Raw genomic sequence first — 897,271 nt, 5'->3', positions numbered from 1 at the left:
CGTTCGCGCCCTTGAGCCCGCCCTCGCGGCGCCCGCGCAGCTTGCGCTCGACCTCGGCGATCATCGCGGCGGCGGTGGTGAAGGAGCCGGCCGGGTCGACGAAGATCGAAATCTCGAAGGGCGGGAACAGCGCGCTGCGCGCTTCCTTCGCCATGTCGAGCGCGAGGCTCGCATCCTTGCCGCCGATGAACAGGCCCGTGCGCGCGGCATGGTCCGGCGGGCGCGAGAACATCATGTCCTGGGTGAGGTCGGTCATCTCCTCCAGCCGGACATTGGCATAGGGCAGGATGGTCGCGTAGCCGGCATCGACGGCCATGTTCACGTCGAACGGGCTGACCTGCTTGAGCGGCGAGATGATGTGGAGGATCGGGGCGATGTCCGCCATGTCGTTCTTCTCTCCCTGGGCCGGGGCGCGTCGTCGGCGCCTCCTTGCGGAAATCATGATCGGCGCGGAGGAATCAGCCGTCCGGCGCGCCGTCGTGGTCGGCGCGGGTGAGCCACTCGATCCGGGCGCCGCGGTTGCTGCCGCGCACGCTGTCGAAATCGAGACCCGGGCGGTCGCCGAAGCGGTCGCGGATCCCGTGGAGCAGCTTGTCGGCCTCGTCCCCGCTTCCCACGATGGCGAAGCCCGTGGGACCCCAGGAACTCTGGCCGACTCCCTTGATGCCCTCGCCCTCGATCCATGACATGACCTCGGCGACGGCACTGCTCGTATAACGGCCTCCCTGCGCGCCCGCATAGTGGTCGCCGAGCAGTCTTTGCATTTCCCCGATGGCTTCGCCGAAATGTCGCACGTCGTGCTCGGCGAGCGCGGGCAGCGCCACCATCAGGACGAGCCGGGCGAGATGGGCGGCGAGCGTGTCGGCGAAGGGCGGCAGGTTCGCCATCGCCTCGTTCTCCTCGGCTCCGCTCAGGCCCTGATGGGCGTGGTCGTAGACGAGCAGGATCCGCCATTCCTCCGGGAAGGGCAGGCGGGACAGGATGGGCGGGGGCGCGTCGCCGGCGCCGGTGCCGAGCCGCTTGCCGCCGTCGAGGATGACGCCGCCCTCGGTGAAGGCGCCGATGCCGATGGAGGAGCGCGCGCCGCGCCCGAGCACCTCGCCGAGCAGCCGCGCATCGGGCGTGCGCCCCTGCAGCAGGCACAGGCCGGAGGCGGCGGCGAGGGCCATCTGCGTGCCGGAGCCGAGCCCGGCATGGGCCGGCAGCGCCGCTTCCACCGTGATGTCGAGATGGTCCGACAGGCCGAGCCGACGTGCGACCTTTTCGACCGTGGCGCGGGCGCGGTCGCTGTCCGGCCCGCGGGCCGCGAGCGCGGCGGCGGGGGAGAGGCGCACGATGGTCGAGGGCCGCTCCAGCGCCACGCCGAGACTGCCGAAGCGGCGCCCGAGCGTGCCCGCGAGGTCGACGAATCCAAGATGCAGCCGGCCCGGCGCGGTGATGCGCAGGGCAGCGTCGCGCCCGTGGGGACGGGCGGAGTCCGGCGTGGCGATCGTCTTGTTCACGGGCGTTTCCTCGTCCGGCATCGTAAGACCGAGCGGCTTCGCGCCACAAGCCTGCCGCCGGGATGTTTGCGAAGGCGCCTTCCAGCGTGCTACCGAATCGGAAAATCGCCGGCCACGAGAACCGGCCGGCAGGTACGAGGAAGCGCCGCATGGCGGTCGATCCCAAGAAGACGTTTTCGGAAAGCGAGATCGAGGCCCGGCTTGCCGCCGAGCTGCCGAAATGGCGGCTGGAGGACGGCTGGATCCGCCGCACCTACAAGACATCGAGCTGGAAGGGCACGCTGATGGTGATCAACGCCGTCGGCCATCTCGCCGAGGCCGCCTGGCATCATCCCGACATCACCGCCTCCTATGCCTGGGTGGAGGTGCGGCTGATGAGCCACGACGCCAAGGGCGTCACCGAGCGCGACTTCCAGCTGGCGAAGAAGATCGAGGAGTTCGTCGGCTGGCAGCCGGGGAACGAGGAGGGCAGCGCCCTCGAAGGCACGCCGCGCAGCGACCTGCGCTTCGCCTACATCAAGCACGATTGAGACCATGGCCGAGAGCACTGCCGCCCGCACCGTCCGCGATGTCGTCTGCGCCTTCTGCGGGCTCGGCTGCGACGATCTCGTCGTCGAGGTCGAGGGCCGCGCGGTGCGCCCGGCCGCCAATGTCTGCGCCGAGGCGGCGCGCCTGCTCAGCCGGAGCGGCACCGACGCCGTCCCGGCGGCGCCCGAGGCCTATGAGCGCGCCCGCGCCATCCTCGCCGGCGCCCGTGCGCCGCTCTTCGCCGGGCTCGGCACCGATGTGAACGGCGTCCGCGCCATTCTCGACCTCGCCCGGACCACCGGCGGCGTGCTGGACCATGCCGCCTCCGACGCTCTGTTCCGCAACTACGCCAGCACCCAGCGCACCGGCTGGCTGGCCACCACCCTCGCCGAGGTCCGCAACCGCTGCGACGTGCTGCTGGTGATCGGCAACGACCCGACACCCGCCTTCGGACGGCTGTTCGAGCGCCTGTTTCCGGCCTCGCCGCTGTTCACCGGGGCGCGGCGGGTGATCTTCCTCGGGGGTGAGCCGGGCGCGCGGGCGCAGGCCCAGCTCGCGGGTGCCACCGTCACCACCATCCCCGCCGACGACCTCGTCGCCGCCACCGCGACGCTGGCCGGTGTCGTTGCCGGGCGGGCGGGGGAGGGGCCGCTGGCCGAGGTCGCGAGCGCGCTGAAGGGCGCCGCCTATGCGGTCGTCACCTGGAACGCGGCGGAACTCGACGCCGGCGATCTGATCGCCGAGCGCGCCACCGCCATCGTCGATACGCTGAACAAGACCACCCGCGCGGGCGTGTTCCCGCTCGGCGGGCGCGACAACATCATCGGCGTCAACCAGGTGCTGCTGTGGCGGCTCGGCTACCCGCTGCGCACCGCCATCCGCGGTGAGATCTCCGCGCATGACGGCGACCTGTTCGCGGCGGACGTCGCGATGCGCGACGCCGACGTGCTGGTCTGGGTGTCCGCGTTCCGGCCCGATCCGCCGCCCGCGCGCCTGCTCGACGGCTTCAAGGGCCGGGTGATCGTGATCGGCCATCCCGAGACCGTCTTCGATTCTGAGCCGGACGTGTTCATCCCGGTCGGCACTCCGGGTATAGATCACGCCGGAACCGTGTTCCGCATGGATTCCATTGTGAGCCTGCCGCTCGGCGCCTTGCGCGTCGCGACGCTTCCCGGCGTCGCCGAGGCTGTGCGCCGGATAGCAGGGGGATGAGATGAGGCTGAGGCTCAAGGGCGGGCGCGTGCTCGACCCGGCCCATGGCGAGAACCTCGTCGCACGCGACGTCGAAATACTGGATGGGCGCATCGTCGCCCCGACGCATGAGAAGGCCGACGCCGAATACGACGTCGCCGGCGACGTCGTCATGGCGGGCGGCATCGACCTGCACAGCCATATCGCCGGCGGCAAGATGAACCTCGCCCGCTTGCTGATGCAGGAGGATCGTCGCGCCTTTCCCGAGATGCCCGGCAATTTCTGCGGCTGCGGGGGCGGGCGCGCGGTGCCGACCGCGCACGCCACCGGCTGCCGCTATGCGGAGCTCGGCTACACCACCGTGTTCGAGCCGGCGATGGTTGGGGCCAATGCGCGCGGCGCGCATCTGGAGATGGCCGACATCCCCAATCTCGACACTGGCGCCTATCTGGTGCTGGGCAATGACGACTACATCCAGCGTCTCATCGCGGCGGGCGCGAAGCAGGAGCAGATCAACGCCTATGTCGGCTGGATGATCGAGGCGACGCAGGCCTTCGCCATCAAGATCGTCAATCCCGGCGGCATCAACGCCTTCAAGTTCAACGCCCGCTGGATGCAGCTCGACGAGGCGAACCCTCATTACGGGGTGACGCCCCGCACCGTGCTGACCACGCTGATCCGGGCGGTGACCGAGCTCGGCATCCCCCACCCGATCCACCTGCACGGCTGCAATCTCGGCGTGCCCGGCAATGACGAGACCACGCTCGCCACCATCCGCGCGGCGGAGGGCCGGCGCCTGCACCTGACGCATCTGCAGTTCCACAGCTACGGCACCGAGGGCGACCGCAAGTTTTCCTCCGCGGCCGCGCGCATCGCCGAACTCGTCAATGCCAACCCGAACATCTCCGTGGATGTCGGGCAGGTGATGTTTGGCCAGACGGTGACCGCCTCGGCCGACTACATGTCGCAATACCGCAATCGCGGCCTCGCCTCGCCGAAGAAGTCCATCGGCATGGACATCGAGCTCGACGCCGCCTGCGGCGTGGTGCCGTTCGAGTATCGCGACCGGAATTTCGTCAACGCGCTGCAATGGGCGATCGGGCTGGAGCTGTTCCTGCTGGTGGAGGACCCGTGGCGGATCTTCCTGACCACGGACCACCCGAACGGCGGGCCGTTCACCACCTATCCGCACCTCATCCGCCTGCTGATGGACCGCGATTTCCGCAACGCCCAGCTCGCGACGCTGAACAAGGCGGCGCAGAAGCACACGCTGCTGCCGCAGATCACCCGCGAATATTCGCTGGAAGAGATCGCCATCCTCACCCGCGCCGCCCCCGCCCGCATCCTCGGGCTCACCGACAAGGGCCATCTCGCGCCCGGCGGGGTCGGCGATGTCGTCGTCTATGCCGAGGATGCCGACCGCGAGGCGATGTTCTCCAGGGCCAAGCTCGTCTTCAAGAACGGCCGGCTGATCGTGAAGGACGGCGCCATCGTCGAGACGGTCGCCGGCACCACCCATGTCGCCCGCCCCGCCTTCGACCGCTCGATCGAACGCGACATCGACCGCTGGTTCGACGAGGCGGTGGGGCTGAAGGCGAAGCATTTCCGCGTCGCCGACCACGAACTGCGCAACGGCGCCGGGCCGACCATCCTGAAATGCGAGGGGGTGGCGCCATGATCATCAACGGCGTCGAGATCCGCGACAGCTTCGCGGAAGCGTTCCCGATGGTGGGCACCCGCCTCATCGTCACCGCCGACACGCCCGAATGGGCGCTCACCGCTGGGCGCGTCACCACCGGCTTCGCCACCTCGGTCATCGGCTGCGGCTGCGAGGCGGGCATCGAGCGGGAGGTTCCCGCCGACGAGACCCCGGACGGGCGGCCCGGCGTGTCGCTGCTGATCTTCGCGATGGACTTCGGCTCGCTGAAGAAGGTGGTGCCGCTGCGCCTCGGCCAGTGCATCCTCACCTGCCCGACGACGGCCTGCTATGCCGGCATGGAGACCGGCAAGCGCGTGCCGCTGGCCAAGACCATCCGCTATTTCGCCGACGGCTTCCAGATTTCGAAGAAGATCGAGGACAAGCGCTTCTGGCGGCTGCCGGTGATGGAGGGCGAGTTCGTCTGCGACGAGGACACCGGCTCGGTGGAGGGCGTCGGCGGCGGCAACTTCCTCATCCTCGCCCGCGAGCGCGGGCAGGCGCTCAAGGCGGCGGAAGCCGCGGTGGCGGTGATGACCAAGGTGCCGGGCGTGATCCTGCCCTTCCCCGGCGGGGTGGTGCGCTCGGGCTCCAAGGTCGGCTCGAAATACAAGGGCCTGTTCGCCTCGACCAACCATTTCTACTGCCCGACCCTGCGCGGCGCGGTCGACAGCGCGCTGCCCCCGGAAGTCGGTTCCGTGATGGAGATCGTCATCGACGGGGTGAGCTTCGAGGCGGTGTCGGAGGCCACGAAGGTCGGCATCAACGCGGTCTGCGCGATCGGCGCGGCGGGCGGCATCGTCGCCGTCGACGCCGGCAATTACGGCGGCAATCTCGGGCCGTTCCATTTCAAGCTGCGCGAGATCATGGCGGCGGATGCGGAGGCGGCGCGATGAGCGGCATCACCCTGCGCCCCCGCGCGCCCCTCGCCGCGCGCGTCGATCTCGCCGGCGTCATTCCGTCAGTGCTGGCCGGACAGTCGCTCACCGCCGCCGAGCGCATCGAGGTGCCCCATGGCGGCCGGCGCGTGAAGCTGGCCGAACTCTTCTTCGTCGAGCGCGGCCTCGAAGGCGTGCTGCTGATCGAGGGTGGCGACGCGAGGCTCGACCATGTCGGCGCCGGGCTCGACGGCGGCGAGGTCATCGTCGACGGCCCCGTCGGCGCTTCGGCCGGGGCCGGCATGAGCGCGGGCATCGTGCGCATCGCCGGCGGCGCGGGCGACTTCCTCGGCGCCGAGATGGCGGGCGGGCGGATCGAGGTGGCCGGCAATGCCGGCGACCATGCCGGCGCGGCCGGCTCGGGTTCCCGCCGCGGCCTCTCGGGCGGTGTGCTCGCCATACGCGGCAATGCCGGCGCCCGGCTCGGCGAACGCCAGCGCGGCGGGCTGATCACGCTCGGCGGCGATGCCGGCGAGGGCCTCGCCACCGACATGATCGCCGGCACGCTGGCGCTGTCGGGCACGGCGGCGGACGGCGTCGGTCGCGGCATGAAGCGCGGCACCATTCTCGTCCATGCCGCCCTGCCTCTGGTCGAGGGCTTCGCCGACACCGGCACGCATGACCTGATCGCACTGCGGCTGATCGCCCGGCGCGTACCGGACCTCGCCGGCTTCATCGGCACGGCGACCCGCGCCCGCCGCCTCGTCGGCGACACGCTCACCGGCGGTCAGGGCGAGGTGCTGGTGCTGCAGGGCTAGAGCGTATTCGAGCGGAGTGGATTCCGGTTCGCGTGAAGAAAACGCGTGGAAACAAAATGCTCTAGACGCCCAGCGCCTCCGCCAGCGCCGCCCGCATCACGCCACGGTCCGGGTCGACGCCGGTCCAGCGCTCGATGGCGATCGCGCCTTGCCCGACCAGCATGGCGAGCCCGTCGACGGTGCGGCAGCCGCGCGCCTGCGCCTCGCGGATGAAGCGGGTGCGCGGCGGGTTGGGGATGCCGTCCGCGACCACCATGTGCGGGGCGAGGCTCGTCATGTCGACATCGGGCCGGGCGTCGACGTCCGGATAAAGCCCGATCGAGGTGGCGTTGATGACGATGTCGGTCGCCTCCGGCACCCGATAGGTGCCCGACCATTCGACGAAGTCGGCCGTAGCCGGCGTGCGCGCATTGATCAGGTCGACCACCGGCATGCCGCGCTCGCGGCTGCGGTTCACCAGCGTGATATGGGCCGCCCCCGCCAGCGCCAGTTCCACCGCCACCGCGCGCGCCGCCCCGCCCGCGCCGAACAGCACGATCCGCGCGCCGGCGGGATCGCGCACCGGCGTCAGCCCGGCGACGAAGCCGCGCCCGTCGGTGTTCTCGCCGATCAGGCGGTCGCCCTCGCGCACCACCGTGTTCACCGCGCCGATCAGCTCCGCCGAGGTGGCGAGCCGGTCGAGATGGCCGATCACCGCCACCTTGTGCGGGATCGAGCAGTTGAAGCCCTTCCAGCCCATGGCCAGCGCCCCGCGCACGGCATCGCCCAGCCGCTCCGGCGCCACCTCGCAATTGATGTAGCGGGCATGGATGGCGTGATGGCGATAGGCGGCCTCGACCATGGCGACGGTCGGGTTCTCGCCCGCCGGCCGGGCGAAGGAGCCGGTGAGCATCGGCAGGAAGTCCATCGCGCATCTCCAAGGTTGGCCGGCAAGGCGTAGCACGTCGGCGCCGGGATCGGCGAGGGCGCGCAACATGCCGTAGCGGCAGGGTTATCCGCCCGCGCCGGTCCGCTTTCGTGATTTCGGCGCCGCCGGCTGCGGGCGTAGTCTCGCGCCCCGGCGCCCGGCGCGCCTGCCGGGTGCGGGTCCACAGGAGGCATTCATGGGACGCATGTTCGTCGATTGCCGCGACGTGCCCAGCGAGAAGAACTGCACCGTCGCCATCGCCGCCGACAGCGAGCGCGAACTGCTCGACGCCGTGGTGCAGCACGCGGTCGCCGTCCACGGCGCCAAGGACAGCCCCGCGTTCCGCGCCGAGCTGAAGAAGGCCATCCATCCCGGCACGCCGCCGATGATGGCCGCCCACCGCGCCGCATAGGAATGGCAGTGTCCCGGCCGGCTCCTGTCCGGCCGGGACGCCCGGCCTACAGCAGCGTGCCGTGCAGGATCGCCAGCGCGACGGTGAAGTAGATCACCAGGCCGGTCACGTCGATGAAGGTGGCGACGAAGGGCGCCGAGGCGCTCGCCGGGTCGAAGCCGCAGCGGCGCAGCACGAAGGGCAGCATCGAGCCGATCAGCGAGCCGAAGGTGACGATGGCGACCAGCGCCGAGCCGACGGTCAACGCCACCAGCGCCCAGTGCTCGCCATAGTCGTGGAAGCCGGCGAGTTGCCAGATGGTGATGCGGATCATCCCGAGCGAGCCGAGGATGGAGCCCAGCGTCAGGCCGGCCGGCAGTTCGCGCAGCGCCACCCGCCACCAGTCGCCGAGCTTGATCTCGTGCAGCGCCAGCGCGCGGATGATCAGCGAGGTCGCCTGCGAGCCGGAATTGCCGCCCGAGCTCATGATCAGCGGGATGAACAGGGTCAGCACGATGGCGCGCTCCAGCTCGTCCTCGAAATGCTGCATCGCGCTGGCGGTGAGCATCTCGCCGAGGAACAGGATCGACAGCCAGCCGGCGCGCTTCTTCAGCATCTCGAAGAAGCCGATCTCCATATAGGGCTCGTCCAGCGCCTCCATGCCGCCGAACTTCTGCGCGTCCTCGGTGCCCTCCTCGATGATGGCGTCCATCATGTCGTCGACGGTGACGATGCCGAGAACGTGGCGGCGCTCGTCCACCACGGGCATGGCGAGCAGGTCGTATTTCAGGATCTGCCGCGCCACGTCCTCGCGATCCGCGAACGGGGTGGTGGTGATCGGCTCCTGCGCCGGCGCCACCGAGAGGATCGGCGCGTCCGGCTCGCCGGTGATCAGCCGGCGCAGCGTCACCGCCTTGACCAGCCGGCCATGCGGATCGAGTACATAAATGGCGTAGATGGTCTCGCGGGTGCGCTCGACCACACGCAGGTGTTGCAGCGTCTCGCCCACCGTCCAGTGCACGGGCACGGTGACGAATTCGGTCGTCATCAGGCTGCCGGCGCTGTGCTCGGGATAGGAGAGCACCTGCTTGAGCGCGTATTGCGTCTCGGGATCGAGCCGGGCGAACAGGTCCGAGCGCGCGGGCTCCTCGAGATCGCGGAACAGCTCGGCCGCGCGGTCGGCGGACATGGCGCTGATCAGCTCGACCGCGTGCTCCTCCGGCAGCGCCTCGATCAGCTCGCTGCCGTGATCGAAGTCGGCATCGTCCATCACCTCCGCCGCCCGGTCGACGGGCAGCGAGGCGATGAAGGAGGCGGCTTCCTCCGGTTCGCGCTCGTTCAGCGCCTCGACGATGTCGGCCGCGTGGGCGGAGGCGAGATCGTCGGGCAGCGCGGCGACGTCGGCCGGCACATCCGCGATGCGATTGTCTTCCATGGGAGGCTCTCTTTCCGTCGACCGGCCGTCACGGCGGTCGCGGGGAGCCGATCGGAGGATCAGGCCGCGGCAGCCATTGACGGCGCGAACAATCGACTACTGTCGTCGCTGGGCATGGGGGTTGATATCCGCAGGTTGGCGACGGCATCGCGACGCCGTCGATGGGCCGTGCATGAACCCGCCCGGCGGGGCTGTCAAGCGCGGTTGCCGGGCTCACGGCACACCGTTTCGGGAGGGGCAGGCCGTTGATGACAGGTCCTAAGCACCCGCGGCGGGCGCCGCCTTGGTCAGGCGCGTGCGCACCGCCCGCAGCCGGCGCGGATCGAGCCGGCCGCTGCGCCCGCCGGTGCAGAGCGCGCCGCGGAAGCCGAGATAATCCGCACCGACCGGCTTCAGCGTGGCGATGTCGGCCAGCGACAGCGAGCCGGCGAGCCCGGTCATCAGCCCGTGCCGGCGCGCCTCCACCACGAACTGGCTGAGCGTCAGCGCGTCGAGATGGTCGGTCAGCCGGCCGGCGGCCTTGTCGGCGGTGTCGATCATCACGCCGAGGAAGCCGGCGCGGGCGATGGCCGGCAACAGGCCGAGATCCGGCTCCTGGTCGGCAAACAGCACGGCGATGAGCTGCGTGCGCGTGGCGAGCGGCGCCAGCGCCCCGATGCAGTCGGCCGCGTGGTCGGACTGGAAGATACCCACCTTGACGATCGGCACGCCGGCCGCCGCCACCCGCTCGGCCGCGGCGCGCAGGATCGCCGGCACCATGGGCTGGTCGCCGGCGGTGGCGGAGAGCAGCGGGCGCGGCTGCGGCCACGCGTTCCACAGCTGCACCGCGCTCACCAGCGCCTCGCTGCTCCAGGCGCCGAGCGCGCCGAAGGACGGCTGCTTGAGGTCGACGACATCCGCCCCGCCGGCGCGGGCGAGCCGCATCTCGCCGAGATCGGCGACGCTGGCGAGCAGGCGCGTGACGGGGCGTTCGCTCACGAGGCGCGCTTCCGGCGATGCTCGGCGATGGCCTCCATCAGCCAGCCCCAGGCTTCGAGCTCGGCGGGGCCCGCGGTCTTCTCCACCGCGATGGTGAGATAGGCGACCTCGGCGTCGATCTTCTCGTCGGTGAGCATGGAGAGCCGCGAGACCAGCACCGCTGCCTCGATCACCGCCGCCTTGGCGCGGTTCATGCCGTCGAAGCGGGTGTGGCCCTCGCCGTGGTAGATCTTGCAGAAGAAGCGCGGGCGCTGCGGGTCGTCCTCGATGCGCTCCACCGTGATCTCGTCGTGGGAAAGCGCGTCGGCGAGGCGCGGGCAGTCGATATAGGTCGCCTTGCGCACGTCGACGGAGAGCTTGCGCCCGACCACGCAGCCGGCGAAGACGCGCACGTCGTCGGTGAGGTTCACGACGCCGATCCGGGTCTCCGCGAGATTGGTCAGCGTCGTCGACGGGCGGAACGGCTGCAGAAGATAGCCGCCCTCGATCAGCGTCGCCCCCATGGGCGCGATGTGGGGCGTGCCGTCCAGCGCGCGGGTGGTGACGATGGTCTCGATGATCACGGCGTGCCTTCGTCCTCTTTCCCGCCCCGGTTCCCGTCGTCCCGGCCCTTCGCGCCGCCGCCGGCGGCCTGCAGCGTGGTGCCGGCCGGCTTGAAGCTGTGCACGTCGGCGTCCGTGCCTCCACTTGCCCCCGCCGCGCCCCAGCGCAGCCCCTCGTCCTGCGCGTAGCGCTTGCCGAGGGCGAAGGCGATCTCGGCGCGGGCCGTCTCCACGCCGAGATAGAAGGCGTGGGCGCCGTCGCTCTCGACGCCGAGATGAGGGAACAGCGCGAAGGGATCGGCCGCGACGTGATGTCCCTCGCGGTTATAGATGTGGACGCCGTCCTGCGCCACCTCGATGCGGAAATTGCGGTCGCGCACCGCCGCCGCCAGCCGGCCGATCTCCTCCGGCGAGGTGGCGAAGGGGCGGCGGTCGCGCAACGCCATCAGCCCGCCGCCGAAGCCCTGCGGCAGCGCGCCGGCCTCCCGGGCGGCGAAGAACTCGCGCCGCGCCCGGTCGAACTCGCGCACCGCGGTGCGGCAATGCGGGCTCACCTGCACCGCGAGCACGGCGTTGAGCCGGAGCTCGGAGATGATGCCCATCAGGATGGCGTTGATGCCGGTAGTGTCGGCGTCGGTCAGCTCGGTGACGTTGCCGATGCCCATCAGGATCGGGATGTCCGGAAAGTGTCGGCGCAACTCGGCATAGCGCTCGATCGAGGCGGTGAAGCCGTAATGGATCGGATCGAGGATCGGGTCGGCGAGGAAGGGGCGGCCCTGCGCCAGGCATGTCTCGACCGCGCGGATCAGCGAGGGCAGGTCGCCCTGCGTCGCCGGCACCAGCACCGGGACGGCGGTGCCCGCCTCGGCGATGGCGAGGTTGGTCTCGTTCAGGCTGAGCAGGTAGTCGGCTCCCGCACGGGTGGCGCGGGCAAGTTCGCCGGCATCGAACGAATCGACGCTCACCTTCAGCCCCGCGCCCTTCAGCGCCGCGATCGCGTCTTCCATGTGCGGGAAGGGCGTGTCCGGCAGGCAGCCGAGGTCGATCACCTCCGCGCCGTCGGCGGCGAGCGCGCGGGCCTTGGCGAGGATGGCGTCGACGTCGAGGGCGCTGGCGTCGACGATTTCGGCGAAGATGGTGACGTCGTGCCGGGAGAGGTCGGCCGCGCGCCGGCCCTTGCCGAAATAGTCCGGTAGGTCGGCGAGCTCGTCCGGCCCGCGCGCGAACGGCACGCCGAAGAAGCGCTCCAGCCGGGCGAGGTCGCCCTTGAAGCGGCCGGGCATCAGCACGCGGTCGGTGCCCTCGGGCAGCTTCAGGCGCCGCTCGACGATCTCGGCGGTCATCAGCGCGGCGACCTTGACGCCGACATTGACGACGACGGGATCGAGCGCGGGGCCGGCGATCTCGGCCGCGACCTTCCTGAGGCGCGGTTCGGCCAGCGAGCCGGTGACCAGCGCGATGCGCCCCGCGCCCGGATCGGCGGGATCGCCCATCGCCGGCTCAGCCCGCCGCCGGTGCGGCAGGGGCGGCGAGATGCGCCCGCCGCGCGGCGATGGCGGCCTCGAGCTCGGCGAGCGATTCGACCACGGTGGTGTCGTCGAACTCCTTGAGCTTCGCCGTGTTCTCGAGGTCGATCCGGCGCGGATAGACCGGCACCGGGCCCTTCGGTGCCATGGTGATCATCTCCGGCGCGGTATCGCAGGCGAAGACGATGGCGTGCACCCGGCACTTGCCGGCCTGCGCGAAGCAGTTGGTCACCAGCGTGTCGGAAATGCCGAACACGCATTTCGCGACGGTGTTCGACGAGGCCGGCGAGACGACGAGCGTGTGGTAGAGCCCCTCGTAGAACCGCCCCACCGGGGCCGAGCTCGCGGTCGTCTCGTGGAAGATGCGGGTGTCGGGCGGCAGCTGCTGCTTGTACATGCGCAGCACCTCGTCCGCCGCCTTCGAGACGAACAGGTCGACCGCGTCGAGCGAGCGGATCAACGCAATCGATTCGGTGAAGAAATGGCCCGAGCCGGTGAGCGCCCAGCCCCAGCGGGGATAACCGTCCTTGCCTGTCATGCCGCCGTCCCGAGGGGAAATTCCGTGGTGAGCGCGTCGTCGAGCGACATCGCCCTTACCATGCCGGGCAAACGCGCCGCCAGATGCGGGAAATGGGCATCGACCAGTCCCTGCGCCACCCATGTCTCCGGAGGACCGTCCGGCGTCGTCACGGCAGCCGCCTTGACGAGGGTGAGCCGGGCGCCGAGGCGCAGCGCCAGCCAGGCGGCGAGGCTGTCGGAGGTGACGTCCCAGCTCTCCGGCAGCTCGGCGGCGTCGGCATCGAGCGCCATCGCCGCCGGCAGCCACAGCGCGGCGCAGCCGGCATAGTGCGCCCCGTCGATGGCGTCGGCATCGGTGCAGGGGATGAGCCCGCTTTCCAGGTCCGCCAGCGCTTCCGCCGTCTGCTCCATGGCGAGGATCGCCATGCGGTGCGCCGCCCGCTCGCTCAGGGCGAGGCGGGGCTGCAGCGCGCGGACCGCATCGGCCAGCGGCCCGCCGCCGCCCACCACCACGATCGGCGCCCCGATCTGGGCGAGCCGCGCCAGCAACTCGCGCAGCCGCGGCGCGCCGAGCAGGCTGCCGCCGAGCTTGAGCACGTGCGGGCGGATCCGGGCGGGCGCGGGTGACATGGTGGGCGGCTTCTCCATTTGCTGCACCGATGCTGCGCACAAAACGCGCAGCCGAATGGCGTGCCGCAAGGCTACGCCGCCCTCCGCGCGGCTTCAAATCGCCGGCCGGCCGGGTACCCGGCCGTGTCCCGGCTTCCCGTTGCCTGTCCGCGGCCTCGTGACGTCGTGACGCACCTCGGCCGCGCTGCACGCGGGCGCCAAAGCCTGCGACGATACGCCGAGGCGGTTCGGAGGGGCGGCGCCTTTTTGCCGTCTAGGATCGTTCCAGAGTTCCGGCTAGAGTGCCGCCCAATCCGCTGCCACAAGGCAGTGACGACTGTCCCCGGGAAGGAAAACAATGAATCGAATCCTGCTTTCCGCCGCCGCCCTCCTTGCCCTCGGCACCGTCGCCGCCCACGCCCAGGACGCCGCCGCGCCGGCCGCCGCCGCCCCGGCTGCGGCCGCGAGCGCCGGCGATCCGGAGAAGGGCGCCAACGTCTTCAAGAAGTGCATGGCCTGCCACGCCGTCGGCGAGGGTGCCAAGAACAAGGTCGGTCCGGAGCTGAACGGCATCATCGGCCGCAAGATGGGCGCCGTCGCCGGCTTCAACTATTCGGACACGCTGAAGGAGCACAACGCCAAGGGCGACGTGTGGACAGCGGAAGTCCTGTCGAAGTACCTCGAAAACCCCAAGGGTTACATGCCCGGCGTGAAGATGGTCTTCGCCGGCCTGCCCAAGGAGACCGACCGCGCCGACCTCGAGGCCTATCTCGGCCAGTTCGACGAGAGCGGCAAGAAGAAGTAGCCCTCAGGTCAATGGCCGACGCGCGGCTCGATGCGGCGCGCCGGCTTTCCCCTTCCGGCGCCCGCCGCTGCGACGGGCGCTTCTCGCCGGAGGGCAGCCATGCCCGGTCGCGCGGACGAACCCGATCGACGCTCAGTGCTCGCACTCGGCCTTGCCGCCGCCCTGGCTCCGGGCATCGGGGTGGAGCGCGCCGCCGCGACGCCGGCCGAAGCGCCGTTGCCGCTCGACGAGGTGGCGCCGGGCATCCACGTCTTCCGCGCGCCCTATGAACTGCTGGCGCCCTCCAATGCCGGCGCCATCGCCAACATGTCGCTGGTGGTGGGCGACGAGGCCGCCCTCGTCATCGACACCGGCAACAGCGTGATCGCCGGCCGGCGCCTGCTCGCGGCGGTGAAGGCGGTCACCGACAAGCCGCTGCGCTATATCGTCAACACGCACATGCATCCCGACCATGTGCTGGGAAACGCGGCGTTTTCCGGTGTCGATGCGCGCTTCGTCGGCCACCGGAAGCTGCCCCGCGCGCTCTCCATGCGCGCCGAGACCTATATCGAGCAGCTGCGCCGGACGATGGGCGACGCGGTGGCGGCGCAGAGCGGGGTGATCATCCCCGACCTGCTGGTCGAAGACCGGCTGGAGCTCGATCTCGGCAACCGCCGGCTGGTGCTGGAGGCGCAGCCGACCGCGCACACCGACAACGACCTCACCATCCGCGACACGGCGACCGACACCTGGTTCCTCGGCGATCTGCTGTTCATGGGCCATGTGCCGACGCTGGACGGCAGCCTCAACGGCTGGCTGGCGCTGATCGACCGGCTGGTCGCGCTGAAGGCGGCGCGCGTGGTGCCGGGTCACGGCCCGGCGAGCGCGCCCTGGCCGGGCGCCATCGCGTCCGAGACGGCCTATCTGGCGGAGCTTCGCGCCGAGGTGCGGGCCTTTGTCGCGCGTGGCGGCAGCATGGCCGAGGCGGGTGAGACGCTGACCGGCGGGCGCGGGAACTGGGCGCTGTTCGACGACTTCAACGCGCGCAACGTCATCGCCGCCTATCACGAGCTCGAATGGGAGTGACGTGCCCCTCCGGCGGCACGCGCGTCTGAGCAGGTGCAGCACGCCATTCCCCAGGGAATGCTGCAATCTGCAACAAGATTCCGCAGTATTGGCGGTGCAGCATGAGGCAGTCCTTCGCACATGCAGCAAAATCATAATAAGACTTTTTTCTCTTAGAGGTTCTTATTGCGTACCGGCAGAATTGCGGCTAGCCTCGTTTCTGTCTTCGGCTTCAACGGGTGTCGGGCCATCAGGTTCGCCCCCCGGTTCGTAGGCCAGCTTGGGGCGGGGGCCCCCGTGAAGTCCGGCTGTCTTCTCCCCAGCCGGTCGTGACACGCTGCCGAAGATGACGGTCACAAGTTCAAAAAAAGATAAGCGGTCGCGTATCGGCGCTCAGCGTCGGTCTCGCCCGGAGGATCGTATTCAGGAGGAGATGCGCATGCGCAAGTATGCATATGCGGCCTTGATTCTGGGGTCGGCGGCCTATTGTGGTCCGGCGATGGCCAATGACGGGCTGACGAATATTATCAAAGACCCCAAGCAGTGGGGCATCCAGACCGGCGATTACGCCAACACCCGTTTCTCCAAGCTCAACCAGATCAACGCCGGCAACGTGAACAAGCTCCAGGTCGCCTGGACGTTCTCGACCGGTGTTCTGCGCGGCCACGAAGGCGGCCCGCTGGTGATCGGCGACGTCATGTACGTCCACACGCCGTTCCCCAACATCGTCTATGCGCTCGACCTCAACAATGACGGCCGCATCCTGTGGCGCTACGAGCCCAAGCAGGATCCGAACGTCATCCCGGTGATGTGCTGCGATACCGTCAACCGCGGTCTCGCCTACTCCAACGGCATGATCTACCTGCATCAGGCCGACACCACGCTGGTGGCGCTCGACGCCAAGACCGGCCAGGTGAAGTGGAAGGCCGTCAACGGCGACCCGACCAAGGGCGAGACCAACACCGCGACCGTGCTGCCGGTCAAGGACAAGGTCATCGTCGGCATCTCGGGCGGCGAATTCGGCGTGCGCTGCCACGTGACCGCCTACGACACCGCCACCGGCAAGCAGGTGTGGCGCGGCTATTCGATGGGCCCCGACAACGAGATGCTCGTCGATCCGGCCAAGACCACGGCGCTCGGCAAGCCGGTCGGCCCCGATTCCTCGCTGAAGAGCTGGGAAGGCGATCAGTGGAAGATCGGCGGCGGCTGCACCTGGGGCTGGTATTCGTACGATCCCGAAACCAACCTCGTCTATTACGGCTCCGGTAACCCCTCGACCTGGAACCCGGCTCAGCGTCCCGGCGACAACAAGTGGTCGATGACGATCTGGGCCCGTGACGCGGATACTGGCGTCGCCAAGTGGGTCTACCAGATGACGCCCCACGACGAGTGGGATTTCGACGGCGTCAACGAGATGATCCTCACGGATCAGGACTTCAACGGCCAGCCGCGCAAGCTGCTGACGCATTTCGACCGCAACGGCTTCGGCTACACGCTGGACCGCGTCTCGGGCGAATTGCTGGTGGCCGAGAAGTATGACCCGGCCGTCAACTGGGCGACCAAGGTCGACATGGACCGGAACAGCCCGACCTTCGGTCGTCCGCTGGTCGTGGCCAAGTATTCGACCGCGCAGGGTGGTGAGGACGTCAACACCAAGGGCATCTGCCCGGCGGCGCTCGGCACCAAGGATCAGCAGCCGGCGGCCTACTCGCCCAAGACCAAGCTGTTCTACGTGCCCACCAACCACGTCTGCATGGACTACGAGCCGTTCCGCGTGAGCTACACGGCGGGCCAGCCCTATGTCGGTGCGACGCTCTCGATGTTCCCCGCGCCGAACAGCCATGGCGGCATGGGCAACTTCATCGCCTGGGACAACACCAAGGGCAAGATCGTGTGGTCGCTGCCCGAGCCCTTCTCGGTGTGGTCCGGCGCGCTCGCGACCGATGGCGACATCGTGTTCTACGGCACGCTCGAGGGCTATCTGAAGGCGGTGGACTCCAAGACGGGCAAGGAACTCTACAAGTTCAAGACCCCGTCGGGCATCATCGGCAACGTCACCACCTATGAGCACAAGGGCAAGCAGTACATCGCCATCCTGTCGGGTGTCGGTGGCTGGGCGGGCATCGGCCTGGCGGCCGGCCTGACCGACCCGAATGCCGGTCTCGGTGCGGTGGGTGGCTATGCGGCCCTCTCCAACTACACCAACCTCGGCGGACAGCTGACGGTCTTCGGTCTGCCGAACTGATCGGCACGGACGACCGTTCGAGCCTAACCGCTTGAACTGCACGGCAAAGGGGCCTGGCCATCGGAACATACCGGTGAGCCAGGCCCCGGCGTCTCGAAAACCTGTTCCTTATGAACATCTTAGAAGAATTCCAGGCCAGCGCTCTTCCTGACCTGGCCCCTTCGGGAGCGTCCACATGAAGTATTTCCTGCCCGGACGGCTGGTGGCATCGCCGATGGCGCTGCTGGTGGCGGTCTGCCTCGCCTCCGCCCTCGCGCCGCGCATCGCAGCCGCCCAGGGCGCACCGGCGCCCGCCGTCGCCAACCCGCCGGCTGAGAAGGACGAACTCGGCAAGTACGTCACCCCGGAAGGGCAGCCGACCTATCATGTCGGCGAGGACGGCACGATCGACTGGTATGCCTATTCCGGCTACCGCCGCTACCATGCCGAATGCCATGTCTGCCACGGTCCCGACGGCATGGGCTCGACCTATGCCCCGGCCCTTGCCAACTCGCTCAAGACGATGACCTACGACCAGTTCTTCGAGATCGTCGTCAACGGCAAGCGCAATGTCGGCCACGGCACGGCGGACCAGGTGATGCCGGCTTTCGGCGAGAACCTGAACGTGATGTGCTATCTCGACGACATCTACGTCTACCTGAAGGCCCGCGCCGACGGGGCGCTCGACCGCACCCGCCCGAGCAAGCGCGAGGACAAGACGAAGGCGTACACAGCCAATGAGAATCAGTGCTTCGGACGTCCGAACTGATCGCAGCCGGCGCGGCGGGGGGCGGATAGCGCCGTCCCGCGCCGCGGTGGGCGCGGCGGCCCTCGGCCTCGCCGCGTTGCTGCTGGGGTTCCCGGCCGCGCAGGCGCAGGTCTCCGATCTCGTCGACCGCGCCACGCTGCGCGTCTGCGCGGACCCGGCCAACATGCCCTTCACCGACGAGAAGGGCGAGGGGTTCGAGAACAAGATCGCCGAGCTGCTGGCGAGCGATCTCGGCGTGCCGGTCGACTACACCTGGTTTCCCCAGGCCACCGGCTTCTACCGCATGACGCTCGGCGCCAAGCGCTGCGACATCGTCATGGGCTATGTGGCGGGCGGCGACCCGGTGTTGAACACCAATCCCTACTACACCTCCGCCTGGGTGCTGGTCTCCCGCAAGGGCGGCCCGATCGAGGGTGTCGACAGCTTCGCCGATCCGCGCCTCAAGGGCCTTCGGCTCGGCGTGGTGGCGGGGACGCCGCCGGCCGATCTCATGGGGCGCAACGGCCTGCTCGCCTTCGCCAAGCCCTATTCGCTGATGGTCGACCGACGCTTCGAAAGCCCGGCCGAGCAGATGATCGCGGATATCGATTCGGGCGAGATCGACGGCGGCATCCTCTGGGGACCGATCGGGGGCTACTTCGCGTCCCGTTCCAAGACCCCGCTCGATGTCGTGCCGCTGGTGAAGGAGCGGGGCGACCCCGCCATGGTCTACCGCATCACCTTCGGCATCCGTCCCGGCGAGTTGAAGTGGAAGCACCAGCTGAACGACTTCATCGCCCGCCGGCAGCCGGACATCGACCGCATCCTGAAGTCCTACGGCGTGCCGCTGGTCGAGGAACGCGGCCGACCGGCGACGGCCTCGCCCTGAGCGGCGGATGATGCGGGAGCCAGCACCATGAGCGAGGCGGCAAAATGAGCGCTCCGGCCGATACGCGTCGTGTCTTCGCCGAGCCGAACGATCGGCCCGCGACGCGTTTCGGCCTCGAGAAACGCCATGGGATCCGCCTTGCCGCGGGCCGGCGCGAGGGATCGCTCGCGCCCTATGCCTGGATCGCCATCGCCGGACTGGCACTGGTGCTGCTGACGCTCGCGCCGGCACATGCGCAGGCTCCCGCCGCGGGTGTTCAGGGGGCGTCGCCCGCGGCACCCGTCGACGAGCCGGCCGACTACCGCATGGAGGCCTACCGTGCGCCGACGCCGGCGACGCTCAAGGGCGCACGGGTGCTCGATACCCCGCAGGCGCAGGCGCTGTGGCGCGACAAGGCGGCGATCTTCGTCGACGTCATGCCCCGCGACGTGAAGCCGGCCAACCTGCCCGCCGGCACCGTCTGGCGCGACAAGCGGCGCGATCACCTGCCGGGCAGCGTCTGGCTGCCCAATGTCGGCTATGGCGCGCTCAGCCCGGAGATGGACGGCTGGTTTCGCCGCTCGCTCAGCGAGGTTGCCGGCGGCCGGATGGATGCCCCGCTGGTGTTCTACTGCCTCACCGATTGCTGGATGTCGTGGAACGCCGCCAAGCGCGCCATGGCCTATGGCTACACCGCCGTCGCCTGGTATCCGCCCGGCAGCGACGGCTGGGCGAAGGCCGGCCTGCCGCTGGAAGAGGCGACGCCGCGGCCGATGGAGTAACTCCGGGCATAGACTTCCGCGCCGGCCGCCGCGCTCCGCCGCGGTGCCCCGCGTGAGCGGAGGTGTCCCTACTGCGGCGCCAGCTCATATTCGTGATGGATCGAGGACGTGTGCATCGCGTGGTCGAAGCCGTAGATGTGCACCGACACGCAGTCGCGGCTGCCCGCATTGACCATCTGGTGGATATTCGGACCGGTCGGCAGCATGGCCGCGACGAACCCACGCTCGCGGTGGCTGACGCTCTCGACGACGACCTGGCGCGGTGCGACCGTCCGGAACCGGACCTCGTCGAGCGCGCCGCTGATCACGCCGAAGCAGCACGAGCAATGATGGTCGTGGATCGAGGTTTTCGATCCCGGCGGCCACAGGATCGCCCACGCGCTCATCTGGCTGTCGCCGAACAGCAGCGTCCGCGCATAGCGCTCGCCGTTGCGCTCCAGCCGGACGTGGTCGAGAAGCGCCGGCCGGGCGATGATCGCTTCGAGCGTCGTGCGGGCATGGTCGAGATAAGCGTCGGCGAGGGTGCGCGTCACGCGGCTCAGTTCCACGAAGGGAAGCACCTCGCCGGCAATCCGGGCAGACATGGTCATCTCAATCCTCCAGCGCGGGGCGGGGTCACCGCTGAATGAGATGAATATAGCGGGAATGGCAGAAATTTTGTTGCAAGTTTTCTTCCGAATGCCAGAGTTGCAGCAATAACTTTCCACTCTGAGTCAGCATTATGGAAAAGAATTCCACTTTGGCGGTGATCGACGATTATGATCGCCGCATCCTCGCACTGCTCCAGCAGGACGCCTCGTTGTCGACGGCCGAAATCGCCGATCAGGTCGGCCTGTCGTCGACGCCCTGCTGGCGGCGCGTCCAGAGGCTCGAGGACCAGGGCGTCATCAGCCGGCGGGTCGCGCTGCTCGATCGGAAGAAGCTGAATGTAGGTGTCACCGTGTTCATCGCCGTCCGCACCAGCCGGCACGGGCTGGAATGGTTCGAACAGTTCCACAAGGCGCTGAACACGATCCCGGAAGTGCTGGAATTCTATCGCCTGGCGGGCGGGATCGATTACCTCATCAAGGCCGTCGTGCCGGACATCGCCGCCTATGATGCGCTGTACAAGCAGCTGATCAGCAAGGTCGAATTGACCGAGGTCACCTCCATGTTCGCGATGGAGGAGCTGAAAAACACCACCGAAATCCCGCTGGCCTACGCGCCGGGGCGATAGGCCGCTCGATGCCCCCTCACTCCATCGCGTTCTGGATGGCGCGGGCGAGGGCGAAGGCGCGCTGTTCGAGGATCACCGGGCTTTCGCACACCGCCGTCACCGCCTGGGTGCGAGTGTCGTAGATGCGGGTGTCCCACAAAAGCTGCTTCTCGAGTTCGACGGCCTTCGCCTTGCCGGCGTCGCTGGTGTCCTTCTTGGCGGTGGCGAGGTCGAGGCTGTCCTGGCGGATGCGCTTGGAGAGCCGGCGAGGATGGGCGAGCGCCGGCGATTCCGATCAGCTCACGCCGCGCTCAACAAATCACGCAGCATATGCAAAGCCTGATCCCCCTCATTCGATGACGAGATCAGGCAAGGGTCGTCCCATTCATTCTGAAAGATGAGAGAGAAGCCGACGAACTGATACTCGGAGAACGTTGGGTGCTGCACAATCGATGGCTTGCCATGGAGCTTGCGAAGCAACTTTCCGATGGACGCCATGTCGGATGCCCGAAATTCCAGCGACACATGGCCGTTCGGCAAATTCAGCAATGCTGCCATCGCGGAATCCCATCTTTCGGTACTGGACCTCAAGCGCGGTGCTAGCAAAGCCGTGGCGGCGTGAGTACATGCCGACGTTCCGCGACGCTCCCCTCACTCCATCGCGTTCTGGATGGCGCGGGCGAGGGCGAAGGCGCGCTGTTCGAGGATCACCGGGCTTTCGCACACCGCCGTCACCGCCTGGGTGCGAGTGTCGTAGATGCGGGTGTCCCACAAAAGCTGCTTCTCGAGTTCGACGGCCTTCGCCTTGCCGGCGTCGCTGGTGTCCTTCTTGGCGGTGGCGAGGTCGAGGCTGTCCTGGCGGATGCGCTTGGACAGGTCGACCTGATGCTGCGCGTAGCGCTCGATTCCCGAGAGGATGCGCGAGCGCTGGGTGTTGATCTGGTCGAACACGCCGGCGAACAGCAGCGTGAGGCGCTTGTTGCGCCCGGCGCCGGCCTGTTTGGCGAAATCGTCGATCATCGTGGTGGCGCTGTCGATCGGCGTGCGGCGGGCCGCCAGCACCGGCACGAGATCCGCCACTTGCGGGTCGTCGCGCCAGGTCAGGCCCTCCACCGGATCGCCCGCCCACATCTGCGCGGCGGCGAGGCTCGCCACCTTCGGCTGGATGCAGGGCCACAGCCCCGTCGCATCCGCCGCCTGCGCCGGCCCGGGCGCGGCGTACAGCAGGAGCGCGAGCGCGGCGGCACCGAGCGTCGCGGCGCCGGGCATTGAGATGCCGCGCGCGGCGCGGGCAGGGCGGTTGGCCGGCGTGATCATGGGCGTCTCCCGTCTGTTTCTTGTCATTTGCCCGTCTCCGGGCCGCCGCGGCGCGCCATGACGCCGGCGGAAGGATCGTAAGCCACGATGGCGCCCAGAAGGAAGACGAGCGCCGTGCCCGTCACCACCGCCGCCGAGAGCGGCTCGAACTGCCCGTAGAGCGCGAAGCGGATCAGTTCGACCGCATAGGTGAACGGATTGAGGTTGCAGATGTAATACAGCACCAGACTGCTTTCGCGCACCCGCCACAATGGATAGAGCGCCGACGAGGCGAAGAACATCGGGAAGATGACGAAGTTCATCACGCTGGCGAAATTCTCGAGCTGGCGGAACAGCGACGACATCAGCAGCCCCATCGCGCCCAGCATCAGCCCGCTGAGCAGCAAAGCGGGCAGCACGGTGAGATAGCCGATCGGCGGCGCCTCCACCTCCCAGAACCAGGCGACGAACAGGAAGGCATAGACCTGCAGCAAGGAGACGCAGATGCCCGCGACGAGTTTCGAGACCAGCAGGAACCAGCGCGGATAGGGGCTGACCAGCAGGATGCGCATCGCCCCGACCTCGCGGTCATAGACCATGGAAAGCGAGGACTGCAGCCCGTTGAACAGCTGGATCATCGCCACCAGCCCCGGCGCGACATAGACCTCGTAGAGGACATAGGTCTCGTAGGGCGGGGTGATCGAGACGCCGAGCACGGCGCGGAAGCCGGCGGCGAAGATGAACAGCCACACCAGCGGCCGCACCAGCGCGGAGAGGAATCGCCCGCGCTGGTTGAGGAAGCGCAGGCCCTCGCGCCAGCAGATGCCGAGCATGCAGACGGCATAGCCGGCCGGCGTCAGGCGGGCGCCTCGCGAATGGGGGGAGGGGGTCACGCGGCGGTCTCCCGGGCGGTGTCCGCCGCCGCGGTGATGCGCAGGAACGCATCGGAAAGGTCCGCCGCCTCCGCCTGCGCCACCACCTCGCCGCGCGTGCCCTGCGCGCGCACGCGGCCCTTGTGCAGCACGACGACGCGGTCGCCCGCCTCGATCTCCTCGATGATGTGGGTGGCCCACAGCACGCCGATGCCCGAGCCCGCCACAAGGCGCCGCACCTCGGCGACGATGGACGCGCGCGAGGCGATGTCGAGGCCGACCGTGGGCTCGTCGAGCAGCAGCAGATCCGGTTCGTGCATCAGCGCGCGGGCGATCTCGATCCGACGCATCTGACCGCCGGAAAGCTGGCGGACCTTGTCCTTCGCCCGGTCCGCGAGGCCGACCTGATCGAGGACGGCCAGCGCCCGCGCCCGCCCGCGGGCGAAGCCGATGCCGTGCAGCGTGGCGTGATAGACGAGGTTCTGCGTCACGCTGAGTTCGAGATCGAGCGTGCGCGACTGGAACACCACGCCGAGGCGGGAAAGCGCGGCCGCCGGCTCGGTGCGTACATCGTGGCCGAGCACGCGGATCGCGCCCGAGCGGTTGTCGTAGAGCCGGGTGACCAGCGAGAACAGCGTGGTCTTGCCCGCGCCGTTGGGGCCCAGCAGCGCGGTGAAGCTGCCCCGCGGCACCTCGAGGCTCACATCGGCCAGCGCCGTGCGCTCGCCAAAGCGGTGCGTGACGTGCGCGACGGAGAGGGCAGGCGGCGCGCCTGTGTCGGGGGCGGCTGGCGGCATCGAGGCAGGCCCTTCAGGGACGCAAGGCGCCGCCGCCGATTCCGGCGACGACGCCATGCTGGATGACCGGCGGAAGGCCGGGCAGGATCACGTCACGACGAACGATCACTTCACGATGAATTCGCCTTCCATGCCGCGCTCTTCCATGCCCTTGCAATACCATTTGAAGGTGCCGGTGCGCACGGGAACGAAGAAGATTTCGGCTTCGCCCTCATCCTCGAATTCGAGCTCGGTGAGATGCACCGCCTTGATCTCGATGCCGCCGGCCTCGACCTTGCGCAGCCAGATGTTCTGCGCGAGGCCCGGCGATTGCCACGCGCATTCCTTGTTGCCGGTCGACTTGATCATCAGCTGGTAGGCCTTGCCGGTTTCAAGCTCATAGGTCTTCTGTGAGACGCCGAAGCCGGACTCGCCCTGGCCGACGACGAGTTCGTTGAGCTTGGTCGGCCGGATCGCGAGGTCGCCGGCCGCGAAGGCGCCGGTCGAGGTGACGAGCACGGCGAAGGCGCCGGCGGCGAGGGCGGGTTTCATGATGTCCTCCGGGTTTGGTTGGAAGCGGGGGGCACTTACGGAACCACCACGACGCCCCAGGGCGCGCGGCCGACGGCAAGCGACTTGATGACCTTCTCGGCGTTGACGTCGATGATCGAGACGTCGTTGGAATTACCATTGGTGGCGAGGATGAACTTCTCGTCGGGCGTGAAGGCGAGCTGCCAGACGCGCTGGCCGACCAGAAGGTACTTTTCCACCTCGAGCGTCTCGGGATTGACCACGGCGACGCGGTTGGCCGGACCGAGCGCGACGAAGGCTTTCTTGCCGTCCTTGGTGATGCGCACGCCCACCGGCTGGATGGCGTCCTTGTTGACGCCGGGGATCTCGAAATTGATCTTCTTGACGATCTTCCAGGTGGCCGGGTCGATCACCGAGACCGTGCCGCCGACCTCGGCGGAGACCCAGAGCTGCTTGCCGTCCTTGCGGAACTCGGCGATGCGCGGGCGCGAGTCGACCAGCACGTTCTCGATCACCTCGTTCGTCTTGGTATCGACCACATGCGCCATGTTGGTCGTCTCGGAGGTGTTGACCATGTACCGCCCGTCCGGGCTGATACCCATGCCCTCGGGCTCGACGCCGACCTCGATCTCCGCCAGCAGCTCATTGCTGTTCACGTCGACGACGGTGACCATGTTGTCGTCTTCGTTGGCGATGTAGAGCGGGTTTCCGCTGGGGTGCAGCACGAACAGCTCGGGGTCGGGCCCCGAGCGCAGCGTCTTCACCAGTTTCAGCGTCTTGGAATCGTAGACCTCGACGCGACTGTCGTCCGAGGCGGCGACATAGATCAGCTTGCCGTCGGGGCTCGCGGTCACGCCGCGCGGGCGGCGCCCGCTCTTGATGGTCTCGACGACCTTCATGTCCTTGAGGTCGATCACGCTGACCGTATGGTCGCGTTCGTTGGAGACGAAGGCGCGGTAATTGCCGGTCTCCTGCGCGCCGGCCGGCACGGTGCCGAAGGCCAGCAAGACGAGGCCCGCGGCGAGGCTGGTGCGGCGGTTCATGGCATTTTCCTCCGGGGTGTTGTTGTCAGTTGAACTTGCACTGGCTCTCGGGCTGGTCGACCCCGAGCGTATCGAGCGGCGTGCGCTGGTGCAGGAAGCCCTGCTGCGGCGAGAGCGTGACGACGTTGGTCGTGTGGGCAAGCACGATCGGCTGGCGCAGCTGATGGTCCCAGGGGCGCCAGGTCGCGGCGACGCCCTTGAACACCGGTAGATCGTAGCCGGGGCCCAGCATGAAGTCGCGCACGGTCTTCACGTCGCTGGTGCGGGTCTTGTTGCCGGCGGCGCCGATCGCCGCGACACCCTCCCAGGCCTGATAGTCGAGCGTGCGCATCAGCCGCTTGGCGCCCTTGAAGAAGCGGCTCTGCAACTGCGAGGCGCCCCAGTTCTCGACCGTCTCGTGCCAGGACAGCGGCATGAGCCCCTGCGTGCCCGTGACCGGGCGCGGATACCAGGTGTTGTAGGGAATGAGCTCGCCGAACTCGCCCAGCTCGTCGGCAATCACCACCACGTCGTGGTCAGCCACCTGGGTGACGATCGGAATCTCGCTCTGGCCGGTCTGCCGCGCGTCGGGTCCGAAATCCCAGGTCTTCTCGGCCACGATTTTGGCGCCGAATTTCTTCGCCGAGGCACGCACCGCATCGGCATAGAGCCGGTCCTCGGGCGTGCGCCCGGTCATCAGGAACCAGTTGCGCCAGCGCTTGCTGGCGAGGAACTGCGCCAGCGCGTCGGTCAGCATGGCGCGCGAGGGGGCGACGTGGAACACATTGGCGCGGCAGTCCTTCTGCCGCAGCCGGTCGTCGGTCGCCCCGACATTGAGGAGGAGCACGTCCCGGCCCTTGAGCGCGTCGGCGATCTTCAGCAGCGCATCGGCCGGCACGTCGAGCAGGAGATAATCGTTGCCGGCATCGACCAGCTTCTGCGCGGCGGCGAGCGGATCGCCGTCGGTCGGTACCAGCTCGGTCGAGAGCTTGTAGTCGAGCTTGAGGAAGCGGCCGGCGCCGAGATTGTCCCGGATGCCCAGCGCCGCGCCGGCGAGCCCGAGGTCTTCAGGGGGCATCTGCAGCGGGGCCACCCAGGGCGGATCCGGCGGCAGCTGCCGCACGAAGCCGATGCGGAAGGTCTTGTCGGCGGGAGCCGTCGCCGGCTGCGAGGTCGCCGCCGCCGTCCCCGGCGTCGGGGCCTCCGGCGCGGTCTGGGCGACGACGGGGAGCGGGCCGAGCGTCAGCGCGGCGAGCAGCGTCGCGGCGGCGGCCCCGAACCGGGGAGCACGTCTCTCTGGCGTTTCCATCCTGCTCTTCTGTCCGGCTTGCTGTGGATTTTTATCAGAGCCGGCGAAACACTACCAAAGACGAAACTGTATTCAACACAATAGATTGCATAAGAACTTAATAAGCCCGTCTATTTGCCTGCGCTGCCGGGAGATTCGACTAGGAACTAACCGAAAATTGAACAGGAGGCGTTGCGACCCGCCCGGGCCCCGATATGATCGCGGGCAAGCACACCGACCGCCGGGGAGGGCGGCCATCATGGGTCTTTTCAAGGCGGCGGCCATCGGGCTGCTGGCCTTTGCCGCGCTGTCCTCCGGCGCGCAAGCGGCCACCCGCGTTGCGGTTTTCGAGTTCGAACTGTTCGACACCTCCGGCCAGCAGGTGACGCCGACGATGCGCGCCGCGGAGGATACGCGCCTCGCGCTCATCACCCAGGAGGTGCGCCGGCTGCTCGCGCAGGCGGGCTATACCGTCGTCGACCTCGCGCCGGAAGAAAAGCGTATAATGGAAAACGCGCCCTTCCGTAACTGCAACAGCTGCGAATTGCCTATTGCCCAGGCGCTGGGCGCCGATATCGAAGTGATCGGCCTCGTGCAGAAAGTGTCCGACCTCATCCTCAACATCAACTTCCAGCTCCGCGATGTCGCCACCGGCGCGGTGCTGCGGGCCGGCAGCGCCGACATCCGCAGCAACTCCGACGAGTCGTGGATGCGCGGAACCTCCTATCTCGTGCGCAACCGCCTGCTCGATCCCCCGCTCACCGGGAAGGCGGCGCCGTGAGGGAGGCGGTGATGATCTCGCGACGTACGCTGCTCGCCGGCGCGGCGCTGGCCGCGACACTGCGCCCGGCCGCCGCCGCCTCGACCACGCTGCGGGTCGGCGCGCTGAAGACCGGAACGCTCGGCTGGATGCTCGACACCATCACCGCCGAGGGCCTCGACCGGCGGGAGGGCTTCGCCATCGAGCGCGTCGACTACGCCGCCGGGCAGGCGACCACCGTGGCGCTGCAGGGCGGAGCGGTCGATCTCATCGTCAGCGACTGGCTGTGGGCGCTGCGCCGGCGCACGGATGGCGAGGACCTCTTCTTCTCGCCCTTCTCCAACGCGCTGGGCGCGGTGATGGTGGCGAAGGACGGGCCGATCCGCTCGCTCGCCGACCTCAAGGGGCGCAAGCTGGGTGTCGCCGGCGGCGCACTCGACAAGAGCTGGGTGCTGCTGCGGGCCTATGCGCGCCGCGAACTCGGCGTCGACATGAAGGATTTCGCCGAACCGGTCTATGGCGCCCCGCCGCTGGTGAGCGAGCAGCTGGCGCTTGGGCGCGTGGATGCGGCGCTCGCCTTCTGGCCCTTCGCGGCGCGTCTCGATGCCCGCGGCTTTCGCCGTCTCATCGATGTCGGCAATGTCGTGGAGGGCCTCGGCATCACGCCGCCGCCGCCCATGACCGGCTTCGTCTGGTACGGCCGCATCATGCAGGAGAAGGGGGCGGCGCTGGCCGGCTTCTTCCGCGCCGTGGAGGCGGCGAACCGGGTGCTGGCGACCTCGGATGCGGCATGGCTGCGGCTGAAGCCGGTGATGCAGGCCGAGGGCGAGGCCGAGTTCGTCAGCCTGCGCGACTATTTCCGCGCCGGCATCCCCACCGGCTTCGGCGCGGCCGAGCGGGCCTCCTGCGCGCGCCTGTTCGAGGTGCTGGCCAGCGTCGGCGGGGCCGAGCTCGTCGGCCCCGATGCCCGCTTCGATCCCACGCTGTTCTGGCCGCCGGCTGCATGAAGGCCGCCGGCCGGCTCGGCATGACGGTGCTGTCTCTCGCGCTGCTCCTGCTCGCCTGGCAGGTGGCGGCGGTGCTGATTGCCTCGCGCCTGCTGCCGGGGCCGGGCGCGGTGCTGGACGCCATGGGGCGGGCGGCGGCCCAGGGCGAGCTCCAGCTCAACATCGCCATCACGCTCGCGCGGGTGGCGGCGAGCTTCTTCATCGCCATGGTGCTGGGCGCCGCGATCGGCATCGCGCTGGGGCGCTCGCGCCGGCTCGATGCGGTGTTCGGCCCCTGGCTCATCGTGCTGCTGAACCTGCCGGCGCTGGTCGTGATCATCCTCTGCTATGTGTGGTTCGGGCTGACCGAGGCGGCGGCGATCACCGCCGTGTCGATCAACAAGATCCCTAACGTCGCCATCACGCTGCGGGAGGGCGCGGCGGCGCTGTCCCGCGATCTCGACGAGATGGCGAAGGCGTTCCGCTTCGGCCCGGTGAAGACGCTGCGCCACGTGGTGCTGCCCCAGCTCGCGCCCTTCTTCGCCGCGGCCGCCCGATCCGGCCTCGCGCTGACCTGGAAGATCGTGCTCGTGGTCGAACTGCTCGGCCGCTCCAACGGAGTCGGCTTCGAGCTGCAGAACGCTTTCCAGCTGTTCGACGTGGCCATGGTGCTGGCCTATGCGCTGGCCTTCACAGCAGTGGTGCAACTCATCGAGATCGGCGTGGTGCAGCCCTGGGAACGGCACGCGAACCGGTGGCGGCGATGATCGGCATCGACATCGAGATCGCGGAAAAGACCTTCCCGGCCGTCGCCGGCGCCCCATCGCGCACGATCTACCGCGATTTCGGTCTCGAGGTCGCGGCCGGTGAGTTCGTGGCGCTGCTGGCGCCATCGGGCGCGGGCAAGACGACGTTGCTCAACCTGGTTGCAGGCCTCGACGGCGATTATCGGGGACGTATCCGCTTCGAGGGCGCGGCGGGTCCCGTCGCCGAGCCGCGCCTCGGCTATGTGTTCCAGAATCCGCGCCTGCTGCCGTGGCGCACCGTGCTCGAGAACATCGCCCTGCCGCTGGCAGGGCCCGATGCGGCCGGGCGCGCGCGCGATCGGCTCGCCGATGTCGGCCTCGCCGAATTCGCCGACACCTATCCCGAGCGCCTCTCGGTCGGCCAGCAGCGCCGCGTCGCGCTGGCCCGGGCCTTCGCGCTGGAGCCGGATCTCCTGCTGATGGACGAACCGTTCGCCTCGCTGGACGAGGCGACCGCCACGCGCCTGCGCGATCTCCTGCGCGCCTTGCTGGCCCGTCATGCGGCGACCGTGCTGTTCGTCACCCATGACAGCCGCGAGGCTCTGGCGCTCGGGAGCCGGGTCGTTGTGCTGGAGGGGCGGCCGCTGGCGGTGGTGCGGGATATCGGCGTGACCCTGAGCCCGGCGGAACGCGCGGGGGGCGCGGCGCTGGAGGCCCTGCGGGCGCAGCTTCAGGCCTGATCGTCCGAATTCCACTGTCGAACGCAGGCTGAAATGAAAACGGCCCGGGACGTGATCCCGGGCCGGAAAGTCGGCGGTCATTAACTGGCTGCCGGGCGGCGCCCGGCGGCCGTATCCTGTAGAGGCTTCCGGAGGCGCGGGGCGCCGCCGTCACTTGCCGAGGAACATAGCCGCCAACCGCTGGAGCAGGCCCTTCGGCGGGGCCGCGGGCGGAGGGGTTGTTTTCTGCCCAGGGTTGCTTCCGATCTAAGCGGCGAACGGATGCTTGGCGGAGGCGGCCTGCGCGAGAACGTCCTTGACCTTCGGCTCGCCGTTGACGGCGCGCTTGAGGGCTTCCTTGGTCGCCTCGTAGTTGAACTTCTGGATCTTCGCGTCGTCCGCGGCTTCCCAGTGGATGAACACGCCGACCGAGATGAACAGGTCGTCGGCTTCGTCCTCGGGGATGGTGCCGTCGGCGACGCAATCCACCACCGCCTTGGCGACGGCATACTGCGCGGGTCCGAACATCTGGACGGCCTGGCGGGCGTCCTTGATGGTCACCTTGTTGAACAGGATGGTGTTCGGCTTGGCGAGCAGGTTCGGGGTCACCACCGCGAGCAGCGAGGTGAAACCGTCCTTGTTGTTGGTCAGGGCGTTCAGGAACGAGCTTTCCGCCGCCGAGCCGCGCGGTCCGATGATCAGGTCGATGTGAGCGACTTCGTTACCGTCGCCGACCAGCGATTCGCCGATCAGCACCTTGTTGATCTTGGCCATCTAATCCTCCCAAAACGGGGTTGCTCAAATGAGTGACAGGGACCTGTCCCTCGATGATGTCCCGGCTATCTTTGTTGCAGCGTTTGAAACACCAAACCGGTTGGCCTGATAGCGCGACCACGGACACTCCACGGAGCGCACACTAGTGCTGCTTCGCGTTTTATCGCAAGGCTTTCCTCGCGAGATTCGGCGCTTTCTGCGTGGCGCCGGGGCGGCCGCCCGCAATCCCCTGCGGCGCCGCGAGGGCAACGCGACCTTCGGCCGCGCTTCGGGAACGCCGGTGCCCGATGAACGTATTGCGTGCAAACCGGAAAGCGCCGCGCCGACAATTTCAGCATGCTTCTGCGGCGATTATGTTGCATTGCAGCAATCGCGATGGCACGCTGGCGGTGTTGCGTTTTGCGTCTTGCCAGCGGCTGCGAGTGGGCGCTCGATCCATCGAGCGTATCAAGCCGTAAAGAAGTCGGGGAGAAACACTCGGGTAGCCAGATCCACGCCGACAAGGATCGAGCCATGGAGCTGATACTGTCCATCTGCCTCATCGCCTCCCCGGGCGTGTGCAAGGAAGAATATCTCTCGATGAGTGCCGAGCAGGTGTCCATGCCGACCCAGTGCATGATGGGCGCCCAGCCGATGATCGCCGAGTGGTCGGAGAGCCATCCGAAATGGCGCATCACTAAATGGCGGTGCGGGCGTCCGGCAGGGCGCGGCCAGGACATCTGAACGACGTCCGTCGAATTATAAAATAATCATAAGAATCAACTTGCTAGACAAGGCTCGCGTGATCGTTACGCTGGGTTTCGAGCATTTTCGCTTGAGGCTCGGATCGCATGCGCATGAGCGTTTCCCGGCACCTTCTCATTCTGTTCACACTGCTCGCCGGGATCGACGGCGCTGCGGCGGTTCATGCCTTTGCGGACGACGACGATACGCCGGGAGCCGCCTCGGGTGTCACGTTCGAGATCGATTCGGAGAACATCTTCGGTTTCACCGAGGGAAGCGACACCAATGACAAGGGCGAGCGGGAGTTGGAGCTCGACCTTGTCGGCGCGCTCGGTCGGCAGGCCGGGGATCCGGGTTCCGCGCATTATCGGGCGTGGGAAGCCGAGATCGAGTACCAATACGGCGTCACGCGGAACCTGACCGTGAGCCTGGGGGCGTCCTTCACCCGCTTCGACGTCTCGAACATCGCCGATCTCGACGACGTCGACCGGACGGCGTTCAACGGCGTCGGCGGCGAGATCAAGTACCGCTTCCTCAGCTGGGAGCACGCGCCGGTCGGGTTCGCGGTCTCGGTAGCGCCGGAATGGAGCCGTTTCGAGGACGACAGCGGCGAGCGCGCCGACGGCTTCGAGCTGCCCGTGAAGCTGATGCTGGACAGCGAACTCGTCTCCGAGACGCTCTTCGCCGCGGTCAATCTGACCTATGCTCCCGAATGGACGGACGGCGAGGAGGGCACGGAACGGGAATCCGCACTGGAGCTCTCCGGCGCCCTGAGCTGGCAATGCCGCCCCGGCATCTTCCTCGGCGGGGAGCTGCGCTATCTTGCCGGTTATGACGGGCTCGCCCTCGAGCATTTCCAGGGCGGCGCCTTCTACATCGGACCCAGCCTCTACGCCCAGATTTCGAAATCCGCCTACGTGAAGGCTGCCTATTCGTATCAGGTCGCGGGCTCCGCGCCGGAGGCCCTCGATTCCCTCGACCTGATCGGCCACGACCGCCAGCAACTGAAACTGAATTTGGGCATCGAGTTCTGACCGGCGCCCCAAGATGACAGGGAGGATCGCATGGAAATCCGCATTCGGCGCCTGTTCGCCGCCGTTGCCGTCGCTGGCGCGCTGCTGGCGGGGCCGGCGCTCGCCGGCGATCTCGCCAAGGGCCGCCAGGACCTGCCCGAGATCATCCTCGGCGACAAGGACGGCAATGACTTCGCCGTGCCGGTGAAGGACATCACCATGGAGGGCGGCAAGTCCTACCGCCTCAAGGTGACTTCCAATGGCGGCAAGGAATACAAGTTCATGGCACCGGAATTCTTCCGGAACGTGTGGATGAACCAGATCGTCATCAACCATCTGGAGATACACCCCTATGGCGCCCCCCACCACATCGAGTTCGATGAGGAGGGCACCATCGCGCTGGAGTTCGTGCCGATCCGTACGGGCACGTTCGACTGGTGGATCGAGGGGCTTCAGGACAAGGGCATGAAGGGCACGCTCACCGTCAAGTAGCGGCCGCTAAAAGGAAAAGGGAAGGACCATACGCCATGAAACTGACGGGAATCCTGATCGCCGGGGCGCTGCTGGTCGCCGGCACCGCGGCCGTCCGCGCGGACGATGCCAAGACCTGCACCGACGGCATTGCCGTGCTCAAGGCCGAGATCGCCAAGAAGCCGGCCAAGGCCAAGCTCGACAAGCTGAACAAGGCGCTCAAGGGCGCCGAGCGCGAACTCGGCGAGAAGGAATATGACGAGTGCATCGATTTCGTGAATGACGGCAAGAAGGCGGCCGCCGGCTAGCGCCGGGCGTCTCCATTCCGGCTCCCTCAGCCATCTGCGGGCAACGGCCCACGCGCGCCCCGGAGCGTTCTCCGGGCGCGCGTGGTGCGGTGCAGCGTGCGTGGGCGGGCCGGACGTGAAATCATGGCGATCCCTGCCCGGTCCCCTCATGGCGGCCGGGGCAACGGCATTGTTCGACAATAAACCCGGGATCGGACGGCATGCGGCGCGTATCATTCCGCTCGTTGCGCGCTCGAATGGCGTTGCTCCTCGCCGTGGCCGTCCTGGTCACGGGCGCCGCGGCGGTCGCCCTCGTGGCCGCGCTCAATCTCGCCGATGCCAATGTCGAGCGTCTGGTTTCCGCCCAGCATCGCCTCGATCTGCTGTCGTCGATCTCCGGGCGCGTCGGGGATTACGCGCTGGTCGCCCTGCAGGCGGCGCGTGCTGAGGATGCCGCGCGCAATCCGACGGGAGACGCGGGTCTCGCCGGGGCGCGCCAGCGTGTCGCCGAGGCCTTCGGCCGCTTCGAACGGGCGCTGGGCGAAGATGTCGCCCGGCTCTCCGACGAGGAGGCGCGAACGCTGATCGCCGCCCGCAGCCGTATCGCCGCGCGCCTCAAGGCCCAGTTCGACGTGCTCGACCGGCAGATCGCGACCTCGCTCGCGGTTCCCGGCAACGACACCGGCGTGCGGGTCGCGCTGGACGTGTTCGCCGCCGGCTTCGGCGCGCCGCTCGGCCAGGCGATCGAGGACGAGCGCGCCACGGCCCGCTCGGCCCAGCAGGCGATCCACGACCTGCGAGCGCGCACCCTGCGCTGGGCGGTTGCCGGCGCGGCCCTCGCGGTTCTCGTCGCGGTCGCTCTCTACCAGATGCTGGCGCGGCCGGTGGTCGACCGCATCGCCGACGTCGCCGCCGCCGCCGCGGCGATCGCGCGTGGACGCACCGATACGCGCCTCACCGTCGCCGGCCATGACGAACTCAGCCTGGCCATGGCCCGATTCAACCGCATGGCGGCGCATCTCGCGCGCCGGGAGGGGCGGCTGGTCGCGGATCAGACCCGGCTGCGGGAAATCGTCGACGCCCGAACCGCCGAGCTTCGGCAGGCCAACAGCCGGCTGGAAGCGGTCGATCAGGCGCGCCGGCGCTTCTTCACCGATGTGAGCCACGAGTTGCGCACGCCGCTCACCGTCATCCTCGGCGAAGCGGAGGTCACGTTGCGGCAGGCGGAGCCGGCCCCGCAGGATCTGCGCGCGGCGCTCGTCGTCATCCAGTCGCGCGCACGCCGCCTCCACCGCCGGGTCGAGGACCTGCTGCGCGTGGCGCGTTCCGAGACCGGGCAGATCGAGCTCGATCGTATACTGGTGCCGGTGGCCGACCTGCTGGAGGAGGTGCGCGAGAGTGCCGCGCCGCTTGCGCGCGCCACGGGAAATCCGCTCGATGTCGTTTGCCCGCACCGCAGCCTTGCCGTGGAAGCCGACCGCGAATGGCTGCGGCAGGTGATCGAGGGCCTCGTCGACAATGCCGTTCGCCATTCCCCGCCCGGCCAGCCGATCCGCATCGAGGCGGATGCCGAGGGCGACAGCGCCGTCATCCGGGTCGTGGACCGGGGGCGTGGCATCCCCCGCGACGAGCTGCCGCACGTCTTCGAGCGCTTCTGGCGTGGCGGGGACGGCTCGCGCGAAGGAGCCGGATTCGGCATTGGTCTCGCACTCGCGAAATGGATCGTGGAGCGTCAGGATGGAGGCATCGAGGTGGAGAGCGTGCGGCAGGGCGAGGAGGGCGGGCCCTCGGGAACGGTCGTCACCCTGCGCTTCCCCGCGGTGCTGCCGCATCTGACGCTGGAGGCTGCACAATGACCATCCTGATCGTCGAGGACGATGCCGATATCGGCTCGCTGCTTCGGCGCGGCTTCGCCTCGGAAAAATATCAGGTCGAACTTGTCGGCGACGGCGAGGACGCGCTGCGCGCCGCCAGCGGCCGGGCGCTGGAGGCCATCATCCTCGATGTCATGCTGCCAGGCCGCTCCGGCATCGATGTGTGCAAGGCGCTTCGTGCCGCCGGCCAGACCGCCCCGATCATCATGCTTTCGGCCCGATCCAGCGTGAACGAGCGGACCGAGGGCCTTCTTGCCGGCGCCGATGACTACATCGTGAAGCCCTTCGCGTTCGAGGAACTCCTCGCACGCGTGAAGGTGCAGGCGCTTCGCCGCAGCACGAGCGAGGACGACCCGCGTTCGCTGACGGCCGGTGCGCTGACGCTCGACCTCGAAACGCGGCAGGCCCGGCTCGGCGACACGCGTGTCCGGCTTACCGAGCGCGAGGTGGATCTGCTGGCGCTGCTGATGCGACACGCCGGCGAGCCGCTCGCACGGGCGGATATCTTCACCGCGCTCTGGGCTGGACACGGCGGGGCGTCGCTCAATGTGGTGGACGTCTATGTCGGCTATTTGCGGCACAAGCTGTCCGAGGCGCTGCCCGACGGCGGTCAACTCATCGTGACCGTGCGCGGGCGCGGTTTCATGCTTCAGACGTGAAGTTGCTCTTCCCGCGTGTTGCGGCGCACAAGGAAATGTTCCGGGATATACTTCCCGTGCGACCAATGACGGATGTTTTTTGAACGGATGATGCTTGACGGCAGGGCATCGGGCGCACAGGTTAGTTCCGTCGCGGTCATTACGTGACGATAAATCCGCCTCTTATTAAGTTCTTATCTTTCTGGAGGCGGAATCAACCATGGAGGAAGTTGCTATGGCCTGGTCCACTCCCCGCATCGTCGAAGTCTGCGTCGGCATGGAAGTCAACGCGTACTTCCCGGCGGACATCTGACGCCTCGGGGCGGGCTGATCCGGAGACATCCTGATGACCCGCCCGGACGTCCGGCTGCGAGCCGTCGTGCTTGGCTCGGCCGCCGGCGGCGGCTTCCCGCAGTGGAATTGCCGCTGTCCGGTGTGCGGGTTGGCGTGGGCTGGCGATCCGCGTGTCCGCCGCCGGACGCAATCGTCACTGGCGGTTAGCGCTGACGGGGAGCGTTGGGCGCTCGTCAACTGTGCGCCGGAGATTCTGTCGCAGATCGCTCAGGTCAAGCTGCTTCACCCGCGTGAGGGGCGTCGCCATTCGCCGGTGGGCGATGTGCTGCTGACCAATGCGGACATCGATCATATCGCCGGCCTGTTGAGCCTGCGGGAGGCGCAACCGTTCCATCTCCACGCGACGGCGGCTGTTCACGCCGTGATCGGCGGGAACAGCGTCTTCGACGTTCTGGCGCCGGGCGTTGTGGACCGAAGAACGGTACAGTTCAACCAGGCGTTCGCGCTGGCCGACGGCGTCAGCGCCGAGATTTTCCCGGTGCCGGGCAAGGTCGCGCTCTACCTTGAGGCGGGCGAAGTCGCCCGTGCCGGGGAGCTCGCCACCGCGGTCGAGGGCGAGCAGACGGTTGGCGTCGAGCTGCGCGCCAACGGCGCGCGGCTTCTGTATATACCCGGTTGCGCTGCCATGACCGACGCGCTGCGGGCGCGGCTCGACGGCGCCGATGTCGTTCTTTTCGACGGCACGCTCTGGCGCGACGACGAGATGCAACTGGCCGGTGTCGGGACCAAGACCGGACGACGCATGGGGCACATGTCGATGTCGGGCGCCGAGGGCTCGATGGCTGCGCTGAGCGGGCTCAGGCTCGGCCGCCGCATCTATGTGCACATCAACAATACAAACCCGGTTCTGATCGAGGATTCGCCGGAACGGGCCGAGGCCCGCGCCGCCGGGTGGGAGATCGCCGAGGACGGGATGGAGATCGACCTGTGACTGCCCTGCTGTCTCCCGAGGAACTCGAGCGGCGCCTGCGCGATGTCGGCGCGCGCCGCTATCACAATCTGCACCCGTTCCATAAGCTGCTGCACGGCGGCAAGCTGAGCTTCGGCCAGGTGCAGGCCTGGGCGCTGAACCGCTATTACTATCAGGCGATGATCCCGGTGAAGGATTCCTCCGTGCTCGCCCGCATGGAGGAGGCCGAGCTGCGCCGCATCTGGCGCCAGCGCATCATTGACCATGACGGCGACAGCGAGGCCGATGGCGGCATCGCCCGCTGGCTCAAGCTCACCGACAGCCTCGGGCTCGAGCGTGATTACGTGACCTCGCTGCGCGGCCTGCTGCCGGCGACCCGCTTTGCGGTCGACGCCTATGTGCACTTCGTGCGCGACAAGACCCTGCTCGAGGCGATCGCCTCCTCGCTCACCGAAATGTTCTCGCCCGGCATCATCGGCGAGCGGGTGGCCGGGATGCTGGCCAATTACGATTTCGTGTCCAAGGACACGCTCGCCTATTTCGACAAGCGCCTGACGCAGGCGCCGCGCGACGCCGATTTCGCGCTCGACTACGTCAAGCAGCACGCCAGGACGCCCGAGCAGCAGGAGCAGGCGATCCGCGCGCTGGAATTCAAATGCGACGTGCTCTGGGTGCAGCTCGACGCGCTCTATTTCGCCTATGTCGAGCCGAAGATGGCCTATCCCGGCGCCTTTGCGCCAGCGGAGCGCTGAGGTGGAGGCGAGCCTCGCCACCACCGGCGTGCCGCGCTTCGCGCGTGGTGTGCGCCTGCGTCACGACGAGGCGCGCGGCCAATGGGTGCTGCTGGCGCCCGAGCGTGTGCTGCAGCCCGACGGGGTGGCGGTGGAGATCCTGAAGCGCGTCGATGGCGCGCGCACGCTGGACGGCATCGTCGACGATCTCGCGGCGACCTTCGCTGCCGATCGCAACCAGATCGCCGCCGATGTCTCGGCGTTTCTCGGCGACCTGATGGAAAAGGGTATGCTGGAGATGCGCCCATGAGGGAGGCATGGCCATGAATGCGCTCACCGATCTCGCGCCCACCGCGCGTCCGGTCGAGGCCGGCCGACCGCCGGTGCCGCCGCCCTACGGGATGCTGGCCGAACTGACGCATCGCTGCCCGCTGCAATGTCCCTACTGCTCCAACCCGGTCGAGCTCGACCGCCGTGATGGCGAGCTCGACACCACGACCTGGCTGCGGGTGTTCGAGGAGGCGGCGAAGCTCGGCGTGCTCCAGGTCCACCTGTCGGGGGGCGAACCGACCTCGCGGCGCGATCTCGAGGCGATGATCCGCCGCTGCGTCGAGGTCGGGCTCTACACCAACCTCATCACCGCCGGCGTCGGCGTCACCCCTGAACGCCTCGCGGCGATCTCGGAGGCCGGCGTCGATCATGTCCAGCTCTCCTTCCAGGGGGCGGACGGGCCGGTGACCGAGCATGTCTCCGGCTATCGGGGCGCCTTCGAGCGCAAGCTCGCCTTCGCCGCCGAGGTGCGCCGGCTCGGCATCCCGCTGACCGTCAATGCGGTGGTGCATCGGGCCAACATCCATCAGATCCCCGACTTCATCGACCTTGCGATGAAGCTCGGCGCCAAGCGCGTCGAGATTGCCCACGCGCAATACTACGGCTGGGCGCTGCGCAACCGCGCCGCGCTGATGCCGACCCGCGAGCAGGTGTTTACGGCGCTGGATATCGTCGAGAAGGCCCGCGAGCGGCTGAAGGGCCAGCTGGTCATCGACGCGGTCGTGCCGGATTACTACGCGAAATACCCGAAGCCATGCATGAACGGCTGGGGTCGGCAGTCGCTCAACGTCACGCCCTCGGGCAAAGTGCTGCCGTGTCACGCGGCGGAGACCATTCCGAGCCTCGATTTCTGGAACGTGCGGGAGCACGCGCTGCAGGACGTCTGGCAGAATTCGCCGGCCTTCAACGCCTTCCGCGGCACCGACTGGATGCCGGATCTGTGCCGCTCCTGCGAGCGCAAGGAGATCGACTGGGGCGGCTGCCGCTGCCAAGCCATGGCGATCGCCGGCGATGCGGCGGCGACCGATCCGGCCTGCCACAAATCGCCGCTGCACGCAGATTTGCTCGCGCTGGCGACGACCGAGGCGGCCGCCGGCGTGGCGCAGTATGATTATCGGCGCTATCTCAGGGGGGATCGCTCGTCCTGACGCCAGCCGCGGACGCGACGACAACAAAAAACGATCAGGGAGAAGGCGTTCGATGAAGTATCTTGCGGTCGCCATTGCGGCTCTCACGCTCGGCGTGTCGCTGGGCGTTTCCGGCGCCCGCGCGGAACCGACAGGCACGGAGCTGTTCTTCGAGCAGCCCTATCTCCAGAAAATCGCGCCGGGCACGCGCATCGCCTATGTCTACAAGCACGTCACGGCCGAGGAAAAGCTCGGCGAGAGCTTCAACGAAACGATGGAGCTGAAGATCGACGCCGATCCGCAGGATGGCGCCAAGCGCATTGCCGATGTCGATATCATGCGCGGCACCCAGCACCGCGAGGCCGGCCCCTTTCCGACCATGAACGGCAATCCGATCTCGCTGGTGCTGCTGGAACGCGACGTGCGCGAAATGGCTGCGCTGAGCAAGGGAAGCCCCTTCTATCTCCGCAACCGGGTGAAGGACGGGCTGGTCGCGGGCAAGGTCGAGGAGACGCGCGTCGACTATGACGGGCGCAGCGTTCCGGCCTGGAAGCTCACCATGATGCCGTTCGCCACCGATCCGAACAAGGACAAGCTGCTCGAACTCGCCGGCCGGCGCTACGAGTTCGTGTTCGCCGACGAGGTGCCGGGCGGCATCTACGCGATCCGGGTGATCACGCCGCAGGCGGACGGCAAGTCCAACATGATCGAGACCAGCCTGACATTGACCGGCTCGACGCCGCCCGCCGCCGGTGCCGCTCCCGCCACGACACCCGCAGCGCCGAAATAGGAAAGGACACGAGGATGCGCCGTTCCGGTTTGCTGATATCGAGCCTGATGCTGGCCGCCGCCCTGTCCGCTGCCCCGGCCCGGGCGCAACAGCCCGCCGCCGCGCCGATGGCCGGCCCGGTGACGCAGGGCCTCGTCGGTCCGGCCGGCGTGACCATGGGTGGGGCGAGCGCACCCCAGGTCGCGGCGGGGATCGTCAACGACTATCCGACCGTCGCCAGGGCCGACTACGTGTTCGGCTGTATGGCCGCCAACGGCCAGACCCGACAGGCGCTGGAAAAGTGCTCCTGCTCGATCGACACGATCGCGACCATCCTGCCCTATGACAAGTATGTCGAGGCCGAGACCATCCTGAGCGTCGGCCAGGTGACCGGCCAGCAGGCGGAAATCTTCCGCTCGACCGGCATGTTCCGCGACATGGTCGCCGACCTGCGCCGCGCCCAGGCCGAAGCCGAGGTGACCTGCTTCTACTGAGCGCTTTAGGCCCTGATGCGCATGGCCGCGCTGTCCGGCGGCCGGGCTACGCCCGTCCGTCAGCCCGCCGGCTTCAGTTCGCCCTCGAAGGAGCGGCCGTCGGTATCGGCGGCTTCGACGCGAATCTCCTTGCCGTTCGGCTCGAAGGAGAACTGGATGTTGGGATCCTCGCTGAGCGAGATGCCGCCCTCCATCGTGAAGACGAGGTCGTCGCCCTGCTTGACGGCGATCTGGTTCACGAACTTCGCCGGAATGTAGAGCCGCGTGACCTGGTCCATCTGCAGCCCGGAATAATTCGGGTGACGGATCATCAGTTGGAGGCGGGACAGGCGGTTGGCCTGCGTCGCATCGCCCTGCTGGCCGTCCGCGACATAGCGCAGCTTCATCTGGCCGATATTCTTGAGCGCGGCTTCCTCATCCTTCATCGCCGGCGCCGAGCACCCGCCCGAGGCCTTCACATAGCGCTCGGCCATGTGCAGCGCGCCATCGCTGGTCTCGGCGATGGCCCGCACATAGGAATAGGAGTTCACCCGCAGCCGGGTGGCGAGCGTCACGTCATGCCGCTGCCCCCCGAAGGTGAAGGTGGCGGCAACGGGCGCGGGGTTCTCGTCGACGATCAGGGTGAGTTTCCTGATCGTGCGCGGGTCGCCGGCGGGCAGCATCACCTCCGCCTCCACCGGCACCATGGCGGCGTCCTCGGCGCGGGTCGGCGCCGTGAGGCGCACCAGCGGGCTCCCATCCGTGATCGGGCGTTCGCCGAACACGTCCGGCTTCAGTTCGTTCCAGGTCCGGTCGGCCCCGGCTTCCTGGGCTTCGGCAGCAGTCGTCAGCGCGATCAGCACCGCGACGGCGAGAAGGGGCTTGGCATATCGCATGACGTCTCTCCCGGACGTGCGCGACCGGTCGTTCGCCGCCGGACGCTTGCCGGGTATCATACGCCTTCTGGGCGTGAATTGCAGGTCAATTGATGGAGCGCGATGCCCGACGTAGTGGCAACGTTAAGCGAGTCGAATCCCCCGCTCATCGGGATGCGGACGGTAAGCGCCCGCGCCAGCAGCGCCTCCGGCAGGCCCGGCCCCTCCGCGCCCAGCAGCAGGGCCGCGCGGTTCGGCCGCACGACCTCGGCGAGGGTCTCCGCGCCCGAGGGGCTGAGCGCCAGCGGCACGATGGCGTGATGCTCCAGCAGGTCGAGGATATCCGCGCCCGACCCGCCGCGGGCGAAGGGAACGATGAGGCTGCCGCCGACCGAGACCCGCACCGCCTTCCGGTAGAGCGGATCGCAGGACGAGGCGTCGAGCAGCACCGCGTCGGCCCCGAAGGCGGCAGCATTGCGCAGGATGCCCCCGACATTGTCGTGGTTCGACACGCCGATCAGGACGACGACGAGCGCCCTGTCGGGCAGCGCGGCCAGCAGGGAGGCGGCGTCCGGCTCCGCACCGCGCAGGCCGATGCCGAGCAGGCCGCGATGGATGTGGAAGCCGGTGATGCCGTCGAGTATGGGCTGGCTCGCCGTATAGACTGGTACACCCTCCGGCACGCCCGCCAGCAGGGCGCCCAATGCACCGATCCGGCTTTCCGAGAGCAGCAGGGATTCCACGCCGAAGCGGTTGCGCGGGGAGAGCGCGACGTCGAGCACCGTGCGCCCCTCCAGCACGAAGCGCCCGCCGCGCCCCTGCAGGTCGCGCTCCTTGATGACGCGATAGGCGTCGATGCGCGGATCGTCGGGCGAGGCGAGGGGAATGAGGCGGCTCACGCCCCGAGTTCCTCGCGCAGCATCTCGAGTTCCAGCCACTCCTCCTCGGCGCGCGCGAGTTCGCCCTGCGCCTTCTCCAGCGCGGCGGAGGCCTTGGCAAAACCGGCGGGGTCGCGGGTGTAGAGGTCGGGCGCTTCCATCTTCTTCGCGAGCGTCGCGATTTCGGCCTCGAGCTTGGCGATGGTCTTCGGCAGCGTGTCGAGCGCGTGCTTTTCCTTGAAGGAGAGCTTGCGCTTGAGGGCCGACTTCGCGGCAGCCGGCGCCACGACGCTGGCCTTGGCGCCGCTCTCCCGCAATTCGCCTTCGCGCGCGCGAACGCCGTGCCCCCGCTGGGCCACCATGTCGGAATAGCCGCCGGCGTAGACGCCCCAGCGGCCGCCGCCCTCGAAAGCGATCACCGCGGTCACGGTCCGGTCGAGGAAATCGCGGTCGTGGCTCACCAGCAGCACGGTGCCGGCATAGTCGTCGATCATCTCCTCCAGGAGGTCGAGCGTCTCGAGGTCGAGATCGTTGGTGGGCTCGTCGAGCACCAAGAGGTTCGAGGCCTGCGCCAGCGCCACCGCCAGCAGCAGCCGCCCGCGCTCGCCGCCCGAGAGGGCGCCGACCGGCGTGCGCGCCTGCTCCGGGCTGAACAGGAAGTCTTTCATGTAGCCGATGACGTGGCGCGGATTGCCGCCGACGAACACCTGGTCGCCGCGCCCCTCGGTCAGCGTGTCGCGCACGCTGCGCTCGGGATCGAGCGCGGCGCGGCGCTGGTCGAGCGTCGCCATTTCCAGATTGGTGCCGAGCTTCACCGTGCCGCGATCGGGCACGAGGTCACCGGTGAGCATCTTCAGCAGCGTCGTTTTGCCGGCGCCGTTCGGCCCGACGATACCGATACGGTCGCCGCGCTGGATGCGGATCGACAGATCCGCCACGATCGGCCGGCCGGCGAAGGATTTGGCGATGCCGTCCGCCTCGATCACCAGCTTGCCGGAAACGTCGGCCTCGGTCTTCGTCATCGTGACGGTGCCGAGGGCGCGACGGTGCTCGCGGAACTGCTTGCGCATCTCGGCGAGTTCGCCGACACGGCGCATGTTGCGCTTGCGCCGGGCGGTGACGCCGTAGCGCATCCAGTGTTCCTCCGCCGCGATCTTGCGGTCGAGCTTGTGCTGCTCGCGCTCCTCCTCTTCCAGCACCTGGTCGCGCCATTCCTCGAAGAACTTGAAGCCGCGCTCCATCCGCCGGGTACGGCCCCGGTCGAGCCAGACGGTGGTGCGGGTGAGGTCCTCGAGGAAGCGGCGATCATGGCTGATCAGAACGAGCGCCGAGCGGGAGGAGGCGATCTCGCTTTCCAGCCATTCGATCGCCGGAAGGTCGAGATGGTTGGTGGGCTCGTCCAGCAGCAGGATGTCGGGTTCCGGTGCCAGCACGCGGGCGAGCGCCGCCCGGCGGGCCTCGCCACCGGAGAGGCGCGCGGGATCTTCCTGGCCGGTCAGGCCGAGCTGGTCGAGCAGGTATTGCGCCCGGTATTCCTGATCGCCCGGCCCCATGCCCGCTTCGACATAGGCAAGCGTGGTCGGAAACGACGACAGGTCCGGCTCCTGCGGCAGGTAGCGCACGGTCGCGCCCGGCTGGACGAAGCGCGCGCCGCTATCGGCCTGCACGAGGCCGGCGGCGATCTTGAGCAGGGTCGACTTGCCGGAGCCGTTGCGCCCGACGAGACCGACGCGCTCCCCGGACGAGACGGAGAGTTCCGCGCCTTCGAGCAGCGGCGTGCCGCCAAACGTGAGCCGCGTGTCCTGCAGGAGGAGGAGAGGGGGTGCCATGGCGCCGGGATAGGGGATGCGTCGGCGCGGGGCAAGACCCAGGCGAGCATGACCCGGGAGAGCATGGCGCCGCTTGCGGGGTGAACTCCGTAGGGGCAGGGGCTTGTGCTGCTGCCTGCGGTCGGCCTGTATAGGCGACCACGCGACCCCTCACGCAGTTGTCCCATGCCCGATATCGCCGCGCTCCTCGCCGACGTCACCGGTCGCCTCGGCGCCCGCCATGTCCTCACCGCACCGGAGGACATGGCGCCTTATCTTGTCGAGGAGCGGGGGCTCTATCATGGCCGGACGCCCGCCGTGGTGCGTCCCGGCTCGACGGAGGAGGTGGCCTATGTGGTGGCCGCCTGTGCCGCCGCAGGCGTTTCCATCGTGCCCCAGGGCGGCAATACCGGGCTGGTCGGCGGGCAGGTGCCGTTCGGCGAGGTTCTTCTCTCGCTCGGCCGGCTCGACCGGATTCGCGAGGTCGATCCGATCGACATGACCATGACGGTCGAGGCGGGCTGCACGCTCGATGCCGTCCACCATGCGGCGGAGGCCGAGGGCTGCCTGTTCCCGCTCCACATCGCCTCGCAGGGCTCCTGCCGGATCGGCGGCAATCTCGCGACCAACGCCGGCGGCACGGCGGTGCTTCGCTATGGCAACGCCAAGGAGCTGGTGCTGGGTCTCGAAGTCGTGCTCGCCGACGGGCGGGCGTGGAACGGACTCCGGCGGCTGCGCAAGAACAATGCGGGATATGATCTGAAGCAGCTCTTTCTGGGTACGGAAGGCACGCTCGGCATCATCACCGCCGCCGTGCTGAAGCTGTTCCCCCAGCCGGCCCAGCGCGCCACCGCTTTCGCGGGCGTCGCCTCGCCGGAGGAGGCGCTGAAGCTGCTGCGCCGCTTCCGCGGCGAGGCGGGAGACGCCCTGACCACATTCGAGCTCATGGCGCATTTCGGGCTGGAGACGGTGCTGAAGCACATGCCGGGCACAGTGCGCCCGATGGCGCAGGACTATCCCTGGTACGTGCTGGTCGAACTCTCCGCGCCGACCCGCGCCTTCGACCTCGCCGGCCTGATGGAAACCACGCTCGGCGCCGCTTTCGAGGCGGAAGAGGTTCTGGATGCGGTGATCGCCGCCAGCGGCGCGCAGGCCGATGGGCTCTGGCGTCTGCGCGAGGACATGTCGGAAGCGCAGAAATACGAGGGCGGCTCGATCAAGCACGACGTCTCCGTGCCGGTCTCCCGCGTGCCGGCCTTCCTCCGCCGCGCGCTGGAGGCGGTCGAGACGGCGATGCCGGGGATACGGCCCTGTCCGTTCGGCCATGTCGGCGACGGCAATATCCATTTCAATCTGAGCCAGCCGGTGGGGATGGAGAAGGCGGCATTCATCGCCCAGTGGGAGCATTTCAACCGCATCGTCCACGACATCGTCGTCGACATGGACGGCTCGATCGCCGCCGAGCACGGCATCGGCCGGCTCAAGCAGCAGGAACTGGCGCATTACGGCGACCCTGTCGGCCTCGATCTCATGCGCCGGCTGAAATCCGCGCTCGACCCCGACGGCCGTCTCAATCCGGGGAAGGTGCTGTCATCCACATCAAAGTAATTCCAGTTTAGAATCGTGAGAATATCCGCCGTTGTGGCGGCCTGATTTATATTTCAACAATTCTATATTGAGGGTCTTCACACAATTATCTGTTGTCGCTCGACGGTGCTGAGGGTTAAGCCTGCCCGGACTGGCGGCGCCCGCCGGCGCGGCGCGTTCGGCGACCGGGCGGCAGGGCGCGGCCAAACGCAACACGGGTAAAGCCGATGCCGCGCCGCTTCAGTCGCTCCACGACCCGCCTTGCCCGTCTCGCGGCCCTCCTGCTGGGGCTCGCGATCGCGGTACCGGCCGGCGCGCAGGAAGTGCCGGCTCCGCAGGCCCCTGTCGCCCGGGTCGAACCGGCCGCGGCGCCGCTTCCGGCGAGCGCGGCGGATCAGCCCGGCGCGGTCGGCATGGATGCCCGCGATGGCGCCGGAGCAGGCGACATCGCCGCTCTGCTGCCGCACGACCTGTCGCCCTGGGGCATGTTTCTGGCCGCCGATCGGGTGGTCAAGGCGGTCATGATCGGTCTCGCTCTGGCTTCGGTGCTGACGTGGACGATCTGGATCGCCAAGACGCTGGAACTCTGGTTCGCCGTCGGCCGGCTCAGGCGAGCCCTGCGCGTTCTGCTCGCCAGCGTGGGGCTCGCGCAAGCCCGCACCGCCGCCCAGCGTGCGGGAGGTCCCGCCGCCGCGATGCTGGGCGCGACCGAACTCGAACTCGAACGATCGGCAGGCCTGCCGGCGGAGGGCATCAAGGAGCGCGTCGCCATCGCGCTGGCGCGCATCGAAGCAGGCGCCGGCCGGCGCATGACGCGCGGCACCGGCCAGCTGGCCACCATCGGCGCGACGGCCCCTTTCGTCGGCCTGTTCGGCACGGTGTGGGGCATCATGAATTCGTTCATCGGCATCTCGAAGGCCCAGACGACGAACCTCGCCGTGGTCGCGCCCGGCATTGCCGAAGCGCTGCTTGCGACGGCCATCGGTCTCGTCGCGGCGATACCGGCCGTGGTGATCTACAATCATTTCAGCCGGCAGGTGTCGGGTTATCGCGCGCTGCTCGGCGACGCTTCGGCCGAGACCTTGCGCCTGCTCTCGCGCGATCTCGACCGCGCGGCGAGCGATCACGTTCGGCCGCGCGGCGCGCACCTGCGCGCGGCAGCGGAATAGGCGTCGCGGCCATGGCGTCACGGCTGCCGGTCGGGGATGGCGACGAACTCGCCGAGAACCACGAGATCAACGTCACGCCGTTCATCGACGTGATGCTGGTGCTGCTGATCATCTTCATGGTCGCCGCCCCGCTCTCGACGGTCGACGTCAAGGTCGACCTGCCCGCCTCGACGGCGCAGCCGCAGCCGCGTCCCGACAAGCCGCTCTATCTCACCGTGAAGGCGGACCTGTCGCTCGCGGTAGGCGAGGAGGTGATCGCGCCCGAGGCTCTCGCCGGCGCCCTGATACGCGCAAGCGAGGGCGATCCGGACAAGCGCATCTTCCTGCGCGCCGACAAGGCCGTCGCCTATGGCGACCTCATGGAGGTGATGAACCGGCTCCGTGCGGCGGGTTACCTCAAGATCGCGCTGGTGGGGCTGGAGGCTCCCGCCGGGGGTGGCGTTTCACCTGCCGAGGCTTCGCCTCCATGAGCCTGGTACTGCTGGAACACGGACCGCGCGGCCGGGCGGGGGAGGCGTCTCGGTGGCTCGCCGCCGGGGCCATCGTGCTTGCGGTGCATGTCGCATTCATCGGCTATCTGCGATCGCGGCCTGATGTCGCCGCGCCGGCTGAAGAAGCGGCGGTGATGGTCGAACTGGCTCCCGTGCCGGTGGCCCCCGAGGATGTGCCGATGGAGGCGCCGCCGGCCCCCGACATGATCGAGGCCCCCGAGCCCGTGCCTCAAGAGGTGAAGACGGAACCGGTGGAGCGCGCCGAACTGCCGCCACCGGAGCCGATATCCGAGCCGCTGGCTCCCGAGCCCGTCGCGCAACTGCCGCCCGAACCGGTGCCGGAGGTCGCGCCGGCGCCGGTGGAGGACATCGAGGTGCCGCTCCCCCCGCCGCTCGCGCTTGCGGCGGAGCTTACGCCGCCAGAACTTCCGCCGCCGCCGCCGCCGCCGCGGCCCGCGGTGCAGCGCATCGAGGCGAAGCCGCCGCCCAAGCCCGAGGTGCGCCCGAAGCCCGTGCAGCCGCCGAAGCCCAGACCGAAGCAGGACGCTAGCCAGCGCCCGCCAGCACCTCGCACCCGCGTCAGCTCGTCGGTGGCGGCCAACCCGTCCGACCGCGTCGCAGCGCCCTCCGCCGGTGCGGCCTCCTCGCGCAGCGTCTCGCCGGCTGACTGGCGCAGCCGCCTCATGGCGCATCTGAACCGGCACAAGCGTTATCCGGCCGGCGCCGGCAGTACTCAGGGCCAGCCGCGCGTGGCCTTCACCATCAACCGCACCGGGCAGGTGACCGCGGCGCGGATCGCCGCCTCGTCGGGCAGCGCGCTGCTGGATGCCGAGGCGGTAGCCATGGTGCGGCGCGCCTCGCCGGTCCCGCCGCCGCCCGAGGGTGTCGGCGGCGCCAGCCTCAGCTTCGTCGTACCGGTGCGCTTCAATGTGCGATGAGCGGATGCTCAGCTGCTGCGTACGTTTCCGATCAGCATTTCGGCGGTGGCGCGGTTCAGCGCCAGCGGCACGTCATAGAGAACCGCCAGCCGCATGAGCGCCTTGACGTCCACGTCGTGCGGCTGGGCGGTCAAAGGGTCGATGAGGAAGACCAGCCCGCACATCCGTCCCTCGGCAATCAGCGCGCCGATCTGCTGGTCGCCGCCGAGCGGGCCGCTTTTCAGGCGCGTGACGCGCAGATCAGGGCAGGCATCCAGAATGCGGCCGCCCGTCGTGCCGGTGGCGACGATATCGAAACGAGACAGCGCCTCCCGATGCGCGCGCACCCAGGCGACCATCTCGTCCTTTTTGCTGTCGTGGGCGACGAGGCCGAACAGGGCGGGCATCAGATATGGTACATCAGGTCAGGGTTGGCCGCCCGGCCGTATTCGACCATCTCGGCGAGCGTCATGCGATCGAGGATATCCGACATCGCGTCGCGCACGCGGCTCATGGTGATGCGCACGGCGCAGGTCGCGGCGTCCTGGCAGTCCTCGCACGGCACGAAGGCGCTCTTGCTGGCGCAGCCGATCGGGGCGAGCGGACCGTCCAGCGTGCGGATGATGTGCCCGACACGGATATCACGAGGGGTGCGCGAAAGCGCATAGCCGCCGCCGGGGCCCTTCTTCGAGCGCAGCATGCCCGCATTGCGCAGTTCCAGCAGGATGGCGTCGAGGAATTTCTTGGGAATGTTGTTGACGGCAGCGATCTCCGCACCCATGGCCGTCGAGCCGGGCTCCAGCATGGCGAGGTGGATCATCGCCTTGAGGCCGTATTTACCCTTGTTGGTCAGCATCTATCCGCTCGATCCCGCCCTTCGACCCGCGAGAGTCTGACCCGCGGCCGTCGCCGACATAGATGATCGATCGTGCCGAAAATTTCCAGTGGGCGATGAGCGCCGCCCTCTCTTATCAGCGCGAGGATACCGCTTGGCTGGGCTCCGGCGAAGCCGGAACGGACCCTGGGAGTGGGCGCGCGAACAGCACGGCGGCCGCGATCACCCCATAGGCGACGACGAACATCAGCGTATCGCGATAACGGCGCGGTGTGCGCGAGGCCATGGCCCTCTCCCTCATTGGGACCATAGTCTATCGAAAAGATGGTCGATGTAAACAGGCTGATGTGGATTTAAATAAAACACATAAATATAATGTTATATATCGGCAAGTGCTGCCCGTTCAAACTCCGCCGTGAAGGCGGCGACGCGCCGGTCGATGCGGATATCGTCCGGACGGAGCGGTCGCGCGAGCGAGAGTCCCTCCAGCGAGCGCGCGCGGGACAGCGCCACATAGGCTTGACCGGCTGCGAAGGCGCCGCTGTCGAGATCGATGCGGACATCGTCGAGGGTGAGCCCCTGCGCCTTGTGCACGGTGACGGCCCATGCCGGCACCAGCGGCAGCTGCGAATAACTGCCGATCACCTTTGCCTCGACCTTCCCGGCATCCTCGTCCCAGTCGTAGCGGATACGATCCCAGCTCACCCGCTCGATCTCGACGACGGAACCGGCGTCGAGCCGGACGAAGGCACGGTCCGCGGCGAGGCCGATGACCGTGCCGACCGAGCCGTTGACCCACTGCTTCTCGGGGTCGTTCCGCACTGCCATGACGCGCGCGCCGACCTTCAGGGTCAGTTCCTCCGGTACCGGCAGGCGGTCATTGGCGAGGTCGAATTCGCCCTGGATCACGCCGCCGAAGGTGCGGGGGAAGTCGGTGAGCTGCTCGAGGCCCTGCCGGTTATAGGCGTCGACGCGCGCATTGGTCGGCGCCAGCACCACCGGCACGCGGCCGGTGCGGTGGGGGCCATACGCCGCCTCGTTGATCTGCGCCACGGCTTCCGCTACCCGGCGCCCGGAGCGAAGGTCGGCGAGCGTTGCCGCGAAGGCGACATCGGTCTGGCGGTAGACCCGGGTGAAGGGCAGGCGGGTCACCTCCGCCTCGTCCAGCACCTGCGCGTCGAACGCGAAGGGACCGCGATAGCCCATGCGGCCGAGAATCTCGCGTTCCGCCGTCGGAACGACCGGTGGCAGTTGCAGGAAGTCGCCGACGAGCACGATCTGCACCCCGCCGAAGGGGGCGGCATCGGCCCGCGCAATACGGAGGCAGCGGTCGACCGCGTCGAGCACGTCGGCGCGTACCATCGAGATTTCATCGATGACGAGCCGTTCCAGCTTCTTGAGCACGGTGCGCCGCTGAGCCCGGGGCTTCACGTCCTCAGGGTTCAGCAGGCGCGGCGGCAGGCCGAAGAACGAATGGATGGTCTGGCCGCCAAGCTGCAGCGCCGCGACGCCGGTCGGCGCCAGAAACGCCTGCTTCGTGCCGCCGGCCTTGCGCAGGGCATGCAGGAAGCTGGTCTTGCCGGTTCCGGCCCCACCCAGCACGAGCGTGACCGGCGCGCCCTCGCGCAGGCGCGCGATCGGCGCCTCGAAGGCATCGTCGAGAACGACGGGCGGAGATGGCGCGCGAATCGCGCCGGGCTCTGAGACGGTCATGACGGTGAATGGAGCACAGGCGCGCGCTCAGTGCAGCTTGATCAGCACCAGCCCGGCCATGATGAGGCCCGCGCCCGCAAGGCGGTTGGCGCGCAGCGGTTCGTGCAGCCAGATCACCGCGATGACGGCGCCGAACAGGACGCTCGATTCCCGTACCGCCGCAACGAGGCCGATCGGCGCCCGCGTCATCGCCCAGATCGAGATCCAGTAGGCGGAGAGCGACATGGCGCCGCCCGCAAATCCCGGCCCAATGAAGGAGAGCGCCGGCTTCAGCGCGGCCGGACCCCGCCACAGCAAGGCGAACAGCGTGATGAAGGCGCCGTCGCCGATGAACAGCCACGCCGAATAGATATGGGGGCTCGGCGCCAGCCGGGCGCCCGTGCCGTCGACCAGCGTATAGGCGGTGATGGTCACGCCGCAGCCCAGCGCCAGCAGCAGCGCCGTGCGGTCGAACACCATGCCGCCGGCCCGCCGGGCGATGACGAGGATGCCCATCGCCAGCAGCAGCACGCCGGCGAAGCCCTGCACGCCGATATCCTCGCCCAGCAGCGTGGCCGAGAGAATGCTGGTCATCAGCGGCGCACTCCCCCGCGCGACCGGATAGACCTGCCCCATGTCGGCACGCCGATAGGCGCCAGACAGGGTGAGATAATAAGCGACGTGGATCAGCACGGAGGCGCCGATCCAAGGCCAGATGGCGAGCGGGGGCGGCCCAAGCCAGAGCGCGGCGGGCAGGGCGATGATGCCGCAGGCGGCGTTGACCAGCACGACGGCGACGAACGGGTCGAGCCGGATCTTGAGTATGGCGTTCCAGCCGGCGTGCATGGCTGCCGCCGCGATCACCGCCAGGAAGACGCTGAGATCCATGCTCGGCCCGTGCTCGGCGGCCTGATCGCGGCCGCCGCGTGAAGCTGCGGCCTGATAGCCGATTCCCGTGTGCCCGCCGAGGGCTCAGGCGTAGCGGGAAAGGCCGAGCCCCTCGGTATCGATCTCCGGTGTCCGCCCCGAGACGAGATCGGTGATCAGGCGCCCCGATCCGCAGGACATGGTCCAGCCCAGCGTGCCGTGGCCGGTATTGAGGTAGAGGTTCGGATAGCGCGTGCCGCCGATGATCGGCGTGCCATCCGGCGTCATCGGCCGCAGTCCCGCCCAGAAGGTGGCCTCCGGCAGGCGGCCCCCATCCGGGAACAGGTCGGCGACGGAATGCTCCAGCGCCCGGCGCCGGCCCTCATGCAGCGAGGTATCGTAGCCGGCGAGCTCCGCGGTGCCACCGACCCGGATGCGGTCGCCGAGCCGGGTGATGGCGATCTTGTAAGTCTCGTCCATCACGGTCGACACCGGCGCGGCGGCAGCATCGGCGATCGGCACGGTGATGGAATAGCCCTTTACCGGATAGATCGGCAGGTCGAGACCGAGCGGCCCGGCAAGCTTGGGTGAGAAGCTACCGAGCGAGAGGATATAGGCGTCGCCGATGATGCGACCGATATTGGTGGCGACGGCGGTGATGCGGCCGCCATCGGTCTCGATCCGGTCGATCGTGGTGTCGTAGTGGAAGGTGACGCCGAGATCGGCGGCCATGGCGGCGAGCTTCTGGGTGAAGATGTGGCAGTCGCCGGTCTCGTCGCCCGGCAGGCGCAGGCCGCCGACGAACTTGTCCTTCACCCGCGCCAGCGCCGGCTCGGCGGCAATGCAGCCGGCCACGTCAAGCAGTTCGTAGGGCACGCCCGAGGCCTTCAGCACGGCGATGTCGCCGCCGGTGCCGTCGAGCTGCTTCTGGGTGCGGAACAGCTGCAGCGTGCCCTGCTGGCGCTCGTCATAGGCGATACCGGTCTCCGCCCGCAGTTCCTTGAAGCAGTCGCGGCTGTACTCGGCGATGCGGACCATCCGCGCCTTGTTCACGGCGTAGCGCTCCGCGGTGCAGTTGCGCAGCATCTGCACGCCCCAGCGCCACATGGCGGGGTCCAGCATCGGCCGGATCACCAGCGGGCCGAACTTCATGGTGATCCACTTGATCGCCTTGACCGGCACGCCCGGCCCGGCCCACGGCGCGGAATAGCCCGGCGAAATCTCGCCGGCATTGGCGAAGCTCGTCTCCAGCGCCGCCGCCGGCTGGCGGTCGATCACCACCACCTCGTGGCCGGCCTTGGCGAGATAATAGGCGGAGGTGACGCCCACCACGCCGCTGCCCAGAATGACGACCTTCACAGTGCTCTCCGGCGGAACGGGCAACGGCGCCGCCTTGCGGGACGGCGCCTGCAGATGGATTGGGACTACGACAAGTCTAGGCGCAACAATCGATCATTGTCATTGCAATGAGCGCCGCTTTCCGCTCATTTGATATCCAAGATGCAATAACATGCGGCGCTTTCGCCGAATCTGCCATGAACCTCGATGCCATCGACGCGCATATTGTACGCCTGTTGCGCAGCGACGGGCGCATGAGCAATGCGAAGCTCGCCGAGGAGGTGGGCCTCTCGCCCTCCGCCTGCCTGCGGCGGCTGCGGCATCTGGAGGAGAGCGGGGTCATCCGCGGCTATGCGGCGATCATCGACGAGCCGGTCGACGGCGACGTCGCGGTGGTGATCACGCAGATCACGCTCGACCGCCAGACCGAGGACTATCTCAACCGCTTCGAGGCGGCCGTGCGCAAATGCCCCGAGGTGCGCGAGTGCTACCTGATGACCGGGCTGTCGGACTATGTGCTGCGGGTCGAGACCCACAACGCGGCGGATTATGAGCGCATCCACAAGGAGGTGCTCTCCCGCCTGCCGGGCGTGGCCCGCATCCAGTCGAACTTCGCGATCCGGACAGTGGTGCGGGGGAGGGGGTAGGGTCGATGGCGCAGCTCAATGCGCCGTCGACAAGACCCAGCTGCGGAACACCTCAATGATCGATCCGAGGTGCATCGGGCCACCCACGCCGATGAACTTGTTATCTTCCGTGCGGCAAAGCCACCAATCCGCCTCGTGTTCATAATTGTGCTGACGGCTCGGGAAATGGAGTCCATCCACGCCCGTTCCGGTTAGATCGATCGCGACAGACCAGCCCGGGTTGTCGAGCGTCGTGATCTTTACGCCGAAGCTATGCTCCCAGTCGCCATCGCAGTTGCTTCGGTACCAGGCCATGAGCCAATCCAGAGCATCCGGCTGGCTCATGACCGTTTCCCCGAAACCCTGTGTTCCTGCTTCACACGCCCGTCTGCGTCACGAACTTCGTGTTCACATAGGCCTCGATCGCCTCGATGCCGCCTTCCGAGCCGTAGCCGGAATCCTTGATGCCGCCGAACGGCGTCTCGGGCAGGGCGAGGCCGTGGTGGTTGACGGAGATCATGCCGCTCTCCACCCGGCGGGAGAACTCGGCCGCCGTCTTGTGCGACGTCGTATAGGCATAGGCGGCGAGGCCATAGGGCAGGCGGTTGGCCTCGGCGAGCACCGCCTCATGGTCGCGGAACGACGAGATCGGCACCACCGGCCCGAATGGCTCCTCGTTCATGATGCGCGCCGAGAGCGGCACGTCGGCGAGCACGGTGGGCTGGAAGAAATAGCCCTTGTTGCCGATGCGCTCGCCGCCCGTCTTCAGCTTCGCGCCGTGCGCGATGGCGTCGGCGGTCAGCGCTTCCATCGCCTCGACCCGGCGGGCATTGGCGAGCGGGCCCATGCGCGTCTCGGGGTCTAGCCCGTCGCCGACCTTGATCGCCTTCACCGCCTCGGTGAAGCCGTCGACGAAGCGCTCATAGAGGTTCTCGTGCACGAGGAAGCGGGTGGGGGACACGCAGACCTGCCCGGCATTGCGGAACTTGGCGCCGGAGAGCAGCTTCACGGCCGTATCGACGTCGGCATCCTCGAACACCACCGCCGGGGCATGGCCGCCGAGCTCCATGGTAATGCGCTTCATGTGCGCGCCGGCGAGGCTGGCCAGCTTCTTGCCGACCACGGTCGAGCCGGTGAAGGAGATCTTCCGGATCACCGGGCTCGGGATCAGATACTCGGAGATGTCCGCGGGCACGCCGAAGACGAGATTGACGACGCCCGGCGGCAGGCCGGCATCCTCATAGGCCTTGACGAGCGCGGCGCAGCTCGCCGGCGTCTCCTCCGGGCCCTTCAGGATCACCGAGCAGCCGGCGGCCAGTGCGGCCGAGACCTTGCGCACCGCCTGGTTGATCGGGAAGTTCCACGGCGTGAAGGCGGCGATCGGGCCGACCGGCTCCTTGATCACCACCTGCTCGACGCTGCCCGAGCGGCCGGGGATCAGGCGCCCGTAGAGGCGGCGGGCCTCCTCGGCGAACCAGTCGATGATGTCGGCGGCGGCGAGCGTCTCGATACGCGCCTCCGGGAGCGGCTTGCCCTGTTCCATCGTCATGATGCGGGCGATCGACTCGGAGCGCTCGCGCAGGATCTCGGCCGCCTTGCGCATCAGCTTGTAGCGGTCGTGCGGGGCGACCCGGCTCCATACCCTGAAGCCCTTTTCGGCGGCGGCGAGCGCGGCGTCGAGGTCGGCCTTGCTGGCGTTTGCCAGCATGCCGATGGTCTCCTCGGTCGCCGGGTTGATGATCGGCTGCTCGGCTGCGGCGCCATTGTGCTGTGTTCCGCCCCGCCATGCGCCGTCGATGAACAGCGACACACTCGGGAAAGTGACCTCGGCAGCAGGCTGGGACATGAAAGATCCTCGCAATGGGCGTGCGCGCCGGCAGGGCGCCAGACATCGCCTTCAACTAAACCTCGCTCACGCCAATCGGAAGGGGGCTGCGCAATAATATGACTAATCACGGCGGGTTCAGTTGCCTCCGCCGTCCTGCCCATGCGAAGCCGGTTACGGCGCAATGGCCCGAGGAGCGCACGTGACCGGTGGACCCGACGAGCGGCCGAGGCGAAAGCCGCGCAATCCCTACTATCAAGGACCGGCCTCCGACCATTTCGACGGCGTCCGCTTCTTTTCCCCTGGTCCGCCGCAGGATCGCAGCCTGCACCAGTTACTCCGTTGGCGCTTCGGCGGAGGCATGCAGTCCTGGCCCGCGCCCGGAGGAGCGGCGCGACCCTCAGCCCGTCCGGCCGAGCGCGTCGAGGACCTGCGGGTGACGATGATCGGCCATGCCAGCGTCTTGGTGCAGGTAGGCGGCCTCAATCTGCTCGTCGATCCGGTCTGGGCCGAGCGCGCGGGGCCCTTCGCGCTTGCCGGCCCGCGCAGGGCCGATCCGCCCGGTATCGCCTTCGACGACCTGCCGCCGATCGATGCCGTTCTCATCAGCCACAATCATTACGATCATCTCGACAGCGTGGCAGTGCGACGGCTTCACGCGGCCCATCGACCGCGCTTCGTGACACCGCTCGGCAATGACGCCATTCTCCGGCGGATCGCCTCCGATATCGATGTCGTGGCCGGCGACTGGCACGACCGGATCGAACTCGCACATGAGGTGACGGTCGCGCTGCATCCCGCGCTGCACTGGTCGGCGCGCGGAATCCGCGACCGGCGGATGGCGCTGTGGAGCGGCTTCGTGCTGCAAACGCCGCGCGGTATCGTCTATCTCGCCGGCGATACCGGGTATGGCGATGGCGCGGTGTTCCGCGATGTGCGCGCCCGCTACGGCACACCTCGCCTCGCCATCCTGCCCATCGGCGCCTATGAGCCGCGCTGGTTCCTCAAGGCTCAGCATGTCGACCCTGCCGAAGCCGTGCAGATCTTCCTCGATTGCGGCGCCCAGCAGGCGCTCGGCGTGCATTGGGGCACGTTCCGGCTCACCGACGAGGGGCGCGAGCAACCGGCGATCGATCTGCTCGGCGCACTGGAGAGCCGCGGCATCCCGCCCGAGCGGTTCCGTCCGCTTCGCGCGGGAGAGGTGTGGGACGCCGCCTGACGCCGACGCTCAGGCGAGGCGACGGGCCGCGCTTCCGCTGCGCTTGCGTTCGCTCGGTCGATCGTTCGCCGGCGGCGCGGAACTCCCCGGCGAAAGTACCCAAGCGAGGCTCGCCGCCAGCCAGTACGGCATCCAGCGCGGCATGTGTCGATACGGATTGCCGGGTGGCAGGTAGCCGCCACGGGTCTGCGACTGCGCGAGTTCACGCCTCGTTTTTTCGGCCCGTTGCGCCAAACGATCCAGCATCGCCCGTCCCCTTCGCGGCGAATCGAGTTTCCCGCGCAAATTGTACCCAGGGGCAAGGGTCGGCCGATATGGTTAACGCGCCGTTAACGCGGGCGCGCGGGATCTTCAGCCCGCTTCGTCGAGCGCCATCTGCCAGAAATCAGCCTCCAACCGCGATGCCTTGCCGAAAATGCCGGCCAGCTCGGCGAAGCGGTGCTCGGTCATGGAGCGCGCCGCGAGCCGGTCGAGATGGGCACGGGCGGCCTGCGCGACAGCCTGGTACGGCGCGCCGGCATATTCGCCGATCCAGTCGCGATAGGGGTGTGTGCCCAGGGCTGCGGTATCCGGCGGTGCGATGCGCGCGGCGATCTCGGCATAGCCGATGACGCACGGCGCCAGCGCCACATGCAGGTCGAGCAGGTCGCCGGACAGCCCGCAATCGAGCACGAAGCGGGTATAGGCGATGTTGGCCGGATGCTCCGGTGCGGCCTCGAGTTGCTCGGGCGACAGGCCCCAGGCGCCGCACAGGCGGATGTGGAGATCCATTTCGACATCGAGGATCGCCGAAAGTCCCGCCTGCGCCGCCCGCATGTCGGCGAGCGTCCGGCTCTTGTAGATGGCGAGTGCATTGGCGCGGGCGAACTGGATCAGGAACAGGTAGTCCTGCACGAGGTAGGCCTGGAAGGCGCGCTCCGGCAGCGTGCCCAGGGCCATCTGCTCCACGAACGCGTGGTCGACATAGCTCGACCAGTCGGTGGCGCGCTCGGCGCGAAGCCGGTCGAAGATATCCATGCGTTTCTCTCCGTTCGCGCACGCCGAAACGGCAGGCGTCCCGCGTTACGCGAATTGTCGGGGCGAGGGCAAGCCCCCGAGTGTCAGGGGTCGATCCGGGCCAGCAGGCGCCCCAGCAGCAGGAGGCCAAGCGGCCAGATGCCGAGACCGGACGCACTGCCGATGTGGCCGACCGCGCCGACATCGGCGAAGTCCGCGCCCCAGGCATCGGCGAAAATTTTCGCCTGATCGAAGCTGACGCGGGGATCGTCGCGGCTCGCCGCCACCAGCGCTGGAAACGGCAGGGGAGCGAGCGGCATCGGCGCGAATGTGCGCACGAGATCGAAGGACGGGTCGGGGTCGTCGACATTCGTCGGCGCGGCGAGAAAGGCGCCGCCGACCCGGGAAAGCTGATCCGCATCGGCCTGCGCCGCCCAGCGCACCGCCGTGGCCACACCGGCCGAGTGACCGATCAGCACGATCTTGCGCGGGGCCGTCGCGACGGCCGCATCGACGCGGGCAACCCACGAGGCTGCATCCGGACGTCCCCAGTCCGCCTGCAGGACACGGCTCGAATTGGGCAAGGCGGCGAGCCAATGCGACTGCCAATGCGCCGGCGGGGAGTTCTCCCGCCCGGGCAGGACGAGGAAATCGAGGTTCGAGGGATCGGCGGACATGTTCGTTTCCCGGATGCGAGAGGCGGGTCGCGTAAGCTGGACAAGGCTCTGCGTGCTCGGCCTTAAACCGAGCGCGTCAGGCCTCCGTCGACCCGGATATTCTGACCGGTGATGTAGCCGGCGCCGTCCGAGACGAGGAAGGCGATCGTCGCGGCGATCTCCTCCGCCGTGCCGTAGCGCCTCATGGGAACCGATTCCCGCCGCTCCTCCGTCGAGGGCAGGCTGTCGATCCAGCCCGGCAAGACGTTGTTGATGCGGATGTTCTCGGCCGCATAGGTGTCGGCGACGATCTTGGCATAGGCGGCGAGGCCGGCCCGAAACACCGCCGAGGTGGGAAACATGGCTGAAGGCTCGAAGGCCCAGGCGGTGGACACGTTGACGATGGCGCCGGACTTCTGCGCCTGCATGACCGGGACGACCAGCCGCACCAGGCGCACGACATTGAGCAGGTAGGTGTCCAGCCCCTTGTGCCAGTCCTCGTCGCTGATCGCGATGATCGGCGCGCGCGGGCCATGTCCGGCGCTGTTCACCAGCGCATCGATCCTCCCCCAGGTCGACACCGTCAGGTCGACGAGACGCCGGATATCGTCATTGGACTGGTTCGAGCCGGTCACGCCGATGCCGCCGAGTTCCTGCGCCAGCGCCTCGCCCTTGCCGGAACTGGAGAGGATGGCAACCTTGAAGCCATCGGCGGCGAGACGGCGCGCGGCGGCCGCGCCCATGCCGCTGCCGCCGGCGGTGATGATCGCAACCTTGTGTTCGTTCATGAATCTTCTCCCATGGCGCATTCGCCATCTGCCGTGCCGAGCTGTAGCGCCGAATGGCGTGCCGCGACAGGGCGGTTGGCACGGATGGGCGCCTACCCGCGCGGTGCCGTGTGGATGGGGTCGACCCAATAGACCGACTCGGGTTTTTCCACCGGCTCGACATCGGTGATGTTCACCACGACCGCCTCGTTGTCCGAGCGAACCAGAACGCATTCCAGCGGCTGGTCCGGATCGGCATTGATCTCCTGATGCGGCACATAGGGCGGCACGAAAATGAAGTCGCCCGGCTCGGCTTCCGCGACGAATTCGAGCCGCTCGCCCCAGCGCATGCGCGCCCGGCCGCGCACGACATAGATGACGCTCTCCAGTGCGCCGTGATGGTGCACGCCAGTCTTCGCGTCGGGCTGGATGGTGATCGTTCCGGCCCAGATATTCTGCGCACCGACGCGCGCGTGGTTGATCGCCGCCTGGCGGAACATGCCCGGAGTCTGGGCGGTATTCGAATCCAGCCGGTCGCCCTTGATCACCCGTACGCCGTTGTGCTTCCAGTGATCGGCCGGTGGATGGTCGTGATGCGGCGTGTCGCTCATCGTCGGTCCTCGCAGTGGCGTCATAAGGAACGTCGCGCTTGGCAGCTTGCCTGCGCCGCCGCCGAAAAGCCACGGGGTCCCGCAACTGTGGCCGCGAGCCGGGAAAGGCGCAGCGGAGAACACCATGTGGGATCGCCATCCCGTCAAGCTGTCGCTGATTCACATGCTGCCCGAATTCGCCGAGCGCTACGGCTTTGGCATGGCGCCGCTGCTGGCCAGCGCCGGGCTCGACGAGCATTTCGAAGCTGACCGCTTCGTCGCGCGCGCACAGGTGTCGACCTTGCTCCACGCCGTCGCCCGTCGCGCGCAGGAGCCGACCCTCGGGCTAGATCTCGCCGCCGCCGCCGATCCGCTCCGCCTCGGCCTGACGGGCCGGGCCCTGCTGGGCGGGAGAACGCTGCGCGAAGGCCTTGCGGCCCATGCCCTGCAGATGCCGACGCTGCAGGGCGGCGTGCGGGTGGCGCTCGAGGAAGCCGGGGGCATCGCGCACTGGCGCCACAGCTTCCTCGACAGCGACGCCCATCATGCCGCCGTGCTGAACGAGGGGGTCGCGGCCTTCGTCGTCGCAGCGCTTCGCGCGGTGACGGGTGGCGAGGAGGCGGCGGCGCCTGTGCGGCTGCATGTCGATCTGCCGCACCGCGCACGCGCGTCGACCACGCTCTACGAGGACAAGCTCGACGCAGGTGTTTCCTTCGGCAATGGCGTCGGCGTCATCGTGAGCTTCGATGCAGGGTGGCTCGACCGGCCAAACCGGCTGGCGGGCGCAGTCGCGTCGGCGCCGATGGCGGTGCCGCAATCGCCGGGGACAAGGGACTGGCTCGACGACGCGGCGGTGATTGCCTCCCTTGAGCGCCTCTTTTCCGGATCGGCACTCGCGGGAGACCTGTCGCTCAGCGGCGCCTGCCGCACCCTCGGCCTTGCCCCGCGCAGCCTGCAGCGGCGCCTCGCCGCCCTCGGCACCTCGTTCGAGATGCTGGTCGATGGCTGGCGCCGGACCGAAGCGCGCCGGCATCTTGCCGACCCGGCGCTTCCGGTGGGGTCGGTCGCCCGGCTGCTCGGCTATCGCGATCCAGCTCACTTCATCCGAGCATTTCGCCGCTGGGAGGGCGATGCACCGTCGGCTTTTCGCCGTGCCCATGTGGCGCGAAATGGCAATTGAGCAGGGCGGCCGTGGGCCGTTATTGCTGACCCCGTGAGGTGATCGGGCTCCCCGGTCCGGGCGTGCGGGATGGCGCGTTCACGCGGCGGAGCACCCGACGGAGCGACCATGGGCGAGACGAGTGCGGTAGAGCCTAGGCCTGCGGGAGCGGAGCCGGCGCGCCCCGATACCGGAATGGTCTTCATCCCCGGGGGAACCTTCGAGATGGGATCGGACCGCCATTATCCCGAAGAGGCGCCGGCCCATACCGTCATCGTGGACGGCTTTCTCATGGACCGCACCCCCGTCACCAATCGGGAATTCGCCCGCTTCGTCGCCGCCACGGGCTTCGTGACGCTGGCCGAGCGGGCGCCGCTGGCCATCGATCATCCCGGGGTCGATGCGGCCCTGCTGGTGCCCGGATCCCTGGTTTTCACGGCGCCGGACGATGCCGGCGACCCGGGTGACTGGAACCGCTGGTGGCGCTTCGTGCCGGGCGCGGACTGGTGCCATCCGCAAGGGCCGGACAGTTCGATCGAGGCGCTCCAGGATCATCCGGTGGTCCACGTCTGCTACGGCGACGCGCTGGCCTATGCGCACTGGTCCGGCAAGGAACTGCCCAGCGAGGCCGAGTGGGAATTCGCGGCGCGAGGAGAGCTCCATGGTGCCGAGTTCGCCTGGGGTGACGAACTGGCGCCCGGCGGCGTCCATCGCGCCAACACCTGGCAGGGAGCGTTTCCCGTCGAGAACCGCGTCGAGGACGGTTATGTCGGCACCTCGCCGGTGACGGCATTCCCTCCCAATGGCTTTGGTCTCCGTGACATGATCGGCAATGTGTGGGAGTGGACCGACGACTGGTACCGCCCCCGCCACGCCGAACCGGCGGCCAAACTCTGCTGCCTGCCCCGCAATCCGCGCGGCGGCAGCGCCGATGAGAGCCTCGATCCGCTGATGCCGTCCGCCCCCGCGCCGCGCAAGGTGCTCAAGGGCGGTTCGCACCTGTGCGCGCCCGACTATTGCCGGCGCTACCGTCCCGCTGCGCGCCAGCCCCAGACCCTCGATACCGCCTCGGTCCACATCGGCTTTCGCTGTGTGCGCCGTCTCGACCCTGCGTGAGGAACCGATGACCGATCTTTCGAAAACCGCGCCCGCTTCGCCGGCGGCGCCAAGCCGCCGCGACGTCCTGGCGGGTGCCGGCGGCTTCATGGCCGCCGTCGCCGGCCTTTCGCTGCTGGCGCCGGGCGCGCGGGCGGCGGCCGCCCCGCGCCCGCATATCCTCTACATCATGGCCGACGATCTCGGCTTCGCCGATGTCGGCTTCCAGGGCTCGGGTATCCGCACGCCGAACATCGACGCGCTGGCGGCGGGCGGCGCGAAGCTGAGCCGATTCTATACCCAGCCCCTGTGCACGCCCACCCGCGCGGCGCTGCTGACGGGGCGCTACCCGATGCGCTACGGGCTTCAGGTCGGGGCGATTCCCTCGGGCGCCGCCTACGGCCTCGCGACGGATGAATTCCTGCTGCCGCAGGCGCTCAAGGATGTCGGCTACCGCACCGCGCTGGTCGGCAAATGGCATCTCGGTCATGCCGATCGGAAATACTGGCCGCGCCAGCGCGGCTTCGACTATTTTTACGGCCCGCTCGTCGGCGAGATCGACCATTTCAAGCATGAGGCGCACGGTGTCACCGATTGGTACCGCGACAACGCCCTGCTCAAGGAGGAGGGCTACGACACCGATCTGTTCGGTGCCGACGCCGTGCGGCTGATCGGGAGCCATGATCCGGCAACGCCACTTTTTCTGTATCTCGCCTTCACCGCTCCGCACACGCCCTATCAGGCGCCCCAGAGCTACCTGGATCAGTATGCCGGCATCGCCGACCCGGATCGGCGCGCCTATGCCGCCATGATCACCGCCATGGACGACCAGATCGGCAAGGTGGTCGCCGCGCTGGAAGCGCACGGCCTGCGCGACAAGACGCTGATCGTCTTCCACAGCGACAATGGCGGCACGCGCAACAAGATGTTCACCGGCGAGGGGGCGGTTGCCGGCGATCTGCCGCCCAGCAATGCGCCGCTGCGGGAGGGCAAGGGCTCGATCTATGAAGGGGGCACCCGCGTCGTGGCCCTCGCCAACTGGCCCGGTCGCATCGCGCCCGGCACGGCGGAAGGCGTGATCCATATCGTCGACATGCTGCCGACGCTGGCCGGGCTCGCCGGTGCCAAACTCGCCGGTAGCAAGCCGTTGGACGGCGCCGACATCTGGGCGACGCTGGCCGCGGGGGAGGGGGGCCGACATGAGGTCGTCTACAATATCGAGCCCACCCAGGGCGCGATCCGCGAGGGCAAGTGGAAGCTGGTCTGGCATGCCGTTCTGCCGCCGAAGGTCGAGCTGTTCGATCTCGACGCCGATCCCGGCGAGACGACCGACCTCGCCGCGCAGCATCCCGAGACGGTGGCCGAATTGCAGCAGAAGGTGGTCGCGCTCGCCCGCACGATGGCGCCGCCGCTGTTCTACGCCTCGGCGCTGAGGTCGTCGCTGTCCGCGCCGCTCTCCACCCCCGGAGCTGCACTGTATGAGATGGGGCTGGAAAACGACTGAGGCGATGGTTGGGTGAGTTAGGGCCGCAGGTGCGCGTGCGAGAAATCGTCCCCGGGCCGGCCGTGACCGCGGCCCCGGGATGTGCCTGTCTAGCGGGCCTGCCGTTCGCTTCAGGCGCTGACAGATGATTGCGTCGTCGCCTCGCGCACGGAGAGCAGCGCGCCGATCAGGAAACAGGTGGCGCCGATCAGCAGGTTCACGGTCGAGGCGGTTCCGATCCATGCTGCCTCGCCGCCCGGCAGGGCCAAGGCCAGGATGGCGGCGATCATGAAGGCGATGCAGCCGATCAGGTTGATGAAGACGATCTGCCAGGCAAGGCTGGCCGGGTGCCAGCTCCAGTAACGGTGCCCGGTTTCAATGAAAGCGAGATAGCCGGAGACGAGGAACAGCACCGAGCCGATCATATCGGGAGCCCAGAGCGCGACATCCTGCGCCAGCCAGCCGGGCCGGGCGAGGACGCCGTCGAACGTGTTCACATTGAATGCCAGCGTGCCGGCAAACTGGGTGATGGTGCTCATCCACCCGGCGTTGCGCGGATGCCAGCCGACGAAGGAGAGACGCCGCCGGCGCGGCGTCTGCGGCATGAAGGTGAAGTCGCCGGAATTGGCCGCCTGAAAATGCTGGAGATAGGCGGCAAGGGTGAAGGGAACCGACCCGGCGAAGAAGATGAGGTTCAGCCACAGCATCGCCGGCTGCCAAGCGAGGGGCAGCAGGCTCAGCGCACTGCCCAGCATGAACAGCAGCGAGCCCACCGCGAAGATGAGGCCGATGGCGCGGTTATAGGCCTCGCTCTGCCAGAAGAGGGGAAGGCGCGCGTCGAGCGCGCGCGCTTCGAGATGGAGGCCCTTGCGATGCTGGCGCGCCAGCCACTCGATCCGCCGCCCGTGCAGCGCATAGCGAAGGCGCGTCACGAAGGGCCAGGGGCCTTCGACATGAACGCGAATGCCGTCGCGGTGCAGGAAATGGCCGCTCATAGCGGTGCCGTCGCGCTGGCGACGACAGGCCCCGGCGAGGGCATCACGCGGCGGCGGCCCTGAGCAGGTGGGTCACGTCGAAATCGGCGCCCACCAGCGTCTCCAGCGGCAGCACCGCCGGATGTGCAAGGCTGGCGAGGTCGGCGAGGTCGACACGGGAGAAATTCAGGCTGCGGTAGTCCCGAACGTGGAACAGCCGACGATCAAGGTCGGACAGGCTGGTCCAGCAGGTGAATTCCGTAGCGTAGGGCTCCGAGCCCGCCGATTCCAGACCTTCGACCTCGAGGTGCCCGCCTTTGCCGTCCGGGTAATCAATGCTCACCCCGCGCGGCCGGTCGAAATTGTTGAGGATGTGCGCGAGCGTCTGAACGGCGAGATCGGGCGTCGCTGCCTTCTCGGTGAACTGCGCATAATACGCTGCGCGCACGAAGCGCCCGACCGAGGTGTTCGACGATGGCAGCCCTGCTGTTGCGATGCCGGAATCGGGCTGGCGCGCCTCATATCGGCCGAAGCTGGCGCTCGACTTGTCGACATTGCTGAGGAAGGTGTAGTTACCGAGATTGACGAGGTGCCAGTCGAATTTCGGCCCGTTTGTCATGACCGACACCGGGTTGTCGTAGACGGTCATCACGCCCCGGTCGAACTCGATCACCAGCGCCGCGCCGGTCGCGTCATGCACGACGTAATGGAAGGGCGACACGACCCCGCCCAGCAGCGCGAGCCGCTGGAGCTGCACCGGCTGCGCCGCCAGCGCCTGCTTCACCTCCGCCACGGTTGTGAACTGGCCGAGCGCCCAGGCGCCAAGATCGGAGGCCGAGAGCACGGCTCTGGTCGTGTCGACCGCGGCCTGCTTGCCGCCCGCCGACGGGTAGGAGAGCAGGCTGAAGGTCAGCCCTTCCGTGTTGAGGCCCTCGAGGATCTTCAGGTCGGTTATGCCGACCGGCGCCTGCGCCGTCGGCAGCCGGTCGGGCATTGTGACGGCGAGCACCGCGTGGCGCGCCGTGAGCGCCAGCGCCGGGTGATCGGCCACCTGAGACTGCGTCACGAATCCCGCCGGGAAATAGGCGAGTTGGTAGGGAAGGTCGACGGTGAGCTCCAGCGTGCGGCCGAAATAGGCGCGTCCGGCAGAGTCGGTATAGCCGAGGGAGGTACACATGGGGGGCGTCTCCGCGGGAAACGGGAAGGGCCGTCGCGGCCGGTGAGCGACGCCCGGTGAAGCCGGGCGCCGGGAGCGGAATCAGTTGTGGTTGAAGCTCGCCGATTCGTCGTGGGTGAGCGGGTTCACGACCGGGTGCTTCTCGAAAAAATCGAGCGCCCGCTTGAGGTCGGCGAGCAGCAGGCTCGCCAGATCGAAGCTGACCCCGTGACGGACAAGGATGCGCTGGATGACCAGATCCTCGCGGTTCGCCGGCATGGAATAGGCCGGCACCTGCCAGCCCCGGCTGCGCAGCCGGTCGGCAAGGTCGTAGAGCGTATAGCCCCCGATACCGGTCTCCTCTTTCAGCTTCCAGCACAGGGCCGGAATGCCGCTGGCCGGATCGCCATCGAACAGCACCTCGAACGGCCCGAGCGCCGCGATCTCCCGGGCGAGATAGCCGGCAGTGGCATAGCAGGCCGTGTGGATCTTGGCGTAGCCTTCGCGGCCGAGACGCAGGAAATTGTAGTACTGCGCGATCACCTGGCCCCCGGGGCGGGAGAAGTTCAACGCGAAGGTCGGCATGTTGCCGCCGAGATAGTTCACGTTGAACACCAGTTCCTCCGGCAGGTCCTCTGCCTCGCGCCAGATCACCCAGCCGACCCCCAGGGGGGCGAGGCCGAATTTATGGCCGGAGGTGTTTACCGACTTCACCCGCGGCAGACGGAAGTCCCAGACGAGTTCCGGTGCGCAGAACGGAGCGAGGAAGCCGCCGGAGGCACCATCGACATGGATGGGAATGTCCAGCCCGGTACGAGCCTGAAGCGCGTCCAGCGCCTCGCTCACCGCCGTCACCGGCTCGTACTGGCAGGTGAAGGTGACGCCGAGCGTGGGGACCACGCCGATCGTGTTCTCATCGACGCGCTTCAGAACCTCCTCGGGATTCATGATCAGCCGGTCGCCCTCGAGCGGGATTTCGCGCAGCTCGACATCGAAATAGCGGGCGAACTTGTGCCAGCAGATCTGCACCGGACCGCAGATGAGGTTCGGCTTGTCGGCCGGCAGCCCCGCCGCCTGGCGTTGCTTGCGCCAGCGCCATTTCAGCGCGAGGCCGCCCAGCATGGCCGCCTCCGATGAGCCGACCGTCGAGCAGCCGAGTGTCGTCTCCGGAGAGGGCGCGTTCCACAGCTCGGCCAGCATCGCGACGCAGCGCGCTTCGATCTCGGCGGTCTGCGGGTACTCGTCTTTGTCGATCATGTTCTTGTCGATCGACAGGTTCATCAGCTCGTGAACCTCGTCATCCACCCAAGTCTGGCAGAAGGTGGCCAGGTTCTGCCGCGAATTGCCATCGAGCATCAGCTCGTCGCGCACCGAGGCGAAGATATGGCGCGGATCGCGCTCATTGGCGGGAAAGACCGAGTTCGGCAGTGCAAGCGCGAGGTCGCCGGCGGCATAGACGTCGTCCAGCAGCTCGTTGCGCAGAGCGCCTTTCGAGTGTCGATTTCTCATCGCGTGTGCTCCTTGCTGCGGTCGGTCGTGTGCGGGCTTGCCGGGCGGATCATCCCGGCCCGACCCGAAGTGCGGCGTCGCGCGAGGTGAGGGCGCCGACGACAAAGGCGAGGTTGGCGGCGGCGATCAGCGCGCTCGCATGCGCGTCGGCCTGCGCCTGGCGCGCGTCGAGAAGCCCGCTATCGGCGGCATTGGCCGCGGTTACGGTGCCCACGCCGTTGCGATAGCCATCGATAGCGGCGTCATAGGTGGTGGAGGCGGCGCCAGCGAGCGCGGTTGCCGCCCTGTAGGATTCAAGGGCGGTGCGCAGCGCGTTGCTGGCGGCGACGATCTCCCCGACGGCGTCGGTCTGCACCCGCCGGAAAAGGCTCTCTGCCGCCTCGGCGCGCGCCTGGGCCTGCTTCAGCTGCGCGGCGCGCAGGCCCGCATCGTAAAGCGGCATGGTGGCACCGATCAGCACGCCCGATCCCGTCGCCTGCTGCCCGATGGTCGGCAGGCCGTTGGCGTTGAAATTGCTGTCGCCGGTGGCGATGGCGCCGGCGACGAAGACTTTCGGCAGGAACTCGACCTCCGCCGCCTTGATACCGGCCCGGCTCGCCGCGAGTGCCGAATAGCTCGCAGCGACATCCGGACGCTGGGCGAGCGCCAGCTTCACCATGGCGTCGAGCGGTACGTCGGCCGGCGCCGGCAGGCGGCGCGTGCCGGAGTTCGCCACCCGCAGCCGCGCCGTCGCGTTGATGCCGAGGGTGGAGATCAGCGCTTGATAGGTGTCACGCTCCTGCCCTTCCGCCTGCACGCGCCGCAGCTCCGATTGCGCGACCTGCTGGCGTGCCTGCGCGACCTCGACCGTGGTCGCCAGCCCACGCCCGAGCCTATCCTCGGCGGCGCTGCGGATGGCGAGACTGTTGCTCAACGTCTGCCGGGCGATCTGGCTGCGTGTCACCGCTGCGCCGTAAATGTAATAGCTGCGGGTGACATCGAAGATGAGCTTCTGATGCGCGCCGTTGAAAAGCACGTTGGCGGCCATCGCACCCTGCTTCGCTGCATCCGCCACCGCCGCCCGCTGGCCGAAATCGAAGATCAACCATTGGAGGGCGACAGAGGGGGCGACGCCCTCCAGGGTCGTGGTGAGATAGCGCTGGGTGCCGGAGGGCACGGGGATCGACGCCGTGGTGTCCTGCCGCCCGGCGATGACATTGGCGGTAATCAACGGCAGATAGGTCGCCTCGACCATGCCGACCGCCAGCGCGGCCTCGCGCGCCCGCTGCCAGGCGCCACGCGTCGCCGGGTTGTTCCTCTGGGCGAGGTCGATCAACTCCGGCAGGCGGTAGGTCCGCGAGAGGTCCACGCCGTCGGTGGGCGGCAGCTCGGCCAGCGCCGGATTGGCGGGGATCGCGAAATCGGCCGCCCCTGTGCGTGTCGCCGGAGAGGCTGCGGAAGGCTCCGTACGTGCGCTCCACAGGCCCGCCTCTCCACCGTTGGGGGTCCACGGCGCGTCGGCCGAGGGCGAGGTCATGTTCGCGGCGTTGGGCGCACACGCGGCGAGAGCCAGCACGGCGAGGAGGAGCGGCCACCGCCTCATGCCGCCACCTTCGCACGCAGCTCGGTAAGTCGGGCCTGGACATCGCCATTCTCGCGGCCGAGAGCGAGATCGCGATTGAGGGTGGTCATGTCCCGCCGGGCCGACAGCAGGGCGGACTGGGTCTCCACGTCGGGGCGGATGCTGCGGGGCTCGAAGGGAATAAGCTCCAGAAGCTCCCCGGCCTTGCCGATCTCGGCTTCCACCTGCGCCGCCTGGGCGATGGTGCCGCCGCGGCCGTCGCGGGGTACGTCCGAAAGCCGCGCCAGTCCGTCGATGGCGGTGAGCAGGTGGCCACGCGCCGCGCTTTCGATCGACACCGGCCATATGCGGGTGAAGATGACATAGACGACGAGATTGCCCAGCAGGATGCCGACAATGCGATCCCAGGCGGTATCGAGTGAGGTCGTCGGCCCGAAGCCCTGGAGTACGGTGAGAAGGAAGGCGAGAGCGATCTGCACTCCGCCATAGGCGATGCGTTCCGGGCCGGTCGAGACCCAGGCGCCGATCAGGACGCCGGCGAAGACCAGCGCCATCAACCCACCGATGCTCTCCAGCCGGGGCATGACGAACAGGATCGACGCCATCCCCATCGCCGCGCCGATGAGACAGCCGCCGATGCGCAGGCCGAGTTTGTGAACCGTTTCGCCCGTCGTGCCGAGGGCGGCGACATAGCAGGTGATCATCGCCGTGTGGATGCCCTGCCAGTCAAGACCGCTGTAGATGATGTAGCAGACGACCGCTGCCGCCGTGGTCTTCAGCGCGAAGCGGACGTAGTCGGGATTCCTAAAGGCGTCGGGCGCAAGGAAGGGGGGGCTTGGGGCGGGCGTCACCGGACCTTCGGGCCCGCCGGCCATGATGGCGAGCGAATCCCAAGCTGCGCGTTCGGCAGCGCTGGCATCGGGCGGCGGACCGATCGGGCGCGGCGGGCTCCGGTTCGCGCAGAGCGCCTCTCGTGCAGCGCGGATCGCCGCCGCGAGGGTGGCGCGGTGCTCGGTCGGCACGTCGGGGGGAAGCGCCGCCACCGCCAGCATCAGCCGATAGCCGGCTCGGCCGTCGCGTCCCACCTGCGCCGCATCACCTCGCGCCAGGAGATTCAGCAGGCGAACGAAGCCGCTCTGCTTCTCCGCCGCGTCATTGCCCGCCCGCAGCAATTCGTCGAGCGGGGCACGCGGACCGCCGTCGAGGGTCTGCGCGCTCGCTTCCAGCCTTTGCAGCAGGCTCATCCGCAGCAGCCGCACGGGCGAAAGCCCGAGCACGAGGTTGAAGCCGATCATCCAGGCCATCGGCATCATCGCCATGTAGGCAGCATAACGCAGGCCGAAGCTGAGCGCATCCGCCACCGGCGCGAGGCTCACCAGCGTCAGCAGGAACGCCACGACCAGGGCGATGACGCCGCCGGTCTCGCCGAGTTGGCTGGCCGCGCCGAGGAAGAGGAAGGCAAAGGAGACGAGGGCGATGGCCAGCAGCCGCAGACCGGGCGAATCCGCCGTGGCGTTGATGAGCGGTATCATCAGCGCGACGACGACCGCCACGAGTGCGATCAACCCCACCGCCGTGCCGATGTTCTCGACCGCGCTCGGCTTCATCAGGAAGATGACGAGGTAGCAGCTGATCGCAGCTTCCGGCGTCTGGTAGAGCATCGCGGTGGCGGAAACGAGGGCACAGAGCAGCGCGATGCGCCAGGTCAGCGCCAGGCGTCCGGGAAAGGGCGCGAGGTCGGCGCGCAGCCGCGCCCACCACGGCGGACCCTCGGCGGGCGCGGAATGAGCCAGAGGTTGCGTGCTCATTCGCAGCGCTCGCCATGATGCACGATGGCGACCGCCGAGGCGCCCATGCGCATCAGCGACTCGGGCGGATCGATGAGCCGGATGCGCACGGGAAAGCGCTGGGCGATGCGCACCCAGTTGAGCGACTTCGGTACATAGGGCAGGCCGCGCGGCACGTTCAGGAGCCCTTCCGAGAGCACGCCCCAGCCAATGCCCTCGACCCGTCCGCGCAGCGGGAGAGACCGGTCGGCGAGAACGAAGACGCGCGCGCAGTCGCCGACCTCGATGGACGCGAGCTCCGTCTCGCGGAAGGAGGCGCTGGCGAACCAGGCTTGCGTGTCGATGAGGGTGAAGACCGATTGGCCCGGCGCCACGATTTCGCCGGTGGAGACCGTGAGGCCGACGACGCGCCCCTCATGTGGGGCGCGGACCTCGGTATCGGCGAGGCCGCGTTCTGCCAGCGCCAGCGCCGCTCGGCGCGCCTCGACCAGTGCCTCGGTGCCATCCAGCGTGCTGACGAGGCTGGCGGCAGCCTGTGCCTGCTTCTCCGCCTGGGCGAGGCTCGTGCGCGCATCGTCTCGCGCGGTTCGGGCGTCATCGACCTGCTGCGCGGTGACATAGCCCTTGGGCAGCAAGGGCGTCAGGCGGGCGAGTGTCTGCTCGGCCAGCGCAAGATTAGTGCGAGCGCGGGCGATCTGCTGGTCGGCGATGATCGCGTTCGATCGCTCCGCGTCGATGGCGCGCTGCTGCGCGTTCTGCGCGGCCTCCGCCATACGAAGTTCCGCGCGCGCCTGCTCGACCGCCAGCCGGTACGGCGTGGCGTCCAGCGTGAACAGCAGCTGATCCTTGGCGACCTTCTGGTTCTCGCTCACGTCCAACGTGACGATCCGGCCGGCGACGCTGGACGCAATGTTCACGATGCTCGCGGTCAGCACCGCGTCTTCCGACAGGGGATTGTCGTCGGCCCGCTTGAGATACAGGCCCCCCAGAGCAATCGCGCCGATGATGATGAGCGCCGCGATGCTGGTGCCGACAAGGCTCGATGAACGGGAATAGGCCGACCGTGCCATGCCTAGCGCCCGTAAACCGACAGGGCGAATGCGAAACCGATCAGTGCGGTAAGGGCGCCATAGACGGCGAGCCGCCAGGGCAGAAGTTCATCGAGGCCGACGCGGACGAAGATGGCCTTGAGGAAAACCCCGCCAAGAATGCCAACGGCCGCGCACACTAGCCAATAGGGAAAGTAGGCTCCGAATAATGGCTGTGATGGTGAGGCGTTTTGAGTGCATCCTCCCAAGCCTAGCTGCAACGTCGTGGCGATAAAAATGCAGGAGAACGACCTCATTCGCTGCTGCATGATTTGCGTCGAAATACCTTGCCGTCGAATTGCATGACATCAGCGCGCCGCCAAGCGGCGGCGCATATCATGTGCCATTCGATTCACTATCAAAAATGAACCTCTCCTGCCAGTAGGTGACCTGAACCAAATCCGTCCGCGGAGAGCCATTATGATCCTGGATCACCTCCGCGAGGTGGGCGGCTCTCGCCGTGCGCCACGGCGAGTTTGGTGTGCACCCGAGTTCGTCACATGCCTGAAGAGGGGCGCGCTGCCATCACCCGGCATCTTTATCGGGCGCGCGAGGGTGTCGGAGGCCCGCGCGGGGTGCGCAGCAGCACGGCATCGGTCGGGTTTGGCGCGGGGTCAGGGCCGTCCGTCGGCTCTGTGGACGCGAGGTTAAGCTAATTTGACGCGCCCATCGAATTCGATCCGGCTCACAGAGCTCGGTATCGAGTGCTGCGCCGACGCTTGTAGCAGCGCTCGCCGTCGTCCCCGCGACCAGTACAGAAGAGCACTGCCTGCCAGCCCGGTCGTCTGCGAGCGCTTGGCGCTACTTGGTCGCGGCCGCCTTCGCGTAAGCCGTCTCCAGCTTTTCCAGTTCGGCGCAGCCCTTGGGACAGAAGATCTTCAGCGTGACAATGTTTTCCTGCGCCTTGTCGAGGCGGCCGGTGGTAATGAACAATTCGCCTTGGTACTCGATCGCCTGCAGGTGCTCGGGATTGTAGTAGAGCGCTTCGCGGTACCATCTGTCGGCCTCGTCATAGCGGCCGACGTTGCGCAGGCTGAAGGCCAGCAGGTTGAACACATCCGCGTGCCGCACCTTCTGCGCCAGCGGCTCCAGCTCCGCGACCGCCTTGGCGTATTCCCCGGAATAGATCAGCGTGCGAATGGGTGCGAGGTCCGGTAGCGCGTCGGAGGGCGGGGTATCGACGGCAAGGGCGGCGCTTGCCAGCATCGCCGTCGTGGCGATGAGGGCGCCGCGGAGCCAGGCGCAGGGCGCGAAAGGCTGCGCCATCACGCCGCCTCCACATGGACGGCGTATTCGCCCATCTGCTCGAGGATGCGCCGCTTGAGGCCGGCAAAGACCGGGCTGCCGCGGTCGCGCGTATGGGGGAGATCCACCCGGACCTCATCGACGATGCGGCCGGGATTGGCGTGCATCACCAGAATTCGGTCGCTCAGATAGATCGCCTCGTCCACGTCATGCGTCACGAGGATCATCGTGGTCTGCTCGATGCGCCAGATGCGCAGCAGTTCTTCCTGCAGGCGAAGCCGGGTGAGCGCGTCCAGCGCGCCCAGCGGCTCGTCGAGCAGCAGCACTTCCGGGCGGTTGACCAGCCCGCGGGCAATGGCAGCGCGCTGCGCCATGCCGCCGGAGAGCTGGTAGGGATACGCCTTCTCGAAGCCGCGCAGGCCCACGAGCTGGATATGGTCGCGAATGGTGCGCTGCTTCTCCTCGCGGCTCCAGCCGGAATTCTCCAGGCTGAGGCCGATATTTTCCTCCAGCGTCAGCCAGGGCAGCAGGCGATGGTCCTGGAACACGATGCCGCGCTTCAGGCTGGTGCCGCGTACGGGTTCGCCATGCAGGCTGATGAGGCCGGAATAGTCGCTGTCCAGCCCGACCACGAGGCGCAGTATCGTCGACTTGCCGCAGCCGCTGGGGCCGACGATGGAAACGAACTCGCCGGCGGCGACGTGAACATTGATCCGTTCGAGGATCTTCAGCGGACGCCCGTCCACCTCATAGAATTTCTCGACATCGCGTAGGTCGAGATTGCCGCGTGTGCTCATGCTTCATCCGATCTGTCGCCCGGCGGTCACGGCCGCCGGGCTGTGAGGGGAAGGGCGCCCGTCAGGCGGTGGCGAGAGCTTCCTCGAGATAGGAGGAGTCCGCCCAGGACCGGCTGTCGAAATCGCGGGCGATATAGCCGTGCTCCAGCAGGAACCGCTTCTGCCGGTCGATGCCCGCGAGCTTCCTGTCCGAGAGTGTCGGCAGGAACGCGGTGCGTGCGATGGCCGCTTCCGTGTTGGCGACGCTGGGGTGGTAGGTGACCCTGTGCAGGATCGTCGCCCCCGCCTTGCGATTGGCGTCAAGCTCCGCGGCGAGGTCGAGATCAAAGCCGTCTTCGGTGTAGACGCGCGCCGCCGGCACGTCGGCCTTGGCGGGCAGATGCGTGACGCCGATGCGCAGCGGCGCGAGGGGGACCGGGGCCGCCACGCTCACCGTGGCCAGCAAGGCGCACGCCGTGAGAGCCCAAAGACAGGCGACACGGCGAGATAGGGTGGGCGGGGTCGGGCGGTTCACGGAATCCCCATCGCGGCGAAGCGGAAAAGCCTCGTGAGCATGGCCCAGCTGCCGGGGAGTTATTCCCTCGATCCACCCGCCGGGACGGAGGAACCGCCCAAAGGACCGGGGGAAGATCAGGACGTATTTCCCCTCAGGCACCCCTAGGCTTTCCAGCTGACGCGCTGCTGCGACCTTCGCCGGCGGAACAAGGAGACAAGCCATGACCGTGCAGCCCGAGGCCCGCCAATTCGAGGGCGAGAATGCCATCGCCACCCTCACGCCGGCTGCGCTGCACGCGGCCATCCGTGAGCCGGGTGAGACTGCTGTCGTCGACGTGCGGGAGGGCGGACGCTTCGAGGCCGGGCACGTCTCGGTCGCTGTGCCGCTGCCGCTGCCGCTCGGCGAGCTGGAGCTTCATGTCGAGCGGCTGTTGCCGCGCCGCTCGATCCGGCTGGTGGTGACCGATGACGAGGGTGGTGCGCTGGGGCGCCGGGCTGTGCGACGCCTGCACGCGCTCGGCTATGGCGACGTCGCGCTGCTGGCGGGCGGGCTTGCCGCCTGGGCGGCGGAAGGCTTCGAACTGATCACCGGCCAGTACTCGCTGAGCAAGGCGCTGGGCGAGTTCGTCGAGCGGCGTTACCACACGCCGCGCATCGGCGTCCGGGAGCTCGAGGAGCGCTTCCGCTCGGGAGGCGATCTGGTGGTTCTCGATACACGACCGCTCGAGGAGTTCCACCACATCAGCATTCCCGGCGGCGTGGCGGCTCCCGGAGCTGAACTGCTCTACCGCGTGTTCGACGCGGTTCCCTCGCCGGATACGCCGGTGGTCATCAACTGCGCGGGCCGCACGCGCGCGATCATCGGCGCGCAGGCGCTGCTCAATGCCGGCTTCCCCAATCCCGTGGTGTCGCTGGAGAACGGCACCAGCGCCTGGATCCTCGCCGGGCTGGAGCCCGGTCGCGGGGCCACAGAGAAGGTCGGCCCGCCGAGCCCGGAGGGGCTTGCCCGGGCCCGCGCGGCCGCCGCGCGCATCGCGGAGCGTTTCGGCGTGCGGCGGATCGATGCCGGCGAGCTCGCACGGCTGCGCGCGGAGGCCAACCAGCGTTCACTTTATCTGCTCGACGTGCGCACGCCGGAGGAATTCCTTGCCGGTCATCTGCCCGGCACGCTGTCGGCACCGGGCGGGCAGGTGGTGCAGACCACGGACAGCTTCATCGGCACGCGCGACGGGATCGTTGTGCTGGTGGATGACGAGGATGGCGTGTTGCCGCTCTGGCGGTGGCGGAGATCGCGGCGAGTGTCGGGCGGCCGGGTGCTCGCCCTGGCGGGCGGCACGCAGAGCTGGGTCGACGAGCGCCTGGAATTCCGCAGCGGCGTCGACCAGCCCGCGCTGGTGCCGGAAGAGGCGCTGCCGCCGCTGCCAACCCTGGCGGAGCGGCGGGTTGCTCTCGAGGCCTATGTGCGCTGGGGTGATGGGATCGTGGATCAGCTGGAGCGCGACGGCTTGGTGCGCTTCCGCGCCTTCGATTGAGAATGACGCGCGTGCCTCACCGCTGGCACGCGCGTCGTCGTCACCGCGCGTAGATGCCGCCCCTTACGCGGATGATATCGGGAGGGCGAAGCTGCGCAGGAATTCGGCGACGTTGCGCGGGGAGGCCCTCATGTCCGGCGTCAGCTTCGTCCGGCCCAGCCGACCAGCAGCCGTTCGATCAAGCGCACGGTGAGTTCGAGCGCAAAGGCAACAGCGGCGATAACGAAGATGCCGGCGATGACCACATCCGTGGCAAGGAAATTGGCCGCGGACTGGATCATGAAGCCGACGCCGCGCGTTGCCGCGACCAACTCCGCCGCCACCAGCGTCGACCAGCCGGCACCGAGGGCGATGCGCGTGCCGGTGAGGATCGAAGGGAGCGTCGAGGGAAGCACCACGAAGCGCAGCACCTGCCGGGGTGTGGCGCCCAGCGCGCGGGCGACATTGACTCGATTACGATCGACGGCGCTCACACCGGCCGCCGTGGCGAGAACGATGGGAGGCAGCATGGCGAGACCGATCACCAGCACCTTCGCCGCCTCGCCGATTCCGGCCCAGATGATGACGAGCGGCAGATAGGCCAGCGGCGGGATCGGGCGCAGGAACTCCACCACGGGATCGAGGATGCCGCGTCCCACGGTTGAGAGGCCGATGGCGAGGCCGGTCGGTACGCCGATAAGCAGCGCGGCGCCTAGCGCGGCGAAGACGCGCAGCAGGCTGGCGCTGAGGTGCTGCGCCAGCGTCGCGTCGACAAAGCCCTCATTTGCAAGGCGAAAAAGCCGTTCGGCGACGGTGGCGGGCGACGGCAGAAAGAGCGCGGGGACCAGTCCGAGGCCCGTCACCAGCCCCCAGAGCGCGACGAAACTTGCCAGCGTGGCCAGCGAGATGGTCACGCGCGGCGGAATGGTCCGCGTCTTCGGCGCCGGGGCCGTCCCCTGTTCGGCGCTGCGGGGCAGTCCTTCGGATGGCACGAGGTGCGGCAGGGGCATGTCCGCCACGGGAACGGGGCTGGGCAGGTCGGTGCGGGGGGCGTTCATCCGAGGTCTCCGGCTGCGGCGGCACCGTTGAAGATGACCTGGCGCAGCCGCTCGCGGGCGGCGACGAAGTCCGGCAAGGCCTTGACTTTACTTCCGATTTCGAGCGCCTGCCGGGCGAACGGAATGCCCTCGTCAAGGATGATACGGCCGGGTGGGCCGGCGAGGATCAACAGCCGGGTGCCCAGATAGAGCGCCTCGTCGAGGCTGTGGGTGACGAACACGATGGTCTTGCCGGTGCGCTGCCACACCTCCAATACGAGGTCCTGCATCTGCTCGCGGGTGAGCGCGTCAAGGGCGCCAAGCGGTTCATCCATCAACAGAATATCGGGATCGGCGATGAGCGCGCGGGCGAGGCTGACGCGCTGGCGCTGGCCGCCGGAGAGTTGCCAGGTCGCATGCTCGCCCTTGCCGGCGAGCCCCACCAGAGCGAGCGTATCCTCGGCCCGTTTCTGACGTTCTTTCAAGGGGATGGAGCGGAGGCGCAGGCCGAAGGCCACGTTCTCGCGGGCGTTCAGCCAGGGATAGAGCGCGTCCGTCTGCAGCACCACGCCGCGATCGGCGCCAGGGCCGGTGATGCGGCGCTGGTCGACCCGGATCTCGCCCTCCGTCGGCAACGAAAAACCGGCTATCGCATTGAGAAGCGTAGACTTTCCGCAGCCGGACGCGCCCAGCAGCACGACGAATTCACCGGCCGGGATGGCAAGATCGATGTCGGCGAGCACGGGTGTGTCGCCGCCCTGCGGTTTCGGATAACGCACGCCGAGATGGTGGATGGTCAGTGTCATGGGAACGACCAGTCAGACCGATGAGGCCAGTGAGTGCGAGAGAAAAGGGCCCGGCATCGGCACCCTGTCGGGAGCGGATGCCGGGCCTCAAGTTCGTCGCGGGTCTCACCAGCCACGACGCTCGGGAACGGGAGGATCAGCCGAGGGAAAACCGGCAGAGGGACCGGATCAGTTGAGCTTGGCGGCCTGCTCGGCCGGGAGGCGGCTGACGGCAGGGCCGTAGTCCTTGAGCACGGCGTCGATACGGCCCTGTTCCTTCAGGAAGGCGGCGGTCTGCGCGATCGCCTCCACCGTGCCGCCGCCGAGCAGGCCCTCGGAGACCTGGTCGGCCAGCAGCGGGAACTTGTTCCCCTTCAGCAGTTCGGGGATCTGCTCCGGCTTGGCGCCGGTCAGCTTGGCAATGGCCGCGACCTGCGGCGACGAAGCGGTCCAGCTGGCGCCGTTCTTGGCGTAATCGGCGTAGGAATCGGCGGTCACCTTGACGAACTGGGCGACGATCTCCGGGTGCGCCTTGGCGAAGTCCTTGCGCACGATCCAGGCGTCGAAGGTCGGGGCGCCCCATTTGGCGACCTCGGCGGAGGAGGTGAAGACCTTGCCGGTTTCCTTGATCTTGCCGAGGGCCGGATCCCACACATAGGCGGCGTCGATGTCGCCGCGGGTGAAGGCGGCGGCGATCTCCGGCGGCCGCAGGTTCAGGATCTCGACGCTCTTGGGGTCCACGCCCCAGTGCTTCAGCGCCGCCAGCAGCGAATAGTGCGTCGTCGAGACGAAGGGCACGGCGACTTTCTTGCCCTTGAAGTCGGCGGGCTTGTCGATGCCGGCGCCGTTGCGCACCACCAGCGCCTCGGCATCGCCGAGCAGGGCGGCGACATAGATGGTCTCGATCGGCACCTCGCGGCTGGCGGCGGCGGCGAGCGGGGAGGAGCCGACATAACCGATCTGGATCGCGCCCGAGGCGATGGCGGCGATCACATCGGCGCCGCTGTCGAACTTGCGCCAGTCGATGCTGGACTTGGTCGCCTTCTCATAGGCACCGCCGGCCTGCGCGACCTTCGCCGGGTCGGCGCCGGTCTGGTAGCCGATGGTCACGTCGGCGGCGAAGGCGGGCGCGGCGAACAGCAGGCCGAGCGCGGCCGTGGCGGCGAAAACGCCGCGGCGGGAAAGACGGGACATAGGGTTCATCCACTCGAGCGGGACCCGGTGGCGCGCGGCTCCGCGCGACGCCAGCCATCAGGTCGGGAAAGGGAAAACGGGGCCGTGCCGTGCGCTGCGCACAGGGGGCCGGATGGGAAAGGCGGCTCAGCCGCGTCGACAGATCCAGGTCATGAAGCGCGCTCCCCCTCGAGCGACATCGAAAATGCCGTGGCGATCACGTGCGGACCGCGAGGGCGGCGGGCCGGGTTCGTCCGCCGCTGATGGGTAGTCGAGCAGACTGCGCCGGCAGCGTCAACATAAATCTACTAAATTAGTAGAATTATTTCGCCCCGACGCGACGCGGCGTGGCAGGCGCCGTTACGGACGGCGCGGCGGACGCGGCGTCCGAGGCCCCGAGCGACGCGGTTGCGTTGTCCCGCGCGGGCGGCGCCCCGAGCGCCTGCGCCACCGCGCCGGCGATGCGGATGGCGTGGTGGGTCACATCCGGCAGGCCCATCAGCTCGCCGATCGTGCCGCGCGCCAGCGGGCCGGCGACCAGCAGCGTGCCGCGCGCCGTGCCGTCGGCGCCGATCGCCGCGCCCTCCGGCGTCACGTCGATGCCGAGCCGCAGCGGGTCGGGCCGGGCGAGGCCATGGGCCTCCAGCGCCGCGAGGGCCGGGTTCGAGGCGAAGACCGACCCATGCGCCGGGCCGGTGGCGACGATCACCGCGTCGAAGCTGTGCTCCTCCCGCGCCCCGCGCCGGCGGTCGAGCAGGCTGGCGCGGATCGTGTCGCCCTGCCGCGCGATGGCTTTCAGCGAGGCGGGGCGGATGGCGAGCGTGCCGTCGGCAAGGCGTCGGTCCAGCACCTGCTCCACCTGCGGGGCGATGCGGAAGCGGTGCACGTCCCAAAACGGGCGCAGATGGCGCAGCAGCCGCGCGCGCTCGGGCAGCGGCAGGCCGCGCCAGATCGCGCTGCCCTGCAGACGCACCTGATCGAGCACGCAGTGCCAGCTTTTCCCGGCCTGCTCGGCGTCGGCGACCGCCGCGCGGATGCGGCGCACGAGCGTCCCGGCGGTGCGGACGGGCGGGCTGGCGAAGTCCCCGAACGGATCGTGCTGGGCGGCGGGGTGGCCGCGCGAGCGCAGGCCGCGCCGGGAGACGGCGAGGATCTCGCCGCGATGGCCCCGCGCCGCGAGGCTCGCCACGATGTCGGCCATGGTGAGGCCCGTGCCGACGATCAGCACGCGGTCCTGCGGGCGAATGGCGTCGAAAGCGCCATCCTGCCAGGGGTCGCGCACATAGCGCGGATGTCCGGCAAGCTCCGCTTCGACCGCGCGGGGCGCGGCGGGCGCCGCATGGGCGACCGCCAGCACGACGATCCCGGCGCGGATGCGCGTGCCGTCGGAGGCCGTGATGAGATAGCCCGCGCCCGCGGTGCCGCCGGCCTGCGCCACGTCGTCCGGCCGCGTCACGTCGTCGGCCCATGCAATGTCCTCGGCCAGCGCCCGCACATGACGCAGCCGCGTGCCCAGCGCCGCGATGGCTTCAGCGACATAGGCGCCGAACACCGCGCGGGCGGGGAAGTTGAGCGTACCGATGCGCGCGGCCGCGTCGGCCTCCAGCGCGCCGGAGGCTTCCAGCCAGTCGTTGAAATGGTCGGGCGCGTCGGGGACCAGCGACATGCGCGTCGCCGGCACGTTGACGCGGTGCTGGCGATCCGACGCGCTGTAGGCGAGGCCACGGCCGATCTCGGCGCGCGGTTCGATGATGACGATGTCGGCGAGGTCCGGCCGCTGGCGCAGCAGGTGCCAGGCGACGGCGGCGCCGGAAAAGCCGCCGCCGACGATCGCCACCGGGGTCTCGATCAAGGCGGTGTCCCGGCCGCGCCCGGCATCATCGGCCGCGCCGGGGGGCTGCGCGCCGGGCGGGACGGCGCTCACGACTGCGCCGCGCGCACCGGCGGGCGGTAATCATTGGCGATGGTCTCGCCGAAGGGGCCGGTATTCACCTTGCCGCTCGCCTGCGCAATGGAGTGGTTGAGCTTGAGGCGCGGCAGAACCAGCTCGGCCACGCGGTAGGCTTCCTCCAGATGGGGGTAGCCCGAGAAGATGAAGCTGTCGATGCCGAGATCGGCATATTCGCGAATGCGCGCCGCCACCGTCTCGCCCGAGCCGACCAGCGCGGTGCCGGCGCCGCCGCGCACCAGGCCGACGCCGGCCCACAGGTTGGGGCTGACTTCCAGCCCGTCGCGGCGCCCGCCATGCAGGGCGGACATGCGGGCCTGGCCGACCGAATCGAGGCGCGAGAACACCTTCTGCGCGGCGGCGATGGTGTCGTCGTCGAGATAACGGATGAGGTCCTCCGCCGCCTCCCACGCCTTGGCGTCGGTCTCGCGGGCGATGACGTGCAGGCGGATGCCGAAGGAGACCGTGCGGCCCTCGGCCTCGGCCAGCGCGCGCACCTGCCTGATCTTGGCCTCCACCGCCGCCGGCGGCTCGCCCCAGGTGAGGTACTTGTCGATATGTTCGGCCGCGACCTTGTTCGCCGCCTCGGAGGAGCCGCCGAAATAGAGCGCCGGGCCGCCCGCCTGCTGCGGCGGGAACAGCAGATGGGCGTCCTCGACCTTGATGTGCTTGCCGTAATAGGTGACGCGCTCGCCGGCCAGAAGGCGGCGATAGACGGCGAGGAACTCGTCCGTCACCTCGTAGCGCTCGTCATGGTTGAGGAAGATGCCGTCGCCGGCATTCTCCACCGGATCGCCGCCGGTGACGATGTTGATGAGCAGCCGGCCGTTGGAAATGCGATCGAGCGTCGCGGTCATGCGGCCATAGAGGGTGGGCGAGGCAAGGCCCGGACGCACCGCCACCAGGTAGCGCAGATTCGTGGTCACCGGGGCGAGGGCCGAGGCGACGAGCCATGAATCCTCGCAGCTCCTGCCGGTCGGAATCAGCACCCCGTAATAGCCGAGCCGATCGGCCGCCTGCGCGATCTGGCGCAGATAGTCGATATCGACCTCGCGCGCGCCGAGGCCGGTGCCCAGATAGCGCCCGTCGCCATGGGTGGGCAGGAACCACAGGACATTCAGGCCGTCGCCGGTGGCGGCGGGTTGGGAGGCGCCGGGGTGAGACATGGTGTTTTCCCTATTCTGCGGCGACCGGACGTGTCGCGGGGTGGCTCGCCGGTCTGAGGACGTTCAGGATCTGGCGCTTGAGCGCCTCGATATCGGGTTAGCCGGGCTGGCGCGGGCGGTCCGCTGCGACCTGCAGGATCGCGGCGACCCGGCCGGGATGGGGCTGCATGACGACGACGCGGTCGGCGAGGGTCAGCGCCTCGTCGATGTCATGGGTGACCAGCACCAGGGTCGGGCGGGCATCGTCCCACAGCGCGAGCAGGTGCTGCTGCAGGTCGGCGCGGGTGAAGGCGTCGAGGGCGGAAAAGGGCTCGTCGAGCAGGAGCACCCGCGGGCGGGTGACAAGCGCGCGGGCCAGCGCGACGCGCTGCGCCTGACCTCCGGAGAGCTCGCGCGGCCAGCGTGTGCCATGGCCGGGCAGGCCGATGCGCTCCAGCGCCGCCGCGACCCGTGCCTCGCGCGCGGCACGCGAAAGATACGCGAGCCCGAAGCCGATATTCTGCTCCACGGTGAGCCAGGCGAGCAGGCGCGGGTCCTGAAAGACGATGCCGACCGCCGGGTGCGGGGCGGTGATGACCTCGCCATCCACCTCGACGCGCCCGGCGCTCGGCCGGTCCAGCCCGGCGACGAGGCGCAGCAGCGTGCTCTTGCCGCAGCCCGAGCCGCCGACGATGGCGAGGATCTCGCCGGCTTCGACGCTCAGCGTCAGATGGGCGAGGGCCTGCGTGCCGGTCGCGTAGGTCTTGGCGATGTGGTCGAGGCGCAGCATGGTTCAGCCCTCGCCCTGCGCGCGCTGGGCGGTGTCTTCCCAGCGCAGGAACGGGCCGCTCGCGGCGACCAGAAGCGCATCGGTCAGCTTGCCGAGGACCGCGAAGACCACGATGGCGGCGACGATCTGCGCCGGCTTGCCGAGCTGCTGGCCATCGACCAGCAGATAGCCGAGCCCCTCGGACGCGCCCATGAACTCGGCGGCGACGACGAACATCCAGCCGAGCCCGAGCCCGGAGCGCAGGGCAACGACGTAGTGCGGCAGCACCGCCGGCAGCAGGATGCGGCGGGCGAGCTGGAGGCGGGTGAGCCGAAAGCTGCGGCCGACCTCGATGATCTTGCGGTCGACCGAGAGAATGGCGCCGAGCGTGCCGAGATAGACCGGAAAGGCAACGCCGACGGCGATCAGCGTCACCTTGGACGCTTCGAAAATGCCGAGCCACAGGATGAACAGCGGCACCCAGGCGATGGAGGGAATGGCGCGCAGGCCCTGAAGCGTGGGGTCGAGCAGCGCGCGGGCGAGCCCCGAGGCGCCGGCCAGCGCCCCGAGCAGCGTGCCGGCGGCCACGCCCAGCGCGAAGCCGGCGGCGACGCGGGCCAGGGTGGCGCGGATGTGAAGGGCGAGATCGCCGCCGCGGGCGAGTTCGGCGAGCGTCGCGAGAATGGCGCTGGGGGCCGGCACGAGGCGCCCCTGCGCCAGGCCGGAACGGACGGCGAGCTCCCACGCCAGCGCGGCGCCGAGCGGCAGAGCGAGACCGAGTAGCGCCCGCTGCCAGCCCCGCAGGCCGCGCACGCGCCGCTCGACGGGCGACGCCGCGAGGGGCGTCTCGATGATGCCGTCCGCCGCGCTCATCTCACGGCCCCGGCGGCAGGTAGCGGGAATCGATCAGCACATCCACCGTGCCGGGCACGTCGACGCCGGCGGCGACGACGCCCGACTGCTGCAGCGCCTTGCCCGCGGCGGTGATGGTCTGCTTCTGCGCCTCGCCGATGGGCCCGTGGGTCAGGTCGGTGCGCTCGAGCTGGCGGGCGATGACCGGGGCGGGGAGCTTGGTCGCGCCTTCGAGCAGCGCGGCCAGTTCCTTCGGGTTCGCGACCGCCCATTTACGCGCCTTCTCGTAGGCGGCGAGAACACGCTTGACGATCTCCGGGTTCTCCTGCGCGAAGGCCTCGCGCACATTCAGCACGCCCCAGCTATTGGCGGCGGGGTCGCGGAAGAACAGCACCGCCCCGTCCTCCAGCTCGGCCGAGGCCATGATGGGGTCGAGCCCGGCCCACGCGTCGACATCGCCGCGCGTGAGCGCGAGGCGGCCATCGGCGTGCTGGAGCAGCACGAAGCGGACATCCTTGTCGGTGAGGCCGTTCGCGGCGAGCGCGCGGATGAGGAAGATGTGCGGATCGGTGCCGCGGGTGACGGCGACGCTCTTGCCCTTGAGATCGGCGACCTTGGTGATGCCGCTGTCCTTGCGCGTCACCAGCGCGGTCCACTCCGGCCGCGAATAGACATAGACCGACTTGATCGGGTTGCCGTTGATGCGTCCGACCAGCGCCGCCGCGCCGGCCGTGGACCCGAAATCCAGCGAGCCCGCGTTGAGGAATTCCAGCGCCTTGTTGGAGCCGGCCGACTGCACCCAGCGGATGGCGATGCCGTCCCTGGCGAACTCCTCCTCCAGGAACTTCTTGTCCTTCAGCACGATCGACACCGGGCTGTAGGTCGCCCAGTCGACGCGGATCTCGGTCGGCGGCGCGGCCTGGGCGGGAGCGGCGGCAAAGCCGCACAGCGTCAGCGTGCCGGCAACCGCGCCAGCGGCGAGGACGGCAAGCGAGCGCCGGGTGAAAGGCCGGCGGAAGGCGTCGGTCATGGGGGCGGCTCCGATCATATATCTATATTTTCGATAGACTAATGGCTTGAGCCGTGCAAGAGGTGTGTGAACGACGCGCCGGTGACCGCGGCCGCCCGCTACGGGCGCGCAGGGCCGCCCCGCACAGGGCCGGCTATCGAGGAAGATGCGCATGAGCACGCCGACCATCGGCACGCCGACCATCGGGACGCGGGTCACCGGCTCGCAGACGGTCACGGCGCGCGGCCACCGGCTCACCGGCGTCGATGCCTTCGCCGTCTGCCGGGCACGACCACTGGCCGCCGGCGCCCGTCTCGCCGGGCGCGATTTCAGCGAGGGCATGGTCGCCGCCGGTCCTGCCGAACAGCGTGTCGGGCGGCTGGTCGGAAAAGCCGTCCACGCGCTCGGCGCGCGCCGGCAGACGCATCATTCCGCCATCGGAAAGGCCGCCTGATGTCGCTGGCAGAACGTTCGGCGCGCCCGCGCGGCGCCGACTTTGGTCCCACGGCAACCGGCCGCCGTGCCGCCGCCGTGCCGGCCGGGTCTCGCGCCCGGCTGCTGCGCCTCGAGGCCCGGCTTGCCGGCTGGCTCCTGCCGGCACTGCTCGTCATCGCCTGGGAAGTGCTGGCGCGCTTGGGCTACATCGCGCCGAACGTGCTGCCCGCGCCCTCCGCCGTCGCGCTGGCCGGCTGGCAGGCGCTGAAGTCGGGCGAACTCCTCCACCACATGGCGGTGAGCACCGCGCGCGCCTTCGCCGGGCTGGCGGTCGGCGGGTTGATCGGGCTCGTCTTCGGCATCGCCAACGGCCTCTCCGGCGTGTCGCGGCGCTATACCGACACGACGCTGCAGATGGTGCGCAATGTGCCTCACCTGGCGCTGATCCCGCTGGTCATCCTGTGGTTCGGCATCGACGAGGAGGCGAAGCTGTTCCTCGTCGCGCTCGGGGTGTTTTTCCCGATCTATATCAACACGCTGCATGGCGTGCGCACGGTCGATCCGCAGCTCATCGAGATGGGCCGGGTCTATGGCATGGGCCCACTGACCCTGTTCCGGAAGGTGATCCTGCCCGGCGCGCTGCCCTCCATCTTCGTCGGGCTGCGCTTCGCGCTCGGCATCATGTGGCTGACGCTGATCGTCGCCGAAACCATCGCCGCTTCCTCCGGTCTCGGCTACATGGCGATGCAGGCGCGCGAGTTCCTGCTGGTGGACGTCGTCGTGCTGGCCATCCTCATCTACGCGCTGCTCGGCAAGCTGGCGGATGTGCTGACCGCCGGGCTGGAGCATCTGTGCCTGCAATGGCACCCCGCCTTCCACACGCCGAAGAGCTGACGGGAGCGCTGCCCATGACCGCCGCCCCCGCATCCTGCGTCGCCCCGCCCTTCCGCACCCCGTCGCCGGCCGCCTCCCACGGGCTGGGTGTCCATGTCGAGCGCCTGTCGCGCCGCTTCGGCGAAAAGCGGGTGCTGGAGCGGCTCGACCTCGCCATTCCCGCCGGCCAGTTCGTCGCCGTCATCGGCAAGAGCGGTTGCGGCAAATCCACCCTGCTGCGGCTCATAGGCGGGCTGGACGAACCCTCGAGCGGCAGCATCGCCTTTGACGGCGGTGCCGACCGCGAGGCGATCCGGCTGATGTTCCAGGAGCCGCGCCTGCTGCCGTGGCAGCGCGTCGGCGCCAATGTCGAGGTCGGTTTGCCCCGGCGCACGCCGGCCGCCGAGCGAGCCGGGCGCGCCCGCGCCATTCTCGGCGAGGTTGGCTTGGCCGACCGGGTGGGCGAATGGCCGGCGGTGCTGTCCGGCGGCCAGAAGCAGCGTGTGGCGCTCGCCCGCGCGCTCGCCTCGCGACCGCGTCTGCTGGCGCTCGACGAACCGCTCGGCGCCCTCGATGCGCTGACCCGGATCGAGATGCAGGGGCTGATCGAGCGCATCTGGCTGGAGCAGCGCTTCACCGCCCTGCTCGTCACCCACGACGTCGCCGAGGCGCTGGCGCTGGCCGACCGCGTGATCCTGATCGACCAGGGGCGCATCGCCTTCGACCTCGACGTGCCGCTGCCGCGCCCGCGCCGGCGCGGTTCGGCCGAACTCGCGGCGCTGGAAGAGCGCCTCCTCTCCCACCTCTTCGCCGGCTGACAAAGGAATCCTCATGACCCGCCTGTCCCGTCGCTCCGTGCTTGCCGGCGCCGCCGGCCTCTCCGCGGGCCTTGCCGCCACCCTGTCCGCCCCGTCGCTGCGTCCGGCCCGTGCCGCCGCCGAGGTGCGCGTCGGCTTCCAGAAATACGGCACGCTGGTGCTGCTGAAAGGACGCGGCATCCTCGAGAAAAAGCTGGAGCCGCTCGGCATCGCCGTGAAATGGGCCGAGTTCGCCGCCGGGCCGCAGATGCTGGAGGCGCTGAACGCCGGCGCCATCGATATCGGCCAGACCGGCGAAGCGCCGCCGATCTTCGCCCAGGCGGCGAGCGACAACCTGGTCTATCTCGCCAATGAACCGCCCGCGCCCAAGGGCGAGGCGATCCTCGTGCCGAAGGACAGCCCGATCACCTCGGTGGCCGAGCTGAAGGGCAAGACGGTCGGCCTCAACAAGGGCTCGAACGTGCATTTCCTGCTGGTGAAGGCGCTGGAAAAGGCGGGCGTGCCCTATTCCGCCGTGACCACCAAGTTCCTGCCCCCCGCCGATGCGCGCGCGGCGTTCGAGAAGGGGGCGCTTGACGCCTGGGCGATCTGGGATCCGTTCCAGGCCGCCGCCGAGGTGGCGATCAAGGCGCGTACGCTCACGACCGCCGAGGGGATCGTGCCGAACTACCAATTCTACCTGGGTTCGCGCAGCTTCGCGAAGGCCAACCCGAAGGTGATCACCGCGCTGATCGCGGCGATCCGCGAGACCGACGACTGGATCCAGAAGGACCCCGCCGCCGCCGTGGCCGAACTCGCGCCCTCCACCGGCATTCCCGCGCCGATCCTGTCCATCGCGGTGGGGCGGCAGAGCTTCGGCGTCGCCCCGCTGACCGACAAGGTCATCGCCGACCAGCAGCTCGTGGCCGATACCTTCTTCGAGCTCGGCCTGCTGCCCCGGAAGATCGTGGTGGCCGACGCGGTGATCAGCGCCGCGGGCTGACCGCCCCGTGCCGCTCGGGGAGGGTGCCGCTGCCGGAGTGGCACCGCCGCGAGACGCTGCTTCGAGCGGTCGGCAGGCGCCGTCCCTCGATCAGGCCGCCGCCGCAGCAACCCGGGGCGGCTTCACGCCGATGTGGGAAGCGTCGTGGTGCTTGCCATGACAGGAAAGGGCTCCGCCGCGCGGCAAGGTCGGACGCGGACGGCGCCTGGCGTGATCAGGCTTCCTGCCCCCAACGCTGCACGGTCAGCCGGTTGAGCGTCGCGAAGACGAGGCTTTCGACGGCCAACCCGATCAGGATAACGGCAAGAAGGCCGGCGAAGACGTTGGCGGTCTCGAGCTGCGATCGGTTCACGAAGATGAACCAGCCGAGCCCGCCCTCGCGCGCACTGGCGCCGAACACCATCTCCGCCGCGATCAGCGTGCGCCAGGCGAAGGCCCAGCCAAGCCGCAGGCCCGACAGGACTGAGGGCAGGGCGGCGGGAACGAGCAGGTAGATCACATAGGAGGGGCCGGTGAGTCCCATGTTCCGCCCGGCCATGCGCAGGGTCGGCGGCACGGCGCGAAAGCCCGCATGGCAGGCGAGCGCCAGCGGCCAGAGCACCGAATGCACGATGACGAAGACGAGGCTCGATGCGCCGACGCCGAACCAAAGCAGGGCCACGGGCAGGAGGGCGATGGCGGGCAGCGGGTTGAACATGGCGGTGAGCAGCCCCAGCAGGCTCTCTCCCCAGCGGCTGAGCGCCGCCAGCGCGGTGATGAAAGCCGCCAGGACGATGCCGATGCCGTAGCCGCTCAGCAGGACGACCAGCGAGGCGCGCACCCGTTCCGGCAGTTCGCCGTTGCGCAGATTTTCCCACAATGCGGTGAGCGTCTCCAGGAAGCTCGGCAGCAGCAGGGAATTGCCCAGCCAGCGCGCGTATCCTTCCCAGAGCGCGGCGAGGGCGATGAGGATGATCAGCCGGCGGGCCGGTGCCCCGAGCACGAGCGGCGCACGGCGCGCGGTTGACGACAGGCTGGCCTCAGACATGAAGGGGAGCCTCGCGGCGTTGGGGAACGCGGATGGCCGCGGGCCCGTCGCGCAGGTCCGGTCCACCGTCCTCACCCGCGTCGGCCGGGCGAGCCGCGCCGAAAATGCGCTGCTGGATCTCGGTTTCGAACCGCCCGAACTCGGGCGTGCCGCGCCGGCGCGCCGCGTCCGGCACGACATATTCGGCGCCGATGCGGCCGGGATGTGGGGTCATCACCAGCACGCGCGTGCCCACATGCAGCGCCTCGTCAATGGCGTGGGTGACGAACAGGCAGGTTGCACCGGTTTCCTCGCACAGCGCCAGCAGCTCGTCCTGCATCCGTCGGCGGGAGAGCGCGTCGAGCGCGGCGAAGGGCTCGTCCATCAGCAGGATGGCCGGCTGCACGGCGAAGGCGCGGGCGATGGCGCAACGCTGCTTCATCCCGCCCGACAGCGTGTGAGGGTAGGCGTCCGCGAAGGCGCCGAGGCCGACACGCCCTGCCCAGTGGCGCGCCCGCTCCCAGGCGTCGGCGCGGCCGAGGCCGCGGGCCTTGCGCAAAGCGAAGGCGATGTTGCCCGCCACCGTGCGCCAGGGAAGCAGCTGATCGAATTCCTGGAACACCACCATGCGATCCGGCCCCGGCCCGCGCACCGGCGCGCCATGAAGCCGGATCGCGCCGGAACTCGGCCTGAGGAAGCCGCCGACCGCCCGCAGCAGGGTCGACTTGCCGCAGCCGGAGGGGCCGAGCAGGGCGAGGCGTTCGCCGGCGCCGATGGTGAAGGACACGTCCTCCACGGCGGTGACGGTGCCGGCGTCGGTCGGGTAGCGTAGCGTGACATGGTCCACCGCGAGCGGCGGCACGGATGCCGCCGGCCGGGTGTCATGCGCGAGCCCGCCCACAGGCTCAGCTGCCATCGCGGGCATGCAGGCCGGGCTGAAACAGCTCCTTCCAACCCGGCTTCTGCTTGATGAGGCCGATGCGGTACTCGAAATCGGCAAACACCTCGACCCGCTCGGGCACCGTGGTGAAGCGGATCTGCGGGTCGCGGATGATCGCCTCGACGAAAGCCGGATCGAGCTTGGATTTCTCGGCGGCGATATAGAGCGCGGCTGCTTCCTTCGGGTTGGCCTTGATCCAGTCGTTCGCCTCGTCCAGCGCGGCGACGAAAGCCTGCACGGTCCTGGGATTGTCCTGCGCGAATTTCTTGGTGCCGTAGACGACGTTGAAGGTGTGGGGGCCGCCCAGCACGTCATAGCTGTTCAGCACGGCATGGACCTTCTCGTTCGCGAGCTGCTGCTCGAAGAACGGCGGCGACGTGAAATGCGCGGTGATGCCGCCCGTGCCCGAGAGGATGGCCGCCGTCGCGTCCGGGTGCGGCAGGCTCACCGTCAGATGGTCCAGCTTGTCATACTGGCCGAAGGCCTTCTCGGCGGCGATCTGCAGCACGATCGGCTGGAAGCCGACCTTGACGGAGGGCAGGGCGATCCGGTCGGTATCGGTGAAGTCCTTGATGGTCTTCACCTTCGGGTTGTTCGTGGTCAGCACGTTCGGCATCGAGCCGAGCGCGGCGATGAGCACGATGTCGGTTTTGCCGCGCGTCTTGTCCCAGGTGAGGATCGCGGGGGCGACGCCCGCCGTGGCAAAGTCCAGTCCGCCGGAGATGAGCGAGTCGTTCATCGCCGCCGCGCCGGAGAGGCGCAGCCAGTCGACCTTGAGGTCCTTCACGCCGGCGGCGTCGGCGTGTTTCTCGATGAGGTTCTGCTCCTTGGCGACGATCAGCGGCAGATAGGCGATGCCGAATTGCTGCGCGATCCGCAACTGGCCGGTTTCCGCCCGCGCGGCCGGCATGATCGAGAGGCTCGCCGTTCCGCCGGCCAGCAAGGCGGCAGCCACGAGGATGGCGCGAAAGCGCATGGGAAGTCTCCGTGTCCGAGGTTGACAGACACTTGGCATAATAAGATATAAAGTCAATATACTATATATAGAGGCGTGGATGAGCGGCGGGTTCCTCTGGTACATCCCCAATGACGTGAAGGCCGGCCATCGCGGCGACACGATGGAGGGGGCCGCCGTCAGCCTGGACAGGTTGACGGAGCAGGCAAAAGCCATCGAGACGGCGGGCTGGGACGGGGCGTTGATCGGCACCGGCTGGGGGCGCCCCGACACCTTCACCGTGGGCGCGATGCTCGCCGCGCGCACCACCCGCTTTCAACCGCTGATCGCGATCCGTCCCGGCTACTGGCAGCCGGCGCAGTTCGCCAGCGCGGCGGCCACGCTGGATGAGCTTTCCGGCGGCCGCGCGCGGTTCAACATCGTCTCCGGCAAGGACAGTCTCGCCGCCTATGGCGACCGCGAAGGCGACGCCGCCCAGCGTTACGACCGCACGCGCGAGTTCATGCGGCTGGTCCGCCGGCTGTGGACCGAGGAGGACGTCACCTTCGCCGGCGATTATTTCCAGGTGGCGAACTCGACGGTGCAGCCGCGCCTCACCGTGCGCGGCGACCGGCGCCACCCGCGCTTCTATTTCGGCGGCGCGTCCGAGGCGGCCGAGCGCGTCGCGGCGACCGACGCGGATGTGCAGCTCTTCTGGGGTGAGACACGGGACGGCGTCGCCGAGCGGATCGAGCGGTTGACGCATCTCGCGCAAGCCCTCGACCGCGATCTGCCGCCGCTCGAATTCGGCCTGCGCATCACCACGCTGGTCCGCGAGACCAGCGCGCAGGCCTGGACCGATGCCGAGGCCAAGGTCGCGGAGATGGCCCGCACCGGCGGGGCAGGGTGGCAGGACCATCGGGGGCCGGTAGCCGCCGGCCAGCAGCGTCTGCTCGATCTCAACCGGCGCGGCGACGTTCTCGACGACAACCTCTACACCGCGCCGGGCAAGTTCGGCGGCGGCGGCGCCGGCACGACCTGGCTGGTCGGCTCGGCAGAGGAAGTCGCTGCCTCGCTGCGCCGATATGCCGAACTGGGCATCTCCCAGTTCATCCTGTCCGACACGCCTTACCTGACGGAGATCAAGCGTCAGGGCGACATCCTGCTGCCACTGCTGCGGTGATCGGGCGCTTCACGGCGCTGCCGCCGCCCGGAGCATGTGCCGCGCCTCGGGCTTGAGGTGGTGCCGCGCCGTCCGACCGGTCGTCGCCTGAAGGAGCGGACCGTCTTCACGTTCGCGCGGGCATCCGCCACGGCGGTCCGGAAAACCACCGTGAGACGCGGGCAGTCCCTCAGAATTGGATAGATCGAACGCATGTTTCTATTGACATGCGCCCTAGTCAGTTCAGAATAGTACAATCAAGTTTCATATATAGCAACAAACGATCAATCATGTCAACAAGAGATGTCGACTCCGCGACCGCTCCGTCTCCGGCCAGCCGGCGGACCCGTCTCGTCCATGCGGGCCGCCATCCCGAGCAGTTCGGCGGCGCTGTGAACACGCCCGTCGTTCGGACGTCGACCGTTCTGTATCCCGACCTCGCCGCCTATGAGGACTCGCGGGCCCACAAGTTCGGTTCGCTGCGCTACGGCCGCTACGGCACCCAGACCGCCTTCGCGCTGCAGGAGGCGATGACCGAGCTGGAAGGGGCCGCGGGCGCGGTGCTCTACCCCTCCGGCCTTGCCGCCATATCGAGCGTGCTGCGCGCGCTTCTGGCGCCGGGCGACCATCTGCTGATGGTGGACAGCGTCTATGGCCCAGCCCGCCAGTTCTGCGACGGGGCGCTGCGGCGGGCGGGGGTCGAGACCACCTACTTCGATCCCGCCATCGGTGGCGGCATCGCCGATCTGCTGCGGCCGCGGACCCGTGTCGTCTACGGCGAATCGCCCGGCAGCCTCACCTTCGAGGTTCAGGATCTGCCCGCGATCGCGCAGGCCTGCCGCCGATCGGGTGCCTTGCTCGTCGTCGACAACACCTGGGCGAGCCCGCTCTTCCATCGTCCCCTGGAGCTCGGGGCGGATGTCTCCATCAGCGCGGCGACGAAATACGTCGTCGGCCATTCCGATGCCATGCTCGGCGTCGCGGCGACAAATGAGCGGGCGCTCGATGCGGTGCGGGCAGGGGCCGCCGCCGACGGCCTGCTCGCGGGGCCGGACGATTGCTGGCTCGCCTTGCGTGGCCTGCGCTCGATGGGCGCGCGGCTGCGCCAGCACGAGGAAAGCGCGTTGTTCGTGGCGCACTGGCTGGCGCGGCATCCGGCCGTCCGCCGCGTGCTCTATCCCGCTTTGCCGGGCGATCCCTCGCATGAGCTGTGGAAGCGCGATTTCTCGGGCGCGAGCGGCCTGTTCAGCTTCGAACTGGCGCGGCCCGACCCGGATCGCCTGCGGGTCTTCATCGACGGTCTGGCGCTCTTCGGCATCGGGTCGAGCTGGGGAGGCTTCGAGAGTCTCGTCCTGCCGGCCAAGCCGGTGCGCACGGCCTCGCACCTGCCGGTCGAGGGAGCGCTGGTGCGCCTCCATATCGGGCTGGAGGATCCGAACGATCTCGTCGGGGACCTCGCACGCGCGCTCGACGCCGCCTATCCCGATCCCCATCAACAAGGAGCGTAGACCGTGAGCCATGACACTGTCGAAGGTCTCGTCGCGGAAGCGCGGGCGGTCGTCGGCGAGACGCCGATCGATCGTGCGAAGCTGGACCGGCTGCTCGGGCTTGTCCGCCGTGCCGCCGAGTTGCCCGGCCGCTGGAGCGCGGAGGCCTATCCCGATCCGGCGCCCGACGAGCAGCAGGCGCGCTACCTCATATCCACCGACCCGGACGACAGCTTCACGCTCTATCTGAACGTGATGCGGCCGGGAAAGCGCATACCGCCCCACAATCACACCACCTGGGCCTGTGTGGCCGCGGTCGAGGGCAGCGAGTTCAACGCCGTCTATGAGCGGCTGGACGGTGGAACGGGTGCGGGACCCGCGCAGTTGAAGAGACTGCGCGAAGTCGAGGTGCGTCCCGGCACGGGCATCGCGCTGATGCCCGACGACATCCATTCCGTCGAGATCCGGGGCGACACCATCATCCGCCACCTCCATTTCTACGGCAAGGCGCTGGAAACGCTGGGCGAACGCCTGATGTTCGATCTCGACGCCGGCGAGGCGTGGCCGATGCCCATCGGCGTCAGGACCAAGCGGTAGGCCCATGTCGCGCGTGGCTTCCATCGATCCCTTCACATTGGGGACCTGGCTCGCCAGCGATGGCGAACTCGCCCTGCTCGACGTGCGCGAGGCCGGCGAGTTCGCCGCGGGGCATGCGCTGTTCGCTTCCAGCCTGCCGCTTGGCCGGCTGGAAGCGCGCATCGCCGCGCTGGTGCCGAACCCGGAGTGCCGCGTGGTCTTCATGGACGACGGAGCCTCCGGTCGCGCCGCGCGGGCGGCGGAAATAGCGGGCGCGCTCGGCTACCGGAACATCAGCGTGCTCGACGGCGGCACCGCCGCCTGGGCCGACGCGGGCAGGGAGCTGTTCGAGGGGGTTTTCGTCCCGAGCAAAGCCTTCGGCGAGATGGTCGAGGAGGCTTTTCACGTTCCCCATATCGACGCGCACGAGCTTCGGGCGTGGCAGGAGCAGGGCAGGCCCGTGCTGCTGCTGGACGGCCGCCCGCTCGACGAGCACCGGCGCATGAACATCCCCGGCAGCGTCTGCCTTCCGAATGGCGAACTCGCCTATCGCCTCGGCGAGGTGCTGCCGCCGCCCGACGTTCCGATCGTGGTGCATTGCGCGGGCCGGACGCGCTCGATCATCGGCGCCCAGATCCTGCGCGATCTCGGCGTGCCCAACCCGGTGTTCGCGCTGCGCAACGGGACGCAGGGCTGGACGCTGGCGGGCCTCACGCTCGAACATGGCTCGTCCCGCATGGCGCAGGCGGCCCCGTCCGCGCAGGCCCGCCTCACCATGCGCGGGCAGGCCCGTGCGCTCGCCCAGACATGGGGCGTTCCCTTGGTCGACGAGAACACGCTCGCCGCCTGGACCGGCTCGACGGAACGCACGACCTATTGCCTCGACGTCCGCAGCCAGCCCGAATTCGCCGCGGGTCACATCGCCGGCTTCGTCCACGCGCCCGGGGGGCAACTGGTGCAGTCCACCGACGAGTGGGCGGCGGTCCGCGGGGCCCGGATCGTGCTCGCCGACGACACCGGGCTGCGCGCCGTGGTGGTGGCGCGCTGGCTGCGGCTGATGGGATGGGAGTGCGTTGTACTGGACGCGGATGCCGATCGCTGGCCGACCCTGTCGGTGCCGCGGTTTGCCGTTGCGGTTCCCTCCGCTCCGCCGGACGCCGCGCGCCCGATACCCGGATCGGCCTTTATGATCGATACGCGCTCCTCCATGGCACACCGTGCCGGCCATCCCGAGGGCGCCCGCTGGCTGCTGCGATGGCAATTGCCGGAGGCGACGGCGGGCATCGGGCGCGACCGGCCCGTGGTGCTGGTCGGCGACGACGAGGCGCTGCTCGGGGTTTTCGCGCAGGAGCTGCGCGATATCGGTTTCGCCGACATCGGCGCGCTTCGCGGCGGCGCGGAGAGCTGGGCCGATGCCGGCCTCGCCCTGGAGACGACGCCGATGACCCCGTCCGACGGGCGGGCTCTCGACTTCGTGTTCTTTACGCATGACCGGCACAGCGGCAATCTCGACGCCGCGCGCGCCTACCTCGCCTGGGAGACCGGGCTGGTCGCCCGCCTGAGCCCCGACGAGCGCAGCCAGTTTCGGCTGCCCGATCATCAGGCAGAGCGTTAATCTATAAAAATAGTAGACTGAATTCGCAGCCTAGAGTACGAAATCACATTAATTATGAAACAATGTTGCATTATATGCAACTAACGAAGGATGAGCCTGATGCATATCGGATTCAAGCTTTCCCTGGCTGCCGCCATTGCCGCTCTCGGTCTCGGCGCGCTGCCGGCTTCCGCTGCCGATCCCATCCTCCTCGGCCTCAGCGGCCCGCAGAGCGGGGGCGCCGCCTATCTCGGCCAGCACCAGAAATGGGGTGCCGAACTGGCGATCGAGGAGCTGAACAAGGCCGGCGGCGTGCTCGGCCGTCCCATCGTTCTCTCGGTGCAGGACAATCAGTGCAACCCGACGCAGGGCGCGGCCAGCGCCGAACAGCTGATCGCGGTCGGCAAGGTGTCGGCCATCGTGGGCGGGCTGTGCAGCTCGGCGACCCTCAGCATTCTGCCGATCGTCGAGAAGGCCGGCATCCCGCTGGTCGTGGAAACCGCGACCTCGCCGAAGATCACCGAGCTGTCCGGCGTGGGCGGCAACAAATGGAGCTTCCGCATCAACCCGTCGGACGCCGAGCTTGCGGTCGGTCTCGCGCGCTATCTCATCGCCGAAGGCAAGATTAAGAAGGTCGCCTTCGTCGGCGAGGATACCGACTATGGACGCGGCGGCCATGCCGCGCTCGGCAAGGTTCTGGCGCAGAACGGCATCGAGCTCGGCAAGGGTGACTTCATCGCCCGCGACACGCAGGACTTCTCCGCCATCCTCACCCGCCTCGCCAGCGAGCGTCCGGGCGCCATCGCGCTGTATCTCAACGGCGCGGACGAATTGAACTTCCTGCGCCAGTATCGTGCCGCGCGGCTCGATATTCCGCTCACCGGCCGGGTCGAGTTCTCCGAACTTCAGGAGCGCATCGTCGAGAGCGGCGCCATCAACGGAGCGACCAGCGTCTATCCCTATTCCGATCTGATCACGGCCGGCGGCAACGCGGCTTTCGTCGAGGCCTTCCGCAAGAAGTTCGGCGAGGTGCCGAACGCCCAGAGCTTCCAGTCCTATACGGCGTTCAAGCTGCTGGCGGATGCGATCACCCGCGCCGGCTCCAGCGAGCCCGCCAAGATCCGCGACGCGCTCGCGACCTCGGATTTCAAGACCATTCTCGGCGACCAGCTGAAATTCGACGCCAACCATCAGGCCCACCCTTCGGCCGTGATCCTGCGCGTCGAGAATGGCAAGGTCGCGGTGAAGGGCCTGTTCGGCACCTGAGACCTCGTTGCTGGTCCTGACGGGAGGATTCTCCGTTGATCGCCACCCTCATCCTGAACGGTCTGATCATGGGCGCGATATACGCCCTGATAGGCGTCGGCCTGTCCCTGATCTTCGGGGTCCTCGAAATCGTCAACTTCGCCCATGGCCAGATCTATGCGCTCGGCGCGCTGGCCATGGCGCTCCTCGTCGCCCATTTCGGCCTGGGCTACTTTCCAGCCGCGCTGATCGCCATGCTGGCGGTCGCCGCGGTCGGGTATGTGCTCTACGTCCTCACGCTGCGGTTCATCCGCAAGGGTGAGTTCGAGCGCGGCATCATCCTCACCCTCGGCATCGCCATCGTGCTGCAGAACGGCGTTCTCTACTTTTTCGGCGCGACGCCGCGCATCATCGACACCGAATACAACTTCGTCGATCTCGAATTCCTGGGCTTCCGGGTGGAGCTCGTGAAAGCGCTGGCGGTCGCCTTCGCGGTCGTCGCCATCCTGTCGCTGCACCTCGTCCTCACCCGGACCCGCTTCGGGCTCGCCATTCGCGCGCTGGCCCAGAACCGGGAAGCCGCGCTGGTGGTCGGCATCCGGCCCGTCGTGGTGGCCGGCTACGCGGTGGTCATCGGCATGGGGCTGGCGGGGCTGGCGGGGGCGGCGCTCGCCCCGGTCTTCACCGTCCACCCGATGATGGGCGCGCCGATCCTGTTCAAGGCCTTCGCCATCGTCATCATCGGCGGGCTCGGGCATCTGCCCGGCGCGGTGGTGGCCAGCCTGATCATCGGAGTGGCGGAGAGCCTCGCCGGCGGTTTCGGCTCGGCCTCGCTGCAGGACGCGGCGGTGTTCCTCGTCATGATCGCCATGCTCCAGATCAGCCCGATGGGTCTGTTCGGCCGGGGAGCGCGCATATGATCGCCGCCTCCACCCGCTCCGCCACGCGCCTGTCGGCCGCCGGCGGCATCCTCGCCGGGGCGGTACTGCTCACGCTGCCGCTGTGGTCGCCCTCGAGCTATGTCACCGGCGTCGCCACGCTGGCGCTGTTTTTCGCCGTCGCCAGCACCGGCCTCAACGTCGTCTACGGCTATGCCGGGCTGCTGTCCTTCGCGCAGGTGGGTTTCTGGGGGCTGGGCGCCTATGCGGCCGCCCTGCTGGTCACCGATGCGGGACTGTCGGTCTGGACCGCCACGCTGGCGGCCGGGGCGATCTGCGTGCTGGCGGCCCTGCTCGGCGGGCTCGCCGCCCTGCGCGTCTCGCGCGATGCCTTCGTCGTCGTTACGCTCAGCTTCAGCCTGCTGCTGCAGCTGCTGGCGCGGAGCTGGACCACCGTCACGCGCGGACCGATGGGCATACCGGGACTGCCATCGCCCACCCTGCATATTCCCGGCGTCGGCACGCTGGACGGCAGCCGGTCCGAGGATTTCTACTGGATCGCGCTGGCCTTCTCCGCCGTCGTGCTCGGCCTGACCTGGCGGCTGCTCCGCTCGCGCATCGGCCGCGCCTTCGTGGCGGCGAACCTCGACGAGCATCTCGCGAGGTCCCAGGGGCTCTCGGCGCGCCGCCTGCAACTCGCCGCGTTCGCGCTGTCGGCCGGTATCGGCGGTCTCGCCGGCGGGCTCTACATCTTCAAGCTCGGCATCGTCGATCCCGGTATCTTCGATATCTACTACGCACAGATGATGCTCATGATCGTCATCGTCGGCGGGGCCGGATACTTCTGGTGCGTCATCGCCATGAGCTTCGTCTTCGCGGCGCTTCCCGAGCTGCTGCGCCTGGCGCCCGAACTCAGGATGGTCCTGTTCGGCCTGCTGCTGATCGTCACCATCCAGTTCCTGCCGCAGGGCCTCGGCGGCCTCATCGAGCAGCGTCGCCATCGCCGCCTGCGGAGGTTCGAGACATGAGCCGGGACGAAACGCTTCTTGCGGTCCGCTCGCTCGCCAAGGCCTTCGCCGGCGTGCGCGCGGTCGACGACGTGTCCTTCACCGTGAACCGCGGCGAGATCGTCGGGCTGATCGGTCCGAACGGCTCGGGAAAGAGCACGACGATCGACTGCATCACCCGTTTCACGCTCGCGGACCGGGGATCGGTTCTGCTCGACGGCGCGGACCTGTCTTCGGCGTCGCCGGAGGACGTCGCCCGCGCCGGGCTGGTGCGCACCTTCCAGAACGTGCGGGTCTATGACCGCCTCACGCTGATCGAGAACGCGCTGATCGCCCGGCAGAGCTACGATCGCGTCGGCTGGTGGCAGAGCTTCCTGGGCGGCGGTGCCGCGCGCCGGGCGGAGTTGCGGGCGGCCGAGCGCGCCCGCGAGCTGATCGAGCTGGTCGGGCTCGGCGCGGTGGCGACCTTTCCGGCCAGCTTCCTGTCCTATGGCCAGAAGAAGCTGCTGGCGCTCGCCATGGCACTGATGAGCGATCCTAAGGTCATCATCCTCGACGAGCCGCTGGCGGGAGTGAATCCCACCGTCATCCGGCGGGTGGCCGGCCTGATCGACCAGCTGAACCGGCAGGGCCAGACCTTCGTCATCGTCGAACACAACGTCCAGTTCATCATGGATCACTGTCACAAGGTCGTCGTCATGGAACAGGGCGCCAAGATCGCGGAAGGCCCTCCGGCCATCATCCGCGAGGACGAGCGCGTGCTCGACGCCTATCTCGGCAAGGCCGACGCCATTGCCATGGAGCTGGCCTTCCATGGATAGAAAAGCGATCGCGCTCGACATCGAGGACTGGTCGGCCGGCTATCTCGACCAGCCGATCGTCCGCAACGTCTCCGCCCGCTTCGAGACGGGAACGGTGACGAGCCTCATCGGCGGCAACGGCGCGGGCAAGTCGACGTTGCTGAAGTCGATCTTCGGCCTCAACAAGCGCTTCGGCGGCAGCATGACCTTCGAGGGGCGGCCGGTCCATGGCCTCGCGCCGGCGGACAGGCTGAGGGCGGGCATCGGCATCGTGCCGCAGGGGCGCTGCAACTTTCCGCTGCTCAGCGTCGCCGAGAATCTCGAGATGGGCGCCTACCTCCTGCCGCGCCGGGCGGCGGACGCGGCGATCGAGCGCGTCACGGCGCTGTTTCCGCTGCTGCGGCGCAAATGGCGGGAACTCGCCGGCAATCTCAGCGGCGGCGAGCAGCAGATCCTGGAGACCGCGATGGTGCTGGAGAGCGCCCCGCGCCTGCTGCTGCTCGACGAGCCCTCGCTCGGCCTGTCGCCGAAGATGCAGGCGGAAGTCTTCGAGACCGTCGATTCCATCCGCAAGGAAGGCGTGACGGTGGTGATGGCCGAGCAGAACGTCTTCGGCTCGCTGATGATCTCCGACCGGGCCATCGTGCTGGAACTCGGCCGGATCTTCGCCGACGGGCCGGCCCGCGAACTGATGCACGACAGCCGTATCAAGGCCGCCTTTCTCGGCGGCACGCCCATGGAAGAGGACGCCGCGTGAGCACATCGCCGACCATCATCCCCGCCCGCCGCGGCATCGCCGTCGCGCTCCGCCGCGGCCAGACGTTCAAGATATCGAACCCCCACGGTTCGCAGGTGCTGGACACCTGGGCCTTCATGGCCGGCGACATGGCCGAGTACATGTCGATGGAACATACGCGCTCGGCCACGAGCCGCATCATTCCGGGCGTCGGCGACACCTATGTCAGCAACAGGTTCACCCCGATGCTCACCGTGCTCGAGGACACCTCGCCCGGCGTGCACGACACGCTGATGTGCTGTTGCAGCGCGAAGACCTATGAACGCCTGAAGTTCAAAGGCTATCACGACAACTGCCACGACAATTTCCACGCGGCGCTCGCTTCGGTCGGCGTGTCGTCGCCCTTCACGCCGGGACCGCTCAACCTGTTCATGAACTTTCCCGTCTCGGCCGAGGGCATCATCACCCGCGAGCCGCCGGCCTCCCGTCCTGGCGACCACGTGCTGTTTGCCGTCGAGGCCGATCTGCTGGTGGTCATCTCGGCATGCCCGCAGGACATCCAGACCGTGAACGGGCTGGGAAAGATGCCCACCGATGCCGCTTACGAGATAATCGAATGATCCAACGGCTCGAATCAACGCAGGCATTATGAAGACGCTCGACACCGCATTGAAACTGCTCCGGCTTTTCGACACCGACGAGCAAACGCTCTCGGTGACGGAGATTGCCGAGGCATCGGGGCTGCCCAAGAGCAAGGTCTCCCGGTTGCTGGCGGTGTTCCGCACCAACGGTTTTCTCGAGCAGGACGAGCTGACCCGGCGCTACCGCATCGGCCTTGCGGCCTTCGAGCTGGGCTCGAACTACGTGAAGTCGCAGCCGATCGCCCATGAGGCGCTGCCGGTGATGCGGCAGATCGTGGAGCAGACCGGCCATTCCACCACGCTGACGGTGATGCGCGGCGAACTCGTCCTGCATCTGCTGGCGGTGGAGGGGCCTCATTACATCGACGGGCGCTGGCGCGTCGGCAACCGGCTGCCCTATTTCGCGACCTCCGCCGGCAAGGTGCTGGTCGCCGGCATGGACCCGGAACTGATCGCCGGCTTCATCGCCCGGCATCCGCCGACCGCGATCACCCCGGCGACGGTCACCGACCCCGAGGCGTTGCGCCGGCAGCTTGCGGAAGTGCGCCGCGCGGGCATGTCGATCACGCGCGGGGAAAGCGCGCCGGGCCTCGCCGCCATCGCCGTGCCCGTGCTCGGCCGCTTCGCCCAGACGGTCGCGGCGCTCGGCCTCGTCATTCCGGATCGCCTGTTCGATACGGCCGAAGTCCCATCGCTCGTCGCTCTGCTGCATACCGAGGGGCGCAGGCTGTCGATCAAATGCGGCGCGGCGGACTATCCCTATTCCCCGCCGCCCGACAGGAGCGCGCCTGCGCCGAGGCACATCGCCTGAGGCGGACGGCGCATTGGATAACCGGCTCGAAGCGGAGTGACCGAGCCGGCAGGAAAGCGCAGGAAATGCGCGCATAATCGGGACGGAGTTGCATATGTTGAAACAGGGCACAGTCATTCGGGCCGCCAGTGCCGGCTCGGCAGAGGTCGAGCGCGGAGCGATCGAGATCGGCACCCTGGCGAGCGGCCGGCCCGTTCAGGTGCCCTACATGCTCCGCCGGGGCCGGCAGCCCGGGCCATGCCTGTGGGTGAACGGGGCGGTGCATGGCGACGAGATCAACGGCGTGTTCGCCGCGCAGCGGTTCTTCGAGCGCGTCCGCACCGCCGATCTCGCCGGCACGGTGGTGGTCACGCCGGTGTCGAACGTGCTGGCCTTCGACGAGCGGCGCAAGACCACCGCCATCGACGGCATAGACATGGACCAGAGCTTTCCCGGCCGCGCCGACGGCTTTGCCACGGAACGTCTGGCGGCCAAGCTGTTCGAACGCTTCGGCGGCGAGGCCGACGTCACCGTGAACATTCATACGCTCGGCACGCCGTTCACCGCGCTTCCCTACGCCGTCTACAAGGTTCATCCGAACGGGAGCGTGCCGGAAAGCCGCCTGCTCTCCCTCATTTCCTGCTTCGAGCCGACGGTGGCCTGCCGCATGCCGGTGAGCGGGGCGGGGGGGGAATTGCCCGGCAACATCGCCGGGGCGCTGGATTATCAGATGCTCGCCCGCGGCAAGGCAGCGTTCATGGTGGAACTGGGCTCGGGGGGATGCCTGGACGAGGCCGCGGTGGAGCAGGGCGTGCGCGGGCTCGCGCGCCTCGCCGCCCGGCTAGGCATGATCGAGAAGCACAGCGTGGGGCAAGGCGCGCCGCGTCTTCGCCGGGTGACCGCCCGCGCGCACAAGCTGGCCGCGAGCGGCGGTCTGTTCGAGCCGCTGGCGACACCGGGAACCGTGCTGCCGGCCGGCGCGCCGCTCGGGCGGGTCCGCAACCTCTTCGGCGACATCGAGGAGGAGATCGTCGTGGAGGGGGAGTCGCACATCATCGCCATGCGCCGCGATCCGGTCGTGCATTCGGGCGATCGTGTCGCCTTTCTTGCCTCCCGCTGGGACGAGGTGACGACGCATGACGGCTGACGCTCGCCCGCTTGTCGCGGTCGCCCAATACGCGCCGGTGTTCGGCGACGCCGCGGCCAATGCCGCCCTCTCGCTGGCCTGGATCGAGCGCGCGGCCGATGCCGGCGCCGGGCTGGTGGTGCTGCCGGAATGCAGCTTAACCGGCCTCGCCTTCTCCGATCGGGCGACGTTGCGGGCGCATGCGGAGCCGCTGGAGGGGCCGGGCGTCACCGCCTGGCGGGACGCGGCGGCGCGGCGGGGCATCCACATCGTGGCCGGTTTCGCCGAAAGCGCCGGTGACCGGCTGTTCAACACGGCGGTGCTCGTCACCCCGGAGGGCGACGTCGCCACCTACCGCAAGACGCATCTGTTCGGCAATGAATGCGGGCTGTTCGATCTCGGCGACCGGCTGGTCTGCGCCGACACATGCTGGGGCCGGGTCGGTCTCGCCATCTGCTACGACCTCTGGTTCCCGGAAGTTGCGCGCGCGCTGGCGCTGGCGGGGGCGTCGCTGGTCGCTGCGCCCAGCAACTGGTTCACGCCGCCCCGGCAGGCGGATGAGGCGGGTGCGCAGGTGCCGATGGCGTTTCATCTGGCGACGGCGGCGGCCTGCTCGAACGAACTCACCATCGCCTGTGCGGACAGGATCGGCGCGGAGAACGGCGTGCGCTTCCTCGGCGGCAGCTTCGTCCTCGGGCCGAATGGCCGCCCCATCGCCGGGCCGGCCGCGGGTGACGGGGAGGCGCTGCTGCTGGCGACGTGGCCCGACCCGGAGGCGACCCGCCGCAAGGTCCAGAGCCACCTCGCCACCCGCCGGGTCGAGCTGTACGCGCGGCCCGTGGCGGTGGCGACGACGGCGCGGGAGGGGGAGAGTGGCTAGGCGGCTGACCCACGCGCATTGGGGGACCTTCGAGGCGCTGACCGAGGGGGGCCGGATCGTCGGCGTCGAGCCCTTCGCCCGCGATCCCGACCCCTCGATGCTCCTGCGCTCGGTGCCGGACGCGGTGCATTCCGACACGCGGATCCGCGAGCCGATGGTCCGCGAGGGCTATCTGCGGCGCGGCCCGGCGGACGCCGGGCGCCGGCGGGGCGGCGAGACTTTCGTGCCGGTGAACTGGGACACGGCGCTCGCGCTGGTGGCGCAGGGGCTGCAGGAGGCGCGGGCGGAGGGCGGCAACGAGGCCATCTTCGGCGGCTCCTATGGCTGGTCGAGCGCCGGCAGGATCAACCATGCCCGCACCTTGCTGCACCGCTTTCTTTACCGGATCGGCGGCTGCGTCGATCAGGTCACCAACTACAGTTGGGGCGCCGCGGCGATCCTGCTTCCTCATGTCGTCGGCGGCATCGAGCCGGTCGCCGGTCCGGTGAGCGACTGGCCGACCCTCGTCGAGAACACCGAACTGATGGTGCTGTTCGGCGGCGCGCCGGCACGCAACCAGCTGATCACCACGGGCGGCGCCGGCGCGCATGAATCCCCGGGCTGGTTCCGGGCGGCGCGCGATGCGGGCGTGCGGTTCGTCTCGATCAGTCCCTCGCGTGCCGACATGCCGGAGGAACTCGGCGCCGAATGGCTGCCGATACGGCCGGGTTCCGACACCGCGCTCATCCTCGCCCTCGCGCACACGCTCATCGAGACGGGGCGGGCCGACCTTGCCTTCCTGCACAGGTACACGGTCGGCTATGAGAGGTTCCGCGACTATGTGCTGGGCGTCGAGGACGGCACGCCGAAATGTGCCCGCTGGGCCGCGCCGCTGACCGGCATCGCCGAGGACGCGATCCGCGACCTCGCCGCCCGCATGGCGTCCTCGCGCACCATGATCACCGCGACATGGTCGCTCCAGCGCGCCGACCATGGCGAGCAGCCCTACTGGGCGATTGTCGCGCTCGCCGCCATGCTGGGACAGATCGGGCTTCCTGGCGGCGGCTTCGGCTTCGGCTACGGATCGATCAACGGCATGGGCGTGCCGCGCCGGCCCGTTTCCGCCCCGGCCATGGAGTCGGGCCGCAACCCGCTGGGACTGGCCATTCCCGTCGCGCGCATGGCCGACCTGCTGCTGGAGCCCGGCCGCACCATCCCGTTCAACGGGAGCAGCGTCACCTTCCCGGACATCCGCTTCGTCTACTGGTGCGGGGGCAACCCGTTCCACCACCATCAGGACCTCAACCGCCTGATACGGGCGTGGCAGCGGCCGCGCACCATCGTCGTGCAGGACATCTGGTGGACGGCGACCGCCCGCCACGCCGACATCGTGCTGCCGGCCACGACGAGCTTCGAGCGCGACGATATCGGCGCCTCCCCACGCGACCGCTTTCTCGTCGCGATGCCCCAACTCGTGCCGCCGCAATTCGCCGCCCGCAACGACTACGACATCTTCAGCGATCTCGCGGCCCGCATGGGTGTCGAGGCCGCCTACACGGAGGGGCGCGATATCGCGGGATGGGTGCGGCACGCCTATGAGCGCTGTCGCGAGCGGGCCCTCGCCCAGGATGTCGACCTGCCGCTCTTTGACGCTTTCTGGGAGAGGGGCTTCGCCGAGATCCCGCCGCCGGAAAAGGCCTTCACGCTGTTCGAGAGCTTTCGCAACGATCCCGACCGGTTCAGGCTGGCAACGCCGTCGGGCCGCATCGAGATCTTCAGCGAGGCCATCGCCCGCTTCGGTTATGCCGATTGCCCCGGTCACCCCGTCTGGCTGCCGCCGAAGGAATGGCTCGGCGCGACCGGAGCCGGCGCCTATCCGCTTCATCTGCTGTCCGGACAGCCGGCGACACGGCTTCACAGCCAGCTCGACAACGCGCAGGTCAGCCGGCTGTCGAAGATCGCCGGCCACGAGCCGATCCTGATGAATATCGAGGACGCCCGCGCCCGCAACATCCGCGACGGTGACGTCGTCCGGGTGTTCAACGGGCGAGGGGCCTGCCTTGCCGGCGCGGTGACCACGCCCGACCTGCTGCCGGGGGTCGCGCATCTGGCGACGGGCGCCTGGTATCTGGCCGATGAGGCGGGTGCCTCGGGGGCGCTCGAACTGAACGGAAATCCGAACGTCCTCACCCGGGACGAAGGTACCTCCGCGCTCGGCCAGGGGCCTTCCGCGCAGTCTCTGCTGGTCGAGGTCGAACTCTACCGGGCGGGAGGAGAGCCGCCGGCAGCGCCCCCTGTCGGAAGGGACTGAGGCCGCCGGCATTGCCCCACTTGGATAGTCCAGATGGCGCAGCTGCATGCCGGCATCGTATCAATTCGTAATAGTAAACTCAGATCAAATGAATGGATTCGAATTGAGCGGTGGGTCCTCGTGGCCGCGACGCAAAATCCCAAGGAGCTTGCAATGAGCGACGTGACGATCGAGCCCGTGGCCAATCTCCAGACCATCCCCGCGCGGCGGGGCGCGTCGGCCTATGTCTCCCGGGGCGCTTGCGTGCGCGTCATCAACACGCACGGCAAGCAGGTGGTCGACACCTGGGCCTTCAACGCTGTCGACATCGAAGAACATCTGTCGATGGAGCACAGCCGGGCGTCGCTGCTGCGGATCATCCCGAAAGTCGGCGACACGCTGGTCAGCAATCGCCGCAATCCGATGCTGAGCGTCGTGGAGGACACCACGCCCGGCATCCACGACCTGCTGATCGCCGCCTGCGACGAGCACCGTTACCGGCAGCTCGGGGCCGTCGGGCACCATGACAGTTGCACGGACAATCTCAGGGACGAACTGGCGAAGCGGGGCGTTTCGGGACGCGGCACCCCGAGCCCGCTCAACCTGTTCATGAACGTGCCCGTCCATGCGGACGGCCGTCTTTCGTTCCAGCCTCCGGTCAGCCAGGCAGGCCAGTACGTCACGCTGCGTGCCGAGATGGACCTGATCGTCGTGTTCTCGGCCTGCCCGCAGGACATGATTCCGGTCAACGACATGCGGCCGACGGACGCCCACTTCGTCGTCATCTGAGGGCCCGGAACAGGGATCATCGCGAGGCGTGAGCTGCCCTCGCTGAAGGCCGCCCGCGCCTTCTAGGCCACGACGCGCCATCTCAGCTTCCGCCGGGCCGCCGGCGAACTGTGCGTGACGGTGACGGTGGTGAGCCACCAGATCAGGCATCTGGAAGCCCCCGCGCGAGGAACCGCCAGATGGCACGTCATATGACGACATAAACATGTCTTTATGTCAGTTGACCTGTCGCCTCCATAGGGGCATCCTGCGCGGGTCATGGTTCTGCGGCGTTCTTGGCGCCGCAGCTAAGAGGGAAGTCGGTGAGTCTTTCGGGACAATGCCGGCGCTGCCCCCGCAACTGTAAGCGGCGAGCCTGTCGTCCATTCCGCGTCACTGGAACGAAAGTTCCGGGAAGGCCGGGCGAGAGGCGGTGACCCGCGAGCCAGGAGACCTGCCCTGACAGCATAATCGTCCCTGGGCGGGGTGTCCCGGTGGTGCGTTCGCGCGTCCACCGGTGCCGTGCGCCCGTGGCCGCGCCTCGCGTCCGCTCGGCCTTTGCCCCCAATCCTGATTGGGGTTAGCCGATGAACTGTCCTTCTTCCGCCGGCACGGTGCCGGTTTCCACCCTCGGCACGCCGCGCATCGGTCCGTGCCGCGAGCTGAAAAGCGCGCTCGAAAGCTACTGGTCCGGCAAGAGCGATGCGCCGGCGCTGCTGGAGGTGGGCGCGCGCCTGCGCGCCGCCAACTGGGCACGGCAGAAGGCGCTGGGCGTCACCAACATCCCCTCCAACGACTTCTCGCTCTACGACCACGTGCTCGATACGGCGGTGATGGTGGGGGCGATTCCGCCGGCCTATGGCTGGACCGGCGGGCCGGTGCCGCTCGACACCTATTTCGCCATGGCGCGCGGGGCGCAGGGTGATGAAGCCGTATGTGTCCATGGTCATTCGCACGGCCGTGAGCATGGCGTCCCGGCGCTGGAAATGACCAAATGGTTCGACACCAACTATCACTACATGGTGCCGGAATTCGCGCCGGGACAGCGCTTCGCGCTCACCTCCGCCAAGCCGGTCGAGGAGTACCGCGAGGCGAAGGCGCTGGGCTATGAAACGCGCCCCGTTCTGCTCGGCCCCGTGACTTTCCTCACGCTCGGCAAGGCGACGGAGCCGGGGCTCGACCCGCTCTCGCTGCTCGGCGATCTGCTGCCGGTCTATGTCGAGGTGCTGCGCCGGCTCTCCGCCTCGGGAGCGGACTGGGTGCAGATCGATGAGCCCTGTCTCGTCACGGACCTTGATGACGCCGCCCGCGCCGCATTACGCGAGGCCTATGGCTTCTTCGCCCATGCACTGCCCCGGCTGAAAATCATGCTCACCCCCTATTTCGGCCGGCTGGGCGACAATCTCGACACCGCGCTTTCCCTGCCGGTCGCCGGGCTGCATCTCGATCTGGTGCGAGGCGCCGGGCAACTGCGCGAGGTGGCGGACAAGGCGAGGGCGGGGCTCGTTCTTTCCTTCGGCGTCATCGACGGGCGCAATGTCTGGCGCGCCAACCTGCCGAAGCTGCTCGACACGCTCGAACCCTTCGTGCGCAAGCGCGGCACCGACCATGTCGAGATCGCCCCGTCCTGCTCGCTGCTGCATGTGCCGATCGACCTCGAGCCGGAGACGGGGCTCGATCCGGATGTGAAGAGCTGGCTCGCCTTCGCCGTGCAGAAGATGGACGAACTCGTCACGCTGGGCACCGCGCTCGCGGGCGGGCGGGAGGTGGTGCTCGGCAAGCTCGCCGCCTCGGCCAGAGCCGCCGAGGCCCGCAAGACCTCGACCAAGGTGCACGATAGCGCCGTCGCCGCACGCCTGTCGGCCGTCACGCCCGAGGATGCGCGCCGCGCCAGCCCCTTCACCCATCGCGCCGAACGGCAGCGTGCCCGCCTCGGCTTGCCGCTCTACCCCACCACGACCATAGGCTCCTTCCCGCAGACGCCGGAGGTGCGCAAGGCGCGCGCCGCCCATGGCAAGGGTGAACTAAGCGATGCGGCGTATGAGGCGTTCCTGAAGCAGGAAACCGCCCGCACCATTCGCTGGCAGGAGGAGATCGGGCTCGATGTGCTCGTGCATGGCGAGTTCGAGCGCAACGACATGGTGCAGTATTTCGGCGAGCAGCTCTCGGGCTTTGCCTTCACCAAGCATGGCTGGGTGCAGAGCTACGGCTCGCGCTATGTCCGCCCGCCAATCCTGTTCGGCGATGTCTCGCGCCCCGCGCCGATGACCGTCGCGTGGTGGCGCTTTGCCCAAGGCTTCACCGAGCGGCCGATGAAGGGCATGCTCACGGGGCCGGTGACCATCCTCAACTGGTCCTTCGTACGCGACGACGTGCCCCGCAGCCTCGCCTGCCGGCAGATCGCGCTCGCCATCCGCGACGAGGTGACCGACCTCGAGGCCGCCGGCGCGGCGATGATCCAGATCGACGAGGCGGCGATCCGCGAGGGCCTGCCGCTGCGCCGCGCGGACTGGGCGGCCTATCTCGACTGGGCGGTGGAGAGCTTCCGGCTGTGCGCCTCGGGCGTGCGTGACGCGACGCAGATCCACACCCATATGTGCTACTCGGAGTTCAACGACATCATCGCCGCCATTGCGGCCATGGATTCCGACGTCATCTCCATCGAGACCTCGCGCTCGAAGATGGAGCTGCTCGACGCCTTCGTCGACGATCGCTACCCCAACGAGATCGGGCCGGGGGTCTACGACATCCACTCGCCGCGCGTGCCGCCGGTCGAGGAGATGGTCGAACTGCTGGAGCGGGCGGCGCAACGGCTCGCGGCAGCGCAAATCTGGGTCAATCCCGATTGCGGGCTGAAGACGCGGCAATGGGAGGGGTGCGTCCGGCGCTCATCAATATGGTGGCGGCGGCGCGTCGCCTGCGCGGTCCTCTCGCGAGGGCAGCCGAATGAGCGGGGCTGCGGCCGCGGTGACGACACGCCTGATCGACATCGTCTTTCCCGGCGCCACCAACCATCACGGCACCCTCTTCGGGGGTGCCGGCCTCGCTCTCATGGATCGGGTTGCCTTCATCGCGGCGGCCGGGCATTCGCGCCGCGCCGTGGTCATGGCCGCGGCGCCGGCGGTCGCGTTCGCGCGCGAGATCAGGCCCGGCGCGATCATCGAGGTTGAGGCCCGGCGGGCACGCGCAGGGCGCAGCTCGATGACCGTGGAGACACGCCTGTGGTCGGAAAACCTCGGCACCGGCGAGCGTTATCGGTGCGGTACCGGCACGTTCGTCATGGTGGCGGTCGACGCCGACCATCGGCCAGTCCCCGTCCACGTGTGATGTGTGCAGGAGCCGACAGGCTCACTTGAACGGATCGCTCATGCATGTGAATGATACAATGTATCATTATACACGTGGAGAGCGCATTGATGATGGACTCACGTCTTCCGGTAACGGTTCTGTCCGGCTTTCTCGGTGCCGGCAAGACCACGCTGCTCAACCATGCGCTGGCCAATCGCGAAGGGCTGCGGGTCGCCGTCATCGTCAACGACATGTCGGAGGTGAACATCGATGCCGAGCTGGTGCGCTCGGGCGGCGCCAACCTGTCGCACACGCAGGAGACGCTGGTCGAAATGACCAATGGCTGCATCTGCTGCACGCTGCGCGACGACCTGCTGGCCGAGGTCCGCCGGCTCGCGGGCGAGGGACGGTTCGATTACCTGCTGATCGAATCCACCGGCATCGCCGAGCCGCTGCCCGTCGCCGCCACCTTCGAGTTCCGCGACGAGGAAGGCTTTTCGCTTTCCGACGTTGCCCGGCTCGATACGATGGTGACGGTGGTGGACGCGGCCAACCTGCTCGGGGATTTCGGCTCGCGCGACTTCCTGCGCGACCGCGGCGAGACGGCGGGAGAAGAGGATGAACGCACGCTGGTCGACCTGCTCACCGACCAGATCGAGTTTGCCGACGTGATCGTGCTGAACAAGGTGTCGGACGTAGACCCGGCGCGGCGCACCGAGGTACGTGCGGTGGTGAAGGCGCTCAATCCCGATGCCCGGATCATCGAGACCGATCACGCCGCCGTGCCGCTGAAGGACATTCTCGGCACCGGCCGCTTCGACTTCGAGCGGGCGCACGAGCACCCGACCTGGTTCAAGGAGCTCAACGGTTTCCGCGATCATGTGCCGGAAACGGAGGAGTACGGCGTTTCCAGCTTCGTCTATCGCGCCCGCCGACCGTTTCACCCGGAGAAGTTCAACGCCTTCCTGGCGCGGACATGGCCGGGCCTCGTGCGTGCCAAGGGACTGTTTTGGCTGGCCACGCGGCCGCGCCGGGTGGGCGAGATGTCGCTCGCCGGCGCCATCTGCCGCACCGGCTCGATCGGTCAGTGGTGGGCCGCCATCCCGACCGAGCATTGGCCGACGCAACCGGACTGGCGCTCGTGGCTTCGCTCGCACTGGACGCCCGGCTACGGCGACCGCCGGCAGGAACTGGTGTTCATCGGCGTGAACATGGACGAGGCGGCGATCCGCACGGCGCTGGACGCGTGCCTCGTCGGTCCGACGAAGCTGAAAGTGTTCGATCCGGAGCCGTTCCGGCACTTGCCGGATCCGTTTCCGGCGTGGGAGCGGGTATCGGCGTGAGGGCGGCTCAGCGGCGGGGGCCGTCGCTGAGCCACTCCCTCAATCCCACGCCAGCGCGCCGCCATTCTGGTATTCGATCACGCGGGTCTCGAAGAAGTTCTTCTCCTTCTTGAGGTCCATCGCCTCGCTCATCCACGGGAACGGGTTCTCGGCTTCCGCGAAGACGGGCGCGAGGCCGAGCTGGGCGCAGCGGCGGTTGGCGATGAAGTGCATGTACTGCTCGCACAACGCCGCGTTCAGGCCGAGGAAGCCGCGCGGCATGGTGTCCCTTCCATAGGCGGCTTCGAGTTCCGCGGCGTCCTTCAGCATGCCGCGGACCTCGTCCTGGAAGGCGGGCGTCCAGAGGTGCGGGTTTTCGTGCCGGATCTGGTTGATGACATCGATGCCGAAGTTCAGATGGATGCTCTCGTCGCGCAGGATGTACTGGTACTGCTCGGCGATGCCGACCATCTTGTTGCGCCGGCCGAGCGAGAGGATCTGCGCGAAGCCGGTGTAGAACCACATGCCCTCGAACACGACGTAGAACGCCACGAGATCGCGCAGGAACTGCTGGTCGGCCTCGGGCGTGCCGGTCTGGAAGGCGGGATCGTCGAGGCTCTGCGTGTGCTTGAGCGCCCAGGCGGCCTTGTCGGTGATCGAGGGCACCTCGCGGTACATGTTGAACAATTCGCCCTCGTCGAGGCCGAGACTTTCCACGATGTACTGGAAGGTGTGGGTGTGCACCGCCTCCTCGAAGGCCTGCCGCAGCAGATACTGCCGGCACTCCGGGTTGGTGAGGTGACGGTAGATGGCGAGCACGATGTTGTTCGCCACCAGCGATTCCGAGGCGGCGAAGAAGCCGAGATTGCGCTTCAGCATGCGGCGCTCATCCTCGGTGAGGCCGTCTTTCGACTTCCACAGCGCGATATCGGCCTGCATGGAGACCTCGGTCGGCATCCAGTGATTGTTGCAGCCGGAGAGGTACTTCTCCCACGCCCATTTATATTTGAGCGGCAGAAGCTGGTTCACGTCGGCGCGCGCATTGATCATGCGCTTCTCGTCCACTGTAACGCGGGCGGCGCCGCGTTCGATGGCGCCGAGGCCGGTGGCATCGCCCGCCAGCGGGGCAGGGACCGAAGGAATGGGCGCGGGTGCGGGTTTTGTATCGGACCAGTCGAGCATGGAGGTTCCTTGAGAGGGCGTCACGGCCGGGTCCGGCCCGGCCATCCACGACGTTCGTTGTGCGGGGAAGGCGTGGATGCCCGGCCCGAGGCCGGGCATGACGGTGGTTACTGGCAGGCTTCGCAGTCGGGATCGTTGATCGAGCACGCCTTGCCGAGGACCATGTCCGGCACGGTGGCGGGTGCTGCCGCGACCGTAGCGGAGACGGCGTTCAGCTTGCCGTCCGTGCCCTTCAGCGTCGATTTCTCGACATGGGTGGCCGAGCGCGAGCGCAGGTAATAGGTCGTCTTCAGCCCGCGCTTCCAGGCGAGCCGATAGGTCGCGTCGAGCTTGCGGCCCGAAGGGTTGGCGACGTAGAAATTGAGCGACTGCGACTGGTCGATCCATTTCTGCCGGCGGGCCGCCGCCTCGATCAGCCACGCGGCATCGATCTCGAAGGCGGTGGCGTAGAGCGCCTTGAGGTCGTCCGGGATGCGGTCGATCTGGCCGACGCTGCCGTCGTAATATTTGAGGTCGGACACCATCACCTCGTCCCACAGGCCGCGGCTTTTCAGGTCGCGGACGAGGAACGCGTTCACCACCGTGAAGTCACCGGACATGTTCGATTTGACGAAGAGGTTCTGGTAGGCCGGCTCGATCGACTGCGACACGCCGCAAATGTTGGAGATGGTCGCGGTCGGGGCGATGGCCATGGTGTTGGAATGGCGCATGCCGGTCGTCACCACCCGCGCGCGCAGTCCTTCCCAGTCGAGCGTGGATGAGCGGTCGAGGTCGAGCGTGCCGCGCGCCTCGGCCAGCAACTCGATGCTGTCGATCGGCAGGATGCCCTTCGACCACAGCGAGCCGTTATAGCTGGAATAGCGCCCGCGCTCGGCGGCGAGATCACAGGAGGCCGAGATGGCGTGGAAGCTCACCGCCTCCATGCTCTCATCGGCAAAACGGATGGCGGCGTCCGAGCCATAGGGAATGCGCAGCGCGTGCAGCGCATCCTGAAAGCCCATGACGCCGAGGCCGATGGGGCGGTGGCGCAGGTTCGAGCGGCGCGCTTCCGGGATGGTGTAGAAATTGATGTCGATGACGTTGTCGAGCATGCGCATCGCCGTCGCGACGGTGCGCGACAGGTGCTCCGGGTCGAGCCCGTCCGGCGTGATATGGGCGAGCAGGTTGACCGAGCCGAGGTTGCAGACCGCGACCTCATCGGCGCTCGTGTTCAGCGTGATCTCGGTGCACAGGTTCGACGAGTGCACCACGCCGGCATGGCGCTGCGGCGAGCGCAGATTGCACGGGTCCTTGAACGTCACCCAGGGGTGGCCGGTCTCGAACAGCATGGTCAGCATGCGCCGCCACAGATCGACGGCGCGGAGCTGCTTGAAGACCTTCATCTCGCCGCGCCCGGCCTTCGCCTCATAGGCCTCGTAGGCGACCCTGAACGCCGGCCCGGAGAGATCATGCAGGTCCGGCGTCTCGTCGGGCGAGAACAGTGTCCAGTGCCCGTCGGCCTCCACACGCTGCATAAACAGGTCCGGCACCCAGTTGCAGGTGTTCATGTCGTGGGTGCGCCGGCGGTCGTCGCCGGTGTTCTTGCGCAGGTCGAGGAACTCTTCGATGTCGATGTGCCAGGTTTCCAGATAGGCGCAGACCGCGCCCTTGCGCTTGCCGCCCTGGTTGACCGCGATGGCCGTGTCGTTGGCGACTTTCAGGAACGGCACCACGCCCTGGCTCTCGCCGTTGGTGCCCTTGATGTGGGCGCCGAGGCCACGCACCCGCGTCCAGTCATTGCCGAGGCCGCCGGCATATTTGGAGAGCAGCGCGTTGTCCTTGATCGACTTGAAGATGTTGTCGAGATCGTCGGACACGGTGGTCAGGAAGCAGGAGGCGAGCTGCGCGCGCGGCGTGCCGGAATTGAACAGGGTCGGCGTCGAGGCCATGAAGTCGAAGGACGACAGCAGCCGGTAGAACTCGATGGCGCGGCCCTCGCGGTCGACCTCGCGCAGGGCGAGACCCATGGCGACGCGCATGAAGAAGGCCTGCGGCAGCTCGAAGCGGGTGCCGCGCGCGTGCAGGAAATAGCGGTCATACAGCGTCTGCAGGCCGAGATAGTCGAATTGCAGGTCGCGCTCGGGCAGCAGGGCGCTGGCGAGCCGGGCGAGATCGAAACGGGCGAGTTCGGGGTCGACGAGCTCCTCGGCGATGCCGCGCGTGATGTAAGCGCGGAAATACTCGCCGTAACGCTCGGCCATTTCGGACTGCGTCGCCTGATCCGGCGTGCCGGCGAGGAAGCTCAGCGCCTCGCGGCGTAATTTGTCGAGCAGCAGCCGGGCGGACACCTTGGCGTAGTTCGGCTCGCGCTCGATCAGCGTGCGGGCGGCGAGGATGGGGGCGAGCGCGAGCTCGTCCTCGCTGATGCCGTCATAGAGATTGCGGCGTGTCTCGGCGAGAATGGCGTCGCTCGAGACCTCGGCGAGGCCGGCGGTGGCCTCGCCGATGACGGCGGCGAGCCGCGCCTCGTCGAGCGGCAGCAGCGTGCCACTCGCCAGTCGCAGGCGCAGCGCGGTGGTGGCCGGCGCCGTCGCCGCGCCGGCTCGGGTCGCCGCGCGTTCGCGGGCACGCTCTTCCCGGTAGAGCACATAGGCGCGGGCGACCTTGTGGTGTTCGCCGCGCATCAGGGCGAGTTCCACCTGGTCCTGCACGTCCTCGATGTGGAAGGTCCGGCCCGCATCGGCGCGGCGGGTGAGACCGGAGACGATCTGCGCGGTGAGGTCCGCGACGATGTCGTGCACGCGGCGCGAGGCCGCGGCGGACGAACCCTCGACGGCGAGAAAGGCCTTGGTGAGCGCGATCGCGATCTTCGCGGGGTCAAAGGGCGTCACCGCGCCATTGCGGCGGATGAGCTGGTAGCCCGGCGTGCTGGCCGGGCCCGCCCCGACCGAGGCGGGAAGAAAAGGCGGTTCGACGACCGGCGCGGTATCGTGAAGGAGAGACATCGGCAAACCCCAATCAGCATTGGGGGCAAAGGCCGAGCGACGCATCGGCGCCACCGACGGCATAGCACCGGCGGACGCGCGAACGCACCACCGGGACACCCCGCCCAGGGACGATTATTCTGTCAGGGCAGGTCTCCTGGCTCGCGGGTCACCACCTCTCGCCCGGCCTTCCCGGAACTCTCGTTCCAGTGACGCGGAATGGACGACAGGCTCGCCGCTTACAGTTGCGGGGGCAGCGCCGGCATTGCCATACACGGCTCACCAGCTTCCCTCTTAGCTCTCTCATCTTGCGATTCGAGAGACCGTGACCACTATATTTAGGGTCCATGCCTGGGCGGTCGTCAAGATCTGGATTGAGGCGGAGGCGCCTTGTCCTCGTCCGTGTGGCGAATGGGCCAGATCATGGTATCGGGAGGCTCCCTCCCAATGTGGAGTTCGCATCCTAAAAGCCACTGCCAAGGTTTAAGACATTGCCGATACTCGCGGCAGTGGCGCCGGCCTTGTCCGGCTCGATGAAGCCCATGGGGTGGCGTGCGCTGTTGTAGAAGGCCTCGGCCTCCCACTGCCTCCAACAGGAAGAGGCGCGGCGGCTTTAGGTTGATCTTTTTGGTATAAGCTTCAGCTCGTCTTCGCTCACTTTGCGATCAAGCCTCGACTGACAAAGGGCCGGGGGCAGGGGATGCGCATCACACGCGTCGCGCTTTCACCGCCGCCGGCGCGACATGGCTTCTCGACGTCGCCGTCCAGCGTGGAAGCTGCCGGGCTCAGGATGAGCGGCCCAGCTGCCGCTCAAGCTGATGCAGGCTCGTCTCGCAGCGCTCGGCGATCTCATCGACATCGTTCTCGGTGACAATGAGCGGCGGGGAGAAGCCCAGCACGTCGCCCATGCAGCGCGCGACGAGGCCATTGCCATAGGCGATGCGGTCGAACGCCATGCCGACCTGCAGGTGCGGATCGAAGGGGGTGCGGCTCGCCTTGTCGGCCACCAGCTCTATGCCCAGCATGAGACCCGCGCCACGCACCTGCCCGACGATGGGCGAGGCGCGGCCGATCCGCTCGAAATGGCCGCGAAGGCGCGCGCCCATCGCCCTCACATGCTCCACGACGTTCATTTCCTCATAAATGGCGAGGGCTTCGAGCGCGACCGCCACGCCCACGGGATGGCCTGAATTGGTGAAGCCATGGCCGAAATTGCCGCCGGCCTTGTTGAACTCCTTCACCGCCTCATAGATGTCCGGCGCCAGGACCACGGCGGAGATGGGGAAATAGGCGGAGGACAGGCCCTTGGCGAGCGCCATCATGTCCGGGCTCGCGCCGACCGTGTCCTTGCCGAACCATTCGCCCGTCCGTCCGAAGCCGCAGACGATCTCGTCGTCGAGAAAGAGGATGTCGTACTTCTTCAGGATCTGCTGGATCCGCGGGAAATAGCCGGCGGGCGGCAGGATGATGCCGCCGCCGGCATTGATCGGTTCGGCAATGAAGGCGGCGATGGAATCGGGTCCCTCGCGCAGGATGAGGGCCTCCAGCTCGCGCGCCAGCCGCTCGACGAAGGCCGCCTCGTCCTCGCCCTCCAGCATGCCGCGATAGGCGTCGGGGCACAGCGTGTGCAGGAAGCCCGGCAGCGGCAGGCCGAACTCACGATGCATGAAGCCGAGGCCGCACATGGAGGCCGCCGCGATGGTGGAGCCGTGGAAGGCCCGGTCGCGCGCGATCACCTTGCGCTTGGTCGGCTTGCCCCGCACCGTGTGGTAGACCCAGGCGAGCTTCACCATGGTCTCGTTCGCCTCCGAGCCGGAGGTGGCGAAATAAGCCTTGCCGCCGGTCATGCCGGTGAGGTCGACCAGCTTCTCGGCTAGCTCCGTCGCCCCCGGCAGGGTGCGCTGGAAGAAGGTGTGGTAGAAACCGAGCTCGGCATATTGCCGGCTTGCCGCGGCGGCGAGGCGCTCATTGGCGAAGCCCAGCGAAGCGCACCAGAGCCCGGCCATCGCGTCGATATAGGGTTTGCCGTCGGCGTCGTAGATGCGGATGCCCTCGCCGCGCGTGACCACGATCGGCCCGTGTTCCTCCATCTGCCGCGGATTGGTCTGCGAGTGCAGGTGGAAGGCGATGTCGCGCCCCTCGAGCGAGTTCGTCATCACGGGCTGGTTCATGGCTCACCTGTCGTGTGTTGATGGCGAATGGTCCGCTGCCGCGCGCGCAATCCGCAGCAGCTCGGGGCCACGCCTTTCGTGAAGAAGTCCGATTTCATCCTGCGTCGCGGGGCGATTTCGCTCGGCGACGCCGGACAAGGGCAGGATGGCTAAGGAGAGGTCGCGTCGTTCAACCGGCCGGCCGATACGGCTACCGTCGCTCCCCGGAGCGGAGCCGATCGCCATTTTCTCCAGAATGCCGCGAGGTTACGGCGGTGTCAATAATTATTCCGTCAAACGGACTTATTAGATGTGGCCGCAGGATCATGGCGTGAGACGCGCCCCGCTTGCCTGATCGAAAACCATGACATCGCTCGCGGGAATCTCCGCACGGACGGCTTCGCCTGGCTGGAGCCGGCAGAATCCGGGCTGCGCCGCGATCAGGGAGCCACCGTCCCAGTCGATGACGATGTGGCTTGATGGCCCCACCGGCTGGACGAGCCGGACCGTGCCGGCGAACGTTCCGCTGCCGAGGCGCACATGCTCGGGCCGCACGCCGACTTCCACCGCCTGTCCCGCGGAAACGGCGAGGGCGGGAGGCAGCCCCAGCACCTGGCTGCCAAGCCGCACCGCCGGGCCGCCCGCATGGGCCTCGACCACGCCGGCGAGCAGCTCGATCTGCGGGTTGCCGATGAAGGAGGCGACATAGCGCGTGGCGGGGCGGGCATAGATCTCCTCCGGCGTGCCGAACTGTTCGACCCGGCCGCGATTCATCACGGCGATCCGGTCGGAGATCGACATGGCCTCTTCCTGGTCATGCGTGACGAACAGCGAGGTGACGCCCAGGCGGCGATGCAACTGCTTCACCTCCGCCCGCATCTTCACGCGCAGCGCGGCGTCGAGATTGGAAAAGGGCTCGTCGAACAGGAAGATGCGCGGCTCGCGCACGATGGCGCGCCCGATCGCCACCCGCTGCTGCTGCCCGCCCGAAAGCTGGGCGGGCAAGCGCTCCAGCACATGCGACAGTTCGAGCGCGGTGGTGACGGCCTTCACCCGGCGGTCGATCTCGGCACGTGGCGTGCCGCGCATGCGCAGGGTGAAGCCGATGTTCTGCGCCACCGTCATATGCGGATAGAGCGCATAGTTCTGGAACACCATGGCGACGTCGCGTTCCACCGGCGAGAGCTCGTTCACCCGCCGGCCGGCCAGCAGGATGTCGCCGCTGGTGCAGTCCTCGAGCCCGGCGACCATGTTGAGCGTCGTCGTCTTGCCGCAGCCGGAGGGGCCGAGAAGCGTGACGAACTCACCGGCCGCGATGGCAAGGTCGACATCGCGGCAGACCTGCACGCTGCCGAAGCTCTTCGCGACGGCGCGCAACTCGATGGCCGGCGGCACCGAGGCGGGTGACGAGTGCATGGCCGGGGTCATCCTTTCATCATTCCGTCGGCGAAGCCGCGCACGATCCAGTTGCGGAAGATCACGGCGAGCAGGATCACCGGCACGACGCTGATCAGCGCGGCGGCCATCATCTGGCCGAACACGGTCTGGTACTGGCCGGCGAAGGCGGCGATCACCAGCGGCACGGTCTGCGCCGACTGGCGCGTCAGGATCAGCGCGAAGAAGAACTCGTTCCACGCCTCGACAAAGGCGAAGACGGCGGCCGCGCCGAGCGGGGGCAGCGAAATCGGCAGCACGATGTGCCAGAACGTCCCGATCACGCCCGCGCCGTCGATCGCCGCCGCCTTTTCCAGTCCGTCGGGGATGCCGAGAAAGAAATTGCGCAGGATCCAGATCACGATCGGCAGGTTGAACGAGAGGTAGACGACGCCGAGCGAGAACAGATTGTCGATCAGGCCGAGCCGGCTGATGACCAGGAACAGCGGAATGGCGATGGCGATGCTCGGCAGCATCTGCGTCGCCAGTACAAGGAAGGCGACGGTGCTGGCGCGCGGCACGGAAAGCCGGGCCAGCGCATAGGCGGCCGGCGCGCCGAGCGCGAGGGAGGCGCAGGTGGCGAACAGCGCGACGATGAGCGAGTTCAGCATGCCGCGTCCCAGCGCCGCCGCCGAGCCGAACACCGTGACGAAGTTGCCGATGGTGAGATTCTGCGGCGACAGGTCGGGCGGCCGGGCGATTAGCGCCCGCTGTTCCAGCATGCTCGACAGCGCCAGCCACAGGATCGGCGCCGCCGACCAGACCACGAAGAGCACGAGGCCGGCGCAGGTGAGCAGCCGCAGGCCGGGGCCGCCGCGGCGATGGCGCGCATAGCTCATCGCGCGGCCTCCCCCGCCGGCCGCACCAGCCGGATGTAGAGGATCGCCAGCAGGACGGTCATCGCGAAGATGACGTTGGCGATCGCCGCGCCATAGCCGATGTCGAGGAAGTTGAAGGTCACGCGGTAGGCCAGGAAGTTCAGCAGCACCGTGGCATCGGCCGGTCCGCCCCGGGTGAGCACGAAGACGAGATCGAACACGCGCAGCGACCAGATGGTCTGCAGCACCACCGCAACGGCGATGGCGGCCCGCATGGAGGGCAGCGTGACGTGGACGAACGCCTGCAGGCGGTTGGCGCCATCCATGTAGGCCGCCTTGTACAGCACCGACGGCACGCGCTGGAGCCCCGCCAGAAGCAGCAGCGCGACAAACGGCACCGACTTCCACACATCGACCAGCAGCAGGAAATTGAGCGCGGAACGCGGGGTGCCGAGCCACACCTGATAGTGGTCGATGATGCCGAGCGACTGCAGCAGGCCGTTCAGCACGCCGTAATTGGCGTTGAGGATCCACTTCCACAGCACGGCATTGGCCACCGGCGCGATCGCCCAGGGCACCACCAGCAGGACGCGGAACAGGCCGCTTCGCCCGAACGGATGGTTGAGCAGCAGCGCGATGGCGAAGGCGATCAGCACCACCAGCACCACCTCCGCCGCCGCGAAATAGAGCGTGTTCACGAGGGCGCGTCGGAACGTCTCGTCGGCGGCGAGCCGCTGGAAATTGGCCCATCCTGCGAACTGCCGGTCGATGCCGCCGGCGGCAAGCTGCACCTTCTGGAAGGCCAGGAGCAGCGAGTCCACGATGGGGTAGCCGAGGATCGCCAGCAGCATGACGATGGCCGGCGCGACAAAGATCAGGCCGGCGGACCGCCGGCGCTGTTCATAGGTGGCAGGGGACGGCATCGGGGCAATCAGCCGCGACGCTTCACGATGGCGGTGACGAGATCGGAGGCATCGGCGATGGCCTGCGCCGCCGTCTTCTGGCCCTGCAGCGCCTTCTGGACTTCCGTGCCCAGCGCCTGCGTCACCTGGTTGAAGTCCGGCGTGACGAAGCTGTTATAGGGGTGCTTGGCCTGCTCCAGTACCACGGCGGCGTTGGGCAGCTTCTGCTGTACTTCGGGGTCGGCGAGCACCGACAGCCGGATCGGCAGCCAGCCCGTATCGAGCGCCTGCCGCTTCTGGACGTCGGCATCAAGGTAGAATTCGACGAGCTGGCGGGCGAGAACCGGGTTGGCGCTGGCCTTCGTGACGGTCCAGGCGTCGGTGCCGTCGATCGAGGCGCTGCCGGCGGGCCCGGCGGGCAGGATCGCGCTGCCGAGCTTGCCGACGATCTGCGACTGCGCGGGGTCCTGCGCCGCGTTCCACATGAAGGGCCAGTTCATCATCATCGAGGCCCGTCCCGCCATCAGGACGTTGGTGGCGTCATTGATGCCGGCATAGGAAATGGAGCCGGGATCGGTGCCCGGCATCAGGTCCATCATCATCTGCAGGGCCGCGACGCCGGCATCGCCCTTGAAGACCGGCAGGCCGTCCTCGCCATACATCTTCCCGCCCGCCTGCTGGAGGAACGCCATCCAGTAGCTGGCGGTGCCGCCGATGCCGGCAGGGTCGCCGTAATTTGCGACGAAGCCGTAGCGGCCGGCGCGCGTCAGCTCCTTCGCCGCGCGCTTGAACTCGTCCCAGTTCTTGGGCGCTGCGTTGAAGCCGATTTCGGCGAGGTGCTCCTTGTTGTAGAACAGGGTGAGCAGCGACAGCGTGAACACCGCGCCGTAGCGCTTGCCCTGCCAGGTTACGGTCTCGAAACTGGAGGCCGGCAGGTCGTCCACCAGCGTCTTCGGCAGATCGTCGGCGAACGGCGCGAGGAAGCTGACAAATTCCGGCACCCAGCCGCACATATAGACCACGTTCCACGGCGCCGAGCCCGAGGCGAAGGCAGTGGCCATGCGGTCATGCAGCTGCGGCCATGCCAGAAGATCATAGCTCACGCTGGCGTTGTGCGCCTTCTTCCAGGCCTCGAAGGCGGCCTCGGCGAACTTCGCCGCGCCCGGCGGCGCAGGGTCGGGCGGCAGGGGCCCGAAGACGCTCAGCGCGTCGGCCGCGCGGGCGATGTCGACAGGCAGGCTGGCCACAGCGCCGGCCGCGCAGGCGGCCAGCAACATGTCGCGACGCGAAAGCAGGACAGACATTGATGGACCCCTTCTGGCTTTTGACTTACGCCTTGCCACCAGACTGCGAGGGGTGGCTTGCGCTGTCAATAATTATTCCGTCAAACTGACTTATTAATTTACGTGGTGCCATATGCTGTCCGCGACGAATGCCGTGAAGTCGAAGTCGCTCAACCTCTGGGTGGTTCTGGAGGCCATTCGTATTCGCGGCCCCATTCCCCGCATCGTCATTTCGGAAATCACCGGTTTGTCGAAGCAGGCGACCTCCGATCTGGTCGAGGAACTGCTCTCCCTCGGCTTCGTGCAGGAGGAGAAATCGGGTGAGCGGCGGGTCGGCAAGCCGCCGAAGCCGATCGCGGTTCGTGCGGATGGTGCTTTCACCCTCGGCTTTCACGTCGATTTCGGGATGGCCAACGCGGTGGTGATGAATCTCGGCGGCGCCGTGCTCTATCGCGAAGCCCATCCGCTCGGCAGCGTCGATGTCACGACGGTGGCGCAGACGCTCGCCGCGATGGTCCCCCGGCTTCTTGCCCATGGCGGGGGAGGGCGGTTTCTGGGCATTGGCCTTGCGACGCCCGGCCCGTTCGACGTGCCCCGCATGAGCCCGCCGCGCCTGCCGGGGTGGGATGGTCTCGCCCTGCGGCGTGCGCTGGCGGAGGCGACGACCCATCCCGTGGCACTTGCCAATGACGGCCAATGCGCCGTCACCGCCGAAGCCCGTTTTGGTGTCGCCGCGCGCCAGCTGCGCGATTTCGTCTATCTCTATATCGGCGATGGGCTCGGCACCGGCATCATGATCAACGGCGCGGTGCTGGCTGGCGCCCGGGGGAATGCCGGCGAACTCGGACACACCATCGCGGTGCCCGGCGGACATACATGCGTGTGCGGCAAGAAAGGGTGCCTGGAGACCTATGTCAGTGTCGAGGCGCTGCGGCGGTTCCTGGCGTCGCGGGAGGCCGGCCTGACGCAGGCGCCAGATCTGGACGATCCCGTCGCGGCCGATCATCCTCTCGTAGCGGAATGGATCGAGCAGGCCGTCGTTCCGTTGCACGATGGCATCAACACGCTGGAAAACCTGTTCGATCCCGAAACCATCATGATCGGCGGCAATGCGCCGGCCTGGCTGATCGACGCCCTCATCCGCATGGTCGAGCCGCTTCATGAATCGATCGCCCTGCACCGTGATCGTGCCTTGCCGCGCCTCATGCGCCCCGATCTCGGTGCGGACGCCGTGGCGCGCGGGGCCGCGACCCTGCCGATCCTCACCCTCCTCAACCCGCATTACCGGAGCGGGGACGACGCGAGGAACGAGGTGGAAAGCGAGGGCTGATCCGCCGGAAAATGGAGGATGGCAGAGCTGGCGGCATGGAGTAAAACACCAACATGCCACACGACAGCCGTTCCCCGACGACCAGCAACGCCCTGCCGAGCACCGGATATTCCGGCCCCCTCGCGTATCTCGAAGCCAGCATGCCGAGCCTGCCGAATGTTCTGGCGCGCACGGCGCTCTACATCGTCGAGAACCCTGAAAAGGTCGTCCGCTTTTCGCTGAAGGAGCTCAGCCGGCTGTGCCGGGCCGGCGAGGCCAGCATCATTCGGCTGTGCCAGATGTCGGGCTTCGACGGCTTCTCCGATTTCAAGCTGGCGCTGGCCGGCGAACTGGCCGTGCGGGACACGGTCGGGACGGAGTCGGTGCCCAAGGACGAGCACCAGCTGCTCACGCTCGCGGGCGAACTTTCCCGTTCGGTGACGCGCACGGCGGAAGGGCTCGATCTCGCGCTCGTGCAGCAGGTCGCCGACCGGCTGCGCCCGCTTCATCGCATCGACATTTACGGTTCGGGCGTCTCCGGCATCATCGCCGAGCTGTTCTCCTACCGGCTTTTGCGCTCCCGCCTGAACGCGCATGCCTTTCGCGATGTCACCCTCGCCCATGAAGTGGCGAACGGTCTCGGCCCCGATTCCGCGGCGATCGCCATTTCCGAATCCGGCGTGACCCTCAACACCGTTGATTTCCTGCGCACGGCGCGGGCGGCGGGGGCTTATTGCGTCGCGGTCACGTGCCACCCGAAAAGCGCCCTGGCGCGGCACGCCGATGTGGTGCTGCCCATGGCGAAGCTGAACATCCCGGCCTATGGCGGCTACATCAACGCCGTGCCGCGGGCCGTCTATATCGCGGAGGCGCTAGCCGCGCTCGCGTCGCCGCGCGGATCCGACAATGACGCTTGATGGAGTTTTTCTCCATTGATAGCGTCATAAAAATGAAGTAATGCTCCATTAACGTCCCGCTCATGAGGACGTCGCGCCCACTCGGGCTGGATCTTGCGCAGGCGTGGAGTTTTGCTCCGTACCGCGATGGCGCAGGCAACTGAACGGCACCATAAACAGAGGGCGACCGTGCCAATGGGGACATCATCGCGTGGCCTGAAGATAAGGGGCCTCGGCAAGCATTTCGGCGATACGACCGTACTTCGGGGGCTCGACCTCGATGTGATACCGGGAGAATTTCTCTGCCTGCTGGGTCCTTCGGGCTGCGGGAAGTCCACGCTTCTGCGCATTCTCGCGGGTTTCGAGGAGCCGACCGAAGGCACCGTTGAGACCGAGGATGGTGCCAGTCTCATCGGCGTCATGCCGAGCCGTCGCGACATCGCGATGGTGTTCCAGAGCTTCGCGCTCTATCCGCATATGAGCGTGCATGAGAACATCGCCGCGCCTCTGGTGATGCGACAGATGTCCTGGGCGCAGCGCCAGCCCCTGCTGGGCGCCCTCCTGCCGCGCGGCCGCGCACGTCGCGGCGAGATTTCCAGCGCCGTGGAGCGCGTTGCCGCGCAGCTGCGCATCTCTCATCTTCTGGCGCGCAAGCCCGGCCAGCTTTCCGGCGGGCAGAAGCAGCGCGTCGCCATCGGCCGCGCGCTGATCCGCGAACCGCGGCTGTTCCTGATGGACGAGCCGCTGTCCAGCCTCGACGCCGCGCTGCGGACGGAGATGCGCGGCGAGATCGTCGAACTCCAGCGCCGGCTCGGCATCACCACCATCTACGTCACGCACGACCAGACCGAGGCCATGACCATGGCCGACCGCATCGTGCTGATGATGGACGGCCGGGCGCTGCAGATCGGCACACCGGCAGAGATTTTCCATGATCCGCGCCACATCGCCGTGGCCAGGTTCCTCGGCACGCCGGCGATCAACATCCTGCCGGGCGAAACATCGGGGCGTCGCGTCCGGTGTCTCGGGCGCGATCTTCCCGTCACCACGACGGAGCTGGCGGACCGCCCGGTTCAGATCGCCGTGCGGCCGGAGGACATGACGGTGCGTAGCGCCGGAAAGGGAGGCGGCAGCGCTCCGTCGTGGATGGCGACGGTCGAGCGCCTGGAGCCGATCGGGCATGAGACGCTGGTCCATGCGCGCGTGGATGACGGACCACGGGTCATCGTCCGCCTGTCCGGCCCGCAGCTCGCGGGCTTCGCAATGCCGGCGGATGCCCGCGTGGCGATCGGGTTCGATCCCGCCGCCCTCAAGCTGTTCGACGAGAGCGGTGCGCGCCTGATCCACATTGCGGGCGACCGCGAGGTGGCGTCGGTGCCGCGTCGTGCGGAGGCGTCGTGATGAGCGCCACCTCTGTCCTCCCGCTTGTCCGGCGACGGCCGGCGGTGAACCGGGACGCCGTCCATGGGCTGCTGCTGGCCGGGCCGGCCATCCTTTTTCTTTCCATGCTCATGGTTGCGCCGATCTTCGTGGTGTTTGGGCTGAGTTTCACCGACTACAGCCTCGGCGCGATCCGCGTCTCCTTCATCGGTCTCGGCAACTATCAGCAGATCGCCAGCGATGCCCGCGCGCTGGGGGCAATCGGCCACACGCTCGTCTATGTCGCGATCGTGGTGCCGCTCGCGGTGCTGCTCGGCCTGTTCCTCGCCCTGCTGATCCAGGAGCGTCAGAGGCTGCGGCATACTTACGAGGTGCTGTTCTTCCTGCCCGCCACCAGCACCTTCGTCGCCATGGCGCTGGTGTGGCAGTTCCTGCTGCACGGTCGGATCGGGCCGATCAACGACTGGCTGGTGTGGATTGGCGTGGGCCGGATCGACTTTCTCACCGATCCGGCAACGGCCCTGCCCACGCTGGCGGTCATCGGCGCCTGGCAGCTCGTGGGTCAGACCACGATCCTGTTCCTCGCCGGCCTCTCCTCCGTATCGTCCGACATCTACGACGCGGCCGCGCTCGACGGGATGGAGGCGGGCTGGGACCGCTTCATTCGCATCACCTTCCCGATGCTGGGGCCGACGACGCTCTTCGTGGTCGTCACCACCACGATCACCGCCTTCCAGGCCTTCGACGGGGTCGCGGCGCTGACGCAGGGCGGGCCTGCCGGTTCGACCGAAACGCTGCTCTACAAGATCTATCTCGAGGCCTACCAGTACACCAATATGGGGTACGCCTCGGCTCTCTCGATCCTGTTCCTGGCATTCATCGCGGCGTTGTCGATGTTCCAGATCTTCGTCGCGGAGAAGAAGGTGCATTACTCATGAGCGCACCAAACGCTTCGACCGATATGCTGCGCACGGCCGGCACGAATGCAGTGCTCATGGTGCTTGCCGCGATCATGCTGCTGCCCTTCGCCTGGATGCTGCTGACCGTGATGCGCTCGCCGGCGGAGATCTTCAGCGATCCGTTCGGCTTGCCGCAGGGCTTCGGCATCGTGGTGGAGAACTTCCACCGCGCCTTCACCACGGTGCCGATGGCGCGCTTCCTGTTCAACGGCGCCATCGTGGTGACAGTGCTGCTGTTCCTTCAGCTCGCTGTGTCGATACCCGCCGCCTATGCACTGGCGAAATTTCCGTTCGCGGGTCGTAACCTGCTGTTCGGGCTGGTCGTGGCGGCGCTGTGCGTGCCCATTCAGGTGCCGATGCTGCCGATCTACATCGCCCTTGCCTATGCCGGAGCGCTGGACAGCTATTTCGCCCTGATCTTTCCCTTCCTCTTCTCGCCCTTTGCGATCTTCATGCTTCGGCAGCAGTTCAAGGCGTTCCCGGACGAGATCATCCAGGCGGCCCGGCTCGATGGCTTCAGCGAGATCCAGATCCTGCTCAAGCTCATCGTGCCGAGCGCGCGCCCTGTCATCGCAGCTTTCGCGGTGTTTTCGATAACGGCGCACTGGAACGATCTCTACTGGCCGCTGATCGTCGTCTCGTCGCAGGACATGGCAACGCCGCCGCTCGGTATGCTGTACTTCCGCGATGGTGACCTTGGCACCGACTACGGTGCCCTGATGGCGGGAGCGATCGTCACCGTGACCCCGGTGATGGTCATCTTCCTCATCGCCCAGCGTCAGTTCATCAAGGGGCTGACCATGACGGGCCTCAAATGACCTAGACATCCGCCTCCCGCCGAGGCGGCTGCCCCCTGACCCAGCTTTACCGCGTTCATCTTCATCTTCTGCTCAGGAGGCGATACCCCATGTCCAAATGGATACAGTTCCTCGCGGCCGGCTGCCTCGCCGCCGCGGTGGCGAGCCCGGCGTTTGCCGAGCCGGTCACGCTCAACGTACAATATGCGTGGCCCTCGCATAAGCGCTTCCACGATCCGCTGGCGGAAGCCTTCATGAAGACGCATCCGGATATCCGGATCAATTATCTCGCGCCGGCGGCGAGCTACACCGATGGCCAGCAGCGCATCCTGCGCGGTGCCGTGACCGGCAACCTGCCGGATGTCTGGTACTCCGGCTACAGCTACCTGAACGAGCTGGTTCGCACGCTGGAGCCGCGCGGCGAGATTGTCCCGGTCGCCGATTTCCTCGGCAAGGAAAGCCCCGAGTGGGTAAAGGCGAACTATTCCGAGCAGACGCTGCGGCTCGGCCAGGTTCAGGGCAAGCAATGGGCGCTGCCCTTCACCGCCTCTACCGCCATCGTCTATTACAACAAGGATCTGCTCGACTCCGTCGGCGCCTCGGCCGGCGACCTGGGCAGCTGGGACGGCATTGTCGCGACGGCGAAGAAAATCTCCGCCGCCGGCAAGGCGGACGGCATGTCCTATGCCGCGAATGAGTGGGGCGACGACTGGCTGTGGCAGGCGCTCATCCTCAACGCCGGCGGCCACATGATGAATGCCGACAGCACCAAGGTGACGTTCGGCGACGATAGCGGCAAGAGCGCCGTGGCGCTGCTCCGCCGTTTCGTGACCGAGACCGGCATGCCCTTCCTCGACGAGGATCAGGCGATCCAGCAATTCGCCTCTGGCAAGCTGGGCATCTTCATCGGCTCGACCGCCGAAGTCCGCGTCATGGGCCAGACCATCGGCGGCAAGTTCCAGTTGGGCACGGCGCCCTATCCCAAAGCCACCAAGGGCGAGGGCGGACTGCCGACCGGCGGCAGCGCAGCGGTCGTTCTGACCAAGGACGCCGCCAAGCAGCGCGCCGCGTGGGAATTCCTCAAGTTCGTCACGGGGCCGGAAGGGCAGAAGATCGTGGTGCTGGGCTCGGGCTACATGCCCACCAACCTGCGGACCACCGATCCGGAGTATCTCGGCAATTTCTACAAGGAGAACCCGGACTGGACGACCAGCCTCAAGCAGTGGCCGATCGCCAAGCCGTGGTTCGGCTATCCCGGCGGCTCCGGCCCGCGCATCTGGGACGAGCAGAAGGTCGTGCTCTCCAAGATCATGCGCGGCCAGGTCACGCCGGACGAGGGCCTCGCCTCCCTGGTCGAGCTGACCAGCCGTCTGGCGCTTGCCAAGAACTGACGTTCTCCGGACGACAACGGCGCGCGAGCTTGAACCCTCGCGTGCCCCTTCGGATGCAGGAGCGCCCCCCATGAGCAAGATCATCCAGCTCTCCGATCTTCATCTCTGCCCGGAGGGCGAGCGCGTCGTGGGTTTCGATCCTGAAGCGCGGCTCCGGACGGTTCTCGATGCGGTGCGGCGCGAGCATGCCGACGCCGACCTGTGCCTCGTCACCGGTGATCTCACCGATCGCGGCGACGAGGCGTCCTATCTGCGGCTGCGCGCGCTTCTGGCGGATTTCCCGGTGCCGCTCTGCCTGATGCTGGGCAATCACGACAGCCGCGCGCCCTTCCGCCGCGTCTTTCCGCAGGCTGAGGACGACGGCGCCGGCTTCGTGCAGGGCGCCATCGACCTCGGCGATCAGCGGCTGGTCTTTCTCGACACGCTCGACGAGGCATTTCCCAGCGCCGGGCACCTGTGCGCGCGCCGCCTCGCCTGGCTGGAGGCGACGCTCAAAGCCGAGCCGACCAAGCCGACCCTGCTCGCACTGCATCATCCGCCCTTCGATCTCGGCATGGAGTATTTCCGCTACATGCTCCTTGCCGAGGGAGCGGAACTGGAAGCGCTGCTGGACCGGCACCCGCAGGTTGTCCATCTCGCCGTCGGCCACGTCCATGTCCCGGTGTTCGGGCGTCGGCGGGGCCGCTCCTTTTCGGCGGCGCGCGGCACCTGCCATCCGCTGCTGCCGCCCTTCAGCGGCATGGCGGCGGACTATGTCGACCGTCCGCCCTCCTACGAACTGATCCTGTTCCAGGGCGAGACGATCATCCTCCATCACATGCAGGTCCAGCCCGACGAAACGCCGGTTGCGCGCGAGGTCGCCGATCTCGACGGGGGCCCCGGCACCCTCGACATCTTCAGAAACGTCTAAGTCATGAGTACATCGATGCCTTTTTCCCTCTTCATCTGCGATTGCGATGGTGTGCTGGTCGACAGCGAAGTGCTGGCCTGCCGTGTCGACGCGGAAGAACTCGCCCGTCGCGGCTTTGCCGACTACACGCTGGAAACCGTGCTCAGGCGGTTCGCCGGCGTCTCGCAGGCGGACTTCATGGCGACGGTGGAACGGGAAACCGGCCGCTCCCTGGGCGAGGACTTTGCCGAGGCCGTGGCTTCACGCGTCAAGGAGCTGCTGCGCACGGAACTGCAGCCCTTGCCGGACGTGGGAGCTATTCTGGCGTCGCTGCCGCTGTCGAAATGCGTCGCGTCGAGCAGCGCGCCCGCCAAGCTCGATCTCGCGCTCACCGTCACCGGGCTCAAGGGTCAGTTCGCGCCGCACATCTTCAGCTCGGTTATGGTCGAGCGCGGCAAACCGGCTCCCGATCTGTTCCTCTACGCCGCCAACGCGCTTGAGACGCCGGCGGAGCGCTGCTGCGTCATCGAGGACAGCGTGGCCGGCGTGACGGCGGCGCGCGCGGCGGGGATGGAGGTCATCGGCTTCACCGGCGGGGCGCATTGCGGGCCGAACCACGCCGAGCGCCTGCGCGAGCATGGCGCGTCCACGACGGTCGAGCGCTGGACGGACGTGCCCGCCGCGCTGGAGAGGCTGGCGAGCTGATCGGCCCGCATCTTTGGCCCGCGCCGCCGTGTTGTGAAACAGGAGGTCCCCCATGCTCGACCTGATGGGCGCTGTCGCGCTGCTGCTGTGGGGCCTGCGCATGGTGAAGACCGGTGTCGAGCGGGCGTTCGGCGCGCGTCTGCGGCGCTGGATCGGGGCCGGCACGCGCAACCGTTTCCTCGCCTGTGGTGTCGGGCTGGTGGCCACACTCGCGCTGCAGAGCAGCACCGCTACCGCCCTGATGACAGCGGCCTTCGCCGGCAGCGGCTATATGAGCGGCGCGATGGCGCAGGCGGTGATGCTGGGCGCCAATCTCGGCACCAGCCTCGTCGCCCGCCTGCTCTCGTCCGGCCTGGAGATGCTGGCGCCGCTGCTGATCGCCGCCGGCGTCGCCACCTTCACTCTGACGACCACGCGCGCCTGGCGCTCGGGCGCCCGCGCCGTGCTGGGCGTGGGATTGATGTTACTCGCACTGCATCTGCTCGGCCAGGCCACGGAGCCGATGCGCCACGCGCCGGTGCTCGCCGCGCTGATGGCGGCGCTCGGTGCGGTGCCGGTGCTGGCCGTTCTCGTCGCGGCGGTGCTGGCCTGCGCGGCGTCCTCGAGCCTTGCCGTGGTGCTGCTGGCAATGGCGCTCGCCGGAGGCGGCGGCCTCGCGCCATCGCTGTCGCTTGCTTTGGTGCTTGGCGCCAATCTCGGCGGCGCCGTACCCCCGGTGCTCGCCAGCCTCAAGGGCATGCCGGCGGGGCGGCGGGTGACGCTCGGCAATCTCCTGATCCGCATCGCCGGCTGCGCGCTGGTGCTCCCCGTCGCCGGACCGCTGGCGGCGTTGCTCGCCCCGCATGTGGGTGATGCCGGCCTCTTCGTTATCGACGCACACATCCTGTTCAACCTCGCTCTGGCGATCATCGGGCTGCCGTTGCTGGACCCGATGGCGACTGCGATGCGGCGGCTGGTGCCGGATGTGCTAGCCGCACCGGACGGTCCGCGCCATCTCGATCCCGCCGGTATCGACACCCCGGCGATCGCCCTCGCCAATGCCGCGCGCGAGACGCTGCGCATCGGCGATCGCGTTGCCACCATGCTGGAGGGAAATCTGGAGGCGTTGCGCCGCGACGACACAAGGCTCTGCGCCGCAGCTGCCACGCTCGACGACGAGGTCGACCGGCTCAACGAGGCGGTGAAGCTCTATCTCGCGCGCCTGTCGCGCGCCGAACTTAGCGAGGCCGATGCGGCCCGCTCGAGCGAGATCGCCGATTATGCGGTCAATCTCGAGCATATCGGCGACATCATCGACCGCAACCTGCGGCAGATCGTATCGAAGAAGATCCGCCATCATCTCAGCTTCTCCGTCGAGGGACGGGCCGAAATCGATGCGTTCTACGAGCGCACCCTTGCGAACCTGCGTCTCGCCCAGAGCCTGTTCCTCGCGCGCGATCCCGACCTCGCCCGCCAGCTTGTCGAACTGAAAGTCGACGTCCGGCGGTTCGAACAACACTCGGCTCAGAGCCATTATGAGCGGCTGCGCGACGGGCGGATGGAGAGCGTCGCCACCAGCGCGCTGCATCTCGACATTCTCCGCGATCTCAAACGGATCAACGCCCACATCGCCTCGGTGGCCTATCCCATCCTCGAGCAGCAGGGCGCTCTGCGCGAGAGCCGGATGGTGAAACACTCTGCCTAGAAGCTAATGCGGGGAGATCCGACCCCTCATTCTCGCAGGCCGATCATCTTCGGTTGAGGGCAGAGACATGCCCAAGCCTTCTTCCCTGAATGCGCTGGTGCTCCGGTGCGCGGGCGAAGCGTCGATCGACGCAGTGCCGCGGCAGGCACGGGACGGGCGGGCCTTCCTGCCGCGGCCGGGCGGCCAAGCTCCACCTACACGGTCGGCGCTGTGGTCGTTTCGCTGCCGGGTTCATATGTGAGAATATCCCCCGGCTGGCAGTCAAGGTAACGGCAGATTGCCTCCAACGTGTCGAATCGTATGCCTTTGACCTTTCCCTGCTTGAGCAGGCTGAGGTTCGCCTCGGTTATACCGATATATTCGGCAAGTTCCTTGGACTTGACGTTTCGCCGCGCCAGCATCGCCGCAAGACTCACTTTGATGGGCATGGTGATCAGACGAACTGACTGTTTTCTTCGGCGAGCACGGCGGCTTTTTCCATGGCCCAGGCCAACGACGCGACCACGCCTGCAAACAGCGCAAGGATCATCACGTCGGAACTGATCTCGATGGCGATCTGCTTGGGGCCGCCATTCCAGCTCGACGCCAGCATGAACAGCATACCCGCGAATGGCTTTGCCAAAGCGCTCAGCCCGGTGCCGAGAGCAAAATCGCGCAGCCCGGCAATACCCTCGGCAGCGAAGGGGTGCCCTGTCGCGAACTGCGCGAGACAGACGCGGAGCCGCAACAGGCCCCAACTCATGGGCAGGAGATGCAGAAGCGCTGTGGCGATCGCGACCATCTGCATGCCGGTGCCGTGGGCCACGGGCTGGGAACTGAGCAGCCAATAGCCGATAGCCAGTGCTGGCAACAGCGCCGCCAGTCCCGCCGCCACCACGCCCAATGTGCTGAACGCGAGACGTGCCCGCGGCGACAGCCTCAGGGCAGCCGCCGACCCCACCTCACGGACGCAGGCGCCGGCACTTCGGTTCAGCATGGTGCTCTCCCTTCGATCGGGCTTGAGCTATGAGCCAATAATTATTGTTTGACAATAATTATTGGCCGCTGGATAAGTGAAATTGTTGTTTTACGATAACGGAGTTTGCCATGTACGCCATACGCTCCGCGCTGCTTGCGCTCTCGCTTGGCCTCGCCTTGCCGGCTCAGGCTACCCCCTCAACTCCCACGGGAGCGATCTCCGTCGCCCAGGTCGTCGACCTGATCCAGCGCTCGCCAAACGATAATGCCGCCCGAAACGCAGCGATGGCCTATCTCGCGGGCGTCGGGGAGGCCACCGGCCTGCTGGTGGCCGAGGCCGGGCGGCGTTCCTCAGCCAGCATCACCTGTGCGAGGCCACTTGGTATTTCCAGCACAGCGGCTCTCGCCGCGCTTTCTCGCACGGACAAGGGGACGTGGGACAAAACGGCGGCTACCCCCATTCTCGTCGAGGATATGCTAAGCCGTGCGGGCTGCCTCTAGAGCACGTTTTGGCCTGACTGAATCGGTTTGGGATTTCAAAATCGGCTTGGAGCTGATTCAGAAGGGTCGCCAGGCTGGAGGCCGCAGGGGCATGTCGAAAGAATGCACACGACGAGACCCAACTACTTGAAGTTACAAAATAATGCCAAATAATCAATCGTTTGCATTTTCCGTTGCCCCTATGATGGACTGGACCGACCGGCATTGCCGGGCGTTCCACCGCATGCTCACCGCCCGCGCGCTGCTGTACACCGAGATGGTCACGGCCAATGCCGTCATCTTCGGAGATCGGGAGCGCCTGCTGGGCTTTTCGCAGGCTGAGCAGCCGGTCGCCGTGCAACTCGGCGGATCCGAGCCGGAGGCGCTCGCCAAGGCGGCCCGCATCTGCGCGGACTGGGGATATGGCGAGATCAACCTCAATGTCGGCTGCCCCTCCGATCGCGTGCAGGGGGGCAATTTCGGCGCCTGTCTCATGCGCGATCCGGCATTGGTCGCGCACTGCGTCGCGGCCATGAAGGCGGAGGTGAGGCTGCCCGTCACGGTCAAATGCCGGCTCGGCGTCGACGAGCAAGATATCGAGACCGCGCTCGACGCGCTGGTTGACGCGGTGCTCGCGGTCGGTGCCGATGCCCTCGTCGTCCATGCCCGCAAGGCATGGCTCGAAGGGCTCTCGCCGAAGGAAAACCGGGAAATTCCACCGCTCGATTACCACCGGGTCTATCGCCTGAAGGCGCGTTTGCCGCATGTGCCGATCGCCATCAATGGCGGCGTGCGGAGCCTCCATGAGGTCGAGAGGCATCTGGAAAACGTCGATTCGGTGATGGTTGGGCGTGCCGCTTACCAGACACCGGAGCTGCTGCTGGAGGTCGATCCCCGCCTGCACGGCGTGCCCGCGCCCCATCCGGACGCATTCGCGGCGGTCGAGGCTTTCGAGCCGTATGTGGCGGCACACCTCGCTGCCGGAGGTCGTTTGCACGATCTTACCCGTCATATGCTCGGGCTCTTCACCGGCCTTCCCGGCGCCCGCGCTTTCCGGCGTCGGCTGGCAACGGAGGGCGTCGCGACGGGGGCGGGCCTCGAGATTCTGAGGAACGCCGTCGCCGAGGTGCGCCGTCCGGCACGCGAACCGATGGTCGCCTGAGCTTTCCGGGTGACGACCCGAGGATTACCGGGAGGCAGTCGCGTGGCGCTCTTCAATTGCGCCCCAAACAGCTCTAGTAAGGCGTCGCGATGATTGCGCTCATTCCCGTGGATCAACTCGTCTGGCTTGCTGCGGCCCTGGTCGGAGCAGGCGTTGCGACCGGCATTCTCGCCGGACTGTTCGGGGTCGGTGGCGGGGCGGTGATCGTCCCGGTGCTGTACGAGGTGTTCGGCGCCTTCGGCGTGGCCGACACCGAGCGCATGCATCTCGCCGTCGGCACCTCACTCGCGATCATCGTGCCGACCGCGTTGCGCTCGTTCATGGCCCACCGCGCCCGCAGCGCGATCCGTACCGACGCGCTGCGTCTGTGGGCGGTTCCGGTCGTGGTGGGGGTGATCGCCGGCGGCGCGTTGGCCGCCATATCGCCGGACCGGGTGCTGAAGATCGCCTTTGTCGTCTTCGCGGCGTTGATGTCGAGCCGGCTGCTATTCGCGCGGGAGCACTGGAATCTGGGCGAGACGCTGCCGGGTCGCGCGGCGATGAACGCCTACGGCTTCGGCATCGGGTTGGCCTCGCCGTTGATCGGCATCTCCGGCGGCGGCATCGCGACGGTTATCCTGACCCTCTACCGGGTGCCGATCCATCAGGCGATCGCGACCTCGGTAGGGCTCGGCGTGCTCATCGCCATCCCCGGGACCATTGGGTACATCCTTGGCGGCCTGCCGCATCTGGCGGCTCTTCCGCCGCTGTCGCTCGGCTATGTCTCGCTGCCGAGCGCGGTTCTCGTGGGCACCATCTCCACCCTGATCGCGCCGCTGGGTGCGCGGCTGGCCCACGCGTTCTCGAAGCGGCAGCTTGAGGTGCTGTTCGGCCTGTTCCTGCTGTCGGTGGGCGCTCGCTTCGCCCTGGCGCTGTGGGCGTGAGCGATTAATCGGGGATCGGCTTGGCGCGCATCACCAGTTTCTCGCCGCGGATTTCGAAGCTTTCCAGCCGCGACAGGAAGGTCATGCCGAGCAGGCTCTGCCGCAACGTACCGGGGCTGGCGACGAGGGCGGGAACGCGCCGCTCCTGAATGCCGGCGATGGCGATGCGGTCGAGAATGACGGAGGCCGCACGTCCGCGCCCGTTCGCCGTGTCGATGGCGATGTCGTACTTCAGGAAATCGACCGGCAAGCCTGCGGCCCGCGCCGCTTCCGGGGTCAGCACCACGCTCGACGCGCCCGTATCCACCAGCATCGGGATGCGCGTGTCGTTGACCTCGACGCGGATGTTGAAGTCACCATCGCTTGCCCGGGCCACCTCGACCGCCGGCCCGGTGCCGTGGGCGAGCGGCACCGCGTAGCCGGGCGCGAGTTCGGCGAGCACGCGATAGGCCACCGCGTGAAGTTCGAACCGGTAAGTGTAGCCGACGCCGATGACGGCGAAGATGACCGCCCAGAGCGCCAGAGCTCGCAAGGCCTCGCCGATCCGACCGCTGAAGGCGGCGAACCCGCCCGCGGCGATCACGAGAGCGAGAGCCCCATACTTGACCAGATGCGCGAAGTCATCGAGCGCGATGCCGGCGACCTCGCCATGCTCGGTCCTGAGCACGAGAATGCCCAGGCCCGCCGCAAGGCCGACGATCACGATCCACAGGATGCGATCGGGATTCATGAGGTCGGCTTGTCCGCGAGCGCGGCGAGGCGCGGGTGCAGCCGCGCCATGATCGACTGACGGGTGGGTTCGTCGAGTGCGCGCCACGCGCCGATCTCCTCGATGGTGCGTCCGCAGCCGAGGCAGAGGCGCCCGGAAGCGTCGAGCGTGCAGACGCGGATGCAGGGTGTGGATGCGGGCGCGGTCATGTCCGTCGGCTTGTGGGCGAGTCAGCCTGTCAGGGAGTGCGGAGCGAAAATAAGGAGCGCGAGCAGGAAGGCAATCTCCACGGCCAGCGTCGCGGCGCCGGCGACATCGCCGGTCTGGCCACCGAACTGGTTCAGCGCAAGGCGTTGCACGGCGAACGCCGCCATCATGCCTGCGCCGGCTGCGACAGCAAGCGCCAGCGGACCGAATGTGGGGCCGATGAGTGTGGCCGCGATGAACAGGCAAAAGAGGCCGGGCAGCCGTAGCTGCTGCATCGCCGGCCGGCCCACGGTCAGGCCCAGACCATCGGAGCGCGCGGGCGGCAGCGCGCACAGAATCCAGAGGCCTCCCAGGCGGGCCGCCCCCGACGCTGCGATCAGCGCTGCGGCCGCGTGCCAGGCCCCGGCGCCGGCGAGGCCCTGCAGGCCACCAATCCGCAGTGCGGTAGCGAGGATCAGCGCCATTACGCCGAACGTGCCGACCCGGCTGTCCTTCATGATCTCGAGCCGTCGCGCCGGCGTCGCCCCGCCCAGGGCGTCGGCGGTGTCGGCGAGGCCGTCCTCGTGGAACGCGCCGGTCACGAAGGCGAGGGTGCCGATCGCGAGGGTGGCGGCGACGAAGGCGCTCAGCCCAGCCGAAAGCGCCAGCAGAAGAGAAGCGGCGCCGATCGCGCCTATGGCGGCGCCCGCGAGAGGCAGAGCGGGCGCGAGCCGGGCGATGTCCGGTGGCGCCTCGGGTTCTGTTTCGAAGCGCATCACCGGCAGGGGAATGCGGGTGAGGAAGCGAAGCGCAGCCGGCAACTCGCGAATGGGCGGGGGCAGGAGCATGGCGTCGACCGCGTTCCGGCGTATGGGGACAGGGAAAGGGGAACCAGGCTGCGGCCGAGCCGCGGAACGCCATGCTTGCGCCGCGCCGCGGCAGGGTCTACCCCGCCCGCGTCCGTTCCGCGAGAGGCAGAGAGCTTCCATCATGCTGCGCACCGAATCCGGCTTACCATTCGACGACATCCGCCGCCTCGTCTTGCAGATGCCGGAGCCGGATGCACGCGCGCGGCAGGCCGCCGCCGAGCGGCAGGGACAGCTTGTCAAGCCGCCCGGTGCGCTCGGGCGATTGGAGCAGATCGCGATCGACATCGCCGGATGGCAGGGAAATCCCATTCCGCGCGTCGACCGGCCGAGCGTCGCCGTCTTTGCGGCCACCCATGGTGTCGCGGCTCGGGGCGTCTCGCCTTATCCCTCCGAGGTGACCAAGCAGATGGTCGCCACTTTCACCGACGGAAAAGCGGCGGTGAACCAGATCTGCGCGGCATTCGGCGCGGGCCTGCGCGTCTTCGATCTCGCGCTCGACCTGCCGACGCCCGACATCGTGGAAGAGGACGCGCTCAGCGAGGCCGAGTGCGCGGCCACGATGGCCTTCGGCATGGAGGCACTGGCCGGCGAGCCGGACCTCCTTTGCCTCGGCGAAATGGGCATCGGCAATACCACCGTCGCGGCGGCGATCTTTCACGCCCTCTACGGCGGCGCGGCGACCGACTGGGTTGGCCCCGGCACCGGCGCCACGGGCGAGGTGCTGGAGCGCAAGGTCGCGGCGGTCGCGGCGGCGGTGAAGCGCTGCGCGGGCCATATCGGCGATCCCCTGGAAGTGCTGCGCCGCCTCGGCGGCCGCGAGGTGGCGGCGATGGCGGGAGCGATCCTCGCCGCGCGTCTCCAGCGCGTGCCGGTGGTGCTCGACGGCTATGTGGTGACGGCCGCGGCGGCGGTGCTGCACGCGCTCGATCCCCGCGCTCTGGATCACTGCTTCGCCGGGCATCGCTCGGCCGAGCCGGCGCACGGGCACGTGCTGGAGCGGCTTGGCCTCTCCCCCATTCTCGAACTCGGCATGAGGCTGGGGGAGGGCTCGGGAGCGGCGCTGGCGATCGGCGTCATCAAGGCGGCGCTGGCCTGCCATGCCGGTATGGCCACCTTTGCCGAAGCCGGCGTGGCCGAGGGCTGATCTCACCATCCGCGGCGGGTCAGGAAGGCGCGTCGGCGCGGGCGCGAGGGATCGCCGTCGGTGTCGGTCTCGGCCGGCGGCGCGTCAGGCGCCAGAGGCGCGGTGTCGGAGACCGGCGGCAGCGCGGCCATCACCCGCTCGCCCGGAAAGGTCACGATCACCTCGGTACCCTCGCGCAGGCGCGACTTCAGGTGAAACGTTCCCCCGTGCAGCTCAACCAGACCCTTGACGATCGGGAGCCCCAGCCCGGCGCCCTGCTCGGCGATCTTGATGGCGTTGGTCCCCTGGCCGAAGGATGACATGACGACGGGAATCTCGTGCTCGGGAATGCCCGAACCGGTGTCCCGCACGGACAGATATTGCCCGCCGGAATAGGTCCAGCCGACCTTCAGCCAGATCTCGCCACCCTGGGGCGTGAACTTGATCGCATTGGACAGGAGGTTGAGGCAGATCTGCCGAAGCGCGCGCTCGTCCGCCCACAGGCGCGGCAGGTTCGGCTCGTAGAGTTCGTGGATGGTGATCGAGCGCGTCTTCGCTCGGATCTTCAGGAGGTGCCGGCAGTCCTCGACCACATGGGCGAGCGAGACCGCTTCCTCGTTGAGTTCGTAACGGCCGGCCTCGATCCGCGAGAGGTCGAGGATCTCGTTGATCAGGTTGAGCAGATGCTGGCCGGAGGCATGGATGTCACCGGCATATTCGCGATAGGTGGGGTTGGCATGGGCACCGAGGATCTCGCTCTTCATGACCTCGGAAAAGCCCAGTATCGCATTCAGCGGGGTGCGCAGTTCGTGGCTCATCTGGGCGAGGAAGCGCGACTTGGCGAGGCTGGCGGCCTCGGCCCGCAGGGCAGCATCGTCCGATTTCGCCTTGGCCTGTTCCAGTTCGCCGATGAGGGCGTCGGTTTCGCCGCGCGCTTCGAGGGTGGTCAGTGCGATCGCATTCAGGCGGCGGGCCATGATCAGGAAGAAGGCGGAGGCCTCGCAGACCAGCACGGCCAGCGCCAGGTCCACCGCCGCCCCGCGCCACAGATAATAGCCGCAGATGGCGAACACCACCGGCAGCGCCCCCGCATAAACGGCAAAAGGGATGCAGGACGAAAGGGTTGCGACGCCCGCGATGACCACCAGCGCGGTGGTGAGCGCGAACTCCCGCGCGCCGGTCCCACCATAATAGAGCACCGACAGGATGATCCCCGCCCAGGCGAGGGACTGCACGCCGTCGAGCGCGATGAAACCGAGATGATAACGCCGCAGCACCAGCGGATCGACCGGTTCGGCGCGAAAGCGCCTGCACACCCAGGCACTTACCCCGTGCAGCAGGGCCATCGCCAGCGTCCACAGCCCGGCCGTCAGCGGCGGCAGCCAGAGTGCGGTCGCAGCACCGGTCAGTGCGATCAGTGCGATGACAGCAGGTGTCGCGCCGAGCCGGTTGTCGACATAGACGCGGACCAGCTCATGGTCATAGGCCGGACGGGTGCCGGACGTGGAGGTGAGACGGTCGCGCGCCTCCCGCACGCTGCGCGAGACATGGCTGCGCCGCTCGGTCGCGGCGCCATCCGCCTCCCGCGCCCGTACACCTCGAACGGCTTCCGCCGTCGTGCCCATCTGCCCCCGCCGATCAACCTGGACGCCCCACCGGAAGCATCAAGCGCGAATGCTTAACGGCTTCTCTAGAAGAATGGTTAACGCGAGGACGGGCCGAAACCGAAATGCGTGTGAGATCATAAGTGTGGCGCCGTAGCACCTATGTGTCGCTGGCCCTTGCCGGCCTGATGATCGGCGCCGCGCTGATGCTCGAACGGCTCCTGCCGGCGCTGACGGGGGAGGTGCGCGTCGCCGACGGCGACAGCCTGGAACTGGGCGGCGAGCGCATCCGCCTCGAGGGCATCGACGCCCCCGAACTGGCGCAGGAGTGCGGCCCGCCGGAGCGGCGCTGGCCCTGCGGCCGCGAGGCGCGCGCCGCCCTTGCCGCCCTCGTGAAGGGCGCGCCCGTCACCTGCCGCCCGCTCGACACCGACCGCTACGGGCGCGCGGTCGCCGTCTGCCGGGCGGGGGAGGTCGACATCGCCGAGCGCCTGGTCGAGCAGGGCTTCGCCATCGCCACCAGCTTTTCCTATGCCGGCGCGGAACGGGGGGCCCGCGCGGCGAAGCGCGGCATCTGGTCCGGGCCGTTCGAGATCCCGGCCGACTGGCGGGCCCGCGCCGGCGACAAGGGGCGCTAGCGTCACTATTTGGTGACTGGTCATCATATAACCCCGGCGCTAGCCTCCCCACGGGAGCGCGTCGTCCGGCTGTCCCGGCGTCGTCGCGCCGGGCAGGCGGAAGACTGCACCCTCATCCCTTGAAGGAGAGGGCGACGATGAAATTCACACTCAATGGAACCGAGCGTACGGTCGAGGTCGACCCGGACATGCCGCTCTTGTGGGCGCTGCGTGACGTGGTCGGGCTCACCGGCACCAAATTCGGCTGCGGTGCGGCCCTTTGCGGCGCCTGCACGGTGCATGTCGACGGGCAGGCGGTCCGCTCCTGCCAGACCGCCATGTCCGATGTCGACGGCAAGTCGGTGGTCACCATCGAAGGCGTGTCCGGCGAGGTCGGCACCGCGGTGGTGAACGCCTGGCGCAAGCTGGACGTGGTCCAGTGCGGTTATTGCCAGTCCGGCCAGATCATGTCGGCGGTGGCGCTGCTGGAGGAGAACCGCAAGCCCACCGATGCCGACATCGACAGCGCCATGGACGGCAATGTCTGCCGCTGCGCCACCTACCAGCGCATCCGTGCCGCCATCCATGAAGCCTCCAGCCATCTCGGGTGAGCGCCATGCACGTCATCAAGCCTGATCAATACCGCCAGATGCTGGCGCGCCTCGTGCCGGCGGCCCCGCCCTCCCGGCGCGGCTTCCTGAAGGGACTGGCCGCCGGCGGCGGCGCCCTCGTCATCGGCCTGCACCTCGAAGCCGGCAAGGCCTTCGCGAACACCCCGGCCGCGGCTCCCCCCGCCGCGCCGGAGCCCAATGCCTTCATCCGGATCGCGCCCGACAGCACGGTGACCGTGCTGGTCAAGCATCTCGACATGGGCCAGGGCGTCACCACCGGCCTCGCCACCATCGTCGCCGAGGAACTCGACGCCGACTGGAGCCAGATGCGCGCCGCCTTCGCGCCGGCCGATGCCAAGCTCTACAACAACCTCGCCTTCGGCCCGATCCAGGGCACGGGTGGCTCGACCTCCACCGCCAACAGCTGGGATCAGCTGCGCCGCGCCGGCGCCGCCGCGCGGCAGATGCTGGTCGCGGCCGCCGCCGCCAAATGGGGCGTGCCGGCCGCCGGCATCACCATCGAGAAGGGCGTGCTGAAGAGCGGCAGCCACAGCGGCTCCTTCGGCGAGTTCGCCGAGGCGGCAGCGAAGCTGCCCGTGCCTGCCGAGGTGAAGCTGAAGGACCCGAAGGACTTCAAGCTGATCGGGACGCGGCTGCCGCGCCTCGATTCGGGCGCGAAGACCAATGGTACCGCGGTCTATGCGCTCGACGTCCGCCGCCCCGGCATGCTCACCGCCGTGGTGCGCCGTCCCGACCGGTTCGGCGCCACGGTGAAGAGCTTCGACGCGACCGCGGCGAAGAAGGTGCCGGGCGTCACCGACGTGGTGGCGGTGCCGAGCGGCATCGCCGTGCTGGCGGTGAACACCTGGGCCGCCCTGCAGGGCCGCGAGGCGCTCGCCGACATCGTGTGGGACGAGAGCGGCGCGGAAATGCGCGGCACGCCCGAGCTGCTGGACGAATATCGTCGGCTCGCCGCGACGCCGGGCAAGCCGGCGGCGCGCCGGGGCGATGCCGGCAAGGGGCTGGCCGGCGCGGCCAAGACCATCGAGGCGGAGTTTGCCTTCCCCTATCTCGCCCATGCGCCGATGGAGCCGCTGAACTGCGTCATCGAGAAGACGGCCGAGGGGGTGACCATCACCACCGGCTCGCAGTTCCAGACCATCGAGCAGGGCGTGACCGCCGGCATTCTCGGCCTCAAGCCCGAGCAGGTGAAGATCCAGACGGTGTGGGCCGGCGGCTCGTTCGGCCGGCGCGCCAACATCCCGGCCGACTACGTCGCCGAGGCCGCCACCATCCTCAAGGCGATCGACGGGCGCGCCCCGGTGCACCTGGTCTGGACCCGCGAGGACGACATCAAGGGCGGCTTCTACCGCCCGATGTTCCTGCACACGGTCCGCGCCGGCGTCACCGCCGACGGCCGGATCGCCGGCTGGGAACAGAAGATCGTCGGCCAGTCCTTCATTCTCGGCACGCCCTTCGAGGCGTTTATCGTGAAGGAGGGTGTGGACGGCACCTCGGTCGAGGGGGCGTCCGACACCAATTACGACATCGGCAATTTCGCCGTGGACCTGCACTCGACCTCGGTCAAGGTGCCGACGCTGTGGTGGCGCTCGGTCGGCCACACCCACACCGCCCATGTGGTGGAGGTGATGGTGGATGAGCTCGCCCATGCGGCGGGGCGTGATCCCGTGGAGTTCCGGCTGGAGCTGCTCAAGGACAAGCCGCGCCACACCGCCGTGCTCAAGCTCCTTGCCGAGAAGGCGAATTGGGGTCCCAAGGCGGGCGCGGGCAAGGGGCGCGGCATCGCCCTGCACGAGAGCTTCAACACCGTGGTCGGCAGCGTGATCGACGTGTCGGTGGTCGACGGCAAGATCAAGGTGGACAAGGTCGTCTGCGCGGTGGATTGCGGCATCGCCGTCAACCCGGACGTGGTGGTGGCGCAGATCGAGGGCGGCGTCGGCTTCGGCCTCGGCGCGGCGCTGCACGACGAGATCACGCTCGACAAGGGCGTGGTCGAACAGGGGAACTTCGACACCTATGTGCCGCTGCGCATGTCGGAGATGCCGAAGGTGGAGGTGCACATCCTGCCCTCCGCCAACGCCCCGACCGGCATCGGCGAGCCGGGCGTGCCGGGTGTCGCCCCCGCGCTCTCGAACGCCATCTTCGACGCTACCGGCAAGCGGCTGCGCACGCTGCCCTTCAAGCTCGACGAGTTCCGCGCGACGTGATCGCGCGTCCGCGCGACCTGATCGCGCGGACTGACACCGGGCGTCGCGGCCGTGACAAGCGCGGCCGCGACGCCCATCTATCGCGGGATGCCCCCGCCCGACGATTCCCTCGACACGCTGCTCGCCGCCATCCGCGGCTGCCGGGTCTGTATCGATACGCCGCTGCGGGCGCCGCTGCCGCACGCGCCGCGCCCGGTGATCCGCGTCTCGCCGAGCGCGCGGCTGCTGATCGCCAGCCAGGCGCCGGGGACGAAGGTGCACCTCTCCGGCCTGCCGTTCACCGACGCCTCCGGCGACCGGCTGCGCGACTGGATGGGGGTGACCCCCGAGATCTTCTACGACGTCTCCCGCATCGCCATCGCGCCGATGGGCTTCTGCTTCCCCGGGCAGGATGCCAGGGGCGCCGACCTGCCGCCGCGTCCCGAATGCGCCGCGACCTGGCACGACCGGCTGTTCGCGGCGCTGCCGGACTTCGAGCTGGTGCTGGTGATCGGCGCGCCGGCGCAGAACTACCACCTGCGGCGGCTGGGGCTGGAGCGCTTCACCCGGCTCAGCCTGACCGAGCGGGTGGTGCGCTGGCGCGAGATATGGGAGGCGCGGCGTTCCCCCCGCCTGCTGCCGCTGCCACACCCCTCCTGGCGCAACACGGGCTGGCTGAAGCGCAACCCGTGGTTCGCCGAGGAACTGCTGCCGGTGCTGCGCGCCGAGGTGGCGCAAGTCCTCGCGCGCTAGGCATCCTCAGCGCGACAGCAGCAGGTGCCGGTTGAGCCGGCGCTCCAGCCGGTCCCACACCCGCCGCACGATCTCGACCATGGCGAGGTAGAGCACCGCCGCCCACAGATAGACTTCCATGTCGTAGGAGCGCGAGAAGGCGAGGCGCGTGACGCCCATCAGGTCGTAGACGGTGATGACCGAGGCGATGGAGGAGGCCTTGATCATCAGGATCAGCTCGTTGCCGAGCGGGCGCAGCCCCACCGCCACCGCCTGCGGCAGGATCACCTTGAGATAGGTCTGCACCCGCGTCAGCCCGAGCGCCGCCGCGCCCTCGCGCTGGCCCGCCGGCAGGCTCTCGATGCCGCCGCGCAGGATCTCCGCCTGGTAGGCGGCGGTGTTCAGCGTGAAGGTCAGCACCGCGCAGTAGAAGGCGTCGCGGAAGAACCACCACAGCCCGAGCGCGGTGAGTTCCTCGCGGAACTGGCCGGCGCCGTAATAGACGAGGAAGGTCTGGGCCAGCAGCGGCGTGCCGCGGAAGAAATAGGAATAGGCGAAGGCCGCGCGGGCGACGATCTTGCCGCCCTCGACCCGGGCGATCGCCAGCGGCAGCGCCAGCAGCGCCCCGAAGAACATCGACAGCCCGACCAGCTGGAGGGTGACCCACAGCCCCTGCAGGAACCGCAGCCCGTAGCGGTCCATCAGGTCGGCGTTCAGCCCGATCATCCCCATCAGCGCGAGGAAGCCGCTGCCGATCATCTGCGCGAACGTGTCCATCACGCCTTCCCCGCCATGCGCTTGAGGCCGCGATTGGCGCGCGCCTCCGCGCGGGTGAACACCGCGCTCGAGAGGATGGAGAAGGCGAGGTAGATCAGGCAGGCCACGAGGTAGAAGAAGAAGGGCTGCTTGGTCACCCCGACCGCGATCGCGGTCTGGCGCATCAGGTCGTTGATGGCGATGACCGAGACCAGCGAGGTATCTTTCAGCAGCACCAGCCAGTTGTTCGACAGGCCGGGCAGGGCGACGCGCCAGAGCTGGGGAAACACCACCAGCCGGAAGGCGCGCCAGCGCGGCAGGCCGAGCGCCGCCGCCGCCTCCTTCTGGCCGCGCGGCACCGCGCGCAGCGCGGCGTAGAACACTTCGCTGGAGAAGGCGCCCAGCACCAGCCCCAGCGCCATGACGCCGGCCGCGAACTGGTTCACCTCGATGGTCGCGCCCGGCACGAAGAAGGCGGCGATGCGGGTGAACAGCATCTGGCCGCCGTAATACACGATGAACAGCGTGAGCAGTTCCGGCAGGCCGCGGAAGACGGTGGTGTAGATATTGCCGATGCCCCGCGCGATGACAGAGGACGAATCCTTGGCGAGCGCGACGGCGAGGCCGATCGCGAGTCCGAAGGGAACCGTCGCCAGCGCCAGCTCGATGGTCAGCAGCGCGCCCCGCGCGATCTCGTCTCCCCAGCCGTCCGGTCCGAAAGAGAGCAGGGGGAGGAGGTCGAGCATGGGAGAAGGGGGACTCCGTGGCGGGGAAAGGCCGGCTCCGGCCGGAACTCTGCTACGAAAGCGGCGCGCGCGCCATCGCCCGGCAGCCGGATCGCACGGTCATCCCCGGCCACGGTATTCCCGGCCGCGGCCGCAGGCGAGGAGCCGGGATCGATCCGGAGAAACCCGCCCGACGGTCCCGGAGACGGCCCGACGGCCGTTCCGGGATGACGCGCCGGCCCGCCGGCCGCGCCGGAGCGGGCACGCGGCTCAGTAGACGCTGAAGGGGAAGTACTTCTCGTTGATCTTCTTGTAGGTGCCGTCGGCGAGGATCTCGTCGATCGCCTTGTTGAACATCGCCACCAGCTCCGGGTCGTCCTTGCGGATGCCGACGCCCACGCCCTCGCCGAAATACTTCGGATCGGTGTATTCGGCGCCGGTGAACTTGCAGCAGCCGCCGTCCTTCGAGTTCAGCCACTCGAGCAGCACCACCTTGTCGGCCAGCACGGCATCGAGTCGGCCATTGGCGAGGTCGAGATTGGCCTCGTCCTGCTTGCCGTAGAGCTTCACGTCGGCGCCGGCCTTGGCGTACACGTCCTCGAGATAGTTGGAGTGGATGGTGGAGCCCTGGGCGCCCAGCACCTTGCCCTTCAGCGCGGCCGGCGAGGTGTCGGTGATCTTGGAGTCCTTCGGCACCGCGAAGGTCGCCGGGGTCTTGTAGTACTTCTTCGAGAAGGCGATCTGCTGCTTGCGCTCGTCGGTGATCGACATGGAGGCCGCGATGGCGTCGTACTTGCCGGCCAGCAGCGCCGGGATGATGCCGTCCCAATCCTGCGCCTGGAAGGTGCATTCGACCTTCATCTTCTCGCACAGGGCCTTGGCGACATCGATGTCGAAGCCCTTGATCTCGTTGTTCTCGATGTAGTTGAAGGGCGGGTAGGCGCCTTCGGTGCCGATCCGGACCGTCTTCCACTCCTTGGCGCTGGCGCCGGAGGCGGCGACGGCGACAAGGATTGCGGCGGCCGCGATGCGGGTGGCGAGGCTCATGCTGTTCCCCTCTGGAAATTGATCTCTGGTGCCGGCGCTCTTGCTCGTTGTTTCCGGCGCCGCGATGGTGGCACTAAATTCCGTGGGGATGCAACTGCGTGCTGCATTCTTCGGCAGGAGCGCGATTGTCCATGTCTTGTGCAGCCGCTCGCCTCCATCGGTCCGGGCTATGGGGCGACGGTCGCAGGGCGGTTGACGATGCGCCCTCGCTGGTGTCTCACCTGAGCGCGAAATGCGAGGGAGCACAACGATGGCGGTGACGGCCGACGAGATCAAGGCACGGCTTGCGCAGGTGACGGCGCCGGACGGGCGGCCGGTGACGGCGAGCGGCACGCTGTCGGACATCATCGTTTCCGAGGGCAAGGTCTATCTCTCGATCACCGTCGACGCGGCCGCCGCCCCCGCCTGGGAGCCGGTGCGGGCCGCCGTCGAGCGCACCATCCGCGCGACGCCGGGCGTGGTCTCGGCGCTGGTCGCCCTCACCGCCGAGCGCCGGGCCGGCAGCGCCCCCGGCGCCCAGCCGGTGCGCGTCTCGGGGCAGGGGGCAGCCGCAGGCCACGTGCACGCCGGCCATGCCCATGCCGGCCATTCGCATGCGGGCCACAGCCACGGCACTCCGGCGCCGGCCCCGAGCGCCCTGAAGGAAACCCCCGGCCTGCCGGGCGTCGGCGCCATCATCGCGGTGGCCTCCGGCAAGGGCGGCGTCGGCAAGTCGACGCTCGCCGCCAATCTGGCGCTGGGCCTGCAGGCGCTGGGCCTCAAGGTCGGCCTGCTCGACGCCGACATCTACGGCCCCTCGGTGCCGCGGCTGATGGGCCTCAAGGGCCGGCCGGAAGCGCAGGGCCGCATGCTCCAGCCGCTTCAGGCCTATGGGCTCAAGGTCATGTCGATCGGCTTCCTCGTCGAGGAGGAGACGGCGATGATCTGGCGCGGGCCGATGGTGATGTCGGCGATCAGCCAGCTGCTGAAGGAGGTGAACTGGGCGCCGCTCGACGTCCTGGTCGTCGACATGCCGCCCGGCACCGGCGACGCGCAGCTCACCATGGCGCAGCAGGTGCCGCTGGCTGGCGCGGTGATCGTCTCGACCCCGCAGGACCTCGCGCTGATCGACGCCCGGCGCGGCATCGCCATGTTCCAGAAGGTGAACGTGCCGGTGCTCGGGCTGGTCGAGAACATGAGCTATTTCCTGTGCCCGCAATGCGGCACGCGCTCGGACATCTTCGGCCATGGCGGTGCCCGGCACGAGGCGCAGCGGCTCGGCGTGCCCTTCCTCGGCGAGGTGCCGCTGCACATGTCGATCCGCGAGACCTCGGATGCGGGGCGCCCGGTGGTGGCGACCGCGCCGGCGAGCGTCGAGGCCGGCATCTACCGCACCATCGCGGCCGGCGTGCGCGAGGCGCTGGCGGGGCGCCATGCGAGCGCCCGCCCGGCGCCGCGCATCATCGTCGAGGGGTGAGGCGGGGAGGGGCGAAAAAGCCGGTGCCATCTCCGCCAAAAGGCGAAAGCGATCGCTGGTTGCCTTGCGGAAACCCTTGTCGTACCTCTTTCTTTCTTGCAGGCCCAAAATAATAAGGCACCGGCGCCGTACCGAGCCCCGACGTTCCCGCCGGTGAGGAAACCCCAGAAGGAGACACTCCCCATGAAGCGCCGTCAGTTCCTCGCTGCTGCCGGTACCGGCGCGGCGGCCTCCGCGGCCGTTGCCATGCCGGCGATCGCCCAGTCCGCGCCCGAGATCAAGTGGCGCCTCGCCTCCAGCTTCCCGAAGTCCCTCGACACCATCTATGGCGGCGCCGAGGTGATGTCGAAGATGGTTTCCGAGCTCACCGACGGCAAGTTCCAGATCCAGGTCTTCGCGGCGGGCGAAATCGTCCCCGGCCTGCAGGTGCTCGACGCGGTGACCAACAACACCGTCGAGATGTGCCACACGGTGTCCTATTACTTCGTCGGCAAGGATCCCACCTTCGCCATCGCCGCCTCGGTGCCGTTCGGCCTCAACGCCCGCATGCAGAACGCCTGGCTGTACCAGAACGGCGGCAACGAGCTCTTCAATGAGTTCTACAAGAAGTTCAACGTCTACGGCCTGCCCTGCGGCAACACCGGCGCCCAGATGGGCGGCTGGTTCACCAAGGAGATCAAGACCGTCGCCGACATGAACGGCCTCAAGATGCGCATCGGCGGCATCGCCGGCCAGGTCATGGCCAAGCTCGGCGTCGTGCCGCAGCAGATCGCCGGCGGCGACATCTACCCGGCGCTGGAGAAGGGCACCATCGACGGCGCCGAGTGGGTCGGCCCGTATGACGACGAGAAGCTCGGCTTCTACAAGGTCGCGAAGTTCTACTACTACCCCGGCTGGTGGGAAGGCGGGCCGACCATCCACGCCTTCACCAACCTCGCCAAGTGGAACGAGCTGCCGAAGAACTACCAGGCGGCGCTGACGGCGGCGACGACCTATGCCAACACCATCATGCTCGGCCGCTACGACGTGCAGAACCCGCCGGCGATCAAGCGCCTGGTGGCGAACGGCACGCAGCTGCGCCCCTATCCGAACGAGGTGATGGAAGCCTGCCTCAAGGCCACCAACGAACTCTGGGGCGAGATTTCCGCCAAGAACGCCGACTTCAAGAAGGCGATCGACACCATGCAGGCCTTCCGCAACGACGAATATCTGTGGTGGCAGGTCGCCGAATACACCTTCGACACCTTCCAGATCCGCAACCGCGCCCGCGGCTGAGGCGCCTTGCACCCGGGCGGGCCGCTTGACGCGGGCCCGCTTCGGGGCCAATGCATCCCGCTCAATCCCATGGCCGGGCTCCCTCCCGGCCATGGTCGTACCGAACCCGTGGCCGCCGCATGGCCATGAGCGCAGGCCAGACGCCTTGTCGCGCCGCGCCTGACGCCGGAGACATCCCATGAAGCGCCGCCAGTTCCTGCGCAGCACCGGTGCGGGCCTCGCGGGCGCCGCGCTCGTCGCCGCCCCCGCTGTCGCCCAGTCCGCGCCCACGATCAAATGGCGCCTCACCGCCAGCGTGCCGAAGACGCTGGACGCCATCTTCGGCGCCAATGAACTGGTGGCGAAATATGTGAGCGAGGCCACCGACGGGCGCTTCCAGATCCAGCCCTTCGCCGCCGGCGAGATCGTGCCGGGCCTGCAGGCGCTGGATGCGGTGCAGAACGGCACCGTCGAGCTCGCCCAGACCCCACTCTACTACTATCTCGGCAAGGATCCCGGCTTCGCCTGCTTCACCGCCATGCCCTTCGGCCTCAACGCCCGCATGCAGAACGCCTGGTTCTACCATGGTGGCGGGCGCGAGCTGCAGGACGAGTTCCTCGCCAAATACGGCGTCGTCGGCTTCCTCGGCGGCAATACCGGCACTCAGATGGGCGGCTGGTTCCGCAAGGAGATCAAGGATCTCTCCGACTTCAAGGGCCTGAAGTTCCGCATCGGCGGCATTGCCGGGCAGGTGGTCGCCAAGCTCGGCGTGGTGCCGCAGCAGATCGCGCCGGGCGACATCTACGCCGCGCTGGAGAAGGGCACCATCGACGCTTGCGAATGGGTCGGGCCCTATGACGACGAGAAGCTCGGCTTCGTCCGCGTCGCGCCCTACTATTACTATCCCGGCTGGTGGGATGGCGGCCCGACCATGCATATCGTCGTCAACAAGGCGAAGTGGGAGGGGCTGCCGCGTTCCTATCAGGCGATCTTCGAGGCGGCGGCGGCCTATGCCAATTCCGACATGCTCGCCAAGTACGACGCCCGCAACCCGGCGGCGCTGCGTCGGCTGGTGGCCGCGGGCGCGCAGCTCAAGGCCTTTCCGCAGAGCTTCCTCGATGCTTCCTACGCGGCGACGAACGAGCTCTATGCCGAGATCGGCGCCAAGAATGCCGGCTTCAAGAAGATCGTCGACGCGCAGACCGCGTTCCGCAACGACGAATATCTGTGGTGGCAGGTCGGCGAGTACCCGTACGACAGCTACATGATCCGCGCCCGCACGCGCGGATAGGAACGATCGTCATCCCGGCCGGCGGCGAAAGCCGGCGAACCGGGATCGCATGCGCGTCCCCGCCCGCCTTTCGACGGTCCCGGATCGGCTCCGGCCGTCCGGAGGCGGCGGGGAGGCGGCAGCCAGGAAGCGCCCCATGACGTCATCGTCCGTGCCCCCCTCCCGCCGCCGGCTGCTGACGGGCGCCGGGCTCGCCGCCACTGCTACCACGCTGGCGGCGCCGGCGATCGCGCAGAGCGCGCCGAAGCTGCGCTGGCGCCTGACCTCCAGCTATCCCAAGACGCTGGACACCATCTACGGCGCCAGCGAACTGCTCGCCAAATACGTGCGCGAGGCCACCGACGGCCAGTTCGTCATCGACCTCTTCGCGCCGGGCGAGATCGTGCCGGGCCTGCAGGCCTTCGACGCCGTGCAGAACGGCACGGTCGAGGCGGCGCAGACCGCGCTCTACTATTACATCGGCAAGAACCCGGCCTATGCGCCGTTCACGACGCTGCCCTTCGGCCTGAATGCCCGCCAGCAGACCGCGTGGCTCTACCATGGCGGCGGCCTGGAGCTTCAGAACGCGCTTCTGGCCAAGGGCGGGATGATCGGCTTTGCCGGCGGCAACACCGGCGCGCAGATGGGCGGCTGGTTCCGCAAGGAGATCAAGGAAACCCGCGACCTCCGGGGGCTCAAGATGCGCATCCCGGGTCTCGCCGGGCAGGCGCTCGCCCGGCTCGGCCTGGTGCCGCAGAACCTCGCCGGCGGCGATATCTATCCGGCGCTGGAGAAGGGCGTGATCGACGCCGCCGAATTCGTCGGGCCGGTCGACGACGAGAAGCTCGGCTTCGTGCGCGTCGCGCCCTATTACTATTATCCCGGCTGGTGGGAGGGCGGCCCGACCATCCACTTCCTCGCCAATCTCAAGGCGTGGAACGCGCTGCCCAAGGCCTACCAGGCCGTCTTCACCGCCGCCTGCGCCTATGCCAATGAGGACATGCTGGCGAAATACGACGCCCGCAATCCGGCGGCGCTGCGCCGGCTGGTGGCGGCGGGCGCGCAGCTCCGGGCCTTTCCGCCGGAGGTGATGGACGCTTCCTACAAGGTCTCGACCGAGCTGCTCGGCGAGATCGCCGGCAAGAATGCCGAGTTCAAGACCATCTACGACGCGCTGCTCGCCTTCCGCGGCGAGGAATATCTGTGGTGGCAGGTCGGCGAATACCCCTATGACGGCTACATGATCCGCGCCCGCACGCGCGGCTGACGCCGCCCTCGCTCACGCCCCGCACCATGCACAAACGCCGGCCCGAGGGGGCCGGCGTTCTCGTTTCACGGGCAAGCGTCGGTGTCCTCAGAACTTGGGCGGGCCGAGGTCCGGCATGTCCATGCCGGGAATGTCGATCTGGATCGAATTCGGATCCACGGTCGACGCTGCGCCCTTGTAGTGCATGACCATGGACGGGAACAGGATCACCAGCGCGATCATGATGCACTGGATCACCACGAAGGGTATCGCGCCCTTGTAGATCTGCCCGGTGGTCACCGGGTCCATGGTCTTCTTGGTGATCTTGTCGACATAGGGCGACTTCGGCGCCACGGATCGCAGGAAGAACAGCGAGAATCCGAAGGGCGGGTGCATGAAGCTGGTCTGCATGTTCACGGCGAGGATGACGCCGAACCAGATCAGATCGATGCCGAGCCGCTCCGCCGCCGGTCCGAGCAGCGGCACGACGATGAAGGCGAGCTCGAAGAAGTCGAGGAAGAAGGCCAGCAGGAAGACGAGGATGTTGACGACGATGAGGAAGCCGGTCTGGCCGCCGGGCAGGCCGACCAGCAGTTCCTCGACCCATTTGTGGCCGTCGACGCCGTAGAAGGTGAGCGAGAAGACGCGGGCGCCGAGCAGGATGAACAGCACGAAGGAGGAGAGCTTGGCGGTCGATTCGACCGCCTGGCGCAGCAGGTCGACGGTCAGGCGCTTCTTCATCAGCGCGAGCACGATCGCCCCGACCGCGCCCATCGCGCCGCCCTCGGTGGGCGTCGCGACGCCGATGAAGATGGTGCCGAGCACGAGGAAGATCAGCGCCAGCGGCGGCACCATCACGAACACCGCCTGCTCGGCCAGCCGCGACAGCAGCTTCAGGCGCAGCAGCCGGTTGAGCACGGCGATGACGAAGGAGGTGACCACGCCCACGGACATGGCCAGGATGACGAAGTCGGCACCCGCCTTCAGGCCGCTCTCGCGCATCACGAAATAGCCGACCAGCCCGGACAGGACGACGACGACGCCGAGCGAGGGAAGGCCCGAACTCCCGTCCGGCTCACGCAGGACGCGCGCCTCGAGCGGCAGGCCGGGCGCGGCCTTGGGGAAGATCATCGAGACGAGGAAGACATAGAAGGCGTAGAGGCCGGACAGCACGAGGCCGGGGATGAAGGCGCCCTCGTACATGTCGCCGACCGAGCGGCCGAGCTGGTCGGCCATGACGATCAGCACCAGCGAGGGCGGGATGATCTGCGCCAGCGTGCCGGAGGCGGCGATGACGCCGGTGGCGAGGCGTCGGTCATAGCCGTAGCGCAGCATGATCGGCAGCGAGATGAGGCCCATCGAGATGACCGAGGCCGCCACCACGCCGGTCGTCGCCGCCAGCAGCGCGCCGACGAAGATCACCGCATAGGCGAGGCCGCCGCGCACCGGCCCGAATACCTGCCCGATCGTGTCGAGCAAGTCCTCGGCCATGCCCGATCGCTCCAGCACCAGCCCCATGAAGGTGAAGAACGGAATGGCGAGCAGCACGTCGTTGTTCATCGTGCCGTAGACGCGCTCGGGCAGCGCCTGCAGGAAGTTCGGCTGGAACTGGCCGAGCTCGATGCCGATCAGGCCGAACATCAGCCCGTTCGCCGCCAGTGCGAAGGCGACCGGATAGCCGAGCAGCAGGAACACCACCAGCGCGGCGAACATGATCGGCGCCATGTTGTGGGTAAACCAGCCGCGGAAGGTGCCGTCGGCCGCGTAGGCGAGATCCGGCCGGGTCAGCAGCATCAGGCTGACGAGGCAGGCGAGGAGGCCGATGGCACGCAGGAGCGAGTGCGGCTTGGAGGACATGTGCATGGGTCCGTCGGTTACGCAGCGAGGCGATGGCGGATCAGGTCTTCGGCAGGCCGGTATCGGCGAGCAGCCGCTCGACCTCCGCCTCGGCCGCGGCATGGTGCCCGCCCGCTCCGGCGTTGGGGTCCTCGATGCGGCCCGTGAAGATCGCCACGCGCTTGATGAGCTCGGACAGACCCTGCAGCAGGAGGAAGAAGAAGCCGAGCGGCACGAGGAACTTGGCCGGCCATTGCGGCAGGCCGCCGGCGTTCATCGACTGCTCGTTCTGGAAATAGGAGGTGAGGAAGAAGGGCCAGGAGGTGACCAGCATCACGATCACGAACGGCAGCAGGAAGAAGATGTGCCCGAAGATGTCGATCCCGTCACGGACCTTCTTCGGCAGCAGGCTGTTGATGATGTCGATGCGGATATGCTCGTTGGACAGCAGCGTCCAGGGCGAACACATCAGGAACACGAGGGCGAACAGGTACCACTGCGCCTCGAGCCACGAGTTCGAACTCATGTCGAACAGCTTGCGCACGATGGCGTTGCCCGCGGAGATCAGGACCGCGAGCAGGATCGCCCAGGCGATCCAGCGGCCGATTCGCGTGTTCACCGCGTCGACGCCCCGGCTGAAACCCAACAGCAGATTCACGCGTGTCCTCCCCCGGCCGGCCCATCGTTCTTGTCGTTATGCTTCCATCGGTTTGTTTGATGGAAGCAAGCAAGATAGACGATGGTCGGGGGGGGTCAAACCTTGCTTTTCGCCAGCGCGGGAAGGTTGTGGACAGCGGAATCGCGCGAGCCCGCGGGCCGGTGCGCCCATTCCTGGTGCAGCGAATAGAGGCCGGCACCGATGACCAGCGCCACGCCGACGAGCGACAGCCCGTCCAGCATCTGGCCGAACAGCGCGAGGCCCAGAACCACCGCGAACAGCACGTTGGAATAGCGGAACGGCGAGACCACGTCGGGCGCCGTGCCGCGGAAGGCGGCGATCGCCGACATGTGGCCGATCACCAGCGCGAGGCCCGAGAGCCCCAGCAGCAGCATGGTCGTGCCTTCCAGCGCGCGCCATTCCTGGGCGCCGGCCAGCGCGAAGCCGGCCAGCGCGCTCACGCCCGCCGTCACCAGCGTCACCACCAGCGTCGGCACACGGACGGGAATGCTCCCGGTGACGAAATCGCGGATGGCGACCAGCAGCGCACAGCCGAGCATCACCAGCGCGACGGGCTGGAAGCTGCCGGCGCCCGGCTTGATGACCAGCAGCACGCCGGCGAAACCCGCGGCCACCGCCAGCCAGCGCTGCCAGCCCACCCGCGTGCCGAACACCGTCACGGCGATGGCGGTGGTGAACATCGGCGCCGCCTGCTGGATGGCCGAGGCGTCGGCCAGCGTGATGTAGGCGAGGGCGGAGACGTACAGCAGCGCGCTGACCGTCTCGATGCCGGCCCGTCCCATGACATTGCGCTGCAGGGCGAAGCGGATGCCGCCGATCTCGCCGCGCAGGGCGATCAGGGCGAGCAGCAGGCCGCCCGCCACGACGCCGCGCAGCGCCAGCAGTTCGGACAGCGGCATGTGGGGCAGGAGGAACTTCGAGCAGGCGTCGTTGACGGCGAAACAGCCACTGGCGGCGACCATCATGACGATGCCGCGCAGGTTGGCACTGGAACTGGGCATGGAACGGCACGCACTGGAACGGACAGGAGGTCCTTCTACGCCAGACCGTTAGAACCCAAATGTGTCTATTTCGTTGATCGGCTATGCGCCGTCAGCATTTCTCGCCCGCGCAGGCCGGTTCGCCGGCGCCGATATCGGCCGCCACCGCCGGTCGCCGGTCGAGCGCGGCGGACGCCGCGCAGACCGCCAGCGCCGCGAGCGCCAGCGCGGCGCCGACCCAGGGCAGGTCGTCATAATGCAGGCCGGCGGTGAGCGCCGCGCCGCCGATCCAGGCACCCGCGGCGTTGCCGAGGTTGAACGCGCCCTGGTTGAGGGTCGAGGCGAGGTTCGGGGCGCCGATGGCGCTGTCCACCACCCGCATCTGGATCGGCGCCACCACCGCGAACACCAGGATGCCCCAGACGAAGATCGTGGCGATGGCCAGCGCCTCGAACGGCAGGGCGAAGACGAAGCCGACCAGCACCAGCGCCAGCCCGACGAAGATGCCCATCAGCGAGGGCATCAGCTTCCAGTCGGCGAGGCGACCGCCGAGGATGTTGCCGATGGTGATGCCCACCCCGAACAGCAGCAGCACGACGGTGACGGTGCGCGGCTCGAGGCCGGTGACCTCGCGCAGCAGCGGGGCGATGTAGGTGAACACGGTGAACAGGCTCGCCGAGGCGAGCACGCTCATCGCCATCGCCAGCAGCACCTGCGGCCGCTTGAGCACGCCGAATTCGCGCAGGATTCGGCTGTGCGTGTGCGGGATGTTGGACGGCACCCAGAGCGCGATGGCGGCCACCGCCACGATGCCGATCGCCACCACGGCCCAGAAGGTCGCGCGCCAGCCGAACATCTGGCCGAAGCCGGTGCCGAGCGGCACGCCCAGCACATTGGCGATGGTCAGCCCGGCGAACATCATGGCGATGGCGCTGGCCCGCTGGTTCGGCGGCACCAGATTGGAGGCGACGACCGCGCCGATGCCGAAGAAGGCGCCGTGGCAGAAGGCGGTGACCACCCGCGCCGCCATCAGCGACCAGTAGTCCGGCGCGATGGCGCAGAGGAAATTGCCCAGCACGAACATGCTGGAGAGCCCGATCAGCGTCGCCTTGCGCGGCAGGCTGTTGGTGATCACCGCGACGATCGGCGCGCCGATGACGACGCCCATCGCATAGCCGGTGATGAGCAGGCCGGCCGCCGGGATCGAGACGTGGAGATCGGCCGCGACCTCCGGCAGAAGGCCCATGATGACGAATTCGGTCGTCCCGATGCCGAAGGACGCCATCGCGAGCGCCAGGAGCGGAAGCTGCATGGGGGACGTACCTCAGGCTTTGACGGGCGATCTCAGCCTGCTCGTATAAGGCCGTTGCTGCGGTGCAGCAAGGCGTGCGGCGGCAGGGCTGGCATGCGCCCGGCACGCGGTGGCCGGGAGCGGTTCGGCGGCGGCGATCGTCAGCCGCCGGTGACGCTCATGTGCCGGCGCACGGCGGGGGCCTGACCCGGACGGTCGATCACGAAATCGTGACCCTTGGGCTTGCGGAAGATGGCGTCGTCGAGCGCCGCGTGCAGCCGCTCGTCGCTCTCGGAGGCGCGCAGGGGCGCCCGCAGGTCGGCCGCATCCTCCTGGCCGAGGCACATATAGAGGGTGCCCGTGCAGGTGACGCGCACGCGGTTGCAGCCCTCGCAGAAATTATGCGTCAGCGGCGTGATCAGGCCGAGCCGCCCGCCGGTCTCCTTGATCGCGACATAGCGCGCCGGGCCGCCGGTGCGGAACGCGATGTCCTCCAGCGTCCAGCGTTCGGCGAGGCGGGCGCGCACGGTCGACAGCGGCAGGTACTGGTCGGCGCGCTCCGCCCCGGTCTCGCCGAGCGGCATGACCTCGATCAGCGAGACGTCCATGCCGCGCCCGTGCGCCCATTCGATCAGCGAAGGGATTTCGTGCTCGTTCTCGCCGGCGAGCGCCACGGCGTTCAGCTTGACGTGCAGCCCCGCCTTCTGGGCGGCATCGATGCCCGCGAGCACCTTGGAGAGGTCGCCCCAGCGGGTCAGCGCCCGGAAGCGGTCGGCATCGAGCGTATCGAGCGAGACGTTGATGCGCTTGACGCCGCAGGCCGCGAGGTCGCCGGCGAAACGGGCGAGCTGCGAGCCGTTGGTGGTGAGGGTGAGCTCTTCCAGCGCGCCGGTCTCGAGATGGCGGCCGAGCGAGCGGAACAGGGTCATCACGTCGCGCCGCACCAGCGGCTCCCCGCCGGTCAGCCGCAGCTTCTTCACGCCGCGCGCGACGAAGGCGGAGCACAGCCGGTCGAGTTCCTCGAGCGTCAGAAGTTCCGGCTTGGGCAGGAACGTCATGTGCTCGGCCATGCAGTAGACGCAGCGGAAATCGCAGCGGTCGGTCACGGAGACGCGCAGATAGGTCACCGCACGCCCGAAGGTGTCCACCAGGGGCGGACGGCCGGTGTCCGACTGGATGCGATCGAAGAGGATGTCGTCGCCGTTCCGCACGATGATCTCGCTCCCGCGGGCCATTCTGCATGCCGGCCCATTGTCATACAGTCATAGGGACCGGCCGCCGGGCTGCCAATACGCCGTTTCGTATCGGCCGATCATACATTTCGCTCAAGGATGCGCTTGCGCCGCGCGATCACGTCTTTATGTGGGGAGCAGACAGCTGCGGAGAAGACCCGTGACCGACGCCTGGCCGACCGAGATCCGCCTCCAGAAGGATCGCCGCGCCCTGATCATCGCCTTCGAGGACGGGGCGAGCTTCACCCTGCCGGCGGAATATCTGCGCGTGGAGAGCCCGTCGGCCGAGGTGCAGGGCCATTCGCCGGCCGACCGGCAACTCGTCGCCGGCAAGCGCGAGGTGCGCATCGACGAGGTGATTCCGGTCGGCAATTACGCGGTGCGGCTCGTCTTCGACGATACCCATTCGACGGGCATCTACACGTGGGACGTGTTCCGCACGCTGGGCGAGGAGCAGGACCGGCGCTGGACCGCCTATCTGCAGGAGCTCGCCGCCCGCAACCTTTCGCGCGACCTGGCCGGCGCCGCGCGCCGGCACTGACCGGCGCGATCCCTCCAAACGCGGAAGGACCGGCAAAGCCGACCCTTCGTTTGTCGTGTCGACAGGGGAGGCGCCCGCCTCCCGCCGCGTCAGTTCATCACATAGACCGTCGCGCCGACGTTGACGCGGTTGTAGAGGTCGGTCACGTCCTCGTTGGTCATGCGGAAGCAGCCCGAGGAGACCGCCTGGCCGATCGTCTCCGGCTCGTTGGAGCCGTGGATGCGGTAGAGCGAGGAGCCGAGATACATCGCGCGCGCGCCGAGCGGGTTGTCGATGCCGCCGGGCATGTAGCGCGGCAGGTCGGGCCGGCGCTTCAGCATCTGCGGCGGCGGCGTCCACCCCGGCCACTCGGCCTTGCGGGATATGGTCTTCACGCCGTTCCAGCGGAAACCGTCGCGCCCGACGCCGATGCCGTATTTCAGCGCCGTGCCGTCGCCCTGCACGAGATAGAGCCGGCGCTCGCCGGTGCGGATGACGATGGTGCCCGGCCGGTACTTGCCCTCGAAGGCCACGGTCTGGCGCGGAATCGCCGAGCCGGAATAGCCGGTGCGCGGGCCGTTGCCGAAATTATACGGCCGCCCGAACAGGAAGAAGGTCGAATCGCGCGCCTCGGCCGGCGCACTCGTGCCTGCAAAAGCGCCGAGCCCCATCAGGCCGGCGATCAGCAGGGAAGCAAGGGAAGTGGAACGCATCATCAGCCCCATGGTCGAACGCATGACGCGATCATCGCCCCGGCCGGCTGAATAACCGATGAATTTTTCGCCGCGCGAATGCCGCCTTATCGGTCACATTACGCCACGAAGGCGCCATGAACGAGGCGGGCCCGGATGACGATCGCGTTACGTCAGGTGTAACGGCTCCCCGGCGCGACGCTCACCAGCGCAGATGCTCCTCCAGCCAGTAGCCGACATCGCGGTCGCCGGTGCCGCCATAGGGCATCTTCAGCGCGATGACATAGAGGCTGTCGCGGTTGTCGGTGTGCAGCCGCAGGCGGCTGAAGAGCTCTTCCGCCAGTTCCGTCGTGTCGACGGCGTAGGTCGTGGCGGTCAACTGCGTCCAGGAGGTCTTCTTGATCTCGGCGGTGAGGCCGGCGTGATGAATCTCCCGGCCCAGTTCGAACGTGACGAGATAGACGGCCATTCCCCATCCCCGGTAAGCCTGAACGCTGCTTTCCGCACGCACGTGCCATGCCAGTTGCGGCCGGTGAGACCCGACGCGACGGCATGCCTGAAGGGGAAGCCCTGTCTTTATGGAAGGGTCGATGGTGGGCGATGCAGGGATTGAACCTGCGACCCCTCCCGTGTGAAGGGAGTGCTCTCCCGCTGAGCTAATCGCCCGCCGACCATCGAGGCGGCTGGATGTATCGGCTCGCACCGAGCGGTGTCAAGCGCCCCGCGCGATCAGCGTGCGAGCAGCCGCTCGACCGCGGCCGGCAGAGCGTCGAAATGATCGACCAGTTCGTCGCCGCCGAGCTCGTGCGGCGGCGTCTCGGTATAGCCGAACGGCACCACGATCACCGGCACGCCGGCATTGCGGGCGACGGCGACGTCGGTGGCGCTGTCGCCGACCATGATGGTCCGCCGGATATGCCCGCCCGCCCGCTCCACCGTGCCGATGAGGTGGCCGGCATCCGGCTTGTGGACGGCGAAGGTGTCGGCGCCGGCGATCACCCTGAAGCGGTGGGCGAGGCCGAGTTGCTCGAGCAGGCGCACGGAGAGGAACTCGAGCTTGTTGGTGCACACCGCCAGCACGTGGCCGCGCGCCTCCAGCGCGTCGAGCGCCTCGACGAGGCCCGGGAACGGCCGCGAGGCGTCGGCGATATGCGCCGTGTAGTGATCGAGGAACTGCGCGAACATGCGGTCGATCTGCGCCGGATCGATCGGCAGGCCGGCGGCGGCGACGCCGCGCTCGACCAGGGCGCGCGCGCCGGCGCCGATCATCTTGCGGGTGTCCTCCCGCGGCAGCCGCGCGACGCCCTGCGCTTCCAGCACGACATCGAGCGTGTCGAGCAGATCGGGGGCGGTGTCCACCAGCGTGCCGTCGAGATCGAAGGCGATGACGGCGGGCAGGGGCGGGTCGATCGGGTCGGTGGCGGGCATGGCATCGGCTCCGGCTGGAAGATCGTGCCGCGCGAATATCGCGATGGGCTGCCGTCTTGCCTACAATCCTGCCGCTTTTGCTGTCCAGCGTCCGCGTCCGAAGGCCACACGTGGGCGACGCTGCGTCGTGAGGCGGTTTTTCGAGGGAGTTCTGACGATGACGTGCGTTCGCCGAGGCCTTGCCCGCTTCAGCCTTGCCCCCTTCATCCTGGCGCTGGCCGCCGGCACCCTCGGTGCCGGCGCGCCGGCCCTGGCGCAGGACGCACCGGCGCCGGCGCGTACGCCCGCCTATTCCTTCGCCCCGCCGCCCTCGGCGCAGGCCAACCGGGTCTATTCGGTGAACAGCGCGACCGGGGAAGTGGCGGCCTGCCAGTTCGAACGCCCCGAGGGCAATCCCATCGGCGTGACGAAATGTTTCACCCGCGGCGACGGCGCCGGCCCCCAGAAGGCGGGGGCCTACGAACTGGTGACGACCGGATTTTCCGGCGAGACCGGCGTGTTCCGGGTGAACCGCGACACCGGCGAGATGAGCATCTGCTACGTGCGCAACATGCCGAAGGTGGGCGGGGGCGTCGAGCCGACCGTGGTGTGCACGCCGCCTGCCGGCTAGCGCGCAACGCGGCTGAAACGGCCGAAGGCGCGCCGCCGTGCCGCGCGCCGCGGCGATGCCGGATGCTTTACCCGCCCACCGATCGGCGCTAGAGCCGGTGCGGATCGGCACGGCGACGGCCGATCGGCGACGAGGATCCGGCCGGGCCGGACGCTCGGCCGCCGGTGCCCAACAACAGCAATGCCGCCGGCGCCGCGCGCGACGGCGCATCGGACCAGAGAAACTGTTCATGGCTGACGCCGAGAAACTGAAGCGCGAGGCGGCCGCCGGCGCGCTCGAACTGGTGCGGTCGGGCATGAAGCTCGGCCTCGGCACCGGCTCCACCGCCCGCCATTTCGTCGAGCTGCTCGGCGAGCGGGTCGCGCAGGGGCTGGAAGTGGTCGGCGTGCCGACCTCCGAGGCGACGCGCCGCCAGGCGGAAAGCCTCGGCATCCCGCTCGCCACGCTCGACGAGGCGCCGGTGCTCGATCTGTGCATCGACGGTGCCGACGAGATCGGCCCGGACCTCGCCCTGATCAAGGGCGGCGGCGGCGCCCTGCTGCGCGAGAAGATCGTCGCCTCGGCCGCCGCCGAGATGATCGTGATCGCCGATGCGACCAAGAAGGTCGCGACGCTGGGCGCCTTCCCGCTGCCGATCGAGGTGGTCGATTTCGGCGTCGCGGCCATCCGGCGCGGCATCGAGCGCGCCGCCCGCGCCGCCGGGTGCCAGGGCCTGCTCACGCTGCGGCGCACGCCGGACGGTCATGTTTTCGTCACGGATCAGGGACACGTCATCCTCGACGCCGCCTATGGCGTGATCCGCGATCCCGTCGCGCTGGCCGCCCATCTCGCGGCGGTGCCCGGGGTGGTGGAGCACGGCCTGTTCATCGGTCTCGCCGGCCGGGTGTTCCTGGCGGGCGAGGGCGGCGTTACCGTGCTGGCGCGCCGCTGATCCATTGTCGAGGGAGTTGTTTTCATGACCGTTTCATTCGTTCGCCCGTCCCTCGCCCGGCTGCTGCTGGCCAGCGCTGCCGCCGGCTTCCTGCTCGCCGGCGCTCCCGCGCAGGCACAGCAGCCCGCCGCGGCGCCGGCCGCACAGGAAGTGCCGCCCGCCAAGCTGCAGCTCGCCAAGGACGTGGTCGATGCCAATGGCGAGGCGCGCAGCTTCGACAACATCGTGCCGAACATCCTCGAACAGGCCGCCAACAGCTTCGTGCAGGCCAATCCCGATCTCATCCGCGATCTGCGCGAAGTGGCGGTGGGCCTCGTACCGGAGTTCGAGAAGCGCAAGGGCGAGATCGTCGACATCCTCGCGCGCACCTACGCGGTCAACTTCACCGAGACCGAGCTCAAGGAGATGCTGGCCTTCTACCGCACCCAGACGGGCCGCAAGATGGTCGAGCAGCGCCAGGCGATGGTCGATCAGGGCCTGCGCGGCGTCCAGCAATGGGGCCGCGGCCTCGCCCGCGAGATGGAGGATCGGGTGAGGCAGGAGATGAAGAAGCGCGGCTTCACCATCTGAGCCGCCTCCGTCGAGGCCGCTTGACGCGACCGGCGCGAGCGCCGACATGGAACGGGCCTGAATCAGGGAAACCGCGCCATGACCGCCGACAGCAGCGTCGATCTCTTCGTCATCGGGGGCGGTTCGGGCGGCGTGCGCGCGGCGCGGATCGCCGCCGGTTACGGCGCCCGGGTGCGGCTCGCCGAGGAGTACCGGCTCGGCGGCACCTGCGTGATCCGCGGCTGCGTGCCGAAGAAGCTGCTGGTCTACGCCTCGCGCTTCGCCCATGAGTTCCAGGACGCCGCCGGCTATGGCTGGACCGTCGAGGGCGCCCGTTTCGACTGGCCGACCCTGATCGCCAACAAGGATCGCGAGCTGGACCGGCTGGAGGCGGCCTATGGCCGGACGCTGGCCAATGCCGGGGTCGAGGTGGTCCGCTCCCGCGCCGTGGTCGAGGATCCCCACACCGTGCGCTTGACGGACGGATCCCGCGTCACCGCGGGCACCATCCTCGTCGCCACCGGCGCGCATCCCGTGATGGGGGCGGACATTCCCGGCCGCCACCTCGCCATCAGCTCCAACGAGGCGTTCCATCTCGACCAACTGCCGGCGCGCATCGTCGTGCAGGGCGGCGGCTACATCGCGGTCGAGTTCGCCGCCATCTTTGCAGGCCTCGGCGCACAGGTGACCCTCGTTCATCGCGGCGAGAAGCTGCTGCGCGGTTTCGACGAGGACATACGCGACCATCTCGCCGCCGAGCTGGTGATGGCGGGCGTGAACCTGGCGCTGGGGACCACGATCAGCGCGATCGAGACGGAGGGCGAGGCGCGCTGCGTCCACCTCTCGGACGGTCGCCAGCTCGTGGTCGACCAGGTGATGCTGGCGATCGGCCGTTCGCCCAACACCGCCGGGCTGGGGCTCGAGGCCGCGGGCGTCGCGCTGCGCGCCAATGGCGCGGTGGTGGTGGACGGCGAATCCCGCTCCTGCGTGCCCTCCATCTACGCCGTGGGCGACGTCACCGACCGCGTGAGCCTCACCCCGGTGGCGATCCGCGAGGGGCACGCCTTCGCCGACCGTGTGTTCGGCAAGCGCGCCGCCCATGTCGAATACGACCTCATCCCGACCGCCGTGTTCACCGAGCCGGAAGTCGGCGTGGTGGGGCTGACCGAGGCGGCGGCGCGGGCCAAGGGCCACCGGCTCGACATCTACAAGACCAGCTTCCGCCCGCTCAAGGCGACGATGTCCGGCCGGCAGACGCGCATCTTCATGAAGATGGTGGTCGACCAGGCGAGCGACCGCGTGCTCGGGGTCCATATCGTCGGCGAGGGGGCGGGCGAGATGATCCAGCTCGCCGGCGTCGCCATGACCGCCGGCGCCACCAAGGACATGTTCGACCGCACCGTCGCGCTGCATCCGAGCGCCGCGGAGGAGCTGGTGACGATGCGCACCAAACATGAATCGAGCGACCTGCCAGAGGAGTCGGCGCAGGCCACCCCCGCGATCTGATGAGGGCTGCCGCTCTGGCGCAGGTTGCGCCCTTGGGTGTATAAGGCGCCCCTTTCCGCCGGAAGGTCGGCGGCACGGCACGTGCAGGAGGCAGCAATGGCTGAGCGCTGGACACCCGAAAGCTGGAGGGCCAAGCCCGTACAGCAGGTGCCCGATTATCCCGACGCGGAGGCGCTCGCCTCGGTGGAGCGGCAGCTCGCCTCGTTTCCCCCGCTCGTCTTCGCCGGCGAGGCGCGGCGCCTGAAGAAGCAGCTTGCGAAGGTGGCGAACGGCGAGGCCTTCCTGCTGCAGGGCGGCGACTGCGCCGAGAGCTTCGCCGAGCACACGGCCGACAACATCCGCGATTTCTTCCGCGTCTTCCTGCAGATGGCGGTGGTGCTGACCTATGCCGGCGCCTCGCCGGTGGTGAAGGTCGGGCGCATCGCCGGCCAGTTCGCCAAGCCGCGCTCGGCGCCGATGGAGAAGGTCGGCGATGTCGAGCTGCCGTCCTATCGCGGCGACATCGTCAACGACATCGAGTTCACGCCGGCCGCGCGCATCCCCGATCCGCGCCGGCAGCTCGAGGCCTATCGCCAGTCCGCGGCGACGCTGAACCTCTTGCGCGCCTTCGCGAACGGCGGTTACGCGAGCCTCGGCAACGCGCACACCTGGATGCTGGGCTTCATCAAGGACTCACCCCAGTCCGGCCGCTACCAGGCGCTGGCCGACCGTATCACCGAGGCGCTCGACTTCATGCGCGCCATCGGCATCGATCCGGAAAACCACCCGGAGATGCGGGTTACCGAGTTCTTCACCTCGCACGAGGCGCTGCTGCTCGGCTACGAGCAGGCGCTGACCCGCGTCGATTCGACCTCCGGCGACTGGTACGCCACCTCCGGCCACATGATCTGGATCGGCGACCGCACCCGTCAGGCGGACCACGCCCATATCGAGTATTGCCGCGGCGTGAAGAACCCGCTCGGCCTGAAGTGCGGCCCCTCCAGCCGGCCGGACGACCTGCTGCGTCTGATCGACCTGCTGAACCCGGACAACGAGCCCGGCCGCCTGACCCTGATCGGCCGCTTCGGCGCCGACAAGGTCGGCGATCATCTGCCGGCGCTGGTGCGGACGGTGCAGCGCGAGGGGCGTTCGGTGGTGTGGTCGTGCGATCCCATGCACGGCAACACCATCAAGGCCGGTTCGGGCTACAAGACCCGGCCGTTCGACCAGATCCTCAAGGAGGTGAAGGACTTCTTCGCCGTCCACGCGGCCGAGGGCACCTATGCCGGCGGCGTGCATCTGGAGATGACCGGCAAGAACGTCACCGAGTGCACCGGCGGCGCCCGCGCCATCTCGGACGCGGACCTGAAGGACCGCTACCACACCTATTGCGACCCGCGCCTCAACGCCGAGCAGGCCATCGAGATGGCCTTCCTCGTCGCCGAGCTGCTGAAGCAGGAGCGCGCCGGCCGCGCCCGCCCGGTGACCGAAGCCGCCGAGTGAGCGCGCCAGCGCATACGGATTGAGCGCACGGGGCGGCCTCTGGCGGCCCCGTTCTGCATTTCGGGCACCCGTCGTCGGCGTCCCATCGCAGGGTCCGCCGGATCGCCCCGCTCGGCATCGCCTTTCGCCGCGCCGCCCGCTACGAATGGACGGCACCAGCGGGAGGGATGAATGAGCGCGGAAATCCTGATCGTCGGCGCCGGCCCGGTCGGGCTCGCGCTGGCCTGCGAACTGGCGCGGCACGGCGTGCGGCCGCGCATCATCGATCGGCGGACCGAGCCGCTGCCGTTCTGCCGCGCCATCGGTGTCACCCCGCGCACGCTGGAAGTCTATGACGACATGGGTCTGGCGCGCGAGATGATCGACGCCGGGCTGTTCCTCACCGGGGTGCGCAGCTCGGTTCCCGGTAAGCCGCCCGTCGACCGCGCGCCGGATCTCGCCGACCTGCCGTTCTCCCAGCTCGGCGTGCCACAACCCGAGACCGAGCGCGTGCTGGCCGGACGCCTCGCCGCGCTGGGCATTACGGTCGAGCGCGGCGTGACGCTCACCGGCCTCGACCAGGACGCCGGCGGCGCCCGGGTGACGCTCGAAGGCTCGGGCGGCGGCGGGCCGACACGGTTCCGCTACGTCGTCGGCTGCGACGGCGCCCACAGCGCGGTGCGGCGGCTCTCCGGCATCGCGTTCGAGGGCGAGACCTGGCCGTTCGACTTCATGCTCGGCGATGTCGCCATCGACTGGGGCGCCGAGCCGCTCGCGCGCGGGCTCGCCCGCTTCGCCGTGGTGCCGGCCGAGGACGCGCCGCCGGACATCTTCGTCGCCATCCCCCTGCCGGAACGCGGCCGCTACCGCGTCTCGATGCGCGCGCCCGAGCGGCTCGCCGCCCCCGCGGGCAGTGGCACCGACCACGGCATCCAGTCCGACCGGCCCGACGCGACACTGGCCGATCTGCAGGAGGTCGCCGACCGGCTGCTGTCGCCGCCGGTCCGCCTGTCCGATCCGCGCTGGACCTCGATCTTCCGCATCAGCATGCGGCTCGCCGCGCGCTACCGGGTCGGCAACGCCTTCATCGCCGGCGACGCGGCGCACGTCCACCCGCCCACCGGCGGGCAGGGCATGAACACCGGCATACAGGACGCCTACAACCTCGCCTGGAAGCTGGCGCTGGTGGTGAAGGGGCAGGCGGCGCCGGCGCTGCTCGACAGCTACGAGGCCGAGCGCCAGCCGGTTGCGCTCGAGGTGATCAACCGTACCGTCGAGGCGAGCGTGAATTTCGGCAAGCGGGTCGCGCAGGACCGGCTCGCCGACACGCAGATCCTCGTCGGCTACCGCGGCGGCCCGCTCGCCGCCGGGGCCGAGGGGGACGGCGTGCGGGCCGGCGACCGCATGCCCGACGCGCAGGGGCTGCGCCGCTTCGGCATCGGCTTCCCGCTGCGCCTGCACGAGGTGCTGCGCGGCACCGCGCCGGTGCTGCTGCTGGCGGGCGGCGATCCCGCGATGGCGGAAGCTGCCGCCGCCCGGCTCGGCGCGCGCTGGCCCGGCCTCGTCCGCGTGGTCGCCCTGGTCGGCGGCGAGGCGGCGATGGAGGAGCCGCCCGGCGTCGAGCTGCTCTACGACGCGGCCGGCATGTCGGCCGCCGCGCTCGGGCCGCTCGACGGCGGCGCCTTTCTGGTGCGGCCCGACAACTATGTCGGGCTGCGGCAGAAGCGGTTCGATCCGGACGCCGTCCTCGCCTGGCTCGCCGGCACGCTCGGCCTCATCTGAGCGCTACCAGCCCTCCAGCACGATCTTGCCGATGGCGCGGCCGCTTTCCAGCGTCGCATGCGCGCGCTTGAGGTTGGCCGCGTTGATCGTCCCGTAATGGGCGCCCAGCGTGGTGCGCAGCGTGCCGGCGTCGACCAGCTTCGCCACTTCGTTCAGCAGGTCGTGCTGCGCGCTCATGTCGGGCGTGGTGAACATCGAGCGGGTGAACATGAACTCCCAGTGCAGCGAGGCGCTCTTGGGCTTGAGCGGCATGACGTCAAGGCTGGCGGGGTCGTCGATCAGCGCGATCCGCCCCTGCGGCTTCACCGCCTTGACGATCTCGCCCCAGTGCGTGTCGGTGGCGGTGAGGCTGTAGACGTAGTCGACCTCGCCGATGCCCGCCTTCGCCAGTTCCTCGCTCAGCGGATTGCGGTGGTCGATGACGACATGCGCACCGAGCGCGCTCGCCCAGTCCCGGCTCTCGGGGCGCGAGGCGGTGCCGATGACGGTGAGGCCGGTGAGCTGGCGGGCGAACTGGACGACGAGCGAGCCGACCCCGCCCGCCGCGCCGACGATCAGCAGGCTGCGACCCTCGCCCTTGCCCACGGCGAGCCGGTCGAACAGGCCCTCCCACGCGGTGATGGCGGTCAGCGGCAGCGCCGCCGCCTCTGCGGAGCCGAGCGAGGCGGGCTTGGCGCCGACGATGCGCTCGTCGACGAGATGGTATTCCGCATTGGTGCCCGCCCGCGTCAGGCTGCCGGCGTAGAAGACGGCATCGCCCGGGTTGAACAGGCTCACCTCGCTGCCGACGGCCTCCACCGTGCCGGCGGCGTCCCAGCCGAGGATGACCGGCGCCTCGGCCGTTCCCTGCCGGCGCCGGCGCACCTTGGTGTCGACCGGGTTGACCGAGATCGCCTCGACCTTGACCAGCAGGTCGCGCGGGCCCGGCACGGGCTTCGGCGCCTCGAAATCGAACAGTGAACGCGCCTCGCCGATGGGCAGGGAATCGCTATAGCCGACGGCCTTCATGACGGGGGTCTCCTCACCGATGGATCACATGGTGCCAATGTCGGCCGGCGGGCGAATTCCGCAAGACGGCACAATTCGGTCGGCAGCTATCGTAAATGAAACCGTCTTCCACCCGCCGCGCCGGCCACCTATCTTGTGCGCGGCGGTGGCAGGCGGAGGCGCAAGGCATGGCGAAGCGTCACGAGAGCTATGAGTGCAGCGTCGGCTGCCCGGTGGAAGCGACGCTCGAGATCATCGGGGCCAAGTGGAAGGGCGCGACGCTTTTCCACCTGCTCGACGGCGAGCTGCGCTTCAGCGAATTGCGCCGCCACATGTCCAACGTCACGCCGCGCATCCTCGCCAAGGCGCTGCGGGAGCTGGAGGCGGACGGGGTGATCGCCCGCCGCGTCTACCCCACCGTGCCGCCGCAGGTCGGATACGTGCTCACCGCCGAGGGCGAGGCACTGCGTCCCGCGGTGCTGGCGATGGCGGCCTGGGGACGCCGGCGCACCGGGGCGCTCGCCCTCGCGGCGGCGGAATGAGCGCCATGCGTTCGCCGGCCGCGTGCGGGCGTGCGTCCGTGATTGCGGCACGGCCGCGCCCTCGCTAAATCACGCCCATGTCCAGCGCTCCCGCCGACCAGCTCCTCATCGCCCTCGCGCAACTGAACCCGGTGGTCGGCGATATCGCCGGAAACGCCGCGAAGGCCCGCGCCGCCCGCGCCCATGCGGCGGAGCAGGGCGCCGATCTCATCGTCTTCACCGAGCTGTTCATCGCCGGCTATCCGCCCGAGGATCTGGTGCTGAAGCCCGCCTTCCAGCGCGCCTGCCGGCAAGCGGTCGAGGCGCTGGCGGCCGAGACCGCCGATGGCGGCCCGGCGGTGCTGATCGGCTCGCCATGGGTCGAGGCCGACAAGCTCTACAACGCCGTGCTGCTGCTGGAGGAGGGCCGCGTCGCGACCGCCCGCTACAAGGTTGACCTGCCCAATTACGGCACCTTCGACGAGAAGCGCATCTTCGCCATCGGCCCCATGCCCGGCCCGATCCCGTTCCGCGGCGTGCGCCTCGGCGTGCCGGTCTGCGAGGATATCTGGACGCAGGACGTGGTCGAATGCCTCGCCGAGACGGGCGCCGAGCTGCTGCTGGTGCCGAACGGCTCGCCCTATCGCCGCTCGGTCTATGACGAGCGCGCCAACATCGCCGTCGCCCGCGTGGTCGAGACAGGCCTGCCGCTCGCCTATGTCAACCAGGTCGGCGGGCAGGACGAACTGGTCTTCGACGGCGCCTCCTTCGTGCTGAACGCCGACCGCTCGCTGGCGGTCCAGCTGCCGAACTTCCAGGAGCGCATCCGCATCACCCGCTGGGAGCGCTGGGCCGATGGCTGGCGCTGCGAGGAGGGCGCGCGCGCGCCGCTGGTCGAGGGCGACGAGGCCGATTACGCCGCCTGCGTCACCGGCTTGCGCGATTATGTCGGCAAGAACCGCTTTCCCGGCGTGGTGCTCGGCCTGTCGGGCGGCGTCGATTCGGCGCTGGTGGCGGCGATGGCGGTGGACGCGCTCGGCCCCGGCAAGGTGCATTGCGTGATGCTGCCCTACCGCTTCACCTCGACCGAATCGCTGTCCGACGCGGCGGGCGTCGCGCAGGCGCTCGGCTGCCGCTACGACATCGTGCCGATCGCCGAGGCGGTGGAGGGGCTGGAGGCGGCGCTGAAGCCGCTGTTCGACGGCCTGCCGCGCGATGTGACGGAGGAGAACCTCCAGTCCCGCGCCCGCGGCACCATCCTCATGTCGATCTCCAACAAGTTCGGCGCCATGGTGGTGACCACCGGCAACAAGTCGGAGATGTCGACCGGCTACGCGACGCTCTACGGCGACATGAACGGCGGCTACAACCCGCTGAAGGACCTCTACAAGACCCAGGTGTTCCGGCTCTGCCACCTGCGCAACCGCTGGAAGCCGGCGGACGCGCTGGGCCCGGACGGGAGGGTGATTCCCGAGAACGTCATCGTGAAGCCGCCGACTGCCGAGCTGCGCGAGAACCAGAAGGACCAGGACAGCCTGCCGCCCTACGAGGTGCTGGACGCCATCCTCGAGCGTCTGGTCGAGCGGGAGACGCCGGTCGCGGAGATCGTCGCCGAGGGCTTCGAGCCGGCCACCGTCACCCGCGTCGCGCGCCTGCTGAACATCGCCGAATACAAGCGCCGGCAGGCGGCGCCGGGGGTGAAGGTCACCGCCCGCAATTTCGGCCGCGACCGCCGCTATCCCATCACCAACGGCTTCCGGGAGGAGTCGTGATGAGCGGAGATGGTTCTGGCGTTGCCTGTCTTCTCGCCGGCGGCGCCCCCTGGCTGCTGCTGTTCGCGGCCTTCGCGATGGCGACCCGCGCGTCCTGGCAGGCGACGGCGCTCCGGCGCGATCTCGGCCACGATCGCAAGATGTTCGACATGGGCCTGTGGTTCAAGCGCCCGGGTGCCTTCGGCGAGGCCAACGAGCCGCGCCGGCGTGCCGCCGTCCGCGGGATGGCGATGAGCATGGGCCTGCTGGCGCTCGTCGCCGGCGCGCTTTACCTGCGCCAATCGGTTTGCCCGGTCGCGGCCTGAGGCCGGTGGAGTCCGGCTGCTCGCTTGCCGCAACCCCGCCCGTGGCCGATAAGGCTCCCTCATGAAACACCCGCCCATCCTCCGCTTCGCCCCGTCGCCGACCGGCCTGCTGCATGTCGGCAATGCCCGCACCGCGCTCTACAACGCGCTGCTCGCGCGCCGCGAGGGTGGCACCTTCATCCTGCGCTATGACGACACCGACCGCGCCCGCTCCACCGCCGAATTCGCCGCCGCCATCGCGGAGGATCTCGACTGGCTGGGGCTGCGCCCGGATCGGGTCGAATGGCAGTCCGAACGCCTCGCGCGCTACGACGCGGCGGTGGAGCAGTTGAAGGCATCGGGCCGCCTCTACCCGGCTTTCGAGACCGAGGAGGAACTGGAGGGCAAGCGCGCCAGCCGCCGCCGGCGCGGCCTGCCGCCGCTCTATGATCGCGCCGCGCTCGCCCTCACCGACGCCGACCGCGCCCGCCTCGAGGATGAAGGCCGCCAGCCGCACTGGCGCTTCCGGCTCGACGGGCGGCGGCTCGCCTGGGGCGACCGCGTACGCGGCGAGCAGGTGGTCGACACCGCGACACTGTCCGATCCGGTGCTGGTGCGGGCGGACGGCTCCTACCTCTACACGCTGACCTCCGTCGTCGACGACATCGAGATGGGGGTGACCGACGTCGTGCGCGGCGAGGACCACGTCACCAATACCGGCGTCCAGATCGAGATCTTCGAGGCGCTCGGCGCCGCGCCGCCGGCCTTCGGCCATCACAACCTGCTGACGCTGCCGAGCGGGGAGGGGCTGTCGAAGCGGCTCGGCCATCTCTCGCTGCGGGCGTTGCGCGAGGCGGGGCAGGAGGCGCTGGCGGTGGCGAGCCTCGCCGTGCTCACCGGCACCTCGCTGCCGGTGGAGCCGGTGGCGGGCCTCGACGACCTCGCCACCCGCATCGATCTCGGCAAGATCTCGCGGGCGCCGGCGCGCTTCGATCCCGACGACCTCGACGCGCTGACCGCGGCGACGGTGCACCAGCTTCCCTATGCCGCCGTCGCCGCCCGACTCGCCGCGCTCGGCGTGGGCGGCGGGGAACCGTTCTGGCTGGCCGTGCGCGGCAATCTCGGGCGGCTGGCCGACGCCGCCCGCTGGTGGCGCGTGGTCGAGGGACCGATCGAGCCGGTCACTGCGCCGGAGGATACCGCCTTCCTCACCATCGCGGCCGAGCTTCTGCCGGCGGAACCGTGGGAGGGCGAGGTCTACGCCACGTGGCTGAATGCGCTGAAGCCCGCCTCGGGCCGCAAGGGGCGGGCGCTGTTCCACCCGCTGCGCCTTGCCCTCACCGGGAAGGAGAGCGGCCCGGAACTGAAGGCGCTGCTACCGCGGATGGGGCGCGACCGGGCGTCGGCGCGTCTGCGCGGCCACCGCGCCTGACGTCTCAGGGCCGCGCGGCGACGCGGTCGATCTCGGCGGCGACGCGTGCGGCGACCGCCTCCGGCCGGCAGGTGTCCGCAAGCGGCCAGGGCGCGGCCCGCTCAGCATGGGGAAACGCGGCGAGCCAGTCGGCCGCAACTTCCGCGGAGGGGGTGCGGGGGTCGAGGAAGCAGGCGCTGCGCGCACCGCTGCCATGGCCGAACAATTCGCGGTGCACCGGCAGGTGCGAGAGGATCAGCGGCGTCCGATGCGTCGCCGCCTCGCCGGCCGACAGGTTGAAGCCCTCGAAATAGGACAGCGAGACGAAGGCCAGCGCGCGGCGGTACAGCGCGTCGAGCGCGCCGCGGGAGACGAAGCCGAGCGGCACGATGCGCGCGCGCAGCTCCGGCGCCAGCCGGGCGAGATGGGCGTCGAGCGCGGGTCCGCCACGCCCGGTCAGCTGCAGCCGCAGGCCCTCGATCCGGGGCGCGAGCCCCTCGAACAGGCGCAGCACACCCGGCGCGTTCTTGTGGGAATGGTCGTCCGACATGTGGCTGCTGGAGAGCAGGAAGGGCGGTTCGTCCGCCGGAACGGGCGCATCCGCCGGTGCCGACACGAGGATGGGCGCATGGATCACCGCCCCGCGGCGCGGCGGTCCGAAGAAACGGGTGAAATGCGCCCGCGTGGTCTCGCTGACGAAGAGCACCGCATCCGACGCCGCGGCCGTGCGGGCGAATTCACGGTCGAGCCCTTCCACGGTGCCGGGCAGGCTGAAGTTCTGGCGCAGGAACTTGTATTGCAGGTCGTGCACGACGTTCAGCACGCCATGGGCGCCCGCGGCGGGGCCGACCGGCGCACTGAAATTGGGGAACAGGAAGACGCCGCCCGGCCGCGCCTTGGCAACGGCGCCGGCCATGGCGGCCTCCCGGACGAAATAATTGGGGTGCGCGAAGGCCTTGTTCCGGCCCGGCAGCTCCGCGGCGGCTTGCCGAAGCGGCACCAGCCGGTCGCCATAGATCGGGGCGAGCCCGTCCAGCAGGCGCTGGGCGAATTCCGGCACGCCGCCGAGATGGGGAAAATCGAGGACCACGTCCGAGACGAAGATGGTCCGCGCAGCCGGCGCCATGGCGGGCTTACTGCACCGGCGCCGGCGGCAGGAACTGGCCCGCGCGCGGCGCCTGCGCCGGGGCGGCGGCGGCGGGCCGGGCAGCGGCGGGCTTCGGCGCGGCGCTGGTCGCGGCCCGGGAGGCGCCCGGGCTGCCCGGTGCGCGCGGCTGCGCCATTTCGCGGGCCTTGTCCTCGGTGACGACGATATCGCCCTGGCGCAGGGTCGGATCGGTGCCTTCGACGCCGGCCAGCGCCTCGCCCCAGCTCATCCCCGCCGGGCGGCAGGAGCAGGTCGGCACGAACTGCTTCTGGAACAGCAGGGCGTTGGGCAGAGAGGTGTAGGGCTGGCCGTTGGTGCCCACCGCCTGCCGGATATCCTCGCCCGGGTTGCGATAGGCGAACAGCCGCGCCTCGGTTCCCGGGCACTGGCGCTGGCACAGCACCTCGTCGGTGCTGAAGCGGGCCGGGGTCGCCGCAAAGGAGATCGGGAAGAAGAAGCCGTCGCAGGTGCGCACGCACACGGTGCGATAGGTCGAGACCTTCGGCATCTCCATCGGCTCGACGTCGATCGGGCCGGTCTCGTCCTCGCCGCCCCCGCGCGGCACGCCGAACAGCTGCTCGAAGAAATTGCGCGGCTGGCGCGGCTGGGCATTGGCGCTGGCATTGCCCAATGCCGCCCGATACTGCGGGCCGCAATCGTTCTGGGCGAGGGCGTAGACCAGCTGCCGGCGCTGTTCGTCGACGCCGCCCTGCTGGTCGCGCGCGGCCATGGTGGCGCGGTCGAGCGCGGTGCGGGCCTGGGTGATCTGGCGGTTCAGCGCGTCGCATTGCGGGGGCAGCTGCGGCTGGAAGATCAGGAAGCCGCGCTTGTCGCAGCCCATCTGCCGCGCCTGTCCGGTCAGGAAATCGAGGTCGGAGCGCTGCTTGGCGAGCGCCGCCGAATTGTCGCGCCCGCCGCCGCGCCCGAGCTGCGCCAGCTGGCCCTCGAGCCGGATGCAGGCGGCGGAGCGGTCGCTGCCGGGATCCTGCGGCGGGAAGCCCTGCGCTGCGGCGGGCTGGAGCGCGCCGAGCAGCATCGCCGCCGCCAGCAGGCCGAGCGTCGCACGCCTCCCGGGGCGATCGGGACGGCGTGCGGAAGGTACGGCCCGGAGGCGGCAATGCGTCATGATGCGTTTCGTCTCGTCGGCGGAATCAGCCACGCCCGGCACACCGCGACGTCAGCCGCCGCAATGAGCCCGTCAATGGTGACCAAAGTTTGAACCTGCCCTGCGGTCAACGACCTTCTCGCCGTCGCGTCTTTCGTCGTGCCGGCGCAGGCCCCATATGAGCGCCGGTATCGCATCGGAGCCTCCTCGATGAAAGTCCTTTCGCCGCTTGCGGCGTTCCTCGCCCTCGCCCTGTTCGCCGGCGCGCCGGCCCGTGCGGCGGAGGATCCCGACCTGATCTTCAAGAAGTCGACCGTGTGGAAGTTTCTCACCCCGGACGACAAGCTCGCCGTCTACGGCATCGACGATCCGGTGGTGGAGGGCGTGGCGTGCCACTACACCACGCCGGAGCGCGGCGGCGTGAAGGGCATGCTGGGCGTCGCCGAGGAGGTATCCGACATCTCGATCGCCTGCCGGCAGGTCGGACCGATTCGCTTCAAGGAGAAGTTCGAGCAGGGCGATATCGTCTATCGCGAGAGCCGCTCGCTGATCTTCAAGAAGATGCAGATCGTGCGTGGCTGCGACGCCAAGCGCAATGTGCTGGTTTATCTGGTCTATTCGGACCGGTTGATCGAGGGCAGCCCGAAGAACTCGACCACCAGCGTGCCGATCATGCCGTGGGGGGCGTCCGGGGACGCGCCGCGCTGCGCCGATTTCCTGAAATGAGGGAAGGGCGGGGCGCTCCGGCGCCCCGTGCCGCCGGCACGCGACCGTTCAGCGCTCGCAGGTGATGGCGACCTTGGCGTCCTCGCTCGCCTCATAGGCGACCGTGCCGATCGACGCGACGAGGGTGGGGGTGACAACGACTTTGCCGAAGCCCGTCGCGCGGGCGAAGTCGTGGGTCCGGCACCACGCGCCGGCCATGGCCGCGCCGCAGCTCGCCCCCGCCGCGAGGCAGGCGTCGATGCCGTAGCCGTCGGAATTGTCCACCAGGAACACCTTCGTCTCACCGGCGGCGAAAGCGAGGCTGGGGGCGAGCGAAAGGGTGGCGACGAGAAGGGCGCGACGCAGCAACATGGCTCTATGGCTTGGCTGGGGTGGTTCGGCGTTTGTGGCGTGACTATGGCGCACGAGAATTGAATAGAAAGTGAACGACCGGCGCAGCGCGCGTTCAGCTTCCGGATGCCGCCTGAGTAGCTTCGCGCCCGGCGCAGGGTCAATCGCGTTCGCCGTCCCTTTTCGGATTTGCCCGGGCTGTGGCCCGCGCGCCGCAGCCGATGCCCGCGGACGCGCCTCGGGCTTGACGAGGCGGCGCAAACGGCCGACAGACGCCCCGCCGAAAGGTCACAAGCACAAGGCGCAAGGAACGCGGCATGCCCGGCGAGGCTGGTCTACCCGAACTCAGGCTCTACAACACGCTGACGCGCGCGAAGGAGGCGTTCGCCCCGCTCGATGCCGCCAATGTGCGCATGTATGTGTGCGGGCCGACCGTCTACGACTTCGCCCATATCGGCAATGCGCGCCCGGTCATCGTGTTCGACCTGCTGAACCGGCTGCTGCGCCATCTCTACGGCGCCGGCCGCGTCACCTATGTGCGCAACATCACCGACGTCGACGACAAGATCAACGCGCGGGCCGCCGCCGAGCATCCCGGCCTGCCGCTCAACGAGGCGATCGCGAAGGTCACCGCCCGGACCGAGGCGCAGTTCCACGAGGATGTCGAGGCGCTCGGCACGCTGCGCCCCGACCACGAGCCGCGCGCGACCCAGCACATCGCCGGCATGCGCGAGCTCATCGAGAAGCTGGTCGCCTCCGGCCACGCCTATGTGGCGGAGGGCCATGTGCTGTTCTCGGTGCCCTCGATGCCCGACTATGGCGAGCTCTCCCGCCGCCCGCTCGACGAGATGATCGCCGGCGCCCGCGTCGACGTCGCGCCCTACAAGCGCGATCCGATGGACTTCGTGCTGTGGAAGCCCTCGAAGGAGGGCGAGCCGGGCTGGCCCTCGCCCGCGGGCATCGCCCCGCTCGGCCGGCCGGGCTGGCACATCGAGTGCTCGGCGATGAGCTGGAAGCTGCTCGGCGAGGCCTTCGACATCCATGGCGGCGGCATCGACCTCGTCTTCCCGCACCACGAGAACGAACTCGCCCAGACCCGCTGCGCCTTCCATTCCGGCATCATGGCCACGGTGTGGATGCACAACGGCTTCCTGCAGGTGGAAGGCGAGAAGATGTCGAAGTCGCTCGGCAACTTCGTCACCATCCGCGAGCTTCTGGCCGACTGGCCGGGCGAGGTGCTGCGCCTCAACATGCTCAAGACCCATTACCGCCAGCCGATCGACTGGACGCTGAAGGGGCTTGAGGAAAGCGCGAAGACGCTGGAGCAGTGGTTCGAGGCGGCCGCCCTCGAGGCGCTGCCGCGCCCGGCGCCGGGCGTGCTGGAAGCGCTCTGCGACGATCTGAACACGCCGAAGATGGTGGCGGAGATGCACGCGCTGCGCGATCACGCCGGCAAGAAGGCGCTCGCCGGCACGCTGGCCTTCCTCGGCCTCGCGCCGGAGCGCTTCCGCGTCTGGCAGGCGGAGCGGCGGCCGACGCTCGCCCTGCCCGCCGACGAGATCGAGGCCCGCATCGCCGAGCGCATCGAGGCGCGCCGCGCCCGCGACTGGGCGACCTCCGACCGCATCCGCGACGAACTGCTCGCCCTCGGCGTCGCGCTCAAGGACAACAAGGACGGCACCACGAGCTGGGAGCCGGCGTGATGGCGCCCGCCCCCGCGCCGGCCGCCGCGCTCCGTCCGGCCCTGCCGGGCGACACGCCCGTTCTCGCCGCCATCGTCGAGGCGGCGATCCTGGAATTGACCGGCGAGGATTACGACGAGGAGCAGCAGGAGGCCTGGGCCGAGGCCGCTGCCGACGAGGAGGCGCTGGCCGCCCGCCTTGCCGGCGAACTGGCGCTGGTGGCGACGCGCGGCGGCATTCCGGTCGGCTTCATCGCCCTTGCCGACAATCGTGTCGTCGACATGCTCTACGTGCATCCCGAGGCGGCGGGCCAAGGCGTCGGCGCGCTGCTGTGCGAGGCGATCGAGAAGCTCGCCGCCGCGCGCGGGGCGAAGAGCCTGACGGTGGACGCCAGCGATACCGCGCTCGGCTTCTTCCAGCAGCGCGGCTACGTCGCGAAGCAGCGCAACTCTGTGCCGCTGGGCGACGTCTGGCTCGGCAACACCACGCTGGAGAAGACGCTGGCGGCGTGAGGCGCCGGCACTCGACTGTTTGGAAAGCCCGTTTTTCCCGACTGCCGTCATCCCGGAACGGCCGGAGGCCGTATCCGGGATCGTCATCAGCACTTCCGGCGGCCGATCCCGGCTCTGCGTTGCGCTTCAGTCGGGATGACGCCTTTCCGGGCGCCCGCTCCCTCACATCCGGTCGAGCACCTCGGCGGCGGCCGCCTCGCGCAGCTCGCTCTCGGGCACGCCGGCGAGCGCCACCCGCAGCCTCGGCAGCACGGCGCGGATCTCCTCGGCGACCAGCAGCTTGAGCGGGCGCGCCACATTGATGAAGCCGGCCGACTGCATGTGGTCGAACAGGCCGAGCAGCGGGTTCCAGAAGCCGGCGATGTTGATCACCATCACCGGCTTGGCGTGGCGGTTGAGCTGCACCCAGGTGAGCTGCTCGACCAGTTCCTCCAGCGTGCCGACCCCGCCCGGCAGCGCGACGAAGGCGTCCGCCCGCTCGAACATCAGGCGCTTGCGCTCATGCATGTCGCGCGTGACGATCAGCTCGTGCGAGTGTTCGAACGCCTGCTCCTTGCCGATCAGGAAGTCCGGGATGATGCCGGTGACCTGGCCGCCGGCCTCGGCGCAGGCGCGCGCGGTGAGGCCCATCAGGCCGACGCCGCCCCCGCCATAGACGAGGCGCACGCCCTCGCGCGCCAGCGTGCGGCCGAGCTCGGCGGCCGCCTCGGAATAGACCGGCTCCGCGCCGGGCGCCGCGCCGCAATAAACGCAGATGCTTCGTATCTTCGACATGCCATCCTTTTTGCAGCGCACCGGGGGAGCGTCAAGCCGAGCCCCGCGCCGGCGCCCATCTCGACCGGGCGGCGCGGTTCATCCGCGGCGAGGCACGGGCAACGCCGGATGCGGCGAGGCCCTCCGCTACCGCCCGCCCGGTCATGCGGCGGTGGCGGATTGGCAATCGGCGTGGCGCCACCTATCTGTTGAGGCAACGAGGCCGCTCGGACGGCTGACAACATAATCGGGATTTCGTCTCATGAGTGCGCCTGACGGCGGAACGGCGCCGGTGCTGCCAGCAGTGCCGCGCGTGCCGGTGCGCCCCTCGATCCGCCCGGCAAGCGCCGAGACGGCACCGCGCGGCAGCCTGCTGGTCGCCCTGCGCGGGCTGATGCCCTATCTGTGGCCGGCCGATCGCGCCGACCTGCGCGCCCGCGTCATCTGGGGGCTGGCGCTGCTGGTGGTGGCGAAGATCGCCACCATGATGGTGCCGTTCTTCTTCAAGTGGGCCACCGACGCCATCGCCGAGGGCGAGGGGGCCCGCATCACCACCGACGCGCTCGGCTGGCTGGTGGCGGCGCCCGTGGCGCTCACCGTCGCCTATGCCTTCGCGCGCATCGTCATGGCGGGGCTGACGCAATGGCGCGACGGCCTGTTCGCCCGCGTCGCCATCCATGCCGTGCGCCGCCTCGCGCTCGAGACCTTCGAGCACATGCACGCGCTGTCGCTGCGCTTCCACCTGGAGCGCAAGACCGGCGGCCTCACCCGCATCCTCGAGCGCTCCCGAGAGGGCATCGAGACGGTGGTGCGGATGATCGTGCTGCACCTCGCCCCGACCATCCTCGAATTCGCCCTCGTCATCGGCGTGCTGGTCTGGCAGTTCAACTGGAAATATGCGGCGGTGACGCTCCTGATGATCGCCGCCTATACCGGCTTCACCTTCTGGCTCACCGAGCGGCGCATGGCGATCCGCCGGGCGATGAACGAGAGCGATACCGACGCCAACGCCAAGGCGGTCGACAGCCTGCTCAACTACGAGACGGTGAAATATTTCGGCGCCGAGGAGCGCGAGGCCGCCCGCTACGACAAGGCGATGGCCCGCTACGAGCGCGCCACCGTCCACACCTACACCTCGCTCGCCTGGCTGAACGCCGGGCAGGCCTTCATCTTCACCATCGGCCTCGGCGCGGTGATGGTGCTGGCGGTGCTCGACATCAAGGCCGGGCGGCAGTCGGTCGGCGCGTTCGTCATGGTCAATGCCATGATGATCCAGCTCTACCAGCCGCTGAACTTCCTCGGCATGATCTACCGCGAGATCAAGCAGTCGCTGATCGACATCGAGATGATGTTCGCCCTGCTCGACCGCACGCCGGAGATCGAGGACCACGCCGGCGCCCCCGCGCTCGCCGTCACCGGCGGCACGGTGCGCTTCGAGGATGTGCGCTTCTCCTACGATCCCGAGCGGGAGATCCTGAAGGGCGTCACCTTCGAGGTGCCGGCCGGGCGCACCGTCGCCATCGTCGGCCCCTCGGGCGCCGGCAAGTCGACCATCTCGCGCCTGCTGTTCCGCTTCTACGACCTCGCCGGCGGGCGCATCACCATCGACGGGCAGGATATCCGCGAGGTCTCGCAGAAGAGCCTGCGCGCCGCCATCGGCATGGTGCCGCAGGATACGGTGCTGTTCAACGACACCATCGCCTACAACATCCGCTACGGCCGGGGCGACGCCACCGAGGCCGAGGTCGAGGAGGCCGCGCGCCTCGCCCGCATCGACGAGTTCGTGCGGCGCACCCCGCGCGGCTTCGAGACCGAGGTGGGCGAGCGCGGGCTGAAGCTCTCCGGCGGCGAGAAGCAGCGCGTCGCCATCGCCCGCACCATCCTGAAGGCGCCGCCGATCCTCGTGCTCGACGAGGCGACCTCGGCGCTCGACAGCCAGACCGAACGCGAGATCCAGGATGCGCTGGACGGCGTCTCGCGCGGGCGTACCACGCTGGTCATCGCCCATCGCCTCTCCACCGTCATCAATGCCGACGAGATCATCGTGCTGGCCGATGGCCGCATCGCCGAGCGCGGCACCCATGCCGAGCTGCTGGCGAAGGCAGGGCTCTATGCCGCCCTGTGGGAGCGCCAGCGCAAGGCCGACCGCGCCCGCGAGACGCTGGCGGCGGTCGCCGAATCGCCGGTGGCGGCGCCCGGCGCCGATGCCGTCGAAGGCGCGCCGCGCCGCTCCGCCCGCGAGGAGGTGGAGCGCGAGGAATCGGAGAACGACGCCGCCGCGTGAGCCGGCGTCGGGCAGCGCCCCCGGGCGCTTCAGGGAGGAAGTCATGAACAGGACGTTCTTTGCCGCCGCGATGGCGGCACTCGCGGCGCTCGCCGCAACCATCGGTCCCGCGGCCGCCATCGAGGCGCGCTTCACCTGCAGTGACGGCGGCCGGCTGGAAGCGGTCTTCACCGGCGGCGAGAGCGAGCCCGGCGCGGTCACGCTGCGCTTCGAGCAGGGGCCGCCGCTGCGCCTGCCGCAGGTCATCTCGGCGGATGGCGGACGCTACGCCGACGGCGACGTCGAGTTCTGGGTCAAGGGCAAGGGCGGCACGCTGACGCGCAACGGCGCCACGGTGAAGTGCGAAGCCGCCGGCTGAGCGGCACCGGGCGAGCGGCGCAACGCGCCGCAATCGGCGCCCCCACCCGCTCGCGATTTGACGCGGGCCCGCGCGGGCCCTAACCCTGCCCGCGCCCGACAACCGGAAGACACTGATGTCCGTCATCGACTCGATCCGCAGCGGCCTCGCCCCGATCCATCGCGAGGGCTATCCGTTCATCGCCATCGGCGCCGTGGTGTCGCTGGCGCTGCTCTGGCTGGTGCCCCCGCTCGGCTGGATCGGCGTGCTGATCACCGTGTGGATCTGCTATTTCTTCCGCGATCCGGCGCGCGTCACGCCCATCCGCGACGGGTTGGTGGTGTCTCCCGCCGATGGCCGGGTCTGCCTCGTCGGTCCCGCCGTGCCGCCGCCGGAACTCGGCCTGGGCGAGGCGCCGCTGCCGCGGGTCTGCATCTTCATGAACGTGTTCGACGTGCATGTGAACCGGGCGCCGCTGGCGGGGCGCATCGCCCGCATCGCCTACAAGCCCGGCAAGTTCCTCTCCGCCGATCTCGACAAGGCCAGCGAGGACAATGAGCGCAACGGCCTCGTGCTGGAGACCGCCGCGGGCCGCATCGGCGTCGTGCAGATCGCCGGCCTCGTCGCGCGGCGCATCGTCTCCTTCGTGCGCGAGGGCGAGCACCTCGGCGCCGGCGAGCGCTTCGGGCTGATCCGCTTCGGCTCGCGCGTCGATGTCTATCTGCCCGTCGGCAGCCAGGCCAGCGTGTCCGAGGGCCAGCGGGCCGTGGCGGGCGAGACCGTGCTGGCCGATCTCGCCACGCCCTCGCGCGACGTCGCGTTTCGGCTAAGCTGACAGGCCCTGCGGCCCGCCCTGCCGCCGACTTCCCGAGGTCGAGGACGAAGCGATGTCGAACCTGTTCCCGCCCTTCGAGCCGGATCCGCCGGAGCCGCGCCGCCGCCGCTTCCAGGCGGTGCCGCTGCGCATCCTCATCCCCAATGTCGTGACCCTGCTGTCGCTGTGCGCCGGCCTCACCGGCATCCGCATGGCGATCGAGGGACGGCTGGAACTGGCGCTGGGCGCCATCGTGCTCGCCGCGGTGCTGGACGGCATGGACGGGCGCCTCGCCCGGCTGCTGCAGGGCACCTCGCGCTTCGGCGCCGAGCTCGACAGCCTCTCGGATTTCGTCTGCTTCGGCGTCGCCCCGGGCCTCATCCTCTATATGTGGGGCCTCGAATCGCTGGGCTCGTTCGGCTGGATCGCGGCGCTGGCCTTCGCCATCTGCGCGGCGCTGCGCCTCGCCCGCTTCAACGTGATGCTGGACGATCCCGACCGGCCGCCCTTCGCCGCCGATTTCTTCACCGGCGTGCCGGCCCCGGCCGGGGCGCTCTGCGTGCTGCTGCCGGTCTATCTCGAACTCACCGGCCTGCCGCGCCTCGTCGCCTCGCCGGCGGTGGCGGCGCTGTATTGCCTCGGCATCGCCCTGCTGATGGTCTCGCGCCTGCCGGCCTGGTCGGGCAAGAAGCTGGGCAGCCGCATCCCGCGCGAGGCGGTGCTGCCGCTGTTCGTCGCGGTGGTGCTGTTCGCGGCGGTGCTGGCGAGCTGGCCGTGGCAGACGCTGGCCGCCTGCACGCTGGCCTATCTCGCCATGCTGCCCTTCTCGGCGCTGCGCTATGCCCGCCTGTCACGGGAATACGAGCGCGCGCGGCGCAGCTCCCACGTCGCCGCAGGCGAGCCGACGCCGCCTCGGGAGGACGACGACCGCGCCGACCGCGTCACGTTGAACTGAACAGAGGGGTGCGGCGGCACGCCCCGCTCAGCGCGGCCGGGCCGCCAGCGCCGCCACGCGCAGGGCCAGCGGTGCCGTGGGGAAGGCGCTCCGGAGAATCTGCAACGCTTCGGCGTCGGTACGGGGACGGGCCGTATCGAGATGGGCCGACATCATGGCGGGCAAGGCCGGAATCTCGGCGATGCGGGACGATCGCTGGCGACGGGCATAGACGGCATCGCCGCCCTCCGCGCCGATCTCGCCGACCCCGAGGCTGGGCTCGGCACGAACCGAGGTCACTCTCAGCATCACAACGTCCTCCGATGGCAAAGCCGAATCGATCAGCTTTGGCCATGCACAGCATGATTGGGCCGGGGCGTTAACGCATCGTTTATTTTTTCGTTCCCGCCCCTGATCGCGCGCGCATGGGCGCCCGATCACGTGAACGTCACCCTAGGTGATGCCTGCGACGCGGGCTTGCCAGCCCGCACGGCGCTTGCCGGAAGGCGCGGGGATCAGCGCGTCAGCGTCACGGTCTCGTCGAGCGAGGCGGAGGTGCCCTCGAAGCGCTGCGGCCCTGCCGGCTTCAGCCGCGCGGTGACCTTGCCGACATGGTTCTGGAGCACGATGTCGTTGCTCCAGATGTCCCAGCTCTTGGTCATGAAGATGTCCTTGGGACAGCTCACGTCGCCCTGGGCGGCGAAATCGGTCATGCCGCGCTCGGTGGTCAGGGTGACCGGGCAGGACTTGCTGCCGCCGTCCCACGAGAATGTCCAGGTGCCGGCGAGCTGCGCCCGCTGGCTGCCCGGCTCGGCATAGGCGACGCCGCCCGGGGCGGTCGCGGAAGGCGGCGCGCTGATCGGCACCACGGCGGCGGCGGTGGAGCGGGGCGTGACGGCGGCGGCGGCGGTCGAGGCGCCGGCACCGTAGACGGGAGCCGCCATCGGGGCGGCAACCGCCGAACTCTCGACCGACCCGGTCGGGGCCGGCGTAATCGCGCTCACTTCCGCGGGGGTGGATTTGGCCGAGCCGAACCCGTCGATCACCGTGCTGCAGCCGGCGAGCAGGAAAGCCGTTGCGGTCGTTGCCGCGAGCATCTTCTTGGACAATTTCACTCTCCTGACCCGGTGCGTGCGCCTGAGCACGCCCCGTGCAGCCCGTCACCGTCCACGCCAGTTGCGCGGCGGCTCCCTTCCCCGCGCCTTGTTTCGGCAAGGATCGTGGCGTGAGCGTGACCCCGCGCCGCCGGCGCGGGCGATGAGGCGGCAGATTCCCGCCTCATCCTCAACAAATCATTGCCAAGGGCGCCCGCCCGCATGGACGCCCGCGGGAGCGCGGGCTATCTGGCGAGGGCGCGGCGGTCGCCGCCCGCCGTCCGCCCCTGCCGAGGAGATGTGCCGATGTACCAGATGCTCGATCCCGCCACGCTGACCGTCCTCGTCACCGGCGCCACCTCGGGGATCGGTGCGGCGGTGGCGCGGCGCTTCGCCCATGCCGGCGCGCATGTCGTGGGCACCGGCCGGCGGGCCGAGCGGCTGGTGGCGCTGCGGGACGAACTCGGCGCCCGCTTCCACCCGCTCGAGGTGGATGTGCGCGACAACGAGGCCCTCGTCGCCGCGCTCGCCGCGCTGCCGGCCGCTTTCGCGCGCTTCAACGTGGTGATGGCCAATGCCGGCCTCGCGCTGGGGCTCGAGCCGGCGCAGCGGGCGGATCTCACCGACTGGGACGACATGGTCGACACCAACATCAAGGGCCTGCTCTACACCATCCGGGCGACGCTGCCGGGCATGGTGGAGCGGGGCGAGGGGCATATCGTCACCACCGGCTCGGTCGCGGCGGACTATCCCTATCCGGGCGGCAACGCCTATGGCGCCAGCAAGGCCTTCGTCAAGCAGTTCGCGCTGAACCTCGTCGCCGACCTCGCCGGCACCAATATCCGCGTCACCGACATCGAGCCCGGGCTGACCGAGACCGAGTTCTCGCTGGTGCGCTTCCATGGCGATGCGGACAAGTCGGGCAGCGTCTACCAGGGCACCGAGCCGATGACCGGCGAGGACATCGCCGAGCAGGTGTTCTTCGCCTGCACCGTGCCGCGCCATGTCAACATCACGCGGATCCAGGCCTTCGCCACCTGCCAGAGCTTCGCCGGGCTGAAGATCACCCGCAGCGCGTGAGGCTCACAGCAGGGCCGCGCCCAGCCCGGCGGCGCCGAGGACCACCGCCCAGACCGGAATGCGCCACAGCGCGATGGCGAGGTAGCATATAAGCGCGATGGCGAAGCCCGGTGCCGAGGTGATGCCGGCGGTCGCCACCGGGTCCCACAGCGCGGCACCGAGCAGCCCGACCACGGCGGCGTTGATGCCGGACAGCGCGTTGCGGGCGCGGGCGTCGTGCGAGAGCCCGGCCCAGAAGGGCAGGGCGCCGTAGATCAGCAGCGCCGAAGGCAGGAAGGCGGCGACGAGCGCGAGCGCCGCTCCCGCCGCCCCGTTAGGCGGCGCCGGCATCAGCGCGCCGACATAGGCAGTGAAGCTGAACAGCGGCCCGGGCATGGCCTGCACCGCGCCATAGCCGGCGAGGAAAAGTTCGCGGCTGAGCCCGGTCGGGCCGACAAGTTCCGCCTCGATCAGCGGCAGCACCACATGCCCGCCGCCGAACACCAGCGCGCCGGCGCGGTACATCGCGTCCACGAGCCGCAGCGCGCCGTCGCCGCTCGCCTGCGCGGCCAGCGGCAGCGCCACCAGCAGCACGGCGAACAGGATGAGCGCCATGACCGCCCCGCGCCGGCCGATGGTGACCGCGATATGGCCGGCCTCCGCCCGCGGCGGGGCGGTCAGCCAGACGAGACCGGCCAGCCCGCCGCCGAGGATGACGCCGACCTGACCGCCGGCGCCGGGCAGCAGCACCGCGCCCGCGGCGGCGAGCAGCGCCAGGGTCTGCCGCGGACGATCGGGACACAGCGATTGCGCCATGCCGAGCACCGCCTGCGCGACGATCGCGACCGCCGCCGCCTTCAGCCCGCCGAGCCATCCGGCGCCGGCCATGCCGCCGAGGCTGGTGGCGCCATAGGCGATCGCCAGCATCAGCAGCGCGGACGGCAGGGTGAAGCCGATCCACGCCGCCGCCATGCCGGGCAGTCCCGCGCGCATCAGTCCGAGACCCATGCCGACCTGGCTCGAGGCCGGGCCGGGCAGGAACTGGCACAGCGCCACCAGATCGGCGAAGGCCGGTTCCGCCAGCCAGCGGCGGCGGGCGACGAACTCCTCGCGGAAATAGCCGATATGGGCGATCGGTCCGCCGAAGGAGGTGAGGCCGAGACGCAGGAAGACCGCGAATACCTCGCGGGCCGAGCCGGCGGACATGGTCTGGGGGATCGCGCTATCGCTCATGGGCGAGCGATAGCAGGCCTGCGTGACAGCGTGTAGGGACATCCGGCACCGGCATGTTCGCGTCCGGCGGCAAAAGGCGTAGCCTCGCCCCGCACAGCAGGGAGCGCCGGGGATGCGCGAGAAGGAACCGCTCTACCGGCGGGTCAACACCCGCACGCACGGCGTCCGCCACGCCGGTGGCGAGTACCGCTGGACCCGCCGAAGCGCCGAGGCGGCCGCGCTCGGCGACGCGTGCGACGATGCGATGGACCCGGACATCGAGGAGATTGACGATGCCGCCCGCCCCGCCGGTGCCGCGCGCCGACGGCGGAGCGGCCCCGGCGGCAGGTCCGTCCGCACCGGCATGCACGCCAACCGGCATCGGCGGCACGACTACACGCCGCTGTTCCGCTTCCTGCTGGCGCGGGTCGGCGAGCCCTGGGCGGATGTCTATGGCGAGGCGGTATCCCGGCTCGACCGGAGCGAGCCGATCTTCTGGCTGGTCGCCCGCCGGGAGGAGGAGCGGCGGCCTTTCGTGCTGATCGGCGAAAGCAGCTACTACAGCGGGCTGTTCGTGGATGAGGCGGGCCGTCTCGCCCGCGTCGATCCGGAGCTGCGGGTGGAGCACATGCGCCCGTCCTGCAGCTGCTGCACCCACACCTTCAACGGCGTTCCCTTCGTCCGCCGCTACGAGCCGGGCTGAGTCGGGATGGTCAGGCCGCCTCGGCGGCCGGGCTCTGCGCCAGCGCGGCGCGCAGCGTGTCGGCGAGCCGCCGGGCGGCGGGGGGCGGGTTGGGAGCGAGCAGCAGGCCGACCTCCATCTCCGGCAATGCCGGCAGCCCATCGGCCGGGCCGAGCCGCCGCCATTCCGGCGGGGCGGCGCATTCCGGCAGGGCGGTGATGCACAGCCCTGCCTCGACGGCCGAATTGATGCCGCCCTGCGAGGAGGAGGTGCAGGCCACGCGCCAGGACCGCCCGGCCGCATCCAGCGCCGCGGCGATGTGGGGTCGCGCGCGGCAGCCGACCGGGAACAGGGCGAGCGGCAGCGGGTCGCTGCGCTCCGGCCGGTGCCCACGCGCGGCGAGCCACAGCAGCTTCTCGCGCTTCAGCATCTCGCCCATGGGGCGCGAGAGATCGCGCGTGAACAACGCGAGGTCGAGCTGGCCGCGCTCCACCTCCGGCTCCAGCGTCTTCGAGAGCTCGCAGCGGATCGATATCTCGACGCGCGGATAGGCCGCCGCGAAGCGGCTGATGGTCGGGGTGAAATAGGCGTCGACATAATCGTCGGGCATGCCGATGCGCACGCTGCCCTCCGGCGTGCCGCCCTTGAGGTCGGCGAGCGCCTCGCTCTCGAAGGCCAGCAGCCGCCGCGCATGCGCGACGAGGCGTTCCCCGGTCTCGGTCAGCGACACGCCCCGGCGCGAGCGCTCCAGCAGCCGCACGCCGAGGCTTTCCTCGAGCTGCGCGATCCGCGCCGATACCGCCGACTGGGTCCGCCCCACGCGCTCGGCCGCGGCGGTGAAGCCGCCGGTGTCGACGATGGCGATGAGCATGCCGAGCGATTCGGTATCGAGATGGCGCATGAGCATCCTCGTTCGCAGCGATTTCAGCGTGAAACGGCCCGCAATACACGGCCGGATGACGGTGGCATGCCGCCCGCGCATGCCAGATATGATTATCATCGATGCAAATGGATGTACAAAATAAATTCACTTTCCCGATTTATAGGCAGGCAGTAGATGCTGCATACGGCCTGCCGGCCGGTGCCACGACGCGAGCAGGCCGCTGGAACTGCCACGCCGCGATTATCGTCCCAGCCCTTTCGAGCGTGTCATGTCTCCCCCGCCTCCCGCCGCGGCATTGGTGCCGGAAGCCCTTCATCACGTCGACGGCGCGATGCCGTCGCTCACGCTGGCGGGCGAGGCCCAGCGCCTGCGCCGGCAGGCCTTCGTGGCGGCGCTGGTGGCGGCGGCCTGCATCGGATTCTCGCCGATCTTCGTGCGCCTCGCCGATGTCGGGCCGGCGGCGATCGGCTTCTGGCGCCTGCTGTTCGCGCTCGGTCCGACCGCGCTGTGGGCCTATGCCGAGCGGCGCGAGGCGCTGGTGCGCCGGTCGACCGGCGCAACCCGCATCGGCGCGCGCCATCTCGCCTTCGGCGCCCTCGCCGGATTCTTCTTTGCCGTCGACCTGATCTTGTTCCACGCCGGCCTTGCCCGCACGACAACGGCCAACGGCGTGCTGCTCGGCAATCTGGCGCCGGTTTTCGTGCTGCTCATGGCGTGGCTCCTGCTCGGCGAGCGCCCGACGCTGGCGCTGATGACGGCGCTGGCGCTGGCGCTGGGCGGGGCGGCGGTGATCGTCCTCGCGAGCACCAGCAGCGGCGGCGCCGGTGCGGCCAGCGTGACCGGCGACCTGATGTGCGCCATCGCCGCCTCGACCTATGCCGCCTACATGCTGGTCGTGCGCATGGTGCGCCGGGCCGGCAGCACGACGGCGATGAGCGGCGGCATGGTGGCGCTGCTGTCCTCGGCGGCGGGCGCGCTGTTCTGCCTCGCCTGGGCCGTGGGCACCGGCGAGCAGATCGTGCCGGCGAGCCTGCGCGGTTTCCTCGCCGTCGCCGGTCTCGGCGTCGTCACCCATGCGGTCGGGCAGGGCCTGGCCACCTTCGCCCTCGGGCGGCTGCAGGCCGGCACGGTCTCGATCGTGCTGCTGGTGCAGGTGGTGGTGGGCATCTCGATGGCGGCGCTCGTCTTCGGTGAGTTCCCGAGCTTTGCCGCCATCGTCGGCGGCAGCCTCATCGTCCTCGGCGTGCTAGCGGTGCGCCCGCGCTGATCCCGGACAGGCCGTCGCCCCCCTTGCGGCGGCCTGCCCGCGGGATTAACTCCTGCCCAGTCTGGCGAGGAGCGGTGCGATGCAGTCCAATCCCTTTGGTGGCGTGATCGAGCATCTCTCGGTCGATGAGGTGAAGGCGGGGCTGGAATCCGGCACCATCCTGCTCGTGGATGTGCGTGAGCCGAACGAACTTGCCGCCGAGCGCATTCCCGGCGCGGTCGACTTCCCGCTCTCGACCTTCGATGCCGCCGCGCTGCCCGATCCCGGCGGGAAGACGCTGGTGTTCTCCTGCCGCTCCGGCCAGCGCTCCCAGAAGGCCGCCGCGGCCGCCCAGGCCGCCGGCCACGACCTCCACCGCCACATGGCGGGCGGCATCCTCGCCTGGAAGGAAGCCGGCTTCGAGACGCAGAAGGGCTGAGCGGGGCGGGGTCGCGTCACCTCCATCGCGGCGGAGGCCCGGGAATGGAAACGGATTCGGCTGAATTCCGTCAAACATGGCGCCATGGCTGGGGCTGATCCGTGATCTGGCGGATATCGATCTTCAGCGCCGCAGATGGGGCAATGATCCTTCGCCGCATTGGAGCTATATCGAGTTCGTCTGCTCCTATTTCGACAGCACGATCTATGATGACTATTATGCTTACGTTCTGTCGGTGGGCTTTATCTCCAGCGCCGAGCATCGGGCGGTGATCACCTTTACCGAAGCGTTGTCGGCCCATGTGTCACCCACCGGCAATGACTACGACAATCAAGCCGTGCTCGATGATCCCAAGTGGCACGACGTTGTGCGCCTGGCCGGCGAGGCGAGGGATGAACTCCGGCGTTTGATCACCGATCCGGCCGAACTGAGGGTCCTGCTCGAGGGCTGAGCAGGCGCGCTGACCGCCCGGCGGCCTCACCCCACCAGCCGCCCCACCACCTCGCGCATCGCGCCGACGAGCCGGTCGACCTGTTCCCCGCTTGTCGAGGGGGCGGCGAGCATCATGTCGTGGAAGGGCGAGATCAGCACCCCGCGCACCAGAAGCGCGAGGTGGATGGTCGCTTCCAGCGCCGGGAAATGGGCGAGCCGCGCCTCGCCGCCATTGGCAACCGGCATCGGGCTGCGCACCACCTCCACCCGCGCGCCGCAGCGGGCGACATGCCACGGCAGCCCGGCCTCGCGCAGCACGCCGGCGAGGCCCGCTTCAAGCCGGTCGGCCAGCGCGTTCATGTGGCGGAATGCCTCCGGCGTCGCCACCTCCTCCAGCGTCGCCCGCATGGCCGCGAGTTGCAGCGGACTGCCGGCCAGCGTGGTGCCGATGCCGGAATGGCCTTCCGCCACCGACGCGCGGGCGATCTGGAAGCGGCCGGCGGTCTCCTCGCTCATGCCCCAGGCGGCGGCCGGAATGCCGCCCGCGATGGCCTTGCCGACCACGAACAGGTCGGGGGCAAGCCCATGGAGCCGCGTATAGCCGCCCGGACCGGTCGAGAAGGTGTGCGTCTCGTCGATCAGCAGCAGCGTGCCGTGCCGGCGCGTCATCTCGCGCAGCGCCTTGTGGAAGCCGGGCCGCGGCATCACCATCGCGCAGTTGGTCATCACCGGCTCGGCGATGACGCAGGCGACGCTGCGGTCGGCCAGCGCCCATTCCAGCGCGTTGAGATCGTTGAACGGCACCACCCGCGTGAGCGCGGACAGGTCCCGCACCTCGCCGATCAGGCCGGTCTTGTGCACCACCTGCCCCTCGGGGGAGAGCTCGACGAAGGTCTCGTCTACCGCCCCGTGATAGGCGCCGTCGAAGACGAGGATGCGCGGGCGCCCGGTGACGGCGCGCGCCACCTTGAGCGCGAAGCGGTTGGCGTCGGAGGCGGTGGCGGCGATCTGCCACTGGGGGAGGCCGAAACGCTCCGCCAGAAGCTGGCCGACCCGCGCCGCGTCCGGGCTCGGCAGCATGGTGGCGAGGCCGCGGCGGGCCTGCTCGGTCACCGCCCGCACCACCGGCTCCGGGCCGTGCCCGAACAGGGCGGCGGTGTCGCCGAGGCAGAAATCGTCATAGCCGATGCCGTCGAGATCGGTGATGCGCGATCCGCTGGCCTCGGAAACGATGAGCGGCACCGGCGTCGACCAGTCCCGCATCCAGTGCATCGGCACGCCGTCGAACAGATTCGCGGCGGCGCCCGCCGCGGCGCGGGTGCGCGGCCGCGTGCCGAGATAGAGCGCCTCGGCCTCCGAGCGCAGCGCCGCCGTGCGGCTGGGGCTGACGCCGGCGGTCGGGCGGACGGTCAGGTCATCCATGCTGATGCAACCGAAGGTGTGTACCCTGATGTCATGATAGAAGCATCAAAGCACGCTTCGGCCAAGAGGGGAGCGACAGGGCGGGGCGCCCCCGGCCCGGATCAGCCGACCCAGCCCCGCCGCTTCAGCTCGGCCCAGGTTTCGTCCAGCGTCGTGCGCGCCCGCGCCACCAGCTCGTCGATCTCGCCATGCGAGATGGTCAGCGGCGGCGCGATGATCAGCCGGTCGCGCACGGCGCGCATCACCAGATTGTTCCGGAACGAGAAATCCCGCGCCAGCGTCCCCGCCTTGCCGACCTCGGGGAAGGCGGTCCGGCCGGTCTTGTCGGGGGTCAGCTCCAGCGCGCCGACGAGGCCGACCATCGGCGCCTCGCCCACCAGAGGGTGCTCGCCCAGGGCCCGCCAGCGGGCGGCGAGATAGGGGCCGGCGTCGCTCTCCACCCGCTCGACCAGCTTCTCCCGCTGCATGATCGCGAGGTTGGCCAGCGCCGCCGCGCAGGCGGCCGGGTGGCCGGAATACGTATAGCCATGGTTGAAGTCGCCGCCCTTCTCGATGAGCACCTCGGCGACCCGGTCCGCGACCATCACCGCGCCCAGCGGCATGTAGCCGGAGGTGATGCCCTTCGCCATGACGAGGATGTCGGGATGGGTGCCGAAGGTCTCGCAGCCGAACCAGTTCCCCGTGCGCCCGAAGCCGCAGATCACCTCGTCGGAGATGAACAGGATGTCGCGCTCGCGGCAGATGCGGGCGATCTCCGGCCAGTAGGTGGCGGGGGGCACGATGACGCCGCCGGCGCCCTGGATCGGCTCGGCGATGAAGGCGGCGATGCGGTCCTCGCCGAGCGCGTCGATGGTCGCCTCCAGCGCCCGCGCGGTGCGCAGGCCGAACTCGTCCGGCGTCTCGCCCTGCCGGGCCTCGCCCCACCAGTAGGGCTGCGCGATGTGCACGATGCCCGGGATCGGCAGGTCGCCCTGCGCATGCATCGGCGCCATGCCGCCGAGGCTGGCGGCCGCCACGGTGGAGCCGTGATAGGCGTTGCGGCGGGAGATGATGATCTTCTTCTGCGGCTGCTCGCGCAGGTCGAAATAGCGGCGCACCAGCCGGATCACGGTATCGTTGGAATCCGAGCCGGAGCCGGTGAAGAACACCCGGTTGAACTGCGGGGGCGTCAGTTCGGCGAGCTTGGCGGCGAGCTCGATCGCCGGCTTGTGCGTCGTCTTGAAGAAGGTGTTGTAGTAGGGCAGCTCGCGCAGCTGCGCGCTCACCGCGTCGGCGATCTCCTCGCGGCCATAGCCGACATTGACGCACCACAGGCCCGACATGCCGTCGAGGATGCGGTTGCCCTCCGAATCCGTCAGCCAGACGCCATCGGCCTTCACGATCACCCGCGATCCCTCGGCGTTCAGCGCCTTGGTGTCGCTGAACGGGTGGAGGTGATGCGCGGCGTCGAGCGCGCGCAGCTCGGCGGTGGAGGCGGGCAGCGTCATGATCAAATCCGATCCGGGTTGGCGGGGCGCAGGCCGCCATCGGCGGCGCACCATCGAGTGGCTGCTAGAATGTGATCACATTTTACGTGCGTCAAGGCGCGCGCCGTGGCATGAGAGAGGGCGGATCGGGTGGCGCTTGACCAATTGCGCGCCATGGTCACAATCGACGCAAATTCCCGCAGGGTGGATCATGCCATTGCCTGAGGCCGCGATCAGCATCGCGGCGACGACCGAGGAAGCCGACGAACTCGGCGCCTATCTTGCCCGCGAAGGCGCGCCGGAGATCGTCGAGATCCTGCTGCCCGACACCCACGGCATTCTGCGCGGCAAATGGCTCCCCGGCGGCGCGGCGGGCAAGGTCTGGACGGACGGCGTCGCCATCCCGCTGTCGATCTTCGGGCTCGACATCTGGGGCCGCGAGGTCGAGGAGACCGGCATCCACATCGAGACCGGCGACCGCGACGGCATCTGCCGCCCCGTGGCCGGCACGCTCAAGCCCGTGCCGTGGTCGCCGCGCCCTTCCGCTCAGGTGATGGTGTCGATGTACGAGCCGGACGGCCGGGGCGGGGAGCGCCCCTGGGTGCTGGATCCCCGCCATGTGCTCGGAAAGGTGCTGGCGGGATTTGCCGCCCGCGGCCTGCACCCCTGCGTCGCCTTCGAACTCGAATTCTACCTGATGAAGCCGTCGCCCGGTCCCGATGGCGCGCCCGAGCCGGTGTTTCCCGCCTCGCGCGGCCCGGCCCGGCAGAACATGTACGCCATGTCGGATCTCGACGCCTATGCCGGCCTGCTGCACGAGGTCCGCGAGGCCGCGCGCCTCCAGGGCCTGCCGGCGGACACCGTCATCTCCGAGGCGGCGCCCGGCCAGTTCGAGGTCAATCTCTACCATTCGACCGACGCCATGGCGGCGGCGGACCACGCCATCCTGCTGCGCCGGATGATCGACGGCGTCGCCCGCAAGCACGGCCTGCGCGCCAGCTTCATGGCGAAGCCCTTCCTCGATTTCGCGGGGTCGGGGATGCATGTCCATGCGAGCCTGCTCGACGATGCGGGAAAGAACGCCTTCGCCGACGGCGAGGCGGGCGAGGCGCTGCTGCGCCACGCCGCGGCCGGCATGCTGGCGACCATGGCCGACACCGCGCTGTTCTACGTGCCGGGCTATAACGGCTTCCGCCGGCTGGTGCCGGGCAGCTACGCCCCGACCGGCATTTCCTGGGGCTATGACAACCGCTCGGTGGCGGTGCGGGTGCCGAACGGCCCGCCCAAGGCGCGCCGGCTGGAGCACCGCATCGCCGGCGCCGACGCCCATCCCCACCTCGTGCTGGCCGGCATGCTCGCCGGCATGCTGGAGGGCATCGAGCGGCATATGGAGCCGCCGGCGCCGCTCGCCGGCAATGCCTATGAGGCCAGCGCGCCGCGCCTCACCAGCGTCATGCGCGAGGCGATCGCCACCTTCGCGGGGTCGGATTTCGTCGGGCGCGCCTTCGGCGTCGAGTACCAGCGGGTCTACGCGATCATGAAAGAGGCGGAACTGGCGGCCTTCGAGCGGCGGATCAATCCGCTCGAATACGAGACGTATTTGTAATCATGCCGAAGGCTTGAGCATAGAAACGGCAATCACTAACCTAAGGCGACGGGACCGAAGCGGGGGCGGACGTTCCTAACGAGATGCAACATCGACGGGAGAACAGGATGAAGCGCCTCCTCGCGGCCGTAGCGGCCGGATGCCTGACCGCCCTCGCGGTCGGCCCTGCCGTGGCGCAGGACAAGGTCGTGAACGTCTACAACTGGTCCGACTATATCGACGAGTCGGTGCTGGAGGAGTTCACCAAGGAAACCGGCATCAAGGTCCGCTACGACGTGTTCGACAGCAACGAGGTGCTGGAGACCAAGCTGCTCAGCGGCAAGACCGGCTATGACGTGGTCGTGCCCACCGGCTCGTTCCTGCAGCGCCAGATCCAGGCCGGCGTGTTCCTGCCGCTCGACAAGGCCAAGCTGCCGAACCTCCAGTACCAGTGGCCGGCGATCTCCGAGCGCCTCGGCGTCTACGACCCGGGCAACCAGTACGCCGTCAACTACATGTGGGGCACCACCGGCATCGGCTACAATGTCGACAAGGTGAAGGAGCGCCTCGGCGACATCCCGCTCAACACCTGGGACATCGTGTTCAAGCCGGAGATCCTCGCCAAGCTGAAGGATTGCGGCGTCTACATGCTGGACGGCCCGGAGGAGATCATCCCCACCGCGCTGCGCTATCTCGGCAAGGATCCGAACTCCAAGGATCCCAAGGACATCGAGGCCGCCGGCGAGCTGCTGATGAAGATCCGGCCGTTCGTGAAGAAGTTCGATTCCTCCGGCTACATCAACGCGCTGGCCCGCGGCGATATCTGTCTGGCCACCGGCTGGTCGGGTGACGTGTTCCAGGCCAAGACCCGCGCCGAGGAAGCCGCCGCCAAGACCAAGAAGAAGCCGGTCAATATCGAATACGTCATCCCGCAGGAAGGCGCGTTGATGTGGTTCGACAATTTCGCCATCCCGAAGGATGCGCAGCATGTCGACGAGGCGCTGGCCTTCATCAACTTCATGATGAAGCCGGAAGTGGCGGCGAAGAACTCGAACTACATCTCCTACGCCAACGGCAACCTCGAATCGCAGAAGTTCATCGACAAGGCGATCCTCGACAACCCGTCGATCTACCCGCCGGCCGATGTGCAGGCGAAGCTGTTCACCGTGACGACCTACCCGCAGGACGTCCAGCGCGTGGTCACCCGCACGTGGAACAAGTTCAAGCGCGGCAAGTGAGCCGCGCCTGCGCGACCTGCTCGTGAAGACCCGATCCCCGGCCTCGCGGCCGGGGATTTGCGTTGCGCGGATGCGCGTGCCGATGAAACGGCGTTGATGAAATCCATATTTCGAGAAATATAGAAATATGGAATCGAAGCACGCCACCACCATGCTGTCCGCCCTCGGGCACGAGGGGCGCCTCGCCATCTTCCGCCTGCTGGTGAAGGCCGGCCCGGCGGGCATCGCGGCGGGCGACATCGCCCGGGCGCTCGACATGCGGCCCAACACCTTGTCGGCCAGCCTCGCCGTGCTGGTCCATGCCGGGCTGATCGGCTCGCGCCGCGAGGGCCGGTCCATCCGCTATCGCGTGGACTATGCCGCGACCCGCGGCCTGCTGGTCTTCCTGATGGCCGATTGCTGCAACGGCGCGCCCGAGATTTGCGCGCCGCTCGGCGCCCTGCTGGAGCGGGCCGGCAGCTGCGCGTCGCTCGGCGCGCCGGCGGCGGGCGGCTGATCATGGACAGCTTCGGCCCGGCCCGACGGATCGCCGCGGAAGCCCTCGGCTCCGCCCTGCTACTCGCCGCGATCGTCGGCTCGGGCATCATGGGCGCGCATCTCGCCGGCGGCAACGCGGCGCTCGCCCTGCTCGCCAACGCGCTGGCGACCGGGGCGGCGCTGGTCGTGCTGATCTGGATATTCGGCCCGATATCGGGGGCCCACTTCAACCCGGCGGTGACGCTGGTGGCCACCCTCCGGCGGGCGCTGCCGTGGCGGCTGGCGCTGGCCTATGTGGTAGCGCAACTCACCGGAGCGATCCTCGGCGTCTGGTGCGCCCATGCCATGTTCGGCGAACAGCTGCTTCAGGTCTCGCTCACACCGCGCGCGGATCCGGGCCGCATCCTTGCCGAAACGGTCGCCACCTTCGGCCTGCTCGGTGCCATTCTCGGCACGGCGCGGTTCCGGCCTGATGGCACCGCCGTCGCGGTCGGCCTCTACATCGTCGCCGCCTACTGGTTCACCGCGTCCACCTCGTTCGCGAACCCGTCGGTGACGCTGGCGCGGAGCCTGACGAACAGCTTCGCCGGCATCGCGCCGGCCTCCACCCCCGCCTTCATCCTCGCCCAAATGGCTGGCGCGCTGCTCGCGGCCGGCCTATTCGGCTGGCTCCTGCGACCGGAGAAAACCCCATGAACGACGTCGCATTTCCTATTGTGATCTTCCACAATCCGGCCTGCGGCACCTCGCGCAACGTCGTTGCCCTGGTGCACGCCGCCGGCTACGAGCCGGACGTCGTCGAGTACCTCGAGACCGGCTGGACCCGCGATCAGCTTCGCGACCTTGCCGCGCGGGCGGGCCTGAGCTTCCGGGATTTGCTGCGCGAGAAGGGAACGCCGGCCGCCGACCTCGGCCTGCTGGGCGATGATGTCGCCGAGGAGCGTATCCTCGACGCCATGATCGAGCACCCCATCCTGGTGAACCGGCCGCTGGTGGTGACGCCGCTCGGGGTGAAGCTGTGCCGCCCGTCCGAGGCTGTGCTCGACCTGCTCGAACGCCGGCCCGACCGTTTCACCAAGGAGGACGGCGAGATCGTCGTTCCCGCCGGCTCCGCCCCCTCACTGGAATAAATCGGGCGCGGGCCTCCGGCACCCGCCCCCATCACACCTTCTTCAGCTCCGGCCAGCGGCGGTAGAACCAGGTCCACTGCTCGGGATGCTCGCGCACCCAGCCCTCGATGATCGAGGTGATGGCCTGCATCGAGGCGTCGACGTCGATCTTGCCTTTGGCGTCGCGCGGCAGTTCGATCGGCGGCGTGCAGGTGATGCGGAAGCGCCCGCCCGGCAGGCGGATCACCCGAACCCCGTGCACCGGGCACTCATAGAGCCGGGCGAGCCGGGCGATGGTCGGGTTGCTGTTGCACTGACGGCCGAAGAAGGTCACCCGCGGCCCGCCGCGCCGCTTCTGGTCGGCGAGGATGCCGAGATGCTTGCCCTGGTCGAGCACCGCGGCGAGCTCGAACACCGCGACATGCGAGGCGGCGACGAGATCGCCCATCACCTCGGCCCGCGCGCCCAGCAGCAGCTCGGCGAAGAAGGCGTTGTCCGGCGGCTTGAACAGCACCGCGCTGTCGAGCCCCTGCGCCGCCGCGGCGATGGCCGGCAGCTCCCAGTTGGCGAGATGGGCGGTGAAGACGAGCGCCGGCTTGCCGTCGATCCGCATCGAGACGAAGTTCGACACGCCCGTGGTCTCGATCCGGCTCTTGGCCGGCTCCCACATATTGTACTGCCAGATGCGGTCGAGATGGACGAACTCGCCCGCCACGCGCCCGACATTGTCCCACATGCCGCGGGTGATGTTCACCCGCCATGCCTCGGTCTCGTCGGGATAGGCCGCGCGCAGGTTGATCAACGCCCGCTGGTGGATCTTGGTGCGCGGCCCGATGGTGCGCGCGCCCCAGCTGCCGATATTCGCCGCGGTGTCGGGCGGAATGAGGCGCAGCGCGCGCACGAGGAACCACACCGCCACCGTGAGGAAGCCCTGGTAGAGGCGCTGGGTGAGGCTGCGCTTCGGCTCGGCCACGCGGGGCGTCTCCCGGAGTTCGCTCAGAAGTGCACCACGACCTTGCCGAACACCCGGCGCGTCTCCAGCCGTTCCAGCCCGTGCTCGAAATCCTCCAGCGCATATTCGGAGTCGATCACCGGCAGTACGCCGCGCTCCATGCGCTTCAGCCCGTCCGTGATGGCCCGGATCGGGGCGCCGAACGAGCCGAAGATGTGGTACTGGCGCTGGAACAGCTGCATCAGGTTCATCGTCGTGGTGACGCCCGAGGTCGAGCCGCAGGTGACGAGGCGCCCGCCGCGCTTGAGCGAGAGCAGCGAGCCGTTCCAGGTCTCCGCCCCGACATGCTCGAACACCACGTCGACGCCGACCTTCTTGGTGATCTTGCGCACCTCGTGCTCGAAGCGGTCGGTCTTGTAGTTGATGACGTGGTCGGCGCCGATGGCCTTCGCCTTGGCGCCCTTCTCGTCGTCGCCCACCGTGGTGATGACGGTCGCGCCGATCTCCTTCGCCATGCGGATCGCCACCGTGCCGATGCCCGAGCCGCCGGCATGCACCAGCACGGTTTCGTCGCCCTCGAGCTTCGCATTGTCGAACAGCATGTGCTCGACGGTGGAGAAGGTCACCGGCGCGCAGGCGGCGTCGCGCCACGCGATGCCCTCGGGGATCGGCACGCAGAGCCGCTCGGCGATGTTGAGCTCGTCGCGGGCGAAGCCGTCGACGTGGAAGCCCATCACGCCGGCGACCTCCTCGCAGAGATTGTCGCGGCCCTGCTTGCAGGCCTTGCACTGGCCGCAGGTCAGCGCGCCGTACATGGCGACGCGGGAGCCGGGCGCAAAGCGCGTCACGCCGGCGCCGACGGCGGTGACCTCGCCGACCGCCTCGGCGCCCACCGCCAGCGGCAGCTTGCGCTTGGCGAAAGCCATGCCGCGCCAGCCCCACACGTCGATATGGTTCAGCGCCAGCGCCTTGACCTTGACGCGCACCTCGCCCGGCTGTGGCGCGCCGGGCTCCGGCACGTCGGCGAGGATCAGGTTACGGTCGGAGACGAGCTGAAGCGCGCGCATGGAAGGCTCCACAGGACGGCGGCGACGCTCACCGCTCCCGTCCCGGCACGGAGCCGGGGCACCAGAACCGGACCGGAGGCGGCAGGAGTCTGGCCGCGAGGTCGTCTGGCCGCCGGGCTCGAAAGCCGGCGCGAGGGAGGCAGCGGTCGCCGCCCGTTGAAGGACGGCGCTGGATATCGGTTTCAGCGCTGGATGGCTAGTGCGGCGGTGAGCCCGCCATCGACCGGGATGGTGGCGCCGGTGATGTAGCTGCCGCCCGGCGACATCAGGAAGGCGACGAGGGCGCCCACCTCGTCCGGCCGCGCGAAACGCCCGAGCGGTACCTGCTTCTCGACATTGGCGCGATAGGCGGCGTAGCGCTCCAGCATCGCGGTGTCGACGAAGCCGGGCGCGACCGTGTTCACCGTCACCCCGCGCCGCCCGCTTTCCACCGCCAGCGTGCGGCAATAGGCGGCGAGCGCGGCCTTGGAGCCGGAATAGACTCCGTTGCCGGGGTTCGCCACCTCGCCGGCGATCGAGCCGATGGCGACGATGCGGCCGGCCTTGGCCCGCGACATCGGCCGCACCAGCGCGCCGGCGATCTTCACGAACGACCAGTAGTTCACCTGCATCAGCTCTTCCGCCTTGGTCTGGTCGACCATCGCGGCGAGGGTGTCGTAGCTCATGCCGGCATTGTGGACGAAGCCGAAATAGGCCGGCTCCTCGGCCACCTGCGCGGCGAAGGCGTCGACCGCGCCCTTGTCGGCGAGGTCGAGCGAGCGGGCTTCCAGCCGCGATTCGGGGTTCACCGCCGCCACGCCGGCGATGACCTGCTCCGCTTCGGTGGTCGCGGTGCGCACGGTGAAGACCACGTCGAAGCCGGCCACGCCGAGCGCATGGACGATGGCGGCGCCGACGCCGCGGCCGCCACCGGTGACGAGAACGCGAGGGGAGGTCATGCCGGATGTCCCATGGTTGCGACGGGCTCCCTCTCCCGCGCGGGAGAGGGTCGGGGAGGGGGGAACGCCGGGCCGCGGTGGGGTTTACCCCTCCGTCCGGCGGAGCCTGTTCCCGGGTTCGCGGAAGGCGAGGCCCGGGGGCCGATCACCTCCCCCGCGCGCGGGGGAGGGCACGAGATGGGTGACCTCAGGACGGCGCGCCGGTCAGCACCAGCGCGACGTTCTGCCCGCCGAAGCCGAAGGAGTTCGACATCACCCGCGTCACCTTGGCGTCGCGCGCGACGTTCGGCACCACGTCGAGCGGGATGCTCGGGTCGGGCACGTCGTAGTTGATGGTCGGGGGGATCCGGCCATTGGCGATGGTCATCAGCGAGACCACCGCCTCGATCGCGCCGGCCGCGGTCAGCGTGTGCCCGATCATCGACTTGTTGGAGGAGATCGGGATCGAGCCGAGCCGCTCGCCGAACACTTCCTTCATGCCGGTGTATTCCATCCGGTCGTTCTCGGGCGTCGAGGTGCCGTGGGCGTTGATGTAGTCGATCTCGTCGGGCGAGACGCCGGCATCGGCCAGCGCCGCCCGCATGCAGCCGATCACCGGCTTCGCGTCCGGCGAGGAGCGAGTGCGGTGGAAGCTGTCGGCCATCTCGCCGACGCCCTCGATGACGCCGAGGATCGTGGCGCCGCGCTTGGCCGCGTGCTCGTAGCTCTCCAGCACCAGCGCGCCGGCACCCTCGGCGATTATGAAGCCGTCGCGGTTCTTGGAGAAGGGCCGCGAGGCCGCCTCCGGCACCTCGTTATTGGCGGAGAGGGCGGAGAGCAGCGAGAAGCGGATCAGCGCCTCCGCGGTCACCGAGCCGTCGGTGGCGATGGAGAGCGCCGCGTCGCATTCCCCGCGCCGGATCGCCTCGACGCCGAGCTGGATCGAGGTGTTGCCGGAAGCGCAGGCGGTGGACAGCGAGATCGGCTGGCCACGCGTGCCGAAGCGGTCGGCGAGGTGGTCGGCGATCGAGCCGTAGAGAAAACGCTCGTGCCAGGCGTCGTGGCCGTTAGCCTCGGCGGCGCGCAAGAGGTCGTCATAGCTCACCGGCCCGTTGGCGGCGGCCTCCTGCGCGAGGATGCGGCGCTGCGGCCATTCGAGCTCGATCGGCGGCACCGCGCAGAACAGCGGGCCGGGGAAGGCGCCGATCCGGCCGATGCCGGACTGGGCGACCGCTTCCTCGGCGGCGAGCGCGGCCAGATGCTCGGACAGGTCCGGCGCGGTGCGCGGCTCGCCCGGCAGGAAATCCACCGTGCCGGCGATGGTCGTCTTCAGCCCGTCCAGCGGGAAGCGGGAGATGCGGTGGATGCCGGAGCGGCCGGCGGTCAGCTTGGCCCAGTTGTCGTCCTTGCCCTGGCCGAGCGAGGTGACGAGGCCCATGCCGGTGACGACCACGACGGGACGGCCGGACTTGTCGGTATAGGACGCCATGCTCTTCGTCTCCCGATGCCCCCCGGCATCAAATCAACCCGCCGCACCCGGCGGCGAAGGCCGCACCGGCGCGGGGATCGCCGCTCCGTCGCAAGGGCCTGTCACGCGGTGTGCGGCAGCGCTCCGGCGAAACCGGGGCGCGCCGGACAGATATGGCGGTTCAGCCGGCCTTTTCCACCAGCGCGACGCCCTCGCCGCGCCAGTGACCGACCGCCGTCACCACAGCCCGCGTCAGCGGCGCCTCGAAGGGCGTCTCCAGCGTTTCGCCGTCCAGCGGGGCGAACAGCTTGCCGCGCGAGACGGCCAGCGCCGCCAGCGCCAGCGCCACCGGCATCTGCGCCTCGAGGCTGTGGCCGACGCGGTCGGTCACCGAGCGGACCGGAAGCCCGGCCTTCGCCAGCGCCTCGGTTTCCGCGCGGGTGGCATCCGGCGCGCCGCTGGCGCCGGAGAGGATGGCGGTGCCCTCGGTGGTGACGCCCATGGCCTTGGCGATGAGTTCGTCCAGCACGGCCTCGACCGCGCCCGGCTCGCCCCGCCGCGCCCGCTCCGACCACACGCCGGAGAGCTTCGCGATCGGGGTCGCCCCGCGCGCCTTGGCGTGCTCGGGTGATTCCAGCACCAGGAAGGCGCCGGCCGAGCCGGTCGGCACGCCCTTGGGATCGGCCAGCACCGGCGCCCAGGGCGCGTGCATGGCGAGCCGCTTCAGCGCGAACAGCAGCAGCATGTCGCGCCGCTCGGCGTTATAGGCGCCGCCCACCAGCGCGATCTCGCTGGTGCCCGCGGCGATGCGCGAGAAGCCGATGCGCACCGCGTCGGTGCCCGAGCTTTCCTCGCCCATGAAGGTGCGCGAGGAGCCGGTGACGCCGTGCACGATCGAGATGTTGCCCGCCAGCAGGTTGGAGAGCTGGGCGAGGAACAGGGTCGGGCGCAGGTCCGCCTGCAGCCGCTCGTTGAGGTAGACGTCGGGTCGCGGCTGCTTCTCGATCTCGGTGAGGATCGAGCCGTCGACGGACTGGTCGCGCTCGCCGCCGCCCGCCGCCACCACCATGTCGGTGGCGCCGAGAATGTCCTTGTTGCCGGCGATGCCGGCCGATTCGAGGGCGAGGCCGGCGGCATAGGTGCCGATCCGCTGCCACGGCTCCATCTGGCGCTGGTCGCCCTTCTTGGGGATCTGCTTGCCGAAATCGACCGGGGCCAGCGGGTGCACCACATAGGGTGCGAAACCGGTCGGATCGAGCACGGGCTCGGCCCTGTCGGCGAGCGCGCTCCAATGCGCATCGAGCCCTTCACCGAGCGAGGATACGAGCCCTATCCCGGTGATCCAGACCTCACGGCGTTCAGACATGCGTCAGACTCTCTCCTGGGGTCGCCCCCCCAGTCGTGTTCGCGTCGCATCCCATCGGCATGCCGATGCGCTCCGCCGTCGAGAGCAGGTAGCCCCTGAGCTCCGGTGCCGGGAACGGCATGGTCTTCAGGGTGATCTCGGCGTTGCAGACAAGCTTGCCCTCGACCCGGCCCTGCGCCGAGAGCCGGCCATAGCCGGAGCCGTCATGCTCCAGCTTGGCATCGACCTCGATGACCTGGCCCGGCGTCACGAAGGTGCGCAGCTTGCCCTTCTCGACCGAGGCGAGGAACGCCATGCGGTCGAAATTGTGGAAGCGCAGCAGCAGCATGCCGCAGCTCTGCGCCATGATCTCGAACAGCAGCACGCCCGGCAGCAGCGGGTGGCCGGGGAAATGGCCCTCGAAGATCGGGCTTTCCAGCGGAACGGTATTGGCCGACTTCAGGGTGCGCGCCTCGAGATCGAGCGCGAGCACCTTGTCGATCATCTGGAAATATTCGAGGCGCATCGTTCCGTCCGTGTCGCCGGTCTTGCTCCGGCGGGCCTTCGGCCCGGCGTGCCGGGCCTCGGGCGGTCTTCGTCCGGCGGCCCGGAAGGGCCGCCACCTCACGCGGGTCTCAGGCGGTCTTCGCGGCGATCAGCTCGTCGATGCGCGCGCACAGGTTCTTGAGCACGAAATACTGCTCGGTGGTCGCCTTGCCCTCGTTCACTTCCTGCGTCCACTGCTCCAGCGGCAGCTTGATGCCGAACGCCTTGTCGATGGCGAAGGCGATGTCGAGGAAGTCGAGGCTGTCGATGCCGAGATCGTCGATGGCGTGGCTGTCCGGCGTGATGTTCTCGCGCGGGATGTCGCACGTCTCGGCGATGATGTTCGCTACGGTGTCGAACGTGGAAGACATGGGTAGCCTCTGGTCTCGGTTGGCCGCGGCCGGGCCACGGTGCGTCAACGGCGCCCGCCCGCGCGAAACGCGCGCAAGCAGCCCGTTAGGGGATGTCGGCCCGTATACCTAAGCGCGACCGCCTATTCAATGGCGCGTGATCGTCATTCCCGCGCGGTGTGGTTTCTCGGTCTCGACCGCAGGCCCGGTGCCTGTCAGCCGGCGTTCAGCTTGCTGTGCTATACCCGCCGGCGAATGGTGGAGGGCAGTCATGACGTCTCGTTTCTCGCGCGCGTTGATGGGGGCGGCGGCGGCCGCGTTCCTCGCCTCCGGAGCCCTGGCGCAGACGCCGCAGCCCCGGCCGGCGACGGCCGCACCGGCCCCGGCCGCGCCCGCCGTTCCCGCCGGGCCGAAGACCTATGCCCGCGCCGATCTCGTCGAATCCGCCCGCAAGTTCGAGACTCAGCTGCGCCGCACCCAGAAGCCCTCGGCCAAGCCGGTGGCGCAGCTGCGCAAGGAGGCGGAGGCCGCGCTCGCCAAGGGCGACGCCCGCACCGCCGCCGATCTCTACGGCCAGCTCGTCGTCGCCGCACCGGGTGATTACGGCCTGTGGCTGCGGCTGGGGCGGTCGCTCACCCAGATCAAGCCGAACCAGGACGAGGACAGCTACACCTTCCTCGACCGCGCCGGCGCCGCCGGCTTCATCGCCTATCGGCGTGCGACGACGAGGGCGGAGGAGGCGGACGCGCTGTTCTTCCTCGCCCATCTCTATAGCGAGCGCTCGCTCTGGCGCGCTGCGCTCGACACCCAGAAGCTCGCGCTCGACCTGCGCGATGTGCCGGCCGAACGCGCCTGGTACGACAAGCTGCGGGCGGAGAAGGGCTTCCGCGTCTACGACTATTCCGTCGATTCGGATTCGGCCAATCCCCGCGTCTGCGTGCAGTTCTCCGAGGACCTCGCCCCCGGCAAGGTCGATTTCGCCGCCTTCGTCAGCGTCGTCGGGCAGGACAAGCCGGCGGTCACGGTCGAGGACAGCCAGCTCTGCGTCGAGGGGCTGAAGCATGGCGAGCGCTACGACATCACCGTGCGCGCCGGCCTGCCCTCGGTCGTCCCGGCCGAGAAGCTGCAGAAGGCGACCGACATCTCCGTCTATGTCCGCGACCGCAACCCGGCCGTCCGCTTCACCGGCCGCACCTATGTGCTGCCCCGCACCGGCCCGCGCGGCATCCCGGTCGTCTCGGTCAACACCAACCTCGTCGCGGTCGAGCTCTTCCGCATCGGCGACCGCAGCCTGATTCCCTCCGCGCTCGACGGCGATTTCCGCCGCAGCCTCGACGGGTACGACCGCCAGAAGCTGATCGACGGCCGCGCCGAGAAGGTGTTCGAGGGCAAGCTGGAGACGCTGAGCACGCTGAACGCCGAGGTCGTCACCTCCTTCCCGGTCGACGAGGCGATCGGTACGCTGCAGCCCGGCGTCTACGTCCTCACCGCCGCCCCCACCGGCGGCCTGCAGGAGACGGAAGACTACGAGGCGCGCGCCACCCAGTGGTTCGTCGTCTCCGATCTCGGCCTCACCGCGCTATCGGGCTCTGACGGCCTGCACGTGCTGGTGCGCGGCCTCGGCAGCGCGAAGCCGCTCGGCGATGTCGAGGTGCGCCTCCTCGCCAACTCCAACGAGGTGCTGGCGTCCACCAAGACCGACGCCGAGGGCCGCGCCGGCTTCGACGCAGCGCTCACCCGCGGCAAGGAGGGGCTCGCCCCCGCCGTGATCGTCGCGAAGTCCGCCGAGGGCGACTACGCCTTCCTCTCCCTGCGCGACCAGGCCTTCGATCTCACCGACCGCGGCGTCGGCGGCCGCGCCGCCCCGACCGGCTTCGACGCCTTCGTCACCCCCGAGCGCGGCGTCTACCGCACCGGCGAGACCGTCCATGTCACCGCCCTGCTGCGCGACCCGCAGGCCCGCGCCGCGCCCGGCGTGCCGCTGACCATCGTGCTGCGCCGTCCGGACGGCGTCGAGGACCGCCGTGTCTTCGCCAATGACGCCGGCGCCGGCGGGCGCGCCGTCGACCTGCCGATCGCGGAAGGCTCCATGCGCGGCACCTGGCGGCTCGCCGCCTATGTCGACCCCAAGGGCGACGCGGTGGGCGAGGCGACCTTCCTCGTCGAGGACTACGTGCCAGAGCGCCTCGCGCTCGAGCTCTCCGCCGGCGCGCCCGAGATCGGCGCCGCCGCCCCCGTCACGGTCACCGCCGCCGGCCGCTGGCTGTTCGGCCCGCCAGCCGCCGGCCTCTATATCGAGGGCGAGACCGAATTGCGCGTCGCCTCCGAGCGTCCCGGCTTTGCCGGCTGGCGCTTCGGGCGTCCCGATGACGGCTTCACCAACGTGCTGACCCCGCTGGCGGACAGCCCGGTGACCGCGGCGGACGGCAAGGCGGCACTGAAGATCGCGCTGCCCCCGCTTCCCGCCACCCAGCGTCCGCTCCAGCTCGACGTCGTGGTCCGCCTCGCCGAGGGGGGAGGGCGCGCGGTCGAGCGCACCCTGACGCTGCCCGTCGCCGCGACCGGCAACGGCATCGGCGTGCGCCCCCTGTTCAAGGGCCGCGATCTCGCCGAGGGCGCCAACGCCGCCTTCGAGGCGATCATGGTCGACCCGAAGGGCGCCCGCATCGCCAATGGCGACGTGAAGTGGGAGCTGTTCCGGGTCGAGCGCCGCTACCAGTGGTACCGCATGGACGGCGCCTGGGACTACGAACCCGTCACCACCACTCGCAAGGTCGCCGACGGCACCCTCGCGCTCGGCACCGACCAGCCCGGCCGCATCGAGGCGCCGGTGCAATGGGGCCGCTACCGGCTCGAGGTCACGGCCGGCGGCGTCTCCACCGCCGTGCCCTTCGAGGCTGGCTGGGGCGGTGACGCCACCGCCGAAACGCCGGACCGGCTGGAGGTCGCGCTCGACAAGCCGGGCTACAATCCCGGCGACACGCTCACCGTGAACCTCGCCAGCCGCGCCGCCGGCTCCGCCACCGTGTTGATCGTCGGCGACGGCGTGCTGGCCTCGAAGACGCTGGACATCCCGGCGGGCGATTCGAAGGTCACCTTCGAGGTCACCGAGAAATGGGGCCCGGGCGCCTATGCGCTCGCCCTGATGCACCGGCCGCTCGACGTCGCCGCCGGCCGCAATCCTGGCCGGGCCATCGGCCTCGCCTGGTTCTCGGTCGACCGCGCCGCCCGCACGCTCGGCGTGAAGCTGGAGCCGCCGGCGCAGATCCGGCCCGAGACGACGCTCTCGGTGCCGGTGACGCTGGCGGGTCTTTCCGCCGGCGACGAGGCCTATGTGACGCTCGCCCTCGTCGATGTCGGCATCCTCAACCTCACCGGCTTCGAGGCGCCCGATCCCGACGACCATTATCTCGGCCAGCGCATGCTGGCGACCGAGCTGCGCGACCTCTATGGCCAGCTCATCGACGGCATGGCCGGCACGCGCGGCCGGCTGCGCTCGGGCGGCGACGCCGGGGAGGGCGGCATGAAGGCCGAGCCGCCGACCCAGCCGCCGCTGGCGCTGTTCTCGGGCGTCGTCAAGGTCGGCGCCGACGGCAAGGCGACCATCGATTTCGCCGTGCCGCCCTTCGACGGCACCGGCCGGCTGATGGCGGTGGCCTGGTCGGCCAACCGTGTCGGCCACGCCCAGGCCGACGTGACCATCCGCGATCCGGTCGTCATCACCGCCACCCTGCCGCGCTTCCTCGCGGCCGGCGACCGCTCGACGCTGCGGCTCGACCTCACCAATGTCGACGGCGAGGCCGGCGACTACAGCCTCGACCTCGTCGGCGAGGGGCCGGTCGGCTTCGGCACGGCGCCGAAGACCGTCACGCTCGCCACCGGCGCGCGCCAGAGCGTGATCGTGCCGCTCGACGGCAAGGGGCTGGGCGATTCGCGCATCTCCGTGCGCGTCGCCGGCCCCGGCGGACTCGCCATCCGCCGCGACTACAATCTGCGCGTCCGACCCGCCTATCCGGAGATCATCCGGCGCAGCGTGCGCACGCTCAATCCCGGCGAAAGCCTCACGCTGAGCGACGACCTCTTCGCCGATCTCGTGCCCGGCACGGGGATGGTCGCGGTGCTCGCCGCGCCGCCCTCGGCCATCGACGTGCCCGGCCTGCTGCTGGCGCTCGACCGCTACCCCTACAGCTGCTCGGAACAGCTCACCAGCCGATCCCTGCCGATGCTGTATCTGAGCGAATTGGCCTCGCAGGCGCAGGTCGATCTCGGCACCAAGCCGGCGGAGCGCATCAACGAGACCATCGCCCGCGTGGTATCGCGGCAGGGCTCGGACGGCTCCTTCGGCCTGTGGGGCGAGGGGGGCAGCGACCTCTGGCTGGATGCCTATGTCACCGACTTCCTCACCCGCGCGCGGGAGGCCGGCTACAAGGTGCCGGACCTCACCTTCTCGCAGGCGCTGGACCGGCTGCGCAACGGTGTCGCCATCTCCAGCCAGAACGACGGTCCCACCAGCAACGCCGACGCCTACGCGGTCTATGTGCTGGCGCGGAACGGGCGCGCCCCGCTCGGCGACCTGCGCTATGTCGCCGACGCCAAGCTCGAGGACGTGGCGACGCCCTTCGCCCGCGGCCAGATCGCCGCGGCGCTCGCCATGCTCGGCGACAAGGGGAGAGCCGAGCGGGTGTTCAAGGCCGCGCTCGACCAGCTTCCCGCGACCATGGAGCGCGACACGCTCGGCCGCGCCGATTTCGGATCGATGCTCCGCGACGCCGCCGGTGTCGCGACCCTCGCCGCCGAAGCCGGCTTCCCGAACACCGCGCTCACCGCCCGCGAGCGGGCCGCCACCGCGGCGGCGCTGCAGTCGCGGACCTCGACACAGGAGGACGCCTGGATGCTGCTGGCCGCCCGCGCGGCGGGCGTGGCGAGCGGGATGGGGCTCACCGTCGACGGCCAGCCGCATGAGGGCGTGTACAAGCGCACCTTCGATCGCACTGCACTGACCACCAACCCCATCGTACTGACCAACCAGGGCCAGACACCCATCGATGTGACGGTTTCGATCGACGGTTCGCCGGTCGCGCCCGAGCCGGCGGCGTCCAAGGGGCTGAGCATCAAGCGCAGCTATTTCACGCTGGACGGCAAGCCGTTCGACCCCGTGAAAGTCACGCAGAATCAGCGTCTTGTCGTCGTTCTCGACGCCGAGGAGGACGAGGCCGCGCCGACCCGCCTGCTGCTGGTCGACCATCTGCCGGCGGGCTTCGAGATCGATAATCCGAACCTCGTCTCGGGCGGCGACACCGGCGCGCTCGCCTGGCTGGAGGACGTCACCGAAGTCGACCATGCCGAGTTCCGCGACGACCGCTTCGTCGCCGCCGTCGATCTCACGCAAGATGCTGAAGAAGCTGGGAGTTTGCGCGTCGCCTACATCGTGCGGGCGGTCTCGCCGGGGCGCTATGCGCACCCGCCGGCGACCATCGAGGACATGTACCGTCCCGATCGCTTCGGCCGCACCGCCGCCGGCGCGATGGAAGTGACGGGAGCGGCCCGGTGAGGCCCGGTCCCGGCGGCCCGCTCGCGCGGGCTGCCGCCATCACCTTGACAGGACTGGCGATTCTGGCCGGCGGGACGCAGGCCTGGATCGCCGGCGTGCGCGCCGCGGCGCCGCCGGCGCCCGTGATCGCGCTCTCGCCGGAGGTGCTCGATCGCGACGGTCAGCTGCTGCGGCCGTTCGCTTTACCGGACGGGCGCTGGCGGCTTTCGGCGGACCTGTCGAAGATCGACCGCCGCCTCGTCGCGATGCTGATCGCCTATGAGGACCGCCGCTTCCGCGACCACCCCGGCGTCGACCCGCAAGCCCTTGTTCGCGCAGCGTTTCAACTCGTGTGGAACGGGCGGGTCGTCTCCGGTGGCTCGACGCTGACGATGCAGGTGGCCCGCCTCCTCGAGCCGCGCGGCGGTCGCACGATGGGCGCGAAACTGCGGGAAATTCGCCGCGCCATCCAGCTCGAGGCGCGCCTGTCCAAGGACGAGATCCTCGCGCTGTACCTCACCCTCGCTCCCTATGGCGGCAATATCGAGGGCGTCCGTGCCGCCAGTCTCGCCTATTTCGGCAAGGAACCCAGGCGCTTGACGCTCGCCGAGGCGGCGCTGCTGGTTGCCCTGCCGCAGTCGCCCGAGGCCCGCCGCCCGGACCGCGATGCCATCGCCGCCGGGCGCGCGCGCGATCGCGTCATCGCCCGCATCGCCGATCTGGGCATCTTCGGCGGCACCGAAGCCGATCTCGCCCGCGCGACGCCGGTCGCCGCCCGTCGCGTGGCCATGCCCATGATCGCCGCTCATGCCGCCGAGGCCGCGCGTCGCAACCGACCTGCGGCGGCACAGCAGCGCCTCACCATCGATCGGGGAACCCAGCTGTCGCTTGAAACGCTGGCGCGCGAACGGGTTGGCGGTCTGGGGAGCGGCGTCTCGCTCGCGATGCTCGTCGTCGACAATGCGAGCGGCGATGTCCTCGCCCGGATCAGCGGCGCCGATCCGGCGGATCGCGAGCGGGCCGGCTCGGTTGATCTCACACGCGCCATCCGCTCGCCGGGCTCGACCCTGAAGCCGTTCATCTACGGGCTCGCCTTCGAGGACGGCATCGCGCATCCCGAAACGCTGATCGACGATCGTCCGACCCGGTTCGGCGCCTATGCGCCCGAGAACTTCGATCTGGAATTCCAAGGCACTGTGCCGGTCAAGCGGGCGCTGCAGCTCTCGCTCAACGTGCCCGCCGTCGCTCTGCTGCAGGCCGTCGGCCCGCAACGTCTGGCGAGCCGCCTGGGGGAGGCGGGAACGCGTCTGATCCTCCCGCCCGGAGAGGTGCCCGGACTCGCCGTCGGTCTCGGCGGCGTTGGTGTAAGCCTGGAGGATCTCGCCGGCCTGTATGCGGCGATCGCGCGGGGGGGCGACGCGAAGCCGCTTGCCACGCGGCTCGACGACGCCGCCACGGCGCCGCATCGGTGGGCGCGCCTGCTGAGCCCCGCTGCCGCATGGCATCTGGGCCAGGTCCTCATCGGCACACCGCCGCCGCGCAACGCGGCGGGCGGTCGGATCGCCTTCAAGACGGGCACGTCGTTCGGCTATCGCGATGCCTGGGCCGTCGGCTTTGACGGCCGCCGCACCATTTCCGTCTGGATTGGTCGCCCCGACGGGCAACCGGTACCCGGAATGATCGGCCGCACCGCCGCGGCACCGCTGCTGTTCGATGCCTTCGCCCGGATCGCGACCCGCCCGGCACCTTTGCCGGCGGCGCCTCCGGACGCGCTTGTGACGACTTACCAGAGGCTGCCGCCTCCGCTTCGCCATTTTGGTCGGGACCCGGGTGCCACGGCAGACACGACGCTGCGGATTGCGTTTCCGCCCGATGGCGCAACGCTGGAACGCATCCCCGACGATCCGCTGACCGTGAAGGTTGCGGGCGCGAGCGGGCGCGTCAGCATCCTTGTCAACGGCATGCCGCTGGGCCAACCGATGACCGGAACGGTTCTGGCGTGGCAAGCGGAAGGAGCCGGGTTTGTCAGGCTGACGGTCGTCGATGACACCGGCGCAAGCGACAGCGTCAATCTGCGCCTGCGCTGAGAGGCACCGTTGTCGATGACCGCTCCCCGACTCCGGACGCGAGCGTCACGGAGCCGGGAAGAGCGATAGGATCAGCGGCCCTGGATCGCGGCGCGGGCGATCTGGTCGCGGGTCAGGCCCCGACGCTTCAGCGCAACGTCGGACAGGCGCGACAGCGCCTCATAGCGCTGGGCGATGCGACGCCCCTCGCCGACAGCCTCGAAGAAGGCGGCCACGGTCTCGACGACGCGGGCGAACAGGTCGGGGGAGGTACGGTGGGTGACGGACACGGTGCTCATGGGAGCCTCCTGAATTTGGTATGCCAGGAAATTAGGTAGCCTTGTGCGTCGCAACAAGAGTTTTGCTGCATAGCAGCGTTGCGTTGGACGCGGTCGTGCATTCCCTGCGTCCGGCCGTTATGGAGCGTGGCGACGCGAATTCGCGCCTAATGTCATGAATAACAATGAGATATCATTGATTTTAGCGCTCAATGGCTCGAATGTCGGTGTGCGCCGATGTATAAGCCATGTACCAGGCGCAGGTGTGGTGTCCTGCCTTTGCAGTTCCGCAGGGGCATTCCATGATCGTGGCTGGCGCCGGATGGGGACGGCCGTGACGATGCTCACCATCCCCGAAATTTAGGGTAGACCGCGCAAAGGCGAGGCGCTATAGACCCCGCATCTGCCGCCCGCTCTACAGCGCGCTTTGCCCTGTTGTGGCTGGATACCAAAAGGCCTTGAATATCAAGGGCTTCGTTGGGGGATAGTTTAACGGTAGAACTGCGGACTCTGACTCCGTTAGTCCAGGTTCGAATCCTGGTCCCCCAGCCAACCTAACGCCTCTGAAAACAAGCAAATTTTATAGCGTGTCACGGGCTTACTCGCGCCGTGTCACATCCCGTGTCACGAATCCGCGGGGCGGGTCCCCTTGGTCGCCGTACTTGATACGGGCGCCTGATGGTCTTTTGCCGTCCTTTTTGTCCGATGCGGGCTGGCGAGCGAACCCCCAAATTTGATTGAAAAGTTGCGCCTCTGAAGAATGATTACACAGGGTAGCGAATCGGTGGGGACGGTGCGTTCCGAGGATCGTTGGGTCGAGACTGGTCTAATCGCATGCGGCGCTGTGGGCACGATTGTCGGAATCGGCACTTGGGTCGGCGCTCGCTTCGATGTTCTGCTTGCCTTAATAGCGGGGGCAGGATGGGCATTGGTCGTTCCTCTGCTTGTTATAGTCCGGCGGGCTGATCGTCGAACCAAAGAGGCGCAAGAGGGTCTTTTAGAGTACAAATCGGAGATTGAAGAGTGGCGCTCAATCGCACAAAAGAATTCCGACTCTCTCAATAAATTTATCTCAGTGACTATGGTAATGCCGTCAATTCGCCCGAGGAATATTCCTACTACGGAAGCAGAAGCCGATCGAGAGGCTTAGAATGGCCGACTTTGATGCATTCAAATATTATCCATCTCTGCGTGCCCGGATGTGGGAGTTGCGAGGATATAAGGAGTTGGGAGGTTTAGACAAAGACGCGCTATTGCCGCTCTTCCGGTTGACTCGACATCACCGAACGGTTGGAGTGGAAGCCGTCGCCGGAATTGTTGAGGCTAGTACCGAGGGTCGCCCATACATCATCGATCTCGAACTGCATCCGCTGCTAGCTTGCGCGGATGCTGCAACTCTCGCCGATCATACCAATGGGTTCGAGCCGTGGCGGCGCTTCATACAGGAACGAAACGGTGCTGTTCCTACTGCGCTCCTACCAACAGACGCACCGCTTCGGTCGGTTGTTCAGCAAGTAACGAGGATGGAACAAAGCTTCGGGAAGGTCGTAGTCCGCACACAGTCTCCTATCGCAGATCTTTCCCGGCTTAGTGCGATCCTCAGTGCTGTCGACTCTACCGGAAATGTTCTGGTTGTTCTTGATTTCGGCTACATCCGCTCAAGGTTAGCTGCCGTTTCGTTGGAGGTGGCCACAGCGATCAATACATTGCGTGGTGTCGATCCGGCGACCCGTATTGTGGTTATGGGGTCGAGCTATCCTCGATCCGCTGCTGCATATAGCGATTCTGGTACGACCTTGGAAATCGAGGAGCGTACATTGCACGCCTTGATTGGAGGGGATCAGATCGCAATTTACGGGGACCACGCGTCGATACACCCCGAGCCGTTCGAACCCATGCAATCTAGGTTTGTGCCTCGTGTCGACTATTCCTTGCCGACCGCATGGATTTTCCGTCGCGCCCGCGCTGACCAGCGAGGTTTCATTCGCTGCGCGGAACAGATTGTTGATCTGCCCGATTGGGATGCATCTCTCCCAGAGCAGCATGTATGGGGTGCGGTAAAAATAAAAGACGCATCAAGCGGAAATATAGCGGGTATGGGGCAGCCCGGTCCGTGGATAGCTGTCCGCGTCAACTTGCACTTATGGCAGCAAATACATTTTTCGGAAAATGGCGACGAAAGTGTATTTGGATAAATCACTCGATTTTGCGGGGCGTGATTTTGATATTTCGAAGATCCACTATATGGAACGATGCGTCATTTATTGTCTTGGTGTGGGAAGCGGTAGCCGCGGATTGCCAGCTTGGTCTGCGTAAATATTTGAGGGCAATTAAGCTTGATGTGTGAACTCGCTCTGAGAGAAAGCGGGCATGGTAACGCAAATATCTCTGTTTAAGCGCTGCAATTGCTGCCTTTCGGACGTTAAGAACAGGAAGGTTTCGGGCCAATATTTCGAGCGAGTGCCTGTCAGAAGTTGTGGCAGGCTCGCCATTCGCGCGAACAAGGCGCTTCAGATCCGCTGCGAGCATGTGCTTGATGGAGGCTTCCAAGGATAGTGGACGAATATGTGGTTTGCGCAGGAGGGTAATTTGTGCCGCGCCGTCCGAGCCAGCCTCGATCTGAAAAACGCCAACCGTAGAATCTGCAGCCTTAAGGATCTCGTGGGCATGACGGGGGTCGGCAACCACGGTCACTCCCTCCATCACCCCCTGATAGGCTTTAACCTGCGCTTCCAGGCGTTGAAGGCTGTCCGCCTGTGATTTGATCTCAAATGCGATCAATCTGCCGTTGGCAAGCACCAAATCCGCGCGGCGAGACCACCCTGCCACGGGTAATTCACTGATCAGCACGGCGTCATCATCGACGAAGCCCTCCTTAAATAGGGCATCAATGACGGCGGCTTTTATGTGCGGTTCTCTTAGCATCATACGGCCCTATCGGCCCATTATCGCTTCCAATCATTCACCAATATTTAAGCTGTTTCAGCGGGGGCCGCCACCAGCCTGATGCCCCGCGCCCAGCTGCCGCTGCGCCCGGTTAGTATCGGAGGCCTCTACCGCTCGGCAACTCCGAACACCACCCGACTCAACCCGTCCCGCCGGACGTCGACCACATCGAATGTCCGCTCGCCGATGGTGAAGCGGTCCCGCTGGCGCACGGTGTCGGCGCCGGGATAGCGCACGCGGTCGACCGACAGGTCGAAGCCGTGGCCCTTCACCAGCGTGCGGAGGTCATTGCTCCGGTTGCGGGCGCCGACGTCGATCGGTGCATCGACCGGGTTCTCGGTGAGGATGCCGGCGCCGTCCCATGCCTCGCGGTCGGGATCGGGGCTCGATCGGCCGTTCGGCGCGGATACCATCGGCGTGCAGGTGAAGGCGCTCGAGTAGACCCGGTCGATGGCCTGGCTCGTCATGCGGTCAAGGCGGTCGAAGATCGACATGGCGGGCTCCCGAAGGGTGAGGCCGCCCTCACTCCCTGCCCGCAGTCAGGGGTCCAAGGCGGCCGGCCGTTTTCCCGGCTCGGATGGCGATGTCCCCATCGCCTGCCCCGCGGGCCCGAGGAAGACGGGCGCCGGGTTTGCGGACGATTACGATGCGATCGTCCCGCCGCCGAAGCGGAAGAAGCGTGAACGCTTCGGTAACGAATGAATAACATTTCCCGATGCAATGCGCTAGAATCTCGCGATTGATCCTATCCAATTGCGAGGCGCCGACATGCTACAGGTCAGGTCGCAGTGGACGCACGGGGTGGTCAAGGATCGGCTTGCCGCGGCGATCGCTCTCACGGAAAGCACCGTCTCCCGCCCGGGTCCGCAAGGCATACGCTCGGCATGGCCGGAGGTCCGCCCCGACAGTCGAGACATCTGGTGGCAACGCGAGACGCTCCACGACCATGCCGGCCGCCGAAACGCCTGGCGCATCGGCGCCACGGCGGATGAGATACAGGACGCGGAGGAAGCCCTGGCATGGCTCGGGCTGGTCCGGTGGGAACGGCACCGCCGCGCGCTGCAGCTCTGGTGCCGCGCCCGTGCCGGACGCATCCCCTTCCGCGATATCGCCACCACCGACGCCGCCTCTTACCCGACACTGAAGCGGCACCTGCGCGAAGCCTTCGACACCATCGCCGACGCGCTCAACCGAGCCGACCGCATCGGCAGATCCAATGCGTCAAGCGATCTACATCAGCAATATTGATACTTTTCCGGCTTTCCCGTAGATTCGCCGATGTAGTCGCTAGGACTGCGCTTCGGGACACCAATGGCATCTCTGCTCAGCCGCCTCCGGGCGGCTTTTCCTTTGCGCTCCACCACGATCGAGGCCGGCGCCAATGGTCCCCGCTGGAACGGCAAGACCCTCCGTGCGCCTGCGCAAGAGGTGAACCTGCGACGCCAGCTCGCCGCGGACCGGGCCGCATGGTTGGCGATCAACGACGCCACCGCCGCGGCCATCGTCGACCGCTGGGCCGCCAACCTGGTGAGCGATGGACCCTCCATCGTCCCGCGCACCGACGATCCCGCGCTGCGCCAGCGCGTCGGCGAGTCGTGGTCCCGTTGGTGGGATCGTTGCGACGCGGAAGGCCGCGACGACTTCGGCGGCATCCTCTCGCGCGTCGGGCGCGGCATCGTGGCGAGCGGCGAAGCCTTACTCGTCATGGAAGCGGATGAGACCGGCGAGCTGGTGCTGCGCTCGATCGCTCCCGAACAGGTCGATGCCAGTCTCACCCGCCCGGCCGGCGCCGGCGGCAACATCATCTCCGGCGTCGAGATGGACGCGCGCGGCCGCCCGGCGGCGTATTGGGTCCGGCCCGCCACCGACGTGCTACTGGCCTATCTGCTGCAGCCGCAGCGGGTCGAGGCCGGCGAGGTGCTGCACGTCTACCGCCGGGACGTACCGGGTCAGGTGCGGGAGTTGTCGTGGCTGACGCCGGTGGCGACTCAGCTTGCCGAGCTGACCGACCTGCAAACCTCCGTGCTGGCGGTCGCGAAGACGGCGGCGCTGTTCTGCGGCGTCATGACCAATACCAGCGGCCAGCCAGCCGACGCCGTCGCACCGCCGGCTGGCATGTCGCCCGGCACGATCCTGGAGATGCCGGAGGGCGTGGACGTGAAGTTCACGGACCCGCCGGTCCTGAATGGCGCGGACGCCACCCGACGCGAGACGCTCCGCGCCGTCGCCGCAGGCGTGGGTCTCCCGTTCGAATTGGTCACCGGGGACCTCAGCCAGGTCAATTACAGCTCCATGCGGGCGGGCTTTGGCGAGTTCCGCAAGCGCGTCGACGTGCTGCGCCGGACGCTGATCGAAGCCCAGCTCATCCGCCCGCTCTGGCGCAAATGGCTGGCCTATGAGGCCATGCACGGCCGGATCCCGGCGAGCCTCGCCGCCACGCTCGAGCCGATTATCTCGTGGCCGGCCTGGCTGCCGATCGATCCGCAGAAGGAAACCGCCGCGGACATCCTCGCGCTGAACGCCGGCCTGACCTCACGCGCCGAGCTGGTGGCGAAGCGCGGGCGGGACCTTGCCGAGCTGGATGCCGAGATCGCCGCCGACACGTTCGTGCCGCGCGCGGCGCCGGCCTCCGTCCCGAAGGAACCCGAAGATGCCTGAACCTGAATTGCTGGTCCGGCGCGCGCCGCTGTCCGCGTCGAGCTGGAAGCCGGAGGAACGCACCCTCGAGGTGGTGTTCTCCACCGGCGCCGGCGTGGAGCGCCTGGACGCCCGCGGCGCCTATGTCGAGCGGCTGGACCTCCATCAGGACTGGACGCCTTTCATCGGCGCCCCTGTCCTCAATGCGCACAAGCGCGGCGACGTCACCGACGTGCTCGGTCATGTCGTCAAGGCGTGGACGGTCAGCCCGACCGAAGCCCGCGCCATCATCAAGCTCTCTCGCCGCCCCGATGTGGAGACCGTCGTGCAGGACGTGCTCGACGGGCACCTCCGGGGCGTCAGCGTCGGCTACGGCGTCGCGGAGTGGCGCGAGAGCACAGAGGGGGGCAAGCGCATCAAGACGGCGGCGCGATGGGCGCCGGCCGAACTCTCCATCGTCCCCGTCGCCGCCGATCCCGGCGCTACCATCCGAAGCGAGAATCCCATGCCCGATCCCGTCGTCACTCCTCCGTCCCCGACCACCCCGCCGATCATCACCCCGCAGGTCCCCGAGACCCGCGCCGCGGTCAACACGGAAATCCGCTCCATCGCGGGCCTCGCCGAGCTCGATCAGGCATGGATCGATTCACAGATCGATGCGAACGCCACGGCGGACGCCGCCCGCGCCGCGGCCTTCGAAGCCATGCGCACCCGCTCGCCGGCGCCGATCCGCACCGTGCGTGCCAGCGTCGGGCAGGACCACACCGACCCGGAGGCGATCCGCTCCGCCATGGCGGACGCCCTCGCACACCGCCTGGCGAACGGCGCGGTGAGGCTCGAGGGCCGCGCGGTCGAGTTCCGTGGCTATCGCGCGCTCGACATGGTCGGGGCGCTGGCGCACGCCCGCGGCGACAAGGTAAGTCTGCACGATCAGAGCGCCCTGATGGAGCGTGCCGTCGGCGCGCATTCCACCAGCGACTTCCCGCTGCTGCTGGCCGACGCCGCCAACAAGTCGCTGTTGCCGCAATATGAGGCCGCCGCCCCCACCTATCGCCAGTGGGCCGCGCGCCGCTCGCTCAAGGACTTCAAGGAACACAAGTTCCTCCGCTTGGGGGACTTCCCGGGCTTCAAACCCGTCGGCGAGAATGGCGAGGTGCAGTACGGCTCGATCAGCGAGAACCTGGAGACAATCACCGGCGAGAGCTACACCACCGGCATTCCCATCGGGTACAAGGCTCTTGTTAACGACGATCTGTCGGCGCTCTCGGACTTCTCGGGCATGATCGCTATGCGGGCCGCCCAGAATGAGAACGACTGGGTCTATGGCGTGCTGTCCGCCAACGCGGCGTTGCGGGACGGCGTCGCCCTGTTCCACGCCAGCCGCGGCAATCTTGCCGCCTCTGGCGGCGCGATCAATGCCACGACCGTGGCCGCCGCAGTTGCCGCCCTCCGGGAGCAGAAGGGGCTCGACGGGCTGAAGCTCAACATCGTGCCGCGTTTCCTCGTCTGCGGCTCTGCCAAGGAGCTCGAGGCGCGCCAGCTTCTCACCACCATCTCGCCGGCCAAGACCTCCGACGTGAATCCGTGGTCCGGGATGATGGAGCTCATCATCGACGCGAACATCACAGGGAACACCTGGTACGTCATGGCTGACCCAGCGCGCGTGCCGAGTGTCGTTTACGGCTATGTGGCCGGCAATGAGGGGCCGCAGATCTTCACCGAGATCGACTTCGACACCCGCGGAGTGAAGGTCACCGCTTGGGTGCATCTCGGCAAGGGTGCGATCGATTTCCGCGGCCTCTACAAGAACCCCGGCGCCTGACGATGGCGGACATCGCCACGCTCAGGGAATGGCTCGACGCGCTCCGGGAAGCCCGCGCGTCGGGCGTGCGGCGCGCCGAGTTCCGGGACAGGACGGTTGAATACAAGTCCGACACCGAGATGGCCGCGGCTATCCGCGACCTCGAATCCCAGATCGCCGCGGCCGAAGGACGGCCGGGGATCAAGTTCCACACCATCACGATGAACCGAGGCTGGTCATGAAGAACTTCAAGCGTTCGGGGAACACCACCCCGATTGCCGCTCCGTCGGGCGGCGTCACCTCTGGCCAGGGCGTTCTTGTCGGCGGCATCTTCGGCATCGCCAGCGGCGACGCGGCGGAGGGCGAGACCGTCGAGCTTGCCCTGATCGGCGTGTTCGCCATCGCCAAGACCAGCGCCCTCGCGATCAGTGTCGGCGACAAGGTCTACTGGGACAACGCCGCCAAGGTCGTGAACAAGACCGCATCGGGGAACACGCTGGTGGGTGTGGCGGTCGCGGCGGCCGCCAATCCCAGCGCCACCGTCGACGTGCGCCTGAATGGTGTGAGCGTCTGACCATGGCAACGGTGCGGATCACGGGCGCGGAAAGCGTCGGGCGGCTGGCGGTGCGGGTCGAAGGCGCCGACGCGAAGCTGCTGGCGCAGACGCTCAACCGCTTCATGGCGCCGACAGTGACCACGGTTCGACGCGAGCTCGCCACCTACACGGGCGCTGGCTATGGCCGCGTCAGCCAGGTCGTCACTCCCCGCAAGGCCAGTGCCACGGTGCTGACCTTTCAGGTCGATGCCAAGGACGGGTGGATGTCCCTCAAGGAGTTCAAGCCCCGCGAGGTGCGGAGCGGCACGTCCGCCTCTCCATGGGCCAAGCGCCGCCTCTTCACGGGCGCCTTCATGATGGGCGGGCGCATCGGCAACCGTGTGCCCATCCCCTCGCTCGGCGGGCACGTCTTCGTCCGTGCTGGCAAGGGCCGGCTGCCGCTGCACAAGCTGTTCGGCCCGAACCTCGCCCGCGAGATGGTCCGCCATGACGGCGCCCCTCTCATCGCGTGGCAGCAGGACATCGGCACGCTCGGGCCCCGGATCATGCGGGAGGTCAAGCGGCGCCTCGAGGCGGGCGTCTGACCGATGGCCAAGGCCGCGAGCGGGGCCTTCCCGGCGTCTATGTGCCGCGGGGCGCTGCAGCGCGAGGTTTCGCTCGCTGCAGCTCCGCCTAAGGGGGCTCCGCCGCCGTTGGGGGCGCCGGTGACGGCCGATGAGCTCGCCCGGGTGCTCGGCGTCGCCCCGCGCACGGTGCGGGAACTGGCGGCCCGGGGGCTCGTAGTGCGGGTCTCAGCGCGCGGCCGGTATGACCTCGCCGCGTCGGTGGCCACCTATTGCGCTCACCTTCGTGAACAGGCGGCCGGGCGCGGCGGCGATGCGCAGGCCGGGCTCACGGTGAAAAAGGCACGCCTGACAAAGGCGCTTGCCGATCAGGCAGAAATGAAGCGCGCCGCGATGCTCGGCGAGATGGTTTCCGCTGCCGCCGTCACCGCCGAGTGGTCCGGGATCTTCCGGCGCCTTCGGGCACGGGTGCTCGCTGTGCCATCGCGGGTGCAGCAAGGGCTCCCGTTCCTCAAGCCGCACGACGTCGACGTCATCGACGCCGAGTTGCGCCAGGCGCTCGACGAGTTGGGCAATGACGGCGCACCCGCTTGAACTAGCCCGCCGCGCGGCGCTGCGGAACCTCATTCCGCCGCCGCGCCTGTCTCTCTCGACGTGGATCGAACAGAACGTCTTCCTGCCGGCCAGCATCTCGGCGCAGTCCGGGCCGGTGCGCCTTTGGCCGTTCCAGCGAGGCATTGCGGACGCCATCGGTGATCCGGCAATCGAGCGAGTCACGATCGTCAAGCCGGTTCGCGTTGGCTTCACGACGGTGTTGACCGGCGCCATCGCGTCCTACGTCGCCAACGAACCGGCGCCGATCCTCGCCGTCCTGCCTACCGAGGGTGATTTCCGCCGCTACGTCGTCGACGACATCGAGCCTATTTTCGCGGCGTCGCCATCGCTCGCCGGGCTGCTCTCCGAAGATAACACCGAGTCGGGCCGCAACACGCTGGATGCCCGCCGCTTCCCGGGCGGCTCGCTTCGCTTCGTCGCCGCCAAGTCGCCGAGGAACCTGCGTTCCCATAATGTGCGGGTGCTCATCGTAGATGAAGCCGACGCCATGCGGTCGGGCGCGGAAGGCTCGCCGATCGACCTGGCGGAAAAGCGCACGCTCTCCTTCCCGAACCGCAAGATCGTGATTGGCTCGACGCCGACGGACACCGACACGTCGAACGTGCTGAAGGCCTATGGGGAGAGCGATCGACGCGTCTTCGAGGTGCCGTGCCCCCATTGCGGTCACCGCTTCGAGATGATGTGGAAGGACATCCGGTGGCCGAAGAACGAGGACGGTAGCCACCGTTCCGATGACGCTTATGCCGTGTGCCCGGATTCGGGCTGCATCATCGATGAGCGGGACAAGCCGGCCATGGTGGCGGCCGGCGCTTGGCGCGCGACGGCGCCGCAGGTGCGCGGCCATGCCGGCTTCCGGCTCAATGCGCTGGTGTCCCTCATGGCGAAAGCCTCATGGAGCATCCTCGCGGCTGAGTGGCTGGTCGTCCATGCCGACGCCGAGCGGCGCCGTGTCTTCGTGAATACCTATCTCGCGGAGGGCTGGAGCGACGGCGCCGACGACGTCGACGAATCCGCGCTCGCCGGCCGGGTCGAGCCGTTCGGGTTGAACGCCATCCCGGCGGAGGTGCTCATCGTCACCGTCGGCGTCGACGTGCAGGACGATCGCCTCGAGGCAAGCATCGTCGGCTGGACCCGAGATGATGCGGCGCTCGTGCTCGGTCACGTGATTATCTGGGGCTCGCCCGACGATGACACGACTTGGGCGGAGCTCGACGCGCTGTTGCGCACCCGGTGGCAGCACCCGCACGGCGGGATGCTGAAGGTCGACGCGGCCGTGGTCGACTCCGGCGACGGCGATTGGACGGACCGTGTCTATGCGTTTTGTTTCCCGCGCCTCGCCCGCCGCATTTGGGCCGGCAAGGGCATGTGGGGCGCCCGCGAGGCGATCAAGGTGTCCGCGAGCAAGGTGAAGGGCGGGCGGCTCTTCCTGATCGGCGTGGACGGTCTCAAGAGCCTGATCTTCGACCGGCTGAAGCGCGGCGCGCTCATCCGCTTCTCCGTCGACCTCGAGTCCTCCTACTTCGCCCAACTCGCCTCCGAACGCCGGGTCGTCCGGTTCATCCGCGGCCGGCCGGTGCGCCGCTTCGAGCGCATCCCCGGCGCCCGCGCCGAGACGCTCGACTGCTTGGTCTACGCCTTCGCCGCCCGGCGCGGCGTCCCGATCACCTTCGACACCCGCGAAGACGAACTCCGCGGCACCCCGCCAGTGCCACGCACCCCTCAGGTCATCCGGTCGAGCTGGATGGACCGCAACCGATAGGAGACGACATGGACATCGTGACCAAAGCACTGACACCGGCGGAGATTGCCGCCATCGAGGCAGGGCAGCAGCCCGCTTCGGCAAGCATCCGGGAGGCCGAGCCGGCCGTTCGCCCCGTGGTGAACGCCGGCCCTGTTACTCTCGAATTTCCGGTCACGCACGACGGCATCACCTACACCCAGATCGACGTCAGCAATCCCGTCGTCGGCGTGCTGGAGCAGATCCAGGACGCGGCGCGCGACACGCCGGAACCGAAGCTCACCTTCCTGATGATTTCCCTCTTCGCGGAAATCCCGATCGACGTGGTGCGCAAGCTGCGCCGGAGTGATTTCGAGCGCATCGTCCAGTCTCTCGGGGGCGCTGCACTCACCGAGGCGCCCGGCCCTTTGGACTGATCGTCGGTCGCTGGCACGGATGGACGGTTCCTGCCTGGCAACGCGGCTTCGGCCGCTGGCGCAGCATGGGTGCCGAAATATCTCATGTGCTGAACACCCCGGTCGACGCAGTGACGCGCATGCGGTGGCGCCAGCTTGTCGCTTGGCACGCCGAAGCCGGGCACATTTTCAATGAGGTGCGGAAATGGCAGGCGGCGTTGAATCTTCGAGCCTGATCGTCAGTCTGATCGACCGGGTCACGGGGCCCGCTCGAAAGGCATCCTCGTCTATTCGCGGCATCGGCACGGCGGCACGCGCGGTCGACGGCACGCTCGCCGGCCGCCTGTCCGCCGCGCTCGACGCCAACGCGAAGCGCATGGACGCAATGCGCGGCCGGATGGTCGACGCCGTTGCATACGCATGGGCGCTTCAGCGGGCGCTCGGCGCGCCGATCGGCGCCGGCCTGCGCTTCGGCACCACGCTCGAGGATATCGGCCAGAAGGCCAGCCTCTCCGGCCAGGCGCTCGACCGGCTCGGCGATCAGATCCGCGCAATCGCCAAGGCCACCGGTCGGGCAGGACAGGAAACCGCCGGTACCTTCGATGCACTGCTGGGCCTCGGGCTCGGCGGCGCCACCGACGCCGACAACGTCCGCGCCGCGCTCGACATGATGCCAGCCATCAACAAGGTCGCCACCGCGTACCGCGCCGCCTCGGATGACATCGCCCGGGCGGGACAGGCGGTGTTCGCGAACCTGAAAGTGCCGGCGGCGGAGGTGATTAAGGCCTTCGACGCGATGGCCTCTTCCGGCAAGGCCGGCGCCTTCGAGCTTCGCGATATGGCCCGGTACTTCCCGAGCATCACGGCCATGGCCGCCAATCTCGGCGTCAAGGGCGTGAAGGGCGCGGCAGACCTCGCCGCGGCGCTGCAGGTGGTCCGCCAGGGCGCGGGCAACGCCGAAGAAGCGGCGACGAACCTCATAAACGTGCTGCAGAAGGCCTCGACGCCGGCGACGCAGAAAGCCTTCGCCAAGGTCGGCATCAACTTCCGCAAGGAGTTCGACAAGGCGGTCGCGGCCGGCAAGTCGCCGATCGAGGCGATGGCGGAGCTCACGCAGAAGGCGCTGAAGAAGAAGGGCGTCAAGATCGGCGACCTTTTCGAGGATCGCCAGGCGCAGCTCGGTATTCTCGCCCTGCTGGCCGACATGGAGCGCTATCGCAAGATCCGCGATGAGGCGATCAAGGCCAGCGGCGAGGTGGAGGCGGACTTCCTGCGCCGCATGCAGACCGCCGGGGCGAAGGTCGACCGCTTTCTCGGCTCGGTCGAAAACCTCAACATCGCGCTCGGCAACGCGCTGTTGCCGACGTTGACCACCATCACCGACAAGCTGGTGCCGATGATCAACGCCATCGGCAGCCTGAGCGAGCGCTTCCCGAACGTGACGGCCGGCATCGTCGGCACTACGGCCGGGCTCGTGGGATTGCGCATTGCCGTCGCCGGGGCACGGTTCGTGTTCGGCGGGCTCGCCGGCGGGCTGCTGACGGTCGGGCTTGCCGGCGCGAAGATCCTGCGGCCGCTTGCGGGGCTACTCTCGTGGGGCCGGAAGGCGGAGGTCGCCATTCCGGCGGCCATGGCCGGCTTCTCCCGCGCCTCGCAGAACATGGAGCGGTCCGGTCGCGCGGCGCAGAACGCCTCCGCCGCCATGGTGCGCGGGATGGGCGCCGCTCGTCAGGCTAGCGACCGCATGATCGCCGGCATGTCGTCGGCGGCCGCCAGCGCGCCGGTGACCGGCTTCGTCGCCTACGGCACCCGTGCCGGCCGTGCCATCGCCAACGGCATGCGCGCGATGATGGCCGGCGGCACGCTGCTCTCCTTCATTCCCGAAGTCATCGCGGATCTTCAGCGCACGGCCGAACAGCGCCTCGCCGCCAGCAATGAGAGCGCCAAGGCGTGGAAGTCGTTCTCCGATTCGCTCGACGCATCGGCGGTCGGGAAATGGTGGCAGGACGTTCAGGCGCAGGTGCGGGGCTGGACGCTGGACCTGGCGAGCGTCGGCACGAGCGCGATCACCAGCATGATCGACGGCATGCAGTCCATGCTCGGTGACCTGCTTGCGTGGTTCCGGGAGCTTCCGGCCAAGATCCTCGCCGCGATCGGCAGCATCGACATCGGAAGCCTCATCAAATGGCCGTCCATGCCGTCGTGGATGAGCGGCGGCGGCCCGGCTCCCGCACCGGCGGCCGGCAGCAACAATCGCTCGGCAGGCCGGTGGGGACCGACAGGGCTCAACCGGGACAGCACCAGCGGCCTCGCCATCGGACCAGGTCGGGCGACGGGCGGACCCGTCCGCAAGGGCACGATCTATCCCGTCGGCGAAGAAGGGCCGGAGCTCTTCAGCCCGAGCCAGAACGGGCAGATCCTCCCGAACCGCGCCTATCGAGAGGCGGCACGACCATTGCCAGCAGCAGCCTCCGCGCCTGTCGGCGCCAGCGTGATCATCAACGCCCCCGTCTCAGTCGCCCTCAACATGAAGGTGAACGGCCTGAAGGACGTCGAGCGCATCGCCCGCGAGGCATCACGGAAGGTGGCAGACGAGCTCGGCTCGACGCTCAATCGCCAGCTCCGCCGCCAATCCGAGACCGCCTTCGCGTCCTCGCTATATGGGATGAAATGAGATGCCTGTTCCCACATTCACGATTTCTGCCGACGGCAAGGACGTTACCGCCAACCTCACCGGCGCTGGCCTCATGTCGATGACGATCACCGACGTTGCCGGGCTACAGGCGGACACGCTGCAGATCGACATTGACGATGCCGATGCCTCCGTGATCGCGCCGCGCACCGGGGCCGTCCTCAGGCCGGTCGGAGGCTATGCAGATGTGGAGCTCCGTGACTTCGGCACCTTCGTGGTCGACACCGTGACCTATGAGGGGTGGCCGCAGCGCATCTCTATCAGCGCGAAGTCGGTCGACGCTCTGTCGCTGGCGAAGCAGCGGAACCGCAAGGGCTTTCCACCGGACAAGTTTCCAACCTATGGCGACGTCTTCGACGACATCGCCAAGGGCGTTGGGCTCACCCTCCGCATGGCGCCGGAGCTGAAATCGGAAGCCAACCACTACGAGGCGCAGTCCGACGAAAGCTCCATCGAGTTCCTCGAGCGCATCGCGGAGAAGCTCGGCGCCGCCGTGACGGTCAAGGCCGGGCACTTGATCGTGGTCATGGAAGGCGCCGGCCAGAGCGCCAGCGGCAGCGCCCTCGACCAGATCCCGGTGCGGCCCGGCGTCAACCTGATTGGCTACTCGGTCTCGCTTCGAGACGAAGCGAAGCACGAAGAGGTCGACGCGAGCTGGTACGACCGGGACGCCAACGAGGTGAAAACCGAGTCCGAATCCACCGGCCTCGACGGGCCGCGTTTCAGCCTGCGTTACCCGTTCCAGAACCGGGACGATGCGAAGCGCGCGGCAAAGGCCCAGGCGAAGGACCTTCGGCGCCTGCAAGGCACCGCCAGCTTCGAAATCGACGGTTCCCCCTTCGCCCAGGCGGAAGCCTACGCAGCTGTGAGCGGCGTCCGGCCGGGCGTGGACGGGCTCTGGCGGGTCGCGACCGTCACGCACAACTTCTCCGCCAGCGGGCCCTACACGACCTCGCTGTCCTGCGAGACGCCCTCCGGGGAGGAATAGGCGGATGGCGGAGAGCACCTGGACGCCGGCGCGCGACGGCCTGCTGCGGTCGATGCATGCGGACGGCGCTTCAATCCGGGAGATGGGGCGGGAGTTGGGCTTGGCCCCCAACTCCATCTTCCGGCGGATCCGCCGGCTCGGGCTCAACCGGAAGACGCCGCCGGCCGACCGGACATCGGCGCAGCGGCATGCCGACTTTCTGCAAATGCTAGTCGCCGGCGTCCCGTTGCAGGAGGCGAAGCAGAGGGCCGGGTTCTGACGCCTGGCGGGGATGGGGACCGAAAAGCTGGCGCGCTGCCTCCGCCGCCCGCGCCAGCGGCTCGCGGAGCCGAGCGGCGGCCGACGGCACGGCACGCAGGGTCTGCACGAAGGATAGCGGCGGGGCGCTCGGCTGCTCGGTGAACCATGGCGAGGCACTGTCGGGGAACGGCGCCGACTCCGCGATGAGGTCGATGAACTCGCAGCCCCAGTCCCGCGCCTGGCGAGCGGCGCTCTCCCGCGCGAGTTCGTAGCTCGGTCCGAGCTCGAGCGTGCGGCCAGCGCGATGGACGACGAATGTTGGCGATCCGTCGATGTGCTCATGGACGGGCTCACCCGTCCGGCCGCGCCAGGTCAGCCCGACAAGGGTGCGGCGTTCGAGGATGATGGGATCGGTGCTCATGGCTTTGGCCCCCGCTCGGCGGCCGTCACGAGGCCGCGGTCTTCGAGGAGGTCGTAAAACCTGACCGTGGCCTCATCATGCGTGTCGCACAGCGCCGCGACGATGATCGCTTTGGTCCCGGCCTGGTGCTGGATGACAGCGTAGCGTTGGCGCGGCGTGGCAAGCTGGACGTTGAGGCGGTGTCCGGTCGGCATGAGAAGCTCGACGGCCGTCTCATCGCAAGCAACGACGGCGACGGTCGTTTCTCCTTCGGGAGGTGACAGATCTTCGTGGATCGTCATGCTGCGGCTCCATCGCGGCGCGGTAGGCTGAAAACGTTTCGGGTGACGACGGCCTCACCGGCGAGGGTGTCGAGCTGGACCAGCCGGAGGCGCACAGCCTCGAGGAAGTCGTCCTCGAGCTTGATCGCTTCCCAGCGGGCGAACCCCGAGCTCAGGGCCGCTTCGCGGACCCGTCCGGCCTCTTGGTGCGCGAGGCGCAGTCGCACGGAACCCTGGCGCGGCTGCAGATCGACAGCGAGCAGGTTGGCCTTGTGCCGCAGAGTGCCCGGAAACGAACGAAGATCACCCATGGTTGGCCTCCCGCGCGCGGGGTTCTGCACAACAGAATTCGTCCTGAACCATACCGTCGAGTGTAACGCCAACAGTTGAGCTTGGTGGAGAGGTTTCAGAACTAGAACCAGAAGAGATGATAGAATCCTGGTGCGAAGCACCTTTGGGTTCCATCTTATAGTTATGGAGGGCCAAATCGGCCCTGTTATTGGAGGGCCAATTCGGCCCTGTATCCGAAACCCCACACCAGTCGTCCGGGGCGATCACGGCATAGCAATTTGCCCTCGCCGTGCGGCCACTTCCGCCCTCCTTCGCGGGTCGAAGAATGACGCTCGTCACCTCGCGCGGAGCGTCCACGCCCCGGAGGCGACGGATGGCGCCGATGCGGTGGAGGTGATGAAGCTCGCGGCGGACGTGGCGCTCATCGATGCCGGCGGCGCGGGCGATAGCCTTCTGGGATGGCCAGACGTAGCCGGTGCTTCCCATGTGCTGGAAAAGCACTATCGCTACGCGCAAGCCGCGTTCGGACAGTGCCCGGCACCCAGCAATGGCGGCGAGCCACTTGAACCGATCGGCCGGCGCCTGCGGGCGGGTATCGCTGAGCAAGGCTCGCAGCTCACCGAAGTCGATGCCGCAGCGGGCAGCGAGGCGATCGCCATCGCCCCAGCGGTTGCTGAGCGCTGCGTCCCTATCCGCCTGAGAGAGGGACGCGAGGAGCTTGCGAAGGGCGGCGCTCATACCGACACCTCGCGGGTCCGTGCATCGCGAGCAAGCGCTGGAAGCCGCCTCACGGTCTTGGGTACATCAAGGCCGCGCATCGTGATTGCCCGGACCAGGCCGCGGCGCGACCAGCTATGCGCGTCCTCCCGCCACGGCGCGGCACCGCTGCCGCACCGCCGCTGGAGGAGGTAGCGCGCGCCTACCGGACGGAGGATGACCCGCCAGCCCTCGCCGAGTTCGGCGAGGACGAAGCTGTAGTCGTCGGCCGCCTCGCTCATGCGGTCGCCCTCTGAGCTGCCCGCATCACCACCCTGGCGCGCGTTGAGGGCAGGCTGTCGCCCGTCATCTGCTGGACTGCATCCTTGCCGCCACCGAGTTGGAACACGTCCGCGTCGTGCATATCCACGCCCAACTCGTCAGCCACGCTTCTGAATTCGCTCCACAAAAACGCGTAGTATCGGCGCAGCTCGTCGAGCGTCGGCGGCGCACGCTCCGGGCTGGCTGCTGCCAACGGGATGGCTGGAAGCGCGGCGAGCGGCGCGACGGACGCGGCGCCAGCGATAAGGGTGCGTCGTGTGATCATCGCGCGGCCTCCCCGAACTTGCGGGCAGGGTTCAGGCGCGCAGACGCATCGTATCTGTCCAGATCGGCCTCATCCCAGAGCGACCGCCCGTTGATGCGGAGGGCAGGGGCAGGGAAGGCGGTTTCATGATCATTGCACCAGCGCCACAAGGTCGTCCGGTGAGGCTCGCCGTAGCGGGTACGTACCTGTGCTTCGGTCAAGTACCGCTTCGATTTGGTCTCTTCGCTCATCGCTCAATCGCTCTCGATGTCCGAGAGGATGCGAGGTTCGCAACAGACGCGCGACCTCGCATCCTCTCGGATACGTGGTCGCTCCTACCCGTATAGCGGGCAGTGCATGATTGCGGGTGAGCCGGCGCCAGAGCGTTAAACGTCGACCCGTCTGATTCGAGTATGATCCGACTAGTGCCGGCACGAAATCAGATGCAACAACGCTGCAGTATTTTTCAGCGTTTCGCAACTCTCTTCTTCATCGGCAGCACCACGGCGCCCCGGCGTCCGGCGACCGCGGCGACCTTGCGCTTTCGGTCGTCGCTAGCGTGCAGGTAGACGTTCGTGATGTTGGTGTCGCAGTGGCCTAGCAGATCCGCAACAGCTTTCAGATCAGCGCCAGCCGCCAGCGCGCCGGTGGCGGAGGTATGCCGAAGATCGTAGGGCCGAAAGCGCGGCACGCCAGCTGCGTCCTGAACAGCATGCAGGACCTTGTGCACCGACTGGATCGGCTGCCCATAGCGCTTGCCGGGAAAGCACCAATCGACACCCTCGATGCGCGGCACGGACTCGAGCACCGATCGAGCCTCAACTGACAGGTACACCTTGCGAGCACCCGTCTTGCCGCGAACGACCATAGTTCCGCCGGTCATATCGACGTCTCCCCATTGCAGCGTCCGCGCCTCGCCCGGCCGGAGGGCGCATAAAAGCGACAGGCGGAGGAGGGCGGCCAGCCACGGTGAAACCGAGCCCTTGGCCTCCTGCTCAGCGAGCTTGCGTCCGAACTTGGCAAGGTCCGCCTGCTCGATCTCCCGCGACGGCTTGAGTTTGTCCTTGTCCAGCATCTCGCGCTTCTTGATTACGGAAGCCGGGTTGTGGTGGCTGGCGGGCAGGCGCCGATTCTTAACCGCCCAATTGATCGTCATCCGGATAAGGGTGTGCGCGTAGGTGCGGTCGCGCTCACCTTTTCGCGCGAAGATGCACTTCCGGACGTCATCCTCGGTAATCTTGGCGATCGCCTTGGTGCCGAGAGCGGCGAGCACATAGCCGATGCGCTGCTCATAGCTTGCGATCGTCGCCGGGCTCAAACTCAGGCGGGCCGTATCGAGGAGAGCTTCCCAGCATTCCTTGAACGTGACACCGCCAGCCTTCGGCGCGGCTGCCGCTCCGCCCGCCCTCAGTCGGGCTGCTTCGGCGCGGGCCTCAACAAGGAGCTTCCGGTCATCGCCGTGAACCTCCCCGATCACGCGGCGGGTGCGCTTGCCTGTGGCGGGGTCGGAGAAGTCGACAATCCACGAAACCGTGCCTGAGGTGATCCGAGCGCCGAGGCCGTTGCCGTCCCATACGATCCGACGGTCACCTGCCTTAAGTGCGTCTGCCTTCGCCTGCGTGAGCTTCGCCATGGTCCGCTTCCCGTGTCACACGATCGAGGTCCGTTTGGTGTCGATCGGCCAGCGTGTCACAGATCGTGTCACAAAATCGGGCCGAAACACGCAACGTATCGATACGCCGTGAAACGCAAAATGCAACGCAAATCGTTCAAAACGTACGATTTTCGGATTTGGTGAAACGTCTCGAAACGTCCAAATTTTGGACTCTGACTCCGTTAGTCCAGGTTCGAATCCTGGTCCCCCAGCCAATTGATTTTATTGCGCTTTTCCCCTCTTGATGCTTCGCTGAAATCGCCTGTTCGGGCGATCGCTCGGGCGTTATCGTTTCGAGCTCGCGGATCGCCGCCTCGCCCAGCGCTGGGTCGAGGCTGGCGGTATGTTGGTGAATGCGGATCGACGAGGCGTCGATCGTCGGGATGTCGCCATCGTTAGCAGAGCAGACGGCTTGCAGAATGCGCGCCAGTTGCCCGCCTTTCCCCGCCGGTTGAAGCGATTGACGCACGTCGGAGGCGGGCCACAGCGCACCGGAATGTCGGCCCTTGCCGGCGGCGAGTTCATGGACAGCGGTGCCAAGGCGATTTCAGAACCCCTACTGCACAGTCACCGTCCCGGCCGTCCGCGCCATGAATGGACGCCCCGTCAATGAAAGGCGGTTTCGGAAACGTGCTCGAAGAGCTTGGCGTTGTCGCTATAGTCGACATGGACGCCGATGATCACCGGGCCCGGCGTATCGAAAGCCTTCTTCAACACCGGGAGTATGTCGTCCGGAGCGTCGATCATCATGCCCTTCGCTCCGAAGGCTTCGGCGTATTTGACATAATCGATCGGCCCGAAATCGATGCCCGAGTTGCGGCCACCATATTTCAGTTCCTCCTGCACCTTGACCATGTTGTAGGTGCCGTCGATCCAGACCATGTGCACGAGATTGGTGCCGAGGCGCACCGCGGTCTCAAGCTCCATTGCCGAGAACAGGAAGCCGCCATCCCCGGAGATGGAGAGCACCTTCTCGGTCGGACGCACCAGCGAGGCCGCGATGCCCCACGGCAGGGCGACGCCGAGCGTCTGCTGGCCGTTGCTGATCAGGACCTGGCGCGGCCGGAAGCTGTAAAGATGACGGGCGATCCACAGATGGAACGAGCCCATATCGAGGCACAGCGTGACGTCGTCGCTGAGAAACTGCTGCAGCGCATGAACAAGGCGCAGCGGATGGATCGGCGTGCCGCTCTTCCGGGCCACCGCATCGGCCAGCAGCTTGCGTTCGTTGCTGATCGTCTCCAGCATCGACGCGGACAATGCGGAACGGCCCTCGCGCTTCACTTGCGGGGTGAGCGCATTCAGCGTCTGCGCGATATCGCCCACCAGTTCGACATAGGGTTGGTAATTGGCGTCGATCGTGCAGGGGACGACGTCGATGTGAATGATCGTGCGGCTCTTGCCGAGATTCCATTCCGGCGGCCAGTATTCCACCGGATCGTAACCCACCGTGATCACCAGATCGGCGGCATCCAGCAGCCGGTCGCCGGGCTGGTTGTTGAGCTGGCCGACCCGCCCGCCGAAATTGTCGAACATCAGCGCGCCGACGGCTCCGGCGGACTGGAAGGTGCCGACCACTGGCAGATTGCCCCTTGCCAGGAAGGGCTGCAGCGCCGCCGCCGCCGCCGGGCGGCTGGCCAGCATGCCGAGCAGCACGACCGGATTGGCCGCCTTGCTGATGAGCGCTGCCGCTTCCTTGATGCCGGCAGGGTCGGCCGGCCCCTGGCCGGCGAATTTTGGCAGGTTGACCGTCGCTTGCGGCGCCTGCGCCGCCATCACGTCGAGCGGCAGATTGACATAAGCCGCGCCCGAACGGCCGCTTTCCGCCGCGCGGAAGGCGTTGCCCATGACTTCGGCGACCTGCTCCGTGGAACCCACGCTCACGGCGTATTTGGTTACCGGTTTGAGGATGGACACCGCGTCCATGGTCTGGTGAAGATGCTTGTCGGCTTCGCCCACGGCCACGGCGCCGCCGAGCGCGAGGACGGGGTCACCTTCAGAATTGGCGGTGGCCAGCCCGGTGACGAGATTGGAGACGCCGGGACCGGAGGTCGCGATACACACGCCGGCCTTTCCGGTCATGCGGCCGATGCCGCCGGCAATAAACGCGGCATTCTGCTCATGGCGGCAGACGACGGTCTCGATCTTGGACAGGCTCAGTGAGTTGAAAACCGCATCAATCTTGGCGCCGGGAATGCCGAAGACATGGCTCACACCATGCTGTTCGAGCGAGCGGACCACGAGATCGGCCCCGATCTGCGAAGGGCGCTTTGGGTCGGACATTTTGAGGCTCCAGCTTGAGCATTTTTGAGCGAAGCGGATTTCGGCTCACGTGAAAAATGCATGGAAACAAAGATCAGGAGCTTATCCGATGGACCGGAACTCACCGGAACGGGCTCGATAGCGGCTCAATGGGATCGTTCGGCGGAATTGAGCTCGGCCGCGATGTCCTTGCTGAGATCCGCCTTCAAGAATTCCTCGCTTTCCGGAAGAATGAGGCGAAAATCATTCAGGGTTTCGACCTGGAGATCGAGGAAATCCGCTTCCACGTCTAGAACATGGCCGCCCTGCGTGTGGTCATCGGAAATGAAGTGGAAATGGTAGCCCTCGACGCTGAACTGGGCCGAGAAGGCTGGGGACCAGATGCCGACCAGCGTGCCGGTCACGTCGTTGAAGACGAATTCGCTCTGGGCTTTCGCGGCCTCGACAAGGCTCGTTCCCGGTTCGGGAGGGCTTACCGCGCGCGCCTTGATCCGCTTGTAACGACCGTGAAGGCGCAGGGCGTGAAAAATGTTGTTGGAACTCCGGAAGCAGTCGCATTTCGCTCCAAGATCGTCAAAGCTCGCCACGGCTTCGACTTTCCCGTTCTTGTCGGGCGTGAACTCCGTCACGACGGCGAACGGCGCGCCGACCTCGGATCCGGCTTCGGTCACCTTGCCCGAGGCATGGGCCTGATAGACGTGCCCATCCAGAACGACCATCTCGCCGTCAAGGCCAGCAAAGGTCCCGAGCCCGAAATTGCCATGCTCGAGCAGGGCGCCGACCGTCACTTCCTTGTCGTACACGCCAGCGACGAGCGCCCCTGAGGTCGAGACCTGGAAGACCGTGTGGAGCTTTACATCCGTATGCCGCGACAAAATCTCGGCGATCAGGGACTGCGTGCTCTGGTTGCTCCGCGCGGCCTCGTCATCCAGCGCCTTCTTCAGGGCCAGCGAAAGCTCAATCTCGATGAGGGGCAATCTGTACTCCCCGAAAAATCCATCGTCCGGCAGATTTTGCGCGCTAAACGCGTTTCGAAAACAAGAACATAGTGATCTTCAACGTATCATCACACGATGAACTATCAATATCCCATTTGTGATGGGCAGCATTAGGGTCAGTTAACATTAATCGGATGGCAGTGATGTGATTGAGGCTCCGCAAGGAGACGGGATGTAAGTGAGCTGTGCTGGCTGACGGCCGAGCGGATGGCGCGGCTGGAGCCGTATGTCCCCAAGAGCTATGGCAGGCGGATGGTGTGCCGCTCCGAAGCCGGTGACGACGTCACGCGGACGGTCCGTCCTCACTGTGAACCGCTCGCGGGCGGCCGGAAAGTTCGGCACCGGCATCATCGGTAAGCTGGCGGAAGAAGAACACCGACAGCACGCTCACCATTCCCACGACGACGAAGGCTGCGGAGAAGTCGGAGACGTGGATCTGATCGTCGCCGCGTGCCGCGCGCAGCGTTTCCAGCACGAGAGCGGCGACGGCAACGCCCGTGGATATCGACACCTGCTGCGCTACGCTCGCGAAGCTGGTGGCGCGGCTCATCGCGTCCGGCGACACGTCCGCATAGGTCAGGGCGTTGGAACTGGTGAACTGGAGCGACCGGAAGAAACCGCCCAACAGCAGGCAACCCGAGATGACAAGAGCCGGAGTTCCCGGCACGAACAGCGCCGAAATCCCGATGAAGGCGCTGCTGATGAAGGCATTCACCACCAGGACGCGGCGGAAGCCGAAGCGACGCAGGATCGGGGCGGCCGTCAGCTTCATCGTCATGGCGCCCGCGGCGGATGCGAATGTGACCAGACCCGACGCAAGGGGCGTCATCCCGAAGCCGAGCTGAAGCAGCAGCGGCAGGAGGAATGGCATGGCGCCGATGCCGACGCGGAAGAGCGAGGCGCCGAGAACCCCGATCCGGAACGTGGGAATCGATAGGAGGCCGATGTCGATGATGGCACGGGGCGTACGTCGGGCATGCCGGATATAGAACGCCATGGCGACGGCCCCGATGGCGATCGAGGCCGGGGCGAAGCTCTGCGGGACGAGCTCCTGGCCGAGCAGCGTGAAACCGAACACCAGGCCCACCAGCCCGACGCTCGACAGGAGCATGCCGCGATAGTCGAACGGGCCGACCTCCCGCTCACGGATATCCTCGATGAAGCGTGTGGCCAGGACGATTCCCAGAAGGCCGATGGGTATGTTGATGAAGAAGATGTAGCGCCAGTCGAAATAGGTGGTGATGAAACCGCCCACCGGGGGCCCGACGACCGGCCCGAGCAGTGCCGGCACGGTCAGCCAGGCAAGGGCGGATACGAGCTCGCCCTTCGCCACCGTGCGCAGGATCACCAGCCGCCCGACCGGGACCATCATGGCCCCGCCCAGTCCCTGGATCATGCGGTACAGCACGAAGTCGGGCAGCGACACCGCCATGCCGCACAGGGCGGAGCCGATGGTGAACACGACGATGGCGGCGCGGAAGACGTTCCGGGCGCCGAAGCGGTCCGCCACCCAGCCGCTGGCCGGGATGAACACCGCGAGGCTCAGGAGGTACGACGTCAAGGCCAGCTTCAACGCGATCGGGTCTTCGTGAAGATCCCGCGCGATGGCCGGCAGCGAGGTTGCGATCACCGTGGAATCGAGCTGCTCCATGAACAGCGCGCAGGCGATGATGAGGGGAACGAGCTGGCTGTTTTTCACGGGCGGTCCCGGTCACGCGGAAGCGCCTTGATATAGGGCGGAAGGGCTGTGCGCGAGGGGATCAAGGCGCTTTGATCGGGCATGTTCGCTATCGCCGTTCATCGCCGCGCGGCGAGCGGTAACCCGTGCTGACGCCATGCGTTCCCGGCAGGTCTGGACGGTGTCGAATCACTAGGAAACCCGGTCGCACCGTGGTATGAGCCCTCGCCAACTCGACAGGGCGCTTTGCTGCGGTGCAGCGCTCCATCCATCCGTGTTTCGGCCTCCGGGCCCGTGATTCAGGAGTTGGCGATGCCGATCAAAGACGGCCTCGTGCGTGAAGCACTTACCTTCGACGATGTGCTGCTGAAGCCCGGCCTGTCCGACGTGATGCCGGGGCAGACCGATATCGGCTCCCGCGTGACCCGGTCCATCCGGCTCAACCTTCCGATCCTGTCCTCGGCGATGGATACGGTGACGGAATCGCGCCTCGCCATCGCCATGGCGCAGGCGGGCGGTCTCGGCGTCGTGCACCGGAACCTCGAGCCGGAAGTGCAGGCCGAACATGTGCGGCAGGTGAAGAAGTTCGAATCGGGCATGGTGGTCAATCCGGTGACCATCCATCCCGACCAGACGCTGGCCGATGCGCTGGCCCTGATGAAACTGCACGTCATCTCCGGCATTCCGGTCGTCGAGCGCGGTCCGAACGGGCGCGGCGGGCGCCTCGTCGGCATCCTCACCAATCGCGACGTGCGCTTTGCCACCAATCCGGCCCAACCGGTCGCCGAGCTGATGACCAAGGAGCGGCTGGTCACCGTTCACGAGGGTGTCGACCAGCTGGAAGCCAAGCGGCTGCTGCATCAATACCGCATCGAGAAGCTGCTGGTCGTCGACGCGGATTATCGCTGCGTCGGGCTGATCACCGTCAAGGACATTGAGAAGGCGGTCGCCAATCCGAACGCGGCCAAGGACGAGCAGGGCCGGCTGCGGGTCGGCGCAGCCACCACGGTCGGCGAGGACGGGTTCCGCCGCGCCGAACTGCTGGTGGATGCCGGGGTCGACCTCGTGGTCGTCGACACCGCCCATGGTCATTCGCGCAAGGTTCTGGATCAGGTCAGCCGCATCAAGCACCTGTCCAACAAGGTCCAGATCCTCGCCGGCAACGTCGCGACGGGGGAGGGCGCGAGGGCGCTGATCGACGCCGGCGCCGACTCGATCAAGGTCGGGATCGGGCCGGGCTCGATCTGCACCACGCGTATCGTGGCGGGTGTGGGCGTGCCGCAGCTCACCGCCATTCTCGACGCCGTGGAAGTCGCGCAGGCGCTGGATACGCCCGTGGTCGCCGACGGCGGCATCAAGTTCTCGGGCGATCTCGCCAAGGCGCTGGCCGCCGGCGCCGAGACCGCGATGATCGGCTCCCTGCTCGCCGGCACGGACGAGAGCCCGGGCGAGGTCTATCTTTACCAGGGGCGCTCCTACAAATCCTACCGCGGCATGGGTTCGGTCGGGGCGATGGCGCGCGGCTCTGCCGATCGCTATTTCCAGGCCGAGGTCAAGGACACGCTGAAGCTGGTGCCGGAAGGCATCGAGGGGCAGGTGCCGTACAAGGGACCGGTCGCGGGCGTGCTGCACCAGCTCGCGGGCGGCCTCCGGGCCTCGATGGGCTATGTGGGCGCCGCCAATCTCGCCGAATTCCGCGAGAAGGCCGAGTTTGTCCGCATTTCCGGCGCGGGCCTGCGCGAGAGCCACGTCCACGACGTGATCATCACGCGTGAAAGCCCCAACTATCCCGGCGCCGCCTGAGACGGCCGGCCATCGCGTGCCCGGCGCGCGATGGCCTCGAACTCCGCCCGCAGCTTCTCGAGCTCGGTCTCGTCGAGTTCTTCGAGATCGAGCAGGATTTCGCGTGGGCCTTCCAGCTTCGAAATCAGCTCGTCGAGCTTGATCTGCATGGCGGCCGTGTCCCGGTTCTGGCTGTTCTGGATCACGAACACCATCAGGAAGGTGATGATCGTGGTCGAGGTGTTGATCACCAGCTGCCAGGTGTCATTGAAGCCGAACAGCGGGCCGCTGAGACCCCATGCGAGGATGATCGCCACCGCACCGACGAAGGTCGCCGGCTTGCCGGCGTAACTGGCGACAGCCTGCGAGAAGCGCGTGAAGGCGGATCTCTTGGGGGAGCCCGGCTCGCGGCTCGAATGCGGCTCGTTCCTGCGGTTCGCAGGCGATGATGGGATTTCCGCCGTCATGACACGCCGTCCTCGCTGGCCCGGCGTGAGTGCCGCGCACGGCAGAACGGCGGGGCGGGCGGAGAGTTCCCGCCGTTCTGCCGTCGTCTGAGGTCGATCATCGGACCGGGGCATCGCATCCATCGGCCTTGGCCCGGCTGATCCTGATCGGCGAGGCGATCTGTTGCATCGCCCTGATCCGCGGGCGAGGAGAAAGCGTTGTGAGGTGACGGGTATCCGTCAGCCGATGGGCGGTCATGCCGCCGGAGGAGCCGTCATGAGCGTTGCCGCAATTCTCCTGCCTCTGTTCGTCCAGGTCTTGCTGACCTTCGCCATCCTGGTGGTCCTGGGCCGGCGGCGGCTCGGACCCGTGCGCCGCGGCGAGATTGGCGATGAGGCGCTGCTCGACGATCGTGTCTGGCCGGAAAAGGTGCGCCAGGCTGGCAATTCTTTCCGCAACCAGTTCGAAATACCGGTGCTTTTCTACATCATCGTCGTTCTGGCACTGGTCACGCGAAAGGCGGACCTGCTGTTTGTCGTCCTGTCCTGGGTCTTCGTCCTCAGCCGCATCGGCCATGCCGCCGTGCATCTGGGCTCCAACGATATCCGCTTCCGCTTTCCCTTCTATCTCGTCGGCGTGGCTGTTCTGTTGCTGATGTGGGTGCTATTTGCGCTGGCGATCCTGTTCGCGCCCCTTGTTCCCTAGCTTTCCGGTGTGTCCGCATGACGCCTGCCGCACGGCTCGCCGCCGCCATTGACGTGTTCGAGTCGATCCAGAAGGAGCGGCGTCCGGCGGCCGATCTGCTGAAGGACTGGGGCCGCGCCCATCGCTTCGCCGGTTCCGGCGATCGTGCCGCCATCGGCGGCCTCGTCTTCGACGCGCTGCGGCGGCGGGCCTCATCGGCCTGGAGCATGGGTGCCGAGACGGCGCGCGTCGTTCTTCTCGGCATGCTTCGTCTCGAACGCGGTCTCGATGTCGAGACGATCGGTGCGCTCTGCTCGGGCGAGCGCCATGCGCCTGCTGCCCTGAGCACGGAGGAGCGTGAGCGTCTCTCCGCGCCCTTTCCGGCGGGAGCGCCGGCTCATGTTCTGGGTGATTATCCCGAGTGGCTAGACCCGCACCTGGCGGCCGTCTTCGGCGACGAGCGTGCGGAGGAAGGCGCGGCGCTGGCGGCTCGTGCGCCGCTGGACCTGCGCGTCAACTCGCTGCGGGGAACGCCGGACAAGGCTGGCGAGGCGCTGGCCCATCTCGCCCCGCACGCCGGGCGCTGGTCGCCGCTGGCCCTGCGCATCGACTTCGAGCGCGATGGCAAGGCGCCGCCCATCACCGCCGAGCCGGCCTATCTCAAGGGGCTGGTCGAGATTCAGGACGAGGGGTCGCAGATCGTCGCCATCCTCGCCGCGCCCTCGCGCGGCGGGCAGGTGCTGGACTTGTGCGCGGGCGGCGGCGGCAAGACGCTCGAACTCGCCGCGCTGATGGACAATGCCGGCCAGCTCTATGCCTATGACGCCGACATGCGCCGCCTGGCGCCGATCCACGAGCGGTTGAAGCGGGCGGGTGTCCACAATGTCCAGGTCCGCACCCCGCGCGGCAAGGCGGATGTGCTGGAGGACCTCGAGGGCCGCATGGACCTTGTGCTCGTCGACGCCCCCTGCACCGGCACGGGCACTTGGCGCCGCAATCCCGATGCCAAATGGCGCATCCGCCCCGGTGCCCTCGCCGAGCGCATCCGCGACCAGCGCGCGATCCTCGCGGACGCCGCCCGTTATGTACGTCCGGGCGGGCGCATCGCCTACGTCACCTGCTCCCTGCTCGACGAGGAGAATGGTGGCCAGATCCGCGATTTTCTCGGGGCGCATGCCGATTTCCGGGTAATGCCACCGGAGGAAACCGTGCTGGCGCTCGGCGAGCGCGGCCTGATGCTCAAGCGCGCCGCGCTCGCCGGCGAGGAGGGCCTGCTGCTGACGCCGAGGCGGACCGGGACGGACGGGTTTTTCTTCGCCATGCTCCGGCGCGACGGACGGTGATTGCGAACCGGACAAGTGCCACGCATCATTGTAATGACAGGGATGCCCCAATCACGCTGGACGCCGCCGCCGGTGATGACTAGAAGCCCGCCATGACAACGCTCGATGCTCCCGCCCATCACGACACCATCCTGATCATCGACTTCGGCTCGCAGGTCACGCAGCTCATCGCGCGTCGCGTGCGTGAGGCCGGCGTCTATTGCGAGATCCATCCCTTCCAGAGTGCCGCCGAGGCCTTCGAGCGGCTGAAGCCGAAGGGCGTGATCTTCTCCGGTGGGCCCGATTCCGTTACGCGGGAAGGGAGCCCGAGGGCCCCGCAGGCGGTGTTCGATGCGGGTGTGCCGATCCTGGCGATCTGCTACGGCCAGCAGACGGCGGCGCTGCAGCTCGGCGGCGTTGTCGAAGGCGGCCACGCGGCCGAATTCGGCCGGGCCGATGTGGAGATCCGGCACCCCAGCCCGCTGTTCGAGGGCGTGTGGCAGGTCGGTGAGCGCTATCCCGTGTGGATGAGCCACGGTGACCGCGTCACCGTGCTGCCTGAGGGCTTCGAGGTCATCGGAACCTCCGAGAACGCGCCTTTCGCCATCGCCGCCGACGAGCGCCGGCGCATCTACACCACGATGTTCCACCCGGAAGTGGTCCACACGCCGGATGGCGGCAGGCTGCTGGCGAATTTCGTGCACAACATCGTCGGGCTGAAGTCCGACTGGACCATGGCCGCCTTCCGTGACGAGGCGATCCGGCGCATCCGCGATCAGGTCGGCACTGACAGGGTGATCTGCGGCCTGTCGGGCGGCGTCGATTCCTCGGTGGCGGCGGTGCTGATCCACGAGGCGATCGGCGACCAGCTGACCTGCGTCTTCGTCGATCACGGCCTGCTGCGCCTCGGCGAGGCGGAGAAGGTGGTCACGTTGTTCCGCGACGCCTACAATATCCCGTTGGTCCATGTCGATGCCTCCGAGATGTTTCTCGGCGCGCTGGAAGGCGTGACCGATCCGGAGGTGAAGCGCAAGACCATCGGTAAGCTGTTCATCGACGTGTTCGAGGCCGAGGCGAAGAAGATCGGTGGTGCCGGATTCTTGGCCCAGGGTACGCTCTACCCGGACGTGATCGAAAGCGTGAGCTTCACCGGCGGTCCTTCGGTGACCATCAAGAGCCACCACAATGTCGGCGGGCTGCCCGAGCGCATGAACATGAAGCTCGTGGAGCCGCTGCGCGAGCTGTTCAAGGACGAGGTCCGCGTGCTCGGCCGCGAACTGGGCCTGCCGGATATCTTCGTCGGCCGCCACCCCTTCCCGGGGCCGGGCCTCGCCATCCGCTGCCCGGGCGAGATCACCCGCGAGAAGCTCGACATCTTGCGTCTTGCCGACGAGATCTATCTGGAGGAAATCCGCCGGCACGGCCTCTACGACGACATCTGGCAGGCCTTTGCCGTGATCCTGCCGGTGAAGACGGTCGGCGTGATGGGCGATTACCGCACCTACGACTATGTCGTCGGCCTACGCGCCGTGACGTCGGTCGATGGGATGACGGCGGACTTCTACCCCTTCGACATGCGCTTCCTGGCCCGCGTCGCCACGCGCATCGTCAACGAGGTCAAGGGCGTCAACCGCGTCGTCTACGACGTAACGTCCAAGCCACCCGGGACGATTGAGTGGGAGTGACGGTTATGGACGGCGGCGGTAGCTTAAGTTCGGTGGCGGTTCTTCCGGACGTGTATGGTTCCTGACGGTTCGTGGCGCCGGCCGCAGCCGTTGTCGCTATTTCGTGGACCGGCCGTGTGTCACAGGCCGGCCCGCACCGAGAGCCGGGTGAGGCTGCGGGTTTACGGCTTGCGATTTGGGGCATCAGCGTCGACTAACCGGGTGATCGATGCTTCCCATTCATGACTTGGAAGACCGGCGGATGTCGGAGTGCACGCGAGTTGCGCCGCCGTCCAGCGGTCGTTCTGTCGGCTGATGCCGCAAGTCCTGCGGGCGTCAGGTTGCGACGAGATTGCGCAGAATCCAGTCGGCTGACGCAATGGCATCCGCAGCTGTCAGTTCATGATCGGCTGAGAGTTGCTGGAAGTCGACGCGCGCACCGCAGCTGGCTAGAGCATCCGTCAGCGCCGGAACGTGAGCCGTATAGGGATCGTCACGTCCCTCGATGAGGAGCACGCTCGTGTCCGAGAGGTCCGCGGCGGGAGGGTTCTCCAATGCCTGTATGGCGCGCAGCAATATCCCGCGCCGCACCAGGCCGGGATGGAGCTGAATCACCGCCGCAAGAAAGTTCGCTCCGTTGGAATAGCCGAGGAAGGTGAGCCTGCCCGCGTCGATCCCGTAACCGGCGATCGCGCCGTCGACGAAGGCCTCGAACGCTTCGGCTTCGCTGCGGATGTCGGCCTGATCGAATGTCGCGGCGTCGACCCGGCGGAACCAGCGATTGCTTCCTTCCTCGGTCGCGCGGCCGCGCACGCCGATCAGCGTCGCGCGCGGTGCGATGCGGCGGGCGATGGGCATCAGGTCGGCCTCGCTGCCGCCGGTGCCGTGGAGCAGCACGAGGGTCGTGCCATCCGGCTCCTTCGGCCGGTTGAAGCGATGAATGAACGGAAGATCCCGGACGGGAAATCGTTCTTCGCCGGGCAGGGCGAATTGCGGCAGCATCGCCTTCAGATCCTCGGCCCGGTCGGCCGCGCGCGGGGGCATGAACAGCGTGCTGCCGAGCGCGCCGGCCTCTTCGTCGACGGTCATGCCAGGGCCGTCGGTGGCATATTCCAGGAGAATGCCGGCCGGATCGCGCACATAGAGCGAGAGGAAGTATTTTCGGTCGTGAACTTCCGTCGGCCCGTGATCGATCAGCAAGAGCCGCATGTCACGGACGGCGTCGGCATCCGGCGCGCGGAAGGCCACATGGTCGGGCACCCCGGCGCCGGGCACGGACGGCAGGAAGCCCGACACCTCCCTGACATCGACGATATCGGTATCGGACACCAGCCGCTGCGTGTGTTCGGCGCGCGCGCCGTTCCTGTAGCCGAAACGTGCCACGAAGCCGGCGGTCTCGAGCGGCCTGTCGGTGAGAAGCGTGACGCCACGCAACCGGGCAGGGGCGTTCGGAAGCGGAGCCGGCGTCATCATGTCGACGCCGGCCAGTTTCACGATCAATCCGTCCGGGTCCTTCAAACGAAGAACCGTTTCATCGAACTCACGGGAAGGACTCTCGAACGGCACATTGGCGGTGAGGGCCTTGGTCAGCCAGTCGCCGATCGAGGCCGGCGGCACGGCAAGCGTCACTTCCGAGACCTGCCCGATGCCGGTTCGACCTCGGCCTGCGGCCTCCCAGACAAGGAATGTCAGCAATGAGCCGGGGCTACCGAGCCCGTCGCCATAGATGAGATGCAACTGCTCGGCGTCCGCAAAGCCTCCCGTCTGCTTCACGAGCCTGAGACCGAGAAAGCCGACATAAAAATCGACGTTGGCCTGCACATTGGCCGTGATGCCGGTGACGTGGTGGATGCCGCTCATCATTCCCTTTGAGTCCCCGGAAATCAGCCGCCGCTCTCGCGTGCGAGTACCGTTCGCACGGCCGGGTCGGCAGCCAGCCTGTCATGCAGCGCCTGGACGTGCGGGTACGCTTCCAGGCCGCCGGGCAGCAGCTTTATGGCCCATCGGATCATCGGGAGGGAATAGGCGTCAATCACCGAGCGCCCTCCATCGAGGATGTAGTCTCGTCCGTCGAGGTGGCGGTTCAGGATGCCGAACTGCCTGGCGATCAGCTTGTGCCCCGCTTCAACCACGGCCTGTCGGGCCGCGTCGCTCGGATCGGTCGTGTAGCGAAACGGCATGAAGACCGGCCAGAAGGAGGCATGAACGTCCGAGGTGAAGAAGGCGGACCAGCGGTGCGCCTCGGCCTTTGCGCGCAAGCCATCACCGCCCGCGATCTCCGCCTCCGGGTGCTTTTGCGCCAGATAGTCGAGTATCGCGCCGCACTGGGTCAGCAGCCAGCCGTCGTCTTCCCGAAAGGTCGGTACGGCGCCGGCGGGGTTCACCTCACGCAACTCCCGGGAGCCGTAGTCGACCCGCACGGCTTCGTAGGGTTTGCCGATCCATTCCAGAGCGACGTGGGGCGCCAGCGAGCACGCGCCGACGGCGTAGAAGAGTGTGGGCATCCTTGCTCCCCATGGGTTCACAGCATCGGTGCAACTGCAGCGCCATCCATCATGGCAGCAGCCACCCGGGGCTCGCCATGCCGCACGATCGCTGCACGCCGATGGCGCGCATCGGGTCGGGGTATGGCATGTCCCGTCATCATGAACGTCGCATGTCGTGCGGTGAAGGTGCCGATCTTGCGCCCGTGCGCCGCGAGGCGGCGGAGCCTGGGGATTGGTCGCGTTCCCGCCATGATCCGCGGGGCCTCGAACGCGTGACACACGACCAGACTGTCGGGGCCGACCCGGTCGAACCCGCATAGTCCCAGCGGAGGGCCGCAGGCTCGTTCGCCGTGCCCGGTCGTGCGGGCGAGGTCGAGCACATACCCGGAGCGACATCCGCGGTGGTGATTGATCCGCAAGATCGGAACTCGGCAGCAGCTTCTGCGCCGCGATGTCATTCGAAGCCCGCTACGTTCCGGACGGTAACCCGATCGCGCACTCGTTGCGACGGAGGATGTCGCGGACGACGGCGCCGATTGCTGGCCCTTGCTGCTTTTGCGCGAACGCATCCGTCCCGCCTCTGAAGGAGATAGTTAATGGCAACCATCACCGCCTCGGACGGCACGAACCTCTTCTACAAGGATTGGGGCCCGACAGACGCGCAGCCGATCATGTTCCATCACGGCTGGCCACTCAGCGCCGACGATTGGGACAATCAGATGTTGTTCTTCCTGTCGCACGGCTATCGGGTCGTCGCGCATGACCGGCGCGGGCACGGTCGATCCGACCAGACCGACACCGGCAACGACATGGACACCTATGCGCGAGACGTTGCGACGATCGCCAGGGCGCTGGACCTGCGTGATGCCATCCACATCGGTCATTCGACCGGTGGCGGCGAGGTCACGCGCTACGCGGCGCGCGCCGACCGTGGCCGGGTTGCCAAGATCGTGCTGATCGCAGCGATCCCGCCGGTAATGGTCAGTTCCGATGCGAATCCGGACGGCGTAGCGATGGAGGTGTTCGACGGGTTTCGTGCCGCGGTGGCTGCGAACCGCGCGCAGTTCTATCGCGATGTTCCGAGCGGGCCGTTCTATGGCTTCAATCGTCCCGGCGCGAAAGTCAGCCAGGGCCTGATCGACAATTGGTGGCGCCAGGGCATGGCCGGCGGTGCGAAGGCGCATTACGACTGCATTGCAGCCTTCTCCGAGACCGACTTCACCGAGGATCTCAAGGCGCTCGCCATTCCCGTTCTTATCATTCACGGTGACGACGATCAGGTCGTGCCCATCGCCAATTCGGCCGAAAAGGCGATCACTCTCGTGAAAGACGGTACGCTGAGGATATATCACGGCCTTTCCCACGGCCTGTTCGCCACACATCCCGAGGTGGTGAACCCCGATCTCCTGGCCTTCATTCGCGCCTGACATAGCCGATGAAGCCGGGCGTTCAGCTTCGACCAGATGGAGGCGGCGCGCGGAGCGAGAGGAACCACGGCATGAGTGTCATCCGGGTCGCGATCGCCGGCTTCGGGGGCGTGGGGCGCGCGACGGCCAACCTGCTCCTGACGCGCCGGGATCGCTACCGGCGGATTTATGGAGCCGAGGTTCGCCTGGTGGCCGTCTGCGGCTCCCGGTCCGGTCTTGCCGACCCGGACGGGCTCGAACCGGAACACCTGGACGCGCTGGCGCCAGGTCGATCCGGCCCGGATTTCATCGAAGCGAGCGGCGCCACCATTCTCATCGAAGCCGGCCCCAGCGACTTCCGCACCGGCGGCCCGGGACTGGCCTATCTTCGTGCCGCCTTGTCAGCCGGGCGTGATGCCATCGTCATCTCGAAGGGCGCGCTGGTCCATAGCGGCTCGGAACTGCGTGCGCTGGCCCGCACCTCGGGTTCGATGCTGAAGCTCAGCGGCGCCGCCGCGGCCGCGCTGCCGACGATCGATCTTCTCGAGCACAGCTTGAAAGGCTGCGAAGTGGTCGAGATCGAAGGTATCCTCAATGCCACGACCAACTATCTGCTCGATGCCATGATGGGGCAGGGGCTCGGCTTCGATGAGGCGCTGGGCCGCGCGCAGGCGGGCGGCTTCGCCGAAGCCGATCCGCGCAACGACACCGAAGGCTGGGACACGGCCAGCAAGCTGCTGATCCTCGCCAATTTCGGCCTCGACGCCGACCTGAAGATGGATGATCTCGTCGTCGAGGGCATCCAATCGACAACCGATGCGCAGATCGCCACATGGCGGGAACGCGGCCGCGTCCCCAAGCTGGTCGGCAGCCTCACTCGCACGGACGGCGTCACGCGGGCCGCTGTCGGTGTCCGGACCTATCCGTTGAGCGACCCGCTGGCCCATGTGGCCGGAAAGAACAAGGCGATCCGTATCACCACCGACGCCATGGGCGAGACGATCGCGATTGGATCCGGAACCGAGCCTCTCGCCACCGCCGCCGCCGCGCTGAAGGATTTCGAGCATATACTGACCGTGAGAACGGCGCAGGCCGGCTCACGCACGGGGAAATAGCGATCACCCGTCGTGCCGTGTAGGACGTGCGCATCGTGCCGTTGACGACCTCGGCAGCTTCGCGGTCCCCCGAGGGAGGCGCGCGACGACGTCGACTACATCGATGGGGCAGACGTGATCCCGCGACAGCCGCCGCCCGTGGCGCGCGGGCCATGCCGGAGGAGCAGGCATGCCCGGTTATTGCCTCGTCACCGACGGCGCCAGCGCACTCTCGCGCGCGGTCGTGCCATCCGGGCGCGCCGGATCGCGAACCGCCCGGCGATAGTCGGAGGGGCTGAGTTGACGATGTTTGACGAAGACGCGGGCCAGTACCTGATTGGAGGAATAACCGACGTCCTGCGCGATCTCCGTGACCGAGAGGTCTGTCTGCGCAAGAAGTTCGCAGGCTCGCTCCATTCGGAGTTGCGTCAGATACACCCGTGGCGGCACGCCGACGCTTTGCTTGAACATGCGCGCGAAATGAAAGGGCGAGAGCCGCGCCTCGGCTGCCAGTTCGTCGAGGCTGATGTCTTCCGAAAGCCGTGCCTGCATCAACTCCAGGCAGCGCCGCTCCGCCCACGGGGCAAGGCCGCCTTTTGCCGGTGTGAATGATCGCCCGCCCAACCGGCACAGCTCGGCCAGGATCTCGCAGCCGGCGGCGCGCGCCAGCAATCGGGAGGGCGTCCCTTCGTCCTCACAAAGCGTCCACAGGTTCCGAAGCGCTGAACGGATGGCCGGCGAGCCGAAAATCTGGCCATAGAGGCATAAGCTATCGAAGGAGAACCGGCTGCCGCTGGCTTCGTCGAGCACGACTTGCCATTCGCCGATCGGGAAGGCGAAGCTGCGAAGATGGTGGCTCGAGTCGTTGATCACCTCCGCAGCGAATGTCGGCGCCGCGAGAGTAAGGTCGCCTTTCCTGCTGGTCACATCAAAGCGCCCCCCGCCCAGATCACCACTGACACGGCCGCCACCGAGCAAGTCTTGGATCAGTATCATGTCCGGCAGGGCCGGGCGGGACATGTCGCCAGCCGGTCGTTCGATCTCGAGAAGATCGAGGATTCCGTCGTGGGATTTCATCGAACGCACATAGGAGGAGTGTCGCCCGTTCTGGTGCCACTGCGCAAAAGACGAATAGGCACGCGCGGTCATCGCTGTGTCTCCTACGCTCTGTCGCCACCTCTCGGCCTGGGCCGGGCAGAGGCCCATCCGGCCACCCTGAGCCATCCCGTTTCCGTCGCCGCACGCATGGGACGAAAATGCTCGTTCGAGATTGCTTCGACACTTTTCGCTGATCGGTCGATACGATACCGTTCCGTCCATAATGGGAAATTCGTGGATGGAACGCAACCGTGTCGACCGCAAATTGGGCAGACGAGTGCCGACCGGTGCCGCGATCATCCGGCCTGAACTGACGATCGCGCTCTTCAGGGCCTTGTTCGAGGAGTGGGCAGAGACCGGCTACGCGGCCATCAGCCTGGAGAGAATTGCAGCGCGGGCCGGTGCCGGAAAGGCGGCCATTTACCGGCGGTGGCCATCGAAACTGGAGTTCGCGTGCGAAGCGATACGCAGCGTCGAGGTCGTGAGGCTGGGCTCCACCGATCAGGGGTCGCTGAAGGCGGATATCCGTGCGTATCTTCGCGCGACGCGCACGGTGCTGCGGCATCCCCTGGTCCGCCGTATCATCCCCGACCTGGTCGCCGAGCGGCTCCGATCAAACGAGTTGTCGACGATGCTGGATGGCATTGCGGCGGCGCGTCGACAGTTCGGCCATCGGCTGCTCGACCGCGCCATTGCCCGGAACGAACTGCACCCGGGCCTCGACAGGGAGCTGGCGATCGACCTTCTCTTTTCGTCTCTCTATGCGCGCATGATCGTCCGGGGGAAAAGCCTCACGGAGGCCGACCTCGACAGGCTGGTCATCGCTCTGGATGCCGCCATCAAGACCTGTTGAACCAGTGCCTGAACCGGGGCGGCGCCAGACCCGTTTGCCGTACAGGATGCCGAAGGGCAGGGGAATGCGCCTATTCCCGGGCGAGGAGGGTTGTTTCCGTGGGATCGAACATCGACACGGTTCCATCGGCCGCTATTGCCGTCACCTCGTTCTGCAGCACGTCCCAGTGTTCGGCCAGCTTGCCGTCCTCGACACGAAATATATCGACCACGACCTGCTGTTCATCGGCCCAGCCGCGGATGCGGCCGTGGATGGCGACGAAACTGCCTTCGGCGATCATCAGTCCGGGCTCGTAGAATACGTCCCGCGACATCCCGGCGACGAGCGTCCGCAGCGCTTCGCGACCTTGGGGGATAGTGGGGTTGTGCTGGATATAGTCCGACCCATAAAGCCGCTCCACGGCCGACGCGTCGTGACGTTGGAACAGCGAGGTCATCGCCTCCAGAACCAGCGCCTTGTTGCGCCGGGGACGATCGTCGGACGTCCGGTTCGCATCGCGCGTGACCGACATCGTCCCGGTCATGCGGAGGAACTGCCCATCGGGCAATGTCGCGAATGAATGGACCAGGCCGCGGTCATAGTCCTGCACATTCGTCACTGTTGCCCCGCTCGCCTCTTTCCAGCTCACGGCGAAGATGCCGTTGCCGAGCGCAATGACCTGAATCCCGACGGTTTCAGTCCGGGCGAATGGCCCGTCCTTGATCTCGAACCGCAACTGCGTCGCCGACAGCAGCGTCAGGCTGACCTGGAAGGCCGGGTAGGCGACGTCCATTTGCAGCCCGACGGGGAAACCGGATCCGGTCATTGAACCTTCCTCCCTTTGACGTGAGGGCGATCCAGCCCGGCTGCCGGAACGCGCGCCGGGTCAAGGACGCGACGAAGACGCGCACCGGAGCGCGCCGCATCTGGAAAACGCGGCGGGAGGCGACGCGCAACCGCAACCGACCGAAGGACGGACAGTGCGTAATCCGCTCACCGCCTCATGATGGTTCAGCTCTCCGGCTGATCGAGAAAGACATGGAGGGTTCGAATGAGCCCGCCTTCCACCTGCGCGACATCGGTGCCGGTGACCGCGACCGGACCGCCGGCCGGGCCGGCCTGCCACTGCAGGCGGCCGACCCCGTTATGGCCCGATGCCGGCCTTATCGCGGTGAACACGAAATCGGGCGGCAGATGCTCGAGCAATTCTGTTACGGCGTGCGAAATAGCCTCATGCCCTCGCGCCGAGCGCTGCGGCTCGTGGAGCTCCGCGTCGTCAGCGTAGATCTTTCGGATCGCCGATAGGCGCCGCGTGGCATCACGCTCGCCGAAGACCAGATCAAGATTGGCCTGCATGAGTGTTTCGAAATCCATCGACGCCTCCTTCGCGGCGGGTTCGGGCGGGCGCGTGGCGGGCGAGGCGACGTCGTCCCCGGCATGCCGCGGGGCTCGCCTCGCCATACCCGACCTCAATGTCCGCTTTGGGTGATGGGCACGGGCGTGTTGAGCAGTTGCTGCTCCCACAGATAGGCGATGCCGCTGCCGGCGGCGTGCTGCTTCACCACCTCGTTGATGGCGAGCGCCGTTTCCATCCGGGCCCAGTCACGCTGCCATTCGGCCGCCAGCGCCATCCAGGTGATCATGTTGACGCCGGCCGCAATCATGCGCTGGATGGCGACCTGATGGGCCTCCAATGACGTGCCGCCCGATGCATCGGTGACCACCGTCACATCCCAGCCTTCGCCGGCCGCCTGGATCGCCGGCATCGCGACGCACACCTCCGTCCACAGGCCGGCCATGATCAGCTGCGTGCGGCCGGTGGCCTTGACGACGTCCACCACCGCGGGGTCCTCCCAAGTGTTGATCAACGTGCGATCGATGACCTTCTCATCGGGAAACACGTCGGTCACCTGGGGGAAGATATAGCCGCCCCTCTCCGCGACCACGCTGGTCAGGATCGTTGGAACGCCGAAGACCTTGGCGGCTTTCGCCAGGCCTGCCGCATTGTTCACCGCCATATGCGGGTCGTGGCTATTCAGATTGGCGAGCTGGTAGGGCTGATGGTCGATCAGCACAAGAACCGAGTCTTCAGGGCGAAGAAGCGAGGGCAGCCCATTGCGAAAGGTCATCACTACGTCCTTTCTGGTTGAGAGGAGACACTGAATCGGCCCCAGACATATCGAATGACTGGCATCGTCGCGGTGTACAGGCTGCGGGATTGGTGCCGATCTTGCTGTGTTCCGGCGTGTCCCCTTGGCATGTGCTGCCGGCGCGCAACGCCGCGGGCGCACCGTTTCGGAGTGTTTTCGGTGCCGCGCCTCGGCAAAAGAGTTAGATTTGGACCGCAGTCCAAAACTGCAGACATCGTCGCGTTAGGTTATTCCACTGGGCGTCTACCGGATGATCCGGCATGACGCCGTCTTGAATACGTTTCTCTTATCGCAGGTACTGGCGGAAAAGGGAGGTTTATTAGTTTTATCCAACGAGCGTCCATCAACTGCGCTTGTGATCCATCTAAGGAAGGTGGCCGCCCGTCGAAAAGGCCGCGCCCTCGATGTGATGAACTCGTGGTTCGTCCGAAAAGTACTCCTGTAAGCCCGCCATGAAGGTTTCATGGTCTTGGCTTTTCTCGAAGCCCTGTGTGTGGTCTGCGAGCGAGCGCCATCGCACGATCAGGTGGAACAGTTCGGGCGTTTCGACGCCTTGCGCCAGAAGGTGGCCCTGGTAACCCTCCGCGCGGCTGAGCAACGGCGCGACCTTGGCGAAGGCCTGTCTGAAATTTTCAATATGATCCCTGTAAACGGGCAGCATAGCGATCTCGTAAATCATGATTTCACCTGTAGAGAGTGGCGGGCCGCGCTCAGGCGCGGGCGCGTGTGGTGCCGGCCGACGGGTTGACCGCGATGGCGATCTTGCCGCGAAGACCGTTGTTGGGGGTCTCCAGCAGCGCATGGGCTTGCGGGAGGTCTTCGAGCGCATAGACGGCGCCGACATGCGGCCGGAGCTGGCCACGCTCGACCAGTGTCGTCAGCTCATCAAGCTTGCCGCGGTTCTGTCGGGTGAAGACGAAGTGGTAGCTTGCGTTCTTGCCCCAGGCCTCGATGAGATTTTGCGGCTGTGCGGTATCGACGATCGAGACAATCCGGCCAAGCTGAGCGAGCGCGTTCGGGCTGGTGGACAAGGTGTCGCCACCGATCGTGTCGAACACGACGTCGACCCCGCGGCCATCCGTTTCCCGCAGGACGGCGTCGACATAGTTTTCTTTCCGGTAGTCGATGACCACATCCGCGCCGATACGGCGTGCGAACTCGAAATTGTCTTCGCGCACGGTCGTGAACACCTTCGCGCCGATCGCCTTGGCAACCTGGATCGCCACGTGACCGACACCGCCGGCGCCGCCGTGGATCAGGATGGTCTCGCCCACTCTGAGAGAGACACGCGTGACGAGAGCTTCCCACACGGTGCCGCCCACAAGGCTCAGGCTTGCCGCTTCCAGATGGTTCAGCGCGGCGGGTTTCCTGGCGATGATGTTTTCGTTCGCGACATGGTACTCGGCATAACTGCCCGGCCCGTCGAAGATCTGCGGTGTGTACCAGACCTCGTCGCCCGCCGCGAACGCCGTCACGCCGGGACCGACGGCTTCGACGACGCCGGAAACGTCATGGCCGGTGATGGCCGGAAGCGGAACATAGTCGCGGTAGTCGCCGCGCCGCACCTGGTAGTCGAGCGGGTTGATCGACGTGGCATGTACGCGCACGAGAACCTGCCCCGCCTGCGGAACGGGCTTGGGAACGTTGCTCAGTTCGAACGCTTCCGGGCCGCCAAAGGCGTTCAGTGTCATGGCTTTCATTTTCGCGTCCTCATTTCGTTAAAAAGGGATATCGAGAATTTCCGATATATCAGGTCAAAAGATCACAGTTCTTTCCCGATGATCTCGGCCAGAGCTTTGATCGTCGCCTCGTTCCGCTTGTAGTATGTCCATTGACCGATGCGCTTGACCTCGATCAGGCCCGCGCGCTGCAATGTCGCGAGGTAATCGGAAACCGTCGATTGTGACAGTCCGACACCCTCCTGAATGCTGCTGACGCAGACGCCGACGGTATGAACGTCACCTTCGTCCTGAGGCGGGAAGTTCTTTACGGGGTCCTTCAAACCTTGCACGATTTCAAGGCGTGTCCGGTTTGACAGGGCTTTGAATATTTCGAGCAGTTGCATGTTCTCTATATATCGACATTTTCCGATATGTCAATGCGCTCAGAAGAGCGCTGCGGGCGACGAGCCGGTTCGCGGGCCTACATCCTGCCGTCCGGCGTCCAGTCGGCCATGTGCAGTACGTTCCCGCCCAGCTTCTGGAAGGCTCGCTGGCGGCACGAGAAGACGATGACCTGCTGGTCGCGCGCCTGGCGATGCAGGGCGTCGAACATCTTCTCGATGCGGTCGTCGTCGGAATAGACCAGCGCATCGTCGAGGATCACCGGGGCAGGGCGCCCGTCGCGGGCCAGGAGACGGGCGAAGGCCAGCCGCGTCAGCACCGAAAGCTGCTCGCGCATGCCGCCGCTGAGGCGGTCGACGTCCTCTTCCTGCCCGTTACGCGAGATCTTGTGCGGCAGCAGCGTCTTCTCGTCGAAGGAAATCGACACGTCGTCGAAGAGCAGGCCCAGCAGGGGGCGCAGCTCGGTCATGACCGGACGCAGATAGGTCTCCCGGGCATCGCCCCGTGCGGTTTCGAGCGCCGCGCGCAAGCGTTGGAGGACGGCGACCTCCTTGGCGTACCGCGTGACGCGCTGGGTGGCGGATGCCAGAGCCTCCGTACATTCGCGCCACTTCTCCTCGACCGCATCCTCGGAACGGGCGCGTATTTCAGCGGTGAGGCCGGCGATCTCCTCCCTCAACCTGCCGACCTCCTCCTCGGCCGCCTGTCCCACGGAACGCAGGCGGCGCAACGTGGCTTCGGCTGACGCGAGGTCCGCGGCGTCCTTTCGCAGACGCTCGACGGCTTCCTGCTGCCGCGCGAACGACACGTCGAGATCGGCCAGCCGCATCGCCAGCATCCGCTCGCGATCGCCGCGCCCCGGTGCCGGCCCGAGGATCGCTTCGAGGGCCTGGCGCTGGGCCTCCACCCGGGCGACGCCGAGCTCGGCGGCGAGCAGTTCATCGCCGGCGCTCGACTGCACGAGTTCGGCTGCACGCCAGGCTTCGCGGACAGCCAGCAGCCGGTCCACCGCGTCCGCGTGCGCACCGCGCACCTGATCGGGATTTTCGGTGAGTTCGAGACCGGCCGCCGCGGCCGCCCGTTGAGACGCGATCTCGGCCCGCAATTTTGCCAGCCCCTCCGGCGCCAGCAACTGCATGCGCATCTTCTTCTCGCGCAAGGTAGCTTCGGCACGCTGCGCTTCGGACCGCCGCGCGCGGGCGGATGCGAGATCGCCGACGCCGATCGACGCCAGCAGGACACGGCGCCGCTCTTCCGCCGCCTGCAGCGGCTTCTCGCCACCGCTCTCCCGACCCGATCGCAGCGTGACGGTCCCGATCCCGGGGATCGCGAGTTCGGATTGCCCGTCATAGCTGCGCGCCTCGCCCGGCCGCAGCGGCTCGCCGTCGAGCGTCACGACCGGTGCCGCCGGCGCGTAGGCGACCACGAGAGAGGGGCGTGCCGCCTCCGCGAGGGCACGTAGCTTGGCGATGTCGAGGTCGAGCGCTTCGAGTTCCAGGACCGGCGCCTCCGGCAGACGCAGCAGCTTCAGCTCGGCCTCGCCGGTCTCGATTTCCTCACGGACGGCTTCGGCGGCTTCGAGCCGCTGTTCCAGTTCGGACAGCCGCGCGGCGGCGTCCCGTGCGCCGAGCGCCGCCTCGAGGCGGGTCAGACGCGTGCGCGCCTCCTGCTCCGCCGCCTCCGCGGCCTCGACGGCGGCGCGGGCGCCCCGCGCGGAGGCCGTGGCTGCCTCACGGCTCGCCAGGGCCTGAGCGCGTCGGCGCTCGTGGTCGGCAAACTCGGCATCGAGACCGGTTGCCTTCTCCAGGGCACCGCGGAAATCACCGAGCGCGCGATGGGCGTTGCTCCGCTGCTCCTGCAGCAGCCTCAGTTCCGCTTCGGCGGCACGGAGCGCCTCGGCCCGGCTCCGGGCGGCATCGAAGGCGGCCTGCGCGGCCTCGATGGCGTGCCTGCGCTGGTGGCGATCCTCCGGGCGGTCCAGTTCGGCGAGCCGCCGGGCCGCCGCCGAGCGCGTGTCGAGCGCCTCGCGCAGCGACCTGACCTCGGCGCCGAGCCGGCTCTCCCGCTGCTGCAACGCGTCCCGTTCGTCGATCGCCGCGGCGTAGCGTTCTCCGGCCTTGGGACGCCCGGTGGCCGTGACAAGCCGGGCGAGGGCCTCGTCGACGGCGGCCATGATCTGCGACATGCGGCGGCCTCCCGTCACCGCCTCGACTTCGCCCTGCACCGATTGCAGCAGGCTGGTCCGGACCTTCGTCTCGCCCTCTTCTTCGGACTTGCTGCGCTTCTCGATGCCGGTCGCGCCCTGGCGCACCCACAAGAGGCCGGCCGGGCCGGCGGTGCCGCCGCCCACCAGTTCGGCGATGAACGCCTCGGCCTCGTCGGCCTGCGCGACGATCTGCCCGCGCGCGAGATCGACGACGCGCGCGGCCCCCCGCCCGTAGAACTGCTTGGTGATGCGGAACGTGCCCGCCGGTGTCGCGAGATCGACTTCGACCAGCGGATTGCCGCCGCTGTAGGGCCGGAGATTGCGGACATCGCCCGCCGTACTCGCATGCGGCTGGAAGAACAGCGCGTGCAGCGCCTCGAAGCTGGTCGACTTGCCGAACTCGTTGGCCGCGCACAGCACGTTCACGCCGTCGCCGATGCCTTCGATCGCGACGCCGCGTCCGGCGAAGCGCTTCACGTTGAACAGGCGCAGTGCCAGCAGCTTCATGACGTCACGGCCTGCGCATAGGCATAAAGCCGCCCCAGCGCCGCCCGGGCGATCTCACGCTCTTCCGCCGAGCGCGAGGAATCGTCGGCTTCGGCCATCAGGGCATTGGCGGCTTCGCGCAACGCGCCGGCGCGATCAATGGCGTCGAGATCGCCGGCCTCGCACTCCGTCACCAGCCGGCCGTCGTCGAGCGTGAGATGGGCGAAGTCCGGCTGGAGCCGGCCCACCGCCGCCGCAAGCGCCGTCCGCACCGGAAGACGCGCCCGCCCCGCGGCGACGAGCGCGATCAGGGCGCGCCGCCTCAGGCGCCGCTCGGGAAGAAGCGCTTCGAGGGATGCGACCGCGTCGTCGCCGTCGAGCAGGTCGAGGGTCAGGGTGGTCCAGGAGAAGGCGCCTGTTTCCAGCGGTGTCACCTGCGGCAGCGCGTCGGCGCCCTCGAGCGAGACCAGCAGGGCTTCGCCCGGCCGGTCATGCTTGAAGCGATCGGGCTCGGGCGTGCCGCTGTAGCGGGTGCGCGCATCAATCTCGACACCGCCGTGCCAGTCGCCGAGCGCGAGATAGGAGAGGCCGGCCCGCCGCGCGCGGTCCGGGGCGATCACATCGAGCCCCGCACCTTCCTCCGAGAAACGCTGGACGGCCCCATGGGCCAGGCCGATGCGGATCGCGGCGCCGCCGGTGGCCGCGCCGTCCATCCATTCGGTGAGATCGCGCCCCGGCCGCCGCGTCGTGCAGGGCGCGGGCAGGAGTGTGACGCCGGGGGCGAGATCGAGCGCCGTGGGCTCGAGGGCCAGCGTCACGTTGTCGGGCGCCTCCGTGCGCAGCGTGGCCCAGAGCGGGGCCGCCTGTAGCGAGTCGTGATTGCCGGGCAGGATCACCCAGCGGATGGGCGCGTGATGATGCATCTCGGCGAGCGCCTGGCGCCGCACCTCGGGGGCCGGTGTCTCCGTGTCGAACGTGTCCCCGGCGAGCAGGATCGCGGACGCCCCGTGCGCCCTCGCATGTTCGGCGAGCCGGCCGATCACGGCATGGCGTGCCTCGCGCAGCTGCGCCGGCAGGTCCCCCTGGAACTGCCCGAAGCGTTTGCCGAGATGCAGGTCGCTCGAATGGATGAATCGGAAGGCCATCGGGCCTTTTTACACCGCCGGGCGGGGCGAAGGCGAGCGGGCTCGCGGCGCCCACGTGGCCGGCGGGGGAGGGGATGGGGACGATTGACTCCCCAATCATCATACGTATGATGAATGCATGACAATGTCTCACGATACGCTGGTCCGGCTGGGAAAGGATATCTGCGCGGGGGTCTATCTCCCCGGCCAGGTCATCCCGGCCGAGCCCGTATTGTGCGCCCAGCTGGGGGTGAGCCGGATCGTCCTGCGCGAAGCCATCAAGGGCCTCGCCGCCAAGGGCATGGTCGAGGCGCGCCGGCGAACCGGCACGGTGGTGCTGGAGCATAGCCGCTGGAGCCTGCTCGACCCGGACGTGATGATCTGGCGCGCCGACGCGAACGGGATCGATCTGTCGCTCGGCACGGATATCATGGAATTGCGCCGCATCATCGAGCCGGCTGCGGCGCGGCTGGCGGCCGAGCGGGCGAGTGCGGCCGAGCGCGCCGCCCTGAGCGCCGCCTACGACGCCATGGCGGCGGCGGTCGAAGGGCGGGGCGACTATGTCACTGCCGACCTCGCGTTTCACAGCACGATCATCCAGGCCTGTGCCAATCCTTTCGTGAGCCAGCTGCAGAGCGTCATGGCGACGGTGCTGCGCATCTGCTTCGAGCGGGTGGCGGCCATGCCGGGCGGTCGGCGGCGTTCGCTGCCGCTGCATCGCAACGTCTGCGAGGCGATCGTGCAGAACCGCCCGGTCGACGCCGAGACGGCCGTGATCGAGCTTTTGAATGATGCGGAACGTGACATGCGTCATGTTCTGCGGGTGCAGGGGCGGATGAGCGCCGACGCCGGCGTCGACCCTGTGGCCCTTTCTCCCGCGGGTGCGGGCAACAACAAGAAAACCAGTATCAATTCCCGGGAGGAAAACCTCGATGACGTCGCCCAGACATAATTAGGCGGTCCGCCGCCCGCGTTACCCTGGCGATGCCGCCGGGTGACGACAGCCGAGTATCGTTTTCAGCTTTCCGATCGACCGACCCGCCGTCCTGCGCGCGGGCAAGGTCGGTTATTGCCGTGACAGTGCCGCCGCGATGAAAATAACCGCTATCGAGACGATCCGCCTCGCCGAATTCGGCAACCTGCTCTGGGTCCATGTGCACACCGATGAGGGGGTGGTCGGGCTCGGCGAGACCTTCTACGGCGCCGGCGCCGTCGAGGCGCACATCCACGACACGCTGGCGGGGCGCCTGCTCGGCCGCGACCCGCTGCGGATCGAGGCGCTGAACCGCGAAATGGTCAACCTGCCGCTGGCGCAGGCCTCGACCGGCGTCGAGTATCGCGCCGCCTCGGCGATCGATTTCGCGCTGTGGGATATTTTCGGCAAGCTCTGCAACCAGCCGGTCCACCAGATGCTGGGCGGCCTCGCGCATGAGAAGCTGCGCCTCTACAACACCTGCGCGGGCTACAAATACGTCCGCTCGATGAGCATCAAGCCGGTGTCCACCTGGGGGCTCGGCGACGCCGAGGGTCCTTACGAGGACCTCGACGCCTTCATGAACCGCGCCGATGAGCTGGCGGAAAGCCTGCTCGACGAAGGCATCACGGCCATGAAGATCTGGCCGTTCGACCCCGCCGCCATCGAGACGGGCGGCAATTACATTACCGCCGAGCAGATGAAGGCGGCCATTCTCCCCTTCGAGAAGATCCGCAAGGCCGTCGGCGACAAGATGGAGATCATGGTCGAGTTCCACTCGCTGTGGAACCTGCCGACCGCCAAGAAGATCGCCCGCGCGCTCGAGCCCTACGCGCCGACCTGGTACGAAGACCCGATCCGCATGAACTCGCCGCAGGCGCTGGCGGAATATGCGCGCTCCACCGATGTCTGGGTCTGCGCCAGCGAGACGCTCGGCTCGCGCTTCGCCTATCAGGACTTCCTGAACGTCGACGCCGCCGGCGTGGTGATGGTCGACCTGTGCTGGACCGGCGGGCTCACCGAGGGCCGCAAGATCGCCGCCCAGGCCGATACCTACCATCGCCCCTTTGCGCCGCACGATTGCACGGGGCCGGTCGCGTTCGCGGCGGCGATCCACTGCTCGTTCAGCCAGCCCAACACGCTGATCCAGGAGTCGGTCCGCGCCTTCTATCGCGGCTGGTACAACGAACTCGTCACCGCCATGCCGCGCATCGAGAACGGCTACGCCTATCCGATGGAAGGCCCCGGTCTCGGCCTCGAACTGAAACCCGACGTCTTTACGCGCAGCGACCTCAGCGTTCGCCGCAGCGCCCTGTGAAAACGCACGGAAACGTCATGTCGCACGAACTCTTCTCGCTCGCCGGCCGCACGGCGCTCGTCACCGGCTCCGCCCGCGGCCTCGGCTACGGCATCGCCCGCGGCCTCGCCGCCGCCGGGGCGCGGGTCGTCATCAACGGAACCAAGGCGGCCGCGACCGGGGACGCGAGCGACACGCTCGTGGGCGAGGGCTTCGACGCCCGTCCGCTCGCCTTCGACGTCACCGACGACAAGGCCGTGGCGGCCGCTTTCGAGTCGCTGGACGCCGACGGCGTCGAGATCGACATCCTCGTCAACAACGCCGGGATCCAGTTCCGCAAGCCGATGATCGATCTCGATCCGGCCGACTGGCGCCGCGTCATCGAGGTCGATCTCACCAGCGCCTTCCTGGTCAGCCAGCAGGCGGCGCGCCGCATGATCGCGCGCGGCCGCGGCGGCAAGATCGTGAACATCGCCTCGCTGATGAGCCAGGCGGCCCGCGCGACCGTCGCGCCCTATACGGCAGCCAAGGGCGGCATCCGCACGCTGACCCATTCGATGGTCGCCGAATGGGCGCAATACAACATCCAGGCCAACGCTATCGGTCCCGGCTACATGGCGACCGATATGAACGAGGCCCTGATGAACGACCCCAAGTTCGACGCCTGGATCATGGGGCGGACGCCGGCCAAGCGCTGGGGAAGGCCCGACGAACTTGTAGGCGCTGCCGTTTTCCTGTCGTCGCGCGCGTCGGACTACGTCAACGGCCAGCTGATCTACGTCGATGGCGGCATTCTCGCCGTCCTGTGAACCCCGCGGCACCGCCGCGGTCATCCCCCGAAGAACAACAACATTCCCAAGGAGAAAACCGATGAAATCCTACTTCGGAATGCGTCTCGCCTCGCTGGCCGTGATGGCGGCGACGGCCGCGCTCGCCGCGTCCCCGGCAGCTGCCGAGATCAAGGCCAAGATCGGCCATGCCATGCCCGACAGCCATCCCCAGGCGGCGGCGATGAACAAGTTCGCCGAGCTGGTGTCGACCTACACCAAGGGTGACGTGAAGGTGCAGACCTATCACGGCGCCCTGCTCGGCAGCGACGAGAAGCAGCTGCAGGCGACCCAGGCGGGCACGCAGGAGTTCTACATCGGCACGCTCGCGCCGCTGTCGACGCGCGTGAAGGAAGTGCAGGTGTGGGACCTGCCCTTCATGTTCCAGAACACCAAGGAGGTCTATGCGGTCCTCGACGGCGCGTCCTCGAAGAAGATCTTTGAGAAGATCGAGCCGACCGGCCTTGTCGGTCTCACCTGGACGGGCATGGGTTTCCGCAATCTCTCGAACAGCCGCCACGCCGTCACCAAGCTCGACGACATCGCCGGGCTGAAGCTCCGCGTGATGGCCAATCCGGTGGCCCTCGACACCTGGAAGACGATCGGCGCCAATGCCACCCCGATGCCGTTCTCGGAGGTGTTCCCGGCGCTTGAGGTCAAGGCGATCGATGGCCAGGAGAACCCGCTCCTGCACATGTACGCCAACAAGATGCAGGAAGTGCAGAAGTACATCTCGCTGACCAACCACGTCTATACGCCGGTGGCGCTGGTCGCCTCCAAGAAGTTCTGGGAGAAGCTCTCCCCGGCTGACCAGGACGCGATCCGCAAGGCGGCGGTGGAAGCGGGCCTCTACCAGCGCGAATTGCTCGACGCGGGCGACAAGGACGTGATCGCCAAGTTCAAGGAAGCGGGCGTCGAGGTCGATGCCGTTCCCGCGGAGCAGCTCGCCAAGATCCAGGAGCAGGTGAAGCCGGTGGTCGCGAAGTTCAAGCCGCAGATCGGCGACGAGTTCGTGGACGGCTTCTACGCCGAGATCGCCAAGGCGCGCGGCAGCAACTGACGATGAGGCGCCGGGACGCTCCCGGCGCGTCGCATACCGCCTGAAATCGGCCCTGAGTTCCTGTCGTTGCCCTCGCGCCGCTGGCGCGACGGCAGCGGCGGGCGCCCGGCCGGCAGCTGGCCCGCACGTTTGTCCCTTTCGCTGAGGTGCTCCGATGAACCAACTGCTCAGGTTGGCGATCGCTGCGTTCTATCGCCTGCTCGAAGTCGTCATGGTCATCTGCATGGTCGTGATGCTGGTCATGGTCTTCGGCAATGTCGTGCTCCGGATCGTCTTCAACACCGGCATCGATTTGTCCGAGGAGATGCCCCGCTTCGCCTTCGTCTGGCTGACCTTTCTCGGCGCCATCGTCGGCCTGCACAAGCGGGCCCATCTCGGCGTGGACATCGTTGTCCGGGCGCTGCCGCTGCTGGGCCGCAAGCTCTGCTGGGGCATCAGCCAGGCCATCATGTTGGTCTGCAGCCTCTACATTCTCTACGGCACCTGGCTGCAGCACGAAATCATCGCGGGCAATGCCTCGCCCGTCGCCCAGATCTCGACGCTCTGGGTGTACGGCGTCAGCTACGTGACGGGCGCGGCCATCGCCGTCATCTGCCTCGCCAATCTCGTCCGTCTCCTCCTCGGCCATGTGAACGAGGATGAACTGATCGACGTCAACGAAGAGGGCATGTCGGAAATCGCCGAGGTCGAACACGAGCTCGTCGAGCAGACTGCGCGCAAGGGGAGCCCGTCGTGATCGTCTTCGTTTTCGTCGGATCCCTGCTCGCCCTCATGGCGCTCGGCATGCCGGTGGCGTTCGCGCTGATCGGCTGCGGGCTGGTGATGATGTTCTACATGGGGTTCACCGATCCCCAGATCATCATCCAGAACATGTGGGACGGCGCCAACAGCTTCCCGCTGCTCGCCGTTCCCTTCTTCATGCTGGCCGGCGAGTTCATGAACGCCGGCGGCATGACCCGCCGCATCATCACCATGGCCATGGCCTGGGTCGGCCATATCCGCGGCGGCCTCGGCTATGTCGCGGTGATGGCCGCGGTGATCATGGCCTCGCTGTCGGGCTCGGCCGTGGCCGACACGGCGGCGCTCGCCTCGGTGCTGGTGCCGCTGATGCGCAATGCCGGTTACGATGTGAACCGCTCCTGCGGCCTCATCGCCTGCGGCGGCATCATCGCGCCGGTCATTCCGCCCTCGATCGGCATGATCATCTTCGGCGTGACCGGGGGCGTCTCGATCACCAAGCTGTTCATCGCCGGCATCGTGCCGGGCATCCTGATGGGCCTGGCGATCATGCTGGCCTGGCGTTGGTGCATCAAGAAGGACAACCCGCGGGTCGAGCCCCGGCTGTCCTTTCCCGAGCGCCTGAAGGAAACGCGCGATGCGTTCTGGGCCCTGCTGCTCCCGGTGGTGATCGTCGGCGGTCTGAAGTTCGGCATCTTCACGCCGACCGAGGCCGCGGTCATCGCGGCGATGTACTCGCTGTTCGTGGGTCTGGTGATCTACCGCGAGATCAAGGTCCGCGACCTGTTCCACCTGATCTATCGCGCCGCCGAGACCACCGCCGTCATCATGTTCCTGGTCGCCGCCGCGGGCGTGTCGGCCTGGCTGATCACGACGGCGGACATCCCGCAGCAGCTCGCCGAGATCGTCGCCCCGTTCATGGACAGCCCGATCCTGCTCATGACCATCCTGATGATCCTCGTGTTCATCATCGGCACGGCGCTCGATTTCACGCCGACGGTGCTGATCCTGACGCCGGTGCTGATGCCGGTGATCAAGCAGGCGGGGATCGATCCGGTCTATTTCGGCGTGCTGTTCATCATGAACAACGCGCTCGGCCTGGTGACCCCGCCGGTCGGGACCGTGCTGAACGTCGTCTGCGGCGTCGCCAAGGTGCCGATGAGCGGCGTCATCCGCGGCGTGCTGCCCTTCCTCATCGCGCAGACGATCGTGATGTTTCTGCTGGTCGCCTTCCCGCAGATCGTCATGTGGCCGCTTGCCTGGATGACCCGCTGAGCGGGTCATCCTCTTCCCTGCATTCAAGGACCTATCGCCATGCGTGCCATCGTCATCCACGCCCCGCACGACCTGCGCATCGAGCCCATGCCCGCCACCGCACCCGGCCCCGACGAGGTGGTGGTGCGGATGGGGGCGGGCGGCATCTGCGGGTCCGATCTGCACTATTTCCACGCGGGGGGCTTCGGGACGGTCCGCCTGAAGCAGCCCATGGTGCTCGGCCATGAGGTGGCCGGCACGGTCGCCGCCGTCGGATCATCGGTGACGGCCCTGGCCGTCGGCGACAAGGTGGCGGTCAACCCCAGCGGACCGTGCGGGGCGTGCGAATATTGCCGGCGCGGCCTGCGCAACCAGTGCCTCGACATGCGGTTCTATGGCAGCGCGATGCGCTTTCCCCATGTCCAGGGCGCCTTCCGCGAGGAGATGACGGTGCCGGCGGCGCAGGCCTTGAAGGTGGCGCCCGACGTGGAGCTGGGGCTTGCCGCGCTGTGCGAGCCGTTCTCGGTCGCGCTGCATGCGGTGGCGCAGGCCGGCGACCTCGCGGGCAAGACGGTGCTCGTCTCGGGATGCGGCCCGATCGGATGCCTCGTCATCGCCGGCGTCCGGCTGGCCGGCGCTGCGGAGATCATCGCCACCGACATCGCCCCCGAGGCGCTGGCGATCGCCGCCCGCCTCGGCGCGACGCGCTGCGTCGATGTCTCGAACGGTACCGATGCGCTCGCCGACCTGGGCGAGAACAAAGGCCGCGTCGACGCCGCCATCGAATGTTCCGGCAACGGCCGCGCGCTGACGACGGCCATCGAACTGGTGCGTCCGCGCGGCGCCATCGTGCTGGTCGGCCTTGGCGGCGACCTGTCGCTGCCGATGAACAGCATCGTCGCCAAGGAGCTGCAGATTTCCGGCAGCTTCCGCTTCGACCAGGAATTCGCCATCGCCGCCGAGCTAATCTCGTCCGGCACGGTCGATCTCAGTCCCTTGCTGACCGGCAGCTTCCCGATCGAGGAGGCGCCCGCCGCCTTCGCGCTGGCCTCGGATCGCCGCAAGGCGATGAAGGTGCAATTCCGTTTCGGCGGCTGATGCGGAGGCGGCCGGCTCCCGGGAGGGGGAGCCTGCACCGGCGTTTCGCCATCGGATCGACAGGACCTGGAGACGGCATGCTGCCCGATTTCATCGTGGTGATGGGGGTGTCGGGCTGCGGCAAGAGTGCCGTGGCCGAGGAACTCGCCGCGCGGATCGCCGGCGTGTTCCTGGAAGCGGACCTCCTGCACAGCCCGGAAAACGTCAGCCATATGCGCGAGGGCCGCGGGCTCACCGACGCGATGCGCTGGCCCTGGCTGGCCACCGTCTGCGACGCCGCGGTGCACGCCCCGCGGCGGCCGGTGGTCATCGCCTGTTCCTCGCTCAAGCGGGCCTATCGCGATTTCCTGCGCGAGCGGCTCGATGGCGTCCGCTTCGTCTTCCTCGACGGGCCGCGCGACCTCATCGCCGAAAGGATGCGCCAGCGGCCCGGCCATTTCGCCACGGTGTCGCTGCTCGACAGTCAGATCGCGACGCTCGAGCGGCCGGGTCCGGACGAAGAGGTCGTCGTCGCCTCGATCGCGCTGTCGCCCGGCGAGATCGTCGCCGCCGCCTGCGCGGGGCTTGGCTTGCCTCCCGTTGCGGGTGCCGATCCGGCCCGCGGGAGAATCTGAACGCCGGGGTGCGGCGCGCCCCCGCCTAGAGCGGCAGGCGCAGCCGGATGCGGGTGCCGCGTTCGGGCGCGTCATAGATGAGCTCGGCGCCGAGGCTCGTGGCCATCGCCTTGACGACGCGGCTGCCCAGGCCGGTCCCGCGTGCCGGACCTTTGCCGCGCCAGCCGATGCCGTCGTCCTCGATCGACAGTTCCGCCATGTTCGGCCCGACGACGTCGAGCCGCACCCGAATCTCGCCGGCGCCATCGGGGTAGGCGTATTTGCAGGCATTGGTGACGAGTTCGGTGACGATGACGCCGATCGAGACCGCCTTGTCGGTCGGCACCGCCATCGCTTCCACGCCCGCCCGCACGGACGCGCTGTGCCCGGCTTCCCGCAACGACACCGTCAATTCCTCGATCAGCCCGGTGAGATACTCCCGGATCTCGACGGTGCGGACATCGTGCGAGGTATAGAGGCGGCGGTGGACGCCGGCGATGGCCATGATGCGGGCCTGCGTCTCCGAGAGCGCGGCCTTGGCGGCGCTGTCGCTCAGGGCGTTGGCCTGCAGGCGCACCAGCGCGGCGACCATCGACAGGCTGTTGGCGACGCGGTGATTGACTTCCGCCAGCAGCGTCTCGGTACGCTCCAGCGCGACGCGAACCTGCCGCTCCGCTTCCTCCTTGGCGCGGATGAGGCGCGCCTTGTCGACGGTCTGGTCGATGGCGCTGCCGAGCAGTTCGAGGAACTCGTCGTCGATGCTCTTGGCGACATAGTCGAAGGCGCCCGCCTTGAGGGCGCGCACCGCGACGCTGGTCTCGGCCGATCCGGTCACATAGACGACGGGTGGCGGCGTCTGGTGTTGCGCCAGAGCGGCCAGCACGTCGAGACCGGTGCCGGTCGGCAGGAAGTGGTCCAGCGCCACGACGTCGATCCCGCCCTCGGCGATGCGGGCGAGGCCCGACGCCGCATCGGCGGCCGTCACCACCGCGTAGCCGCGCCGGGACAGCGAGCGCTGGACGAGGCGGGCCAGCGCCGGGTCGTCATCGACATACAGCACCCGCAACGCGGCGTCCGGACGGGCCGTGTCGTCCGGCGGGGAGGGGGCAGGCGCGGCATGAGCGATCATCGGTTCACGCGGTCTCCGGTACCTGCATCACGGCGAAGAACAGGCCCAGCTGGCGGATGGCGTTGGCGAAGCCGTCATAATTGACCGGCTTGGTGATGTAGACATTCGCGCCCATGTCGTAGCAGCGCTGGATCTCGCGGGCGTCGTCGGTCGTCGTGAGCACCACGACCGGCGAGCGCCGGGTGTGCGGGTTGCCCTTCACCTTTTCCAGGATGTCGACGCCGGTCATGTCCGGCAGATTGAGGTCGAGCAGAATGAGGAGCTGCCGCCCGCTGCTGACCTGGCCGCTGCCGTCGCTGCCGAAAAGGAACTCGAGCGCGTCCGTGCCGTTGGTGAAGGGAATGATGTCGTTGCTGACGCCGGCGCGACGGATGTTGCGCTCGATGAGGCGGGCGTGACCTTCGTCGTCCTCGATCATCACGATCGTTACAGGCTTGGCGTCTTCCGTCACGCTGATTCACTCCCGACAAACGCCCGCACATCGCGCGGCAAATCTACTGTGAAGGTGGTTCCCTGTCCAAACCGTGAACTCACCTTCACGTCGCCACCCAGCCGACGGACAAGCGTGCGCACATAGGCGAGGCCGATGCCTTCGCCTGCGGTGTTCTGTGTGCCGGAACGCCGGAAAAGCTCGAAGACCCGCTCGTGGTCCTGCTCGGCTATTCCGCGCCCGTTGTCGGCGATGTCGATCACCACCCTCCCTCTCGAGGCCATGTTGGCGGTAACGCGTATCAGCAGGGATCGTTCCGGCGCACGGTATTTTACGGCGTTGTCGAGCAGGTTGCCGATGATCTGCTCGAGCGCGAGCCGGTCGCAGATCAGCGTCGGCACCTGCGAGGCGATCTCGATGCGGCCGCCATTCTCGGTGAGCTGGTGGGCGATGGTCTCGCTGGCGTTTCTCAGCAGCGCGTCGAGACTGAGCGTCTCGGGCTTGAGCGTTCGCCGTCCTTCGCGCGACAGCTTGAGGATGGCGTTGATGAGCCCGTCCATCTTGCGCGTCGACGAGCGGATGAACCCGAGGGCTTCCGGCACGTCCTCCTCCGCTGCGCGGCGGGCATCGACGAAGGAGGGGTCGACGATGTCTGGGGGCAGGGTGGCGACGAATTTCTGCAGATCGGCGATGCTGGCCTCGAGCTCGCTGGTGAAGCCCATGATGTTGACCAGCGGCGCCCGCAGATCATGCGTGACGATATAGGCGAACCTCTGGACCTCCTCGTTGGCGCGGGAAAGGTCGGCGGTGCGCTCCTTGATCCGTTCCTCGAGGCCCGCCGCCAGTTCCTTGAGTTCGGACTGGGCGGCCGTGAGCTCGCGGGTGTAGCGCACGATGGCCATCGACCCCGCCAGCGTGACCGCGAGGATGAACAGCCCGCCGCCGACCACCGTCCACCACAGCGTCTGGGCGCTGCCCCGCTGATCCGCAAGGCCGTCGTTGAGCCGGTCCTCGGCGGTGGTGACGAGCTTGGCGAAAATGGCGCGCGCCTCGTCCATCAGCTGCTTGCCGGCATCGCTGCGCACGATGGCCAGGGCGTCGTCGGTGCGGCCCGCATTCTTCAGGGCGATGGTTTCGCTCAACTCCGCGACCTTGCGGTCGATGATCGGCACGAGGCGCCCGACCTCCGCACGCGTGGCCGGATCCTGAAAGGCATCGGCGGCGGCCTCCAGCCGTTGCTCGCGCAGGGTGATCGCGGTCTTCGCCGCCTCGAACGGCGCCAGATAGGCATCGTCGCCGGTCAGCAGATAGCCGCGCTGTCCGGTTTCGGCGTCCTGCACGACGGTGAGGAGATCGACCGTCCGGCTGCGCAGCGTCCGCGCCTTCACGACCGCTTCCGTGTAGGCCTGCGTGCGGTTGACCAGCCAGATCGAGGTCCCGACGATGGCGACGAGCGCGACCATCCCGCAGGCCAGCAGGATGAGCGTCGCGCGAATGAAGGAGAGTCGGGAAATCGCCATTGTCCCTCCTGGACGGCTTCTTCCCCGCTACATCGCACGCCGGATGAGCCTCCGAAAGCGTTGAAATCCATCGAGGTGCCATGCCACCGCGGGGGGGGGGCGCGGTCGCGCGGTGCGCCCGGAGCGGCCTGCCGGCCGGCACCCGCCGTCCACCGCATTGCCCAAACGCGGGCGTCGCCCTAGTCTCGGGCGCCGTCCGCCAGCAATGGAACCGCCGGTCGGCCGCAGGGAAGGGTGCATGCCGGACAAGCTGGACACGTCTCGGCCTTCCGGGCGCGCGGTGGCCGCGCCCGCCGATCACGCCGACGAGGCGTGGATCGCGGTCATCCGGAAGATCGACGAGACCTATGCCGAGCTGGTCGCCCAGCAGGTCGCGCTCGAGCGCAAGAACGCCGAGCTCGAGGAGGCGCAGACCTTCATCGCCGGGCTGATGGCGTCCATGACGGACATTCTGATCGCCTGCGATCTGGCCGGTCGCATCGAGCAGGTGAATGTCGCCGCCGAACGCGTCTTCGACCGGCCGACCGGCGAACTCGCCCGCACCCATCTGGCCGAGCTGCTGGCGCCCGAATCGCCCACGCACTTCGATCATCTGCGCGGCGCCATCGAGCAGCGCACGCGGGTGAGCGACCGGGAACTGGTGTTCAACACCCGCGAGGGCCCGTTTCCGGTGTCCGCCAACGGCGCCGTGCGCTTCGATGCGCGGGGGCGCGCGGTCGGCCTCGTGCTGGTGTGCCGGCCGATCGGGGAGCTGCGCAAGGCCTATACCGATCTCGAGGCCGCCCATGAGCGGCTGAAGCAGACCCAGCAGCGCCTCGTCCATTCCGAGAAGATGGCCTCGCTGGGCCGTCTCGTCGCGGGCGTCGCGCACGAACTCAACAACCCGATCTCGTTCGTGTACGGCAACGCCCACACCTTGCGCCGCTACAGCGAGCGCCTCACCGCCTATGCCGAGGCCGCCTCGCGCGGTGTGGACGCGCGGGCGCTGATGAAGCTGCGCCAGGAGCTGAAGCTCGACACAACCCTCGCCAACATCAACGGCACGCTCGACGGGATGCTGGAGGGGGCCGAGCGCGTGCGCGACATCGTCGCCGACCTGCGCCGCTTCTCGGCGGACCGGCCCGAGGTGCGCGAGCGCGTCGACCTCGCCGCCCTGGTCCGCGCCGCGCTGGAATGGGTCGCGAAGGCGCAGGCGCGGGACATCGAGACGCACGTCGATGTGCCGGAAGGGCTGGTCACGATCGGCCATCCCGGCCATATCCACCAGGTGCTCATGAATCTCGTGCAGAACGCCGTGGACGCCATGGACGGCCAACCCGTCCGCCGGATCGAGATCACCGGCCGTGGCGGCGACGAGTTCGTGCTCGCGGTCCGCGACACCGGCCCCGGCATCGCGCCCGACATCGCCTCCCGCATCTTCGACCCCTTCTTCACCACCAAGCCGGTGGGCAAGGGCACCGGCCTCGGGCTCTCCATCAGCTACCGCATCGTGGAGGAGCATGGCGGCCGCCTCGAAGCGTCCAATCATCCCGATGGCGGCGCGGTGATGACGCTGCGCCTGCCGGCCGTGGCGGAGGTGTGATCCGATGAGCGATGCGGCAACGGCGCGGGCGGGCGGGTTCAACGTCCTGTGGATCCAGTCCGGGGGGTGCGGTGGCTGCACCATGTCGCTGCTCTGCGCCGAGGCGCCGGACCTCGTCGCGACGTTGGCGAGCGCCGATATCCGCCTGCTCTGGCACCCGACCCTCTCGGAAGAAACCGGGGCGGAGGCTCTCGTCCTGTTCGACCGCATCATCGCGGGCGACCTGCGCCTCGATGCGCTCTGCGTCGAGGGCGCCCTGCTGCGGGGCCCCAACAACACGGGGCGCTTCCATATCCTCGCCGGCACCGGTGTCCCGACCATCGACTGGGTCCGCCGGCTGGCGGCGCGGGCGCGGCACGTCGTTGCCGTGGGCACCTGCGCGGCCTATGGCGGCGTCACGGCGGCCGGCGTCAACCCCACGGACGCCTGCGGCCTCCAATATGACGGCCGGCGGCCGGGCGGCGCGCTCGGCGCCGAGTTCCGGGCGGCGGGCGGCCTGCCGGTGATCAATGTCGCGGGCTGCCCGACCCATCCCAACTGGATCACCGAGACGCTGATGCTGCTGGCCGCGGACCTGCTCGGTGCCGGCGACCTCGACGTCTATGGACGCCCGCGCTTCTACGCCGACCATCTCGTGCATCACGGCTGCCCGCGCAACGAATATTACGAATACAAGGCGAGCGCGGAGAAGCTGTCCGATCTCGGCTGCATGATGGAGCATCTCGGCTGTGTCGGCACGCAGGCGCACGCGGACTGCAACACCCGGCTGTGGAACGGCGAGGGCTCCTGCACCCGCGGCGGCTATGCCTGCATCAACTGCACGGCGCCCGAGTTCGAGGAGCCGGGCCATGCCTTCCTCGAGACCCCGAAGATCGCCGGCATCCCGGTCGGCCTGCCCACCGACATGCCCAAGGCCTGGTTCGTCGCGCTGTCCTCCCTCGCCAAGGCGGCGACGCCGGACCGGCTGCGGCGCAACGCGGTGAGCGATCACGTGGTGACGCCGCCGGCCGTGCGCGACCTCGGGCGGCGGTGACGGGCGTGGCGGAGCGCGAGGGTCAGGCCCGGCTGGTGGTCGGCCCGTTCAACCGGGTCGAGGGCGATCTTGAGGTCCGCCTCGATATCGCGGACGGCCGCGTCGACGCCGCTTTCGTGACCTCGCCGCTGTTCCGCGGCTTCGAGCGCATCCTCGAGGGGCGAGACCCCAACGACGCGCTGGTCATCGCGCCGCGCATCTGCGGCATCTGCTCGGTATCGCAGTCGCATGCGGCGGCGCTGGCGCTCGCCGGGGTGCAGGGGATCGCGCCGACGCGCAACGGCCGGATCGCCACCAACCTGCTGGTGGCGACCGAGAACGTCGCCGACCACCTCACCCATTTCCACGTCTTCTTTATGCCGGACTTCGCCCGCGCGGCCTATGCCGGCCGGCCATGGTTCGCGACGGCGCACGCCCGCTTCAAGGCGGGGCAGGGCACGTCGGTGCGGGCGGCGCTGGCGACGCGTGCCACGCTTCTGCACGTGCTGGGCCTGCTCGCCGGCCGCTGGCCGCACACGCTGGCGATCCAGCCGGGCGGCGTCACCCGCGGCGCCGACGCGCGCGACAAGATGCGGCTCGCGGCGACCCTCGGCGCCGTTCGCCAGGCGCTGGAAGAGCGGTTGTTCGGGGTGCCGCTGGAGCAGGTCGCCGGCCTGTCGGAGCCGGCCGAACTCGCCGCCCTGCGCGCCGGGCAGAGCGATCTGGCGCTGTTCCTCGCCATCGCCGAGGACCTCGCGCTTGAAAGGATGGGGCGGGCCTATGACCGCTATCTGAGCTATGGCGCCTATCCCGGCGAGAGCCGGCCGCTCTATGCGCGTGGAACCTTTGCGGTTGACGGCGTGTCCGGGCTCGACACCGGCGCCATCACCGAGGATCACACCAACGCCCGGATGGAGGGGCGCTGGCGCCCGCACCACCCGTTCGAGGGGTTCACCTTTCCCGATGCCGCCGACGAGACCGGCTACAGCTGGTGCAAGGCGCCCCGGCTCGACGGGCTGCCCTACGAGACCGGCGCGGTGGCGCGCCAGCTCGTCGATGGCCAGCCGCTGCTGCGCGCCATCGTCGCGGCGGGCGGGGGCAGCGTGTTCGCGCGGGTCGTCGCCCGCCTGGTCGAGACGGCGCGGACCCTCGTCGCCATGGAGCAGTGGGTGCGGGAACTGGAGCCGGGGGCGCCGTGGTGCGCCCGCGCGATTCCGGCCGGCGCCGGGCGGGCGGCCGGCCTCACCGAGGCGGCGCGCGGCGCGCTCGGCCATTGGCTGAGGGTCGAGAACGGCCGCATCGCCGGCTACCAGATCATCGCGCCGACCACCTGGAACTTCTCGCCGCGCGATGCCGCCGGCGTTCCGGGACCGCTGGAAGCGGCGCTGGTCGGCGCCCCTGTCCTGCGCGGCGAAACGACGCCGGTGGCGGTGCAGCACATCGTGCGCTCCTTCGATCCGTGCATGGTCTGCACGGTGCATTGAGCCGCGACGATGCCCGCCGAGGAAATCCGCGTGCGCGGGCTGGTGCAGGGGGTCGGCTTCCGCCCCTTCGTCTGGCGCCTCGCCCGCCGGCTCGATATCGCCGGTGAGGTGTCGAATGTCGGCGACGCGGTGCTGATCCGCGCGCGCGCCGGGTTGGAGACGCTCGATGCCTTTGCCGTTGCCCTCGACGCCGAGGCGCCGGCGCTCGCGCGCGTGCTGTCGGTCGAGCGCACGCCGATCCCCGACTTCGCGGCCGACGGTTTCGTCATTGCCGCCAGCGCGCCGGGCACCATCTCCGCCGGGGTCGTGCCGGACATGGCCACCTGTCCCGCCTGCCGCGCCGAGATCGACGATCCGGCCGCCCGCCGCCACCGCTACGCCTTCGCCAACTGCACCGAGTGCGGGCCGCGCTTCTCGATCGTCGAGGGCCTGCCCTACGATCGCGCCGCGACCACCATGCGCGGTTTCACGCTGTGCCGGGACTGCGCGCGCGACTATGGCGACCCGGCCGACCGCCGCTTCCACGCCCAGCCGATCGCCTGCCCCGTCTGCGGACCGCGGCTGACGCTCGAGGTCGCCGGTATCGAGGTAGCGAGCGATCCGCTGGAGGAGGCCGGGCGGCGGCTGGCGGCGGGCGCGATCCTCGCGATCAAGGGCATCGGCGGCTTCCACATCGCCTGCGACGCGACCTGTGAGGCCGCCATCGCCGAACTGCGCCGCCGCAAGCACCGCCCGGCCAAGCCGCTCGCCGTGATGGTGCGTGACCGGGCCATGCTGGACAGGCTGTGCGAGGTCGGACCGGCCGAGGCGGAGGCGCTGGGCCACCCGTCGGCGCCGATCCTTCTGGTGCGCAAGCGCGCGGATGCGGACCTCGCCCCCGCGCTGGCGCCCGGGCAGGACCGGCTTGGCGTCATGCTGCCCTACACGCCGCTGCATCACCTGCTGATGCAGGCGGTGGACCGGCCGCTGGTGATGACCAGCGGTAACCGGTCGGGTGAGCCGCAGGTGTTCCGCGACGCGGAGGCGCGCGAACGCCTTGCCGGCATCGTCGACGGTGTCCTTGTCCATGACCGGCCGATCGCCCGGCGGCTCGACGACAGCGTGGCGCGGGTCGCCGCCGGCCGGCTGCGGATCCTGCGCCGGGGGCGGGGTCTCGCCCCGGCGCCGCGCGAGCTGCCGCCCGGCTTTGCCGATGCGCCGGCCGTGCTGGCGCTTGGAGGCGAGCTGAAAAGCGCCATCTGCCTCACCATGAGCGGGCGGGCGCTGCTCTCCCAGCATCTCGGCGATCTCGACGAACTGGCGACGCAGGACGCCTTCGCCACCGCCATCGCCGACTGCACCGCCCTGTTCGACCACAATGCGGAAGCGGTCGCGATCGACCGGCATCTGGACTACCGCGCCAGCCGGCTCGGCGCCGCGCTGGCCGCCGAGCGCGGGCTGACGCTGGTCGAGGTCCAGCATCACCACGCCCACATCGCCGCCGCCATGGCAGAGAACGGCTGGGCGCGCGAGGCCGGCCCGGTGATCGGGATCGCCCTCGACGGGCTCGGCCTCGGCGACGACGGCACGGCCTGGGGCGCCGAAATCCTGCTGTGCGATTATGCCGGCAGCCGGCGGCTGGCAGGCCTCAAGCCGATCCCGTTGGCAGGCGGCGATGCCGCGAGCCGCGAGCCCTGGCGGGTGCTGCTCGCCCATCTCGACGCGGCGCTGCCGGCGGCGGACGTGCCGGCGCATTTGTTCGAGGGCCTCCCGGCGGCCACGCTCCGGGCGATGATCGCGGGCGGTATCAATGCGCCGCTCGCCAGCTCCGCCGGCCGGCTGTTCGACGCGATGGCGGCGCTGCTCGGCTGCGCGCCCCGCCGCCTGTCCTTCGAGGGCGAGGCGGCGATGGCGCTGGAGGCGCTGGCGGGGCGGGGGAGGGACGACGCGTCGGCCTATCCGTTCGCGATCCGGACGGACCGGGACCCCCTCGTCATCGATCCCGCCCCGATGTGGCGGGCGGCGCTGGCGGACCGCGCGGCCGGGCACCCGCCGGCGGCGATCGCGCGGCACTTCCACGCCGGCCTCGCCGATGCCTTCGCCGACCTCGCGGCCGATCTCGCCCGCCGCCACCGCGTCGAAGCGGTCGCGCTCTCCGGCGGCGTCATCCAGAACGCCCTGCTGCTCGAACGCCTGGTCGGACGGCTGGAGCGGCGGCGCTGCCGCGCGCTGGTCCCCGCCGAGGTGCCGGCCAATGATGGCGGCCTCGCCTTCGGGCAGGCCGTCATCGCCGCGGCCCGGCTGATCGGGCGGTAAGCGGCTTTCCGCTCGGAGCGGAAAGCGGTCTTCCGGCTTCCGCGGGGCTCGCGCGGCGTCGAGATATAAATATCTGTAATCAAATAGCTTTATGCTGTGGCACGGTGGTTGCTGCTGTCTCTCCGACCGGGAATGCCTCGACGCCCCGGCGCAACAATCGGAGGGACCGCCGCATGGCCGGGCTTGAGACGTTCTACGAGGTGATGCGACGCCAGGGCATCACCCGCCGCTCGTTCCTGAAATACTGTTCGCTCACCGCCGCCGCGCTCGGCCTCGGCCCGGAGTTCGTGCCGCAGATCGCCCATGCCATGGAGACCAAGCCGCGCACGCCGGTGCTGTGGCTGCATGGGCTGGAATGCACCTGCTGCTCGGAGAGCTTCATCCGCTCGGCCCATCCCCTCGCCAAGGATGTCGTGCTGTCGATGATCTCGCTCGACTATGACGACACGCTGATGGCCTCCGCCGGCCACCAGGCCGAGGCGATCCTCCATGAGGTGATGGAGAAGTATAAGGGCAACTACATCCTCGCCGTGGAGGGCAATCCCCCGCTGAACGAGGACGGCATGTTCTGCATCATCGGCGGCAAGCCCTTCCTCGACCAGCTGAAGATGGTGGCGAAGGACGCCAAGGCGGTGATCTCCTGGGGCTCCTGCGCCTCGCATGGCTGCGTGCAGGCGGCGCGCCCCAACCCGACCCGCGCCACCCCGGTGCACGAGGTCATCACCGACAAGCCGATCATCAAGGTGCCGGGCTGCCCGCCCATCGCCGAGGTGATGACCGGCGTCATCACCTACATGCTCACCTTCGACCGCATCCCCGAGCTCGACCGGCAGGGGCGGCCGAAGATGTTCTATTCCCAGCGCATCCACGACAAGTGCTACCGCCGCCCGCATTTCGACGCCGGCCAGTTCGTCGAGGCGTTCGACGACGAGGGCGCGCGCCGGGGCTACTGCCTCTACAAGGTCGGCTGCAAGGGCCCGACCACCTACAACGCCTGCTCCACCACCCGCTGGAATGACGGCGTCTCCTTCCCGATCCAGTCCGGCCACGGCTGCATCGGCTGCTCCGAGGACGGGTTCTGGGACAAGGGCTCCTGGTATGCCCGGCTCACCGATCTGCACGGGGTCGGCTTCGGCATCGAATCCAACGCCGACCGGGTCGGCATGGCCGCGGCCGGCGTCGTCGGCGGCGCGGTCGCGGTTCATGCCGCGGTGAGCGCGCTCAAGCGCGCCCGGCACCAGGGCGGCGATCTTCAGGACAAGGCCGGCAATGGCCACACGGGAGGAGCGGCATGACCATCCAGACGCCGAACGGCTTCAGCCTGGACACCTCCGGCAAGCGCATCGTGGTCGATCCGGTCACCCGCATCGAAGGCCATATGCGCTGCGAGGTGAATGTCGACGCCAACAACGTCATCCGCAACGCGGTCTCCACCGGCACCATGTGGCGCGGGCTCGAAGTCATCCTGAAGGGCCGCGACCCGCGCGACGCCTGGGCCTTCGTCGAGCGCATCTGCGGCGTCTGCACCGGCTGCCACGCGCTCGCCTCGGTGCGCGCCGTGGAAGACGCGCTCGACATCAAGATCCCCTACAACGCCCACCTGATCCGCGAGATCATGGCCAAGGTGCTGCAGTGGCACGACCATGTCGTGCACTTCTACCACCTGCACGCGCTCGACTGGGTCAACCCGGTCAACGCGCTGAAAGCCGATCCCAAAGCGACCTCGCAGCTGCAGCAGATGGTCGGGCCGGACCACCCCATGTCCAGCCCCGGCTATTTCCGCGACATCCAGAACCGGCTGAAGAAGTTCGTCGAGAGCGGCCAGCTCGGCATCTTCAAGAACGGCTACTGGGACAACCCCGCCTACAAGCTGCCGCCCGAGGCGGATCTGATGGCGGTGACGCATTATCTGGAGGCGCTCGATTTCCAGAAGGAGATCGTCAAGGTCCACACCATCTTCGGCGGCAAGAACCCGCACCCGAACTACATGGTCGGCGGCGTGCCCTGCGCCATCAACATGGAGGGCGACATGGCGGCCGGCGCGCCGCTCAACATGGAGCGCCTCAACTTCGTCCACCAGCGGCTGATCGAGGCGTTCGAGTTCTCGAAGAACGTCTATGTGCCCGACGTCATCGCCATCGCCTCCTTCTACAAAGACTGGCTCTATGGCGGCGGCCTCTCCGCCACCAACGTCATGGACTATGGCGACTACGAGCTGGTGCCGGGCGACAAGAAGACCGACCAGCTGCCCGGCGGCGTGATCCTCAACGGCAACTGGGACGAGATCCACCCGATCGATCCGCGCGACCCGGACCAGGTGCAGGAGTTCGTCGCCCACAGCTGGTACAGCTATGGCGACGAGACCAAGGGGCTGCACCCCTGGGACGGCGTCACCCAGCCGAAATTCGAGCTCGGCCCCAATTTCAAGGGCACCAAGACGGATATCCGCGAGCTCGACGAGAGCGCGAAATATTCGTGGATCAAGGCGCCGCGCTGGCGCGGCAACGCGGTCGAGGTCGGCCCGCTCTCGCGTTACATCCTCGCCTGGGGCCACAACGTCACCTATGTGAAGGATCAGGTGACCGACGCGGTCGGCCGGTTCAACGCGCTGGCCGGTACCAATCTCACGCCGAAGCAGGCGCTGCCCTCCACCATCGGCCGCACGCTGGCGCGGGCGCTGGAGGCGCATTACTGCGCCAAGATGATGCTGGAGGATTTCGAGCGGCTGATCGGCAACATCAAGGCCGGCGACCGCTCGACCGCCAATGTCGAGAAGTGGGATCCCGCGACCTGGCCGAAGGAGGCCAAGGGCGTCGGCACGGTGGCCGCCCCGCGCGGGGGCAATGCCCACTGGATCCGCATCAAGGACGGGCGGATCGAGAACTACCAGTGCGTCGTGCCGACCACCTGGAACGGCGGCCCGCGCGATCCCAAGGGCAATATCGGCGCCTTCGAGGCCTCGCTGATGAACACGCCGATGGAGCGGCCCGAGGAGCCGGTCGAGATCCTGCGCACGCTGCACTCGTTCGATCCGTGCCTCGCCTGCTCGACCCATGTCATCTCGCCCGACGGGGACGAGATGGCCCGCGTCACCGTGCGCTGAGGGAGGCGGCGATGAGCAGCATCGATCCCGCCGTCTCCGCTCCCGTCCACGCCCCGCCGGCATCGCCCGTTGCCGGCGAGACGGTCGGGCGGGTGAGCGCGGTCTATGTCTACGAGGCGCCGGTGCGGCTGTGGCACTGGACCAACGCCGCGGCGATCACCGTGCTGGCGCTGACCGGCTACCTGATCGGCTCGCCGCTGCCGACCATGACCGGCGAGGCCAGCCAGCATTACGTGATGGGCACCATCCGCTTCCTGCATTTCGCCGCCGGCTACATCTTCGCCGTCGGCTTCCTGTTCCGCATCTACTGGGCGTTCGTGGGCAACCACCATGCCCGCCAGCTCTTCGTGCTGCCGTTCTGGCGCCGCTCCTACTGGGTCGGCCTGTTCGAGGAGGCGCGCTGGTATCTCTTCCTCGAGGCGCGGCCGAAAAAATATGTCGGCCACAACCCGCTGGCCCAGTTCGCCATGTTCTGGGCGATCGGGGTGGGATCGGTGTTCATGATCGTCACCGGCTTCGCGCTCTATTCGGAGGGCGCCGGGCCGGGCAGCTGGCAGGACAAGCTGTTCGGCTGGGTCATCCCGCTGCTGGGCGGCAGCCTCGACGTCCACACCTGGCACCATCTGGGCATGTGGGTGATCGTGCTGTTCGTGATCGTGCATGTCTACGCGGCGATCCGCGAGGACATCATGTCCCGTCAGTCCATCGTCTCGACGATGATCTCCGGGGTCCGCACCTTCAAGGACGACGATCCCGACTGACATCCAATCCCGGCCTCCCGGGATCCGCCGTGTGGGGACACGGTCGGTATTGGGGCGCGGCTTCGGCTGCGCCCCATTTTTCTTTGGACGTCATCTTTCCGATTTTGGGTAGAGTGGAAAGAAAGTGTCCATCCGGCGAGTGCGCGTCGCAACCCTGAAATTTGAATAATCCATATTTTTCAGTATATTGATGCTGCCGATGCGGGTTGGCACGCGACTTGAAATGGAAGCATGTGAAAGAAGCGGCGGCAGACCGCTTTACGTCAAGGGCCAGGAAATCCGCTCGGGGAGACGTCGCGCATGGACGACGAACGCATACTCGTGCTCGGCATCGGCAACATACTCTGGGCCGACGAGGGCTTCGGCGTCCGCGTCGTCGAGGCGCTCGACGCGCGCTATCGCTTTCCCGATCGCGTCGACCTGCTCGATGGCGGCACCCAGGGGCTCTATCTGCTGCCCTATATCGAGGATGCCGCGGCGGTCATCATCGTCGACGCCATCGATTACGGCCTGCCGCCGGCGACCTTGAAGGTGCTGCGCGACGACGAGGTGCCGGCCGTGCTGGGCACCCGCAAGGTCAGCCTGCACCAGACCGGCTTCCAGGAAATCCTCGCCCTGCTGCAGCTGCGCGGGCGCGCGCCGCGCCGGCTGCGCCTCGTCGGCGTGCAGCCCGAGCGGCTCGACGACTATGGCGGGGGCCTCACCCCGGCGGTCGCGGCGCGCATCGAGCCGGCGATCGCCAAGGTGCTGGACCTGCTCGCCGACGAATTCGGCATCGCCGCCGAGCCGCGGAACTCGCTCGCGGACTTCACGCCGCCGGCGATCTCGCGCGAGGCCTATGAGCAGGGCCGCCCCGGCACCGACGACGCCTGCCGTATCGGCGATGCCCGCGTGCTGGCCGGCTGGCATCGGGGGTAGGGGCCATGTGTCTCGGCATTCCCATGCGGATCGAGGCGATCGAGGGCTGGATCGGCACCTGCCGCGACGGCGAGGCCCGCCACGCGATCGACCTGGCCCTGCTGCCCGAGGCGCGGGTCGGCGACCATGTCCTCACCTTCCTCGGCGCCGGCCGCCGCCTGCTGGACGCCGAGGAGGCCCGGCAGATCGCGCAGGCGCTCGCGGCGGTCGCCGCCGTCATGCGCGGCGAGACCGCCGGCATCGATGCCGCCTTCGCCGATCTCGTCGGCCGTGAACCGGAGCTGCCGCCGCATCTCGCCGCCCAGCGGGCCCTCGACCCGGAGGACATCACGCCGTGACCCATACCCTCGCCGACCATTCCGGACCCGCTCCGGCCAACCCCGCCCGCCCCGACACCGTCCACCCGCTGGTGGGGCGGCTCATCGACGCTCTCGGCTATGCCTGGATCGACGCCGAGCCGCTGCCCGACTGGACGGCCGGAGCCCGGCTGCTGCTGCTGCCCGCCCATGGCCGCCCGCATGACGAAACGCCGGATCTCGCCGTGGTGCTGCCCGAGCTGGTGGCGGCGCTGCGGGCGGATGGCGGCGCGGTGGCGGGGCCGGCCTGCGAGCGCGCCTTGCGCGAGCGTCTCGGCGGCATCGCCCTTCCGGCCATCGTCGTGCTGCGCGGGCGCGAGCCGGTCGGCTCGCTGTCGCGCATGCGCGACTGGGACGAGTTTCTCGAGCGGCTCGCCCCGCTCGTCGCCCTCGCGCGGGAGGCATCCGCTCCGCCCGTCGCTGTTTCGATCAATTCGTGAGGCACCCCATGGCATCGCTGCCCTATGCGACGGTCCCGCCCATCGGCTACGGCCCCGGCAGCCAGCCGGAGGGCGAGGACGGCCTGGCCTACCTGCCGATGCCCTCGGGCATGCGGACCTACGAGCCGCATCTGCCGCAGATCGAGGATGTCGAGCGCGCCCGCCCGGCGCTGGCGGCGCTGGAGGCGATCGCCGCGGCGCTCGCCAGCTGGAGCCCCAACGGCTCGACCACCATCGCGCTCGACGGGCTCGACGCCGCCGGGCGGGCGCTGGTCGACGAGACGCTCGGCGAGGGCGAGGTCTCGGTGCGGGTCGAGACGCCCGGCGGGCATGTGGAAATCCAGGAAGCGACGCTGGCGGGGGTCTGGCGGGTGCGCAGCCTCGCCGCCCGGCCGGGCAGCGCGGCGCCGGCCAGCACGGAGCGGGTGGAGGTCGCGGCTTTCCCGCGCGGCGCCATCCTGCGCGCCTTTCCCCGCGAATGGCCGGTGGATGCGGGCTATGCGACGGCCCAGCGCCCCGGCGTGATCAACGCCCCCGCCATACTCGCCGAAGTCGCCCACAAGAGCCGCAACCGCCGCCCGGGCGCGGCGCCCTATGTCCTCAACCTCACCTTGCTGCCCGTCACGCCGGAAGACCTCCTCGCCATCGAGGCCGGGCTGGGGCAGGGCGGTGTGGTCATCCTCTCCCGTGGCTACGGCAATTGCCGGATCGACGCGACCGCGACGCGCGATGTCTGGCGGGTGCGCTACTTCAATTCCGCCGACGCGCTGATCCTCGACACGATCGAGATCGTCGACGTGCCGATGGTGGCCTGCGCGGCGCCGGAGGACATTGCCGATTCCGCCGCCCGTCTGGCCGACATCCTCGACGTCGTGCGCGGAGGGTAGCGGCCATGTCCTTTCCACGCTTCGAGGGTTCCTTCCTGGGCGACGAGACCCGGCTGCACCCGGCCGCCCTGCTGGAATGCAAGATCTGCTGGCACGTCTACGATCCGACGGAGGGATGCGACTACTGGCAGGTGCCGCCGGGAACGCCGTTCACGGCACTGCCCGATCACTGGCGCTGCCCGCGCTGCGACGGCGCCCGCGACCAGTTCATGGTCATCGGCGAGACCTCGCCCGCCCTGCCGCCCGCGATCGCCGCCGCGCCGGCGCCGGTGCGCGTCGATCCGCTGCCCGCCCTTGCGGCCGCGGCGGCGGCGCGCTTCGAGGCGACGTTCCGCGAGATCCATGTCGGCCAGATGCGCGGCGTCCCGCTCGTCAACGAGACGCTGGAGGTGCGCTCGATCGGCTTTCGGCCCTGGCAGGGACGGGTGATCGGCATCGTGCTGACGCCGTGGTTCATGAACATCGTGCTGGTGCCGGGGCCGGACGAGGACTGGAGCGGGCTGGTGCCGGGCGGACGCGAACTCTTGGATTTCCCGTCAGGGGAATACGAGTTCATCGCCGCCAACCGCCCGGAGACCGGCCCCTACAAGGCCTGCTCGCTGTTCTCCCCCATGTTCGATTTCTCCTCCATGCTGCAGGCGGAGGAGACGGCGCGCGCGGCCATTGCCGCGCTGTTCGATGCGGCGATCCGTGACGACGAGGCGGAGCCGGACGCCCCGCCGCAGGGGCCGGCCCCTGCCGTCGGCGGCACCCGGCGGATGGAGCCGAGCCGGCGCGCCCTCATCTTCGGCGGCCTGCCGGCGACGACAGGGAGCGCGGGCGCATGAGCCTCGGCGCGCTCGACATCACCCTCGCGGCGCGCGGACCGGCGCCGCGCTGGCATTTCGCGCCGGTCGCCGGGCCGGATGTGGAGCGTCACCTCGTCGGGCGCACGGCGGGGGAGGCGGCACAGATGCTGCCGCGTATCTTCAATCTCTGCGCCGCCGCCCACGCCGGTGCGGCGCACGCGGCCCTCGGCCTGCCGGCCAGCGCCGTGGACGCCGCCCGGCGTGAGGCCGCCGCGCGGGAGGAATGCCGGCGCGACCATGCGCGGGCGGTGCTGGCGGAATGGCCCGCCCTGGTCGGCGGCGCGCTGGACCGGGACGGGCTGCGCCTGCTCGCAGCGCCGGATCGTGCGGCGCTGCGCCACCACCTGCTCGGCGCCGACCTCGATCTCGCCGGCGCGACGCCGGCCACGCTGGAGGCGTGGCTGGTGCGCGGCGCCAGCCCGGTCGCGCGCCTCCTGCGGCGGATCCGGCAGCAGGTGCGGCCGGAATGGGGGCGCGTCGACCTCGATCAACCGGATGCGGACGACATCGTCGCGACGCTGGAGACGGGTGCGCCGGGGGCCGCGCGCGAAACCACCGCCCTCGACCGCTGGCGGCAGGCGCCGCTGATCGGCGCGCTCCGCGCGGGCGAGGGGACGAGCCTGTTCGTGCGGCTGCTGGCGCGCCTGCTCGAGCTGGTCGCCGGCCTCGACGACGGCGACCCGCCGCCGCCGCTGCCGCCCGGCCTTCCACCCGGCATCGGCCTCGCCCGCGCGGCGCGCGGCCTGCTGGCGCACCGGGCCTGCCTGCGCGAGGGGAGGGTGTTCGATTACCGCATCGTCCCGCCGAGCGCGTGGAACCTCGCGCCCGGCGGGCTGCTGGCGCGCATGCTCGCCGCCTTGCCGCTGGGCGCGCAGACGCCGATGCTGGCCCGCATCGCGCTGGCGGGCGTCAATCCCTGTGTGCCCGTGCGGCTGCGGTTCGAGGCGCGGGAGGGCGTCTGCCATGCATGAGATGGCCTTGTGCGAGAGCCTGCTCGCGTCGCTGCGGGATGCCGCCCGCGACCACGGCTTCACCCGCGTGACGCGGGTGCGTCTCGCCGTCGGCAGCTTCGCCGGGGTCGAGGTCGAGGCGCTGCGCTTCGGCTTCGACGTCGTCATGCGCGACTCGCTTGCGGAGGGCGCGGAGCTGGTGGTGATCGACGAGCCCGGCACGGCCTGGTGCTTCGGCTGTTCGGAGACGGTGCCGCTGGCAAGCCGTCTCGACGCCTGCCCCCGCTGCGGCGGCGAGCGGCTGCGGCCCAACGGCGGAACCGATATGCGGATCAAGGACCTGGAGGTGGTGTGATGTGCGTGACCTGTGGCTGCGGCCCCGACCAAGTCGCGATCTCGGACGCCCAGGGCGGCGCCCGCCCGGCCGACAAGCCGGATCACGCGCACGATCACGCCCACCATCACGCCCATGGCGGGCACCATCACGGCGCCCATCATCATCACGATCACGCCGATGCCGCGGGCGCGCATGACCACGACCACGGCCACGACCACTCCCACGGGCGCGCCCACGACCACTCCCATGGCGAGCAGCGGCTGCTGGAGCTCGAAGACCGCATCCTCGCCAAGAACGATGCCTATGCCGCCCGCAACCGCCAGCGCCTCGCCGCCGGCGGCATCTTCGCCGTGAACCTGCTTGCCGCGCCCGGTGCCGGCAAGACCACGCTGCTGGTCGAGACGCTGAAGGCGCTCGGCGCCCGCGTGCCCGCGGCGGTGATCGAGGGCGACCAGCAGACCCAGAACGACGCCGATCGCATCCGCGCCACCGGCACGCCGGCGGTGCAGATCAACACCGGCAAGGGCTGCCATCTCGACGCGCACATGGTCGGCCACGCGCTGGAGCAACTGCCGCTGCCGCCGGGCGGGCTGCTGTTCATCGAGAATGTCGGCAACCTCGTCTGTCCCGCCGCCTTCGATCTCGGCGAGACCCGCCGCGTCACCCTCATCTCGGTGACCGAGGGCGAGGACAAGCCGCTCAAATACCCCAACATCTTCGAGACCGCCGACCTCGTCGTGCTGACCAAGGTCGACCTTCTGCCCCATCTCGACGTGGATGTGGCGGCGATCGAGCGAAACATCGCGCGCATCAACCCGGCCGCGTCCATCCTGCACAGCTCGGCGCGCGGCCTGCCCGGCCTCGCCGCCTGGCTGGGCTGGCTCGGCGAGGAGCGGCGCCGGCAGATCGACGCGCTGGCGCAGGAAACCGAGCGCCGGGCCCGCGCCCTGCGCGCCAGCGCGGAACTGGTGCCGTGAGCACGTCGCAGGCCGGCATATTGGTGGTGGACGACGAGCCCCGCTCGGTCGAGGTGATGGCGCGCGTGCTCGCCGAGGACTTCGAGGTGTTCACCGCGCTGACCGCCGCCGAAGCCTTGCGCATCCTCGAGAACGAGTGGATCCAGGCGATCTTCTGCGACCAGCGGATGCCGGAGCGCTCCGGCGTCGATCTGCTCACCGAGGTCCGCACGCGCTGGCCCGATGTCGTGCGCATCATCGTCACCGGCTACACCGACCCGGCCGACATGATCGGCGCCATCAACGAAGCCGGCATCCACCAGTTCATCACCAAGCCCTGGCACCCCGATCAGCTGACGCTGGCGGCGCAGGGCGCGGCACGGCTGTACCAGCTCCAGCGCGATTACGAACGCCTCTCGCTGGAACTCAAGCTGGTGGCGCCGGCGGCGCAGGCGCGTGTCGTCGAGCAGCAGGAGAGGGTGGCGAGCAATTTCCATTTCGACGCGCTGCTGCGCACCCCGGGCAGCCCGCTGAACGAGGTGTGCCGGCGCGCCGCCCAGGTCGCGGCCTTCGATGTCCCCGTGCTCATCCTCGGCGAGACCGGTACCGGCAAGGAACTGCTCTCGCGCGCGATCCACTACGCGAGCCTGCGCTCGGATCGCCCCTTCTTCGCCGTGAATTGCGGGGCGATCCCGGACGAACTGCTCGAATCCGAACTGTTCGGCCACAAGAAGGGCTCCTTCACCGGCGCCCACACCAACCGCATCGGGCTGCTCGACCAGGCCGACGGCGGCACCGTCCTGCTCGACGAGATCGGCGACGTCTCCCCCGCCTTCCAGGTCAAGCTGTTGCGCTTCCTGCAGGAAGGTGAAATCCGCCCGGTGGGTTCGAACGAGGTGAAGCGGGTGGATGTGAGGGTGATCGCCGCCACCCATCGCGCGCTCGCCGCCGAAGCGTCGGCCGGGCGCTTCCGCGAGGATCTCTACTACCGCCTCGCCGGGCTGACGCTCACCCTGCCGCCCCTGCGCGAGCGGCGCGGCGATCTGCGGGTGCTGGCGTTGCTGCTGCTCGACCAGCTCTGCGCCACCCACGGCAAGCGCGTGAAGGGCTTCACCGAGGAGGCGCTCGCCTGCATCGAGGCCTATGGCTGGCCGGGCAATGTGCGCGAACTCCAGAACGAGGTGACGCGCATGCTGGTGCTCGCGCCCGGCGAGCTGCTGGGCGCCGACCTCTTGTCCCCGCATGTGGTGCAGGGCGCCGCCGCGTCGGCCAAGGTCGTCGCGCTCGACGCCAATATCCGCGAGGCCGGACCGCTGCGCGACCGGGTCGAGCGGCTGGAGGCCGTGATCCTGATGGAAACGCTGGTGCGCTGCCGCTGGAACAAGAGCCGCGCGGCCGAGGAACTGGGCCTGTCCCGCGTCGGGCTGCGGGCCAAGCTCGAACGCTACGGCATCGCCCGAGACGCCCCCTTCGGGCAGAGCCACTAGGGAGAACCGATATGTGCCTTGGCATTCCCGGCCGCATCGTCGCCATCGTCGACGAGCCGGCCATGCTGGCCACGGTCGATGTCGGCGGCGTGCGCCGCACCGTCGACGTGGTCTGCGTCGCCGCGCCCGATCGCCCGCTCTCCGACCTGCTCGACGCCTGGGTGATCGTCCATGTCGGCTTCGCCATGAGCGTCATCGACGAGGAGGAGGCCGCCGCGACGCTGAAGGTGCTCGCCGAGATCGGCGAGGCCGAGGCCGAGATGGAGGCGATCCGCCTCGGCAGCGTCGAGATGGAAGCCCCGCCGGCCGCGGCGGGATTGGCCGGGAGGGCCCTGTGATGCGCTACGTCGACGAGTTCCGCGACCCCGCCCTGGCCCGCGCGCTGATCCGCGAGATCGAGACGCTGGCCGCGCGGATGGAGCGTGGCCGCGATCGCCCCTTCGCGGTCATGGAGGTCTGCGGCGGCCACACCCATGCGATCTTCCGCTACGGGCTGGAGGGGCTGCTGCCCGACATGATCGAGTTCGTGCACGGGCCGGGCTGCCCGGTCTGCGTGCTGCCGATGGGGCGTGTCGACGACTGCGTCGCCATCGCCGAGCATCCGGAGGTGATCTTCGCCACCTTCGGGGATGCCATGCGCGTGCCCGGCTCGCGCAAGAGCCTGCTCACCGCCAAGGCCGAAGGGGCGGATGTGCGCTCGGTCTATTCGCCGCTCGACGCGCTCGAACTGGCGCGGCGCAACCCGGATCGGGAGGTGGTGTTCTTCGGGCTCGGCTTCGAGACCACCATGCCCTCCACCGCGCTCACCGTGCTGCGCGCCGCGCGCGAGGGGGTGGCCAACTTCTCGCTGTTCTGCAACCACATCACCATCATCCCGACGCTGCGGGCGCTGCTGGAGACGCCGGATCTGGGCATTGACGGGTTCATCGGGCCGGGCCACGTCTCCATGGTCATCGGCACCGAGCCCTATCGCTTCATCGCCGAGGAGTTCGGCAAGCCGTTGGTGGTCGCCGGCTTCGAGCCGCTCGACCTGCTGCAATCACTGCTGCTGGTGCTGCGCCAGCTTGACGAGGGCCGCGCGCGCATCGAGAACCAGTACGCCCGCGTGGTGCCCGATACCGGCAACCCGCAGGCGATGGCGGCGGTGGCGCGCGTCTATGAGGAGCGCCCGGCCTTCGAATGGCGCGGCCTCGGCTCGATCGAGCGCTCCGGCGTGAGGCTGCGCGAGGCCTATGCCTCGTTCGACGCCGAGCGCCGCTTCGCCGTCCGCGAGGCCAGCGTGCCCGATCCCGATGCCTGCCGCTGCGGCGAGGTGCTCACCGGCAAGATCAAGCCCTGGGCCTGCCCGATGTTCGGCACCGCCTGCACGCCGGAAGTGCCGCTCGGGGCGCTGATGGTGTCGTCGGAGGGCTCCTGCGCCGCCTATTACCAGTATGGTGGCATGCGCCAGCCCAGCCTGGAGGGCGCGGCATGACATCCCACGTTGCCCCGCCGCGCCGGCTGCGGCGTACCCTGCCGGCCATGGTCACGCTCGCCCACGGGGGCGGCGGCAGCGCCATGCGCGATCTCATCGAGGAGGTGTTCGTCGCCGCCTTCACCGAGGGCGGCGGACCGCTCGAGGATCAGGCGCGGTTCGACCTCGCGACGCTGGCGCGGTCCGGCGACCGGCTCGCCTTCACCACCGACGGTTTCGTGGTCGACCCGCTGTTCTTCCCCGGCGGCGACATCGGCAAGCTGGCCGTCTGCGGCACCATCAACGACCTCGCCGTGGGCGGGGCGCGGCCGGTGGCGCTATCCTGCGCGGTGATCATCGAAGAGGGATTGCCGGTCGACGTGCTGCGCCGGGTCGCGGCCTCGATGGCGGCGACCGCGCGCGCGGCCGGCGTCGCCATCGTCACCGGCGACACCAAGGTCGTCGCCCGCGGCGCCTGCGACAAGCTCTTCGTCACCACCACCGGCATCGGCGTGGTCCGCGCCGGCCGCGACATCGGCATCGGCCGCGCCCGGCCCGGCGACGTCGTCCTCGTCAACGGCATGCTCGGCGACCATGGCGCGGCGATCCTGAACGCGCGCGGCGACCTCGCGCTGGAGACGACCGTCGAGAGCGACTGCGCGCCGCTCGACGGGCTGGTCGAGGCGCTCGTCGCCGCCGCGCCCGGCGTGCGCAGCCTGCGCGATGCCACGCGCGGTGGCGTCGCCTCCGTGCTCAACGAACTGGCGGAGGCGAGCGCCGTCGGCGTGCGGGTGCGCGAACTCGACACGCCGGTGCGCCCGGATGTGCGCGGTTTCTGCGAGATACTGGGCCTCGACCCGCTCTATCTCGCCAACGAGGGCAAGCTGGTCGCCGTCGTCCCGCCCGCCGAGGCGGACGCGGCGCTGGCGGCTCTGCGCGCGCATCCGCTCGGCCGCGATGCGGTGATCATCGGCGAGATCACCGACCGCCGGCCGGGGCGGGTGGTGATGGAGACGCGCTTCGGCGGCGAGCGCATCGTCGACATGCTGGTCGGCGACCAGCTGCCCCGCATCTGCTGACCCCCCGACGCGCGGAACGCGGTGCCGGCGCGGTCCGGCGCCGCCTCCTTCATCGCTCACGCCACCGGACGATGCCGATGCCCGCTGCGGATGCCGCCCTCACCATCGGAGAGATCCTGCAGTCGGTCGGCTCGCCGGTCGTCGAGGTCGCCTGCGACGAGCCGATCGACTCGCTCGCCCGGCTGATGACCTTCGCCGGGCTGCCGGCGGTGCTGCTCGTACGCCCCTGCGGCACGCCCGAGCGGATCCTGTCCGTCCGCGACGTCGCGCTCGCGCTGGTCGACACGGGGGCGGGTGCGCGCCGGCCGCTCCGGCGCTGCGGCCCGGAGGAATGCTTCTTCCGCGTCGCCCGCAGCATCCTGGACGAGGATCAGGCGGCCGTTCTGGTCGAGCGCGGGCGCGACCGGCTGGCGCTGGTCACGGTCGACGATCTCGCCGACTATCTGCGGCTGCGGGACGATCGTTCCGGCCGGCGGGTCGGCTGAGCCGTCCGCCGCTCCGCGTCACGACGCGGCGAGGGGGGTGCCGTTCCGTCGGAGAGCCACCGCCTCGTCGAGCAGCCACGACCGGAAGGCCTGCACCCGCGGATCGTCCATCCGGGATTCGTGGATGAGGAGGTAATACTCGCCCGCGCTCGCGATCTCGCTCGCATAGGGCACGCACAGGCCGCGCGCGGCCTCGTCCTGCGTCAGCAATATGTCGGGGATCAGCGCGATGCCGCGCCCCTGCCGCGCCGCATCCAGCGCCATGAAGAAATGGCCGAACTGCAGGTGCGGATCGCCTTCCGTATCGTACCGCACGCCGTTGGCGCGCAGCCAGTCCGGCCACGCATAGCGCCGCGTCGTGGTGTGGATCAGCGGATAGGCGAGCAGGTCGGCGGCCTCGCGCAGTTCGCTCCCCAGCAGCGCCGGTGCGCAGACCGGGACGAGCCGGTCGGCGAACAGTTCGTCGGCGTGCACGCCGTCCCAGCGGGTGACCATCGGCAGCTCGATGCGCGGCTGCGTCCGCTCGTAGCGGCGACCCGGCAGGCGACCGACCCGGATGGCGATGTCCGCGTCATGGGCGAGCAGGTCCGCCGCCTCGATCGAGGAGACGATGCGCGCCTCGATCTCCGGGTGGCGGGCCACCAGCAGATGCAGCCGCGGCATCAGCCAGACCGTGGCGATGGTCGGCAGCGCGCTGATGGTGATGGCCGGGTCGCTGCGCCGGCGGACCAGCCGCTGGGCCGCCCGTTCGAGCTCGTCGAACACCCCCTCGACCACGCGGAAGAACTGCTCGCCCTCGGGGGTGAGCTCGATCCGGCGGGTGTGGCGGACGAACAGCTCCTGGCCCAGCTCGGTCTCGAGCTCCTTCACCTGCCGGCTGACGGCGCCCTGGGTGAGATGCAGCTCTCCCGCCGCCAGCGTGAAGGAGAGGTGGCGCGCGGCCGCCTCGAACCCTCGCAGCGCATTCAGCGGCGGCAGTCGCCTCTTTCTCATTCAGTGCCTCCACGATGCATGAGCGTAGATCATGCATGCGCGCCGAACAAATCGTTTGTGACACCCCCTTTCGTCCGGCATCGTAGCGCCATCCGATCTCCACGCGACCGCCGCCATTCCAGCCATGCCGGGCCTCCCCGCCCGGGCGAGGATCCTTCATGCACGTCCCCGACGAGGCCCTCGTCGCCTCCGGCATTGCCAAGACCTATGGCGCGACCTGCGCGCTGCGCGATGCGAGGTTGACGCTGCGGCGCGGGCGCGTGCATGCGCTGCTCGGCGAGAACGGCGCGGGCAAGTCGACGCTGGTGAAGATCCTCGTCGGGGCGGTGACGCCCGATGCCGGCCATGTCGCGCTGGCCGGGGTGTCCGCGTCCTTCGGCTCGGTCACGCAGGCGATCCGCGCCGGCATCGTGCCGATCCACCAGCATCTCAGCCTGTTCCCGGAACTGAGCGTGCACGAGAATCTCTCGGCCTTCGCCCTTGCCGGCGGTGGCGGCCTGCTGGCGGGACGGCGCCTCGTCGATCCGGCCCGGGCGCGCGCCTGGCTCGGCGAGGTGGGGCTCGATGTCGATCTGGCCCTGCCGCTCGGCGCGCTCTCGCTCGGCGAGCGGCAGCTGGTCGAGGTCGCCCGCGCGCTCAGCCTCGAATGCCGCGTGCTGGTGCTCGACGAGCCTACCGCCGCGCTCAACGCCGACGAGGCCGAGCGGCTCTTCGCGGTGGTGCGGCGGCTCTGCGCCGGCGGCACGGCGGCCCTGTTCATCTCCCACCGTTTCGACGAGATCGAGGCGCTGGCCGACGATGTGACGGTGCTGCGGGACGGCCGCACCGTGATCGACGCCGCGCCCATCGGCCGCCACAGCCGCGAGGACCTCACCCATGCCATGCTCGGCGCCGGCGTCGAGGCGGCACCCGAACGGCTCAGCGCCCGCGCCGAGCCGGTTCTGGTCGGGCGCGGCTTCGAAGCCCGGGGCGGCGCCGGGGCCGGCACGGACGTCACCGTCCATGCCGGCGAGGTCGTCGGGCTCGCCGGGCTGATCGGCTCCGGGGCGCTCCACCTCGCCGCCTGGCTTGCCGGGGCGCAGGCCGGCGTCGGTGAACTCGCGGTCGCGGGCCAGCGCTTCGCGCCCGGCGACCGCCGGCGCGCGGCGGCGCTCGGCATCGCCTATGTCCCGGCCGACCGCCATGTCGAAGGGCTGTTCGCCTCGCTCCCGGCCCGCCGCAACGTGTCGGTCTCCGCGCTCGGGGAGTTCGCCCGCTTCGGCTGGCTGCGCACCGCCGGCGAGGAGGCCCGGACCGACCCGCTGCTGCGCCGGCTCAAGCTGCACCCGCTGCGGCCGGAGGCGGAGGCGTCGACCTTCAGCGGCGGCAACCAGCAGAAGCTGCTGATCGCCCGCGGCCTCGCTCTGCCGGGGCTGAAGGCGATGGTGCTGCTCGAGCCCACCCGCGGCGTCGATGTCGCCGCCCGCGGCGTCATCCACGACGCCATCCGCGAGGCGGCCGCCGCCGGCGTCGCGGTCCTCGTCGCCACCAGCGATCTCGACGAGCTGATGGTCCTCGCCCACCGCTACCTCATCGTGCGCGACCACGCCCTTGCCGCCGAGCTGCCGCAGGGCGCGCCGCGCGGGGCGCTGCTGGCGGCGCTGTCGGGGAGCGTGGCGGCATGATGACGAAGCGTCTTGCCGGACCGCTCGCCTCCCTGCGGCTGCCGCGCCCGCCGGCGGTGGCGCTGGTGTGCCTCGCGCTGTTCGTGGCGTGCTGCCTGTTCGTGCCGCGCTTCGCGACCTACGGCAACATCGAGAACGTGCTGCGGGTCGCTGCCATTCTCGGCATCGTCTCCTGCGGGCAGGCGATCGTCATCATCCTCGGCGGCATCGAGTTCTCCTTCGGCGCCTCCGCGGCGCTCGCCAGCGTGGTGACGGTGATGGCGCTGCCCGCGACCGGGCCGATCCCCGCCCTGGCGGCGGGCGGGACGACGGTGGTCGCCGTCGGCGCGGTGAACGGCTGGCTGGTCGGGCGCATGGGCCTGCCGCCGGTGATCGTGACGCTCGGCACGCTGATGATGGCCGCCGGCACGGCCGCGTGGCTGGTCGGCGGCCTGCCGCTCGACGCGCCGCCGTCCGAGGTCTTCTCGTGGCCGGCGCGCGGCCGCGTGCTCGGCATTCCCGTGCCGATCCTCGCCGCCGTGCTGGCCTGCCTCGTGCTGCATCTGATGCTGGCGCGCGGGCGGATCGGCCGGCTCTGGTACCATGTCGGCGCCAACCAGCTCGCCGCGCGGCTCGCCGGCATCGACGTCGCCCGCGTCACGCTGCTCGGCTATGCGGTCGCCGGGGCCTTCTGCGCCGTCGGGGCGATCATCCTGACCAGCCGCGTCGCTTCCGGCCAGCCGGCGCTGGCGCCGAACCTGCCGTTCGAGACCATCGCCGCCTGCGCCATCGGCGGGCTGCCGCTGTCGGGCGGGCGCGGGCATGTGCTGCAGGTGGTGTTCGGCGTGCTCACCGTCGCCATGCTGAACAACGCGGTGGTGCTCATCAACCTGCCGGCGGCATGGCAGCTGGTGCTGCTCGGCCTCGCGGTGCTGGCCGCCGTCGGCCTGCAGAAGGACTGGGCCGCGCTGAAGCGCCTCGTCGGGAGGACCGGCCGATGAGGCACTCGCGCGACGGCGACGCCCGCTTCCTCGTCGCCCCCGGCGCCATCGTGGTCGCGGCCGCTTTGTTCGGCCTCGCCACCCCGGGGTTCCTGACGCTCGATAACGCGCTGAGCATCGCCGGCCAGATCTGGATCCTCGCCCTGCTCGCGGTCGGGCAGATGTTCGCCATCGCCGTGCGCGGCTTCGACATCTCCGTGGGCGCGGTCGCCGCGCTGTCAGGCACGCTGGGGGCGATGGCGGCGAACCTGTTCGGGCTGCCGGCGCTGCTGCTCGCGGTGCCGGTGGGCCTCGCCTGCGGCACGGTGAACGGCTGGCTGGTCGGGCGCGCCGGCTTCCAGCCGATTGTCGCCACGCTCGGCACGCTGCTGGCGGTGAAGGGGCTCGCGCTCCTCGTCACCGGCGACGGGCAGGCGGTGCCGCTGGCCGCGTCGGGCGATGCCGCCGCGCTCGCCTTCGACGCCGTGCTCGGCCTGCCCCCGCTCGCCTGGGCCGCGCTCGGCTGCGTGGCGCTGGCGCATCTCGTGCTGCGGCACCTCGTGCTCGGCCGCCGCCTCCTCATGCTCGGCTCGAACCCGGAGGCGGTGGCGCTGGTCGGCGGCACGCCGTGGCGGATCGAGATAAGCGCCTATCAGCTCTGCGGCGCCTTCGCCGGGCTCGCCGGCGCGCTGATGGCGGCCCGTGCCGGGGCCGGCCTGCCGACCGAAGGCGCCGGCATGGAGCTCCAGTCCATCGCCGCGGCGGTGATCGGCGGCACCGCGCTGGCGGGCGGCCGGGCCAACGCCTGGGCGGTGCTGGCCGGCGCGGCCTTCGTCCAGGTCGTGCTGACCGGGCTGAACCTCTCCGGCGTCTCGCCCTTCCTCGCCCAGATCGCCGTCGGCGCCGTGATCATCGCCTCGGGGCTGATGGATACCGGCCTGCGCTTCCTGCTCTCCCGAACCCGCAGAACCTTCCAGCAAAAAGGGACACTCCCATGAACCTGTTCCGTGCCGCCTCCCTCGCCGCCCTTCTCCTGTCGACGGCGCTCGCGCCCGCCCGTGCCGCCGAGCCGGTCATCGGCGTCTCCGTCCCCAATCTCGGCTCGTCCTTCTGGATCTCGGTGCTGTACGGCGTCGACACCGCGGCCAAGGGCAAGGCCAAGCTGGTCACGCTCAACGCCGGCGGTGACGCCAATTCGAGCCAGCAGATCTCGCAGATCCAGGACCTGATCCAGCGCAAGGTCGACGCCATCGTCGTCGGCGCCACCAATGGCGATGCGGTGAAGGCCATCGTCGAGCGCGCGGTGGCGGCCGGCATCCCCGTGGTCGGTATCTCCTCGCCGCCCAACACCGACAAGCTCGCCGCCGTGGTCAGCGCCGACCATTACGACATGGGCAAGCTCCAGGCCGAGTGCCTCGCCAAGGCCATCGGCGGCAAGGGCGAGGTGGCGATGATGGCCGGCCCGAGCGGCCAGGCCTGGTCGGACCTGCGCGCGCAGGGCTTCAAGGACACCCTCGCCAAGGTGGCGCCCGGCGTGAAGGTGGTCGCGGAATCGCGCCTTGCCGACAACCGCAACGCCGCGCTGACCACCGCCGACGACTGGATCCAGCGCTTCCCCGATCTCGCCGGCGTCTACAGCGCCACCGACGACATGGCGGCGGGCGTGGTCTCCGCGCTGAAGAGCGCGGGCAAGAAGTCGGTGAAGGTCTCGGCCTCCAACCTCTCGCCCACCGCCCAGCAGATGCTGAAGGACGGCGACCTCGCCTGCACCTCGATCCAGCAGATCGTGGCGCAGGGCAAGGCAGCGCTCGACCAGGCGGTTGCCGCCGCCACGAAGGGGAAGGTCGAGGCCAAGGTGGTGACGCCGGCCGTGCTGGTCACGCCGGAGAACGTGGGCAGCGTCGATCTCAGCCTCGTCGTCGCCCCCGCCGACTATCGGCCCTGATCGCCCGGAGTGCCGCCATGCTGCCGTCCCATGATCGCTTCGCCTATTCGCCCGTCACCGCCCGCCCGGATTTCTCCTGGCCGGACGGCAAGCGCCTCGCCGTCTATGTCGCGCTCTGCGTGGAGCACTTCTCCTATGGCTCCGGGCTGGGACTCGCCTATTCGCCGGGGCTCAGCCATCCCAATTCCTACAATTGGGGCTGGCGCGAATACGGCAACCGGGTCGGCGGCTGGCGGCTGATCGAGCTGTTCGAGGAGTACGGCCTGCCGCTGACCGTGCTGCTCAACAGCGCCTGCTACGATCACTGCCCGGAACTCGTCGCCGCCCATCGCCGGCGCGGCGACGAGATCGTCGCCCATGGCCGCACCAATTCCGAGCACCAGAACGGCATGGACGAGGCGACCGAGCGCGCGCTCATCGCCGAGGTCACGGCCCGCATCCGCGCCGAGGAGGGAACCCCTCCCGCCGGCTGGATGAGCCCCGGCGCGCATCCCAGCGCCCGCACCGAGGACCTGCTGGCCGGGGCCGGCTACGGCTACACCATGGACTGGCCGATCGACGACCAGCCGGTCTGGATGAAGACCGCCGGCGGCCCGCTGCTCGCCATGCCCTATCCGCACGAGGTGAACGACGTGCCGATGGTGGTGCTGCACGACGGCACCGCCACCGCCTTCGCCGACATGGCCATCGACAATCTCGAGGAGATGCTGGCGCAGTCCGAACGCCAGCCGCTCGTCTACGGCATCACCATCCACACCTTCATCATCGGCCAGCCTTTCCGCATCCGGCAGTTCCGCCGGGTGATGGAGGCGCTGGCCCGCCACAAGGACCGCATCTGGTTCACCACGGCGGGCGCCTGCGCGCAGCATTACGCGACGCTGTTCCCCGCGCCGGTCGAGCCGTCCGAGCAAGGTAAGCAGCCATGAGTTCACTCCACACCGAGCCGGCGCCCGCGCCGGCCACGCCCGACCCGAGCCGGGGCGTGCTCCGCGTCGCCATCGCCGGCCTCGGCGCCGTCGGCCTGCGCGTCGCCCATGCCCTCGACAAGGGCGTGCCCGGCTGCGAACTGGCCGCGGTCTCCGCCCATGACCGCGCCCGCGCGGCCGAGCGGCTCGCCCACCTGCGGCGCCCGGTGCCGGTGGTGGCGGTCGACGAACTGGAGCCGCTGGCCGATATCGTGGTCGAATGCGCCCCGGCGGCGCTGCTGCCGGCCATCGCCGGGCCGTTCCTCAAGGCCGGCAAGACGGTGATCGTGCTGTCGTCCGGCGCCATCCTCGCGCATCAGGAACTGGTCGATCTCGCCCGTGCCCATGGCGGCCAGATCGTCGTGCCGACCGGCGCCCTGCTTGGGCTCGACGCCGTCACCGCGGCGGCGGAGGGCGACATCCGCTCGGTGCGGATGATCACCCGCAAGCCGGTGAAGGGCCTCGTCGGCGCGCCCTATCTGGTCGAGCACGACATCGCCATCGACGACATCACCGAGCCGCTGCGCATCTTCGACGGCACCCCGCGCGAGGCGGCGGTCGGATTTCCCGCCAATCTCAACGTGGCCGTGGCGCTGGCGCTCGCCGGCATCGGGCCGGACCGGACGCGGCTGGAGATCTGGGCCGACCCCGCGCTCACCCGCAACACCCACACCATCGAGGTGGACGCGGATTCGGCGAGCTTCTCCATGTCGATCGCCAACATCCCCACCGACAACCCCAAGACGGGGCGCATCACCGCGCTCTCGGTCATTTCCTACCTGCGCAAGCTGAACGCGCCGCTGCGGGTCGGATCGTAAAGGTCACATCCATGGATCTCGAACTGAACGGACGCACGGCGCTGGTCCTCGGCGCCGGCGGCGGGCTCGGCCGCGCCATCGCCCGGACGCTGGCCGGGGAGGGGGCGAAGCTCGCCCTCGCCGACATCGACGCCGGGGCGCTGGCGGCCACGCAGGCCGACATCGATGCGGCGGGTGGCGTTGCGCTGCCGCTCACGTGGAACCTCGCCGACATCGACGCCTGCGAGGGGCATGTCGCGGCCATCGAGGCGGCGCTCGGGCCGGTCGACATCCTCGTCAACAACACCGGCGGGCCGCCGCCGAGCACGGCCCACGGCGTCGCCCCGGCCGAGTGGGACAAGCACTTCCGCGCCATGGTGCTGTCGGTGATCCATCTCACCGACCGGGTGCTGCCCGGCATGCGGGCGCGCAAATGGGGGCGGATCATCACCTCCACCTCCTCCGGCGTGGTCGCGCCGATCCCCAATCTCGGCGTGTCGAATGCGCTGCGGGCCTCGCTGGTGGGCTGGTCGAAGACGCTGGCGCGCGAGGTCGCCGCCGACGGCGTCACCGCCAACATCATCCTGCCCGGCCGCATCGCCACCGCCCGCATCCGCTTCCTCGACGAGCAGAAGGCCAAGCGCGAGGGGCGGCCGGTCGAGGAGGTGATCGCCGAGAGCACGGCCGCCATCCCGGCGGGCCGCTACGGCAAGCCGGAGGAATATGCCGACGCCGTCGCCTTCCTCGCCAGCGCCCGCGCCGCCTACATCACCGGCTCGGTGATCCGCGTCGACGGCGGCTATCTGCAAAGCATCTGAGACAGGGGGAAAACCCAATGAACGCAACGGACAGCGCCCGATCCTTCACAGCGGACGAGAAGGCTGACATCCGCCGCCGCTACCTCGCCGTCGACACCTCGAACGTCGCCGACGTGCTGGATACGCTCGGCTTCATGGACCAGAGCCTCGCCGCCGACTTCGCGCCCTATCCGGCGCACAACAACCGCATCGCCGGCTGGGCCTACACCATCCGCGGCCAGCGGACGCCCTATCCGCTCGGCGGCGACGCCGACAAGATGAAGGCCTGCCACGGCGTCGGCCCCGACGAGGTCACCGTCTGGAGCGGCGACGGCGAGGGCGTCTGTTACTTCGGCGAACTGATCGCGCTCGGCATGAAGGAGCGTGGCAGCGTCGGCGCGGTGATCGACGGCGGCATCCGCGACATACGCTGGATCGGCGAGCACGGCTTCCCGGTCTTCGCCCGCTACCGCACGCCGACCCAGTCGATCGGGCGCTGGAAGGTGAATGCCTGGCAAGTGCCGGTGGTGATGCGCGGCGCCACCAGCCGCACCGTCGAGGTCTCGCCCGGCGATTTCCTGCTCGGCGACGAGGATGGGGTGATCGTCATCCCCGCCCGCGTGGTCGAGACCGTGCTGGTCGAGGCCGAGCGCCTCACCCGTACCGAGGTCGCCATCCGCGCCGAACTGGCGAACGGCCTCTCGCTGGCCGACGCGCTGGCGAAATACGGCCACGTCTGACACACACAGGGAGACCTCACGCCGGCCTCTCGCCGGGCGTGAGGTCCCCTCATGCCGGAGCCGATCATGTCCGAACGCCTCGACGATCTCGCCGCCGATCTCGCCGCCGGCCGTACCGACCCGGTCCGCATCGTCGAGCGCGCGCTGGCGCGGGCGCAGGCGTCCGAGGCCGTGTTCATCACGCTGATGGCGGACGCCGCGCTCGACGAGGCCCAAGCCGCGCGCCGGCGATGGCAGGAAGGGAGCCCCCTCAGCCCCTATGACGGCATCCCGATCGCCTGGAAGGACCTGTTCGACATCGCCGGCACCCGCACCAGCGCCGGCTCGCGGACCCGCGACGGGGTCGAGCCGGCGACGGCGGACGCGCCCGTCGTCGCGGCGACGCGCCGCCTCGGCTTCATTGCGCTGGGCAAGACCAATCTCAGCGAATTCGCCTTTTCCGGCCTCGGCGCCAACCCGCATTTCGGCACGCCGACCGCCGACCTGCCGGGCGAGGCGCGCATGCCGGGCGGCTCGTCCTCCGGCTCGGCCGTCGCCGTGCAGCGCGGCATCGTCCCGGCGGCGATCGGCACGGACACCGCCGGCTCGGTGCGGGTGCCCGCCGCCTTCACCGGCTGCGTCGGCTACAAGGCCTCGCGGGGGCGCTACCCCATGGACGGCGTGTTTCCCCTCGCGCGGAGCTTCGACAGCCTCGGCCCGCTCGCCGGCTCGGTGGCTGACTGCGTGACCATGGATGCGGCGATGCGCGGCCTGCTCCCCCGCCCGCTGCCGGCGGCGGAGCTCGATCTCGTCGTCGACGACGCCATTCTGGACGATCCCGCGATCACCGCCCCCGTCCGCGCGCATATCGAGGCGGTGCTGGCCCGCCTGGCGGGGCGCGCGCGGGTGAGCCGCCGGCGCGTCGGCGCCTGGCACCGCGTGCGCGAGGCCATCCTCCGCCTCGGCTGGCTCGGCGCCTATGAGGCGCGCCAACTCCATCGGGAGATGCTGAACGGCCCCGACCGCGCCCTGGTCGACCCGCGCGTGGTCAGCCGGCTCGACGGCGCCGCCGCCATCTCGGCGGAGGCCGCGGCGGAACTCGCCGCGATCCGCGCGCAGGAAATGCCGCGCCTGCGCGCGGAACTCGGCGGCGCCACGCTGGTGCTGCCGACCGTCCGGCATGTCGCGCCGCTGCTGGCGCCGCTGGAGGCCGATCCCGTGCGCTTCGCCGAGGTGAATGTCGCCACCCTGGCGCTGACCCTCACCGCCAGCTTCCTCGACATGCCGGGCGTCGCCCTGCCCACGGGGCGGACGGAAGAGGGCCTGCCGCTCTCGACCCTGTTCTGCATGACCTCCGGCGCCGACGACACGCTTCTGGCCCGGGCGATGGCGGCAGAGGCCGTGCTGTTGGCCTGAAGCCGCGGCGCCCGCCTCCGGGCTGCGCGCCACCCGCCGGCCTCAGTCGTTCTTGGGGTTGGCGCTGCCCTGCGTGATCAGCCGCGCGACGCGCTGGTCGCGCGCGTGGATCCAGAGCCAGCTCATGGCGACGCTCAGGCGATTGCGGACGCCGATCAGGAAATAGATGTGGGCAAGCCCCCAGATCCACCAGGCGAGCGCGCCGCGCAGCTTGAACCGGCCGAAATCGATCACCGCGAGCCGCTTGCCGATGGTGGCGAGGCTGCCGTCGTGCCGGTAGCGGAACGGCGGCGGTGGCGGCTTGCCGGCCAGGCGCGCCCGGATGACCGACGCGACGTAGCGGCCCTGCTGCTTGGCGGCGGGCGCGATGCCGGGCACCGGGTTGCCGTTGGCGTCGATTACCGCCGCGGTATCGCCGATCACGAAGATCTCGGGATGGCCGGCGACGGTCAGGTCGGGCTCCACCTTCACCCGTCCGGCACGGTCGGCCTCCGCCCCCAGCCAGTCCGCGGCCGGTGAGGCCTGCACGCCGGCCGCCCAGATGATGGTCGAGGCGGCGAGCCGCTCCGGCCCGAACACCACGCCTTCGGCCGAGCATTCGGATACGGGATGGCCGAGCTTGACCTCGACGCCGAGGCCCTCGAGCGCCGCCTGCGCATAGGCCGACAGGTCCGGCGCAAAGCTCGGCAGCACGCGCGGGCCGCCTTCGACCAGCACGACGCGGGTGGTGCGGGTGTCGATGTTGCGGAACTCGTCGGGAAGGGTGACGCGGGCAAGCTCGGCGATCGTGCCGGCGAGCTCGACCCCGGTCGGTCCGGCGCCGATGATGACGAAGGTCAGCAGCGCGGCGCGCGCCGTTTCGTCCGTCGTCCGCTCGGCTTTCTCGAAGGCCAGCAGGAGGCGGCGCCGGATCGTGGTGGCATCCTCCAGCAGCTTGAGCCCGGGCGCATGCACCTCCCAGTCGTCGTGCCCGAAATAGGCATGACGCGCACCGGAGGCGATCACCAGCGTGTCATAGGCCAGCCGCGTGCCGTCATCGAGCTCGACGGCGCGGGCCGCGGTGTCGACGCCGACCACCGTGGCCAGCAGGGTCGTGACGTCCGGCCGCTTGCGCAGCAGCTGGCGGATGGGCCAGGCGATCTCGGACGTCGCCAGCGAGGCCGTCGCCACCTGGTAGAGCAGGGGCTGGAACAGGTGATGGTTGCGGCGGTCGACGACGGTGATGCGCGTCGGCGTGCCGGCGAGGTTATGGATGGCCTCGAGGCCGCCGAAGCCGGCTCCGACGACGACCACGTGATGTTCGGCGCGGGATGGAATGGTCGCTCACTCCCTGTCGGCGGGTGCCCGTGGGCCTTCCCGCTTGTAGCGGCTTTGGCGCCGGAGCGCCTTTCCATAAGCCACGATCGCCTGACAACCGCTTGAACGGGGGCGGGGTTTGCGGCCGGACCGGACCCGTCGCCGGTTGGCGCCGCCGCCGCCGCCGCCGCGCCGCTGCCTCGGCCGGTTCTCACGCGAGCTGTGCACGCGAATATGGCGGAGGCGGGAACCAGGTCCCGTCCGTGATGCTTCTCCCAACGCAACGATATCGATACGACATGGCTGATTCATCTGCTTTCGCACTCCACCGTCCCGATCTGTCGGCGGCCCTGAGGTCCGGCGACGAGAAGATCCGCCAGCTCGGGGCCCGGAACGTGCGCCGGGTCGCGGGCGGCACGGTGCTGATCAACGCCGACGAGCCGCATGATTTCGTCTACCGCATGCGCAGCGGCTGGGCCGCGCGGGTGCGGACGCTGGAGGATGGCCGCAGCCAGTACATCCTCGTCTTCCTGCCCGGCGACCTCTTCGCCGTCAAAAGCATGTTCATCACCGAGCATCCCGACGCCGTTCAGGTGCTCTGCGATTCGACCATCGAGCAGATCGACCACCGCGAGCTGAAGAAGGCCTATGACCGCGACCCCGACATCGCGCTGCGCTGCACATGGCAGATCGTCGAGGAGGAGCGACGTCTGCACACCTGGATCGTCGGTCTCGGCCGGGGCAGCGCGGAGGAACGCATCGCGCTGTTCTTCCTCGAATTTCGCGCGCGGCTGGTGCTGTCCGGCACGCTGCCGCCGCAAGCCGCCAGCTATGAGTTGCCGATGACGCAGGAACAGATCGCCGACCACATCGGGCTGTCGACGGTGCACGTCAACCGCACCTTGCGGCACCTGCGCGAGCGGGGCATCGCGTCGCTGCGCGGCAGGACGGTGAGCATCCGCGACGAGGCCGAGCTGCGCGCCATCGCCCGGCCGCTGATGGACACGTTCGAACGCCGGAGCTTCGCGTTCGGCGGCGAGAGCTGAGAAGGGCAGGGGATGGCATCGTCGAAGCCCGTGACACCGCCGACGCAGGTCGAAGCCAAGGCGCAGGCTGCGCTCATGCTGGTCGAGAGCCTCGCCCTGTCGCTGGTCGAGCAGGGGGTTCTTACCCGCGAGGAGGTGGTGGAGGTGATCGAGAACGTCATCGAGACCAAGCGCCGCATGGGCGAGGAGAGCGAGGATCCCGAGGTCGCCCACGCCGCCGCGGGCATGCTCAGCGTCATCGCCAACAGCGTCCGGGCCGCCCATTCCGCCCCGCCGGTCGGGCGCGACGACGAGAAGTGAGGAACGGCGTGGCGGGATCGCACCGACCGCACCGATCGTCCACCTCACCGCACCGATCGTCCTTCACCGCACGGCGAGAGCGAGGAGGGGCGCCAGCGCGAGATTCATCAACCCGACCAGCACCATGACGAGCCCCGCCACCGCTCCCTCGCGCCCCCCGATCTGCTGCGCCCGGGCCGTTCCCGCCCCATGCGCCCCGATCCCGAACAAAGCCCCCCGCGCCAGAGCGGAGGCGATCGGCACCCGCGCCAGGATGAGATCGCCGAGCAGCGCGCCGGTGATGCCGGTGACGACGACGAACACCGCGGTGAGGTCCGGCACGCCGCCGATCTCGCCCGACACCTCCATCGCGAACGGGGTCGTCACCGAGCGCGGCAGCAGGCTGAGGCGCAGCGCCTCGTCGAGTCCGACCCACTTGGCCAGCAGCCAGCTGGTGCCGATGGAAACGAGGCTGCCGGCCACCATGCCGACCAGAAGCACCGGCCAGTGGCGGGCGATCAGCGCCCGCTGCTGGTAGATCGGGATGGCGAAGGCCACCGTCGCCGGCCCCAGCATCAGCACCAGCCAGCGCGTGCCGCCGATGTAGTCGCGATAGCTGACATGGAGCGCCAGCACGGCGGCCCCGACCACCGCCGGCGCCACCGCCAGCGGCATCAGCCACCGGCGTGGCCAGCGGCGATGGAGGCGCTTGGCGCCGAGATAGACGCCGATCGTCAATGCCGACCACAGCGCCGCGTGCAACGCCGGTTCAGCGGAGGCTTGCAGAAACGCGAGCATGCGCCGCCCTCCAGCGCTGGCAGCGGTCGACGACGAGCGCGGTGACCAGCATCACCGCCGCCGTGCTCGCCACGATCACGAACAGGATCTTGAGCCCGACCAGCCCGAGGAACTCGCGATGGTCGAGCACCGCCAGAACCGCCGGCACGAAGAACAGCAGCATGTCGGCGAGAAACCAGTCCGCCCCCCGGCGGATCGCGGGCGCGCTGATCCGGCGCGTGGCGAGCAGTGCCAGCAGCAGCGCCAGCCCGACCACCGCGCCGGGAACGGCGAGGCCGAGCACCCGCACCAGGCCTTCGCCGACGAGCCAGAAGACCAGCACCACCACGGCCTGCAGCGGGGCATGACGGCGGAGGATGCGGGCGGCGCGGAAGCGCAGGGACATGGCGGCAACTCCTTGGTTGCGCGGAACCTACGCGCGGAAGCAAAATAACGAAAATGAATTGATCGAATTCATTTCAGTCGGATATGGAATGGACATGGAATTCCGCCCGCTCCGCGCTTTCGTCGAAGTCGTCCGCAGCGGCGGCTTCTCGCCGGCCGCCCGTGTCCTCAACGCCACCCAGCCGACCGTGAGCAAGGCGGTGAAGCAGCTCGAGGACGAGGTCGGCATCCCGCTGCTCGACCGCATCGGCCATCGCGCCGTGCTCACCGCCGCGGGCGAGGCGGTCTTTCGGCGCGGCATCCGGCTGCTGGCCGATCGCGACGACCTGCTGGCGGAGCTCGCGGAGATCCGCGGCCTGCGCCGCGGCGTGCTCCGGCTCGGCCTGCCGCCGGTCGGCAGCAGCACCCTGTTCGCGCCGCTGGTCGCGGCCTATCGGCGGCGCCATCCCGGCATCGAGCTGCGGCTCGCCGAGCATGGCAGCGACCTGCTCGAGGAGAAGCTGCGCGCGGGCGAGATCGACTTCGCCGGCGCCCTGCTGCCGACCTCGGACGAGTTCGACTGGCAACTGGTCCGCTGCGAGCCGCTGGTCGCGCTGCTGCCCGCGCAGCACCGGCTCGCCACGCGTGCCACGCTGGCCATCGAGGAACTGAGGGAAACGCCCTTCATCCTGTTCGACAGCGGCTTCACATTGCAGCGGATCGTGCTGGAGGCCTGCCGGCAGGCCGGGTTCGATCCGGAGATCGCGGTGCGCAGCACCCAGATCGACTTCATGGTCGAACTGGTGCGGGCGGGCCTCGGCGTCGCCTTCCTGCCGCGCCTCATCGCCGCCGCCAAGAGCGATCCAGGGCTGAAGGCCGTCCTGCTGGAGGGCGAATACCTCGATTGGAACATGGCGATGGTCTGGCGCCGGGGGGCCTATGTCTCACACGCCGCCGCCGCGTGGCTCGACTGCGTCCGCGAGGAGAGCCGCCGGCCTGATCCCTCGACGTCATAGTTCGACGCCGCGGGCCGCCGCCGCGTGGCTCGACTGCGTCCGCGAGGAGAGCCGCCGGCCTGATCCCTCGACGTCATAGTTCGACGCCGCGGGCCGCCGCCGCGTGGCTCGACTGCGTCCGCGAGGAGAGCCGCCGGCCTGATCCCTCGACGTCATAGTTCGACGCCGCGGGCCGCTTGCGGATGATCCGGTCGCAACGTGTCGCGCAGCCGGTTCAGCGGGACGTCGATGTCGCTCGAGAGGCGCCGGTTCATGCCGGTCGATCCGTGCGGGAGCTTCACCACCTTCAATTCTTCCGTTTGACGACATCGGCGCTGCTGAAGGGAGGAGCCGGGGTGGGCGTCCCCAGCATTGACCTGCCGCTGACGCGACGCGTGGCCGCCGCCGCTCCGGGCTATATGCTGCCCGGTACTGTCGCCAGCCTGTCCGGGAGTGTGTGAGCATGAGAATACTGGCAGTCCTGACCAGCGCGGCCAGCGTTCCCCCCGCGCTCGATGCCGCCCAACTGGCGGCAGGCGCCCTCGCCGACGCCTCGATCGAGGCGCTCGACGTCGTGGTCGGTGCCGGCCATAGGGTGGTTTCCAGCGAGGAGGTCAGCATCCAGCAATTGCGCGGGTTGCGGGAGGGGACGCCGTCGGAGCGGGCCCGGGCGGTGCAGGCGGCCTTCGAGTTGTGGATGACGCAGCGGGATCCGAAGGCGGTTCCGATCATCAGGCGTTCCGTCGCCGGCGCGGAAACGGGCAGCGTGGTCCGCGAGGCCGCCGCGGACGTCGCTCTCGTCGTCGTGCCGCACGATGCCAACATCGATGCATCGGACGCGCTTCACGCCGCGATCTTCTCGACGGGAAAGCCTGTGCTGCTGACGCCACCGACCTGGCGCTCCAGAGCACTCACGCATTTTTCTCACATCGCCGTTGGACTGATCGATGACGATACGATGCGCCGCGCCATCGTCGCGGCTGAACCCTGGCTTCGCGCGGCAGACCGCATCTCCGCGATCAGCATTACCGGCAAGAGCAATGTGGCCCCTGATCCGGCGTCGATGTGGCCGCTTGCGACGATCACCCCCGAATTCCTCATGCTGCCGCCGACGGGAGAGCCGACGGCGACCCAGCTTGTCCGGGAGGCGGATCGTCTCGATGCCGATCTCTTGGTGGGCGGCGCCTATGGGCACATGGAATGGATGGAATGGCTGTTCGGCGGTGTGACGCGTGAATTGCTCGAGGTCGCGGACCTGCCGCTGCTCCTGGCGCACTGAGGCGGAGCCTGAGCGCCGGCAGGCCAGAATGTCTTCATCGCCCGTCCGACCGGGTTTTCGATTGCCTCCTCGACGCGGGTCGGGTGCTAGGCTGTCGCTTTGCGCCCTCAATTCACACGCGAAAGCACTGTCATGCCCGAAAAACTGCATCTTCATATCGAGAATCGGACCGAACTCGGCCCGGTCTTTGAGGCGTCCGCCGAGCGCGTCCGCGTCGCGCTGGCGAAGCGGCCGGGGCTGGCGGACCGCATTCGCGTCACCATCGGCGCCGACGGGGCCGATTTCGCCGCGCAGATGGCCTCGGCCGACATCCTGTTCGGCTGGGAGTTCGACCTCGCCCTGATCGCACGCGGGGAGGCACCGAAGCTGCGCTGGGTGCATGCCCACGGCGCCGGCATCAACCACCTGCTGCCGATGGACTGGCTGCCGAAAGGCGCGGTGCTGACCAACAGCCGCGGCATTCATGGCGAGAAGGCCGACCAGTACACCATCATGGCGCTGCTGATGCTCAACAACCGGGTGCCGGAATGCGTCGCCAGTCAGCGCCGCGCGACATGGGAGCAGCGCTTCTCAACCTCGATCGTGGGCAAGACCGCTTTGATCATCGGCGTCGGACATGTCGGCGCGGGGGCGGCGAAATGGGCGAAGCGGTTCGGCCTCACCGTGCTCGGCATCCGCCGCTCGGGCCGCCGCCACGCCCATGTCGACGAAATGCACACGCCGGCGGCACTGCACGAGCTGCTGCCCCGCGCCGATTTCGTGCTGGTGAGCGCGCCGCATACCGATGCGACCACCCATATGATCGGCGCCCGCGAACTCGGCCTGATGAAAGACGGTGCAGGCCTCGTGAACTACAGCCGGGCCAATCTGGTCGACTATGACGCGCTGCGGGCCGAATTGTCGTCCGGACGGCTCAGCGCGGTGCTCGATGTCTTCGATCCCGAGCCGCTGCCTGAATCTTCACCGCTCTGGAATACGCCGAACCTCATCATGACGCCGCATTGCTCGTCGGATGACGTCGATCTCTACACGCCGAAGACTCTCGATCTGGTGTTCGAAAATGCCGAGCGGCTGCTGGCCGGCCGGCCTCTGAAGAACCGGGTGGATCGGCGTCGGCAATACTGACGCAGCGTCCTCAACGTGGCGCCGGCCCCCTGACGGCGATGGCCGGCGCCGGACGCCATGCGCGCGGGCTCTGGCGCGCCGCAACCCGCAGGCGAGCGTCGCGGCAAGCTCGCGCGACTTTCCTGTCAGGCATGAATGTTGCTTTTCAGTCTGCCGACGCGCCGCCCGACCTTGCTCCCTGAACTGGCCCGGCGCAGGAGGCACTGATGAACAGCTTCAAGCTTTCCGGAACCCGGTCGCTTCTCGCCGCGCTCGCCGTCGCGGCCGCCGGGCTGTCGTTCGGGCATGTGTCCGCGCACGCGGCGACGCTCGAGGAGATCAAGGCGCGCGGCTACATGATCGTGGCGACCGAGGACGACTACAAGCCGTTCGAGTATGTCGTCGACGGTAAGCCGACCGGCTTCGACCACGAACTGCTCGACAAACTGCGCAAGACGGTGCCGTTCGAGATCCGTCAGGAAATCATCCCGTGGACCGGCCTGCTCGCCGGTGTCAGCACCGGCAAGTATGACGTCGCGGTCACGGCGGCGATGATCACCAAGGAGCGGGTCAAGTCGCTCGACTTTACCTCGCCGATCGCCGACGCGACGCATTATTACATCATCCGCAAGGACGACACGAGCATCAAGAGCGTGAAGGACCTGAGCGGCAAGACGGTCGGCGTGCAGGCCGGCAGCGCCCTGCTCGAACGCCTGCCCGAACTGGAGGCCATGCTGGCCAAGACCGGCGGCAAGCTGGGCAAGGTCGTCCAGTACACCTCCTATCCGGAAGCCTACCAAGACCTCGCGCTCGGCCGTGTGGACTACGTGGTCAACACAATCATCAACGCGCAGTCGCTGGTGAAGGACAAGCCCGAGGTGTTCGCGATCGGCGAGGCGGTCTCCGGCCCCTCCGCGCCCGCCTGGGCGGTGGCCAAGGGCAACACCGAGCTGCTGGCCCTGCTCAACAAGTTCATGGCGGAAGAGAAGGCCAGCGGCGAACTCGGCAAGCTGCAGGAGAAGTGGCTCGGGCAGGCGTTCCCGAACCTCCCGGTCTCGATCACCCCGTGAGCGATGGCGCCGGCCGCAGGTAAACAGCGGCCGGCCTTTCAGCCATGATCAGCTTTGCGGGTTTCCTTACCCTGCTGCAGGGTGCCGGCGTGACGCTCCTGGTGTCGACGACCGGCATCCTGCTGGGCGTTCCGCTGGGGCTGCTGCTGGCGCTCGCGCGCTGGGGCCGCGTCCCGATCCTGCGCCAGGTCGTCACCGTCTATGTCAGCCTCATGCGCTCGACCCCGGCCGTGACGCTCGCCCTGCTGATCTTCTTCGCCGTGCCGACGCTGGGGCTCGACATGAGCCCGATGACCGCCGCGATCGCGACGCTGACCTTGAACACCGCCGCCTTCAATTGCGAGGTGTGGCGCGGCGGGCTGATGAATTTCCCGAAGGACCAGCTGGAAGCGGCCCGCACCTTCGGCATGACCCCGGCCCTGAGCTTCCGCCGGATCGTCTTCCCGCAGCTCTGGCGCGCCTGCCTGCCGGGCCTCGTCAACGAGATGACGCTGCTGATCAAGGGCAGCCCCGCCATCGCGGTGATCGGCGTCGTCGAGATCACCCGCGCGGCGGCGCGGATCGGTGCCCAGACCTATGACCCGCTGCCGCCGATGCTGGTGGCGACCGGCCTCTACATCGTGCTCATCCTCATCTTCGTCGGGCTGCAGCGCCTCGCCGAACGGGCCTATGGCGGGTACGCGGGATGAACGGATTTGCGATCGTCTGGGCGCATTCGGACCGGCTGCTGGACGGCCTCGTCAATACCGTCGCGCTCGCCCTTGTCGGCGCCACCTGCGCCCTCGTCCTCGGCTGCGGGGTGGCGATCCTGCTGATGTCGGGCAACCGGGTGGTGCGTCTGGCGAGCCAGGGGCTGGTCGACCTGCTGCGCTGCGTGCCGTTCCTGCTGCTGACCTATCTCGTCTATTACGGGCTGCCGCGGCTCGGGCTGAAGCTCGACAACTGGAGCGCCGGCCTGTTCTCGATCGTGCTCTACAACACCGCCTACATGGCCGAGATCCTGCGCGGCATCTGGAAGCGGCTGCCGGTCGAGACCTTCGAGGCCGCCGCCGCCTTCGGCTTCCACGGGCCGCGCCTCTACACCCGCATCGTGTTCCCGCAGGTGTTTCTCGCCGCCGGGCCGATGATGGGCAACCAGCTGGTGCAGATCATCAAGGACACGGCCTTCCTCACCATCATCGCCGTGCCGGAGCTGACCCACGCGGCGAGCTCCATCCAGTCCGAATTCTATGTGCCGTTCGCCGCCTTCATCGCTGCCGTGCTGCTCTACTGGCTGCTCTGCATGCTGGTCGAGGCCGGCGTCTACGCCGTCGAACGCCTTGCGGAGGCCCGTCGCTGATGGTTGGGGAAAACGAGAGCGCGCCCGAGCACGTGCTCACGGTGAGCGGGCTCACCAAGAGCTTCGGCAGCAACGTGGTGCTGGACGGCGTCTCGCTCAACGTCGCCAAGGGCGAGACCGTCTGCCTGCTCGGCCCCAGCGGTTCCGGCAAGTCGACGCTGCTGCGCTGCGTGAACTATCTCGAAACGCCCGACCAGGGCGCGATCTATATCTCGGGCCGGCGCATCGGGCTGCGCGAGGGCGGCAACGTGCCGATGTCGGTCTCGGAACTCGCCCGCGCGCGGGCGCGGATCGGCATGGTGTTCCAGCATTTCAACCTCTGGCCGCACCTGACGGTGATCGAGAACATCATCGAGGCCCCGATCCATGTGCAGGGCCGCCGCCGCGAGGAGGTGGTCGCCGAGGCGGAGGCGCTGCTCGAGCAGGTGGGCCTTCGCGACAAGCGCGACGCCTTTCCGGCCCGCCTGTCGGGCGGCCAGAAGCAGCGCGTCGGCATCGCCCGGGCACTGGCCATGAAGCCCGACCTGCTGCTGTTCGACGAGCCGACCTCGGCGCTCGACCCCGAACTGGTCGGCGAGGTGGTGTCGGTGATGCGCAACCTGGCGCTCGGCGGCAGCACCATGCTGGTGGTGACGCATGAGATGGGCTTCGCCCGCGAGACCGCCGACAAGGTGATCCTGATGGATGGCGGGCGCATCGTCGAGAGCGGCGATCCGGGCGCATTCTTCAGCAATCCGCGCACGGAACGGGCGCGCCAGTTCCTGCAACGCTATGTCAATGCCTGATGCCGGCTTCAAGGAGACGACTGTGAACGAGCGCCCCGACATCCTCGCGACGGCCGATCTGCACGGCGTCACCTACGACCATGTCGTGCCGGCGCGCCAGCCCTGGAGCCGGGTGATCAAGGCGGGCGAGATCCTGCGGATCATCGATCTGGAAGGACAGCAGGCGGTCGATTTCCTCTGCTACAACGCCGCCGATCCGGGCGATCGCTACAGCTCGATGAACACCATCAAGGTGCAGGGCAACAGCTATGTCGGCAAGGGCACCGTGCTCTACAGCGACAGCGGCGTCGCCCTGTTGACGGTGGTGGAGGACACGCTCGGGCGGCACGACACCATCTATGGCTGCTGCAGCAACCCCAATAACTACCTGCGCTACGGCGTTCGGACGACCGAGAGCTGCTACTCGAACTTCCTGAAGGAACTCGCCGGCCATGGGCTGGACCGCAGCGCCATCGTCGGCAACGTCAACTTCTTCATGCAGGTGCCGATCATGGACGACGGCACCGCCGGCGTCGCCGCCGATGTGTCGCCGCCCGGCGGCTTCGTCGATCTGCGTGCCGAAACGGACGTGCTGGCCGTGCTGTCGAATTGCCCCCAGATGCACAATCCCTGCAATGCGTACAACCCCACGCCGATCCGCGTGATCGTCCGCTCGCCGGCTTGAGCACACGGGCGCGCGTCGAAGAACCGGGGAATGGTTATGGAACCTGATCGGCATCGCCACCGGGGGCGAGCCGGCAGCCGGCCGCTCCTGCCGGCGGCAGGCGGCTATGTGAGCACGGATCGGACCACATGATGAATCCGGCTGATCGAGAGGCCGTCGACAGGATCGCCGCCGCCGAGCCCGTCCTGTGCGAGCGGGTGACCGCGCACGAGGCGCTCGGGCTGGACGACGGCCAGCTCGGCCATTCCGGGCCACCCTTCGGCGCGGGCGAGGAGCCGCCGGTGGTGGTGCTCAACGCGCTCGCCGGTGCCGCGGTGCACGAGGGATGGGCCGGCACCCTCGACGAGGGCCGCGCGCTGGTGCGCTCGGGCGCGCTCCGGCTGATCCCCAACCACGCGCTCGGCACGGTCTCGCCGATGTCGGGCGTGGTGCGGCCGAGCCAGACGCTGTTCCGCATCGCGGACCGGGCGAGCGGCGCCTCCACCTTCGCCACGCTGGCGGAGAAGGGGCGGCATGTGCTGCGGTTCGGCTATTACAACGAGGCGGTCGCGGAAGGGTTGCGCTTCGTCGAGGGCCCCGTCGCGGAGGCGATCGCGCGGTCGATCCCCCCCGGCGGCCTGCCGATCCTGCCGCTGGTGGCGCGCGGCGTCGAGCTGGGCGACGACGTGCACCAGCGCAATGTCGGGGGCATGCTGGCGTTCCTCGCCGCGCTCGCGCTTCCCGGCGATATCGCAATGTGGATGGCCGACCATCCGCAGCATTTCCTGAACTACGCCATGGCCTCGGCCAAGCTCTGCCTCGACCGGGCCCGCGGGATCGAGGGATCGGCCATCGTCACCGCGATCAGCCGCAACGGGCTGGTCTGCGGCGTGCAACTCGCCGGCACCGGCGAGCGATGGTTCACCGCGCCGGCGGACCTGCCGCGGGGCGGCTTCTTCCCGCCTTTCACCATCGACGATGCCCATCGCGACCTCGGCGACAGCGCGATCATGGAGAGCTTCGGGCTCGGGGGCTGCATCGCGCACGCCGCACCCGAGATCGCCCGCGCCATGCAGCGGCCCTGGCCGGAGGCGATCGCGGCCGGCGAGCGGATGCGCGCCCTCTTCGCCGGGGCCAGCCCGATCGTGCGGCCGGCCCTGGCGGGAGAGGCGGGTGCCGGCATCGGCCTTGATGCCCGCCGCGTGGCGGCGTCGGGCGAGGGCGTGCGCATCCACACCGGTATCGCCCATCGCGACGGCGTCGCCGGCTGGATCGGCATCGGGGTGGCGCAGGCGCCGCTCGCCTGCTTCCAGTCCGCACTCGCCGCGCTCGACACCATGGCGTCCGCGCCGCCGGCGGAGATGCAGGCATGAGCAGGAGCACGGCCGCTTCGGCCACCTGCACCGTCGCTCCGGCTGAGGAAGGCCTGCGCCGCAGGATCGGCATCATCGGCGGCGGCTTCACCGGCGCCATGTTCGCGGTGCATCTCGCCCGGTCGGCGCGGACGCCCGTCGACATCGACATACTGGAGCCGCGACCAACGCTCGGGGCCGGGCTCGCCTATGGCTCCTGCCGGCCCGAACACCGCATCAACGTGCCCAGCGACCGCCTGTCGGTGTTCGCCGAGGAACCGCTGCATTTCTCGGACTGGCTCAGGCGCACCGGCCGCTGGCAGGCGGATGCCGACGCGCTGACGGCTGAGGGCGACCATTATTCCCGCCGGTTCGATTTCGGCAGCTATATCGCCGAGCTGGTCGCCGAGACGGCGGCCTCGAATGCATCCGTCAGCACGATCCGGCATGTGCGTGCGGCGGCATCTGGGCTCGAACGCCACGATGGCGCATGGCGTGTCGACGGCGATGACGGCAGCGCGGCGACCTATGACGACGTCGTGCTGTGCGCGACCTATGGCGCCCCGGCCTTTCCCTGGCCGCTGCGCGAGGACGCCGCCGCGCAGCCGCATCTCGTGCGGAACCCGTGGGACTGGCCGGCGATCACCGCGATCCCGCGCGATGCCGACGTGTTCGTCATCGGCACCGGCCTCACCATGTGCGACGCGATCGTCACGCTGCGCCAGGGCGGACATCGCGGCAGCATCACCGCCGTCTCGCGCCGCGCCCTGACGCCTCGCCCGCATGGCGAATTCGATACCGAATATGATCTGTTCGCCGGCGCGCCGCCGCCCGCCACGGCTCTCGGCCTGCTGCGCCAGATCCGCCGCCATATCCGCGACCTCGCGGCTGAGGGCCGGCAATGGCATGCCGTCGTGGACTCGCTGCGGCGCAGTCTGTTCCGCTACTGGGCGAGCCTGCCGATCGGCGAGCGCGCGACGATTGTCCGTCGCCTGCGCGCCTATTGGGACGTCCACCGGTTCCGGATCGCGCCCCAGGTAGCGCAACTGATGGCGGACGGGCAGCGCGAGGGCTGGCTGGCCGTGCGCGCCGGCCGCATCGCCGCGATCGGCGTCGAGGACGGACGCTTCGCCGTCCGCTGGACGCCGAAGGGCGAGGCGGCGCGGACCGGACGTTTCGGCGCCATCATCAACTGCACCGGTCCGGACGCCGATCTCGCCCGATCCGCGAATCCGTTGCTGAGCGCCGCCATCCGCGATGGCCATGTACGGCCGGACGCGCTGCGTCTGGGGCTCGACGTCGACGCGCTCGGCCATGTGCTCGGGCGCGACGGCACCCCGACGCCGGGATTGTGGGCGGCGGGACCGCTGGCCCGCGCCGTGGTCGGCGAGGCGACCGGCGTGCCGGAAGCCTCCGCCCATGCCCGCCTCGTCGCCCGGGCGCTGACCGAAACCGCGAACGAACGATCGGAGCCCTGACCTCATGGCACGCTACATCACCACCCCCGACGCCGCGCCGCCGCCGAAGACGGCACGGTACTCTCACGCCGTCGAGGCCGGCGGCATGCTGTACGTCACCGGCCAACTGCCGATCGATCCCGACCGGCCGGAGGCGCTGCTGCCCGACAGCATCGAGGCGCAGGCCGAACTCTCCTTCCGCAACCTCGCGCGGATCGCCGCATCGGCGGGCTACGCGCTGTCGGATGCCGTCTTCGTAAGGATCTATCTCGCTGATTTCGACCGCGACTATGTCGGCCTGAACACCGTCTACCATCGTTATTTCAACGACGATTCCCGCATGCCGGGGCGCACCACGGTCGGCGTCGCCCGGCTGGGACGCGGGGCGCTGGTCGAGATCGAAATGGTGCTGGAGCGCCGGACCGCGGCCGCCGAATAGGCGCCGAGGCAGCGGCATGGCGCTCAGGGCGCCGGTTCCGGCATCACGATGACCGTGGCCGACATTCCCGACGCCAGGCGCACATTGGGCGGTACATCCGTCAGACGCACGCGTATCGGAATGCGCTGGGCAAGCCGTATCCAGGAGAATTGAGGGTCGACCATTGCCAGCAGCCCGCGTGTATCGTCGGGATTTGCGATGGCGCGCGCCATGCCTTCCACGACGCCGTCCAGGATGACGTTGCCCGCCATCAGCTCGACCTGCGCTCGGGCGCCGTCCTGGATAAGCGGAAGCTTGGTCTCCATGAAGTAGCCGTACACGTAGAACGTGTCGGAATCGACCAGCGCGAGAACGCCCTTGCCGGTGCTGGCAAAGTCGCCCTGTACCGCTGTGAGGTTGGTGACGTGGCCGTTCACCGGAGCATGGATCTTGCTCCGCCTCATATTGATTTCGGCCACCGTGAGGTTGGCCTGGGCCACCAGCAAGGCGCCCTCCGCCTCGGCGGCAATGGTGCTCATGCGCTGGCCGACTTCAACGGACAAACCGGGGCTGTTCTCGCGCTCGAGCGTCGCAAAGCGGTTCGCGTTGTCGCGGGCGAGATCAAGGGCGGCCTTCTTCATGGCTACATCGCCCTGTGCTTGCTCGAGTGCCGCTCGGAAGCGTTCCTGGTCGATCTCGAACAGCAGGTCGCCTTTCGCAACCGCCTCATTGTCCTTCACATGGATGGCGCTGATCAGCCCGGAAACGTCGGGCGCCACCTGGGTGACATTGGCGAGCACGCGTGCATCGCGTGTCCAGGGGCTGAGGGTGTAATAGGTCCACAGTTGCCAACCGACGATGGCGGCGACGGCCACGAGGAGAAACGTGATGGCGAAGCGCAGCATGCTCGAGATCATCGCTGTGTCGCTCCCGTCAAAAGCGGTAGGCCGAAGATCAACGCGCCGGCGATGATCACATAGAGGGCCGCATCGACCATCGGGCGATGCCAGACGAAGCGGTAGAAGCCCACTCTATCCGCAAGCCGACTGACAATCAGGTAGGGAAGGAGGGCGGCGGCCGCCCAGAGCACGACAGGCGGCAGATAGAAGCCGAACAGATCGACCGTACGGAATAGCGGATGGGAAACCATGCGGGCCTCAGTCCGTAAGTACAAGTTGAAGGAAGGCGTGGTCGAGATGAAGGCGGTCGGCGAGAAAACGCAGGCTGGATGCCGCCCGCACCACGCAACGCGCAGAGGGTGAACCCGCATCCGGCACGAGTTGCTCAAGCGAAGCCGACATCCGCGATATCTCAGCCTTGGCTTGGTCGATTGCCGCATCGCGCCGGGCTCCCAGCGTGGGCACGCGGGACAGGACGGCGGCAAGGAGGGCGAGGCCACGCTTGATGGCTTCCTGACCGGCCGCAGGCATATCCGGATCGGTGGTGGCGCGGCGCAGGAGGCCGAGTTCGAGAGCGCTCGACGCGCCGGCCAGCATGCCGCGCAGGAAAATCTCGTCGTTGCCGGATCCGAGCTTCAGCCGGGGCAGGATGTCAGCCAAAAGGCCGACGATCTCGCCCGCGACAAGGCGCGGTCGCCGGGTGCCGGTTGCCGCTTCCGGCAGGAGTTCCCCGATGGCGCGCCGGAACGCAAGGCGGCGTGACGCCGCAAAGGTGACGGGAATGAACCGCGCCGCCATAAGGCAGACAAACATGCCGAAGATGAGCCCCGAGCAGAAATTGACGAAATCGAGCGGGGCCGGATCATAGACATTTGCCGTTGCGGCCGCGGCCACGAAATAGATGGTGAAGGTTCCCGCCGACTTGCCATACCGGGGCGAGTTCATCAGCAGCCCGAGGGGCACGAGCACGGCGAGGAGGAACACCGCCAGCATGCCGAACCCTTCGAGCCAAGGGTAGACGTACGCCATGGCGGCATAGGCGCAGAAGCACGCCGCCACGGCGGCGCGGAAATAAGGCCAGCCCAACTTTTCGGGATCGGTGGTCTTGACGCACTGATAGCTCATGAGGGCGAGCCCGGTGATACCGGCGATACCCTGATCCCATTCGGTCGCGTACCAGAACACACACAGTGCACATACCGCCAGCGCGATCCGAAAGCCTTGTAGCAGTGCTTCGCGCTGCGCCCCCGGCGCCGGGCGCCCCACGCCTGCGCCGCGGCGCAATGCGCCTCTCACGCGCGATTTTCTGGCGTCGAATGCCGCGCTGCCGACGATCGACAGCACGGACAGTCCGCGCAACAACGTGTTGGTGCGCCGGATGATCAACAGCGTATCGGCACGCGGCCATAGCGGACCGTCACCTGCCATCGCCTCGACCTCCCGTTCGAGCGAGGCCATGCGGCGCCGAGCACGACAAAGCTCCGAGCGTGACAAGCCAAGTTCGGTCGGCTTCGCCGTTCCCTTGGCGATGGCGTCCAGCGTGTCCACGGTCGCGTCGAGCGCGGATAGGAGGCGGGCGGAATCGCTGTCGCTGGCCTCGTGCACGGCGCGGAAGTCGGCAAGACGAAGATAGAGGCTGCGGGCGACGGCCAGAACCGCAAGCGTTTGCTCGACGGTTACACGCAAGGCGACGTCATCGACCCTCGTTTCCTGACGTTCGAACCTTGAGTACGAGCGCAATGCGTCGAACTTGACGATTGTCGCCAGGAGATCGCGCCGTTGCGCCAGGAACGCGGGAAGCGGCAGCTCGGTCTTCAAGGCCGCAGCCGCGTGAGCGGCAAGCTCCCCCAGGCTTTTGGCCAGAAGACCGCGCAGCTGGCTGCCGGCATAGGCGGGCATGACCATGCTCGTTGCCGCCGTGGCGCAGGCGATGCCGATCGAGATCTCCGTGGCACGGTTCACGGCCACCGCCCATGCGCCATAAGGATCCGCCGCGCCTTCGAAGATGACGAGCAGGCCGGTATATCCCGCCAGCATGAAGCCGTAGGAGGCAAAATTATTCATCCGCGTGGCGCCGTAATAACACGCGAATATCCAGGCCATGGCGGCCGCCACCAGCAGAACCGGAATCTGGGAGAACGCCTTGACGACCACCAGGGCGCAGATCGCGGCGAGGATGGTTCCCGCGAGGCGGAACGCCCCCTTGGCGAGCGCTGCTCCGGCCGAGGATTGCGGCAGCAGATAGACGGTCAGGATCGCCCATTGCGGCTCCGGGAGTTCCAGCCAATAGGCAATGGCAAGCGCGCCGATGGCTGCGATGGCCATGCGCACGGAGATGGCGAGGTTGCGCCAGTCCGGGCCCACGATGACGGCAGGCGGCGCGAGGGCCGCCGGCCTAGTCGCTGTCTCTCCCAATACCCTGCATTCCTTCACGCTTGGCGCCGGATGACCGCCTGGCGACTTCGCTCAGGACAGCTCGGAACGCGTCGACGGCTGGGTCGGCCGCGCCCGGATTGCCTTCGATGACGTAGGTCAGTTTCCCGAGGGGTGGCAGGCCTGCTTCCTTCGCAACGACGTCCAGGACCGTCTTCTTGAAGCTCTCTCCGATCGCCATGACCCCGAGGCCCGAGCGGGCGGCGGCAATGACACCGAGCAGGTTGCTACATTCTGCGACCTCGATCCATGCGCGGCCCTGCGCGAGAAGCGCGCTCTCGGCGATAGACCGCGTCAGGCTCGGCTTCAGGTAGGTTACCAACGGCACCGGATCGGAAGGCGTCAATTGCAGCGATCGGTGCCCGATCCACACCAACTGTTCCTGCCAAAGCGCCGTTCCCTTCGCAAGGCCGTGGCTCTTGCCCAGAATAACGTCGACTTCATGCGAGCGCAGTACGTCTTGCAGATGCTCATTGCGGCCGGTGATGAACTTCAGGCCGAAATGCGGAAATTGCGCGCGGAAGATGCCGAGCACTTCGGGTAACCGTGTTCGTGCGAACTCGTCTTCGATACCGAGCTTGAGGAAGCCTTTGAGCCCCGGCTGTGCGAGGCGGGCGCGCGCCTCGTCCGAGATGGCAAGCATCGAGCGGGCGTAGATCAACATGGCCTCACCGTCCGAGGTGAGCTTCACCTGCCGGGTGGTGCGGTAGATCAACGTGCGGTTGAGCCGCTTCTCGAGCCGAGCAACCCGCTGGCTGATGGTGGACTGCGACGTCCCGATTTCGGTGGCGGCGAGACTGAAGCTACGCTTGGTCGCGACGACGTCAAATGCACGCAACTCATCGGTGTCGATGAGACTGCCCTGTTCCTGCATGTGTACCAGCCCGTAGCTTTCGCGCGTTGCCGATCTTTATGCATGAAGGATCGCGGGTGACCAGCTTTACGCGACGCCAGCCTCGCACTTATCGCGATGATGGATAAATACCGGCGACCGGTTCCGGCCTTGGCTCCTTGAACGCGGGCGATTCTCCGAATCCGCAAACGCCCGTGCTGACGGTGCGGGCGGATCGGGTGCGCAGGCGAATGATGCTCATCCACGACAGGGATGAAGCTGAGGGAAACCGGGAGAACGCCGCGTGCGGCGACGAAAAATCGCTGGTAGGCGCGCCATGAAGCCGGAGGCAATGACGCTCGACGAGCCGATCGAGGCTGTCGATTGCGAGCGGCGCCGCCGGCTTGCGGCGGGCTCCGCTCGACTGTCCCGGCAGCGCCGCTGCGCGTCTCCCGCGCCCCGCGATTCGTTCCGGAGCCGGCTATCCGGCAGGGTCGTTCACGCCGGCGGAAATCCATAGCCGCCCGCCTGTTCACCAGACTCCCGCGTCCATCGACGGTATGGTCGAACAAATTTGCATGGAATTTGCATCTAAAATGAACATTCGCATGAATTGGCGAATGCCCGCGCCCTATCTGAAGTGGCTATTTATTGCCGTTCACGATAACTCGATGACTGAACGATTTGACGCTGGTATTCCCGCAGGGGCAACTGCTATCAAAGCTGCACGATCCCGTAGATCGAACCGGCTTGCCATTACGGCATCGCCATCGTGCCGCGCTCGTCGAGGAATTGCTCATGCATTTTACGCCACGGGAAATCGACAAGCTCCTCATCTACACGCTCGCGCAGGTAGCGCAGAAGCGTAAGGATCAGGGACTGAAGCTCAACCATCCGGAGACGGTTTCGCTGATCTCCGTCGCGGCGCTTGATGGTGCTCGTGCCGGCAAGACCGTCGAAGAGGTCATGGAGCTTGCCAGCAAGGCGATCACCCGCGCCGACGTCATGGAAGGCGTGGCGGAGATGATCCCTTACGTGCAGGTGGAGGCGGTGTTCACGGACGGCAGCCGTCTCGTCACCGTCCACGATCCCATCAAGTAGCTTCGGCGAAAGGGCGTCACCATGAGCAAGGATCAGAAGAAGGCCCCCGTCGGCGGGCTCGTCTTGGGCAAGGGCGACATCGAGATCAATGCCGGCTATCCGACCACCACGCTGAAGGTTCGCAACACCGGCGACCGGCCGATCCAGGTGGGCTCGCACTTCCATTTCTTCGAGGTGAATGCCGCGCTGGAGTTCGATCGCGAGCAGGCGTTCGGCAAGCGGCTGAACATCCCCGCCACCACGGCGCTGCGTTTCGAGCCGGGCGACGAGAAGGAAGTCGTGCTCGTGCCGTTTCAGGGCAAGCAGCGCGTTCTGGGCTTCAACGGTCTGGTCAATGGCTGGGTCGGCGACGAGAACTATGACGATTACCGCCCGCGCCTGACCGACGCCCTGGAGCGCGCGAAGCGCTACGGCTTCAAGAGCACGTCGTGATGGGCCGCAACATTCAGGTCATGGAGCGCTGAGATGGCCAAGATCTCGAGGCAGCAATATTCGGACCTCTATGGTCCCACGACCGGCGACAAGATCCGCCTCGGCGACACCGATCTCTATATCGAGATCGAGAAGGACCTGCGCGTCTATGGCGAGGAGGCCGTCTATGGCGGCGGCAAGACGCTGCGCGACGGCATGGGCTACGACAACGAGCTGACCAGCGCCGCCGGCGCGCCCGATCTCGTCATCACCAACGTCACCCTCGTCGACGCGGTGCAGGGCATCATCAAGGCGGATGTCGGCATCAAGAACGGGCTGGTCTGCGCCATCGGCAAGGCCGGCAATCCCTCGACCATGTCCGGCGTCACGCCCGGCCTCGCGCTCGGGCCGGGAACCGACGCCATATCCGGCGAGCACCTCATCCTCACCGCCGGCGGCATCGATGCCCACGTCCACTACATCTCGCCGCAGCAGGCGCAGGCCGCCCTGTCGAATGGCGTGACCACCGTGTTCGGCGGCGGCATCGGGCCGAGCGACGGCACCAACGGCACCACCATCACGCCCGGCACCTGGAACATCGAGATGATGCTCCGCTCGTTCGATGCGTGGCCGGTGAATGCCGGCGTGCTCGGCAAGGGCAACGGTTCGGCGCCGGTTCCGCTCGAAGAGCAGATCCGCGCCGGCGCGGCGGGCCTCAAGATCCACGAGGACTGGGGCTCGACCCCGGCCGCGATCCGCAACGCGCTGACCGTGGCCGACAGTCACGACGTCCAGGTCTGCATCCACACCGACACGCTGAACGAAGCCGGCTTCGTGGAGAACACGATCGCCGCCTTCGAGGGGCGCACGATCCACACCTACCACACGGAAGGCGCCGGCGGCGGCCATGCGCCGGACATCATCCGGGTGGCGGGACTGTCCAACGTCATTCCCTCCTCGACCAACCCGACCCTACCTTACGGGATCAACTCCCAGGCCGAGTTGTTCGACATGACGATGATCTGTCACAACCTCAGCCCGAAGATCCCGACCGACGTCGCCTTCGCCGAGAGCCGGGTGCGCGCGGAGACGATCGCGGCGGAGAACGTGATGCACGACCTCGGGGCGATCTCGATCCTCTCCAGCGACAGCCAGGCCATGGGCCGCATCGGCGAGAACTGGACGCGGACCATCCAGACCGCGGACCTGATGAAGCTGCGCCGGGGCGCCTACAAGGGCGACACGTCGGGCAACGACAATGAGCGTGTCCTGCGCTTCGTCGCCAAGGTCACGATCAACCCCGCCATCGCGCAGGGTGTCGCCCATGTGATCGGCTCGGTGGAGGTCGGCAAGATGGCCGATCTCGTGCTGTGGGAGCCGGCTTTCTTCGGCGCCAAGCCGAAGATGGTCATCAAGGGCGGCATGATCTCCTGGGCGCTGATGGGCGACCCGAACGCCTCGCTGCCGACGCCCCAGCCGGTGATCTATCGCCCGATGTTCGGCGCGATGGGTTCGGCGCTGCCCAAGACCCGCGTAACCTTCACGTCTCATGCGGCCTACGAGGCCGGTATCGTCGATCGCTACGAGCTGAAGTCGCAGGTTGTCCCGGTCTATGGCACGCGCACGATCACCAAGAGCTCGATGGTGCGCAACACCGCCATGCCGCTGATCGAGGTCAATCCCGAGACCTTCGCGGTGACGGTCGACGGCGTGCACGCGACGATCGAGCCGGCGACGCGGCTCCCGCTCAGCCAGCTCTACTTCTTCAGCTGAGCCTCGCATCGGAATGTGGAGGGGCGGGCCCCTCCACACCAACCTGATGGCACGTGTCCGATGGACCTAATCGACATCCTGTGGGTCGGCTTGGGAGGCGGTGTCGGCTCCCTGCTGCGCTGGCGGGTTGGCCGATTCATCGATGAGCGCGTCAGCACGCCGTTCAAGCTCGGCACCTTCGTCATCAATGTCTCCGGTGCCTTCGTGATCGCCTATCTCTCCGCGTCGCTGGCCTTCGGCTGGGAGCATCGCTACGGCAACGTCATCTCCTCGCTGGTGCTGACCGGCGTGCTGGGCGGCTACACCACCTTCAGCACCATGCAGCTCGATGCGGTGCAGATGGCGTCGGCCCGGCGCCATGGGCTCGCCATCGTCTATCTCGTCGCCTCCGTGGGAACGGGCCTTCTCGCCGCCGCGGCCGGCGTCGCGCTGGCCCGGGTCTAGGAGGTCGCGATGGGGCTTCCGGTGCTCATCGTGTTCGTCGGCGGCGGTCTCGGGGCGATCACCCGTGAGCTCTTCATGCTCCTGTTCGGGCGCTACAGCGCGGCCTTCCCGGTCGATATCTTCGCGGCCAACAGTCTCGCGGCGTTCCTGCTCGGTTTCATCTTCGGCCTTCACCAGCGGCGACGCGCCTCCGACCATGTCACGCTGCTGGTGTCGACCGGGTTCTGCGGGGGCATGTCGACCTTCTCGACCTTCATCTTCGGCGCTTACTCGGAAATGACCACGCCGGGCCAGCTCGGGCTTTCCGTGCTCTACGTCATATCCAGTCTCGTCGTCGGCTACAGCGTTACATTGCTCGGCCTTCGGGCGGCGGCGCAGCTGCGTCGCGCCTGAGGCAACTGCTTGGAGATACCCATGATTCTCGTCGAGACCACGCTCGGCAATCTCCGCGACCCGGTCTGGCAGGAGCGCGCGACGCGTGCCCGCGTGGATCGCCTCGTGCTCGAGCAATGGGAGGCCCCAAAGAACCGCCTGCGCAAGGAGAGCGAAGGCGGCGTGGAGCTCGCCATCTCGCTGCCGCGCGCCGAGCACCTGCACGATGGCGACGTGCTGCATCATGACGAGGCCGCCGGCGTCATCGTCGTCGCCGCCATCGCGCTCAAGGACGTGCTGGTGATCGAGCTGGAGAACATCGAGAAGCTCTCGCCGCTCGAGATCCTGCGCACCTGTTTCGAGCTCGGCCACGGGCTCGGCAACCAGCACTGGCCGGCGGTGATCAAGGGCTCCACGGTCTATGTGCCGCTTTCAGTGGACCAGAAGGTGATGGCGTCGGTCATGCGCACTCATGCCTATCCGCATGTGCGCACCTATTTCGCGCCGGGCGCCGAGATCGCCGCCAAGCTCGATGCCCGCGAGGTGCGGCTGCTGTTTGCCGGCGCCGATGCGACGCCCCACCACCATCATGCCGGCCATGCTCATGACCACAACCATGATCATGAGCATGGCCACGCTCACGGTCATTCGCATGCCCATAGCCACACGCAGTCGCCGGTGAAGTGATGGGCGCGGGAGGCGGCGGAAAGGGCGGCGCGTCGTCGGGCATGGTGCATCTCGCGCGCCTGCTGCAATTCTCCGATTCCACCCTGCCGATCGGCTCCTTCGCCTTCTCCAACGGGCTGGAATCCGCGCTGCAGACGGGTGTGGTGACCGATCCGGAGAGCCTGCTGAACTATGTCGAGCTCATCCTGCGGCAGAGCGCCCGGATGGACGGCATCGCGCTGCTGCACGCGCACCGTGCGGCGCTGGCCGGCGACTACGAGGCGATCCTCGAAGCCGATAGCGAACTGTTCTGCCGCCGCGTCGGCGAGGAGCAGCAGATGATGCTCACCCGCACGGGCAAGAAATTCGCCGAACTGGTGCTGAAGATCATGCCCTCGCCCCTGCTGGAGCGCTGGCTCGGCGACATCAAGGCGAATGCGACGCCGGGCTGCCTGCCCATCGGCCAGGCGCTGGCGCTCGCGCATATGGGCGTCGACGAGGTGGAAGCCTTCGTCATGCACCAATACGCCATCGCCTCGATGATCCTGAGCGCGGCGCTGCGGCTGATGCGGATCGACCATCTCGATACCCAGCGCATCCTGTTCACGGCACAGGGACGCGTGGAGGGCGACTACCACGCGGCGCGCGACCTCTCGCTGGACGAAATGGCGTCCTTCGCCCCCGTCTTCGACGTCCTCGTCGCCCACCACACGACCACCCATGTCCGCCTGTTCATGAACTGAACGCGGCATCGGCAAAGGAAGCGGTTCATGAAGAAGATCACGCGTATCGGCATTGGCGGCCCGGTCGGTTCGGGCAAGACGGCGGTCATCGAGGTGATCACGCCGCGGCTCATCGACCTCGGCATCAAGCCGCTGATCATCACCAATGATGTGGTGACGACCGAGGACGCCAAGCAGGTGCGCCGCACGCTGAACGGCATTCTGGTGGAGGAGAAGATCGTCGGCGTGGAGACGGGCGCATGCCCGCACACCGCTGTCCGCGAAGACCCCTCCATGAACATCGCCGCCGTCGAGGAACTGGAGGAGAAATACCCCGAAAGCGACGTGATCCTGATCGAGTCCGGCGGCGACAACCTGACCCTGACCTTCAGCCCGGCGCTGGCGGATTTCTACATCTACGTGATCGACGTCGCGGCGGGCGACAAGATCCCGCGCAAGAACGGCGCCGGCGTGTGCCAGTCCGACATTCTCGTCATCAACAAGAAGGACCTCGCGCCCTATGTCGGCGCGAGCCTTGAGGTGATGGACCGCGACTCCAGGCTCATGCGCGGCAAGAAGCCGTTCATCTTCACCAACTGCAAGACCGGGGAGGGCGTCGACGATCTCATCCGCCTGATCCTCGACATGGCGCTGTTCGACGTGAAGGTCACGCCGCCCGCAAAGGTGGATGCCTGACGCCATGGCGCTGCACGAGCAACTCGGTCGCCTCGACGCGGCGCGCGAACTGCGTGACTTCAAGGCCGAGCCCGCGCAGATGCGTGCCGCCGGGCCGGGGAAGGTCGGGGAGCTGCGCCTCGGCTTCGCCCTGCGCGAGGGGCGCTCCATCCTGCACGATCTCTATCGCGTGGCGCCGCTGCTCGTCCAACGAGCGCTCTACTGGGACGAGGCCATGCCGGAGCTGCCGATCTGCTCGATCATCTCGATCGGCGGCGGCATCCTCCAGGGCGACCGGTACAAGATCGACATTTCGGTGGGCGAGGGGGCCTGTGCCCACGTCACCACCCAGAGCGCCAACCGCGTCCATCAGATGGATGCGAACTACGCCTCCCAGCATCAGACGGTGACGCTCAAAAGCGGCGCGTATCTGGAATATCTGCCGGACTTCACCATTCCCTACCGCGACTCCCGCTTCATCAACCAGACCGACATCGTCATCGCGGAAGATGCGACGCTGCTCTATGGCGAGATGATGCTGGCCGGCCGCAAGCACCATCACGCCGACGAGCGGTTCGGGCTCGACCTGCTGTCCGTCGCCGTCGCCGTGCGCCGGCCGGACGGGCGCAAGCTGTTCGCCGAGAAGATCCTGATCGAGAAGGGCGACGCGTCGGTGGATTCGCCGGCGGTCATGCGCGGCTACGACGCTTTCGCCAACATCATGTGCCTGACGCCGCCGCAGGTCGCCGCCCGCATCAAGGAGCGGTTCGAAACGAATTTCCCGACCGAGGCGCCGCGGGCGATCTCGGGCGTCTGCCGCCTGCCCAATGACGCCGGCCTGATGCTGCGCGCGGTGGGGGTGGAGACCTACGACGTGCGCGCCGAGGTGCGCCGCTTCTGGCAGATCGTTCGCGAGGAGGCGCGCGGCCGGTCGCTTCCGCAGGAATTCCTCTGGCGCTGACCCAAGGACCGAGGCCATGGCCGAACACAAGAGCAACTTCCTGACCGATTCCTTCAAGGGCACCAGTCAGGTCTTCTTCATGGAGAACATCGTCACGGGGGCGCTGTTCTTCGTCGCGATGGCCTATGCGTCCTATGCGTCCGGCGTCTGGGCGACCACCATCGGCGCGGCCATCGGCGTCGTCGTCGCCACGCTGACCGCCCGGCTGCTGGAGTGCGACGAGACATCGATCGCCTCGGGCCTGTTCGGCTTCAACGGCGTCCTCGTCGGTGCCGCGCTGCCGACCTTCATCGCCGTGTCGCCTCAGCTCTGGGTCTATGTCATCGTCGGCGCCGCCACGAGCACGGTCGTCACCGCCGCCTTCAGCGCGACGCTGACCGCGAAATGGGGCATTCCCGGCTCGACCGGCCCCTTCGTGCTGACCGGCTGGCTGATGGTCGCCGGCGCCTATTCCTTCGGCGGGCTCGACGTCACCGGCGATGCGCCCAAGCTCGCCACCGACTATGTGCAGGGGCTCGCGCCGCTTCCCCAGCCGGTCGAGCTCGTGCAGATCTTCTTCCGCAACATCGGCCAGGTCTATCTACTCGGAAACGAGATTTCCGGCGCGATCATCCTGCTGGGCATCTTCATCGCCTCCATTCCGGCGGGCATCGCCGCCGCCGCCGGCTCGCTGGTCGCGATGGTGGTGGCGATCGGCATGGGGGCCGATCCGGCCATCGTCAGCCAGGGGCTGTATGGCTTCAGCCCCGTGCTCACGGCGCTGGCGGTCGGCGTCATATTCCTCAAGACCTCGCGGAAGGTGGTGCTCTATGCGCTGCTCGCGACTGTCACCACCGTCTTCGTGCAGGGCGCACTGGACGTCATCGTCGCGCCTGCCGGCATCCCCTCGTTCACGGCGCCCTACGTCCTGACGATGTATCTCTTCATCGCACCGCAGAAGCTTCTCGCCCCGCACCCGCACCGGCCCGTGGCCGGCCACATGGTCGGGCACGAGCACACCAAGGCGGGCTGATGCGCCCTGTCGGCCCCGGGGAGGGCCGACCTGACTGTCACGGCGGCTTACGAGCCGCCGCCCGAGGCTCCAGCGACGCGTATCCGGCCGGAACGTCCCACGCGCGCACCCACGAAAGGGGAGACGAGATGCAAGCGATCAATGCGGGTGATACCGCGTTCATTCTCCTGTGCACCGCCCTGGTGTGCATGATGACCCCGGCGCTGGCGCTGTTCTACGGCGGTCTGGTCAAGCAGCGCGACATGCTGTCGATCATGATCCAGAACTTCGTCTGCATGGGCGTGGTCGGGCTGATCTGGGTGTTCGGCGGCTTCAGCCTGGCTTTCGGGCCCGATATTGGCGGCGTCATCGGCAGCATCGTGCCCTATTTCGGCATGTACCATGTCGGCGTGCAACCGCACCCGACCTATGGGCCGAGCATCCCCTTCATCATGGTGTTCGCCTATCAGATGATGTTCGCCATCATCACGCCGGCGCTGATGACCGGCGCGTTCGTGGGCCGCTTCCGCTTCGGCGCCTATCTCTTCTTCATCGCCCTGTGGACCATCCTGGTCTATCTGCCCGCCGCGCACTGGATCTGGGGTGGCGGCTTCCTCGCGGCGCTCGGCGTCGTCGATTTCGCCGGCGGTATCGTCATCCACACGGCGGCGGGCTTCTCCGCGCTGGTGACGGCGGCCTATCTCGGCAAGCGCAAGCTCGCCCCGGGCGAGAGCGAATCCGCGCCGGCCAGCCTGCCGCTGGTGGCCCTGGGCGCGGGCCTGCTGTGGTTCGGCTGGTTCGGCTTCAATGCCGGCGGCGCCTATGCGGCGGACGCGCTGGCCGCCTACGCCTTCACCAACACCATGCTGGCCGGCTCGATCGCGATGCTGGTGTGGATGTTCTGGGAGTGGCGCGAGGACGGCCGGCCCACCTTCTCGGGCGTGCTGGTCGGCGCCGTGGCCGGCCTTGCCACCATCACCCCCGCCTCGGGCTATGTCGAACCGATGTCCGCCCTGCTCATCGGCGCGGTCGGCGCGACGATCTGCTACCACGCCAAGCATGTGCAGGCCTGGCTGAAGATCGACGACTCGCTGGAAGTCTGGCGCGCGCATGGCGTCGGCGGCATGACCGGAGCGCTGCTGATCGGCGTGCTGGCGAGTTCGCATATCAATCAGGTGTCGGCGGGCATTCACCAGCTGGGTGTCCAGGCCCTCGCCGTCGCCATCGTCGCGGCCTATGCCTCTGTCATCACCTTCATCCTGCTGAAGCTTCTGGATGGCATGGGTGTGCTGCGGGTACCGGACACCATCCAGGAAGAGGGGCTCGACAAACCGTTCTACGGCGAGCGCGCCTTCAATTTCTGGAACATGGATCGCGGAAATCCGAAGTGATCGTCGGCATGGGAAGCCCCCGCGGCTTCCCATGCCGCGAGGCAACGGTTACGCCCGCGCGGGTCCGGCACCCGTGCGGGCGTCCCTGATTCACGTCTGCTGCCGCCTGTGGCCAATGCTTCCATGGACCTGACGCTCGCGATCTTCGTTCTGGTGTACGTCGCCATGGGCGTCGGCCACCTGCCGGGCTTTCGTCTCGACAGGACCGGTGCGGCCATCGTCGGGGCGATGGTGCTCATCGCCGCGGGGCAGATTTCGCCGGCGGCGGCCTGGGCGTCGGTCGACTACCGCGTCATCGGCCTGCTCTTCGGCCTGATGACGGTGTCGGCGTCCTTCGTGGTCGCCGGATTCTATGATCGGGTCGCGGTGAAGGTCGGCAGCCTCAATGTCGGCCCGAGGGGGCTCCTCGCCATCTTGATCGCCGTTTCCGGCGCGATGGCGGCTCTGCTGAACAAGGATGTGGTGGCGGTCGCGATGACGCCGATCCTCTGCTCCATCTGCGTGGAGCGGCGGCTCAATCCGCTGCCGTTCCTGCTCGGCTTCTGCTTCGCGGCCAATTTCGCGTCGGCGGCGACGATCCTTGGGAGCCCGCAGAACATGATCATCGCCGAGACGCTGCAGCTTTCCTTCGTCGGCTTCATGGCGGCCGCCGCACCGCCGGCTCTGCTCGGCCTGCCGGTGATCTGGATCGTGATCGTGCTGTGCTATCGCGGCCGATGGACGCTTGCCGACGACGCCCGCCCGTCCGCCGCCGGCGCGACCCCCGTGGCCGCGCCCGCGGACTTCAACCGCGGCGAGACGATCAAGACCGGCCTCGTCACCCTCGCCGTCGTCGCCGCCTTCATCTTCAGCGACCTGCCGCACATGCTGATCGCCCTGATGGGGGCGAGCGTCCTGCTGGTCAGCCGGCGCTTCGCCTCGAGTAACCTGCTGCATCACGTCAACGGCGACCTGTTGCTGCTGCTGTTCGGATTGTTCGTCGTCAACGCGGCGCTGACCGCGACGGGGCTGCCGGAACAGGTTCTGGCCGGCCTGCGCACGATCGGGCTCGACCTGCACGATCCGCCATCCATGCTGATCATCATGGCGGTGCTCAGCAACATCGTCGGCAACAACCCGGCCGTTATGCTGGTGGCGCCCTTCATCGGCGGCGCCTCGCAGCCGGAAGCGCTCGGCGCGGCCATCGCGCTCGGCACCGGCTTCTCCTCGAGCGCCGTGATCTTCGGCAGCCTGGTCGGGATCATCGTTGCCGAGGAATGCCGCCGGCGCGGCATTCCTCTCGGCTTCGGCGAATTCGCGCGGGCCGGCGTGCCGACCTCTATACTGTGCTTGCTGATGGCCGTCCTCTGGATACATCACCTCGGTTGAGCCATGCGTTCCCCGGCCGCGCGAGATGTGGCGACGCACGCGCACGCCGACGGCCGGCTCATTCCGGCGTTGGTCGCATGGCAAGCGCCAGTGCCTCCTGGAAGACATCGTCCGCGCCGAGATGATTTATGAGGATGAGCAGCAGGCGGGCGTTCAGCGCGGCGCTCTGCACCTCGTCGAGCCCGTCATGGGCGGCGAGCAGGCGCGCATAGACCCCGTCAGGATCGCGCAGGTTCAGCGTGGTGACGAGCATGACGACCTCATGAGAGGGCCAGGGCGCGGCCGAGCGCGGCGGCCACGGCCTCGGGGTGGAAATCCGTCCAGCGCGCCAGCACGTGGCGATCGGGACGGATCAGGTAGACGGCCCGATCGCACGCGCCGAGGAAGCGATCGCGCAGGATCTCGTTGCCGGCCGCGTCGATCGACACGCAGGTCACCGGGACGCCATGCTCGCTCATGCGCCCGGGCAGCTCGGCGTTGATCGCGAGCAGGGTGAAGTCCGGGCCGAGCCGCGCCAGCAGCCAGCCCGCGTCCGTGGGCGCATCGGGCAGCGCGGCGCCGGGGCGCGTGCGCGCCGGCAGGCCCGGCTGGTCCGGGCCGTTCAGCGGGCCGCCGTCATAGACGCACGGCACCGACAGCCGGCCCGAATTCACCAGCGAGCGCGCGAAGGGCAGGTGCTCGGCGAGGTCCAGCACCGCATCGCGGAACAGCCGCGTGACCGGCGTCGCCGGCGAGATGAAGTCGGTCGAGCGCGTCGAGTTGAGGATGTTCTCGTCCGCGCCGGCGACGCGCTCGGCGCTGTAGCTGTCGAGCAGCCGGTCATCGGCCCGCCCCTCCAGCACGAAGCGCAGCTTCCAGCACAGATTGTCGACGTCCTGGAGCCCGGAATTGGCGCCGCGCGCCCCGAACGGGCTGACCTGGTGAGCGCTGTCGCCGGCGAACAGCACCCGCCCGTGACGGAACGTCTCCATGCGGCGGCACTGGAAGCTGTAGATCGAGGTCCAGACGATCTCGAAATCGACCCCTTCACCCAGCATCGCGGCGACGCGCGCGCGCACGCGGCCGGGTTCGAGCTCCCGCTCGCGGTCGATGTCGCGGCCGATCTGGAAGTCGATCCGCCAGATCCCGTCGGGCTGGCGGTGCAGCAGCGCGCTGTCGCCGGACTTGAAATGCGGCTGGAACCAGAACCATCGCTCGGTCGGGAAGTCGGCGCTCATCCGGATGTCGGCGATGAGGAAATGATCCTCGAAGGCGCGCCCCTCGAAGCCGAGCCCGAGCATGCCGCGCACCGGCGAGCGCGCGCCGTCGCAGGCGATCACCCAGTCGGCGTCGACCCGATAGGGCCCGTCCGGCGTCGCCACGGTGAGCCGCACCCGATCGTCCCGCGCCTCGACGGCGTCCACCCGGTTGCCGCCCCTAATCTCGACCGGCGCGCCGGCCGCCCGCAGCGCGACCAGACGATCGTGGAGGATCTTCTCGAAATGCGGCTGCTGCAGGTTCACGAAGGCCGGGAAACGGTGGCCCGGCTCCGGCAGCAGGTCGAACTCATAGACCAGGCGGTCGTGGCGGAAGACCTTGCCGACATTCCACACGACGCCCTTCTCGACGATCGGATCGGCGGCGCCGAGGCGGTCGCAGATCTCCAGCGTGCGCTTGGCGAAGCAGATCGCGCGGCTGCCGGTGCCGGCGCCTTCCTGGTCGTCCAGCAGGAGCACCGGCACGCCCTGCGAGGCGAGGTCGAGCGCCGCCGCAAGCCCGACCGGGCCGGCCCCGACGACGACCACCGGCCAGCGCGCCGGCTCGGCGGCGTCCTGTTCCGGCACCCGTTCATAGGGATAGAGTCGAAACGCCAGTTCGTGGCGCGGCCCGCCGGTTTCCTTCATCGCTTCCCCCTCCGCCGGCTTTGTCTCAGCCTTGCAGCGCATTCCACATGTCGAGATCGCGTTCCGCGGTCCAGATGCGCGGATGGTCGATGCCGCGCGCCTCGTCGAAGGCGCGGCTGACGTTGAACGGCAGGCAGTGCTCGTAGATGGCGTAGTCGCGGAACTGGTCGTCGCAGGCGGCGCGCACCGCCTCGAAGGCCTGCTTCAGCGTGCCGTCGCGCGCGGCGACCCGGGCGGCCGGCCGGAACGTCGCGTCGAGGAAATGGCGCGTCCGCTCGATGGCGTCGTTGACCCCGGCCCGGCCGATCACGGCGTCCCCGCGCCCGGGGGCGAGCGCGTCGACGTCGAAGGCGCGGATGCGGTCAAGCGTCGGCCCCCAGTCGCGGAAATGACCGTCGCCGCAATAGCAGGCGGCGTGCGCCTCGACGATGTCGCCGGTGAACATGACGTTCTGGTCCGGCACGTGGACGACGATGTCCCCGGCCGTATGGGCGCGCCCGAGATGGATCAGATCGACCCGCCGCCGTCCGAGATGGAGGCTCATGGTGCCGCGAAAGGTGGTCGTCGGCCAGGTGAGCCCGGGAATGGACTCGTGCCCCTGGAACAGGCGGGGAAAGCGCTGGAACTCGCTCGCCCAGTCCTCCATCCCCCGTTCGACGACCATGGCGCGTGCGGCCTCGCTCATCACCACCTGGCCGGCGCCGAAGGCGGAGGCGCCGAGCACCCGCACGGCATGGTAATGCGTCAGCACCACATGGGTGATCGGCTTGTCGGTGACGCGTCGCACCTCGTCGATGACGCGCGCGGCGAGGCGGGGCGTGGCCTGCGCCTCGACCACGAGGACGCCCTCGTCGCCGATGATGACCCCCGAATTCGGATCGCCCTGCGCTGTGAAGGCGTAGATGCCCTCGCCGATGGGCGTGAAGCTGGTCGTCTTTTCGCTCAGGTCTGCCTGCGAGGCGAAGGCCTTGGCCATGATCGCTCCTGTCAGCGTGAATAGGGATCGGCCAGCGCCGGCAAAACCGTGCCCGCGCAGGCGCCGAAGCCGATGAGGTAGCCGTCCGCCGCGACCTGCCCGCGCAGCGTGAGGGTGTCGCCGTCCTCGATGAAGCGGCGGACCTCGCCCCCCGGCAGGGTGAGCGGCTCCGTGCCGTTCCACGAGATTTCGAGGAGGCTGCCGCGGCTCTCGCGGGTCGGGCCGGAGATCGTGCCCGAGCCCAGAAGGTCGCCGGTGTTCATCGGGCAGCCGCAGGCGGCATGGTGGGCGAGCTGCTGCGCCGCCGAATAGGTGAGCTCGCGGGAGCGGGTCCGTGCGATGACGGTTTCCGCCCCGTCCGCGGGGGCGAGGGCGATCTCGAGCGCGATGTCATGGCGCATCGGCCACGGTTCCCGCAGATGATCGAGCAAGGCGACCTCCCGCTCCGGCCCGGGAATGCGGAAGGGTTCCAGCGCCGCCGCCATCACGATCCACGGGCCGATGCTGGTCGCGGTCGCCTTCGACTGGAACGGGCCGAGCGGCTGGTATTCGAAGGCCTGGATGTCGCGCGCCGACCAGTCGTTGAGCAGCACATAGCCGAAGATCATCGCCTCGGCCTCGGCGACGCTCACCGGCCGCCCCGGCACGGACGGCACCCCGACCACGGCACCGATCTCGAGTTCGAAATCGAAGCGGCCGGACGGCCGGAACACCGGGGCGGCGTCGTCCGGCCCCTTCACCTGGCCCCAGGGGCGCCGCACCGGCGTGCCGGAGACGACCACGGAGGAGGCCCGGCCGTTGTAGCCGATGGGCATGTGCAGCCAGTTGGGCGGCAGCGTGTTGCTGCCGCGGAACATGGCGCCGACATTCTCGGCATGATGCCGGCCGGCATAGAAATCGGTGAATTCGGCCACGGTGAACGGCAGGTGGAGGTGCGCATCCGACTGCGCCGCGAGGAACGGCTCGACCGCCGCCCGCTCGGGCGCCCCCTCGGCGAGCAACTCGGTCAGCCGCGTCCGCAGCTGGCGCCAGACCGGCGGCCCGGCCGCCATCAGCGCGTTCCAGGCGGGCTGCCGGAACAGCGGGGCGGGGTCGAGCCGCAACAGCCCCGACGCCTCCAGCCCGGCGACGTCGAGTATGAGGTCGCCGATGGCGATGCCGCAGCGCGGCGCGGCGCCGGCGAGGGAGAAGACGCCGCAGGGCAGGTTGTTCAGCGGGAACGGGCTCGACGGCGCATTGGCCGAGCCGACCCAGGAACGCAGCAAGCGCATGGAACGGGCCTCGTGGGGGTTACGCGAGGCCGCGGCGGCCGTCGAATTTCTTGTCGAGGCTCGCCCAGCAGTCGATGTAGTCCTGCTGCAGCGGCGCCTGCTCGGCGGCGAAGGCGGTGAGGTGCTGCGGAAAGCGGGTCTCGAACATGAAGGACATGGTCTCGTCCAGCTTCTCGGGACGCAGCTCGGCATTCGAGGCGCCCTCGAAGGCGGCCCGGTCCGGCCCGTGCGGCAGCATGCAGTTGTGCAGCGACAGGCCGCCGGGCACGAACCCCTGCGGCTTGGCGTCATAGACGCCGTAGATGTTGCCCATCAGCTCCGACATGATGTTCTTGTGGTACCAGGGCGGGCGGAAGCTGTGCTCGGCCACCATCCAGCGCTCGCGGAACAGCACGAAGTCGATATTGGCGGTGCCTTCCTGTCCCGAGGGGGCGGTGAGCACCGTGAAGATCGACGGGTCGGGATGGTCGAACAGGATCGCCCCGACCGGCGAGTAGGTGCGCAGGTCGTATTTGCACGGCGCGTAATTGCCGTGCCACGCCACCACGTCGAGCGGGCTGTGGCCGATCCGCGTGCGGTGGAAGCTGCCGCACCATTTCACCACAACCGTCGAGGGCGCCTCGCGATCCTCGAACGCCGCCACCGGCGTCTTGAAGTCGCGCGGATTGGCGAGGCAGTTGGCCCCGATCGGGCCGCGGCCCGGCAGCTCGAACTTCTGGCCGTAATTCTCGCACACGAAGCCGCGGCACGGCCCCTCCAGCACCTCGACCCGGTAGACGAGGCCGCGCGGCAGGATGGCGATCTCCTTCGGCTCCAGGTCGATGATGCCGAGCTCGGTGCAGAAGCGCAGCCGGCCCTGCTGCGGCACCACCAGCAGCTCGCTGTCGGCGGAGAAGAAGTATTCATCCACCATCGAGCGCGTGACCAGATAGACGTGGCTCGCCATGCCGATCTGCAGGTTGACGTCGCCGGCGGTGGTCATGGTGCGCATGCCGGTGATCCAGTCCAGCGGCTCCTGCGGCTGCGGGATCGGGTCCCAGCGGTACTGGCCGAGCGAGATGATGTCGGGCAGCACATGCGGCGCGCTCCGCCACAGCGGGACGTCGATCTTTTCGAAGCGCGAGACGTGCTTCACGCTGGGACGGATGCGGTAGCACCAGGTCCGCTCGTTCTTGCCGCGCGGCGCCGTGAAGGCGGTGCCCGAGAGCTGCTCGGCATAGAGCCCGTAGGCGCATTTCTGCGGGCTGTTCTGCCCCTGGGGCAGGGCGCCCGCAAGCGCCTCGGTTTCGAAGTCATTGCCGAAGCCCGGCTGATAGCCGGCCACGGTTCCGCCGAAGGCGGCCGCGCGCAGCATTCCGGGCGGCAGGGCGTTGGCGTTCATCGGCGTGGCTCCCCGGCACATGCGTGATTGTTGTCGCAAGAATGGTTGCATTTGCAACTAAGTCAAGTAGCCTTCGCTGCGCATCCGCCGAAATCCGCGCAAAGGACGCTGAGCCCCGATGACCACCGCCCCGATCGTGCTGCACGACTACTGGCGCTCCTCCTCGTCCTACCGGGTGCGGATCGGCCTCAATCTGGCGGGAAAGACCTATGAGCGCCGCCCGGTCGACCTGCTGAAGGGCGAGCAGAGCGAGGCCGCCAACCGGGCCCGCAACCCGCAGGGCCTCGTGCCGACGCTGGAGATCGACGGGCGGGTGCTCACCCAGTCGCTCGCCATCCTCGAATATCTCGACGAGGTGCACGGCGCCGGGCTGCTTCCCCGCACGCCGCCGGAGCGCGCGCGGGTGCGGGCGCTCGCCATGGCGGTGGCCATGGAGATCCAGCCGGTGACCAACCTCCTCGTGGTGCGCCACGCCATGGACGCCTCGCGCGGCGCCATCACCCGGGAGGCGTGGATGGCCCATTTCATCGCCGCCGGCCTCGCCGGGCTGGAGGCGATGCTGGCGGACGGCCCGGCGGGCCTCTATTGCCACGGCGATCGCGTCAGCCTCGCCGATGTCTGCCTCGTGCCGCAGCTCTACAATGCGCGGCGCTGGGGCGTTCCGCTCGACGGCTACCCCCGGATCGCCCGCATCGCCGGCGCGCTGGAGGCGCTGCCGGCCTTCGCCGCGGCGCATCCCGACGCGCTCGCGCCGCCGTCGTGACACGGTGGGGCGGCTGTGGCAGCTTCGCGGCAGAGGTAGAGGCCGCGATGAGCACCGAAGAAAGCCCCGACAAGCCTTTCGATCTCGATCGATTCCTGCCCTATCTCCTCAACCAGGCCGCCGAGGCGACCAGCCGCTCGTTCCACGCCCTCTACAAGAGCGAATACGGCATGACCCGCACGCAATGGCGCGTTCTGGCCAATCTCGGCCGCTTCGGCGAGATGACCGCGCGCGACATCTGCCGCATCTCCCATGTCGAGAAGACCAAGGTGAGCCGGGCCGTCTCGGCGATCGAGGCGCATGGCTGGCTGGCCCGGCGCCGCCATGCCGACGACCGGCGGGCCGAACTGCTGATGCTGACGCCCGAAGGGCAGGGGGTGTTCGCCCGGCTCGGCGAACTCGCCAACGGTTACGACGCGTCCCTGCGCGCCGCCTTGGGCAGCCGCGATGCCGGCCGGCTGGAAGCGATGCTCCGGCGCCTGGTCGCCGAGCAGCCGGCCGACGCCGACATCGACTGAGAGCCGCGTCAGGCCGCCGGTGCGGCGCCGTCGGCGGTGCAGATGCGGCGGGCGATGTCGCGCACCGTGCGCGCCAGCAGGCGGCCATTGTCGGCCCGCCAATGCAGCGCATAGGCGAGATCCGGCACGCGCAGCCGATCCTCGACCGTGAGCCGCACCAGTTCGCCGCTGCGGATGAAGCGCTCGACGAACGGCCCGGCGAGCAGCGCGATGCCGAGGCCGGCGATCGTCACCGCCGCCACCGCCTCGGGGCTGTTTGAGGCGACGATGCGGCGGAACTTCAGGCCGCTTTCGGAGCTGAAATTCTGCAGGTTGATGGTGCTGCCCGCCTGCACCGACATCGAAATCACCGGATGGGTCTGCAGCGTTTCGGCGGTCAGTATCCCGCCTTCGATCGGCAGCCCCGGCGCGGCGACCCAGTGCAGCTCGACACGGCCGATCTGCTCGGACTGGACCTGCGGGTCGGGTGAGGTCCCGGCGCAGAGCGCGAAATCGGTCTCGCCCCGCTCGACGTCCTCCAGCAGTTCGCGCGTCACCGCCACGCGCGGCTCGATCACCACATCCGGATAGGCGGCCCGCACCTCCGAGACGATACGCGGCAGCCACTGCATCGCCATCAGCTCGCTGATGCCGAACCGGCAGGTGCCCTTCACGCGCTGGGGCGCATCGGCGGCGACGAGAATCTCGTCGCACAGCGCCAGCATCTGCTCGGCCTTGGCGAACACCCGCTCGCCGACCTCGGTGATGCGCGCGCTGGCGCCGGAGCGGTCGAACAGCGGCTCGCCCACTTCCGCCTCCAGTTCCTGGATGCGCTTGGAGAGGGCGGAGCGCGTCATGAACAGCCGCTCCGCCGCCAGGGCGAAGCTGCCGAGCACGGCCGACCAGTAGAGCGCTTCGAGCTGTTTGAGCGTCATGCCGATATCCCCCTGCCGAGGCTAGGCAATATCGGATGGGCGGCCAAGCCCTTGGAGAAGCGGGACCGGTCCTCACAGCCGCATGACGAACGGCGGCGGCGCGGCATCCCCGAGATCGATCCAGACCGATTTCACCTGCAGGAACTGGCGGATGGCGTCCGCGCCGCCCTCGCGACCCAGCCCCGAGCGTTTGTAGCCGCCGAACGGCGCCATCGGCGCCGAGGTCCGGTAGGTGTTGACCCACACCGATCCCGCTTCCACCGCGCGCGCCATCCGGTGGGCCCGGTTGAGGTCGCGCGTCCAGATGCCGGCGGCGAGGCCGTAGTCGGTGGCGTTGGCCAGCGCCACCGCCTCCGCCTCGTCGTCGAACGGCATGACCGCGAGCACCGGCCCGAACACCTCCTGCCGGGCGAGCCGGGCGTCGGCGGCGACGCCGGTGAAGATGGTGGGCTCGACGAACCAGCCTTCCCGGTCCGCCCGCTGCCCGCCGAGGATGCAGCTCGCCCCGTCCGCCTTGGCCCCGGCGATATGATCGAGGATACGGCCGAGCTGCTGCTCGGTGGTCACCGGGCCCACCTGCGTGCCGGCATCGGCCGGGTCGCCGATCCGCGCGGTGCGCGCCAGCCGGACAACGCGCTCGACGAATTCGGCGGCGATGGAGGCATGCACGATCAGCCGCGAGCCGGCGACGCAGGTCTGCCCCGTCGCCGCGAAGATGCCACCGACCACCCCGTTCACCGCCCGGTCGAGATCGGCGTCGGCAAAGACGATGTTGGCGCTCTTGCCGCCGAGTTCGAGCGTGACCGGGATCAGCTTGCGGGCCGCGCTCTCGGCGATCGCGACGCCGGCCGACTCCCCGCCGGTGAAGGCCACGGCACGCACGCGCGGATGCGCCACCAGCGCGGCGCCGACCTCCGGCCCGGTGCCGGTCACCGCATTGACCACGCCCGGCGGGAAGCCGGCCGCGCGCACCAGCTCCAGGAACGGCGTGATCGAGGTCGAGGTGAATTCGGACGGCTTGATCACCACCGTATTGCCGGCGGCCAGCGCCGGGGCGAGCTTCCAGGCGGTGAGCAGCAACGGCGAATTCCACGGCACGATCGCCGCGACGACGCCAAGCGGTTCGAGCTGGGTGAAGCTCACCATGTCCGCCTTGTCCGAGGGCAGCACGGCGCCTTCCACCTTGTCGGCGAGGCCGGCGAAATAGCGATACCAGCGCGGCATGTAGGCCATCTGGCCGCGCATCTCGGCGAGCAGCTTGCCGTTGTCCTGCGTTTCCGCACGGGCGAGCTCGTCCGAATGGGCGGCGATGAGATCGGCGAGGCGGTTCAGCAGGACGCCGCGATCGGAGGCGCTCATCCGCGCCCAGTCCGGCCGGCGGAAAGCGCGGTCCGCCGCGCTCACGGCGCGGTCGACGTCTTCCGCCGTGCCGGCGGCGACTTCGGCCCAGGGCTGCGCCGTCGCCGGATTATCGGTCGGAAACCAGCCCGCCGAGAGCGGATCGACGAAGTCATTGTCGATGAACATGCGGAAACGCGGCAATGCGGTCATCGGCGGCGCGCCTTTCGGAAGAAGCAGGGGAGGGGTGGCGACGTCAGCGGCGTAGTCCGTGCGCCCGGCGCGGAAGCTAGGCCATCCGCGCGGGGGCGGGGTAACGAATTTTCTTCGCCTCGCCCCTGTCGGAAAGCGCACCCCCGCCTCCTGCGCCGCCGGCCGGTCTCGACTTTCCCGACAGCGGCGAGTGTCGTTTTATTCGTTAGGCTCAGGCCGCCTTGGTCGATATGTTTCTACAGCGGACGACATTTCCGATGTCCCCGCGGCATCTCAGACAGAACCGACACCCCATGGCTTCCGGTCGCGTGTCCGACCGGACGGCGCCCCGTGGCGCGTGGCCATTTGCCAAAGAGGAACGGATCGCGTGCACAATCGCAGCCGCGCCAGCCGGATCGATGCCGAGCATCATCTCCACCCCTACACCAATCTGCGGCAGGTGGAGGCGGACGGCCCGCTGGTGATCGCCCGCGGCGAAGGCATCCGCGTCCTCGACGAGGCGGGGCGCTCCTATATCGAGGCGATGGGCGGCCTGTGGTGCGCCAGCCTCGGCTTCTCCGAACGCCGCCTCGCCGACGCCGCCTACCGGCAGATGCTGGAGATGCCGTACTACCACTCGTTCAACGGCCGCGTGCCGGCCATCGTGACCGAGCTCGTGGACGAGCTGATGGCCTGGGCGCCGGTGCCGATGGGCCGGGTGCTGTTCGCCAATTCCGGCTCGGAATCGAACGACGCCGCCTACAAGATCGTTCACTACTACAACAACGTGCTGGGACGGCCCGAGAAGAAGAAGTTCATCGCCCGCGAGCGCAGCTACCACGGCAGCACCGCGGTCGCCTCGGCGCTCTCCGGCCTGCCCGGCGCGCGGCAGATGTTCGACCTGCCGATCGGCGGCATCCTGCGCGTCAGCGCGCCGCATTACTACCGCAACGCCCGGCCGGGCGAGAGCCTCGCGCAGTACACCGACCGGCTGGTCGACGAGATCGAGCAGCTGATCGCGCGCGAGGGCGCCGACACCATCGCCGCCTTCATCGCCGAGCCGGTCATCGGCGGCGGCGGCGTCATCATCCCCCCGCCCGACTATTTCCCGCGCGTGCAGGCGCTGCTGAAGCGGCACGACATCCTGTTCATCGCCGACGAGGTGATCTCGGGCTTCGGCCGGCTGGGCGCGCCCTTCGGCACGCAGGTCTTCGGCCTCCAGCCGGACATGATCACCGTCGCCAAGATGCTCTCCGCCGCCTATGCGCCGATCTCCGCGCTCTATGTCAGCGAGGGGATCTGCGACGTGCTGCGGCAGGGCAGCGACCAGGTCGGCTATTTCGGCCACGGCTATACCTATGGCGGCCATCCGGTGTCGGCGGCGGTGGCGCTGGAGACGCTGCGCATCTACCGGCAGGACGACGTCATCGGGAACGCCCGGCGCGTCGGCGAGCACCTGCAGGCCGGGCTGCGCGCGCTCGCCTCCCACCCGCTGGTCGGCGAGGCCCGCGGCCTCGGGATGATCGGGGCGCTGGAACTTTCGGCCGATCCCGCCACCCGCCGGCCGTTCGAGCCCGAGCGCGGCGTCGGCGGCTGGGTGCTGCGGCGGGCGCTGGAGCACGGCCTGATGGTGCGGGCGATCCCCGGCGACATCATCGCGCTGGCGCCGCCGCTGATTACGTCCGAAGCGGAGGTGGAGGCGATACTCGCCATTCTCGCACGGGTGCTCGACGAGGCGCTCGACTGGCTTTCGGCCTCGGCCTGACGTGTTCGGAATAGAGAAACGGCGACCATGAGCTTCATTGTTTTCGACCGCATCCATAAGGCATACGGCCCCAATGGTGGCGTCGTGGCGATCGAGAAGCTCGACCTCACCATCGATCGCGGCGAGTTCATGACCTTCCTCGGCCCGTCGGGATCGGGAAAGACCACCACGCTGATGATGCTCGCCGGCTTCGAGGCCCCGACCTCCGGCGCCATCCTGCTGGACGGGCGCCATATCGAGGACCTGCCGCCCTACGAACGCGAGATGGGCGTGGTGTTCCAGAGCTATTCGCTGTTCCCGCACATGAGCGTCGCCCAGAACGTCGCCTTCCCGCTGGAGATGCGCAAGCTGCCCCGGAGCGACATCCGCGAGCGCGTGACCCGCGCCCTCGGCCGCGTCAGGCTGGACCGCCACGCCGACCGCCGCCCCGTGCAGCTGTCCGGCGGCGAGCAGCAGCGCGTCGCCCTCGCCCGGGCGCTGGTGTTCGATCCCAAGCTGGTGCTGATGGACGAGCCGCTCTCGGCCCTCGACAAGAGCCTGCGCGAGGAATTGCAGCTGGAGATCCGCCGGCTGCACCGCGAGCTCGGCGTGACCATGGTGTTCGTCACCCACGACCAGGCCGAGGCGATGACGTTGTCGGACCGCGTCGCGGTGTTCAATCGCGGCCGGATCGAGCAGCTCGGGCCGCCATCGGAACTCTACGACGCGCCGCGCAACCGCTTCGTCGCCGGCTTCATCGGCGACAACAACACCGCCGATGGCAGCCTCGTCGACACGGGGAGCGCCGGACAGCCGGCGCGGATCCGCCTCGGCGAGGTGGTGCTGGGCGGGCGGGCGCATCCCGGCGCGCTGGCGGCGGGAGATGCGGCGAGCCTGTGCGTCCGGCCGGAGGCGCTGCGCCTCGCCGGCGCGGAAGCCGGCGGCGATGCCGCCGACAACACGGTGCCGGCGACCGTCACCGACATGATCCACCAGGGCGATCACTGGCGCCTGATCCTCAGGCCCGGCCTGCCGGGCGCGGCCTTGCCCTGGATGGTGAAGTGCGTTCCGGCCCAGCTCCCGGGCGGGCTGCGGATCGGCGAGAGCGTGAGTCTGAACTTCGGATGGCAGGACGCCTGGATCCTGTGAAAACGGAACAACCAGAACTCGGGGAACAAAGATGAAGCACCTTCTGGAACGACATGGCCGAACCCTCGCACTGGCCGCGGCGCTGACGCTCGCCATGTCCGGCGCCGGCGCATCCGCCCGCGACCTCACCGTCGTGTCGTGGGGCGGCAAATATCAGGAGGCCCAGCGTGAGTTCATGTTCGGGCCGTTCACGAAGGCGACCGGGCTGAAGCTGGTCGACGAATATTGGGACGGCGGCGTCGGCACGCTGCGCACCAAGATCAAGGGCGGCAATAACACCTGGGATGTGGTGCAGGTCGAGGCCGAGGAACTGGCGATCGGCTGCGAGGAGGGCCTGTTCGAGAAGATCGACCTCGCGAAGGTCGGCGGCAAGGAACGCTTCCTGCCCGGCACGACGCATGAATGCGGCGTCGGGGCGGTCATCTACAACGTCGTCCTGACCTACGACACCGCCAAGCCCGGCCCGAAGCCGACCGGCTGGGCCGACTTCTTCGACACGAAGAAGTTCCCCGGCAAGCGCGCGGTGCGCAACGGGCCGAAATGGAACCTCGAGATCGCCCTGCTCGCCGACGGCGTGCCGGCGGACCAGATCTACAAGGTGCTCGCGACGCCCGAGGGCGTGAAGCGCGCCTTCGCCAAGTTCGACACCATCAAGGGCGACCTGCTGTTCTGGAAGTCCGGCTCGCAGCCCGCCCAGATGCTCGCCGCGGGCGACGTCGTCATGACGACGACCTTCAATTCCCGCGTCACCGCCTCCAACGAGAACGACGGCACCAAGTTCGGCATCGTCTGGGACCAGTCGATCTATACCATGGACAGCTGGGTCATCATGAAGGGAACGCCCTTCCTGAAGCAGAGCTATGAGCTGGTCGAGTTCTCCACGCGCGCCAAGCCGCAGGCGCAGATCGTGCCGCTCAACCGCTCGGGCCCGACCAACAAGGAGGCCATTCCGCTCATCCCCGCGCAGTTCATGGCCGACCTGCCGTCCAACCCGAAGAATTTCGCGGTCGCGATCCCCGACAGCCCGGAATTCTGGATCGACAATTTCGACGATCTGAGCGAGCGCTGGGCCGCCTGGTCCGGCACGAAGTAGTCGCCACCCCCAGATCGCGACCAAGGCCTATCGGGAATACGGCATGACGACGAAAAACCTCCTGCTGCTGCCGCTCACGGGCTTCCTCGTGGTGTTCTTCGTCGTGCCCATGGTCTGGTTCCTGTCCTTCAGCGTTCGTCAGAATGAAGTGGCGAACGCCATGCCGGCCACGCTCGCGGCGCTGGCCGGCTGGGATGGCGGCACCTCGGTGCCCGCCTCGGCCTTCCCCTCGCTGGCGGCGGATCTGACCGCCGCCGGCCAATCGGGCGCCATGGCGGATGCGGCGCGGCGGATGAACTACGACATCCCCGGCCTGCGCTCGGTGCTGTCGCGGGCCGGCCGCGCCGTGCGCGGCGCCCCGTCCGGCACGGCATTCGACGCCGCCTTCTTCAAGGCCATCGATCCGGTTCTGGCGACGCCGGCGTTCTTTGCCGTGGTCCAGCGGACCGGCCGGCCGCTCACCGATCACTACCTGCTCGCCTCGGTCGACCTGCAACGGACGCCGGAGGGCAGCCTGGCGCGCGCGCCGGCGGACAACCGGATCTATCTCGACGTGCTCGGGCGCACACTGCTGATCTCCGCCACCGTGACGCTCATCTGCCTGATCCTCGGCTTCCCGGTCGCGGTGCTGCTGACGACGGCGAGCGAACGGGTGGCCGACTGGGTGCTCATCCTGGTGATGCTGCCCTTCTGGACCTCGCTGCTGGTTCGGACCACCGCCTGGATCGTCCTGCTGCAGAAGGAGGGGCTCATCAACAGCGCGCTCCGCTACCTCGGCATCATCGACGAGCCGCTGGCGATGATCTTCAACCGGACCGGCGTGATCATCGCGATGACGCATGTGCTGCTGCCCTTCATGATCCTGCCGCTCTACGGCGTGCTGCGCGGCATACCGCCGGGCTACATGCGCGCCGCGGCCAGCCTCGGGGCGCGGCCGGTGACTGCGTTCCGGCGCGTCTACCTGCCGCTCGCCATGCCGGGCGTCGCGGCCGGCGGGCTGATGGTCTTCATCCTGTCGCTCGGCTACTACGTCACGCCGTCGCTCGTCGGTGGACCCGCCGACCAGATGCTGTCCGCCTTCGTCGCCGATTACACCACGACGACCGGCAATTGGGGGCTCGCTTCCGCCCTCGGTCTGCTGCTGCTGGTCGTCACCCTCGTCCTCTACTTCGTCGCCCAGCGCCTCTCCGGCGGGCGGGCGATCTCGCTCGGGTGACGTCATGCGATTGGCGCGCTGGGGCTTCCATCTTTTCTGCGGGCTGGTGCTGGTGTTCCTGCTGGCGCCGGTGCTGGCGGTGATCCCGCTGTCCTTCTCCTCGAACAGCATCCTCACCTACCCGCTGCCGGGCCTGTCGTTGCGCTGGTACGAGGCGGTGTTCAGTTCGCCGCGCTGGTTCTCGGCCTTCCTCAACTCGCTGATCATCGGCGTGGCGGCGACGATGATCGCGGTGGTGATCGGCACGCTGGCCTCGTTCGGCCTCGCCCGCCGCAAGGGCGCCTGGGTGAGCGCCATCAAGGTCATCGTGCTCTCGCCGATGATCGTGCCGATCGTGCTGGTGGCGGTGGCGCTCTATCTGTTCCTGGCGCCGTTGGGGCTCGCCAACACCATGGCGGGGATGGTGCTGGCGCACACGGTCATCGCCGTGCCCTTCGTCATCATACCGGTGCTGACGGCGATCGAGCTGCTCGATCCGAACCTCGCGCGCGCCGCGGCGTCCTGCGGCGCCCGTCCCCTTACCGCCTTCCGGAGGGTGACCCTTCCCGCGATCGCCCCGCCCATGGCGTCCGGCGCGCTGTTCGCCTTCGCGGCCTCCTTCGACGACGTCGTCATCGCCCTGTTCATCGCCGGGCCCGGTCAGCGGACGCTGCCGCGCGAGATGTATTCCGGCCTGCGCGAGACGATCACGCCGGAACTCACGGCCGTGGCGACCATCGTGATGGTGTTCTCGACCTGCCTGTTCCTGCTCATGCAGCATCTGCAGCGCCGGCGCCGTCAGCTTCTCCAATCCTCAGTCCGCGCTTGAGCCCATGGCGGTATCGACATGACTTCGACCTCCCTCCTGGAAGGAAAGCTGGCTCTCGTCACGGGCGCCGCGAACGGCAACGGCGCGGCGATCGCCCGGGGGCTCGCCGAGCACGGCGCTCGCGTCCTCCTCAGCGACATCGATGCCGACGCCGTGGAGGCCCGGGTCCGCACCCTGCGCGCGGAAGGTCTCGACTGCGTCGGGCTGATGCTGGACGTGTCCTGCAGCCTGGAATGCGAGCGTGTTGCCGCTGCGACCGCCGCCGATTTCGGTGACCTCGACATTCTGGTCAACAATGCGGGCATCCGGCCGCGCCATGCGTTCGAGAGCGCGGACCGGAACCTGCACTGGCAGCAGGCGATCCGCGTCAATCTCGACGGCATCCGCAACACCACCCTGGCCTGGCTCGCGGGCCTGCGTCGAACGCGGGGGGCGGTCATCAACATCACGTCGATCGCCGCGTACAATGCCTCGCCCGGCTCCATCGCCTACTCGACCTCGAAAGCGGCGGCGCAGATGCTCAGCAAGGCGCTGGCCTGCGAACTGGCCGCCGATGGCATCCGCGTGAACTCCATCGCGCCCGGCGTCATCGAAACGGAGATGACCCGCCCCTCGCGCGAGGAGCCCGGTCGGCGCAACCGGCTGCTCGCCCGCATCCCGATGGCGCGCTTCGGCAAGCCCGAGGAACTGGTGGGAGCCGTCGTTTTTCTCGGCTCCGATCTGTCCACCTACGTCACGGGAAGCACCATCGCCGTCGACGGCGGATATCTGGCGAACTGACGCGGCGGCATACCCGGCCGCGCGGTGCCGCGGCATCGGGCGGCGGCGAAAGGCGAGGCAGAGGTCAATGGGCCATCGCGGTGGCCGTTGACGCGGATCGCCTTTCGCTTCCGGTCGGCGCAGCTAACGTGCGCCGACGCCCTCTTCAAACGGTCATTTCAGCGACAAGGCCAGTCCGCTCAGATCAAGGCTGACGATGACGCCCTTCTGCTCGCCGCCGAGTTCCAGAACAGCGCCGTTCTGGTTGGTCAGGATGACGACCTGCGCGCCCTTTCCGAGGGCGGCGCCGGCACCGCCCTGCGCATAGACGCCGGAAATGTCCGACGGACGCCGGATATTCCGGACCCTGCCATGAAGTCGCGTCTCGGAGGCGCCGAAGGTGAAGCCGTAGCTCAGCCCCCCGACCGAGAGCGGATATTTGCGGCCCTGAAACGTCAGCACGCCTTCGCCGGCCGATCCGCCGACCACGAACCCGGCCTTGAAGATACGTATGCTGACTGAGCCGTCAGCGGCGCTCGCCATCGATACGGCGCCGATAAGCGCTGCCAAGGCGAGGAGCCCGACCCGTAGTACCGACAAGATTTTCATCGACGATACCTTCCAAACTGAAGCAATGAGCCATGTTGCCCATCGCTAGACAACGCCCACTCTGGCGGTTCGTTGCTTGACAATCAACGGGCAGAATGCCGGGAAAACCACGTTTCAGGGGGCCATCCGTCCGGCGCCGTTTTTCGCCCGACGCGAGGAGGGGATAGAGCGGCGGCGCCGGCACCTCGCCGAGCCCGATACGCGTGCGACCGCGCCCGAGACCAAGCCGCAGCGCCTTGATAAGGCGATCGAAAACGGCCTCGTCACCAGGGCCGATTTCGCGTTGAAGGCCTGATCCGCGCCTCGTCGTCGCGCACCGGCCGCTTGTTCTGATGCGACCTTGCCGGCCCATCGGCGCCCGCGAAGGATGTCGCGCGTCAACCGGGTGAACTGGGACCTGTTGCAGACCCTCATCGAACCTGACTAGCCGCGCCAGCTACCGGCGTCCGGAGCGCGCCGCCAGAAGAGCGCCGCCGAGCGGGACGTCGGGCCATCCTTCTGGCGGCGCCGGGTGACGCGCCGCCATCGAACCCGGCCGTGTCGCAGGCGAGGGGCGCCCGCACGTCAGTCCCGCAAGCACGAGGTCTCGCGCACCATCCAGTCCGAGAAGGTCGCGACCTCACCGCGGAGCAGCACGTTATCCGCATTGACGAGATAGAAGGCGGAACTGAGCCGCAACGTCGTCGGCAGACAGCGCACCAGCGCCCCGCTGGCGAGGAGATCGTCGACCAGATGTCCCCAGCCGAGCGCGACCCCTTGCCCGTTCACCGCCGCCTGCACCAGCAGCGGATAGTTGTTGAAGCGCAGCCCGCCGGGCGGCGCGCCGTGGCCGAGCCCGACGGCACGGAACCACACGCCCCAGTCCGCGTCGCTGGTGTTGGGTTCGTCGACATGCAGCAGCGTCGTCTTCAGCAGGTCCGCCACCGTCTGGATCGGCCGCGCCGCGGCCAGGAACCCCGGGCTGCACACCGGAAAGAGCTCGATGCCGAACAGCTTGCGCGCCATGGTGCCGGGCCATTGCCCGATCCCGTAGCGCAGCCCGACGTCGATCCCCTCGCCGGAAAGATCGAGCACCGCGTCGGTGGCGATGACCCGCAGGTCGATCGCCGGGTGGTCGGCCCGGAACTTGGCGATGCGCGGCATCAGCCAGACCGAGGCGAGGGCGATGGTGGTGGTGATGGTCACGCGGCCGGCCTGGAAGCGCGGGCGCGCCTCCTCCATCGCGTCGGCGATATGGCAAAGCCCGAACGAGACCGCCTGATGCAGGCGGCGGCCGGCGGCGGTCAGCGTGAGGCCTCGATTGCTGCGGACGAACAGCTTGATGCCGAGATTGGCCTCGAACTCCTGAATTTGCTTGCTCACCGCGGCCTGCGAGACCCCGAGATGGCGGCCGGCGGCGCTGAAGTTGAGCAGGCGTCCCGCCGCCTCGAACACGACCAGGACGCGCGAAGGCGGCAGCGACTTGAGGGAAGGTGCCATAACGTCAGATTATGATGAGCCCGATCAAATATCGTCTATCCACCTGCTGCGCGGCACGCAACAGTGATCGAAGCGATCAGCAGGCCGATCAACGGTCCCGGAGGGAAATCCACGATGTCGACCATCAGCAGAATGCCTGGCCTTGCCGTCTCCATCCTCGCGCTCGTCGTCTCCGGCTCCCTCGGTGCGCTCGGAGCGGCCGGCCCCGCCGCCGCGGACGCGCTGGACGGCATCAAGAGTTCGAAGAAGTTCGTCGTCTGCGGCGTTGACGGCATGCTGCCGTATTCCAGCTCGGACGCGAAGATCGCCGGCTTCGAGGTCGAGATCGCTCGCCAGCTCGCCGGGCATCTGGGCGCCACCGCCGAGTATTCGTGGGTGACGTGGGATGCGCTGATCCCCGCGCTGATGTCCAAGCGCTGCGACGCCATCGTCGACGGCATGTTCATCACCAAGGAGCGCGAGAAGGTCATCCGCTTCTCGACGCCCTATTACGCCTCGGGCCAGACGATCCTGGTCCGTAAGGACGACACCTCGGTGAAGGGTCTCGAGGATCTGAAGGACAAGAAGGTCGGGGTGCTCGCGGGCTCGGTGACGGTCAATACGCTGGAGAAAAAGGGCCTCGGCAAGCTCGAGGTCTACCCCGACCAGAACACCATCATCATCGAGCTGAACAACAACCGGATCGACGCCGCCTTTCTCGAGGCGCCGACGGCGGCGTGGGCGATCGCCAACGATCCCTCGCTCAACATCAGGATCGTCGAGGAGTTCGTGCCGGACGAGCGCTTCAATGCGGGGGTCGGGCTGCGCCCGGACGACGCCGCGCTGAAGAAGGCGGTCGATGCGGCGATTCTGAAGATGCGCGAGGACGGTTCGATCAAGAAGATCCTCGAGGGCTACAAGGTGCCCTACTTCCCGATCGCCAACTGATCCTGGCGCGCGACCGTGCTCGAGGAACTCCAGTCGTCCCTGTTCTGGGAAGTGATGCCCTACCTGCTCAAGGGGGCACTCGTCACGCTCGAGATTTCCTTCGTCTCGATGCTGCTGGCACTCGTTCTCGGCCTGGTCGCCGCCATCGGGCGACTGAGCCGGATGTGGCTGCCGCGCTTTCTCGCCGGGCTCTATATCGAGCTCGTGCGCGGCACGCCGCTGCTGGTGCAGCTGTTCATCGTCTATTACGGCCTGCCGAGCGTCGGCATCCGGTTCGAGCCGTTCGTGGCCGGTTTCCTGACCCTCGGCGTCCACTACGGCGCCTATCTGTCCGAGGTCTACCGCGCCGGCATCCTCGCGGTCGACCGCGGCCAGTGGGAGGCGGCGGCCTCGATCGGCATGAGCCGCGGCGTCATCCTGCGCGATATCATCCTGCCGCAGGCGATCCGCACCATCCTGCCGCCGGTCGGCAATTACTTCATCTCCATGCTGAAGGATTCCGCGCTCGTGGCCACCATCAGCGTCAGCGAACTGCTGCGGGCGGGCCAGCTCCGCGTCGCCATCACCTACCGCGCGATGGACATCTACCTGATGGTCGCCGCGATCTACCTCGCCATGTCCTACGTTCTCTCGCGGCTCATCGCCTATCTGGAGCGGCGGACCTCGAACGGGGCGCACCTGCCGTGAACGCGCACACGCCCGTCCCCATCCTGTCGATGACGGCGCTCGGCAAACGCTTCGGCGCGCTGGAGGCCCTCGCCGACATCGACCTCGACATCGCCGCCGGCGAGGTGGTCGCCATCATCGGCCCGAGCGGCTCGGGCAAGAGCACGCTGCTGCGCTGCATGAACCTCATCGAGGTGCCGACCATGGGCCGCATGGAGATCGCCGGCGAGCTGATCCTCGACCTGAAGCCCGGCGACCCCGCGCCCGGTTTCCGCGCCATCGACCGCGCGGCGGCCCGCGCCCGCCGCCACAGCGCCATGGTGTTCCAGCGTTTCAACCTGTTCCCGCATCTGAGGGCGCTCGACAACGTCACCATCGGCCTCGTGAAGGTGCAGAAGCGCAGCCGGGCGGAAGCGGCGGAGATCGGCCGGCACCTGCTGACACGGGTCGGCCTCGGCGACCGGCTCGACGCCTGGCCGGCGCAGCTCTCCGGCGGCCAGCAGCAGCGCGTCGCCATCGCCCGGGCGCTGGCACTGAACCCCGACATCCTGCTCTTCGACGAGCCCACCTCGGCGCTCGATCCCGAGCTGGTCGGCGAGGTGCTCGCCGTGATCCAGGAACTCGCCCATGACGGCAAGGCCAAGGTGATCGTCACCCACGAGATGGGCTTCGCCCGCGAGGTCGCCGATCGGATCGTCATGATGGACCGCGGCCGGATCGTCGAGATCGGCGCGCCCGGCACGATCTTCACCCGGCCCACCCACGAGCGCACGCAATTGTTCCTCCAGCGCCTGCTGCGGCGCGAGGCCAGCCTGAAGGAGGCCGCACCGTGATCTCCGCGACACCGACCCTCGATCCCGTGACCCTCAACGTCATGGCCAGCACCTTCCACTCCATCGCCGAGGAGATGGGCGTCAACCTGCTGCTCACCGCCCGCTCGACCATCATCCGCGAGGCGCGCGACTGCTCCTGCGCGCTGCTCGACGCGGAAGGGCGGATCGTGGCGGAGGCCGAGCACATCCCCGTGCAGATGTCCTCGCTGTCGCTGCCGATGCGCGCCTGCCTCGCCAAGCACGGCACCATCGGGCCGGACGAGGTGTTCGTCACCAACGATCCCTTCCTCGGCGGCCAGCACCTGCAGGACATCACCATCTTCAGCCCGATCTTCCACGCCGGGACGCTGCTCGGCTTTTCCGCCAGCATCGCCCATCATGTCGATATCGGCGGCGGCAATGCCGGGCTCACGCTCACCGCGCGCGAGTTCTACGAGGAGGGACTGCGCTTCAGCGCCCTCAAGCTCAACCGCGAGCGCGACTTCGCCAAGGGCGGGGTGTTCTACGACCTCGTGCATTCGAACTTCCGCGCGCCGCGGATCACCTGGGGCGACATCCAGGCGCAATTCGCCGCCAACGAGGTCGGCCGGCGCCGCATCGGCGAGCTCGCCGCCCGCTATGGCGCGGAGACCGTCGCCTTCTACATGGGCGCCTCGATGGACCATTCCGAGCGGCTGATGCGGGCCGAGATCGCGCGCATCCCGCCCGGCCGCTACGAGGCGGCGGATTTCATCGACGACAGCATCGGCTCCGATCAGCCCATCCCGATCCGTGTTGCGCTGGAGGTGAGGGGCGGGGAGATCGATGTCGATCTTTCCGGCTCGGCGCCGCAGATCCGCGAATTCCTCAACGTGCCGTTCGGCTCGACCTGCTCCAGCGCCTTCAGCGCGATCAAGATGGCGCTGACCGCCGGGCGCGCCACCATCCAGTCGAATGACGGCTGCTACCGCCCGATCCGCATCCACGCGCCGGCCGGTTCCATCCTCAATCCCACGGCGCCGAGCGCGACGCGTGCCCGCATGTGCGGCGCCTATCGCGTGTTCGACGCCATCCTCATGGCCTTGCAGCAGGCGCTGCCCGACCGCGCCGCCGGGCTCGGCTTCCACGTCAACACCACGGTCGGCCTCACCCGCCGCGAGGGCGAGGCCTATTCGATCTTCATCGAGGACATCGGCGGCGGCTGGGGCGGCACGCCGATCGGCGACGGCGCCGACATGCTCGACGCGCCGCTCTCCAATTGCCGCATCACCCCGGCCGAGGCGATCGAGCTCGATCATCCCTTCATCCGGGTGAGCCGCTATGAGCTGATCCCCGACAGCGGCGGCGCCGGCCGGTTCCGGGGCGGCCTCGGCTCGCTGCGCGAGTTCGAGGTGCTGGACGAGGGCGTCGAGTTCTTTGGTTACGCCGACCGCCACCGCCAGGCGCCGCGCGGCGCCGCCGGCGGCGAGCCGGGAGCGCGGGGCGGTTTCGCCATCCTGCGCGGCAACGAGGAGATCGCGTTGCCATCGAAGACTGCCTGTCCGCTCAAGGCCGGTGACCGCGTGCGCATCGTGGTCGGCGGCGGGGGCGGCTTCGGCCGGCCGGAGGAGCGCGGCATCGAGGCGATCGCGTCGGATGTCGGCGCCGGCAAGGCCACACCGGCCTTCGTGCAAAGCCACTACCCCCAGTCCGGACGGGCCTGATCATGAGTGCTGTGCAGAACAACCTGACCCTGGACATCGGCATCGATGTCGGGGGCACCTTCACCGATGTCGTGCTGCTCGGGTCGGACGGGCGCATCGAGGTCACCAAGGGCCTGTCGACCACGCATGACCAGTCGGTCGGTGCCGCCGACGCCGCCGGGGGCCTCAGCCTGCCGCTGGCCGGGGTCCGCTCGATCGTCCACGGCACCACGGTGGCGACCAATGCGATACTGGAACGCCGGGGTGCGCGGCTCGCGCTGCTCACCACGGCCGGCTTCCGCGACGTGCTCGAACTCCAGCGCCAGGAACGGCGCAACATCTGGGATCTCTATATCCGCAAGGTCGAGCCGCTGGTGCCCCGGCATCTGCGCTTCGAGGTGCGCGAGCGTGTCGCCGCCAATGGTGCCATCGTCGATCCGCTGGACGATGCCGGCCTCGAGGCGGTGATCGCGGCGCTGCGTGCCGCCGGGGTCGAGGCGGTGGCGGTGAGCTTCCTCAACGCCTACGCCAACCCCGCCCACGAGATCGCCGCCGCGCACCGCCTGCGCGAGGCGCTCGGCGTCTATGTCGTGCGCTCCAGCGCCATCGCGCCGCATTTCCGCGAATATGAGCGCACCAGCACGACGGCCATCTCCGGCTATGTCGGGCCCAAGGTGTCGGGCTATCTCGACCGCTTCGGCGCCCGCTTCGGCGAGCGCGGCTTCGACGGCGGCATCTCGGTGATGGGTTCGAATGGCGGCGTGCTACCGCTGGAGATCGCCGGCGCGCACGCGGCGACGACGTGCCTGTCCGGCCCCGCCGGCGGCGTGCTCGCCACCCAGCGCCTTTCCCGCGAGAAGGGGATGCCGGACCTGATCTCCTTCGACATGGGCGGCACCAGCACGGATGTCTGCCTCGTCAGCGGCGGCGAGGCGGTGGTCTCGACCCAGTTCCAGATCGACGGGCTGCCGATCACCCTGCCCATGTTCGCGATCGAGACGGTGAGCGCGGGCGGCGGCTCGATCGCCGTGCTCGATGCCGGCGGCATGCTGAGGGTCGGGCCGGAGAGCGCCGGCTCGACGCCGGGCCCGGCCTGCTACGGACGTGGCGGCACGCAGCCGACCGTCACCGACGCGCTGTGCGTGCTCGGGCTGCTGCGGTCCGAGTTCTTTCTCGGCGGGCGCATGAAGCTCGTGCCGGAGGCGGCCGAGACCGCCTTCGCGCCGATCGCGACGGCGCTTGGCGAGCCGGTCGAGCGGGTGGCGGCGATGGTGCTTCACCTCGCCAATGTGAAGATGGCGAACGCCGTCCGCCTCGTGTCGGTACGGGACGGGCACGATCCGCGTGATTTCGCGCTTGTCGCCTTCGGCGGCGCCGGGCCGCTGCATGCCTGCGCCGTCGCCGAGGAGATCGGCGTGCGCCGCGTGGTGGTGCCGCGCTTTCCGGGCGCCTTCTCCGCCTTCGGCCTGCTCTCGGCCAATCTGAAGCGCGACTTCGTCCGCTCCTGGCCGATCCGGCTCTCCGCGCTGGACGAGGCGCGCCTGAGGGACGAACTCACCGCCTTCCGCGCCGGCGTGGAGGCCGAGATGGCGGCGATCGCCAAGGGCCGCCCGGTCGAATGGAGCTTCCGCGCCGACCTGCGCTATGTCGGACAGGCGTCCGAGCTGATCGTTCCGATCGAACACCTGACCGCACCGACCATCCACGGCCTGGCGGAGCGATTCCACGCCGTCCACCGCGCCAAGTTCGGCTATGACGAGCGCGACGCCGACGTCGAGATGATGAACCTGCGGCTGTCGGGTTCGGTCGCCGTCGCGACGCCGCCGCTGCCGGATTTCCCCGCGCGCAGCGGCGCTCCGGTGCCGCTCGGCCGCCTGCCGAGCCGGCTCGAAGGCGCGCCGTTGCTCGCTTTCGCCCAGCGCGACGAGCTGATGGCCGGCGACGCCATCGCCGGTCCCGCCGTGATCGCCGAGCCGACCGCGACGACCTTCGTGCCGCGCGGCTGGTCGATGACGGTCGACCCGCAGGGCCACCTCGACCTCTCCCGCGACGCGAACTGACGGAGGCCATCATGTATGGTCGCAAGGGTCGCATCGGACTGATCGTCCTCGACGCCGACCTCACCATAGAACCCGACCTCCGCCGCCTGCTGCCCGAGGGGGTGGAGATCCACACCGCGCGGGTGATCTATCCCCGCCGGGTCACAGTCGAGAACCTCGCGATCGCGGCCGATCGCGCGGTGGCCTGCGTCGAGGAGTTGCTGCCCATCCGGCCGGTGGCAATCGCCTGGGCCTGCACCAGCGGCAGCTTCTCGGAGGGAAAGGCGGGTAACGAACGCCTGATCGCGCGCCTCAAGGCGGCCGCGGGGGATGTTCCCGTGACGACGGCGAGCGCCGCCCTCGCCGCCGCGCTCGGCACGCTCGGCATCACCCGTCCGGCGGTCGGCTCGCCCTATTCGGCGACGATAAACCAGCGGCTACACGCCTTTCTCGGCGAACACGGGATCGCACCCGTTGACGTTCGCAGCCTCTATGCCGGCGAAGTGGACGACTACGCGCTGCAGGACATCGAGCCGGACCATCTCGCCGACTTCATCCGCGGCCTCGCCGCCGCCGGCGGTGACGGCGTGGTGATGAGCTGTACCGGCGTGCCGACCTCGCAACTCGTGCCCCGGCTTGAGCCGGAGATCGGACGCCCCATCCTCACCAGCAATCTCGCCATCGCGTGGCATTGCTGGAAGCTCGGTGGCATCGAGCCGCTGCCGACCGTCGATTGCCGGCTTTTCCGTACCCTCGCCACCAACTGAGGTTTCCCATGCTCGACACGATCTCGACGACGGGCGGCATCGACCTGCCCGACCCTGAACGCGTCATCGCCACCGTCAGTGCGATGTGCGAGCGCTCCAGCGTCTCCGGCACGGAAGGCGCGTTGGCGGAGTGGGTCGAGGCCGAACTGTCCCGAATGGGGCTGGCCACGCGCCGGCAGGAGGTGCTGCCCGCGCGCTCCAACATCATCGCCACGCTGGAGACCGGGCGCCCCGGGCCGACGTTGCTCTTCAACGGTCATCTGGACACCCTGCCGGTGCCGGCGGGCTATTCTCATGACCCGTTTCGCAGCTTCGTCCGGGACGGGCGAATCTATGGCGCCGAGATCAACAACATGAAGGGCGCGGTCGCCGCGATGATCGGTGCCATGGGTGCGCTGTCGTCGGCGAAAGAGCAATTGTGCGGTCGCATCATCCTCTCCGCCGTGATGGGGGAATGCGACAGCCTCGGCCTCGGCACGGTCGCTTTGGTCGAGGACGGACTTTCGGCTGACTTCTGCATCAATGGCGAGCCGACCGACCTGCAGGTGATGACCTGCCACGTCGGTGTCACGCAATTGCGCGTCCGCGCGCGCGGCAGCTACGTGCATGTCTCCCGGCGCCACGATGACCGCAACGCCATCGCCGAGCTGCTGCCCGCCCTCGCGTCGATCGGCGAGGGCTGCCTGACCTTCCGGCCGCACCCGGATTTCCCGGGACTGCCGACGATCAACATCGGCAAGGTCACCGGCGGCAGCATGGCCTCGATGCTTGCGGCCGAGGCCGAGGCGCTGATCGATGTGCGAACCGTTCCCGGCATGACGCCGGAGAGCGTTCTCGCCGACATCGAAAGGGCCATCGCCGGTACTCGTACCCCGGCGGGCACGATCCCCGACGTCGAGATCAGCCTGATCGAGCGCCCCGTCTTCTGCCAGCAGCACCCTTATCTTGTCGATCGCGACCATACCGTCGTTGGCGCCGTGGCGCATGCTCACCAACGTCTCACTGGGACGCGCCCCTATGTCGGGCCGCTCTATCCGCAGGTTTTCTTCGGCACCGACGCCTCACATCTCAACCGTGCCGGCATCGCGACGGTGATCTACGGGCCCGGCAAGTGTGAGGAGATCAACGTGGTGGACGAAAGCATGCGGGTGGACGATCTGATCCACGCCGCCAATGTCTACACGCTCGCGGGAGCGTTGCTATGTGCCCAGCAGTAAGCGAAACGGCGCGACAGCGCCTCGCCACCATCGCCCGTACCCCGCTCGTCGCGTTGCCGACGCCGCTCGATCGCGCCGAGCGACTCGGTTCCAGGCTCGGCCTCGCCCTGTGGATCAAGCGCGACGATCTGACCGGGCTCGGTCTCGGCGGCAACAAGCTGCGAAAGCTGGAATTCATCCTGGCCGATGCGTTGGCGAACGGGGTCGACACGTTGCTCACCACGGGCGGCGCGCAGTCGAACCATGCCCGCCTCACCGCCGCCGTCGCTGCGCGCGCGGGGCTTGCGTGCGAGCTCTACCTCAAGGGCGAGCCAACCACGGCACGAGCGGGCAACCTGTTGCTCGACGAGCTGTTCGGGGCCGCGATCCATTTTTGCGGCATGATCGACTACCGCGCGATCGATGCCCGCATGGCCGCGCGTGTCGAGGAACTGGCGGCCGCCGGCCGCAAGGGGCTGGCGGTGCCGCTCGGCGGGGCGACCGGGCTCGGCACGCTCGGTTATGTGCTCGCCTTCCGGGAAATCCTCGACCAGATGGCTGCGGCGAGCGATGAACGGCGCCTGACCCTTGCCGTTACCGGCGGCACCGGCTCGACCGCGGCCGGCCTGCTGCTCGGAGCCTCGATCTGGGCGCCGCAGACGCGCTTCCTGGTCGTGAGCGCGAGCTGGAAGGAGGAAATTCTCACCGCCGAGATCCGACGCTGCGCCCTGGATGCCGCCGACCTGCTTGGCGTGCCGGCACCGCACTTCGAGGACGTCGTGGTGAGCGATGCCTTCGTCGGGCCGGGATACGCCCAACCTTCCGAGGAGGGCACGGCAGCGATCCTCGAAACCGCGCGAACTGAAGGCATCGTTCTCGACGGCACCTATACCGGCAAAGCCATGAGCGGGCTGATGGCACTGTCACGTGCCGGCACGCTGGCGAGCAAGGGGCCGGTCGTCTTCCTGCACTCCGGTGGCATCCCCGAGATATTCGTGCCGCGCGGTCCGTGAACCTCGATCGAACCCGGGGCCGGGGGGAGGGATCGGGAGCTATTCCGGCCACTATGCTCAAGCGGAGGCCTGCATCGACGGTGGCGGATCGTCGCTGCAATCACTGTCCTATATTCGGCGGAGTGATGCAAACCGATGGCATGGGTTGGCAGGGCCGAGCTGGCCGCCAGCCGTAGTGGACGCCGGGCGGACCACACAGGGAAACATCCGCATCGACAACACCGAGCGTGCGCAAGCTGCGGTCGAGCCCATCGGCCGGAAAGTCACAATCGAGAGCCTGACGCGCTTCTCCGAGGTCGCCCGCGCTAAACTACGCATATAGACTGGCGAGTATCACTGCGATCACCTTCGAGAACTCGCTCGACGCGTCGAGGGGATGAGCAAGTCGGAGATTCGGCCGGTGGGAAACAAATCTGCTCTGCTTCGCACACTTGCTGCCGCATCAAGCGTAAGAGCGGCAGCGAACGCTCTTCGCAGTTTTGTACCGAAATGGTGTACCAGAAAATATTCGAATCTCTGATCTCCAGATTAATAGTCTCAGGATTTACGTATCGCCAGCTATCCTGACCTTTACTCTGGTGTCAACAAAGGCTTGTTGATTGTTTTAGATGTAACGTCGTTCCTAGCGTATTCTGTGATTTCTAATTTGGCAGTGATCCGGATTGATCGACCTAGCTCGAACTACACGCCTGAGCGGGTCGCTCGGCTATAGAAGCGCGCGGTCGATGCCGCTGAGCCGTCGGCGGATCGCTACGTGCTCTGGGATGCAGAGCTGAAAGGCTTTGGTCTGCGCGTGACCCCTCGGTTCATTTGGATGGGCGTGTCACGAAGGCGGCCATGAGATTTCGCCACCTCCGGCGTCGTGACCGCCTGCCGATCGCGAGCCGCCTCTGGAACGGGGCCGCATTCGTCACCTTCAACCTGCTGGCGGGTGCCGCGCCGATCCAGGCGAGATCGCTCCTTGCCGGCAAGGAGCCGGAAAGCAGGGACACGGCGGCATTCTGGGCGCGCTCGGGGCTGCAGAGCGGCTCGCTCGGCGTCTATGGCGACTTGATAAACGCCTCGTCTTCCCGCACTGGCCGGTCGTTCATCTGCGACCTTGCCGGCCCGGCGATCGGCGCCGCGGAGGAAGTCGCCCGGCTGTCGTCCAGCAGTTGCGCCGGCTGATTGAGGGGGCCGACACAACCTCCGGCGCCAAGCTGGTGCGCACGGCAAGGCGCTACGACCCCTGCACGTTATACACCCGTCTCACCGTCGACCGGGTGATCTTTGACCAGCTTTAGACACTGATCGACCCGAGTTACCGCGCCTCGTTCCGCCGGCAGGAGCGCGCCGCAGAGCGCGACTACGACCAGCCGTTCTGGTGGGCGCCCGGTCAGGCCCTGCCGGGAGGCGCGCGATGACGCGGATGATCTGGAGCCGGGGCAAATGCGGCAGCGGGTATTCGATCGAACGGAGCCCGTATCGGCCCTATACACCGTCGGAGCTGTTGCGCGGTCGGACGGAGAAGACGCCGCCGCGTCCCACTGCACTCCCGGCGCCGGCGGCTTCCGCCGAGCCCGCAGACGGCGCCAGCGTTACGCTGGCCTATCTCGCGCGCCACGGCACGAACCGCCTGTGGATCTGCTGCGGCGCCTACCGTATCGCCCAGCACCGCGACCTCGCAGGGATCTCCGCCGACCTCATGGCACTTCCGGTCGGCGAACTCGGTGCCGCCGTGCGTTGTGAGCAGTTTAGCGCTTCGACGATGGTCAGCCCGTTTACCGAGGGGGCGCGTCGCGATGCCCGCCCGTAGCGACGATCATTCCCCCGTGCCCGCCATTGAACCGACGGCCCGACCTTCAGCACGGCAGCCCTCCGCCCCCGCGCTCTAGCTCGCCATCACGGTGCAAATCCACCAACGGATTCGGTGGCTTGGCGTCACCATGGCGCGCTGCGACGACCGCTCAGGATTGCAGGATGGATACACTTCTAAGCTGTTGCATCCTGACACAAAAAGCCGGCCGACAGGCAAGCTGTGCGACCCTCCAGTTGCTGATGGATGCCATCTATCCGGAGGCTACGATGTGATCCTGCGCCCGCTCGACGGCCGGAAGGCGGAGAAGCTCCAGCCTGAATCCAACCCGACCGTCGATGCCGGCAACCGCTTCGTCATGGCGGACATGGGGCGGAAGGGTGGGCTCAAGAGCTGAGAAGTGCGCAAGGCGAAGCTCACCGCGGCAGAGCAGCGCCTCGTGGAAGAGAACCCGCGACGGGCGCGCCGGCGGCTGGGCAAGAAGCTGCGCAGCGAGCGAGCCTGACAAAGCTCGGGTTACATTGGGTAAGCCGGTGCCCTGACAAACGCACTCGGGCGTCTCAGCAGTTCAATCACGTTCGGCGCTGGCCCAAAGGGCCCTCTAGGCACGCCAGTACGAACAGCCGGATTTGCGACCCAGTGCCGGGATCCATGGACGCAGATACTCTATCTCACAGTACTCGGCATAACATTTGAGATCATCAGATCGCGGCGTCCGATTCACTTTGTCCGATCGAGGAAGGCGCCGAAGAGCTCCAGCATGCGCGGTTCGGCTTCCGTCCACTCTTTCTCATTCCACTCCAACCGCAAATTGTCGTCGGGCCGTTCTGGTACCACGTCACAGTGTAGTTCGCAGTCGGCGACGAGGGTCGCGAAGCGGCGAGCGGTCACGGGAGAATGGACGCGGTCATTGCCCGCAATCGCGCATACTGGCACCCGGATGCCCTGCAACTGCTCTTCCGAGGCACCAATCACGGGCAGGTGGAGCGCCTCGATAAACGGTTTGCGCCACTCCCGCATCGTGGCGATGAAGTGATCCTTGCTCGTCGACAGAAGGCGCTCGCGATTTGCCGGCCGGGCCGCAATGCAGCCCTTGAAATGGTCGGTCTCAGCGACCGCTTCCATCCCGCCGCGCTCGGCCACCGCGATGTAATCGCCGTAATAGGACTTCTCGAGCTTCTCCACGGCGAAGCGGCCGCCGGTCACACGCCAAATGAGAAGGCCACGCGCCGCCTCCGGATAGCGGAGCAGGAACAGGATTGCGAGCCGCCCACCCGCCGAGGCCCCGCCCACATAGAGCGGCAGTGCGCCGAGGCTTGAGGCCAGCGCGTGGAGATCATCCGCCCAGACTTCGAACTCCGACGCGCTCGGATCGAACGAGACTTCAGAGGCGCCGCAATTCCGGCGGTCGTGAAGAAGGACGCGGTAGCCCTTGGCGGCAAGCCCGCGCGCAAGCGGAATGAGCTCCCCGTAAGCGCGCCGGCTGCCGGGTGTGAGGGCGATCCATGGCCCGTCGCTACCGATGACATCGTAATTGATCTCGACGCCGCGGATCTGGGTCGTGGGCATGTGCTGGCTCCTGCGCACCGAATGTGGGCACGAGGCTGGCACGCCACACGACACGCTGTCAATTATATCGATATTTTCTCATAAGAAATGTATGTATCGCCGAAAATCGTCAAAGACGCTAATTTATCGATTAGCATTGACGATCGCACACGACGGTGCGTAGTTTCCTGACAGCGCTCCCGGAGAATGAGGCGCGCCGAGGAACGCCAATGGAGGAACGCGCTTGATCAGACGCGCCGACAAGGATGTTGCGTCCGGATTCCTGTTCGCGGCTTTGGGCGCGCTTGGCCTGCTGCTGTCCTCGAGCCTGACGCAGGGCACGATGGCCCGCATGGGCGCGGGCTACTTCCCGACCGTAATGTCCATGGCGCTCATGGCGCTCGGCCTGTTCATCCTGATCCTGGGGTGGATTCGGGGCGCCGGGGCCATCGCGCCGATGCACCTTCGCCCGCTCGGCATGTCTGTCGCTGCGATCCTCGTCTTTACAAGCGTCGAGACTGTCGGCCTCTTTGCCGCGCTGACCGGCGTCATAGTTCTCGGCGCACTCGCTTCGAAAGAAACACGCATGGGCGAGGTCGCGGCACTCGTCGTCGGCCTGAACATCTTCTGCTGGCTGGTCTTCGTCAAAGGGCTCGGCATGGCCATTCCTGTCCTTCCCGCCGGGATGTGATCGCGATGATCGAAAATCTCGCTATCGGCTTCGAGGCCGCCCTCACTTTCCAGAACCTGGCCTACTGCTTTCTGGGCGTGTTCCTGGGAACGCTGATCGGCGTGCTTCCGGGCATCGGCCCAGTCCCGACCATCGCAATGCTGCTGCCCATCACTTTCGCGCTGGAGCCGCTGACCGGGCTGATCATGCTCGCCGGCATCTATTACGGTGCGCAATATGGCGGCTCGACCACCGCGATCCTGGTGAACCTTCCGGGCGAAGCCTCATCAGTCGTTACCTGCCTCGACGGCTACCAGATGGCCCGGAAGGGCAAGGCGGGTGCGGCCTTGGCGGTTGCGGCGCTCGGCTCGTTCTTCGCCGGTACGGTCGGAACCGCGGTCCTTGCCGCTTTCGCACCACTCCTCACCGGCCTCGCGATCCAGTTCGGCCCCGCCGATTACTTCTCGCTGATGGCGCTCGGGCTGGTCCTTGCCGTCTTCCTGTCGTCCGGTTCTGTACCGAAGTCGGTAGCGATGGTAATCCTCGGCATCCTGCTGGGCCTTGTCGGCACAGATGTCAGCACCGGCGCGCAGCGCTTTACCCTCGGCTCCATTCATCTGATCGACGGTCTCGACTTTGTCGCGCTGGCGATGGGCATTTTCGGCGTCGTCGAGGTGGTGACGAACATCGAGCGCGGTACAGCGCGCGATATCTTTACAAACGCGGTCGGAAAGCTGCGTCTGTCGCGTGAGGACGCCCGCGCCGCAGCCGGCGCGAGCCTTCGCGGGACGGTGCTCGGCTCGGTGCTCGGTGTACTGCCGGGCGGTGGCGGCATTCTCGCGTCATTCTCGGCTTATGCCCTGGAGAAGAAGATCTCTCGACATCCTGAGAAATTCGGAACCGGCGTGATCGAAGGCGTCGCTGGGCCGGAATCGGCGAACAACGCCGCCGCCCAGACAGCCTTCGTGCCCCTTCTGACGCTCGGCCTGCCGTCGAACGCCGTCATGGCGCTGATGGTCGGCGCCATGATGATCCACAATATCGCCCCCGGCCCGCAGGTCATCTCATCCAACCCGACGCTGTTCTGGGGCCTGGTCGCCTCGATGTGGATCGGCAATGCAATGCTGGTGGTGCTCAACCTTCCGTTGATCAACATCTGGGTCAAATTTCTCACCGTCCCTTACCGCATCCTGTACCCGATCATCTTGGCCTTTTGCTGCATCGGCGTTTACAGCATCGGCAATAACGCGTTCGATGTCGTGATTCTGGCGATTTTCGCCCTCGTCGGATACCTGTTCGCGAAGCTCGACTGCCCGCCTGCCCCCTTGTTGCTGGGCTTCGTGCTCGGCCCCCTCATGGAAGAGAACCTGCGGCGCGCGCTGCAATTGTCGCGCGGCAGCATGACGACCTTCGTCTCCAATCCGATCTCGTTCTCGATCCTCATGCTGATCCTTCTTGTCCTGATCGTGAGCATCCTTCCGTCGATCCAGAAGAAGAGAAGCGTCGCTTTCGAAGAAGACTGAGCACTCCAACGCAAGGCGGAAAGCCGCCACTCACCTAGGGAGAACGCGGACATGAAGAGACTTTTGCTGGGCATATCACTCGGCGTGCTCTGCTTCGCAGCGCCGACGCTCGCGCAAACGAAATACCCCGAGAAGACCGTAAAGATTATCGTGCCGTCCCCTCCGGGCGGTGGCATCGATATCACCGCGCGCGTGCTGAGCGAGAAGCTCAGCAAGAAGATGGGCCAGCAATTTGTCGTCGAAAACCGTCCAGGCGCGGGCAATATGATCGGTATCTCGACGGTCGCGCGCGCGCCCAATGATGGTTACACGCTTCTCGTCGCTGCCACGCCGCTGGTGCTGAACGGCCTCATATACAAGGATGTCGCCTACGATCCGCAGCGCGACTTCGCGCCGGTGTCGCTCGCTGCGAGCCTGCCCAACGTCCTCCTGGTCAATCCGAAGTTCCCCGCCCGGACGATGCAGGAGTTCGTCGCGGAGGCGAAGAAGAAGCCCGGCCAGCTCGATTACGGCTCCGCAGGCATTGGCACCTCGCCGCACATGTCCATGGAGCTTCTGAAGAGCATGGCGGGTGTCGAGATCGAGCACGTTCCTTACAAGGGAACGTCGGCGGCGATCACCGATCTTCTGGGCGGGCGCATTTCGGCCACCATGGCGAATGTGCTGACCGCTGCTCCGTTCATCAAGTCGGGCGAACTCATCCCGCTCGGCGTGACGAGCACGACGCGCGTGCCCAGCCTGCCGGATGTGCCGACCATCGCCGAAGCCGGGCTGCCCGGCTATGAAGCGCTGCAGTGGTACGGCCTCCTTGCCCCGGCCGGAACGCCGCCCGACGTGGTCAATGCACTGCAGGCCGAAGTGTCCGCCGCCCTGCAGGAGCCTGACGTGCGTGAGCGTTTCGCCGCCGATGGCGCGGTTCCCGTCGGCAGCACGCCGGCCGCCTTCTCCGAGGTGATCAAGGCCGATCTCGCCAAATGGACGAAGGTGGCGCAGGACGCCGGCATCAAGCCGGAGTGAGTTCTCGATAGCAACGTTCCTATAGGAGAGGCGGTGGCCGCCTCTCCTCAAATGTTCGAGAAATCCAGAAACGCGCTCGTGGTCGAATAATGCGACGTGAGAAGCTCAACGGCCCTGGCCTCGTCGCGGTCAAGCGTGGCGCGAACGATGGCATCGTGTTCCGTGCCAACGTCGCGTTCGGGGTAGGCCGCACGCCGGGAGATGATGCGGTAACGGATATTCCGGTCGTACAGCTTGTCGGCCATGTCCAGAAGGATCGGCGAGCCGCTCGCCGCGATCAGCGCCATGTGGAGCTCCTTATGCGCCGCCTCCCACTCGTCCATCACGGTGGTGCTGTCCTGCGAACGCGCGATGCGGGAGAGATGATACTGAGCCAACACAATCCGCTCCTCCCAGTCGCGCCCGCCATTGCGGATGGAGCGCGTGAGGCAGTGCCCCTCGAGCAAGCAGCGCGACTGCAGCAGGTCTGCGAACTCCGCCCGCGTCACGGGAGCCACCCGGAATCCACGCTGGTCGATGCGCTCGACCAGCCCCGCCGACGTCAACAGGCTCAGCGCCTCGCGAAGCGGCGCTGTGCCAATGCCGTACCGGTTCTTGAGATCCTCGATCTTAAGCTTCGAGCCGGGTGCGCATTCTGCCCGGATGATGGCGGTGTAGAGCCGCGAATAGGCTTGCGTCGTCAGCGATTCCACACCGGCAGGCTTGCTCATCGGCCTCACGCTGAAAAACGATAATTTTCGATTGATCACCCTTTTATCGACGAAAACGCTCGGCGTAAACGTCGGTCAAATCAGGAGACAACCAATGAACCTAAACATCCGCCGAATCGTCACAGGCCACGATGAAAACGGCAAGTCGGTCGTGACGATCGACGAGATCGCCAGCAACGTCATTTCACGCCGCGAGAAGCACGCGAGCTGCGTGATGTGGTCGACGGGGGAATTCCCATCCGACAACTTGGCGGGCGAAGACGGCAGCCGCCGAACGGTCGCCACCTGCGACCCTAACGGCTCGGTATTCCGCATTGTCAAGTACGACCCCGGCGTCGCGCCGCGCGTCCACCGCACGGAATCGATCGACTATGCCGTCGTTATCTCCGGAGAGATCGACATGGAACTCGACGAGGGCGTCATCCACCTCAAGCAGGGTGACGTACTGGTGCAGCGCGGCACGATGCATAACTGGGTTAACCGTGGGACAGAGGCCTGCGTCATTGCATTCGTGTTGCTCGCATCAAAGCCCCTGGTGATTGCCTCAGGTATGCTCAAGCCGACTGGCTGATTAACGGCTCGGAACAACGATTAGACTTTCTGGCCTGGATCCGCACTACGCTCGCCATTCTGGCTATGTGGTCGGCATCCTCTAAGGCAGACCATCAGGGTAGTGCATCGGCATCCCTATGCCTACTCTGGCGCCAGGCGGACGAGCCACGCGCTGCTGGCGATCATAGCCTGAGTGGTACGATCTAGCCATAAACCGTGGCGGCGAGCGCAGCGTAGAGCGGAATGCCGAGCACGACGTTGAAGGGAAACGTGATCGCAAGGCTCGCGGCCAGCGAATAAGCCGCATTCGCCTCGGGCAAGGCCAGCCGCACCGCGGCGGGCGCGGCGATGTGGGAGGCGCTCGCAGCCAGCGTCGCCAGCACCACCGCTCTGCCTTCCGAAAGGCCCGCCGCATAGCCGGCGGCAAGGCCGAGTGTGCCGTTGATCAGCGGTGCCGTTAACGCGAAAAGGAAGAGCCGTTCACCCGCCTTCCAGGCCGCTTCGACCTTTTCCGCCGCGACGATGCCGAGCTCCAGCAGGAACAGGCAGAGGAAGCCTAGGAACAGGTCACCGCAGAAGGGCCGCACGGGGGCGAGACTGGACTTGCCGATGATCCCGCCGATGACGAGGCCACCGACCAGCAGCAGAAAGCTCTTGGCTGAGATCACGAGGAATGGCGAAATAGCCGAAGATCAGCGAGATCACAAAAAACGTTGTCGATCGAGAGCGCCTTCTCGATCGCGTAGCCGGTGAAGTATTGCAGGCCGGATTCCGGCCCCATCGAGTATCAGATCCAGCCGCCGAACAGGACGGCGACGGCGATGTAGAAGGCTGAGAGCTTGAGGCTCTCCGCGATGCCGAGCTCCCTGTTGCCCTTGTTCAGCACGCCGAGGTCAAAGGCCAGCAGCACGAAGACGATACTGAGGAAGCTCAGCCAGAGCCAGAGCGGTTTGCCGATGAAGTCGGCGGTAATCAACCAAAACAGGGTGCCCATTGAGGTCCTCGGGCAGTCAGACACAGTTGCACCCGCACGCGGAAAAGTCCGCGGCGCGGGGGCGAACGCCGCGGACTGTCGTGCCGGGCGTCCGCTGGAAGAGGACCGACATGGCGGCACATCGCCGTCAGAGGGGCCCGGACCTCGGGGCATGGGAACTTGCAGAGTCGTTCGAGGTCAGGCGCCGCCGCTTAACGGATCGGCTTCAGCTTGAGAGCGTTGAACCGGCGCGGTTTGCGCATCACCATCACCTCGGCAATCTGGCGCCCTTCACGGCGGATATAATCGATTGGGCATGTCGCTGTTTCCCGAGCTCTATGCACGCTCGGAATTCCGCGTGGACGAGGATATCGTCCTGCTGACCCTCGACGGATGGCCGGCCAGCCGCGACATAGGCTACTTCTGTCGGGCCGGCAGCGGGCGGGCGGCGCAGTTCGAGGAACTCGCCCGCGGGAGCGAAGCGACCTGCGCGGCCATTGGACTGAGCTCCAACTGAACCCGGGTCCGTGCGCGCCCGGCCCGCCGTCACGGCATTGCGGACAGGAAATCGGCGGCCACTTCGACGATCTGCGAGCGTCGTTCCGCCGGCATCCGCGCGAGCGTCCGGTATGGCATGGCCATGCGCGGATTACGGGACAACGCCGTCTCGTTCTCGATGAGGAAGTTCCAGTAGAGGTAATTGAACGGGCAGGCGCCCGGCCCGAGCTTGATGCTGGGGTCGAAGGCGCAACACCTGCAGTAGTCCGACATGCGGTCGATATAGGCGCCGGAGGCGGCGTAAGGTTTGGAGCCGAGCCGGCCACCGTCGGCGTGCATCACCATGCCGTGGACGTTCGGCAGTTCCACCCATTCGAAGGCATCGGCATAGACGGCGAGATACCACGCCTCGATCTGCGCCGGCGCAACCCCCGCCAGCAGCGCGAAATTGCCGGTCACCATCAGCCTCTGGATATGATGGGCATAGGCATGCCGGCGGGTGGCGCCGATGCACTCGGCCATGCAGCGCATCGCCGTCTCGCCGGTCCAGTAGAGCGCCGGGAGGTCGCGCCGGGCGTTCAAGTGGTTGCTTTTTGCATAGGCAGGCATCTCGGCCCAGTAGATGCCGCGCACGAATTCGCGCCAGCCGAGAATCTGGCGAATAAAACCCTCCACAGCGTTTATCGGCGCTGCCCCCGCATGAAAGGCGGCTTCGGCCCGAGCGCAGACCTCCCACGCGGTCAGCAGGCCGCAGTTCAGATAGGGCGATATCAGGCCGTGGAAGAGAAAGTCCTCGCCCGCCTTCATGGCGTCCTGGTAGTCGCCGAAGGCCGGCAGGCCGACCGCGATGAAATCTTCGAGCGCCGCCAGGGCGTCGGCGCGGGTGACGGCCCAGCCGAACGGCTCCAGATCACCGAATGGTCTCCGAAGCGCGCCGCCACCAGTTTCATGACCTCCCGCGTTATCGAATCCGGCTCAAAGCGCCGGCGCGGGGGAACGGGCAGGCCGCGCGGCAGCGCCCGACGGTTCCGCGGATCGAAGTTCCACTGGCCGCCTTCAGGCTCACCGTCCTGCATAAGGATACCGGTGCATCGGCGTATGTCGCGATAGAAATACTCCATCCGGCTCGTCTTCCGTGCCCGGCTCAGCGCGGCAAACCGGGCATGCGAGCAGAGGAAGCGATCGTCCTCGCGAACCTCCACCGGCACGGGGAGGGTCTCGACCCAGTCCGACATCATCTCCCGCACCCGCCATTCGCCCGGCTCGGTGACAATGACCGAAGCCGGCTCGTGGCGCGCCACCGCGCGGGCGAGTTCGTCCGAGAAGCACTGCGTATTGGCCGGATCGTCGAGGCGGACATAGTCGACGCGGATGCCCTCGCTCCGCAGCGCCTCGGCGAAGTGGCGCATGGCGGAAAGCAGGAAGGAGATCTTCTGCTTGTGGTGTGGAACGTAGCGGCCTTCCGTCTTCACCTCGACCATCAGCACGATGTCGCGCGCCGGATCGAGGTCCGCCAGCGACGACACATCGCGGGTCAGCTGATCGCCGAGCACGAAACGCAGCTGCCCGGTCATGTCCCGGCCGTGTCCGATGGCATAGTTCTCGCGCCGGCGCGGTAGCGGTCGGAGCAGTAGAGGACACGATCCCAGTCGCGCGCCCATTTGCGGTGCCAGACAAAGGGCCGGCGGCAGGTCCGGGTCGGCAATTCGAACTTCTTGCGCATACGCGGCATATAGCGTGGCTCCTTTGCAACGCGGACGAACCGGCGTCCGGCCTCAGAAGGGGATCGGCTGGCCGTGACGGTCGAAGAAGCCGCCGCTGTCCGCCGGTCCCAGCCGCGCGAGCCCGGTAAGCAGGTCCCGCGCCGCCGTACTCGGCGCGATCGCCTCCAGCCCCGCCTTGCTGAACGGCCGCGACAACGGCGTATCCACCGTTCCCGGATGCATGGCCACGCACATCGCCTCGCGATGCGTGCGCGCCAGCTCGATGGCCGCGGTGCGCACCAGCTGGTTCAGCGCCGCCTTGGCAGCGCGGTGGCTGTACCAGCCGCCGAGGCGGTTGTCGCCGATGCTGCCGACCTTCGCCGACAGCGTGACGAAGACCGCGCGTCCGTTGCGGGGCAGGCGGGGCAGGAAGTGCTTCATCAGCAGTGCCGGCCCGATGGCGTTGACGGCAAAGGAGCGGGCCATCGCCGCCGGATCGAGCGACGGGAGCGACTTCTCCGGTTGAAGAGTGCCGTCCGAGAGCAGTCCGGTCGCATCGAAGACCAGACAGGGCATCCCCCGCCGCGCCACCTGTTCGGCCGCCTGGGCGATGCTCGCCTCCTCGCACAGATCGAGCGGGGGGCTCGAACGCCGCGACAGTCCCACGATCTCGTCGAACGCGCCGCCCTGCCGCAACGCCTCGGCCAGCGCGGCACCGATACCGCCCGACGCCCCGATCACGACGGCTTGCCTCATCCGCGTCGTCCCTCGAAACGCCGGGCGAGGCTCTGCAGCCGGGGACGAAGGCGCAGGAAGGCGAGATAGGCCCGCTCCAGAACGGCGAGTACGACAGGGTTGCGCCCGGCAAGGCCGAGCGGCCGCAGCAGCGAAATCTGCCGCCACATCGCCGCGCATGCCGCGGCGCCGGAGCGCAGTTCGCCATCCTCGCGGGCAAGAAGCCGCGCGAGCAGGGCAACGGGATTCACCGGGCGCGCGGCGTGAATGTCGACGAAGGCGATGCGCCCCCGCCGGTCGAGACGCTGCATCAGGGCAATCTCGCGCCGGCAAAGCGGGCACGCGGAATCGTACCAGACGGTCACTCCGGTCACGGCGCTTCCCTTGGTCATGGCGGCTACCTTGTTCATGGCGTGTCTCGCCTGAGGCGCTCGGCGAGCTCGCGGGCCGAAAGGCACACGTCCTCGATCCGGTTGCCGGCGGCGAAGTCGCCGGTCGCGATCCCCGGGCCGGGACGCAGGGGGCGCCGGACGAGCGCCGAGCGCCACCGATGCGCCTTGACGAGACCGGGCGCGCCGATGTCGCAGGGCAGAACGGCCCGAAGCGCGTGCAGCATGATCGGCGCCGGCAGTTCCGCCGGCACCTCCTCGTGGAGGCGGGACCACCGAGCGCGGGTGTGCGCGACGAGGGTCGCGCGGTCGGTGGCGCGCCCGGGTTTGGAACTGTCGACGAAGATCGATCGCAGCGGGCCGTCCTGCACCCGTGCGGCGACCCAGGACTCACCCCACGGTCGATCGAGCGCGACCATCAGGCCATGCCGCGGCTTCATCCGCGCCGTGGGCATCGCTGCAGCTTGCACCGCCGCGCGGAACAGCGCGGCCGACCGGTGCGCCGGCGCTGCGGCGACCACAAGGTCGAAGGTGACCAGTTCGTGCCCGGCGACGCTGCGCAGCCGATGCGCCCCCGGCCGGGGCTCCAGCGGCGCGACCTCGACGCCGCAGCGCACATCGAGCGTGTCGGCGAGGCAGAGCGCCAGCGCGTTCATGCCGGGCATGCCGACGAATCGAGGCTCGGCATGGTGGCGCGGACCCAGCACCCGCCCGCCGGCGAGGTTGACCGCCGGGCCGCGCCATTCCGCGACGATCTCCGCCGCCCGGAGTGGCGCGAGCCACTCGCGAAAAGCCGCCGTACGAACGGTGAAGCTTGCCGCGCCATGGTCGAAACGGTAACCGCCGTCGCGTCGTGTGGAGATGCGCCCACCCACGCCGAGCCCCTTGTCGAAGACCGTGACGCCGCAGCGCGGGCCGAGCGCGCGATGAAGTTCCCGGGCCAGCACCAGTCCGCCGCCGCCCGTCCCGACGATGGCGATGCGTGTCATGCCGTGCCCCCGATGCGCAGGCACTTGGACACCGCCACGCCAGTGATCGCGGCCCGCAGGTGCCGGCACCAGGCGGGCGACAGTCCGCTGCGCCACATCTGGCGGTCGACTGCCAGTAGGGCGGCGAACAGGGCGCCGCCAGGCAGGTAGCCCGGCCGATGGGGCAGCAGCGCGGCCAGCCATGCCAACAGCGCCGACGCGTTGCTCGTTACGAGCAGGCGCGTCGCGATCCGCTCGGGTATGAAGAGCGCCGCCCCCCAATGGATGCCGCAGACGAAGGACACGGTGAGGGCGGCATAGATCCGCACGATCCCGAGCCATTCTCCCCCGCGCAGCGCGCTGTCGGCGAGGCCGCCGAGAAAGGGCAGCGTTCCCGCGACGGCAAGCAGCCAGGCGGATGGCTGGGCCGAGCTTCGGGGCGGGAATATGGTCAGTGCGCGCGACATGCAGGCTCGTACGGGCAGCCGGCCGGGCTGGATTTGAAACGCGCCCGTTTCTTTGCGCGAACGGCGTCGGATCGTCGTCGGCGATGGTAACTTCGCGCCGCGCCATCGCCACCACAAGCGCCGAGGGCGCGAGTGCCGTGGCGTGACGGTCAGCCTGCGCCGTTCATTCGCGGCCTGCGCCGCATACCCGTGCCGAACCAGCACCTCGGGCGGAGCTCGGCAACCCCCTTCGCCTGGCGGCGGCCCCAGAGCCCCGAAGCCCCATCGGTTCGGATGGTCGCGGTGGCGGCCAACCACACGCTCTCATTAGTCGACGGGGGGTGTCTTGCTCCGGTATGGCCGCCGGTGGCACGGGCCCGCGATTGTGTGGGGCAAGCGCGTCTTGCCGAAGTCGCCCGCCCAGCGCGCGGTGGTCCGGCGTACGTCGACGGCCGCGCGGATTTCGTCCAGTTCGGTCATAGCCTCGGCGAGCATGGCACGAGGATCGGCGCCCGGCATATGCGCAGAGGCCGCGAGATGCTCACCGAGACCGATGATCCGGCGATCGGCCCAGAGCGCGCTCACTCTCTTGGCGTAGTCGATAGCCCCATTGGTTCGGATTCCCAGCTTCGCCGCGCGGGCCAGATGTTGGCTGAGTGACAGGTCGCCGAGACCGATGTCGCCCGGCAGACGCGTCTCGATCGCAACCGGGCTCGGGGTCCGGTCCTCCGCCTGAAGGTCCCGGGCGATGCCGAATACCGCCCCGTGCCGCGGCTCCCAGAAGTGCTCCGGCGCCAGGCGGCCGGCTACTATCCCGAACAATTCGGGGTGCGCGAGCAAGGCGCCCAGCAGCGCCTGCTCGGCGTCGATGTCGTGGGGGAGATCGGCAGTCCGGCCGGCGTCCATCTAGTCCTCATCAGCTCCCGGCCAGCCACGCCGCCGAAATGCAAAAGCGGGGTTGCAGAGCAACCGCCGGGAGCCGATGAAGCTCGGAAACGGTCGCATTTCCTTCCCCCGTGGCTGCGGGGGACGAAGGTCGTGAGGTCAGACTGGCGCAGGGCGACGCGGCCCCACAACGCACGGATCGAAGTTACAGGAATCGAGGGTGTCCTTCGCAGCGCGTCCAAGGCAAGCCCTGCAACGACCCGCTGTGTCTTCGGAGCAACATATTCGCGCGGCAGTTCGGCGGCCGGCCGGGAAGAAAAATCGTACGTCGCGTTCATCCCCCGAGCGGGAACGAGAAGAGAGAAAGGCTAATCGCCGTGGCGTTTTGCTGCTCCAGGACCTTCAAGAGGTCCGTTCGCCTTGCGTTGCTTCTCGGCCACAGACACACGTCGTCTAGTCCAGCTGGCGGTCTTGCCTCGGTTATGTTCACCGCCGCCGCCTCGATCGACGGGGGGAACGTAGCAATGGATCTGCGCGAATCGCTGGCGCTGCGGCCATGGGTGGTTTCCACTGTGGACAGCGCAGGATGCGACGAAGGACTGCGCCGATCGCGCGGCCTCATGCCGACCTCCCTCCGTGCCGCCATGCGCTCTACCTCACGCACCAGGGCGAGGACACACTTCGGGGCCCAGTCGAGGCCGGTTTGCGGTCCTGCGAGGTCGACCTAGAGGCTGATGTCCCAGGCCAGCACCCGCAGCTTTACGAGCAGCACGGTGAGTGTCTGGGCCGGCTGCGCCCGCACCGCCTCTGCGATCCGGTCGCAAGCTTCCGACGCTGCCTCATCGTCGAACAGGCCGCCGGGGGGGCGTCGGCATCGAGGCGGGTGCGCACCCAGGCGGCATGTTGGAGATCGAAGGCCGCGCCGAGGTGCATCAGCTCCGCGTCAGGATGGTCCGCATCGGCTATGGCCATACGCGCAGCGAGGGCCGCGGGCGTCATCACCGGCAAAGCGGCGAGCAGCTTGCGGCGGAGAGCCTAGCCATGGGCCACCTCCCGATCCGTGCCGATATTGGGGGCGAACACGCCGATGACGCGGCCAATCATCATCGAGGTGAGGCCGTCCTGCGACAGCGGGCCTTCTGAGCACGAGAGCGTCTCGCGCCGGGAACCGGGCATCTGGTGAGCCGCCCACCACGACGGATCGGCATCGAGGCGGCGACGGGATCGCCGGGCGACGCAGAGCCGGACGGCAAGGTCGCTCGCCAGCATCGGCGAGCGATAGCCGATCAGGAACATCTCATCCGCTGCCGGCCGATGGTCGGCGAGGTCCACGACGGCGAACTCGCCGCGGTGCAGCCCAATGCCGCGCCGCTTGCGCACTCCTTGATTGGTCACAACAGCAACTTGCGGACGCGGCCCGCGTTGGCGTGGTCACCGTCCGCCAGCTCGAATCCGGCGCCTCGCAGCCTCGCAATGCGACGCTTGATGTCCTGAGGCGCGCCCTCGAAGCCGCCGGCGTTCTCTTCATCGATCGGACCGGAAACGGCCCGGGCGTCCGGCTAGAGGATAGGGCCTAAGGTCTGCCCCCGCGGAGCAGAAGTGCCGGCTGGCGTCTTCTGGCGAGCGCCGAAGCACAAGGCCTGGTCGAATATGATGGCGGCTCCACACAAAGACACCGCCATGCAGCCCCTAACGAAACCACTTCCCGTACACCATCCGGGTCTCTTTCCGTGCGAGGCGGAGATAGGCAAGCCGTTGAGCCAGATGCCGGAGGAGGGGTCGGCAAAAGATGATGGCGCGCCCGACGGTCGCTGAGTGCCTTCGCTCCAGTGCCGCTATATCTGGGGCTTGCTGAAGGTGGAGTAATCCAATTTCGCACCCAAGCCGGGCGTATCCGGTACGCAGACCTTGCCATCGATGACGCGCAGAGGCGCGTCCAACACGCCGATGGCGATCTCGGTGGGGACGATCTCCAGCCACTCGATACCCGGCGTCGCTAGGCTGAGATGCGCCGTGGCCAGCAGTCCCGGGCCATGGCAATAGCAATGCAGGGCCACTTCGATGTTGTGCGCCTCCGCAAGGGCGAGGATCTTGCGCGTTTCGCTGATCCCGCCGCATTTGATGATGTCGGGCTGCAGCACGTCGAACGACCGCCGCTCGATCGGCTGCACGAACCCCCCGGCGCCGTATTCGTTCTCGCCGCCCGCGATCCGGACCGGCGAACGGGAGGCCAGCCAGGCGATGCCGGCATAGTCTGCCATGGCCGAGACCGGTTCCTCCAGCCAGAGAACATCATGAACCGCCAGCACATGCGCCGCATCGAGCGCGTCGCGCGGGGTCCAGGCCCCTCCGGCATCGAACATCAGGGCGACGTCCGGGCCGATGGCGGCACGCACCTCGCCCGCGAAGGCGGGATCGCTCTGGTGTAGCTTGACGCCGCCGAAGCCGTCCTCGACGCAGCGGGCCGCGATGAAGGCGGCATCCCGGGGCGACCCATAGCGGGGAAGGCTCGCATAGGCCCGCAGATCGGGCCGGCATCGCCCCCCGAGCAGGTCGACCAGCGGCAGGCCCGCGCGCTGGCCGAGAATGTCCCAGAGGGCGACTTCGATGCCGCTGATCGCCATCATGGCAATGCCGGTGCGGCCGAACCGGAATACGTGGCGGCGCAGCGCCGCCGCCATGGCATGGATCTCCGCCTCCGGCTGACCGATCAGCAGCGGACGCAGATCGTCGCGGATGAGGGCCTTCACCGCCTCCGGTGCGAGCCGGAAAGCCTCGCCCGCCCCCACCAGGCCGTCATCGGTCTCGACCTCGATCAGCGTGTGCCGCGAGGCGGCGCCTTCATGAACGGCGGGAGGGAAGGCCGGGCGAGTCGGGATTTGCAGACAATGGACACGGACGTCGACGATGGTCATGGCGCGCCTCGCACGCTACGCGGCCAGCCGCGATACTGCGCGGCCATCCGGTCGCCACGTCGCTGCCGCGCCCGAGCCGGATCGATCGCCGGCGAGGAAGCGCAGCAGCCTATGATCGCCGCGAGTGCTTCCTCGAGTTCGGCGTCGCTCACCGGACGCATGTCGAGCAACAGATAGCCGAGATCCGCGTGCAAGGTGCGCAGCGCGATCTTGGGCGAGCCGCCGGCGAGTTCGGCGGCGAGGCTCCACGCGTTGCGACCGGTCAGCGACGGATCGACATGCAGTTCCAGCCGCGAGAACGGACCACCGGTCGGATCGCGCTGCCGCCGGGTACTCAGTCCGGGGACGGCAGCGAGGGCGGCTTCCGTACGCGTCAGCCGCGGCTCCGCATCCGCACCGATCTCCTCGCGGCGGCGGCGGCGCAGCGCGGCGATGGCGCCCGCGATGCCTTCCTTGCCGGTCTTCATGGGACGGCCGATGCCCGCTTCCTGGTGATGGGCCGCCTGCACCAGATCCCGCCGCCCGGCAACGATGCCAGCGGTTGGCCCCAACAGGGCCTTCTGCACACTGAACACGACGATGTCCGCGCCCTGTGCCAGCAACGCCCCCCAGTCGTACTCGGCAGCCGCATCCACGATCACCGGAACCTCCGCGGCATGGCAGACCTCGCAGAACTCCGCCAGCGGGATCAGCCCGTGCTGCACGGTGTGGTGCGAAACCACATAGAGCGCGGCCGTGACATCCGGGGTGAGCGCGGCGCGTAGCTGGAAGAGAGCGGCGCTGGTGGCGGTGCCGATCTCGACCACGGCCGCCCCCGACAGCCGGATCATCTGCGTCACGCTCGCCCCGAAATTCACTTCGTGTCCCTTCTGCAGGACGACGCGGTTTTTCATGCCGGTGGTGTCCGGCAACTGCTCGATACGGGCCGGGTCGAGGCCGGTCATCGTCGCGGCGACGGCGACGGTGATGCCGGCGGCCGCGCAGTTGGTCACAAAGCCCGCTTCCGCGCCGGTCGTCGCCGCGATCTCGGCGCTGGCCACCGACTGCAGCTCGTTCATCTCGACATAGTGCGGCAGGATGTCGTGCACGGCGCGGGCGATCTCGGGCGGCACCGCCGCAGCGCCATGCGCGGTCTCGATTCCCGCCAGGTTGATGATGCGGCGCAGGCCGTATTCGGCGAGGACATCGGTGCTCATGCGGACTTCGGCTTCCAGTGATGGCGAAGGATCTTCGCCGCGAAACGACGGGCGCGCTCGCTGTGGGGATCGTCGAGAACCTGCGAGGGCGGGCCGGCCTCGATGACCTGCCCCTCGTCCATGAAGACGACCTGGTCCGCCACTTCGCGGATGAACGCCATTTCGTGCGAGACGATGAGCATGGTCATGCCGTCGGCCGCCAGGAGGCCGATCGTATCCAGCACCTCGTTCACCAGTTCCGGGTCGAGCGCCGAAGTCACCTCGTCGAGCAGGAGCAGTTCGGGCTTCAGCGCAAGGGCGCGCGCCATCGCCACACGCTGCTGCTGACCGCCGGAAAGCTGGCGCGGATAGTGGTGCATGCGGTCGGCGAGCCCGACCTTTTCAAGCAACGCCTCGGCTTCGGCCTGGACCTCGCCGCGGGGCCTGCCCTTCGCCAGCACCGGCGCGATACTGACGTTCTCGAGCGCCGTCATGTGCTGGAACAGGTTGTACTGCTGGAAGACGATGGCGACGCGGTCGCGCAGCAGGCGCAGGCTTCCCGCGGAGCTGTAGTCGACCACGGTCCCGTTGAGCGCCACACGGCCCGCGCTCGGCTTCAGCAGCCCGATGATCGCCCGCAGCACCGAGCTCTTGCCGGAGCCGGAAGGGCCGATGAGGCCGACCACCTGGCCGCGGGACAGTTCGAGCGATACCCCGCGCAGGACCGGCATGGCGCCGTAGGCGGCATCAAGTCGGGCGATGCTAAGAAAGGACAAGCCGCTTCTCCAGGCGCTGAATGAGTTTCTCGGCGATCAGGCAGAGGATGTAGTAGAGGACCAGTACGGTGCCGTAGCTCAGAATGGCGGAAAAACCCTTCTGGTTGAGTATCTTGCCCGCGTAGGTCAGTTCCACGACGCTGAACTGAGAGGCGATCGAGGTCGACTTCATGAGCTGGACGAACTGCACCAGCGACGGCGGCAGAATGACCCGCCAGGCCTGCGGCAGGATGATGCTGCGGAGTTGCACCAGCCGCGGCAGGTTCATCGTCACCGCCGCGTCCCACTGGGTGGGGTGTACGGAGTCGAGGCCGCCCCGGATCGTCTCCGAGCCGACCGCCGCCGTCCGCAGGAACACGGCGAGCAGCGCGATCATGAAGCTCGAGAGGATGAAGCCCGCCGCCTGGAAGCCGAACATGACCAGGAACAGGAGCACGAGGAAGGGCAGCCGGCGGACGGTCTCGACGAAGGTCACAGCCGCCCAGCGCAGCGGCGCGATGTCGATCAGTTGCCGGGTCCGCACCAGTGCGATGCCGAAGCCGGCAAGGTAGCCGAGCAGGCATCCGAGGATGCTGAGCGTCAGCGTCATGCCGATCGCCTGCGCGAGGAACAGGAGGTTGTAGAAGCTGAAGAAGCGCGGCAACTCGTCGATGACACCCCACATGTCTAGAACACCCGCGCCCGTATGCCGAGGGAATACCGCCCGAACAGATACAGGGCGCAGGTCGACAGAACTGTCAGTAGAATATAGATCGCGCCGATGATGGTGAATATTTCGAATGAACGAAAGGTTTGCGAGTTTATGTTCATAGCTCGACCGGTCAATTCCTCCACTCCGATGATCGACGCCAGCGACGTGTAGAGAATGCTGACGATGAACTGGTTGGCGAGCGGCGGGAATACCGTGTGTACGACGTGCGGCAGGACGACGTGGCGCAGGATGTGGACGCGTCGCAGACCCAGCGTCTCTGCCGCATCCAGCTCCGATTGCTGGACACTGGTCAGCCCGGCCCGAAAGATGCCGGCGAGATAGGCCGCCTCGGCCAGCATCAGCCCCAGCACCGCCGCCCAGAAGGGAGACACGAACCAGCCGATCTCGCCGAGGCCGAAGAAGATCAGCAGGATCTTCACCAGCTGCGGCGTGTTTGTGAAGAAGTTGCGGTAGAAGCGCAGCGGGTCTCTGACCCATGCCGGGCCGCCCTGAATGCCGATCGCGATTGCCAGCCCCAGCACGGCGCCGCCGACGAACGCGCACACGGCGAGTTGCACGGTCACCCAGGCGCCGCCAAGGAGGTAGGGCAGGAACGGCCAGACCTGCCCGAAGTTGAACGTGTACGTCATGGCTAGAAGAAGGGTGACACCGGCACCGGTGTCGCCATCGGCTTGCCGAACCACTTCTGCCAGGTTTCTAGGATGGTGCCGCTGTTGTGCAGTTCCCAGATGGCGATGTTGAGCCACAGGCGCAGCGTTTCATTGCCCTTGGCGACGGCGATGCCGTCGAAGCTTGGCGCCAGTTCCGGGGTGGCGACGATGCGCCACTTCACGTCCGGGTAGGTCTTGGCGACCCGGGTGCTGTCGATGAGATCGACGATGGCGTCCGCCCGTCCCTGAGCGACGGTGCGGTCGCGGTCCGGGATGTTGTCGAGCAGGAGGAACTTGGCCTTGGGAAGGCGGGCCTGAACCGCCGCGAGCACTGCCGTGCCGCGCGACATCGCGATGGTCCGGTTCTCCTGGTTCAGGTCGTCGAGCGTGGCGATGCCGGTGTCTTCGCGCGTGATGATACCGTAGCTGTTTCCGGAGATCGGCACGGTGAAGTCGATGACCTTGGCGCGCTCCGACGTGCGTGTCATGCCGCCCATCGACGCGTCGATGCGGTCGCTGGCGACGAACGGAATGCGCTCGGGCCCGTTGACGTTGACCAGAACCAGCTTGACCCCCAGCTTCTGGGCAATCGCGCTGGCTACGTCCGGATCGAAGCCGACGATCTCGTTGCGATCGTCCATCTGCGCACGCGGCGGGATGAGTACGTTTACGCCGATACGTATTTCGCCGGCGCTCAGGATGTCCTGCAGGGAGCGCGCCTGAACCGGACTGAACAGGGTCAGGCACAGCAGCCCTGCGACAAGTATGGGAAGCGCCGAACGCCCTCTCATCGAGTGAATTCTCCTCTGGCTACGGTATCTCCATCATAGGGAAGCCACGCTTACTGAAAACATCATTATATGGACTTGGCAGTTCGGAAAAACCGATCTGGGGGCCCCGCCAGAAGTCCATCGCGGCAGGTGCCGATGAAGGCCTCGGTTTTGCGCGTGGCACGCATGCCGCGCGGCTGGGCAACACCGAGCGTCAGGGGCGGAAGACTGCCGCGGAGGGCGCGTATCGAGAGAATCTTGCCATCCACGGCGCGGTCGTTGATCGAACGCTCGTTTAGCAGGCCATATCCGAAGTCGTTGGACGCGAGTGACTTCACCATAGCGAGGGCGGTCGTGCGGTGCGCGATCCTCGGGGCGACCCCCTCCAGCTGGAACAGCGACAGGTAGTAGTCGCCGGCAACGGGGAGATCGAGCAGGATGAGGTCGTAGGGGGCCATGTCCGCCAGGCTCACGGTCTCCTGCGGAAATCGGGCGGCAAGCGCCGGTCCCAGGAGGATGTAGGGCGGCAGTGTCATCAGTGGATGGAAGTCGGTCTCGCGGTCGAGATGCATCTGGTAGATGATGGCGAGATCGAGCTCGCCGACCGTGAGGCCGCGCAGCAGATCAAACTGGTCGCCGACCTTCGACGCGATCGACACGCCCGGATGGCGTTCGGTGAAGCGGCGCATCAGTCCCGGGAGAATGATCGGGGCGATGGTCTTCACGCAGCCGATCTGAAGGGTGCCGGTGAGGCCCTGCCCGAGCCCGGCCGCGCCCTCCTCGAATTCCCGCGCGCTGTCCAGCAACTGCCGCGCGGATGCGATGATCCGGACGCCATCGGACGTGGGACGCACGCCGTGCGCCTTGAGGCGGACGAACAGGCGCAGGCCGAAGCTTTCCTCGAGCTGGGTAATGGCCTCCGACACCGAAGAGGGGGCGACATGGAGGATCTGGGCCGCTTGCTTCACCCCGCCCGCCCGCGAGACCGCCACGAGATAGACCAGTTGCCTCAGGGTGAAGCGCGGATTGCCGTGGCCTGAGATCATCTACGTTCACCCCTGACGTGCTTCGATCACCGGAAGCGGCCGATAGTTTCGCTTTACGACGGACGACCATAGCCCGCGGCGGCCGGCGGGCATCGCGGCCAAAAGCAGGAAACGGGCCACGGGCCGCTCGAGGCGCGCGCGACCGTCTTGTCGACCTGCGGGCCCGTCAGGCCGGGACGACGCAGGCCGCTTGGCGTCGGCGCAACGCCGCGAGGACGCTCATCGGAGGAATCATCGCCGTGCGGGGGTGCACGGGGCTCGGCTGGTTGCGCATCACGAGGTGCAGTTCGCCAAACCGCCCGGCCGCATGAACCTCGATGACATTTCGTGTCTCGCTTGGGTCGGCAATGACTTCGACCGTGGTGGCGTCGAAGCCGATGCCGGCGAGCGCTACCGCGGCAGCAACGTTGGAATTGCGGGGAAAGCGCAGCGCGGTCTGCCGTGCGGTGGTTTGCGACAGGATGCGAGGTGCCTCGAGCGCCGCACCTCAACCGCGTCCAGCAGTGCGTGGGCGGGTTTTTCGCTGGATGACCTTCACATACTCCAATCCGTCCTCGCGCGCTGCGGAAAGCGCATCGAGCGCCGCCACCGCGCCGCTGGCGAAGAAGAGCCGGCCTCCGCCGCGCGCGGCGCTCTGGCTGATTTCCGCCTCCACAACCGCTTCAGCCATGGCCGCGGCCGAAACCGCCACCACGTCGATTCCCGCGCCCAGGCATCGCGGGACGACGCTCCGGAAAGCCTCGATGCCGGCGGCTCCACCACGACGTGGGGAGCAAGTACGAGCAGTTCGGAGATGTTGCAGAAATGCGGCACACCTCGCCACGTCCCCTGACCGGATCGGGTGAGGATGCCAGCTAGGCCGTGGCCCCATAAATTTGCGTGCCTGAGCGTGTCGTGATTCAAGCTCCGGAACCGGGAGCTTGAGAGATGCGCCGTCACGAACTGACCGACGAGGAATGGGCGATTATCGCTCCGCTGCTGCCGAACAAGGTGCGCGGCGTGGCTCGGGTGGATGACCGCCGGGTGATAAATGGCATCCTGTGGCGTTTCCGCACCGGTGCGCCGTGGCGGGATGTGCCGGAGCGCTACGGTCCGCGTACAACCCTCTACAACCGCTTCGTGCGCTGGCGGGCGGCCATCCGCATGGTCACGACGGCCATCATCATACGCACAGCGCCGAGAAGCCCTGGCAGGCGGTGCGCACCGAGGCGGTCGAAGCCCTGCTGACCGAGATCGGCATCGTCGATCCGGCACGCGTCGACGCGATCGTCTCCTATTACGAGGAGAAGATCGGGCCGAAGTCCGGCGCGAAGGTCGTCGCCCGGGCGTGGACGGATCCGGCCTTCAAGGCCCGCCTGCTCGCCAACGGCCTCGAGGCATGTGCGGAACTCGGGTTGGGCGGTCCCGAGACGGAGTATCTCCATGTCGTGGAGAACACGCCGACCGTGCACAACGTCATCGTCTGCACGCTCTGCTCCTGCTACCCGTGGACCATCCTCGGTCTTCCGCCGGCTTGGTACAAGTCGAGCGCCTATCGTTCCCGCATGGTGCGCGAACCGCGTCGGCTGCTGGCCGAGATGGGGCTTCCGCTCGGCGAGGATGTCACTATCCAGGTCTGGGACAGCGTGTCGGAGATCCGCTACCTGGTGCTGCCGGAACGGCCGGCCGGCACCGAGCATATGAGCGAGGACGAACTCGCCGCCATCATCAGCCGCGACGCGATGATCGGCGTCGCGCATGTCACGCTGTGAGGACCGCTCGCATGCACTCTGACATTGCTTCCGGTCTGTCATTGCTCCTCGCCCGGCCGCAGGCGCCGGACGCCGTATTCGCCGAGCCCTGGGAAGCCCGGGCGTTTGCCCTCACGCTCGCGCTTTCCGAACGGGGTCTGTTCACGCTGAACGACTTCCAGGCGGCGTTGATCGGTCGCGTCGGTAGCTTTGAAAAGGCGAACTGCATCGTCGACGAGACCGACTACTACACCCGGTGGATCGAGGCGTTGGGCGACATGCTTGCCGCGCGCGGTCTGCTTGCGGAGGATCGTCTCGCCGATATCGAAGTGCAGGTCGTGGACGACGCGGCCTCGCGCAAGGCTCATCAGCATGGCACCGCGCGGGACGAATTCGGCCAACTGAAGATCGCACCGATCGTCGTCGACAGGGCGGTGTAAGACTGGAGCATATGCCAACAAGCATGCGCAGCATGCTGATCGAATCACGCGTTCTCTATCAATGTGTTAGCTGGCCGCTGCCCGGCCATCTCGCTGGCCGCCCAGGGCTTCGATCACCTCGCCGCTCGGGGCCGCCGCTCCGAAGATGCCGCCTTCCGCGCAGATTGAGTCGATCGCGGCGATGTGGTTGGCCTTCACCGTCGCCGCACAACAATCCGAGATCAGCAATGGCTCGTAGCCCCGATCCACCGCATCGCGGATCGTGGAATGCACGCAGACGTCGGTGGTCACCCCGCAAACCAGCAGATGCCGCACGCCCCGCGTCACGAGAAGGCGATCTAGATCGGTCGCGTAGAAAGATGAGAAGCCGGGTTTGTCGATCACCGGCTCGCCGGGCACTGGGGCCAGTTCCTGCACGATGTCCCACCCCGCTTCTCCGCGGATCAGCAGGCGGCCCAGAGGCCCGGCGCTGCCGATCTCTCCACCGCCGACGCGGGAGCGGAATCGCTTCTGCGGCAGCAGATCCGTCAGGTCGCCTCGATGCCCCTCGCGGGTGTAGATCACGAATCCGCCCCAGTCGCGGACCGCCTGCCGCAGAGCCTGGATGCGCGGTATCAGCGCCTGCGCCGGGGCCACATCATATCCCATCGTGTCGATATAGCCGCCGGGTTCGCAGAAATCCCGCTGCATGTCGACGATGATGAGGGCGGTGGTGCGGGGGACGAGATCGGCGGTGTGGGGCCAGGCATAGGGACGGGCGTTGACGGTGAGCATCGGGAAAGCTTTCCGCAGGTCGGCACGAGGATGTGACGTCCCTCGAAGAATTTCACCGGCTGACCTTGTCGCGCGCTAAATCGGCCTTCAATGCGCGAGCTTCAATATTTTCATCGGCTCAGCCGATGTATCAGTGAGGATCTCCTGCGCCATGGTTCGGGCCAGCGGGCTCATCTTGGCGCGATCGCTGCGGTGGACCATCGATATCTGAGAACGTCGGGTATAGCTGCGTTCGATCAATACGCGCATATCGCCACCGTCGATCCAGCGCGCGGCATAGTGATCCGGCAGGAAGCCGATGTGGTGCCCGGCGAGAATTAGGAACGCCGCCGCTTCAATGCTCTCGACCTCTGCGGTGATGCTTTCGCGCTGGTCGGAAAGGAAGAAGAAATCATCGAGTTGAAGGAAGCTGCGCACGACCTTCTCGGCACTCCGGATCCGGGAGAACAGCGTCAGGTCGCCGTCGGTGTCATAGAGCGGGTGGCGGCGGCCGCAGACGAGCACGTCACGTTCGCGATAGAGCGGGTGATAGGTGAGGTTTGCCTCGGGTTCGGAGAAGATCCCGACGCCGATGTCGATCTTGCCGGCCCTGACGCCCTGCTCGATCTCCCGCGGGCCAAGGACATCGACGATCAGGTGGGCGCGCCCCTCGGTACGCTGATGGAAACGATCAAAGGCACTGACGAGGGGGCAGGTTCGATCACTTACCAGGTTGTCGATCAGGGCGAGGCGGATGGTGCCCAGCCCGTGACGTGCGTTTCGCGCGACCTTGGTCTCGAAATGCGACAGGGCCGCCAGAAGCGCCGTCGCTTCCCGCACGAAGGCCTCGCCTTGCGGCGTGAGCTGGAAACCGGCCCGCCCGCGACGGCAGAGTTTGTAGCCGAGCCGCGTCTCGAGCGCGGCGATCTCGGTGCTGATGGTGGACTGCGCGAGATTCAGTATCTCCTGCGCGGCGGAGAAGCCTCCGCTCTGAACCACAGCCAGGAAGACCCGGATCTGTCGTATGTCCGTGGCGCCGGTTTTCACATCCACTCCTTGGTTCGCGCCGCGGGAAGCGCTTGCCAGCCCTCACAATGCTTCGCGCCAGGCCGAAAGCATGACCCGGCACAAACCAAACCAGCGCCTGCGGTTCCTCGCCGCCTGCGGGCTGAAACAGAGTGCGCTATGCAAGCGGTGCTTGGAAAGATCGCTGATGGCCGTTTCGCCCCGCGGGAGCAGTTGTTTCAGACCTCATTGAGGTAAGTGGAGTTGAATACCGTTACCGCCCCTCGGAGATGGACTCTAGCCGCGGATTGCCCAGGGGCGGGGGCCGCGGCTGAACGCATCAGAAGCTTCAGGCCATTAGCTACTCGCTCAGCACTCATCGAAGAAGCACATGGCAGATCGCTCACACGCCGCTTCTGGGCCTATCTAGCGTGAATCGCCTGGCCCAGCGACATGACTGCACTGGCGCCCTCTCCGGAGGAAGTCGAGGCCACGCGCGCGGCGCTGCGAGCCTTGATCAACATACTGTGCCGGCGACGGCACGGGCGCACGTGCTCCGCAGGCGGCGAAGCGGCAAATGATTGACGGAGCGACACTGCGCGTCGGTGGCGACAGCGTCCGCGGAGGGAGGGTGGATCGAGGCCGCACGTTCGGCTTAAGATGTTGATATTCCACAAGAAATATGGCGCGCCCGAAAGGATTCGAACCTATGACCCTCAGATTCGTAGTCTGTCGACTTACGTTTCCGTACCTATCCTCACGTTTCCTCGAGTGTCAATAAACGTAGGTCAGGAAGGGGTTTTCATGATCCAGTCGTTCCGCATGTTTCCCGTGGCTTGGGATTTCGGTGGCGACACGGTGGCGATTCTGATCGAGCGCTGATATGCCTGCTCCGGGGCAAAGTCGGGATCGGCATGGCGACCAAGCTGACGAAACGTGCGGTTGATGGGCTCGAGCCTCGGGAGAAGGCCTACGTCGCTTATGATGCTGATCTCAAGGGCTTCGGCGTGCGTGTCCTATCCACTGGCGCGAAGTCCTGGGTAGTCGAGTATCGCCCCGGTGCCGGGGGGCGGTCCGTTGCAAAGCGGCGTATCACCATAGGCGCCACAACCATGCTGACGCCGGACCAGGCTCGGGCGAAGGCGAAGGATTTGCTTGCGCAGGCGAGGCTTGGTGCGGACCCGGCAGGCGTCCGGGCTGCCGAGCGGCGGGCAGTCTCGTTGAAGGAGGTCGCCGCAGCCTTCCTGAAGGAGCACGTTGAGGCCAAGCGCAAGCCGGGCACGGCTGCGTACTACCGTGACATCATCGATCGCCTCATCGTGCCAGAGCTCGGCAGCCGGAAGGCTGAGGCGGTCACGACGCCGGAGGTCGCGAAATTTCACGGCCGCCTTCGTGATACCCCGGTGCAGGCAAACCGCATGCTCGCAGTGCTCGGCAGCCTGTACGGCTGGGCAGCGAAGAACAACCTAGTGCCTGCAGGCGCGAATCCTGCCGCTGATGTCGAGCGCTACCGCGAGAATGGCCGCGAACGCTTTCTCACACCGGAGGAGATGGGCCGGCTCGGCGAGGCGATCCGCGAGGCGGAGACGACCGGCATCCCGTGGCAGATCGATCCGAGCAATCCGAAGGCCAAGCACGTGCCCAAGGCGCAGCAGCGCACCATCATCGATCAACACGCCGCCGCGGCGTTGCGCCTGCTGCTGCTGACCGGGTGCCGGCTGCGTGAGATTCTGCATCTCAGATGGAGCGAGGTCGATTTCGAGCGGGGCCTGCTCCTGCTGCCCGACAGCAAGACGGGACGGAAGGCCGTGGTGCTGAACGCGCCGGCGGTCACGTTACTTTCAAGCCTGCCGCGCGTCGGTGCGTTCGTTATTGCGGGCGCATCCGCCGGTACGAAGGAGGAGCGGCCACGCTCGGACCTGAAGCGACCGTGGTCAGCGGTCTCAAGGAGGGCAGGGCTCTCCGGAGTGCGACTGCACGACCTCCGTCATACCCACGCGTCGATCGGCGCCGGTGCCGGCCTGGGGCTGCCGATCATCGGCAAGCTGCTCGGACACACGCAGGCGGCGACCACGCAGCGCTACGCTCATCTCGACAACGATCCGCTGCGCCGCGCGTCGGACCAAATCGGTAGCGCCATCGTCGCGGCGATGGATGGGACGTCGCCGAAGCCGAAGCGGAGGCCGCCCCTTTCCACTCGCAAACTGCCCAAATCGTAACCCATAAGCTACAAATTGCTTGGCAAATCGTAACCCATGAATTACGTTCCTTCATGATGGAGGTTCGCCAGAGTGCCGACTACGCGGCGTGGTTCGCATCGCTGCGGGACGAGCGCGCGAGGTCTCGGGTTCTTATCCGGGTGCGTCGGCTCTCGCTCGGCAACCCAGGCGATGTCAAGCCGGTCGGGGAGGGCGTAAGCGAGCTGCGTGTCGACTATGGACCGGGCTACCGGGTCTATTTCGCGCAACGCGGCGAGGCTTTCGTGCTGCTGCTTTGCGGCGGCGATAAGCGGACGCAGGAACGGGACATCGCGAGGGCGAAGGCCCTGGCGAAGCAGTGGAGGGAGTGACATGGCATTGGAGACGACGCGCTGGGATGCGGCCGATCACCTCGATAGCCCGGAGGCCATCGCCGCCTATCTGGAGGCCGCTTTCGAAGACGGCACGCCGGCACTCATCACCGCCGCGTTGGGCGACGTTGCGCGTGCTCGCGGCATGACCAGCCTTGCCCGCGATACCGGGGTGGCGCGGGAGGCGCTCTACCGGGCTCTGAGCGAGAACGGCAATCCCGAGTTCGCGACGATCCTGAAGGTGCTGGGGGCCCTCGGGCTAACGCTGACCGTCGGGCCGGCGAAGGCCGCGTGACGAGTCGGCCCGTGGGCGCACGCAGGGAGCGGGGCAGCGATGAAGAAGGCGGCAGCGCAGTACACTGGTGACCTCGCGACGCCGATCGAGCGGCGCGACGTATCGATATCGTTGCTCGACGATCCGCACGAGCGCGACGCGCAGGTGCAGGCGGAAAAGCAAAGGATCGCTGCGGAGCTGGAGCACCGGTACGTGCTGCTTATGGAGCACTATGGCGTGCCGACGGATCGGGGCATCGAGAGCATGGCGATGCTTGCGATTGAGCTCGCTCGCGAGCATGTACCTGGCTTGCGGATCGGCACCGCGACGGTGGCGCACCGCCCGCAGGCATGGACGAGCGCGCGCAAGGCTCGCCTCGTAGCGGACATGGTCGAGTTGATGGCGGTCGGAAAGACCAAGGCGGACGCGGCGCGAATGCTGATCAAGCGTGAAGATTATCGCGCGCTGGGCGGCAGCGCGGCGAGTCTCGCGAAGCGGTACGACGAGGCCAAAGACGATCCGCTCGTGGGCGCCGTGTACAGCATCGCGAAAAGCCTGCCCGCGGCGGCCTTCGTGACAGCTATCAGGGGGATGACCGAAAAGGGGTAACCGACTTCTCGGATATCCGAGAAGTCGTACCATAGTTCTCGGGCATTTGAGGCTCGCGATTTATCCGCATGATCTCCGAAAGCGCCGCGATTGGCGGCAACAGTTCGGGGATCATCGATGACCGCCTTGCAAAAGCTCTTGGACACGAACGAGGCCGCGCAGATCGTCGGGCTCGGCAAATCCACACTCGACAAACTCCGCATATCCGGCGGCGGGCCGCGGTTCGTGAAGGTCGGTGGTCGGCGCGTCCTCTACGACCCGGCGGACCTTCGCGAGTGGCTGGATGGGCTGAAGCGCCGCTCGACGTCTGACCGCGGCGCGGCGGCGTGAGGGCGAGGCGATGGAAGCCGTCAGCTTCGCCCTCCTCGCTACGCCTGCGGGAAAGGCGGCCGCCGCCGCCCTGTTTGGTACCACCGTCACGTGGCCCGACTGCACGGCGGATGCAGCCTATGAGGCGGCTTGGTCGGGCGCCCTCGATCGTGTCGAAGCATCGCTCGCACAATCGGCCATGGGCGCTGGCATATCCGACCCCGTGCTTGTCCGCGAAATCCAGGACCAAGGCATTGCCGCCTTCTCGGACGAGTTCGACCGGCTGAACGGGGCGTGGATCCAGCCCGGAGGTCGCGCATGACCACCGCGCCGGCGCTGCCGCTTGAAATTGCGACCATCCGCAAGTCGGCGCGCGAGAGCCTGTCGGTCCGGCTTTGCGAATACGAGGGGCGCGCGTACCTCGATATTCGAACCCTCGACATCGCCAGCGGCAGCAATCCGGCCTTCACCAAGAAGGGCGTGACCCTGGCACCGCGGCTCATCGCCGAACTTCGCGCGGCGCTCGACGAGGCTGAACGGCAGGCGATCGCGTTGGGACTGCTGACCGACGGGGCGGGCCGATGAGCGCCATCGTGCTGCCATTCCGGGAGGACTTGCCGTCAATCGCTGAGGCGACATGGCTGCCACTCCCGATGGTGGATCGTGACGAACTCACCATGCTGCGCGGGGCAGGTGTGAGCGAATACATGCTACGGGACGTCAAAGCGTTCGCGTGCACCTTCTTTCTCGCCAACTTCTTCGAGCTCGCCCAGATCCCCGGCGACGGCGAACGCTGCTTCATCGTGCCGATCCGCGATGCCCGCGAGGAGGTCATCGACCTCGCCGCGTGGCCGATCACGAATCCTCGCCATCTCGCCCGTTGGTCCGGCACCGGATCCATGCTCGGCGAAGGCCTCGTCGGCAACCCTGCCACGTTCGCGTACGGGCAAGCGCTCCCGGTTTTTCGCAGCGCACTAACATGGCTGCAGCACGAGGCGCGCGGCATCGTGATTATCGACATGCCGACCGCGGCGAGAAAGCTCGCGGACGCTCCCGCACTCGTCGGCGAGGATGCCGCGCACGCCATCCAACTCTCCCGCGATCTGGCTCCGCGCGTCGGAAAAGACAGAATTTACGCGCCTCGCCCAGACCGACAGGGAGCCGCGTGATGCGCGTCGACGATCTGGTGCCGGTGGCCGTCATGGAGCGGGAGCAGGCAGAGCGCCGCCGCCGGTTCCCGCTCGTGCCCTTCGCCGACATCGCCTTATCGACGGCGCCTTCATACTTGGTGCGGGGCCTTCTCTGCTCGACCGGCCTCGCCGTGATCTGGGGCGCCGCCAAATGTGGCAAGTCGTTCTGGCTCTTCGATCTTTTGATGCATGTCACGCTGGGCTGGCCCTATCGCGGCCGGAAGGTTCGGCAAGGTCTTGTAGTCTATTTGTGCCTCGAGGGCGCTTCCGGTTTCCGGGCGCGAAAGGTTGCATTCGAGAAAGAATTTCTCCGCGACTACGACGGTGACGTGCCGTTCTTGCTGGTCGCGACGTCGCTGGACCTGATCCGAGAGCACAGCACCCTCATCACGGATATTCGGGCCTCGCTGGGCGAGCTCCGCCCCGCGGTCGTCGCCATCGACACGCTGAACCGCAGCCTGGCCGGGTCGGAGAGTGACGATAAGGACATGCCGGCCTACATCCGCGCTGCCGGCGCGATCGAGCGAGCCTTCGGCTGCCTGGTGGCGATCGTGCACCACAGTGGACTGGATGGCACCCGCCCGCGCGGGCACACCTCGCTGCTCGGCGCCGCCGACGTGCAGATCGCGGTGAAGCGGGACGCGGCCGACCAGATCGTTACCACGGTCGAATACGCCAAGGACGGGCCCGCCGACGACACGACGACCTCCCGGCTGCGAGTGGTCGAGGTCGGCGTCGACGATGAGGGCGACCCGATCACCTCGTGTGTGATCGAGCCGGCCGAACAGGCCGCCACGCCCGAGCGCGGCGCGGCTCTTCGCCTCTCCAAGGGCGCCCGGATTGCCCTCGATGCCCTTCGCGAGGCCATCGGCGACATGGGCCAGCCGGCGCCCGCATCGAACCACATTCCGCCTCAGGTTCGCGTCGTCAATGCCGACAATTGGCGACAGTATTTCTATAGAAAAACGCCGTCCGACAGCGAGACGCCGAGGGCACGGCAATTAGCATTCAAGCGCGCGGCCGAAGCTCTCCAAGCCTCGAGCGTCATCGGCGTGTGGGATGAACTCGTCTGGATCGCCAGATGACGACAGTCTAACGGGTGGCGAACAAATCAAAATGTTCGCCTGTTTTGCTAGGAAGCGAACAGCGCCTCTACTGAAAATGTTCGCCATGGGAGCCAAAATGTTCGCCGATGTTCGCAAGAAGTACGCTCGATGTTCGCCGGACTGTTCGTGCGAACATTTTTTCACCCGCTCTATAAGAGCGGTGAAAATGTTCGCCAGTTTGTTCGCCACCGCAGTGCTGAACAGGGGCGTGCGATGAGCGGCACCGATCTGGACGAAAGCGGGCTAAACCCGGGCGAAGGTCGGGGCATTCCCAAGCGGGTCCGACATGCCGTTGAACTCAAGGTCACGGGTGCGGTCACCACGTGGAAAGCGGCAGCAGCCAAGGCCGGGTTGACACCCGAATGGCTGAGTAAAAGTCTCCGAAAACCACAAGTGGCCGCGTTTTACACGCGCCGAAGCCGCGAAGTTCTCACCGATGCTGGGCCGGAGGCGGTTCAAACCGTCATGGCGATCATGCGGGACGGCAAGACCGACAAGATCAAGCTTGAAGCAGCCGAGGTTATTCTCCGGCTGAACGCGATGTTCCCGAAAAGCGATACGCCGGTGGTGAACCTGGCCGTCACGCCTGGCTATGTGATCGACCTGTCGGGCGGTGACGGCTCGCACGCGCGGATCGCCGCCAGCACGGGCGCGACGGAGCCGATCCGGCAGGCGGGTCCGCGGACGATCGACCTGACGCCGGCCCGGTCGGGTGACGCGGCTTGCGGCGATGACGATGGAGGCGAGGCGTGATCGGGCTCTCAGCCGGTGAGGCGCTTGCGGGTGCGGCTGACCTGCATCGGCAGCCACGTCCCGCCGGTCGGGGTCGGGATGCCGCGCCGGTTGAGCTCGGCTGCCGCCTGGCGCGTGGACAGTTCCGCCAGCTCGGCGAAGACAGGGCCGAGCGGCTGGGCTCGCTCGGCAGCCTCTGCCCGCAGGCGCGGCGCGAGCACGTCCGCGCCGTGCTTTCCGAGGCGGGTGCCGCGCGCTTTGCTCGCGGCGAGCGCGGCCTTGGTGCGCTCGGCGATCTGCTCACGCTCATGCTGGGCAACGGCCGCGAGGATGTGGAGCGTCAGCTTGTTGGCATGGGGATTGTCGACGGCGACGAACTCGACGCCCGAATCCATGAGAGCCGCGACAAACGCGAGGTTGCGCGACAGGCGATCCAGCTTGGCAATCACGAGTTTGGCCTTGCGGCGCTTGCACATCGCAATCGCGCTGCGCAGCTCGGGGCGCTCGTCATCCTTGCCGCTTTCGGCCTCGACGAACTCGCCGGCCAGCGTCCACGCGCCGCCGTTCAGCCAGTCGCGGACGGCCTTCTGCTGGGCTTCGAGCCCAAGGCCGCTGCGGCCCTGCCGGTCGGTGGAGACGCGGTAGTACGCGACGAACGTGCCTTCGGCCATGTGGTGCGCCCCCATGCAGATGCGCTCCCGACGATGCGCGGAAACGCCATATTGAAACAAGCTGACCAAGGTATGCTTGTTACACTGCCCGTACGGTTGGTGGCCGTCAAGCCTGCAATCGCCTCCACCGTCCCGTGCGTTGGGCTCGCTTCACCTGCTGCTGCATCGTCACGTCACAAACATTCCCCGCCCAGCCAGGCGGCAATGCGATCCCCGAGATACCGAACTCTCCATCGGCTTCGGAGATCGTCACGACGATCACCCGCAATCGCATCGGGCCTGGCTGGCCGGATGCCGATGGAGAACACCATGCCGAGCACCGCGCTCACCATCCCGATCCGAACAGCGTCTGTCGACCGTTCGCCCCGCCGCCCGGTGGGGCCGGCGGCCGGCCGTGCCCCGTCCTCGGGCGGCCGTTCGACCCCCCCATGGGGGACCCGATTTCCAGCCGCGTCTCGTGGAGGGGCCGGGGGGTCAAAAACGCAAATCGCCGTCCCCGCGGCCATGCTCCGCGCGATTTTTTTCGAAATCTTCCGAGGGGGCTGACCGATGCGTGACGATGTGATCATCCCGTCCGCTGGTGCTGCGGGCCTCCGCGTCGATGATCTGCCGCCCGTCATTCGTGGCGGCCCGGATTTCGAGACGCGCATCGCGATCATGTGCGAGTACGCCGACATCCTGGAGGGTCTCCGGCGGCGCGGTGCCGATGAACCCTCCCCGTTCGGTGATCCGGCGCTCACCCTGTGGAGCGTGCTCGACCTGCTGGCGAACGAGTTCCCGCGCGAGGCGGTGATGGCTGTGGCGAGCCATTTCCTGCGCGGCCATATCGCCCGGCTCGATGCCCAGCGCGCGCTGGCCGGGGCCCTGCCGGCGGGGAGCGCCTGATGGGTGAAATCGCGCTGATCGTTGGCACCGGCCTCAAGGCCGTCGGCTCGGTGATGGCTGGTCGCGAGCAGGCGCGGGCGGCGAAGTTCGAGCAGCAGCAATACGGCATCCAAGCGCAGGTCGAGCGCACGGCGGCGGCGCAGGCGGAGGCTCGCAAGCGCGAGGAGCTGACCTCGGCGCTGGGCACCATACAAGCGGTGCGCGCCGGGCGCGGGGTCGGCATGTCATCGCCGACGGGCATGGCGACCCTGACGACGGTGGCGTCGGAGATGACGCGCGACGCACGGCAGGCGTCGCTGAACCATCTCCTGAAGGCGGACCAGAGCCGGATGGCCGGCGCCCTATCAGGCAAGAAAGCCACATACTCGCTGCTGTCCGGCCTCGTTGACGCCGGGGCTGACATCGCCGGCGGCGTCTACGACTATTCCCAGCTGATAGCAAAGCCAAAGGTAGGGTGACATGGGCGATCAGCATCCATCTGTCGAGCCGATCCACGGAGGCGTCGTCAACGCCATCGCCGTTCGCTTCTTTCGGAGCCCGGCCGGCGATCAGCTTGCCTGGGTCGCGCTGGCCGATATTCTGCTTGCAGCGCGATTTCCTGATGAAAGCGCACCGAACTTCCTCGCGGACCTGCACCGCGACGCCGCCGGCGACACGCTGCTGATTGAGACGCCGGACGGTGTCGAGACGGCCGTGGCGTTTTGGCTCGGCCGCTGCCTGCTCGAGGCCGCCGTCGACATGGGCTGGGTCAGTTCGGACGTGATGGACCAGTTCCTGGCCGAAGCCTCCGCCGCCACGATCGTCGCCGTGGGTCCGATGCCGCAAGCCGAGCTGGTGAGCTTCACCGAGCGTGCGATCGCCGCGCAGGACGAGCGCATGGCAAGCTTCCGCAGGGTGAGCACCTGATGGCCGGCAGCGGACTCCCGATCCCCGAATCTGGCGTTCTGGCGCAGGGGCCCGGCGTCATCGACGGCGACGGACTGACGTCGGCGCGATCCTGGGCCAGCATTGCCGCGTCGGGCGCGAAGCTCGCGAATGCCGCTGGCAACCTGCTTGAGCAAGAGCACCGCCAGGCACTGATCGGTCGCCTAGCGGATCGGGACACGACCGACCGCAAGCGCGCGATCGAATTGCAGGACATGTTTCGTGAAGACCCCGGCGGCTTCCAGAGGGCTTGGCAGGGCTACCGCGAAGGCGTTTTGTCCTCCATCGAACCCGACTTGGTGCCGCACGCCAGAGCGACGTTGGGGTCGCTCGGCAATTCCGCGTTCGGCGAAATCCTCGACCGTAAGCGCACCCGCGACCGCCAGCAGGATACTGAGCGGGTGAACGCGCTTGTCGAGGCCACGGCGAACGATCTGACCGCCACCGCCATGCGCGGCGAGCTCGGGTCGGAGAAGGGTCAGATCACGGCGGTCAAGCTGCGTAGCGTGCTCGACAGCGCAGTTTCGAGTGGCTTGGTAACGCGCGAGAAAGCCGACCTGCGGCTGAATCAAATACTGGGCGATGCACAGGCCGAAGGCGTACTGCACAGCGCCAAGTCTGCCTACGACGACGCGCGCGCGACCGGATCGGACGCCCTCGGTGCCGCCCGGAAGGTGGTCGAGGAGCGAATTCTCAATAATCCCGAGCTGCCGCTGAGCGCCGATGATCGGAGGGCTTACGCGAGCAAAATAACGGCCGAGCTCGGCGCCGAGGAAGCCCTGCGCCGTCAGGACCTATCCATCGCCCGCAAGGCCGCGACCGATGCGCAGGCGGCCATGCAAGGCGGCGTTCGGGTCAGCCCCGAGACGATCGACAGCTTGGCCGATCAGCTCAGCGCCAACGGCGGCCAGGCCGATGCCGCCCGGCTGCGCGCCGCCGCCGCTCGCGCGGATCGACTGCGCGATTTCGGCCGACAGCCGCTCGCGCAGCAGGTGCAGCAGTTCGAGCAGCTCGTGCCACCGTCGGCGCGCGAGCGCGCCGCGATGGAGTTCTACATCGCGAAGGGCTGGAGCCCAGCCCAGGCGGCGGGCATCGTCGGCAATCTCGTCGGCGAGAGCGGTCGTGGCCTCGACCCGACGCTGTCGCATGATGGAGGCACGGGCCTCGGCATTGCCGGTTGGCGGGACGAGGCGCCGGGCCAGGGTCGCAAGACCGCGCTCGAGAAGTTCGCCCAGGCGCGCGGCAAGCCGGCGACCGACTTCGAGACCCAGCTCGAATTCCTGCACCACGAGCTCACGACCACGGAGAAGGCCGCCGGTGACAAGCTGCGCGCCGCGACCGACCCGCGCGCGGCCGCGGTGGCGATGCTGGATTTCGAACGGCCGGGCGGTTGGAAGCCCGGCGATCCGACTGGCTCGAATGGCTATCAGAACCGGCAAAACGATGCGGCGCGGCTCGCCGGGGCCAAGTCAGGCGACACCGAACCGGATCTGCGCTTCGCGAAGGAGGCGCAGTCCGAACTCGCGAAGTCGGTCGCCCGAGACTGGAAGAAGCTCAGCGCGGACCTCGACGCCGGCGTGCGGCCGGCGCCCGGTGCGCTCGCCGCGCTCATTAATGGCGCCACGCTCTCGGGCGATAGCGACCTGTTGGAGGACATCGGCGAACGGCTGGACCGCTATGATGCCGCCCGCAGCCTCGAACGGGACAGCCTCGGTGCGCAGCAGGCCGCCGTGTCCTCCGCCGAACAGGCCGGTGCCGCTGGCGTCCTGCCGCCCGGCCGTTCCGCCTGGCTTCGCGACTTCGCCTCCGTCCGCGATGCGACCATCGCCGGGCTGGACCGCGACCCGGTCGGGCTAGGCGTCGACGACCTCGCGGGCGTGCAGACGCTGTCCGGCTCTCCGGTCACGCCCGAGTACCTGCGCGGGTCCGCGAAGCTCGATACGGTCGGCGATGGCCGCTATCTCGTCCGGCTCACGGCGATCCGGCCCGGCCGGCCTACGCTGTGAAGGCGAGCGGCAACCCCGCCGTCCCGCCGGCGCCCTTCGTGCTGGACCTTCGGGACCGTCGACCCGCCACGATGCCGTCCTGGGCCAGTGCTCCGGCGGCGAGCGGCGCGCCGGCGCCGTCGTGGAACTCCACCTCCGGCCCGTTCGGCGGCCTCGGCACGAGCTGGAGCGACCGATGAGCCTCGACGTGTTTCAGCGTGATGAGCAGGCCAGCCTCGCCCTCGCGCGCCAGCACCTGGCGCAGGATTTGCCGGCGACCTTCAGCGAGAGCTTCGATGCCGCGTGGCGAGCTGGGCTGGAGTTCGGCAACAGCGACGCCCAGGCCCGCGCCCGCATCGAAGGTGTGCAGGACTTTGTCGACGATGTCCGGAAGAGAACCGGCGTGCTGCTGGTCAACCCGGCGCTCGGCGGAGGCGTGGCGGCGCTGGAGCAGATGAATGCCCAGCTGGTGCAGCTGTCCGTGAAGCACCCCGACCTCGGGCTGCACGCGCTCACCGAGGAGGATATCGACCGGCTCGGCGAAGGCCGCAGCCGCGATGCCCGCGAGGCGGCACAGCGGATGGCCGGGCGTGAGCAAACCTGGGGCGCCGTCGCCGGCTCGCTGCTCGGCTCGGTCGCCGCCGGCGGTGTCGATCCTGTCAACCTGATTGCCGTGCCGCTCGCCGCGCCGGCCTCGCTCGGGATCCTCGGCACCGCGCTCGCGACGGCCGGCATCACCGCCGGCACCCAGGCCGCGATCGAAGCCGTCACTGCCGGCTACAAGGAGCGCGTAGAGCCGGGCTATGTCGACAGCGGCGAGGCCGGACAGAACGTCGTCGGTGCGGCTGTCGCGGGCGGCGTGCTCGGCGGCGGGGCGAAGGCGCTCGGGGCGCTGTGGTCCCGCGTGCAAACCGGCGCCTGGCCCCGCTCCATCCGCGACGCCGGCAACGTCGTGGCCTCGGAAGCGCAGCTCGCCGACACGAACATTCTTCCCGGCGTCGAGGGCGAGGTCGCGCACCGCACCGCGCTTCAAGCGTCGATAGACGCGCTGGTGAGCGGCCGCCCGGTCGACGTGTCGGACACCATCACGCCGAGCCTGCTGCGCGGCTACGAGGCCCGCTTGCAGCCGGTGCTGGAGGCTCGCGCCAAGGCCATTGCCGCCGGTGAATCCGCTGCCGCCATCGAACGCGAGGGCGCACGCCTGCCGGCCACGGTGGAGCGTTTGTCGGAGGTGCAGCTTGCCGATATCCGCGCCTCCGCACGCTCGGTGGACACCGCGGCCGCGGGGCTGCGTGAGGGGTTCGATGCGGAGGATGCCAGCCTGACCGCGCAGCGCGGCGCGCTGTTGGATCGCACTGCCACCATCGGCGCGCTGCGCGATGAGGTGGACAGCCTGCGCACCGATGTCGAGCGTGTCGAGGCCCGCATTGCGGACGCGCGGCCGCCGATCGACGCCGACACGCAGGCCCGCCTCGACGCCATCGATGCCGATCTCGCCGTCGAGAACATCCCCGCCGACCGCCGCGCTTATCTCGAGGGCGAGCGCGCCAGCATCGCCGAGACACTAGCGGCCACCGCGCCGGGCGATGCCCGCCTGGCCGCCTCGCTGGAGGCGGAAGCGAAGGGCCTTCGCCGCGCCTTGGCTCGGAAAGAGAAGGCGCTCGATCGTGCCGCCGCCACCGAGGCCCGCGCCCGGGCCAAGCTCGACAAGACCGACGCCGCGCTGCCGGGCCGCCGCAAAGCCGCCGAGACGCGCGTGGCCGGACAGCGCGAGGCGCTCGCCACCGAGATGCGCCGCGCCGTCTCCCGCCTCGCGCAGGAGGGCTACAGCGTCCGCCTGCCGCGTGACGATGCTGAGGCCTTCGCCGCAAGGATCCTCGGCGCCGGCGACGGCGAGGTCGACGATGCCCTGCGCGCGCTGACCGAGACGTTGGTCGACCGACGTCTTGAAGCGCTTCGAAGCCGCCCCGCCGCCGAACCCGGCATCGGCAAGCCTGCGCCGATCGCCGAGCAGGAGGCCCGTCGGGGATACTGGATAGATGAGGCGCGCAAGCACATTCAGGCGCTGGCCCGAGAGGTCGGGCACAACATGCCCCGCGAGGATGCCGGCGCCGTTGCGGCCGCCATCGCCCGCGCCCCTGACGAGGACGCCGCCGGTGCGATTCTCGACGAGCTTCTCCTGCGGCCGCGCACCATGGCCGCGACGCTGCCGGGTACCGAGGCGGCTCGGCTGGAGCGTCCGCGCGCCGGAGGTACGACTGAGAGCCCCGGCGGTCTCCAGGGGGACTCGCACAGCTCCTCCCCCTCGCGGACGGGTGCCAGCATAGCCGGCGAGCCGCGCCCCGAACAGATTGCGGTGCTCGCGGACGAGCTCACCCCCGCTCGGATCGCCGCCGCCCGCAGCGATGCCGCCGTCGACGACGTGGTCGCCCATGACCTCGACAAGCTCCGCGCCATGGGTGACCGGCAGGTGCCAATCGGCGAGCGGCTGAACGAGCGGGGCGAGCTCGAGGCGGACATGCGCAGCGTCGACGAGCTCATTGACGAGGCCGACGCGCGCCTCGCCGCCGCGCGCGAAATCGCCGCCTGCGCCCTGCCGCAACCGGAGCCAGCCTGATGAGCATCGCGGATTGCGTCGCCAAGCTGGTAAAGGCCGGCTCGATCTCGAAGGAGATCGGGGATGAGGCGCTCGGGCTGTATGAGCGGAGCCGTGGCGAGTTCGGCCGCACCATGGGCCCGGCACAGGCCGATGCCGCCGCCGCGCTGGCGACCGCCCGGTCGATCGAGGCCGGGGCGAAGAAGCTGCGCAACGACGTCGCAAAACAGTCGCTCGCCTGGGCGAACGCTGAGAAGCGGGTGCTGGAACACAATCAGGGCCGCGCCGCCGGGCTGATGTCCATGCTGACCCGGGACATCTGGGAACAGGGCGGCGAGAACGTCGCCACCAAGGCCGAAGTGATCTGGGCGCAGCTCTCGCGGAAGTTCGAGGCCGGGATGAGTGCCTATGCCCCCGGCATCTTCGGCCAGTCGGCGCAGCAGCTCGCTGGGGTGCGGAATCTGGTGCGGGAAGTGTTCGGCGTCGACACGGGCGACACCGTGGCGAAGGCGGCCGCCGCCGGCTGGAAGGCCGCCACGACCGAGGCCGTCGAGCGCGTCCGCGCGGCGGGCCGAAATCTGCCGGCGAATGAGGATTGGAGGCTTCCGCAGTTCTGGGACTCGCTCCGCGTCCGCAAGTTCACGCGGGAAGAGTTCGCCCGCGACTTCAAGGCGGAGGTCGATCGAGGCGCGCTGCGGCTATGGGATCGCGACACCGGCAAGCCGGCCACGGCGGAGCGGACCGCCTTCATCCTCGATCGGGCGTACAGGGACATAACGATCGGCGACAGCGGCTCGGCGGCGTTCTCGCCGGAGATGCGCACCTTTCAGTTCGCCGACAGTGCGGAGGGTGCCGAGGCCTGGCTTCGGCTCTCCGACAAATTCGGCAGCGGACAAAACGTCCTGGGCATGCTCACCGGCCATCTGAACCGGATGGCGACCGATATCGCCCTCGCCGAGGTGATCGGACCCAATCACGGCGCCATCATCCGCGCCGCCCTGCCGCTGGTGCGCGAGGAAGAAGCGGGGCTGTCTCGGCTGCAACGGCTGAACCCGGTTCGCATGCTGGAGAGCCGCTCCGTCGCCAAGCGGACGTACAACGTTCTGACGGGCCGCGCCAACGCCGTCGACGGTCCGCTGATGGCCGGCATCTTCGGTGGCCTTCGCTCGATCAACGTGGCGGCCAAGCTCGGTGGCGCGGTGATCAGCGCCGTGCCGGGGGACAGTGTCACCGCGGGACTGGCAGCTTCGTACAATGGCATGCCGCCCGGCCGCATCCTCGCCGGGGCGCTGCGGGAAATCTCCCGCGGCGGTGTCGACAGCGAAGCGCTCGCCGCCCGCCTGAACCTCACCGCCCACGCCGCCATGGACTTCGCGCACGGGTTCTCGCGCTTCACCGACGAGGTCGCCGGTCCGCAAATGCTCCGGGCGGTAGCGAATGTGGTCATCCGCTCGCAGGGGCTCGCGGCATGGACTGATATGATGAAGCGCACCTTCAGCATGGAGTTCATGGGGCATCTCGCCGACCACGCCCGCTATTCGCTCGCCGATCTGGCGGAGGCGAATCGCCCGCTGGCGAACTTCCTCGAGCGGCATCAGATCGGCGCCGGCGAGTGGGACATCATCCGCAAGACGCAGCCGCTCATCGTCGACGGCGCAACCTTCCTCGATACGGAGGCGATCGGCGACCGCGCGCTCGCCGAGAAGCTGCTCGGCGGCATTGTCGAGGAGCGCGCATTCGCTGTGCTGGAGCCGGACGCGCGAATCCGCGCCGTGATGACCGGCGGCACGACGGCAGGCACCTTTTGGGGGGAAATGATCAGATCGGCGACACTGTTTAAGTCGTTCTCGGTGACGATGATCGCCACCCATCTCATGCGGATCGCCACCCAGGGGCCGATCGAATCCCGGCTCTGGAACGGCGCCGCCTTCGTCACCTTCAACCTGCTCGCCGGCGCTGCGGCGATCCAGGCCAAGAGCATCCTCGCCGGCAAGGAGCCCGAGCCGATGGACAGCGCCGCGTTCTGGGCGCGCTCAGGCCTGCAATCCGGCTCCCTCGGCGTGTACGGCGACCTCATCAGCGCCTCGTCATCGCGCACCGGGCGCAGCTTCATCTCCGACCTGGCAGGCCCGGCGATCGGCGCCGCTGAGGATGTCGCCCGGCTGTCCTCGCAGCAGCTGCGTCGGCTGATGGAGGGGAGCAACACCACCTTCGGTGCCGAGATGGTGCGCACCGCCCGACGCTACGATCCCGGCACCTGGTACACGCGCCTCGCCGTTGACCGGGTGATTTTTGACCAGCTTCAAACCCTCGTGGATCCCGACTACCGCGCCAGCTTCCGACGGCAGGAGCGCGCCGCCGAGCGCGATTACGGCCAGTCGTTTTGGTGGTCGCCCGGACAGGCCTTGCCGGGAGGCGCTCAGTGACAAAACTCAATTGGAACCGGGGGAGGCATGGCGGCGGCTGGTCGATCGAGCGCAGCCCGTACCGCCCGTTCACGCCGAGCGAGGTGTTGCGCGGTCGGACGCAGAAGAAGCCGCCGCGTTCGAGTGCACTCCCGGCGCCGGCGGCTTCCGCCGAGCCCGCAGACCGCGCCAGCGTAACGTTGGCCTATCTCGCGCGCCACGGCACGAACCGCCTGTCGGTTTGGTGCGGCGCCTGCAAGATCGCCCAGCACCGCGACCTCGAAGGGCTCTCCGACGACGTCATGGCGCTCCCGGTGACCGACCTCGGTGCCGCCGTGCGTTGTGAGCAGTGTAGCGCTTCGACGATGGTGTCGCCGTTCCGCGAAGGGCCATCGAAACATGCTTGACCGCACCCACGGCCAACTGCCCGCGCTCGCCGACGAACCGGCGGCCCGTCCCTCCGCCCGGCACACCCCCGCAACCGCGCTTTACCTCGCCATCACGGCGCAAATCCACCAACGGATTCGGCGGCTCGGAATCACGATGGCCCGCTGCGATGACCTCAGCGGCCTCCAGGACGGGTATGTTGCGAAGCTGCTGCATCCCGACACCAAAACCGGCCGGCAGGCGAACTGGGCGACCCTCCAGCTGCTTGTCGACGCGGTATTTCCCGACGGATACGACATCATCATCCGCCCGCGCGACGGGCGGAAGGCTGAGAAGCTCGTCCCGGAAACGAACCCCACCGTGGACGCCCGCACCCGCTCCGTCATGGCGGCCATGGGCCGGAAGGGCGGGCTGAAGAGCTGGGAGGTGCGGAAGGCGAAGCTCACCGCGGCAGAGCAGCGCCTCGTGGAAGAGAACCCGCGACGGGCGCGCCGGCGGCTGGGCAAGAAGCTGCGCGGCGAGCGAGCCTGACAAGCTCGGGCTCCATCTGATCGCCACCGCAGTTTAATCACTCCTACCCGAGCGCATTTGGACCTGTCGCCGATCTCGGGGCATCACTGCCTTCATTATGGCGCCTCGCGAACTCGACGAACGCCTTGAACGCGGCGGTGGGATTGCGCCGGCTCGGATAGTAGAGGCTCAAAGGCGAGAGAGTGGGCGTCCAATCCTCAAGCACGCGCACGAGCCGACCTGCGGCAATGTCGTCCCGCACGTCGGACTCCATCGCCAGGGTGAGACCGATGGAGGCGAGGGCCGCGGTGCGGGCGAGGCTCGCCTCGTCCAAGGTGAGGGAGCCCTCGACATCGATATGGACCGATCGACCGTCCTTCTCGAATGGCCAGCGGTAGATCGCCCCACTGGGAAGCCGGACGCGGAGACAGGAATGCCCGGCGAGATCCTGGGGGTTCAGGGGCGTCCCGTGTGCTTCGAGATAGCTCGGTGTGCCCACCACGACATTGCGCCGCGCGGCACCCACTGGGAGCGCGATCATGTCCGCCGGCACAAGATCTGAACTGCGGACGCCGAGATCGAAGCCGCCCGCGACAATGTCCACGAGACGGCCCTCCGTGACGATGTCGATATGGACTTGAGGGTGGACGCGCAGAAACGGCAGGACGAGCCAGGAGAAAATCTCCCGCGCCGCTGTCGGAAAGGCGTTGATGCGCAACGTACCCGAAGGCGTCGCCTGTTGGGAGCGCGCAACCTCCATCGCCTCGTGAATGTCACGCACGGCAGGAGCAACCTGCGCGACAAACCTTTGGCCTGCCTGGGTCAGGGAGACGCTGCGCGTCGTCCGGTTGAACAATCGTACGCCCAGCGCGCGCTCGAGCTTGCCCACCGCATTGCTGAGCGCGGTCGTCGAAACACCGAGTTCGAGCGCCGCCGTGCGGAACTTGCCCCGACGTGCGACCATGAGAACGGCGTCCAGTTCCGTCAGGCCGCCCTGCGTCATTGTTTCGCCTTTCGCGATGAAACGTCCTCGATTGTCCTGATTATCGGATGGGCTGTCCATCGCTAGCTTGGATGACAGGCGCACGTTCCGCCGTCACGGCTTCGACCGCATCAAACAGGACAAGTCAATGTCGCTCGACCTTCCATCCCCTATTGCCACGTATGTGGCTGCCAACGCCCGCCTAGACGTCGATGGCATGCTGGCCCCCTTCGCGGCCGAGGCCGTCCTTCGCGACAATGGCACTGTTTTCCGCGGTCACGCCGAACTCCGGCATCTCTTCGAGGAGGCGGCGGTCGCGGTGAAGGCAATCTTCACGCCGGACACCGTGAGGCACGAGGACGGTGAGGTCGTCCTCGAGGGCCCCGCCCATGGCGACTTCAATGGAAGCCCGATCCGTTTCACCTACCGTTTCACGCTGGAAAACGACGCCATCAAAGCCCTGGAGATCACGGCATGACCATCAAGGCTGATCCGACCGAGTTCGCGGGCAAGCGCGTGCTCATCAGTGGCGGCACCAAGGGTCTGGGCCGCGCCACCGTCGACCGCTTCCTGGCCGGCGGCGCACGGGTGATCACCTCCGCCCGTGGAACGTTGGACCCCATCGACGGCGTCGAATACGTCCAGGCGGACCTGACGACGGCCTCGGGAGGCGAAGCTTTGGCCGAGGCGGCGCTCGACCGCTTGGGCGGCGTCGACATCCTCGCCCACGTGCTCGGCGGCTCGACCACGCCCGGCGGCGGCTTTCTCGCCCTGACCGACGATTACTGGCTGTCCGAGCTGAATTTGAACCTGCTGGCCACGGTGCGTCTCGATCGCCTGCTCATTCCGCAGATGATCGAGCGGGGCGCCGGCGCGGTGGTGCACGTGACCTCCATCCAGTCGGTGCTTCCGCTTCCCGAGGCAACCACCGCCTACGCCGCCGCCAAGGCCGCGCTCCGGACGTACAGCAAGTCGATCTCCAAGGAACTCGGGCCGAAGGGTGTGCGGGTGAATGCCGTCTCGCCCGGCTGGATCATGACCGAGGCGGCCGATGTCTTCCTGAAGCGCATCCAGGACGCCACCGGCGGCACGCTGGAGGACGCCCGCCAGCTCGTCCTGAAGGGCCTCGGCGGCATTGCCATCGGCCGCGGCGCCGAGCCATTCGAAGTCGCTGAAGCCATCGCCTTCCTTGCCTCGGATCGCGCCTCTTCAATCCATGGCACGGAACTCGTCGTCGACGGGGGCACCGTTCCAACCATTTGATCGGAGGCACCCCGAGAAAATTGGTCCTACAGCGATGTCAGCAGGATCATAAGCCCGCAGCGTTCGACATGCTCAAGCCTTGGGCGTGCGCTTCGCCCGTGGCTTGTTCCATGACCAGTCCTCCTCGCCGTCTGGTCCCGACGGCGCTTCCACATTACCGACACCGTGGCGGTGATCGAGCCATTGCTTGATGGCGGGCCAGTAGCGCCGGCCGAACGTGGCGTCTTTCTGCGGGAAGCCCTGGCGCTCCAGCGCGAGCGCGACGCCCGACCAGATGTCGGACTTCCCGGGCCCCATCAGCTCGCGCGAGATCTCCGCCTCGGTCGGAAAAAGGGGCATCTCATGCAGCGGACGTGGCATCGGTGACCTCTACGGCACTGGTTTTTCCACGCCGTCGGGTCTTGACGGCACCGGCATCGTACCAAGGCCGTTGTAGCGGTCGAGCCACGCTCTCACGGAAGGCCAGTAGCGCGCGCCGGTGAGGTGGCTGACCTTCGGAAGACCGTGCCGCTCGAGGATGACAGCAAGTGACTTCCATTCAGCAGAGCGCTTTGTGCCCAGCACCGCCTCGGCAATCTCCGCCTCGCTGGGGTAGAGTGGCATTTCGGAACGGCGTGATGGCATGGCGCTCTCCTCGACTGACCGGCGGGAGGATAGCCGAGCCAGCTGGTGCAATCACGACGGATGCGCCGGGCCACGAAAAGCCCGCCGCTCTGGGTGAGGGGCGGGCTGGTGCTAGGAACGAACTCGGTGCGGATCAATCCATGGGTGATTGGCCTTTCGGCCGCAATCGTTTCGTTCAACGTCCTGTCGTGGATGGACGGCCCGGCTCGTTGCCAGGACGGGTTGCGTTCTTCGTCAATCGGCCGGCAGGGGGCTTGCTCGCACCACGGTGGCGTGCGGCGATCCCCTGTCGGCCTATTCAGCATCCTCGTTGGCGTGTGCACCGGGATAGCGGCTGCTGCCTTCTCCCGGAGAGTCTCGGCATCGCCGCTTCCGACGGCATCAGCACCGGAATCGTCAGGGGTGCAGGCGCAATCGCCACCGCCTCAGGATCGGTCTAGAGTTCAAGCACCGATGCGGTTCTCACGGCAATGCAGCGAATGCGGAGAGGGCACGAGAGTATTCGTGTCCGTTGGACCGCCGCCGCATGGAGCGTTCTGGGAATGCCTTGGTGCGAATTGCGGAGCGAAGGCGCCGCGAGATTAGCCGTTCAGAGATCGAGGTCCAGCGGCAACACGCGGCTCTATCCCGCGCCGCGACGCGATTGGCGTTCGAGAAGCCCACGGCGCCGGGGACCACGATGGCACGAAGATACCTTCCCACCGGCGCGTCGATTGCCCTTCCTCGCCTACCATTAATCGCCAGATGCGAATAACTCATCGCAATTATAAATTTGTATGAATTGATCGGTGAATTATTGTTCATGCCTGAATAATCGACTGAGCCAGGGGCTCTTGGAGGAATGGCGAGCGGATCGGACCCAATTCGACGGTTAGACCGCATAACGAGAAGAGGGTTCGATGGCACAGGCAGCCAGATTCTCCAGCGTTCTCACCGGATGCGCCGCCCTGATGGGCGCACTGCTGGGGTCCACCTCCGTCATGGCGGCGACACGCGTCTCCGTCGCGGTGACCGAGACCATCGCCGGGTACAATCCCTATGGCGACAGCGTGGCGCTGATGAACTCGGTGTGGTGCCAGGTCTATGGCTGCATGATGCGCTACGACCCGAAGAAGCAGGCCTACACCTCCGACCTGTTCGAATCCTGGACCACAGAGGACCCGCAGACCTGGGTCTTCAAGCTGAAGCCCGGCCTGAAGCGCGAGAACGGGGAACCCGTCGTTCCCGCGGATTTCGTCCACAGCGTCGAGCGCATGCGGACCGATCCGCAGAGCCGGCAGGCGTATCGCGTCTCGCAGATCGCCAGCATAGAGGCCCGCGGCGATGACAGCGTGGTCATCAAGACTAAGGCGCCGCTCGCCACCCTGCCCGACTACCTCACCCAGGTCGTGGTGACGTCGAAGGCGCAATGGGACGCGCATGGGCGCGACGCCGACAGGGAACAGCCCTATGGCGCCGGACCCTACAAGCTCAAGCGGCTCGCCATCGACAATTACGTGATGCTGGAGAAGAAACCCGATCATCCGCTGATCTCGGCCAGCAATCCCGACGAACTCGTCTACCGGGTGATCAAGGAGCCCGAGCAGCGGGCCACGGCGCTGCTCAACGGTGAAGTGCAGATCGCGCAGTTCCTGCCGCCGCAGCTGGTGGACCGGATCGAGAACAACCCCGGCACCAAGGTCATCTGGGTGGATCCGGTCGAGATGATGTTCGTCGCGATGCGTCCTTCGCCGCCCTTCGACAAGAAGGAGGTGCGCCAGGCCGTGGCCTACGCGATCGATCGCGACGCGATCATCAAATATGTGCTGCAAGGCCGCGCCACCCGCCTCGATATGCCGATCGGCCCCGGCCAGGTGGGCTATGCGCCCTCCCCGGCGCGCTATCCCTTCGACCCGCAAAAAGCGCGCGAGCTGCTCAAGCAGGCGGGCTATCCCGATGGCGTCGCGGTCGACTTCTACGCGACGGTGGGCCGTTACGTGTCGGATCGCCAGATCTGCGAGGCCATCGCGCAGATGCTCGAAGCCGCCGGGTTCAAGGTCAATCTGAAGACCCCTGAATGGAGCACCCTGTGGGCCGATGTGCAGAAGGGGAACATCCCGTTCTACTATATGGGCCGTGGAACGATGACCGACCCGAGCGTCGCGCTCCAGCAGTATTTCGAGACCGGCGGCTCGCCGCGCATCGGCTTCTCCAACCCCGAGGTCGACGCTGCGCTGCGCGCCGAGCGCCAGTCCTTCGACCCCGCCGAGCGCGACGCTCTGCTGCGCCAGGCCATGTCGCTGATCGTGGAGGAGGCGCCCGCGGCCTTCCTCTGGCGGCATCAGATGGCGTGGGGCGCCGCCAAGAATATCGACTTCGAGCCGACGCCGACCGGCGATGCCTTCGGCTGGGCCATCAATCTCCAGGCGGGGAGGTGACGTGGCGGCTTAGGAGGAGCGCGCGATGGCCGCTTATCTTCTGAAGCGTGTGGTCGGAACGATTCCGGTCCTGGTCCTGATCGCGTTCTGCGTGTTCATGCTGCTGCAGGCCTCCCCCGGCGATCCGGCAGCCATGCTGATCAGCGACCAGGCCAGTCCGGCGGAGGTCGAGGCTGCGCGCCAGCGCTGGGGTCTGGACCAGCCGCCGCTGATCCAGTTCCTGCAATTTGCCCGCTCGGCCGCGACGCTCGATTTTGGCGACAGCTTCAAGTATGGCGAGCCGGTCACCCGGCTGATCGCCGAACGCTTTCCCGCCACGCTCGAACTCGCGCTCTTCGCGTCGGTCTTCGCGATCGTTCTGGCGATTCCGCTCGGCATGTGGGCCGCGCGCCGGCCCAATGGCTGGATCGACAATGGCGGCTCGGCGATCGGGTTCATCGGCATCAGCATGCCGAACTTCTGGCTCGCGCTGGTGGTGATCCTGTTCGTGTCCGGCTATCTCGGCCTTCTGCCCTCCAGCGGTCGCGAGACGCTCGGCATGGGCGCGGACCCGATCACCGGGTTCGCCACCCTCGACGCGGTCCTCGCGGGCAACCCGGCCGCGCTGCGCGATGCTCTCGCCCATCTCGCGCTGCCGGCCTTCGTCCTCGGTTTCAACATGGTCGGCATCGTGATGCGGGTGACGCGATCGGCGATGCTCGACGTGCTGGGCGAAGACTACATCAAGACGGCAAGGGCCAAGGGCCTCGACGAGGGGCGGGTGATCTGGCGGCACGGGCTGCGCAACGCCCTCGTCACCGTTGTGACCGTGGTCGGCCTCGAATTCGGTGCGCTCCTGTCCGGCTCGATCATCGTCGAGACGGTCTTTGCCTGGCCGGGGATCGGAAACCTGCTGCTCCAGGGCATCAGTGCCCGGGACTATCCGCTCATTACCGGTGTCGTTCTTGTCTATACGACCCTGTTCGTCGTCGTGAACCTGCTGATGGATGTGCTTTATGGCCTCATCGACCCCCGAATCGGCGTTGGCCGCTGAGCGCAGGGTAATGGCCGTGTCCGCCCCGCGGTTTCAATCGGCATGGCGGCGCCTGCGCCCCTGGCTGCGCACCAAGGCCCTGATCGGATTCACCGGCGTCGGCCTCGTGATCGTGTGCGGGCTCTTCGGTCCGCTGCTCGCGCCCTATAACCCGCAGCAGCAAAATCTCAGTGCCGCCCTGATGGCCCCGTCATGGAGCGGGCATCTCTTCGGAACCGACCATATCGGGCGGGACATTCTCTCGCGGGTAATCATCGGCGCACGCACCTCGCTGATCATCGCGGTCTGCGTCGTATTGCTGTCGGGCATAGTCGGCACTGCGCTGGGCATGATCTCGGGCTATGCCGGCGGCCGGACCGATTTCGCCATCCAGAAGGGCGTGGAAGTGGTCTGGGCGTTTCCCCCGCTTCTTCTCGCCATCTCGGTCGTCGCCTTCCTCGGCCAGGACCTGCCGATATTGATCGCCGCGCTGGCGGCGCAGCGCTGGATTCCGTTCTGCCGGCTCACGCGCGCGAACACCCTGTCGCTCAAGGAGCGCGACTACGTCACCGTGGCCCGCTCGATCGGGGCGACGCACACGCACATCCTGCTGCGGCATCTGCTGCCGAACATGCTTCAGTCCGTGCTGATCGTCGGCACCTTCGCGATGGCGACCTCGATCATCGCCGAAGCCAGCCTGTCCTTCCTCGGCCTCGGCGTGCCGCCCTCCATTCCGACATGGGGCGGCATGCTGGCGGACGGGCGCGCCTATGTGAGCACGGCCTGGTGGATCGCCATCTTCCCCGGGCTCGCCATTTTCCTCACCGTCCTGTCGATCAACATGATCGGCGACGTCCTGCGCGACAATCTCGACCCGAAGCTGCGCCGCTCGGGCGGGTCCCGGTGACCCCTTCGCTTCCTTGAACTGGATATGTGTACATGGCCACGATCGACCAATTCGAAGACCATTGCTGGAAGGACCTGATCCCGGCGCAGGACATCGCGCTCTATGCACCCTATGCGCGGGAGACCTATGTCGGACCTCGGCCGGCGCTTCTGGTCATCGACCTGTATGCGCTCGCCTATCGCGGCGGCAGCGGCTCGCCCTACGAACTCGACAAGACCCATCCGAACAGCTGCGGGGTGTTCGCGCACCAGGCCATCGCCCCGACCAAGCGGCTGATCGCGTCGGCGCGGGCCGCCGGGCTGCAGGTGTTCTACTGCACGCAGGATGTGCGGCCCCATAACCGCCCGCCCGGCGCCTTCTCGACCCACCGGCCGCTGCCGCCGCAGACGGCGGAGGACTATGCGATCTACCCGGAATTCGCACCGCAGCCGGGTGACGTCGTCATCTACAAGCAGCGCGCCAGCGTGTTCCAGGGCACGCCGTTCCTCTCCCACCTCAATCTGCTGGGCATCGAGAGCCTGATCGTGTGCGGGGAAGCGACGTCGGGCTGCGTCAGGGCAAGCACGGTCGATGCCTATTCGAACGGCTTCCACGTCTCGATCGTCGAGGAATGCACGTTCGATCGCTCCGAATTCGTCCATAAGTCCAACCTCTTCGACCTCCACCACAAATATGTGGACGTGATGAAGCTGGACGAGGTGGACGCCCATCTTCGTAGCCTTGCCGACGTCCGGTCGCGCGCCGCGGAATGACGTGGGCGACGGCGGCCCCGTCCTGTTTCGTCATGGAGGCGATATCCGTATGAGCACCGACGCGCAGATCACGCCGGTTCTGTCGATCCGGAACCTTGAAACCTCGTTCCGGGTCGAGGGACAGTGGCAGCGGGTGATCAAGGGCGTGTCGTTCGACATCGGGGCGCGGGAAACGGTAGCGGTGGTCGGGGAATCCGGCTCCGGCAAGAGCGTGACCGCGCTGTCGATCATGCGTCTCAATCCGGCCGATTCGTGCCGGACGGAAGGCTCCATCACGCTCGCCGGCCGCGAACTGCTGACGCTGCCGGACGCCGCGATGCGCCATATTCGCGGCAATGAGATCGCCATGATCTTCCAGGAGCCGATGACCTCGCTCAACCCGGTGCTGACCGTCGGATTCCAGATCGCCGAGGCACTGATCCTGCACCGCGGCCTGTCGCGCAACCAGGCCGAGGCGGAGACGGTGCGCCTGCTCGAACGCGTGCGCATTCCCACGGCGAAGTCGCGCTTTCACGAATATCCGCACCGGTTCTCCGGCGGCATGCGCCAACGCGTGATGATCGCCATGGCGCTGGCCTGCAAGCCGAAGCTGCTGATCGCCGATGAGCCGACCACCGCTCTCGACGTGACCATCCAGGCGCAGATCCTCGACCTCATCAAGGAATTGCAGGACGAGGAGGAGATGTCGGTCCTGTTCATCACCCACGATATGGGGGTGGTGGCCGAAATCGCCGACCGCACCGTGGTGATGTACAATGGCGAGCAGGTCGAGGTCGCCCCGACCGCCGAGATGTTCGCCAATCCGCGCAAGCCCTACACCAGGGCGTTGCTGTCGGCGGTTCCGCGGCTCGGTTCGATGACCGGCCGGGCGCGCCCGATGCGCTTCCCGGTCGTCGATCGCACCACCGGAAAGAGCGACGACCCCTCCGAGGTGCCGGATACGGTGCAGCCGGGCGAGCGGCCTTTGCTCGAGGTCAGCGGCCTCACCACCCGCTTCGAGATGCGCGGCGGGCTGCTGTCCTCCGTGATCGGGCGCGTCCACGCGGTGGAGAACGTCTCGTTCAGCGTGCGTGCCGGGGAAACCCTGGCGCTGGTCGGCGAATCCGGCTGCGGTAAGTCCACCACCGGCCGCTCGGTGATGCGCCTGATCGAGCCGTGCGCGGGGTCGGTGCTGCTCGACGGGGTCGATGTGCTGGGGCTCGGCCCCACCGCGCTGCGCGAACAGCGCAAGCGGATGCAGATGATCTTCCAGGATCCCTTCGCCTCCCTCAATCCGCGCATGACCGTGGGCGACGCGATCGCCGAGCCGCTGCTGATCAGCCGGATGGCGACGCGGCCGCAAGCGCGCGAGCGCGTCGCCGATCTGTTGAGCCGTGTGGGCCTCACCCCGGACATGGCCAAGCGTTACCCGCACGAATTTTCCGGCGGCCAGCGCCAACGGGTGTGCATCGCGCGCGCCTTGTCGCTCGAGCCGAAACTGATCGTGGCCGATGAGGCGGTCTCGGCGCTCGACGTGTCGGTGAAGGCGCAGGTCGTCAACCTCATGCTCGATCTGCAGGCGCGGCTGGGGCTCGCCTATCTGTTCATTTCCCACGACATGGCCGTGGTGGAGCGCCTCAGCCACCGCGTCGCGGTGATGTATCTCGGCGAGATCGTCGAAATCGGCGCGCGGGAAGCGATCTTCGGCAATCCGCAGCATCCCTATACCCGGCGCCTGCTGGCCACCGTGCCGGTCGCTGATCCCAGCCAGCGTCAAAGAAAGCGCCGGAATGTCGATCAGGAGCTGAAAAGCCCGATCTGGCCGCCGGACTATGTTCCGCCGGTACGTCAGTACCGGGAGGTGTCGCCCGAACACGCGGTTATGGTGTGGAGCGAGGAGCGGGAGCCGGCCGGCGTCGATCTCGCGGCGGCGTCGACATTCCCCCCGGCTACCATCCAGCTTTAGGGCATTTCCCGATCAGACGGATTCATCTGATCGAAGAGGAATGGCTTCAGCTCTTTGAATCGAGAGCCCTTCCCGTTCGGATGTCGATCCGAACGGGAAGGGCTCTAAGTCCAGTGCGGCAACGGAACCGCCGAGCGTTGCGACATTTCGCGGACCGGACGCCTGCCGGGATCGGCATGCTGCAGCTGCCTTGGACGGTGACGCTTTAGCGGCCCCGCGGCACGACGCTGACGGCGGCCGCTTCTCCTGCCGGGCGAGATCGGCTATCCGCCCGACCCCATATGCTTTTCGGCCCATGCGGCGATGTCGCCGGGGCGGCGGCCGGGGCCGCCACGGGAGGCGCTCTGGGTGGGATTGTCGGCGCCATGACCACGGAAGGCGTGCCTTCTGATCAGGCACACATCTATGCGGAAGGCGTGTGCCGCGCTGAAACCAATGTTCCACCGCGCGGGCCCGACTATCGCGCATCGGAAACGCAGGCGTTGCTCGACGGGCAGAACCACGTCGATCTGACGGCCCGGCAACGTGATTGTCGTGCTGGCGGATGGACCGGCTTCGACGAAGGCGGAACGGCTATTCGGCGGACGATGTTGTTCGCGAACGGCAGCGCTATCTCTCCTCGTAGGCGGAATGGGTATTTTTCGGCTGACCTTCCTGCGCCTTCGTGCCGTCGATCCTGGATCGGCTGCACTTTCTTTTCCATGGATGCGCTCGTATCCAGACATCACGCGAGGCCCAATGCCAGCTTTCAGCCGGTTGTCCTTCTGGCGCGAACCAACGAGCGTTCGCGGGGTTGTCGTGCGGCGATTCCGGAAATTGTTCTCGGGTCGCCACATGGGGCGGGTTGGCCATGCTCGACGCCAATAAGACCGAACAGAAGGATCTGCGCGGTGGTGAATCGCCGTGGCAGAGTGGTTTCACCAGGCCACGACGCAGGGCGCTCGATCACAGCTTGAAATGTGACGTGCTCGTCGTCGGCGGTGGCATAACCGGAGCGCTGGTCGCGCAACATTTGACGGCGCTTGGTCGGCAGGTGTGCCTGATCGATCGTGAGCGTGTCGGCTTTGGCAGCACGGCGGCCAGCACGGCCATGCTCCAGTGGGAGATCGATTGCTCGCTCGGCGAACTGACCGCCCTTTACGGCTTCGACCGGGCGGCCAACATCTTCCGGCAGAGCTTTCGCGCCGTCGCGGGCCTGCGAGCATTGGTTCAACAGCTCGGAATTGCCTGTGCCTTTCGGGCCCGGCAATCTCTCTATCTGGCGGTCGAACAGGCTGATCCGGCTAATCTGCGTGCGGAGAGCTCCCTGCGTGATCGGGCGGATCTGCCCGGCGTCTACCTGGACTATCTGACCTTGAAACGCGAGTTCGATATCGAGAGGGAGGCCGCTATCGTCTCGCCCGGGTCGGCTGAAGCCGATCCCCTGCTGCTGACCCACGGCCTCATCGCCTCGGCGCTTGCGAACGGCGCGTCGATATATGACGCCGAAGCCATCGCCTATTCGGGTTTCAGCCGCGGCGCGCTGGTCGGACTCGACAATGGCTGTGAGATCGAAGCCAGGCATGTGGTGCTGGCTTCTGGGTACGTTATGCCGGCATTCCTGACGTCAGAGCTGCATACGACCGCCTCGAGTTGGGCATTGGCGACCGCGCCGCAACCGCCGGGCGCGTTATGGCACGATGGCGCGCTGATCTGGGAGGCGTCGGACGACTACCACTATGCTCGGACCACGGTTGACGGTCGCATCATCATCGGAGGCGAGGACGATGATCAGGTGATCGATCCGAACGAACGCGATGCGCTGACGCCCGCAAAACGAGAGGCGCTGCTTCGGACGCTCAAATCGCTGCGCCCGGAGGCTGAACTGGTCGCAGACTATATGTGGTCGGGGGCGTTTGGACAGACCGTCGATGGGCTTCCACTGATCGGTGAAACGCCGACGGAGCCCAATATTTTCGCCGCCTACGGATATGGGGGCAACGGCATAACCTTCAGTTTCCTCGCAGCCCATATGCTCGGGAATATGATCCGCGGTCACCGTGAAAGTTGGTACGACGATCTGGCGATCGATCGGTCTTTGCCGGGACGCTAGGCTGCTTTATCGGCATGCGTGGTCGGGGCGGTGGCATGCGGCGCTCGCGCGCGGCGCCGGCAGCGAGAAGGAGCGCCTCGCGCTGCGCAGGCAGTACGATCAGGCAATGATCGATCTGGCCGGCGTGCGCGACCGAATCCGGGGCACCTGTGGCATCTCGCAGCAGGCGAACATGCGGGCGCTCGGCCGGGTGGCGCAGTCGGTGCGCGCCTTCAACACCCTCACGATGATGGGCGGCTCGGCGGTGTCGTCCGGCGTGACGGGGGCCTTCAGACCCGCAGGGCCTCGGCTGGCGGCAGGCGATAGGCGAGCAGCGCCGGCACCGCCGCGATGAGGGCGGCGCCAGCGAGCAGTGCCGCGACGAAGCCCGCATCGGCGCTCTGGTAGGCGACCGGCAGGCTGAAGCCGCCGCTGCGCTCCAGCCCGCCGGAGATCAGCCGCGCGGCGCCGTAGCCGAGGGCGAGACCGGCGAGGATGCCCGCGCCGACCAGCGCCAGCAGTTCGCACCAGACGATGCCGAACACTGCCAGGCGTGGTGCCCCCATCGCGCGCAGCGCGCCGATCTGGCGCCGGCGCTGGGCGACGTGCAGCACGGCGACGAGGGCGATCGCCGCGCCGACCAGGGCCTGCGCGCCATAGGCGACGATGGCGAGCACGGTGCGCGCGTCGCCGAGCGTCGCATAGAGGCGGGTGAGCACCTCGCCGGGAAATACCGCGAGGGTCGGGCCGGTGCGGTATTCGCCGCGCAGGCGATAGGCTTCGGCGATGGTCTTCGGCTTGACCAGGATCGCCGGCACGCCGGGATTTTCCGCGTCCGCCATGCCGACCGGGCCGGACAGGTCGATCCGCCCGTGCGACGCCGCGCCCGGCGTCGTCGGCCAATTGCCGGCGCCGGGCCGGTGTACTGCCCAGACCGCCTCGATCGGAACGAGGATCGCGCGATCCCAGGGGGTGCCGGTCGGCGCCATGCGTCCGACCACGCGATAGGCAACGGCTTCGTGGCCGTGGCCACCCTCCTCGGCATGCCCGTGCATCGGATGGACTGTGTCGCCGAGAGCGAGCCCGGAGCGCGCCCCGGCGACGGCGTCGTCGAGCCGCTCGAAGCCGCGCCCCTCCGCAAGGGGAAAGCGGCCGCCGAAGGTGGCGAGCGCGTTGGTGGTGCCGATGATCGGGTGGTCGCCGTAAAAGTCGCCGAAGCCGACCGGCGCGGCGAAGGCGACGCGCGGATCTGCCGCGAGCCGGGAGAGGACGGCGCCCGGAAGCAGCGGCAGCGGCGCGGGCTGGAGGAACACGGTGGAGAGCACGAGCTGGGTCTCGCTGCCCGACGCACCGATCACGAGGTCGAAGGCATCCGCTGCCCGGGCGCTGCCCAGCCGCAGCGCGCGCTCCTGAAGAATGACCGCGGCGCCCAGTGCGGTCGCCAGAGCGATCAACACCACCACGAACAGGCCCCCGACCCACAGCCGGCGCAGATCGGCGAGCACGAAGCCGATCATGTCGCGTCGCTTTCCGCATCGCCGAGGCGCCCGCGGATGAGGCGCAGTCGGCGCTCCAGGCGGCCGACGATACGCTCGTCATGGCTGACGACGATCAGCGTTGCACCTTCCTCGCGGCTGAGTTCGAGGATCAGCTCGGCAACGGCGGCCCCGCTCGCCGCGTCGAGGCTCGCCGAGGGTTCGTCGGCGACGAGTATGCCGGGTCGCCGCAGCAGGGCGCGGGCGACTGCAACGCGCTGCATCTCGCCGCGCGAGAGCGTCTCCACCGCCTGGCCCGGACGCGCCAAGCCGACGCGCGCGAGCAGATCGCCGGCCCGCCGGCGGAGATCCGCGTCGAGGGCCCGACGCAGCCGCACGGGCAGCAGCACGTTCTCGATCGCGCTGAGGCCGGGGAAAAGGTGGAAATCCTGCATCACCAGCCCGACATGGCGGGCGCGCCAGTCATCACGCCGCCCTTCGCCGAGTGCCGCGAGGTCGATGCTTTCCCAGCGCACATGGCCCTCGCGTACCTTCGCCAGCCCTGTGAGCGCATTGACCAGCGTGCTCTTGCCCGAGCCGGACGGTCCGGTGACGGCGACCCGCTCGCCGGGCGCGATCGCCAGCGCGGGGATGTCGAGGACGGGATCGGGGAGCCCCGGAAAGCGGATGACGAGACCCTCGACGGCGAGCGCCGGTGCGCCGGTCGCGACGGGAGTTGCGGGCGCGGGCATGGACACGGGTATGGACGCTGGCATGGCGCTCAGGCCGCCGCGAAGCTGGCGCCGCGCAGCCGCAGGCGGCTCACGAACCCGGTCTCCGGATCGGTCCACGAGCCGACCTCGAGGATGCCGCTGACGCGGATGACGCCGTTCGTCTGCACGAAGGTCTGCCTCGCGTCGAGATAGACGACGAGGATGTTGTCGGGCCAGTCCGCGTCGGACGAGCAGAACGGGCAGATCGACATGGGGATCTCGGTCAGCACGAAGAAATTCGATTCGGCTTTGAGCGGGGGGGCCATGAAGCCCTTCATGGCCACCGGCTTCCCGTCCAGTTCCTTGACCTTGCCGGAGAATTCGAGGCCGAGCACGCTGATGGCGCCGTATAGCTCGTCGAAGTCGAGCGCGGTCGGCGAGGCGGTGGCGAGGCGCGTCGTGGCCGGCAGCGCGAGCGCGGCGAGGAGTGTGGGCAGCAGCGCCCGGCGCGTCACTGGCATCATGCGGCATTCTCCCCGCTTCTCCCCTCCGGCGACCGTCGGGAGCCGGCCCGTTTCCCGACAGGCGCGCCCCATCGCCCAAGTGGTTCGGCGGGGCCGGGGCGGCACGCCCGGTGCGGCGGCATCGGTTATCTGAAACGGCAGAAGGGCGAGGCAGGTCCTCGCCCTTCCCGCCCGCTGCGTCGTCGTGTCAGTTGGTCTTCGCCGGCGCGATGGCCAGCACGTCGACGAGGACGCGGTAGATATCGCTCTGCTCCATGTAGCCGCGGAAATGCTCCGCGCCCGGGCCGATCGCCTGCAGCACGACGTCGTCGACGGCATGGACGGCGGTGTCGTCGGAGCGCGGGATGTTGCCCTCGCGCCTCACCGCGCCGGGAACGTCCTTATAGGCCTCGTTGGCGACGTACTCGCCCTTCTCGTTCTTGATCGCCGGCACGAACGGGCCGTCGAGCTTGGGGCGGAAGGTCTCGTAATAGTCCGGGAAGTTGTTGGCGAAGATGGCGAGGCGGCGGGACACGTCGACGCGGTCGGGATAGCCGTCGCCGTTCCTGTCCTCGTAGTTCGGGAAACCGGCGTCGGCATAGGTGCCCACCTTCTCGCGCATCTCGGTGCCGGGCTTGTCATCGTCGATGGTGCCGATGATCGACACGCCGTGGGTATGGTCGCCGGTAACCACGATCAGGGTGTCGGGATTGGCTTTGGCGAAGGCAACCGCCTCGCCGATCGCCTTGTCGAGCTCGATGGTCTCGACGAGCGCCCGCTCCCAGTCCATCGGATGGCTCATCTTGTCGATCGATGCGCCCTCGACCATCAGGAAGAATCCATCGGGATTCCTGGCGAGCTGGGCGAGCGCGGCCTTCGTCATCTCCACGAGGCCGGGCTGGTTCGGAAACTTCGGCACGGTTCCCTTCTTCAGGAACTCGCGGTCGAGCGTCGTATCCAGGTTGCCGGGATGGAACAGGCCGAGGATCCGGCCGGTGTTGGTGCCGCTGGCCGCCGTGAGGCCGTCCTTGTCGGTCGCGAGCGTGTAGCCGGCGTCCTTGAACAGCTGGATGAAGTCCTTCTCGTCCTTGCGCTTCGAGCCGTTGGTGGCCTTGGGCAGGAAATAGGCGGAGCCGCCGCCGAGAATGATCTCCGGCTTGACGTCGTAGAGCATCTCGACGATGGCGGCCTTCTCGGCGCGGGCGCGGGTATGGGCGACCAGCGCCGCCGGGGTCGCGTCCTCGATCTCGGCGGTGGAGACGATGCCGACGGATTTCCGGGTCGTGCGCTTCAACGCCTCGGCAATGGTCTCGACCCGGGGGTCGTCGAGCGTGTCCTTGGTGCGGTCGGCATAGACGCCGAGCGCGTTCACCGCGGTCTTGTGGCCGGTCATGTAGGCGGACATGGTGTTTGCGCTGTCGGTGGCGACCGCATTGGTGGCGGAGGTGCCGACGAAGGCGACCGGCGGGATGTCGTCGAGGTTCAGGCGGCCATTGGCCTTGCCTTCGCTCATGCCCTTCGACATCAGGCGGGCGCCGGTGCGGTGGGCCACGGAGAGGCCGTCGCCGAGAAAGAAGATGATGTTCTTCGCCTTCGCCATTGCCGGGGTGGCGTAGACATCCCAGGTGACGGTCTTGCCCTGACCGCCGGCGCTCACCTCGACCTTGTAGGTGCCCGGCCGGGCGATGGCGGCGCCGCGCAGGATCAGCGCCGAGGCCTCCACGCCCGTCTCCTTCGCGACGAAGGTGGCCTCCTTGCCGAGCGTCGTCTTGTAGTCCTCACCGTTGATCGTGACCTTCACGTCATCCGGCTTCACCACGCCAGAAAACTCGACCTTGAAGTCGAAGGGCGAGCCCGCGAGGATCGTGGCGCGATCCAGCGGGTAGACGGTGTCGGCGAGCGCCGCGCCCGACAGCAGGGCGAGGCTCACGGTGGCGAGGAAGATCGATCGCATAGGCGGCTCCGGGTTCTCAGGAGGGCGTTGCGCGCGCGGCGGAGCGGCGCGTCGTTGCGAGCGGTCCTAGTGGCGTTCGGTGTCGCTCGCGTGACACCCCGGCGGGGAATGCCGGGGTTTGCCCGAGACCACCACGAGCGCTTCCCGCTTCGGAAGGTGCCGAACCGATGATCTGATCGGCGCGCCACCACTGGGATTGGGGCGATCAACCGTTCCCTCAAAACTGAGGAGACGGTGATCGCCATGAAGCTCGGCCAGCATCTTGCGCGCATCGCGCCGAACATTGTCGTGGCGCTCTGTCCATGTGCGCGAAGGTCGCTTGGTTGAGCGTGATGGCGTCCGCGACCTCCTGAACTGCGTCATCGGATCCTGAGAACTCACTAAGCGTTCGCGTTTGATTAAATTTGCTGACGAAATTGTATCCCAATTTTTACTGTAAATATGACGAGCGTCGAACTGAATATACGCTTTAACGTTCGCTTTTCATGGGTGTCCCTGCCAATTGGCACAGATGACACCCGTTAACAGGAGCGACGAACATGCATATCGAGAGGATGTTACATCGACATAAGCATCTTCGCGGCACAGCTCTTATGGCTCTTCTGCTGGCCAGTACGGTGACAGTGGCGGATGCGCGCGAACGTCCCGGCGGAGATCGCGGAGGTTTGGGAGGAGGCCTGGGTGGCGTCGGCCGTTCGGTGAGCGACGCGGTCGGCGGTCTCGGTGGGGCGGTCGGCGATGCCGTGGGCGGCGCCGTCTCCGGGGCCCGCGATGCTGTCTCCGGAGTCGGTGACGCGGTCGGCGGCGTGTCCGGCGCTGGCTCCACTGCCGGCGCCACGCAGGGCGCGGGCCGCTCGATCGCCGGGACGCCCTCCTCATCCAGCGCCCGCGCCAGCAGCAGCGCGAGCAACGCCCCGCCGAGCAAGAGCCTGCTCTCGCTACAGGTCAACCTGCTCAAGAAGAAGGGGGCGCATCACCAACTGGTCGATGTCGATCGCCGCGACCGGCCGCGCAGCGGTGTTTCCGTTGCCGATGTCGGCGTCTCCGTGCTCGGCCGGCAGGGGACGAAGGCTGATGCCAATGCCGTCGTCGGCGGGCGCAAGGGGCTCGTCGATGCGGATGTTCGTGCCTCGGCCTTCGGGCGCAACGGCCTGAAGGCCAAGGCCGACGCCACCGTGCTCGGCAAAGGCAAGGTGGCCAATGTGGATGCCCGCGTCGGGCTCGGCGGTCGCAAGGGCCTGAAGGCCCGGGCGGACGTGGATGTCGGCGGACCGGGGGTCGCCGCGGTGGATGTCGACGTGAGCATCGGTGGCGGCGGCCCTGGCGGCGGCCTGCCCGGTGGCGGCAACGGACCCGGCAACGGCGGGTTCCGCCCCGGCGGCAACTCCGGCGGCGGTACGGTCGCAACCGGGCCGCGTGGCACCAGTGATTCCGACCTGACGGCAAGGAAGCTGCGCTGCGTCGGCGTCCTCTCTGAGCCCGCCGCTTATGATGCGGGCATCGTGGCCCTCTGTCGCGATCTCCGCGGCTGAACTGCTCCCAGCACGAACCGGCCCGCACTCGGAAGGGCGGGCTGGTGCGGCCGACCGGGCGGCACGGGTGGGGTGTATTGTCGCCAGCGCAGGATGCGACAAAGGACTACGCCGATCACGCCGCCGCATGCCAGCCTTGCTCGATCGCCGCCATGCGCTCCACCTCGCGCACCATGGCGAGGTAGCATTTCGGGGCCCAATCGAGGTCGGTTGGCGGTCCCGCGAGGTCGACCGAGAGGCTGATGTCCCAGGCCAGCACGCGCAGCTTTACGAGCAGCCCGGCGAGCGTCTGGGCTGGCAGCCCCCGCACCGCTTCCGCGATCCGGTCACACGCGTCGGCAGCGGCCTCATCGTCGAACGGGCAGCCGGGCGTTTCGTCGGCATCAAGACGGGCGCGCACCCAGGCGGCGTGCTGGATGTCGAAGGCCGCGCCGAGGCGGACCAGCTCAGCGTCAGGATGCTCCGCATCGGCGATGGAGATGCGCGCGGCGAGCGCTGCAACGGCGGCCGGCGTCATCACCGGCAGAGCCGCGAGTAATTTGCGGCGGGAGAGCCTAGCCATGGGCCACCTCCCGATCCGCGCCGATCTTGGGGACGAACACGCCGATGACGCGGCCAATCAGCATCGAGGCGAGGCCGTCCGCCGAGAGCGGGCCTTCTGAACACGACGGCACGTCCCGCCGCGAGTCGGGCATCTGGTGCACCGCCCACCACGACGGACGGGCGTCCGGCCGGTGGCGGGACCGCCGGGCGACGCAGAGCCGGACGGCGAGGTCGGTCGCCAGTAGCGGCGAGCGATAGCCGATCAGGAACATCTCATCCGGTGCCGGCCGATGGTCGGCGAGGTCCACGACGGCGAACTCGCCGCGGTGCAGGTGAGGTTCGAACGCCTCGTCCTGCACGAGAAAGGTCATGCAGCCGGGCGGAATGCGCGGCATCTCCTCCAGCAGCCGCAGCTCGGGCTGGTGGTCGAACATCGTCTCGGACATGGCTCCTCCTTCGCCGGTCGCGCGGTGCGCGCCGGACGTTGTCAGGTCGGTGGTGGTGGTGACGGGCCGGCTAGCGCTCGATGGCCTCGAGGTCGATCAGCACCATGTGCAGACCCATGAGCGTGATGCGCTCATACGAGTCGGGCTGCATGCCGGCGCCGGGGCCTGCGTAGCGCAGGATGATCTGCAGCTTGTCGATGATGCCATCGATGGTCGCGACGGGAGCCGTCACCGCAGCGACGGCGAGCGGCAGTTCGGCCTGGTCATGCTCCGTGCCGGTCGAAGCCGGATCGTGCATCGCCAGCCAGTTCCGCTCCCATGCGAGGCGGGCACTCTCGAAGGCCTTATGGGAGAACAGCGGCGGCGGGTCGGCGGAAGGTGAAGCGTCAGGTGTCGGCTTCATGGCGCTCTCTCTGCATCAGGGAACGGGCTGCAATCGTCGGGGCCGATCTGTCTCGGCACCGGGGCGGCAAACGGGTGGCGTTGGCCGGAACAGGGGCGTTCGGCATGGGCACTCCAGCTGTCGAAAAACGACAGTTACGACGCTAATAGATGCTTAAGGATAGATCAAGTGTTTTTCGATGGTTCTGGTGATTGGCGATGGACCGTGCTATTTGACTTGCATGATGACGCCAGCCCAATGCCGCGCCGCTCGCGCACTCCTCGACTGGTCACAACAGCAACTTGCGGACGCGGCCCGCGTCGGCGTGGTGACCGTCCGCCAGCTCGAATCCGGCGCCTCGCAGCCTCGGAATGCGACGCTTGATGTCCTGAGGCGCGCCCTCGAAGCCGCGGGCGTGATCTTCGTCGAGGAGAATGGCGAGGGGCCCGGAGTGCGCCTCAAGAAGCAGCGTCCCGCCGACGATGGCAGACCCGTCGAGGATCTCAACGCATCGAACGACGGGTGAGGAAATCGCCGACGCCGCCGCCGCTTCTCGCTTCGCTGCTAAGGGACGACCGCACGCTCCGCATGCCATCCTGGAAAAGATCGCGGAACGCGCCCAACGCCCGGAGCTGACCCGTCACCAGTTCGAGTTCAACGTCTTCGATGTCCTGATCGACTTCGAAGCCGGCGACGTTCTGATCGAGAACACCCTCGACACCGGCGCGGATGGCGAGCGCGAACTCGTCATGCCGGTGATCCTCACGACAGCCGAGGAGCGCGAAACCTGGCTGCGCGGCATGGGCTGAGGCCAAGGCGCTGCAGAGGCCGTTACCGGATACGATGCTGATGCTGATGCTGATCGATCGGCCGGCGGCCGCTTAGCCAATTGCGGTATCAGACCTCGCTTGGCGGCGCCGTTCTGTCGTCAGCGGCGGGACCGAGCCGTTGGCGATTCTAAATAGCCCCTTAGGTGACGTCCGCTTCGCGCCCCATTCTGGCCGTAGAAGTCGGATTAACGGATTCCTCAAGGCGGACGTTGCTGCTTACCGCCTGAAGGTCACGGTTGTGCCATTTGTGGATGTTCGCCGCTGCCTACAGTGCGGACCTTCTCCGGCCTGAACGGGAGCTTTCTTAGCTATCCGCCGGTGTGAAATCGCCCAGTGGGCTACCGCAAGGCACACCAGCTATAGTAGCGTGCTGTAATCGCCACGCTTCCGCTCCTGACGGCGTTTGACATCCAAGGGTTCGACCTCTTCCCAGGCCTCGATGGGGCTGGCGGGATCGATCGTCCCGTGGAGAACGGGGTGACGCTGATCGCGGGCATCAATGGCCTGGGCAAGACCACGCTTCTGATGACTCTCCTGCGGCTGCTGACCGGCCCCAATGACCTTACCAGCGCCGGGCGGCCAGACGTCGGCTCCACCCTGCCGGAGAAGCCGGCCAGCCTGTCGCGTGAGGCCCTGCGGTTCTTCGCCCAGCGCGTCGCCGACGACGCGAAGGACGCCACCGCCACCCTGAAGGCACGGTTTGGAACCCGTGAGCTCATCGTCAATCGGCGGCTGCAGAACCTGCAGCTTCTCGAGGCGACGGTGGATGGCCTGCCACTCTCGGTCGTCGATGAGGCCCACTACCAGTCAACTATGTGCGAGCTAATGGATCTGTCGTCGTTCGTCGACGTGCTCCTGGTCCTGCATCACACAATCTTCTTTCCGGAAGGAAGGCCTGGCGCGCTTTGGGATCGCAACGCCCAACGTCAGCTCCTGCGCGCGATCCTGCTGCCCCCGCCGCTCGCCGCCAGGATCTCCGATCTTGAACGCCAAGTCGGCAGCGCGGACAGCGCCGCGCGGAACCTTAACTCAGTGCTTGGGCCCCAGCGCCGTCGCCTGGAGGACGCAAAGGCCACGCAGGTGGCCGCGCCGGCGGTTCGAGCGACGGTGAAATCCAAGCAAGCTCTGCTGGCCGCGGCCGAGGCAAGGCGTTCAGTCCTGGACGAAAGGCGAGAGACCGTGCAAGCGGAACGACGGGCCGTCCAGCTCGACTACGAACGGGCGAAGATCGAGCGCGAGGAAAGCGCCCGTGCCGTCGAGCGGCTGAAGTACGAATCGCTTTCGCGGGTCTTCCCCAAGCTCGAGGACGCCGCCCTCCTTACCATCCTGACCCTGCTAGCGAAAGGCAACTGCCTGGTCTGCGGCGCACATGCGGAAGCAGCCCGCAAGCACATGGAGGCGGAGTTGGCCGGGGGCGTTTGCCCCGTCTGCCATTCATCGCCTGCCGAGCAGGCCAACGTGGTGGCTGCGCACGAGGTGGAGGCCTCTCGCCTCGAGCGCTTGCGGCACCGGGCGCAGCAGGCCATGGCCGAAGAGGCCTCGTTCTCGGGGCGCTTTACGGCACTCAACGCCGAATACGACGATGTTCTCGCGCAGATCAAAGCCATGAGCTCCGAAATTTCCGACCTCGAGGCGGAGTTGCGGACCCTCGATGCCAAGCTGCCGCGCCCGACCAAGGAAATCGAGGCCCTGGAGCTGCAGGTTCAGTCCATGGAAGAGACGCTGGCGGGCCACAGGGCGCGGCGCGCCGAGCGGGCCGGCGAGCTTCGCGACGCCCTCCAACTTGTCCAGAACGCCGCCGTCGAGAAGACGAGCACCCTGGAGGAGGCCTTCGCGCGCTACGCCCACAGCCTGCTATCCGAAGATGCCGTCCTCGTGCGGGACAACATCGACGCGGGCATCGCCCAGGCCGAGGAACAGTTCCAGGTCCCCTCCTTCTACGCCGACATGACGTCCGCCGGGCGGCCCGGCATGTCGCGGCGTCGCGGCCCCAACGACGTGTCGGAATCCCAGCGCGAGCTCATCGACCTCGCCTTCCGCTTCGCGCTCCTCGAGGCCGCCGAGGCGAGTAGCGCGTCCACTTTGGTGATGGAGACACCGGAGGCGAGCCTCGATGAATTGGCGATGGAGCGCGTCGGTCGGGCCCTCTACGAGTTCGCGTCGACGGGCTCAAACCGCCTCGTCGCCACGAGCAACCTGACCAACGCTGGCATGATCGCTTGGCTATTCGGCGGTCCGGTCAAGGATCGCGGGGAGTTGCCCGGCCGCTACGATCGCACCGTCAACCTGTTGACCCTCAGCGCCAAGAACCGGGCGCTACTCGACGATGTAGACGGCCGCTATCTGGCGCTGCTCGACAAGGCGCTGAAGGGCGCGTGATGGCGGAGCGAGACACAACTACACCGCAAATAAGCGATGAGGAGCTTCAACTCCTGCGTCAACGCGGTCGTGTCCTGCTGCTGCTCGACGCTGCGGAGCGCGCGGCAGTGGCCCCCCTCTCGACCGACCGGCTCCACGCTCTGGCCTTCCTCGCAGACGTGCTCAGCCCGGTCTGGCGCCTACCAGCGTTCGACCAAGTGGTCGTTAAATCGAGCGACGGCCCCTTCTTCCCCGAGTTGCAACGGGAGATGGATCGTCTGGTGGCGGCTGGACTTCTTGAGGTTACGAACATCCGCTACGTTCCGCGTCCGCGTGAAGGCGCACGGATAGAGGCAAGTTACGGGCTGCGCTTCGGCTCGCCCCATTTGGAGACCCTGCTGGGACGCCTCGGCGCCCGGGGCGAAGCTCTGGCCCTCGATCCGCAGGACGTGAAGGTCCACGCCTTCTTGGTCGAGCTGGCCGGCGCCCTAGCCCGCCTGCCCAAGGACGAGATCGACCGCGCGGCGACATCGGACGTCACCTATTCCGATCGCCAGATCGACAACGAGAACCTGATTTACATTACGCCGTCGGCGCGATCGAACCGCAGCGTTGAGACCGCCGAGCGGTTCTCGAGCTTTATGCCGCAGGGCGCCAACTTGTCGCCTGGCGAAAAGCTCTACCTCTACGCCACCTACCTCGGACGCCGCATCCATGGCGGCTAACACCGGCGGTCAGATCGCGGACGTCTCGGACACCGACCTCGCCTCGGTTACGCGGACGCTTGTCGGTCAGCCGGATGTCGAGGCGGACGATCGCGAGCTCTTCTTTGGTCAGGTGCAGAGCCTGATTGAGGACCGCGCGCGCCGCGAATGGCCAGGCGAAGGCGAAGCCGGCATCTCGATCTTCGTCCGCGCGGCCTACCCCCGCCAGGCCGCGAGCGCACTTACGGCTTCAAAGCCATCGGCGGACATGATCGGCACGGTCGAGCCGCTGATGGGCCGCGTGTTCCTACTCGACCGCAACGCCTCCCAAGGTTGGTCGGCCGACCTCCCGACCTCGGATCCCGGCGAGATCATCGAGTGGCTGAGCGGACTCCCTTTCGGCGGCAGCCAAGTGATCCTAGTCTACCGCACCGCGCTGCTGCTGATCGAGCGGGCCAATGGCGCACAGCAGGGGATGACGCGTCAGGAGCCGATCCGCACCGAACCGCCCCGGGTCACCCGCGAGGGGCTGTTCGAGGCCCTCGACAATTTCCACTTATCGCACGTCTTGACGCCGCATAACTGTCCTGAGGGGCTCTGGCGGAAGGGTTATGCGGAATCCTACCACGCCGGGTCGACGCCTGAAGTTTCTCTACAGGCGCAGCTTCGGACGTTCCTCACAGGCTGGTTCCGGGGGCAGCTTCGCATCGATCGTGAAATCCCGACCGAGATCGGTCGCATCGACATCGGCCTGTTGATCCCGCCGTCCGATCCAAGCGGTGGCCTCACCTATTGGGGCGTCGTTGAGTTGAAGGTGGTCAAATCGTATCGGCACTCCAAGAAGGGCGGCGCCCCCGTCAAGGTCGGCCCGCTCGTCAACGCTCGGGACGTGGCCAAGGGCGTGCAGCAGGCGCACGCCTTCCGCACCAATCGCGGCTGTACCTGCGCGGTCCTGGAGATCTACGACATGCGTGCCGACAAGGCTGCCGATCCGCGGCAGCATGCCGAAGTGCAAGCGGTGCTGCCGACCTGCAGCCCGCCGCCCGACATGCGTCTGACACCTCTATTCGGCTCGGCGCAGCAGGCGCGGGACGCCGGCTACTTTCCGCCAGCCTAAACGCGGGCGAGGACGAGAAGCGTCTCTGAAAGCTCGTGGCCGCCCCCCTGCTGCGGCGAGGCTCGCATCGAGCGGAACGGCTCGGCGCGCACGAGCGCGAAACCATGACTTGGCGCCTGTTCCGCGAGAATGGCGGCCACCGGAACGTCGATGCCCGCATACCGGCTGTCACCGACCACCATGTAGACCCGCCCGCGTTCGCGCAGCCGTGCCGAGAGGCCCGCCAAGATCGCTCCGATATCGTCGAAATAGGCGGCGATCATCGGCGCGATGTCTGGGTTCCAAAGGCTGGCCTGAACCTGCGCCATCGCCACCATGGTCCGTTCAAGCAGTGACCCAGGCACCGGCGCCGCCGCGCTGAGATCGCGCTTGATCTGCACGTGGCTGCGCAGCGTAGCTTCCCGCAGTTGGCGGTTCTCAGCCGCGCCGTTCAGATACCCCATCATCCAAAGTTCAATGTTGTACACATCAGTGTAGTCAAAGGAGTTAGGATAGGGCGGCGAGAAGATCGCCATGTCGGCGGGTTCGATTTCGGCGAGGAGCGCGCGGGCGTCGCCACGGAACACCTCGTAGTCACGGCACCGCCGAGCCTCAAAGCGCCGGAGGTCAAACAAGGCGCTCAGGACGCCCTGCTCGAACATCTCATCCACCGCGCCCGGCTGGATGGGGGTCTCCCTCCATTGGCGCCGGTACCGGCGCCCCTTGCCGCTGACAAGCGCATTGCTGGCGGGCACGGCCGTGGCACCGAGCAACACTCTCAGCAGGCGGCGCGTCGGCGCATCTTCCACGGTTTCAATCGCGGCCCGATAGGCGAAGAACCGCGCCGCGACATCCTGCGAAAAGAGATAACGGTCATTGACGCCCGGCTCGACGAAGGTCGGCGGCGCGTTCGCCAGGAACTCGGCCGGGTCTCGGTTCTTACCATGCGCCAGCTCCACGACATGGGTGAAGCCGCGCACCACGGCATTAATCTCGTAGCGCGCGATTTTGGCCTCGATGAGATCCGCCAGAAACGGATTAACTTCAATCATCGAGGGGCGCACGCCCAGGAACTGGGCGGCCAAGGCTGTCGTGCCCGAGCCCCCGAAGGGGTCGATCACCCGTTCGACGGCGCCAGTCTCTTCGATCGCCAGGCGCACCAGCTCGGGGGCGAACGCCTCCTTGAAGCGGCGCCAGCCTTGGAACGGCAGAGTAGCCGCACCCGCATTGGTCCCGAGCGTCGGAACGTCACGTCGCCCGGTCCACTCCTCGAAGGCGACGTAGGCGGTAGATGTAGTCGGAGCCATATCCGTCCCCTCTCTGCTTGGCTCCTCGCCACGACGACCCTTCCGCTTCGCGTTTGATTATGCCATTATTCTATTATGGCGCAAGAGGCAGCAACAGCCCTGGAACAGCTGGCGCGAGACCTGAAACGGGTGTTTCGCGCCAAGCTTGCAACTCAAAAGGAAATTGCTGTTGCGTTGGGGCTGACGCAGAGCACCGTTTCCAAGGCGAAGAGCGGCGCGTTGAAGCGGGAGACGGCGGACACCAGCGCGCTTCAAGAATATGCTAATATTCTTCTTTCTACGCGAGAAATTTCGCCTCGTGTCCGCGACGCCGCCGAAGGGTTCCTAAGCGCCGGCGGCAGCGAGGCCGAATTGATCGAGGCGATCACCCTCAGTACGCGCCTGATTCGGGGCCGTCGCGCGGCCTGAAGTCCCGTTGTCAGCCGCTCAGCTGCGGGCAGCTCGATCCGAAAAGGGCCTCGCCAACGTCGCCAATGGGTAAAAAGCGGCCGCGACCGTGCGACATAAATCCCGGTAGCAACTAAGTTGCCAGTGGCCTATCGGCGCGCATGAACATCTCGTCCGGCAGCGGACGCTGCAGCGCCGTGGTCTCTCCCACGGCGCGCTGAGCGAGGGCCCTCGTTCTGCCGCCGTGGTGACGATCACCGGCATTTCTTTTGCGTCGAGAGGCCGACGGTGACCGTGCACTCCTTGATCTTCTGGAGGCTGGTCCCGCGCAAGGCAGGGATGGCCGGGCCGTCACGCCAGAGATGCACAGCTCGCGGTCCGAGGCGGACGGGGCGAGCCGGCCGGTGGGGCGGGGCTTGCGCGCCGGTGGCGACGCGGTGGCGACAATGCGCCCTAAGGGACGGAATGGTGAGGCGGCATCTCCCGCCCAAGATATTGATATCTAATTAGAAAAGTGGCGCGCCCGAAAGGATTCGAACCTCTGACCCCCAGATTCGTAGTCTGGTGCTCTATCCAGCTGAGCTACGGGCGCCCGTCGTGCTCGCCATGCCCTCGCGAGAGAGGCTGTTGGCGGGCCGTCGCAGGGTGGCCCCCGCGAATGGCCTGTGAGCTACCCGGTTTCGAACGGCATTGCAAGCCGTGAATGGACGGCGATGCGCAGCGCCTGTGCATAGGTCCGACACGCAGGGCGATCGGCGTCGGCCCGTCGGCGGGGATGACGCTCAGCGCCAATCCATCCGGTTCGCGCGATCCGGGTAGTTTAGCCGAGCCGGTTTCCATGCGCGCTAGCGGAATGTAGGTCGGATCGTGCTGATCCATTGGGCGTGCTCCGATTTCGGGCAAATAGCGCCTTCGCTTCGCTTGACCGCCTTCCCGCGACTGCCTAGCCTGCCGCCACGTAAGGGAATGTCGCAGGCGGGATATCGAACGATGAGCGGAGCGTTGCAGGGCAAAAGGGGGGCGTGGCGCTACGGGCATCGCGCGTGGATGGTCGCCGCATTCGCCGGTGCCGTTCTGGCCGCCACCTGCTCTCCGGCGGCATGGGCGCAGACTCCGGTCAAGTTCACGCTGGACTGGGTGTTCCAGGGGCCGACTTCGCCTTTCCTCGTGGCGCTCGACAAGGGCTATTACAAGGCCGAGGGTCTCGACGTGACGATGGATCCCGGCCAAGGCTCGGCGGGTGCCGTCCAGCGCGTCGCTACCGGCGCCTACGACATCGGCTTTGCCGACGTGAACTCGCTGATCGAATACAACGCCAAGAACCCCGGCAAGGAAGTGCTGAGCGTGTTCATGGCCTATGATTTCCCGCCCTTTGGCGTCTATGCGCTGAAGAAGAGCGGCATCGCCAAGCCGGCCGACCTCGCGGGCAAGAAGCTCGGCGCGCCGGTGTTTGATGCCTCGTTCCGGCTGTTCCCGGCCTATGCCAAGAAGGTCGGAATCGATCCCAAAAGCGTCGAGCACGTGAACCTGACGCCGCAGCTGCGCGAACAATCGCTCGTTCAGGGCTCGGTCGATTTCATCTCCGGCCACTATTTCTCGTCGATCCTCGATCTCAAGGCGAGGGGGGTGAAGATGGAGGACATCGTCGCCTTCACCTACTCCGACGCCGGAATGGATGTGTACGGCAACGGCATCATCGTCTCGCCGGCATTCGCGGCCAAGCCGGAGGTCGTGAAGGGCTTTTTGAGGGGCACCGCCAAGGCCTGGAAGGACGTCGCTGCCGATCCCGCGATCGGGATCGCGGCCGCCCGGAAGCGTGACCCGCTCATCAACGAGGCGCTCGAGCTGGAGCGGCTCAACATGTCGCTTTCCATGAACGTTCTCACCCCCTATGTGAAGGCCAACGGCATGGGCGACGTGGACCCCGAGCGGTTCGCGCGTTCGGTGAAGGATGTGGCCGACGCCTTTGGCCTGCCGGTGGCGCCGACCCCCGATAAGGTTTTCACCAACCAGTTCCTGCCCCCGAAGTCCGAGCGCATGGTGGCGCCGAACTGAGGCTGGTCCGATGAACGGCGAGGCGGAGGCTGAACGCCTCGAAACAGGCGGGCTGACGCGATCGACGGGCGCCGCCGCCGGCGCGGGCATGGACGCCGGCCGGTATCTGCCCCGGCCAATGCGTGCGTTGCCGGCATGAGCATGTCGCCCCTTATCGAGCTCGACGGTGTCAGCCTCGCCTATGGCGGGGAGGGCGGTGTCCTCGCGCTCGCCGATGCCACCATCGACATCGCGAAGGGCGAGTTCATCGCGGTCGTCGGCCCGTCCGGGTGCGGCAAGTCCACGCTGATGAAGCTGGTGACCGGGCTGATTCGGCCGACACGCGGCGAGGTGCGTGTGCACGGCCGGGCGGTGACCGGGCCGATCGGCGGGGTGGGCATGGCGTTCCAGAACCCGACGCTGATGCCCTGGCGCACGACCCGCGACAATGTCCGGCTGCCGCTCGAGGTGGTGGCGCCGCACAAGGGGCGCTTGCGCGCGCACCGGGGCGAATACTACGACAAGGTTCAGAAGCTGCTCGATTCGGTCGGCCTGGGCGATTTCGGCGATCGCTATCCCTGGCAGTTGTCGGGCGGTATGCAGCAGCGCTCGAGCCTGTGCCGTGCGCTGATCCACGAGCCTGAAATCCTCATGCTCGACGAGCCGTTCGGCGCGCTCGATGCTTTCACGCGCGAGGAGTTGTGGGGCGTGATGCAGCGCCTCTGGCTGGAGCGGCGCTTTACCTGCGTCCTCGTCACGCACGATCTGCGCGAGGCCGTCTATCTCGCCGATACGGTCTATGTGATGAGCCGCCGGCCCGGCCGCATCGTGCAGCGCCGACCGATTGACCTGCCGCGCCCGCGGACGCTGGAAGGCACCTTCGAGCCGGAATTCGTCGCCATCGTGCAGGAGTTGCGCGAGCGCATTCACGCGGAGCATGCGGGATGACGCCTGCCGCAGAGCGTGCGCTGCGCCACGCCATGCCCTGGCTCGTCCTCGCGGGGCTGCTGCTGGCATGGGAAGGTGCCTGCGTCCTGCTCGACGTGCCGGAGATCATCGCGCCGCGGCCCAGCCGTGTCGTCGAGGTGATGATCCAGCGCTGGGGCATCCTGCTCGATTTCTGCCTTCAGACGCTGACCACCACGCTGATCGGCTTCGCCATCGCCATTGCCTTCGGACTGGCGCTGGGACTTGCGATCGGAGCCTCGCCCTTCGTCTACTCGGGGCTTTACCCGCTGTTGATCGCCTTCAATGCCATCCCGAAGGTGGCGATCGTGCCGATCCTGATGATCTGGCTGGGCGTGGGGGCGCTGCCGGCGGTCATAACCGCCTTCGTGATCTCGTTCTTCCCGATCGTGGTGAATGTGGCGACCGGGCTTGCAACGATCGAACCCGAGATGCGCGACGTCATGCGCTCGCTCGGCGCCAGCAACTGGGAGATTCTCACCAAGGTCGGCGTGCCTCGCGCCATGCCGTATCTCTTCGCGAGCCTGAAGGTGTCGATCACGCTGGCCTTCGTCGGCTCGGTGCTGGCGGAGACGGTCGGCGGCAATCGCGGCATCGGCTTCCTGATGCTGTCGGCCGGCGCCCGCAACGATTCGGCCACCACCTTCGCCGGGCTCTTTGCCATCGCGATCATGGGCATCGCCATGTATGCGATCTGCGCGTTGGTGGAGCGCCGCATGACGCGCTGGGCCTTCCGTGGCGAACTGGTGAGCTGACCACCCGCCGGTGGGACCGGTCGAGTCGATTGTCTTCGGCGGAAATGGCGTGCGGAAGCGGTCGGGGCTATGGTCGCGGCCCTTTGACAGAATCCGGAACGCGCATGACCATCCGCACGACCGAGACCGCCACCCGCATCGCCCAGACCATTGCCGCCGATGTCGGCGCGCGCCTGCCGCAGGTGGCGGCGGCGATCGCCCTGCTGGACGAGGGGGCGACCGTGCCCTTCATTGCCCGCTACCGGAAGGAAGTGACGGGTGGGCTCGACGACGGGCAATTGCGGCGCCTGTCGGAACGCCTCGTCTATCTCCGCGAGCTGGAAGCCCGGCGCGAGGCGATCCTCGGCTCGATCCGCGAACAGGGCAAGCTGACGCCGGCACTGGAAGGGGGGATCGCGGCGGCGGCAACCAAGGCGGAGCTGGAGGACATCTACCTGCCCTTCAAGCCCAAGCGTCGTACCAAGGCGCAGATTGCCCGCGAGAAGGGACTGGGCGCGCTGGCCGAAGCGATCCTGGCCGATCGTGCCGCCGTCCCCGCGACCCTTGCGGCGGCCCATGTCGGCGCCGAGGTGGCGGATGTAAAGGCCGCGCTCGAAGGCGCGCGCGACATCATCGCCGAGCAGTTTGCCGAGAATGCCGAACTGGTCGGCCGGCTGCGCGGCTACATGCAGGAACGTGCCTTGCTGCATGCCCGCGTCATCGAGGGCAAGCAGGAAGCGGGTGCCAAGTTTTCCGATTATTTCGACCATTCCGAGCGGTGGTCGGGCGTGCCGAGCCATCGTGCCCTGGCCATGCTGCGCGGGCGAAACGAGGAAGTGCTGGCGCTCGATCTCGAGATCGATGCCGACGACACGTCGCGGATCAAGCCGGTGGTGCGGACGATCGCCGACGCGTATCGGATCGGCGGGCAACTGCCGGGCGACGTGTGGCTCATGGAGGTGGCGGACTGGACATGGCGGGTGAAGCTGTCGCTGCACCTGTCGCTCGACCTGATGGGCACGCTGCGCGAGCGCGCCGAGGAAGAGGCGATCCGGGTCTTTGCCCGCAACCTAAAAGACCTGCTGCTCGCGGCGCCGGCCGGCTCGCGCGCCACCATGGGGCTCGATCCCGGCATCCGCACGGGTGTGAAAGTCGCTGTAGTGGACGGCACTGGAAAAGTGCTGGCCACGAGCACGGTCTATCCGTTCCCGCCCCGGAACGACGTGCGCGGCACTCAGGTCGAACTGGCGAACCTGATCCGCACCCACAAGGTCGAACTGGTCGCGATCGGCAACGGCACCGGCAGCCGCGAAACCGAGGCGCTGGTCGCCGCGATGCTCGCCGACATGCCGGCACCGAAGCCGCTGAAGGTCATCGTCTCGGAGGCCGGCGCCTCGGTCTACTCCGCCTCCGAAGTGGCGGCGGCCGAATTTCCCGGCCTGGACGTTTCATTGCGTGGCGCCGTCTCCATCGCCCGGCGGCTCCAGGATCCGCTGGCGGAACTCGTGAAGATCGAGCCGAAGTCGATCGGCGTGGGTCAATACCAGCACGATGTCGATCAGCATCGCCTGGCCCGCGCCCTGGATGCCGTGGTCGAGGACGCGGTGAACGCGGTCGGCGTTGATCTCAACACCGCCTCCGCGTCGCTTCTGGCACGCGTGTCGGGTCTCGGCACGGCGCTCGCGGAAGCCATCGTGGCACACCGCAATGCCAACGGCCCCTTCGCCAACCGCCGGCAACTGCTCGATGTCAGCCGGCTCGGTCCGCGCGCCTTCGAGCAATGCGCGGGGTTCCTGCGTATTCCCGACGGCGCGGAGCCGCTCGATGCGTCGGCAGTCCATCCCGAGGCTTATGGCGTCGCCCGAAAGATCATCGCGTCATGCGGGCGCGATGTGCGCGCGCTGATGGCGGACGGTGCCGCGCTCAAGGCGCTCGACCCGCGCCTGTTCGTCGACGAGCGCTTCGGCCTGCCGACGGTACGTGACATCCTCGCCGAGCTGGAAAAGCCCGGTCGCGATCCGCGTCCCGCGTTCCGTACCGCGACCTTCGCCGAGGGTATCGACGACATCAAGGACCTGAAGCCGGGCATGCTGCTGGAAGGGACGGTGACCAATGTCGCCGCTTTCGGCGCTTTCGTCGACATCGGCGTCCATCAGGATGGGCTGGTGCATGTCTCCCAACTCGCCGACCGCTTCGTCAAGGATGCCCACGAGGTGGTGAAGGCGGGTGATGTCGTGAAGGTGCGGGTGGTCGAGGTTGATCTGAAGCGCAAGCGCATTGGCCTCACCATGCGCAAGGATGGCGCCGGTGGAGGGCAGGGCCGCGGCGAGGCGCCGTCCGCACCGTCGAAAAATGCCGGGCGCCCCGACGGCGGCAAGGGACGTGAGCGCGCGTCGACCGCGCCGCCGCAGGGAGCCTTCGGAGCCGCGCTGGCGGAGGCGCTCAAGCGCCGATGATGGCGACGGAACGGGGCGCCGGCCAAACCAAGGTATGGCTGCGCCACACCCAATAAGAGGAGCGTCAAACCGCCGTACAATGGTGCCCCCCGCCGCCCCGGCTATCCTTGTTCCATACCAGAACAGGGGCAGGGACGGCGGAGGAAGGGCTGACGCCGGGCCTGCCGGGGAGCCCGCGCCATGTCGCTTGTCGAGCCGGCCAATAGCTATGTCGCTGCCCAGCCCGCGTCGCCGGGTAGAGCGCTGTCGAGAAGTCTGAAGCGGCTTGCCATACCCGCGGCGGCGATCACCGCCGTCCTTGGCCTGATCGCTGTCGCCGACAGTCGGTGGGACGGCTGGATGGGCGCCGCGGCGGTTCAGGAAACCGACGACGCCTATGTCGAAGCCGATGTGTCCGTTCTGAGCGCCCGTGTCAGCGGCAATGTACTGAGCGTGCACGTCGACGATTTTCAGCAGGTGAAGGCGGGCGATGTGCTCGTCGATATCGACCCCTCCGACTATATCGCCGCCGAGCACGCCGCCGAGGCCGCGGTCGCCGCCGCCCGCGCGGCGCTCGACAACCTCGCCAATCAGGAAGCGCTCCAGCGCGCTCTGGTGCAGCAGGCCTCCGCTCAGCACGACTCCGCGATCGCCTCCCAGACATTTGCCCTGCAGGAGCGCAACCGTCAGCAGACGCTGGTGGACGGCGGCATCGCCGGCACCGAGCAGCGACTGCAACAGGCCGTGGCCGCCTACGGACAGGCGGTCGCCGCGGTTGCCGCCAGCGTCGCGACGATCGAGGCGCAGAAGCGGCAGCTCGATGTGCTTGTGGGGCAGGAAGGCACCCTCAGGGCGAATCTCGAGGCCGCGCAGGCCAATCTGGCGACGGCGAAGCTCAAGCTCGGCTATACCAAGGTTGTCGCCCCCTTCGATGGTGTGGTCAGCCGGCGGCGTGTCCAGCCGGCCGACTATGTGAATGTCGGCACAGACCTGATCGCAGTCGTTCCGGTGCCGAACGTCTACGTCATCGCGAATTTCAAGGAAACGCAGCTGACCCGGGTCGCCACGGATCAGCCGGTCGACATCACCGTGGATACCTTCCCCGGCCAGATCCTGCACGGCCATGTCGGCCGCCTGTCGCCCGCGAGCGGCGCAGTGTTCGCGCTGCTTCCTCCCGACAACGCGACGGGGAATTTCACCAAGGTGGTCCAGCGGATACCCGTGCGGATCGAACTCGAAGCCGGTCAGGCGCTCACCGCGCACTTGCGGGCGGGCATGTCGGTGGAGGCACGGATCCATGTCGATGGCCAGCGCTGAACCCGCCCCCGCCGCCACCGGCGAAGCCGCCGGACAGGTGCGACCCATATTTGCCGTCAGTGCATTGCTGCTGGGCTCGTTTCTCGTCGGCTTCGACACCCGCCTCTTCACCATCGGCCTGCCGGATCTGCGCGGCGCCTATGGCCTCAGTTTCGATCAGGGTGCGTGGCTGAACACCTTCGCCACCGCACCGCAAATCCTGATCGCGCCAGCCGTTGCGTGGCTGGCCGCGACCTTCGGCGTCCGCCGCGTGCTGTTCTGGCCGAGCCTCGCCTATGCGGGCATCTCGTTCGTGCTGCCGCAGGTGCGGGAGTGGGAGGTGCTGGTGCTGCTGCACGCGCTGCGCGGGCTGCTGCTCGGCGTGTTCATCCCCGCTACCATCATGATCATCTTCCGCACGCTGCCGCAGCGCTGGTGGATCTGGGCGCTGGGCGTCTACGCCTTCCGGCTCGCGTTCTCGCTGAATACCGGCCCCCTGCTGATCGGTCTCTACGACACGCATGTCGGATGGGAATGGATCTACTGGCAGGACATGATCCTCGCCCCGCTCATCGGCATCCTGGTCTCGCTGGGTACGCCGCTCCAGAAGGTCGATGTCGGCCTGTTGGAGCGCGCCGACTGGGGCGGCATGGCGCTGCTCGGCACGGGGTGGGCGCTCATCTATGCCGGCCTCGATCAGGGCAATCGGCTCGACTGGTTCCAGTCCGGCTTGATCACCTGCCTGATCGCGGGCGGCGCCATCCTCGTTGTCGGCTTCGCCATCAACGAGCGGCTGGTCGAGCATCCCTGGGCCAGCCACCGGGTCATCGCCAGCCGCAACGTTATCCTCAGCTTCATGATCATCCTCGCCTACACGGCGACCGGCCTGTCGAACTCGCAGCTGATACCGGGCTTCCTCACCACGGTCGCCGGACTGCGTCCTGAGCAGATCGGCCTGCCGATCTTCCTGACCGGCGCATTGCCGTTGATCGTCACGGTTCCGCTCGCCGTCATCCTGCTGCGCCGGATCGACGCCCGCCTGGTCATCCTGTTCGGCTTCATCGCCTTCGCCATCAGCGCGTGGATGGGAACCAATCTCAGCCCCGTCTGGGCGCCGTGGGACTTTGCGCCGATGTCGCTGGTCCAGTCGGTCGGGCAAGGCTTCACGCTGCTGGCAGCCATCGTCTTCATCCTCTCGAACTCCGATCCCAAGCAGTCGACGGCAGTGGCGGCCTATGTGCAGGTGCTGCGCCTTGGCGGTGCGGAGACGGCCACGACCGTGATGGCGACGTTTCTGCGCCACCGCGAGCAACTTCATTCCTATCTGCTCGGGTTGCATGTGCCCGCCGGAGGCGCCCACACGGACGACGCCGTCGGACGACTGACCGGCCTGTTCGCGGCCGACGGCGCGTCCGGCGCCCTGGCGCTGGGGCGTGCGCTCGGCACGCTCAAAGGAATGGTGGCCGAGCAGGCCAGTGTGCTCGCCTATATCGACGGTTTCCAGGTGACCTGCTGGATCGCGCTCGTCGGTCTCGTCCTCGTCGCTCTTCTACGGGCTGCCCCCGCCGGGCCGCTCGTCCCGCCGGACTCCGCGCGCTGACCCGCGCCAGATACCCGCAAGGCTACGAATTCGCACGACATTCGTCCCCGAAAGACCACGGCCTCGCCGGGGCGCATGCTCCATCCGTCCTGCTCCATCCGTCCTCGTCAACGGCACCGGGCGAAGCACCCGGACACCCAAGGAGATCGCACCATGGAAGATCTGTCCCGACGCTCCCTTCTGGCCCTTGGTGCCCTCGGCGGCGCCGTGGTGGCCAGTGCCGGCGCGCACGCCGCCAGCTTCGGCAATCCCGACCAGCCGCCGCAGGGTGCGATCAACGCGACCCCGGGCGCGCTGTCGGAGCCGGGGCCGCGGAACCCCACGCTGGAGCAGCAACTGCCGTCGTTCCAGAATCCGCCGGCGACGGATATCGGCAACATGCCGATGAACTGGTCGTCCTTCAACATCATGCCGAAGCGCGTGCAGAACGGCGGCTGGGCACGCCAGCTCACCGCCACCGAATTCCCCGCCTCCAAGGAGGTCTCGGGCGTCAATATGCGCCTCGGGCCGGGCGGCATCCGCGAGATGCACTGGCACCTCGCCGGCGAGTGGGCGCTGATGACCAACGGCCGCTGCCGTATCACGACGCTGGACCAGCTCGGCCGGGCATACGTTCAGGACGTCGGTGCCGGTGATCTCTGGTTCTTCCCTGCCGGCTGCCCGCATTCGCTGCAGGGGCTCGAGGAGGGCTGCGAGTTCCTCATCGTTTTCGACGACGCTTACCAGTCCGAGTACAACACCCTGTTGCTGACCGACTGGATCGCTCATACGCCGCCCGAGGTCCTGGCTCAGAACTTCGGTGTGCCGGCGGAGACGTTCAAGAATATCCCGCTGCACGATCTCTGGATCTTTCAGGGCAAGCTGCCCGGGCCCCTGGCCGCCGACCAGGCGGCAGTCGCCTCGGGCGGCAGCCCGCCGGAGCCCTTCACCTTCTCGCTCGGCGCGAGCAAACCGGTGAAGGAAACCTCGTCCGGAAGCGTCCGGCTCGCCGACAGCCACATCTTCAAGGCGTCGACGACCATCGCCGCGGCGATCGAGACCATCAAGCCGGGCGCCCTGCGCCGCATGCACTGGCATCCCAATGCCGACGAATGGCAATACTGGATGAAGGGGCAAGGCCGGATGACCGTGTTCAACGCCGGCCCGCGCGCCCAGACCATCGATTTCAAGCCCGGCGACGTCGGTGTCGTTCCGAAGAGCCAGGGGCACTACATCCAGAACACCGGCAGCGAGGACATCGAAATGCTGGTCATCTTCAAGGCGCCGGAATACCAGGAAGTCGACCTGGCCGATTGGCTCACCCACGCGCCACCGGATCTGGTCGCGCAGCACCTCAACATCGACCCGGCCGCCATCGCGCGGTTCCCGAAGGACCAGATCGGCTTCCAGCCCGGCTGAGCGCTTGGCTGCGTGCCTACGCCCGCCCGACAAAAAAGGCCGCCACCCCTCAGGTGACGGCCTTTCATCATGGTCAGCTCGGCCGGCGGATCAGCCCTTGGGCACGAATTTCAGCGCGACGCCGTTGATGCAGTAGCGCAGATAGGTCGGCGGCGGACCGTCGTCGAACACATGGCCGAGATGGCTGCCGCAGGTGGCGCAGTGCACCTCGGTGCGCACCATGCCATGGCTGCGGTCGACGGTGGTCTCGACCGATCCCTCGACCGGCTCGTTGAAGCTCGGCCAGCCGGTGCCGCTCTCGAATTTCACTTTTCCTTCGAATAGCGGGCTGTCGCAGCCGGCGCATTCGAAGGTGCCGGGGCGCTTCTCGCGCAGCAGCGAGCAGCTTCCCGGCGGCTCGGTGCCGTGGCCGCGCATGATCCGGTATTGCTCGGGGGTCAGCAGCGCGCGCCACTCGGCGTCGGTCCGGGTAACGCGATAGGCTGTGCTCGTCGTCATGGGCGGCGCCTCCTCTGGCCTTGGCGGGAACCCGCGCGCGGCGGATGATCGCCGCCAATATGGGGATTGCTACCACCTGTCGTCAGGGGGCAGCCTCCGGTCCGGACCGAAACGGGGATTCGATCATGCCGAACACGAGCAAGGGACGCATCCGCATCGGCGTCGGCGGCTGGACCTACGAGCCCTGGCGCGGCGCCTTCTATCCCGACGGGCTGGCGCAGAAGCGCGAACTGGAATACGCGGCGGGCAAGCTCACGGCGATCGAGATCAATGGCACCTATTACGGCTCGCAGAAGCCGGAGAGCTTCGCCAAGTGGCACGCGGAGACGCCGGATGATTTCGTCTTCACGCTGAAGGGGCCCCGCTTCACCACGAACCGGCGCGTGCTGGCCGAGGCGGGCGAATCCATCGACCGTTTCTTCGCCAGCGGCGTGCTTGAGCTGAAGGAGAAGCTCGGTCCGATCAACTGGCAGTTCATGGGCACGAAGAAATTCGACCCGGCCGATTTCGAGGCGTTCCTGAAGCGCCTGCCCAAGAGCATCGAGGGCCGCACGATGCGCCACGCCGTCGAGGTCCGGCACGACAGCTTCCGCGCTCCCGATTTCGTCGCGCTGGCGCGCGAGCACGGCGTCGCCATCCTCATCGCGGCCGATGGCGAGCATCCCCAGATCGCCGACCTCACGGCGCCGTTTGTCTACGCCCGCATCATGGGCACCACGGAGGGGGAGGCGGCGGGCTACGCGCCGGCCGAGCTCGACGCCTGGGCCGAGCGTGCGAAGACCTGGGCGGCCGGCGGGGCGCCGGAGGGGCTCGCCTATGCCGGCGACGCAGGGCAGGGGATGAATGACGCCCGGGACGTCTTCCTCTTCGTCATCAGCGGGCACAAGGTGCGCAATCCCGCGGCTGCGATGGCGCTGATCGAACGGGTGAAGTAGCTCCAGCCGAGGCGGTTCCGCCCCGAGGTGTTTGCATGAGCGTGACGATCTACGGCATCAAGAACTGCGACACGATGAAGAAGGCGCGTACCTGGCTGGACGGCCATGGCGTCGCCTATGCCTTCCACGACTACAAAGCGGCAGGCATCGAGCCGGCCCGTCTCGCCGGCTGGGCGAAGCAGGTCGGGTGGGAGACGCTGCTCAACCGCGCCGGCACGACCTTCCGCAAGCTCGACGAGGCGGACAAGGCCGGCATCGACGAGGCGAAGGCGCTGGCGCTGATGGCGGCGCAACCTTCTCTGATCAAGCGCCCGGTGCTCGACATCGACGGAAAGCTGCTGGTCGGCTTCAGGCCGGAGACCTATGCGAGCACGTTCGGCTGAGATCGCGACCGGGCGCGCCGGCCCTTGATCTTGGCCGGCTTCCCTGCCACATCCGCGACCATGGACGCACTCACCGATACGCCCCAGTCGCCGATCGCCCGCGAGGTCGCGCGCCGGCGCACTTTTGCGATCATCTCGCATCCGGACGCGGGCAAGACCACGTTGACCGAAAAGCTGCTGCTGTTCGGCGGCGCGATCCAGCTCGCGGGGCAGGTGAGGGCAAAGAAGGACCGCCGCTCCACCCGTTCCGACTGGATGGCGATCGAGCGCGAGCGCGGGATTTCGGTCGCTACCTCGGTGATGACCTTCGAGTTCGGCGGCCACGTCTTCAACCTGCTCGACACGCCGGGCCACGAGGACTTCTCCGAGGACACCTATCGCACGCTGACCGCGGTCGACGCGGCGGTGATGGTGATCGACGGCGCCAAGGGCATCGAGTCGCGCACCCGCAAGCTGCTGGAAGTGTGCCGGCTGCGCGACATCCCGATCCTCACCTTCATCAACAAGATGGACCGCGAGACCCGCGAGCCGCTCGACCTGCTCGACGAGATCGAGAAGACGCTGGCGCTCGACACCACGCCGATGACCTGGCCGGTGGGGCGCGGGCGCGATTTCGTCGGCACCATGGACATTGCCAGCGGTGGCATGCGCCTGCTCGACGGCGATGAAGGCAAGACCGGGCCGCTGCGCCAAATGAGCATGGCCGAGATCGCCGCTCTCAATCCCAGCTTGAACGAAGCCGAGCTCGACGAGGAGCTGACGCTGGTCCGCGAGGGCAGCAACCCGTTCGACCTCCAGTCCTTTCTCGAGGGTCACCTCACCCCGGTTTTCTTCGGCTCGGCGCTGCGCAATTTCGGCGTCGGCGACCTGCTGGAGGGGCTCGGTCGGTTCGCGCCGCCCCCGCGCGACCAGGATGCCGACACCCGTCGGGTGGAGGCGGACGAGCCACGCATGTCCGCCTTCGTCTTCAAGATCCAGGCGAACATGGATCCCAATCACCGCGACCGCATCGCCTTCGCGCGGCTGTGCTCGGGCAAGCTGACGCGCGGCATGAAGGCCAAGCTGGTGCGCACCGGCAAGCAGATGAGCCTCGCCACGCCGCAGTTCTTCTTCGCGCAGGACCGCCAGCTCGCCGAGGAAGCCTATGCCGGCGACGTCGTCGGCATCCCCAACCACGGCAACCTGCGCATCGGCGACACGCTGACCGAGGGCGAGGAGCTGAAATTCGTCGGCGTGCCTTCGTTTGCCCCGGAAATCCTGCGGCGGGTGAAGCTCTCCGACGCGATGAAGGCGAAGAAGCTGAAGCAGGCATTGCAGGAGATGGCGGAAGAGGGTGTGGTGCAGGTGTTCCGCCCCACCGACGGTTCGCCAGCCATCGTCGGCGTGGTCGGCCAGCTCCAGCTCGACGTGCTGAAGAACCGGATGGAGGCCGAATATGGCCTGGAGATCGGCTTCGACATGTCCGAGTTCCAGCTCGCCCGCTGGGTCTCGTCCGCGGATCGCAAGCGGCTGGACGAATTCGCCGGCGCCAACCGGTCCGGCACCGCCGAGGACCTCGACGGCGACCTCGTGTTCCTCGCCTCGTCCGCCTTCATGGTCGGCTATACCGCCGACCGCTGGCCCGGCATCGTCTTTACCGACATCAAGGACGTGAAAAAGACCGCAGCTTGACGCCGGCATCGGCCGCCAGCCGCAGCCCGGTGGTGGCGATGCGGTCGCGCCCGCCGTGCTTGGCCTGGTAGAGCGCCTCGTCGGCAGCGCTCAACACGCTCTGGAAGCTCGCCCCGAACATCTCACTGAAGGCGACGCCGGCGCAGGCCGAGCACTCCAGCCCGTGCTCGCGGCGGGTCGCCGCGGCGAAACCGGCGCGCACCCGCTCGGCGTGCCGCAGCGCCGTCTCCATGCTCGCGCGCGGCACCACCAGCACGAATTCCTCGCCCCCGAGCCGGGCCGCGCACATCCCCTCGCCGAGTTCTTCGCGCAGCGCCCGCGCGAACCGGGCGATGACGTCGTCGCCGATGCTGTGGCCGTGCGCGTCGTTGATGCGCTTGAAGTGGTCGATGTCGAACACGATGACCGCGAAATTCTCCTGCATCGGCCCGGTGCCGAACCGGTCGAACAGCGCGCGCCGGTTCAGCAGCCCGGTGAGCGGGTCGGTCATCGCCTCGTGCTTGTGGATGCGGGCCAGCCGGGTCTGGTTGAGCGCCAGCGACATCGCCCCGATGCCCGCCACGCCGACGATGACGGCGACGAGGTTCAGATCCTCGGCCCAGTTGCTCGGCGGCCCGTCGAGCACGGGCTTTCCCTCGATCGCGAGGGCGATCGCGCACAGCGCGAAGGATAGCGCCACGAACAGGTACAGCCCGGTGATGCCGGCGATCGCGCTCGGCGCCTCGTGGCGGGCCCGCATATATTCGCCGGCGGTCAGCGTGAGCAGCACAGCGGCGGCGAGATTGGCCAGCATGAAGCCGATACCGTCATAGCCGATCGCGAAAGGCGGCAGAGCGATGCCCATCGAGACGACAATGGCGAGCACGATCCGGCGCAGAGGCCGCACGTCGAGCCGGAACTGCCGCGCCGCGCCCAGCAGCGTCGAAAGCCCCGCGAGCAGGGAGGCGAACGCCGCCACGGCGAGCCAGCTTCGCGGGTGCTCGACGTAAAGCCCGTAGGACAGCACATTCGCGACAATCAGCAGCGCCGCCACCGACCAGGTCAGCAGCACGCCGTCCGCGCGGGTCGAGCACCATGTCGCGAACAGGATGGCCGACAGGCACAGCGCCGAGAAGCCGATCGACAGCAGGATCGAGTTGTAGTCGAGCAGCATGAGGAGTGCATCCGGGGGTACGGCGCAGGCGCAGCCTCACCGGGCCAAGCGCCGTACGTTTATACAGGCAAAGGCGGCATTGCCTAAGTCGGCCCGTGGTCGCACTCGGCCACCGGTGCCACCACAACGCCGATGCTGTCTTCCGATAGGAGAAGGGCGGGCGTGGCCCGGCCGCATCGGCTCAGTCCGCTTCCCGCAGGTAGCGCCCGCGCACCCAGCCGGTGAGGCCGCGATAATGCACCTTGCACCATCGATTGGCGGCGGCGGCGTTCTTCTGCGCCGGCGTCATGGCGAGCCACCGCTCGAAGGAGGGCGTGTTGCAGCCGAGATTGGACAAGTCGCGCGCATTGGCCGGCAAGTGCCCGACGACCCGCGCCGAGGTATCTGGCCGGGAACGCACCGTCAGAATCTCGCCGGCCGCGACGCCCTGCACATGCCATCGATCCGGGCCGCCTGCGGTGGCGAAGGCCGGCGATGCCGCCAGAACGGCGAGCACCGCCCATAGGAAGCGACGCATCAAATCCTCCGGTGAGCCTCAGCGCGAGATAACGATACGCGTGTTGCGCGGGCCATAACTCTGTACCAGAGAATAGAGCGCTGCGGCATTACCGGGAGCGAGCCGGATGCAGCCATGTGACGCCGGCCGGCCGAGCTGGTTCAGATAGTTCGTGCCGTGGATCGCGTAGCCGCCCCGGAAGAAGATGGAGTGGGGCATCGGGGAATTGTAATATTTCTTCGAGAAATAGGTCCGGTACATGCGCTGCGGCCGGTAGCTGCCCACCGGAGTACGAAAGCCCTTGCGCGCGGTCGAAACCGCCCAATTGTAGCGCGGGATGCCGTCGATGGAGACCGACATGCGCTGCGACGACAGGTCGACGCGGGCGACCACCTCGGCACTGGCCGGTGTGGCCAGACAGAACAGCGCGGCGCCGACGAACGCCCCGATAATCCCCCTCATTCCCCACCCCCTGCGCTGGCAGCGCAGATCGGCGCGCATGCCGTTGACGTAACGGACCCTGCCACAATCCTGCCATGTCCGGGCGCGCAGCAGAAGCGCTGGCTGATCATATGGTTGAGAGCAGGTGCCGATCTGCAGCCTGCGATCGTCCTCGCGGCAGGGAGGGCTCGTCGTCGCATGGATAGCAGGCTGGAATCGATCTAGCCTCGTGGCACCTTGTCGGTTGACGTCTTTCCACGGAGCACCGCGATGATCCTCATGCTGTTCGGCCTCGCCCTGTTCCTCGGAACACACATCCTCACCACGCGGCGGGACACCCGTGCGGCGCTGATCGCCCGGATCGGGGAGGGGCCCTATAAGGCGCTCTACTCGGTGGTCGCGCTGGCCGGGCTGCTGGCAACCGCCTATGGCTTCGGGGCCTGGCGCGCGGAAGGGCCGGCGCAGCTCTGGTATCCGCCGGTCTGGCTGCGCCATCTCAACAATCTGCTGATGCTCATCGCCTCCATCTGCGCCGTCGCCGCCTATGTGCCGAGCCGCATCCGCGCCAGGCTCAAGCATCCGTTGCTGGTCGCGGTGAAGACCTGGGCGCTGGCGCATCTGCTGGTGAACGGCGATGTCGCCGGCATCACGCTGTTCGGGGCCATTCTCGCCTGGGCGGTATTCGACCGCATCTCCCTGAAGCGCCGCGGCGGGCCGCTTCCGGTTGCGCCGGCCGGCTGGGCCGGGGACGTCGTTGCGGTGGTCGGCGGTCTCGTGCTTTATGCCGCGCTCGCCTTCTATTTCCACCCCTATGTGGTCGGCGTGCCCGTCATGCCTCCGACCTGAATCGCCGAGTGCCCGCCATGTCGATCCAGTCCGCCGTGCGCCGTCTCACCGCCCCGGACATCCGCGCCCGCAAGGGAGGCGAGCCGGTCGTGTCGCTCACCTCCTATCACGCGCACACGGCCCGCCTGGTGGATCCCCATGTCGACTTCATCCTCGTCGGAGATTCGCTCGGCATGGTCATGCACGGCATGGAGACGACCGTTCCGGTGACGGTCGAGATGATGATCCTGCAGGGGCAGGCGGTGATGCGCGGCTCCGCTCACGCTCTCGTCGTGGTGGACCTGCCGTTCGGCTCTTATGAGGCCTCGCCGCAGCAGGCCTTCGCCACCGCCTCGCGCGTGCTGAAGGAAACCGGCGCCGGCGCGATCAAGCTGGAAGGCGGACGGCTGATGGCCGATACCGTTCGCTTCCTGGCCGATCGCGGCGTGCCGGTGATGGGCCATGTCGGGCTGACGCCGCAGTCGATCAACACGCTCGGCTCGTTCAAGGCGCTGGGGCGCGACGAGGCCAGCGCGCAGGCGATATTCGAGGATGCCCGGGCGATCGCCGCGGCCGGCGCCTTCGCCATCGTGCTGGAGGCGATGGCCGAGCCGCTGGCGCGGGCCATCACCGAGGAGGTGGCGTGTCCGACCATCGGCATCGGCGGCTCGGTCGCCTGCGACGGCCAGATCCTGGTGCTGGAGGATATGCTCGGCCTCTCCGACCGGGTGCCCCGTTTCGTGAAGAAATATGCCGATATCGGCCCCTCGATCGGCAAGGCTGTGGCCGATTACGCGGCCGATGTGCGCTCGCGCGCCTTCCCGACCTCCGACCACGTCTATGCCGCCCGCAAGCCCTGACGCCGCATCATTTGCCTTGATAAGGCCGCATGGCTAATTTACCCGGCCCTGCCGGGGCGGTTCGCCCGCCACGGCCGCCTTCCTTGAGCGCCCCCTCGCACGGATTTGAAATGGCCGACATTTTTCACGAGATCGACGAGGATCTGCGCCGGGAGCGGCTGGGCAGGATCTGGAGCCGCTACGGCGCCTATATCATCGGCCTCGCCGTGCTGATCGTCGCCGCGGTCGCCGCCTGGCGGGGTTATGAATGGTATCAGACCCGCGAGGCGCAGGCGTCCGGCGCCCGTTTCGCGGAAGCTCTCGCGCTCTCCGAGGCCGGCAAGCACGCGGAGGCGGAGGCCGCTTTCGCTGCCCTCGGCAAAGATGGCACCAACGGCTACCGCATCCTCGCCCGATTCCGCGCTGCCAATGAGCTCGCGCCCACCGACAAGGCCGCCGCGGTCGCGGCCTATGACGCGCTGGCCGCCGATGGCGGGATCGATCCGCTCGCCCGCGACATCGCGCGGCTGCGGGCCGGCATGCTGCTGGTGGATACCGCGCCGGCGGTGGAAATCGAAAGCCGTCTCAAGGACCTGGACACCCCCACCGGCCCGTTCCGCCACACCGCCCGCGAGCTCATCGCCCTGGCCCAGTACCGTGCTGGCGACCTGGCGGGTGCTGCCAAGACCATCGATGCCGCCCTGGCCGATGCCGAGGCGCCGCCCGGCCTGCGCCAGCGCGCCCAGTTGCTGCAGGCACTGACCTCCGGCGCGGGCATCCTGAATTCGACGCCGCCGGCAACGCAGTAAGGAGGCGGACATGAGGGGAATCGCGCGACGTCTGGCTCTGGTGACGCTCTTCGCCGGCATGGCCCTCGGCACGGCCGGCTGCGAGTCGCTCGACAAGCTCAACCCGTTCGGCGAAAAGGAAAAACCTCTTCCGGGAACGCGCACGCCGGTGTTCCCCGAAGGTGTGCCCGGCGTCGACTACGGCGCCGCGCCGCCGCAGCCGGCGAGCCCGGGCGGCTACGAGCCCGCCGCTCCCGCCCAGCCGGCGGCACCCGCCTCGCGCTGAGCCGAGGCCGGCGGCGGGGCATTGGACGTCGCCGATCTCCGGCGCCGCGTGAGCGGCGGCATTTTCATCGGGCTTTTTTCTCATGACCTTCACCGTCGCCATCATCGGCCGTCCCAATGTCGGCAAGTCGACGCTGTTCAACCGGCTCGTCGGCAAGCGGCTGGCGCTGGTCGACGACCGCCCCGGCGTCACGCGCGACCGCCGCGAGGGCGAGGCGCGGCTGGGTCATCTCGCCTTCCAGGTGGTCGACACGGCCGGCCTCGAGGAGGCAAAAGCCGAGACTCTTGAAGGCCGTATGCGCGCCCAGACGGAGGCGGCGATCGCGGATGCGGACGTGCTCCTGTTCGTGATCGATGCGCGTACCGGTCTGGTGCCGAGCGATCGCGCCTTCGCCGATCTGGTCCGCCGCTCGGGCAAGCACACCATCCTCGTTGCCAACAAGAGCGAGGGGCGGGGCGGCGAGGCGGGCTTCATGGAGGCTTATTCGCTGGGGCTCGGCGAGCCCGTTCCCATCTCCGCCGAGCATGGCGAGGGCATGAGCGACCTGTTCCGTGCGCTGCGTGATTGCTTCCCGGACGATGCCTCCGACGCCGTGGATGATCAGGCCGATGAGGTGGATGATCAGAACGATCAGGCCGATGAGAGCGGCGGCGCCGGCCGTCGTATCCGGGTCGCCGTGCTCGGCCGCCCGAACGCCGGCAAGTCGACCCTGATCAACGCGCTGCTCGGCGAGGACCGCCTGCTGACCGGGCCCGAGGCCGGCATCACCCGCGACTCGATCGCGGTCGATGTCGAGCGGGCAGGGGTGAGCCTCAAGGTGTTCGACACCGCGGGCATGCGGAAGCGCGCCCGGGTCGACGACAAGCTGGAGAAGCTCTCCGTCGCCGACGGGCTGCGCGCCGCCCGCTTCGCCGAGGTGGTCGTCGTCCTCATGGACGCCACCCACCCCTTCGAGGAGCAGGACCTGCGCATCGCCGACCTCGTGGTGCGCGAGGGGCGGGCGCTGGTGCTGGCGATCTCGAAGTCGGACCTCGTCAAGGGCGAGGCCGGCTTCCTCACCCGCATGCGCGAGGAGGCCGACCACTGGCTGCCGCAGGCCAAGGGCATGCCGGTCGTGCTGGTCTCCGGCCTCACCGGCGCCGGCCTCGACCGGCTGGCGCAGGCGGTGGCCTCGGCGCACGAGGTGTGGAACCGGCGCGTGGCCACCAACCCGCTCAACCGCTGGCTCAGCGAGGCCACCGGCGAGCACCCGCCACCGGCGGTCTCGGGCCGCCGTATCAAGCTGCGCTACATCACCCAGCCGAAGAGCCGCCCGCCGAGCTTCGTGCTGTTCTGCTCCCGCGCCGACGCCATCCCCGAGAGCTATCTGCGCTACCTCACCAACGGCCTGCGCGCGACCTTCGACCTGCCCGGCGTCCCGATCCGCATCACGCTGCGCGAGAAGGACAATCCCTACGCCGAGAAGGACTGAGCGGCGCGGCAGGCGTGGCATCCGCGCACGGCCGGGCTCCATCAGGGCCATCGCCCGCGGCGCGCCTGCCGGAGGCGCCCGCCACCCTATGATGCCCGCCGCCCTGCGATGTCGCCCGCGGTGGGCAGGGACGAGCACCGCCTAGGAGGCGGTCGGCTCCAGCCACTTGCTCATGGCCACGCGGGGCGCCACCTCGAAGCCGAGGCGTTCGTAGAAGGCGACGACGCCGGTGTTGGTCGCGCGCACCAGCAGGTGCGCCTTCGGGACACCGCGCTCGCTCAGCCACCGCTCGGCGGCCGCGATCATCCGCCGCCCGATGCCGGCGCCGCGCCTGTCGGGGGCGACGGCGACGTAGTAGAGCCAGCCGCGGTGCCCGTCATGGCCCACCATCACGCTGCCGACGACGCGGGCCGCGTCCACGCCGAGCAGGATGTCGGATCCGGCGCCGGCGCGGGCGAAGCGGAAATCCGCCGCGGGGTCGTTGTAGGGCGCGACGAGGTCGCAGGCCCGCCACAGAGCGACGACGGCGGATTCGTCCTCCGGCGCGGCGGCCCGGATGGTCAGCGGCATGGTCGCTCCGGGTTGAGGGTGAGCGCCCCGGCGGCCCTCAGGCCGTGTACCAGTCGACGATGTCGAGCACGGCGAGATAGCCGCAGGCGAGCGGGCAGGTGACGAGGAAGACCAACGGCCAGGCGTTGGCGCCGTCGAGCGAATAGGCCAGCAGGGCGTAGCTGCTCGCCGCCGCGATGAGGGCGAAGGGGATCAGCGCCGCCGCCTGGCACGCGCCGCGATACAGGCTGAACGCCCGCGACTGCAGATAGAGATAACCGGGCACGGTGAGGATCACCAGAAGTCCGGGCAACAGGTTCATCGCCCGGCTCCCGGAACGACCCACTCAATATGGTAAATGATAGGTTAACAGCCGCCCCGTTGTGAACTCGAAAATCTTGCCCGTCTCCTCGAAATCCGGCCGGCAGAGCGCGAGGATGGCCTGCGCCACCTGCTCGGGCGCCGGCAGCGTCTCCGGATCCTCGCCGGGGAAGGCCTTGGCGCGCATGCGCGTGCGGGTGGGGCCCGGGCTGAACAGGTTCACCTTGAGGTTCGAGAGATTGGCGCTCTCCGCCGCCCAGGTGCGCGCGAGCGCCTCGAGCCCCGACTTGGTGACGGCATAGGCGCCCCAATAGGCCCGCGCCTTGTGCGCCGCGCCGGAGGTGACCAGCACCGCGCGCCCGGCGGTGGAGAGCCGCAGCAGCGGATCGAAGGAGCGCACGAAACGCCAGTTGGCGGTGAGGTTCACCGCTACCGCGTCGTCCCACTCCTTCGGCTCGACCTGGGCGAGGGGAGTCATCGGGCCGAGCACGCCAGCATTGCCGACGAAGATGTCGAGCCGCCCGAAGCGCTCGTACAGCGCGCCGCCGAGCCGGTCGATGCCGGCGAAATCCTTGAGATCGAGCGGCACCAGCGTGGCGCTGGAGCCGGCGGTATTGATGGCGTCGTCGAGTTCCTCCAGCGCGCCGGAGGTGCGGCCGACCGCGACGATATGGGCGCCCGCCGCGGCGAGGGCGAGGGCGGTCGCCTGGCCGATGCCGCGCGTGGCGCCGGTGACGAGGGCGATGCGGCCGTCGAGCGGCCGCGCGGCGGTGGGATCGGTCATCCGGCGTTCCTCGGGAGTTGTCAGGTGTCGTCGGTCAGAACCACGGAGGGCGCCGACCGCCGGGCCGGTCCGTGATAGACGGCCTCGATGTTGTTGCCTTCCGGGTCGAGCACGAAGGCGGCGTAATAGCCGGGATGGTACTCGCGCAGGCCCGGCGCGCCATGGTCGCGCCCGCCCGCCGCCAGCGCCGCCGCATAAAAGCGCTGCACCATCGCCGCGTCAGCCGCCTGGAAGGCGATATGGGCGCGGCCGGTGGTCGGTTCGCCGGTGCTGACAAAGAGTTCGTCGCAGAAGAAATAGCCCTCGCCGTCGACCAGCGGCACGCCGAGCACCTCCAGCACCGCGCCGTAGAAGCGCCGGCAGGCGTCGAGGTCGGCGACCACCAGCTGGATGTGGTCGATCAGCCGGCCGCGATGCCATTCGTTCAGTTCGACCACGCCGCGACCTCCTTGGTGCTTGAACCGGTCATCCGGAATGTCGTCGTCCCGGATGGCCGCGGGCCGGTCCGGGATCGCGGGAAGCGGGTCACCGTCGAGCCATCCCGGCTCCAAGCGTCGCTCCGGCCGGGATGACGGCGTATTCTCGGGTTTCCGCCCGCCTCAGCTCGCCTCGGCCAGCAGCGAGAGCTGGCGCGGGGCGACCTTGTCGTGGAGATCGGTGAGCGGGGTCGGGTATTCGCCGGTGAAGCAGTGGTCGGTGAACTGCGGGCGCAGCGCGTCGCGGCCCTCATAGCCCATGGCGCGGTAGACGCCGTCGATGGACAGGAAGGCGAGGCTGTCGGCGCCGATATAGCGGCGCATGCCCTCCACATCGAGCGAGGCGGCGAGCAGCTTGTCGCGGTCGGGCGTATCGATGCCGTAGAAGTCGGGGTGGGTGATGGGCGGCGAGGAGATGCGGAAATGCACCTCGCGCGCGCCCGCCTCGCGCATCATGCGCACGATCTTCACCGAGGTGGTGCCGCGCACGAGGCTGTCGTCGAGCAGCACGATCGATTTGCCCTCGACCACCGAACGGTTCGCCGAGTGTTTCATCCGCACGCCCTGGTCGCGCACCGACTGGGTCGGCTGGATGAAGGTGCGCCCGACATAGTGGTTGCGGATGATGCCGAGTTCGTAGGGGATGCCGGCGGCCTGCGCATAGCCGATGGCGGCGGGCACGCCGGAATCGGGCACCGGCACCACCACCTCGGCATTAGCAGGGGATTCGGCGGCGAGCTGCATGCCGAGCTTCTTGCGCACCTGGTAGACGCTGCGGCCGCCGACGATGGAGTCGGGACGGGCGAAATAGATGTATTCGAAGATGTCCGGGCGCGGGTCGACGATCGGGAAGGGGCGCAGCGTCTCGACCTTGTCGGAGGAGAACACGATGACTTCGCCGGGCTCGACGTCCCGCACGTAGCGCGCACCGATTATGTCGAGGGCGCAGGTCTCCGAGGTCAGGATCGGGTGGCCGTCGAGCTCGCCGAGCACCAGCGGGCGGATGCCGAGCGGGTCGCGCGCGCCCACCAGCTTCTTGTTGGTGAGGCCGACAAAGGCATAGGCGCCCTCGAGCTGGCGCAGCGCCTCGATGAAGCGCTCGATGAAGCGGTTCTTCTTGGAGCGGGCGACGAGGTGCAGCACCACCTCGGTGTCCGAGGTCGACTGGCAGATGGCGCCCTCGCGCACGATCTGCCGGCGCAGCGTCAGCCCGTTGGTGAGGTTGCCGTTATGGGCGATGGCGAAGCCGCCGCCGTCGAGCTCGGCGAAGAGCGGCTGGACGTTGCGCAGGATGGTCTCGCCCGTCGTCGAGTAGCGCACATGGCCGACCGCGATCGGGCCGGGGAGGCGTTTGATCGCCTCGCCATCGGAAAAAGCGTCGCCGACAAGGCCGAGACGGCGTTCCGAATGGAACCGGCGCCCGTCATAGGTGACGATTCCGGCCGCTTCCTGGCCGCGATGCTGCAGGGCGTGCAGGCCGAGCGCGGTGATCGCGGCGGCGTCGGGATGACCGACGATGCCGAACACGCCGCATTCCTCGCGCAGGCGATCGGCATTGGGATCGAACAGGTCGTCCATCGCGCCCGCATCGGTCACGTTCATCAGACAGTCTCCGGTCCTGTACCGTGCGGGCTGACAGGCGCCATGCGCCGCTCGCACCCCTAACGATTGCCGGAGCACCCCGGCGGTCTACTGCGCCGGCGCCGTCGGGCGCGCCGGTGCGGTGGGCTCCGGCGGGGGCTCGGTCGGCTCGGCATCCGTGTCCTTCGGCCCGCGGATTTCGCGGATCAGCTTCTCCGGATCGTCCGGCAGGATTGAGATGAGCCAGTCACCCGCATTTTGCAAGACGACCCGGGAGCGCGCGTCCTTGATCCAGGCCGGCTGGCCCTGCTCGTTCTGGGCGAGCCAGTTGAAGAACAGGAAGGCCACCACCACTATAAGGAATCCGCGCGCCAGCCCGAACAGGAAGCCGAGCGTGCGGTCGAGCGCGCCGATGCGGCTGTCGAGGATGGCGTCGGAGATCCGCACGGTGATGATCGAGACGATCAGCAGCGTCAGCAGGAACACGCCGCCGACCGCCGCCGCCATCGCGAAGGTGTCCTGCGAGATGTACTGCTTGGCGAGGGGCAGGGCGTGCGGATAGCCCCAGAGCGTGACGCCGGCGGCGATCACCCAGGAGGCGATCGCGAAGACCTCGCGCATCAGCCCGCGCACCATGGCGAGCATCCCCGAGATCAGCATCACTGCGAGAAGGATGATGTCGAGCAGTGTCACGCGGGGCGCACCATGGCTGGAAACAGAACCCGCGGGCCGACGACGGGAATCGCCGTGCGGCCGCGGGTGATGGGCTGCGCGGGACGTATACCGCGCCGCGTGCGCCGCGTCATCCGTCTTCTGACGCGGCCTGTGGAACGCCTTGATTCCGCGCGCGCCTCGGCGCCCGGGCGACGATGTCGGCGACGAGATCGGCCAGCGTCGTCACCGCGTCGACGGCGATGCCGGGCTCGCCGGACGCGCTCCCCGTGCCGCTGCGGGCGGAGGGGATGACGGCGCGGGTGAAGCCGAGCTTCGCCGCCTCCTTCAGCCGCGCCGCCTCGTGCGCGACCGGGCGCACCGCGCCGGTGAGGCTGATCTCGCCGAAATGCACGCTCTCGGGCGAGAGCACCGCTCCGCTCAGCGAGGACACCAGCGCCGCCGCCACCGCAAGGTCCGCCGCCGGCTCGGCGATGCGGAAGCCGCCGGCCACCGCCAGATGCACGTCGTGGCCGCCGAGCTTGATGCCGCAGCGCGCCTCCAGCACCGCGAGCACCATGGAGAGGCGGCTCGGGTCCCAGCCGACCACGGCGCGGCGCGGCGTGCCGAGCGAGGAGGGCACCACCAGCGCCTGGATCTCGACCAGCACCGGGCGCGTGCCCTCCATGCCGCCATGCACCGCCGTGCCCGGCGCATGGCCCTCGCGGTTCGACAGGAACAGCTTCGAGGGATTGTCGACCTCGGCGAGGCCGAGCCCGGTCATCTCGAACACGCCGATCTCGTCGGTCGGCCCGAAGCGGTTCTTCTGGGCGCGCAGGATGCGGAACTGGTGGGCGCCATCGCCCTCGAAGGAGAGCACGGCGTCGACCATGTGCTCGACTACGCGCGGGCCGGCGATCTGCCCGTCCTTGGTGACATGGCCGACCAGCACGATCGCCGCGCCCGCCTGCTTGGCGTAGCGGATCAGCACCTGCGCCGAGGAGCGCACCTGCGTCACCGTGCCGGGCGCGGATTCCGCTGTGTCGGTCCACATCGTCTGGATCGAATCGATCACCACCAAAGCGGGCGGGCGCCCCGCCGAGAGCGTGGCGACGATGTCCTCGACATTGGTCTCGGCGGCGAGCTGCACCGGGGCGGGGGACAGGCCGAGCCGCTCGGCCCGCAGGCGCACCTGCGCCGAGGCTTCCTCGCCCGAGACATAGACGACGCGATGGCCGGCACTGGCCAGCGCGGCGGAGGCCTGGATCAGCAGGGTCGACTTGCCGATGCCGGGATCGCCGCCGATCAGCAGCACCGAGCCGGGCACGAGGCCGCCGCCGGTGACGCGGTCGAACTCGCCGATGCCGATCCGCGTGCGCGGCGCATCGAGCGTGGTGCCCGACAGCCCCTCCAGCGGGAACACCCGGCCCTTGCGGCCGCCGCGCTGGGTGGCGGGGAGGGCGGTGGCGACCTCCTCCTCGGAAATGCTGTTCCAGGCGCCGCAGGAATCGCACTTGCCCTGCCAGCGCACATGCACCGCGCCGCAGGCCTGGCAGATGAAGGCGGTCGAGCGCTTGGCCACGCGTGCTCCGGGCTCAGTCGATCCAGCGGCGATAATAGCGCCGGCCGAGCGAGGTCAGCACCTCATAGCCGATGGTCTCGGCATGGGGGGCGAGATCCTCGATGGTCAGACCCTCGCCGAGCAGGGTGACGAAGTCGCCGCGCCTGGCCGCATCGGGCGGCAGGTCGGTGACGTCGATGGCGATCAGGTCCATCGAGATGCGGCCCATCAGCGGGCAGCGCCGCCCTGCGACGATCGCCTCCGCGCCGGGGCGCAGATCATAGGAGCCGGCGAGGCGGGGAATGCCGTCGGCATAGCCGCCCGAGACGATGGCGACGCGGCTCGCGCGCCGGGCGGTCGCGGCGGCGCCGTAGCCGACCGTCTCGCCCTCCTGCACGTCACGCAGCTGCACGATCCGGAGGTCGAGCCGCACCACCGGCCGCAGCGGCGGCATGCCGAGCCGCGCCCGCCCGCCATAGACGGCGATGCCCGGCCGCACGAGATCGAAATGGCTCTCCTTCAGCCCCACCGTGCCCGCGGAATTGGCGAGCGAGGCCGGCACGCCCGGAAACAGCTTCGCGATGGCGTGGAAATCCTCGACCTGCCGGGCGGTCAGCGGGTGGCCCGGCTCGTCGGCGCAGGCGAGATGGCTCATCAGCAGGGCGATGTCGAAGGCGAGCTCGTCGCGCCGGTCCGCCATGCCGATGGCGCAGGCGGGCGAGACCCCGAGCCGGTTCATGCCGGTGTCGACATGCAGCGCGGCGGGCAGCCGCTGGCCGATGCGGGCGCAGAAATCGCCCCAGCCGTCGACCTCCTCCGGGCTGCCCAGAACCGGCCGCAGGCCGAGCTCGAGATAGACGGACTCGGTGTGCGGGAAGAGCCCGTTGAGGACATAGACGGTCGCGTCCGGCAGGGCGGCGCGCAGACGGCGCGCCTCACCCAGCAGCGCGACGAAGAAGGTGCGGGCGCCGGCGTTCCACAGCGCCTGCGCCGAGGCCTCCAGCCCGGTGCCGTAGGCATCGCCCTTCACCACCGCCGCGCATTCGGCGGGGGCGGCGAGCGCGGCGAGATCGCGGAAATTGGCGGCCAGTGCGCCAAGATCGATGGTCAGATGCCCGCCGGCTTCCTCTGCCCGCGGCAGCTCGTCGTTCTGCACGATCAATCACCCGTACGTGCCGGCAGATGGTCTTCCCGGGCCAGCGAGGAGAAGCGGGTATATTGCGGCTCGAAGGCCACCTTCACCGTTCCCGTCGGCCCGTGACGCTGCTTGCCGATGATCACTTCAGCGGTGTTCTGAACCGATTTCAGATCCGCATCCCACTTGAACCACTCTTCGGTGCCTTCCTTGGGCTCCTTGCCCTTCAGATAATACTCCTCGCGGAAGACGAACATCACGACGTCGGCATCCTGCTCGATCGAGCCGGATTCGCGAAGGTCGGACAATTGCGGACGCTTGTCGTCGCGGCTCTCGACCTGTCGCGAGAGCTGGGACAGCGCCATGATCGGCACGCCGAGCTCCTTGGCCAGCGCCTTCAGGCCGGTGGTGATCTCGGTGATTTCCTGCACGCGCCCCTGCGACGAGCTCTTCGAGGAGCCGGTGAGGAGCTGGAGATAGTCCACCACCATGAAGTCGAGGCCGCGCTGGCGCTTCAGCCGCCGGGCGCGGGCGCGCAGCTGGGCGATGGAGATGCCGCCGGTGTCGTCGATATAGAGCGGGATGGTCTGCATCATCTGCGCCATGCCCGCGAGCTTGTCGAAATCGGCCTCCGAGATGTCGCCGCGGCGGATCTTGTAGGAGGGCACCTCGGCCTGCTCGGCGAGGATACGGGTGGCGAGCTGCTCGGCCGACATTTCCAGCGAGAAGAAGCCGCAGATGCCGCCCTCGAGCGCGCGCACCGAGCCGTCCGGCAGGGTCTCGCCGCGATAGGCAGCGGCGACGTTGAAGGCGATGTTGGTGGCGAGCGCGGTCTTGCCCATGCCCGGGCGGCCGGCGAGGATGATCAGGTCGGAGGGCTGCAGCCCGCCCATCATGTGGTCGAGGTCGTCGAGGCCGCAGGCGAGGCCCGACAGGTGGCCCTCGCGCTGGAAGGCCCGGCTCGCCATGTCGACGGCTTCTTTCAGCGCGTCGGTGAAGCGCAGGAAGCCGCCATCGTAGCGCCCGGTCTCGGCCAGCTCGTAGAGCCGCTTCTCGGCCTCCTCGATCTGGTCCTGCGGGGTGGCGTCGATCGCCGCGTCGAAGGCCTCGTTGACGATCTCCTCGCCGATGGCGATCAGGTCGCGGCGCACCGAGAGGTCGTAGATGGTGCGCCCGTAATCCTCGGCGTTGATGATCGTCGTCGCCTCCGCCGCGAGGCGGGCGAGATATTGCGGGCCGGTCAGCCCGGCGATGTCGAGGTCGCCCGGCAGGAAGGTCTTCAGCGTGACCGGGGTCGCCACCTTGCCGGCGCGGATCAGCGCGCTGGCGGTCTCGTAGATCTTCAGGTGGATCGGCTCGAAGAAATGGCGCGGCTCGAGGAAGTCCGACACCCGGTAGAACGCCTCGTTGTTGACGAGGATGGCGCCCAGCAGCGCCTGCTCGGCCTCCACATTGTGGGGCGCGGTGCGGTAGGCGGGCTCGGCGGCGGCCACCGGGCGGGAAGGGGAATCGAGCATCGGGCTTCCGTTTGCGATCGGTCGGCAACAGCTAGCGCCGAGGGGGGCGCCGAGTCCGTCTGATTCGGCAGCCGTGCATTTTTGTCCTGTGGACGGGCTGTGGACAGCGAAATCGCGCTTGACCGTGCGAAGCGGGAATCCGCCCGCCGCCGGCTCACTCCCCCGCGAGTCTCAGCCCCGGCCGGGTGTGGGACTCGGTGGCGCGCAGGCGGGCCTCGGCGGCGGCGATGTAGTCGCGCGTCATCGGCACCACGCCCTCGGAGCGGGCGAGCTGGATCTGGAACACCATCATCCCCTGGTGGCGGAACGCCATCTCCGAGGCGGCGAGGTAGAATTCCCACATCCGCACGAAGCAGGCGTCGTAGAGCCGCTCGGCCTCCTCGCGATGGGCGAGGAAACGCGCCCGCCACGCCTTCAACGTCTCGGCATAATGTAGCCTGAGGATCTCGATGTCGGTGACGAGAAGCCCCGCCTTCTCGATCGCCGGCAGCACCTCCGACAGCGCCGGGATGTAGCCGCCCGGGAAGATGTACTTCGCGATCCACGGATTGGTGATGCCCGGCCCCTCCGAGCGGCCGATGGAATGGACGAGCGCGACCCCTTCCGGCGCCAGCAGCTCGGCGATGCGGCGGAAATAGGTCTCGTAATGGCCGATGCCGACATGCTCGAACATGCCGACCGAGACGACGCGGTCGAACGGCCCTTGCGTGTCGCGGTAGTCCTCCAGCCGGAACACCGCCCGGCCGGCGAGCCCGCGCTCCTCCGCCCGGCGGCGGGCGACGCCGAGCTGCTCCTGCGACAGCGTCACGCCGGTGACGCGCGCCTGCGCCTGCTCGGCGAGGTAGAGCCCGAGCCCGCCCCAGCCCGCGCCGATGTCGAGCACGGACAGGTCCGGCCGCTCCAGCCGCAGCTTGGCGGCGACATGGCGCTTCTTGGCGAGCTGGGCATCGTCGAGGCACTGGTCCGGGCGCTCGAAATAGGCGCAGGAATATTGCCGGTCGGCGTCGAGGAAGAGCGAATAGAACCGCCCGTCGAGATCGTAGTGGTGGGCGACGTTGCGCTGCGCGCGGCCCGGCGGGTTGAACTGGGCCCGGCGGCGGTGGAGATAGCGCAGGCGGGTGAGCAGCCGCGCGCCCGGGCCGGGCGGATCGAGCCCGACCTGCGACATCAGCATCGCCAGCAGCGCCGCGATGTCGCCGGCCTCAAGTACGAAGCCCTGTTCGGTGAAGGCCTCGCCCAGCTTCAGCTCGGGATCGAGCGCGACCGCCCGCTGCCAGTCCCGCGTGGTGAAGCGCATCCGCACCGGCGGGCCGGACCGGTCACCGAGCCGGATGCGGCGGCCGGAAGCCAGATCGAGGGTCAGGTCGCCGCGGCGTACGATCCGCGACAGCACGCGCGCAAGCAACCGCTCCATCGGCCGCCTCCACCGTTGCGGCCGCCTCGCCCCGGCGCGGCCGAGCCCAAGTCAAGGGCACATCTGTTCACTGATGAAAAACATTGCAACACAGACGAAAACCGATCGCAAGGCGGGACACGGCCCCGAAAACGCCGAACGGGCCCGACCGTTGCCGGTCGAGCCCGTCCGTTTGATGGATGACGTTAGGTAAATACGATCAGGCTTCGTCGGTGGCCTCGGCCTCGACTTCGGCGGCCTCGTCCTCGTCCTCGTCGTCATAGGCGTCGCGGGCCAGCGAGAGATCCTCGCCGCGGCTCTGGCGGGCGGCTTCCTCGGCGCTGCGGGCGACGTTCGCCTTGATCGAGACCTCGACTTCCGGGTGCAGGCTGACCGGCACGGCGTGGACGCCGATGGTCTTGATCGGGTGGTTGAGCACGATCTGCGCGCGCGAGACCGAGAAGCCGGCGGCGGTGAGCGCGTCGGCGAGGTCGCGGGTCGACACCGAGCCGTAGAGCTGGCCGGTCTCGCCGGCCTGGCGGACCAGCACGACCTCGGTGCCGTTGAGCTTCTCGCCGACGGCGGCGGCCTCGGTCTTCAGTTCGAGGTTGCGGGCCTCGAGCTGGGCCTTCATCGACTGGAACTTGGTCTTGTTGTCCTTGGTGGCGCGCAGCGCCTTGCCGGCCGGCAGCAGGAAATTGCGGGCAAAGCCGTCCTTCACGCGGACGACTTCGCCCATCTGGCCGAGCTTGGCGACGCGTTCGAGCAGGATCACTTCCATTGTGGTTCTCCGTGTCGTGTCAGTGTGTTCAACAGGTTTTCAGCGGTCGTTTGCGGCGGGGGGACCCGAACCGCGATTGGAAAAGCGCGCGCGCAGCCCGAAGGCCGTCTCGACGAAGCCGAGGACCGCGACGAGGGCGAACGGCCAGACCAGGATCAGGCAGGCCAGCCACACCGTGGCGATGACCAGCGCCCGCCCGCCGGCGCCGCGGGTGATGGCGTGGATGGTGGCGAGGCCGACCAGCGCGAAGGCCATGGCCAGCGTCGCGGTCAGCAGCGTGCCGACCAGCCCGAGCAGCCCCGAGGTGCCCAGCGCGACACCGAGCGAGCCGAGGAAGACGAGGCCCGCCTCGCGCGGCAGGCTGGCGGCGGCGAGATCGGGCCAGGGCCGCATCAGCCGGCCCGAGGTGCGCACGATGCGACCCGCCAGCCAGAGATTGCCGATCTGGGTGAGCATGGTCAGTGCCGCCGCGGTCGGCGGCATGATGGTGACCAGCAGGTCGACGAAGCGGCCGGCATCGCCCTGAAGTTCGCCCGTCCGGGCCTGGAGCTCGGCCTCGAACAGGGTGCGCAGCGCCGCCTTGTAGGTGTCGATGTCACCGGCGACGAGCGGCACCAGCGCGAGCACGGTGAGGGTGCCGGCGATCGCGGCGGCGAGCACGATGCGCCCGACCGGAAACCATTCGAGCGCGCCGTCGTTCGGCGCCGCCCGCGCCATCAGCGCCAGGAAGGAGAGCACATAGGCCGGCCCGCCCACGCCGGCGGCATAGGCGACGAGAAGCTCGTGGCCGAAAAAGCTGCCGATGGCGATGGTGCCGGCGCCGGCCGCGATCAAGGCGGCACGGTGCGACCAGCCGAGCCCGACGATGAGCACGGGCAGGGGGGCGAGGTAGAACAGCGGAACCGACAGCGCGCTGCCCGTCGCCACGGCAGCGACGAGAAGGGCGGAAGCCGCGCCGGCTCCCAGCGCTATGAGGATCGTCGTCAGCATCGACCAGCTGTCCCGCCGTCGCGGTTAGGGGCGGATCAGGTCCGCTCCAGCAGAGGCTTGCGGGAGGATCCCGCCGGCCCGTCGGAAAGAGCTGCGCCCGGCACGCGGCCGGGCGCGGCATTCAGAAGGTCGCGACCCGCCTCAGCGGATCACGAAGGGCAGCAGGCCGAGGAAGCGGGCGCGCTTGATGGCCGCGGCCAGCTCGCGCTGCTTCTTGGCCGACACCGCGGTGATGCGGCTCGGCACGATCTTGCCGCGCTCCGAGATGTAGCGCTGCAGCAGCCGCACGTCCTTGTAGTCGATCTTCGGGGCGTTGGCGCCGGAGAACGGGCAGGTCTTGCGACGACGGAAGAAGGGGCGACGGGCGCCGGACGAGGCGCCGCCGGAAGAGGTACCACCGAATGCCATCACACCGCCTCCGCGCTGGAATCGTCGCTGCTGGTCTCACGGTCGCGGCGCGGCGGACGGTCGTCGCGATCGCGACCCCCGCCGAAGCCACGGCCGCCGCCGCCACCGAAGCCGCGGTCGCCGCCGAAGCCGCGATCACCGAAGCCGCGCTCGCCGCGATCGTCGCGGTCGCGCTTCTGCAGCATCACGGACGGGCCTTCCTCGAGCTCGTCGACGCGGATGGTGAGGACGCGCAGCACATCCTCGTCGATGCGCTGCTGGCGCTCGAGCTCGGCCACCGCCGCCGGGGGGGCGTCGAGGTTGAGCAGCGAGAAATGCGCCTTGCGGTTCTTGCGGATGCGGTAGGTGAGCGTCTTCACGCCCCAGTATTCGGCCTTGGCGACGGTGCCGCCATTGGCTTCGATCACGCCCTTGAAGCGGGCGGTCAGTTCCTCGACCTGCTGCGCCGTAATATCCTGGCGCGCGAGGAACACGTGCTCGTAGAGAGCCATGTCTCGTGCCTTCCTTTTGGTTCCGCACTATTGCGGCCGCCGTCCCGGCGCCGAGCCCTTCGAGCCTCGGAAGGCTCGAACAATCTCGAAGGCGGGGACACGGGACGACGGATCCGCCAGGATCCTGCCATGCGCACGGCACGACCGTCCGTTCAGCCCCCGGCCGGGACCGACAGTGCGCGCGCTTATACTGAAAATGCGCGGGAATGCAAGGCAGGACGCCGATGCGGGGCCGGCGCGCTTGACACGGGCCGCGGGGAAGTGTTCCTCCCCGGACCCGATCGTCAGGGTTCCTTAACCAACGCCGCGAGCGAGGCCGAATGACCACCGCCTTCATCTTCCCCGGGCAGGGTAGCCAGGCCGTCGGCATGGGCAAGTCGCTCGCCGAGAATTTCGCGCCCGCGCGCGCCGTGTTCGACGAGGTGGACGCGGCGCTCGGCGAGAAGCTCTCCGCCATCATGTGGGACGGCCCGATCGAGACGCTGACGCTGACCGCCAACGCCCAGCCGGCGCTGATGGCCGCCTCGCTCGCGGCGATCCGCGTGCTGGAGGCCGAGGCCGGGCTCGATCTGTCCCGCGACGCCGCTTTCGTCGCCGGCCATTCGCTCGGCGAATATTCCGCGCTCGCCGCCGCCGGCAGCTTCTCCATCGCCGACGCCGCCCGCCTGCTGCGCCTGCGCGGCATCGCCATGCAGGCGGCCGTGCCGGTGGGCGCGGGCGCCATGGCCGCCATTCTCGGGCTCGACTACGACAAGGTGAGCGCGGTCGCCGCCGAGGCGGCCGGCGCGGGCGTGTGCGACATCGCCAACGACAACGCCCCCGGCCAGGTGGTGGTCTCGGGCGACGCCGACGCGATCGGCCGCGCCGTCGAGATCGCCAAGCGCGAGGGCGCCTCGCGCGCGATCCTGCTCCCGGTGTCCGCCCCCTTCCATTGCCGCCTGATCCAGTCTGCCGCCGACGCGATGCAGGCGGCGCTGGCCGGCGTCACGGTGAACGCGCCGGTGGTGCCGGTCGTCGCCAACGTCACCGCCGCGCCGGTGACCGCACCCGACGAGATCCGCGCCCTGCTGGTACGCCAGGTCACAGGCACGGTGCGCTGGCGCGAATCGGTGAGCTACATGGCGGGCGCGGGTGTCACCCGCCTCGTCGAGGTCGGCGCCGGCAAGGTGCTGGCCGGTCTCGCCAAGCGCATCGCCCGCGAGCTGGCGGTGGCCAATGTCGGCGGGGCCGAGGATATCGCCGCCTTCGCCGCCGCCCGCAGCGCCGCCTGAAGCAACAGGAGTTCCCATGTTCGACCTCACCGGCAAGACGGCCCTGGTCACCGGCGCGACCGGCGGCATCGGCGGCGCCATCGCGCGGGCCTTCCACGCGCAGGGCGCCAATGTCGCGCTCTCCGGCACCCGCCGCGACGTGCTGGAGGCGATGGCCGCCGAGCTCGGCGAGCGCGCCCATGTGCTGCCGTGCAATCTCGGCTCCACCGAGGAGGTCGAGCAGCTGGTGCCGCAGGCCGAGGAAGCGCTCGGCCCGCTGGACATCCTCGTCAACAATGCCGGTGTCACCCGCGACGGCCTGTTCATCCGCCTGAAGGACGAGGACTGGGACACGGTCATCGCCATCAACCTCACCGCCGCCTTCCGGCTCTCCCGCGCGGCGGCGAAGTCGATGATGCGCCGGCGCACCGGCCGGATCATCGGCATCACCTCGATCGTCGGCGTCACCGGCAATGCCGGGCAGGGCAACTATGCCGCCGCCAAGGCCGGCATGATCGGCATGTCCAAGGCCCTGGCCAAGGAGGTCGCCGCCCGCGGCGTCACCGTGAACTGCATCGCGCCGGGCTTCATCGCGACGCCGATGACCGACGCGCTGCACGAGAAGCAGCGCGAGGCGATTCTCGGCCAGGTGCCGGCGGGGCGCCTCGGTACCTCCGAGGACATCGCCGCGGCGGCGGTCTATCTCGCCTCCGCCGAGGCCGCCTACGTCACCGGCCAGACGCTGCATGTGAACGGCGGCATGGCGATGATCTAGAAATTGCCAGTGTGTCGCCACCGGCGATCGAGAAGAACAAAGGGATCGACCCGCGAATTCGATCCATTTCCTTGAGTTGCTTCGCGAAAATCAAAGTATTACCGGCGCCCCCGGCGCCGGGCCCGGGCGCTGGTCTTGCCCGTGGAAGTATGGTAACGACCCGCTCGGCTCATGGGGCCCGAAACGCGATGCGCCGTCGGCGCGATCCGATCGGACCTGTGGATGGGGCAGGAAATGAGCCTTCCGTCGTGCCGGCAGGCATGATGGCATCGAACGAAACACAGACTTTAGCGAACCTCCTGAACGGACGAGGGTGGACCGATGAGCGATATTGCCGAGCGCGTGAAGAAGATCGTGGCCGAACATCTGGGCGTTGAGCCGGAGAAGGTCACGGAAGGGGCGAGCTTCATCGACGATCTCGGCGCGGACAGCCTCGACACGGTCGAGCTGGTGATGGCTTTCGAAGAGGCGTTCAACGTCGAGATCCCCGACGACGCCGCCGAGAGCATCCTGACCGTCGGCGATGCGATCAAGTTCCTCGAGAAGAACGCCGCGGCCTGAGGGCCGCGCCAGCGGCGGACCCGGCGGCGCCCTGATGCGCCGCCGCATCCGCCCGCGATGTGAAATGTGCTTCGGAGACATGGGATGAGGCGCGTCGTCGTCACCGGCCTCGGCATGGTGTCGCCGCTCGGATGCGGTGTCGAAATCACGTGGCAGCGCCTCCTGGCGGGCCAGAGCGGCGCCCGCCGCATCGAGCACTTCCAGGTCGACGATCTGCCCTGCCGCATCGCCTGCATGATTCCGCGCGGCGACGGTTCCGCCGGCAGCTTCAATCCGGACGACTGGATGGAGCCGAAGGAACAGCGCAAGGTCGACGACTTCATCATCTACGCCATGGCGGCGGCCACCCAGGCTCTGGACGATGCCGGCTGGCATCCGCAGAGCTATGAGGACCAGATCGCCTCCGGCGTGATGATCGGCTCCGGCATCGGCGGCCTGCAGGGTATCGCCGAGACCGCGCTGCTGCTGCAGGAACGCGGCCCCCGCCGCGTCTCGCCCTTCTTCATTCCCGGCCGGCTGATCAACCTCGCCGGCGGCTATGTCTCGATCGCCCACGGGCTGAAGGGCCCGAATCACGCCGTCGTCACCGCCTGCTCGACCGGTTCGCACGCCATCGGCGATGCGGCCCGCCTCGTCGCGCTCGGCGATGCCGACGTCATGGTCGCGGGCGGCACCGAATCGTCGGTGAGCCGCATCGGCATGGCCGGCTTCGCCGCCTGCCGCGCGCTCTCGACCTCCTATAACGACACGCCCGAGAAGGCCTCGCGCCCCTATGACAAGGACCGCGACGGCTTCGTGATGGGCGAGGGCGCCGGCGTCGTCGTGGTCGAGGAACTCGAGCACGCGCTCGCGCGCGGCGCCAAGATCTATGGCGAGATCGTCGGCTACGGCATGTCCGGCGACGCCTTCCACATCACCGCCCCCTCCGAGGACGGCGACGGCGCCTATCGCTGCATGTCGGCGGCGCTGAAGCGGGCGGGCATCACCGCCTCCGAGATCGACTACATCAACGCCCACGGCACCTCGACCATGGCGGACGAGATCGAGCTCGGCGCGGTGCAGCGCCTCGTCGGCAATGCCGCGGCGACCATCTCGATGTCCTCGACCAAGTCGGCCATCGGCCATCTGCTCGGCGCCGCCGGCGCGGTGGAGGCGATCTTCTCGCTGCTGGCGATCCGCGACCAGATCGCCCCGCCGACCATCAACCTCGACAACCCGTCCGTCGAGACGCCGATCGACCTCGTGCCGCACACCGCGCGCGAACGCAGCATCGACTATGCGCTGTCGAACTCGTTCGGCTTCGGCGGCACCAACGCCTCGCTGGTGTTCCAGCGCTACCGGAACTGATCCGATCGCGAAACCGGCCCGATCCGCGTGATGTGATGGGGCCGGCTTCCCTCTTTGGCCACATTTGCGGCTAGTCTGCCGGAGCGTTACGCCCCCGCGAGCGCCACGCGAGGCAGTCCATGACCGAGACCGAACCCGCTCCGAAATCGACCGCCTCCAAGCGCGCCGGCCATCCGCTGGTGGTCGCGGGCAGCGCCGTCTTCACCTTCCTGCTGGTCGCGATCATCTTCGGCGGTACCGCGCTGTGGGTGGGGCAGTCCCGCTTCGTCGCGCCGGGACCGCTGCCGCAGGACACCAACGTCGTCATTCCCGAGCAGACCGGGCTGCTCGAAATCGCCGACATCCTCGCCAACAAGGGGGTGATCAGCGACAAATGGGTGTTCATCGGCGGCGCGCTGGGCAGCCGCGCCACCGGCAAGCTGAAGGCCGGCGAGTACGCCTTCACGCGGGAAGCCTCGGCGCAGCAGGTGCTCGCCACCATCGTCTCGGGCAAGGTGGTCGAATACACCGTGACCATCCCCGAGGGCCTCACCAGCGACCAGATCGTGCAGCGTCTCGCCGAGGCGGACATCCTCACCGGCCTGGTGCGTCAGGTGCCGCGCGAGGGCACGCTGCTGCCCGAGACCTACAAGGTGACCCGCGGCACCTCGCGCGAGGATCTGCTGCGGCGCATGGCCCGCGAGCAGCAGCGCGTGCTGAAGGACATCTGGGCGAACAAGTCGCCCGACCTGCCGCTGAAATCACCGGATGAGCTGGTGATTCTCGCCTCCATCGTCGAGAAGGAGACCGGGCAGGCGGACGAGCGCGCCCGCGTCGCCGCGGTGTTCGTGAACCGGCTCAACAAGAAGATGAAGCTGCAGTCCGACCCGACGATCATCTACGGGATCGTGCGCGGCAAGGGCAAGCTGGACCGGCCGCTCACCCGTACCGACATCAACACGCCGACGCCCTTCAACACCTACGCCATCGAGGGCCTGCCGCCCGGCCCGATCGGCAATCCCGGCAAGGCCTCGCTGGAGGCGACCGCCAATCCCGCCACCTCCAAGGACGTCTATTTCGTCGCCGACGGCACTGGCGGCCATGTCTTCGCCGAGACGCTGGACCAGCACAACAAGAACGTCGCCCGCTGGCGCGAGATCGAGCGCACGCAGAAGGCCGCCGACCCCGCAGCCCCTGCGGCGCCGGCCGGCGGCACCGGCGCCTCCGGCGTGAACTGACGCCCGGTCGGGCTGTACCGCGCGGACGGCCGCTTATCGGCTTGAGCCCCTCAAGGGGGCTCGTTATGGTCCGCCCCGCCGGCCCGGGAGGCCCGCGGGAGGAATCGCGATGGCGTTCACCAGCATGACCGGATTTGCCCGCGCCAACGGCGTCGCGGGTGCCTGGAGCTGGGCCTGGGAGCTGAAATCGGTCAACGGCAAGGGGCTCGACATCCGGCTTCGCCTGCCGGTCGGCTGGGAGGGGCTGGAGATCGGCCTGCGCCAGTCCGCCGCCACCCGGCTGAACCGCGGCAACGTCACCGCCAACCTCACCATGAGCCGTGCCGGCGCGGCGGTCGCCGTCCGCGTCAACGGCGAGGTGCTGCGCGCGGCCTATGCGGCGGTCCGCTCGGTCGCCACCGAGATCGGCGCGCCCCCCGTCGCGCTCGATGCGCTGCTGGGCGTCAAGGGCGTGCTGGAGGTCACCGAGGCGGAGGAGACCGAGGCGGAGCGGCGCGTCGCCGAGGCAGCCGTGCTGGCGGGCTTCGAGGCCGCCCTGGAGAGCCTCGCGCAGATGCGCCGCAGCGAGGGCGCCGCGCTGGCGAAGGTGCTGGGCGGGCGGCTCGACGAGATCGAGCGCCTCGCGGGCGCCGCCGAGACCTCGCCGGCCCGCCGCCCCGAGGCGATCCGCGCCAAGCTCGCCGAGCAGATCCGCGCGCTCATCGATACCGGCGCGAATTTCGATCCCGACCGGCTGCACCAGGAGGCGATCCTGATCGCCGCCAAGGTCGACGTGCGCGAGGAACTCGACCGTCTCGCCGCCCATGTCGCGGCGGCCCGCGCGCTGATCGCGGAGGGCGGCGCGGTCGGCCGCAAGCTCGATTTCCTGTCGCAGGAATTCAACCGCGAGACCAACACGCTCTGCTCCAAGGCGAACGACGTCTCGCTAACCGCCATCGGCCTCGAGCTGAAGAGCGTGGTCGAGCAGTTCCGCGAGCAGGTCCAGAACATCGAGTGAGCCCTATGCCCGAGACCCACATCGCCCGCCGCGGGCTCATGCTGATCCTGTCCTCGCCCTCCGGGGCGGGCAAGTCGACGCTGGCCCGGCTGCTGCTGGAGCAGAACCCGGACATCTACCTCTCCGTCTCCGTCACCACGCGCGGGCGCCGGCCGAGCGAGGTGGAGGGCGTGCACTACCAGTTCCTGTCGAGCAAGGAGCGCTTCGAGCGCATGCGCGACGGCGGCGACCTGCTGGAATGGGCGGAGGTGCACGGCAATTTCTACGGCACCCCGCGCGAGCCGGTGGAAGCCGCCCTGCGCGCCGGCCGCGACGTGCTGTTCGACATCGACTACCAGGGCGCCGAGCAGCTCTATGCCCGCATGCGCGAGGACATCGTCGGCGTCTTCGTGCTGCCGCCCTCGGCGCATGAGCTGAAGACCCGGCTGGAACGCCGCGCCGAGGATGCCTCCGGCGTGATCGAGAAGCGGCTGAAGAACGCCCGCACCGAGATCGCGCACTGGGAGGACTATAATTACGTGCTGGTCAACGAGGACCTGAACAGCACCTTCGCCAACCTGCGCAACATCCTGCTCGCCGAGCGCCTGCGCCGCGAGCGCCAGCAGGGCCTGCCGGCGATCATTGCGCGGCTCGACGACGAGCTGGCCGAACTTACAAGGTAAGTTGGCATGTCATCTTCTCTCCCGTCCGAGCAAGATACTTTGGTAGGGTATTTTTGCCGACATTTGGTTGCTTTATGTATTGCTTTCCGCGCGCAAGATGGAGGGACTCCTAAGAGAAAATTTGCCGTGTATCCTGGATTAATTATCGAAATCGGCGGTAAAGTCCTTTTTCTCACTGCTGGGCATAGTTTGGAGCAAATCCGCAACGGAATAGAGGGGGAGATTTTATCTGAGTATAACGCGGTGTTGGCTGACACATTCGGAGATTCAGCCTCGTAAAAATTGCCTATACCATTTGCAATTGACATTAAGAGTTTCATTTATGTAAATAATGATCTTATGGATTTTGGTTTCATCGAATTGAGTTCGTATTATGTCAATTTATTAATTAAAAATGGCATCGTAGTATTAAAGGATGAAAATTGGGCGCATCAGGGCGGCATCGGTTTTGACAGATATGCTGTTCTAGGGCCGCCTGCTGAACTTATTGTAAAGAATGAGATTTCCACCAGCGAGTGGATTGTTTCAGTCGTTATGCTTCCGGTGGATGCCTTGAATGAAGAAGGCGGCAGAGTGGACAGTCCGTTTTTAGGGAAGCTTGCGCCTCATCCACTTGAGAGCATCAAGGGGATGAGTGGTGGGCCGATTTTTGGTTTCAAGAAATACGAAGACGGCTCAATGAAATATTGGATTGTTGCAATTCAAAGTAGTTGGATAAAGCACGAACAAACAATAAAAGGATATAAGATACCAATAATTGCAGAGTGTATTAATAATTATTTTTCCGCGTTATCTTGATTGCGCCGTACGCGCATCCGCTCCCACGCATTCGCCAGCGCCACGAAGCCCTCGACCGGGATTTCCTCCGCCCGGGCGGTCGGCTCGATGCCGGCGGCTTCCAGCAGCGCGCCGGCCTCGACGCCGAGGCTCTTCAGGCTCTGGCGCAGCATCTTGCGGCGCTGGCCGAAGGCGGCTTCGGTGACACGCTCCAGCGTGCGCCGGTCGCAGGGCAGGGGGCTTGCGCGCGGCACCAGATGCACCACCGAGGAGGTGACCTTGGGCGGGGGCACGAAGGCGGAGGGGGCGACGTCGAAGGCGATGCGGGCGCTGGCCCGCCAGCCGGCCAGCACGCCGAGCCGGCCATAGGCTTTCGAGCCGGGCGCGGCGACGATGCGCTCGGCGACCTCGCGCTGGAACATCAGCGTCAGGCTCTCATACCAGGGCGGCCAGGGCTCGGCGGTGAGCCAGCCGATCAGCAGCGGCGTCGCGATGTTGTAGGGCAGGTTGGCGACGATGCGCACCGGCCCGCCGCCCGCCAGCGCCGCCATGTCGACCGCCAACGCGTCACCTTCCACGATCTCCAGCCGGCCGGGATAGCGCGCCGCGATCTCGCCGAGCGAGGCGATGCAGCGCGAATCGCGCTCGATCGCCACCACGCGCCGGGCCCCGAGCGCCAGCAGCGCCCGCGTCAGCCCGCCCGGTCCGGGGCCGACCTCGACCACCGTGACGGCGGAAAGGTCGCCCGCCGTGCGCGCGATGCGCGCGGTGAGGTTGAGGTCGAGCAGGAAGTTCTGGCCGAGCGACTTGAGCGCGTTGAGGCCATGCGCGCGGATCACCTCGCGCAGCGGCGGCAGGTCGTCGATCGCGCTCATCGGGGCACCCTCATGCCGGCTCGAAGACGCGGTGATCGGCGAGGCGGCGGGCGAGCCGCAGCGCCTCGATGAGGCTGGAGGGATCGGCGCGGCCGGTGCCGGCGATGTCGAACGCCGTGCCGTGGTCGGGCGAGGTGCGGATGAAGGGCAGGCCGAGGGTGACGTTCACCGCGCGGTCGAAGGCCAGCGCCTTCACCGGCCCCAGCACCTGGTCATGATAGGCGCCGATGGCGACGTCATAGGTCGCGCGCGCGGCGGCGTGGAACATGGTGTCGGCGGGGATCGGGCCGCGCGCGTCGATGCCCTCGCGCCGCAGCGCTGCGACGGCGGGGCGGATCACCGCCTCGTCCTCCTGGCCGATGGCGCCGCCCTCGCCGGCATGCGGGTTGAGCCCGCAGAAGGCGAGGCGGGGCCGCGCGACGCCGAAGCGCGTGGAAAGGTCATGAGCGGTGATGCGCCCGGTGTCGACGAGGAGATCGTAGGTCAGGCGCTGGGGGACCTCGCTGATCGGGATGTGGATCGTCGCCGGCACCACGGCGAGCTCGGGCGACCACAGCAGCATCACCGCCCGCGGGGCGGGATCGGCGGCGAGATGGGCGAGGTATTCGGTGTGGCCCGGGAAGCCGAAGCCGGCGCCATACAGCACCGCCTTGGCAATCGGATTGGTGATGAGGGCGGCCGCCGCGCCCGACCGCGCCAGCGCCAGCGCCGCATCGACCGCGGCCTTGGCCGCCGCCGCGCTGGTGCCGTCCGGCTGGCCGGCGGGCGCGGTCGCCTCGGGACCGGCGGGCATGACCGGGAGCGCGTCGGCGAAGACGGCTTCCGCCTCGCCCGGCGCCACGATGCGCAGCGGCACGTCGAGGCCGAGCAGCGCCGCCCGCCGCGCGAGGCAGCCCGGATCGCCGCAGATGAGAAAGGCCGGCAGCTTCGCTTCGCGCCGCCGCAGCCACGCCATCAACGCCACGTCGGGGCCGATACCGGCGGGTTCGCCGAGCGACAATGCGAGGGGAGCGGACATGGGGCTGGCACCACTGGGCACGAGGACCACCGGCCAAGCCGGTCTGCCCTCGCTTACGCCAAGCCGCCCGCCGGTTCAACGCGGCAGGTTCAGCGGCGATACTCGATCAGCGAGGACTTGCGGGCTTCCTCGAGCAGGCGCTTCGACTGCGTCTCGAACTGCTTGTTCTGCAATTCGTCGCGCACTTCGCGCTTCTGCACGCTGTCGCCCACCACCTCGCGCTTGTTGCAGATGGCGACCATCTCGACGCCCGACTGGGTGACCTCGAACGGGGTGAGCTTGCCGACGGGCGTTTCCTCCAGCAGCTTGCGCAGGCCGGCGGGAACATCGGCCGAGGTGCGGATCACCGGATCGCGCACCACGGTCTCTTTCAGCGCCCGGGCTGCGGCGAGCCCGCTGTCGCAGTCGCTGAAGCGCTGGCGCAGCGCGTTGGCCTCGCTCGCCCGCTGCGCCCGCACCGCCGGGGCGGCGTTGCGCGGCACCACGAGCACGATCTGGCGGATGGTGTATTCGGTGGTGCGCTGCACGGCGGCGCCGACCTCGGTGCCCTTCGCCTGCATGGCGGCGAAGATGTCGGAATCGCGCACCTGCGTCGCCGAGGAGAAGCGGGCGCGCACATAGCCGTTCCAGACATAGTCGGCGCGCATCTTCGCCTTCAGCGCGCGGGCGTCGACGCCCTGCTGCGCCAGTCCCTGCGTCAGCTGTTCCGGCGTGCGCCCGGTGCGGCTGGCGGTGTTGGCGAACATCTTGTTGAGTTCGTCGTCGTCGACGACCACGCCGAAGCGCTTGGCGGTGAAGATCTTGAGACGGTCGTCGATCACCGCGTCCAGCGCCTGCTTCTGGTTCAGGTTCTGACGCTCGGTGACCTGGGCGAGCTTGATCCGCTGCGACACGTCATAGGCCGTCACCGGCTCGCCATTGACCATGACGAGGATCTGCGCCGACGCCGGGGCCGCGCCGAGGAGCATCAGCGTCGCCACCGCCCAGGCCAGCCGACGCAGGGGCTGCGCCCAGCGGCGCGGCAGGCGGCGGAGGAGGGCAGCGGTGTGAGCGAGATCCGTCGGCATGGTGCGTGATGTCTCCGGCAGGGCATATCCGTCGAGGCGCGCGGCCACCTCGGGTCCCCTTCTGGGGTTCGCTTGTGGCATCAATGCGACGCGCGGCGTGCCGCTGGGTAAACGACGCGGCGGCCGGAGCGCGCCTGTCGGGGATGTGATCGGCGGACGTGCCGATCACTCCTCGCTGGTCATGGTCGAGCCGAGATGCGTCGTGATGCCGCCCTCGCCGAGGGTGCGCAGGCTGATCTTCAGCAGGAACTTGTCCACCCGCTCGCGGTTGCCGCTCTCGGTGTAGTCCGAGAGATAGTTGAGGCTGATGCCGAAGCACTCGTCGATATAGCTGATGCCGACGAGACTGTAGTCGATCTCGTCTTCCTGGAGGTTGTAACGGATGCCGCCCAACAGGTTCCAGTTCTGGTTCAGCTTCAGCGAGCCGGTGGTGAAGATGCCCTCGCGGCGCTCGTAATAGCCGAGGTCCGGCTGGGCCTCGTAGTAGCCGTAGATGGCGCCGATGGTCAGCCGGTCGATGGTGGTGCGGCCCTCGAACTCGAAGCGCTGCATCGACAGGTCGTCATTGTCGAAGCGGAACCGGCTGATCAGCGCGAGGTCCTTGGTCGGCGCGTAATAGATGCGCGCGACATAGTCGGAAACGTCCGTCTCCAGCCCCGACTCGTCGCCGGTATTGGCCATGTCGGGGTTGGCGTAGGAGTTCTTGCCGAACAGCTGGTAGGACTGGCCGAACAGCGCGTTGATCTGGCCGGCGCCGCGGATCTGGGCAGTGTACTGGATGCCCACATTGGCGCGGCCGCCGCCTTCGACGCGGTCATAGCCGGAATATTTGCTGAGCTCGAACAGATTGGTGTCGTCGAACACCAGACTCTGCGCGTCCTCGTTCGGGAACAGGCCGATATCGCCCTCGTTCGGGCGCACGATCACCTGGGCGATCGGCTCGATGGTCTGGGTGCCCCAGTTCTGCACCGAGATGAACGGGTAGCGGTATTCGAGGCCCGCCGCCGGCATGGCGCGGATCAGCTGCTGGTCGCCGCCGGGCAGCCAGGGAATGTCGGTGTCGTTGGCCTGCACGGCCGCGACGTCCACCCGCATGTTGAGGAACGGCGTCCACATCTGGCCGGCGGAATCGACGAAGGTCTTGCGCCAGTCGGCCTCGCCGGACAGGCGCTGGTAGCTGCCCGCCATGCCGCGCATCAGGCAGCTGTCGCGCAGGTCGGCGCCGCTGGCGATCACCTTCAGCACGTCGCACTCGTTGGTCGCGCCCTGCACGACCTGCGGCACCACGAAGGCGGCGGAGGTGGCGCGCAGGTCCACCTCGTCGCGGGTGAGCGCGGTGAAGTTGAAATTGTAGCTGAACTGGCCGCCGAACAGCGACTGGCCCAGAACCTTGCTGTAGTCGACCGTCCCGACCACCGGCAGCTGGTCCTGGTTGTCGTATTCCGACAGGCCGAGGAAATACATCGCGCGGGCGTCGAAGAAGCTGCGGTCGCCTTGGCCGACGAGGTACAGCTGGGACACCTCTTCCTTGATCGTGTCAGGGATGAAGTTGTAGTCGCTCAGGAAGGTCTTGTCCGAGACCAGCCAGCCGTCCCAGCCCCAGTACCATTCGGTGTTGATGTTGAACTTGCCGTGCGTCTCGACCATGCCGCGGTTGTCGCGGTAGCCGGGCGTCGGGTCCGGGATGCCCTCGGAGGTCACCGAATAGAAGGCATCCTTGTCCTGCTGGATGATGCCGGCGGCGCGGATGCTGTAGGAGCCGGTCAGCAGCCGATGGCGGAACTCGCCGTCGAGCAGCAGGCCCTGCTTGGTGGTCAGCATCGGCGAGAAGGTGACGTCGTAGTTCGGGGCGAGGTTCCAGAAATAGGGAACCACCACGCCGAAGCCGATCTCCGACGTGTTGATGAAGCTCGGCGCCAGGAAGCCGGACTTGCGCTTCACGGTCGGGTCGGGAACCGAGAAATAGGGCATCCAGGCGATCGGAACGCCGGCGAACTCGAAGCGCGCATCCTCGAAATAGATGGTCTGCTCGGCTTCCTTGTGGACGATCTTCGCCGCCTTTACCTGCCACAGCGGCGGCTTCTCGGGCTTGTCCTTGCAGGGCTCGCAGGCCGTGTAGACGCCGCGCTCGAAGGTGGTGGTGTTGCCGTCCGAACGCTCCGCCCGCGCCGCGGCGAAGTGCAGCTTGTCGGGCGTGTCGAGGCGCAGCGAGTTGACGAAGCCGTCGCTGAAATCCTTGGCGAGGTCGAGATTGTCGGCGGTGATGATCTTGCCGTCGCGATCCTTCAGCCGCACGCCGCCCTCGGCGCGCAGGCGGTCGCTCTTGCGATCGTAGATGACGCGCTTCGCCTCGAGCACCGCGCCGTCATAATACATCTGCACGTTGCCGACGGCGGAGATCTGGTCGTTTTTGTAGTCGTAGACCAGCTCGTCCGCGGTCACGAGCATCTTGGCGTTCGGATCGACCTTGCGCTGCGAGGCCATCTGCTCGGTGAAGGTGCCCTTCGACGAATCGACGCGATCCAGCCCCCACTGCCCGAGCGGGGTCTCATAGACCGGCTTGGTGCCGTCGATCATCTGGGCAGCAGCTTCCCCCGCCGGGAAAAGCATGCCCAGCGCACCGGAAACTGCCGTAAAGAACAGCCAACAAGCCGAACCGTTCAATCGCGCTCGTCGCGATCTCCTCGGCCCCGCTTGGCCGGCATCAACGCCGCCGACCTTCATCCGTCCTCCCGGTGGAGCAAGATGAGGATCCCCATCAAAGCTCCAACGACCGCTGGAAACCACGCTGCTACCACGGGATGCATGATCCCGGCCTCCCCGAGATCCTCGGCGAGCTTGGTCGCTACATAAAGCAGAAAGCCGGCGGCCACGCCACCGAGAATCGTCTGGCCGATCCCGCCGAACCGGAACACGCGCAGGCTGACCGAGGCCGCGATCAGCACCATCGCCAGCAGCAGCAAGGGCCGGGCGAGGAGACTCTGATACTGCAGCCGATAGCGCTCGACGCCGAATCCGACCCGCGCCGCCGCGTCGATCGCCCCCGGCAGGTCCCAGAACGAGACGGTTTCGCTCTGCAGCGAATCCTGGATCTGATTCGGCGTCAGGTTGGTGGCGACGAGATAGGTGTCGTAGCTCTGCACGTCGATGCCGGGGGTGAGCACGCGCGCCTGGCTGAGCACCCACACACCCGTTTCGAGCTTCGCGCTCTTGGCCTCGATCCGCTCGATCAGCTGGCCGCCGGTGTCGAAGACGAACACCGTGACGCCCGAGAGCTGGCGTCCGCCATCGGTCTTCGCGGCCGCCTGGATGATCGCCTGGCCATCGATGCTCTGCTGGCGGATCCAGTAGCCGCTGCCGCCGGAGGAGGCGAACAGGCCGGTCTGGCGGCTGAAGATCTCCGCCTCGAGCTGCGTCGCGCGTTCCTTGAACTCGGCGGAGATCGGATTGTAGAGCGTGGTCGAGAGCACGCCGAGCGTGAGCGCGATGATCGCCGAGGGGGCGATGAACTGCCACGCCGAGATGCCGGCCGCCCGCGCCACCACCAGCTCGAGGCGTCGGGAGAGCGTCAGGAAGGTCCCGATCGCCCCGAACAGCACGGCGAAGGGCAGCAGCTGCTCGGTGAAATAGGGCGCCCGGTAGAAAATCAGCAGCACGATGGTCGAGGTGTCGACATCGCGCTCGCCCACCCGGCGCGCCATCTCCAGGAAGTCGACCAGCATGATCAGGAAGACGCAGCCGACGAAGATCGACGCGACCGCCCCGAGGAACCGGCGACCGAAATAGAAGCCGAGCGTGCGACCGATCACGGCGCGGCTCAGTTCACGGTGGCGCGCACGACGCGCCGCGCCATGTCGTCGAAGAAGCGGCTGACCGCGGCGGGCGTGCGCGGCTTGAGGCCGGCGAGCACGAGGGCGCTGCCGATGATCATCACGACCGGCAGGAGATAGACGAAGGGAATGACCGCGCTCGAATTGCGCACCTGGCCGACGAGGCCGAAATTGGCCACCTGCAGGATGATCGTGAAGGGCAGCGTGCCGGCGAGCGCCAGCCCCCGGCTTTCGCGTGTGGTACGCGGCTCGGCAAGGGCGGCCACGGCGATGCTGAAGAACGCCATTATATAGAGTGGCAGCGAGAGGCGGCGATGGAGTTCCTCCGTGAAGCGGCCGGGATCGCGCTTGTAGGTGGGATCGTCCAGCGAAGGATTTAGCAAATCGTGAAGGCCGCGCTCGGCGGGCCTCAGCGTCGGCCCGTCATTGCTCGAGGCGAGCGGCGACAGGTCGAAGGCGTAGCGCTGGAACTCGACGACGTTGGTGTCGCTCTTGCCGGGCGAGCGGCGGTGGATGGCGCCGTTCTCGAGGATCAGGAAGGTGCCGTTCTCGGTGTCGACGATCTGGCCGCGATCGGCCAGATAGGTGCTGACCTCGTCGGGATTGCGCGCATCATTGATGAAGATGCCGCCCAGCACGCCGGTCGAGTTGCGCTCGCGCACATTGAACACCATGCCCTTCGCCACCGTGGTGAAGATGCCCGGCTTGGCGATGAAGGCGACCACGTCGGCGCGGATCCGGGTGATCTCGGTGCGGAACTGGCGCATCGCCGCCGGCACCACTTCCAGCGACAGCACCAGGCAGATCGCCGAGACCAGCAGCGCCAGGATGATCAGCGGCCGCAGGAAGCGCCAGGTCGAGATGCCCGCCGAACTGGCCACGACGATCTCCGAGTCGCCGTTCATGCGAAACAATGTGTGGGCGACGCCCATGAACAGCGCCGCCGGCGCCAGCGCCAGGATCAGCACCGGCATGGTGAGGCTGGTGATGTAGGCGAAGGCGAGGATGGTCTGGCCCTGCGCGGTCATGATGTCGAGCTCGCGCAGCGCCTGCGTCACCCAGATCATCGCCGAGAGCACGAGCAGCGTGCCGATGAACGCCGTCCCCGCCGAACGGAACAGGTAGCGGTCGAGGCGGCGCATCATGCAGGCAGTTCCGGTTTCGACTGTCGCGACGCCGGGGAGGGGGCCACGGCATCGCGGGCGTTCAATTAAGCGTAGCTGCGCGCATGCGCAAACTTCCCCACGGACAGCCGCCCCGATCCGCCGGGGAGCGCCGCGCGATTAAGAATAAGCAATGCTCCGGGATTATGGCCGACCGCGCGCACTCGTCGGGCGACGCGCATTCGGTTAAACATCGCCCATGAAGTGGCGCCCGTTTCCGGAGGCCCACCCCCAAGGTACGTGGCGATGTCCGATTCCCTCAAGATCAGTTTCGCGAAGCTCTCCAGCACGCCGGCCGGCGTCGTCGTGCTGCTGGCGGGCGAAGGCCCGACCTCGGCGCCGGTGCTGGGCCCGGTATCGGAGGCGCTGCTGGCGCCGGCCGGCGATCTGCTGGCGCGCGCCGCCGGGGCCGACCGCTTCACCGGCAAGTCCGGCTCCACCCTCGACATCGTGGCTCCGTCCGGCCTCGCCGCCGCGCGGCTCATCATCGTCGGCATCGGCAAGGCATCGGACCTCAAGCCGCTCGACTGGCTGAAGCTCGGCGGCACGGTGATGGGCGCGCTGCCGTCCTCCGTGCGCGACGCGAGCATCCTTCTGGAGACCGCCGGCGCCGAGGTCGAGCCCGCGCGCGCCGCCGACTTCGCCGCGGGCCTACGGCTGCGCGCCTATTCCTTTGATCTCTACAAGACCCGCAAGAAGCCCGACGAGAACGGCGGCCGGCCGCGGATCGCCCTGCTGGTCGCCGACGAGGCCGCCGCCAAGCGCGCGTTCAAGAAGCGCGACGCGGTGGCCGAGGGCGTGATCATCGCCCGCGATCTGGTCAACGAGCCGCCGAACGTGCTGACCCCCACCGAATTCGCCGCGCGCGCGGGCGAGCTTTCGAAGCTCGACGTGAAGGTCGAGGTGCTGGACGAGAAGCAGCTGAAGAAGCTCGGCATGCGCGCCCTGCTCGGCGTCGGCCAGGGCTCCGAGCAGGAAAGCCGCGTCGTCGTCATGCGCTGGGACGGCGGCAAGGAGGGTGAGGCCCCGGTCGCCTTCATCGGCAAGGGCGTGGTGTTCGATACCGGTGGCATCTCGATCAAGCCGGCCGCCGGCATGGAGGACATGAAGGGCGACATGGCGGGCGCCGCCTGCGTGGTCGGCCTCATGCACGCGCTTGCCGCGCGCAAGGCGAAGGTGAACGCGGTCGGCCTCATCGGCCTCGTCGAGAACATGCCGGACGGCAACGCCCAGCGCCCCGGCGACATCGTCACCTCGATGTCCGGCCAGACCATCGAGATCATCAACACCGATGCCGAGGGGCGCCTCGTGCTGGGCGACGTGGTCTGGTACGCCAAGGAACGCTTCAAGCCGCGCTTCATGGTCGACCTCGCCACGCTGACCGGGGCGATCCTCGTCGCGCTCGGCACCGAGCATGCCGGCCTGTTCTCCAATGACGATCTGCTTGCGCAACGCCTCACCGAATCGGGCCTCGCCACCGGCGAGAAGGTGTGGCGCATGCCGCTCTCGCCCGATTACGACAAGCTGATCGATTCGAAGTTCGCCGACATGAAGAACACCGGCGGCCGATTCGGCGGCTCGATCACCGCGGCGCAGTTCATCAAGCGATTCGTCGGCGATGTGCCGTGGGCCCATCTCGACATTGCCGGCACCGGCATGTCCTCGCCCGCGAGCGAGATCAACCGCAGCTGGGGCTCGGGCTGGGGCGTGCGCCTGCTCGATGACCTCGTGGCCGAACACTACGAATCGTAAAGTCCGGCGGCCGGCGCCCCGCGCGCCGGCCCCGCGATCGGGGGAGCCGCCGGTGTCGGAGGTGCACTTCTATCATCTGCAGCGCCAGCCGCTGGAACGGGTGCTGCCGCTCCTGATCGAGAAATGCCTCGAGCGCGGCTGGAACTGTGTCGTCGAGGCGCCGAGTCGCGAGCGGGTCGAATCGCTCGACCAGCATCTGTGGACCTATGACGACGCCTCGTTCCTGCCCCACGGCACCGAATGGGAGCCCGACCCCTCCCGCCATCCGGTGGTGCTGACCACCGGCCCGGCAAACCCGAATGCGGCCAAGGTGCGGTTTTTGATTGACCGCGCCGACCTCGCGGACGCCGCCAATTATGTCCGCGTCATCCGCATCTTCGACGGTACCGACGAATCCCAGGTGGAGCAGGCGCGGGCGGACTGGCGGGCGGTCCGGCGGGACGGGCACGAGGTGGCCTACTGGCAGCAGGACGATTCCGGCCGCTGGAGCCGGCGCGGCGGGCGGGATTAAGAAAGCGTTTATCTTCCGGGGGTTGCGCGGGCGCCCGAAATCACGCCGTTCCTCCCTTACCGCTCTCGAAATCGTGTCGCGCGTGCAACACTCCTCTGCGGAATGGGTTCCCGGGGCGCCGAACGGCCACTTTGGCTTTGCGCCCCGAAGTCGTTTCCAACAATATCATCTGCGGATGCCGTGCTTCACGTGCGGTGGGTCCCTGAAAATCGAAAACCCAACATTGGTCCAATTTGGGGGAGAATGAAGTGAAGACGGTCATGAAGAATCTGCTCCTCGGTAGCGTTGCCGGGATTGCGATGGTCGGTACCGCTGCGGCGGCCGACCTGCCTGTGAAGGCGAAGGCGGCTGAGTATGTGAAGATCTGCTCCACCTACGGCGCCGGCTTCTACTACATTCCGGGCACCGACACCTGCCTGAAGGTCGGCGGCTTCGTCCAGACCGACTACTACTGGCAGGATTACTCCGACATTCCGGAGTCGGCCTACGAAGACACCTACTTCAAGGCCCGCGGCACCGTTCGCCTCGACGCCCGCACGCAGACCGAGTACGGCACCCTGCGTTCGTTCATCGATCTGCGCGGCACCTACGGCAACGGCGGCGACCAGGGCGACGGCTACTTCGGCCAGAGCCAGACCTTCACGGTCGATAAGGCGTACATCCAGTTCGCCGGTTTCACCTTCGGTAAGGTGCAGTCGTTCTTCGACTTCTACGCCGACAACAACATCTGGGGCTTCGACTCCCCGGCGATCACCGCCGACTCGAACACCATTGCCGCGGCCTACACCGCCGACTTCGGCAATGGCTTCACGGCGACGATCTCGATCGAAGACGACAGCAACCGCGCCAACGGCGTCTATGATTACGGTCCGGCGAGCAGCTGGGATCTGGGCACCGACATTCCGGCGATCATCGGCGCGCTGCGTTACGAAGCCGAGTGGGGTTCGCTCGCTTTCTCCGCTGCGGCGCGTGAACTCGACACCGACGGCACCATCCTGTGGCGCAATGTTTCCTCGAACCTCTCCGACGATTGGGGCTACGCCCTGCTCGCTGGCGTGATGTTCAACCTGCCGGCTCTCGGCGATGGCGACACGCTGTACATCGAAGGCACCTGGGCCAAGGGCGCGGTCGGCTACACGGGCGCTTCGGGCGGCCTCGTCCCGCAGGGTCGCGATGTGTACTATGACTGGGCTAGCGGCCAGTTCAATGCGTCCGACTCCTGGAGCGTCGCGGCTGAGCTGACTCACTACTTCACCCCGGAAGTCTTCACGGTTCTGTACGGTGGCTACGCCGATCTCGACGCGAAGAACGGCCCGATCCAGGAGTACGTTGTTCCTGGTCCGGGTGGTTTCTCTGAGTTCTACGGCAATGGCTACAACACCTATACCCTGGGTGCGAGCCTGAACTGGTCGCCGGTGAAGAACCTCCTCTTCGTCGCTCAGTACTCCTACTCGAAGTACGACTACGACAACGGCACTACCGCTGTTTGGAACGGCGAGGACTACGATCTGTACCGCTACAACGGCGGCAGCGAAGACGCCCAGCAGGTCATCCTGTCGGTTCGTCGCACCTTCTGATCCTTGCGATCAAACGGTCTGAAAATGGAAACCCCGGCGAAAGCCGGGGTTTCTTTTTGCGTTTCCAGAAGGTCGGAAAGGCCGCAGGGCAGGGGGGGGTGACTTGCGCGCTCCGCCGCAGGCGAAGGTCGTGGCGATCGTTCCGGCGCGAAGAGGCCTTCCTCGTGGGGGCTTGCCGGCGTGTCGCCTTCCTCTCCCGCGAGCCGCCCGGCCTACCCGCCCGCCGCCTCGATCTGCTCCGAGACGGTGAGCCAGTCGTCCTCGGTCCGGGCGAGCGTCGCGGCGAGCGCCGCGCGTTGCTGCGCCAGCCGCCCGGCTTCGGCCGGCGCGCGCTCATAGAATCCGGCCTCGGCGAGCCGCGCGTCGAGCGCCGCGATCTCCCGCCGCGCCTTCTCCATCGCCGCCTCGGTTTCCTTCAGCCGCTTGCGCAGCGGCGCCAGTTCCGCCCGCCTCTCGGCGGCGAGGCGCCGGCTCGCCGCGCCCGCGCCTTCGCCCGCTGCCGCCGTCTTGCCGGCCTTGGTCTCACCGGAGCCGCTGCGGGCCAGCACCAGCCGGCGATACTCGTCGAGATCGCCCTCATAGGGCTTCACCGTCCCGTCGGCGACCAGCCAGAGCCGCTCGGCGCAGGCATCGATCAGCGAGCGGTCATGGCTGATGAGGATGACCGCGCCGGGAAAGGCGTTGATCGCCTCCGTCAGCGCCTGGCGGGCGGCGATGTCGAGATGGTTGGTCGGCTCGTCGAGAATGAGCAGATGTGGTCCGTGGAAGGCCGCGAGCCCCAGCAGCAGCCGCGCCTTCTCGCCGCCGGAGAGCGCCCCGATGCGGGTATCCGCCGCGCCGCCGGAAAATCCCATCTCCGCCGCCCGGCTGCGCACCCGCGCCTCCGGCGCATCGGGCATCAGCCGGCGCACATGGTCGTAGACGCTGTCGCCAGCGACGAGCTCGTCGAGCTGGTGCTGCGCCAGATAGGCGACGTCGAGCCCGGGCGCGCGCACGAAGCGGCCGGCCATCGGCGCCAGCCGGCCGGCGGTGAGCTTGGCGAAAGTCGACTTGCCGTTGCCGTTGGGCCCGAGCAGAGCGATGCGGTCGTCATGGTCGATGCGGAGCGTCAGGTTGCGCAGCACCGGCCGCACCCCGTCATAGCCGACGCTGGCGCCGTCGAAAGTCAGGATCGGGGGCGAGAGAATCCGCTCCGGGTGCCGGATCGAGATGGCGGCGGCGTCCTCGCCCGCCGCGTCGGCGATCGGCTCCAGTCGGGCGAGCGCCTTCAGCCGAGACTGCGCCTGCCGTGCCTTGGTCGCCTTGGCGCGGAAGCGCTCGACGAAGGCGAGCATGTGCCGCCGCTTGGCCTCTACCTTGGCGCGGTGCTTCTGGTCGACCGCGAGCTTCTCGGCGCGCTGCCGTTCGAAGGAATCATAGCCGCCGCGCCAGAGCGTGAGCTTGCCGCGCTCCAGATGCAGGATGTGCGTCGTCGATTCGTTGAGCAGCTCGCGGTCGTGGCTGACGATGAGGACCGTATAGGGATAGCGGGCCAGATAGTCCTGCAGCCACAGCGTTCCCTCGAGGTCGAGATAATTGGTCGGCTCGTCGAGCAGCAGCAGGTCGGGCTGGGCGAACAGCAGCGCTGCGAGCGCCACCCGCATGCGCCAGCCGCCGGAGAATTCGGAGCAGGCGCGCTGCTGGGCGGCTTCGTCGAAGCCGAGCCCGGCGAGGATGCGGGCGGCGCGCGCCGGCGCCGAATGCGCGCCGATGTCGGCCAGCCGCGTCTCGATCTCGGCGATGCGGGCAGGGTCCTGCGCAGTCCTGCTTTCCGCGATCAGCGCCGCGCGCTCGGTATCGGCGGCGAGCACCACGTCGATCAGCCGCTCCGGACCGGCCGGCGCTTCCTGCGCCACCTGGCCGATCCGCGCCCGCACCGGCACGCGGATATGCCCGCTCTCCACCGCGAGATCGCCGGTGATGGCGCGGAACAGGGTGGTCTTGCCGGTGCCGTTGCGCCCGACCAGGCCGACCCGCGCGCCTTCCGGCAGCGAGGCGGAGGCGTGGTCGATCAGCAGCCGGCCGGCGATGCGGAGCGAGATATCGTCGAAGGTGATCATCCGCGCCTTGTGCCGCCCGTGACGCGGCAGGGCAAGCCTTCTCGTCGATCGTGATTCACCGCGCCCGATTCGCCAGCACCCGTCGGCCGGCCCTAGCCGTTGCTCGTGCCTCTCGCGCCGGTCTCGCGCTGGAAGACGATCAGGTCGAGGCTCGGCGCGCCATCCCGGCCGCGCAGCCCGGTGAGCAACGCATGCACCTGGCCGCGGTGGTGGGTCTGGTGGTTGAAGAAATGGTCGAGCGCGCTGTCGAGCGGTTGCTGGAAGCTCTGTCCGGACGAGTTGGCGTAGCGGATCGGCGCGGCGAGCCGCGCGCCATCCAGTGCCTCGGCGAAGTCGATGATGCGGACATCTTCGGCGTCGCGGGCGCGGGCGAGATCGGAAAGCGCTTCGAACAGCACCGCGTCGAGCCGCGGCGCCACCCCCGTCGCATCGCCGGCGAAGCGCGCCATCCAGATCCGGTCGGTGACCAGCAGATGGTTCAGCGTCCGGTGCACCGAGCCGAAGAAGGCGCCCCGCTCGGCGTGGTAGTCGGCCTCGCCCAGCGCGGCGGCGGCCTGATACAGGCGCCTGTTCGCCCAGCGATTATAGTGCGCGAAGGTGCGGTAGCGTCGGGCAGGGGAGGTCGTCATGGGGTGACCGATACGTGGGCGGAGTGGTAGTGGGGCGGAGTGGATCGACGCAATGTGGAGCGGCGGCGCGTTGAAACCAAGCGCCGTACGGTTGAGCGACAAGAGCCCTTTTGTTGTGCAGTCGACTCCACCCTATAATGCCGGAAGGCGGTATGAGTCGGTGGGACGCGCCGCCCTCGGGGGTTCTGATGAACAAATATGTTGCAGAATTTATCGGCACCGCGGTGCTGGTGCTTTTCGGCTGCGGCTCCGTCGTGCTGACCGGCTTTGCCGGCACCTCGCCGGTCTGGTTCCTGGCGGTGGCCTTCGCCTTCGGCCTCGCCGTCACCTCGATGGCCTACGGCATCGGCCATGTCTCGGGCTGCCACATCAACCCGGCGGTTTCCATCGGCGTGTGGGCGGCGGGCCGGCTGCCGACCTCGGCGCTCCCCGGCTACATCATCTCCCAGTTCCTGGGCGGCATCGCCGGCGCGGGCATCCTCTACCTGCTCCTCGCCGGCAAGCTCTCGGGCTATGACGTGGCGACGGCGGGCCTCGGCCAGAACGGCTGGGGCGAAGGCTATGGCGGCGGCTTCGGGCTGGGCGCGGCGGTGATCGGCGAACTGGTCACGACCTTCGTGTTCCTCGTCGTCATCCTCGGCTCGACCAGCAAGGCGGGCGTCACCCAGGCCGCCGGCCTTGCCATCGGCCTGTCGCTCACGATGATCCACATCGCCTTCATCCCGGTCACCGGCGTCTCGGTCAATCCGGCGCGCAGCCTCGGGCCGGCGCTGTTCGTGGGCGGCAAGGCGATGTCGCAGCTCTGGCTGTTCATCGTCGTGCCGCCGATCGGCGCCTTCCTGGCGGGCCTGCTGTTCCGCAAGAAGATCCTCGAGGGCTGACCCGCGCACTGCGGCGCCCCGGGTGGGGTGCGGAGAGCTCCGCACCCCTGGAGCGTACCGGCCGGGGGGCGTACCGATCCGCTCCATCTCCGACAGGGCGCCGGTTGCGGCACTCTGTCTTTTCGTTTCCGGCGGCAAACGCCGGCCTGCGCAGCCCCGCCCGTCATCGGGAGGGGCTCGCCTGCAGCTTTGCCCATTCTGCGAGGCGCGCCGGATAAGATCAAATCAGTTCGCGGTGCCGGCGCGATCAGATAGTCTGATCGCATGATCTCGCTGCGCCAACTCCGCTACCTCGAAACCTTGGGGCGTACGCGCCATTTCGGCCGGGCGGCGGCACTGTGCGGCGTCAGCCAGCCGGCGCTGTCGATGCAGATCCGCGACCTCGAGGCGCGGTTGGGCGTTGCGCTGGTGGAGCGTGGCCGCGATGGCGTCCGCTTGACCGAGGCCGGCAACGACGCCGCCGAGCGCGGCCGCGCCATCCTGCTGGCGGTTGCCGATCTCGAGGCCTCGGCCGCCATTCACGGCCGGCCGCTGGAGGGGCGCTTCCGGCTGGGCGTCATCCCTTCCATCGCCCCCTTCCTGCTGCCCCGCCTGCTCCCCGCGGCGCGGCGGCTCTATCCCGGGCTCGAGCTCGGCTTGCGGGAGACGCAGACCGACATGCTGCTCGGCGAATTGCTGGCCGGCGACCTCGATGCGGTCATCCTGAGCCTGCCGGTGGACCACGCCGATCTCGCCGCCTTGCCGCTGTTCGAGGACGCCTTCCTGCTGGCGGTGCCCGCCGACGCGCCCGTGCCGGCCGACGGCATGGCGAGCGCGGATCTGCTCATGCGCGAAGACCTGCTGTTGCTCGAGGATGGCCATTGTCTGCGCGACCAGGCGCTGCAGGTGTGCGCGAATATCGATCCGCGTCGCCTGCGCAGCTATGGGGCGACCAGCCTCACCACCATCGTCCAGCTGGTCGCCAACGGCCAGGGCGTTACGCTCCTGCCCGAACTCTTCGTCGAGGCGGAGCGGATGGCCGACGAGCGCGTGCGACTCATGCGCTTCACGGTTCCGGAGCCAAGGCGTGTGGTGGGTCTGGTGTGGCGACGCAGCGCCCCCCGTACCGCCGATATCGAGGCGTTGGCGGAACTTGTGCAAGCCTGCCGCGAGCGTTGAGCGCCGCGCGCCGTCGCACCTGGAGGGGCGTGGGGTCGGTGCACCCTCGGGCCAACGTGATCGGTACCACGCGCAAAAAAAATGCCCCGGCTCCCTGGGGGAGGAGCCGGGGCTGGCGGGCTCGCGTGGGGTTTGGGGTGGGGATGCGCGAGCCTGTTCCGGAATGCGTGAGCGGCAAGGCCGTGGCGTCGGCCTCGAGCCTGAAAATCAGTAGCAGACGGGGCGTTCGACCTGGACCATCTGGCCGGCGCTCTTCACCCAGCGCGTCTGCACGACGCAATCGCCGGCGACTTCGGTGGCGAGCGGGGTGGTGGGCACGTTGTTCACGGCCACGGCGCGGCGCAGATACCCGGTGGCGGATGCCGCCCCGGCGAAAAGCGCGGTGAGGCACAGAGCGGCGGCGATCGCACTTATTATAACGGTCTTGAGCATGGCGACTGTCCTTCCTGCCGATGTCCGGCGTTGGTCGCCGGCTCATATACGCGTCATTAACGCTACCTTCGTACGTTGCTTCGGAACCGAAGCTGAACCCGTCGTTGTCTGGCGTTCAGCAAGATGAATGGCACTCGTTACCGAAGCAGCCTGCCGTTCTCGTCTTCGCGGTTAAAACCCGTTAAGGGGGTGTGGAGTTCCGCGCCTTGGTGAATTTTTTACTGCACGCACTGGCGGGTGGTCACCGCCTTCGGAGCACCGCCCGTGTAGACGATGCTCCGCTTCATGAAGCAGGTCTTGTAGCCTTCACTGGCGGACGCCACAGCATCCGTGCCCTGACCCGCCGTGTCTGTCGCGACGACGGGGGGTGCGCGATGGTTGCCCTGCACGGCGGCGGTCGAGACCTGCGGCAGGATCGCGAGAGCGACAAGGCCCGCGGCGGATACTATCCCGATGATCGGCATTCTCGACATTGGCGTGCTCCATCCGGTCCGGGACAGCGATCGGACACCGACTGCCCTGATGTGGGGGCTAAATGCGTCGGCGCGATGCAATGAAAGCTGAACTCGTCGTTATCTGCCGTTCATATAGCCGTGAACCTGTCGGCTGGGTGTCCGAAAGCAACGGCGGCTTGCCGATCCGCAGGGTCGCCGCTATAAGCCGCGGCACCTTCAAACCCTGATAGCCGCACAGATCCAAGGACGAACGTCATGGCGCTCGAGCGCACTTTTTCGATCATCAAGCCCGACGCCACCCGCCGCAATCTCACCGGCGCGGTCAACGCGCTCATCGAGCAGTCGGGCCTGCGCATCGTCGCGCAGAAGCGCATCCTGATGACCCGCGCCCAGGCCGAGACCTTCTACGGCGTCCACAAGGAGCGCCCCTTCTTCGGCGAACTGGTCGAGTTCATGACCTCGGCCCCGGTCGTCGTGCAGGTGCTGGAAGGCGAGAACGCCATCGCCAAGTATCGCGAAGTGATGGGCGCCACCAACCCCGCCAACGCCGCGCCGGGCACCATCCGCAAGGAATTCGCCCTCTCGGTCGGTGAGAATTCGGCCCACGGTTCCGACAGCGCCGAGAACGCCGCGATCGAAATCGCGCAGTTCTTCTCCGGAAACGAAATCGTCGGCTGAAGCCCGCGCCGCCCCGCGGCGAGCCGTGCGAAACGTGGCCCGAGCCGGCGCCTGCCGGCTCGGGTTTTATATTTTTATGACGCAAAGTTGATTTCCCCCTCAAAGGGGCTTTGCGTCCATATGCAATATTATGTATGTTAACGGAGATGCGCTGCGGGGGTCCGGCCACGGAGAAGTGGCCCGCAGCGGGGATAGCTTTACGGCGCGCCATTGAGCGCACCTAGGAGTGGGCCCGCCGGAGCCACCTCCTCTTGCCTCACCCATCAGCGGCGCGCCAACGCCCGAATTGAACCCAAAGCGGTCTCGCCCGATGCGGCGAGTGGTGAGGAAGCTCTCATGGACTATATGCAGCCTGTCTTCTGGCTCGCCCTGCTCAAGATCATCTGGATCAACGTGCTGCTGTCGGGAGACAATGCGGTCGTGATCGCGATGGCGTGCCGGTCGCTCCCCGATCGCCTGCGCCGCTGGGGCATGATCATGGGCGCCGCCGTTGCGGTCGGCATGCGCGTGATCTTCACCGCGGTGGTCGCGACCCTTCTGGGCCTGCCCTGGCTGAAGATCGTCGGCTCCCTCGCCCTCATGTACATCGCCGTCGATCTCGTCCTGCCGGAGGACGAGGCCGGGGAGGGCGGCGTGCAGGCTCATGACAGCCTGTGGCGCGCGGTCGGCACCATCGCCGTCGCCGACCTGGTCATGAGCCTCGACAACGTCGTCGCCATCGCGGCGGTGGCCGACGGCAACTGGACCCTCATCATCATCGGCCTGCTCATCTCGATCCCGATGATCATTGCGGGCGCGGCCCTCATCATGTCGCTGCTGGCACGCTTTCCCTTCCTCGTCTGGGCGGGCGCGGCTCTGCTCGGCTGGGTGGCCGGCGAGATGTTCATCTCGGACGTGAAGATCCACGAGTGGCTGGGCGAGCTCACGGTGGAGCACCTCGAATACCCCGTCGCGGCCGCCGGCGCGGCGCTGGTGGTGGCGATCGGCTGGCTCATCGGGCGCCAGAGGCACGCCCGCCACGCCGAGTCCTGATCGGTCGCATCGCACCGCTTCCTCTTGATCCCCGCGGCTTCGGCCGCGGGAGCGCGGGTGGAGCCCCGCCCGCGCGAGGCGCTGTACCTTTCAGATTCCCCAACGTAATCTCGACTGACGTCGACGCGATTGTGAGGCTATAATGGACTTCAGTAGCCCCGTTTTCTGGGTCGCCCTGCTCCAGATCATCTGGATCGACCTGCTCCTCTCCGGCGACAACGCCGTCGTCATCGCCCTGGCCTGCCGATCGCTTCCCGAGAAGCAGCGCAAATGGGGCATCATCCTCGGCGCCGGTGCCGCCGTGGGCCTGCGCATCATCTTCGCCCTCGTGGTCTCGTACCTGCTCGGCGTGCCCTTCCTGAAGGTGCTCGGCGGCGTGCTGCTGTTCTGGATCGCCATCAAGCTCGTCCTCGAGGAGGAGGGCGGCGGCCATGAAGTGGCCGGGGCCGACAGCCTGTGGAAGGCGGTGAAGACCATCGCCATCGCCGACGCGGTGATGAGCCTCGACAACGTCGTCGCCATCGCCGCCGCCGCGCGCGGCCATGCCGAGCTCTTCATCTTCGGCCTGCTGCTGACCATCCCGCTGATCGTGTTCGGCTCGCAGATCATCCTGAAGCTGATCGCGCGCTTCCCGCTGCTGGTCTGGGCCGGCGCGGCGCTGCTGGGCTGGATCGCCGGCGAAATGCTGCTGGGCGACAAGGTGGTGCTCGAATATCTCGCGACCAACGCGCCGAGCCTGGTCGAGCGGATCGCCGATCCGGAGGATCCGGTGGGCCTGAAGCCGACCGCTCTGCCCCATTATGTGGCGGCGGCCGCCGGCGCGATCTTCGTGCTGTGCTTCGGCTGGATCGTGAAGACCCGCCGGGCGGCGCGGGCGGAGGCCGTTGGCCATCACTGAAGGTGATGCCGGCTATGCCCGTTAATCGGGTGACATGAAGGAGCGCTCCGCTACGATGGTGGCGGAGCGCTTTTTTCATGAACCACCACATCTCGCCCTCGATCGGCCATTCCGCCTGCCCGCACGACTGTCCGTCCACCTGCTCGCTGGAGGTGGAGGTTGTCGGCGATCGCATCGGCCGCGTCCGCGGATCGGCGTTAAACACTTACACCGCCGGCGTAATCTGCGCGAAGGTGGCGCGCTATGCCGAGCGCATCCATCACCCCGACCGGCTGACGCAGCCGCTTATCCGCACCGGCCCCAAGGGCTCCGGCCAGTTCGCGCCGATCGGCTGGGACGAGGCGCTCGACCGCATCGCCGAGCGGTTCGCCGCCGATACCGCCCGCGACGGTGCCGAGGCGGTGTGGCCTTACTACTACGCCGGCACCATGGGCCTCGTGATGCGCGACGGGATCAACCGGCTGCGCAACGCGATGGGATATTCCGGTTTCTTTTCAACGATCTGCACCAATCCGGCGTGGAGCGGCTACATGGCCGGCACCGGCCGGCTGGCGGGGCCGGACCCGCGCGAGATGGGCAAGTCCGATCTCGTCGTGATCTGGGGCACCAACCCCGTCTCCACCCAGGTCAACGTGATGGCGCACGCCGTCCGCGCCCGCAAGGAGCGCGGCGCCAGGATCGCCGTCATCGACGTCTACCGGTCCCCGACCATGGAGCAGGCGGATATCCCGCTGCTGATCCGCCCCGGCACCGATGGTGCGCTGGCCAGCGCGATCATGCACGTGCTGTTCCGGGAGGGGCTGGCCGACCGCGCCTACCTCGAAAAATATGCCCGCGATTTCAACGAGCTGGAGGCGCATCTCGACACCCGCACGCCGGAATGGGCGGCGGCGCTGACCGGCCTTCCGGCGGCGGAGATCGAGGATTTCGCCCGGCGGATCGGGCGGACGCCGCGCACCTTCATCCGCGCCGGCTACGGCTTCACCCGTTCCCGCAACGGGGCGGTCAACATGCACGCGGTGGTCTCCATCGCCACCGTGGCGGGCCTCTGGCAGCACGAGGGCGGCGGTGCCTTCCACACCAACGGCGCGATTTTCGGCTGGAACAAGACCATGATCGAGGGGCTGGACCTGCTGACCAGTCGGTCCAGTCAGGTGGACGATCAGGCCGGTCAGTCCAGTCAGGCCGATCGGTCCGGATCCGGCCGCCGCCCCCGCGCGCTCGACCAGTCGCGCATCGGCGCGATCCTCGACGGCGATGCCGAGGCGCTGCTCGGCGGCCCGCCGGTCACCGCCATGCTCATCCAGAACACCAACCCGGTCTCCGTCGCGCCCGACCAGGAGCGGGTCAAGCGCGGCTTCGCGCGCGAGGACCTGTTCGTCGCCGTGCACGAGCACTTCATGACCGAGACGGCGCGCATGGCGGACCTCGTGCTGCCCGCCACCATGTTCCTCGAACATGACGACCTCTACCAGGCCGGCGGCAACCAGCACATCATCCTCGGGCCCAAGCTGGTCGAGCCGCCGGGCACGTGCCGCTCCAACCACGACGTCGTCTGCGCGCTGGCGGAACGGCTCGGCGCCGAGCATCCCGGCTTTGCCATGAGCCCGCGCGCGATCATCGACTGGACGCTGCAGGCGAGCCGCCACGGCACGCTGGCGGAGCTGGAGGAGAAGCGCTTCCTGGACATTCAGCCGGATTTCGAGACGGCACATTACCTGAAGGGCTTCTCCTGGCCGGACGGCAGGTTCCGCCTGAAGCCGGACTGGGCAAAGGTGCCCTATCCCGCGCCGTCGAAATTCGGGCCGGTCGGCGAGATGCCCGCCTTCCCCGACCATTGGGCGGTGATCGAGGAGGCGACGGCCGAGCATCCGTTCCGCCTCGTCACCGCGCCGGCGCGCTCCTTCCTCAATTCCTCCTTCACCGAGACGCCCGGCTCGCTGAAGCGCGAGAAGCGGCCCGAGCTGCTGCTGCACCCCGAGGACGCCGATGAACTCGGCCTCGGCGAGGGTGATGCCGTCCGCGTCTCCAATCCGCGCGGCGCGGTGGAGCTCACCGTCCGCCGTTTCGACGGGCTGCGGCGCGGCGTGGTGGTGGCGGAATCGATCTGGCCGAACGGCGCCCACAAGGGCGGGCGCGGCATCAATTCGCTCACCGGTGCCGATCCCGTCGCCCCGGTCGGCGGCGCGGCGTTCCACGACAACCGCGTGAAGCTGGAGCGGGTGGAGGCGGACACCGGGGCCTGACGCTGGTGCCGGGCCGACGACGCACCAGAGCCCTGGCAGATGACCGGTTCTCTCATCGAAGAACGCTTTAATTTTTCGCTATTTTTAGCGTCACCGTCTATCGGGTGCCTTAGCTTGATCCCGCTAAAGCCGGCCTATTCTCCCACTGGAGATGGGTGTTGGCGGTGCCGGTGGCGGCTATTGTGGTCTTTTACATTCTGTGTTTCATCGATGCTTTCGCAGGAAGGAACCGATTTCCATGAACACCGCGCCGTTGCTCTCCGCCCTCGTGCTCGCCTGTGCGCTCGCCGCGCCCGGCGCCGTATCCCCGGCCGTCGCCGCCACCGGCTTCGAGTGCCCGGCACGCCCGCTCGACGTCCCGGGCGACAAGCGTGTTCAGGCGGCGCTGCCGACGGGGGACGGGCTTGATCGCGTCGAGGCGCTGAACGCGGCGGTGATCAACCTGCGCGGGCAGGGGGTGAACCCGGTTCTGATCATCGACGGGCTGATCGCCGCCTATTGCCCGACGGTCGCGTCGCAGCAACTGACCGATGCCGAGAAGACCGCGCGGGTGAGCCGCTTCGCCGCGCGCATCACCCGCGTCGTCTATGCGCTCGACAGCGCCGAGGCCATCATCCTCGACGTGCCGCTGGCGCCGGCCACGCTCGACGCGGTGACCGCCAAGGCGAGCGCCCTCGGCGTCTCGCCGGAAGCCTGGGTGCGCGGGGTGGTGACGCAGGCCGTGCAGTAGGACGGCAAGCCGCCGGATTCAGCGGAATCCGACGGCGCCAACGTGTTGTCCGGCGATCAATCCCGGCCGAGCAGCGGGTCGGGATTGAAATCATGAAGCGGCACGTCGGCCGGACCCCAGGACCGGGTGCAGACATGGATGTGTACATCCTGCGCCCCGTTCGCCTTCAGCAGCGAGACGATGGTGGCGTCCTTCGCCGGATCGGGCGCATGCACCCACAGCAGCAGGCCGCCATTCACGATCTGGCGCTCGACATTGGCCGCATGGCGGCGGCCGAAGGCGCGGGCGAAGATGACGCCGATAGCGCCGCCCGCGGCGGTGCCGCCGAGCGTGACGGCGAGCGTCGGTACCAGCGCCGCGCCCCCGGTGCCCACCACGGCCGCGAGGCCGAGCCCGGCCAGCAGAGCGGGGGTGGCCGCGGTGGCGGCGAGCGCCCCGGCGCGGGTGTCGGGCGCCACATAGGACGCGCGCGGGCTGTCGCCGGCATCTTCCAGCGCGGCCACGTTGCCGCCGGACAGGCGCTCGGAATGGGCCAGCACGCTCATATCCTGCGGCGAGAGGCCGGCATCGATCAGCGCGTCGACCGCGGCATTGAGAGCCGCCTCGTCCCGGAAGACGCCGACCGCCTCGCGCTCCTCGTAGAGTTCGTTCCCGTCGTCTGCGGCACTCACCTGGGCGGACATTCTGCTTCACTCCTTCGACCGGTTCGACCGGGGTCTCTTTTCCCCTTGCGTCAGTTTGTGCGGCAGCCGACCCCGCGGCGCAAGGCGGCAGCGCGCCGCGCGGCGGGGTTTGCGCGCGATGGTGAACGCCTTCGATGCCGGAAGGAGCGCGGGCGGCGGTGGTGTCCGGAGGAGGGAGGTCAGCCGCCCTGCGAGACCAGCGCGCGGCGGCCGGCGAGGTCGCCCATCGCGTCGATCCGCACGCGGCCGTCCTCGATCCGGGCGCGGCCTTCGCAGACGAGGCGCAGCGCAGCGGGGTAGATCACGTGCTCCTGCGCCAGCACGCGGGCACCGAGCGTCTCCGGCGTGTCGTCGTCGAGCACCGGCACCGCCGCCTGCAGGATGATCGGCCCGACATCCATCTCGGCGGTGACGAAGTGCACGGTGCAGCCGTGCAGGCGCACGCCTTCCGCCAGCGCCCGCTCATGGGTGTGCAGGCCCTTGAACAGCGGCAGCAGGGACGGGTGGATGTTGATCATCCGGCCGTAGCGATCCTGCGTGAAGCGGGGCGTGAGCAGCCGCATGAAGCCGGCGAGGCAGACCAGCTCGACCCCCGCCGCGTCGAGCGCCGCATCGAGCGCGGCATCGAAGCTCGGCCGGTCGGGATAGGCCTTGTGGTCGATCACCTGCGTGGCGACGCCGGCCGCCGCGGCGGTGGCGAGGCCGCCGGCGTCAGCGCGGTTCGAGATGACGAGCGCGATCTCGGCCGGGAAATCGGGCGCGGCGGCGGCCTTCAGCAGCGAGGCCATGTTCGAGCCGCGCCCGGAGATGAGGACGCCGACCTTGGTGCGGCGCGGCTGCGGGATCACCGACACGCTCACAGCGGCCGGGCGAGGTCGAGCGCACCGTCATAGACGGTGTGCGCCGTGCCCGTGCCGGGCTCGATGGCGCCGAGATGGATCACCTCCTCGCCGGCATCGGCGAAGGCGTCCGCCACCCGCTCGGCATCCTCGGGCGCGCAGACGACGACCATGCCGATGCCGCAGTTGAAGGCGCGCAGCATCTCCTCGCCCGCGACATGGCCGGTCTGCGCCAGCCAGCGGAACACCGGCGGCACCGGCAGGCCGGAAAGATCGATGCGCCCGATGGTGCCCGCGGGCAGCACGCGCGGCAGGTTCTCGGTGAGCCCGCCGCCGGTGATGTGGGCGAGCGCCTTGACCTTGCCGGTGGCGCGGATGGCGGCGAGGCAGGAGCGCACATAGAGCTTCGTCGGCGTCAGCAGCGCCTCGCCGAGCGTATGGCCGGGCGCGAAGGGGGTCGGCTGGTCCCAGCCGAGGCCGGACAGGCCGACGATGCGCCGCACCAGCGAATAGCCGTTGGAATGGACGCCCGAGGAGGCGAGGCCGAGCAGCACGTCGCCCGGCGCGATGCCGGGAGCGGGCAGCAACTGGCCGCGCTCGACCGCGCCGACCGAAAAGCCGGCGAGGTCGTAGTCGCCATCGGCATACATGCCGGGCATCTCGGCGGTCTCGCCGCCGACCAGCGCGCAGCCGGCCTCCTTGCAGCCCCGTGCGATGCCGGCGACGATCTGCGCCCCGACCTCGGGGGCGAGCTTGCCGGTGGCGAAATAATCGAGGAAGAACAGCGGCTCCGCGCCCTGCACCACGAGATCGTTGACGCACATGGCGACGAGGTCGATGCCGATCGTGTCGTGCCGGCCGGTCTCGATGGCGATCTTCAGCTTGGTGCCGACGCCATCGGTGGTGGCGACCAGCAGCGGGTCCTTGAAACCGGCCGCCTTCGGATCGAACACGCCGCCGAAGCCGCCGATATCGGCATCCGCGCCCGGCCGCCGGGTGGCTTTCACCAGCGGCTTGATGAGGTCGACGAGGCGGTTGCCGGCGTCGATGTCGACGCCCGCGTCGCGGTAGCTGAGGCCTTGCTTCGTCTCGCTCATGCGCTGTCCCCGAACGTTGCGGGCGGCTTAGCGTCGAATCGTCCGTGGGGCAAGGCGCCCCGTGCGGCTCACGATGCCGCCGGGCGGCGCACATGCTCGACCAGCAGCGCCAGCAGCCCCGCCGCCAGCCCCCAGAAGGCCGAGCCGAGCCCGCCGAGCGAAATCCCCGAGGCGGTCACCGCCAGCGTCAGCACGGCGGGAAAGCGCCGGGTCACGTCGGTCATGGCGATGCCGAGCGCGTTGACCAGCGGCCCGAGCAGAGCGAGCCCGGCGAAGGCGGCGACGAGCCCGGCCGGCAGCGCCCCGATCAGCGCCACCAGCGAGGCGCCGCCGATCGCCAGCACGATATAGCTCGCCGCGTAGAACGGCCCGGCCATCCAGCGCTTGCCGGGATCGGGATGGGTGTCCGGCCCGGTGCAGATCGAGGCGGTGATCGCCGCGAGGTTCGAGGTGAGCGAGCCGAGGGGGGCGGTGAGCACCGAGGCGAAACCCGTCGCGGCGAGGATCGGCCCGGTGGGCGGCGTGTAGCCCGCCGCCGCCAGCACCGCGAAGCCTGGCAGGTTCTGCGAGGCCATGGTGACGAGATAGAGCGGCAGGCCGAGCCCGATCAGCACCTGCGGCTCGAACACCGGCCAGATCAGCTCGGGCGTCGGCAGCGGGATGCCGGCCGGCAGCGCCCCGATCCGCCCCGCCAGCGCGGCGAGGCCGACGCCCGCCACCAGCACCACCAGCACCGCCCCGAACGGGCTGAGCCGCCGCGCGACCAGGAACAGCCCGATCAACGGCAGCAGCAGCAGCGGGTCCGCCTGCGCCGAGGTGAACACGGCGGTGGCGAAGCGGAACAGGACGCCGGCCAGCATGGCGGCGGCGATCGCGGTCGGGATGCGCGCCACCAGCGCGCCGAGCGGGCGGATCGCGGCGGTGGCGAGGATCATCGCCCCGACCAGCAGGAAGGCGCCGACCGCCGCCTCCATCGACACGCCGTGCGAGGCGGCGATCAGCGCCGCCCCCGGCGTGGTCCAGGCGGTGATGATCGGCATGCGGTAGCGCACGCTGAGCACCGCCGTGGTGCCGGCCATGGAGAGGCACAGCCCGAGCACGGCGGAAGAGGTCTGCCCGGGCGTCGCCCCGACCGCCTGGCAGGCCGAGACGATGAGCGCCAGCGTGCCCGCGAACCCGACCAGCGCGGCGACGACGGCGGAGATGACGATGGAGGCACGCATGGGGAGTTCCCGAGGAAGGCGGACGAGCGCTATCGCACCGGCCCGCTGGGCACAAGGTGCGCCTAGCCGCCCCCGAACGTCCGCCATCGGCATCGGACGAGCGACCCCACGGGAAAGGCCCAGCGCTCGTCCGCCTCCGGCCGGCCGACGATGCGGTAGAGGTCATCGCCGAGCGCTTCGTCCGAGACCGGCCGCCAGACGTCGGTGCCGTCATCGAGGAGCGGCATCAGAAGAGTGACGGTCTCGCGCATGCCCACACACTAGCCGGGCCGGGGCGGCCCCGCCATCGCGACGGGGCGCCGGCGCGCCTCCGGTCTCTGCAAGTCCGGCGCTTCGCGGTCGAGCCTGCCGACGCGCTGACGCGGCAGGCGTCGCTACGCCGCGATCCGGTCGAGGTCGGCGAGGGCGTCCGCCGGCAGTTCGAGCGCCGCGGCGGCGAGGTTCTCGCGCAGATGGGCGAGGGAGGAGGTGCCGGGGATGACGAGGACGTTCGGCGCCCGGCGCAGCAGCCAGGCGAGCGCCACCTGCATCGGCGTCGCGCCCAGCCGCGCGGCGACCTCCGAGAGCGTCGAGGACTGCAGCGGCGAGAAGCCGCCCAGCGGGAAGAACGGCACATAGGCGATGCCCTGGCCGGCGAGATCGTCGATCAGCCCGTCATCCTGCCGCTGCGCGATGTTGTACTGGTTCTGCACGCAGACGATCTCGCAGATGCCGCGCCCCTGCGCGATCTGCGCCTTCGTCGCGTTGCTGAGGCCGATATGGCGGACGAGCCCCTGCCGCTGGAGCTCGGCCAGCACGGTGAGCGGTGCCTCGATCGAGCCCTCGGCCGGGCCGTGGACGCTGAACATGAGGCGCAGATTGACCACGTCCAGCACCTCGAGCCCGAGATTGCGCAGGTTGTCGTGAACCGCCTGCGTGAGTTCGGCCGGCGAGAACGCCGGCAGCCAGGAGGCGTCCGCACCGCGCCGGGCGCCGATCTTGGTGACGAGGGTGAGAGCGTCGGCGTAAGGGTGCAGCGCCTCGCGGATGAGCCCGTTGGTGACGTGGGGCCCGTAGAAATCGCTGGTGTCGATATGGTTGACGCCGCGCGCGACGGCCTCGCGCAGCACCGCGATCGCCGCAGCGTGGTCCTTCGGCGGGCCGAACACGCCGGGCCCCGCGAGCTGCATGGCGCCATAGCCCAGCCGGTTCACGATGCGGCTGCCGAGCGCGAAGGTGCCGGCCTTGTCGATGCTGCTCATCGGCGGATCCTCTCCGTTGCTTGCCCTGTCTGAACGGGCAGGAGCATATGAAGGATCCTTCACGTTCGGAATTCGCATTCCATGGATACGGCCGACGCCGCCCTGAAGCCCCGCAAATCCCCGGTTCAGGCGCGCTCGCTCGCCACCATCGACGCGCTGCAAGGCGCGGTGATTCAGGTTTTGACGCGGGAGGGGCTCGCCCGCTGCACGACGACCCGGATCGCCGAGCGCGCCGGCATGTCGGTCGGCAGCCTCTACCAGTACTACCCGAACCGTGACGCCATGCTCGCCGCCGTGCTGGAGCGCCATCTCGATGCTGTCGCCGCGGCCGTCGAGCGGGCGTGCGGTGAAAACCGGGACGACCGGTGGCGCAGATGGCCGCGGCGCTGGTCGACGCCTTCGTGGCGGCCAAGTTCCGCGCGCCCGCCGAATCCCGGGCGCTCTACGCGGTGGCCGGCGAGCGGGGCGGCGTGGCGCTGGTCACCCGCATGCAGGCGCGCATGGCGGCGGCGGTGACGGCGCTGCTGGCCAGCGCCTCCGACGCGCGGTTCGAGAATCCCGCCGTCACGGCGCTGATGGTGATGGGGGCCATTGCCGGTCCGGTGCGCCTGTTGCTCGACGGGCAGGCGGTGCCGGGCTTCGAGGCCCATCTCCCGGGCCAGCTCACGCGGCTCGTCACGGCCTATCTCGCCACTCACGCCGTCGCGGCCTGACGGCCGATCACCCTGCGCGCCGGCCGTGCCCTCCCGCGCGCCGATCATCGACCAGCCCCCGCTTGACCCGCCTCCCGCCCGGGAACATGCTCGGCGCGCAAATCAGGCGAGGATATCCCCCTGCACAGACAGGTTTTCTTCTGGCTGGCCGTGCTGGTCGCGTTTCTCGTCGCGGCGTGGCTGTTCAGCGGCGTGCTGCTGCCGTTCGTGGCAGGGCTCGCGCTCGCCTATTTCCTCAACCCCATCGCCAACTGGATGGAGGGGCGCGGCATCTCGCGCATGCTGGCGAGCCTCGTCATCATCGGCTGCGCGCTGCTGGTGATCATCCTGGCGCTGCTGCTGGTGATCCCCATCGTCGGCAGCCAGCTCGCCGCCTTCATCGAGCGGCTGCCGGACTACATCGTCAAGCTGCAGAACCTCGCCACCGGCGAGAAGGCGGAATGGCTGCGCGACATCGTCGGCGACCGCATGCCCAACATCCGCGCCTCGCTCGGCCAGCTCGCCAGCCAGGGCGCCACCTATCTGCTGAGCCTGCTGCAGTCGATCTGGACCGGCGGGCAGGCGCTGATCTCGCTGTTCTCGCTGCTGGTCATCACCCCCGTCGTGGCGTTCTACATGCTGAACGACTGGAACCGCATGGTGGTGAAGGTCGATTCCTGGGTGCCGCTGAAGCACCGCGAGACCGTCCGCGGGATCGCTCGCAAGATGGACCGCGCCATTGCCGGCTTCCTGCGCGGGCAGGCGGCGGTGTGCATCATCCTCGGCTCGTTCTATGCGATCTCGCTGACGCTGGCGGGGCTGAACTTCGGCTTCGTGATCGGCGTCGTCTCGGGCGCCATCACCTTCATCCCCTATGTCGGCTCGCTGACCGGGCTGGTGCTGGCGACCGGCGTCGCGCTCGTGCAGTTCTTCCCGGACTGGGGGCAGATCGCGCTGATCGTCGCCATCTTCATGTTCGGCCAGTTCGTGGAGGGCTACATCCTCTCGCCGAAACTGGTCGGCGACAGCGTCGGCCTGCACCCGGTGTGGCTGATGTTCGCGCTGCTCGCCTTCGGCTATCTGCTCGGCTTCCTCGGCCTCCTGATCGCCGTGCCGCTGGCGGCGGCGGGCGGGGTGCTGGTGCGCTTCATGCTCGACCAGTATCTCGCCAGTCCGCTCTATACCGGCGAGGACGAGGACGAGGCCGGCGTCAAGACGCGCCCCTGAGAGGAGCGGGCATGGCGGTGGACAGCATCCGGGGCCGGGCGCCCCGCGGAATTCCTGAGCGCGGGCCGCGTCAGCTCACGCTCGACCTTCCCCATGTCGAGAGCCGGGGCCGCGCCGATTTCCTCGAGGGACCGGCGAACCGGGCGGCGCTGGCGCTGATCGACGCCTTTCCGGACTGGCCCGCGCCCGTGGTCGCGCTGGTGGGGCCGGCGGGGACCGGCAAGAGCCATCTCGCCGGCATCTTCGCCGACCAGACCGGCGCCGACATCGCCCCGGCGCGCGACCTCCTCGCCGAGGGCGGCGTGCCGGACATGCTGGCGGGCGGCGCGCTGGCGCTGGAGGACCTCGACGCGGCGGCCCCGCTCCGGCCGGCCGACGAGGTGGCGTTGTTCCATCTCCTCAACCTCGCCAAGGAGCAGGACGCCCGCGTGCTGGTGACCAGCCGCCTGCCGCCCGCCCGCCTGGCGGAAGCGGTGGCGACGGCGGACCTGGCCTCGCGCCTGCGGGCCATGCCGGCGGTGACGCTCGATCCGCCCGGAGAGGCGCTGCTCGGCGCCATCGCGCTCAAGCTCTTCGCCGACCGCCAGATCGCGCCCGACGAAGGGCTGGTCACCTTCCTGCTGGCGCGGGTCGAGCGGTCGGTGGCCGCGCTCGCCGATCTCGTCGCCGCCCTCGACCGCGAGGCGCTGGCGCGCGGGCGGCCGGTGACGCGGGCGCTCGCCGCGGAACTGCTGCGCGCCCGCGAAGGCGACGACGAGGACGAGGCGCCGGGAACCGAGCCGGACTGAGGGAATTGGCCCGTGCGCGGCCCGCGCCGCCGGGGACGGGCGCAACGGCCCGCGATCACGTATAAAATGCCGGTGACGGCGGCGTCATCGAGCTGTCATGAAGCGCGGCGAAGGTCCGCGCCGCAACGGGAGGGGCGAGGGTGAGCGAGAACGGCAAGGAATCGGTGGCGGAACTGCTGCGCGAGGCGGAGGCGGGCGCGTCCGGCCTCATGGCGAGCCCGCAGCGTTTCATCAACCGCGAGCTGTCCTGGCTGCACTTCAACCGCCGGGTGATGGAGGAGGCGGCCAACACCAATCACCCGCTGCTCGAACAGCTGCGCTTCCTCTCGATCTCCGCGAACAATCTCGACGAATTCTTCATGGTCCGCGTCGCCGGCCTGAAGGAGCATGTGCGCGAGGGCTTCGAGGCGCGCAGCCCGGACGGGCTGTCCTCGGCCGAGCAATTGCCGCTGATCTCCGATGAAGTCGCCAAGCTGGCCAGCGACCAGCAGGCGCGCTGGCGCGAGCTGCGCGTGACCCTCGCCCAGAACGGCATCGTGCTGGTGGACGGGGCGGATGTGAAGAAGAGCGACCGGGCGATGCTCGACGACTTCTTCCTGACCCATGTCTTCCCGGTGCTCACCCCGCTCGCCATCGACCCGGCGCACCCGTTCCCCTTCATCCCCAATCTCGGCTTCTCGCTCGGCCTGCAGCTCGCGCGAATCGTCGACGGGCGGCAGATGAACGCGCTGATCCGCGTGCCGGCCAAGATCGACCGCTTCATCCGCCTGCCGGACGGCTCCTCGGGCGCGGCGCGCTTCATCACGCTGGAGCAGATGATCGGCCTTTACATCGGCCGGCTGTTCCCGGGCTACCAGGTGAAGGGCGTCGGCGGCTTCCGCGTCGTGCGCGACAGCGACCTCGAAATCGAGGAAGAGGCCGAAGACCTCGTGCGCCAGTTCGAATCCGCGCTCAAGCGGCGGCGCCGCGGCTCGGTGATCCGGCTCGAGGTGGACGTCTCCATGCCGGAGGAACTGCGCAGCTTCGTGGCGCGCGAGCTCAACGTGGCGGGTGACGAGATCTTCCTGGTCGACGGCGTGCTGGCGCTCAACGAATTCAGCCAGCTGGTCTCGCTGGAGCGGCCGGACCTCAAGTTCAAGCCCTACAATCCGCGCTTTCCCGAGCGCATCCGCGACCATGCCGGCGACTGCTTCGCCGCCATCCGCGAGAAGGACCTCGTCGTCCACCACCCCTATGAGAGCTTCGATGTGGTGGTGCAGTTCCTGCGCCAGGCCGCGCGCGATCCGAACGTCGTCGCCATCAAGCAGACGCTTTACCGCACCTCCTCCGACTCGCCGATCGTCAAGGCGCTGGCGGAAGCCGCCGAGGCCGGCAAGTCGGTCACCGCGCTGGTCGAACTGAAGGCGCGTTTCGACGAGGAGGCCAATATCCGCTGGGCGCGCGATCTGGAGCGGGCCGGCGTGCAGGTGGTGTTCGGCTTCCTCGAGCTGAAGACCCACGCCAAGCTCTCGCTGGTGGTGCGCCGCGAAGGCGGCACGCTGGCGAGCTACTGCCATGTCGGCACCGGCAATTATCACCCGATCACCGCGCGCATCTACACCGACCTGTCCTACTTCACCGCCGACCCGGTGATCGGCCGCGACGTGGCGCGCATCTTCAACTTCATCACCGGCTATGCCGAGCCGGCCGAGCTGGAGGCGATGGCGGTCTCCCCGCTCACGCTGAAGAAGCGCATCCTCGACCACATCGACGCCGAGATCGCCTTCGCCAAGGCCGGGCGGCCCGGCACGATCTGGCTGAAGATGAATTCGCTGGTCGACCCCGCCATCATCGACGCGCTCTACCGCGCCAGCGCGGCGGGGGTGCAGACCGAGATCGTGGTGCGCGGCATCTGCTGCCTGCGCCCCGGCGTGCCGGGGCTGTCGGAGAACATCCGCGCCAAGTCGATCGTCGGGCGCTTCCTCGAGCACGGACGTATCTACGTCTTCGGCAACGGCAACCCGCTGCCGAGCCCCAAGGCCGCGCTCTACATCTCCTCCGCCGACCTGATGCCGCGCAACCTCGACCGCCGCGTCGAGGCGCTCTGCCCCATCACCAACCCGACGGTGCACATGCAGATCCTCGACCAGATCATGATGGCCAATTTCGAGGACAACGAGCAGAGCTGGCGGCTGTTGCCCGACGGCACCTCCGAACGCATAGTGCCGGCGCCGGGCGAGGAATCGTTCAACGCCCAGAATTATTTCATGACCAATCCGAGCCTGTCGGGACGTGGGAAATCGCTCAAGGAATCCTCGCCGCGCAGCCTCGTCCGCCGCCGTGGCAAGTGAGCCGCTCGTGGAGGTGAACCGCGAGGCGCCCGGCCGCCTGCTCGCCGGCGCGCCCGTGGGCGTGATCGACATCGGCTCGAACTCGGTGCGTCTCGTCGTCTACGAGCATCTCTCCCGCGCCCCGACGCCCATTTTCAACGAAAAGGCGCTGTGCGGGCTCGGCAGCGAGATCGCCTCGACCGGCCGCCTCGCGCTGGACGCGGTGGAGAAGACGCACGCGGCGCTGCGCCGCTTCCGCGTGCTGTGCGACCAGATGCAGGTGGGCGACCTCCACGTGCTCGCCACCGCCGCCGCGCGCGACGCCTCCAACGGACCCGCCTTCATCGCCGAGTGCAGCCGCATCTGCCGCGCCGAGGTGGAGGTGCTCTCCGGCAAGCGCGAGGCGCAGCTGTCCGCGCTCGGCATCATCTCCGGCATCCACAAGCCGAACGGCCTGGTCGGGGATCTCGGCGGCGGCTCGCTCGAACTCGCCGACATCCACGGCCACAAGGTCAGCGCCGGCGTCACCTTTCCGCTCGGCGGCCTCGCCTTGCAGGACGCCTCCGATCGCTCGCTGAGCAAGGCGGCGAAGATCGTGAAGGCCGCGCTCGGCAAGAGCGCGACGCTCGAACACCTCGCCGGCCGGCCCTTCTACGCGGTGGGCGGCACCTGGCGCTCGCTGGCCCGCCTGCACATGGCCCAGCGCGGCTATCCGCTGCACGTCATGCATGGCTACATCGTGCCGGCCAAGGAGGCGCTGGAATTCGCCCGCCTGGTGCAGCGCGTGCCGGTCGACACGCTCTCCAAGATCGAGATGGTGGCGCCCGCCCGCCGGCCGCTGCTCGCCTATGGCGCGCTGGTGCTGGAGCATCTGATCCGGATCGGCAAGCCCTCGCAGATCTACGTCTCCTCGCTCGGCGTGCGAGAGGGGCTGCTCTACGAGAAGCTCACCGAGAAGGAGCGCCGCGAGGACCCGCTGATTTCGGGCGCGAACGAGATCAACTGGCTGCGCTCGCGCTCGCCGCGCCATGGCGAGGAGCTCTTCGCCTGGACGGACGCCTTCATCGATTCCAGCGGCATCGAGGAGAGCGCCGAGGAACGGCGGCTGCGCCATGCCGCCTGCCTGCTGGCCGACATCGGCTGGCGCGCCCATCCCGACTACCGCGGCGAGCAGAGCCTCAACATCATCGCCCATGCCGGCTTCATCGGCGTCGATCACCCCGGCCGCGCCTTCATCGCGCTGGCGATCTTCTACCGCCATGTCGGGCTGGTCGACGACGAGCTCTCCCCGCGCATCCGCGAGCTGGTGACGACGCGCCTGCTCGACCGCGCGCGCATTCTGGGCGCGGCGATGCGGGTTGCCTATCTGGTCTCGGCGGCGATGCCGGACATGCTGCCGCGCACCCGGCTCGCGGTCGAGCAGGGCAAGCTGGTGCTGCATCTGGAAGGCGACCAGGCGGCGCTCGCCGGCGACCGCCTCGCCTCGCGGCTGCGGACGCTGGGCCGGCTGATCGGCCGCGAGACGGTGATGGCGACGGGGTGATCGCTACTCGGCCGCGATCGCGAGGTGGCGCGAGGGGCGCGGAATCGCGTGACCGAGGTCTCCGGCAGCCTCGATCCAGCTGGAGATCGCATCCTGGACATTGGCGGCCGCTTCCTCGGGTGTGCTCCCGTCGCTCATGCAGCCCGGCAGGTCCGGGACAATCGCGATGAAGCCGCCCCCTTCGTCGGGGGGGAGGGGCTCGACGACGAACGGGTAGAGCTGCGACACGCTCATGAGAGGGCTCTCACTTCGTCGATCAGATTGACCAGCAACCTAATATATACCGGTTTGATCGGCCGCTTGAAGGGAATGGTGAGTTTACGCGCTACGGTCGGATGGCCGACCTTGTAGTGCGATCCTCCACCACGGGGCGCTGCACAAAGCAGGCCATGCTCGCGGCAGACCTGTTCGACGTCGCCGATGCTCCAATTGCCCGCCGGGTTGGCGCGCATTGCCTCCAGCCGCCGGCTCACGGCATGCCTCACTCCCCCGGCCGCTCCAGCGCGATCACCCGGCCCTTCTGCATCGCGAGCGCCAGGCGGCCGGCCTTGAGCGCCAGCGCGCGTTCGCCGAACAGGTCGCGCCGCCAGCCGCGCAGGGCGGCGACGTCGGCCTCGTCCTCGGCGGCGATGCGCTCGAGGTCGTCCACCGTGGCGAGCACCTTGGCGGCGACGCCGTGCTGCTCGCTCGTCATGCGCAGCAGCACCCGCAGCAGTTCCACCGTCGCGGAGGCGCCGTTCGAGAGCGGCCGGTCGCGCTCGATGCGGGGCAGGGTGCGCGGATCGCGCTCGAGCCCCGCCTTCACCGCCTCGATGATCTGCTCGCCCGAGCGGGAACGCTCGAACCCCTTGGGGATGGAGCGCAGCTGAGCGAGCCTTTCGGGCGTGGTCGGCTGCTGCGAGACGATCTCGCCGATCACCTCGTCCTTGAGTACGCGCGAGCGCGGCATGTCGCGCCCCTGCGCCTCGCGCTCGCGCCAGGCCGCGATCTCCATCAGCACGGCGAGTTCCTTCGGCTTGCGCACGCGGGTGCGCAGCCGCTCCCAGGCGTTCTCGGGCTCCTGCCGGTAGGTCTCCGGCGAGGTGAGCACGGCCATTTCTTCGGTCACCCAGTCGCGGCGGCCGCGCTTGGCGAGATCCGCGTCGAGCTTGAGATAGACGTCGCGCAGATGGGTGACGTCGGCTTCCGCATAGGCGATCTGGGCTGCCGACAGCGGGCGGCGCGACCAGTCGGTGAAGCGCAGCGACTTGTCGAGCACATGGCCGGTGAGACGCTGCACCAGCTGGTCGTAGGAGATGCTGTCGCCATGGCCGAGCACCATGGCGGCGACCTGCGTGTCGAACACCGGGTGCGGGATGATGCCGGCGAGATGCCAGACGATCTCGATGTCCTGCCGCCCGGCATGGAACACCTTCAGCACGTCCTCGTTCGCCATCAGGCTGAAGAACGGGGCGAGGTCGATTCCCTCCGCCACTGCGTCGATCACCACCGCCTCGTCGGGAGAGGCGAGCTGGACGACGCAGAGCTTAGGCCAGAACGTCGTCTCGCGGAGGAACTCCGTGTCGACGGTGATGAACGGGTGGCGGGCGAGCCGCTCGCAGGCGGCCTCCAGGGCGTCGGTCGTCGTGATCATGTCCATGGCCCCATTTACATAGCGTACGCGCACGGGCGCAACGACGGGGCCGCTGCATTTTCGTGCGGCGGGGCCTAACTTCAACTAGAGCTACGGACGATTCGCGACGCGCCCCGCGCCGTGGTCTTGACGGACACCTCAACTGCGGAAAAGGCCGACCCCATGCTGAACAAGTTCCTCCTCGCGGGCGCGACGGCGTGCGCCATCTCCCTCGCTGCGGCTCCCGCCGGGGCGGCCGACAAGGTCAATGCCGGCGTGCTGGTGTGTAATGCCGGCGCCTCGATCGGCATGATCATCGAATCGAAGCAGGAGCTGAGCTGCACCTTCACGCCGTCCAACAACGGCCCGCTGCAGCGCTACGCCGGCACCATCAAGAATGTCGGCCTCGACCTCGGCGTCACCGGCGGCGGCGTGATGACCTGGGGCGTGCTGGCGGTGTCGAGCGGCATCGCCCCCGGCCAGCTTGCCGGCCCCTATGGCGGCGTGAGCGGCAATGTGGCGATCGGCGTCGGCGTCGGCGCCAACGCGCTGTGGGGCTCGGACCAGTCGATCGTGCTCAACCCGATCTCGGTGGAAGGCAATGTCGGCGCCTCCCTCGCGCTCGGCGTCGCCGGGCTGAACCTGCGCTACGTGCCGTGAGGCGAGCCGGGTCGGGACCGTCCCGACCCGCCGTCACAGCGATCTGATCCGGGGCCCGGGTGATCCGGGCCTCGTTGCGTTCGGGCCCGCCAACGCCCGCATCCTTGACAAACCTCGCACCTGCATGCACCCCTCCGCGCGCCCCGCAGAGGGGTTTTTCGTGTTGCCGGCCCGGGAAGATCGACCCATGCATCGCTATCGCTCGCACACCTGCGGCGCCCTCCGTCTCGACCATGCGGGCGAGACCGTGCGTCTTTCCGGCTGGTGCCACCGCATCCGCGACCATGGCGGCGTGCTGTTCATCGACCTGCGCGACCATTACGGCCTGACGCAGGTCGTGGTCGATCCCGACAGCCCGGCGTTCAAGCTCGCCGAGACGGCGCGCTCGGAATGGGTGATCCGCGTCGACGGGCGGGTGCGCCGGCGGCCCGACGGCACCGAGACCGACAAGCTGCCGACCGGCCAGGTCGAGGTCTACGCCACCGAGATCGAAGTGCTCGGCCCGGCCGGCGAGCTGCCGATGCCGGTCTTCGGCGATGTCGAGTATCCGGAGGAGACGCGGCTGCGCTACCGCTTCCTCGACCTGCGCCGCGACAAGCTCCACCGCAACATCATGAAGCGCGGCGCCATCATCGACGCCATGCGCGCGCGGATGAAGGGGCAGGGCTTCTTCGAGTTCCAGACGCCGATCCTCACCGCCTCGAGCCCCGAGGGCGCGCGCGACTTCCTGGTGCCGAGCCGCATCCACCCCGGCAAATTCTACGCGCTGCCGCAGGCGCCGCAGCAGTACAAGCAGCTCATCATGATGAGCGGCTTCGACCGCTACTTCCAGATCGCGCCCTGCTTCCGCGACGAGGACCCGCGCGCCGACCGCCTGCCGGGCGAGTTCTACCAGCTCGACCTCGAAATGAGCTTCGTCGAGCAGGAGGACGTGTTCGCGGCCGTCGAGCCGGTGATCACCGGCGTGTTCGAGGAATTCGGCGACGGCAAGCCGGTCACCAAGAACTGGCCGCGCATTCCCTATGCCGAGGCGATGCGCAAATACGGCTCCGACAAGCCGGACCTGCGCAACCCGCTGGTGATGCAGAACGTCTCCGAGCATTTCCGCGGCTCGGGCTTCAAGGTGTTCGCGCGCATGCTCGAGGACCCGAAGAACGAGGTGTGGGCCATCCCCGGCCCCACCGGCGGTTCGCGCGCCTTCTGCGATCGCATGAACAGCTGGGCGCAGGGCGAGGGCCAGCCGGGGCTCGGCTACATCTTCTTCGTAAAGGGGCCGGAAGAAGATTCAGTCCTTGATGACCTCAGAAAGAGCTTTGAAGCGGCTGGGTGGGATGAGCATGCCATCGCGGCTGCGCTAAAGGTTACCGGTAGGGGGCCACTTGCCAACAATATCGGCCCGGAGCGTACCGAAGCAATCCGTCTGCAACTGGGTCTCGGGGAAGGCGATGCCGCCTTCTTCGTCGCCGGCAACCCGGAAAAATTCGTCAAGTTCGCCGGCCTCGCCCGCACCCGGGTCGGCGAGGAGCTGAAGCTGGTCGACCACGACCGTTTCGAGCTGGCCTGGATCGTCGACTTCCCCTTCTACGAATGGAGCGAAGAGGAGAAGAAGATCGACTTCTCCCACAACCCCTTCTCCATGCCGCAGGGCGGCCTCGATGCGCTGAACGGGCAGGACCCGCTGACCATCAAGGCGTTCCAGTACGACATCGCCTGCAACGGCTACGAGATCGCCTCCGGCGGCATCCGCAACCACCGCCCCGAGGCGATGGTGAAGGCGTTCGAGCTGGCCGGCTATGACGAGGCGACGGTGCAGGAGCGCTTCGGCGGCATGTACCGCGCCTTCCAGTATGGCGCGCCGCCCCATGGCGGCATGGCGGCCGGCGTCGACCGCATCGTCATGCTGCTCTGCGGCACCACGAACCTGCGCGAAATCTCGATCTTCCCGATGAACCAGCAGGCGCAGGACATCCTGATGGGCGCGCCGAACGAGGCGAGCCCGAAGCAGCTGCGCGAACTCCACATCCGCACCAACCTGCCGGAGAAGTGAGGCGCGGGGCTGAATCGGATTGCCAGCTCCCGCCGGCAAGTCTTTGTCATCGCGTTTGAAATTCATGATACGCCCGGCCGCCCACAGCGCCGGGCGTCGTCATTTCGGGCGGCGGAATGTCCCGTTCGTGTCGTTGAACAGGTAGTCGGCCGTGGTGCCGGCCCGCCCGTCCCGGAACTCGACCGCGACGACATAGCTGCCGATGCCGTGTGCCGCTCGCGCGGTGGCGTTGAGATAGATCGACGTCATCACCATGCCGGCATTGCAGTCGTCGCGATCGAAGGCGATCTCGCCGGTGACCTTGGCGCTCGTCTTGTCGATCGCCTGCAGGCGCGTCATGCAGATGCCGGCATCCGACTTCGTATAGATCCCGGCGAAGCGGTGCCGCGCGGTCTGCGCCCAGAACGGGATCGCGACCGTTCCCTCCACCACGCCCGCGCCGGTGTCGTCCAGCCGGCCGGTGCGGGTGAGGGCGACCGGCAGGTTGCGCCCGCCCGCGCTCCAGGTGCCGCTGGCGCCATCCGGCCCGACGTCGAGCGTGAACGGACAGGCGGCGGTGTCGACCGGGGTCTTCAAACCCTGCACGAGGATGCGCTGGATCTCGGCCGCCTCCGCCGTCTCGCACAGTCGCAGCCGCGCGCCCTCAGCCGTGCCGTAGAGCGCGATCGGGCTCTGCCGGCGGTCGTAGACATAGCTGCCCTCGACGGTGATGCCGCTGCCGAAATCGTCATAGCGCTGGAGCGACAGTGTCACCGGGTAGGGGCCGACCGTGCCGGTATAGGTCTCGACGCGATACCAGCCCGCCGCCGCCGGGGAGACCGGCAGCAGCGCCAGCACGAACGCCGCGATAGCCCATCTGTGCATCGTCACCTCCCGGCGCCGGCGAGCGCCCGGGCGGGGGGCGCCCGTCACCGCGAACTCGTCGCCTCGATATCGACAACGTCCAGCAGGCCGGTCGGATCGACCTGCGAGGCGATCAGCGCCGAGACGATCGGCAGCGGCTCCTTCGGCGTCAGCGTCACCGCGAGCTTGCCCCTCGGCGCGGCGAGGAAGTCGAGCACGGCCTTGCCGGCGGCCTCGAGATTCGGGCGGTCCTCGGTGGCCTGCGTCACCATCATCTCGGCGATGCCGGTGAACAGCTCGCGCACCTCCTCGGGGGTCGCGTCGTTCTCCTTGGCGACTTCCGCGATCTTGAGCTCATAGAGGCCGAGATCGGCGAGGTTGAGGCTCGCCCCGCCAAAGGTCGCCTGCGCCGCGGCGGCCAGCGCCTGGCTGGCATCCTCGTTGAACGCCTCGCGGCCGAGCCCGCCGAAGGAGACCTTCGCGCTGGCCGAGAAGGCCTGCGACACCTCGGCGAAGAGCGGGGCGAGGGTGACGGTCTTGTCCGCCTCGTTCCAGGCGCCGCCGATGTCGAGGGCGACGGTGGCGCGCTTGGCGCCGCCATCGGCCAGCAGCGCCGCCCATTCCTGGTCCTCGAAGGCGGCGAGCGGCGCGTCGAGGCGCAGGGTGCCGGCGAACTTGGTCGGCAGCGCGCCGACGAAACTGCCCCAGGAGAGCTGGAAGGTATCGAGCTTGAGCTCGCCGTCCGAGCCGTCGCCCACCGGGCCGACAAGGCCGGAAATCTCGATACCCTCGAGGATGCGCAGGGCCGCGAGGCGGTTCTGCAGGGAATTGGCATCGCCGCGCCCGGACAGAGCCGTATCGGCGAGGCGCATCAGGCGGGTGAAGTCGAAGCCGTTCAGCGCGAAGCGCTCGATCTTGAAGGGCTGGGAGGGCTTGTCGGCGATGCTCGGCGTCGTGCCTTCCATCTTTTCGAAGGCCATCGTGGTGAAGCGGCCATCGGCCAGCGGGCCCATGCGCAGGGACCCGACCGCGAAACGGCCCTGGTCCGGCACGCCGATCGCGATATCGGCGATGGCAAAAGAGCCGATGCGTATGCCCGCGCCGAGCTCGGCGAGCGCCACCATCATACGTCGCAGATCTTCGGGCGCCGGCTTGTTGCCGTCCTGCTGGCTGAGCTCGATACGGGAGCCGAGGGCGGCGACCTCGGCCATCAGGGCCGCGGAGGGCCGCATCGCGGCATCGGCCAGCGTCGCGGCGCCGCTCTCGACGCTCATGCCGTTATCCGTCTTCAGCCGCAAACCGTCGATGGTCAGCCGGCCATAGAGGGTGCGGAACGCGTTGTCGGTGTTGGCGGGCGGCGTGAAGGGCAGCAGATTCAGCACGAGGTCGATGTTCTGGGCCGCGATCTTGCCCACCTCGCCGCTGCCGGACGATGTCGGCTGATCGGCTGGCCCCTTGATGGTGAAGCGCGCCGGGTCCGTGGCGAGGTCGGCCAGCGTGCCGCCCCGGATTCCGGCGAGCACGGTCGCACCGTAGCGTATCTCGGTGACGGTCGCGTTGGGGTCGGCGCCGACACGGGTCGCAATGGTCGCCTCGGGAATGCTGATCCGGTCGGCGGCGAAGGAGGTGAGGAAGTCGCGCAGCACGATCGCGACGTCGCCGCCGCCCGCCTCGATCTGCGCCGGGCCCTCGTAGTTCTCGATCACGAGCCGGGGCACGCGGTAGCTGGCATTGGACCCCGGTGCGAGGCCGAGCGTCGAGTCGACCGAAAGGCCGGTGAGCTCGATCCGCTGCGCCTTGATCCGCCCCGGCGTGGTCTCCTCGAAGCCGATCGCCTTGAAGTGCTCGATCTTCGTCGTGCCGGCCGAGGACGCGAAGTCGAGGCCGGCAAGGTCCAGCGTGCGGCTCATCAGGTCGAAGCCGACCGACTGGCGGCTGGCCTTGATGCCTCCCGATTCGAGCTCGGCGAAGAGGAGGGCGACCTGCCGGTCCGCCTCCCGGTCGGCGTAGGCGCGCAGGCCGAAGAAGCCGCCGATTCCGGCCAGCACGAGAACGACGAGAACGAGGGCGAGCTTGCGCATGGGGTCCTTACCTGGGAACCGGCCGGAATCGGCGCGGGGCGTCGATGGCGAACTTAAGCGCGCAGCCTTAGCGCGCCTATCCCAACGCAGCATGAACGGCATCTTCCTTGGTCGGATATCGGGGAAACCCGTTGTGCCGCGCGCCAAAACTCCTATTCTCGCGCTCCATTTTCTGCGGGAGGAAAGCGACTATGGCCTCGTATATCTCGGACGACCTGCGCTCGGGTGCGCTCGTCTATCACCGCCTGCCGAGGCCCGGTAAGATCGAGATCCAGCCGACCAAGCCGCTTGCCAACCAGCGCGACCTCGCGCTCGCCTACACCCCCGGCGTCGCCGCCGTCTGCGAGGCGATCCACGCCGATCCCGCGCTGGGCGCCGAACTCACCTCCCGCCAGAACCTCGTCGCCGTCGTCTCCAACGGCACCGCCGTGCTCGGCCTCGGCAATATCGGCCCGCTCGCCTCCAAGCCGGTGATGGAAGGCAAGGCGGTGCTGTTCAAGAAATTCGCCGGCATCGACGTGTTCGACATCGAGATCGACGCACACGACCCCTCCCACGTGGTGAGCGTCGTCGCGGCGCTGGAGCCGACCTTCGGCGGCATCAATCTCGAGGACATCAAGGCCCCCGAGTGCTTCGAGATCGAGGAGCGCCTGAAGGAGAAGATGAAGATCCCGGTGTTCCACGACGACCAGCACGGCACGGCGATCATCGTCGCGGCCGCCGTCGTGAACGCCCTGCACATCGGCTCCAAGAAGCTCGACGAGGTGAAGATCGTCACATCCGGCGCCGGCGCCGCCGCCATCGCGACGCTGCGCCTGCTGGTCTCGATGGGCGCGAAGCGCGAGAACATCTGGGTCACCGATATCGAAGGCGTGGTCTATGAGGGCCGCGAAAAGCTGATGGACCCCTACAAGGGGGCCTTCGCGCAGAAGACCGAGGCGCGCACGCTGGCCGAGGCCATCAACGGCGCCGACATCTTCATCGGCCTCTCCGCCGGCGGCGTGCTGAAGCCGGAGATGCTGAAGACCATGGCCGAGCGCCCGCTGATCATGGCGCTCGCCAACCCCACCCCCGAGATCATGCCGGACCTCGCCCGCGAGGCGCGCCCCGATGCGCTGATCTGCACCGGCCGTTCGGACTTCCCGAACCAGGTCAACAACGTCCTGTGCTTCCCCTTCATCTTCCGCGGCGCCCTCGATGCGGGGGCGACCACCATCAACGAGGCGATGAAGGCGGCGGCCGTGCACGCCATCGCCGAGCTCGCCCGCGAGACGCCCTCCGACGTCGTCGCCAAGGCCTATGGCGGCGAGACCCCGGTGTTCGGCGCCGCCTCGCTGATTCCCTCGCCGTTCGATCCGCGCCTGATCCTGCGCATCGCCCCGGCGGTGGCCAAGGCGGCGATGGAGAGCGGCGTCGCCAGCCGCCCGATCACCGATTTCGACGCCTATCTCGAGAAGCTCGACCGGTTCGTGTTCCGCTCCGGCTTCGTGATGAAGCCGCTGTTCACCCTCGCCAAGCAGGCGCCCAAGCGCATCGTCTACGCCGAGGGCGAGGACGAGCGCATCCTGCGCGCGGCGCAGGTGGTGGTCGAGGAGGGGCTGGCCCGGCCGATCCTGATCGGCCGCCCGGCGGTGATCGATTCGCGCCTCGCCCGCTTCGGCCTCTCCATCCGGCCCGGCACCGATTTCGACCTGATCAACCCCGACGACGATCCGCGCTACCGCGACTATGTGAACACCTATGTCGAGCGCGCCGGCCGGCGCGGCGTCACCCCGGAGATCGCCCGCACCCTGGTGCGCACCACGCCGACGGTGATCGCCGCGCTCGCCGTGGCGCGCAACGATGCCGACGCGATGCTCTGCGGCGTCGAGGGGCGCTTCGTGCGCCACCTGCGCCATGTGCGCACCATCATCGGGCTCGCCCCCGGCGCGCAGGAACTCGCCGCGCTGTCGGCGCTGATCACGCAGAAGGGCACCTTCTTCCTGTGCGATACCCAGATCGCGCTGGAGCCCAGCGTGGCGGAACTCGCGGACATGGCGCTGCTCGCCGCCACCCATGTCCGCCGCTTCGGCCTCGAGCCGCGCATCGCCGCCGTCTCGCATTCCGATTTCGGCAGCCGCGACGACGGCAGCGCCCGCAAGATGCGTGAAGTCGCCGAACTGATCGCCGAGCGGGTGCCCGGCCTTCAGGTCGACGGCGAGATGGAGGGCGACAGCGCGCTGCTGCCGGAGACGCGCGAGCGCGTGCTGCCCGGCTCGCGGCTGGAGGGCGTGGCGAACATCCTGCTCATGCCCAATCTCGACGCCGCCAACATCGCCTACCAGATGATCAAGGTGTTCGGCGACGCGCTGCCGCTCGGGCCGATCCTGCTCGGCACCGCCAAGCCGGCGCACATCCTCACCCCCTCGGTCACCGCGCGCGGCGTCGTCAACATGACCGCGCTGGCGGTGGTCGAGGCGCAGTGCCTCTGAGCCGGACGCCCCGCCTCACTTTGCCGTGAGGCGGGGCCTCGGCCCGCTTTCCGCCACGCGACGGGCGCAGACGCGGATACCATGAACGTGCCCGCCCGGCGTTTCGCGACGCCGGCGATCCCGGGTGCGCTGCGCACGATCCCGCCACCACCCGTTTCCATTCCTTTCCGGAGTCGACCCATGTTCTCCCGCCTGTCCATCGCGGCCGCGTTCGTCGCGGCCGGTCTCGCCCTCGCGCCTGCCGCCTTTGCCCAGAACCGGACCACGACCGGGGCCGTGGTCGGCGGTGCCACCGGCGCCGTCGTCGGCGGCGCGGTGACCGGCAGCGCCGGCGGCGCGGTGGCCGGGGCGGTGGTCGGCGGCGTCACCGGCGCGGCGATCGGCAACAGCCGCTCCCGCGCCCGCTCCGGCCATTTCTGGCGCAATGGCCGCTGCTATTACCGCGACCGCAACGGCCGTGTCGTGCGCTCCCCGAACAGCCACTGCCGGCGCTGACGCGGCGGCAGCCGTTCATCTCCGGTTCGGATTGGGCGGCGTAGACCCTTGTAATCATAAGGGTCGCGACCGCAGCCGCGGCTCACCGAAAAACGCTTCCGACTGGAGATGTCGTCGATGTTCACCCGGCTTTCACTCGCGGCGCTGCTGGTCGGCGCCACTTTCGCCGCCACCCCGGCCTCGGCCCAGAACGACGCCGCCGCCGGCGCCCTCATCGGCGGCCTGACCGGCGCGGCGATCGGCGGCGCGGTGACCGGGCGCGCGGGCGGCGCGGCGGCAGGTGCCGCCATCGGCGCCGTGACGGGCGCGGCTATCGGCGCCAACAGCAATCGCGGCGGCTCGTACTACTACTGGAACGGCGGGCGGTGCTATTACCACTACCCGAACGGCAAGATCGTCCGCGTCGACCGCGGCTACTGCTACTGACACGGACTGTAGTTCGCCTGCGGGCACCGGACGTGCCCGCCGTGGAGGATTACCGATCGCGCGCCGTGCATCGTGCGCGATCGTTCTCACGCGATTTTGCCGTCGATCCGCCTCGTAATTGCCACAATGTCGACCAATCTGGTGGCCCCATCGACGTTGGCCGGATGACTGGTGCCTGTTGCCCTCCCTGACGGATGCACGGGTGGTCGGATTCTTATCAACTTCGACAGAACCAGGCGCGGTTTCAGCAGGACCACGCCTGACCTGAACTCCGTCTTCTGAAGGTTACATCTATGGCTGATACCGGCACCGTGAAGTGGTTCAACGAGCAGAAGGGCTATGGCTTTATCCAGCCCGACAGCGGCGGCAAGGATGTGTTCGTGCACATCAGCGCGGTCGAGCGTTCGGGGCTGCGTGGCCTGCGCGACGGCGACAAGATCTCCTTCGAGCTGCAGACCGATCAGCGCTCGGGCAAGACCTCGGCGGTCAACCTGCGCACGATCTGACGCGGCGTACGTGCCGCGTCGCCGGGCCGGGCTCGGCCAGGATGGAGGCCGTCGTTCTCGCTGGGGAACGGCGGCCTTTTCGCATCCGGCGATGGTCGTCGGGATGGCTTGCATTCAACGCGGTTATCGTTACCATACTGAATAGACTTTGGCCGGACGACTGGGCCGTTTCGCCTTTCTACGGGCGCACGTTCAGCTTCTCTTCCAAATTCGACCAACGGACGGGTCGCATCTGCACCCGGCTGAGCTTGCAACCAGTCTACGAGAGACGACGACTATGGCTGATACCGGCACCGTGAAGTGGTTCAACGAGCAGAAGGGCTACGGCTTCATCCAGCCCGACAGCGGCGGCAAGGATGTGTTCGTGCACATCAGCGCGGTCGAGCGTTCGGGGCTGCGTGGCCTGCGCGACGGCGACAAGATCTCCTTCGAGCTGCAGACCGACCAGCGCTCGGGCAAGACCTCCGCGGTCAACCTGCGCACCGCCTGATAACGGCTGCGGTAACTGCCGCGTCCGACCGATTCGTGAAAGCCGTCCTCCCGGAAGGGAGGGCGGTTTTTTCATGCGCGTTTCCCCGCGCGCCGCCTCAGGCGCTGCGCCCGTCGAAGGGCTGCGGCGACAGCGCGGCGAGGTCGATGCCGTCGAGGCAGCGCAGGTTCACCGCCACCATCGCCGCGCCGTCCGGCCCGGTGCCGCGCGCGAAGGGTTCCGTCCCGCATTCGGTGCAGAACATGTGGCCGATGATGTGACGGTTGAACCGGTACTCGCGCAGCCGGTCGTCGCCGCTGAGCAGCCGGAAGCCCTCCTCGTCCGTGAAGGCGAGCAACAGGCCCTTCTTGGTGCAGATCGAGCAGTTGCAGGTGATGGCGCGGCCGAGATCGAGGCTCGCCTCGAACCGCACGGCGCCGCAATGGCAGGCCCCTTCGAGCGGCGCGGCAGTCGTGGTCTCGCTCATATCACATCCCCTTTTTGTGATTCAAACCCCGCGGCAGGGTGGGGGAGGGGGAGGGCCATGTCGAGGGGCCCGGAGCGCCGCCAAGAAAAACGGCAGGCGGCGGAAGTAAGATAAGTGGGGTTGCCAAGTCGATCGGCTGATGCGGTCGAGCCTCGCCGGGGGCGCGGCGACGCTGTTCCGAGGCCGGGCATGCGCCCGAACCGCGGGCAGAACCGCGTGCCGAGACGGGCCCAGCCCTGGCTCACGCCCGCGCCATCGGGCGGGAAGGGATCCGTACGGGGATGCCCGGCGCGTCCGGATCCCGGCGGGCCGGATCGTGCCGCGCCCCGCCGGCCGGGTCGAGCCCGGGGGGAATCGTCCGCTCACGCCTCCGGACGCGGGCGCTCCAGCAGCCGAACGGCGCGGCCGTGATAGGTCGTCTCGGTGTAGGGGGAATAGCCGAGCTTGCCGGCGACGTGCAGCGAGGCGCCGTGCGCCGGTTCGATCATGCAGACGGTGCGGGCCTTGTCGCGGCAGGTCGCGTCGAGCCGCCCGCTGGCGAGGGCCGCGTCGGCCCAGTCGAGCGCGGCGCGCATCGCCTCCTCGGCCAGCCCCTTGCCCTGCGCCGCGCTCACCAGCGCCCAGCCGGCTTCCAGCGTGCCCTCGATCGAGGGAATGAGGTCGCGCCGCACCTCGTGAAAGCCCGCTTCGCCAATGAAGGCGCCGGTATCGCGCGCCTCGACAACGAAGAAGCCGAAGCCGAGATGGTGCCACATCCCCATCTGCCGCAGGAACCGCGTCCACGCCGCCTCCCGCGTGAACGGCACCCCGCCGATGAACCGCACCACCTCCGGCTCCGCCCACATCGCCGCATAAGGCTCGAAATCCGCCAGCCGGTAGGGGCGGAGGATGAGGCGGGGAGTGGTGAGGGTGGGGATCATGGCGGCGAGGCTCCTTGTGGCCATATTCTGCCTATCGGAGTCGGGGCCAGCGCGACAATGGCGACGCGCTGGTTTCCAGCTTAAGATCGGAGGTAATTAACTCCGCGCTTATGGCATGGCCTCGCCGGGGAGACAGCATGGATTTCGTGCAGATCAACGATCGCGATGGTCGGTGCCTGTCGGTCGATCTGCGCCACATCCTGCGTGTACTCGGTCATCGGGCCGAGCAGCTGTGGTGGGCGGTCGGCCCCATCCACGGCGAGTATTTCGAGGCGATGGGCGAGGGGCAGGCCGAGCTGAAGCAGCTGGAAGTCTCCGGTCGGCGGCTGGCCGGGCCGGCGTTCGGCGCGCTGGCCGAACGCGTGCATCAGGTCATCTGGGGCGACTTCGCGGGCTTCGCGACCGAAGACGCCGAGACACCCGAGCTGATCATCTGCGCGATCGACAGCAGCTACTATGAAGTCCACGCGGTCGACGACGCGATATTGGACCGGATGCGGCAGTCCTTTGCCGATGTGACCGACGGGGACTCCCGCCAACTCATGTTCGACGATCAGCCATGGCGTCGCTAGCCGGCGGCGCGGACGGCGTCGCTCAGGCCGCCGCGTTGGTGCCGATCAGCGCCTCGGCGGGGATGCCCCACGCGGCGTGCAACCTGCGGATCATGGCGAGGGTGAGCGGGCGCTTGCCGTTGAGAATGTCGGAGGCGCGCTGGCGCGCGCCGAGCAGGCGGCCGAGATCGGCCTGGCTGAAGCCGCCCATCTCCATGCGGTAGCGAATGGCGTCGAGCGGGGCGGGCGGCTCCACCGGCCAGCGGCGGCGCTCATAATCCTCGATGACAAGGGCGAGCAGATCGAACCGATCCGCCTCGGGCGTGCCGGGCGCGGGCTCATGCTCGAAGCAGGCTGCGATCTCGGCCAGCGCGGCGTCGTAGTCGGCCTCGTTGCGCAGGGGGCGGATGGGGGTCATCAGATGCGCTCCGGATCGATGCGATCATACTCGGCATGAGTGCCGACGAACTTGATGAGGACACGGCGAAATCGGTAGGACACGTGGATAATCAACCGGTACTTGTTGCCGCCGATATCGAAGATGACGCGGTTGTCGCCCACGAAGTCGACCGTTGTTCCAAACATGACCTTGATGTCCGCAGGACCGCTCCAGCCCGCTTGGGCGACTGCCGCGAACCACGCCTTGAGCGGCCCTTCGGCAGGGCGATGACGCTGCCAGAACTGCCGCAGCGTTCGGCGCGCGATGATCTGCATGCCAAAGGATAAGATGTCACCGATCTGGTGACAAGAGGTTGCCGCGTGCGGGTACGAACGAAAAACGGCCGGATGTGATCCGGCCGTTCGTGGTCGTCATCGCTGGCGAGCGGTCACGAGCACCCCGTCGTGCTCCCGCACGTCTCGCACTTCAAACACGTGCCGTTCCGCACCATGGTGAAGTTCTGGCACTCGGGGCAGGCCTCCCCTTCATAGCCCTTGGCGCGCGCGATGGCGCGGGCTTCGGCTTTGGTCGGGCCGGCGGCCGGCGTCGGGGCGCTCCAGGGGAGGGCGGCGGTCTCGGCTTCCGCCTCGATCTCCGGCTCCTGCTTCAGCGCGGTGGCGCCCTGCGTCGCGGCCGTGACGCCGCCGCGCAGCGTGGTGACGTTGGAGGCCGCTGCGCGCGGTTCGGTGCCCGCCGCCGCGCCGCCCGGCATCACCAGGAAGCCGACCGGCTTGCCGCGCGTCAGCCCCTTCGAGACCATGCGCGAGGCCACCGCCGCGGCCGCTCCCGGCGCCGGCTTGCCCTCGTCGACGCCCTTGCCGAGCGCGTCGAAGTTCGATTCCGACGGCTCCACATGGCCGAGATCGTTGCGCCCGAGATAGGAGACGGCGAGCTCGCGGAACACGTAGTCGAGGATCGAGGTGGCGTATTTGATGATCTCGTTGCCCTGCACCGGGCCGGCGGGCTCGAAGCGGGTGAAGGTGAAGGCGTCGACATATTCCTCCAGCGGCACGCCATATTGCAGGCCGAGCGAGATGGAGATGGCGAAGTTGTTGATGAAGGAGCGCAGCGCCGCGCCTTCCTTGTGCATGTCGATGAAGATCTCGCCGAGCCGGCCGTCGTCATATTCGCCGGTGCGCAGATAGACCTTGTGGCCGCCGACCACGGCCTTCTGGGTGTAGCCCTTGCGGCGGTCCGGCATCTTCTCGCGCTCGCGAACCGCGATCTTCTCGACCCGCTCGATGATGCGCTCGACGATCTTCTCGGTGACCGCGGCGGTGCGCGCCGCCGCCGGCTGGGCGACGAGCGCCTCGACCGCGTCGTCCTCGTCCTCGTCATCGGCGACGAGCTGGGAGTTCAGCGGCTGCGACAGCTTGGAGCCGTCGCGGTAGAGCGCGTTGGCCTTCAGCGCGAGGCGCCAGGAGAGCAGGTAGGCCTGCTTGCAGTCCTCGACGGTCGCCTCGTTCGGCATGTTGATGGTCTTGGAGATCGCGCCCGAGAGGAAGGGCTGCGCCGCCGCCATCATGCGGATGTGGCTCTCCACCGAGAGGAAGCGCTTGCCGATGCGCCCGCACGGATTGGCGCAGTCGAACACCGGGTAGTGCTCGACCTTCAGGAAGGGCGCGCCCTCCAGCGTCATCGCCCCGCAGACATGGATGTTGGCGGCTTCGACGTCCTTCTTCGAGAAGCCGAGATGGGCGAGCAGGTCGAAGGCCGGGTCATTGAGCTTGTCGGCGGGAATGCCGAGCTTGGCCATCGCCTCGTCGCCGAGCGTCCAGCGGTTGAAGATGAACTTCACGTCGAAGGCCGATTTCGCGCCGGCGTCGATCTTCGCCAGCATGGCGTCGTCGAAGCCCTTGGCGCGCAGCGTCGAATGGTTGATCGCCGGGGCCTGCGCGATCGAGCCGTGGCCGACCGCATAGACCTCGATCTCGGCCAGCTGGCTCTCGGAATAGCCGAGCGTGCGCAGCGCCTCCGGCACGGCGCGGTTGATGATCTTGAAGTAGCCGCCGCCGGCCAGCTTCTTGAACTTCACCAGCGCGAAATCGGGCTCGATGCCGGTGGTGTCGCAGTCCATCACCAGGCCGATCGTGCCGGTGGGCGCGAGCAGCGTGGTCTGGGCATTGCGGTAGCCGTGCTCGATGCCGAGCTCCAGCGCGCGGTCCCAGGCGGCGGTGGCGTGGGCGACCAGCTCGGCGCCGTTCAGCTTCAGCGCGTGGCAGGCGGCGTGGTCGAGCGGCACCGGGTTGGTGGAGAGCGCCTCATAGCCCGAGGCCTCGCCATGGGCGGCGCGGCGGTGGTTGCGGATGACGCGCAGCATGTGCTCGGCATTCGGCGCATGGCCGGGGAAGGGGCCGAGCTCCTTCGCCATCTCCGCCGAGGTGGCATAGGCGACGCCGGTCATGATCGCGGTCAGCGCGCCGCCATAGGCACGGCCGGCCTCCGAATCATAGGGAATGCCGGAGGTCATCAGCAGGCCGCCGATATTGGCGTAGCCGAGGCCGAGCGTACGGTACTCGTAGGAAAGGCGCGCGATCTCCTTCGAGGGGAACTGCGCCATCAGGATCGAGATCTCGAGCACCACGGTCCACAGCCGGCAGGCATGCTCGTAGCTCGCAATATCGAACGTGCCGTCCGCGTTGCGGAACTGTAAGAGGTTCAGCGAGGCGAGATTGCACGCCGTGTCGTCGAGGAACATGTATTCCGAGCACGGATTCGACGCGCGGATCGGGCCGCCGGCCGGGCTGGTGTGCCAGTCGTTCACCGTGGTGTGGAACTGGATGCCGGGATCGGCGCAGGCCCAGGCGGCGTGGCCGATCTTCTCCCACAGCTCACGCGCCTTCAGCGTCCTGGTCACCTTGCCCGTGGTGCGGGAGGTGAGGTTCCAGTCGCCGTCGGCCTCGACCGCGTTCAGGAAGGCATCGTCGACGCGCACGGAGTTGTTCGAGTTCTGGCCGGAGACGGTGAGATAGGCCTCCGAATCCCAATCGGTGTCGTAGATCGGGAAATCGATGTCGGTGTAGCCCTGCTTGGCGAACTGCACGACGCGGCGGATATAGTTTTCCGGCACCTGCGCCTTCTTCGCGGCGCGGATCTCGCGCTTCAGCGCCGGGTTCTTCTCCGGGTCGTAGCAATCGTCGCCCGCGCCTTCGCAGTTCACGCAGGCCTTCATCACCGCCTTCATGTGCTTGGCGATGGTCTTGGAACCGGTGACGAGGGCGGCGACCTTCTGCTCCTCCTTCACCTTCCAGTCGACATAGGTCTCGATATCCGGGTGGTCGGCGTCGATCACCACCATCTTGGCGGCGCGGCGGGTCGTGCCGCCGGACTTGATGGCGCCCGCCGCGCGGTCGCCGATCTTGAGGAAGCTCATGAGGCCCGAAGAGCGCCCGCCGCCCGAGAGCTTCTCGCCCTCGCCGCGCAGGGCGGAGAAGTTGGAGCCGGTGCCGGAGCCGTACTTGAACAGGCGCGCCTCGCGCACCCACAGGTCCATGATGCCGCCCTCGTTGACGAGGTCGTCGGAGACCGACTGGATGAAGCAGGCATGCGGCTGGGGGTGCTCGTAGGAGGTCTTCGAGCGGGTCAGCTTGCCGGTGGCGTAGTCGACATAGAAGTGGCCCTGGCTCGGGCCGTCGATGCCATAGGCCCAGTGCAGGCCGGTGTTGAACCATTGCGGGCTATTCGGCGCGGCCATCTGCATGGCGAGCATGTAGCGGTGCTCGTCATAGAAGGCCTGCGCGTCCTCCTCGCTGTCGAAATAACCGCCCTTCCAGCCCCAGTAGGTCCAGGTGCCGGCGAGCCGGTCGAACACCTGCCGGGACGAGGTCTCACCGACGAAACGCTCCTTCTCGGGCAGGGCGGCGAGTGCCTTCTCGTCGGCCGCGCCGCGCCACAGGAAGGAGGGGACGGTCTCTTCCTCGACGCGCTTCAGCCGCGCGGGTACGCCCGCCTTGCGGAAATACTTCTGCGCGAGGATGTCGCTCGCCACCTGGGAGAAGTGCTCGGGCACCTCGATCCCTTCCAGACGGAACACCACCGAGCCATCGGGATTGCGGATCTCGCTGGTCGCGGCGCGGAATGCGATATCCGCGTAAGGAGATTGTCCGGCCTTGGTGTAGCGGCGCTCGATGCGCATTCTCGTGGCTCCCCTCGCGCCCCACGAGGGTGGGCGCGTTCATTGAACGTCAAAGATTCCCGCGCCGTGCGCGTGGTGGGCGCCGGCGGTTCGATGGTCTCGCTTGTCCGAAGATCCGACCCCAGCCGGCTACGCGAACGGACCATAAAACTGCCGCGATTCCGCCTCGAAGGAAAGCCCGAAATCCCTATCCGTTGGGGATATCGCTGCGGGCGTCATCTAGATGTAGTGTGCCGCAGGGCCTCTTACCAGATCGTAAATCAGCTGGGCCGCGGCCGCGAATCGCTCTTGTGCGTGGCTGCGGATAACGGGGAAAGCGTCCCCGGGGGCTGGCGAGGCCCTACATCTTGTGCCTTGCCGCACGATGGAATCGCAGGGCACGGAGATAAGTCTCGACCTCTCGGCCGTCCCGCGCAATGTCCCGGAGGACACAGCCGCGCGAGCGATCGAGGTGCAGCGCATGGGCACCGGGCCTCCCTCCGGCTGATCCGCGCATACGCTCGTATGGATGGACAGCGGCGCCTCGCGGGCGTCTAACGGCGTCCGACTGGCTCCGAAAGGACACGGCACCATGACTGCCATGGCCGAGACGGCGGAACGCACCGCCGGCATCACCTATTTCCTGCTCGCCGCCGCCGCCGGCGCCGGCGCGGCGAACCTCTATTACGCCCAGCCGCTGATCGCGCTGATCGCCCCCGACATCGGCCTCGACGAGACCTGGGCGAGCCTGATCGTGACGCTCGGCCAGGTCGGCTACATCGCCGGGCTGCTGTTCATCGTCCCGCTCGGCGACCTCCACGAGAATCGCGGCCTCATCGTCACCATGCTCGTCGTGGCCGCGGCCGGGCTGCTCATCGCCTGGAGCGCGCCGGCGGCGGGGCTGTTCCTCGCCGCTGCCTTCCTGTTCGGCATCGGCTCCGTCGTGGCGCAGATCGCGGTGCCCTTCGCCGCCCATCTCGCCCCGCCCGAGGAGCGCGGCCGCCGCGTCGGTTTCGTGGTGAGCGGGCTGATGACCGGCATCCTTTTGGCGCGCCCGCTGTCGAGCTTCATTGCCGCGGCGATCGGCTGGCATGGCGTGTTCGCCTGCGCCGCCGCGCTGATGCTGCTCCTGGCGCTGGCGCTGCGCCTCACCCTGCCCAAGCGCCATCCCGGCTCGACCGCCGGTTATGCGGCGCTGGTCGGCTCGCTGGTGCCGCTGATGCGCCGCACGCCGCTGCTGCAGCGCCGGGCGCTCTACCAGGCCACCATGTTCGGCGCCTTCACCCTGTTCTGGTCGGCGGTGCCGCTGCTGTTGAGCGGGCCGGATTTCGGCTACGGCCAGGATCGCATCGCCCTCTTCGCGCTGGCGGGCGCGGCGGGCGTCGTCGCGTCCCCGATCGCCGGCCGCATGGCCGATCGCGGTCATGGCCGCCTCGGCACCGGCATCGCCTTCGTGACCGCCATCCTCGGCTTCGCGATGACCGCGATCGGGGCCGCCTATGGCTCCGTCGTCGCGCTGGCGATCGGCGCGGTGGTGCTCGACGGCGCGGCGACGGCGAACCTGGTGTTCGGCCAGCGCGCGCTGTTCATGCTCGATCCCGCCATCCGCTCGCGGCTCAACGCGCTTTATATCGGCTCGTTCTTCGCCGGCGGCGCGCTGGGCTCGGCGATCGCCAGCCCGCTCTACACCGCCGGCGGCTGGCCGCTGGTGACGGTGGCCGGCATTGCCGGCCTCGCGCTGGGGGGCGGGTTCTTCCTGCGCAATCTCCGCGCGGCGTGAACCTGCGGCTTGCCGCCGTCTGGACACTGCGCCGGCCCGATGGCATGGTCCGCCCGACCTCAGCCGCGAGAGACGATCACGTGAATTTCTCGACCTTCCTCACCGAAATGTTCACCTGGTGGAACGGCCAGACGATGGGCACCCGCTTCCACACCTGGCGCCATGGCGAACGGGTGGGCACGGACGAGGCCGGCAACATATATTACCGCACCAAGGGCGGCGCGATCGATCCCGCGCTCGGCTTCGAGCGCCGCTGGGTGATCTACAACGGCGATGCCGAGGCGACCGCGATTCCCCCCGGCTGGCACGCCTGGATGCACCAGCGCTCCGACGTGCCGCCCTCCCAGGAGAAATACGAGCCGCGCCCGTGGGAGCAGCCGCACCGGCCGAATCCGACCGGAACGCCCGCCGCCTATCGCCCGCCCGGCTCCACCCTCGGCCGCGGCCATCGTCCGGCCGTGACCGGCGACTACAAGGCCTGGACGCCGGAGTGAGCGCGATCGTCGATCCCGCCGTGCCGCTGCCGTATTGCGGGTGTCTGGTCCGCTCTCCCGTGATCTGCCGAGTCTAGCGCCCGATGTCAGGCCGTACCCGCGTCGTCAGCCTTCTGGCTGTGCCGTGCATCGCATGGTCTGCCGCCGCCTTTGCCCAGACCCGAACCCAGCAGCCCTGGCAGGGGGGCGTCCAGTCGGCGCCGCTCGCGCCGCCGCCCGGCGCCGTCCCCGACGTGCCGCGCGATGATTCGCCCGGCGGCCCCGGCGTTCCCTCGATCATGGCGCCGCCCGCCGGCGTCGCGCCCGCCGCCCCGCCTCCGGGAACCGGACGGGCCGGCGTGCCCCAACCCGGCGACATGGTGCCCGGCGGCAGCGGCGAGATCGAGATCGTGCAGCCGCCCTCGCAGAAGATCGTGAACAAGACGGCGGTGTTCTCCGGCCTCGACAAGATCACCGGCCGCATCATCAGCTTCGACGTCGCGATCAACGAGACGGTGCAGTTCGGCGCGCTGCGCATCACCCCGCGCGCCTGCTACACGCGGCCCTCGACCGAGACGCAGAACACCACCGGCTTCGTCGAGGTGCAGGAGATCGAGCTCGACGGCGAGGTGAAGCGGCTGTTCGGCGGCTGGATGTTCGCCGCGAGCCCGGGCCTGCACGGCGTCGAGCACCCGATCTATGACGTCTGGCTGACCGACTGCAAGCAGTCCGCGCCGGTGATCGCCAAGCCCGCCGGCCAGCAGTAGAAATCGCCCTCACCGTCGAGAGCGGGGGTCAGCAGCCGGTGATACTGCCGGCGCGGCACCTCGATCGCGCCGAAGCTGCGCAGGTGATCGGTCACGAACTGCGTGTCGAGCAGGATGAAGCCGCCCTTGCGCAGCCGGGCGACGAGATGCACCAGCGCCACCTTCGAGGCATCGCGGGCGGTGTGGAACATGCTCTCGCCGAAGAAGGCGCGCCCGAGCCGCACGCCATAGAGCCCGCCGACCAGCTTGCCGTCCTCCCACGCCTCGACCGAATGGCAGCAGCCCCGCGCGTGCAATTCGCAATAGAGCCGGCGGATGCGGGCGTTGATCCAGGTCTTGTCGCGATCGAGGCCGGGCGCCGCGCAGCCGTCGATCACCGCCTCGAAATCATGGTCGATGCGGATTTCGAAGCGGTCCGAGCGCACGGTGCGGGCGAGGCGGCTCGATATGTGGAAGCGGTCGAGCGGGATGATGCCGCGCCGCTCCGGCTCGATCCAGTAGAGGCCCGGATCGTCGGCGCTCTCGGCCATCGGGAAGATGCCGCAGGCATAGGCCTTCAGCAGCACCTCGGGCGTGATCTCGACCTGATGCTCGCGTGGATGGGACATGGCGCCAGCATGACGGAGAGGGCTCGATATGGAAAGGGCGGGCACCGGGCCCGCCCATCACAATGAAGGGGCGGCGAGCGCCCTTCAGCTGCCCGGCTCGCCCTCGGCGAGGAAGTGCTCCAGCCAGTGGATATCGTAGGCGCCGCGCGCGATGTCGTCGTTGCGCACCAGTTCGCGGAACAGCGGCAGCGTGGTCTCGATGCCTTCCACCACGAACTCGTCGAGCGCCCGGCGCAACCGCATCAGACATTCCGCCCGCGTCTTGCCCTGCACGATGAGCTTGCCGACCAGGCTGTCGTAATAGGGCGGGATCCGGTAGCCCTGATAGACCGCCGAATCGACCCGCACCCCAAGCCCGCCGGGGACGTGCCAGTAGTCGATCTTGCCGGGGGAGGGCCGGAAGGTGCGCGGGTGCTCGGCGTTCACGCGGCACTCGATGGCATGGCCGCTCAGCACCACGTCATCCTGCGTCAGCGAGAGCGGCTCGCCGGCGGCGACGCGGATCTGCTCGTTGATCAGGTCGATTCCGGTGATGGCTTCGGTCACCGGATGCTCCACCTGGATGCGGGTGTTCATCTCGATGAAATAGAAATTGCCCTGCTCGTACAGGAACTCGACCGTGCCGGCGCCGAGATACTTCATGTCGCGCATGGCCTTGCCGACCGTCTCGCCGATCGCGGCCCGCTGCTCGGCCGTGATGGTCGGGGAGGGGGCTTCCTCCCACACCTTCTGGTGCCGGCGCTGCAGCGAGCAGTCGCGCTCGCCGAGATGGATCGCGTTGCCGCGCCCGTCACCCAGCACCTGGATTTCGATGTGGCGGGGCGTGCCCAGATATTTCTCGAGATAGACCGCGTCGTCGCCGAAGGCCGCACGCGCTTCCGAGCGGGCGGTCGAGAGCGCGGAGGAGAGCTCCTCGGCCGAGCGCGCCACCTTCATGCCGCGCCCGCCGCCGCCGGCGGCCGCCTTGACCAGAACTGGATAGCCGATCTCGTCGGCCACCTTCAGCGCTTCCTCGTCGGAGGTGATGCCGCCGTCGGAACCGGGCACGCAGGGGATGCCGAGCCGCCGGGCGGTCTTCTTCGCCTCGATCTTGTCGCCCATGATGCGGATATGCTCGGGCTTGGGCCCGATGAAGCCGACACCGTGATCGATCAGGATCTCGGCGAAGCGGGCGTTCTCGGCGAGGAAGCCGTAGCCGGGGTGCACCGCCTCGGCGCCGGTGATCTCGCAGGCGGCGAGCAGCGCGGGAATGTTGAGATAGCTCTCCGCCGCGGCCGGCGGGCCGATGCACACGCTCTCGTCCGCGAGCTTCACATGCATCGCGTCGGCATCCGCGGTGGAGTGCACCGCGACGGTGGCGATGCCGAGCTCCTTGCAGGCGCGCAGGATGCGGAGCGCGATCTCGCCCCGGTTGGCGATCAGGATCTTGCCGAACATGCGCGACCCTTCACTCGATGATCAGGAGCGGCTCGCCATATTCGACCGGCCGGGCATTCTCGACGAGAATGCGGGTGACGGTGCCGGCGCGCGGAGCGGGAATGGCGTTCATCGTCTTCATGGCCTCGACGATGAGCAGCGTCTGGCCTTCCTTGACCACCGTGCCGACCTCGATGAAGTGGCGGGCGCCCGGCTCGGGGCCGAGATAGGCGGTGCCGACCATGGGCGAGGTGACGACGCCCGGATGCCGGGCCGGATCGGCCGAGGCGGCTTCCGCCGCGACGGCGGGCGCCGCCGGAGCGGCAGCCGGTGCCGCGGCATAGGCGGGTGCCGGCATGGCGTAGGCGGGCGGGGGCGCGTAGGCCGGCGCCGGCGCATAGGTCGGCGCGGCGCGCGCGACGCGGATGCGCAGGTCCTCGTGCTGCACCTCGATCTCGGTGAGGTCGCTCTCGGACAGAAGAGTGGCGATCTCGCGCACCAGCGCGGGGTCGATGGCGGGCTTGGTGGTTTTCATCATGTTCCCGTGACGGTCGCTGCCCGTCTCCCTCACGTGACGCGCGCGGCGGCGAGCGCGTCGATGGCGAGCCTGTATCCTGCAAACCCGAGACCGCAGATCACCCCGCGGGCGACCGGCGATATGTACGAGTGATGACGGAAGGACTCGCGCGCGAAGACGTTGGACAGGTGGACTTCGACGACATTGAGGCCGGCAGCCTTTATGGCGTCCGCAAGTGCGATCGAGGTGTGGGTATAGGCGGCCGCGTTCAGCACGACCCCGAGCGAGCCGCGGGCCTCCTGGAGGAAGGTGACCAGTTCACCCTCGACGTTGCTCTGGCGGAACACCAGCGCCAGCCCGAGCCGGTCGCAGGCGCTGCGGCACTCGGCCTCGAGGTCGGCAAGGGTCGCGCGGCCATAGACGTCCGGCTCGCGCAGGCCGAGCAGGTTCAGGTTGGGGCCGTTCAGAACGTGGATGGTGTCGGGCATCGCGCCTCTGGCCGCAGGCCGCCCGACGGGCAGGAGTCGGCGGCGGCGCGGTTATAGGCAATGCAAGGCCGTGCGCCAAGCCCCGTGAGAGGTCGTTAACGATTTGGTCGCAGGCGATGCAGCGGCGTGACCTCGGGCAGAGGCCACGCCGGCCCGCGGGAGCGGCTCAGCACTGGGTCTTGCCGCAGCTCCGCACCGAATCGATCGCGCTCTTGAGCTTGTCGTGCCCGACCGCGCCGATCACCACCTCGTCGGCGACGACGTAGCTCGGCGTGCCGTTGATGCCGAGCGCGTCGGCGATCTTGAAGCTCTCCTCCAGGGTCGCGCGCACTTCCGGATCGCTCATCGCCTTTTCCAGCTTGGCGCGGTCGACGCCGACATCGGTGGCCGCATCGAGCGCATGCGACTTGTCGGCCTGGCCGCGTCCGCCGAGCAGCTTCTGGTGGAAGGCGAGATACTTGTCCGGGGCAACGAGCCGCACCGCGACCGCCACCTGCGCCGCCTCCACCGAGCCCTGGCCGAGCACGGGGAACTCCTTCAGCACGACCTTGAGCTTGGGGTCGCTCTTGATGAGGTCCTGCAGGTCCGCCAGCGCCCGCTTGCAGTAGCCGCAATTGTAGTCGAAGAACTCGACCAGGGTGACGTCGCCCTTGGGATTGCCGACCACCACGCCGCGCGGCGAATCGAACACCAGCGGCTTCACCGTGCCGAGCGCCTGCTTGCGCTGGTTGGCTTCCGCCATCTCCTGGCGCTTCTGCAGCTCGCCGATCGCTTCCTGGATGACTTCCGGGTTGGTGAGCAGGTAGTTGCGGATGACGCTTTCGAACTCCTTGCGCTGGGCATCGTCGAGCGCGCGGGCCGGGGTGAGCGCCGCGCCAAGGGCGAGGCTCGCTCCCAGAGCGACAGCGCCGAGGGAGCGGAAGGTCGGAAGCGAAAGCATCGAAATCTCCGGTTGTCGGGCGCGGCACGTGCCCGCACGGCGCCTGAAGGCTACGGCCTCTTTACCGGAGCCTTGGGCACTTTCAAATTGACGATGTCGTCAGCTTTCAGCCAGCCCGGCGATCCCGTCGGAAAGCGCATCTGCGCGCGCCCGGCGAGTTCGCGGGCCAGCTTGATGTCGCCGCTCGCCAGCGCCGCCTGCGCCGAGGCGAGGTCGGCATTGGGGATGTCGCCCTTCTGGCCATAGGCCATGGCGAGATAACGCCAGCCATTGGGCGCCGTGCTCTCCCGCTGGAGGCTGAAGGAGAGCTCGCGCACCGCCTCGTCGAGCGTCGTCTTGTCGCCGGAAGCGACCAGCGCCTGGCCGAGCAGCATGCGGATCAGCGCATTGCCGCCCGAGATCTGCACCGCCTTGCGCAGCGGCGCGACCGCCTCGCGCCCGCGCCCGGCCTCGAGCAGCGCCTGGCCCTTCAGCTCGTACATGTACGGGTTGCCGGGGTTCTCGGCGATCAGCGCGTCGATCTGGCGGACGGCATCGTTCACATTGCCATAGCGATACGCCGAGATCGCCCGCGCGTAGCGGGCGGGCATCGAGCTGTCGGACAGCGGATAACGCCGCGCCACCTGGTCGGGCGTGCCCATGAAGCCGGTGAGCTTGGCACGCATCATGTCGTGCCGGGCCTGCAGCGCCGGCGGATCCTTGGCGTCGAAATAGGGGCTCTTGCGCGCGAGATCCTCCAGCGCGGCGATGCGCTCGGTCGCCATGGGATGGCTGAGCACATAGGGATCGATGCGCTGGCTGATGAACAACTGGTCGTTCTGGAAACGCTCGAACGTCTTCAGCATGCCGCGCGCGGACTGCTTGGTGGCGTTGAGATAGCTCACCGCGGCGCGGTCGGCGGCCTGCTCCTCGCTGCGCTGATAGGCGAGCAGCGAGCGGCGGATCACCTCCTGCGGACCGGCGATGGCGGCCGCGGCGCCGCCCATGTTCGCGCCCGAAGCGGCGCCCGCCGCGACGCCCCCGAGCGAGAGCAGCATCGCCACGATGGCCATGGTCTGCGCCGATTCGAGCTGCTGGCGCATGCGCGCGAGATGGCCGCCGGCGATGTGGCCGGTCTCGTGGGCGAGCACGCCGATGATCTCGTTCGGCGTCTCCGACTGCGAGAGGGCGCCCGTGTTGACGAAGATCCGCCGGCCGTCGACCACGAAGGCATTGAAGGAGGGATCGCCGATCAGCACCACCTCGATGTTCTGCTGGGCGACCCCGGCGGCCCGGTAGATCGGGCGCATATAGTCGCGCAGCAGGTTCTCGATCTCGGCGTCGCGGATCACGTTCGGCCGCCGCTGCGCGGTTTCCTGCGCCGCCACGGGCTGCGTCGCGAGGAAAACGGCGGCGAGCAGGCCCATGGTATGGCCCAGCACGCGCCCTGCCGGCCGAAGCCGGCCGCGGAGGGTGAAACCGAAGGTCGGGTTGTCAAACGGCAGCAGAGGCATCATCCATCGGCGGGTCGGCGACGTGCCGGCGGGCGGGACGCCGTAGGGGCGCCGATCTCGTCGCGGGAAAACAGAAACGCACACCAGCCGCCGATTGCGGCGGGGATGCGGCGGGGCAACAGTAAGCAGGCCGGACGGGCAGGGGAAGCGACGCATGGAATTCGACGGAGCCGGTACTGCGCCGGCGCTGCTACGTCTCGCCGGTCCCTCGCGGCGCAGCGGTATTGCCCCGTTCATCGTCATGGACGTGATGGAGCGGGCGGCGCGGATCGAGGCGGCCGGGGGTCATGTGGTCCACATGGAGGTCGGCCAGCCGGCTGCGCCGGCCCCGCGCACCGCCCGCGCCGCCGCCCATGCCGCGCTGGAGGCGGGCCGGGTCGGCTACACCGCCGCGCTCGGCATTCCCTCCCTGCGCGCGCGCATCGCCCGCCACTACGGCGACACCTACGGGCTCGATCTCGATCCGGCCCGCGTGGTGGTGACGACGGGGTCGTCGTCCGGCTTCATGCTCGCCTTCCTCGCCATGTTCGAGCCGGGCGACCGGGTCGCTATCGCCAATCCCGGCTATCCGCCCTATCGCCACATCCTCACCGCACTCGGCTGCGAGCCGGTGCTGATCCACACCGACGCCGCCTCGCGCTGGGCGATCAGCCCGCAGGCGCTGGCGGAGGCGCATGCGCAGGCGCCGCTGAAGGGGGTGCTGGTGGCGAGCCCCGCCAATCCCACCGGCACGATGATGACGCCCCAGGCGCTGGCCGCTCTGGTCGCCACCGCCGAGGGGCTCGGCATCCGCTTCATCTCCGACGAGATCTATCACGGGCTCGACTATGCCTTTCCGGCGACGAGCGCGGCGCGCCTCTCCGACGAGGCGGTGGTGATCCACTCCTTCTCGAAATATTTCTGCATGACCGGCTGGCGCGTCGGCTGGATGGTGATGCCGGCCGGTCTCGTGCGTGCCGTGGAGCGGCTGCAGCAGAACTTCATGATCTCGGTGCCCACGCTGTCGCAGATCGCCGCGGAGGCGGCGTTCGACGGCGCGGCGGAGATGGAAGAGGTGAAGCACGGCTACGAGGCGAACCGGCGCATCCTGGTCGAGGGACTGCCGAAGGCGGGCCTGCCGGAATTCCTGCCCGTCGACGGCGCCTTCTATCTCTATGCCGACGTTTCGCGCTTCACCGAGGATTCCGCCGCTTTCGCCACGCGCCTGCTGGATGAGGCGCATGTGGCGGCGACGCCCGGCGTCGATTTCGATCCCGAGCGCGGCCACCATTACCTGCGCCTGTCCTACGCCGGATCGAGCGCCGAGATGCACGAGGCGGTGGCGCGCATCGGCGCCTTTCTCGCGCGCGGCTGACCACGGCTCGCGAAAACAAAAAGGCCGGGCGCGAGCCCGGCCTTTCGCGTTTTGGGGAAAGGGGTATCAGCCGCCGAACAGCTTGCGCTGCCACCAGCCGGTGCGGCGCGGGCGGTTCGGATCCTCCGCCGGCGGCGCTTCAGGCGGGGCGGCCTCGGCGGCCGGTTCCGGCGCGACCGGCGGCTCATCGCTCCCGGGCTGCCATTCAAGCTCGGCAGCGGTCTCGACGGCCGGCGCTGCCGCGTCGCTGGCGGAAGCCTCCGTCGGCGCGGCCGCGACGGCGACCGGCTCGCCGCTCGCAGCCGGTGCGTCGGATGCAGCCGCTTCCTCGCTGACGACCACGGGAGCCTTCTCCCGCACGGTGGAGCGGCGTCGGCGCGCGGGCTTGGCTGCCGGCTCGGCAACCGGCTCCGGCGCGGCCTCGACCGCGGCTTCCACGGCAGGGGCGTCGGCGTCGGCCGGCGCTGCCGCGGCTTCTCCCGCATCCTTGCGCGTGCGCCGGCCGGTGCCGCGCTTGGCGCGGCTGCGGGGCTTCGGCGCGGGTTCCTCGGTCCCAGCGGTCTCGGAAGCCTCGGCGATGGCTTCCGGCGCGGCCTCGTTCGATGCTTCCGCAGGGGTAATAGTGTCTCCGCCTTCGAAGCGTGCGGCGCGCTCGTCGGCCTCGCTGGCAGGCGCATCGCCCGATGCCGGTTCGGCAGAAGGCGTGACGGCGGTCGTCTCGACCGCTTCGGATCCCGCCTCGACCTCGTCGCCCTCGTCCTCGAACTCGATGCCGCTCAGGGCGGAGTCGTTCGCATCGGAAGCGCCGCCGTTCTCGGCACCACCGTTCTCCCCACCGCCATTGCCGCGCCGCCGCCGCCGCCGACGACGACGACGGCGATTACCGTCGCCACCTTCCTCGCCGCCCGCGCGCCGCGCTTCGGGTCCGGTGGACTCGCGCTGGGACTCGGCCTCGCCGCCGGCCGCAGGAGCCGCTTCGGTGGCCTCGGCCTCGTCGGTCTCCTCGACCTCGTCCTCCACCTCGACCGGCTCGTCCTCGATCGGAGCGAGCGCAGGCGCCGACGGCAGCGGCACCGGGCGCGGATTGGCCGCCGGCTCGCCCTTCTCGATCACGTAGGGCGTATAGCCCGCGAGCGTCGGATCGGCGTTGACGACGATGGCGACGCCGAAGCGGTCCTCCAGCTCGTGCAGGTGCGAGCGCTTGTGGTTCAGCACGTAGAGCGCGGTCTCGGCCCGCGTGCGCACCACGATGTCATGCGTGTTGGACTTCAGCAGCAGGTCCTCGATGGCGCGCAGCAATTGCAGCGCGACCGACGAGACCGAACGGACATGGCCGGTGCCGCCGCAGTGCGGGCACACCTCTGTGGAGCTTTCCAGCACGCCGGTGCGGGTGCGCTGGCGGCTCATCTCCATCAGGCCGAAATGCGAGATGCGGCCGAGCTGGATGCGCGCGCGGTCGTTCTTCAGGCAGTCCTTCAGCTTGCGCTCGACCGCCCGGTTGTTGCGCTTCTCGTCCATATCGATGAAATCGATGACGATCAACCCGGCGAGGTCGCGCAGGCGCAACTGGCGGGCGACTTCCTCGGCCGCTTCCAGATTGGTCTTGAGCGCGGTGTCCTCGATGTTGTGCTCGCGGGTCGAGCGGCCCGAGTTCACGTCGATCGAGACCAGCGCCTCGGTCGGGTTGATGACGATATAGCCGCCGGACTTGAGCTGGACGATCGGCGAGAACATCGCGTCCAGCTGGCTCTCGACACCGAAGCGGGCGAAGACCGGCTGCGGATCGCGGTAGAGCTTCACGTTCTTCGCATGGCTCGGCATGAGCATGCGCATGAAGTCCTTGGCCTCGCGATAGCCCTCCTCGCCGCCGACGAGAACCTCGTCGATGTCCTTGTTGTAGAGGTCGCGGATCGAGCGCTTGATCAGCGAGCCTTCCTCATACACCAGCGTCGGCGCGGAGGAGGCGAGGGTGAGCTCGCGCACGTTCTCCCACAGGCGCAGGAGATACTCGAAGTCGCGCTTGATCTCGGTCTTGGTGCGGTTGGCGCCGGCGGTGCGCAGGATCACGCCCATCCCCTCGGGCACGTCGAGGTCGGAGGCGACCTCCTTCAGCCGCTTGCGGTCCTCGGCCGAGGTGATCTTGCGGGAAATGCCGCCGCCGCGCGCGGTGTTCGGCATCAGCACCGAATAGCGGCCGGCGAGCGAGAGATAGGTGGTGAGCGCCGCGCCCTTGTTGCCGCGCTCTTCCTTGACGACCTGCACCAGCATGATCTGCCGGCGCTTGATCACTTCCTGGATCTTGTAGGAGCGGCCGCGGCGCGGGGCGCTGCTGCGCTCGGGCACCTCTTCCATGGCGTCGTCCGAGCCGACCTGCTCGACGATCTCCTCTTCGCCGCCGACCTCCTCGACGCCGCCCGCGCCGTCGTCGTCGGAATCGGAATTGCGCGAACGGGAGCGGCGGGCCGGCGCCGGACGATCCTCGGCGGGTGCGGCGTCGACGGGCGCGCTCTCGCCCTCGCCCTCGGCGGCCGGGGCTTCGCTGACGCTCTCGTCCTCGGTCCCGCGCTTCGGGCTGGAGCGGCGCGAACGGCCCTTGGCCTTCGGCTCCTCGGCTTCGGCGTCGCGCTTCTGCTGGCGCTCCTCCTCGGCAAGGAGGGCCTGACGGTCGGCGACGGGGATCTGGTAGTAGTCGGGGTGGATCTCGCTGAAGGCGAGGAAGCCGTGCCGGTTGCCGCCATACTCGATGAAGGCGGCCTGAAGGGACGGCTCGACCCGCGTTACCTTCGCGAGATAGATGTTGCCGCGCAGCGGCTTGCGGTTGGCGGCCTCGAAGTCGAACTCCTCGACCCGGCTGCCGCGCACCACCACGACCCGGGTCTCCTCCGGGTGGGTGGAGTCGATGAGCATCTTGTTTGCCATGGAACTCTCAATTGGGGGCACGGCGGCGTCGACCCCGGCAAAGGGGCCCGAACGCGGGCGAGGTGCCCGTAAGCGGTGATCACGAAGAGGTGAGAAGCGTGTGGCGTGTCGCGCAGGGCGTCGGCCGGTCGCGCATTGCGCGAGCCGGACCGATGAGCGGCGGTGAAAAGCACGGTGCGGGCCGGAGCGACGCAACGGAGGATCCGGCCAAGCCGACTTCCTCCGAAATGCGTCGCAGCGGGCGGGTGCTTCATCGTCGTGTGCCGTCGTCCCTCGACCAAACATGGTGGCCGCGACCGAACGGCCCGACCGGCGGCATACGGGGATCCGGAAGCTTTCGGGACGGACGTCGGCAGGCCGGAACCGGGCGGGCCGTCGGCTCAGCAAGAGCCGCGCTGCGCTTCGTCACGCTTCCCGAAAAGGAACCTGTCGTGACGAGGGGCGGATCCTGCTCCGTTACGGGTACGGGTCCGCGCCGCCGGGACCGCGAGAGCCGGACACCTCTTGGCGAACCGGAATGCGAACCATATGCAATGCCCTTAATAGCGGCATGCGCGCGGCATTGGCAAGGCGCGTCTGCGCTGTTCGCGGCGCGCCGCGGCGTTGCCCCCGCGCCACGCGGGAACGCTCCCGGACGCGATGCGGTTATCGACCGGTTAACCGCGTCGCTCTATTCGGATAGGAAGGAAGCTGACCAGGGAGGCCGGCGTCGACATGAGGTGCATGAAGCGGTCCACGGCGATCGCACTCGCGGCCTTCGCCCTGGCCGGTCTACTCGTCCTGCCCGTTGGGGCCGTCCCCGCGAGGGCGGTGGAGGCGGCGCAGACGCCTGCCGTGGCGACCGATGCCCGGCTCGTGGGCGACGAGGAGCGCACGCGGCTGGTGATCGACCTCTCCCGGCCGGTCGATCTCGGCGCCTTCACGCTGGCCGATCCCTATCGCGTCATCGTCGATATTCCCAATGTCATCTTCACTCTCAAGAAGAGCAGCGGCGAAGAGGGGCGGGGCCTCGTCAGCGCCTACCGCTTCGGTCTCTTCGCGCCCGGCAAGGGGCGCGTGGTGATCGATGCGCGGGCGCCGGTATTGATCGACAAGGCGTTCGTGCTCGACCCCATCGACGGCCAGCCGGCGCGTCTGGTGGTCGATCTCGTCAAGACCGACCGCGAAACCTTCCTCAAGTCGGTTGCGGCCCCGGTCCGCCGGGCCATGGCGCCGCCGGCGCCGGTCGCCGATGCGGGGGATCCCCGCCCGCTGATCGTGCTCGATCCCGGCCATGGCGGCATCGATTCCGGCGCCGTCAACGCGTCCGCCGGCATGCTGGAAAAGGACGTCGTGCTGGAGATCGCCCGTATCGCCCGCACCAAGCTGGAGAAGACCGGGCGCTACCGCGTCATGCTGACCCGCGAGGGCGATACCTTCGTGCCGCTCGGCGATCGCATCCGGCTTGCGCGCGACAACCGCGCCGCCCTGTTCATCTCGCTCCACGCCGATTCGCTCTCCGCGCGCGATGGCGACGTCCGCGGCGCGACGGTCTACACCCTCTCGGACAAGGCTTCCGACGCCGAAGCCCAGCGCCTCGCCGACGAGGAGAACAAGGCCGACCTGATCGCCGGCCTCGATCTTTCCGAGGAGCCGAGCGACGTCGCCGGCATCCTGTTCGACCTCGCCCAGCGGGAGACGCGCAATTTCTCCTCGCATTTCGCGCGCACACTCGTCGGCCAGGTGAGCGCCAGCGCGCGCATGCACAAGTCGCCGCTGAAATCGGCCGGCTTCAAGGTGCTGAAGGCGCCGGACGTGCCGTCCGTCCTCTTTGAGCTGGGCTACATGTCCAGCAAGAAGGACCTCGAACTCATGACCTCCGATGGCTGGCGCGCCAAGGTGACGGACGCCATGGTGGAGGCGATCGACGCCTATGTGATCTCGACCCAGGGGCCGGGCGCGGTCGAGGCGATCAGCGCCACCGGGTCGATCGACGCCATACGCGGGACGGCGGCCTCCGCCGTACCGGCCGCGATTAGGCCATAGTTGACCCGCACACGGGCAGGGCGGTGCCGCACGTTCGCGTGGATGGTACGCTGTAGCGGGATTCGGCTGAGGAGCCGCAGTCCCTGGGTTCTTCAGCTTCAGGGAATGGGGCGGCATGCGGCTGCTTCTGCGGTTTTTCGGGTTTCTGTTCGCGCTCGGCACGATCGTCTTCGTGATCGGCGGCGCGGGTGCGGGCTATTTCGTCTGGAAGTTCTCGCAGGACCTGCCGGATTATTCGCAGCTTCAGAACTACGAGCCGCCGGTGATGACCCGCATCCACGCGGCGGACGGCTCGCTGCTGGCCGAATACGCCAAGGAGCGGCGCCTCTATCTCCCGATCCAGACCATTCCCGACCTCGTGAAGGAGGCCTTCCTCTCCGCCGAGGACAAGAATTTCTATGAGCATGGCGGCATCGACCTGACCGGCATCGGCCGCGCGGGCTATGCGTTCATCCAGAACTACGGCTCCGGCCGCCGCCCGCAGGGCGCCTCGACCATCACACAGCAGGTGGCCAAGAACTTCCTGCTGACCAACGAGGTCTCCTTCGACCGCAAGATCAAGGAAGCGCTGCTGGCGCTGCGGATCGAGCGCGCCTATTCCAAGGACAAGATCCTCGAGCTCTATCTCAACGAGATCTATCTCGGCATCGGCTCCTATGGTGTGGCCGCCGCGTCGCTGCTCTATTTCGACAAGTCGGTGAACGAGCTCAACATCGCCGAGGCCGCCTATCTCGCCGCCCTGCCGAAGGGGCCGAACAACTACCATCCGTTCCGGCGCCGCGAGGCGGCTATCGATCGCCGCAACTGGGTGATCGATCGCATGGCCGAGAACGGCTACATCACCGACGAGCAGGCCGCGCAGGCGAAGAACCAGGATCTGGCGGTCATCGTACGCCCCACCGGCGCGCACATCTTCTCCGCCGAATATTTCGCGGAAGAAGTCCGCCGCGAGATCTTCGAGCGCTACGGCGAGGAGAAGCTCTATGGCGGCGGCCTGTCGGTGCGCACCACGCTCAATCCGAAGCTGCAGGTGATCGCCAAGAAGGCGCTGCTCGACGGGCTGACGCGCTATGACGAGCAGCGCGGCTGGCACGGCATCGTCACCCGCATCGAGCCCACCGGCGACTGGGGCGCCCGCCTCGCCACGGTGCGCACCTTCACGGACATTCCCTGGCGCCTCGCGGTCGTGCTGGAATCCAGCGCCGATGTCGCCAAGATCGGCCTGCAGCCGCAGCGCGACAAATCCGGCGAATTGAGCAATGACCGCGATGTCGGTCTCATCAGCGCCGACGGCGCCAAATGGGCGGTTCGCGGCAACAAGACCGGCATCGCCGGCCTGCTGAAGCCGGGCGACGTCGTCTATGTCGAGGCGGTCGACGGCAAGCCGGGCCAGTGGCGTCTGCGACAGCAGCCCCGCATCGAGGGCGCGCTGGTCGCGATGGATCCCTATACCGGCCGCGTCCTGGCGCTTGCCGGCGGCTTCTCCTTCGACGAGAGCCAGTTCAACCGCGCGACGCAGGCGATGCGCCAGCCCGGATCCTCCTTCAAGCCCTTCGTCTACGCCTCCGCGCTCGACAACGGCTACACGCCTTCCAGCGTCATCATGGACGCGCCCTTCGAACTGTCGCAGCAGGGGCAGGCGACGTGGCGGCCGGAGAACTATTCCGGCAAGTTCTACGGGCCGCAGACCCTGCGCTTCGGTCTCGAGCAGTCGCGCAACGTGATGACGGTGCGCCTCGCCAACGATCTCGGCATGCCGACCGTGGTGCAGTACGCCAAGCAGTTCGGCATCTACGACAATTTGCTGCCGGTGCTCGCCATGTCGCTCGGCTCGGGCGAGACGACGGTGATGCGGATGGTCGGCGGCTATTCGATGTTCGCCAATGGCGGCAAGCGCATCAAGCCGACCCTGATCGACCGCATCCAGGACCGCTACGGCAAGACCATCTACAAGCACGACGAGCGCGAGTGCCGCGGCTGCGACGCCGACAAGTGGGCCAACCAGTCCGAGCCGGCCCTGGTCGACCGGCGCGAGCAGGTGCTCGACCCGATGACCGCCTACCAGATCACCTCGATGATGGAAGGCGTGGTCCAGCGCGGCACCGGCACGGCGCTGAAGGCGATCGGCAAGCCGATCGCCGGCAAGACCGGCACCACCAATGACGAGAAGGACGCCTGGTTCGTCGGCTTCACCCCTGATATCGCCGTCGGCGTCTATCTCGGCTTCGACAATCCCAAGCCCATGGGCAAGGGCTCGACCGGCGGCCTGATCGCCGCGCCAGTGGTGCGCGACTTCCTTCAGGTCGCCATCGCCGATCGTCCCGCCGTGCCGTTCCGGGTGCCGCCCGGCATCAAGCTGATCCGCATCAACCCGAAGACCGGCCTGCGCGCCGGCCCGGGCGAAAACTCGATCCTCGAGGCGTTCAAGCCGGGCACCGCCCCGCCGGACAGCTATTCGGTGATCGGTGCCGCCGCCAGCCCCGGCTTCGTGACGCCGGAAGCGGACCGTGCGGTGGGGCAGGGGACGGGCGGCCTCTACTGAGGCGCGCGACGTTGCACGGGGCGGCACGAATGCCGCCCCGGCCCTCTCCCGGGGGTATTTGTCGCTGTATCGTCGTGCGCCGGTCGCTCGCGCGTGGGGCTGGAGCGGTGAATCATTTTCTCCGCTCCATGCCTCAACTTATTGGCAGTGCCTGGAAATCCTCCAGCGCCTCGGCGCGGGCGGCGAGCGTCGCAAGGCGGGGGCAGGCCTCCAGGTCGATCTCGCCCGGCCGCATGTGGTGGGTGAAGCTCCACGCGACGGCGGCGGTGATGTCGGCCTGAAGCGGCGCCTCGCCGAACAGCCAGCCGCCATCCCCCATCTCCGCCTCCAGCAGCCGGTAGGCCTCGCCGAGCTGCCCGCGTATGCGCGATAGCCAGGGCGCGTGACGGCGCTCCTCGGGCCGCAGCTCGTGCTCGTAGACGATCTGCACGGTCTTCTCGCAGCCGGCGAGCGCCAGCCCGACGATCCGCTGGTGCCGGGCGAAGGCCTCGACGCCTTCGGGTGAGAGGCGCCGCCCGGACGGCACCAGGCGGTCGGCATAGTCGAGGATCAGCGTCGAATCCATCAGCACGACGCCCGCGTCGGTCACCAGCGTCGGCGCCTTCACCACGGGGTTGGTGGCGGCGAAGACGTCATAGTGACGGAACACCGAGGTCGATTCATGCGTGAAGGGCAGCCCCATCCGCCGGAGCGAGATGGCGACGCGGCGGACATAGGGCGAATCGAGCATGCCGATGAGGCGCATTGGCGGGGTTCCTGGCCGAGGCTGACCCGTCCAGCATGGCGATGATCGCGCGCCCGTGCCATGCTGCTTCATTCGAAAAACCGGAGTTGCGCCGATGGATTCAAGGTCGAGCCCGCCGCCGCGCCGGACCGCGCGGGCCACGCTCGACGCCAGGGACCTCGACCTCATCGAGGCGCTGCAGCAGGACGGGCGCCTCTCCGTCTCCGAACTCGGCCGGCGCATCGGCCTGTCGCAGCCCGCGACCTCCGAGCGGTTGAAGCGGCTGGAGGCCGATGGCGTCATCACCGGCTACGCGGTGCGGCTGAACCTGCCCGCGCTCGGCCTCGGCATGACCGCGATCATCCGGCTGAAGACCGAGCACGCGCAGATCGCTGCGTGCCTCAGGGCATTCGCGGCGCTGCCCTACATCGTCGAGGTGCACCGCGTCACCGGCGACGACTGCTTCGTCCTGAAGGCGATCGTGCCGGCGCCCGAGCAGCTCGCCACCATCGTCGATTCGATCGGCCGCTTCGGCGCGGTGACAACCTCGCTGGTGCTGCGCAGCGAGGCCGACAAGCCGGTCGGCCGGGCGCTGTTCGCCGCAGCCGGCGCCACGGGCTGACCGATCGGCCCGCGCGAGGCGTTTACAGCCGCGCTTCGCGCCACTATTTTCCGCCGCCTTGCGCGCCCTGCGCCGTCCCTTGAGCCGAGAGTGTCCAACATGCGCGCCGACCTCGCCACGAGCGTCGACGAAATCCGCGAAGCTGCCGGCCTGTTGCGGCAGCACATCGATTTCGACCGCTCCAAGGCGCGCCTCGCCGAGCTGAACGCGCTCGCCGAGGACCCGAACCTCTGGAACGATCCCGATCGCGCGCAGAAGCTGATGCAGGAGCGCGGCACGCTGGAGGACGGCCTCGGCGCGCTGGAACGCATCGAGCGCGACCTCGCCGACAATGTCGAACTGATCGAGCTCGGCGAGATGGAAGGCGACGAGGGCGTGGTCAACGAGGCCGCCGCGTCGCTGGTCAAGCTCAAAGCCGAGGTCGCCCGCCGCCAGCTCGAGGCGCTGCTCTCGGGTGAGGCTGACGCCAATGACAGCTATCTCGAGGTCCATGCCGGCGCCGGCGGCACCGACAGCCAGGACTGGGCGCTGATGCTGCTGCGCATGTACACGCGCTGGGCGGAGCGGCGCGGCTTCAAGGTTGAGCTGATCGAGGAATCTGCGGGTGAAACCGCCGGACTCAAGTCGGCGACCATCCTCGTCAAGGGCCACAACGCCTATGGCTGGCTGAAGACCGAATCCGGTGTCCACCGGCTCGTCCGCATCTCGCCGTTCGATTCGAACGCGCGCCGCCAGACCTCGTTCTCCTCGGTGGACGTCTATCCCGTGATCGACGACCGCATCGTCGTCGACATCAAGGAAAGCGACCTGCGGATCGACACCATGCGCTCGGGCGGCGCCGGCGGCCAGCACGTCAACAAGACCGAATCGGCGGTGCGCTTCACCCACATCCCCACCGGCATCGCCGTGGTGGCACAGGGCGACCGCTCGCAGCACAAGAACCGCGCCACCGCGTGGGAGATGCTGCGCGCCAAGCTCTACGAGCTGGAGCTGAAGAAGCGCGAGGCGCAGGCCGCCGCCGACCAGGCCGCCAAGACCGATATCGGCTGGGGCCACCAGATCCGCTCCTACGTGCTGCAGCCCTACCAGATGGTCAAGGACCTGCGTACCGGCGTCACCTCCGGCACGCCGCAGGAGGTGCTGGACGGCGACCTCGACCCATTCATGGAAGCCGCGCTCGCCCAGCGCGCCTATGGCGGCGGCCCGGCCAGCATCGACGACGTGGACTGACGGACGCTTGGGACGCCGAGCGAACGATCAGCCGGCGCCCTGAAGCCTCAGCCCGGCACGGATGAAGCGCTGCGGATCGACCGGCTCGCCGTTGATGCGCGTCTCGTAGTGCAGATGCGGCCCGGTCGACCGGCCGGTGGAGCCGACGCGCCCGACGATGCCGCCGGTCGCCACCATGTCGCCGACCTTCACCGAGATGGCGGAGAGGTGCGCGTAGCGGGTCGCGAGCCCGTTGCCGTGATCGATCTCCACCATCAGCCCGTAGCCACCGTCGCGCTCCGCGCTGACGACGCGGCCGGCCGCCGTGGCGCGGGCGGGGTCGCCGGTGGTGCCGCGGAAATCGATGCCCGTATGGAAGGCGGCCTGCCCCAGGAAGGGATCGAGCCGCGCGCCGAACCCGCTCGTCGTCTCGACGCTTCCCGGCACCGGGCGGCGGAGCGGCACGCTGTCGAGCCGCTTGCCGAGCCATTTCAGATCGGCCGCCGAGGCGCGGGCGCGCTCGCTGCGGCGCTCGAACATATCGCCCGTCGCGGGCGCGAGCGGAACAAACGGGCCACCGGTCGCGGCCTGCGCGACCCTGGCGGCGGGTCGCAGCGGCGCGGGAAGGCCGAGCGCGGCGAAGACGCTGCGCATGCGGCGCGCCCTGGCGTCCATGCGTGCCTCGACAGCATCGAGGGCCTCGTCCTGCGCCCGCTCCAGCGTCGCGATCCGGGCGCCGAGGTCGGCGATCTCGCTGTCGGCGTCGCGTGGCGGGGTGGCGGCGAGCCGTGCCGGGTTCGGTGTCGGCCCCAATGCCTCGCGCATGTCGGTCGGGGCGAGGATGATCGTGTCGGAAATCGGCGCGGCCTTTGGCGTGCCCTCGCGGGCCGGGGCGGGCGGGGCCGCACCGGCGCTCTCCAGCATGTCGGAGATCAGGCCATGCCGGGCCTCGAGCGTGGTCTGGCGCTGGCGCAGCTGCTCGACGGTGGTCTCCAGCCGCTTCTGCTCGACCAGCTTCTGCGCCCGCTCCTGCATCAATTCGGTTTCGAGCCGCTCGATCTCGCGCTCATAGCCGGCGGCCCGGTCGCTGGTGTGGCTCGCGATCACCCGCAGGGCATCGTCGTGGAACAGGATGTAGCTGGTGGTTGCCGCCGACCATGCGACGAGCAGCACGCCGCCGGCGAGAGCGCTTCCGGCGAGCAGGTGGCGGCGGTCGGGGCGCGCGGTGAACGGCCATGCCCGGCGCAAAGCCATGGGGAAGCCACGCAGGGTCATCGCAACGCCACCGTGCCAGCAGCCCGGCACGGGGATTCGCGCACGGACGACGCACGCGAATCTCGGCTTCCATGGTTAATTAAGCGTTGCGCGGTGCCCGCCGGCAGCGGGCCTACAGCGCGCGGACGGCTTCCAGAACCTCTTCCGCATGCCCCTCGACGCTGACCTTCGGCCAGATTCGCGCCACCTTGCCGTTCGGATCGATCAGGAACGTGGTGCGGGTCACGCCCATATAGGTCTTGCCGTACATGCTTTTCTCGGCCCACACGCCGTAACCCTCCAGCATGGCGTGGGTCTCGTCGCCGGCCAGAGCGAAGCCGAGCTCATGCTTGGTCTTGAACTTGGCGAGCGCCTTCGCCGGATCGGCGGAGACGCCGAGCACGGCCGCGCCGGCGGCCTCGAACGCGGTGCGCAGGCGGTTGAAATCCATCGCCTCGCGGGTGCAGCCGGGGGTGTCGGCCTTCGGGTAGAAGTAGAGCACGAGGCTGCGCCCGGCGAAGTCGGGAAGACGAACCGCGCCGCCATCGGCGCCGGTCAGCGTGAAATCGGGCGCGGCGTCGCCCACGGATATCGACATCTGCCTTCCTTTCGTCGGCTTTTCGCGGAATTCGCGTGAGATGAATGCCGCATGCCGATACGGATTGCGATCCCCTCCGGATCGTTCATCTTGGGGCAGGGGCAGATTCTTGAGCGTGTTGGACGGGATGCTGCGGGAATCCGAAGCGTAGATGACGATCGACCGGACGCAACGGCCGGCGGCCCGCCCGCGCGCGCCGGGAAAGACCCCCGCCCGCGCGCGTCGCCGCGCCCGGCGCCCGGTTGCCCGCGCGCGCCGGAAGCGCTCGTGGTGGGGCGTGTGCGGCTGGTCGCTCGGTTCGCTCGTTCTCCTCGCATTCGCCGCCGGCGCGGTCATCTACGCGCTGTTCTCGACCGGCATCCTGACCGTCGACATGGCGCGTCCCTATGTCGAGCGGGCGCTGGAGCGGCAGATCGGTGGCGGCCACAAGGTTGCCATCGGCGCCATCACCGCCGACCGTGACGCCGATGGCGAGACGCTCCTGCGGGTGAGCGACGTCGTCGTCAGCAATGCCTCCGGAGACATCGTCGCCAGCGCGCCGAGCGCGGACGTGACGCTCGAGAACGACATGGTGCCGTGGATGGCGACACCGCGCCGGATCGATCTCGTCGGAGCGGAACTCAGCGTCAAGATCAACGCCCAGGGCACCATCACCGTCGCGGCGGGGCGCGATGCCAAGCCGCTGCAGGCGCCGACCCGCGTCGCCCCGCCCGCGTCGGCCGCCGGCGAGGCGTCGCCCGCCGCCGCCGCCCCGGCGGAACCCGCCGCGGCTGCGGCTCCGATCGATCCTCTCAACCTGTCGGCGCTCGCCGTTCTCGCGGAAAACCTCGACAAGGGCGGGTTCGACGGCGCCGCGCTGGCCGAACTCGGCCTGAAGGATGGCCGGCTCATCGTCGAGAGCGAGATCAGCGGCCGGCGATGGACCTTCGAGCATATCGGCCTGAGCATCGTGCGCCCGCCGGGCGGCGGCATGACGCTGAACCTGCGTTCCAGCGGCACGGATGGCCCCTGGTCCACCACGGCGAGCCTTGGGGCGCTGGTGGACGGCCGCCGCTCCGTGTCGCTCGCGGTGCGCGACCTCGCTCCCCGTGACCTGCTGATCGCCGCCGGGAAGGCGGATGAGGCCCTGGTCGCCGATTCGCCTCTGTCGATGCAGGTCGCGCTCGACATCGACGGCGCCGGCCGCATCCTCGCGGCGAAGGGCGACTTTTCGGCCGGAGCCGGCAATCTCCAGCTCGGCACCGATGCGGCCGGCCGCATGGTGATCGACGAAGCCTCGCTGCGCGTCACGCTCGACCCGGCGCGACGGGTCATCGTGATCGACGAACTGGCTATCCATGCCGGCGCGCTCGACACCACGCTTGCCGCCGAGATCGACCCGCCGGATGCTGCGGGGGATCCCTGGCGGGTGGCGATCACCGGTGGCAAGGCTCTGCTCTCGGGGGGGGGACCCGATGCCCACAACGATCCGCCGCTGCTGCTCGACAAGCTCGATTTCGCCGGCCGCTTCGAGACCGAGGCGAACCGCTTCGTCATCGAGAAGGGAGACATCAGCGGGCCTTCCGCCGCGGTGAAGCTCAGCGGCGAACTCGATCTCGGCGCGCCGAAGCCCTTCCTCGCCCTGACCACGGTGGGCTCGCCGATGTCGGTGACCTCGCTCAAGCGGCTCTGGCCGATCGTCGCCGCCCCGGATGTGCGCAAGTGGATCTTCGACCATGTCGCGGCGGGCGACGTGAAGAGCGCGACGATCGCCTTCAACGCCCCGCTCGATTCCATCGGCAACAAGGACAAGCCGCTCCCCGCCGAAGGGCTCAGCCTCGAGATCACCGGCACGTCGGGCGTGCTGCGTCCCGTCCCCGGCCTGCCCCCCATTCGCGAGGCGGATGTGACGGTGCAGGCAACCGGGCGCTCCGCCCATGTCGTCGCCAGCAAGGCGGTGATGGAAACGGCCGGCGGCCGTCGGCTGTCGCTGACCGAGAGCGTGCTGGACGTACCCGACACCGCCGCCGACGTTCCCGAGGGCAAGGTACAGGTGCGGATCGAGGGCCCGGCCGCCGCGGCAGTCGAACTCGCGGCCCTGCCGGTGCTGCGGGGCTCGTCGAGCATGGTGCTGGATCCGGCGACGGTCAGGGGCAACATCGCCGGCACCGCTCAGGTGAACCTCAAGATCCGGCCGAAGATGGGCGCGGAGGACGTCGATTTCGCCTTTGAGGCCGACCTCACCAGCTTCGCCGCCGACAAGGTGATCAAAGGCCAGCGTATCGAGGGCGCCACCGTCAAGGTCTTCGCGACGCCGGATGCCGTGGTGCTGCGCGGCGAGGGCAAGCTCGGCGGCGCCCCGGCGAGCTTCGATATGCGTCGGCCGCGGGGCAATGGCGATATCGAGTTCCGCGTGGCGGCCAATCTCGACGATGCCGCCCGCAATCGCATGGATCTCGACCTGGCCGGCCTGTCCGGGACCGTCGTCGTGAAGCTCGCCGGCAAGCTGGGCGAACGCGAGACGCGGGCCGATGTCGAACTCGATCTGACCGGTGCCCGTCTCGCCGAGCTGATCCCCGGCTGGTCGAAGCCGGCCGGCAAGCCCGCCAAGCTGACCGCCCGCGCCACCGTGCGCGGCGACGGCACGCGGCTCGATGATCTCGTCGTGACCGGCACCGGTGTGAACATACGCGGCACGCTGGATCTCGATGGCGATGCCAAGCCGATTTCGGCGAACCTGCCGACATTCCAGCTTTCCGATGGCGACCGCGCCAATGTGCGGATCGAGCGGGTCGACGGCGCGCCGAAGATCACCGTGCGGGGCGATGTCATCGAGGCTCGTGCCTTCCTGAAGAGCTTGCTGGACGCGCCGGTCGCGGGACGCCGCGGCGAGAAGCCCGCCGACATCGATCTCGACGTCAATCTGGGCGTGGTCGCCGGCAACAATGGCGAGACGATGCGGGATGCCGTGCTGCGCATGTCGCGCCGCAACGGCGAATTGCGCACCTTCACGCTCAGCGCGGTGGTGGGCCAGAAGGGCGCCGTCATGGGCGACCTGAAGGTGCGCGAGAACGGCCGCCCGATGCTGCAGATCGTCACCTCCGATGCCGGCGCGCTGCTGCGCTTCGTCGATTTCTACGCCAAGCTCTATGGCGGCGAGCTGTGGGTGCGTGTCGACGCCCCGCGCGGCGACGGCGGGCCGCAGGACGGCATCGTAAACCTGCGCAATTTCGTCATTCGCGGCGAGCCGGGGCTCGATCGCCTGATTGCCGCCGCCCCCGCGGGCGAGCGCGGCGACGGCACGCCCCGCCCGGGATCGACGGTCGCCTTCAGCAAGCTGCAGGTCGACTTCCAGCGCTCCGCCGGCAAGCTCACCATCCGCGACGGCGCCATCTGGGGCACGGCGATCGGTTCCACCTTCGACGGCACGCTCGACTTCGCCGCCGACCGCGCCTCGGTGCGCGGGACCTATGTGCCCGCCTACGGCCTCAACAACCTGTTCAGCAAGCTGCCGGTGCTGGGCTTCTTCTTGGGCGGTGGCCCCAATGAGGGGCTCGTCGGCGTGACCTACGAGATCGTCGGACCGCTCAGCGGGCCGACGCTGCGCGTCAATCCCATCTCCGCCGTTGCGCCCGGCTTCCTGCGCAAGATCTTCGAGTTTCGCGAATCGCAGGATCCGCGTCCGCCGCAGATCGTGGCGCCGACGCGATAAATCGGTAACCATCGATCCGGAGTGCCTTGGCGATCCCGGTCGGCAGGCATTAGCCTACGTCCATGCGGCGACGGCCGGGGCGCGCCGCACGGGTCGGGGTTCCGCCGCGCGTGCCGCTCGCCGGATCGCAGGGCGGCGGACGGGGAGATGGGCGGATGCGTCGCGCGGGCATGCTGGAGATCGTGGCGGTCCTCGTCTGGACTCTGGCCGGTTTGCTCGCCGTGTCGGCCCAGGACATCCGCGTCCATGGCGTGCCGCCCGCGCCCGACGGCACCACCGCGCCGCCACCGGTCCCCACCCAGGAACTCGTCATCGCGACCCGCATCCTGCCGCCGTTCGTCATCGATGACGGCAAGGGTGAACTCGGCGGCTTCAGCGTCGAGCTGTGGAAGGCGATCGCCGAGGAGGCCGGCATCAAGTACCGGCTTCAGCCCTATCCCACCTTGCCGGCGCTCCTCGACGCGGTGCGCACCGGCGCCAATCCGATCGGCATCGCCGCGGTCTCGATCACCGCCGAACGAGCGCTGGTGCTGGATTTCTCGCTGCCGATGTTCCGTTCCGGCCTGTCGATCCTTGTGCCGCAGGGCGGGCGCAGCACGCTGGCGACGTTCATGGGCTACCTGTCGCGCGATACGCTGGCGGTGATCGGTGCCCTCGCGCTGCTTCTGGTGTTGTCCGCCCATGGCTTCTGGTTCCTGCGGCGGGGACGGCCCGAGGGCGAGTGGCGCGTGCCGCTCGGCTACGGGCGCGGGCTCGCCGAAACGCTGTCATGGGCGGCCGAGGCGATGATCGGATTGGGCACCCGCCCGGCGTCCGCCGCCGGGCGTGGCCTCGCCATGACCTGGAAGATGGGGGGCATCCTGCTGGTCGCCTACGTCACCGCGCTGCTGGCGACGACGCTGACGGTGTCGTCGCTGAAAGGCGGGATCGAGGGGCCGAGCGACCTGATCGGGCGCCGCGTCGCGACCGTCTCGGGGAGCACGTCATCGCGCTATCTCAAGGAGTTGAAAGCCGATCCGCTCGATTTCGACACGTTCGAGCAGGCCGTTGCCTACATGCTCGACGGCAAGGCGGTGGCGACCGTCTACGACACGCCGATGATCCTGTTCTACGCCCGCCATGCCGGCCTCGGCCGGGTGAAGGTGGCCGGCATGCCGTTCCGCACGGAGGATTACGGCATCATCTTCCCGGCCGGGAGCGACCTGCGCCGGACCGTGAACGCGGCCATGCTACGCATCACCGAGAACGGCACCTACCAAGCGATCTACGACCGCTGGTTCGGCGCCGAGGGCGCGCGCTAACGCGCGGCCCCCGCTACCGAAAACCCGTCAGGCCGGACGCAGCAGCACGTGCTTCTTCTTGCCGAAGGAGAGCTTGATCACCCCTTCCGGGGTGAGGTCCGCAGGCGTGAGGCGTGCCGCCTCATCAGTCACCACCTTGTCATTGACCCGGAGGCCGCCGGCCTTGATTTGCCGACGTGCCTCACTCGCTGAGCTAACCAATCCAACGTATTGGAAAGCCGTAAGAATGCCGAGGCCGCCAGGCTCGGTCAAGAAAGCCGAATGTACTTCTTGGTTCATCGGCACCGTCGGCAGGTCGGCGGAAATGCCGCCTTCCTCGAAGGTCTTGCGCGCCGTCTCCGCCGCCGCCTCCGCCGCCGCGCGGCCGTGCAGCATGGCGGTGATCTCGGTGGCGAGGATCTTCTTCACCTCGTTGATCTCGGAACCCGCCAGCGCGGCGAGCCGGGCGACCTCGTCCATCGGCAGGGTGGTGTAGAGCTTGAGGAAGCGGGCGACGTCCGCGTCCTCGGTGTTGCGCCAGTATTGCCAGAATTCATAAGGGCTTAGCAGGTCGGCGTTGAGCCATACCGCGCCGTTCACCGACTTGCCCATCTTGGCGCCGGAGGCGGTGGTGAGCAGCGGCGAGGTCAGCGCGTAGAGCTGCTTGGTGCCCATGCGGTGGCCGAGATCGATGCCGTTGACGATGTTGCCCCATTGGTCGGAGCCGCCCATCTGCAGCCGACAGTCGTAGCGCTGGGCCAGCTCGACGAAGTCGTAGGCCTGCAGGATCATGTAGTTGAATTCGAGAAACGACAGCGACTGCTCGCGCTCCAGCCGCGTCTTCACGCTGTCGAAGGCCAGCATGCGGTTCACCGAGAAGTGCCGGCCGACATCCCTGAGGAATTCCAGATAGTTGAGCCCGCGCAGCCACTCGGCGTTGTTGATCATCAGCGCGTCCTTCTGGCCCTCGCCATAGGCGAGATAGCTGGAGAACACGCGCTTGATCGAGGCGATGTTGTCCTCGATCGTCTCCACCGTCATCAGCTTGCGGGCCTCCTCCTTGAAGGAGGGATCGCCCACCATGCCGGTGCCCCCGCCCATCAGCGAGATCGGGCGGTGGCCGGTTTTCTGCAGCCAGTGCAACAACATGATCTGGATGAGCCCGCCCGCGTGCAGGCTCGGCGCGGTGGGGTCGAACCCGATATAGGCGGTGACGGTTTCGGTCCGCAGGAGGTCGTCCAGCCCGGTTTCGTCGGAAACCTGGTGGATGAAGCCGCGCTCGTGCAGCGTGTGGAGGAAATCGGATCGGAAACGGGTCATGGCGGGGCCTGCGGACGTAAACGCGGTGTTTATGGCGGGGGTCTAGTAACAGCTTCGGAGCGCGAACGCACGCCGGTGCAGTCAGTGCAGTGAGGTGGACGATGAGGACGATGAGTGCGATCGGTCTGATGAGCGGCACCTCGCTCGACGGCATCGACGTCGCGCTGATCGAGACCGACGGCGAGAGCGTCGCCGCCTTCGGCCCCTCCGCGACCTATGCCTATTCGGATACCGATCGGGAGGTTCTCTTCGCCGCGCTGGCGGCGGCCGAGGGGCTGACCGACCGCGCGGCCCGCCCGCCCGCGCTCGTCGAGGCCGAGGCGCTGATCACCGCCCGCCACTGCGAGGCGCTGGCGCGCTTCATCGCCGGCCTGCCCGGGGATGCGCGCGTCGACATCGTCGGCTTCCACGGCCAGACCGTGCTGCACCGCCCCGAGATCCGCCTCACCCTCCAGCTCGGCGACGGTCCCGCGCTCGCCGCCGCCCTGCGTGCCGGGGCGCCGGCCGGGCGGGACGCGACGCTCGTGTATGACTTCCGCGCTGCGGACGTCGCCGCGGGCGGGCAGGGGGCGCCCTTCGTGCCGGTCTATCACCGCGCGCTGGCGCGGACGCTCGATCGGCCGCAGCCGCTGCTGGTGCTCAATCTCGGCGGCGTCGCCAACATCACCTATATCGACGGCGAAGCGGACCCGATCGCCTGTGACACCGGGCCGGCCAACGCTCTCATCGACGATTTCGTCAAGGAGCGCACCGGCGCGCCCTATGACGCCGGCGGCGCGATCGCCGCGCGGGGGCGGGTCGACGAGGCCGCGCTCGCCCGGCTGATGGCGCACCCGTTCTTCCGCCTGCCGCCGCCCAAATCACTCGACCGCAACGATTTCCGCCACTGGGTCGCGGAACGGGCGGGCCTCGGCGCCATGAGCACGGAGGACGGCGCCGCGACGCTCACCGCGCTCACCGCCGCCAGCGTCGCCGCCGTGGTGTCGCTGCTGCCCGCCCGCCCGCGCACCCTCGTCGCGGCCGGGGGCGGCGCCCATAACCCGACGCTGCTCGCCATGCTGTCGGAGCGCCTCGGCGTCGAGGCGCTCACCGCCGACGCCGTCGGCTGGTCGACCGACGCCATGGAGGCGCAGGCCTTCGCCTTCCTCGCCGTGCGCGCGCTGCGCGGCCTGCCGCTGAGCTTCCCGACCACCACCGGCGTGCCCGCGCCGATGCCGGGCGGGGTGGTGGGGTAGGGCGGAGCCGGCGCCAGAGTGCGGGCTTCGAGGCCCCGCTGCGCGGGGCACCTCGGCATAACGGGCGTCGCTTACTTCCGGGCAAATGTTGTGCGGCCCCGTCGTCATCCTGAGGTGCCCGAGCAACGGCTCGGGCCTCGAAGGACGCATGACGTCGAAGTTGGGCTGTAGTGGCCTCGCCGTTCCCCGGACAAGCTGCACGAATGTGCAGCGCCGATCCGGGGCCCAGGAGAGAAGTCGCCGAAGCCGGCGTTTTCTGAAGCGCCTGCGGCGGAGTCTCCCCTGGGTCCCGGCTCTGCGCTTCGCCTGCGGCTCCGCGGGGCCGGGACGCGCTGCCGCCCTTAACCCGGCGCGAGCCGTTCGACATCACAGTCGCGAAGCACGTCCATCAGCGTGGTCGCAACCGATTTGGGCCGAGGATCATGGGCAACGAGCGATACGCTCCCGAAAAGCAGCTCAAGCGTGACATCGTTGAAGGAAATGAGCCAGAAGCGCGGTTTCAGCACGCTCCATTGCGCGGCTTCCTCGCTGCCGATCACTTCAGTGAATGCCCAGGGGCGGATCGGGTATCGGCATGAGGCCAACCCCTCGGCGGTCAGTGGTGCGATCCTGAAATCGATGATCTCGGTGAAGCGGAGCACGACGTTGCCGGCGCCCGATCGAGGGGAGGCGGCGTAGCACAGGTATAGATGCTCGCCGTCGAAGAGCGTCGCCGGATTCGCGACAGTTCCGGGCTCGGGGAGGCTCTCCTGGGGTGCGATCAGCTGCAAGGCAGGTCTCTCCGGCCACATCCGCAAGAGATCAGGCTCGGCGGCCGTGCCCGCTCTGTCAATGAACCCTCACGCCGCCGCCTCGCGCTGCTGGCGTGGGGCGAGCATCCAGATCGTCAGCTCCATGATGGCGACGCCGATCATGATGCCGACCAGCCGGTTGAACGGCGCCTCGATGCCGGTCGGCGGGCCGGTCTCGACCAGCGTCACCAGCAGCGCGATGGCCGATTGCGTGCCGACATAGGCATAGCTGACCTTCGACAGGTGCACCCGGGCGCTGAGGAAGGTGCCGGTGGCGAGGCTGGCGAACCACCAGACGAAATTGTCGGCGTTGATGCCGATCACCGCCAGCGCCGCCGCGCCGCCGATCACGCAGCCGAGGATGCGCTGCCGCGCGCGCTCGGAGGTGGTGGCGAGGTCGCGGTCGATGATGACGAGGCTGGAGATGATGACCTGCGTGAAGGAGGGCAGCTCGAACAGCGTCCAGGCCAGCGCGATGATGCCGGTGCCGACCGCCGCGGCGATGGATTCGCGGATCGCATCCTCCACCGGCAGGACGATGGGCGCGCGGGCGAGGCCGGTGGGCAGTTCGCCGGCGCGCGGGCCGAGCGCCCAGTTGGCGAGCGTGGCGGCTCCGACGCCGAGCACGATCTCGTAGCAGCGGTAATGCGCAAAGGTGTAGAGCTGCTCCGGCGTCGTCATCGAGCAGGCGATCAGCAGCATGAAGCTGAGCGCGCCGTAGAACCAGGCATAAGCGAAGACGGTGCGCTGGCGCAGATAGGTGCCGAAGCCGGCGGCGAGCGTCAGCGCGGCGAACTGCGCGATCGGGATGCCCTCGAGCGCCAGCGCGACATAGTAGCCCCCGACGATGCCCGCCCCGGTGCCGGCGATGCGCAGCAGGCCCTTGGTGAACAGGGCGGTGCGGTCGACATTGGCGATGATCAGCGCGGAGAGCGCCGCCCAGTAGGGGTTGTCGAGGTGCATGTAGAACGCCCCGACCACCGCGCCGAGCACGCCGGCGGTGGTGGCGAGGGCGTGGCGGTCGATCTCGTTCACCGGCTCAGAACCAGATCACGACGCGGGCATCGGCGCCCACGAACAGCGGCAGCGCCGTGGGCCACGCGTCGAGGGCGATCTCCACCGGGAAGCGGCGGGGCAGGCGCACCCAGTCCGTGGTCGGCTGGACATAGGGCAGCACGGGCTGGTTCGAATCGGTGCGGGCAATGCCCGGGGAGATGCCGGTGACGTGGCCCGTGTGGATGCGCCACGGATCGGAGCCGAGCGTGAGCCACACGCGCTGGCCCGGGCGGACACGGGCGAGATGGCGCTCGTTGAGATTGGCGACGATGCGCCGGCGGTTGCCGGTGACCAGCGCCATCACCGGCGTGCCGGTCTCCAGATAATCGCCGAGCCGGACGGTGAAGGGGGCGACGCGCCCGGCATATTCGGCGGTGACGACGGTCTTGGAGAGGAAATAGCGGTCCTTGGCGAGGCGCGATTCGGCCACGTCGATCGCCGCGGTCGCCACCGCGATGCGCTGGGCGGAGACGGCGAGCTGCGCCTGCGCGATCTGGATCGCCGCCGCGGCGGTGTCGATGTCGCGGCGGGCGATGTCGAGATTGGCGGTGGAGGCGAAGCCGTCCTTGGCGAGCTGCTGGGCGCGGGCGAAGGCGGCCTGCGCATTGGTCGCCACCGCCTCCGCCGAGGCGACGCCGGCCTTGCCGGCGGTGAGTTCGTCCTGCGCGAGGGCGAGGTTGGCCTGCGCCTGCTCCAGCGAGGCCTCGCTGCCCTTCACCGCCAGCTCGAACGGCGTGCGGTCGATCTCGAACAGCGTCTGCCCTTCGCTCACCGCCTCGTTGTCGTGAACGGGAAGGGAGGAGATCGGCCCCTCGATCTGCGCGGAGAGCACCACCACGTCGCTCAGCACATAGGCGTCGCCCGTATAGGCGAAGAAGAGGACGCAGACCTCATAGAGGATGAAGATCGCGGCGGCGATCGCGGCGATGAGGAGGACGGGATATCGGACGAGACGCGCGAACATGGGCTTCCGGAATGGGGGCGGGGCCGGCCGATCCTACAGGAAGGGGATGTGCCGGCGAGACTGCACGGCAAGGATTTCCGAAGCGTCACGAAAACTGAATGCGATGTTCAGATTATCTGAAATACATGCGACATCTCGTCAGCATACCTTAAATGCAATGGTGCGATGCAGAATTGGATGATGCGTTGCAGCATGGAATCCCTACCTTGAGGGCTCCCGGACATGCCGGCTCGCCAGGCGGCACCCCTTCACTCGGCCTGGACAGATCAAAGGAGCATTCGCATGCGCATTCCCTTCCGCGTGATCATCCCGGCGGCCGTCGTCGCCACCCTCATCGGCGGTGCCGCGCTGGCGCCCGCCGGCGCGCTCGACCGCAGCCGCCCCTCCCAGAACCTCACCCCGATGCAGGCGGAGTCGATCGACCTCGGCTATGTCAACGGCATCGCCTACTACACGCCGGAGGCCGAGGGCTTCCACGTCGTCGCGACGCTGAGCGTGGGCGGCGGCGCGCCGCTGCAGGTGGCCGCCACGCTGCAGCCCGAGCAGAGCCTCACCGTCTCGGTGCCCGGACCCGAGGGCGGGCTCGGCAAGCAGGTCGAGATCTTCCGCCGCGGCGACACGATCACCGTCGGCCGCCCGGCCCGCCTCGTGCTCAACTGAGACCGCCGCGTCACGCGGCCCCCTGAAACGCAAACGGGCGCGGAGACCTCTCCGCGCCCGTTCGGCATTCAAGGCCGCGAGGACAGGCGTCTCAGGCGGCGCTGTCCTTCTTGCGGGTGCCCGGCAGGCGGCGGTCGAGATAGCCGCTCACCACTTCCATCAGCTCGTCGGTGCGCCCGTCGAAGAAATGGTTGGCGCCCGCCACCGTCTGCTGCTCGATGACGATGCCGCGCTGGGTCTTCAGCTTCTCGACGAGGCCGGTGACCGCCGAGAACGGCACCACCGCGTCCTTGTCGCCATGAACGAACAGGCCCGAGGACGGGCAGGGGGCCAGGAACGAGAAGTCGTAGAGATTGGCCGGGGCGGCGATCGAGATGAAGCCCTCGACCTCCGGCCGGCGCATCAAGAGCTGCATGCCGATCCAGGCGCCGAACGAGAAGCCGGCGATCCAGCAGGCGCGCGCGTCCGGGTTGATCGACTGCGCCCAGTCGAGCGCGGCGGCGGCGTCCGCCAGCTCGCCCTGGCCGTGGTCGAACGAGCCCTGCGAGCGGCCGACACCGCGGAAATTGAAGCGCAGCGTCGAGAAGCCCCGGTTCACGAACTGGTAGTAGAGATTGTAGACGACCGGGTTGTTCATCGTGCCGCCGAACTGGGGGTGCGGGTGCAGGATGATGGCGATCGGCGCATTGCGCGTCTTGGCCGGCTGGTAGCGGCCTTCCAGCCGCCCCTTCTCGCCGGTGAAGATGACCTCGGGCATGAAAGCTGTGACCTCGAAAACGGGACCTCGGTGCCGGTCCGCCGTAGCCGCCCTCTCGGGCTGCCGGCGGCGACGCGCGTCCTGACCAGCCTTGACGGGTCGCGGGAAGCCCGTTAATCTGTTTAGAATAATTCTAATATTCTACGTCAGATTGCAGAAGACTTGCGCGCAACTGCGCTTCCATCTCTGCCGAGGCTGGTGGACGTGAACCTATGACGGAGATGGCCCCGTTTTGCAAGTATGCAAGGGGGCGGGGCTTCCGGGCGCCCGCGCGTTGCCGGGAGGGATCGGCAAAACGATCCGCCCATCTCGGCAAGTGACGCAAAGATGCCTATCTAGAGGGCGTGCCGCCATCCGGGCGGACGCCCAGCGAGATGAACCGACCGCGACATGAACGACCGCCCCGACCACCGCTCCTATTTCGACCACAACGCCACCGCGCCGATCCGGCCGGAGGCGCGCGCGGCGCTCGTGGCCGCGCTGGCGGAGGCGGGCAATGCGTCGGCGGTCCACAGCGACGGGCGCCGTTCGCGCCGCACGGTCGAGGAGGCGCGCAAGGATGTCGCCGCCCTGGTCGGCGCCGATCCGCGCGGCGTGGTGTTCACCTCCTGCGGCACCGAGGCCGACGCGCTGGCGCTGGTGCCCGATTTCACCCGTGGCGGCGAGCCGATCCACTGCGACGTGCTGCTGACCTCGGCCGTGGAGCACGCCGCCGTGCTGCGCGGCCACCGCTTCCCGGCCGACCGGGTCGAGGTGCTCCCCGTCGATGCGCGCGGGCGCCTCGATCTCGCCCGGCTGGACGAGGCGCTCGCCCGCCATGCCGGCGAGGGGCGGCGCGCGCTGGTCTCGCTGATGCTCGCCAACAACGAGACCGGGGTGATCCAGCCGCTGGCCGAGGCGGCGCGGCGCGCCCATGCGCAGGGCGCCCTGGTGCATTCCGACGCGGTGCAGGCGGCGGGGCGCATCCCCATCGACATCACCGCGCTGGGCATCGACATGATCTCGGTCTCCGCCCACAAGCTCGGCGGCGCGCCGGGCTCCGGGGCCCTGATCATGGCCGATCCCGATCTCTTTCCCCACGCGCTGCTGGGCGGGGGCGGGCAGGAGCGCGGCCGCCGCGCCGGCAGTGAGAACGTGCCCGGCATCGCCGCCTTCGGGGCGGCCGCGCGGGTTGCGAAAAACCATGTCGAATCCGAAGTTCTACGTATCGGCGCCTTGCGCGACCGGCTTGAAGGCGCTCTAAGGTGCGAGTTTCCGGAGCTGGTGCTGCTCGTCGGCGATGTCGAGCGCCTGCCGAACACCTCGTGCCTCGCGCTGAAGGGCGTTCCGGCGGAAACGCTGGTGATCGCGCTGGATCTCGCCGGCCTCTCGGTGAGCGCCGGCGCGGCCTGCTCCTCCGGCAAGGTGGCGCCCTCGCATGTTCTGGCGGCGATGGGCGTGCCGGAACGCATCGCCCGCTCGGCCGCGCGCATGTCGCTCGGCTGGTCGAGCACGGAAGAGGATATTGAGCACGCGCTGGCGGTGTTCCGCCGCGTGCTGCCGGGACTGCTGCGGCGCGCCCGCGCCGCCTGAACGACGCGCCGCGACGGGCCTCCGCCGCGACGTGAGCTTGAGTGAGGATACCTGACCCGCGGGCCTTGACCCCGCGTGGGAGAGGAGACGAGACGATGCCTGCGGTACAGGAGACAGTGGATCAGGTCCGGTCCATCGACGTCGATCAGTACAAGTACGGGTTCACCACCGATATCGAGTCGGAAAAGGCGCCCAAGGGCCTCGACGAGGACACCGTCCGCTTCATCTCGGCCAAGAAGAACGAGCCGGAATGGATGCTGGAATGGCGCCTCGAGGCGTTCCGCCGCTGGCAGACCATGCGCGAGCCGGACTGGGCGCGCGTCTCCTACCCGCCGATCCCCTATCAGGACCTCTATTATTATTCCGCGCCGAAGCAGAAGGCGTCGGTGTCGATCGACGAGATCGATCCCGAGATCCTGAAGACCTACGAGAAGCTCGGCATTCCGCTTCGCGAGCGCGACGCGCTGCTCGGCATCGAGAGCGGCGCGCCGAAGGTGGCGGTCGACGCGGTGTTCGACAGCGTCTCGGTGGCGACCACCTTCAAGGAGGAGCTCGCCAAGGCCGGTGTGATCTTCATGCCGATCTCGGAAGCCATCCGCGAGCATCCCGAGCTGGTGCGCAAATATCTCGGCTCGGTCGTGCCGGTGACCGACAATTTCTTCGCGACGCTGAATTCGGCGGTCTTCTCGGACGGCTCCTTCGTCTATGTGCCGAAGGGCGTGCGCTGCCCGATGGAGCTCTCCACCTATTTCCGCATCAACGAGCGCAACACCGGCCAGTTCGAGCGCACGCTGATCATCGCCGATGAAGGCGCCTATGTGAGCTATCTCGAAGGCTGCACCGCACCGCAGCGTGACGAGAACCAGCTGCACGCCGCCGTGGTCGAGCTGGTGGCGCTGGACGACGCCGAGATCAAGTACTCGACGGTGCAGAACTGGTACCCCGGCGACAGCGAGGGCAAGGGCGGCATCTTCAACTTCGTGACCAAGCGCGGCGACTGTCGCGGCGCCCGCTCGAAGATCTCGTGGACGCAGGTCGAGACCGGCTCGGCGATCACCTGGAAATACCCGAGCTGCATCCTGCGCGGCGACGGCTCGCGCGGCGAGTTCTACTCGATCGCGATTTCCAACGGCCGCCAGCAGGTCGACAGCGGCACCAAGATGATCCACCTGGGGAAGAACACCACCAGCCGGATCATCTCCAAGGGCATCGCCGCCGGCTACTCGGACAACACCTATCGCGGCCTCGTCTCGGCCCACCGCAAGGCTACGGGCGCGCGCAACTTCACCAACTGCGATTCCTTGCTCATCGGCGACAAATGCGGGGCGCATACCGTGCCCTATATCGAGTCGAAGAACTCGAGCGCGCAGTTCGAGCACGAGGCGACCACCTCGAAGATCTCCGAGGACCAGCTGTTCTACTGCCGCCAGCGCGGGCTCGACCCCGAGGAGGCGACGGCGCTGATCGTCAACGGCTTCGTCAAGGACGTGCTGCAGCAGCTGCCGATGGAGTTCGCGGTCGAGGCGCAGAAGCTGATCTCGGTGAGCCTTGAAGGCTCGGTGGGATGAGTGTGGACGATACCGAGAGCGGTGGCGATTTCGATCCACCCTTTGTCGCTCGCGTGCGGCTCTTCGGCGAAGAGGAAGGAAACCTCGTCGACGCACCGGAGGGTTACGCGGAGAATTTCGACAAGGAGCTGGGTTCGGCCGTTGCAGAGTCGCTCTGCAACTATCTGATCGCGTTCGCTGCGGAGAACGACCGTAAGGTCGCCTTCACGCTAGAAGAGAACGAGATCAGGGGCGAGCGAGAAGATGGGTCGTCGATTTCCATCTCCTGCTATACGCCTGAGCTTTTCGACCTCCAACGGTGGCCGTCCATCGACGAGACGGTCGCAAACGACCTCAAAATCATCTTTGATCTGGCGAACGGGCTGAACGCGGACATCATGGTCTATCTAGCGCGCCGGTTCATCATCAACGGACATCTGGACGACTGACATGGCTCTGCTCGACATCGACAACCTGCACGCCAAGATCGACGGCGACGACGGCAAGGAAATCCTCAAGGGTCTCTCGCTGAAGGTGAACCCGGGCGAGGTGCACGCCATCATGGGACCGAACGGCTCGGGCAAGTCGACGCTGTCCTACATCCTCGCCGGCAAGGAGGATTACGAGGTCACCGAGGGTTCGGTGAGCCTCGACGGCGAGGACCTCTTGGAGATGGAGATCGACGAGCGCGCCGCGAAGGGCGTGTTCCTTGCCTTCCAGTACCCGATCGAGGTGCCCGGCGTCGCCACCATGACCTTTCTCCGCACCGCGCTGAACGCCCAGCGCAAGAAGCGCGGCGAGGAGGAGATCTCCACCCCCGACTTCCTGCGCCTGGTGCGCGAGAAGGCCGGCGCGCTCGGCATTTCCTCCGACATGCTGAAGCGCGGCGTCAATGTCGGCTTCTCCGGCGGCGAGAAGAAGCGCGCGGAGATCCTGCAGATGGCGGTGCTGGAGCCCAAGCTCTGCATCCTCGACGAGACCGACTCCGGCCTCGACATCGACGCGCTCAAGGTGGTGTCGGACGGCGTCAACCGGCTGCGTTCGCCGGACCGGGCGATGATCGTCATCACCCACTACCAGCGCCTTTTGAACTACATCGTGCCGGACTTTGTGCACGTCATGCACAAGGGCCGCATCGTCCGCTCCGGCGGCAAGGAACTGGCGCTGGAGCTGGAAGCCAACGGCTATGCCGAGTACCAGCAGGACGCGGCGTGAGGGGGCAGCCATGAACGCCGAGATCCGACCGATCCGCACCCCGGCCGAGCAGGCGCTCAACGCCGCGCTCGACGCCTTGCCCGCGGGCGAGGGCCGGCTGGCGACGCTGCGCGCCGACGCCGCCCGCGCCTTTACCGAACACGGCCTGCCGCACCGGCGCGTCGAGGAGTGGAAGTACACCGACCTGCGCAACCTGATGCGTGAGCCGGCCCCGCTCGCCGTGCCGGCCACCCGCGCCGAGGTCGAGGCCGCCCGTCGTGCCTTCGATACGGTGGAGGCCCGCCGCATCGTCGTTGCCAACGGCGTCGTGGTGCCCGAGCTGTCCGACCTCGCGGAGGAGCCGGGCCTCACCGTGCTGACGCTGGCGCAGGCGCTGGCGCAGAACCACCCGCTGCTCGCCCGGCTCGGCAGCGTCGTGCCGGCGCGCTACGATGCCGCGCTGGCGCTCAACACCGCGCTCGCCGTCGACGGCGTGGTGATCCATGTCGCGGACGGCGCCGCGATCGAGCGGCCGATCCACGTCGCGCACGTCTTCGCCGGCGGCGCGGCGGCGAGCCACGCCCGTTCGCTGGTGGTGGTCGGGGAGGGAGCCCGCCTGACCTACGCCGAGAGCTTCGAGGGCCCGGCCGCCACTGCCTATCGTACCAATTCGGCGACCGAGTTCGTCGTCGGCGACGGCGCCAGCCTCGATGTGGTGCGGCTGCAGGAGGAGGGCGACGCGGCGTTTCACCTCGCCACGCTGCTGTTCGAGATCGGCCGCGACGTCGCGCTGAGGAGCTTCACGCTGGCGAGCGGCGGCGCCCTCTCGCGCACCTCGGTCTATGGCGCGCTGATCGGCGAGGACTCGAAGGTCGGCATCCATGGCGCGGCGCTGCTCAACACCCGCCAGCATGCCGACACGACGCTGTTCATCGACCACACCGTGCCGGGCTGCGAGAGCCGCGAACTGTTCAAGCATGTGCTGGACGGCGAGAGCCGCGGCGTGTTCCAGGGCAAGATCGTGGTGCGGCAGGCCGCCCAGAAGACCGACGGCCGCATGATGAGCCGCGCCCTGATCCTCGGCGAGGGCGCCGAGATGGACAACAAGCCGGAGCTCGAGATCTTCGCCGACGACGTCGCCTGCGGCCACGGCGCCACCTGCGGCGCGCTCGACGACGACCTGCTGTTCTACCTGCGCGCGCGCGGCATCCCGGAAGTCGAGGCGCAGAGCCTGCTGGTGCAGGCCTTCGTCGGCGAGGCGATCGAGACCGTCGAGCATGACGGCCTGCGCGACGCGCTGGTCGAGCGGGCGGAAGCCTGGCTGCGGGCGCGGGGCTGAGGGGGCGTTCGCTGGACCATCCTTCGAGGCCCGGGCGTTGCCCGGGCACCTCAGGATGACGATCTACGTGTCTATAGGGCGATGACGCTCAAACCGCGACGTCATCCTGAGGTGCGAGCGAAGCGAGCCTCGAAGGATGTCCGCGCTGGTGAGCAGGTTGCTCTGATCTCGTCATGGCCGGACCTGATCCGGCCATCCACGTCTTTCCTCCGCGCCGGCAGGCGTGGATGCCCGGGACGAGCCCGGGCATGACGGCGTGTAAAGGCGTCGTCGCGAATGGGTGAAACCGATGACCACCATCCACCCCGCCGTCGCGAACGGCAGCTACGACGTCGCCCGCGTGCGGCAGGATTTCCCGATCCTGTCCAAGCAGGTCTACGGCAAGCCGCTGACCTATCTCGACAACGCCGCCTCGGCGCAAAAGCCGGTGCAGGTGCTCGACCGCATGCGCTTCGCCTACGAGAACGAATATTCCAACGTCCACCGCGGCCTGCACTTCCTCGCCAACGCCATGACCGAGGCCTATGAGGAAGCGCGCGAGCGCTGCCGCGCCTTCCTCAACGCGCCCTCGCTGGACGAGGTGATCTTCACCCGATCCGTCACCGGCGCGATCAACCTCGTCGCCTCCTCGCTCGGCCAGTCGATCGGGGAGGGCGACGAGATCATCCTCTCGATCATGGAGCACCACTCCAACATCGTGCCGTGGAATTACCTGCGCGAGCGCAAGGGCGCGGTGATCAAATGGGTGCCGGTGCTGGAGGACGGGTCGTTCGACATGGAGGCCTACAAGGGCCTCCTCAGCGAGCGCACGAAGATCGTCGCCATCACCCACATGTCGAACGTGCTCGGCACGGTGACGCCGATCAAGGAGATCGCCCGCCTCGCCCATGAGGCCGGGGCGCTGGTCGTGGTCGATGGCGCGCAGGCGGCGGTGCACATGCCGGTCGACGTCCAGGACCTCGGCGTCGATTTCTACGGCGTCACCGGCCACAAGCTCTACGGCCCCACCGGCATCGGCCTGCTCTATGGCAAGCGCGAGCTGCTGGCGAAGATGCCGCCTTACGAGGGCGGCGGCGAGATGATCCGCACGGTGACGGAAGAGGGCGTCACCTATGGCGAGCCGCCCCACCGCTTCGAGGCCGGCACGCCGCCGATCGTGCAGGCGATCGGGCTGGGCGAGGCGCTCGCCTATATGGAAAGCCTCGGGCGCGAGCGTATCGCCGCGCACGAGGCCTCGCTCGGCGCCTATGCCAAGGAGCGGCTGTCGCGGCTGAACTCGGTGCGCATCTATGGCGACGCGCCGGGCAAGGGCGCCATTCTCGCCTTCGACCTCAAGGGCGCCCATCCCCACGACGTCGCCACCATCATCGACCGTGCCGGCGTCGCCGTGCGCGCGGGAACCCATTGCGCCATGCCGCTGCTTGGCCGATATGGTGTGACGGCGACGTGCCGGGCGTCGTTCGCGCTCTACAACACGCATGAGGAGGTCGACCGCCTGGCCGACGCCCTCATCAAGGCTCAGGATCTGTTCGCATGAGCGAGACCGCCACCGACGCGCCGAACCTGCCCGTCATCGAATCCGCGATTCCGGCCGAGGAGCTGGAACGGCTGACCGACGACATCATCGCGGCGATGAAGACCGTCTACGATCCCGAAATCCCGGTCGACATCTACGAGCTCGGCCTCATCTACAAGGTCGACATCGCCGATGACCGGCAGGTGAAGGTCGAGATGACGCTGACCACGCCGAACTGCCCCTCCGCCGCCGAGCTTCCCGGCATGGTCGAGGGCGCGGTGGCGACGGTGGGCGGCGTGTCCGGTGTCAGCGTCGACATCACCTTCGATCCGCCGTGGGACCAGGGCCGCATGTCCGAGGAAGCCCGGCTCGCGCTGAACCTGTGGTGAGCCGCGATGGCGCCGGCCGGGGACGCCGCGCCGCCGATCTCCGGCGTGCTGGAGACCGGGCTCTATGTCGATGATCTCGGCCGCGCCCGCGCCTTCTACGAGGGCGTGCTCGGCCTGAAGGCCATGGTCGCGGATGCCCGCTTCGTCGGCTATGACGCGGGCCCGGCGAGCGTGCTGCTGCTGTTCACGCGCGGCGCGACGCTGGCCCCGGTGGCGATGCCCGGCGGCACCATCCCACCGCATGACGGCCACGGGCCGCTGCACTTCGCGCTGGCGATTCCGGCCGGTTCGCTGGCGGCATGGCTGGACCATCTCGCCGCGAAGGGCGTCGCGATCGAGGGCCGCGTCGACTGGAAGGGTGGCGGCACCAGCCTCTATTTCCGCGATCCCGACGGCCACCTGGTCGAACTGGCCACGCCGGGGCTGTGGAAGAACTACTGAGGCGCCCCGTCACCGCGCGCCTGCTTCGCGCGACGGCCATGCGTGGCGACAGGCTTGTGCCCCGCCGCGAACTTCCCCATTTTAGGCGAGCCGATCCGCCGGCCTTGAACCGGCGCCGATTGTGGAGACGATGATGACCGCGACCCGTGCCCGCCCTGCCGTGATGACCCTGACCGATGCCGCCGCCGCCCGCGTGCGTTCCATCATGGAGCGCGCCGACAAGCCGGTCGCCGGCCTGCGCATCGGCGTGAAGAACGGCGGCTGCGCCGGCATGGAATACACCATGGAGTTCGCCGAGGAAGCCGGCCGCTTCGACGAGGTTCTCCACGACAAGGGCGTGACGATCCTCATCGACCCCAAGGCGATCCTCTATCTGCTCGGCACGCAGATGGACTTCAAGGCGGACAAGATGTCGGCCCAGTTCGTGTTCAACAACCCGAACCAGACCTCGGCCTGCGGCTGCGGCGAATCGGTCGCCATCACCCCGGCGCGCCCCGAACCGGCGGGCGTCCCGGCCTGAAATCCGCGTTCCCATGGATGCGGACGATCTCGCCGACATCTTCCTCGCCTTCGGCCCGGTGGCGGCGCGGCGCATGTTCGGCGGTCTCGGCGTCTATGCCGACGGGCTGATGTTCGCCGTCGTCGTCGACGACACGATCTACCTCAAGACCGACGCCGGTCTCGCGGTGCGCCTCGAAGCGGAGGGCGCCCGGCCCTTCACCCATGAGCGGCGCGGCAAGCCGGTGTCGATGGGCTTCTGGTCGATCCCGGACCGGCGCATCGACGATCCCGAGGCGGTCGCCGAGATCGCCCGCGCCGCGCTCGGCGTGGCCCGCAACAGCGCTGCGACAAAGGCGCGCCCGCCGCGCCGGCCGGGAAAATGAACCCGCGGCGCCCTCAGCGGTTCTCCCCCAGGCAACCGACAGGGAGAACGGCATGGACGTCGACGAACTCGGCAATATCTTCGTCCTCTACGGGCTGAGCACGCTCTACGCGCTCGCGCTGCTGGTCATCGGCTGGTGGATCGCTAACCTCGTCGAGCGCATGGTCGCCCGCGCCCTGGCCGCGACCGGGCGGGTCGACGTCACCGTCGCCGGCTTCCTGTCGAGCCTGGCGCGCTATGCGGTGCTGGTGGTGGTCGGCGTCGCGGTGCTGCAGCGCTTCGGCATCCAGACCACCAGCATCATCGCCGTGCTGGGCGCCACCTCGCTGGCCATCGGCCTCGCCCTGCAGGGCACGCTCTCGAACCTCGCCGCCGGCGTCATGCTGCTGCTATTCCGCCCGTTCCGGGTCGGCGACGCGGTGGAGGTAGCCGGGCGCGCCGGCACGGTGAAGGGGCTGAGCCTGTTCACCACCGAGCTCGCCTCGGGCGACAATGTACAGGTGCTGATCCCCAACGGGCAGGTGTGGGGCGCGCCGATCGTCAACCAGTCGGCCTACGGCACGCGGCGCATCGATGTCAGCCTGGAGGTGAAGCCCGATACCGATATCGAGGCGCTGGTCGCGGACGCGCTGGCCGAGCTGCGCAACGACGAGCGGGTCGAGCCTTCGCCCGCTCCCGCCGCCAGCATCGGCAGGCTGGGCGTCGACCGTGTCGAGGTCGTGCTGTCGGCCTGGGCCTCCGCCCACGATGCCGGCGCCATCAAGGCGCGCCTCGCGCGGCATCTGGCGATGCGCCATACCGCCGGCCGCACAGGCGTCGCTTAAGGCCCATCGCCGGCGGTTCAACCGGGTTATCCCGGGCCTGACAGGTGTCTTCTTCGGCTGCACAGTCTCTCGCTTTGGAGCGTGCGCGTATAGAGATTGTTTTCATATTGAAACAATCAGAAGATGCATTAACCTGCTCTCCGTTTCCGGTGTCCCCATACGCTCGTGGGATAGGGCTCTTCTCGAGCCGGGAGGAGGAGAGAGATGCGGCGCGTCCTGGTCGGAGCCATCGCCGCCGGGTGGCTTGTTACGACAATACAATTGGCCGGTGCCCAACCGATTCTCGAGCAGCTGTCGGTGCCGCGTGGTTACGTGGCGCTGGATTATCCGCGCGATTTCGGCGGCAACCCGCTGGTCGGAATGCTTGTGCAGATTTCGCGCAGCAAGGGCTTCAGGCCACTCGGTCATCTGAGTGATTGCGGGCTGCCGGCGAGCGCATTGAAACCACTTCCCGGCGTGATCGGCCTGCTCGGCCTGTCGCGCCAGAAGGCCCGGGTATCGGGCAGCGCGGCGGCGACGTTTCTCGGCCTGCTCGGCCTTGAGTTGAAGGGCGAAGCCAACCGGCAGATCGAAATCACGATCGAGGGCGCCACCGAAGAAGCCCTCGTTCCAATCGCCGTCGTGGGGGCCGCTCGCTCGAATGCCGCGCTGCTCAAGGAGCGGTGCGGCGACATACTGAAGCTCCCCAACGTCTTCTGGATCAACAGCGCAATCCGCGTTGACCGGCTACGGCTGCGTCTCCTCGACGCGTCGGGGGCGGCGCTGGCCGCCTCGGCACAGCAACTCGGCCCTTATGTTTCCGGTGTGGAAGGCAAGGTCGATATATCGCTCGCGGCCGATGGCGATCTCGACATCCGCAGGACGGTTTATGTCGCGTTCCGCGATGCTCCGCCGTCTGAGCTTTTGCTCGGTGCTATCCAACTGCACTCGACGGAGTTTGCGCAGCCCGACAAGGACGTGGAGTTCGGTGATGAAATTTATACGAAACCTTAGAATATTGCTGGCACTGCCCGGCGCTATGCTGCTTGCCGGCGGAGTGCTGCCTGCGGTAGCGCAGACAATACATTTGTTCGAGCGGGGTGCTCCGAGCATCGCGGAGTTCGACGCGGACGGCGGCTACCGCATCCCCGATGGCGATTGGAGCCGGTACCGTGCATGGATGGCTCGCGGGGCACCGCTGTCAAAGCTCGTCACCGCCTTTATCGACAGTGGCGTGCTTAGCGAGCACCCCTATATCAAGCCAGTGCTCGCGAAGAGCATCGATCTCACCGGCGAAGGGCCGGAAGACCGCATCGGCCACGGTACCTTCGTCACGCTGATCTTCCTGATGACGGCGGGCGAGGTGGTGGGCCCGGTCATCAGTATAAAGGTTGCCGGGACCACCACGCCGTCAGATCCTGAAATACTGGTCAAGGCGCTCGATCGTGCAGGCATAGAGGGCGCAAACGTTGTGAATGTAAGCGCCGGCGTGTTCCTTGAATGCGGCAATGCACGCGACCCGGCGCGCAGCCCATATATCCAGTCTTGCGACGAGACTCCGATCTGCGCGGCTGTGACCGCGCTGGAGAAGAAGCACACGATCACGATCGCGGCCGTCGGCAACACGCCCGGGAAAACAGCCTGCCCAGCATGCTGCAAAGACGCCATCGCGGTCGGCGCCGCCGACGAAAACGGCAAGCCTGCCCCCTATTCGGGCGATTTTGCCGACATACTGGCACCGGGCAATTTCGGCTCGGTGCCGATTGATCGCGGAGTGAAGCCGAGGGCCGTAACGCCCTAGCCGATAGCGGGACGTCCGAAAGACGCGCTCAGCTCGCCTTGATGCGCACCGGGCGGAGCAGGAAGGCAGGCAGGTGGGAGGTGTCGGCCGGCTCGTCATAGGCGGGACGGTCGGCCGGCCGGCGCGAGGTCGGCGTCACCGGGCCGCGGGCGGCGGGCTTGGCGCCGTTCGGCGCGGCGGCGCGCGGGGCTTCCGCGTGCTCGGCGGCGGGACGGCGGCGTGCCGGAGCGGAGGCGGCAATCTCATCGGCGACCGGCTCGGCGGCGTCACGCTCGGTGCCGCGCCGCCGCGCGGGGCGGGCGCCGGTCCGCTCGGCGAGATCGTCGGCGCGAGGCGGGCGACCGCCGCCACGGCCGGCGCGATCGGACCCGGCGCGCTCGCGCTCGCCGCCCTCGCGTCCGCGACGCTCGCCGCCGCGGGCGGGACGGGCCTCGCGCGGGGGCGCGTCGCCGAGCGGGGCGCCCTGCCACTCGATCGACCGGCCGATCAATTTCTCGATCGCCGCCAGCGACTTCGCATCGGCATGGGTGACGAGCGTGAACGCGGCGCCGGCGCGGCCGGCGCGGCCGGTGCGGCCGATGCGGTGGACATAGTCCTCCGCATGGTGGGGCGTGTCGTAGTTGAAGACGTGGCTCACCGCCGGAATGTCGAGGCCGCGCGCGGCGACGTCGGAGGCGACCAGCAGGTTCGCTTCGCCGGTGCGGAACTGGTCGAGCGCCTGCATGCGCGAGCGCTGGTCCATGTCGCCGTGCAGCGCCACCACCTTGAAGCCGTGCTTCAGCAGCGACTTGTAGACGACGGCGACTTCGCTCTTGCGATTGCAGAAGATGATGCCGTTCTGCAGGTTCTCGGCATCGTTGATCAGCCCGCGCAGCGTCTCGCGCTTGGCGTAGTCCTCGCGGTCGGAGGCGACGAGGCGCTGGGTAATCGTCGTCGCGGTGGAGGACGGCCGGGAGGCCTCGATCTGCACCGGGTTCGACAGGAATTGCGAGACCAGGCGCTGGATTTCCGGCGGCATGGTGGCCGAGAAGAACAGCGTCTGCCGGGTGAACGGCACCTGCTTGCAGATGCGCTCGATGTCCGGGATGAAGCCCATGTCCAGCATGCGGTCGGCCTCGTCGATGACGAGCACCTCGACGCCGGTCAGCAGCAGGCGGCCGCGCTCGATATGATCGAGCAGCCGGCCCGGCGTGGCGATCAGCACGTCGACGCCGCGCGTCAGCTTCGTGGTCTGGTCGCCGAAGGAGACGCCGCCGATCAGCAGGGCGACGTTCAGCTTGTGGTTCTTGCCATACTTGACGAAGCTCTCCTCGACCTGCGCGGCGAGTTCGCGCGTCGGCTCGAGGATCAGCGTGCGCGGCATACGGGCACGGGCGCGACCCTGCTCCAGCAGGGTCAGCATGGGCAGCGTGAAGGCGGCGGTCTTGCCGGTGCCCGTCTGGGCGAGGCCGAGCACGTCGCGGCGCGCCATCACATGGGGAATAGCTTGCGCCTGGATCGGCGTGGGCTCGGTATAGCCGGCATCGGCGACGGCCGAGAGCACCTTGTCGCTCAGGCCCAGATCGGTAAAGGGCATCAGATTCAATTCTGCGGCAGCGCACCGCTTGTCCGTGACCCCGGGCCGTATCCGGGGGCGGGTAGCATCGTCGTCGCGCGGAGCGCATCTATCGGAACGGTCGGACGATGCGTCGCAACATAGGCGGAAAGCTCGTAAAGTCAATGGTTCCCGGCTGCTGCGCCGGTTCGCGCCGCCTCATCCTTCCGGTGGGAGAGACGGGCGGCGCGCGGCGCTGCCGGCCGGACGCATCGGCGGCGGCGGCGAAACGGCATACCGGCCCCCGCCCGCGCCGAAAGTGACGTACCGTGGCGGGAGGGTCGCGACGGGGACGATGAGGGGAATGAAGGAATGAGCCGTGCCTTTATCAAAGAGGATTCCGGGGCCGAAACGCTGCCGGAGCGGCCGGTTTCGGCGCATCGGAACCTGGTGACGCGGCGCGGCCTCGCCCTGATCGAGGCCGAGATCGCGCGGTTGCGCAGCGCGCTCGCCGAGGCCGGCGCGAGCGGCGACCGCGACGGGGTGGCCCGCGCCTCGCGTGACCTGCGCTACTGGAGCGCGCGGCGGGCGAGCGCCGAGCCGGTCGATCCGCCGGCCGGGGGCGCGGCGATCACCGTGGGCATGGCGGTGACGCTGGAGGACGAGGCGGGCCGGCGCCGGGAGTGGCGCATCGTCGGCGAGGACGAGGCGGACCCGCGCGCCGGCCGCATCGCCTGGGTGTCGCCGGTGGCGCGGGCGCTGCTGGGCCGGGAGATCGGCGAGGCGGTGGAGCTGCCGTCGGGCAGCGCCGAGATCGTCGCCATCGACCCCCACCCGGAAAAGGCGTGATGCGCCGCGCCGCCGGCATGCCTGTCGAAAGCCTGTCGGGCCGGCGTCGGTCTCGCCCGCGGCCGTCGATTTCGATGTCTTTTGAGCGATTCCAATCTTAGCATCCCGCTACGGGAGATGGCGCGACCCGCGGCATCCGGAGCGGGACGGCATGCGGTCGATCCGGGAACTGGCTCTGACCTGGGTGCGCCCGGCGCTGGTCGTCGCGCCGGCGCTCGGGCTCGTGGTCGGCCTCGGCGTTGCCGCGGCGGGCCGGGGCGAACTGGCGGATCGGATCCTCGCCGCCGCCACCGTGCCGGTGCTCGCCGCGCTGGCGGTGCAGATCGCGGTGACGTTGCGCCGGGGCGAGACTGGGCTCGACATCGTCGCGCTGCTTTCCATGGGCGGCGCGCTGCTGCTCGGCGAGGCGCTGGCCGGCGCGGTGATCGCGCTGATGTATGCCGGCGGGCAGTATCTCGAAGCCTATGCCGAGCGCCGGGCGGCGCGGGAGATGACGGCGCTGCTCGGCCGCGTGCCGCGCACCGCCATGCGCTACGGCGCCGGGGGGCTGGCCGAAACGCCGATCGGCGAACTGGTCGCCGGCGACCGCATCCTCGTCCGCCATGGCGAGGTGGTGGCAGTGGACGGCGAGGTGGCGCAGGGCCACGCGGCGCTCGACCAGTCGGCCATCACCGGCGAGGCGCTGCCGGTGGAGCGCGGGCCGGGCGGGCTGGTGCTCAGCGGCTCGATCAACGCCGGTGCGCCGTTCGATCTGCTCGCCAGCCGGCCGGCGGCGGAGAGCACCTATGCCGGCATCGTGCGACTGGTCGAGGCGGCGCGCGACGCCAAGGCGCCGATCGGGCGGCTGGCGGATCGCTACGCCATCGTCTTCCTCGCCGTGACCGTGGTGATCGCGGCGGCGGCATGGATCGCGAGCGGCGATCCCGTGCGCGCGCTCGCCGTGCTGGTGGTGGCGACGCCCTGTCCGCTCATCCTCGCCGTGCCGGTGGCGATTATCGCCGGCGTCTCCCGCGCGGCGAAGCGCGGCGTGCTGGTGAAGGGCGGCGGCGCCCTGGAGGCGTTGGCGCGGGTGAAGATCGCCGTGGTCGACAAGACCGGCACGCTGACCTATGGCCGCGCCGAACTGATCGCCATCGAGGCGTGCCCCGGCATCGACGCCGACGAGGCGCTGCGGCTCGCCGCCTCGCTCGACCTGGCCTCGAACCACGTCGTCGCCGCCGCACTGGTCGAGGCCGCCCGCGAACGCGGCCTCGCGCTGACGCCGCCGGAGGCGGTCGAGGAGCAGGCCGGCACCGGACTGGAAGGGGAGGTCGAGGGGCGCCGCGTGCGCCTCGGCAGCCTCGCCTTCGTGCGCGCCGGCATTGCCGATCCGGACGCGCTGGTGCCGGATCCGGCGCTGCCGCCCGGCGCGCTCACCGTCGCCGTCGCCGTCGACGGGCGCGCCGCGGCGGTGCTGCATCTGAGCGACGGCGTGCGCGAGGATGCGGCGCAGGTGCTCGAAGCGTGGCGGCGTGCCGGCATCGGCCGCATCGTGCTCGCCTCCGGTGACCGTGCCGACATCGCGCTGGCGGTCGGGTCCGAGCTCGGCGTCGACGAGATCGCCGCCGAACTTTCACCGGGCGACAAGGTCACGCTGGTGCTCGCCGAGCGCCAGCGCGGGCCGGTGATGATGCTGGGCGACGGCGTGAACGACGCGCCCGCGCTCGCCGCCGCCGATCTCGGCGTCGCCATGGGCGCGCGCGGCGCCGCCGCCTCCTCGGAAGCGGCGGATGCGGTGCTGATGGTCGACCGGCTGGACCGGCTGGCGGAAGCGATGGCCATCGCCCGACGCGCGCTGGCCATTGCCCGGCAGAGCGTGGTGGCCGGCATCGGCCTGTCCGTCCTCGCCATGGGCTTCGCCGCCTTCGGCTACCTGACGCCGGTGCAGGGCGCGCTGCTGCAGGAAGCGATCGACGTCGCGGTGATCCTCAACGCGCTGCGGGCGCTGCGGGCGCCGGCGGCGGAACGGTGAGGCGGCTCACGCCGCGCGCGCCATCACCTCGCGGTCGAGCGCTTCCAGCAGTTCGCGCGTGCCCTGTTCGCGTCCCGCCACATCGGTGAAGCCCGGCAGGTAGGTGCCCTGCTCGGTGAGGGTGAGCCGCGTGCCCGCGCCCTCCGCCGCCAGCAGCACGGTGACCAGCGAGGACGACATCGGCGTGCCCTCGAGCCGCATCGTATAGGCGAAGATGATGCGGGCATCGGCCTCGATGTCGAGATAGACGGTGTCGTTGCTGATCACCGGCCCGCCCTCGAAGCGGAAGCTGCTGCGGTCGAACGCGCCGACGCCGAAGCCGGGCACGTAGGAATCGACGGTGAAGCCCTCGCCCTCGATCAGCCAGCGCCGCTTCGCCGCCGGATCGGCCAGCGCGGCGAACACGGTGGCGGGCGGGCGCCGGTAATGGCGCTCGAGCGTGAAGGAGGCGTGCGTGGGCAGGCGAGCCTGGGCCGCGTCGGTGCTCATGGCGTATCTCCGGGTTCGCGCGTGTCGGGTTCGGGAAGGTCGTCGAGATAGGCGCCGAGCCGGTCGAGGCGGCGCTCCCACAGCGTGCGGCGATCGCCCAGCCACTGCTCGGCGAGGCGCAGCGCCGCCGGCTCCAGCCGGCAGGTGCGCACCCGCCCGGCCTTCTCCGAGCGGATGAGCCCGCCCGCCTCCAGCACGCGCAGGTGCTGCAGCAGGGTCGGCAGTGCGAGGGTGAGCGGCCCGGCGAGATCGCTCACGCTGGCCGGGCCGCGCGAGAGCCGCTCGATCACCGCCCGGCGGGTGCCGTCGGCGAGGGCGTGGAACAGCTGGTCGAGGTCGACGGATTGGTTAGTCATATGACTAACTATTATCGCCGATCGCGGGTTGTCAAGGACAGTTTGCTGATTGACTAACTATCGCCGCCCAAGCGGGATGACGCGGGGAAGCGTGGCGGCAGATGAAGGGTGGGCCTTGGCCTCCCGGGCCAAGCCAAGGCGAGAGCGTACGGGTTCAGGGCGCCCCGGGCCCGGCGATCCGCGCAAGGGGCCGCAGCGATGCGGGATGCCCACGCGCGACGGCGCCCCGCCGCGTACCGGTCCTTCTACGCGGCAGACCAACGATCCCGCGTGCCGCCCTTCGGGGCTACCGCCGGTGCGGCATGAGCCCCCGCCGGCGCCGCGGGCCGCGCCTCACGCCGGCTTGTGGCAGACCGCCTCGATATTGTGCCCGTCCGGGTCGAGCACGAAGGCGCCGTAATAATTCGCGTGGTAATGCGGGCGCAGGCCCGGCGGGCCGTTGTCGCGCCCGCCCGCCGCCAGCGCGGCCTCGTGGAACGCGTCGACCGTGGCGCGATCGGGCGCCACCAGCGCCACATGGACATGCCCGACATGGTCGCGCGCGACGCCGGTGGGGCCGGAGCCGATCCACAGGAACGGCTTGCCGTTCGCGCCGAAGCCCGCCGCCGCGCTGTCGCCGGTCTGCTCCGCGCTCACCTCCATGACGAGGCCGATGCCGAGCGGCGCCAGCGCCTTGAGATAGAAGGTCTTGGCGCGTTCGAAGTCGGAGACCGAGAAGCCGATATGGTCGAGCATGGCGTGTCCTCGCGGCGATGGGGCAGGGCGCCTGACAACGCCTCAGATGTCGAGAAGGTCCTCGCCGGCGAAGGCGGCGCGCTCGGAAATGAAGGCGAAGCGGCTCTCGGGCTTGTTGCCCATCAGCCGCTCCACCGTGTCGGCGGTCGCCGCGCGCTCGGCGTCCTCCACGGTGACGCGGAGCAGCGTGCGGGTGGCGCGGCTCATCGTGGTTTCCTTGAGCTGCGCCGGCATCATCTCGCCGAGGCCCTTGAAGCGGCCGATCTCGACCTTGCCGCGCCCGGAGAATTCGCTCTTCAGCAGTTCGTCGCGGTGCGCCTCGTCCCGCGCATAGAGCGTCTTCGCGCCCTGGGTGATGCGGTAGAGCGGCGGCACGGCGAGGAAGAGGTGGCCGTTCTCGACCAGCTTCGGCATCTGGCGGAAGAAGAAGGTGACGAGCAGCGAGGCGATGTGCGCGCCGTCGACGTCGGCGTCGGTCATGATGATGACCTTCTCGTAGCGCAGGTCCTCGTCGCGGTAATTGGTGCCGGTGCCGCAGCCGAGCGCCTGCATCAGGTCGGCGAGCTGCTGGTTCTGCGCAAGCTTGTCCCGCCCGGCGCTGGCGACGTTGAGGATCTTGCCGCGCAGCGGCAGCACCGCCTGGCTCTGCCGCTCGCGCGCCTGCTTGGCCGAGCCGCCGGCCGAATCGCCCTCGACGATGAACAGTTCCGAGCCCGCGGCGGAATTGTTGGAGCAGTCGGCCAGCTTGCCGGGCAGGCGGAGCTTGCGCACCGCACTCTTGCGGGAGACTTCCTTCTCCTGCCGGCGGCGCACCCGCTCGTCGGCGCGCTCGATCACCCAGTCCAGCAGCCGGTTGGCCTGCACCGGGTTGCCGCCGAGCCAGTGGTCGAACGGATCGCGGATCGCGCTCTCGACGATGCGCGTCGCCTCGGCCGTCGCCAGCTTCTCCTTGGTCTGGCCCTGGAACTCCGGCTCGCGCACGAACACCGAGAGCATCGCCGCGCAACCGGCCATGACGTCGTCGGAGGTGACGGCGGCGGCGCGCTTGGCGTTGCCGGTGCGCTCGGCATGGTCGCGCAGGCCGCGCAGCAGCGCCATGCGGAAGCCGGCCTCGTGCGTGCCGCCCTCGGCGGTGGGGATGGTGTTGCAATAGGAGGAGACGCCGCCATCGTCGTCGCCGAGCCACGCCACCGCCCATTCCACCGAGCCGTGCCCGCCGGGACGCGAGGTCTTGCCGGCGAACACTTCCGGGTGGACCAGCGTGTGGCCCTCGATATCGGCGGCGAGATAGTCCTTGAGGCCGCCGGGGAAGCGGAACACCGCCTTTTCCGGGATGTCCGAGCCGGCGACGAGGGCGGCATCGCAGCTCCAGCGCACCTCGACGCCGCCGAACAGATACGCCTTGGACCGCGCCATGCGGAACACGCGCGCCGGCTTGAACCGGGCTTCAGTGCCGAAGATCGTCGCATCCGGGTGGAAGCGCACCCGGGTGCCGCGCCGGTTCAGCACGCGGCCGACCTCCTGGATCGGGCCCTGCGGCGTGCCGCGCGAATAGGTCTGGCGATAGAGCACCTGCCCGCGCGCGACCTCGACCTCCAGCACGTCGGAGAGCGCGTTCACCACCGAGACGCCGACGCCGTGCAGGCCGCCCGAGGTCTCGTAGACCTTGGAATCGAACTTGCCGCCGGCATGCAGCGTGGTGAGGATCACCTCCAGCGCCGACTTGCCGGGGAATTTCGGGTGGTCCTCGATCGGGATGCCGCGGCCATTATCGGTGACGGTGAGGAAGCCGTCGGCTCCGAGCTCCACGTCGATGAAGGAGGCGTGGCCGGCCACCGCCTCGTCCATCGCATTGTCGATCACCTCGGCGAAGAGATGGTGCAGCGCCTTCTCGTCGGTGCCGCCGATATACATCCCCGGCCGCCGGCGCACCGGCTCCAGCCCTTCCAGCACCTCGATATGGGCGGCGGTATAGCCGGCCTCGGCCGAGACGGGCGCAGGGCGCGCCGACGCCTTCGCGGCCGACGGGCGGCGCGGTTCGGGATCGGGGAGGGCGGCGAACAGGTCGTCGTTCTTCGGCATCGTCCGGATTTCGAGAGATCAGGCGGCACCTGATTCGGTGGGCCGTGCCGCGATTATGGCACCGCCGCGGCGAAAGCGGAACACTCCGTGAACGCGATGCGCAGGCTTCAGCGCGACAGGCGACGGCGATTGGCCCGCACGCGCTTGCGGTAGAGCTTCAGCACTTCCTCGGGAACGCGGTCGGGGCGCCCCTGCGCGGTGGCGGCGGCGGCACGAAAGCCGGCTTCACTGAGCGCCGTGGCCTTTTCGGTGACCATGCGCACCGCTTCGGTCCCGGAGGAGGAATGGCCCTGCGCGAAGCGGGCGAGGCGAAGCGCGATCACCATCTGCGCCTCGCCGGCGAGGGTGGCGAACTCCATGCCCATCGAGAAGAGGCCGAATGGTCCGAACATGCGCAGGACTCCCAACGTGTCCGGCCCGCAGCCCCCAATGGGATCACGCGCCGCGAACGTTCAGTATATCTGCCCTATCGGACGCCCCCGCAAGATACCCCGGCGTCATGCATGGCAGCTTCACCGCGCATGGGTCTTTTGCGTGACATGCGAAGGGTGTAGAGCCAACGCCTCGACAAGGGAGGGTTTTGATGATGGACGCCAAGGCGCGGATCGCGGTGCTGGGGGCCTCGGGCTATACGGGCTCGGAACTCGTGCGCCTGCTGCTGCGCCACCCGCGCGTCGAGATCGTCGCCCTCACCGCCGACCGCAAGGCCGGCCAGTCCATGGCCGAGGTGTTCCCGCAATTCGCCCCCTTCGCGCTGCCGGTGCTGACCACCATCGACGAGGTGGACTGGTCGGGCGTCGACCTCGCCTTCTGCGCGCTGCCGCACGGCACCACGCAGCAGGTGATCAAGCGCACCTTCGAGGTGGCCCCGCATATCCGGATCGTCGATCTCTCGGCCGATTTCCGGCTGCGCGATGCCGGGGCCTATGAGCAGTGGTACGGCCACGCCCACCAGGCGCTCGATCTGCAGCAGGAGGCCGTCTACGGTCTTGTCGAACTCTATCGCGACGAGATACGCACGGCGCGGCTGGTCGCCAATCCCGGCTGCTACACCACCACCGCCATCCTGCCGATCGTGCCGCTGATCGAGGCCGGCGTGATCGAGGCCGACGGCATCGTCGTCGACGCCAAGAGCGGCGTCACCGGCGCCGGCCGCGCGGCCAAGGAGAACCTCATCTACACCGAGGTGACCGACGGCATGCACGCCTATGGCGTCGGCAACCACCGGCACATCGGCGAGCTCGACCAGGAATATTCCCGGGCCGCGGGGCGCAGCGTGCTGCCGACCTTCACGCCGCATCTCATCCCGATGAGCCGGGGCATCTACGCCACCATCTATGTGACGCTCGCCGCCGGCATCGAGCCGGCCGAACTGCGCAAGGTGCTGGCCGATTACTACGCCGGCGAGCCCTTCGTGCATGTGATGCCGTTCGGCCAGGTGCCGCAGTCGCGCTTCGTGAAGGGCTCCAACATGGCCTTCCTCGGCGTCGCCAAGGACCGTGCGCCGGGCCGCGCCATCGTGTTCGCCACCACCGACAACCTCGTCAAGGGCGCGTCGGGGCAGGCGGTGCAGAACATGAACCTCGTGCTCGGCTTCCCCGAGACGCTGGGGCTGGAGCAGATCGCGCTGTTCCCGTGAGGGACTGCGGTCCGGCGTCCTAACCATGCCGGGCACGTTTTGTGGCCGGCCGGTGGCGAGGGGTATAGTGTTAAGGCCTCGATCATCAGGATCGATGAGGAGGCTTCCATGAATCCGGCCGCTGCCCTTTCGCGACGTTCCCTGTTCGGCGCGCTTGCCTGCGGCTGTGCCGCGGCCGGCCTCGGCACCCATGTTCCCCGGGCGATGGCGGCCTCCGACAAGCCGAAGACGACGCTCTCGGCCGACCAGGCGCTGGCCAAGCTGAAGGAAGGCAACGCCGCCTTCGTCAAGGGCGGAGCGTGTGTTCCGGCCGGCGGGCCGACCCAGATCGGCCAACTCGCTGGCGGGCAGGCGCCTTTCGCCGTGATCGTCGGCTGCTCGGATTCGCGCACGCCGCCGGAGCACATCTTCGGCCAGGGGCTGGGCGACCTGTTCATCGTCCGTGTCGCCGGCAATACCGTCGACCAATCCGGGCTGGGATCGATCGAGTATGGCGTGGCGGTACTGGGCGCGCCGCTCGTGCTGGTGCTCGGTCATTCGAATTGCGGTGCCGTGGAAGCGGCGATCAGCATGGTCCAGAACCAGACCGTCTATCCCGGCGCCATCGAGGGCATGGTGCTGCCGATCGTCCCGGCGGTGCTGCGCGCGCAGCGCAGCGGCGGTGACATCGTCGCGGCGTCGGTGAAGGCGAATGTCGAGGATGTGCTGACCGGCATGATCGGAACCAGCGCGATACTCGCCAAGGCCCACGACGCCGGCACGCTCCGTCTCGCCGGCGGGGTCTACGATCTCGCCACCGGGGAGGTGGCGTTCCTGAGCTGACGCCATCGCGGACAAGAGACCGCGAGCGATTTCAATCCCTTGCCCGCCGCGGCGGAATCATCTTGCGAAGATGCGGCGGGCGCGCGCACGCCTCGTCACGAGCTGCCGCGGGGCGTCCGGGCGGAGGAGCGAAACCTCGCGCTCGGTTGTCCCGAGACGCCGGCGGAGCCGATCGCGCTGTTCCCGTGAGAATCACGGGGTGGCCGGGCCGCAGGTGGCGACGGCGGCGGTGATGCCACTCTTCAGCGCGGCGATGCGCGCGGCATAGAGCTTCGTCAGGCAGGCGCCGTTGCCGCCGCAGGTGGCGCGGTCCTGCAGGAAGGCGCGCGCCTCGTCCTGCCGTGCGCCGTTGGCGCCCATCATCATCGGTATGGCGCGATAGGCGAACCAGAGCGCGCCCATCTCGCTGTCGAGCTCGGACAGCCGAGCATTGCCGCAGACAGCGATCTCGTCCGGTGCCTTCGCCGCCGCACAATCGAAGCTCGCGGCGTTTGCGGGCAGGGTGAGGCAGCCGGCGAGGGCGGCAAGGGTGACGACACGGCGCATGGGGCGTCCTCGATGGTGATGTGTCACGACCGCCCGGGCGAGAGGTGGGCGCTCCTCGCCTTTGGGCGGGCTACGCCCGCACCTTCACATAGCTGCCGGGGGCGTCCTCGAGTGGCGGGTATTTTTCGCTGCCGGGCTCGCGCGGGGGCACCTGCGCGCCGCTCTGCGGCTCCAGCCAGGCGATCCAGTCCGGCCACCACGAGCCCGGCCGCATCTCCGCCTGCGCGATCCATTCCTCCAGCGTCCCCGAGGGGGCCGGTCCGGTCCAGTATTCGTACTTGCCGCGCGAGGGCGGGTTCACCACGCCGGCGATGTGGCCGGAGCCCGACAGCACGAAGCGCGGCGGCGTGCCGAACAGTTGGTTGCCGAGGAACACCGAGACCGCCGGGGCGATGTGGTCTTCGCGCGTCGCCACGCTGTAGGTCGGGATCTTGATCTTGCGCAGGTCGAGCTTCTGCCCGGCAATGGTGAGATCGCCCTTGGCGAGGCTGTTCTCGAGGTAGCAGTTGCGCAGGTAGAAGGAGTGGTTCGCGGCCGGCAGCCGGGTCGAATCCGCGTTCCAGTAGAGCATGTCGAACGGGAAGGGCGACTGCCCCTTCAGGTAGTTGTTGACCACATAGGGCCAGATCAGGTCGTTGGCGCGCAGCATGTTGAAGGCGTTGGCCATGCGGCGCCCATCGAGCACGCCGGATTCCAGCATCTTGCGCTCGAGATAGGAGACCTGCTCCTCGTCGATGAACACCTTGAGGTCGCCGGCCAGCGAGAAGTCGACCTGCGCGGTGAAGAAGGTGGCGGTGCGGATGCCGGCGGTCTTCCGCCGCGCCGCGAGCCAGGCCAGCGTGATGGCGAGCATGGTGCCGCCGACGCAATAGCCCACCGTGTGGACGTCCTTCGAGCCGGTGATCTCCTGCGCCACCTCGACGGCTTTGAGCACGCCGTCGCGCATGTAGCTCTCGAAACCCTTGTCGGCATGCGAGGGGTCCGGGTTCACCCAGGAGACCACGAAGACCGTGAGCCCCTGCGCCACCGCCCAGCGGATGAACGACTTCTCCGGGTTGAGATCGAGCACGTAGAACTTGTTGATCCAGGGCGGCACGATGACCAGCGGCACCTCCATCACCGTTTCGGTGCTGGGCGCGTACTGGATGAGCTGCATCAGCTCGTTCTGGAACACCACCTTGCCGGGTGTCGTCGCGAGGTTCACGCCGACCTGGAACTTGGTGTTGTCGGACTGGCGGATCTTCAGGTCACCGCCGCCCGCCTCGATGTCCTCGGCCAGCATCTTCATGCCGCGCACCAGGTTCTCGCCCTTGGAGGCGATGGTGGCGCGCAGGATCTCGGGATTGGTCAGCACGAAATTCGACGGCGACACGGCGCCGGCGATCTGGCGGACGTAGAAATCCGCCTTGTGCTTGGTATGGGCGTCGATCTCGGCGTCCTTGACGAGGTCCTCGGCCCAGTTCGAGGTGATCAGATAGGTCTGTTTCAGCGCGTCGAAGAACGGATTGCTCGACCATTCCGAATCGGAAAAACGCGCGTCGCGCGGGGAGGGCGTCGCGACCGGGGGCACCTCCTCGCCGCTGAGGCGCTTCAACGTCGACGACCAAAGCGACAAATAGCCGCCGATCAGCCGCGACTGCGCGTCCACCGCGCGCTGGGGATCGGCGAGCCAGAATTCGGCCACCTGGCCGAGCGTCTTCATGACGTCGGCGATGTCCTCGGCGACATCGTCCTTGACCTTGCCGCTCTCGCGCGGGCGCAGATAGGCCGCCATGGCCCGCCCGCCTTCTTCCACCATTCGGGCAAGATTCCCGGCGAAAGCTTCGAAATCGTCCATCGAGCCGGCAGCGTGCTTGGTATCCGCCTCCGGCTTGGCGTCGGGCCTCGGCGTGTCGTCCAGGGCGTTTCGCTTACTCACCGCTTGTCCCCGCGGGTATGCACGTTCATAGGAGAGAGCATCATAACCTTCCCCATCCGCCCATGCGAGAGGCATGAAGTCGAAAGCCGGACGATGCTGACAAAGGCAGAGCCGACGAAAGCGAGCCTTGCGAGACGCGGTGCCCTGCGCCTGCCGCGCGCGCTGGTCCTCGCGCTCGCGGCGGTGCTCGCCGGCTGTGCCGGCAATGACGCGTTCGTGCCGACGCCCGCACCCGCGGCGTCCACGGCCGCGGGCGGTCCGGCGGCCCCCGTCGCCACGGCGACCACGAGCCCCGCCGCCCCGGCGGCGCGCCGGCAGCCGGAACTGCCCTATCCCTCCGTCGGCACCGCGCAGGTGGTCCCCAACACCCGCCCGGTGATGGACGCCGCCGCCCAGGCGAAGATGGAGGCGGAACTCGAAAGCCTCGCCCGCGACCGGGAGCGCAAGCTCAAGCAGAAGATCGAGCAGGGCGAGTAGGCGAGACGCTTCATGCTTCCGCCACCGTGCCCTGCGATCAGGCGATGTGCGCGGGCGCGAACAATGCTATGAGGCGCCCCCATTATCAGACCACGTCGTCCCTGATCGCAGAACGGGCGGATCAGGGCGCCGACCAGCAGGACCAGGGCCTGGGACCATGAGCGATTTTCACCGCATCCGCCGACTGCCGCCTTACGTGTTCGAGCAGGTCAATCGCGTGAAGGCCGCCGCCCGCAATGCCGGTGCCGACATCGTCGATCTCGGCATGGGCAACCCGGACCTCGATGCCCCCCGCCATGTCGTGGACAAGCTGAAGGAAACCATCGGCCGGCCGCGCACCGACCGCTATTCCGCCTCCAAGGGCATTCCAGGCCTGCGCCGGGCGCAGGCGGCCTATTACGAGCGCCGCTTCGGCGTGAAGCTGAATCCCGACACCCAGGTGGTGGCGACGCTCGGCTCGAAGGAAGGCTTCGCCAACATGGCGCAGGCCATCACCGCGCCGGGCGACGTCATCCTCGTGCCGAACCCGTCCTACCCGATCCACGCCTTCGGCTTCCTGATGGCGGGCGCGGCGATCCGCTCGGTGCCGTGCGAGCCGGGGCCGGAGTTCTTCCGGGCGCTGGAGCGCGCCGTGGCGCATTCCATTCCCTCGCCGCTGGCGCTGGTGCTCTGCTATCCCTCGAACCCGACCGCCTGCGTCGCCGATCTCGATTTCTACCGGGACGTCGTTGCCTTTGCGAAGAAGCACGACCTGATCGTGCTCTCCGACCTCGCCTATGCCGAGCTCTATTTCGACGGCAACCCGCCGCCTTCGGTGCTGCAGGTGCCGGGCGCGATGGACGTGACGGTGGAATTCACCTCCATGTCCAAGACCTATTCCATGGCCGGCTGGCGCATCGGCTTCGCCGTCGGCAATGAGCGCCTCATCGCGGCGCTGTCGCGGGTGAAGTCCTATCTCGATTACGGCGCCTATACCCCGATCCAGGTGGCGGCGACGGCGGCGCTCAACGGCCCGCAGGAATGCATCGCCGAGATGCGCGCGGTCTACAAGAAGCGCCGCGACGCGCTGGTCGAGAGCTTCGGCAAGGCGGGCTGGGAAATCCCGGTGCCGAAGGCCTCGATGTTCGCCTGGGCGCCGATCCCGGAGAAGTTCCGCCCGCTCGGCAGCGTCGAATTCGCCAAGCTTCTCATCGAGAAGGCCGACGTCGCGGTGGCGCCGGGCGTCGGCTTCGGCGAGCATGGCGACGAGTATGTGCGCATCGCCGTGGTCGAGAACGAGCAGCGCATCCGGCAGGCGGCGCGCAACATCCGCCGGTTCCTTGAAACCGGCAGCGAAACGTTGCACAACGTCGTCCCTCTCGCCGCGGCGCGCTGACGCCCGGGCCGCCGGGCCCGGACGGCGTCGTCCTTTTCGTTTCCTGTTGAGTTCGGACCTGCCATGGCGCCGCCCCTGAAAATTGGCATCGCCGGTCTCGGGACGGTCGGTGCGGGCGTGGTGCGCATGCTCGCCCGCCGCCGGCACGACATCGAAGCGCGCCTCGGCCGCCCGGTCGAGGTCGTCGCCGTCAGTGCCCGCGACCGCACCCGCAACCGCGACTGCGACCTCTCCGGCATGCGCTGGTACGAGGACCCGGTCGCGCTGGCGCGCGATCCCGATATCGATGTCTTCGTCGAGCTGATCGGCGGCCATGACGGCATCGCCAAGGCCGCCGTCGAGGCGGCGGTCGCCGCGGGCCACGATATCGCCACCGCCAACAAGGCGCTGCTCGCCCATCACGGCGTGGCGCTCGCCCGCGCCGCCGAGGCGAAAGGCGTCGGCATCCGCTTCGAGGCGGCGGTGGCCGGCGGCATCCCGGTGATCAAGACCCTGCGCGAGGCGCTGCTCGGCAACGAGATCGCCCGCGTCTCCGGCATCCTCAACGGAACCTGCAACTACATCCTGACCCGGATGCAGGAGGAGGGGCTGTCCTTCGACAGCTGCCTCGACCAGGCCCAGCAGCTCGGCTATGCCGAGTCCGATCCGACCTTCGACGTCGACGGCTTCGACACCGCGCACAAGCTCTCGCTGCTCGCCGCGCTCGCCTTCGGTGTGCAGCCGGATCCGGAGGCGATCCATGTCGAGGGCATCCGCTCGATCACCCTCGCCGATCTCGAGGCGGCGGACGAGCTCGGCTACCGCATCAAGCTGCTCGGCGTCGCGGCGCGGGCGGGCGAGGCGGTGGAGCTTCGGGTGCACCCGACCATGGTGCCCAAACATTGGCCAATCGCGCAGGTCTCCGGCGTCACCAACGCGGTGGCGATCGACGGCGACGCGGTGGCGCTGACGCTGGTCGGCCCCGGTGCCGGCGGCGACGCGACCGCCTCCGCGGTGGTCGGCGACCTCTGCGACCTCGCCATGGGCCGTGCCGGCGCGCCGTTCGGCTGGCGCGCGCAGGATCTGCGGCCCGCCGGCAAGGCGGCGATCCAGCGGCACGAGGGCGGCTATTACATCCGTCTCGCCGCGGTCGACCGGCCCGGAACGGCGGCAGCCATTGCCCGACATATGGCCGAGCAGAACATCTCGCTGGAGTCCATAATGCAGCATCGGCGAGGGCGGCCGCATGGCGGCGACCGTCCCGAAAGCGCGGAAGCGCCGGCTCCGGTGGTGCTGGTCACCTACGCCACCACCGAGGAGGCGGTGCGCCGCGCCATCGCCGCCATCGAGGCGGACGGTGTCATCACCGCGTCGCCGCAGCTGATACGTATCGAGAAGGACTGAGGGGGACTGGGACTATGGCGGAAATCACGGTCAATGCGAGCCAGGCGCTCGAGCGTATCCTGACGCTCGAACTGGTTCGCGTCACCGAGCGCGCGGCGGTCTGCTCGGCGCATCTGCGCGGGCGCGGCGACGAGAAGGCGGCCGACAAGGCCGCCGTGGACGCCATGCGCCGCGAGCTGAACCGCCTGCCCATCGCCGGCCGCATCGTCATCGGCGAGGGCGAGCGCGACGAGGCGCCGATGCTCTATATCGGCGAAGAAGTGGGCACCCGGCAGGGCCCGGCGGTCGACATCGCCGTCGACCCGCTCGAAGGCACCACGCTCTGCGCCAAGAACATGCCGGGTTCCATCGCCGTCATGGCGATGGCCGAGGGCGGCACGCTGCTCTACGCCCCCGACGTCTACATGGAGAAGATCGCGATCGGCCCCGGCTATCCCAAGGGCACGATCAACATCGACGCCACCCCGGCCGAGAACATCCACTCCCTCGCCAAGGCCAAGGGCGTGAAGCCCTCCGAGATCAACGCGCTGATCCTCGACCGCCCGCGCCATGCCGCGATCATCGAGGCGGTGCGCAAGACCGGCGCCTCGGTGCAGCTCATCACCGACGGCGACGTCGCCGGCGTCATCCATACTTCCGACCCCGACGAGACCGGCGTCGACATCTATCTCGGCACCGGTGGCGCCCCCGAGGGCGTGCTGGCGGCCGCGGCGCTGCGCTGCATCGGCGGCGAGATGTACACCCGCCTCATCCTCGACAGCGAGGAGAAGCGCGAGCGCGCCAAGAAGATGGGCGTCACCGACCCGAAGAAGATCTACACCATCACCGACATGGTGCGGGGCGACTGCCTGTTCGCCGCGACCGGCGTCACCACCGGCAACCTGCTCAAGGGCGTCAAGTACGAGAAGGGCCTGATCAAGACCCACACCGTGGTGATGCGCTCGACCTCCGGCACCGTCCGCTGGATCGAGGCCGAGCACCGCGACCTGTCGAAGTTCCAGCTCGCCTGAGACCCCGACGCGGGCGAAGGAGACGGGCCGTCCCGAGGGGCGGCCCTTTTCGTTTCAGCCGAGCGAGGCGATCAGCTCGCGATAGGCTGCCTCCGGGAAGGCCTTCAGCGTGTGCGTGCGGATATTGCCGAGCATGCCCATCTGCAGCGTGTAGCGGGCGGCGATGGCATCGTCCGGCGCCTCGTAGAGCATGACGATGTCGTATTCGCCCATCGTCAGGTAGAAGCACTTGATGTCGCCGCCCATGTCCTGGAGCATCTTGCGCGCGGCATCGAGGCGCTTGGGCGAATCCCGCGCCGCCCGCGCGCCCTGGTCGGTCCAGTTCGCCAGCATCACATAGCTTGTCATGGCGTATCCTCCGCGATGCGGGGACCCGCGCCGATGCGCGGTCGACGCATCGGGCCGGCATATTACGCCTTCGGACGCCAGTCCGCACCCCGCCCTGAAACGGCAAAGGGGCAACCGTCTCCGGCCGCCCCTTGCCCGTGCGATGCGATGTTTCCGGTCTTCACTTCGCCTTCAGGAACTCGCCCACCTCGAGCAGGATCAGCTCGTTGTCGTCGGCCCTGTTCGGCTCGCGGCTCGACGAGAAGGGCAGGTTGTTGTCGTTGCCGACCACGATGTGGGTGCCGTCGACGACATCGACATTCTCGATGGTGAAGAACGGGAAGGTCAGCACGCCGTCATTGAGCGGCTTGCGCGCGAGGCTGGAAGGGTCGGCGATCCTCATCAGGTCGATATGGCCGATCTTGCGCACCGGGCCGCCGACGTTGGCGTCGGTCAGCTCGATCTTATAGACGCGCTTGAATTTGGCGAGGTCGTGGAAGCAGTCGGGACGGCGCTGGCCCTCGGTGCACGCCTTGTCGGCGGTGCCCTCGCCATTGTCGCGCTCGATGATGAGCCCTGTCGTGCCGTCGATCATGTTGAAATCGCCGATGGCGTTGCCGTTTTGCTCCAGCACGTACTGCCAGGAACGGCCGGTCCACCTGTTGCCGGCGACGTCATATTCGAGGATCTGCAGGTATTCCTTCCCATCCGCGGTCTTCTGCCAATCCTTCTTCGCCGCGTCCCAGAGCGGGCCTTCGAGCAGCGGGTAGAGGAACTTGCCGTCCTTCGAGGCGGCCATGCCCTCGAAGCCCTTGGAGCGGCGGGCGTTGAACTCGGCGGTCGCGCTCGGCGTGGCGGGGGAGGCGACGCCATAGTGGTCGGGCGAGCGCACCGGCATCTCGCCGGCCACCGTCTCGATCACCGCGAGCACCTTGCCGGTCTTGTCGGCGCGGATCAGGTAGGGGCCGAACTCCTCGCCGATCCAGATGTCGTCGCCGATGATCTGGAAGCTCTCGGGGTCGAAATCGGCGCCGGTCAGATAGCGCTTGTCGGTCCCCTCGTGGACGATGCGGAACGGCACCTTCTTGTCCGGGTCGGTGAGGAACACGGTCTCGAGCCGCTCGAACGCGCCGCTCTTCCAGTCGATTCGGTAGCGGTTGAGGTAGAGCGCCGAATCCGGGCTGTTCGCCTTCGCGCCCATGCCGTTGTCGGTGAGGATCCAGAACGACCCGTCCGGCATCACCTTGATGCCGGAATGGCCCTGCAGCGGCTGGCCCTTGAACGGCACCGAGAGGCCCGTTGGCCGGCCCCCCGACTTGCCCTCGACCGAGCCGACGGCATCGACGCGCTTGGCCGTCGTGAACTTGCCGGAGGTCTTGAGGTCCGCGGGCGCGTCGGCGGGCATCTCGATGAAGCTGGCGGCGGGCAGCACGGCATGGCCGGCCAGCGTCGCGGGATAGGCCTGGTCGGCCCGGGCGCCGGAGGCGGCGGCGAGGACGGCGAGCGCGGTGGCCGCCAGCAGGGAAGCGCGGATCATGGGGTCTCCTCGGGTCGGATGACCGGCGACGGGGCCGGTGGCCGGCCCGATGTGACGGTTTCCCGTGTAGCTGTCGTAACGGAATGGTGACGCGGCGATGACGCGGTGCAGCGCCGGACTCGACTCCCGCCCTGTCGCCCGGCTTGATCGCGGCATGAGCACGAATCGACCCTTCCTCGGCGTCGAGCTGTCGGCGACCGGCCGGCGCTGGCGCGAGCGGCTGGATCCGCGCGCCGGGCAGGTGAGCATGGCCATGGTCCAGCGCCACGGCGTGCCCGAACTGCTAGCGCGGGTTCTGGCCGGGCGGGGCGTCGGCATCGACGAGGTCGAGGCTTTCCTCGATCCCACCGTGCGCCGCCTGCTGCCCGATCCCGACACGCTCACCGGCATGGTGCCGACCGTGGAGCGTCTCACCGACGCGGTGATGCGGGGCGAGAGTGTCGCGGTGTTCGGCGACTATGACGTCGATGGCGCCACCGCGACGGCGCTGCTGGTCGAGGTGCTGCGCGCGGGCGGGCTCGACCCGCTGTTCCACATCCCGGACCGGATCTTCGAGGGCTACGGCCCCAACATCCCCGCCATCGAGGCGCTGGCCGGACGCGGCGCGCGGTTGCTGGTCACCGTCGACTGCGGCACGGCGAGCTTCGAGCCCTTTGCCCGCGCCCGCGACCTCGGCCTCGACGTGGTGGTGATCGACCATCACCAGACCGGCGAGACGCTTCCCGACGTGGCCGGGCTGGTGAACCCTAATCGTGCCGACGATCTCTCCGGCCTCGGGCACCTGTGCGCCGCCGGCCTCGTCTTCGTCGTCGCCGTCGGCCTCGTGCGCGAACTGCGCCGGCGCGGCTGGTGGAGCGCGGCGCGGCCGGAGCCGGATCTTCTGGCGGCGCTCGATCTGGTCGCGCTGGGCACCGTGGCCGACGTGGTGCCGCTCGCCGGCCTCAACCGGGCCTTCGTGACCAAGGGACTGATCGCCATGCGCCGGCGCGAGCGGCCCGGGCTGACGGCGCTGATGGACGTCGCCCGGCTGTCGGGGCCGCCCAAGGCCTGGCATCTCGGTTTCCTGCTGGGCCCCCGCATCAACGCCGGCGGGCGGATCGGCAACGCGACGCTGGGCGCGCGGCTGCTGCTGACGCGCGATCCGGTGGAGGCCGGGGCCATCGCCGCTGAACTCGACCGGCTCAACACCGAGCGGCGGGCGGTGGAGCAGGCCATCCTCGCCGAAGCCGAGGCCGAGGCGGAAGCCGCGATGGGGCGGACCGGGGAGGGGGCGATCGTGATCGCCAGCGGTCAGGGCTGGCATCCGGGCGTGGTGGGGCTGGTGGCCGCCCGGCTCAAGGAGAAATTCGGTCGGCCGGCGCTCGCCATCGCCTTCACCGGCGAGATCGGCACGGGCTCGGCGCGCTCCATTCCCGGTGTCGATATCGGCAAGGTGGTGCGCAGCGCGGCGGAGCACGGGCTGATCGCCCGCGGCGGCGGGCACGCCATGGCCGCCGGCCTCACGCTGGGCCGCGACCGGCTCGGCGCGCTGCGCGCCTATCTCGAAGCCGAGCTCGCCGATGCCGTCTTCGATGCGCGCGCGGTCGACGAACTGGCGCTCGACGGCGCGCTGGGGGCGGGGGCGGCGACCGCCGAGCTCGTCGAGATGGTCGAGCGGGCGGGGCCCTATGGCGCGGGGAACCCGCAGCCGACCTTCGCCTTTCCCGCCCATCGCCTCGTCCATGCCGAGGCGGGGGCGGCGGATACGGTGCGGGTGCGGCTGCGCGCGGCGGACGGATCGACGATCTCCGGCGTCGCCTTCCGCGCCGCGCAGGGGCCGCTGGGTCACGCCCTGCTCGGCGCGCGCGGACGGCTCGTCCATGTGGCCGGGCAGATCGAGATCGACAGCTGGCAGGGTCGCAATCAGGTGAACCTGCGCGTCGCCGATGTCGCTGATGCCGAAAAAATAATGTAAGTCAGTAATTTACGAGGATTTTCCGACTCTTTTTGCGAGCGTGCCGTCGCGGCTGAATCCCCGCCTCAACAGGCGGAATCGCGCTCCCACCGGGGCGCGCCAAGTCGCGGAAACGACTCGCGAACTTGACCTCCGGCGCCCCGCCCCGCATGTCGGGGCGGCCACGAACGCGTGTGAACCGGCCGGCACCAGCACGGCCGGCCCGACCGCTTGAATCAGGATGGAAACAGGTGCCGGCATCCCCCGACACAGACTCGGCAATTCCCTCCATCGCCATCATCGGTGCCGGCCCGGCTGGGCTGGTCGCGGCGCTGGTGCTGGCCGAGGCCGGCTGCGCCGTCGACGTCTATGACCGCATGGCCTCGCCGGCCCGCAAGTTCCTGCTCGCCGGGCGCGGCGGGCTGAACCTCACCCACTCCGAGCCGCGCGCGGCGTTCCTCGCCCGCTATCGCGAGGCGGCCGGATGGCTCGCCCCGATGCTCGACGCTTACCCGCCTTCCCGGCTGTGCGCGCTCGCTGCCGAACTCGGCGAGCCGACCTTCGTCGGCTCCAGCGGGCGGGTGTTCCCGAAGGGCTTCAAAGCGTCGCCGATGCTGCGGGCGTGGCTCGCAAGGCTCGCGGCTCTCGGCGTCCGCTTCCACGGACGGCATGACTGGCGGGGCTGGGCGGCAGACGGCGCCCTGCAATTCGCGACCGTCGCGGGGCAGGTCGAGCGCCGCCCCGACGCGACGCTCCTCGCACTGGGCGGCGCGAGCTGGCCGCGCCTCGGTTCCGACGGCGGCTGGGTCGACGCGTTGCGCGCGGCCGGCGTGCCGGTCGCGGCGCTCAGGCCGGCGAATTGTGGCGTGACCATCGGCTGGTCCGACATCTTCCGCACGCGCTTCGCGGGCGAGCCGGTGAAGCCCGTCGTGCTCGAACACGGGGGCGAGCGCGTGCGCGGCGAGGTCATGGTGACCGAGCGCGGGCTGGAGGGCGGCGCCATCTACGCGCTGTCGGCGCCGTTGCGCGAGGCGGTGGTGCGCGAGGGCCGTGCCGAACTCACGCTCGATCTGCGCCCGGACCTTGCCGAGGAGGCGCTGGCGGCCCGCCTCGCAAAGCCGAGGGGGAAGGGGTCCCTCGCCAACCATCTGCGCAAGGCCGGCGGCCTCTCGCCCGTCGCGATCAGCCTGCTGCGGGAGGGCGAGACTCCGCTGCCGCATGAGGCCCCCGCACTCGCCGCCCGCATCAAGCGGCTGAGATTGCGCGTGACCGCGATGGCGCCGATCGAACGCGCCATCTCGACCGCAGGCGGCGTCACCCGGGAGGCGGTGGGGAACGACCTCATGCTGCGGGCACGCCCGGAAGTCTTCGTCGCCGGCGAGATGCTGGATTGGGAGGCGCCGACCGGGGGGTACCTGCTCCAGGCCTGTCTTGCGAGCGGGCACGCCGCGGCGCTCGGCATTCTGGAGCGAACGGGCCGCCCGCTGCCGCCACCGTGGACGGGCGGCTGGTAGCCGGCGGCCGGAGGCGCGGATTTCCTTAACCGTGTGCCGCCGTTTTGCCGAAGCGCCCGGGAAACGCGCCTGTGAGGCTCGAATTCTCGACCGGGACACGGCATCCTGATGCCGGGCAATCGGCGGGCGATCGGCGGCATGGAGATCATCACTCTCACCAACATCTTCCTGCTGGCCGCCGCCGCGCTGATGGTGGTGGGCATCTTCTCCAGCCTCGTCGCCTCCCGCTTCGGCGCTCCATTGCTGCTGGTCTTTCTGGTGATCGGCATGCTGGCCGGCGAGGACGGGCCCGGCCAGATCCACTTCAGCGACTACCGCGCGACCTATCTGGTGGGGTCCGTGGCGCTCGCCATCATCCTGTTCGACGGCGGGCTGCGCACGCGCCTGTCGAGCTTCCGCGGCACGCTGGGGCCGGCGGTGCTGCTGTCGACGGTGGGCGTGGTGATCACCGCCGCGCTGGTCGGCGTGGTGGCGATGCTGGTGCTGGGGCTTCCGCTGCTCGAAGGGCTGCTGGTGGGAGCGGTGGTCGCCTCCACCGACGCGGCTGCCGTGTTCTTCCTGCTGAAGTCCGGCGGCCTGCAACTGAAGAAGCGCGTCGGCTCCCTGCTCGAGATCGAATCGGCGACGAACGATCCGGCCGCCATCTTCCTGTCCGTCCTTCTGGTCGAACTGATCGCGCAGGGCCACGGCGGGCTCGGCTGGGACGTGCTGCTGGCGCTGGGCCAGCAGGCGCTGATCGGATCGGCGGTCGGCGTCGCCGGCGGTCTCGGCCTCGCGCTGCTGCTCAACCGCTTCGACCTGCCGAGCGGGCTGCACCCGCTTCTCGCGGTGGGGGCGGCGCTGGTCATCTTCGGGCTGGCGGCGGTGGCGGACGGCTCGGGCTTCCTCGCCGTCTATCTGGCCGGCCTCGTGCTCGGCAACCGGCCGGTGCGGGCCATCGCCTCGATCACCAGCTTCCACGATGCCGCGACATGGCTCTGCCAGCTGGTGATGTTCGTCATGCTCGGCCTGCTGGTCACGCCGAGCAAGGTGCTCGACTACGCGCTGCCGGCGCTGGTCATCGCCGTATTCCTGATCGCCGTCGGCCGGCCGGTGGCGGTGTGGCTGTGCCTCGCGCCCTTCGGCTTCCGCTCCTCCGAGAAGCTCTACGTCTCCTGGGTCGGCCTGCGCGGGGCGGTGTCGATCTTCCTGGCCACCATCCCGACGCTGGCGGGAGTGGCGAGCGCGGAGGTGTTCTTCAACGTCGCCTTCACGGTGGTGATCGTCTCGCTCGTCGTTCAGGGCTGGACCTTGACCTGGGCCGCACGCAAGACCGGCGTCGCGCTCGCCGAGGCCTCCCATGAGGTGCGGCGCTTCGAGATCGATCTGCCCGGCCAGCTGGATTACGAACTCGTCGCCTATCCGGTGATGGCCGGCAGCCCTGTGCTCGGCCACGGCACGCTGCCGGGCTGGGCGCAGATGCTGCTGGTGGTGCGCGAGGGGGCGATATTGAGCGCCGAGCAGGCCGGCCAGCCTCGCCCGGGCGACTATGCCTATGTCCTCGCGCCGCCCGAGCGGGTGGGGCGGCTCGACCGCCTCTTCGTGCCGGGAGAGAACGCGCCGGACGTGGAGCTTGCCGCCGCCTTCCCGTTCAAGGGCGATATCCGCATCGGCGTGATCGCCGACCTGTACGGCCTCACCATTGCCGCCCACGAGCGGGACATGACCATCGCCGAAGTGTTCGCCGAGCGCTTCGACGATCGCCCGGCCGTCGGCAATCGGGTGCATCTGGGGCCGGTGGCGCTGGTCGCCCGTGCCGTCGAGGACGAACGGGTCGGCCTTGCCGGGTTGATCTTCGAGGATCACGAGGATGGCCGCGATCGCCATATCCTCAACGGCGCCGCGCTCGCACGGCTGCTGGCGCCGCGCCATATGGCACGCAAGCGCGCCCGGCGGCGGGCGTGAGGTCAGCGCACGTCATGAAGAAAAGCGCGGGGCGACGTCGTGAGGGAGCGCGAGTCGTCGCCCCGCGCAACCCGCGAGACCCAGCCGGGATGAAGGGCTCGCGAAGCGGCGGCGGGTCCATGGTTCGGACCCTGTCGAGATATTGCTGGAATTTCTAAGGATGATAGGCCGAGCGGGCAAGAATTATCTTCATTGATTATTATAATTCTAAATAATTCAAGATGAATACTTCGGGGTGGTCCGGCGCCTTCCACCGGGCTCGATGGTCGGGCCGGTCTCACCTTTGCCGCGTTGGTGGCATCATGCTCCGGACCTGATCTTCGATGCGGGAGGCTAACCGTTGGCACGGCTCTTTTTCAGGCGCGAACCGCGGGCACCGGACGCGGCAGCCGAACTCGCCGACAAGGCGAGGGCTCTGCTCGGCGTCGGTGCGGAGGCGACCGTGTCGATCAGCGAGATTTCCTGCGGCGACCCGGCCTGCGGCGGCGCCGAGACGGTGATTCTGGTCATGCGACCCGGCCGGCGCACCGAAGCGGCGAAGGTGCTCATGCCGCTGGCGGCGGTCACCGAGGCGGACCTCGCCGCGGCGCTGGCGCCGTTGATCGAGGTGGCGGACTGAGCGCGCGGCAGCGGCCCCAGCCGTGCCGGCGCTGGCGAATCTAAGTGACGTAACGTAAGATATTGCTTGGGTGCCGCTAGACGAGGCTTCACCCTGTTGCCGTGCAGATAAGAAAAATTCCAATGTTGGCGCCCCGTGCCGATATTGTCATGGCATTGGCGATCGACCCTTTAAGTACACTAATTCCAATCTTCTCGCCTCATCTTGCGACGGCGGTTTCGCGTGGCGTAGGAGTGCCGGCACTCGTCCGCTCTGTCCGGGCGCCCTCCCAGGAGACATCCATGCGAGCATTCTCTCTGTTCGCCGCCGTGGCGCTGGGCGCCGCCCTCGTGGCCGGTCCCGCCGTCGCTGAAACGCCCGCCGCCGCGCCGAAGCCGCGCGACATCCTCGTGACCTACGCCAACATCGCCGAGGCGATGTACGGCGACAGCCTGAAGACGGCGAAGGATCTGCAGGGCGCCGTCGGGACGCTGATCGCGACGCCCACGGCCGAGAATCTCGACAAGGCGAGAGCCGCCTGGAAAGCCGCGCGCGTGCCCTACCAGCAGAGCGAGGGCTTCCGCTTCGGCAATCCGATCGTCGACGACTGGGAGGGCAAGGTGAACGCCTGGCCGCTCGACGAGGGGCTGATCGACTATGTCGACAAGAGCTACGGCACCACTTCGGACGAGAACCCGCTCTACACCGCCAACGTGATCGCCAACACCAAGATCCGCGTCGGCAAGAAGACCATCGACGCCACCAAGATCACGCCGAAGCTGCTGGAGAGCCTGCAGGAGGCCGGCGGTGTCGAATCGAACGTCGCGACCGGCTACCACGCCATCGAGTTCCTGCTCTGGGGCCAGGACCTGAACGGCACCGGCCCGGGCGCCGGCAACCGCCCGGCCACCGACTACGACACCAAGAACTGCACCGGCGGCAATTGCGAGCGCCGCGCCGCCTATCTGAAGGCCGCGACCGACCTGCTCGTCAGCGACCTTCAGGAGATGGCGACGGCGTGGGGCGCCAAGGGCAAGGCGCGCAAGGCGCTGCTGGCGAAGAAGGACAATGCCGGCCTCGGGGTCATCCTCACCGGCCTCGGCTCGCTGTCTTATGGCGAACTCGCGGGCGAGCGCACCAAGCTCGGCCTCATCCTCCACGATCCGGAGGAGGAGCACGACTGCTTCTCGGACAACACCCACAACTCGCATTATTATGACGAGGCGGGCATGACCGCGATCTATTACGGCAAGTACACCCGCGTCGACGGCTCGGTGGTCGAGGGGCCTTCGGTCGCCGCGCTCGCCAGTGCCAAGGCGCCGGAAGCCGCCAAGGTCGCCGACGAGAAGTTCGCCGCCGCGCTTGCCGCCGCCAAGGCGGTGAAGGACGAGGCGGATGCCGGCAAGCAGGCCTATGACCAGATGATCGGCGAGGGCAATGTCGAGGGCAACAAGCTGGTGCAGAACCTGGTCGACGGCCTCGTCGCGCAGACCCGCGCCATCGAGGGCGTGGTCGCCGCGCTGAAGCTGAAGATCAAGGTCGAGGGCTCCGACAGCCTCGACGATCCCGACAAGGTGCAGGCGGAGTGATGACGGGCGCGATGCTCTCGCGTCGCGCTCTGCTCGCGGGCGGCGCGGCCCTTGCCGCGTCGTCCCTCGCGCCGTCCGTCGCCGGCTTCGCCAGGGGCGACGCGGCGGCACGCCGGCTTTCCGATCCCTCGGCGGGTCGCCGGCTGACCCTCTCGGCCGGCGAGATGGAACTGAACCTGCTCGGCGAGGGGCGCCCGGCGACGCGCATCCTCGCCTATGACGGCGAGCCCTTCCGCCTGATCCGGGCGAAGCGCGGCGAGCGGCTCGACGTCGAGTTCAGCAACGGCCTCGACGAGGGCTCCACCGTGCACTGGCACGGCATAAGGCTGCCGATCGAATTCGACGGCGTGCCGACGCTGACCCAGCCGCTGGTGCCGCCGGGCGGCAGCTTCGCCTATCGCGTGCCGCTCGATGACCCCGGCACCTTCTTCTTCCATCCCCATTGCGACGAGACCGGGCAGGCGGGCAAGGGGCTCGCCGGCATCCTCATCGTCGACGATCCGCGCGATCCCGAATTCGACGCCGAGCACATCTTCTGCCTGAAGGACTGGCGGCTGGCGGAGGACGGCACCTTCCTCGCCATGTCCGAGCCGGACGGCGCCGCCAAGGCCGGCACCTACGGCGCGACCCGCACCGTGAACGGCAAGCCCTCGCTCACGCTCGAAGCGCCCGCCAACGGCGATGTCCGGCTGCGCATCCTGAACGTCGATTCCACCCGGATCATGGACATCTCGGTCGAGGGCGCCGATGCCGCGCTCATCGCCGTCGACGGCCATGCCTTGATCCCGATCCATCTCGACGACCTGCCGGATGGCGTCTGGCGCATGGGGCCGGCCCAGCGCATCGACCTGCACCTGCGCATGCCCGCGGCAGGCGGCGAGGTGCGCGTCGGCGACTATCGCAGCGCCGACATCTATCACTTCGCGACGCTGAAAGCGGCCGCCTCGCCCTTGAAGAAGCGCCCGTTCCGCGCGCTGGCGCTGCCGGCGGCGCAGCTGCCGCGCCCGGATGTGAAGCGGGCGCAGCGCTATTCGTTCACGCTGCAGCAGGCGACCGACGCGGCGATCGCGCAGGCGGGATTGCCGCCGGACGACCCGCTCGCCAAAGCGCTGCTCGACAGCCTGTGCGTCGGCGCCGCCACCTATTGGGCGATCAACCAGGAAGCCTGGCCGACCGGCGCGCGTCGCGCCGTGCCGCCCCCGCTCGCCCGCATGAGCGAGGGCAAAAGCTACCGCGTCGAGATCCGCAACGGCACCCGCTTCGCTCATCCCGTGCACCTGCACGGCCACGCCTTCGAGGTGATCGCCTCGGGCAATTCCCGCCTGCCGCGCCATTTCTGCGACACGGTGCTGGTCGGCTCCGGCGAGGCGGTCGAGATCGCCTTCGTCGCGGCGCCGGGAGACTGGGTGTTCCACTGCCACATACTGGAGCATATGGAGACCGGTATGATGGGCTATTTCCGGGTCACCTGAGATGGCGCGGGCTCTCCTTGTCGCGGCTTTCGTTGTGGCGGCCCTTGCCGGCGCGGTGCCCTCTCACGCCGACGATGCCGGCCTCGACGTCGCCATCGGCAAGGCGCTGTTCAAGCGCGCCTGGGTGCCGGCGCCGAGCTCGACCCGCGCCAATGACGGGCTGGGCCCGCTCTATGATGCGCGCTCCTGCGCCGCCTGCCACCCGGGCGCCGGGCGCGGCGCAACAGCGCTCGATGCGCAGGGGCGGCCGGAGGGTCTCGGGCTCGTGCTGTCTCTGATCCGCGCCGACGGACTCCCCGATCCCACCTATGGCCACCGCCTCGAGACCATGACGCTGCCCGGCGTGCCGGGGGAGGGAGCGATCCTCGTCGACGTCTCCGCCGCCGGCGCCCGCGTCCCCCGCATCGAATCCCCCGGCTATGGCGCGCTCGACGCCGCCACGCATCTGTCGCTGCGCGCGGCTCCCGACCTGCGCGGGCGCGGGCTGCTGGAGCGGGTGGATGATGCCGCCATCCTCGCGCTCGAAGATCCCGACGATCGCGACGACGATGGCATCCGGGGCCGCGCCCGCCGGCTCGCGACGCCGGAGGGCGGCTCGGCGATCGGCCGTTTCGGCTGGAAGGCGAGCCACGCGACGCTGGAGGGCCAGACCTCCGAGGCTTTTGCGCTCGACCTCGGCCTGTCGACGCCGCTGGGCCCCGAGCCGTGGGGCGACTGCACGGAAATCCAGACGGCCTGCCGCAACGCCCCGCACGGACGGGAGAACGAAGGCGAGAGCGAGATCGGCGGCGCCATCGTCGCCCGCCTCGTCGCCTATCTGCGCGACCTGCCGGTGCCGCCACCCGCGGAGGCGAAAGCGGACCCGCGCGGCGCCGCGCTGTTCGCGTCCCTAGGCTGCGCGGCGTGCCATCGCCCAGGCCTGCCGCTCCGGGACGGCGGGACGGCGCGCCTGTTCACCGACGTGCTGCTGCACGACATGGGCGAGGGGCTCGCCGACCCGGTCGGCGTGCCGGGTGTCGGCGCGCGCGACTGGCGCACCGCGCCGCTCGCCGGCCTTTCCGCCGCGCTCGCCGCCGGGGGAGGCCTGCTGCATGATGGCCGCGCCGCCACGATTCCCGATGCCGTGCGCTGGCACGGCGGCGAGGCCGCCGGCGCGCGGACCCGTTTCGAGGCTTTGTCCGAGCGCGACCGGCGCGTGCTGGTGGACTATGTCGCCACCCGCTGACGGTGGCCAAGGCGAGGGTTGAGGCATGTGGCGTTCCCTGGTCGCGCTCGTCGTGGCGCTCACCGCCCAGATCGGCCAGTCGCTGCCGGTGCTCGCCGGTGCGGCGGCATTGCTGACGCAGGTGCTGTCGAGCCGCCTCGCGCATGCCGACGCGGTGAAGGCGCCCGACATCGTCGCGGACTGGCTGCTGCCGCGCTATGCCGCGCTCGACGAGGCCGCGCGTGCCCAACTCGCCGCCTGGAACGCCTTCTGCAAGGCCCCCTCGCGCGAGGGGCTGGTGGAGTTGAAGACGCGCTTTGCTGCCGTTTCCGATGCGTGGGCGGCGGTCGAGTTCATCACCTTCGGCCCGGTGGTGCTGTCGCTGCGCGCGGACCGCTTCAACCTGTTCCCCGAGCGCCGCAACGCGGTGGCCCGCTCCCTCGCCGAGCTGATCGCCGACCCCACCGAGGAGCGCCTCGCGCCGGAACGATTCGCACGTCTTAGCGCCGCGGTGCAGGGCCTGCCGGCGCTGGAGCGCCTGCTGTATGACGACGGCGCCGACGCCGCGCTCGTCTCCGGCGCCGAGTCCGGACGGCGCTGCGCGATCGGCCGGGCGGTCGCCGGCAATCTCGCCGAGATCGCCGGCGGCATCCGCAGCGGCTGGGGCGACCGCAACAGTGGCCTGTTGGCACAGCTCGAGGCCGGCAAGCCGGACCCGGTCTTCTTCCCCGATCCAAACGCGCTATTGAGCCAGATCGTGACCGATCTCGCCGGCGCCTATCAGCGCGTCGTCGACCAGCGCCTGCTCGTCGTTCTGGGCAAGAGTGCCGAGGATGCCAAGCCCGCGCTCGCCGACCGCCGTCGCAGCGGGCGCTCGCGCGAGACCGTGCTCGCGGTGGTCGCCAGCGCGCAAGCGCTCTCGGAGCGCCTGGCGCAGGGGCTCGACGCAAAATCCCGCGCCACCGTCGACAAGGCCGGGCAGGCCTCGCTGGCCGCGGTGGAGCGCCTGCCGGCGGATGTCGGCGCCGCGGCGACCGATGCGCGCGGACGCAAATCCATCGAGGCTGCGGTCACCGCGCTGAAGGCGGCGCAGAAGACGGTGGCGGAGCCGCTGGCCTCCGGCCTCGGCGTGCCGCTCGGCTTCAACGCGCTCGACGGCGACTGACGCGGGAGGGACGAGATGGCTGCCTTGGAGACCTCGCGCCGCGTGCTGTTCACCCGCCTCGGGGGGCTGGCACTTGCCTCGCGTAGCCTCCTCGGCCTCGCTCATGCCCGCGACCATGAAGGCGATGCCGAGTGGCTGGCGACGGCGGCGGTTCCCGGCGGGTTTGCGCCGGTGATGATGGGCCGCGACGCGGCGCCGACGCTCGTGTCGGCCGGTGCCCAGCGCCTCCACTGGGTGGAGCCGAGCCCGGACGGGCGCACGGCGGTCGCGGTCGCGCGCCGGCCGGGCACCACCGCCGTGCGGTTCGACCGGCGAGTCGGCACGGTGCTCGCGAGCTTCGAGCCCGGTGCCGGGCGCGTCTTTTCCGGCCATGGCCGTTTCGTCGCGGATGGGCGCCGCTTCCTTGCCGTCGAGATCGACGGCGCCAGCGGGCAGGGGACGGTGACGCTCCGCGATGTCGGTGACGGCTTTTCCATCGTGGCGGAGTGGCCGTCGTCCGGCATCGGTCCCCATGACCTGTTGCCGGCCGGCGATGCCCTGGTGGTGGCCAATGGCGGGATCGAGCCGCACACGCCGGAGGCGATCGGCGCCGACATCGCCGGTGCCAGCGTCGCGCTACTCGATCCGCGCAGCGGGCAGACGCGCGCGCTTGCCGCTCTCGACGCCGATCTCGCCTCGCTGTCCCTGCGCCACCTCGCGGGCGCGGCGGACGGCTCGGTGGTCGTGGCGGCGCAGGACCTGCTCGCCGACGGAATCGCGCGCCCGCTGGTCCATCGCCTCACGCCGGAGGGACGCCTGCAGCCCTTCGATGCGCCGGACGAGGCCTGGCGCGGTTTCCGCAGCTATATCGGTTCGGTCTCGTTCGATGTGTCGGGCGCCTATGTCGCCGCCGCCAGCCCGCGCGGCAATCGCGTGGGGGTGTGGGCGCGGGACGGGCGGTTCCTCGGCGCCGTGCCGCTCGTCGACGGTTGTGGCCTCGCGCCCACCCGCGAGGCGGGCCGCTTCCTCGCGACCAGCGGTCTCGGCGAGGTGATCGTGATCGGTGCGGCCGAGGAGGGTGTCGGCGTCGTCACCCGCCGGAGCGGCGGCCCGCGCTATGACAACCACGCCGCCCGAATCGCCTGACACGAATCATTTGAGTGCAAAGTAACGTCGGCGGCGGTCCCAAGCATCGGCTCCGGGCCCGGTTCCTTTCTGCTTGGTTAACATTTGAGCGGCTGGCGATACCGCCGCGGCATCTGCGGGTAATTAGTTGCCTCATTCCGCAGCAGCGGCCGTCAGATCGTGGGTGGGTGTGACCCAAATACACTAGCAACCGGGGCGGGAGGCGCATAGCTTCGAGCTAATCAAGTCTGGGGGACTGCCATGAAGAAGTTGCTGCTTGCGTCTGTCGCGTTTGGGGTTTCGATTGCGGCCGGGTCCGCTTTCGCGGCCGATATGTCCTACCCGGTCAAGGCTCCCCCGGTGGTGGTTGCCCCGGCGTTTACCTGGACCGGCTTCTACATCGGCGCCAACGTCGGCTACGGCTGGGGTGAAGTCGGCGACTCCGGCAAGTGGCAGAAGTACCTCGACTGGTACTATGACTACGACTGCAATTGCGAAGTGCCGACGGTGAAGGCTGCGGCGAGCGATTATTACGGCTATTATGTCTACGACTACGGCTTCAATGGCACCGGCAAGCAGGAGCCGGATGGCTGGTTCGGCGGCGCCCAGATCGGCTACAACTATCAGTTCAGCAACAATGTGGTGCTCGGTTTCGAAGCGGACGTTCAGTTCGCCGACATGAAGGACAGCGCCACCTACTGGGCTGACGAGTATTTCGTGCCGTACGGTGGCGGCGAGATGGCCGCTCTCGACGCGGCGGGCTACTACACCGGCTACTCCGAGTACGGCCTGATCAACACCAAGATCGAGACCTTCGGTACGGTCCGCGCCCGCCTCGGTTATGCCTTCGACCGGTTCCTCCCCTATGTCACGGGCGGTCTGGCCTGGGCGAACGTGAAGGTCAACGAGGCCGTCACCTTCACCTATGACGACGTGGCTTACGGCTCGGCGGCCTTCTCGGCCAGCGACACGCTGTGGGGCTGGACCTTGGGCGGTGGTGTGGAATACGCGCTCACCGACAACTGGACGGTCAAGGTCGAATATCTCTATGCCGACCTCGGCAGCATCGACTACCACCCGAACTACGACGTGTATGAGAACTGGCGCGGCGATTTCGACGTGACGATGCAGACCCTGAAGTTCGGTGTGAACTACAAGTTCTGATCCTCCTGCAGACCTGAAGCAAAGGCCGGAGACAATCGTCTCCGGCCTTTTTCTGTTGGGAGCGCTGCCGGCCGGCGTGGGCGATGCTGCGCCACGAGCTGTTTCGCGCGACCCGATCAGGTGGCGGGTTGCAGGCGGTGATGCCGGCCCCGCCATCGTCGCGCCGGCGCTTATGCGGCTCCGCCGCCGAACGAGCGGGCAGGGAAGCGGATGCTCCTTCGTGCGCACCGAGGCCTAGTGGCGCCGTGGCATGCGGGCGAGATGCCATTGCAGGGCACGCTTGCCAACGCGCCCGGGGCACCGCGCGGAGCGCGTGCGCTGGGATCAGCGCTCGGGCAGCGCGAAGACGGTGAGCTGGCCGCCGAGTGCGGTGTACTGGTCGAGCGCGGCGTAGGCGTCCTGCGCCCCGGAGCCGGCATTGGGATCGGTCAATCCCGCGGCGAGCCCGATTCCCGCCCAGCCGCCGACGCCGGACAGCACGGCGATATATTGCCGGCCCCGATGCCGGTAGGTCGTCACATTGCCGACGATGCCCGATGGCGTCTTGAAACGGTAGAGTTCCTGGCCGGTGGCCGCGTCCACCGCCTTCAAATAGCCCTCGAGCGTGCCGTAGAAGACGAGCCCGCCCGCGGTCGCCAGCACGCCGGACCATACCGAAAAACGCTCCGGCACCGACCACAACGCCCGGCCGCCGCGAATGTCCCAGGCGATCAGGCTGCCGGTCCGGCCGTCGCCGCCCGGTGCCGGATACATGTTCAGCGTCGCGCCGACATAGGGTTGGCCCGCGACGTAGTCGACATGGAACGGCTCGTAATCCATGCAGAGATGGCTGGCCGGCACGTAGAAGAGCTCGGTTGCGGGCGAGAACGCCGACGGCTGCTGATTCTTGCTGCCGAGCGCGGCCGGGCAGATGCCCTTATAGGTGACGTCCTCGCCCTCCGCCTCGGTGCTGTAGGCGGGATCGCGGATCGGCCGGCCATAGGCCGGGCTTGCCGGATTCAGATCGACGCCCTTGGCCCAGTTGACGGACGGATCGAACTTGGTCGCCCGCAGCAGAAGGCCCGTGGCGCGGTTCAGCGTGTAGGCAAAGCCGTTCCGGTCGAAATGGGTGAGCAGTGGGGTCGACGACCCGTCGATGAGCTGGTCGGTGAGAATCGTCTCGTTGACGCCGTCGAAGTCCCATTCGTCGTGCGGCGTCATCTGATAGACCCAGCGCGCGACGCCGGTATCGGCGTCCCGGGCGAACAGCGTGTCCGACCATTTGTTGTCGCCCGGCCGCTGCGAGGGGTTCCACGTCGCCGGATTGGCGCTGCCGTAATAGATCAGGTTGAGCTTCGGGTCGTAAGCGAACCAGCCCCAGGTGGCACCGCCGCCGATCTTCCACTGCTCGCCCTGCCAGCTTTTCAGCGACGAATCGCGACCGACCGGGCGGCCGAGTTCGGTCGTCGCGTCCGGATCGATGCGCATCTCGCTGTCCGGCCCGGTCGAATAGGCGCGCCAGGCCAGCGTGCCGTCCGCGATGTTGTAGGCGGAGATGTGCCCGCGCACCCCGAACTCCGCGCCCGCGATGCCGACGATCAGCTTGTCCTTCACCGGCATGACGGTTGCCGTGTTCGATTCGCCCTTCTTCGGATCGCCATTGGCGACCCGCCAGCGGACCGTGCCCGTTTTCGCATCCAGCGCGACGATCGTCGTGTCGGCCTGATGCAGGAAGATCATGCCCTGCGCGTAGGCCAGCCCGCGATTGACCAGATCGCAGCACATGATGGCCGCGACGTCGGCGTCCTGGCGTGGGAGATATCGCCACAGGATGCGCTCCTCGTGGTCGAGATCGAGGGCATAGACCGCATTCGGGAAGGGCGTGTGGACATAGAGGATGTTGTCGACGATGAGCGGCGCCCCCTCATGCCCGCGCAGCGCACCGGTCGAGAACGTCCACGCCACCTGGAGCCGGGCGACATTTGCGGTGCTGATCTCGGAGAGGGGCGAGAAGCGGGTATTGGCGTAGTCGACGGTCTGCAGCACCTGCTGGCCGGGGTCGGCGAGGCGACGGGCGAGGTCGTCGTCGGCTCTCGACGCGCTCGCGCCGGCGGCGACGATCGCCAAAGCGAGCACTGTGATCCGCGGGGCCATGGCCATTCGACCTTCCTGTTCGGGCGCAGGCGCGTCGGCTGAACGGCGCCGCGGCCGGATCCTATGCGCTCGGCCGCCCGGATTGAACCGACACCGCAGGGTCGCCGCCGCGCCCGATCGCGGTAGCGGCAGGGCGATCACATCGCCTCGATCACCGATCTTGCCAATGGAACGCGTTGGCGTCCGGTTCGTTTGAGAAACAGCCAAGACACCGAAGGATGGACGCGAGCCATGGCGAAGTGCTCAATCGGTACCTTGTCAAAGACGTGACTGGAATATGCCACCATCTCAACGGCGGGTGAGCGAAAATCAGCATTTGAATACGGAGGTTCATGATGGAAAAGAGAATCAGTATTGCTCTTGCCGGGGCGTTGCTGGTCGGAAGTCTGGGCGCCGCCGCCCAGGCCCAGACGATCGTGCACGAGGTGACGCCATCGGGCGAGGTGATCCGTTCCTATCCCCAGAGCCAGTACGTCGCACCCTATGAACCGCGCGGCTATACGCCCTACGTGGAGGAACGGCCCGTCGTGCCGCCGGATGTGTTCATGGACATGAACCGCACCGTCCCGTCAGCCGACACGCTGCCACAGTGGATGCGCCAGCAGGAGCGCTACGACTAGCGGTCGGGCGGCTGGGCCGCACAGGTCTTCCGTGAACACAGGCTTGCTTTGAACATTACGCCGCCGGGATCCCGTCAGGGGATTCCCGGCGGTTTTCGTATGGGGCCGGATCGTGCCCCGTCGCCGGACGGCGCGCTGTCCGGAGGCATCGGGGCGGTCCGGGGCGGATCGTCAGGCGACAACGCGTAAAAAGTTATGAATATTGTATGCCAGAATGCGATCCATACTTTTTCCTACCCTTGCCTCGCCTAGTGCGGTGCGATAAGCCTGCCTCGTCGCTTTGAACATTTCGCAACTGCGGATGGGTGCACATGGCGAACCAGCTTTCCGGAGACGCATGGCGATGAGCAGCCTGCTGCACGATTATCTTCCGGTCGTGATCTTCATCGCCGTGGCGCTGGTGATCAGCATCGCGCTTCTGGTGTCGCCCTTCCTTCTGGCCTTCAGCCGGCCCGATCCGGAGAAGATGTCGGCCTATGAATGCGGCTTCAATGCGTTCGACGATGCCCGCATGACGTTTGATGTCCGCTTCTATCTCGTCTCAATCCTCTTCATCATTTTCGACCTCGAAGTGGCCTTCCTGTTCCCGTGGGCGATCACGTTCGGGGAGCTCGGCAGCTTCGGCTTCTGGTCGATGATGATCTTCCTCGGCGTGCTGACGGTCGGCTTCGTCTATGAGTGGAACAAGGGAGCGCTCGAATGGGATTGAGTGCCGGCACCGGCCCCGCCGTCGCCCCCGCGCCCCGGGGAATCATCGATCCGCGCACCGGCAAGCCGGTGGGCGCGGATGATCCGTTCTTCCTCGAGGTCAATGCGGAACTCGCTGACAAGGGCTTCCTCGTCACGGCCACCGACGACCTCATCAACTGGGCGCGCACCGGCTCGCTGATGTGGATGACCTTCGGCCTCGCCTGCTGCGCGGTCGAGATGATGCAGACCTCGATGCCGCGCTACGATGTCGAGCGGTTCGGCTTTGCCCCGCGGGCCTCGCCGCGCCAGTCCGACGTGATGATCGTCGCCGGCACGCTGACCAACAAGATGGCGCCCGCGCTCCGCAAGGTCTACGACCAGATGCCGGAGCCGCGCTACGTGATCTCCATGGGCAGCTGCGCCAATGGCGGCGGCTACTACCACTATTCCTATTCCGTCGTGCGCGGCTGCGACCGCATCGTGCCGGTGGACATCTACATTCCCGGCTGTCCTCCCACCGCGGAAGCGCTCCTCTACGGCGTGCTGCTGTTGCAGAAGAAGATTCGCCGGACCGGCACGATCGAACGCTGACGCGGTCCGCCCGAAAGGGCAGGGGGCGCAGACCAAGAGCTCGGGAAAACAGGTTCGGGAACGGACATGGACGAGACACTGACGGAGCTGGGCGCGCACATCAGGGCAGCGCTCCCCGATGCCGTGGAAGAGGTCACCCTCGCCTATGGCGAGCTGACCGTGACCGCGGCGGCGTCGCAGGTCATCAAGGTGTTGACCTTCCTGCGCGACGACCCGTCCTGCCGGTTCGTTGGCTTCATCGACATTTGCGGCGTCGACTGGCCGAAGCGCGAGATGCGCTTCGACGTGGTCTACCACCTGCTGTCGCCCACGCTGAATGCCCGCATCCGGGTCAAGGTGGAGACCGACGAGACGACGCCGGTGGCCTCGGCGACCCCGGTCTTTCCGGGGGCCTTCTGGTTCGAGCGCGAAGCCTACGACATGTACGGCATTCTGTTCTCGGGTCACCCCGAGCTGCGCCGGCTCCTCACCGACTACGGCTTCGACGGCCACCCGCTGCGCAAGGACTTCCCGACCACCGGCTTCGTCGAGGTGCGCTATGACGACGAGCGCAAGCGCGTGGTCTACGAGCCCGTGAAGCTCGCGCAGGAGTTCCGCAACTTCGACTTCCTGTCGCCGTGGGAGGGGCCCGACTACGTGCTCCCCGGGGATGAGAAGGCAACCGCCCCGAAGGCGGGCTGAGGCGAGGAGATCCCATGAACGCGGTGACCCCGGCCGATCCCAACGTCCGCAACTTCCAGATCAATTTCGGGCCGCAGCATCCGGCCGCCCATGGCGTGCTGCGCCTCGTGCTCGAACTCGACGGCGAGATCGTCGAGCGGGTCGATCCGCATATCGGCTTGCTCCATCGCGGCACCGAGAAGCTGATCGAGGCCAAGACCTACCTTCAGGCCGTGCCCTATTTCGACCGGCTCGACTATGTCGCGCCGATGAACCAGGAGCACGCCTTCTGCCTCGGCGTCGAGCGCCTGCTCGGCGTCGATGTCCCCAAGCGCGGCCAGCTCATCCGCGTACTCTATTCCGAGATCGGCCGCATTCTCTCGCACCTTCTCAACGTGACCACGCAGGCCATGGACTGCGGCGCGCTCACCCCCCCGCTCTGGGGCTTCGAGGAGCGCGAGAAGCTGATGGTGTTCTACGAGCGCGCCTCGGGAAGCCGGATGCACGCCGCCTATTTCCGCCCCGGCGGCGTCCACCAGGACCTGCCGACCGCGCTGGTCGAGGACATCCTCGCCTGGATCGACCCGTTCCTGAAGGTGTGCGACGACCTTGAGGGCCTGCTCACCGACAACCGCATCTTCAAGCAGCGCAATGTCGATATCGGCATCGTCAGCCTCGAGGACGCGTGGGCGTGGGGCTTCTCCGGCGTGATGGTGCGCGGCTCCGGCGCGGCGTGGGACCTGCGCAAGGCGCAGCCCTACGAGTGCTATGCCGAGATGGATTTCGATATTCCGATCGGCAAGAACTGCGACAATTACGACCGCTATTGCATCCGCATGGAGGAGATGCGCCAGTCCGCCTCCATCATGCGCCAGTGCTGCCAGCGCCTGCTCAAGGAAGCCGGGCCGGTCTCCGCGGTCGACAACAAGATCGTGCCGCCCAAGCGCGGCGAGATGAAGCGCTCGATGGAGTCGCTCATCCACCACTTCAAGCTCTATACCGAGGGCTTCCACGTGCCCGCCGGCGAGGTCTACGCCGCCGTCGAGGCGCCCAAGGGCGAGTTCGGCGTCTATCTCGTCGCCGACGGCACCAACAAGCCCTATCGCTGCAAGATCCGCGCGCCCGGCTTCGCGCATCTGCAGGCGATGGATTTCCTCTGCCGCGGCTACATGCTCGCGGATATCTCGGCGATCCTCGGGTCGCTCGACATCGTGTTCGGAGAGGTGGACCGCTGAGCGGTTCGCCAAGCGGTTCGATCGGAAGGGTGCTCAATGTCCGTCCGCAGGCTCGCGCCTAAGGAAGTCCAGCCCGAGAGCTTCGCCTTCACGGCGGAGAATCAGGACTGGGCGCAGCAGACCATCGCGAAATACCCCGCCGGCCGGCAGGCCAGTGCGGTGATTCCGCTGCTCATGCGCGCGCAGGAGCAGGCCGGCGGCTGGCTGTCCGAGCCCGCCATGCGCGTGGTCGGCGACATGCTCGGCATGGCTCCCATCCGCGTCTACGAGATCGCGACGTTCTACACCCAGTTCCAGCTCAACCCGGTCGGCTCGCGCGCCCACGTCCAGGTCTGCGGCACCACGCCCTGCATGCTGATGGGGGCGGGTGCGCTGATCGAGGTGTGCAAGCGCAAGATCCATCACGACCCCTTCCATCTCTCCGCCGACGGCACGCTGTCGTGGGAAGAGGTGGAGTGCGCCGGCGCCTGCGTGAACGCGCCGATGGCGCAGGTGTTCAAGGATGTCTACGAGGATCTCACCCCCGAGCAGTTCGAGGTGATTATCGACGCGCTCGCCCGTGGCGAGACGCCGAAGACCGGCCCGCAGAACGGGCGTCGCTCCTCCGAGCCGGTGACGGGCCCGAAGACGCTGACCGCGCCGGAACTGTTCGACGGCTCGATGGTCGGCACCGGCGCCGGGCTGGCCGCCGCGCGCGAGGCGCTCGCCGCCCGCGCCAATGGCGAGACCGTTCCCACGCCGCCGCCCGCGGCCGCGCCTTCCGCGCCGCCGGCCCCGCCCAAGAGCGATCCGGCACCCGCCAAGGAGCCTGTCGCCGAGGCCGTGAAGGCTGCCGGCGCCGCCGATTCCGAGAAGGTTCCCGATGCCTTCAAGCCCGCGCCGATCGACGCCGCGCGCGAAGGCAAGGCCGATGACCTCAAGCTGATCTGGGGCGTCGGCCCCAAGATCGAGGGGCTGCTCAACCGGCTGGGCGTCTACCATTTCGACCAGATCGCCGCCTGGTCGCGGGACAACCTCAAATGGATCGACCAGAACCTCGAGGGTTTCCCCGGCCGCGCCTCGCGCGACAAGTGGATCGAGCAGGCTGCGAAGCTGAAGACCGGTTGGCGTCCGTCGGATCCCGACGGCGAAAAGCCGAACTGAGGAGCGAACCATGCTTGCCGACAAGGATCGCATCTTCACCAATATCCACGGCTATCACGACTGGGGCCTGCAGGGCGCGCTGAAGCGCGGCTCCTGGGACGGCACAAAGCTGTTCCTCGACGCCGGCCGCGATTTCATCATCGAGCACATGAAGGCCTCGGGCCTGCGCGGCCGCGGCGGCGCCGGCTTCCCGACCGGCCTGAAGTGGTCGTTCATGCCCAAGAACAATGACGGGCGCCCGCACTACCTCGTCGTCAATGCCGACGAATCCGAGCCCGGCACTTGCAAGGACCGCGAGATCCTGCGCCACGACCCGCACCATCTGGTCGAGGGTTGCCTGATCGCCGGCTTCGCCATGGGCGCCAACGCCGCCTACATCTATGTGCGCGGCGAGTTCATCACCGAGCGCGAGCACCTGCAGGCCGCCGTCGACCAGGCCTATGAGGCGCGCCTGATCGGCAAGAACAACGTCCATGGCTGGGACTTCGACGTCTATGTCCACCACGGCGCCGGCGCCTATATTTGCGGCGAGGAAACCGCGCTGCTGGAGAGCCTCGAGGGCAAGAAGGGCCAGCCGCGCCTGAAGCCGCCTTTCCCGGCTAATGTCGGGCTCTATGGCTGCCCGACCACGGTGAACAACGTCGAATCGATCGCCGTCGCCCCGACCATCCTGCGTCGCGGCGCGGCGTGGTTCGCCGGCATCGGCCGCCCCAACAATGTCGGCACCAAGCTGTTCGGCATCTCCGGTCATGTGAACACGCCCTGCATCGTCGAGGAGGCGATGGGCATCCCGTTCAAGGAACTGATCGACAAGCATGGCGGCGGCGTGCGCGGTGGCTGGGACAATTTGCTCGCCATCATCCCCGGCGGCGCCTCGTGCCCGATCATCCCGGCCGACCAGTGCGCCGACCTGATCATGGACTTCGACGGCACCCGAGCGGTGAAGTCGAGCCTCGGCACCGCCGGCGTGTTGGTGATGGACAAGTCGACCGACGTCATCAAGGCGATCGCCCGCATCTCCTATTTCTTCCGGCACGAAAGCTGCGGCCAGTGCACGCCCTGCCGCGAGGGCACCGGGTGGATGTGGCGGGTGATGGACCGGATGGTGGCGGGGCGCGCCCAGAAGCGCGAGATCGACCTGCTGCTGCAGGTCACGACGCAGGTCGAGGGCCACACCATCTGCGCGCTCGGCGACGCGGCAGCCTGGCCGATCCAGGGCCTGATCCGGCATTTCCGCCCCGAGATCGAGAAGCGCATCGACCAGTACGCGGCGAACCCGCATTCCGATCCGGTGCCCGTGCCGGTGGCGGCGGAGTGACGGGGATGGAACTTCGCAAGACTGTCGAATGGATCGATGCGAACGACGTCAACCTCTCCGGGTCGATCTTCGTCGACGTCAATCTGGCCGGATCCCGCTTCGACGATGTGAACATGTCGGGCTGGTCGGTGAAGAACGTGAATTTCTCGGGCCTCACGCTGGAATGCGCGAATGTATCGGGCGCGCGCATCGCGCGTGCCGATCTGGTCGGGGTGTCGATCTCGGAGTGCCGTCTGGACGGCATGCGGATCGATGGAATTCTCGTGACGGATATGCTCGCGGCCTATCGCGCAGCGCATGAGGCGAAGTGATGGCCAAGATCATCGTCGACGACATCGAGGTCGAGGTTCCCGCCGAATACACGCTGCTGCAGGCGTGCGAGGCGGCCGGCGCCGAGATTCCGCGCTTCTGTTTCCATGAGCGGCTCTCCATCGCCGGCAATTGCCGCATGTGTCTCGTCGAGGTGAAGGGCGGTCCGCCCAAGCCCACGGCGAGCTGCGCCATGAACGTGCGCGACCTGCGCCCCGGCCCGAACGGCGAGCCGCCCGTCGTGCTCACCAAGAGCCCGATGGTGAAGAAGGCGCGCGAAGGCGTGATGGAGTTCCTGCTCATCAACCACCCGCTGGATTGCCCGATCTGCGACCAGGGCGGCGAGTGCGACCTGCAGGACCAGGCCATGGCCTATGGCGTGGACACCTCGCGCTATGCCGAGAACAAGCGCGCGGTCGAGGACAAGTATATCGGCCCGCTGGTGAAGACCTCGATGACGCGCTGCATCCAGTGCACGCGCTGCGTCCGCTTCACTACCGAGGTGGCCGGCGTCGCCGAGCTCGGCGCCATCGGCCGCGGCGAGGACATGGAGATCACCACCTATCTCGAGGCGGCGCTGACGTCCGAGCTGCAGGGCAACGTGGTCGACCTCTGCCCGGTCGGCGCGCTGACGCAGCGTCCCTACGCCTACCACGCCCGCCCGTGGGAACTGGTGAAGACCGAATCCATCGACGTGATGGACGCGGTCGGCTCCAACATCCGCGTAGACACGCGCGGGCGCGAAGTGATGCGCGTGCTGCCGCGCCTCAACGAGGACGTGAACGAGGAGTGGATCTCCGACAAGACCCGCTACATCTGGGACGGCCTGAAGACCCAGCGTCTCGACCGCCCCTATGTGCGCGTCGACGGCCGCTTGAAGCCCGCCACCTGGCCGGAGGCCTTCGCCGCCATCGCCGCGAAGGTGAAGGGCGTGCCGGGCACCCGGGTCGGTGCGCTGGTCGGCGATCTCGCCTCGGTCGAGGAGGTCTTCGCGCTGAAGGATCTCGTCACCCGCCTGGGTTCGGCGAGCATCGACGCCCGGCAGGATGGCGCGAGGCTCGACCCCGCGCTCGGCCGCGCGAGCTACATCTTCAACCCGACCATCGCCGGCATCGAGCAGGCGGATGCCCTGCTGATCATCGGCGCCAACCCGCGCCGCGAGGCGAGCGTGCTCAACGCCCGCATCCGCAAGCGCTGGCTGAAGGGGAATTTCCCCATCGGACTGGTGGGCGAGCGGGTCGACCTCACCTATGCCTATGACTACCTCGGCGCCGGCCCCGAGACGCTGGCCGACATGGTCGGCGCCGGCACCTTCGCGGAAACGCTGAAGGCGGCGCAGAAGCCGCTGGTGCTGATCGGGCAGGGGGCTGTGGCCCGCGCGGACGGTGCCGCCGTGCTGGCGCTCGCCGCGCGGCTCGCGCTCTCCGTCGGCGCGGTCAAGGATGGCTGGAACGGCTTCGGCGTGCTGCACACCGCCGCCGCGCGGGTCGGTGCGCTCGATGTCGGTGCCGTGCCGGGCGAGGGCGGGCTTGACGCCGCCGCCATCGCGGCGCCGGGCGGGGCGGATGTCATCTTCGCGCTGGGCGCCGACGAGCTCGATATCGCGCCGGGCGCCTTCGTCGTCTATCTCGGCACCCATGGGGACCGCGGGGCCCACCGCGCCGACGTCATCCTGCCGGGCGCGGCCTATACCGAGAAGTCCGGCACCTATGTGAACACCGAGGGGCGCGTGCAGATGGCCAACCGTGCGGCGTTCCCGCCGGGCGAGGCGCGCGAGGACTGGGCGGTGCTGCGGGCGTTGTCGGACGTGCTGGGGGTGAAGCTGCCCTACGATTCGCTGCAGCAGCTGCGGGCCGCGCTCTATGCCGGTCATCCCCATCTCGCCCGCATCGAGCATGTCGAGCCGGCCGACACGTCGGCGCTCGTCGCGCTCGCCGAACGGACCGGGAGCTGCGACCGGGCGGGGTTCCGGCCGGCCGTGACCGAATTCTACCTGACCAATCCGATCGCTCGTGCCTCGGCGGTGCTCGCCGAATGTGCTGCGCTCGCCGCCGGCCGCCTCGCGGCCGCGGCCGAGTGAGGGGGAAGGAACCATGACCGAGACGTCCTCCTCCTGGCTCGACACACTGGTTCAGGTGCTGATCATCCTGGCGCAGAGCCTCGGCCTGATGGTCGGGCTGCTGATCATCGTCGCCTATGTGCTGCTCGCCGATCGCAAGATCTGGGCGGCGGTGCAGCTGCGCCGCGGGCCGAACGTGGTCGGTCCCTTCGGCCTGTTCCAGTCCTTCGCCGATCTGCTGAAGTTCGTGCTGAAGGAGCCGGTGATCCCGGACGGCTCGAACAAGGGCCTGTTCCTGCTCGCCCCGCTCGTCACCTGCCTTCTGGCGCTCGCCGGCTGGGCGGTGATCCCGATCGACCTCGGCTGGGTGGTGGCCGACATCAATGTCGGCGTGCTCTACATCTTCGCCATCTCCTCGCTCGGCGTGTACGGCGTGATCATGGCCGGCTGGGCGTCGAATTCGAAATATCCCTTCCTGTCGGCGCTGCGCGCCGCGGCGCAGATGGTCTCCTACGAGGTCTCGATCGGCTTCGTGATCGTCACCGTGCTGATGTGCGCGGGCTCGCTGAACCTCACCGCCATCGTCGAGGCGCAGAACGGCCCGTGGGGCATCCTCGGCTGGTACTGGCTGCCGCTGTTCCCGATGTTCGTGATCTTCTTCATCTCGGCGCTGGCCGAGACGAACCGTCCGCCCTTCGATCTCGGCGAGGCGGAATCCGAGCTCGTCGCCGGCTTCATGGTCGAATACGGCTCGACGCCCTACATGATGTTCATGCTCGGCGAATACGTGGCGATCATGACCATGTGCGCGCTGACGACCATCCTGTTCATGGGTGGATGGCTGCCGCCCTTCCCGATCGCGCCCTTCACCTGGGTGCCGGGCATCGTGTGGTTCCTGCTCAAGGTCCTGCTGGTCTTCTTCATGTTCGCCATGGTCAAGGCCATGGTTCCGCGCTACCGCTACGACCAGTTGATGCGCCTTGGCTGGAAGGTGTTTCTGCCGATCTCCTTGTTCATGGTGGTTCTGGTGGCGAGCGTGCTCCACTTCACGGGCACGGCGCCCGGGGCAGGTGGATGATGATCACGCACGCATTCGCACAGACGCTGGGCAGTTCCCCGGAAGCGAGCTTGCTGCTCGGTCCAGCGCTGGCCGGCTGGGCGGTCGCCCTCGTGGCGGCCGCGATCGGGCTGGCGGAATGGTTCTTCCTTCCGCCCGTCGTCGAGGCCTCGATCCGTCGCTCGCGCGAGGCGCGCCGGCTGACGGCGGCACAGCTCGAGGACGTGGTGAACTGGTGGCGGAAGGTGATCCGGTGCGTGGCGGTCAGCATGCCGCTGATCGGCATCGGCTACGCCACGATGGCTGATTGAGGAGAGGCGACTGATGAAGCTCGACCAAGCCGCCCGCTCGCTGCTGCTGACGGAGTTCGTCTCCGCCTTCTTCCTGTCGATGCGCTATTTCTTCAAGCCGAAGGCGACGCTGAACTACCCGTTCGAGAAGGGCCCGGTCTCCCCGCGCTTCCGCGGCGAGCACGCGCTGCGCCGCTATCCGAACGGCGAGGAGCGCTGCATCGCCTGCAAGCTCTGCGAGGCGATCTGCCCGGCGCAGGCCATCACCATCGAGGCCGGCCCGCGCCGCAACGACGGCACCCGCCGCACCACGCGCTACGACATCGACATGGTGAAATGCATCTATTGCGGCTTCTGCCAGGAGGCCTGTCCGGTCGATGCCATCGTCGAGGGGCCGAATTTCGAGTTCGCCACCGAGACGCGCGAGGAACTCTACTACGACAAGGCCAAGCTGCTCGCCAATGGCGACCGCTGGGAGCGCGAGATCGCGCGCAACATGGCCCTCGACGCGCCGTATCGCTGACGGGCGCCGGCGGGGCAGGGGGATGGACGTCGCGATGTCGATGAAGGCAAGAAGCCGGGCCTGCCCGGAAGAAGGAATCGGGGAATGAGTGTCGCCGCGTTGTTCTTCTACCTGTTCGCGGGGATCGCCGTGGGCTCGGCCTTCATGGTCATCGCCTCGCGGAACCCGGTCCATTCCGTGCTGTTCCTGATCCTCACCTTCGTGAACGCCTCGGGCCTGTTCATCCTGATCGGGGCCGAATACCTCGCCATGCTGCTGATCGTCGTCTATGTCGGCGCGGTCGCGGTGCTGTTCCTGTTCGTGGTGATGATGCTCGACGTCGACTTCGTCGAACTGCGCCAGGGCTTCCTGCAGTACCTGCCGATCGGCGTTCTGGTCGGGCTGATCTTCCTCGCCGAGCTGGTGCTGGTGTTCGCGACCTGGAGCTTCGGCGAAGGCGTGAGCGGGGCCGCGCTGCCGGCGGCGAGCGACGTGCCGAACGCCGTGCAGATCGGCCGCGTGCTCTACACCGACTATGTCTATTTCTTCCAGGCGTCCGGCCTTGTGCTGCTGGTGGCGATGATCGGTGCCATCGTGCTGACGCTGCGCCACCGTCCGAACGTCAAGCGGCAGGACATCTCGGCGCAGAACGCGCGCAACCGGGCGAGCGCCATCGACATCGTCAAGGTACCGACGGGGAAGGGGCTCTGACCATGGTCATCGGGCTTTCGCACTATCTCACCGTCGCGGCCATCCTCTTCACCTTCGGCACGCTCGGCATCTTCCTCAACCGGAAGAACGTGATCGTCATCCTGATGTCGGTCGAACTGATCCTGCTCGCCGTGAACATCAACCTCGTCGCCTTCTCGGCGTTCCTGGGCAACGTGGTCGGGCAGGTCTTCGCCCTGTTCGTGCTGACCGTCGCCGCCGCCGAGGCCGCCATCGGCCTCGCCATCCTCGTGGTGTTCTACCGCAACCGCGGTTCGATCGCCGTCGAGGACATCAACACGATGAAGGGCTGAGGGGAGCTCCATGTATCAGGCGATTGTCTTCCTCCCCCTCGTCGGGTTCCTGATCGCGGGCCTGTTCGGGCGCACCATCGGCGCGCGCGCGTCCGAACTCGTGACCACCTCGCTGCTGTTCCTGTCGGCCCTGCTGGCCTGGATCGTCTTCTTCGGCACCGCCTTCGGCGGGCGCGACGGGACGGTGGAGCTGTTCACCTGGATCGCGTCGGGCGGGCTCGACGTGAAATGGGCGATCCGCGTCGATACGCTGACCGCCGTCATGCTGATCCTGGTGACGACGGTGTCGTCGCTCGTGCACCTCTATTCGATGGGGTACATGCACGAGGATCCGAGCCGGCCGCGCTTCTTCGCCTATCTCTCGCTGTTCACCTTCGCCATGCTGATGCTGGTGACGAGCGACAACCTCGTCCAGCTCTTCTTCGGCTGGGAGGGCGTGGGCCTCGCCTCCTACCTGCTGATCGGCTTCTGGTACGAGAAGCCCTCGGCCTGCGCGGCGGCGATGAAGGCGTTCATCGTCAACCGCGTCGGCGATTTCGGCTTCGCGCTCGGCATCTTCGCCGTCTACATGATGACCGGCTCGGTCGGCTTCGAGCAGGTCTTCGCCGCGGCGCCCTCGCTGATGGACAAGACCATCCACTTCATCGGCATCGACTGGCACGCCCCCACCATCATCTGCCTGCTGCTGTTCATCGGCGCGATGGGCAAGTCGGCGCAGCTCGGCCTGCACACCTGGCTGCCGGACGCGATGGAGGGCCCGACCCCGGTCTCCGCGCTCATCCATGCCGCGACCATGGTCACCGCCGGCGTGTTCATGGTGGCGCGCCTCTCGCCGCTGTTCGAGCTGTCGCCGGTGGCGCTCAACGTGGTGCTGTTCGTCGGCGCCTCGACCGCCTTCTTCGCGGCGACGATCGGCTGCGTGCAGAACGACATCAAGCGGGTGATCGCCTATTCGACCTGCTCGCAGCTCGGCTACATGTTCGTCGCGCTGGGCACGGGGGCCTATTCGGTCGGCATCTTCCACCTGCTGACGCACGGCTTCTTCAAGGCGCTCTTGTTCCTCGCCGCCGGCTCGGTCATCCATGCGATGCACCATGAGCAGGACATGCGGCACATGGGCGGGCTGCGGAAGAAGATCCCGTTCACCTTCGCCACCATGCTGATCGGCGGCCTCGCGCTCACCGGCTTCCCGTTCACCGCGGGCTACTATTCGAAGGACGCGATCATCGAGACCGCCTTCGTCAGCCATTCGCCGTTCGCGACCTATGCCTGGATCATGACGGTGGCGGCGGCGGCGCTGACCGCGTTCTACACCTGGCGGCAGATGTTCATGACCTTCTTCGGTCATCCGCACGACCACCACCACTATGAGCATGCCCACGAGTCGCCGAAGACCATGCTGATCCCGCTCGGGGTGCTGTCGGTCGGCGCGCTGTTCGCCGGCATGATCCTCTACCCGTATTTCGTCGGGCACGACGTGGATCATTTCTTCCGCGAAGCCATCTTCATGGGCCCCGAGAACAAGATTCTCGAGGAGATCCACCACATCCCCGGCTGGGCCAAGTGGGCGCCGACGGTGATGATGGTGCTCGGCTTCGCCACCGCCTACTGGATGTACATCGCCAATCCCGCCCTGCCGAAGGCGCTCGCCGCCCGCAACGACGTGCTGTACCGCTTCCTGCTCAACAAGTGGTACTTCGACGAGGTCTACGATTTCGTCTTCGTGCGCGGGGCGAAGTGGCTCGGCACCTTCCTGTGGAAGGAGGGCGACGGGCGCATCATCGACGGCTACGGCCCGAACGGCGTCGCAGCTGGCGTGCTCGGTGCCACCAGCCGCGTCGTGCGGCTCCAGAGCGGCTATCTGTACCACTACGCTTTCGTGATGCTCATCGGCGTCGCCGCCCTCATCACCTGGTTCATGTTCGGGGGCGCGCACTGATGTACGACTGGCCCATTCTCTCCGTCGTCACCTTCCTGCCCCTCGTCGGCGCGCTGCTCATCGTCCTGATGATCCGCGGCGACGACGAGGTCGCCAAGCGCAACGCCCGCTGGGTGGCGCTGTGGGCGACCCTCGTCACCTTCGTCATCTCGCTGCTGCTGCTCATCGGCTTCGATCCGGCCAACCCCGATTTCCAGTTCGTGGAATACCGGTCCTGGCTCGGCGACGTCGCCGCATACCGCATGGGCCTCGACGGCATTTCGCTGCCCTTCGTGCTGCTCACCACCCTGCTGATGCCGATCTGCATTCTCGCCAGCTGGGAGTCGATCCAGCTGCGCGTGAAGGAGTACATGATCTGCTTCCTGGTGCTCGAGACGCTGATGATCGGCACCTTCTCGGCCCTTGACCTGCTGCTGTTCTACTTCTTCTTCGAGGGCGGCCTCATCCCGATGTTCCTCATCATCGGCATCTGGGGCGGCAAGCGGCGCATCTACGCGACCTTCAAGTTCTTCCTCTACACGCTCGCCGGCTCGGTGCTGATGATGCTCGCCATCATGGCGATGTACTGGCAGGCCGGCACGACCGACATCACCGTGCTGCTCAAGCACGGCTTCCCGTCGGGGATGCAGCACTGGCTGTGGCTCGCCTTCTTCGCCTCCTTCGCCGTGAAGATGCCGATGTGGCCGGTGCACACCTGGCTGCCGGACGCCCATGTCGAGGCGCCGACCGCCGGCTCCGTCATCCTGGCCGGCATCCTTCTGAAGATGGGCGGCTACGGCTTCCTGCGCTTCAGCCTGCCGATGTTCCCGGAGGCGTCGGCCTATTTCGCGCCCTTCGTCTTCACGCTCTCGGTGATCGCGATCGTCTACACCTCGCTGGTCGCCATGATGCAGGAGGACATGAAGAAGCTGATCGCCTACTCGTCGGTCGCGCACATGGGCTACGTCACCATGGGCATCTTCACCCTGACGCAGGAAGGCGTGCAGGGCGCGGTGTTCCAGATGGTGAGCCACGGCTTCGTGTCGGGCGCGCTGTTCCTGTGCGTCGGCGTCATCTATGACCGCATGCACACCCGCGAGATCGCGGCCTATGGCGGCATCGTCCACCGCATGCCGCTCTACGCCACGGTGTTCATGATCTTCACCATGGCCAATGTCGGCCTGCCCGGCACCTCCGGCTTCATCGGCGAGTTCCTCACCCTGATCGCGGTGTTCGGCCGCAACAACTGGGTGGCGCTGTTTGCGACCTCGGGCGTGATCCTCTCGGCCGCCTATGCGCTGTGGCTCTATCGCCGCGTCGTGTTCGGGCCGCTGGAGAAGGAGAGCCTGAAGAAGCTCGCCGACCTGAACGGGCGCGAGGCGGTCTCGCTCTACACGCTGGTGTTCTTCACCATTCTCTTCGGCGTCTGGCCGGGGCCGGTGCTGGAGGCCTGCGCCGGCGCCGTGCGCACCATCGTCGCCCGCACCGATGCCATCACCGGCGCCGTCCAGGCCGCCGCGCTGGTGCTGCCGTGATCACCTGTCTGTCGAATTCCGCGGAGCCCGCCCGATGATTCACCAGCTTCCTGCGCTCGGCCCCGCGCTGCCCGAGATCGTTCTCGCCCTGTCGGCGGTATTCCTGCTGCTGTTCGGCGCGCTGGCGGGCGAACGGTCCATCAACATGGTCAACGGCCTATCCATCGCCGCGCTGTTCGCGACGCTGGTGCTGGTCCTGCTGGCGCCGGCCGCGCCGACGGCGACCTTCGGCGGCAGCTTCCAGGTCGACGCCTTCGCGCGCTTCATGAAGGTGCTGGCCCTGCTCGGCGCCGGCGCGGCGCTGATCATGTCGGTCGACTGGCTCAAGCTCGAGAAGCAGGGCCGCTTCGAATATGCCATCCTCGTGCTGCTCGCCACGCTCGGCATGATGATGATGATCTCCGCCGGGGACCTCATCGCGCTCTATATCGGCCTCGAGCTGATGAGCCTGTCGCTCTATGTGATCGCGGCCAACAACCGGGATTCCGTGCGCTCCACCGAGGCGGGCTTGAAGTACTTCGTGCTGGGTGCCCTGTCCTCCGGCATGCTGCTCTACGGCGCCTCGCTCATCTATGGCTTCACCGGCTCGGTGAACTTCGCGAAGATCGCCGCCTCGACGCACGAGGCCACGCTCGGCCTCATCTTCGGCATCGTGTTCCTGTTCGCGGGCCTCGCCTTCAAGGTGTCGGCGGTGCCGTTCCACATGTGGACGCCGGACGTCTATGAGGGCGCCCCGACCCCGGTGACGGCCTTCTTCGCCGCCGCGCCGAAGGTTGCCGCCATCGCGGTGTTCCTGCGGGTGGCCATCGAGGCGCTGCCGAACGTCACCCACCAGTGGCAGCAGATCATCGTCTTCATCTCGCTGGCCTCCATGGTGCTCGGCGCCTTCGCCGCCATCGGCCAGCGCAATCTCAAGCGCCTGATGGCCTATTCCTCGATCGGCCACATGGGCTATGCGCTGGTGGGTCTCGCCGCCGGCACCGAGGAGGGCGTGCGTGGCGTGCTCGTCTATATGGCCGTCTATATGGCCATGACGCTCGGCACCTTCGCCTGCATCCTGGCGATGCGCCGCAAGGAGGGCATGGTCGAGACCATCGACGATCTCGCCGGCCTCGCCCGCAACAGCCCCTGGCAGGCCTTCGTCCTGGCGGCGCTGATGTTCTCGCTGGCGGGCATTCCCCCGCTCGCCGGCTTCATCGCGAAGTATTACGTGTTCCTCGCCGCCATCAAGGCCGGCCTCTACACGCTCGCCGTGGTCGGCGTTCTCGCCAGCGTGGTCGGCGCCTATTACTACCTGCGCATCGTCAAGATCATGTACTTCGACGAGCCGGCCACGCCATTCGAGCCGATGGCGCCGGAACTGCGGGCGGTGCTGGGGATCGCGGGCGTGTTCACCATCCTGCTGTTCGCCTATCCGGCGCCGTTGCTGAATGCGGCGGGCGCCGCCGCCCGGGCGCTCTTCTAGAGGAATGGCTGAGGCACGCGGCACGACACCGGTCGTCCATTTCCGCTCGATCGGTTCGACCAACGCGGAAGCGATGGCGCGCGCCGAGGGCGGGGCGCCGCTCTGGATCGTCGCCGAGTGCCAGACCGAGGGGCGCGGGCGTCGCGGCCGGCCGTGGCGCTCTGAACCCGGCAATCTTTACGCCAGCCTGCTGCTGGTCGACGCGGGGCCGCCGACGCGGCTCCCCGAACTCTGCTTCGTCACCGCGCTGGCGGTGCATGACGCGATCCGCGCGGTCACCGGTCTCGATCCGCTCCGCCTCGCGCTGAAATGGCCGAACGACGTCCTGCTCGATGGCGCCAAGCTGGTCGGCATCCTGGTCGAAGGCGTGCGGCGCCGCGACGGGCGCAGCGCGACGATCATCGGCATCGGCGTCAACTGCGCGCATTTCCCCGACGATACGCCCTATCCCGCGACCAGCCTCGCCGCCGCCGGCGTGCCGACCGACGCCGCGGCGCTGCATCGCGCGCTCGATGCCGCCCTCTGGGAGCGATTGGCGCAGTGGCAGCGCGGCGCCGGCTTCGACCGTATCCGCGAGGCCTGGGCGCGGCGTGCGCCCGGCATCGGCGGTGCCGTGTCCGTGCGGCAGGGCGAGGGCACGGCCGAGGGCATATTCGAAGGGCTCGACGTGAGCGGGGCTCTCGTTCTACGTCGCGCGGACGGTACCAGACAGACGATAAGTGCGGGCGACGTATTCCCGTCCGCCCGCATCGGAGCGTGAAGGACGACAGGTGAGCAAGGCACAGGACGAACTGGTCTTCGCGGCTCTCGGGGGGGTCGGCGAGATCGGGATGAATCTCGGCATTTACGGCTTCGGGCCGGAAGGGCGCCGCAAGTGGCTGGCGGTCGACCTCGGCGTGGCCTTCGCCAATCCGGAAATTCCCGGCATCGACCTGATCATGCCCGATGTCCGCTTCCTCGTCGAAGAGCGGAAGAACATTGTGGGGCTCGTGCTCACCCACGGCCATGAGGACCATGTCGGCGCGCTGGTCGACCTGTGGCCGAAGCTCGGCTGCCCGGTCTACACGACGTCCTTCACCGCGGCGCTGGCGGAGGCGCGGCGCCTGTCCGAGCCGGGCGCGCCGAAGATCCCGCTGCACGTCGTGCCCTCGGGCGGTCGCGTGATGATCGGCCCGTTCGAGGTCGAGTTCGTCCCCGTCGCGCATTCGATTCCCGACAGCCATGCGCTGGCGCTGCGCACCCCGCTCGGTCTCGTCGTCCACACCGGCGACTGGAAGATCGACCCGACGCCGGTGGTCGGCAATGTCACCGACCCCGTGCGCTTTGCCGCGCTGGGTGCGGAAGGCGTGCGCGCGGTCATCTGCGATTCCACCAATGCGATCCGCGACGGCATCTCTCCCTCGGAGGCCGATGTGGCGCGCGAACTCGCCACACTCATCGCGGCGGCGCCGCACCGGGTGGCGGTGACCACCTTCGCGTCCAATGTGGCGCGCGTGCGCTCCATCGCCGAGGCCGCCCATGCGGCGGGCCGTGACGTGGTGCTGGTCGGGCGGGCCATGGAGCGGGTGGTGACGGTTGCCCGCGAGCAGGGCCTGCTCGACGGCCTGCCGCCGCTGCGCCCCGCCGAGGCCTATGGCTACCTGCCCCGCGACAAGGTCGTCGCCATCCTCACCGGCAGCCAGGGCGAGCCGCGCGCCGCGCTGAACCGGATCGCGGAGGACGATCACCCCGAGATCGCGCTCTCGGCCGGCGACACCGTTATCTTCTCGTCCCGCACCATCCCGGGCAATGAGCGGGCGGTGAACCGCATCATCAACGCGCTCATCCTCGACGGCATCCGCGTCATCACCGACCGGGACGGGCTGGTGCACGTCTCCGGCCATCCCCGGCGGGGCGAACTGGAGCAGATGTATGCCTGGCTGAAGCCGCAACTCGCGGTGCCGGTGCATGGCGAGCCGCTGCACCTTGCCGAGCACGCCGAGCTTGCCTCGCGCATGGGTGTGCCCGAGGTCGTGCGCATCGTCGACGGCGATCTCCTGCGCCTCGCCGGCGGGCCGGCCGAGGTCGTGGACGAACTGCCCGTCGGCCGCCTCTACAAGGACGGGCAGGTTCTGGTCAGCTCGGAGGCGAAGGTGATCGCCGAGCGGCGGCGCCTCTCCTATGCCGGGGTCGTGTCGATCGCGGTCGCCATGAGCGGGAAGGGCGAGGTCGTCGGCGATCCGATGATCGACCTCACCGGACTGCCGGAGGAGGGCGTCGGCGGGCGCGCGATCGCGGAGGTGATCGAGGACGCCGTGCTCGATTGCCTCGACGGCCTGCCCAAGCCGCGGCGGCGCGACGCCGACGCAGTCGCGGAATCGCTCACCCGCGCGGTGCGGGCGGCGGTGAACGCGGCGTGGGGCAAGAAGCCGCTCTGCCATGCGCTGGTGATCACGGTATAAAGCGCCATGCCGGGCGCTGCCGTGACCGGCGCCCCTGCACAGGAGAGCCCGCCATGATCGGCCGCCTCAACCATGTCGCCATCGCGGTGAAGGACATCGCCGCGGCGACGGCGCTCTACCGCGACACGCTCGGCGCCGAGGTCTCGGCGGCGGTGCCGCAGCACGAGCACGGCGTCACCACCGTCTTCATCGAGCTGCCGAACACCAAGATCGAGCTGCTGGAGCCGCTCGGCGCCGACTCGCCGATCGGCAAGTTCCTGGAGCGCAACCCGGACGGCGGCATCCATCACATCTGCTACGAGGTCGACGACATCCTCGCGGTCCGCGATCGCCTGAAGGCCGAGGGCGCGCGCGTGCTGGGCTCCGGCGAGCCGAGGATCGGCGCGCACGGCAAGCCGGTGCTGTTCCTGCACCCGAAAGACTTCTGCGGCACGCTGGTCGAGCTCGAGCAGGCCTGAGGGCTCGCCCATGGGTATCCCGACCTATATCGCCATCTACTTCATCGTCTGGTGGACGGTGATCTTCGCCACGCTGCCGTTCGGCGTCCGCTCCCAGCACGAGGATGGCGCGGTGACCGATGGCACCGAAGCAGGCGCCCCGGTGCGCCCGCTGCTGCTGCGCAAGATGCTGGCGACGACCGTGATCGCGGCGCTGATCGTCGGCGCGTTCGCGCTGAGCGTCGAAAAGGGCTGGCTGACGCTGGAGATGTTCCCGATGCCGTTCGATGTGAAGAGCTAGGCGGCGGGGCGTCGTCGGAACATCCGTCGCCCCCGGTCGGGGACGACGTTCATATGCGACAAATAAGTCAATTGGATTGAACTAGTCGTATAGATAAAAAAGAGGCGGGATTGAAGTCCCGCCTGCTTTTAATCGATCGCCCGCACCTGATTCCGCGCCATTTTTGGCAGTCTGTCAGGGGGCTTTATCGTTGAGTTCCTCCCGAGACCCGGACCGGACATCGCGCATAAGCACCGACGGCGGACCCCTTTCTTCAAGGTGGCGCACAATAGAGCAGAAAATCGCCGCTTGTCATCCTTGCGCCGCAATAGATCTATGTTGCGATGCAATATTAGGCAATTGTTCGAATTTCGTCCAATCGCACTGACGCCGCCGCCCGCGGCGCGAGCGCGTGTCGCCGCAAGCCGTTGCGCGCCGACGGGCGTGCCTCCGCGCGCAAGGGCTTGTGTTTTGCCGGCCGATCCGGTTTCACTCGGCCCCCAACAGGGGCCTGCGACAGGAGCGGGCCGAATCGCGAGTCCGACACCCATGCGCCTCTCCCGCTATTTCCTGCCGATTCTGCGCGAAGTCCCCAAGGAAGCGGAGATCGTCTCGCATCGGCTCATGCTGCGCGCCGGCATGGTTCGGCAGGAGAGCGCCGGCATCTATGCCTGGCTGCCGCTTGGCAAGCGGGTGCTGGACAAGATCTGCCAGGTGGTGCGCGAGGAGCAGGACCGGTCGGGGGCCATCGAGATCATGATGCCGACCATCCAGTCGGCCGATCTCTGGCGCGAGAGCGGGCGCTACGACGCCTACGGCAAGGAGATGCTCCGCATCAAGGACCGGCACGAGCGCGAGATGCTCTACGGCCCCACCAATGAGGAGATGCTCACCGAGATCGTCCGCGCCTATGTAAAGTCTTACAAGGACCTGCCGCTGAACCTCTACCACATCCAGTGGAAGTTCCGCGACGAGGTGCGCCCGCGCTTCGGCGTCATGCGCTCGCGCGAGTTCCTGATGAAGGACGCCTATTCGATCGATCTCGACTTCGACAGCGCCGTCGTCGCCTATAACCGCATGTTCGTCGCCTATCTGCGCACCTTCGCCCGGCTGGGGCTGAAGGCGATCCCGATGGTGGCGGAGACCGGCCCGATCGGCGGCAACCACAGCCACGAGTTCATCATCCTCGCTTCCACCGGCGAGAGCGAGGTGTTCTGCCACGCCGATTACCTCGATATGGCGACCCCACCCGCCGACATCGACTTTCGCGACCCCGCCGCGCTCGAGGCGGTGGTCAGCCAGTGGACCAGCCTCTACGCCGCGACCGACGAGAAGCACGAGGAAGCCGCCTTCGCCGCCGTGCCGGAAGACAAGCGCGTCTCCGCCCGCGGCATCGAGGTCGGCCACATCTTCTATTTCGGCACGAAGTATTCCGAGCCGATGGGCGCCAAGGTCGCCGGTCCCGACGGTGTCGAGCGCCCGGTCCACATGGGCTCCTACGGCATCGGCCCCTCGCGCCTGGTCGCGGCGATTATCGAGGCCTCGCATGACGAGAACGGCATCATCTGGCCGGAAGCGATCGCGCCCTTCCGCGTCGGCGTGCTCAATCTGAAGGTCGGCGACGCGGCGACCGATGCCGCCTGCGAGAAGCTCTATGCGGAGCTCGTCGCCCGCGGCGTGGATGCCCTCTATGACGACACCGACGCACGGCCCGGCGCGAAGTTCGCCACCGCCGACCTGATCGGCCTGCCGTGGCAGATCATCGTCGGCCCGAAGGGGCTGGCCGACGGTACTGTGGAAATCAAGAAGCGCGCCGACGGTTCGCGCGAGACCCTCCCCATTGACGCCGCTATTGCGCGCATTCTCGGCTGAAGGCGGAGAATCGGCGGCGCGATGAGCATTCGCAAGACTACGGCGCAGGGGACGGCCACTCAGGCCGGCGACGCACCGGGCGCGGGGGCAAAGGCCGGCGCCGAGCCGGTCGGCACGCGCCCCTTCAGCGCGTTCGAATGGATGCTGTCGCTGCGCTATCTGCGGGCGCGGCGCAAGGAAGGCTTCATCTCGGTCATCGCCGGGTTCTCCTTCCTCGGCATCATGCTCGGCGTGGCGACGCTGATCATCGTCATGGCGGTGATGAACGGCTTCCGGACCGAGCTCCTGTCCAAGATCCTCGGCCTCAACGGCCATCTGCTGGTCCAGCCCATCGACAGCCCGCTGACCGATTACGACGCCGTCGCCAAGCGCATCAGGGGCGTGCCGGGCATCAAGCTCGCGGTTCCGCTGATCGAGGGGCAGGCACTGGCCTCGTCCGCCTACAACGCCGGCGGCGTGCTGGTGCGTGGCCTGTCCGAGGCCGATCTGCGCGCGCTGCCCTCGATCGGCGCCAATATCCGCCAGGGCACGCTGGAGGGTTTCGACGACGGCGAGGGGGTCGCCATCGGCAAGCGCCTCGCCGACCAGCTCTCCATCCGCGCCGGCGACAACCTCACCCTGGTCGCGCCACGCGGGGCGGTAACGCCCATGGGCACGACCCCGCGCATCAAGGTCTACAAGGTCGCGGCGGTGTTCGAGATCGGCATGTCGGAATATGACAGCGCCTTCGTCTTCATGCCGCTGCCCGAGGCGCAGGCCTATTTCAACAAGGATGGCGACGTCACCGCCATCGAGGTCTACACCGACGACGCCGACCGCATGGACCATTACCGCCAGGCGGTGACGGCGGCCGCCGGCCGGCCGATCTATGTGGTCGACTGGCGCCAGCGCAACGCCACCTTCTTCAATGCGCTGCAGGTCGAGCGCAACGTGATGTTCCTCATCCTGACCCTCATCGTGGTGGTGGCGGCGTTCAACATCGTCTCCGGTCTCAACATGCTGGTGAAGGACAAGGGGCGCGACATCGGCATATTGCGCACCATGGGCGCGACGCGCGGATCGATCATGCGCATCTTCCTGGTCACCGGCGCCGCCATCGGCGTCGTCGGCACGCTCGCCGGCTTCCTGCTCGGTCTCGTGGTCTGCCTCAATGTCGAGGAGATCCGCCGCTTCATCTCGTGGCTGACCTCGACCGAGCTGTTCTCGCCGGAACTCTACTACCTCTCGCGCCTCCCGGCCGAGATGAATGCCGGGGAAACGCTCTCGGTGGTCATCATGGCGCTGGTCCTCTCCTTCCTGGCGCCGCTCTACCCCTCCTGGCGCGCCGCGCGGCTCGATCCGGTCGAGGCCCTGCGCTATGAGTGACACGTCGACACCGCCATCGCCCGGCGTCGCGCTCCGTCTCGACAAGATCGAGCGGCGCTATGCGCAGGGAACCGGCACGCTGGAGATCCTCCGCGGCGCCGACTTCAGCGTCTGGGAGGGGCAGTCGGTCGCGCTGGTCGCGCCCTCCGGCACCGGCAAGTCGACGCTGCTTCACATCGCCGGCCTGCTGGAGCATCAGGACGCCGGCGAGGTGTGGATCGGCGGCGTGCCGACCGCCGGCCGGTCCGATGCCGAGCGCACCCGGATCCGCCGGCTCGACCTGGGCTTCGTCTACCAGTTCCACCACCTGCTGCCGGAATTCTCGGCGGTGGAGAACGTGATGCTGCCGCAGATGATCCGTGGCCTGTCGCGGCGCGAGGCGACCGCTCGCGCGAAGGAATTGCTCGGCTATCTCGGGCTCGGCAAGCGGCTCGACCATCGCCCGGGCGAACTCTCGGGGGGCGAGCAGCAGCGTGTCGCCATCGCCCGCGCGGTCGCCAACGCGCCGCGCCTCCTGCTGGCGGACGAGCCCACCGGCAATCTCGACCCGAAGACCTCGGCGCATGTGTTTCACGCCCTCTCCCAGCTCGTCGAGGCGACCGGCCTCGCCACCATCATCGCGACCCACAACATGGAACTCGCCGCGCAGATGCACCGTCGGGTGACCCTGCGCGAAGGATTGGTCGACGAACTCGCCTAGCCGGCGAGACATCAATTCACTATTGGCTAACCATTCATTGGAACGTATCAGGAACGCGCTTGACGTCAACGACTTTCGAGCATTACGTTCTAGTTATGTTCACATTTGTTCGAAGGAGGTTCCGGTGGTGGTAGTTTTGATCCGCGAAGTGGCCGCGCTGTCCTCGATCGTCGTCTTCCTCGCGGCCATCGGCCTCTGGGCCAGCGTGGCGGCCGGGGCGTGAGTGAGGAAGTCGGGGAAACCCGGCCCGAAGGTTGGCGCCGCCGCCGCCGGCGCGACACAATGGAGGACGAGTCGGAGGGCAGGACATGGCGCAGGCAATGGCGGGCGGAAGCAAGGGGGGGCAGGGCGGCCCCGGCTTCGTGCATCTGCGCGCCCACTCCTCCTATTCGCTGCTCGAAGGCGCCCTCACCATCGCCAAGCTGGCGGAACTCGCCAAGAAGGATCGCCAGCCGGCCATCGCGCTGACCGACACCGGCAATCTGTTCGGCGCGCTGGAATTCTCCGAGAAGATGGCGGGGGCGGGGGTTCAGCCGCTGCTCGGCTGTTCTCTGGCCGTCGATTTCGGCGACCAGGCGCCCTCACGTGCGCCGGGTGTGCAGCAGGCGCGGCCGCGTCTGGCGCTGATTGCGGCCACCGAGGTGGGGTGGCGCAACCTGATGGCGCTGGTCTCGCTCAGCCACATGGAAACCGCCTCCGATACGGCGCCGCATGTGAAGCGGCACTGGCTCGAGAGTCATGCCGATGGTCTCCTGTGTCTGACGGGGGGCTCCGGCGGACCGATCGACCGGCCGATCATCGAGGGCAACACCGAGCTGGCGGGCGAGAGGCTGGCCGTTCTGGCTGCGCTGTTCGGCGATCGCCTCTATGTCGAACTCCAGCGCCACGGCATGGATGACGAGCGCGAGGCCGAGCCGGAACTGCTCGACCTCGCTTATGTGCGCGGTCTGCCGCTGGTGGCGACGAACGAGCCCTTCTTCGCGGCCACCGAGGACTTCGAGGCGCATGACGCGCTGATCTGCATTGCCGAGGGCCGGCTGGTGGCGGAGGACGAGCGCCGCCGCCTCACGCCGGAACATCGCTTCAAGACGCGCGCGGAAATGGCGACCCTGTTCGCCGATCTGCCCGAGGCCATCGCCAACACGGTGGAGATCGCCCGGCGGTGCCGCTACCGTCCGCGCACCGTCAAGCCGATCCTGCCGCGCTTCACCGTCGACCGGGACGAGGCCGAGGAACTGCGGCTGCAGGCCGAGGAGGGGCTGCGGGCGCGGCTCGCGGTTCACGGGCCCGCGCCCGGGCTGGCCGTGAACGACTATGAGGAGCGCCTCGCCTTCGAGCTGGGCATCATCGAGAAGATGAAGTTTCCCGGCTACTTCCTCATCGTCTCGGACTTCATCAAATGGGCGAAGCAGCACGGCATCCCGGTCGGGCCCGGGCGCGGTTCGGGCGCGGGCTCGCTGGTCGCCTACTCGCTGACCATCACCGACCTCGATCCGCTGCGGTTCGGCCTGCTGTTCGAGCGCTTCCTGAATCCCGAGCGCGTCTCGATGCCGGATTTCGACATCGACTTCTGCCAGGAGCGGCGGGACGAGGTCATCCGCTACGTGCAGGAGCGCTACGGCCGCAACCAGGTCGCCCAGATCATCACCTTCGGCACGCTGCAGGCCCGTGGCGTGCTGCGCGACGTCGGGCGCGTGCTGGAAATGCCCTACGGCCAGGTCGACCGGCTCTGCAAGCTAGTGCCCCAGAATCCGGCGGCTCCCGTCACGCTGGGCCGGGCGATCGAGGACGAGCCGCGCCTGCAGGCGGAGCGCGACGCGGCGCCGGTCGTCAAGCGCGCCTTCGATATCGCCGTGCGGCTCGAGGGGCTCAACCGCCATGCCTCGACGCATGCGGCGGGTATCGTCATCGGCGATCGCCCGCTGGCCCAGCTCGTGCCGCTCTACCGCGACCCGCGCTCCGACATGCCGGTCACCCAGTACAACATGAAGTGGGTGGAGCAGGCCGGGCTGGTGAAGTTCGACTTCCTCGGCCTCAAGACGTTGACCGTGTTGCAGACCGCGGTCCGTCTCGTCGCGGAGCGCGGGATCGAGCTCAACCTGTCGACCATCCCGCTGGATGACCGCAAGACCTACGACATGCTGACCCGCGGCGAGACGGTCGGGGTGTTCCAGGTGGAAAGCGCCGGGATGCGCCGCGCCCTGGTCGACATGAAGCCCGACCGGCTGGAGGACATCATCGCGCTGGTGGCGCTGTATCGTCCCGGTCCGATGGCGAACATTCCGGTCTATTGCGCGGTCAAGAACGGGCAGGAAAAGGCCGAATACGCGCATCCCAAGCTCGAGGCGAGCCTGAAGGAGACCTACGGCGTCATCATCTATCAGGAACAGGTGATGCAGATCGCCCAGACGCTGTCCGGTTACTCGCTGGGCGAGGCGGATCTTCTGCGGCGCGCCATGGGCAAGAAGATCCGCGCGGAGATGGACCAGCAGCGCGAACGCTTCGTGTCGGGGGCGACCGAGCGCGGCGTCGAGAAGGCGCAGGCCTCCGCCATCTTCGATCTTCTGGCGAAGTTCGCCGACTACGGCTTCAACAAGAGCCACGCCGCGGCCTATGCCCTCGTCGCCTACCAGACCGCCTACATGAAGGCGAATTACCCGGTCGAGTTCCTGGCGGCGTCGATGACGCTCGACATGTCGAACACCGACAAGCTGGCGGAGTTCCGGCAGGAGGCGCAGCGCCTCTCGATCGAGGTCGTGCCGCCCTCGGTCAACCAGTGCGGACGCGAGTTCGCCGTGAGGGACGGCAAGGTTCTCTACGCGCTCGCGGCGATCAAGGGCGTCGGCGCGCAGGCGGTCGACGCGATCGTGGCCGCGCGCGGCGCCCGGCCATTCGCGGATCTCGCCGACTTCGCCTCCCGCATCGACGCCAAGGCACTGAACAAGCGCACGCTGGAGAGCCTGGTGAATGCCGGCGCCTTCGACTGCCTCGAGCCCAATCGCGCGCGCGCGGCGGCGGCGGTCGAGCGCATCCTCGGCCACGCCGCGCTGGTGGGGGCGGAGGTGGCGACCGGCCAGGGCAACATGTTCGACAACGGGCCGACCCCGCTGAGCCTGCGCATGCCGGAGGCCGAGCCCTGGCTGCCGATGGACAGGCTCCAGCGGGAATACGCCGCCATCGGCTTCTTCCTCACCGGCCATCCGCTCGACGATTACGGCAAGGCGCTGGAGAAGCTACGCGTGCAGCGCTGGGCGGATTTCGACCGCGCCGTGCGCGCGGGTGCCTCGGTCGGTCGGCTCGCGGCGACCGTCCTGAGCCGGCAGGAGCGGCGAACCAAGACCGGCACCAAGATGGGCATCGTGGCGTTGTCGGACCCCTCCGGCCAGTTCGAGGCGGTGATCTTCTCGGAGGGTCTGGGCCAGTATCGCGAGTTGCTCGAGCCGGGACGGGCGCTGCTGCTGTATGTGTCGGCGGAACTCCAGGGCGAGGACGTACGCGCGCGCATCCAGACGGTCGAGCCGCTCGACGCCGCCGCTTCCAAGATGCAGCGGGCGCTGCGCATTTTCCTGCGCTCGCAGGCGCCGCTCGACAGCGTGGCGAAGCGCCTCGGCGGGCCGGTGGCGGGCGGCGAGGGGCGTGGCGAGGGCGAGGTCTCCTTCATCCTGATGCTGGGCGACGACAGCGCGACCGAGGTGGAGGTCAAGCTGCCCGGCCGATTCAGCCTGTCGCCTCAGCTCGCCGGCGCGATCAAGGCGGTTCCGGGCGTCGTCGAAGTCGAGGTGCATTGACGGCGGCGCGGACGGCGCGGCAAGGGCGCTCGCGCGCTGTAGGCCGCTGGGACGGTTGGTGGGACCCCTGACGTTGCGCCGGCCTGTTCCGGAAGATCGTTGGCGCCGTCGTGACGATTCGGTAGCTGTGCTTACGATCCGGCCGGCGTGTTCGGGAGGTGTCGGAGGTTCGTGCCCGAGATGACGACGACCGATCGGCCGAGCGTCCCGCGCGTGCCGCTGGCTCAGGCGAGCGAAGCAAGGCGCCGTCGATGACGTGGCATGTCTTTCTGTGTGATCGCGAGTTCGGAGGCGCCGCTGCGACGAGTCGGTACCCGTGCCACGATCGGGCCGGCGTGATCGGGAAGGTTCGGAGGTTTGCGCCCGAGATGACGCCGACCGATGGGCCGGGCGTTCCGCGCGTGCCGATGGCTCAGGCGAAGCAGGGCGCCGTCGATCGCATGGTATGGCTGTCTGCGGGATCGCGGGTTCGGAGGCGCCGTCGCGACGATTAAGTAGCTGTGCCACGATCCGGCCGGCGTGATCGGGAGGCGTCGGAGGTTGCGGCCCGAGATGACGACGATTGATGGGCCGGCCGTCCCGCGCGTGCCGCTGGCTCAGGCGAGCGAAGCAAGGCGCCGTCAATGGCGTGGCACGGCCAGCTGCGTGATCGCGAGTTCGGAGGCGCCGCTGCGACGAGTCGGTACCCGTGCCACGATCCGGCCGGCGTGTTCGGGAGGTGTTGGAGGTTGACGCTTCATCGGTGGAGCGGCGCTTCATCAACGGAGTGCGGCAGCTTGCTCCGGGTCGCTCGGATGGCAGGGGAGGCCGGTCCTGCGGATACCGACACGGGTCCGTCTTCGCTGCTGGTGAGTGCCGATCACGGGGTCGTGGTGCACGGGACGAGCAGTGGGGGCCTGCTGCGGAGCGTTCGACGTTCCGGCGTAGTGGGCCGGGCATGGGCCGTAGCGTGGCGATCCGCTTCGGGGCGTTGTAGGTTCTGACGGCTGGCTCGGCATGAGGAGCACCACGGTAGTCCGCTTCGGCGCGTTGGACGATCCAGCGCCGTGCCACGGGAGGCGTGTAACGCATGACGGCAAGGTGAGCCCGGTCCGCCCATTCCGGCCCCGGGCGAGCGGCGCGTGAGGGCAGGGTGTCGTGCCGCACGCGCCCGGCGCGGCGTCGATGGCGGGTTCTGCCGGCGCTCCCGCCCGCAGGCGGGCAAGGGATCGGTTGCTCTTGTAGCGAGCCGCCACTATGCCCGCCGAGGCTGGCCGCGGGCATCGTCCTGTCTACATCTTGCGCCATTCCGCCGGCTCGCCTATAAGCCGCGCCATCCCGCACGCGGACTGCGGCCGGGTGTCCCGTCTTCCCGTTCCTCGCGAACGGCCGAAGACGCCGGGCACCATATCGGCCGTTCCGGTGCCGGCACCGAAATCCCTCGGTCCGGCTCTCGTCCGCGGAGGCTAACCGGAAGAGAGACGACATGGCACTTCCCGATTTCTCCATGCGCCAGCTGCTCGAGGCCGGCGTCCACTTCGGCCACCAGTCGCACCGCTGGAACCCGAAGATGGCGCCCTACATCTTCGGCACCCGCAACAACATCCACATTCTCGATCTGGCCCAGACCGTGCCGGCGCTCCACCGCGCCCTGCAGCAGGTCTCGGACACCGTGGCCCGCGGCGGCCGCGTGCTGTTCGTCGGCACCAAGCGGCAGGCGGCCGATTCGATCGCCGACGCGGCCAAGCGCAGCGCCCAGTATTATGTGAACTCCCGCTGGCTCGGCGGCATGCTCACCAACTGGAAGACCATCTCGCACTCGATCGCCCGCCTGAAGAAGCTCGAGGAGCTGCTCGGCGCCGGCGAGGGCGTCGGCTACACCAAGAAGGAGCGCCTGACGCTCCAGCGCGAGAAGGAGAAGCTCGATCGCGCGCTCGGCGGCATCCGCGACATGGGCGGCATTCCCGACCTTCTCTTCGTGATCGACACCAACAAGGAAGACCTCGCCGTCGCCGAGGCGCGCCGCCTCGGCATCCCGGTCGCGGCCATCCTCGACACCAATTGCGATCCGGACGGCATCGCCTTCCCGGTTCCGGGCAATGACGACGCCGGCCGCGCCATCAGCCTCTATTGCGATCTCGTCGCCCGCGCCGCGATCGACGGCATCGGCCGCGCCCAAGGCGACTTCGGCGTCGATATCGGCGCCTCCGAGGCGCCCCTCGTCGAGGACCTGCCGCCCGAGACGCTGTGGGTCAGCTTCGAGCCGCTGTCCGGCCCGCGCGGCCCGGCCGACGATCTCAAGAAGCTGACCGGCGTCTCGCCGGCGATCGAGAAGAAGCTGACCGATCTCGGCATCTTCCACTACTGGCAGATTGCCGGCCTGGCGCCCGAAGATGCGCACCGCATCGGCGAGGAAGTCGGCCTGCCGGGCCGTGTCGACGGCTGGGTGGCCCAGGCCAAGGGACTGACCGCCGAGGTGGAGTGATCTCTGCCGAAGGCGAACCGGCGGCCGGGCCGCCGGAAATCGTTACATGCGGCCGGCCCGGAACCCTCCGGCCGGCCGCAGCGTCGAATGACACCTGATATTTTCGTGCGAGGAACAGACATGGCCAACATCACCGCGGGCATGGTGAAGGAGCTGCGCGACAAGACGGGCGCCGGCATGATGGACTGCAAGGCCGCACTCGGCGAGGTCGGGGGCGACATCGAGGCTGCCATCGACTGGCTGCGCAAGAAGGGTCTCGCCAAGGCCGCCAAGAAGGCCGGCCGGGTCGCGGCCGAGGGCCTCATCGGCGTCGCCACGGCCGGCACCAAGGGCGTGGTGGTCGAGGTGAACTCCGAGACCGACTTCGTCGCGCGCAACGAGCAGTTCCAGGCGCTGGTGCGCGGCATCGCGCAGGTCGCATTGGCGAGCGGCGACGATGTCGAGGTGATCAAGGCGGCGGCGTTCCCGGCGGGCGGCACCGTGGCCGAGGTGATCTCCACCACCATCGCCACCATCGGCGAGAACATGAACCTGCGCCGCGCCAAGCGCCTCGAAGTGGGCTCGGGCGTGATCGGGAGCTACGTGCACTCCTCCGCGGGCGAAGGCCTCGGCAAGATCGGCGTGCTCGTCGCGCTCGAATCGACCGGCAAGGCGGATGAGCTCACCGCGCTCGGCCGCGCCATCGCGATGCACATCGCCGCCACCAACCCGCAGGCGCTCGACGCCGCCGGCATCGAGCCGGACGTGGTCGCGCGCGAGCGTGCGGTGCTCGCCGACAAGGCCAAGGCCTCCGGCAAGCCCGACAACGTCGTCGAGAAGATCGTCGAGAGCGGCCTGAAGACCTTCTACAAGGAAGTCACGCTGCTCGAGCAGCCCTATGTGCACGAGCCCTCCAAGACCGTCGCCCAGGCGATCAAGGAGAGCGAAGGCAAGGTCGGCGCGCCGGTCAAGCTCACCGCCTTCGTCCGCTTCGCGCTCGGCGAGGGCGTGGAGAAGGAAGAGAGCGATTTCGCGGCCGAAGTCGCCAAGGCGGCCGGCTCCGCGGCCTGATCGCCGCGAACGAGGTGGAAAAGCACGCCGCGCCCCCTTTCGGGCGGCCCGGCGTGCTTTATTGTGCGCGCGCCCGGATGCCGGGCCGCCAACGACGAAGGGGGTAGCGTGAGCGAAGCGTCTGACGGTGGGGCGATCTACAAGCGCGTGCTGGTGAAGGTTTCGGGCGAGGCCCTGATGGGACCCGAATCCTTCGGCCTTCACGGACCCACCATCGCGCGGATCGCCCGCGATCTCGTCGATGCGCGCCGCACGGGCGCCGAGGTTGCGGTTGTCGTCGGCGGCGGCAACATCCTGCGCGGCGCCAGCGTCGCGGGCGAGGGGCTCGACCGGGCGACCGCCGACAATATGGGCATGCTCGCCACCGTCATGAACGCGCTGGCGCTGGAAAAGGCGGTGGAAGCCGCCGGCAGCCCGGCCCGTACGCTCTCCGCCATCCCGATGCCGACCATCTGCGAACCCTATGCCCGCCAGCCGGCGGCGCGGCACCTGACGCGCGGGCGTGTCGTGCTGCTCGCCGGCGGCACGGGAAACCCCTATTTCACCACCGACACCGGCGCCGTGCTGCGCGCCGCCGAGCTGAAATGCAGCGCGGTGATGAAGGCGACCAATGTGGACGGCGTCTATACCGCCGACCCGAAGGTCGATCCGGGCGCGACGCGCTACGATCGCCTGACCCATGACGAGGCGCTGCAGCGCGATCTCAAGGTCATGGATGCCGCCGCCTTCGCGCTTGCCCGTGAGGCGCGCTTGCCGATAATCGTCTTTTCCATCCGGGAGCCCGGAGCCATCGCCGCCGCCATCCGCGGGGAGGGGCGTGCGACGACGGTCGCTCCTTGAGATCGCCCGGCTCCACCGGCGGGGCGGCTGGGCCGCATCGCCGAGGGGACCAGACCAACGAATGAAACGGGGTCCGACATGACGACCGGTCCAATCGATGTCGCTGACATCAAGCGCCGCATGCAGAGCACGATCGGCGGCCTCAAGCACGAACTCGGCGGGCTGCGCACGGGGCGTGCCTCGGCCAGCCTGCTGGAGCCCATCAACGTGGATGCCTATGGCGCCCACACGCCGCTCAACCAGGTCGCCTCGATCAACGTGCCGGAGCCGCGCATGTTCTCGGTGCAGGTGTGGGACCGCGGGCTGGTGAGCGCCGTCGAAAAGGCGATCCGCGATTCCAACCTCGGCCTCAACCCGCAGACCGAGGGACAGGTGCTGCGCATCCGCATCCCCGAGCTGACGCAGGAGCGCCGGCAGGAACTGGTGAAGGTCGCGCACAAATACGCCGAGGCGGCGCGCGTCGCGGTTCGCCACGTGCGGCGCGACGGCCTCGATGCCCTGAAGAAGGCGGAGAAGGACGGGGAGGCGAGCTCCGACGATCTGGACCGTCTCGCCGACCAGGTACAGAAGGCCACGGACCAGTCGATCGCCGAGATCGACCAGGTGCTGGCGACGAAGGAAAAAGAAATTCTGGCCGTCTGATGGGCAGCGGGCAGAGCTGATCGGGAGGGCGGGCGTCTGGCCCGCCATGGGCATGGCCAACCGCGAGACGCTACAGGGAGCCATCGAGCCGGTGCGCGCCGACATTGCTCCCCTGGACGTGGCCGCCCTGCCGGCCCCGCCGCGCCATGTGGCGATCATCATGGACGGCAATGGCCGCTGGGCGAAGGCCCGCGGCTTGCCGCGCTTCGAGGGGCATCGCCGCGGCGTCGAGGCGGTGCGCCGCACCGTGCAGGCCGCCGGCGACCTCGGCATCGAGGCACTGACCATCTACAGCTTCTCCAGCGAGAACTGGTCCCGCCCGGCGCGCGAGATCGCCGACCTGATGGGCCTGCTCAAGCGCTTCATCCGCAACGACCTCGCCACGCTGCACGAGCGCAACGTACAGATCCGCATCATCGGCGAGCGGCCCGAGCACGATCCGGAAGTGGCGGCGCTGCTCGAGGAAGCGCAGCAGCGCACGCGCGGCAACACCGGCCTCAAGCTCGCCGTGGCGTTCAACTACGGCGCGCGCAACGAGATCGCCCGCGCGGCGCAGAAGCTCGCGCGCGAGGTCGCGGCCGGCCGGCTGGCGCCCGCGGACATCACGCCCGAGCGGCTCGAGGGCGCGCTGGATACCGCCGGCCTGCCCCCGCTCGACCTCGTCATCCGCACCAGCGGCGAGCAGCGGCTCTCCAATTTCCTGCTGTGGCAGGCGGCCTATGCCGAGCTCGTCTTCCTGCCGATCCTGTGGCCCGACTTCGACCGGGCCGCGCTGGAGCAGGCGCTGGCCGAGTTCGGCCGGCGCGAGCGGCGCTTCGGTGGCGTGCAGGCAGCGGAGCGGTGACACCTTGACCCTCGGGGCGGACTTCCTGCCGCGCCTGCTGTCGGCGCTGGTGCTGATTCCGCTGGCGCTGGGCGTGCTCTGGTTCGGCGGCTGGCCCTTCGCCGTGTTCTGGGCGGTCGCCGCCATCCTCGTCCTGTGGGAATGGACGGCGATGAGCGCGGTCGCGCCGCGCCTGCCGGTCCTCGCGATCGGGGGCGCCGCTCTGCTGACGGTCGCGACGGCGCTCGGGCTCGGCGCGGTGCCGATGGCGTTTGCGGCCGCGGCCCTCGGCCTGGCGGCGACCGGCCTCGCGGCGCAGCAGGGGCGAGGCTGGGCCGCGGGCGGCTTCCTCTATGCGGCGGCGGCACTTGCCGCCCCGGTGATGCTGCGGCTCGCCGACGGTCTCGGCCTCGTCGCCGTGCTCTGGCTGTTCGCGCTGGTCTGGACCACCGACATCGCCGCCTATTTCTCCGGCCGCCTGATCGGGGGGCCGCGCCTGTGGGTGCGCATCAGCCCCAAGAAGACCTGGTCGGGCGCCATCGGCGGCACCGTGCTTGGAACGCTCGCCGCGCTTCTGCTATTGAGGGCAGCCGGCATCGCCCCGTCTCTCCCGCTCGCCGCGGTCAGCCTGGGCGCGAGCCTTCTCAGCCAGGCCGGCGACCTGTTCGAATCGGCCATGAAGCGCCGCTTCGGGGTGAAGGATTCGAGCGGCCTCATTCCCGGCCATGGAGGATTGATGGATCGGCTCGACGGCTTCATCGTCGCCGCGGCTTTCGCGCTGGCGGTCGGCATGGCGCGCGACCCTTCCGCGCCCGCCCAGGGGGTTCTGCTGTGGTGAACGCCGCCGGGGCATCCGCTCCCGTTCGCCTCTCACTGCTCGGCGCCACCGGCTCGATCGGCTCGAGCACCGTCGACCTCCTGCGCCGTGCCGGCCCCGGGCGCTTCACCGTCGAATCGCTGGCGGCCGGGCGCGATGTTCCGGCGCTGGCGGCGCTCGCGCGCGAGTTCGGCGCCCGTTTCGCCGCGATCGCCGATCCGGCGGCGGGGCCGGAACTGCGCGCCGCGCTCGCCGGCACCGGCATCGCCAGCGGCGCCGGGCCCTCGGCGGTGATCGAGGCGGCGCAACGCGACTGCGACATGCTCATCGGCGCCATCACCGGTGTCGCCGGCCTCGCCCCGACGCTCGCCGCGCTGGGTCGCTGCCGGCGTCTCGCGCTCGCCAACAAGGAATGCATGGTCGCCGCGGGCGCGCATTTCATGGCGGAGGCCGCCCGGCACGGCACGGAACTGCTGCCGGTCGATTCCGAGCACAACGCCGTCTTCCAGGCGCTGCAGGCGGGTCCGTCCCGCGGGGTGTCCCGCGTCACGCTCACCGCCTCGGGCGGCCCGTTCCGAACCGCCTCGCGCGAGGCCATCGCCCGGGCGACGCCTGCCGAGGCGCTGCGCCATCCCAACTGGTCGATGGGCGCCAAGGTGACCATCGATTCCGCGACCCTCATGAACAAGGGTCTCGAACTGATCGAGGCGCATCACCTGTTCGCGCTGCCGCCCGAGGTGCTGGACGTCGTCATCCACCCGCAGTCGCTGGTGCACGGCCTCGTCTCCTTCACCGATGGATCGGTGGTCGCCGGCCTGTTCAGCCCCGACATGCGGGTGCCGATCGCCCATTGCCTCGCCTGGCCGGAGCGCATGGCGACCCCGGTCGCCCCGCTCGATCTCGCCGCGATCGGCAGCCTCACCTTCGAGCGCCCGGACGAGGAGCGCTTCCCCGCGCTCGCCCTCGCCAAGGCGGCGCTGCGAGCGGGCGGCGCCGCCCCGACCGTGCTGAACGCGGCGAACGAGGTGGCGGTGGAAGCGTTCATCGCCGGCTGGATCGGCCTGCCCGGAATCCCGGCGCTGGTCGAGGCGGCGCTGTCGGGCCCGGCCGCGGGGCGGGCAAGTCCGAATTCGGTTGAGGAAGCGCTCGCACTCGATTCGGATATTAGGCAAATTGTCCGAAATCTCTTGCCCAAGTTTGCCGCAAAGGCATCCTAGAGAGGGCAGGAATGGCGGGCGCCGGACCTGCGGCCGGCGGCGTGCCGGCGGGGCTGGCCCCCGGATACGATCACGGCAGGGAAGGGCGCTGGCAGATGGACTTCATGACCTCGATCGGCGGGGGCGTCGGCTGGCTGCTCGGCTACGTCATCCCCTTCCTGTTCGTGCTGACGATCGTGGTCTTCTTCCATGAACTCGGGCATTTCTGGGTGGCCCGGCGTGCCGGCGTGCGGGTGGTCGCGTTCTCGCTCGGCTTCGGCCCGGAGATCGCCGGCTTCAACGACCGCCACGGCACGCGCTGGAAGCTCTCCGCCATTCCGCTCGGCGGCTATGTGAAATTCTACGGCGACGAGAGCGCCGCGAGCACGCCCGATCGCGCCAGCCTCGCGCGGATGAGCGCGCAGGAGGCCTCGGAGAGCTTCTACGGCAAGTCGGTCGCCGCGCGCGCGGCCATCGTGGCGGCGGGGCCGATCGCCAACTTCCTGCTCGCCATCGTCATCTTCGCCGGCCTGTTCATGACGCTGGGGCGCCCGATCCTCATGCCGGTCGCCGATTCGGTGCAGGCCGAATCCGCCGCCGCGCGCGCCGGCATCAAGGCGGGCGACCGCATCGTGTCGATCGACGGCACGCCGATCGAGTCCTTCTCCGACATGCAGCGCATCGTCAGCGCCAGCGCGGGCCAGGAGCTCTCGATCACGCTCGACCGCGGCGGCGAGCCGGTGACGGTGGCCGCCACGCCGGACCAGCGCGAGGTCCGCGACAGCTTCGGCAACGTCCACCGCATCGGCGTGCTCGGCATCACCCGCTCGGACGATCCGGCCACCGTGCGCACCCAGCGCTACGGACCGGTCGACGCCGTCGCGATGGGCACCCGCGAGGTCTGGTTCGTGGTGACGCGGACCTTCGACTATATCGGCGGCATCTTCAGCGGCCGCGAATCGGCCGACCAGCTCGGCGGCCCCATCCGCATCGCGCAGGTCTCCGGCCAGGTGGCCACGTTCGGTCTCGGCGCGCTGCTGCAGCTGACCGCGGTCCTGTCGGTATCCATCGGCCTCCTCAACCTTTTCCCGGTGCCGCTGCTCGATGGTGGCCACCTGCTGTTCTACGCCGTGGAGGCGCTGCGCGGGCGTCCGCTCAGCGACCGCGCCCAGGAGGTCGGCTTCCGCATCGGGCTTGCGCTCGTGCTGATGCTGATGCTGTTCGCGACGTGGAACGATATTCTCAATATATCAAAATCTTGACATCATTTGCGCGGGCGTTGCGCGAGGGCAACGCCGGGCGGAAAACGGGGATGTATCCGGGGCGCGCGGTTTGCACGCCCCGGAAAACTTTGTACAAGCGACGGACAGGTTGAGAGTCTGTGCCTTGTGGCGCGTGTTGTTGCGTTCGCGGGTGTCGGAACAAAAGTAAGGTAGCGCGCCACATGGCTGCTCGTATCCGGTTCGTGAGTAAGATGGCTTCGGTCGTGGGGATCTGTGTCGCCACGGCCCTGGTGGGGGTCGCCGGATCGGTCGTTCTGCCAGTTGCCGCCCACGCGCAGACGGCGAGTTCCATTGTCGTCGAGGGTAATCGCCGGGTCGATTCCGAGACCATCCGGTCCTATTTCGCCGTTCCGCCGGGCCAGCGCGTCGACGCCGCCAAGATCGACGAGGCGCTCAAAGCGCTGTACGCCACCGGCCTGTTCGCCGACGTCCGGGTGAACACCAGCGGCGGGCGCATCGTGGTGAGCGTCGTCGAGAACGAGGTCATCAACCGCGTCGCGTTCGAGGGCAACAAGAAGCTCAAGGACGACGTGCTCGCCAACGAAGTGCAGTCGAAGGCCCGTGGCGCCTTCTCCAAGGCCACCGTCCAGGCCGATACCCAGCGCATCATCGATCTCTATCGTCGCTCCGGCCGTTACGACGTGCGCGTCGAGCCGAAGACCATCGATCGCGGGCAGGGGCGCGTCGATCTCGTCTTCGAGATCAACGAGGGCGACAAGCTCGGCGTCAGCAAGATCGTCTTCGTCGGCAACAAGGCGTTCTCGTCGTGGAAGCTCTCGGAAGAGATCACCACGACCGAGACCAACTGGCTGTCCTTCCTGAAGAACACCGACATCTACGACGTCGATCGCATCAATTCCGACCAGGAGCTGCTGCGCCGCTTCTATCTGAAGAACGGCTACGCCGACTTCCGCATTCTGTCGGTCTCGGCCGATCTCGACCGCGCCACCGGCGGCTTCGTGCTCACCTTCAACATGGAGGAAGGGCCGCAGTACAAGTTCGGGTCGGTCGACGTCGTCTCCAACATTCGCGACGTCGACGTCGCCCGCATCCGCAGCGCGCTGCGCGTCGCGCCGGGGCAGGTCTACAACGCCGAGGCGGTGGAGAAGTCGGTCGAGAACGCGACCATCGAGATCTCCAAGAGCGGCTACGCCTTCGCTCAGGTCCGCCCGCGCGGCGACCGCAACTTCGAGACGCGCACCATCTCGGTGGTGTTCGCGGTCGAGGAGGGCCCGCGCGTCTATATCGAGCGCATCGACATCCGCGGCAACACCCGCACCCGCGACTGGGTCATCCGCCGCGAGTTCGATCTCGGCGAGGGTGATGCCTATAACCGCGTGCTGGTCGACCGCGCCGAGCGCCGCCTGCGCAACCTCGGCTACTTCAAGACCGTGAAGATCACCAACGAGCCCGGCTCCGCCCCCGACCGCGTCATCCTGCTGGTGAACGTCGAGGATCAGCCGACGGGTGACTTCTCGATCTCGGGCGGCTACTCGACCCAGGACGGCTTCATCGGCGAAGTCTCGGTGTCCGAGAAGAACTTCCTCGGCCGCGGCCAGTATGTGCGCCTCGGCGGCACCATCGGCCAGAACGTGCAGGGCGTCGATTTCAGCTTCACCGAGCCCTATTTCCTGGACTATCGCGTCGCCGCCGGCTTCGACCTGTTCTACAAGGCGACCAGCGAGACCGATTACAGCCCCTACGACACCAACACCGCCGGTGGCACGCTGCGCCTCGGCCTGCCGCTGACGGACGAGCTGACGCTGGGTCTGCGCTACAGCCTGTTCCAGAAGGAAATCAATGTTAACGACGCGGTCATCGAGAACGTGTCGTGGGCGCTGCGCGAAGTCAGCGGCGACCCCGCTCTGACCTCGCTGATCGGCTATACGCTGTCCTACAACATGCTCGACAACAACCTCGAGCCCACCAATGGCTACCTGCTCGAACTCAAGCAGGATCTGGCGGGCCTCGGCGGCGATGTGAGCTACTTCCGCACCACGGGTGACGCGCGCTGGTACTATCCCCTCGTCGGCGACTTCGTGCTGATGCTGCGCGGCCAGGCCGGCTACGTCACCTCCTGGGGCGGCGAGGACCTGCGTATCCTCGACAACTTCTTCAAGGGTCCCGATCTCGTCCGCGGCTTCGAATCGAACGGCATCGGCCCGCGCGACCTGGCCTCGGGCGTCTATGGCGACACCGACGCTCTGGGCGGCTCGATCTACTGGGGCACGACGGCGGAACTGCAGTTCCCGCTCTCCTTCCTGCCCAAGGATTTCGGCCTGAAGGCGGCCCTGTTCGCCGACGCCGGTTCGCTCTGGCAGTATGACGGCCCGGTGAACTTTGCCGGTGTCGGCGGCGACGAGCTGACGGATTGCAGCCTGTATCCCGACTCGAAGGACAAGGGCTGGAACGCGGTCTGCGTGGCCGACAGCGACTCGGTTCGCTCCTCGGTCGGCGCCAGCCTGATCTGGAAGTCGCCCTTCGGTCCGCTGCGCTTCGATTACGCCTGGGTGCTCTCGAAGGAGGCCTACGACCAGACCCAGGCCTTCCGCTTCAGCGGCGGCACGAAGTTCTGATCGCCGGATTTGCGTGTGATGGAATGCGGCGGTTCGGGTTCCCCGGGCCGCCGCTTCGCATGAAGGAGCCGGCGCCGCCGGCGGTTGGATGAACGATCCCGTCTTCTTTCCCGCGCCCGCGCCGATCTCGGTCGAGGCACTCTGCGCCCTCACCGGTGCCGTGCCGGCGGCGGGCGTCGATCGCACGCGGACCGTCACCGGCATCGCGCCGCTCGACCAGGCCGGCCCGGCCGATCTCGCCTTTCTGGACGCGGCCCGCTACGTGGCGCAGTTCCGCGAGACCCGTGCCGGCATCTGCCTCACCACCGCGCGCTTCGCCGACATGGCGCCGGCCGGGACGGATGTCCTGATCGCCGCCAAGCCCTACCGCGCCTTCGTCACGGCGAGCCGCCACCTGTTTCCGGCGAGCCTGCGTCCCGAAAGCCAGTTCGGCCAGCCGGGCGTGGCGGCAGGCGCCTATGTGCATCCGCAGGCACGGCTGGAGGACGGCGTCACCGTCGATCCCGGCGCGGTGATCGGTGCCGGCGCCGAGGTGGGCGAGGGCAGCATCATCGCCGCCGGTGCGGTGATCGGCCCGGGCGTGCGCATCGGGCGCGGCTGTGCGATCGGGGCCGGCGCCTCGCTGCAGCACGCGCTGCTCGGCAACCGCGTCATCATCCATCCCGGCGCCCGCATCGGCCAGGATGGCTTCGGCTTCGTGAGCGGCGCGGCCGGCCATGCCAAGGTGCCGCAGATCGGCCGCGTCATTCTTCAGGACGACGTCGAGATCGGCGCCGGCACCACCATCGACCGCGGCGGCATCCGCGACACGGTGATCGGCGAGGGCACCAAGATCGACAATCTGGTGCAGATCGCCCACAACGTCGTGATCGGCCGCCATTGCATCATCGTCTCGCAGGTCGGCATCGCCGGCAGCGCCACGCTGGGCGACTACGTGGTGCTGGGCGGCCAGGTCGGCGTCATCGACCACGCGGTGATCGGCGACGGCGCCCAGATCGCCGCATCCAGCAATGTGAAGGACGCCGTCCCGCCCGGCGCGCAGTGGGGTGGATCGCCCGCCAAGCCGATGAAGGAGTGGTTCCGCGAGGTGATGACGCTGCAGCGCATCGCGCGCGGCGAATGGCGGGCGGAGCCGGCGCGCAGCGCCGAGAAGGAGCCGAGATGACCGACACGATCCCCGCCACGCTCGGCTCTGCCGATATCCAGAAGATCCTCGCGGTCCTGCCCCACCGCTACCCCTTCCTGATGATCGATCGCATCGGCCAGATCGAGGGCGACAAGAGCGCGGTCGGCTACAAGAACGTCAGCGCCAACGAGCCGCATTTCCAGGGTCATTTCCCGGACCGGCCGGTGATGCCGGGCGTGCTGATCCTGGAGGGCATGGCGCAGACGGCCGGTGCCATCTGCATCCTCAATGCCGGCCAGCAGACGCCGAAGACGGTCTATTTCATGACCATCGACAAGGCCAAGTTCCGCCGCCCCGTCGTGCCGGGCGACGTGCTCGAATACCACATGACCCAGATCGCCAAGCGCCGGAACATGTGGTGGTTCCGCGGCGAGGCCAAGGTGGACGGCCAGCTCGCGGCCGAGGCCGAGGTCGGCGCTATGATCGCGCAGGAGTGAGTCGCCGATGCCCCGCATCCACCCCACCGCCGTCATCGCCGACGGCGCCCGGATCGCCGACGACGCGGAGATCGGCCCGTTCTGCACCGTCGGCGAATTCGTGAGCCTCGGCGCGGGGGTACGGCTGATCTCTCACGTCGTGGTCGAAGGGCACACGACGATCGGCGGCGGCACGGTGGTTTATCCCTTCGCCTCGCTCGGCACCCCGCCGCAGTCGCTCGGCTACAAGGGCGAGCCGAGCCGGCTGGTGATCGGGGAGCGCTGCACCATCCGCGAGCACGTCACCATGAACACCGGCACCGCCGGCGGGCACATGGAGACGCGGGTCGGCGACGACGGCTTCTTCATGGTCGGCGTCCACATCGCGCATGACTGCAGCGTCGGCAACAAGGTCATCTTCGCCAACAACGTCACGCTGGGCGGGCACGTCACGGTCGGCGACAACGTCTTCATGGGCGGGCTGTCCGCCGCGCACCAGTTCTCGCGCATCGGCGAGCAGTGCATCATCGGCGGCATGTGCGGCGTGCGCTCGGACATCATCCCCTTCGGCGCCATGATCGAGGGGCGCCCCGGGCTCGGCGGCCTCAACATCATCGGCATGAAGCGCCGCGGCTTCACCCGCCCGCAGATCCATGCCCTGCGGGCCGCCTATCGCGAGCTGTTCTACAGCGGCGGCACCATGGCCGAGCGGGTCGAGCGCGTCGCCACGAGCTTCGCCGACGATCCCAATGTGATGCGGATCGTCGATTTCGCGCGCAGCGTCGGCAAGCGCCGCCTCACCGTTCCCAATGATGTGGACGATGGCGGCGAACGCGACGCCGCCTGAGCCGGCGCCCGCGGGCGCGCCGCTGGCCATCATCTGCGGCGGCGGCGCCTTCCCGTTGGCGGTGGCCGAGGCAGCGGAGCGCGGCGGCCGCCAGGTCGTCATGCTCGGCCTCAAGGGGTTCGCGGATTCCCGCATCGAGCGCTGGCCGCATCTGTGGATCCCGCTGGGGCGGTTCGGGGCGGTCACGGCCGAACTGCGCCGCCGCGGCTGCCGCGACATCGTCTTCATCGGCACCGCCCTGCGCCCGCGCCTGTCGGACATCCGGCTCGACTGGAAGACCCTGCGCCTGATGCCGCAGGTGGCGCGGCTCATGCGCGGCGGCGACGATCACCTGCTCTCGGGCGTCGCGCGGCTGTTCGAGCGGGAGGGCTTCCGCCTGCTCGGCGCCCATGAGGTGGCCCCCGATCTGCTGCTGCCGGCCGGGCGGCTAGGGACCCTCGCGCCGACGCCGGCGGATGAGCGCGACATCGCCATCGGCTTTCGCGCCCTGGCGGCGATGAGCCCCCACGATGTCGGCCAGGGGCTGGTGGTCATCGACGGGCACATCGTGGCGGTGGAGGCGGCGGAGGGCACCGACCTGATGCTGGCGCGCGTGGTCGAACTGCGCCTCAATGGCCGTCTGAAGGTGCGCAAGGGCGCGGGCGTGCTGGTGAAGCGCCCCAAGGCCGGGCAGGACCGCCGCCTCGATCTGCCCTCGCTCGGCCCGCGCACCGTCGAGGGCGTCGCCCGTGCGGGTCTCGCCGGGCTCGCCATGGAGGCGGGCGGCGTGATCGTGACCGATATCGAGGGCACCGTGCGCGCCGCCGATACCGCCCGGCTCTTCGTCGTCGGCATCGACGGGACCGCCGCCGCGCCCGCCGATGCCGGACCGGGCGCATGAGCGCGGATCGCACGGACGGCGGCGGGGTCGGGCACGGCCAGCGCCCGCTCGATGTCTTCATCGTCGCCGGCGAGGAATCCGGCGATGCGCTCGGCGCCGGGCTGTTGCGCGAACTCGCGGCGCTGGCGCCGGCGGGCGCGTCCTTTCGCGGCGTCGGCGGGGCGGGGATGCGGGCGGCCGGCCTCGCCAGCCTCTTCCCGATGGAGGACCTCACCGCGATGGGAATCGCCCAGGTCGTCGCAGGCCTGCCGCGCATTCTCCGCCGCATGGGCGAGGTGGTGGAGGCCATCGTCGCGGCGCCGCCGGATGTGCTGGTGCTGGTCGACCTGCCGGACTTCAACCACCGTGTCGCCGCGCGGGTGCGCCGGCGCCTGCCGCATCTGCCGATCGTCAAATATGTCGCCCCCACCGTCTGGGTCTGGCGGGAGGGGCGCGCCCGCGCCATGCGCCCCCATGTCGACCGCGTCCTCGCCGTGCTGCCGTTCGAGCCGGAGGTGATGGAGCGGCTCGGCGGCCCGCCCACCACCTATGTCGGCCATCCGCTGCTGGGCGAACTCGACCGGCTGCGGCCCTCGCCGGCGGAAGCCGCGCGGCGGGCCGGCGAGCCGCCGGTGCTGCTCGTGCTGCCGGGCAGCCGCCGCTCGGAGATCGCCCGGCTCGGCGACGATTTCGGCGCGGTCATCGGGCTGCTGCGGGAGCGCGTGCCGGGGCTGGAACTGGTGCTGCCCACGCTGCCCGCCCGCCTCGCGCAGGTGGAGGCCATGGTGGCGGGCTGGCCGCAGCGGCCCCGCATCGTCGTCGGGGAGGCGGAGCGGCGCGCGGCCTTCCGCATCGCACGTGCCGCGCTCGCCGCCTCGGGCACGGTGACGCTGGAACTCGCGCTCGCCGGCGTTCCCACCGTCGCCGCCTACCGCATTCCACGGATCGAGGGGTGGATCGCGCCCTATCTGCTCAAGGTCACCACCGCCATCCTGCCCAACCTCATCCTCGGCGCGAACGCCATGCCGGAATATCTGCAATGGCACATCGACCCGCCGGCCATGGCGGCGAGGCTCGCGGAGCTCATCGCGGGCGGGGAGGAGCGCGAGCGCCAGCTCGCCGCCTTCGCCCGGCTCGACGCGGTGATGGAGCTGGGCGGCGAGGCGCCGAGCCGCCGGGCTGCCCGCGCGGTGCTGGAGGCTGCCGAGGCGCGGGAAGGCGCGGCGCCCGGCTGACCGCGCGGGCCTCCGGCCGGAAAGGTGGTGCGCGGGGTCGCCCGGCCGCCACGAAAAATCCCGGCGGGAGCGCCGCCGGGATGTGTCTCGATCCGTAGTGCCTGCCCGCCGCCGGACGGTCATCCGGCGCGGGCGACGGGCGCTCTCACTTGCGGCGCGCCATCGGCACGTAGTCGCGCTGGGCGGCGCCGGTATAGAGCTGGCGCGGGCGGCCGATGCGCTGGCCGGGATCCTCGATCATTTCCTTCCACTGGCCGATCCAGCCGACCGTGCGCGCGAGCGCGAACAGCACGGTGAACATGGAGGTGGGGAAGCCGAGCGCGCGCAGCGTGATGCCGGAATAGAAGTCGATGTTCGGGTAGAGCTTGCGCTCGACGAAATACTCGTCCTGCAGCGCGATGCGCTCCAGCTCCACGGCGATGTCGAGCAGCGGATCGTCCTTGATGCCGAGCTCGCCCAGCACCTCGTGGCAGGTCTTCTGCATGATCTTGGCGCGCGGATCGTAGTTCTTGTAGACCCGGTGGCCGAAGCCCATCAGCCGGAACGGGTCGTTCTTGTCCTTGGCGCGCTTGATGTATTCCGGGATGCGCTCGACCGAGCCGATCTCGCCCAGCATCTTCAGCGCCGCCTCGTTGGCGCCGCCATGCGCGGGCCCCCACAGGCAGGCGATGCCGGCGGCGATGCAGGCGAAGGGGTTGGCGCCCGACGAGCCGGCGAGCCGCACCGTCGAGGTCGAGGCGTTCTGCTCGTGGTCGGCGTGCAGGATGAAGATGCGATCGATGGCGCGCGAGAGCACCGGGTTCACCTTGTACTCCTCGCACGGTACCGAGAAGCACATGCGCAGGAAGTTCGAGGCGTAGTCGAGATTGTTCTGCGGATACACGAAGGGCTGGCCCACGGTGTATTTGTAGGCCATCGCCGCCAGCGTCGGCATCTTCGCGATCATGCGGATCGAGGCGATCATCCGCTGGGTCGGGTCGGAAATGTCGGTGCTGTCGTGGTAGAAGGCCGACAGCGCGCCGACCGAGGCCACCATCACCGCCATCGGGTGGGCGTCGCGGCGGAAGCCGTGGAAGAACCGGCTCATCTGCTCGTGGACCATCGTGTGGCGCGTCACGCGATAGTCGAAATCGGCCTTCTGCGCCGCGGTCGGCAGCTCCCCGTAGAGCAGCAGGTAGCAGGTCTCGAGGAAATCCCCGTGCTCGGCGAGCTGCTCGATCGGATAGCCGCGGTAGAGCAGGATGCCGGCGTCGCCGTCGATATAGGTGATCTGGCTTTCACAGCTCGCGGTCGAGGTGAAGCCGGGATCATAGGTGAACATGCCCGTCTGGCCGTAGAGCTTGCCGATGTCGATGACATCCGGGCCGATCGTGCCCCCCATGATGGGCAACTCCCAGCTCTTGTCGCCGACAGTCAATGTCGCAGCCGATGTGCCGGTGATGGCGTCCATGTGGGGGGTCTCCTCGATACCTATGAAACCGTTCAAACACTGACCGCGCAATGACGTGAGAGCCGAAAGCGACGGAATGCACGGGGTGGCACCTTCGGCGCCTTTAATAGGTCAAAGTCGTATCCCTTTCACCCCCCGCTCGCAAGCGCAGCGAGCACGGCGGCCGCCGGATGGCGCAAGCCGGGTGAGTCATTGAAAACAAACGACTCCCCGGTGCACGCAAGTCTTGTGCGCCGCCACAGGATACCCACCCTGACGGGTCCCCGCCGGCCGCGCCGTCCGCCGGGCCCGTGCTCTAACGCCACGAAATTAAAGCGCTTCTCGTGACGCCTGTGCGACCCTGCGCGCTCGGTCGGTTCAGAGCGGGGGCGGGGCCCCGGCCGCGCCGGTCTGGTCGGAGAGACGGCCTAGACTTTCGTCTTTCCCGAGCACGGCGAGCACGTCGAAGATGCCCGGCGAGGTCGCCCGGCCGGTCAGCGCCGCCCGCAGCGGCTGTGCGACGGCGCCCAGCTTGACGCCGCGGCGCTCGGCGACCGCGCGCACCCCCGCCTCGGTCGTCGCGGCCGACCAGTCGGCGATGCCCGCGAGTTCGGCGACCACATCGGCCAGCAGACTCCGCGCCTCCGGCGTCAGCAGCGCCTCGGCCTTGGCATCGAGCCGAAGCGGCCGCGCGTCGAGCAGATAGGACATGCTGTCGATCAGCTCGACCAGCGTCTTGGCGCGCTCCTTCAGGCCCGGCATGGCCTCCAGCACCTGCGCCCGCCGTTCCGGCGTCAGCCGGGCCGCGAGGGTGGCGCCGTCCGGCAGATAGGGCAGCAGCGCGTCGATGGCCGCGAGCAGCTCGGCATCGGGGGTGGCGCGCAAATAGTGCCCGTTGAGATTCTCCAGCTTGGCGAAATCGAAGCGCGCCGCCGAGCGCCCGACCCTGTTGAGGTCGAACAGCTGGCTCATCTCCTCGGTCGAGAAGATCTCCTGGTCGCCATGGCTCCAGCCGAGGCGCACCAGATAGTTCCGCAGCGCCGCCGGCAGGTAGCCCAGGGCCCGGTAGGCGTCGACGCCCAGCGCGCCGTGGCGCTTGGAGAGCTTGGCCCCGTCCGGCCCGTGGATCAGCGGGATATGCGCCATCTGCGGCACGCCCCAGTCGAGCGCGCGGTAGATCTGTGTCTGCCGCGCCGCATTGGTGAGGTGGTCGTCGCCGCGGATGATGTGGGTCACGCCCATGTCGTGGTCGTCGACCACCACCGAGAGCATGTAGGTGGGCGTGCCGTCGGAGCGCAGCAGCACGAGGTCGTCGAGGTCCTTGTTGGCGAAGGTCACGCGGCCCTGCACCAGGTCCTCGATCACCGTCTCGCCCTCCTGCGGCGCGCGCAGGCGGATGGCCGGCTTGCGTCCCGCCACGGCCTCGCCGGGATCGCGGTCGCGCCAGCGCCCGTCATAGCGCGGCGGCCGGCCCTCGCGGCGCGCGCTCTCGCGCATCTCCTCGAGCTCCTCGGCCGTGGCGTAGCAGCGATAGGCGTGGCCCTTGGCCAGCATCTGCTCCACCGCCTCGCGGTGGCGCGCGGCGCGCGCGAACTGGTAGACGACGTCGCCCGACCAGTCGATGCCGAGCCAGTTCAGCCCGTCGAGGATGGCCTCGATCGCCGCCTCGGTGGAGCGTTGGCGGTCGGTATCCTCGATCCGCAGCAGCATCCGCCCGCCCTTGGCGCGGGCATAGAGCCAGTTGAACAGCGCGGTCCGCGCGCCCCCGATGTGCAGGAAGCCGGTGGGCGAGGGGGCGAAGCGGGTGACGACGGTTTCGGACATCGATTCGGTGTCTCTTGCGGCCGGGCGGCCGAACGGATGCGAACGGAATGGCGGCGCGGAGCGGTGCGTGTAGCATAGCCGCGCCGCGGGGGAAAATGCGGCGGTGCCGGTTGGGGTGCGGGCGGCGCGCATGGCGGGGCGGGACGACAACGGGCCGGGCGGCCGGCGGGACGGCGAGGAGCCGGGCGATCCGCCGCCGGCGACCCGCCCGCCGTCGCCCTCCGCGACCGGCCAGTCGCCCCCCACGGCCCACCCCTCATGGCCGCCCGCTGCACCGGAGACTGCGGGCGCCGGGCACGAGCCCGGTTCTCCGCCGGGCGAACATGCTCCGCCGGGCGAGCCGGCTCCTCTGGTCGATCGGGCTCCGCCGGGGCTGCCCATCGCGCCTGACCGCCATGCCGCTCCTGATCCTCAGGAAGATCCGGATCTACCGGTGGCGCCGGCGCCCCTGGCAACGCCCGAGGCGGGCCCTTCGACGGGGCGGGTTCCTCTCGGGCGTTTCGCGCCGGCGCCGGGGTCGGACGTGCCTAGCGCCTCACGGCCGCCCGCGCCCGTCGAGACCCCGGGCGCGGGGCACGAGCCCGGTTCTCCGCCGGGCGACCGTAATTCGCCGGGCGAACCGGCTCCGCCGGGGCTCCCTATCGAGTCTGATCGCCATACCGCGCCTGATCCGCTGAGAGACCCCGATCTTCCGGCAGCACTGGCGCCCCTGGTGCCGCCCGATTTCCCCATCGCACCTGACCTCCACGCCGAGCCCGACCTCAATTCCGCACCTGATCCTCAGGACGCTTCTGTCGCTCAACGCTCACCGGCGCCCCTTGCGCCGCCCGGCGAACGCTCGTCGACGGGAGATGTCGCCCTCCGACGCTCGGTCGTTGCGACGGAGGCGAACATTCCGTCGGGGGCCCCGGGCGCCGGGCACGAGCCCGGTTCTCCGCCGGGCGATCGTAATTCGCCGGGCAAACCGGCTCCGTTAGGTCTGCCTGTCGCGCCTGACCCTCACGCCGCGGCTGACACGCAGGACCCTCCTGCTCCTCAAGCCGCACCGGCGCCCCTGGCAACGCCCGAGGCGGGCCCTTCGAATGGCAGCGTTTCCTCCAGCCGCTTCGCGATGGTGCCGGGGCCGGACGTGCCGCCGGACGGCGCCGGGCCGGGGCGCCGGCGCGGGGGGCGCGCCGGGGCGCAGGTATTGGGTGCCGGCCGGCGGCCGGCGCCGTGGGCGGGGCCGATGGCGGGAGGCCGGCGCCTGCGGGAGCGGATCGCCGGCCTTCTCGCCGCGCTTGCCCGCGATGTCGAGCGGGAACTTGCCGACCGGCGGGCCTTTCTCTGGCTGCCGGTCGCGTTCGGCGCCGGCATCGCCCTCTATTTCAGCGCCGCGCACGAACCCTCGCTGACGGCGTCCATCGCGCTGTGCCTCGCTTTCGCGGTGGCGACCTTTCGGGCCCGGGCCCGGCCGCTGGCGTTCCATCTCCTCGCCGGCCTCGCGACGCTGGCGGGCGGCTTCGCCGTCGCGACGGCGCAGGTCGCCGCGATGGCCCATCCGGTGCTCGAGCGGCAGCTCGTCGCCACCGAGGTCGCCGGCTTCGTCGAGCAGGCCGAGCGGCGTCCGCGCGGAGCCCGGGTGGTGCTGCGCGTCACCGATCTCGGCCGGACCGATCCGGCGAGCCGGCCGGTCCGGGTGCGCGTGTCGGTCACCTCCGGGCCGCTGCCGCGCATCGGGGAACATGTGCGGGTGCGGGCCACTCTCGGGCCGCCGCCGGGGCCGGCCTATCCGGGGGGCTATGATTTCGGCCGGGCGGCGTGGTTCGAGGGCATCGGCGCCACCGGCTTCGCGCTCGGGCGGCTGCAGGAGGCGCCCGCACCGGGGCCGGTGCCGTGGCGGCTGCGGATCGCCCGCCTGTTCGAGGACCTGCGCGCCGATATCGGGCGGCGCATCCGGGCGGTGCTGTCGGGCGACGCCGCCGCGGTTGCCGAGGCGCTGGTCGCCGGCTCGCGGGATGCGGTATCGGAGAGCGTCGAGGAATCGATGCGGGTGTCCGGCCTCAGCCATGTGCTGTCGATCTCCGGCCTGCACATGGCGCTGGTGGCGATGACGTTGTTCGTCGCGGTGCGCGCGCTGCTGGCCGCCGTGCCCGGGATGGCGCTGCGCTATCCGGTCAAGGCTATGGCGGCGGTGCCGGCGCTCGCCGGGGCGAGCTTCTACCTGCTGCTCTCGGGAGCCGAGGTGCCGACGCTGCGCTCCTATGTGATGACGCTGATCGTGCTCGCCGGCGTCCTGATCGGCCGCTCCGCGCTCACCGTCCGCAGCCTCGCGGTGGCGGCGCTCGGGGTGCTCGCCCTCAGCCCGGCGGCGATTTTCGAGCCGGGGACGCAGATGTCCTTCGCCGCCACCCTCGCTCTGGTCGCCGCCTATGAACGGCTGCGCCCGGACGGGGCCGACGGTGCGTTGCCCCGCGGTGCGTCGCCGGGCGGACCGACGCGGTCGGGAGGGCCGGGCCGTCTCGCGCCGCGCCGGCTCGCCGCTCGCCTCGCGCAGGTGCCCGGCGGCCGGCTCGTGGCGATCATCGCCGCCTCGATCCTCACCTCGCTGGTCGCCGGGCTGGCGACGGCGCCCTATGCGGCGTTCCATTTCCAGCGCATGGCGCCGCTCGGCGTCGTGTCCAATCTCGTCGCCATGCCGCTGATCTCCCTGCTAGTCATGCCATTCGGCCTGCTCGGGACCATCCTGATCCCGTTCGGCTTCGACGGGCCGGCCTGGCGGGTGATGGGATGGGGCATTGACGGCATGCTGGCGGTGTCGGATCGCGTCGCCGCGATGCCCGGCGCGGACCGCTCGATCGCGGCGTTTCCGATGGCGGCGCTGGGGCTGGCGAGCCTCGCGCTGATCGGCGTCTGCCTGCTGCGCACGCGGCTGATCGTGCTGGCTCCGCTCTGTCTCGCCGCCGCCCTCGTCGTCGCCGGGCTGGCCCCGCGCCCCGCTGTGCTCATCGATCCGCAGGGCCAGACGATCGCCGTGCGGCAGTCGGACGGCAGCCTGTCAGTGGTCGGTAGCCGGGCCGACGGCGCTCCGGCCAACCGCTTCGCCCTCGAGCAATGGCGCGCGGCGAACGGCGAACGCTCCGCGCCGACCGCGCAAGGTCGCGCGCCGTCTGCGCCGGGTGCCGACCCCGCCGTCCGCTGCGACCGCACCGGCTGCACGGTGACCGGCACGCCCGGCGTGGTGGGCCTGCCGCGATCGCGGGACGCGCTGGCGGACGACTGCCGTCTCGCGACCATCCTCGTCACCCGCTTCGAGCCGCCACGGGATTGCGCAGCCCGGGTAATCCGCACCCGCGACACCGCGCCGAATGCCGCGGCCCTCTTCACCGCGGGAGAGGGCTATCGCCTCGAATGGGCCCGACCCCCGGGGAGCGAGCGGCCCTGGTTGCCGCGGGCGACCCCGCCGCCCGAAGCTCCTGCGACGCCGGCTGTCGCGGCGAGCAGCGTCCCGTCTGATCCGCGTGCCACGCCGGAGGGTTTTGCCCTGCCGCCGCCGGAGGGTCAGTAGCGCCGGAACAGGCCGACCAGCCGCCCCTGGATGCGCACGCGATCGGGGCCGAAGATGCGCGTCTCATAGGCCGGGTTGGCGGCCTCCAGCGCCACCGAGGCGCCCTTCTTGCGCAGGCGCTTGAGGGTGGCTTCCTCGTCGTCGATCAGCGCCACCACGATGTCGCCGGTATCGGCGGTCTCGCAGCGGCGGATCAGCGCCATGTCGCCGTCGAGAATGCCGGCCTCGACCATCGAATCGCCGCGCACCTCGAGCGCGTAGTGTTCGCCGCCGGTGAGCATGTCGGCCGGCATGGCGATGGTGTGGCTGCGCGACTGGATCGCCGAGATCGGCGTGCCCGCCGCGATGCGCCCCATCACCGGCACCGTCACCGGGGCGTCGGCATGCTCGTCCGCCGGCGGGCGGGCGCGGCCGAGATTGCCCTCGATCACGCTCGGCGCGAAGGATTTCGCCGGGCGTGCCGGCGGGTGAGTGGCCTCGGGGAGGCGAACCACCTCGAGCGCCCGCGCCCGGTTCGGCAGGCGGCGGATGAACCCGCGCTCCTCCAGCGCCGTGATCAGGCGGTGGATGCCCGACTTCGAGCGAAGGTCCAGAGCGTCCTTCATCTCCTCGAAGGAGGGCGGCACCCCGCTCTCCTGAAGCCGCTCGTTGATGAAGCGCAGGAGCTCATATTGTTTGCGCGTGAGCATGGCGATCCCGACCGCTCCTGAAGCATTGAAAACAAACTGCGAACAAAAGGTATACGTTCCTTTTGTGTTCCGCAATGGTAAAGATCGGGTTACGGTCAACCCTGGACGATGACGGGCGGGTCGCGCCGTGAGCCGACGGCTCTCGACGCGCCTCCACCGGCCTCGGGTCCGGCCCGCGCCGGCTCACGGCTCACGGCTCACGGCTTGCGGCGCGCGCTGCGCGGGGAGAAGCCGACGCTGGCGCCTTCGCGGGCGAAGAAGCCGGTCGGCAGCCGCTCCCTCAGCGCCGCCTCCATGCGGTCGAGCCGGGCGTCGTCATATTGCGGCGCGTGGTGGATGCAGGCGAGCCCGCCCGCGCCGGCCGCCTCGGCGAGCGCCGCGCCCATGCTGGGGGTGGAATGGCCCCAGCCGCGATGGCCGGCATAGTCGGCGTCGTCGAAGGTGGCGTCATAGGCGATGAGGTCGCATCCCCGCGTGAACGCGACGAGATCGGGTTCGGGCGCCTCGCCGGCATGCTCGTGGTCGGTGAGCACCGCCACCGAGCGGCCGGCATGATCGAAGCGGTAGCCCGTCGCGCCGCCGGGGTGGCGCAGCGGGTGGGTGCGGACCGGCATGCCGCCGATATCCAGCGTCTCGCCGGCGCGGAAGCCGACATAGCGCACGCTGGCGGGCACATCCTCGAAGCGCAGCGGGAACAGCGGCGGGCTGTAGTAGCGGCGCAGCGGCACCTCGGCGCTCGCGCCGTCGAGATTGCCGCAATAGAGGATGATCTCCGTGCGGGGGCGGAACAGCGGCGCGAAGAAGAACAGCCCCTCGATATGGTCGTGGTGCAGGTGGCTGAGCACGATGTGGATCGGCTGCGGCGGGTCGCCGGCCAGCGCGGCGCCCAGCCCGATGATGCCGCTGCCGGCATCGAGGATGACCCGCCGGTCGCCGGCGCGGATCTCGAGGCAGGTCGTGTTGCCGCCATAGGCCAGCGTCCCCCGTCCCGGCGTCGCCGTCGAGCCCCGAACGCCCCAGAACGTCACGCTGAGCGCGGCATCGTCCACCTTGCGCGTCACGTATCATTTCTCCAGCAGGGTAGTGACATAGTCCCACGCCGCGTCGGCGGGCCTGCCGGCCTGCGCCCGGCAGCGCTCGTGATAGACGTCGTAGAGCTTCCCGATGCTCCCGGGCGCCAGCGCGTGCGCGCGCTCCGCGGAAGCGGCGGCCTCCTCGAAACGGGCCGCGCGGTAGGCCCCGAGCATCGCCCCATGCGCCTCCGCGAGGTCGCGATAGGCGGGTGTCGCGGCGAAGGCGGCATCGCCGACCAGCGTGAAGATGCGGACCGGCTGGCTGCGTCCCTTGACGCGGGTGGTGTCGACCTCGAGCCAGGCGAGATCCGGGGCGAGGTCGTGGGTGGCGTCGGTGGCCAGCAGCACCACGCCGTAGAACTTGGTGGCGCCCTCGAGCCGCGAGGCGAGGTTGACCGTGTCGCCCAGCGCCGAATAGTCGAAGCGCTTGACCGAGCCGAAATTGCCGACGCAGCAGTCGCCGGTGGCGAGCCCGATGCCGATCCGCACCTCGATCGCGGTCTCGCCGATCGCCGCGGCTTCCCGGCGCAGCGTCGCGTTCAGCACCTCGAGTTCCCCCAGCATCGCGAGCGCGGCGCCGGTGGCGTGTCGGGCGTGGTCGCGATCGTCGAGGGGCGCATTCCAGAAGGCCATGATGGCGTCGCCGATATATTTGTCGAGGGTGCCGCGACGCTCGAGAACGATGTCCGTCATGGGTGACAGATAACGGTTCATGAAACGTGTAAGCGCCTGCGCGTCCATCCGCTCCGAGATGGAGGTGAAGCTGCGCACGTCGCTGAACATGACGGTGAGGGTGCGGATCTCGCCGCCGAGCACCAGCCGCCCCGGGTCGGTGGCGAGCTGCTCGATCACCGCCGGCGACACGAAGCGGCCGAACGCATCACGCACCCAGCGCTTCTGCCGCTGCTCGGCGCTGTAGAGCTGGATGGTGCCGGCGAGATAGACGGCGGAGGCCGCGAGGCCCGGCCCGACCGGATCGAGCAGCACATGGCCTTCGCGGAACGCCCACCAGCTCGCCGCGCACAGCGCCGCGACGACGATGCCGCCGATGAGCGCGCCGCCGAACGCCCCGGCGGAGGGCAGCACCAGCGCGATGAGCAGCCCGAGCAGGGCGGCGACCACGATCTCCGCCCCGGTCGCCCAGTCCGGGCGCGCGAGGCGGGCATTGGTCACGAGATGCTCGATGGTCTGCGCCTGCACCTCGACGCCGGCGACCGAGGCGTCGATCGGCGTCGCGCGCAGGTCGAGCAGGCCGGCGGCGCTGCTGCCGACCAGGATGATGCGGCCGGCGATCTCGTCGGCGGGAAGCTCGCCGCTGAACAGTTTCCAGGCCGGCAGGAAGCGCCGCGGCTCGGTGCCGCCGACGCGGATGCGCACGTCGCCGAACCGGTCGGTGGGCGTCTCGATGGCGCCGATGCGCACGGCGGATATGCCGGTCGAGGCGCCGAAACCCTCGTCGCCGCTGGCATTGGAGGAGCGGATCACATAGGTCGAGGCGCCCTGCGCCACCCGCAGCGACTCCGCCGCGAGGCCCGGCACGAGCTGGTCGCCGAGCCGCAGGAACAGCGGCACCTGGCGCACGATCTGGTCGCCGTCGGGCAGCCAGTTCAGCGCGCCGAGACCCGAGGCCGCCTTGGCGAGGCCGGGCAGGGGCACGACGGCATCGGTGAAGCCGGGCAGGAAGGGCAGCGGGTCGTCGCCGGCGGTGGCGATGCCGAACTTGCGCGGCAGTTCGGGCAGCGCGGCCGGGCGGCCGGGGGTGAGGACCACGCCGAGCACCACCGGCGCGGCGGCGATGGCGGCGGCGAACTGGTCGTCATGGCTCGGCAGGCCGCCGAGCGCGGCGGCGACCTGGTCGCGCACCGGTCCCTCCGGCAGGTCGGCGGCCAGCGTGTCGGGGCTGGTGCGGTCGGCTTCCGAGAAGGCGATATCGAAGCCGATCGAGGCCGCCCCCGCGCCGGCCAGCCGGGTCACCAGCTCGGCCATGCGGTTGCGCGGCCAGGGCCACTGGCCGAGGCGGGCGAGCGAGGCGTCGTCGATGTCGAGGATGCGGACCGGCAGGTCCGGGCTCCAGGGGCGGGGATCGAGGCGCTGGTAGAAGTCAAACAGGTTGTTGCGCAGGCGGCTGAAGGAGGCCGGCTGCAGCCAGATCAGTCCGAGCACGATGACGAGCGGCAGTGTGACGATCGCGGCATAGGCCGAGTGACGGCGCATTCTCTGTTCACCGCAACGCTCGCGGACGATGGCGACAGGTTGCTAGGTATCGCACCGGAAGGGAAGGGGTGTTTGCGGCGATATACCCCGCCATGGCGGGGAGGGGCGGCGGCGCGTCGGCCGGGGCTCCGTCCCGGCCCGCCGGCCGAGGCCGCCGAAGCCGGGGGGACGCGGCATTCCGCGCGAAACGCCGTGCCTCGGCCCGGCGTCAGCCGCCGGGCCCTTCGGGCGGCATGTGGCGGCGCGGCTGCCGTTCCGGCGGTCCGCGCCGGCGCTGGAGTGCTACTGGTTCCCCAGAGGCGGCTCGCCGCCGTCATTGCCGGTGACCGGCCGGTTGTTGCCGTCGTTCTGCGTGGCGACGACGCCGATCGTGAAGGCGACGCCGACCAGTCCGACCACCGGCAGCGTGCCCGCCGTGACGCCCGGAAGGGCTGCGAACTGCGTGCCGGCCGGCAGCAGCAGGCCCGCGAGATTGATCGCCTGGCCGCCGGCGATCGCCGCCTGCGCGCCCTGGATGGCGGACTGGGAGATGGTCTGCGGTCCCGTCACCGTCCCGTTCAAGTCGATGAAGGCGAAGTTGTTGGTGATGTTGAGTTCGAAATAGCCGGGGCAGCTGCGTCCCGCGCGCGCCGGAACCACGTTGTTCCGCTTGGGGCAGACGCCGATGACGCCCTTGTCGACCACCAGCGCGCAGCCCTTCGCCGGGTCGCAGATGACCAGGATGTCGGTGCCGCGGATGCCGATCGTCGCCACCTGGGTGGAGATGACGAAATTGTTGGGGTTGGAATTGCCGGTGATGAAGCGCATCGCGCCCTTGGACACGTTGATCGCCGCGTCCTTGGCACCGCCATTGGGATTGAACACGAAGCGGTCGAGCACGACCGTGGAGGCCGCGCCGACGTTGAGCTGCGTGTTGTCGAGGAATCGCAGCAGCGTCGCGCTGGCGCTGCCGGTGATCACGCTTTCGTCGGCCGCGACCGGTGTCCCGGCGGCGAGCCGCCGCACGACGGCATCGAGCTGCCCGCGGACATCATTCTTGACGGTGACGGCCTGTCCGATGTCCTGCGCCGCATTCGCAAAGGAGCAGCCCAGCAGGAGCATCGCTCCCGCAGCCATGTTACGCCACTTCATTGGCCCCACGCTTCCCGCTGATTGTCTTATCCCCGCGCCATATTGCCGGAACTGGCGGCGGGACGGAAGTGACACCAGGGATACACACAACCGGGAATCGTCATCGCGCGCCATTGACTCGGCCGGCGGGCATCATCGTCCGGCCCCTGTCGCCGGTCCGCGACGGATGCGAAACCGCAGCAGCGCCCCGTCGGCGTCCTGCTGCTCGAGCACATCGCCGCGCTGCCGGACCATCACCGGGATGTCGATCGCGGCCATGGGATCGGTGCAGACCAGCTCGACGACGTCGCCGTCGGCCATGCCCTCGAGCGCGCGCCGCGCCCGCAGCACCGGCAGCGGGCATTTCAGCCCGCGCAGGTCGAGTTCCGCCCTCTTGCCGTCGGCCATGCCGTGCCCGCCCTCCCCGGAAACCGCGAACGGCATAGGGGGCGCGTATCGGCGATGCAAGCGCGGCCGGCCCGGGCGGCGCGCGCGGACGTGAGGACGTGCGGACGTGCGGACGTGCGAAATCGCACTTGACCCGTCCCGCGGTCGTTACAGTAGCGTGCGCCGGCCGGAATCGGCCCGTCGAGGTGACAGAATGCGTGTGATCGGTTTCGCCGGCTGGAGCGGCGCGGGCAAGACCACCCTGCTGGCGCGGCTGATCCCGGCGCTCACCGGGCGGGGCCTGTCGGTCTCCACGATCAAGCACGCCCATCACGAGTTCGACGTCGACACGCCCGGCAAGGATTCCCACACCCACCGGGTGGTCGGCGCGCAGGAGGTGCTGGTCGCTTCCGCGCGACGCTGGGCGCTGATGCACGAGCTGCGCGGCGCGCCCGAGCCGGAACTGCCGGAGCTGCTCGCCCATCTCGCCCCGGTCGATCTGGTGCTGGTCGAGGGCTTCAAGCGCGACCATCATCCCAAGATCGAGATCTACCGGGCCGGCGTCGGCAAACCGCCGCTCCATCCCGACGATCCCCACATCGTCGGCATCGCCAGCGACGCGCCGCTGCCCGGCGCACCGCTGCCGGTTCTGGCGCTCGACGACGCGGCGGCGGTGGCCGATTTCGTCATCGCCCATGCGGCCCGCCTCGACGAGATCCGCTGGAACAGCGACCCGGCCGCTCAGGCGTCCGGATAGGCGGCGGCGATCGCCTCGGCGGCGGCGAGATCCTCCGCCGTGTTGATGTTGAGGAACGGATCGTAGGGCGTCGCCGGCCACGCCACCCGCGCCGATCCCTGTTCGCCCGCCCAGACGCCGACGCGGCGCTCGCCGCCTTCCAGCGCCGCGCGGAGCGGGCCGCGCAGCCGGGCCGGCCAGAGCGCGATGACGGGATGGTGCCGGCCGGCCGAGACGGCGCAGGCGATGGGATGATCCGCGCGCTGCGCGTGCAGGCGGCTCACCAAGTCGACCGGCAGGAAGGGGCAGTCGGCGGGCACGGTGAGCAGCCAGTCGCCGCCCCGGCGGGCGATCTCGTCCAGTCCCGCCAGCACGCCAGCGAGCGGGCCGGGCCGGTCGGGCAGGGGGTCGGGCATCACCGGCAGCGCGTCGCCGAAGCGGGCGGGATCGCCATTGGCGTTCAGCGCCAGCGCGGCGACCTGCGGGACGAGCCGGGCGGTGACGCGCTCCAGCACCGTGCGCCCGCCCACCGCGACCAGCGCCTTGTCGACGCCGCCCAGCCGCCGCCCGAGGCCGCCGGCGAGGATCAGGCCGAAGGTCGGGGGATGCGCGCTCATGCCGAGGGCCGCGAGAGCATGTAGGCCGCCGCCGCCAGCATGGAGACGCCTGCGCCGGCGAGGCCGAGGACCGGCACGCCGGCCAGCGTCATGATGCCGAAGCTCGCGCCCATGCTGACGCAGGCGACCACCTTCGCCGGCGCCGGGATCACGCCCCGCTCCCGCCATCTGCGCACATTGGGGCCGAGCCGCGGATGCGCCAGCAGCCACGCCTCGAAGCGCGGCGAGGAACGCGCGAACAGCCACGCGGCGAGGATCAGGAAGACGGTTCCCGGCAGCCCGGGCAGGATGAGCCCCACCACGCCGATCCCGACGCAGAGCCAGCCGGCCGCGAACAGCAGCCAGCGCAGCGCGGAATTGGCGAGATGCGGCTTCTCGGTCGGATGCATGCGAAGCTACATATAGGAGGTTGCCCGGCAAGTGCGATTGTCCGGCCCGTGGAAACGCGTGCCAGGGGAACCCGTTCGGAGAGTCCTCCGCAGGCGTCATCCCGGAGCGGCGGGACACAGGCGCCTTCCCGGAGCCACTGGACAATGGCGTCATCCCGGAACGGCCGGAGGCCGTATCCGAGATTGCGTAGGTATTTTGGTGTGCGATCCCGGCTCTGCGCCTGCGGTTCCGGCCGGGATGACGGTGCCGGGAGGGATTTTCCAGGCCGGCTCCGCGGAACCCGTTCGGAGAGTCCTCCACAGGCGTCATCCCGGAACGGCGGGACACAGGCGCCTTCCCGGAGCCGCTGGACAATGGCGTCATCCCGGAACGGCCGGAGGCCGTATCCGGGATCTCGTAGGTATCTTGGTGAGCGATGCCGGCTCTGCGCCTGCGGCTCCGGCCGGGATGACGGTGCCGGGAGGGATTCTCCAGGCCGGCTCCGCGGAACCCGTTCGGGGAGTCCTCCACAGGCGTCATTTCGGAACGGCTGGAGGCCGTATCCGGGATTGCGTAGGTATCTTGGTGAGCGATCCCGGCTCTGCGCCTGCGGCTCCGGCCGGGATGACGGTGCCGGGAGGGATTTTCCAGGCCGGCCCTCACCCCGCGTCCAGCAGCTTCACCGCCACGTCGCGCTCGAAGATGTAGAGAAGCAGCCGCAGCGCCTCGCCGCGGGGGCCCGTGAGCGCGGGGTCGGCGGCGACCAGCGCGGCGGCTTCGGTGCGCGCCCGCTCCAGCAACTCGCCATGCACCTCGACCCGCGCCAGCCGGAAGCCGGGGAAGCCGCTCTGGCGGGTGCCGAGGACGTCGCCTTCGCCGCGCAGCTTGAGGTCCTGTTCGGCGAGGAAGAAGCCGTCGTCGGATTCGCGCAGCGCCTCCAGCCGCTGCCGGGCGATCGGCCCGAGCGGGGCGCGGAACATCAGCAGGCAGGTCGAGGCGCCGGTGCCGCGCCCGACGCGCCCGCGCAGCTGGTGGAGCTGGGCGAGGCCGAAGCGCTCGGCGTGCTCGATCACCATGATCGTCGCCTCCGGCACGTCGACGCCGACCTCGACCACGGTGGTGGCGACGAGGAGCTGCGTCTCGCCGGCCGCGAAGGCGGCCATCGCCGCGTCCTTCTCCGCGCTCTTCATGCGGCCGTGGATGAGGCCGACGCGGGCGCCGAAATGCCGGCGCAGGTCCTCGAAGCGGGCTTCGGCGGCGGCGAGGTCGGAATTCTCCGATTCCTCCACCAGCGGGCAGATCCAGTAGGCGCGGGCTCCTTGCGCCAGCGCGTGGCCGAGCCGCTCGACCACCTCGCCGATGCGCTCGGCGGAGACGGTGCGGGTGTCGATCGGGGTACGGCCGGCCGGCTTCTCGCGCAGTTCGCTGGAGGCCATGTCGCCGAAATAGGTGAGCACCAGCGTGCGCGGGATCGGCGTCGCGGTCATCACCAGCACGTCGACCGCCGCGCCCTTGGCGGCCAGCGCGAGGCGCTGGTGCACGCCGAAGCGGTGCTGCTCGTCGACGATGGCGAGGGCGAGGTCGGCGAACTCGACGCCCTCCTGGAACAGCGCGTGGGTGCCGATGACGAGGTCGATCTCGCCCGCCTTCAGCGCGGCGAGAAGCTGGTCGCGGGCGCGGCCCTTCTCGCGTCCGGTGAGGACCGCGATCCGGAGGCCGGCGGCGGCGGCCATCCGGGCGATGGTCTTGTGGTGCTGGCGGGCGAGGATCTCGGTGGGGGCCATCAGCGCCGCCTGCCGGCCGGCCTCGACCACGGTCGCCACCGCCAGCAGCGCGACCACGGTCTTGCCGGCGCCGACATCGCCCTGCAGCAGCCGCAGCATGCGGTCGTCCGAGGCGAGATCGGCGCGGATATCGGCCAGCGCCGCCCGCTGCGCGCCGGTGAGGCTGAAGGGCAGGGCGGCCTCGATCTGCGCCGCGAGGCGCCCGTCGCCCACGCTCGCCCGCCCGACGCCGCGCACGCTGCGGGCCCGCACCAGCGCCAGCGCCAGCTGGCCGGCGAGCAGTTCGTCATAGGCGAGGCGCTGCCACGCCCGGCCGGCGGGGGTCGCCTCCGCGGTGTCGGCGGGGTGATGCACGCCCGCCAGCGCGTCGCGGAAGGAGGGCCAGCCGGCGGCGGCGCGCGTGGCCCCGTCCTGCCATTCGGGCAGCTCCGGCACTTTCGCCAGCGCCGCATCGACCGCCCGGCGCACATGGCCGTGGCCGAGCCCCTCGACCAGCGGGTAGAGCGGCTCGATGGGCGGCAGCCGGGCGAGACCGGCGGCGTCGAGCACCCGGTCGGGGTGCACCATCTGCCGCATGCCGTCATAGAGCGCGATGGTGCCGGAGATCCAGCGCGTCTCGCCCACCGGCAGCAGCCGCTCGATATAGCTCCGCTCGGCCTTGAAGAAGGCGAGCGTCAGGTCGCCGCTGTCGTCATGGACCAGCACGCGATGGGGCACGCGGGTGCCGCGCGGCGTCGGGCGGTGCTGGTCGACCACCACCTCCAGCGTCACGAGGGTGTCCGGCATGGCCTCGGCGATGGTCGGCCGGGCGCGGCGGTCGATGCTGGAGGAGGGCAGGTGCATGACGAGGTCGAGCACCCGCGCGCCGTCCGGCCGCCCCAGCAGGCGCCCGAAGGGCTTGGCGAGCTTCGGCCCGATGCCGGGCAGTTCGGTGATCGCCGCGAAGAAGGGGTTGAGCAGGTCGGGCCGCATGGCGCCGGAAGGTGGACGAGCCGCGCGCCGAGCGCAACGCTTGCCGCGCCGCCCCCGCGCGAGGAAACACCTGACAGCGCCCGCGCGCCGCGCTAAAGACACGGCCCTTCTCGCAATTGCGAACCGCGAGGCTCATATGACCGGGACCACCCTCTCCAGCGCGGGCCTCGACGAGCGCCGGCGGCGGCTGCTCTATCGGTCCTGGCATCGCGGCACGCGCGAGATGGACCTCTTGATGGGCCGCTTCGCCGACGCGCATCTGCCCAGCCTCAGCGAGGCGGATGTCGCCGATTTCGAGCGCCTCATCGAGGTCGAGGACCCCGACCTCTTCGCCTGGATCGGCGGCGAGACGCCGCCCGCCGATCACGACACGCCCGTCTTCCGCCGTTTCCGGCAGTTCCACCTGTCCGGCGAAGGCGTTCCGGAAATCTGAAAGACCCGAGACTTCTGCAAGACCTGAAGACATCTGAGAGCCTCACGTCCCGATGACCGCCCGCCGCACCACCGATTTCGCCGCCCGCCTCGCCCCCGGCCGCACCCTGACGCTGGCCGGGGTGCCCGGCGGCATGCAGGGCCTCGTCATCGCCGATCTCGCCCGCGTGCTCGCCGCGCGCGAGGATGCGCCGTGGCCGACGCTCTGCGTCGTCTGCCGCGATGCCGACCGCATGGCGGAGCTGGAGCGCGCGCTCGCCTTCTTCGCCCCGGGCGTCGAGGTGCTGCCGCTGCCGGCGTGGGACTGCCTGCCCTATGACCGCGCCTCGCCGCATGGCGACATCGTCGCCCGCCGCATGACGACGCTGGCCCGGCTCGCCCGCGTGCGCGGCCGCGAGGGCGGCACCATCGTGCTGACCACGGTGAACGCCGCGCTCCAGCGCGTGCCCGCCCGCGCCGTGGTGGCCACCCAGTCCTTCTCCGCCGCGCCGGGCAATGCGCTGCCGCTCGACGACGTGGTCGGCTGGCTGGAGATCAACGGCTACCTGCGCACCCCCACCGTGCGCGATACCGGCGAATACGCCGTGCGCGGCGGCATCGTCGACCTGTTCCCGCCCGGCCTGCCGGCGCCGGTGCGGCTCGACTTCTTCGGCGACACGCTGGAATCGATCCGCTCCTTCGATCCCGAGACCCAGCGCACCGCCAGCCAGATGCGCGCGCTCGATCTCGTGCCGATGAGCGAACTGCAGCTCACCACCGAGACCATGCGCCGCTTCCGCATGGCCTATGTCGCGGCCTTCGGCGCGGCGACGCGGGGCGACGCGCTCTACGAGGCGGTGAGCGAGGGCCGCCGCTTTCCCGGCATGGAGCACTGGCTGCCGCTGTTCCACGAGAAGCTCGACACGCTGTTCGACTATCTCGACGGCGCGCCGCTGGTGATGGAGGCGCAGGCCGAGGAGGCCGCGAAGGAGCGGCTCACCCAGGTCGCCGACTATTACGACGCCCGCCGCGAGGCGTTCGAGCACCCCGCCGCCGGATCGGGCGCGCCCTACAAGCCGCTTCCGCCGGAAACGCTCTATCTCACCGGCGAGGAGTGGGATCGGCTGCATCTCGCCCGCCCGAACCTGCGCCTCTCCCCCTTCGACCAGCCGGAATCGAAGGATGTCATCGACGTCGGCGGCCGGCCGGCGCGCTCCTTCGCGCCCGAGCGGGCGGACCCCGAGGCGCAGCTCTTCGACGCCGCCGTCGCGCATCTGCGCGAGTTGGCGGCCACCCGCCGCACCATCCTCGCCGCCTGGTCGGACGGCTCGCGCGACCGTCTCTCGACCGTGCTGGCCGACCACGGCCTCAAGGGCATGCAGGTGGTCGGCACCCGCGATGCCGCCGACAAGCTGCCCAAGGGCACCATCGCGCTCGCCGTGCTCGGCATCGAGAGCGGCTTCGATTCCGATGGCCTCTCCGTGCTCGGCGAGCAGGACATACTGGGCGACCGCCTGGTGCGCCCCAAGCGCAAGGCGCGCCGCCCGCAGGACGTGATCGCCGAGCTGACGGCGCTCACGGCGGGCGACCTCGTCGTCCATGTCGACCACGGCATCGGCCGCTTCATCGGGCTGAAGACCATCGAGGCGATGGGCGCCCCGCACGACTGCCTCGAGATCCATTATGCCGGCGGCGACAAGCTGTTCCTGCCGGTGGAGAATCTGGAGCTTCTCTCGCGCTACGGCTCGGAAGATACCGAGGCGCAGCTCGACCGGCTGGGCGGCGGCGGCTGGCAGGCGCGCAAGGCGCGGATGAAGAGCCGCATTCGCGAGATGGCGGCCGAACTGATCAAGGTCGCCGCCGAGCGCCAGCTCAAGGAGGCCCCGCGCCTGGTGCCGGCGGCGGGCATCTACGACGAATTCCGCGCCCGCTTCCCCTATGAGGAGACCGAGGACCAGGAAGCGGCGATCGACGCGGTATTCGACGATCTCGGCTCCGGCCATCCGATGGACCGGCTGGTCTGCGGCGATGTCGGCTTCGGCAAGACCGAAGTTGCTCTCAGGGCCGCCTTCGCGGTGGCGCTGAACGGCAAGCAGGTGGCCGTGGTGGTGCCGACCACGCTGCTGGCGCGCCAGCATTTCAAGACCTTCTCGGAACGCTTCAAGGGGCTGCCCGTGGTGGTGCGGCAGGCCTCCCGGCTGGTCACCGCGAAGGAAATGGCCGAGACCCGCAAGGGGCTGGCGGATGGCACCGTCGATATCGTGGTCGGCACCCACGCCCTGCTCGGCAAGCAGATCGCCTTCAAGGATCTCGGCCTCGTCATCGTCGACGAGGAGCAGCATTTCGGCGTCGGCCACAAGGAGAAGCTGAAGCAGCTGCGCGCCGAGGTGCATGTGCTGACGCTGACCGCAACGCCGATCCCGCGCACGCTCCAGCTCGCCATGACCGGCGTGCGCGAACTCTCGCTGATCGCCTCGCCGCCGGTGGACCGCCTCGCGGTGCGCACCTTCGTGACGCCGTTCGACCCGCTGATCGTGCGCGAGGCGCTGCTGCGCGAACGCTACCGGGGAGGGCAGAGCTTCTATGTCTGCCCGCGCATCGACGATCTCGCCGAGGTGAAGGACTTCCTCGACAAGCAGGTGCCCGAGGTCAAGGTCGCGGTCGCCCATGGCCAGATGGGCGCGACCCAGCTCGAGGAGATCATGTCCGCCTTCTATGACGGGCAGTTCGACGTGCTGCTGTCGACCACCATCGTCGAAAGCGGGCTCGACATCCCCACCGCGAACACGCTGGTGATCCACCGCGCCGACATGTTCGGCCTCGCCCAGCTCTACCAGCTGCGCGGGCGGGTGGGGCGCTCGAAAACCCGCGCCTATGCCATCTTCACCCTGCCGGCGGAGAAGACCATCACCGCGCAGGCGGAGCGGCGGCTGAAGGTGCTGCAGTCGCTCGACACGTTAGGGGCCGGCTTCCAGCTGGCCAGCCACGACCTCGACATCCGCGGCGCCGGCAACCTGCTCGGCGACGAGCAGTCCGGCCACATCAAGGAGGTCGGCTACGAGCTCTACCAGGAGATGCTGGAGGAGGCGATCGCCAACCTCAAGGCCGGGATCACCGCGCCGGTGGCGGACAAGTGGTCGCCGCAGATCTCCATCGGCATGCCGGTGCTGATCCCCGAGGACTATGTCGCGGATCTGCATGTGCGGCTGACGCTCTACCGCCGCCTCGCCGACATCGACACCGACAAGGAGATCCAGCAGATCGCCGCCGAGCTGGTCGACCGCTTCGGGAAGATGCCGGAGGAGGTGGAGCAGCTGCTCAAGCTGGTCGCCATCAAGGCGCTCTGCCGGCGCGCCAATATCGAGAAGGTGGATGCCGGCCCGCGCGGGGCGGTGCTCACCTTCCGCGAGAGCACCTTCCCCAATCCGGGCGGCCTCGTTCAGTACCTCGGCAAGCCGCACGTCATCGCCAAGGTGCGGCCCGACCTCCGGGTGGTCTTCTCGGCGGACTGGCCCGACGCCAATGCGCGTCTGAAGGGCGCCGGCGCGATCCTGAAGGAGCTCGCGAAGATCGCCGAGCAGGGCGCGAAGGCGGCCTGATCGGAGCGATCGGTCTCATCGGTCCGATCGGTCAGGAACTGGACTGATCGTCCACCTGACTGCACTGATCGTCCACCGCGCCGGAGACGCTCTCCGGCGGTGACGGATCACTCGTCGTAGGCGCCGTCGCTGTCCGGCATCTCGTCGGCGTCGACGTCCGAACCGGGCCCCGACATGATCGGATCATTGCCGCCCGCCTGGTTCGCATAGTCCATGCTGTGGTCGGAACCGGGCTTGTCGGGCAGCGGGCCGTAGTCGAGATAGTTGGGGTTGTTCAACGGCTTGAAGTTGAACTCCGTGCCGTCCGCGTTGCGCGTGCCGGCCGGCGGCTCGGGGTGGATGGTGATGTGCTGCTGGGCGCGCAGGGGCGTCGCGGCGCAGCCGATGAGCGCGACGAGGACGAGCGTGGCGTGGCGCATGGCGTGGTTCCTGTCGCGCGAGCTAGTGGAGCATCGCGGTTCCTAGCCCGAAAACGCCGCCGCCGGAAGGGCTTGGCGGCCACACCCCCGAACGCCGTTGCCGCATGGTGAAGGAGCCGTGGCCGGCGGGTATCGGGATCGGCGTGGGTGGCTGGGGGCTACCTCTCGTCGAGCCACCAGCTTTCCGCCAGCGAGCCGGACAGCGACACCACCTCCGGCCGGGCGATCCGCCGCCAGCGCGCAAGCCATTGACCGGGCGTATGAAACAGCGGCACGGCGAACTGCGCGGAGATCAGCACCCGGTCGAGGGCGCGCACGGCAGCCACGAAATCCTCGCGCGAACGGGCCGCCAGCAGCGCGGCGATCATCGCGTCGGTGGCGGCGCTTCTCAGCCCCATGAAGTTGCGCGTTCCCGGCGTATCCGCTGCCGCCGAGCCGAAATAGAAGCTCTGCTCGTTGCCCGGCGACAGCGTCTGCACCCAGATATAGGGCACCATGTCGTAGTCGTAGGTCTGCTTGCGGGTCTCGAACTGGACATTGTCGACCAGACGCACCGCAAGTTCCACTCCCGCGCGCCGCAGCATGTACCGGTAGGCGAGCGACAGACGCTCCTGATCCTTTGTCCCGACCAGTATTTCCACGACGAGCGGCCTGCCGGTGCCACGGTCGACAAGCTTGCCGTTGCGCAGCTCGAAGCCTGCCGCCGCGAACAGTTCCAGCGCCCGGCGCAGGCGCTCGCGATCCCGCCCGGAGCCGTCCGAGACCGGGGGCTGCCACGTTCCCTCCATCACCGCTGGCAGCACCGCGTCGGCGAACGGCGCCAGCCATTCGCGCTCCCTCTCCCCAGCCGGGCGGCCGCGCGCGGAAAGCTCGGAACCCTCGAAAAAGCTCGCCGTGCGGCGATAAACGCCGAAATAGAGATTGGCGTTGATCCACTCGAAGTCGAAAAGCTCCACCATCGCCTCGCGCACCCGCGCGTCGGCGAATGGCGGGCGGCGCATGTTGAAGATCAGCGCGGAATAGGGGTCGGGCTGACCATCCGCGATCTCTTCCAGCCGGACGCGTCCCTGCCGCACGGCCGGGAAGTCATAGCCGGTCTTCCAGCGGCCGGGATCGGTCTCGAAGCGGATGTCGTAGAGATCGCGCTTGAACGCCTCGAACTGGCTGTTCACGTCGCGGAAGAACTCGTAGCTGAGCGTGTCGAAGTTGAAGAGACCGCGATTGACCGGCAGATCGCGGCCCCAATAGTCCGGCGCCCGCGCCATCACGATGCTGGTTCCGGGCCGAACCTCCGTGACCACGTAGGGACCGCTGCCGAGCGGGGCGGCGAAGCTCGTCTCCTCGAAACGCGCCTCGTTCACGGCGTGACGGGCGAGAATGGGCATCAGCGCGAGGATGAGGGGCAATTCGCGGTCCGCTTCCCCGAACCGAAACAGGATGCGCCGCTCATCGGTGATCTCGGCGGCGGCCACCTTGCCATAATAGCTGCGCATGTTGGGCCGCCCGCGCCGGTGCAGCAGCTCGTAGGAGAACAGCACATCCTGCGCCGTCACCGGCGCGCCGTCCGAGAAGCGTGCGGCCGGGTCGAGCTCGAAGGCGACGTAGCTGCGCGCGTCGTCGGTCTCGATGCGGCGTGCGAGCAGGGGATAAACGGTGAAAGCCTCGTCCGGCCCGCGCTTCATCAGGCTTTCGACGATGCTCCAGCGGATGATCGGTGGCGCATTGCCGCGGACGATAAAGGGGTTGAGGCTGTCGAACGAGCCGACGGCGGATTGCCGCAGGCGCCCCCCGCGCGGTGCGTCTGGATTGACGCTGCGGAAATAAGGGAAGTCCTCGGGATAGAGCGGTGCCCCGTGCATCGCGAGCGCGGCCATGCTCCGGCCTGTGTCCGCAGCGTTCTGCGCCTGCGTCGGGCGGCCGGCCAGCAGCAATCCGCCCGCCGTGGCGATGCCGCCGCCGATCAGGTGGCGGCGGGTCATACCCGGCATGGTCTGCAATCCCCTTGGCAGCAAGACACCATTCGTTGGAATCTAGCATGATCGACGCGGCTTGGCGGCTCACAGGTCACTGTCTTGCCTCATTTGAACCCGAGACAGCCTCGTCCGAGATGGCGCCCAGGCGTCCGTCGCCGTCGCAGATTCGGCGATTTGCACGACAGGAAACGATATGATCATACGCTCCTCTCTCGCGCCGCGCCGGTGGACGCACATTGTTGCGGGTTCCGCCCTGGCGCTGGTCATGGGAATCGCCACCGCCTCGGCCCAGCAGGCCCCGGCTCCGGCCACTCCTCCGGCCCAGAAGCCCGCCGCCAAGCCGGCGCCGGCCCAGAAGCCGGCCGCGCAGAAGCCCGCCGCCACCGCTCCTGCGGCCCAGACGCCTCCGGCTCAGGCCTCCGGCCAGGGTGCCGCGCCCCAGATTCCCGCTGTCGCCATTCCGTGGATGAAGCGCTGCGGCGAGGATCCGAACCTCAAGAAGACCGTCTGCAACATGGAGCAGACGATCATCTCCGACATGGGCCAGTTCCTCGTCCGCTTCGGCATCCTCGAGGTGAAGGACGACCCCAAGAAGGTGTTCACCGTCGCCTTCCCGAACGGCGTGCTGCTGCGCAACGGCTTCCGGGTGACGATCGCCAACGACCAGCCGCAGGCCGGCACCTTCGTCATCTGCGACGAGCGCACCTGCCGCGGCGACGTGCCGATCGACGGCGCCTTCATCGACCGCATGAAGAAGGCGCCCGGCCTCACCCTCCAGGTCGCCAACGCGGCGGGCCGCGTCGTGTCCTATCCGATCGGGCTGGGCGACTTCGCCAAGACCTATGACGGCGCCCAGACCGAGCCCGGTGCCTGGGAAGCGCAGGTCAAGAAGATCCAGGACGACATCAAGGAACGCCAGCAGGCCGCTCAGGCCGCCGCGCAGGTCCAGAACGACAAGGCCAAGGAAGGCCTCGAGAAGTACGGCGCCGACCGGCTCAAGAATGCGGCTCAGCCGGCGCAGTAGCCGCCGGGCGGCCACGCCCGCTCGAAACACGAACGCCCGGGCACAAACCCGGGCGTTTCTGATTCAAGAGCCTATGTTCACCGGAGCGACGCGCTATTGCAGCCGCTCCGACCGCACCCTCCAGCCGCCATCGCCGTCGGCAGAAAGCATTTCCTCGACCTGCGGGTGGCGGACGGGATCACCGGAGGTGTCCGGTTCGAGATTCTGCTCCGAGACGTAGGCGACGTATTCGGTCTCCGCGTTCTCGGCCAGCAGATGGTAGAAGGGCTGGTCCTTCGTCGGCCGCACCGCCTCCGGGATGGACTCCCACCATTCCTCCGTGTTGGAGAATTCGGGGTCGACATCGAAGACGACACCACGGAACGGGTAGTGGCGGTGGCGTACCACCTGGCCGATCCGGTATTTGGCGATGCGTTCTTTCATGGCCTGACACTCGCCCTCTGGAGCGGCGCGACCCGTTAAGGCCGCTATCCCCCATTGTCAACGCGCAACCCGTAGGCGGCGGCCATCTGCGGATCGCCCGCGGCGACGATCCGGGCAAGGTCCACGATCACTTTCGCCTGCTTCCAGGTGGCGTCATCCTGCATCTTCCCGTCGATCATGACAGCCCCCGTGCCGTCGGGCATCGCGTCGAGGATGCGGCGGGCGAACAGCACCTCGCCGACATCGGGGCTGAAGACCTTCTTGGCGATGGCGATCTGGCTCGGGTGCAGTGACCAGGCGCCGACGCATCCCTGCAGGAAGGCGTTGCGGAACTGCGCCTCGCAGGCGGCGGCATCGGCGAAATCGCCGAACGGGCCGTAGAAGGCCTTGATGCCGTTGGCGGCGCAGGCGTCGACCATCTTTCCGACGGTGTAGTGCCAGAGATCCTGCTGGTAGCCGGCGCGCGGGGCATCGGCGGCGTCCTTGCGGGCATCGGCGAGCACGACGTAGTCCGGGTGGCCGCCGCCGACGCGGGTGGTCTTCATCGCGCGCGAAGCGGCGAGATCGGCGGGGCCGAGGCTCATGCCGTGCATGCGGGGCGAGGCGGCGGCGATCGCTTCCACGTTCTTGACGCCCTCGGCCGTCTCGAGGATGGCGTGGATCAGGATCGGCTTGCCGATGGCGTGCTTGGCCTCCAGTTGAGCGAGCAACTGGTCGACATAGTGGATGTCCCAGGGCCCATCGACCTTCGGCACCATCACCACGTCGAGCTTGGCGCCGAGCGCGCCGACGACCTCGACGATATCGTCCAGCGCCCATGGGCTGTTCAGCGCGTTGATGCGGGTCCACAGGCCGGTGGCGCCGAACTCGTTGGCCCTGCCCATCTCGATGAGGCCGGCGCGCGCGGCGAGCTTGGCATCGGCCGGGATGGCGTCCTCGAGATTGCCCAGCAGCACATCGACCTGGCCGATCAGTTCCGGCACCTTGGCCCGGAACTTCTCCAGATGCGGCGGCATGAAGTGGATCATCCGTTCCAGCCGGACGGGGAGTTCACGGAACGGTTCCGGCGCGCCGATGGCGAGCGGCTTGTGGAAATTGCGGGGCAGCCTGGTCGTCACGTTGGTTTCCTCCCGACGCAGCAGTCGCATCTTGTCTTGGTTGCGATGCAGCATAGCGTCAGGATGGCCGAGCCAGAAGGGAAACGATAGACGCTATTGACCGCAGGCGAGCCCGCCGCTAGCGAGCCGGAATGGCCGCTGTCCTCGCTCTCGCACTGCCGTTCTTCGGCGTCATTTTCCTGGGTTTCGCCTGCGGCCGGGGCTCGAAGATCCCCGAGAGCGGGCTCGCCTGGCTGAGCTTCTTCATCGTCTATGTCGCGCTGCCGCCTCTGTTCTTCTCGCTCGTCGCGCGCACCCCCTTCGACCAGCTGACGAACGGCCGCTTCATCGCGGCGACGACGGCGGCGACGGCGACGTGCTTTGCCCTGTCGCTCGGCATCGGGCTCTGGCTGCGGCGCGGCAACCTGCCGGAGGCGACGATCGCGGCGATCGTCGGTTCCTATGCCAATGTCGGCTACATGGGTCCGGGACTGACGCTCGGCGCGCTCGGCGCGGCCGCCTCGGTGCCCACCGCGCTGATCTTCGTGTTCGACAGCCTGTTCTTCTTCACCATTGTCCCGCTGCTGATGGCGGTGAGCGGGCGTGACAAGCACGGGTTCGGGGCAACGATGGTGCTGGTTGCGCGGCGGGTGCTGACCCACCCGTTCAATGTCGCGACCTTTCTCGGCGTCTTCGCGGCCTATATCGAGTTCCAGCCACCGGAAGCGCTCTCGCGCCTGCTCGATTTCCTGAAGAATGCCGCCGCCCCCTGCGCTCTCTTCACCCTCGGCGTCTCGGTGGCGCTGCGGCCGATGGAGCGCTTCCAATGGGAGGTGCCGCCGCTGATCGCTATCAAGCTGGTGCTGCACCCGGTGCTGGTCTTCGCGGTACTCTTTGCCACGGGACCGTTCGAGCCCGTCTGGGTGGCGACGGCGGTGCTGATGGCCGGCCTGCCGCCCGCGCTGAACGCCTTCATCATGGCCAAGCAATACGACACCTATGTCGAGGCGGCCTCCGGCGGCGTCCTCGTCGGGACGACGGTGTCGGTGCTGACCGTCACCGCGCTGCTCTACGCGGTCCAGCACGACATGCTGCCGGTGGCCGTGTTTCCCTGATGCCGGGCGTCAGAGCGGCTCGCCGAGGAGCAGGCGCGGTACGTCGCGCGTGGGGCCGACGCCTCGCCGCATGATGGCCTGCCGGAGCGGGGGAAGCCGATCCATCAGCCACAGGCCGAAACCGCGTGCCGCCTGCGCCGGCAGAAAACCGGTCAGCAGCGAGCGGTTCAGCAGGTCGACGGCCAGCGTCCGGCTCTCGACATCCGAGCGCCGCCGGGCCTCATAGGCATCAAGAACGGCATCGGCGCCGATGTCCTGCCCGCGCCGCCGGGCCTGCACGACCAGTTCGGCAAGGGTGGCGACGTCGCGGATGCCGAGATTGAGGCCCTGCGCGCCGATGGGTGGGATCGTGTGGGCGGCCTCGCCGATCAGCGCGACACGCCGTGCCCCGAAGCGCTCGGCCGTCTGCGCGCCGAGCGGATAGGCGCTGCGCCTGGTTTCGACCGTCATTCGCCCGAGGATTGAATGCGCCCGTCTCTCCATCGCCCGCGCGAAATCGGCATCGTCCAGCCGGCCCAACCGCTCGGCCTCGCGCGGATCGACCACGCAGACGATGTTCGAGCGCGGGCCGGGCAGTGGCACCAGCGTGAACGGCCCGGTCTCCGTGTGGAACTCGGTGGAGATGTCGTGATGCGGGCGCTCATGCGACAGCGTGGCCGTCACCGCGACCTGCGGATAGCTGCGCGAACGGGTCCTTATGCCGATCCGCTCCCGCAGCAGCGAGTTGCGCCCATCCGCGGCGACGACGAGGGCGGCGCTTATCGCGCTCCCGTCGTCGAGCCGAAGCGTGGCGTCGTCGGTGCCGGGCGCGAGATCGACCACAGGCCGGGTCACGCGGCGAATGCCGGGCGACGCCGCTACGGCCTCTTCGAGGACAGCCAGCAGCGGCTCGTTCTCGATGTTCCAGGCGAAGGCATCCAGCCCGGTTTCATGGGCTTCGAACGCCACCTCCGGCGCGCGGATGAGGCGCCGCGTGTCGTCGACGATGCGCATCGTCCGCAGCGGCGAGGCGGATTCTGCCAGCCTGGTCCAGACGCCGAGGGCATCGAGCGCCTGCACGGAGCCGTGCATCAACGCCGTGGCGCGTCGATCGACCCGGCGTGTGGGCGCCACGAGCGTCACCGCCAGCCCGGCACCGGCGAGCGCGAGGGCACCGATCAGGCCGGCCGCCCCGCCGCCGGCTACCACGACGTCGGCGGGCCCTGCATCCGCTTCGCTCATCCACGCCTCCATCGGCTCTTTCGCCGCTCCGAATCCGGGTCGCATCCTGTTCAAGCCCCTCGCGCAGTTCAAGCGGGGGCTGTATGCACGGGGCTGAGTGTGGGATAAGCAGTCGTTGCGCAACGTGACAAATCGGTGATGCCTGCCGGGGCATGCCGAGCCTGCTGCGGACAGATCAATCCGGCGGGGGCGACGGGAGGACTTTCGTGCCTGTATTCACGAAGCTGAGCGACGAGGCGCCGTCCCGGCGGCAGACTCTCGCGTTCGCCGTCCACCTGTTCACGGCTTCGGGGGCGGTCTTCGGCCTGCTCGCGCTCATTGCGGCGGTCGAGGGCAACTGGTCGCTGATGTTCACCTGGCTGGGCGCCGCGCTGTTCGTCGACGGGATCGACGGATCGATCGCGCGGCGCGTGCGGGTGGTCGAGGTGCTGCCGCGCTGGTCCGGTGAGACGCTGGACCTCGTCGTCGACTACCTCACCTATGTGCTCGTGCCGGCCTTCGCGGTGGCGACCGGCAATCTCATGCCGACATGGATGGCGATCCCCGCGAGCGCGGTGATCCTGCTCACCAGCGCGCTGTATTTCGCCGATACCAGCATGAAGACCGAGGACAAGTATTTCCAAGGCTTTCCGGCGGTGTGGAACCTCGTCGTTTTCTATTTCTTCCTCGTGCCGATGAGCCCATGGGTGATCGTCGCGATCATAGCCCTGCTGGCGGTCGCCACCTTCCTGCCGATCAAGTTCGTGCATCCCTTCCGGGTGGTGCGGCTGCGCGTCGTCACGCTGGGGCTCATGGCGGTCTGGGCGGTGCTCGCGATCACCGCCGTGGTGGAGAAGCTGCAGCCGCCGGCATGGGTGACGGTGGCGATGTGCGCGATTGCCGTCTATTTCCTGCTGGCCGGGTTCGAGCGGCCGGGTCGCCGGCGGATCAGCGGCGATCATTGAGGGGAAGGCATGGCATTCGCTGTTCGTATCCATCGCACCGGCGGCCCTGAAGTTCTCAGCTACGAGGCAGTGGAACTCGGCCGCCCGGGGCCGGGCGAGGCGAAGATCCGCCAGACGGCTATCGGGCTCAACTTTATCGATACCTATTTCCGCTCGGGGCTTTATCCCGCGCCGGCGGGCCTGCCGCTCGTCCCGGGCAACGAGGGCGCCGGGGTTGTGCTCGAGGTGGGGGAGGGCGTGACCGATCTGGCGCCCGGCGACCGCGTCGCCTACGGCTCCTCGCTGGGCGCCTATGCCACGGAGCGTCTGGTTCCGGCCGGGATGCTGGTGAAGCTGCCCGAGACGATCGAGGACCAGAGCGCGGCGGCGATGATGCTGAAGGGCATGACCGCGCGCTATCTCATCCGGCAGACCTATGTGGTGAAGCCCGGCAACACCATCCTGGTGCATGCCGCCGCCGGCGGCGTCGGCCTGATCCTGTGCCAGTGGGCGGCGCATATCGGCGCGACGGTGATCGGCACGGTCGGATCGCCCGAGAAGGCCGCGCTGGCCCGCGCCAACGGGGCGACGCACACCATTCTGTACAATGACGAGAACTTCGTCGAACGGGTGCGCGAGATCACTAAGGGCGCGCTCTGCAACGTCGTCTATGACGGGGTGGGGCAGGCGACCTACCCCGCCTCGCTGGACTGCATCAAGCCCCGGGGGCTGTTCGTCAGCTTCGGCAACGCCTCCGGGCCGATCCAGAACTTCAACCTTCTGGCGCTGTCGCAGAAGGGCTCGCTCTACGTCACCCGGCCGACGCTGTTCGCCTATATCGCGACGCGCGACGAGCTTCTCGCCAACGCAAGCGACCTGTTCGATGTGGTCTCCGCGGGAGTGGTGAAAATCCCGGTCAATCAGACCTACGCTCTGGCCGACGCCCAGACGGCGCACCGCGACCTTGAGGCGCGCCGGACCACGGGTTCCACGGTCCTGCTCCCCTGAGGGCGGGCTGCGCAATTCTGCGGCATCATGATGCCGCATCCACCGAAACAGCTCTGGCGATACTCGGCGGCGGGTGTGATCGGAGCAGTTGGCCGGTGCCTTGCATGAGTGGGCCAAGCGCCCGGGCCGTCGCCCGTCGCGGGGAGTGTGATGACCGAAGCCGTTCCGCCGCCGCTCCTGGAAGCTGTCGGATTGACCAAGCGATTTGGTGCGCTGGTCGCCAATGACAATGTCAGCCTCGCGATCCGGGCGGGCGAAAATCACGCCCTGCTGGGAGAAAACGGGGCGGGCAAGTCCACGCTCGTCAAGATGCTCTGCGGGTTGCTCCAGCCGGATTCCGGCGAACTGCGCTGCGACGGCGAGGCGATCCATTTCCCGGATCCCGCCACGTCGCGGGCGCGCGGAATCGGTGTCGTGTTTCAGCATTTCGCGCTGTTCGATGCCTTGAGCGTGGTCGAAAACGTCGCGCTCGGCCTCGATGGCCGCGAATCGCTCGCCGCTCTGGCGCGGCGGATCGATGCCTGCGTCGCCCGCTACGGGCTTGTGGTCGACCCGCGCCGACGGGTGTCGGAGCTCTCGGTCGGCGAACGCCAGCGGGTCGAGATCGTGCGCTGCCTGCTGGGCGACCCGCGGGTTCTCATCCTCGACGAGCCCACCTCGGTGCTGACGCCGGACGAGTCGGAGAGCCTGTTCCGCACCCTCGACGTACTGAAGGGCGAGGGGCGGGCGGTGTTGTTCATCAGCCACAAGCTCGACGAGGTGCGCCGCCTGTGCGACCGCGCCACGGTGCTGCGCGGCGGCCGGTTCGTCGGGGCGGTCGATCCCCGTCAGGAAACTTCCGCGAGCCTCGCCCGGCTCATGGTCGGGGCCGACGTTCCGCGCACGCCACGGATCGCCGAGCACGAGATCGGCGTGCCTCGCCTGCTGGTCAAGGGCCTGAACCTGCCGGGCGACGGCAGCCGGGGTTCCGCGCTCCACGACGTCAACCTCGAGGTGCGGGCCGGCGAGATCGTGGGTATCGCCGGGGTGGCCGGTAATGGGCAGACCGCCCTGTTCGACGTGCTCTCCGGCGAACGGCTTGCTCCCGATCCCGAAAGCATCGTGATCGATGCGAGCCCCGCCGGCGCGCTGGGGCCGACGGCGCGGCGGGCGCTCGGCGCGGGCTTCGTTCCGGAAGAGCGGCTGGGCCATGCGGCGGCGCCCGATATGCGGCTCTCCGACAATGTCCTGCTGACCACCCATGGCGACGGCCATCTCGTCAATGGCGGGATCATCCGGCGCAGGGCTTTGCAGGCACATTTTGCCGCGATCGTGAAGCGCTTCGACGTCCGCTTCGGCGGCAGGGATCCCAAGGCGCGGCGCCTCTCGGGTGGCAACCTGCAGAAATTCGTCATCGGCCGCGAGGTGCTGCGCGGGCCGCGGCTGCTGGTGGTCGACCAGCCGACGTGGGGCGTCGACGCCGCCGCCGCCGCTTTCATCCGCACCACGCTGCGCGAGAAGGCGGCAGAGGGATGCGCGATCGTGGTGGTGAGTCAGGATCTCGACGAACTGCTGGAGTTCGCGGACCGCATCGCCGTCATGTATGACGGCCGCCTCACCCCACCCGTGCCGGTGGCGGAAACGTCCCGCGAGGCGATCGGGCTCGCCATGGGTGGGGCGCATGGCGGACGCGCCGACGCGGAGGGTGCCCATGCCGCTTAAGATCGAGCGTCAGGAGAGCGTGTCGGCGCTCGGTCTGATCGCGGCGCCGATCGTTGCGCTGGCGTTTACGCTGCTGGTCGGCGCGGTGATGTTCGCGCTGCTGGGACACGATCCCCTTCGTGCCTTTCAGATCTACTTCATCGAGCCCCTGTCCGATCCCTGGACGCTGCAGGAACTAGTCGTGAAGGCCTGCCCGCTCATCCTGATCGGCGTCGGCCTGTCCTTCTGCTACCGGGCGAACCGCTGGAACATCGGTGCCGAAGGCCAGTATGTGGCGGGAGCGGTGCTGGGTTCATGGCTGGCGCTCGTCACGCACGGGACGGAGGCCGGTCCCTGGGTACTGCCGGCCATGCTCGTCCTGGGCGCGTTGGGCGGGGCCCTCTGGGGACTCATCCCGGCCCTGCTGCGCGTGCGCTTCGGCGCGAGCGAGATCCTCACCAGCCTGATGCTGGTCTATGTCGCCCAACTCGGCCTCGATTATCTCGTGCGCGGCCCGTGGCGCGATCCGGGCGGCTTCAACTTCCCCCAGAGCGTCACCTTCGATTCCGTCGCCACCCTGCCTCTGCTGTTCGAGGAGGGGCGCCTGCATGCCGGTATCGTCGTCGCTCTGGCGGTCGTGATTGTCGCGACCTTCGTGCTCGGACGGACGCTGGTCGGCTTCTCGATCGAGCTCGGCGGCTCGGCGCCGCGCGCGGCGGCCTTTGCCGGTTTCGACGAACGGCGTGTCACCTGCGGCGTCTTCGCCGTTTCCGGGGCCCTCGCGGGTCTGGCGGGCATCATCGAGGTGGCAGGCACGATCGGGCAGATCCAGCCTTCGATCTCGCCGGGCTACGGCTTCACCGCCATCATCGCGGCGATGCTGGGCCGGCTGCACCCGGTCGGCGTGCTGATCGCGAGCCTTGCCCTGGCGCTCACCTATATCGGCGGCGAAGCGGCGCAGATCTCCATGCGCATGCCGTTCGACGTCACCCGCGTCTTCCAGGGCACGCTGCTCATTGCGATCCTGGCGGCGGACGTGCTGGTGCGCTACCGGATCCGTCGTGTCGAGGGGACGGCGCATGCTTGAGACGGGAATCCTCGCCGCGGTGCTGGCGAGCGTCGTCGCGGCGGCGACGCCGCTTCTGCTCGCCGCGCTCGGCGAACTCGTGGCCGAGCGCGCCGGTACGCTGAATCTCGGCGTCGAAGGCATGATGATCGTCGGCGCGGCGGTCGGCTACGCCACCGCCTACGGCTCCGGCAGCCTGCTGCTCGGGGCGCTGGCCGGCATTCTGGCCGGCGTCGTGCTGTCGCTGGTGTTCGCCGGCCTCGCGATATGGCTGGCGACCAACCAGGTCGCGTCAGGCCTCGCCACCACCATTCTCGGGCTCGGGCTGGCAGGCCTGATCGGTGCGCCGTTCGTGGGCACGCGGCTCGACGGCGCGCCCGAACTCGACATTCCCGGCCTCTCCACCCTGCCGCTGGTCGGCCCCGTTGTCTTTGGGCAGGACGCCTTCGTCTACGCTTCTCTCGCGCTGCTCGCCGCTGTCGCCTATGTGCTGGCGCGCACGCGGCTCGGCCTCATCATCCGTGCGGTCGGCGAGAGCCACGCCGCCGCCCATGCGCTCGGCCATCCCGTCCGGAGAATCCGCACGCTGGCGGTGATGTTCGGCGGCGCCTGCGCGGGGTTGGCGGGGGCGCATCTGTCGCTCGCCTATACCCCGTTCTGGGCCAGCGACATGACCGCCGGCCGCGGCTGGATCGCGCTGGCGCTCGTGGTGTTCTCGGCCTGGAAGCCACTCTGGCTGCTGGCCGGCGCCTATCTGTTCGGCGCGGTCTCGATCCTTCAGTTGCACGTGCAGGGCTTCGGCCTCGGCATACCCTCGCAATTGCTGTCGTCGCTGCCTTATCTTGCGACGGTGGTGGCCCTGGTGGTGATCTCGGCGCTCAAGAAGGGGCAGGGTGCGCCGGCCTCGCTCGGGGTGCCGTTCGTGCCCGATCGCTGATCGGGAAAGGCGGCCGCCTTGGCGGCGGATCGTTCGGGCGGTGGCGGCCGCGCCCGGGCGAGGCAGACAATCGCGGCCGCACTCGGGATGCAGCGGAGACGTTCATGCGCAAGATACTGTCCCTAGCGGCCACCCTCGCGGCGGGGCTCGGCCTCGCCGGCGCGGCACTGGCCCCGGCGCACGCGGCCGACAAGCTCAAGGCGGCGTGGGTCTATATCGGCCCGGTCGGCGACTTCGGCTGGACCTACCAGCATGACCAGGGCCGCAAGGCGGTCGAGAAGGAGTTCGGCGACAAGGTCGAGACCACCTATGTCGAGAGCGTTCCGGAAGGCCCGGATGCCGAGCGCGTCATCGAGCAGCTCGCCCGTGCCGGCAACAAGATCATCTTTACGACCTCCTTCGGCTACATGGAGCCGACGCTGAAGGTCGCCAAGCGCTACCCGAAGGTGATGTTCGAGCACGCCACCGGCTACAAGCGCGACAAGAACGTCTCCACCTACAACTCGAAGTTCCACGAGGGGCGTTACATCCTCGGCCAGATCGCGGCCAAAACCTCTAAGACCGGCACGATCGGCTACATCGCCTCCTTCCCTATTCCCGAGGTCATCTCCGGCATCAATTCTCTGATGCTCGGTGCGCAGTCGGTGAATCCCGACATCAAGGTCAAGATCGTCTGGGTGAATTCCTGGTTCGACCCGGCCAAGGAAGCCGACGCCGCGAAGGCGCTGATCGACCAGGGTGCCGACGTGATCTCCCAGCACACCGACAGCCCGGCAGCCATGCAGGCGGCCGAATCGCGCGGCGTGAAGGCGTTCGGCCAAGCCTCCGACATGATCAATTTCGGGCCGAAGGCGCAGCTCACCTCGATCGTCGACAACTGGTCGCCCTACTATATCGAGCGCGTGAAGGCGGTGATGGACGGCACCTGGAAGTCGACCGACACCTGGAGCGGCATGAAGGACGGAGAGGTCGTCATGGCGCCTTACACCAACATGCCCGACGACGTGAAGGCGATGGCGGAGAAGACCGAGGCCGACATCAAGTCCGGCGCGCTCAACCCCTTCAAGGGTCCGATCTACAACCAGAAGGGCGAGTTGGTGGTGAAGGAGGGTGAGGTGCTGCCGGACAAGGGCATCCTGTCGATGAACTGGTACGTCAAGGGCATCGACGACAAGGTGCCCGGCCAGTGAGCCATCCCGCCTGACAGCGCGGCCGTCGCGGGACGACGGCCGCATTCCGCCCGCTGATGGAGGGGGCGGCGCGGTGTTTTCCGGCAAGGGTCGGATGCACCATGAGGCGGCGGTGTGGGGGTAGTGTCCGATCGCCCATGCCGGCCGCCGCTGCCGGCGACGGTGCCGACGCGTGGGAGCAGCATGGACGTCTTCATTTCGGACTGGCTCAACATCCTGATCCGCTGGTTCCATCTGATCGTCGGAATCGGCTGGATCGGAGCGTCCTTCTATTTCGTCGCCCTCGATTTCGGTCTGCGCAAGGAAGCCGGCAGCCATCCCGGCATCTACGGGGCTCAATGGCAGGTGCACGGCGGCGGCTTCTACCATGTGCAGAAATACATGGTGGCGCCGGAGCGCCTGCCCGAGCACCTGCACTGGTTCAAATGGGACGCCTATCTAACGTGGCTGACCGGCTTCGCGCTGCTGGTCGTCCAGTATTACTGGCACGCCGAATCCTACCTGATCGACCCGGCCGTCGCCGCTCTTGCCAAGCCGGAGGCGATCATGATCTCGATCGCGTCGCTGGCGGGCGGCTTCCTGATTTATGACTGGATCTGCCGCTCGCCGCTCGGCCGGCGGACCGATGTGCTGGCGGTCTGCGTCTTCGTGCTGATCGTCGGCGCCGCGTGGCTGTTCACCCAGGTCTTCTCCGGCCGCGGCGCCTTCATCCATGTCGGCGCCTTCATCGGCACCATCATGGCGGCGAACGTGTTCGTCGTGATCATGCCGGGCCAGCGCAAAACGGTCGCGCAGATGCTGGCCGGCGAGACGCCCGAGCCCATCCACGGCATCCGCGCCAAGCAGCGCTCGCTGCACAACAATTACCTGACGCTGCCGGTTCTGCTGATGATGGTCTCGAACCATTATCCGCTGCTGTTCGGCCATCCCCATTCCTGGCTGGTGGTGGCGCTCATCCTTGTGGTCGGCGGCCTGATCCGGCACATCATCAACAGCGCCGATGCCGGCAAGGATTTCCTCGCCTATGGCTGGGCGGCGCCTGCGGGCCTGTTCGCGCTGGCCTGCGCGATCGTTTTCACGGCCCCCACGCAGGGCGCGGGCGGGCCGGTGATGAGCGACCAGCAGGCGGTCGCGCTGATTGCCAAACACTGTACCATGTGCCATGCCGCGACGCCGTCTCATGACGGTTTTTCCGAGGCGCCGAAGGGTGTGATGCTCGACAGTCTCGCTGCCATCCGCAGCCACCGCGCCGCCATCATCGCCCAGGCCGTGCAGGGCAACGCCATGCCGCTCGGGAATGAAACGGCGATGAGCGCGGACGAGCGGACCGCGCTCGGGGCCTGGTTGCGGGCGCAGCGCTGAGATGGACGTCGCCCTCGATACCGGCGCGCTCGGCGCCCGTGCCGCGGCCATGCTGGATGAACTCGGCACCATCTCGCAGTCGCCGGACCACCTCACCCGCCTGTTCCTGACCCCCGAGCATCGGCGCGCCGCCGATCTGGTGGCCTCGTGGATGCGCGCCGCCGGCATGGCGGTGAGCGAGGACGCGCTGGGAACCGTGCGCGGCCACTGGTGGCCGGCCGGGGAGGAAGCCCCACGCCTGCTGCTCGGCTCGCACATCGACACGGTGATCGAGGCCGGTCGCTATGACGGGACCATGGGCGTGGTGCTGGCGATCCTCGCGGTCGAGATGCTGATCAAGGCGGGGCATCGGCCGGAGTACGGCATCGACATCCTCGCCTTCGGCGATGAGGAGGGATCGCGTTTTCCAACCGCGCTGTCGGCCTCGGCGGCTGTTGCCGGCGTCTTCCCGCCGACGGCGCTGGCGGCGCGTGACGCCGATGGCGTGACGTTCGAGGAGGCGTTGCGCGCCTATGGCAAGGACCCCGCCGATATCCCCACCTGCGCCTACGACCCCAACCGGGTCATCGCCTATGTCGAGGCCCATATCGAGCAGGGGCCCGTGCTGGAGGTCGAGGGGGAGCCGCTCGGGGTCGTTTCGGCCATCGCCGGCGCCTCCCGGCTCTCGGTGACGGTGAGCGGCGAGGCCGGCCACGCCGGCACCGTGCCGATGCGGCTGCGCCACGATGCGCTGCTCGGCGCCGCCGAAATGGCTCTCATGGTCGAGAAGATCGCCAAGGTCGATCGTCATGGCATGGTCGCGACCGTCGGACGGGTGCATGTCGAGCCCGGTGCGATCAACGTCATTCCCTCGCGGGTGGTGTTCACCACCGACCTGCGCTCGGGCTCGGATGCCTCGCGCCGCGAGGCGTTGACGCGTTTCGAGCGGGAGGCCCACCGGATCGCCGATCATCGCGGCCTCGGCGTCGTCATCTCGGCCTTCCATGAGGTGGCGACCGTGCCGTGCTACCGCGATCTCCAGATGCGGCTGGGCAATGCCGTGGCGAGCGTCGGTCATCGGGTGGTCACGCTGACCTCCGGGGCCGGGCATGACGGGCAGGCGATGTCGAAGCTCTGCCCGGTCGGCATGCTGTTCGTGCGCTGCAAGGACGGCATCAGCCACAATCCGGCGGAATATGCCGCGCCCGATGACATGGGGCTTGCCGTCGGCGCGCTGGTGCGCTTCATCGAGCGCTTCGGATTGCCGCAGGGAGGCAGGACCCTGCCGGACGCAGGCGGAGCACGGACGTGAGCGAGAGCGACGAGAAGGTGGCGGAGCTGTTCGGCCGCGAGGTCGAGTTCCTGAAGGCGGTGGTGCGCGTGCCGAGCGACAACCCGCCGGGAGACTGCGCCCCCCACGCCGAGGTGACGGCCGGCCTGCTGGAGGAACTCGGCTTCACCGTCGAGCGGCACGTCGTGCCCGAGCCTTTCGCCAAGACCTACGGCATGCGTTCGGTGGTCAATCTCGTGGTGCGTCAGCGCTTCGGCGAGGGGCGCGGCCCCACCATTGCGCTGAACGCCCATGGTGACGTGGTTCCGCCCGGCGAGGGCTGGACCTTCGATCCCTATGGCGGCGAGGAAAAGGGCGGCGCCATCTATGGGCGCGGTGCGGCGGTCTCGAAATCCGATTTCGCGACCTACGCCTTCGCGCTTCTGGCGCTGCGCGAGCAACCCGAGGGGCTCGACGGCACGGTCGAACTCCATCTCACCTATGACGAGGAGGCGGGCGGCTTCCTCGGGCCGAAATGGCTTCTGGAGCACGACATCTCGAAGCCCGACCTCGCCATTTGTGCCGGCTTCTCCTACGCGGTGGTGGTCGCGCATAATGGCTGCCTGCACCTCGAGATCATCGTGCGCGGCAAGCAGGCGCATGCGGCGATGCCGGAAACCGGGGTCGATGCGCTTGAGGCGGCGACCGACGTGCTCGCCGCCATCTATGCCGAGCGCAAGCGCCTCAACGCCATCGTCAGCGCCACGCCCGGCATCGGCTCACCGAAGATCACCGTCGGCCTCATCTCCGGTGGCATCAACACCAACGTCGTGCCCGACCGGATCGTCATGCGCGTCGATCGCCGCCTCGTTCCCGAAGAAGATGGCGTGCAGGTGGAGGCCGAGCTGAACCGGCTGATCGCGCAATCCGTCGCGGCGCACCCCGGCATCGAGCTGGAATGCCGGCGCATCATCCTGGCCGAGCCGCTGCGCACCCTGCCGGGCACGGAGCCGCTGGTCGAAACCATACAGAGGCACGCCGCTGACGTGCTGGGCCTGACGCCACCTGCCACGGCCGTGCCGCTCTACACGGATGCCCGACACTACACCGCCCACGGCATCCCCACGGCCCTTTACGGAGCGGGGCCGCGCTCCATTCTCGAGGCGAATGCCCACGCCGCCGACGAGCACGTGCGGATATCCGACCTGAAGGCGGCGACCATCATCATCGAGCGCACGCTGCGCGACCTGCTGACGCCCTGACCCTCGAAAGCATGGGTCGCCGGCAAGTGCGGGCTTGTCGGAACACTCGCTTGCAGAGAAATGCAATCGATTGCATGATGCGGGGGAGCTCGCCGCAGAGCGGGCGATATCCACGGAGGATACCCCCATGAGCGAGGCGACCCTGTCCGCCCCGGACGCATCGACAACGGCCGGCCGGTTCGGCCCGAACTCCGGCGTCGTGACCGAACTCGTCGCCGGGTCGAGATACCCGGTGCATTTCCTTCAGGTGGAAACGCGTGACGGCCTCTATGCGCCGATCGCCCTGCGGTTGCCGGTGGGAGAAGGGCCATTCCCTCTCGTGCTCTTCGCCACGGGAAATGGCGGGGGCGGGCTAGGCCTGCTGCGCGAACTCACCCATAACCGCAGCTGGACGCAGGAGCGGTTCCTCGACGCGGGCTACGCGGTGGCGTGGACGCGTTATCGCGCCGAGGTCGACTACGCCTATGACCGCTTCGGAGTCCTGGTGGAGGACATCCGGCAGGGCCGGCAGCTCCTCAATCGCGGCCCGCTGGAATATGAGGACCTCATTTCCATCGCCGAGCACGCGAAGACGCTTCCCTTCATCGATGGCGAGCGCATCGGCTACATGGGCATGAGCCATGGCGGCGAGATGGCGCTCAAGATCGCGTCCGAATATCGCGGCTTCCGCGCCATGATCGCGAGCGAGCCGGCCTCGCATGAGTTCGTGCGCCTGCGGCCGGACGAGACCGCCCATGTCGACCCGGTGAGCGGCCTGCTCAATGTCGAACGGATGCTGATGCGCGATCCCGCCAAGGTGCGCGCACGCATCACCGAAGAGGTCGCCAGGGCCCGGGTCGCGCCGATCGCGACGCCGATCCTCGTGCAGGGCCGCGACACGGACGAACTGCAGGGCATTTTCCGCGTCAGCTACGATCTGCTCGCCGAGGCCGACAAGGAGGCGCGCTGGCAGTCCTACGACCACGACGAGCACGGCTTCGTCTATGTCGGCCGCAACGATGCCGGCGTCTACGAGCCCGACCCGGTCCAGACCGAGGCGGTGCGCGATTCCATCGCGTTCTTCGACGAATACCTGAAGCGGTAGTCAGCCCTCAGAAGCCGACGGCGGTGCCGTGCAGGTCGTAGGCGTCGGCGCGCTCGATTTTCACCGTCGCGATCTCGCCGACCCTCAGCGGCCGGCGGGAGGCGACGTGCACCACGCCGTCGATCTCCGGCGCGTCGGCCTTGGAGCGGCCGATCGCGACGGTGGGGCCGACCGAGTCGATGATCACCTGCTGGCGGGTGCCGACCTTGCGCTTCAGCCGCCGCGCGGAGACCTTCTGCTGCACGGCCATGAAGCGATCCCAGCGCTCCTGCTTCACCGCGTCCGGCACCGCCGCACCGAGATCGTTGGCGGGCGCGCCTTGCACCGGCTCGTATTTGAAGCAGCCGACACGGTCGAGCTCGGCCTCGTCGAGGAACTCGATCAGTTCCTCGAACTCCGCGTCGGTCTCGCCGGGGAAGCCGACGATGAAGGTCGAGCGCAGCGTGAGGTCCGGGCAGTCCTGCCGCCACTTCAGAATGCGGGCCAGCGTCTTTTCCTGCGCCGCCGGGCGCTTCATGCGCTTGAGCACGCTCGGCGAGGCATGCTGGAAGGGGATGTCGAGATAGGGAAGGATGACCCCGTCGGCCATCAGGGCGATGACCTCGTCGACATGGGGATAGGGATAGACGTAGTGCATCCGCACCCAGGCGCCGAGCGAGCCCAGCTCGCGCGACAGGTCGAGGAAGCGGGCGCGGACCGCACGGTCCTTCCACTGGCTTTCCGCATATTTCAGGTCGACGCCGTAAGCCGACGTATCCTGCGAGATGACGAGCAGTTCCTTGACCCCGGCGGCGACCAGCTTCTCCGCCTCGCGCAACACCTCGGCGGCGGGGCGGCTGACGAGGTCGCCGCGCAGCTTCGGGATGATGCAGAAGGTGCAGCGGTTGTTGCAGCCCTCGGAGATCTTCAGATAGGCGTAGTGGCGCGGGGTGAGCTTCACGCCCTGGGGCGGCACCAGGTCGAGGAAGGGATCGTGCTTCGGCGGCACCGCCTCGTGCACCGCCTTCACCACGCTCTCATATTGCTGTGGCCCGGTGACCGCGAGCACGCCGGGGTGCACGTCGCGGATCTGCTCGGGTTCGGCGCCCATACAGCCAGTGACGATGACCTTGCCGTTCTCCTTCAGCGCGTCGCCGATGGCGGCGAGGCTCTCAGCCTTGGCGCTGTCGAGGAAGCCACAGGTGTTGACGATGACGAGGTCGGCGCCCTCGTGCTGGCGCGAGAGTTCGTAGCCCTCCGCGCGCAGGCGCGTGACGATGCGCTCGGAATCGACCAGCGCCTTCGGGCAGCCGAGCGAGACGAAGGAGATGCGCGGCGCCGGGGCGGGCGAATCGAGCAGGGCGTCGGGCGACGCGGGGTCGGCCATGATGCGGCAACGGGTCCGGTGGCAAGGATCGCGAGCGGTTAAGCCACGCGGCCCGTCCCGTCAACTCCGGCCCGTTCCGTCAACTCTCCGCGCGGAGCACGATGTCGAGAGGCGCGGGCAGGGCGACCTCCTCGCAATCGAGCGGCCCGTCGCAGACCCACATGATCATGGCGAGGTGCGCCGGCCTCTCAAGGGCGACGAGCGGTGCATGCCAGACGCCCGGCCGATATTCGATACCCACGCCGGCGGGGACAATGAACGCCTCGACGGCATCGAACAACGGCGATCCGTCCGGAGCCGATGGCGCGGCGGCGACAAGCAACCGGGCGTCGCTCATCGGCAGGAAGGCCTGCGCGGACAGGCTGTGCCGCTCGATGAGGCTGATGCGTACCGGCAGGGCGGAAGGGACGATCACCGTCGTGGATATGTCGAGCCGCGATGCCCGCGGATCATGGTCGAGCCGGGCGGGGAAGGCGCGGCGGGTGCCGCGACCTTCGTTGTGCGCCACCGGATTTCCGGGCGGGATCAGTACGCCATAGGGCGCGAACAGCTCCGGCGTGGCGATGCGGGCCTGCATGGACGCGGTTCCTTCCATGGAATCGCGCCCATGATAGTCGGGTTTCCCGGCGCTCAGGCGGCGGCTTCCGCGGCCGACAATTCGATGACGGATTCGAACAGTTCGACTTCCGGGTGGCCGAGATAGAGCGGGGCGTTGCCGCCGGCGTTGCGATGGGCGGCGCGGAAGGCCTCCGAGCGCGTCCACGCCTCGAAGTCGGCGCGCGAACGCCACACCGTGTGCGAGGCGTAGAGCGTGTGGTCGTCCTTCTCCGGCCCGCGCAGCAGGCCGAACTCGACGAAGCCGGGCACGGTCGACAGATGGCTGTCGCGCTCGCGCCAGACACGCTCGAAATCGGTCTCGTAGCCGTGCTTCACCTTGAAGCGGTTCATGGCCAGGAACATGTCATTCTCCCTCACTGGCGGCCGCCGCCGGGCGGCCGCGATCTTGACGGCGCGGCCGGCGCCTACTTGACGACCATCTTGCCCGGCAGATCGGCCGGGGGCACGTAGCCGAAGCGCACCTTCAGCGCGCCCTTGATCGAGAGCCCCGGCGACGGCAGGTTCTGCAGATACGGCGTGTATTGCTCGTCGAGGAGGTTATCGGCGATGAGCGAGGCCGTCACGTTCTTGTTGATCTCGTAGGCGATCGTCAGGCCGAGCAGGTCGTAGGCGTCGGCGGGCAGCTCGGTCGCGGGGTTCTCCGATGCGCCCCAGACATGCTGGTAGCGGATCGCCGCGAGCAGCTTGCGGTCGAGGAAGCGGGCCCCGAGCGTGGCCGCGACCATGCCGGGCGGCACCGAGTTCAGCCGCTCGCCGGTCTCCTCGTTTTCGCTGTCCATATAGCTGCCGGACGCGCTGACGAACCAGGGACCGGCATCATAGGTGCCCTCCACCTCGACGCCCTTGATGGTCGCCTCGGTGACGTTCACGTACTGATAGCAGACATAGTAGACGCAGGCCGGAATGCCGGTGACGTTCTCGAGATCGATGTAGTCGCTGACATCGTTCTGGAAGATCGCCGCCTTGGCACGGAAGCGGTCGCCGTTCCGGAACAGGTTGTCGTAGCGCAGGTTGACGCCCGCCTCATAGGTCTTGCCCGTCTCCGCCTGCAGGTCCGGATTGGGGATGAACAGGAAGATGTTGCCGGGATGGAAGCCCGACACCAGCGCCTCGCTGATCGCCGGGGCGCGATAACCCTCGGCGAAGGTGCCATAGACCGTGAAGCCCTCGAACGGGGTGAGGCCGACGGTGATCTTGGGCGAGAGATGGTCGCCGTCGGAGCCGCCATCCGGGCTCGAGAGGTTGTAGCTGTCATAGCGCAGCGCGGCGACCACATCGAGCCAGGTGCTGTATTCGGCGAGCCACTGCACGAAGGCGCCACCGACCTCGCGGTTGCCGGAGGGCGTGAGGTTCACACCCGCATCCGGCGCCTCATAGGTGCTCCACGTCTCCACGTCGTCGCGGAAATAATCGCCGCCGAGCGTCACGGTGTGGTTGAGGCCGAACTTCTCGAAGCGGGAGGAATTGTTCGCGTCGAAGCCGACCGTATCGATCTTGTAATTGGTCAGCGTGCCGACCGGGCCGGTGAAATCCATGCAGAAGAACGGATTGCAGACCGGCGCGTACTGCTCCTTGACCACCATCTCCTGTTCGGTCTGGTTCCAGTAGGTGGTTACCTCGAAGTCGATCAGCGGGACATCGGGACGCTCGAACGAGTAGGTGCCCGTGACCGTGGTGTTGCGGACGTTGTTGCCGTAGAGGCCTTCGTCGTTGGCGGCGCCCTGGCCGCTGTCGAACTGGCCGTTCAGGTTGACCACGCCGAACTTGAGCTCGTGGCCGTCGGCGGGGCGGAAGGTCAGCTTGGCGAGCTGGTTGTTCACGTCCTGGCCGGAATTCAGCACCGTGTTGCCGTTGCCATCCTCGTAATCCCCCGCCGTGCGGGCCGAGCCGCCGAAGACGAAGTCGACATTCTCGTTCGGGCGGCCGGCGAAGAAGGCGGAGCCCTGGTAATTGTCCTTGTTGCTGCCGGCGAAGCCGCTGGCCTGTACGGCGTATTGCTCGCCCGGCTGCAGGATGTCGAAGGAGTCCTTCGTGCGCATGGCCACCACGCCGCCGATGGCGCCGGAGCCGTAGATGTTGGCGACCGGGCCGCGCACGACGTCGGCGCCGGCGAGCATGTCGGGATCGACGAAAACCTGCCCCTGCGGCCCGTGGCCGGATTGCTGGAAATTCTGCCGCGCACCGTCGAGGATCACCGCAACGCGCCCGTAATCCTGCAGGCCGCGGATGTTGAAGCCGGTCGCCAGGTCGTCGGCGTTGGTATTGAACCAGACGCTCGGCATGTTCCAGAAGATGTCCTGCAGCCGCTCCGGCTGCAGCCAGTCGATCTGCTCCTGCCGCACGACGCTGACCGAGGCGAGCGTATCCGTGACTTCCTGCTCGGTGCGCGAGGCCACGACCGTGATCGGGTCGAGCTCGAAGGTCGAGACGTCGACGATGTCCTGGGCGTCCTGCGCCATGGCGGGAGCCGCAAGGGCGAGGGCGGCCAGCGACGTGCCGAGCCGAAGAGCGTGTCGAAATGTGGTCGAGCGCCGGCGCATGCCGGCGCGCGCGATGGTCGCGGCCATGGAGATCCCCGATTGATGGTCAAGATCGCCGTATGGCTGGCAGCGCCCGGCACCCCGTGGGGTGCGTCGCCGGCTGGCTGACGACTGTCGACCGGGCTGCCCCCGCGCCCCTGTCGTGTTGCCGTCGTATGTGCGGTTAACCGTTACGTCAAGACACTATAATTCTTATTTATAGGAATTAAAAACTGCGAAATTGAGGTCGACGTCTACGGCCGCTCCAGATAACAACGAGAGATATCAAGTATTATCGGATCGGGATCGAAGCCGGATGAGACCAATGCTGCCAAGTGCCGTGACGCGCGTTGGCGTCATCGTCGCGATGATTGGAATCGCCGTGGCATTTTCGTCACATGCGGGCGCAACTGACGCACCGTCGGCGCGCGATGCCTCAACCGGCGCGGTTGCCGTCGATGCCAGCCGGGTGGTGGCGATCGGCGGGGCGGTCACCGAGATTCTCTACGCGCTCGGGCTCGAGGACCGCATCGTCGCCGTCGACACCACGAGCGTGTTTCCGCCCGCCGCGCTGAAGGACAAGCCGAATGTCGGCTATATGCGCGCGCTGTCGCCCGAGGGCGTGCTGGCGCTCGGCCCAACGCTGATCCTCGCCGCCGACGGCGCCGGTCCGCCCGATGCCGTCGCGGTGCTGAAGGGGGCTTCGGTCGCCTTCGTCAGCCTGCCGCCGGCGCAGGATGCCGAGGGCGTCGTCGCGCGCATTCGCGCGGTGGCGCAGGTGATGGGCGAAGCGGCCAAGGGCGAGGCGCTGGCCGCCGCGGTCGCTGAGGACTTCGCCGCTCTGGCGACACTGCGCGCGCGCATCGCGGCGCCGCGCAAGGTCGTGTTCGTGCTGTCCGCCTCGGGCGGCGCGCCGGTGGTGGGCGGCAGCAACTCTTCCGCCGATGCCATCCTGAAGCTCGCCGGCGCCGGCAATGCGATGGCATCCGTGCAGGGGTTCAAGCCGGCCGTGGACGAGGCGATGCTCGCCGCCGAACCCGAGGCCATCGTGCTGATGCGCAACGGGCCGGCCGGTCACGGCGTGCCCGACGAGACCTTGCTGGCCATGCCGGCCTTTGCCGGAACGCCGGTCGCGACGACGCGGCGGGTGGTGCGCGTCGACGGTCAATACGCGCTGGGCTTCGGCCCGCGTACGCCGCAGGCCGCGCGCGATCTCGCCGCCGCCATCTATCCCGATCTCGACCTTCCCGCGCTTCCCGATCGCGCCTGGGCGCCGACGTCAGGCGAGCCGGTACGGGGGAACGGCGGTTGAGCGCGGCGAGCGAAGGCCTTTCCGATCTGCCGGCCGCCGCGCTGCTGGCGCGGGCGCGACGCGGGGCCATCGGGCTTGCCGCCTGCGCCGCGCTGGCGCTTGCGGCGGTGTTCGCCTCCCTTGCGGTGGGTCCGGTGACGATCGCCCCTGCGCGCGTCGTCTCGATCCTCGCGGCCGCGCTGACGGGCGGCATCGAGACCGCTGGCCGGGCCGCGCGCGAGGCCATCGTCGTGCTCGACATCCGCCTGCCGCGCACGGTGCTGGGGCTGCTCGTCGGCGGCGCGACCGCGACGGCGGGCGCGGTGATGCAGGGCATGTTCCGCAATCCGCTGGCCGATCCGGGGCTGATCGGCGTCTCCGGCGGGGGGGCGCTGGCGGCGGTGATGTGGATCGTACTCGGGGCTCCGCTCGCGGCGCTTCTGCCGACGCAGATCGCCGGTCTCGCCCTGCCGTTTGCGGCCTTTGCGGGAGCGCTCGCGACAACCGCCGCGCTGCACGCGATCGCGACGCGGGAGGGGCGCACGTCGGTGGCGACGCTTCTCTTCGCCGGCATCGCGCTCGGCGCACTGGCCGGCGCCGGCACGGGGCTGATGGTGTTCATGGCGTCCGACCAGCAATTGCGCGACTTCACCTTCTGGACCTTCGGCAGTCTCGGCGGCGCGACCTGGGTGAAGGTGGCGACGGCGACGCCGTTCGTGCTGGCGCTTCTCACCCTCGCCCTGACGCTCGCGCGTGCGCTCGACGCCCTGGCGCTCGGCGAGGGCGGGGCGTTCCATGTCGGCGTCGATGTGGAGCGCACCAAACGCCTCGCCATCGTCGGCGTCGCCGCGGGCGCCGGAGCGGCAGTGGCGGTGGCCGGCGTGATCGGCTTCGTCGGCCTGGTCGTGCCGCATCTGCTGCGCCTCGCCATCGGGCCGGGCCACCGGATCCTGCTGCCGGCCTCCGCCCTGCTCGGCGGCGCGCTGCTGCTCGGCGCGGACGTGGCGGCGCGCACGCTCGCCAGTCCGGCGGAACTCCCGCTCGGCGTGGTTACGGCGGCGATCGGCGCACCGTTCTTCCTCTGGCTCCTGCTGCGCCAGCGCGCGGCCCTGTTCGGGTGAGACCATGTACGCGGCCGAAGGGATTTCCGTTCTCGCTGGGCGGCGGGCGCTGCTCGACGGCGTAAGCGTCACCGTCGTTCCCGGGAGCGTCACCGTCGTGGTGGGGCCGAACGGTGCGGGAAAGTCCACGCTGCTCAAGGTACTCGCCGGGGAGAGCCGCGCGGATGCGGGGCGCGTCACCCTCGACGGCGTCGACATCCGCGCGCTCGGCGCTGCCGGCCTCGCCCGTCGCAGGGCCGTGCTGGCCCAGAGCGTCCACGTCGCCTTCCCGTTCACGGTCGCCGAGATCGTCGCCATGGGCCTGATCGACGGCCGCGATCGTGCCGGGCGGGTGGGACGCGCGCTGGCGCGGGTCGATCTCGGCGGCTTTGCCGGGCGTTTCTACGGCGAGTTGTCCGGGGGCGAGAAGCAGCGGGTGCAGATCGCCCGGGCGCTGGCGCAACTCGAATCGGGCGAGGGGCCGGGATACCTGCTGCTCGACGAGCCCACCGCCAGCCTCGATCTCGCGCACCAGCTGCTGGTGGTCGAATTGGCCCGCGCGGTCGCGGCCGCGGGCGGCGGCGTGCTCGCCGTGCTGCACGACCTCAATCTCGCGGCGATGGCCGGAGACCATATCCTGGCGCTGAAGGACGGCTGCGAGGCGGCGAGCGGAGCACCGGATGCGGTGCTGACGGACGACCATCTCGCCCGCATCTACGGCGTGCCCGCCCGGGTCGGGGTCGCCCCGGGCGGCGTCTTCGTGCTGCCCCAGTCGGTGGGGCTTCAGGCCTGAGGATCAGGCGCGGCGACCCGCCGGGCGGCGGGCTGGCGCGCTCACTTCAGCTTGTCGACGTCGATGCCGATGGTGATGGCGCCGATCGCGTTGTCCTTGTCGGCGATGGTGACGCTGACCTGGGCGATCTTCTTGCCGTCTTCCTCTTCCACCTTGTCGACGAAGATGGTGCCGGGGCCAACCGGATAAGTCTTCTGCCACTTGGCCTCGTCGGCCTGCCACATGTCCGAGGTGCCGTCGGTCTGGCCGACATTGAGGCCGCGATCGTCCATCACGAAGGCTTCGGTGATCACGCCGCCGGAGGCTTCCTTCTTCTTGGTGAGGAAGGCCGCGAGCGGATTCTTCATGGTGCTGTCACGCAGCTTCTGGTCCTTGGCCTTCCAGTCGGCGTCGAGTTGGTCGATGTCGGTCTGCATCAGGCGGGCATGGGCCTTGTTCGAAGCGATCACCGCCTCGATCACGGCCTTGTCGCTGAGCCACGGCATCACGTTCTTCTTCACGTAGGCGGTGACGGGCTGCACGTGGGCGGCTTCGTCCTGTGCCATGGCAACGCCGCCACTCAGCAGGCAGCCGAGCGCGACCGCCGCGGCGATCCGGGCGTGAAACTTCATTGTTCTTCCTCCCTAGGGACGATCCTTTGGCGTCCGAGGGTAATTATCTCCAAAGATTTGAAATGAATCAAGTCGAACGAAGTTTACAATTTTGATGCACGGCACAATACGGCGATGATAACTTATCGCATGCGCGAAAAGCAGAATGAATACATAGAATACCTTAAGCCTTGGCGGGATGTTTCGGGTGGCCGTGCAGGATGATGCCGGGAAAGGGGCAGCTTTCCCGAAGCCGGGTCGCGATGATGTCGCCCGTCGACCGACGGGTGGACTTCCTGCGTCTGCCGGTGCGTCACGCAATTCAGGCGCGCGCTGCGGTCACCCGCCGGCAAGATTGGTCTGAAATCCAACATTCGGTGTGTAATACACCGTATATCAGCGCGGCGACTGGACGCGGCTGCGCGCACGCCCCGGTGGGCGCCTGATGAGAGGAGCGCCAGAAGCTCGTTCAGCCTTCGATCGCGGCGACGGCCGGTCGGCGCCGGCGGACGCCGCGCGCTCCCACCACGCGGGTAATGACGACCGCGAGCAGGGTGGTGACGATGGCGACGCCGGAGACGACGGCGATCAGGTGCCCGCCGTCCAGCGTCGAGAGGTCGCCGAGGCTGCGGCCGGTCAGATAGCCCGGCGCCAGCATCATGGGCACCCAGACGATGGCCGAGGTGACGTTGGCGAACTGGAAGCGGCGTTGGCCCATCAGCATGCACCCCGCCACCAGCGGGATGGTCGAGCGCACCGGGCCGAGGAAGCGGCCGAGGAAGATCGAGGCGAAGCCGTAGCGTCGGAAGAACAGGCGGGCCTTGGCGATTCCCGTCTTCTGGCGTTCCAGCGCCCGCAGCCGGAACAGCCCGCGGCCGTAGCGGCGGCCGAGCCAGAAGGAGACCGCGTCGCCCAGCACCGCGCCGGCGACCGACCACGCGATGACCGGCATCGGATCGAGCGCGCCGGTGCCGATCAGTCCGCCGACCAGCAGCATGAGCGCCGTCGCCGGCATCACCAGCCCGACGAAGGCCAGCGATTCGCCGAACGCCACGAGGCCCAGCACCGGACCCGCCCAGGCATGATGCGCCGAGACGAACTCCATGATGTGGCCGGTCAACTGCTCCATCCGCCCTCTCCCTGTCTGCCCGCACATGAAGCCGAGACAGATGACGGGACGATGGCGCCGCCAAATCACTATTCGGTGGGCAGGCGTCCGAGGTCGGCGGATGTTGCGTAGTCGAGGCCGTAGCCGAGGGGAAAGAGCGGCTCATAGGGCGTGTCGCCGGCGTTCACCTGCTGATTCGGCCGACGCGGCCAGGAGAAGGAGAGGCGGCCGCGGAAATCGTGCGCGATGGCGCCGCCCGGCGTGCGGAACAGCAGGTCGGCAACCGCGCCGCCCTCCGTCCCCGGCAGCCATGCGGCGACGAAGGCGCGCGAGGCGTTGATCTCGGGCGTCGACCACAGCGGGCGGCCGGACAGGAACACGGCGACCACGGGGATGCCGTCGCCGGACAGCTTCTCGATCAGCGCGAGGTCGCCCGGGCGGGCCGCGGAATAGGAGGTCGTCGGCAGGTCGCCCTTCATCTCCGCATAGGGCATCTCGCCGAACACCACGATGGCGATGTCGGGCTTCTGCGTGAAGCTGCCGTCGGGACTCAACGCGGCGGCGCCGCCGGCTGCGCTCACCGCTTCCGCGATGCCCGCATAGATCGACTGGCCATGCGGGAAGCCGGCATTGTCGCCGGTGACGCCCTGCCAGCTCAGCGTCCAGCCGCCGCACTGCCGGCCGATGTCGTCGGCGCCATCGCCGGCGACCAGCACGCGCGAGCGCGGCGCGAGCGGAAGCAGGCCGCCCTCGTTCTTCAGCAGCACCAGGCTCTCCCGCGCCGCCTCGCGGGCCAGAGCCCGGTGCGCGGGCGTGCCGAGAAGGTCGAATTTCCCGGCAAAGGGCCGCTGCGACGGGCGCGGCGCCTCGAACAAGCCCGCACGCAGCTTCACCCGCAGGATCCGTCGCACCGCGTCGTCGAGCCGCGCCGCGGGAATGGTGCCGGAGCGGACCTGGGCCAGCAGATTGTCGAACAGCTCGCGCCAGTTTTCCGGCGCCATGTACATGTCGACCCCCGCGAGCATGGCCTGCGGGCAGTTGCCGGGCGTGCAGCCGTTCACCTGCGCGTGGCCGTTCCAGTCGCCGATGACGAATCCCTCGAACCCCATGCGCTGCTTCAGCACGCCGGTCAGCAGGCTGGCATTGCCGTGCATCTTGCGGCCGTGCCAGCTGGAATAGGAGGCCATCACCGTCTGCACCCCGGCCTCCAGCGCCGGGACGTAGCCGGCGCCGTGGATATCGCGCAGCGCCGTCTCGTTGGCGAGGTTGTCGCCCTGGTCGATGCCCTTGTCGGTGCCGCCGTCACCGATGAAGTGCTTGGCGGTGGCGATCACATGGCCTGCTCTCAGGAAATCCGGCGCGCCCGGCTTGCCCTGGAGTCCCTCGACCATCGCGCCGGCATAGGCGGCGACGATGGCGGGATCCTCCGAATAGCTCTCATAGGTGCGGCCCCAATGATCGTCCCGCACCACCGCCAATGTCGGGGCAAAGGTCCATTCCTGCCCGGTCACCGAGACTTCCAGCGCCGTCGCCGTGCCGATGCGGCGGATCAGCTCGGGATTCCGCGCCGCGCCGAGCCCGATATTGTGCGGGAACACCGTCGCGCCGACGATCTTGTTGTGGCCGTGCACGGCATCGATGCCCCAGATCAGCGGCACGTAGGTGCCGCCGCGCGCCCGGTTGGCGGCGAAGAAGGCGTCGGCTAGCGCCAGCCATTCCTCCGGCTCCGCGCGCGGCTTGCCGCCCGGCGAGGCGTCGCCGCCGTTCAGGATGGAGCCGAGCGGGTAGCGGAGCAGATCGTCGGGCTGGATCGAGGCGATATCCGCCTGCACCGTCTGGCCGACCTTTTCCTCCAGCGTCATCGTCGCGAGGAGGCCGTCGATGCGCCGTTCGATCGCCGCATCGAGCGGCGGCACCGGCGCCAGCGTCGGCCACATGTCCGCATTGGCATTCGGCGGCGCCGACTGGGCTCCGGCGTGGCCAGGCGTCAGCACGGCGAGGAGGCCGATCGCTCCGGCGGCAATCAGGCGGAGCTGAGGGAAAGAGCGTCGCGACATGCCGGGGCGTTCTCCTCTGCCGGACGGGAACCGTGCCCGCGCAGCGCCGGACTGGCGATAGCTCGGATGGGCTGCCGCCTCAAGCTGATCGCCCACGAATGACGCAGCGTCATGCATTGCCTAACGGATTGGCATACTGCATATCAGTTGAGCATCCGGTGGCGGCGGCTGGCCGGACCATATCCGGAGCCTGCGCCATGTCCGAATTCCGTGCCCTTCTGAAGCGCTTCGGTCCCGCGCTTGGCCGCGTCCCTCCCGGAGAGCGGCTGCGGGCCGGCGCGGGCGCGGCACTCGGCCTGCTCGTGGTGGCCTTCGGCACGCTGCTGGCGCTCGGCCCGTCCGCCGGTATACCGCTGATCATCGCACCGATGGGCGCCTCCGCGGTTCTGCTCTTCGCCGTGCCGGCCAGTCCGCTGGCGCAGCCCTGGTCGATGCTCGCCGGCAACATCGTGTCGGCGGTTATCGGCGTAACAGCCGCGCAATGGATACCCGATCCGCTGGTGGCGGCCGGCGTCGCCGGCGGCACCGCCATCGCCGCCATGGCCTCGCTGCGGTGCCTGCACCCGCCGAGCGGCGCGGTGGCGCTGACGGCGGTGCTTGGCGGGCCGGCCGTGGCGGCGGCCGGCTATGGGTTCGTGCTCTGGCCGGTGGCGCTCAATTCGCTGCTGCTGATCGGAACCGCGATGGTCTTCAACAACCTGACCGGCAAGAGCTATCCGCACCGGCCCATCGTCGCGGTCGAGGGGCCGCGGGCCGATCCCCCGCCGGCGGCCCGGCTCGGGGTCGGCGCGGAGGACGTCGAGGCGGTGCTGAAGGATTACGGCGAGGTGCTCGACGTCGCCCCCGGCGATCTCGCCGGCCTGCTGCGCGAGGCGCAGCTGCGCGGCCTGCGGCGGCGATCGGCCCATCTCGACGCGGCCGACATCATGTCGCGCGACGTCATCGCCGTCACCCGCGCGACGCCGCTGCGGGAGGCGGTGCGGCTGATGCGGGAACAGCATGTGCGGGCGCTGCCGGTGACGGATGCGGGCATGAAGCTGGCCGGCATCATCACCCAGAGCGACATCATCAACCACACGGTTCCCGACGCGCATGAGGTCCATCCCGGGTGGCGGGAACGCCTGCGGCACCTGCTGCGGCCCGGCAGCGTGCCGGGCACGGCCGTCGGCGACATCATGACCGTGTCGGTCCTGTCGGCGCGGCAGGATTCCCCGGTGGTCGATCTCGTGCCGCCGATGGCGGATCGCAAGGTGCATCTGCTGCCGGTGGTCGACGCGGACAGCCGCGTGGTCGGCGTCGTCAGCCAGTCGGACCTGATCGCCGCGCTGTTCGACGAACGCCTGATCGAGGCGGCCGGGGAGCGTGGCTGAGCGCCGATATCCGGTGTGACAGAGCCCGGCGGGGATGCTACGCGCTGGTGTCCCGTCCCGCGGTCATCAGCACAGGAATCGTCCCATGGCGGTCTCGTCGTCCAACCATCTGCGCTTCTACATCGACGGTGCATGGGTCGATCCGGTCGTGCCGGCACGGCTGGACGTGATCGATCCCTCCACCGAGGAGGCCTACACGCAGATTTCGGTGGGATCGGCGGCGGATGTCGAGAAGGCGGTCGCGGCGGCTCGCGCGGCCTTCGAGACCTTCGCCTTCACGCCCAAGGCCGAGCGCCTCGCGCTGCTGAAGCGCCTGCTCGAGCTCTACAACGACCGCTTCGAGGATATCGCGCAGGCGGTCTCGCAGGAGATGGGCGCGCCGCTCGCCTTCGCCCGCGACGCGCAGGCCTGGGCGGGCCGGGCGCATCTGGAAGCCACCATCGCCGCGCTCGAAACCTATGAATTCGAGCACCAGCGCGGCACCACCCGCGTGGTGCAGGAGCCGATCGGCGTCTGCGCGCTGATCACGCCGTGGAACTGGCCGCTCAACCAGATCGTCTGCAAGGTCGCGCCCGCCATCGCCGCCGGCTGCACCATGGTGCTGAAGCCGAGCGAGATCGCCCCGATCAGCGGCATCGTCTTCACCGAGGTGATGGCCGAGCTCGGCCTGCCGAAAGGCGTCTACAACATGGTCAACGGCACCGGCCCGGATGTCGGGCAGGTGATGGCCGGCCATCCCGGCGTCGACATGGTGTCGTTCACCGGCTCGACGCGTGCAGGCATCATCGTCGCGAAGACCGCGGCCGACACGGTGAAGCGCGTGGCGCAGGAACTCGGCGGCAAGTCCGCCAACATCGTCCTGCCCGACGCCGACCTCGCCACCGCCGTGACCAAGGGCGTCGAGGGTTGTTTCGGCAATTCCGGCCAGTCCTGCGACGCGCCGACCCGCATGCTGGTGCCGGCCGATCGCCATGACGAGGCGCTCGCCATCGCGAAGACGGCGGCCGAGACGCACAAGGTCGGCGATCCGCGCGCCGACGATACCGTGCTCGGCCCGGTGGTCAGCCAGATCCAGTTCGACAAGATCCAGCGGCTGATCGAGGCCGGCATCAAGGAAGGCGCCACGCTGGTGACCGGCGGCCCTGGTCGGCCAGAGGGGCTGAACCGGGGCTATTACGTGCGCCCCACCGTGTTCGGGGGCGTGACCAACGACATGACCATCGCCCGCGAGGAGATCTTCGGGCCGGTGCTGTCGATCCTGCCCTACGCTACCGAGGAGGAGGCGGTCGCCATCGCCAACGACACGGTCTACGGCCTCGCCGCCTATGTGCAGAGCGGGGATATCGGCCACGCCCGCGCGGTCGCCGCGAAGATGCGGGCGGGCTCGGTGTACCTCAACTACCCCGACTGGGACACCAACTCCTCCTTCGGCGGCTACAAGCAGTCGGGCAACGGGCGCGAATATGCCGATTTCGGCATCCACGACTTCCTCGAGACCAAGAGCATCGTCGGTTACGGCGACTGATGATGCGCGCGATCGGCGGGGAGGGAGCGATGATCTTCCGTGCGGAGCGGCCGGAGGATCATCCCGCCATCCGCGGTCTGCTCGTCGACGCCTTCGGCGGGCCGGCGGAAGCCGACCTCGTCGAGCAGCTGCGGGCCGATGGCGATGCCGCCATCGCGCTCGTCGCCGAGCAGGCGGGCGTGGTCGTCGGCCATGTCATGTTCTCGCCCATGGCCGCGCCGGTCCGCGCGCTGGCGCTGGCTCCGGTTGCCGTTGCGGAAGATATACGGCAGCAGGGAATCGCAAGCCGGCTCATCAACGCCGGGCTCGCCATCGCGCGGGAACGGCTGTGGCATATGGTTTTCGTGCTCGGTGAGCCGGCTTATTATTCACGCTTCGGCTTCGACGCGTCGTTGGCGGCCGGTTTCGCCTCGCCCTATGCCGGCCCCTATCTGATGGCGCTGGCACTCAACGGCGAGAACTCCGTCCGCACGGGGGAGATCCGGCACGCCCCCGCCTTCGCCGTTTTTGAGTGACGTTACGTCGAATTTGAATCAACGGGTGAGGGATTTTCTCACACGATCGCGCTAAACTCCTGAATAGAAAAGGTATTCTAGGAGCATAGACGATGCGTTCCCGGGTCATCGGCACCACGCTGCCCGTCCTTGAAATCGAGCTCGACCCCGGCGACGCCGTTCTCGGCGTGCCCGATCAGCTCTCCTGGATGTCGGGCGACGTGACGCTCACCACCTCCACCGCCGGGGGCGGCGGGGGCGGCGGTGGCCTGCTCGGTCTGGTGAGCCGGGCGGTTTCGGGCGGCGGCCTGTTCATGACCGAGTTTCGCGCGGGCCGCTCGCCTGGCAACGTCGCCTTCGCCGCCAAGCTGCCCGGCAGCATCCTCGCGGAGGAGATCGCGCCCGGCCGCAGCCTCATCGCCCATCGCCACGGCTTCGTCTGCGGCACGACGGGGGTGGAGATTTCGACTGCCTTCCAGCAGAAGCTCGGCGGCGCCATCTTCGGAGGCGAGGGGCTGGTGCTGCAGAAGCTCGCCGGATCGGGACAGGCCTTCATCGAGCTCGGCGGCGAGATCATTCCCTACACGCTGGAGCCGGGCCAGACGCTTCTCGTCCACCCCGGCCATGTCGGCATGTTCGACGAAAGCGTCGCCTTTGAGGTGACGATGATGCGCGGCATCCGCAACGCCCTGTTCGGCGGCGACGGGCTGTTCCTCGTCCAGCTCACCGGGCCGGGACGGGTCTGGCTGCAGACGCTGACCCCGCCCGGCCTCGCCCACACGCTGACCCCCTATCTGCCGGCCCGGCAAGGCTGAGGACCGCTCATGACCATCCGCACGCATCTCCTCGCCGCCGCCGCGCTGCTCGCGGCCTCTCCCGCCCTGGCGCAGGACCGGCCCGACTACGGCCCGTTCCGCGAGGGCCTTTTCCTGCGCTACCTCAACGCCGAAGAGGGCGGCATCGGCGCGGTGCCGCGCATCGGGCTTTCCTTCGGCGACCGGCCGATCCGGGCCGAACTCGATTCCGGCTCGACCGGCATCGTCGTGGCGGCCGCGTACATCCCGAATTTCGACCAGCTCACCTCGATCGGCGAGGGGCGCCTCACCTATACGAGTTCCGGCCGGGTGATGGTCGGGCAGTGGGTGGTCACCCCGGTCAGCCTGGTCGGCCGCGAGGGAGCGAGCGTCACCACCGAGCCGATGCCCGTACTCGCCGTGACCGAAGTGCGCTGCCTCGACGATGCCCGCGACTGCACGCCCCATGACGACCCGCGCGGCATCGCCATGGTCGGCGTCGGGTTCGCCCGCGAGGGTGACATGCAGAGCCAGTCGACGCCGGACAAGAACCCGCTGCTGCGCGTCACCGGCGGCGAGGGGCCGCGCCGGCGCGGCTACATCCTCACCCCCGAGGGCGTGCATGTCGGCCTCACGCCGGCCAATACCGGCGGCGAGTTCCGCTATGTGAAGCTGAAGCGCCAGCCCGACCGGCCGGACTGGCAGGGCGTGCCGGCCTGCATCGTCCTCAACGGCGCGAGCCCGCCGGCTTGCGGCTCGATGCTGGTCGACACCGGCGTCTCCGCCATGTTCATGACGGTGTCGCCCGCGCAGGCGGCCGGCGCGGAGGGCTCCCTGCCGGACGGCACGCAGGTGTCGATCCGCCTCGGCGATGCGAACGCGTCGTCCGAACTGTACGGCTTCGAGGTGGGCGGGGAGTCGCCGCTGGCGCCGGATGGCACCCATCTGCGGGTGTCCGCCACCCGCGCCTTCGTGAACACCAGCTTCCACCTGCTGAACGGCTTCGACGTGCTCTACGACGCCGATGGCGGCTATGCCGGCTTCCGCCGGCACTGACGCCTCAGCCGAGCAGCACCAGGCCGACGAGCCCGCCGCCGAGCACGAACAGCGCCGGGTTCACCTTCTTGACGAAGTAGATGCCGAGGAACACGGCGATGGCGATCAGGACGGTGAGCGAGCCGTCGATCGCCGTGCGGGCGATCGAGATTGTGCCCGCCGCCATCAGCCCGACCACCAGCGGGGCGAGGCCCCGCTGGATCGCGGCCCGCCAGGGCGAGCCCTCGAAATGCTCCCACACCCGCGAGGCGACAAGCGAGATCGCGCTCGCCGGCAGGAAGAAGCCGAGATAGGCGAGCAGCGCGCCGAGATAGCCGGTGACGTGATAGCCGATCACCAGCACCATCAGCATGTTCGGTCCCGGCACCACCTGCCCGAGCCCGTAGATGTCGCGGAACTGGTCCTCGGTCAGCCAGTGATGCTGGTCGATCACCAGCGCCTTGGTCTCCGGCAGCACCGCCGCGCCGCCGCCGACCGCGAGGATCGACAGCAGGCTGAACACGCCGAGGATGCTGAGATTGCCGCTGTCGCTCATGGCGCCTCACCGCCCTTCGTGGGCGCGCCCGGTCGAGGGCGATAGATCAGCACGGCGGCGGGGCCGACCACCAGCAGCACCCACACCAGCGAGACGTGCAGCACGCTGACCAGCACGACGGTGGCGACGATGATGCCGACATCGACGACGTTGCCGAGCTGCTTGCGCCCGATCTGCAGCGTGACCGCCGACAGCATGCCGACCGAGGCGGCGCCGACCCCGATCAGGGCCGCGTTGACATAAGGGTTATGCGCGTTGGAGGCGTAGAGCACGCCGAGCACCATCACCAGCGCCGCCCCCGGCAGCGTCATGCCCAGGAAGGCGATGACCGCGCCGATCGTGCCGCGCAGCCGGTCGCCGACGATCACGCTCATATTGGTGGCGTTGAGGCCGGGCAGGGCCTGCGCGATCTCCAGCGCCGAGAGGAAGCGCTCCTCGTCCAGCCAGCCCTTCTGCAGCACCAGCGCGTTGCGCAGATAGGCGACGACGCCGCCGCCGAAGCTGGTCGCGCCGATCACCAGGAAGGTGAGGAAGATATCGCCGAGCGGCACCGGCCCGGCGGCCGGGGCGGGGCCGTCCGGAAGGGCGGGCGAGGCGGCGGGCGCGGGCGTGCTCATTCGTGGCTGGCGACGGGCTGCTTGCCGAGGCCGTAGACGATGGCGGTCTTGGTGGTGCCGAGCTGCACCCACTCCGACGCCTGCATCTGCACCGCCTTGAAGAACTCCTCCGAACGCGTCTTCGCCTTCTGGTGCAGCGCGTCGTAGCGCTCGAACTTGGCCTGGAACGCGAACTCGCCGATCAGCGAGGTCTCGCTCGCCCGCTCGCGCCACAGCGCGATGGTCGCCTTGGCGGTGAGGTCGCGGCCGAACTCGAAGGTGCCCACGTTCACCTGCACCTCTTCGACCGCCTTGTCGTTGACCAGCGCGATCGAGGTGCCGTCGGTCTTGCAGAAGTCACGGACGGACGGAAACGTGGTGGCGATGTGCTCGAGCCCGTGGTCGAGCACGAGGCCCGGCGAGAGCAGCACGCAATTGTGCGAATAGAGGCTGCGGAAATCGCCGATCTTCTCCTTCAGCGGCAGCAGCTCTTCCTTGAACTTGATGTTGGCGACGCCCTGAAGGTGCGGCGTCACGTCGACCGCGGCGGCCTGTTTCAGGTCCGGATGCCGGAACTTGAGCGTCAGCTCGTGATCCCGGTCCGGCCAGCCATCGGTATAGAAGGTGCGCTTGCGCAGGATGAAGGCGTTTCGATAGAGGTCGTAGTCGGGCGTGTCGTAGAACAGCACCTCGCGGACCTGCCGCTTGAAGGCGTCCTTGTTCGTAGTCACCCCGACCTTCAGGTCGTCGGCGATGGCGCAGACCTTCTTCCAGTAGACCTCGAACTGGTGGGGATCGAAGAAGCGTTCCGGCCGCAGGAGGATCTTGTATTCACGGTAGTGAAGGTCGTCCATGGGGGAACCGCAACGCTTTGGGGAAGGGCGCGTGGCCGCACGCGCACCCCTCAGGCTAGGCCGGAGATGGTTGACGGATCGTATAGACGAAGGTCCATGCGGCGGCGAGGGGGAACGCACCGCTCGACGCCCCGGCTCCCCGGCGATATGGTGCGGCGCGCTGCAGGGGGTACCCGCAACCCCGGCCGCCGATCCCGTCACATCCGTTCGCCTGACCCGATGACCTGCCGCCGGCCCGCCTCTTCTCCGTTCCGCCGGTTCCGCCCCAGGGTGGCGGCCACATCGTCATGAGCGATCCGACACGCGCCTACCGGCCCGACATCGACGGATTGCGGGCGGTCGCCGTCCTGCCGGTGGTGGCCTTCCACATGGGAATCGCCGCCGTACCGGGCGGCTTCGTCGGCGTCGATGTGTTCTTCGTCATCTCCGGCTATCTCATCGCCGGCCTCCTGATGAACGACCTGCGCGAGGGTGCGTTCTCGATCGCGACCTTCTACCAGCGCCGGATCCTGCGCATCTTCCCCGCGCTCGCGGCGATGCTGATCGCCGTCTGCCTCGTCGCCGCCACCGTGCTGCGCCCCACCGAGGCGATGGAGATCGGCCGCAGCACCTTCGCGGCCGCGCTGTTCTATTCGAACATCTTCTTCTGGAAGACGTCGGGCTATTTCGAGGATCAGGCCGAGCAGAATCCGCTGCTGCACACCTGGTCGCTGGCGGTGGAGGAGCAGTTCTACGTCTTCTTCCCGCTGATGCTCTACGCCATCTGGCGCTGGGGGCGCGGCCGCTATGCCGGCTGGTTCGCGGGCGTCGCGCTCGCCTCCTTTGTGCTCAGCATCGCCGGCCTCGTCTATGAGCCGACCGCGACCTTCTACCTGCTGCCGACGCGCGCCTGGGAGCTGCTGCTCGGCGCGCTGATCGCCGCCGGAGCCGCTCCCGTGGTGGCCTCGCCCGCGCTGCGCGGCGGTCTTGCCGCCGGCGGGCTGGCGATGCTGCTGGCCAGCAATTTCCTGCTGTCGGGCGACATGCCGTTCCCCGGCTGGAACGCGCTCTGGCCCTGCCTCGGCGCCGGGCTGCTCATCGCCTACGCGCCGGGCACGGCGGCCGGACGGGTGCTGTCCTGGCGCCCGATGGTCGCCGTCGGGTTGATCTCCTATTCGCTCTACCTGTGGCACTGGCCGGTCATCGTCTTCTGGCGCCGTTTCATGGGCGGCGAGATCGAGGGCGCCGGGCTCGCCGCCGTGGCGGCGCTGTCGCTGGTGCTCGCGGGGGCGTCCTACGCCCTCGTCGAGCGACCCTTCCGGGCCGGGCGCCTGCGGCGGCTGCCGTCCTGGCGTGTGGTCGGCGCGGGGGCTGCCGTCGTGCTGCTGCTCGGCGGTCTCGGCAACAGCGTGCGCTGGCGCGCGGAAGGCGCGCAGGACTATCCGCCGGAAATCCGCAAGATCGTCGACTTCAACCGCTATGGCCGCAGCGAGCAATACGCCTACCAGTTCCGCTTCGGAACCTGCATGGTGGTGAGCGGGGAGGGGCGTCTCGGCGACTACAAGCCGGATATCTGCCTGAAGACGGCGCCGGGGGTCGGCAACTACCTCGTGCTCGGCGACAGCCACGCCGCCCATATCTGGCGGGCCCTGTCGCTCACCTATCCCGCCGACAATTTCCTGCAGGCGACCTCGACCGGCTGCCGCCCGATCCGGGGCGACTGGGGCAAGTCGCCCTGCACCGACATCATGGATTATGTCTTCGACGACTTCCTGCCCCGCACCCGGCTGGACGGTGTCATCCTCGCTGCACGCTGGAAGGACGAGGACCTCGCGACGCTGCCCGCCACCATCGCCTATCTGCGCCGTTACGCCGGCGAGGTGGTCGTCCTCGGACCGGCGCCCAAATACAATGAGCGCCTGCCGCTGCTGATCGCCGAGAGCCGCGTCTATGGCGATCCCACCATTGCGAGCGGCGAGATCGACCGCGGCCGCAAGCGCCTCAGCGACGCGATGCGCCCGGTGGTGGAGGCCGCGGGCGCCGTCTACGTGCCGCTCTACGACATCAACTGCCCGGCCGGACGCTGCATCGAGCAGACGCCCGACGGCACGCCCGTTCAGTTCGATCGCGATCACTTCACCCTGGCCGGCGCGCGCATGGTGGCGGAGGGAATCCGGTCGCTGTGGCAGCCGCGGCCCGCCGTCTCCGCCGCCGGCAGCCGTCCGCCGGGCTGACCCGGCCCGCCCGCCGCCGCGCCCCCGTGCCGGAATCTTCGGGATGCGGCATGCTGGAGGCTTGCAATGGCGATTGCCCTGCCGCAATCCTTGCCGCGAACTGCCGCCGTTAAAGGGCCCGCCTCGGGCGATCGATTGCGAGAGCGACTGCGAATGACCGACTACGCCGAACTGCGCCGCGCCATGGTGGACGCCCAGGTCCGCGCCAACGACGTGACCGATCTGCGCATCGTCGCCGCGATGATGGATGTCCCGCGCGAGCGTTTCGTGCCCGCCGGGCGCGGTGACTTCGCCTATATCGACGACGACGTGCTGGTGAGCGAGGGGCCGCCGGCGCGCTATCTGCTGGAGCCGATGGTTCTCGCCAAGCTGCTGCAGGCGGCGGATGTGGGGCCGAACGATCTCGTGCTCGATGTCGGCTGTGCCAGCGGCTATTCGACCGCCGTGCTCGCCCATCTCGCCGGCCAGGTGGTGGCGCTCGAGCCGGATGCCGCCCTCGCCGCGGGCGCGTCGGCGACTCTCGCCGATCTCGGCCTGCTCAACGCCGCCGTGGTGGAGGGGCCGCTGGCCGATGGCTGGGCCGCCGAGGCGCCCTATGACGTCATCCTGCTGAACGGCGCCATCGAGATCGCCCCGGAGGAGCTGTTCGCCCAGTTGAAGCCGGAAGGGCGCCTGCTCGCCGTGGTCGGGCGCGGCCGGGCGGGGCGCGCGACGCTGTTCACCAAGACCGGCGGCGGCGTCAGCCCGCGCATCGTCTTCGACGCCGGCGTACCGGTCCTGCCGGGCTTCGAGGCCCGCCCGGCCTTCGTCTTCTGAGCCGATTCGCCCCGCGCTGCGGCACCCCGCTGTGGCGCATCTGCCGCGTGTCCCAGGAATCCGCGGGAAAATCGAACCGAGCGGTTTTCTCGAATCGATCCACGCCCTACTGTTCCCGTTGCGTCGAACGAGCCGAGGATCGCCCAATTCAAGGGCGGCCCGGAAAAGACATTGGTGGATAGGGGTTTGGTTATGTGGCATCGCGACGCCGGAAGCAGGCATGCCGTGTGCGTGGCTGCCGTGCTTGCGGCCCTCGGGTCGTTACCCGCGAAGGCCCAGAGTCTTGATGAGGCCTTGGCCGCAGCCTACACGAACAACCCGTCGCTCAATTCGCAGCGCGCCGCGACCCGCGCCACCGACGAATATGTGCCGATCGCCCTGTCGAGCTACCGTCCGCAGATCTTCGCGAGCGCGGATGCCGGGGTGACCTGGCTCGAAAACAAGGGGCCGATCACGGCTTTCCGGACCGTGCCGATCACGCCCGACAATCCCGACGGCCTGCAGCAGGTGCGTTTCCGCGGGGTGTCGCAGTCGACGCTGAAGCCTTACGGCGCTGGCGTCACCATCAGCCAGACGCTGTATGACGGCCTGCGTACCGCCAATTCGGTCCGCGGCGCGGAATCGCAGGTGAAGGGCCAGCGCGAACTGCTGCGCAACACCGAACAGCTCGTGCTGCTCGACGCCGTCACCGCCTACATGAACGTGCTGCAGAATTCCGCCCTGCTGGAACTGCAGCGGCAGAACCTCGAGGCCCTGCAGGAAGAGCTGCGCTCCACCAGGGACCGCTTTGCGGTGGGCGAGGTGACCCGCACCGACGTCGCGCAGGCCGAGGCTTCGGTGGCCAACGCGCAAAGCGAGCTGGCGCTCGCCGAATCGAACCTCAATTCGGCCCGCGCCACCTTCTACCGGGTCATCGGCCTGCAGCCGAAGAAGCTCGCGCCCGGGCGCCCGATCGACAAGCTGCTGCCCAAGGTGCTGGACGCGGCGGTGCAGTCCGGCATCACCCAGCATCCGGCGGTGAAGGCCGCCATGTTCGCGGTCGACCAGGCCATGGCGAATGTGAAGGTGGCCGAGGGCGCGCTGCAGCCCACCCTTTCGCTGAACGGGCAGGTGTCGCAGGACTACAACGTCTCGCCGAATGTCGACCGCCAGTCCACGGCGGCCGTGGCGCTGAACCTCTCCGTGCCGATCTACCAGGGCGGCGGCGAATACGCGACCATCCGGCAGGCGAAGGAGACGCTTGGCCAGTTCCGCATGGAAGTGGACGTGAACCGCGATCAGGTTCGCGCCAATGTCGTGCAGTTCTGGGGCGCGCTCGAGGCTGCCAAGGCGGCCATCGAATCGGCCCAGGCCTCCGTCGCTGCCAACGAGATCGCGTTGAAGGGCGTGCGCGAGGAGTGGCGCGTCGGCCAGCGCACCACGCTCGACGTGCTGAACGCACAGACGGCGCTGTTCAATGCCCGCGCCAGCCTCGTCATCGCCCAGCGCGACCGCGTCGTCGCCTCCTATGGCGTGCTGTCGGCCTCGGGCAAGCTGAGCGCGGTCAATCTCGGCCTCAAGGTCGCGGTCTATAATCCCAAGGTTCACTACGATCAGGTGCGCGACGCCTGGATCGGCGTGCGCACGCCGGACGGCAAGTGATCGCTCCTTGATGGGGTCCTGCGCCGGCTGAACGGCGCGGTATTCCGCCACGCCCGTGCCGCGGCGTCCCGGTCGCCTGCGTCCGCCCTGCCACAGCGCGCCGCGATCGTCCGCGTGGCGCGGCAAGGGTGTGAGCAACCGCCGGGCGGACGTGGTTTCGTCCTGTCGTCAATGACATAGTTACCGAAATGCAGACGGGTGATTCGTCCCGGCCGCGCGGAGGCCGGACGGACGCCCGCTCGAGGGCCAGTGAACGGGAAGACGCGCATGTCGATGCCTGCACGCAGCAGCGATACGTCGATGGAAGAGATTCTCGCATCCATCCGCCGGATCATCGCCGACGATGCGCCGCGCGCCGCCCAGCCCCGCTTCGAGCGCGCCGCTGGTCCGCGTCCCCTCGAGCGCGAGGAGCGGCGGGAGGAGCCCCGCTTCGAGCCGGAGCCCGCGCCCGCCGCCCATGTCGATGTGCCGCGCGATCTGGCGCCGCTGGAGGCGCCGGACGACGAGCCCGATTACGCGCACGAGGAAGTCGCCGCGGTGGCGAGCGAACTGGCGCGGGTCGAGAGCGAGGTGCGCTCCGCCATCCGTGAGGGGCTTTCCGGCCCGGTCCGCGTGACGGAAACGGCGGCGTTCATCGATACGCCGGCCGCCGCGCACCTGCCGGATTCCGGCCGAAGCGCGGCCCCTGCGCCGGAGGCGAGCTATCCGCGCGGCCCGTTCGATCCCGCCGCGCCGCGCGCGGGCGACCGCGAGCCGCTGGTCTCTCCGCCGACCAATGCCGCCGTCGCCGCCTCCTTCGGCACGCTGGCGCGCACCATCATGAACAACAACACCCGCTCGCTCGAGGATGTCGTCGCCGAGCTGCTGCGGCCCATGCTGCGCAGCTGGCTCGACGACAACCTGCCGGGCGTGGTCGAGCGGCTGGTCCGCGCCGAGATCGAGCGCGTCGCCCGCGGCGGGCGCTGAGACGCGGAACCTTCCGCAGCGGGTGATGGGCTGCCCGGCGCGCCGCGCGGTTGATTTTGCCGGGCGGCTCTGATTTGTCTCGCGCTCCTCAATTCGCGTGACCGCCGGAGCCGCCATGCTCGACAACAGGTTCGACCCCGCCGCCGTCGAGGCGCGCATCTACGCCGCGTGGGAAGAGGCGGGCGCCTTCCGGGCCGGCCGGCCGGAGCGGGCGGGCGCGGCGCCCTATTGCATCGTCATCCCGCCGCCGAACGTCACCGGCTCGCTCCACATGGGGCACGCCCTCAACAACACGCTGCAGGACATCCTCTGCCGCTTCGAGCGCATGCGGGGCAGGGATGTGCTCTGGCAGGTCGGCACCGACCATGCCGGCATCGCCACCCAGATGGTGGTCGAGCGCCAGCTGGCCGAGCGCCAGCTTCCCGGCCGCCGCGAGATGGGCCGCGACGCCTTCGTCGAGCGCGTCTGGGCGTGGAAGGAGGAATCCGGCGGCGCGATCATCAACCAGCTGAAGCGCCTGGGCGCCTCCTGCGACTGGTCGCGCGAGCGCTTCACCATGGACGAGGGGCTCTCCCGCGCCGTCCTCAAGGTGTTCGTTCAGCTCTACAAGGAAGGGCTGATCTACAAGGACAAGCGGCTGGTGAACTGGGACCCCAAGTTCCAGTCGGCGATCTCCGACCTGGAGGTCATCCCGGTCGAGGTGAAGGGCCATCTCTGGCACTTCCGCTATCCGCTCGCCGACGGCCTCACCTACGAGCATCCGGTGGAGTTCGACGCCGACGGCCAGCCGACGCTCTACGAGACGCGCGACTACATCACCGTCGCCACCACGCGGCCCGAGACCATGCTCGGCGACACCGCGATCGCCGTGCATCCCGAGGATCCGCGCTATCTGGCGCTGGTCGCCGCCAACGCGCATGCGATCCTGCCGATCGTCGGCCGGCGCATCCCCATCGTGCCCGACACCTATTCTGACCCGACCAAGGGCACCGGCGCGGTGAAGATCACCCCGGCGCACGACTTCAACGATTTCGAGGTCGGCAAGCGCCACGATCTGCCGATGATCAACGTGCTCGATGCCGAGGCGCGGATCACGCTGGCGGGCAATGACGACTTCCTCGCCGGCCTCGAGCCGACGCCGCTGCAGCTCGGCGTGTTCGGGCAGCTCGACGGCCTGTCGCGCGAAGAGGCCCGCAAGCTGGTCGTCAAGATCATGGAGGAGGGCGGCAAGCTCGATCGCATCGAGCCGAACACCCACGTCGTCCCCCACGGCGACCGCTCCAACGTAGTGATCGAGCCCTGGCTCACCGACCAGTGGTATGTCGACGCCCACACCCTCGCCCAGCCCGCGCTCGCCGCGGTGCGCGAGGGGCGTACGAAGTTCGTGCCCAAGAACTGGGAGAAGACCTATTTCGACTGGCTGGAGAACATCCAGCCCTGGTGCGTCTCGCGCCAGCTCTGGTGGGGCCACCAGATCCCGGCCTGGTACGGGCCGGACGGCACCGTCTTCGTCGAGGAGACCGAGGAGGAGGCGGTCGCCGCTGCGCTCGCCCACTGCGTCACCAATGGCATCATCACCGATGCCGAGGCGCAGGAACTCGCCGCCGACCCCGAGAAGCGCGCCGCCCTGATCACCCGCGACGAGGACGTGCTCGACACCTGGTTCTCCTCCGCGCTGTGGCCGTTCTCGACGCTCGGCTGGCCGGACGAAACCCCGGAGCTCGCCCGCTTCTACCCGACCTCGGTGCTGATCACCGGCTTCGACATCATCTTCTTCTGGGTCGCCCGGATGATGATGATGGGCCTGCACTTCATGCCCGAGGTGCCGTTCGCCGACGTCTACATCCACGCCCTCGTCCGCGACGAGAAGGGCGCCAAGATGTCGAAGTCGAAGGGCAACGTCATCGACCCGCTCTCGCTGATCGACCAGTATGGCGCCGACGCGCTGCGCTTCACGCTGGCGGCGATGGCGGCGCAGGGCCGCGACATCAAGCTCGCGACCAGCCGCGTCGAGGGCTACCGTAACTTCGCGACCAAGCTCTGGAACGCCGCCCGCTTCGCCGAGATGAACGGCTGCACGCGCGATCCGGCATTCGACCCCAAGGCGGTGTCCGCGGCGCTGAACCGGTGGATCCTCGGCGAGGCGCAGCGCGCGGTCGGCGAGGTGACCGAGGCGATCGAGGCCTACCGCTTCAACGATGCCGCGGGCGCCGCCTATCGCTTCGTCTGGAACATCTTCTGCGACTGGTATCTCGAACTCGCCAAGCCCGTCTTCCTCTCCGCCGACAGCCCGTGGAAGGCCGAGACGCGGGCGACCACCGCCTTCGTGCTGGACGAGATCCTGAAGCTGCTGCACCCCTTCATGCCGTTCCTCACCGAGGAATTGTGGGCGCGGACGGGCGGGCAGGGGCTGCTGGCGCTCGACGCCTGGCCGGCGCTGGAGGGCCTCGCGGCGCCGCAGGCGGAGGCCGAGCTCGGCTGGCTGGTCGATCTCGTCACCGAAATCCGCTCGGTGCGCGCCGAGATGAACGTGCCCGCCGGCGCGCAGATTCCGCTGGCGCTGGTCGCGCCGGGCGGCGAGACCCGCGAGCGGGTGGCGCGCTGGGACGAGACCATCCGCCGCCTCGCCCGGCTCTCGGCCATCGAGACCGTCGCGGAGGCACCGGCGGAATCGGCGCAGTTCGTGGTGCGCGGCGAGACCGCGGCGCTGCCGCTGGCCGGCGTCATCGACCTCGCCGCCGAGTCGGCACGGCTCGCCAAGGAACTCGGCAAGGCCGGTGACGAGATCGCCAAGATCGACGCCAAGCTCGGCAATCCCGATTTCCTCTCCCGCGCCAAGGAGGAGGTGATCGAGGAGCAGCGCGAGCGCCGCGACAGCGCCGAGGCCCGCGCCGGCAAGATCCGCGAGGCGCTCGCCCGGCTCGGCCGCCCGGCGGCGTGAGCGAGCGGCGGCGCGGACGTCATCGCGCGGTCATGCCGGGCGCTGACAAGGCGTCGGCAGGCATGATCGCCGGCAGGTTCTGGAGGCCCGTCCCGTGGAGCCGTTCCTCAATTCGTTCCTGGCGCCCGATCTCGTCCAGACCCTGATCGGACTTGCCGTCGCCTTCGCGCTCGGCACGCTGATCGGGGCGGAGCGACAATACCGCCAGCGCACCGCCGGGCTGCGCACCAACGTGCTGGTGGCGCTCGGCGCCTGCCAGTTCGTCGATCTCGCCATGCATCTCACCGGCCCGGACGGGGCGGTGCGCGTCATCGCCTATGTGGTCTCGGGCATCGGCTTCCTCGGCGCCGGCGTGATCATGAAGGAAGGCACCAACATCCGCGGCCTCAACACGGCGGCGACGCTGTGGTGCTCGGCGGCGGTGGGCGCCTGCGCGGGCGCGGACCTCGCCGCGCAGGCGATCCTGCTGACCGTGTTCGTACTCGCGGGCAACACCATGCTGCGCCCGCTGGTGAGCGCGCTGGAGCGCCTGCCGCGCGCCGACGAGCAGACCGAGGCGACCTATGGCGTCAGCCTCGTCGCCCCCGTCGCCGCGGCGAGCGAGCTGCGCGCCCGCATGTCGACGCTGCTGGAGGCGGCGCAATTTCCGGTCGAGGACATCGAGGTGGAAAGCCGCGCCGACGGCATGGCGGAACTGCGCGCCACCCTCGTCAACACCTCGGTGAAGGTGTCCGAGCTCGACGCGGCGCTCGCCCGGCTGCGCCGCCTGCCGGACGTCGCCGCGGTGACCTGGACCCGCAGCGCCGCCGACTGAGGCGGCCCGGCCGCAGGCTCAACGATCCTCGCCGGCGGGCGGCACCAGCGGCGCGTCCTCGGGGCCGTTCGCCACCGGCGGCAGGAATTTGTCGAGCTCGGCCCGCAGCCGCTCGATCACGTCGGCAGCCTCGGACAGTTCGTCCTCGACCTTGTCGCGCGGGAAGCGGTCGAGACCCGCCGCCATCGCCCGCAGCCTCTCGACGATGTTGCCGCTCGACATGCCCGTCTCCCTCTCCGCGCCGCCGTCCGGCCGGCGTGACCCTGATGCTTCCCATCGCCGACGCCCGGTGACGCGATGATGACGGCGTGCCCTAGGGGGCTGCCGGCACCGGGCAGGACATGTCGCCTTCCTCGCACGCCAGCAGCGGCGCGAGTTCGGCGACGCGCTTCAGCGTCAAGGCCTCGCGGCATTGGGCGACCAGCATCGGATGGATGCTGCCCTGCGCGGCCGGCGAGGTGAGGAAGGTGCATTCGGCGTCGCGGAAGCCGAGCCAGGCGCGCTGGGCCGCGACGAGCAATCCGCGCGTGTCGGCATCGTCCTTCAGCCGCGCGGTGATCTGGCGGTAGATCGCGTTCAGCCGGTCGTCGGCCTTCTTGAAGGCGGCGATGGCGCAGATGTTGAGACCGCCCTGGGTCTGGTCGGCACAGTCCTGTGCGTGGGCGCTGCCGGCGGCGAGGAGGAGCAGTCCGGCGAGGGCGATCCCGGCGGGTCCGATGGTCGTCATTCAGCACCTCTTCCGCAGCGTTTTCGATCAGAAATTTGTGACACCTTGGCAACACCACCCTGCATTCGCAAGCGGCGGCCCAGGCGTGATCGCAGACGCCGCGAAGCCGCCACAAACCCGCACGAAATCCGACTGAGACGCGGTGGAGAGTAGCGTCCGGGTGATGTTACCCGAGAGTTCCACCGACGCCGGGGTGTATGCGTAGCATGGACGCCAGAACCATCATCGACAAAGGGAAACTGCCGAGCCGGCACGTGACGGAAGGCCCGTCGCGCGCGCCGCACCGGTCGTATCTCTATGCGATGGGGCTCACCCGCGAGCAGATCCACCAGCCGCTGGTGGGCGTCGCCTCCTGCTGGAACGAGGCCGCGCCCTGCAACATCTCGCTGATGCGGCAGGCGCAGGCGGTGAAGAAGGGCGTCGCGGCCGCCGCCGGCACGCCGCGCGAATTCTGCACCATCACCGTCACCGACGGCATCGCCATGGGCCATGAGGGCATGAAGTCCTCGCTGGCCTCGCGCGAGGTGATCGCCGACAGCGTCGAGCTCACCATTCGCGGCCATTCCTATGACGCGCTGATCGGCCTCGCCGGCTGCGACAAGTCGCTGCCGGGCATGATGATGGCGATGGTGCGCCTCAACGTGCCGTCCATCTTCATCTATGGCGGCTCGATCCTGCCCGGCTCCTTCCGCGGCCAGCCGGTGACCGTGCAGGACATGTTCGAGGCGGTGGGCAAGCATTCGGTCGGGCTGATGTCCGACGACGACCTCGACGAGCTGGAGCAGGTCGCTTGCCCCTCCGCCGGTGCCTGCGGTGCCCAGTTCACCGCCAACACCATGGCGACCGTCTCCGAGGCGATCGGCCTCGCGCTGCCCTATTCGGCCGGCGCGCCGGCGCCCTACGAGATCCGTGACCGCTTCTGCGCGGCGGCCGGCGAGCAGATCATGGAGCTGATCGCCCGCAACATCCGCCCGCGCGACATCGTCACGCTGAAGGCGCTGGAGAATGCCGCAACCGTGGTGGCGGCCTCCGGCGGCTCGACCAATGCCGGCCTGCACCTGCCGGCCATCGCCCATGAGGCGGGCATCAAGTTCGACCTGTTCGACGTCGCCGAGATCTTCAGGCGCACGCCCTATATCGCCGACCTCAAGCCCGGCGGGCGCTATGTCGCCAAGGACATGTTCGAGGCCGGCGGCATCCCGCTGCTGATGAAGACGCTGCTCGATCACGGCTACCTGCACGGCGACTGCCTGACCGTGACCGGCCGCACCATCGCCGAGAACCTCGCCTCGGTGAAATGGAATCCGCACCAGGATGTGGTGCGCCCGGCCAATGAGCCGATCACCGCCACCGGCGGCGTGGTCGGCCTCTCGGGCAACCTCGCCCCCGACGGCGCCATCGTGAAGGTGGCGGGGATGAAGACCCTCGCCTTCGCCGGCCCGGCCCGCTGCTTCGACAGCGAGGAGGCCTGCTTCGAGGCCGTCACCCAGCGCGCGGTGAAGGAAGGCGAGGTGCTGGTGATCCGCTACGAGGGCCCCAAGGGCGGCCCGGGCATGCGCGAGATGCTGGCAACCACCGCCGCGCTCTACGGCCAGGGCATGGGCGACAAGGTCGCGCTGATCACCGACGGGCGCTTCTCGGGCGCCACGCGCGGCTTCTGCATCGGCCATGTCGGGCCGGAGGCGGCGGTCGGCGGCCCGATCGCTCTTCTCCGCGACGGAGACATCATCCGCATCGACGCCGTGGCGGGAACGCTGGCGGTCGATCTGACGGACGAGGAACTTGCCGCCCGCCGGGCGGCGTGGACGCCGCGCCCGTCCGCCTTCGGGTCGGGGGCGATCTGGAAATTCGCGCAGTCGGTTGGGCCTGCCCGCGGGGGCGCGGTGACCCATCCCGGCGGTGCCGCCGAGACAATGTGTTATGCCGATGTTTGACCGTTCCGCTCTCGCCCTCGTCCTGGCACTCGGCCTCGCCCCGGCGGCTCTCGCCCCCGTGCCGGCCTTCGCCTTTGACGGCAATACCGATTCCAGCGCCATGACCGTGGCGCCGGGCGCCGTTCGTCCGATCGACGAGGCGGTGCGGCTCGGCACCCGCGCGCTGCGCTCCGGCGAGACCGAGAAGGGCGTCGATTCCCTGCGCTACGCCGCCGACCAGGGCCATGCCGGCGCGCAGTGGAAGCTCGGCCGCATGTATGCGGACGGGGAGGGCGTCAAGCGCGACCAGCTCAAGGCGTTCGACTACTTCACCCAGGTCGCCAACATGCACGCCGACGACAACCCGTCGGCACCCACCTCGCGCTTCGTGGCGGACGCCTTCGTGGCGCTCGGCGGCTATTACCTCTCGGGCATCCCGAACAGCCAGGTGCGCAAGGATGTCGGGCGCGCCCGCGACCTGTTCGCCTATGCCGCCTCCTATTTCGGCAGCCCGGATGCGCAGTACCAGCTCGCCCGGCTCTATCTCGACGGCACCGGCGTCAACCGCGACCCGCGCCTTGCCGCCCGCTGGCTCGGCCTTGCCGCGCAGAAGGGGCAGTACCAGGCGCAGGCCATGCTCGGCAGCCTGCTCTATAAGGGCGGCGACGGCATTCCCAAGCAGGCGGCGCGCGGCCTGATGTGGCTGACGCTGGCGCGCGATGCCGCGGCCACCGGCGACGACAAGTGGATCGTCGACCTCTACAACGACGCCTTCGCCGACGCGAACAGCGACGAGCGGGCGCTGGCGCTTGTCTATCTCGAGCAGCATATGGGCGTGGGCAAGTAGGCTTAAGGGGCATCCTGCCGCGCGGCTGCGCTCCACGAGCCTGTTCTGACGCATCCCCCGCAGCACCGTCATCCCGGCCGGAGCGGCAGGCGAAGAGCCAGGATCTCCTACCAGGAAACCTTCGCGATCCCGGATACGGCCTGCCGCCGTTTTGGGATGACGCTCGAGCATTTCCCGATCAGATGGACTCATCTGATGGAAAAGGAATTGCCCCAGCTCTTTGAATCGGGAGCAGTTCCTGATCGTTCGGATGTTCCATCCGAACGGGACGGGCTCTTGCGGAGGGCTTTCCAGACAGGCTCCCGGCGCGCCGCTGCCGCCTGACGCGAGGAGGCCGCGCTCCCGCGGCGCCCGGACGTCCCCGCATTCCTGCTGCCGCGCGCCGCCATCTCCCGCGCGTCGTCCTCCGGCTTGACCGGAGGACCTGCCTGCCTCACGCGCGCCGCCGCATCGTGGCGGGCACGGGCGAGCCGGGCCGTGACGGGGAGGAGCGTGCCGCGCCCGGGCGCCGGTGCGGGTCGGCGATCCCGGCTCTCCGCCTTCGGCTGCGGCCGGGATGACGATCGTGCCGCCGCCACGGACGGCGGGAGTCGCCACCCACCACCGCCGGGCCGGTCGTCCGATCGCCATGCGGCGGATCGCGTCCCATCGCCGTGCCATAAAAGAAAACGGCCGGGTTGCCCCGGCCGTTCTCCGTTCCCTTGGCGCCGCCCAGCCCCCGCCCGGCGGCCAGGAAGCATCAGAACTTGTAGTTCACGCCCATCTTGACGGTCTGGATCTTCAGATCGACGTTGGTCGAGTAGATGTCGTCGAAACGGACAGCGTTGTAGTTGTCGCTGCCGAGGTCGGCGTACAGGTACTCGGCCTTGACGGTCCAGTTGTCGGTGATGGCGTACTCGACGCCGCCGCCGATCGTCCAGCCGATCGAGGTGTTGTCGTCGCTGCCCGAGTAAGCCGTCTCGCCGTCGAACACGGTGGCGCGGACTTCGTTGTGGGCCCAGGCCAGACCGCCGGTGATGTACGGCAGGAAGTGATCGATGGCGTAGCCGAGGCGAACCCGGGCGGTGCCGAAGTAGTCGATCTTGTTGGTGCCGTAGACGTCGAGGAAGTCGTTGAAATAGACCGAATCGGTCAGCGAGCCGAACTCGATGTCGGCTTCCACGCCGAGAACGACGTTGTTATCGAACTGGTAGTTGTAGCCGACCTGGCCACCGCCGAACCAGCCCGACGGATCGACGCTGGCGACATAGACGGCGTCATAGATCGGGGTGTTGGTATCGGCCGAACCCCAGCCATAGCCGACGTTGGCGCCGATGTAGAAGCCGGTCCAGCTGAAGGACGGCACGACGGCGATCGGCGCCTTGACCGGGTAGGGGGCCTTGGCGGAGAGATCCGCGGCGGACGCGGCGCCGGCGGAGAAGGCGAGGCAGGCGACGCCTGCGAGAAGGATCTTTTTCATGGGGGGCCACTCATTTACTGCGCTTGACGCGATGGGCAGGTTCTATACCCGGCCCCCGCGAAAAGCTGTCACCCGCCGGTCACACCCGCCAACTTATATGTGTACGTACAAATTTACCTTGGGTCAACGCTTTTCCAGCGTCAGGTCGGCCCATACCGGTACGTGATCGGACGGTTTTTCCCAGGCGCGCACATGCTTGTCGATGCCGCACCCGGCCAGCCGGTCCGCCGCCTGCGGCGACAGCAGGATGTGGTCGATGCGGATGCCGTTGTTCCGCGGCCAGGCGCCGGCCTGATAGTCCCAGAAGGTGTAGAGCCCTGCCGCATCGGTGGTGGCGCGCACCGCGTCGGTGAGGCCGAGCCCGGTCAGCGCCCGGAAGGCGGCCCGCGTCTGCGGCAGGAACAGGGCGTCCCCGGCCCAGGCGGCGGGATCGTGCACATCCGCCGGCTCGGGGATGACATTATAGTCACCGGCGATCACCAGCGGTTCCTCCAGCCGCAGCCGATCGGCGACGAGCTCCCGCAGCCGCGCCATCCAGCCGAGCTTGTAGGCGTATTTGTCGGTGCCGGCCGGATTGCCGTTGGGCAGGTAGATGCCGCACACGCGCAGCACGCCGCCTTTGGTCGACACCACCACCTCGATGAAGCGCGACTGCACGTCGCCGTCATCCCCCGGCAGCCCGGTCGTCACCTCGTCGAAGGGCAGGCGCGAGAGGATGGCGACGCCGTTGAAGGTCTTCTGCCCGTGCACCGCGACATTGTAGCCGAGATCCTCGAACACCCCGCGCGGGAAGGCGTCGTCGAGGCACTTGATCTCCTGCAGGCAGACGATGTCCGGCTGGCGTTCCTTCAGCCAGGCCACCGCCTGGTCGACGCGCTGGCGAATCGAATTGACGTTCCAGGTGGCGATGCGCATGCGCTTGCTGTCCGCTTCCGACGGGGCGTGCGCCCCTTGAATCGCGCGCAGCATGCCGGGGTGAGGGGCGCCGCGCAAATGGCGCTCAGCGCGGCGCGCGCTGCCGGATCTTCTCGTCGGCGACGCAGTAGCGGCCGTGCTGGCAGGCGGAGTCGGTCAGCCGCCGGTCGAGGCCGCGCATCATCGCGGCGAAGTGGGTCCACAGATGGGCAAGGACCATTTCAGTCTCCATCGGCCGGGGTCGGCCGTGATGGAGAGTGTGGGCAGCACCGCATAAAGTTTCGAGACAGAAAGCGGGACGCCGACGTAAGGCCGGCATAAATCTGCCGTTCACAGCACGCCGAGCAGCCGCCGCAGGATCAGCGCCGAGGAGCGCGCCACCTCCGCGCCGAAGGCGTGGAAGTCGAGATGCGACTGCGCCCCGGCGAGGTCCGAGAGCGCCCGGATCACCAGCCAGGGCACGCCGAACGCCGCGCAGGCCTGCGCCATCGCCGCACCCTCCATCTCCACCGCCTGGGCGCCGAATCGCGCGAACAGCGCTTCGCGCACGGCTTCGCTGTTGACGAAATAGTCGCCCGTCAGCACCTGCCCGGTGACGAGCCGGGGCGGCGCGCCGGTGCCCCCGGCGGCATGGGAGAGCGGCGCCAGTTCCAGCCCCTGAAGCGCCGCGCCGGCGCGGGCCAGCAGCGCCGCATCGGCCGGAAGACCCAGCCCGTCGGCCGGGTTGAAGAAGGGCAGGTGCCCGGCCTGATAGGTGACGAAGCCCGACGGCGTCGAATAGCCGGCATCGTGCTGGATCACATGCTCCGCCAGCACCACGTCGCCGATGGCGAGCGCCGGATCGAGGCCGCCGGCGACGCCGGAGAACACCACCGCCCGTGCGCCGAAGCGCTCGATCAGCAGTGTCGCGGCGATGGCGGCGTTGACCTTGCCCATGCCGGCCTGCGCCAGCACCACGTCATGCCCGTCGAGCCGACCGGCATGAAAGCGCATGCCGGCGGCGGTGCTGGTCGCGTCGGCATCGAGTGCGGCGGTGAGGCCGGCAAGTTCCTGCGGCAGCGCGCAGAGCACGCCGACCGGACGCATCAGAGCGCGAAGCTGGTGCCGCAGCCGCAGGAGGCGGTGGCGTGGGGATTGGCGATCTTGAACGAGGCGCCGATCAGGTCGTCGACGAAATCGATATGCGAGCCGGCCATATATTCCAGCGACATCGGGTCGATCACCACCGTCGCGCCGGCCCGGTCGATGACGATGTCGTCCTCGGCCCGCTCGCGGGTGATGTCGAACTTGTACTGGAAGCCGGAGCAGCCGCCGCCCTCGACGCTGACCCGCAGCACGCTGGCGGCGGGCTCGTCCTTGAGGATCTCGGCGATGCGGCGGGCCGCGCGGTCGGTGACATCGACGCCGGCGGCGGCCTCGGTTGCGGCAGGGGCGGTCATGGGCAGACCTTCGGGTTGAATCCGTTTCGTCCCATAGTTAAGTGCTGCCGTCGCCGAGTCAAAGGGGCGGCGGACGAGGTTCGCGGGGCCGGCGCCGGATGCCGGGCCCGCACGGCGGGGAGGGCGCGGGCATGGCGGTCGCGGGGGCGGTACCGCGCGTGGCCTTTGCGGCCCGCGCCGAGGAGAGCCGCGGCCGGCTGATCGCCGAGCCGGCCGGCGGGGGGCGCAGCGCCTTCCGCCGCGACGCCGACCGCATCATCCATTCCAGCGCCTTCCGCCGCCTCGCCCACAAGACGCAGGTCTTCATCTATCACGAGGGCGATCACTACCGCACCCGGCTCACCCATACGCTGGAGGTGGTGCAGATCGCCCGCTCGCTCGCCCGCGCGCTCGGCCTCGACGAGGATCTCGCCGAGGCGCTGGCGCTCGCCCATGATCTCGGCCATCCGCCCTTCGCCCATGCCGGCGAGCGGGTGCTGGACGCCTGCATGCGCGACTATGGCGGCTTCGACCACAACGCGCAGGCGCTGCGCGTCGTCACCCGCCTCGAGAACCGCTATCCCGGCTTCGACGGGCTGAACCTCTCGTGGGAGACGCTGGAAGGCATCGTCAAGCACAACGGCCCGCTCGACACGGCGGCGCTGCCGCACGCCGTCGCCGTCCACGCCGCGCGGCAGGACCTCTGGCTGTGGAGCTGGCCGTCGGCCGAGGCGCAGGTCGCCGCCATCGCCGACGATATCGCCTATGACGTCCACGACATGGATGACGGCCTGCGCGCCGGCCTGTTCGCGCTGGACGACATCGCCGGCCTGCCGCTGGTCGGCGGCCTGATCGGCGAGGTGCGCGGCGACTGGCCGGGCATCGAGCCGGGCCGCCTCGTGCACGAGATCGGCCGCCTGCTCATCACCCGGCTGATCGAGGACGTGGTCGCCGAGACCGGCCGCCGCGCGGCGCGTCTGGCGCCATCCTGTGCGGACGACGTGCGCCGCGCCGGCGCCGCGCTTGTCGGCTTCTCGGAAGGCACGGCGCAGGCGGAGCGGGCGATCAAGGACTTCCTCTTCCCCCGCATGTACCGGCACCCGCGCGTGATGGGCGTGATGACCGCCGCCGGCGAGGTGGTGCGCGACCTGTTCGGCCGCTACATGGGCGATACCGCCGCCCTGCCGGCCGAGTGGCGCGCCACGGTGGAGGGGCTCGCGGAAGAGCGTCGCGCCCGTCGCATCGCCGATTTCATCGCCGGCCAGACCGACCGCTACGCGCTCGCCGAGCACGCCCGGCTTTTTGACTCGACACCGGAACTGCGCTAGGCGCCCCCTCGCTTTCCGGGAGCCGTTCCATGAACATTTTCGCGATTTTCGCCGGCCATGTCCGCGCCGCGGTCGAGGCCCTTGCCACCGAGGGCGTCCTGCCCGCCGGGCTCGATGCCTCCCGCGCCGTCGTCGAGCCGCCGCGCGATCCCTCCCATGGCGATCTCGCCAGCAATGTCGCGATGGTGCTGGCCAAGGAAGCGCGCGCCAAGCCGCGTGACCTCGCCGAGGCGGTGGCGGCCAAGCTGCGCGCGGTGGATGGCGTCGCGGCGGTGGAGGTCGCCGGTCCCGGCTTCATCAATATCCGCCTCGACGGCTCGATCTGGCCGCAGGTGCTGAAGGCCGTGCTCACCGAGGGGCCGGGCTTCGGCCGCGCCGCGATCGGGGCGGGGGCGCCGATCAATGTCGAATATGTCTCCGCCAACCCGACCGGGCCGATGCATGTCGGCCATTGCCGGGGCGCGGTGTTCGGCGATGCGCTGGCGAACCTGCTCGACGTCGCCGGCTTCCAGGTGACGCGCGAGTATTACATCAACGACGCCGGCGCGCAGGTCGACGTGCTCGCCCGCTCCGCCTATCTGCGCTACCGCGAGGCGCTGGGCGAGACCGTCACCATCCCGGAGGGGCTGTATCCGGGCGACTATCTCATCCCCGTCGGCGAGGCGCTGAAGGCCGGCTTCGGCCCGGGCCTGATGGACAAGCCGGAGGCGGAATGGCTGCCGATCGTGCGCACGGTCGCCATCGACGCCATGATGGCGATGATCCGCGAGGACCTGTCCCGGCTCGGCGTCGAGCACGCCGTGTTCTTCTCCGAGCGCACGCTGCACGACCGGGCGGGCGGCAACGGCTCGACCATCGACCGGCTGCTGGACGAACTGCGCGCCCGCGACCTGGTCTATGAGGGCCGCCTGCCGCCGCCCAAGGGCGAGCTTCCCGAGGACTGGGAGGATCGCGAGCAGACCCTGTTCCGCGCCACGCAGTTCGGCGACGACATCGACCGCCCGCTGGTGAAGTCGGACGGCAGCTACACCTATTTCGCCGCCGACATCGCCTATCACAAGAACAAGGTCGACCGCGGCTTCAACGCCATGATCGACGTCTGGGGCGCCGACCATGGCGGCTACGTCAAGCGGATGCAGTCCGCGGTGAAGGCGGTCAGCGACGGAAAGGCGAGCCTGGACATCGAGTTGTGCCAGCTTGTTCGCCTGTTGCGTGATGGCGAGCCGGTGAAGATGGGGAAGCGCACCGGCAATTTCGTCACCCTGCGCGAGGTGGTCGAGGAGGTGGGGCGCGACTCCGTCCGCTTCATGATGCTCTACCGCAAGAACGACGCGCTGCTCGACTTCGATCTCGCCAAGGTGATCGAGCAGGCGCGCGAAAACCCGGTGTTCTATGTGCAGTTCGCGCATGCCCGCTGTCGGTCGGTTTTACGCAACGCGAAGATTGCTTTCCCGGACCTCGCCGACGCGCCCGTCGCCTTTGCCGACGCCGATCTCGCGCGGCTCGACGACGAGGGGGAGATCGCCATCGCCAAACTCATGGCGAGCTATCCCCGACTGATCGAGCAGGCGGCCCTGGCGCGCGAGCCGCACCGGGTGGCATTCTACCTCTACGACCTCGCAACTGCCTTGCACGCCCAATGGAATCGCGGGACTGACCTGCCTCATTTACGCTTCATTATCGAAGATGATCGATTCTTGACCCATGCTCGACTCGGTCTCGTTCACGCCGTATCGGTCGTTCTTGCTTCCGGACTGGCGATCCTCGGCGTCGGTGCGCCGGAGGAAATGCGGTGAGCATGCCGGGCCGGCCCCCAGGTCTCTCGAACGGGGTGCGGGGGATACCGGTCGCGGCGACGGGTATCACAGCGTTCTGTTCCAACGGGTTCGGTGAATATGGGTAACGACAGCAGGCTTCAGCAGGTGCGTGACGAGCCGGTGTTCGGTGGCAGGGGCTCCTCGCCCCGTCCGGCCGAAGACCCGCTCGCCGAACTGGCCCGGCTGATCGGCCAGGACGATCCGTTCGCCGATTTCTTCCAGGGCGGCGGCCAGCAGGCCGCCCGCGAAGCTCGCCCCGCCCCGGTGGCCCGCCAGCCGGCGCCCTTCACCCGCCGCGATCCGGCGGCCGATGAGGAGCCGGTGCCGGTCTATCCCGCCGAGCCGGAAGTCCGCCGTCCGCGTGTCGAGCCGCCGGCCCCGCGCCCGGCCTCCGCGCACGAGGCGCTGCGCGATTTCGAGCGTCCGACCCGTCCGGTGGAGCCCATCCGCGCCGCCGAGCCGGTGCGTCCGGCCGCTTACGACCGCGCTGCGGCCGACTATTCTCATGCCGATCCCGTTCCTGCCGAGCGCGGTTTCGCCGAGCGCCCGCGGTCGGAGCGCGCGCCGGCCGAGCGTCCGGCGCCGGTGATGCGGGCCGCCCCGGAGCCGGCCCCGCGGGCGCCGTTGCGCGCGCCGGAGCCGTCGCCGGCCTATCGCAGCGGCGCCGATGCGGTATCCGAAGCGCTGTTCGCCGAGCCCGCGCCGGTCCGTCCGGCGCCGGCCGCGCGCGCCCCGGTGCGCCCGGCCGAGCCTGAGATCGACATCGATTTCGAGGAGGCGATCGAGGCCATCCGCCGCGAGCCCGCGCCCCCGGCCGAGACGTCCGCGCGCGGCCGCCAGCCGCTCGCCATGCCGCCGCGTCCCGTCGCGCCGGCCGCCGAGGCGCGCGCCCGCACCGCCGAGCGGCGCGAGGCGGAGGAGCGCGAGGGCTACGACTACAGCCGCACCGCCGACGACGAGGATCATTACGACGACGGCAGCTACGACCCGGACGACGAGTTCGAGGATTACGAGGACGAGGAGGAGGCCCAGCCCTCCGGACTGCGCCGCAAGATGATGATCGTCGCGGCCTTCCTCGGCCTCGTGGGCGTGAGCGTCGCCGGCATTTACGGCTATCGCTTCTTCACCGGCGGCCACACCGCCAGCGTCGCGAGCGACAGCGGCTCGGCGCCGGTCATCCGGGCGGATCAGGGCCCCAACAAGGTGGTGCCGCCGCCCTCCGAGACCGACACCGCCTCGAGCGACTCGCAGAAGCTCATCTATGACCGCGTCGGCGGCGGCACCGTGTCGGGCAAGGAGCAGATGGTCTCCCGCGAGGAGCAGCCGGTCGATGTGAGCCAGGCCGCGCAGCCGCAGCAGCCGCGCGTCATCCTGCCGCCCACCGGCGGCGCCACGCAGACCCCTTCGACCCCGGCGCCGCTCGGCGCCATGCCGACCATCGGCTCGCCGGTCCAGCCCTCCGCCAACGCCGCCGAGCCCAAGCGCGTGCGCACCCTGCAGGTCCGCGCCGACGGCACCATCGTCGCCCCGTCGGCGGCCGATGCACCGGACGCGCCGGCCGCTCCGGTCGACAGCGGTTCGTCCTCGGTCGCCTATGCGCCGGCGACACCCGATCCGGCGCCCGCCAACGTGCCGGTGCCGGCCGCCCGCGCCGCGGCGCCGGCCCCCGCCGCGGCGGCGACGCCCGCGCCGGCCACCACGGCGTCGACCGGCGGCTTCGTCGTCCAGATCGCCGCGCAGCGCTCGGAGGCGGAGGCGCAGTCGGCGTGGAAGCAGGTGCAGGCGCGCTATCCGGCCGTGCTCGGCAGCCAGCGCGTCAGCATCCGCCGCGCCGATCTCGGCGATCGCGGCATCTACTACCGTGCGCAGGTCGGCCCCTTCGCCTCGCGCGATCAGGCCAACGAGCTCTGCCAGAACCTGCGCGCGCAGGGCGGCGACTGCATGGTCCAGCGCAACTGACCGGCCGGGTGGCCGCGACCCGGCCACCCGCCATCGCCCGTGGCCGATCGCCACCGCGGGCTGAAACGGCGGGCATGCAGCTCGCCCGCGGCGCCTTCTCCTCCTTTCGGCCGCCATTCACGGGCCACGGAAATCCTTGCCATGCCCGCCGACACTTCCCCCGGTTCTCCTGCCTCCGCCGGTCCCGTTCGGGCCTTCATCGCCGGGTGCGCCGGCCCCGTGCTGACCCCGGCCGAGCGCGCCTTCTTCGCGCAGGCGGCGCCCTGGGGCTTCATCCTGTTCCGGCGCAATGTCGAGACCCCCGACCAACTGCGCGCGCTCGTCGCCGATCTGCGCGCGGCGGTCGGGCGCCACGCCCCGGTGCTGATCGACCAGGAGGGCGGGCGCGTGCAGCGGCTCGGCCCGCCGCACTGGCCGGCCTATCCGCCCGCCGCCGTCTTCGCCGGCATGGCCGAGCAGGGGCGGGCGCATGCGGCGATGGACGCCGCCCGGCTCGGCGCCCGGCTGATGGCGGAAGATCTCGCGAGCCTCGGCATCGATGTCGACTGCGTGCCCTGCGCCGACCTGCGCCTGCCCGAGGGCCACGGCATCATCGGCGACCGCGCCTATGGCGAGACGCCCTCGCAGGTGGCGAGCCTTGCGCGCGCCGCCGCGGATGGGCTGCTCGACGCCGGCGTGCTGCCGGTGCTCAAGCACATCCCCGGCCATGGCCGCGCCCGCGCCGACAGCCATGAGGCGCTCCCGGTGGTCGAGACCCCGCGCGACGTGCTGGAGGCGACCGATTTCGAGCCCTTCCGCCGGCTCAACGACCTGCCGCTCGGCATGACCGCGCATGTCGTCTATGCCGCCATCGACCCCGACCATCCCGCCACCACCTCGGCGCGGGTGATCGCCGAGATCATCCGCGGCCATATTGGCTTCGACGGCGCGCTGATGAGCGACGACCTCTCGATGAAGGCGCTGGCCGGCTCCTTCGCGGCGCGCACCCGGGCCTCGATCGCGGCGGGCTGCGACCTCGTCCTGCACTGCAACGGCGACATGGCGGAAATGGCGGAGGTCGCCGCCGCCGCGCCGCTGCTGGAAGGCGAGGCGGCGCGCCGCTGCGCGAGCGCTCTCGCGCGCATCCGCCGCTCCGGCGATTTCGATGTTTCGAGCGCGCGCCGCCGGTTTTCGGATATGATCGCCGTGACCTGACATCTCACGGGCGCCGTCCGCGATGGAGCAGACCGAGTTCGCCTTCGAGGCCGGCCCCGAGCGGGAGCGCGGCGAGAACGCCCTTGTCGTCGACATCGACGGCTTCGAGGGGCCGCTCGACCTGTTGCTCGCGCTTGCCCGCACCCAGAAGGTCGACCTCTCCCGCATCTCCATCCTGCAGCTCGCCGAGCAGTACCTCGCCTATATCGAGGCGGCGCGGCGCATCCGGCTGGAACTCGCCGCCGACTATCTCGTGATGGCGGCATGGCTCGCCTATCTGAAGTCGCGCCTCCTGCTGCCCGAGCCGCCCCGGGAAGAGGGGCCGAGCGCCGCCGACCTCGCCGCCAACCTCGCCGAACGCCTGCGCCGGCTGGAGCGCATCCGCGCCGCCGCGGCCCATCTCGCCACCCGCGACCGGCTCGGCGTCGAGCTGTTCGCGCGCGGCCGGCCCGAAGTGCTACCGGCGACCGGCGAGGTGCGCTACGAGGCGAGCCTCTACGAACTGCTCGCGGCCTATGGCGCCCAGCGGCAGAAGGCGGCGCTGTCGCAGGTGCGCTTTCCCCCGCGCAACGTCATCCCGCTCGCCGACGCGCGCGAGCGGCTGGAACGCCTGCTCGGGCGCCTCGCTTCCGACGGCGAATGGGCGCGGCTCGACGGCTTCCTGCTGAGCTGGATCGCCGATCCGAAAATGCGCGCCACCGCGCTCGCCTCCGGCTTTTCCGCCAGCCTCGAAATGGTCCGCGAGGGGATCATCGACCTGCAGCAGGACACCCCCTTCGCGCCGATCTGGATCCGCTCGCGCGGGCGCGACGGCGGCCGGGACGAGGCGTGATGGCGGGAGCCGTCGACGCTCTCCCCCTGCCGGCCCCGCAGCGCGCCCCGGCGCTGCGGCTGCTGGAGGCGATGCTGTTCGCCGCCGGCGAGCCGATCGACGAGGCGACGCTGGCCGCGCGCCTGCCGGCGGGGGCCGACCTCGCTGGCCTGCTCGCCGAACTCGCCGCCGACTACGCCGATCGCGGCGTCAACCTGGTGCGCGTCGCCGGCAAGTGGCAGATGCGCACCGCGCCCGATCTCGGCTTCCTGCTCGCCCGCGACAAGCCCGAGACCCGCAAGCTCTCCCGCGCCGCGCTGGAGACGCTGTCGATCATCGCCTACCACCAGCCGGTCACCCGCGCCGAGATCGAGGAAATCCGCGGCGTCGCCGCCAACAAGGGCACGCTCGACGTGCTGCTGGAGGCCGGCTTCATCCGCCTGCGCGGGCGCCGGCGCAGCCCGGGGCGGCCGGTCACCTACGGCACGACGGAAGCGTTCCTGATCCATTTCGGGCTCGAATCGATCCAGGACCTGCCCGGTCTCGAAGAATTGAAGGGCACCGGCCTGATCGATCCGCGCGTGCCGGCCGGCCTCACCGTGCCGCTGCCGAGCGACGATGCCGGCCTCAACGACGACGAGGACCCGCTGGAGCCGGACCTCGTCGACCTCGCCTCCGCCCCCGAGCCGGAGGACGGGGAGGAGGCGGAGTAGCCGGGGCGCGTGTGCCTCGTCTCTTTCCCTCTCCCCGCCGGGGAGAGGTCGGCGCGGAGCGCCGGGTGGGGGGCGCGAACTGGCCGACTAGTCCCACACCCGCGCCGGCCCCCTGACGTAAACCCGGCCGTGCCGACGTCCGTCCGGGGGAGCGCGCGGCGGGGCCTGTCGGCCGGTGCCGCTTCCGGCGCCCGGTTGACGTGCACGGCGCGGCAGGCGAAGAGCGGGGCGGAGCGCGGAAGTCGAAATCGGGTCGGGGGCAGAAGAGGCGAACCGAATGCTTGCCGAACATGTGCGTACGCCGGCCTCCATCGCCAGCCGGCTGACGCTCGAGGATATCCGCCATGCCTATGGCGACACCCCCGCGCTGCGCGGCGTGTCGATGGAGGTGCCGCGCGGCGAGATCGTGTGCCTGCTGGGGCCCTCGGGCTGCGGCAAGACCACGCTGCTGCGCATCGCCGCCGGCATCGAGCGCCCCACCGGCGGGCGCGTGCTGCTGGAAGGGCGGGAGATCGCGGGGCCGGCGACCTTCCTGCCGCCGGAAAAGCGCAATATCGGCCTGGTGTTCCAGGACTACGCGCTGTTTCCCCACCTCACCAATCTCGAGAACGTCACCTTCGGCCTGCGCCGGATGAACCGGACCGACGCCGAGGCGGAGGCGCGCCGCGCGCTCGCCCGCGTCGGGCTGGAGCGCTATGCCGGCGACTACCCGCACGCGCTCTCCGGCGGCGAGCAGCAGCGCGTGGCGCTCGCCCGCGCGCTGGTGCCGCGCCCCGGCATCCTGCTGATGGACGAGCCCTTTTCAGGCCTCGACCAGCGCCTGCGCGATTCGGTACGCACCCAGACGCTGGGCGTGCTGCGCGAGGCGCAGGCGACCTGCGTGATCGTCACCCACGATCCCGAGGAGGCGATGCGTCTCGGCGACCGCATCGCCCTGATGCGGCGCGGCCGTCTCGTCCAGCTCGACACGCCGGCGGTGCTCTACCGCACGCCCGTCGATCTCGACGCCGCGCGCTTCTTCTGCGAGCTCAACGAGATCGCCGGAACGGTGAAGGACGGCCACGTCGCCACGCCGCTCGGCGTCTTTCCCGCGCCGGGGCTCACCGAGGGCGCCGGCGCCGTCGTCGCCATCCGCCCGCAGGGGATCGATCTGCGCGCGCCGGGCTCGGGCACGCCGGGCCGCGTCGTCGGCCACCGCTTCCTCGGCGAGGTCGATCTCTACGAGATCGCGGTGCAGGGGCTCGACCGGCCGCTGGTGGCGCGGCGTCCCGCCACGGCCGGCCTCGCGCGCGGTCGTGATGTCGGCGTGGGCGTCGAGCCGGCGGAGGTCCTTGTTTTCCCCATGATCGGGTCCTAGATCAGGCGAAGGGCCGCAGACGCACGGGCGGGGCTCGCACCGTGCGAAAACCGCTCACACTTTTCGGTTCGATGCTCTAATGTCCGCCCCGGTTCCGGGAGACGGCCCGCGGGCTCCGGGCCGACGTTGAGTCAGAGGAGTTTGACATGGGTTCGCTGAGCATCTGGCACTGGATCATCGTGCTGGTGGTCGTGCTCCTCCTGTTCGGCCGCGGCAAGCTGTCCGAACTGATGGGCGATGCCGCCAAGGGCATCAAGGCCTTCAAGAAGGGCATGGCCGACGACGAGACCCCGCCGCCCGCCAAGCCGGCGGAGCCGGTGCGCACGCTCGACCACCAGGCGAGCGTCGAGGCCGAGCGCAGCAAGGTCGGCTGACACCGCCCGCCGCCTGATCGTCTTTCCGCCGCCGACCGGGCGTCGGCGGGGGTACGTCCTTTTTGCCGACCGGAACGGGGAGGGGGTGCGCGAGCGCGCCTCCGTCATGCGGAATGTTTGATATCGGCTGGTCCGAGTTTCTGGTCATCGGCATCGTGGCGCTCGTGGTGATCGGGCCGAAGGAGCTTCCGCGCGTGCTGCGCACGGTGGGGCAGGGCGTCGCCAAGCTGCGGCGCATGGCCGGCGAGTTCCAGGGCCAATTCCAGGAAGCGCTGCGCGAGGCCGAGCTTTCCGATTTCAAGGATCAGGTGACCGGCCTCAAGAACGACGTCGCCGGCTTCGCCACGACGGCCCGCGATTCCATCTCCGGCGCGCTGCCGACCAATCCGCTGCTCGACATCGAGAGCGAGGTCCGCGCCGCCAAGTCCTCGGTGCAGGAGACGCTGTCGGGCAAGCCGGCCGATGCCGCGACCGAACTGCCGCCTGCGGTCGGGCCGGTTCACGAGCCGCCCGCCTTCGAGGATACCAGCTTCCCGCCGCCGCCGGAGCCGGCCGCGCTGTCGGCGCAGGCGATCGAGAACGAGATCCGCGGGGCCGCCACCCCCGTGGCGGGTACGCCCGCGCCGTCGCCCGCCGCCGCCAGCGGGACGCCGCCTGCCGCCGAGGCGGGCGCCAAGGCCGCCGCGATTCCGCCTGGCGCGGCCAAGCCCGTGGTTGCGGCGCCCGCCGCGGCCGAGCCGGCCACGGCGTCCGTCCCGGCAAAGCCCGCCCGATCGCGTGCCGCCAAGTCGCCGGCCGCCGCATCGCCGGCCGCTGCCGGGCCCGCCGGGAAGACCCGCACCCGCGCCAAGGCCATCGCGGCCGCGCCGGCAGACGCCGCCGCCAAGCCCCGCCGCGCGCCGAAGGCCGAGCTTCCCGAGCCGCCCGGCGCCCCGCCGCCGCCCGAGGTCAGCGCGGTCGTCGCCGATCTCGACGGGCCGCCCGCGCGCCCGGCTGCCAAGCCCCGCCGCGCGCCCAAGCCCGAGCTTCCCGAGCCACCCGGTGCCCCGCCGCCGCCCGAGGTCAGCGCCGTGGTCGCCGATCTCGACGGGCCGGCCGGTGCGCCGAAGCCGCGCCGGGGGAAGGGGAAGGCCGCCAGCGGCGGCGATGAAGGGCCGGCTTCATGAGCCAGGAAGATATCGACGCCTCCAAGGCGCCGCTGATCGAGCACCTGATCGAGCTGCGCGCGCGCCTGATCAAGTCGCTGATCGCGTTCTTCATCGCGTTCTTCGCCTGCTTCATGCTGGGCAAGCACATCTACAACATCCTGCTCTGGCCGTTCGAATTCGCGGCCGGGGGCAGCGAGCACGTCAAGCTCATCTACACCGCCCCGCAGGAATTCCTGTTCACCCAGATCAAGCTCGGCATGTTCGGCGCGGCGTTCATCGCCTTCCCGGTGGTGGCGACGCAGATCTACATGTTCGTGGCGCCCGGCCTCTACAAGCACGAGCGCGGTGCGTTCCTGCCCTATCTGATCGCGACGCCGATCTGCTTCGTCATCGGCGCCGCCTTCGTCTATTTCGTCGCCATGCCGCTGGCGATGACCTACTTCCTGTCCATGCAGCAGATGGGCGGGGCCGGCGCGGCGGAAATCGCCATGCTGCCGCAGGTCAGCGAATATCTCTCGCTGATCATGACGCTGATCTTCGCCTTCGGCATCTGCTTCCAGCTGCCGGTGATCCTCACCTTGCTGGCGCAGATCGGCGTGATCACCTCCGACCAGCTCCGGAAGGCGAGGCGCTACGCCATCGTCGGCGTGTTCATCCTCGCCGCGGTGCTCACCCCGCCGGACGTGGTGAGCCAGTTCGCCCTCGCCATCCCGACGCTCGCGCTCTACGAGGTCTCGGTCTATCTGGTGCGCATGGTCGAGCGGAAGAAGGCCGCGGCCGAGGCCGCCCGCGCGGCGGAAGACGCGGTCTGACGCTGACTCGGCGCAGGGGCGGGATTCGGCGGCTTCCTTCCCTCATCCCCGGGCGTGACCGGGGGACCCCGCTCGCCGGCCGCCGCCGCTCGGGAGAATAGGTGCCCGGGTCGAGCCCGGGCATGAGGGCGAGCAAGTGCCCTTGTCGCGCCCGCCGCGATTGGGTACGTCCGTGCGTCCCCGATCGCGATGCCCGGCACGGGGCCGGGCTCGCGCGGCGGGCGCGTTCGAAGGCGAGACCTCCATGCACGACATCAAATGGATTCGCGAGGAGCCGGAAGGCCTCATCCGCGCGCTGGTGCGCCGCGCCGGGGCGGACAAGGCGAGCCTCGAGGCCAAGGCCGAGGCGAAGGTGCTGGTCGACGCGCTTGTTGATCTCGACCTCCGCCGCCGCGAGGGCATCGTCAAGCTGGAGGAGCTTCAGGCCCGCCGCAACGCCGCCTCCAAGGAGATCGGCGCCGCCAAGAAGGCGAAGGACGAGGCGACCGCCACCGCGCTGATGGAAGAGGTTGGGCGCATCAAGGAGGCGATCCCGGACCTCGAGGCCGACGTGAAGCGCATCGAGGAGGAGCTCAACAACAAGCTCGCCGCCATCCCCAACGTGCCGCTCGACGACGTGCCGGACGGCGTCGACGAGCACGACAACACCTCCTACGAGCTCGTCCCGCGCGAGGACCTGCCCTCCGGCACGGTGCCGGTGCCGATGTGGCGCGGGGTGATGGACGACACGCCGGACGCCTATCTGTTCCAGCCCGAGCAGCATTTCGAGATCGGCGAAGCACTGGGCATGATGGATTTCGAGACCGCCGCCAAGCTCTCCGGCGCCCGCTTCGTGGTGCTCAAGGGCCAGCTCGCCCGGCTGGAGCGCGCCATCGGCCAGTTCTTCCTCGACACCCACATCACCGAGCACGGCTATCTCGAAGTGGCGCCGCCGATCCTGGTGAAAGACGAGGCGATGTTCGGCACGGCGCAACTGCCGAAGTTTCGGGATGATCAGTTTTCGGCCATTCGGTATCTCTCTGCGGAAGAAATAGCAAAATTGGAGGCGGATGGCGGAAAGTTGAGCGAGTTGGCTCGTCTTTACGCTTATAACAACCTCTGGCTCATCCCCACCGCCGAAGTGCCGCTGACCAACCTCGTGCGCGAGTCCATCCTCGCCGAGGAGGAACTCCCCCTGCGCCTCACCGCGCTCACCCCCTGCTTCCGCGCCGAGGCGGGGTCGGCGGGGCGCGATACGCGCGGGATGATCCGCCAGCACCAGTTCAACAAGGTGGAGCTGGTCTCGATCACCACGCCGGAGCAGTCGGATGTCGAGCAGGAGCGCATGCTGGCGTGCGCGCAGGCGGTGCTCAAGAAGCTCGGCCTGCATTTCCGCGTGCAGCGCCTGTGCACCGGCGACATGGGCTTCGCCTCGGCCCGCACCTTCGACATCGAGGTGTGGCTGCCCGGCCAGCAGGCCTATCGCGAGATATCATCCGTCTCCACCTGCACCGATTTCCAGGCGCGGCGCATGAACGCGCGCTACCGCCCGGCGGGCTCGAAGGCGACGCGCTTCGTGCACACGCTGAACGGCTCCGGCGTCGCGGTCGGGCGCGCGCTGGTGGCGATCCTCGAGACCTACCAGAACGCCGACGGCTCGGTCGCCGTGCCGGATGCGCTGAAGCCCTATATGGGCGGGCTGAACCGCATCGAGAACCCGGCCATCCTGAAGGGGCTGCAGGAGCGGCTCTGACGGCGTTCCCCGGACCAGCCGCCTCCAGCGCGGCGGCCGGGACGGGGAGGGCGGCGACGCGCCGAACGATCTGTTCCCCGGACCAGCGGCACGCATGTGCCGCGCCGATCCGGGGCCCGGGAGAGAATCGGCGAAGCCGCCTTAGGGTGAGTGAAGCGCCTTCGGCGGGGTTTTCCGCTGGGTCCCGGCTCGGCGCTTCGCCTGCGGCTCCGCTGGTCCGGGACACGAGGTAGTGCGATCCCGGCGCGCCGCGATGGGGCGTCGGGGATGATGATGGGGGGCGGGGAATGAGAAGGAGGCCGTCATGGCCGGGCCTGTCCCGGCCATCCACGTCTTCCTCCCGATGAGCGGGATACGACCAAGGCGTGGATCCCCGGGACAAGCCCGGGGATGACGTGAGGCGGGATCGGCACGGTGGTGCAAGGGCAGCGAACGGAACGGACGATGCGCATTCTGGTGACCAATGACGACGGCATCCACGCGCCGGGGCTCGATGCCTGCGCGCGCATCGCGCGGGCGCTGTCGGACGATGTGTGGGTGGTCGCGCCCGAGACCGACCAGTCCGGCGTTTCGCACTCGCTCTCGCTGTCCGATCCGCTGCGGCTGCGGCAGGTCGAGGAGAAGCGCTTCGCGGTGAAGGGCACACCGACCGACTGCGTCATCATGGCGGTGCGCCACATCCTCGCCGATCACAAGCCGGACCTCGTGCTCTCCGGCGTCAATCGCGGCCAGAACGTCGCCGAAGATGTCGGCTATTCCGGCACGGTGGCCGGCGCCATGGAAGGCACCGTGCTCGGCATCCCCTCCATCGCGCTGTCGCAGGCCTTCGGCCCGGCGACCCGGCACGCGCCCGATTACGGCACCGCCGAGCATTTCGGCCCCGGCGTGGTGCGCACGCTGCTGGAGGAGGGCATCCCGCCCGGCATCCTCGTCAATGTGAACTTCCCCCCACGGCCCGTCAGCGAGGTCACCGGCATCGCCGTGACCGCGCAGGGGCGCCGCGATCAGGCGCTGATGCGCATGGACCAGCGCCAGGACGGGCGCGGCAATCCCTATTTCTGGATCGCCTTCGAGCGCCGCACGGCGGAATCGGTCAACGGCTCCGACCTCCACGCCCTCGACCACGGCAGGATTTCGGTCACGCCGCTGCGGCTCGACATGACCGACGAGCCGATGATGACCCGCCTCGCGCAGGTTTTCGCCCGATGAATCCGCTTGCGCGCGGCGCCCGCGCGGTATGATCGGCGCGGGGATCCCGATGCGAGTCACCTTCGTGCCCGATGACGAGCCCGACGACGAGGCGGTGGCGCGGGTCGGGCTGCTGCTGGCGCTGCGCAAGCGCGGCCTGCGCGATCCCGCGCTGATGCGCGCCTTCGAGCAGGTGCCGCGCGAGCGCTTCGTGCCGCGCGCGCTGCGCGCGCTCGCCGCCACCGATCAGGCGCTGCCCATTGAATGCGGCCAGACCATCAGCCAGCCGACGCTGGTGGCGCTGATCACCGAGGCGCTGGACCTCACGGGCGCCCACACCGTGCTGGAGGTGGGCACCGGCAGCGGCTACCACGCCGCCATCCTCGGCCGGCTCGCCGCCCATGTCACCAGCCTCGAGCGCTTCCGCACGCTGGCGCGCGACGCCCGCGAGCGGCTCGCCCGCCTCGACATCGGCAATGTCGAGGTGGTGGTGGCGGACGGGCGGCTCGGCTATCCCCCGCACGCGCCCTATGACCGCATCGTCGTCAACGCGGCGGTGGAGGACGTGCCCAAGCCGCTGTTCGCCCAGCTCGCCGAGGGCGGCATCCTCGTTGCACCGGTCGGACCGGCCTCGGAAACGCAGATGCTGATGCGGTACGGCCGTAGTTCCGGCGCCATTGTGGCGCGGGAACTGTTCCCGGTGCGCTTCGTGCCGCTTCTGGCCGGCACCGCGGCGGTATTGTGACACAAGTCGCCGCGAAATCGACTGAATCCGGATGACGTCGCGCCGCGCTTAAGCGGGTGTTTACCTATCTGCCGTTCTAATCACTCCCGTGTTCAGGGTACGGGTGTGTGCGATGCGTAGCTTTCCGACAGAGTCCGGTCGCGGAAATCTCGGCCTCGGCGGCGTGGCCGCCAGGGGAACGAAATCGGGAAGCCTGCTGCGTCTGTCGGCCGTCGCGCTGCTCGCGGGAAGCGCCGCGGCGTGCAGCGCCGACGCCAACCGGATGAGCGATCCGAACGCCAATCCCTTCGCCTCGCGCGGTGCCGCCCCGTCCTATACCGGCTCGGTGGCCGCCGCCCCCTCGGGGCAGGTGCAGGCCGCGCCGCTGAACGCGCCGGGCGGCTACGGCGCCCAGCCGCCCTATCCGCAGGGCGGCTATCCGCAGCAGCCGGCCTATCCCGCCTATCCCGGCCCTGTCAGCGCCGCCCCGGCGCCGCAGCCCGCCTATGGCCAGGCGCCTTACGCGGCGCCGGCCTATGCCGCCAATCCCGCTCCGGCGCCGCAGCCGCTCTACGGCGCCGCGCCGCGCCCGGCTGCCGTCGCGGCCGCACCCGCCCCGCTCGCGCCGGCGCCCGCTGCCGTCGCTCCGGTCCGCGCGGCCGCGGCCGGCGGTGGCGTCCATGTCGTCACCTCCGGCGAGAGCATGATCTCGATCGCCCGGCTCTATGGCGTGCCGCGCGCCTCGCTGGCGAGCGCCAACGGCCTCGATGCCAATGCCGAGGTGCGGATCGGCCAGCGCCTCACCATTCCCGGCGCCGGCGGCCCGGCCGTCGCCGCCGCGAAGCCCGCCGCCGCGCCGGCGCCCCTCGCGGCCGCGCAGCCGAAGGCGCTGACCCCCGTGGCCGGCAAGCCGCCCGCGCAGGCGGCGCTCGCGCCGGTCGCTCCCGCCGCGGCCGCGGCCGCGACCAAGCCGGTCTCGACCCCCAAGGACGTCGCCACCACGGCGCCCGCGCCGGCCAAGCCCGCCGCCGCCAAGCCCGCGGCGCCGGCCCCGATGATCGCCGCGGTGAAGCCCACCGAAAGCGTCGACGAGGCGCGCGATCCCGACAGCGGCATGCAGTTCCGCTGGCCGGTGCGCGGGCGCGTCATCTCGGGCTTCGGCCCGAAGCCCGGCGGCCAGCAGAACGAGGGCATCAACGTCTCGGTGCCGGAAGGCACTTCGGTCAAGGCGGCCGAGGACGGCGTCGTCGCCTATGCCGGCAACGAGCTGAAGGGCTATGGCAACCTCGTGCTGATCAAGCACGCCAACGGCTATGTCACCGCCTACGCCCATGCCAGCGAGATCGACGTGAAGAAGGGCGACACCGTCAAGCGCGGCCAGACCATCGCCAAGGCCGGGCAGACCGGCTCGGTGAGCTCGCCGCAGGTGCATTTCGAGATCCGCAAGGGCTCGCAGCCGATCGACCCGGCCCAGCACCTCGCCGGCCTGTGAGCCGGAACCGCCCAGCGTCGGGTCGTCGAACGATCCGGTGCAGCGGCACGGCAGGGTTGCCCTGATGTTTTGAGTCGCACCCGCCGATTGGTTGTTGTATTTTCCCCATTGCCGACGTGACGTCTGGACCTTGGCGCCGGCATAGGGGGCATGGCCGCTCTCCCAGCGAGCCGCCATGCCCCCGTTCTTCTTCTCCTGCCGTCGGCCGCGGCTCAGCCGTTGCCGTCGAGCGCGACGCCGAGCCGTCCCGCCAGATCCTGCACATATTGCCAGGCCGTGCGGCCCGAGCGCGCCCCGCGCGTCGTCGCCCATTCCAGCGCCTGCGGCCGCCACGTCTCCTCGTCCACCGGCAGCGCGAAATGCGCCACATAGCCCCGCACCATGGCGAGGTAGTCGTCCTGGCTGCACTTGTGGAAGCCGAGCCACAGCCCGAAGCGGTCGGACAGCGAGACCTTCTCCTCTACCGCCTCGCCGGGATTGATGGCGGTCGAGCGCTCGTTCTCCATCATGTCGCGCGGCAGCAGATGCCGGCGGTTCGAGGTGGCGTAGAAGATCACATTGTCCGGCCGCCCCTCGATGCCGCCCTCCAGCACCGCCTTGAGCGACTTGTAGGAGGTGTCGTCGTGGTCGAACGACAGGTCGTCGCAGAACACGATGAAGCGGAACGGGGCGGGCCGTAGCAGCGCCATCAGCGCCGGCAGGCTCTCGATGTCCTCGCGGTGGATCTCGACCAGCTTGAGCGGCCCGTGCCCCCTGCCGCCCGCGCCGGCGTTCACCGAGGCGTGCGCCGCTTTGACCAGCGAGCTCTTGCCCATGCCGCGGGCGCCCCACAGCAGCACGTTGTTGGCGGGCAGGCCCTGCGCGAAGCGGGCGGTGTTGTCGACCAGCTGGTCGCGGGTGCGGTCGATTCCCTGCAGCAGCTCCATCGCCACCCGGTTGACCTTCGGCACCGGCTCCAGCCGCCGCTCGCCCGCCTGCCAGACGAAGGCGTCGGCCGCGGTGAAGTCGGCGGCGCGGGCGCGCGGCGGGGCGAGCCGTTCCAGCGCGTCGGCGATGCGGGCGAGCAGGGCGGGGGTGTCGGCCTCGCCGGGGAAGGAAGAGGCGTCGGGTGGCGTCATGTCGGGCTCCAGCGTCTCCCGGCGGCGCGGCGGGCGGTTCGGCCGCGCAAGCGTACCGGGCGTTACGGTCGGCGCGGAGAGTAACCGACGTTACGGTTTTGCAAAGGGGGATTGTTGCCGCGCGCCGCGGTGACGGGGTGCCGCTTGCGCATCTGCGGGGCGCTTGCCGCAACGTGAAGTGCTGCCGCGCGCCTCTTCGTTTGCATTCGGCAGGCGCGCCAGTATAGTCCGCGCCGCTTCGCCGGGCGCCCGCCGCCCGCCTCGTGTTTCGACGGACAAGGAACCTCGATGTTCATCACGCCCGCCTATGCGCAGGCCGCCGGCCCCGGTGGCAGCGACATGCTCATGTCGCTGCTGCCCTTCGTCCTGATCTTCGTGATCATGTATTTCCTCATCCTGCGCCCGCAGCAGCGCAAGGTGAAGCAGCATGCCGAGATGGTGAAGGGCATCCGCCGCGGCGACACCGTCGTCACCTCCGGCGGTCTGGTCGGCAAGGTCTCCCGCGTGATCGACGATGCCGAGATCGAGCTTCAGGTCGGCGAGGGCGTCAAGGTCCGCCAGCTCCGCTCGATGATCGCCGACGTTCGCGCCAAGGGCGAGCCGGCCAAGGAAGACGGCGCCCAGTGAGGCGCCCGGCGCCGGTGGCGGCGCGCCAGGATTGAAGTCCCATGCTCTATTTTTCCCGATGGAAGGCCCTGGCGATCATCGCCATCTCGGCGCTCATCTGCCTGATGGCGGTGCCGAGCCTTCTGCCGCCCGCCACCTACCAGGCGCTTCCGAGCTTCCTCCAGCGCAAGATCGTGCTCGGCCTCGACCTTCAGGGCGGTTCCTACATCGTCCTGCAGGTCAACGCCGCCGACGTGCGCAAGGCCAAGCTCGAAATGCTCCGCGACGACGCCCGCCGCGTGCTGCGCGACGCCCGCGTCGGCTATAGCGGCCTCGCCATCCAGGGCGACAGCGTCCAGCTGCGCATCCGCGAGGGGCAGGACCGCACCCTCGCCCTGACCAAGCTGCGCGAGCTCGCCCAGCCGGTCGGCGGCGCGCTGGCCGCCACCGGCCAGTTCGACACCGACGTGACGGCCAACGGCGACCTCGTCACGCTGACGCCCACCGCCGCCGGCATCCAGGCGCGCACCATCCAGGCGGTGAACCAGTCGATCGAAATCGTGCGCAAGCGCATCGACCAGCTCGGCACCACCGAGCCCTCGATCCAGCGCCAGGGCATCGACCGCATCCAGGTGCAGGTGCCGGGCCTGCAGGATCCCTCGCGCCTCAAGGCCCTGCTCGGCCAGACCGCCCAGCTTACCTTCCGCCTCGTCGACCAGACGATGAGCCCGCAGCAGGCGCTGGAAACCCGGCCCCCCGCCGATTCCGAGGTGCTGCAGTCCGAAGAGGCGGGCGGCCCGCCCTATCTGATCGAAAAGCGCATCCTCGTCGCCGGCGAGGATCTGGTCGACGCCCAGCCGGGCTTTGAGCCGCAGACGCGCGAGCCGATCGTCTCGTTCCGCTTCAACTCGAACGGCGCCCGCCGCTTCGCCGAGGCGACGCAGGCCAATGTCGGGCGCCCCTTCGCCATCGTGCTCGACAACAAGGTGATCTCCGCCCCGGTGATCCGCGAGCCGATCATCGGCGGCTCCGGCCAGATCAGCGGCAACTTCACCGTCCAGTCCGCCAACGACCTCGCCATCCTCCTGCGCGCCGGCGCCCTGCCGGTGCCGCTGCAGGTGGTGGAAGAGCGCACCGTCGGCCCCGGCCTCGGCGCCGATTCGATCCGCGCCGGCATGCTGGCCTCCTGGGTGGGCGCCGGCCTCGTCGCCGCCTTCATGATCGCCACCTACGGCCTGTTCGGCGTCATCGCCAACATCGCCGTGGCGATCAACGTCGGCATGATCCTCGGCCTGCTGGCCATGCTCGGCGCGACGCTGACGCTGCCCGGCATCGCCGGCATCGTGCTCACCGTCGGCATCGCGGTCGATTCCAACGTGCTGATCTACGAGCGCATCCGCGAGGAGGCCCGGGCCGGACGCTCGGCCATCTCCGCGATCGATGCCGGCTTCTCCCGCGCGCTGGCGACGATCCTCGATTCGAACATCACCACCTTCATCGCGGCGGCGGTGCTGTTCTATGTCGGCTCCGGCCCGGTGCGCGGCTTCGCCGTCACCTTCGGCATCGGCATCATGACCACCGTCTTCACCGCCTTCACGCTGACCCGCCTGATGGTGGCGTTCTGGGTGCGCTGGAAGCGCCCCCAGCGCGTGCCGATCTGAGAAAGGCGAGCCCCCATGCGTCTGCTCCGCATCGTTCCGGACAACACCCATTTCGACTTCATGCGCTTCCGGCGCATCAGCTTCCCGATCTCGGCGCTGCTCTCCATCGTCGCGCTGGTCGCCTTCGCGACCATGGGGCTGAACTTCGGCATCGACTTCAAGGGCGGCACGCTGCTCGAGGTGCGCTACCCCGGCAACACGCTGAACATCTCCGAGGTGCGCTCCAAGCTCGAGGCGCTCGATTTCGGTGAGGTGCAGATCCAGGAGATCGGCGGCGACGGCGAAGTGCTGATCCGCATCGCCCAGCAGCCGGGCGGCGAGCAGGCCCAGCAGGCCGTGGTCGGCAAGGTTCGCGCCAGCCTCGGCGACGCGGTGGAATACCGCCGCGTCGAGGTGGTCGGCCCGCGCGTGTCGCAGGAACTGCTGAGCTACGGCATCATCGGCCTGATGCTGGCGGTGTTCTGCATCCTGATCTACCTGTGGTTCCGCTTCGAATGGCAGTTCGCGCTCGGCGCCTCGATCGCGAATTTCCACGACATCGTGCTGACCATCGGCTTCATGGCGATCTTCCAGATCGACTTCGACCTGACCAGCGTCGCGGCGCTCTTGACCATTCTCGGCTACTCGCTGAACGACACCATCGTCATCTACGACCGCATCCGCGAAATGCTGCGGCGCTACAAGAAGATGCCGATCGACAAGCTGCTCAACGAATCGATCAATTCGACGCTGTCGCGCTCGGTCATCACCCATGTCACCGTCACCCTCGCGCTGCTGGCGCTGGTGCTGTTCGGCGGCCGGGCGATCCACTCGTTCTCGGTGGTCATGACCTTCGGCGTGGTGCTGGTCGGCACCTACACCTCGATCTTCATCGCCTCGCCGCTGCTCATCTATCTCGGGGTGAACACCCGCACGATGGACGAGACGGCGAAGGAGCCGAAGGCGGGCGCGGTGCCCGCCAAGGCCGAGCGCGGCGCGAGCTGACGCCGCGCGCCGGCCGATGGCAGGGCGGCGCGTCGCCGGAACGACCCGGGCGCCGGTGCCGTCGCCCCGGGCCATGCCGGCGATCTGAACCTGCAGTCCTCCCTGATCGTTCGGATGGTTCACCCGGACGGGAAGGGCCCAGCGCCCGGAGGCTGACGCGATGGCCCGACCCGACGCCCATCTGCCGCACCAGGTGCCGATCACCGGCTACGGGCGCGGCTTCTTCCATTTCGCCGGCATGGCCTCGTCCGGGTCGATCCTCGCGCTTCCCTCGGGCATCCATGGCTGGGCGGTGACCGCGCCGGCCGGCATCGACGCCGCCGCGCTCGCGCCGGTGATCGAGGAGGCGGGCGCGATCGAGCTCCTCATCATCGGCACCGGTCCCGATCCCTGGCCGATCCCCGACGCGCTGCGCTGGCGGCTGCGCGATGCGGGGCTCTCCGTCGACGCCATGCCGACCCGTGCCGCCGCCTCCACCTATAATGTGCTGCTGGACGAGGGCCGGCGCGTCGCCGCCGCGCTGATCGCCCTTCCGTAGAGTCAACGTCGTATCTCAACATTGCCCGGCATCTGCCTGAATCGACTCGCCATTGTCGTCGGGCTACCGGGGGGGGAAAGCGCCGCTCGCCGATGAGCCAGTCCGATACCGATCATTGCGCGCAGCTCGTTCGCGACCTCGACCGCGACCGCTACATCGCCGATCTGTTCGTGCCGGCGGCGCCGCGCGCGGCGTTCTTCGCGCTCCATGCCTTCAACGCCGAGGTCGCCCGCATCCGCGACGCGGTGACCAATCCGCTCGCCGGCGAGGTGCGCCTGCAATGGTGGAGCGACGCGCTGATCGGCGAGGAGCGCGGCGACGTGCGCGCCAACCCGGTGGCGGCCGCGCTGATCGACGCGATCGTGCAGCACTCCCTGCCGCGCGAGGCGCTGTTCGCCATGTTGGACGCCCGCGTCTTCGATCTCTACGACGACCCGATGCCCACGGTGCGCGACCTCGAGGGCTATGCCGGGGAGACCGCCTCGGCGCTGATCCGGCTCGGCACGCTGGTGCTCTCGGATGCCGCCGGGCGCGCCTCGGCGGAGGCGGCCGGCCATGCCGGCGTCGCCCAGGCGATCACCGGGCTGCTGCGCTCCTTCCCGCTGCACGCGCGGCGCGGCCAGTGCTACGTGCCGCTCGACCTCCTGAAGGCGCACGGCGCCACCCGCGAGGACGCCGTCTCCGGCACGCCGACGCCGGGCCTTCTCGCAGCGCTCGCGGATCTGCGCACGCTCGCCCGCCGCCACCACGCGCTGGCCCGCGCGGCGCTGAACGAGGTGCCCGGCATCGAGCGCCCCGCCTTCCTGCCGCTGGCGCTGGTGCCGGGCGACCTCGACCGCATGGACCGCCGCGCGCACGACCCGTTCCGGGCGGTGCCCGCCGCCCCGCCGCTGGCGCGGCTCTGGCGGCTGTGGCGGGCGGCGAAGCGTGGCTGACGCCCGCCATCGGCGTCACGGCGTCGGGCGGAACACGCCGTTGGCGTCGCGCTTCAGCGGCGCGCTCTGCGGCGGCAGCGGCGCGCCGGGGGCCTGCGCGATCGTCACGCCCTCCGGCCAGTCCGGCGGGGCGATGGCGACATAGCGGGCATAGCCGCCCGAGCCGCCGAGCGGCTTGGCGAAGCCGATGGTGACCAGCGCGCCGGCCTCCGGCACCTTGTCGAGATGGGCGACGCCCTCGGCCTGGGTGAAATTGTTGTGCAGCAGCCAGTATTCGCCTTCCAGCGTCGGCGTGGTGTCGGTGTCGAGCGGTTCGTGGCCGTGGAACAGGATCTTGCGCTCGAGGTGCAGGAACTTCAGCGCCTCGAGCCCGACACCCGGGAACGGCGCCTTGGCGAAGCGCTCCTTGTCGGCCCAGCGCTTGTACCAGTCGGAGCGCACGAACACGACCGAGCCCTCGGGAATGCGCCCGTACTTCGCCTCCCACGCCGCGATGTCGGCGACCTGCAGGTGATAGCCCTCGTCCTTCGCCACCTTGTCGGCGATGTTGATCACCACCAGCGGGCGGATGGCGAAGGTCGCCGGCAGGTCGGAGATGGTGGCCCCCTTCGGGTCCCAGTGCGAGGGCGGGTCGAGCTGGGTGCCGTACTGGTCGGTGGTCAGCTCATAGGCGGTGGCGACGAAGCCGTGCTTCTCGTAGGTGAATTCCTCGCCCTTCTTCACATAGCCCTCGATGTCCTGCCCGGCGACGGCCGGCTTGAACTTGGCCGGCCCGAAGCCCGGCCACACCGGCTGCACCGGCTCGAAGGCGTGGGTGAGATCGATGTATTTGGCGCCCTTGAGCGACTGGTCATAGACCTTCCACAGCGGCGGCTCGTCGGCGGCGGCGGCGGTGATTCCAAGCGCCGCGATCGCGGCAGCGCAGAGCAGGGTCTTCATCGTCGGCTCCCTTTCCAAACGGAAAGCCGAACGATCGCGCGCTTCGGCACCGGCCGCAATCGGGGAGGTTGGAAAATACACTAAATAAATAGAATATTATGCACGGGCGAGCCGGCGCTCCCTCAGATCCCCCGCCGCACCCGGTCGGTCACCCGATATAGTCCAGCTGGTAGTCGAACTCCCAGCGCCCGATCCGGCCGAGCTGGACGGCAAGTCCGGTCCACGTCTCCGCATCGGCCGATAAACAGGCATCTTCGAGAAATCCGATGATGGCGCGGGCATCGAAGCGCGGCATGAAAAGGATGCCGGCGTCCGAAGTGATCCCGTCTCCCATGTGTCGGAAGAACCATTTTGGCGAGCAGATCCGCACCGTAAAGGCGTCGGCGCCGTCCTCGCCTTCCGGGCACGCGTAGAAGTCGAGGTCGATCACGAAATCGGTTGGATCGGGCGGCTGCCAGGTTTCGAGATAAATGGGATCCGGCTCGAGGACTCGCCATCCCGTCAACCTCGCCCGCATGGCATGGCCTCCCGACTGCCCTCAGATCCCCCGCCGCACCCGGTCGGTGAGGTTCAGCCGCTCGCGGGCGATGGCGTCGACCGCCGCGGCTTCCTCCGGCGTCTGCGCCAGTTGCGCCATCTGGTCGAGCTGATTGAGCGCGACGAGCCGCAGCAGGTCGTCGCGAACCGCGCCGTCCGCCCCGCGCGGCAGGCGGGCGACGATCTGGATATGCTCGGGCGGGCGGGCGTCGGGCAGGGCGCTGGCGAGATGCCGGCGCAGGGCGTCGGCCGAGAGCGCCGCGCCCTCGGGCGTCGCCGCCGCCTCGACGAAGGCATAGAGCCCGAACGAGCCGCCGGGCGTGGGGAAATCGGAGATGTGAACCTCGCCGACGCCGGGCGCGCCGGCGAGCGCGGCGCCGATGCGCGGGCCCTCCTGCATCGCGCGGGGGCCGCGCCCTTCGGTGTCCTGATAGTTCAGCAGCTTGCGGGTGACGAAGATGTAGACCTGCTTCCCCGTCGCCATCCACACCCGGTTGAACAGGCTCTTGCGGGCGAGGATCTTCTTCTCGCGCGGCGTCAGCGCCTCCGGGCAATAGGAGCGCTTGTGCTTCAGAAGGTGGCGGATGTCCTCGTAGGCCGCGATGCGGAACAGCTTGGAGCGGCGGGAGAAGCAGACGGCCAGCTGGAAATCCATCAGCACCGCCCGCCCGTCCGCCGCCCGCAGCCAGTTCTGCTGCTTGGCGAGGTCGTTATGGGCGATGCGGGCGCGGTGCACCGCGCGCAGCCCCGCCCGCGCCGAGCGGAAGAAGTCGACGTCGCCAGTGGGGCGCGCGAGCTGCAGCGGCACGCCGTCGACGAAGCCGCGCACCAGCCACCCTTCCTCCAGCGCATAGACCGGCACGGTGTGCCCGTCGGCGCCGCCCGCGCGGCGCAGCGCCTTCGCCTCGCGGCGGGCGAAGTGGCGGGCGAGCGGCTTCACCCACCATTTGACGTCGTCATAGCGCCGGCGCACGGCCGGGTGCGCGCCGGTGCCGTCGCGCCAGATGCCGCGCTCGATGGTGGAGAAGATGTCGCGCTTCAGCACCGTGTCGAGGGTGAAGCCCGCCGCGTCGTCCGTCCCGCTCACTCTGCCGCCTCGCGCGTGCCGTCCACGAAGTCCCGCGCCCAGCGGTCGATCTCGGCGAGCGCCCGGCGCGCCATTTCCTGCTTCTTGGCCACCGTCTTGGCGGTGCCGCGCAGGCGGTTGCCCTCGGCATCGCGCGTCGGGGCGGCGTCGAGCGGCGGGAACAGGCCGAAATTCACGTTCATCGGCTGGAACGAGCGCGGCGCCGGCGCCTCGCCCGCTTCCCCGCCCTCGCTCGCCTCGATATGGCCGCCGGTGATGTGGTTGAGCAGCGCGCCATGCGCGGTGGTCGCCGGGGGCGGCGCGAGCGGGTGCCCCAGCGCCTCGCCGGCCGCGAACAGCCCGGCCATCAGCCCCATGGCGGCGCTCTCGACATAGCCCTCGCAGCCGGTGATCTGCCCGGCGAAGCGGATATCGGGGCGCGCGCGCAGCGCCAGCGTGCCGTCGAGCAGCTTCGGCGAGTTGAGATAGGTGTTGCGGTGCAGCCCGCCGAGCCGGGCGAACTCGGCGTTTTGCAGGCCGGGGATCATGCGGAAGATCCGCACCTGCTCGGCATGGCGGGTCTTGGTCTGGAAGCCGACCATGTTGAACAGCGTGCCGAGCGCGTTGTCCTGTCGCAATTGCACGATGGCGTGCGCCTTCACCAAGGGGTCGCGCGGGTTGGTGAGGCCGACCGGCTTCATCGGGCCGTGCCGCAGCGTCTCCCGCCCGCGCGTCGCCATCACCTCGATCGGCAGGCAGCCGTCGAAATAGGGCGTCTTCGCTTCGAACTCGCGGAAGGGGACTGTGTCGGAGGCGATCAGCGCGTCGACGAAGGCCTCGTACTGCTCCCTGTTCATCGGGCAGTTGATGTAGTCCGCCCCGGTGCCGCCCGGCCCGGCCTTGTCATAGCGCGACTGGAACCAGGCGACGTCCATGTCGATCGAATCGAAATGGACGATCGGCGCGATGGCGTCGAAGAAGGCAAGCGCGCCCTCGCCGGTCTCGGCGCGGATCGCCTCGGCGAGGGACGGCGAGGTGAGGGGGCCGGTGGCGATGATGGTGCGGCCCCACGCCGCGGGCGGCAGGGCGTCGACCTCCTCGCGGCGAAGCTCGATCCGCGGCTCCGATTCGATGGCCGCGGTGACGGCGGCGGAGAAGCCCTCGCGGTCCACCGCCAGCGCGCCCCCGGCGGGAATCTGGTGGCGATCGGCGCAGGCCATGATCAGCGAGCCGAGCCGGCGCATCTCCGCGTGCAACACGCCGACCGCGTTCGAGGTGGCGTCGTCCGAGCGGAAGGAATTGGAGCAGACCAGTTCGGCCAGCCCCTCGCCCTGGTGGGCGTCGGTGCCGCGGGTGGGGCGCATCTCGTGCAGCACCACCGTCACGCCGCGCCGGGCGATCTGGAAGGCGGCTTCCGATCCGGCGAGCCCGCCGCCGATCACATGCACCGCTTCACCGGTTCGCGCTGCGGTCCTGCCTGTCATTCCGGTCCCGTCCGTCCTCTGTCCGCCGGGCAGCCGGATCGCTCCGGGCCCGCCCGCGCGTCCCTTAGCATGGATCGCGGGGAGGGGGAGAGGCGGGCGGGCGGCACCTGGCCGGGCCGATCGGTCCGATCGGCCTGATCATCCACCTCACTGCACTGACCAGTCAGTCGGCAGGAGGTATCTAAGGGAGGATTGTGTCCGTCCCGCGTCCCGCCTCACGCATGGCTCGCCGGGCGATCTTGTTGCACCGCAAAACGAAAACGGCCCCGGCGGGGTCCGCCGGGGCCGTCGTAATTGTGCCTGAAATATGATCAGGCGATGGCCGCTGCCGCACGTCGCGCCACGCGGACGATTTCGCCGCGAGTCACGTTGATATCGGCGAGAGAACGGTCGTCGAGCTGCGAAAGCTCGTTGACGGTGCGGCGATAGGCCTGCCAGCGGCGGACCTGCTTGGCGAGAACGCCCCAAATCAGCATGATGATCTCCTTTGGTGTCGGGGATGGAGCCGCTGAGTGGCTGCACATCCCGTGAGCAATCTGGTGCCTATATAGTCGACACCCTGCCTCGACCGAAAGGGCATACCTCGCATTGCAGCAATGCGAGGTATGCATGCATGATTCAGAAATCGTTCATCCTCGTTCTCCGCAGCCCGGCTGCGGATAAACCGCCCCTCACGCCGCCTCCAGCGCCTGCTCGAGATCGGCGATGATGTCCGCCACATCCTCGATGCCGACGGAAAGGCGCACCACGTCCGGCCCGGCGCCGGCTGCCACCTTCTGCTCGTCGGCGAGCTGGCGGTGCGTGGTCGAGGCGGGATGGATGATCAGCGAGCGGGTATCGCCGATATTCGCGAGATGCGAGAACAGCTTGACGTTGGAGACGAGGGCGACGCCGGCCTCGTATCCGCCCGCGAGGCCGAAGGTGAACACGCCGCCCGAACCCTTCGGCGCGTACTGCTTCGCGAGGTTGTGGTAGCGGTCGCCCGCCAGGCCCGGATAGCTCACCCAGTCCACCTTCGGGTGCCGGCTGAGAAATTCGGCGACCTTCAGCGCATTGTCGCTGTGGCGCTGCATGCGCAGCGGCAGGGTTTCGATGCCGGTGAGGATGAGGAAGGCATTGAAGGGGCTCAGCGCCGGCCCGAGATCGCGCAGGCCGAGCACGCGCGCGGCGATGGCGAAGGCGAAATTGCCGAAGGTCTCGCCGATGACGACGCCCTGGTATTCCGGCCGCGGCTGCGACAGGAAGGGGTAGCGCCCCTCCCGCAGCCAGTTGAAGGTGCCGGCGTCGACGATCACGCCGCCGATCGAATTGCCGTGTCCGCCCAGATATTTGGTGGCCGAGTGCAGCACGATGTCGGCGCCGTGCTCGATGGGCCGGATGAGGTAGGGCGTCGCCAGCGTGTTGTCGACGATCAGCGGCACGCCGGCGCGCTTCGCGACCTTCGCGATCGCCGCGATGTCGGTGACGATGCCGCCGGGATTGGCGATGGATTCGATGAAGATCGCCTTGGTCCGCGGCGAAACCGCGCGCTCGAACGAGGCGACATCGTCCGAATCCGCCCACACGACGTTCCAGCCGAAGCTCTTGAAGGCATGGTTGAACTGATTGATCGAGCCGCCATAGAGCTTGCGCGCGGCCACGAACTCGTCGCCGGGGGCCAGCAGCGTCTGGAAGGTGAGCAGCTGTGCGGCATGGCCGGATGCGACGGCGAGGGCCGCCGTGCCGCCCTCGAGCGCGGCGACGCGCTCCTCCAGCACCGCATTGGTGGGATTGCCGATGCGCGTATAGATATTGCCGAAGGCCTGAAGCCCGAACAGCGATGCGGCATGGTCGACATCGTCGAACACGAAGGACGTGGTCTGGTAGATCGGCGTCGCGCGGGCCTTGGTGGTCGGGTCCGGCTGGGCGCCGGCATGGATGGCGAGCGTCGCGAAGCCGGGCGTGTGGCTGTCGGTCATTGGCGTCCTCCTGGTGGCCCGCTGCGGCAAGCGGGCATCGACGGCGTTATAGATATTAGTACACAATTTTAGTAGTCAATTGGCCCCGCGCTTTATCCGCGCGGTTGCAGCCGAAGTCGCGGAATCTCGATGGCCGGGCAGCGGTCCATGATGACCCCGATTCCGGACGCCTCGGCCCGCGCCGCCGCCGCATCGTCGCGGATGTCGAGCTGGGTCCAGAGGAATTTCGGAAGCGGCGACAAGGCGATGACCTCGTCGACGATGGCCGGCAGGTAGTGCGCCGCGCGGAAAACGTCCACCATGTCGATGGGCTCGGGCACATCTGCGAGCCGCGCATAGGTCTGCAGCCCGGCGATGGCTCGGCCGGCCTGCCCGGGATTGATGGCGAAGACCCGGTACCCGTGCCGCGCCAGGAACAGCGCCACCCCGTGGCTCGGCCGCGCCGGGTTCGGGCTGGCCCCCAGCACCGCGATGGTCCGCACCGAGCCGAGCACCTCCGCGATATGGGCGTCGGCATAAAAATCGTGATTTATCATGGGATTACTGCCCTGACGGCTGGGTGGTCGGGACGATCACCGCGGTGATCGCCCAGCCCTCGGCGGAGGTGCCGAAGCAGAATCGCGTGGTCTCGAAGGAGAGCGAGCGGTCCCCTTTGGCAAAGCCTCGCTTTCCGGCAGGAAGGCCTACCGCGTACCAGTCCCGCTGCCCGTCGGCGCCCTCGACCGCGCCCTCGACGAAGGGGACGACGGAGCCCGCCTTCAGGCTGCCGGCCACCGGCGAACTCGCATCGGGCCTTTCGAGGAACTGCGAGTCGGCGGTCAGGATGACAAGGTTTTCAGGCACTTCGCCGGCAGCGGCGGCGATCGCCAGCACCGCACTGCGGTTGAATTTCGGCTCGGCAGGCGCGCAAAGCCGACCGCCGGCGAGCGCGGAGCGGCCGATCGTCCCGGCGGCGAGCGCCTCCGAGACGGCCATCAGCGTCAGCCGGTCCAGCGCCTTGCGGTCGGGCTCGGCGGCGTCGGCGGCGAGCAGCGCCATCGCACTGTCGAAACGGCGCGGCCCGTCGAGCCCGGCCTCGAAGCCGCGCGGCTTGGGCGGGGAGGCGGGGGGAAAGCCGTAAGGCGGTGTAAACACGGCGAGATCCGGCGACGCCGCCTTGCGAAGGCTCGCCACGTCGCGTCTGGCCACGGCGGCAGTCAGCGACGCGATGAAGGCCGCGAGATCCGCATCGTCCGCACCCTTCACGTCATAGCTGATGACCACCGGCTTGTAGCGCCGCAGCGGCGCCTGCTGCGCGTCGGCGGTCGTGCCGATCAACACCGTTCCCAGAGCGACTGCGACGCACGCCCGAATCCACATCCCGTCTGTTTCCCTCGTTCGCCGCGCGGCCCACCAGCGCGCCGCGCACCATAGGCAGGCCACGGCCGCGATGAACAGGGTCTGAAAAAGTCGGGCAGGTGGCAGACGGCGCTTCGCGATGCAGCATCGAGCCGCATGCCGGAATTGCGGGGGGCGTGTGAGCGGCACAAGTCTCATTGCATGGCGGGCGGCACCGGGACATGGCAATGTCCGGCCCACCTCCCCGGAACGCAGGGACGTCACGCATGACCTTGAGCGAATTGCAAGATTTCCTCGCGCGGGAGTTCCCCCAGGCATTCGGGCCGGGACGCCCGCACAGCGTCATGGGGCTGGAACACCATGCCGCGACCGTGCGGCTCGATGCCGGCGAGGAGCAGTTGCGTCCCGGTGGGACGATCTCCGGGCCGGCGATGATGGGGCTGGCGGACGTCGCCGCCTATGCCGCCATCCTCGGCGCCATCGGCGAGGTGCCGCTCGCCGTGACCACCAGCTTCTCCATCAACTTCCTGCGCAAGCCCACGCCGGGGCCGCTTCTCGCCGAAGCGCGGCTGATGAAGCTCGGCCGCCGGCTGGCCGTCTGCAACGTGGACATCACCAGCGGCGCAGGGCGGGAGCTGTGTGCCCATGCGGTGACGACCTATTCGATCCCCAATCGAGAGGGTTAGATGGAGGTATTTTTATACCTATTTCGTAATCAGCTGATTTTGCTGGATAATATCGCATGTCCGCGCATTGACGCGAAGGAGGGGCTCGTCTAGAAGGCGCCCCTGAGCGAAGCGGCGCGCCCCGCGCCGTCTTCTGTACCCGCTATACGGAAAACGTCCATGAAGACCTATTCGGCAAAGCCCGCCGAAATTGAGAAGAAGTGGGTGGTCATCGACGGCGCCGGCCTTGTGGTCGGACGCCTCGCGGTGATCATCGCCACCCGTCTCAAGGGCAAGCACAAGCCCATCTACACGCCCCACGTCGATTGCGGCGACAATGTCGTCGTGGTGAACGCCGAGAAGGTCATCCTGACGGGCCGCAAGCGCGACCAGAAGGTCTATTACCACCACACCGGCTTCCCCGGCGGCATCAAGGAGCGGACGGCGAAGTTCCTGCTCGACGGCCGTTTCCCGGAGCGCGTGGTCGAGAAGGCGGTGGAGCGCATGCTCGCCCGCGGCCCGCTCGGCCGCAAGCTGCTCGGCAACCTTCGCGTCTACAAGGGACCGGAGCACCCACACGCCGCCCAGCAGCCGGAGATGCTCGACGTCGCCGCTCTCAACCGCAAGAATGTGGGGAACTGACATGGCCGAGGTTCTTCAGTCCCTCGGGGGCCTTGAGGCCCTGAAGGGTCAGCAGGCGTCCGAAGCGCCCAAGCACGTCCAGAAGCTCGACAAGTACGGCCGCGCCTATGCCACTGGCAAGCGCAAGGACGCCGTCGCCCGCGTGTGGGTGCGTCCGGGCACCGGCAAGATCGTCGTCAACGATCGCGCCGTCGAGGTCTATTTCGCCCGCCCGGTGCTGCAGATGGTCATCCAGCAGCCCTTCGTCGCGGCGAACCGTAAGGGCCAGTACGACGTGATCTGCACCGTCGCCGGCGGCGGCTTGTCCGGCCAGGCGGGCGCGCTGCGTCACGGTATTTCGCGCGCGCTCACCTATTATGAGCCGGAACTGCGCGGCCCGCTGAAGAAGGGCGGCTTCCTGACCCGCGACTCGCGCGTCGTCGAGCGCAAGAAGTACGGCCGGGCCAAGGCGCGCCGGAGCTTCCAGTTCTCGAAGCGCTGATTTCATTAAGCTTCAATTGCGATCGAAGGGCGGGCCGAAAGGTCCGCCCTTCTTGTTTTGTGCCACATCCGCTACTTTGCGCGCCGTCGTCGTTGCGGGCGACTGCGCGGACCCTGCCGATGCCTCTGGATCCATTGACGCTGTGGGCGGTGATACTGCTCGTCGGCGTCGTGCTGAGTGGTGTGATGCTGCTGGCCTGGTGGCTCACGCCCACCGAGGTCGCGCTCGGCTATTGGGCGATGGGCATCGCGCTGCTGGTGAGCGGCATGGCGATGGGCGTTGCCCGTCCGCTGATGAACGAGAACGTCTCGATCGTCGTCGGCAACGCGGCGATACTCGCGGCCTATGGGCTGCTGTGGTCCGGCATGCGGCGCTTCGATGGACGCGACGCTGGTCTGGCCGCGGCGCTGGCGGCGGCCGCGATCTGGCCCTTCATCTGCCTCTTGCCCCCCTTCCGCGATTCGGTGTCGCTGCGCTTCGTAGCGCTGACCGTTCTCATCTGCGCCATGCTGGTGATGACGATCGCCCAGCTGTGGCGCAGCCGGTCGGGCCATCTGCGCGCCCGCCGAACGGTCATCGCGCTGTTCGCCGGCCTGCTGATGCTGAACCTCGTGCGTCTCGCGATGGTTGGCTTCGTCGAGCAGGATGGCAAGCTGATCCTGTTCAGCAGCCCCGCCTTCGCCTGGTTCGGACTGATGGCCGCGGCACTGACCACCTTTGTGAGCTTCGCCCTGGTCATCATGGTGCGCGAACGCAGCGAACAGCGCTATCTCAGTGCTTCCGTCGTCGATGATCTGACCGGCCTCCTGAACCGCCGCGGCTTCCTGCAGGAGGCGAACCGTTCCTTCCCCCCGCAGGGGCCGGTCGCGGTGCTGATGATGGATCTCGACGGGTTCAAGCAGGTCAATGATCGCCTCGGCCACGCCGAAGGCGATCGCGTGCTGGCCGTTTTCGCCAACGTGCTGAGAGAAAATCTGCGGCAGATCGACGTCGCCGGGCGCGTCGGTGGCGAGGAGTTCGGCGCGCTGCTGCCCAATCAGGGGCTGGCGGATGCCGGGCGTGCAGCTGAGCGCATCCGGCGCGCCTTCCTGGAGGCGGCCGGCCTGGCACTCATGGGCAAGGGTTCCGTGCCCCCGCTCCGCGTCTCGGTCAGCATCGGCGTATCGGCGACGGAGCGCTCATCGCTCCGCGAGGGGGCTTCGGTCGAGGCGTTGCTGCGCGCGATGATGACGCAGGCCGACCGTCAGCTCTACCGCGCGAAGGACAATGGGCGAAACCGGGTCGAGCTCTCGGTGTTCGATCCGAACCAGATCGATTCCGTCGCCTGAAACGTCGAGGGCGCCCTGATGGCGCCCTCGCGTCGTCCGTGAAACCGGTCGAACTCAGACCGAATAGTACATTTCGAACTCGACGGGGTGAGGCGTCATCTCGAACCGCATCACCTCGACCATCTTCAGCTCGATGTAGCTGTTGATGAAGTCGTCGTCGAACACGCCGCCCTTCTTGAGGAACTCGCGATCCTTGTCGAGCGAGGCGAGCGCTTCGCGCAGCGAACCGCACACGGTCGGGATCTTCTTGAGCTCCTTCGGCGGGAGATCGTAAAGGTCCTTGTCCATCGCCGGGCCGGGATCGATCTTGTTCAGGATGCCGTCGAGCCCGGCCATCAGCAGCGCGGCGAAGGCGAGATAGGGATTCGCGCCGGGGTCCGGGAAGCGGGTCTCGACGCGCTTGGCCTTCGGCGAGGTGGTGTAGGGGATGCGGCAGGAGGCGGAACGGTTGCGCGCCGAGTAGGCGAGCAGGACCGGGGCTTCATAGCCGGGCACCAGCCGCTTGTACGAGTTGGTCAGCGGGTTGGTGAAGGCGTTCAGCGCCTTGGCGTGCTTGATGACGCCGCCGATGTACCACAGGCATTCCTGGCTGAGGTCGGCATACTTGTTGCCGGCGAACAGCGGCTTGCCACCCTTCCAGATCGACTGGTGCACATGCATGCCCGAGCCGTTGTCGCCGAAGACGGGCTTCGGCATGAAGGTCGCGGTCTTGCCGTAGATGTTGGCCACCTGGTGGATGCAGTACTTGTAGACCTGCAGGTGGTCGGCCATCGTCACCAGCGGGCCGAATTTGAGCCCGAGTTCGTGCTGGGCAGAGGCCACCTCGTGATGGTGCTTCTCGACCTTGGCACCCATCTTGGCCATCGCCGCCAGCATCTCGCCGCGCATGTCCTGCGCGCTGTCGATCGGCGGAACGGGGAAGTAGCCGCCTTTGGTCTTCACCCGGTGGCCGAGGTTGCCGCCCTCATACTCGGTGTCGAAGTTGGTCGGCAGTTCGACCGAATCGAGCTTGAAACCGGTGTTGTAGGGATCGGCCTTGAAGCGGACGTCGTCGAAGATGAAGAACTCGGCCTCGGGACCAATATAGACCGTATCGCCGATGCCGGTGGTCTTGAGGTAGGACTCGGCCTTCTTGGCGATGCCGCGCGGGTCGCGCCCGTAAGGCTCGCCCGTGGTCGGCTCGAGAATGTCGCACACCACGACGAGCGTGGTCTCGGAGAAGAAGGGGTCGATGCAAACCGACGCCAGGTCGGGCTGAAGATGCATGTCGGATTCGTTGATCGCCTTCCAGCCGGCGATCGAGGAGCCGTCGAACGCCTGCCCCTCGGCGAAGAAGTCCTCGTCGACCATCGAGATGTCGAAGGTCACATGCTGCCATTTGCCGCGCGGATCGGTGAAGCGCAGGTCGACGTACTTAACGTCCTGATCCTTGATCAGTTTTAATACGTCCTTGGCCGTCGTCATTGGAGTCTAACCTCTTGCAGCGGCTCACTTGCGGAGCCTGTTCGGTTCCCGAGCGGGGCAGGGGTAGGCTGCACCCGCTAAATCACCTTATATCGCATCGAGACCGGACTCACCTGTACGGATGCGGATCGCTTCCTCGATGTTGGAGATAAAAATCTTGCCGTCGCCGATGCGTCCGGTCTGCGCCGCGCGGCGGATGGCATCGATGGCGGACTCGACGATATCGTCGCCGACGACCACTTCGATCTTCACTTTGGGCAGGAAGTCCACCACGTACTCAGCGCCGCGGTAGAGTTCCGTATGCCCCTTCTGCCGGCCGAAACCCTTGGCCTCGGTCACCGTGATGCCCTGCAGGCCGACTTCCTGCAGCGCCTCCTTCACCTCGTCCAGCTTGAAGGGTTTAATGATGGCCTCGATCTTTTTCATTTCATCTCATCTCCCAGACTCGACGATCCGCCACGCCCGTTCGAGCCGTGCGCGATGAAGCAGAACCCATGCCACATTCCCCCGGTCCACGAAAGGCGCGCCAGAACAACGGTTTGTTGGGAGGAGGTCGAGGCTGTTCAGGGCAGGGGCGGCATGATTGGTCAAAGTGCAGGCATATAGATCATTTTCTAGGCTCTTGAGTCGATCGGCAATCGCGGCAAAACGCGCGCAAAATAGGCACATGCGCGGTCCAGGCGTGTCTTGAGGTGGCATGCTACGGTTTCGAGCTTCGGGAGAGGACGTTGATCGAACTGCTCACACCCGGCGAGATGGCGCAGGCCGACGCCCTGGCGATCGCTGGCGGAAGGCCCGGCACCGCTCTGATGGAGCGGGCGGGAACGGCGGTGGCCGATGTGGTGGCGCGGCGTCCGCTGACCACCCGTGTCGTCGTGCTGTGCGGCCCGGGGAACAATGGCGGCGACGGTTTCGTGGCGGCCCGACTGCTCGCCCAGCGCGGATACCAGGTCACGGTCGCGCTGCTGGGCGCGCGCGAAAGTCTGCGGGGCGATGCCGCCTGGGCGGCGGAAGGCTGGCGCGGTCCTGTGCTGGCGATCGAAGCCGTCGACCTGTCGCGGGCGGGTGTGATCGTCGATGCGCTGTTCGGCGCCGGCCTCGCGCGCGACCTCGGCGGTGCCGCCCGCGCGGCGGTCGAGCGCATGGCGGCATCGGGCCGACCCATCATTGCCGTCGACCTGCCCTCGGGGATCGACGGCGCCAGCGGGCAGGTGCGCGGCGCGGCGGCGCGCGCGGAGGAGACGGTGACGTTCTTCCGCCGGAAGCCGGGCCACCTGCTGCTGCCCGGGCGCATCCATTGCGGCCGGCTGCGCGTCGCCGACATCGGCATCCCCGACGAGGTGCTGACCACAATTCGTCCGGCGACGACGGTCGACGAGCCCGACCTGTGGCGCGGGCTGTTTCCGGTGCCGCGGATCGACGGTCACAAATACAATCGCGGCCATGCCGTCGCTGTCAGCGGTCCCGCGCAGGCCACCGGAGCGACGCGGCTGGCAGCCCGCGCGGCGCTGCGGGCGGGGGCGGGATTGGTGACGGTCGCGTGCCCGCGGGAGGCGCTGCCCATCCACGCCGCCAACCTGTCGGCGGTGATGGTGCGCCCGGTCGAGGATGCCGAAGGCCTTGCCGGCCTCCTCTCCGATCGCCGGCTGTCCACGGTGATCATCGGGCCGGGTACCGGCGTCGGCGCGCCGACCCGGGACAAGGTGGGTGTGGCGGCTGCTGGTCGCTCGATCGTCGTCGATGCCGATGGACTCAGCACCTTTGCGGGCGACTGCGAGGGGCTTGCGCACGTGCTGGGCCAGGCGCGCGCCGCCGTCGTGACGCCCCATGATGGGGAGTTTGCCCGCCTGTTTTCGCGACGGCCCGATATCACCGGCCAGGCGTCGAAGCTGGAAAGGGCGCGTGCGGCGGCCGCGGCACTCGGTGCGGTGGTGGTGTTCAAGGGGCCGGACACGGTCATCGCCGCGCCGGATGGGCGCGCGGCGATCGCCTGCAACGCACCGCCTTGGCTGGCCACGGCGGGTGCGGGCGACGTGCTCGCGGGAATCGTCGGCGGCCTCCTCGCTCAGTCGATGCCCGCCTTCGAGGCCGCGAGCGCCGCTGTGTGGCTGCACGGCGAGGCCGCACGCGAGGCGGGGCCGGGCCTCGTCGCGGACGACCTCATCGACGCGCTGCGCCCGGTCTACCGGCGGCTGTTCGAGGCACTGGGCGTGCTCGTATAGGGTTATTTCGCGGCGGTCTCGAACCACCCGAGCGCCAGGGGCGCGTCGTCGCCGCCGCGACGGACGACGATGGGCCAGCGGCCGGGCGCGGCGGCGACGAAGGCGAGCCGCACCGTTCGGCCGGGGGCGACCCCGACGCAATCATGCCACCACGGCTTCCAGCCATCGTCGAGCGAATCGAGAAGACGAGCGGCATGCCCGTAGAGCCGCACCGAGGCGGCATGTTCGGATCGGTTGGTGAGTGCGAGTACGACGGTCCGGTTTCGTGTTACCGTCAGCAGTGGGTCGCGCCCGAACATCGTGGCGATGGGCTCGCCGAATTCGAGCGCGACGCGAGCGGCGTTCGCCAGTGCGACCGGGCCGTCGCCTCCGGGCAGCGGCGCTGGCGGGGCGAGGGGCGCGGGGCGCAGCGGCGGCTCGTCGCCGCTGGCGAGCGTGGCGAGAGGCACGTCGCCATCCGGCGTCTCGACGACGATCGGTTGCTCGGCGCCCGGCTGACCCGGAACGTCGACCAGCAGATCGACACGGCCGCCCGGCGCCATCAGCAGGCGTCCCTCCGCGGGAGCGAACGGCTCGGCCGGCCGGCCGTCGATGGCGATGATCCAACTGGTGCCGCCTGCGAGGCGAATCGGCAGGAACAGGCCTCGTGTGGCGTTGACGAAGCGCAGCCGGACGCGCTCGCCGGCGCGCACCGGCAGGCGCGGGGCAGGGGCCCCGTTGACGGTGAGGTGGACGCGCTCGTCAGGCGCAAGGCGCCAATCCTGGACCAGCAGGACGACATCGCGATCGGTGGCGGGCGGGCCCGCCTCCTCGATGACCAGGGCGCCGGCGAGCCCCCGTCCCATTTGGCTGGGGTCGAAGGGGCTGAACAGGAACGTACCGGCTGTCGGGGTGGGAAAGCGGATCTCTGCCGTCTGTCCCGGCACGATGGCCGTTCCGGCGACGTCCGGCACGCCCAGCAGCGCATTGGGCACCGGCAGGCCACCCCAGCAGAGCGTGGTCGCCTCAGGCAGACCGTTGCGAAAGGTGAGGGCGAGTTCGCCGCCGGCGCTGGCTCGCAGCACCGGTCCGGTGAGGGCTCCGCCATACGTGAAGAGGTCCGTCGCGGGTTGGTTCGGCCCCAGCAGCCGCGCGCTGCCCGGCTCGGCGGCGAGGGTGAGGGGACCGGCGGCCATCGCCCCTTGGGTCAATCCAGCCGGTGCGATCGCGGCTGCGGCAAGCCCGGCGAGAACCGAGCGGCGCGACGGGGACGAGAGGCGCTGGGGCACGCGAGGCTGCATACGTTCAGTCTCGGTCGATACGAGGACAAGGGCAAGGCCGACACAGCGGCAGCCCGTCGTGCGCCGGGGAGTGCGTTCTCGCGAGACCGTCCTTGCCATGCCCTTGCCGCATCGGCAGCCGTGTCATTTTGGGCTGGCGCGGCGCGGAGGTCATGCTATAAGCCCGCACCCGGCCGGCGGCACCCTTGCGGTGACCGTGCCTTGATTCATGCCGTTGTGATGCGGCGTATATCATGGCTCTGGCGCGACCGCGGGCGTGGCGGAACTGGTAGACGCGCGGGATTTAGGTTCCCGTGACGCAAGTCGTGGGGGTTCGAAACCCTCCGCCCGCACCAGTACCCTCTCCCCGCTGATCGTTGCCGGTCGAACTCGATCAACGAGGCCGACGGCGTCCGCCGCGTCCTCCAATATGGACGAAGAAGCCGCGTGATGCGGCGAAGCTGAAGGCTCGATACCGATGCAGGTCACCGAAACACTCGCCGAAGGCCTCAAGCACGAGTTCCGCGTCGTGCTTCCCGCCGCCGAACTCGACGCCAAGGCGAATACGCGGCTGGCCGAGCTGAAGGATCGCGTCCGCATCAACGGCTTCCGGCCGGGCAAGGTGCCGCTGGCGCATCTGAAGCGGCTCTATGGCAAGTCGGTTCTCGCCGAGGTCATCGACCAGGCGGTGAACGAGGCCAACGGCAAGATCGTCGAGGAGCGCGGCTTCAAGCTCGCCATGCAGCCCAAGGTCGAACTGCCGCAGGACGAGGATGCGGTCAAGGAAGTGATCGAGGGCAAGGCCGACCTGTCCTACACCGTCGGCATCGAGGTGCTGCCGGCCATCACGCTCGGCGACTTCAAGAGCATCGAGCTGGAGCGCCCGGTGCTGGACGTCACCGACGCTGAGGTCGACGAGGCCGTGGGGCGTATCGCCGAGGCCAATCGCCCGTTCGCCGACAAGGAAGGCGCCGCCGCCAATGGCGATCGCGTCACCGTGTCCTTCGTCGGTACGCTCGAGGGCGAGAAGTTCGACGGCGGCAGCGCCGAGGACGTGCCTGTGGTGCTGGGCTCGAACAGCTTCATTCCCGGCTTCGAGGATCAGCTGGTGGGCATCGCGGCCGGCGACGCCCGCACGGTCAACGTCACCTTCCCTGAGAACTACCAGGCCAAGAATCTGGCCGGCAAGGCCGCTTCCTTTGAAGTGACCGCCAGCAAGGTCGAGGGCGCGGGCGAGGTCCCGGCTGGCGACGAGTTCGCCAAGACGCTCGGCCTCGAGAGCTTCGACCAGCTCAAGGAGCAGGTGAAGAGCCGCATCGCGCAGGAGCACACCGCCGCCAGCCGTGCCAAGGTGAAGCGCCGCCTGCTCGACGCGCTCGACGCGCTCCACCAGTTCGAGGTGCCGCCCACGCTCGCTGCGCAGGAGTTCGAGGGTATCTGGAATTCGGTGCAGGGCGAGATGACCCAGCAGAACCGGACCTTTGCGGATGAGGGCACCACCGAAGAGGCGGCCCGCGAGGATTACCGCAAGATCGCCGAGCGCCGCGTGCGCCTCGGCCTGGTGCTCGCCGAGATCGGCGAGGCCAACAACATCCAGGTCGCCGAGGACGAGGTGACGCGCGCGGTCGTCGACCGCGCCCGCCAGTTCCCGGGCCAGGAGCAGCAGGTGTGGGACTACTATCGGCAGAACCCGCAGGCTCTTGCCAGCCTGCGCGCGCCGATCTTCGAAGAGAAGGTCGTCGACTATCTGCTGGAGCTGGCCAAGGTGACCGAGAAGCCGGTCACCCGCGAAGAGCTCTACGCCGATGACGAGGAAGCCAAGGCCTGATCGGCCCAGCTTCGTCGACATGACGCACGTGCGACGGCCGGATGCCAGCATCCGGCCGTTTGCATTGATGGGGGCTGGTGGGGGCGCGCTTTCCCACTATGTTGGGGCGAACCCGGATTCGCGGGCAGGGGCATAGGGCCCGCCCGCCGAGGATCATGAGATGCGTGACCCGATCGATACCTACATGAATTATCTCGTTCCCATGGTGGTCGAGCAGACCAACCGTGGCGAGCGTTCCTACGACATCTACTCGCGCCTGCTGAAGGAGCGCATCATCTTCCTGACCGGCCCGGTCGAGGACGGCATGTCGACCCTGATGGTCGCCCAGCTGCTCTTCCTCGAAGCCGAAAACCCGAAGAAGGAAATCTCGATGTACATCAACTCCCCGGGCGGGGTGGTGACATCGGGCCTCGCCATCTACGACACCATGCAGTTCATCAAGCCGGCCGTCTCGACCCTGTGCATCGGCCAGGCGGCATCCATGGGCTCGCTGCTGCTCACCGCCGGCGAGAAGGGCATGCGTTTCGCCCTGCCGAATGCGCGAATCATGGTGCACCAGCCGTCTGGCGGCTATCAGGGCCAGGTGACCGACATTCTGATCCATGCCAAGGAGGTCGAAAGCCTCAAGCGGCGCCTGAATGAAATCTATGTGAAACATACCGGCCAGGCGCTTCAGGCGGTCGAGGACGCGCTCGAGCGCGACAATTTCATGACCTCGGATGCGGCCAAGTCGTTCGGCCTCATAGACAACGTGATCGACAAGCGTCCGTCGGACGAGCCTGTCGCAAAGGCATGACGCGCGTTTGACAGCGTGTTTCGGAAGTCACGCCTTGTTCCTATATGAGGCGAACCTGGGGGGCTCGCCCTTGCGTGCGGTGCGGTATCGCGCTTGCATGGCGGGGGCGGTCTTCCGCGGAAGCGGAGTGGATCGGCAAGGGAGGCAGTGACACGAAGATCGCCCTGGCGGTATCGATGTTAATGTCTTTTTTGAAGGAGAAGCTCTTAGGTGGTCAGACGAGGCAGATTCGGTTCGACCACAGGTCGCGGCCTTCTGTCGGCGAAGTAGGGTCGTCGTTGCGTCCCGATCCGGGACGAGGCGCCGGCCGATGAGAGTTAGGCGCTTGCGGCCCGGTGGGCCGCCAAGGCCGAGCGCACGGAGAGACGGCATGAGCAAGGTTGGCAGCGACAGCAAGAACACCCTTTACTGCTCGTTCTGCGGCAAGAGCCAGCATGAGGTCCGCAAGCTCATCGCGGGACCGACCGTCTTCATCTGCGACGAATGCGTGGAGCTGTGCATGGACATCATCCGCGAGGAGAACAAATCCTCGCTGGTGAAGTCGCGCGACGGCATCCCGACGCCGAAGGAGATTTGCAAGGTTCTGGATGACTATGTGATCGGCCAGTTTCACGCTAAGCGCGTGCTGTCGGTCGCGGTCCACAATCACTACAAGCGCCTCAACCACGCGACCAAGCATGGCGATGTCGAGCTCGCCAAGTCCAACATCCTGCTGATCGGGCCGACCGGCTCGGGCAAGACGCTGCTCGCGCAGACGCTTGCCCGCATCCTCGACGTGCCCTTCACCATGGCGGACGCGACGACGCTGACCGAGGCCGGCTATGTCGGCGAGGATGTGGAGAACATTATCCTCAAGCTGCTCCAGTCCGCCGACTACAATGTCGAGCGGGCGCAGCGCGGCATCGTCTATATCGACGAGATCGACAAGATCAGCCGCAAGTCCGACAACCCCTCCATTACGAGGGACGTGTCGGGCGAGGGCGTGCAGCAGGCGCTGCTGAAGATCATGGAAGGCACGGTCGCCTCCGTGCCCCCGCAGGGCGGGCGCAAGCATCCGCAGCAGGAATTCCTGCAGGTGGACACGACCAACATCCTGTTCATCTGCGGCGGCGCCTTCGCCGGGCTCGACAAGATCATCTCCTCGCGCGGCAAGGGCACCTCGATCGGCTTCGGCGCGGTCGTGGCGGCCCCCGACGAGCGTCGCCCCGGCGAGGTGTTCCGCGAGGTCGAGCCCGAGGACCTGCTGAAGTACGGCCTGATCCCCGAGTTCATCGGTCGCCTGCCGGTGATCGCGACGCTCGAGGATCTCGACGAGGCGGCGTTGAAGAAGATCCTGGCCGAGCCCAAGAACGCGCTGGTGAAGCAATACCAGCGCCTGTTCGAGATGGAGAATGTGGAACTCACCATCCACGAGGAAGCCCTTGGCGCCATCGCGCGCAAGGCCATCGAGCGCAAGACCGGCGCGCGCGGCCTGCGTTCGATCATGGAAGGTATCCTGCTCGACACCATGTTCGACCTGCCGGGCCTCGAAGGCGTCGAGGAGGTGGTGATCTCCAAGGAGGTCGTCGAGCAGGGCGCTCGCCCGCTGTATATCTACGCGGATCGCGCCGTCGCCGCAGGCGACGCCGGTGCGAGTGCTTGACGCCAGCGACATAGCAAGAGCGGGCGGCCCGATGGTGCGGCCGCCCGCTTTCCTTTTCGTCAATACGGCCGGTCGCGGCGGCCCCACGTGCATCGCGGGTGGCCATACGACACCTTCGGGACTCGCAGCGCACTCCCTTGACGGCCGGTCAACGCGTCGCCATCTCACACTCGATCCCCGGTCTGCGACCGCATCGACGTGCCCTTCGCGACATCATCCGCTCCCGCACCGAGATTTCCGTTCGCGTTCCGGCCGCCTTGCGGCCCGGCTCGGTTCTTGCGTGCGCAGGACGTACGCGGCGCCCTGTCGCCCGCCAACTGAAAGGAATGGGCCATGACGAGTCAGAAGCCGAAAACCGCGCTGACGCCCGGCGTTCCGCAGACCTTCCCGGTTCTGCCGCTCCGGGACATCGTCGTCTTCCCGCACATGATCGTTCCCCTGTTCGTCGGGCGTGAGAAGTCGATCCGCGCCCTCGAGGAGGTGATGCGCAACGACACGTTCATTCTGCTGGCCACGCAGGAGAACGCCTCCGACGACGACCCGAACCCGGAATCGATCTACAAGATCGGCACGCTCGCCTCGGTGCTGCAGCTGCTCAAGCTGCCCGACGGCACCGTGAAGGTTCTCGTCGAGGGCATCTCGCGCGCCCGCGTCGACCATTACACCGACCGCACCGACCTCTATGAGGCGGAGGCCAGCGCGCTGGAGGAAGATCCGGGCGCGAAGGTCGAAGCGGAGGCGCTCGCCCGCTCGGTGGTCAGCGAGTTCGAGAGCTATGTGAAGCTCAACAAGAAGGTCTCGCCGGAGGTGGTGGGCGTCGTCACCCAGATCGATGACCATTCCAAGCTGGCGGACACGGTGGCCTCGCATCTCGCGGTGAAGATCCCCGAGAAGCAGGCGGCGCTGGAGATCCTCAAGGTGCCCGCGCGCCTCGAGAAGGTGCTGGCGCTGATGGAGAGCGAGATTTCCGTTCTCCAGGTGGAGAAGCGCATCCGCTCGCGCGTCAAGCGCCAGATGGAGAAGACGCAGCGCGAGTACTACCTGAACGAGCAGATGAAGGCGATCCAGAAGGAGCTCGGCGACGGCGAGGACGGTCGCGACGAGCTTGCCGAACTGGAAGAGCGCATCAAGACCACCAAGTTCACCAAGGAAGCCCGCGAGAAGGCGACGCACGAGCTGAAGAAGCTGCGCCAGATGTCGCCGATGTCGGCCGAGGCCACCGTGGTGCGCAATTATCTCGACTGGATGCTGTCGATCCCGTGGAGCGCGAAGAGCAAGGTCAAGAAGGACCTCAAATTCGCCCAGGACGTGCTCGATTCCGACCATCACGGCCTCGACAAGGTCAAGGAGCGCATCGTCGAATATCTGGCCGTGCAGACGCGGCAGAACCGGCTCACCGGCCCGATCCTGTGCCTTGTCGGCCCGCCCGGCGTCGGCAAGACCTCGCTGGCCCGCTCGATCGCCAAGGCGACGGGGCGCGAATATGTGCGCATGTCGCTCGGCGGCGTGCGGGACGAGGCGGAGATCCGCGGCCACCGGCGCACCTATATCGGCTCGATGCCCGGCAAAGTCATCCAGTCGATGCGCAAGGCGAAGAAGTCGAACCCGCTGTTCCTGCTCGACGAGATCGACAAGATGGGTGCCGACTTCCGCGGCGATCCGTCCTCGGCCCTGCTTGAAGTGCTGGACCCCGAGCAGAACTCGACCTTCAACGACCACTATCTGGAGGTGGACTACGACCTCTCGAACGTGATGTTCGTGACGACGGCGAACACGCTCAACATCCCGGCGCCCCTGCTCGACCGCATGGAGGTGATCCGCATCGCCGGCTACACCGAAGACGAGAAGGTCGAGATCGCGCGCAAGCACCTGATCCCGTCGGCGCTCACCAAGCACGGACTGCAGTCGAAGGAATGGTCGATCGACGCCGAGGCGCTGCTCTCGCTGATCCGCCGCTACACGCGGGAAGCGGGCGTGCGCAATCTCGAGCGCGAGATCTCCAACCTCGCCCGCAAGGCGGTGAAGGAGCTGATGCTCTCGAAGAAGAAGACGGTGAAGGTGACCGGCAAGACGCTCGAGGATTATCTCGGTGCGCCGCGGTTCCGCTATGGCGAGATGGAGGGCGAGGATCAGGTCGGCGTCGTCACCGGCCTAGCCTGGACCGAGGTCGGCGGCGAACTGCTGACGATCGAAGGCGTCATGATGCCCGGCAAGGGCAAGATGACGGTCACCGGCAATCTGCGCGATGTGATGAAGGAATCGATCTCGGCGGCGGCCTCCTATGTCCGCTCGCGCGCGCTTGATTTCGGCATCGAGCCGCCGCTGTTCGACAAGCGGGACATTCACGTCCACGTGCCGGAGGGGGCGACCCCGAAGGACGGCCCGTCTGCCGGTGTCGCGATGGCGACCGTGCTCACCTCGGTGCTGACCGGCATTCCGATCCGCCGCGATGTCGCCATGACGGGCGAGATCACCTTGCGCGGCCGGGTGTTGCCCATCGGCGGGCTGAAGGAGAAGCTGCTCGCCGCCCTGCGCGCCGGCATCAAGAAGGTGCTCATCCCGGAGGAAAACGCTAAGGACCTGACCGACATTCCGGACAACGTGAAGAATGGTCTGGAAATCGTGCCGGTGTCGCGGATGGACGAGGTGCTGAGCCACGCTCTCGTGCGCGTTCCCGAGCGGATAACCTGGGAAGAGAAGCTCGACAAGGCGGGTGTTGTCGAGGTCGAGCCGGCGGTTGCCTTCGACGACAAGGGCGGTGTCGCGGCGCACTGATCTCGGGCACATAAATCGCCTAAATTGCAGGCGGCACCCTCACGGTGCCGCCTGTGGTATTTTAAGGCCATCGATCTGCCGGAAAACGTGTATTTGTGCGGGTTTTAGGGTTGGCGTGCTTGCAATCGCCGCAATTTGCGGGAAGCTTCCGGCCCGCTCATCGGCCGCATTGGCCGTCGATTCTATGTGCAATGAAAAGAAGGACAGGTCGCATGACCACGAAGAATGAACTCATCGCCGCAGTGGCCGAGCAGGCGAAGCTCAGCAAGACCGTCGCCGCCGCCGCGGTCGACGCGACCTTCGACGCCATTGCCGCCTCCCTGAAGGCCGGCGAGGAAGTCAAGCTCATCGGCTTCGGGTCGTTCTCGGTCGTCACCCGCGCCGCTCGCGAAGGCCGCAATCCGCGTACGGGCAACCCGGTGAAGATCGAGGCCTCCAAGGCGCCCAAGTTTACGCCCGGCAAGGGCCTCAAGGACATCGTCAACGGTTGATCGACGTCACCGTGTGACGGGGCGTGCTGGCGGTTTCGCGCCGGACCGCCCCGTTCGACGACGGCGAGGCTGCCGTGCCGCCCCGTTTGCTTGCGGGAAAGGGGGCATGGCGTCTATAGGTGCCGGCGGGCCACGCCGGCACCCGTCCGGGCGGTTAGCTCAGTTGGTAGAGCATCTCGTTTACACCGAGAGGGTCGGCGGTTCGAGCCCGTCACCGCCCACCAATCCGAAACGGTACTATGCCCCGCTTGCCCGCACGCCGGGCACAGGCGTTCCGGGACCCAGTGCGCCAACATCCTTGCCGCACAAAGCTCCTGCAGCGCTTGAGCTGCCCAGCTAATAGCGCTAGCGGTGCAACCCTCAGGGTAGGCGTTCGGGAAATGCCGTCGGACGTGCCTGTCCAGGCGTAGGGCGGAACAGTGAAGCTCGTTCTTTTCGACTGCGACGGCACGCTCGTTGACAGCCAGCACCTCATCGTCAGCGCTATGGAGACGGCCTTTGCGAGCCTGTCGCTGGCGCCGCCGACACGGTCGCGCATTCTCAGCATCGTCGGGCTGTCGCTGCCCGAAGCCATGCAGGAACTCGGCGAAGGGGATCCGGCGTTTCCCGTCGAGACTCTGGCGACCCGGTATCGCGAAGCGTTCAACGAACTGCGGCGCCAGGAGGCCTTCCATGAGCCGCTGTTCCCGGGGATGTGGGAGGTGCTCGACGAGTTGCACCGGCGCGACGACGTGTTGCTGGGCATTGCGACCGGGAAATCGCGCCGCGGCGTCACCGCGCTGCTCGAACGGCACGGTCTGTCCGGGTGGTTTGTGACCATCCAGACCGCCGATGATGCGCGCTCCAAGCCACATCCGGAAATGGTCCATCGGGCGCTGGCGGAAAGCGGCGTGTCTGCGGATCGAGCGGCCCTGATCGGCGATACCGGTTTCGACATGGCGATGGCCCGCGCCGGGGGCATCCGTGCGCTGGGCGTGACCTGGGGTTACCATTCCCGCATCGCCCTACAGGCCGCCGGTGCCGAATTCCTGGTAGATGAGGCGCCGCAACTTGTTCCCCTCGTTACCGGCCTGTGGCAGGAGCCGAACTGATGCCCAACCGTGACGCGCCGGAGCAGGACGGCCCGCCCAATTCCATGCGCGCGGCTCAGACGGCCATGCGACCGCCGCTGCCGAAGCGCTTTTATGCAGCCGCGGGGGTCATGGCGGAAGGGGATGCCTTTCGCGTCGTGCTGGACGGGCGCGGCGTCAAGACGCCGGCGCGGCGCCCTCTGTGCCTTCCGGACGCGGATCTGGCGAATGCCGTCGCCGCCGAATGGGACAGCCAGCAGACGGTAATCGATCCGGCTCTGATGCCTCTGACCCGACTGGTCAATTCGGCCATCGACGGGGTGGCCGACAATCCCGCAGCCGTTGCGGAGGAGATTGCCCGCTACGCCGGTTCGGATCTGCTGTGCTATCGGGCGGGTGAGCCCCGCTCACTGGTGGAACGGCAGGCGCAGGCCTGGGATCCCATCCTCTCATGGCTGCGCGAGATGTTTGGCCTGCGCTTCGTTCTGGGGGAAGGTGTGATGTTCGTGGCGCAGCCCGAGGCGACGCTGGCAACCTTCGCGGCGCTTCTGCCGAGGCAGCCGCTTACCCTGGCAGGCCTGAGTTCGATGACGACGCTGACCGGATCGGCGTTGCTGGCCTTCGGTGTCTGGAAAGGGCAGGTGGCCGGTGAAACAGCGTGGAACGCGGCCCATGTCGACGAGGAATTCCAGATCGCGGTTTGGGGTGAAGACGAGGAGGCCATGGCACGCCGTGACCTTCGTCGCCGCGAGTTCGATGCAGCCGTTAGGCTTCTAGCGCAACCCGACTGACGGGGCGGACCTCACCGGGAGGCTCACCAAACAATTGAATGTATTTTTAAACTAATTTCGTCGAGTGCCGTATGACATCGTTGCGGATCGGCATTTTTTGCCATTCAATTGCTTGGGCATGTTGCAGGTGCGAACAGTTTGAATTATGATTTTACCATGGCTGGGCCTGACCGTACGTTAGAAAAGATGAGCGCACGCCGAGCTCGCTATGAGGCTCAGCAGGCGAGTCAGAGACGCTTGCGTCTGCGGCCGGGGCATCCTTATGCGCTTATCCCCACATGGGTGCCGTATCCGCTGGCGGTTGTCGTCGGGGCCGCGCATTGGGCTTTCATCTGGCTGCTGGGCGATACTGACCGGCGATCCAGGCATTGATCTTGCGGTCTAAACGGGTCGTCCGGCCGCCGATGGCCGAGGGCTTGCCCTGTATCTGGCCGATGGAGTCCCGCCGTCCTCAGTGACGCATGCGGGTCCAGTTACCTTCAGCGCCGCCAAAAAAACATGATCCTTCCGTTGTGCTAGCTCCACACGTGGGGACGGGCGGGAGTGTGGCATAGTGAAGATTGTCGTGCTGGACGGGGCGAAAGCGCCGCGCCGGATCTATGCCATCGGCGATATCCACGGGTGCCTCGATCTCCTCGACCGGATGATCGAACTCATTGCAGAAGACATCGCCGCCTACGGTGCCGAAGGCGCCGTCGTTGTCACGCTCGGCGACTATATCGACCGTGGGCCGGCGTCGCGCGGTGTGCTGCAGCGCCTGTCCCGCAATCCGTTTCCCGTTCCCTTCATCCCCCTGCGTGGCAATCACGAGGACATGTTCCTCTCTTTCCTTGTGCACCCGCGAAATGCGTCGGGTTGGTGCCGGCAGGGCGGGGTCGAGACGCTCGCATCCTACAGTGTCCCGGTGTCGCAGGTTATGATCGGCAAGGGATATACGGCCGCGGCCGAAACCATGAACTGGCTGCTGCCGGAGGAACACAAGAGATTCTTGACGTCGCTTCCGCTTGCGGTGATGACGCCACACTATTTCCTTTGTCACGCCGGCGTGCGGCCGGGCGTTGCCCTTGCCCAGCAGCAGCCGAACGATCTCCTCTGGATCCGCGACGAGTTTCTGGCTTCCCAGGAGGATTTCGGCCGCATCGTCGTTCACGGACACACGCCCGTCGCCGAGATCGAGGTTCAGCCGAACCGCATCAACGTCGACACAGGCGCCTACCGCAGTGGACGACTGACCTGCGTCGTGCTCGAAGAGGCGGGCATCCACAGCTTGACGGCATCGCTCTAGACGATCCGTTTTGACGCGCGGGCGCTGTCGGGAAGGAATGCCATGAGGACGGTGATCGCAACAGGTGTTGCCGTGTTGCTTCTGGCCAGCGCTGTGCGGGCGGAACTCGTGCCGGCGAATCCCGAGGGCCACCGTATCATGATCGAGGTGGGGTCCATTCCAGCGCCGGATGGCTGGAAGGCATTCTGTATCTCATGGCCGGGGGAGTGCCGCTCCGTCCCCCGCACCCGTCCCGTCGTCCTCACGGAACGGCTCTGGAAGGAGCTGGAGCTGGTCAATCGTCGGGTCAATAGCGAGATACGCTATGTCGACGATCCGGTCGGGGATGTGTGGTCGCTGCCGGTCGACGAAGGCGACTGCGAGGACTTCGTCTTGCTCAAGCGCAAGCGGCTTGTGGAGCGCGGCTGGCCGCCGGGGGCGCTGCTGGTGACGGTGGTCGTGGCGCCGGATGGGCGTGGCCATTCGCTTCTGACGGTCCGCACCGACCGTGGAGAGTTCGTCCTCGATAACAATACGAGCCGAATTCTCGAATGGGTCGACACCCCCTATACCTTCATGTCCCGCCAATCCTCCTCGAATCCGAACCAGTGGGCTGCACTGGACCGGTGAGGTGCTGGAATGCTGCAATGCAGCATCAATTGTGGCCAATCTGCACCACGCCGAGTCGAAAACGCTCTCTCAAGGCCGTTCGGGACGCTTTCCGCCTTGCATCGAAGGCCCTCGGGGGCGTTTATGCTCGCAATTGCAGCATTTCAGCGTCAATGACGTCCCGGAGGGATCCGGCGACGCGGAAATGCGGGCGTGTGCGTAAGAGGGTCACGATGAAGCTCGCTGTTGTTCTCACGTCGGCTACCGTCGCGTCTGGCGCCATCTGGGCAGGGATCATCGCGCTCAGCCTTCAGGTCTGGCATCTGCTCTGACCTGTGACGGGCAGGCTCCTGCGCGAGCCCGCCCGCTTTGCCTGCCGATCGTCATCGATCGGTCCGCTCCATGGCTACACGCGGCCGATGGCGCGCTTGACCGCCATCACCACGCGAGCGGGTATCAGCAGCGTCGCCAGGCTTTCCGCGACGGCCAGATAGGATCCCGGCGTTTTCCAGTCGAAATAGCGCCACTGCGTCTTCAGCCGCGTGCGGATCTGCAGGCGACGGTTGCGCGACGAGATGCCGTCTGGATTGATCAAGTAGGTGACGAGCGGGTCGGGCAGGCAATCGACCTTGCCGCCGCCGGCGACGATGCGGAAGAGATACTCGTAATCCTCTGCCGCGGGAAAGTCGGTCGAATAGAACCCGAACCGCTCCACGACGCGCCGTCGGAAACAGAAAGTCGAGTGGGCAAAGGGCAGGTTGCGCCGGAGCCGTTTCAGCACCGCGTCGGCACCGCCCGCCGTCCCGCGTGTGAACAGCACACGCCCGTCGCGGTCCACGGTGGGCGCCATCGAACCCACGAGGTCGAGCGCCGGATCGGCCTCCAGAGCCCCGACCTGGATCGCCATGCGATCCGTTCGGCTGATGTCGTCGCTGTCGATGCAGGCGATGAATTCGTAGCCCTGTTCCAGAATGTAGCGCAGCGCCACGTTCCGCGCTTCCGTCACTCCGACATTGGTGTCGAGGCGCAGGACGGTGATGCGCGGGTCCTCCGGCAGGAGCGAGACGACGGGTATCGTCGACCCGTCGTCGACGATGATCAGGTCGGCAGCCCGGGTCTGCGCCAGCAGCGGGGCCACCGCGGCGTCGAGAATGCCCGGTTCGGGATTGTAGGCGGGCATCAGGAAGGCGGTGTCGCTCGTCTTCATGCGGCGGTTCCGGATGTGGGAGCGGGGCGCGAGGTGAGACGCGCAAAGACGCAGACGGAAAGCCAGACCGCCTCAAGCGCCACGCAGGCGGCCTTGGCGAGCGCCGCGCCGTAGAGCCCTCCCACATAGGCGCCGACGGCGACGGCGAGGGCGGTGGCGGCCTGCGTCAGGAGAAGGATGCGGGCATTGAGCCTCTCGCCCCCGGTCGATTCAAGGATCGAGGAGGACATGCCGCCGGCCGTGGCGATGGAAAGGCCCACCACCAGCATGCGGAAGGGCAAGATGCCCGCGGCATACTCGGCACCGAAGACCCGCATGATTTCCGGTGCGAACACGAAGGCCGCCACGCCGACGAGGGCCGCCGTCGCCGCGCTGAGCGCATAGACGAGCTCGATCTTGGTACGCAGCCCTTGCGGGTTTTCGCCGTAATGGAGATGCGCGAAGACCGGTGCCGCGATCAGCCGCAGGCCCACCAGCAGGAGGGACGAGACCGCAGCCGTGCGGGCCGCCGAGAAATAGACGGCGGCATCCTGCGTCCCGAGCAGCCAGCCGACGATGATGGTGTCGACCGTCGCCGAGGTGGCGAAGAGAAGCGAGCCGATGGCCATCCAGGACGAAGCCGTCCGCCACGCCGGTACGTCGAAGGCGGGGCGCTGCGGCAGGTCTCGCTGGACGATGCGCCAGACGCGCCAGAACTGCCAGGCGACCAGCAGGCCGAGCAGGGTGCCCAGTGCGACCAGCACCTGGAGCACGCTGACCGACGCTCCGCCGCGGGCAAGGATCACGAGCACGCCGATCGTGGCGAGGCGCCAGACGATGTCGCGAGGCACGATGCCCTGACAGGTGAAACCGAACGCCCGCAGCAGGTTGCAGCTATAGTCCGAGAGCGCGTAGACAATCGCCAGCAGGGCGAACGCGCCGAGCACCGCGTTGTCGCGCAGGAATGCCGGAAGCAGGCCCGCGACATGGCCGAGCCAGAGCAGCAGGAGAAAGAGCAGGGAGGTGGCGAGCAGCACCGCCGAGCCGAAGAAGATCACACCCTTCTGCCGCGGTGGGTCCGAGCGGGCCGAATATTCGGGTATGCTCTTGAGGATCAGCACCGGCTGACCGAAGATCAGCGCCGCGGCGACGAGCACCGAGGCTGAAAAGATCATTCCGTAAAGCCCGAAATCCTCCACCGTCAGAATCCGGGCGAGCAGGATCAGCAGGCCGTAGTTCAAGACGGCCGACACCACCTTCAACCCGGATGTCGCGATCGCCGCCGCCAGCAATGGCAGATCGAGGCGGCGGGTTATGGCGCTGAGAGCGGTCATGCGAGATAACGCCCGTCAGTAGGCGTTTTCGGTCTTCAGCAGCGCATAGGGCGTGCGCAGCAGGATATACAGGTCGAACATCACCGACCAGTTTTCGATGTAGTAGAGATCGCATTCGACGCGGCGCTGGATCTTCTCGCGCGTGTCGGTCTCGCCCCGCCAGCCGTTGATCTGGGCCCATCCGGTGATCCCCGGCTTGACCCGGTGCCGCGCGAAATAGCCGTCGACCACCTCGTCGTAGAGCCTGTCGTCGGCCTTGGCATGCATCGCGTGCGGGCGGGGGCCGACGAGCGAGAGATCGCCCTTGATGACGACGTTGATGAGCTGAGGCAACTCGTCGAGGCTGGTCTTGCGGATGAAACGGCCGACCCGGGTCACGCGGGGATCGCCGCGTGTGACGAGCCGCGCGGCCGTGACGTCGCTCTGGTCCACATACATGGAGCGAAACTTGTAGACCTCGATCAGCTCGTTGTTGAAGCCGTAGCGGCGCTGCCTGAAGAAGACCGGACCGCGGCTGTCGAACTTCACGGCGAGCGCGACCGCCAGCATCACGGGGGAGGCGAGAATCAGCAGCAGTCCGCCCACCACACGGTCGAACAGCCATTTCTGCACGACGTCCCAGTCCGCGATCGGCTTGTCGTAGACGTCGAGGACCGGAACCGTGCCCACATACGAGTAAGAGCGCGGACGCAGGCGCAGGCGGCTGGTGTGCGCCGACAGCCGGATGTCGATCGGCAGCACCCACAATTTCCGCAGCATCGTCAGCACGCGTTCTTCCGCGGTGACCGGCAGGGAGACGATCAGCAGGTCGATGCGGGTACGCCGGGCGAATTCGACGAGGTCGCTGACGGTGCCGAGCTTCGGGACGCCGCCGAGAATGCCGGGGGAGCGGTCGTCGCTGCGATCGTCGAACAGACCAATCACTTCGACGTCGCTGTGCTGGTCCCGCTTCATCGCGTTGATCAGCGACAGGCCGTTGTCGCCGCCGCCGACGATGACCGCACGGCGCATCAACCGGCCGTCGGCGATCCACTTGCGGATGTACCGCGCCAGGATCATGCGATCCAGCGCCAGTGCGACCAGCCCGACACCGTACCAGCTGACCAGCCATACCCGCGAGAACGTGCCTTCCATCTTGCCGAAAAAGGCAATCGCGAGGGCCGCGGCAAAAACGCCGGTCCAGGCGAGGGCGATTCGGCCGAATTCCGGTGCCACGAGACGCATCGCACTGACGTGGTAGATGCCGCCGATCTGGAAGCTCATCACCGCGAGGACGGCGACCGTCACGATCGCGACCGGATAGGACGGGTCGAGGCCGTACGTCGGATAGACATAGATAATCTGCAGCACCGTCCCGACGACGGCGATCAGAACGAAGTCGACCAGCCGCACGATGCCGGCCAGCACGACCCTCGACATGGCGGGCACGACCGGCCGATCCGCGATCTCGCGCGCGATCGGGGCGAGATCCCGTTCGGTCTCGGCGAGGGGACTCGATGAACCCACAGGCGTTGCGCTGACCGCGGCGGCCTGCACCGCATCGCGCGAATTGGAGTCGCTCATCTGGCCTGTCCCGTCGCGGCCGCCGGGTCGATGCCGTCGGCTCATGTCGCAGTGCACATTACAGGCGCGACGTCACGGAACCCTTAATGCAGGCCGCGCCTTTGCAAGGCTTCGCGATAAGCATCCAGTATGCCGTCACACATCGCATCTGTATTGAAGCCCGCTTCCACCCGCCGCCGGATGCGCGCCGTGCGATCCGCGAGCACGTTCGGGTCGGTCAGCACGGCGGTGGCGAGCGCCTCGACGTCGCCGGCCGGAACAAGGGAATCCGCATAGACGCCGAAGATTTCCGAAATCCCACCTACGTTGGTCGCGATGATGGGAACGCTCGCGGCAATGCTCTCCAGCACGATATAGGGCAGCGACTCGGCGCGCGACGGCACCACAAGGATGCGCCCGAGCGTGAACGCCCTGCAGGCGCTCATCGGCGCGTGGAAGGTGACCTGGTCGGCCAGTCCGAGCCGGGTGACGAGGCCTCTGAGCGCCGCTTCCTCGGGTCCCGAGCCGATGGCGGTGAGCGTCAGCCGTCGTCCGCGGTTGTTGAGCAGGGCCAACGTCTGAAACAGGATGTCGAGGCCCTTGCGGGTCGCGAACTCGCCGACGAAGACCAGGTCGGTCGCGTCGGCGTTCGGCGTGATGGGCTCGAATTCGTTCGGGCCGATGCCGTTGTGGACCACCCGCGCGACCCCGCGCGGCACACCCACCTTTTTCTTGAAGACGTTCTGGGCGTAGGCGCTCTCGAACAGAAAGACGTCCGTGCGCAGCCGCAGGAGCGATTCGCAGGTCAGGTACACGAAGCCGCCCGGCGTCGTCCGTGAATAGTTCAGGCTGCCGCCATGCGGCGTATAGGCCCGGATCCCCGGAGTATCCGTCAGGCGGGCATACAGGCCTCCCTTGGCGCCATGGCCGTGCACGACATCGGCTTTGAGGTGACGGGCATGAGCCCCCGTCTGCCGGATGGCCGAGACGTCCCTGCCGCCCGGCTGGCGGTCCATCGGCAGGCGCAGGATGCCGAGATCGAGCGCCGGCGCGATCCGGCTCAGGGCCTCCTCGGCGCGTTCCCCGCCGGTGGTGGAATCGGCGATCAGTCCGACCTGATGCCCCCGTTCGGCCTGGCCGGATGCCAGGTCCAGCACGTGTCGGAAGAGGCCGCCGACGGGAGCCCGAAAGACATGGAGGATGCGCAGCGGCCGCGTTCCGGAATGACCCATCAGAACCAGCGCTCCTGCACCACGATCGTGTCTCCCGGCCGCACCGGATAGGTCGACGGCACCCGTGCACTCACCAGACGCCCATCGATGTTGCGGGTGATGACCGCCTCGGACTTCACAGCCCGCGGGGTAAATCCGCCACCGATCGCCACGGCCGTTTCGACGGTGAGGGCATTGACGTAAGGATACTGCCCCGGCTGCGCCACTTCGCCAAGTATGAAGAAGGGGCGGTAGGTATCGACTTCGACCGCCACGTTCGGGTCGCGCATGTAGCCTTGGCGCAGCTTCGCCTGGATGGAGCGCTGCAGCTCGACGGTGGTGAGCCCGCGCGCCTGGACGAAGCCGATGAGCGGCATCGAGATCTTTCCGGACGCGTCGACCGTGTACGTATTGGACAAGCTCGCCTGGCCGAACACCACGACGCGCAGCCGGTCCCCGGAATCGAGAGTGTAAGGCGCCTCGAATGCCGTATCGATGACGGGTGGCGGCACGGGACGCATGCCGCAGGCCGCGACGAGAGCCGCCAGAGCGAGCGCGGCGATGCGCATGAACATGGAGAATCCCTGTGGGCTACGACGATAGGGCCGAGTAGTGCTCTGTCATGGTTAATGATTGGTAACGAGCAACGTTGTTCTTGCTTAACGCGGTAGAAACCATGGATGCGCAGCATAAGGGGCATGACGCTCCACGATCCTGCGATTCCGAATGAAGCCGCGCCGGGTGCTCCCGGTCTGTCCCCGCCCGGTACCGCCGAGCGCGGTGTCGATGTCATGGCTGTGGCGCGTCATCTCTGGGCGCGGCGCTTCCGGATCCTTCTTCCGACGCTGCTGGTCGCGGTCATCGCGGCGGTCGTCGTCAGCATGTTGTCGCCGCTGTTTTCCTCGGAAGCGCGCCTGCTGATCGAAAATCGCGAAACGGTCTACAACCGTCCGCAGGCATCGGGTAGCGCCGATGGTGGCGATCGCTCGGTGGTGGAGCCGGAGGCCATTGCGAGCCAGGTGCAGGTTATCCTGTCACGCGATCTCGCCCGTCAGGTCGTGCGCGATCTCAAGCTCACGGAGCGTCCGGAATTCCTGAAGGGGCCGAACCCGGTCCTGCGCTTTCTCGGCCTCGCCAGCGAACCTTCCGCGGCCACCAAGGAAGAGCGTGTCCTCGAGGTTTACTACAAGAACCTGAACGTCTTTCCGCTGGAGAAGTCGCGGGTCATTTCCATCGACTTCACCTCGTCGGATCCGCGCTTGGCGGCGACGATCGCCAACACCATCGCCGAGGACTATCTGAAGCTGCAGCAGATGGCAAAGGCCGACGCGACGCGCCAGGCGACGCAATGGCTCTCGACCGAGATCGACAATCTGCGCACGCGGGTCGCCGATGCCGAGGCCAAGGTGGAAGCGTTCCGGTCCCAGGCGGACCTCTATGTCGGGTCGAGCGGCGTGACCCTGTCGGCGCAGCAGCTCGCCGAACTCAACTCCCAGCTCACCCTCGCGCAGTCCCAGAAAGCCGACGCCGAAAGCAAGGCCAATGCGGTCAGGGTGCAACTGCGCTCGGGTCGGACAATCGAAGCGTCGGAGCTGCTAAGCTCGCCGTTGCTGCGCAATCTCATCGAGCGGCGGGCGCTGCTGCGCGCCTCCCTTGCCGAACAGTCCGCAAGCCTGCTCTCGAAGCATCCGCGCATCAAGGAGCTGAGGGCCCAGGTCGCCGACCTCGATGGTCAGATCCGCGCCGAGGCCGAGGCGGTGCTGCGCGGCTTCGACAATGATGCGCGTGCGGCCAGCGAGCGCGTCGACGCCCTGACCCGCCAGCTGAATGAAGTCAAGCGGCAAGCCTCGGTCGCCGGTGGCCAGGATGTGCAGCTCCGCGCCCTCGAGCGGGAAGCTCGCTCGCAGCGGGAGCTCCTCGAAAGCTATCTCGCCCGCTACCGGGATGCCACCTCCCGTGAGGATCCTACGGCGGTACAGCCGGACGGGCGCATCATCTCGCGCGCCAGCCCGGCCATCGAGCCGAGCTTTCCTAAGCGCGTGCCCATCATCGTGCTCGCTGCCTTCGCGACCTTCTTCCTGCTGACGGCCTTCTTTGCGGTCAGCGCCATCCTCTCGAACCTGACGTCCGGCGGCAGCGGGGCACCATCGCCTACGCCTCTGCCCGAGCCGAGCGAGCGCGGCCGTACCCAGCACCTTCCCTGGATCGGCGGCTCGGCAAGCCAGGATACCTCCGGCGATGCCAAGCTCAGCGGCGCCCTGACCGCTCTCGAAGAGCGGTCTACCATCGATGGTACCCTCGCCGATCTCACGCGGATGGTTGAGTTGCGCGGTGAAGCGGCGCGTCTCGTCATCGTGACCGGACCGGCCCCGGACGAGGGCGTCGCGCGGTGCGCTCTGGCTCTCGCCCGCTCCCTCGCCGGACCCGACAAGCGGGTTGCGATGGTGTGCCTCGATGTCCATGCCACCACGCTCGGCGAATTGATGCCGGACGCCCGCGCGCCTGGCCTCGCCGACCTGCTGTTCGGTGTCGCCACCTTCTCGGAAGCGATTCACCGCGAGCCGTCGTCGCGCTGCCATGTCATCCCGCCGGGGCGGGGCGCCGGCGAAGTCGGCGGCCTTGTCGCATCGGAGCGCCTGACGCTGATACTGAGCGCACTCCAGCAGACCTACGATCACGTGGTCGTCGCCGCGCCGCCGCTAGGCGAGGCGGAGGGTGCCGATCGCCTTGCGCGGCTTTCGCCGACGGTCGTGCTGGTCACGCAGCCGGGCGGCGTTGCCACCAATGCGGTGGAGGCGTTCGATGCGCTAGCGGCGCGTGGCTTCGGCGATATCGCGATGGTGACCTTCGTCGTGCCGTCGCCCGAGCCCGTAGCGGAGGCGGAAGCCGCCTGAGCGGCGCTGCCGCTTTCCTCAGGGCGCCATGCGGCGGATTCGCTGCGCGAGGCTCCACAGCGCCGGGGAGCGTTTGACATAGCGCTTCGCACGCATAGCGCTCCTACGTCCCGCCGCATAGACGAAACCGAGCGGGGTGAGCGGCACGCAGGCATCGACCAGTTCAGCGGTCCGGTCGCAGAAATGGGTCTTGTAGCGCGCTTCGCCGACCCCAAGGTCGAACCATTCATAGCCGCGCCGACACAGGTCGGCGACGAGATAGGCCGTCAGCGCATAGACAGGTGTGATCCGGGCGTGCGGGCTGGCGGAATCATATGAGTTGAACATGCACGAAAAGCTGGCGCCGTCGCCGATCCCGCCGGCCACCGCGATCACCTTGCCTTCAGCCTCGACCCCATAGAGTTCGAGACTTACCGTATCGCCGGCCCCGGCACGATGCGCAGCGTCCTGCAGCCACGCGGCGATCCCGGGGGCGTCGAAGGGATTGGACACGCCCATGGCGACGAAGCGTTCCGCCCTCTGGACCAGAAAGGCGCCGAGAAGCCGGTCGATATCCTCGGGCGCTGCGGCGCGGTAGATTCGCGCCTGCGGCAGCGCCTCGAGCTTGCGGAGCTTGCCGCGAATCTGCTTGCGCGCGTCGTGGCTCATCACCCGCTGCATGTAGGCGTCGGGATCGCGTTCAAGGCGCACCCCGTAGGCGTCGGACGGCGCCGGCGACGGGTCGCGGAGCGCGAAGGGATTGGCCCGGCCATTCCACTCGCGGAGCTGGTTCGACAGGACCAGCGCATCGATCCCGTGCGCGGCAACGGAGAACTTGGCCAGAGCGTCATCGAAGGCCGGCATCCCGGCATCCAGCATGCCGGCCGACCACAGGCCAAAATGATAGTTGGCGTGCTTGCCGCCCAGCGGTTCCGCCACCGTGAACACGCCGCGCCGCCGGCGCCCCAGCGGCCAGAGGAACAGGGGCTCACCTCGCGCGCATTGGCCGACGGCAATGGCGAGTCCGTCCAATTCGTGGCGACCGGCGTGCTCCCACCACGGTCGGATGAAGTCGTGGTGTTGATAGGGCGTCAGCAGGCGCTGCGCCTCGAGCTGATGCCAGGCCTCGCGCACCTCGTCGAACGACGTGTGCACATCCACCCGTGCGAGCGGACTGACCACGGTAGGAGCGGCCATCAGGGCCGAAGCGATCGCCAGTTGTGCCATGGCCTGCCAGTAGCGTTTTATGAACACCCTGCATGCCACAAATTGCTCAAGAAACCGTTTGCCCGTTCGAGGAATTGCCGTGGCACGCGTCCCCGACCGTCTACGCTATGCGGGCCTGAGGCTGGGTCTCGAGATCATGTCGCTGCCCGGCATCGCGCGCCGCGCCGCGCCGGTGACCGGTGGCATGGGTGCCATCCTGACGCTGCACCATGTCCGCCCGCCGCGCCCGGGCGCCTTCCAGCCGAACGCGATCCTGGAGATCGCGCCCTCCTTCCTCGACGCTCTCCTCACGCGGCTGGCCCGCGCCGGGATCGAGTTCGTGACGTTGGCGGAGGCGGTGCGCCGGATCGGGGAGGGGCGCTCCGCGCGCCGCTTCGTCTGCTTTACGGCCGATGACGGCTATCGCGACAATCGCGACTTCGCGCAGCCCCTCTTCGCGCGCCACGGCGTGCCCTGGACCCTGTTCGTCGCAACCGCCTTCGCGGACGGGACAGGCGAGCTCTGGTGGCTGGCGCTTGAGGCGGTGATCGCCGCGCAGGAGGCGATCGAGGTCGATCTCGGAGCGGGTGTTGAGCGGCTGGATTGCCGTACGGCCGCCGGCAAGAGAGCGGCCTATGGCACGATATACTGGCACCTGCGGTCGCTCGACGAGCCGGCGTTGCGGGCATTCGTGCGCGCTTTGGCTGGCCGCTACGGTGTCGACCCAGCCGGGTTCTGTCCCGCACTGTGCATGGATTGGAGCGAACTGGCCGCGGTCGCCGCCGATCCGCTCGTCACCATCGGCGCGCATACCGTGACGCATCCCCGTCTGGCGACGCTGCCCCGCGAGCAGGCGGTGGCGGAGATGCGCGACAGCCGGGCGATCATCGAGGCGCGGTTGGGCATCCGGCCGTCCGCCTTCGCCTATCCGGTCGGCGACCCAACCTCTGCCGGTATCCGCGAATTCGCGCTCGCAGAAGAACTCGGCTTCGATGCCGCCGTCACGACGCGCCCCGGCGTGCTGACGCCGGCCTGCGCCGTGGCGCTCCAGGCCCTGCCGCGGATTTCGCTCAACGGCCTGTTTCAGAAGCCGCGCTATGTGGAGGCACTGATCTCCGGGCTGCCGTTCGCGCGGATCAGAGGCTCTCGGGCCGGGAATCGTCCTTCGCCATCCAGCGGATGAGGAGGCCGGCGGGAACTACCCAGCCGAGGCCGAGCACCAGATAGGCGATGAACTGCCAGAAGCCGGGCAGGGTGGTGACACGGCCCTGCGCCAGCGCCATCGCGCCGAGCGCCCAGCTGATGACGAGCACGATCATCACGAGCGTGCCGATGAACTTGCGCAGACGCGGCGGCATGAATCCGTCCATATCCGGTGGCAGAAGCAGATCCCGGGGTGACCATCCGGCACGGGACATCTCGTCCCGTTGCGCGGTTCGGACCCCGTCTATATCCCTCGCCCCGGATGCCGAAAAGCCGTTCCCCGGCAAAAGGCGAGCCCGGCGACCGGAGCATGTACCTCATGTCACAGCCCCTGACCCCCGCTGCCCCCCGTGATCCGGCCCGGCTTCGCCCGGTCCGCATGTGGCTCTATGCCGTGGCGGCTTTGGTTGTGCTGATGGTCGTTGTCGGGGGTGCGACGCGCCTGACCGAGTCCGGATTGTCGATCGTCGAGTGGAAGCCGGTGACCGGCATCCTGCCGCCGCTGTCGGAAGCGGCGTGGATGGCGGAGTTCGAGAAGTACCAGCGGATTCCGCAGTACGAACTGGTCAACAAGGGCATGAGCCTCGCCGAATTCAAGTTCATCTTCTGGTGGGAGTGGGGGCACCGCCTGCTCGGCCGGCTGATCGGCTTCGCCTTCCTGCTGCCGTTCCTCGTCTTTCTCTGGCGCGGCCTCGTCGACCGGCCGCTGGCCTGGAAGCTCGGCGGACTGTTCGCGCTGGGTGGCCTTCAGGGGGCCATCGGCTGGTGGATGGTGTCCTCGGGTCTCGTGGCGCGGGTGGATGTCAGCCAATACCGACTGGCCGTCCATCTGACGCTGGCCTGCGTCATCCTCGCTTGCCTTATTGCGGTGGCAACCGGCCTGCGTCCCGATCGGCCCGAGCCGGTCCGCTCGCCGCGCCTGCGCGCCGGAGCCTGGGTCTTGCTGGCATTGATTCTCGTGCAGATATTCCTCGGTGGCCTTGTCGCCGGTCTCGATGCGGGTCTGACCTACACCACCTGGCCGCTCATGGACGGCCATTTCATTCCGCCCGCCGCGAATCTCTTCGTTCAGCAGCCGGCGTGGCGCAATTTTTTCGAGAACGCTCTCACGGTCCAGTTCGACCACCGCATGACCGCCTACCTGCTCTGGGGGCTGTCGCTGCTTCACTGGCTCGATGCCCGGCGCAGCCAGCAGGCCGCGGGCCGGGCGCTGGTGATTTTCCTGCTGGTCAGCCTTCAGGCACTACTCGGCATCATGACGCTGGTGCACCAGGTGCCGCTCGACATCGCTCTGACCCACCAGTTCGGAGCCACCATCGTCCTCATCGCGGCCACGGTCCACGTGTCGCGGCTCGGGCCTCGCACGCAGGCCGCCCGGTCCGCGACCGGCCAGCCTGCCCGCGCCTGACGATCAGTTCGACGGCGGATCGACCTTGATGCCGCTGGGGCCAACCTCGATCTCGAGCGTGTTCCGGTCGTGCTCATAGGCCTGATAGGCGAAGAAGCCGCCCGCGACGACGAGGATGGCGATCACGATGTAGAGGGCGGAACGGCTCATGCGACGGTGCCTCGTGGCAGGATGTGACAGGACACGCTAAACGTCCGGTCGGCATCAGGGTTCCCGATGGTCGCGGTAATACTTGACGCCGTTCTGGTCCGTTGGTCGCATGGCAGGGTCCGGTGCAACATCCGGGCGTTTGGAGGCTCTTCATGAACAGGCACGCGGGTTCGCTCCCGGGAAACCTCTCCCATGACGAATGTGTCGACCGGCTGGCGCAGGTCGCGGTTCACGTCGGCCTCGGGCTCCAGCGCGGCCAGGAACTGGTGCTGACGGCGCCGATCGAGGCGTTGCCGCTGGTCCGCCGCATCACCGAGCACGCCTACAGGGCCGGGGCGACGCTGGTGACGCCGCTGTTCTCGGATGAGGCGGCCACGCTGATGCGCTTCCGCGAGGCGCCCGACGAGAGCTTCGATCGGGCCACCGACTGGCTCTACGAGGGCATGGCCGCGGCCTTCCGCAAAGGGGCGGCCCGGCTGGCGATCTCGGGCGAGGATCCAGCCTTGCTGGCCGGCCAGGACCCCGAGAAGGTCTCGCGCGCCAACCGGGCGCGCTCCAAGGCCTACGTGCCGGCGCTGTCGCTCATCGCCGGCTTCGACATCAACTGGACCATCGTCTCCTTTGCCTCGCCGTCCTGGGCGAAGGCCATGTTTCCCGACGATCCCGAGGAGATCGCCGTCGCCAAGCTCTGGCATGCCATCTTCGCCGCCTCGCGGGTCGATACGCCGGATCCGGTTGCGGCATGGGAGAGCCACAATGCCGAGCTTCGGGCCCGCACGGCCCATCTCAACGCGCGCCGCTATGCGGCTCTCCGCTTCAGGGGGCCGGGAACGGACCTGACCGTCGGTCTAGCCGACGATCACGAATGGGCGGGTGGGGCCTCGACGGCGAAGAACGGCGTTGTCTGCAACGCCAACATCCCGACCGAGGAAGTGTTCACCACGCCGCACCGGCTGCGCGTCGACGGCCATGTCAGCAGCACCAAGCCGCTGTCCTATCAGGGCACCCTGATCGAGGACATCCGGGTGCGCTTCGAGGCGGGCCGCATCGTCGAGGCCGTGGCGGCCAAGGGCGGCGACGTCCTCGCCAAGGTGCTGGACACGGACGAAGGCTCGCGCCGCCTGGGCGAGGTGGCGCTGGTGCCCCATTCCTCGCCGATATCGCGGAGCGGCCTGCTGTTCTTCAATACCCTCTACGACGAGAACGCCGCCAGCCACATCGCGCTCGGCCAGTCCTACAGCAAGTGCTTCATCGACGGCGGGTCGCTGTCCCCGGAACAGCTCGCCGCGAAGGGGGCCAATTCCAGCCTCATACATATCGACTGGATGATCGGATCGGGTCAGATCGACGTCGACGGCATCGCCGCGGATGGTACCGCCGAGCCGGTCATGCGCGCCGGCGAATGGGTGTGAGAGCCGGCGCCCTTTCCGTGGCCGGCGAACTGTGTTGAACTCCGCGCTCGCCGGAATCGGCCGTGGCGCCATAAGGTTATGAGGATGGTCATCAGCCCCTGGAGGCGCTCGTGAACTGCCGCTGGCGGGTATGGTGGAAGGGGTTGTTGCCGCTTGCTCTGCTCGCCGTGGCAACCATTTTCCTGTCGCGCCCGGAGCTCGAAAGCGACCTCACCAGCCGGGCCGAGGATCTGCTCATCGATGTCGGCGAGCAGTGGGCGCGCGCCCGCTTCGACGGCCGTGATGCCCGGCTCGAAGGGGAAGCGCTCTCGGAAGCGGCCCGGGTCAAGGTGCGCGGCGAGCTCGACCGGCTGTTCGGCGTGCGGACCGTCGACGATCGCACCACCCTTTTGCCCGAGCGCCGACCCTTCACCTTCTCGGCGATACGGGACGGCAGCAAGCTGCGGCTCGACGGCTACGTGCCCTCGCGCTTCGTGCGCAGCCGCATCATCGAGGCGGCGCGGGGGATGGCGCCGGGCATCACGGTGAGCGGTGAGAACGAGCTGGTGCGCGCGCGCGGTGTTCCGGCGGGCGATTTCGCCGGCATCGTCGCCTTCGGGTTCCGGCAGTTGGCACGGCTCCCGGCGGGCCGGTTCACGCTTTCCGACGATGCGTTCTCCATCGAGGGCCGGGCGCCCGATTTCGCCACCTATGACGCGCTGGAAGTCACCGTCCGCAGCGAATTGCCGAGTGATTTCAAACTCGCGCGCTTTTCCGTTCTGCCGCCGATCGCGGCGCCCTTCGCCTGGTCGGCGCAACGGGAGGACGATGGCGTCCGGCTTTCGGGCTACATCCCGCTCGGGGATACGCGACGTGCCCTGCTCGACGTGGTGCGGGGGGCCATTCCCGGCGCGGCGATCTCCGACCAGCTCCGCCTCGCCGATGGTTCGCCGCCCGCGGAGGGCTGGCTGAAGGCCGTCAGCTACGCGCTCACCCAGCTGGCGCGGCTGCCGGGCGCCAAGGTGACGCTGACCGACACCACCATCGCCATCGAGGGCAAGGCCCCCGATTTCACCGCCTATGACGCCCTCGCGGCCGCACGGCGAAGCGTTCCCGAAGGCTATACGCTGACGCGCTTTGCCGTTGAAGCGCCATCGGTTTCGCCCTTCGTGTGGGGTATCTCGCACTCGGCGGCGGGGCTCCGCCTCACCGGCTACGCGCCCTCCGAGGACGCCAAGCGGCTGCTGGTCGATGCCTTGCGCGCCTCTTTTCCGGGCGTCCAGCCGATGGACGAGATGCGGATCGCCTCCGGCGGGCCGGTCGCGGAGTCGTGGGTCGCCGCGGCCACGTTCGGGGCGGCGCAGATCGCGCGGTTGCGCGCCGGCGAGGTGAGGGGCGAGGCGATGACGCTGAGCATCGCCGGCGAGGCGCTGGATTCGGCAGCGTATAATGCCGTCTCGGCAGCGCTCGGCCATCCGCTGCCCGGCGGCTTCAAGCTCCAGCACGGCGACGTGCGCCCGCCCGTCGTGGCGCCTTACGTCTTCGGACTTCGCAAGGATACGCAAGGACTTACCGTTTCTGGCTTCTACCCGTTCAAGCCCGATCACGAGGCGCTGCTGGTGCAGGCCAAGGCGCAGTTGCTCGGCGCGCCGGTGAACGACGTCTCCGCCGTCGCCCTCGGTGCCCCCACCGGTTTTAACCTCGCCGCTACCGTCGCGTTGCGCGAATTGGCGCGGCTGGAGGCCGGGGAGGCGCGGATCGACGACCAGCACCTGCGTTTTTCCGGCACCGCGCTCTACCCGGCGGCGGTGGATTCGATCCGCCGGGCGCTGGCGAGCGACATGCCGCCCGGCTTCACCACGGAGGTGACTCTGGACGTCGCCGCGCCGCCGCCCCCGGCCGATAATACGAGCTGCCAGAAGGCTTTGGCCGATATCGCCAGCCGCGGCCGGCTCGATTTCATCGACGGCGGGGCCAGCATCGCGCCCACCTCGCACGGGCTGCTCGACCACCTCGTCGCCGCCGCCTCGGCCTGCCCGGATGCCGTGATCGAGATCGCGGCGCCGGCCGGAGCTGCCGATAACCCTATGAGCAAGCAGGCTATTTCCGATGAGCGGGCGCGCGCGGTGGCGGCCTATCTCGCCGCGGCGGGGATCGCGCAGGCGCGGCTCGTCATTTCCGGGCATGAGCTGCGGGCCGACAACGGCAATCTCGAATTCCTCGTGAGGTAGCAGGATATGTGGTATCTCGCGCTCGAGCTCTGGCCCTACCTCGCCGTTGCGCTCGGCATCGGCCTCGCCACCGGCTGGCTGGCCGGCTGCGACGTCAAAAAGCCCAGCACCATCAATAAGGAAGCCGAGACGTGACGGCCTTCGTCATCGAGACCTGCGTGCTGCTGCTGGTCGCCTATGCCGTCGGTTGCGCGGGCGGCTGCTGGCTGCGCCGCACTTTCCGCCCGCACTGAGCCGGAGCCTTCCCCGCCACTGACCGGTCGGTGCAGTGAGGTGGACGGTCAGTGCAATGAGATGGATTGTCAGACCGATCGGTGCAGTCGCACGCATGATCGCCGGCGGGTCCCCGCATGCGGCCCGGCCGCCGGCCCGCCGCAAAAATCCATCCGCCGATCTCGCCCCGAGTTGCGGATATCGGTGGTAAAATAATGCGTCATCGCTCAACGCGGCGCGCCGGCCTGAGCGCCGGACGGGCCGTTGGCACGGGGAGGGCGCCTGCTGCGCTCCCTCGGCGAGGATGACGGACCGCACATCCTGTGCGATCGCGGCGAGCGTACCGGGCGCGGCCGTGGCCCTCGCGGATCCCACACTTCTCCCGTCCCACGCGTCGCCGGTCCGACGCCTGCGGCCGCCCTGGCTCGCTCGGCGCGCGGCTGGCTCCAGTCCCTTCCTATTCCCGCAGGCCCCATCGCCAAGGCCGTCGCCATGGCCGCACGTGTCAGCGGTGCCTGCCGGGTGAAGGCCTCACCTTAGGCACGGGCGACACGTCGGCTCCCTCGCGGGCGGGATGACGCCGCCGGCCGAACGCTGCGCCGCCGGGCGCGCAATGCGGGCATGCAATCGCTGTCGGCCGGGCTCCTGCGCGGCTGGCGCCTCGCGCCCACCTCCCACCGGCGCGGAGACGTGCTCCTGTGCGAGCCACGAGCCGGACGACCCCGGCTCTGTGCCTCGGCTCCTGCGACGTGGGCCCGGGCGGGCAGGGCGCGTGTCGGGGTATCGCCCTCGGGCGGCGCGATGGATCGCCGGCGGCCGCAGCTCCCGGGCAGGGCCGGCCCGTGTCTCTTAAGGGGTTAGGGCCACCGTGCGCCGCCGAAGAGGAGGGGCGCCGACAAAGGTGAGGGCCATGCCGCCCGACCCGTGGTCACGCCTGCCGAAACGTGCCGCCCGCCTCAGGGCGGCATCTGCCGTAACCCCCGCCGGCGTCGGCCTACTGAATCCCGCGCGTGCCGCGCAGGTCGGCCTCGATCTTCAGCGCTGTGCGGCTGTTGAAGCGGGCCTTGTAGACCTGCGCGTTCTCCATCACCCGCTGTACATAGTTGCGGGTCTCGGAGAAGGGGATGCGCTCCACCCAGTCGATCGGGTCGACGCTCGGGTCGCGCGGGTCGCCATAGGCGGCGATCCATTTGGCCACGCTGCCGCGCCCGCCATTATAGGCGGCGAAGGTCAGCACGTAGTTGTTCTGGTAGTTGTCGAGCAGGCTGCGCAGCTCGGCCGCGCCATACTGCACGTTGGTCGAGGGATCGGCGTGCAGCTTGCGCAGGTCGAACGAGGCGCCGGTGCGGTTGGCGATGGTCTTGCCGGTCGCCGGCATCACCTGCATCAGCCCCGTCGCGCCGGCGCGCGAGACCACGGCGGCGTTGAACATGCTCTCCTGCCGGGCGATGGCGTAGACGATGGCGGGCTCCACCGGCTCGGCGATCGGCGTGTAGCTGGGAATGCCGATGGTCGGGAACGCCTCGGATTCGAGCGGAATGCCGCGCCCGAGCGCCTGCTTGCCGATGACTACCATGGCGCGGGCGTCGCGATAGTCGGCGGCGGTCTGCGACAGCAGGCCGAGCTGGGCGGCGTCGAGCCGGTCGCCGAGATCGGCGGCGAGCGCGATGGCGAGGTCCTTCTTGCCGATCTGCTGCAGCAGCTTGAAGATCTGCACGCCCTCGTCGCGGGCGAAGGCGGCGCGCTGCGCCGGCCCGGCCGCCGGCGCCGAGGCGAGGCGGAAATCGGTGACGCCGATGCGGGCGCGGGCGAGCTGGCCGTAATAGGCCGTGGTGTAGCGCGCGGCCTGGCTGTAGGCGGCGCGGGCATTGCCGGTGTTGCCCATCGCCTCATAGGCCCGGCCCTGCCAGTACCAGCCGCGCGATACCGTGGCCGGGTGGGTCTGGTTCTCGGGGATGGTGGCGAAGTGCTGGAGCGCGGTGCGCGGGTCGTTGAGGAAGCGCAGCGCGATCCAGCCGGCGGTGAACTGCGCCTCGGCGCGCTTGTGCTCGTCATCGGGGATGACGGCGTCGCGGGCGACACGGTAGGCGGTCTTGGCGTCGCCGAGATCGAGCAGCTCGCGGGCGACGAGGCGGCGCTCGACCCACCATTCGTTGGGATCGACCAGCCCTTCGGCCGTCTTCGGCGCGTTCGAGAGGAAGCGCGCGGCCGCGACGTCGTCGCCGCCGCGGCGGGCGACCTTGGCCTGGACGTAGTAATAGGCCGGGTCCGAGCGCATCGAGGCGGGCACGGCGGCCAGCAGCTTGGCGGCATCGCCGCTGCCCTTGCCGAACAGCGCGATGCGGGCGCGGGCGAGCGCCTCGACATCGCTGCCGGCGCGCTGGGCGGCGCGCAGGCCGCGCGTGGCATCCTCGGCATAAAGGCGCTTGTCAGCGCGGTATTTGTGGTCGGCGCGGGTCAGCACGCCGCCGAACTCGACCATGACGGTCGATTCGACCTCGTCGGAGAGCGCATCCTCGCGCCAGGCATCGCGCAGCCACGCCGCGCCGCCGGTGCGGTCGCCGGTGGCGAACAGGGCGCGGGCGAGCGCGATCTTGCCCTCCGCCGAGATCGGCCGCTGCTGCGCGAAGAAGGCGCGGATGGTCTGGGGATCCTGGTTCTCGGCGTAGAGCAGATATTCGAGCCGCCGACGCAGCACGGTCGGCGTCGGCAAAGTGGGGTGCTCGTTGATGATGCGCACGGCGCGGTCGAAGCCGACGCCGCGGGCGGTCACGCGCAGCGCCAGCCAGCGCACCAGCGCCCGCGCGCCGGGATCGGAGAGCTGGTCGGCGGCATCGAGCGCCTCGGCGGACTTGCCGGCCTCGACCAGGCTGATGGCGCTCTGCAGGTTGCCGAGCGCGCCGGTGAGGCGCGGGGCCGGGGGCGCGGCCGGCTTGGCCGGCGCCGCCGCCGCGGCGGCCTTGCTGTCCTTCTTGGCGTCCTTCTTCGCCACCGGCTTGGCGGCGGGCTTGGGGGCCGGCTTCTGCGTGGTCTTCGGCGCCGGCTTCGGCTTGGTCTCGGCCGCCACGGGGCCGATCTGCGCCGCCGTCACGAAAAGCAGGGCCGCCGTGATCGGGGCGAGGGCGCGAAGATGGCGCATGGCGAGGTCTCCTGTCGATCGGCGCGCGAACAGTCCCGAAACGGGCTTCCCGCCCGCGGGGCGGTGGCGAACCGCACCGAATGTCTCGCGATCTTATTGACGAAACGCTAACCAAACCCTGCGGGAAATCACAGACGCGTCAGGCGTCGGCGGATCACGGGTGCCGTTCGCACCCCCCGATCGGCTCCCCGGAGAGCTACGCGGTCGGCCTCTTCTTGCTGCCCAAACGGGCAAAAGCGGGGCAAGGCTAACCCGTGGTGTATGCCGCGATCAAGCCGGGCCGACAGATCGCCCTTTCGCGGGGCGCGTCGACGATATATCTGAGGGCTCCGCGCGCCGTTTCCGCGCCCGCGGCCGGACCGCTATCCAGGAGTGCCGTCATGCCCCTCGCCCCGCCCTTTCGTGGTTCCTTCACGGCTCTGGTGACGCCGTTCCGCGATGGTGCGCTGGACGAGAAAGCGTTCCGCGGGTTCGTCGACTGGCAGATCGAGGAAGGCAGCCACGGCCTCGTGCCGGTGGGCACCACGGGCGAGAGCCCGACCCTCTCCCACGACGAGCACAAGAAGGTGGTGGAGTGGACCGTCGCGCAGGCGGCCGGCCGCGTGCCGGTGATCGCCGGCGCCGGCTCGAACAACACCATCGAGGCGATCGACCTCGCCCGCCACGCCGAGAAGGCGGGGGCGGATGCGGTGCTGGTGGTGACGCCGTACTACAACAAGCCGGGCCAGGAGGGCCTGTACCAACACTACAAGGCGATCAACGACGCCATCGGCATACCCATCATCATCTACAACATCCCGCCGCGCTCGGTGATCGACATGTCGGTCGAGACGATGGCGCGGCTGTTCGAGCTGAAGAACATCGCCGGCGTGAAGGACGCGACCGCCAATCTCGCCCGCGTCAGCATGCAGCGCCAGGCGATGGGCCCGGGCTTCAACCAGCTCTCCGGCGAGGACGCGACCGCGATCGGCTTCATGGCGCATGGCGGCGACGGCTGCATATCCGTCGCCTCCAACGTGGCGCCGAAGCTGTGCTCGCAGCTCCAGAACGCCTGCCTCAAGGGCGACTACAAGGCGGCGCTCGGCCTGCAGGACCGGCTGTTCCCGCTGTTCCAGGCGCTGTTCGTCGAGACCAATCCCTCGCCGACCAAATACGCCCTCTCCGTGCTCGGCAAGATGACCGAGGAGGCTCGCCTGCCGATGGTGCCGGTGACCGAGAAGACCCGGGAGACGGTCCGCGCGGCGATGGTGCATGCCGGGCTGATCAACTGAGGGGCGTCGTGCGGCGCGGCGAGTCGTGATAGCCTCGCCGGCATGAGCACATTGCTGGACGAAGCCATCGCCAAGTTGAAGGCGTTGCCGGAGGACCGGCAGGCCGATGCCGTCGCCCTGCTCGACATGTTCTTCGCGCAGGGCGAGGCGCGCTACGTGCTGACCCCCGAGCAGGTGGCGGAGGTCGAGGACACGTTGCGGGAACTCGATGCCGGTCGCATGAAAGTCTTCTCGGAGGAGGAGATGGACGAGTTCTGGCGGCGGTACGGCTTGTGAGGCTTTCCGTCTCCGAGGCGGCGCGCGATCATATGGCGCGCATCCACGACCATATCGCCGGTGACAATCCGTACGCGGCCCGTCGCGTTCTGGCCGATCTCAGGCGTGCCATGCGCATCCTCAAGGGCCAGCCCCATATCGGCCATGCTGGCCAATTGACCGGTACCCGGGAGTGGCCCGTGCGTGGCCGGCCCTACATCATCGTCTACCGGGTCGACGAAGCGGCTGGCGAGGTCGTCGTCGTCGGCCTATATCACGCGGCTCGCCTGCGTCCTCCGGATTGAAATCGCTTTACCGCCATGGCCGAAACCAAGAAGAAGCAACTCCCCCGCAAGGTGGTCGCCGACAACCGGCGGGCGCGGTTCGACTATGACATCGGCGAGGTGTTCGAGGCCGGCATCGCGCTCACCGGCACCGAGGTGAAGAGCCTGCGCGGCGGCAAGGCGACGGTGGCGGAGAGCTACGTCTCGGCGAAATCCGGCGAGGCGGTGCTCTACAATTCCTTCATCCCGGAATACCTCCAGGCCAACCGCTTCAACCACGAGCCGCGCCGCCCGCGCAAGCTGCTGCTGCACAAGCGCGAGATCGCCAAGCTGTGGCAGGCGGTGGAGCGCGAGGGCATGACCGTGGTGCCGCTGAAGATCTTCTTCAACGAGCAGGGCCGCGCCAAGGTCGAGATCGCCGTCGCGCGCGGGCGCAAGGCACATGACAAGCGCGAGGCGCTCAAGCAGAAGGATTGGGCCCGCGACAAGCAGCGCCTGATGCGTGATCGCGGGTGATTGGTAAGCTTGTCTGATATCGTGCAGTGCAAAATATCATGCAAGGCGCAAAGATATGGTGTCATTTTAGCGCGGTGCGGATGCGATCAGAAAAACATACGAGAGATTTTCTCGTAAATGTTTAGTGCCATGTCGACCGTACAGATTATAATATAGAGTGTATTTAATTGACACATGATATTGATGTGCACTGAAGTTCTTCCCTAGTTTGGATTTTAGTCGAAGAGATCGCCTCTTCTATTAGGGAGGAGGTGGGGCTCGCACAGTGCTTTGTGACATCGCCGCTTTTCGCGCCGTGCGCGCTTTCCGGCAACGCTCGGTTTACCAAACGGCGTCACAATCCCGCCGGGGATCAGGGGCAAGACGGGACGATCGCGATGTTGCGTGCCGATCATGCGCCGGATGCGGGCCTTCGCCCGCTGGCCGGCCGGAGGCTGGGTCACAGGATGGACGCCCGCTCGTTCGACGCCGCCGGCCTGCGGCCTTTGCCCATGCGCGCCGAGCGGCCGGTGGAGCCCGCGCCGGCCAGGCCGCCGCTCATCCTCGTCTTCGATTCCGGCCTCGGCGGCCTCTCGGTGTTCCGCGAGCTCGCCCGCGCCCGCCCCGATGCCGCTTTCGCCTATGCGGCCGACGATGCCGGCTTCCCCTATGGCCGGCTCGACGAGCCGGTGCTGCTGTCGCGCGTGCTGGCCGTGGTCGGCGCGCTGGTGGCGCAGCTTCAGCCGGCCGCCGTCGTCATCGCCTGCAACACCGCCTCGACGCTGGTGCTGCCGGCGCTGCGCGCGCGCCATGCCATTCCCTTCGTCGGCACCGTGCCGGCGATCAAGCCCGCCTGCGAGGGCTCGCTCTCGCGCCGCGTCAGCGTTCTGGCGACGCCGGGCACGGTGAAGCGCGACTACACGCAGGGCCTGATCCGCGATTTCGCCGGCGGCTGCGCCGTCACCCTGGTCGGCGCCACCGGCCTTGCCGGCCTCGCCGAGGCGGTGATGGCGGGCGCGGAGGTGCCGGACGCCGCCTTCGCCACCGAGATCGCGCCCGCCTTCGTCGACGACGGCGCCGCGCGCACCGATACGGTGGTGCTGGCCTGCACCCATTACCCGCTGGTGCTGGAGCGGCTGGAGAAGGTGGCGCCCTGGCCGGTGCGCTGGGTCGATCCCGCCCCGGCCATCGCCCGGCGGCTCTCCTCGCTGATCGCCCCGCCCGAGCGCAGTGCCGATCCGGCCCCGCTCGCGCTGTTCTCGACCGGCCAGCCGCTGGACGCGGCGCTGATCGCCCGCGTCGTCGGCCGGCCCGCGCGGGCCGGCGAGGTGATCGGGCTCGATCACGCGATGGTGTCGGCGTCGGCCTGACGGCGTGCCGGCCGGCGCCCCTGCGCCCCGCCGAAACGCCTTGCCAGCGACACGATCGCTGCGCAACCTTTCCCAAGCGTCACGAGGGATTGCGGGTGGATTCGGATACGACGAGGACGGCGGGCGGCCTCAGCCGCCGGGCGCTGATCGGAGCGAGCCTCGGCCTGCTGGCCGGCGGGCAGCTGCCGTTTGGCGGCGAAGCCCACGCGCAGTCGGCCGCGCAGTCCTTTCCGGCCTGGGTGCAGGGCTTCCGGGCGCGGGCGCAGGCGCGCGGCATCTCCGACCAGGTCTATGATTCCGTGACCCGCGGGCTGAAGCCCGATACGTCGGTCTATGCCAAGGACAGCGCCCAGCCGGAGTTCAACGAGGAGCTCTGGCAATATCTCAACCGCCGCATCTCCGAATGGCGGCTCAATACCGGCCAGGCGCAGGCGAAGAAATATGCCGGGCTGCTGAAGAAGCTCGAGGCCACCTATGGCGTCGAGCCGGACGTCCTGCTCGGCATCTGGGGCATGGAGAGCGCCTTCGGCGAGATCGTCGACGATCCCGACCACATGAAGCCGGTGTTCGCCTCGCTCGGCGCGCTGGCCTGGGGCGAGCCGCGCCGGCGCAAATACTGGGAGACCGAGTTCCTCAACGCGCTGGTGATCGTGCAGCGCGGCTGGTCGACGCCGGCCGAGATGCGCGGCTCCTGGGCCGGCGCCATGGGCCACACCCAGTGGATGCCCGAGGTGTGGCTGAACATCGGCACCGATTTCGACGGCGACGGCCGCATCAACCCCTATGAGGTGCCCGACGCGCTGGCCGGCACGGCGGTCTACATGCTCAAGCGCGGCAAGTACCAGCGCGGCATCCCCTGGGGCTTCGAGGTGACGATGCCCGGCGTGCCGGAAAAGATGGCCGACGCCAAGACCTGGCGCCCGGTCGAGGCGTGGCTGAAGGCGGGCGTGAAGCCGGCGGCGGGGCGCATCGCCTACCCCAAGGCCAATACAAGGCTGTGGGCGCCGGCCGGCACCGAAGGCCCGTGCTTCCTGCTGACGCAGAATTTCTACGCCGTGCGCTCCTACAACCCGTCGATGAAGTATGCGCTCGCCGTCTGCCATCTCGGCGACCGCGTGCTGGGCGGCGGGCCGTTCGTGACGCAATGGCCGGGCGGCGAGCGGGCGCTAACGCTGGCCGAGATCCAGGAGGTGCAGAAGCGCCTCACCGCCGCCGGCTTCAACACCGGCGGCACCGACGGGCGCGTCGGCAACATGACCATGAAGGCGGTCGCCGGCTTCCAGCAGCAGAAGATGGGCGTGACCCCCGACGGCTATGCGAGCCTCGCCGTGCTGGCGGCGCTCAGGGGAAGATGAGGGGGCATCGTTTTCTTTGATTCTCTCTCGCTCTCACCTATATTTCCAATCATGAGCGCGATCCCTTTCGACACCCTGAAACTGGCCCGCACGCTGCGGGACAAGGCTCGTTTTACCAACGAGCAGGCCGAAGGGGTCGCGGACGCGCTGGCGGATGCCTTTCAGGACCGGATAGCGACGAAGGATGACGTCGCCCTGCTGCGCAACGAGCTTGTGCTTCTGGAACAGCGCCTAACGATCAAGATCGGTGGTATGCTGGTCGTGGCGGTTGGGGTGCTGACGGCGTTGCTGAAGCTGGTCGCGTGAAAGCCAAATCTGATCTCGTTTGATGAGCAAAATCTGGTCGGCGCCTCCTATCTCCTTGCCGGAGGACTGGGTTTATGAAGCCCGTGCGCAACAGTTCCGACCAAGCGCATCGTGCTATCGAAGCGACCTTACCGATGTTGTCGAAATTCCTCTTGATTGCATCTTGGTCCCAGAAGATCGATTGGCGCTAAAGAACCATCTTGGGCTGGATCGTCAAAGGACGATCACCGTTCTCAGGCAGATTGCTGCTGGCGAACCGGTATGGCCCGTGAAGGTCTTGGAATGGCCTCTTGGAGCCCAGAGATATCTCCTGGCAGACGGCTACCATCGCTATTGCGCATCCAGAGCTTTGGGCTTTACTAGCATTCCCACCATCGAAGGCTGGGTACCCGAACTCGACCGCCCCCACCCCTTGACCTCCCGCCCGTTTCCCCCTAAGCACCCGCCCACGCACGGGGTCGGCAACGGCCCCGTGTAACGTTTCACGCACCCGTGGATGGTTCCGGCGCGTTCGGGAACATCCTGTCGGCCCCGCAAGGGGACAGAGGAGGGGGCGCGATCCGATCCGCAACCTGCGATGAGGACCAGCGCATGAGCAAGCGCGTTTCGGCCAAGCACAAGCTTGACCGCCGTATGGGCGAGAACATCTGGGGCCGCCCGAAGAGCCCCATCAACAAGCGCGAATACGGCCCCGGCCAGCACGGCCAGCGCCGCAAGGGCAAGCTTTCCGACTATGGCGTGCAGCTGCGCGCCAAGCAGAAGCTGAAGGGCTACTACGCCTCGATCGGCGAGAAGCAGTTCTACGCCGTCTACGAGGAGGCCTCGCGTCTCAAGGGCGACACCGGCGCCAACCTGATCGGTCTGCTCGAGCGCCGCCTCGACGCGGTGGTCTACCGCGCCAAGTTCGTGCCGACCGTGTTCGCCGCCCGCCAGTTCGTGAGCCACGGCCACGTCAAGGTGAACGGCAAGCGCGTCAACATCCCCTCCTACAAGGTGAAGGTGGGCGATGTGGTCGAGGTGAAGGAAGCCTCCCGCCAGCTCGTGCTGGTGCTGGAAGCCGTCGCTTCGGGCGAGCGCGACACGCCGGATTATCTCGAGGTCGACCACTCCAAGATGACCGCCAAGTTCAACCGGATCCCGGAGCTGAACGAGGTTCCCTATCCGGTGGTGATGGAACCGAACCTGGTCGTCGAGTACTATTCGCGCTGATCTTCCGGTCTTCCGGACGCACGAAAGCCGCCCCTTGGGGCGGCTTTTTTGTTGGCCCGCGCGCCGCCGCGCCGTGCCGGCGCTACACCTTCCCCGAAGCCGGCTTCAGCCGGTACTGGCGGCCGGGGCGGACGGCGACACGCCCGCGGATCTGGTCCGGGCCGCGGCCGGCGATGACCTGCCGCACATCGGCGAACACCTCCGGCCGCAGCCGGAAATAATGATGCCGGCCATGCCGGGGCAGGGTGTCGGCGACCTCGTTGCAGTCGATGCCGATGATGTTGGCGTCGAGCGTATCGAAGCTGCGCGGCCCCCAGGCGCCGAGCCGGTCCGGGTTGCGCTTGGTGGTGTCGGAGACGATCAGCGCGAGGTCGCGGCGCGCGTGATAGACGTGCACGGCGTCGGCGACCTGCGGCAGCAGGCCGAGCTTGTGGGGATGCTCCAGCGCGTCGGCATCCTCGTCCGCCGCCATCAGGAACACGTTGGCGAACAGCTTCGGCAGCCGGGCGCCGGCATAGAGGCTGCGCAGCGACAGCAAAGCGTGGCGCAGCGCCCAGTTGCCCATGCTGTGCGCGACCAGATGGATCTGCTCGGGGCAGGGCTCCCGTCCCGCCTCGCGGTCGGCCCGCCGCAGCGCAACGAGGAAATCGGCGAGGCGGCGCAGGCTGCGCGCGATCGCCTTGCCGGAGGCCTCGGCATCGTCGCGGTCGCTGAAATATTTCCACTTCACGTCGCTCTGGCCGCTCTCGCCGAAGCCGATCCCCTTGCCCTCGTCGGCGGGCCAGGAGAAGGCGAAGACGATCGAGCCGATCTTCGGCGGCAGCCAGTTGGCGTGGATCTGGGCGGCGGTGTGCAGGCAGGTATCGAACGAGGTGTTGAACCCGTGCAGATAGGCGATGACATGCCGGGTGCTCTCGCGCGCTTCGCGGGTGATGTCGCCGAACACGGCGAGCGAGGCGGGAAACTCGTCCTCGCCGGCCCGGCCCGGCGTGGCCGGCCGTCCTTTCTCCACCTCGACCGACGCGATCCGGTAGGCGGCGTCGGCATCGGCGGCGCCCGGGATCGGTTCGAGCTCGGCATAGCCCACCTCGTAGAAGGCCGGCCCGTCCAGGTTGTAGCGGTTGCCGAACGGCGGCACGGCGCCTTCGATGTAGCGGCGATTGCTGGCGAAATAGATGCGCATGGCTCTTCCTCCCCCGACGGCAGGAAGTAACGCATTACGGCATCGCAACTTCAAGTAGAAAATTATAAAACATAAACTGGAGGGCTATCCGGCCACCAGCATCAGCACCCCCGCGATCGCGGCCGGCGCCCAGGCGATCAATGCGCCGATGTCCGGGCGCTTGTAGTGCGAGGCGGCGATCAGCGCGGCGAGGCTGGCGATGATGAGCCCGCCCACGATGCCGCTCCACACCAGCACGGCCGACAACTCGCCATGCAGCCCTTCGTGATCGCCGAAGATGAAACCGGAGACGGCGATCATCAGCGTCACCCCGGCGCCGTTCGCCAGCAGGCCGAGGGCGATCAGAACGCGCATCATCGACGAAGATCCCCTGCGGTGCCGGGGCGCGGCGCTGTGACCGGGTGGAATCACCGGGGGGCAGGGCTTCGCGCGCGAACGTACGGCAGCATGCGCCCTTCGCCGGGGCGGTTCAACGCCGTCCCGCGCGCCGCCGCGCGTCAGATCAACAGGAGGAACAGTCCCGACACCAGCGCCACCACGCCCGCCGCCATGGTGCGCCCGCGGCTCGCCAGGATGGCGGCGACGATGATGACGACGACCGGGCCGCCGAAGAACACCAGCCCCATGGGCGTCGACAGCAGCTGCGCGAAGCCGGCGAGGTCGAATCCGGCCACGCCGACCCACAGCAGAAGGAGAAGGAAATTCAGCGTCAGCCCGACCGTCAGCAGCAGCCGGGCGAAAAGGCGGCGCCCGCCGGAAGCCGGCGCCGCGGTCGGCTCGCTCACGCGGTGGCGCGGCCGTGCATCGGCACGCCCTTCTCTTCCAGCAGGGTCTGCAGTTCGCCCGCCTGGAACATCTCGCGCACGATATCGCAGCCGCCGACGAACTCGCCCTTCACGAACACCTGCGGGATGGTCGGCCAGTTGGTGTAGTCCTTGATGCCCTGCCGGATCTCGTCGGAATCGAGCACGTTGATGCCGCTGTAGTCGACGCCGAGATGGCCGAGGATCTGGGCGACCTGGCCGGAGAAGCCGCACATCGGGAACTGCGGCGTGCCCTTCATGAAGACGACGACGTCGTTGCTCTTGACCTGGCTGTCGATGAAATCACGGATGCTCATGGTGACGCTCGCTCGTCTGGCGGCCGTTCAAGGCGGCCGTATGGGCAGAAGGGGTTCAGGCGATATCAGCAGAAATCGGGTGTCCGGGCCAGAGGCGCAAGAGGCGAGGCGTAGCGCTTCACTCTTTCTCCCTCATGCCCGGGCTTGGCCCGGGCACCCAGCTTCGGATCCCGCCGCGTGGACGTCGATCCCCGGGTCACGCCCGGGGATGAGGGACCATTGCTGTCGCAAGGCCCTCGCCCTCGCGCTCAGTAGGTCGCCGCGCGCCAGTCGATGCGCACGACGTCCATGCCGTTGTCGAGCAAAGCGCGGTGCACCTCCTCGGCATGCTCGCGGTCGCGCGTCTCGACGGTGACGTCGAGCCGGGCGCCCTTGGCGTGCACGTCGAGGAAATGGCGCTTGTGCTCCACTTCGAGGATGTTGGCGCCGAGGCTGCCGAGCAGGGTGGAGATGATGCCGAGCTCGCCCGGCCGGTCGAGCATGGAGAAGCGGAAGGAGACGATGCGCTCCTCGCGCTCCAGCTCGCGCAGCATGATCGAGGCGACGATGCGCGGGTCGATGTTGCCGCCCGAGACGACGAGGCCGACATTGCGGCCGCGAAAGCGCTCGGGATCGGCGAGCAGGGCGGCGAGACCGCCGGCGCCCGCGCCTTCCGCCAGCGTCTTCTGCTGGGTGAGGAAGAGGTTCACGGCGCGCTCGAAGGTCGGCTCGTCGCAGAGCACGACGTCGGAGACCAGCGAGGAGACGATCTCGCGGGTCAGCACGCCGACATGCTTCACCGCGATGCCCTCGGCCAGCGTCGCCCCCTCGCAGGGGCGGCTCTCCTGGTGCAGCGTGTTCCACATCGAGGGATAGAGCGTGGTCTCGACGCCGATGATCTCGATGTCCGGCTTGATGTCGCGCGCCGCCGTCGCGATGCCCGAGATCAGCCCGCCGCCGCCGACCGGCACCAGCAGCACGTCGAGATCGGGCGCATCCTCCAGCATCTCGCAGGCGATCGAGCCCTGTCCGGCGATGACATGGGCGTCGTCATAGGGGTGCACCCAGACCAGCCCCTCCGCCTTGGCGATGCGGTCGGCCTCGTCGCTGGCATCGGCCACCGACTCGCCGTGCAGCACCACGCGGGCGCCATGGGCTTCCGTCGCCGCGACCTTCACGATCGGCGTGTGCTTGGGCATGACGATGGTGGCGCGGATGCCGAGCCGGCGGGCGTGATAGGCCACCGCCTGCGCATGGTTGCCGGCCGACATGGCGACGACGCCGCGGGCGCGTTCCGCCGGCGACAGCGAGGCGAGCTTCACCAGCGCGCCGCGCTCCTTGAACGAGGCGGTGACCTGCAGGTTCTCGTATTTGACGAAGACGTTGGCCCCGGTAATCGCGGACAGGCGCGGCGCCGGCAAAGTGGGGGTGCGCAGCACGGCCCCATCGAGGAGCAGGCGGGCGGTGGCGACGTCGGCGGGCGATACGGGCAGCGTCATGGTTCAGAATTCCCGCGGCGAGGGCGCGCCTGCCCCACCGGGCAGGCCGCCCGGCCGCAGCACGAGGGCAAGGACGAGAAGCGTATAGATCACAACGTCCCGATAAGCGATATCGAAGCTCATCGACCACCCGGTTTCGACCGCCGCGACGATCACCGCGCCGATGAAGGCGCCCCGCACCGAGCCGATGCCGCCGATGATCGCCGCCACCAGCGCCTTGAGCCCGATGGCGAGCCCGTCGCCCGGCGTGATCGTGCCGTAGGCGACCACCACCATCGCCCCGGCGAGGCCCGCCGCCGCGCCCGCCAGCAGGAAGCTGCCGGCGAGCAGCCGCGGCACTGGCACGCCGAGCAGCGCCGCCATGCGCGGGTCGTCCGCATAGGCCCGCCAGGCGCGGCCGAAGGCGGTGAAGTCGATCACCGCGAGCAGGGCGGAGGCGGCGCTGAGCCCGAGCCCGGCCGCCAGCATCTGGGCCGGCGTCGTGGTCGCAGTGAAGCCGGCCCCGCCGGCGAGCGGGATCGGCGCGTTGAGCAGCGGCGGCATCCAGCTCTCGCGCCCCGGCGCGGTGAGGCGCAGGAACTCGCCGATGACGATGGCCAGCGCGAGGGTGGCGACCAGCACCGGCTGGCCCGAGCGCGCCCGCGCGTCGACCGGCAGCACCACCGCGCGCCCGATCGCCCAGCTCAGCACCGCCCCGCCGGCGATGGCCGAGAGGATGGCAAGCAGGACGCCCGAACCGCCGAGACGCCCGACCTCGGCGACCAGCCCGATCACCGCCAGCGCATAGGCGCCCCCCGCCACCGCGATCTCGCCGAAGGCGAGGTTGATCCGCCCGATCAGCCCGTAGAGCAGCGCGAAGCTGGTGGCGACGAGGCCGTAGACGCCCGCCAGCGTGAGCCCGTTCAGCGCCTGCTGCACGCCATAGGCGAGGCCCGGCGACACGGTGAAACGGGGTGGGGGCAGCGGCACCTGCCCCTCGATCTCGTCGAGATGGGCGAGCCACCAGCGCTTGAGGATGGCGAGGCGGATGCCGCTCAGCGGGCCGCGGTCGGTGTCGACCCCGGCCAGCGTCCAGCGCTCCGTGCCGCCCGTGCCGGCGAAGCGGCAGATCAGCCAGCGCGGGCGCGCGGCCTCGCCGAGCCGCACCACATAGTCGAGCCGCAGCGCCCGCGTCTCGCCCGGCACCGGCCGCAGCGCGACTTCCCGGATGCCGGCGCCCTCCGCCTCCAGCGCCGGCGCCACCGCCCGGCACACCCGCGCCTGGTCGCCGTCGATCACCGAGCCACAGGCCGCCAGCAGCAGCCCCGCGACGAGGACCAGCAGCAGCGGCAGCGCGTTCCGGGAGAGGAGAATCCGCATCACCGGCGGCAGCTTACGGTGGTTCGGGGCGGCAAGGTAAGGCGTGCCGCAGCGTCAGCGACGCGGCGCCGCGAGCGGTGCAGGCGCGGCCGGCGCCCGCGGAGACGTTTTGAGACGTCCCGACGACTGTCATTCCGGAACGCCCAAAGGCCGTATCCGGAATGGGATGGGTATTCTTGCGAGCGATCCCGGCTCCTCGCCTGCGGCTCCGGCCGGGACGACGATGCTCCGAGGGCGTGGCCAGACGGGCTCAGTCGTATTTGAACGAGCGCATGACCTGATCCTCGATCGGCTTGATCAGGTAGCTCAGCGCCGTGCGGCTGCCGGTCTGGATGAAGGCTTCCGCCGGCATGCCCGGCACCAGCCGCTTGTCGCCGAGCCGGGCGGCCTCGCCCGGCGTCAGCGTGATGCGCACGAGGTAATAGGCGAGGCCGGTATGGGGGTCGCGGGTGAGGTCCGGCGAGATGCGCGCCAGCGTGCCCGCCACGTCCGGCGTCGTCGCCATGTCGAAGGCGGGGAAGCGCAGCACCACCGGCTGGCCCGGCCGCAGCCGGTCGATCATCTGCGGCTCGACCCGCGCCTCGACGACGAGGCCGTCATGCTCGGGCACGACGAGCATGATCTGCTCGCCCGCCCCGATCACGCCGCCGACCGTGTGCGCGGTGTTCTGGTGGACGATGCCGTCCTGCGGCGCGCGCAGCTCGATGCGCTGCATCTGGTCGCGCGCGGCCACCCGCCGCTCGGCGAGATCGGCGATCTTCGCCTCCACCTCGCGCAGCTCGCTCGCCACCTCGCGGCGCTGCTCCTGGTCGATCTGGATGATCTGCAGCTCGGTCTCGGCGATGCGCCCGCGCGCCCGCGCGATCTCGGCGACGAGCTGGCCGGCCTCGCCCTCGAGCCGGGCGCCCTCGCGCTCCAGCGCGGCGAGGCGGGAGAGCGAGACCAGGTTGTTGGCGTAGAGCTGGCGGACGCCGGCGAGTTCCTGCTCGATCAGCCGGCTCTGCGTGCGCTTGGAATCGGCCTGCGCCTCCAGCCCGGCGATCTCCTCGCCGATCTGGGCGATGCGCTCGCGCAGCTGCGCGATCTGCCCCTCCCGCGCCGCGCGGCGCGAGCGAAACAGCGTCGTCTCGCCGGCGATCATGCGGGCGATGGCGGGGTCCGCCACGGGCGCGGTGAGGCCGGCCGGGGGGGCCATCGCCTCCGCCACGTCGCGCTCGGCCTCCAGCCGGGCCTGCCGCGCGGCGAGCTGGTTGAGCTGGTTCTCGACCATGGCGAGATTGGCGCGGGTCGCCGTCTCGTCGAGGCGCAGCAGCACGTCGCCCGCCTTCACCCGGTCGCCGTCGGCGACGAGGATCGCCCCGACGATGCCGCCAGTGGGGTGCTGGATGCGGCGGACATTGCTCTCCACCACCACCTGCCCGCCGGCGATCACCGCGCCGGCCAGCGGCGCCGTCGTCGCCCAGACGCCGACCGTGCCAGCGAGGACGGCGAGGACGGCGAGCCCCGCCCCGGCGCTGCGCCGGATGTCGCGGAAGGGTTCGAGCGGCTTCGGCTCAGCCATGGCGCAGCCCCTCGCTCGGACGCGGCTCGCCCGCCCGCTCCGCGACCACCTGCGGCCGGCCGCCCGCCGGCAGCGGCGCGGCGCTGGTGATGTCGCGCCCGGCCAGCGTCTGGCGCAGCACCTCGTCCTTCGGGCCGAAGCCCTGCACCTGGCCGCGCGCCAGCACCAGCACGAGATCGGTGGCGAGCAGCGCCGAGGGCCGGTGCGCCACGACCACGGCGACACCCCCGCGCTCCCGCACCCCGGCGATGGCGGCGGTCAGCGCGTTGTCGCCCTCCGCGTCGAGGCTGGCATTGGGCTCGTCGAGCACGACGAGGAACGGATCGCCATAGAGCGCGCGGGCCAGCGCGACGCGCTGACGCTGGCCGCCGGAGAGCACCGAGCCGCCCTCGCCGATGCGGGTGGCGAAGCCCTGCGGCAGATGCAGGATCATGTCATAGGCGCCGGCCGCCTTGGCCGCCGCGATCACCGCCGCCTCCGGCGCGTCGGGCGCGAAGCGGGATATGTTCTCGGCGACCGTGCCGTCGAACAGTTCGACGTCCTGCGGCAGGTAGCCGATCATCGTGCCGCGCACGGCTTCCGGCCACTGGTCGAGGGTCGCCCCGTCGAGCCGTAGCTCGCCGCCGAGATGCGGCCACACCCCGACCAGCGCGCGCGCCAGCGTCGACTTGCCGGAGGCCGAGGGGCCGATGATGCCGAGCCCGTGGCCGGCTTCCAGCGTGAAGCCGACATTATGGACGATCGCCGCCCGGGTGCCGGGCGCCCCGACCGAGACGCGGGACAGGGTGAGCGCGCGATGTGGACGCTCGGGCGCCACCGCCGGCGGCACCGGCTCCTCCGCCAGAGCGGCACGCAGCCGCCCCCAGCCGAGCCGGGCGGCGAGGAACGGGCGCCAATAGGTGATGGCGAGCTCGACCGGCGCCAGCGCGCGGCTCGACATGATCGAGGCGGCGATCATCACGCCGGGCGAGGCTTCGCCCTCGATCACCAGCCACGCGCCGATGCCGAGCATGGCCGATTGCAGCATGAGGCGCAGCACGCGCGAGAGCGAGCCGAGCGCGCCGGCAATCCCCGCCGCCTGCTGCTGGGCGGAAAGATGCGCGTGCTCCGCCGCCGCGAACCGGGCCAGCAGATGATCGCCCATGCCGAGCGCGGCGACCACCTCGGCATTGCGCCGCCCGGCCTCCAGCAACTCCATGCGCCGCGCCCCGGCCTTGCCCGCCGCCAGCACCGGCCCGCGGGTGCGCCATTCGGTGAGGAGGGTGATGGCGGTGATGACCAGCGCGCCGGCCACCAGCGTCCAGCCCAGCAGCGGGTGCAGCAGGAAGCAGGCCGCGAGGTAGAGCGGCATCCACGGCAGGTCGAACAGCGTCGTCGGGCCGAGCCCGGAGAGGAAGCTGCGCACCGCGTCGAGATCGCGCGCCAGCTGCGGGCCGACCCCCTCGTGCCCGCGCAGCGGCCCCTTCAGGATCGCCCGCGCCACCGCCGGCGACAGCGCCTGGTTCATCGCGACCGCGACGCTGGCGAGGATGCGCTGGCGCAGATGGTCGAACAGCCCCTGCACGCCATAGAGCGCGATGACGATCAGCGACAGCGCCACCAGCGTCGGCACGCTGTGCGAGGGCAGCACGCGGTCATAGACCTGCAGCATGTAGACCGAGCCGGTCAGCATCAGCAGGTTCACCACCGCCGAAAAGGCGCCGACGACGAGGAAGGCGTGGCGGCAGGAAGCGAGCGCGCGCGCGGGCAGGTCGCCGGGCGAACCGGCGCCGGCGGGGCGTTGGCGGGTGCTCATCAGGGCCACGGATCGGCTGCCGCACGGACGGTTTCGACGCGCGACCCTAACAGCGGCAGGATAACGGGACGTAACCGTGGCGCGTGCAAGTGTAGTGAGGGGGGAGGGGCCGAGGCGCGTCGGGAATGGTGCGGCTCGACCCCACGGGAGTTCGCGGGCGGCCGGCTCTATCGAAGCCCGCCGGCAGGCGGCGCAGGCGCTAACAGCCCGTCCTGTCTCCCGGACAAGCTGCACGACGTGCGGCGCCGATCCGGAACCCGGCAGAGAATCGGCGAAGCCTCGAAATCCCTGATCGAAGCGCTTTCGGCGGTCTATCCCCCGGGTCCCGGCGCTGTGCCTTGGCTGGTCCGGGACGCGGCGGCACGTTATGGGACTCTCCAAAAAGTCTCTAACTCTCGACCCACTTCATTACCTTCTTCAAGCGCTCGAACTCGTCGTCGGGGAACCGCTCGTAGATGGCGTCGACGCAGCGCGGGTCGAGCGCTTCCTCGGTCGACCCCTTCCACGCCAGAAGCCGGGGGCGGGATCGGAGGATGGCCCGATCGATCACCTCCATCGCGTCCAGCCAGGAGCCCCGCACCGGCGTCGCGGTGCCGAGATTTGCCTCCGTCCCGTCGGCGAAGGTGACGGTGTAGATCAAGTCGTCGACGTCGGCTCCCCGACTGCGAAAGCTGTGCTGGCACCCGATCGTCACCGAGACCGCGCTCGACCACTCATGCGTGACGGCGGCGTTCCACGGGAAGAAGGGTTCATTGATGTAGACGGTCGGCGAGAAGGCCTCATAGCTGTGCCATTCTCGCACGGCCACATAGGCGCTGAGCATACCCAGCAGGAGTCCGGGGACGCCCATCATCGCGAGGCTTCCCTGCACCGCCCTGCGCACGTAGCGCTCCGGGTCCGTCACACGGCGCAGCCGCCGGATGCCCCAGTCCACAACCCATTCGGAAAGGAGCACCTTCTTCCGCTCCACGATGGTGGACACGACATAATTGATCCGAAGATTTGGGGTTCGCGCAAACAGGAAGGCGACGGCAGCGCCGACCACAAACAGGGTTGCGAATAATGCAATGATCATCCAGCCGCCGTCGTTTTACATATAGAGAATTGCGCCCCGCGCCTTGGCGAGATCGCGCGCATGATGATCGAAAAATCGTTCGAAAAATAAAGGTATGAATGCCAACGAAAAGAAAACCGAGCCAAAGACGAGGTTATGAGCGGTCGAATACCACTCATAAAGCTGCGCCTTCATCACGTAGCTGATCACGTCGGGCGGCACGCCGGCCTGGCGCAGCTCGGTCTCGATCTCGGTCCTGCGCTGCGGCGTCACCCCAGCCTCCCGGGTCCACCCGCCCGCCTGCACGCACCGATAGCCGCCCCAGGGTTGCATGTGCAATGGCTGACGCAACGATACTCGCGACCGTAAGGGGAGGCCGGCGTGGTTGACAGCGTTCCGTCACCGCGCCTCCATGCTCCGGGGCGCGACTATGTCGGCTTCAGGCTGCTCGATGAGTGGGATTCGCTCACCTGAACGGCGACCGCGAAGGCCCTCGTCCTCGCCGGCTGCGTTCCCGGCCGGAACGACAGCCTGTAGGGTGCGTTTCCCATAAGACCGAGAGAACCCACGGCGGAGGTCCGGCAAGCATGGCGAAGCTCGTCTTCGGAATGAACGTGTCGCTGGACGGCTATGTCGACCATGAGAAATTCGCGCCCGGTCCCGTGCTGTTCCGGCACTGGATCGAGCAAGTGGGCGGTCTCGCCGGCAGCATCTACGGCCGCCGAATCTACGGGCTCATGCGCTATTGGGACGAGGATCAGCCCGGATGGAGCGCGGACGAGCACGCCTTCGCCGCGGCGTGGCGGCGTCAGCCGAAATGGGTCGTGTCGCGGACGCTGACGGAGGTCGGCCCGAACGCCACGCTCGTCGCGGGTGACATCGGGACGGCGATACGGGAGCTGAAGGCGCGTCTCGCCGGGGAGATCGACGTTTCGGGGCCCGTGCTGGCGCAGAGCCTCGCCGATCTCGATCTCATCGACGAGTACCGGCTCTACCTTCACCCGGTGGTGCTGGGTAGCGGTACGCCGTTCTTCGCCGGTCCCCGGCCGCGGCTCAGGCTTACGGGCAGCGACCGGATCGACGAGGACGTGATCCGGCTGACCTATGTGCCCGTGTGAGGAGGGCGGGTATCGGCCGAGCCTCACTCCCCCCGGGCCAGCCGTTCCGCCACGCGCGGGGCGAAATAGGTGAGGATGCCGTCGGCGCCGGCGCGCTTGAAGGCCATCAGGCTCTCCATCATCGCCTTCTCGCCGTCGAGCCAGCCATTGCGGGCGGCGGCCTCGATCATCGCGTATTCGCCGGAGACCTGGTAGGCGAAGGTCGGCAGGCCGAACGTGTCCTTCAGCCGGGCGAGCACGTCGAGATAGGGCATGCCGGGCTTCACCATCAGCATGTCCGCGCCTTCCTCGATGTCGAGCATCGCCTCGCGCAGCGCCTCGTCGGTGTTGGCGGGGTCCATCTGGTAGGTGCGCTTGTCGCCTTTCAGGCAGCCATTCGAGCCCACCGCGTCGCGGAACGGGCCGTAAAAGGCGGAGGCGTATTTCGCGCTGTAGGCGAGGATCTGCGCGTCCTGATGCCCGAAGCGGTCGAGCGCGCCGCGGATGGCGCCCACCCGCCCGTCCATCATGTCGGAGGGGGCGATCACGTCGGCGCCCGAATCGGCCTGAACCAGCGACTGCTCGATAAGCACGGCGACGGTCTCGTCGTTGAGGATGCGCCCGTCCTCCGACAGCAGGCCGTCATGGCCGTGGCTGGTATAGGGATCGAGCGCGACATCGGTGATCAGCCCGATCTCGGGCACGGCGGCCTTGATGGCGCGCAGCGTGCGGCAGACGAGGTTGTCGCGGTTGAGCGCCTCGCGCCCGTCCGGCGTGCGCTCGTCCGGGTTGGTGTAGGGGAACAGGGCGAGGGCGGGGATGCGCAGCTTGGCCGCCCGCTCCGCCTCGCGCACCGCCTCGTCGACGGTGAGCCGCTCGACGCCGGGCATGGACGAGACCGGCGCGCGCGCGCCCTCGCCATCCATCACGAAGATCGGCCAGATAAGGTCGGCGACGGTGAGCGTGTTCTCGCGCACCAGGCTGCGCGCCCATTCCGACTTGCGATTCCGCCGGGGCCGGTGGGCGAGGTCCAGCCGCAGCGCGTCGGCGCGGCTGGCGGGCTCGGCGGGAACGGCGCGCGGACGGGCGAAGGGAATGGGCATGGATGCACTCACGACGGCCTCTTTCGAATGTTTATAACGTCATATGACGGCGGGCGCGAGCACCGTCAGTCGGAGGATTGCCTATTCGACCGGCATCGCGCCGGGGCGTGTTGACGCGGATCGCGCCGCGGGCGGAGGCTGGGAGCCTTCCCCGGCGGGCCGGAAGCGGCTATTGCCCTGCTGGCTGGGCGAGGTTCGGAGGAATCGTGAGCGTCGAGACCGACATCATCGTCGAGCGGCAGGGCGTCGCCGGGCTGATCACGCTGGACCGGCCGCGCGCGCTCAACGCGCTGACCCACCACATGATCGGCGAACTGCACGCCGCCCTCGCCGAATGGGCCGAGGATCCCGGCATCCAGCACGGGGTGCTGCGCGCCGCGGGCGGGCGGGCCTTCTGCGCCGGTGGCGACATCAAGGCGATGGCGCTGCTGGGCGAGGCCGGCCGGGCCGAGGAAGCCCGCCGCTTCTGGCGCGACGAATACACGCTCGACCATTACATCTCGATCTATCCCAAGCCCTTCGTGTCGCTGGTCGACGGCATCTGCTTCGGCGGCGGCTTCGGCGTCTCCGGGCACGGGCGCTTCCGCGTCGCGGGAGAGAACCTCGCCTTCGCCATGCCCGAGGTCGCCATCGGCATGTTCCCGGACGTGGGCGGCACCCACAAGCTGCCGCGTCTCAGGGGCTGGAGCGGCACCTGGCTGGCGCTGACCGGGGCGCGGATCGGGCTGTCGGACGCGATGGCGTTCGGCCTCTACACCCATCACATCCCGGCGGAACGCTGGCCCGACCTCGTCGACGCGCTCGCCGAGGGGCACGCCATGGAGGCGCTGCTCGACCGCTTCGCCGCCGCGCCCCCGGAGCCGGCGCTCGGCGCGCTCTACCCGCTGATCGACCGCGTCTTCGCCGGCGGCAGCGTCGAGGCCATCCTCGCCGCGCTCGACCATGCCGCGCGGGGGGAGGGGGTGGACGCCGAGTTCGCGCTGCTGCAGGCGGCCACCATCCGCAAGGTCTCGCCGACCAGCGTCGCCATCGCCTTCGAGCAGATGCGGCGTGGCATCTCGCTGACGCTCGCCGAATGTCTGGTGCGCGAGTTCCGCGTGGTGACGCGAATACTCGAGGGGCACGATCTCTACGAGGGCGTGCGCGCCATGCTGATCGAGAAGCACCAGAATCCGCGCTGGCAGCCGGCGCGGCTGGAGGATGTCGACATGGGCGCGGTCGCGGCGATGTTCGATACGCCGCTGCCCGACGAACTGGTGCTCGACGAGAGGAGCCCTGAGGCGTGAAGCAGCCCGACATGCTCGATGCCGCCCTCGGGCCGGCGACCGTGACGCTCGGCCTCTGGGAAGGACGGGTGCTGCTCTATCTGCGCGTGCTCGCCGGCTTCCTGCTGCTGAAGACGGTCTATAGCTGGCTGCTGATCTGCGGCGTGTTCGACGGTTCCACCAGCCGCTTCGAGATGCTCTCCACCGGCGCGCAGGCGGCGGTGATCTGGGCGGCGATCATGAACCCGGTGGCGGCGGTGGGGCTGTGGCTCGGCGCGGCCTGGGGCGTCGTGCTCTGGCTCGCCACCACGCTGGTGCAGGTGATCATCAACGCCTGGACGCCGGAGGGCATCGGCAGCCAGTTCATCGTCGCCGGCTTCGAGGTGCTGCTGGTGATCGCCTATGCCGTGCTGGCCTTCAAGGCCGCCGGCGAGGGCGAGGAGACCTGATCGTCCGGCCGTGAGACGTGCCATCCCGGAACGGCCACAGGGCGCATCCGGGATCGTCGGGAGACCCGTCGGCGGACGATCCCGGCGCTCCGCGTCGCCGCGGCCGGGATGACGGCGCGCCGGCGGGCGGATTCCGCGTTCGCCGCGGCCTTTTCCGAATTTCGATGTTCCTCAAATGGTTAGCCGTCGGTCAACGGATCGGGGCGGCGGCGCGGCGCGCCGGTGTCGAATCCGTGCCGCGAGTCCTTGACTCCGCTGGATTCAGACGATTCGATTCAGGCCTTGTAAACAATGCCGGGTGACTAAAGATTCATCCTGCGGTTTAAGCGGTTTTTAGAAGGCTTCACGTAAAACCGTATGCATCAACGAGAGACATTCTCTCAAAACAAAATAAAATTTGAGGCGTCGGACATGAAGAGCACAGCGCAGGCGGTTGATACCGCTCAGGGGGACGAACGTCGGCAGGAAATCAAGCCGCTTTACATGGAGGCGCTCACGCTCGTCGAGCGTCTCCATCGCCGGCTGCTCGATGTCATCAAGGACGAGTTCGACCGTCGCGGCCGTTCGGACGTGAACAGCGTGCAGGCGCTGCTTCTGTTCAACATCGGCGACGCCGAACTGACCGCCGGTGAACTCCGCACCCGCGGCTATTACCTCGGCTCCAACGTCTCGTATAATCTCAAGAAGCTGGTCGAGATGGGCTATCTCCACCACCAGCGCTCGCGCATCGACCGCCGCTCGGTCCGCATCAAGCTGACCGACAAGGGCGAGGAAGTTCGCGACATCGTCGAGAAGCTCTACCAGAAGCACATCGCCACCATCGAGCAGATCGGCGGCATCGGCGCGCAGGACTTCCAGGTCATCAACAAGGCGCTGGTCCGCCTCGAGCGCTTCTGGACCGACCAGATCCTGTATCGCCTCTGAAGAAGGCGGACGGAACCCGACAGGGGGGCGTCATGGCCGGGCTTGTCCCGGCCATTCGCGTTCGGGCCGGGTGGCCGCCTCTGAGAGCCCTTTTGAAAATTTCTTGCGGCACCGTCATCCCGGCCGGAGCCGCAGGCGAAGAGCCGGGACCGCTCACCAGTGTACCCACGCGATCCCGGATACAGCCTCCGGCCATTCCAGGATGCCGCTTTTAGCGAACTTTGTAAACGGGTTCTGAGCCGTTCGAGGATACGGTGTCGATCATCAACGTCATGGCAGAGTACGGGCGCACGCTAATAGCAATGGCCGCCGGTCGATATTCGTTTCTCGCTGTAGACGCACTCTATCATCGTTCCCCTTCTCCTATTGGAAATACAGTATCTTCCATTGCCAATTTTGGTGATCTGGTCTTTGATGCGGTTGAAGACAACGTTGACTTCATTGTCGCACCATCGTGATCCTTCGTCCGGCCCGCGCTCCTTGCTTTTGGCGATCGGCTCGCCCTCGCCGGCAAAGCCGAACACCAGCACATCCTTGAAGAAGCTGCCGATCTTGGCCTTGTCCTCGCGCAGCCATTTCTTCGAGAACGCGACCTCCTCATCCTCCTTGAAGCTGTAGCTGCACCAGGCGCGCGTTTCCTCGAATTTCAGCTTGGGATAGTGCCGTTCCGCCGCCGCTATGAAGGCGTTCGTCTGCGTCTTGCAGACGGTGACGCCGATGCGGTCGGAGACGTGGAAGATGAAGGAATGGATCCCGTAGCGCTCGAAATGCGTGCTGAAGATGCCGCGGCAGGAGCACCAGACGTTTTCCTCGTCTGCCGAACGGGCGGGCACGACCGCGAGCAGGGACAGACCGGCCAGCACCAGAACCCGAAGACCGCGCATCATCGTCACTCCCCGACCATAGGGGAGAGGTAGTGCGCTTCGCGGCGGGATGAATGGCCCATTTGGGCTATGACGCCACGACGCGGCCCAGCAACCGGGCTGGCGGGGCTCGCGACGCGCCGGGGCAGGGCGCCCGGCGCTTGCCGGTTCGCCCCGATCGATCCGCGCCTCACGCCATCCTGAGCACGATGCGCCCGTCGATGCCGCCCTGCTCCATCTTCGCGAAGATGGCGTTGATGTTGTCGAGGCTGTCCCAGGAGAAATGCGCGGCGACCTTGCCCTCGCCGGCGAACTCCAGCGCCTCTTCCAGATCCTGCCGCGTGCCGACGATCGAGCCGCGCACGGTGATGCGCTTCAGCACCGTGTCGAAGATCGGCAGCGCCATCATCCCCGGCGGCAGCCCGACCAGCGCCATGGTGCCGTGCGAACGCAGCGCGCCGAAGGCCTGCTCGAACGCCTTCGGCGAGACGGCGGTGACCAGCACGCCGTGCACGCCGCCGATCGCCTTCTGGATTTCGGCGGCGGGATCGACCTCCTTGGCGTTCACCGCGAGGTCGGCGCCGAGCTTCGTCGCCAGCTCCAGCTTGTCGGCGTGGACGTCGATGGCGGCGACATGCATGCCCATCGCCTTGGCGTATTGCACCGCCATGTGGCCGAGCCCGCCGATGCCGGAGATGGCGACCCACTCGCCCGGCTTCACCTCGGTCTCCTTCAGCCCCTTGTAGACGGTGACGCCCGCGCACAGCACCGGCGCCGCCGGACCCCAGTCCAGATTGTCCGGCAGGCGGCCGACATAGTTGGGATCGGCGAGGGCGTATTCGGCGAAGCTGCCGTTCACCGAATAGCCGGTGTTCTGCTGCTGGCCGCACAGCGTCTCCCAGCCGGTGCGGCAATGCGGGCAGTAGCCGCAGGCGGTGTGCAGCCACGGCACGCCGATGCGGTCGCCTTCCCTGACCCGCTTCACGTTCCGCCCGATGGCGGCGACCGTGCCGACCCCCTCATGGCCGGGGATGAAGGGCGGGTTGGGCTTGACCGGCCAGTCGCCGTTCACGGCGTGCAGGTCGGTGTGGCAGACGCCGGTGGCGGCGATGCGCACGAGGATCTGGTCCGGGCCCGGCTCGGGAACGGGCAGCTCCTCGATGGTGAGCGGGGCGCCGAACTGCCGGCAGAGGGCGGCCTTCATCATGTTCGACATGGCAGGTCTCCGGTGATGGGGGCGATGATGCTGATGCCCATCATAAGGCGCATCCCGTCCCGCGATCGTGCGCAGGAGTCCGTATGCGGGAGGGATTCGGGGCGGAATCGCCCCCGAAAGCCGCTACCGCCCGACGAAACCCTCCAGCGTGTTGGCGACGTTCACCCCGATGGCCTCCACCGCATAGCCCCCTTCCATCACGAACAGCGTCGGCTTGCGCAACTGCGCGATGCGCGCGCCGATGGCGAGGTAGTCGGGGCTGTCGAGGCGGAACTGCGAGATCGGGTCGTCCTTGTAGGTGTCGACGCCGAGCGAGACGACGAGCGCATCCGGCCCATAGGTCTCGACCTTCCGGCACGCCGCCTCCAGCGCGTCGAACCAGACGCCGAAATCGGTGCCCCAGCGCAGCGGGAAATTGGCGTTGAAGCCCTCGCCGGCGCCCGTGCCGGTCTCGTCGGCATGGCCGAGGAAATAGGGATATTCCTGCTTCGGGTCGCCGTGGATGTTGCACACCAGCACGTCGGCGCGGTCGTAGAAGATCGACTGGGTGCCGTTGCCGTGGTGGTAGTCGACATCGAGGATGGCGACGCGCCCGGCGCCCGCGTCGCGGAAGGCCTGCGCGGCGACCGAGGCGTTGTTGATGTAGCAATAGCCGCCCATGTTGGCGGCATGGGCGTGATGCCCCGGCGGGCGGCACAGCGCGAAGGCGGCGGAATCGCCGGCCTGCACGAGGTCGACGCCGGTCAGCGCCACGTCGGCCGAGGACTGGATCGCGTCCCAGCTGCCCTCGACTAGGCAGCAGCCGGCATCGAAGGAGAAATGGCCGAGCTTGCCGTCCACCGTCTCCGGCTCGATGGCGCGCATGCCCGGCGCTTTCCAGAAGCTCGGCAGGATCGGCCCGCTGCGCCCGTCCTCGATCCACATCTGCCGCACCGTGCCGAGGAAATCGACATAGGCGCGATCATGCACCCTCGTGAGCGGATCGAGCCCGTGCGCGGTGGGCTCGACCGTCGCGCCGAAGCCGCGCCCCTCGACCGCGGCGCGGATCATCTCGGCCCGCTCCGGCTTCTCGAAGGCCGGCACGATGGCGCCGTTATAGAGCTCGACCTGGCCGGAATGGCCGAGATGGCGCGGCGAATAGACGGTTTTCATGCAGCGGGATCCGGGTTGCGGGCTGTTTTTGGCGGGCATGCGAGCTTAGGTGCTCGACCGGCGGGACGGAAGCACGGAACGGCGCCTTCGTCATGGCCGGTGTGGTCCCGGCCATGACGGCGCGGATGGACCACGCCCCGCGCATCCCGCGGGCGGAGCTGTCGCGTTCGTGCAAGGCGGCCTTGCGCATCGCATGCTTTGAACGGGCCGAGCGCTGTGGTAAGCGACCGGCCTGATTTCGCGCGTCCGGCGGCCAGTCGCACAGCCCTGCTGCCAGCCCTGCACCCGCCGCACTCGGAGGCCGCCCATGTCGTCCCACGCCCACGCTTCCCCCGCCAGCGCCAACAGCCGGTTCTTCTCGGCCTCGCTCGCCGAGAGCGATCCCGAGCTCGCCGGCGCGATCGACGCCGAACTCGGCCGCCAGCGCGACGAGATCGAGCTGATCGCCTCCGAGAACATCGTCTCCCGCGCCGTGCTGGAAGCGCAGGGCTCGGTGCTGACCAACAAATATGCCGAGGGTTATCCGGGCCGGCGCTATTACGGCGGCTGCCAGTTCGTCGACGTCGCCGAGAGCCTCGCCATCGAGCGCGCCAAGAAGCTGTTCGGCGCGGGCTTTGCCAATGTGCAGGCGCATTCGGGCGCGCAGGCCAATACCGCCGTGTTCTTCGCCCTCATGCAGCCGGGCGATACGTTCCTCGGCCTCAACCTCGCCGCCGGCGGTCACCTGACTCACGGCGCGCCGGTGAGCCTGTCGGGCAAGTGGTTCAAGCCGGTCGCCTACAGCGTGCGGCAGGACGACCAGCGCATCGACTATGACGAGGTCGCCGCGCTCGCCGACCAGCACAAGCCGAAGGTGATCGTCGCCGGCGGCTCGGCCTATCCCCGCCATATCGACTTCGCGAAGATGCGCGCCATCGCCGATTCGGTCGGCGCCAAGCTGATGGTCGACATGGCCCATTTCGCCGGCCTCGTCGCCGGCGGCGTGCACCCGAACCCGGTGCCGCACGCCCATGTCGTCACCTCGACCACCCACAAGACCCTGCGCGGCCCGCGCGGCGGCCTGATCCTCACCAATGACGAGGACCTCGCGAAGAAGATCAATTCGGCGATTTTCCCGGGCATCCAGGGCGGCCCGCTGATGCACGTCATCGCCGCCAAGGCGGTGGCGTTCGGCGAGGCCCTGCAGCCGGAGTTCAAGCTCTACGCCAAGACCGTGGTCGAGAACGCGAAGGCGCTGGCGGAAAACCTCAAGGGTCACGGCTTCGCCATTGTCTCCGGCGGCACCGACACCCATCTGATGCTGGTCGACCTGCGGCCGAAGAAGCTGACCGGCAAGGTCTCCGAGATCGCGCTGGGCCGTGCCCACATCACCACCAACAAGAACGGCATCCCGTTCGACCCCGAGAAGCCGATGGTCACCTCCGGCATCCGCCTCGGCACCCCGGCCGGCACCACGCGCGGCTTCGGCGTCGCGGAATTCCAGCAGGTCGGCGACATGATCGCCGAGGTGCTGGGCGTGCTGTCGCAGAAGGGCGTCGAGGAAGACAGCCTGGTCGAGGAGGCCGTGCGCGGCAAGGTCAAGACCCTGCTGGCGCGGTTCCCCATCTACAGCTGAGGTAAGCCTATGCGTTGTCCCTATTGCGGGAGCCTCGACACCCAGGTCAAGGATTCCCGTCCCACCGAGGACAGCGCCGCCATACGCCGCCGCCGCATCTGCCCCGATTGCGGCGGCCGCTTCACCACCTTCGAGCGCGTGCAGCTGCGCGAGCTCACCGTCGTCAAGCGCTCGGGCCGTCGCGTGCCGTTCGACCGCGACAAGCTCGCCCGTTCCATCGAGGTGGCGCTGAGGAAGCGCCCGGTCGAGCCCGAGCGGATCGAGCGCCTCGTCTCCGGCCTCGTGCGTCGGCTGGAGAGCACCGGCGAGAGCGAGATCGCCTCCGAAACCATCGGCGAACTGGTGATGGAAGGGCTGAAGCAGCTCGACGACATCGCCTATGTCCGCTTCGCCTCGGTCTATCGCAATTTCCGCGAGGCCAAGGACTTCTCCGCCGTTCTCGGCGAACTCGAGACCCGGCAGGACGAGGTGGAGCCGCACGGGGCGGAGCGGGACGAATGACCGCGCCGCTGCGGGGCGCTGCTTTCGCGGCCGCGCCGTCATCCCCGCCCGATCCCGCCCGAGCGCCCGCCGATGCCGGCTGGATGGCCGCGGCGCTGGCCCTCGGGCGCCGCCATCTCGGCCAGACCTGGCCCAACCCCTCCGTCGGTGCGCTCGTGGTGCGCGAGGAAGCGGCGGGGCCGCTGCTGGTCGCGCGCGGGGCGACCGCGCCGGGCGGGCGGCCCCATGCCGAGCCGCAGGCGCTGGCCGCCGCCGGCGCGGCGGCGCGGGGCGCCACGCTCTACGTCACGCTGGAGCCGTGCTCGCATCAGGGCCGCACGCCGCCCTGCGTCGAGGCGATCCGCGATTCCGGCATTGCCCGCGTCGTCGCGGCGATCGAGGATCCCGATCCGCGCGTTGCCGGGCGCGGCTTCGCCTATCTGCGCGGGCTCGGCGTCGAGGTGAGCGTCGGCGCGGGTGCCGCCGAGGCGCGCCTCGCCCATGCCGGCCATATCCGCCGGGTGCGGGACGGCCGGCCGCACGTCATGCTCAAGCTCGCGGTCTCCGCCGACGGCAAGGTCGGCCTCGCCGGGCGCCGGCCCGCGGCCATCACCGGCGAGGCGGCGCGCGGGCGCGTCCACCTGATGCGCGCGACCCATGACGCGGTACTGACCGGCATCGGCACCGTGCTCGCCGACGATCCCCTGCTGACCTGCCGCCTGCCGGGCATGGCCGAGCGCTCGCCGCTGCGCATCGTGCTCGACGGCGAGCTGCGCCTGCCGCTCGCCTCGCGGCTGGTGCGCTCGGTGGCGGAGGCGCCCGTCTGGGTCATCGCGTCAGAGGACGCGCCGGTGGCCCCGGAACTCGCGCTGAAGGCGGCGGGCGTCGAGGTGATGCGGGTCCGCCGCGGGAGCGATGGCAGGCCCGATCCCGCCGAGGCGCTGGAACTGCTCGCGCTGCGCGGCATCACCCGGCTGATGGTGGAGGCCGGCCCGCGCATCGCCGCCGGCTTCGTGCGCGCCGGGCTCATCGACGAGGTGGCGCTGTTCGAGAGCCCGCTGCCGCTGGGCGCGGACGCGCTCGATGCGGTGGACGGGCTGCCGGTGGCGGCGCTCACCGCGGGCCTGACGCTGGCGGAAACCGAAACCCACGGGCGCGACCGCCTGTCGATCCTGAGGCGCTGAACCATGTTCACCGGCATCGTCACCGACATCGGCGAGATCACCGAGCTCACGCCGCGCAACGACGTGCGCCGGCTCACCATCGCGACGAGATACGACACGGCCGGCATCGATCTCGGCGCCTCCATCGCCTGCGCCGGGGTATGCCTCACCGTGGTCGAGACGGGGCAGGGGGCGTTCGCGGTCGAGGCGGCGCCGGAGACGCTGGCGGTGACCACCGCCGCCGCCTGGCAGGTCGGCACCCGCCTCAACCTCGAACGGGCCTTGAGGATCGGCGACGAACTCGGCGGGCACATCGTGCAGGGCCATGTCGACGGCATCGCCCGCGTCGTCGCCCGCGAGGATATCGGCGAGACCACGCGCTTCACCTTCGAGGCGCCGGCGGAACTCGCCATGTTCATCGCGCCGAAGGGCTCGGTGACGCTGAACGGTACCTCGCTGACCGTCAACGAGGTCGATGGCGCGCAGTTCACCTGCCTGCTCATTCCCCACACGCTGGCCGAAACCACCTGGGGCGCGGTTGCGGTGGGCGACGGCGTCAACATCGAGGTCGACATGATGGCGCGCTACGCCGCGCGCCTTGCGCAGTTCCGCTGAGACCTGTACGCCTGCGACCCAATCGAGATCGAAGAGGTTCATGATGGCGAGCCCCCGCCCGCCGCGCGCCGCCGATCCGCTCGCCTTCGTGTCCGTCGAGGGCGCGCGCGTGCTGATCGTCGAGGCGCGCTTCTATGACGACATCGCCGACGAATTGCTGGCCGGCGCGCAGGCGGCGATCACCGAGGCCGGCGCGATGTTCGACGTCATCACCCTGCCCGGTGCGCTGGAGATTCCGCCGGCCACCGCCATCGCGCTCGATGCCGCCGAGGCGGCCGGGCAGCCCTATGACGCCGTCGTCGTGCTCGGCTGCGTGGTGCGTGGCGAGACCTATCATTTCGAGATCGTGGCCGGGGAATCCTCGCGCGCGCTGATGGATCTCGCGGTCGCCCGCAAGCTGGCGCTCGGCAACGGCATCCTCACCGTCGAGACCGACGAGCAGGCCTGGGTGCGCGCCCGCGTGTCGGAAGGCGACAAGGGCGGCGGCGCCGCGCAGGCCGCGCTCACCCTGCTGCGCCTCAAGCGCACCGTGGGGTGCTGAGCCATGACCGCGACACCCCCCGCCGCGAGCCCGTCCAAGGTGAACCACAAGCCGCTGCGCAAGAGCGCCGCGCGCCTCAATGCCGTGCAGGCGCTCTACCAGATGGACGTCGCCGCCACCCCGATCGACGACATCCTCGCCCAGTTCGAAAGCCACTGGATCGGCCGCGAGATCGAGGGCGAGGAGATCGCCGCGGCGGATGTGAACCTGTTCCGCGACATCGTTTCCGGCGTGCTGCGGGAGCAGCGCGCGATCGATCCCGTGCTGGACGCCGCGCTGGTGCGCGGCTGGCCGCTGAAGCGGATCGAGATGGTGCTGCGCGCCGTGCTGCGCGCGGGCACCTATGAACTCACCGCGCGGCCGGACGTGCCGGCGCGGGTGGTGGTGAACGAATACACCAACGTCGCCGCCGCCTTCCTCGACCGGGACGAGACCGGCATGGTCAATGCCGTGCTGGACGGGCTGGCGCGCGAGGCGCGGGCCGGCGAATTCACCGGCTGAGCCATGGCGGGCGCGGGCGGGACGCATGACGCGACGGCCGCCGGCGGGATGTCCGGCGAGGACGCGCTGATCGCCCGGCTGTTCCGGCCGATCGCCGACCATCCCGGTGCGCTCGGCCTCACCGACGACGCCGCCGTCATCGCCCCGCCGCCCGGCCATGACCTCGTCCTGACCAAGGACGCGCTGGTCGCGGGCGTGCATTTCTTCCCCGACGATCCGCCCGGCTCGATCGCCCGCAAGGCGGTGCGGGTGAACCTCTCCGACCTCGCCGCCAAGGGCGCCGAGCCGCTCGGCCTGCTGCTCGCCATCGCCATACCGCCGGACATGGACGCGGCGGCGTTGGAAGCCTTCGCCGCCGGCCTCGGCGCCGATGCGCGGGCCTATGGCGCGCCGCTGTTCGGCGGCGACACGGTGAAGACGCCGGGTCCCCTGATGGTCTCGATCACCGCGCTCGGCGTGGTGCCGTGCGGGCGCATGGTCACCCGCTCGGGCGCACGGGAGGGGCAGGCGATCGTCGTCACCGGCACCATCGGCGATGCCGCGCTCGGCCTCGCGCTGCGGCTCGATCCGGCGCGGGCGGGCTTCGCGGCACTGTCCGACGAGGCGCGGGCCTTTCTGGCGGACCGCTACCTGCACCCGCGCCCGCGCCTCGCCGTGGCGCCGGCGGTGCGCGCGCACGCCCGTGCGGCGATGGATGTCTCCGACGGGCTGGTGGGCGATCTCGCCAAGCTGCTCGCGGCTTCCGGCGTCGGCGGCACCATCGAGGCGGCGCGCGTGCCGCTCTCGCCCGCCGCCCGCGCCGCCATCGCCGCCGAACCGGCGCTGCGCGAGACGGCGCTGACCGGCGGCGACGACTACGAGATCCTCGCGGTGATGCCGGACGAGGATGTCGCGGCCTTCACCGCCACCGCGACCGCCGCCGGGCTCGGCGTCGCGGTGATCGGGCGCACGGCGGCGGGGCAGGGGCTGGCGGTGCTGGACGGCGAGGGCCATCCGCTCGCCTTCGCCCACGGCAGCTTCAGCCATTTCTGAGTGCCTGTCGGAAAACTCCTTCACGAGCGTCATCCCGGAACGGCCGGAGGCCGTATCCGGGATCGCGTGGGTATCCTGGCCGCGATCCCGGCTCTTCGCCTGCGGCTCCGGCCGGGATGACCATGCTGCGTGTGACTTTCCGAACAGGCTCCGAGGCGGCGCGCCGGTTCGGCGGAGTTGCAAAAAGTCCGATTGCGCCTGTGGAATTCCCGGCCTAGCTTCCCCGCTCGATCCGGCGGCCGGACCAGGCGGGGGGCAGCCGTCGGCACCAGAACAAGGGACGTCACCACATGAAGATCACCACATTCGTCGCCGCGGCGGCCGCGCTGCTGATCGGCGCCGGCGCCGCCCAGGCCGAGATCAAGAAGGTCCGCATCGGCACCGAAGGTGCCTACATGCCCTTCAACGGCGTCGACAGCTCGGGCCAGCTCGTCGGCTTCGACGTCGAGATCGGCAAGGCGCTGTGCGAGAAGATGAAGGTCGAATGCACCTTCGTCGCGCAGGACTGGGACGGCATCATCCCCGCGCTGCTCGCGAACAAGTTCGACGCCATCCTCGCCTCGATGGCGATCACCGACGAGCGCAAGCAGAAGGTGTCCTTCACCATCCCCTACTACCAGACGCCGGGCAACTTCATCGCCCCGAAGGATACCAAGATCACCGACGTCTCGCCGGCCGCGCTGAAGGGCAAGACCATCGGCGCGCAGTCCTCGACCACCGGCTCGGTCTATCTCGAGGACAAGTACAAGGACAGCGACATCAAGCTCTACGCCACGCAGGACGAGGCCAATGCCGACCTCCAGTCGGGCCGGCTCGACGCGGTGCTGGCCGACAAGTTCGTGCTGTATGAATGGCTGGAGAAGACCGACGCCGGCAAGTGCTGCAAGTTCGTCGGTCCCGACCTGATGGACGTCAACCCGCAGGGCACCGGCATCGCCGTGCGCAAGGAAGACAACGAACTGCGCGAGATGCTGAACAAGGCGATCAAGGAGATCGTCGCCGACGGCACCTACAAGACCATCAACGCCAAGTACTTCCCCTTCAGCATCTACTGAGCTGTCGGGGCGGCCCCGCCCGAGGCCGCGTCATCCCGGCCGGCGGCGACGCCGGCGAGCCGGGACCGCGGATCGGGCGAACGTTCCGCGCGATCCCGGAAGCGGCCGCGCGGGTGAGCGCCCATGCGGCGTCATCCCGGCCGGCGGCACAGCCGAAGCGCCGGGATCGTTCGCCGCGTGAAACGCCCCGACCATCCCGGATGCGGCCTTCAGCCGTTCCGGGATGGCGAGGACAAGCTCTCCCCCGTCGCTCCCCCGAAAATGCCCGGCCGCCTGCCGGGCCCGCACGCCGCCGCGGGTCCGGTGCCGCGGCCGCCGGAATCACCTCCCATGAAATACGACACACTCGTCATCGGCGCCGGCATCGTCGGCACCAGCGTTGCCCTGCATCTCGCCAAGCGCGGGCAGAAGGTGGTGCTGATCGACCGGCGCGGCCCGGGCGAGGAGACCTCGCACGGCAATGCCGGGCTGGTCGAGCGTGGTTCGCTCTATCCCGTCACCTTCCCGCGCCAGTTCCGCGATTTCCTCGACGTGGCGCTGAAGCGCAATCCGGGCGCGAACTACCACTGGTCGGCGCTGCCCGGGCTGGCGCCATGGCTCTTCGCTTACTGGCGTGCCTCCGCGCCGGAGCGGGTGATGGCCTATTCGCGCGCCATCGCGACGCTGCTCGAGCATTCGCTAAGCGATCACCACGCGCTCGCCGCCGAGGCGGGGGCCGAGTCCTATTTCCGCGAGGGCGGCTGGTTGAAGCTCTACCGCACCGAGGCGGGGATGGTGCGCGAGCGCGACGAGTTCCCGCTGGCCCGCGAATACGGGCTGACGGCGCGCGAGCTCTCGGTCGACGAGGCGATCGGCTTGGAGCCGTTCCTGCGCCCGGTGTTCCGCGGCGCGGCGCTGTGGTCCGATCCCCATTCCGTGTCGAGCCCCGGCGGCGTCACCAAGGCCTATGCGAGCCTGTTCGAGACGCTCGGCGGGCGCATCGTCGAGGCGGACGTGCGCGCGCTCGCGCCGCTTCCCGCCGGCTGGCGGGCGGTGACGGCGACCGAGCGCCTCGACGCCGACGCGGCCGTGGTCGCGGCGGGCCCCTGGGCGCTCGACCTGATCGGCCCGCTCGGCCTCAACCTGCCGCTGGCGGTGAAGCGCGGCTACCACATGCATTATGGCGCGCAGGGCAATGCCGGCCTGACCCGCCCTGTGCTCGACGAGGAGGGCGGCTACGTCATCACGCCGATGGAGCGCGGCATCCGCCTCACCACCGGCGTCGAGTTCGCCCGGCGCGATGCGGCGAAATCGCCGGTCCAGCTCGCCCGCACCGAGGCGCTGGCGCGCGACCTGTTCCCGCTCGGCGAGCGGCGCGATCCCGAGCCGTGGATGGGCTGCCGCCCGGCCTTCCCGGACATGCTGCCGGCGATCGGCCCGGCGCCGGGGCGCAAGGGGCTGTGGCTCGCCATCGGCCACCAGCATCTCGGCTTCACGCTCGGCCCGGTGACCGGGAGGCTCGTCGCGCAGATGATGACGGGCGAGACGCCGCTGGCCGACCCGGCCCCCTTCGCGCCGACACGATTCGGCTGACGACACGGCAGACGGACGGCGAGGGCGACGGGCGTACCGTTTCCCATGGGCGAGCGCGCCGGAATTTTCCACGGACCGACCTGGCCGGCGGCAATTCGCTGGTATTCCAGCGTTTAAGGCCGCCGGAGGCGAAGGTTGCATTGCGGTGCCCGCGGCTTTTTGGCACGCTCCCGGCCGTCGGGCCCGTCGTGGCGGGCGGGCACCGATGCCGCCACGCCGCGGCTCCATCACACAACAACGATCCCGCCACGAGGAAACAGCCGAAGGTGGGACTAAACTCATGCTTTCTCTACTTCTGATTGTCGCCTGCGGGGCGCTGTCCATCGTCTATGGCGTATGGGCGGCGCGCGAGGTGAATGCCGCCGATCCCGGTTCCGCCCGCATGCAGGAGATCGCGGCGGCGGTTCGCGACGGTGCGCAGGCCTATCTCGCCCGCCAATACACAACGATCGCCATCGTCGGTGCCGTCATCTTCGTGCTGGTGGGCTTCCTGCTCGGCTGGCTCGTCGCCATCGGCTTCCTCATCGGCGCGGGATTGTCGGGCGCCGCCGGCTTCATCGGCATGAACGTGTCGGTCCGCGCCAATGTGCGCACCGCGCAGGCGGCGACAAAGTCGCTGGCCGGCGGGCTCGACATCGCCTTCAAGGCGGGCGCCATCACCGGCATGCTGGTGGCCGGCCTCGCCCTGCTGGGCGTTGCGGTCTACTTCATCGTGCTGACCCGCATCATGGGCTTCGCGCCGGGCGACCGCACCGTGGTCGACGCCCTCGTCGCGCTCGGCTTCGGCGCATCGCTGATCTCGATCTTCGCGCGTCTCGGCGGCGGCATCTTCACCAAGGGCGCGGATGTCGGCGGCGACCTCGTCGGCAAGGTCGAGGCCGGTATTCCCGAGGACGATCCGCGCAATCCCGCCACCATCGCCGACAATGTCGGCGACAATGTCGGCGACTGCGCCGGCATGGCCGCCGACCTGTTCGAGACCTATGCGGTGACGCTGGTCGCGACCATGGTGCTGGCGGTGATCTTCTTCGGCAGCCAGCCGGATATCCTGCCCTCCATGCTCGCCTATCCGATGGCGATCGGCGCGGCCTGCATCATTACCTCGATCGCCGGCACCTTCTTCGTGAAGCTCCCGGCCAGCCAGTCGATCATGGGCGCGCTCTACCGCGGCTTCTTCGCCAGCGCCGGGCTCTCGGTGATCGCGCTCGCCTTCGTGACACTGACGGTGATCGGCTTCGGCCCGATCGGCACCACCGGCATCACCGGCGGCGCGCTGTTCCTGTGCGGCATCGTCGGCCTCGCGGTGACCGGCCTGATCGTCTGGATCACCGAATACTACACCGGCACCGACTTCCGGCCGGTGCAGTCCATCGCCAAGTCATCCGTGACCGGCCATGGCACCAACATCATCCAGGGCCTCGCGGTCTCGCTGGAATCGACCGCGCTGCCGACGCTGGTGATCATCGCCGGCATCCTCGCCACCTACGGCCTCGCCGGCTTGTTCGGCACCGCCATCGCCGCGACGACGATGCTGGCGCTGGCCGGCATGGTGGTGGCGCTCGACGCCTTCGGCCCGGTCACCGACAATGCCGGTGGCATCGCCGAGATGGCCGGCCTGCCGAAGGACGTGCGCAAGTCCACCGACGCCCTCGACGCGGTCGGCAACACCACCAAGGCGATCACCAAGGGCTATGCCATCGCCTCGGCCGGCCTCGGCGCGCTGGTGCTGTTCGCCGCCTATAACCAGGACCTGAAATACTTCATCGCCAATGCCGACACGCGGCCCTATTTCCAGGGCGTGGCGCCGGACTTCTCGCTGGAGAATCCCTACGTCGTCGTCGGCCTGCTGTTCGGCGGCCTGCTGCCCTTCCTCTTCGCCGCCATGGGCATGACGGCGGTGGGGCGCGCCGCGGGCGCGATCGTCGAGGAGGTGCGCCGGCAGTTCCGCGACAAGCCGGGCATCATGACCGGCAAGGACAAGCCGGACTACAAGCGCGCGGTCGACATCCTCACCCAGGCGGCGATCAAGGAGATGATCATCCCCTCGCTGCTGCCGGTGCTCTCCCCGATCGTGTGCTACTTCGCCATCTACTTCATCGCCGGCGGCGGCGCGGCGGGCAAGTCGGCAGCCTTCTCGGCGGTGGGCGCGATGCTGCTCGGCGTGATCGTGACGGGGCTCTTCGTCGCCATCTCGATGACCTCGGGCGGCGGCGCGTGGGACAACGCGAAGAAATACATCGAGGACGGCCATTACGGCGGCAAGGGTTCCGACGCGCACAAGGCGGCGGTGACCGGCGACACCGTCGGTGACCCCTACAAGGACACCGCCGGCCCGGCCGTGAACCCGATGATCAAGATCACCAACATCGTGGCGCTGCTGCTGCTCGCCATACTGGCGCACTAGCGCCGCCGTCACCCGGCGCGGGGTTCGCTCCGCGCCGGTATCGCCCGGGTGAGGGGAGTCGAGCGGTCAGCCGCCGCCGAGCCCGCCATAGGACGACGTGCTGAACAACTGGCCGAGCAGCGTGAGTTCCTCGCCGCTGGTCGGCGTGGTGCGGCTCACGAAGTCGAACACCTTGCCGTCCTGCAGGCCGTAGTCGGCAATGCGCACGACGCGCTTGTCCTTCTTGTCGAAATAGACCGCGAGCACCCGCTGGTCGATGATCTGCGGCTTCATGAACATGATCTTCTTGGTCTTCTGCGAGATGTAGTAGAACACCTCGCCGTCCACCGTCGCCACGGTCGAGGGCGTTCCGAGCACCAGCAGCACCTGCTCCTGGCTGGAGCCCACCGGCACCTGTTCCAGCGCCTCGGAATTCATCACATAGCCGCGCTGCTGTTCCGAGACGAAGCTCGAGGGCTGGCGGGCGAGCCCCATGCTGCCGGTCGCCATCGGCATGTTGCTGCACGCCCCGGCCAGCAGCCCGAGGCCGAGGCACGCGAACATTCCCGCCGTCCGCGCGCCCGGACGCCGTATGTCCCGCTGTTCCCTTGACCGGCCTGCTGCCATCGATCCGTGCTCCATTCCACTTCGGCGCGCGCTTCCCATAGCGGCAAACGCGCCCGTCGCCAAACCTCGCAGGCGCGCCGGCCGCTCCCCTTGCCAAGCCGCCGCGTCCCGCGCTACCCCGCCGTTCGGCGCGCGGCAGTCCTGCCGCCGCTCCGCCGGCGCCCTCTCGGGGCGCGCCGCCAGCCTGCGGGAGGCCGCCATGATTCTGCGTCTGCTCCGGCGTCGCAACGCCCGCGCGACCATCGAGCGCCTCTATGGCGCGATCGTGGCGCGATCGCGCGATCCGGCGTTCTATACCCGCTATGCCGTGCCGGACACGGTGCAGGGGCGGTTCGAGATGATCGTCCTGCACGCCTTCCTGCTGTTCCACCGCCTCAAATCGGAACCGGAGGAGCGGCGCGAACTGGGGCAGGGGGTGTTCGACGCCTTCTGCCGCGACATGGACGCCAATCTGCGCGAGATGGGTGTCGGCGACCTCACCGTGCCGAAGAAGATGAAGCGCGTGGGGGAGGCCTTCTACGGCCGCGCGGGCGCCTATGACGCGGCGCTGGCCGATCCTGAGGGTGCGGAACTGGCGCAGGCGCTCGCCCGCAATGTCTATGCCGGTACCGCCGAACCCGATGCACCTGCCGCGCTCGCTGCCTATATGAAGCGGGCGGTCGACGCGCTCGCGCAGGAACCGTTCGAGACCTTCGCGCGCGGCGAACTGCCGCTGCCCTCTCCCGAGGACGCCTGACCATGAGCGATTCGCCCGTCTATTCGCATCCGCTTCTCGTGGCGCGCGTGCCCGAGGAGGGCGCCTCCTTCCACCTCGCCCCGGATGCGGGCGAGCGGGAGCGTCTCGCCCGGGCGATGGGGATCGTGGCGCTGCCCGCGCTTGCCGCCGACATCTCGGTGACGCCGGACGGGCGCGGCGGCGTCGATGTCGGCGGTCGCGTGCGCGGCACCGTCCGCCAGAACTGCGTGGTGACGCTCGAGCCGTTCGACGCGCCGCTCGACGAGGCGATCGACATGCACTTCGTGCCGGAGGGGCGGATTCCCGAGATCCGCCCCGGCGCCGAGATCGAGGTCGGCGACGAGGACATTCCGGACATGATCGAGAACGGCGCCATCGATCTCGGCGCGATCCTCACCGAGTTCCTCGCGCTCGGCATCGATCCCTATCCGCGCAAGCCTGGTGTCGTGTTCGAGCCGCCGGCCGAGGGAAGCCCGGAGGAAATATCCCCGTTCGGGGCGCTGGCGAAGCTGCGCAAGCCGGGCCCGACCGGCGGCGAATGAGGCGGAACCGGAGCGCCGGAATGCGTGTGCCTATTGTCAGGCCCTCCGCGAGGCGCTAGGCCACGGCGCGCCCTTCGCCCTCCCACGTGTCCGGAATCGAAACCCGCCCCATGTCCTCGCCTGTCCGCATCGCGCTCGACGTCATGGGCGGTGACCACGGCCCGGAGGTCGTGATTCCCGGTGCCGAGATCGCGCTGACGCGGCATCCCGATATCCGCTTCCTGCTGTTCGGCGACCAGGCCCGCATCGCCGGCCTGCTGGCCGGCCGGGCAAAGCTCGCCGCCGCCTGCGAGATCGTCCACACCGACGTCGTCGTCCAGATGGACGACAAGCCGAGCCAGGCGCTGCGGCGCGGCCGGCGCGTCTCCTCCATGTGGCGCGCGATAGACGCGGTACGCCTGCACCAGGCCGATTGCGCCGTGTCAGCCGGCAATACCGGCGCGCTGATGGCGATGGCCAAGGTCAACCTGAAGACCATGGCGGGCATCGGCCGCCCGGCCATCGCCTGCCTGTGGCCGACCCTGCGCGGGGAAAGCGTTGTGCTCGACGTCGGCGCCTCGATCGGGGCGAGCGCGCAGCACCTCGTCGACATGTCGGTGATGGGCGCGGCGATGGCGCGCATCGTGCTCGGGCTCGAACGCCCGACGGTCGGATTGCTCAACATCGGCGTCGAGGAGATGAAGGGCGTCGAGGCGATTCGCGAGGCGGGAGCCGTGCTCCGCGCGGCGGACCATCCCGGTCTCGACTATCGCGGCTTCGTCGAGGGCGACGACATCGGCAAGGGCACGGTCGACGTGGTGGTGACGGAGGGCTACTCCGGCAACATCGCCCTGAAGGCCGCCGAAGGCACCGCCAAGCAGGTCGCCGAATTCCTCGGCGCCGCGATCCGCCGCCGCTTCCTGTCGCGCATCGGCTATCTGCTGGCGCGACCCGCCTTCCGCGCGCTGAAGGAAAAGCTCGATCCGCGCAAATCGAACGGCGGCGTCTTCCTCGGCCTCAATGGCGTCGTGATCAAGAGCCATGGAGGCACCGACGCGGAGGGCTTCGCCTCCGCCGTCGATCTCGGCTACGACATGGTGCGCCACCAATTGCTTTCCCGCATCGAGGTGGGGCTCGTCGACCGGCCGGTGGTCGATGCCGTTGCCTCGCCGATCCCGGCGGACGACTTGCAGGTTCAATCGTGACTCATATTCGTTCGCTCGTTCGCGGCGTCGGTGCCTACCTCCCCGAGCGCGTCCTCACCAATGCCGACCTCGCCCTGATGGTCGACACTTCCGACGAGTGGATCGTCCAGCGCACCGGCATCCGGGCCCGCCACATCGCCGCCGACGGGCAGGTGACCTCCGACCTCGCGCTCGCCGCCGCGCGGGCGGCACTGGCCAATGCCGGGCTGGAGCCGGGCGACATCGACCTCATCGTGCTGGCGACCTCGACGCCCGACAACACCTTCCCCGCCACCGCGGTCACCGTGCAGGCCGGGCTCGGCATCACCCACGGCGCCGCGTTCGACCTCCAGGCGGTGTGCTCGGGCTTCGTCTTCGCGCTCGCCACCGCCGACAATTTCCTGAAGTCCGGCAGCTTCAAGCGGGCGCTGGTGATCGGCGCCGAGACCTTCTCGCGCATCCTCGACTGGTCGGATCGCGGCACCTGCGTGCTGTTCGGCGACGGCGCCGGGGCGATCGTGCTGGAGGGCGTGCCCGAGGCGGACGCCGGCGGGCGCGGCGTGCTCACCACGCATCTGCGCTCGGACGGACGCCATAAACACAAGCTCTATGTCGACGGTGGCGTCTCCTCGACCCGCTCGACAGGGTACCTGCGCATGGAAGGTCGCGAGGTGTTCCGCCACGCGGTCGGCATGATCACCGATGTCATCGAGGACGCCTTCGCCGCCACCGGCATCGACGCGCAGACCATCGACTGGTTCGTGCCGCACCAGGCCAACCGGCGGATCATCGATTCGAGCGCGGTAAAGCTGGGCATCGCGCCGGAGAAGGTGGTGATCACGGTGGATCGCCACGGCAACACCTCCGCCGCCTCGATCCCGCTCGCGCTCGAAGCCGCCTGGGCCGATGGCCGGATCCGGCCGGGGCAGATCGTGCTGCTCGAAGCCATGGGCGGCGGATTCACCTGGGGTTCGGCCCTTGTGCGCTGGTGAAGCGTTGACCTGCGGGCACTGCGACGCCTAGGGTTGTCAATGGCATGCCGCCCCATGAGCGGCAGCCGTCAGGGGAGGAGTACGATGGCTGGTCGGACCGTCACACGCGCGGATCTCTGCGAGGCCGTGTATCAGCGCGTCGGATTGTCCCGCACCGAATCCGCCGCGCTCGTCGAGAGCGTGCTGTCGGAGATCGCCGACTGCATCGCGCGCGGGGAGACGGTGAAGCTGTCCTCCTTCGGTTCCTTCGTGGTGCGCAGCAAGGGCGAGCGTGTCGGCCGCAATCCCAAGACCGGCCAGGAAGTGCCGATCTCGCCGCGGCGCGTCATGGTGTTCAAGCCGTCCAACATCCTGAAGCAGCAGATCAACGGCGAGGAGACCGACGGCTGACGGCCGTCGCCCGGCAAGGGAGCGAGCGCGCGTGGAGAAGGGGCCCGATGCCTTCCGCACGATCAGCGAGGTCGCCGAGGAACTCGACCTGCCGCAGCACGTGCTGCGATTCTGGGAAACCCGCTTCCCGCAGATCCGCCCGCTGAAGCGCGGCGGCGGGCGCCGCTATTACCGCCCCGACGATGTCGAGCTGCTGCGCGGCATCCGCTATCTGCTGTACGGGGAAGGCTACACGATCCGCGGCGTCCAGCGCATTCTGAAGGAGCAGGGACCGCGCCACGTTCAGAATGCGTGGCTGGAGGCGCAGGGACTGAGCCTGCCGCCCGACGACGGCGCGGACGATTTCGACGAGGCGCCGCGCCGCGAGACCTTCCCCCCGGTTGATGCCGGCCATCCCGGCGCCGCGGGCGCCATGCGGGCGGAACCGCGTTCTGAGCCGCGCCTCGATCCGCCGGCGCCACCGCGCGGTGAGCGGACGCCCGATCCCGGCCCCCGGCAGGGCGGCATCGGCGGATTGCTGAACCTGCTTCCCGCGCGCCGCGGCCCGGCGGGCGAACGCAACCTGACGGAGCGCAGCCTGCCCCAGACCGCGCTCGAGCCGCCGCGCGCCCGGCCGGCCGACACGCTGCCCGCCCGCATGCCGGCGGAAGAGCGCCGGCCCGTCCTGTTCGACGCTCCGCCGGCGAGCGAGCCGATGCCGGCCTTCCCCTTCCGCCCGGCGCCCCCGGCGCGCGAACCGTTCGAGCGCTCGCCCGAGCGTCCGGCGCGGGGCGCCGAATTTCCATTCGGGGCCGAGACGCGGCGCGAGGAGACCCGGCGCGAGGACGCCCGCCGTGACGAGGCCCGCCGCGAGTCCGATTTTACCCCCGAGGTGCCGGCGCGGCCCTTCGCCCTGCGCCCGGCCGAGCCGGTGCGGGCCGCCGAGGCCGATCCCTCGCGCGCGGGCCACCTGACGCGCGACGATATCCGTCGGCTGCAGGCGACGCTCTACGAGCTTCAGGAATGCCGGCGGCTGCTGGATGCCGCGTCCGATTCCGACGACTGACCACGCATCGGCGCGCCTGCGCCGGCGCTCCGCGCCGGTATCGGGTCAGTCGACGACGGCGAGTTCGACCTTGGCGACGCCGCGCGAGCGGAAGCCCAGCATGTCGGCGGCGGCGGTCGAGACGTCGATCACACGCTTCCTGATGAAGGGGCCGCGGTCGTTGATGCGCAGCACCACCGAGCGGCCATTGGCGACATTGGTGACCTTGACCTTGGTGCCGAAGGGCAGGGTGCGGTGGGCGGCGGTCATCGCCCCGGCGCTGTGGCGCTCCCCGTTGGCCGTGCGCCCGCTATAGCCGTAATAGGACGCGAGACCCGTGGTGGCGCCAAGCTTGGCATCGCCTGCCTGAGCCATGCTGCCGGCGCCGAGAAGGGCGCAGCCGGCGATGAGCGATGAGCGGGCGAGATGCCGAAAACCAGAAACCTGCAACGCGTAGTTCCTTCTCCCGTGAGCGGTGACGGTTCGATGACGAGCAAATGTGGCCAGGATGTGCCGCCGATTCGCGTATATCCGCGCAGTGTGTCGTGCAGGACACGGTTGATCGGAGCGCTGGATCTGAACGTGTCAGATGAGACGAACGTCAAAGAAGAAAAGCGTCACGTTGTTTGATTCAACTGATTCGGTTGCACTATCGGTGGAGCCGCTCGACAGGCGATCAACGTGGACGGCAGGTTGAGTGTAGAATTGGTCCGCTGCCGAAATCGGACACGAATCTGATGTCGGCATCAGCGGTCCGCGGGCGGCGGGAGCACCCGAAACCTGTCAAGGCCGGCCCGGTTGCGTCGATCTGACGCCCGGTCGAAATGGACAAAGTGGCGGCGGTCGCCGAAAGCGCTGGAGCATTTCCCGATCCGATGGAATCATCCGATCGAGAGGAATTGCTCCCGCTATTGGAATCCGGAGCACTTCCTGATCGTTCGGATGTTCCATCCGAACGGGAAGGGCTCTAGGAACAGGCCGCCGGCGCGAGGCCGCCGGTGGAGCGAGCCGACCAGAACGGAGACAGCCAATGACCATCCAGGAAAATCTCGCCAGCGTCCCGCGCGAAGTCGCGAGCATCCTCGAGGCGATCGGCGTGGCTCCGGCCGCCTGGCAGGGCGGCTCGCGCGCGGTGCGCTCGCCGATCACCGGCGAGATCGTCGCCCATGTCGCCGAGGCCGGCGTCGACGATGTCGGCGCCGCCGTGGCGCGCTCGGTCGAGGCGTTCCGCGCCTGGCGCACCGTGCCGGCACCGCGCCGGGGTGAGCTGGTGCGCCGGCTCGGCGAGGAGCTGCGCGCGCACAAGGGCTCGCTCGGCCGCCTCGTCACGCTGGAGGCCGGCAAGATCATCACCGAAGGCCTCGGCGAGGTGCAGGAGATGATCGACATCTGCGACTTCGCGGTCGGCCTGTCGCGCCAGCTCTACGGCCTCACCATCGCCTCCGAGCGGCCGGGCCACCGCATGATGGAGAGCTGGCACCCGGTCGGCCCGGTCGGCGTCGTCACCGCCTTCAATTTCCCCGTGGCGGTGTGGTCGTGGAACGCGGCGCTGGCGCTGGTGTGCGGCGACAGCGTGCTGTGGAAGCCCTCCGAGAAGACCCCGCTGACCGCGCTCGCCGTGCAGGCGCTGTTCGAGCGCGCCGCGGCCGGCATGGAGGACGTGCCGGGGAACCTCTCGCAAGTGCTGATCGGCGGCGCCGAGATCGGTGCCGCGCTGGTCGACGACCACCGCGTGCCGGTGCTCTCGGCGACCGGCTCGACCCGCATGGGCCGCATCGTCGGCGAGCGCGTGGCGCGGCGCTTCGGGCGCTCCATCCTCGAGCTCGGCGGCAACAACGCCGCGATCGTGCGCCCCTCCGCCGATCTCGACCTCGCCTTGCGCGGCATCGCTTTCGCGGCCATGGGCACGGCCGGCCAGCGCTGCACCTCGCTGCGGCGCCTCATCGTCGACGGCGCGGTCTATGACGCGCTGGTGCCGCGGCTGGAGAAGGCCTACGGCTCGGTCGCCATCGGCGATCCCCGCGCGGCCGGCACGCTGATCGGCCCGCTGATCGACGCCGATGCCTACCGTGCCATGCAGCGCGCCCTCGACGCGGCGCGGGCGGCGGGTGCGCGGGTGCATGGCGGCGAGCGGGTCCATGCCGAGCGCTGGCCGGAGGCCTATTATGTGCGCCCGGCGCTGGTCGAGATCGCCGAGCAGACCGAGGTGGTGAAGCAGGAAACCTTCGCCCCGATCCTCTACGTGCTCCGCAGCGGCAGCCTCGACGAGGCGATAACGCTCCACAACGACGTGCCGCAGGGCCTCTCCTCGTCGATCTTCACCAACGACCTGCGCGAGGCGGAGGCGTTCGTCTCGGTGGAGGGGTCGGATTGCGGCATCGCCAACGTCAATATCGGCCCCTCGGGCGCCGAGATCGGCGGTGCCTTCGGCGGCGAGAAGGAGACCGGCGGCGGCCGCGAATCCGGTTCGGACGCGTGGAAGGCCTATATGCGGCGCGCGACCAACACCATCAATTACAGCCGCGCGCTGCCGCTGGCGCAGGGCGTCTCGTTCGACGTCGGCTGAAGGGGCGGCTGCCTAAGGGGGCTCGGCTCCACCATCTTTCGAGGCCGGCCGATGGCCGGCACGTGCAGGATGGCGTTGCTTCGATCAACCACGTCATCCTGAGGAGCGCGCGCAGCGAGCCTCGAAGGAGGCTGAAGCAGGACGACGCGCCTTCGCGTCAGCCCTCCGCTCCCCAGCGCGTCACGACCCGCGCCAGCGCCGGGCGGGGCCGTTCCGGCGCTGTGCGCGTCGGCCGGCCGACATGGATGAAGCCGGCGACGCGCTCCCCATCGCCGACGCCGAGCAGGGCGGCGGCTTCCCGGTCGCGCCCGGGCCATTTCAGCAGCCATTGCGTCGCGAAGCCGAGCGCGCTCGCCGCCACCGTCAACGCCATGCCCGCCGCGCCGGCGGAGAGCTGCTGGTTCCACACCGGCACCTTGGAGGCCGGATCCGGTCGGCTCACCAGCACGATGGTCAGCGGCGCGCGCGCCAGATACAGCGTCCACATGTCGCCCTTGCCCGCCGCCATCTCCGGCTGCTGGCGGGCATAGAGCGCGTCGAGCTTCGCGCCGAGCGCGCGCCGCGCCTCACCCTCGATCAGGATGAAGCGCCAGGGCACGAGCTGGCCGTGGTCGGGCACGCGCGTCGCCAGCGTCAGCATCCGCTCCAGCTCGCCCGGCGTCGGTCCGGGCCCGGCGAGCGTGCGCAGCGGCACCGACCGCCGCGCCGCCAGCCGCTCCAGCATCGCCGTGCAGGCGGGAATCGCGAGCGGCTCGGCCGGAGTTTCAGGCTCGGCGGTGGCGTCGTGGTGGTGATGATGTGCGCGGCTGTCGTCCATGCATAACGCTCCCGGTGATCGGTGTGCCCGATAGAGCACCCGGATGGTGCGAGTATAGGACGATCCGCCTGGGCGCGTGGACGGGGGGAGCGACGACACGCAAGAGAGGCGCGAAAGGTGGTCGCGGTAAGGCTGAAGCGCTACGTGCGGAAAGGCGCGAAAGCGGCTGGAATCATTTCGCTCGAGAGCCGTTCGTCGCGAGCTTGGAGGTCCACCGCGCTGTGGGCGGACCGAGGCCACCGGAACTCGCCGGTGGGGAAATGGTCGGAGCGAGAGGATTCGAACCTCCGACCCCCAGTCCCCCAGACTGGTGCGCTAACCGGGCTGCGCTACGCTCCGATGCCCTCAGGCGGGGTCTGTCTACCGATTTGTCGGGGACGGCGCAAGCCTTGGATCGCGGGTCGGGCGTCGATCCCGGACAAGCCGTCGATAGCGGAACCATAGACGGCGCCCGGGGCCGGATCGCGGGGGCGCCGAGACGTCCCGCACGGGGCGGGAGCCCTAGGGGCCAAGGGGCGCCGGATCACGCAAGCGCGGGGGCGCCGATAGGGGCGCCTACTTCACCGCGTCGGCGGTGAGGTTGATGATCACGATGTTCCAGGCGTTGGGCGAGATGGTCTGCGATTCCCGCATCTCGATCTCAAGTCCCGGGTAACGGGCCTTCAGCGCCGCCGCGATCTTCTTCGCCGTTGCCGCGGCCGAGCTGTGATAGAGCATCGACGAGCTCTCCGGCTGACCCACCGGATCCTCGGTGATGCCGACATCGGCGATTCCCGCACCCTTCACCGCACCGGTGAAGCGGTCGAGCTTGGCCTTGTCCATGCCGGCCGGGACGAAGACACGGGCGCTGTAGACGGGTGCCGGCTCCGGCTTCGGCGTCACCGGTTGTGCCGTGGACGGCGCGCCGGGGGCGGCATCGGCCGTGGCGGGCTCGGGGGCGGGAGACGGCTCGGAAGGGGCTGCCGTCGCCGCGCTGGTCTCGGCCGGTGCAGGCTGAGGCTGGGGCTGGGGCTCCGCGACGGATGCGGCGGGCTCCGCCGGCGCCGAACGTGCCCCGCCGCCGATCCACGCCGGTGCCGGCTCCGCATCGGTCGGCGCCGGTGCGGCCGGGGCCTCGGTCGCCCCCGCGTCGGCGGCGGCCGCGAACCGTCCCTGCTTCAGCTGCGCCACCTCGCGGTTGAGCGTCATGACTTCGACCGTCAGGTAGCCGGCGAGGCCCGCGAACACCAGTGCCACCACCAGCGACAGGCTGCTGAGCAGCAGGGCCGCATTCGGCCACGCGGGCAGCAGCTCGTCCTTGTCGGTCATCAATCCGTCTCCTGTTGGGGGCGCCGCGCGCCCTCCATCCCGGTTTCCCTTTCGTCGCAATCTCTACGACGAACAAGGAGAAGGTTGGACCGGCGCGCCCCCGGCCGCCCCTTCCGATAAGGCAGCGGCAGCATGGAACTCGCCTCGCGCTCGCGCATTATCCTGCCAATTCAACCCCTTGGAGGAGATGCGCGATGTTCGCGAAGACGATCCCCCTTGCCCTCGGCGCCGCCGTTCTGTTCGGTGCCGCCACCGCTGCCCAGGCCGTTTATGTCCCGCCGCACCCGATCGGAGCGGATCAGAAGCGCGACCAGAAAGTGCAGGAGCGCGTGCAGCGCCAGCAGGTGCGCCAGCGCGGCAGCCGGCCGATCTACGAGCCGATCTTCGCCCCGCTCTACAAGGGCTGGAACTCGCCCGCGCAGAAGGCCAAGCGTGCCTTGGACTGACGCAGGCGCCGTCGACGGAAGCGAGCCTCAGGCCGCCTTGGCGACCGCGTCGAAGGCGAGGAGCTTGCGCACCAGCGGCTCGAACTCCTTCAGCGGCACCATGTTCGGCCCGTCGGACGGGGCGTGGTCGGGGTCGGGATGCGTCTCAATGAAGACGCCCGCCACCCCGGCCGCCACCGCCGCACTGGCCAGCACCGGCACGAATTCGCGCTGGCCGCCGGACGAGGTGCCTTGGCCGCCCGGCTGCTGCACGGAGTGGGTGGCGTCGAAGATCACCGGCGCGCCGGTGGTCTGCGCCATGATCGGCAGCGAGCGCATGTCGGAGACCAGCGTGTTGTAGCCGAAGGAGGCGCCGCGCTCGGTGACCAGCACATTCGCGTTGCCGCTCTCGGTGATCTTGGCGACGACGTTCGCCATGTCCCAGGGCGCGAGGAACTGGCCCTTCTTCACGTTCACCGTGCGACCCGTCTGCGCGGCGGCGATCAGGAGGTCGGTCTGCCGGCACAGGAACGCCGGGATCTGCAGGATATCGACCGCTTCCGCGACGGGCGCGCACTGGTCGATCTCATGGATGTCGGTCAGCACCGGCATGCCGTAGCGCTCGCGCACCTCGGCGAGGATCGGCAGCGCCGCCTTCAGGCCGATGCCGCGCGCGCCCTTCAGCGAGGTTCGGTTGGCCTTGTCGAAGGAACTCTTGAACACCACGCCGATGTCGAGCCGGTCGGCGATGTCCTTGATCGCCGCGGCGCATTCGAGCACATGGGCGCGGCTCTCGATCTGACACGGCCCGGCGATCAGCGCGAGGCGCCGGTCATTGCCGAAGGTGACGTTGCCGACGCTGACGGTCGCGTTGGCGCGGGGGGCGGACATGTCGATCTCCCGGTTCGCGGCTGTTGCGTCAGACGACGCCGGCGCGCAGGACGTCGTGGATATGGAGGATGCCGACCGGCTCGCCGTTCATCACCGCGAACACCACGGTGACGGGAACCGGCCGCCGGTTCATCAGCCCGAGCGCGGCGCTGACGAGTTCGGAGGGATCGACCACGAAGGGGGAGGTGGTCATGACCTCCTCCACCGGCGTCGGCAGCAGGTCCGCGCTCATGTGCCGGCGCAGGTCGCCGTCGGTGACGATGCCGGCGAGCCGGCGATCGGCGTCGACCACGCCGCAGCAGCCGAAGCGCTTGCCGGTGATCTCGATCAGCGCCTCGCTCATCGGCGTGCCCAGCCGCACCAGCGGCATCGCGTCGCCCACGTGCATGAGGTCGGCGACCTTGAGCAGGCGGGCGCCGAGCTTGCCGCCGGGATGCAGGGTGCGGAAATCGGACGCGGTGAAGCCGCGGCGCTCCAGCAGCGCCACCGCCAGCGCATCGCCCAGCGCGAGTTGGAGCAGGGTGGAGGTGGTCGGCGCCAGTCCGTTCGGGCAGGCCTCCTCCGCCTTCGGCAGGATCAGCGCGACGTCGGCGGCGCGCCCGAGCGCGCTGGCGGGGTTCGCCGTCATCGCGACCAGCGGCACCGCGAAGCGCTTGGCGTAGTGGATGATGTCGCTCAGTTCCGCGGTCTCGCCCGACCATGACAGCGCCAGCACGAGGTCGTCCGTGGTGACCATGCCGAGATCGCCATGGCTCGCCTCGGCGGCATGGAGGAACATCGCGGGCGTGCCGGTCGAGGCCAGCGTCGCGGCGATCTTGCGCCCGACATGGCCGCTCTTGCCCATGCCGGTGACGACGACGCGTCCGCGCGCCCGCTCGATCAGCGCGATCGTCCGCCCGATCGCCGTGCCGAGTTCGCCGTCGATCTGCGCGTCGAGGGCGGCGAGACCCGCCGCTTCCAGCCGCAGCGTGCGGCGCAGGCTGGCGCTCAGGCCCTCGCCAGCCGTGGTGGGGGCCGCGGTGTGATCGGGGTCGGCGATCGTCAAATCATAGCTCTCCGAGGAGGGAAGCCGCACGTTGCGTCTTCCGCGTTTGCACAGGCAACGCCCCCGCCGGCGCCGTTCAGGACGTTTCCTTAAGCGGCCTCGCCGCGCGACGCAATGCCGGGCCGGCAGGGCGGCAGGAACCCGCCTGCCACCGGTGCGTTACCACCGCGCGCCGGCCGGCGGATGGCGCCGCCGGCGGCAGGGCAGGGGAATCACATGCAGACGCGACAGGGTCGGATCGAGGCGGGCATCCAGGTGAGGGCGCCGCGCGCGGAGAACGATTCGCCCGTTCCGGTCGGGGAGGCGCGCAACGAGCGGATGTGGCGGCGCATGACCCAGGTGGCGATCATCTCCACCGGGCTGATCGCGTTCGGCGCCGTGCTCGTGATGGCGCGCGCGGTGCTGATTCCGATCGTCGCGGCGGTGATCATCGGCAGCGTCATCGGCCCGGCCATCGAGGCGCTGAGCCGGCGCGGCATCCCGACGATCGTTTCCTCGGTGCTGCTGGTGGTCATCCTCGTCGCCAGCTTCTACGGCGTCGCGCTGCTGCTGGCCGCGCCGCTGGCCGACTGGGTGGCGCGCGGCCCCGAGATCGGCGCCCAGATCCGCGAGCGCTTCGAGAGCGTGCAGCCGGCCATCAGCGCCGTGGCCTCGCTGATCGACACCATCGAATCGATCGGCCGCCCGGAAAAGCCGCCGCTGGTGGTCGACGTCGCCGGCTCCGCGATGCTGCAGAACATGGTGAGCGTGGTGACGCCGGCGATCGGCGAGTTCATCCTGTTCTTCGGCTCGCTGCTGTTCTTCCTCGCCGGCCGGGCGCAGATCAAGCGCAAGCTGGTGCAGGCGATGACGCCGCGCCCCGCGCGCCTCGCCGCCCTGCGCATCTTCCGCGCCATCGAGGAGCGGCTCGGCACCTATCTCGTCACCGCGACCTTCATCAATATCGGCCTCGGCATCGCCACTGGCCTGATGACCTGGGCGGTGGGGCTGCCCAATCCGGTGCTGTGGGCGGCCATCGCCTGCGTGTTCAACTACATTCCCTATATCGGCCCGGCCGCGACGACGGCGATCCTGCTGGTGGCCGGGCTCATCTCGTTCCCGACGATTCTCGCCGGCATCGTGCCGGCCGCGATCTTCCTGCTCTTCACCAGCGTCGAGGGGCAGATCCTGATGCCGCTCATCGTCGGACGCCGCGTCTCGCTCAATCCGTTCGCGGTGTTCCTGTCGATGGCGGTGTGGACCTGGCTATGGGGGCCGGTCGGTACCTTTCTTGCGGTGCCGCTGCTGATCGCGGCGCAGGCCTTCGCCGACGAACTGGCCGAAGGACGGCGGCTGAATCTGCCGGGGTGACTGTGGATGACATCGGCGGCGCTTGACACCCGGCGGACCGTCCTTTACACGCCGGCCCACTCGCTGACGGCCACCGCGCCGCCGGTTGGGGGTGTAGCTCAGTTGGTTAGAGCGCCGGCCTGTCACGCCGGAGGTCGCGGGTTCGAGCCCCGTCACTCCCGCCACTCGATCGGCGAGCCATCCCAAGGATATAGCCGGAATTGCTCCTGTTTCGCGTGAGGCGAATGGGCGGTCGCGTCAGCCGATGCCTGCGGGTTCGGACGGAGGATTTGGCGGGAGAGAGTGGGAGTCGAACCCACCCGGGACCGTCTCGCGGCCCCACCCGGATTTGAAGTCCGGACACATCACCGGATATGCGTCTCTCCCGACGCCGGCGCGGCATCTTCCGACGGCACGCCGAAAAGGTCCAGCCTGTGGCGGTTGATGCGGCGGCGGTCGCCCCGGCGCAGCGTCACGCCGTGGCGATCGAGGAATTCCAGCATCTGGATCGCGACCTTGCGCCCCGCCGCGGCGCGCTGGCCCGGAGCGTCGCCCGCCCCGGCATCGAGACGGTCGCGGAAATCCGCCGCGCCGAACTCGCCTCCCGCCTCCCGCGCCAGCGTCCCGGCGAGCGTCACGATCTCGGCGATGGTGGCGCGCAGGAAGAAATGGTCGTGCGCCACCTCGTCCACCCGCCCCAGCCGGCCGAGCAGCTTCATCAGCCGCCGGACCTCCGTCTCGGCGATGCCCAGTTCGCCAGCGATGTCGCGCACGCGCGGCGGTCGGAATCGTCCCGTGCCGCCGAGGCGGGGCGCGATTTCCGCCCATCGCGCCTCGTCGTCGGGAGCGAGGCGCACCTCGTGACCCGCGCGCCGCACCCATGCGCCTTCGAGGGTGAGGTCGCCATCCGCCGCGATCCGCTGGAGCGCGGCACGGAAGACCGGTTTCGGCAGCCGCGGGATCGACGCCAGGCGGGCACGCTCCTGCCCCATGCCGGCGAGATCGGGATGCTCGGCATGGAAGCCGTCGAGCAGGGCGAGGAGTTCGGCGTGGAACGCCGCCCAGCGCATCCGGTCGATGACGGTCAGCGTCTCGCCGTCCGGGAAGGCGACGAGATCGAGCCGCGCCGCCAGCGCCTCCGCTGCGCCCGCGCCGAGCGCCCGGTCGCGGCTGAAGGCGGCGAGGTCGAGATGATAAGGCGGCAGCGCCAGCAGCGCGGCCACCGCCGCGTCGGCGTCCTCGAGACGCAGGGCTTCGAGCTGGGCGAGCCGCTCGGGCGTGCGGCGCTTGCGGGCGGGGGCGCGCAGGTCGACCAGCCGACCGCCGCCGATGGTGCGCCGGGCCGAGGTGTCGCGCACCACGTAGCGGTCGCCCGCCGCCACCGCGACGGAATGGTCCAGCACGATCTGCACCAGAGCCTCCCCGCCCGGCGGCACGGTCTCGGGATCGAGCGGCACCAGACGCGCGCCCGTCTCCACCGCCCCCGTGTGGAAGCGCACCGGGAACCAGGCGCCGATCGGCTTCGGCTCGTCTCCCAGCACCCGCAGCGTGGCGTCGATGCGATCGGTCGGCGCGTGGAGGGCGGGATCGAGCGCCACGTCGCCGCGCCGGATCGCGTCGGGGTTCACATCCTCGCCGGCGAGGTTGAGCGCGCAACGCTGCCCGGCGCGGCCTTCCTCCGCCTTGCGGTTCTGGGCGTGGATGGAGCGCACGCGCGCGGGCAGGCCGGAGGCGCTGACGAGAACGCGGTCGCCCAACGCGACGACACCCGACAGCACCGTGCCGGTCACCACCGTTCCCGCACCCGCGAGCGAGAAGCTGCGGTCGACCGCGAGGCGGAAGCGCCCGCTGCCGCTGCGCGCGGCAAGCTGGCCGGCGGCCTCGACGAGACGGGCGCGCAGCACCGCGACATTCTCGCCGGTGAGCGTCGAGACCGGGAGGATGTCGATGCCCGCCAGCCCGGTTCCGGCCAGCGCCGCGGCGATCTCCGCCGCGACCTCCTCCCGGCGTTCGGGCGGCACCAGATCCGCCTTGGTCAAGGCGACGATGCCGTGAGCGAGGCCGAGCAGGTCGAGGATGGCGAGATGCTCGCGCGTCTGCGGCATCACCCCGTCATCGGCGGCGACCACCAGCAGCGCGAAGTCGATGCCGCTCGCCCCCGCCAGCATGGTGTGGATGAAGCGCTCATGCCCCGGCACGTCGATGAAGCCGATGATCCCGCCCACGCCCGGCATATAGGCGAAGCCGAGATCGATCGAGATGCCGCGCGCCTTCTCCTCCTTCAGCCGGTCGGTGTCGACGCCGGTCAACGCCCCGACCAGCGAGGTCTTGCCGTGGTCGATATGGCCGGCCGTGCCGACGATCACGGCGGCGCCCCGTCCCCGATGCCGGAGAGGCTGTCGAGGAAGCCCGCCTCGTCCTCGAGGCAGCGCAGATCGAGGATCAGCGCGCCGTCGCGGATGCGGCCGATGACGGGAATGTCGAGCGCCCGCAGCGCGCCCGCCAGCGCATTGAGGACGCTGCCCGGGGCGTGGATGGCGAGGCCGGCGCTCGGCAGCGTCTCCAGCGGCAGCGCGCCCGAGCCGATCTGGCTGGCGCACGTGACCACCGAGACCTCGAATCCGTCGTCGAGGATGCCGGCGACATCCGGCAGCAGCGCCTGCGCCCGCGCGGCAAGCTCGGAAGCCGACCGAGCCAGCAGGCGCAGCGTCGGCAGCCGGGCGGCGAGCCGGTCCGGATCGCGGTAGAGCTTCAAGGTCGCCTCCAGCGCGGCGAGCCGCACCTTGTCGACCCGCAGCGCCCGCTTCATCGGGTTCTTGTTGATCGCGGCGATCAGGTCGGCGCGGCCCACGATGAAGCCGGTCTGCGGGCCGCCGAGCAGCTTGTCGCCCGAGAAGGTGACGAGGTCGGCGCCCTCGGCCACCGCCTCGCGCACGGTCGGCTCGTGGGCGAGGCCGTAGCGGGCGAGGTCGGCCAGCGTGCCGGAGCCGAGGTCGTTCACCAGCGGCACGCCGCGCGCCCGGGCGATGGCGGCGAGCTCGCGCGGCGGCACCTCCTTGGTGAAGCCCTCGATCCGGTAGTTCGAGGTGTGCACCTTCAGCACCAGCCCGGTCTCGGCGTGGATGGCGCCCTCGTAGTCCTTCGGGTGGGTGCGGTTGGTGGTGCCGATCTCGACCAGCCGGGCGCCGGCGCGGGCCATGATATCCGGCATGCGGAAGGCGCCGCCGATCTCGATCAGCTCGCCGCGCGAGACGACGGCCTCGCGCCCCGACGCCAGCGTGTTGAGCACGAGGAGCACCGCCGCGGCGTTGTTGTTGACGACGGTAGCGTCCTCCGCCCCGGTCAACTCGCACAGCAGCTCGCGCACATGCTCGTCGCGTTCCCCCCGCTTGCCGGTATCGAGGTCGAATTCGAGGGCGACCGCCGAGCGCATGGCGGCCACGGCCGCCTCGATCGCCTCCTCGGCCAGGATCGCGCGGCCGAGATTGGTATGCAGCACCGTGCCGGTCAGGTTGAACACCGGCCGCAGCGAGGGCTGCGCCCGCGCGTCGAGCGCGGCGAGCGCAGCCGCCGCGACATCCTCGGGCAGGGGCACGACGAGGAGCCGCGCGGCGTGGGCGCGTACCTCCGCCAGCGCCTCGCGCACCGCGCGCGTCGCTTCCGGGCGGCCGAAGCGCTCGGTCGCGGCCTGCGCCGGGCCGGTCTTCAGCACCGCATCGACCGAGGGCAGGGCGCGCAGCCGCTCGGCGAGGTCGTGTCGGGCGTGCTCGTCCATCTGCGGACCTCAATAGCCGAGCAGGAAGGGATTGAAGGCCGCCCGGCGGTAGGGGCCCTCGCTCATCAGCACGTCGAGCCCGAGGCTGGCGGCATCGTCGGCGAGCGGCTCCAGCGCCGGATCCTTGTTCTGGTAGAGCACCTTCACATAGGTGCGGCACTCGTCGCAGGTCTCCGCCTTCACCGTGCCGGCGCCGCCCTCGACTTCCTGGTAGCCGATGCCCTTGGTCGAGCCGCAGGAGACGCACTTGATGCGGACATAGTTCCACAGCGTGCCGCACAGCGCGCAGCCGCAATAGCGCGCCCCTTCCGCGCCCATCCAGCCGACCACCATGGAGGCGACCGGCGGGCCGCCGCAGGCCGGACACACCCCGTCGCCGACCGGCACCAGCCGTTTCGCATCGAGACCGGCGGCGAGGCGGGCGAAATGCACCTGCAGCGCGGCGGCGACGTAGAGATGCTCGGCCAGCGTCTCGACCGGCAGCGAATCCGCCAGCACGTTCGCGATCATGAAGGCGCGGGCATCCTTGTCCGCCCGGGTCACCGCCTCCAGCGCCCGCGCGGCGGCGTCCGGCTTGGCGATGGACGCGGCGGCATCGAACAGCGCATCGAGCGTCGCCGCCAGCGGCGCATCGAGCGTGACCATCGCCCGGTCGAGCGGGGGCATGGCGTGCGTGCGCGCCCGCTCCACCGCCGCCGGTTCCGGGCGTGCGGGCTCGGGCAGCCCGGGCAGGATCGCGTTCTGAGCCCCGACGAGGGCGGCGAGGAAGCCGAGATAGGGCGCCGTCGGCCCACCCGCGGCGGCGAGCGCCCGCAGCCGTGCGGCGCGGGCGGCGAAAGGCGCGGCCGGATCCGGCAGCCGCGCGAAAGGCGGCTCGGCGACGCCGCCGATGGCGCCGGGGTCGGGCTGAAGCGTCGTCGACATGCTCACCTCCGGTCGGGATTCTTGATCTTGCGCCTTGCCCCCGGCCCTTGCGGGGCCATCCTGCCCCGGCGGGCGGAAGGCTGTCCATCATGCGTTGCGGCGTGGCATTTCGTGAGATCTGCCCCGCGCTATGCGCGGTCCGGTCACCTCGAGGGGCCGACGGGAAAGCCGTGACCAAGGTCGTCATGCCGGCCCCTCGGGTCTTGCCTCCGGCAAGCCCAAGGGCAGGCTCAGCGAAGCGAAGAGCCGGGATCGTTCTCCGCGGGAATTGCCTGCGCGATCCCGGATATGGCCCGCGGCCATTCCGGGATGACCCGTTCGATTCCACGCCCGCGGACGGTCAGAAATCGAACTGCTCGCGCAGGATACGCTCGTCGATCGAATGATCGCGGTCGAACAGCATGGCCATCGAGGTGCCCATGTCGAGCCGCGCCCGCACCGCGACGACGTCGAGCACCTGGAAGTGATCCGCGGTGGCATTCACCGGGCGCTTCGCCGATTCCAGCACGGCAATCTCCACCCGTGCCCGGTCGGGAATGAGCGCGCCTCGCCAGCGGCGCGGGCGGAAGGCGGAGATCGGGGTGACCGCGAGCAGCGGCGTGCCGATCGGCAGGATCGGCCCCTGGGCGGACAGGTTGTAGGCGGTGGAGCCGGCCGGCGTCGCCACCAGCACGCCGTCGCAGATCAGCTCGTCGAGGCGCACCTTGCCGTCAATGGCGATGCGCAGCTTGGCCGCCTGGTAGGACTGGCGGATCAGCGACACCTCGTTCACCGCCAGCGCCTTGTGCATGCGCCCCTTGCTGTCGGTCGCCTCCATCATCAGCGGGTGGATCACCACGCGCTCGGCCGCCGCGAGCCGGGCCGGCAGATCCTCGGGCCGGAAGGCGTTCATGAGGAAGCCGACCGAGCCACGATTCATGCCGTAGATCGGGATGCCGGTGTCACGGAAGCGGTGCAGCGCCTGCAGCATGAAGCCGTCGCCGCCCAGCGCCACCACGACGTCGGCCGCATCCGGCGCCGCCTCGCCATAGCGGGCGGCGAGCTCGACCCGCGCGGCCTGGGCGTCGGCTGTCTCGCTCGCGACGAAGGCGATTCGGCTGTAGGCTGCCGCAGCGTCGCGTTGCGCGGACGCGTTCTCGTTCATCGGCAGGACTCCGGTGATGCGCCGTGCCGGCGGAGGGCGATTCCGCCGGATCATTCTGCGTGCCGGAACAGGGAGAAGCATGTGCCGCCCGCCGTTGCCCCAGCGTGCATCGTCTACACGACATGGCCCTCGCTCGTCGAGGCGGAGGCCGCCGGCCGCGCCATCGTGGGCGACGGGCTCGCCGCCTGCGTGAACATCCTGCCCGCCGGCGTCTCCATCTATCGCTGGCAGGGCGAGGTGGAGCGGGTGGAGGAGGTGGTGATGATGTTCAACACACGCTGGGAGCTGGCGGAGCAGGTCGAGCAGGCGGTGCGGGCGCGTCACCCCTATGAACTGCCCTCGGTGCTGGTGCTGCCGGTCCTCGCCGGGGAGGCCGGCTACCTCGCCTGGATCGCCGCGGAGACGACGGGGTAGGGCGCCGCCGACAGCGCCCGCGAATCCTGTATGGTCCGCGCCATGCAGCCGATCATCACCATCGACAATGTCGCCAAGACCTACGCCACGGGTCACCCGGCGCTGAAATCCGTCAACCTGGAAATCGGCCGCGGCGAGATTTTCGCCCTGCTTGGCCCGAACGGCGCCGGCAAGACGACCCTCATCGGCATCGTCTGCGGGCTGGTGCGGGCGACGAGCGGCACCGTCACCGTCGGCGGCCACGACATCGTCACCGACTACCGCGCCGCCCGCGCGCTGATCGGGCTGGTGCCGCAGGAACTCACCGCCGACGCCTTCGAGACGGTGTGGGCGACGGTGAGCTTCAGCCGCGGCCTGTTCGGCCTGCCGGCCAATCCCGCCCATGTCGAGAAGGTGCTGAAGTCGCTGTCGCTCTGGGACAAGAAGGACAGCAAGATCCTCACGCTCTCAGGTGGCATGAAGCGCCGCGTGCTGATCGCAAAGGCGCTGTCCCACGAACCGCAGGTGCTGTTCCTCGACGAGCCCACCGCCGGCGTCGACGTCGCGCTCCGCAAGGACATGTGGCAGGTGGTGCGCGACCTGCGCGATGCCGGCGTCACCATCATCCTGACGACGCACTACATCGAGGAGGCCGAGGAGATGGCCGACCGGATCGGCGTCATCGACAAGGGTTCGCTGGTGCTGGTCGAGAACAAGGCGGCGCTGATGGCCAAGCTCGGCCGCAAGCAGCTCGTGGTCGCGCTCGGCACCAGGCTCGATGCCGTGCCCGAGGCGCTGGCCGGGCGCGGGCTGGCGCTGGCGGAGGACGGCATGTCGCTGGTCTACACCTATGGCCGCGCCGGGGAGGGCGAGGCCGAGGGGGTGGCGCCGCTGCTGCGCGCGCTCGATGCCGCCGGGCTCGACCTGCGCGACATCACCACCAGCCAGAGCACGCTGGAGGATATCTTCGTCGATCTGGTGGGGCGCCGCTCATGAACCTCCATGCCGTCGCCGCCATCTACCGTTTCGAGATGGCCCGCACCGGGCGCACGCTGCTGCAGAGCATCGTCTCGCCGGTGATTTCGACCTCGCTCTATTTCGTCGTGTTCGGCGCCGCGATCGGCTCGCGCATCAGCGAGATCGGCGGTGTGAGCTATGGCGCCTTCATCGTGCCCGGGCTGATCATGCTGACGGTGATCCAGCAGAGCGTGTCGAACGCCTCGTTCGGCATCTATTTCCCGCGCTTCACCGGCACGATCTACGAGCTGCTCTCGGCGCCGGTCTCGCCCTTCGAGATCGTGCTCGGCTATGTCGGGGCGGCGGCGACCAAGTCGATCCTGCTCGGCCTGATCATCCTCGCCACCGCGACGCTGTTCGTGCCGATCCGGGTCGAGCATCCCGGCTTCATGCTCGCCTTCCTCGTGCTGACGGCGGCGACCTTCAGCCTGTTCGGCTTCATCCTCGGCATCTGGGCGGAGGGCTTCGAGAAGCTGCAGGTGGTGCCGCTGCTGATCCTGACGCCGCTCACCTTCCTGGGGGGCACCTTCTACTCGATCCACGTGCTGCCGCCGCTGTGGCAGACGCTGACCCTGTTCAACCCCATCGTCTATCTGGTCAGCGGCTTCCGCTGGGCCTTCTTCGGCACCGGCGACGTCGGCATCGTGGCCAGCCTGCTGATGACCACGCTGTTCCTCCTCGCCTGCCTCGGCATCGTCGGCTGGATGTTCCGCACCGGCTACAAGCTGAAGAGCTGAGGAGATTCGGGCGCCGCTCGAACATCCCGCCCGTGTCATCCCGGCGCGCGGGCTGCGCCCGCGTCCGGGATGACACGGGCGCGCCGCTCAGCCCGCCGCCCGCAGTGCCGCGAAGCCGTTTTCCAGATCGGCGATCAGGTCGCCGACGTCCTCTAGGCCGACATGCAGCCGCACGCCGGGCCCGCCTGGGTTCCACGGCGTCGCGGTCCGGTAGCGCGCGGCGTTGAAGGGCACGGCGAGGCTCTCGAAGCCGCCCCAGCTGTAGCCGAGCCCGAAAAGCTCCAGGTTATCGAGGAAGGCGTTCACCGCCTCTTCCGATGCCGGTTGAAGAATCAGGCTGAACAGCCCGCAGGCGCCGGTAAAATCGCGTTTCCAGATGGCGTGGCCGGGATCGTCCGGCAGGCCCGGATGCAGCACGCGACGCACCTCCGGCCGGTCGGCCAGCCAGCGGGCGAGCGCGAGCGCCGACTCCTCGTGCCGCTTCAGCCGGAGCGCGAGGGTGCGCAGGCCGCGCGCGCCGAGGAAGGCATCCTCCGGCGCGACGGTGATGCCGAGGTCGCCATGCGTGCCCTTCACCGCCTTCCACATCCGCTCATTGGCCGAGACCGTGCCGAGATTGAGATCGGCGTGGCCGCCCAGATACTTGGTCCCGGCCTGGATCGAGATGTCGACGCCGAAATCATGTGGACGGAAATGCAGCGGCGTTGCCCATGTATTGTCCATCAGCGTGACCAGATCGCGCGTGCGCGCCGCCGCCACGATGGCGGGCACGTCCGGCATCTCGAAGGTCTGGGAACCCGGCGATTCCAGGTAGATCGCGGCGGTGTTCGGGCGGAACAGCGCGGCGATGTCGGCGCCGACCAGCGGATCGTAATAGCTCACCTCGATGCCGAAGCGCTTAAGCACCGTGCCGCACAGGTGCCGCGTCGGCTCGTAGACCGTGTCGATCATCAGCAGATGGTCGCCGGCCTTCAGCGCGGAGAGCAGAGCGAGGCCGCAGGCGGACAGCCCCGAGGGCGTCAGCACCACGCCGGCGCCACCCTCCAGCGTCGTCAGCGCCGTCTCCAGCCCCTCGAGCGTGGGATTGCCGCGCCGGCCATAGCTGTAACGCCGGCCGGTGTGGTGGCGCAGGTCCGCCGCGCTGGGGTAGATGATGGTCGCCCCGCGGGTGATCGGCACGTTCACGAAGCCGTCGTAGCGGTCCGGCTCGCGACCCTCCACTACCAGCTGTGTTTCAACCGCGAATTTGCCCGTTCCGTCCGATTTGCGCACGTCGTTACCTGCCTGTCCTGATGGGGCGCACATTGAGGTGATGGCGACAATCCGCGTCAAGTGCTTGACCCGCCTTCGTGTCGGCGCTCTGATGACGCGAAGTCAGGTTGTTTGCCCGCATCGGTGGCGGGGAGACTCCGGCGGAGCACCCCTCGCGACCTGCGGGGCGTGTCTCCGGGGTCTGTCGGCATGCAACTTGCCTTGGATCGTCAACCGCGCGATCGGCGATCCCGGTCGCGCCCGAACTCCAAAAGCTATGAAGAAGGCTGAGATCATGAAACGCCTCCTATCCACCGTAGCGCTCGCGGGAGCTGTCAGCGTGGGCGCCGGCGCCGCCGAGGCTGCCAAGCTCGATCAGATCAAGGCCAAGGGCTTCGTCCAGTGCGGCGTCAGCCAGGGCCTCGCGGGCTTTTCCACGCCGGATGACAAGGGCAATTGGAGCGGCATCGACGTCGATCTCTGCCGTGCGGTCGCCGCGGCGGTCTTCAAGGACGCCACCAAGGTCAAGTTCACGCCGCTCTCCGCCAAGGACCGCTTCACGGCCCTGCAGTCCGGCGACATCGACGTGCTCTCGCGCAACACCACCTGGACGATCTCGCGCGACACCTCGCTCGGCCTGAACTTCACCGGCGTGACCTATTACGACGGCCAGGGCTTCCTGATCCGCAAGGACAAGAACGTCGCCTCCGCCAAGGAGCTCGACGGCGCCTCGGTCTGCACCCAGACCGGCACCACCACCGAGCAGAACGTCGCGGACTTCTTCCGCGCCAACAACATGAAGTACGAAGTCATCGCCTTCGCGACCAATGACGAAGTGGTCAAGGCCTATGACGCCGGCCGCTGCGACGTGCTGACCACCGACCGTTCGGGGCTGGCGGCCGAACGCCTCAAACTGACCAATCCGGGCGACCACGTCGTTCTCCCCGAGATCATCTCCAAGGAGCCGCTCGGGCCGGTGGTCGCGCATGGCGACGACCAGTGGTTCGACATCGTGAAGTGGGTGCTGTTCGCGCAGGTCAATGCCGAGGAACTCGGCGTGACCTCGAAGAACGTCGACGAGCAGATGAACTCCGCCAATCCGGAAGTGAAGCGCCTGCTCGGCACCGAAGGCAAGTTCGGCGAGGGCCTCGGCCTCGGCAACGACTGGGCCTACCAGATCGTCAAGCTCGTGGGCAATTACGGCGAGATGTACGACCGCAACGTCGGTCCCGACACCCCGCTCCAGCTCGCCCGCGGCGTCAACGCGCTGTGGAACAAGGGCGGCCTGCAATACGCGCCGCCGATCCGCTGATCGATCCGCGCTCCCGGCCACGGCCGGGAGCGCTTCGTCGCCCGTGGGGCCGGGCGAATGATCCATCCCGCAAGGGACAAGCCGGCGACAGACCGGCCGCGTGGTGACGGCGCCATGCCGTGGGTGAGCTTCTGACGAGGCTATGGGGGACCATGACAGATCTGGTTGAGCCCGCGGTGACGCGGTCGAGCGGCACCTCGTTCGTCAATGACCCGAAGGTGCGCAGCATTGTTCTCCAGCTCATCGCGCTGGTGCTGGTCGTGGTCTTCGGCTGGATGTTCGTCGACAATGCCCGCGAGAACCTCGCGGCGCAGAAGATCGCCACCGGCTTCGGCTTCCTCGAGAACACCGCCGGCTTCGGCATCAGCCAGACGCTGATCCCCTACAGCGAGACCTCGACCTATGGCCGCGCCTTCCTGGTCGGCCTGCTCAACACCATCCTCGTCGCCGTGGTCGGCATCTTCTTCGCCACCATCATCGGCTTCCTGGTCGGCGTCGGCCGGCTGTCGAAGAACTTCGTCATCCGGCTGCTGTCGACCTGGTATGTCGAGCTGATCCGCAACCTGCCGCCGCTGTTCCAGATCCTGTTCTGGTACCTCGCGGTGCTGAGCGCGATGCCCGGACCGCGGCAGAGCATCAACATCTTCAACACCTTCTTCATCTCGAACCGCGGCATCATGGCGCCGCGCCCGGTCTTCGGCGACGGCTCGGGCTACGTGCTGTGGTCGGTCGGCTTCGCCATCCTGATCGCCATCTTCGTCTCGCACTGGGCGAGCCAGCGGCAGGAGGAGACCGGCAAGCGCCCGCCCTCCGGCCTCATCAATCTCGGCCTCATCATCGGCATCCCGCTGATCGCCATGATCGTGACCGGCTTTCCGCTCAGCTTCGAGATGCCGGAGCTGAAGGGCTTCAACTTCGCCGGCGGCGTGCGCATCATCCCCGAATTCCTCGCGCTCACCGTGGCGCTGGCGACCTACACCGCCGCCTTCATCGCCGAGACGGTGCGCTCGGGCATCATGTCGGTGAGCCACGGCCAGACCGAGGCGGCGAACTCGCTCGGCCTGCGCTCCGGCCTCACCCTGCGCCTCGTGGTGATCCCCCAGGCGATGCGGGTGATCATCCCCCCGCTCACCAGCCAGTACCTCAACCTCACCAAGAACTCCTCGCTCGCGGTCGGCATCGGCTATCCCGACCTCGTCGCGGTGTTCGCCGGCACGACGCTGAACCAGACCGGGCAGGCCATCGAGATCATCGCCATCACCATGGCGGTCTATCTCGCTTTGTCGATCGTCACGTCGATCATCATGAACACCTACAACAAGCGCATGGCGCTGGTGGAACGGTGAGGGCCCGGCCATGAGCATGACCTTCGACGACGGCACCTTCATCCGCAACGAATTCGTGGTGCCGCAGCCGCCGCCGCGGCGCAATATCGGGCCGCTGGCCTGGATGCGCGCCAACCTGTTCTCGGGCGTGCTGAACACCGTCCTGACGCTGTTCGGCATCGCGCTCATCGTGCTGATCGTGCCGCCGGTGGTCCGCTTTCTGGTCCTCGACGCGGTCTGGCAGGGCGAGAACCGCGAGGCGTGCCTCGCACCGGGAACGGGCGCGTGCTGGCCCTTCATCCACGCCAAGTTCTCGCAACTGGTCTACGGCTTCTATCCCGTCGCCGAGCGCTGGCGCGTCGACATCGTCTTTGCGCTGGGCGCCCTCCTGCTGGCGCCGCTGCTGGTCCTGTCCTGGCCCGGCAAGCGGCTGAACTCCTTCCTGTTCTTCGTCGTCTACCCGGTCGTCGCCTTCGTCCTGCTCACGGGCGGGAACATCGACGCCTCCTCCTTCATGCTTGACCACATCCTGCCGATCCGCGGTCTCGTCGGCGATGCCACGGTCATGGGGCTCAACATCGCGTTCTGGGTCGATTATATCGCCAGCGCCGCGCTGGTCGCCCTCGTGGTCTGGGCCATCGTGACGCTGCTGGGCGGCCGCGGCGGCGGCGCGGCCGGCACCGTCGGCTGGATCTTCCTCGCCCTCGGCCTGGTCATCCTGATCTGGGATGTCGACTTCGGCCTCGCCCATGTCGAGACCCGGCAATGGGGCGGCCTGCTCGTCACGCTGGTGATCGCGGTGACCGGCATCGTCACCTCCATGCCGCTCGGCATCGCGCTGGCGCTGGGCCGGCGCTCGAAGATGCCGGTGGTGAAGCTGCTCTCGGTCATCTTCATCGAGTTCTGGCGCGGCGTGCCGCTGATCACCGTGCTGTTCTTCGCCACCTACATGCTACCGCTGTTCCTGCCGAGCGGGGTGAGCCCGGACGGGCTGCTGCGCGCGCTGGTCGGCGTCTCGCTGTTCTCGGCGGCCTACATGGCCGAGATCGTGCGCGGCGGCCTGCAGGCGATTCCCAAGGGACAGTATGAAGGCGCGATGGCGATGGGCCTCACCTGGGGCCAGATGATGCGCCTCATCATCCTGCCGCAGGCGCTGACGCTGGTGATCCCCTCGATCGTCAACAGCTTCATCGCGCTGTTCAAGGACACCACGCTGGTGCTGATCGTGTCGATCTTCGACTTCCTCGGCCAGCTGCGCGCCTCCTTCACCGATCCCAACTGGTCGACGCCGGTGACGCTCTACACCGGCTTCGCCTTCGCCGGGATCGTCTACTTCTTCTTCTGCTTCGGCATGTCCCGCTACTCGCTGTTCGTGGAACGGCGCCTCAACACATCCCATCGGCACTGAGAGACGGAGTTCGATCCATGTCCGAGGCCCCCTCGATCATCTCGCCCGACGAACTCCACGCGGTCCACACCGCCCCCGGCCGCGAGACGGCGGTGGAACTGGTCGGCGTGCACAAATGGTACGGCGAGTTCCACGTGCTGAAGGACATCAACCTGAAGGTACGGCGCGGCGAGCGCATCGTGATCTGCGGCCCCTCCGGCTCGGGCAAGTCGACCATGATCCGCTGCATCAACCGGCTGGAGGAGCACCAGCAGGGCACCATCGTCGTCGACGGCATCGAGCTCACCAGCGATCTCAAGCGGATCGACGAGATCCGCCGCGAGGTCGGCATGTGTTTCCAGCACTTCAACCTGTTCCCGCACCTGACCATCCTCGAGAACTGCACGCTGGCGCCGATCTGGGTCCGCAAGATGCCCAAGAAGGAGGCCGAGGAACTGGCGATGCACTTCCTGAAGAAGGTCAAGATCCCCGAGCAGGCGAACAAATATCCCGGCCAGCTCTCCGGCGGCCAGCAGCAGCGCGTCGCCATCGCCCGCGCTTTGTGCATGAAGCCGAAGATCATGCTGTTCGACGAGCCGACCTCGGCGCTCGACCCGGAAATGGTCAAGGAAGTGCTGGAGACCATGGTGAGCCTCGCCGAGGAAGGCATGACCATGCTGTGCGTGACGCACGAAATGGGCTTTGCCCGTCAAGTGGCGAACCGGGTGATCTTCATGGATGCCGGGCAGATCATCGAGATGAACGAGCCGAACGCCTTCTTCTCCAACCCGCAGCACGAGCGCACCCGGCTGTTCCTCAGCCAGATCCTGCACTGAGGCGGTTTACCCCCGGCTTGAGCGCCGGGCGCGGCCCGGGAGGCGTCGGGCCGGCGTCCATGGCAGCGCCGTCGACGCGGTGTGATGGGATCGCCCCGCGGGCGGGACGCGCCGGCCGTTCAGCCGGCGAGCCTTCCGAAGGCGCCCGCGACCCGGCGCGCGATGCGGCCCGGTCGCGGAGCGCGTCAGTCCGCCGGGCCGGTCGCGATCGGACGGTCGGAGGAGCCCCATTCCGCCCACGACCCGTCATAGAGCGCCTGCGGCGTGCGGCCGATCGAATCGAGCGCCAGCCAGAGAATCGCCGCGGAGACGCCCGAGCCGCAGCTGGTGATCGCCGGCCGTTCCGGATCGATGCCGGCGGCATCGAGCGCGGAGCGGATCGTCGCGGGCGCGGCGAGCGTGCCGTCCTTCACCACCTCGGTGAAGGGCAGGTTGCGGCTGCCGGGGATGTGGCCGGGGCGCACGCCGGGGCGCGGCTCGGGTGCCTCGCCGCGGAATCGGTCGGCCGGGCGGGCATCGACGATCTGCGCCGAGCCCTCCTTGAGCGTGCGCGCCACCTCGTCCATGTCGGCGATCAGGGTGGAATCGACCCGCGGCGTGAACCGCGCCGGCCGGTGGCGGCCGGGGCCGTCCTCGGTCGGGCGCCCTTCCGCGAGCCATTTCGGGAAGCCGCCGTCGAGGATCGAGACGTCCTGCGCCCCGAAAGCCCGCAGCGTCCACCAGACGCGCGGCGCCGAGAACAGGCCGGCGCCGTCATAGACGACGATCTTGGCGCCGTCGCCGATGCCGAGCGCGCCCACCGCCGCGGCGAAATCATGCGGCTTCGGCAGCATGTGCGGCAGGCCGCGCGTCGTGTCGGCGATGGCGTCGATATCGAAGAACACCGCGCCGGGGATATGGGCGGCGAGATATTCCGCGCGCCCGTTGCGGCCCGCCGTCGGCAGGTGCCACGACCCGTCGACCACGACCAGATCGGGCGCGTCGAGATGCGCCGCGAGCCATTCCGTCGAGACCAGCCAGGGCGAGGCGGGAGCGGTTTCCGCTGCGGCGTCGGACATGCTTCTTCTCCTGATCAGGCGTTACGCCCAGCCCAGCCGGACGCGGCGGTTCTGCCGCCCCTTCTTCTCGATGGCGGTGACGCGCACCGCGCCGATCTCGGCCACGTTGCGCACATGGGTGCCCCCGCAGGGCTGCAGGTCCAGCCCCTCGATGGCGACGAGGCGGACGCGGCCCGTGCCCATCGGCGGCTTCACCGACATGGTCTTGACGAGGCCGGGATTGGCGAGGAGTTCCTCGTCCGTGATCGAGCTCTCGGTCACCGCCGCGCCGCTGGCGATCATCTCGGCGAGCCGGGCGGTGATCGCATCCTTGTCGAGCCCGGCGTCGGGAATGTCGAAGTCGAGCCGGCTTTCCTCGGCACCGATCGAGCCGCCCGTGACCGGGTAGGGCAGGGCGACCGAGAGCAGGTGCAGCGCGGTGTGCATGCGCATGCGCTTGTGGCGCTGCGCCCAGTCGAGCCGCGCGATCACGCTCTCCCCGATCGCCGGCAGCGCGGCGCCGGCGGCCGGCACATGCACGACATCCTGCTTGTCCGGCGAATAGACCGCGCCGCCGATCGCGATCTCGCCGCCATCGGCGCCCACGAGCCACCCGGTGTCGCCCGGCTGCCCGCCGGCGCTCGCGTAGAACACGGTGCGGTCGAGGATGACGCCGCCTTCCGGCGTCAGCCCGATGACGGTCGCCGGCGTCTCCGCCAGATAAGCGTCGGTGCGGAACAGCAGTTCGGTCGGCATCACACCATCACATCCGGCAGCGCCGTCTCGCGCTCGAGCCAGCCCGGCACCGGCAGGTTCTTCTCGCGCAGGAAGGCGGGGTTGAACAGCTTCGACTGGTAGCGCGTGCCGAAGTCGCACAGGATGGTCGCGATGGTGTGGCCGGGGCCGAGCTCGCGGGCGAGCCGGATGGCGCCGGCGACGTTCACGCCGGAGGAGCTGCCGAGGCACAGCCCCTCGTGCTCCAGCAGGTCGAACACGATCTGCACCGCTTCCGCATCGGGGATCTGATAGGCGAGATCGACCGGCGCGCCCTCGAGATTGGCGGTGATGCGGCCCTGGCCGATACCCTCGGTGATGGAGGTGCCTTCCGCCTTGAGCACGCCGCTGGTGTACCAGCTGTAGAGCGCCGCGCCCGGCGGGTCGGCCAGCGCGACCTTGATCAGGCTGTTGCGCTCCTTCAGCGCCATCGCCACCCCGGCCAGCGTGCCCCCGGTCCCGACCGCCGAGACGAAGCCGTCGAGCGCGCCCTCGGTCTGCTCCCAGATCTCCGGGCCGGTGCCCTCGATATGCGCCTGCCGGTTGGCGACGTTGTCGAACTGGTTGGCCCAGACGGCGCCGTTCGGCTCGGTTTTCGCCAGCGCCTCGGCGAGGCGGCCGGAGACCTTCACGTAATTGTTCGGGTTGGAATAGGGCACGGCGGGCACCTCGACCAGCGTCGCGCCGGCGAGCCGCAGCATGTCCTTCTTTTCCTGGCTCTGCGTGTCGGGAATCACGATCACCGAGCGGAAGCCGAGCGCGTTGCCGACCAGCGCCAGCCCTATGCCGGTATTGCCGGCCGTGCCCTCGACGATGACGCCGCCCGGCTTCAGCTGCCCCTTCGCCACCGCATCCTTGATGATGAAGAGTGCGGCACGGTCCTTCACCGACTGGCCGGGATTCAGGAATTCGCACTTGCCGAGGATCGTGCACCCCGTCGCGTCGGAAGCGCGCTTGAGCTTGATCAGCGGGGTGTTGCCGATCGCCTCGACGAGGCCGTTGCGGATGTCCATGGAGTGTCTGCGCGTCACCGTTGGGAAAGGTCGATGAAACTAGTGGACCACCAACGCCGCGGCAACCCGCAAGGCCCCCTTATCCGCCGGCTTCCGCCCGCATCCGCTCATAGGCATCGAGTGCCCGCGCCCGCGCGGCGGCATGATCGACGACCGGCGCGGGATAATCGGCCGGGCGCGCCGCGCCCGCCTCCCAGGGGCGATGGATCACCCGGGCGGGCAGGGCGCCGAGTTCCGGCACGTAGCGGCGCACATAGGCGCCGTCGGGATCGAACTTCTCGCCCTGCAGCACGGGATTGAAAATGCGGAAATAGGGCGCGGCATCGGCGCCCGAGCCGGCCACCCACTGCCAGCTCGCGGCGTTGCTGGCCGGGTCGGCGTCCACCAGCGTGTCCCAGAACCATGCCTCGCCGCGGCGCCAGTCGACCAGCCCGTGCTTGATGAGGAAGGACGCCGTCACCATCCGCACCCGATTGTGCATCCACCCGGTTTCCCGGAGCTGGCGCATGCCGGCGTCGACGATCGGATAGCCGGTGCGCCCGCGCTGCCAGGCGGTCAACAGGGCCTCGTCGTCCTGCCAGGGGAAGGCGTCGAAGCGCGGCTGGAAATTGCGGGTGGCGAGATCGGGGACGTGAAACAGCAGGTGATAGGAGAATTCGCGCCAATAGAGTTCGGCGACGAATTTCGCCACGTCCGCCGAATTGGCCCGGCCGTCCTCGCCGGCGAGCTGGGCGCCCGCCAGCACCTGCCGGGGCGACACCTCGCCGAAATGCAGGTGCGGCGACAGGCGCGAGACGTTGTCACGGTCCGGCCGGTCGCGCTTCACCGCATAGCCCTTCAGCCCGACATCGAGGAAGTCGCCGAGACGGGTCTGCCCTCCGGCCTCGCCCGGTGTCCACGCCCGGCGCAGCCCGCCGGCCCAGTCGGGCCGCGTCGGCTCCAGCCGCCAGCCGTCGAGATCGTCGCTCGCGCAGGCCGGGCCGGGAGGCAGCGCCTTCGGCGCGCGGGTGGGGGCGGGTGGCGCATGCTCGCGCGCGGCGCGGTGATAGGGCGTGAAGACCCGGAACGGCTCGCCCGCCTTGGTCTTCACCGTCCACGGCTCGTCGAGGAGGGACCCGTTGAAGGTCTCGACGCCGACCCCCTTCGCCTTCAGGGCCTCCTTCAGGCCCCGGTCGACGGCGATACCGGCCGCCGTGTAGCGCCGGTTCCAGCAGACGGTCCGCACATCATGCTGCGCGACGAGATCCTCCACGATCGGCCCCGCCGCGCCGCGGCGCAGGATGAGGTGTCCGCCCTTCCGGGCGATATCGGCGGAAAGCGCCGCCAGCGAGCGGGACAGCCACCACCGTGTCGCCCCGCCGAGCGGACGGACGCCGGGACTGGCCTCGTCGAGAATGTAGAGCAGCAGAAGCGGCGCACCGGTCGCGACCGCGTGGTCGAGCGCCGGATTGTCGGAGAGGCGCAGATCCTCGCGGAACCAGACCAGCACGGGCGTTTGCGACATGAGCAGGAGATCACTCGGCGACGGGATATTCTACGATACGCCGGCCGCGGCACGGTGGATCGCCGGCGGGTGCCGCGCGTGGCGGCGCGGCCGGCCGTTCGATCGCGACAGCGGCCGCTTGTGGCGTTAAATGATACTCATAATATGAAATCACCGGTCCGCGCGGCGGGCCTTCAGGGAGAGCCTCATGGCATCGCATTCGGACAAGGGTTTCGCGCTGGTCACCGGCGCCTCGTCGGGGATCGGCAAGGTCTACGCCGAGCGGCTGGCGCGGCGCGGCTACGATCTCGTGCTGGTCGCGCGCGACAAGGCGCGGCTCGAGGCGCTCGCGGCCGCCCTGCGCGCCGAGACCGGCCGGCAGGTGGAGGTGATCCCCGCCGATCTCGGCGTGCCGGCGGATCTGCGGCGGATCGAGGCCCGCCTCGCCGCCGAGCCGGCGGTGACGTTCCTCGTCAACAATGCCGGCATCGGCACGGAAGGCGCCATTCGCGGCGGCGACATCGACGCCACCGAGGCGATGATCCAGCTCAACGTCACCGCGCTCGCCCGGCTGTCCTTCGTGGCGGTGAACCGCTTCGCCGCGCGCGGCGGCGGCACGCTCGTCAACATCGCCTCGGTGGTGGCCTATATGGGCGACCAGTTGCAGGGCGCCTACAGCGGCACCAAGGCCTTCGTGCTCAACTTCACGCAGTCGCTGCAGAACGAGTTCGCCCAGAGCGGCATCCGCATCCAGGCGGTGCTGCCCGGCCTCACCCGGACGGAATTCTTCGGCCGCGTCGGGCGCAGTGTCGACGACCTGCCGCCGGATATGGTGATGTCGGCCGAGGATCTGGTCGATGCCGCGCTGGTCGGGCTCGATCAGGGCGAACGCGTCACCATCCCGCCGCTCCCCGAGCTGGCGAAATGGGAGGCGGTGGAAGCCGCGCGGATGGCGCTGCTGCCCGACCTCTCCCGCGCCCGCCCGGGTGCTCGCTACGGCATCGGGGTAAAGGCCGCCACCTAGCACAGGTTGTCCAAGCGCATGAAAAGCAAGGGTGATCTTATGAATTGTGCTTGTTCATAAGATCATTATGATGTCTCCCCGTGGAGGAGCGGCGGGACAGCGCGGCGCATCTCCCGCTCCGGCAAGGGAGATACGGTGTGCTGAAGCTCGGCTACAAGGCCTCCGCGGAACAGTTCGGGCCCCGGCAATTGCTGGACTTCGCGGTCGCCGCCGAGCGCCACGGCTTCGATTCCGTTTTCGTCAGCGATCATTTCCAGCCCTGGCGCCACACCGGCGGCCATGCCCCGGCGGCGTTTCCCTGGCTCGGCGCGCTCGGCGCGTCGACCTCCCGCATCGTGATGGGCACCAGCGTCCTCACCCCGACCTTCCGCCATCACCCCTCCATGGTGGCGCAGGCTTTCGGCACGCTCGGCGCCCTGTTCCCCGGCCGTGTCATCCTTGGCGTCGGCTCGGGTGAGTCGCTCAACGAGGTGCCGGCGACCGGCGCCCCATGGCCGGAGATGAAGGAGCGTTTCGCGCGGCTGCGCGAATCCGTGCGCCTGATCCGCCAGCTCTGGAGCGAGGAGCGCGTCTCCTTCGAGGGCGAGTATTACAAGACCGAGCGCGCCACCATCTACGACCGTCCCGATACGCCCGTGCCGATCTACATCGCCGGCGCCGGCCCGATGGTGGCGAAGTTCGCCGGTCGCGCCGGCGACGGCTTCATCTGCACCAGCGGCAAGGGCTGGGACCTCTATCGCGAGACGCTGCTGCCGAACGTCGCCGCGGGTCTCGAAGCCGCCGGCCGCGACGGTGCCGGCTATGACCGCATGATCGAGATGAAGGTCTCCTTCGACACCGACCCCGCCCGCGCCTTCGAGGATACCAGGCTATGGGCGGCGCTGGCGCTCTCGCCCGAGGAGAAGATGTCGGTCGAGGATCCGCTGGAGATGGAGAAGCTCGCCGATGCGCTGCCCGCCGAGCGGGCGGCCCGGCGCTGGATCGTCTCCGCCGACCCCGACGAGCATGTCGAGAAGATCCGCCCCTATGTCGAGCTCGGCTTCCGGCATCTCGTGTTCCATGCCCCGGGCGAGGATCAGGAGCGCTTCATCCGCCTCTATTCCGAGCGGGTCTTCCCGAAGCTCCGCGCGGCGTTCGGCTGAACGGCCATGGCGATGGGGGGCATCTGGGCGCTCGTGCCGGTCAAGGAGTTCAGCCGGGCCAAGCACCGGCTGGCTCCCGCGCTGCCGCCCGCCGCGCGCGCCGACCTCGCCCGCGCCATGCTCGAGGACGTGCTGGCGGCACTGGCGGGAACGCCCGGCCTCGCCGGCATTCTCGTCGTCAGCCGCGAGCCCGAGGCGTGGTCGCTGGCCCGTGCCGTCGGGGCGCAGGCGATCGCCGAGCCGGCCGGGAGCGATCTGAACGCCACGGTCGCGGCCGGTATCGGCCATCTGGCGAGGCTCGGTGCGGCCGGCATGCTGGTCGTGCCCGGCGACATCCCCGCCGCAACGCCGGCCGAGTTCGCCAGTCTGCTCGCCGCTCATGGCGAGGGCCGCGCGGTGACGCTGGTCGCCGCCCGCGACGGCGGCACCAATGCGCTGCTGGCCGCCCCGCCCGATCTGCTGCCGGTCGCTTATGGGCCGGCCAGCTTCGAACGGCACCTGCTTCACGCCCGCGCCGCCGGCATCGAGCCGCGCGTGCGGGAGCTGCCGGGCATCGGTCTCGACCTCGACACCCCGGACGATCTGGCGCGCTTCCTGCTGCGTGACGCGCCGACGCGTACGCGCCAGTGCCTCGGGCGGTGGCGCGCGGGGCCCGCGATCGGCCGGTCCCGGCTCATCGAGCGCGGCGCGGCGTCCGACCCAGGCCCCATGCGGCAACAACGGAACAGCGGGAGATAGGCGATGGCCCAGTTCGTTCTCGTCCACGGCTCCTTTCATGGTGCATGGTGCTGGGAACGACTGATCCCGCTGCTCCGCTCCCGCGGCCACGACGTGGTGGCGCCGAACCTGCCCGCCAGCGGCACCGATACGGCGCCGCCCGAAAATGTCAGCCTCGATGCCTATGCGACGCGCATCGCCGCGGTGATCGACGGGCTGGCCGGGCCGATCGTGCTGGTCGGCCACAGCATGGGCGGCATCGTCGCCGCGCAGGTGAGCGAGCGGCGCGCGGACCGCCTCGCCGCCACCGTCTACGTCAACGGCCTGCTGCTGGGCGATGGCGAGACGCTGCTCGGCTTCCTCGACGCCCATGCCGATGCCGGCGTGGAGGACCTCGTCCTGAAATACATGCGCGTGTCCGAGGACGGCGCCACCGCGACCTTCCCGCCGGAAGCGGCGCCGGAGGTATTCTACAACACCGCCGCGCCGGCGGATGCCGCCTGGGCCGCCGGGCATCTCACCCCCCAGCGCACCCGCATCTACCGCGACCCGCTGGCGCTTACCCCCGCCCATTTCGGCCGCGTGCCGCGCTTCTACATCGAAGGCCTGCGCGACAACGCGGTGTCGATCGGCCTTCAGCGGGCCATGACCGCCCGCACGCCCTGCCAGCGCATCTACACGCTCGACGTCGACCACTCGCCCTTCCTGTGCCAGCCGGCGGCGGTGGCGGACATTCTGGAGGAGGTCGCCGGCCTCACTGCCTGAAGCGGCGTCGCTCTGCCGAAATCATAGGCAACGTTAGGTAAGCAAGGGTGACGGAGGCTTGAACGCCGCCACCGAACAACGCGCCGAACCGCCTATTTTCCTGAGTGTCTATACACCAGCACACTTTGGCACAGAACTTGGATTGATCATTGGCATAGGTCGGAGTCGCTAATGTCCTCGATTGCCTTTGTCTCGGTCTCCAAGCGTTACGGCGAAGTCGATGCCGTGCGCTCCCTCGATCTCGCCTGCGGCGCCGGCGAGATGCTCGCGCTGCTCGGCCCGTCGGGCTGCGGCAAGAGCACCACGCTGAAGATGGCGGCGGGCATCGAGGGCGTCTCGTCCGGCGAGATCTGGTTCGGCGAGCGCCCGGTCTCCCGCCTCGCCCCCGGCGAGCGCAACATCGCCATGGTGTTCGAGGATTACGCGCTCTACCCGCGCATGACCGTGTGGGAGAATGTCGGCTTCCCGCTGAAGGTGCGCGGCATCGCCGGCCAGCCGGCCTCCCAGCGCATCGGCGAGGTGCTCACCCTGCTCGGCCTGCGCGACATGGCCGACCGCGACGTGAAGGGGCTGTCGGGCGGCGCGCAGCAGCGCGTCGCGATCGGCCGGGCGCTGGTCCGCGACCCGGAAGTGATCCTGTTCGACGAGCCGCTCTCCCATCTCGACGCCGACCAGAAGGTGCAGCTGCGCGCCGAGATCAAGCGCCTGCAGAAGCTGCGGCAGGTCACCTCGATCCTCGTCACCCACGACCAGACCGAGGCGATCGCCATGGCCGACCGGGTGGCGGTGATGAATCACGGCGTGCTGCAGCAGGTCGGCCCGCCGCAGGAACTCTATGAGCGCCCGGCCAATCTCTTCGTCGCCAATTTCATCGGCGAGCCGCCCATGAACCTCGTTCCCGCGGAGTTCGGCGGCGAGGGTGCGCTCGCCGGGCGCGGCTGGAACGTGACGCTCGGGGCCGACCGTACGGCGCCGCTGGTGGCGCGGCAGGGCAGCCGGCTCATCGCCGGCATCCGCCCCGAGAACATCGGCGTCCGCGCGCCGGAGGCCGGGGGCGGGGCGCGCGGCGTCATCCTCTATCGCGAGCCGCGCGGCGATGCCGACGTGCTCACCGTGAAGCTGGACGGGGAGGGCGACATGCTGGTCGCCGAGATTCCCGGCCCCGCGCCGTGGCGGGCCGGCGATGCGGTCGCGCTCGATCTCGCCGCCGACCGGATGCGGGTCTTCGATGCCGAGAGCGGGCGCAACCTGGAGGTCGCGGCATGAACGCGCCGACGCGGATCGAGGCGGTCGCCGCCGGCACGGGGTTGGTGGTGCGCGGCATCGGCAAGAGCTTCGCCTCGGCCAAGGCGGAGCGGGTGCAGGCGCTCGCCGATATCGGCCTCGAAGTGGCGCCCGGCGAATTGCTGGCGCTCACCGGCCCGTCGGGCGCGGGCAAGACCACGCTCTGCCGCATCCTCGCCGGGCTGGAACGGCCCGACTTCGGCACGCTCCGGCTGGACGGCAGCGACTTCGCGTCGGTGCCGGCGGGGCGTCGCCGGGTCGCGCTGATGTTCGAGAGCTACGCGCTCTATCCCCATCTCACCGTCCGCCAGAACGCGCTGTCGCCGCTCACCGCGCCCGGCGCGCCGGCGGGAATGGATGCCGCCGCTGCAGCGAAGCGGGTGTCGGAGATCCTCGATCTGCTGGAGATCGGCCATCTCGGCGAGCGCCTGCCGGGCGCGCTGTCGGGTGGGCAGAAGCAGCGCGTCGCGCTCGCCCGCACGCTGGTGCAGCAGCCGACCCTGTTCCTGCTCGACGAGCCGATCTCCCACCTCGACGCCAAGCTGCGGCATAAGCTGCGCGGCGAGGTGCGCCGCCGGCTCGCCGCCCAGCCGGCGCCCGCCATCTGGTCGACGCCGGACGGCATGGAGGCGCTCTCGGTCGGCGACCGCGTCGCGGTGATCGACCAGGGGCGGATCGAGCAGGTCGGCACGCCGGAGGACATCTGGCTGCGGCCGGCGACCGTGAAGGTGGCGCGCCTGATCGGCGACCCGCCGATGAACCTCATTCCCGGCCGGCTGGAGAGCCAGGGCGACGCGCTCTTCCTCGTGCGCCACGACCTGCGCATCCCGCTCCCCGCTCATGTCGCCCGCCATGCCACGCGCGGCGAGGTGACGCTCGGCGTGCGCCCGGACGCGCTCGGCTTCGCGGACCCCGATGCGCCGGGCGCGGCGCGGGCGGAGATCTATTCCAACGAGCCTTTCGGCAAGCACGCCATCGTCACGCTCGACCTCGGCGGGCTGCTGGTGAAGGCGAAGACCGGCATGGAGACGGCGGCCGCCCTCGGCGAGGGCGTCGGCGGCGGCATCGGCCGCCCGGCCGGCCTGCACCTGCCGGCCGAGGGCGTGATGCTGTTCGACGGCGCGAGCGGGCGGGCCTTGCCCGCGCCGGCCTGAGAACGGTGCGTAGGGCGTTGCCGAACCAATAACCGCTGAAGACGGAACAGAGGGACAGAGCGATGAAGAGCAGGATCTGGTGTTTCGCGGCCGCCCTGGTCGCGACGACGGCGCTGACGGCACCCATGGTGATCGCCGGCGCGCAGCCGGCGGCGGCGCAGGAGGCGAGCTTCTACGCGGAGGCGGCGAAGCCCTACAAGGGCGTCACCATCCGCGTGCTGGACGAGATCACCCCGCTGCAGGAGACCTTGTCGAAGATCGTGCCGGACTTCGAGAAGGAGACCGGCATCAAGGTGGAGTGGGAGTTGCTGAACCACTTCGAGGTGATCAACAAGGGCCAGGCCGACATGCTGTCGGGCCGCGGCAACTGGGACGCCATCATGCTGCACGGCGCCCAGCTCGGGCCGATGCTGTCGGCGAAGGTCATCCTGCCGCTCGACAAGTTCATCGCCGACCCGAAGCTGACCAACCCGAACCTCAACCCGACCGACTTCATCCAGGCGCCGTACAAGACCACCGCCTTCTACGGCGGCAAGCAGTACGGCTTCATCAACTGGAACTACAACAACGTCTACTGGGCCCGCGCCGACCTGCTGAACGACCCCGGCGAGCAGGCCGCCTTCAAGGCGAAGTACGGCTATGACCTCGCCCCGGCCAAGACCATCGAGCAGATGCGCGACATCGCCCAGTTCTTCACCCGCAAGAAGGGCGAGATGCTGGCCGGCAAGCCGCTCGACAGCGATTTCTACGGGATCGTGCTCGAAGGCATCAAGGGCGGCTCGACCTTCTCGAACCTGTGGGTGAACTTCGTCGAGAACTTCGGCGGCGAGCTGTTCGACGCCAAGGGCATGCCCCATTTCGACAGCCCCGAGACGGTCGCGGCGCTGAAGATGTGGCGCGAATTGTGGACCTACGCCCCGCCCGGCATCGCCGAATACTCGCTGGTCGACGTGCCGACCGTGATGGGCAACGGCATCGCCGCGCAGACGCTAGCCTGGTCGGACTTCGTGCTCGGCATCGACAAGCCCGGCGTGTCGCCCTTCGCCGGCAAGTTCGTCTACGCCCCGGTGCCGGTGAAGGCGGGCCGCGAGGGCAAGCGCTTCGCCGACGCCGAGCCCTCGGTCACCGTGATCTCCGAGGCCTCGAAGAACCCCGAGGCGACCTTCCTGTTCCTGCAATGGCTCGCCGACAAGCGCCAGCAGGACAAGCTGATCGAGCTCGGCAAGGGCGGCGTGCCAGTCCGCGAGAGCTCCTGGGCGCTGCCGGCGATGAAGGACGGGCCGAACCCGACCCTGTTCGCGGCGATGAAGTCCTCCCTCGACGTCGCCACGGCGCGGCCGAAGATGGAGAAGTACCCGGAGATGTTCGACGCCATGAGCGGCATCGCCCAGCAGGTCGGCCTCGGCAAGATGACGCCCGAGCAGGGCGCCAAGGAAGGCCAGGCCATTCTCATGAAGCTCTGCGGCGGCAAATCCTGCCTGCTGTGAGCCTCGCGCTCGCCTGAAAGCGGCGCCGCGGCGGACCCTCCCGCCCGGCGCCACGCCTCCGGGACGCCGTCGCGCCCCGCGCCCTCCGCCCCATCCCGCCGGCCGGCACCCCCGGCCGGCGCCCGACCGATCCGGAGAGCCTGCCCATGTCGGCGACGACCGAAGCCGCGCCCGCCCTCGCGCCCCCCGCGCCGACCATGCGCGAGAGCCGCTGGTACCCCTATCTGCTGATCGCGCCCTCGATGATCACGCTGGTGGTGGTGTCGCTGGCCCCATTCATCTACGCCATCTATCTGAGCTTCCACGACGCGAAGTTCGGCCGGGTGCGGGACTTCATCGGCTTCGACAACTACGTCACGCTGCTGACCGATCCGCGCTTCTGGAACTCCATCGGCGTCGCCGCGACCTTCGTCTTCATCGCCGTGCCGATCGAGTTCATGCTCGGCCTGATGGGCGCGCTGGTGCTGAACCAGAACGTGCGCGGGCGCTCCATCCTCATACCCTTGCTGTTCATGCCGACCATGATGGCGCCGATCGTGGTCGGGCTCCTGTGGAAGATCATGCTGGCGGGCTCGTGGGGCTTCCTGTCCTACAACGTGCTGGAGCGCTTCAACATCCTCGGCGAGACCTCGGTCTTCGCCTCGCCCGAGCTCGCCCTCTACGCGCTGATCTTCGTCGACATCTGGCAGTGGACGCCCTTCATGATGCTGGCCTTCTTCGCCGGCCTGCAGGCGCTGCCCCTCGGCCCCTACCGCGCCGCCGCCGTCGACGGGGCGAGCTCGCTGCAGGTGTTCTTCCACATCACCCTGCCGATGATGACGCCGCTGCTGGCGGTGATCGGGCTGCTGCGCTTCATCGACGCCTTCAAGGTGTTCGACACCATCTACATCCTCACCAATGGCGGGCCGGGCACCACCACCGAGACCCCCTCCATCCTCGCCAACAAGATGACCTTCGAGTTCTGGAACATCGGCGAGGCCTCGGCGCTCGCGGTGCTGGTGTGGATCGCCTTCTTCGCCTTCTGCACGCTGTTCTACCAGGTCGCCAAGAAGCGACTGAACGCCTTCTGAGGGAGCCGGACCATGGCCGAAGCGATCAACCGATCCGACAACAGCCGCGCCGTGCTCTGGACCACGGTCGTCGTCGTCTACGCCGCCATCGTGCTGTTTCCCATCTTCTGGATGGCGCAGATGATGATCAAGCCGAACGACGCCATGTTCGCGCGGCCCACCCAGTGGCTGTTCGTGCCGACGCTGGATCACTTCAGCTACGTGATCGAGCAGGGCTTCCACTGGAGCCTCCTGACCTCCTTCGTGCTGTGCACCGTCTCGACCGCGCTGGTTGTGCTGATCGGGACCCCGGCGGCCTACGCCTTCGCGCGCTTCGAGATGAAGGGCAAGGACGACCTGTTCCTGTTCATCCTCGGCTCGCGCATGGCCCCGCCGGTGTGCCTCGTCATCCCGTTCTACCTGATCTACGCCAAGGTCGGCCTGCTCGACAGTTTCCTCGGGCTGACGCTCGCCTACATGACCTTCAACCTCTCCTTCTATGTCTGGGTGCTGCGCTCCTTCTGCCGCGACCTGCCGGTGGAGCTGGAGGAGGCGGCGGCGCTGGAAGGCTGGTCGCGCCCGCAGATCTTCCGCCGCGTGGTGTTCCCGCTGCTGCGCAACGGCATCGTCGCCACCGCCGTGCTCTGCTTCATCTTCGCGTGGAACGAGTTCCTGTTCGCCTTCATGCTCGGCGGCAAGGGGGTGCAGACGCTGCCCGTCTACATCCCCAAGCTCATCACCTCGCAGGGCGTGCGCTGGGGCGAGATGGCGGTGGTCGGCATGACCGCGCTGCTCCCCGTTCTCGCGGTCGTCTTCGTCTTGCAGCGTCACATCGTGCGCGGGCTCACGCTCGGCGCCGTCAAGGGGTGAGGGGAGAGATCACCATGGCCGAACATTTCCTGCCCTCCCTCCCCGGCAACGTGCAGTGGGGGCTGTGGGACGCGAGCGTGCCGCCCGTGCTCACGGTGAAGTCGGGCGACCGCGTCGTCATCGACACGCTGTCCGGCGAGCCGGAGGACCTGCCCGATCCCTCGACCGGCCTTTCCGTCCTGCCGGACCATCGCGCCGTGCTGGAGAGCACCCCGCGCGGGCCGGGCCCGCACATGCTCACCGGCCCGGTCTACGTCGAGGGGGCCGAGCCCGGCGACGTGCTCGAAGTGCGCATGCTCGACATCAAGTACCGCACGCCCTGGGGCTGGAACCTGCAGGCGCCGTTCTGGGGCACGCTGCCCGAGGATTTCCCGGAGCTGCGCCGGCTCCACATCCCACTCGACATCGCCCGCAACGTCGCGCTGCTGCCCTGGGGGCAGGAGCTGCCGCTCGACCCGTTCTTCGGCAATTTCGGCGTCGCCCCGGCGCCGGAATGGGGGCGGCTGTCGTCCACCCAGCCGCGCGTCTTCGGCGGCAACATGGACAACAAGGAACTGGGCGTCGGCACGACGATCTATTTCCCGGTCTTCGCGCCCGGCGCGCTGTTCTCGGTCGGCGACGGCCACGGCGTGCAGGGCGACGGCGAGGTCTGCCTCACCGCCATCGAGACGCCGCTGACCGGCACCTTCGAGTTCCATGTGCGCAAGGACATGAAGCTGACCACCCCGCGCGCCGAGAAGGCCGACAGCTGGGTGACGATGGGCTTCAACGAGGATCTCGACGACGCCGTGAAGGAGGCGCTGCGCGACATGATCGCGCTCATCCGCGCCCATTCCGGCCTCTCGGCGCAGGACGCCTACACGCTCTGTTCGCTCGCCGCGGACCTACGCGTCACCCAGACCGTCGACGTCAACAAGGGCATCCACTGCGTGCTGAAGAAGGCGCATCTGCCCGCACGCCGGTAGATCTCATCCCGAAGGAGGTGCCTATGGGAAAGCTGCGCTTCGGCATCTTCATGCCGCCGTGGAATTCGCCGCCGACACAGAACATCACCGTCTCGCTTCAGCGCAATCTCGAGACCATCCAGCTCATCGACCGGCTCGGCTATGACGAGGCCTGGGTCGGCGAGCACCATTCCGCCGGCAGCGAGATCGTCGCCGATCCGATGGTGTTCCTCGCCCATGCCGGTGCGCTGACGCGCTCGATCAAGCTCGGCACCGGCATCGTGCCGCTGCCCTACCACAATCCCTATCACGTCGCCGACCGCATGATCCTGCTCGACCATTTGCTGCGCGGGCGCTTCATGGCCGGCTTCGGGCCGGGCGGCCTGCCGAGCGACGCGGCCATGTTCGGGCTCGACCCGCGCGAGCTGCGCCCCGCGCTCGACCATGATCTCGGCGTGCTGATGCAGCTGCTCACCAGCACCGAGCCGGTGACGGCGAAGACCGACCGCTACAATCTCGTCGACGCCTTCTGCCAGGTCGCGCCCTATACCGACCCGGTGTTCGACGTCTGCGTCGCCGCCACCCGCTCGGAGGCCGGCCCCCGCATCGCCGGCAAGCACGGGCTCGGCCTGCTCTCCACCGGCGTCATCTCGCCGAAGGAAGGCATGCCCGCGCCCCCGCTGCACTGGGACGCCTATGAGGAGGAGGCGCTGAAGGCCGGCCACGTGCCGGACCGCAAGCGCTGGCGCCTCGTCGTCAACATCCATGTAGCGCCGACCCGCGAACAGGCGGTCGAGGACATGCGCTACGGCTTCGACGCCTTCTGCGAATACACCCAGCGCACCATCGCCATGCCCTCCATCACCGCCCAGGGCGACACCTTCGAGGAGCGCATCGCCTGGATGAACGAGACCGGCATCGGCGTCATCGGCACGCCGGACGACGCCATCGCCTTCCTCAAGCGCCTGATGGGCCGCGCCGGCGAGGCGGGGTGCATCCTGATGCTGGCGCATGACTGGGCCAACTGGGAGGCGACGCAGCGCCATTACGAGCTGTTCGCCCGCCACGTGGTGCCGCACTTCCAGCCGAGCCTCGCCCGCCTCGTCGAGGCCGAGCGCCGCTCTCAGGCGCGCCACGCCGGCGACCTCGTCCGCCACGCCGAGGCGATCAACGCCTGGCTGCCCTCCGACCAGAAGCTCTCCGTCCCGTCCTGAGGGAACCGACATGACCGCCCCGATCGCCCACAAGGATCCCAAGCTCCCGCCACCGATCGCCCTGCCGGAGGGCGAGGAATGGGTCGGCGCGCTGCGCACGTTCAGCCCGCATGTCGCGCAAACGCTGGTCGCCGCCGCCCGCGCGCTCTACCCGCATGAGGGCCTGCCCGAGCGCATCTATCGCCGCGTGGTGGCGCAGTTCGACCGCATGGCGCTCGCCGCGCCGGCGGCGGCGCAGAGCTTCGCGCAGTTCGTCGATCTCATCGACACCCAGCTGCCGCTGCCTTTCGTCGAGCTTTCGGAGGGCTACCGCGTGCAGGTGCTGAAGGCGATCGAGGCGAGCCCCGCCTTCCGCCTCGTGCAGCGCTCGACGGTGCGGTTCCTCTATGACGACGTCGAGGTGTGGGGGGCCTTCGGCTACGAGGGCGCCGCCGTGCACCTCGGCGGCTACGTCACGCGCGGCTTCGACGATCTCGACTGGCTGCCCACCCCGCCCGCCGGCAGCTACTGAGCGTCGTGACCTCGTCATCCCGGCCGAAGCGTAGCGCGGAGCCGGGATCGTCCTCCATCCTGCGCGCGATCCCGGCTCGGCCTTCGGCCGTCCGGGATGACGGTGTGAAGATTTCGAGCCGATCTCAGGAGCTGATCCCATGGCGAATTACGATCTCGACGATGCCGGCGTCGTCGTCATCATCGGTTCCGGTTCCGGCGGCGGCACGCTCGCCAACGAGCTGACCCAGCGCGGCGTCGAGGTGGTGCTGCTGGAGGCCGGCCCGCACCTCACCGCCGAGGATTTCGTCAACGACGAATGGGCCGGCTACGAGATGCTGTCCTGGCTCGACAAGCGCACCGCCTCCGGCACCTGGCGAGTGGCGAAGGACCACCCGGTCACGCCGAGCTGGCATTGCAAGGTGGTGGGCGGCACCTCGGTGCACTGGTCGGCCTGCTGCTACCGGCTGATCGAGGACGAGATGCGTGCCCGCACCGTCTATGGCGACGTGCCCGGCACCACGCTGATCGACTGGCCGATCACGCTGGCCGAGCTGGAGCCCTGGTACGACCGCGCCGAGGCCAAGATGGGCGTTACCCGCACCAACGGTTTGCCGCCGCTGCCGCCGAACAACAATTTCAAGGTGATGCACGCGGGCGCCAAGGCGCTCGGGCTGAACGTCTCGACCGGCCGCCACGCCGTCAACTCCATCCCCTATGACGGCCGCCCCGCCACCATCCAGGACGGCTTCACCATCACCGGCGACAAGGTCGGCTCGCGCTGGTCGACGCTCAACGTCGAGATCCCGCGTGCGCAGGCGACCGGCAGGCTGGACCTCAGGCCCGAGAGCCGCGCCATCTTCATCGAGCACGACGAAGCCGGCAAAGCATCCGGCGTCGTCTATGTCGACGCCGCCGGCGTGCGCCGTCGCCAGAAGGCGAGGGCGGTCGTGCTGGCCGGCAACTGCGTCGAGAGCCCGCGCCTCCTGCTGCACTCGGCCAGCGCGCGCTACCCGAACGGCCTCGCCAATGGCTGGGGCCATGTCGGGCGGCATTACCTGCGCCACCTGATCCAGACCGTGTGGTCGATCTTCGACAAGCCGGTGAACATGCACCGCGGCGAGCTGATGACCGGCTTCATCGACGATTTCAGCCGCCACGATGCCGCGCGCGGTTTCGCCGCCGGCTATTATATCGAGCTGAACTCGATGGGCCTGCCGACCACCGCCGCCTTCCTCGAGCCCGGCTGGTGGGGCCGCGATTTCGTCTCGGTGATCGAGCAGTACCGCAACATGGCCGGCATCTTCATGACCGGCGAGGACATGCCGCAGGCCGACAACCGCGTCACCCTCACCGACGAGCTCGACGCCTTCGGCGTGCCGGTGGCGAACATCCATTATGACGACCACCCCAACGACCTGAAGATGCGCAGCCACGGCTACAGGACGCTGGTCTCGATCCACAAGGCGGCGGGGGCGAAGCGCTCGATCGAGGCGCCGGCCTACCCGGCGAGCCACAATCTCGGCTCGAACCGCATGGCGGCGCGGGCGGAAGACGGCGTGGTCGACGGCTGGGGCCGCTCGTTCGAGGTGCCGAACCTGTTCATCGCCGACGGCTCCAATTTCGCGACGGGCGGCGCCTGCAACCCGACCCTGACCATCGTCGCGCTGGCGATGCGGCAGGCGGAGTTCATGGCGAAGCAGATGGCGGCGGGGGAATTGTGAGCCTGGCGCGATGAGCGAGGCGTTCACCGAACCGACGCTGTCCTACTGGCAGGACCTGCACGCCGCCGTTCCCGCCGGCTACTCCCCCACGCCGCCGCACCGGTTCGGCTATCCGGTGACGCTGCCGGACGGGCGCATCCTCGTGCTGCCGCTGCGGGCGCTGCCGGACGGGCGCCACGCCGTCGCCTCGCTGATCGCCAATCAGGCCTCGCACCACGTCGTCGCCGCGCTCGCCGGCTTCATGGCGGCGGCCGCGCGCGACCTCGCCCCGGACGTCGTCGTCGGCCTGCCGACCCTCGGCCTCGCCTTCGCCGCGCCGGTGGCGGAGCGGCTCGGGCAGCCGCGCTACGCCCCGCTCGGCTATTCGAGGAAGTTCTGGTACGCGGACGAGCTGTCCGAGCCGGTCGCCTCCATCACCTCGCCGGAGGCGGGCAAGCGGCTGCGGCTCGATCCGAACCTGCTGCCGCTGGTCGCGGGCCGGCGCGTCGTCATCGTCGACGATGCCATCTCCACCGGCACCACCCTGCGCGCCGCCGTGCGACTGTTGAGCCGGCTCGGTGCCGAAATCGCCGGCATCGTCGTCGCCATGAAGCAGACCCGCCGATGGCAGGCGCCGCTCGCCGCGCTGGCCGGGGAGGGGATCAGCCCGCCCCCGGTCGGCGCCGCCTATGGCTGCCCGCTCTTCGCGCGCGGGGAGGGCGGCTGGTGGCCGGTCGAGGGCACGCTGCCCGACTAGAGCCCTTTCCGATCCGGCGCAATCGCCGGATCGACAGGAAGGCGCTCTCGATTCAACGAGCTGGAGCATGTTCCGATCGCAAGAGCCGTCCAACTCTTGCGGAACATGCGCGCGCGACCGGCTGCGGTTCGAGCCCCCGTCCGCGGGGCGGTGCTGTCCACAGCCGGCACTCCCCGGGCTTGCCCGAACGTCCCCGACCGGCCCAGACTCGCCGCGACATCGGCTGGAGAGGAGGAACCACCATGCCACGTCTCGCCCTCGCGACATTCGCCGTTCTGCTCGCCGTTTCCGCGCCCGCGGCGGCCGGCCCGATACAGGATCTGCTGGACAAGGGTTTCCGCGTCGTCGGCGTCTCGCCCGGCCAGCAGCAGGATCCGATCATCTTCCTGGGCCGCGACAGCGAACTCGTCGCCTGCCGCAGCTACATCATCATCCGCCAGCAGGTCGGCCAGCCCCAGTGCGCGCCGGTGAAGTAAGCCCCCCGCGCCTCACCCGCCCTTCGCCACCTCGATCGCCTCCCACACCCGCGCCGGGGTGAGCGGCATGTCGAGATGGGTGATGCCGAGCGCGGCCAGCGCATCCACCACCGCGTTGACGAAGGCGGGCGGGGCGCCGATGGCGCCCGCTTCCCCGGCGCCCTTGATGCCGAGCGGGTTGGTGGTGCAGGGCACGTTCTGGGTGCCGACCGCGAACAGCGGCAGGTCGCTCGCGCGGGGCAGGGCGTAGTCCATGAAGCTGCCCGAGAGCATCTGCCCGCTGCCCTCTTCATAGACGACGCGCTCCATCATCGCCTGGCCGATGCCCTGCGCGATGCCGCCATGCACCTGCCCGGCCAGCACCAGCGGATTGAGCACGCGGCCGAAATCGTCGACCACCGTATAGCGCTCGACCGCAATGGCCCCCGTCGCCGGGTCGACCGCGACCTCGCAGACATGGGCGCCATTCGGGAAGGTGCCGGTGTTCTGCTCGAAATCGCCGATGCCCTCCAGCCCGCCCGCCTTTTCCGCCACGGCGAGGATGCCGACCGATCGATCCGTGCCGACCACGGTGAAGGCGCCGGCCTCGAACACGATGTCCTCGACCGCCGTCTCCAGTATTTCGGCGGCGTGGCGGCGACCCTTCTCGACGACGTCGGTCGCGGCGAGGCGCAGGGCGCCGCCGCCATGCACCATCGAGCGCGAGGCCACCGTGCCGCCGGCCGAGGGCAGCGGCTGGTCGGTGTCGCCGCTCTTCACCACGATGGAGGTCGGCTCCAACCCCAGCCGCTCCGCCAGCATCTGCACATAGGTGGTCTCGTGGCCCTGGCCGGAGGATTGCGTGCCGACATGCAGCACCACCTTGCCGTCGGGCGCGATCTGGATGACGGCGCCTTCCTTGCCCGGCACGCCGGTGCGCTCGATGTAATAGGCGAGGCCGATGCCGCGCAGCCGGCCGTCCTTCACCCGCCTGCGCGCCCGGAAGCCGGCCCAGTCGGCGGCGGCCATGCCCGCTTTCATCACCGCTTCGAAGTCGCCGGAATCATAGGTGACGCCGGTATCGGTGGTGTGCGGCATGTCCTTGGGCCGGATCATGTTGCGCGACCTGAGCTTGTCGGGCGCCATCCCGATCTCGCGCGCCGCCTTGTCGACGAGGCGCTCGATGAGATAGGCCGCCTCCGGCCGGCCGGCGCCGCGATAGGCGTCGATCGGCGCGTTGTTGGTGTAGGCGCAGCGCACGTCGGTCGCGACCACCGGGATGCGGTAGACGCCCGGCGCCATGGGCGGGCCGGACAGCGTCGGGCAATAGACGCCGAAGGCCGAGAGCGCGCCGCCGCACGCCGCCAGCGTCTCGATGCTCAGCGCGGTGAAGCGCCCGCGCGCGTCGAGCCCCAGCCGGGCGCGGGAGATGTTGTCGCGCCCCTGCGTGTCGGTGAGGAAGGCTTCCGCCCGGCTCGAATTCCACCGCACCGGAGCCCCGAGCTTGCGCGCCGCATAGAGAACCAGCGCCTGCTCGGGATAGGGCACCGCCTTCATGCCGAAGCCGCCGCCGACATCCGGCGTGATGACGCGGAGCCGGGATGCCGGCAGCCCGAACACGCCCTCGAACATGAAGTCGCGGATCATCTGGCTGCCCTGCGAGCCGGTGACCAGCGTGAAGCGCGCATCGGCGGGATCGTAGAGCCCGATCGCGTTGCGCGGCTCCAGCGAGGAGACCACGATGCGGTTGTTGACCAGTTCGAGCTCGACCACCCGCGCGGAGGCCGCCAGCGCCGCCTCCGCCCGCGCGACATCGCCGAGCCGCCAGTGCAGCGCGAGATTGCCGGGCGCCTCGCCGAACAGCTCCGGCGCGCCCTCGGCCAGCGCCGCGCGGGCGTCGACCACCGCGTCGAGATGCGCGATCTCGACGTTCACCGCCTCCGCCGCCTCCAGCGCCTGCGCCTCGGTGTCGGCGACCACGAAGGCGATCGGCTCCCCGAGATAGCGCACCTTGGCCGACGCCAGCAGCGTGTGCGCCGGCAGCGGCATGCGCCCGCCCTCGACATGGTCGAGCACGATGATGACGGGGAGCGGACCGATGCCGTCGGCGGCGAGATCCTCGGCCGTGTAGACTGCGCGCACGCCCGGCATGTCCCGCGCGGCCTCCGCGTCGAGGCCGGCGATCACGCCATGCGCGACCGGAGAGCGCACCACGGCGGCATAGAGTTCGCCCTCGTAGCGGAAATCGTCGGTGTAGCGGCCGGTGCCGGTGATGAATCGCTGGTCCTCGACGCGGCGGAAAGGCTGGCCGACCCCGAATTTCATTGCCGATGCTCCAAACCCGTCGCACGCTCGCGCCTCGTGGAGGGGCGCGGCGTCTTGCCTATGTTTCTATTTGTGCAAAGATAAGCACAAAGCGTTGGATAAATGCGATGGTCTAATAAGATACCGCGTCGCACAAGGGTTCTTTTCAGGGGCGTTCGGGGATCATGGGGATGGGTTCCGGCAGGGACGGGGAGACCGGCAGGGGCGTTGGCCGCTCCATCCGGCGCAAGGAGGATGACCGCCTCCTGAAAGGGCGCGGCCGCTTCATCGGCGACATGCGATTTGCGGGCCAGCTCGAGGCCGCCTTCGTCCGTTCCACCCTCGCCCATGCCCGCATCCGCGCCATCCGCATCCCGCCCCATCTCGACGGGCGCGCCTTCACCGCCGCCCATATGGAGGCGGACGGCATCCGCCCGATCCTCGCCAAGACCGGCCTGCCGGGCTTCCGCGTCTCCTCACAGTCCTCGCTCGCCTCCGGCAAGGTGCGCTTCGTCGGCGAGCCGGTGGCCATGGTGCTGGCGCCCACCCGCGCCGAGGCGGAGGACCTCGCGGAGGCGATCGAGGTCGACTACGAGGAACTCCCCGCCAATGCCGACATGCTCAGGGCCATCCGCCCCGAGGCGGCGCTGGTGCACGAGGACTGGAGCGAGAACGTCTTCCTCGTCAGCGCCTTCGAGCACGGCATGAGCGAGGCCGTCCGCGCCGCGCCGATCAAGGTGACGCGCGAGGTGCGCACCAGCCGGCAATGCATGGCGCCGCTGGAGGGCAAGGGCTGCATCGCCGTCCATGACCGCTTTTCCGAACAGCTCACGCTGTGGACCTCCACCCAGATGCCGCACATCGTGCGCTCGGGCCTCGCCGAGTGCCTGGGGCTGGAGACCCGCCAGATCCGCGTCGTCGCCCCCGATGTCGGCGGCGGCTTCGGCTGGAAGGGCCTCTTGCAGCCGGAGGAAGTGTGCTGCGCCTGGGCGGCGCTCAAGCTGGACCGGCCCATCAAATGGCTGGAGGATCGCCGCGAGCACCTGATCGCCGCCGCCAATTGCCGCGAGCACCACTATGTCATGACCGCCTATGCCGACACGGACGGCCGCCTGCTCGGTTTCGAGGCGGACGCGCATGTCGATGCCGGCGCCTATTCGGTCTATCCCTTCTCCGCCTGCCTTGAAGGCGCGCAGGTGGTCTCCAACCTGCCCGGCCCCTACAACGTCCCGGCCTATCGCTGCCGCACGCTGTCGGTGTGCACCAACAAGCCGCCGATCGTGCCCTATCGCGGCGTCGCCCGCACCGGCGTGTGCACGGCGATGGAGCTGATGATCGATGCCGTCGCCCGCGCCGCCGGGCTCGAGCCGGCCGAGGTGCGGCTGCGCAACCTCGTGCGGCCCGAGCAGATGCCGTTCAAATCGGTGACCGGCAAGGATTTCGACATGGGCGACTATCCCGAGAGCCTCAGGCGGGCGCGGGAGATGATCGGCCATGAGGGCGTGCGCGCGCGCCAGCAGAACGCTGAAACCGACGGCCGGCGCATCGGCATCGGCTACGCCACCTATTGCGAGCAGGGCGCGCACGGCACCTCGGTCTATCACGGCTGGGGCATCCCGATGGTGCCCGGCTTCGAGCAGTGCGGCGCCCGCCTCACCCCGGACGGCACGCTGGAAATCCGCGTCGGCAACCAGAGCCACGGCCAGTCGATGGAGACGACGCTGGCGCAGGTCGCCTGCGAGGTGCTGGGCATCGACCCTGATCGCGTCAACGTCGTCCACGGCGACACCGCGCTCACCCCCTATTCGACGGGAACCTGGGGCTCGCGCTCGGCGGTGATGGTCGGCGGCGCGGTGGCGAGCGCCTGCGAGAAGCTCGGCGAGCGGCTCATCGCCATCGGCGCGCACCTGCTGCAGGCGAAGCCGGAGGAGGTGCGGATCGCCGATGCGCAGGTGGTCGGCCCCACGGGCTCCGTGAGCTTCCGCGAGATCGCCGGCACCTGGTATCTCAAGCCGCAGAACCTGCCCGCCGACGTCAACCCGGACGGGCTCGACCTCGTCGCCGGCTACCGGCCCAAGGTCGACACCGGCACCTTCTCCTACGCCACCCACGCCGCGGTGGTCGCGGTCGAGCCCGACACCGGCGCGGTCGAGATCCTCGATTACGTCGTGGTGGAGGATGGCGGCGTGCTGCTCAACCCGATGGTGGTGGAGGGGCAGGTCTATGGCGGCGCGGCGCAGGGCATCGGCACCGCGCTTTACGAGGAGATGGTCTATGACGGCAACGGCCAGCCGCTGGCCTCGACCTTCGCCGACTATCTGATCCCCGGCGCCAACGAGATGCCGGATGTGCGCATCGCCCATATGGAAACGCCCTCGCCGAACACCCGCTTCGGCCAGAAGGGAATCGGGGAGGGCGGCGCCATCGCCCCGCCGGCGGCGATCGGCAACGCCATCAACGACGCGCTGGCATCGCTGGGTGCCGAACTTTCCGTCTCGCCGATGACGCCCCGCCGCGTGCGCGAGGCGGTGCTGGCGGCGCGGCAGAAGGAGAGCGCCGCGTGAAGCCCGCCCCGTTCGACTATCTGCGCCCCGAGAGCGTGCGCGAGGCCGTCGCCGCGCTGGCGGAGGAGGGCGCGCGGGCGCTCGGTGGCGGCCAGAGCCTCGGCCCGATGCTGAACCTGCGCCTCGCGCGGCCGGCGCGGCTGGTCGATGTCGGCCGCCTGCCCGAACTGCGGCGGGTGACCGAGACGCCGGAGGGCGTGCTGTTCGGTGCCGCCGTCACCCATGCCGAGATCGAGGACGGCGCCGTGCCCGATCCGACCCGCGGCGTGATGCCGGCGATCGCCCGTGGTATCGCCTACCGGGCGGTGCGCAACCGGGGCACCATCGGCGGCAGCCTCGCCCATGCCGACCCCGCCGCCGACTGGCCGCTCACACTGGTCGCACTCGATGCGATCGTCCACCTCACTGCACTGACTGGTCACCGCCAAATGCCGGTTTCCGACTTCATCACCGGCGCCTTCGAGACCGCGCTGAAGCCGGGCGAAATCATCTCCGGCGTGTTCGTGCCGCGGCTGTCGGATGCCGCCCGCTGGGGCTATCACAAGGCCTGCCGCAAGGTCGGCGAGTTTGCCGAAGCCATGTGCGCGCTGCTGGTGGATTCCCCCCGCGGGGTGTCCCGAATGGCTGTCGGGGCCATCGAGGCGAAGCCGATTATCATGACAGATCAGTCGGTTGTCGCGGATCCGGCGCGGCTTGATCCGGTGTTGCGGGCGGCCGGGCTCGACGCGGATGCCGCGACCTTCCATCTGCACCGGGCGGTTATCCGGCGCGCCGTGGCGATGGTCAAAGGCGAAGGGGTGACGTCATGAAGCCCGTTCGCCTCGAGGTCAACGGCCGTCCGCTGGACGCGAATATCGAGCCGCGCCAGCACCTTGGCGACTTTCTGCGCGAGGAGCTGCTGCTCACCGGCACGCATCTGGGCTGCGAGCACGGCGTCTGCGGCGCCTGCACGGTGCTTGTCGATGGCGCGCCGGCCCGTTCCTGCATCGCCTTCCCGGTCGCTTTGGACGGCGCGAAAATCACGACGATAGAAGGACTTGCCGATGATCCGGTGATGGCGCGCCTGCGCGAGGCGTTCTCCGCCGAGCACGGCCTCCAATGCGGCTTCTGCACGCCGGGCATGCTGATCATGGCCCGCGACATCGTGCTGCGCCGCCCGGGCGCGGAGCCGGACGAGATCCGTCACGAACTGGCCGGAAACCTTTGCCGCTGCACGGGTTATGTCGGAATCGTCCGCGCCATAAGGGCCGTCGGGCAGGAGCGCGCAGGGCTCGCGCCGGTGGTGACGCGCGGTGCCGCCGTCGCCCCCGCAGCCGCCGGTACGCCGGTTGTCGATGGTGCCCGCACAGGCGTCACTCCCGCCTCGCCGCCGGTTGCACCATTGGAGGCGCCGCAGGTTGAACCCGCTCCGACCGGCGAGACCGGCGATCTCACCGGGGCGGTCGAACTCGTTGAAATATTTCGCGTTCCCGCTTCCCGCCCGGAGGTCTGGGCGTTCTTCCAGGACCCGGCGAAGGTGGTGGCCTGCCTGCCCGGCGCCCGCCTCACCGCGCCGAGCGACGGCCGTCACATCGCCGCCGAGATGGCCGTGAAGCTCGGGCCGATCCAGGCCGCGTTCGGCGGAGCCGGCACGCTCATCGCCGATCCTGCCACCTGGTCCGGCCGCATCGACGGCCAGGGCGTCGATCGCCGCAGCGCCTCGCGGGTTCGCGCGCGGCTCAATTATGTGCTTGAAACGATTGATGAAACCAGCCAGACGCAGGTGCGCGTCGACGTCGCCTACGCACTCACCGGCCCGCTGGCGCAGATGAGCCGGGGCGCGCTCGCCCGCGACCTCGCCGGCCGGATGACCGCCGCCTTCGCCGCCAACCTCGCCGCCGCGCTCAAGGGCGACCCGGTCCCCGCCGCTCCGGCCCCGCTCGACGCCGGCTCGCTCGTTTTCGCGATGATAAGTGACTGGTTCGGCAGGGTTTTCCGCCGCCGCTGATCAGCCGAGCAGGTCGACGTCGAGCTGCACGCAGTCGCCGCGATAGATGATGTCGGCGACATAGATCACCACCTCCTCCGCATCGGTCACCACCAGATGCGCCTCGACGGTGGGAAAGCCGATGCCGATCGAAAGCAGGTTCGCAACCCTCGGCTCCACGGTGCCGACGATGAAGGACTGCCGCGCCCGCTTGATCGCAAGCCCCTCGAGCGTCGCGACAACGGTGATGGTCGGTTCGCGGCCGAAGCGGTGGTCGGCAAGCCGGTAGACCTCTTCGGCGAGATGCACGCGCGCGAAGGAATAGGGCTGCCCTCGGCGCGACTGCACACTTTCGAGGTAGCGGTACTCGCTCGCCGCCTTGCCCTCCTCAGGACGGATCGCCGGGGCCGGCGGCGTCGCCGGCACGGGTAGGAAGCGGGGGACGTTGCCGCCGATGGTGCCGGCGAGCGAGGCCCATTTCAGGTCCAGCTTGAGCCAGCGCTTGTCCTCAACCGAGGCGGAGACGAACGTGCCCTTGCCCTGGATGCGGCGCACCAGACCTTCGCCCTGCAGCACCTCGACGGCCTGCCGCACCGTGACGCGGGCGACCTGGAACTCGGCTTCAAGTTCCTGAAGTGTCGAAATCTTTTCGTTCGGCGACCAGACCCCGTCTTCGATGCGCCGACGAATGACACCGGCGATCTGGAGATAGCGGGGAACAGGGCTGCGACGGTAGTCGGGATTGGCCGGCGCGGCGGCAAAGTCCTTCGGCATGGTTTCGCGGCATCCGACGTGGCCCGGTTCCGGGCGGCGCTGTCAGGGGAATCGAGGCGAGTGTTCCTATCTTCTCTATCACATTCTCCGATGCAGTCGCGCTGGGGAGCGCGCCGGGCGGCGCTCAACCCTGGGCGGAAACGACGCCCGAGATGAGATTGCTGCCGTGAAGCGCGGCTTCGTCGATCGACGCACACTCGCGCACCGGTGAGATGCTGGCGATGAGTCGGACGATCCCGGCCTCGCTCGCGCGCCGCGCCTCCTCTGCCTCGGCGACGCTCACCGCCACAAAGCGCAGCTCCGCCCCGGGCAGCAGCCGCGCGGCAGCGGGCAGGTCGGCCGAGATAACCGTCGCGATCTTGGCGTAGCCGCCAATCGTCTGGTGATCGGCCAGCAGGACGATCAGCAGGCCCGAGCCCGGCACCTGGATCGAGCCGGTGGCGATGCCGTCCGATACGATATCGGCGCCGGTGGCGAAGGCGAGCGGCTTGCCCTCCAGCCGCATGCCCATGCGGTCAGCCTCGCGCGAAACCCGGTACGTCGAGCCGAGAAAGGTCGCGATACCCGCGTCCGAGAAGGCTTCCGCCTGCGGGCCGAGCACCACGCGCAGCGTGCCGGAGAAGGCCAGCGACGGCGGGGAGGGCAGTTCGGCACATGGGCCTGCGAGCGCGGCGCCGTTCAAGGCAATCTCGTCGCCAGCCCGCAGCGCGCGTCCCTGATGGCCGCCGAAACCGCCCTTGAGATCGGTCGCCCGCGACCCGAGCACGGCCGGCACGGCGAGGCCGCCGGCAATGGCCAGCATTGCGCAGCCGCTGCCGCGAAGGCCGCCGACCCGCACATTCGCGCCTTCCGGCACGTCGAAGCTGCGCCAGGCTGGATAGGTCAATACCTCGCCGCCGGCCTCGACCTGGATATCGGCCGACGCACCGGCGAGCGCCAGCCGGGCACCGCCTCCGCGAATGGCGAAGACCGGCCCGATCAGCCGGCATTCGAGCCCTGCCTCGCCCTCGTCATTGCCGACGAGACGATTAGCGAGGCGCAGCGCCATCGGATCGAGCGCGCCGCAGACCGGGACGCCAAGCGCCTGGTAGAAGCGCCGGCCGAGGTCCTGCACGCTGGTCTGCGGGCCCGGCTGGAGGATGTGCAGCCGCGCGCTCATATCGGCGCCTCGCAGGGCGGCCGATAGGCGCCGGCGGCCACCTCCGTCCGGATGCGGGCATGCTCCTGCGCATCCACCGGCACGAAACGCACCCCGTCGCCAGGCGCGAACAGGGTCGGCGGCACGCCCGCCGGATCGAAGAAGCGCACCGGTGTATTGCCGAGGAGACGCCAGCCGCCGGGCGATTCCACCGGATAGACGCCGGTCATGCGCAGCGCGATCGCGACCGATCCCGCCGGCACGCGCACGCGCGGCGTCCTAAGGCGCGGCAGCGCCAGTTCCGCCGGCAGGTCGCCGAGATAGGCGAAGCCGGGCAAGAAGCCCTGCACATAGACGCGGTACAGTGTCCCGGCGTGCCGCTCGATCACCTCGGATGCCGGAAGGCCCGTTTCCTCGGCGACGCCGGCGAGGTCCGGCCCGGCCTCGCTGCCATAGAGTACGGGAATCCGCCAGATGCGCGCGGGGCTCTCGCTCGCCGCCTCGCCGAGATCAAGCGCGGAAAGCGTTGCCTGCAGCGCTGCCGCGTCGCTCGCCAACGGGTCGTAATGGACCAGCAGCGAGCGGAAGGTCGGCACGGTCTCGATCAGTCCGTCCGGCGGCGCGGCGGCGATCAGCGCGGCGGCGCGGTGGACCAGACCGTTGAGCGCGGGGTCGATACGGTCACCGAACTCGATCGCGAACGCCGTGTCGCCGACGGGGAGGAAACGGGAAATGTCGCCGAGGCGCCGGCTCGCCGATCTGTCGTCCATGGGTGCCGCCGCTTGTCGCCCGATCCGCCCGAAAACATCCTAATGATAGTATCATTGGGATTGAATATGATGCAAAAATAATGTGTTAATGAGGAAATCAAACGCCTTTCCGGAGACTTGGCATGGCCCTGCGCACCAATATCAACGCCGACATGGGCGAAGGCTACGGCCATTATGACATTGGCGATGACGACGCGATCCTGAAGATCGTGAAAAGCGTCAACGTCGCCTGCGGCCTGCACGCGGGCGATGCCACGGTGATGCGCGAGGTCTGCCTGAAGGCCAAGGCGAACGGCGTCTCGGTCGGTGCCCATCCCGGCTTCAACGACATCTGGGGCTTCGGTCGCCGGCAGATCCAGATGCGCGCCGATGATCTCGAATATCTCGTCGCCTACCAGCTCGGCGCGCTGGCCGGCATGGCCGCCTATGCCGGGGTGAAGGTCACCCATGTGAAGCCGCACGGCGCGCTCAACAACATGGCGGCGGTGAATGCCGACTATGCGCTGGCGATCGGTCGCGCCATCAAGACCGTCGATCCGAGCCTTCACTATCTCGCGCTCTCGGGGACGGAGATGGAGAAGGCGGCGCTGGCGCTCGATCTCCCGCTCGCCCGCGAGGCCTTCATCGACCGGCACTATGACGACAACGGCAATCTCCAGTCGCGTACCGTCCCGACCTCGGTGATCAAGGATCCGGCGGTAGCCGTGGAGCGCACGCTGCGTATGGTGCAGGACGGCGAGATCATCTCGGTCAATGGCAAGCGCATGCCGACCAGGTTTGATTCGCTCTGCATCCATGGCGACGAGCCGACCGCCATCGCCGTCGCCGCCGCGGTGCGCAAGGGTCTGGAAGCGGCCGGCATCGAAGTGGTGACGCTGCCGGAGCTGATGGCGGCGCGATAGCGCCCGTCCTCGAGGAGCGGGCGCCGCTACGCGTCAGCAAGAAACAGTGAGAAAACAGATCGGGTATTTTCGGCGAGTTGGAGATTGCCGGAGATACCCGGGGTCGCGGCCGGCTATTTGCGCAGAAGCGGGAGAACGTCACGGGCCAGCGCCTCGACCTGCTCGCGCTCATAGCGCCACGGCACGAACACGATCTTCTTCACGCCCGTCGCGATATGCGCGGCGATCTGCTCGGCGCATTCCTCCGGGGTGCCGACGATGGCGCTGTCGAAGGTGGACTGGCTGCCCTTGGAGAGGTCCCACTCGGCGTTCAGCCATTCCGTCATCTTCGGCATCCCGACATCGCGCGGGCCGACATAGATCGGCAGCTGGTTCAGGCTGTAGAGGCTGGCTGGATCGCGGCCGGCCTCCTCGGCATAGGCGCTGATCTTGGCCCAGGCCTCGGTATAGCCCTCGGGCGTGTAGAAATAGGTGAGCCAGCCGTCGCCCTTGGTCGCCGCGCGCTTCAGCACGACGTCGACATAGCCGCCGACCAGGATCGGCGGGTGCGGCTTCTGCACTGGCTTGGGGAACATCACGGCGTTGCGCAGGTTCAGCTCGTCCCATTGGCCGGTGACGCTGTCCTCGGTCCACAGCCGCGTGAGGATCTCGAGGTTGCGGTCCATCACCTTGCCGCGGCGCTCATAGGGGATGCCGACGGCGTCGAACTCGCGCTTGTACCAGCCGACCGCCGCGCCGAGCATCAGCCGGCCGTTCGAGACAAGGTCGAGCGAGGCGAGCTGCTTGGCGAGGATAACCGGATTGCGCAGCGGCAGCACCAGCACGCCGGTGCCGATGCGGATGGTCTTGGTGCGCGCCGCGACGGCCGTCAGCAGCGTCAGCGAATCGATGATCGGAAAATGCGGATCGGTGCCCAGCAGGATGTGGTCCCACACCCAGAGCGACTCGAAGCCGAGTTCCTCCATTCGCACGCCGTAATCGATCAGCGCACCCGCATCCGGCAGTTCCGGGAAGCGGGTGAAGTTGCGCATGGCGACGCCGAACGAGACGGGCATTCTCTGTCCTTTCTGGCTGTCATCCCGGCTGCAGCGCGGAACGCGCGCAGAGCCGGGATCGTATGCAGTTCAAGGCGCCCTTGCGGAGAGCGATCCCGGCTCTCCGCTTCGCTAAGGCCGGGATGAGGGGATGGCCCGGATCGGCTGGTCTCACGCCGTGTAGAGCCGCTCGGGATCGAGCTCGCGCAGGATGGCGAGTTCGCGCGGCGTCGGCCGCTCGGTCACCCCGACATCCGCCGGCACGGGCAGCTCGAACCCGGTATTGCCGCGGATCTGCGCCGCTGTGACGCCCGGGTGCAGCATGAGCACCGTCATCGCGCGCGTGACGGGATCAAAGCCGAGGATGCCGAGATCGGTCACCACCCGGAACATGCCGCCCGCCGGCAGGCCGGCGCGGGCGCGGCTGTCGCCGCCCTCGAGGAAGCCCGGGCTGGTGATGAAATCGACCTTCTCCACGAAGCGCCGCTTCTCGTGCTTCATGGCGACGATCATGTCGGCGAGGCTGGCGATGTCGTTGCCCCCACCGGTTCCGGGCAGGCGGATCTTCGGGTCGTCGGCGTCGCCGATATAGGAGGAGTTCAGGTTGCCGAAACGGTCGATCTGCGCGCCGCCCATGAAGCCGACATCGACATAGCCGCGCTGCAGCATCAGCAGCACGTCGGTGATCGAGACCAGCATGTTCGCCCGGCGCGTGCAGCGCTGCTCGTTGGTCGAGGGCGGCAGCCGGCCGGGAATGACGAAGGGGCCGATAACCCCACCCTCGAACAGGATGGTGAGGCCCGGCGCGTGGGTGCGCTGGGCCAGGATCGCGGCCAGCAGCGGGATACCGACGCCGGCGAACACCGTCTGCCCTTCCTTGAGCAGGCGCGCGCTCATCACCGCGAGCAGTTCCGAGCCGGTATAGTCGGCGGCGCCGGGAGTAAGATGGGCCGGGCTAGTCGTCATAGATGCCGCTCCCCCGGCGCTGCGCATCGAGCAGTTCCGCCATGCCGAGCCGGCTGAGATAGTCCGGCCAGTCCTTCGGCTCGTGGTAGAACCGCGCGAGATAGGCGGCGGACCCGGTCTCCGGATCCTTCCCGGTCATCTCGGCGTAAAGGTCCATGTGGCTGTAGAACGGCTCGTACAGGCCGTAGCACTCGTGCGGCGCGCTGCCGAACGGCACTTCGACCACGGCATCGACCGCGAAGAAGCCGATCTTGGTCTGGTCCGGCGCACGGCGGATCTGGTCGTTCGAGACGATGCGTTCGGTGGTCAGGATCACCCGCTTCGCCGCCATGGCGATGTCGATGTCCATGAAGGTGAGGCCGTCGAGCTGGGCATTGCCGAAGGCATCGCAGCGCTGGACATGGATCAGCGCGACGTCCGGATTGAGCGCGGGCACCAGCAGCAGCGTGTCCCCGGTAAAGGGGCATTCCATGGTCTTTGCGCCGGGTGCGCGCTCCACTACGCCCGAGCCGAGCATGGAGCGCATCGGCAGGAACGGCACGCCCATGGCGCCGGCGCGGTAGCGCAGCCCCATCGCCATGTGGCTCCATTCCTCGAACACGGCGCGCCGGCTCTCGGTATAGGAGCGCATGACCTTGGAGACGCCCCAGACGATGCCCTGGCTGAACCAGCTCGTCATGATGTGGGCGGAAACACCGGAGGCGTAAAGGATATCGCCTTCCGTCGAGCAGATGGAACGGGACACCACAAGGCCCTGCCGGCGCGCACGCACCAGCGCCCAGATCATGGCGAACGGCGTACGCGACGCGGTGCAGCCGCCGAGCGCGACATGGTCGCCGTTAGCGACCAGCTGCGCCGCTTCCTCAAGGCTCATCACCTTGTCGCGCAGGCTGCGGTCGCGCGTGCGGGTTGCCTCACGCAGATCGAGATAGGGGGTGACGCTGGTCACGGTTGATTCCCTCACGCGGCGCTCGCAACGCCGGCGTCGCGGTTCATTCGGTCGATCAGTTCGTCGAAGATCGCGAGGTGGCCATGCAGGCCCCGCCAGAACGACTGGTGGCGGCGCCGGTCGAAGTCCTCGACCGGAATGCCCTGCTGCTCCACCCAGGTGTAGTAGCCGAGATTGAAGACGCGCTGGCGGTCCCGATGATCGAGTTCCAGCACATGGTCGGAGTCGCCGGCCAACAGATGTCGCCCGAATGCCTCGGCGGCGTCGATGCGGTCATAGTTGCCGCCCTTGCGGGTGAGGTGCAAGGCGCGCTCGCTCTCATAGAGCCCGGCGCCGTCGGTGGCGACGGTTAGGATCATCTGGTCGGGGCCGAGGTTCAACCGCCGCGCGACCTTGATCGCGGCGATGACATTGGCGATGCCCGAGAGGCCAAGCATCCCGATCGCCTCAACGAGAGCGGCATCGAGCCCGCGGCGCTCGACCAGATAGGCCCGCCCCTCCGGCGCGCTGAAGAGCAGGGCAAGGTCGTCGGAGGCGAGATCGGAAACGCCGACGACGATGTCCGTATTGGTCGCGTTGTGGATCAGCGGCACGTGCTTGTCGCCGATGCCCTGAATGTTGTGCTCGCCAAAGCCGTTATAGAGCAGGGTCGGGCACTCGACCGGCTCCATCGCCACGATGCGGGCGCCGTAGTCCTCCTTCAGCTTGTCGCCGGCACCGAGCGTGCCGGCCGAGCCGGTTCCCGCGACGAAGGCGGCGAGGCTGAGGTCGGGGCTGATGTCGCGATAGGCCTCGAACAGGCGGCTCGCGGCCGCTCCCGTTACGGCATAATGGACGAGGTAGTTCGGGAACTCCGAGAACTGGTTGAGGATGAAGTTGCCGGGGTCCTGCGCCAGTTCGGCACAGGCGTCATAGATCTCCTTGACGTTCGATTCCGTTCCCGGCGTGCGAACGATGTCGGCCGGATCGGTCACCCAGCGTTCCAGCCAGTTGAAGCGTTCCGCGCTCATTCCGCCCGGCAGAACGGCAACGCCGCGGCAGCCGAGGATGCGGGAAATGGCAACACCACCCCGGCAGTAATTGCCGGTGGACGGCCAGATTGCACGGTGATGGGTCGGGTCGAACTCGCCGGTGGCAAGGCGTGGAGCAAGGCAGGCATAGGCTGCGAGCACCTTGTGGGCCTGGATCATCGGAAAGTGCCGCCCCTCCATCACCACGATGCGCGCGGGCACGCCGGTGAGAGCGCTTGGCAGCTCCAGATGCGCGGGAACCGTGCGTCCGCCCACCTCCGTCGCCGCATTGAACCAATGCACGTTGTGCAGGTTGCGGGCATCGGGGCGGGCGGGGTCTGCCGCCGCGGCGAGCTCCTTCAGAGCCGACGGCATCCTCAGCGGATCCGCCAGATCAGCGAAACGCGGCAGCGAAATACCCAGCTGTCCGAGATGGGCGGTCGTCCGCCGATAGGTGCCGCTGTCCACGATGCCGGTGGGGAGATCGAATGGGTTCATCGGTATCCTGCGCGGTGCCGGTCAAGCTCTCAGGGCGTCAGCCCGAAGCGGGTATTTCTATGGTTCTAATGATAGAACCATAGAGGCAATTTCGCCTTTTTTAGCATGGCGGTCAATGGGAATTGAGACGTGTTGGGCAGGGCTTCTGCCTTACCGATGTGACGGGCCGGCAAGCGTGCGGAGCAGGCCGCAACAGCGATATCCCGCAATGGCGGGGGCGCGAAGCATCGACTGAGCCGGCGCTTGGTCTCGCGCTCAGTGCTCGTCGTCCTTGATCTCGTTCTTCAACAGTTCGAGGATCCGCCGCTTCACGGCGATGAACTCGGAATCCATCACCATGTCGAGCGAGCGCGGACGCGGGATCGGGACGACGATCTCTTCCTTCAGCCGGCCGGGGCGGGCGGTCATCACATAGATCCGGTCGCCGAGCAGGATCGCCTCGTCGATGTCGTGGGTCACGAACAGGACGGTCTTCTGGTGTTGTTCCCAGACCCGAAGGAGCAGTTTCTGCATGCTGTGGCGGGTCTGGCTGTCGAGCGCGCCGAAGGGCTCGTCCATCAGCAGGATTTTCGGATCGTTGGCGAGTGCGCGGGCGATCGCGACCCGCTGCATCATGCCGCCCGAGAGCTGCTTGGGATAGGCGTCGTGAAAGGCGGCGAGGCCGGTTTCGTTGAGGTATCGGTTGACGATCGCCTCGCGCTCATCCGCCGGCATGTGCCGCCGCTTCAGCCCGAATTCCACGTTCTCCCGAACCGTCAGCCAGGGAAACAGCGTGTAGGATTGGAAGACCATCCCGCGATCGGGGCCGGGGCCGTCGATCTCTTCGTTGCCGAGCAGTATCTGGCCGGCGGTCGGCTCGTTCAGGCCGGCGACGAGATAGAGCAGGCTCGACTTGCCGCAGCCCGATGGGCCGACGATGACCGCAAACTGGTTGTCCGGCACGTCGATCGAAATGTTGTCGATGGCGATGACGCTCTTACCGGTCTTGGCGACATATTCGAGCCGGACGTCGCGGATCCGCAGGCGCGGCTCCGCGCTCGTGGCGACATCCGCAGCCGGAGAGACGGGAGCGGGTTCGATCGATGTATCGCGTAGGGCGGTCACGACAGCCATGTGGAAGCCTTCATCAGCTCGCCCAGCCGACAAGGCGGGTGCGCAGCAGCCGGAAGATCTGGTCGGTGAGGAGACCGAGCAGGCCGATCACGGCGATGGCGAGGAAGATCACGTCGACCTGGAAGCCGCGCATCGCCTTCATCGAGATGTAGCCGAGGCCGGAGGAGGCGGCGACGAGTTCGGCCACCACGAGATAGGTCCAGGCCCACCCCATGGTGATGCGCAGCGTGTCGAGGATGCCGGGCAGGGCGGCCGGGGTCAGCACGTGCAGGATCGCGTCGCGCCGGTTGGCGCCCAGCGTGTAGGAAGCGTTGAGCAGGTCCTTCGACACGCCGCGCGACACGTCGGCGATCATGACGAGCTGCTGGAAGAAGGTGCCGAAGAAGATCACCATGATCCGCTGCTCGATGCCGATGCCGATCCACAGGATGAACAGCGGCACGAAGGACGTCACCGGCAGGTAGCGGATGAAGTTCACCAGCGGCTCGAGTCCCGCCTGGACCACGCGGAACGTGCCCATGAGCAGGCCGAGCGGCACGGCGATCACCGAGGAAATCAGGAATCCGATCACCACCACCTGGACGCTGGCCCAGATGTGCTCGGACAGGGTTCCGTCGTCCAGCAGCCGGAAGAAGGCGCCGGTCACCTGCGTCGGCGAGGGCAGGAAGATGTCCTGCATGAACCCGCCATAGGTCAGGATCGACCATCCGCCGAGCACCACGCCCCACATGAGGGCCGAGGCCGCATAACGCACGCCGGTGGGTATCTCGGCCTTGGGCGTCAGGCAGGTATCGAGCAGCGATTTTTGCCGTGCCATGTCGTCACCACGCTTCCGGCCCGGATCGGGTTTCCGGGCCGGGGATTGCCGTCACTGCATGAAGCTCGGGTCGATGATGTCCTTGTACTCGATCGGCGTCTTGATCTTGCCGAGATCCGTCCAGATCTCGTTGCCGAGCTTGATGACATCCGCTGCCGGGCCGGGCTTTTCGGCCGTGCCGAAATACTCGATGGTCATGGTCTTGTCGTAGAACTTCACGCCGGAGGCGGCGTCGGCGAAGTCCTTCGGTTCCTTCAGGTAGCCGCCGACACCCTTGGCCATGATCGCGTAGGCCTTGTCGGGGTTCGTCTTGATATAGTCGACCGCCTTCTGCAGGCCGGCGATGAAGCCCTTCACGTCCTTCGGCCGGTCCTTGAGGACCGAGCAGGAGATTTCGAGCACGTCGATGATGACGCCCGGCGTCGCGGCGCTGTCGGTCAGCACCTTGCCGACGTTCTTGGTCTTCACCAGCGTGAGGTTGGGCTCCCAGGTCACGGCGACCGGCACCTGGCCGGCGATGAAGGCGGCCGCGGCCGCGTCGGCGCTCATGTTGAGGACGGTCACGTCCTTGAGCGGGATGCCCTGCTTCTTCAGCAGGTAGGAGAACCAGAACTGCGAGGTGGAGCCCTCGTTGAGCGCGACCGTCTTGCCCTTCAGGTCGTCGAGCGTGCTGATCTCCTTCACCGAAACCATGCCGTCGCCGCCATGGCTCTCGTCGAACAGCGCCACCGCCTTGAAGCAGAACTTGTCGGAACGGTACTTCAGGATCTCGTCGAGCGTCGTGGCGGTGCCGTCGAGCTTGCCGGCGGCCTGCGCCGCCATGGCGAGCGCGGAATCATCGACCACCTGGAAGTCGACGTCGACGCCGTTCTCCTTGAAGAAGCCGAGCTCCTTCGCGAGGTAGAGCGGACCGTAACCGACCCACACGGTATGGCCGATGGAGATCTTGCCGGCGAAGGCCGGCTGCGCGGCGGCGGCCATCACCGCGCCGCAGACGAGGCCGGCGAGGCGCCGGCGGAAAGGCGTGTTGAACATTGTCCGTCTCCTTGACGGATGCCGGCCGACCGGCTGACGCAAAGGGTGCGACGGTCGAGGCATTTCGCATCCGCGAAAAATAAAACCCAGCTTTCAGTCGCCCGAACGGGCGGCTTTCATTTCCGTTGCGGAAGACAACGTTGCGAACCAAACGTGCTGCTTCCGGGTCGAGAGCGAAGCCGCCTTGCCGTCTATCCTCCTGTACAAAAAGAAGATTAGACGCGAGTCATCCTAAGAGACTTCCCATTTTCAGGCACGCCCGATTTTTAGGCGAAGCACGCCTGATAATGGTTCAATCCCGGCTTCTGAGTGATGACCGTAATGATGATGGAGTCGTTGTGCTGCAACGCAGCATCGCCTTGCGCCGGCCCGGCTTTCTCTTCCGACAGCCTATCGATGGCCCTGATGTACCGCCGGAAGGTGGAGCGTCCCCGGCCGCCAGCCGCTCAAATTTTCTGCAACCGCCGCGGTCCAACTGGGGCTCAGCCCATCTCTGGAGGGCCGTAAGGATCATGTAAGCTAAACGGGCGAAGGGAGACGGGCGGCCGGCGCGGCCGTTCACGACGAGGCGTCTCCCATGTTGGTCCTGCAACCTTTCACCTCTTCGACCGAATGGCCTGGACGACCGGCATCGGTACCTGCCGTGTCCGTCGTCATAGCGGCGAGGGACGAAGCCGACTGCATCGGCAAGCTGCTCGGGGAAATCGTAGCCACGCTGGAGACACACGAGGACTACGAGATCATCGTGGTCGACGACGGGTCCGCCGACGGCACGGCCGACGCTGTTCGTGCCGCCGTGACGAGCCATGGCCGCATCGCGCTGTTGGGGCATCGGCGGAGCTGTGGTCAAAGCGCCGCCATCCGGACCGGCGTCGAGGCCGCGCTGGGAGGGCTCATCGTTACGCTCGACGGGGACGGCCAGAACGATCCTGCGGATATTCCAACGCTGCTCGCCCTCTATCGTGCCGCCGCCGCATCGAACGGAGTGCGCATGGTGGCCGGCCAGCGGGTGCGGCGGAACGACCCCTTCGCGCGCCGAATGGCCTCGCGGATCGCCAATGGCGCACGAGCCCGCCTGCTGGGCGATGGCATCCGCGATACCGGTTGTGGAATCAAGGTGTTCGACCGCGAGGCGTTCCTGCGCCTGCCCTATTTCGATCACATGCACCGCTTCCTGCCGGCCCTGATGCAGCGGGAGGGGTTCAAGGTACTGACCTGTCCGGTCAATCACCGCCCGCGCAGCGCCGGCCGCTCGAAATACTCCAACTGGGGCCGTTTGTGGGTTGGCATCGTCGATCTCGTCGGCGTCGCCTGGCTGGGGCGCCGCTTCGCCCGCCGGGAGATCATCGCCGAATGAACCTCACATTCTGGATGCTGGTGGGTTTCGCTGGCCAGGCGACCTTCTCGGGGCGCTTCATCGCGCAATGGATCAGCAGCGAGCGCAAGCGGCGCAGCACGGTGCCGGAGACGTTCTGGTATTTCAGCATCGCGGGCGGTGCGATGCTGCTCGCCTACGCCATCCATCAGCGCGACCTGGTCTTCATCCTCGGCCAGAGCCTCGGATTGGCGATCTACGCGCGGAACATCCAGCTGATCCGGCGGTCCGAACGCCCTGCCGGAGGAGGCTGACAGCGATGCATCATGCCATCAGTCTGACCGAGCGTGACACAGGAACGCAGACGCCGGCCCATGTCCGCATGCTTGCGGCGTCGCTGCTGCTGTCGGGTGTCTTCGTCGCGACAACCCTCCTGCTCAGACCGCCGCTGCCGATCGACGAGACACGCTATCTCACGGTTGCCTGGGAGATGTGGCAGTCCGGCGACCGGCTCGTGCCCCATCTGAACGGCGAGGCCTATAGTCACAAGCCGCCGCTGCTGTTCTGGCTCATCAACGCAGTCTGGATGATCGCAGGACCGTCCGAGTGGGCGGCACGCCTTGTGCCGGCGATGTTCATGCCGGCAAGCGTCATACTGACCTGGCGGCTGGGACGCATGATCGAGGGGCCGGAACTCGGCGCCCGTGCCGCTCTCGTCCTTTCGAGCATCGCGGTCTTCGCCGTGATGGGCACCGCCGTGCTGTTCGATGCCATGCTGACCACGGCCGTCCTGCTGGCACTGATCGGCCTGGTCAACGCCGGGCAAGGTTCGCTGCTTCGCGGCATGGGTTTGCTGGCGATCGCGCTCGGTATCGGCGCACTGGCAAAGGGACCGGTGATACTCGTCCATACGCTTCCCGCCGCGCTGCTCGCGCCGCTCTGGCTGCCCGGCGAAAAACGGTCATGGACGGCGTGGTATCTCGGGCTTCTGGGTGCATTGGCGGCGGGAACGGCTATCGGTCTCTGCTGGGCTATCCCGGCCGCAATGGCGGGCGGCAGCAAGTTCGGGGAACTGATACTCTGGGAGCAGTCGTCGGGGCGCGTCGTCAGCGCGTTCGCACACAAGCGCCCGTTCTGGTTCTATCTGCCATTGCTGCCCATGCTGCTGTTTCCGTGGGTGCTGAGCCGCCGTATCTGGGGCAACCCCGCCGGCTGGCTCGCCGGTTCGAGGCTCTGGCGGCTTCCTCTCATCGTCGTCGTTGCAGACTTTGTGCTTTTCTCCGCCATTTCGAGCAAGCAGATCCACTACCTGCTGCCGGCGCTCCCCGCCGCCGCGCTATTGCTGGCGCATAAGCTCGGGCCGGATGTCGATGAGGCGCCCGCCGAGGATGGCTTCTACCTTTTCTTCGCCCTTGGTGGCGCTGGCGTCCTCGTCGCGCTGTTAGTGGCGCCTCGCTTCTATCCCGCGTTTCCGCCGATCCATCCCGAGGTCGGCATCGTGCTGATGACGTTGGCCGCTCCCGCGTGGTGGCTGCGCCACTCGCTACTGCGCGTCGCGCCGCTCGCCAGCCTCGCCCTCGTGCTCATCGCCCATGTCGAGGGGCGCTTCACGGTTCTGCCCTCTCATGACCTGCGCTGGATCGATGCCCGACTGAAGCGCGCCACATCGATCGCGGTGGTGGGGGGATATCAGGGCGAGTTCGGCTTCGGCGCGCGCCTGGATCGGCCCGTCACTGTCCTCAAGCCCTATCAGGTGACGGCATGGCGCCGCGAACATCCCCACGGCGCGATCGTTTCGTTCTATAAGGAGCGAGACCGAAACCTTGATGGGCAGCCCTTGGTGGCTCATCCTTATCGCGGCGGCTGGCTGGGTCTTTGGGCGCCCGTCGAGCCGTCCGACGCCGTGCAGGAAGACGATGCGCCTGCTCCTCGTTGAGGATGAGTTTGATTTGGCGCGACTGCTGACAGCGGGCCTGCGGCAGGCGGGATTTGCCGTTGATCATGTCGCCAGCCTCGGCGAGGCCGAGGCGGCCCTCGCCGTCGAACGCTACGATATCGCCGTCCTCGATCTTCGCCTTCCGGATGGGGACGGGCTGGACTTCCTCAGATCCTGTCGGGGGCGGGGCATGACGCTGCCGGTGCTCATCCTCACCGCGCGCGATTCCATCGAAGATCGCATCCGCGGTCTCGAGGGAGGTGGCGACGACTATGTGCTAAAGCCCTTCCACGTTGATGAGGTTATCGCGCGGCTGAGGGCATTGCTGCGGCGCCCCAACCAGGCACTTGGCGATCGGCTGGCCATGGGCAACCTCGTCTACAGCCCGGCCGATCTGCGTGTCGTGGTGAATGGCGAAGCCGTCGCGTTGTCGCGTCGCGAGATAGGCCTGCTCGACCTGTTCATGCGGCGGGCGGGGCGGGTCGTGACCAAGGAGGCGATCGAAAGTGCGCTCTACAGCTTCGACGAGGAACTCGGATCGAACGCCGTCGAGGTTCTGGTTCACCGCCTCCGGCGCAAGCTGCAGGCGGTCGGCGCTGAACCGGTGATCCATACGCTGCGCGGGATCGGTTATCTCATGGACGAGGTCCGCCCGTGAGCGGAAAGTCGGAAACGTGGTCACTGAAGCGGCGGCTCGCGATTCGGCTGTTCGCGGTGGTGCTCTTGGGCGCGCTTGCACCGACTGCCGTCATCATCATTGGTGCGCTCGTCACTCTCGATACGATGAACGACCGTGCGCTGCAGGACCAGGCGGCCGACATCATACGCAACCTCGATCTTGGCGTCTCCCCACCCGTACTGAAGCTTCCGCCGCGTCTCGCCGAGGATTATCGGCGCTCCCGCAATTCCTTCCTCTACGCCGTTCTGCCGAAGGAGGGTGGAGACCCTCTTGCCGCTTCGTCATCGACGGCCGCGGCGGTGTTGGAGCGCGCGCGAGAAGAGCCGGTCCGCACGTTCTTTGTCGTCCCGGACATGGAGCGTGGCAGCGTCTGGTATGCTTATGCGATACCCGCCGGCGACTATCTCGCGGTCGTGGCGCAGGGCGACCGCCACCGGGATGCATTGGCTGACAGCGTCGTTCGCGGGCTGGTGCAATATGCCTGGGCCGCGGTGATTCCGATGCTGCTCGCCACGCTGCTCGTCGCGCGCTGGACGCTCAACCGCGCCTTTCGGGAAGTGGAGGCTTCCGCTGCCGCAGTGCGCGCGATCGTTCCCGGCGCTGCCGATGTGCGGCTGCCCGAAGATGGTCTGCCGGACGAGATCCGGCCACTGGCGAGCGCGGTGAACGGCGCGTTCGACCAGCTGGCGCGGGCCTACCAGATGGAGCGCCGCTTCACGGCGGATGCCGCGCACGAACTGCGCACGCCGCTTGCGGTACTGACGGCACGTATCGATGCCATGCCGCCGAGCCCGGAGCGGACGGCTCTGGCCCAGGATGCGACGCGGCTCAACCGGCTGGTCGCTCAGATGCTGAGCGCCGTGCGACTGGAAACCGCGCCGCTCGGCCATCGAACGCGAGTCGACCTCGCGAAGACAACGATCGAGGCCGTTGCGGCGCTGGGACCTCTTGCGATCCGAGAAAAGCGCAGGCTCGAGCTGAAGACGCCGCCGGAACCCGTTCACGTCCTCGCCGATGCCCAGATCCTGGCACTCGGCATCACAAATCTGGTGGAGAATGCCATCGTGCACACGGCCGCCCCCTCTCCGGTCGAGATCGAGATCGGAGCCGAGGGCGCGATCCGCGTGCTTGACCGCGGCCGCGGGATCCCCGCGGACGAGCGGGATGCCATCTTCGAGCGCTTCCGGCGCGGCCGCGACGTATCGTCGTCCGGAAGCGGCCTCGGCCTCGCCATCGTCCGCGAGGTCGCAACACGCCATGGAGGAACAGTCTCCGTGGCGGAACGAACGGGCGGCGGCAGTATCTTCACCCTGCAACTGCCGCTCGATTCGACGCCGCAGACGGGTTAGGCGGACTTCCGGCCGGACACGGCATCACGGATTCTGCATGATGGGCGGTACACCCGGCCCCACGGCTTGCTCGTCGCGTACCGCCCATATCACCGCCAGCAGCAGCAAAGCCAGAACCAGCGCAAGCAGCAACGCCTTGGGTCCATGGGTTCGGCGGCCATACAGGCCGCCGCCGAGGAGCAGGATAATCAGGATCAGCAGCAGGATGGTCAGCATCGCGAAAACCCCGCACCGCGCACCGCGGTGATGTGGTTGTCAGCCTAGAGTGAACCGCGCCCGAAATCCTGCAGCGTGGTCTCACCTGCCGCCGCGCGGAACCCGATCGCGGCACTTGTAACCGACGAAGCACTGCGGATTGTCGGCGGTCGCGATCCATTCCGGCCGGACGATCTGGGTCACGTCGCAGTAGCGCATGCCGCTGACGTAACGGTCGAAGATGTTCGGACCCGTGGCGATGACTACCGCACCGCGGCTGTTGACCAGCGCCTGGGTGCTGGCGCAACTCATGTTCAGCGAGTTGGGCATCGACTGACCGAAAGCGGGTGATGCGACCATGCCGAAAGCCAGGGGAATCAGAAATCGTTTCACGGTCGCATCTCCTTGTCGGACGTCGACAGATGTCGCCGACGATATAGCCGGAACATTGCCTTGCGGAAGGGCGTCAAAATCACGGGTTCGGGAATGAGCACTGCCAGCAATTATTTTACAACTGTTTGACGTTGATCCAGTGGCTCACTCGGCGCCGCCGTCACCGTCCGGCGCGACATAGGGATCCGCCAGGGCTGCAGCGGGTTGGCTGACCTCGATCTTCCCGGAGGTGAGCGCCGCCAGTTTCTGAGGGCCGGAGCGGCGCAGGATGTCGCGGAAGACCGGGTTCATGCCGCCATCGATATAGACGGGCGAAACGGCCGGCTCCGTCTGTGAGAGATGGATGATGGCGGCTTCATCCCGCGAACGTCGGCTGGCGACCACGGGCTCGACGGTCGGATCGGGCGCGACGATCGGGCAGGGCGCCAGCGGATCGGTCGAGAGAGCCGAGGCATCCCCCTGGCCGGCCGGGACGAAGCGGTAGCGACCGCCACAGGCGCCAACCACCGGTGGCTGTCGCGTCACCGCGAACAGGTCGGTACCCTCCTTGAGATTCTGCCAGTAGGGCATGTTCGGATCGTTCCGGTACCGGGCGAAATTGCGCGGCGTCATGCGGAAGGGGAGAGCCTGCACCTGGAAGCTCGGCTGCCCCGCGGCCAGAGCCTCGCGCGCCACGGCATAGACCTCGGAAACCCCGTCATTGGTCATCGCGTAACAGCCCGCGGATGTGCAGGCGCCGTGCACCATAAGCGCGCTTCCATCATAGCCGAGCGCACGCTCGAGCTGATTGGGGTAGCCGAGATTGAAGGAGAGGTAGAACTGGGAGCGCGGGTTCAGCTGGCGCGCCGTCACGGTATAGAAGCCTTCGGGGGCCTGCCGGTCACCCTCCCGCTGCTTGGGGCCGAGTTTTCCGGACCAGCGGCAGAGCGGATAGGTCTTCAGCAGGGCGTAGCGACCGGAGCGGTCGCGCTTCCACACTTCGAGCTCGCTCTCCTGCTTGTAGATCCGAACCATGATCGGGTCGTTGGGGCTCATGCCCCGAGCCGTCATATCGGAGACCAGCTTGGCGGGAATGGGCTGGGAGGCGCGATCGTCCCGCGGTGAGCCGGTACAGCCCGCGACGACGAGGGACAGGGCGAGGGGCCAGGCGGCGCGCAGAAGGTTCATCGGCTCGGCAGCACTCTCACAGCAACGTTCCCGGCTCACACTCCGGGCGGTTCCGGCTCAATCAAGCCTCCAGAATTCTTACATTTGATGAAAAATCTGGGCGACGCGGTGACAATCGCGTCAACAATTGCCGCTCGCGAGCCCACCGCGTTGGCTCCCATTGGATGAAGGCGAGGAGGCTTGAAGACTAGCTTTCGAGCGTCCGCCGATAGCATCGATCCCATCGAGCATCGCCGCGGAGATGGGAAAACCCATCCCCGGCGGATCGAACCCGCGTCTAGCGAGGACGTGATGGATCAGATGGCGGTGCAGGCGCCAATTTCCACCCTTGATGAGATGGATAGACGAAGCCGAAGGCCAGTGCGGCAGCTGCGTTCACCGGAGATCCTCGCCGAATAGATCGAGGCCACGCAGACCGCCTATCTCGTCGGCGAGCATGGTCAGCCCTGGACCAGGAGAGATTCGGCAATGGGTTCAAGCGGCCTGCGTCGCCGCCAAGTGCTTTGGCACCGCCCATGCCTCCGCGAGGCCGGCGCCACCCGCGCGGCCGAGAATGGCGCCACTGAGAAACAGCTCATGGCCCTGTTCGGCTAAACCAGCGGACGCATGGCCCCACTACACCCGCAAGGCCAGCCAGAAGCGGCTCGCCAAGGAGTCCGTGCGCACCTCTTCATGGAGGTGCGAACCGCGAACAAAAATCCCGCGCCACCCCAGGACGGTGCGGGAGAAACCGATAATATCGCAGATATTTCAGAATCTTAGAAAGTGAGTGGCTCCCTGAGCAGGACTCGAACCTGCGACCATTCGATTAACAGTCGAACGCTCTACCAGCTGAGCTATCAGGGAACGAAACCGCCTAGGTATCGCTTCGAAGCGCGATCACCGTAGGGCGGCAACTGGTGTGGGGCGCCGTATAGCAACGCAGTGCGGCTTTGTGAAGACGCAACTGCATCATTGTCCACATCAGGCCGTCAGCCGCTCCCGCTGGTCCGCGAACTGGAGCTGGTGGAAGCTGAAATAGCGGCCACGGCGCGCCAGCAGTTCCTCATGCCGTCCGCTTTCGACCACCCGGCCCTCGTCAATGACGCAGATCAGGTCGGCATTCACCACGGTCTGCAGCCGGTGGGCGATCACGAGGGTGGTGCGGTCGAGCTGGAGCGTGCGCAGCGCCTTCTGCACCTCCGCTTCCGATTCGCTGTCGAGCGCGGCGGTCGCTTCGTCGAGCAGCAGGATCGGCGCGTTCTTGAGGAAGGCGCGGGCGATGGCGATGCGTTGGCGCTGGCCGCCCGAGAGTTGTGCGCCGTGCTCGCCGACGACGGTGTCGTAGCCCGCCTCGAAGCCGATGATGAAATCATGCGCGTTCGCGGCGCGGGCGGCGGCAAAGATCTCCTCGTCCGTCGCCGAAGCGCGGCCGAACGCGATGTTCTCCCGCACCGTGCCCGAGAACAGGAAGACATCCTGGCTGACGAAGGCCACGGCCTCGCGGACGGAGTGGCGGGACACCGTGTCGATCCGCTGGTCGTCGATCAGGATCATGCCCGATTCGATATCGTAGAAGCGCTCGATCAGGTTCATGACGGTGGTCTTGCCACCGCCCGACGGGCCCACAAGCGCGGTAGTGTGGCCGGGCTGGGCCGTGAAGCTCAGCCCGCGCAGCACGGGCTCTCCCGGCCGATAGCCGAAGACGACGTTCTCGAAGCGGATGCCGCCCTGCTTCACCGTGAGGGTGGGCATCCCAGCGGGCTCCTGCTCGGCCGGGACGCTGTCCAGCACCTCGAACAGCAGGCGGGCCCCCAACAGATTGGTGGCGAGGTCGATATTGAGCCGTGCCAGCCGCTTGGCGGGCTCGTAGCACAGCAGCAGCGCGGTGATGACCGAGAAGAACTCGCCCGGTGTGCGGCCGGCGGTGAGCACGCCGTGGCCGGCATACATGATGACGAGGCCGATGGCGCAGCCGGCCAGAGCTTCCATCAGCGGACCGGAGCGGGACTGCACCTTCACCAAGCGGTTCGAGGCATCTTCGAGCCGGTCGATGCGCTGGAAGATGCGCGCGCGCAACTCCTCTTCCATGTTGAAGGACTTGACCGTGCGGATGCCCTGGAAGGCTTCGATCGATCCGGCCATGATCTGCGCGGCGTTGTTGAACTCCCGCTTGAAGATGCGCTTCACCTTGCGGATCAGGCTGCGCACCGCGCCGACCGCGATCGGCATGGCGATCAGGCCCACCATCGCCATGGCCGCATCCTGGATGATCATCACCGCGGTGAGGCCGATGACGGAGAACAGGTCGCGGCCGAGGCTTGTGATGACGAGGTTGAGCACGTTGCGGGCGGCCTGGGCGCCCTGATTGACCCGCAGCGAAATCTCGGCGGTGTGGCGCGTCGCGAAATAGGCGACGTCCTGGTGCAGCAGGCGGTCGAGCACGCGTTTCTGGTTGTCCGCGACGATGCGGTTACCGACCTTGGCGAGGGTAATCGCCTGGCCATAGGCGGCGAAGCCCTTGATGAGGCTGAGCGCCAGGACGGCGCCGGCCAGCAGCCAGACGGCGCTGTAGCTCTGCTCGACGAAGATGCGGTTGATCACATCGCCCATCAGATAGGCGAGGCCGGAGGTGCTGCCGGCCACCAGCATCATGAAGAAGAAGGCGAGCGCGTAGCCCCTCCAGTGCCTCCGGCCGTCCATGACGAAAAGGCGAGCGATCGAATCGCGTGTCTCGGCACTGACCATGGAGCCGAACGCGCCGACCAGTTTCTGCTGCAGCATGGTGTTCCTTCGCGGGTTGTCTTTCGCGGACCGGTTCGGGCGATGGCCGCCGTCAGTGGTCCCGGTCGCTGCACCGGGGGTTGCCTGTCCCGGCATGCACGAAAGCAGGCATCGGCCCCGCGCCCCTGCGCTGTCCTCTGATGAGAGAACAGCGCAGGGCTCCGATGGAGGCCACGGAGGGAATCGAACCCCCGTACGCGGATTTGCAGTCCGCTGCGTAACCACTCCGCCACGTGGCCGAAGGCAGAATCCGGATACATCGCTCCGGACGCGGGCCTTCTATCAGAGCAGGATTCAAACGGCAACGGAGCGGTTGGACCCGCCGTACCGGGCCGCGATCGATCCTCCCGGACGGGCCGGGTTTCCTCTGACGGCGAAAGGCACTAAGACAGGCGCGGCAAACCCCTCCCGCAAGCCCTGAGTTCCGGACGGTCACGATGACGCAGGACGAGGTCTTGGCCGAGTTTCGTGCCGCTGGTGCGTTGCTTGAAGGCCATTTCATTCTCTCTTCCGGGCTGCGCAGCCCGGTATTCCTCCAGAAAATGTTCATCTTCCAGGACCCGCAGCGCACCGAGACCCTGTGCCGGGCGCTGGCGGAGAAGGTGACGGAGGCCTTCGGCCCGATCGACTATGTGGTGTCGCCGGCCGTCGGCGGGATCGTCCCGGGCTACGAGACCGCGCGCCAACTCGGCGCCAAGGCCGTGTTCGTCGAGCGAGAGGATGGCCAGTTCGCGCTGCGGCGGGGCTTCGCGATTCCTGAAGGTGCACGCGTGGTTATGGTCGAGGACATCATCACGACCGGCCTGTCGTCGCGCGAATGCCTCGCTGCCATCGCCATGCATCCGGGCCGTGTTGTCGGTGCCGCCTGCCTCATCGACCGGTCCGGCGGCAAGGCCAACCTCGGCGTGCCGCTGGTGGCGCTGGCGACGCTCGACATTCCCACCTACGCGCCGGATGCGCTGCCGCCGGAGCTCGCGGCCCTGCCGGCCGTGAAGCCCGGCAGCCGCGGCCTGCAGGGGGCAAAGCCATGAGCGCGGGGACGACAGGGGCGATCGCCGTGGTCAGCCCCGTGCGCCTCGGCGTCAATATCGATCATGTCGCGACCGTGAGGAACGCGCGGGGTGGGCTCAACCCTGATCCGGTGCGCGCGGCTTTCCTCGCCGTTGCTTCCGGAGCGGATGGAATCACCGCGCACCTGCGCGAGGACCGACGCCACATCCGCGATGACGACATGCGCCGCCTTCGCGCGGAATTGCCGGTGCCGCTGAACTTCGAGATGGCCGCGACCGCCGAGATGGTTGCGCTCGCTCTCGAACTTCGCCCCCATGCTTGCTGCCTCGTGCCGGAGCGGCGCGAGGAGCGCACCACCGAGGGGGGGCTCGACGTCATCGGTGGGGGGGCTGCGTTGGCCGATCGGGTCGCGGCGCTCGCCGGCGCGGGAATCCGCGTGTCGATGTTCGTCGCCGCCGATGCCGCCCAGATCTCCGCTTCCGCCGCGATCGGCGCTGCCGTCGTCGAACTGCACACCGGCGCCTGGTGCGAATCGCTTGCGGCGGGGCATGGGGATGAGGCCGACGCCGAATTCGCGCGTCTGCGGGCGGCGTCCCGGCAGGCTCACGAGGCTGGACTCGAGGTTCACGCCGGCCACGGACTCGACTACGCGACTGCCGAAGCGATTGCGGCCTTTCCCGAGATCCGTGAGCTGAACATCGGGCATTTCCTCGTCGGCGAGGCGATCTTCGACGGGCTCGAGAGCGCCATTCGCCGGATGCGCCAGGCCATGGCGCAGGGCCGCGCGAAGCTGCGGGTGGGAGAGGCGGCGTGATCCTCGGGATCGGCTCGGATATCACCGATGTCCGACGCATCGCGAAGACGCTTGAGCGGCATGGCGAGCGCTTCCTCGACCGGATATTCACGCCGGTGGAGCGCGCGAAGTCCGATCGCCGCGCGCGCCGCGCCGAGAGTTACGCCAAGCGCTTCGCCGCCAAGGAAGCCTGCGCCAAGGCGCTTGGCACGGGGTTGGCACAAGGTGTCTTCTGGCGCGACATGGGCGTGGTGAACCTACCCTCTGGCCGGCCCACGCTCAGGCTGACCGGCGGCGCGCTCGAGCGCCTCGAATCGATGGTGCCGGCCGGCTACACCGCCCAGATCGATCTCACCATCACCGATGATGGCCCGCTCGCCCAGGCCTTCGTCATCATCAGCGCCGTACCCCTCCCGTCGGGAAAATGACGGTGGGGCACCTCCGCGGATCGTGACCGCGCCGCGTTGCCGCAGCGCGGGCGAGCCGCTATAGGAGCCTGAAACCCTCTGAGCGCCGTCCCGGCGCATCCGCCGGAAAGCGAAATGAGCTCCACAACGGAACCGAAGAAGGAAGGCGGCAAGAAGGAAAGCGGCCTGGGCGAAACCGTCCGCGTCATTTTCCACGCCTTCCTGATCGCGATCGTCATCCGCACCTTCCTGTTCCAGCCCTTCAACATCCCCTCGGGATCGATGAAGGAGACGCTTCTGGTCGGTGACTACCTGTTCGTCTCGAAGTTCAGCTACGGCTACAGCCGTTTCTCGCTGCCGTTCTCGCCGCCGCTGTTCGATGGCCGCATTTTGGGACGCGAGCCCGAGCGCGGCGATGTCGTGGTGTTCAAGCTGCCGCGCGACGAATCGACCGACTACATCAAGCGCGTGATCGGCCTGCCGGGCGATCGCATCCAGATGATCGACGGCCAGCTCAACATCAACGGCCAGCCGGTCAAGCGCGTCGCCGCTGGCGACTGGCTCGACGAGGAGGGCGGGGGGCGCTCGCAGCGGGTCAAGCGCTGGACCGAGACCTTGCCGAACGGCGTCAGCTATTACACGCTGGATCTCGTCGACAACGGCTTCTACGACAACACCCCGGTCTACACGGTTCCCGCCGGCCACTATTTCATGATGGGCGACAA

Annotated in this window: 864 protein-coding genes, 10 tRNA genes, 6 pseudogenes and 2 riboswitches (2 of these 882 only partly in view); of the genes and pseudogenes, 528 read left to right on the top strand and 352 right to left on the bottom strand. The window is 68.5% G+C overall.

All coding sequences use genetic code 11. The annotated features are described in order from the left end of the window. Window positions 1–385 carry the 5' portion of an NAD(P)-dependent methylenetetrahydromethanopterin dehydrogenase gene (locus tag ACEUEL_RS11890; RefSeq protein ID WP_405705228.1) on the bottom strand. Its footprint begins 512 nt before the window's first position, so 385 of the gene's 897 nt are visible here — the first part of the coding sequence; it begins with the start codon at window positions 383–385; the stop codon falls past the left edge of the window. Between the two features lie 73 nt (window positions 386–458). Then, window positions 459–1,502 (bottom strand): beta-ribofuranosylaminobenzene 5'-phosphate synthase family protein, encoded by a 1,044-nt coding sequence (locus tag ACEUEL_RS11885; protein ID WP_405705225.1) that lies wholly within the window; start codon window positions 1,500–1,502, stop codon window positions 459–461. A 149-nt stretch (window positions 1,503–1,651) separates the two neighbouring features. Between ACEUEL_RS11885 and ACEUEL_RS11880 the strand changes: the two genes are divergently transcribed. The 5 genes from ACEUEL_RS11880 to ACEUEL_RS11860 are packed head-to-tail and all read left to right on the top strand — an operon-like array spanning window position 1,652 to window position 6,613. After that, window positions 1,652–2,032: a 4a-hydroxytetrahydrobiopterin dehydratase gene (locus tag ACEUEL_RS11880; RefSeq protein WP_405705222.1), complete on the top strand. Its 381-nt coding sequence runs from the start codon at window positions 1,652–1,654 to the stop codon at window positions 2,030–2,032. A 4-nt stretch (window positions 2,033–2,036) separates the two neighbouring features. Beyond that, window positions 2,037–3,242, top strand: a complete 1,206-nt coding sequence (locus ACEUEL_RS11875) for a formylmethanofuran dehydrogenase (RefSeq protein WP_405705220.1) — start codon at window positions 2,037–2,039, stop codon at window positions 3,240–3,242. Between the two features lies 1 nt (window position 3,243). Then, window positions 3,244–4,899, top strand: coding sequence for a formylmethanofuran dehydrogenase subunit A (locus ACEUEL_RS11870; RefSeq protein ID WP_405705218.1), 1,656 nt, complete (start codon window positions 3,244–3,246; stop codon window positions 4,897–4,899). Beyond that, complete coding sequence (gene fhcD / locus ACEUEL_RS11865; protein WP_405705215.1) at window positions 4,896–5,813, top strand: formylmethanofuran--tetrahydromethanopterin N-formyltransferase; 918 nt, start codon at window positions 4,896–4,898, stop codon at window positions 5,811–5,813. Before ACEUEL_RS11870 ends, fhcD begins: the two co-directional genes overlap by 4 nt. Then, window positions 5,810–6,613, top strand: a complete 804-nt coding sequence (locus ACEUEL_RS11860) for a formylmethanofuran dehydrogenase subunit C (RefSeq protein WP_405705212.1) — start codon at window positions 5,810–5,812, stop codon at window positions 6,611–6,613. The genes fhcD and ACEUEL_RS11860 overlap by 4 nt, the downstream gene beginning before the upstream one ends. Window positions 6,614–6,674: 61 nt before the next feature. On the opposite strand, the gene aroE is transcribed toward ACEUEL_RS11860, so the two are convergent. Then, window positions 6,675–7,520 (bottom strand): shikimate dehydrogenase, encoded by an 846-nt coding sequence (gene aroE, locus ACEUEL_RS11855; protein ID WP_405705209.1) that lies wholly within the window; start codon window positions 7,518–7,520, stop codon window positions 6,675–6,677. Between the two features lie 196 nt (window positions 7,521–7,716). Between aroE and ACEUEL_RS11850 the strand changes: the two genes are divergently transcribed. Next, entirely contained in the window at window positions 7,717–7,932 is a 216-nt protein-coding gene (locus tag ACEUEL_RS11850; protein ID WP_405705206.1) for a DUF1059 domain-containing protein, read from the top strand. Window positions 7,933–7,978: 46 nt separating this feature from the next. On the opposite strand, the gene mgtE is transcribed toward ACEUEL_RS11850, so the two are convergent. The 6 genes from mgtE to ACEUEL_RS11820 all read right to left on the bottom strand — a co-directional run bounded on the left by mgtE (window position 7,979) and on the right by ACEUEL_RS11820 (window position 13,559). After that, entirely contained in the window at window positions 7,979–9,346 is a 1,368-nt protein-coding gene (gene mgtE, locus ACEUEL_RS11845; protein ID WP_405705203.1) for a magnesium transporter, read from the bottom strand. Window positions 9,347–9,604: 258 nt separating this feature from the next. Further along, window positions 9,605–10,324: a (5-formylfuran-3-yl)methyl phosphate synthase gene (locus ACEUEL_RS11840; protein ID WP_405705200.1), complete on the bottom strand. Its 720-nt coding sequence runs from the start codon at window positions 10,322–10,324 to the stop codon at window positions 9,605–9,607. Continuing rightward, window positions 10,321–10,887 (bottom strand): DUF447 domain-containing protein, encoded by a 567-nt coding sequence (locus ACEUEL_RS11835; protein ID WP_405705198.1) that lies wholly within the window; start codon window positions 10,885–10,887, stop codon window positions 10,321–10,323. The genes ACEUEL_RS11840 and ACEUEL_RS11835 overlap by 4 nt, the downstream gene beginning before the upstream one ends. After that, window positions 10,884–12,359: a DUF6513 domain-containing protein gene (locus ACEUEL_RS11830; RefSeq protein ID WP_405705195.1), complete on the bottom strand. Its 1,476-nt coding sequence runs from the start codon at window positions 12,357–12,359 to the stop codon at window positions 10,884–10,886. Before ACEUEL_RS11830 ends, ACEUEL_RS11835 begins: the two co-directional genes overlap by 4 nt. A gap of 7 nt (window positions 12,360–12,366) precedes the next feature. Continuing rightward, complete coding sequence (locus tag ACEUEL_RS11825) at window positions 12,367–12,930, bottom strand: flavoprotein (RefSeq protein ID WP_405705192.1); 564 nt, start codon at window positions 12,928–12,930, stop codon at window positions 12,367–12,369. After that, window positions 12,927–13,559, bottom strand: a complete 633-nt coding sequence (locus ACEUEL_RS11820) for an amino acid kinase family protein (RefSeq protein ID WP_405705189.1) — start codon at window positions 13,557–13,559, stop codon at window positions 12,927–12,929. Before ACEUEL_RS11820 ends, ACEUEL_RS11825 begins: the two co-directional genes overlap by 4 nt. A gap of 319 nt (window positions 13,560–13,878) precedes the next feature. On the opposite strand from ACEUEL_RS11820, the gene ACEUEL_RS11815 reads away from it, so the two are divergent. The 6 genes from ACEUEL_RS11815 to ACEUEL_RS11790 all read left to right on the top strand — a co-directional run bounded on the left by ACEUEL_RS11815 (window position 13,879) and on the right by ACEUEL_RS11790 (window position 19,991). Next, window positions 13,879–14,325, top strand: coding sequence for a c-type cytochrome (locus ACEUEL_RS11815; RefSeq protein WP_405705186.1), 447 nt, complete (start codon window positions 13,879–13,881; stop codon window positions 14,323–14,325). A gap of 99 nt (window positions 14,326–14,424) precedes the next feature. Continuing rightward, entirely contained in the window at window positions 14,425–15,390 is a 966-nt protein-coding gene (locus ACEUEL_RS11810) for a quinoprotein relay system zinc metallohydrolase 2 (protein WP_405705183.1), read from the top strand. A 418-nt stretch (window positions 15,391–15,808) separates the two neighbouring features. Beyond that, a complete protein-coding gene (xoxF5, locus tag ACEUEL_RS11805; protein WP_405705180.1) occupies window positions 15,809–17,614 on the top strand; it encodes a lanthanide-dependent methanol dehydrogenase XoxF5 in 1,806 nt (601 codons plus the stop codon). A gap of 214 nt (window positions 17,615–17,828) precedes the next feature. Continuing rightward, complete coding sequence (locus tag ACEUEL_RS11800; protein ID WP_405706732.1) at window positions 17,829–18,362, top strand: c-type cytochrome, methanol metabolism-related; 534 nt, start codon at window positions 17,829–17,831, stop codon at window positions 18,360–18,362. A gap of 46 nt (window positions 18,363–18,408) precedes the next feature. Next, complete coding sequence (locus ACEUEL_RS11795) at window positions 18,409–19,230, top strand: substrate-binding domain-containing protein (RefSeq protein ID WP_405705177.1); 822 nt, start codon at window positions 18,409–18,411, stop codon at window positions 19,228–19,230. 44 nt (window positions 19,231–19,274) lie between these two features. Further along, a complete protein-coding gene (locus tag ACEUEL_RS11790) occupies window positions 19,275–19,991 on the top strand; it encodes a PQQ-dependent catabolism-associated CXXCW motif protein (protein WP_405705174.1) in 717 nt (238 codons plus the stop codon). Between the two features lie 68 nt (window positions 19,992–20,059). Here ACEUEL_RS11790 and ACEUEL_RS11785 read toward each other — a convergent pair whose 3' ends face one another. Then, window positions 20,060–20,581, bottom strand: a complete 522-nt coding sequence (locus ACEUEL_RS11785) for a cysteine dioxygenase (RefSeq protein WP_405705171.1) — start codon at window positions 20,579–20,581, stop codon at window positions 20,060–20,062. A 158-nt stretch (window positions 20,582–20,739) separates the two neighbouring features. On the opposite strand from ACEUEL_RS11785, the gene ACEUEL_RS11780 reads away from it, so the two are divergent. Beyond that, window positions 20,740–21,207, top strand: coding sequence for an Lrp/AsnC family transcriptional regulator (locus ACEUEL_RS11780; RefSeq protein WP_405706730.1), 468 nt, complete (start codon window positions 20,740–20,742; stop codon window positions 21,205–21,207). A gap of 16 nt (window positions 21,208–21,223) precedes the next feature. Here ACEUEL_RS11780 and ACEUEL_RS11775 read toward each other — a convergent pair whose 3' ends face one another. From ACEUEL_RS11775 to ACEUEL_RS11740, 8 genes are all read right to left on the bottom strand, one after another. Next, window positions 21,224–21,346, bottom strand: coding sequence for a hypothetical protein (locus ACEUEL_RS11775; RefSeq protein WP_405705169.1), 123 nt, complete (start codon window positions 21,344–21,346; stop codon window positions 21,224–21,226). 140 nt (window positions 21,347–21,486) lie between these two features. Then, window positions 21,487–21,744, bottom strand: a complete 258-nt coding sequence (locus ACEUEL_RS11770; RefSeq protein WP_405705166.1) for a hypothetical protein — start codon at window positions 21,742–21,744, stop codon at window positions 21,487–21,489. 93 nt (window positions 21,745–21,837) lie between these two features. After that, a complete protein-coding gene (locus ACEUEL_RS11765) occupies window positions 21,838–22,503 on the bottom strand; it encodes a hypothetical protein (protein ID WP_405705164.1) in 666 nt (221 codons plus the stop codon). A gap of 23 nt (window positions 22,504–22,526) precedes the next feature. Then, window positions 22,527–23,315, bottom strand: a complete 789-nt coding sequence (locus tag ACEUEL_RS11760; protein WP_405706728.1) for an ABC transporter permease — start codon at window positions 23,313–23,315, stop codon at window positions 22,527–22,529. A gap of 56 nt (window positions 23,316–23,371) precedes the next feature. Next, on the bottom strand, window positions 23,372–24,151 hold the full coding sequence (locus ACEUEL_RS11755; protein WP_405705161.1) for an ABC transporter ATP-binding protein: 780 nt from the start codon (window positions 24,149–24,151) through the stop codon (window positions 23,372–23,374). A 105-nt stretch (window positions 24,152–24,256) separates the two neighbouring features. Continuing rightward, window positions 24,257–24,682 carry a copper-binding protein gene (locus tag ACEUEL_RS11750; protein WP_405705158.1) on the bottom strand — a complete coding sequence of 142 codons (426 nt, stop codon included), beginning with the start codon at window positions 24,680–24,682 and terminating at the stop codon, window positions 24,257–24,259. 35 nt (window positions 24,683–24,717) lie between these two features. After that, window positions 24,718–25,704, bottom strand: a complete 987-nt coding sequence (locus ACEUEL_RS11745; RefSeq protein ID WP_405705155.1) for a PQQ-dependent catabolism-associated beta-propeller protein — start codon at window positions 25,702–25,704, stop codon at window positions 24,718–24,720. A gap of 25 nt (window positions 25,705–25,729) precedes the next feature. Then, window positions 25,730–26,992 (bottom strand): ABC transporter substrate-binding protein, encoded by a 1,263-nt coding sequence (locus ACEUEL_RS11740; protein WP_405705152.1) that lies wholly within the window; start codon window positions 26,990–26,992, stop codon window positions 25,730–25,732. Between the two features lie 238 nt (window positions 26,993–27,230). On the opposite strand from ACEUEL_RS11740, the gene ACEUEL_RS11735 reads away from it, so the two are divergent. Genes ACEUEL_RS11735 through ACEUEL_RS11720 form a run of 4 tightly spaced genes read left to right on the top strand, consistent with a single transcriptional unit; the run spans window position 27,231 to window position 30,203 of the window. Next, complete coding sequence (locus tag ACEUEL_RS11735) at window positions 27,231–27,752, top strand: DUF3280 domain-containing protein (protein WP_405705150.1); 522 nt, start codon at window positions 27,231–27,233, stop codon at window positions 27,750–27,752. Between the two features lie 11 nt (window positions 27,753–27,763). Further along, window positions 27,764–28,738 (top strand): ABC transporter substrate-binding protein, encoded by a 975-nt coding sequence (locus ACEUEL_RS11730; protein WP_405705147.1) that lies wholly within the window; start codon window positions 27,764–27,766, stop codon window positions 28,736–28,738. Beyond that, window positions 28,735–29,484 carry an ABC transporter permease gene (locus tag ACEUEL_RS11725; RefSeq protein WP_405705144.1) on the top strand — a complete coding sequence of 250 codons (750 nt, stop codon included), beginning with the start codon at window positions 28,735–28,737 and terminating at the stop codon, window positions 29,482–29,484. Before ACEUEL_RS11730 ends, ACEUEL_RS11725 begins: the two co-directional genes overlap by 4 nt. Beyond that, complete coding sequence (locus ACEUEL_RS11720; protein ID WP_405705141.1) at window positions 29,481–30,203, top strand: ABC transporter ATP-binding protein; 723 nt, start codon at window positions 29,481–29,483, stop codon at window positions 30,201–30,203. The genes ACEUEL_RS11725 and ACEUEL_RS11720 overlap by 4 nt, the downstream gene beginning before the upstream one ends. A gap of 246 nt (window positions 30,204–30,449) precedes the next feature. On the opposite strand, the gene fae is transcribed toward ACEUEL_RS11720, so the two are convergent. Further along, window positions 30,450–30,956, bottom strand: a complete 507-nt coding sequence (gene fae, locus ACEUEL_RS11715) for a formaldehyde-activating enzyme (protein WP_405705138.1) — start codon at window positions 30,954–30,956, stop codon at window positions 30,450–30,452. Between the two features lie 513 nt (window positions 30,957–31,469). Between fae and ACEUEL_RS11710 the strand changes: the two genes are divergently transcribed. From ACEUEL_RS11710 to ACEUEL_RS11650, 13 genes are all read left to right on the top strand, one after another. After that, window positions 31,470–31,679 carry a hypothetical protein gene (locus tag ACEUEL_RS11710; protein WP_405705135.1) on the top strand — a complete coding sequence of 70 codons (210 nt, stop codon included), beginning with the start codon at window positions 31,470–31,472 and terminating at the stop codon, window positions 31,677–31,679. A 113-nt stretch (window positions 31,680–31,792) separates the two neighbouring features. Next, window positions 31,793–32,713, top strand: coding sequence for a hypothetical protein (locus ACEUEL_RS11705; RefSeq protein WP_405705132.1), 921 nt, complete (start codon window positions 31,793–31,795; stop codon window positions 32,711–32,713). A gap of 30 nt (window positions 32,714–32,743) precedes the next feature. After that, entirely contained in the window at window positions 32,744–33,184 is a 441-nt protein-coding gene (locus tag ACEUEL_RS11700) for a cupredoxin domain-containing protein (protein WP_405705129.1), read from the top strand. A gap of 35 nt (window positions 33,185–33,219) precedes the next feature. Further along, window positions 33,220–33,471 (top strand): hypothetical protein, encoded by a 252-nt coding sequence (locus ACEUEL_RS11695; RefSeq protein ID WP_405705126.1) that lies wholly within the window; start codon window positions 33,220–33,222, stop codon window positions 33,469–33,471. 236 nt (window positions 33,472–33,707) lie between these two features. Next, window positions 33,708–35,306, top strand: a complete 1,599-nt coding sequence (locus ACEUEL_RS11690) for a sensor histidine kinase (RefSeq protein WP_405705123.1) — start codon at window positions 33,708–33,710, stop codon at window positions 35,304–35,306. Then, window positions 35,303–35,983: a response regulator transcription factor gene (locus tag ACEUEL_RS11685; protein WP_405705120.1), complete on the top strand. Its 681-nt coding sequence runs from the start codon at window positions 35,303–35,305 to the stop codon at window positions 35,981–35,983. Before ACEUEL_RS11690 ends, ACEUEL_RS11685 begins: the two co-directional genes overlap by 4 nt. A 199-nt stretch (window positions 35,984–36,182) precedes the next feature. After that, window positions 36,183–36,275 carry a pyrroloquinoline quinone precursor peptide PqqA gene (pqqA, locus tag ACEUEL_RS11680; protein WP_405705117.1) on the top strand — a complete coding sequence of 31 codons (93 nt, stop codon included), beginning with the start codon at window positions 36,183–36,185 and terminating at the stop codon, window positions 36,273–36,275. A 54-nt stretch (window positions 36,276–36,329) separates the two neighbouring features. Then, window positions 36,330–37,247 carry a pyrroloquinoline quinone biosynthesis protein PqqB gene (pqqB, locus tag ACEUEL_RS11675; protein ID WP_405706726.1) on the top strand — a complete coding sequence of 306 codons (918 nt, stop codon included), beginning with the start codon at window positions 36,330–36,332 and terminating at the stop codon, window positions 37,245–37,247. Beyond that, window positions 37,244–37,978 carry a pyrroloquinoline-quinone synthase PqqC gene (gene pqqC / locus ACEUEL_RS11670; protein ID WP_405705115.1) on the top strand — a complete coding sequence of 245 codons (735 nt, stop codon included), beginning with the start codon at window positions 37,244–37,246 and terminating at the stop codon, window positions 37,976–37,978. Before pqqB ends, pqqC begins: the two co-directional genes overlap by 4 nt. A 1-nt stretch (window position 37,979) precedes the next feature. Then, the gene (pqqD, locus tag ACEUEL_RS11665; RefSeq protein ID WP_405705113.1) at window positions 37,980–38,267 is read left to right on the top strand and encodes a pyrroloquinoline quinone biosynthesis peptide chaperone PqqD; all 288 of its coding nucleotides are present in this window, start codon (window positions 37,980–37,982) and stop codon (window positions 38,265–38,267) included. A 13-nt stretch (window positions 38,268–38,280) separates the two neighbouring features. Further along, entirely contained in the window at window positions 38,281–39,435 is a 1,155-nt protein-coding gene (pqqE, locus tag ACEUEL_RS11660; protein WP_405705110.1) for a pyrroloquinoline quinone biosynthesis protein PqqE, read from the top strand. Window positions 39,436–39,487: 52 nt separating this feature from the next. Further along, the gene (locus ACEUEL_RS11655; protein ID WP_405705108.1) at window positions 39,488–40,204 is read left to right on the top strand and encodes a hypothetical protein; all 717 of its coding nucleotides are present in this window, start codon (window positions 39,488–39,490) and stop codon (window positions 40,202–40,204) included. Window positions 40,205–40,359: 155 nt separating this feature from the next. Next, window positions 40,360–40,677: a hypothetical protein gene (locus ACEUEL_RS11650; RefSeq protein WP_405706724.1), complete on the top strand. Its 318-nt coding sequence runs from the start codon at window positions 40,360–40,362 to the stop codon at window positions 40,675–40,677. Between the two features lie 59 nt (window positions 40,678–40,736). Here ACEUEL_RS11650 and ACEUEL_RS11645 read toward each other — a convergent pair whose 3' ends face one another. Genes ACEUEL_RS11645 through ACEUEL_RS11635 form a run of 3 tightly spaced genes read right to left on the bottom strand, consistent with a single transcriptional unit; the run spans window position 40,737 to window position 44,238 of the window. Continuing rightward, a complete protein-coding gene (locus tag ACEUEL_RS11645; protein WP_405705105.1) occupies window positions 40,737–41,552 on the bottom strand; it encodes a quinoprotein dehydrogenase-associated SoxYZ-like carrier in 816 nt (271 codons plus the stop codon). Window positions 41,553–41,608: 56 nt separating this feature from the next. Further along, window positions 41,609–42,430 (bottom strand): TrmH family RNA methyltransferase, encoded by an 822-nt coding sequence (locus tag ACEUEL_RS11640; RefSeq protein WP_405705102.1) that lies wholly within the window; start codon window positions 42,428–42,430, stop codon window positions 41,609–41,611. Continuing rightward, on the bottom strand, window positions 42,427–44,238 hold the full coding sequence (locus ACEUEL_RS11635; protein WP_405705099.1) for an ABC-F family ATP-binding cassette domain-containing protein: 1,812 nt from the start codon (window positions 44,236–44,238) through the stop codon (window positions 42,427–42,429). Before ACEUEL_RS11635 ends, ACEUEL_RS11640 begins: the two co-directional genes overlap by 4 nt. A gap of 165 nt (window positions 44,239–44,403) precedes the next feature. On the opposite strand from ACEUEL_RS11635, the gene ACEUEL_RS11630 reads away from it, so the two are divergent. The 4 genes from ACEUEL_RS11630 to ACEUEL_RS11615 all read left to right on the top strand — a co-directional run bounded on the left by ACEUEL_RS11630 (window position 44,404) and on the right by ACEUEL_RS11615 (window position 48,402). Continuing rightward, on the top strand, window positions 44,404–45,825 hold the full coding sequence (locus ACEUEL_RS11630) for an FAD-binding oxidoreductase (RefSeq protein ID WP_405705098.1): 1,422 nt from the start codon (window positions 44,404–44,406) through the stop codon (window positions 45,823–45,825). Window positions 45,826–46,031: 206 nt separating this feature from the next. Then, entirely contained in the window at window positions 46,032–46,973 is a 942-nt protein-coding gene (exbB, locus tag ACEUEL_RS11625; RefSeq protein ID WP_405705095.1) for a tonB-system energizer ExbB, read from the top strand. Window positions 46,974–46,984: 11 nt separating this feature from the next. After that, the gene (gene exbD, locus ACEUEL_RS11620; RefSeq protein WP_405705092.1) at window positions 46,985–47,443 is read left to right on the top strand and encodes a TonB system transport protein ExbD; all 459 of its coding nucleotides are present in this window, start codon (window positions 46,985–46,987) and stop codon (window positions 47,441–47,443) included. Then, entirely contained in the window at window positions 47,440–48,402 is a 963-nt protein-coding gene (locus ACEUEL_RS11615) for an energy transducer TonB family protein (protein WP_405705089.1), read from the top strand. Before exbD ends, ACEUEL_RS11615 begins: the two co-directional genes overlap by 4 nt. An 8-nt stretch (window positions 48,403–48,410) precedes the next feature. On the opposite strand, the gene ACEUEL_RS11610 is transcribed toward ACEUEL_RS11615, so the two are convergent. The 6 genes from ACEUEL_RS11610 to ACEUEL_RS11585 all read right to left on the bottom strand — a co-directional run bounded on the left by ACEUEL_RS11610 (window position 48,411) and on the right by ACEUEL_RS11585 (window position 53,134). Next, window positions 48,411–48,788 carry a methylglyoxal synthase gene (locus ACEUEL_RS11610; RefSeq protein ID WP_405705087.1) on the bottom strand — a complete coding sequence of 126 codons (378 nt, stop codon included), beginning with the start codon at window positions 48,786–48,788 and terminating at the stop codon, window positions 48,411–48,413. Further along, on the bottom strand, window positions 48,788–49,237 hold the full coding sequence (locus ACEUEL_RS11605; RefSeq protein WP_405705084.1) for an RrF2 family transcriptional regulator: 450 nt from the start codon (window positions 49,235–49,237) through the stop codon (window positions 48,788–48,790). Before ACEUEL_RS11605 ends, ACEUEL_RS11610 begins: the two co-directional genes overlap by 1 nt. Window positions 49,238–49,352: 115 nt before the next feature. Then, window positions 49,353–49,502, bottom strand: coding sequence for a hypothetical protein (locus ACEUEL_RS11600; protein WP_405705081.1), 150 nt, complete (start codon window positions 49,500–49,502; stop codon window positions 49,353–49,355). A 92-nt stretch (window positions 49,503–49,594) separates the two neighbouring features. Continuing rightward, window positions 49,595–50,929, bottom strand: coding sequence for an ATP-dependent DNA helicase (locus ACEUEL_RS11595; protein WP_405705078.1), 1,335 nt, complete (start codon window positions 50,927–50,929; stop codon window positions 49,595–49,597). A gap of 27 nt (window positions 50,930–50,956) precedes the next feature. Further along, window positions 50,957–51,796, bottom strand: coding sequence for an EamA family transporter (locus tag ACEUEL_RS11590; RefSeq protein ID WP_405705075.1), 840 nt, complete (start codon window positions 51,794–51,796; stop codon window positions 50,957–50,959). 84 nt (window positions 51,797–51,880) lie between these two features. Then, window positions 51,881–53,134 carry a D-amino acid dehydrogenase gene (locus ACEUEL_RS11585; protein ID WP_405705072.1) on the bottom strand — a complete coding sequence of 418 codons (1,254 nt, stop codon included), beginning with the start codon at window positions 53,132–53,134 and terminating at the stop codon, window positions 51,881–51,883. Between the two features lie 176 nt (window positions 53,135–53,310). Between ACEUEL_RS11585 and ACEUEL_RS11580 the strand changes: the two genes are divergently transcribed. After that, entirely contained in the window at window positions 53,311–53,760 is a 450-nt protein-coding gene (locus ACEUEL_RS11580) for an Lrp/AsnC family transcriptional regulator (protein WP_405705069.1), read from the top strand. Window positions 53,761–53,775: 15 nt separating this feature from the next. Here ACEUEL_RS11580 and ACEUEL_RS11575 read toward each other — a convergent pair whose 3' ends face one another. After that, window positions 53,776–54,084, bottom strand: a complete 309-nt coding sequence (locus ACEUEL_RS11575; protein WP_405705066.1) for an immunity 53 family protein — start codon at window positions 54,082–54,084, stop codon at window positions 53,776–53,778. 31 nt (window positions 54,085–54,115) lie between these two features. After that, entirely contained in the window at window positions 54,116–55,585 is a 1,470-nt protein-coding gene (locus ACEUEL_RS11570) for an NAD-dependent succinate-semialdehyde dehydrogenase (protein WP_405705063.1), read from the bottom strand. Window positions 55,586–55,748: 163 nt separating this feature from the next. Here ACEUEL_RS11570 and ACEUEL_RS11565 point away from each other — a divergent pair, with 163 nt between their 5' ends. Next, a complete protein-coding gene (locus tag ACEUEL_RS11565; RefSeq protein ID WP_405705060.1) occupies window positions 55,749–56,783 on the top strand; it encodes an MBL fold metallo-hydrolase in 1,035 nt (344 codons plus the stop codon). Window positions 56,784–56,792: 9 nt separating this feature from the next. Here ACEUEL_RS11565 and ACEUEL_RS11560 read toward each other — a convergent pair whose 3' ends face one another. The 5 genes from ACEUEL_RS11560 to ACEUEL_RS11540 form a co-directional block, all read right to left on the bottom strand. Then, window positions 56,793–57,029, bottom strand: coding sequence for a hypothetical protein (locus ACEUEL_RS11560; protein ID WP_405705058.1), 237 nt, complete (start codon window positions 57,027–57,029; stop codon window positions 56,793–56,795). A gap of 105 nt (window positions 57,030–57,134) precedes the next feature. Continuing rightward, a complete protein-coding gene (tenA, locus tag ACEUEL_RS11555) occupies window positions 57,135–57,800 on the bottom strand; it encodes a thiaminase II (protein ID WP_405705055.1) in 666 nt (221 codons plus the stop codon). A gap of 83 nt (window positions 57,801–57,883) precedes the next feature. Next, a complete protein-coding gene (locus ACEUEL_RS11550; RefSeq protein WP_405705052.1) occupies window positions 57,884–58,456 on the bottom strand; it encodes an RBBP9/YdeN family alpha/beta hydrolase in 573 nt (190 codons plus the stop codon). Between the two features lie 62 nt (window positions 58,457–58,518). Further along, on the bottom strand, window positions 58,519–59,223 hold the full coding sequence (locus ACEUEL_RS11545; RefSeq protein ID WP_405705049.1) for an SDR family oxidoreductase: 705 nt from the start codon (window positions 59,221–59,223) through the stop codon (window positions 58,519–58,521). A 92-nt stretch (window positions 59,224–59,315) separates the two neighbouring features. Further along, window positions 59,316–59,813 (bottom strand): cupin domain-containing protein, encoded by a 498-nt coding sequence (locus ACEUEL_RS11540; protein WP_405705046.1) that lies wholly within the window; start codon window positions 59,811–59,813, stop codon window positions 59,316–59,318. Here ACEUEL_RS11540 and ACEUEL_RS11535 point away from each other — a divergent pair. From ACEUEL_RS11535 to ACEUEL_RS11525, 3 genes are all read left to right on the top strand, one after another. Further along, window positions 59,803–60,972: an AraC family transcriptional regulator gene (locus tag ACEUEL_RS11535; protein ID WP_405705043.1), complete on the top strand. Its 1,170-nt coding sequence runs from the start codon at window positions 59,803–59,805 to the stop codon at window positions 60,970–60,972. The genes ACEUEL_RS11540 and ACEUEL_RS11535 overlap by 11 nt on opposite strands. Before the next feature lie 174 nt (window positions 60,973–61,146). Then, window positions 61,147–62,067 carry a formylglycine-generating enzyme family protein gene (locus ACEUEL_RS11530; protein WP_405705040.1) on the top strand — a complete coding sequence of 307 codons (921 nt, stop codon included), beginning with the start codon at window positions 61,147–61,149 and terminating at the stop codon, window positions 62,065–62,067. Window positions 62,068–62,074: 7 nt separating this feature from the next. Next, on the top strand, window positions 62,075–63,550 hold the full coding sequence (locus tag ACEUEL_RS11525) for an arylsulfatase B (RefSeq protein ID WP_405705037.1): 1,476 nt from the start codon (window positions 62,075–62,077) through the stop codon (window positions 63,548–63,550). Window positions 63,551–63,660: 110 nt separating this feature from the next. On the opposite strand, the gene ACEUEL_RS11520 is transcribed toward ACEUEL_RS11525, so the two are convergent. The 10 genes from ACEUEL_RS11520 to ACEUEL_RS11475 form a co-directional block, all read right to left on the bottom strand. Continuing rightward, window positions 63,661–64,524 carry a hypothetical protein gene (locus ACEUEL_RS11520; protein WP_405705034.1) on the bottom strand — a complete coding sequence of 288 codons (864 nt, stop codon included), beginning with the start codon at window positions 64,522–64,524 and terminating at the stop codon, window positions 63,661–63,663. 43 nt (window positions 64,525–64,567) lie between these two features. Then, the gene (locus ACEUEL_RS11515) at window positions 64,568–65,680 is read right to left on the bottom strand and encodes a linear amide C-N hydrolase (protein WP_405705032.1); all 1,113 of its coding nucleotides are present in this window, start codon (window positions 65,678–65,680) and stop codon (window positions 64,568–64,570) included. Between the two features lie 81 nt (window positions 65,681–65,761). Beyond that, entirely contained in the window at window positions 65,762–67,168 is a 1,407-nt protein-coding gene (locus tag ACEUEL_RS11510) for a glutamate decarboxylase (RefSeq protein WP_405705029.1), read from the bottom strand. 49 nt (window positions 67,169–67,217) lie between these two features. Beyond that, a complete protein-coding gene (locus tag ACEUEL_RS11505) occupies window positions 67,218–68,750 on the bottom strand; it encodes a TolC family protein (protein ID WP_405705026.1) in 1,533 nt (510 codons plus the stop codon). Beyond that, a complete protein-coding gene (locus ACEUEL_RS11500; protein ID WP_405705023.1) occupies window positions 68,747–70,537 on the bottom strand; it encodes an FUSC family protein in 1,791 nt (596 codons plus the stop codon). The genes ACEUEL_RS11505 and ACEUEL_RS11500 overlap by 4 nt, the downstream gene beginning before the upstream one ends. Beyond that, window positions 70,534–71,586, bottom strand: a complete 1,053-nt coding sequence (gene mdtN, locus ACEUEL_RS11495) for a multidrug transporter subunit MdtN (protein ID WP_405705020.1) — start codon at window positions 71,584–71,586, stop codon at window positions 70,534–70,536. Before mdtN ends, ACEUEL_RS11500 begins: the two co-directional genes overlap by 4 nt. A 2-nt stretch (window positions 71,587–71,588) precedes the next feature. Continuing rightward, window positions 71,589–71,861: a YtcA family lipoprotein gene (locus tag ACEUEL_RS11490; protein ID WP_405705017.1), complete on the bottom strand. Its 273-nt coding sequence runs from the start codon at window positions 71,859–71,861 to the stop codon at window positions 71,589–71,591. 544 nt (window positions 71,862–72,405) lie between these two features. Beyond that, on the bottom strand, window positions 72,406–72,870 hold the full coding sequence (locus tag ACEUEL_RS11485) for a tetratricopeptide repeat protein (RefSeq protein ID WP_405705014.1): 465 nt from the start codon (window positions 72,868–72,870) through the stop codon (window positions 72,406–72,408). Continuing rightward, the gene (locus tag ACEUEL_RS11480) at window positions 72,870–73,646 is read right to left on the bottom strand and encodes an ABC transporter ATP-binding protein (RefSeq protein ID WP_405705011.1); all 777 of its coding nucleotides are present in this window, start codon (window positions 73,644–73,646) and stop codon (window positions 72,870–72,872) included. The genes ACEUEL_RS11485 and ACEUEL_RS11480 overlap by 1 nt, the downstream gene beginning before the upstream one ends. A gap of 61 nt (window positions 73,647–73,707) precedes the next feature. Next, window positions 73,708–74,091 (bottom strand): hypothetical protein, encoded by a 384-nt coding sequence (locus ACEUEL_RS11475; protein WP_405705009.1) that lies wholly within the window; start codon window positions 74,089–74,091, stop codon window positions 73,708–73,710. Window positions 74,092–74,362: 271 nt separating this feature from the next. Here ACEUEL_RS11475 and ACEUEL_RS11470 point away from each other — a divergent pair, with 271 nt between their 5' ends. Next, the gene (locus tag ACEUEL_RS11470; protein WP_405705007.1) at window positions 74,363–75,673 is read left to right on the top strand and encodes a rhodanese-like domain-containing protein; all 1,311 of its coding nucleotides are present in this window, start codon (window positions 74,363–74,365) and stop codon (window positions 75,671–75,673) included. A gap of 140 nt (window positions 75,674–75,813) precedes the next feature. Here the strand turns inward: ACEUEL_RS11470 and ACEUEL_RS11465 are convergent, their stop codons facing one another. The 8 genes from ACEUEL_RS11465 to ACEUEL_RS11430 all read right to left on the bottom strand — a co-directional run bounded on the left by ACEUEL_RS11465 (window position 75,814) and on the right by ACEUEL_RS11430 (window position 84,391). Continuing rightward, on the bottom strand, window positions 75,814–76,662 hold the full coding sequence (locus ACEUEL_RS11465) for an ABC transporter permease subunit (RefSeq protein ID WP_405706722.1): 849 nt from the start codon (window positions 76,660–76,662) through the stop codon (window positions 75,814–75,816). A gap of 44 nt (window positions 76,663–76,706) precedes the next feature. After that, the gene (locus ACEUEL_RS11460; protein ID WP_405705004.1) at window positions 76,707–77,495 is read right to left on the bottom strand and encodes a taurine ABC transporter ATP-binding protein; all 789 of its coding nucleotides are present in this window, start codon (window positions 77,493–77,495) and stop codon (window positions 76,707–76,709) included. 168 nt (window positions 77,496–77,663) lie between these two features. After that, a complete protein-coding gene (gene tauA, locus ACEUEL_RS11455) occupies window positions 77,664–78,668 on the bottom strand; it encodes a taurine ABC transporter substrate-binding protein (RefSeq protein ID WP_405705001.1) in 1,005 nt (334 codons plus the stop codon). 301 nt (window positions 78,669–78,969) lie between these two features. Next, window positions 78,970–80,499, bottom strand: a complete 1,530-nt coding sequence (locus ACEUEL_RS11450; protein WP_405704999.1) for an FAD/NAD(P)-binding protein — start codon at window positions 80,497–80,499, stop codon at window positions 78,970–78,972. 68 nt (window positions 80,500–80,567) lie between these two features. Beyond that, complete coding sequence (gene ssuD, locus ACEUEL_RS11445) at window positions 80,568–81,761, bottom strand: FMNH2-dependent alkanesulfonate monooxygenase (RefSeq protein WP_405704996.1); 1,194 nt, start codon at window positions 81,759–81,761, stop codon at window positions 80,568–80,570. A gap of 97 nt (window positions 81,762–81,858) precedes the next feature. Then, complete coding sequence (locus tag ACEUEL_RS11440) at window positions 81,859–82,530, bottom strand: ABC transporter ATP-binding protein (RefSeq protein ID WP_405704993.1); 672 nt, start codon at window positions 82,528–82,530, stop codon at window positions 81,859–81,861. 3 nt (window positions 82,531–82,533) lie between these two features. Further along, window positions 82,534–83,382, bottom strand: coding sequence for an ABC transporter permease (locus ACEUEL_RS11435; RefSeq protein ID WP_405704990.1), 849 nt, complete (start codon window positions 83,380–83,382; stop codon window positions 82,534–82,536). A gap of 1 nt (window position 83,383) precedes the next feature. Continuing rightward, a complete protein-coding gene (locus ACEUEL_RS11430) occupies window positions 83,384–84,391 on the bottom strand; it encodes an aliphatic sulfonate ABC transporter substrate-binding protein (RefSeq protein ID WP_405704987.1) in 1,008 nt (335 codons plus the stop codon). A gap of 151 nt (window positions 84,392–84,542) precedes the next feature. Here ACEUEL_RS11430 and ACEUEL_RS11425 point away from each other — a divergent pair, with 151 nt between their 5' ends. From ACEUEL_RS11425 to ACEUEL_RS11410, 4 genes are read left to right on the top strand one after another with little or no spacing between them, the layout of a single operon-like run. Next, window positions 84,543–84,824 (top strand): hypothetical protein, encoded by a 282-nt coding sequence (locus tag ACEUEL_RS11425; protein WP_405704983.1) that lies wholly within the window; start codon window positions 84,543–84,545, stop codon window positions 84,822–84,824. After that, the gene (locus ACEUEL_RS11420; RefSeq protein WP_405704980.1) at window positions 84,824–85,699 is read left to right on the top strand and encodes an ABC transporter permease subunit; all 876 of its coding nucleotides are present in this window, start codon (window positions 84,824–84,826) and stop codon (window positions 85,697–85,699) included. Before ACEUEL_RS11425 ends, ACEUEL_RS11420 begins: the two co-directional genes overlap by 1 nt. A 14-nt stretch (window positions 85,700–85,713) precedes the next feature. Continuing rightward, window positions 85,714–86,496 (top strand): ATP-binding cassette domain-containing protein, encoded by a 783-nt coding sequence (locus ACEUEL_RS11415; protein WP_405704977.1) that lies wholly within the window; start codon window positions 85,714–85,716, stop codon window positions 86,494–86,496. Window positions 86,497–86,509: 13 nt separating this feature from the next. Beyond that, window positions 86,510–87,478 carry a sulfonate ABC transporter substrate-binding protein gene (locus tag ACEUEL_RS11410; RefSeq protein WP_405704975.1) on the top strand — a complete coding sequence of 323 codons (969 nt, stop codon included), beginning with the start codon at window positions 86,510–86,512 and terminating at the stop codon, window positions 87,476–87,478. Window positions 87,479–87,692: 214 nt separating this feature from the next. On the opposite strand, the gene ACEUEL_RS11405 is transcribed toward ACEUEL_RS11410, so the two are convergent. Genes ACEUEL_RS11405 through ACEUEL_RS11395 form a run of 3 tightly spaced genes read right to left on the bottom strand, consistent with a single transcriptional unit; the run spans window position 87,693 to window position 90,400 of the window. Further along, on the bottom strand, window positions 87,693–88,505 hold the full coding sequence (locus ACEUEL_RS11405; RefSeq protein ID WP_405704972.1) for an ABC transporter permease: 813 nt from the start codon (window positions 88,503–88,505) through the stop codon (window positions 87,693–87,695). Next, window positions 88,498–89,400 (bottom strand): ABC transporter ATP-binding protein, encoded by a 903-nt coding sequence (locus ACEUEL_RS11400; protein ID WP_405704970.1) that lies wholly within the window; start codon window positions 89,398–89,400, stop codon window positions 88,498–88,500. The genes ACEUEL_RS11405 and ACEUEL_RS11400 overlap by 8 nt, the downstream gene beginning before the upstream one ends. Then, entirely contained in the window at window positions 89,390–90,400 is a 1,011-nt protein-coding gene (locus tag ACEUEL_RS11395; protein ID WP_405704967.1) for an ABC transporter substrate-binding protein, read from the bottom strand. Before ACEUEL_RS11395 ends, ACEUEL_RS11400 begins: the two co-directional genes overlap by 11 nt. Window positions 90,401–90,479: 79 nt before the next feature. Here ACEUEL_RS11395 and ACEUEL_RS11390 point away from each other — a divergent pair, with 79 nt between their 5' ends. The 19 genes and pseudogenes from ACEUEL_RS11390 to zigA all read left to right on the top strand — a co-directional run bounded on the left by ACEUEL_RS11390 (window position 90,480) and on the right by zigA (window position 110,948). Next, complete coding sequence (locus tag ACEUEL_RS11390) at window positions 90,480–91,541, top strand: LLM class flavin-dependent oxidoreductase (protein ID WP_405704965.1); 1,062 nt, start codon at window positions 90,480–90,482, stop codon at window positions 91,539–91,541. Between the two features lie 206 nt (window positions 91,542–91,747). After that, entirely contained in the window at window positions 91,748–93,028 is a 1,281-nt protein-coding gene (gene metC / locus ACEUEL_RS11385; RefSeq protein ID WP_405704962.1) for a cystathionine beta-lyase, read from the top strand. A gap of 3 nt (window positions 93,029–93,031) precedes the next feature. After that, the gene (locus tag ACEUEL_RS11380; protein ID WP_405704959.1) at window positions 93,032–93,604 is read left to right on the top strand and encodes a cysteine dioxygenase family protein; all 573 of its coding nucleotides are present in this window, start codon (window positions 93,032–93,034) and stop codon (window positions 93,602–93,604) included. A 4-nt stretch (window positions 93,605–93,608) separates the two neighbouring features. Further along, entirely contained in the window at window positions 93,609–95,198 is a 1,590-nt protein-coding gene (locus ACEUEL_RS11375; RefSeq protein ID WP_405704956.1) for a rhodanese-like domain-containing protein, read from the top strand. 99 nt (window positions 95,199–95,297) lie between these two features. Then, complete coding sequence (locus ACEUEL_RS11370) at window positions 95,298–96,443, top strand: ABC transporter substrate-binding protein (RefSeq protein ID WP_405704953.1); 1,146 nt, start codon at window positions 95,298–95,300, stop codon at window positions 96,441–96,443. A 35-nt stretch (window positions 96,444–96,478) separates the two neighbouring features. Then, on the top strand, window positions 96,479–97,342 hold the full coding sequence (locus ACEUEL_RS11365; protein WP_405704950.1) for a branched-chain amino acid ABC transporter permease: 864 nt from the start codon (window positions 96,479–96,481) through the stop codon (window positions 97,340–97,342). Continuing rightward, on the top strand, window positions 97,339–98,328 hold the full coding sequence (locus ACEUEL_RS11360; protein ID WP_405704948.1) for a branched-chain amino acid ABC transporter permease: 990 nt from the start codon (window positions 97,339–97,341) through the stop codon (window positions 98,326–98,328). The genes ACEUEL_RS11365 and ACEUEL_RS11360 overlap by 4 nt, the downstream gene beginning before the upstream one ends. Beyond that, window positions 98,325–99,128: an ABC transporter ATP-binding protein gene (locus ACEUEL_RS11355; RefSeq protein ID WP_405704945.1), complete on the top strand. Its 804-nt coding sequence runs from the start codon at window positions 98,325–98,327 to the stop codon at window positions 99,126–99,128. The genes ACEUEL_RS11360 and ACEUEL_RS11355 overlap by 4 nt, the downstream gene beginning before the upstream one ends. Continuing rightward, window positions 99,121–99,864: an ABC transporter ATP-binding protein gene (locus ACEUEL_RS11350; RefSeq protein ID WP_405704942.1), complete on the top strand. Its 744-nt coding sequence runs from the start codon at window positions 99,121–99,123 to the stop codon at window positions 99,862–99,864. Before ACEUEL_RS11355 ends, ACEUEL_RS11350 begins: the two co-directional genes overlap by 8 nt. Next, on the top strand, window positions 99,861–100,463 hold the full coding sequence (locus ACEUEL_RS11345; protein ID WP_405704939.1) for a DUF1989 domain-containing protein: 603 nt from the start codon (window positions 99,861–99,863) through the stop codon (window positions 100,461–100,463). The genes ACEUEL_RS11350 and ACEUEL_RS11345 overlap by 4 nt, the downstream gene beginning before the upstream one ends. Window positions 100,464–100,491: 28 nt before the next feature. Next, window positions 100,492–101,295, top strand: coding sequence for an IclR family transcriptional regulator (locus ACEUEL_RS11340; RefSeq protein ID WP_405704936.1), 804 nt, complete (start codon window positions 100,492–100,494; stop codon window positions 101,293–101,295). Window positions 101,296–101,389: 94 nt separating this feature from the next. Continuing rightward, entirely contained in the window at window positions 101,390–102,421 is a 1,032-nt protein-coding gene (locus ACEUEL_RS11335; RefSeq protein WP_405704934.1) for a M14 family metallopeptidase, read from the top strand. Continuing rightward, the gene (locus tag ACEUEL_RS11330; RefSeq protein ID WP_405704931.1) at window positions 102,411–103,280 is read left to right on the top strand and encodes a nitrilase-related carbon-nitrogen hydrolase; all 870 of its coding nucleotides are present in this window, start codon (window positions 102,411–102,413) and stop codon (window positions 103,278–103,280) included. The genes ACEUEL_RS11335 and ACEUEL_RS11330 overlap by 11 nt, the downstream gene beginning before the upstream one ends. Beyond that, window positions 103,273–105,570: a molybdopterin guanine dinucleotide-containing S/N-oxide reductase gene (locus ACEUEL_RS11325; protein WP_405704928.1), complete on the top strand. Its 2,298-nt coding sequence runs from the start codon at window positions 103,273–103,275 to the stop codon at window positions 105,568–105,570. Before ACEUEL_RS11330 ends, ACEUEL_RS11325 begins: the two co-directional genes overlap by 8 nt. Before the next feature lie 153 nt (window positions 105,571–105,723). Further along, window positions 105,724–106,338: a DUF1989 domain-containing protein gene (locus tag ACEUEL_RS11320; protein ID WP_405704925.1), complete on the top strand. Its 615-nt coding sequence runs from the start codon at window positions 105,724–105,726 to the stop codon at window positions 106,336–106,338. A gap of 81 nt (window positions 106,339–106,419) precedes the next feature. After that, a pseudogene (locus ACEUEL_RS11315) lies at window positions 106,420–106,533 on the top strand (hypothetical protein); the annotation flags it as partial. 47 nt (window positions 106,534–106,580) lie between these two features. Continuing rightward, a riboswitch (cobalamin riboswitch) is annotated at window positions 106,581–106,793 on the top strand. 111 nt (window positions 106,794–106,904) lie between these two features. Then, window positions 106,905–109,267: pseudogene (gene metE, locus ACEUEL_RS11310) on the top strand (5-methyltetrahydropteroyltriglutamate--homocysteine S-methyltransferase). Further along, window positions 109,264–109,644 carry an acyl-CoA thioesterase gene (locus ACEUEL_RS11305; protein ID WP_405704922.1) on the top strand — a complete coding sequence of 127 codons (381 nt, stop codon included), beginning with the start codon at window positions 109,264–109,266 and terminating at the stop codon, window positions 109,642–109,644. Before metE ends, ACEUEL_RS11305 begins: the two are co-directional and overlap by 4 nt. 89 nt (window positions 109,645–109,733) lie before the next feature. Next, a complete protein-coding gene (gene zigA / locus ACEUEL_RS11300; RefSeq protein ID WP_405704920.1) occupies window positions 109,734–110,948 on the top strand; it encodes a zinc metallochaperone GTPase ZigA in 1,215 nt (404 codons plus the stop codon). Window positions 110,949–110,987: 39 nt separating this feature from the next. On the opposite strand, the gene ACEUEL_RS11295 is transcribed toward zigA, so the two are convergent. From ACEUEL_RS11295 to ACEUEL_RS11265, 7 genes are all read right to left on the bottom strand, one after another. Then, entirely contained in the window at window positions 110,988–112,109 is a 1,122-nt protein-coding gene (locus ACEUEL_RS11295) for a ribonucleotide-diphosphate reductase subunit beta (RefSeq protein ID WP_405704917.1), read from the bottom strand. Between the two features lie 107 nt (window positions 112,110–112,216). After that, window positions 112,217–115,093, bottom strand: a complete 2,877-nt coding sequence (locus ACEUEL_RS11290; protein WP_405704915.1) for a ribonucleoside-diphosphate reductase subunit alpha — start codon at window positions 115,091–115,093, stop codon at window positions 112,217–112,219. A gap of 109 nt (window positions 115,094–115,202) precedes the next feature. Then, a riboswitch (cobalamin riboswitch) is annotated at window positions 115,203–115,415 on the bottom strand. A gap of 442 nt (window positions 115,416–115,857) precedes the next feature. Continuing rightward, a complete protein-coding gene (locus ACEUEL_RS11285; protein WP_405704912.1) occupies window positions 115,858–117,243 on the bottom strand; it encodes an aminotransferase in 1,386 nt (461 codons plus the stop codon). 303 nt (window positions 117,244–117,546) lie between these two features. Beyond that, window positions 117,547–118,638, bottom strand: a complete 1,092-nt coding sequence (locus ACEUEL_RS11280) for an ABC transporter ATP-binding protein (RefSeq protein ID WP_405704909.1) — start codon at window positions 118,636–118,638, stop codon at window positions 117,547–117,549. An 8-nt stretch (window positions 118,639–118,646) separates the two neighbouring features. Next, window positions 118,647–119,495, bottom strand: a complete 849-nt coding sequence (locus ACEUEL_RS11275) for a carbohydrate ABC transporter permease (protein WP_405704906.1) — start codon at window positions 119,493–119,495, stop codon at window positions 118,647–118,649. Beyond that, window positions 119,492–120,397 (bottom strand): carbohydrate ABC transporter permease, encoded by a 906-nt coding sequence (locus tag ACEUEL_RS11270; RefSeq protein WP_405704904.1) that lies wholly within the window; start codon window positions 120,395–120,397, stop codon window positions 119,492–119,494. Before ACEUEL_RS11270 ends, ACEUEL_RS11275 begins: the two co-directional genes overlap by 4 nt. Before the next feature lie 8 nt (window positions 120,398–120,405). Beyond that, window positions 120,406–121,680 carry an extracellular solute-binding protein gene (locus tag ACEUEL_RS11265; protein WP_405704902.1) on the bottom strand — a complete coding sequence of 425 codons (1,275 nt, stop codon included), beginning with the start codon at window positions 121,678–121,680 and terminating at the stop codon, window positions 120,406–120,408. A gap of 112 nt (window positions 121,681–121,792) precedes the next feature. Here ACEUEL_RS11265 and ACEUEL_RS11260 point away from each other — a divergent pair, with 112 nt between their 5' ends. The 9 genes from ACEUEL_RS11260 to ACEUEL_RS11220 all read left to right on the top strand — a co-directional run bounded on the left by ACEUEL_RS11260 (window position 121,793) and on the right by ACEUEL_RS11220 (window position 131,669). Further along, window positions 121,793–122,989 (top strand): ROK family transcriptional regulator, encoded by a 1,197-nt coding sequence (locus ACEUEL_RS11260; RefSeq protein ID WP_405704899.1) that lies wholly within the window; start codon window positions 121,793–121,795, stop codon window positions 122,987–122,989. Between the two features lie 53 nt (window positions 122,990–123,042). After that, complete coding sequence (locus ACEUEL_RS11255) at window positions 123,043–123,885, top strand: MurR/RpiR family transcriptional regulator (protein WP_405704897.1); 843 nt, start codon at window positions 123,043–123,045, stop codon at window positions 123,883–123,885. A 174-nt stretch (window positions 123,886–124,059) separates the two neighbouring features. Beyond that, entirely contained in the window at window positions 124,060–125,265 is a 1,206-nt protein-coding gene (locus ACEUEL_RS11250) for an ABC transporter ATP-binding protein (protein ID WP_405704894.1), read from the top strand. After that, window positions 125,265–126,182: a carbohydrate ABC transporter permease gene (locus ACEUEL_RS11245; RefSeq protein WP_405704891.1), complete on the top strand. Its 918-nt coding sequence runs from the start codon at window positions 125,265–125,267 to the stop codon at window positions 126,180–126,182. The genes ACEUEL_RS11250 and ACEUEL_RS11245 overlap by 1 nt, the downstream gene beginning before the upstream one ends. After that, complete coding sequence (locus ACEUEL_RS11240) at window positions 126,179–127,021, top strand: carbohydrate ABC transporter permease (RefSeq protein ID WP_405704888.1); 843 nt, start codon at window positions 126,179–126,181, stop codon at window positions 127,019–127,021. The genes ACEUEL_RS11245 and ACEUEL_RS11240 overlap by 4 nt, the downstream gene beginning before the upstream one ends. 89 nt (window positions 127,022–127,110) lie before the next feature. Continuing rightward, window positions 127,111–128,391, top strand: a complete 1,281-nt coding sequence (locus ACEUEL_RS11235; RefSeq protein ID WP_405704886.1) for an ABC transporter substrate-binding protein — start codon at window positions 127,111–127,113, stop codon at window positions 128,389–128,391. 70 nt (window positions 128,392–128,461) lie between these two features. Then, entirely contained in the window at window positions 128,462–129,301 is an 840-nt protein-coding gene (locus ACEUEL_RS11230; protein ID WP_405704883.1) for a phosphodiesterase, read from the top strand. A gap of 15 nt (window positions 129,302–129,316) precedes the next feature. Next, window positions 129,317–129,985 carry an HAD family hydrolase gene (locus ACEUEL_RS11225; RefSeq protein ID WP_405704881.1) on the top strand — a complete coding sequence of 223 codons (669 nt, stop codon included), beginning with the start codon at window positions 129,317–129,319 and terminating at the stop codon, window positions 129,983–129,985. A 52-nt stretch (window positions 129,986–130,037) separates the two neighbouring features. Further along, window positions 130,038–131,669, top strand: a complete 1,632-nt coding sequence (locus ACEUEL_RS11220; protein WP_405704878.1) for a Na/Pi cotransporter family protein — start codon at window positions 130,038–130,040, stop codon at window positions 131,667–131,669. Between the two features lie 194 nt (window positions 131,670–131,863). On the opposite strand, the gene ACEUEL_RS11215 is transcribed toward ACEUEL_RS11220, so the two are convergent. Together ACEUEL_RS11215 and ACEUEL_RS11210 are read right to left on the bottom strand one after the other, a co-directional pair. Further along, window positions 131,864–132,097: a helix-turn-helix domain-containing protein gene (locus tag ACEUEL_RS11215; protein ID WP_405704876.1), complete on the bottom strand. Its 234-nt coding sequence runs from the start codon at window positions 132,095–132,097 to the stop codon at window positions 131,864–131,866. Between the two features lie 5 nt (window positions 132,098–132,102). Beyond that, window positions 132,103–132,645: a hypothetical protein gene (locus ACEUEL_RS11210; RefSeq protein WP_405704874.1), complete on the bottom strand. Its 543-nt coding sequence runs from the start codon at window positions 132,643–132,645 to the stop codon at window positions 132,103–132,105. A 110-nt stretch (window positions 132,646–132,755) separates the two neighbouring features. On the opposite strand from ACEUEL_RS11210, the gene ACEUEL_RS11205 reads away from it, so the two are divergent. The 3 genes from ACEUEL_RS11205 to ACEUEL_RS11195 all read left to right on the top strand — a co-directional run bounded on the left by ACEUEL_RS11205 (window position 132,756) and on the right by ACEUEL_RS11195 (window position 135,191). Beyond that, on the top strand, window positions 132,756–133,127 hold the full coding sequence (locus ACEUEL_RS11205; protein ID WP_405704871.1) for a hypothetical protein: 372 nt from the start codon (window positions 132,756–132,758) through the stop codon (window positions 133,125–133,127). A 142-nt stretch (window positions 133,128–133,269) separates the two neighbouring features. Beyond that, window positions 133,270–134,268: a tRNA dihydrouridine(20/20a) synthase DusA gene (gene dusA, locus ACEUEL_RS11200; protein WP_405704869.1), complete on the top strand. Its 999-nt coding sequence runs from the start codon at window positions 133,270–133,272 to the stop codon at window positions 134,266–134,268. 89 nt (window positions 134,269–134,357) lie between these two features. Further along, window positions 134,358–135,191 (top strand): sulfite exporter TauE/SafE family protein, encoded by an 834-nt coding sequence (locus ACEUEL_RS11195; protein ID WP_405704866.1) that lies wholly within the window; start codon window positions 134,358–134,360, stop codon window positions 135,189–135,191. 4 nt (window positions 135,192–135,195) lie between these two features. Here ACEUEL_RS11195 and ACEUEL_RS11190 read toward each other — a convergent pair whose 3' ends face one another. From ACEUEL_RS11190 to cobS, 3 genes are read right to left on the bottom strand one after another with little or no spacing between them, the layout of a single operon-like run. After that, entirely contained in the window at window positions 135,196–135,921 is a 726-nt protein-coding gene (locus ACEUEL_RS11190) for a TIGR02281 family clan AA aspartic protease (RefSeq protein ID WP_405704863.1), read from the bottom strand. Continuing rightward, on the bottom strand, window positions 135,918–136,109 hold the full coding sequence (locus tag ACEUEL_RS11185) for a DUF1289 domain-containing protein (protein WP_405704861.1): 192 nt from the start codon (window positions 136,107–136,109) through the stop codon (window positions 135,918–135,920). The genes ACEUEL_RS11190 and ACEUEL_RS11185 overlap by 4 nt, the downstream gene beginning before the upstream one ends. A gap of 21 nt (window positions 136,110–136,130) precedes the next feature. After that, window positions 136,131–136,934 (bottom strand): adenosylcobinamide-GDP ribazoletransferase, encoded by an 804-nt coding sequence (cobS, locus tag ACEUEL_RS11180; RefSeq protein ID WP_405704858.1) that lies wholly within the window; start codon window positions 136,932–136,934, stop codon window positions 136,131–136,133. 142 nt (window positions 136,935–137,076) lie between these two features. Between cobS and cobT the strand changes: the two genes are divergently transcribed. Continuing rightward, entirely contained in the window at window positions 137,077–138,099 is a 1,023-nt protein-coding gene (cobT, locus tag ACEUEL_RS11175) for a nicotinate-nucleotide--dimethylbenzimidazole phosphoribosyltransferase (protein WP_405704855.1), read from the top strand. 2 nt (window positions 138,100–138,101) lie between these two features. Here the strand turns inward: cobT and ACEUEL_RS11170 are convergent, their stop codons facing one another. Continuing rightward, window positions 138,102–139,703 carry a sensor histidine kinase gene (locus ACEUEL_RS11170; protein WP_405704853.1) on the bottom strand — a complete coding sequence of 534 codons (1,602 nt, stop codon included), beginning with the start codon at window positions 139,701–139,703 and terminating at the stop codon, window positions 138,102–138,104. Window positions 139,704–139,825: 122 nt separating this feature from the next. Between ACEUEL_RS11170 and ACEUEL_RS11165 the strand changes: the two genes are divergently transcribed. From ACEUEL_RS11165 to ACEUEL_RS11150, 4 genes are all read left to right on the top strand, one after another. After that, window positions 139,826–140,320 (top strand): thermonuclease family protein, encoded by a 495-nt coding sequence (locus tag ACEUEL_RS11165; protein WP_405704850.1) that lies wholly within the window; start codon window positions 139,826–139,828, stop codon window positions 140,318–140,320. 137 nt (window positions 140,321–140,457) lie between these two features. Then, window positions 140,458–140,910, top strand: a complete 453-nt coding sequence (locus ACEUEL_RS11160; protein WP_405704847.1) for a (2Fe-2S)-binding protein — start codon at window positions 140,458–140,460, stop codon at window positions 140,908–140,910. A gap of 5 nt (window positions 140,911–140,915) precedes the next feature. Then, window positions 140,916–143,138 (top strand): xanthine dehydrogenase family protein molybdopterin-binding subunit, encoded by a 2,223-nt coding sequence (locus ACEUEL_RS11155; RefSeq protein WP_405704845.1) that lies wholly within the window; start codon window positions 140,916–140,918, stop codon window positions 143,136–143,138. An 87-nt stretch (window positions 143,139–143,225) separates the two neighbouring features. Continuing rightward, window positions 143,226–143,870, top strand: coding sequence for a uracil-DNA glycosylase family protein (locus ACEUEL_RS11150; protein WP_405706720.1), 645 nt, complete (start codon window positions 143,226–143,228; stop codon window positions 143,868–143,870). Window positions 143,871–143,876: 6 nt separating this feature from the next. Here ACEUEL_RS11150 and ACEUEL_RS11145 read toward each other — a convergent pair whose 3' ends face one another. From ACEUEL_RS11145 to ACEUEL_RS11135, 3 genes are all read right to left on the bottom strand, one after another. Next, the gene (locus ACEUEL_RS11145) at window positions 143,877–144,626 is read right to left on the bottom strand and encodes an ABC transporter permease (protein ID WP_405704843.1); all 750 of its coding nucleotides are present in this window, start codon (window positions 144,624–144,626) and stop codon (window positions 143,877–143,879) included. Next, a complete protein-coding gene (locus ACEUEL_RS11140; protein ID WP_405704840.1) occupies window positions 144,626–145,351 on the bottom strand; it encodes an ABC transporter permease in 726 nt (241 codons plus the stop codon). Before ACEUEL_RS11140 ends, ACEUEL_RS11145 begins: the two co-directional genes overlap by 1 nt. A 249-nt stretch (window positions 145,352–145,600) precedes the next feature. Beyond that, a complete protein-coding gene (locus ACEUEL_RS11135; RefSeq protein WP_405704838.1) occupies window positions 145,601–146,377 on the bottom strand; it encodes an ABC transporter substrate-binding protein in 777 nt (258 codons plus the stop codon). 250 nt (window positions 146,378–146,627) lie between these two features. On the opposite strand from ACEUEL_RS11135, the gene ACEUEL_RS11130 reads away from it, so the two are divergent. The 4 genes from ACEUEL_RS11130 (at window position 146,628) to ACEUEL_RS11115 (ending at window position 151,624) form a co-directional block, all read left to right on the top strand. Then, window positions 146,628–147,833, top strand: coding sequence for an Mrp/NBP35 family ATP-binding protein (locus tag ACEUEL_RS11130; RefSeq protein ID WP_405704835.1), 1,206 nt, complete (start codon window positions 146,628–146,630; stop codon window positions 147,831–147,833). 183 nt (window positions 147,834–148,016) lie between these two features. Next, window positions 148,017–149,108 carry a TRAP transporter substrate-binding protein gene (locus tag ACEUEL_RS11125; RefSeq protein WP_405704833.1) on the top strand — a complete coding sequence of 364 codons (1,092 nt, stop codon included), beginning with the start codon at window positions 148,017–148,019 and terminating at the stop codon, window positions 149,106–149,108. Between the two features lie 178 nt (window positions 149,109–149,286). Beyond that, complete coding sequence (locus tag ACEUEL_RS11120; RefSeq protein ID WP_405704831.1) at window positions 149,287–150,378, top strand: TRAP transporter substrate-binding protein; 1,092 nt, start codon at window positions 149,287–149,289, stop codon at window positions 150,376–150,378. Window positions 150,379–150,514: 136 nt separating this feature from the next. Continuing rightward, the gene (locus tag ACEUEL_RS11115) at window positions 150,515–151,624 is read left to right on the top strand and encodes a TRAP transporter substrate-binding protein (protein ID WP_405704828.1); all 1,110 of its coding nucleotides are present in this window, start codon (window positions 150,515–150,517) and stop codon (window positions 151,622–151,624) included. Between the two features lie 87 nt (window positions 151,625–151,711). Here the strand turns inward: ACEUEL_RS11115 and ACEUEL_RS11110 are convergent, their stop codons facing one another. The 5 genes from ACEUEL_RS11110 to moaA all read right to left on the bottom strand — a co-directional run bounded on the left by ACEUEL_RS11110 (window position 151,712) and on the right by moaA (window position 157,624). Continuing rightward, window positions 151,712–153,328, bottom strand: coding sequence for a TRAP transporter large permease (locus ACEUEL_RS11110; protein ID WP_405706718.1), 1,617 nt, complete (start codon window positions 153,326–153,328; stop codon window positions 151,712–151,714). Between the two features lie 172 nt (window positions 153,329–153,500). Further along, the gene (locus tag ACEUEL_RS11105; protein ID WP_405704825.1) at window positions 153,501–154,097 is read right to left on the bottom strand and encodes a TRAP transporter small permease subunit; all 597 of its coding nucleotides are present in this window, start codon (window positions 154,095–154,097) and stop codon (window positions 153,501–153,503) included. A gap of 95 nt (window positions 154,098–154,192) precedes the next feature. Beyond that, window positions 154,193–155,119: a DMT family transporter gene (locus ACEUEL_RS11100; protein WP_405704822.1), complete on the bottom strand. Its 927-nt coding sequence runs from the start codon at window positions 155,117–155,119 to the stop codon at window positions 154,193–154,195. A gap of 91 nt (window positions 155,120–155,210) precedes the next feature. Beyond that, window positions 155,211–156,410, bottom strand: a complete 1,200-nt coding sequence (locus tag ACEUEL_RS11095) for an MFS transporter (RefSeq protein WP_405704819.1) — start codon at window positions 156,408–156,410, stop codon at window positions 155,211–155,213. A 140-nt stretch (window positions 156,411–156,550) separates the two neighbouring features. After that, a complete protein-coding gene (gene moaA / locus ACEUEL_RS11090) occupies window positions 156,551–157,624 on the bottom strand; it encodes a GTP 3',8-cyclase MoaA (protein WP_405704817.1) in 1,074 nt (357 codons plus the stop codon). Window positions 157,625–157,781: 157 nt separating this feature from the next. On the opposite strand from moaA, the gene ACEUEL_RS11085 reads away from it, so the two are divergent. After that, window positions 157,782–158,162, top strand: coding sequence for a gamma-butyrobetaine hydroxylase-like domain-containing protein (locus ACEUEL_RS11085; RefSeq protein ID WP_405704814.1), 381 nt, complete (start codon window positions 157,782–157,784; stop codon window positions 158,160–158,162). Window positions 158,163–158,251: 89 nt separating this feature from the next. On the opposite strand, the gene ACEUEL_RS11080 is transcribed toward ACEUEL_RS11085, so the two are convergent. The 4 genes from ACEUEL_RS11080 to gph form a co-directional block, all read right to left on the bottom strand. Continuing rightward, entirely contained in the window at window positions 158,252–158,878 is a 627-nt protein-coding gene (locus tag ACEUEL_RS11080) for a L,D-transpeptidase (RefSeq protein ID WP_405704811.1), read from the bottom strand. Window positions 158,879–159,035: 157 nt separating this feature from the next. Then, on the bottom strand, window positions 159,036–159,302 hold the full coding sequence (locus ACEUEL_RS11075) for a hypothetical protein (RefSeq protein WP_405704809.1): 267 nt from the start codon (window positions 159,300–159,302) through the stop codon (window positions 159,036–159,038). 122 nt (window positions 159,303–159,424) lie between these two features. Then, window positions 159,425–159,499, bottom strand: a tRNA-Val gene (locus ACEUEL_RS11070). Between the two features lie 63 nt (window positions 159,500–159,562). After that, complete coding sequence (gene gph / locus ACEUEL_RS11065) at window positions 159,563–160,261, bottom strand: phosphoglycolate phosphatase (RefSeq protein ID WP_405704807.1); 699 nt, start codon at window positions 160,259–160,261, stop codon at window positions 159,563–159,565. 157 nt (window positions 160,262–160,418) lie between these two features. On the opposite strand from gph, the gene ACEUEL_RS11060 reads away from it, so the two are divergent. The 6 genes from ACEUEL_RS11060 to ACEUEL_RS11035 all read left to right on the top strand — a co-directional run bounded on the left by ACEUEL_RS11060 (window position 160,419) and on the right by ACEUEL_RS11035 (window position 167,100). Then, window positions 160,419–160,871: a hypothetical protein gene (locus tag ACEUEL_RS11060; protein WP_405704804.1), complete on the top strand. Its 453-nt coding sequence runs from the start codon at window positions 160,419–160,421 to the stop codon at window positions 160,869–160,871. A gap of 229 nt (window positions 160,872–161,100) precedes the next feature. Further along, window positions 161,101–161,802: a ribose-5-phosphate isomerase RpiA gene (gene rpiA, locus ACEUEL_RS11055; RefSeq protein ID WP_405704802.1), complete on the top strand. Its 702-nt coding sequence runs from the start codon at window positions 161,101–161,103 to the stop codon at window positions 161,800–161,802. A 24-nt stretch (window positions 161,803–161,826) separates the two neighbouring features. After that, window positions 161,827–162,372 (top strand): DUF2059 domain-containing protein, encoded by a 546-nt coding sequence (locus ACEUEL_RS11050; RefSeq protein ID WP_405704799.1) that lies wholly within the window; start codon window positions 161,827–161,829, stop codon window positions 162,370–162,372. 78 nt (window positions 162,373–162,450) lie between these two features. Then, window positions 162,451–163,857, top strand: a complete 1,407-nt coding sequence (gene gor, locus ACEUEL_RS11045; protein WP_405704796.1) for a glutathione-disulfide reductase — start codon at window positions 162,451–162,453, stop codon at window positions 163,855–163,857. Window positions 163,858–163,953: 96 nt separating this feature from the next. Next, the gene (locus ACEUEL_RS11040; protein WP_405704793.1) at window positions 163,954–165,339 is read left to right on the top strand and encodes a class II 3-deoxy-7-phosphoheptulonate synthase; all 1,386 of its coding nucleotides are present in this window, start codon (window positions 163,954–163,956) and stop codon (window positions 165,337–165,339) included. Window positions 165,340–165,510: 171 nt separating this feature from the next. Beyond that, complete coding sequence (locus tag ACEUEL_RS11035) at window positions 165,511–167,100, top strand: FAD-dependent monooxygenase (protein ID WP_405704790.1); 1,590 nt, start codon at window positions 165,511–165,513, stop codon at window positions 167,098–167,100. A gap of 3 nt (window positions 167,101–167,103) precedes the next feature. Here ACEUEL_RS11035 and ACEUEL_RS11030 read toward each other — a convergent pair whose 3' ends face one another. Continuing rightward, entirely contained in the window at window positions 167,104–168,108 is a 1,005-nt protein-coding gene (locus ACEUEL_RS11030; RefSeq protein WP_405704787.1) for a zinc-binding alcohol dehydrogenase family protein, read from the bottom strand. 167 nt (window positions 168,109–168,275) lie between these two features. Here ACEUEL_RS11030 and ACEUEL_RS11025 point away from each other — a divergent pair, with 167 nt between their 5' ends. The 4 genes from ACEUEL_RS11025 (at window position 168,276) to ACEUEL_RS11010 (ending at window position 172,096) form a co-directional block, all read left to right on the top strand. After that, the gene (locus ACEUEL_RS11025) at window positions 168,276–168,629 is read left to right on the top strand and encodes a winged helix-turn-helix transcriptional regulator (protein ID WP_405704785.1); all 354 of its coding nucleotides are present in this window, start codon (window positions 168,276–168,278) and stop codon (window positions 168,627–168,629) included. A 77-nt stretch (window positions 168,630–168,706) separates the two neighbouring features. Further along, on the top strand, window positions 168,707–170,380 hold the full coding sequence (locus ACEUEL_RS11020) for an NAD+ synthase (protein WP_405704782.1): 1,674 nt from the start codon (window positions 168,707–168,709) through the stop codon (window positions 170,378–170,380). Then, complete coding sequence (locus tag ACEUEL_RS11015) at window positions 170,380–170,685, top strand: hypothetical protein (protein ID WP_405704779.1); 306 nt, start codon at window positions 170,380–170,382, stop codon at window positions 170,683–170,685. The genes ACEUEL_RS11020 and ACEUEL_RS11015 overlap by 1 nt, the downstream gene beginning before the upstream one ends. 61 nt (window positions 170,686–170,746) lie before the next feature. Continuing rightward, entirely contained in the window at window positions 170,747–172,096 is a 1,350-nt protein-coding gene (locus tag ACEUEL_RS11010; protein WP_405704777.1) for a glutamate--tRNA ligase, read from the top strand. A 4-nt stretch (window positions 172,097–172,100) separates the two neighbouring features. Here the strand turns inward: ACEUEL_RS11010 and ACEUEL_RS11005 are convergent, their stop codons facing one another. Together ACEUEL_RS11005 and ACEUEL_RS11000 are read right to left on the bottom strand one after the other, a co-directional pair. Further along, window positions 172,101–173,201, bottom strand: coding sequence for a glycosyltransferase (locus ACEUEL_RS11005; RefSeq protein ID WP_405704774.1), 1,101 nt, complete (start codon window positions 173,199–173,201; stop codon window positions 172,101–172,103). Between the two features lie 7 nt (window positions 173,202–173,208). Further along, complete coding sequence (locus tag ACEUEL_RS11000; protein ID WP_405704772.1) at window positions 173,209–174,348, bottom strand: DUF2865 domain-containing protein; 1,140 nt, start codon at window positions 174,346–174,348, stop codon at window positions 173,209–173,211. Window positions 174,349–174,537: 189 nt separating this feature from the next. Here ACEUEL_RS11000 and ACEUEL_RS10995 point away from each other — a divergent pair, with 189 nt between their 5' ends. Then, a complete protein-coding gene (locus tag ACEUEL_RS10995; protein WP_405704769.1) occupies window positions 174,538–175,053 on the top strand; it encodes a CreA family protein in 516 nt (171 codons plus the stop codon). Between the two features lie 48 nt (window positions 175,054–175,101). Here the strand turns inward: ACEUEL_RS10995 and ACEUEL_RS10990 are convergent, their stop codons facing one another. Then, window positions 175,102–175,404 (bottom strand): hypothetical protein, encoded by a 303-nt coding sequence (locus tag ACEUEL_RS10990; RefSeq protein ID WP_405704767.1) that lies wholly within the window; start codon window positions 175,402–175,404, stop codon window positions 175,102–175,104. 296 nt (window positions 175,405–175,700) lie between these two features. Between ACEUEL_RS10990 and cysS the strand changes: the two genes are divergently transcribed. Next, window positions 175,701–177,086 carry a cysteine--tRNA ligase gene (gene cysS / locus ACEUEL_RS10985; protein ID WP_405704764.1) on the top strand — a complete coding sequence of 462 codons (1,386 nt, stop codon included), beginning with the start codon at window positions 175,701–175,703 and terminating at the stop codon, window positions 177,084–177,086. Next, a complete protein-coding gene (locus ACEUEL_RS10980; RefSeq protein WP_405704761.1) occupies window positions 177,086–177,577 on the top strand; it encodes a GNAT family N-acetyltransferase in 492 nt (163 codons plus the stop codon). Before cysS ends, ACEUEL_RS10980 begins: the two co-directional genes overlap by 1 nt. Before the next feature lie 162 nt (window positions 177,578–177,739). Here ACEUEL_RS10980 and ACEUEL_RS10975 read toward each other — a convergent pair whose 3' ends face one another. Further along, window positions 177,740–178,351: an LOG family protein gene (locus ACEUEL_RS10975; RefSeq protein WP_405704759.1), complete on the bottom strand. Its 612-nt coding sequence runs from the start codon at window positions 178,349–178,351 to the stop codon at window positions 177,740–177,742. Between the two features lie 241 nt (window positions 178,352–178,592). Between ACEUEL_RS10975 and ACEUEL_RS10970 the strand changes: the two genes are divergently transcribed. From ACEUEL_RS10970 to pssA, 4 genes are all read left to right on the top strand, one after another. Then, window positions 178,593–180,614: an ABCB family ABC transporter ATP-binding protein/permease gene (locus tag ACEUEL_RS10970; RefSeq protein ID WP_405704756.1), complete on the top strand. Its 2,022-nt coding sequence runs from the start codon at window positions 178,593–178,595 to the stop codon at window positions 180,612–180,614. A gap of 43 nt (window positions 180,615–180,657) precedes the next feature. Next, window positions 180,658–180,972, top strand: a complete 315-nt coding sequence (locus ACEUEL_RS10965) for an MliC family protein (RefSeq protein WP_405704754.1) — start codon at window positions 180,658–180,660, stop codon at window positions 180,970–180,972. Window positions 180,973–181,057: 85 nt separating this feature from the next. Further along, window positions 181,058–181,786 carry a phosphatidylserine decarboxylase gene (locus ACEUEL_RS10960; RefSeq protein WP_405706716.1) on the top strand — a complete coding sequence of 243 codons (729 nt, stop codon included), beginning with the start codon at window positions 181,058–181,060 and terminating at the stop codon, window positions 181,784–181,786. 52 nt (window positions 181,787–181,838) lie between these two features. Continuing rightward, a complete protein-coding gene (gene pssA, locus ACEUEL_RS10955) occupies window positions 181,839–182,720 on the top strand; it encodes a CDP-diacylglycerol--serine O-phosphatidyltransferase (protein WP_405704751.1) in 882 nt (293 codons plus the stop codon). A gap of 27 nt (window positions 182,721–182,747) precedes the next feature. Here the strand turns inward: pssA and ACEUEL_RS10950 are convergent, their stop codons facing one another. Both ACEUEL_RS10950 and ACEUEL_RS10945 read right to left on the bottom strand, forming a co-directional pair. Continuing rightward, on the bottom strand, window positions 182,748–183,008 hold the full coding sequence (locus tag ACEUEL_RS10950; protein WP_405704748.1) for a hypothetical protein: 261 nt from the start codon (window positions 183,006–183,008) through the stop codon (window positions 182,748–182,750). A 206-nt stretch (window positions 183,009–183,214) separates the two neighbouring features. Next, window positions 183,215–183,808, bottom strand: coding sequence for a protease inhibitor Inh/omp19 family protein (locus ACEUEL_RS10945; RefSeq protein ID WP_405704746.1), 594 nt, complete (start codon window positions 183,806–183,808; stop codon window positions 183,215–183,217). A gap of 291 nt (window positions 183,809–184,099) precedes the next feature. On the opposite strand from ACEUEL_RS10945, the gene ACEUEL_RS10940 reads away from it, so the two are divergent. Next, window positions 184,100–184,873 carry an SDR family NAD(P)-dependent oxidoreductase gene (locus ACEUEL_RS10940; protein ID WP_405704743.1) on the top strand — a complete coding sequence of 258 codons (774 nt, stop codon included), beginning with the start codon at window positions 184,100–184,102 and terminating at the stop codon, window positions 184,871–184,873. Between the two features lie 3 nt (window positions 184,874–184,876). On the opposite strand, the gene chrA is transcribed toward ACEUEL_RS10940, so the two are convergent. Further along, window positions 184,877–186,085 (bottom strand): chromate efflux transporter, encoded by a 1,209-nt coding sequence (chrA, locus tag ACEUEL_RS10935; protein WP_405704741.1) that lies wholly within the window; start codon window positions 186,083–186,085, stop codon window positions 184,877–184,879. 112 nt (window positions 186,086–186,197) lie between these two features. Between chrA and ACEUEL_RS10930 the strand changes: the two genes are divergently transcribed. After that, window positions 186,198–186,767, top strand: a complete 570-nt coding sequence (locus ACEUEL_RS10930; protein ID WP_405704738.1) for a hypothetical protein — start codon at window positions 186,198–186,200, stop codon at window positions 186,765–186,767. Between the two features lie 10 nt (window positions 186,768–186,777). Here the strand turns inward: ACEUEL_RS10930 and ACEUEL_RS10925 are convergent, their stop codons facing one another. Then, the gene (locus ACEUEL_RS10925) at window positions 186,778–187,647 is read right to left on the bottom strand and encodes a LysR substrate-binding domain-containing protein (protein WP_405704735.1); all 870 of its coding nucleotides are present in this window, start codon (window positions 187,645–187,647) and stop codon (window positions 186,778–186,780) included. A 250-nt stretch (window positions 187,648–187,897) separates the two neighbouring features. Here ACEUEL_RS10925 and ACEUEL_RS10920 point away from each other — a divergent pair, with 250 nt between their 5' ends. From ACEUEL_RS10920 to ACEUEL_RS10910, 3 genes are all read left to right on the top strand, one after another. After that, window positions 187,898–188,896, top strand: a complete 999-nt coding sequence (locus tag ACEUEL_RS10920) for a DMT family transporter (RefSeq protein WP_405704732.1) — start codon at window positions 187,898–187,900, stop codon at window positions 188,894–188,896. Window positions 188,897–188,975: 79 nt separating this feature from the next. Continuing rightward, window positions 188,976–189,314 (top strand): rhodanese-like domain-containing protein, encoded by a 339-nt coding sequence (locus ACEUEL_RS10915; RefSeq protein ID WP_405704729.1) that lies wholly within the window; start codon window positions 188,976–188,978, stop codon window positions 189,312–189,314. 76 nt (window positions 189,315–189,390) lie between these two features. Further along, complete coding sequence (locus tag ACEUEL_RS10910) at window positions 189,391–189,765, top strand: hypothetical protein (RefSeq protein WP_405704726.1); 375 nt, start codon at window positions 189,391–189,393, stop codon at window positions 189,763–189,765. A gap of 26 nt (window positions 189,766–189,791) precedes the next feature. On the opposite strand, the gene ACEUEL_RS10905 is transcribed toward ACEUEL_RS10910, so the two are convergent. Together ACEUEL_RS10905 and ACEUEL_RS10900 are read right to left on the bottom strand one after the other, a co-directional pair. Continuing rightward, window positions 189,792–191,168 (bottom strand): aspartate aminotransferase family protein, encoded by a 1,377-nt coding sequence (locus ACEUEL_RS10905; RefSeq protein WP_405704725.1) that lies wholly within the window; start codon window positions 191,166–191,168, stop codon window positions 189,792–189,794. A gap of 101 nt (window positions 191,169–191,269) precedes the next feature. Then, window positions 191,270–192,655: an aspartate aminotransferase family protein gene (locus ACEUEL_RS10900; protein ID WP_405704722.1), complete on the bottom strand. Its 1,386-nt coding sequence runs from the start codon at window positions 192,653–192,655 to the stop codon at window positions 191,270–191,272. A gap of 190 nt (window positions 192,656–192,845) precedes the next feature. Between ACEUEL_RS10900 and ACEUEL_RS10895 the strand changes: the two genes are divergently transcribed. The 5 genes from ACEUEL_RS10895 to arsC all read left to right on the top strand — a co-directional run bounded on the left by ACEUEL_RS10895 (window position 192,846) and on the right by arsC (window position 197,064). Further along, entirely contained in the window at window positions 192,846–194,240 is a 1,395-nt protein-coding gene (locus tag ACEUEL_RS10895) for a glutamine synthetase family protein (RefSeq protein WP_405704719.1), read from the top strand. A gap of 107 nt (window positions 194,241–194,347) precedes the next feature. Beyond that, window positions 194,348–195,457, top strand: a complete 1,110-nt coding sequence (locus tag ACEUEL_RS10890; RefSeq protein WP_405704716.1) for a polyamine ABC transporter substrate-binding protein — start codon at window positions 194,348–194,350, stop codon at window positions 195,455–195,457. A 127-nt stretch (window positions 195,458–195,584) separates the two neighbouring features. Further along, window positions 195,585–195,953, top strand: a complete 369-nt coding sequence (locus ACEUEL_RS10885) for an ArsR/SmtB family transcription factor (RefSeq protein WP_405704713.1) — start codon at window positions 195,585–195,587, stop codon at window positions 195,951–195,953. A gap of 2 nt (window positions 195,954–195,955) precedes the next feature. Then, window positions 195,956–196,630, top strand: a complete 675-nt coding sequence (locus ACEUEL_RS10880; RefSeq protein WP_405704710.1) for an aquaporin — start codon at window positions 195,956–195,958, stop codon at window positions 196,628–196,630. Then, window positions 196,627–197,064 (top strand): arsenate reductase (glutaredoxin), encoded by a 438-nt coding sequence (gene arsC / locus ACEUEL_RS10875; RefSeq protein ID WP_405704707.1) that lies wholly within the window; start codon window positions 196,627–196,629, stop codon window positions 197,062–197,064. Before ACEUEL_RS10880 ends, arsC begins: the two co-directional genes overlap by 4 nt. A gap of 31 nt (window positions 197,065–197,095) precedes the next feature. Here arsC and ACEUEL_RS10870 read toward each other — a convergent pair whose 3' ends face one another. From ACEUEL_RS10870 to ACEUEL_RS10840, 7 genes are all read right to left on the bottom strand, one after another. Beyond that, on the bottom strand, window positions 197,096–198,016 hold the full coding sequence (locus ACEUEL_RS10870; protein ID WP_405704704.1) for a lipid A biosynthesis lauroyl acyltransferase: 921 nt from the start codon (window positions 198,014–198,016) through the stop codon (window positions 197,096–197,098). A 23-nt stretch (window positions 198,017–198,039) separates the two neighbouring features. Continuing rightward, window positions 198,040–199,062, bottom strand: coding sequence for a zinc-binding dehydrogenase (locus ACEUEL_RS10865; RefSeq protein WP_405704702.1), 1,023 nt, complete (start codon window positions 199,060–199,062; stop codon window positions 198,040–198,042). 182 nt (window positions 199,063–199,244) lie between these two features. Further along, the gene (locus ACEUEL_RS10860; protein ID WP_405704699.1) at window positions 199,245–200,000 is read right to left on the bottom strand and encodes an SDR family NAD(P)-dependent oxidoreductase; all 756 of its coding nucleotides are present in this window, start codon (window positions 199,998–200,000) and stop codon (window positions 199,245–199,247) included. A gap of 187 nt (window positions 200,001–200,187) precedes the next feature. Then, complete coding sequence (locus ACEUEL_RS10855; protein WP_405704696.1) at window positions 200,188–201,468, bottom strand: beta-ketoacyl-ACP synthase; 1,281 nt, start codon at window positions 201,466–201,468, stop codon at window positions 200,188–200,190. A gap of 160 nt (window positions 201,469–201,628) precedes the next feature. Beyond that, window positions 201,629–202,813, bottom strand: coding sequence for a beta-ketoacyl-ACP synthase (locus ACEUEL_RS10850; protein ID WP_405704694.1), 1,185 nt, complete (start codon window positions 202,811–202,813; stop codon window positions 201,629–201,631). Then, window positions 202,806–203,318 carry a 3-hydroxyacyl-ACP dehydratase FabZ family protein gene (locus ACEUEL_RS10845; RefSeq protein ID WP_405704691.1) on the bottom strand — a complete coding sequence of 171 codons (513 nt, stop codon included), beginning with the start codon at window positions 203,316–203,318 and terminating at the stop codon, window positions 202,806–202,808. Before ACEUEL_RS10845 ends, ACEUEL_RS10850 begins: the two co-directional genes overlap by 8 nt. A gap of 109 nt (window positions 203,319–203,427) precedes the next feature. Next, window positions 203,428–203,709 (bottom strand): acyl carrier protein, encoded by a 282-nt coding sequence (locus tag ACEUEL_RS10840; protein WP_170011354.1) that lies wholly within the window; start codon window positions 203,707–203,709, stop codon window positions 203,428–203,430. A gap of 250 nt (window positions 203,710–203,959) precedes the next feature. Between ACEUEL_RS10840 and ACEUEL_RS10835 the strand changes: the two genes are divergently transcribed. Both ACEUEL_RS10835 and pbpC read left to right on the top strand, forming a co-directional pair. Next, window positions 203,960–209,239: an alpha-2-macroglobulin family protein gene (locus ACEUEL_RS10835; RefSeq protein ID WP_405704688.1), complete on the top strand. Its 5,280-nt coding sequence runs from the start codon at window positions 203,960–203,962 to the stop codon at window positions 209,237–209,239. Next, window positions 209,236–211,305 carry a penicillin-binding protein 1C gene (gene pbpC / locus ACEUEL_RS10830; RefSeq protein ID WP_405704686.1) on the top strand — a complete coding sequence of 690 codons (2,070 nt, stop codon included), beginning with the start codon at window positions 209,236–209,238 and terminating at the stop codon, window positions 211,303–211,305. The genes ACEUEL_RS10835 and pbpC overlap by 4 nt, the downstream gene beginning before the upstream one ends. A gap of 71 nt (window positions 211,306–211,376) precedes the next feature. Here the strand turns inward: pbpC and ACEUEL_RS10825 are convergent, their stop codons facing one another. Next, complete coding sequence (locus ACEUEL_RS10825; protein ID WP_405704683.1) at window positions 211,377–211,583, bottom strand: DUF1127 domain-containing protein; 207 nt, start codon at window positions 211,581–211,583, stop codon at window positions 211,377–211,379. A 457-nt stretch (window positions 211,584–212,040) separates the two neighbouring features. On the opposite strand from ACEUEL_RS10825, the gene ACEUEL_RS10820 reads away from it, so the two are divergent. Then, a tRNA-Gln gene (locus tag ACEUEL_RS10820) sits at window positions 212,041–212,114 on the top strand. Between the two features lie 599 nt (window positions 212,115–212,713). Then, complete coding sequence (locus ACEUEL_RS10815; RefSeq protein WP_405704681.1) at window positions 212,714–213,757, top strand: beta family protein; 1,044 nt, start codon at window positions 212,714–212,716, stop codon at window positions 213,755–213,757. Between the two features lies 1 nt (window position 213,758). Here the strand turns inward: ACEUEL_RS10815 and ACEUEL_RS10810 are convergent, their stop codons facing one another. Continuing rightward, window positions 213,759–214,490, bottom strand: a complete 732-nt coding sequence (locus ACEUEL_RS10810) for a sce7726 family protein (RefSeq protein ID WP_405704678.1) — start codon at window positions 214,488–214,490, stop codon at window positions 213,759–213,761. A gap of 125 nt (window positions 214,491–214,615) precedes the next feature. Next, window positions 214,616–215,002, bottom strand: a complete 387-nt coding sequence (locus tag ACEUEL_RS10805; protein ID WP_405704675.1) for a hypothetical protein — start codon at window positions 215,000–215,002, stop codon at window positions 214,616–214,618. A gap of 274 nt (window positions 215,003–215,276) precedes the next feature. Here ACEUEL_RS10805 and ACEUEL_RS10800 point away from each other — a divergent pair, with 274 nt between their 5' ends. The 11 genes from ACEUEL_RS10800 (at window position 215,277) to ACEUEL_RS10750 (ending at window position 226,493) form a co-directional block, all read left to right on the top strand. Further along, entirely contained in the window at window positions 215,277–215,756 is a 480-nt protein-coding gene (locus ACEUEL_RS10800) for a hypothetical protein (RefSeq protein ID WP_405704672.1), read from the top strand. Window positions 215,757–215,819: 63 nt separating this feature from the next. Continuing rightward, window positions 215,820–217,166 carry a phage portal protein gene (locus ACEUEL_RS10795; RefSeq protein WP_405704670.1) on the top strand — a complete coding sequence of 449 codons (1,347 nt, stop codon included), beginning with the start codon at window positions 215,820–215,822 and terminating at the stop codon, window positions 217,164–217,166. Next, window positions 217,078–218,967 (top strand): prohead protease/major capsid protein fusion protein, encoded by a 1,890-nt coding sequence (locus tag ACEUEL_RS10790; protein ID WP_405704668.1) that lies wholly within the window; start codon window positions 217,078–217,080, stop codon window positions 218,965–218,967. The genes ACEUEL_RS10795 and ACEUEL_RS10790 overlap by 89 nt, the downstream gene beginning before the upstream one ends. 2 nt (window positions 218,968–218,969) lie before the next feature. Next, a complete protein-coding gene (locus ACEUEL_RS10785; RefSeq protein WP_405704666.1) occupies window positions 218,970–219,188 on the top strand; it encodes a phage head-tail joining protein in 219 nt (72 codons plus the stop codon). Then, window positions 219,185–219,520: a DUF2190 family protein gene (locus ACEUEL_RS10780; RefSeq protein ID WP_405704663.1), complete on the top strand. Its 336-nt coding sequence runs from the start codon at window positions 219,185–219,187 to the stop codon at window positions 219,518–219,520. The genes ACEUEL_RS10785 and ACEUEL_RS10780 overlap by 4 nt, the downstream gene beginning before the upstream one ends. Before the next feature lie 2 nt (window positions 219,521–219,522). After that, window positions 219,523–220,086 carry a hypothetical protein gene (locus ACEUEL_RS10775; protein ID WP_405704660.1) on the top strand — a complete coding sequence of 188 codons (564 nt, stop codon included), beginning with the start codon at window positions 219,523–219,525 and terminating at the stop codon, window positions 220,084–220,086. A 120-nt stretch (window positions 220,087–220,206) separates the two neighbouring features. Beyond that, window positions 220,207–220,659, top strand: a complete 453-nt coding sequence (locus ACEUEL_RS10770) for a hypothetical protein (RefSeq protein WP_405704658.1) — start codon at window positions 220,207–220,209, stop codon at window positions 220,657–220,659. Continuing rightward, window positions 220,640–222,439 (top strand): phage terminase large subunit family protein, encoded by a 1,800-nt coding sequence (locus tag ACEUEL_RS10765; RefSeq protein WP_405704655.1) that lies wholly within the window; start codon window positions 220,640–220,642, stop codon window positions 222,437–222,439. The genes ACEUEL_RS10770 and ACEUEL_RS10765 overlap by 20 nt, the downstream gene beginning before the upstream one ends. Before the next feature lie 8 nt (window positions 222,440–222,447). Next, window positions 222,448–222,834 (top strand): phage tail assembly protein, encoded by a 387-nt coding sequence (locus ACEUEL_RS10760; protein WP_405704653.1) that lies wholly within the window; start codon window positions 222,448–222,450, stop codon window positions 222,832–222,834. A 184-nt stretch (window positions 222,835–223,018) separates the two neighbouring features. Further along, window positions 223,019–225,487 (top strand): phage tail tape measure protein, encoded by a 2,469-nt coding sequence (locus tag ACEUEL_RS10755; protein WP_405704650.1) that lies wholly within the window; start codon window positions 223,019–223,021, stop codon window positions 225,485–225,487. A 73-nt stretch (window positions 225,488–225,560) separates the two neighbouring features. Beyond that, window positions 225,561–226,493, top strand: coding sequence for a phage late control D family protein (locus ACEUEL_RS10750; protein WP_405704647.1), 933 nt, complete (start codon window positions 225,561–225,563; stop codon window positions 226,491–226,493). Window positions 226,494–226,701: 208 nt separating this feature from the next. On the opposite strand, the gene ACEUEL_RS10745 is transcribed toward ACEUEL_RS10750, so the two are convergent. From ACEUEL_RS10745 to ACEUEL_RS10695, 11 genes are all read right to left on the bottom strand, one after another. Beyond that, on the bottom strand, window positions 226,702–227,154 hold the full coding sequence (locus ACEUEL_RS10745) for a hypothetical protein (RefSeq protein WP_405704644.1): 453 nt from the start codon (window positions 227,152–227,154) through the stop codon (window positions 226,702–226,704). Beyond that, window positions 227,151–227,435 carry a hypothetical protein gene (locus ACEUEL_RS10740; RefSeq protein ID WP_405704642.1) on the bottom strand — a complete coding sequence of 95 codons (285 nt, stop codon included), beginning with the start codon at window positions 227,433–227,435 and terminating at the stop codon, window positions 227,151–227,153. Before ACEUEL_RS10740 ends, ACEUEL_RS10745 begins: the two co-directional genes overlap by 4 nt. Next, window positions 227,432–227,725, bottom strand: coding sequence for a hypothetical protein (locus ACEUEL_RS10735; protein WP_405704639.1), 294 nt, complete (start codon window positions 227,723–227,725; stop codon window positions 227,432–227,434). Before ACEUEL_RS10735 ends, ACEUEL_RS10740 begins: the two co-directional genes overlap by 4 nt. Continuing rightward, window positions 227,718–228,443 (bottom strand): helix-turn-helix domain-containing protein, encoded by a 726-nt coding sequence (locus ACEUEL_RS10730; RefSeq protein ID WP_405704636.1) that lies wholly within the window; start codon window positions 228,441–228,443, stop codon window positions 227,718–227,720. The genes ACEUEL_RS10735 and ACEUEL_RS10730 overlap by 8 nt, the downstream gene beginning before the upstream one ends. Beyond that, window positions 228,440–228,703: a hypothetical protein gene (locus ACEUEL_RS10725; RefSeq protein ID WP_405704631.1), complete on the bottom strand. Its 264-nt coding sequence runs from the start codon at window positions 228,701–228,703 to the stop codon at window positions 228,440–228,442. The genes ACEUEL_RS10730 and ACEUEL_RS10725 overlap by 4 nt, the downstream gene beginning before the upstream one ends. Next, complete coding sequence (locus ACEUEL_RS10720) at window positions 228,700–229,008, bottom strand: hypothetical protein (protein ID WP_405704629.1); 309 nt, start codon at window positions 229,006–229,008, stop codon at window positions 228,700–228,702. The genes ACEUEL_RS10725 and ACEUEL_RS10720 overlap by 4 nt, the downstream gene beginning before the upstream one ends. Beyond that, on the bottom strand, window positions 229,005–229,238 hold the full coding sequence (locus ACEUEL_RS10715; RefSeq protein ID WP_405704626.1) for a helix-turn-helix transcriptional regulator: 234 nt from the start codon (window positions 229,236–229,238) through the stop codon (window positions 229,005–229,007). The genes ACEUEL_RS10720 and ACEUEL_RS10715 overlap by 4 nt, the downstream gene beginning before the upstream one ends. A 215-nt stretch (window positions 229,239–229,453) precedes the next feature. Then, window positions 229,454–230,620, bottom strand: a complete 1,167-nt coding sequence (locus ACEUEL_RS10710; protein WP_405704624.1) for a tyrosine-type recombinase/integrase — start codon at window positions 230,618–230,620, stop codon at window positions 229,454–229,456. Between the two features lie 627 nt (window positions 230,621–231,247). Further along, window positions 231,248–232,924: an acetolactate synthase AlsS gene (gene alsS, locus ACEUEL_RS10705; RefSeq protein WP_405704621.1), complete on the bottom strand. Its 1,677-nt coding sequence runs from the start codon at window positions 232,922–232,924 to the stop codon at window positions 231,248–231,250. Window positions 232,925–233,049: 125 nt separating this feature from the next. Then, entirely contained in the window at window positions 233,050–233,880 is an 831-nt protein-coding gene (budA, locus tag ACEUEL_RS10700; protein ID WP_405704619.1) for an acetolactate decarboxylase, read from the bottom strand. 304 nt (window positions 233,881–234,184) lie between these two features. Beyond that, window positions 234,185–235,600, bottom strand: coding sequence for an MFS transporter (locus ACEUEL_RS10695; protein WP_405704613.1), 1,416 nt, complete (start codon window positions 235,598–235,600; stop codon window positions 234,185–234,187). Between the two features lie 291 nt (window positions 235,601–235,891). Here ACEUEL_RS10695 and guaB point away from each other — a divergent pair, with 291 nt between their 5' ends. Continuing rightward, a complete protein-coding gene (gene guaB / locus ACEUEL_RS10690) occupies window positions 235,892–237,382 on the top strand; it encodes an IMP dehydrogenase (RefSeq protein ID WP_405704610.1) in 1,491 nt (496 codons plus the stop codon). On the opposite strand, the gene ACEUEL_RS10685 is transcribed toward guaB, so the two are convergent. Beyond that, window positions 237,364–237,828: a low affinity iron permease family protein gene (locus tag ACEUEL_RS10685; protein WP_405704607.1), complete on the bottom strand. Its 465-nt coding sequence runs from the start codon at window positions 237,826–237,828 to the stop codon at window positions 237,364–237,366. The genes guaB and ACEUEL_RS10685 overlap by 19 nt on opposite strands. 256 nt (window positions 237,829–238,084) lie before the next feature. On the opposite strand from ACEUEL_RS10685, the gene ACEUEL_RS10680 reads away from it, so the two are divergent. From ACEUEL_RS10680 to guaA, 3 genes are all read left to right on the top strand, one after another. After that, entirely contained in the window at window positions 238,085–238,513 is a 429-nt protein-coding gene (locus ACEUEL_RS10680) for an MAPEG family protein (RefSeq protein WP_405704604.1), read from the top strand. Window positions 238,514–238,530: 17 nt separating this feature from the next. Beyond that, window positions 238,531–239,835, top strand: coding sequence for an RsmB/NOP family class I SAM-dependent RNA methyltransferase (locus tag ACEUEL_RS10675; protein WP_405704602.1), 1,305 nt, complete (start codon window positions 238,531–238,533; stop codon window positions 239,833–239,835). A gap of 92 nt (window positions 239,836–239,927) precedes the next feature. Next, window positions 239,928–241,499, top strand: a complete 1,572-nt coding sequence (gene guaA / locus ACEUEL_RS10670) for a glutamine-hydrolyzing GMP synthase (protein ID WP_405704600.1) — start codon at window positions 239,928–239,930, stop codon at window positions 241,497–241,499. Window positions 241,500–241,814: 315 nt separating this feature from the next. On the opposite strand, the gene ACEUEL_RS10665 is transcribed toward guaA, so the two are convergent. Further along, entirely contained in the window at window positions 241,815–243,341 is a 1,527-nt protein-coding gene (locus ACEUEL_RS10665) for a VOC family protein (RefSeq protein ID WP_405704599.1), read from the bottom strand. A 20-nt stretch (window positions 243,342–243,361) separates the two neighbouring features. After that, window positions 243,362–243,982, bottom strand: coding sequence for a glutathione S-transferase family protein (locus ACEUEL_RS10660; protein WP_405704597.1), 621 nt, complete (start codon window positions 243,980–243,982; stop codon window positions 243,362–243,364). Window positions 243,983–244,560: 578 nt separating this feature from the next. Here ACEUEL_RS10660 and ACEUEL_RS10655 point away from each other — a divergent pair. Then, entirely contained in the window at window positions 244,561–245,391 is an 831-nt protein-coding gene (locus ACEUEL_RS10655; protein ID WP_405704596.1) for an alpha/beta fold hydrolase, read from the top strand. Window positions 245,392–245,462: 71 nt separating this feature from the next. After that, window positions 245,463–246,485: a homoserine dehydrogenase gene (locus ACEUEL_RS10650; protein WP_405704594.1), complete on the top strand. Its 1,023-nt coding sequence runs from the start codon at window positions 245,463–245,465 to the stop codon at window positions 246,483–246,485. Between the two features lie 177 nt (window positions 246,486–246,662). Here ACEUEL_RS10650 and ACEUEL_RS10645 read toward each other — a convergent pair whose 3' ends face one another. Beyond that, window positions 246,663–247,613 carry an AraC family transcriptional regulator gene (locus ACEUEL_RS10645; RefSeq protein ID WP_405704592.1) on the bottom strand — a complete coding sequence of 317 codons (951 nt, stop codon included), beginning with the start codon at window positions 247,611–247,613 and terminating at the stop codon, window positions 246,663–246,665. Window positions 247,614–247,800: 187 nt separating this feature from the next. Between ACEUEL_RS10645 and ACEUEL_RS10640 the strand changes: the two genes are divergently transcribed. Beyond that, window positions 247,801–248,415, top strand: a complete 615-nt coding sequence (locus ACEUEL_RS10640; RefSeq protein ID WP_405704590.1) for a TetR-like C-terminal domain-containing protein — start codon at window positions 247,801–247,803, stop codon at window positions 248,413–248,415. 70 nt (window positions 248,416–248,485) lie between these two features. Here ACEUEL_RS10640 and ACEUEL_RS10635 read toward each other — a convergent pair whose 3' ends face one another. From ACEUEL_RS10635 to ACEUEL_RS10600, 8 genes are all read right to left on the bottom strand, one after another. Next, window positions 248,486–249,220 (bottom strand): nuclear transport factor 2 family protein, encoded by a 735-nt coding sequence (locus ACEUEL_RS10635; RefSeq protein ID WP_405704588.1) that lies wholly within the window; start codon window positions 249,218–249,220, stop codon window positions 248,486–248,488. A gap of 185 nt (window positions 249,221–249,405) precedes the next feature. Next, window positions 249,406–249,768: a nuclear transport factor 2 family protein gene (locus ACEUEL_RS10630; RefSeq protein WP_405704587.1), complete on the bottom strand. Its 363-nt coding sequence runs from the start codon at window positions 249,766–249,768 to the stop codon at window positions 249,406–249,408. 95 nt (window positions 249,769–249,863) lie between these two features. Beyond that, the gene (locus ACEUEL_RS10625) at window positions 249,864–250,523 is read right to left on the bottom strand and encodes a hydrolase (RefSeq protein ID WP_405704586.1); all 660 of its coding nucleotides are present in this window, start codon (window positions 250,521–250,523) and stop codon (window positions 249,864–249,866) included. A 385-nt stretch (window positions 250,524–250,908) separates the two neighbouring features. After that, window positions 250,909–251,223: an antibiotic biosynthesis monooxygenase family protein gene (locus ACEUEL_RS10620; RefSeq protein WP_405704584.1), complete on the bottom strand. Its 315-nt coding sequence runs from the start codon at window positions 251,221–251,223 to the stop codon at window positions 250,909–250,911. 31 nt (window positions 251,224–251,254) lie between these two features. Further along, on the bottom strand, window positions 251,255–252,244 hold the full coding sequence (locus ACEUEL_RS10615) for a zinc-dependent alcohol dehydrogenase family protein (protein ID WP_405704583.1): 990 nt from the start codon (window positions 252,242–252,244) through the stop codon (window positions 251,255–251,257). Between the two features lie 62 nt (window positions 252,245–252,306). Further along, complete coding sequence (locus tag ACEUEL_RS10610; RefSeq protein ID WP_405704581.1) at window positions 252,307–252,609, bottom strand: ArsR/SmtB family transcription factor; 303 nt, start codon at window positions 252,607–252,609, stop codon at window positions 252,307–252,309. Between the two features lie 77 nt (window positions 252,610–252,686). After that, on the bottom strand, window positions 252,687–255,320 hold the full coding sequence (locus tag ACEUEL_RS10605) for an AAA family ATPase (protein ID WP_405704579.1): 2,634 nt from the start codon (window positions 255,318–255,320) through the stop codon (window positions 252,687–252,689). Next, window positions 255,317–256,444, bottom strand: coding sequence for a metallophosphoesterase family protein (locus ACEUEL_RS10600; RefSeq protein WP_405704578.1), 1,128 nt, complete (start codon window positions 256,442–256,444; stop codon window positions 255,317–255,319). The genes ACEUEL_RS10605 and ACEUEL_RS10600 overlap by 4 nt, the downstream gene beginning before the upstream one ends. Before the next feature lie 124 nt (window positions 256,445–256,568). Between ACEUEL_RS10600 and ACEUEL_RS10595 the strand changes: the two genes are divergently transcribed. The 8 genes from ACEUEL_RS10595 (at window position 256,569) to ACEUEL_RS10560 (ending at window position 264,284) form a co-directional block, all read left to right on the top strand. After that, a complete protein-coding gene (locus ACEUEL_RS10595; protein WP_405704576.1) occupies window positions 256,569–257,375 on the top strand; it encodes a FadR/GntR family transcriptional regulator in 807 nt (268 codons plus the stop codon). Between the two features lie 139 nt (window positions 257,376–257,514). Continuing rightward, entirely contained in the window at window positions 257,515–258,714 is a 1,200-nt protein-coding gene (locus ACEUEL_RS10590; protein ID WP_405704574.1) for a mandelate racemase/muconate lactonizing enzyme family protein, read from the top strand. Window positions 258,715–258,731: 17 nt separating this feature from the next. Next, window positions 258,732–259,502 (top strand): SDR family oxidoreductase, encoded by a 771-nt coding sequence (locus ACEUEL_RS10585; RefSeq protein ID WP_405704572.1) that lies wholly within the window; start codon window positions 258,732–258,734, stop codon window positions 259,500–259,502. A gap of 61 nt (window positions 259,503–259,563) precedes the next feature. Beyond that, complete coding sequence (locus ACEUEL_RS10580) at window positions 259,564–260,580, top strand: TRAP transporter substrate-binding protein (protein WP_405704570.1); 1,017 nt, start codon at window positions 259,564–259,566, stop codon at window positions 260,578–260,580. Window positions 260,581–260,734: 154 nt separating this feature from the next. Further along, window positions 260,735–261,316, top strand: a complete 582-nt coding sequence (locus ACEUEL_RS10575) for a TRAP transporter small permease (RefSeq protein ID WP_405704568.1) — start codon at window positions 260,735–260,737, stop codon at window positions 261,314–261,316. Beyond that, window positions 261,313–262,593: a TRAP transporter large permease gene (locus ACEUEL_RS10570; protein WP_405704566.1), complete on the top strand. Its 1,281-nt coding sequence runs from the start codon at window positions 261,313–261,315 to the stop codon at window positions 262,591–262,593. The genes ACEUEL_RS10575 and ACEUEL_RS10570 overlap by 4 nt, the downstream gene beginning before the upstream one ends. A 39-nt stretch (window positions 262,594–262,632) precedes the next feature. Continuing rightward, window positions 262,633–263,670: an L-idonate 5-dehydrogenase gene (locus tag ACEUEL_RS10565; protein WP_405704565.1), complete on the top strand. Its 1,038-nt coding sequence runs from the start codon at window positions 262,633–262,635 to the stop codon at window positions 263,668–263,670. Window positions 263,671–263,747: 77 nt separating this feature from the next. Then, entirely contained in the window at window positions 263,748–264,284 is a 537-nt protein-coding gene (locus ACEUEL_RS10560; protein WP_405704563.1) for a gluconokinase, read from the top strand. 25 nt (window positions 264,285–264,309) lie between these two features. Here the strand turns inward: ACEUEL_RS10560 and ACEUEL_RS10555 are convergent, their stop codons facing one another. Genes ACEUEL_RS10555 through ACEUEL_RS10545 form a run of 3 tightly spaced genes read right to left on the bottom strand, consistent with a single transcriptional unit; the run spans window position 264,310 to window position 267,342 of the window. Beyond that, the gene (locus tag ACEUEL_RS10555) at window positions 264,310–265,392 is read right to left on the bottom strand and encodes a sensor histidine kinase (RefSeq protein WP_405704561.1); all 1,083 of its coding nucleotides are present in this window, start codon (window positions 265,390–265,392) and stop codon (window positions 264,310–264,312) included. Window positions 265,393–265,396: 4 nt separating this feature from the next. Beyond that, window positions 265,397–265,810, bottom strand: a complete 414-nt coding sequence (locus ACEUEL_RS10550) for a response regulator (RefSeq protein ID WP_405706715.1) — start codon at window positions 265,808–265,810, stop codon at window positions 265,397–265,399. 29 nt (window positions 265,811–265,839) lie between these two features. Beyond that, complete coding sequence (locus tag ACEUEL_RS10545) at window positions 265,840–267,342, bottom strand: sensor histidine kinase (RefSeq protein WP_405704559.1); 1,503 nt, start codon at window positions 267,340–267,342, stop codon at window positions 265,840–265,842. A 238-nt stretch (window positions 267,343–267,580) separates the two neighbouring features. Between ACEUEL_RS10545 and ACEUEL_RS10540 the strand changes: the two genes are divergently transcribed. The 20 genes from ACEUEL_RS10540 (at window position 267,581) to ACEUEL_RS10445 (ending at window position 287,775) form a co-directional block, all read left to right on the top strand. Next, complete coding sequence (locus ACEUEL_RS10540; protein ID WP_405704557.1) at window positions 267,581–268,924, top strand: sensor histidine kinase; 1,344 nt, start codon at window positions 267,581–267,583, stop codon at window positions 268,922–268,924. Between the two features lie 4 nt (window positions 268,925–268,928). Then, a complete protein-coding gene (locus tag ACEUEL_RS10535; RefSeq protein ID WP_405704555.1) occupies window positions 268,929–269,957 on the top strand; it encodes an NADH-quinone oxidoreductase subunit B family protein in 1,029 nt (342 codons plus the stop codon). Window positions 269,958–269,962: 5 nt separating this feature from the next. Further along, window positions 269,963–271,420 carry a nickel-dependent hydrogenase large subunit gene (locus ACEUEL_RS10530; RefSeq protein WP_405704553.1) on the top strand — a complete coding sequence of 486 codons (1,458 nt, stop codon included), beginning with the start codon at window positions 269,963–269,965 and terminating at the stop codon, window positions 271,418–271,420. A 9-nt stretch (window positions 271,421–271,429) separates the two neighbouring features. Then, window positions 271,430–273,715 (top strand): carbamoyltransferase HypF, encoded by a 2,286-nt coding sequence (hypF, locus tag ACEUEL_RS10525; protein WP_405704551.1) that lies wholly within the window; start codon window positions 271,430–271,432, stop codon window positions 273,713–273,715. A 173-nt stretch (window positions 273,716–273,888) separates the two neighbouring features. Further along, window positions 273,889–275,010 (top strand): hydrogenase small subunit, encoded by a 1,122-nt coding sequence (locus ACEUEL_RS10520; protein ID WP_405704549.1) that lies wholly within the window; start codon window positions 273,889–273,891, stop codon window positions 275,008–275,010. Continuing rightward, window positions 275,007–276,818: a nickel-dependent hydrogenase large subunit gene (locus ACEUEL_RS10515; RefSeq protein WP_405704548.1), complete on the top strand. Its 1,812-nt coding sequence runs from the start codon at window positions 275,007–275,009 to the stop codon at window positions 276,816–276,818. The genes ACEUEL_RS10520 and ACEUEL_RS10515 overlap by 4 nt, the downstream gene beginning before the upstream one ends. An 11-nt stretch (window positions 276,819–276,829) precedes the next feature. Next, window positions 276,830–277,579, top strand: coding sequence for a Ni/Fe-hydrogenase, b-type cytochrome subunit (gene cybH / locus ACEUEL_RS10510; RefSeq protein WP_405704546.1), 750 nt, complete (start codon window positions 276,830–276,832; stop codon window positions 277,577–277,579). A gap of 300 nt (window positions 277,580–277,879) precedes the next feature. Continuing rightward, window positions 277,880–278,497, top strand: a complete 618-nt coding sequence (locus tag ACEUEL_RS10505; RefSeq protein ID WP_405704545.1) for a HyaD/HybD family hydrogenase maturation endopeptidase — start codon at window positions 277,880–277,882, stop codon at window positions 278,495–278,497. Between the two features lie 5 nt (window positions 278,498–278,502). Further along, a complete protein-coding gene (locus ACEUEL_RS10500; protein ID WP_405704543.1) occupies window positions 278,503–278,835 on the top strand; it encodes a HypC/HybG/HupF family hydrogenase formation chaperone in 333 nt (110 codons plus the stop codon). Continuing rightward, complete coding sequence (locus ACEUEL_RS10495) at window positions 278,832–279,293, top strand: thioredoxin domain-containing protein (RefSeq protein WP_405704541.1); 462 nt, start codon at window positions 278,832–278,834, stop codon at window positions 279,291–279,293. The genes ACEUEL_RS10500 and ACEUEL_RS10495 overlap by 4 nt, the downstream gene beginning before the upstream one ends. Before the next feature lie 8 nt (window positions 279,294–279,301). Beyond that, window positions 279,302–280,180: a hydrogenase expression/formation protein gene (locus tag ACEUEL_RS10490; protein WP_405704540.1), complete on the top strand. Its 879-nt coding sequence runs from the start codon at window positions 279,302–279,304 to the stop codon at window positions 280,178–280,180. A 5-nt stretch (window positions 280,181–280,185) separates the two neighbouring features. Beyond that, window positions 280,186–281,007, top strand: coding sequence for a [NiFe]-hydrogenase assembly chaperone HybE (locus ACEUEL_RS10485; protein ID WP_405704538.1), 822 nt, complete (start codon window positions 280,186–280,188; stop codon window positions 281,005–281,007). After that, complete coding sequence (locus ACEUEL_RS10480) at window positions 281,004–281,999, top strand: hypothetical protein (RefSeq protein WP_405704537.1); 996 nt, start codon at window positions 281,004–281,006, stop codon at window positions 281,997–281,999. Before ACEUEL_RS10485 ends, ACEUEL_RS10480 begins: the two co-directional genes overlap by 4 nt. After that, window positions 281,992–282,333 carry a hydrogenase maturation nickel metallochaperone HypA gene (gene hypA, locus ACEUEL_RS10475; RefSeq protein WP_405704536.1) on the top strand — a complete coding sequence of 114 codons (342 nt, stop codon included), beginning with the start codon at window positions 281,992–281,994 and terminating at the stop codon, window positions 282,331–282,333. The genes ACEUEL_RS10480 and hypA overlap by 8 nt, the downstream gene beginning before the upstream one ends. Continuing rightward, window positions 282,333–283,292, top strand: coding sequence for a hydrogenase nickel incorporation protein HypB (gene hypB, locus ACEUEL_RS10470; RefSeq protein WP_405704534.1), 960 nt, complete (start codon window positions 282,333–282,335; stop codon window positions 283,290–283,292). The genes hypA and hypB overlap by 1 nt, the downstream gene beginning before the upstream one ends. Next, window positions 283,289–284,758 (top strand): sigma-54-dependent transcriptional regulator, encoded by a 1,470-nt coding sequence (locus ACEUEL_RS10465; protein WP_405704532.1) that lies wholly within the window; start codon window positions 283,289–283,291, stop codon window positions 284,756–284,758. The genes hypB and ACEUEL_RS10465 overlap by 4 nt, the downstream gene beginning before the upstream one ends. A gap of 11 nt (window positions 284,759–284,769) precedes the next feature. Continuing rightward, the gene (locus ACEUEL_RS10460) at window positions 284,770–285,096 is read left to right on the top strand and encodes a HypC/HybG/HupF family hydrogenase formation chaperone (RefSeq protein ID WP_405704531.1); all 327 of its coding nucleotides are present in this window, start codon (window positions 284,770–284,772) and stop codon (window positions 285,094–285,096) included. Further along, window positions 285,096–286,232, top strand: a complete 1,137-nt coding sequence (gene hypD, locus ACEUEL_RS10455) for a hydrogenase formation protein HypD (RefSeq protein ID WP_405704530.1) — start codon at window positions 285,096–285,098, stop codon at window positions 286,230–286,232. Before ACEUEL_RS10460 ends, hypD begins: the two co-directional genes overlap by 1 nt. After that, entirely contained in the window at window positions 286,229–287,290 is a 1,062-nt protein-coding gene (gene hypE / locus ACEUEL_RS10450; protein ID WP_405704528.1) for a hydrogenase expression/formation protein HypE, read from the top strand. The genes hypD and hypE overlap by 4 nt, the downstream gene beginning before the upstream one ends. 77 nt (window positions 287,291–287,367) lie before the next feature. After that, window positions 287,368–287,775 carry a hypothetical protein gene (locus tag ACEUEL_RS10445; RefSeq protein ID WP_405704526.1) on the top strand — a complete coding sequence of 136 codons (408 nt, stop codon included), beginning with the start codon at window positions 287,368–287,370 and terminating at the stop codon, window positions 287,773–287,775. An 18-nt stretch (window positions 287,776–287,793) separates the two neighbouring features. Here the strand turns inward: ACEUEL_RS10445 and ACEUEL_RS10440 are convergent, their stop codons facing one another. After that, on the bottom strand, window positions 287,794–288,768 hold the full coding sequence (locus tag ACEUEL_RS10440) for a LysR substrate-binding domain-containing protein (RefSeq protein ID WP_405704525.1): 975 nt from the start codon (window positions 288,766–288,768) through the stop codon (window positions 287,794–287,796). Between the two features lie 158 nt (window positions 288,769–288,926). Here ACEUEL_RS10440 and ACEUEL_RS10435 point away from each other — a divergent pair, with 158 nt between their 5' ends. The 9 genes from ACEUEL_RS10435 to ACEUEL_RS10395 all read left to right on the top strand — a co-directional run bounded on the left by ACEUEL_RS10435 (window position 288,927) and on the right by ACEUEL_RS10395 (window position 298,030). Then, window positions 288,927–290,432, top strand: coding sequence for a sugar ABC transporter ATP-binding protein (locus ACEUEL_RS10435; RefSeq protein WP_405704523.1), 1,506 nt, complete (start codon window positions 288,927–288,929; stop codon window positions 290,430–290,432). Next, window positions 290,429–291,412, top strand: coding sequence for an ABC transporter permease (locus ACEUEL_RS10430; protein ID WP_405704522.1), 984 nt, complete (start codon window positions 290,429–290,431; stop codon window positions 291,410–291,412). The genes ACEUEL_RS10435 and ACEUEL_RS10430 overlap by 4 nt, the downstream gene beginning before the upstream one ends. After that, complete coding sequence (locus tag ACEUEL_RS10425) at window positions 291,409–292,389, top strand: ABC transporter permease (RefSeq protein WP_405704520.1); 981 nt, start codon at window positions 291,409–291,411, stop codon at window positions 292,387–292,389. The genes ACEUEL_RS10430 and ACEUEL_RS10425 overlap by 4 nt, the downstream gene beginning before the upstream one ends. Next, window positions 292,386–293,336 carry a substrate-binding domain-containing protein gene (locus ACEUEL_RS10420; RefSeq protein ID WP_405704518.1) on the top strand — a complete coding sequence of 317 codons (951 nt, stop codon included), beginning with the start codon at window positions 292,386–292,388 and terminating at the stop codon, window positions 293,334–293,336. Before ACEUEL_RS10425 ends, ACEUEL_RS10420 begins: the two co-directional genes overlap by 4 nt. A gap of 17 nt (window positions 293,337–293,353) precedes the next feature. Further along, entirely contained in the window at window positions 293,354–294,262 is a 909-nt protein-coding gene (locus ACEUEL_RS10415; RefSeq protein WP_405704517.1) for a polysaccharide deacetylase family protein, read from the top strand. Next, entirely contained in the window at window positions 294,259–295,119 is an 861-nt protein-coding gene (locus ACEUEL_RS10410; RefSeq protein ID WP_405704515.1) for an aspartate dehydrogenase, read from the top strand. Before ACEUEL_RS10415 ends, ACEUEL_RS10410 begins: the two co-directional genes overlap by 4 nt. A gap of 11 nt (window positions 295,120–295,130) precedes the next feature. Continuing rightward, window positions 295,131–295,916 carry an SDR family oxidoreductase gene (locus ACEUEL_RS10405; RefSeq protein WP_405704514.1) on the top strand — a complete coding sequence of 262 codons (786 nt, stop codon included), beginning with the start codon at window positions 295,131–295,133 and terminating at the stop codon, window positions 295,914–295,916. 17 nt (window positions 295,917–295,933) lie between these two features. Beyond that, window positions 295,934–296,635 (top strand): RraA family protein, encoded by a 702-nt coding sequence (locus tag ACEUEL_RS10400; RefSeq protein ID WP_405704513.1) that lies wholly within the window; start codon window positions 295,934–295,936, stop codon window positions 296,633–296,635. A 66-nt stretch (window positions 296,636–296,701) separates the two neighbouring features. Then, the gene (locus tag ACEUEL_RS10395) at window positions 296,702–298,030 is read left to right on the top strand and encodes an amidase family protein (protein WP_405704511.1); all 1,329 of its coding nucleotides are present in this window, start codon (window positions 296,702–296,704) and stop codon (window positions 298,028–298,030) included. A gap of 42 nt (window positions 298,031–298,072) precedes the next feature. Here ACEUEL_RS10395 and ACEUEL_RS10390 read toward each other — a convergent pair whose 3' ends face one another. Continuing rightward, complete coding sequence (locus tag ACEUEL_RS10390; protein ID WP_405704510.1) at window positions 298,073–299,323, bottom strand: NAD(P)/FAD-dependent oxidoreductase; 1,251 nt, start codon at window positions 299,321–299,323, stop codon at window positions 298,073–298,075. 302 nt (window positions 299,324–299,625) lie between these two features. On the opposite strand from ACEUEL_RS10390, the gene ACEUEL_RS10385 reads away from it, so the two are divergent. Together ACEUEL_RS10385 and ACEUEL_RS10380 are read left to right on the top strand one after the other, a co-directional pair. Continuing rightward, window positions 299,626–300,372, top strand: a complete 747-nt coding sequence (locus ACEUEL_RS10385) for a Crp/Fnr family transcriptional regulator (protein ID WP_405704508.1) — start codon at window positions 299,626–299,628, stop codon at window positions 300,370–300,372. Window positions 300,373–300,384: 12 nt separating this feature from the next. Next, a complete protein-coding gene (locus ACEUEL_RS10380) occupies window positions 300,385–300,672 on the top strand; it encodes a hypothetical protein (protein ID WP_405704506.1) in 288 nt (95 codons plus the stop codon). A 63-nt stretch (window positions 300,673–300,735) separates the two neighbouring features. On the opposite strand, the gene ACEUEL_RS10375 is transcribed toward ACEUEL_RS10380, so the two are convergent. Beyond that, window positions 300,736–301,449 (bottom strand): LrgB family protein, encoded by a 714-nt coding sequence (locus tag ACEUEL_RS10375; RefSeq protein ID WP_405704504.1) that lies wholly within the window; start codon window positions 301,447–301,449, stop codon window positions 300,736–300,738. Then, window positions 301,421–301,834 (bottom strand): CidA/LrgA family protein, encoded by a 414-nt coding sequence (locus ACEUEL_RS10370; protein ID WP_405704503.1) that lies wholly within the window; start codon window positions 301,832–301,834, stop codon window positions 301,421–301,423. The genes ACEUEL_RS10375 and ACEUEL_RS10370 overlap by 29 nt, the downstream gene beginning before the upstream one ends. A gap of 94 nt (window positions 301,835–301,928) precedes the next feature. On the opposite strand from ACEUEL_RS10370, the gene ACEUEL_RS10365 reads away from it, so the two are divergent. The 11 genes from ACEUEL_RS10365 (at window position 301,929) to ACEUEL_RS10315 (ending at window position 312,275) form a co-directional block, all read left to right on the top strand. After that, window positions 301,929–302,828, top strand: coding sequence for a LysR family transcriptional regulator (locus tag ACEUEL_RS10365; RefSeq protein WP_405706713.1), 900 nt, complete (start codon window positions 301,929–301,931; stop codon window positions 302,826–302,828). Window positions 302,829–303,270: 442 nt separating this feature from the next. Continuing rightward, the gene (locus ACEUEL_RS10360; RefSeq protein WP_405704501.1) at window positions 303,271–304,086 is read left to right on the top strand and encodes an adenine nucleotide alpha hydrolase family protein; all 816 of its coding nucleotides are present in this window, start codon (window positions 303,271–303,273) and stop codon (window positions 304,084–304,086) included. A gap of 132 nt (window positions 304,087–304,218) precedes the next feature. Further along, window positions 304,219–305,211 (top strand): D-2-hydroxyacid dehydrogenase, encoded by a 993-nt coding sequence (locus ACEUEL_RS10355; RefSeq protein ID WP_405704499.1) that lies wholly within the window; start codon window positions 304,219–304,221, stop codon window positions 305,209–305,211. Between the two features lie 206 nt (window positions 305,212–305,417). Continuing rightward, window positions 305,418–306,260 carry a transporter substrate-binding domain-containing protein gene (locus ACEUEL_RS10350; RefSeq protein WP_405704497.1) on the top strand — a complete coding sequence of 281 codons (843 nt, stop codon included), beginning with the start codon at window positions 305,418–305,420 and terminating at the stop codon, window positions 306,258–306,260. A gap of 44 nt (window positions 306,261–306,304) precedes the next feature. Further along, complete coding sequence (locus ACEUEL_RS10345; RefSeq protein ID WP_405704496.1) at window positions 306,305–306,949, top strand: amino acid ABC transporter permease; 645 nt, start codon at window positions 306,305–306,307, stop codon at window positions 306,947–306,949. Next, the gene (locus tag ACEUEL_RS10340; RefSeq protein ID WP_405704494.1) at window positions 306,946–307,599 is read left to right on the top strand and encodes an amino acid ABC transporter permease; all 654 of its coding nucleotides are present in this window, start codon (window positions 306,946–306,948) and stop codon (window positions 307,597–307,599) included. Before ACEUEL_RS10345 ends, ACEUEL_RS10340 begins: the two co-directional genes overlap by 4 nt. Beyond that, a complete protein-coding gene (locus tag ACEUEL_RS10335; RefSeq protein ID WP_405704492.1) occupies window positions 307,599–308,384 on the top strand; it encodes an amino acid ABC transporter ATP-binding protein in 786 nt (261 codons plus the stop codon). The genes ACEUEL_RS10340 and ACEUEL_RS10335 overlap by 1 nt, the downstream gene beginning before the upstream one ends. Before the next feature lie 22 nt (window positions 308,385–308,406). Continuing rightward, entirely contained in the window at window positions 308,407–309,048 is a 642-nt protein-coding gene (locus ACEUEL_RS10330; protein WP_405704491.1) for a DUF1989 domain-containing protein, read from the top strand. A gap of 128 nt (window positions 309,049–309,176) precedes the next feature. Beyond that, window positions 309,177–310,400 carry an oxamate carbamoyltransferase subunit AllG family protein gene (locus ACEUEL_RS10325; RefSeq protein WP_405704489.1) on the top strand — a complete coding sequence of 408 codons (1,224 nt, stop codon included), beginning with the start codon at window positions 309,177–309,179 and terminating at the stop codon, window positions 310,398–310,400. Beyond that, window positions 310,397–311,857, top strand: a complete 1,461-nt coding sequence (locus ACEUEL_RS10320) for an FAD/NAD(P)-binding protein (RefSeq protein ID WP_405704487.1) — start codon at window positions 310,397–310,399, stop codon at window positions 311,855–311,857. Before ACEUEL_RS10325 ends, ACEUEL_RS10320 begins: the two co-directional genes overlap by 4 nt. A gap of 4 nt (window positions 311,858–311,861) precedes the next feature. After that, on the top strand, window positions 311,862–312,275 hold the full coding sequence (locus tag ACEUEL_RS10315; RefSeq protein WP_405704486.1) for a RidA family protein: 414 nt from the start codon (window positions 311,862–311,864) through the stop codon (window positions 312,273–312,275). A gap of 23 nt (window positions 312,276–312,298) precedes the next feature. On the opposite strand, the gene ACEUEL_RS10310 is transcribed toward ACEUEL_RS10315, so the two are convergent. The 4 genes from ACEUEL_RS10310 to ACEUEL_RS10295 all read right to left on the bottom strand — a co-directional run bounded on the left by ACEUEL_RS10310 (window position 312,299) and on the right by ACEUEL_RS10295 (window position 316,460). Further along, on the bottom strand, window positions 312,299–313,159 hold the full coding sequence (locus tag ACEUEL_RS10310; protein WP_405704484.1) for an efflux RND transporter periplasmic adaptor subunit: 861 nt from the start codon (window positions 313,157–313,159) through the stop codon (window positions 312,299–312,301). Between the two features lie 8 nt (window positions 313,160–313,167). After that, window positions 313,168–313,404: a DUF1656 domain-containing protein gene (locus ACEUEL_RS10305; RefSeq protein WP_405704483.1), complete on the bottom strand. Its 237-nt coding sequence runs from the start codon at window positions 313,402–313,404 to the stop codon at window positions 313,168–313,170. 7 nt (window positions 313,405–313,411) lie between these two features. Next, window positions 313,412–315,478 (bottom strand): FUSC family protein, encoded by a 2,067-nt coding sequence (locus ACEUEL_RS10300; protein ID WP_405704482.1) that lies wholly within the window; start codon window positions 315,476–315,478, stop codon window positions 313,412–313,414. A 70-nt stretch (window positions 315,479–315,548) separates the two neighbouring features. Further along, window positions 315,549–316,460: a LysR family transcriptional regulator gene (locus tag ACEUEL_RS10295; protein ID WP_405704481.1), complete on the bottom strand. Its 912-nt coding sequence runs from the start codon at window positions 316,458–316,460 to the stop codon at window positions 315,549–315,551. Between the two features lie 756 nt (window positions 316,461–317,216). Here ACEUEL_RS10295 and ACEUEL_RS10290 point away from each other — a divergent pair. The 12 genes from ACEUEL_RS10290 to ACEUEL_RS10235 all read left to right on the top strand — a co-directional run bounded on the left by ACEUEL_RS10290 (window position 317,217) and on the right by ACEUEL_RS10235 (window position 327,293). Beyond that, a complete protein-coding gene (locus ACEUEL_RS10290) occupies window positions 317,217–317,519 on the top strand; it encodes an urease subunit gamma (protein WP_405706711.1) in 303 nt (100 codons plus the stop codon). Window positions 317,520–317,540: 21 nt separating this feature from the next. Further along, entirely contained in the window at window positions 317,541–317,951 is a 411-nt protein-coding gene (locus ACEUEL_RS10285) for an urease subunit beta (RefSeq protein ID WP_405704480.1), read from the top strand. Window positions 317,952–317,984: 33 nt separating this feature from the next. Next, the gene (locus ACEUEL_RS10280; protein WP_405704479.1) at window positions 317,985–319,703 is read left to right on the top strand and encodes an urease subunit alpha; all 1,719 of its coding nucleotides are present in this window, start codon (window positions 317,985–317,987) and stop codon (window positions 319,701–319,703) included. Between the two features lie 60 nt (window positions 319,704–319,763). Next, the gene (locus tag ACEUEL_RS10275; RefSeq protein ID WP_405704477.1) at window positions 319,764–320,147 is read left to right on the top strand and encodes a fluoride efflux transporter FluC; all 384 of its coding nucleotides are present in this window, start codon (window positions 319,764–319,766) and stop codon (window positions 320,145–320,147) included. Window positions 320,148–320,156: 9 nt separating this feature from the next. Beyond that, a complete protein-coding gene (locus ACEUEL_RS10270; protein WP_405704475.1) occupies window positions 320,157–320,540 on the top strand; it encodes a CrcB family protein in 384 nt (127 codons plus the stop codon). A gap of 21 nt (window positions 320,541–320,561) precedes the next feature. Continuing rightward, window positions 320,562–321,206, top strand: coding sequence for an urease accessory protein UreE (gene ureE, locus ACEUEL_RS10265; RefSeq protein ID WP_405704474.1), 645 nt, complete (start codon window positions 320,562–320,564; stop codon window positions 321,204–321,206). 41 nt (window positions 321,207–321,247) lie between these two features. Next, the gene (locus tag ACEUEL_RS10260; protein ID WP_405706709.1) at window positions 321,248–321,928 is read left to right on the top strand and encodes an urease accessory protein UreF; all 681 of its coding nucleotides are present in this window, start codon (window positions 321,248–321,250) and stop codon (window positions 321,926–321,928) included. Window positions 321,929–321,955: 27 nt separating this feature from the next. Then, window positions 321,956–322,603, top strand: coding sequence for an urease accessory protein UreG (gene ureG / locus ACEUEL_RS10255; RefSeq protein WP_405704473.1), 648 nt, complete (start codon window positions 321,956–321,958; stop codon window positions 322,601–322,603). Between the two features lie 4 nt (window positions 322,604–322,607). Continuing rightward, window positions 322,608–323,543: an urease accessory protein UreD gene (locus ACEUEL_RS10250; RefSeq protein WP_405706708.1), complete on the top strand. Its 936-nt coding sequence runs from the start codon at window positions 322,608–322,610 to the stop codon at window positions 323,541–323,543. Between the two features lie 16 nt (window positions 323,544–323,559). After that, window positions 323,560–324,555, top strand: a complete 996-nt coding sequence (gene yut, locus ACEUEL_RS10245; protein ID WP_405704471.1) for an urea transporter — start codon at window positions 323,560–323,562, stop codon at window positions 324,553–324,555. 128 nt (window positions 324,556–324,683) lie between these two features. Beyond that, window positions 324,684–325,925, top strand: a complete 1,242-nt coding sequence (locus tag ACEUEL_RS10240; protein ID WP_405704469.1) for an ammonium transporter — start codon at window positions 324,684–324,686, stop codon at window positions 325,923–325,925. 123 nt (window positions 325,926–326,048) lie between these two features. Continuing rightward, the gene (locus ACEUEL_RS10235) at window positions 326,049–327,293 is read left to right on the top strand and encodes an ArsB/NhaD family transporter (protein WP_405704467.1); all 1,245 of its coding nucleotides are present in this window, start codon (window positions 326,049–326,051) and stop codon (window positions 327,291–327,293) included. A gap of 58 nt (window positions 327,294–327,351) precedes the next feature. Here the strand turns inward: ACEUEL_RS10235 and ACEUEL_RS10230 are convergent, their stop codons facing one another. The 5 genes from ACEUEL_RS10230 to hmgA are packed head-to-tail and all read right to left on the bottom strand — an operon-like array spanning window position 327,352 to window position 332,804. Next, entirely contained in the window at window positions 327,352–327,546 is a 195-nt protein-coding gene (locus ACEUEL_RS10230; RefSeq protein WP_405704466.1) for a DUF2783 domain-containing protein, read from the bottom strand. Window positions 327,547–327,553: 7 nt separating this feature from the next. Then, window positions 327,554–329,176, bottom strand: coding sequence for an FAD-dependent oxidoreductase (locus ACEUEL_RS10225; RefSeq protein ID WP_405704464.1), 1,623 nt, complete (start codon window positions 329,174–329,176; stop codon window positions 327,554–327,556). A 25-nt stretch (window positions 329,177–329,201) separates the two neighbouring features. Beyond that, window positions 329,202–330,152: an MBL fold metallo-hydrolase gene (locus ACEUEL_RS10220; RefSeq protein WP_405704462.1), complete on the bottom strand. Its 951-nt coding sequence runs from the start codon at window positions 330,150–330,152 to the stop codon at window positions 329,202–329,204. A gap of 11 nt (window positions 330,153–330,163) precedes the next feature. Then, the gene (gene fahA / locus ACEUEL_RS10215) at window positions 330,164–331,423 is read right to left on the bottom strand and encodes a fumarylacetoacetase (RefSeq protein WP_405704460.1); all 1,260 of its coding nucleotides are present in this window, start codon (window positions 331,421–331,423) and stop codon (window positions 330,164–330,166) included. 19 nt (window positions 331,424–331,442) lie between these two features. Then, window positions 331,443–332,804 carry a homogentisate 1,2-dioxygenase gene (gene hmgA, locus ACEUEL_RS10210; RefSeq protein ID WP_405704458.1) on the bottom strand — a complete coding sequence of 454 codons (1,362 nt, stop codon included), beginning with the start codon at window positions 332,802–332,804 and terminating at the stop codon, window positions 331,443–331,445. 118 nt (window positions 332,805–332,922) lie between these two features. On the opposite strand from hmgA, the gene maiA reads away from it, so the two are divergent. Then, window positions 332,923–333,567: a maleylacetoacetate isomerase gene (gene maiA / locus ACEUEL_RS10205; RefSeq protein ID WP_405704456.1), complete on the top strand. Its 645-nt coding sequence runs from the start codon at window positions 332,923–332,925 to the stop codon at window positions 333,565–333,567. Window positions 333,568–333,614: 47 nt separating this feature from the next. Continuing rightward, window positions 333,615–334,085, top strand: coding sequence for a MarR family winged helix-turn-helix transcriptional regulator (locus ACEUEL_RS10200; protein ID WP_405704454.1), 471 nt, complete (start codon window positions 333,615–333,617; stop codon window positions 334,083–334,085). Between the two features lie 8 nt (window positions 334,086–334,093). Here the strand turns inward: ACEUEL_RS10200 and ACEUEL_RS10195 are convergent, their stop codons facing one another. Next, complete coding sequence (locus ACEUEL_RS10195; RefSeq protein ID WP_405704452.1) at window positions 334,094–334,999, bottom strand: LysR family transcriptional regulator; 906 nt, start codon at window positions 334,997–334,999, stop codon at window positions 334,094–334,096. 72 nt (window positions 335,000–335,071) lie between these two features. Next, a complete protein-coding gene (locus ACEUEL_RS10190; protein ID WP_405704450.1) occupies window positions 335,072–336,550 on the bottom strand; it encodes an aldehyde dehydrogenase in 1,479 nt (492 codons plus the stop codon). 367 nt (window positions 336,551–336,917) lie between these two features. Here ACEUEL_RS10190 and ACEUEL_RS10185 point away from each other — a divergent pair, with 367 nt between their 5' ends. The 6 genes from ACEUEL_RS10185 to ACEUEL_RS10160 are packed head-to-tail and all read left to right on the top strand — an operon-like array spanning window position 336,918 to window position 343,319. Further along, window positions 336,918–338,294, top strand: a complete 1,377-nt coding sequence (locus ACEUEL_RS10185) for an aminotransferase (RefSeq protein ID WP_405704449.1) — start codon at window positions 336,918–336,920, stop codon at window positions 338,292–338,294. 27 nt (window positions 338,295–338,321) lie between these two features. Continuing rightward, window positions 338,322–339,422, top strand: a complete 1,101-nt coding sequence (locus ACEUEL_RS10180) for an ABC transporter ATP-binding protein (RefSeq protein ID WP_405704447.1) — start codon at window positions 338,322–338,324, stop codon at window positions 339,420–339,422. Between the two features lie 31 nt (window positions 339,423–339,453). Beyond that, a complete protein-coding gene (locus tag ACEUEL_RS10175) occupies window positions 339,454–340,515 on the top strand; it encodes an ABC transporter substrate-binding protein (RefSeq protein WP_405704446.1) in 1,062 nt (353 codons plus the stop codon). A gap of 43 nt (window positions 340,516–340,558) precedes the next feature. After that, window positions 340,559–341,731, top strand: coding sequence for an ABC transporter permease (locus ACEUEL_RS10170; RefSeq protein WP_405704445.1), 1,173 nt, complete (start codon window positions 340,559–340,561; stop codon window positions 341,729–341,731). A 4-nt stretch (window positions 341,732–341,735) separates the two neighbouring features. Beyond that, complete coding sequence (locus ACEUEL_RS10165; RefSeq protein ID WP_405704444.1) at window positions 341,736–342,539, top strand: ABC transporter permease; 804 nt, start codon at window positions 341,736–341,738, stop codon at window positions 342,537–342,539. 18 nt (window positions 342,540–342,557) lie between these two features. After that, on the top strand, window positions 342,558–343,319 hold the full coding sequence (locus tag ACEUEL_RS10160) for an SDR family NAD(P)-dependent oxidoreductase (RefSeq protein WP_405704442.1): 762 nt from the start codon (window positions 342,558–342,560) through the stop codon (window positions 343,317–343,319). A gap of 153 nt (window positions 343,320–343,472) precedes the next feature. Here the strand turns inward: ACEUEL_RS10160 and ACEUEL_RS10155 are convergent, their stop codons facing one another. Next, window positions 343,473–343,907: a lipid-binding SYLF domain-containing protein gene (locus tag ACEUEL_RS10155; RefSeq protein WP_405704440.1), complete on the bottom strand. Its 435-nt coding sequence runs from the start codon at window positions 343,905–343,907 to the stop codon at window positions 343,473–343,475. 76 nt (window positions 343,908–343,983) lie between these two features. On the opposite strand from ACEUEL_RS10155, the gene ACEUEL_RS10150 reads away from it, so the two are divergent. Beyond that, a complete protein-coding gene (locus ACEUEL_RS10150; RefSeq protein ID WP_405704438.1) occupies window positions 343,984–344,202 on the top strand; it encodes a hypothetical protein in 219 nt (72 codons plus the stop codon). Window positions 344,203–344,471: 269 nt separating this feature from the next. On the opposite strand, the gene ACEUEL_RS10145 is transcribed toward ACEUEL_RS10150, so the two are convergent. Continuing rightward, window positions 344,472–345,386 carry a LysR substrate-binding domain-containing protein gene (locus ACEUEL_RS10145; RefSeq protein WP_405704437.1) on the bottom strand — a complete coding sequence of 305 codons (915 nt, stop codon included), beginning with the start codon at window positions 345,384–345,386 and terminating at the stop codon, window positions 344,472–344,474. A gap of 114 nt (window positions 345,387–345,500) precedes the next feature. Between ACEUEL_RS10145 and ACEUEL_RS10140 the strand changes: the two genes are divergently transcribed. The 11 genes from ACEUEL_RS10140 (at window position 345,501) to ACEUEL_RS10090 (ending at window position 356,680) form a co-directional block, all read left to right on the top strand. After that, entirely contained in the window at window positions 345,501–346,313 is an 813-nt protein-coding gene (locus tag ACEUEL_RS10140; RefSeq protein WP_405704436.1) for a substrate-binding periplasmic protein, read from the top strand. Between the two features lie 15 nt (window positions 346,314–346,328). Then, a complete protein-coding gene (locus tag ACEUEL_RS10135; RefSeq protein WP_405704434.1) occupies window positions 346,329–347,000 on the top strand; it encodes an amino acid ABC transporter permease in 672 nt (223 codons plus the stop codon). Further along, a complete protein-coding gene (locus ACEUEL_RS10130; protein ID WP_454892296.1) occupies window positions 346,997–347,812 on the top strand; it encodes an amino acid ABC transporter ATP-binding protein in 816 nt (271 codons plus the stop codon). Before ACEUEL_RS10135 ends, ACEUEL_RS10130 begins: the two co-directional genes overlap by 4 nt. After that, window positions 347,809–349,494: a hydantoinase B/oxoprolinase family protein gene (locus ACEUEL_RS10125; RefSeq protein WP_405704432.1), complete on the top strand. Its 1,686-nt coding sequence runs from the start codon at window positions 347,809–347,811 to the stop codon at window positions 349,492–349,494. The genes ACEUEL_RS10130 and ACEUEL_RS10125 overlap by 4 nt, the downstream gene beginning before the upstream one ends. A gap of 2 nt (window positions 349,495–349,496) precedes the next feature. Continuing rightward, a complete protein-coding gene (locus ACEUEL_RS10120; RefSeq protein ID WP_405704430.1) occupies window positions 349,497–351,533 on the top strand; it encodes a hydantoinase/oxoprolinase family protein in 2,037 nt (678 codons plus the stop codon). Between the two features lie 11 nt (window positions 351,534–351,544). Continuing rightward, window positions 351,545–352,279, top strand: a complete 735-nt coding sequence (locus ACEUEL_RS10115) for a maleate cis-trans isomerase family protein (protein WP_405704429.1) — start codon at window positions 351,545–351,547, stop codon at window positions 352,277–352,279. Continuing rightward, window positions 352,198–353,496 (top strand): M20 family metallopeptidase, encoded by a 1,299-nt coding sequence (locus ACEUEL_RS10110; protein WP_405704427.1) that lies wholly within the window; start codon window positions 352,198–352,200, stop codon window positions 353,494–353,496. The genes ACEUEL_RS10115 and ACEUEL_RS10110 overlap by 82 nt, the downstream gene beginning before the upstream one ends. After that, window positions 353,481–354,488, top strand: coding sequence for a 1-aminocyclopropane-1-carboxylate deaminase/D-cysteine desulfhydrase (locus ACEUEL_RS10105; protein WP_405704425.1), 1,008 nt, complete (start codon window positions 353,481–353,483; stop codon window positions 354,486–354,488). Before ACEUEL_RS10110 ends, ACEUEL_RS10105 begins: the two co-directional genes overlap by 16 nt. 837 nt (window positions 354,489–355,325) lie before the next feature. Further along, window positions 355,326–355,655, top strand: coding sequence for a hypothetical protein (locus ACEUEL_RS10100; RefSeq protein ID WP_405704423.1), 330 nt, complete (start codon window positions 355,326–355,328; stop codon window positions 355,653–355,655). 232 nt (window positions 355,656–355,887) lie between these two features. Further along, window positions 355,888–356,283 carry a hypothetical protein gene (locus tag ACEUEL_RS10095; RefSeq protein WP_405704422.1) on the top strand — a complete coding sequence of 132 codons (396 nt, stop codon included), beginning with the start codon at window positions 355,888–355,890 and terminating at the stop codon, window positions 356,281–356,283. 271 nt (window positions 356,284–356,554) lie between these two features. Further along, window positions 356,555–356,680, top strand: coding sequence for a hypothetical protein (locus ACEUEL_RS10090; RefSeq protein WP_405704420.1), 126 nt, complete (start codon window positions 356,555–356,557; stop codon window positions 356,678–356,680). A 323-nt stretch (window positions 356,681–357,003) separates the two neighbouring features. On the opposite strand, the gene ACEUEL_RS10085 is transcribed toward ACEUEL_RS10090, so the two are convergent. Next, window positions 357,004–357,852 carry an alpha/beta fold hydrolase gene (locus ACEUEL_RS10085; RefSeq protein ID WP_405704418.1) on the bottom strand — a complete coding sequence of 283 codons (849 nt, stop codon included), beginning with the start codon at window positions 357,850–357,852 and terminating at the stop codon, window positions 357,004–357,006. Window positions 357,853–358,075: 223 nt separating this feature from the next. Here ACEUEL_RS10085 and ACEUEL_RS10080 point away from each other — a divergent pair, with 223 nt between their 5' ends. From ACEUEL_RS10080 to ACEUEL_RS10070, 3 genes are all read left to right on the top strand, one after another. Then, on the top strand, window positions 358,076–358,522 hold the full coding sequence (locus tag ACEUEL_RS10080) for a tripartite tricarboxylate transporter TctB family protein (RefSeq protein WP_405704417.1): 447 nt from the start codon (window positions 358,076–358,078) through the stop codon (window positions 358,520–358,522). Continuing rightward, window positions 358,522–360,024, top strand: a complete 1,503-nt coding sequence (locus ACEUEL_RS10075; RefSeq protein ID WP_405706704.1) for a tripartite tricarboxylate transporter permease — start codon at window positions 358,522–358,524, stop codon at window positions 360,022–360,024. The genes ACEUEL_RS10080 and ACEUEL_RS10075 overlap by 1 nt, the downstream gene beginning before the upstream one ends. 84 nt (window positions 360,025–360,108) lie before the next feature. Beyond that, window positions 360,109–361,041 (top strand): Bug family tripartite tricarboxylate transporter substrate binding protein, encoded by a 933-nt coding sequence (locus ACEUEL_RS10070; protein ID WP_405704415.1) that lies wholly within the window; start codon window positions 360,109–360,111, stop codon window positions 361,039–361,041. A gap of 47 nt (window positions 361,042–361,088) precedes the next feature. Here ACEUEL_RS10070 and ACEUEL_RS10065 read toward each other — a convergent pair whose 3' ends face one another. Continuing rightward, window positions 361,089–361,751: a GntR family transcriptional regulator gene (locus ACEUEL_RS10065; protein WP_405704413.1), complete on the bottom strand. Its 663-nt coding sequence runs from the start codon at window positions 361,749–361,751 to the stop codon at window positions 361,089–361,091. A 94-nt stretch (window positions 361,752–361,845) separates the two neighbouring features. On the opposite strand from ACEUEL_RS10065, the gene ACEUEL_RS10060 reads away from it, so the two are divergent. Next, window positions 361,846–362,322 carry a cupin domain-containing protein gene (locus ACEUEL_RS10060; RefSeq protein ID WP_405704411.1) on the top strand — a complete coding sequence of 159 codons (477 nt, stop codon included), beginning with the start codon at window positions 361,846–361,848 and terminating at the stop codon, window positions 362,320–362,322. A gap of 184 nt (window positions 362,323–362,506) precedes the next feature. On the opposite strand, the gene ACEUEL_RS10055 is transcribed toward ACEUEL_RS10060, so the two are convergent. Beyond that, window positions 362,507–362,971 carry a sodium-dependent bicarbonate transport family permease gene (locus tag ACEUEL_RS10055; protein WP_405704410.1) on the bottom strand — a complete coding sequence of 155 codons (465 nt, stop codon included), beginning with the start codon at window positions 362,969–362,971 and terminating at the stop codon, window positions 362,507–362,509. A gap of 119 nt (window positions 362,972–363,090) precedes the next feature. Then, window positions 363,091–363,297 (bottom strand): hypothetical protein, encoded by a 207-nt coding sequence (locus tag ACEUEL_RS10050; protein ID WP_405704408.1) that lies wholly within the window; start codon window positions 363,295–363,297, stop codon window positions 363,091–363,093. 295 nt (window positions 363,298–363,592) lie between these two features. Here ACEUEL_RS10050 and ACEUEL_RS10045 point away from each other — a divergent pair, with 295 nt between their 5' ends. Continuing rightward, the gene (locus ACEUEL_RS10045) at window positions 363,593–363,793 is read left to right on the top strand and encodes a type 2 periplasmic-binding domain-containing protein (RefSeq protein WP_405704406.1); all 201 of its coding nucleotides are present in this window, start codon (window positions 363,593–363,595) and stop codon (window positions 363,791–363,793) included. A 29-nt stretch (window positions 363,794–363,822) separates the two neighbouring features. Here ACEUEL_RS10045 and ACEUEL_RS10040 read toward each other — a convergent pair. The 8 genes and pseudogenes from ACEUEL_RS10040 to ACEUEL_RS10005 all read right to left on the bottom strand — a co-directional run bounded on the left by ACEUEL_RS10040 (window position 363,823) and on the right by ACEUEL_RS10005 (window position 370,232). Further along, window positions 363,823–365,348: pseudogene (locus ACEUEL_RS10040) on the bottom strand (cryptochrome/photolyase family protein). Then, complete coding sequence (locus ACEUEL_RS10035; RefSeq protein WP_405706702.1) at window positions 365,345–365,497, bottom strand: DUF2256 domain-containing protein; 153 nt, start codon at window positions 365,495–365,497, stop codon at window positions 365,345–365,347. The pseudogene ACEUEL_RS10040 and the gene ACEUEL_RS10035 overlap by 4 nt, the downstream one beginning before the upstream one ends. A gap of 52 nt (window positions 365,498–365,549) precedes the next feature. Beyond that, a complete protein-coding gene (locus tag ACEUEL_RS10030; RefSeq protein WP_405704405.1) occupies window positions 365,550–366,233 on the bottom strand; it encodes an SDR family NAD(P)-dependent oxidoreductase in 684 nt (227 codons plus the stop codon). Continuing rightward, window positions 366,230–366,622: a thiol-disulfide oxidoreductase DCC family protein gene (locus ACEUEL_RS10025; protein WP_405704403.1), complete on the bottom strand. Its 393-nt coding sequence runs from the start codon at window positions 366,620–366,622 to the stop codon at window positions 366,230–366,232. Before ACEUEL_RS10025 ends, ACEUEL_RS10030 begins: the two co-directional genes overlap by 4 nt. Next, complete coding sequence (locus ACEUEL_RS10020) at window positions 366,619–367,590, bottom strand: NAD(P)/FAD-dependent oxidoreductase (protein WP_405704401.1); 972 nt, start codon at window positions 367,588–367,590, stop codon at window positions 366,619–366,621. Before ACEUEL_RS10020 ends, ACEUEL_RS10025 begins: the two co-directional genes overlap by 4 nt. Then, window positions 367,587–368,036, bottom strand: a complete 450-nt coding sequence (locus tag ACEUEL_RS10015) for a DUF3429 domain-containing protein (protein ID WP_405704400.1) — start codon at window positions 368,034–368,036, stop codon at window positions 367,587–367,589. The genes ACEUEL_RS10020 and ACEUEL_RS10015 overlap by 4 nt, the downstream gene beginning before the upstream one ends. Window positions 368,037–368,342: 306 nt before the next feature. Further along, window positions 368,343–368,921: a DnaB-like helicase N-terminal domain-containing protein gene (locus ACEUEL_RS10010; protein WP_405704398.1), complete on the bottom strand. Its 579-nt coding sequence runs from the start codon at window positions 368,919–368,921 to the stop codon at window positions 368,343–368,345. Between the two features lie 1,014 nt (window positions 368,922–369,935). Next, the gene (locus ACEUEL_RS10005; protein ID WP_405704396.1) at window positions 369,936–370,232 is read right to left on the bottom strand and encodes a hypothetical protein; all 297 of its coding nucleotides are present in this window, start codon (window positions 370,230–370,232) and stop codon (window positions 369,936–369,938) included. Between ACEUEL_RS10005 and ACEUEL_RS10000 the strand changes: the two genes are divergently transcribed. Further along, a complete protein-coding gene (locus tag ACEUEL_RS10000; RefSeq protein WP_405706700.1) occupies window positions 370,124–370,477 on the top strand; it encodes a helix-turn-helix domain-containing protein in 354 nt (117 codons plus the stop codon). The genes ACEUEL_RS10005 and ACEUEL_RS10000 overlap by 109 nt on opposite strands. Before the next feature lie 258 nt (window positions 370,478–370,735). Here the strand turns inward: ACEUEL_RS10000 and ACEUEL_RS09995 are convergent, their stop codons facing one another. The 9 genes from ACEUEL_RS09995 to ACEUEL_RS09955 all read right to left on the bottom strand — a co-directional run bounded on the left by ACEUEL_RS09995 (window position 370,736) and on the right by ACEUEL_RS09955 (window position 377,815). Further along, on the bottom strand, window positions 370,736–371,815 hold the full coding sequence (locus ACEUEL_RS09995) for a mandelate racemase/muconate lactonizing enzyme family protein (protein WP_405704394.1): 1,080 nt from the start codon (window positions 371,813–371,815) through the stop codon (window positions 370,736–370,738). After that, window positions 371,812–373,011 (bottom strand): aminotransferase class V-fold PLP-dependent enzyme, encoded by a 1,200-nt coding sequence (locus ACEUEL_RS09990; protein WP_405704392.1) that lies wholly within the window; start codon window positions 373,009–373,011, stop codon window positions 371,812–371,814. The genes ACEUEL_RS09995 and ACEUEL_RS09990 overlap by 4 nt, the downstream gene beginning before the upstream one ends. Further along, on the bottom strand, window positions 373,008–373,766 hold the full coding sequence (locus tag ACEUEL_RS09985) for an amino acid ABC transporter ATP-binding protein (protein WP_454892295.1): 759 nt from the start codon (window positions 373,764–373,766) through the stop codon (window positions 373,008–373,010). The genes ACEUEL_RS09990 and ACEUEL_RS09985 overlap by 4 nt, the downstream gene beginning before the upstream one ends. After that, the gene (locus tag ACEUEL_RS09980; protein ID WP_405704390.1) at window positions 373,753–374,430 is read right to left on the bottom strand and encodes an amino acid ABC transporter permease; all 678 of its coding nucleotides are present in this window, start codon (window positions 374,428–374,430) and stop codon (window positions 373,753–373,755) included. The genes ACEUEL_RS09985 and ACEUEL_RS09980 overlap by 14 nt, the downstream gene beginning before the upstream one ends. 2 nt (window positions 374,431–374,432) lie before the next feature. After that, window positions 374,433–375,107 carry an amino acid ABC transporter permease gene (locus ACEUEL_RS09975; protein WP_405704388.1) on the bottom strand — a complete coding sequence of 225 codons (675 nt, stop codon included), beginning with the start codon at window positions 375,105–375,107 and terminating at the stop codon, window positions 374,433–374,435. A 2-nt stretch (window positions 375,108–375,109) separates the two neighbouring features. After that, on the bottom strand, window positions 375,110–375,919 hold the full coding sequence (locus tag ACEUEL_RS09970; protein ID WP_405704386.1) for a transporter substrate-binding domain-containing protein: 810 nt from the start codon (window positions 375,917–375,919) through the stop codon (window positions 375,110–375,112). 65 nt (window positions 375,920–375,984) lie between these two features. Next, window positions 375,985–376,944, bottom strand: a complete 960-nt coding sequence (locus tag ACEUEL_RS09965; RefSeq protein WP_405704384.1) for a LysR family transcriptional regulator — start codon at window positions 376,942–376,944, stop codon at window positions 375,985–375,987. A 166-nt stretch (window positions 376,945–377,110) separates the two neighbouring features. After that, entirely contained in the window at window positions 377,111–377,374 is a 264-nt protein-coding gene (locus tag ACEUEL_RS09960) for an aspartate dehydrogenase domain-containing protein (protein ID WP_405706696.1), read from the bottom strand. A 57-nt stretch (window positions 377,375–377,431) separates the two neighbouring features. Next, entirely contained in the window at window positions 377,432–377,815 is a 384-nt protein-coding gene (locus tag ACEUEL_RS09955) for a hypothetical protein (protein ID WP_405704383.1), read from the bottom strand. 56 nt (window positions 377,816–377,871) lie between these two features. Here ACEUEL_RS09955 and ACEUEL_RS09950 point away from each other — a divergent pair. The 3 genes and pseudogenes from ACEUEL_RS09950 to ACEUEL_RS09940 form a co-directional block, all read left to right on the top strand. After that, window positions 377,872–378,081, top strand: a pseudogene (locus ACEUEL_RS09950) (transposase); the annotation flags it as partial. A 59-nt stretch (window positions 378,082–378,140) separates the two neighbouring features. Continuing rightward, window positions 378,141–378,695, top strand: coding sequence for a nitrile hydratase subunit alpha (gene nthA, locus ACEUEL_RS09945; protein ID WP_405704381.1), 555 nt, complete (start codon window positions 378,141–378,143; stop codon window positions 378,693–378,695). A gap of 11 nt (window positions 378,696–378,706) precedes the next feature. Continuing rightward, the gene (locus tag ACEUEL_RS09940) at window positions 378,707–379,114 is read left to right on the top strand and encodes a nitrile hydratase accessory protein (RefSeq protein WP_405704380.1); all 408 of its coding nucleotides are present in this window, start codon (window positions 378,707–378,709) and stop codon (window positions 379,112–379,114) included. 66 nt (window positions 379,115–379,180) lie between these two features. Here ACEUEL_RS09940 and ACEUEL_RS09935 read toward each other — a convergent pair whose 3' ends face one another. Next, window positions 379,181–379,888, bottom strand: coding sequence for a cysteine hydrolase family protein (locus ACEUEL_RS09935; protein WP_405704379.1), 708 nt, complete (start codon window positions 379,886–379,888; stop codon window positions 379,181–379,183). A gap of 87 nt (window positions 379,889–379,975) precedes the next feature. Further along, window positions 379,976–380,914 carry a LysR family transcriptional regulator gene (locus ACEUEL_RS09930; RefSeq protein ID WP_405704377.1) on the bottom strand — a complete coding sequence of 313 codons (939 nt, stop codon included), beginning with the start codon at window positions 380,912–380,914 and terminating at the stop codon, window positions 379,976–379,978. Window positions 380,915–381,786: 872 nt separating this feature from the next. On the opposite strand from ACEUEL_RS09930, the gene ACEUEL_RS09925 reads away from it, so the two are divergent. The 10 genes from ACEUEL_RS09925 to ACEUEL_RS09880 all read left to right on the top strand — a co-directional run bounded on the left by ACEUEL_RS09925 (window position 381,787) and on the right by ACEUEL_RS09880 (window position 387,682). Then, on the top strand, window positions 381,787–383,091 hold the full coding sequence (locus tag ACEUEL_RS09925) for a tyrosine-type recombinase/integrase (protein ID WP_405704376.1): 1,305 nt from the start codon (window positions 381,787–381,789) through the stop codon (window positions 383,089–383,091). 53 nt (window positions 383,092–383,144) lie between these two features. Beyond that, window positions 383,145–383,441: a type II toxin-antitoxin system RelE/ParE family toxin gene (locus ACEUEL_RS09920; RefSeq protein WP_405704374.1), complete on the top strand. Its 297-nt coding sequence runs from the start codon at window positions 383,145–383,147 to the stop codon at window positions 383,439–383,441. Window position 383,442: 1 nt separating this feature from the next. Beyond that, on the top strand, window positions 383,443–383,736 hold the full coding sequence (locus ACEUEL_RS09915) for an addiction module antidote protein (RefSeq protein WP_405704373.1): 294 nt from the start codon (window positions 383,443–383,445) through the stop codon (window positions 383,734–383,736). Window positions 383,737–383,775: 39 nt separating this feature from the next. Next, window positions 383,776–384,324 carry a hypothetical protein gene (locus ACEUEL_RS09910; RefSeq protein ID WP_405704372.1) on the top strand — a complete coding sequence of 183 codons (549 nt, stop codon included), beginning with the start codon at window positions 383,776–383,778 and terminating at the stop codon, window positions 384,322–384,324. Between the two features lie 117 nt (window positions 384,325–384,441). Further along, a complete protein-coding gene (locus ACEUEL_RS09905) occupies window positions 384,442–384,654 on the top strand; it encodes a helix-turn-helix transcriptional regulator (protein WP_405704370.1) in 213 nt (70 codons plus the stop codon). A 10-nt stretch (window positions 384,655–384,664) separates the two neighbouring features. Further along, a complete protein-coding gene (locus ACEUEL_RS09900; protein WP_405704369.1) occupies window positions 384,665–384,955 on the top strand; it encodes a hypothetical protein in 291 nt (96 codons plus the stop codon). After that, the gene (locus ACEUEL_RS09895; RefSeq protein WP_405704367.1) at window positions 384,952–385,218 is read left to right on the top strand and encodes a hypothetical protein; all 267 of its coding nucleotides are present in this window, start codon (window positions 384,952–384,954) and stop codon (window positions 385,216–385,218) included. The genes ACEUEL_RS09900 and ACEUEL_RS09895 overlap by 4 nt, the downstream gene beginning before the upstream one ends. Then, a complete protein-coding gene (locus ACEUEL_RS09890) occupies window positions 385,215–385,802 on the top strand; it encodes a hypothetical protein (protein WP_405704366.1) in 588 nt (195 codons plus the stop codon). Before ACEUEL_RS09895 ends, ACEUEL_RS09890 begins: the two co-directional genes overlap by 4 nt. Beyond that, window positions 385,802–386,908 carry an AAA family ATPase gene (locus ACEUEL_RS09885; protein ID WP_405704365.1) on the top strand — a complete coding sequence of 369 codons (1,107 nt, stop codon included), beginning with the start codon at window positions 385,802–385,804 and terminating at the stop codon, window positions 386,906–386,908. Before ACEUEL_RS09890 ends, ACEUEL_RS09885 begins: the two co-directional genes overlap by 1 nt. Before the next feature lie 129 nt (window positions 386,909–387,037). After that, the gene (locus ACEUEL_RS09880; RefSeq protein ID WP_405704364.1) at window positions 387,038–387,682 is read left to right on the top strand and encodes a hypothetical protein; all 645 of its coding nucleotides are present in this window, start codon (window positions 387,038–387,040) and stop codon (window positions 387,680–387,682) included. A gap of 8 nt (window positions 387,683–387,690) precedes the next feature. Here the strand turns inward: ACEUEL_RS09880 and ACEUEL_RS09875 are convergent, their stop codons facing one another. After that, window positions 387,691–388,332: a recombinase family protein gene (locus tag ACEUEL_RS09875; RefSeq protein WP_405704362.1), complete on the bottom strand. Its 642-nt coding sequence runs from the start codon at window positions 388,330–388,332 to the stop codon at window positions 387,691–387,693. 549 nt (window positions 388,333–388,881) lie between these two features. Between ACEUEL_RS09875 and ACEUEL_RS09870 the strand changes: the two genes are divergently transcribed. The 8 genes from ACEUEL_RS09870 (at window position 388,882) to ACEUEL_RS09835 (ending at window position 398,045) form a co-directional block, all read left to right on the top strand. Continuing rightward, window positions 388,882–389,217, top strand: coding sequence for a hypothetical protein (locus tag ACEUEL_RS09870; RefSeq protein ID WP_405704361.1), 336 nt, complete (start codon window positions 388,882–388,884; stop codon window positions 389,215–389,217). Continuing rightward, window positions 389,217–389,675 (top strand): hypothetical protein, encoded by a 459-nt coding sequence (locus tag ACEUEL_RS09865; protein WP_405704360.1) that lies wholly within the window; start codon window positions 389,217–389,219, stop codon window positions 389,673–389,675. The genes ACEUEL_RS09870 and ACEUEL_RS09865 overlap by 1 nt, the downstream gene beginning before the upstream one ends. Before the next feature lies 1 nt (window position 389,676). Next, window positions 389,677–390,123, top strand: coding sequence for a hypothetical protein (locus tag ACEUEL_RS09860; RefSeq protein WP_405704358.1), 447 nt, complete (start codon window positions 389,677–389,679; stop codon window positions 390,121–390,123). After that, entirely contained in the window at window positions 390,123–392,147 is a 2,025-nt protein-coding gene (locus ACEUEL_RS09855; protein WP_405704357.1) for a phage tail tip lysozyme, read from the top strand. Before ACEUEL_RS09860 ends, ACEUEL_RS09855 begins: the two co-directional genes overlap by 1 nt. 175 nt (window positions 392,148–392,322) lie before the next feature. Then, a complete protein-coding gene (locus ACEUEL_RS09850) occupies window positions 392,323–394,743 on the top strand; it encodes a coiled-coil domain-containing protein (RefSeq protein WP_405704355.1) in 2,421 nt (806 codons plus the stop codon). Then, window positions 394,743–397,148, top strand: coding sequence for a hypothetical protein (locus tag ACEUEL_RS09845; protein ID WP_405704354.1), 2,406 nt, complete (start codon window positions 394,743–394,745; stop codon window positions 397,146–397,148). Before ACEUEL_RS09850 ends, ACEUEL_RS09845 begins: the two co-directional genes overlap by 1 nt. Continuing rightward, window positions 397,145–397,534, top strand: coding sequence for a hypothetical protein (locus tag ACEUEL_RS09840; protein WP_405704353.1), 390 nt, complete (start codon window positions 397,145–397,147; stop codon window positions 397,532–397,534). The genes ACEUEL_RS09845 and ACEUEL_RS09840 overlap by 4 nt, the downstream gene beginning before the upstream one ends. Beyond that, window positions 397,527–398,045, top strand: a complete 519-nt coding sequence (locus tag ACEUEL_RS09835) for a hypothetical protein (RefSeq protein ID WP_405704351.1) — start codon at window positions 397,527–397,529, stop codon at window positions 398,043–398,045. Before ACEUEL_RS09840 ends, ACEUEL_RS09835 begins: the two co-directional genes overlap by 8 nt. A gap of 43 nt (window positions 398,046–398,088) precedes the next feature. Here the strand turns inward: ACEUEL_RS09835 and ACEUEL_RS09830 are convergent, their stop codons facing one another. Next, window positions 398,089–399,027, bottom strand: a complete 939-nt coding sequence (locus ACEUEL_RS09830) for a LysR family transcriptional regulator (RefSeq protein WP_405706694.1) — start codon at window positions 399,025–399,027, stop codon at window positions 398,089–398,091. A 127-nt stretch (window positions 399,028–399,154) separates the two neighbouring features. Between ACEUEL_RS09830 and ACEUEL_RS09825 the strand changes: the two genes are divergently transcribed. After that, window positions 399,155–399,484 (top strand): nuclear transport factor 2 family protein, encoded by a 330-nt coding sequence (locus ACEUEL_RS09825; protein ID WP_405704349.1) that lies wholly within the window; start codon window positions 399,155–399,157, stop codon window positions 399,482–399,484. Further along, entirely contained in the window at window positions 399,481–400,269 is a 789-nt protein-coding gene (locus tag ACEUEL_RS09820) for an SDR family oxidoreductase (RefSeq protein WP_405704347.1), read from the top strand. The genes ACEUEL_RS09825 and ACEUEL_RS09820 overlap by 4 nt, the downstream gene beginning before the upstream one ends. 72 nt (window positions 400,270–400,341) lie before the next feature. Here the strand turns inward: ACEUEL_RS09820 and ACEUEL_RS09815 are convergent, their stop codons facing one another. Beyond that, the gene (locus tag ACEUEL_RS09815) at window positions 400,342–400,629 is read right to left on the bottom strand and encodes a hypothetical protein (protein WP_405704345.1); all 288 of its coding nucleotides are present in this window, start codon (window positions 400,627–400,629) and stop codon (window positions 400,342–400,344) included. 9 nt (window positions 400,630–400,638) lie between these two features. Further along, window positions 400,639–400,893, bottom strand: coding sequence for a hypothetical protein (locus ACEUEL_RS09810; protein ID WP_405704343.1), 255 nt, complete (start codon window positions 400,891–400,893; stop codon window positions 400,639–400,641). A 950-nt stretch (window positions 400,894–401,843) separates the two neighbouring features. On the opposite strand from ACEUEL_RS09810, the gene ACEUEL_RS09805 reads away from it, so the two are divergent. From ACEUEL_RS09805 to ACEUEL_RS09780, 6 genes are all read left to right on the top strand, one after another. Beyond that, entirely contained in the window at window positions 401,844–403,310 is a 1,467-nt protein-coding gene (locus ACEUEL_RS09805) for an ABC transporter substrate-binding protein (protein ID WP_405704342.1), read from the top strand. 25 nt (window positions 403,311–403,335) lie between these two features. Then, entirely contained in the window at window positions 403,336–404,343 is a 1,008-nt protein-coding gene (locus tag ACEUEL_RS09800) for an ABC transporter permease (RefSeq protein ID WP_405704340.1), read from the top strand. Window positions 404,344–404,353: 10 nt separating this feature from the next. Beyond that, window positions 404,354–405,229 (top strand): ABC transporter permease, encoded by an 876-nt coding sequence (locus ACEUEL_RS09795; protein ID WP_405704338.1) that lies wholly within the window; start codon window positions 404,354–404,356, stop codon window positions 405,227–405,229. Window positions 405,230–405,261: 32 nt separating this feature from the next. After that, the gene (locus ACEUEL_RS09790) at window positions 405,262–405,981 is read left to right on the top strand and encodes a cysteine hydrolase family protein (protein WP_405704336.1); all 720 of its coding nucleotides are present in this window, start codon (window positions 405,262–405,264) and stop codon (window positions 405,979–405,981) included. 49 nt (window positions 405,982–406,030) lie between these two features. Next, the gene (locus ACEUEL_RS09785; protein WP_405704335.1) at window positions 406,031–407,926 is read left to right on the top strand and encodes an ABC transporter ATP-binding protein; all 1,896 of its coding nucleotides are present in this window, start codon (window positions 406,031–406,033) and stop codon (window positions 407,924–407,926) included. Window positions 407,927–408,776: 850 nt separating this feature from the next. Then, window positions 408,777–410,018: an NAD(P)/FAD-dependent oxidoreductase gene (locus ACEUEL_RS09780; protein WP_405704333.1), complete on the top strand. Its 1,242-nt coding sequence runs from the start codon at window positions 408,777–408,779 to the stop codon at window positions 410,016–410,018. Window positions 410,019–410,287: 269 nt separating this feature from the next. On the opposite strand, the gene ACEUEL_RS09775 is transcribed toward ACEUEL_RS09780, so the two are convergent. The 4 genes from ACEUEL_RS09775 to ACEUEL_RS09760 all read right to left on the bottom strand — a co-directional run bounded on the left by ACEUEL_RS09775 (window position 410,288) and on the right by ACEUEL_RS09760 (window position 414,642). Continuing rightward, on the bottom strand, window positions 410,288–411,514 hold the full coding sequence (locus tag ACEUEL_RS09775; protein WP_405704331.1) for an ABC transporter permease: 1,227 nt from the start codon (window positions 411,512–411,514) through the stop codon (window positions 410,288–410,290). Continuing rightward, window positions 411,511–412,224, bottom strand: coding sequence for an ABC transporter ATP-binding protein (locus tag ACEUEL_RS09770; protein WP_405704330.1), 714 nt, complete (start codon window positions 412,222–412,224; stop codon window positions 411,511–411,513). The genes ACEUEL_RS09775 and ACEUEL_RS09770 overlap by 4 nt, the downstream gene beginning before the upstream one ends. A gap of 29 nt (window positions 412,225–412,253) precedes the next feature. Continuing rightward, complete coding sequence (locus ACEUEL_RS09765) at window positions 412,254–412,709, bottom strand: hypothetical protein (RefSeq protein ID WP_405704328.1); 456 nt, start codon at window positions 412,707–412,709, stop codon at window positions 412,254–412,256. A 187-nt stretch (window positions 412,710–412,896) separates the two neighbouring features. After that, a complete protein-coding gene (locus ACEUEL_RS09760) occupies window positions 412,897–414,642 on the bottom strand; it encodes an alkaline phosphatase (RefSeq protein ID WP_405704326.1) in 1,746 nt (581 codons plus the stop codon). 593 nt (window positions 414,643–415,235) lie between these two features. On the opposite strand from ACEUEL_RS09760, the gene ACEUEL_RS09755 reads away from it, so the two are divergent. Beyond that, the gene (locus tag ACEUEL_RS09755) at window positions 415,236–416,174 is read left to right on the top strand and encodes a hypothetical protein (protein WP_405704324.1); all 939 of its coding nucleotides are present in this window, start codon (window positions 415,236–415,238) and stop codon (window positions 416,172–416,174) included. Between the two features lie 115 nt (window positions 416,175–416,289). Here the strand turns inward: ACEUEL_RS09755 and ACEUEL_RS09750 are convergent, their stop codons facing one another. The 3 genes from ACEUEL_RS09750 to ACEUEL_RS09740 form a co-directional block, all read right to left on the bottom strand. Further along, window positions 416,290–416,736, bottom strand: a complete 447-nt coding sequence (locus ACEUEL_RS09750) for a hypothetical protein (protein WP_405704322.1) — start codon at window positions 416,734–416,736, stop codon at window positions 416,290–416,292. Continuing rightward, window positions 416,729–417,163, bottom strand: coding sequence for a hypothetical protein (locus tag ACEUEL_RS09745; RefSeq protein ID WP_405704320.1), 435 nt, complete (start codon window positions 417,161–417,163; stop codon window positions 416,729–416,731). The genes ACEUEL_RS09750 and ACEUEL_RS09745 overlap by 8 nt, the downstream gene beginning before the upstream one ends. A gap of 70 nt (window positions 417,164–417,233) precedes the next feature. Next, window positions 417,234–417,566 (bottom strand): hypothetical protein, encoded by a 333-nt coding sequence (locus ACEUEL_RS09740; protein ID WP_405704319.1) that lies wholly within the window; start codon window positions 417,564–417,566, stop codon window positions 417,234–417,236. Window positions 417,567–417,786: 220 nt separating this feature from the next. Between ACEUEL_RS09740 and ACEUEL_RS09735 the strand changes: the two genes are divergently transcribed. The 5 genes from ACEUEL_RS09735 (at window position 417,787) to ACEUEL_RS09715 (ending at window position 422,554) form a co-directional block, all read left to right on the top strand. Continuing rightward, entirely contained in the window at window positions 417,787–418,071 is a 285-nt protein-coding gene (locus tag ACEUEL_RS09735; RefSeq protein ID WP_405704317.1) for a helix-turn-helix domain-containing protein, read from the top strand. Next, entirely contained in the window at window positions 418,028–418,354 is a 327-nt protein-coding gene (locus ACEUEL_RS09730) for a hypothetical protein (RefSeq protein ID WP_405704315.1), read from the top strand. The genes ACEUEL_RS09735 and ACEUEL_RS09730 overlap by 44 nt, the downstream gene beginning before the upstream one ends. A gap of 498 nt (window positions 418,355–418,852) precedes the next feature. Then, window positions 418,853–420,754 (top strand): coiled-coil domain-containing protein, encoded by a 1,902-nt coding sequence (locus ACEUEL_RS09725; RefSeq protein WP_405704313.1) that lies wholly within the window; start codon window positions 418,853–418,855, stop codon window positions 420,752–420,754. Then, window positions 420,754–421,458 carry a hypothetical protein gene (locus tag ACEUEL_RS09720; protein ID WP_405704312.1) on the top strand — a complete coding sequence of 235 codons (705 nt, stop codon included), beginning with the start codon at window positions 420,754–420,756 and terminating at the stop codon, window positions 421,456–421,458. Before ACEUEL_RS09725 ends, ACEUEL_RS09720 begins: the two co-directional genes overlap by 1 nt. After that, entirely contained in the window at window positions 421,448–422,554 is a 1,107-nt protein-coding gene (locus ACEUEL_RS09715) for a hypothetical protein (protein WP_405704310.1), read from the top strand. The genes ACEUEL_RS09720 and ACEUEL_RS09715 overlap by 11 nt, the downstream gene beginning before the upstream one ends. On the opposite strand, the gene ACEUEL_RS09710 is transcribed toward ACEUEL_RS09715, so the two are convergent. Further along, a complete protein-coding gene (locus ACEUEL_RS09710) occupies window positions 422,551–423,840 on the bottom strand; it encodes a hypothetical protein (protein WP_405704309.1) in 1,290 nt (429 codons plus the stop codon). The two genes, ACEUEL_RS09715 and ACEUEL_RS09710, sit on opposite strands and share 4 nt — an antisense overlap. 75 nt (window positions 423,841–423,915) lie before the next feature. Between ACEUEL_RS09710 and ACEUEL_RS09705 the strand changes: the two genes are divergently transcribed. Beyond that, window positions 423,916–424,248, top strand: a complete 333-nt coding sequence (locus ACEUEL_RS09705) for a hypothetical protein (protein WP_405704308.1) — start codon at window positions 423,916–423,918, stop codon at window positions 424,246–424,248. A 494-nt stretch (window positions 424,249–424,742) separates the two neighbouring features. On the opposite strand, the gene ACEUEL_RS09700 is transcribed toward ACEUEL_RS09705, so the two are convergent. After that, window positions 424,743–424,819 (bottom strand) — tRNA-Arg (locus tag ACEUEL_RS09700). A gap of 398 nt (window positions 424,820–425,217) precedes the next feature. Between ACEUEL_RS09700 and ACEUEL_RS09695 the strand changes: the two genes are divergently transcribed. The 7 genes from ACEUEL_RS09695 (at window position 425,218) to ACEUEL_RS09665 (ending at window position 434,690) form a co-directional block, all read left to right on the top strand. Then, a complete protein-coding gene (locus ACEUEL_RS09695; protein ID WP_405704307.1) occupies window positions 425,218–426,282 on the top strand; it encodes an ABC transporter substrate-binding protein in 1,065 nt (354 codons plus the stop codon). A 141-nt stretch (window positions 426,283–426,423) separates the two neighbouring features. Beyond that, complete coding sequence (locus ACEUEL_RS09690; RefSeq protein WP_405706692.1) at window positions 426,424–427,209, top strand: ABC transporter ATP-binding protein; 786 nt, start codon at window positions 426,424–426,426, stop codon at window positions 427,207–427,209. Beyond that, window positions 427,206–427,982 carry an ABC transporter permease gene (locus ACEUEL_RS09685; protein ID WP_405704305.1) on the top strand — a complete coding sequence of 259 codons (777 nt, stop codon included), beginning with the start codon at window positions 427,206–427,208 and terminating at the stop codon, window positions 427,980–427,982. Before ACEUEL_RS09690 ends, ACEUEL_RS09685 begins: the two co-directional genes overlap by 4 nt. 104 nt (window positions 427,983–428,086) lie before the next feature. Then, window positions 428,087–430,417: a Tex family protein gene (locus tag ACEUEL_RS09680; RefSeq protein ID WP_405704304.1), complete on the top strand. Its 2,331-nt coding sequence runs from the start codon at window positions 428,087–428,089 to the stop codon at window positions 430,415–430,417. Between the two features lie 180 nt (window positions 430,418–430,597). After that, window positions 430,598–431,713: an HlyD family secretion protein gene (locus ACEUEL_RS09675; RefSeq protein WP_405704302.1), complete on the top strand. Its 1,116-nt coding sequence runs from the start codon at window positions 430,598–430,600 to the stop codon at window positions 431,711–431,713. Continuing rightward, on the top strand, window positions 431,694–433,292 hold the full coding sequence (locus tag ACEUEL_RS09670; protein WP_405704300.1) for an MFS transporter: 1,599 nt from the start codon (window positions 431,694–431,696) through the stop codon (window positions 433,290–433,292). Before ACEUEL_RS09675 ends, ACEUEL_RS09670 begins: the two co-directional genes overlap by 20 nt. 153 nt (window positions 433,293–433,445) lie before the next feature. Next, a complete protein-coding gene (locus tag ACEUEL_RS09665; RefSeq protein WP_405706690.1) occupies window positions 433,446–434,690 on the top strand; it encodes a cupin domain-containing protein in 1,245 nt (414 codons plus the stop codon). 90 nt (window positions 434,691–434,780) lie between these two features. On the opposite strand, the gene msrB is transcribed toward ACEUEL_RS09665, so the two are convergent. After that, complete coding sequence (gene msrB, locus ACEUEL_RS09660) at window positions 434,781–435,188, bottom strand: peptide-methionine (R)-S-oxide reductase MsrB (protein WP_405704299.1); 408 nt, start codon at window positions 435,186–435,188, stop codon at window positions 434,781–434,783. A gap of 125 nt (window positions 435,189–435,313) precedes the next feature. Here msrB and ACEUEL_RS09655 point away from each other — a divergent pair, with 125 nt between their 5' ends. Genes ACEUEL_RS09655 through ACEUEL_RS09645 form a run of 3 tightly spaced genes read left to right on the top strand, consistent with a single transcriptional unit; the run spans window position 435,314 to window position 438,177 of the window. Beyond that, window positions 435,314–436,123: a DUF72 domain-containing protein gene (locus ACEUEL_RS09655; RefSeq protein WP_405704297.1), complete on the top strand. Its 810-nt coding sequence runs from the start codon at window positions 435,314–435,316 to the stop codon at window positions 436,121–436,123. 35 nt (window positions 436,124–436,158) lie between these two features. Next, window positions 436,159–436,506 (top strand): ArsC family reductase, encoded by a 348-nt coding sequence (locus ACEUEL_RS09650; RefSeq protein WP_405704295.1) that lies wholly within the window; start codon window positions 436,159–436,161, stop codon window positions 436,504–436,506. Between the two features lie 60 nt (window positions 436,507–436,566). After that, a complete protein-coding gene (locus ACEUEL_RS09645) occupies window positions 436,567–438,177 on the top strand; it encodes a peptide chain release factor 3 (protein WP_405704294.1) in 1,611 nt (536 codons plus the stop codon). Here ACEUEL_RS09645 and ACEUEL_RS09640 read toward each other — a convergent pair. The 3 genes from ACEUEL_RS09640 to ACEUEL_RS09630 all read right to left on the bottom strand — a co-directional run bounded on the left by ACEUEL_RS09640 (window position 438,149) and on the right by ACEUEL_RS09630 (window position 440,288). Beyond that, the gene (locus tag ACEUEL_RS09640; RefSeq protein ID WP_405704292.1) at window positions 438,149–439,330 is read right to left on the bottom strand and encodes a GGDEF domain-containing protein; all 1,182 of its coding nucleotides are present in this window, start codon (window positions 439,328–439,330) and stop codon (window positions 438,149–438,151) included. The genes ACEUEL_RS09645 and ACEUEL_RS09640 overlap by 29 nt on opposite strands. 181 nt (window positions 439,331–439,511) lie before the next feature. After that, entirely contained in the window at window positions 439,512–439,847 is a 336-nt protein-coding gene (locus ACEUEL_RS09635) for an SH3 domain-containing protein (protein ID WP_405704290.1), read from the bottom strand. An 18-nt stretch (window positions 439,848–439,865) separates the two neighbouring features. Beyond that, a complete protein-coding gene (locus tag ACEUEL_RS09630; RefSeq protein WP_405704289.1) occupies window positions 439,866–440,288 on the bottom strand; it encodes a L,D-transpeptidase in 423 nt (140 codons plus the stop codon). 249 nt (window positions 440,289–440,537) lie between these two features. Here ACEUEL_RS09630 and ACEUEL_RS09625 point away from each other — a divergent pair, with 249 nt between their 5' ends. The 5 genes from ACEUEL_RS09625 to der all read left to right on the top strand — a co-directional run bounded on the left by ACEUEL_RS09625 (window position 440,538) and on the right by der (window position 444,476). Continuing rightward, window positions 440,538–441,113 carry an NnrU family protein gene (locus tag ACEUEL_RS09625; protein WP_405704287.1) on the top strand — a complete coding sequence of 192 codons (576 nt, stop codon included), beginning with the start codon at window positions 440,538–440,540 and terminating at the stop codon, window positions 441,111–441,113. A gap of 17 nt (window positions 441,114–441,130) precedes the next feature. Then, window positions 441,131–441,952 (top strand): 3-methyl-2-oxobutanoate hydroxymethyltransferase, encoded by an 822-nt coding sequence (gene panB, locus ACEUEL_RS09620; protein WP_405704286.1) that lies wholly within the window; start codon window positions 441,131–441,133, stop codon window positions 441,950–441,952. A 110-nt stretch (window positions 441,953–442,062) separates the two neighbouring features. Continuing rightward, complete coding sequence (locus ACEUEL_RS09615; protein WP_405704284.1) at window positions 442,063–442,740, top strand: tetratricopeptide repeat protein; 678 nt, start codon at window positions 442,063–442,065, stop codon at window positions 442,738–442,740. A 10-nt stretch (window positions 442,741–442,750) separates the two neighbouring features. After that, window positions 442,751–443,005, top strand: a complete 255-nt coding sequence (locus ACEUEL_RS09610) for a hypothetical protein (protein ID WP_405704283.1) — start codon at window positions 442,751–442,753, stop codon at window positions 443,003–443,005. A gap of 82 nt (window positions 443,006–443,087) precedes the next feature. Beyond that, entirely contained in the window at window positions 443,088–444,476 is a 1,389-nt protein-coding gene (gene der, locus ACEUEL_RS09605; RefSeq protein ID WP_405704281.1) for a ribosome biogenesis GTPase Der, read from the top strand. A 141-nt stretch (window positions 444,477–444,617) separates the two neighbouring features. Here der and ACEUEL_RS09600 read toward each other — a convergent pair whose 3' ends face one another. The 14 genes from ACEUEL_RS09600 to rpsF form a co-directional block, all read right to left on the bottom strand. Next, the gene (locus ACEUEL_RS09600) at window positions 444,618–445,046 is read right to left on the bottom strand and encodes a GNAT family acetyltransferase (RefSeq protein WP_405704279.1); all 429 of its coding nucleotides are present in this window, start codon (window positions 445,044–445,046) and stop codon (window positions 444,618–444,620) included. Window positions 445,047–445,083: 37 nt separating this feature from the next. Continuing rightward, window positions 445,084–445,347, bottom strand: a complete 264-nt coding sequence (locus tag ACEUEL_RS09595) for a hypothetical protein (RefSeq protein ID WP_405704277.1) — start codon at window positions 445,345–445,347, stop codon at window positions 445,084–445,086. Window positions 445,348–445,371: 24 nt separating this feature from the next. Beyond that, window positions 445,372–446,130 (bottom strand): SDR family NAD(P)-dependent oxidoreductase, encoded by a 759-nt coding sequence (locus ACEUEL_RS09590; protein WP_405704275.1) that lies wholly within the window; start codon window positions 446,128–446,130, stop codon window positions 445,372–445,374. Window positions 446,131–446,150: 20 nt separating this feature from the next. Beyond that, window positions 446,151–446,567, bottom strand: coding sequence for a VOC family protein (locus ACEUEL_RS09585; protein WP_405704274.1), 417 nt, complete (start codon window positions 446,565–446,567; stop codon window positions 446,151–446,153). Between the two features lie 162 nt (window positions 446,568–446,729). Then, window positions 446,730–448,208 carry an amidophosphoribosyltransferase gene (gene purF, locus ACEUEL_RS09580; RefSeq protein ID WP_405704273.1) on the bottom strand — a complete coding sequence of 493 codons (1,479 nt, stop codon included), beginning with the start codon at window positions 448,206–448,208 and terminating at the stop codon, window positions 446,730–446,732. 87 nt (window positions 448,209–448,295) lie between these two features. Then, complete coding sequence (locus tag ACEUEL_RS09575; RefSeq protein WP_405704271.1) at window positions 448,296–448,880, bottom strand: CvpA family protein; 585 nt, start codon at window positions 448,878–448,880, stop codon at window positions 448,296–448,298. Window positions 448,881–448,989: 109 nt separating this feature from the next. Then, the gene (radA, locus tag ACEUEL_RS09570) at window positions 448,990–450,420 is read right to left on the bottom strand and encodes a DNA repair protein RadA (RefSeq protein ID WP_405704270.1); all 1,431 of its coding nucleotides are present in this window, start codon (window positions 450,418–450,420) and stop codon (window positions 448,990–448,992) included. Between the two features lie 13 nt (window positions 450,421–450,433). Further along, complete coding sequence (alr, locus tag ACEUEL_RS09565) at window positions 450,434–451,555, bottom strand: alanine racemase (protein ID WP_405704268.1); 1,122 nt, start codon at window positions 451,553–451,555, stop codon at window positions 450,434–450,436. Window positions 451,556–451,557: 2 nt separating this feature from the next. Beyond that, window positions 451,558–453,051 (bottom strand): replicative DNA helicase, encoded by a 1,494-nt coding sequence (locus tag ACEUEL_RS09560; RefSeq protein WP_405704266.1) that lies wholly within the window; start codon window positions 453,049–453,051, stop codon window positions 451,558–451,560. 154 nt (window positions 453,052–453,205) lie between these two features. After that, a complete protein-coding gene (locus ACEUEL_RS09555) occupies window positions 453,206–454,465 on the bottom strand; it encodes a class I SAM-dependent methyltransferase (RefSeq protein ID WP_405704264.1) in 1,260 nt (419 codons plus the stop codon). Between the two features lie 199 nt (window positions 454,466–454,664). Further along, window positions 454,665–455,225 (bottom strand): 50S ribosomal protein L9, encoded by a 561-nt coding sequence (gene rplI / locus ACEUEL_RS09550; RefSeq protein ID WP_405704262.1) that lies wholly within the window; start codon window positions 455,223–455,225, stop codon window positions 454,665–454,667. A 39-nt stretch (window positions 455,226–455,264) separates the two neighbouring features. After that, window positions 455,265–456,215 (bottom strand): DUF2232 domain-containing protein, encoded by a 951-nt coding sequence (locus ACEUEL_RS09545; protein ID WP_405704261.1) that lies wholly within the window; start codon window positions 456,213–456,215, stop codon window positions 455,265–455,267. Between the two features lie 141 nt (window positions 456,216–456,356). Next, on the bottom strand, window positions 456,357–456,623 hold the full coding sequence (gene rpsR, locus ACEUEL_RS09540; protein ID WP_405704260.1) for a 30S ribosomal protein S18: 267 nt from the start codon (window positions 456,621–456,623) through the stop codon (window positions 456,357–456,359). After that, a complete protein-coding gene (gene rpsF, locus ACEUEL_RS09535) occupies window positions 456,623–457,114 on the bottom strand; it encodes a 30S ribosomal protein S6 (protein ID WP_405704259.1) in 492 nt (163 codons plus the stop codon). The genes rpsR and rpsF overlap by 1 nt, the downstream gene beginning before the upstream one ends. A gap of 320 nt (window positions 457,115–457,434) precedes the next feature. Between rpsF and fabD the strand changes: the two genes are divergently transcribed. The 9 genes from fabD to ACEUEL_RS09490 all read left to right on the top strand — a co-directional run bounded on the left by fabD (window position 457,435) and on the right by ACEUEL_RS09490 (window position 464,721). Beyond that, entirely contained in the window at window positions 457,435–458,385 is a 951-nt protein-coding gene (gene fabD, locus ACEUEL_RS09530) for an ACP S-malonyltransferase (protein ID WP_405704257.1), read from the top strand. Window positions 458,386–458,401: 16 nt separating this feature from the next. After that, entirely contained in the window at window positions 458,402–459,139 is a 738-nt protein-coding gene (fabG, locus tag ACEUEL_RS09525; protein WP_405704255.1) for a 3-oxoacyl-[acyl-carrier-protein] reductase, read from the top strand. Between the two features lie 321 nt (window positions 459,140–459,460). Beyond that, the gene (locus ACEUEL_RS09520; RefSeq protein WP_405704253.1) at window positions 459,461–459,700 is read left to right on the top strand and encodes an acyl carrier protein; all 240 of its coding nucleotides are present in this window, start codon (window positions 459,461–459,463) and stop codon (window positions 459,698–459,700) included. An 84-nt stretch (window positions 459,701–459,784) separates the two neighbouring features. Continuing rightward, on the top strand, window positions 459,785–461,047 hold the full coding sequence (gene fabF / locus ACEUEL_RS09515) for a beta-ketoacyl-ACP synthase II (protein ID WP_405704252.1): 1,263 nt from the start codon (window positions 459,785–459,787) through the stop codon (window positions 461,045–461,047). Between the two features lie 119 nt (window positions 461,048–461,166). Further along, window positions 461,167–462,264 (top strand): endolytic transglycosylase MltG, encoded by a 1,098-nt coding sequence (mltG, locus tag ACEUEL_RS09510; protein ID WP_405704250.1) that lies wholly within the window; start codon window positions 461,167–461,169, stop codon window positions 462,262–462,264. A gap of 109 nt (window positions 462,265–462,373) precedes the next feature. Next, window positions 462,374–463,261, top strand: a complete 888-nt coding sequence (locus tag ACEUEL_RS09505; RefSeq protein ID WP_405704249.1) for a YicC/YloC family endoribonuclease — start codon at window positions 462,374–462,376, stop codon at window positions 463,259–463,261. Between the two features lie 5 nt (window positions 463,262–463,266). Next, the gene (gmk, locus tag ACEUEL_RS09500; RefSeq protein WP_405704248.1) at window positions 463,267–463,923 is read left to right on the top strand and encodes a guanylate kinase; all 657 of its coding nucleotides are present in this window, start codon (window positions 463,267–463,269) and stop codon (window positions 463,921–463,923) included. A gap of 6 nt (window positions 463,924–463,929) precedes the next feature. Continuing rightward, complete coding sequence (locus ACEUEL_RS09495) at window positions 463,930–464,202, top strand: hypothetical protein (protein WP_405704246.1); 273 nt, start codon at window positions 463,930–463,932, stop codon at window positions 464,200–464,202. 60 nt (window positions 464,203–464,262) lie between these two features. Then, entirely contained in the window at window positions 464,263–464,721 is a 459-nt protein-coding gene (locus ACEUEL_RS09490; RefSeq protein WP_405704244.1) for a hypothetical protein, read from the top strand. On the opposite strand, the gene rsmA is transcribed toward ACEUEL_RS09490, so the two are convergent. The 6 genes from rsmA to lptF form a co-directional block, all read right to left on the bottom strand. Then, window positions 464,700–465,575, bottom strand: a complete 876-nt coding sequence (rsmA, locus tag ACEUEL_RS09485; RefSeq protein ID WP_405704243.1) for a 16S rRNA (adenine(1518)-N(6)/adenine(1519)-N(6))-dimethyltransferase RsmA — start codon at window positions 465,573–465,575, stop codon at window positions 464,700–464,702. The genes ACEUEL_RS09490 and rsmA overlap by 22 nt on opposite strands. A gap of 10 nt (window positions 465,576–465,585) precedes the next feature. Then, window positions 465,586–466,593, bottom strand: a complete 1,008-nt coding sequence (gene pdxA / locus ACEUEL_RS09480; RefSeq protein WP_405704241.1) for a 4-hydroxythreonine-4-phosphate dehydrogenase PdxA — start codon at window positions 466,591–466,593, stop codon at window positions 465,586–465,588. Between the two features lie 89 nt (window positions 466,594–466,682). Further along, entirely contained in the window at window positions 466,683–467,660 is a 978-nt protein-coding gene (locus ACEUEL_RS09475) for a peptidylprolyl isomerase (RefSeq protein ID WP_405704240.1), read from the bottom strand. Between the two features lie 165 nt (window positions 467,661–467,825). Further along, window positions 467,826–470,237 (bottom strand): LPS-assembly protein LptD, encoded by a 2,412-nt coding sequence (locus ACEUEL_RS09470; protein ID WP_405704239.1) that lies wholly within the window; start codon window positions 470,235–470,237, stop codon window positions 467,826–467,828. A 143-nt stretch (window positions 470,238–470,380) separates the two neighbouring features. Continuing rightward, window positions 470,381–471,469, bottom strand: coding sequence for an LPS export ABC transporter permease LptG (gene lptG, locus ACEUEL_RS09465; RefSeq protein WP_405704238.1), 1,089 nt, complete (start codon window positions 471,467–471,469; stop codon window positions 470,381–470,383). 8 nt (window positions 471,470–471,477) lie between these two features. Continuing rightward, complete coding sequence (gene lptF / locus ACEUEL_RS09460; RefSeq protein ID WP_405704237.1) at window positions 471,478–472,635, bottom strand: LPS export ABC transporter permease LptF; 1,158 nt, start codon at window positions 472,633–472,635, stop codon at window positions 471,478–471,480. A 264-nt stretch (window positions 472,636–472,899) separates the two neighbouring features. On the opposite strand from lptF, the gene ACEUEL_RS09455 reads away from it, so the two are divergent. The 3 genes from ACEUEL_RS09455 (at window position 472,900) to ACEUEL_RS09445 (ending at window position 476,493) form a co-directional block, all read left to right on the top strand. Continuing rightward, window positions 472,900–474,405 carry a leucyl aminopeptidase gene (locus ACEUEL_RS09455; RefSeq protein WP_405704235.1) on the top strand — a complete coding sequence of 502 codons (1,506 nt, stop codon included), beginning with the start codon at window positions 472,900–472,902 and terminating at the stop codon, window positions 474,403–474,405. 52 nt (window positions 474,406–474,457) lie between these two features. After that, complete coding sequence (locus ACEUEL_RS09450; RefSeq protein WP_405704233.1) at window positions 474,458–474,916, top strand: DNA polymerase III subunit chi; 459 nt, start codon at window positions 474,458–474,460, stop codon at window positions 474,914–474,916. Between the two features lie 260 nt (window positions 474,917–475,176). Beyond that, window positions 475,177–476,493: a porin gene (locus tag ACEUEL_RS09445; protein WP_405704232.1), complete on the top strand. Its 1,317-nt coding sequence runs from the start codon at window positions 475,177–475,179 to the stop codon at window positions 476,491–476,493. Between the two features lie 212 nt (window positions 476,494–476,705). Here ACEUEL_RS09445 and ACEUEL_RS09440 read toward each other — a convergent pair whose 3' ends face one another. Together ACEUEL_RS09440 and ACEUEL_RS09435 are read right to left on the bottom strand one after the other, a co-directional pair. After that, window positions 476,706–478,592: an ABC-F family ATP-binding cassette domain-containing protein gene (locus tag ACEUEL_RS09440; protein WP_405704231.1), complete on the bottom strand. Its 1,887-nt coding sequence runs from the start codon at window positions 478,590–478,592 to the stop codon at window positions 476,706–476,708. 92 nt (window positions 478,593–478,684) lie between these two features. Next, window positions 478,685–479,221 carry a DinB family protein gene (locus ACEUEL_RS09435; RefSeq protein ID WP_405704229.1) on the bottom strand — a complete coding sequence of 179 codons (537 nt, stop codon included), beginning with the start codon at window positions 479,219–479,221 and terminating at the stop codon, window positions 478,685–478,687. Between the two features lie 188 nt (window positions 479,222–479,409). Between ACEUEL_RS09435 and ACEUEL_RS09430 the strand changes: the two genes are divergently transcribed. Together ACEUEL_RS09430 and ACEUEL_RS09425 are read left to right on the top strand one after the other, a co-directional pair. Continuing rightward, window positions 479,410–480,102, top strand: a complete 693-nt coding sequence (locus ACEUEL_RS09430; RefSeq protein ID WP_405706687.1) for an aquaporin — start codon at window positions 479,410–479,412, stop codon at window positions 480,100–480,102. Between the two features lie 264 nt (window positions 480,103–480,366). Further along, window positions 480,367–481,260, top strand: a complete 894-nt coding sequence (locus ACEUEL_RS09425; RefSeq protein ID WP_405704228.1) for a hydrogen peroxide-inducible genes activator — start codon at window positions 480,367–480,369, stop codon at window positions 481,258–481,260. Window positions 481,261–481,467: 207 nt separating this feature from the next. Here the strand turns inward: ACEUEL_RS09425 and ACEUEL_RS09420 are convergent, their stop codons facing one another. Both ACEUEL_RS09420 and ACEUEL_RS09415 read right to left on the bottom strand, forming a co-directional pair. After that, complete coding sequence (locus ACEUEL_RS09420) at window positions 481,468–481,692, bottom strand: hypothetical protein (protein ID WP_405704226.1); 225 nt, start codon at window positions 481,690–481,692, stop codon at window positions 481,468–481,470. 218 nt (window positions 481,693–481,910) lie between these two features. Then, window positions 481,911–482,165 (bottom strand): hypothetical protein, encoded by a 255-nt coding sequence (locus ACEUEL_RS09415; RefSeq protein ID WP_405704225.1) that lies wholly within the window; start codon window positions 482,163–482,165, stop codon window positions 481,911–481,913. A gap of 237 nt (window positions 482,166–482,402) precedes the next feature. Here ACEUEL_RS09415 and ndk point away from each other — a divergent pair, with 237 nt between their 5' ends. The 5 genes from ndk to ACEUEL_RS09390 all read left to right on the top strand — a co-directional run bounded on the left by ndk (window position 482,403) and on the right by ACEUEL_RS09390 (window position 487,731). Further along, window positions 482,403–482,825, top strand: a complete 423-nt coding sequence (ndk, locus tag ACEUEL_RS09410; RefSeq protein ID WP_405704223.1) for a nucleoside-diphosphate kinase — start codon at window positions 482,403–482,405, stop codon at window positions 482,823–482,825. Window positions 482,826–483,161: 336 nt separating this feature from the next. Continuing rightward, window positions 483,162–483,857, top strand: coding sequence for a TerC family protein (locus ACEUEL_RS09405; RefSeq protein WP_405704221.1), 696 nt, complete (start codon window positions 483,162–483,164; stop codon window positions 483,855–483,857). A gap of 142 nt (window positions 483,858–483,999) precedes the next feature. Beyond that, window positions 484,000–484,755 carry a TerC family protein gene (locus ACEUEL_RS09400; protein WP_405704220.1) on the top strand — a complete coding sequence of 252 codons (756 nt, stop codon included), beginning with the start codon at window positions 484,000–484,002 and terminating at the stop codon, window positions 484,753–484,755. Between the two features lie 77 nt (window positions 484,756–484,832). Next, window positions 484,833–487,001 (top strand): molybdopterin-containing oxidoreductase family protein, encoded by a 2,169-nt coding sequence (locus tag ACEUEL_RS09395; protein ID WP_405704218.1) that lies wholly within the window; start codon window positions 484,833–484,835, stop codon window positions 486,999–487,001. 238 nt (window positions 487,002–487,239) lie between these two features. Further along, window positions 487,240–487,731, top strand: coding sequence for a hypothetical protein (locus ACEUEL_RS09390; RefSeq protein WP_405704217.1), 492 nt, complete (start codon window positions 487,240–487,242; stop codon window positions 487,729–487,731). A gap of 56 nt (window positions 487,732–487,787) precedes the next feature. Here the strand turns inward: ACEUEL_RS09390 and ACEUEL_RS09385 are convergent, their stop codons facing one another. The 6 genes from ACEUEL_RS09385 to ACEUEL_RS09360 form a co-directional block, all read right to left on the bottom strand. Then, the gene (locus ACEUEL_RS09385) at window positions 487,788–488,414 is read right to left on the bottom strand and encodes a hypothetical protein (RefSeq protein WP_405704215.1); all 627 of its coding nucleotides are present in this window, start codon (window positions 488,412–488,414) and stop codon (window positions 487,788–487,790) included. 179 nt (window positions 488,415–488,593) lie between these two features. Next, window positions 488,594–489,262, bottom strand: coding sequence for a phosphoribosylglycinamide formyltransferase (gene purN / locus ACEUEL_RS09380; RefSeq protein ID WP_405704213.1), 669 nt, complete (start codon window positions 489,260–489,262; stop codon window positions 488,594–488,596). Between the two features lie 8 nt (window positions 489,263–489,270). Next, window positions 489,271–490,350: a phosphoribosylformylglycinamidine cyclo-ligase gene (gene purM / locus ACEUEL_RS09375; protein ID WP_405704211.1), complete on the bottom strand. Its 1,080-nt coding sequence runs from the start codon at window positions 490,348–490,350 to the stop codon at window positions 489,271–489,273. Between the two features lie 68 nt (window positions 490,351–490,418). Then, window positions 490,419–491,573, bottom strand: a complete 1,155-nt coding sequence (locus ACEUEL_RS09370; RefSeq protein ID WP_405704210.1) for a benzoate/H(+) symporter BenE family transporter — start codon at window positions 491,571–491,573, stop codon at window positions 490,419–490,421. A 62-nt stretch (window positions 491,574–491,635) separates the two neighbouring features. Further along, window positions 491,636–491,824, bottom strand: coding sequence for a hypothetical protein (locus ACEUEL_RS09365; protein ID WP_405704208.1), 189 nt, complete (start codon window positions 491,822–491,824; stop codon window positions 491,636–491,638). A 123-nt stretch (window positions 491,825–491,947) separates the two neighbouring features. Beyond that, entirely contained in the window at window positions 491,948–492,814 is an 867-nt protein-coding gene (locus ACEUEL_RS09360) for an aldo/keto reductase family oxidoreductase (protein WP_405704207.1), read from the bottom strand. Between the two features lie 81 nt (window positions 492,815–492,895). Here ACEUEL_RS09360 and ACEUEL_RS09355 point away from each other — a divergent pair. The 6 genes and pseudogenes from ACEUEL_RS09355 to ppx form a co-directional block, all read left to right on the top strand. Continuing rightward, a pseudogene (locus tag ACEUEL_RS09355) lies at window positions 492,896–493,054 on the top strand (TetR/AcrR family transcriptional regulator); the annotation flags it as partial. A 134-nt stretch (window positions 493,055–493,188) separates the two neighbouring features. Next, window positions 493,189–493,527, top strand: a complete 339-nt coding sequence (locus tag ACEUEL_RS09350) for a hypothetical protein (protein WP_405704206.1) — start codon at window positions 493,189–493,191, stop codon at window positions 493,525–493,527. 150 nt (window positions 493,528–493,677) lie between these two features. Next, a complete protein-coding gene (locus tag ACEUEL_RS09345; protein WP_405704204.1) occupies window positions 493,678–494,733 on the top strand; it encodes an AI-2E family transporter in 1,056 nt (351 codons plus the stop codon). An 11-nt stretch (window positions 494,734–494,744) separates the two neighbouring features. After that, window positions 494,745–495,521 carry a P-loop NTPase family protein gene (locus ACEUEL_RS09340; protein ID WP_405704202.1) on the top strand — a complete coding sequence of 259 codons (777 nt, stop codon included), beginning with the start codon at window positions 494,745–494,747 and terminating at the stop codon, window positions 495,519–495,521. Between the two features lie 209 nt (window positions 495,522–495,730). Then, window positions 495,731–497,851 (top strand): RNA degradosome polyphosphate kinase, encoded by a 2,121-nt coding sequence (locus tag ACEUEL_RS09335; RefSeq protein WP_405706684.1) that lies wholly within the window; start codon window positions 495,731–495,733, stop codon window positions 497,849–497,851. Between the two features lie 7 nt (window positions 497,852–497,858). Continuing rightward, window positions 497,859–499,373 carry an exopolyphosphatase gene (ppx, locus tag ACEUEL_RS09330; RefSeq protein ID WP_405704201.1) on the top strand — a complete coding sequence of 505 codons (1,515 nt, stop codon included), beginning with the start codon at window positions 497,859–497,861 and terminating at the stop codon, window positions 499,371–499,373. A 3-nt stretch (window positions 499,374–499,376) separates the two neighbouring features. Here ppx and ACEUEL_RS09325 read toward each other — a convergent pair whose 3' ends face one another. From ACEUEL_RS09325 to rnd, 3 genes are read right to left on the bottom strand one after another with little or no spacing between them, the layout of a single operon-like run. Then, window positions 499,377–499,607 (bottom strand): type II toxin-antitoxin system HicB family antitoxin, encoded by a 231-nt coding sequence (locus ACEUEL_RS09325; protein WP_405704199.1) that lies wholly within the window; start codon window positions 499,605–499,607, stop codon window positions 499,377–499,379. Then, entirely contained in the window at window positions 499,604–499,846 is a 243-nt protein-coding gene (locus ACEUEL_RS09320; RefSeq protein WP_405704197.1) for a type II toxin-antitoxin system HicA family toxin, read from the bottom strand. Before ACEUEL_RS09320 ends, ACEUEL_RS09325 begins: the two co-directional genes overlap by 4 nt. Window positions 499,847–499,854: 8 nt before the next feature. Next, window positions 499,855–501,012 carry a ribonuclease D gene (gene rnd, locus ACEUEL_RS09315; RefSeq protein WP_405704195.1) on the bottom strand — a complete coding sequence of 386 codons (1,158 nt, stop codon included), beginning with the start codon at window positions 501,010–501,012 and terminating at the stop codon, window positions 499,855–499,857. A gap of 156 nt (window positions 501,013–501,168) precedes the next feature. Between rnd and ACEUEL_RS09310 the strand changes: the two genes are divergently transcribed. Next, entirely contained in the window at window positions 501,169–501,645 is a 477-nt protein-coding gene (locus tag ACEUEL_RS09310; protein ID WP_405704193.1) for a DUF992 domain-containing protein, read from the top strand. A 187-nt stretch (window positions 501,646–501,832) separates the two neighbouring features. Further along, window positions 501,833–503,692 carry an aspartate--tRNA ligase gene (aspS, locus tag ACEUEL_RS09305; RefSeq protein WP_405704191.1) on the top strand — a complete coding sequence of 620 codons (1,860 nt, stop codon included), beginning with the start codon at window positions 501,833–501,835 and terminating at the stop codon, window positions 503,690–503,692. A gap of 99 nt (window positions 503,693–503,791) precedes the next feature. On the opposite strand, the gene ACEUEL_RS09300 is transcribed toward aspS, so the two are convergent. Together ACEUEL_RS09300 and ACEUEL_RS09295 are read right to left on the bottom strand one after the other, a co-directional pair. Next, window positions 503,792–504,556 carry a hypothetical protein gene (locus tag ACEUEL_RS09300; protein ID WP_405704189.1) on the bottom strand — a complete coding sequence of 255 codons (765 nt, stop codon included), beginning with the start codon at window positions 504,554–504,556 and terminating at the stop codon, window positions 503,792–503,794. A 44-nt stretch (window positions 504,557–504,600) separates the two neighbouring features. Further along, window positions 504,601–506,616, bottom strand: a complete 2,016-nt coding sequence (locus tag ACEUEL_RS09295; RefSeq protein WP_405704187.1) for a hypothetical protein — start codon at window positions 506,614–506,616, stop codon at window positions 504,601–504,603. A gap of 191 nt (window positions 506,617–506,807) precedes the next feature. Here ACEUEL_RS09295 and ACEUEL_RS09290 point away from each other — a divergent pair, with 191 nt between their 5' ends. From ACEUEL_RS09290 to ACEUEL_RS09270, 5 genes are all read left to right on the top strand, one after another. Continuing rightward, window positions 506,808–509,087, top strand: a complete 2,280-nt coding sequence (locus tag ACEUEL_RS09290) for an NADP-dependent malic enzyme (protein WP_405704185.1) — start codon at window positions 506,808–506,810, stop codon at window positions 509,085–509,087. A gap of 192 nt (window positions 509,088–509,279) precedes the next feature. Next, entirely contained in the window at window positions 509,280–509,582 is a 303-nt protein-coding gene (locus ACEUEL_RS09285; protein WP_405706681.1) for a glycine zipper domain-containing protein, read from the top strand. A 117-nt stretch (window positions 509,583–509,699) separates the two neighbouring features. Next, on the top strand, window positions 509,700–510,008 hold the full coding sequence (locus ACEUEL_RS09280) for a glycine zipper domain-containing protein (RefSeq protein WP_405704183.1): 309 nt from the start codon (window positions 509,700–509,702) through the stop codon (window positions 510,006–510,008). A 293-nt stretch (window positions 510,009–510,301) separates the two neighbouring features. Next, window positions 510,302–510,514, top strand: coding sequence for a cold-shock protein (locus ACEUEL_RS09275; protein WP_405704181.1), 213 nt, complete (start codon window positions 510,302–510,304; stop codon window positions 510,512–510,514). Between the two features lie 277 nt (window positions 510,515–510,791). Continuing rightward, the gene (locus ACEUEL_RS09270; protein ID WP_213340180.1) at window positions 510,792–511,004 is read left to right on the top strand and encodes a cold-shock protein; all 213 of its coding nucleotides are present in this window, start codon (window positions 510,792–510,794) and stop codon (window positions 511,002–511,004) included. 97 nt (window positions 511,005–511,101) lie between these two features. On the opposite strand, the gene ACEUEL_RS09265 is transcribed toward ACEUEL_RS09270, so the two are convergent. Next, the gene (locus tag ACEUEL_RS09265; RefSeq protein WP_405704178.1) at window positions 511,102–511,470 is read right to left on the bottom strand and encodes a GFA family protein; all 369 of its coding nucleotides are present in this window, start codon (window positions 511,468–511,470) and stop codon (window positions 511,102–511,104) included. Window positions 511,471–511,832: 362 nt separating this feature from the next. Next, a complete protein-coding gene (locus tag ACEUEL_RS09260) occupies window positions 511,833–512,390 on the bottom strand; it encodes a GNAT family N-acetyltransferase (protein ID WP_405704177.1) in 558 nt (185 codons plus the stop codon). 137 nt (window positions 512,391–512,527) lie between these two features. Between ACEUEL_RS09260 and ACEUEL_RS09255 the strand changes: the two genes are divergently transcribed. Then, on the top strand, window positions 512,528–512,962 hold the full coding sequence (locus ACEUEL_RS09255; protein ID WP_405704175.1) for a hypothetical protein: 435 nt from the start codon (window positions 512,528–512,530) through the stop codon (window positions 512,960–512,962). A gap of 22 nt (window positions 512,963–512,984) precedes the next feature. Here the strand turns inward: ACEUEL_RS09255 and ACEUEL_RS09250 are convergent, their stop codons facing one another. The 3 genes from ACEUEL_RS09250 to ACEUEL_RS09240 all read right to left on the bottom strand — a co-directional run bounded on the left by ACEUEL_RS09250 (window position 512,985) and on the right by ACEUEL_RS09240 (window position 517,515). Then, entirely contained in the window at window positions 512,985–513,359 is a 375-nt protein-coding gene (locus ACEUEL_RS09250; RefSeq protein ID WP_405704173.1) for a helix-turn-helix domain-containing protein, read from the bottom strand. Beyond that, window positions 513,359–513,655, bottom strand: coding sequence for a type II toxin-antitoxin system HigB family toxin (locus ACEUEL_RS09245; protein ID WP_405704171.1), 297 nt, complete (start codon window positions 513,653–513,655; stop codon window positions 513,359–513,361). The genes ACEUEL_RS09250 and ACEUEL_RS09245 overlap by 1 nt, the downstream gene beginning before the upstream one ends. Window positions 513,656–513,768: 113 nt before the next feature. Further along, the gene (locus ACEUEL_RS09240) at window positions 513,769–517,515 is read right to left on the bottom strand and encodes a vitamin B12-dependent ribonucleotide reductase (protein ID WP_405704169.1); all 3,747 of its coding nucleotides are present in this window, start codon (window positions 517,513–517,515) and stop codon (window positions 513,769–513,771) included. A 571-nt stretch (window positions 517,516–518,086) separates the two neighbouring features. On the opposite strand from ACEUEL_RS09240, the gene ACEUEL_RS09235 reads away from it, so the two are divergent. The 3 genes from ACEUEL_RS09235 to ACEUEL_RS09225 all read left to right on the top strand — a co-directional run bounded on the left by ACEUEL_RS09235 (window position 518,087) and on the right by ACEUEL_RS09225 (window position 520,514). Continuing rightward, window positions 518,087–519,274, top strand: coding sequence for an MFS transporter (locus tag ACEUEL_RS09235; RefSeq protein WP_405704167.1), 1,188 nt, complete (start codon window positions 518,087–518,089; stop codon window positions 519,272–519,274). A gap of 80 nt (window positions 519,275–519,354) precedes the next feature. After that, complete coding sequence (locus ACEUEL_RS09230; protein ID WP_405704165.1) at window positions 519,355–519,768, top strand: NADH:ubiquinone oxidoreductase subunit NDUFA12; 414 nt, start codon at window positions 519,355–519,357, stop codon at window positions 519,766–519,768. Window positions 519,769–519,851: 83 nt separating this feature from the next. Further along, complete coding sequence (locus ACEUEL_RS09225; protein WP_405704163.1) at window positions 519,852–520,514, top strand: DUF2155 domain-containing protein; 663 nt, start codon at window positions 519,852–519,854, stop codon at window positions 520,512–520,514. Here the strand turns inward: ACEUEL_RS09225 and aat are convergent. The 6 genes from aat to ACEUEL_RS09195 all read right to left on the bottom strand — a co-directional run bounded on the left by aat (window position 520,445) and on the right by ACEUEL_RS09195 (window position 525,979). Beyond that, window positions 520,445–521,122: a leucyl/phenylalanyl-tRNA--protein transferase gene (gene aat, locus ACEUEL_RS09220; RefSeq protein ID WP_405704162.1), complete on the bottom strand. Its 678-nt coding sequence runs from the start codon at window positions 521,120–521,122 to the stop codon at window positions 520,445–520,447. The genes ACEUEL_RS09225 and aat overlap by 70 nt on opposite strands. A gap of 84 nt (window positions 521,123–521,206) precedes the next feature. Then, window positions 521,207–522,559 (bottom strand): acetyl-CoA carboxylase biotin carboxylase subunit, encoded by a 1,353-nt coding sequence (gene accC / locus ACEUEL_RS09215; protein WP_405704161.1) that lies wholly within the window; start codon window positions 522,557–522,559, stop codon window positions 521,207–521,209. Window positions 522,560–522,569: 10 nt separating this feature from the next. Next, window positions 522,570–523,073 (bottom strand): acetyl-CoA carboxylase biotin carboxyl carrier protein, encoded by a 504-nt coding sequence (gene accB / locus ACEUEL_RS09210; RefSeq protein ID WP_405704159.1) that lies wholly within the window; start codon window positions 523,071–523,073, stop codon window positions 522,570–522,572. A 32-nt stretch (window positions 523,074–523,105) separates the two neighbouring features. Further along, window positions 523,106–523,543, bottom strand: a complete 438-nt coding sequence (aroQ, locus tag ACEUEL_RS09205; protein ID WP_405704157.1) for a type II 3-dehydroquinate dehydratase — start codon at window positions 523,541–523,543, stop codon at window positions 523,106–523,108. A gap of 166 nt (window positions 523,544–523,709) precedes the next feature. After that, window positions 523,710–524,483, bottom strand: coding sequence for a DsbA family protein (locus ACEUEL_RS09200; protein ID WP_405704155.1), 774 nt, complete (start codon window positions 524,481–524,483; stop codon window positions 523,710–523,712). Between the two features lie 50 nt (window positions 524,484–524,533). Next, the gene (locus tag ACEUEL_RS09195; protein WP_405704153.1) at window positions 524,534–525,979 is read right to left on the bottom strand and encodes a M48 family metalloprotease; all 1,446 of its coding nucleotides are present in this window, start codon (window positions 525,977–525,979) and stop codon (window positions 524,534–524,536) included. A gap of 151 nt (window positions 525,980–526,130) precedes the next feature. Here ACEUEL_RS09195 and ACEUEL_RS09190 point away from each other — a divergent pair, with 151 nt between their 5' ends. Continuing rightward, window positions 526,131–527,330: a pyridoxal phosphate-dependent aminotransferase gene (locus ACEUEL_RS09190; protein WP_405704152.1), complete on the top strand. Its 1,200-nt coding sequence runs from the start codon at window positions 526,131–526,133 to the stop codon at window positions 527,328–527,330. A 66-nt stretch (window positions 527,331–527,396) separates the two neighbouring features. On the opposite strand, the gene ACEUEL_RS09185 is transcribed toward ACEUEL_RS09190, so the two are convergent. Next, window positions 527,397–530,249 carry an Rne/Rng family ribonuclease gene (locus ACEUEL_RS09185; protein WP_405704150.1) on the bottom strand — a complete coding sequence of 951 codons (2,853 nt, stop codon included), beginning with the start codon at window positions 530,247–530,249 and terminating at the stop codon, window positions 527,397–527,399. Window positions 530,250–530,972: 723 nt separating this feature from the next. Between ACEUEL_RS09185 and ACEUEL_RS09180 the strand changes: the two genes are divergently transcribed. Both ACEUEL_RS09180 and ACEUEL_RS09175 read left to right on the top strand, forming a co-directional pair. Beyond that, window positions 530,973–532,274 carry an N-acetylmuramoyl-L-alanine amidase gene (locus ACEUEL_RS09180; protein WP_405704148.1) on the top strand — a complete coding sequence of 434 codons (1,302 nt, stop codon included), beginning with the start codon at window positions 530,973–530,975 and terminating at the stop codon, window positions 532,272–532,274. A gap of 115 nt (window positions 532,275–532,389) precedes the next feature. Further along, window positions 532,390–534,816: a penicillin-binding protein 1A gene (locus ACEUEL_RS09175; protein ID WP_405704147.1), complete on the top strand. Its 2,427-nt coding sequence runs from the start codon at window positions 532,390–532,392 to the stop codon at window positions 534,814–534,816. A 133-nt stretch (window positions 534,817–534,949) separates the two neighbouring features. Here the strand turns inward: ACEUEL_RS09175 and ACEUEL_RS09170 are convergent, their stop codons facing one another. Next, on the bottom strand, window positions 534,950–535,561 hold the full coding sequence (locus ACEUEL_RS09170) for a glutathione S-transferase family protein (RefSeq protein ID WP_405704145.1): 612 nt from the start codon (window positions 535,559–535,561) through the stop codon (window positions 534,950–534,952). Between the two features lie 94 nt (window positions 535,562–535,655). Here ACEUEL_RS09170 and ACEUEL_RS09165 point away from each other — a divergent pair, with 94 nt between their 5' ends. Next, on the top strand, window positions 535,656–536,162 hold the full coding sequence (locus ACEUEL_RS09165) for an Lrp/AsnC family transcriptional regulator (RefSeq protein ID WP_405704144.1): 507 nt from the start codon (window positions 535,656–535,658) through the stop codon (window positions 536,160–536,162). A 99-nt stretch (window positions 536,163–536,261) separates the two neighbouring features. Continuing rightward, window positions 536,262–537,392 (top strand): peptide chain release factor 2, encoded by a 1,131-nt coding sequence (gene prfB, locus ACEUEL_RS09160; protein ID WP_405706678.1) that lies wholly within the window; start codon window positions 536,262–536,264, stop codon window positions 537,390–537,392. A gap of 27 nt (window positions 537,393–537,419) precedes the next feature. On the opposite strand, the gene ACEUEL_RS09155 is transcribed toward prfB, so the two are convergent. Further along, window positions 537,420–538,646, bottom strand: coding sequence for a peptidoglycan DD-metalloendopeptidase family protein (locus ACEUEL_RS09155; protein ID WP_405704142.1), 1,227 nt, complete (start codon window positions 538,644–538,646; stop codon window positions 537,420–537,422). A 112-nt stretch (window positions 538,647–538,758) separates the two neighbouring features. Beyond that, window positions 538,759–539,223 (bottom strand): thioredoxin-dependent thiol peroxidase, encoded by a 465-nt coding sequence (gene bcp, locus ACEUEL_RS09150; RefSeq protein WP_405704140.1) that lies wholly within the window; start codon window positions 539,221–539,223, stop codon window positions 538,759–538,761. Between the two features lie 151 nt (window positions 539,224–539,374). Here bcp and ACEUEL_RS09145 point away from each other — a divergent pair, with 151 nt between their 5' ends. Next, on the top strand, window positions 539,375–542,914 hold the full coding sequence (locus ACEUEL_RS09145; RefSeq protein WP_405704138.1) for a YhdP family protein: 3,540 nt from the start codon (window positions 539,375–539,377) through the stop codon (window positions 542,912–542,914). 155 nt (window positions 542,915–543,069) lie between these two features. Continuing rightward, on the top strand, window positions 543,070–544,215 hold the full coding sequence (locus ACEUEL_RS09140) for a transporter substrate-binding domain-containing protein (RefSeq protein WP_405704136.1): 1,146 nt from the start codon (window positions 543,070–543,072) through the stop codon (window positions 544,213–544,215). Window positions 544,216–544,242: 27 nt separating this feature from the next. Here the strand turns inward: ACEUEL_RS09140 and tyrS are convergent, their stop codons facing one another. Further along, entirely contained in the window at window positions 544,243–545,514 is a 1,272-nt protein-coding gene (gene tyrS, locus ACEUEL_RS09135) for a tyrosine--tRNA ligase (RefSeq protein ID WP_405704134.1), read from the bottom strand. A gap of 110 nt (window positions 545,515–545,624) precedes the next feature. On the opposite strand from tyrS, the gene ACEUEL_RS09130 reads away from it, so the two are divergent. After that, the gene (locus ACEUEL_RS09130; RefSeq protein WP_405704132.1) at window positions 545,625–546,749 is read left to right on the top strand and encodes an anhydro-N-acetylmuramic acid kinase; all 1,125 of its coding nucleotides are present in this window, start codon (window positions 545,625–545,627) and stop codon (window positions 546,747–546,749) included. A 341-nt stretch (window positions 546,750–547,090) separates the two neighbouring features. Here the strand turns inward: ACEUEL_RS09130 and ACEUEL_RS09125 are convergent, their stop codons facing one another. The 3 genes from ACEUEL_RS09125 to ACEUEL_RS09115 all read right to left on the bottom strand — a co-directional run bounded on the left by ACEUEL_RS09125 (window position 547,091) and on the right by ACEUEL_RS09115 (window position 549,560). Beyond that, complete coding sequence (locus ACEUEL_RS09125; RefSeq protein WP_405704130.1) at window positions 547,091–547,519, bottom strand: hypothetical protein; 429 nt, start codon at window positions 547,517–547,519, stop codon at window positions 547,091–547,093. A 69-nt stretch (window positions 547,520–547,588) separates the two neighbouring features. Then, complete coding sequence (locus ACEUEL_RS09120; protein ID WP_405704128.1) at window positions 547,589–548,575, bottom strand: FUSC family protein; 987 nt, start codon at window positions 548,573–548,575, stop codon at window positions 547,589–547,591. A gap of 4 nt (window positions 548,576–548,579) precedes the next feature. After that, window positions 548,580–549,560 (bottom strand): HlyD family secretion protein, encoded by a 981-nt coding sequence (locus ACEUEL_RS09115; protein WP_405704127.1) that lies wholly within the window; start codon window positions 549,558–549,560, stop codon window positions 548,580–548,582. 282 nt (window positions 549,561–549,842) lie between these two features. Between ACEUEL_RS09115 and ACEUEL_RS09110 the strand changes: the two genes are divergently transcribed. Further along, complete coding sequence (locus tag ACEUEL_RS09110) at window positions 549,843–550,220, top strand: hypothetical protein (protein ID WP_405704125.1); 378 nt, start codon at window positions 549,843–549,845, stop codon at window positions 550,218–550,220. 91 nt (window positions 550,221–550,311) lie between these two features. On the opposite strand, the gene ACEUEL_RS09105 is transcribed toward ACEUEL_RS09110, so the two are convergent. Next, on the bottom strand, window positions 550,312–550,977 hold the full coding sequence (locus ACEUEL_RS09105) for an alpha/beta hydrolase (RefSeq protein WP_405704123.1): 666 nt from the start codon (window positions 550,975–550,977) through the stop codon (window positions 550,312–550,314). A 390-nt stretch (window positions 550,978–551,367) separates the two neighbouring features. Here ACEUEL_RS09105 and ACEUEL_RS09100 point away from each other — a divergent pair, with 390 nt between their 5' ends. From ACEUEL_RS09100 to ACEUEL_RS09040, 13 genes are all read left to right on the top strand, one after another. Further along, window positions 551,368–552,549 carry a cysteine desulfurase family protein gene (locus ACEUEL_RS09100; RefSeq protein WP_405704121.1) on the top strand — a complete coding sequence of 394 codons (1,182 nt, stop codon included), beginning with the start codon at window positions 551,368–551,370 and terminating at the stop codon, window positions 552,547–552,549. 95 nt (window positions 552,550–552,644) lie between these two features. Further along, the gene (gene sufB / locus ACEUEL_RS09095; protein ID WP_405704120.1) at window positions 552,645–554,117 is read left to right on the top strand and encodes a Fe-S cluster assembly protein SufB; all 1,473 of its coding nucleotides are present in this window, start codon (window positions 552,645–552,647) and stop codon (window positions 554,115–554,117) included. A gap of 2 nt (window positions 554,118–554,119) precedes the next feature. Beyond that, complete coding sequence (locus tag ACEUEL_RS09090) at window positions 554,120–554,545, top strand: hypothetical protein (protein ID WP_405704118.1); 426 nt, start codon at window positions 554,120–554,122, stop codon at window positions 554,543–554,545. Between the two features lies 1 nt (window position 554,546). Then, window positions 554,547–555,311, top strand: a complete 765-nt coding sequence (sufC, locus tag ACEUEL_RS09085) for a Fe-S cluster assembly ATPase SufC (RefSeq protein WP_405704117.1) — start codon at window positions 554,547–554,549, stop codon at window positions 555,309–555,311. 10 nt (window positions 555,312–555,321) lie between these two features. Next, window positions 555,322–556,629, top strand: coding sequence for a Fe-S cluster assembly protein SufD (gene sufD / locus ACEUEL_RS09080; RefSeq protein ID WP_405704115.1), 1,308 nt, complete (start codon window positions 555,322–555,324; stop codon window positions 556,627–556,629). A gap of 289 nt (window positions 556,630–556,918) precedes the next feature. Continuing rightward, window positions 556,919–558,166, top strand: coding sequence for an aminotransferase class V-fold PLP-dependent enzyme (locus ACEUEL_RS09075; RefSeq protein ID WP_405704114.1), 1,248 nt, complete (start codon window positions 556,919–556,921; stop codon window positions 558,164–558,166). Continuing rightward, window positions 558,163–558,534 carry an SUF system Fe-S cluster assembly protein gene (locus ACEUEL_RS09070; RefSeq protein ID WP_405704112.1) on the top strand — a complete coding sequence of 124 codons (372 nt, stop codon included), beginning with the start codon at window positions 558,163–558,165 and terminating at the stop codon, window positions 558,532–558,534. The genes ACEUEL_RS09075 and ACEUEL_RS09070 overlap by 4 nt, the downstream gene beginning before the upstream one ends. 6 nt (window positions 558,535–558,540) lie before the next feature. After that, a complete protein-coding gene (locus ACEUEL_RS09065; RefSeq protein WP_405704110.1) occupies window positions 558,541–558,975 on the top strand; it encodes a VOC family protein in 435 nt (144 codons plus the stop codon). Window positions 558,976–559,108: 133 nt separating this feature from the next. Continuing rightward, complete coding sequence (locus ACEUEL_RS09060; RefSeq protein ID WP_405704108.1) at window positions 559,109–559,495, top strand: HesB/IscA family protein; 387 nt, start codon at window positions 559,109–559,111, stop codon at window positions 559,493–559,495. Between the two features lie 13 nt (window positions 559,496–559,508). Continuing rightward, on the top strand, window positions 559,509–559,859 hold the full coding sequence (locus tag ACEUEL_RS09055; RefSeq protein ID WP_405704107.1) for a TfoX/Sxy family protein: 351 nt from the start codon (window positions 559,509–559,511) through the stop codon (window positions 559,857–559,859). 52 nt (window positions 559,860–559,911) lie between these two features. Continuing rightward, complete coding sequence (locus ACEUEL_RS09050) at window positions 559,912–560,682, top strand: mechanosensitive ion channel family protein (protein WP_405704105.1); 771 nt, start codon at window positions 559,912–559,914, stop codon at window positions 560,680–560,682. Window positions 560,683–560,886: 204 nt separating this feature from the next. Then, on the top strand, window positions 560,887–561,675 hold the full coding sequence (locus ACEUEL_RS09045) for a hypothetical protein (protein WP_405704103.1): 789 nt from the start codon (window positions 560,887–560,889) through the stop codon (window positions 561,673–561,675). Between the two features lie 4 nt (window positions 561,676–561,679). Further along, on the top strand, window positions 561,680–562,462 hold the full coding sequence (locus ACEUEL_RS09040) for a S8 family serine peptidase (protein ID WP_405704101.1): 783 nt from the start codon (window positions 561,680–561,682) through the stop codon (window positions 562,460–562,462). A 28-nt stretch (window positions 562,463–562,490) separates the two neighbouring features. Here the strand turns inward: ACEUEL_RS09040 and ACEUEL_RS09035 are convergent, their stop codons facing one another. Next, window positions 562,491–564,038 carry a DEAD/DEAH box helicase gene (locus ACEUEL_RS09035; RefSeq protein ID WP_405704100.1) on the bottom strand — a complete coding sequence of 516 codons (1,548 nt, stop codon included), beginning with the start codon at window positions 564,036–564,038 and terminating at the stop codon, window positions 562,491–562,493. Between the two features lie 330 nt (window positions 564,039–564,368). On the opposite strand from ACEUEL_RS09035, the gene ACEUEL_RS09030 reads away from it, so the two are divergent. Together ACEUEL_RS09030 and ACEUEL_RS09025 are read left to right on the top strand one after the other, a co-directional pair. After that, window positions 564,369–564,845 carry a GreA/GreB family elongation factor gene (locus ACEUEL_RS09030; RefSeq protein ID WP_405704098.1) on the top strand — a complete coding sequence of 159 codons (477 nt, stop codon included), beginning with the start codon at window positions 564,369–564,371 and terminating at the stop codon, window positions 564,843–564,845. 151 nt (window positions 564,846–564,996) lie between these two features. Further along, the gene (locus ACEUEL_RS09025; RefSeq protein WP_405704096.1) at window positions 564,997–566,856 is read left to right on the top strand and encodes a heavy metal translocating P-type ATPase; all 1,860 of its coding nucleotides are present in this window, start codon (window positions 564,997–564,999) and stop codon (window positions 566,854–566,856) included. 6 nt (window positions 566,857–566,862) lie between these two features. Here ACEUEL_RS09025 and ACEUEL_RS09020 read toward each other — a convergent pair whose 3' ends face one another. The 5 genes from ACEUEL_RS09020 to ACEUEL_RS09000 all read right to left on the bottom strand — a co-directional run bounded on the left by ACEUEL_RS09020 (window position 566,863) and on the right by ACEUEL_RS09000 (window position 570,910). Continuing rightward, a complete protein-coding gene (locus ACEUEL_RS09020) occupies window positions 566,863–567,345 on the bottom strand; it encodes an SRPBCC family protein (RefSeq protein WP_405704094.1) in 483 nt (160 codons plus the stop codon). Further along, window positions 567,342–567,701, bottom strand: a complete 360-nt coding sequence (locus ACEUEL_RS09015) for an ArsR/SmtB family transcription factor (protein ID WP_405704092.1) — start codon at window positions 567,699–567,701, stop codon at window positions 567,342–567,344. Before ACEUEL_RS09015 ends, ACEUEL_RS09020 begins: the two co-directional genes overlap by 4 nt. A gap of 333 nt (window positions 567,702–568,034) precedes the next feature. Then, window positions 568,035–568,436: a VOC family protein gene (locus ACEUEL_RS09010; protein WP_405704090.1), complete on the bottom strand. Its 402-nt coding sequence runs from the start codon at window positions 568,434–568,436 to the stop codon at window positions 568,035–568,037. 42 nt (window positions 568,437–568,478) lie between these two features. Continuing rightward, on the bottom strand, window positions 568,479–570,518 hold the full coding sequence (gene parE, locus ACEUEL_RS09005) for a DNA topoisomerase IV subunit B (RefSeq protein WP_405704088.1): 2,040 nt from the start codon (window positions 570,516–570,518) through the stop codon (window positions 568,479–568,481). Window positions 570,519–570,625: 107 nt separating this feature from the next. Next, complete coding sequence (locus ACEUEL_RS09000; protein WP_405704087.1) at window positions 570,626–570,910, bottom strand: hypothetical protein; 285 nt, start codon at window positions 570,908–570,910, stop codon at window positions 570,626–570,628. A gap of 194 nt (window positions 570,911–571,104) precedes the next feature. Between ACEUEL_RS09000 and argC the strand changes: the two genes are divergently transcribed. Further along, window positions 571,105–572,157 carry an N-acetyl-gamma-glutamyl-phosphate reductase gene (gene argC / locus ACEUEL_RS08995; protein ID WP_405706675.1) on the top strand — a complete coding sequence of 351 codons (1,053 nt, stop codon included), beginning with the start codon at window positions 571,105–571,107 and terminating at the stop codon, window positions 572,155–572,157. Between the two features lie 108 nt (window positions 572,158–572,265). After that, window positions 572,266–572,979 carry a carbonic anhydrase gene (locus ACEUEL_RS08990; RefSeq protein ID WP_405704085.1) on the top strand — a complete coding sequence of 238 codons (714 nt, stop codon included), beginning with the start codon at window positions 572,266–572,268 and terminating at the stop codon, window positions 572,977–572,979. Between the two features lie 192 nt (window positions 572,980–573,171). On the opposite strand, the gene ACEUEL_RS08985 is transcribed toward ACEUEL_RS08990, so the two are convergent. Continuing rightward, complete coding sequence (locus tag ACEUEL_RS08985; RefSeq protein ID WP_405704083.1) at window positions 573,172–573,525, bottom strand: lysozyme inhibitor LprI family protein; 354 nt, start codon at window positions 573,523–573,525, stop codon at window positions 573,172–573,174. Between the two features lie 70 nt (window positions 573,526–573,595). Continuing rightward, window positions 573,596–575,362 (bottom strand): class I poly(R)-hydroxyalkanoic acid synthase, encoded by a 1,767-nt coding sequence (gene phaC / locus ACEUEL_RS08980; protein WP_405706673.1) that lies wholly within the window; start codon window positions 575,360–575,362, stop codon window positions 573,596–573,598. Window positions 575,363–575,536: 174 nt separating this feature from the next. Between phaC and ACEUEL_RS08975 the strand changes: the two genes are divergently transcribed. From ACEUEL_RS08975 to glpX, 4 genes are all read left to right on the top strand, one after another. Next, the gene (locus tag ACEUEL_RS08975) at window positions 575,537–575,920 is read left to right on the top strand and encodes a hypothetical protein (protein ID WP_405704081.1); all 384 of its coding nucleotides are present in this window, start codon (window positions 575,537–575,539) and stop codon (window positions 575,918–575,920) included. A gap of 157 nt (window positions 575,921–576,077) precedes the next feature. Beyond that, a complete protein-coding gene (locus ACEUEL_RS08970) occupies window positions 576,078–577,295 on the top strand; it encodes an LL-diaminopimelate aminotransferase (protein ID WP_405704079.1) in 1,218 nt (405 codons plus the stop codon). A 63-nt stretch (window positions 577,296–577,358) separates the two neighbouring features. Continuing rightward, the gene (locus tag ACEUEL_RS08965) at window positions 577,359–578,678 is read left to right on the top strand and encodes a homoserine dehydrogenase (RefSeq protein WP_405704077.1); all 1,320 of its coding nucleotides are present in this window, start codon (window positions 577,359–577,361) and stop codon (window positions 578,676–578,678) included. A 14-nt stretch (window positions 578,679–578,692) separates the two neighbouring features. Continuing rightward, window positions 578,693–579,688 (top strand): class II fructose-bisphosphatase, encoded by a 996-nt coding sequence (glpX, locus tag ACEUEL_RS08960; protein WP_405704075.1) that lies wholly within the window; start codon window positions 578,693–578,695, stop codon window positions 579,686–579,688. Between the two features lie 54 nt (window positions 579,689–579,742). Here glpX and ACEUEL_RS08955 read toward each other — a convergent pair whose 3' ends face one another. Both ACEUEL_RS08955 and ACEUEL_RS08950 read right to left on the bottom strand, forming a co-directional pair. Further along, window positions 579,743–580,036, bottom strand: coding sequence for a GYD domain-containing protein (locus tag ACEUEL_RS08955; protein WP_405704073.1), 294 nt, complete (start codon window positions 580,034–580,036; stop codon window positions 579,743–579,745). 160 nt (window positions 580,037–580,196) lie between these two features. After that, entirely contained in the window at window positions 580,197–581,549 is a 1,353-nt protein-coding gene (locus tag ACEUEL_RS08950; RefSeq protein ID WP_405706671.1) for an esterase-like activity of phytase family protein, read from the bottom strand. Window positions 581,550–581,706: 157 nt separating this feature from the next. Here ACEUEL_RS08950 and recJ point away from each other — a divergent pair, with 157 nt between their 5' ends. From recJ to ACEUEL_RS08900, 10 genes are all read left to right on the top strand, one after another. Next, entirely contained in the window at window positions 581,707–583,506 is a 1,800-nt protein-coding gene (recJ, locus tag ACEUEL_RS08945) for a single-stranded-DNA-specific exonuclease RecJ (RefSeq protein WP_405704072.1), read from the top strand. A gap of 230 nt (window positions 583,507–583,736) precedes the next feature. Then, window positions 583,737–584,999, top strand: coding sequence for a TIGR03862 family flavoprotein (locus ACEUEL_RS08940; protein WP_405704070.1), 1,263 nt, complete (start codon window positions 583,737–583,739; stop codon window positions 584,997–584,999). A 108-nt stretch (window positions 585,000–585,107) separates the two neighbouring features. Beyond that, complete coding sequence (locus tag ACEUEL_RS08935) at window positions 585,108–586,943, top strand: potassium/proton antiporter (RefSeq protein ID WP_405704069.1); 1,836 nt, start codon at window positions 585,108–585,110, stop codon at window positions 586,941–586,943. 340 nt (window positions 586,944–587,283) lie between these two features. Then, the gene (locus ACEUEL_RS08930) at window positions 587,284–587,562 is read left to right on the top strand and encodes a hypothetical protein (RefSeq protein ID WP_405704068.1); all 279 of its coding nucleotides are present in this window, start codon (window positions 587,284–587,286) and stop codon (window positions 587,560–587,562) included. A 281-nt stretch (window positions 587,563–587,843) separates the two neighbouring features. After that, a complete protein-coding gene (locus ACEUEL_RS08925) occupies window positions 587,844–589,130 on the top strand; it encodes an imelysin family protein (RefSeq protein WP_405704066.1) in 1,287 nt (428 codons plus the stop codon). Between the two features lie 11 nt (window positions 589,131–589,141). Continuing rightward, window positions 589,142–590,602: a multicopper oxidase family protein gene (locus ACEUEL_RS08920; protein WP_405704065.1), complete on the top strand. Its 1,461-nt coding sequence runs from the start codon at window positions 589,142–589,144 to the stop codon at window positions 590,600–590,602. 1 nt (window position 590,603) lies between these two features. Further along, a complete protein-coding gene (locus tag ACEUEL_RS08915) occupies window positions 590,604–591,827 on the top strand; it encodes a di-heme oxidoredictase family protein (RefSeq protein ID WP_405704063.1) in 1,224 nt (407 codons plus the stop codon). Between the two features lie 25 nt (window positions 591,828–591,852). Then, window positions 591,853–592,971 (top strand): imelysin family protein, encoded by a 1,119-nt coding sequence (locus ACEUEL_RS08910; RefSeq protein WP_405704062.1) that lies wholly within the window; start codon window positions 591,853–591,855, stop codon window positions 592,969–592,971. A gap of 15 nt (window positions 592,972–592,986) precedes the next feature. After that, on the top strand, window positions 592,987–594,096 hold the full coding sequence (locus tag ACEUEL_RS08905; RefSeq protein ID WP_405704060.1) for a DUF1513 domain-containing protein: 1,110 nt from the start codon (window positions 592,987–592,989) through the stop codon (window positions 594,094–594,096). Window positions 594,097–594,408: 312 nt separating this feature from the next. Next, the gene (locus tag ACEUEL_RS08900) at window positions 594,409–595,239 is read left to right on the top strand and encodes an outer membrane protein (protein ID WP_405704059.1); all 831 of its coding nucleotides are present in this window, start codon (window positions 594,409–594,411) and stop codon (window positions 595,237–595,239) included. A 324-nt stretch (window positions 595,240–595,563) separates the two neighbouring features. Here the strand turns inward: ACEUEL_RS08900 and ACEUEL_RS08895 are convergent, their stop codons facing one another. Further along, window positions 595,564–597,378, bottom strand: coding sequence for a methanol/ethanol family PQQ-dependent dehydrogenase (locus ACEUEL_RS08895; protein ID WP_405704058.1), 1,815 nt, complete (start codon window positions 597,376–597,378; stop codon window positions 595,564–595,566). A gap of 329 nt (window positions 597,379–597,707) precedes the next feature. Between ACEUEL_RS08895 and ACEUEL_RS08890 the strand changes: the two genes are divergently transcribed. The 39 genes from ACEUEL_RS08890 (at window position 597,708) to lpxB (ending at window position 640,903) form a co-directional block, all read left to right on the top strand. After that, window positions 597,708–597,992 carry a hypothetical protein gene (locus ACEUEL_RS08890; RefSeq protein WP_405704057.1) on the top strand — a complete coding sequence of 95 codons (285 nt, stop codon included), beginning with the start codon at window positions 597,708–597,710 and terminating at the stop codon, window positions 597,990–597,992. A 343-nt stretch (window positions 597,993–598,335) separates the two neighbouring features. Continuing rightward, complete coding sequence (locus ACEUEL_RS08885; RefSeq protein ID WP_405706668.1) at window positions 598,336–598,701, top strand: NADH-quinone oxidoreductase subunit A; 366 nt, start codon at window positions 598,336–598,338, stop codon at window positions 598,699–598,701. Continuing rightward, window positions 598,692–599,273 (top strand): NuoB/complex I 20 kDa subunit family protein, encoded by a 582-nt coding sequence (locus ACEUEL_RS08880; protein ID WP_405704055.1) that lies wholly within the window; start codon window positions 598,692–598,694, stop codon window positions 599,271–599,273. The genes ACEUEL_RS08885 and ACEUEL_RS08880 overlap by 10 nt, the downstream gene beginning before the upstream one ends. A gap of 66 nt (window positions 599,274–599,339) precedes the next feature. Further along, window positions 599,340–599,954, top strand: coding sequence for an NADH-quinone oxidoreductase subunit C (locus ACEUEL_RS08875; protein ID WP_405704054.1), 615 nt, complete (start codon window positions 599,340–599,342; stop codon window positions 599,952–599,954). Between the two features lie 14 nt (window positions 599,955–599,968). Further along, on the top strand, window positions 599,969–601,168 hold the full coding sequence (locus tag ACEUEL_RS08870; RefSeq protein WP_405704052.1) for an NADH-quinone oxidoreductase subunit D: 1,200 nt from the start codon (window positions 599,969–599,971) through the stop codon (window positions 601,166–601,168). A 36-nt stretch (window positions 601,169–601,204) separates the two neighbouring features. Further along, a complete protein-coding gene (gene nuoE, locus ACEUEL_RS08865) occupies window positions 601,205–602,311 on the top strand; it encodes an NADH-quinone oxidoreductase subunit NuoE (RefSeq protein WP_405704051.1) in 1,107 nt (368 codons plus the stop codon). 10 nt (window positions 602,312–602,321) lie between these two features. Beyond that, the gene (gene nuoF, locus ACEUEL_RS08860) at window positions 602,322–603,629 is read left to right on the top strand and encodes an NADH-quinone oxidoreductase subunit NuoF (RefSeq protein ID WP_405704050.1); all 1,308 of its coding nucleotides are present in this window, start codon (window positions 602,322–602,324) and stop codon (window positions 603,627–603,629) included. A 5-nt stretch (window positions 603,630–603,634) separates the two neighbouring features. After that, window positions 603,635–603,940 carry a pentapeptide repeat-containing protein gene (locus ACEUEL_RS08855; RefSeq protein WP_405704049.1) on the top strand — a complete coding sequence of 102 codons (306 nt, stop codon included), beginning with the start codon at window positions 603,635–603,637 and terminating at the stop codon, window positions 603,938–603,940. Next, window positions 603,940–606,018 (top strand): NADH-quinone oxidoreductase subunit NuoG, encoded by a 2,079-nt coding sequence (gene nuoG / locus ACEUEL_RS08850; RefSeq protein WP_405704048.1) that lies wholly within the window; start codon window positions 603,940–603,942, stop codon window positions 606,016–606,018. The genes ACEUEL_RS08855 and nuoG overlap by 1 nt, the downstream gene beginning before the upstream one ends. Window positions 606,019–606,031: 13 nt before the next feature. Next, on the top strand, window positions 606,032–607,075 hold the full coding sequence (gene nuoH / locus ACEUEL_RS08845; protein ID WP_405704046.1) for an NADH-quinone oxidoreductase subunit NuoH: 1,044 nt from the start codon (window positions 606,032–606,034) through the stop codon (window positions 607,073–607,075). A gap of 50 nt (window positions 607,076–607,125) precedes the next feature. Then, window positions 607,126–607,365 carry a hypothetical protein gene (locus ACEUEL_RS08840; protein WP_405704044.1) on the top strand — a complete coding sequence of 80 codons (240 nt, stop codon included), beginning with the start codon at window positions 607,126–607,128 and terminating at the stop codon, window positions 607,363–607,365. A gap of 13 nt (window positions 607,366–607,378) precedes the next feature. Then, window positions 607,379–607,867, top strand: a complete 489-nt coding sequence (gene nuoI / locus ACEUEL_RS08835) for an NADH-quinone oxidoreductase subunit NuoI (RefSeq protein WP_405704043.1) — start codon at window positions 607,379–607,381, stop codon at window positions 607,865–607,867. Window positions 607,868–607,951: 84 nt separating this feature from the next. Beyond that, window positions 607,952–608,557, top strand: a complete 606-nt coding sequence (locus tag ACEUEL_RS08830; protein ID WP_405704042.1) for an NADH-quinone oxidoreductase subunit J — start codon at window positions 607,952–607,954, stop codon at window positions 608,555–608,557. Between the two features lie 2 nt (window positions 608,558–608,559). Beyond that, window positions 608,560–608,868, top strand: a complete 309-nt coding sequence (gene nuoK / locus ACEUEL_RS08825) for an NADH-quinone oxidoreductase subunit NuoK (protein WP_405704040.1) — start codon at window positions 608,560–608,562, stop codon at window positions 608,866–608,868. Between the two features lie 10 nt (window positions 608,869–608,878). After that, window positions 608,879–610,807 carry an NADH-quinone oxidoreductase subunit L gene (gene nuoL, locus ACEUEL_RS08820; protein WP_405704039.1) on the top strand — a complete coding sequence of 643 codons (1,929 nt, stop codon included), beginning with the start codon at window positions 608,879–608,881 and terminating at the stop codon, window positions 610,805–610,807. Beyond that, a complete protein-coding gene (locus tag ACEUEL_RS08815) occupies window positions 610,807–612,321 on the top strand; it encodes an NADH-quinone oxidoreductase subunit M (RefSeq protein ID WP_405704038.1) in 1,515 nt (504 codons plus the stop codon). Before nuoL ends, ACEUEL_RS08815 begins: the two co-directional genes overlap by 1 nt. Before the next feature lie 34 nt (window positions 612,322–612,355). Continuing rightward, window positions 612,356–613,786 (top strand): NADH-quinone oxidoreductase subunit NuoN, encoded by a 1,431-nt coding sequence (gene nuoN, locus ACEUEL_RS08810; protein ID WP_405704036.1) that lies wholly within the window; start codon window positions 612,356–612,358, stop codon window positions 613,784–613,786. A 4-nt stretch (window positions 613,787–613,790) separates the two neighbouring features. Next, complete coding sequence (locus tag ACEUEL_RS08805; protein ID WP_405704034.1) at window positions 613,791–614,546, top strand: biotin--[acetyl-CoA-carboxylase] ligase; 756 nt, start codon at window positions 613,791–613,793, stop codon at window positions 614,544–614,546. Between the two features lie 70 nt (window positions 614,547–614,616). Next, window positions 614,617–616,227: a ribonuclease J gene (locus ACEUEL_RS08800; RefSeq protein ID WP_405706665.1), complete on the top strand. Its 1,611-nt coding sequence runs from the start codon at window positions 614,617–614,619 to the stop codon at window positions 616,225–616,227. Window positions 616,228–616,280: 53 nt separating this feature from the next. Beyond that, window positions 616,281–616,685: a methylmalonyl-CoA epimerase gene (gene mce / locus ACEUEL_RS08795; RefSeq protein WP_405704032.1), complete on the top strand. Its 405-nt coding sequence runs from the start codon at window positions 616,281–616,283 to the stop codon at window positions 616,683–616,685. A 10-nt stretch (window positions 616,686–616,695) separates the two neighbouring features. After that, window positions 616,696–616,965 (top strand): DUF1467 family protein, encoded by a 270-nt coding sequence (locus ACEUEL_RS08790; RefSeq protein ID WP_405704031.1) that lies wholly within the window; start codon window positions 616,696–616,698, stop codon window positions 616,963–616,965. Window positions 616,966–617,493: 528 nt separating this feature from the next. After that, the gene (gene proS, locus ACEUEL_RS08785; RefSeq protein ID WP_405704029.1) at window positions 617,494–618,816 is read left to right on the top strand and encodes a proline--tRNA ligase; all 1,323 of its coding nucleotides are present in this window, start codon (window positions 617,494–617,496) and stop codon (window positions 618,814–618,816) included. A 141-nt stretch (window positions 618,817–618,957) separates the two neighbouring features. Next, window positions 618,958–620,181, top strand: coding sequence for a lipoprotein-releasing ABC transporter permease subunit (locus tag ACEUEL_RS08780; RefSeq protein ID WP_405706662.1), 1,224 nt, complete (start codon window positions 618,958–618,960; stop codon window positions 620,179–620,181). Continuing rightward, entirely contained in the window at window positions 620,174–620,881 is a 708-nt protein-coding gene (locus ACEUEL_RS08775) for an ABC transporter ATP-binding protein (RefSeq protein WP_405704028.1), read from the top strand. Before ACEUEL_RS08780 ends, ACEUEL_RS08775 begins: the two co-directional genes overlap by 8 nt. Window positions 620,882–621,189: 308 nt before the next feature. After that, on the top strand, window positions 621,190–624,669 hold the full coding sequence (gene dnaE / locus ACEUEL_RS08770; protein WP_405704026.1) for a DNA polymerase III subunit alpha: 3,480 nt from the start codon (window positions 621,190–621,192) through the stop codon (window positions 624,667–624,669). Between the two features lie 1,465 nt (window positions 624,670–626,134). Further along, entirely contained in the window at window positions 626,135–627,133 is a 999-nt protein-coding gene (locus ACEUEL_RS08765; RefSeq protein ID WP_405704025.1) for a 30S ribosomal protein S2, read from the top strand. A gap of 120 nt (window positions 627,134–627,253) precedes the next feature. Then, window positions 627,254–628,183, top strand: a complete 930-nt coding sequence (gene tsf / locus ACEUEL_RS08760) for a translation elongation factor Ts (protein WP_405704023.1) — start codon at window positions 627,254–627,256, stop codon at window positions 628,181–628,183. Between the two features lie 108 nt (window positions 628,184–628,291). Continuing rightward, complete coding sequence (gene pyrH, locus ACEUEL_RS08755) at window positions 628,292–629,023, top strand: UMP kinase (protein WP_405704021.1); 732 nt, start codon at window positions 628,292–628,294, stop codon at window positions 629,021–629,023. A gap of 78 nt (window positions 629,024–629,101) precedes the next feature. Next, the gene (frr, locus tag ACEUEL_RS08750) at window positions 629,102–629,665 is read left to right on the top strand and encodes a ribosome recycling factor (protein WP_405704019.1); all 564 of its coding nucleotides are present in this window, start codon (window positions 629,102–629,104) and stop codon (window positions 629,663–629,665) included. Between the two features lie 112 nt (window positions 629,666–629,777). Beyond that, on the top strand, window positions 629,778–630,509 hold the full coding sequence (locus tag ACEUEL_RS08745; RefSeq protein ID WP_405706659.1) for an isoprenyl transferase: 732 nt from the start codon (window positions 629,778–629,780) through the stop codon (window positions 630,507–630,509). 4 nt (window positions 630,510–630,513) lie between these two features. Continuing rightward, entirely contained in the window at window positions 630,514–631,326 is an 813-nt protein-coding gene (locus tag ACEUEL_RS08740) for a phosphatidate cytidylyltransferase (RefSeq protein WP_405704018.1), read from the top strand. Then, complete coding sequence (gene dxr / locus ACEUEL_RS08735) at window positions 631,323–632,522, top strand: 1-deoxy-D-xylulose-5-phosphate reductoisomerase (RefSeq protein ID WP_405704017.1); 1,200 nt, start codon at window positions 631,323–631,325, stop codon at window positions 632,520–632,522. Before ACEUEL_RS08740 ends, dxr begins: the two co-directional genes overlap by 4 nt. A gap of 95 nt (window positions 632,523–632,617) precedes the next feature. After that, window positions 632,618–633,763, top strand: a complete 1,146-nt coding sequence (gene rseP, locus ACEUEL_RS08730; RefSeq protein WP_405706656.1) for an RIP metalloprotease RseP — start codon at window positions 632,618–632,620, stop codon at window positions 633,761–633,763. A 212-nt stretch (window positions 633,764–633,975) separates the two neighbouring features. Then, window positions 633,976–636,360: an outer membrane protein assembly factor BamA gene (gene bamA / locus ACEUEL_RS08725; protein WP_405704015.1), complete on the top strand. Its 2,385-nt coding sequence runs from the start codon at window positions 633,976–633,978 to the stop codon at window positions 636,358–636,360. Window positions 636,361–636,448: 88 nt separating this feature from the next. Continuing rightward, on the top strand, window positions 636,449–637,525 hold the full coding sequence (gene lpxD, locus ACEUEL_RS08720; RefSeq protein WP_405704013.1) for a UDP-3-O-(3-hydroxymyristoyl)glucosamine N-acyltransferase: 1,077 nt from the start codon (window positions 636,449–636,451) through the stop codon (window positions 637,523–637,525). After that, window positions 637,522–637,983: a 3-hydroxyacyl-ACP dehydratase FabZ gene (gene fabZ / locus ACEUEL_RS08715; RefSeq protein WP_405704012.1), complete on the top strand. Its 462-nt coding sequence runs from the start codon at window positions 637,522–637,524 to the stop codon at window positions 637,981–637,983. The genes lpxD and fabZ overlap by 4 nt, the downstream gene beginning before the upstream one ends. Before the next feature lie 7 nt (window positions 637,984–637,990). Beyond that, entirely contained in the window at window positions 637,991–638,809 is an 819-nt protein-coding gene (gene lpxA, locus ACEUEL_RS08710) for an acyl-ACP--UDP-N-acetylglucosamine O-acyltransferase (RefSeq protein WP_405704011.1), read from the top strand. Continuing rightward, the gene (locus tag ACEUEL_RS08705; RefSeq protein ID WP_405704009.1) at window positions 638,784–639,689 is read left to right on the top strand and encodes an LpxI family protein; all 906 of its coding nucleotides are present in this window, start codon (window positions 638,784–638,786) and stop codon (window positions 639,687–639,689) included. The genes lpxA and ACEUEL_RS08705 overlap by 26 nt, the downstream gene beginning before the upstream one ends. Continuing rightward, entirely contained in the window at window positions 639,686–640,903 is a 1,218-nt protein-coding gene (gene lpxB, locus ACEUEL_RS08700; RefSeq protein ID WP_405704008.1) for a lipid-A-disaccharide synthase, read from the top strand. Before ACEUEL_RS08705 ends, lpxB begins: the two co-directional genes overlap by 4 nt. 145 nt (window positions 640,904–641,048) lie before the next feature. On the opposite strand, the gene gltA is transcribed toward lpxB, so the two are convergent. Both gltA and gltX read right to left on the bottom strand, forming a co-directional pair. Next, a complete protein-coding gene (gene gltA, locus ACEUEL_RS08695; protein ID WP_405704007.1) occupies window positions 641,049–642,353 on the bottom strand; it encodes a citrate synthase in 1,305 nt (434 codons plus the stop codon). Window positions 642,354–642,710: 357 nt separating this feature from the next. Continuing rightward, a complete protein-coding gene (gene gltX, locus ACEUEL_RS08690) occupies window positions 642,711–644,156 on the bottom strand; it encodes a glutamate--tRNA ligase (RefSeq protein WP_405704005.1) in 1,446 nt (481 codons plus the stop codon). 1,228 nt (window positions 644,157–645,384) lie between these two features. Between gltX and ACEUEL_RS08685 the strand changes: the two genes are divergently transcribed. Then, window positions 645,385–647,703 (top strand): ComEC/Rec2 family competence protein, encoded by a 2,319-nt coding sequence (locus ACEUEL_RS08685; RefSeq protein WP_405704003.1) that lies wholly within the window; start codon window positions 645,385–645,387, stop codon window positions 647,701–647,703. On the opposite strand, the gene lexA is transcribed toward ACEUEL_RS08685, so the two are convergent. The 5 genes from lexA to ACEUEL_RS08660 all read right to left on the bottom strand — a co-directional run bounded on the left by lexA (window position 647,697) and on the right by ACEUEL_RS08660 (window position 653,197). Beyond that, window positions 647,697–648,392 (bottom strand): transcriptional repressor LexA, encoded by a 696-nt coding sequence (gene lexA / locus ACEUEL_RS08680; RefSeq protein WP_405704001.1) that lies wholly within the window; start codon window positions 648,390–648,392, stop codon window positions 647,697–647,699. The genes ACEUEL_RS08685 and lexA overlap by 7 nt on opposite strands. A 197-nt stretch (window positions 648,393–648,589) precedes the next feature. Continuing rightward, window positions 648,590–649,453, bottom strand: coding sequence for an MBL fold metallo-hydrolase (locus tag ACEUEL_RS08675; RefSeq protein ID WP_405704000.1), 864 nt, complete (start codon window positions 649,451–649,453; stop codon window positions 648,590–648,592). A 3-nt stretch (window positions 649,454–649,456) separates the two neighbouring features. Then, window positions 649,457–651,679 carry a CHASE2 domain-containing protein gene (locus ACEUEL_RS08670; RefSeq protein ID WP_405703999.1) on the bottom strand — a complete coding sequence of 741 codons (2,223 nt, stop codon included), beginning with the start codon at window positions 651,677–651,679 and terminating at the stop codon, window positions 649,457–649,459. A 282-nt stretch (window positions 651,680–651,961) separates the two neighbouring features. Continuing rightward, a complete protein-coding gene (locus ACEUEL_RS08665; protein ID WP_405703997.1) occupies window positions 651,962–652,810 on the bottom strand; it encodes a FecR family protein in 849 nt (282 codons plus the stop codon). Between the two features lie 132 nt (window positions 652,811–652,942). Beyond that, window positions 652,943–653,197: a sulfurtransferase TusA family protein gene (locus ACEUEL_RS08660; protein WP_405703996.1), complete on the bottom strand. Its 255-nt coding sequence runs from the start codon at window positions 653,195–653,197 to the stop codon at window positions 652,943–652,945. A gap of 193 nt (window positions 653,198–653,390) precedes the next feature. Between ACEUEL_RS08660 and mobB the strand changes: the two genes are divergently transcribed. Further along, window positions 653,391–653,933, top strand: a complete 543-nt coding sequence (mobB, locus tag ACEUEL_RS08655; RefSeq protein WP_405703994.1) for a molybdopterin-guanine dinucleotide biosynthesis protein B — start codon at window positions 653,391–653,393, stop codon at window positions 653,931–653,933. Here mobB and mobA read toward each other — a convergent pair. The 3 genes from mobA to recG all read right to left on the bottom strand — a co-directional run bounded on the left by mobA (window position 653,918) and on the right by recG (window position 657,654). Beyond that, window positions 653,918–654,529, bottom strand: a complete 612-nt coding sequence (gene mobA, locus ACEUEL_RS08650) for a molybdenum cofactor guanylyltransferase MobA (protein WP_405703993.1) — start codon at window positions 654,527–654,529, stop codon at window positions 653,918–653,920. The two genes, mobB and mobA, sit on opposite strands and share 16 nt — an antisense overlap. Next, a complete protein-coding gene (locus ACEUEL_RS08645) occupies window positions 654,526–654,918 on the bottom strand; it encodes a YbaN family protein (protein WP_405703991.1) in 393 nt (130 codons plus the stop codon). The genes mobA and ACEUEL_RS08645 overlap by 4 nt, the downstream gene beginning before the upstream one ends. A gap of 639 nt (window positions 654,919–655,557) precedes the next feature. Further along, on the bottom strand, window positions 655,558–657,654 hold the full coding sequence (gene recG / locus ACEUEL_RS08640) for an ATP-dependent DNA helicase RecG (RefSeq protein ID WP_405703990.1): 2,097 nt from the start codon (window positions 657,652–657,654) through the stop codon (window positions 655,558–655,560). A 136-nt stretch (window positions 657,655–657,790) separates the two neighbouring features. Between recG and ACEUEL_RS08635 the strand changes: the two genes are divergently transcribed. Both ACEUEL_RS08635 and mfd read left to right on the top strand, forming a co-directional pair. Beyond that, complete coding sequence (locus tag ACEUEL_RS08635) at window positions 657,791–658,087, top strand: FAD assembly factor SdhE (RefSeq protein ID WP_405703988.1); 297 nt, start codon at window positions 657,791–657,793, stop codon at window positions 658,085–658,087. Between the two features lie 52 nt (window positions 658,088–658,139). Continuing rightward, window positions 658,140–661,664, top strand: coding sequence for a transcription-repair coupling factor (gene mfd, locus ACEUEL_RS08630; RefSeq protein WP_405703987.1), 3,525 nt, complete (start codon window positions 658,140–658,142; stop codon window positions 661,662–661,664). A gap of 107 nt (window positions 661,665–661,771) precedes the next feature. On the opposite strand, the gene ACEUEL_RS08625 is transcribed toward mfd, so the two are convergent. Then, complete coding sequence (locus ACEUEL_RS08625; protein WP_405703985.1) at window positions 661,772–662,083, bottom strand: hypothetical protein; 312 nt, start codon at window positions 662,081–662,083, stop codon at window positions 661,772–661,774. A gap of 158 nt (window positions 662,084–662,241) precedes the next feature. Next, window positions 662,242–664,071, bottom strand: coding sequence for an extracellular solute-binding protein (locus tag ACEUEL_RS08620; protein WP_405703983.1), 1,830 nt, complete (start codon window positions 664,069–664,071; stop codon window positions 662,242–662,244). A 250-nt stretch (window positions 664,072–664,321) separates the two neighbouring features. Between ACEUEL_RS08620 and ACEUEL_RS08615 the strand changes: the two genes are divergently transcribed. Then, complete coding sequence (locus ACEUEL_RS08615) at window positions 664,322–665,080, top strand: invasion associated locus B family protein (RefSeq protein WP_405703981.1); 759 nt, start codon at window positions 664,322–664,324, stop codon at window positions 665,078–665,080. A 93-nt stretch (window positions 665,081–665,173) separates the two neighbouring features. Here ACEUEL_RS08615 and hspQ read toward each other — a convergent pair whose 3' ends face one another. Next, a complete protein-coding gene (gene hspQ, locus ACEUEL_RS08610; RefSeq protein ID WP_405703980.1) occupies window positions 665,174–665,503 on the bottom strand; it encodes a heat shock protein HspQ in 330 nt (109 codons plus the stop codon). A gap of 44 nt (window positions 665,504–665,547) precedes the next feature. Beyond that, on the bottom strand, window positions 665,548–666,651 hold the full coding sequence (locus ACEUEL_RS08605) for an HpcH/HpaI aldolase/citrate lyase family protein (protein WP_405703978.1): 1,104 nt from the start codon (window positions 666,649–666,651) through the stop codon (window positions 665,548–665,550). Window positions 666,652–666,752: 101 nt separating this feature from the next. Between ACEUEL_RS08605 and ACEUEL_RS08600 the strand changes: the two genes are divergently transcribed. Then, window positions 666,753–667,715, top strand: a complete 963-nt coding sequence (locus ACEUEL_RS08600; protein ID WP_405703976.1) for an AEC family transporter — start codon at window positions 666,753–666,755, stop codon at window positions 667,713–667,715. A 9-nt stretch (window positions 667,716–667,724) separates the two neighbouring features. Here ACEUEL_RS08600 and ACEUEL_RS08595 read toward each other — a convergent pair whose 3' ends face one another. Beyond that, window positions 667,725–668,936 (bottom strand): UbiH/UbiF family hydroxylase, encoded by a 1,212-nt coding sequence (locus ACEUEL_RS08595; protein ID WP_405703974.1) that lies wholly within the window; start codon window positions 668,934–668,936, stop codon window positions 667,725–667,727. A 206-nt stretch (window positions 668,937–669,142) separates the two neighbouring features. On the opposite strand from ACEUEL_RS08595, the gene ACEUEL_RS08590 reads away from it, so the two are divergent. From ACEUEL_RS08590 to ACEUEL_RS08545, 10 genes are all read left to right on the top strand, one after another. Then, a complete protein-coding gene (locus ACEUEL_RS08590; protein ID WP_405703972.1) occupies window positions 669,143–669,880 on the top strand; it encodes a CDP-alcohol phosphatidyltransferase family protein in 738 nt (245 codons plus the stop codon). A gap of 9 nt (window positions 669,881–669,889) precedes the next feature. After that, a complete protein-coding gene (locus ACEUEL_RS08585; protein ID WP_405703971.1) occupies window positions 669,890–670,867 on the top strand; it encodes a quinone oxidoreductase family protein in 978 nt (325 codons plus the stop codon). A gap of 150 nt (window positions 670,868–671,017) precedes the next feature. Next, a complete protein-coding gene (locus ACEUEL_RS08580) occupies window positions 671,018–672,568 on the top strand; it encodes an ABC transporter ATP-binding protein (RefSeq protein ID WP_405703969.1) in 1,551 nt (516 codons plus the stop codon). Beyond that, window positions 672,558–673,634, top strand: coding sequence for an ABC transporter permease (locus ACEUEL_RS08575; protein WP_405703968.1), 1,077 nt, complete (start codon window positions 672,558–672,560; stop codon window positions 673,632–673,634). Before ACEUEL_RS08580 ends, ACEUEL_RS08575 begins: the two co-directional genes overlap by 11 nt. Next, window positions 673,627–674,550, top strand: a complete 924-nt coding sequence (locus tag ACEUEL_RS08570) for an ABC transporter permease (RefSeq protein WP_405703966.1) — start codon at window positions 673,627–673,629, stop codon at window positions 674,548–674,550. The genes ACEUEL_RS08575 and ACEUEL_RS08570 overlap by 8 nt, the downstream gene beginning before the upstream one ends. Window positions 674,551–674,654: 104 nt before the next feature. Beyond that, the gene (locus ACEUEL_RS08565) at window positions 674,655–675,740 is read left to right on the top strand and encodes a BMP family ABC transporter substrate-binding protein (RefSeq protein ID WP_405703965.1); all 1,086 of its coding nucleotides are present in this window, start codon (window positions 674,655–674,657) and stop codon (window positions 675,738–675,740) included. Window positions 675,741–675,923: 183 nt separating this feature from the next. After that, window positions 675,924–677,102, top strand: a complete 1,179-nt coding sequence (locus ACEUEL_RS08560) for a urate hydroxylase PuuD (protein WP_405703963.1) — start codon at window positions 675,924–675,926, stop codon at window positions 677,100–677,102. A 1-nt stretch (window position 677,103) separates the two neighbouring features. Continuing rightward, window positions 677,104–678,393: an allantoate amidohydrolase gene (locus ACEUEL_RS08555; RefSeq protein WP_405703962.1), complete on the top strand. Its 1,290-nt coding sequence runs from the start codon at window positions 677,104–677,106 to the stop codon at window positions 678,391–678,393. Beyond that, entirely contained in the window at window positions 678,390–679,613 is a 1,224-nt protein-coding gene (locus ACEUEL_RS08550) for an ArgE/DapE family deacylase (RefSeq protein ID WP_405703960.1), read from the top strand. Before ACEUEL_RS08555 ends, ACEUEL_RS08550 begins: the two co-directional genes overlap by 4 nt. 127 nt (window positions 679,614–679,740) lie before the next feature. Further along, window positions 679,741–680,697 carry an alpha/beta hydrolase family protein gene (locus ACEUEL_RS08545; protein ID WP_405703959.1) on the top strand — a complete coding sequence of 319 codons (957 nt, stop codon included), beginning with the start codon at window positions 679,741–679,743 and terminating at the stop codon, window positions 680,695–680,697. Between the two features lie 7 nt (window positions 680,698–680,704). On the opposite strand, the gene rimO is transcribed toward ACEUEL_RS08545, so the two are convergent. From rimO to ACEUEL_RS08525, 4 genes are all read right to left on the bottom strand, one after another. Continuing rightward, on the bottom strand, window positions 680,705–682,063 hold the full coding sequence (gene rimO / locus ACEUEL_RS08540) for a 30S ribosomal protein S12 methylthiotransferase RimO (protein WP_405703957.1): 1,359 nt from the start codon (window positions 682,061–682,063) through the stop codon (window positions 680,705–680,707). A gap of 79 nt (window positions 682,064–682,142) precedes the next feature. Beyond that, a complete protein-coding gene (locus tag ACEUEL_RS08535; protein WP_405703955.1) occupies window positions 682,143–682,640 on the bottom strand; it encodes an ureidoglycolate lyase in 498 nt (165 codons plus the stop codon). 53 nt (window positions 682,641–682,693) lie between these two features. Continuing rightward, window positions 682,694–683,023 carry an antibiotic biosynthesis monooxygenase family protein gene (locus ACEUEL_RS08530; RefSeq protein WP_405703954.1) on the bottom strand — a complete coding sequence of 110 codons (330 nt, stop codon included), beginning with the start codon at window positions 683,021–683,023 and terminating at the stop codon, window positions 682,694–682,696. A 62-nt stretch (window positions 683,024–683,085) separates the two neighbouring features. Then, window positions 683,086–685,248 carry a TonB-dependent hemoglobin/transferrin/lactoferrin family receptor gene (locus ACEUEL_RS08525; RefSeq protein ID WP_405703953.1) on the bottom strand — a complete coding sequence of 721 codons (2,163 nt, stop codon included), beginning with the start codon at window positions 685,246–685,248 and terminating at the stop codon, window positions 683,086–683,088. A 334-nt stretch (window positions 685,249–685,582) separates the two neighbouring features. Here ACEUEL_RS08525 and ACEUEL_RS08520 point away from each other — a divergent pair, with 334 nt between their 5' ends. Genes ACEUEL_RS08520 through ACEUEL_RS08510 form a run of 3 tightly spaced genes read left to right on the top strand, consistent with a single transcriptional unit; the run spans window position 685,583 to window position 688,384 of the window. Then, window positions 685,583–686,512 carry a heme/hemin ABC transporter substrate-binding protein gene (locus ACEUEL_RS08520; protein ID WP_405703952.1) on the top strand — a complete coding sequence of 310 codons (930 nt, stop codon included), beginning with the start codon at window positions 685,583–685,585 and terminating at the stop codon, window positions 686,510–686,512. Continuing rightward, complete coding sequence (locus ACEUEL_RS08515) at window positions 686,509–687,612, top strand: FecCD family ABC transporter permease (RefSeq protein WP_405703950.1); 1,104 nt, start codon at window positions 686,509–686,511, stop codon at window positions 687,610–687,612. The genes ACEUEL_RS08520 and ACEUEL_RS08515 overlap by 4 nt, the downstream gene beginning before the upstream one ends. Window positions 687,613–687,616: 4 nt before the next feature. Next, complete coding sequence (locus ACEUEL_RS08510; RefSeq protein ID WP_405703948.1) at window positions 687,617–688,384, top strand: heme ABC transporter ATP-binding protein; 768 nt, start codon at window positions 687,617–687,619, stop codon at window positions 688,382–688,384. Window positions 688,385–688,425: 41 nt separating this feature from the next. Here ACEUEL_RS08510 and ACEUEL_RS08505 read toward each other — a convergent pair whose 3' ends face one another. The 3 genes from ACEUEL_RS08505 to ACEUEL_RS08495 all read right to left on the bottom strand — a co-directional run bounded on the left by ACEUEL_RS08505 (window position 688,426) and on the right by ACEUEL_RS08495 (window position 692,139). Continuing rightward, complete coding sequence (locus ACEUEL_RS08505) at window positions 688,426–688,995, bottom strand: hypothetical protein (protein WP_405703947.1); 570 nt, start codon at window positions 688,993–688,995, stop codon at window positions 688,426–688,428. A 448-nt stretch (window positions 688,996–689,443) separates the two neighbouring features. Then, entirely contained in the window at window positions 689,444–690,103 is a 660-nt protein-coding gene (locus ACEUEL_RS08500; protein WP_405703945.1) for a DedA family protein, read from the bottom strand. A 68-nt stretch (window positions 690,104–690,171) separates the two neighbouring features. After that, window positions 690,172–692,139: a glycoside hydrolase family 3 protein gene (locus tag ACEUEL_RS08495; protein WP_405703944.1), complete on the bottom strand. Its 1,968-nt coding sequence runs from the start codon at window positions 692,137–692,139 to the stop codon at window positions 690,172–690,174. 197 nt (window positions 692,140–692,336) lie between these two features. Here ACEUEL_RS08495 and ACEUEL_RS08490 point away from each other — a divergent pair, with 197 nt between their 5' ends. From ACEUEL_RS08490 to ACEUEL_RS08470, 5 genes are all read left to right on the top strand, one after another. After that, window positions 692,337–693,509, top strand: coding sequence for an HPP family protein (locus tag ACEUEL_RS08490; RefSeq protein WP_405703943.1), 1,173 nt, complete (start codon window positions 692,337–692,339; stop codon window positions 693,507–693,509). 85 nt (window positions 693,510–693,594) lie between these two features. Beyond that, window positions 693,595–695,034 (top strand): aldehyde dehydrogenase family protein, encoded by a 1,440-nt coding sequence (locus ACEUEL_RS08485; protein WP_405703942.1) that lies wholly within the window; start codon window positions 693,595–693,597, stop codon window positions 695,032–695,034. Between the two features lie 29 nt (window positions 695,035–695,063). Further along, on the top strand, window positions 695,064–695,549 hold the full coding sequence (locus tag ACEUEL_RS08480; protein WP_405703940.1) for a GNAT family N-acetyltransferase: 486 nt from the start codon (window positions 695,064–695,066) through the stop codon (window positions 695,547–695,549). 92 nt (window positions 695,550–695,641) lie between these two features. After that, on the top strand, window positions 695,642–696,343 hold the full coding sequence (locus ACEUEL_RS08475; protein ID WP_405703938.1) for a TIGR00266 family protein: 702 nt from the start codon (window positions 695,642–695,644) through the stop codon (window positions 696,341–696,343). 9 nt (window positions 696,344–696,352) lie between these two features. After that, the gene (locus tag ACEUEL_RS08470; RefSeq protein WP_405703937.1) at window positions 696,353–697,378 is read left to right on the top strand and encodes a hypothetical protein; all 1,026 of its coding nucleotides are present in this window, start codon (window positions 696,353–696,355) and stop codon (window positions 697,376–697,378) included. A gap of 4 nt (window positions 697,379–697,382) precedes the next feature. On the opposite strand, the gene ACEUEL_RS08465 is transcribed toward ACEUEL_RS08470, so the two are convergent. Genes ACEUEL_RS08465 through ACEUEL_RS08455 form a run of 3 tightly spaced genes read right to left on the bottom strand, consistent with a single transcriptional unit; the run spans window position 697,383 to window position 699,363 of the window. Continuing rightward, on the bottom strand, window positions 697,383–697,913 hold the full coding sequence (locus ACEUEL_RS08465) for a chromate transporter (protein ID WP_405703936.1): 531 nt from the start codon (window positions 697,911–697,913) through the stop codon (window positions 697,383–697,385). Further along, complete coding sequence (locus ACEUEL_RS08460) at window positions 697,910–698,530, bottom strand: chromate transporter (protein WP_405703934.1); 621 nt, start codon at window positions 698,528–698,530, stop codon at window positions 697,910–697,912. The genes ACEUEL_RS08465 and ACEUEL_RS08460 overlap by 4 nt, the downstream gene beginning before the upstream one ends. Next, window positions 698,527–699,363 carry a hypothetical protein gene (locus tag ACEUEL_RS08455; protein ID WP_405703933.1) on the bottom strand — a complete coding sequence of 279 codons (837 nt, stop codon included), beginning with the start codon at window positions 699,361–699,363 and terminating at the stop codon, window positions 698,527–698,529. Before ACEUEL_RS08455 ends, ACEUEL_RS08460 begins: the two co-directional genes overlap by 4 nt. Before the next feature lie 287 nt (window positions 699,364–699,650). Between ACEUEL_RS08455 and ACEUEL_RS08450 the strand changes: the two genes are divergently transcribed. The 6 genes from ACEUEL_RS08450 to ACEUEL_RS08425 all read left to right on the top strand — a co-directional run bounded on the left by ACEUEL_RS08450 (window position 699,651) and on the right by ACEUEL_RS08425 (window position 708,754). After that, window positions 699,651–701,576: an acyltransferase family protein gene (locus ACEUEL_RS08450; RefSeq protein ID WP_405703931.1), complete on the top strand. Its 1,926-nt coding sequence runs from the start codon at window positions 699,651–699,653 to the stop codon at window positions 701,574–701,576. 153 nt (window positions 701,577–701,729) lie between these two features. Beyond that, window positions 701,730–702,392, top strand: coding sequence for a protein-L-isoaspartate O-methyltransferase family protein (locus tag ACEUEL_RS08445; protein WP_405703929.1), 663 nt, complete (start codon window positions 701,730–701,732; stop codon window positions 702,390–702,392). A 192-nt stretch (window positions 702,393–702,584) separates the two neighbouring features. Next, window positions 702,585–704,033: a TolC family outer membrane protein gene (locus ACEUEL_RS08440; RefSeq protein WP_405703928.1), complete on the top strand. Its 1,449-nt coding sequence runs from the start codon at window positions 702,585–702,587 to the stop codon at window positions 704,031–704,033. A 267-nt stretch (window positions 704,034–704,300) separates the two neighbouring features. After that, entirely contained in the window at window positions 704,301–704,999 is a 699-nt protein-coding gene (locus tag ACEUEL_RS08435; RefSeq protein WP_405703927.1) for a PopZ family protein, read from the top strand. A 115-nt stretch (window positions 705,000–705,114) separates the two neighbouring features. Beyond that, on the top strand, window positions 705,115–707,940 hold the full coding sequence (locus ACEUEL_RS08430) for a valine--tRNA ligase (protein ID WP_405703926.1): 2,826 nt from the start codon (window positions 705,115–705,117) through the stop codon (window positions 707,938–707,940). 94 nt (window positions 707,941–708,034) lie between these two features. Beyond that, on the top strand, window positions 708,035–708,754 hold the full coding sequence (locus ACEUEL_RS08425; RefSeq protein ID WP_405703924.1) for an MgtC/SapB family protein: 720 nt from the start codon (window positions 708,035–708,037) through the stop codon (window positions 708,752–708,754). An 18-nt stretch (window positions 708,755–708,772) separates the two neighbouring features. Here ACEUEL_RS08425 and ACEUEL_RS08420 read toward each other — a convergent pair whose 3' ends face one another. Together ACEUEL_RS08420 and ACEUEL_RS08415 are read right to left on the bottom strand one after the other, a co-directional pair. Continuing rightward, a complete protein-coding gene (locus tag ACEUEL_RS08420) occupies window positions 708,773–708,976 on the bottom strand; it encodes a hypothetical protein (RefSeq protein WP_405703923.1) in 204 nt (67 codons plus the stop codon). Between the two features lie 91 nt (window positions 708,977–709,067). Further along, window positions 709,068–709,481, bottom strand: coding sequence for a lysozyme inhibitor LprI family protein (locus ACEUEL_RS08415; protein ID WP_405703921.1), 414 nt, complete (start codon window positions 709,479–709,481; stop codon window positions 709,068–709,070). Window positions 709,482–709,687: 206 nt separating this feature from the next. Between ACEUEL_RS08415 and ilvD the strand changes: the two genes are divergently transcribed. Next, entirely contained in the window at window positions 709,688–711,415 is a 1,728-nt protein-coding gene (gene ilvD / locus ACEUEL_RS08410) for a dihydroxy-acid dehydratase (protein ID WP_405703920.1), read from the top strand. After that, window positions 711,408–712,241, top strand: a complete 834-nt coding sequence (locus ACEUEL_RS08405; RefSeq protein WP_405703919.1) for a tetratricopeptide repeat protein — start codon at window positions 711,408–711,410, stop codon at window positions 712,239–712,241. The genes ilvD and ACEUEL_RS08405 overlap by 8 nt, the downstream gene beginning before the upstream one ends. A gap of 739 nt (window positions 712,242–712,980) precedes the next feature. On the opposite strand, the gene ACEUEL_RS08400 is transcribed toward ACEUEL_RS08405, so the two are convergent. From ACEUEL_RS08400 to erpA, 5 genes are all read right to left on the bottom strand, one after another. After that, window positions 712,981–713,700: an outer membrane protein gene (locus tag ACEUEL_RS08400; protein ID WP_405703917.1), complete on the bottom strand. Its 720-nt coding sequence runs from the start codon at window positions 713,698–713,700 to the stop codon at window positions 712,981–712,983. A 123-nt stretch (window positions 713,701–713,823) separates the two neighbouring features. Continuing rightward, the gene (xth, locus tag ACEUEL_RS08395; RefSeq protein ID WP_405703916.1) at window positions 713,824–714,615 is read right to left on the bottom strand and encodes an exodeoxyribonuclease III; all 792 of its coding nucleotides are present in this window, start codon (window positions 714,613–714,615) and stop codon (window positions 713,824–713,826) included. An 85-nt stretch (window positions 714,616–714,700) separates the two neighbouring features. Then, window positions 714,701–714,835 carry a hypothetical protein gene (locus ACEUEL_RS08390; RefSeq protein WP_405703914.1) on the bottom strand — a complete coding sequence of 45 codons (135 nt, stop codon included), beginning with the start codon at window positions 714,833–714,835 and terminating at the stop codon, window positions 714,701–714,703. Between the two features lie 110 nt (window positions 714,836–714,945). Then, a complete protein-coding gene (locus ACEUEL_RS08385; RefSeq protein ID WP_405703913.1) occupies window positions 714,946–715,701 on the bottom strand; it encodes a 5'-methylthioadenosine/adenosylhomocysteine nucleosidase in 756 nt (251 codons plus the stop codon). Then, window positions 715,701–716,054, bottom strand: coding sequence for an iron-sulfur cluster insertion protein ErpA (erpA, locus tag ACEUEL_RS08380; protein WP_405703911.1), 354 nt, complete (start codon window positions 716,052–716,054; stop codon window positions 715,701–715,703). The genes ACEUEL_RS08385 and erpA overlap by 1 nt, the downstream gene beginning before the upstream one ends. Window positions 716,055–716,185: 131 nt before the next feature. Between erpA and ACEUEL_RS08375 the strand changes: the two genes are divergently transcribed. The 14 genes from ACEUEL_RS08375 (at window position 716,186) to ACEUEL_RS08310 (ending at window position 732,682) form a co-directional block, all read left to right on the top strand. Further along, entirely contained in the window at window positions 716,186–717,361 is a 1,176-nt protein-coding gene (locus tag ACEUEL_RS08375; RefSeq protein WP_405703909.1) for a deoxyguanosinetriphosphate triphosphohydrolase, read from the top strand. A gap of 29 nt (window positions 717,362–717,390) precedes the next feature. Then, the gene (argS, locus tag ACEUEL_RS08370; protein WP_405703908.1) at window positions 717,391–719,157 is read left to right on the top strand and encodes an arginine--tRNA ligase; all 1,767 of its coding nucleotides are present in this window, start codon (window positions 717,391–717,393) and stop codon (window positions 719,155–719,157) included. A gap of 99 nt (window positions 719,158–719,256) precedes the next feature. Then, window positions 719,257–721,137: an SPOR domain-containing protein gene (locus ACEUEL_RS08365; protein ID WP_405703906.1), complete on the top strand. Its 1,881-nt coding sequence runs from the start codon at window positions 719,257–719,259 to the stop codon at window positions 721,135–721,137. A 141-nt stretch (window positions 721,138–721,278) separates the two neighbouring features. Further along, window positions 721,279–722,331: a beta-N-acetylhexosaminidase gene (gene nagZ, locus ACEUEL_RS08360; protein ID WP_405703904.1), complete on the top strand. Its 1,053-nt coding sequence runs from the start codon at window positions 721,279–721,281 to the stop codon at window positions 722,329–722,331. A 22-nt stretch (window positions 722,332–722,353) separates the two neighbouring features. After that, window positions 722,354–723,163, top strand: a complete 810-nt coding sequence (locus ACEUEL_RS08355; RefSeq protein ID WP_405703903.1) for a segregation and condensation protein A — start codon at window positions 722,354–722,356, stop codon at window positions 723,161–723,163. Next, entirely contained in the window at window positions 723,163–723,855 is a 693-nt protein-coding gene (gene scpB / locus ACEUEL_RS08350; RefSeq protein WP_405703902.1) for an SMC-Scp complex subunit ScpB, read from the top strand. Before ACEUEL_RS08355 ends, scpB begins: the two co-directional genes overlap by 1 nt. Window positions 723,856–724,132: 277 nt before the next feature. Next, window positions 724,133–725,212 carry an ABC transporter ATP-binding protein gene (locus ACEUEL_RS08345; RefSeq protein ID WP_405703901.1) on the top strand — a complete coding sequence of 360 codons (1,080 nt, stop codon included), beginning with the start codon at window positions 724,133–724,135 and terminating at the stop codon, window positions 725,210–725,212. A gap of 146 nt (window positions 725,213–725,358) precedes the next feature. Next, window positions 725,359–725,586, top strand: a complete 228-nt coding sequence (locus tag ACEUEL_RS08340; RefSeq protein WP_405703900.1) for a twin-arginine translocase TatA/TatE family subunit — start codon at window positions 725,359–725,361, stop codon at window positions 725,584–725,586. Between the two features lie 113 nt (window positions 725,587–725,699). Beyond that, the gene (gene tatB, locus ACEUEL_RS08335) at window positions 725,700–726,752 is read left to right on the top strand and encodes a Sec-independent protein translocase protein TatB (protein WP_405703898.1); all 1,053 of its coding nucleotides are present in this window, start codon (window positions 725,700–725,702) and stop codon (window positions 726,750–726,752) included. Then, on the top strand, window positions 726,749–727,546 hold the full coding sequence (tatC, locus tag ACEUEL_RS08330; RefSeq protein WP_405703897.1) for a twin-arginine translocase subunit TatC: 798 nt from the start codon (window positions 726,749–726,751) through the stop codon (window positions 727,544–727,546). Before tatB ends, tatC begins: the two co-directional genes overlap by 4 nt. Window positions 727,547–727,790: 244 nt before the next feature. Further along, window positions 727,791–729,278, top strand: a complete 1,488-nt coding sequence (gene serS, locus ACEUEL_RS08325; protein WP_405703896.1) for a serine--tRNA ligase — start codon at window positions 727,791–727,793, stop codon at window positions 729,276–729,278. Window positions 729,279–729,722: 444 nt separating this feature from the next. Next, on the top strand, window positions 729,723–730,487 hold the full coding sequence (gene surE / locus ACEUEL_RS08320; protein WP_405703894.1) for a 5'/3'-nucleotidase SurE: 765 nt from the start codon (window positions 729,723–729,725) through the stop codon (window positions 730,485–730,487). 49 nt (window positions 730,488–730,536) lie between these two features. After that, complete coding sequence (locus tag ACEUEL_RS08315; protein ID WP_405703892.1) at window positions 730,537–731,211, top strand: protein-L-isoaspartate(D-aspartate) O-methyltransferase; 675 nt, start codon at window positions 730,537–730,539, stop codon at window positions 731,209–731,211. A gap of 112 nt (window positions 731,212–731,323) precedes the next feature. After that, window positions 731,324–732,682, top strand: a complete 1,359-nt coding sequence (locus ACEUEL_RS08310) for a peptidoglycan DD-metalloendopeptidase family protein (protein WP_405703891.1) — start codon at window positions 731,324–731,326, stop codon at window positions 732,680–732,682. A gap of 212 nt (window positions 732,683–732,894) precedes the next feature. Here the strand turns inward: ACEUEL_RS08310 and ACEUEL_RS08305 are convergent, their stop codons facing one another. After that, window positions 732,895–733,800: an ATP-binding protein gene (locus ACEUEL_RS08305; protein ID WP_405703889.1), complete on the bottom strand. Its 906-nt coding sequence runs from the start codon at window positions 733,798–733,800 to the stop codon at window positions 732,895–732,897. A gap of 288 nt (window positions 733,801–734,088) precedes the next feature. Between ACEUEL_RS08305 and yajC the strand changes: the two genes are divergently transcribed. The 5 genes from yajC (at window position 734,089) to ACEUEL_RS08280 (ending at window position 738,524) form a co-directional block, all read left to right on the top strand. Next, window positions 734,089–734,427: a preprotein translocase subunit YajC gene (gene yajC, locus ACEUEL_RS08300; protein WP_405703888.1), complete on the top strand. Its 339-nt coding sequence runs from the start codon at window positions 734,089–734,091 to the stop codon at window positions 734,425–734,427. Window positions 734,428–734,468: 41 nt separating this feature from the next. Then, complete coding sequence (secD, locus tag ACEUEL_RS08295) at window positions 734,469–736,067, top strand: protein translocase subunit SecD (protein WP_405703886.1); 1,599 nt, start codon at window positions 734,469–734,471, stop codon at window positions 736,065–736,067. Between the two features lie 15 nt (window positions 736,068–736,082). Beyond that, entirely contained in the window at window positions 736,083–737,051 is a 969-nt protein-coding gene (secF, locus tag ACEUEL_RS08290) for a protein translocase subunit SecF (protein ID WP_405703884.1), read from the top strand. A 160-nt stretch (window positions 737,052–737,211) separates the two neighbouring features. After that, on the top strand, window positions 737,212–737,589 hold the full coding sequence (locus ACEUEL_RS08285) for an Mth938-like domain-containing protein (RefSeq protein WP_405703882.1): 378 nt from the start codon (window positions 737,212–737,214) through the stop codon (window positions 737,587–737,589). Window positions 737,590–737,681: 92 nt separating this feature from the next. Beyond that, complete coding sequence (locus ACEUEL_RS08280) at window positions 737,682–738,524, top strand: phytoene/squalene synthase family protein (RefSeq protein ID WP_405703881.1); 843 nt, start codon at window positions 737,682–737,684, stop codon at window positions 738,522–738,524. Between the two features lie 15 nt (window positions 738,525–738,539). Here the strand turns inward: ACEUEL_RS08280 and ACEUEL_RS08275 are convergent, their stop codons facing one another. From ACEUEL_RS08275 to ACEUEL_RS08240, 8 genes are all read right to left on the bottom strand, one after another. Continuing rightward, entirely contained in the window at window positions 738,540–739,463 is a 924-nt protein-coding gene (locus ACEUEL_RS08275; RefSeq protein ID WP_405703880.1) for a cyclase family protein, read from the bottom strand. A 148-nt stretch (window positions 739,464–739,611) separates the two neighbouring features. After that, window positions 739,612–739,980, bottom strand: a complete 369-nt coding sequence (locus ACEUEL_RS08270) for an Imm8 family immunity protein (RefSeq protein WP_405703878.1) — start codon at window positions 739,978–739,980, stop codon at window positions 739,612–739,614. Window positions 739,981–740,001: 21 nt separating this feature from the next. Beyond that, window positions 740,002–741,087 carry a serine/threonine protein kinase gene (locus ACEUEL_RS08265; RefSeq protein WP_405703877.1) on the bottom strand — a complete coding sequence of 362 codons (1,086 nt, stop codon included), beginning with the start codon at window positions 741,085–741,087 and terminating at the stop codon, window positions 740,002–740,004. Beyond that, window positions 741,084–742,550, bottom strand: coding sequence for a methylenetetrahydrofolate--tRNA-(uracil(54)-C(5))-methyltransferase (FADH(2)-oxidizing) TrmFO (gene trmFO / locus ACEUEL_RS08260; protein ID WP_405703876.1), 1,467 nt, complete (start codon window positions 742,548–742,550; stop codon window positions 741,084–741,086). The genes ACEUEL_RS08265 and trmFO overlap by 4 nt, the downstream gene beginning before the upstream one ends. 311 nt (window positions 742,551–742,861) lie before the next feature. Next, on the bottom strand, window positions 742,862–743,026 hold the full coding sequence (locus ACEUEL_RS08255; protein WP_405703874.1) for a DUF1127 domain-containing protein: 165 nt from the start codon (window positions 743,024–743,026) through the stop codon (window positions 742,862–742,864). A gap of 195 nt (window positions 743,027–743,221) precedes the next feature. Beyond that, complete coding sequence (locus ACEUEL_RS08250) at window positions 743,222–744,508, bottom strand: O-acetylhomoserine aminocarboxypropyltransferase (protein ID WP_405703873.1); 1,287 nt, start codon at window positions 744,506–744,508, stop codon at window positions 743,222–743,224. A gap of 92 nt (window positions 744,509–744,600) precedes the next feature. Beyond that, entirely contained in the window at window positions 744,601–745,041 is a 441-nt protein-coding gene (locus tag ACEUEL_RS08245) for a CoA-binding protein (RefSeq protein WP_405706653.1), read from the bottom strand. Between the two features lie 7 nt (window positions 745,042–745,048). Next, window positions 745,049–746,035 (bottom strand): SH3 domain-containing protein, encoded by a 987-nt coding sequence (locus ACEUEL_RS08240; protein WP_405703872.1) that lies wholly within the window; start codon window positions 746,033–746,035, stop codon window positions 745,049–745,051. A gap of 77 nt (window positions 746,036–746,112) precedes the next feature. Here ACEUEL_RS08240 and ACEUEL_RS08235 point away from each other — a divergent pair, with 77 nt between their 5' ends. The 4 genes from ACEUEL_RS08235 to ACEUEL_RS08220 all read left to right on the top strand — a co-directional run bounded on the left by ACEUEL_RS08235 (window position 746,113) and on the right by ACEUEL_RS08220 (window position 748,962). Further along, window positions 746,113–746,532: a PaaI family thioesterase gene (locus tag ACEUEL_RS08235; RefSeq protein WP_405703871.1), complete on the top strand. Its 420-nt coding sequence runs from the start codon at window positions 746,113–746,115 to the stop codon at window positions 746,530–746,532. A 159-nt stretch (window positions 746,533–746,691) separates the two neighbouring features. Next, window positions 746,692–747,153 carry a 50S ribosomal protein L13 gene (gene rplM / locus ACEUEL_RS08230; protein ID WP_405703870.1) on the top strand — a complete coding sequence of 154 codons (462 nt, stop codon included), beginning with the start codon at window positions 746,692–746,694 and terminating at the stop codon, window positions 747,151–747,153. 1 nt (window position 747,154) lies between these two features. Then, entirely contained in the window at window positions 747,155–747,634 is a 480-nt protein-coding gene (rpsI, locus tag ACEUEL_RS08225) for a 30S ribosomal protein S9 (protein WP_405703868.1), read from the top strand. Window positions 747,635–747,753: 119 nt separating this feature from the next. Continuing rightward, entirely contained in the window at window positions 747,754–748,962 is a 1,209-nt protein-coding gene (locus tag ACEUEL_RS08220; RefSeq protein WP_405703867.1) for a GGDEF domain-containing protein, read from the top strand. Between the two features lie 54 nt (window positions 748,963–749,016). Here ACEUEL_RS08220 and glnA read toward each other — a convergent pair whose 3' ends face one another. Continuing rightward, window positions 749,017–750,426: a type I glutamate--ammonia ligase gene (glnA, locus tag ACEUEL_RS08215; RefSeq protein WP_405703865.1), complete on the bottom strand. Its 1,410-nt coding sequence runs from the start codon at window positions 750,424–750,426 to the stop codon at window positions 749,017–749,019. Window positions 750,427–750,513: 87 nt separating this feature from the next. After that, window positions 750,514–750,852, bottom strand: a complete 339-nt coding sequence (locus ACEUEL_RS08210) for a P-II family nitrogen regulator (RefSeq protein WP_405703864.1) — start codon at window positions 750,850–750,852, stop codon at window positions 750,514–750,516. A 305-nt stretch (window positions 750,853–751,157) separates the two neighbouring features. Between ACEUEL_RS08210 and ACEUEL_RS08205 the strand changes: the two genes are divergently transcribed. After that, window positions 751,158–752,648, top strand: a complete 1,491-nt coding sequence (locus tag ACEUEL_RS08205) for an NAD(P)H-hydrate dehydratase (RefSeq protein ID WP_405706650.1) — start codon at window positions 751,158–751,160, stop codon at window positions 752,646–752,648. Window positions 752,649–752,650: 2 nt separating this feature from the next. Here the strand turns inward: ACEUEL_RS08205 and ACEUEL_RS08200 are convergent, their stop codons facing one another. Beyond that, window positions 752,651–753,823 carry a multicopper oxidase family protein gene (locus ACEUEL_RS08200; RefSeq protein ID WP_405703862.1) on the bottom strand — a complete coding sequence of 391 codons (1,173 nt, stop codon included), beginning with the start codon at window positions 753,821–753,823 and terminating at the stop codon, window positions 752,651–752,653. 355 nt (window positions 753,824–754,178) lie between these two features. Between ACEUEL_RS08200 and ACEUEL_RS08195 the strand changes: the two genes are divergently transcribed. The 11 genes from ACEUEL_RS08195 to ACEUEL_RS08145 all read left to right on the top strand — a co-directional run bounded on the left by ACEUEL_RS08195 (window position 754,179) and on the right by ACEUEL_RS08145 (window position 765,194). Then, window positions 754,179–754,263: transfer RNA gene (locus ACEUEL_RS08195), tRNA-Leu, on the top strand. A 122-nt stretch (window positions 754,264–754,385) separates the two neighbouring features. Continuing rightward, the gene (tig, locus tag ACEUEL_RS08190; protein ID WP_405703861.1) at window positions 754,386–755,735 is read left to right on the top strand and encodes a trigger factor; all 1,350 of its coding nucleotides are present in this window, start codon (window positions 754,386–754,388) and stop codon (window positions 755,733–755,735) included. Between the two features lie 160 nt (window positions 755,736–755,895). Further along, a complete protein-coding gene (locus ACEUEL_RS08185; RefSeq protein ID WP_405703860.1) occupies window positions 755,896–756,531 on the top strand; it encodes an ATP-dependent Clp protease proteolytic subunit in 636 nt (211 codons plus the stop codon). Between the two features lie 370 nt (window positions 756,532–756,901). Beyond that, the gene (gene clpX, locus ACEUEL_RS08180) at window positions 756,902–758,173 is read left to right on the top strand and encodes an ATP-dependent Clp protease ATP-binding subunit ClpX (protein WP_405703858.1); all 1,272 of its coding nucleotides are present in this window, start codon (window positions 756,902–756,904) and stop codon (window positions 758,171–758,173) included. 333 nt (window positions 758,174–758,506) lie between these two features. Continuing rightward, on the top strand, window positions 758,507–760,948 hold the full coding sequence (lon, locus tag ACEUEL_RS08175; RefSeq protein WP_405703857.1) for an endopeptidase La: 2,442 nt from the start codon (window positions 758,507–758,509) through the stop codon (window positions 760,946–760,948). A gap of 212 nt (window positions 760,949–761,160) precedes the next feature. Then, entirely contained in the window at window positions 761,161–761,439 is a 279-nt protein-coding gene (locus tag ACEUEL_RS08170; RefSeq protein ID WP_405703856.1) for an HU family DNA-binding protein, read from the top strand. 148 nt (window positions 761,440–761,587) lie between these two features. Further along, window positions 761,588–761,663: transfer RNA gene (locus ACEUEL_RS08165), tRNA-Val, on the top strand. Window positions 761,664–761,858: 195 nt separating this feature from the next. After that, window positions 761,859–762,530, top strand: a complete 672-nt coding sequence (locus ACEUEL_RS08160) for an HAD-IA family hydrolase (RefSeq protein ID WP_405703854.1) — start codon at window positions 761,859–761,861, stop codon at window positions 762,528–762,530. Next, window positions 762,530–763,300, top strand: a complete 771-nt coding sequence (locus ACEUEL_RS08155; RefSeq protein WP_405703853.1) for an ATP12 family chaperone protein — start codon at window positions 762,530–762,532, stop codon at window positions 763,298–763,300. Before ACEUEL_RS08160 ends, ACEUEL_RS08155 begins: the two co-directional genes overlap by 1 nt. A gap of 553 nt (window positions 763,301–763,853) precedes the next feature. Then, window positions 763,854–764,585: a metallophosphoesterase family protein gene (locus tag ACEUEL_RS08150; RefSeq protein WP_405703852.1), complete on the top strand. Its 732-nt coding sequence runs from the start codon at window positions 763,854–763,856 to the stop codon at window positions 764,583–764,585. A 42-nt stretch (window positions 764,586–764,627) separates the two neighbouring features. Beyond that, entirely contained in the window at window positions 764,628–765,194 is a 567-nt protein-coding gene (locus tag ACEUEL_RS08145) for a transglutaminase-like cysteine peptidase (protein ID WP_405703850.1), read from the top strand. 385 nt (window positions 765,195–765,579) lie between these two features. On the opposite strand, the gene ACEUEL_RS08140 is transcribed toward ACEUEL_RS08145, so the two are convergent. The 5 genes from ACEUEL_RS08140 to ACEUEL_RS08120 form a co-directional block, all read right to left on the bottom strand. Continuing rightward, window positions 765,580–766,380, bottom strand: a complete 801-nt coding sequence (locus tag ACEUEL_RS08140) for a glycosyltransferase (protein WP_405703848.1) — start codon at window positions 766,378–766,380, stop codon at window positions 765,580–765,582. Beyond that, the gene (locus tag ACEUEL_RS08135) at window positions 766,377–767,693 is read right to left on the bottom strand and encodes a lipopolysaccharide biosynthesis protein (RefSeq protein WP_405703847.1); all 1,317 of its coding nucleotides are present in this window, start codon (window positions 767,691–767,693) and stop codon (window positions 766,377–766,379) included. Before ACEUEL_RS08135 ends, ACEUEL_RS08140 begins: the two co-directional genes overlap by 4 nt. A 15-nt stretch (window positions 767,694–767,708) precedes the next feature. Next, window positions 767,709–769,256 (bottom strand): undecaprenyl-phosphate glucose phosphotransferase, encoded by a 1,548-nt coding sequence (locus tag ACEUEL_RS08130; RefSeq protein WP_405703845.1) that lies wholly within the window; start codon window positions 769,254–769,256, stop codon window positions 767,709–767,711. An 83-nt stretch (window positions 769,257–769,339) separates the two neighbouring features. Continuing rightward, window positions 769,340–770,467 (bottom strand): glycosyltransferase family 4 protein, encoded by a 1,128-nt coding sequence (locus ACEUEL_RS08125; protein ID WP_405703844.1) that lies wholly within the window; start codon window positions 770,465–770,467, stop codon window positions 769,340–769,342. After that, a complete protein-coding gene (locus ACEUEL_RS08120) occupies window positions 770,467–771,021 on the bottom strand; it encodes a polysaccharide biosynthesis/export family protein (RefSeq protein ID WP_405703843.1) in 555 nt (184 codons plus the stop codon). The genes ACEUEL_RS08125 and ACEUEL_RS08120 overlap by 1 nt, the downstream gene beginning before the upstream one ends. A 123-nt stretch (window positions 771,022–771,144) precedes the next feature. Here ACEUEL_RS08120 and ACEUEL_RS08115 point away from each other — a divergent pair, with 123 nt between their 5' ends. Beyond that, on the top strand, window positions 771,145–773,340 hold the full coding sequence (locus ACEUEL_RS08115; RefSeq protein ID WP_405703840.1) for a GumC family protein: 2,196 nt from the start codon (window positions 771,145–771,147) through the stop codon (window positions 773,338–773,340). An 18-nt stretch (window positions 773,341–773,358) separates the two neighbouring features. On the opposite strand, the gene ACEUEL_RS08110 is transcribed toward ACEUEL_RS08115, so the two are convergent. Further along, window positions 773,359–774,546 carry a GNAT family N-acetyltransferase gene (locus tag ACEUEL_RS08110; protein ID WP_405703839.1) on the bottom strand — a complete coding sequence of 396 codons (1,188 nt, stop codon included), beginning with the start codon at window positions 774,544–774,546 and terminating at the stop codon, window positions 773,359–773,361. A gap of 19 nt (window positions 774,547–774,565) precedes the next feature. Between ACEUEL_RS08110 and ACEUEL_RS08105 the strand changes: the two genes are divergently transcribed. Beyond that, on the top strand, window positions 774,566–775,708 hold the full coding sequence (locus ACEUEL_RS08105) for a polysaccharide deacetylase family protein (RefSeq protein WP_405703838.1): 1,143 nt from the start codon (window positions 774,566–774,568) through the stop codon (window positions 775,706–775,708). Here ACEUEL_RS08105 and ACEUEL_RS08100 read toward each other — a convergent pair. Beyond that, window positions 775,662–775,883: a DUF2842 domain-containing protein gene (locus tag ACEUEL_RS08100; RefSeq protein ID WP_405703837.1), complete on the bottom strand. Its 222-nt coding sequence runs from the start codon at window positions 775,881–775,883 to the stop codon at window positions 775,662–775,664. The two genes, ACEUEL_RS08105 and ACEUEL_RS08100, sit on opposite strands and share 47 nt — an antisense overlap. A gap of 164 nt (window positions 775,884–776,047) precedes the next feature. On the opposite strand from ACEUEL_RS08100, the gene ACEUEL_RS08095 reads away from it, so the two are divergent. Next, on the top strand, window positions 776,048–777,136 hold the full coding sequence (locus ACEUEL_RS08095; protein WP_405703835.1) for a COX15/CtaA family protein: 1,089 nt from the start codon (window positions 776,048–776,050) through the stop codon (window positions 777,134–777,136). Between the two features lie 3 nt (window positions 777,137–777,139). On the opposite strand, the gene ACEUEL_RS08090 is transcribed toward ACEUEL_RS08095, so the two are convergent. Beyond that, window positions 777,140–777,286, bottom strand: coding sequence for a hypothetical protein (locus tag ACEUEL_RS08090; RefSeq protein ID WP_405703833.1), 147 nt, complete (start codon window positions 777,284–777,286; stop codon window positions 777,140–777,142). A 152-nt stretch (window positions 777,287–777,438) separates the two neighbouring features. Here ACEUEL_RS08090 and ACEUEL_RS08085 point away from each other — a divergent pair, with 152 nt between their 5' ends. The 3 genes from ACEUEL_RS08085 to ACEUEL_RS08075 all read left to right on the top strand — a co-directional run bounded on the left by ACEUEL_RS08085 (window position 777,439) and on the right by ACEUEL_RS08075 (window position 781,043). Beyond that, entirely contained in the window at window positions 777,439–778,698 is a 1,260-nt protein-coding gene (locus ACEUEL_RS08085; protein WP_405703832.1) for an aminopeptidase, read from the top strand. Between the two features lie 146 nt (window positions 778,699–778,844). Continuing rightward, window positions 778,845–780,908, top strand: a complete 2,064-nt coding sequence (locus ACEUEL_RS08080) for an OmpA family protein (RefSeq protein WP_405703830.1) — start codon at window positions 778,845–778,847, stop codon at window positions 780,906–780,908. A gap of 6 nt (window positions 780,909–780,914) precedes the next feature. Further along, the gene (locus tag ACEUEL_RS08075) at window positions 780,915–781,043 is read left to right on the top strand and encodes a hypothetical protein (RefSeq protein WP_405703829.1); all 129 of its coding nucleotides are present in this window, start codon (window positions 780,915–780,917) and stop codon (window positions 781,041–781,043) included. 1,072 nt (window positions 781,044–782,115) lie between these two features. On the opposite strand, the gene ACEUEL_RS08070 is transcribed toward ACEUEL_RS08075, so the two are convergent. After that, entirely contained in the window at window positions 782,116–784,260 is a 2,145-nt protein-coding gene (locus ACEUEL_RS08070) for a transglycosylase SLT domain-containing protein (RefSeq protein ID WP_405703827.1), read from the bottom strand. Window positions 784,261–784,640: 380 nt separating this feature from the next. Between ACEUEL_RS08070 and dapA the strand changes: the two genes are divergently transcribed. The 8 genes from dapA (at window position 784,641) to rpsD (ending at window position 790,805) form a co-directional block, all read left to right on the top strand. Continuing rightward, on the top strand, window positions 784,641–785,531 hold the full coding sequence (gene dapA, locus ACEUEL_RS08065) for a 4-hydroxy-tetrahydrodipicolinate synthase (protein WP_405703825.1): 891 nt from the start codon (window positions 784,641–784,643) through the stop codon (window positions 785,529–785,531). Between the two features lie 42 nt (window positions 785,532–785,573). Then, window positions 785,574–785,807, top strand: coding sequence for a hypothetical protein (locus ACEUEL_RS08060; RefSeq protein ID WP_405703824.1), 234 nt, complete (start codon window positions 785,574–785,576; stop codon window positions 785,805–785,807). After that, complete coding sequence (locus tag ACEUEL_RS08055) at window positions 785,804–786,091, top strand: type II toxin-antitoxin system RelE/ParE family toxin (protein ID WP_405703822.1); 288 nt, start codon at window positions 785,804–785,806, stop codon at window positions 786,089–786,091. The genes ACEUEL_RS08060 and ACEUEL_RS08055 overlap by 4 nt, the downstream gene beginning before the upstream one ends. Window positions 786,092–786,106: 15 nt before the next feature. Further along, entirely contained in the window at window positions 786,107–786,586 is a 480-nt protein-coding gene (gene smpB, locus ACEUEL_RS08050) for an SsrA-binding protein SmpB (RefSeq protein WP_405703820.1), read from the top strand. A gap of 491 nt (window positions 786,587–787,077) precedes the next feature. Continuing rightward, a complete protein-coding gene (gene murI, locus ACEUEL_RS08045) occupies window positions 787,078–787,935 on the top strand; it encodes a glutamate racemase (protein ID WP_405706647.1) in 858 nt (285 codons plus the stop codon). A 95-nt stretch (window positions 787,936–788,030) separates the two neighbouring features. Further along, entirely contained in the window at window positions 788,031–789,290 is a 1,260-nt protein-coding gene (locus ACEUEL_RS08040) for a lytic murein transglycosylase (RefSeq protein ID WP_405703819.1), read from the top strand. 51 nt (window positions 789,291–789,341) lie between these two features. Next, window positions 789,342–789,596 carry a hypothetical protein gene (locus ACEUEL_RS08035; RefSeq protein WP_405703818.1) on the top strand — a complete coding sequence of 85 codons (255 nt, stop codon included), beginning with the start codon at window positions 789,342–789,344 and terminating at the stop codon, window positions 789,594–789,596. Between the two features lie 591 nt (window positions 789,597–790,187). Further along, complete coding sequence (gene rpsD, locus ACEUEL_RS08030; protein ID WP_405703817.1) at window positions 790,188–790,805, top strand: 30S ribosomal protein S4; 618 nt, start codon at window positions 790,188–790,190, stop codon at window positions 790,803–790,805. Between the two features lie 82 nt (window positions 790,806–790,887). Here the strand turns inward: rpsD and ACEUEL_RS08025 are convergent, their stop codons facing one another. The 10 genes from ACEUEL_RS08025 to ACEUEL_RS07980 form a co-directional block, all read right to left on the bottom strand. Beyond that, window positions 790,888–791,988: an alpha/beta hydrolase gene (locus ACEUEL_RS08025; RefSeq protein ID WP_405703816.1), complete on the bottom strand. Its 1,101-nt coding sequence runs from the start codon at window positions 791,986–791,988 to the stop codon at window positions 790,888–790,890. Between the two features lie 84 nt (window positions 791,989–792,072). Further along, a complete protein-coding gene (locus ACEUEL_RS08020) occupies window positions 792,073–792,345 on the bottom strand; it encodes a hypothetical protein (protein WP_405703814.1) in 273 nt (90 codons plus the stop codon). 140 nt (window positions 792,346–792,485) lie between these two features. Continuing rightward, a complete protein-coding gene (locus ACEUEL_RS08015) occupies window positions 792,486–792,773 on the bottom strand; it encodes a hypothetical protein (RefSeq protein ID WP_405703813.1) in 288 nt (95 codons plus the stop codon). Then, window positions 792,770–793,108 (bottom strand): Grx4 family monothiol glutaredoxin, encoded by a 339-nt coding sequence (grxD, locus tag ACEUEL_RS08010; protein WP_405703812.1) that lies wholly within the window; start codon window positions 793,106–793,108, stop codon window positions 792,770–792,772. Before grxD ends, ACEUEL_RS08015 begins: the two co-directional genes overlap by 4 nt. Before the next feature lie 248 nt (window positions 793,109–793,356). Further along, window positions 793,357–794,586: a threonine ammonia-lyase gene (locus ACEUEL_RS08005; protein ID WP_405703811.1), complete on the bottom strand. Its 1,230-nt coding sequence runs from the start codon at window positions 794,584–794,586 to the stop codon at window positions 793,357–793,359. 3 nt (window positions 794,587–794,589) lie between these two features. Continuing rightward, complete coding sequence (locus ACEUEL_RS08000; protein WP_405706645.1) at window positions 794,590–795,945, bottom strand: branched-chain amino acid ABC transporter permease; 1,356 nt, start codon at window positions 795,943–795,945, stop codon at window positions 794,590–794,592. 250 nt (window positions 795,946–796,195) lie between these two features. Then, complete coding sequence (locus tag ACEUEL_RS07995; RefSeq protein WP_405703809.1) at window positions 796,196–797,506, bottom strand: HlyD family type I secretion periplasmic adaptor subunit; 1,311 nt, start codon at window positions 797,504–797,506, stop codon at window positions 796,196–796,198. Next, window positions 797,499–799,301, bottom strand: a complete 1,803-nt coding sequence (locus ACEUEL_RS07990) for a type I secretion system permease/ATPase (protein ID WP_405703808.1) — start codon at window positions 799,299–799,301, stop codon at window positions 797,499–797,501. Before ACEUEL_RS07990 ends, ACEUEL_RS07995 begins: the two co-directional genes overlap by 8 nt. 388 nt (window positions 799,302–799,689) lie before the next feature. Then, on the bottom strand, window positions 799,690–800,376 hold the full coding sequence (locus tag ACEUEL_RS07985) for a hypothetical protein (RefSeq protein ID WP_405703807.1): 687 nt from the start codon (window positions 800,374–800,376) through the stop codon (window positions 799,690–799,692). A gap of 15 nt (window positions 800,377–800,391) precedes the next feature. After that, complete coding sequence (locus tag ACEUEL_RS07980; RefSeq protein WP_405703805.1) at window positions 800,392–800,628, bottom strand: hypothetical protein; 237 nt, start codon at window positions 800,626–800,628, stop codon at window positions 800,392–800,394. A gap of 314 nt (window positions 800,629–800,942) precedes the next feature. Between ACEUEL_RS07980 and ACEUEL_RS07975 the strand changes: the two genes are divergently transcribed. Then, complete coding sequence (locus tag ACEUEL_RS07975; RefSeq protein WP_405703804.1) at window positions 800,943–801,473, top strand: dihydrofolate reductase family protein; 531 nt, start codon at window positions 800,943–800,945, stop codon at window positions 801,471–801,473. Between the two features lie 23 nt (window positions 801,474–801,496). Here the strand turns inward: ACEUEL_RS07975 and hemB are convergent, their stop codons facing one another. Continuing rightward, complete coding sequence (gene hemB, locus ACEUEL_RS07970; RefSeq protein ID WP_405703803.1) at window positions 801,497–802,555, bottom strand: porphobilinogen synthase; 1,059 nt, start codon at window positions 802,553–802,555, stop codon at window positions 801,497–801,499. 206 nt (window positions 802,556–802,761) lie between these two features. Between hemB and ACEUEL_RS07965 the strand changes: the two genes are divergently transcribed. The 3 genes from ACEUEL_RS07965 (at window position 802,762) to ldtR (ending at window position 805,193) form a co-directional block, all read left to right on the top strand. Further along, on the top strand, window positions 802,762–803,841 hold the full coding sequence (locus ACEUEL_RS07965) for an enoyl-CoA hydratase/isomerase family protein (RefSeq protein ID WP_405703802.1): 1,080 nt from the start codon (window positions 802,762–802,764) through the stop codon (window positions 803,839–803,841). Further along, window positions 803,838–804,269, top strand: coding sequence for a DUF6163 family protein (locus tag ACEUEL_RS07960; RefSeq protein WP_405703801.1), 432 nt, complete (start codon window positions 803,838–803,840; stop codon window positions 804,267–804,269). Before ACEUEL_RS07965 ends, ACEUEL_RS07960 begins: the two co-directional genes overlap by 4 nt. Window positions 804,270–804,680: 411 nt before the next feature. Continuing rightward, entirely contained in the window at window positions 804,681–805,193 is a 513-nt protein-coding gene (gene ldtR, locus ACEUEL_RS07955; RefSeq protein ID WP_405703799.1) for a transcriptional regulator LdtR, read from the top strand. A 293-nt stretch (window positions 805,194–805,486) separates the two neighbouring features. Here ldtR and ACEUEL_RS07950 read toward each other — a convergent pair whose 3' ends face one another. From ACEUEL_RS07950 to ACEUEL_RS07940, 3 genes are all read right to left on the bottom strand, one after another. Next, a complete protein-coding gene (locus ACEUEL_RS07950) occupies window positions 805,487–806,086 on the bottom strand; it encodes a hypothetical protein (RefSeq protein WP_405703798.1) in 600 nt (199 codons plus the stop codon). A gap of 160 nt (window positions 806,087–806,246) precedes the next feature. Then, entirely contained in the window at window positions 806,247–807,272 is a 1,026-nt protein-coding gene (adhP, locus tag ACEUEL_RS07945) for an alcohol dehydrogenase AdhP (RefSeq protein ID WP_405703796.1), read from the bottom strand. Window positions 807,273–807,395: 123 nt separating this feature from the next. After that, window positions 807,396–808,424 carry a histone deacetylase family protein gene (locus ACEUEL_RS07940; protein ID WP_405703794.1) on the bottom strand — a complete coding sequence of 343 codons (1,029 nt, stop codon included), beginning with the start codon at window positions 808,422–808,424 and terminating at the stop codon, window positions 807,396–807,398. A 307-nt stretch (window positions 808,425–808,731) separates the two neighbouring features. Here ACEUEL_RS07940 and glyA point away from each other — a divergent pair, with 307 nt between their 5' ends. The 10 genes from glyA (at window position 808,732) to ACEUEL_RS07890 (ending at window position 819,402) form a co-directional block, all read left to right on the top strand. Next, window positions 808,732–810,039 carry a serine hydroxymethyltransferase gene (gene glyA / locus ACEUEL_RS07935; protein ID WP_405703792.1) on the top strand — a complete coding sequence of 436 codons (1,308 nt, stop codon included), beginning with the start codon at window positions 808,732–808,734 and terminating at the stop codon, window positions 810,037–810,039. A gap of 9 nt (window positions 810,040–810,048) precedes the next feature. Next, a complete protein-coding gene (nrdR, locus tag ACEUEL_RS07930; protein ID WP_405703790.1) occupies window positions 810,049–810,540 on the top strand; it encodes a transcriptional regulator NrdR in 492 nt (163 codons plus the stop codon). 83 nt (window positions 810,541–810,623) lie between these two features. Next, complete coding sequence (ribD, locus tag ACEUEL_RS07925; protein WP_405706642.1) at window positions 810,624–811,703, top strand: bifunctional diaminohydroxyphosphoribosylaminopyrimidine deaminase/5-amino-6-(5-phosphoribosylamino)uracil reductase RibD; 1,080 nt, start codon at window positions 810,624–810,626, stop codon at window positions 811,701–811,703. A gap of 3 nt (window positions 811,704–811,706) precedes the next feature. After that, window positions 811,707–812,297, top strand: a complete 591-nt coding sequence (locus tag ACEUEL_RS07920) for a riboflavin synthase (RefSeq protein WP_405703789.1) — start codon at window positions 811,707–811,709, stop codon at window positions 812,295–812,297. 43 nt (window positions 812,298–812,340) lie between these two features. Continuing rightward, a complete protein-coding gene (gene ribH, locus ACEUEL_RS07915; protein ID WP_405706639.1) occupies window positions 812,341–812,838 on the top strand; it encodes a 6,7-dimethyl-8-ribityllumazine synthase in 498 nt (165 codons plus the stop codon). 3 nt (window positions 812,839–812,841) lie between these two features. Beyond that, the gene (gene nusB / locus ACEUEL_RS07910; RefSeq protein WP_405703787.1) at window positions 812,842–813,339 is read left to right on the top strand and encodes a transcription antitermination factor NusB; all 498 of its coding nucleotides are present in this window, start codon (window positions 812,842–812,844) and stop codon (window positions 813,337–813,339) included. 3 nt (window positions 813,340–813,342) lie between these two features. Beyond that, window positions 813,343–814,371 (top strand): thiamine-phosphate kinase, encoded by a 1,029-nt coding sequence (gene thiL / locus ACEUEL_RS07905; protein ID WP_405703786.1) that lies wholly within the window; start codon window positions 813,343–813,345, stop codon window positions 814,369–814,371. 290 nt (window positions 814,372–814,661) lie between these two features. Next, a complete protein-coding gene (locus ACEUEL_RS07900) occupies window positions 814,662–815,426 on the top strand; it encodes an ABC transporter substrate-binding protein (RefSeq protein ID WP_405703784.1) in 765 nt (254 codons plus the stop codon). 330 nt (window positions 815,427–815,756) lie between these two features. Continuing rightward, entirely contained in the window at window positions 815,757–816,998 is a 1,242-nt protein-coding gene (locus ACEUEL_RS07895; protein WP_405703783.1) for an NAD(P)/FAD-dependent oxidoreductase, read from the top strand. Window positions 816,999–817,278: 280 nt separating this feature from the next. Next, window positions 817,279–819,402, top strand: a complete 2,124-nt coding sequence (locus tag ACEUEL_RS07890; RefSeq protein ID WP_405703782.1) for a sodium-translocating pyrophosphatase — start codon at window positions 817,279–817,281, stop codon at window positions 819,400–819,402. Window positions 819,403–819,468: 66 nt separating this feature from the next. Here ACEUEL_RS07890 and ACEUEL_RS07885 read toward each other — a convergent pair whose 3' ends face one another. Beyond that, window positions 819,469–819,891 (bottom strand): outer membrane protein assembly factor BamE, encoded by a 423-nt coding sequence (locus ACEUEL_RS07885; RefSeq protein WP_405706636.1) that lies wholly within the window; start codon window positions 819,889–819,891, stop codon window positions 819,469–819,471. Window positions 819,892–820,207: 316 nt separating this feature from the next. Here ACEUEL_RS07885 and ACEUEL_RS07880 point away from each other — a divergent pair, with 316 nt between their 5' ends. The 6 genes and pseudogenes from ACEUEL_RS07880 to ACEUEL_RS07855 all read left to right on the top strand — a co-directional run. Next, window positions 820,208–820,744, top strand: a complete 537-nt coding sequence (locus tag ACEUEL_RS07880; RefSeq protein WP_405703780.1) for a ubiquinol-cytochrome C chaperone family protein — start codon at window positions 820,208–820,210, stop codon at window positions 820,742–820,744. Between the two features lie 2 nt (window positions 820,745–820,746). After that, entirely contained in the window at window positions 820,747–821,286 is a 540-nt protein-coding gene (locus ACEUEL_RS07875; protein ID WP_405703778.1) for a DUF177 domain-containing protein, read from the top strand. A gap of 110 nt (window positions 821,287–821,396) precedes the next feature. Then, window positions 821,397–822,470, top strand: a complete 1,074-nt coding sequence (plsX, locus tag ACEUEL_RS07870; protein ID WP_405703776.1) for a phosphate acyltransferase PlsX — start codon at window positions 821,397–821,399, stop codon at window positions 822,468–822,470. Beyond that, window positions 822,467–823,441, top strand: a complete 975-nt coding sequence (locus ACEUEL_RS07865; RefSeq protein ID WP_405703775.1) for a beta-ketoacyl-ACP synthase III — start codon at window positions 822,467–822,469, stop codon at window positions 823,439–823,441. The genes plsX and ACEUEL_RS07865 overlap by 4 nt, the downstream gene beginning before the upstream one ends. Window positions 823,442–823,525: 84 nt before the next feature. Further along, window positions 823,526–823,831: an integration host factor subunit alpha gene (locus ACEUEL_RS07860; RefSeq protein ID WP_405703773.1), complete on the top strand. Its 306-nt coding sequence runs from the start codon at window positions 823,526–823,528 to the stop codon at window positions 823,829–823,831. A 31-nt stretch (window positions 823,832–823,862) separates the two neighbouring features. Beyond that, window positions 823,863–824,117, top strand: a pseudogene (locus ACEUEL_RS07855) (MerR family transcriptional regulator); the annotation flags it as partial. An 804-nt stretch (window positions 824,118–824,921) separates the two neighbouring features. Here ACEUEL_RS07855 and ACEUEL_RS07850 read toward each other — a convergent pair. After that, on the bottom strand, window positions 824,922–825,230 hold the full coding sequence (locus ACEUEL_RS07850) for a septal ring lytic transglycosylase RlpA family protein (RefSeq protein ID WP_405703771.1): 309 nt from the start codon (window positions 825,228–825,230) through the stop codon (window positions 824,922–824,924). Window positions 825,231–825,885: 655 nt separating this feature from the next. Here ACEUEL_RS07850 and amaB point away from each other — a divergent pair. Further along, on the top strand, window positions 825,886–827,421 hold the full coding sequence (gene amaB, locus ACEUEL_RS07845) for an L-piperidine-6-carboxylate dehydrogenase (RefSeq protein WP_405703769.1): 1,536 nt from the start codon (window positions 825,886–825,888) through the stop codon (window positions 827,419–827,421). A gap of 157 nt (window positions 827,422–827,578) precedes the next feature. Here the strand turns inward: amaB and ACEUEL_RS07840 are convergent, their stop codons facing one another. The 3 genes from ACEUEL_RS07840 to ACEUEL_RS07830 form a co-directional block, all read right to left on the bottom strand. Further along, on the bottom strand, window positions 827,579–828,238 hold the full coding sequence (locus tag ACEUEL_RS07840; protein WP_405703767.1) for a nitroreductase family protein: 660 nt from the start codon (window positions 828,236–828,238) through the stop codon (window positions 827,579–827,581). Window positions 828,239–828,499: 261 nt separating this feature from the next. After that, window positions 828,500–828,577: transfer RNA gene (locus ACEUEL_RS07835), tRNA-Pro, on the bottom strand. 216 nt (window positions 828,578–828,793) lie between these two features. After that, window positions 828,794–829,546 carry a hypothetical protein gene (locus ACEUEL_RS07830; RefSeq protein ID WP_405703765.1) on the bottom strand — a complete coding sequence of 251 codons (753 nt, stop codon included), beginning with the start codon at window positions 829,544–829,546 and terminating at the stop codon, window positions 828,794–828,796. Window positions 829,547–829,740: 194 nt separating this feature from the next. Between ACEUEL_RS07830 and ACEUEL_RS07825 the strand changes: the two genes are divergently transcribed. Further along, window positions 829,741–829,992 (top strand): hypothetical protein, encoded by a 252-nt coding sequence (locus ACEUEL_RS07825; RefSeq protein WP_405703763.1) that lies wholly within the window; start codon window positions 829,741–829,743, stop codon window positions 829,990–829,992. Between the two features lie 27 nt (window positions 829,993–830,019). On the opposite strand, the gene kdsA is transcribed toward ACEUEL_RS07825, so the two are convergent. Together kdsA and ACEUEL_RS07815 are read right to left on the bottom strand one after the other, a co-directional pair. Next, complete coding sequence (kdsA, locus tag ACEUEL_RS07820) at window positions 830,020–830,862, bottom strand: 3-deoxy-8-phosphooctulonate synthase (protein WP_405703761.1); 843 nt, start codon at window positions 830,860–830,862, stop codon at window positions 830,020–830,022. Between the two features lie 28 nt (window positions 830,863–830,890). Then, window positions 830,891–831,907, bottom strand: coding sequence for a KpsF/GutQ family sugar-phosphate isomerase (locus tag ACEUEL_RS07815; protein WP_405706633.1), 1,017 nt, complete (start codon window positions 831,905–831,907; stop codon window positions 830,891–830,893). Window positions 831,908–832,123: 216 nt separating this feature from the next. On the opposite strand from ACEUEL_RS07815, the gene ACEUEL_RS07810 reads away from it, so the two are divergent. Both ACEUEL_RS07810 and ACEUEL_RS07805 read left to right on the top strand, forming a co-directional pair. After that, a complete protein-coding gene (locus tag ACEUEL_RS07810; RefSeq protein ID WP_405703759.1) occupies window positions 832,124–833,257 on the top strand; it encodes an AI-2E family transporter in 1,134 nt (377 codons plus the stop codon). Window positions 833,258–833,344: 87 nt separating this feature from the next. Continuing rightward, window positions 833,345–833,421, top strand: a tRNA-Asp gene (locus tag ACEUEL_RS07805). A gap of 106 nt (window positions 833,422–833,527) precedes the next feature. Here ACEUEL_RS07805 and ACEUEL_RS07800 read toward each other — a convergent pair. The 5 genes from ACEUEL_RS07800 to ACEUEL_RS07780 form a co-directional block, all read right to left on the bottom strand. Then, window positions 833,528–833,623 (bottom strand) — tRNA-Sec (locus ACEUEL_RS07800). Next, entirely contained in the window at window positions 833,602–835,602 is a 2,001-nt protein-coding gene (gene selB / locus ACEUEL_RS07795; protein WP_405703758.1) for a selenocysteine-specific translation elongation factor, read from the bottom strand. Before selB ends, ACEUEL_RS07800 begins: the two co-directional genes overlap by 22 nt. After that, window positions 835,599–837,011, bottom strand: coding sequence for an L-seryl-tRNA(Sec) selenium transferase (gene selA, locus ACEUEL_RS07790; RefSeq protein WP_405703756.1), 1,413 nt, complete (start codon window positions 837,009–837,011; stop codon window positions 835,599–835,601). The genes selB and selA overlap by 4 nt, the downstream gene beginning before the upstream one ends. Window positions 837,012–837,020: 9 nt before the next feature. Continuing rightward, on the bottom strand, window positions 837,021–837,935 hold the full coding sequence (fdhE, locus tag ACEUEL_RS07785; RefSeq protein WP_405703754.1) for a formate dehydrogenase accessory protein FdhE: 915 nt from the start codon (window positions 837,933–837,935) through the stop codon (window positions 837,021–837,023). A gap of 340 nt (window positions 837,936–838,275) precedes the next feature. After that, window positions 838,276–839,079 (bottom strand): NAD kinase, encoded by an 804-nt coding sequence (locus ACEUEL_RS07780; protein ID WP_405703753.1) that lies wholly within the window; start codon window positions 839,077–839,079, stop codon window positions 838,276–838,278. 81 nt (window positions 839,080–839,160) lie between these two features. Between ACEUEL_RS07780 and cutA the strand changes: the two genes are divergently transcribed. The 3 genes from cutA to ACEUEL_RS07765 are packed head-to-tail and all read left to right on the top strand — an operon-like array spanning window position 839,161 to window position 841,226. After that, window positions 839,161–839,493, top strand: coding sequence for a divalent-cation tolerance protein CutA (cutA, locus tag ACEUEL_RS07775; RefSeq protein WP_405703751.1), 333 nt, complete (start codon window positions 839,161–839,163; stop codon window positions 839,491–839,493). Window positions 839,494–839,535: 42 nt separating this feature from the next. Further along, window positions 839,536–840,468, top strand: a complete 933-nt coding sequence (locus ACEUEL_RS07770; RefSeq protein WP_405706630.1) for an ATP-binding cassette domain-containing protein — start codon at window positions 839,536–839,538, stop codon at window positions 840,466–840,468. Then, window positions 840,465–841,226, top strand: coding sequence for an ABC transporter permease (locus ACEUEL_RS07765; protein ID WP_405703749.1), 762 nt, complete (start codon window positions 840,465–840,467; stop codon window positions 841,224–841,226). The genes ACEUEL_RS07770 and ACEUEL_RS07765 overlap by 4 nt, the downstream gene beginning before the upstream one ends. Window positions 841,227–841,313: 87 nt before the next feature. Here the strand turns inward: ACEUEL_RS07765 and metC (ACEUEL_RS07760) are convergent, their stop codons facing one another. Then, window positions 841,314–842,531 (bottom strand): cystathionine beta-lyase, encoded by a 1,218-nt coding sequence (gene metC / locus ACEUEL_RS07760; protein ID WP_405703748.1) that lies wholly within the window; start codon window positions 842,529–842,531, stop codon window positions 841,314–841,316. 241 nt (window positions 842,532–842,772) lie between these two features. Between metC (ACEUEL_RS07760) and ACEUEL_RS07755 the strand changes: the two genes are divergently transcribed. The 4 genes from ACEUEL_RS07755 (at window position 842,773) to ACEUEL_RS07740 (ending at window position 847,337) form a co-directional block, all read left to right on the top strand. Next, window positions 842,773–843,789, top strand: coding sequence for an amino acid ABC transporter substrate-binding protein (locus ACEUEL_RS07755; protein WP_405703747.1), 1,017 nt, complete (start codon window positions 842,773–842,775; stop codon window positions 843,787–843,789). Window positions 843,790–843,941: 152 nt separating this feature from the next. Further along, window positions 843,942–845,135, top strand: coding sequence for an amino acid ABC transporter permease (locus tag ACEUEL_RS07750; RefSeq protein WP_405703745.1), 1,194 nt, complete (start codon window positions 843,942–843,944; stop codon window positions 845,133–845,135). A 10-nt stretch (window positions 845,136–845,145) separates the two neighbouring features. Continuing rightward, a complete protein-coding gene (locus ACEUEL_RS07745; RefSeq protein WP_405703743.1) occupies window positions 845,146–846,522 on the top strand; it encodes an amino acid ABC transporter permease in 1,377 nt (458 codons plus the stop codon). A gap of 17 nt (window positions 846,523–846,539) precedes the next feature. Continuing rightward, entirely contained in the window at window positions 846,540–847,337 is a 798-nt protein-coding gene (locus ACEUEL_RS07740; RefSeq protein ID WP_405703742.1) for an amino acid ABC transporter ATP-binding protein, read from the top strand. Between the two features lie 185 nt (window positions 847,338–847,522). On the opposite strand, the gene sseA is transcribed toward ACEUEL_RS07740, so the two are convergent. From sseA to ACEUEL_RS07720, 4 genes are all read right to left on the bottom strand, one after another. Next, entirely contained in the window at window positions 847,523–848,395 is an 873-nt protein-coding gene (gene sseA, locus ACEUEL_RS07735; RefSeq protein ID WP_405703740.1) for a 3-mercaptopyruvate sulfurtransferase, read from the bottom strand. Between the two features lie 21 nt (window positions 848,396–848,416). Beyond that, window positions 848,417–849,130: an alanyl-tRNA editing protein gene (locus ACEUEL_RS07730; RefSeq protein ID WP_405703738.1), complete on the bottom strand. Its 714-nt coding sequence runs from the start codon at window positions 849,128–849,130 to the stop codon at window positions 848,417–848,419. Continuing rightward, window positions 849,130–850,161: a cysteine synthase A gene (locus ACEUEL_RS07725; RefSeq protein WP_405703736.1), complete on the bottom strand. Its 1,032-nt coding sequence runs from the start codon at window positions 850,159–850,161 to the stop codon at window positions 849,130–849,132. The genes ACEUEL_RS07730 and ACEUEL_RS07725 overlap by 1 nt, the downstream gene beginning before the upstream one ends. A 79-nt stretch (window positions 850,162–850,240) precedes the next feature. Further along, window positions 850,241–851,665, bottom strand: coding sequence for a cryptochrome/photolyase family protein (locus tag ACEUEL_RS07720; protein WP_405703735.1), 1,425 nt, complete (start codon window positions 851,663–851,665; stop codon window positions 850,241–850,243). Window positions 851,666–851,852: 187 nt separating this feature from the next. Between ACEUEL_RS07720 and ACEUEL_RS07715 the strand changes: the two genes are divergently transcribed. The 15 genes from ACEUEL_RS07715 to ACEUEL_RS07645 all read left to right on the top strand — a co-directional run bounded on the left by ACEUEL_RS07715 (window position 851,853) and on the right by ACEUEL_RS07645 (window position 866,719). After that, window positions 851,853–852,668 (top strand): SDR family NAD(P)-dependent oxidoreductase, encoded by an 816-nt coding sequence (locus ACEUEL_RS07715; RefSeq protein WP_405703733.1) that lies wholly within the window; start codon window positions 851,853–851,855, stop codon window positions 852,666–852,668. 137 nt (window positions 852,669–852,805) lie between these two features. Beyond that, window positions 852,806–853,810 carry a glucose-6-phosphate dehydrogenase (coenzyme-F420) gene (gene fgd / locus ACEUEL_RS07710; protein ID WP_405703731.1) on the top strand — a complete coding sequence of 335 codons (1,005 nt, stop codon included), beginning with the start codon at window positions 852,806–852,808 and terminating at the stop codon, window positions 853,808–853,810. Window positions 853,811–853,816: 6 nt separating this feature from the next. Continuing rightward, window positions 853,817–854,548 carry a 2-phospho-L-lactate guanylyltransferase gene (gene cofC / locus ACEUEL_RS07705; RefSeq protein WP_405703730.1) on the top strand — a complete coding sequence of 244 codons (732 nt, stop codon included), beginning with the start codon at window positions 853,817–853,819 and terminating at the stop codon, window positions 854,546–854,548. 3 nt (window positions 854,549–854,551) lie between these two features. After that, window positions 854,552–855,292 (top strand): alpha/beta fold hydrolase, encoded by a 741-nt coding sequence (locus ACEUEL_RS07700; RefSeq protein ID WP_405703729.1) that lies wholly within the window; start codon window positions 854,552–854,554, stop codon window positions 855,290–855,292. 171 nt (window positions 855,293–855,463) lie between these two features. After that, a complete protein-coding gene (locus ACEUEL_RS07695) occupies window positions 855,464–856,558 on the top strand; it encodes an ABC transporter ATP-binding protein (protein ID WP_405703727.1) in 1,095 nt (364 codons plus the stop codon). Continuing rightward, the gene (locus ACEUEL_RS07690) at window positions 856,555–857,730 is read left to right on the top strand and encodes an ABC transporter ATP-binding protein (protein ID WP_405703726.1); all 1,176 of its coding nucleotides are present in this window, start codon (window positions 856,555–856,557) and stop codon (window positions 857,728–857,730) included. Before ACEUEL_RS07695 ends, ACEUEL_RS07690 begins: the two co-directional genes overlap by 4 nt. 62 nt (window positions 857,731–857,792) lie before the next feature. After that, on the top strand, window positions 857,793–859,217 hold the full coding sequence (locus ACEUEL_RS07685; RefSeq protein WP_405703725.1) for an extracellular solute-binding protein: 1,425 nt from the start codon (window positions 857,793–857,795) through the stop codon (window positions 859,215–859,217). Window positions 859,218–859,363: 146 nt separating this feature from the next. Continuing rightward, a complete protein-coding gene (locus ACEUEL_RS07680) occupies window positions 859,364–860,287 on the top strand; it encodes a carbohydrate ABC transporter permease (RefSeq protein ID WP_405703723.1) in 924 nt (307 codons plus the stop codon). A gap of 12 nt (window positions 860,288–860,299) precedes the next feature. Beyond that, window positions 860,300–861,136, top strand: coding sequence for a carbohydrate ABC transporter permease (locus ACEUEL_RS07675; RefSeq protein ID WP_405703722.1), 837 nt, complete (start codon window positions 860,300–860,302; stop codon window positions 861,134–861,136). 14 nt (window positions 861,137–861,150) lie between these two features. Beyond that, complete coding sequence (locus ACEUEL_RS07670) at window positions 861,151–862,101, top strand: acetamidase/formamidase family protein (RefSeq protein WP_405703720.1); 951 nt, start codon at window positions 861,151–861,153, stop codon at window positions 862,099–862,101. A gap of 23 nt (window positions 862,102–862,124) precedes the next feature. Then, window positions 862,125–863,294 carry an LLM class flavin-dependent oxidoreductase gene (locus tag ACEUEL_RS07665; protein WP_405703719.1) on the top strand — a complete coding sequence of 390 codons (1,170 nt, stop codon included), beginning with the start codon at window positions 862,125–862,127 and terminating at the stop codon, window positions 863,292–863,294. A gap of 10 nt (window positions 863,295–863,304) precedes the next feature. After that, on the top strand, window positions 863,305–863,805 hold the full coding sequence (locus ACEUEL_RS07660; RefSeq protein ID WP_405703718.1) for a hypothetical protein: 501 nt from the start codon (window positions 863,305–863,307) through the stop codon (window positions 863,803–863,805). 139 nt (window positions 863,806–863,944) lie between these two features. Continuing rightward, entirely contained in the window at window positions 863,945–865,507 is a 1,563-nt protein-coding gene (locus tag ACEUEL_RS07655; RefSeq protein WP_405703717.1) for a GMC family oxidoreductase, read from the top strand. Window positions 865,508–865,517: 10 nt separating this feature from the next. Beyond that, window positions 865,518–866,243 carry a phosphoribosyltransferase gene (locus tag ACEUEL_RS07650; RefSeq protein ID WP_405703715.1) on the top strand — a complete coding sequence of 242 codons (726 nt, stop codon included), beginning with the start codon at window positions 865,518–865,520 and terminating at the stop codon, window positions 866,241–866,243. A gap of 242 nt (window positions 866,244–866,485) precedes the next feature. Next, on the top strand, window positions 866,486–866,719 hold the full coding sequence (locus tag ACEUEL_RS07645; protein WP_405703713.1) for a hypothetical protein: 234 nt from the start codon (window positions 866,486–866,488) through the stop codon (window positions 866,717–866,719). Between the two features lie 12 nt (window positions 866,720–866,731). Here ACEUEL_RS07645 and ACEUEL_RS07640 read toward each other — a convergent pair whose 3' ends face one another. Beyond that, window positions 866,732–869,023: a xanthine dehydrogenase family protein molybdopterin-binding subunit gene (locus tag ACEUEL_RS07640; RefSeq protein WP_405703711.1), complete on the bottom strand. Its 2,292-nt coding sequence runs from the start codon at window positions 869,021–869,023 to the stop codon at window positions 866,732–866,734. 170 nt (window positions 869,024–869,193) lie between these two features. On the opposite strand from ACEUEL_RS07640, the gene ACEUEL_RS07635 reads away from it, so the two are divergent. The 3 genes from ACEUEL_RS07635 to ACEUEL_RS07625 are packed head-to-tail and all read left to right on the top strand — an operon-like array spanning window position 869,194 to window position 873,553. Continuing rightward, window positions 869,194–871,566 carry a xanthine dehydrogenase family protein molybdopterin-binding subunit gene (locus ACEUEL_RS07635; protein WP_405703710.1) on the top strand — a complete coding sequence of 791 codons (2,373 nt, stop codon included), beginning with the start codon at window positions 869,194–869,196 and terminating at the stop codon, window positions 871,564–871,566. After that, window positions 871,563–872,375 (top strand): FAD binding domain-containing protein, encoded by an 813-nt coding sequence (locus tag ACEUEL_RS07630; protein ID WP_405703709.1) that lies wholly within the window; start codon window positions 871,563–871,565, stop codon window positions 872,373–872,375. Before ACEUEL_RS07635 ends, ACEUEL_RS07630 begins: the two co-directional genes overlap by 4 nt. Further along, window positions 872,372–873,553, top strand: coding sequence for a 2Fe-2S iron-sulfur cluster-binding protein (locus tag ACEUEL_RS07625; protein WP_405703708.1), 1,182 nt, complete (start codon window positions 872,372–872,374; stop codon window positions 873,551–873,553). Before ACEUEL_RS07630 ends, ACEUEL_RS07625 begins: the two co-directional genes overlap by 4 nt. Here the strand turns inward: ACEUEL_RS07625 and ACEUEL_RS07620 are convergent, their stop codons facing one another. From ACEUEL_RS07620 to pxpB, 3 genes are all read right to left on the bottom strand, one after another. Further along, entirely contained in the window at window positions 873,554–874,306 is a 753-nt protein-coding gene (locus tag ACEUEL_RS07620; protein WP_405703707.1) for a GntR family transcriptional regulator, read from the bottom strand. 124 nt (window positions 874,307–874,430) lie between these two features. Continuing rightward, entirely contained in the window at window positions 874,431–875,465 is a 1,035-nt protein-coding gene (locus ACEUEL_RS07615; protein ID WP_405703706.1) for a 5-oxoprolinase subunit C family protein, read from the bottom strand. Beyond that, complete coding sequence (pxpB, locus tag ACEUEL_RS07610) at window positions 875,462–876,214, bottom strand: 5-oxoprolinase subunit PxpB (RefSeq protein ID WP_405703704.1); 753 nt, start codon at window positions 876,212–876,214, stop codon at window positions 875,462–875,464. The genes ACEUEL_RS07615 and pxpB overlap by 4 nt, the downstream gene beginning before the upstream one ends. 122 nt (window positions 876,215–876,336) lie before the next feature. Between pxpB and ACEUEL_RS07605 the strand changes: the two genes are divergently transcribed. Further along, window positions 876,337–877,116 (top strand): LamB/YcsF family protein, encoded by a 780-nt coding sequence (locus ACEUEL_RS07605; RefSeq protein WP_405703702.1) that lies wholly within the window; start codon window positions 876,337–876,339, stop codon window positions 877,114–877,116. A 113-nt stretch (window positions 877,117–877,229) separates the two neighbouring features. Here the strand turns inward: ACEUEL_RS07605 and ACEUEL_RS07600 are convergent, their stop codons facing one another. From ACEUEL_RS07600 to ACEUEL_RS07570, 7 genes are all read right to left on the bottom strand, one after another. Further along, window positions 877,230–878,171 (bottom strand): LLM class flavin-dependent oxidoreductase, encoded by a 942-nt coding sequence (locus ACEUEL_RS07600; RefSeq protein WP_405703701.1) that lies wholly within the window; start codon window positions 878,169–878,171, stop codon window positions 877,230–877,232. A 150-nt stretch (window positions 878,172–878,321) separates the two neighbouring features. Further along, a complete protein-coding gene (locus ACEUEL_RS07595) occupies window positions 878,322–879,116 on the bottom strand; it encodes a CoA-transferase subunit beta (RefSeq protein WP_405703700.1) in 795 nt (264 codons plus the stop codon). Continuing rightward, a complete protein-coding gene (locus ACEUEL_RS07590; protein ID WP_405706627.1) occupies window positions 879,106–879,990 on the bottom strand; it encodes a CoA transferase subunit A in 885 nt (294 codons plus the stop codon). Before ACEUEL_RS07590 ends, ACEUEL_RS07595 begins: the two co-directional genes overlap by 11 nt. Before the next feature lie 86 nt (window positions 879,991–880,076). Beyond that, entirely contained in the window at window positions 880,077–881,573 is a 1,497-nt protein-coding gene (locus ACEUEL_RS07585) for a pyridoxal-phosphate dependent enzyme (RefSeq protein WP_405703698.1), read from the bottom strand. Between the two features lie 255 nt (window positions 881,574–881,828). After that, the gene (locus ACEUEL_RS07580; RefSeq protein WP_405703697.1) at window positions 881,829–882,686 is read right to left on the bottom strand and encodes an ABC transporter ATP-binding protein; all 858 of its coding nucleotides are present in this window, start codon (window positions 882,684–882,686) and stop codon (window positions 881,829–881,831) included. 13 nt (window positions 882,687–882,699) lie between these two features. Further along, a complete protein-coding gene (locus ACEUEL_RS07575; RefSeq protein WP_405703696.1) occupies window positions 882,700–883,503 on the bottom strand; it encodes an ABC transporter permease in 804 nt (267 codons plus the stop codon). A 51-nt stretch (window positions 883,504–883,554) separates the two neighbouring features. Continuing rightward, window positions 883,555–884,538: an ABC transporter substrate-binding protein gene (locus ACEUEL_RS07570; protein WP_405703695.1), complete on the bottom strand. Its 984-nt coding sequence runs from the start codon at window positions 884,536–884,538 to the stop codon at window positions 883,555–883,557. A gap of 577 nt (window positions 884,539–885,115) precedes the next feature. Between ACEUEL_RS07570 and ACEUEL_RS07565 the strand changes: the two genes are divergently transcribed. Genes ACEUEL_RS07565 through ACEUEL_RS07545 form a run of 5 tightly spaced genes read left to right on the top strand, consistent with a single transcriptional unit; the run spans window position 885,116 to window position 889,817 of the window. After that, window positions 885,116–885,895, top strand: coding sequence for a glycosyltransferase family 2 protein (locus tag ACEUEL_RS07565; protein ID WP_405703694.1), 780 nt, complete (start codon window positions 885,116–885,118; stop codon window positions 885,893–885,895). Further along, the gene (locus tag ACEUEL_RS07560; protein ID WP_405703692.1) at window positions 885,892–886,167 is read left to right on the top strand and encodes a lipid-A-disaccharide synthase N-terminal domain-containing protein; all 276 of its coding nucleotides are present in this window, start codon (window positions 885,892–885,894) and stop codon (window positions 886,165–886,167) included. The genes ACEUEL_RS07565 and ACEUEL_RS07560 overlap by 4 nt, the downstream gene beginning before the upstream one ends. A gap of 5 nt (window positions 886,168–886,172) precedes the next feature. Beyond that, a complete protein-coding gene (locus ACEUEL_RS07555) occupies window positions 886,173–887,789 on the top strand; it encodes an ArnT family glycosyltransferase (protein WP_405703690.1) in 1,617 nt (538 codons plus the stop codon). Beyond that, complete coding sequence (locus ACEUEL_RS07550; RefSeq protein WP_405703688.1) at window positions 887,770–888,447, top strand: response regulator; 678 nt, start codon at window positions 887,770–887,772, stop codon at window positions 888,445–888,447. Before ACEUEL_RS07555 ends, ACEUEL_RS07550 begins: the two co-directional genes overlap by 20 nt. Next, entirely contained in the window at window positions 888,444–889,817 is a 1,374-nt protein-coding gene (locus ACEUEL_RS07545; RefSeq protein ID WP_405703686.1) for a sensor histidine kinase, read from the top strand. The genes ACEUEL_RS07550 and ACEUEL_RS07545 overlap by 4 nt, the downstream gene beginning before the upstream one ends. A gap of 24 nt (window positions 889,818–889,841) precedes the next feature. Here the strand turns inward: ACEUEL_RS07545 and ACEUEL_RS07540 are convergent, their stop codons facing one another. The 6 genes from ACEUEL_RS07540 to ACEUEL_RS07515 all read right to left on the bottom strand — a co-directional run bounded on the left by ACEUEL_RS07540 (window position 889,842) and on the right by ACEUEL_RS07515 (window position 894,574). Beyond that, window positions 889,842–890,033: a hypothetical protein gene (locus ACEUEL_RS07540; RefSeq protein ID WP_405703685.1), complete on the bottom strand. Its 192-nt coding sequence runs from the start codon at window positions 890,031–890,033 to the stop codon at window positions 889,842–889,844. Between the two features lie 81 nt (window positions 890,034–890,114). Further along, window positions 890,115–890,405: a hypothetical protein gene (locus tag ACEUEL_RS07535; protein WP_405703684.1), complete on the bottom strand. Its 291-nt coding sequence runs from the start codon at window positions 890,403–890,405 to the stop codon at window positions 890,115–890,117. A gap of 144 nt (window positions 890,406–890,549) precedes the next feature. Next, window positions 890,550–891,572, bottom strand: coding sequence for a L,D-transpeptidase family protein (locus ACEUEL_RS07530; RefSeq protein WP_405703683.1), 1,023 nt, complete (start codon window positions 891,570–891,572; stop codon window positions 890,550–890,552). Between the two features lie 770 nt (window positions 891,573–892,342). Beyond that, a tRNA-Asn gene (locus ACEUEL_RS07525) sits at window positions 892,343–892,418 on the bottom strand. A 117-nt stretch (window positions 892,419–892,535) separates the two neighbouring features. Continuing rightward, a complete protein-coding gene (locus tag ACEUEL_RS07520) occupies window positions 892,536–894,335 on the bottom strand; it encodes an ABC transporter ATP-binding protein (protein ID WP_405703681.1) in 1,800 nt (599 codons plus the stop codon). Window positions 894,336–894,500: 165 nt separating this feature from the next. Continuing rightward, a tRNA-Cys gene (locus tag ACEUEL_RS07515) sits at window positions 894,501–894,574 on the bottom strand. 198 nt (window positions 894,575–894,772) lie between these two features. Between ACEUEL_RS07515 and pyrE the strand changes: the two genes are divergently transcribed. From pyrE to lepB, 4 genes are all read left to right on the top strand, one after another. After that, window positions 894,773–895,366: an orotate phosphoribosyltransferase gene (pyrE, locus tag ACEUEL_RS07510; protein ID WP_405703680.1), complete on the top strand. Its 594-nt coding sequence runs from the start codon at window positions 894,773–894,775 to the stop codon at window positions 895,364–895,366. After that, a complete protein-coding gene (locus ACEUEL_RS07505; RefSeq protein ID WP_405703679.1) occupies window positions 895,363–896,160 on the top strand; it encodes a pyridoxine 5'-phosphate synthase in 798 nt (265 codons plus the stop codon). The genes pyrE and ACEUEL_RS07505 overlap by 4 nt, the downstream gene beginning before the upstream one ends. Beyond that, window positions 896,157–896,567 carry a holo-ACP synthase gene (gene acpS, locus ACEUEL_RS07500; RefSeq protein ID WP_405703677.1) on the top strand — a complete coding sequence of 137 codons (411 nt, stop codon included), beginning with the start codon at window positions 896,157–896,159 and terminating at the stop codon, window positions 896,565–896,567. Before ACEUEL_RS07505 ends, acpS begins: the two co-directional genes overlap by 4 nt. Window positions 896,568–896,681: 114 nt before the next feature. Further along, window positions 896,682–897,271 carry the 5' portion of a signal peptidase I gene (gene lepB / locus ACEUEL_RS07495; RefSeq protein ID WP_405703675.1) on the top strand. 178 nt of this gene lie beyond the right edge of the window, so 590 of the gene's 768 nt are visible here — the first part of the coding sequence; it begins with the start codon at window positions 896,682–896,684; its stop codon lies beyond the right edge, outside the window.

The organism is Ancylobacter terrae (genome assembly GCF_045108345.1).
Taxonomy (GTDB): Bacteria; Pseudomonadota; Alphaproteobacteria; order Rhizobiales; family Xanthobacteraceae; genus Ancylobacter.
This window is presented reverse-complemented; position numbering and strand designations above follow the sequence as displayed.

Coding starts and splice junctions, on each gene's coding strand:
- ACEUEL_RS07560 (WP_405703692.1), top strand. CDS start 885,892: ATGAACCTCACATTCTGGATGCTGGTGGGTTTCGCTGGCCAGGCGACC.
- ACEUEL_RS09600 (WP_405704279.1), bottom strand. CDS start 445,046: ATGCCGCTGACCATCCGGGCCGCCGCGCCGGAGGACGAATCCGCCGTC.
- nuoL (WP_405704039.1), top strand. CDS start 608,879: ATGTATCAGGCGATTGTCTTCCTCCCCCTCGTCGGGTTCCTGATCGCG.
- ACEUEL_RS09625 (WP_405704287.1), top strand. CDS start 440,538: ATGATCCTCATGCTGTTCGGCCTCGCCCTGTTCCTCGGAACACACATC.
- ACEUEL_RS08705 (WP_405704009.1), top strand. CDS start 638,784: ATGGCGGCGAACGCGACGCCGCCTGAGCCGGCGCCCGCGGGCGCGCCG.
- ACEUEL_RS07975 (WP_405703804.1), top strand. CDS start 800,943: ATGGCGAAGCTCGTCTTCGGAATGAACGTGTCGCTGGACGGCTATGTC.
- ACEUEL_RS10885 (WP_405704713.1), top strand. CDS start 195,585: ATGGAATCGAAGCACGCCACCACCATGCTGTCCGCCCTCGGGCACGAG.
- ACEUEL_RS08235 (WP_405703871.1), top strand. CDS start 746,113: ATGACCTTGAGCGAATTGCAAGATTTCCTCGCGCGGGAGTTCCCCCAG.
- ACEUEL_RS11355 (WP_405704945.1), top strand. CDS start 98,325: ATGAGCCGGGACGAAACGCTTCTTGCGGTCCGCTCGCTCGCCAAGGCC.
- ACEUEL_RS11100 (WP_405704822.1), bottom strand. CDS start 155,119: ATGCCCAGTTCCAGTGCCAACCTGCGCGGCATCGTCATGATGGTCGCC.
- ACEUEL_RS10580 (WP_405704570.1), top strand. CDS start 259,564: ATGAAATCCTACTTCGGAATGCGTCTCGCCTCGCTGGCCGTGATGGCG.
- ACEUEL_RS08450 (WP_405703931.1), top strand. CDS start 699,651: ATGAGCGATCCGACACGCGCCTACCGGCCCGACATCGACGGATTGCGG.
- ACEUEL_RS09865 (WP_405704360.1), top strand. CDS start 389,217: ATGGGTGAAATCGCGCTGATCGTTGGCACCGGCCTCAAGGCCGTCGGC.
- ACEUEL_RS09615 (WP_405704284.1), top strand. CDS start 442,063: ATGGCCGACATTTTTCACGAGATCGACGAGGATCTGCGCCGGGAGCGG.
- ACEUEL_RS11550 (WP_405705052.1), bottom strand. CDS start 58,456: ATGTCCGCCGATCCCTCGAACCTCGATTTCCTCGTCCTGCCCGGGCGG.
- yut (WP_405704471.1), top strand. CDS start 323,560: ATGGCCGAACACAAGAGCAACTTCCTGACCGATTCCTTCAAGGGCACC.
- ACEUEL_RS07615 (WP_405703706.1), bottom strand. CDS start 875,465: ATGAGCGCGCGGCTGCACATCCTCCAGCCGGGCCCGCAGACCAGCGTG.
- ldtR (WP_405703799.1), top strand. CDS start 804,681: ATGAAGAGCACAGCGCAGGCGGTTGATACCGCTCAGGGGGACGAACGT.
- ACEUEL_RS10765 (WP_405704655.1), top strand. CDS start 220,640: ATGACGGCGCACCCGCTTGAACTAGCCCGCCGCGCGGCGCTGCGGAAC.
- gph (WP_405704807.1), bottom strand. CDS start 160,261: ATGCCCGCCACCGACCCGATCGACCCGCCCCTGCCCGCCGTCATCGCC.
- accC (WP_405704161.1), bottom strand. CDS start 522,559: ATGTTCGGCAAGATCCTGATCGCCAACCGGGGCGAGATCGCGCTCCGC.
- ACEUEL_RS08500 (WP_405703945.1), bottom strand. CDS start 690,103: ATGGAGCAGTTGACCGGCCACATCATGGAGTTCGTCTCGGCGCATCAT.
- ACEUEL_RS09340 (WP_405704202.1), top strand. CDS start 494,745: ATGGCGGTGGACAGCATCCGGGGCCGGGCGCCCCGCGGAATTCCTGAG.
- ACEUEL_RS11430 (WP_405704987.1), bottom strand. CDS start 84,391: ATGACCGACGCCTTCCGCCGGCCTTTCACCCGGCGCTCGCTTGCCGTC.
- ACEUEL_RS11470 (WP_405705007.1), top strand. CDS start 74,363: ATGACCGTGCAGCCCGAGGCCCGCCAATTCGAGGGCGAGAATGCCATC.
- ACEUEL_RS11415 (WP_405704977.1), top strand. CDS start 85,714: ATGACCGCCGCCCCCGCATCCTGCGTCGCCCCGCCCTTCCGCACCCCG.
- ACEUEL_RS10400 (WP_405704513.1), top strand. CDS start 295,934: ATGAACGCAACGGACAGCGCCCGATCCTTCACAGCGGACGAGAAGGCT.
- ACEUEL_RS09850 (WP_405704355.1), top strand. CDS start 392,323: ATGAGCCTCGACGTGTTTCAGCGTGATGAGCAGGCCAGCCTCGCCCTC.
- ACEUEL_RS07940 (WP_405703794.1), bottom strand. CDS start 808,424: ATGAAAACCGTCTATTCGCCGCGCCATCTCGGCCATTCCGGCCAGGTC.
- ACEUEL_RS07720 (WP_405703735.1), bottom strand. CDS start 851,665: ATGTCGCAAACGCCCGTGCTGGTCTGGTTCCGCGAGGATCTGCGCCTC.
- ACEUEL_RS11505 (WP_405705026.1), bottom strand. CDS start 68,750: ATGAGGCGGTGGCCGCTCCTCCTCGCCGTGCTGGCTCTCGCCGCGTGT.
- mgtE (WP_405705203.1), bottom strand. CDS start 9,346: ATGGAAGACAATCGCATCGCGGATGTGCCGGCCGACGTCGCCGCGCTG.
- ACEUEL_RS08035 (WP_405703818.1), top strand. CDS start 789,342: ATGAGCGCGATCCCTTTCGACACCCTGAAACTGGCCCGCACGCTGCGG.
- sufD (WP_405704115.1), top strand. CDS start 555,322: ATGAACGCCGAGATCCGACCGATCCGCACCCCGGCCGAGCAGGCGCTC.
- ACEUEL_RS11480 (WP_405705011.1), bottom strand. CDS start 73,646: ATGAGCACACGCGGCAATCTCGACCTACGCGATGTCGAGAAATTCTAT.
- ACEUEL_RS08775 (WP_405704028.1), top strand. CDS start 620,174: ATGAGTGACACGTCGACACCGCCATCGCCCGGCGTCGCGCTCCGTCTC.
- ACEUEL_RS09175 (WP_405704147.1), top strand. CDS start 532,390: ATGCGGCTGCTTCTGCGGTTTTTCGGGTTTCTGTTCGCGCTCGGCACG.
- msrB (WP_405704299.1), bottom strand. CDS start 435,188: ATGACGACGAGCACAGCCTATCGCGTTACCCGGACCGACGCCGAGTGG.
- chrA (WP_405704741.1), bottom strand. CDS start 186,085: ATGAGCGATAGCGCGATCCCCCAGACCATGTCCGCCGGCTCGGCCCGC.
- ACEUEL_RS09695 (WP_405704307.1), top strand. CDS start 425,218: ATGAGCGGAGCGTTGCAGGGCAAAAGGGGGGCGTGGCGCTACGGGCAT.
- ACEUEL_RS09895 (WP_405704367.1), top strand. CDS start 384,952: ATGACCACCGCGCCGGCGCTGCCGCTTGAAATTGCGACCATCCGCAAG.
- ACEUEL_RS09265 (WP_405704178.1), bottom strand. CDS start 511,470: ATGAGCGAGACCACGACTGCCGCGCCGCTCGAAGGGGCCTGCCATTGC.
- ACEUEL_RS09475 (WP_405704240.1), bottom strand. CDS start 467,660: ATGCCGACGGATCTCGCTCACACCGCTGCCCTCCTCCGCCGCCTGCCG.
- xth (WP_405703916.1), bottom strand. CDS start 714,615: ATGCGCATCGCCACCTGGAACGTCAATTCGATTCGCCAGCGCGTCGAC.
- moaA (WP_405704817.1), bottom strand. CDS start 157,624: ATGGCCCGCGGGAGCGAGATCATCGTGCGGAACGGCGACGACATCCTC.
- ACEUEL_RS11610 (WP_405705087.1), bottom strand. CDS start 48,788: ATGCCCGCCCTGTTCGGCCTCGTCGCCCACGACAGCAAAAAGGACGAG.
- ACEUEL_RS11580 (WP_405705069.1), top strand. CDS start 53,311: ATGAACCTCGATGCCATCGACGCGCATATTGTACGCCTGTTGCGCAGC.
- ACEUEL_RS08895 (WP_405704058.1), bottom strand. CDS start 597,378: ATGGCCATGGCCCCGCGGATCACAGTGCTCGCTTTGGCGATCGTCGCC.
- ACEUEL_RS09555 (WP_405704264.1), bottom strand. CDS start 454,465: ATGGAGCGGTTGCTTGCGCGCGTGCTGTCGCGGATCGTACGCCGCGGC.
- ACEUEL_RS11510 (WP_405705029.1), bottom strand. CDS start 67,168: ATGAGAAATCGACACTCGAAAGGCGCTCTGCGCAACGAGCTGCTGGAC.
- gltA (WP_405704007.1), bottom strand. CDS start 642,353: ATGGACGCCATCACCGGCACATCGGCTGCGACATTGACTGTCGGCGAC.
- ACEUEL_RS07570 (WP_405703695.1), bottom strand. CDS start 884,538: ATGTTCAACACGCCTTTCCGCCGGCGCCTCGCCGGCCTCGTCTGCGGC.
- ACEUEL_RS07690 (WP_405703726.1), top strand. CDS start 856,555: ATGAACGCGCCGACGCGGATCGAGGCGGTCGCCGCCGGCACGGGGTTG.
- ACEUEL_RS09170 (WP_405704145.1), bottom strand. CDS start 535,561: ATGCGCCTCATCGGCATGCTCGATTCGCCCTATGTCCGCCGCGTCGCC.
- ACEUEL_RS11125 (WP_405704833.1), top strand. CDS start 148,017: ATGAAGCGCCGTCAGTTCCTCGCTGCTGCCGGTACCGGCGCGGCGGCC.
- fabD (WP_405704257.1), top strand. CDS start 457,435: ATGACCACCGCCTTCATCTTCCCCGGGCAGGGTAGCCAGGCCGTCGGC.
- ACEUEL_RS11210 (WP_405704874.1), bottom strand. CDS start 132,645: ATGCTGAACCGAAGTGCCGGCGCCTGCGTCCGTGAGGTGGGGTCGGCG.
- ACEUEL_RS11435 (WP_405704990.1), bottom strand. CDS start 83,382: ATGAGCGCGGCGGACGGCATCATCGAGACGCCCCTCGCGGCGTCGCCC.
- ACEUEL_RS09845 (WP_405704354.1), top strand. CDS start 394,743: ATGAGCATCGCGGATTGCGTCGCCAAGCTGGTAAAGGCCGGCTCGATC.
- ndk (WP_405704223.1), top strand. CDS start 482,403: ATGGCGCTCGAGCGCACTTTTTCGATCATCAAGCCCGACGCCACCCGC.
- ACEUEL_RS08580 (WP_405703969.1), top strand. CDS start 671,018: ATGACCGAAGCCGTTCCGCCGCCGCTCCTGGAAGCTGTCGGATTGACC.
- ACEUEL_RS07725 (WP_405703736.1), bottom strand. CDS start 850,161: ATGGACATCCGCAACGGCCTCGTCGAGGCGATCGGCAACACCCCGCTG.
- ACEUEL_RS08495 (WP_405703944.1), bottom strand. CDS start 692,139: ATGTCGCGACGCTCTTTCCCTCAGCTCCGCCTGATTGCCGCCGGAGCG.
- ACEUEL_RS09325 (WP_405704199.1), bottom strand. CDS start 499,607: ATGAGCGTGTCGCAGCTCTACCCGTTCGTCGTCGAGCCCCTCCCCCCC.
- ACEUEL_RS09455 (WP_405704235.1), top strand. CDS start 472,900: ATGTCCGATTCCCTCAAGATCAGTTTCGCGAAGCTCTCCAGCACGCCG.
- glnA (WP_405703865.1), bottom strand. CDS start 750,426: ATGACGACGGCCAAGGACGTATTAAAACTGATCAAGGATCAGGACGTT.
- ACEUEL_RS09870 (WP_405704361.1), top strand. CDS start 388,882: ATGCGTGACGATGTGATCATCCCGTCCGCTGGTGCTGCGGGCCTCCGC.
- ACEUEL_RS10120 (WP_405704430.1), top strand. CDS start 349,497: ATGAGTGCTGTGCAGAACAACCTGACCCTGGACATCGGCATCGATGTC.
- hypD (WP_405704530.1), top strand. CDS start 285,096: ATGCGCTACGTCGACGAGTTCCGCGACCCCGCCCTGGCCCGCGCGCTG.
- ACEUEL_RS10555 (WP_405704561.1), bottom strand. CDS start 265,392: ATGATCGCTCATGCCGCGCCTGCCCCCTCCCCGCCGGACGACACGGCC.
- ACEUEL_RS08765 (WP_405704025.1), top strand. CDS start 626,135: ATGGCACTTCCCGATTTCTCCATGCGCCAGCTGCTCGAGGCCGGCGTC.
- grxD (WP_405703812.1), bottom strand. CDS start 793,108: ATGAGCATCCGTGATTTCATCGACAGCCAGGTCAAGAGCAACGACGTC.
- bamA (WP_405704015.1), top strand. CDS start 633,976: ATGGCTTCGGTCGTGGGGATCTGTGTCGCCACGGCCCTGGTGGGGGTC.
- ACEUEL_RS10020 (WP_405704401.1), bottom strand. CDS start 367,590: ATGACACGCATCGCCATCGTCGGGACGGGCGGCGGCGGACTGGTGCTG.
- ACEUEL_RS08525 (WP_405703953.1), bottom strand. CDS start 685,248: ATGGCCGCGACCATCGCGCGCGCCGGCATGCGCCGGCGCTCGACCACA.
- ACEUEL_RS10760 (WP_405704653.1), top strand. CDS start 222,448: ATGGACATCGTGACCAAAGCACTGACACCGGCGGAGATTGCCGCCATC.
- ACEUEL_RS08375 (WP_405703909.1), top strand. CDS start 716,186: ATGGCGGTCGCGGGGGCGGTACCGCGCGTGGCCTTTGCGGCCCGCGCC.
- ACEUEL_RS11790 (WP_405705174.1), top strand. CDS start 19,275: ATGAGCGCTCCGGCCGATACGCGTCGTGTCTTCGCCGAGCCGAACGAT.
- ACEUEL_RS08555 (WP_405703962.1), top strand. CDS start 677,104: ATGGACGTCGCCCTCGATACCGGCGCGCTCGGCGCCCGTGCCGCGGCC.
- ACEUEL_RS11185 (WP_405704861.1), bottom strand. CDS start 136,109: ATGACCGCGCCCGCATCCACACCCTGCATCCGCGTCTGCACGCTCGAC.
- ACEUEL_RS10920 (WP_405704732.1), top strand. CDS start 187,898: ATGTCTCCCCCGCCTCCCGCCGCGGCATTGGTGCCGGAAGCCCTTCAT.
- ACEUEL_RS09915 (WP_405704373.1), top strand. CDS start 383,443: ATGGCATTGGAGACGACGCGCTGGGATGCGGCCGATCACCTCGATAGC.
- ACEUEL_RS10735 (WP_405704639.1), bottom strand. CDS start 227,725: ATGGGTGATCTTCGTTCGTTTCCGGGCACTCTGCGGCACAAGGCCAAC.
- ACEUEL_RS08875 (WP_405704054.1), top strand. CDS start 599,340: ATGGACGAGACACTGACGGAGCTGGGCGCGCACATCAGGGCAGCGCTC.
- ACEUEL_RS10025 (WP_405704403.1), bottom strand. CDS start 366,622: ATGAACAAGGTAGCCGCCATGACCAAGGGAAGCGCCGTGACCGGAGTG.
- der (WP_405704281.1), top strand. CDS start 443,088: ATGACCTTCACCGTCGCCATCATCGGCCGTCCCAATGTCGGCAAGTCG.
- ACEUEL_RS10430 (WP_405704522.1), top strand. CDS start 290,429: ATGATGACGAAGCGTCTTGCCGGACCGCTCGCCTCCCTGCGGCTGCCG.
- surE (WP_405703894.1), top strand. CDS start 729,723: ATGCGCATTCTGGTGACCAATGACGACGGCATCCACGCGCCGGGGCTC.
- ACEUEL_RS07745 (WP_405703743.1), top strand. CDS start 845,146: ATGAGCATGACCTTCGACGACGGCACCTTCATCCGCAACGAATTCGTG.
- ACEUEL_RS11120 (WP_405704831.1), top strand. CDS start 149,287: ATGAAGCGCCGCCAGTTCCTGCGCAGCACCGGTGCGGGCCTCGCGGGC.
- ACEUEL_RS08635 (WP_405703988.1), top strand. CDS start 657,791: ATGACCGGGACCACCCTCTCCAGCGCGGGCCTCGACGAGCGCCGGCGG.
- recG (WP_405703990.1), bottom strand. CDS start 657,654: ATGCGGCCCGACCTGCTCAACCCCTTCTTCGCGGCGATCACCGAACTG.
- ACEUEL_RS10445 (WP_405704526.1), top strand. CDS start 287,368: ATGCCCGCTGCGGATGCCGCCCTCACCATCGGAGAGATCCTGCAGTCG.
- ACEUEL_RS10565 (WP_405704565.1), top strand. CDS start 262,633: ATGCGTGCCATCGTCATCCACGCCCCGCACGACCTGCGCATCGAGCCC.
- ACEUEL_RS07635 (WP_405703710.1), top strand. CDS start 869,194: ATGGGTTCCGGCAGGGACGGGGAGACCGGCAGGGGCGTTGGCCGCTCC.
- ACEUEL_RS10015 (WP_405704400.1), bottom strand. CDS start 368,036: ATGTCGCGCGCACTGACCATATTCCCGCCCCGAAGCTCGGCCCAGCCA.
- ACEUEL_RS10335 (WP_405704492.1), top strand. CDS start 307,599: ATGGTTGGGGAAAACGAGAGCGCGCCCGAGCACGTGCTCACGGTGAGC.
- ACEUEL_RS07665 (WP_405703719.1), top strand. CDS start 862,125: ATGGGAAAGCTGCGCTTCGGCATCTTCATGCCGCCGTGGAATTCGCCG.
- ACEUEL_RS07765 (WP_405703749.1), top strand. CDS start 840,465: ATGAACCTCCATGCCGTCGCCGCCATCTACCGTTTCGAGATGGCCCGC.
- ACEUEL_RS07650 (WP_405703715.1), top strand. CDS start 865,518: ATGAGCGAGGCGTTCACCGAACCGACGCTGTCCTACTGGCAGGACCTG.
- ACEUEL_RS07520 (WP_405703681.1), bottom strand. CDS start 894,335: ATGCTGCAGCAGAAACTGGTCGGCGCGTTCGGCTCCATGGTCAGTGCC.
- ACEUEL_RS07840 (WP_405703767.1), bottom strand. CDS start 828,238: ATGGACGACAGCCGCGCACATCATCACCACCACGACGCCACCGCCGAG.
- ACEUEL_RS08155 (WP_405703853.1), top strand. CDS start 762,530: ATGCCCAACCGTGACGCGCCGGAGCAGGACGGCCCGCCCAATTCCATG.
- pssA (WP_405704751.1), top strand. CDS start 181,839: ATGTCGAACCTGTTCCCGCCCTTCGAGCCGGATCCGCCGGAGCCGCGC.
- ACEUEL_RS09905 (WP_405704370.1), top strand. CDS start 384,442: ATGACCGCCTTGCAAAAGCTCTTGGACACGAACGAGGCCGCGCAGATC.
- ACEUEL_RS11760 (WP_405706728.1), bottom strand. CDS start 23,315: ATGCTCGGCATCTGCTGGCGCGAGGGCCTGCGCTTCCTCAACCAGCGC.
- fabZ (WP_405704012.1), top strand. CDS start 637,522: ATGACCGACACGATCCCCGCCACGCTCGGCTCTGCCGATATCCAGAAG.
- ACEUEL_RS10340 (WP_405704494.1), top strand. CDS start 306,946: ATGAACGGATTTGCGATCGTCTGGGCGCATTCGGACCGGCTGCTGGAC.
- tyrS (WP_405704134.1), bottom strand. CDS start 545,514: ATGACCCGTTTCCGATCCGATTTCCTCCACACGCTGCACGAGCGCGGC.
- ACEUEL_RS09595 (WP_405704277.1), bottom strand. CDS start 445,347: ATGAACCTGTTGCCCGGACTTCTGGTGATCCTCACCGTGCCCGGTTAT.
- ACEUEL_RS09020 (WP_405704094.1), bottom strand. CDS start 567,345: ATGAGCACCGACGCGGCCCAGGCTCGCCTGCCCACGCACGCCTCCTTC.
- ACEUEL_RS08990 (WP_405704085.1), top strand. CDS start 572,266: ATGAATCCGGCCGCTGCCCTTTCGCGACGTTCCCTGTTCGGCGCGCTT.
- nagZ (WP_405703904.1), top strand. CDS start 721,279: ATGCCCGCCGACACTTCCCCCGGTTCTCCTGCCTCCGCCGGTCCCGTT.
- ACEUEL_RS10890 (WP_405704716.1), top strand. CDS start 194,348: ATGAAGCGCCTCCTCGCGGCCGTAGCGGCCGGATGCCTGACCGCCCTC.
- ACEUEL_RS08485 (WP_405703942.1), top strand. CDS start 693,595: ATGGCGGTCTCGTCGTCCAACCATCTGCGCTTCTACATCGACGGTGCA.
- ACEUEL_RS11220 (WP_405704878.1), top strand. CDS start 130,038: ATGCTCGACCTGATGGGCGCTGTCGCGCTGCTGCTGTGGGGCCTGCGC.
- ACEUEL_RS09830 (WP_405706694.1), bottom strand. CDS start 399,027: ATGACGCAGGGCGGCCTGACGGAACTGGACGCCGTTCTCATGGTCGCA.
- ACEUEL_RS11235 (WP_405704886.1), top strand. CDS start 127,111: ATGTCCAAATGGATACAGTTCCTCGCGGCCGGCTGCCTCGCCGCCGCG.
- ACEUEL_RS11195 (WP_405704866.1), top strand. CDS start 134,358: ATGATTGCGCTCATTCCCGTGGATCAACTCGTCTGGCTTGCTGCGGCC.
- ACEUEL_RS11030 (WP_405704787.1), bottom strand. CDS start 168,108: ATGAAGGCCGTCGGCTATAGCGATTCCCTGCCCATCGGCGAGGCGCGT.
- ACEUEL_RS11565 (WP_405705060.1), top strand. CDS start 55,749: ATGGCCCGAGGAGCGCACGTGACCGGTGGACCCGACGAGCGGCCGAGG.
- ACEUEL_RS08510 (WP_405703948.1), top strand. CDS start 687,617: ATGTACGCGGCCGAAGGGATTTCCGTTCTCGCTGGGCGGCGGGCGCTG.
- ACEUEL_RS09885 (WP_405704365.1), top strand. CDS start 385,802: ATGCGCGTCGACGATCTGGTGCCGGTGGCCGTCATGGAGCGGGAGCAG.
- ACEUEL_RS08985 (WP_405704083.1), bottom strand. CDS start 573,525: ATGCGCCGTGTCGTCACCCTTGCCGCCCTCGCCGGCTGCCTCACCCTG.
- ACEUEL_RS08885 (WP_405706668.1), top strand. CDS start 598,336: ATGAGCAGCCTGCTGCACGATTATCTTCCGGTCGTGATCTTCATCGCC.
- ACEUEL_RS09100 (WP_405704121.1), top strand. CDS start 551,368: ATGAACGACCGCCCCGACCACCGCTCCTATTTCGACCACAACGCCACC.
- gor (WP_405704796.1), top strand. CDS start 162,451: ATGACCGCCGACAGCAGCGTCGATCTCTTCGTCATCGGGGGCGGTTCG.
- ACEUEL_RS11340 (WP_405704936.1), top strand. CDS start 100,492: ATGAAGACGCTCGACACCGCATTGAAACTGCTCCGGCTTTTCGACACC.
- ACEUEL_RS07920 (WP_405703789.1), top strand. CDS start 811,707: ATGTTCACCGGCATCGTCACCGACATCGGCGAGATCACCGAGCTCACG.
- ACEUEL_RS11850 (WP_405705206.1), top strand. CDS start 7,717: ATGGGACGCATGTTCGTCGATTGCCGCGACGTGCCCAGCGAGAAGAAC.
- ACEUEL_RS11215 (WP_405704876.1), bottom strand. CDS start 132,097: ATGCCCATCAAAGTGAGTCTTGCGGCGATGCTGGCGCGGCGAAACGTC.
- ACEUEL_RS10165 (WP_405704444.1), top strand. CDS start 341,736: ATGCGATTGGCGCGCTGGGGCTTCCATCTTTTCTGCGGGCTGGTGCTG.
- ACEUEL_RS09875 (WP_405704362.1), bottom strand. CDS start 388,332: ATGGCCGAAGGCACGTTCGTCGCGTACTACCGCGTCTCCACCGACCGG.
- ACEUEL_RS09235 (WP_405704167.1), top strand. CDS start 518,087: ATGACTGCCATGGCCGAGACGGCGGAACGCACCGCCGGCATCACCTAT.
- purM (WP_405704211.1), bottom strand. CDS start 490,350: ATGAGCGAGACGAAGCAAGGCCTCAGCTACCGCGACGCGGGCGTCGAC.
- ACEUEL_RS11570 (WP_405705063.1), bottom strand. CDS start 55,585: ATGTCCCAGCCTGCTGCCGAGGTCACTTTCCCGAGTGTGTCGCTGTTC.
- ACEUEL_RS09790 (WP_405704336.1), top strand. CDS start 405,262: ATGGCCACGATCGACCAATTCGAAGACCATTGCTGGAAGGACCTGATC.
- ACEUEL_RS10220 (WP_405704462.1), bottom strand. CDS start 330,152: ATGGCCAAGGCCTTCGCCTCGCAGGCAGACCTGAGCGAAAAGACGACC.
- ACEUEL_RS11825 (WP_405705192.1), bottom strand. CDS start 12,930: ATGACAGGCAAGGACGGTTATCCCCGCTGGGGCTGGGCGCTCACCGGC.
- ACEUEL_RS10590 (WP_405704574.1), top strand. CDS start 257,515: ATGAAAATAACCGCTATCGAGACGATCCGCCTCGCCGAATTCGGCAAC.
- ACEUEL_RS08075 (WP_405703829.1), top strand. CDS start 780,915: ATGTGGTATCTCGCGCTCGAGCTCTGGCCCTACCTCGCCGTTGCGCTC.
- ACEUEL_RS10365 (WP_405706713.1), top strand. CDS start 301,929: ATGGAATTCCGCCCGCTCCGCGCTTTCGTCGAAGTCGTCCGCAGCGGC.
- ACEUEL_RS07740 (WP_405703742.1), top strand. CDS start 846,540: ATGTCCGAGGCCCCCTCGATCATCTCGCCCGACGAACTCCACGCGGTC.
- ACEUEL_RS11205 (WP_405704871.1), top strand. CDS start 132,756: ATGTACGCCATACGCTCCGCGCTGCTTGCGCTCTCGCTTGGCCTCGCC.
- ACEUEL_RS10375 (WP_405704504.1), bottom strand. CDS start 301,449: ATGCTCGCGTTTCTGCAAGCCTCCGCTGAACCGGCGTTGCACGCGGCG.
- ACEUEL_RS08440 (WP_405703928.1), top strand. CDS start 702,585: ATGTGGCATCGCGACGCCGGAAGCAGGCATGCCGTGTGCGTGGCTGCC.
- hypE (WP_405704528.1), top strand. CDS start 286,229: ATGACATCCCACGTTGCCCCGCCGCGCCGGCTGCGGCGTACCCTGCCG.
- ACEUEL_RS10275 (WP_405704477.1), top strand. CDS start 319,764: ATGGACCTAATCGACATCCTGTGGGTCGGCTTGGGAGGCGGTGTCGGC.
- ACEUEL_RS09520 (WP_405704253.1), top strand. CDS start 459,461: ATGAGCGATATTGCCGAGCGCGTGAAGAAGATCGTGGCCGAACATCTG.
- ACEUEL_RS08465 (WP_405703936.1), bottom strand. CDS start 697,913: ATGAGCGACAGCGGCAATCTCAGCATCCTCGGCGTGTTCAGCCTGCTG.
- ACEUEL_RS09180 (WP_405704148.1), top strand. CDS start 530,973: ATGAAGCGGTCCACGGCGATCGCACTCGCGGCCTTCGCCCTGGCCGGT.
- ACEUEL_RS09735 (WP_405704317.1), top strand. CDS start 417,787: ATGATGACGCCAGCCCAATGCCGCGCCGCTCGCGCACTCCTCGACTGG.
- ilvD (WP_405703920.1), top strand. CDS start 709,688: ATGGACGCCAGAACCATCATCGACAAAGGGAAACTGCCGAGCCGGCAC.
- ACEUEL_RS11540 (WP_405705046.1), bottom strand. CDS start 59,813: ATGAGCGACACGCCGCATCACGACCATCCACCGGCCGATCACTGGAAG.
- exbD (WP_405705092.1), top strand. CDS start 46,985: ATGGCGTCACGGCTGCCGGTCGGGGATGGCGACGAACTCGCCGAGAAC.
- ACEUEL_RS07995 (WP_405703809.1), bottom strand. CDS start 797,506: ATGGCTGAGCCGAAGCCGCTCGAACCCTTCCGCGACATCCGGCGCAGC.
- ACEUEL_RS09015 (WP_405704092.1), bottom strand. CDS start 567,701: ATGACTAACCAATCCGTCGACCTCGACCAGCTGTTCCACGCCCTCGCC.
- ACEUEL_RS10295 (WP_405704481.1), bottom strand. CDS start 316,460: ATGCAGGAACAGGGCAGTCTCATCGACACCGATGAGTTGCGTGCATTT.
- ACEUEL_RS07590 (WP_405706627.1), bottom strand. CDS start 879,990: ATGAGCCTTGAGGAAGCGGCGCAGCTGGTCGCTAACGGCGACCATGTC.
- ACEUEL_RS07585 (WP_405703698.1), bottom strand. CDS start 881,573: ATGAACCCATTCGATCTCCCCACCGGCATCGTGGACAGCGGCACCTAT.
- ACEUEL_RS09910 (WP_405704372.1), top strand. CDS start 383,776: ATGAAGAAGGCGGCAGCGCAGTACACTGGTGACCTCGCGACGCCGATC.
- ACEUEL_RS10550 (WP_405706715.1), bottom strand. CDS start 265,810: ATGATCGAGGACGACGAAGGTCACGCCCGCCTCATCGAGCGCAACATC.
- ACEUEL_RS08565 (WP_405703965.1), top strand. CDS start 674,655: ATGCGCAAGATACTGTCCCTAGCGGCCACCCTCGCGGCGGGGCTCGGC.
- proS (WP_405704029.1), top strand. CDS start 617,494: ATGCGCCTCTCCCGCTATTTCCTGCCGATTCTGCGCGAAGTCCCCAAG.
- ACEUEL_RS11500 (WP_405705023.1), bottom strand. CDS start 70,537: ATGAGCACGCAACCTCTGGCTCATTCCGCGCCCGCCGAGGGTCCGCCG.
- ACEUEL_RS10855 (WP_405704696.1), bottom strand. CDS start 201,468: ATGGCGTCCTATACCGACAAGTCCGGCCGTCCCGTCGTGGTCGTCACC.
- ACEUEL_RS11880 (WP_405705222.1), top strand. CDS start 1,652: ATGGCGGTCGATCCCAAGAAGACGTTTTCGGAAAGCGAGATCGAGGCC.
- ACEUEL_RS11605 (WP_405705084.1), bottom strand. CDS start 49,237: ATGCTGACCAACAAGGGTAAATACGGCCTCAAGGCGATGATCCACCTC.
- ACEUEL_RS09270 (WP_213340180.1), top strand. CDS start 510,792: ATGGCTGATACCGGCACCGTGAAGTGGTTCAACGAGCAGAAGGGCTAC.
- ACEUEL_RS10370 (WP_405704503.1), bottom strand. CDS start 301,834: ATGTCCCTGCGCTTCCGCGCCGCCCGCATCCTCCGCCGTCATGCCCCG.
- ACEUEL_RS08095 (WP_405703835.1), top strand. CDS start 776,048: ATGTCACAGCCCCTGACCCCCGCTGCCCCCCGTGATCCGGCCCGGCTT.
- ACEUEL_RS07660 (WP_405703718.1), top strand. CDS start 863,305: ATGACCGCCCCGATCGCCCACAAGGATCCCAAGCTCCCGCCACCGATC.
- ACEUEL_RS11405 (WP_405704972.1), bottom strand. CDS start 88,505: ATGTCTGAGGCCAGCCTGTCGTCAACCGCGCGCCGTGCGCCGCTCGTG.
- secF (WP_405703884.1), top strand. CDS start 736,083: ATGCGTCTGCTCCGCATCGTTCCGGACAACACCCATTTCGACTTCATG.
- rpiA (WP_405704802.1), top strand. CDS start 161,101: ATGGCTGACGCCGAGAAACTGAAGCGCGAGGCGGCCGCCGGCGCGCTC.
- ACEUEL_RS09765 (WP_405704328.1), bottom strand. CDS start 412,709: ATGATGCCAGTGACGCGCCGGGCGCTGCTGCCCACACTCCTCGCCGCG.
- ACEUEL_RS11375 (WP_405704956.1), top strand. CDS start 93,609: ATGTCGCGCGTGGCTTCCATCGATCCCTTCACATTGGGGACCTGGCTC.
- ACEUEL_RS11320 (WP_405704925.1), top strand. CDS start 105,724: ATGAGCGACGTGACGATCGAGCCCGTGGCCAATCTCCAGACCATCCCC.
- ACEUEL_RS08090 (WP_405703833.1), bottom strand. CDS start 777,286: ATGAGCCGTTCCGCCCTCTACATCGTGATCGCCATCCTCGTCGTCGCG.
- ACEUEL_RS09805 (WP_405704342.1), top strand. CDS start 401,844: ATGGGCGCACTGCTGGGGTCCACCTCCGTCATGGCGGCGACACGCGTC.
- ACEUEL_RS10680 (WP_405704604.1), top strand. CDS start 238,085: ATGAGCGTTGCCGCAATTCTCCTGCCTCTGTTCGTCCAGGTCTTGCTG.
- ACEUEL_RS10225 (WP_405704464.1), bottom strand. CDS start 329,176: ATGAAGGAAACCGGCGGGCCGCGCCACGAACTGGCGTTTCGACTCTAT.
- ACEUEL_RS11050 (WP_405704799.1), top strand. CDS start 161,827: ATGACCGTTTCATTCGTTCGCCCGTCCCTCGCCCGGCTGCTGCTGGCC.
- ACEUEL_RS08530 (WP_405703954.1), bottom strand. CDS start 683,023: ATGTTCCTGGCCATGAACCGCTTCAAGGTGAAGCACGGCTACGAGACC.
- ACEUEL_RS08210 (WP_405703864.1), bottom strand. CDS start 750,852: ATGAAAAAGATCGAGGCCATCATTAAACCCTTCAAGCTGGACGAGGTG.
- rimO (WP_405703957.1), bottom strand. CDS start 682,063: ATGGCCGACCCCGCGTCGCCCGACGCCCTGCTCGATTCGCCCGCCCCG.
- ACEUEL_RS10050 (WP_405704408.1), bottom strand. CDS start 363,297: ATGGGCACCCTGTTTTGGTTGATTACCGCCGACTTCATCGGCAAACCG.
- ACEUEL_RS08105 (WP_405703838.1), top strand. CDS start 774,566: ATGAACACCCTGCATGCCACAAATTGCTCAAGAAACCGTTTGCCCGTT.
- ACEUEL_RS10675 (WP_405704602.1), top strand. CDS start 238,531: ATGACGCCTGCCGCACGGCTCGCCGCCGCCATTGACGTGTTCGAGTCG.
- ACEUEL_RS11025 (WP_405704785.1), top strand. CDS start 168,276: ATGGCGAAGCGTCACGAGAGCTATGAGTGCAGCGTCGGCTGCCCGGTG.
- ACEUEL_RS08400 (WP_405703917.1), bottom strand. CDS start 713,700: ATGAAAAAGATCCTTCTCGCAGGCGTCGCCTGCCTCGCCTTCTCCGCC.
- arsC (WP_405704707.1), top strand. CDS start 196,627: ATGAACGACGTCGCATTTCCTATTGTGATCTTCCACAATCCGGCCTGC.
- ACEUEL_RS11590 (WP_405705075.1), bottom strand. CDS start 51,796: ATGGATCTCAGCGTCTTCCTGGCGGTGATCGCGGCGGCAGCCATGCAC.
- rsmA (WP_405704243.1), bottom strand. CDS start 465,575: ATGAGCGCGATCGACGACCTGCCGCCGCTGCGCGAGGTGATCCGCGCG.
- ACEUEL_RS11420 (WP_405704980.1), top strand. CDS start 84,824: ATGTCGCTGGCAGAACGTTCGGCGCGCCCGCGCGGCGCCGACTTTGGT.
- ACEUEL_RS11530 (WP_405705040.1), top strand. CDS start 61,147: ATGGTCTTCATCCCCGGGGGAACCTTCGAGATGGGATCGGACCGCCAT.
- ACEUEL_RS11370 (WP_405704953.1), top strand. CDS start 95,298: ATGCATATCGGATTCAAGCTTTCCCTGGCTGCCGCCATTGCCGCTCTC.
- ACEUEL_RS07670 (WP_405703720.1), top strand. CDS start 861,151: ATGGCCGAACATTTCCTGCCCTCCCTCCCCGGCAACGTGCAGTGGGGG.
- ACEUEL_RS10925 (WP_405704735.1), bottom strand. CDS start 187,647: ATGCGCCATCTCGATACCGAATCGCTCGGCATGCTCATCGCCATCGTC.
- ACEUEL_RS09035 (WP_405704100.1), bottom strand. CDS start 564,038: ATGCCCTTTACCGATCTGGGCCTGAGCGACAAGGTGCTCTCGGCCGTC.
- ACEUEL_RS09755 (WP_405704324.1), top strand. CDS start 415,236: ATGGCTCTTCTGCTGGCCAGTACGGTGACAGTGGCGGATGCGCGCGAA.
- ACEUEL_RS09810 (WP_405704343.1), bottom strand. CDS start 400,893: ATGCCATCACGCCGTTCCGAAATGCCACTCTACCCCAGCGAGGCGGAG.
- ACEUEL_RS10480 (WP_405704537.1), top strand. CDS start 281,004: ATGAGCCTCGGCGCGCTCGACATCACCCTCGCGGCGCGCGGACCGGCG.
- ACEUEL_RS09245 (WP_405704171.1), bottom strand. CDS start 513,655: ATGCAGATCATCGCGCGCCGAACGCTGCGGCAGTTCTGGCAGCGTCAT.
- ACEUEL_RS08475 (WP_405703938.1), top strand. CDS start 695,642: ATGCGTTCCCGGGTCATCGGCACCACGCTGCCCGTCCTTGAAATCGAG.
- ACEUEL_RS10805 (WP_405704675.1), bottom strand. CDS start 215,002: ATGTCGATCTTCGACCGCCTTGACCGCATGACGAGCCAGGCCATCGAC.
- ACEUEL_RS11575 (WP_405705066.1), bottom strand. CDS start 54,084: ATGAGCCAGCCGGATGCTCTGGATTGGCTCATGGCCTGGTACCGAAGC.
- ACEUEL_RS10440 (WP_405704525.1), bottom strand. CDS start 288,768: ATGAGAAAGAGGCGACTGCCGCCGCTGAATGCGCTGCGAGGGTTCGAG.
- ACEUEL_RS10710 (WP_405704624.1), bottom strand. CDS start 230,620: ATGGCGAAGCTCACGCAGGCGAAGGCAGACGCACTTAAGGCAGGTGAC.
- serS (WP_405703896.1), top strand. CDS start 727,791: ATGCACGACATCAAATGGATTCGCGAGGAGCCGGAAGGCCTCATCCGC.
- rplM (WP_405703870.1), top strand. CDS start 746,692: ATGAAGACCTATTCGGCAAAGCCCGCCGAAATTGAGAAGAAGTGGGTG.
- aroE (WP_405705209.1), bottom strand. CDS start 7,520: ATGGACTTCCTGCCGATGCTCACCGGCTCCTTCGCCCGGCCGGCGGGC.
- ACEUEL_RS09665 (WP_405706690.1), top strand. CDS start 433,446: ATGGAAGATCTGTCCCGACGCTCCCTTCTGGCCCTTGGTGCCCTCGGC.
- ACEUEL_RS11700 (WP_405705129.1), top strand. CDS start 32,744: ATGGAAATCCGCATTCGGCGCCTGTTCGCCGCCGTTGCCGTCGCTGGC.
- nuoG (WP_405704048.1), top strand. CDS start 603,940: ATGGCCAAGATCATCGTCGACGACATCGAGGTCGAGGTTCCCGCCGAA.
- ACEUEL_RS11600 (WP_405705081.1), bottom strand. CDS start 49,502: ATGGCCTCGCGCACACCGCGCCGTTATCGCGATACGCTGATGTTCGTC.
- ACEUEL_RS10490 (WP_405704540.1), top strand. CDS start 279,302: ATGGCATCGCTGCCCTATGCGACGGTCCCGCCCATCGGCTACGGCCCC.
- hypA (WP_405704536.1), top strand. CDS start 281,992: ATGCATGAGATGGCCTTGTGCGAGAGCCTGCTCGCGTCGCTGCGGGAT.
- ACEUEL_RS11275 (WP_405704906.1), bottom strand. CDS start 119,495: ATGAGCTATGCGCGCCATCGCCGCGGCGGCCCCGGCCTGCGGCTGCTC.
- recJ (WP_405704072.1), top strand. CDS start 581,707: ATGAGCACGAATCGACCCTTCCTCGGCGTCGAGCTGTCGGCGACCGGC.
- ACEUEL_RS10640 (WP_405704590.1), top strand. CDS start 247,801: ATGGAACGCAACCGTGTCGACCGCAAATTGGGCAGACGAGTGCCGACC.
- fabF (WP_405704252.1), top strand. CDS start 459,785: ATGAGGCGCGTCGTCGTCACCGGCCTCGGCATGGTGTCGCCGCTCGGA.
- ACEUEL_RS09435 (WP_405704229.1), bottom strand. CDS start 479,221: ATGACGACCTCCCCTGCCCGACGCTACCGCACCTTCGCGCACTATAAT.
- ACEUEL_RS10345 (WP_405704496.1), top strand. CDS start 306,305: ATGATCAGCTTTGCGGGTTTCCTTACCCTGCTGCAGGGTGCCGGCGTG.
- ACEUEL_RS09140 (WP_405704136.1), top strand. CDS start 543,070: ATGCGTCGCGCGGGCATGCTGGAGATCGTGGCGGTCCTCGTCTGGACT.
- ACEUEL_RS11685 (WP_405705120.1), top strand. CDS start 35,303: ATGACCATCCTGATCGTCGAGGACGATGCCGATATCGGCTCGCTGCTT.
- nusB (WP_405703787.1), top strand. CDS start 812,842: ATGACCGCGACACCCCCCGCCGCGAGCCCGTCCAAGGTGAACCACAAG.
- ACEUEL_RS10600 (WP_405704578.1), bottom strand. CDS start 256,444: ATGGCCTTCCGATTCATCCATTCGAGCGACCTGCATCTCGGCAAACGC.
- ACEUEL_RS10850 (WP_405704694.1), bottom strand. CDS start 202,813: ATGTCTGAACGCCGTGAGGTCTGGATCACCGGGATAGGGCTCGTATCC.
- ACEUEL_RS11295 (WP_405704917.1), bottom strand. CDS start 112,109: ATGCTCGACTGGTCCGATACAAAACCCGCACCCGCGCCCATTCCTTCG.
- ACEUEL_RS08110 (WP_405703839.1), bottom strand. CDS start 774,546: ATGGCACAACTGGCGATCGCTTCGGCCCTGATGGCCGCTCCTACCGTG.
- ACEUEL_RS10520 (WP_405704549.1), top strand. CDS start 273,889: ATGGCCGGGCTTGAGACGTTCTACGAGGTGATGCGACGCCAGGGCATC.
- ACEUEL_RS11155 (WP_405704845.1), top strand. CDS start 140,916: ATGCACGTCATCAAGCCTGATCAATACCGCCAGATGCTGGCGCGCCTC.
- ACEUEL_RS11240 (WP_405704888.1), top strand. CDS start 126,179: ATGAGCGCACCAAACGCTTCGACCGATATGCTGCGCACGGCCGGCACG.
- argS (WP_405703908.1), top strand. CDS start 717,391: ATGAACATTTTCGCGATTTTCGCCGGCCATGTCCGCGCCGCGGTCGAG.
- ACEUEL_RS11075 (WP_405704809.1), bottom strand. CDS start 159,302: ATGGCCGTCTATCTCGTCACGTTCGAACTGGGCCGGGAGATTCATCAC.
- aat (WP_405704162.1), bottom strand. CDS start 521,122: ATGTCCCATCCACGCGAGCATCAGGTCGAGATCACGCCCGAGGTGCTG.
- ACEUEL_RS10350 (WP_405704497.1), top strand. CDS start 305,418: ATGAACAGCTTCAAGCTTTCCGGAACCCGGTCGCTTCTCGCCGCGCTC.
- ACEUEL_RS09065 (WP_405704110.1), top strand. CDS start 558,541: ATGGCGCCGGCCGGGGACGCCGCGCCGCCGATCTCCGGCGTGCTGGAG.
- frr (WP_405704019.1), top strand. CDS start 629,102: ATGACGACCGGTCCAATCGATGTCGCTGACATCAAGCGCCGCATGCAG.
- ACEUEL_RS11595 (WP_405705078.1), bottom strand. CDS start 50,929: ATGACCGTCTCAGAGCCCGGCGCGATTCGCGCGCCATCTCCGCCCGTC.
- smpB (WP_405703820.1), top strand. CDS start 786,107: ATGGCCGAAACCAAGAAGAAGCAACTCCCCCGCAAGGTGGTCGCCGAC.
- ACEUEL_RS10045 (WP_405704406.1), top strand. CDS start 363,593: ATGTCGCTGTTTCCCGAGCTCTATGCACGCTCGGAATTCCGCGTGGAC.
- ACEUEL_RS09705 (WP_405704308.1), top strand. CDS start 423,916: ATGGCGCAAGAGGCAGCAACAGCCCTGGAACAGCTGGCGCGAGACCTG.
- ACEUEL_RS08505 (WP_405703947.1), bottom strand. CDS start 688,995: ATGAAGTTTCACGCCCGGATCGCCGCGGCGGTCGCGCTCGGCTGCCTG.
- amaB (WP_405703769.1), top strand. CDS start 825,886: ATGACCATCCAGGAAAATCTCGCCAGCGTCCCGCGCGAAGTCGCGAGC.
- ACEUEL_RS10170 (WP_405704445.1), top strand. CDS start 340,559: ATGACGACGAAAAACCTCCTGCTGCTGCCGCTCACGGGCTTCCTCGTG.
- ACEUEL_RS10535 (WP_405704555.1), top strand. CDS start 268,929: ATGAGCGATGCGGCAACGGCGCGGGCGGGCGGGTTCAACGTCCTGTGG.
- ACEUEL_RS09050 (WP_405704105.1), top strand. CDS start 559,912: ATGGACGTCGACGAACTCGGCAATATCTTCGTCCTCTACGGGCTGAGC.
- ACEUEL_RS08345 (WP_405703901.1), top strand. CDS start 724,133: ATGCTTGCCGAACATGTGCGTACGCCGGCCTCCATCGCCAGCCGGCTG.
- nuoN (WP_405704036.1), top strand. CDS start 612,356: ATGATTCACCAGCTTCCTGCGCTCGGCCCCGCGCTGCCCGAGATCGTT.
- ACEUEL_RS10835 (WP_405704688.1), top strand. CDS start 203,960: ATGACGTCTCGTTTCTCGCGCGCGTTGATGGGGGCGGCGGCGGCCGCG.
- rpsI (WP_405703868.1), top strand. CDS start 747,155: ATGGCCGAGGTTCTTCAGTCCCTCGGGGGCCTTGAGGCCCTGAAGGGT.
- ACEUEL_RS08000 (WP_405706645.1), bottom strand. CDS start 795,945: ATGCGGATTCTCCTCTCCCGGAACGCGCTGCCGCTGCTGCTGGTCCTC.
- ACEUEL_RS09640 (WP_405704292.1), bottom strand. CDS start 439,330: ATGCTGCTCGACTACAACTCGATCCTGCTGTCGATCGGCTTCTCGGCG.
- glyA (WP_405703792.1), top strand. CDS start 808,732: ATGTCGTCCCACGCCCACGCTTCCCCCGCCAGCGCCAACAGCCGGTTC.
- ACEUEL_RS11160 (WP_405704847.1), top strand. CDS start 140,458: ATGAAATTCACACTCAATGGAACCGAGCGTACGGTCGAGGTCGACCCG.
- ssuD (WP_405704996.1), bottom strand. CDS start 81,761: ATGTCTCACCCCGGCGCCTCCCAACCCGCCGCCACCGGCGACGGCCTG.
- nrdR (WP_405703790.1), top strand. CDS start 810,049: ATGCGTTGTCCCTATTGCGGGAGCCTCGACACCCAGGTCAAGGATTCC.
- tig (WP_405703861.1), top strand. CDS start 754,386: ATGCAGGTCACCGAAACACTCGCCGAAGGCCTCAAGCACGAGTTCCGC.
- ACEUEL_RS10310 (WP_405704484.1), bottom strand. CDS start 313,159: ATGCTGCGCTTCGCCATCACGTTTCTCCTCGTGGCCGTCGCCGCCATC.
- xoxF5 (WP_405705180.1), top strand. CDS start 15,809: ATGCGCAAGTATGCATATGCGGCCTTGATTCTGGGGTCGGCGGCCTAT.
- ACEUEL_RS09010 (WP_405704090.1), bottom strand. CDS start 568,436: ATGCTCGACCATATCGGCTTCTCGGTCTCCGACTTCGAACGCGCCAAG.
- ACEUEL_RS07530 (WP_405703683.1), bottom strand. CDS start 891,572: ATGAACCTTCTGCGCGCCGCCTGGCCCCTCGCCCTGTCCCTCGTCGTC.
- dapA (WP_405703825.1), top strand. CDS start 784,641: ATGCCCCTCGCCCCGCCCTTTCGTGGTTCCTTCACGGCTCTGGTGACG.
- ACEUEL_RS09970 (WP_405704386.1), bottom strand. CDS start 375,919: ATGAGAGGGCGTTCGGCGCTTCCCATACTTGTCGCAGGGCTGCTGTGC.
- ACEUEL_RS11390 (WP_405704965.1), top strand. CDS start 90,480: ATGAGCGGCGGGTTCCTCTGGTACATCCCCAATGACGTGAAGGCCGGC.
- ACEUEL_RS08270 (WP_405703878.1), bottom strand. CDS start 739,980: ATGCGGGCGAGGTTGACGGGATGGCGAGTCCTCGAGCCGGATCCCATT.
- scpB (WP_405703902.1), top strand. CDS start 723,163: ATGGCGGGAGCCGTCGACGCTCTCCCCCTGCCGGCCCCGCAGCGCGCC.
- ACEUEL_RS07830 (WP_405703765.1), bottom strand. CDS start 829,546: ATGACCGACAAGGACGAGCTGCTGCCCGCGTGGCCGAATGCGGCCCTG.
- ACEUEL_RS11465 (WP_405706722.1), bottom strand. CDS start 76,662: ATGCCCCTGCCGCACCTCGTGCCATCCGAAGGACTGCCCCGCAGCGCC.
- ACEUEL_RS08870 (WP_405704052.1), top strand. CDS start 599,969: ATGAACGCGGTGACCCCGGCCGATCCCAACGTCCGCAACTTCCAGATC.
- argC (WP_405706675.1), top strand. CDS start 571,105: ATGGACGCCAAGGCGCGGATCGCGGTGCTGGGGGCCTCGGGCTATACG.
- ACEUEL_RS08535 (WP_405703955.1), bottom strand. CDS start 682,640: ATGCAGGCCCGCATCGCCACGCCGGAGCTGTTCGCGCCCTATGGCGTA.
- ACEUEL_RS11095 (WP_405704819.1), bottom strand. CDS start 156,410: ATGCAGCTTCCGCTCCTGGCGCTCGCGATGGCGTCCTTCGGCATCGGG.
- hypF (WP_405704551.1), top strand. CDS start 271,430: ATGCCCGCCGAGGAAATCCGCGTGCGCGGGCTGGTGCAGGGGGTCGGC.
- ACEUEL_RS08595 (WP_405703974.1), bottom strand. CDS start 668,936: ATGAGCGAAGCGGATGCAGGGCCCGCCGACGTCGTGGTAGCCGGCGGC.
- ACEUEL_RS11035 (WP_405704790.1), top strand. CDS start 165,511: ATGAGCGCGGAAATCCTGATCGTCGGCGCCGGCCCGGTCGGGCTCGCG.
- ACEUEL_RS08665 (WP_405703997.1), bottom strand. CDS start 652,810: ATGAAGTGGCGTAACATGGCTGCGGGAGCGATGCTCCTGCTGGGCTGC.
- ACEUEL_RS08955 (WP_405704073.1), bottom strand. CDS start 580,036: ATGACAAGCTATGTGATGCTGGCGAACTGGACCGACCAGGGCGCGCGG.
- lexA (WP_405704001.1), bottom strand. CDS start 648,392: ATGCTCACGCGCAAACAATATGAGCTCCTGCGCTTCATCAACGAGCGG.
- ACEUEL_RS11875 (WP_405705220.1), top strand. CDS start 2,037: ATGGCCGAGAGCACTGCCGCCCGCACCGTCCGCGATGTCGTCTGCGCC.
- ACEUEL_RS10065 (WP_405704413.1), bottom strand. CDS start 361,751: ATGAGCAAGCCTGCCGGTGTGGAATCGCTGACGACGCAAGCCTATTCG.
- ACEUEL_RS09060 (WP_405704108.1), top strand. CDS start 559,109: ATGACCGCGACCCGTGCCCGCCCTGCCGTGATGACCCTGACCGATGCC.
- ACEUEL_RS09940 (WP_405704380.1), top strand. CDS start 378,707: ATGCACTCTGACATTGCTTCCGGTCTGTCATTGCTCCTCGCCCGGCCG.
- ACEUEL_RS11520 (WP_405705034.1), bottom strand. CDS start 64,524: ATGAGCGGCCATTTCCTGCACCGCGACGGCATTCGCGTTCATGTCGAA.
- ACEUEL_RS07655 (WP_405703717.1), top strand. CDS start 863,945: ATGGCGAATTACGATCTCGACGATGCCGGCGTCGTCGTCATCATCGGT.
- ACEUEL_RS10315 (WP_405704486.1), top strand. CDS start 311,862: ATGGCACGCTACATCACCACCCCCGACGCCGCGCCGCCGCCGAAGACG.
- ACEUEL_RS09675 (WP_405704302.1), top strand. CDS start 430,598: ATGTCGCTTGTCGAGCCGGCCAATAGCTATGTCGCTGCCCAGCCCGCG.
- ACEUEL_RS09645 (WP_405704294.1), top strand. CDS start 436,567: ATGGACGCACTCACCGATACGCCCCAGTCGCCGATCGCCCGCGAGGTC.
- ACEUEL_RS08575 (WP_405703968.1), top strand. CDS start 672,558: ATGCCGCTTAAGATCGAGCGTCAGGAGAGCGTGTCGGCGCTCGGTCTG.
- ACEUEL_RS10995 (WP_405704769.1), top strand. CDS start 174,538: ATGAAAGTCCTTTCGCCGCTTGCGGCGTTCCTCGCCCTCGCCCTGTTC.
- ACEUEL_RS08970 (WP_405704079.1), top strand. CDS start 576,078: ATGAGCGATTTTCACCGCATCCGCCGACTGCCGCCTTACGTGTTCGAG.
- ACEUEL_RS07875 (WP_405703778.1), top strand. CDS start 820,747: ATGAGCGATTCGCCCGTCTATTCGCATCCGCTTCTCGTGGCGCGCGTG.
- ACEUEL_RS09310 (WP_405704193.1), top strand. CDS start 501,169: ATGCTGAACAAGTTCCTCCTCGCGGGCGCGACGGCGTGCGCCATCTCC.
- ACEUEL_RS11130 (WP_405704835.1), top strand. CDS start 146,628: ATGGCGGTGACGGCCGACGAGATCAAGGCACGGCTTGCGCAGGTGACG.
- ACEUEL_RS10785 (WP_405704666.1), top strand. CDS start 218,970: ATGGCGGACATCGCCACGCTCAGGGAATGGCTCGACGCGCTCCGGGAA.
- cobT (WP_405704855.1), top strand. CDS start 137,077: ATGCTGCGCACCGAATCCGGCTTACCATTCGACGACATCCGCCGCCTC.
- ACEUEL_RS09260 (WP_405704177.1), bottom strand. CDS start 512,390: ATGATCCCCACCCTCACCACTCCCCGCCTCATCCTCCGCCCCTACCGG.
- ACEUEL_RS11800 (WP_405706732.1), top strand. CDS start 17,829: ATGGCGCTGCTGGTGGCGGTCTGCCTCGCCTCCGCCCTCGCGCCGCGC.
- ACEUEL_RS09635 (WP_405704290.1), bottom strand. CDS start 439,847: ATGCGTCGCTTCCTATGGGCGGTGCTCGCCGTTCTGGCGGCATCGCCG.
- lptF (WP_405704237.1), bottom strand. CDS start 472,635: ATGATGCGCCGCCTCGACCGCTACCTGTTCCGTTCGGCGGGGACGGCG.
- ACEUEL_RS11410 (WP_405704975.1), top strand. CDS start 86,510: ATGACCCGCCTGTCCCGTCGCTCCGTGCTTGCCGGCGCCGCCGGCCTC.
- cofC (WP_405703730.1), top strand. CDS start 853,817: ATGGCGATGGGGGGCATCTGGGCGCTCGTGCCGGTCAAGGAGTTCAGC.
- ACEUEL_RS08385 (WP_405703913.1), bottom strand. CDS start 715,701: ATGCGTCCGGTCGGCGTGCTCTGCGCGCTGCCGCAGGAACTTGCCGGC.
- ACEUEL_RS09130 (WP_405704132.1), top strand. CDS start 545,625: ATGAGTGCGATCGGTCTGATGAGCGGCACCTCGCTCGACGGCATCGAC.
- ACEUEL_RS10415 (WP_405704517.1), top strand. CDS start 293,354: ATGCTGCCGTCCCATGATCGCTTCGCCTATTCGCCCGTCACCGCCCGC.
- ACEUEL_RS07580 (WP_405703697.1), bottom strand. CDS start 882,686: ATGGCTGTCGTGACCGCCCTACGCGATACATCGATCGAACCCGCTCCC.
- ACEUEL_RS10665 (WP_405704599.1), bottom strand. CDS start 243,341: ATGATGAGCGGCATCCACCACGTCACCGGCATCACGGCCAATGTGCAG.
- ACEUEL_RS08275 (WP_405703880.1), bottom strand. CDS start 739,463: ATGAAGACCCTGCTCTGCGCTGCCGCGATCGCGGCGCTTGGAATCACC.
- pqqE (WP_405705110.1), top strand. CDS start 38,281: ATGAATGCGCTCACCGATCTCGCGCCCACCGCGCGTCCGGTCGAGGCC.
- ACEUEL_RS10180 (WP_405704447.1), top strand. CDS start 338,322: ATGAGCTTCATTGTTTTCGACCGCATCCATAAGGCATACGGCCCCAAT.
- ACEUEL_RS10280 (WP_405704479.1), top strand. CDS start 317,985: ATGGCCAAGATCTCGAGGCAGCAATATTCGGACCTCTATGGTCCCACG.
- ACEUEL_RS09925 (WP_405704376.1), top strand. CDS start 381,787: ATGGCGACCAAGCTGACGAAACGTGCGGTTGATGGGCTCGAGCCTCGG.
- ACEUEL_RS08965 (WP_405704077.1), top strand. CDS start 577,359: ATGGCGCCGCCCCTGAAAATTGGCATCGCCGGTCTCGGGACGGTCGGT.
- ACEUEL_RS08140 (WP_405703848.1), bottom strand. CDS start 766,380: ATGAAGACGAGCGACACCGCCTTCCTGATGCCCGCCTACAATCCCGAA.
- ACEUEL_RS11735 (WP_405705150.1), top strand. CDS start 27,231: ATGGGTCTTTTCAAGGCGGCGGCCATCGGGCTGCTGGCCTTTGCCGCG.
- ACEUEL_RS10905 (WP_405704725.1), bottom strand. CDS start 191,168: ATGGATGACCTGACCGTCCGCCCGACCGCCGGCGTCAGCCCCAGCCGC.
- ACEUEL_RS10435 (WP_405704523.1), top strand. CDS start 288,927: ATGCACGTCCCCGACGAGGCCCTCGTCGCCTCCGGCATTGCCAAGACC.
- ACEUEL_RS08435 (WP_405703927.1), top strand. CDS start 704,301: ATGTCGATGCCTGCACGCAGCAGCGATACGTCGATGGAAGAGATTCTC.
- ACEUEL_RS09470 (WP_405704239.1), bottom strand. CDS start 470,237: ATGATCGACGGCACCAAGCCGGTCTATGAGACCCCGCTCGGGCAGTGG.
- mce (WP_405704032.1), top strand. CDS start 616,281: ATGATCGGCCGCCTCAACCATGTCGCCATCGCGGTGAAGGACATCGCC.
- ACEUEL_RS10270 (WP_405704475.1), top strand. CDS start 320,157: ATGGGGCTTCCGGTGCTCATCGTGTTCGTCGGCGGCGGTCTCGGGGCG.
- ACEUEL_RS10725 (WP_405704631.1), bottom strand. CDS start 228,703: ATGAGCGAGGCGGCCGACGACTACAGCTTCGTCCTCGCCGAACTCGGC.
- ACEUEL_RS09825 (WP_405704349.1), top strand. CDS start 399,155: ATGTCGCTCGACCTTCCATCCCCTATTGCCACGTATGTGGCTGCCAAC.
- ACEUEL_RS09395 (WP_405704218.1), top strand. CDS start 484,833: ATGAACCACCACATCTCGCCCTCGATCGGCCATTCCGCCTGCCCGCAC.
- ACEUEL_RS08625 (WP_405703985.1), bottom strand. CDS start 662,083: ATGCGCCACGCCACGCTCGTCCTCGTCGCGCTCATCGGCTGCGCCGCG.
- ACEUEL_RS11290 (WP_405704915.1), bottom strand. CDS start 115,093: ATGTCTCTCCTTCACGATACCGCGCCGGTCGTCGAACCGCCTTTTCTT.
- ACEUEL_RS11150 (WP_405706720.1), top strand. CDS start 143,226: ATGCCCCCGCCCGACGATTCCCTCGACACGCTGCTCGCCGCCATCCGC.
- ACEUEL_RS11080 (WP_405704811.1), bottom strand. CDS start 158,878: ATGCGTTCGACCATGGGGCTGATGATGCGTTCCACTTCCCTTGCTTCC.
- ACEUEL_RS09300 (WP_405704189.1), bottom strand. CDS start 504,556: ATGCACAGATGGGCTATCGCGGCGTTCGTGCTGGCGCTGCTGCCGGTC.
- ACEUEL_RS08670 (WP_405703999.1), bottom strand. CDS start 651,679: ATGCGCCGTCACTCGGCCTATGCCGCGATCGTCACACTGCCGCTCGTC.
- ACEUEL_RS08935 (WP_405704069.1), top strand. CDS start 585,108: ATGCCGGGCAATCGGCGGGCGATCGGCGGCATGGAGATCATCACTCTC.
- ACEUEL_RS11690 (WP_405705123.1), top strand. CDS start 33,708: ATGGCGTTGCTCCTCGCCGTGGCCGTCCTGGTCACGGGCGCCGCGGCG.
- lpxA (WP_405704011.1), top strand. CDS start 637,991: ATGCCCCGCATCCACCCCACCGCCGTCATCGCCGACGGCGCCCGGATC.
- ACEUEL_RS10970 (WP_405704756.1), top strand. CDS start 178,593: ATGAGTGCGCCTGACGGCGGAACGGCGCCGGTGCTGCCAGCAGTGCCG.
- ACEUEL_RS10200 (WP_405704454.1), top strand. CDS start 333,615: ATGAGCACCGAAGAAAGCCCCGACAAGCCTTTCGATCTCGATCGATTC.
- ACEUEL_RS07540 (WP_405703685.1), bottom strand. CDS start 890,033: ATGCTGACCATCCTGCTGCTGATCCTGATTATCCTGCTCCTCGGCGGC.
- ACEUEL_RS08125 (WP_405703844.1), bottom strand. CDS start 770,467: ATGGGTCATTCCGGAACGCGGCCGCTGCGCATCCTCCATGTCTTTCGG.
- lon (WP_405703857.1), top strand. CDS start 758,507: ATGACGAGTCAGAAGCCGAAAACCGCGCTGACGCCCGGCGTTCCGCAG.
- thiL (WP_405703786.1), top strand. CDS start 813,343: ATGGCGGGCGCGGGCGGGACGCATGACGCGACGGCCGCCGGCGGGATG.
- ACEUEL_RS10195 (WP_405704452.1), bottom strand. CDS start 334,999: ATGACGCTCAAACAGCTCGAAGCGCTCTACTGGTCGGCCGTGCTCGGC.
- ACEUEL_RS10405 (WP_405704514.1), top strand. CDS start 295,131: ATGGATCTCGAACTGAACGGACGCACGGCGCTGGTCCTCGGCGCCGGC.
- ACEUEL_RS11350 (WP_405704942.1), top strand. CDS start 99,121: ATGGATAGAAAAGCGATCGCGCTCGACATCGAGGACTGGTCGGCCGGC.
- ACEUEL_RS10810 (WP_405704678.1), bottom strand. CDS start 214,490: ATGATGCTAAGAGAACCGCACATAAAAGCCGCCGTCATTGATGCCCTA.
- ACEUEL_RS08420 (WP_405703923.1), bottom strand. CDS start 708,976: ATGTCGAGCGGCAACATCGTCGAGAGGCTGCGGGCGATGGCGGCGGGT.
- ACEUEL_RS11695 (WP_405705126.1), top strand. CDS start 33,220: ATGAAACTGACGGGAATCCTGATCGCCGGGGCGCTGCTGGTCGCCGGC.
- parE (WP_405704088.1), bottom strand. CDS start 570,518: ATGCCGAAGAACGACGACCTGTTCGCCGCCCTCCCCGATCCCGAACCG.
- ACEUEL_RS09690 (WP_405706692.1), top strand. CDS start 426,424: ATGTCGCCCCTTATCGAGCTCGACGGTGTCAGCCTCGCCTATGGCGGG.
- ACEUEL_RS09740 (WP_405704319.1), bottom strand. CDS start 417,566: ATGAAGCCGACACCTGACGCTTCACCTTCCGCCGACCCGCCGCCGCTG.
- ACEUEL_RS09545 (WP_405704261.1), bottom strand. CDS start 456,215: ATGCTGACGACGATCCTCATAGCGCTGGGAGCCGGCGCGGCTTCCGCC.
- ACEUEL_RS10540 (WP_405704557.1), top strand. CDS start 267,581: ATGCCGGACAAGCTGGACACGTCTCGGCCTTCCGGGCGCGCGGTGGCC.
- ACEUEL_RS09560 (WP_405704266.1), bottom strand. CDS start 453,051: ATGCTCGATTCCCCTTCCCGCCCGGTGGCCGCCGCCGAGCCCGCCTAC.
- ACEUEL_RS11860 (WP_405705212.1), top strand. CDS start 5,810: ATGAGCGGCATCACCCTGCGCCCCCGCGCGCCCCTCGCCGCGCGCGTC.
- pqqA (WP_405705117.1), top strand. CDS start 36,183: ATGGAGGAAGTTGCTATGGCCTGGTCCACTCCCCGCATCGTCGAAGTC.
- ACEUEL_RS09185 (WP_405704150.1), bottom strand. CDS start 530,249: ATGGCAAACAAGATGCTCATCGACTCCACCCACCCGGAGGAGACCCGG.
- ACEUEL_RS09070 (WP_405704112.1), top strand. CDS start 558,163: ATGAGCGAGACCGCCACCGACGCGCCGAACCTGCCCGTCATCGAATCC.
- ACEUEL_RS09900 (WP_405704369.1), top strand. CDS start 384,665: ATGGAAGCCGTCAGCTTCGCCCTCCTCGCTACGCCTGCGGGAAAGGCG.
- ACEUEL_RS11330 (WP_405704931.1), top strand. CDS start 102,411: ATGACGGCTGACGCTCGCCCGCTTGTCGCGGTCGCCCAATACGCGCCG.
- aspS (WP_405704191.1), top strand. CDS start 501,833: ATGCATCGCTATCGCTCGCACACCTGCGGCGCCCTCCGTCTCGACCAT.
- ACEUEL_RS08830 (WP_405704042.1), top strand. CDS start 607,952: ATGAGTGTCGCCGCGTTGTTCTTCTACCTGTTCGCGGGGATCGCCGTG.
- ACEUEL_RS09250 (WP_405704173.1), bottom strand. CDS start 513,359: ATGACCCCCATCCGCCCCCTGCGCAACGAGGCCGACTACGACGCCGCG.
- tatB (WP_405703898.1), top strand. CDS start 725,700: ATGTTTGATATCGGCTGGTCCGAGTTTCTGGTCATCGGCATCGTGGCG.
- ACEUEL_RS09335 (WP_405706684.1), top strand. CDS start 495,731: ATGGCGAGCCCGCAGCGTTTCATCAACCGCGAGCTGTCCTGGCTGCAC.
- ACEUEL_RS07985 (WP_405703807.1), bottom strand. CDS start 800,376: ATGATCATTGCATTATTCGCAACCCTGTTTGTGGTCGGCGCTGCCGTC.
- ACEUEL_RS11830 (WP_405705195.1), bottom strand. CDS start 12,359: ATGGGCGATCCCGCCGATCCGGGCGCGGGGCGCATCGCGCTGGTCACC.
- ACEUEL_RS09115 (WP_405704127.1), bottom strand. CDS start 549,560: ATGTTCGCGCGTCTCGTCCGATATCCCGTCCTCCTCATCGCCGCGATC.
- ACEUEL_RS07555 (WP_405703690.1), top strand. CDS start 886,173: ATGCATCATGCCATCAGTCTGACCGAGCGTGACACAGGAACGCAGACG.
- ACEUEL_RS11755 (WP_405705161.1), bottom strand. CDS start 24,151: ATGCCGCCAGCCGCCCCCGACACAGGCGCGCCGCCTGCCCTCTCCGTC.
- ACEUEL_RS09405 (WP_405704221.1), top strand. CDS start 483,162: ATGGACTATATGCAGCCTGTCTTCTGGCTCGCCCTGCTCAAGATCATC.
- ACEUEL_RS11545 (WP_405705049.1), bottom strand. CDS start 59,223: ATGAACGAACACAAGGTTGCGATCATCACCGCCGGCGGCAGCGGCATG.
- ACEUEL_RS09280 (WP_405704183.1), top strand. CDS start 509,700: ATGTTCACCCGGCTTTCACTCGCGGCGCTGCTGGTCGGCGCCACTTTC.
- ACEUEL_RS10625 (WP_405704586.1), bottom strand. CDS start 250,523: ATGACCTTTCGCAATGGGCTGCCCTCGCTTCTTCGCCCTGAAGACTCG.
- ACEUEL_RS10740 (WP_405704642.1), bottom strand. CDS start 227,435: ATGACGATCCACGAAGATCTGTCACCTCCCGAAGGAGAAACGACCGTC.
- ACEUEL_RS07780 (WP_405703753.1), bottom strand. CDS start 839,079: ATGAACGAGAACGCGTCCGCGCAACGCGACGCTGCGGCAGCCTACAGC.
- ACEUEL_RS11115 (WP_405704828.1), top strand. CDS start 150,515: ATGACGTCATCGTCCGTGCCCCCCTCCCGCCGCCGGCTGCTGACGGGC.
- metC (WP_405704962.1), top strand. CDS start 91,748: ATGCGCCCTAGTCAGTTCAGAATAGTACAATCAAGTTTCATATATAGC.
- ACEUEL_RS11770 (WP_405705166.1), bottom strand. CDS start 21,744: ATGGCAGCATTGCTGAATTTGCCGAACGGCCATGTGTCGCTGGAATTT.
- ACEUEL_RS11490 (WP_405705017.1), bottom strand. CDS start 71,861: ATGAGGTCGTTCTCCTGCATTTTTATCGCCACGACGTTGCAGCTAGGC.
- ACEUEL_RS11615 (WP_405705089.1), top strand. CDS start 47,440: ATGAGCCTGGTACTGCTGGAACACGGACCGCGCGGCCGGGCGGGGGAG.
- ACEUEL_RS10990 (WP_405704767.1), bottom strand. CDS start 175,404: ATGTTGCTGCGTCGCGCCCTTCTCGTCGCCACCCTTTCGCTCGCCCCC.
- guaA (WP_405704600.1), top strand. CDS start 239,928: ATGACAACGCTCGATGCTCCCGCCCATCACGACACCATCCTGATCATC.
- pdxA (WP_405704241.1), bottom strand. CDS start 466,593: ATGTCCGCTCCCCTCGCATTGTCGCTCGGCGAACCCGCCGGTATCGGC.
- mobB (WP_405703994.1), top strand. CDS start 653,391: ATGCGTGTGATCGGTTTCGCCGGCTGGAGCGGCGCGGGCAAGACCACC.
- ACEUEL_RS11005 (WP_405704774.1), bottom strand. CDS start 173,201: ATGGCGCCGGCTGCGCGGACCATCTTCGTCTCGGACGTGGTCCTCGAT.
- ribH (WP_405706639.1), top strand. CDS start 812,341: ATGGCGAGCCCCCGCCCGCCGCGCGCCGCCGATCCGCTCGCCTTCGTG.
- ACEUEL_RS11705 (WP_405705132.1), top strand. CDS start 31,793: ATGAGCGTTTCCCGGCACCTTCTCATTCTGTTCACACTGCTCGCCGGG.
- ACEUEL_RS09390 (WP_405704217.1), top strand. CDS start 487,240: ATGAACACCGCGCCGTTGCTCTCCGCCCTCGTGCTCGCCTGTGCGCTC.
- dusA (WP_405704869.1), top strand. CDS start 133,270: ATGCCAAATAATCAATCGTTTGCATTTTCCGTTGCCCCTATGATGGAC.
- ACEUEL_RS10825 (WP_405704683.1), bottom strand. CDS start 211,583: ATGAGCACCGTGTCCGTCACCCACCGTACCTCCCCCGACCTGTTCGCC.
- ACEUEL_RS08250 (WP_405703873.1), bottom strand. CDS start 744,508: ATGACCGACAGCCACACGCCCGGCTTCGCGACGCTCGCCATCCATGCC.
- tenA (WP_405705055.1), bottom strand. CDS start 57,800: ATGGATATCTTCGACCGGCTTCGCGCCGAGCGCGCCACCGACTGGTCG.
- ACEUEL_RS07620 (WP_405703707.1), bottom strand. CDS start 874,306: ATGCCGAAGGACTTTGCCGCCGCGCCGGCCAATCCCGACTACCGTCGC.
- rnd (WP_405704195.1), bottom strand. CDS start 501,012: ATGGACATGATCACGACGACCGACGCCCTGGAGGCCGCCTGCGAGCGG.
- ACEUEL_RS11440 (WP_405704993.1), bottom strand. CDS start 82,530: ATGCTGCGCCTCGACCACATCGCCAAGACCTACGCGACCGGCACGCAG.
- ACEUEL_RS10655 (WP_405704596.1), top strand. CDS start 244,561: ATGGCAACCATCACCGCCTCGGACGGCACGAACCTCTTCTACAAGGAT.
- ACEUEL_RS08455 (WP_405703933.1), bottom strand. CDS start 699,363: ATGGACGACCTTCACTACCGTGAATACAAGATCCTCCTGCGGCCGGAA.
- ACEUEL_RS09980 (WP_405704390.1), bottom strand. CDS start 374,430: ATGTGGGGTGTCATCGACGAGTTGCCGCGCTTCTTCAGCTTCTACAAC.
- ACEUEL_RS11110 (WP_405706718.1), bottom strand. CDS start 153,328: ATGGCGCCGATCATGTTCGCCGCGCTGGTGGTGTTCCTGCTGCTCGGC.
- ACEUEL_RS08805 (WP_405704034.1), top strand. CDS start 613,791: ATGGCTGAGGCACGCGGCACGACACCGGTCGTCCATTTCCGCTCGATC.
- sufC (WP_405704117.1), top strand. CDS start 554,547: ATGGCTCTGCTCGACATCGACAACCTGCACGCCAAGATCGACGGCGAC.
- ACEUEL_RS10915 (WP_405704729.1), top strand. CDS start 188,976: ATGCAGTCCAATCCCTTTGGTGGCGTGATCGAGCATCTCTCGGTCGAT.
- mdtN (WP_405705020.1), bottom strand. CDS start 71,586: ATGGCACGGTCGGCCTATTCCCGTTCATCGAGCCTTGTCGGCACCAGC.
- ACEUEL_RS08460 (WP_405703934.1), bottom strand. CDS start 698,530: ATGAGCACGCCCGCGCCCGCCGCCTCGCCCGCCCTTCCGGACGGCCCC.
- ACEUEL_RS08660 (WP_405703996.1), bottom strand. CDS start 653,197: ATGGCCGACGGCAAGAGGGCGGAACTCGACCTGCGCGGGCTGAAATGC.
- ACEUEL_RS09775 (WP_405704331.1), bottom strand. CDS start 411,514: ATGATCGGCTTCGTGCTCGCCGATCTGCGCCGGCTGTGGGTCGGGGGC.
- ureE (WP_405704474.1), top strand. CDS start 320,562: ATGATTCTCGTCGAGACCACGCTCGGCAATCTCCGCGACCCGGTCTGG.
- cobS (WP_405704858.1), bottom strand. CDS start 136,934: ATGCTCCTGCCCCCGCCCATTCGCGAGTTGCCGGCTGCGCTTCGCTTC.
- ACEUEL_RS07860 (WP_405703773.1), top strand. CDS start 823,526: ATGGCTGGTCGGACCGTCACACGCGCGGATCTCTGCGAGGCCGTGTAT.
- ACEUEL_RS08685 (WP_405704003.1), top strand. CDS start 645,385: ATGGCGGGAGGCCGGCGCCTGCGGGAGCGGATCGCCGGCCTTCTCGCC.
- ACEUEL_RS09155 (WP_405704142.1), bottom strand. CDS start 538,646: ATGACCCTGCGTGGCTTCCCCATGGCTTTGCGCCGGGCATGGCCGTTC.
- ACEUEL_RS09045 (WP_405704103.1), top strand. CDS start 560,887: ATGCGGCGCGTCCTGGTCGGAGCCATCGCCGCCGGGTGGCTTGTTACG.
- ACEUEL_RS08560 (WP_405703963.1), top strand. CDS start 675,924: ATGGACGTCTTCATTTCGGACTGGCTCAACATCCTGATCCGCTGGTTC.
- pyrE (WP_405703680.1), top strand. CDS start 894,773: ATGACGCAGGACGAGGTCTTGGCCGAGTTTCGTGCCGCTGGTGCGTTG.
- ACEUEL_RS07640 (WP_405703711.1), bottom strand. CDS start 869,023: ATGAAATTCGGGGTCGGCCAGCCTTTCCGCCGCGTCGAGGACCAGCGA.
- cybH (WP_405704546.1), top strand. CDS start 276,830: ATGAGCAGCATCGATCCCGCCGTCTCCGCTCCCGTCCACGCCCCGCCG.
- ACEUEL_RS08490 (WP_405703943.1), top strand. CDS start 692,337: ATGTCCGAATTCCGTGCCCTTCTGAAGCGCTTCGGTCCCGCGCTTGGC.
- ACEUEL_RS11255 (WP_405704897.1), top strand. CDS start 123,043: ATGCCACACGACAGCCGTTCCCCGACGACCAGCAACGCCCTGCCGAGC.
- ACEUEL_RS10720 (WP_405704629.1), bottom strand. CDS start 229,008: ATGATCACACGACGCACCCTTATCGCTGGCGCCGCGTCCGTCGCGCCG.
- ACEUEL_RS08100 (WP_405703837.1), bottom strand. CDS start 775,883: ATGCCGCCGCGTCTGCGCAAGTTCATCGGCACGCTCGTGATGATCGTG.
- ACEUEL_RS09990 (WP_405704392.1), bottom strand. CDS start 373,011: ATGAGCACCGATGTCCTCGCCGAATACGGCCTGCGCCGCATCATCAAC.
- ACEUEL_RS07990 (WP_405703808.1), bottom strand. CDS start 799,301: ATGAGCACCCGCCAACGCCCCGCCGGCGCCGGTTCGCCCGGCGACCTG.
- ACEUEL_RS09650 (WP_405704295.1), top strand. CDS start 436,159: ATGAGCGTGACGATCTACGGCATCAAGAACTGCGACACGATGAAGAAG.
- ACEUEL_RS11740 (WP_405705152.1), bottom strand. CDS start 26,992: ATGGAAACGCCAGAGAGACGTGCTCCCCGGTTCGGGGCCGCCGCCGCG.
- ACEUEL_RS10900 (WP_405704722.1), bottom strand. CDS start 192,655: ATGACGCTGCCCGCCTCCACCGCCGAGCTGCGCGCGCTCGACGCCGCG.
- ACEUEL_RS07700 (WP_405703729.1), top strand. CDS start 854,552: ATGGCCCAGTTCGTTCTCGTCCACGGCTCCTTTCATGGTGCATGGTGC.
- ACEUEL_RS10160 (WP_405704442.1), top strand. CDS start 342,558: ATGACTTCGACCTCCCTCCTGGAAGGAAAGCTGGCTCTCGTCACGGGC.
- ACEUEL_RS10105 (WP_405704425.1), top strand. CDS start 353,481: ATGTGCCCAGCAGTAAGCGAAACGGCGCGACAGCGCCTCGCCACCATC.
- ACEUEL_RS08645 (WP_405703991.1), bottom strand. CDS start 654,918: ATGCATCCGACCGAGAAGCCGCATCTCGCCAATTCCGCGCTGCGCTGG.
- ACEUEL_RS09195 (WP_405704153.1), bottom strand. CDS start 525,979: ATGATGCCTCTGCTGCCGTTTGACAACCCGACCTTCGGTTTCACCCTC.
- ACEUEL_RS08615 (WP_405703981.1), top strand. CDS start 664,322: ATGGGAATCGCCACCGCCTCGGCCCAGCAGGCCCCGGCTCCGGCCACT.
- ACEUEL_RS09385 (WP_405704215.1), bottom strand. CDS start 488,414: ATGTCCGCCCAGGTGAGTGCCGCAGACGACGGGAACGAACTCTACGAG.
- ACEUEL_RS10750 (WP_405704647.1), top strand. CDS start 225,561: ATGTCGATGACGATCACCGACGTTGCCGGGCTACAGGCGGACACGCTG.
- ACEUEL_RS11745 (WP_405705155.1), bottom strand. CDS start 25,704: ATGAACCGCCGCACCAGCCTCGCCGCGGGCCTCGTCTTGCTGGCCTTC.
- ACEUEL_RS07825 (WP_405703763.1), top strand. CDS start 829,741: ATGTTCGCGAAGACGATCCCCCTTGCCCTCGGCGCCGCCGTTCTGTTC.
- ACEUEL_RS10010 (WP_405704398.1), bottom strand. CDS start 368,921: ATGGACGCCGGCCGGACTGCCGATCTCCCCCACGACATCGACGCCGAG.
- aroQ (WP_405704157.1), bottom strand. CDS start 523,543: ATGCCCGACACCATCCACGTTCTGAACGGCCCCAACCTGAACCTGCTC.
- bcp (WP_405704140.1), bottom strand. CDS start 539,223: ATGTCGATATCCGTGGGCGACGCCGCGCCCGATTTCACGCTGACCGGC.
- ACEUEL_RS11645 (WP_405705105.1), bottom strand. CDS start 41,552: ATGCGATATGCCAAGCCCCTTCTCGCCGTCGCGGTGCTGATCGCGCTG.
- sufB (WP_405704120.1), top strand. CDS start 552,645: ATGCCTGCGGTACAGGAGACAGTGGATCAGGTCCGGTCCATCGACGTC.
- ACEUEL_RS09955 (WP_405704383.1), bottom strand. CDS start 377,815: ATGGGGCCACGGCCTAGCTGGCATCCTCACCCGATCCGGTCAGGGGAC.
- ACEUEL_RS07730 (WP_405703738.1), bottom strand. CDS start 849,130: ATGCCGACCGAACTGCTGTTCCGCACCGACGCTTATCTGGCGGAGACG.
- ACEUEL_RS10930 (WP_405704738.1), top strand. CDS start 186,198: ATGCGCGAGAAGGAACCGCTCTACCGGCGGGTCAACACCCGCACGCAC.
- ACEUEL_RS10250 (WP_405706708.1), top strand. CDS start 322,608: ATGGCGCTGCACGAGCAACTCGGTCGCCTCGACGCGGCGCGCGAACTG.
- ACEUEL_RS09785 (WP_405704335.1), top strand. CDS start 406,031: ATGAGCACCGACGCGCAGATCACGCCGGTTCTGTCGATCCGGAACCTT.
- nuoK (WP_405704040.1), top strand. CDS start 608,560: ATGGTCATCGGGCTTTCGCACTATCTCACCGTCGCGGCCATCCTCTTC.
- ACEUEL_RS09225 (WP_405704163.1), top strand. CDS start 519,852: ATGTCAGGCCGTACCCGCGTCGTCAGCCTTCTGGCTGTGCCGTGCATC.
- ACEUEL_RS11395 (WP_405704967.1), bottom strand. CDS start 90,400: ATGCGCTTTCGCGCCATCCTCGTGGCTGCCGCCTTGCTGGCCGGCGGA.
- nuoI (WP_405704043.1), top strand. CDS start 607,379: ATGAAGCTCGACCAAGCCGCCCGCTCGCTGCTGCTGACGGAGTTCGTC.
- ACEUEL_RS10635 (WP_405704588.1), bottom strand. CDS start 249,220: ATGACCGGATCCGGTTTCCCCGTCGGGCTGCAAATGGACGTCGCCTAC.
- tsf (WP_405704023.1), top strand. CDS start 627,254: ATGGCCAACATCACCGCGGGCATGGTGAAGGAGCTGCGCGACAAGACG.
- ACEUEL_RS09590 (WP_405704275.1), bottom strand. CDS start 446,130: ATGACCGATCCCACCGCCGCGCGGCCGCTCGACGGCCGCATCGCCCTC.
- ACEUEL_RS08340 (WP_405703900.1), top strand. CDS start 725,359: ATGGGTTCGCTGAGCATCTGGCACTGGATCATCGTGCTGGTGGTCGTG.
- ACEUEL_RS10895 (WP_405704719.1), top strand. CDS start 192,846: ATGCCATTGCCTGAGGCCGCGATCAGCATCGCGGCGACGACCGAGGAA.
- ACEUEL_RS07605 (WP_405703702.1), top strand. CDS start 876,337: ATGGCCCTGCGCACCAATATCAACGCCGACATGGGCGAAGGCTACGGC.
- alsS (WP_405704621.1), bottom strand. CDS start 232,924: ATGTCCGACCCAAAGCGCCCTTCGCAGATCGGGGCCGATCTCGTGGTC.
- accB (WP_405704159.1), bottom strand. CDS start 523,073: ATGAAAACCACCAAGCCCGCCATCGACCCCGCGCTGGTGCGCGAGATC.
- gltX (WP_405704005.1), bottom strand. CDS start 644,156: ATGTCCGAAACCGTCGTCACCCGCTTCGCCCCCTCGCCCACCGGCTTC.
- ACEUEL_RS09430 (WP_405706687.1), top strand. CDS start 479,410: ATGAACAAATATGTTGCAGAATTTATCGGCACCGCGGTGCTGGTGCTT.
- ACEUEL_RS08115 (WP_405703840.1), top strand. CDS start 771,145: ATGACGCTCCACGATCCTGCGATTCCGAATGAAGCCGCGCCGGGTGCT.
- ACEUEL_RS10285 (WP_405704480.1), top strand. CDS start 317,541: ATGAGCAAGGATCAGAAGAAGGCCCCCGTCGGCGGGCTCGTCTTGGGC.
- nuoF (WP_405704050.1), top strand. CDS start 602,322: ATGCTTGCCGACAAGGATCGCATCTTCACCAATATCCACGGCTATCAC.
- ACEUEL_RS08135 (WP_405703847.1), bottom strand. CDS start 767,693: ATGACCGCTCTCAGCGCCATAACCCGCCGCCTCGATCTGCCATTGCTG.
- pxpB (WP_405703704.1), bottom strand. CDS start 876,214: ATGGACGACAGATCGGCGAGCCGGCGCCTCGGCGACATTTCCCGTTTC.
- ACEUEL_RS07890 (WP_405703782.1), top strand. CDS start 817,279: ATGCTTTCTCTACTTCTGATTGTCGCCTGCGGGGCGCTGTCCATCGTC.
- ACEUEL_RS10650 (WP_405704594.1), top strand. CDS start 245,463: ATGAGTGTCATCCGGGTCGCGATCGCCGGCTTCGGGGGCGTGGGGCGC.
- ACEUEL_RS10845 (WP_405704691.1), bottom strand. CDS start 203,318: ATGCGCCTCGAATATTTCCAGATGATCGACAAGGTGCTCGCGCTCGAT.
- ACEUEL_RS11635 (WP_405705099.1), bottom strand. CDS start 44,238: ATGGCACCCCCTCTCCTCCTCCTGCAGGACACGCGGCTCACGTTTGGC.
- ACEUEL_RS09360 (WP_405704207.1), bottom strand. CDS start 492,814: ATGAGCAGCATCGACAAGGCCGGCACCTTCGCGCTCGGCAGCCGCATC.
- phaC (WP_405706673.1), bottom strand. CDS start 575,362: ATGGACGATTTCGAAGCTTTCGCCGGGAATCTTGCCCGAATGGTGGAA.
- ACEUEL_RS11870 (WP_405705218.1), top strand. CDS start 3,244: ATGAGGCTGAGGCTCAAGGGCGGGCGCGTGCTCGACCCGGCCCATGGC.
- ACEUEL_RS10545 (WP_405704559.1), bottom strand. CDS start 267,342: ATGGCGATTTCCCGACTCTCCTTCATTCGCGCGACGCTCATCCTGCTG.
- ACEUEL_RS10840 (WP_170011354.1), bottom strand. CDS start 203,709: ATGTCTTCCACGTTCGACACCGTAGCGAACATCATCGCCGAGACGTGC.
- purF (WP_405704273.1), bottom strand. CDS start 448,208: ATGAACGTGACCGATGCGGGCGCGATGGACGACCTGTTCGATCCCAAT.
- ACEUEL_RS11750 (WP_405705158.1), bottom strand. CDS start 24,682: ATGAAACCCGCCCTCGCCGCCGGCGCCTTCGCCGTGCTCGTCACCTCG.
- ACEUEL_RS10095 (WP_405704422.1), top strand. CDS start 355,888: ATGACGCGGATGATCTGGAGCCGGGGCAAATGCGGCAGCGGGTATTCG.
- ACEUEL_RS09110 (WP_405704125.1), top strand. CDS start 549,843: ATGCGCATTCCCTTCCGCGTGATCATCCCGGCGGCCGTCGTCGCCACC.
- ACEUEL_RS09965 (WP_405704384.1), bottom strand. CDS start 376,944: ATGATCTCAGGCCACGGCAATCCGCGCTTCACCCTGAGGCAACTGGTC.
- ACEUEL_RS09670 (WP_405704300.1), top strand. CDS start 431,694: ATGTCGATGGCCAGCGCTGAACCCGCCCCCGCCGCCACCGGCGAAGCC.
- ACEUEL_RS08025 (WP_405703816.1), bottom strand. CDS start 791,988: ATGCGCATCTATTTCGCCAGCAATCGCCGCTACATCGAAGGCGCCGTG.
- ACEUEL_RS07810 (WP_405703759.1), top strand. CDS start 832,124: ATGCAGACGCGACAGGGTCGGATCGAGGCGGGCATCCAGGTGAGGGCG.
- ACEUEL_RS11725 (WP_405705144.1), top strand. CDS start 28,735: ATGAAGGCCGCCGGCCGGCTCGGCATGACGGTGCTGTCTCTCGCGCTG.
- ACEUEL_RS10235 (WP_405704467.1), top strand. CDS start 326,049: ATGGACCTGACGCTCGCGATCTTCGTTCTGGTGTACGTCGCCATGGGC.
- lpxB (WP_405704008.1), top strand. CDS start 639,686: ATGAGCGCGGATCGCACGGACGGCGGCGGGGTCGGGCACGGCCAGCGC.
- ACEUEL_RS10620 (WP_405704584.1), bottom strand. CDS start 251,223: ATGATTTACGAGATCGCTATGCTGCCCGTTTACAGGGATCATATTGAA.
- ACEUEL_RS11140 (WP_405704840.1), bottom strand. CDS start 145,351: ATGCTCGACCTCCTCCCCCTGCTCTCTTTCGGACCGGACGGCTGGGGA.
- ACEUEL_RS07675 (WP_405703722.1), top strand. CDS start 860,300: ATGGCCGAAGCGATCAACCGATCCGACAACAGCCGCGCCGTGCTCTGG.
- mobA (WP_405703993.1), bottom strand. CDS start 654,529: ATGAGCGCGCATCCCCCGACCTTCGGCCTGATCCTCGCCGGCGGCCTC.
- ACEUEL_RS10500 (WP_405704543.1), top strand. CDS start 278,503: ATGTGTCTCGGCATTCCCATGCGGATCGAGGCGATCGAGGGCTGGATC.
- ACEUEL_RS10910 (WP_405704726.1), top strand. CDS start 189,391: ATGGCGCCATGGCTGGGGCTGATCCGTGATCTGGCGGATATCGATCTT.
- mfd (WP_405703987.1), top strand. CDS start 658,140: ATGACCGCCCGCCGCACCACCGATTTCGCCGCCCGCCTCGCCCCCGGC.
- ACEUEL_RS08545 (WP_405703959.1), top strand. CDS start 679,741: ATGAGCGAGGCGACCCTGTCCGCCCCGGACGCATCGACAACGGCCGGC.
- lpxD (WP_405704013.1), top strand. CDS start 636,449: ATGAACGATCCCGTCTTCTTTCCCGCGCCCGCGCCGATCTCGGTCGAG.
- ACEUEL_RS08415 (WP_405703921.1), bottom strand. CDS start 709,481: ATGACGACCATCGGACCCGCCGGGATCGCCCTCGCCGGACTGCTCCTC.
- ACEUEL_RS10950 (WP_405704748.1), bottom strand. CDS start 183,008: ATGCTGAGAGTGACCTCGGTTCGTGCCGAGCCCAGCCTCGGGGTCGGC.
- ACEUEL_RS07680 (WP_405703723.1), top strand. CDS start 859,364: ATGTCGGCGACGACCGAAGCCGCGCCCGCCCTCGCGCCCCCCGCGCCG.
- ACEUEL_RS07715 (WP_405703733.1), top strand. CDS start 851,853: ATGGCATCGCATTCGGACAAGGGTTTCGCGCTGGTCACCGGCGCCTCG.
- guaB (WP_405704610.1), top strand. CDS start 235,892: ATGCCGATCAAAGACGGCCTCGTGCGTGAAGCACTTACCTTCGACGAT.
- ureG (WP_405704473.1), top strand. CDS start 321,956: ATGAAGAAGATCACGCGTATCGGCATTGGCGGCCCGGTCGGTTCGGGC.
- ACEUEL_RS09490 (WP_405704244.1), top strand. CDS start 464,263: ATGGATTTTGGTTTCATCGAATTGAGTTCGTATTATGTCAATTTATTA.
- ACEUEL_RS09750 (WP_405704322.1), bottom strand. CDS start 416,736: ATGGCTAGGCTCTCCCGCCGCAAATTACTCGCGGCTCTGCCGGTGATG.
- ACEUEL_RS07895 (WP_405703783.1), top strand. CDS start 815,757: ATGAAATACGACACACTCGTCATCGGCGCCGGCATCGTCGGCACCAGC.
- ACEUEL_RS09815 (WP_405704345.1), bottom strand. CDS start 400,629: ATGCCACGTCCGCTGCATGAGATGCCCCTTTTTCCGACCGAGGCGGAG.
- ACEUEL_RS08620 (WP_405703983.1), bottom strand. CDS start 664,071: ATGCCGGGTATGACCCGCCGCCACCTGATCGGCGGCGGCATCGCCACG.
- ACEUEL_RS11010 (WP_405704777.1), top strand. CDS start 170,747: ATGAAACACCCGCCCATCCTCCGCTTCGCCCCGTCGCCGACCGGCCTG.
- ACEUEL_RS11720 (WP_405705141.1), top strand. CDS start 29,481: ATGATCGGCATCGACATCGAGATCGCGGAAAAGACCTTCCCGGCCGTC.
- ACEUEL_RS09055 (WP_405704107.1), top strand. CDS start 559,509: ATGGATGCGGACGATCTCGCCGACATCTTCCTCGCCTTCGGCCCGGTG.
- ACEUEL_RS08145 (WP_405703850.1), top strand. CDS start 764,628: ATGAGGACGGTGATCGCAACAGGTGTTGCCGTGTTGCTTCTGGCCAGC.
- ACEUEL_RS10605 (WP_405704579.1), bottom strand. CDS start 255,320: ATGAAGCTGCTGGCACTGCGCCTGTTCAACGTGAAGCGCTTCGCCGGA.
- ACEUEL_RS09890 (WP_405704366.1), top strand. CDS start 385,215: ATGAGCGCCATCGTGCTGCCATTCCGGGAGGACTTGCCGTCAATCGCT.
- ACEUEL_RS10385 (WP_405704508.1), top strand. CDS start 299,626: ATGGCTGATTCATCTGCTTTCGCACTCCACCGTCCCGATCTGTCGGCG.
- ACEUEL_RS08255 (WP_405703874.1), bottom strand. CDS start 743,026: ATGCTGATTTGGGGCGTTCTCGCCAAGCAGGTCCGCCGCTGGCAGGCC.
- ACEUEL_RS08280 (WP_405703881.1), top strand. CDS start 737,682: ATGAGCCAGTCCGATACCGATCATTGCGCGCAGCTCGTTCGCGACCTC.
- ACEUEL_RS10145 (WP_405704437.1), bottom strand. CDS start 345,386: ATGGCACCTTCCCTCAAGTCGCTGCCGCCTTCGCGCGTCCTGGTCGTG.
- ACEUEL_RS11260 (WP_405704899.1), top strand. CDS start 121,793: ATGCTGTCCGCGACGAATGCCGTGAAGTCGAAGTCGCTCAACCTCTGG.
- gmk (WP_405704248.1), top strand. CDS start 463,267: ATGCCCGAGACCCACATCGCCCGCCGCGGGCTCATGCTGATCCTGTCC.
- ACEUEL_RS09030 (WP_405704098.1), top strand. CDS start 564,369: ATGAGCCGTGCCTTTATCAAAGAGGATTCCGGGGCCGAAACGCTGCCG.
- ACEUEL_RS11225 (WP_405704881.1), top strand. CDS start 129,317: ATGCCTTTTTCCCTCTTCATCTGCGATTGCGATGGTGTGCTGGTCGAC.
- ACEUEL_RS09630 (WP_405704289.1), bottom strand. CDS start 440,288: ATGAGGGGGATTATCGGGGCGTTCGTCGGCGCCGCGCTGTTCTGTCTG.
- ACEUEL_RS08220 (WP_405703867.1), top strand. CDS start 747,754: ATGCCTCTGGATCCATTGACGCTGTGGGCGGTGATACTGCTCGTCGGC.
- ACEUEL_RS11245 (WP_405704891.1), top strand. CDS start 125,265: ATGAGCGCCACCTCTGTCCTCCCGCTTGTCCGGCGACGGCCGGCGGTG.
- ACEUEL_RS10595 (WP_405704576.1), top strand. CDS start 256,569: ATGTCTCACGATACGCTGGTCCGGCTGGGAAAGGATATCTGCGCGGGG.
- mltG (WP_405704250.1), top strand. CDS start 461,167: ATGACCGAGACCGAACCCGCTCCGAAATCGACCGCCTCCAAGCGCGCC.
- rplI (WP_405704262.1), bottom strand. CDS start 455,225: ATGGAAGTGATCCTGCTCGAACGCGTCGCCAAGCTCGGCCAGATGGGC.
- tatC (WP_405703897.1), top strand. CDS start 726,749: ATGAGCCAGGAAGATATCGACGCCTCCAAGGCGCCGCTGATCGAGCAC.
- ACEUEL_RS11515 (WP_405705032.1), bottom strand. CDS start 65,680: ATGTGTACCTCCCTCGGCTATACCGACTCTGCCGGACGCGCCTATTTC.
- ACEUEL_RS08305 (WP_405703889.1), bottom strand. CDS start 733,800: ATGACGCCACCCGACGCCTCTTCCTTCCCCGGCGAGGCCGACACCCCC.
- ACEUEL_RS07575 (WP_405703696.1), bottom strand. CDS start 883,503: ATGGCACGGCAAAAATCGCTGCTCGATACCTGCCTGACGCCCAAGGCC.
- ACEUEL_RS10965 (WP_405704754.1), top strand. CDS start 180,658: ATGAACAGGACGTTCTTTGCCGCCGCGATGGCGGCACTCGCGGCGCTC.
- ACEUEL_RS10030 (WP_405704405.1), bottom strand. CDS start 366,233: ATGAGGCAAGCCGTCGTGATCGGGGCGTCGGGCGGTATCGGTGCCGCG.
- ACEUEL_RS09025 (WP_405704096.1), top strand. CDS start 564,997: ATGCGGTCGATCCGGGAACTGGCTCTGACCTGGGTGCGCCCGGCGCTG.
- ACEUEL_RS07755 (WP_405703747.1), top strand. CDS start 842,773: ATGAAACGCCTCCTATCCACCGTAGCGCTCGCGGGAGCTGTCAGCGTG.
- dnaE (WP_405704026.1), top strand. CDS start 621,190: ATGGCGCAGGCAATGGCGGGCGGAAGCAAGGGGGGGCAGGGCGGCCCC.
- ACEUEL_RS10745 (WP_405704644.1), bottom strand. CDS start 227,154: ATGAGCACCGATCCCATCATCCTCGAACGCCGCACCCTTGTCGGGCTG.
- ACEUEL_RS11710 (WP_405705135.1), top strand. CDS start 31,470: ATGGAGCTGATACTGTCCATCTGCCTCATCGCCTCCCCGGGCGTGTGC.
- glpX (WP_405704075.1), top strand. CDS start 578,693: ATGGCGGAAATCACGGTCAATGCGAGCCAGGCGCTCGAGCGTATCCTG.
- hemB (WP_405703803.1), bottom strand. CDS start 802,555: ATGCCCATTCCCTTCGCCCGTCCGCGCGCCGTTCCCGCCGAGCCCGCC.
- panB (WP_405704286.1), top strand. CDS start 441,131: ATGTCGATCCAGTCCGCCGTGCGCCGTCTCACCGCCCCGGACATCCGC.
- ACEUEL_RS09935 (WP_405704379.1), bottom strand. CDS start 379,888: ATGCTCACCGTCAACGCCCGTCCCTATGCCTGGCCCCACACCGCCGAT.
- ACEUEL_RS09445 (WP_405704232.1), top strand. CDS start 475,177: ATGAAGAATCTGCTCCTCGGTAGCGTTGCCGGGATTGCGATGGTCGGT.
- rpsD (WP_405703817.1), top strand. CDS start 790,188: ATGAGCAAGCGCGTTTCGGCCAAGCACAAGCTTGACCGCCGTATGGGC.
- ACEUEL_RS09860 (WP_405704358.1), top strand. CDS start 389,677: ATGGGCGATCAGCATCCATCTGTCGAGCCGATCCACGGAGGCGTCGTC.
- fabG (WP_405704255.1), top strand. CDS start 458,402: ATGTTCGACCTCACCGGCAAGACGGCCCTGGTCACCGGCGCGACCGGC.
- ACEUEL_RS10360 (WP_405704501.1), top strand. CDS start 303,271: ATGAGAATACTGGCAGTCCTGACCAGCGCGGCCAGCGTTCCCCCCGCG.
- ACEUEL_RS10880 (WP_405704710.1), top strand. CDS start 195,956: ATGGACAGCTTCGGCCCGGCCCGACGGATCGCCGCGGAAGCCCTCGGC.
- ACEUEL_RS09240 (WP_405704169.1), bottom strand. CDS start 517,515: ATGCGCATCGAGCGCCGCTACACCAAGGCCGGACAATCTCCTTACGCG.
- ACEUEL_RS10380 (WP_405704506.1), top strand. CDS start 300,385: ATGGCATCGTCGAAGCCCGTGACACCGCCGACGCAGGTCGAAGCCAAG.
- exbB (WP_405705095.1), top strand. CDS start 46,032: ATGCCGCGCCGCTTCAGTCGCTCCACGACCCGCCTTGCCCGTCTCGCG.
- ACEUEL_RS07695 (WP_405703727.1), top strand. CDS start 855,464: ATGTCCTCGATTGCCTTTGTCTCGGTCTCCAAGCGTTACGGCGAAGTC.
- ACEUEL_RS11280 (WP_405704909.1), bottom strand. CDS start 118,638: ATGCACTCGTCACCCGCCTCGGTGCCGCCGGCCATCGAGTTGCGCGCC.
- ACEUEL_RS08815 (WP_405704038.1), top strand. CDS start 610,807: ATGTACGACTGGCCCATTCTCTCCGTCGTCACCTTCCTGCCCCTCGTC.
- ACEUEL_RS08020 (WP_405703814.1), bottom strand. CDS start 792,345: ATGATGCGCGTTCTGATCGCCCTCGGCCTGCTGGCGAACGGCGCCGGG.
- ACEUEL_RS10780 (WP_405704663.1), top strand. CDS start 219,185: ATGAAGAACTTCAAGCGTTCGGGGAACACCACCCCGATTGCCGCTCCG.
- ACEUEL_RS11190 (WP_405704863.1), bottom strand. CDS start 135,921: ATGAATCCCGATCGCATCCTGTGGATCGTGATCGTCGGCCTTGCGGCG.
- ACEUEL_RS10615 (WP_405704583.1), bottom strand. CDS start 252,244: ATGAAAGCCATGACACTGAACGCCTTTGGCGGCCCGGAAGCGTTCGAA.
- murI (WP_405706647.1), top strand. CDS start 787,078: ATGCGCGCCGAGCGGCCGGTGGAGCCCGCGCCGGCCAGGCCGCCGCTC.
- ACEUEL_RS08355 (WP_405703903.1), top strand. CDS start 722,354: ATGGAGCAGACCGAGTTCGCCTTCGAGGCCGGCCCCGAGCGGGAGCGC.
- ACEUEL_RS11425 (WP_405704983.1), top strand. CDS start 84,543: ATGAGCACGCCGACCATCGGCACGCCGACCATCGGGACGCGGGTCACC.
- ACEUEL_RS09255 (WP_405704175.1), top strand. CDS start 512,528: ATGGATTTCGTGCAGATCAACGATCGCGATGGTCGGTGCCTGTCGGTC.
- ACEUEL_RS08600 (WP_405703976.1), top strand. CDS start 666,753: ATGGCCGCTGTCCTCGCTCTCGCACTGCCGTTCTTCGGCGTCATTTTC.
- ACEUEL_RS10755 (WP_405704650.1), top strand. CDS start 223,019: ATGGCAGGCGGCGTTGAATCTTCGAGCCTGATCGTCAGTCTGATCGAC.
- ACEUEL_RS11000 (WP_405704772.1), bottom strand. CDS start 174,348: ATGACGCATTGCCGCCTCCGGGCCGTACCTTCCGCACGCCGTCCCGAT.
- ACEUEL_RS11270 (WP_405704904.1), bottom strand. CDS start 120,397: ATGCCGTCCCCTGCCACCTATGAACAGCGCCGGCGGTCCGCCGGCCTG.
- ACEUEL_RS09440 (WP_405704231.1), bottom strand. CDS start 478,592: ATGATCACCTTCGACGATATCTCGCTCCGCATCGCCGGCCGGCTGCTG.
- ACEUEL_RS11460 (WP_405705004.1), bottom strand. CDS start 77,495: ATGACACTGACCATCCACCATCTCGGCGTGCGTTATCCGAAACCGCAG.
- ACEUEL_RS07750 (WP_405703745.1), top strand. CDS start 843,942: ATGACAGATCTGGTTGAGCCCGCGGTGACGCGGTCGAGCGGCACCTCG.
- ACEUEL_RS07880 (WP_405703780.1), top strand. CDS start 820,208: ATGATTCTGCGTCTGCTCCGGCGTCGCAACGCCCGCGCGACCATCGAG.
- nuoH (WP_405704046.1), top strand. CDS start 606,032: ATGACCGAGACGTCCTCCTCCTGGCTCGACACACTGGTTCAGGTGCTG.
- ACEUEL_RS09680 (WP_405704304.1), top strand. CDS start 428,087: ATGACCATCCGCACGACCGAGACCGCCACCCGCATCGCCCAGACCATT.
- ACEUEL_RS09000 (WP_405704087.1), bottom strand. CDS start 570,910: ATGTTCGGACCATTCGGCCTCTTCTCGATGGGCATGGAGTTCGCCACC.
- ACEUEL_RS09730 (WP_405704315.1), top strand. CDS start 418,028: ATGGCAGACCCGTCGAGGATCTCAACGCATCGAACGACGGGTGAGGAA.
- tauA (WP_405705001.1), bottom strand. CDS start 78,668: ATGTCCCGTCTTTCCCGCCGCGGCGTTTTCGCCGCCACGGCCGCGCTC.
- ACEUEL_RS08925 (WP_405704066.1), top strand. CDS start 587,844: ATGCGAGCATTCTCTCTGTTCGCCGCCGTGGCGCTGGGCGCCGCCCTC.
- fahA (WP_405704460.1), bottom strand. CDS start 331,423: ATGCGCTTGCTGCGTTCCTGGGTCGGCTCGGCCAATGCGCCGTCGAGC.
- ACEUEL_RS10630 (WP_405704587.1), bottom strand. CDS start 249,768: ATGGATTTCGAAACACTCATGCAGGCCAATCTTGATCTGGTCTTCGGC.
- ACEUEL_RS10240 (WP_405704469.1), top strand. CDS start 324,684: ATGCAAGCGATCAATGCGGGTGATACCGCGTTCATTCTCCTGTGCACC.
- ACEUEL_RS07685 (WP_405703725.1), top strand. CDS start 857,793: ATGAAGAGCAGGATCTGGTGTTTCGCGGCCGCCCTGGTCGCGACGACG.
- clpX (WP_405703858.1), top strand. CDS start 756,902: ATGAGCAAGGTTGGCAGCGACAGCAAGAACACCCTTTACTGCTCGTTC.
- ACEUEL_RS10660 (WP_405704597.1), bottom strand. CDS start 243,982: ATGCCCACACTCTTCTACGCCGTCGGCGCGTGCTCGCTGGCGCCCCAC.
- ACEUEL_RS09800 (WP_405704340.1), top strand. CDS start 403,336: ATGGCCGCTTATCTTCTGAAGCGTGTGGTCGGAACGATTCCGGTCCTG.
- ACEUEL_RS08185 (WP_405703860.1), top strand. CDS start 755,896: ATGCGTGACCCGATCGATACCTACATGAATTATCTCGTTCCCATGGTG.
- ACEUEL_RS11015 (WP_405704779.1), top strand. CDS start 170,380: ATGAGCGGAGATGGTTCTGGCGTTGCCTGTCTTCTCGCCGGCGGCGCC.
- ACEUEL_RS09275 (WP_405704181.1), top strand. CDS start 510,302: ATGGCTGATACCGGCACCGTGAAGTGGTTCAACGAGCAGAAGGGCTAT.
- ACEUEL_RS08310 (WP_405703891.1), top strand. CDS start 731,324: ATGCGTAGCTTTCCGACAGAGTCCGGTCGCGGAAATCTCGGCCTCGGC.
- rseP (WP_405706656.1), top strand. CDS start 632,618: ATGGACTTCATGACCTCGATCGGCGGGGGCGTCGGCTGGCTGCTCGGC.
- ACEUEL_RS08445 (WP_405703929.1), top strand. CDS start 701,730: ATGACCGACTACGCCGAACTGCGCCGCGCCATGGTGGACGCCCAGGTC.
- ACEUEL_RS11040 (WP_405704793.1), top strand. CDS start 163,954: ATGGCTGAGCGCTGGACACCCGAAAGCTGGAGGGCCAAGCCCGTACAG.
- ACEUEL_RS08900 (WP_405704059.1), top strand. CDS start 594,409: ATGTCCTACCCGGTCAAGGCTCCCCCGGTGGTGGTTGCCCCGGCGTTT.
- ACEUEL_RS10085 (WP_405704418.1), bottom strand. CDS start 357,852: ATGCCCACGACCCAGATCCGCGGCGTCGAGATCAATTACGATGTCATC.
- ACEUEL_RS08130 (WP_405703845.1), bottom strand. CDS start 769,256: ATGAGCGACTCCAATTCGCGCGATGCGGTGCAGGCCGCCGCGGTCAGC.
- ACEUEL_RS11815 (WP_405705186.1), top strand. CDS start 13,879: ATGAATCGAATCCTGCTTTCCGCCGCCGCCCTCCTTGCCCTCGGCACC.
- ACEUEL_RS11400 (WP_405704970.1), bottom strand. CDS start 89,400: ATGGCAGCTGAGCCTGTGGGCGGGCTCGCGCATGACACCCGGCCGGCG.
- ACEUEL_RS08085 (WP_405703832.1), top strand. CDS start 777,439: ATGAACAGGCACGCGGGTTCGCTCCCGGGAAACCTCTCCCATGACGAA.
- ACEUEL_RS08780 (WP_405706662.1), top strand. CDS start 618,958: ATGCTGTCGCTGCGCTATCTGCGGGCGCGGCGCAAGGAAGGCTTCATC.
- ACEUEL_RS09720 (WP_405704312.1), top strand. CDS start 420,754: ATGGCGGAGCGAGACACAACTACACCGCAAATAAGCGATGAGGAGCTT.
- ACEUEL_RS07595 (WP_405703700.1), bottom strand. CDS start 879,116: ATGACGACTAGCCCGGCCCATCTTACTCCCGGCGCCGCCGACTATACC.
- ribD (WP_405706642.1), top strand. CDS start 810,624: ATGGCCGCGGCGCTGGCCCTCGGGCGCCGCCATCTCGGCCAGACCTGG.
- rpsF (WP_405704259.1), bottom strand. CDS start 457,114: ATGGCTCTCTACGAGCACGTGTTCCTCGCGCGCCAGGATATTACGGCG.
- trmFO (WP_405703876.1), bottom strand. CDS start 742,550: ATGACAGGCAGGACCGCAGCGCGAACCGGTGAAGCGGTGCATGTGATC.
- prfB (WP_405706678.1), top strand. CDS start 536,262: ATGCGCGCCGACCTCGCCACGAGCGTCGACGAAATCCGCGAAGCTGCC.
- ACEUEL_RS09505 (WP_405704249.1), top strand. CDS start 462,374: ATGGCGTTCACCAGCATGACCGGATTTGCCCGCGCCAACGGCGTCGCG.
- ACEUEL_RS09370 (WP_405704210.1), bottom strand. CDS start 491,573: ATGCGTGCCTCCATCGTCATCTCCGCCGTCGTCGCCGCGCTGGTCGGG.
- nuoE (WP_405704051.1), top strand. CDS start 601,205: ATGTCCGTCCGCAGGCTCGCGCCTAAGGAAGTCCAGCCCGAGAGCTTC.
- ACEUEL_RS09400 (WP_405704220.1), top strand. CDS start 484,000: ATGGACTTCAGTAGCCCCGTTTTCTGGGTCGCCCTGCTCCAGATCATC.
- ACEUEL_RS10060 (WP_405704411.1), top strand. CDS start 361,846: ATGAACCTAAACATCCGCCGAATCGTCACAGGCCACGATGAAAACGGC.
- ACEUEL_RS10230 (WP_405704466.1), bottom strand. CDS start 327,546: ATGCTCGTCACCACGCTGAACCTGCGCGATCCTGACGGGGTCTATGCG.
- ACEUEL_RS09365 (WP_405704208.1), bottom strand. CDS start 491,824: ATGCGCGAGACCGTCACTCTTCTGATGCCGCTCCTCGATGACGGCACC.
- ACEUEL_RS10575 (WP_405704568.1), top strand. CDS start 260,735: ATGAACCAACTGCTCAGGTTGGCGATCGCTGCGTTCTATCGCCTGCTC.
- ACEUEL_RS11765 (WP_405705164.1), bottom strand. CDS start 22,503: ATGATCACGCCGGCCAACCGCCCTGCCCGCGCCGCGCGCGGCATCTCA.
- ACEUEL_RS10730 (WP_405704636.1), bottom strand. CDS start 228,443: ATGAGCGCCGCCCTTCGCAAGCTCCTCGCGTCCCTCTCTCAGGCGGAT.
- ACEUEL_RS07850 (WP_405703771.1), bottom strand. CDS start 825,230: ATGGCTCAGGCAGGCGATGCCAAGCTTGGCGCCACCACGGGTCTCGCG.
- ACEUEL_RS08005 (WP_405703811.1), bottom strand. CDS start 794,586: ATGACGCTGCCCGTATCGCCCGCCGACGTCGCCACCGCCCGCCTGCTC.
- ACEUEL_RS10560 (WP_405704563.1), top strand. CDS start 263,748: ATGCTGCCCGATTTCATCGTGGTGATGGGGGTGTCGGGCTGCGGCAAG.
- kdsA (WP_405703761.1), bottom strand. CDS start 830,862: ATGTCCGCCCCCCGCGCCAACGCGACCGTCAGCGTCGGCAACGTCACC.
- ACEUEL_RS08605 (WP_405703978.1), bottom strand. CDS start 666,651: ATGCGACTGCTGCGTCGGGAGGAAACCAACGTGACGACCAGGCTGCCC.
- ACEUEL_RS11810 (WP_405705183.1), top strand. CDS start 14,425: ATGCCCGGTCGCGCGGACGAACCCGATCGACGCTCAGTGCTCGCACTC.
- fdhE (WP_405703754.1), bottom strand. CDS start 837,935: ATGTCGACGACGCTTCAGCCCGACCCCGGCGCCATCGGCGGCGTCGCC.
- ACEUEL_RS10355 (WP_405704499.1), top strand. CDS start 304,219: ATGCCCGAAAAACTGCATCTTCATATCGAGAATCGGACCGAACTCGGC.
- ACEUEL_RS10645 (WP_405704592.1), bottom strand. CDS start 247,613: ATGACCGCGCGTGCCTATTCGTCTTTTGCGCAGTGGCACCAGAACGGG.
- ACEUEL_RS07900 (WP_405703784.1), top strand. CDS start 814,662: ATGAAGATCACCACATTCGTCGCCGCGGCGGCCGCGCTGCTGATCGGC.
- ACEUEL_RS09420 (WP_405704226.1), bottom strand. CDS start 481,692: ATGCTCAAGACCGTTATAATAAGTGCGATCGCCGCCGCTCTGTGCCTC.
- ACEUEL_RS09105 (WP_405704123.1), bottom strand. CDS start 550,977: ATGCCCGAGGTCATCTTCACCGGCGAGAAGGGGCGGCTGGAAGGCCGC.
- rpsR (WP_405704260.1), bottom strand. CDS start 456,623: ATGGCATTCGGTGGTACCTCTTCCGGCGGCGCCTCGTCCGGCGCCCGT.
- ACEUEL_RS08315 (WP_405703892.1), top strand. CDS start 730,537: ATGCGAGTCACCTTCGTGCCCGATGACGAGCCCGACGACGAGGCGGTG.
- ACEUEL_RS09350 (WP_405704206.1), top strand. CDS start 493,189: ATGGCCGCGGCGCTGGTCGACGCCTTCGTGGCGGCCAAGTTCCGCGCG.
- ACEUEL_RS07600 (WP_405703701.1), bottom strand. CDS start 878,171: ATGCCCGTCTCGTTCGGCGTCGCCATGCGCAACTTCACCCGCTTCCCG.
- ACEUEL_RS11785 (WP_405705171.1), bottom strand. CDS start 20,581: ATGACCATGTCTGCCCGGATTGCCGGCGAGGTGCTTCCCTTCGTGGAA.
- ACEUEL_RS11560 (WP_405705058.1), bottom strand. CDS start 57,029: ATGCTGGATCGTTTGGCGCAACGGGCCGAAAAAACGAGGCGTGAACTC.
- ACEUEL_RS09425 (WP_405704228.1), top strand. CDS start 480,367: ATGATCTCGCTGCGCCAACTCCGCTACCTCGAAACCTTGGGGCGTACG.
- ACEUEL_RS11360 (WP_405704948.1), top strand. CDS start 97,339: ATGATCGCCGCCTCCACCCGCTCCGCCACGCGCCTGTCGGCCGCCGGC.
- ACEUEL_RS10975 (WP_405704759.1), bottom strand. CDS start 178,351: ATGTCGAAGATACGAAGCATCTGCGTTTATTGCGGCGCGGCGCCCGGC.
- ACEUEL_RS10395 (WP_405704511.1), top strand. CDS start 296,702: ATGTCCGAACGCCTCGACGATCTCGCCGCCGATCTCGCCGCCGGCCGT.
- ACEUEL_RS10100 (WP_405704423.1), top strand. CDS start 355,326: ATGAGATTTCGCCACCTCCGGCGTCGTGACCGCCTGCCGATCGCGAGC.
- ACEUEL_RS10300 (WP_405704482.1), bottom strand. CDS start 315,478: ATGGCCATCGCAGCCATCGGCGCGCTTGCCATTGCCTATTGGCTGGAA.
- ACEUEL_RS10175 (WP_405704446.1), top strand. CDS start 339,454: ATGAAGCACCTTCTGGAACGACATGGCCGAACCCTCGCACTGGCCGCG.
- ACEUEL_RS09165 (WP_405704144.1), top strand. CDS start 535,656: ATGGATTCAAGGTCGAGCCCGCCGCCGCGCCGGACCGCGCGGGCCACG.
- ACEUEL_RS08070 (WP_405703827.1), bottom strand. CDS start 784,260: ATGCGCCATCTTCGCGCCCTCGCCCCGATCACGGCGGCCCTGCTTTTC.
- ACEUEL_RS09920 (WP_405704374.1), top strand. CDS start 383,145: ATGATGGAGGTTCGCCAGAGTGCCGACTACGCGGCGTGGTTCGCATCG.
- ACEUEL_RS10035 (WP_405706702.1), bottom strand. CDS start 365,497: ATGCGCAAGAAGTTCGAATTGCCGACCCGGACCTGCCGCCGGCCCTTT.
- ACEUEL_RS10865 (WP_405704702.1), bottom strand. CDS start 199,062: ATGCGCGCGCTTCAGCTCGTCTCCGACCGTAACCTGATCCTCGCCGAC.
- ACEUEL_RS08390 (WP_405703914.1), bottom strand. CDS start 714,835: ATGGTCCTTGCCCATCTGTGGACCCACTTCGCCGCGATGATGCGCGGC.
- ACEUEL_RS08890 (WP_405704057.1), top strand. CDS start 597,708: ATGGAAAAGAGAATCAGTATTGCTCTTGCCGGGGCGTTGCTGGTCGGA.
- ACEUEL_RS09820 (WP_405704347.1), top strand. CDS start 399,481: ATGACCATCAAGGCTGATCCGACCGAGTTCGCGGGCAAGCGCGTGCTC.
- ACEUEL_RS07885 (WP_405706636.1), bottom strand. CDS start 819,891: ATGGCGACCGGCAGCATGGGGCTCGCCCGCCAGCCCTCGAGCTTCGTC.
- ACEUEL_RS11145 (WP_405704843.1), bottom strand. CDS start 144,626: ATGGACACGTTCGCGCAGATGATCGGCAGCGGCTTCCTCGCGCTGATG.
- metC (WP_405703748.1), bottom strand. CDS start 842,531: ATGTGCGCCCCATCAGGACAGGCAGGTAACGACGTGCGCAAATCGGAC.
- ACEUEL_RS10425 (WP_405704520.1), top strand. CDS start 291,409: ATGAGGCACTCGCGCGACGGCGACGCCCGCTTCCTCGTCGCCCCCGGC.
- ACEUEL_RS09075 (WP_405704114.1), top strand. CDS start 556,919: ATGACCACCATCCACCCCGCCGTCGCGAACGGCAGCTACGACGTCGCC.
- ACEUEL_RS11020 (WP_405704782.1), top strand. CDS start 168,707: ATGTCCAGCGCTCCCGCCGACCAGCTCCTCATCGCCCTCGCGCAACTG.
- ACEUEL_RS09880 (WP_405704364.1), top strand. CDS start 387,038: ATGTTCGCCGGACTGTTCGTGCGAACATTTTTTCACCCGCTCTATAAG.
- ACEUEL_RS10815 (WP_405704681.1), top strand. CDS start 212,714: ATGGCCGACTTTGATGCATTCAAATATTATCCATCTCTGCGTGCCCGG.
- ACEUEL_RS08120 (WP_405703843.1), bottom strand. CDS start 771,021: ATGTTCATGCGCATCGCCGCGCTCGCTCTGGCGGCTCTCGTCGCGGCC.
- maiA (WP_405704456.1), top strand. CDS start 332,923: ATGACCACCGCCCCGATCGTGCTGCACGACTACTGGCGCTCCTCCTCG.
- ACEUEL_RS08880 (WP_405704055.1), top strand. CDS start 598,692: ATGGGATTGAGTGCCGGCACCGGCCCCGCCGTCGCCCCCGCGCCCCGG.
- ACEUEL_RS09745 (WP_405704320.1), bottom strand. CDS start 417,163: ATGTCCGAGACGATGTTCGACCACCAGCCCGAGCTGCGGCTGCTGGAG.
- ACEUEL_RS08855 (WP_405704049.1), top strand. CDS start 603,635: ATGGAACTTCGCAAGACTGTCGAATGGATCGATGCGAACGACGTCAAC.
- hypB (WP_405704534.1), top strand. CDS start 282,333: ATGTGCGTGACCTGTGGCTGCGGCCCCGACCAAGTCGCGATCTCGGAC.
- ACEUEL_RS10325 (WP_405704489.1), top strand. CDS start 309,177: ATGATGAATCCGGCTGATCGAGAGGCCGTCGACAGGATCGCCGCCGCC.
- sseA (WP_405703740.1), bottom strand. CDS start 848,395: ATGTCCGACGCCGCAGCGGAAACCGCTCCCGCCTCGCCCTGGCTGGTC.
- ACEUEL_RS10420 (WP_405704518.1), top strand. CDS start 292,386: ATGAACCTGTTCCGTGCCGCCTCCCTCGCCGCCCTTCTCCTGTCGACG.
- ACEUEL_RS08470 (WP_405703937.1), top strand. CDS start 696,353: ATGACCATCCGCACGCATCTCCTCGCCGCCGCCGCGCTGCTCGCGGCC.
- ACEUEL_RS10320 (WP_405704487.1), top strand. CDS start 310,397: ATGAGCAGGAGCACGGCCGCTTCGGCCACCTGCACCGTCGCTCCGGCT.
- ACEUEL_RS10685 (WP_405704607.1), bottom strand. CDS start 237,828: ATGACGGCGGAAATCCCATCATCGCCTGCGAACCGCAGGAACGAGCCG.
- ACEUEL_RS11060 (WP_405704804.1), top strand. CDS start 160,419: ATGACGTGCGTTCGCCGAGGCCTTGCCCGCTTCAGCCTTGCCCCCTTC.
- ACEUEL_RS09710 (WP_405704309.1), bottom strand. CDS start 423,840: ATGGCTCCGACTACATCTACCGCCTACGTCGCCTTCGAGGAGTGGACC.
- ACEUEL_RS09200 (WP_405704155.1), bottom strand. CDS start 524,483: ATGCTTTCGCTTCCGACCTTCCGCTCCCTCGGCGCTGTCGCTCTGGGA.
- fhcD (WP_405705215.1), top strand. CDS start 4,896: ATGATCATCAACGGCGTCGAGATCCGCGACAGCTTCGCGGAAGCGTTC.
- ACEUEL_RS09975 (WP_405704388.1), bottom strand. CDS start 375,107: ATGACGTACACGTTCAACTTCGGGCAGGTCTGGCCGTTCCTGCCCTAC.
- ACEUEL_RS09655 (WP_405704297.1), top strand. CDS start 435,314: ATGCCGAACACGAGCAAGGGACGCATCCGCATCGGCGTCGGCGGCTGG.
- ACEUEL_RS08910 (WP_405704062.1), top strand. CDS start 591,853: ATGTGGCGTTCCCTGGTCGCGCTCGTCGTGGCGCTCACCGCCCAGATC.
- ACEUEL_RS08060 (WP_405703824.1), top strand. CDS start 785,574: ATGAGCACATTGCTGGACGAAGCCATCGCCAAGTTGAAGGCGTTGCCG.
- ACEUEL_RS11525 (WP_405705037.1), top strand. CDS start 62,075: ATGACCGATCTTTCGAAAACCGCGCCCGCTTCGCCGGCGGCGCCAAGC.
- ACEUEL_RS11135 (WP_405704838.1), bottom strand. CDS start 146,377: ATGAGCCTCGCCACCCGCATCGCGGCCGCCGCAATCCTTGTCGCCGTC.
- ACEUEL_RS10515 (WP_405704548.1), top strand. CDS start 275,007: ATGACCATCCAGACGCCGAACGGCTTCAGCCTGGACACCTCCGGCAAG.
- ACEUEL_RS08430 (WP_405703926.1), top strand. CDS start 705,115: ATGCTCGACAACAGGTTCGACCCCGCCGCCGTCGAGGCGCGCATCTAC.
- ACEUEL_RS09290 (WP_405704185.1), top strand. CDS start 506,808: ATGGCCTCGTATATCTCGGACGACCTGCGCTCGGGTGCGCTCGTCTAT.
- ACEUEL_RS10190 (WP_405704450.1), bottom strand. CDS start 336,550: ATGACCGCATTGCCGCGTTTCCGCATGTTCATCGACAATGACTTCGTC.
- hspQ (WP_405703980.1), bottom strand. CDS start 665,503: ATGAAAGAACGCATCGCCAAATACCGGATCGGCCAGGTGGTACGCCAC.
- ACEUEL_RS10505 (WP_405704545.1), top strand. CDS start 277,880: ATGGACGACGAACGCATACTCGTGCTCGGCATCGGCAACATACTCTGG.
- ACEUEL_RS09610 (WP_405704283.1), top strand. CDS start 442,751: ATGAGGGGAATCGCGCGACGTCTGGCTCTGGTGACGCTCTTCGCCGGC.
- ACEUEL_RS10795 (WP_405704670.1), top strand. CDS start 215,820: ATGGCATCTCTGCTCAGCCGCCTCCGGGCGGCTTTTCCTTTGCGCTCC.
- ACEUEL_RS09795 (WP_405704338.1), top strand. CDS start 404,354: ATGGCCGTGTCCGCCCCGCGGTTTCAATCGGCATGGCGGCGCCTGCGC.
- ACEUEL_RS07770 (WP_405706630.1), top strand. CDS start 839,536: ATGCAGCCGATCATCACCATCGACAATGTCGCCAAGACCTACGCCACG.
- fae (WP_405705138.1), bottom strand. CDS start 30,956: ATGGCCAAGATCAACAAGGTGCTGATCGGCGAATCGCTGGTCGGCGAC.
- ACEUEL_RS07550 (WP_405703688.1), top strand. CDS start 887,770: ATGCGCCTGCTCCTCGTTGAGGATGAGTTTGATTTGGCGCGACTGCTG.
- ACEUEL_RS09715 (WP_405704310.1), top strand. CDS start 421,448: ATGGCGGCTAACACCGGCGGTCAGATCGCGGACGTCTCGGACACCGAC.
- ACEUEL_RS10290 (WP_405706711.1), top strand. CDS start 317,217: ATGCATTTTACGCCACGGGAAATCGACAAGCTCCTCATCTACACGCTC.
- zigA (WP_405704920.1), top strand. CDS start 109,734: ATGATGGACTCACGTCTTCCGGTAACGGTTCTGTCCGGCTTTCTCGGT.
- ACEUEL_RS10140 (WP_405704436.1), top strand. CDS start 345,501: ATGTCGACCATCAGCAGAATGCCTGGCCTTGCCGTCTCCATCCTCGCG.
- ACEUEL_RS11335 (WP_405704934.1), top strand. CDS start 101,390: ATGTTGAAACAGGGCACAGTCATTCGGGCCGCCAGTGCCGGCTCGGCA.
- ACEUEL_RS08905 (WP_405704060.1), top strand. CDS start 592,987: ATGGCTGCCTTGGAGACCTCGCGCCGCGTGCTGTTCACCCGCCTCGGG.
- ACEUEL_RS09495 (WP_405704246.1), top strand. CDS start 463,930: ATGTCATCTTCTCTCCCGTCCGAGCAAGATACTTTGGTAGGGTATTTT.
- ACEUEL_RS10155 (WP_405704440.1), bottom strand. CDS start 343,907: ATGAAAATCTTGTCGGTACTACGGGTCGGGCTCCTCGCCTTGGCAGCG.
- ACEUEL_RS10800 (WP_405704672.1), top strand. CDS start 215,277: ATGCTACAGGTCAGGTCGCAGTGGACGCACGGGGTGGTCAAGGATCGG.
- ACEUEL_RS08200 (WP_405703862.1), bottom strand. CDS start 753,823: ATGGCCGCCGGTCCCCTCACCCTCGCCGCCGAGCCGGGCAGCGCGCGG.
- ACEUEL_RS07505 (WP_405703679.1), top strand. CDS start 895,363: ATGAGCGCGGGGACGACAGGGGCGATCGCCGTGGTCAGCCCCGTGCGC.
- ACEUEL_RS11630 (WP_405705098.1), top strand. CDS start 44,404: ATGCCCGATATCGCCGCGCTCCTCGCCGACGTCACCGGTCGCCTCGGC.
- cysS (WP_405704764.1), top strand. CDS start 175,701: ATGCCCGGCGAGGCTGGTCTACCCGAACTCAGGCTCTACAACACGCTG.
- ACEUEL_RS10260 (WP_405706709.1), top strand. CDS start 321,248: ATGGTGCATCTCGCGCGCCTGCTGCAATTCTCCGATTCCACCCTGCCG.
- ACEUEL_RS10610 (WP_405704581.1), bottom strand. CDS start 252,609: ATGCAACTGCTCGAAATATTCAAAGCCCTGTCAAACCGGACACGCCTT.
- ACEUEL_RS08365 (WP_405703906.1), top strand. CDS start 719,257: ATGGGTAACGACAGCAGGCTTCAGCAGGTGCGTGACGAGCCGGTGTTC.
- ACEUEL_RS09295 (WP_405704187.1), bottom strand. CDS start 506,616: ATGCGCAAGCTCGCCCTCGTTCTCGTCGTTCTCGTGCTGGCCGGAATC.
- ACEUEL_RS11250 (WP_405704894.1), top strand. CDS start 124,060: ATGGGGACATCATCGCGTGGCCTGAAGATAAGGGGCCTCGGCAAGCAT.
- ACEUEL_RS09760 (WP_405704326.1), bottom strand. CDS start 414,642: ATGCGATCGATCTTCCTCGCCACCGTGAGCCTCGCCCTGCTGTCGGGC.
- ACEUEL_RS08915 (WP_405704063.1), top strand. CDS start 590,604: ATGGCGCGGGCTCTCCTTGTCGCGGCTTTCGTTGTGGCGGCCCTTGCC.
- ACEUEL_RS08920 (WP_405704065.1), top strand. CDS start 589,142: ATGCTCTCGCGTCGCGCTCTGCTCGCGGGCGGCGCGGCCCTTGCCGCG.
- ACEUEL_RS11265 (WP_405704902.1), bottom strand. CDS start 121,680: ATGTCTGTCCTGCTTTCGCGTCGCGACATGTTGCTGGCCGCCTGCGCG.
- ACEUEL_RS09780 (WP_405704333.1), top strand. CDS start 408,777: ATGCTCGACGCCAATAAGACCGAACAGAAGGATCTGCGCGGTGGTGAA.
- ACEUEL_RS08975 (WP_405704081.1), top strand. CDS start 575,537: ATGCTGACAAAGGCAGAGCCGACGAAAGCGAGCCTTGCGAGACGCGGT.
- ACEUEL_RS09855 (WP_405704357.1), top strand. CDS start 390,123: ATGGCCGGCAGCGGACTCCCGATCCCCGAATCTGGCGTTCTGGCGCAG.
- secD (WP_405703886.1), top strand. CDS start 734,469: ATGCTCTATTTTTCCCGATGGAAGGCCCTGGCGATCATCGCCATCTCG.
- ACEUEL_RS10585 (WP_405704572.1), top strand. CDS start 258,732: ATGTCGCACGAACTCTTCTCGCTCGCCGGCCGCACGGCGCTCGTCACC.
- ACEUEL_RS11170 (WP_405704853.1), bottom strand. CDS start 139,703: ATGGGCACGACGGCGGAAGCCGTTCGAGGTGTACGGGCGCGGGAGGCG.
- plsX (WP_405703776.1), top strand. CDS start 821,397: ATGTCCTCGCCTGTCCGCATCGCGCTCGACGTCATGGGCGGTGACCAC.
- ACEUEL_RS09190 (WP_405704152.1), top strand. CDS start 526,131: ATGGAATTCGACGGAGCCGGTACTGCGCCGGCGCTGCTACGTCTCGCC.
- ACEUEL_RS11820 (WP_405705189.1), bottom strand. CDS start 13,559: ATGGAGAAGCCGCCCACCATGTCACCCGCGCCCGCCCGGATCCGCCCG.
- ACEUEL_RS10460 (WP_405704531.1), top strand. CDS start 284,770: ATGTGCCTTGGCATTCCCGGCCGCATCGTCGCCATCGTCGACGAGCCG.
- ACEUEL_RS09995 (WP_405704394.1), bottom strand. CDS start 371,815: ATGACCATCGTCGACGTCCGTGTCCATTGTCTGCAAATCCCGACTCGC.
- ACEUEL_RS11305 (WP_405704922.1), top strand. CDS start 109,264: ATGAGCGGGGCTGCGGCCGCGGTGACGACACGCCTGATCGACATCGTC.
- erpA (WP_405703911.1), bottom strand. CDS start 716,054: ATGACCGCCCCTGCCGCAACCGAGGCCGCCGCCGGCGTCGATGTCACC.
- ACEUEL_RS10305 (WP_405704483.1), bottom strand. CDS start 313,404: ATGGTTTCCCATCCGCTATTCCGTACGGTCGATCTGTTCGGCTTCTAT.
- ACEUEL_RS08800 (WP_405706665.1), top strand. CDS start 614,617: ATGAATCTCGGCATTTACGGCTTCGGGCCGGAAGGGCGCCGCAAGTGG.
- ACEUEL_RS07645 (WP_405703713.1), top strand. CDS start 866,486: ATGCCACGTCTCGCCCTCGCGACATTCGCCGTTCTGCTCGCCGTTTCC.
- yajC (WP_405703888.1), top strand. CDS start 734,089: ATGTTCATCACGCCCGCCTATGCGCAGGCCGCCGGCCCCGGTGGCAGC.
- ACEUEL_RS08585 (WP_405703971.1), top strand. CDS start 669,890: ATGGCATTCGCTGTTCGTATCCATCGCACCGGCGGCCCTGAAGTTCTC.
- ACEUEL_RS10775 (WP_405704660.1), top strand. CDS start 219,523: ATGGCAACGGTGCGGATCACGGGCGCGGAAAGCGTCGGGCGGCTGGCG.
- ACEUEL_RS08790 (WP_405704031.1), top strand. CDS start 616,696: ATGGGTATCCCGACCTATATCGCCATCTACTTCATCGTCTGGTGGACG.
- ACEUEL_RS11485 (WP_405705014.1), bottom strand. CDS start 72,870: ATGGCGCAGCCTTTCGCGCCCTGCGCCTGGCTCCGCGGCGCCCTCATC.
- ACEUEL_RS10715 (WP_405704626.1), bottom strand. CDS start 229,238: ATGAGCGAAGAGACCAAATCGAAGCGGTACTTGACCGAAGCACAGGTA.
- ACEUEL_RS08480 (WP_405703940.1), top strand. CDS start 695,064: ATGATCTTCCGTGCGGAGCGGCCGGAGGATCATCCCGCCATCCGCGGT.
- ACEUEL_RS09145 (WP_405704138.1), top strand. CDS start 539,375: ATGACGATCGACCGGACGCAACGGCCGGCGGCCCGCCCGCGCGCGCCG.
- ACEUEL_RS10940 (WP_405704743.1), top strand. CDS start 184,100: ATGTACCAGATGCTCGATCCCGCCACGCTGACCGTCCTCGTCACCGGC.
- ACEUEL_RS09685 (WP_405704305.1), top strand. CDS start 427,206: ATGACGCCTGCCGCAGAGCGTGCGCTGCGCCACGCCATGCCCTGGCTC.
- ACEUEL_RS11655 (WP_405705108.1), top strand. CDS start 39,488: ATGAAGTATCTTGCGGTCGCCATTGCGGCTCTCACGCTCGGCGTGTCG.
- ACEUEL_RS08285 (WP_405703882.1), top strand. CDS start 737,212: ATGGCCCGACCCGACGCCCATCTGCCGCACCAGGTGCCGATCACCGGC.
- ACEUEL_RS08405 (WP_405703919.1), top strand. CDS start 711,408: ATGTTTGACCGTTCCGCTCTCGCCCTCGTCCTGGCACTCGGCCTCGCC.
- ACEUEL_RS07565 (WP_405703694.1), top strand. CDS start 885,116: ATGTTGGTCCTGCAACCTTTCACCTCTTCGACCGAATGGCCTGGACGA.
- ACEUEL_RS08570 (WP_405703966.1), top strand. CDS start 673,627: ATGCTTGAGACGGGAATCCTCGCCGCGGTGCTGGCGAGCGTCGTCGCG.
- ACEUEL_RS10410 (WP_405704515.1), top strand. CDS start 294,259: ATGAGTTCACTCCACACCGAGCCGGCGCCCGCGCCGGCCACGCCCGAC.
- ACEUEL_RS09770 (WP_405704330.1), bottom strand. CDS start 412,224: ATGCCCGCGCCCGCAACTCCCGTCGCGACCGGCGCACCGGCGCTCGCC.
- ACEUEL_RS07625 (WP_405703708.1), top strand. CDS start 872,372: ATGAAGCCCGTTCGCCTCGAGGTCAACGGCCGTCCGCTGGACGCGAAT.
- ACEUEL_RS11650 (WP_405706724.1), top strand. CDS start 40,360: ATGGGTGGGGCGAGCGCACCCCAGGTCGCGGCGGGGATCGTCAACGAC.
- ACEUEL_RS09415 (WP_405704225.1), bottom strand. CDS start 482,165: ATGTCGAGAATGCCGATCATCGGGATAGTATCCGCCGCGGGCCTTGTC.
- ACEUEL_RS10115 (WP_405704429.1), top strand. CDS start 351,545: ATGTATGGTCGCAAGGGTCGCATCGGACTGATCGTCCTCGACGCCGAC.
- ACEUEL_RS11230 (WP_405704883.1), top strand. CDS start 128,462: ATGAGCAAGATCATCCAGCTCTCCGATCTTCATCTCTGCCCGGAGGGC.
- ACEUEL_RS10485 (WP_405704538.1), top strand. CDS start 280,186: ATGTCCTTTCCACGCTTCGAGGGTTCCTTCCTGGGCGACGAGACCCGG.
- ACEUEL_RS11285 (WP_405704912.1), bottom strand. CDS start 117,243: ATGAACCAGCCCGTGATGACGAACTCGCTCGAGGGGCGCGACATCGCC.
- ACEUEL_RS10860 (WP_405704699.1), bottom strand. CDS start 200,000: ATGACCTCCCCTCGCGTTCTCGTCACCGGTGGCGGCCGCGGCGTCGGC.
- ACEUEL_RS08170 (WP_405703856.1), top strand. CDS start 761,161: ATGACCACGAAGAATGAACTCATCGCCGCAGTGGCCGAGCAGGCGAAG.
- ACEUEL_RS10980 (WP_405704761.1), top strand. CDS start 177,086: ATGGCGCCCGCCCCCGCGCCGGCCGCCGCGCTCCGTCCGGCCCTGCCG.
- ACEUEL_RS11730 (WP_405705147.1), top strand. CDS start 27,764: ATGATCTCGCGACGTACGCTGCTCGCCGGCGCGGCGCTGGCCGCGACA.
- selA (WP_405703756.1), bottom strand. CDS start 837,011: ATGGACGAGCACGCCCGACACGACCTCGCCGAGCGGCTGCGCGCCCTG.
- hmgA (WP_405704458.1), bottom strand. CDS start 332,804: ATGAACGCCAACGCCCTGCCGCCCGGAATGCTGCGCGCGGCCGCCTTC.
- adhP (WP_405703796.1), bottom strand. CDS start 807,272: ATGTCGAACATGATGAAGGCCGCCCTCTGCCGGCAGTTCGGCGCCCCG.
- ACEUEL_RS09835 (WP_405704351.1), top strand. CDS start 397,527: ATGCTTGACCGCACCCACGGCCAACTGCCCGCGCTCGCCGACGAACCG.